Source organism: Shewanella sp. FJAT-52076 (assembly GCF_019457455.1).
GTDB classification, from domain to species: Bacteria; Pseudomonadota; Gammaproteobacteria; order Enterobacterales; family Shewanellaceae; genus Shewanella; species Shewanella zhangzhouensis.
The window spans coordinates 2,142,643-3,065,388 of record NZ_CP080415.1 but is presented as its reverse complement, the minus strand read 5'-3'; the positions used below and the strand labels follow the sequence as shown (position 1 = coordinate 3,065,388).

The 922,746-nt window shown below is 53.3% G+C and carries 807 protein-coding genes, 33 tRNA genes, 1 other RNA gene and 1 riboswitch (1 of these 842 only partly in view); of the genes, 497 read left to right on the top strand and 344 right to left on the bottom strand.

From position 1 onward, the window contains the following. The 3 genes from K0H79_RS13405 to lolB form a co-directional block, all read right to left on the bottom strand. A protein-coding gene (locus K0H79_RS13405) for a ribose-phosphate pyrophosphokinase (protein ID WP_011760679.1) crosses the window boundary here: on the bottom strand, positions 1–152 show its 5' end (the start). Its footprint begins 796 nt before the window's first position; the window shows 152 of its 948 coding nt (coding positions 1–152); it begins with the start codon at positions 150–152; its stop codon lies beyond the left edge, outside the window. A gap of 79 nt (positions 153–231) precedes the next feature. After that, entirely contained in the window at positions 232–1,080 is an 849-nt protein-coding gene (gene ispE, locus K0H79_RS13400; RefSeq protein WP_220076143.1) for a 4-(cytidine 5'-diphospho)-2-C-methyl-D-erythritol kinase, read from the bottom strand. Next, complete coding sequence (gene lolB, locus K0H79_RS13395) at positions 1,080–1,703, bottom strand: lipoprotein insertase outer membrane protein LolB (protein WP_220076142.1); 624 nt, start codon at positions 1,701–1,703, stop codon at positions 1,080–1,082. Before lolB ends, ispE begins: the two co-directional genes overlap by 1 nt. 229 nt (positions 1,704–1,932) lie before the next feature. Here lolB and hemA point away from each other — a divergent pair, with 229 nt between their 5' ends. From hemA to K0H79_RS13355, 8 genes are all read left to right on the top strand, one after another. After that, positions 1,933–3,183: a glutamyl-tRNA reductase gene (gene hemA / locus K0H79_RS13390; RefSeq protein WP_220076141.1), complete on the top strand. Its 1,251-nt coding sequence runs from the start codon at positions 1,933–1,935 to the stop codon at positions 3,181–3,183. A gap of 16 nt (positions 3,184–3,199) precedes the next feature. Next, positions 3,200–4,291, top strand: a complete 1,092-nt coding sequence (gene prfA / locus K0H79_RS13385; protein ID WP_220076140.1) for a peptide chain release factor 1 — start codon at positions 3,200–3,202, stop codon at positions 4,289–4,291. Positions 4,292–4,294: 3 nt separating this feature from the next. After that, a complete protein-coding gene (prmC, locus tag K0H79_RS13380; RefSeq protein WP_258405392.1) occupies positions 4,295–5,152 on the top strand; it encodes a peptide chain release factor N(5)-glutamine methyltransferase in 858 nt (285 codons plus the stop codon). 151 nt (positions 5,153–5,303) lie between these two features. After that, positions 5,304–5,702 carry a SirB2 family protein gene (locus tag K0H79_RS13375; RefSeq protein WP_011760673.1) on the top strand — a complete coding sequence of 133 codons (399 nt, stop codon included), beginning with the start codon at positions 5,304–5,306 and terminating at the stop codon, positions 5,700–5,702. Continuing rightward, complete coding sequence (locus K0H79_RS13370) at positions 5,699–6,487, top strand: tetratricopeptide repeat protein (RefSeq protein WP_220076139.1); 789 nt, start codon at positions 5,699–5,701, stop codon at positions 6,485–6,487. The genes K0H79_RS13375 and K0H79_RS13370 overlap by 4 nt, the downstream gene beginning before the upstream one ends. Positions 6,488–6,535: 48 nt before the next feature. Continuing rightward, entirely contained in the window at positions 6,536–7,774 is a 1,239-nt protein-coding gene (locus K0H79_RS13365; protein WP_220076138.1) for a DUF819 domain-containing protein, read from the top strand. Between the two features lie 45 nt (positions 7,775–7,819). Then, positions 7,820–8,668 carry a 3-deoxy-8-phosphooctulonate synthase gene (gene kdsA / locus K0H79_RS13360; protein ID WP_220065242.1) on the top strand — a complete coding sequence of 283 codons (849 nt, stop codon included), beginning with the start codon at positions 7,820–7,822 and terminating at the stop codon, positions 8,666–8,668. Positions 8,669–8,758: 90 nt separating this feature from the next. Further along, the gene (locus tag K0H79_RS13355) at positions 8,759–9,634 is read left to right on the top strand and encodes a DMT family transporter (RefSeq protein WP_220076137.1); all 876 of its coding nucleotides are present in this window, start codon (positions 8,759–8,761) and stop codon (positions 9,632–9,634) included. Between the two features lie 12 nt (positions 9,635–9,646). Here the strand turns inward: K0H79_RS13355 and K0H79_RS13350 are convergent, their stop codons facing one another. Together K0H79_RS13350 and K0H79_RS13345 are read right to left on the bottom strand one after the other, a co-directional pair. Then, positions 9,647–10,549: a ketopantoate reductase family protein gene (locus tag K0H79_RS13350; RefSeq protein WP_220076136.1), complete on the bottom strand. Its 903-nt coding sequence runs from the start codon at positions 10,547–10,549 to the stop codon at positions 9,647–9,649. Beyond that, complete coding sequence (locus tag K0H79_RS13345; protein WP_220078167.1) at positions 10,546–10,941, bottom strand: VanZ family protein; 396 nt, start codon at positions 10,939–10,941, stop codon at positions 10,546–10,548. Before K0H79_RS13345 ends, K0H79_RS13350 begins: the two co-directional genes overlap by 4 nt. Positions 10,942–11,106: 165 nt before the next feature. Here K0H79_RS13345 and K0H79_RS13340 point away from each other — a divergent pair, with 165 nt between their 5' ends. Then, positions 11,107–11,592: a YajQ family cyclic di-GMP-binding protein gene (locus K0H79_RS13340; protein WP_011760666.1), complete on the top strand. Its 486-nt coding sequence runs from the start codon at positions 11,107–11,109 to the stop codon at positions 11,590–11,592. Positions 11,593–11,600: 8 nt separating this feature from the next. Here K0H79_RS13340 and K0H79_RS13335 read toward each other — a convergent pair whose 3' ends face one another. From K0H79_RS13335 to K0H79_RS13320, 4 genes are all read right to left on the bottom strand, one after another. After that, a complete protein-coding gene (locus K0H79_RS13335) occupies positions 11,601–13,007 on the bottom strand; it encodes an AmpG family muropeptide MFS transporter (protein ID WP_220076135.1) in 1,407 nt (468 codons plus the stop codon). 129 nt (positions 13,008–13,136) lie between these two features. Beyond that, on the bottom strand, positions 13,137–13,463 hold the full coding sequence (locus K0H79_RS13330; RefSeq protein ID WP_011760664.1) for a hypothetical protein: 327 nt from the start codon (positions 13,461–13,463) through the stop codon (positions 13,137–13,139). A 65-nt stretch (positions 13,464–13,528) separates the two neighbouring features. Beyond that, positions 13,529–14,116 carry a peptidylprolyl isomerase gene (locus tag K0H79_RS13325; protein ID WP_220065238.1) on the bottom strand — a complete coding sequence of 196 codons (588 nt, stop codon included), beginning with the start codon at positions 14,114–14,116 and terminating at the stop codon, positions 13,529–13,531. Positions 14,117–14,137: 21 nt separating this feature from the next. Then, positions 14,138–14,698, bottom strand: coding sequence for a YajG family lipoprotein (locus K0H79_RS13320; protein WP_220076134.1), 561 nt, complete (start codon positions 14,696–14,698; stop codon positions 14,138–14,140). Positions 14,699–14,840: 142 nt separating this feature from the next. Here K0H79_RS13320 and K0H79_RS13315 point away from each other — a divergent pair, with 142 nt between their 5' ends. The 4 genes from K0H79_RS13315 to grxB all read left to right on the top strand — a co-directional run bounded on the left by K0H79_RS13315 (position 14,841) and on the right by grxB (position 18,286). Beyond that, the gene (locus tag K0H79_RS13315) at positions 14,841–15,401 is read left to right on the top strand and encodes a porin family protein (RefSeq protein WP_220076133.1); all 561 of its coding nucleotides are present in this window, start codon (positions 14,841–14,843) and stop codon (positions 15,399–15,401) included. A 191-nt stretch (positions 15,402–15,592) separates the two neighbouring features. Continuing rightward, positions 15,593–16,624: a DUF2804 domain-containing protein gene (locus K0H79_RS13310; protein ID WP_258405391.1), complete on the top strand. Its 1,032-nt coding sequence runs from the start codon at positions 15,593–15,595 to the stop codon at positions 16,622–16,624. An 87-nt stretch (positions 16,625–16,711) separates the two neighbouring features. Beyond that, entirely contained in the window at positions 16,712–17,575 is an 864-nt protein-coding gene (locus K0H79_RS13305; RefSeq protein ID WP_220065234.1) for a sterol desaturase family protein, read from the top strand. Positions 17,576–17,635: 60 nt separating this feature from the next. Further along, a complete protein-coding gene (gene grxB, locus K0H79_RS13300; RefSeq protein WP_258405390.1) occupies positions 17,636–18,286 on the top strand; it encodes a glutaredoxin 2 in 651 nt (216 codons plus the stop codon). Positions 18,287–18,395: 109 nt separating this feature from the next. Here the strand turns inward: grxB and K0H79_RS13295 are convergent, their stop codons facing one another. Further along, the gene (locus K0H79_RS13295; protein ID WP_220076132.1) at positions 18,396–19,547 is read right to left on the bottom strand and encodes a methyltransferase; all 1,152 of its coding nucleotides are present in this window, start codon (positions 19,545–19,547) and stop codon (positions 18,396–18,398) included. A gap of 91 nt (positions 19,548–19,638) precedes the next feature. On the opposite strand from K0H79_RS13295, the gene K0H79_RS13290 reads away from it, so the two are divergent. From K0H79_RS13290 to K0H79_RS13185, 22 genes are all read left to right on the top strand, one after another. Further along, positions 19,639–20,259, top strand: coding sequence for an alpha-ketoglutarate-dependent dioxygenase AlkB (locus tag K0H79_RS13290; protein ID WP_220076131.1), 621 nt, complete (start codon positions 19,639–19,641; stop codon positions 20,257–20,259). Between the two features lie 117 nt (positions 20,260–20,376). Further along, complete coding sequence (locus K0H79_RS13285) at positions 20,377–20,904, top strand: glycine cleavage system protein R (RefSeq protein ID WP_220076130.1); 528 nt, start codon at positions 20,377–20,379, stop codon at positions 20,902–20,904. Between the two features lie 55 nt (positions 20,905–20,959). Next, entirely contained in the window at positions 20,960–21,259 is a 300-nt protein-coding gene (locus tag K0H79_RS13280; protein ID WP_220076129.1) for a BolA family transcriptional regulator, read from the top strand. A 150-nt stretch (positions 21,260–21,409) separates the two neighbouring features. Next, a complete protein-coding gene (locus K0H79_RS13275; RefSeq protein WP_220076128.1) occupies positions 21,410–21,916 on the top strand; it encodes a TRAP transporter small permease subunit in 507 nt (168 codons plus the stop codon). Further along, positions 21,916–23,277: a TRAP transporter large permease subunit gene (locus K0H79_RS13270; RefSeq protein WP_220076127.1), complete on the top strand. Its 1,362-nt coding sequence runs from the start codon at positions 21,916–21,918 to the stop codon at positions 23,275–23,277. Before K0H79_RS13275 ends, K0H79_RS13270 begins: the two co-directional genes overlap by 1 nt. Before the next feature lie 33 nt (positions 23,278–23,310). Beyond that, positions 23,311–24,402: a TRAP transporter substrate-binding protein gene (locus K0H79_RS13265; RefSeq protein WP_220076126.1), complete on the top strand. Its 1,092-nt coding sequence runs from the start codon at positions 23,311–23,313 to the stop codon at positions 24,400–24,402. An 85-nt stretch (positions 24,403–24,487) separates the two neighbouring features. Next, positions 24,488–24,997 (top strand): S-ribosylhomocysteine lyase, encoded by a 510-nt coding sequence (gene luxS, locus K0H79_RS13260; RefSeq protein ID WP_220076125.1) that lies wholly within the window; start codon positions 24,488–24,490, stop codon positions 24,995–24,997. 117 nt (positions 24,998–25,114) lie between these two features. Continuing rightward, entirely contained in the window at positions 25,115–26,920 is a 1,806-nt protein-coding gene (locus K0H79_RS13255; RefSeq protein ID WP_220076124.1) for a hypothetical protein, read from the top strand. Positions 26,921–27,305: 385 nt separating this feature from the next. After that, entirely contained in the window at positions 27,306–28,640 is a 1,335-nt protein-coding gene (locus tag K0H79_RS13250; protein WP_220065224.1) for a Na(+)-translocating NADH-quinone reductase subunit A, read from the top strand. Then, the gene (locus K0H79_RS13245) at positions 28,640–29,839 is read left to right on the top strand and encodes an NADH:ubiquinone reductase (Na(+)-transporting) subunit B (RefSeq protein WP_220076123.1); all 1,200 of its coding nucleotides are present in this window, start codon (positions 28,640–28,642) and stop codon (positions 29,837–29,839) included. The genes K0H79_RS13250 and K0H79_RS13245 overlap by 1 nt, the downstream gene beginning before the upstream one ends. Next, positions 29,832–30,629, top strand: a complete 798-nt coding sequence (locus K0H79_RS13240; protein WP_220065223.1) for a Na(+)-translocating NADH-quinone reductase subunit C — start codon at positions 29,832–29,834, stop codon at positions 30,627–30,629. The genes K0H79_RS13245 and K0H79_RS13240 overlap by 8 nt, the downstream gene beginning before the upstream one ends. Then, positions 30,629–31,255, top strand: coding sequence for an NADH:ubiquinone reductase (Na(+)-transporting) subunit D (locus tag K0H79_RS13235; RefSeq protein ID WP_011760645.1), 627 nt, complete (start codon positions 30,629–30,631; stop codon positions 31,253–31,255). Before K0H79_RS13240 ends, K0H79_RS13235 begins: the two co-directional genes overlap by 1 nt. 5 nt (positions 31,256–31,260) lie before the next feature. Further along, on the top strand, positions 31,261–31,869 hold the full coding sequence (gene nqrE / locus K0H79_RS13230; RefSeq protein ID WP_011760644.1) for an NADH:ubiquinone reductase (Na(+)-transporting) subunit E: 609 nt from the start codon (positions 31,261–31,263) through the stop codon (positions 31,867–31,869). A 49-nt stretch (positions 31,870–31,918) separates the two neighbouring features. Further along, positions 31,919–33,175: an NADH:ubiquinone reductase (Na(+)-transporting) subunit F gene (gene nqrF / locus K0H79_RS13225; RefSeq protein WP_220076122.1), complete on the top strand. Its 1,257-nt coding sequence runs from the start codon at positions 31,919–31,921 to the stop codon at positions 33,173–33,175. Positions 33,176–33,250: 75 nt separating this feature from the next. Next, the gene (locus K0H79_RS13220; RefSeq protein ID WP_220076121.1) at positions 33,251–34,276 is read left to right on the top strand and encodes an FAD:protein FMN transferase; all 1,026 of its coding nucleotides are present in this window, start codon (positions 33,251–33,253) and stop codon (positions 34,274–34,276) included. Positions 34,277–34,279: 3 nt separating this feature from the next. Continuing rightward, entirely contained in the window at positions 34,280–34,504 is a 225-nt protein-coding gene (gene nqrM / locus K0H79_RS13215; RefSeq protein ID WP_011760641.1) for a (Na+)-NQR maturation NqrM, read from the top strand. Positions 34,505–34,640: 136 nt separating this feature from the next. Continuing rightward, positions 34,641–35,600, top strand: a complete 960-nt coding sequence (locus K0H79_RS13210; protein ID WP_220076120.1) for a GGDEF domain-containing protein — start codon at positions 34,641–34,643, stop codon at positions 35,598–35,600. Positions 35,601–35,747: 147 nt separating this feature from the next. Beyond that, complete coding sequence (bfr, locus tag K0H79_RS13205) at positions 35,748–36,218, top strand: bacterioferritin (RefSeq protein ID WP_011760639.1); 471 nt, start codon at positions 35,748–35,750, stop codon at positions 36,216–36,218. An 11-nt stretch (positions 36,219–36,229) separates the two neighbouring features. Then, entirely contained in the window at positions 36,230–36,700 is a 471-nt protein-coding gene (bfr, locus tag K0H79_RS13200) for a bacterioferritin (RefSeq protein ID WP_220065219.1), read from the top strand. 195 nt (positions 36,701–36,895) lie between these two features. Then, entirely contained in the window at positions 36,896–38,893 is a 1,998-nt protein-coding gene (locus K0H79_RS13195; protein ID WP_220076119.1) for a methyl-accepting chemotaxis protein, read from the top strand. An 85-nt stretch (positions 38,894–38,978) separates the two neighbouring features. Then, positions 38,979–40,046: a DNA polymerase IV gene (dinB, locus tag K0H79_RS13190; protein WP_220076118.1), complete on the top strand. Its 1,068-nt coding sequence runs from the start codon at positions 38,979–38,981 to the stop codon at positions 40,044–40,046. A 109-nt stretch (positions 40,047–40,155) separates the two neighbouring features. After that, entirely contained in the window at positions 40,156–41,319 is a 1,164-nt protein-coding gene (locus K0H79_RS13185) for a tRNA/rRNA methyltransferase (protein ID WP_258405389.1), read from the top strand. Positions 41,320–41,398: 79 nt separating this feature from the next. Here the strand turns inward: K0H79_RS13185 and K0H79_RS13180 are convergent, their stop codons facing one another. From K0H79_RS13180 to aguA, 5 genes are all read right to left on the bottom strand, one after another. Continuing rightward, entirely contained in the window at positions 41,399–41,815 is a 417-nt protein-coding gene (locus tag K0H79_RS13180; RefSeq protein WP_220076117.1) for a hypothetical protein, read from the bottom strand. A gap of 77 nt (positions 41,816–41,892) precedes the next feature. Then, positions 41,893–43,329, bottom strand: a complete 1,437-nt coding sequence (locus K0H79_RS13175) for a helicase HerA-like domain-containing protein (protein ID WP_220076116.1) — start codon at positions 43,327–43,329, stop codon at positions 41,893–41,895. 31 nt (positions 43,330–43,360) lie between these two features. After that, on the bottom strand, positions 43,361–43,612 hold the full coding sequence (locus tag K0H79_RS13170) for a hypothetical protein (RefSeq protein WP_220065214.1): 252 nt from the start codon (positions 43,610–43,612) through the stop codon (positions 43,361–43,363). A 181-nt stretch (positions 43,613–43,793) separates the two neighbouring features. Continuing rightward, positions 43,794–45,497 carry an amidase gene (locus tag K0H79_RS13165; protein ID WP_220076115.1) on the bottom strand — a complete coding sequence of 568 codons (1,704 nt, stop codon included), beginning with the start codon at positions 45,495–45,497 and terminating at the stop codon, positions 43,794–43,796. Between the two features lie 35 nt (positions 45,498–45,532). Further along, on the bottom strand, positions 45,533–46,630 hold the full coding sequence (gene aguA / locus K0H79_RS13160) for an agmatine deiminase (protein ID WP_220076114.1): 1,098 nt from the start codon (positions 46,628–46,630) through the stop codon (positions 45,533–45,535). A 332-nt stretch (positions 46,631–46,962) separates the two neighbouring features. On the opposite strand from aguA, the gene K0H79_RS13155 reads away from it, so the two are divergent. Next, positions 46,963–47,871, top strand: a complete 909-nt coding sequence (locus K0H79_RS13155; RefSeq protein ID WP_220076113.1) for a LysR family transcriptional regulator — start codon at positions 46,963–46,965, stop codon at positions 47,869–47,871. 71 nt (positions 47,872–47,942) lie between these two features. Here K0H79_RS13155 and K0H79_RS13150 read toward each other — a convergent pair whose 3' ends face one another. Continuing rightward, positions 47,943–49,403 carry an aminoacyl-histidine dipeptidase gene (locus tag K0H79_RS13150; RefSeq protein WP_011760628.1) on the bottom strand — a complete coding sequence of 487 codons (1,461 nt, stop codon included), beginning with the start codon at positions 49,401–49,403 and terminating at the stop codon, positions 47,943–47,945. 212 nt (positions 49,404–49,615) lie between these two features. Here K0H79_RS13150 and K0H79_RS13145 point away from each other — a divergent pair, with 212 nt between their 5' ends. The 4 genes from K0H79_RS13145 to K0H79_RS13130 all read left to right on the top strand — a co-directional run bounded on the left by K0H79_RS13145 (position 49,616) and on the right by K0H79_RS13130 (position 55,856). Continuing rightward, complete coding sequence (locus K0H79_RS13145) at positions 49,616–51,145, top strand: leucyl aminopeptidase family protein (protein WP_220076112.1); 1,530 nt, start codon at positions 49,616–49,618, stop codon at positions 51,143–51,145. Between the two features lie 854 nt (positions 51,146–51,999). After that, positions 52,000–53,289, top strand: a complete 1,290-nt coding sequence (locus tag K0H79_RS13140) for an NCS2 family permease (protein ID WP_220076111.1) — start codon at positions 52,000–52,002, stop codon at positions 53,287–53,289. Positions 53,290–53,454: 165 nt separating this feature from the next. After that, the gene (proB, locus tag K0H79_RS13135; RefSeq protein WP_220076110.1) at positions 53,455–54,594 is read left to right on the top strand and encodes a glutamate 5-kinase; all 1,140 of its coding nucleotides are present in this window, start codon (positions 53,455–53,457) and stop codon (positions 54,592–54,594) included. Beyond that, entirely contained in the window at positions 54,594–55,856 is a 1,263-nt protein-coding gene (locus K0H79_RS13130; RefSeq protein ID WP_220076109.1) for a glutamate-5-semialdehyde dehydrogenase, read from the top strand. Before proB ends, K0H79_RS13130 begins: the two co-directional genes overlap by 1 nt. Positions 55,857–55,972: 116 nt before the next feature. Here the strand turns inward: K0H79_RS13130 and K0H79_RS13125 are convergent, their stop codons facing one another. Then, positions 55,973–56,395 (bottom strand): hypothetical protein, encoded by a 423-nt coding sequence (locus K0H79_RS13125; protein WP_220076108.1) that lies wholly within the window; start codon positions 56,393–56,395, stop codon positions 55,973–55,975. A 241-nt stretch (positions 56,396–56,636) separates the two neighbouring features. Between K0H79_RS13125 and K0H79_RS13120 the strand changes: the two genes are divergently transcribed. After that, positions 56,637–57,260 (top strand): hypothetical protein, encoded by a 624-nt coding sequence (locus K0H79_RS13120; protein WP_220076107.1) that lies wholly within the window; start codon positions 56,637–56,639, stop codon positions 57,258–57,260. A 48-nt stretch (positions 57,261–57,308) separates the two neighbouring features. On the opposite strand, the gene K0H79_RS13115 is transcribed toward K0H79_RS13120, so the two are convergent. Further along, the gene (locus tag K0H79_RS13115) at positions 57,309–58,220 is read right to left on the bottom strand and encodes a DMT family transporter (RefSeq protein ID WP_220065204.1); all 912 of its coding nucleotides are present in this window, start codon (positions 58,218–58,220) and stop codon (positions 57,309–57,311) included. Positions 58,221–58,487: 267 nt separating this feature from the next. On the opposite strand from K0H79_RS13115, the gene dnaK reads away from it, so the two are divergent. Then, positions 58,488–60,401, top strand: coding sequence for a molecular chaperone DnaK (gene dnaK, locus K0H79_RS13110; protein ID WP_220065203.1), 1,914 nt, complete (start codon positions 58,488–58,490; stop codon positions 60,399–60,401). An 88-nt stretch (positions 60,402–60,489) separates the two neighbouring features. Further along, positions 60,490–61,620, top strand: coding sequence for a molecular chaperone DnaJ (dnaJ, locus tag K0H79_RS13105; protein ID WP_011760619.1), 1,131 nt, complete (start codon positions 60,490–60,492; stop codon positions 61,618–61,620). Between the two features lie 78 nt (positions 61,621–61,698). On the opposite strand, the gene K0H79_RS13100 is transcribed toward dnaJ, so the two are convergent. Further along, the gene (locus K0H79_RS13100; protein ID WP_220076106.1) at positions 61,699–62,325 is read right to left on the bottom strand and encodes a glutathione S-transferase family protein; all 627 of its coding nucleotides are present in this window, start codon (positions 62,323–62,325) and stop codon (positions 61,699–61,701) included. Positions 62,326–62,418: 93 nt separating this feature from the next. On the opposite strand from K0H79_RS13100, the gene K0H79_RS13095 reads away from it, so the two are divergent. The 13 genes from K0H79_RS13095 to K0H79_RS13035 all read left to right on the top strand — a co-directional run bounded on the left by K0H79_RS13095 (position 62,419) and on the right by K0H79_RS13035 (position 79,617). After that, entirely contained in the window at positions 62,419–63,429 is a 1,011-nt protein-coding gene (locus K0H79_RS13095) for a GlxA family transcriptional regulator (RefSeq protein WP_220076105.1), read from the top strand. A gap of 83 nt (positions 63,430–63,512) precedes the next feature. Continuing rightward, positions 63,513–64,313: a M48 family metallopeptidase gene (locus K0H79_RS13090; protein ID WP_220076104.1), complete on the top strand. Its 801-nt coding sequence runs from the start codon at positions 63,513–63,515 to the stop codon at positions 64,311–64,313. An 83-nt stretch (positions 64,314–64,396) separates the two neighbouring features. Then, complete coding sequence (locus K0H79_RS13085) at positions 64,397–65,014, top strand: FKBP-type peptidyl-prolyl cis-trans isomerase (RefSeq protein ID WP_220065199.1); 618 nt, start codon at positions 64,397–64,399, stop codon at positions 65,012–65,014. 53 nt (positions 65,015–65,067) lie between these two features. Then, positions 65,068–65,880 (top strand): 4-hydroxy-tetrahydrodipicolinate reductase, encoded by an 813-nt coding sequence (gene dapB / locus K0H79_RS13080; protein WP_220065198.1) that lies wholly within the window; start codon positions 65,068–65,070, stop codon positions 65,878–65,880. 180 nt (positions 65,881–66,060) lie between these two features. Beyond that, entirely contained in the window at positions 66,061–67,206 is a 1,146-nt protein-coding gene (gene carA / locus K0H79_RS13075) for a glutamine-hydrolyzing carbamoyl-phosphate synthase small subunit (RefSeq protein ID WP_203324497.1), read from the top strand. A 24-nt stretch (positions 67,207–67,230) separates the two neighbouring features. Beyond that, positions 67,231–70,461, top strand: a complete 3,231-nt coding sequence (gene carB, locus K0H79_RS13070) for a carbamoyl-phosphate synthase large subunit (protein WP_220076103.1) — start codon at positions 67,231–67,233, stop codon at positions 70,459–70,461. Positions 70,462–70,895: 434 nt separating this feature from the next. Continuing rightward, the gene (locus tag K0H79_RS13065; protein ID WP_220076102.1) at positions 70,896–72,845 is read left to right on the top strand and encodes a methyl-accepting chemotaxis protein; all 1,950 of its coding nucleotides are present in this window, start codon (positions 70,896–70,898) and stop codon (positions 72,843–72,845) included. 222 nt (positions 72,846–73,067) lie between these two features. Continuing rightward, positions 73,068–73,268 (top strand): hypothetical protein, encoded by a 201-nt coding sequence (locus tag K0H79_RS13060; RefSeq protein ID WP_220076101.1) that lies wholly within the window; start codon positions 73,068–73,070, stop codon positions 73,266–73,268. Between the two features lie 176 nt (positions 73,269–73,444). Next, entirely contained in the window at positions 73,445–74,038 is a 594-nt protein-coding gene (locus K0H79_RS13055; RefSeq protein WP_220076100.1) for a hypothetical protein, read from the top strand. Between the two features lie 62 nt (positions 74,039–74,100). Beyond that, the gene (secD, locus tag K0H79_RS13050) at positions 74,101–75,936 is read left to right on the top strand and encodes a protein translocase subunit SecD (protein ID WP_220076099.1); all 1,836 of its coding nucleotides are present in this window, start codon (positions 74,101–74,103) and stop codon (positions 75,934–75,936) included. Between the two features lie 2 nt (positions 75,937–75,938). Beyond that, the gene (gene secF, locus K0H79_RS13045) at positions 75,939–76,856 is read left to right on the top strand and encodes a protein translocase subunit SecF (RefSeq protein WP_220076098.1); all 918 of its coding nucleotides are present in this window, start codon (positions 75,939–75,941) and stop codon (positions 76,854–76,856) included. Positions 76,857–77,176: 320 nt separating this feature from the next. Next, entirely contained in the window at positions 77,177–78,901 is a 1,725-nt protein-coding gene (locus K0H79_RS13040) for a cryptochrome/photolyase family protein (protein ID WP_220076097.1), read from the top strand. Further along, positions 78,901–79,617, top strand: coding sequence for an SDR family oxidoreductase (locus tag K0H79_RS13035; protein ID WP_220078163.1), 717 nt, complete (start codon positions 78,901–78,903; stop codon positions 79,615–79,617). Before K0H79_RS13040 ends, K0H79_RS13035 begins: the two co-directional genes overlap by 1 nt. Positions 79,618–79,688: 71 nt before the next feature. On the opposite strand, the gene K0H79_RS13030 is transcribed toward K0H79_RS13035, so the two are convergent. Next, a complete protein-coding gene (locus K0H79_RS13030) occupies positions 79,689–80,180 on the bottom strand; it encodes a DNA-binding response regulator (protein ID WP_220076096.1) in 492 nt (163 codons plus the stop codon). Positions 80,181–80,326: 146 nt separating this feature from the next. On the opposite strand from K0H79_RS13030, the gene K0H79_RS13025 reads away from it, so the two are divergent. Next, positions 80,327–80,977 (top strand): cytochrome b/b6 domain-containing protein, encoded by a 651-nt coding sequence (locus K0H79_RS13025; RefSeq protein ID WP_220076095.1) that lies wholly within the window; start codon positions 80,327–80,329, stop codon positions 80,975–80,977. 176 nt (positions 80,978–81,153) lie between these two features. Next, the gene (locus K0H79_RS13020) at positions 81,154–81,528 is read left to right on the top strand and encodes a hypothetical protein (protein WP_220065188.1); all 375 of its coding nucleotides are present in this window, start codon (positions 81,154–81,156) and stop codon (positions 81,526–81,528) included. Between the two features lie 153 nt (positions 81,529–81,681). Here K0H79_RS13020 and K0H79_RS13015 read toward each other — a convergent pair whose 3' ends face one another. The 3 genes from K0H79_RS13015 to mutY all read right to left on the bottom strand — a co-directional run bounded on the left by K0H79_RS13015 (position 81,682) and on the right by mutY (position 83,494). After that, entirely contained in the window at positions 81,682–81,945 is a 264-nt protein-coding gene (locus K0H79_RS13015) for a hypothetical protein (protein ID WP_220076094.1), read from the bottom strand. Positions 81,946–82,108: 163 nt separating this feature from the next. Then, entirely contained in the window at positions 82,109–82,384 is a 276-nt protein-coding gene (locus tag K0H79_RS13010) for an oxidative damage protection protein (RefSeq protein WP_011760601.1), read from the bottom strand. Positions 82,385–82,387: 3 nt separating this feature from the next. Beyond that, the gene (mutY, locus tag K0H79_RS13005; protein ID WP_220078162.1) at positions 82,388–83,494 is read right to left on the bottom strand and encodes an A/G-specific adenine glycosylase; all 1,107 of its coding nucleotides are present in this window, start codon (positions 83,492–83,494) and stop codon (positions 82,388–82,390) included. Positions 83,495–83,743: 249 nt separating this feature from the next. Here mutY and trmB point away from each other — a divergent pair, with 249 nt between their 5' ends. From trmB to K0H79_RS12980, 5 genes are all read left to right on the top strand, one after another. Further along, the gene (trmB, locus tag K0H79_RS13000) at positions 83,744–84,460 is read left to right on the top strand and encodes a tRNA (guanosine(46)-N7)-methyltransferase TrmB (RefSeq protein ID WP_220076093.1); all 717 of its coding nucleotides are present in this window, start codon (positions 83,744–83,746) and stop codon (positions 84,458–84,460) included. 30 nt (positions 84,461–84,490) lie between these two features. Beyond that, entirely contained in the window at positions 84,491–84,817 is a 327-nt protein-coding gene (locus tag K0H79_RS12995; protein WP_011760598.1) for a YggL family protein, read from the top strand. 3 nt (positions 84,818–84,820) lie between these two features. Next, positions 84,821–85,735: a glutaminase B gene (gene glsB / locus K0H79_RS12990; protein ID WP_220065185.1), complete on the top strand. Its 915-nt coding sequence runs from the start codon at positions 84,821–84,823 to the stop codon at positions 85,733–85,735. 289 nt (positions 85,736–86,024) lie between these two features. After that, on the top strand, positions 86,025–86,837 hold the full coding sequence (locus K0H79_RS12985; RefSeq protein WP_220076092.1) for a YggN family protein: 813 nt from the start codon (positions 86,025–86,027) through the stop codon (positions 86,835–86,837). 337 nt (positions 86,838–87,174) lie between these two features. Next, positions 87,175–88,116, top strand: a complete 942-nt coding sequence (locus K0H79_RS12980; protein ID WP_011760595.1) for a LysR family transcriptional regulator — start codon at positions 87,175–87,177, stop codon at positions 88,114–88,116. A 525-nt stretch (positions 88,117–88,641) separates the two neighbouring features. On the opposite strand, the gene K0H79_RS12975 is transcribed toward K0H79_RS12980, so the two are convergent. The 8 genes from K0H79_RS12975 to K0H79_RS12940 form a co-directional block, all read right to left on the bottom strand. Beyond that, on the bottom strand, positions 88,642–90,519 hold the full coding sequence (locus tag K0H79_RS12975) for a DUF885 family protein (RefSeq protein ID WP_220076091.1): 1,878 nt from the start codon (positions 90,517–90,519) through the stop codon (positions 88,642–88,644). Between the two features lie 142 nt (positions 90,520–90,661). After that, on the bottom strand, positions 90,662–91,801 hold the full coding sequence (gene hemW / locus K0H79_RS12970) for a radical SAM family heme chaperone HemW (RefSeq protein ID WP_220076090.1): 1,140 nt from the start codon (positions 91,799–91,801) through the stop codon (positions 90,662–90,664). A 9-nt stretch (positions 91,802–91,810) separates the two neighbouring features. Then, complete coding sequence (gene rdgB, locus K0H79_RS12965; protein WP_220076089.1) at positions 91,811–92,407, bottom strand: RdgB/HAM1 family non-canonical purine NTP pyrophosphatase; 597 nt, start codon at positions 92,405–92,407, stop codon at positions 91,811–91,813. 131 nt (positions 92,408–92,538) lie between these two features. Continuing rightward, entirely contained in the window at positions 92,539–92,973 is a 435-nt protein-coding gene (locus tag K0H79_RS12960) for a DUF4426 domain-containing protein (protein WP_220076088.1), read from the bottom strand. A gap of 82 nt (positions 92,974–93,055) precedes the next feature. Then, positions 93,056–93,343, bottom strand: coding sequence for a DUF167 family protein YggU (gene yggU, locus K0H79_RS12955; protein ID WP_220076087.1), 288 nt, complete (start codon positions 93,341–93,343; stop codon positions 93,056–93,058). Beyond that, positions 93,343–93,891: a YggT family protein gene (locus K0H79_RS12950; protein ID WP_220065178.1), complete on the bottom strand. Its 549-nt coding sequence runs from the start codon at positions 93,889–93,891 to the stop codon at positions 93,343–93,345. The genes yggU and K0H79_RS12950 overlap by 1 nt, the downstream gene beginning before the upstream one ends. A gap of 45 nt (positions 93,892–93,936) precedes the next feature. Beyond that, the gene (gene proC, locus K0H79_RS12945) at positions 93,937–94,752 is read right to left on the bottom strand and encodes a pyrroline-5-carboxylate reductase (RefSeq protein WP_220076086.1); all 816 of its coding nucleotides are present in this window, start codon (positions 94,750–94,752) and stop codon (positions 93,937–93,939) included. 91 nt (positions 94,753–94,843) lie between these two features. Next, positions 94,844–95,551 (bottom strand): YggS family pyridoxal phosphate-dependent enzyme, encoded by a 708-nt coding sequence (locus K0H79_RS12940; protein ID WP_220076085.1) that lies wholly within the window; start codon positions 95,549–95,551, stop codon positions 94,844–94,846. Positions 95,552–95,586: 35 nt separating this feature from the next. On the opposite strand from K0H79_RS12940, the gene K0H79_RS12935 reads away from it, so the two are divergent. The 3 genes from K0H79_RS12935 (at position 95,587) to K0H79_RS12925 (ending at position 98,490) form a co-directional block, all read left to right on the top strand. Further along, on the top strand, positions 95,587–96,624 hold the full coding sequence (locus K0H79_RS12935) for a type IV pilus twitching motility protein PilT (protein ID WP_220065175.1): 1,038 nt from the start codon (positions 95,587–95,589) through the stop codon (positions 96,622–96,624). 9 nt (positions 96,625–96,633) lie between these two features. Further along, the gene (locus tag K0H79_RS12930) at positions 96,634–97,746 is read left to right on the top strand and encodes a PilT/PilU family type 4a pilus ATPase (protein ID WP_220065174.1); all 1,113 of its coding nucleotides are present in this window, start codon (positions 96,634–96,636) and stop codon (positions 97,744–97,746) included. A 201-nt stretch (positions 97,747–97,947) separates the two neighbouring features. Then, entirely contained in the window at positions 97,948–98,490 is a 543-nt protein-coding gene (locus tag K0H79_RS12925) for a glutathione peroxidase (protein ID WP_220078161.1), read from the top strand. A 67-nt stretch (positions 98,491–98,557) separates the two neighbouring features. Here the strand turns inward: K0H79_RS12925 and ruvX are convergent, their stop codons facing one another. The 4 genes from ruvX to K0H79_RS12905 all read right to left on the bottom strand — a co-directional run bounded on the left by ruvX (position 98,558) and on the right by K0H79_RS12905 (position 100,321). Next, complete coding sequence (gene ruvX, locus K0H79_RS12920; RefSeq protein ID WP_220065173.1) at positions 98,558–98,977, bottom strand: Holliday junction resolvase RuvX; 420 nt, start codon at positions 98,975–98,977, stop codon at positions 98,558–98,560. Then, a complete protein-coding gene (locus K0H79_RS12915; RefSeq protein ID WP_220078160.1) occupies positions 98,977–99,540 on the bottom strand; it encodes a YqgE/AlgH family protein in 564 nt (187 codons plus the stop codon). The genes ruvX and K0H79_RS12915 overlap by 1 nt, the downstream gene beginning before the upstream one ends. 8 nt (positions 99,541–99,548) lie before the next feature. Continuing rightward, complete coding sequence (gene yciH / locus K0H79_RS12910) at positions 99,549–99,878, bottom strand: stress response translation initiation inhibitor YciH (protein ID WP_220065172.1); 330 nt, start codon at positions 99,876–99,878, stop codon at positions 99,549–99,551. A 113-nt stretch (positions 99,879–99,991) separates the two neighbouring features. After that, a complete protein-coding gene (locus K0H79_RS12905; RefSeq protein ID WP_220076084.1) occupies positions 99,992–100,321 on the bottom strand; it encodes a hypothetical protein in 330 nt (109 codons plus the stop codon). Positions 100,322–100,511: 190 nt separating this feature from the next. Here K0H79_RS12905 and K0H79_RS12900 point away from each other — a divergent pair, with 190 nt between their 5' ends. Continuing rightward, positions 100,512–101,072 (top strand): DUF4136 domain-containing protein, encoded by a 561-nt coding sequence (locus tag K0H79_RS12900; protein ID WP_220065170.1) that lies wholly within the window; start codon positions 100,512–100,514, stop codon positions 101,070–101,072. 71 nt (positions 101,073–101,143) lie between these two features. On the opposite strand, the gene K0H79_RS12895 is transcribed toward K0H79_RS12900, so the two are convergent. Beyond that, positions 101,144–102,025 (bottom strand): LysR family transcriptional regulator, encoded by an 882-nt coding sequence (locus tag K0H79_RS12895; RefSeq protein ID WP_220076083.1) that lies wholly within the window; start codon positions 102,023–102,025, stop codon positions 101,144–101,146. An 87-nt stretch (positions 102,026–102,112) separates the two neighbouring features. On the opposite strand from K0H79_RS12895, the gene K0H79_RS12890 reads away from it, so the two are divergent. The 5 genes from K0H79_RS12890 to tpx all read left to right on the top strand — a co-directional run bounded on the left by K0H79_RS12890 (position 102,113) and on the right by tpx (position 105,425). After that, positions 102,113–102,562 carry a PACE efflux transporter gene (locus K0H79_RS12890; protein ID WP_220076082.1) on the top strand — a complete coding sequence of 150 codons (450 nt, stop codon included), beginning with the start codon at positions 102,113–102,115 and terminating at the stop codon, positions 102,560–102,562. 88 nt (positions 102,563–102,650) lie between these two features. Further along, complete coding sequence (locus tag K0H79_RS12885) at positions 102,651–103,160, top strand: DUF924 family protein (protein WP_220076081.1); 510 nt, start codon at positions 102,651–102,653, stop codon at positions 103,158–103,160. Between the two features lie 155 nt (positions 103,161–103,315). Then, positions 103,316–103,879, top strand: a complete 564-nt coding sequence (locus K0H79_RS12880) for an OmpA family protein (RefSeq protein ID WP_220076080.1) — start codon at positions 103,316–103,318, stop codon at positions 103,877–103,879. Positions 103,880–103,910: 31 nt separating this feature from the next. Next, positions 103,911–104,738, top strand: coding sequence for a mechanosensitive ion channel family protein (locus K0H79_RS12875; protein ID WP_220065165.1), 828 nt, complete (start codon positions 103,911–103,913; stop codon positions 104,736–104,738). 111 nt (positions 104,739–104,849) lie between these two features. Continuing rightward, a complete protein-coding gene (gene tpx, locus K0H79_RS12870; RefSeq protein WP_220065164.1) occupies positions 104,850–105,425 on the top strand; it encodes a thiol peroxidase in 576 nt (191 codons plus the stop codon). 38 nt (positions 105,426–105,463) lie between these two features. On the opposite strand, the gene K0H79_RS12865 is transcribed toward tpx, so the two are convergent. Beyond that, a complete protein-coding gene (locus K0H79_RS12865; protein WP_408733394.1) occupies positions 105,464–106,075 on the bottom strand; it encodes a trimeric intracellular cation channel family protein in 612 nt (203 codons plus the stop codon). A gap of 232 nt (positions 106,076–106,307) precedes the next feature. Between K0H79_RS12865 and ltaE the strand changes: the two genes are divergently transcribed. Together ltaE and K0H79_RS12855 are read left to right on the top strand one after the other, a co-directional pair. Then, entirely contained in the window at positions 106,308–107,318 is a 1,011-nt protein-coding gene (gene ltaE, locus K0H79_RS12860) for a low-specificity L-threonine aldolase (RefSeq protein WP_220076078.1), read from the top strand. Between the two features lie 150 nt (positions 107,319–107,468). Then, a complete protein-coding gene (locus K0H79_RS12855; RefSeq protein ID WP_011760572.1) occupies positions 107,469–107,837 on the top strand; it encodes an acyl-CoA thioesterase in 369 nt (122 codons plus the stop codon). Here K0H79_RS12855 and K0H79_RS12850 read toward each other — a convergent pair whose 3' ends face one another. Further along, positions 107,838–108,044: a hypothetical protein gene (locus tag K0H79_RS12850; RefSeq protein WP_220065161.1), complete on the bottom strand. Its 207-nt coding sequence runs from the start codon at positions 108,042–108,044 to the stop codon at positions 107,838–107,840. 136 nt (positions 108,045–108,180) lie between these two features. Between K0H79_RS12850 and K0H79_RS12845 the strand changes: the two genes are divergently transcribed. Both K0H79_RS12845 and K0H79_RS12840 read left to right on the top strand, forming a co-directional pair. Beyond that, entirely contained in the window at positions 108,181–108,765 is a 585-nt protein-coding gene (locus K0H79_RS12845) for a GNAT family N-acetyltransferase (RefSeq protein WP_220076077.1), read from the top strand. Beyond that, on the top strand, positions 108,766–110,094 hold the full coding sequence (locus K0H79_RS12840) for an FAD-binding oxidoreductase (RefSeq protein WP_220076076.1): 1,329 nt from the start codon (positions 108,766–108,768) through the stop codon (positions 110,092–110,094). It begins immediately after the preceding gene. 74 nt (positions 110,095–110,168) lie between these two features. Here the strand turns inward: K0H79_RS12840 and nhaC are convergent, their stop codons facing one another. From nhaC to yiaY, 3 genes are all read right to left on the bottom strand, one after another. Then, a complete protein-coding gene (gene nhaC, locus K0H79_RS12835; protein WP_220076075.1) occupies positions 110,169–111,653 on the bottom strand; it encodes a Na+/H+ antiporter NhaC in 1,485 nt (494 codons plus the stop codon). Between the two features lie 360 nt (positions 111,654–112,013). Next, complete coding sequence (locus K0H79_RS12830) at positions 112,014–112,376, bottom strand: cytoplasmic protein (RefSeq protein ID WP_220076074.1); 363 nt, start codon at positions 112,374–112,376, stop codon at positions 112,014–112,016. 547 nt (positions 112,377–112,923) lie between these two features. Then, positions 112,924–114,072, bottom strand: a complete 1,149-nt coding sequence (gene yiaY, locus K0H79_RS12825) for an L-threonine dehydrogenase (RefSeq protein ID WP_220065157.1) — start codon at positions 114,070–114,072, stop codon at positions 112,924–112,926. 381 nt (positions 114,073–114,453) lie between these two features. On the opposite strand from yiaY, the gene malQ reads away from it, so the two are divergent. From malQ to K0H79_RS12770, 11 genes are all read left to right on the top strand, one after another. Further along, positions 114,454–116,676, top strand: coding sequence for a 4-alpha-glucanotransferase (gene malQ / locus K0H79_RS12820; protein ID WP_220076073.1), 2,223 nt, complete (start codon positions 114,454–114,456; stop codon positions 116,674–116,676). A 45-nt stretch (positions 116,677–116,721) separates the two neighbouring features. Next, complete coding sequence (gene glgB / locus K0H79_RS12815; RefSeq protein ID WP_220076072.1) at positions 116,722–119,193, top strand: 1,4-alpha-glucan branching protein GlgB; 2,472 nt, start codon at positions 116,722–116,724, stop codon at positions 119,191–119,193. Continuing rightward, entirely contained in the window at positions 119,190–121,259 is a 2,070-nt protein-coding gene (gene glgX, locus K0H79_RS12810; RefSeq protein WP_220076071.1) for a glycogen debranching protein GlgX, read from the top strand. Before glgB ends, glgX begins: the two co-directional genes overlap by 4 nt. Positions 121,260–121,272: 13 nt before the next feature. Then, a complete protein-coding gene (locus K0H79_RS12805; RefSeq protein WP_220076070.1) occupies positions 121,273–123,747 on the top strand; it encodes a glycogen/starch/alpha-glucan phosphorylase in 2,475 nt (824 codons plus the stop codon). A gap of 25 nt (positions 123,748–123,772) precedes the next feature. After that, positions 123,773–125,041, top strand: coding sequence for a glucose-1-phosphate adenylyltransferase (glgC, locus tag K0H79_RS12800; RefSeq protein WP_011760561.1), 1,269 nt, complete (start codon positions 123,773–123,775; stop codon positions 125,039–125,041). A 12-nt stretch (positions 125,042–125,053) separates the two neighbouring features. After that, the gene (locus tag K0H79_RS12795) at positions 125,054–126,670 is read left to right on the top strand and encodes a glycogen synthase (RefSeq protein WP_258405388.1); all 1,617 of its coding nucleotides are present in this window, start codon (positions 125,054–125,056) and stop codon (positions 126,668–126,670) included. A 107-nt stretch (positions 126,671–126,777) separates the two neighbouring features. Then, complete coding sequence (locus K0H79_RS12790; RefSeq protein ID WP_220076069.1) at positions 126,778–129,888, top strand: EAL domain-containing protein; 3,111 nt, start codon at positions 126,778–126,780, stop codon at positions 129,886–129,888. Between the two features lie 117 nt (positions 129,889–130,005). Further along, the gene (locus K0H79_RS12785) at positions 130,006–131,364 is read left to right on the top strand and encodes a DEAD/DEAH box helicase (protein WP_220076068.1); all 1,359 of its coding nucleotides are present in this window, start codon (positions 130,006–130,008) and stop codon (positions 131,362–131,364) included. 129 nt (positions 131,365–131,493) lie between these two features. After that, entirely contained in the window at positions 131,494–132,540 is a 1,047-nt protein-coding gene (locus tag K0H79_RS12780; protein ID WP_220076067.1) for a GTP-binding protein, read from the top strand. A 219-nt stretch (positions 132,541–132,759) separates the two neighbouring features. Then, positions 132,760–134,091, top strand: a complete 1,332-nt coding sequence (locus K0H79_RS12775; protein ID WP_220076066.1) for an MATE family efflux transporter — start codon at positions 132,760–132,762, stop codon at positions 134,089–134,091. A gap of 77 nt (positions 134,092–134,168) precedes the next feature. Beyond that, positions 134,169–135,254, top strand: a complete 1,086-nt coding sequence (locus tag K0H79_RS12770; protein WP_220076065.1) for a TonB family protein — start codon at positions 134,169–134,171, stop codon at positions 135,252–135,254. A 56-nt stretch (positions 135,255–135,310) separates the two neighbouring features. Here K0H79_RS12770 and K0H79_RS12765 read toward each other — a convergent pair whose 3' ends face one another. The 6 genes from K0H79_RS12765 to nadK all read right to left on the bottom strand — a co-directional run bounded on the left by K0H79_RS12765 (position 135,311) and on the right by nadK (position 144,260). Continuing rightward, on the bottom strand, positions 135,311–135,880 hold the full coding sequence (locus tag K0H79_RS12765) for an LUD domain-containing protein (protein ID WP_220076064.1): 570 nt from the start codon (positions 135,878–135,880) through the stop codon (positions 135,311–135,313). A gap of 1 nt (position 135,881) precedes the next feature. Beyond that, the gene (locus K0H79_RS12760) at positions 135,882–137,282 is read right to left on the bottom strand and encodes a lactate utilization protein B (RefSeq protein ID WP_220076063.1); all 1,401 of its coding nucleotides are present in this window, start codon (positions 137,280–137,282) and stop codon (positions 135,882–135,884) included. Between the two features lie 13 nt (positions 137,283–137,295). Continuing rightward, on the bottom strand, positions 137,296–138,039 hold the full coding sequence (locus tag K0H79_RS12755; protein WP_220065144.1) for a (Fe-S)-binding protein: 744 nt from the start codon (positions 138,037–138,039) through the stop codon (positions 137,296–137,298). A gap of 228 nt (positions 138,040–138,267) precedes the next feature. Further along, complete coding sequence (locus K0H79_RS12750; protein ID WP_220076062.1) at positions 138,268–141,075, bottom strand: FAD-binding and (Fe-S)-binding domain-containing protein; 2,808 nt, start codon at positions 141,073–141,075, stop codon at positions 138,268–138,270. An 89-nt stretch (positions 141,076–141,164) separates the two neighbouring features. Next, complete coding sequence (locus K0H79_RS12745; protein ID WP_220076061.1) at positions 141,165–142,808, bottom strand: L-lactate permease; 1,644 nt, start codon at positions 142,806–142,808, stop codon at positions 141,165–141,167. Between the two features lie 573 nt (positions 142,809–143,381). After that, entirely contained in the window at positions 143,382–144,260 is an 879-nt protein-coding gene (gene nadK, locus K0H79_RS12740) for an NAD(+) kinase (protein WP_011760549.1), read from the bottom strand. Positions 144,261–144,360: 100 nt separating this feature from the next. Here nadK and grpE point away from each other — a divergent pair, with 100 nt between their 5' ends. Next, positions 144,361–144,963, top strand: coding sequence for a nucleotide exchange factor GrpE (grpE, locus tag K0H79_RS12735; protein ID WP_011760548.1), 603 nt, complete (start codon positions 144,361–144,363; stop codon positions 144,961–144,963). Positions 144,964–145,024: 61 nt separating this feature from the next. On the opposite strand, the gene dxs is transcribed toward grpE, so the two are convergent. Genes dxs through xseB form a run of 3 tightly spaced genes read right to left on the bottom strand, consistent with a single transcriptional unit; the run spans position 145,025 to position 148,033 of the window. Then, complete coding sequence (gene dxs / locus K0H79_RS12730; RefSeq protein ID WP_220076060.1) at positions 145,025–146,893, bottom strand: 1-deoxy-D-xylulose-5-phosphate synthase; 1,869 nt, start codon at positions 146,891–146,893, stop codon at positions 145,025–145,027. A 19-nt stretch (positions 146,894–146,912) separates the two neighbouring features. After that, positions 146,913–147,794, bottom strand: coding sequence for a (2E,6E)-farnesyl diphosphate synthase (gene ispA, locus K0H79_RS12725; protein WP_220076059.1), 882 nt, complete (start codon positions 147,792–147,794; stop codon positions 146,913–146,915). After that, complete coding sequence (gene xseB / locus K0H79_RS12720; protein WP_220065138.1) at positions 147,794–148,033, bottom strand: exodeoxyribonuclease VII small subunit; 240 nt, start codon at positions 148,031–148,033, stop codon at positions 147,794–147,796. Before xseB ends, ispA begins: the two co-directional genes overlap by 1 nt. A gap of 298 nt (positions 148,034–148,331) precedes the next feature. Here xseB and pomA point away from each other — a divergent pair, with 298 nt between their 5' ends. The 3 genes from pomA (at position 148,332) to thiI (ending at position 151,738) form a co-directional block, all read left to right on the top strand. Continuing rightward, positions 148,332–149,099 carry a flagellar motor protein PomA gene (gene pomA, locus K0H79_RS12715; protein ID WP_220076058.1) on the top strand — a complete coding sequence of 256 codons (768 nt, stop codon included), beginning with the start codon at positions 148,332–148,334 and terminating at the stop codon, positions 149,097–149,099. Positions 149,100–149,103: 4 nt separating this feature from the next. Beyond that, positions 149,104–150,042 carry a flagellar motor protein MotB gene (locus tag K0H79_RS12710; protein ID WP_220065136.1) on the top strand — a complete coding sequence of 313 codons (939 nt, stop codon included), beginning with the start codon at positions 149,104–149,106 and terminating at the stop codon, positions 150,040–150,042. A gap of 241 nt (positions 150,043–150,283) precedes the next feature. Beyond that, positions 150,284–151,738 carry a tRNA uracil 4-sulfurtransferase ThiI gene (gene thiI / locus K0H79_RS12705; RefSeq protein ID WP_220076057.1) on the top strand — a complete coding sequence of 485 codons (1,455 nt, stop codon included), beginning with the start codon at positions 150,284–150,286 and terminating at the stop codon, positions 151,736–151,738. 248 nt (positions 151,739–151,986) lie between these two features. Here the strand turns inward: thiI and K0H79_RS12700 are convergent, their stop codons facing one another. Next, a complete protein-coding gene (locus K0H79_RS12700; RefSeq protein WP_220076056.1) occupies positions 151,987–152,283 on the bottom strand; it encodes a hypothetical protein in 297 nt (98 codons plus the stop codon). 182 nt (positions 152,284–152,465) lie between these two features. Between K0H79_RS12700 and K0H79_RS12695 the strand changes: the two genes are divergently transcribed. The 4 genes from K0H79_RS12695 (at position 152,466) to rlmM (ending at position 155,597) form a co-directional block, all read left to right on the top strand. After that, complete coding sequence (locus tag K0H79_RS12695; RefSeq protein WP_220065133.1) at positions 152,466–153,377, top strand: transcriptional regulator GcvA; 912 nt, start codon at positions 152,466–152,468, stop codon at positions 153,375–153,377. After that, positions 153,358–154,032, top strand: a complete 675-nt coding sequence (locus tag K0H79_RS12690; RefSeq protein WP_220076055.1) for an alpha/beta fold hydrolase — start codon at positions 153,358–153,360, stop codon at positions 154,030–154,032. Before K0H79_RS12695 ends, K0H79_RS12690 begins: the two co-directional genes overlap by 20 nt. Next, complete coding sequence (locus tag K0H79_RS12685) at positions 154,033–154,419, top strand: DUF423 domain-containing protein (protein ID WP_220065131.1); 387 nt, start codon at positions 154,033–154,035, stop codon at positions 154,417–154,419. Positions 154,420–154,511: 92 nt separating this feature from the next. Continuing rightward, a complete protein-coding gene (gene rlmM, locus K0H79_RS12680) occupies positions 154,512–155,597 on the top strand; it encodes a 23S rRNA (cytidine(2498)-2'-O)-methyltransferase RlmM (RefSeq protein WP_220076054.1) in 1,086 nt (361 codons plus the stop codon). A gap of 91 nt (positions 155,598–155,688) precedes the next feature. On the opposite strand, the gene K0H79_RS12675 is transcribed toward rlmM, so the two are convergent. From K0H79_RS12675 to K0H79_RS12665, 3 genes are all read right to left on the bottom strand, one after another. Further along, the gene (locus K0H79_RS12675; RefSeq protein ID WP_258405387.1) at positions 155,689–156,048 is read right to left on the bottom strand and encodes a GNAT family N-acetyltransferase; all 360 of its coding nucleotides are present in this window, start codon (positions 156,046–156,048) and stop codon (positions 155,689–155,691) included. A 273-nt stretch (positions 156,049–156,321) separates the two neighbouring features. Beyond that, complete coding sequence (locus K0H79_RS12670; protein WP_220065128.1) at positions 156,322–156,933, bottom strand: peptidylprolyl isomerase; 612 nt, start codon at positions 156,931–156,933, stop codon at positions 156,322–156,324. A gap of 413 nt (positions 156,934–157,346) precedes the next feature. Then, on the bottom strand, positions 157,347–158,357 hold the full coding sequence (locus K0H79_RS12665; RefSeq protein ID WP_011760534.1) for an isocitrate dehydrogenase: 1,011 nt from the start codon (positions 158,355–158,357) through the stop codon (positions 157,347–157,349). 331 nt (positions 158,358–158,688) lie between these two features. Here K0H79_RS12665 and K0H79_RS12660 point away from each other — a divergent pair, with 331 nt between their 5' ends. Beyond that, entirely contained in the window at positions 158,689–161,436 is a 2,748-nt protein-coding gene (locus K0H79_RS12660; RefSeq protein WP_408733393.1) for an alpha/beta hydrolase family protein, read from the top strand. Positions 161,437–161,513: 77 nt separating this feature from the next. On the opposite strand, the gene K0H79_RS12655 is transcribed toward K0H79_RS12660, so the two are convergent. The 5 genes from K0H79_RS12655 to K0H79_RS12635 form a co-directional block, all read right to left on the bottom strand. Then, the gene (locus tag K0H79_RS12655; protein ID WP_220076051.1) at positions 161,514–161,903 is read right to left on the bottom strand and encodes a DUF3192 domain-containing protein; all 390 of its coding nucleotides are present in this window, start codon (positions 161,901–161,903) and stop codon (positions 161,514–161,516) included. A 158-nt stretch (positions 161,904–162,061) separates the two neighbouring features. Further along, on the bottom strand, positions 162,062–162,823 hold the full coding sequence (gene xni / locus K0H79_RS12650; RefSeq protein WP_220076050.1) for a flap endonuclease Xni: 762 nt from the start codon (positions 162,821–162,823) through the stop codon (positions 162,062–162,064). Continuing rightward, positions 162,820–164,175 carry a nucleotide 5'-monophosphate nucleosidase PpnN gene (gene ppnN / locus K0H79_RS12645; RefSeq protein ID WP_220065124.1) on the bottom strand — a complete coding sequence of 452 codons (1,356 nt, stop codon included), beginning with the start codon at positions 164,173–164,175 and terminating at the stop codon, positions 162,820–162,822. Before ppnN ends, xni begins: the two co-directional genes overlap by 4 nt. 46 nt (positions 164,176–164,221) lie before the next feature. Continuing rightward, positions 164,222–165,778 carry a GGDEF domain-containing protein gene (locus tag K0H79_RS12640; RefSeq protein ID WP_220076049.1) on the bottom strand — a complete coding sequence of 519 codons (1,557 nt, stop codon included), beginning with the start codon at positions 165,776–165,778 and terminating at the stop codon, positions 164,222–164,224. Between the two features lie 142 nt (positions 165,779–165,920). After that, positions 165,921–168,071, bottom strand: a complete 2,151-nt coding sequence (locus K0H79_RS12635; RefSeq protein ID WP_220076048.1) for a lipopolysaccharide assembly protein LapB — start codon at positions 168,069–168,071, stop codon at positions 165,921–165,923. Positions 168,072–168,210: 139 nt separating this feature from the next. On the opposite strand from K0H79_RS12635, the gene K0H79_RS12630 reads away from it, so the two are divergent. Further along, a complete protein-coding gene (locus K0H79_RS12630) occupies positions 168,211–170,022 on the top strand; it encodes a M61 family metallopeptidase (protein WP_220076047.1) in 1,812 nt (603 codons plus the stop codon). Between the two features lie 212 nt (positions 170,023–170,234). Beyond that, positions 170,235–173,489: a S41 family peptidase gene (locus K0H79_RS12625; protein WP_220076046.1), complete on the top strand. Its 3,255-nt coding sequence runs from the start codon at positions 170,235–170,237 to the stop codon at positions 173,487–173,489. Between the two features lie 109 nt (positions 173,490–173,598). On the opposite strand, the gene K0H79_RS12620 is transcribed toward K0H79_RS12625, so the two are convergent. After that, entirely contained in the window at positions 173,599–174,036 is a 438-nt protein-coding gene (locus K0H79_RS12620) for an OsmC family protein (RefSeq protein WP_220065119.1), read from the bottom strand. A gap of 403 nt (positions 174,037–174,439) precedes the next feature. Between K0H79_RS12620 and K0H79_RS12615 the strand changes: the two genes are divergently transcribed. Both K0H79_RS12615 and K0H79_RS12610 read left to right on the top strand, forming a co-directional pair. Further along, positions 174,440–176,020 carry a S8 family serine peptidase gene (locus K0H79_RS12615; RefSeq protein WP_220076045.1) on the top strand — a complete coding sequence of 527 codons (1,581 nt, stop codon included), beginning with the start codon at positions 174,440–174,442 and terminating at the stop codon, positions 176,018–176,020. Positions 176,021–176,274: 254 nt separating this feature from the next. Then, on the top strand, positions 176,275–177,828 hold the full coding sequence (locus K0H79_RS12610; RefSeq protein WP_220076044.1) for an oligopeptide:H+ symporter: 1,554 nt from the start codon (positions 176,275–176,277) through the stop codon (positions 177,826–177,828). 195 nt (positions 177,829–178,023) lie between these two features. Here the strand turns inward: K0H79_RS12610 and K0H79_RS12605 are convergent, their stop codons facing one another. Next, positions 178,024–178,746, bottom strand: a complete 723-nt coding sequence (locus K0H79_RS12605; protein ID WP_220065116.1) for a YebC/PmpR family DNA-binding transcriptional regulator — start codon at positions 178,744–178,746, stop codon at positions 178,024–178,026. 420 nt (positions 178,747–179,166) lie between these two features. Here K0H79_RS12605 and K0H79_RS12600 point away from each other — a divergent pair, with 420 nt between their 5' ends. Then, positions 179,167–179,343, top strand: coding sequence for a TIGR02922 family protein (locus K0H79_RS12600; protein WP_408733392.1), 177 nt, complete (start codon positions 179,167–179,169; stop codon positions 179,341–179,343). A gap of 130 nt (positions 179,344–179,473) precedes the next feature. Here the strand turns inward: K0H79_RS12600 and K0H79_RS12595 are convergent, their stop codons facing one another. Then, entirely contained in the window at positions 179,474–180,052 is a 579-nt protein-coding gene (locus tag K0H79_RS12595; protein WP_220076043.1) for a TetR/AcrR family transcriptional regulator, read from the bottom strand. Between the two features lie 129 nt (positions 180,053–180,181). Between K0H79_RS12595 and K0H79_RS12590 the strand changes: the two genes are divergently transcribed. Continuing rightward, positions 180,182–181,225, top strand: a complete 1,044-nt coding sequence (locus K0H79_RS12590) for an alkene reductase (RefSeq protein WP_220076042.1) — start codon at positions 180,182–180,184, stop codon at positions 181,223–181,225. Between the two features lie 61 nt (positions 181,226–181,286). Here K0H79_RS12590 and K0H79_RS12585 read toward each other — a convergent pair whose 3' ends face one another. After that, positions 181,287–183,662 carry a Lon protease family protein gene (locus tag K0H79_RS12585; protein ID WP_220076041.1) on the bottom strand — a complete coding sequence of 792 codons (2,376 nt, stop codon included), beginning with the start codon at positions 183,660–183,662 and terminating at the stop codon, positions 181,287–181,289. A gap of 289 nt (positions 183,663–183,951) precedes the next feature. Here K0H79_RS12585 and K0H79_RS12580 point away from each other — a divergent pair, with 289 nt between their 5' ends. Beyond that, positions 183,952–186,207 (top strand): bifunctional diguanylate cyclase/phosphodiesterase, encoded by a 2,256-nt coding sequence (locus K0H79_RS12580; RefSeq protein WP_220076040.1) that lies wholly within the window; start codon positions 183,952–183,954, stop codon positions 186,205–186,207. 57 nt (positions 186,208–186,264) lie between these two features. Further along, positions 186,265–187,488 (top strand): DEAD/DEAH box helicase, encoded by a 1,224-nt coding sequence (locus tag K0H79_RS12575; RefSeq protein ID WP_220076039.1) that lies wholly within the window; start codon positions 186,265–186,267, stop codon positions 187,486–187,488. A gap of 101 nt (positions 187,489–187,589) precedes the next feature. Here K0H79_RS12575 and K0H79_RS12570 read toward each other — a convergent pair whose 3' ends face one another. From K0H79_RS12570 to K0H79_RS12560, 3 genes are read right to left on the bottom strand one after another with little or no spacing between them, the layout of a single operon-like run. Further along, a complete protein-coding gene (locus K0H79_RS12570; RefSeq protein WP_220076038.1) occupies positions 187,590–188,645 on the bottom strand; it encodes a porin in 1,056 nt (351 codons plus the stop codon). 13 nt (positions 188,646–188,658) lie between these two features. Beyond that, complete coding sequence (locus K0H79_RS12565) at positions 188,659–189,027, bottom strand: cytochrome c3 family protein (RefSeq protein WP_220076037.1); 369 nt, start codon at positions 189,025–189,027, stop codon at positions 188,659–188,661. A 10-nt stretch (positions 189,028–189,037) separates the two neighbouring features. Further along, the gene (locus tag K0H79_RS12560; RefSeq protein ID WP_220076036.1) at positions 189,038–190,570 is read right to left on the bottom strand and encodes a flavocytochrome c; all 1,533 of its coding nucleotides are present in this window, start codon (positions 190,568–190,570) and stop codon (positions 189,038–189,040) included. A 173-nt stretch (positions 190,571–190,743) separates the two neighbouring features. Between K0H79_RS12560 and K0H79_RS12555 the strand changes: the two genes are divergently transcribed. The 3 genes from K0H79_RS12555 (at position 190,744) to K0H79_RS12545 (ending at position 193,567) form a co-directional block, all read left to right on the top strand. Continuing rightward, on the top strand, positions 190,744–192,558 hold the full coding sequence (locus K0H79_RS12555) for a PhnD/SsuA/transferrin family substrate-binding protein (RefSeq protein WP_220076035.1): 1,815 nt from the start codon (positions 190,744–190,746) through the stop codon (positions 192,556–192,558). Continuing rightward, the gene (locus tag K0H79_RS12550; protein ID WP_220076034.1) at positions 192,551–193,150 is read left to right on the top strand and encodes a response regulator transcription factor; all 600 of its coding nucleotides are present in this window, start codon (positions 192,551–192,553) and stop codon (positions 193,148–193,150) included. The genes K0H79_RS12555 and K0H79_RS12550 overlap by 8 nt, the downstream gene beginning before the upstream one ends. Positions 193,151–193,318: 168 nt before the next feature. Continuing rightward, positions 193,319–193,567, top strand: coding sequence for a DUF3297 family protein (locus K0H79_RS12545; protein WP_220065105.1), 249 nt, complete (start codon positions 193,319–193,321; stop codon positions 193,565–193,567). A gap of 83 nt (positions 193,568–193,650) precedes the next feature. Here K0H79_RS12545 and K0H79_RS12540 read toward each other — a convergent pair whose 3' ends face one another. Continuing rightward, positions 193,651–195,153 carry a methyl-accepting chemotaxis protein gene (locus tag K0H79_RS12540; RefSeq protein WP_220076033.1) on the bottom strand — a complete coding sequence of 501 codons (1,503 nt, stop codon included), beginning with the start codon at positions 195,151–195,153 and terminating at the stop codon, positions 193,651–193,653. Positions 195,154–195,228: 75 nt separating this feature from the next. Then, positions 195,229–195,810 carry a DUF6436 domain-containing protein gene (locus K0H79_RS12535; RefSeq protein ID WP_220076032.1) on the bottom strand — a complete coding sequence of 194 codons (582 nt, stop codon included), beginning with the start codon at positions 195,808–195,810 and terminating at the stop codon, positions 195,229–195,231. 466 nt (positions 195,811–196,276) lie between these two features. On the opposite strand from K0H79_RS12535, the gene K0H79_RS12530 reads away from it, so the two are divergent. After that, positions 196,277–197,002 carry a hypothetical protein gene (locus tag K0H79_RS12530; RefSeq protein ID WP_220076031.1) on the top strand — a complete coding sequence of 242 codons (726 nt, stop codon included), beginning with the start codon at positions 196,277–196,279 and terminating at the stop codon, positions 197,000–197,002. 33 nt (positions 197,003–197,035) lie between these two features. On the opposite strand, the gene K0H79_RS12525 is transcribed toward K0H79_RS12530, so the two are convergent. Beyond that, positions 197,036–198,766: a cyanophycinase gene (locus tag K0H79_RS12525; protein ID WP_220076030.1), complete on the bottom strand. Its 1,731-nt coding sequence runs from the start codon at positions 198,764–198,766 to the stop codon at positions 197,036–197,038. Positions 198,767–199,188: 422 nt separating this feature from the next. Between K0H79_RS12525 and K0H79_RS12520 the strand changes: the two genes are divergently transcribed. The 3 genes from K0H79_RS12520 to iadA are packed head-to-tail and all read left to right on the top strand — an operon-like array spanning position 199,189 to position 204,397. Continuing rightward, positions 199,189–201,726, top strand: coding sequence for a TonB-dependent receptor (locus tag K0H79_RS12520; RefSeq protein WP_408733391.1), 2,538 nt, complete (start codon positions 199,189–199,191; stop codon positions 201,724–201,726). 50 nt (positions 201,727–201,776) lie between these two features. Beyond that, entirely contained in the window at positions 201,777–203,225 is a 1,449-nt protein-coding gene (yfcC, locus tag K0H79_RS12515; protein WP_220076028.1) for a putative basic amino acid antiporter YfcC, read from the top strand. Next, positions 203,225–204,397, top strand: coding sequence for a beta-aspartyl-peptidase (gene iadA, locus K0H79_RS12510; protein WP_220076027.1), 1,173 nt, complete (start codon positions 203,225–203,227; stop codon positions 204,395–204,397). The genes yfcC and iadA overlap by 1 nt, the downstream gene beginning before the upstream one ends. A gap of 143 nt (positions 204,398–204,540) precedes the next feature. On the opposite strand, the gene ssrA is transcribed toward iadA, so the two are convergent. After that, positions 204,541–204,896, bottom strand: a transfer-messenger RNA (tmRNA) gene (gene ssrA, locus K0H79_RS12505). Positions 204,897–204,992: 96 nt separating this feature from the next. Continuing rightward, positions 204,993–205,475 (bottom strand): SsrA-binding protein SmpB, encoded by a 483-nt coding sequence (gene smpB, locus K0H79_RS12500; RefSeq protein WP_203324372.1) that lies wholly within the window; start codon positions 205,473–205,475, stop codon positions 204,993–204,995. A gap of 180 nt (positions 205,476–205,655) precedes the next feature. Between smpB and K0H79_RS12495 the strand changes: the two genes are divergently transcribed. Both K0H79_RS12495 and K0H79_RS12490 read left to right on the top strand, forming a co-directional pair. Further along, positions 205,656–206,090, top strand: coding sequence for an SRPBCC family protein (locus tag K0H79_RS12495; protein WP_220065081.1), 435 nt, complete (start codon positions 205,656–205,658; stop codon positions 206,088–206,090). After that, entirely contained in the window at positions 206,080–206,418 is a 339-nt protein-coding gene (locus tag K0H79_RS12490; protein ID WP_220065080.1) for an RnfH family protein, read from the top strand. Before K0H79_RS12495 ends, K0H79_RS12490 begins: the two co-directional genes overlap by 11 nt. A 131-nt stretch (positions 206,419–206,549) precedes the next feature. Here the strand turns inward: K0H79_RS12490 and K0H79_RS12485 are convergent, their stop codons facing one another. Beyond that, positions 206,550–207,041: an outer membrane protein assembly factor BamE gene (locus K0H79_RS12485; protein WP_220076026.1), complete on the bottom strand. Its 492-nt coding sequence runs from the start codon at positions 207,039–207,041 to the stop codon at positions 206,550–206,552. Positions 207,042–207,354: 313 nt separating this feature from the next. On the opposite strand from K0H79_RS12485, the gene K0H79_RS12480 reads away from it, so the two are divergent. From K0H79_RS12480 to K0H79_RS12455, 6 genes are all read left to right on the top strand, one after another. Next, positions 207,355–208,146 (top strand): SAM-dependent methyltransferase, encoded by a 792-nt coding sequence (locus K0H79_RS12480; RefSeq protein ID WP_220076025.1) that lies wholly within the window; start codon positions 207,355–207,357, stop codon positions 208,144–208,146. Between the two features lie 54 nt (positions 208,147–208,200). Then, a complete protein-coding gene (locus tag K0H79_RS12475) occupies positions 208,201–208,416 on the top strand; it encodes a hypothetical protein (protein WP_011760495.1) in 216 nt (71 codons plus the stop codon). A gap of 201 nt (positions 208,417–208,617) precedes the next feature. After that, positions 208,618–210,366, top strand: a complete 1,749-nt coding sequence (locus K0H79_RS12470; protein WP_220076024.1) for a GGDEF domain-containing protein — start codon at positions 208,618–208,620, stop codon at positions 210,364–210,366. Between the two features lie 1,374 nt (positions 210,367–211,740). Next, positions 211,741–213,372, top strand: coding sequence for a malate synthase A (gene aceB, locus K0H79_RS12465; RefSeq protein ID WP_220076023.1), 1,632 nt, complete (start codon positions 211,741–211,743; stop codon positions 213,370–213,372). A gap of 78 nt (positions 213,373–213,450) precedes the next feature. Beyond that, entirely contained in the window at positions 213,451–214,770 is a 1,320-nt protein-coding gene (gene aceA, locus K0H79_RS12460) for an isocitrate lyase (RefSeq protein ID WP_220076022.1), read from the top strand. Positions 214,771–215,031: 261 nt separating this feature from the next. Next, on the top strand, positions 215,032–216,498 hold the full coding sequence (locus K0H79_RS12455; RefSeq protein ID WP_220076021.1) for an HDOD domain-containing protein: 1,467 nt from the start codon (positions 215,032–215,034) through the stop codon (positions 216,496–216,498). On the opposite strand, the gene K0H79_RS12450 is transcribed toward K0H79_RS12455, so the two are convergent. From K0H79_RS12450 to K0H79_RS12425, 6 genes are all read right to left on the bottom strand, one after another. Further along, positions 216,492–216,962, bottom strand: a complete 471-nt coding sequence (locus tag K0H79_RS12450) for a nuclear transport factor 2 family protein (RefSeq protein WP_220076020.1) — start codon at positions 216,960–216,962, stop codon at positions 216,492–216,494. The two genes, K0H79_RS12455 and K0H79_RS12450, sit on opposite strands and share 7 nt — an antisense overlap. A gap of 36 nt (positions 216,963–216,998) precedes the next feature. Continuing rightward, positions 216,999–217,823 (bottom strand): zinc-dependent peptidase, encoded by an 825-nt coding sequence (locus K0H79_RS12445; RefSeq protein WP_220076019.1) that lies wholly within the window; start codon positions 217,821–217,823, stop codon positions 216,999–217,001. Positions 217,824–217,871: 48 nt separating this feature from the next. Then, a complete protein-coding gene (locus K0H79_RS12440; protein WP_220076018.1) occupies positions 217,872–219,617 on the bottom strand; it encodes a diguanylate cyclase in 1,746 nt (581 codons plus the stop codon). Between the two features lie 5 nt (positions 219,618–219,622). After that, complete coding sequence (locus tag K0H79_RS12435; RefSeq protein WP_258405384.1) at positions 219,623–221,062, bottom strand: extracellular solute-binding protein; 1,440 nt, start codon at positions 221,060–221,062, stop codon at positions 219,623–219,625. Positions 221,063–221,246: 184 nt separating this feature from the next. Then, positions 221,247–221,618, bottom strand: coding sequence for a CopG family transcriptional regulator (locus K0H79_RS12430; RefSeq protein ID WP_220065070.1), 372 nt, complete (start codon positions 221,616–221,618; stop codon positions 221,247–221,249). After that, a complete protein-coding gene (locus K0H79_RS12425; protein ID WP_011760485.1) occupies positions 221,578–222,321 on the bottom strand; it encodes an AAA family ATPase in 744 nt (247 codons plus the stop codon). The genes K0H79_RS12430 and K0H79_RS12425 overlap by 41 nt, the downstream gene beginning before the upstream one ends. A gap of 434 nt (positions 222,322–222,755) precedes the next feature. Between K0H79_RS12425 and K0H79_RS12420 the strand changes: the two genes are divergently transcribed. Further along, entirely contained in the window at positions 222,756–222,971 is a 216-nt protein-coding gene (locus K0H79_RS12420; protein ID WP_220065069.1) for a DUF3820 family protein, read from the top strand. A gap of 92 nt (positions 222,972–223,063) precedes the next feature. Next, positions 223,064–224,026 carry a GNAT family N-acetyltransferase gene (locus tag K0H79_RS12415; RefSeq protein ID WP_220076017.1) on the top strand — a complete coding sequence of 321 codons (963 nt, stop codon included), beginning with the start codon at positions 223,064–223,066 and terminating at the stop codon, positions 224,024–224,026. Positions 224,027–224,035: 9 nt separating this feature from the next. Here K0H79_RS12415 and K0H79_RS12410 read toward each other — a convergent pair whose 3' ends face one another. Then, a complete protein-coding gene (locus tag K0H79_RS12410) occupies positions 224,036–225,757 on the bottom strand; it encodes a bifunctional UDP-sugar hydrolase/5'-nucleotidase (RefSeq protein WP_220076016.1) in 1,722 nt (573 codons plus the stop codon). Between the two features lie 42 nt (positions 225,758–225,799). Further along, positions 225,800–226,870 carry a CNNM domain-containing protein gene (locus K0H79_RS12405; RefSeq protein WP_220065066.1) on the bottom strand — a complete coding sequence of 357 codons (1,071 nt, stop codon included), beginning with the start codon at positions 226,868–226,870 and terminating at the stop codon, positions 225,800–225,802. 148 nt (positions 226,871–227,018) lie between these two features. Here K0H79_RS12405 and K0H79_RS12400 point away from each other — a divergent pair, with 148 nt between their 5' ends. The 8 genes from K0H79_RS12400 to der all read left to right on the top strand — a co-directional run bounded on the left by K0H79_RS12400 (position 227,019) and on the right by der (position 235,932). Beyond that, a complete protein-coding gene (locus K0H79_RS12400) occupies positions 227,019–228,140 on the top strand; it encodes a bifunctional tRNA (adenosine(37)-C2)-methyltransferase TrmG/ribosomal RNA large subunit methyltransferase RlmN (protein WP_220076015.1) in 1,122 nt (373 codons plus the stop codon). A gap of 32 nt (positions 228,141–228,172) precedes the next feature. Continuing rightward, the gene (gene pilW, locus K0H79_RS12395) at positions 228,173–228,961 is read left to right on the top strand and encodes a type IV pilus biogenesis/stability protein PilW (RefSeq protein WP_220076014.1); all 789 of its coding nucleotides are present in this window, start codon (positions 228,173–228,175) and stop codon (positions 228,959–228,961) included. Then, on the top strand, positions 228,958–229,965 hold the full coding sequence (locus tag K0H79_RS12390; RefSeq protein WP_220076013.1) for a RodZ domain-containing protein: 1,008 nt from the start codon (positions 228,958–228,960) through the stop codon (positions 229,963–229,965). The genes pilW and K0H79_RS12390 overlap by 4 nt, the downstream gene beginning before the upstream one ends. 27 nt (positions 229,966–229,992) lie before the next feature. Further along, a complete protein-coding gene (ispG, locus tag K0H79_RS12385) occupies positions 229,993–231,111 on the top strand; it encodes a flavodoxin-dependent (E)-4-hydroxy-3-methylbut-2-enyl-diphosphate synthase (protein ID WP_011760477.1) in 1,119 nt (372 codons plus the stop codon). A gap of 143 nt (positions 231,112–231,254) precedes the next feature. Next, positions 231,255–232,529, top strand: a complete 1,275-nt coding sequence (gene hisS / locus K0H79_RS12380) for a histidine--tRNA ligase (protein WP_220076012.1) — start codon at positions 231,255–231,257, stop codon at positions 232,527–232,529. A 36-nt stretch (positions 232,530–232,565) separates the two neighbouring features. Then, a complete protein-coding gene (locus tag K0H79_RS12375) occupies positions 232,566–233,186 on the top strand; it encodes a tetratricopeptide repeat protein (RefSeq protein ID WP_220065062.1) in 621 nt (206 codons plus the stop codon). A gap of 11 nt (positions 233,187–233,197) precedes the next feature. Then, positions 233,198–234,385 carry an outer membrane protein assembly factor BamB gene (gene bamB / locus K0H79_RS12370; protein ID WP_220076011.1) on the top strand — a complete coding sequence of 396 codons (1,188 nt, stop codon included), beginning with the start codon at positions 233,198–233,200 and terminating at the stop codon, positions 234,383–234,385. 80 nt (positions 234,386–234,465) lie between these two features. Further along, positions 234,466–235,932 carry a ribosome biogenesis GTPase Der gene (der, locus tag K0H79_RS12365; protein WP_220065060.1) on the top strand — a complete coding sequence of 489 codons (1,467 nt, stop codon included), beginning with the start codon at positions 234,466–234,468 and terminating at the stop codon, positions 235,930–235,932. A gap of 74 nt (positions 235,933–236,006) precedes the next feature. Here the strand turns inward: der and xseA are convergent, their stop codons facing one another. Next, on the bottom strand, positions 236,007–237,389 hold the full coding sequence (gene xseA, locus K0H79_RS12360) for an exodeoxyribonuclease VII large subunit (RefSeq protein ID WP_220076010.1): 1,383 nt from the start codon (positions 237,387–237,389) through the stop codon (positions 236,007–236,009). Positions 237,390–237,509: 120 nt separating this feature from the next. Between xseA and guaB the strand changes: the two genes are divergently transcribed. From guaB to K0H79_RS12345, 3 genes are all read left to right on the top strand, one after another. After that, the gene (guaB, locus tag K0H79_RS12355; protein WP_220065058.1) at positions 237,510–238,976 is read left to right on the top strand and encodes an IMP dehydrogenase; all 1,467 of its coding nucleotides are present in this window, start codon (positions 237,510–237,512) and stop codon (positions 238,974–238,976) included. A gap of 96 nt (positions 238,977–239,072) precedes the next feature. Next, entirely contained in the window at positions 239,073–240,650 is a 1,578-nt protein-coding gene (gene guaA / locus K0H79_RS12350) for a glutamine-hydrolyzing GMP synthase (RefSeq protein ID WP_220076009.1), read from the top strand. Between the two features lie 235 nt (positions 240,651–240,885). Then, on the top strand, positions 240,886–241,266 hold the full coding sequence (locus K0H79_RS12345) for a VOC family protein (protein ID WP_220076008.1): 381 nt from the start codon (positions 240,886–240,888) through the stop codon (positions 241,264–241,266). A gap of 93 nt (positions 241,267–241,359) precedes the next feature. Here the strand turns inward: K0H79_RS12345 and K0H79_RS12340 are convergent, their stop codons facing one another. Next, positions 241,360–242,226: a GGDEF domain-containing protein gene (locus K0H79_RS12340; protein WP_220076007.1), complete on the bottom strand. Its 867-nt coding sequence runs from the start codon at positions 242,224–242,226 to the stop codon at positions 241,360–241,362. A 105-nt stretch (positions 242,227–242,331) separates the two neighbouring features. Here K0H79_RS12340 and tadA point away from each other — a divergent pair, with 105 nt between their 5' ends. Continuing rightward, positions 242,332–242,850 carry a tRNA adenosine(34) deaminase TadA gene (gene tadA / locus K0H79_RS12335; protein ID WP_220076006.1) on the top strand — a complete coding sequence of 173 codons (519 nt, stop codon included), beginning with the start codon at positions 242,332–242,334 and terminating at the stop codon, positions 242,848–242,850. Positions 242,851–242,885: 35 nt separating this feature from the next. Here tadA and K0H79_RS19310 read toward each other — a convergent pair whose 3' ends face one another. Both K0H79_RS19310 and mltF read right to left on the bottom strand, forming a co-directional pair. Then, positions 242,886–243,008, bottom strand: a complete 123-nt coding sequence (locus K0H79_RS19310) for a hypothetical protein (RefSeq protein WP_258405383.1) — start codon at positions 243,006–243,008, stop codon at positions 242,886–242,888. Positions 243,009–243,149: 141 nt separating this feature from the next. Then, entirely contained in the window at positions 243,150–244,595 is a 1,446-nt protein-coding gene (mltF, locus tag K0H79_RS12330; RefSeq protein ID WP_220076005.1) for a membrane-bound lytic murein transglycosylase MltF, read from the bottom strand. 228 nt (positions 244,596–244,823) lie between these two features. Here mltF and purL point away from each other — a divergent pair, with 228 nt between their 5' ends. The 5 genes from purL (at position 244,824) to K0H79_RS12305 (ending at position 253,036) form a co-directional block, all read left to right on the top strand. Continuing rightward, on the top strand, positions 244,824–248,705 hold the full coding sequence (purL, locus tag K0H79_RS12325) for a phosphoribosylformylglycinamidine synthase (protein WP_220078157.1): 3,882 nt from the start codon (positions 244,824–244,826) through the stop codon (positions 248,703–248,705). Between the two features lie 1,112 nt (positions 248,706–249,817). Beyond that, positions 249,818–251,374 (top strand): cytochrome ubiquinol oxidase subunit I, encoded by a 1,557-nt coding sequence (locus K0H79_RS12320; RefSeq protein WP_011760462.1) that lies wholly within the window; start codon positions 249,818–249,820, stop codon positions 251,372–251,374. 15 nt (positions 251,375–251,389) lie between these two features. After that, entirely contained in the window at positions 251,390–252,529 is a 1,140-nt protein-coding gene (gene cydB, locus K0H79_RS12315) for a cytochrome d ubiquinol oxidase subunit II (RefSeq protein WP_220065051.1), read from the top strand. Between the two features lie 12 nt (positions 252,530–252,541). Next, positions 252,542–252,655: a cytochrome bd-I oxidase subunit CydX gene (cydX, locus tag K0H79_RS12310; RefSeq protein WP_011760460.1), complete on the top strand. Its 114-nt coding sequence runs from the start codon at positions 252,542–252,544 to the stop codon at positions 252,653–252,655. 102 nt (positions 252,656–252,757) lie between these two features. Then, positions 252,758–253,036: a TfoX/Sxy family protein gene (locus tag K0H79_RS12305; protein WP_220076004.1), complete on the top strand. Its 279-nt coding sequence runs from the start codon at positions 252,758–252,760 to the stop codon at positions 253,034–253,036. A 137-nt stretch (positions 253,037–253,173) separates the two neighbouring features. Here K0H79_RS12305 and K0H79_RS12300 read toward each other — a convergent pair whose 3' ends face one another. Continuing rightward, entirely contained in the window at positions 253,174–255,174 is a 2,001-nt protein-coding gene (locus tag K0H79_RS12300; protein ID WP_220076003.1) for a methyl-accepting chemotaxis protein, read from the bottom strand. Positions 255,175–255,838: 664 nt separating this feature from the next. Here K0H79_RS12300 and K0H79_RS12295 point away from each other — a divergent pair. After that, positions 255,839–256,084, top strand: a complete 246-nt coding sequence (locus K0H79_RS12295) for a YdcH family protein (protein ID WP_220065048.1) — start codon at positions 255,839–255,841, stop codon at positions 256,082–256,084. Here the strand turns inward: K0H79_RS12295 and K0H79_RS12290 are convergent. Next, complete coding sequence (locus tag K0H79_RS12290; protein WP_220076002.1) at positions 256,072–259,140, bottom strand: efflux RND transporter permease subunit; 3,069 nt, start codon at positions 259,138–259,140, stop codon at positions 256,072–256,074. The two genes, K0H79_RS12295 and K0H79_RS12290, sit on opposite strands and share 13 nt — an antisense overlap. A gap of 3 nt (positions 259,141–259,143) precedes the next feature. Further along, a complete protein-coding gene (locus K0H79_RS12285; protein ID WP_220076001.1) occupies positions 259,144–260,256 on the bottom strand; it encodes an efflux RND transporter periplasmic adaptor subunit in 1,113 nt (370 codons plus the stop codon). Positions 260,257–260,409: 153 nt separating this feature from the next. On the opposite strand from K0H79_RS12285, the gene K0H79_RS12280 reads away from it, so the two are divergent. Together K0H79_RS12280 and K0H79_RS12275 are read left to right on the top strand one after the other, a co-directional pair. Beyond that, positions 260,410–261,030 carry a TetR/AcrR family transcriptional regulator gene (locus tag K0H79_RS12280; protein WP_220065045.1) on the top strand — a complete coding sequence of 207 codons (621 nt, stop codon included), beginning with the start codon at positions 260,410–260,412 and terminating at the stop codon, positions 261,028–261,030. A 57-nt stretch (positions 261,031–261,087) separates the two neighbouring features. Further along, the gene (locus K0H79_RS12275) at positions 261,088–262,107 is read left to right on the top strand and encodes a DUF6268 family outer membrane beta-barrel protein (RefSeq protein WP_220076000.1); all 1,020 of its coding nucleotides are present in this window, start codon (positions 261,088–261,090) and stop codon (positions 262,105–262,107) included. Positions 262,108–262,247: 140 nt separating this feature from the next. On the opposite strand, the gene K0H79_RS12270 is transcribed toward K0H79_RS12275, so the two are convergent. The 3 genes from K0H79_RS12270 to K0H79_RS12260 all read right to left on the bottom strand — a co-directional run bounded on the left by K0H79_RS12270 (position 262,248) and on the right by K0H79_RS12260 (position 265,979). Further along, entirely contained in the window at positions 262,248–262,799 is a 552-nt protein-coding gene (locus K0H79_RS12270) for a chalcone isomerase family protein (RefSeq protein ID WP_220075999.1), read from the bottom strand. A gap of 52 nt (positions 262,800–262,851) precedes the next feature. Then, on the bottom strand, positions 262,852–263,331 hold the full coding sequence (locus K0H79_RS12265; protein ID WP_220075998.1) for a DUF2947 domain-containing protein: 480 nt from the start codon (positions 263,329–263,331) through the stop codon (positions 262,852–262,854). A gap of 95 nt (positions 263,332–263,426) precedes the next feature. Next, positions 263,427–265,979, bottom strand: coding sequence for a 6-hydroxymethylpterin diphosphokinase MptE-like protein (locus K0H79_RS12260; RefSeq protein WP_220075997.1), 2,553 nt, complete (start codon positions 265,977–265,979; stop codon positions 263,427–263,429). Between the two features lie 262 nt (positions 265,980–266,241). Here K0H79_RS12260 and pseB point away from each other — a divergent pair, with 262 nt between their 5' ends. The 9 genes from pseB to K0H79_RS12215 are packed head-to-tail and all read left to right on the top strand — an operon-like array spanning position 266,242 to position 276,585. Continuing rightward, a complete protein-coding gene (gene pseB, locus K0H79_RS12255) occupies positions 266,242–267,237 on the top strand; it encodes a UDP-N-acetylglucosamine 4,6-dehydratase (inverting) (RefSeq protein WP_220075996.1) in 996 nt (331 codons plus the stop codon). Beyond that, positions 267,234–268,412, top strand: a complete 1,179-nt coding sequence (gene pseC, locus K0H79_RS12250) for a UDP-4-amino-4,6-dideoxy-N-acetyl-beta-L-altrosamine transaminase (protein WP_220075995.1) — start codon at positions 267,234–267,236, stop codon at positions 268,410–268,412. Before pseB ends, pseC begins: the two co-directional genes overlap by 4 nt. Further along, positions 268,412–269,953, top strand: coding sequence for a CDP-glycerol glycerophosphotransferase family protein (locus K0H79_RS12245; RefSeq protein WP_220075994.1), 1,542 nt, complete (start codon positions 268,412–268,414; stop codon positions 269,951–269,953). The genes pseC and K0H79_RS12245 overlap by 1 nt, the downstream gene beginning before the upstream one ends. A gap of 50 nt (positions 269,954–270,003) precedes the next feature. Continuing rightward, positions 270,004–270,753 carry a class I SAM-dependent methyltransferase gene (locus K0H79_RS12240; protein WP_220075993.1) on the top strand — a complete coding sequence of 250 codons (750 nt, stop codon included), beginning with the start codon at positions 270,004–270,006 and terminating at the stop codon, positions 270,751–270,753. Next, positions 270,750–272,321: a hypothetical protein gene (locus K0H79_RS12235; protein WP_220075992.1), complete on the top strand. Its 1,572-nt coding sequence runs from the start codon at positions 270,750–270,752 to the stop codon at positions 272,319–272,321. The genes K0H79_RS12240 and K0H79_RS12235 overlap by 4 nt, the downstream gene beginning before the upstream one ends. Then, positions 272,318–272,842: an adenylyl-sulfate kinase gene (locus K0H79_RS12230; protein WP_220075991.1), complete on the top strand. Its 525-nt coding sequence runs from the start codon at positions 272,318–272,320 to the stop codon at positions 272,840–272,842. Before K0H79_RS12235 ends, K0H79_RS12230 begins: the two co-directional genes overlap by 4 nt. Next, the gene (locus tag K0H79_RS12225) at positions 272,835–275,159 is read left to right on the top strand and encodes a PEP/pyruvate-binding domain-containing protein (protein ID WP_220075990.1); all 2,325 of its coding nucleotides are present in this window, start codon (positions 272,835–272,837) and stop codon (positions 275,157–275,159) included. Before K0H79_RS12230 ends, K0H79_RS12225 begins: the two co-directional genes overlap by 8 nt. Then, the gene (locus K0H79_RS12220; RefSeq protein WP_220075989.1) at positions 275,156–275,845 is read left to right on the top strand and encodes a gamma-glutamyl-gamma-aminobutyrate hydrolase family protein; all 690 of its coding nucleotides are present in this window, start codon (positions 275,156–275,158) and stop codon (positions 275,843–275,845) included. Before K0H79_RS12225 ends, K0H79_RS12220 begins: the two co-directional genes overlap by 4 nt. Then, complete coding sequence (locus tag K0H79_RS12215; protein ID WP_220075988.1) at positions 275,833–276,585, top strand: NTP transferase domain-containing protein; 753 nt, start codon at positions 275,833–275,835, stop codon at positions 276,583–276,585. The genes K0H79_RS12220 and K0H79_RS12215 overlap by 13 nt, the downstream gene beginning before the upstream one ends. 129 nt (positions 276,586–276,714) lie before the next feature. Here K0H79_RS12215 and K0H79_RS12210 read toward each other — a convergent pair whose 3' ends face one another. The 17 genes from K0H79_RS12210 to K0H79_RS12130 all read right to left on the bottom strand — a co-directional run bounded on the left by K0H79_RS12210 (position 276,715) and on the right by K0H79_RS12130 (position 291,761). Then, positions 276,715–277,578 carry a hypothetical protein gene (locus tag K0H79_RS12210; protein ID WP_220075987.1) on the bottom strand — a complete coding sequence of 288 codons (864 nt, stop codon included), beginning with the start codon at positions 277,576–277,578 and terminating at the stop codon, positions 276,715–276,717. Then, positions 277,575–277,931, bottom strand: a complete 357-nt coding sequence (locus K0H79_RS12205; protein WP_220075986.1) for a hypothetical protein — start codon at positions 277,929–277,931, stop codon at positions 277,575–277,577. The genes K0H79_RS12210 and K0H79_RS12205 overlap by 4 nt, the downstream gene beginning before the upstream one ends. A gap of 44 nt (positions 277,932–277,975) precedes the next feature. After that, complete coding sequence (locus K0H79_RS12200; protein WP_220075985.1) at positions 277,976–278,257, bottom strand: hypothetical protein; 282 nt, start codon at positions 278,255–278,257, stop codon at positions 277,976–277,978. Continuing rightward, the gene (locus K0H79_RS12195) at positions 278,258–279,547 is read right to left on the bottom strand and encodes a motility associated factor glycosyltransferase family protein (protein WP_220075984.1); all 1,290 of its coding nucleotides are present in this window, start codon (positions 279,545–279,547) and stop codon (positions 278,258–278,260) included. It lies immediately after the preceding gene. A 15-nt stretch (positions 279,548–279,562) separates the two neighbouring features. Then, the gene (locus tag K0H79_RS12190; RefSeq protein ID WP_220075983.1) at positions 279,563–281,920 is read right to left on the bottom strand and encodes a class I SAM-dependent methyltransferase; all 2,358 of its coding nucleotides are present in this window, start codon (positions 281,918–281,920) and stop codon (positions 279,563–279,565) included. Positions 281,921–282,084: 164 nt separating this feature from the next. Further along, positions 282,085–282,822, bottom strand: a complete 738-nt coding sequence (locus tag K0H79_RS12185; protein WP_220075982.1) for an SDR family NAD(P)-dependent oxidoreductase — start codon at positions 282,820–282,822, stop codon at positions 282,085–282,087. Continuing rightward, the gene (locus tag K0H79_RS12180; protein WP_220075981.1) at positions 282,819–283,853 is read right to left on the bottom strand and encodes an AMP-binding protein; all 1,035 of its coding nucleotides are present in this window, start codon (positions 283,851–283,853) and stop codon (positions 282,819–282,821) included. Before K0H79_RS12180 ends, K0H79_RS12185 begins: the two co-directional genes overlap by 4 nt. A 109-nt stretch (positions 283,854–283,962) precedes the next feature. Further along, entirely contained in the window at positions 283,963–284,208 is a 246-nt protein-coding gene (locus tag K0H79_RS12175; RefSeq protein ID WP_220075980.1) for a phosphopantetheine-binding protein, read from the bottom strand. A 13-nt stretch (positions 284,209–284,221) separates the two neighbouring features. Further along, positions 284,222–284,788 (bottom strand): UDP-4-amino-4,6-dideoxy-N-acetyl-beta-L-altrosamine N-acetyltransferase, encoded by a 567-nt coding sequence (gene pseH, locus K0H79_RS12170; protein ID WP_220075979.1) that lies wholly within the window; start codon positions 284,786–284,788, stop codon positions 284,222–284,224. A 10-nt stretch (positions 284,789–284,798) separates the two neighbouring features. Continuing rightward, positions 284,799–285,563 (bottom strand): SDR family NAD(P)-dependent oxidoreductase, encoded by a 765-nt coding sequence (locus K0H79_RS12165; RefSeq protein WP_258405382.1) that lies wholly within the window; start codon positions 285,561–285,563, stop codon positions 284,799–284,801. A 2-nt stretch (positions 285,564–285,565) separates the two neighbouring features. Beyond that, a complete protein-coding gene (locus K0H79_RS12160; RefSeq protein WP_220075978.1) occupies positions 285,566–285,799 on the bottom strand; it encodes an acyl carrier protein in 234 nt (77 codons plus the stop codon). A gap of 65 nt (positions 285,800–285,864) precedes the next feature. Then, complete coding sequence (locus K0H79_RS12155) at positions 285,865–286,602, bottom strand: cytidylyltransferase domain-containing protein (protein WP_220075977.1); 738 nt, start codon at positions 286,600–286,602, stop codon at positions 285,865–285,867. Next, a complete protein-coding gene (pseI, locus tag K0H79_RS12150) occupies positions 286,602–287,684 on the bottom strand; it encodes a pseudaminic acid synthase (RefSeq protein WP_309304482.1) in 1,083 nt (360 codons plus the stop codon). The genes K0H79_RS12155 and pseI overlap by 1 nt, the downstream gene beginning before the upstream one ends. Further along, the gene (locus K0H79_RS12145; protein ID WP_220075976.1) at positions 287,681–288,793 is read right to left on the bottom strand and encodes an aromatic ring-hydroxylating dioxygenase subunit alpha; all 1,113 of its coding nucleotides are present in this window, start codon (positions 288,791–288,793) and stop codon (positions 287,681–287,683) included. The genes pseI and K0H79_RS12145 overlap by 4 nt, the downstream gene beginning before the upstream one ends. Before the next feature lie 60 nt (positions 288,794–288,853). Further along, positions 288,854–289,954, bottom strand: coding sequence for a UDP-2,4-diacetamido-2,4,6-trideoxy-beta-L-altropyranose hydrolase (pseG, locus tag K0H79_RS12140; protein WP_220075975.1), 1,101 nt, complete (start codon positions 289,952–289,954; stop codon positions 288,854–288,856). Next, the gene (locus tag K0H79_RS12135; RefSeq protein ID WP_220075974.1) at positions 289,926–290,708 is read right to left on the bottom strand and encodes an SDR family NAD(P)-dependent oxidoreductase; all 783 of its coding nucleotides are present in this window, start codon (positions 290,706–290,708) and stop codon (positions 289,926–289,928) included. Before K0H79_RS12135 ends, pseG begins: the two co-directional genes overlap by 29 nt. A 3-nt stretch (positions 290,709–290,711) precedes the next feature. Then, positions 290,712–291,761, bottom strand: a complete 1,050-nt coding sequence (locus K0H79_RS12130) for a 3-oxoacyl-ACP synthase III family protein (protein ID WP_258405381.1) — start codon at positions 291,759–291,761, stop codon at positions 290,712–290,714. 158 nt (positions 291,762–291,919) lie between these two features. Between K0H79_RS12130 and K0H79_RS12125 the strand changes: the two genes are divergently transcribed. Together K0H79_RS12125 and K0H79_RS12120 are read left to right on the top strand one after the other, a co-directional pair. Beyond that, entirely contained in the window at positions 291,920–292,957 is a 1,038-nt protein-coding gene (locus tag K0H79_RS12125; RefSeq protein WP_220075972.1) for a 3-oxoacyl-ACP synthase III family protein, read from the top strand. Between the two features lie 331 nt (positions 292,958–293,288). Continuing rightward, positions 293,289–294,953, top strand: coding sequence for a methyl-accepting chemotaxis protein (locus K0H79_RS12120; protein WP_220075971.1), 1,665 nt, complete (start codon positions 293,289–293,291; stop codon positions 294,951–294,953). 1,206 nt (positions 294,954–296,159) lie between these two features. Here the strand turns inward: K0H79_RS12120 and K0H79_RS12115 are convergent. Then, positions 296,160–296,235, bottom strand: a tRNA-Arg gene (locus K0H79_RS12115). A gap of 54 nt (positions 296,236–296,289) precedes the next feature. Next, positions 296,290–297,465 carry a flagellar assembly protein FlgT gene (locus tag K0H79_RS12110; RefSeq protein WP_220075970.1) on the bottom strand — a complete coding sequence of 392 codons (1,176 nt, stop codon included), beginning with the start codon at positions 297,463–297,465 and terminating at the stop codon, positions 296,290–296,292. A 286-nt stretch (positions 297,466–297,751) separates the two neighbouring features. Between K0H79_RS12110 and K0H79_RS12105 the strand changes: the two genes are divergently transcribed. Then, positions 297,752–298,384, top strand: a complete 633-nt coding sequence (locus K0H79_RS12105) for a FlgO family outer membrane protein (protein ID WP_220075969.1) — start codon at positions 297,752–297,754, stop codon at positions 298,382–298,384. Beyond that, positions 298,381–298,836 carry an LPP20 family lipoprotein gene (locus K0H79_RS12100; protein WP_220075968.1) on the top strand — a complete coding sequence of 152 codons (456 nt, stop codon included), beginning with the start codon at positions 298,381–298,383 and terminating at the stop codon, positions 298,834–298,836. The genes K0H79_RS12105 and K0H79_RS12100 overlap by 4 nt, the downstream gene beginning before the upstream one ends. 128 nt (positions 298,837–298,964) lie before the next feature. Here K0H79_RS12100 and K0H79_RS12095 read toward each other — a convergent pair whose 3' ends face one another. The 3 genes from K0H79_RS12095 to flgA form a co-directional block, all read right to left on the bottom strand. After that, positions 298,965–299,399, bottom strand: a complete 435-nt coding sequence (locus K0H79_RS12095) for a flagellar protein FlgN (RefSeq protein WP_220075967.1) — start codon at positions 299,397–299,399, stop codon at positions 298,965–298,967. 108 nt (positions 299,400–299,507) lie between these two features. Further along, positions 299,508–299,843: a flagellar biosynthesis anti-sigma factor FlgM gene (flgM, locus tag K0H79_RS12090; RefSeq protein ID WP_011760435.1), complete on the bottom strand. Its 336-nt coding sequence runs from the start codon at positions 299,841–299,843 to the stop codon at positions 299,508–299,510. A gap of 74 nt (positions 299,844–299,917) precedes the next feature. After that, entirely contained in the window at positions 299,918–300,625 is a 708-nt protein-coding gene (flgA, locus tag K0H79_RS12085) for a flagellar basal body P-ring formation chaperone FlgA (protein ID WP_220075966.1), read from the bottom strand. 203 nt (positions 300,626–300,828) lie between these two features. On the opposite strand from flgA, the gene K0H79_RS12080 reads away from it, so the two are divergent. The 50 genes from K0H79_RS12080 to K0H79_RS11835 all read left to right on the top strand — a co-directional run bounded on the left by K0H79_RS12080 (position 300,829) and on the right by K0H79_RS11835 (position 348,752). Then, positions 300,829–301,749, top strand: a complete 921-nt coding sequence (locus K0H79_RS12080; RefSeq protein ID WP_220065027.1) for a chemotaxis protein CheV — start codon at positions 300,829–300,831, stop codon at positions 301,747–301,749. 160 nt (positions 301,750–301,909) lie between these two features. Next, positions 301,910–302,743: a protein-glutamate O-methyltransferase CheR gene (locus tag K0H79_RS12075; RefSeq protein ID WP_203324301.1), complete on the top strand. Its 834-nt coding sequence runs from the start codon at positions 301,910–301,912 to the stop codon at positions 302,741–302,743. 141 nt (positions 302,744–302,884) lie between these two features. Continuing rightward, complete coding sequence (gene flgB / locus K0H79_RS12070) at positions 302,885–303,283, top strand: flagellar basal body rod protein FlgB (protein WP_203324300.1); 399 nt, start codon at positions 302,885–302,887, stop codon at positions 303,281–303,283. 2 nt (positions 303,284–303,285) lie between these two features. Then, the gene (flgC, locus tag K0H79_RS12065) at positions 303,286–303,699 is read left to right on the top strand and encodes a flagellar basal body rod protein FlgC (protein ID WP_220075965.1); all 414 of its coding nucleotides are present in this window, start codon (positions 303,286–303,288) and stop codon (positions 303,697–303,699) included. Positions 303,700–303,725: 26 nt separating this feature from the next. Beyond that, positions 303,726–304,454, top strand: a complete 729-nt coding sequence (gene flgD / locus K0H79_RS12060; protein ID WP_220065025.1) for a flagellar hook assembly protein FlgD — start codon at positions 303,726–303,728, stop codon at positions 304,452–304,454. Between the two features lie 33 nt (positions 304,455–304,487). Continuing rightward, positions 304,488–305,849, top strand: a complete 1,362-nt coding sequence (gene flgE, locus K0H79_RS12055; RefSeq protein WP_220075964.1) for a flagellar hook protein FlgE — start codon at positions 304,488–304,490, stop codon at positions 305,847–305,849. Positions 305,850–306,015: 166 nt separating this feature from the next. Beyond that, positions 306,016–306,759, top strand: coding sequence for a flagellar basal-body rod protein FlgF (flgF, locus tag K0H79_RS12050; RefSeq protein ID WP_220075963.1), 744 nt, complete (start codon positions 306,016–306,018; stop codon positions 306,757–306,759). 12 nt (positions 306,760–306,771) lie between these two features. Further along, positions 306,772–307,560: a flagellar basal-body rod protein FlgG gene (flgG, locus tag K0H79_RS12045; RefSeq protein WP_011760426.1), complete on the top strand. Its 789-nt coding sequence runs from the start codon at positions 306,772–306,774 to the stop codon at positions 307,558–307,560. Between the two features lie 12 nt (positions 307,561–307,572). Continuing rightward, entirely contained in the window at positions 307,573–308,247 is a 675-nt protein-coding gene (gene flgH / locus K0H79_RS12040) for a flagellar basal body L-ring protein FlgH (protein WP_220065022.1), read from the top strand. Between the two features lie 12 nt (positions 308,248–308,259). Further along, on the top strand, positions 308,260–309,351 hold the full coding sequence (locus K0H79_RS12035; RefSeq protein WP_220065021.1) for a flagellar basal body P-ring protein FlgI: 1,092 nt from the start codon (positions 308,260–308,262) through the stop codon (positions 309,349–309,351). Positions 309,352–309,378: 27 nt separating this feature from the next. Next, complete coding sequence (gene flgJ, locus K0H79_RS12030; protein WP_220075962.1) at positions 309,379–310,515, top strand: flagellar assembly peptidoglycan hydrolase FlgJ; 1,137 nt, start codon at positions 309,379–309,381, stop codon at positions 310,513–310,515. 21 nt (positions 310,516–310,536) lie between these two features. Further along, complete coding sequence (flgK, locus tag K0H79_RS12025) at positions 310,537–312,453, top strand: flagellar hook-associated protein FlgK (RefSeq protein ID WP_220075961.1); 1,917 nt, start codon at positions 310,537–310,539, stop codon at positions 312,451–312,453. A 12-nt stretch (positions 312,454–312,465) separates the two neighbouring features. Further along, complete coding sequence (gene flgL, locus K0H79_RS12020) at positions 312,466–313,671, top strand: flagellar hook-associated protein FlgL (RefSeq protein ID WP_220075960.1); 1,206 nt, start codon at positions 312,466–312,468, stop codon at positions 313,669–313,671. A 92-nt stretch (positions 313,672–313,763) separates the two neighbouring features. Next, positions 313,764–314,585, top strand: a complete 822-nt coding sequence (locus K0H79_RS12015) for a flagellin (RefSeq protein ID WP_220075959.1) — start codon at positions 313,764–313,766, stop codon at positions 314,583–314,585. Positions 314,586–314,833: 248 nt separating this feature from the next. After that, complete coding sequence (locus K0H79_RS12010; RefSeq protein ID WP_220075958.1) at positions 314,834–315,652, top strand: flagellin; 819 nt, start codon at positions 314,834–314,836, stop codon at positions 315,650–315,652. Positions 315,653–315,777: 125 nt separating this feature from the next. Then, the gene (locus K0H79_RS12005) at positions 315,778–316,185 is read left to right on the top strand and encodes a flagellar protein FlaG (RefSeq protein WP_220075957.1); all 408 of its coding nucleotides are present in this window, start codon (positions 315,778–315,780) and stop codon (positions 316,183–316,185) included. A gap of 25 nt (positions 316,186–316,210) precedes the next feature. Then, positions 316,211–317,575 (top strand): flagellar filament capping protein FliD, encoded by a 1,365-nt coding sequence (gene fliD / locus K0H79_RS12000; protein ID WP_220075956.1) that lies wholly within the window; start codon positions 316,211–316,213, stop codon positions 317,573–317,575. A 30-nt stretch (positions 317,576–317,605) separates the two neighbouring features. Continuing rightward, a complete protein-coding gene (locus tag K0H79_RS11995) occupies positions 317,606–317,926 on the top strand; it encodes a hypothetical protein (RefSeq protein ID WP_220075955.1) in 321 nt (106 codons plus the stop codon). Between the two features lie 6 nt (positions 317,927–317,932). After that, entirely contained in the window at positions 317,933–318,343 is a 411-nt protein-coding gene (fliS, locus tag K0H79_RS11990; RefSeq protein WP_220075954.1) for a flagellar export chaperone FliS, read from the top strand. A gap of 289 nt (positions 318,344–318,632) precedes the next feature. Continuing rightward, entirely contained in the window at positions 318,633–320,063 is a 1,431-nt protein-coding gene (locus tag K0H79_RS11985; RefSeq protein ID WP_309304481.1) for a sigma-54 dependent transcriptional regulator, read from the top strand. A 92-nt stretch (positions 320,064–320,155) separates the two neighbouring features. Beyond that, the gene (locus K0H79_RS11980; RefSeq protein WP_220075953.1) at positions 320,156–321,229 is read left to right on the top strand and encodes a PAS domain-containing sensor histidine kinase; all 1,074 of its coding nucleotides are present in this window, start codon (positions 320,156–320,158) and stop codon (positions 321,227–321,229) included. Next, positions 321,222–322,562 carry a sigma-54 dependent transcriptional regulator gene (locus tag K0H79_RS11975; protein ID WP_220075952.1) on the top strand — a complete coding sequence of 447 codons (1,341 nt, stop codon included), beginning with the start codon at positions 321,222–321,224 and terminating at the stop codon, positions 322,560–322,562. The genes K0H79_RS11980 and K0H79_RS11975 overlap by 8 nt, the downstream gene beginning before the upstream one ends. 123 nt (positions 322,563–322,685) lie before the next feature. Continuing rightward, positions 322,686–323,021: a flagellar hook-basal body complex protein FliE gene (fliE, locus tag K0H79_RS11970; RefSeq protein ID WP_220065009.1), complete on the top strand. Its 336-nt coding sequence runs from the start codon at positions 322,686–322,688 to the stop codon at positions 323,019–323,021. 36 nt (positions 323,022–323,057) lie between these two features. Next, positions 323,058–324,743 (top strand): flagellar basal-body MS-ring/collar protein FliF, encoded by a 1,686-nt coding sequence (gene fliF / locus K0H79_RS11965; protein WP_220067900.1) that lies wholly within the window; start codon positions 323,058–323,060, stop codon positions 324,741–324,743. Beyond that, positions 324,736–325,773, top strand: coding sequence for a flagellar motor switch protein FliG (fliG, locus tag K0H79_RS11960; protein ID WP_011760409.1), 1,038 nt, complete (start codon positions 324,736–324,738; stop codon positions 325,771–325,773). Before fliF ends, fliG begins: the two co-directional genes overlap by 8 nt. Then, a complete protein-coding gene (gene fliH / locus K0H79_RS11955; protein WP_220075951.1) occupies positions 325,773–326,675 on the top strand; it encodes a flagellar assembly protein FliH in 903 nt (300 codons plus the stop codon). Before fliG ends, fliH begins: the two co-directional genes overlap by 1 nt. Continuing rightward, a complete protein-coding gene (gene fliI, locus K0H79_RS11950) occupies positions 326,644–327,984 on the top strand; it encodes a flagellar protein export ATPase FliI (protein ID WP_220065007.1) in 1,341 nt (446 codons plus the stop codon). The genes fliH and fliI overlap by 32 nt, the downstream gene beginning before the upstream one ends. A 3-nt stretch (positions 327,985–327,987) precedes the next feature. Then, a complete protein-coding gene (gene fliJ / locus K0H79_RS11945) occupies positions 327,988–328,434 on the top strand; it encodes a flagellar export protein FliJ (protein ID WP_220075950.1) in 447 nt (148 codons plus the stop codon). 154 nt (positions 328,435–328,588) lie between these two features. Further along, a complete protein-coding gene (locus K0H79_RS11940) occupies positions 328,589–330,322 on the top strand; it encodes a flagellar hook-length control protein FliK (protein ID WP_220075949.1) in 1,734 nt (577 codons plus the stop codon). Positions 330,323–330,406: 84 nt separating this feature from the next. Next, entirely contained in the window at positions 330,407–330,934 is a 528-nt protein-coding gene (fliL, locus tag K0H79_RS11935) for a flagellar basal body-associated protein FliL (protein ID WP_220065004.1), read from the top strand. A gap of 38 nt (positions 330,935–330,972) precedes the next feature. After that, positions 330,973–332,001 (top strand): flagellar motor switch protein FliM, encoded by a 1,029-nt coding sequence (fliM, locus tag K0H79_RS11930; protein ID WP_011760403.1) that lies wholly within the window; start codon positions 330,973–330,975, stop codon positions 331,999–332,001. An 11-nt stretch (positions 332,002–332,012) separates the two neighbouring features. Then, entirely contained in the window at positions 332,013–332,387 is a 375-nt protein-coding gene (gene fliN, locus K0H79_RS11925; protein WP_220065002.1) for a flagellar motor switch protein FliN, read from the top strand. A 38-nt stretch (positions 332,388–332,425) separates the two neighbouring features. Beyond that, positions 332,426–332,779 (top strand): flagellar biosynthetic protein FliO, encoded by a 354-nt coding sequence (fliO, locus tag K0H79_RS11920; protein WP_258405541.1) that lies wholly within the window; start codon positions 332,426–332,428, stop codon positions 332,777–332,779. 26 nt (positions 332,780–332,805) lie between these two features. After that, the gene (gene fliP / locus K0H79_RS11915) at positions 332,806–333,525 is read left to right on the top strand and encodes a flagellar type III secretion system pore protein FliP (RefSeq protein ID WP_258405540.1); all 720 of its coding nucleotides are present in this window, start codon (positions 332,806–332,808) and stop codon (positions 333,523–333,525) included. Between the two features lie 5 nt (positions 333,526–333,530). Beyond that, positions 333,531–333,800, top strand: coding sequence for a flagellar biosynthesis protein FliQ (gene fliQ, locus K0H79_RS11910; protein WP_220064999.1), 270 nt, complete (start codon positions 333,531–333,533; stop codon positions 333,798–333,800). Further along, on the top strand, positions 333,800–334,588 hold the full coding sequence (gene fliR, locus K0H79_RS11905; protein WP_220075947.1) for a flagellar biosynthetic protein FliR: 789 nt from the start codon (positions 333,800–333,802) through the stop codon (positions 334,586–334,588). Before fliQ ends, fliR begins: the two co-directional genes overlap by 1 nt. Before the next feature lies 1 nt (position 334,589). After that, positions 334,590–335,723, top strand: a complete 1,134-nt coding sequence (flhB, locus tag K0H79_RS11900; RefSeq protein ID WP_220075946.1) for a flagellar biosynthesis protein FlhB — start codon at positions 334,590–334,592, stop codon at positions 335,721–335,723. Between the two features lie 99 nt (positions 335,724–335,822). Continuing rightward, the gene (flhA, locus tag K0H79_RS11895; RefSeq protein ID WP_220075945.1) at positions 335,823–337,919 is read left to right on the top strand and encodes a flagellar biosynthesis protein FlhA; all 2,097 of its coding nucleotides are present in this window, start codon (positions 335,823–335,825) and stop codon (positions 337,917–337,919) included. 15 nt (positions 337,920–337,934) lie between these two features. Next, complete coding sequence (flhF, locus tag K0H79_RS11890) at positions 337,935–339,326, top strand: flagellar biosynthesis protein FlhF (protein WP_220075944.1); 1,392 nt, start codon at positions 337,935–337,937, stop codon at positions 339,324–339,326. A gap of 4 nt (positions 339,327–339,330) precedes the next feature. Further along, positions 339,331–340,212 carry a MinD/ParA family protein gene (locus tag K0H79_RS11885; RefSeq protein ID WP_258405380.1) on the top strand — a complete coding sequence of 294 codons (882 nt, stop codon included), beginning with the start codon at positions 339,331–339,333 and terminating at the stop codon, positions 340,210–340,212. Next, a complete protein-coding gene (locus K0H79_RS11880; RefSeq protein WP_220064995.1) occupies positions 340,205–340,924 on the top strand; it encodes an RNA polymerase sigma factor FliA in 720 nt (239 codons plus the stop codon). Before K0H79_RS11885 ends, K0H79_RS11880 begins: the two co-directional genes overlap by 8 nt. A 44-nt stretch (positions 340,925–340,968) precedes the next feature. Continuing rightward, positions 340,969–341,352: a chemotaxis response regulator CheY gene (cheY, locus tag K0H79_RS11875; protein ID WP_011760392.1), complete on the top strand. Its 384-nt coding sequence runs from the start codon at positions 340,969–340,971 to the stop codon at positions 341,350–341,352. 13 nt (positions 341,353–341,365) lie between these two features. Beyond that, positions 341,366–342,103, top strand: coding sequence for a protein phosphatase CheZ (locus tag K0H79_RS11870; protein WP_011760391.1), 738 nt, complete (start codon positions 341,366–341,368; stop codon positions 342,101–342,103). Between the two features lie 15 nt (positions 342,104–342,118). Beyond that, positions 342,119–344,395: a chemotaxis protein CheA gene (locus tag K0H79_RS11865; RefSeq protein WP_220075943.1), complete on the top strand. Its 2,277-nt coding sequence runs from the start codon at positions 342,119–342,121 to the stop codon at positions 344,393–344,395. 30 nt (positions 344,396–344,425) lie between these two features. Next, positions 344,426–345,535 (top strand): chemotaxis response regulator protein-glutamate methylesterase, encoded by a 1,110-nt coding sequence (locus K0H79_RS11860; RefSeq protein WP_220075942.1) that lies wholly within the window; start codon positions 344,426–344,428, stop codon positions 345,533–345,535. A gap of 1 nt (position 345,536) precedes the next feature. Further along, a complete protein-coding gene (locus tag K0H79_RS11855; RefSeq protein ID WP_408733390.1) occupies positions 345,537–345,956 on the top strand; it encodes a membrane anchored protein in chemotaxis locus in 420 nt (139 codons plus the stop codon). Between the two features lie 22 nt (positions 345,957–345,978). Then, complete coding sequence (locus K0H79_RS11850; RefSeq protein ID WP_220075940.1) at positions 345,979–346,770, top strand: ParA family protein; 792 nt, start codon at positions 345,979–345,981, stop codon at positions 346,768–346,770. Further along, positions 346,754–347,776: a chemotaxis protein CheW gene (locus tag K0H79_RS11845; RefSeq protein ID WP_220075939.1), complete on the top strand. Its 1,023-nt coding sequence runs from the start codon at positions 346,754–346,756 to the stop codon at positions 347,774–347,776. Before K0H79_RS11850 ends, K0H79_RS11845 begins: the two co-directional genes overlap by 17 nt. Positions 347,777–347,783: 7 nt before the next feature. Beyond that, positions 347,784–348,278, top strand: coding sequence for a chemotaxis protein CheW (locus K0H79_RS11840; RefSeq protein WP_011760385.1), 495 nt, complete (start codon positions 347,784–347,786; stop codon positions 348,276–348,278). A gap of 69 nt (positions 348,279–348,347) precedes the next feature. After that, positions 348,348–348,752, top strand: coding sequence for a DUF2802 domain-containing protein (locus K0H79_RS11835; RefSeq protein WP_220075938.1), 405 nt, complete (start codon positions 348,348–348,350; stop codon positions 348,750–348,752). Positions 348,753–348,855: 103 nt separating this feature from the next. Here K0H79_RS11835 and K0H79_RS11830 read toward each other — a convergent pair whose 3' ends face one another. Together K0H79_RS11830 and K0H79_RS11825 are read right to left on the bottom strand one after the other, a co-directional pair. Continuing rightward, positions 348,856–349,158: an EscU/YscU/HrcU family type III secretion system export apparatus switch protein gene (locus tag K0H79_RS11830; RefSeq protein WP_011760383.1), complete on the bottom strand. Its 303-nt coding sequence runs from the start codon at positions 349,156–349,158 to the stop codon at positions 348,856–348,858. Between the two features lie 2 nt (positions 349,159–349,160). After that, the gene (locus K0H79_RS11825; RefSeq protein WP_220075937.1) at positions 349,161–350,951 is read right to left on the bottom strand and encodes a hypothetical protein; all 1,791 of its coding nucleotides are present in this window, start codon (positions 350,949–350,951) and stop codon (positions 349,161–349,163) included. A 358-nt stretch (positions 350,952–351,309) separates the two neighbouring features. On the opposite strand from K0H79_RS11825, the gene K0H79_RS11820 reads away from it, so the two are divergent. Together K0H79_RS11820 and K0H79_RS11815 are read left to right on the top strand one after the other, a co-directional pair. Beyond that, positions 351,310–352,074 (top strand): VacJ family lipoprotein, encoded by a 765-nt coding sequence (locus K0H79_RS11820; protein WP_220064987.1) that lies wholly within the window; start codon positions 351,310–351,312, stop codon positions 352,072–352,074. A gap of 69 nt (positions 352,075–352,143) precedes the next feature. Beyond that, the gene (locus K0H79_RS11815; RefSeq protein ID WP_220064986.1) at positions 352,144–353,247 is read left to right on the top strand and encodes a response regulator; all 1,104 of its coding nucleotides are present in this window, start codon (positions 352,144–352,146) and stop codon (positions 353,245–353,247) included. A 347-nt stretch (positions 353,248–353,594) separates the two neighbouring features. Here K0H79_RS11815 and K0H79_RS11810 read toward each other — a convergent pair whose 3' ends face one another. Further along, the gene (locus K0H79_RS11810) at positions 353,595–355,067 is read right to left on the bottom strand and encodes a peptide MFS transporter (protein WP_220064985.1); all 1,473 of its coding nucleotides are present in this window, start codon (positions 355,065–355,067) and stop codon (positions 353,595–353,597) included. Between the two features lie 360 nt (positions 355,068–355,427). Here K0H79_RS11810 and rfaH point away from each other — a divergent pair, with 360 nt between their 5' ends. The 29 genes from rfaH to K0H79_RS11665 all read left to right on the top strand — a co-directional run bounded on the left by rfaH (position 355,428) and on the right by K0H79_RS11665 (position 387,390). After that, entirely contained in the window at positions 355,428–355,928 is a 501-nt protein-coding gene (gene rfaH / locus K0H79_RS11805) for a transcription/translation regulatory transformer protein RfaH (RefSeq protein ID WP_220075936.1), read from the top strand. Between the two features lie 147 nt (positions 355,929–356,075). After that, positions 356,076–358,862: an SLBB domain-containing protein gene (locus tag K0H79_RS11800; RefSeq protein ID WP_258405539.1), complete on the top strand. Its 2,787-nt coding sequence runs from the start codon at positions 356,076–356,078 to the stop codon at positions 358,860–358,862. 10 nt (positions 358,863–358,872) lie between these two features. Next, on the top strand, positions 358,873–359,925 hold the full coding sequence (gene wecA, locus K0H79_RS11795; protein ID WP_220075935.1) for a UDP-N-acetylglucosamine--undecaprenyl-phosphate N-acetylglucosaminephosphotransferase: 1,053 nt from the start codon (positions 358,873–358,875) through the stop codon (positions 359,923–359,925). Then, on the top strand, positions 359,922–360,326 hold the full coding sequence (gene gspG, locus K0H79_RS11790; protein ID WP_220075934.1) for a type II secretion system major pseudopilin GspG: 405 nt from the start codon (positions 359,922–359,924) through the stop codon (positions 360,324–360,326). The genes wecA and gspG overlap by 4 nt, the downstream gene beginning before the upstream one ends. Beyond that, positions 360,323–361,984, top strand: coding sequence for a GspE/PulE family protein (locus tag K0H79_RS11785; protein WP_220075933.1), 1,662 nt, complete (start codon positions 360,323–360,325; stop codon positions 361,982–361,984). The genes gspG and K0H79_RS11785 overlap by 4 nt, the downstream gene beginning before the upstream one ends. 3 nt (positions 361,985–361,987) lie before the next feature. Beyond that, entirely contained in the window at positions 361,988–363,181 is a 1,194-nt protein-coding gene (locus K0H79_RS11780; RefSeq protein ID WP_220075932.1) for a type II secretion system F family protein, read from the top strand. A gap of 2 nt (positions 363,182–363,183) precedes the next feature. Beyond that, positions 363,184–363,603, top strand: a complete 420-nt coding sequence (locus K0H79_RS11775) for a type II secretion system protein (protein WP_220075931.1) — start codon at positions 363,184–363,186, stop codon at positions 363,601–363,603. Then, positions 363,590–364,009: a type II secretion system protein J gene (locus K0H79_RS11770; protein WP_220075930.1), complete on the top strand. Its 420-nt coding sequence runs from the start codon at positions 363,590–363,592 to the stop codon at positions 364,007–364,009. The genes K0H79_RS11775 and K0H79_RS11770 overlap by 14 nt, the downstream gene beginning before the upstream one ends. Next, entirely contained in the window at positions 364,006–364,686 is a 681-nt protein-coding gene (locus tag K0H79_RS11765) for a prepilin-type N-terminal cleavage/methylation domain-containing protein (protein ID WP_220075929.1), read from the top strand. Before K0H79_RS11770 ends, K0H79_RS11765 begins: the two co-directional genes overlap by 4 nt. Next, the gene (locus K0H79_RS11760) at positions 364,676–365,530 is read left to right on the top strand and encodes a hypothetical protein (RefSeq protein ID WP_220075928.1); all 855 of its coding nucleotides are present in this window, start codon (positions 364,676–364,678) and stop codon (positions 365,528–365,530) included. The genes K0H79_RS11765 and K0H79_RS11760 overlap by 11 nt, the downstream gene beginning before the upstream one ends. Before the next feature lie 9 nt (positions 365,531–365,539). Next, the gene (locus tag K0H79_RS11755) at positions 365,540–366,760 is read left to right on the top strand and encodes a hypothetical protein (RefSeq protein WP_220075927.1); all 1,221 of its coding nucleotides are present in this window, start codon (positions 365,540–365,542) and stop codon (positions 366,758–366,760) included. Then, a complete protein-coding gene (locus K0H79_RS11750; protein ID WP_220075926.1) occupies positions 366,760–367,326 on the top strand; it encodes a hypothetical protein in 567 nt (188 codons plus the stop codon). Before K0H79_RS11755 ends, K0H79_RS11750 begins: the two co-directional genes overlap by 1 nt. Further along, entirely contained in the window at positions 367,323–367,838 is a 516-nt protein-coding gene (locus K0H79_RS11745) for a hypothetical protein (RefSeq protein ID WP_220075925.1), read from the top strand. Before K0H79_RS11750 ends, K0H79_RS11745 begins: the two co-directional genes overlap by 4 nt. A 375-nt stretch (positions 367,839–368,213) precedes the next feature. Continuing rightward, complete coding sequence (locus tag K0H79_RS11740) at positions 368,214–369,944, top strand: secretin N-terminal domain-containing protein (protein WP_220075924.1); 1,731 nt, start codon at positions 368,214–368,216, stop codon at positions 369,942–369,944. A 667-nt stretch (positions 369,945–370,611) separates the two neighbouring features. Next, positions 370,612–372,021, top strand: coding sequence for a hypothetical protein (locus K0H79_RS11735; protein ID WP_220075923.1), 1,410 nt, complete (start codon positions 370,612–370,614; stop codon positions 372,019–372,021). A 501-nt stretch (positions 372,022–372,522) separates the two neighbouring features. After that, on the top strand, positions 372,523–373,851 hold the full coding sequence (locus tag K0H79_RS11730; protein WP_220075922.1) for a flippase: 1,329 nt from the start codon (positions 372,523–372,525) through the stop codon (positions 373,849–373,851). Positions 373,852–373,895: 44 nt separating this feature from the next. Continuing rightward, positions 373,896–374,960: a nitroreductase family protein gene (locus tag K0H79_RS11725; protein WP_220075921.1), complete on the top strand. Its 1,065-nt coding sequence runs from the start codon at positions 373,896–373,898 to the stop codon at positions 374,958–374,960. Continuing rightward, positions 374,957–376,120, top strand: a complete 1,164-nt coding sequence (locus tag K0H79_RS11720; protein WP_220075920.1) for a polysaccharide pyruvyl transferase family protein — start codon at positions 374,957–374,959, stop codon at positions 376,118–376,120. Before K0H79_RS11725 ends, K0H79_RS11720 begins: the two co-directional genes overlap by 4 nt. Next, positions 376,120–376,998 carry a glycosyltransferase gene (locus tag K0H79_RS11715; RefSeq protein WP_220075919.1) on the top strand — a complete coding sequence of 293 codons (879 nt, stop codon included), beginning with the start codon at positions 376,120–376,122 and terminating at the stop codon, positions 376,996–376,998. Before K0H79_RS11720 ends, K0H79_RS11715 begins: the two co-directional genes overlap by 1 nt. Then, complete coding sequence (locus K0H79_RS11710; RefSeq protein ID WP_220075918.1) at positions 376,986–378,062, top strand: glycosyltransferase family 4 protein; 1,077 nt, start codon at positions 376,986–376,988, stop codon at positions 378,060–378,062. Before K0H79_RS11715 ends, K0H79_RS11710 begins: the two co-directional genes overlap by 13 nt. Before the next feature lie 108 nt (positions 378,063–378,170). Then, complete coding sequence (gene pssD, locus K0H79_RS11705) at positions 378,171–378,650, top strand: PssD/Cps14F family polysaccharide biosynthesis glycosyltransferase (RefSeq protein WP_220075917.1); 480 nt, start codon at positions 378,171–378,173, stop codon at positions 378,648–378,650. Next, positions 378,647–379,096: a PssE/Cps14G family polysaccharide biosynthesis glycosyltransferase gene (gene pssE, locus K0H79_RS11700; protein WP_220075916.1), complete on the top strand. Its 450-nt coding sequence runs from the start codon at positions 378,647–378,649 to the stop codon at positions 379,094–379,096. Before pssD ends, pssE begins: the two co-directional genes overlap by 4 nt. A gap of 34 nt (positions 379,097–379,130) precedes the next feature. Beyond that, positions 379,131–380,072, top strand: a complete 942-nt coding sequence (locus tag K0H79_RS11695) for a Wzz/FepE/Etk N-terminal domain-containing protein (RefSeq protein ID WP_220075915.1) — start codon at positions 379,131–379,133, stop codon at positions 380,070–380,072. Between the two features lie 12 nt (positions 380,073–380,084). Then, the gene (locus K0H79_RS11690) at positions 380,085–381,380 is read left to right on the top strand and encodes an O-antigen ligase family protein (protein WP_220075914.1); all 1,296 of its coding nucleotides are present in this window, start codon (positions 380,085–380,087) and stop codon (positions 381,378–381,380) included. Further along, entirely contained in the window at positions 381,377–382,489 is a 1,113-nt protein-coding gene (wecB, locus tag K0H79_RS11685; RefSeq protein ID WP_220075913.1) for a non-hydrolyzing UDP-N-acetylglucosamine 2-epimerase, read from the top strand. The genes K0H79_RS11690 and wecB overlap by 4 nt, the downstream gene beginning before the upstream one ends. After that, positions 382,486–383,556: a glycosyltransferase family 4 protein gene (locus K0H79_RS11680; RefSeq protein WP_220075912.1), complete on the top strand. Its 1,071-nt coding sequence runs from the start codon at positions 382,486–382,488 to the stop codon at positions 383,554–383,556. Before wecB ends, K0H79_RS11680 begins: the two co-directional genes overlap by 4 nt. After that, positions 383,549–384,262 carry a WecB/TagA/CpsF family glycosyltransferase gene (locus K0H79_RS11675; RefSeq protein WP_220075911.1) on the top strand — a complete coding sequence of 238 codons (714 nt, stop codon included), beginning with the start codon at positions 383,549–383,551 and terminating at the stop codon, positions 384,260–384,262. The genes K0H79_RS11680 and K0H79_RS11675 overlap by 8 nt, the downstream gene beginning before the upstream one ends. Then, positions 384,263–385,846 (top strand): right-handed parallel beta-helix repeat-containing protein, encoded by a 1,584-nt coding sequence (locus tag K0H79_RS11670; protein WP_220075910.1) that lies wholly within the window; start codon positions 384,263–384,265, stop codon positions 385,844–385,846. Positions 385,847–385,848: 2 nt separating this feature from the next. Further along, positions 385,849–387,390: a hypothetical protein gene (locus tag K0H79_RS11665; RefSeq protein WP_220075909.1), complete on the top strand. Its 1,542-nt coding sequence runs from the start codon at positions 385,849–385,851 to the stop codon at positions 387,388–387,390. A 71-nt stretch (positions 387,391–387,461) separates the two neighbouring features. Here K0H79_RS11665 and K0H79_RS11660 read toward each other — a convergent pair whose 3' ends face one another. Beyond that, positions 387,462–388,892: an MOP flippase family protein gene (locus tag K0H79_RS11660; protein WP_220075908.1), complete on the bottom strand. Its 1,431-nt coding sequence runs from the start codon at positions 388,890–388,892 to the stop codon at positions 387,462–387,464. 46 nt (positions 388,893–388,938) lie between these two features. Beyond that, positions 388,939–390,204, bottom strand: coding sequence for a UDP-N-acetyl-D-mannosamine dehydrogenase (gene wecC / locus K0H79_RS11655; RefSeq protein WP_220075907.1), 1,266 nt, complete (start codon positions 390,202–390,204; stop codon positions 388,939–388,941). Positions 390,205–390,472: 268 nt separating this feature from the next. Between wecC and rfbB the strand changes: the two genes are divergently transcribed. The 6 genes from rfbB to K0H79_RS11625 all read left to right on the top strand — a co-directional run bounded on the left by rfbB (position 390,473) and on the right by K0H79_RS11625 (position 396,542). Beyond that, positions 390,473–391,519, top strand: a complete 1,047-nt coding sequence (rfbB, locus tag K0H79_RS11650; protein ID WP_220075906.1) for a dTDP-glucose 4,6-dehydratase — start codon at positions 390,473–390,475, stop codon at positions 391,517–391,519. A gap of 54 nt (positions 391,520–391,573) precedes the next feature. Next, positions 391,574–392,566, top strand: a complete 993-nt coding sequence (rfbA, locus tag K0H79_RS11645; protein ID WP_258405379.1) for a glucose-1-phosphate thymidylyltransferase RfbA — start codon at positions 391,574–391,576, stop codon at positions 392,564–392,566. 3 nt (positions 392,567–392,569) lie between these two features. Beyond that, complete coding sequence (gene rfbD / locus K0H79_RS11640) at positions 392,570–393,475, top strand: dTDP-4-dehydrorhamnose reductase (RefSeq protein WP_220075905.1); 906 nt, start codon at positions 392,570–392,572, stop codon at positions 393,473–393,475. Between the two features lie 25 nt (positions 393,476–393,500). After that, positions 393,501–394,031 (top strand): dTDP-4-dehydrorhamnose 3,5-epimerase, encoded by a 531-nt coding sequence (gene rfbC / locus K0H79_RS11635; protein WP_220075904.1) that lies wholly within the window; start codon positions 393,501–393,503, stop codon positions 394,029–394,031. 104 nt (positions 394,032–394,135) lie between these two features. Continuing rightward, on the top strand, positions 394,136–395,494 hold the full coding sequence (locus tag K0H79_RS11630) for a UDP-glucose/GDP-mannose dehydrogenase family protein (protein WP_220075903.1): 1,359 nt from the start codon (positions 394,136–394,138) through the stop codon (positions 395,492–395,494). 40 nt (positions 395,495–395,534) lie between these two features. Further along, positions 395,535–396,542: an NAD-dependent epimerase gene (locus K0H79_RS11625; protein ID WP_220078151.1), complete on the top strand. Its 1,008-nt coding sequence runs from the start codon at positions 395,535–395,537 to the stop codon at positions 396,540–396,542. A 55-nt stretch (positions 396,543–396,597) separates the two neighbouring features. Here the strand turns inward: K0H79_RS11625 and K0H79_RS11620 are convergent, their stop codons facing one another. After that, positions 396,598–397,125 (bottom strand): copper resistance protein NlpE, encoded by a 528-nt coding sequence (locus tag K0H79_RS11620; protein ID WP_220075902.1) that lies wholly within the window; start codon positions 397,123–397,125, stop codon positions 396,598–396,600. Between the two features lie 271 nt (positions 397,126–397,396). Between K0H79_RS11620 and K0H79_RS11615 the strand changes: the two genes are divergently transcribed. From K0H79_RS11615 to K0H79_RS11595, 5 genes are all read left to right on the top strand, one after another. Continuing rightward, a complete protein-coding gene (locus tag K0H79_RS11615; protein ID WP_220075901.1) occupies positions 397,397–398,152 on the top strand; it encodes a phosphatase in 756 nt (251 codons plus the stop codon). A gap of 238 nt (positions 398,153–398,390) precedes the next feature. Further along, positions 398,391–399,182 carry a 3'(2'),5'-bisphosphate nucleotidase CysQ gene (gene cysQ / locus K0H79_RS11610; RefSeq protein WP_220075900.1) on the top strand — a complete coding sequence of 264 codons (792 nt, stop codon included), beginning with the start codon at positions 398,391–398,393 and terminating at the stop codon, positions 399,180–399,182. Between the two features lie 27 nt (positions 399,183–399,209). Then, positions 399,210–400,109, top strand: coding sequence for a fructokinase (gene mak / locus K0H79_RS11605; RefSeq protein ID WP_220075899.1), 900 nt, complete (start codon positions 399,210–399,212; stop codon positions 400,107–400,109). A gap of 139 nt (positions 400,110–400,248) precedes the next feature. Further along, positions 400,249–400,986: a YdcF family protein gene (locus tag K0H79_RS11600; protein ID WP_220075898.1), complete on the top strand. Its 738-nt coding sequence runs from the start codon at positions 400,249–400,251 to the stop codon at positions 400,984–400,986. Continuing rightward, positions 400,983–401,675 (top strand): DUF2982 domain-containing protein, encoded by a 693-nt coding sequence (locus tag K0H79_RS11595; protein ID WP_220075897.1) that lies wholly within the window; start codon positions 400,983–400,985, stop codon positions 401,673–401,675. The genes K0H79_RS11600 and K0H79_RS11595 overlap by 4 nt, the downstream gene beginning before the upstream one ends. A gap of 98 nt (positions 401,676–401,773) precedes the next feature. Here the strand turns inward: K0H79_RS11595 and K0H79_RS11590 are convergent, their stop codons facing one another. The 6 genes from K0H79_RS11590 to galU form a co-directional block, all read right to left on the bottom strand. Beyond that, entirely contained in the window at positions 401,774–404,041 is a 2,268-nt protein-coding gene (locus tag K0H79_RS11590) for an OmcA/MtrC family decaheme c-type cytochrome (RefSeq protein WP_220075896.1), read from the bottom strand. Between the two features lie 155 nt (positions 404,042–404,196). Continuing rightward, the gene (locus tag K0H79_RS11585) at positions 404,197–405,177 is read right to left on the bottom strand and encodes a LysR family transcriptional regulator (RefSeq protein WP_220075895.1); all 981 of its coding nucleotides are present in this window, start codon (positions 405,175–405,177) and stop codon (positions 404,197–404,199) included. Positions 405,178–405,389: 212 nt separating this feature from the next. Continuing rightward, positions 405,390–405,806 carry a polymer-forming cytoskeletal protein gene (locus tag K0H79_RS11580; RefSeq protein WP_220075894.1) on the bottom strand — a complete coding sequence of 139 codons (417 nt, stop codon included), beginning with the start codon at positions 405,804–405,806 and terminating at the stop codon, positions 405,390–405,392. A 382-nt stretch (positions 405,807–406,188) separates the two neighbouring features. Next, on the bottom strand, positions 406,189–406,686 hold the full coding sequence (napF, locus tag K0H79_RS11575) for a ferredoxin-type protein NapF (RefSeq protein ID WP_220075893.1): 498 nt from the start codon (positions 406,684–406,686) through the stop codon (positions 406,189–406,191). A 28-nt stretch (positions 406,687–406,714) separates the two neighbouring features. Further along, positions 406,715–407,725 carry a UDP-glucose 4-epimerase GalE gene (gene galE, locus K0H79_RS11570; RefSeq protein WP_220075892.1) on the bottom strand — a complete coding sequence of 337 codons (1,011 nt, stop codon included), beginning with the start codon at positions 407,723–407,725 and terminating at the stop codon, positions 406,715–406,717. Positions 407,726–407,727: 2 nt separating this feature from the next. After that, on the bottom strand, positions 407,728–408,636 hold the full coding sequence (galU, locus tag K0H79_RS11565) for a UTP--glucose-1-phosphate uridylyltransferase GalU (protein WP_220064947.1): 909 nt from the start codon (positions 408,634–408,636) through the stop codon (positions 407,728–407,730). A 359-nt stretch (positions 408,637–408,995) separates the two neighbouring features. On the opposite strand from galU, the gene phhA reads away from it, so the two are divergent. The 6 genes from phhA (at position 408,996) to K0H79_RS11535 (ending at position 418,164) form a co-directional block, all read left to right on the top strand. After that, on the top strand, positions 408,996–409,787 hold the full coding sequence (gene phhA / locus K0H79_RS11560) for a phenylalanine 4-monooxygenase (protein WP_220064946.1): 792 nt from the start codon (positions 408,996–408,998) through the stop codon (positions 409,785–409,787). Between the two features lie 30 nt (positions 409,788–409,817). Further along, a complete protein-coding gene (locus K0H79_RS11555; RefSeq protein WP_220064945.1) occupies positions 409,818–410,156 on the top strand; it encodes a 4a-hydroxytetrahydrobiopterin dehydratase in 339 nt (112 codons plus the stop codon). Between the two features lie 204 nt (positions 410,157–410,360). Continuing rightward, a complete protein-coding gene (tyrR, locus tag K0H79_RS11550) occupies positions 410,361–411,899 on the top strand; it encodes a transcriptional regulator TyrR (protein ID WP_011760333.1) in 1,539 nt (512 codons plus the stop codon). Positions 411,900–412,137: 238 nt separating this feature from the next. Next, a complete protein-coding gene (locus K0H79_RS11545; RefSeq protein ID WP_220075891.1) occupies positions 412,138–413,124 on the top strand; it encodes a fumarylacetoacetate hydrolase family protein in 987 nt (328 codons plus the stop codon). Positions 413,125–413,215: 91 nt separating this feature from the next. Continuing rightward, on the top strand, positions 413,216–413,857 hold the full coding sequence (gene maiA / locus K0H79_RS11540; protein WP_220075890.1) for a maleylacetoacetate isomerase: 642 nt from the start codon (positions 413,216–413,218) through the stop codon (positions 413,855–413,857). Positions 413,858–414,324: 467 nt separating this feature from the next. Next, entirely contained in the window at positions 414,325–418,164 is a 3,840-nt protein-coding gene (locus tag K0H79_RS11535) for a S8 family serine peptidase (RefSeq protein WP_258405378.1), read from the top strand. 46 nt (positions 418,165–418,210) lie between these two features. Here the strand turns inward: K0H79_RS11535 and K0H79_RS11530 are convergent, their stop codons facing one another. Further along, the gene (locus K0H79_RS11530) at positions 418,211–419,092 is read right to left on the bottom strand and encodes a LysR family transcriptional regulator (protein WP_220075888.1); all 882 of its coding nucleotides are present in this window, start codon (positions 419,090–419,092) and stop codon (positions 418,211–418,213) included. A gap of 122 nt (positions 419,093–419,214) precedes the next feature. On the opposite strand from K0H79_RS11530, the gene K0H79_RS11525 reads away from it, so the two are divergent. Further along, positions 419,215–420,444 carry an MFS transporter gene (locus K0H79_RS11525; protein ID WP_220075887.1) on the top strand — a complete coding sequence of 410 codons (1,230 nt, stop codon included), beginning with the start codon at positions 419,215–419,217 and terminating at the stop codon, positions 420,442–420,444. Here K0H79_RS11525 and K0H79_RS11520 read toward each other — a convergent pair. From K0H79_RS11520 to K0H79_RS11495, 6 genes are all read right to left on the bottom strand, one after another. Then, positions 420,419–421,804, bottom strand: coding sequence for a sigma-54 dependent transcriptional regulator (locus K0H79_RS11520; protein ID WP_220064940.1), 1,386 nt, complete (start codon positions 421,802–421,804; stop codon positions 420,419–420,421). The two genes, K0H79_RS11525 and K0H79_RS11520, sit on opposite strands and share 26 nt — an antisense overlap. Then, positions 421,794–423,596 carry an ATP-binding protein gene (locus tag K0H79_RS11515; RefSeq protein ID WP_220064939.1) on the bottom strand — a complete coding sequence of 601 codons (1,803 nt, stop codon included), beginning with the start codon at positions 423,594–423,596 and terminating at the stop codon, positions 421,794–421,796. Before K0H79_RS11515 ends, K0H79_RS11520 begins: the two co-directional genes overlap by 11 nt. 91 nt (positions 423,597–423,687) lie before the next feature. Then, positions 423,688–425,088, bottom strand: coding sequence for a TRAP transporter large permease (locus K0H79_RS11510; protein ID WP_220064938.1), 1,401 nt, complete (start codon positions 425,086–425,088; stop codon positions 423,688–423,690). After that, entirely contained in the window at positions 425,085–425,726 is a 642-nt protein-coding gene (locus K0H79_RS11505) for a TRAP transporter small permease (RefSeq protein WP_011760323.1), read from the bottom strand. The genes K0H79_RS11510 and K0H79_RS11505 overlap by 4 nt, the downstream gene beginning before the upstream one ends. A gap of 94 nt (positions 425,727–425,820) precedes the next feature. Next, on the bottom strand, positions 425,821–426,840 hold the full coding sequence (locus tag K0H79_RS11500; RefSeq protein ID WP_220075886.1) for a TRAP transporter substrate-binding protein: 1,020 nt from the start codon (positions 426,838–426,840) through the stop codon (positions 425,821–425,823). Positions 426,841–427,107: 267 nt separating this feature from the next. Continuing rightward, on the bottom strand, positions 427,108–427,335 hold the full coding sequence (locus K0H79_RS11495; RefSeq protein WP_220064936.1) for a hypothetical protein: 228 nt from the start codon (positions 427,333–427,335) through the stop codon (positions 427,108–427,110). 241 nt (positions 427,336–427,576) lie between these two features. Between K0H79_RS11495 and gltX the strand changes: the two genes are divergently transcribed. From gltX to K0H79_RS11425, 14 genes are all read left to right on the top strand, one after another. Further along, positions 427,577–428,986, top strand: a complete 1,410-nt coding sequence (gene gltX, locus K0H79_RS11490; RefSeq protein WP_220064935.1) for a glutamate--tRNA ligase — start codon at positions 427,577–427,579, stop codon at positions 428,984–428,986. Positions 428,987–429,090: 104 nt separating this feature from the next. Continuing rightward, positions 429,091–429,166 (top strand) — tRNA-Ala (locus K0H79_RS11485). A gap of 15 nt (positions 429,167–429,181) precedes the next feature. After that, positions 429,182–429,257: transfer RNA gene (locus K0H79_RS11480), tRNA-Glu, on the top strand. Between the two features lie 36 nt (positions 429,258–429,293). Next, a tRNA-Glu gene (locus K0H79_RS11475) sits at positions 429,294–429,369 on the top strand. Positions 429,370–429,405: 36 nt separating this feature from the next. Continuing rightward, positions 429,406–429,481 (top strand) — tRNA-Glu (locus K0H79_RS11470). A 36-nt stretch (positions 429,482–429,517) separates the two neighbouring features. After that, a tRNA-Glu gene (locus tag K0H79_RS11465) sits at positions 429,518–429,593 on the top strand. A 36-nt stretch (positions 429,594–429,629) separates the two neighbouring features. Further along, a tRNA-Glu gene (locus K0H79_RS11460) sits at positions 429,630–429,705 on the top strand. Between the two features lie 37 nt (positions 429,706–429,742). Continuing rightward, positions 429,743–429,818: transfer RNA gene (locus K0H79_RS11455), tRNA-Ala, on the top strand. 34 nt (positions 429,819–429,852) lie between these two features. Then, positions 429,853–429,928 (top strand) — tRNA-Glu (locus K0H79_RS11450). Between the two features lie 37 nt (positions 429,929–429,965). Next, a tRNA-Ala gene (locus K0H79_RS11445) sits at positions 429,966–430,041 on the top strand. A gap of 34 nt (positions 430,042–430,075) precedes the next feature. Beyond that, positions 430,076–430,151 (top strand) — tRNA-Glu (locus K0H79_RS11440). A 114-nt stretch (positions 430,152–430,265) separates the two neighbouring features. Further along, a tRNA-Ala gene (locus K0H79_RS11435) sits at positions 430,266–430,341 on the top strand. 161 nt (positions 430,342–430,502) lie between these two features. Then, positions 430,503–430,578: transfer RNA gene (locus K0H79_RS11430), tRNA-Glu, on the top strand. A gap of 114 nt (positions 430,579–430,692) precedes the next feature. Beyond that, positions 430,693–430,768 (top strand) — tRNA-Ala (locus tag K0H79_RS11425). 362 nt (positions 430,769–431,130) lie between these two features. Here K0H79_RS11425 and K0H79_RS11420 read toward each other — a convergent pair. Further along, complete coding sequence (locus K0H79_RS11420) at positions 431,131–432,969, bottom strand: ABC transporter ATP-binding protein (protein WP_220075885.1); 1,839 nt, start codon at positions 432,967–432,969, stop codon at positions 431,131–431,133. A gap of 203 nt (positions 432,970–433,172) precedes the next feature. Here K0H79_RS11420 and K0H79_RS11415 point away from each other — a divergent pair, with 203 nt between their 5' ends. The 8 genes from K0H79_RS11415 to K0H79_RS11380 all read left to right on the top strand — a co-directional run bounded on the left by K0H79_RS11415 (position 433,173) and on the right by K0H79_RS11380 (position 441,069). Further along, the gene (locus K0H79_RS11415; protein WP_258405377.1) at positions 433,173–434,624 is read left to right on the top strand and encodes a DNA-3-methyladenine glycosylase 2 family protein; all 1,452 of its coding nucleotides are present in this window, start codon (positions 433,173–433,175) and stop codon (positions 434,622–434,624) included. Between the two features lie 135 nt (positions 434,625–434,759). Continuing rightward, positions 434,760–435,299, top strand: coding sequence for a methylated-DNA--[protein]-cysteine S-methyltransferase (locus K0H79_RS11410; protein ID WP_220064933.1), 540 nt, complete (start codon positions 434,760–434,762; stop codon positions 435,297–435,299). 88 nt (positions 435,300–435,387) lie between these two features. Beyond that, positions 435,388–435,864, top strand: coding sequence for a dual specificity protein phosphatase family protein (locus tag K0H79_RS11405; protein WP_220075884.1), 477 nt, complete (start codon positions 435,388–435,390; stop codon positions 435,862–435,864). A gap of 21 nt (positions 435,865–435,885) precedes the next feature. Then, on the top strand, positions 435,886–437,412 hold the full coding sequence (locus K0H79_RS11400; protein ID WP_220075883.1) for a phospholipase D family protein: 1,527 nt from the start codon (positions 435,886–435,888) through the stop codon (positions 437,410–437,412). Positions 437,413–437,429: 17 nt separating this feature from the next. Further along, positions 437,430–438,329, top strand: a complete 900-nt coding sequence (locus K0H79_RS11395) for a chemotaxis protein (RefSeq protein WP_220064930.1) — start codon at positions 437,430–437,432, stop codon at positions 438,327–438,329. Positions 438,330–438,497: 168 nt separating this feature from the next. Continuing rightward, positions 438,498–439,715 (top strand): serine/threonine transporter SstT, encoded by a 1,218-nt coding sequence (gene sstT, locus K0H79_RS11390; RefSeq protein ID WP_220075882.1) that lies wholly within the window; start codon positions 438,498–438,500, stop codon positions 439,713–439,715. A 92-nt stretch (positions 439,716–439,807) separates the two neighbouring features. After that, on the top strand, positions 439,808–440,311 hold the full coding sequence (locus tag K0H79_RS11385) for a CIA30 family protein (protein ID WP_220075881.1): 504 nt from the start codon (positions 439,808–439,810) through the stop codon (positions 440,309–440,311). A 464-nt stretch (positions 440,312–440,775) separates the two neighbouring features. Beyond that, entirely contained in the window at positions 440,776–441,069 is a 294-nt protein-coding gene (locus K0H79_RS11380) for a hypothetical protein (RefSeq protein WP_258405376.1), read from the top strand. 20 nt (positions 441,070–441,089) lie between these two features. On the opposite strand, the gene K0H79_RS11375 is transcribed toward K0H79_RS11380, so the two are convergent. The 3 genes from K0H79_RS11375 to K0H79_RS11365 all read right to left on the bottom strand — a co-directional run bounded on the left by K0H79_RS11375 (position 441,090) and on the right by K0H79_RS11365 (position 442,933). Continuing rightward, positions 441,090–441,764 carry an RluA family pseudouridine synthase gene (locus K0H79_RS11375; RefSeq protein ID WP_220075880.1) on the bottom strand — a complete coding sequence of 225 codons (675 nt, stop codon included), beginning with the start codon at positions 441,762–441,764 and terminating at the stop codon, positions 441,090–441,092. Between the two features lie 62 nt (positions 441,765–441,826). Beyond that, positions 441,827–442,339 (bottom strand): protein disulfide oxidoreductase, encoded by a 513-nt coding sequence (locus K0H79_RS11370; protein WP_220075879.1) that lies wholly within the window; start codon positions 442,337–442,339, stop codon positions 441,827–441,829. Beyond that, on the bottom strand, positions 442,340–442,933 hold the full coding sequence (locus K0H79_RS11365) for an ACP phosphodiesterase (RefSeq protein WP_220075878.1): 594 nt from the start codon (positions 442,931–442,933) through the stop codon (positions 442,340–442,342). A gap of 147 nt (positions 442,934–443,080) precedes the next feature. Here K0H79_RS11365 and K0H79_RS11360 point away from each other — a divergent pair, with 147 nt between their 5' ends. The 10 genes from K0H79_RS11360 (at position 443,081) to K0H79_RS11315 (ending at position 451,286) form a co-directional block, all read left to right on the top strand. Next, complete coding sequence (locus K0H79_RS11360) at positions 443,081–443,278, top strand: hypothetical protein (RefSeq protein WP_220075877.1); 198 nt, start codon at positions 443,081–443,083, stop codon at positions 443,276–443,278. Positions 443,279–443,340: 62 nt separating this feature from the next. Further along, on the top strand, positions 443,341–444,378 hold the full coding sequence (queA, locus tag K0H79_RS11355) for a tRNA preQ1(34) S-adenosylmethionine ribosyltransferase-isomerase QueA (RefSeq protein WP_220075876.1): 1,038 nt from the start codon (positions 443,341–443,343) through the stop codon (positions 444,376–444,378). Between the two features lie 152 nt (positions 444,379–444,530). Continuing rightward, complete coding sequence (tgt, locus tag K0H79_RS11350) at positions 444,531–445,655, top strand: tRNA guanosine(34) transglycosylase Tgt (RefSeq protein ID WP_220064922.1); 1,125 nt, start codon at positions 444,531–444,533, stop codon at positions 445,653–445,655. Between the two features lie 26 nt (positions 445,656–445,681). After that, the gene (gene yajC / locus K0H79_RS11345) at positions 445,682–446,017 is read left to right on the top strand and encodes a preprotein translocase subunit YajC (RefSeq protein ID WP_220064921.1); all 336 of its coding nucleotides are present in this window, start codon (positions 445,682–445,684) and stop codon (positions 446,015–446,017) included. 18 nt (positions 446,018–446,035) lie between these two features. Further along, the gene (secD, locus tag K0H79_RS11340; protein ID WP_220075875.1) at positions 446,036–447,892 is read left to right on the top strand and encodes a protein translocase subunit SecD; all 1,857 of its coding nucleotides are present in this window, start codon (positions 446,036–446,038) and stop codon (positions 447,890–447,892) included. A 13-nt stretch (positions 447,893–447,905) separates the two neighbouring features. After that, the gene (secF, locus tag K0H79_RS11335) at positions 447,906–448,853 is read left to right on the top strand and encodes a protein translocase subunit SecF (protein ID WP_220064920.1); all 948 of its coding nucleotides are present in this window, start codon (positions 447,906–447,908) and stop codon (positions 448,851–448,853) included. 200 nt (positions 448,854–449,053) lie between these two features. After that, the gene (locus tag K0H79_RS11330; protein WP_011760302.1) at positions 449,054–449,371 is read left to right on the top strand and encodes a DUF2007 domain-containing protein; all 318 of its coding nucleotides are present in this window, start codon (positions 449,054–449,056) and stop codon (positions 449,369–449,371) included. Positions 449,372–449,448: 77 nt separating this feature from the next. Continuing rightward, a complete protein-coding gene (locus K0H79_RS11325; protein WP_220075874.1) occupies positions 449,449–449,808 on the top strand; it encodes a rhodanese-like domain-containing protein in 360 nt (119 codons plus the stop codon). A gap of 8 nt (positions 449,809–449,816) precedes the next feature. Then, a complete protein-coding gene (locus K0H79_RS11320; RefSeq protein ID WP_220075873.1) occupies positions 449,817–450,728 on the top strand; it encodes a bifunctional precorrin-2 dehydrogenase/sirohydrochlorin ferrochelatase in 912 nt (303 codons plus the stop codon). Between the two features lie 18 nt (positions 450,729–450,746). Continuing rightward, on the top strand, positions 450,747–451,286 hold the full coding sequence (locus K0H79_RS11315; RefSeq protein WP_220075872.1) for a YaeQ family protein: 540 nt from the start codon (positions 450,747–450,749) through the stop codon (positions 451,284–451,286). 97 nt (positions 451,287–451,383) lie between these two features. Here the strand turns inward: K0H79_RS11315 and K0H79_RS11310 are convergent, their stop codons facing one another. The 17 genes from K0H79_RS11310 to K0H79_RS11230 all read right to left on the bottom strand — a co-directional run bounded on the left by K0H79_RS11310 (position 451,384) and on the right by K0H79_RS11230 (position 472,689). Then, positions 451,384–453,795, bottom strand: a complete 2,412-nt coding sequence (locus K0H79_RS11310; RefSeq protein WP_220075871.1) for a S8 family serine peptidase — start codon at positions 453,793–453,795, stop codon at positions 451,384–451,386. A gap of 535 nt (positions 453,796–454,330) precedes the next feature. Beyond that, a complete protein-coding gene (locus tag K0H79_RS11305; RefSeq protein WP_408733389.1) occupies positions 454,331–454,675 on the bottom strand; it encodes a rhodanese-like domain-containing protein in 345 nt (114 codons plus the stop codon). A gap of 78 nt (positions 454,676–454,753) precedes the next feature. Next, the gene (locus K0H79_RS11300) at positions 454,754–454,969 is read right to left on the bottom strand and encodes a DUF2892 domain-containing protein (protein ID WP_011760296.1); all 216 of its coding nucleotides are present in this window, start codon (positions 454,967–454,969) and stop codon (positions 454,754–454,756) included. A gap of 28 nt (positions 454,970–454,997) precedes the next feature. Then, a complete protein-coding gene (locus K0H79_RS11295; RefSeq protein ID WP_220075869.1) occupies positions 454,998–458,219 on the bottom strand; it encodes an efflux RND transporter permease subunit in 3,222 nt (1,073 codons plus the stop codon). Between the two features lie 10 nt (positions 458,220–458,229). Then, on the bottom strand, positions 458,230–459,225 hold the full coding sequence (locus K0H79_RS11290; protein ID WP_220075868.1) for an efflux RND transporter periplasmic adaptor subunit: 996 nt from the start codon (positions 459,223–459,225) through the stop codon (positions 458,230–458,232). Between the two features lie 136 nt (positions 459,226–459,361). Continuing rightward, positions 459,362–460,078 carry an SIMPL domain-containing protein gene (locus K0H79_RS11285; RefSeq protein ID WP_220075867.1) on the bottom strand — a complete coding sequence of 239 codons (717 nt, stop codon included), beginning with the start codon at positions 460,076–460,078 and terminating at the stop codon, positions 459,362–459,364. Positions 460,079–460,155: 77 nt separating this feature from the next. After that, positions 460,156–460,533 carry a VOC family protein gene (locus K0H79_RS11280; RefSeq protein WP_220064911.1) on the bottom strand — a complete coding sequence of 126 codons (378 nt, stop codon included), beginning with the start codon at positions 460,531–460,533 and terminating at the stop codon, positions 460,156–460,158. A gap of 124 nt (positions 460,534–460,657) precedes the next feature. Continuing rightward, positions 460,658–461,959 carry an OmpP1/FadL family transporter gene (locus K0H79_RS11275; RefSeq protein WP_220064910.1) on the bottom strand — a complete coding sequence of 434 codons (1,302 nt, stop codon included), beginning with the start codon at positions 461,957–461,959 and terminating at the stop codon, positions 460,658–460,660. 349 nt (positions 461,960–462,308) lie between these two features. After that, positions 462,309–463,757, bottom strand: coding sequence for a sodium/proline symporter PutP (putP, locus tag K0H79_RS11270; protein ID WP_220075866.1), 1,449 nt, complete (start codon positions 463,755–463,757; stop codon positions 462,309–462,311). A 368-nt stretch (positions 463,758–464,125) separates the two neighbouring features. Beyond that, the gene (locus K0H79_RS11265; RefSeq protein WP_220078149.1) at positions 464,126–464,830 is read right to left on the bottom strand and encodes a DUF3379 domain-containing protein; all 705 of its coding nucleotides are present in this window, start codon (positions 464,828–464,830) and stop codon (positions 464,126–464,128) included. Beyond that, positions 464,823–465,386 (bottom strand): sigma-70 family RNA polymerase sigma factor, encoded by a 564-nt coding sequence (locus tag K0H79_RS11260; protein ID WP_220064908.1) that lies wholly within the window; start codon positions 465,384–465,386, stop codon positions 464,823–464,825. Before K0H79_RS11260 ends, K0H79_RS11265 begins: the two co-directional genes overlap by 8 nt. Before the next feature lie 160 nt (positions 465,387–465,546). Next, positions 465,547–467,169: a BatD family protein gene (locus tag K0H79_RS11255; RefSeq protein WP_220075865.1), complete on the bottom strand. Its 1,623-nt coding sequence runs from the start codon at positions 467,167–467,169 to the stop codon at positions 465,547–465,549. Beyond that, on the bottom strand, positions 467,163–469,259 hold the full coding sequence (locus K0H79_RS11250) for a VWA domain-containing protein (protein ID WP_220075864.1): 2,097 nt from the start codon (positions 469,257–469,259) through the stop codon (positions 467,163–467,165). The genes K0H79_RS11255 and K0H79_RS11250 overlap by 7 nt, the downstream gene beginning before the upstream one ends. Continuing rightward, the gene (locus K0H79_RS11245) at positions 469,256–470,239 is read right to left on the bottom strand and encodes a VWA domain-containing protein (protein WP_220075863.1); all 984 of its coding nucleotides are present in this window, start codon (positions 470,237–470,239) and stop codon (positions 469,256–469,258) included. Before K0H79_RS11245 ends, K0H79_RS11250 begins: the two co-directional genes overlap by 4 nt. After that, a complete protein-coding gene (locus tag K0H79_RS11240; RefSeq protein ID WP_220075862.1) occupies positions 470,233–470,736 on the bottom strand; it encodes a DUF4381 domain-containing protein in 504 nt (167 codons plus the stop codon). The genes K0H79_RS11245 and K0H79_RS11240 overlap by 7 nt, the downstream gene beginning before the upstream one ends. A 40-nt stretch (positions 470,737–470,776) precedes the next feature. Beyond that, positions 470,777–471,721: a DUF58 domain-containing protein gene (locus K0H79_RS11235; protein WP_220075861.1), complete on the bottom strand. Its 945-nt coding sequence runs from the start codon at positions 471,719–471,721 to the stop codon at positions 470,777–470,779. Between the two features lie 11 nt (positions 471,722–471,732). Beyond that, the gene (locus tag K0H79_RS11230) at positions 471,733–472,689 is read right to left on the bottom strand and encodes a MoxR family ATPase (protein ID WP_220075860.1); all 957 of its coding nucleotides are present in this window, start codon (positions 472,687–472,689) and stop codon (positions 471,733–471,735) included. 227 nt (positions 472,690–472,916) lie between these two features. On the opposite strand from K0H79_RS11230, the gene fadI reads away from it, so the two are divergent. Then, positions 472,917–474,227: an acetyl-CoA C-acyltransferase FadI gene (gene fadI / locus K0H79_RS11225; RefSeq protein ID WP_220064901.1), complete on the top strand. Its 1,311-nt coding sequence runs from the start codon at positions 472,917–472,919 to the stop codon at positions 474,225–474,227. A gap of 6 nt (positions 474,228–474,233) precedes the next feature. Then, positions 474,234–476,354 carry a fatty acid oxidation complex subunit alpha FadJ gene (gene fadJ, locus K0H79_RS11220; protein ID WP_220075859.1) on the top strand — a complete coding sequence of 707 codons (2,121 nt, stop codon included), beginning with the start codon at positions 474,234–474,236 and terminating at the stop codon, positions 476,352–476,354. A gap of 604 nt (positions 476,355–476,958) precedes the next feature. On the opposite strand, the gene K0H79_RS11215 is transcribed toward fadJ, so the two are convergent. The 3 genes from K0H79_RS11215 to K0H79_RS11205 all read right to left on the bottom strand — a co-directional run bounded on the left by K0H79_RS11215 (position 476,959) and on the right by K0H79_RS11205 (position 484,908). Then, positions 476,959–477,429: a hypothetical protein gene (locus tag K0H79_RS11215; RefSeq protein WP_220075858.1), complete on the bottom strand. Its 471-nt coding sequence runs from the start codon at positions 477,427–477,429 to the stop codon at positions 476,959–476,961. Positions 477,430–477,518: 89 nt separating this feature from the next. Beyond that, a complete protein-coding gene (locus tag K0H79_RS11210) occupies positions 477,519–481,727 on the bottom strand; it encodes an EAL domain-containing protein (protein ID WP_258405375.1) in 4,209 nt (1,402 codons plus the stop codon). Positions 481,728–482,118: 391 nt separating this feature from the next. Further along, a complete protein-coding gene (locus tag K0H79_RS11205) occupies positions 482,119–484,908 on the bottom strand; it encodes an insulinase family protein (protein ID WP_220075856.1) in 2,790 nt (929 codons plus the stop codon). 165 nt (positions 484,909–485,073) lie between these two features. Between K0H79_RS11205 and sixA the strand changes: the two genes are divergently transcribed. Further along, positions 485,074–485,544, top strand: a complete 471-nt coding sequence (sixA, locus tag K0H79_RS11200) for a phosphohistidine phosphatase SixA (RefSeq protein WP_220075855.1) — start codon at positions 485,074–485,076, stop codon at positions 485,542–485,544. Positions 485,545–485,673: 129 nt separating this feature from the next. On the opposite strand, the gene smrB is transcribed toward sixA, so the two are convergent. After that, a complete protein-coding gene (gene smrB, locus K0H79_RS11195; protein ID WP_220064895.1) occupies positions 485,674–486,204 on the bottom strand; it encodes an endonuclease SmrB in 531 nt (176 codons plus the stop codon). Positions 486,205–486,283: 79 nt separating this feature from the next. On the opposite strand from smrB, the gene prmB reads away from it, so the two are divergent. The 5 genes from prmB (at position 486,284) to K0H79_RS11170 (ending at position 491,022) form a co-directional block, all read left to right on the top strand. After that, positions 486,284–487,228 (top strand): 50S ribosomal protein L3 N(5)-glutamine methyltransferase, encoded by a 945-nt coding sequence (prmB, locus tag K0H79_RS11190; protein WP_220064894.1) that lies wholly within the window; start codon positions 486,284–486,286, stop codon positions 487,226–487,228. Positions 487,229–487,301: 73 nt separating this feature from the next. After that, positions 487,302–488,399, top strand: coding sequence for a chorismate synthase (gene aroC, locus K0H79_RS11185; protein WP_220075853.1), 1,098 nt, complete (start codon positions 487,302–487,304; stop codon positions 488,397–488,399). Between the two features lie 26 nt (positions 488,400–488,425). Continuing rightward, complete coding sequence (locus tag K0H79_RS11180) at positions 488,426–489,577, top strand: MFS transporter (protein ID WP_220067892.1); 1,152 nt, start codon at positions 488,426–488,428, stop codon at positions 489,575–489,577. Between the two features lie 53 nt (positions 489,578–489,630). Then, positions 489,631–490,755: an ATP-NAD kinase family protein gene (locus K0H79_RS11175; protein WP_220075852.1), complete on the top strand. Its 1,125-nt coding sequence runs from the start codon at positions 489,631–489,633 to the stop codon at positions 490,753–490,755. Between the two features lie 3 nt (positions 490,756–490,758). Further along, positions 490,759–491,022: a YfcL family protein gene (locus tag K0H79_RS11170; RefSeq protein ID WP_220075851.1), complete on the top strand. Its 264-nt coding sequence runs from the start codon at positions 490,759–490,761 to the stop codon at positions 491,020–491,022. A gap of 160 nt (positions 491,023–491,182) precedes the next feature. On the opposite strand, the gene mnmC is transcribed toward K0H79_RS11170, so the two are convergent. Further along, entirely contained in the window at positions 491,183–492,952 is a 1,770-nt protein-coding gene (gene mnmC, locus K0H79_RS11165) for an FAD-dependent 5-carboxymethylaminomethyl-2-thiouridine(34) oxidoreductase MnmC (RefSeq protein ID WP_220075850.1), read from the bottom strand. Between the two features lie 142 nt (positions 492,953–493,094). Between mnmC and fabB the strand changes: the two genes are divergently transcribed. The 10 genes from fabB (at position 493,095) to K0H79_RS11115 (ending at position 507,176) form a co-directional block, all read left to right on the top strand. Next, positions 493,095–494,306 carry a beta-ketoacyl-ACP synthase I gene (gene fabB / locus K0H79_RS11160; protein WP_220075849.1) on the top strand — a complete coding sequence of 404 codons (1,212 nt, stop codon included), beginning with the start codon at positions 493,095–493,097 and terminating at the stop codon, positions 494,304–494,306. Positions 494,307–494,427: 121 nt separating this feature from the next. Continuing rightward, a complete protein-coding gene (locus K0H79_RS11155) occupies positions 494,428–495,555 on the top strand; it encodes a 4-phosphoerythronate dehydrogenase (protein ID WP_220075848.1) in 1,128 nt (375 codons plus the stop codon). Positions 495,556–495,560: 5 nt separating this feature from the next. Next, complete coding sequence (locus K0H79_RS11150) at positions 495,561–496,577, top strand: aspartate-semialdehyde dehydrogenase (protein ID WP_220064887.1); 1,017 nt, start codon at positions 495,561–495,563, stop codon at positions 496,575–496,577. 178 nt (positions 496,578–496,755) lie between these two features. After that, positions 496,756–499,539 (top strand): FimV/HubP family polar landmark protein, encoded by a 2,784-nt coding sequence (locus K0H79_RS11145; protein WP_220075847.1) that lies wholly within the window; start codon positions 496,756–496,758, stop codon positions 499,537–499,539. Between the two features lie 118 nt (positions 499,540–499,657). After that, complete coding sequence (truA, locus tag K0H79_RS11140) at positions 499,658–500,443, top strand: tRNA pseudouridine(38-40) synthase TruA (protein ID WP_220075845.1); 786 nt, start codon at positions 499,658–499,660, stop codon at positions 500,441–500,443. A gap of 112 nt (positions 500,444–500,555) precedes the next feature. After that, positions 500,556–501,821: a bifunctional tetrahydrofolate synthase/dihydrofolate synthase gene (gene folC / locus K0H79_RS11135; protein WP_220075844.1), complete on the top strand. Its 1,266-nt coding sequence runs from the start codon at positions 500,556–500,558 to the stop codon at positions 501,819–501,821. Between the two features lie 12 nt (positions 501,822–501,833). Beyond that, on the top strand, positions 501,834–502,508 hold the full coding sequence (gene dedD / locus K0H79_RS11130; RefSeq protein WP_220075843.1) for a cell division protein DedD: 675 nt from the start codon (positions 501,834–501,836) through the stop codon (positions 502,506–502,508). A gap of 104 nt (positions 502,509–502,612) precedes the next feature. After that, positions 502,613–503,101, top strand: a complete 489-nt coding sequence (locus K0H79_RS11125; protein WP_011760260.1) for a CvpA family protein — start codon at positions 502,613–502,615, stop codon at positions 503,099–503,101. A gap of 44 nt (positions 503,102–503,145) precedes the next feature. Then, positions 503,146–504,660, top strand: a complete 1,515-nt coding sequence (purF, locus tag K0H79_RS11120) for an amidophosphoribosyltransferase (RefSeq protein WP_011760259.1) — start codon at positions 503,146–503,148, stop codon at positions 504,658–504,660. A 503-nt stretch (positions 504,661–505,163) separates the two neighbouring features. Then, positions 505,164–507,176, top strand: a complete 2,013-nt coding sequence (locus tag K0H79_RS11115; protein WP_220075842.1) for a DNA topoisomerase III — start codon at positions 505,164–505,166, stop codon at positions 507,174–507,176. A gap of 267 nt (positions 507,177–507,443) precedes the next feature. Here the strand turns inward: K0H79_RS11115 and K0H79_RS11110 are convergent, their stop codons facing one another. Further along, positions 507,444–507,632, bottom strand: coding sequence for a DUF4250 domain-containing protein (locus K0H79_RS11110; RefSeq protein WP_220064881.1), 189 nt, complete (start codon positions 507,630–507,632; stop codon positions 507,444–507,446). Between the two features lie 189 nt (positions 507,633–507,821). Beyond that, on the bottom strand, positions 507,822–509,141 hold the full coding sequence (locus K0H79_RS11105) for an alpha/beta fold hydrolase (protein WP_220075841.1): 1,320 nt from the start codon (positions 509,139–509,141) through the stop codon (positions 507,822–507,824). 172 nt (positions 509,142–509,313) lie between these two features. Between K0H79_RS11105 and K0H79_RS11100 the strand changes: the two genes are divergently transcribed. The 3 genes from K0H79_RS11100 to K0H79_RS11090 all read left to right on the top strand — a co-directional run bounded on the left by K0H79_RS11100 (position 509,314) and on the right by K0H79_RS11090 (position 512,208). Further along, the gene (locus K0H79_RS11100; protein WP_220075840.1) at positions 509,314–509,958 is read left to right on the top strand and encodes an MBL fold metallo-hydrolase; all 645 of its coding nucleotides are present in this window, start codon (positions 509,314–509,316) and stop codon (positions 509,956–509,958) included. A gap of 225 nt (positions 509,959–510,183) precedes the next feature. Further along, the gene (locus K0H79_RS11095) at positions 510,184–510,648 is read left to right on the top strand and encodes a DUF1097 domain-containing protein (protein WP_220064878.1); all 465 of its coding nucleotides are present in this window, start codon (positions 510,184–510,186) and stop codon (positions 510,646–510,648) included. 120 nt (positions 510,649–510,768) lie between these two features. After that, entirely contained in the window at positions 510,769–512,208 is a 1,440-nt protein-coding gene (locus tag K0H79_RS11090; RefSeq protein WP_220075838.1) for a methyl-accepting chemotaxis protein, read from the top strand. Positions 512,209–512,335: 127 nt separating this feature from the next. Here the strand turns inward: K0H79_RS11090 and xthA are convergent, their stop codons facing one another. The 3 genes from xthA to K0H79_RS11075 are packed head-to-tail and all read right to left on the bottom strand — an operon-like array spanning position 512,336 to position 513,986. Then, the gene (xthA, locus tag K0H79_RS11085; protein WP_220075837.1) at positions 512,336–513,142 is read right to left on the bottom strand and encodes an exodeoxyribonuclease III; all 807 of its coding nucleotides are present in this window, start codon (positions 513,140–513,142) and stop codon (positions 512,336–512,338) included. Beyond that, positions 513,142–513,441, bottom strand: a complete 300-nt coding sequence (locus tag K0H79_RS11080; protein ID WP_220075836.1) for a YciI family protein — start codon at positions 513,439–513,441, stop codon at positions 513,142–513,144. Before K0H79_RS11080 ends, xthA begins: the two co-directional genes overlap by 1 nt. After that, positions 513,441–513,986, bottom strand: a complete 546-nt coding sequence (locus K0H79_RS11075; RefSeq protein WP_011760250.1) for a septation protein A — start codon at positions 513,984–513,986, stop codon at positions 513,441–513,443. The genes K0H79_RS11080 and K0H79_RS11075 overlap by 1 nt, the downstream gene beginning before the upstream one ends. 182 nt (positions 513,987–514,168) lie before the next feature. Between K0H79_RS11075 and K0H79_RS11070 the strand changes: the two genes are divergently transcribed. Beyond that, on the top strand, positions 514,169–515,425 hold the full coding sequence (locus K0H79_RS11070; RefSeq protein WP_220078148.1) for an alpha/beta hydrolase: 1,257 nt from the start codon (positions 514,169–514,171) through the stop codon (positions 515,423–515,425). Positions 515,426–515,547: 122 nt separating this feature from the next. Here K0H79_RS11070 and K0H79_RS11065 read toward each other — a convergent pair whose 3' ends face one another. The 7 genes from K0H79_RS11065 to K0H79_RS11035 form a co-directional block, all read right to left on the bottom strand. Further along, positions 515,548–516,081, bottom strand: coding sequence for a cysteine hydrolase family protein (locus tag K0H79_RS11065; protein ID WP_220075835.1), 534 nt, complete (start codon positions 516,079–516,081; stop codon positions 515,548–515,550). A 256-nt stretch (positions 516,082–516,337) separates the two neighbouring features. After that, complete coding sequence (gene trpA, locus K0H79_RS11060) at positions 516,338–517,138, bottom strand: tryptophan synthase subunit alpha (protein ID WP_220075834.1); 801 nt, start codon at positions 517,136–517,138, stop codon at positions 516,338–516,340. A gap of 11 nt (positions 517,139–517,149) precedes the next feature. Then, on the bottom strand, positions 517,150–518,343 hold the full coding sequence (gene trpB / locus K0H79_RS11055) for a tryptophan synthase subunit beta (protein WP_220064873.1): 1,194 nt from the start codon (positions 518,341–518,343) through the stop codon (positions 517,150–517,152). A 72-nt stretch (positions 518,344–518,415) separates the two neighbouring features. Next, on the bottom strand, positions 518,416–519,804 hold the full coding sequence (gene trpCF, locus K0H79_RS11050) for a bifunctional indole-3-glycerol-phosphate synthase TrpC/phosphoribosylanthranilate isomerase TrpF (protein ID WP_220075833.1): 1,389 nt from the start codon (positions 519,802–519,804) through the stop codon (positions 518,416–518,418). 13 nt (positions 519,805–519,817) lie between these two features. Then, a complete protein-coding gene (gene trpD / locus K0H79_RS11045) occupies positions 519,818–520,852 on the bottom strand; it encodes an anthranilate phosphoribosyltransferase (protein ID WP_220075832.1) in 1,035 nt (344 codons plus the stop codon). Continuing rightward, on the bottom strand, positions 520,849–521,448 hold the full coding sequence (locus K0H79_RS11040; RefSeq protein WP_220075831.1) for an aminodeoxychorismate/anthranilate synthase component II: 600 nt from the start codon (positions 521,446–521,448) through the stop codon (positions 520,849–520,851). The genes trpD and K0H79_RS11040 overlap by 4 nt, the downstream gene beginning before the upstream one ends. After that, complete coding sequence (locus K0H79_RS11035) at positions 521,445–523,028, bottom strand: anthranilate synthase component 1 (protein WP_220075830.1); 1,584 nt, start codon at positions 523,026–523,028, stop codon at positions 521,445–521,447. The genes K0H79_RS11040 and K0H79_RS11035 overlap by 4 nt, the downstream gene beginning before the upstream one ends. A 353-nt stretch (positions 523,029–523,381) precedes the next feature. Here K0H79_RS11035 and rnm point away from each other — a divergent pair, with 353 nt between their 5' ends. The 6 genes from rnm to K0H79_RS11005 all read left to right on the top strand — a co-directional run bounded on the left by rnm (position 523,382) and on the right by K0H79_RS11005 (position 528,365). Further along, complete coding sequence (rnm, locus tag K0H79_RS11030) at positions 523,382–524,242, top strand: RNase RNM (protein ID WP_220075828.1); 861 nt, start codon at positions 523,382–523,384, stop codon at positions 524,240–524,242. Then, complete coding sequence (locus K0H79_RS11025) at positions 524,239–524,859, top strand: L-threonylcarbamoyladenylate synthase (protein ID WP_011760240.1); 621 nt, start codon at positions 524,239–524,241, stop codon at positions 524,857–524,859. The genes rnm and K0H79_RS11025 overlap by 4 nt, the downstream gene beginning before the upstream one ends. A gap of 190 nt (positions 524,860–525,049) precedes the next feature. After that, a complete protein-coding gene (locus K0H79_RS11020; RefSeq protein WP_220075827.1) occupies positions 525,050–525,838 on the top strand; it encodes a ScpA family protein in 789 nt (262 codons plus the stop codon). After that, positions 525,838–526,434 carry an SMC-Scp complex subunit ScpB gene (gene scpB, locus K0H79_RS11015; RefSeq protein WP_011760238.1) on the top strand — a complete coding sequence of 199 codons (597 nt, stop codon included), beginning with the start codon at positions 525,838–525,840 and terminating at the stop codon, positions 526,432–526,434. The genes K0H79_RS11020 and scpB overlap by 1 nt, the downstream gene beginning before the upstream one ends. Further along, positions 526,427–527,314 carry a 23S rRNA pseudouridine(2605) synthase RluB gene (rluB, locus tag K0H79_RS11010; RefSeq protein ID WP_011760237.1) on the top strand — a complete coding sequence of 296 codons (888 nt, stop codon included), beginning with the start codon at positions 526,427–526,429 and terminating at the stop codon, positions 527,312–527,314. The genes scpB and rluB overlap by 8 nt, the downstream gene beginning before the upstream one ends. 97 nt (positions 527,315–527,411) lie before the next feature. After that, the gene (locus tag K0H79_RS11005) at positions 527,412–528,365 is read left to right on the top strand and encodes an exo-alpha-sialidase (RefSeq protein ID WP_220075825.1); all 954 of its coding nucleotides are present in this window, start codon (positions 527,412–527,414) and stop codon (positions 528,363–528,365) included. A 66-nt stretch (positions 528,366–528,431) separates the two neighbouring features. Here K0H79_RS11005 and K0H79_RS11000 read toward each other — a convergent pair whose 3' ends face one another. Further along, positions 528,432–529,343 (bottom strand): M14 family metallocarboxypeptidase, encoded by a 912-nt coding sequence (locus K0H79_RS11000; protein ID WP_220075824.1) that lies wholly within the window; start codon positions 529,341–529,343, stop codon positions 528,432–528,434. A gap of 75 nt (positions 529,344–529,418) precedes the next feature. After that, on the bottom strand, positions 529,419–530,156 hold the full coding sequence (locus K0H79_RS10995) for a YciK family oxidoreductase (RefSeq protein WP_220075823.1): 738 nt from the start codon (positions 530,154–530,156) through the stop codon (positions 529,419–529,421). A 262-nt stretch (positions 530,157–530,418) separates the two neighbouring features. Between K0H79_RS10995 and K0H79_RS10990 the strand changes: the two genes are divergently transcribed. The 3 genes from K0H79_RS10990 to K0H79_RS10980 all read left to right on the top strand — a co-directional run bounded on the left by K0H79_RS10990 (position 530,419) and on the right by K0H79_RS10980 (position 535,281). Continuing rightward, positions 530,419–532,899: a VolA/Pla-1 family phospholipase gene (locus K0H79_RS10990; protein WP_220075822.1), complete on the top strand. Its 2,481-nt coding sequence runs from the start codon at positions 530,419–530,421 to the stop codon at positions 532,897–532,899. Positions 532,900–533,053: 154 nt separating this feature from the next. After that, entirely contained in the window at positions 533,054–534,067 is a 1,014-nt protein-coding gene (gene sohB, locus K0H79_RS10985) for a protease SohB (protein ID WP_220075820.1), read from the top strand. 155 nt (positions 534,068–534,222) lie between these two features. Next, the gene (locus K0H79_RS10980; protein WP_220075819.1) at positions 534,223–535,281 is read left to right on the top strand and encodes an AraC family transcriptional regulator; all 1,059 of its coding nucleotides are present in this window, start codon (positions 534,223–534,225) and stop codon (positions 535,279–535,281) included. On the opposite strand, the gene K0H79_RS10975 is transcribed toward K0H79_RS10980, so the two are convergent. The 5 genes from K0H79_RS10975 to K0H79_RS10955 form a co-directional block, all read right to left on the bottom strand. Continuing rightward, positions 535,232–536,425, bottom strand: coding sequence for an SO2930 family diheme c-type cytochrome (locus K0H79_RS10975; protein WP_220075818.1), 1,194 nt, complete (start codon positions 536,423–536,425; stop codon positions 535,232–535,234). The genes K0H79_RS10980 and K0H79_RS10975 overlap by 50 nt on opposite strands. Before the next feature lie 47 nt (positions 536,426–536,472). Next, positions 536,473–539,121 (bottom strand): parallel beta-helix domain-containing protein, encoded by a 2,649-nt coding sequence (locus tag K0H79_RS10970; RefSeq protein WP_220075817.1) that lies wholly within the window; start codon positions 539,119–539,121, stop codon positions 536,473–536,475. A 189-nt stretch (positions 539,122–539,310) separates the two neighbouring features. After that, positions 539,311–540,156 (bottom strand): D-hexose-6-phosphate mutarotase, encoded by an 846-nt coding sequence (locus tag K0H79_RS10965; RefSeq protein ID WP_220075816.1) that lies wholly within the window; start codon positions 540,154–540,156, stop codon positions 539,311–539,313. A 198-nt stretch (positions 540,157–540,354) separates the two neighbouring features. Beyond that, a complete protein-coding gene (locus K0H79_RS10960) occupies positions 540,355–540,915 on the bottom strand; it encodes a VOC family protein (RefSeq protein ID WP_220075815.1) in 561 nt (186 codons plus the stop codon). Positions 540,916–540,922: 7 nt separating this feature from the next. Next, on the bottom strand, positions 540,923–541,420 hold the full coding sequence (locus K0H79_RS10955; protein WP_220075813.1) for a murein L,D-transpeptidase family protein: 498 nt from the start codon (positions 541,418–541,420) through the stop codon (positions 540,923–540,925). A gap of 165 nt (positions 541,421–541,585) precedes the next feature. Between K0H79_RS10955 and K0H79_RS10950 the strand changes: the two genes are divergently transcribed. Together K0H79_RS10950 and K0H79_RS10945 are read left to right on the top strand one after the other, a co-directional pair. Continuing rightward, positions 541,586–542,422, top strand: a complete 837-nt coding sequence (locus K0H79_RS10950; protein ID WP_220075812.1) for an ion transporter — start codon at positions 541,586–541,588, stop codon at positions 542,420–542,422. An 11-nt stretch (positions 542,423–542,433) separates the two neighbouring features. Continuing rightward, positions 542,434–543,951 (top strand): MATE family efflux transporter, encoded by a 1,518-nt coding sequence (locus K0H79_RS10945; RefSeq protein ID WP_220075811.1) that lies wholly within the window; start codon positions 542,434–542,436, stop codon positions 543,949–543,951. Between the two features lie 114 nt (positions 543,952–544,065). Here K0H79_RS10945 and K0H79_RS10940 read toward each other — a convergent pair whose 3' ends face one another. Both K0H79_RS10940 and K0H79_RS10935 read right to left on the bottom strand, forming a co-directional pair. Next, positions 544,066–544,299, bottom strand: a complete 234-nt coding sequence (locus K0H79_RS10940) for a DUF2986 domain-containing protein (protein ID WP_220064854.1) — start codon at positions 544,297–544,299, stop codon at positions 544,066–544,068. Positions 544,300–544,368: 69 nt separating this feature from the next. Continuing rightward, a complete protein-coding gene (locus K0H79_RS10935; RefSeq protein WP_220064853.1) occupies positions 544,369–544,806 on the bottom strand; it encodes a hypothetical protein in 438 nt (145 codons plus the stop codon). 78 nt (positions 544,807–544,884) lie between these two features. On the opposite strand from K0H79_RS10935, the gene K0H79_RS10930 reads away from it, so the two are divergent. The 7 genes from K0H79_RS10930 to K0H79_RS10900 all read left to right on the top strand — a co-directional run bounded on the left by K0H79_RS10930 (position 544,885) and on the right by K0H79_RS10900 (position 549,149). Further along, positions 544,885–545,574 (top strand): hypothetical protein, encoded by a 690-nt coding sequence (locus K0H79_RS10930; RefSeq protein ID WP_220075810.1) that lies wholly within the window; start codon positions 544,885–544,887, stop codon positions 545,572–545,574. Between the two features lie 130 nt (positions 545,575–545,704). After that, on the top strand, positions 545,705–546,715 hold the full coding sequence (locus K0H79_RS10925) for a 2Fe-2S iron-sulfur cluster-binding protein (protein WP_220075809.1): 1,011 nt from the start codon (positions 545,705–545,707) through the stop codon (positions 546,713–546,715). Positions 546,716–546,985: 270 nt separating this feature from the next. Further along, positions 546,986–547,414 carry a GNAT family N-acetyltransferase gene (locus tag K0H79_RS10920; protein ID WP_220075808.1) on the top strand — a complete coding sequence of 143 codons (429 nt, stop codon included), beginning with the start codon at positions 546,986–546,988 and terminating at the stop codon, positions 547,412–547,414. A gap of 71 nt (positions 547,415–547,485) precedes the next feature. Continuing rightward, entirely contained in the window at positions 547,486–548,190 is a 705-nt protein-coding gene (locus K0H79_RS10915; protein WP_203324111.1) for a DUF445 domain-containing protein, read from the top strand. 65 nt (positions 548,191–548,255) lie between these two features. Continuing rightward, positions 548,256–548,603 (top strand): VOC family protein, encoded by a 348-nt coding sequence (locus K0H79_RS10910; protein ID WP_220075807.1) that lies wholly within the window; start codon positions 548,256–548,258, stop codon positions 548,601–548,603. Positions 548,604–548,611: 8 nt separating this feature from the next. Continuing rightward, positions 548,612–548,953 carry a 5-carboxymethyl-2-hydroxymuconate Delta-isomerase gene (locus tag K0H79_RS10905; protein ID WP_220075806.1) on the top strand — a complete coding sequence of 114 codons (342 nt, stop codon included), beginning with the start codon at positions 548,612–548,614 and terminating at the stop codon, positions 548,951–548,953. Position 548,954: 1 nt separating this feature from the next. Continuing rightward, a complete protein-coding gene (locus K0H79_RS10900) occupies positions 548,955–549,149 on the top strand; it encodes a DUF1289 domain-containing protein (protein ID WP_220075805.1) in 195 nt (64 codons plus the stop codon). 146 nt (positions 549,150–549,295) lie between these two features. On the opposite strand, the gene asnB is transcribed toward K0H79_RS10900, so the two are convergent. The 5 genes from asnB to purM all read right to left on the bottom strand — a co-directional run bounded on the left by asnB (position 549,296) and on the right by purM (position 555,785). After that, entirely contained in the window at positions 549,296–550,960 is a 1,665-nt protein-coding gene (asnB, locus tag K0H79_RS10895; protein ID WP_220075803.1) for an asparagine synthase B, read from the bottom strand. A gap of 319 nt (positions 550,961–551,279) precedes the next feature. Continuing rightward, complete coding sequence (locus K0H79_RS10890) at positions 551,280–552,908, bottom strand: M28 family metallopeptidase (RefSeq protein WP_220075802.1); 1,629 nt, start codon at positions 552,906–552,908, stop codon at positions 551,280–551,282. Positions 552,909–553,110: 202 nt separating this feature from the next. After that, positions 553,111–553,857, bottom strand: a complete 747-nt coding sequence (locus K0H79_RS10885) for an HAD-IIA family hydrolase (protein ID WP_220064843.1) — start codon at positions 553,855–553,857, stop codon at positions 553,111–553,113. Between the two features lie 252 nt (positions 553,858–554,109). Continuing rightward, positions 554,110–554,748 carry a phosphoribosylglycinamide formyltransferase gene (gene purN / locus K0H79_RS10880; RefSeq protein ID WP_220075801.1) on the bottom strand — a complete coding sequence of 213 codons (639 nt, stop codon included), beginning with the start codon at positions 554,746–554,748 and terminating at the stop codon, positions 554,110–554,112. After that, complete coding sequence (gene purM / locus K0H79_RS10875) at positions 554,748–555,785, bottom strand: phosphoribosylformylglycinamidine cyclo-ligase (protein WP_220075800.1); 1,038 nt, start codon at positions 555,783–555,785, stop codon at positions 554,748–554,750. The genes purN and purM overlap by 1 nt, the downstream gene beginning before the upstream one ends. Positions 555,786–556,017: 232 nt before the next feature. Here purM and upp point away from each other — a divergent pair, with 232 nt between their 5' ends. Further along, entirely contained in the window at positions 556,018–556,644 is a 627-nt protein-coding gene (gene upp, locus K0H79_RS10870) for a uracil phosphoribosyltransferase (RefSeq protein ID WP_220064840.1), read from the top strand. A gap of 89 nt (positions 556,645–556,733) precedes the next feature. Here upp and K0H79_RS10865 read toward each other — a convergent pair whose 3' ends face one another. Next, the gene (locus K0H79_RS10865) at positions 556,734–558,053 is read right to left on the bottom strand and encodes a Na+/H+ antiporter family protein (RefSeq protein WP_220078147.1); all 1,320 of its coding nucleotides are present in this window, start codon (positions 558,051–558,053) and stop codon (positions 556,734–556,736) included. Between the two features lie 306 nt (positions 558,054–558,359). Between K0H79_RS10865 and K0H79_RS10860 the strand changes: the two genes are divergently transcribed. Then, entirely contained in the window at positions 558,360–558,965 is a 606-nt protein-coding gene (locus K0H79_RS10860; protein ID WP_011760207.1) for a peroxiredoxin C, read from the top strand. A gap of 125 nt (positions 558,966–559,090) precedes the next feature. On the opposite strand, the gene rnt is transcribed toward K0H79_RS10860, so the two are convergent. Next, on the bottom strand, positions 559,091–559,807 hold the full coding sequence (gene rnt, locus K0H79_RS10855; protein ID WP_220075799.1) for a ribonuclease T: 717 nt from the start codon (positions 559,805–559,807) through the stop codon (positions 559,091–559,093). Positions 559,808–559,950: 143 nt separating this feature from the next. On the opposite strand from rnt, the gene K0H79_RS10850 reads away from it, so the two are divergent. From K0H79_RS10850 to K0H79_RS10765, 18 genes are all read left to right on the top strand, one after another. Beyond that, the gene (locus K0H79_RS10850; protein ID WP_220067889.1) at positions 559,951–560,820 is read left to right on the top strand and encodes an OmpA family protein; all 870 of its coding nucleotides are present in this window, start codon (positions 559,951–559,953) and stop codon (positions 560,818–560,820) included. Positions 560,821–561,369: 549 nt separating this feature from the next. Continuing rightward, positions 561,370–563,526, top strand: coding sequence for a prolyl oligopeptidase family protein (locus K0H79_RS10845; RefSeq protein WP_220075798.1), 2,157 nt, complete (start codon positions 561,370–561,372; stop codon positions 563,524–563,526). A 156-nt stretch (positions 563,527–563,682) separates the two neighbouring features. Next, entirely contained in the window at positions 563,683–564,084 is a 402-nt protein-coding gene (gene ybgC, locus K0H79_RS10840) for a tol-pal system-associated acyl-CoA thioesterase (protein WP_011760203.1), read from the top strand. Then, entirely contained in the window at positions 564,074–564,763 is a 690-nt protein-coding gene (tolQ, locus tag K0H79_RS10835) for a protein TolQ (protein WP_011760202.1), read from the top strand. Before ybgC ends, tolQ begins: the two co-directional genes overlap by 11 nt. Continuing rightward, positions 564,760–565,200 (top strand): protein TolR, encoded by a 441-nt coding sequence (gene tolR / locus K0H79_RS10830; protein WP_220067888.1) that lies wholly within the window; start codon positions 564,760–564,762, stop codon positions 565,198–565,200. Before tolQ ends, tolR begins: the two co-directional genes overlap by 4 nt. Positions 565,201–565,204: 4 nt before the next feature. Beyond that, a complete protein-coding gene (gene tolA / locus K0H79_RS10825) occupies positions 565,205–566,188 on the top strand; it encodes a cell envelope integrity protein TolA (RefSeq protein ID WP_220075797.1) in 984 nt (327 codons plus the stop codon). A gap of 9 nt (positions 566,189–566,197) precedes the next feature. Beyond that, complete coding sequence (gene tolB / locus K0H79_RS10820; RefSeq protein WP_220075796.1) at positions 566,198–567,523, top strand: Tol-Pal system beta propeller repeat protein TolB; 1,326 nt, start codon at positions 566,198–566,200, stop codon at positions 567,521–567,523. A gap of 36 nt (positions 567,524–567,559) precedes the next feature. Further along, positions 567,560–568,096, top strand: a complete 537-nt coding sequence (pal, locus tag K0H79_RS10815) for a peptidoglycan-associated lipoprotein Pal (protein ID WP_011760198.1) — start codon at positions 567,560–567,562, stop codon at positions 568,094–568,096. Between the two features lie 25 nt (positions 568,097–568,121). Then, positions 568,122–568,886, top strand: a complete 765-nt coding sequence (gene ybgF, locus K0H79_RS10810; protein ID WP_220064835.1) for a tol-pal system protein YbgF — start codon at positions 568,122–568,124, stop codon at positions 568,884–568,886. Between the two features lie 146 nt (positions 568,887–569,032). Beyond that, positions 569,033–569,108 (top strand) — tRNA-Lys (locus K0H79_RS10805). A gap of 23 nt (positions 569,109–569,131) precedes the next feature. Further along, a tRNA-Lys gene (locus tag K0H79_RS10800) sits at positions 569,132–569,207 on the top strand. A 36-nt stretch (positions 569,208–569,243) separates the two neighbouring features. Continuing rightward, positions 569,244–569,319, top strand: a tRNA-Lys gene (locus K0H79_RS10795). 27 nt (positions 569,320–569,346) lie between these two features. Then, positions 569,347–569,422 (top strand) — tRNA-Lys (locus tag K0H79_RS10790). A gap of 39 nt (positions 569,423–569,461) precedes the next feature. After that, positions 569,462–569,537: transfer RNA gene (locus K0H79_RS10785), tRNA-Lys, on the top strand. A gap of 34 nt (positions 569,538–569,571) precedes the next feature. After that, positions 569,572–569,647, top strand: a tRNA-Lys gene (locus tag K0H79_RS10780). 39 nt (positions 569,648–569,686) lie between these two features. Beyond that, positions 569,687–569,762, top strand: a tRNA-Lys gene (locus K0H79_RS10775). 40 nt (positions 569,763–569,802) lie between these two features. Continuing rightward, positions 569,803–569,878, top strand: a tRNA-Lys gene (locus tag K0H79_RS10770). 121 nt (positions 569,879–569,999) lie between these two features. Then, positions 570,000–571,148 carry a DcaP family trimeric outer membrane transporter gene (locus tag K0H79_RS10765; RefSeq protein WP_220075795.1) on the top strand — a complete coding sequence of 383 codons (1,149 nt, stop codon included), beginning with the start codon at positions 570,000–570,002 and terminating at the stop codon, positions 571,146–571,148. A 79-nt stretch (positions 571,149–571,227) separates the two neighbouring features. Here K0H79_RS10765 and K0H79_RS10760 read toward each other — a convergent pair whose 3' ends face one another. From K0H79_RS10760 to acs, 4 genes are all read right to left on the bottom strand, one after another. Continuing rightward, positions 571,228–572,538, bottom strand: coding sequence for an ATP-binding protein (locus K0H79_RS10760; RefSeq protein ID WP_220075794.1), 1,311 nt, complete (start codon positions 572,536–572,538; stop codon positions 571,228–571,230). Between the two features lie 121 nt (positions 572,539–572,659). Next, positions 572,660–572,920 carry a GrxA family glutaredoxin gene (locus K0H79_RS10755; RefSeq protein ID WP_011760194.1) on the bottom strand — a complete coding sequence of 87 codons (261 nt, stop codon included), beginning with the start codon at positions 572,918–572,920 and terminating at the stop codon, positions 572,660–572,662. A 73-nt stretch (positions 572,921–572,993) separates the two neighbouring features. Next, on the bottom strand, positions 572,994–574,730 hold the full coding sequence (locus K0H79_RS10750; RefSeq protein ID WP_220075793.1) for a DEAD/DEAH box helicase: 1,737 nt from the start codon (positions 574,728–574,730) through the stop codon (positions 572,994–572,996). 135 nt (positions 574,731–574,865) lie between these two features. Further along, on the bottom strand, positions 574,866–576,818 hold the full coding sequence (acs, locus tag K0H79_RS10745) for an acetate--CoA ligase (protein WP_220075792.1): 1,953 nt from the start codon (positions 576,816–576,818) through the stop codon (positions 574,866–574,868). Positions 576,819–576,996: 178 nt separating this feature from the next. Between acs and K0H79_RS10740 the strand changes: the two genes are divergently transcribed. Continuing rightward, positions 576,997–580,422, top strand: coding sequence for a PAS domain-containing hybrid sensor histidine kinase/response regulator (locus tag K0H79_RS10740; protein WP_220075791.1), 3,426 nt, complete (start codon positions 576,997–576,999; stop codon positions 580,420–580,422). A gap of 164 nt (positions 580,423–580,586) precedes the next feature. Then, positions 580,587–581,876 (top strand): FAD-binding oxidoreductase, encoded by a 1,290-nt coding sequence (locus K0H79_RS10735; RefSeq protein WP_220075790.1) that lies wholly within the window; start codon positions 580,587–580,589, stop codon positions 581,874–581,876. 93 nt (positions 581,877–581,969) lie between these two features. On the opposite strand, the gene K0H79_RS10730 is transcribed toward K0H79_RS10735, so the two are convergent. From K0H79_RS10730 to K0H79_RS10715, 4 genes are all read right to left on the bottom strand, one after another. After that, the gene (locus K0H79_RS10730; protein WP_220064828.1) at positions 581,970–582,641 is read right to left on the bottom strand and encodes a response regulator transcription factor; all 672 of its coding nucleotides are present in this window, start codon (positions 582,639–582,641) and stop codon (positions 581,970–581,972) included. A 202-nt stretch (positions 582,642–582,843) separates the two neighbouring features. Continuing rightward, the gene (locus tag K0H79_RS10725) at positions 582,844–583,269 is read right to left on the bottom strand and encodes an acyl-CoA thioesterase (protein WP_220064827.1); all 426 of its coding nucleotides are present in this window, start codon (positions 583,267–583,269) and stop codon (positions 582,844–582,846) included. 259 nt (positions 583,270–583,528) lie between these two features. Beyond that, on the bottom strand, positions 583,529–584,590 hold the full coding sequence (locus K0H79_RS10720; RefSeq protein ID WP_220075789.1) for a 3-deoxy-7-phosphoheptulonate synthase: 1,062 nt from the start codon (positions 584,588–584,590) through the stop codon (positions 583,529–583,531). 150 nt (positions 584,591–584,740) lie between these two features. Further along, entirely contained in the window at positions 584,741–585,553 is an 813-nt protein-coding gene (locus K0H79_RS10715) for a pyruvate, water dikinase regulatory protein (RefSeq protein WP_011760186.1), read from the bottom strand. Positions 585,554–585,677: 124 nt separating this feature from the next. On the opposite strand from K0H79_RS10715, the gene ppsA reads away from it, so the two are divergent. The 4 genes from ppsA (at position 585,678) to K0H79_RS10695 (ending at position 592,369) form a co-directional block, all read left to right on the top strand. Next, positions 585,678–588,047: a phosphoenolpyruvate synthase gene (gene ppsA / locus K0H79_RS10710; protein ID WP_220075788.1), complete on the top strand. Its 2,370-nt coding sequence runs from the start codon at positions 585,678–585,680 to the stop codon at positions 588,045–588,047. 159 nt (positions 588,048–588,206) lie between these two features. Next, positions 588,207–591,230, top strand: coding sequence for an FAD-binding and (Fe-S)-binding domain-containing protein (locus tag K0H79_RS10705; RefSeq protein WP_220075787.1), 3,024 nt, complete (start codon positions 588,207–588,209; stop codon positions 591,228–591,230). A 118-nt stretch (positions 591,231–591,348) separates the two neighbouring features. After that, on the top strand, positions 591,349–591,855 hold the full coding sequence (locus K0H79_RS10700) for a DUF1285 domain-containing protein (protein ID WP_220075786.1): 507 nt from the start codon (positions 591,349–591,351) through the stop codon (positions 591,853–591,855). Between the two features lie 97 nt (positions 591,856–591,952). Continuing rightward, a complete protein-coding gene (locus tag K0H79_RS10695; RefSeq protein ID WP_220064822.1) occupies positions 591,953–592,369 on the top strand; it encodes a MarR family winged helix-turn-helix transcriptional regulator in 417 nt (138 codons plus the stop codon). A gap of 139 nt (positions 592,370–592,508) precedes the next feature. On the opposite strand, the gene K0H79_RS10690 is transcribed toward K0H79_RS10695, so the two are convergent. Then, positions 592,509–592,856, bottom strand: a complete 348-nt coding sequence (locus K0H79_RS10690; protein ID WP_220064821.1) for a hypothetical protein — start codon at positions 592,854–592,856, stop codon at positions 592,509–592,511. A gap of 214 nt (positions 592,857–593,070) precedes the next feature. Next, positions 593,071–594,105 (bottom strand): Glu/Leu/Phe/Val dehydrogenase dimerization domain-containing protein, encoded by a 1,035-nt coding sequence (locus tag K0H79_RS10685; RefSeq protein WP_220075785.1) that lies wholly within the window; start codon positions 594,103–594,105, stop codon positions 593,071–593,073. 253 nt (positions 594,106–594,358) lie between these two features. Between K0H79_RS10685 and K0H79_RS10680 the strand changes: the two genes are divergently transcribed. Next, positions 594,359–594,802 (top strand): DUF4826 family protein, encoded by a 444-nt coding sequence (locus K0H79_RS10680; RefSeq protein WP_220064819.1) that lies wholly within the window; start codon positions 594,359–594,361, stop codon positions 594,800–594,802. A gap of 124 nt (positions 594,803–594,926) precedes the next feature. On the opposite strand, the gene K0H79_RS10675 is transcribed toward K0H79_RS10680, so the two are convergent. The 6 genes from K0H79_RS10675 to K0H79_RS10650 form a co-directional block, all read right to left on the bottom strand. Beyond that, entirely contained in the window at positions 594,927–596,045 is a 1,119-nt protein-coding gene (locus tag K0H79_RS10675; protein ID WP_220075784.1) for a cupin domain-containing protein, read from the bottom strand. A 52-nt stretch (positions 596,046–596,097) separates the two neighbouring features. Next, positions 596,098–597,468, bottom strand: a complete 1,371-nt coding sequence (gene purB, locus K0H79_RS10670; protein WP_220075783.1) for an adenylosuccinate lyase — start codon at positions 597,466–597,468, stop codon at positions 596,098–596,100. Positions 597,469–597,501: 33 nt separating this feature from the next. Continuing rightward, a complete protein-coding gene (gene hflD / locus K0H79_RS10665; RefSeq protein WP_220075782.1) occupies positions 597,502–598,116 on the bottom strand; it encodes a high frequency lysogenization protein HflD in 615 nt (204 codons plus the stop codon). 3 nt (positions 598,117–598,119) lie between these two features. Continuing rightward, the gene (gene mnmA, locus K0H79_RS10660; protein WP_220075781.1) at positions 598,120–599,253 is read right to left on the bottom strand and encodes a tRNA 2-thiouridine(34) synthase MnmA; all 1,134 of its coding nucleotides are present in this window, start codon (positions 599,251–599,253) and stop codon (positions 598,120–598,122) included. Between the two features lie 181 nt (positions 599,254–599,434). Then, the gene (locus tag K0H79_RS10655) at positions 599,435–599,908 is read right to left on the bottom strand and encodes an NUDIX hydrolase (RefSeq protein WP_220075780.1); all 474 of its coding nucleotides are present in this window, start codon (positions 599,906–599,908) and stop codon (positions 599,435–599,437) included. Positions 599,909–599,917: 9 nt separating this feature from the next. Next, positions 599,918–600,739: an rRNA large subunit pseudouridine synthase E gene (locus K0H79_RS10650; RefSeq protein ID WP_258405374.1), complete on the bottom strand. Its 822-nt coding sequence runs from the start codon at positions 600,737–600,739 to the stop codon at positions 599,918–599,920. A 270-nt stretch (positions 600,740–601,009) separates the two neighbouring features. On the opposite strand from K0H79_RS10650, the gene K0H79_RS10645 reads away from it, so the two are divergent. Further along, positions 601,010–603,235, top strand: a complete 2,226-nt coding sequence (locus K0H79_RS10645; RefSeq protein ID WP_220075779.1) for an NADP-dependent isocitrate dehydrogenase — start codon at positions 601,010–601,012, stop codon at positions 603,233–603,235. A gap of 137 nt (positions 603,236–603,372) precedes the next feature. Here the strand turns inward: K0H79_RS10645 and cspD are convergent, their stop codons facing one another. After that, complete coding sequence (gene cspD / locus K0H79_RS10640) at positions 603,373–603,579, bottom strand: cold shock domain-containing protein CspD (RefSeq protein WP_011760171.1); 207 nt, start codon at positions 603,577–603,579, stop codon at positions 603,373–603,375. Positions 603,580–603,784: 205 nt separating this feature from the next. On the opposite strand from cspD, the gene clpS reads away from it, so the two are divergent. Both clpS and clpA read left to right on the top strand, forming a co-directional pair. Then, entirely contained in the window at positions 603,785–604,093 is a 309-nt protein-coding gene (gene clpS, locus K0H79_RS10635; RefSeq protein WP_011760170.1) for an ATP-dependent Clp protease adapter ClpS, read from the top strand. 48 nt (positions 604,094–604,141) lie between these two features. Next, the gene (gene clpA, locus K0H79_RS10630; RefSeq protein ID WP_220075778.1) at positions 604,142–606,403 is read left to right on the top strand and encodes an ATP-dependent Clp protease ATP-binding subunit ClpA; all 2,262 of its coding nucleotides are present in this window, start codon (positions 604,142–604,144) and stop codon (positions 606,401–606,403) included. A 68-nt stretch (positions 606,404–606,471) separates the two neighbouring features. Here clpA and infA read toward each other — a convergent pair whose 3' ends face one another. From infA to aat, 3 genes are all read right to left on the bottom strand, one after another. After that, positions 606,472–606,690, bottom strand: coding sequence for a translation initiation factor IF-1 (gene infA / locus K0H79_RS10625; RefSeq protein WP_011760168.1), 219 nt, complete (start codon positions 606,688–606,690; stop codon positions 606,472–606,474). Positions 606,691–606,800: 110 nt separating this feature from the next. After that, a complete protein-coding gene (locus tag K0H79_RS10620; RefSeq protein ID WP_220075777.1) occupies positions 606,801–607,514 on the bottom strand; it encodes an arginyltransferase in 714 nt (237 codons plus the stop codon). Beyond that, positions 607,504–608,214, bottom strand: coding sequence for a leucyl/phenylalanyl-tRNA--protein transferase (gene aat, locus K0H79_RS10615; RefSeq protein ID WP_220075776.1), 711 nt, complete (start codon positions 608,212–608,214; stop codon positions 607,504–607,506). Before aat ends, K0H79_RS10620 begins: the two co-directional genes overlap by 11 nt. A gap of 51 nt (positions 608,215–608,265) precedes the next feature. Here aat and K0H79_RS10610 point away from each other — a divergent pair, with 51 nt between their 5' ends. Beyond that, positions 608,266–608,733, top strand: a complete 468-nt coding sequence (locus K0H79_RS10610; RefSeq protein ID WP_220075775.1) for a glycine zipper 2TM domain-containing protein — start codon at positions 608,266–608,268, stop codon at positions 608,731–608,733. Between the two features lie 94 nt (positions 608,734–608,827). On the opposite strand, the gene K0H79_RS10605 is transcribed toward K0H79_RS10610, so the two are convergent. Next, positions 608,828–609,214, bottom strand: a complete 387-nt coding sequence (locus tag K0H79_RS10605) for a hypothetical protein (RefSeq protein WP_220075774.1) — start codon at positions 609,212–609,214, stop codon at positions 608,828–608,830. Positions 609,215–609,398: 184 nt separating this feature from the next. On the opposite strand from K0H79_RS10605, the gene K0H79_RS10600 reads away from it, so the two are divergent. Next, positions 609,399–610,148, top strand: coding sequence for a Nif3-like dinuclear metal center hexameric protein (locus tag K0H79_RS10600; RefSeq protein WP_220075773.1), 750 nt, complete (start codon positions 609,399–609,401; stop codon positions 610,146–610,148). A 97-nt stretch (positions 610,149–610,245) separates the two neighbouring features. Here the strand turns inward: K0H79_RS10600 and metG are convergent, their stop codons facing one another. Beyond that, positions 610,246–612,273, bottom strand: a complete 2,028-nt coding sequence (gene metG, locus K0H79_RS10595; protein ID WP_220075772.1) for a methionine--tRNA ligase — start codon at positions 612,271–612,273, stop codon at positions 610,246–610,248. A 162-nt stretch (positions 612,274–612,435) separates the two neighbouring features. On the opposite strand from metG, the gene apbC reads away from it, so the two are divergent. From apbC to K0H79_RS10550, 9 genes are read left to right on the top strand one after another with little or no spacing between them, the layout of a single operon-like run. Then, complete coding sequence (gene apbC / locus K0H79_RS10590; protein ID WP_220075771.1) at positions 612,436–613,548, top strand: iron-sulfur cluster carrier protein ApbC; 1,113 nt, start codon at positions 612,436–612,438, stop codon at positions 613,546–613,548. 12 nt (positions 613,549–613,560) lie between these two features. Beyond that, positions 613,561–614,199, top strand: a complete 639-nt coding sequence (udk, locus tag K0H79_RS10585; RefSeq protein ID WP_220075770.1) for a uridine kinase — start codon at positions 613,561–613,563, stop codon at positions 614,197–614,199. Between the two features lie 30 nt (positions 614,200–614,229). Further along, entirely contained in the window at positions 614,230–614,814 is a 585-nt protein-coding gene (gene dcd, locus K0H79_RS10580) for a dCTP deaminase (protein WP_220064803.1), read from the top strand. 8 nt (positions 614,815–614,822) lie between these two features. Next, on the top strand, positions 614,823–615,713 hold the full coding sequence (pabC, locus tag K0H79_RS10575) for an aminodeoxychorismate lyase (RefSeq protein WP_258405373.1): 891 nt from the start codon (positions 614,823–614,825) through the stop codon (positions 615,711–615,713). Further along, entirely contained in the window at positions 615,710–616,720 is a 1,011-nt protein-coding gene (mltG, locus tag K0H79_RS10570) for an endolytic transglycosylase MltG (RefSeq protein WP_220064802.1), read from the top strand. Before pabC ends, mltG begins: the two co-directional genes overlap by 4 nt. After that, positions 616,717–617,343 carry a dTMP kinase gene (tmk, locus tag K0H79_RS10565; protein WP_220075769.1) on the top strand — a complete coding sequence of 209 codons (627 nt, stop codon included), beginning with the start codon at positions 616,717–616,719 and terminating at the stop codon, positions 617,341–617,343. The genes mltG and tmk overlap by 4 nt, the downstream gene beginning before the upstream one ends. Positions 617,344–617,358: 15 nt before the next feature. Next, a complete protein-coding gene (gene holB / locus K0H79_RS10560; protein ID WP_220075768.1) occupies positions 617,359–618,273 on the top strand; it encodes a DNA polymerase III subunit delta' in 915 nt (304 codons plus the stop codon). A gap of 3 nt (positions 618,274–618,276) precedes the next feature. Beyond that, positions 618,277–618,603 (top strand): PilZ domain-containing protein, encoded by a 327-nt coding sequence (locus K0H79_RS10555; protein WP_203324058.1) that lies wholly within the window; start codon positions 618,277–618,279, stop codon positions 618,601–618,603. Between the two features lie 45 nt (positions 618,604–618,648). Continuing rightward, positions 618,649–619,437: a TatD family hydrolase gene (locus K0H79_RS10550; RefSeq protein ID WP_220075767.1), complete on the top strand. Its 789-nt coding sequence runs from the start codon at positions 618,649–618,651 to the stop codon at positions 619,435–619,437. Between the two features lie 197 nt (positions 619,438–619,634). On the opposite strand, the gene rsmF is transcribed toward K0H79_RS10550, so the two are convergent. Further along, a complete protein-coding gene (gene rsmF / locus K0H79_RS10545; RefSeq protein WP_220075765.1) occupies positions 619,635–621,038 on the bottom strand; it encodes a 16S rRNA (cytosine(1407)-C(5))-methyltransferase RsmF in 1,404 nt (467 codons plus the stop codon). Between the two features lie 79 nt (positions 621,039–621,117). On the opposite strand from rsmF, the gene K0H79_RS10540 reads away from it, so the two are divergent. Then, on the top strand, positions 621,118–622,344 hold the full coding sequence (locus tag K0H79_RS10540) for a nucleoside recognition domain-containing protein (protein WP_220075764.1): 1,227 nt from the start codon (positions 621,118–621,120) through the stop codon (positions 622,342–622,344). A 71-nt stretch (positions 622,345–622,415) separates the two neighbouring features. On the opposite strand, the gene K0H79_RS10535 is transcribed toward K0H79_RS10540, so the two are convergent. The 3 genes from K0H79_RS10535 to K0H79_RS10525 all read right to left on the bottom strand — a co-directional run bounded on the left by K0H79_RS10535 (position 622,416) and on the right by K0H79_RS10525 (position 624,490). Then, entirely contained in the window at positions 622,416–623,216 is an 801-nt protein-coding gene (locus tag K0H79_RS10535; protein WP_220075763.1) for a ChrR family anti-sigma-E factor, read from the bottom strand. Further along, the gene (locus tag K0H79_RS10530) at positions 623,209–623,856 is read right to left on the bottom strand and encodes a sigma-70 family RNA polymerase sigma factor (RefSeq protein WP_220075762.1); all 648 of its coding nucleotides are present in this window, start codon (positions 623,854–623,856) and stop codon (positions 623,209–623,211) included. The genes K0H79_RS10535 and K0H79_RS10530 overlap by 8 nt, the downstream gene beginning before the upstream one ends. Positions 623,857–623,935: 79 nt before the next feature. Beyond that, positions 623,936–624,490, bottom strand: coding sequence for an LON peptidase substrate-binding domain-containing protein (locus K0H79_RS10525; protein WP_220075761.1), 555 nt, complete (start codon positions 624,488–624,490; stop codon positions 623,936–623,938). Positions 624,491–624,641: 151 nt separating this feature from the next. On the opposite strand from K0H79_RS10525, the gene K0H79_RS10520 reads away from it, so the two are divergent. Beyond that, entirely contained in the window at positions 624,642–625,250 is a 609-nt protein-coding gene (locus K0H79_RS10520; RefSeq protein WP_220064793.1) for a class I SAM-dependent methyltransferase, read from the top strand. On the opposite strand, the gene K0H79_RS10515 is transcribed toward K0H79_RS10520, so the two are convergent. Beyond that, the gene (locus K0H79_RS10515; protein WP_220075760.1) at positions 625,243–625,773 is read right to left on the bottom strand and encodes a lipocalin family protein; all 531 of its coding nucleotides are present in this window, start codon (positions 625,771–625,773) and stop codon (positions 625,243–625,245) included. The genes K0H79_RS10520 and K0H79_RS10515 overlap by 8 nt on opposite strands. Positions 625,774–625,977: 204 nt before the next feature. Here K0H79_RS10515 and K0H79_RS10510 point away from each other — a divergent pair, with 204 nt between their 5' ends. After that, positions 625,978–626,922 carry a chemotaxis protein CheV gene (locus K0H79_RS10510; RefSeq protein WP_220075759.1) on the top strand — a complete coding sequence of 315 codons (945 nt, stop codon included), beginning with the start codon at positions 625,978–625,980 and terminating at the stop codon, positions 626,920–626,922. Positions 626,923–627,011: 89 nt separating this feature from the next. Here the strand turns inward: K0H79_RS10510 and K0H79_RS10505 are convergent, their stop codons facing one another. Next, on the bottom strand, positions 627,012–627,650 hold the full coding sequence (locus K0H79_RS10505; protein ID WP_220075758.1) for a hypothetical protein: 639 nt from the start codon (positions 627,648–627,650) through the stop codon (positions 627,012–627,014). Next, positions 627,647–628,006, bottom strand: coding sequence for a DUF2750 domain-containing protein (locus tag K0H79_RS10500; RefSeq protein ID WP_203324047.1), 360 nt, complete (start codon positions 628,004–628,006; stop codon positions 627,647–627,649). The genes K0H79_RS10505 and K0H79_RS10500 overlap by 4 nt, the downstream gene beginning before the upstream one ends. A gap of 214 nt (positions 628,007–628,220) precedes the next feature. Here K0H79_RS10500 and K0H79_RS10495 point away from each other — a divergent pair, with 214 nt between their 5' ends. The 5 genes from K0H79_RS10495 to K0H79_RS10475 all read left to right on the top strand — a co-directional run bounded on the left by K0H79_RS10495 (position 628,221) and on the right by K0H79_RS10475 (position 636,766). Then, on the top strand, positions 628,221–629,426 hold the full coding sequence (locus K0H79_RS10495) for a lytic murein transglycosylase (RefSeq protein WP_220075757.1): 1,206 nt from the start codon (positions 628,221–628,223) through the stop codon (positions 629,424–629,426). Between the two features lie 58 nt (positions 629,427–629,484). Further along, positions 629,485–630,357 carry a YafY family protein gene (locus K0H79_RS10490; RefSeq protein WP_220075756.1) on the top strand — a complete coding sequence of 291 codons (873 nt, stop codon included), beginning with the start codon at positions 629,485–629,487 and terminating at the stop codon, positions 630,355–630,357. A gap of 96 nt (positions 630,358–630,453) precedes the next feature. Beyond that, positions 630,454–630,936: a peptidylprolyl isomerase gene (locus K0H79_RS10485; protein ID WP_203324044.1), complete on the top strand. Its 483-nt coding sequence runs from the start codon at positions 630,454–630,456 to the stop codon at positions 630,934–630,936. A gap of 709 nt (positions 630,937–631,645) precedes the next feature. Beyond that, positions 631,646–634,753: a TonB-dependent receptor domain-containing protein gene (locus tag K0H79_RS10480; RefSeq protein ID WP_258405371.1), complete on the top strand. Its 3,108-nt coding sequence runs from the start codon at positions 631,646–631,648 to the stop codon at positions 634,751–634,753. A 102-nt stretch (positions 634,754–634,855) separates the two neighbouring features. Beyond that, positions 634,856–636,766, top strand: a complete 1,911-nt coding sequence (locus K0H79_RS10475; protein ID WP_220075753.1) for a S9 family peptidase — start codon at positions 634,856–634,858, stop codon at positions 636,764–636,766. A gap of 94 nt (positions 636,767–636,860) precedes the next feature. Here K0H79_RS10475 and K0H79_RS10470 read toward each other — a convergent pair whose 3' ends face one another. Next, on the bottom strand, positions 636,861–637,826 hold the full coding sequence (locus K0H79_RS10470) for an aminoglycoside phosphotransferase family protein (RefSeq protein WP_220075752.1): 966 nt from the start codon (positions 637,824–637,826) through the stop codon (positions 636,861–636,863). 60 nt (positions 637,827–637,886) lie between these two features. Here K0H79_RS10470 and K0H79_RS10465 point away from each other — a divergent pair, with 60 nt between their 5' ends. The 4 genes from K0H79_RS10465 (at position 637,887) to K0H79_RS10450 (ending at position 641,520) form a co-directional block, all read left to right on the top strand. Beyond that, complete coding sequence (locus K0H79_RS10465; RefSeq protein WP_220075750.1) at positions 637,887–638,117, top strand: DUF3389 family protein; 231 nt, start codon at positions 637,887–637,889, stop codon at positions 638,115–638,117. A gap of 3 nt (positions 638,118–638,120) precedes the next feature. Next, positions 638,121–638,801, top strand: coding sequence for an alpha/beta hydrolase (locus K0H79_RS10460; RefSeq protein WP_220075749.1), 681 nt, complete (start codon positions 638,121–638,123; stop codon positions 638,799–638,801). Between the two features lie 359 nt (positions 638,802–639,160). Continuing rightward, the gene (ushA, locus tag K0H79_RS10455) at positions 639,161–640,876 is read left to right on the top strand and encodes a bifunctional UDP-sugar hydrolase/5'-nucleotidase UshA (RefSeq protein ID WP_220064782.1); all 1,716 of its coding nucleotides are present in this window, start codon (positions 639,161–639,163) and stop codon (positions 640,874–640,876) included. A gap of 200 nt (positions 640,877–641,076) precedes the next feature. After that, entirely contained in the window at positions 641,077–641,520 is a 444-nt protein-coding gene (locus tag K0H79_RS10450; RefSeq protein ID WP_220064781.1) for an Hsp20 family protein, read from the top strand. 106 nt (positions 641,521–641,626) lie between these two features. On the opposite strand, the gene ilvN is transcribed toward K0H79_RS10450, so the two are convergent. From ilvN to K0H79_RS10430, 4 genes are all read right to left on the bottom strand, one after another. Continuing rightward, positions 641,627–642,121 (bottom strand): acetolactate synthase small subunit, encoded by a 495-nt coding sequence (gene ilvN, locus K0H79_RS10445; protein ID WP_220064780.1) that lies wholly within the window; start codon positions 642,119–642,121, stop codon positions 641,627–641,629. Beyond that, positions 642,121–643,842 carry an acetolactate synthase 3 large subunit gene (locus tag K0H79_RS10440; protein WP_220075748.1) on the bottom strand — a complete coding sequence of 574 codons (1,722 nt, stop codon included), beginning with the start codon at positions 643,840–643,842 and terminating at the stop codon, positions 642,121–642,123. Before K0H79_RS10440 ends, ilvN begins: the two co-directional genes overlap by 1 nt. Positions 643,843–644,225: 383 nt before the next feature. Next, positions 644,226–645,431, bottom strand: a complete 1,206-nt coding sequence (locus K0H79_RS10435; RefSeq protein ID WP_220075747.1) for a multidrug effflux MFS transporter — start codon at positions 645,429–645,431, stop codon at positions 644,226–644,228. A 185-nt stretch (positions 645,432–645,616) separates the two neighbouring features. Then, complete coding sequence (locus K0H79_RS10430) at positions 645,617–646,960, bottom strand: PLP-dependent aminotransferase family protein (protein WP_220075746.1); 1,344 nt, start codon at positions 646,958–646,960, stop codon at positions 645,617–645,619. A gap of 99 nt (positions 646,961–647,059) precedes the next feature. Between K0H79_RS10430 and K0H79_RS10425 the strand changes: the two genes are divergently transcribed. Together K0H79_RS10425 and K0H79_RS10420 are read left to right on the top strand one after the other, a co-directional pair. Then, a complete protein-coding gene (locus tag K0H79_RS10425; protein WP_220075744.1) occupies positions 647,060–647,668 on the top strand; it encodes a LysE family translocator in 609 nt (202 codons plus the stop codon). Positions 647,669–647,732: 64 nt separating this feature from the next. Beyond that, positions 647,733–649,511: a SulP family inorganic anion transporter gene (locus K0H79_RS10420; protein WP_220075743.1), complete on the top strand. Its 1,779-nt coding sequence runs from the start codon at positions 647,733–647,735 to the stop codon at positions 649,509–649,511. A 43-nt stretch (positions 649,512–649,554) separates the two neighbouring features. On the opposite strand, the gene K0H79_RS10415 is transcribed toward K0H79_RS10420, so the two are convergent. The 3 genes from K0H79_RS10415 to ppk1 form a co-directional block, all read right to left on the bottom strand. Further along, entirely contained in the window at positions 649,555–649,752 is a 198-nt protein-coding gene (locus tag K0H79_RS10415) for a hypothetical protein (protein ID WP_220064774.1), read from the bottom strand. A 421-nt stretch (positions 649,753–650,173) separates the two neighbouring features. Next, a complete protein-coding gene (locus tag K0H79_RS10410) occupies positions 650,174–651,643 on the bottom strand; it encodes an exopolyphosphatase (RefSeq protein WP_258405537.1) in 1,470 nt (489 codons plus the stop codon). Positions 651,644–651,701: 58 nt separating this feature from the next. Next, positions 651,702–653,861, bottom strand: a complete 2,160-nt coding sequence (ppk1, locus tag K0H79_RS10405; RefSeq protein WP_258405370.1) for a polyphosphate kinase 1 — start codon at positions 653,859–653,861, stop codon at positions 651,702–651,704. A gap of 376 nt (positions 653,862–654,237) precedes the next feature. On the opposite strand from ppk1, the gene yegD reads away from it, so the two are divergent. Next, complete coding sequence (gene yegD, locus K0H79_RS10400) at positions 654,238–655,590, top strand: molecular chaperone (protein ID WP_220075740.1); 1,353 nt, start codon at positions 654,238–654,240, stop codon at positions 655,588–655,590. A gap of 20 nt (positions 655,591–655,610) precedes the next feature. Then, positions 655,611–656,099 (top strand): CreA family protein, encoded by a 489-nt coding sequence (locus K0H79_RS10395; RefSeq protein WP_408733350.1) that lies wholly within the window; start codon positions 655,611–655,613, stop codon positions 656,097–656,099. 162 nt (positions 656,100–656,261) lie between these two features. Here the strand turns inward: K0H79_RS10395 and K0H79_RS10390 are convergent, their stop codons facing one another. From K0H79_RS10390 to pdsR, 4 genes are all read right to left on the bottom strand, one after another. Next, the gene (locus tag K0H79_RS10390) at positions 656,262–657,467 is read right to left on the bottom strand and encodes a cystathionine beta-lyase (RefSeq protein WP_220075739.1); all 1,206 of its coding nucleotides are present in this window, start codon (positions 657,465–657,467) and stop codon (positions 656,262–656,264) included. A gap of 88 nt (positions 657,468–657,555) precedes the next feature. Continuing rightward, on the bottom strand, positions 657,556–658,557 hold the full coding sequence (locus K0H79_RS10385) for a DUF2785 domain-containing protein (RefSeq protein ID WP_220075738.1): 1,002 nt from the start codon (positions 658,555–658,557) through the stop codon (positions 657,556–657,558). Positions 658,558–658,713: 156 nt separating this feature from the next. Beyond that, positions 658,714–660,873 carry a proteobacterial dedicated sortase system histidine kinase gene (gene pdsS / locus K0H79_RS10380; RefSeq protein WP_220075737.1) on the bottom strand — a complete coding sequence of 720 codons (2,160 nt, stop codon included), beginning with the start codon at positions 660,871–660,873 and terminating at the stop codon, positions 658,714–658,716. Next, positions 660,870–661,565, bottom strand: coding sequence for a proteobacterial dedicated sortase system response regulator (gene pdsR, locus K0H79_RS10375; RefSeq protein WP_220064767.1), 696 nt, complete (start codon positions 661,563–661,565; stop codon positions 660,870–660,872). Before pdsR ends, pdsS begins: the two co-directional genes overlap by 4 nt. A gap of 238 nt (positions 661,566–661,803) precedes the next feature. On the opposite strand from pdsR, the gene pdsO reads away from it, so the two are divergent. The 3 genes from pdsO to K0H79_RS10360 all read left to right on the top strand — a co-directional run bounded on the left by pdsO (position 661,804) and on the right by K0H79_RS10360 (position 665,522). Beyond that, positions 661,804–662,526, top strand: coding sequence for a sortase-associated OmpA-like protein PdsO (pdsO, locus tag K0H79_RS10370; RefSeq protein ID WP_220075736.1), 723 nt, complete (start codon positions 661,804–661,806; stop codon positions 662,524–662,526). Between the two features lie 73 nt (positions 662,527–662,599). Next, positions 662,600–664,891, top strand: coding sequence for a marine proteobacterial sortase target protein (locus K0H79_RS10365; protein WP_220075735.1), 2,292 nt, complete (start codon positions 662,600–662,602; stop codon positions 664,889–664,891). Positions 664,892–664,970: 79 nt separating this feature from the next. Continuing rightward, a complete protein-coding gene (locus tag K0H79_RS10360; RefSeq protein ID WP_258405369.1) occupies positions 664,971–665,522 on the top strand; it encodes a class GN sortase in 552 nt (183 codons plus the stop codon). Here the strand turns inward: K0H79_RS10360 and K0H79_RS10355 are convergent. The 4 genes from K0H79_RS10355 to K0H79_RS10340 all read right to left on the bottom strand — a co-directional run bounded on the left by K0H79_RS10355 (position 665,509) and on the right by K0H79_RS10340 (position 669,309). Beyond that, positions 665,509–666,564 (bottom strand): diguanylate cyclase domain-containing protein, encoded by a 1,056-nt coding sequence (locus tag K0H79_RS10355; RefSeq protein ID WP_220075733.1) that lies wholly within the window; start codon positions 666,562–666,564, stop codon positions 665,509–665,511. The two genes, K0H79_RS10360 and K0H79_RS10355, sit on opposite strands and share 14 nt — an antisense overlap. 308 nt (positions 666,565–666,872) lie before the next feature. After that, positions 666,873–667,733 carry a DUF2490 domain-containing protein gene (locus tag K0H79_RS10350; protein ID WP_220064762.1) on the bottom strand — a complete coding sequence of 287 codons (861 nt, stop codon included), beginning with the start codon at positions 667,731–667,733 and terminating at the stop codon, positions 666,873–666,875. Positions 667,734–667,921: 188 nt separating this feature from the next. Continuing rightward, the gene (locus tag K0H79_RS10345; protein ID WP_220064761.1) at positions 667,922–668,851 is read right to left on the bottom strand and encodes a RimK family alpha-L-glutamate ligase; all 930 of its coding nucleotides are present in this window, start codon (positions 668,849–668,851) and stop codon (positions 667,922–667,924) included. 20 nt (positions 668,852–668,871) lie between these two features. Beyond that, a complete protein-coding gene (locus K0H79_RS10340) occupies positions 668,872–669,309 on the bottom strand; it encodes a DUF413 domain-containing protein (protein ID WP_220075732.1) in 438 nt (145 codons plus the stop codon). A 135-nt stretch (positions 669,310–669,444) separates the two neighbouring features. Here K0H79_RS10340 and hdfR point away from each other — a divergent pair, with 135 nt between their 5' ends. Beyond that, positions 669,445–670,317 carry an HTH-type transcriptional regulator HdfR gene (hdfR, locus tag K0H79_RS10335; protein ID WP_220064759.1) on the top strand — a complete coding sequence of 291 codons (873 nt, stop codon included), beginning with the start codon at positions 669,445–669,447 and terminating at the stop codon, positions 670,315–670,317. A 16-nt stretch (positions 670,318–670,333) separates the two neighbouring features. Here hdfR and K0H79_RS10330 read toward each other — a convergent pair whose 3' ends face one another. Beyond that, positions 670,334–670,705: a diacylglycerol kinase gene (locus K0H79_RS10330; RefSeq protein WP_220064758.1), complete on the bottom strand. Its 372-nt coding sequence runs from the start codon at positions 670,703–670,705 to the stop codon at positions 670,334–670,336. A 325-nt stretch (positions 670,706–671,030) separates the two neighbouring features. On the opposite strand from K0H79_RS10330, the gene K0H79_RS10325 reads away from it, so the two are divergent. Together K0H79_RS10325 and K0H79_RS10320 are read left to right on the top strand one after the other, a co-directional pair. Next, positions 671,031–672,038: a DNA ligase gene (locus K0H79_RS10325; RefSeq protein WP_309304478.1), complete on the top strand. Its 1,008-nt coding sequence runs from the start codon at positions 671,031–671,033 to the stop codon at positions 672,036–672,038. Positions 672,039–672,067: 29 nt separating this feature from the next. After that, a complete protein-coding gene (locus K0H79_RS10320; protein ID WP_220075731.1) occupies positions 672,068–672,544 on the top strand; it encodes a low molecular weight protein-tyrosine-phosphatase in 477 nt (158 codons plus the stop codon). Positions 672,545–672,647: 103 nt separating this feature from the next. Here the strand turns inward: K0H79_RS10320 and ylqF are convergent, their stop codons facing one another. Next, positions 672,648–673,592, bottom strand: a complete 945-nt coding sequence (gene ylqF / locus K0H79_RS10315; protein WP_220075730.1) for a ribosome biogenesis GTPase YlqF — start codon at positions 673,590–673,592, stop codon at positions 672,648–672,650. Between the two features lie 99 nt (positions 673,593–673,691). Further along, positions 673,692–674,531 carry an isopenicillin N synthase family oxygenase gene (locus K0H79_RS10310; protein ID WP_220075729.1) on the bottom strand — a complete coding sequence of 280 codons (840 nt, stop codon included), beginning with the start codon at positions 674,529–674,531 and terminating at the stop codon, positions 673,692–673,694. Positions 674,532–674,708: 177 nt separating this feature from the next. On the opposite strand from K0H79_RS10310, the gene K0H79_RS10305 reads away from it, so the two are divergent. Beyond that, complete coding sequence (locus K0H79_RS10305) at positions 674,709–675,638, top strand: bifunctional methionine sulfoxide reductase B/A protein (RefSeq protein WP_220075728.1); 930 nt, start codon at positions 674,709–674,711, stop codon at positions 675,636–675,638. 75 nt (positions 675,639–675,713) lie between these two features. Here K0H79_RS10305 and K0H79_RS10300 read toward each other — a convergent pair whose 3' ends face one another. Next, positions 675,714–677,270 carry a SulP family inorganic anion transporter gene (locus tag K0H79_RS10300; RefSeq protein WP_220075727.1) on the bottom strand — a complete coding sequence of 519 codons (1,557 nt, stop codon included), beginning with the start codon at positions 677,268–677,270 and terminating at the stop codon, positions 675,714–675,716. A gap of 187 nt (positions 677,271–677,457) precedes the next feature. Continuing rightward, on the bottom strand, positions 677,458–680,733 hold the full coding sequence (rne, locus tag K0H79_RS10295) for a ribonuclease E (protein WP_220075726.1): 3,276 nt from the start codon (positions 680,731–680,733) through the stop codon (positions 677,458–677,460). A 594-nt stretch (positions 680,734–681,327) separates the two neighbouring features. Between rne and rluC the strand changes: the two genes are divergently transcribed. After that, the gene (gene rluC, locus K0H79_RS10290) at positions 681,328–682,290 is read left to right on the top strand and encodes a 23S rRNA pseudouridine(955/2504/2580) synthase RluC (protein ID WP_220075725.1); all 963 of its coding nucleotides are present in this window, start codon (positions 681,328–681,330) and stop codon (positions 682,288–682,290) included. Next, entirely contained in the window at positions 682,290–682,937 is a 648-nt protein-coding gene (locus tag K0H79_RS10285) for an HAD-IA family hydrolase (protein WP_220075724.1), read from the top strand. Before rluC ends, K0H79_RS10285 begins: the two co-directional genes overlap by 1 nt. Positions 682,938–683,143: 206 nt before the next feature. Here the strand turns inward: K0H79_RS10285 and K0H79_RS10280 are convergent, their stop codons facing one another. Then, positions 683,144–683,746, bottom strand: a complete 603-nt coding sequence (locus tag K0H79_RS10280) for a nucleoside triphosphate pyrophosphatase (RefSeq protein ID WP_220075723.1) — start codon at positions 683,744–683,746, stop codon at positions 683,144–683,146. Between the two features lie 417 nt (positions 683,747–684,163). Here K0H79_RS10280 and yceD point away from each other — a divergent pair, with 417 nt between their 5' ends. The 11 genes from yceD (at position 684,164) to K0H79_RS10225 (ending at position 693,564) form a co-directional block, all read left to right on the top strand. Beyond that, on the top strand, positions 684,164–684,688 hold the full coding sequence (yceD, locus tag K0H79_RS10275) for a 23S rRNA accumulation protein YceD (RefSeq protein ID WP_011760098.1): 525 nt from the start codon (positions 684,164–684,166) through the stop codon (positions 684,686–684,688). A 16-nt stretch (positions 684,689–684,704) separates the two neighbouring features. Next, positions 684,705–684,875 (top strand): 50S ribosomal protein L32, encoded by a 171-nt coding sequence (gene rpmF / locus K0H79_RS10270; protein ID WP_011760097.1) that lies wholly within the window; start codon positions 684,705–684,707, stop codon positions 684,873–684,875. 14 nt (positions 684,876–684,889) lie between these two features. Beyond that, positions 684,890–685,918, top strand: a complete 1,029-nt coding sequence (gene plsX, locus K0H79_RS10265) for a phosphate acyltransferase PlsX (protein WP_220075722.1) — start codon at positions 684,890–684,892, stop codon at positions 685,916–685,918. 14 nt (positions 685,919–685,932) lie between these two features. Then, entirely contained in the window at positions 685,933–686,892 is a 960-nt protein-coding gene (locus K0H79_RS10260; protein ID WP_220075721.1) for a beta-ketoacyl-ACP synthase III, read from the top strand. Positions 686,893–686,949: 57 nt separating this feature from the next. Then, entirely contained in the window at positions 686,950–687,876 is a 927-nt protein-coding gene (fabD, locus tag K0H79_RS10255) for an ACP S-malonyltransferase (protein WP_220075720.1), read from the top strand. 11 nt (positions 687,877–687,887) lie between these two features. Beyond that, entirely contained in the window at positions 687,888–688,634 is a 747-nt protein-coding gene (gene fabG, locus K0H79_RS10250; RefSeq protein WP_220064745.1) for a 3-oxoacyl-ACP reductase FabG, read from the top strand. A gap of 158 nt (positions 688,635–688,792) precedes the next feature. Next, entirely contained in the window at positions 688,793–689,026 is a 234-nt protein-coding gene (acpP, locus tag K0H79_RS10245; protein ID WP_011760092.1) for an acyl carrier protein, read from the top strand. 161 nt (positions 689,027–689,187) lie between these two features. After that, complete coding sequence (gene fabF / locus K0H79_RS10240) at positions 689,188–690,426, top strand: beta-ketoacyl-ACP synthase II (RefSeq protein ID WP_220075719.1); 1,239 nt, start codon at positions 689,188–689,190, stop codon at positions 690,424–690,426. A 130-nt stretch (positions 690,427–690,556) separates the two neighbouring features. Beyond that, positions 690,557–691,036, top strand: coding sequence for an acyl-CoA thioesterase (locus K0H79_RS10235; RefSeq protein ID WP_011760090.1), 480 nt, complete (start codon positions 690,557–690,559; stop codon positions 691,034–691,036). Positions 691,037–691,125: 89 nt separating this feature from the next. After that, a complete protein-coding gene (locus K0H79_RS10230; RefSeq protein WP_220075718.1) occupies positions 691,126–692,664 on the top strand; it encodes an FGGY-family carbohydrate kinase in 1,539 nt (512 codons plus the stop codon). Between the two features lie 24 nt (positions 692,665–692,688). Then, positions 692,689–693,564, top strand: a complete 876-nt coding sequence (locus K0H79_RS10225) for an NAD(P)-dependent oxidoreductase (protein ID WP_220075717.1) — start codon at positions 692,689–692,691, stop codon at positions 693,562–693,564. 102 nt (positions 693,565–693,666) lie between these two features. On the opposite strand, the gene cdd is transcribed toward K0H79_RS10225, so the two are convergent. After that, positions 693,667–694,557 (bottom strand): cytidine deaminase, encoded by an 891-nt coding sequence (gene cdd / locus K0H79_RS10220; RefSeq protein WP_220075716.1) that lies wholly within the window; start codon positions 694,555–694,557, stop codon positions 693,667–693,669. Positions 694,558–694,654: 97 nt separating this feature from the next. After that, positions 694,655–696,067 (bottom strand): exodeoxyribonuclease I, encoded by a 1,413-nt coding sequence (gene sbcB, locus K0H79_RS10215; RefSeq protein WP_220064740.1) that lies wholly within the window; start codon positions 696,065–696,067, stop codon positions 694,655–694,657. A 202-nt stretch (positions 696,068–696,269) separates the two neighbouring features. Here sbcB and K0H79_RS10210 point away from each other — a divergent pair, with 202 nt between their 5' ends. The 3 genes from K0H79_RS10210 to K0H79_RS10200 all read left to right on the top strand — a co-directional run bounded on the left by K0H79_RS10210 (position 696,270) and on the right by K0H79_RS10200 (position 698,493). Further along, entirely contained in the window at positions 696,270–697,157 is an 888-nt protein-coding gene (locus tag K0H79_RS10210; RefSeq protein WP_220075715.1) for a hypothetical protein, read from the top strand. Continuing rightward, on the top strand, positions 697,157–697,996 hold the full coding sequence (rlmA, locus tag K0H79_RS10205) for a 23S rRNA (guanine(745)-N(1))-methyltransferase (RefSeq protein ID WP_220075714.1): 840 nt from the start codon (positions 697,157–697,159) through the stop codon (positions 697,994–697,996). The genes K0H79_RS10210 and rlmA overlap by 1 nt, the downstream gene beginning before the upstream one ends. 287 nt (positions 697,997–698,283) lie before the next feature. Continuing rightward, a complete protein-coding gene (locus tag K0H79_RS10200; RefSeq protein ID WP_011760083.1) occupies positions 698,284–698,493 on the top strand; it encodes a cold-shock protein in 210 nt (69 codons plus the stop codon). A gap of 551 nt (positions 698,494–699,044) precedes the next feature. Here K0H79_RS10200 and K0H79_RS10195 read toward each other — a convergent pair. From K0H79_RS10195 to K0H79_RS10180, 4 genes are all read right to left on the bottom strand, one after another. Further along, positions 699,045–699,950: an ABC transporter ATP-binding protein gene (locus K0H79_RS10195; protein WP_220075713.1), complete on the bottom strand. Its 906-nt coding sequence runs from the start codon at positions 699,948–699,950 to the stop codon at positions 699,045–699,047. Then, positions 699,947–700,786 (bottom strand): ABC transporter permease subunit, encoded by an 840-nt coding sequence (locus tag K0H79_RS10190; protein WP_220075712.1) that lies wholly within the window; start codon positions 700,784–700,786, stop codon positions 699,947–699,949. The genes K0H79_RS10195 and K0H79_RS10190 overlap by 4 nt, the downstream gene beginning before the upstream one ends. Before the next feature lie 22 nt (positions 700,787–700,808). Then, the gene (locus K0H79_RS10185) at positions 700,809–701,441 is read right to left on the bottom strand and encodes a YceH family protein (protein ID WP_220075711.1); all 633 of its coding nucleotides are present in this window, start codon (positions 701,439–701,441) and stop codon (positions 700,809–700,811) included. A gap of 122 nt (positions 701,442–701,563) precedes the next feature. Further along, entirely contained in the window at positions 701,564–702,394 is an 831-nt protein-coding gene (locus K0H79_RS10180; RefSeq protein WP_220064734.1) for a S1 RNA-binding domain-containing protein, read from the bottom strand. A gap of 498 nt (positions 702,395–702,892) precedes the next feature. Between K0H79_RS10180 and K0H79_RS10175 the strand changes: the two genes are divergently transcribed. From K0H79_RS10175 to pdxH, 5 genes are all read left to right on the top strand, one after another. Further along, positions 702,893–703,036 (top strand): hypothetical protein, encoded by a 144-nt coding sequence (locus tag K0H79_RS10175; protein WP_011760078.1) that lies wholly within the window; start codon positions 702,893–702,895, stop codon positions 703,034–703,036. Between the two features lie 105 nt (positions 703,037–703,141). Beyond that, the gene (speE, locus tag K0H79_RS10170) at positions 703,142–704,017 is read left to right on the top strand and encodes a polyamine aminopropyltransferase (RefSeq protein ID WP_220075710.1); all 876 of its coding nucleotides are present in this window, start codon (positions 703,142–703,144) and stop codon (positions 704,015–704,017) included. Positions 704,018–704,045: 28 nt separating this feature from the next. Next, a complete protein-coding gene (gene speA, locus K0H79_RS10165) occupies positions 704,046–705,956 on the top strand; it encodes a biosynthetic arginine decarboxylase (RefSeq protein WP_220064731.1) in 1,911 nt (636 codons plus the stop codon). A 73-nt stretch (positions 705,957–706,029) separates the two neighbouring features. Continuing rightward, entirely contained in the window at positions 706,030–706,959 is a 930-nt protein-coding gene (locus tag K0H79_RS10160; RefSeq protein WP_220075709.1) for an adenosylmethionine decarboxylase, read from the top strand. A 282-nt stretch (positions 706,960–707,241) separates the two neighbouring features. Next, positions 707,242–707,880 carry a pyridoxamine 5'-phosphate oxidase gene (gene pdxH / locus K0H79_RS10155; protein ID WP_220064729.1) on the top strand — a complete coding sequence of 213 codons (639 nt, stop codon included), beginning with the start codon at positions 707,242–707,244 and terminating at the stop codon, positions 707,878–707,880. Here pdxH and K0H79_RS10150 read toward each other — a convergent pair whose 3' ends face one another. Then, positions 707,881–708,093 (bottom strand): cold-shock protein, encoded by a 213-nt coding sequence (locus K0H79_RS10150; RefSeq protein WP_220064728.1) that lies wholly within the window; start codon positions 708,091–708,093, stop codon positions 707,881–707,883. It lies immediately after the preceding gene. A gap of 183 nt (positions 708,094–708,276) precedes the next feature. Here K0H79_RS10150 and K0H79_RS10145 point away from each other — a divergent pair, with 183 nt between their 5' ends. The 4 genes from K0H79_RS10145 to K0H79_RS10130 all read left to right on the top strand — a co-directional run bounded on the left by K0H79_RS10145 (position 708,277) and on the right by K0H79_RS10130 (position 710,674). Beyond that, positions 708,277–708,852: a YceI family protein gene (locus K0H79_RS10145; RefSeq protein WP_220075708.1), complete on the top strand. Its 576-nt coding sequence runs from the start codon at positions 708,277–708,279 to the stop codon at positions 708,850–708,852. A 93-nt stretch (positions 708,853–708,945) separates the two neighbouring features. After that, on the top strand, positions 708,946–709,296 hold the full coding sequence (locus K0H79_RS10140; RefSeq protein WP_220064726.1) for a DUF3802 family protein: 351 nt from the start codon (positions 708,946–708,948) through the stop codon (positions 709,294–709,296). A 35-nt stretch (positions 709,297–709,331) separates the two neighbouring features. Continuing rightward, entirely contained in the window at positions 709,332–709,700 is a 369-nt protein-coding gene (locus tag K0H79_RS10135; RefSeq protein WP_220075707.1) for an STAS/SEC14 domain-containing protein, read from the top strand. A 104-nt stretch (positions 709,701–709,804) separates the two neighbouring features. Then, positions 709,805–710,674: a RimK/LysX family protein gene (locus K0H79_RS10130; RefSeq protein ID WP_220075706.1), complete on the top strand. Its 870-nt coding sequence runs from the start codon at positions 709,805–709,807 to the stop codon at positions 710,672–710,674. Here K0H79_RS10130 and K0H79_RS10125 read toward each other — a convergent pair. Together K0H79_RS10125 and K0H79_RS10120 are read right to left on the bottom strand one after the other, a co-directional pair. Then, on the bottom strand, positions 710,671–713,220 hold the full coding sequence (locus tag K0H79_RS10125) for a PAS domain-containing protein (RefSeq protein ID WP_220075705.1): 2,550 nt from the start codon (positions 713,218–713,220) through the stop codon (positions 710,671–710,673). The genes K0H79_RS10130 and K0H79_RS10125 overlap by 4 nt on opposite strands. A 118-nt stretch (positions 713,221–713,338) precedes the next feature. Then, a complete protein-coding gene (locus tag K0H79_RS10120) occupies positions 713,339–714,853 on the bottom strand; it encodes a methyl-accepting chemotaxis protein (RefSeq protein WP_220075704.1) in 1,515 nt (504 codons plus the stop codon). A gap of 419 nt (positions 714,854–715,272) precedes the next feature. Here K0H79_RS10120 and pheS point away from each other — a divergent pair, with 419 nt between their 5' ends. The 5 genes from pheS (at position 715,273) to K0H79_RS10095 (ending at position 721,006) form a co-directional block, all read left to right on the top strand. Continuing rightward, the gene (gene pheS, locus K0H79_RS10115) at positions 715,273–716,256 is read left to right on the top strand and encodes a phenylalanine--tRNA ligase subunit alpha (protein WP_220064721.1); all 984 of its coding nucleotides are present in this window, start codon (positions 715,273–715,275) and stop codon (positions 716,254–716,256) included. A gap of 15 nt (positions 716,257–716,271) precedes the next feature. Then, positions 716,272–718,659: a phenylalanine--tRNA ligase subunit beta gene (pheT, locus tag K0H79_RS10110; RefSeq protein ID WP_220075703.1), complete on the top strand. Its 2,388-nt coding sequence runs from the start codon at positions 716,272–716,274 to the stop codon at positions 718,657–718,659. A 3-nt stretch (positions 718,660–718,662) separates the two neighbouring features. Further along, on the top strand, positions 718,663–718,959 hold the full coding sequence (gene ihfA / locus K0H79_RS10105) for an integration host factor subunit alpha (protein WP_011760064.1): 297 nt from the start codon (positions 718,663–718,665) through the stop codon (positions 718,957–718,959). Between the two features lie 81 nt (positions 718,960–719,040). Next, positions 719,041–719,967 carry a lauroyl-Kdo(2)-lipid IV(A) myristoyltransferase gene (gene lpxM, locus K0H79_RS10100; RefSeq protein ID WP_220075702.1) on the top strand — a complete coding sequence of 309 codons (927 nt, stop codon included), beginning with the start codon at positions 719,041–719,043 and terminating at the stop codon, positions 719,965–719,967. Positions 719,968–720,022: 55 nt separating this feature from the next. Then, entirely contained in the window at positions 720,023–721,006 is a 984-nt protein-coding gene (locus K0H79_RS10095; RefSeq protein ID WP_220075701.1) for a diguanylate cyclase, read from the top strand. 117 nt (positions 721,007–721,123) lie between these two features. Here K0H79_RS10095 and hisIE read toward each other — a convergent pair whose 3' ends face one another. The 8 genes from hisIE to hisG are packed head-to-tail and all read right to left on the bottom strand — an operon-like array spanning position 721,124 to position 728,408. Continuing rightward, entirely contained in the window at positions 721,124–721,750 is a 627-nt protein-coding gene (gene hisIE, locus K0H79_RS10090; RefSeq protein ID WP_220075700.1) for a bifunctional phosphoribosyl-AMP cyclohydrolase/phosphoribosyl-ATP diphosphatase HisIE, read from the bottom strand. Positions 721,751–721,756: 6 nt separating this feature from the next. Beyond that, positions 721,757–722,536 carry an imidazole glycerol phosphate synthase subunit HisF gene (gene hisF / locus K0H79_RS10085; protein WP_220075699.1) on the bottom strand — a complete coding sequence of 260 codons (780 nt, stop codon included), beginning with the start codon at positions 722,534–722,536 and terminating at the stop codon, positions 721,757–721,759. Continuing rightward, a complete protein-coding gene (gene hisA / locus K0H79_RS10080) occupies positions 722,518–723,255 on the bottom strand; it encodes a 1-(5-phosphoribosyl)-5-[(5-phosphoribosylamino)methylideneamino]imidazole-4-carboxamide isomerase (protein WP_220075698.1) in 738 nt (245 codons plus the stop codon). The genes hisF and hisA overlap by 19 nt, the downstream gene beginning before the upstream one ends. After that, positions 723,252–723,992 carry an imidazole glycerol phosphate synthase subunit HisH gene (hisH, locus tag K0H79_RS10075; protein ID WP_220075697.1) on the bottom strand — a complete coding sequence of 247 codons (741 nt, stop codon included), beginning with the start codon at positions 723,990–723,992 and terminating at the stop codon, positions 723,252–723,254. Before hisH ends, hisA begins: the two co-directional genes overlap by 4 nt. Before the next feature lie 39 nt (positions 723,993–724,031). Then, positions 724,032–725,099, bottom strand: coding sequence for a bifunctional histidinol-phosphatase/imidazoleglycerol-phosphate dehydratase HisB (hisB, locus tag K0H79_RS10070; protein ID WP_220075696.1), 1,068 nt, complete (start codon positions 725,097–725,099; stop codon positions 724,032–724,034). Positions 725,100–725,118: 19 nt separating this feature from the next. Beyond that, a complete protein-coding gene (gene hisC / locus K0H79_RS10065; RefSeq protein WP_220075695.1) occupies positions 725,119–726,207 on the bottom strand; it encodes a histidinol-phosphate transaminase in 1,089 nt (362 codons plus the stop codon). Further along, a complete protein-coding gene (gene hisD, locus K0H79_RS10060) occupies positions 726,204–727,511 on the bottom strand; it encodes a histidinol dehydrogenase (RefSeq protein WP_220075694.1) in 1,308 nt (435 codons plus the stop codon). Before hisD ends, hisC begins: the two co-directional genes overlap by 4 nt. 3 nt (positions 727,512–727,514) lie before the next feature. Then, positions 727,515–728,408: an ATP phosphoribosyltransferase gene (hisG, locus tag K0H79_RS10055; RefSeq protein WP_220075693.1), complete on the bottom strand. Its 894-nt coding sequence runs from the start codon at positions 728,406–728,408 to the stop codon at positions 727,515–727,517. A gap of 461 nt (positions 728,409–728,869) precedes the next feature. Here hisG and K0H79_RS10050 point away from each other — a divergent pair, with 461 nt between their 5' ends. From K0H79_RS10050 to rnd, 8 genes are all read left to right on the top strand, one after another. Continuing rightward, the gene (locus tag K0H79_RS10050; RefSeq protein ID WP_408733349.1) at positions 728,870–730,882 is read left to right on the top strand and encodes an ATP-dependent DNA helicase; all 2,013 of its coding nucleotides are present in this window, start codon (positions 728,870–728,872) and stop codon (positions 730,880–730,882) included. A 117-nt stretch (positions 730,883–730,999) separates the two neighbouring features. Further along, positions 731,000–731,710 carry a tRNA (adenosine(37)-N6)-threonylcarbamoyltransferase complex dimerization subunit type 1 TsaB gene (tsaB, locus tag K0H79_RS10045; protein WP_220075692.1) on the top strand — a complete coding sequence of 237 codons (711 nt, stop codon included), beginning with the start codon at positions 731,000–731,002 and terminating at the stop codon, positions 731,708–731,710. A 17-nt stretch (positions 731,711–731,727) separates the two neighbouring features. Further along, positions 731,728–732,021 (top strand): hypothetical protein, encoded by a 294-nt coding sequence (locus K0H79_RS10040; RefSeq protein WP_220064708.1) that lies wholly within the window; start codon positions 731,728–731,730, stop codon positions 732,019–732,021. Then, entirely contained in the window at positions 732,014–732,724 is a 711-nt protein-coding gene (locus K0H79_RS10035) for a M50 family metallopeptidase (protein ID WP_220075691.1), read from the top strand. The genes K0H79_RS10040 and K0H79_RS10035 overlap by 8 nt, the downstream gene beginning before the upstream one ends. Before the next feature lie 84 nt (positions 732,725–732,808). Continuing rightward, positions 732,809–733,618, top strand: a complete 810-nt coding sequence (locus tag K0H79_RS10030; protein WP_220075690.1) for a class I SAM-dependent methyltransferase — start codon at positions 732,809–732,811, stop codon at positions 733,616–733,618. Positions 733,619–733,788: 170 nt separating this feature from the next. Beyond that, positions 733,789–734,724, top strand: coding sequence for an alpha/beta fold hydrolase (locus K0H79_RS10025; RefSeq protein WP_220075689.1), 936 nt, complete (start codon positions 733,789–733,791; stop codon positions 734,722–734,724). A gap of 173 nt (positions 734,725–734,897) precedes the next feature. After that, positions 734,898–736,574 carry a long-chain-fatty-acid--CoA ligase FadD gene (gene fadD, locus K0H79_RS10020; protein ID WP_220075688.1) on the top strand — a complete coding sequence of 559 codons (1,677 nt, stop codon included), beginning with the start codon at positions 734,898–734,900 and terminating at the stop codon, positions 736,572–736,574. Between the two features lie 61 nt (positions 736,575–736,635). After that, positions 736,636–737,751 (top strand): ribonuclease D, encoded by a 1,116-nt coding sequence (rnd, locus tag K0H79_RS10015; protein WP_220075687.1) that lies wholly within the window; start codon positions 736,636–736,638, stop codon positions 737,749–737,751. 192 nt (positions 737,752–737,943) lie between these two features. Here the strand turns inward: rnd and minE are convergent, their stop codons facing one another. The 3 genes from minE to minC are packed head-to-tail and all read right to left on the bottom strand — an operon-like array spanning position 737,944 to position 739,717. Next, positions 737,944–738,201 carry a cell division topological specificity factor MinE gene (gene minE / locus K0H79_RS10010; RefSeq protein ID WP_203323958.1) on the bottom strand — a complete coding sequence of 86 codons (258 nt, stop codon included), beginning with the start codon at positions 738,199–738,201 and terminating at the stop codon, positions 737,944–737,946. A 2-nt stretch (positions 738,202–738,203) separates the two neighbouring features. After that, positions 738,204–739,013, bottom strand: coding sequence for a septum site-determining protein MinD (gene minD / locus K0H79_RS10005; protein WP_011760044.1), 810 nt, complete (start codon positions 739,011–739,013; stop codon positions 738,204–738,206). Between the two features lie 29 nt (positions 739,014–739,042). Next, the gene (minC, locus tag K0H79_RS10000; protein WP_220075686.1) at positions 739,043–739,717 is read right to left on the bottom strand and encodes a septum site-determining protein MinC; all 675 of its coding nucleotides are present in this window, start codon (positions 739,715–739,717) and stop codon (positions 739,043–739,045) included. Between the two features lie 122 nt (positions 739,718–739,839). Here minC and K0H79_RS09995 point away from each other — a divergent pair, with 122 nt between their 5' ends. Genes K0H79_RS09995 through K0H79_RS09985 form a run of 3 tightly spaced genes read left to right on the top strand, consistent with a single transcriptional unit; the run spans position 739,840 to position 741,638 of the window. Then, a complete protein-coding gene (locus tag K0H79_RS09995) occupies positions 739,840–740,118 on the top strand; it encodes a YcgL domain-containing protein (RefSeq protein WP_220067883.1) in 279 nt (92 codons plus the stop codon). 39 nt (positions 740,119–740,157) lie between these two features. Next, positions 740,158–741,153: a lytic murein transglycosylase gene (locus tag K0H79_RS09990; RefSeq protein ID WP_220075685.1), complete on the top strand. Its 996-nt coding sequence runs from the start codon at positions 740,158–740,160 to the stop codon at positions 741,151–741,153. A gap of 44 nt (positions 741,154–741,197) precedes the next feature. Further along, positions 741,198–741,638: a YcgN family cysteine cluster protein gene (locus K0H79_RS09985; protein ID WP_220075684.1), complete on the top strand. Its 441-nt coding sequence runs from the start codon at positions 741,198–741,200 to the stop codon at positions 741,636–741,638. 75 nt (positions 741,639–741,713) lie between these two features. On the opposite strand, the gene dsbB is transcribed toward K0H79_RS09985, so the two are convergent. Together dsbB and nhaB are read right to left on the bottom strand one after the other, a co-directional pair. Next, positions 741,714–742,223: a disulfide bond formation protein DsbB gene (dsbB, locus tag K0H79_RS09980; protein WP_220075683.1), complete on the bottom strand. Its 510-nt coding sequence runs from the start codon at positions 742,221–742,223 to the stop codon at positions 741,714–741,716. 100 nt (positions 742,224–742,323) lie between these two features. Next, complete coding sequence (nhaB, locus tag K0H79_RS09975) at positions 742,324–743,910, bottom strand: sodium/proton antiporter NhaB (protein ID WP_220075682.1); 1,587 nt, start codon at positions 743,908–743,910, stop codon at positions 742,324–742,326. Positions 743,911–744,216: 306 nt separating this feature from the next. Between nhaB and fadR the strand changes: the two genes are divergently transcribed. Then, the gene (fadR, locus tag K0H79_RS09970) at positions 744,217–744,939 is read left to right on the top strand and encodes a fatty acid metabolism transcriptional regulator FadR (RefSeq protein ID WP_011760037.1); all 723 of its coding nucleotides are present in this window, start codon (positions 744,217–744,219) and stop codon (positions 744,937–744,939) included. A 45-nt stretch (positions 744,940–744,984) separates the two neighbouring features. Here fadR and K0H79_RS09965 read toward each other — a convergent pair whose 3' ends face one another. The 4 genes from K0H79_RS09965 to sodB all read right to left on the bottom strand — a co-directional run bounded on the left by K0H79_RS09965 (position 744,985) and on the right by sodB (position 750,615). Further along, positions 744,985–746,511 (bottom strand): SpoVR family protein, encoded by a 1,527-nt coding sequence (locus K0H79_RS09965; protein WP_220064697.1) that lies wholly within the window; start codon positions 746,509–746,511, stop codon positions 744,985–744,987. 9 nt (positions 746,512–746,520) lie between these two features. Beyond that, positions 746,521–747,792 carry a YeaH/YhbH family protein gene (locus K0H79_RS09960; RefSeq protein WP_220075681.1) on the bottom strand — a complete coding sequence of 424 codons (1,272 nt, stop codon included), beginning with the start codon at positions 747,790–747,792 and terminating at the stop codon, positions 746,521–746,523. 51 nt (positions 747,793–747,843) lie between these two features. Continuing rightward, positions 747,844–749,778, bottom strand: coding sequence for a PrkA family serine protein kinase (locus tag K0H79_RS09955; RefSeq protein WP_220075680.1), 1,935 nt, complete (start codon positions 749,776–749,778; stop codon positions 747,844–747,846). A gap of 252 nt (positions 749,779–750,030) precedes the next feature. Continuing rightward, the gene (sodB, locus tag K0H79_RS09950) at positions 750,031–750,615 is read right to left on the bottom strand and encodes a superoxide dismutase [Fe] (RefSeq protein ID WP_011760033.1); all 585 of its coding nucleotides are present in this window, start codon (positions 750,613–750,615) and stop codon (positions 750,031–750,033) included. A gap of 242 nt (positions 750,616–750,857) precedes the next feature. Here sodB and grxD point away from each other — a divergent pair, with 242 nt between their 5' ends. Further along, positions 750,858–751,190: a Grx4 family monothiol glutaredoxin gene (grxD, locus tag K0H79_RS09945; RefSeq protein WP_011760032.1), complete on the top strand. Its 333-nt coding sequence runs from the start codon at positions 750,858–750,860 to the stop codon at positions 751,188–751,190. Between the two features lie 112 nt (positions 751,191–751,302). On the opposite strand, the gene K0H79_RS09940 is transcribed toward grxD, so the two are convergent. Next, positions 751,303–752,532 carry a uracil-xanthine permease family protein gene (locus K0H79_RS09940; RefSeq protein WP_220064695.1) on the bottom strand — a complete coding sequence of 410 codons (1,230 nt, stop codon included), beginning with the start codon at positions 752,530–752,532 and terminating at the stop codon, positions 751,303–751,305. Between the two features lie 207 nt (positions 752,533–752,739). Between K0H79_RS09940 and K0H79_RS09935 the strand changes: the two genes are divergently transcribed. Next, entirely contained in the window at positions 752,740–753,891 is a 1,152-nt protein-coding gene (locus K0H79_RS09935; protein ID WP_220064694.1) for a DUF2066 domain-containing protein, read from the top strand. An 87-nt stretch (positions 753,892–753,978) separates the two neighbouring features. Further along, positions 753,979–754,689: a DnaA inactivator Hda gene (hda, locus tag K0H79_RS09930; protein ID WP_220075679.1), complete on the top strand. Its 711-nt coding sequence runs from the start codon at positions 753,979–753,981 to the stop codon at positions 754,687–754,689. A gap of 162 nt (positions 754,690–754,851) precedes the next feature. Here the strand turns inward: hda and K0H79_RS09925 are convergent, their stop codons facing one another. The 3 genes from K0H79_RS09925 to K0H79_RS09915 all read right to left on the bottom strand — a co-directional run bounded on the left by K0H79_RS09925 (position 754,852) and on the right by K0H79_RS09915 (position 757,165). Continuing rightward, positions 754,852–755,244 (bottom strand): DUF2069 domain-containing protein, encoded by a 393-nt coding sequence (locus K0H79_RS09925; protein WP_220064692.1) that lies wholly within the window; start codon positions 755,242–755,244, stop codon positions 754,852–754,854. Positions 755,245–755,252: 8 nt separating this feature from the next. Next, entirely contained in the window at positions 755,253–755,603 is a 351-nt protein-coding gene (gene arsC / locus K0H79_RS09920) for an arsenate reductase (glutaredoxin) (RefSeq protein WP_220064691.1), read from the bottom strand. Positions 755,604–755,695: 92 nt separating this feature from the next. Next, positions 755,696–757,165, bottom strand: coding sequence for a M48 family metalloprotease (locus K0H79_RS09915; protein WP_220075678.1), 1,470 nt, complete (start codon positions 757,163–757,165; stop codon positions 755,696–755,698). Positions 757,166–757,268: 103 nt separating this feature from the next. Between K0H79_RS09915 and K0H79_RS09910 the strand changes: the two genes are divergently transcribed. Both K0H79_RS09910 and K0H79_RS09905 read left to right on the top strand, forming a co-directional pair. Further along, positions 757,269–757,499, top strand: a complete 231-nt coding sequence (locus K0H79_RS09910) for a sulfurtransferase TusA family protein (RefSeq protein WP_220075677.1) — start codon at positions 757,269–757,271, stop codon at positions 757,497–757,499. Positions 757,500–757,556: 57 nt separating this feature from the next. Continuing rightward, positions 757,557–758,675: an AI-2E family transporter gene (locus K0H79_RS09905; RefSeq protein ID WP_220075676.1), complete on the top strand. Its 1,119-nt coding sequence runs from the start codon at positions 757,557–757,559 to the stop codon at positions 758,673–758,675. Positions 758,676–758,770: 95 nt separating this feature from the next. On the opposite strand, the gene bcp is transcribed toward K0H79_RS09905, so the two are convergent. Together bcp and K0H79_RS09895 are read right to left on the bottom strand one after the other, a co-directional pair. Next, positions 758,771–759,235: a thioredoxin-dependent thiol peroxidase gene (gene bcp / locus K0H79_RS09900; protein ID WP_220075675.1), complete on the bottom strand. Its 465-nt coding sequence runs from the start codon at positions 759,233–759,235 to the stop codon at positions 758,771–758,773. A 231-nt stretch (positions 759,236–759,466) separates the two neighbouring features. Continuing rightward, positions 759,467–759,994 carry a glycine cleavage system protein R gene (locus K0H79_RS09895; RefSeq protein WP_220064686.1) on the bottom strand — a complete coding sequence of 176 codons (528 nt, stop codon included), beginning with the start codon at positions 759,992–759,994 and terminating at the stop codon, positions 759,467–759,469. A 172-nt stretch (positions 759,995–760,166) separates the two neighbouring features. On the opposite strand from K0H79_RS09895, the gene dapA reads away from it, so the two are divergent. The 4 genes from dapA (at position 760,167) to K0H79_RS09875 (ending at position 766,727) form a co-directional block, all read left to right on the top strand. Next, complete coding sequence (gene dapA / locus K0H79_RS09890) at positions 760,167–761,048, top strand: 4-hydroxy-tetrahydrodipicolinate synthase (protein ID WP_220064685.1); 882 nt, start codon at positions 760,167–760,169, stop codon at positions 761,046–761,048. A gap of 42 nt (positions 761,049–761,090) precedes the next feature. Continuing rightward, positions 761,091–762,155, top strand: coding sequence for an outer membrane protein assembly factor BamC (gene bamC / locus K0H79_RS09885; protein ID WP_220078141.1), 1,065 nt, complete (start codon positions 761,091–761,093; stop codon positions 762,153–762,155). Positions 762,156–762,540: 385 nt separating this feature from the next. Further along, entirely contained in the window at positions 762,541–763,626 is a 1,086-nt protein-coding gene (locus tag K0H79_RS09880; protein ID WP_220064684.1) for an efflux RND transporter periplasmic adaptor subunit, read from the top strand. Next, positions 763,623–766,727 carry an efflux RND transporter permease subunit gene (locus K0H79_RS09875; protein WP_220075674.1) on the top strand — a complete coding sequence of 1,035 codons (3,105 nt, stop codon included), beginning with the start codon at positions 763,623–763,625 and terminating at the stop codon, positions 766,725–766,727. The genes K0H79_RS09880 and K0H79_RS09875 overlap by 4 nt, the downstream gene beginning before the upstream one ends. Positions 766,728–766,839: 112 nt before the next feature. Here the strand turns inward: K0H79_RS09875 and K0H79_RS09870 are convergent, their stop codons facing one another. The 11 genes from K0H79_RS09870 to rmuC all read right to left on the bottom strand — a co-directional run bounded on the left by K0H79_RS09870 (position 766,840) and on the right by rmuC (position 787,714). Continuing rightward, complete coding sequence (locus tag K0H79_RS09870) at positions 766,840–768,561, bottom strand: AMP-binding protein (protein ID WP_220075673.1); 1,722 nt, start codon at positions 768,559–768,561, stop codon at positions 766,840–766,842. 256 nt (positions 768,562–768,817) lie between these two features. Then, positions 768,818–769,828 (bottom strand): D-alanine--D-alanine ligase, encoded by a 1,011-nt coding sequence (locus K0H79_RS09865; protein WP_220075672.1) that lies wholly within the window; start codon positions 769,826–769,828, stop codon positions 768,818–768,820. A gap of 99 nt (positions 769,829–769,927) precedes the next feature. Beyond that, complete coding sequence (recD, locus tag K0H79_RS09860) at positions 769,928–771,823, bottom strand: exodeoxyribonuclease V subunit alpha (RefSeq protein WP_220075671.1); 1,896 nt, start codon at positions 771,821–771,823, stop codon at positions 769,928–769,930. Then, complete coding sequence (recB, locus tag K0H79_RS09855) at positions 771,820–775,479, bottom strand: exodeoxyribonuclease V subunit beta (protein ID WP_220075670.1); 3,660 nt, start codon at positions 775,477–775,479, stop codon at positions 771,820–771,822. Before recB ends, recD begins: the two co-directional genes overlap by 4 nt. 1 nt (position 775,480) lies before the next feature. After that, the gene (recC, locus tag K0H79_RS09850) at positions 775,481–778,990 is read right to left on the bottom strand and encodes an exodeoxyribonuclease V subunit gamma (protein ID WP_220075669.1); all 3,510 of its coding nucleotides are present in this window, start codon (positions 778,988–778,990) and stop codon (positions 775,481–775,483) included. Between the two features lie 111 nt (positions 778,991–779,101). Next, on the bottom strand, positions 779,102–781,168 hold the full coding sequence (locus tag K0H79_RS09845; protein WP_258405367.1) for a DUF3488 and transglutaminase-like domain-containing protein: 2,067 nt from the start codon (positions 781,166–781,168) through the stop codon (positions 779,102–779,104). Further along, positions 781,168–782,196, bottom strand: coding sequence for a DUF58 domain-containing protein (locus K0H79_RS09840; RefSeq protein ID WP_220075667.1), 1,029 nt, complete (start codon positions 782,194–782,196; stop codon positions 781,168–781,170). Before K0H79_RS09840 ends, K0H79_RS09845 begins: the two co-directional genes overlap by 1 nt. Then, positions 782,196–783,125, bottom strand: coding sequence for a MoxR family ATPase (locus K0H79_RS09835; RefSeq protein ID WP_011760010.1), 930 nt, complete (start codon positions 783,123–783,125; stop codon positions 782,196–782,198). The genes K0H79_RS09840 and K0H79_RS09835 overlap by 1 nt, the downstream gene beginning before the upstream one ends. A gap of 32 nt (positions 783,126–783,157) precedes the next feature. Continuing rightward, positions 783,158–783,946 carry an EAL domain-containing protein gene (locus K0H79_RS09830; RefSeq protein WP_220075666.1) on the bottom strand — a complete coding sequence of 263 codons (789 nt, stop codon included), beginning with the start codon at positions 783,944–783,946 and terminating at the stop codon, positions 783,158–783,160. A gap of 269 nt (positions 783,947–784,215) precedes the next feature. Then, a complete protein-coding gene (locus tag K0H79_RS09825; protein WP_220075665.1) occupies positions 784,216–786,132 on the bottom strand; it encodes a transglycosylase SLT domain-containing protein in 1,917 nt (638 codons plus the stop codon). A 19-nt stretch (positions 786,133–786,151) separates the two neighbouring features. Beyond that, on the bottom strand, positions 786,152–787,714 hold the full coding sequence (gene rmuC, locus K0H79_RS09820) for a DNA recombination protein RmuC (RefSeq protein ID WP_220075664.1): 1,563 nt from the start codon (positions 787,712–787,714) through the stop codon (positions 786,152–786,154). Between the two features lie 174 nt (positions 787,715–787,888). Between rmuC and msrP the strand changes: the two genes are divergently transcribed. Both msrP and msrQ read left to right on the top strand, forming a co-directional pair. Continuing rightward, positions 787,889–788,908 (top strand): protein-methionine-sulfoxide reductase catalytic subunit MsrP, encoded by a 1,020-nt coding sequence (gene msrP / locus K0H79_RS09815; RefSeq protein ID WP_258405366.1) that lies wholly within the window; start codon positions 787,889–787,891, stop codon positions 788,906–788,908. After that, the gene (gene msrQ, locus K0H79_RS09810; RefSeq protein WP_220075663.1) at positions 788,908–789,534 is read left to right on the top strand and encodes a protein-methionine-sulfoxide reductase heme-binding subunit MsrQ; all 627 of its coding nucleotides are present in this window, start codon (positions 788,908–788,910) and stop codon (positions 789,532–789,534) included. The genes msrP and msrQ overlap by 1 nt, the downstream gene beginning before the upstream one ends. Here msrQ and K0H79_RS09805 read toward each other — a convergent pair. From K0H79_RS09805 to K0H79_RS09795, 3 genes are all read right to left on the bottom strand, one after another. Then, entirely contained in the window at positions 789,487–790,794 is a 1,308-nt protein-coding gene (locus tag K0H79_RS09805; protein ID WP_220075662.1) for a GGDEF domain-containing protein, read from the bottom strand. The two genes, msrQ and K0H79_RS09805, sit on opposite strands and share 48 nt — an antisense overlap. Positions 790,795–790,802: 8 nt before the next feature. Further along, positions 790,803–791,789 carry an ABC transporter substrate-binding protein gene (locus K0H79_RS09800; protein ID WP_220075661.1) on the bottom strand — a complete coding sequence of 329 codons (987 nt, stop codon included), beginning with the start codon at positions 791,787–791,789 and terminating at the stop codon, positions 790,803–790,805. Positions 791,790–792,331: 542 nt separating this feature from the next. After that, entirely contained in the window at positions 792,332–792,652 is a 321-nt protein-coding gene (locus K0H79_RS09795; RefSeq protein ID WP_011760002.1) for a hypothetical protein, read from the bottom strand. Between the two features lie 174 nt (positions 792,653–792,826). Between K0H79_RS09795 and K0H79_RS09790 the strand changes: the two genes are divergently transcribed. The 3 genes from K0H79_RS09790 to K0H79_RS09780 are packed head-to-tail and all read left to right on the top strand — an operon-like array spanning position 792,827 to position 795,672. Beyond that, positions 792,827–793,321, top strand: coding sequence for a putative 4-hydroxy-4-methyl-2-oxoglutarate aldolase (locus tag K0H79_RS09790; protein ID WP_220078139.1), 495 nt, complete (start codon positions 792,827–792,829; stop codon positions 793,319–793,321). A 12-nt stretch (positions 793,322–793,333) separates the two neighbouring features. Next, entirely contained in the window at positions 793,334–795,148 is a 1,815-nt protein-coding gene (locus K0H79_RS09785; RefSeq protein WP_220075660.1) for an AsmA family protein, read from the top strand. After that, complete coding sequence (locus tag K0H79_RS09780) at positions 795,145–795,672, top strand: BsuPI-related putative proteinase inhibitor (RefSeq protein ID WP_220075659.1); 528 nt, start codon at positions 795,145–795,147, stop codon at positions 795,670–795,672. The genes K0H79_RS09785 and K0H79_RS09780 overlap by 4 nt, the downstream gene beginning before the upstream one ends. Before the next feature lie 468 nt (positions 795,673–796,140). On the opposite strand, the gene K0H79_RS09775 is transcribed toward K0H79_RS09780, so the two are convergent. Continuing rightward, positions 796,141–797,628: a LysM peptidoglycan-binding domain-containing protein gene (locus K0H79_RS09775; protein WP_220075658.1), complete on the bottom strand. Its 1,488-nt coding sequence runs from the start codon at positions 797,626–797,628 to the stop codon at positions 796,141–796,143. A 132-nt stretch (positions 797,629–797,760) separates the two neighbouring features. Next, positions 797,761–798,537 carry a hydroxyacylglutathione hydrolase gene (gene gloB, locus K0H79_RS09770; RefSeq protein WP_220075657.1) on the bottom strand — a complete coding sequence of 259 codons (777 nt, stop codon included), beginning with the start codon at positions 798,535–798,537 and terminating at the stop codon, positions 797,761–797,763. A gap of 182 nt (positions 798,538–798,719) precedes the next feature. Here gloB and K0H79_RS09765 point away from each other — a divergent pair, with 182 nt between their 5' ends. Together K0H79_RS09765 and K0H79_RS09760 are read left to right on the top strand one after the other, a co-directional pair. Continuing rightward, entirely contained in the window at positions 798,720–799,442 is a 723-nt protein-coding gene (locus K0H79_RS09765) for a class I SAM-dependent methyltransferase (protein ID WP_220075656.1), read from the top strand. Then, positions 799,439–800,347 (top strand): LysR substrate-binding domain-containing protein, encoded by a 909-nt coding sequence (locus K0H79_RS09760; protein ID WP_220075655.1) that lies wholly within the window; start codon positions 799,439–799,441, stop codon positions 800,345–800,347. Before K0H79_RS09765 ends, K0H79_RS09760 begins: the two co-directional genes overlap by 4 nt. 41 nt (positions 800,348–800,388) lie before the next feature. On the opposite strand, the gene rnhA is transcribed toward K0H79_RS09760, so the two are convergent. Continuing rightward, positions 800,389–800,859 (bottom strand): ribonuclease HI, encoded by a 471-nt coding sequence (gene rnhA, locus K0H79_RS09755; protein ID WP_220075654.1) that lies wholly within the window; start codon positions 800,857–800,859, stop codon positions 800,389–800,391. A 71-nt stretch (positions 800,860–800,930) separates the two neighbouring features. On the opposite strand from rnhA, the gene dnaQ reads away from it, so the two are divergent. From dnaQ to K0H79_RS09710, 9 genes are all read left to right on the top strand, one after another. Continuing rightward, complete coding sequence (gene dnaQ, locus K0H79_RS09750) at positions 800,931–801,659, top strand: DNA polymerase III subunit epsilon (protein WP_220075653.1); 729 nt, start codon at positions 800,931–800,933, stop codon at positions 801,657–801,659. Positions 801,660–801,718: 59 nt separating this feature from the next. Further along, a complete protein-coding gene (locus K0H79_RS09745) occupies positions 801,719–802,960 on the top strand; it encodes a TIGR03503 family protein (RefSeq protein ID WP_258405536.1) in 1,242 nt (413 codons plus the stop codon). 113 nt (positions 802,961–803,073) lie between these two features. Then, a tRNA-Asp gene (locus K0H79_RS09740) sits at positions 803,074–803,150 on the top strand. A 254-nt stretch (positions 803,151–803,404) separates the two neighbouring features. Next, positions 803,405–804,382 carry a hypothetical protein gene (locus K0H79_RS09735; RefSeq protein WP_220075651.1) on the top strand — a complete coding sequence of 326 codons (978 nt, stop codon included), beginning with the start codon at positions 803,405–803,407 and terminating at the stop codon, positions 804,380–804,382. Positions 804,383–804,447: 65 nt separating this feature from the next. After that, positions 804,448–805,452: a hypothetical protein gene (locus K0H79_RS09730; RefSeq protein WP_220075650.1), complete on the top strand. Its 1,005-nt coding sequence runs from the start codon at positions 804,448–804,450 to the stop codon at positions 805,450–805,452. Then, positions 805,439–806,479 (top strand): YafY family protein, encoded by a 1,041-nt coding sequence (locus K0H79_RS09725; RefSeq protein ID WP_220075649.1) that lies wholly within the window; start codon positions 805,439–805,441, stop codon positions 806,477–806,479. The genes K0H79_RS09730 and K0H79_RS09725 overlap by 14 nt, the downstream gene beginning before the upstream one ends. Before the next feature lie 103 nt (positions 806,480–806,582). Then, complete coding sequence (locus K0H79_RS09720) at positions 806,583–807,551, top strand: hypothetical protein (protein WP_220075648.1); 969 nt, start codon at positions 806,583–806,585, stop codon at positions 807,549–807,551. A gap of 42 nt (positions 807,552–807,593) precedes the next feature. Next, entirely contained in the window at positions 807,594–808,361 is a 768-nt protein-coding gene (locus K0H79_RS09715; RefSeq protein ID WP_220075647.1) for a hypothetical protein, read from the top strand. Positions 808,362–808,371: 10 nt separating this feature from the next. Continuing rightward, positions 808,372–808,968, top strand: a complete 597-nt coding sequence (locus K0H79_RS09710; protein WP_220075646.1) for a hypothetical protein — start codon at positions 808,372–808,374, stop codon at positions 808,966–808,968. Between the two features lie 297 nt (positions 808,969–809,265). On the opposite strand, the gene K0H79_RS09705 is transcribed toward K0H79_RS09710, so the two are convergent. The 5 genes from K0H79_RS09705 to K0H79_RS09685 form a co-directional block, all read right to left on the bottom strand. Beyond that, the gene (locus K0H79_RS09705) at positions 809,266–811,089 is read right to left on the bottom strand and encodes a S8 family serine peptidase (protein WP_220075645.1); all 1,824 of its coding nucleotides are present in this window, start codon (positions 811,087–811,089) and stop codon (positions 809,266–809,268) included. 218 nt (positions 811,090–811,307) lie between these two features. After that, positions 811,308–813,755 carry a hypothetical protein gene (locus tag K0H79_RS09700; protein ID WP_220075644.1) on the bottom strand — a complete coding sequence of 816 codons (2,448 nt, stop codon included), beginning with the start codon at positions 813,753–813,755 and terminating at the stop codon, positions 811,308–811,310. Then, positions 813,755–814,375 (bottom strand): hypothetical protein, encoded by a 621-nt coding sequence (locus K0H79_RS09695; protein WP_220075643.1) that lies wholly within the window; start codon positions 814,373–814,375, stop codon positions 813,755–813,757. Before K0H79_RS09695 ends, K0H79_RS09700 begins: the two co-directional genes overlap by 1 nt. Positions 814,376–814,977: 602 nt before the next feature. Further along, positions 814,978–815,625, bottom strand: coding sequence for a response regulator transcription factor (locus K0H79_RS09690; protein ID WP_220075642.1), 648 nt, complete (start codon positions 815,623–815,625; stop codon positions 814,978–814,980). Continuing rightward, the gene (locus K0H79_RS09685; RefSeq protein ID WP_220075641.1) at positions 815,615–818,800 is read right to left on the bottom strand and encodes a two-component regulator propeller domain-containing protein; all 3,186 of its coding nucleotides are present in this window, start codon (positions 818,798–818,800) and stop codon (positions 815,615–815,617) included. Before K0H79_RS09685 ends, K0H79_RS09690 begins: the two co-directional genes overlap by 11 nt. A gap of 331 nt (positions 818,801–819,131) precedes the next feature. Here K0H79_RS09685 and K0H79_RS09680 point away from each other — a divergent pair, with 331 nt between their 5' ends. Then, on the top strand, positions 819,132–821,153 hold the full coding sequence (locus K0H79_RS09680; RefSeq protein WP_258405365.1) for a sodium:proton antiporter: 2,022 nt from the start codon (positions 819,132–819,134) through the stop codon (positions 821,151–821,153). Between the two features lie 438 nt (positions 821,154–821,591). Here the strand turns inward: K0H79_RS09680 and fadE are convergent, their stop codons facing one another. After that, positions 821,592–824,039, bottom strand: a complete 2,448-nt coding sequence (gene fadE, locus K0H79_RS09675; protein ID WP_220064629.1) for an acyl-CoA dehydrogenase FadE — start codon at positions 824,037–824,039, stop codon at positions 821,592–821,594. 237 nt (positions 824,040–824,276) lie between these two features. Between fadE and K0H79_RS09670 the strand changes: the two genes are divergently transcribed. Next, on the top strand, positions 824,277–825,086 hold the full coding sequence (locus tag K0H79_RS09670; RefSeq protein WP_220075640.1) for a class II glutamine amidotransferase: 810 nt from the start codon (positions 824,277–824,279) through the stop codon (positions 825,084–825,086). A 75-nt stretch (positions 825,087–825,161) separates the two neighbouring features. On the opposite strand, the gene K0H79_RS09665 is transcribed toward K0H79_RS09670, so the two are convergent. The 3 genes from K0H79_RS09665 to K0H79_RS09655 are packed head-to-tail and all read right to left on the bottom strand — an operon-like array spanning position 825,162 to position 827,706. Beyond that, positions 825,162–825,908, bottom strand: coding sequence for a DUF3108 domain-containing protein (locus K0H79_RS09665; protein WP_220075639.1), 747 nt, complete (start codon positions 825,906–825,908; stop codon positions 825,162–825,164). 14 nt (positions 825,909–825,922) lie between these two features. Next, positions 825,923–826,264, bottom strand: a complete 342-nt coding sequence (locus K0H79_RS09660) for an MGMT family protein (protein ID WP_220075638.1) — start codon at positions 826,262–826,264, stop codon at positions 825,923–825,925. Between the two features lie 35 nt (positions 826,265–826,299). Further along, positions 826,300–827,706 carry an ATP-binding protein gene (locus K0H79_RS09655; protein ID WP_220075637.1) on the bottom strand — a complete coding sequence of 469 codons (1,407 nt, stop codon included), beginning with the start codon at positions 827,704–827,706 and terminating at the stop codon, positions 826,300–826,302. A gap of 159 nt (positions 827,707–827,865) precedes the next feature. On the opposite strand from K0H79_RS09655, the gene imuA reads away from it, so the two are divergent. From imuA to K0H79_RS09640, 3 genes are all read left to right on the top strand, one after another. Continuing rightward, the gene (gene imuA / locus K0H79_RS09650; RefSeq protein WP_220075636.1) at positions 827,866–828,561 is read left to right on the top strand and encodes a translesion DNA synthesis-associated protein ImuA; all 696 of its coding nucleotides are present in this window, start codon (positions 827,866–827,868) and stop codon (positions 828,559–828,561) included. A 161-nt stretch (positions 828,562–828,722) separates the two neighbouring features. Beyond that, on the top strand, positions 828,723–831,050 hold the full coding sequence (locus K0H79_RS09645; RefSeq protein ID WP_220075635.1) for a DNA polymerase Y family protein: 2,328 nt from the start codon (positions 828,723–828,725) through the stop codon (positions 831,048–831,050). After that, positions 831,050–834,142, top strand: a complete 3,093-nt coding sequence (locus tag K0H79_RS09640) for an error-prone DNA polymerase (RefSeq protein WP_220075634.1) — start codon at positions 831,050–831,052, stop codon at positions 834,140–834,142. The genes K0H79_RS09645 and K0H79_RS09640 overlap by 1 nt, the downstream gene beginning before the upstream one ends. A gap of 169 nt (positions 834,143–834,311) precedes the next feature. Here the strand turns inward: K0H79_RS09640 and K0H79_RS09635 are convergent, their stop codons facing one another. Next, on the bottom strand, positions 834,312–835,043 hold the full coding sequence (locus K0H79_RS09635; protein WP_220075633.1) for a hemolysin III family protein: 732 nt from the start codon (positions 835,041–835,043) through the stop codon (positions 834,312–834,314). A 552-nt stretch (positions 835,044–835,595) separates the two neighbouring features. Between K0H79_RS09635 and K0H79_RS09630 the strand changes: the two genes are divergently transcribed. From K0H79_RS09630 to K0H79_RS09595, 8 genes are all read left to right on the top strand, one after another. Then, positions 835,596–836,861, top strand: a complete 1,266-nt coding sequence (locus K0H79_RS09630; RefSeq protein ID WP_220075632.1) for a hypothetical protein — start codon at positions 835,596–835,598, stop codon at positions 836,859–836,861. 131 nt (positions 836,862–836,992) lie between these two features. Beyond that, positions 836,993–837,091: riboswitch (TPP riboswitch) on the top strand. 266 nt (positions 837,092–837,357) lie between these two features. After that, positions 837,358–839,370, top strand: coding sequence for a phosphomethylpyrimidine synthase ThiC (thiC, locus tag K0H79_RS09625; RefSeq protein WP_220075631.1), 2,013 nt, complete (start codon positions 837,358–837,360; stop codon positions 839,368–839,370). An 18-nt stretch (positions 839,371–839,388) separates the two neighbouring features. Further along, a complete protein-coding gene (gene thiE / locus K0H79_RS09620) occupies positions 839,389–840,975 on the top strand; it encodes a thiamine phosphate synthase (protein ID WP_220075630.1) in 1,587 nt (528 codons plus the stop codon). Beyond that, positions 840,965–841,717, top strand: a complete 753-nt coding sequence (locus K0H79_RS09615) for a HesA/MoeB/ThiF family protein (protein ID WP_220075629.1) — start codon at positions 840,965–840,967, stop codon at positions 841,715–841,717. Before thiE ends, K0H79_RS09615 begins: the two co-directional genes overlap by 11 nt. Next, positions 841,711–841,914: a sulfur carrier protein ThiS gene (thiS, locus tag K0H79_RS09610; protein ID WP_126167008.1), complete on the top strand. Its 204-nt coding sequence runs from the start codon at positions 841,711–841,713 to the stop codon at positions 841,912–841,914. Before K0H79_RS09615 ends, thiS begins: the two co-directional genes overlap by 7 nt. A gap of 1 nt (position 841,915) precedes the next feature. Beyond that, positions 841,916–842,731 (top strand): thiazole synthase, encoded by an 816-nt coding sequence (locus K0H79_RS09605; protein WP_220075628.1) that lies wholly within the window; start codon positions 841,916–841,918, stop codon positions 842,729–842,731. Next, complete coding sequence (gene thiH / locus K0H79_RS09600; protein WP_220075627.1) at positions 842,728–843,843, top strand: 2-iminoacetate synthase ThiH; 1,116 nt, start codon at positions 842,728–842,730, stop codon at positions 843,841–843,843. Before K0H79_RS09605 ends, thiH begins: the two co-directional genes overlap by 4 nt. A 114-nt stretch (positions 843,844–843,957) precedes the next feature. Next, positions 843,958–844,209: a chemotaxis protein gene (locus tag K0H79_RS09595; protein ID WP_220064613.1), complete on the top strand. Its 252-nt coding sequence runs from the start codon at positions 843,958–843,960 to the stop codon at positions 844,207–844,209. Positions 844,210–844,241: 32 nt separating this feature from the next. Here K0H79_RS09595 and K0H79_RS19305 read toward each other — a convergent pair whose 3' ends face one another. Further along, complete coding sequence (locus K0H79_RS19305; protein WP_258405559.1) at positions 844,242–844,451, bottom strand: hypothetical protein; 210 nt, start codon at positions 844,449–844,451, stop codon at positions 844,242–844,244. Here K0H79_RS19305 and K0H79_RS09590 point away from each other — a divergent pair. After that, a complete protein-coding gene (locus K0H79_RS09590) occupies positions 844,444–845,964 on the top strand; it encodes a putative metalloprotease CJM1_0395 family protein (protein ID WP_258405535.1) in 1,521 nt (506 codons plus the stop codon). The genes K0H79_RS19305 and K0H79_RS09590 overlap by 8 nt on opposite strands. Here K0H79_RS09590 and K0H79_RS09585 read toward each other — a convergent pair. From K0H79_RS09585 to cmoA, 8 genes are all read right to left on the bottom strand, one after another. Further along, positions 845,947–846,852 carry a LysR family transcriptional regulator gene (locus tag K0H79_RS09585; protein ID WP_220064611.1) on the bottom strand — a complete coding sequence of 302 codons (906 nt, stop codon included), beginning with the start codon at positions 846,850–846,852 and terminating at the stop codon, positions 845,947–845,949. The genes K0H79_RS09590 and K0H79_RS09585 overlap by 18 nt on opposite strands. A gap of 284 nt (positions 846,853–847,136) precedes the next feature. Next, a complete protein-coding gene (locus K0H79_RS09580; RefSeq protein ID WP_220075625.1) occupies positions 847,137–848,333 on the bottom strand; it encodes a DUF3541 domain-containing protein in 1,197 nt (398 codons plus the stop codon). Then, complete coding sequence (locus K0H79_RS09575) at positions 848,320–849,984, bottom strand: M3 family metallopeptidase (protein ID WP_220075624.1); 1,665 nt, start codon at positions 849,982–849,984, stop codon at positions 848,320–848,322. Before K0H79_RS09575 ends, K0H79_RS09580 begins: the two co-directional genes overlap by 14 nt. After that, positions 849,947–850,903, bottom strand: a complete 957-nt coding sequence (locus K0H79_RS09570; RefSeq protein ID WP_220075623.1) for an alpha-L-glutamate ligase-like protein — start codon at positions 850,901–850,903, stop codon at positions 849,947–849,949. The genes K0H79_RS09575 and K0H79_RS09570 overlap by 38 nt, the downstream gene beginning before the upstream one ends. Before the next feature lies 1 nt (position 850,904). Then, positions 850,905–852,407, bottom strand: coding sequence for a UUP1 family membrane protein (locus tag K0H79_RS09565; RefSeq protein ID WP_220075622.1), 1,503 nt, complete (start codon positions 852,405–852,407; stop codon positions 850,905–850,907). Positions 852,408–852,433: 26 nt separating this feature from the next. Then, on the bottom strand, positions 852,434–853,153 hold the full coding sequence (locus K0H79_RS09560) for an ATP-dependent zinc protease (protein WP_220064606.1): 720 nt from the start codon (positions 853,151–853,153) through the stop codon (positions 852,434–852,436). A gap of 34 nt (positions 853,154–853,187) precedes the next feature. Beyond that, positions 853,188–854,180, bottom strand: a complete 993-nt coding sequence (cmoB, locus tag K0H79_RS09555; protein ID WP_220075621.1) for a tRNA 5-methoxyuridine(34)/uridine 5-oxyacetic acid(34) synthase CmoB — start codon at positions 854,178–854,180, stop codon at positions 853,188–853,190. Beyond that, positions 854,177–854,908 carry a carboxy-S-adenosyl-L-methionine synthase CmoA gene (cmoA, locus tag K0H79_RS09550; RefSeq protein ID WP_220075620.1) on the bottom strand — a complete coding sequence of 244 codons (732 nt, stop codon included), beginning with the start codon at positions 854,906–854,908 and terminating at the stop codon, positions 854,177–854,179. Before cmoA ends, cmoB begins: the two co-directional genes overlap by 4 nt. A gap of 149 nt (positions 854,909–855,057) precedes the next feature. Between cmoA and K0H79_RS09545 the strand changes: the two genes are divergently transcribed. The 7 genes from K0H79_RS09545 to K0H79_RS09515 all read left to right on the top strand — a co-directional run bounded on the left by K0H79_RS09545 (position 855,058) and on the right by K0H79_RS09515 (position 865,829). Beyond that, on the top strand, positions 855,058–857,856 hold the full coding sequence (locus tag K0H79_RS09545; RefSeq protein ID WP_220075619.1) for a transporter substrate-binding domain-containing protein: 2,799 nt from the start codon (positions 855,058–855,060) through the stop codon (positions 857,854–857,856). A gap of 190 nt (positions 857,857–858,046) precedes the next feature. Beyond that, positions 858,047–859,822 carry an aspartate--tRNA ligase gene (gene aspS, locus K0H79_RS09540; RefSeq protein WP_220064602.1) on the top strand — a complete coding sequence of 592 codons (1,776 nt, stop codon included), beginning with the start codon at positions 858,047–858,049 and terminating at the stop codon, positions 859,820–859,822. Positions 859,823–859,945: 123 nt separating this feature from the next. After that, positions 859,946–860,692, top strand: a complete 747-nt coding sequence (locus tag K0H79_RS09535; RefSeq protein WP_220075618.1) for a YebC/PmpR family DNA-binding transcriptional regulator — start codon at positions 859,946–859,948, stop codon at positions 860,690–860,692. A gap of 3 nt (positions 860,693–860,695) precedes the next feature. Beyond that, entirely contained in the window at positions 860,696–861,217 is a 522-nt protein-coding gene (gene ruvC, locus K0H79_RS09530; RefSeq protein ID WP_220075617.1) for a crossover junction endodeoxyribonuclease RuvC, read from the top strand. Beyond that, positions 861,214–861,831: a Holliday junction branch migration protein RuvA gene (gene ruvA, locus K0H79_RS09525; protein WP_011759953.1), complete on the top strand. Its 618-nt coding sequence runs from the start codon at positions 861,214–861,216 to the stop codon at positions 861,829–861,831. The genes ruvC and ruvA overlap by 4 nt, the downstream gene beginning before the upstream one ends. 17 nt (positions 861,832–861,848) lie before the next feature. After that, the gene (gene ruvB, locus K0H79_RS09520; protein ID WP_011759952.1) at positions 861,849–862,853 is read left to right on the top strand and encodes a Holliday junction branch migration DNA helicase RuvB; all 1,005 of its coding nucleotides are present in this window, start codon (positions 861,849–861,851) and stop codon (positions 862,851–862,853) included. Between the two features lie 456 nt (positions 862,854–863,309). Next, positions 863,310–865,829 (top strand): TonB-dependent siderophore receptor, encoded by a 2,520-nt coding sequence (locus tag K0H79_RS09515; RefSeq protein WP_220075616.1) that lies wholly within the window; start codon positions 863,310–863,312, stop codon positions 865,827–865,829. 103 nt (positions 865,830–865,932) lie between these two features. Here K0H79_RS09515 and gloA read toward each other — a convergent pair whose 3' ends face one another. The 14 genes from gloA to K0H79_RS09445 all read right to left on the bottom strand — a co-directional run bounded on the left by gloA (position 865,933) and on the right by K0H79_RS09445 (position 876,192). Next, entirely contained in the window at positions 865,933–866,343 is a 411-nt protein-coding gene (gene gloA, locus K0H79_RS09510) for a lactoylglutathione lyase (RefSeq protein ID WP_220064598.1), read from the bottom strand. Between the two features lie 319 nt (positions 866,344–866,662). Beyond that, positions 866,663–867,304, bottom strand: coding sequence for an endonuclease III (nth, locus tag K0H79_RS09505; protein ID WP_011759949.1), 642 nt, complete (start codon positions 867,302–867,304; stop codon positions 866,663–866,665). Positions 867,305–867,335: 31 nt separating this feature from the next. Continuing rightward, a complete protein-coding gene (locus K0H79_RS09500; protein WP_220075615.1) occupies positions 867,336–868,034 on the bottom strand; it encodes an electron transport complex subunit E in 699 nt (232 codons plus the stop codon). Further along, positions 868,027–868,674 carry an electron transport complex subunit RsxG gene (gene rsxG, locus K0H79_RS09495; RefSeq protein ID WP_220075614.1) on the bottom strand — a complete coding sequence of 216 codons (648 nt, stop codon included), beginning with the start codon at positions 868,672–868,674 and terminating at the stop codon, positions 868,027–868,029. The genes K0H79_RS09500 and rsxG overlap by 8 nt, the downstream gene beginning before the upstream one ends. A gap of 9 nt (positions 868,675–868,683) precedes the next feature. After that, the gene (rsxD, locus tag K0H79_RS09490) at positions 868,684–869,730 is read right to left on the bottom strand and encodes an electron transport complex subunit RsxD (RefSeq protein WP_220075613.1); all 1,047 of its coding nucleotides are present in this window, start codon (positions 869,728–869,730) and stop codon (positions 868,684–868,686) included. Between the two features lie 2 nt (positions 869,731–869,732). Continuing rightward, positions 869,733–872,402, bottom strand: a complete 2,670-nt coding sequence (rsxC, locus tag K0H79_RS09485; protein WP_220075612.1) for an electron transport complex subunit RsxC — start codon at positions 872,400–872,402, stop codon at positions 869,733–869,735. Next, on the bottom strand, positions 872,396–872,965 hold the full coding sequence (rsxB, locus tag K0H79_RS09480) for an electron transport complex subunit RsxB (RefSeq protein WP_011759944.1): 570 nt from the start codon (positions 872,963–872,965) through the stop codon (positions 872,396–872,398). The genes rsxC and rsxB overlap by 7 nt, the downstream gene beginning before the upstream one ends. Next, the gene (rsxA, locus tag K0H79_RS09475) at positions 872,965–873,543 is read right to left on the bottom strand and encodes an electron transport complex subunit RsxA (RefSeq protein ID WP_220075611.1); all 579 of its coding nucleotides are present in this window, start codon (positions 873,541–873,543) and stop codon (positions 872,965–872,967) included. Before rsxA ends, rsxB begins: the two co-directional genes overlap by 1 nt. Positions 873,544–873,619: 76 nt before the next feature. Further along, positions 873,620–875,548: an EAL domain-containing protein gene (locus tag K0H79_RS09470; RefSeq protein WP_220075610.1), complete on the bottom strand. Its 1,929-nt coding sequence runs from the start codon at positions 875,546–875,548 to the stop codon at positions 873,620–873,622. A 147-nt stretch (positions 875,549–875,695) separates the two neighbouring features. After that, positions 875,696–875,771: transfer RNA gene (locus tag K0H79_RS09465), tRNA-Asn, on the bottom strand. 22 nt (positions 875,772–875,793) lie between these two features. Beyond that, positions 875,794–875,869: transfer RNA gene (locus K0H79_RS09460), tRNA-Asn, on the bottom strand. A 23-nt stretch (positions 875,870–875,892) separates the two neighbouring features. After that, positions 875,893–875,968 (bottom strand) — tRNA-Asn (locus tag K0H79_RS09455). A 23-nt stretch (positions 875,969–875,991) separates the two neighbouring features. Further along, positions 875,992–876,067 (bottom strand) — tRNA-Asn (locus K0H79_RS09450). A gap of 49 nt (positions 876,068–876,116) precedes the next feature. Continuing rightward, positions 876,117–876,192: transfer RNA gene (locus tag K0H79_RS09445), tRNA-Asn, on the bottom strand. Positions 876,193–876,946: 754 nt separating this feature from the next. Between K0H79_RS09445 and uvrB the strand changes: the two genes are divergently transcribed. Continuing rightward, the gene (uvrB, locus tag K0H79_RS09440; RefSeq protein WP_220075609.1) at positions 876,947–878,965 is read left to right on the top strand and encodes an excinuclease ABC subunit UvrB; all 2,019 of its coding nucleotides are present in this window, start codon (positions 876,947–876,949) and stop codon (positions 878,963–878,965) included. Between the two features lie 111 nt (positions 878,966–879,076). Here uvrB and rrtA read toward each other — a convergent pair whose 3' ends face one another. Both rrtA and queC read right to left on the bottom strand, forming a co-directional pair. Further along, complete coding sequence (gene rrtA, locus K0H79_RS09435) at positions 879,077–879,640, bottom strand: rhombosortase (RefSeq protein WP_220075608.1); 564 nt, start codon at positions 879,638–879,640, stop codon at positions 879,077–879,079. Between the two features lie 47 nt (positions 879,641–879,687). Next, on the bottom strand, positions 879,688–880,380 hold the full coding sequence (gene queC, locus K0H79_RS09430) for a 7-cyano-7-deazaguanine synthase QueC (protein WP_220075607.1): 693 nt from the start codon (positions 880,378–880,380) through the stop codon (positions 879,688–879,690). Between the two features lie 190 nt (positions 880,381–880,570). Between queC and queE the strand changes: the two genes are divergently transcribed. Continuing rightward, a complete protein-coding gene (queE, locus tag K0H79_RS09425; RefSeq protein ID WP_220064586.1) occupies positions 880,571–881,242 on the top strand; it encodes a 7-carboxy-7-deazaguanine synthase QueE in 672 nt (223 codons plus the stop codon). A gap of 75 nt (positions 881,243–881,317) precedes the next feature. Here queE and K0H79_RS09420 read toward each other — a convergent pair whose 3' ends face one another. The 4 genes from K0H79_RS09420 to K0H79_RS09405 all read right to left on the bottom strand — a co-directional run bounded on the left by K0H79_RS09420 (position 881,318) and on the right by K0H79_RS09405 (position 882,869). Beyond that, complete coding sequence (locus K0H79_RS09420) at positions 881,318–882,388, bottom strand: PLP-dependent cysteine synthase family protein (RefSeq protein WP_220075606.1); 1,071 nt, start codon at positions 882,386–882,388, stop codon at positions 881,318–881,320. A gap of 160 nt (positions 882,389–882,548) precedes the next feature. Continuing rightward, positions 882,549–882,633, bottom strand: a tRNA-Tyr gene (locus tag K0H79_RS09415). Between the two features lie 27 nt (positions 882,634–882,660). Next, positions 882,661–882,745, bottom strand: a tRNA-Tyr gene (locus K0H79_RS09410). Between the two features lie 39 nt (positions 882,746–882,784). Beyond that, positions 882,785–882,869: transfer RNA gene (locus K0H79_RS09405), tRNA-Tyr, on the bottom strand. A gap of 125 nt (positions 882,870–882,994) precedes the next feature. On the opposite strand from K0H79_RS09405, the gene K0H79_RS09400 reads away from it, so the two are divergent. From K0H79_RS09400 to K0H79_RS09390, 3 genes are all read left to right on the top strand, one after another. Next, a complete protein-coding gene (locus K0H79_RS09400) occupies positions 882,995–883,507 on the top strand; it encodes a VC2046/SO_2500 family protein (protein ID WP_220075605.1) in 513 nt (170 codons plus the stop codon). A gap of 94 nt (positions 883,508–883,601) precedes the next feature. Next, positions 883,602–883,889: a DUF406 family protein gene (locus tag K0H79_RS09395; protein WP_220075604.1), complete on the top strand. Its 288-nt coding sequence runs from the start codon at positions 883,602–883,604 to the stop codon at positions 883,887–883,889. 134 nt (positions 883,890–884,023) lie between these two features. Beyond that, positions 884,024–886,201: a bifunctional diguanylate cyclase/phosphodiesterase gene (locus K0H79_RS09390; protein WP_220064582.1), complete on the top strand. Its 2,178-nt coding sequence runs from the start codon at positions 884,024–884,026 to the stop codon at positions 886,199–886,201. A gap of 50 nt (positions 886,202–886,251) precedes the next feature. Here the strand turns inward: K0H79_RS09390 and K0H79_RS09385 are convergent, their stop codons facing one another. Together K0H79_RS09385 and K0H79_RS09380 are read right to left on the bottom strand one after the other, a co-directional pair. Continuing rightward, entirely contained in the window at positions 886,252–886,713 is a 462-nt protein-coding gene (locus tag K0H79_RS09385) for a YchJ family protein (protein WP_220075603.1), read from the bottom strand. Positions 886,714–886,743: 30 nt separating this feature from the next. Further along, positions 886,744–887,307, bottom strand: coding sequence for a DUF4440 domain-containing protein (locus K0H79_RS09380; protein ID WP_220064580.1), 564 nt, complete (start codon positions 887,305–887,307; stop codon positions 886,744–886,746). 111 nt (positions 887,308–887,418) lie between these two features. On the opposite strand from K0H79_RS09380, the gene K0H79_RS09375 reads away from it, so the two are divergent. Continuing rightward, positions 887,419–888,006, top strand: a complete 588-nt coding sequence (locus K0H79_RS09375) for a Smr/MutS family protein (protein WP_220075602.1) — start codon at positions 887,419–887,421, stop codon at positions 888,004–888,006. A 193-nt stretch (positions 888,007–888,199) separates the two neighbouring features. Here K0H79_RS09375 and K0H79_RS09370 read toward each other — a convergent pair whose 3' ends face one another. Beyond that, on the bottom strand, positions 888,200–890,092 hold the full coding sequence (locus tag K0H79_RS09370) for a M2 family metallopeptidase (protein WP_220075601.1): 1,893 nt from the start codon (positions 890,090–890,092) through the stop codon (positions 888,200–888,202). Between the two features lie 176 nt (positions 890,093–890,268). On the opposite strand from K0H79_RS09370, the gene K0H79_RS09365 reads away from it, so the two are divergent. After that, positions 890,269–890,910, top strand: coding sequence for a TetR/AcrR family transcriptional regulator (locus K0H79_RS09365; RefSeq protein ID WP_220064577.1), 642 nt, complete (start codon positions 890,269–890,271; stop codon positions 890,908–890,910). A 14-nt stretch (positions 890,911–890,924) separates the two neighbouring features. Beyond that, complete coding sequence (locus K0H79_RS09360) at positions 890,925–893,204, top strand: acyl-CoA dehydrogenase (protein WP_220075600.1); 2,280 nt, start codon at positions 890,925–890,927, stop codon at positions 893,202–893,204. Between the two features lie 227 nt (positions 893,205–893,431). Here the strand turns inward: K0H79_RS09360 and pyk are convergent, their stop codons facing one another. After that, a complete protein-coding gene (pyk, locus tag K0H79_RS09355; protein ID WP_011759927.1) occupies positions 893,432–894,871 on the bottom strand; it encodes a pyruvate kinase in 1,440 nt (479 codons plus the stop codon). Positions 894,872–895,057: 186 nt separating this feature from the next. After that, a complete protein-coding gene (locus K0H79_RS09350) occupies positions 895,058–895,912 on the bottom strand; it encodes a MurR/RpiR family transcriptional regulator (protein ID WP_011759926.1) in 855 nt (284 codons plus the stop codon). A 312-nt stretch (positions 895,913–896,224) separates the two neighbouring features. On the opposite strand from K0H79_RS09350, the gene zwf reads away from it, so the two are divergent. From zwf to K0H79_RS09330, 4 genes are read left to right on the top strand one after another with little or no spacing between them, the layout of a single operon-like run. Further along, positions 896,225–897,697, top strand: a complete 1,473-nt coding sequence (gene zwf / locus K0H79_RS09345) for a glucose-6-phosphate dehydrogenase (RefSeq protein ID WP_220075599.1) — start codon at positions 896,225–896,227, stop codon at positions 897,695–897,697. Positions 897,698–897,707: 10 nt separating this feature from the next. After that, positions 897,708–898,406 carry a 6-phosphogluconolactonase gene (gene pgl / locus K0H79_RS09340; protein WP_220078138.1) on the top strand — a complete coding sequence of 233 codons (699 nt, stop codon included), beginning with the start codon at positions 897,708–897,710 and terminating at the stop codon, positions 898,404–898,406. Between the two features lie 11 nt (positions 898,407–898,417). Beyond that, positions 898,418–900,244, top strand: a complete 1,827-nt coding sequence (gene edd, locus K0H79_RS09335; RefSeq protein ID WP_220075598.1) for a phosphogluconate dehydratase — start codon at positions 898,418–898,420, stop codon at positions 900,242–900,244. Positions 900,245–900,263: 19 nt separating this feature from the next. Continuing rightward, positions 900,264–900,908, top strand: a complete 645-nt coding sequence (locus K0H79_RS09330) for a bifunctional 4-hydroxy-2-oxoglutarate aldolase/2-dehydro-3-deoxy-phosphogluconate aldolase (RefSeq protein WP_220064573.1) — start codon at positions 900,264–900,266, stop codon at positions 900,906–900,908. A 362-nt stretch (positions 900,909–901,270) separates the two neighbouring features. Here the strand turns inward: K0H79_RS09330 and gap are convergent, their stop codons facing one another. After that, positions 901,271–902,284 (bottom strand): type I glyceraldehyde-3-phosphate dehydrogenase, encoded by a 1,014-nt coding sequence (gene gap / locus K0H79_RS09325; protein WP_011759921.1) that lies wholly within the window; start codon positions 902,282–902,284, stop codon positions 901,271–901,273. Between the two features lie 151 nt (positions 902,285–902,435). Next, positions 902,436–903,233, bottom strand: coding sequence for a DUF2989 domain-containing protein (locus K0H79_RS09320; RefSeq protein WP_309304488.1), 798 nt, complete (start codon positions 903,231–903,233; stop codon positions 902,436–902,438). Positions 903,234–903,527: 294 nt separating this feature from the next. Between K0H79_RS09320 and K0H79_RS09315 the strand changes: the two genes are divergently transcribed. The 4 genes from K0H79_RS09315 to K0H79_RS09300 all read left to right on the top strand — a co-directional run bounded on the left by K0H79_RS09315 (position 903,528) and on the right by K0H79_RS09300 (position 906,671). Beyond that, positions 903,528–904,967, top strand: coding sequence for a glyceraldehyde-3-phosphate dehydrogenase (locus K0H79_RS09315; RefSeq protein ID WP_220078045.1), 1,440 nt, complete (start codon positions 903,528–903,530; stop codon positions 904,965–904,967). Between the two features lie 156 nt (positions 904,968–905,123). Further along, positions 905,124–905,199, top strand: a tRNA-Gly gene (locus K0H79_RS09310). Positions 905,200–905,220: 21 nt separating this feature from the next. After that, a tRNA-Cys gene (locus K0H79_RS09305) sits at positions 905,221–905,294 on the top strand. 183 nt (positions 905,295–905,477) lie between these two features. Further along, positions 905,478–906,671 carry an amino acid aminotransferase gene (locus tag K0H79_RS09300; RefSeq protein ID WP_220078044.1) on the top strand — a complete coding sequence of 398 codons (1,194 nt, stop codon included), beginning with the start codon at positions 905,478–905,480 and terminating at the stop codon, positions 906,669–906,671. A gap of 73 nt (positions 906,672–906,744) precedes the next feature. Here the strand turns inward: K0H79_RS09300 and yvcK are convergent, their stop codons facing one another. Continuing rightward, a complete protein-coding gene (gene yvcK / locus K0H79_RS09295) occupies positions 906,745–907,653 on the bottom strand; it encodes a uridine diphosphate-N-acetylglucosamine-binding protein YvcK (RefSeq protein WP_220064570.1) in 909 nt (302 codons plus the stop codon). Positions 907,654–907,822: 169 nt separating this feature from the next. On the opposite strand from yvcK, the gene K0H79_RS09290 reads away from it, so the two are divergent. Together K0H79_RS09290 and K0H79_RS09285 are read left to right on the top strand one after the other, a co-directional pair. Further along, positions 907,823–908,746, top strand: a complete 924-nt coding sequence (locus tag K0H79_RS09290; protein ID WP_258405511.1) for a glucosaminidase domain-containing protein — start codon at positions 907,823–907,825, stop codon at positions 908,744–908,746. Further along, complete coding sequence (locus K0H79_RS09285) at positions 908,649–909,284, top strand: DUF2987 domain-containing protein (protein WP_220078043.1); 636 nt, start codon at positions 908,649–908,651, stop codon at positions 909,282–909,284. The genes K0H79_RS09290 and K0H79_RS09285 overlap by 98 nt, the downstream gene beginning before the upstream one ends. A 107-nt stretch (positions 909,285–909,391) precedes the next feature. Here the strand turns inward: K0H79_RS09285 and ttcA are convergent, their stop codons facing one another. The 11 genes from ttcA to ccoN form a co-directional block, all read right to left on the bottom strand. Then, positions 909,392–910,351, bottom strand: coding sequence for a tRNA 2-thiocytidine(32) synthetase TtcA (ttcA, locus tag K0H79_RS09280; protein ID WP_220078136.1), 960 nt, complete (start codon positions 910,349–910,351; stop codon positions 909,392–909,394). An 83-nt stretch (positions 910,352–910,434) separates the two neighbouring features. After that, the gene (gene uspE, locus K0H79_RS09275; protein ID WP_220064567.1) at positions 910,435–911,367 is read right to left on the bottom strand and encodes a universal stress protein UspE; all 933 of its coding nucleotides are present in this window, start codon (positions 911,365–911,367) and stop codon (positions 910,435–910,437) included. Between the two features lie 84 nt (positions 911,368–911,451). Then, on the bottom strand, positions 911,452–912,204 hold the full coding sequence (etrA, locus tag K0H79_RS09270) for an FNR family transcription factor (protein WP_220064566.1): 753 nt from the start codon (positions 912,202–912,204) through the stop codon (positions 911,452–911,454). A 56-nt stretch (positions 912,205–912,260) separates the two neighbouring features. After that, positions 912,261–912,956, bottom strand: coding sequence for a sulfite exporter TauE/SafE family protein (locus tag K0H79_RS09265; RefSeq protein WP_220078135.1), 696 nt, complete (start codon positions 912,954–912,956; stop codon positions 912,261–912,263). Further along, positions 912,953–913,153, bottom strand: a complete 201-nt coding sequence (ccoS, locus tag K0H79_RS09260) for a cbb3-type cytochrome oxidase assembly protein CcoS (protein WP_220078042.1) — start codon at positions 913,151–913,153, stop codon at positions 912,953–912,955. The genes K0H79_RS09265 and ccoS overlap by 4 nt, the downstream gene beginning before the upstream one ends. Next, positions 913,150–915,537 carry a heavy metal translocating P-type ATPase metal-binding domain-containing protein gene (locus K0H79_RS09255; RefSeq protein WP_220078041.1) on the bottom strand — a complete coding sequence of 796 codons (2,388 nt, stop codon included), beginning with the start codon at positions 915,535–915,537 and terminating at the stop codon, positions 913,150–913,152. Before K0H79_RS09255 ends, ccoS begins: the two co-directional genes overlap by 4 nt. Positions 915,538–915,544: 7 nt before the next feature. After that, a complete protein-coding gene (locus K0H79_RS09250) occupies positions 915,545–916,024 on the bottom strand; it encodes a FixH family protein (protein WP_220064563.1) in 480 nt (159 codons plus the stop codon). A 112-nt stretch (positions 916,025–916,136) separates the two neighbouring features. Next, positions 916,137–917,108 (bottom strand): cytochrome-c oxidase, cbb3-type subunit III, encoded by a 972-nt coding sequence (ccoP, locus tag K0H79_RS09245; RefSeq protein WP_220067876.1) that lies wholly within the window; start codon positions 917,106–917,108, stop codon positions 916,137–916,139. A 5-nt stretch (positions 917,109–917,113) separates the two neighbouring features. Then, complete coding sequence (locus tag K0H79_RS09240; protein WP_011759906.1) at positions 917,114–917,287, bottom strand: CcoQ/FixQ family Cbb3-type cytochrome c oxidase assembly chaperone; 174 nt, start codon at positions 917,285–917,287, stop codon at positions 917,114–917,116. A gap of 12 nt (positions 917,288–917,299) precedes the next feature. After that, on the bottom strand, positions 917,300–917,905 hold the full coding sequence (ccoO, locus tag K0H79_RS09235; RefSeq protein ID WP_011759905.1) for a cytochrome-c oxidase, cbb3-type subunit II: 606 nt from the start codon (positions 917,903–917,905) through the stop codon (positions 917,300–917,302). Between the two features lie 12 nt (positions 917,906–917,917). Continuing rightward, on the bottom strand, positions 917,918–919,354 hold the full coding sequence (gene ccoN, locus K0H79_RS09230) for a cytochrome-c oxidase, cbb3-type subunit I (RefSeq protein ID WP_220078040.1): 1,437 nt from the start codon (positions 919,352–919,354) through the stop codon (positions 917,918–917,920). A gap of 263 nt (positions 919,355–919,617) precedes the next feature. Between ccoN and K0H79_RS09225 the strand changes: the two genes are divergently transcribed. Further along, positions 919,618–920,070, top strand: a complete 453-nt coding sequence (locus K0H79_RS09225) for a hypothetical protein (RefSeq protein ID WP_220078039.1) — start codon at positions 919,618–919,620, stop codon at positions 920,068–920,070. Between the two features lie 2 nt (positions 920,071–920,072). On the opposite strand, the gene K0H79_RS09220 is transcribed toward K0H79_RS09225, so the two are convergent. After that, the gene (locus tag K0H79_RS09220; protein WP_220078038.1) at positions 920,073–921,647 is read right to left on the bottom strand and encodes a DUF3369 domain-containing protein; all 1,575 of its coding nucleotides are present in this window, start codon (positions 921,645–921,647) and stop codon (positions 920,073–920,075) included. A gap of 155 nt (positions 921,648–921,802) precedes the next feature. Between K0H79_RS09220 and K0H79_RS19300 the strand changes: the two genes are divergently transcribed. Then, complete coding sequence (locus K0H79_RS19300; protein ID WP_258405510.1) at positions 921,803–922,132, top strand: hypothetical protein; 330 nt, start codon at positions 921,803–921,805, stop codon at positions 922,130–922,132. Positions 922,133–922,746 lie beyond the last annotated feature (614 nt).

The window sequence follows — 922,746 nt, the reverse complement described above, 5'->3', positions numbered from 1 at the left end:
GCACCACGTACATTTTCGTTGATCTGGACACTGATTTCACCGTCACTGAAACGGCCTACCTCAGCCTCTCCAAGTTTGCAAAATAAACGGTCGGCAATCTTTTTCGCGAGACTGGGGGTAGCATTCCCAGCAAAGAGCTTGATGTCGGGCACTGTATGAACCTCAGGCGTTTGCTTGATATTTTAGTGTAGCTGCTGCCGCGCGTTCCCTGGCGTGCAGCGCAGAAGTAGTTTAAAGCTGAGCGAGTCTCAACTCCAACGGCGAACGATTCAGTCCTTTCGCAACAAAGCCCTGCATATCAGATGGCTTTTTAGCCAACGCCTCCAGCGCGGCCTGCTGCGAGTCGAATTCCCCGAACACGCATGCACCGGTTCCGGTCATTCTGGACGGCGCATATTCTACCAGCCAGCTTAAGGCATTGGCAACTTGGGGGTATTTGGCACAGACCAACGCCTGACAGTCATTTGACCAGCGTTCAGGGCTGAGTGAGGCCATGTCCAGTTTGGGGGTATTCCTAGGTAAATCAGGGTGCTGAAATACGTCGGCGGTGGATACATGGGCATCGGGTACCAAGACCAGATACCATGGTTCGGCCACGGTAACAGGTTGCAATTTTTCGCCGACACCTTCGGCGAAAGCCGCGATTCCGTTAATAAAAACAGGCACATCAGCGCCCAGCGTTAAGCCGATTTCCATCAGGGCTTTTTTATCCAAACCCAGCTGCCACAGGGCATTGAGCGCCACCAGTGTGGTAGCGGCATCCGATGAACCGCCGCCAAGCCCGCCGCCCATGGGCAGGCGCTTGTCGAGCCAGATCTCGGCGCCTTTGGTGCAACCTGTGACATTCTGCAAAGATTTTGCGGCTTTCAGAATTAAGTTATCGCTGTCGGGGACAACTTGGCCGAGGTTGGAGTGCAGTTTCAACTCTGGCGTGCTCAGCACTTTAAAATCCAGCCAGTCGCCGTGGTCGATAAACTGAAACAGGGTTTGCAGCTCATGGTAGCCGCTGGGCAAGCGGCCATTGATGTGCAAAAACAGATTGAGCTTTGCCGGAGCGGGCCAAGCAAGGGATACAGGCATTATTGGGCTCCTTTCGAACCTTGGGCACTGGCCAGTGCCTGCCATTCGTTGGTTTGCAGCTTAATCGCGGCGCTGGCGTGTTTGAGGTCCAGCGTGCGCGGCACAGATGCACCACTCTGGGTTTGCCAACCGGCAATACTGATGGTCCACAGGCCATCGGCACTAATGATGGTCTTGGGGCGATTGAGGCTATCGTACTCGACTTGGTCACCCGCCATCGGCTGTCCGGTTATCCAATAGGGCAGGGCATCGATGGGCAGGGTAAAACCGCTTAAACCGTCCAGCAGCCGCTGTGGGCTCAGGTCTGAGTAGCGCTTGCCATCCACTTCCAGAGTGGCGCCATCCCGGTTTTGAGTCAGCAGCAGCACAGTGGTGCCCAGCATGCTGGTGAGTCTGAGTTCGGTATTGTCGGGGGTATTGAGCCAGAAGAGGTTAGCCGAAACCTTGTCGCCATTGGTGCGAATAAGCAGCTTGCCTTTAAGCTCCCAGGCCTTGGCATCACTGGCGTTTTGCACACTAACCGGCTGCAGCGAGACCTGTGGCGTGAGGCTGCAACCACCGAGCAGAGAAAGGGCGGTCAGGCCAGCAAGAGTGAATTTTGTGAATCGGCGCAAGTTAATCATCTATGACTGAATTAAATAAGTCCTTATGATACGAGGGCTTTAAAAATTATACCAATGGCCTTACCCGCTTTTTGGCTGCGGACGGGTTTCACCCCCGCATTAATGGAAAAAGTGGATAACAACAGAGATCTTTATTCGGTTTTGTTAAGCCTATTCTGTTTTTAATGGCCCCAATTCAGTAGAATGGCGTAATTCACACAAGCGCCGCACAGGATCCAGAAAGAGTCAGATGAGCCTTGTAGCAATCGGGATAAACCATAAAACGGCCACCGTCGATCTTCGCGAAAAGGTCGCCTTCTCCCCGGACAAAATCCATGATGCGATGCGAAGCCTCGCCTGTACCACCTCATCCAATGAGGCGGTGATTGTCTCTACCTGTAACCGTACCGAACTCTATTGCAACAATGCCCGTGCAGAGGAAGTGATCCATTGGCTGGAGAGCTACCACAATCTGGGCCACGATGAGCTGATGCCCTGTGTCTATCATCATGAGGGACAGGAAGCGGTACGGCACTTGATGCGGGTAGCCTCGGGACTGGACTCTCTGGTGCTGGGCGAGCCGCAAATTCTCGGTCAGGTGAAGCAGTCTTTTGCCAAGGCAAAAGAGGCCGGCACTGTGGCAGTCACCCTGGACCGCCTTTTCCAAAGCACCTTCTCGGTTGCCAAAAAGGTCCGTACCGAAACTGAAATCGGTACCGCTGCCGTGTCTGTGGCCTTTGCCGCCGTCAGCATGGCCAAACACATCTTCTCCTCACTGGCCTCCACCAAGGTATTGCTGATAGGTGCCGGTGAAACCATAGAGCTGGTAGCCAGACATCTCAAAGAAAATGGGGTGTCATCCATGGTGGTGGCCAACCGTACCGTGGAGCGCGCCCAAGCCATGTGCGAAGAGTTTGGTGCCACCGCCATTACGCTCTCGCAAATTCCGGATTTTCTCCCAAAGGCCGATATCGTGATATCCTCTACCGCCAGCCCGCTGCCCATACTTGGCAAAGGCATGGTAGAAAAGGCACTCAAGCAGCGTCGACATCAACCTATGTTGTTGGTTGATATAGCAGTTCCTCGTGATATTGAGGCAGAAGTCGGTGAACTCGACGATGCCTTCCTGTACACGGTCGACGATCTGCAGAGCATCATCGAACAGAATATGGCCTCCCGAAAGGAGGCGGCCGAGCAAGCCGAAGTAATCGCCCTGGAGCAATCTTTCCTGTTTATGGATTGGATCCGCTCACTGGAGTCGGTAGACAGTATTCGCGAATATCGCACTGCCAGTATGGCAATCAAAGATGAATTGGTAGAACGGGCCCTCAACAAGCTGGCGCAGGGGGCCGATGGCGAGCAGGTTATTCTGGAGCTTGCCAACAAGCTGACCAATCGCTTGATCCATGCACCGACTCAGGCCCTGACGACCGCCAGTCGTCAGGGGGACCTCAATACTCTGGGGCAACTTCGGACCGCGCTCGGCCTGGATAAACACTGAGACTTTTGAGAGTTAAATGAAGGAATCCGTCATCCGCAAGCTGGAAGGCTTGCTCGAGCGCAATGAAGAAGTATTGGCGCTGCTCAGCGACGCCAGCATCATTTCCGATCAGGACCGTTTTCGCGCCCTGTCCAAAGAATACGCCCAGCTTGAAGACGTGGTAAAAGGCTTCAAGGCTTATCAGCAGGCGGTGGCCGACCTGGAAACCGCCAAAGAAATGCTGGAAGAGGATGACCCTGAGCTTAAAGAAATGGCCCAGGAAGAAATCAAATCCGCCAAAGCCAGTCTGGAGCTGCTCGAAGCCGAGCTGCAAATCCTGCTGCTGCCCAAAGACCCCAACGACGAAGCCAACGCCTTTGTGGAAATCCGCGCCGGCGCCGGTGGCGATGAAGCCGCGATTTTTGCCGGTGACTTGTTCCGTATGTACAGCCGTTATGCCGAAACCCAGCGCTGGCAGGTGGAAATCATGAGCGCCAACGAAGGCGAACATGGTGGCTATAAAGAAGTGATTGCCCGTTTCAGCGGTGATGGCGTATATGGCAAACTCAAATTTGAGTCCGGTGGCCACAGGGTACAAAGGGTACCTGAAACCGAATCCCAGGGGCGGGTACACACCTCAGCCTGTACGGTAGCGATACTGCACGAAGTGCCCGAAGCCGAAGCGGTGGAAATCAACCCATCCGAGCTGCGTATCGACACCTTCCGCGCCTCGGGCGCCGGTGGTCAGCACGTGAACAAAACCGACTCGGCCATCCGTATCACTCACTTGCCCACGGGCACTGTGGTGGAGTGTCAGGACGAGCGCTCGCAGCACAAAAACAAGGCACGAGCCATGTCTGTGCTGGTGGCCCGTTTGCAGGCGGCCGAAGACGAGAAGCGCCGCAGCGCCGAAGCTACCACCCGCCGTAACCTGGTGGGCAGTGGCGACCGTTCTGAACGTATTCGCACTTACAACTTCCCCCAGGGGCGGGTGAGCGACCATCGTATCAACCTGACCCTGTATCGCCTGAACGAGGTGATGGAAGGGGATTTGAGCGCCCTTATCGAACCCATAGTACAGGAACACCAGGCCGATCTGTTGGCGGCACTGGCGGACGAGCAGGGGTAAACCTTGGCAGCTCATTCCACCATAGGGGAAGCCTTGCAATGGGGTTTCACCACCCTGGCATCCAGCAGTGATTCTGCCAATCTGGATGCCGAGGTGCTGCTGCAGCATTGCCTCGGTAAAAATCGTACCTTTCTTTTCACCTGGCCTGATCGGCCACTGACCAGCGAGCAGTGGAAACACTTCGAGCAGCTGGTCACCCGCCGTGCCAAGGGTGTGCCTGTGGCGCACATCCTAGGCGAGCGGGAGTTTTGGTCACTGAAGTTTTTGGTGAATGAAACCACCCTTATCCCACGGCCTGACACCGAGATGCTGGTGGAGACGGCGCTCAATCTGCCACTGCCTGAAAACGCCAGGGTGCTGGACATGGGCACGGGGACCGGCGCCATTGCCCTGGCTCTCGCCAGTGAGCGTCCAAACTGGCGCATTACGGCGCTGGATAAGGTGGATGATGCCGTGGCTCTGGCCAGGGCCAATCGAGAGCAACTGGGCTTAACCCAGGTGGAAATCCTCCAAAGCGATTGGTTCAGTGCGGTGAAGGATGGTGATTTCGATCTGATTGTCTCCAACCCGCCCTATATCGATGAGCACGATGAGCACTTGTCGATGGGGGATGTGCGTTTTGAGCCCTTAAGCGCGCTCACCGCTGCCGACGAAGGCTATGCGGACCTGAACCATATCGCCATACATGCCCGGGAACACCTCAAGGTGGGCGGCTATTTGCTGCTCGAGCACGGCTTTGCCCAGGCGTTGAAGCTAAGGGAGACTCTGGTGGCTCTTGGGTATGACAAGGTCGCCACTGTGCGGGACTTTGGCTCCAACGATCGCTGCACACTTGGACAGTGGCATGGTGACGATGCCTGAGGGCATTTGGGGCACCCTTATTTAGCGTAACATCGCCAAGGGCTGCCCAGGTTCGGGCAGCATTGGTAAGGGCTCAAGGATTCGGGTACACTAGCGCCTTTGTTTTTCGGGCATTTAGTTTCAGGACTCTTTTATAAAAGGCAGCCAGGCTATGGAATCCATCAACAACCTCTATCCCGTTTTCAAGCATCTGCACCTGACACTGGTGGCAACCAGTGTGCTCTTCTTTGTGGTGCGTTTCGTGCTTAAATTAAAAGAATCTGCCCTGCTGCAGAAAAAGGTCATGCGCATTGCGCCCCACATCATAGACACCTGTCTTTTGCTCTCGGGTCTGCTGATGTGTTTCCTTATCAAACAGTACCCCTTCGTTGACCCCTGGTTGACCGAGAAAATCCTGGCTGTGGTTGCCTATATTTTGCTGGCCATCATGGCGATGAAGTCCAACCGCAATAAGTTTTTCCGCTTTTTTGCCTTCCTCGGCGCCATCGCCTGGGTGGTGTATGCGGCCAAAATCGCCGTGTTTAAACAGGCCATAATGCTGGCATCATGAGTGAATTTTCGTTAGCAGACGGTGTTTCCCTGCCGGAAACGCCGCTGGATATACTTGCGCATTTGGGGCTCGCCGACAGGCAAAAAGCTGAGTGGGCCTGGCTTGAAATCGCCGGTGGCGTGCTCAGCCATTATCTGGTGGACAGAGACGCCAGACTCAAGGCATTGCTTAGCTGGTTTTACCGGGATCTGGGCTTTCGGGCCAAGGATGACTATTTCAGTCTTGAGGCGGCGAGCCTGGCACACACCCTGATGTTTCGTCAGGGGAACAGCACTACGCTGGCCACAGTATTGATGTTGCTCGCCAAGCAACTGGATTTGCCACTCGAACCCATTTTATTGCCCGGCCATACCTTGCTTTGCCTGAAGGATGGCAAGAAAAAACTCTTGCTGGACCCACTCAGTGGCGAGCTTATCGACCGTAAGCGGGTGCATGCGCTGGTGCGTGGTGAGCTGGGTAACTGGGCACCAATGAAGCCGGCCTATGTGAAAACGTCCGGTGTGAAAGCGCTTATCAGCCGTATGCTGGGAGAGATCAAGGCGGGCGCCATAGTGCAGCAGCGCTTTGATGTGGCGCTTGCCTGCAGCAATATGCTGCTGGACTGGCATCCCGATGACACCATGCTCATTCGTGAAAGGGCCTTTATCGCTCAGCAGCTTGGCGCCATTCGGGTAGCCGAAGCCGACCTCAGGCAGTTTATCGACCTCAGTCCCCTCGACCCTGTGGTGGAGCTGGTGAAAATGCAGCTGCGTGAGCTGGGTGAACATCACGAAGTTCTGCATTAACAATTACATACCTTACAAAATTAATAACACTTTCAGGGGGAAGAAAGGATGACAACGGCGCCATTGGTTACCAACGACGCAACCGTACTGGGATTTTTGGCCATTATTCTGGGATTTGTGTTTTACACCCACAGCCACCCCAGCTGGCAAAAATTCTATAAATTCGTCCCGGCGTTGCTGCTGTGCTACTTCCTGCCTTCGCTGCTCAATACCTTCGGCATAGTCGATGGCCACAGTTCGCAGCTGTATTTTGTTGCGACCCGCTATTTGCTGCCTGCGTGTTTGGTATTGCTGATTTTGTCGGTGGACCTCAAGGCCATCATGGGTCTGGGGCCAAAGGCTGTGATCATGTTCCTCTGCGGCACGTTGGGGATTGTGATTGGCGGCCCGGTGGCGCTGCTGCTGGTGTCTGCCATTGACCCTTCGCTGACCAACGATATGGGCCCTGACTCTGTGTGGCGTGGTATGACCACGCTTGCCGGCAGCTGGATTGGCGGTGGTGCCAACCAGGCGGCCATGAAAGAAATCTATGAAGTGGGCGGCAGCGTGTTTTCGGTGATGATCACCGTCGATGTGATTGTGGCCAACGTGTGGATGGCGGTGCTGCTGTTTATGGCGTCCCGCGCCAAAGAAATCGATGCCAAAACCGGCGCCGATACCAGTGCCATCGAAGCGCTTAAAGAGAAGGTTGAAAAGTACAAGGCTGAAAATGAACGCAACCCCAGCCTGACCGATTTGATGCTGATCCTGGCGGTGGGCTTTGGTGTTACAGGTTTTGCCCATATTGCGGCGGATTTCCTGGCTCCCTTCTTTTCCGAGCACTTCCCCTGGACCAAGCAGTACAGCCTGACCTCGGGCTTCTTCTGGCTGGTGGTTCTGGTGACGACTGCCGGTTTGGCGTTGTCGTTCACGCCGCTGCGTCATCTGGAAGCGGCAGGTGCCTCCAAGGTGGCGTCATCCTTCCTTTATGTGCTGGTGGCCACCATCGGTCTGCACATGGACGTGAGTGAAATCCTCAAGACGCCGATTTACTTCCTGCTGGGTATCACCTGGATGTTGGTTCACGCGGGCTTTATGTTGCTGGTGGCCAAGCTTATCAAGGCGCCACTGTTTTATATGGCGGTGGGCAGCCAGGCCAACGTAGGCGGCGCGGCTTCAGCGCCCGTGGTCGCTGCAGCTTTCCATCCCTCATTGGCGCCTGTAGGTGTGCTTTTGGCGGTGTTCGGTTATGCTTTGGGCACTTATATGGCGTGGCTCTGTGGCCAGCTGTTGCAGCTAGTGGGCTGATTTTTCCACCGGCGCCTGCGCCGGTTTATTCTTTGAGAGGCATAGATGAGTATCAAGACTATCCAACTTGGCGACATCGCCATTGCCAACGACAAGCCCTTTGTGCTCTTTGGCGGTATGAACGTGCTTGAATCGCGGGATCTGGCCATGAGTATTGCCGAGCAGTACGTGGAAGTGACCCAGAAGCTGGGGATCCCCTATGTATTCAAGGCCTCTTTTGACAAGGCCAACCGCTCGTCCATCAACTCCTACCGTGGTCCCGGGATGGAAGAAGGCCTGAAGATTTTCCAGGAAATCAAAGACACCTTCAATGTGCCGCTCATTACCGACGTGCACGAGCCGCACCAGTGCGCCCCTGTGGCCGAAGTGGTCGACATCATTCAGCTGCCGGCGTTTCTGGCACGCCAGACCGACCTGGTGATTGCCATGGCAAGGACCGGCGCCATCATCAACGTGAAGAAGCCTCAGTTTCTGGCACCCCACGAGATGCGCCACATAGTGAAAAAATTCAACGAGGCCGGTAACGACGAGATTATCCTGTGTGAGCGTGGCAGCTGCTTTGGTTACAACAACCTGGTGGTGGACATGCTGGGCATGGATGAGATGAAGCAGAGCGGTTATCCGGTAATTTTCGATGCCACCCACGCGCTGCAGCGCCCTGGTGGCCGTGAAGATTCTGCCGGTGGTCGCCGTGCCCAGGCCACCGAGCTTGCCCGCAGCGGTATGGCACTGGGTCTGGCCGGTCTCTTTATCGAAGCGCATCCGGATCCCGACAACGCCAAGTGCGATGGCCCCTGCGCTCTGCCACTGCATCAGCTGGAAGGCTACCTCAGTCAGATGAAAGCAGTAGATGACCTGGTGAAATCTTTTCCTGCTCTGGACACCAGCAAGTAAACCACAGCGTTAATTGGCTGTGATATGCTCAAACGCCCGGCTTTGCCGGGCGTTTTTTGTTCTGGGGAATTGAGATCTGGGGGAGAAAGTATGTGGGTGATGTTCACCCTGATGGCGGCCTTTATGCAGGCCTGGCGCAACGCCTTTCAAAGTGAGCTCAGTCGCGATGTGGGCGTGTTTGGCGTCACCCTGGCACGCTTTCTCTATGCGGGCCCGCTGGCTGCATTTTATCTGGCCGGGCTCTACCTGTGGCAGGATGCGGCCATTCCCACCTTCGGCGTGGATGCCCTGGGGTTTATTCTCGGGGCGGCGCTGATGCAAATTCTGGCCACCGCCTTAATGGTAAAGCTATTTCAGCTTAAAAACTTCGCCATTGGCGCCGGGCTTGCCAAGAGCGAGGCGCTGGTAGCCGCTATCCTCGGGGTGGCCTTTTTTGGCACCAGCCTGTCGCTCTTTGGCTGGCTTGGGGTGATTGTGGGCACTGTGGCGGTGTTTATGCTCTCAAGCAAGGGCGGGCTCAGCACTCTGTCGCCCAAAACCTTGCTGCTGGGCCTTGCCAGCGGCAGTGCCTTTGCGCTGACGTCCCTTTGGGTGCGGGAGGCCAGCCTCTGTCTCGACGTGCCTTTTCCCCATCGTGCCGCCTGGGTGCTCTTGCTGGTTATTGTTATTCAAACGGTGATTTTGCTGCTGTGGCTGCTGATAAGAAAGCCTGACGAGCTTAGGGCCATGATGGCCAGAAACCGGCTGACGCTGGCTATCAGTGTCAGCAGTTGTCTGGGGTCCATTGGCTGGTTCTCGGCCATGTCGCTTACCGCCGTGCCCTATGTGAAAACCCTGGGGCAGGTGGAAATCTTCTTTATGATGCTGGTGTCGAGTCTATACCTGAAACAGAAGGTACAGGTGAAGGACATGGCAGCGCTGGTGCTGATTGCTATTGCCGCCATCATGGTGATGTGGCCGCAATAAGAGGGGCGTGGCTTAAAAACGTCGCTCCAGGGCGTGAATTGCTTCGACCAAGGCTTTGTTGGTGGGCGTAGCTATGCCATGGCGATTGCCAAGGCTCACCAGATAGCCATTGATGGCATCAATCTCGGTTTTACGCCTATGGTCCACATCCTGGCGCATTGAGGAGCGATTGGCGGCGGTAAGGCGAATGACCTCATAGACCCGGGCTGATAAGTGCTCTTCCTGCAATTCTATGCCCTGAGTCCCGGCTACCTGAACCAGTTCCCTCAGCACAGCGGCAATAGTCGCTTGATAGGCATTATCTGCCAGCTCGCCGTTACAGACACCGTGAATGGCGGTGAGGGGATTGATACAGGCATTCACCGCGAGCTTTTGCCACAGGGCTGGCAGTATGCCCTCCACCCACTCACTGCCGGGAATGGCGCTGAGCAGCATGGCTTTAAGCTCTGGCGCCATGGCTGGCCCCATGCAGTGACCAAATTGCGTAAGACCACTGCCGGTTTGCTTAAGGTCGTGTTTGCCAAGGCGCAGCGCACCCTGGCTGGTGGTGCCAAGGGTCAGTCCCCGTCCATTTAACATGGCAGCGACCTGCTCGTGAGGGCCAAGGCCATTATGCAGCAATAACAGGTGGCAGTGCGGTGATAATTCGGGGAGCACCCGGGTCACGGCTTCAACGACCTGATAGGCCTTTACTGTGACGATAAGAAGCTTAAGCTCGCCCAGCAGGGCTTGATTGTCCCCGGGTTTGGCGAAGCTCAGGGTGCTGCGATTGCCACTCAGGTCGGTGAGGCTGTAAGGCTCAGTAATGGCGTTCAGTTGCCGGTCGAGCAGAAAGGGCAAGGTACCCTTCGCCGCCAACTGATGGGCAATTAACTGGCCAACGGCGCCGGCACCCAGAATGCCAATTCGGCTCATGCGCCCTGAAGCCTGGATGCGCGGCGGTACTTACTGTACAGCCAGGCGGTGAGGAAGAAGGCGGCCACGCCCGCAAGATCGGCGGCGATATCGCCCCAGGAGGCTGAGCGGTAGGGCAGGCGCGACTGGATGACTTCAATCAAACCTGCGTAGGCGGCCAGTGCCAGCAACATGATGTACCAGCGTGGCCTGAATGCCAGTTGGGTGAGCCAGGCCAAACCAAAGAAAGTGCCGAAATGCCCCACCTTGTCCAGATGAGGAATGGACTGGGGATAGCTGGGTTTGGAAAAGACCAGATAACTGGTGATACACAGGGCAATCACCAAAATGATTTTAAACAGAAACTGCCGATTCTTCACACGGAACTTTCGCTGGTAGACATAGGCGCCCATGATAGGGAAATGTACAGCCAAAGTCACTCACCGGCCTGTAAAACTCTGTGTCTTCACCGGCGGACTTGGGGCTTCACCTGTGCTGGCCGGATCGTTACACTATGCTCTATTCGGATTGAGGCCCGTTTCGTCAGAGGCCTGTTTTGCTTTTCAAGGGGTTAAAAAATGCCGTCATTTGATATTGTTTCGGAAGTGGATGCCGTCGAGCTGAAAAACGCCGTGGAAAACACCCGCCGTGAAATGGATGGCCGCTTCGATTTTCGCGGTGTTGAGTACAGTGTGGATTTCAAGGACATGGTAGTCATACTGCGTTCCGAGTCGGATTTCCAGTGTCGTCAGATGGTGGATATCCTCAGAGGCCAGCTAGCCAAACGCAACGTAGATGCCAAGGCCATGGAAGTGGACGACAAGATAGTCCACACCGGCAAAACCTTTGCACAGAACGTGAAATTCAAGCAGGGCATCGAGCAGGATGTGGCGAAAAAACTCATTAAGCTCATCAAAGACAGCAAGGTGAAGGTGCAGGCGCAAATCCAGGGGGATTCGATTCGGGTCACCGGCAAGAAGCGCGATGATTTACAGGCCATTATGCAGCTGGCCCGCACTTCCGAGCTGGGCCAGCCATTTCAGTTCAATAACTTCCGCGACTGACTCAAGCCTTATCTCAGTCTGTCCACCTGCTCGCTCCGTGCTTCGGCGTGGGCAGGGGGCGACACCTTTTCTACCAGCCACACCAGCAGCAATACCGGCAGACCAATCAGGCTGGCGGTGATGAAAAAGTTCACATAGCCAAAGGCATCGACCCAGGCGCCGGAGAAACCGGCAATAAACTTGGGAAACAGCAGCATGATAGACGACAGCAGCGCATATTGGGTGGCGCTGTAGCCGCTGCTGGTCAGGCTCGATAAATAGGCGATAAAGGCCGCGGTGGCGATACCGCCACTGAAGTTATCGATGGATATCGCCAGCGTCAGCAGCTCCATGTTGTACCCAACCACCGCCTGCCAGGCAAACAGCAGATTAGTGGTGGCTACCAGCAGGGCGCCCAAAAACAGAATGCGCATGGTGCCGTATTTCGCGAGCAAGACGCCCCCAAAGGCGGCACCTACCAGGGTCATGATAAGGCCGTACACCTTGCTCAGAAAGGCGATTTCCTCTTTGGAAAAGCCCATGTCCACATAGAACACATTCGCCATAATCCCCATGACTATGTCCGAAATCCGGTAGCAGGAAATCAGCGCCAATATCAGGATTGCACTCTTGCCGTAACGCTTGAAAAAATCGATGAAGGGCGCGGCGACAGCGTTATAGGTCCAGGATAGGGCTGCAGCCGTGCGGGGGGGGTATTTTTCGCTGAGGCGCTCGCGCATCTCGGCTTCCAGTGCATTTGCCTGGCCCTGGTCGACGGCGGGCTCTTTGGCACACAGGGTGGTTATCACCCCAATCAGCATCAGGGCGGCCATGACCATGTAGGCGGTTTGCCATGACGCGAGCCGATATCCATCGGCTTCCGGCGCGACCCAGGCGGCGATGGTCAGGGCGCCGGCGGTCGCGATAATCATGGCCGAACGATAGCCAATTTGATAAGCCGCCGCCAGGGCCGCCTGCATCTCCTGGGGCGCCGATTCAATGCGAAAGGCATCTATCACTATGTCCTGGGTGGCCGAGGCAAAGGCCACCATCAGGGCGCAGACGGCCATATAGGTGAGGCTGTCTTTAGGGTCGCTGCTGGCCATACCCACAATGGCGCCAATCAGCATTAACTGGGCAAACAGCATCCAGCCCCGGCGCCGACCAAAGAGTTTAGAGAACACCGGCAGTGGCATGCGGTCCACCAGAGGGGACCATAGCCATTTGAAGGCATAGAGGATGGCAATCCAGCTGAAATAACCTATGGCGGTACGATCGACACCGGCTTCACGCAGCCAGAATGACAGGGTCGAGAACACCAGCATCAGGGGTAAACCGGCGGAGAAGCCGAGGAACAGCATCACCAGTACCCGGCGATGGCGGTAGACCGCCAGGAGTTCCCAGAGTCTGATTAAGGCAGCGGTAGGTAAATACATGATGGCCGGACAAGCGAAAAGGGCCTTTAGAATAACTTACTTAGCCAAGTGCGGGTCAAGCGGATTGGCAAAAGTTAATCTGTCGTCTGCATAAAAAAGACCCGCCAATGGCGGGTCTTGGGGACAGAGTCAGGATGCGGGACGCACTCCGATGCAGCCGCCCGGGATCTGACCACCGATGCTCAGGTAATCACAGCAGTCCTGCAGCTGCTTTCGCAGGAACAGGTTGCCGCGAAGTACCCAAACGGGCCAGCGGTCAAAGCAGTGCATCAAATGCCAAAACACCCTTTCAGTGTCAGACTGCGCTTCACCCTGGGGTGACAACTGTTGCCACTCCTCGAGGGTATCCCATAAATACAGCTGGATTTCGCGGTAATCGAGCTGGTCACTCAAGAACGCTCTTCCATACTGAGCCAGTTGGGGCGCTTTGCTATCGATGAAATCCGTTGGTGTCATCGTATCGCCTCCTTGTTTTGCTCCCTGAGTATAGTCAGCTTTAGAGTGCTGACTCAAAACACAGTTTATTTTCTGGGCAACAATTTGGCTGACTTGAGCACAATCTGGGTAACGGGAACATCGGGCCAGTTCAGTTTGCTATTGTGCTCAGTGGGCACGACCGCCATGGCTTCCAGAATTTCGCGACCTTCCACCACTTCACCGAAAACGGCATAGCCCCAGCGGCGCTTGGAGGGGTCGAGCTTGGTGTTATCTGCCACGTTGAAGTAAAACTGGCGGGTGGCCGAGTGGGGATTGTTTTCCCTTGCCATGGCGATGGTGCCAAAGGCATTGGACAAGCCATTGCCTGACTCGTTAACGATGGGGGCCGACTCGGGCAGCTCTTCCAGCTTGGGATTCAGGCCACCACCCTGCACCACAAATTCCGGAATAATGCGGTGGAAGATGGTGTTGTCGTAGTCGCCCTTCACTACATAAGTCAGGAAGTTATCGACGGTTATGGGGGCGCGGGTGCGGTCAAGCTCCACCACAATCTTGCCCATGGTGGTTTGCATTTCCACCTGGGGATAGAGGTTATCTGGCTGAATATCCACTTTGGCCGCCAGTGCCATGTTCGACAGGCCCAGCATCAGGGCTGCGATGATCCATTTCATTTGTGATTTCCTTTTTCGTTGTTATTGCATCAGAAATTGGGTCAGTTCGGGGTCGTTGACTATGTCGCCGGCAAGCTGGGTAATGAGCTTATTCATTTCCAGCTCCAGAGTGGCCAAATCCAGGCTCAGAGGTCCTTTCATGGTGCCTCTGGCGGTGTAGCGCTTACTGAACAGTTGCTGCTCGTTGCGGGCGTAGGCGCTGATAATGATTTCATTGGCGGCCTCGTAACCCAGCATGGTTTCGTTGATATCTGACTGTAAACGTTCCACTTTCAGTTCAAGGACGTTGGTGGCGGCAGGGTCTAGTTGAAAGCCCTTATTACTGAAAGACTGGCGGAACAGATTGCCCAGCTGAATGGCAGGCGACTCGCCAGTCCCCATCAGTTTGGCCGGGTCATCCCCTTTGGTAATACGTACGGCGGTGTTGGTGCTTCTGGCATCCTGAGTACTCAGGGCGATGCGTCCACTGGCGCTGCTGCTGATGGCGGGCACATCGGGACTCAGAGCAAGGTAATTGGATGGACTGCCCGCGCAGCCGCTGAGGGTCAGAATGGCAGTCAATACGGCTAAGGATTTCTTCATCTGGGATCCAAAACGAGACAAAAGTCGCATCAGAATACCAGATTTGTCCGCCATCGCCAGTCAATGAAATCCAGTTCAGTAAGCATTCAGTTTGTGTCTGGCATGCTCCTATGGCTAATCGCATTCAACCATAGGGAAATCAATGAAACTATTCAGTTTAAGTGTAATGAGTACACTGATAGCGATGGGAATTGCCAGTGCCGAAGTGCGGGCAGAAGCCGGTCCCCATATCGCTGGGGTCAACCTGGGTTATGGTACTCAGGAATACGAAAGCCGTGATGGCGAGCATTGGGATGCCGGAGACGGCTTCAAGTACGATATCTGGTACAGGTACATGCTTACCAGCAACTGGGGCGTTGAACTCAGCTATGGCCAGGGCACTGGCGGTGCGTACAGTGCCATGATCGATATACTCTCGGACGTGAGAGAGCTTGAGTACTCCAACTACCGCGCAGCGCTCTACGGCCAATACAATTTCTCCCGTGGCAACAGCGTCTATGCAAAAGCAGGGATGGCCTTTTCCGATATCACATATGATCTGGATGATTCCCGCATCAAAGAGGATGCCGAAGGCTTCTTTGGGGCAGTCGGCTGGCAACACAGATTCCACTCTGGTTTTGGATTGGGGGTTGAGTACCAGTACACCGATCTGAAGCAGCTCGAAGTCCAGAGCATTAATATCGCCTTCTCCTGGCAATTCTGATACTTCGGCGCTTGCAGCTTGCCCTGCAACTTCACTACGCCCTCAGTCGAGGGCGTTTTTGTACCTGTAACCTGCGCGGTGTTTTTACAAATCGGTAACGCCGGGCTTTAATCTGCCGACAATCGGCGTTAGAGTAAAAAACCAAAATAATAATAAATTGCACGATGGAACATTCAACAAGCACAGCAGGGATGACCAATTCAGCCACATTCAAAACCTTGGGGATCCAGGATAGCCTGATGGCTGGCGGACGCCCCTGTTTTGGGCATTTCGATGGCCCGGTTGCGTCTTTGGGGCTGGATAACTTTATCCTGATGAACGACATGGATAAGCCTGCCTCCCGCTTACAACGCCATTTTGGCTATAAACAGTTCGAGTTTATTGCCGTCAATACCCCCAATTACCTGATAGGCATCGCCCTGGCTGATATTCGCTATCTCGGCAGCGGCTTTTGCTACGTCTACGAGAAAAGTAAAAACCGGGTGTATGAGCAGCACTGGATAAGGCCCCCGGGCAGCTTTAGCCTTGGCCCTTCGCCGTTGTCGGCTTCCAGTGCCATGGCCGGGGTCAGCATTCACCGCCGGGATGGACTCTGGTCGGTGGCGCTGGATTTGGTGCTGGACACACTGGCGCTGAAAGCCGAGTTGCAGCTGGAGCCGTTGCCCCTTTCGCTGCCCATGGCACTTTGCAGTCCCACCGGTTACAGCGGCTGGACGTACACCCAAAAGCACAATGCCATGAGTGTAAAAGGCAGCCTTTACATCAACCATGAGCCCCAGCCCCTTGGGCGGGCTTTGGCGGGGTACGATTTTTCTGCAGGCTACATGCGACGGGAAACCAGTTGGCGCTGGGCCTCCATCAACGCCCATGTTGGTAATCGCCGGTTTGGACTCAACATTGCTGCAGGGGTAAATGAAACCGGCAGCAGTGAAAACGTGCTTTGGTTAGACGGGGTCCGTAAGCACCTCGGGCCTGTGCATTTCGAGTTTGACCGCAGCCAGGCAGAGTATGGCCGCTGGCGCTTGTGGTCTGATAGGGACGAGCTTGAGCTTGAATTTACGCCACTGGCCAGCCGCTCAGAGCGGCTTAACCTGATACTGCTGAAAAGCAACTTTCGCCAATATCAGGGGCGTTTTTCGGGATGGGTTCGTGATGTGGCAGGGCGCAAAGTGATCCTGGACGAGGTGTTCGGTCTTACCGAAGATCATTTTGCCAAGTGGTAAGTGCCCACAGCATCAGTATTGAAATCATAACAACAATAAGTTGCCCGCAAGCTGCAACGCTTTTGGATACAGACAACAGGGAAGACCATGAACCTCGACAAGCTAATCGCTCACCCGGAACTGCTGCTGATAGTGTTGGCGCCGATTTTTTTTCTGTGCATGGCGCTGGAGTTCGTGGTCGCCAATGTGCGTAAGCGACTGCCGGAAAATGCCAGGTACAACAAGGCAGAGCTTCTGTGTAACCTCAGCCTGGCGGGAATGCATCAGGCTGCCGATCTGCTCAGCGGATTTCTGATAGCCAAACTGTACCTGTATTTCTTTGGCTGGCGGCTGTTTGATATTGAAATGAATGGGCTGAATTTTGTGTTGCTGCTGCTGGCGCAGGATTTTTGCTATTACTGGTTCCACCGTTGCAGCCACCGCTGTCGCTGGATGTGGGCAGCACATGTGGCCCATCACAGTTCAGAAAACATGAACTTTTCCACCGCATTCAGACAAAGCCTGATGTATCCGCTGGCGGGAATGTGGATATTCTGGCTGCCTCTGGTTGTGATTGGTTTCGACCCCGCCTGGGTCGTGTTTGCGGTGCTGGCCAGTCTTGGGTTTCAGTTTTTCGTCCACACCCAGCTGGTGGACAAGCTTGGGCCACTGGAGTGGGTGTTCAATACTCCCAGCCACCACAGGGTGCATCACGGCTCAAACCCTCAATACATAGATAAAAACTACGCCGGTGTGCTCATCGTTTGGGACCGGCTGTTTGGCACCTTCGTCAAAGAAGAAGAAACCGTGCGCTACGGCATCACCAAGCCGCTAAACAGCATGAACCCGCTCACTGTCACTTTCAGCGAATGGCGCGATATGTTCAGGGATGCCATGGCGCCGGGGCTGAGTCTCGGCGAGCGCCTGCGTCAGCTTTTTGCGCCACCTTCCAGCGCCACTGATAAGGATTGAGCCTTCGCAAGTCCTCCGGCTTGGAGTAAGCTGGGGCGTCCAATTCTGAAAGAGAACCCTATGAAACTCTTTGTATTCGAACATTGTCCCTATTGTGTTCGCGCCATGATGACAGTGGGCTATAAGGGCATTGCGCTGGAAAAAGTGATACTGCAAAACGATGATGTGGATAGCCGTATCCGCATGGTCGGTGCCAATATGGTGCCCATTCTGCAAAAAGATGACGGCAGCTATATGGCCGAGAGCCTGGATATTGTTGCTTTTCTCGACGCGCTGGGCGGTGAGGCACAGCTTAAGCCCGCCGACCATGAGCAGCAAATCGCAGCCTGGCTGGATAAGACTGGTTATTACACCAGCCGGCTATTGCATCCCCGCAACGTGCGAATGAACCTGCCTGAGTATGGCTCCGAAGCTGCCGTCCGCTGGTACACAGAGAAGAAAACAGCGGTCATCGGTATGAGCTTCGATGAGGCCTTTGCCGCGTCGGCCGAGTATATTGCTGCGCTGGAGCCACTTTTTACCGAACTGGAATTTATGCCGCTGCCGAGTGAGCGAAACAATCAGTTGGGTTATGACGATGTGTTGCTGTTCCCTGTGCTGAGAAACCTCACCGCGGTGAAAGGGCTTAACTTTGGAAAGCGAGTTCGCCGCTATATAGATGAAGTGGCAGCGCTCACCAAGGTTGCGCTGTTTGATGCTATGGCGATTTAGCGCCAACACTCTCCTTGCCTGTTCACCACAGTCATCCGATAACGAAAACGCCCCATAACAGGGGCGTTTTTGCGATGTCACCACAAATCGTTATCAGCACAGGCCGGCGTTATTTTACCGCCTGCAAAATCACAAATTTGCCGTTGCTGGCCACGGTTTTACAGTTGCCAAATAAGCGCTTGAGTTTGATGTGATAACCAAGGTGGCGGTTGCCAACAATATGCAGCAATCCCCCCGGCTTCAACGCTCGTTTGGCATCGTTGAACATCTGCCAGGCGATATGGTCGGTAATGGCTTCCCCCTGATGGAACGGCGGGTTGCAGAGTACCAAATCCGCCTGCACCTCATGGGGCAGGTGGCTTAAACAATCATCCCAGATAAATTCAGCCCGGCCGGCATCCAGATTATTTAAAGCCCAGTTCTGGCGGGCACTTTCCACCGCCATGGCCGATTCATCCACCAGGTAGAGCCTGGCATCCGGATAAAGCTGGGCGGCCTTGAGGCCCAGCACGCCATTGCCGCAGCCAAGGTCGATAATCGAGTTGAAATCTCCCGCTGGCAGATTCGCCATCATCAAGCGGGCACCAATGTCCAGTTTGCTGGCCGCGAACACGTTACTGAGATTGCTCACCTTTAAGCCGTGCTCTGGCACGTCCCATATACTGGGCTTGCTGGCTGGCCGCGGATTGCCATCGGCGATGATGGTGATGACGCGGGTCTTCTTCCAGGTGAGGCTGGCGGTTGCCGGGCCCACTGCCTTGGCAATCAGGGCCAGCAGCGATTGATTAATGTGCTTGGCTTTTGCCCCCATCAGGATCACATCCCCGGCTTTCAGGGTGTGGCTCAGCTGGTTTAAGGTATCGGTCAGGAAGTTGAGATTCTTGGGCAGTTTCATCAGTATCTGCCTGCCTTGGGCGAAGCGGCCCAGATCGATGCAGTCTTGGTAAGTGACATTGGCGTTTGCGAGCCCGTTGGCAGCCAGATTAGCCTGGCAGCCCAAATGCGTGGTACGGCCATCGGCAGCAAAGACGATATCGGCATCGGGCCTGGCGGCGGCAAGGGCGCAGGTCAGGGCACCAAAGCTGTCATTGATCACCAGAAACTTGGCTGCCAAGCCGGTGTTGGACTCTTCCAGGTATTTCAGCAGGTGTTCGTCGGCGGCGTCCCAGGCTTGCAGATTGGGATCGCTGGTGGCGGGATACCTGTGCAGGCCCAGCTCACACGGGTTACCGGAAAGGAATGCTGAAAATCGGGTCGTCATATGTCAGAGTATCTCATCAGTGGGGGCGCGATTATCGCAAATTGTCGCGCCGCGTGCGACTCTTCCTGTTACCTCAAGCATAGGGGCAGATGTGACCAATCAGCTTGAATTCGCATTGGCGGGTGCCAAGGGGGCAAAGTCAGAGCCGCCTGTCAGCCATGTACCTGCCTTTCTGAGCCACCGGCAACAGGCACTGTTGATGGCCGAGGCCGCCGATTACCCCTTCGAGTCGCCCATGATTAAAGTTTATGGCAAGTGGCACCCCATACCCCGGCAGCAGGTGTGGTTTGCCGATGAAGGCTGCAGCTACCGCTACTCTTCCTTACTCATCTCTCCAACGCCCTGGCCACATTATTTATTGCGGCTCAAGCAGGCGCTGGAAGCGCATAGTGGGGCCGCCTTCAATGGTTGCCTCGTTAATCATTATCGCGGCGGCCAAGACGCCATGGGATTTCATGCAGACGATGAACCCGAGCTGGTGGAGGAATCTGTTATCGCCATTGTCAGCCTGGGTGCTTCACGCCCCCTGGTGATGCGCCGTCGTGTGGATGGTCTTCGTTACCGGGTGGTCTTACAAAGTGGCGATCTGCTGCTGATGCATCCCCCTATGCAGTCCACCTGGGAGCACGGCATCCCACGCAGCCAAAAGTCGCTGCCACCGCGGATAAGCTTCACCTTCAGAAACCTCAAGCCCTATTTTCACGGTCGCTGATTTTCACAGTTGCTGATTATGCGGGGCCTGGTTTGAACTGTGCACTTAACCACAGACCCGGGCGTCAGCCCCAAGTAGAGTGAGACATCACCCAGTCGTGTTTAGGGAGTCGAGTCCATGAAAATTCAGTTTATTGCCACCGTCGTTGGGCCACTCGGTCCGGATGTGCTCCAGTCTCTGGCCAAGGTCAGTCGCGAGCTGGGGGCTGAATGGCTTTCCAGCAAGCTCATCATGCTGGATGGTCAGTTTGCCGCCATGATGAAAGTCAGCATCGACGACGATAAAGAGGCCGCGTTGAGAGACAATCTGGCGCGGGAATTCCCTGCCCTGGGATTTGTTTATGCACCAGTGGCTGCGGTGGACGGGCCTGTGCAGCAGATACAGGTGGAACTCGACTGCAATGACAGACCCGGATTGACCCGGGATGTGAATGACGTTCTGGCCAATCTTGGTGTGTCTGTCTCCCATATGGAAAGCCACAGGGTGCAGGTCACAAGCCTTGGGCGCACTCTGTTTAACGCCTGCTTATCAGTGGCATTGCCGCCTGAGATGGACATTGGGACACTGACCTCGGCGCTGGAAGCGGTGGAGCCCAACGCCAGGGTCCATTTTCGGGAATCGGCCTTTGCGGCACACAGAGTTTGATCTTTGACCGGGGCGGCGCTAATCTGCCGCCAATTGCCATTACCGGAACACTGTTATGTCTGTTGCCGATATTATTTCCGCAAAGCTGAATGAAGCTTTTGCCCCCACCCATCTTGAAGTGATTAACGAAAGTTACATGCACAATGTGCCCAAGGGCTCTGAAACTCATTTCAAGGTCGTCATCGCCAGTGACAGCTTTGAGGGGCAGCGTCTGATTGGCCGCCACCGCGCCGTGAATGCGGCGCTTGCGCAGGAGCTGGCCAACGGGGTTCACGCCCTGTCGATGTTTACCTATACGCCCGACGAGTGGCAGGGTATGGATGCGGTACCTGCATCGCCCAAGTGCCGTGGCTGACCTGGTTATTGTGCACCATTAAAACACCCGCCCCCGGCGGGTGTTTTGGTTTTCACCCTCTGCCATGGACCTTGGCGGTTTCCTCGCTGTGGGTTTTCTGTTATCAATAGGTTGCATCGATAACAATAACGACATAACTACAGCTAAATTATGGGAAAACTGATTGGATTTTTTGAGGGGACAACCGAGGCCGTCGGTAGGCTGGTGGGTTGGTTTACCCTTGCCATGGTGCTGATGACCCTCGCCGTGGTGGTGCTCCGCTATGCTTTTTCAACCGGTGCCACGGCGCTGCAGGAAACGGCGCTTTATCTTCATGGCGCCGTGTTTACCCTGGCGGCGGGATTTACCCTGAAACGCGATGCCCATGTGCGGGTAGACGTGTTTTATCGCCAGTGCAGTGAGCGTACCCGTCATTGGATGGATTTCGTTGGTTGCCTGCTGTTTCTGTTTCCCCTGTCTCTCGCCATAGGCCTGTACAGCTTTGATTATGTGATGAATGCCTGGCGTATTCATGAAAGCTCTGCAGAGGCTGGCGGTCTGCCCTGGGTTTACCTGCAAAAATCACTGCTGCTGGGGCTATGTGCCAGTTTGATATTGCAGGGACTGTGTGAGCTTTACCGTCATGGCAAGGCGCTCTTTGGCAGGGAGTCCTGCTGATGGCGCTGCTGCTGTTTCTTATCATTTGTCTGGTATTGATGCTGGGCTACCCGGTGGCACTCACCCTGGGCGGCGTGGCCTTTTTGTTTGCCCTGGCCGCCAGCTTTTTCGGCGCCTTCGATATGGGGCTTTTTGGCCTGCTGCCCAATCGCATCTTCGGCATTCTGAATAATCAAATTTTGATGGCGGTGCCGCTGTTTGTGTTTATGGGCGTTGTACTGGAAAAATCCCGGATTGCCGAACAGTTGCTCACCACCATGGGCGAACTCTTGGGGCGTTTTCGAGGCGGCCTGATTTTCAGCGTATTTTTTGTGGGCGTGCTGCTTGCGGCCAGCACCGGCATTGTCGGCGCCACTGTGGTCACCATGGGGCTGATGTCGCTGCCAACCTTGCTTAAGCGCGGTTACAGCCCCGAATTCAGCGCCGGTGCCATCTGTGCCACCGGCACCCTTGGGCAAATCATACCCCCTTCCATCGCCTTGGTGCTGCTGGGTGACGTCTTGTCCAATGCCTATCAGCAGGCTCAGCTGAAGATGGGTATTTTCAATCCCAAGTCTGTGTCCGTGGGCGATCTCTTCGCCGGAGCTCTTATTCCCGGCTTGATGTTGGTCAGCCTGTATATGCTCTACACCCTGTTTCGCTTATGGCGCTCTCCGGCGGATTTTGGCACTGCTCTTGTGCAGGAAGCTGAGCCTACGTCGCTTGCCAGGGTGATTTCAGCCTTACTGCCGCCGCTGCTGCTGATTTTTCTGGTTCTCGGCTCCATTCTGGCCGGTATTGCCACCCCAACTGAGGCGGCATCTGTGGGGGCAGCAGGTGCGCTGGTGATTGCGCTGCTCAAGCGGCAAATGAGCATGCTGGCGTTGAAGGAAGTGATGCAAAGCACGGTCAAAATCACCTCCATGGTGTTTTTGATATTGATTGGTGCCTCTGTGTTTTCGCTGGTCTTCAGGGGGCTTGGCGGGGAAGAGCTGATACATAACCTGTTTGCCAATATGCCAGGTGGTGTGGTGGGTGCCATGTTGCTGGTAATGACGGTTATCTTCGTCCTCGGTTTTATCCTCGACTTTATCGAAATCACCTTTGTGGTGGTGCCTCTGGTTGCGCCCATTTTGCTAGCCATGGGGCTGGACCCAGTGTGGCTTGGGATCATGATTGCCCTCAACCTGCAAACGTCCTTCTTAACCCCGCCCTTTGGTTTTGCCCTCTTCTATTTACGGGGCGTGAGTGGTGACAGTGTTTCGAGCGGACAAATTTATCGTGGTGTGATCCCTTTCGTCATCCTGCAGTTACTGATGTTGATACTACTTGGGATTTGGCCGGCACTTGCCACTTGGCTGCCGTCGGTTTTGTATGGCTGATGATGTTCAGGCCTGTTTAAAGGAGTAAGGAAAATGCAAACAAGAATAGCAATTTGCCTTTTGATGGCCGCGAGTCTGCTGTCCGGCTGCAATGGCGACAAGCAAGCCGCTGAGGCCGCGCCGGTTGCCAGCGCCAAGCCGATAGAATGGAAGCTCGCCACCTCCTGGCCCAAGAATTTCCCCGGCCTTGGTACAGCGCCGGAACACTTTGCGGTGATGGTGGATGAAATGTCGGCCGGACGTCTTAAAATCAAGGTGTATGGGGCAGGGGAGTTGATGCCGGCACTGGAAGTGTTTGATGCGGTCAGTCAGGGCTCCGTACAGATGGCCCACAGCGCGTCTTATTACTGGAAAGGCAAGGCGCCGGCGGCGCAGTTTTTCACCTCCATACCCTTTGGGCTCAATGCCCAGGAGATGAACGGTTGGCTGACCTATGGCGGCGGACTGGAGCTGTGGGAAGAGGTGTATGCTCCTTTCGGTATTCTGCCTTTGCCGGGGGGCAACAGCGGCGTACAGATGGGCGGATGGTTTAATAAGGAAATCAACACCATTGATGACCTTAAAGGGCTTAAAATGCGCCTGCCTGGCCTGGGCGGCGAAGTGCTGAAACGCCTGGAAGGGGTGCCTGTTACTCTCCCGGGGCGTGAGCTCTATACCGCCATGCAGACCGGCGCCATTGATGCCACCGAATGGGTGGGACCATACAACGATTTGGCCTTTGGGCTGCATAAGGTGGCCAAGTATTACTACTATCCTGGCTGGCATGAACCGGGTACCACGCTCGAATTTATGATTAACAAAGCCGCTTTCGAGAAATTGCCCAAGGACTTACAGGCCATAGTGAAGATTGCCGCCAAGGCGACCAATCAGGATATGCTGGATGAATACACCGCCCGCAACGTGGGGGCACTGGATTCGCTGGTGAAAGAACATGGTGTGGTGCTCAAACAATTTCCCGAGGAGGTGATGGCGCAGCTCAGAAGCGTATCGGCGGAGGTAATCTCTGAGCAGTCGAGCCAGGACCCTATGATGAAAAAAGTGAACGATGCCTACCGTGAGTACGAGGCCGGCGTCAGGAAATACCACCTGATTTCGGAAGACGCCTACACCCGTTTACGGGAATGAGTTTTGGCAGGCCCTGCTTTGATGCTATGCTTGCGTCACTTTGCACCACCCAATTGTGCCCCAACAGAAGGGGCTGGAGAGCACCATGCCATTATTGGACAGTTTTACCGTTGATCATACCCGCATGAACGCCCCGGCCGTGCGCGTGGCCAAGACCATGAGCACCCCAAAAGGTGACACCATTACCGTGTTTGACCTGCGTTTTTGTGCCCCCAACAAAGACATTCTCAGTGAGCGTGGCATCCACACTCTCGAGCACCTGTTTGCTGGATTTATGCGTGATCATCTCAATGGTGATGGTGTCGAAATTATCGATATCTCTCCCATGGGCTGCCGTACCGGCTTCTACATGAGCCTGATTGGCGAACCGGCAGAAAAGCGTGTGGCGGACGCCTGGCTGGCCGCGATGGAAGATGTGCTGAATGTGGTTGATCAAAAGGCCATACCCGAGCTCAACGAGTATCAGTGCGGCACCTATGAGATGCACTCACTGTCCCAGGCGCAAGACATTGCCAAAGCCGTGATCGCAGCCGGGGTCAGTGTGAACCGCAACGACGAACTTAAACTGTCAGACGAAATTTTGCACAAACTCTAATTTCTCTGACAGAACGTCAAAAAAGCGGCGCCAGCCGCTTTTTTTTCGTCTAAAATCATCCATGTCACAAAAAAATTACAAATAGACCACCCAAGGTGGTAATTCCGGGATGAATGGATGAAACAAACCCCTGTGCTTGTAGGCTGCCTATTGATGGGCGTTACAAGTTCTCTAGGTTGGGCGAGTGAAGTTACAACGTCTGATACCAGTCCTTTCTTTATTGAGCGACTCGGGTTAAATACCCCGTCAGCACTGCCTCTCTATCCGTCCGGCCTGATGGTTGGCCGGGGCGATATGTTTGGCGAAAGTCGCTTTCTCCATGCCGACAGTCACGGTGCCATCCCAGACCTGATGGGCACTTCTCTTGCGGCAGCCCCCTATGTTGCTCCGGGTGTGTGGCTGGATGCCGGCCGTTTTGGTATTGAGGCCATGGAAAATTGTGCCTCGTACTCTGAGTGGGCTTTACTTGACTGCGGCAATCAAAGCGGCGGTGATTACTTGGTTCCGTCGATAGGCACCAGTGGAAATTCCATAGGCCTTGAAGCGCGGGATGATAAAACCGGCGGCCTCAGGGCGGCGTTTGCCTCCCGCAATGATGCCCTCGATATGAGCTTTGCCGGCAGCCACCTGAGACGTGAAGAAGGCGATGACTGGTGGGTTCAGACCAAGGATACCGAAGTCTTTGTTGGCCTTGGGGCCTCCAGTTTACCCGGCGCCAGAAAAAAACAGCGTACCGAGCTCTCCTGGCTTTATAAAGATGCGACTTCAACCCTGCCCGGAAGCAACTGGATACAGCAGAGTGACAGACAGCGTTTGCAGCTCAGTCACAGCGTTCAAACCGGCGAAAGCCGTCGTACCGACACCCGGCTGTTTTATCAGGAAACCGGGTTTCACAGCTTTCTGGCCGATATGACGATGACGCCAACGCCGCCGATTATCCCGAACGATGAGTACAGCGGTAAACTTGGTGACAGTGACTATCATACCTATGGCATTGTCAGTGAGAGTCTGGACAGATTTGGCGCCCATTCAATAGGCTACCGTCTCGCTTATCAAAGGGAAGGGGCAGAGTATTTGCTGGCAGACAAGCACATAGAAGACAGCGCCAGTGTGCTGGATCTCGGTGTTCGTGGCCGCCTGGGCTTTGATTGGGTCGATATCGAAGTGGATGGATTGTGGCGCCGCGCCGATTTGACAAGGGATAGCGGCGAAGCGGGCACTGACTTCAGGGTTGACGACTGGCAGTACGGTGTTGGCCTGTGGTTTGCCAACGACAGCGTTGTGCTGAGGGGAGAGCATCGCTTTGCCCCGCCATCACCCGGTAATCTTCAGGCCTTATCCCAAAGCGCAGATCACCTGCGTTTAACGGCGCGTTGGCCTTTGGGCGACTTGATGCTCCAGGGTGAGCTTTGGTATCAGGCATTTGATAACTTACATTTTGATTGCACAGAGCTTTCTGATTGCGAAACGGTTCGCGGCGTGTCTCAACTCAATGCCGGCGAGGTGGATGCTGAGGGGCTGAGTCTGGGGCTGCAGTGGTCAGGGCAATTCGGCATGGTAAAGATGCCCCTGTCTATCCAACTGGAGGAGAATCGTGCCAGTTTTGCGTCAAGCGCCTGCCTTGAACAGTACTCGCTGTGTTGGCAGGATGGTGACCGGGTTCCCTGGCAGCCACAGCGGCAAGTGACCCTGGCGATGGGGTTAGCAGCAGGTGAGTGGTCACTCTCAGTGATTGGCCGTGACAGTGAATTTGTTGATGAAAACCAGCGCCGAATCGATGTCAGTCTCAGTTGGCAAAGTGGGGCCCATCAGGTGTATCTCAGAGGGGATAATGTGTCCGCCGAGCCGCTGTCAACACCCACCGACTTTGGTCCAATATCCGGTGAAGTTTTAGTCAGTCTAGGATATCGCTGGCACGGTTGAACTGTAGACCTTATTGTCTCTCAAATTGTTTATGAGCCTGCTGGTAAACTAAGCAGGCTCATTTGGTTTTTATGGTTTTAAATTGATATTTATCAATTAGATAATTTTATGGTTGCGACATTTTTTTAAATCTGTCACGGCGATGAAAAAGCTGGCAGGAAAACCTTGAAATTCACTGCAATCAGGCGCTCGGGAAGTTTGAAATCACTTATAATTTTCGTGGCGATGGCAGGGCGTTTGGGGTAAAATGCGCGCGACCAGCGTGATTGCGATCGCATTTCTGTGATAAATCTGCGCCAGCTCAACGCGAACGGTGTTGTTTAAAACCGGGTGCCCCGCAGGAACGCGGCGCTTTGTCTTTCCTTCAAACGTAGTGCATGTGGATATGATTACAATTAAGAAAGGATTGGATTTGCCCATTGCGGGTGGTCCAGAGCAAGTTATCCATGATGGCCCAGCCATTAAACACGTAGCTACATTGGGTGAAGAGTATATTGGCATGCGTCCTACCATGAGAATCAAGGTAGGCGACAAGGTAGCCAAGGGTCAGGTGATTTTTGAAGACAAAAAGAATCCTGGCGTTAAATATACGGCTTTGGCCAGTGGTACTGTTACTGAAATCAACCGGGGTGCCAAGCGTGTGCTTCAGTCTGTGGTGATCGAAATCGAAGGTAACGATGCCGTTGCTTTTGATAAGTTCGATGCCGCCCAACTGGACAGCTTGAGTGCCGAGCAAGTAAGAAACAACCTGATTGAATCAGGTATGTGGACCGCCCTGCGTACCCGTCCTTTCAGCAAGGTGCCTGCAGTGGATGCGTCTCCTGCCGGTATTTTCGTTACCGCCATCGATACCAACCCCCATGCCGCCAATCCCGCTCTGGTGATTGCCGAGCATAAAGACGATTTTGCCAATGGCCTTAAGGTGCTGGCAAAACTGACTGAGGGCAAGGTTTATCTGTGTAAGGCGCCAGGTGCCGATATCCCAGCCGCTAATGCCGAAGTGCATGAGTTTGGTGGTGTACACCCTGCTGGCCTGCCAGGAACCCATATCCACTTCATTCTGCCTGCGTCTGCCAAGCGTACCGTGTGGCATGTTGGCTATCAGGATGTGATTGCCATCGGCCAACTGTTTACCACCGGTGAGCTGAACAACAATCGCGTGATCGCGGTTGCCGGTCCAAAAGCCGTTAAGCCTCGTCTGGTGCGTACTCTGCTGGGTGCCAGCATTGAAACCCTCACAGCCGGTGAAGTGGCTGAAGGCAAAGTGCGCAAGGTGTCTGGTTCTGTTCTGAACGGCCGCACCGCTACTGGTCCTCATGCCTATCTGGGTCGCTACCACCTGCAGGTTAGCCTGCTGGAAGAAGATACAGAGAAAGAGTTTATTGGCTGGATTTTGCCAGGCTCGAACAAATTCTCCATCACCCGTGCCTTCCTGGGTCACCTGTCCCCAAGTCGTTTGTTCAACATGACCACCAGTACTGGCGGCTCTGACCGTGCCATGGTGCCAATCGGCAACTACGAGCGTGTGATGCCACTGGATATTCTGCCAACCATGCTGTTGCGCGACCTGGTATCCGGTGATGTTGATGGCTCTGTTGCCCTAGGTGCACTGGAGCTGGATGAAGAAGATTTGGCACTGTGTACCTTTGTATGCCCTGGCAAGTATGACTACGGTTCCTATCTGCGCGGCTGCCTGGATACGGTTGAGAGGGAAGGCTGATGAGCTTGAAAGATTTTCTTGAGCGTATTGAACCGCAATTTGAAAAAGGCGGTAAATACGAGAAGTGGTATGCCCTGTATGAAGCGGCCGCCACTATTTTCTATACGCCAGGTCTGGTGAACAAGGGCAAGACCCACGTTCGCGATAACCTCGACCTCAAGCGTATGATGATCACCGTGTGGGCCTGTGCCTTCCCGGCGATGTTTGTTGGTATGTACAACGTAGGTCTGCAGGCTCAGCTGGCGCTGGCTGCTGGCTTCGCGACTCCAGATGTATGGCAGGTTAGTCTGTTCGGTATTCTCGGTACTGAAATGACAGCCGATGCCGGTTGGGCCACCCTGATGTGGTACGGTGCCTGTTTCTTCCTGCCTATCTATGCCGTGACTTTCGCGGTGGGTGGTATCTGGGAAGTGCTGTTCGCCATGGTGCGCGGCCACGAAGTTAACGAAGGCTTCTTCGTCACTTCTATCCTGTTCGCTCTGACCCTGCCCGCTACTATCCCATTGTGGATGGTTGCCCTGGGTATCACCTTCGGTGTGGTGGTTGCCAAAGAAGTGTTCGGTGGTACCGGACGTAACTTCTTAAACCCTGCGCTGGCCGGTCGTGCCTTCCTGTTCTTTGCCTATCCGCTGAACATGTCCGGTGACACCAGCTGGGTTGTGGCTGATGGTTTCTCCGGTGCAACGCACCTGAGCCAGGCTGCTACCGGTGCCCTGGATTACAGCCTGAACCAGGACTGGTGGAATGCCTTCTTCGGCTTTATTCCAGGTTCTGTAGGTGAAGTATCGACTCTGGCAATTTTGCTGGGTGGTTTGGTCATCATCTATACCCGCATCGCTTCCTGGCGCATCGTGGGTGGTGTACTGGTGGGTATGATTGCCGTTTCCATGCTGCTGAACCTGATTGGCTCTGACACCAACCACATGTTCGCCATGCCTTGGTACTGGCACCTGGTACTGGGTGGCTTTGCCTTCGGTATGATGTTCATGGCAACCGACCCTGTGTCTGCCTCTTTCACCAACCAGGCCAAGTGGGCCTACGGTATCCTGATCGGTGCCATGGCGGTGTTCATTCGTGTGATCAACCCTGCGTTCCCTGAAGGTATGATGTTGGCCATCCTGTTTGCCAACCTGTTTGCGCCACTGTTCGACCATTTCGTGGTACAGGCAAATATCAAGCGGAGGATTGCCCGTGGCTAAGAATAAAGATTCGTTCGGAAGAACGCTGTTTATCGTTGTTGGCCTGTGTCTGGTGTGCTCGATCTTCGTATCGACTGCGGCCGTGTTGCTGCGCCCAACCCAGCAGGAAAACAAGCTGCTGGATAAGCAAAAGTACATTCTGGAAGCCGCCAGTCTGATGGATACCAAGGCCGCTAACGTGACCAAGGCTGACATTCTGGCAACCTATAACAAGTATGTTGAAGCCCGCGTGGTGAACCTGAAGACCGGTGAGTTTGTTGATGGCGTGGATGGCAATACCTTTGACCAGGAAAAAGCTGCCCGCGATCCAAAAACCTCTTCCAAGCCAGAGCACGATATTGCTTCTATCAAGCGTGTGCCTGATCAGGCTGTCGTGTACCTGGTGCGCGATGATGCCGGTGCGCTCAAGACTGTGATCCTGCCTGTGAAAGGTTATGGTCTGTGGTCTACCATGTTCGCCTTCCTGGCTCTGGAGCCGGATCTGAACACCATTCAGGGTCTGGTTTACTACGACTTTACCGGTTCAGGTGAAACTCCTGGTCTGGGTGGCGAAGTACAGAATCCAAAGTGGAAAGCGCTGTGGCACGGCAAAAAACTGTTCGACGAGCAGGGTAAGCTGGCAATCAGCGTAACCAAAAACCCAGCAGTAGCTGCGTCTGTACATGGCGTTGACGCCCTGTCCGGTGCGACTCTGACCAGTAACGGTGTTCAGCACTCGCTGACATTCTGGCTGGGTAAAGAAGGCTTTGCGAGTTTCATTGAAAAAGCACGCAACGGAGGGCTGAGCTAATGGCCAACGAACTGAAAAAGGTTCTGACCGGACCTATTATCAATAACAACCCGATTGCGCTGCAGATCCTCGGTGTTTGTAGTGCGCTGGCAGTAACCAGCAAGCTGGAGACTGCACTGGTGATGACCCTGGCGTTGACCGCAGTGACTGCGTTCTCGAACCTGTTCATCTCCATGATCCGTAATCACATTCCAAGCAGTGTACGTATTATCGTGCAAATGGCGATTATCGCCTCGCTGGTAATCGTGGTTGATCAAATCCTGCAAGCTTACGCCTATGACGTGGCCAAGCAGCTGTCAGTATTCGTGGGCCTTATCATCACCAACTGTATCGTGATGGGCCGCGCCGAAGCCTACGCCATGAAGACGCCTCCAATGATGAGCTTTATGGATGGTATCGGTAACGGTCTGGGTTATGGCGCCATCCTGCTGTCTGTAGGCTTCGTTCGTGAACTGTTCGGTAACGGTTCGCTGTTCGGCGTAGAGATCCTGTCCAAGATCTCTGACGGTGGCTGGTATCAGCCCAACGGTCTGCTCCTGCTGCCGCCAAGTGCGTTCTTCCTGATCGGTGTTCTGATTTGGATCATCCGCACCTACAAGCCTGAGCAAGTTGAAGCAAAAGGATAAGGTCAATGGAACATTATATCAGTCTGTTAATCCGCTCTGTTTTCATTGAAAACATGGCCCTGTCCTTCTTCCTCGGCATGTGTACCTTCCTGGCCGTGTCCAAGAAGGTAAAAACTGCCATGGGCCTGGGCGTTGCCGTTATCGTGGTACTGGCGATTTCTGTACCCGCTAACCAAATCATCTATCAGGGCATTCTGGCGCCTGGCGCACTGGCATGGGCCGGTGTTCCAGAGGCAGATCTCAGCTTCCTGAAGTTCATCACCTTCATCGGTGTTATTGCTGCTCTGGTTCAGATCCTCGAGATGGCGTTGGATAAGTACTTCCCACCGTTGTACAACGCGCTGGGTATCTTCCTGCCACTGATCACCGTTAACTGTGCAATCTTCGGTGCTGTGTCCTTTATGGTTGAGCGTGACTATAACCTGCCTGAGTCGCTGGTTTATGGTGTAGGCTCGGGCATTGGTTGGGCACTGGCCATCGTATTGCTGGCGGGTATCCGTGAGAAGATGAAGTACGCCGATGTGCCTGACGGTCTGCGTGGTCTTGGTATCACCTTTATTACCGCTGGCCTGATGGCGCTGGGATTCATGTCGTTCTCTGGTGTGTCCCTGTAAGGGGCACCTCAAGAAGGCTGTTAAGTAAAGGTCTTCTAAGGATAAATTAATGGATATTCTTGGTATTTTTAAATCTACTCCACTCGAGGTTTACCTCGGTGTGAGTATGTTTACCGCCATCGTACTGGTGTTGGTGCTGGTGATTTTGTTCGCCAAATCCAAGCTGGTTTCCAGCGGTGACATCACTATTGGTATCAACCACGATCCCGAAAAAGCCATCAAAACTGCAGCTGGCGGCAAGCTGCTCGGTGCATTGGCAAACAGCGGTATCTTCGTATCATCAGCCTGTGGTGGTGGTGGCTCTTGTGGTCAGTGCCGTGTGCATGTGAGGTCTGGTGGTGGCGACATTCTGCCAACTGAACTGGACCACATCTCCAAGGGCGAAGCCAAAAAAGGTTGTCGTCTGGCGTGTCAGGTTAACGTAAAAACCGACATGGAAATTGAGCTGGAAGAAGAAATCTTCGGTATCAAGAAGTGGGACTGTACTGTTATCTCCAACGATAACAAGGCAACCTTCATCAAGGAACTCAAGCTGGCCATCCCTGATGGTGAGTCTGTACCTTTCCGTGCCGGTGGTTACATCCAGATTGAAGCCCCTGCTCACCACGTTAAGTACGCCGATTTCGACGTACCTGAGAAATATCGTGGCGACTGGGAACACTTCGGTTTCTTCAAGCTGGAGTCCAAGGTTGATGAGCCGACTATTCGTGCTTACTCCATGGCCAACTACCCTGAAGAGTTTGGCATCATCATGCTGAACGTGCGTATTGCGACGCCTCCTCCACGTAACCTGAGTCTGCCATGCGGTAAGATGTCTTCTTACATCTGGAGCCTGAAGGCCGGTGACAAGGTGACCATTTCCGGTCCATTTGGTGAATTCTTTGCCAAGGACACTAACGCTGAGATGGTCTTTATCGGTGGCGGTGCCGGTATGGCTCCAATGCGCTCGCACATCTTCGACCAACTCAAGCGTCTGAAGAGCAAGCGTAAGATGAGCTTCTGGTACGGTGCCCGTTCCAAGCGCGAAATGTTCTATGTAGAAGATTTCGACGGTCTGGCGGCCGAGAATGATAACTTTGTGTGGCACGTTGCTCTGTCTGATCCTCAGCCAGAGGATAACTGGAATGGCTACACAGGTTTCATTCACAACGTACTGTACGAAAACTATCTGAAAGACCATGAAGCCCCAGAGGATTGTGAGTTCTACATGTGTGGACCTCCAATGATGAACGCGGCAGTAATTGCCATGCTCAAAGACCTCGGTGTTGAAGACGAAAACATCCTGTTGGATGACTTCGGCGGATAATGGTGTTGGCCCCCGGTGCTCCGGGGGCCAAGTTTTTTAACAGTGTCTGTAAAGAATCGAGAATTGCAGGTCCCAATGAAAAAGACCTTATCAAACTGGCTGGTCCTTGTCGGACTGGCCTTTTTTATTTCAGCTTGTTCTAAAGCACCCGAGGTGGTGAGCCTGTCTGGCGGCACCATGGGCACCACGTATCACATCAAGGTAGTCCCCAGTGACGCCTTACCCCAAAGCCAACTGCTGCAGGCCGAAATTGACCTGGCATTGGAGCGGGTGAACGACCAGATGTCCACGTACCGACCCACCTCTGAACTCAGTCGCTTCAATCAGTTGCCATTGGAGCAGGGTGTGGAAGTGTCGGACGACACTATTAAGGTGGTTCGCGAAGGTATGCGTCTGTATGACGTCACCGATGGTGCGCTGGATATTACCCTTGGGCCTCTGGTTAATATTTGGGGATTTGGACCGGATAAGCGTCCTATCAAGTCTCCAACCGAAGAAGAGATTGAAGCTGCCAAAGCACGCACCGGTATTCAGAATATCAGCATTGACGGTAACCGCCTCTATAAGCGCAATGCTCACCTCTATGTAGATTTGTCATCCATCGCCAAGGGGTATGGCGTGGATGTAATTGCCGATTTGCTGGATAAGTATCACACCAGCGGCTATCTGGTAGAAATTGGTGGCGAACTGCGCATCAAGGGCACCAAGGGGGATGGCAGCAGCTGGCGTATAGCTGTTGAAAAGCCCCAGGCTGAAGGCCGCGCAGTGTCTCAGGTAATAGAGCCCGGCAATATGGGTATGGCTACCTCGGGCGATTATCGCAACTACTTCGAAGAAAATGGCAAACGCTTCTCGCATTTGATAGACCCAAGAACCGGTTATCCCATCGAGCACACCTTGGCATCTGTCACCGTGCTGCACCCAAGCTGTATGACTGCCGACGGCCTTGCGACGGCCATGATGGTGCTGGGCACTGAAGCGTCATTGGAACTTGCCAAACAGCAGGGACTGGCGATAATGCTGATTGAAAAACAGGGCGAAGAGTTTGTGGTACACTACAGCGACGCATTTTTGCCCTTCGTTAAGTCCACTCAGGAGTGATGTATGAGTACCTTTATCGCAGCTTTTGCGGTGCTTATGGTGTTTTTCCTTTTGATGTCAATTGGTTATATCATCAAGAAAAAGGCCGTTGCCGGTAGTTGCGGGGGCCTCGGTGCCTTGGGTATCGATAAAGCCTGTGACTGTGATGATCCCTGCGACAAGCGCAAAGCTAAAATGGCTGCCGAAGAGGCTCGCAAGGAAAAGCTGACCAAGGACAGGATCCTTTAACGCAGGACAGCATCAAATAAAGGCTCCCATGGGAGCCTTTATTGTTTTCCGCCTCGGTTTTATTTCCCCGAATAAACACCTATGCTGGCTATACTGGCATGGTTCGGTCATTCAGCACCAAACGGGGGAAAGTATTATGAGTTCTGCACCCGAACATATACTGAATTCTGTTGCTTCTATTACCGAGCAGCGTCAGTTGCAGTCACTTGCCACCTGTTTGATTGAAACCATTGAGCAAACACTGGGGGTAAAGCAGGTTGCGGTTATCAATGTGGGCGATTTGCCTCATTTTCCAAAATTCCTCACCTCAACCGATTTCGTGCTGGCACTGGATAATCCACCACCCTGTGTGCAACGATGCATAGAAACCGGTAAAAACGCAATTTGCGATCAGGATGAGCGTTGTAAGGTGGCGCTGCCGGTAAAAATGAATGATGCCGTGGTTAAGGTGCTTCTGGTTTACGACCTCGACTTGAATAATGCCAACCTGATGATGCTGCAGGCATTCGCCCGTATTTACGAAAACTTTGCCCGGGTCGTACTCGACAGCCAGACCGATGGCTTAACAGGCCTGCTTAACCGAAAGGCCTACGACGCACGCCTGTTTCATCTTTTCAGCCACATTCGGACAGAGACCCGCAGGGCACCCTATTTTTGGATGCTGACCTTTGACATCGACTTCTTCAAGAAGATAAACGATACCCTTGGCCACCTATACGGGGACGAAGTCCTGCTTCGGATTAGCCGGGCGATGAATGACTGCTTTAGTGACGAAGATGCCTTATTTCGCTTCGGGGGTGATGAGTTTGTGGTGCTGCTGGACAACAAATCTCAGCATGAAGTCGAGTACATCTGCCGTAAGCTGATGGCGGACGTCGGTAAAATCCAGCACGAAAAAACCGGCCCGGTCACGCTTTCTATCGGGATAACGTCACTGACTCTCGAAGATAACCCCATGTCCGTTATGATGAAAGCCGACAAAGCTCTCTATTTTGCCAAAGACAATGGCCGCAACAGATGGGCGTTTTATCATGACCTCTTTAATCATGGCGATTTACTGCCGACACAAATCGATGACGATATAGAGTTGTTTTAATCCCCGCTCGTTGATAAGCATAAACGCAATAAGAATAATTAACCTTTAAATGTTGTTGATATTAAAGGAAAAGTTGATTATTTATCCCGGCTGTACTAGGGTGAAATTGATGTAGATCAATTTTCATCCAACCAAGGACGTTTGCTTATGAAAGGCCATGCCAGTGTGGTAAGCCACCTCAACAAGGTATTGACTGCCGAGCTTACTGCAATCAATCAGTATTTTCTCCATGCCCGGATGTTCAAAAACTGGGGGCTGGAAAAGCTCAACAGCAAGGATTACAAAAAATCCATCGAAGACATGAAGCATGCCGACAAACTGATTGAGCGGGTGCTTTTCCTCGAGGGATTGCCCAACCTTCAGGCATTGGGCAAGCTGCGGATCGGTGAACATTCAGAAGAAATGCTCGGCTGCGACAAGAGCATGCTGGAAGAGCAGTTGCCTCTGCTGCGTGCTGCCATCGCCGAATGCGAAAAACTGCAGGACTATGTAAGCCGCGACATCCTCGAGGACATCCTTGAAGACGAGGAAGAGCATCTCGACTGGCTCGAGTCCCAGTTTGAGCTTATTCGCCTCACCGGCATTCAAAATTACTTGCAGTCGCAAATGGACGATTGAAGGAGAGCAAAATGAAAGGTCATCAGGAAGTTATAGATGCGCTGAATGGTTTGCTAACCGGTGAATTATCGGCCATGGATCAGTATTTTGTGCATGCCAGAATGTATGAGGATTGGGGACTGAATGAGCTTTACGAGCGCATCGCCCATGAATCAGACGACGAGCGCGAGCATGCGGCCAAATTGGTGTCCCGTATCCTGTTTCTGGAGGGCACGCCGGATGTCGCCAGCAGGGAAAAGCTCAACATAGGCAAAGATGTGGAAGCCATGTTAAAGAGCGATCTGGCGTATGAATACAAGGTGGCCGACAACCTGCGACGGGTTATTGCCCTGTGTGAAACCAAAGGGGATTATGTCACCCGTGAGCTGTTGCAGCAGCTGTTGGAAGAGACCGAAGACGACCACCTGTACTGGCTGGAAAAACAACTGGGTTTGATAGACCGCGTCGGTTTGCCCAATTACCTCCAGTCCAAAATGTCCTGAAGCTATTTGTTTACTTTCTGCTTCACCTCCATGAAAAACGCCGGCAAGTACGCCGGCGTTTTTATGTTAAAGACGCCCCGCTGTACGGAGCTATTTGCCTAAATTTACTCTAATTTCACTGTTATCCTGCGGCTATTGTTGCTAGATTGGTGGGCTTATTTCGCCCAACAACAATAACTGCGAAAGGGTAATCCGATGGGACATATCAAACGTTCTTTGAGCCTACAGCTTGTACTGACGCTGGTTGGCGCGCTGGCGATATTGCTGGCGCTGGTCGCAACCTTTTTGGTGCGTGATGCCAGTCAATCCACCCGCGCCACCATTGATGGCGACATCAATGCGCTGATGGAGCAAAAAAGCCGCGACATTCGTGGCTACTTCGTTGCCAAGGGCCAGATCATCCATGCGGTGTTTGCCGAGCCCGGCCTGGTGGATTGGTTTACCCATTACAAGGCCAGGGGCAGCAATCTTGCCAGCGATGCCCAATATCAGCGCATAGTGCAGTACTTCAGATATTTTTCCGACAAGGATGCCGATATCAAGTCGGTATTCTTTGGCTCTGCCAATACCTTTGAATATTTCGACCTCAATGGCCGTTACGATGGCGACCCCAATTACTACACCAACAAGCGTCCCTGGTGGCAGGAAGCTCTGGACAAGGGCGGTCTGTTTGTGGGCGACCCGGCTGTCGATGCCAATGATGGCTCTATCTCGGCAACGGTAAAAACGCCGGTTTATGGTGCCAACGGCCAGTTGTTGGGTATTGGCGGCATGGACATTCTTATCGATACCATTGGCAAGTCGCTGCTGGCACCCATTAAATATCAGGGTTCTGGCCAGGCGTTTCTGATGACTGGCGATGGCAAGCTGGTGTACTTCCCCGGATTTAACGAGAGCTTTCCACCTGGCTCAGCCATTCAAAAGGTCGACAATAATGGCAGCGAAGGTTTCACTGCCCTTGGCCAGCTGATGCAGCGCCAATCCAGTGGATTTACCGATGTGGTCTATCAGGGGAATCCCCAGCGCGTGGCCTTCGTTGAAGTGGCGGGGGACTACCCCAAACAAAAATGGCACCTGGCCTTTATGCTTCCCCATGAGGTGATTGAGGCGCCGGTGCGCGATGCATTCTGGAATGCCTGCCTGATGTCCCTGGGTATCATCCTCCTGGTGGGCGTGACCGTTTGGCTGTTGCTACTCCCGCTTCGCAGGCAGCTCAAGTCGCTGCTCGGTGCCATGGACAACATGGCCAGCGGTGAGGGTGATTTGTCCCGCCGTATCGACATTCAGCGGGAAGACGAGCTGGGACTGATGGCGGATGCCTTCAACCGGTTTGCAGCCAAGGTGCAACAAATGCTGCGCCAGACCCGCGACCTGACCCGTGACGTGGATGACGGCATTGTTGAAGCCCGTAAAATTTGTGATGTGGCCGTTGGCGCCGTTTCCAGGCAAAAGGCACAAATCGACTCGGTAGCGGCCGCCGCTATCGAAATGGCTCACACCAGTCAGGAAATGGCTGCCAGTGCGCAGCGGACGGCTGACTTTGCCGAAACTGCCCAGACACAGGCCGATGACGGCAAACAAATAGTCGCTGAGGCTACCACTGGCATAGAAACCCTCTCATCCAGGGTGATAGAAGCTGCGGCAGTGATAAAAGAGCTCAGGGGCAGCTCAGAAAAAATTGGTGAAGTACTCAGCGTTATCCGTAACATTGCCGAGCAAACCAACCTGCTGGCGCTCAACGCCGCCATTGAAGCCGCCAGGGCCGGAGAGCAGGGACGGGGTTTTGCCGTGGTGGCCGATGAGGTGCGCACCCTGGCGTCCCGTACTCAGGATTCTACCGCCAACATTCAGGGCATCATCCAGCGCTTGCAACAGAGTGCCATGGAGGCTGAGTCCGTGATGGAGGCAGGCGTGAATGACGCCAAGCGCGGGCAATTGCTTACCAGTCAGGTGCAGGATTCACTTGGCAAGATCACCGATGCCATTGGCGCCATATTGCAGCAAACCACCGAAATTACCGTGGCCATCGGCCAGCAGGCGGTGGTGGCCGATGAGGTGGCGCAGAACGTGGAAAATGTGCGCGGACTGTCCGATGACTCCCATTCTGCCAGTCAGGAATTGGCGGGCAGCCTCAAGGCATTTGAGCAGCTCACCCACGCACTGTCCGGCAATATCTCGCAGTTCCGGGTGTAAACCGGGTAAAAAGCGCCTCAGGGCGCTTTTTTATTGCCTGTAATTCTGATACTGTTTTTATATACAGTGATGTCGGGGCTTACCTATGCGAAAAATCATTCATATCGATATGGACTGCTACTTTGCAGCCGTCGAGATGCGCGATTTTCCACAGTACCGCGGCAAACCACTGGCGGTAGGCGGCAGCAGCGACCGGCGAGGCGTCATCAGCACCTGTAACTATGAAGCCCGCGCCTTTGGTGTACGCTCTGCCATGGCTTCGGCCTATGCCCTTAAACTGTGCCCCAACCTGCTCCTGGTTCCCGGCCGGATGGAGGTATACAAGGCTGTTTCGCAACAAATACGCGAAATCTTCAGTCGTTATACGTCCCTGATTGAACCTCTGTCGCTGGATGAAGCTTATCTGGATGTGAGTGACTGCAGCTTGTATCAGGGCTCGGCCACCCGTATTGCCGAGGTGATTCGCAGTGACATATTCAAAGAAACCGGCCTGACGGCCTCGGCGGGCGTGAGTCCTATCAAGTTTGTTGCTAAGGTTGCTTCGGATCTCAATAAGCCCAATGGCCAGTATGTGGTGTCGCCCGATACCCTGATGCAATTCGTCAGAGCCTTACCCTTGGGTGAAATCCCCGGTGTCGGCAAAGTCACCGAAGAAAAGCTCAATGTGCTGGGACTTAAAACCTGCGCCGATGTACAGCAGGTGCCGCTGACGCTGCTGACAGAGCACTTTGGTAAATTCGGTGCCGTTTTGTATGAAAGGGCACATGGCCGGGATGAGCGGGCCATCGTTTCCCATCGCGAGCGGAAGTCCGTGGGGGTAGAGACCACACTGCCCAAAGACTTGCACACCCGTGAGGCATGCCTGGATGTGCTTTCATCACTCATTCCGGAGCTTAATCGTCGTCTTGGCCGCAGTGCTTCGGGGCGGCGTATTCACAAGCTGGTGGTAAAGCTCAAGTTTGATGATTTTCGTCAGACGACCATAGAAAGCCGCGCCGAAGAACCCTCGGTGAGATTATTCGAATCGCTGCTCAGTCAGGCCTTTGTGCGTGCCGAGGGCAGGGGCATTCGCCTGGTGGGAATTGCAGCGGGCCTCGTGTGCCAGAGTGAGTCAGAACAGGAGAGCAGCGCCCAGTTGGCGTTAAGCCTTTAGCGATGAATAATACTTTCTTGATGTGCCTGTGGTTGTGAGTCAGCGCCTGGGCATCTAAAATAGCGCTGTTTCGTGGCCAGTGGGCCGCGAGTTTAACAGTGAGCACAGCGTGAACAATCCCAAATCCCAACAGCGCGTTTCCAGGCGTCAATCCCCATCGGCCAACGCATCTTCTCCCTGGCAGAAGCAATCCCACGGCAAGCCGTCATCAGAGCGCAAGCGCAGCGACGCGCAGGATGATATGCGACCCGCCAGAGCCGAGCGCTATCAAGGCCGCAATCAACAGGAGCGCACTCAAGGCGACAAGGGGAGCGCAGTGGAGCAAGCTCAGGGCAAGGAAACGCGCGAGAGAAAAGGCGCTGACCGAAGCTCGGGTAAGGGACGTTTTGACCGCAACCCAGGTTCAGGTCGGACCGAACGACGCGACTCTTATCAACACAGAGAAGCTATGCGCGGAGAAGCTACGCGCCGAGAAGCTCCTCGCAGAGAGCCTGTGGGCAGAACGTCCGGCGCCCATGCAGGTTTCGATGGCAAGGATCAGCGCCTTAACGAGACCCGACTTTACGGCATTAATGCCTGCCGAGAAACCTTCAAGCTGCGCAGCGATGAGGTGATTAAGCTGTATCTGGATGAGGAGACTGCGCCCAAGTTTGCCGATGTGATGAAATACCTCGCCAGAAACCGCAAGGCATACCATGTAGTTGACGCCGATGAGCTGGAGAAAATTGCCGGCAGTCAGCATCACGGCGGTGTGGTGATGGTAGTGCGTCGTAAACCGGTACAGGACATGGCGGCCTATTTGGCTGCCAACACCGCTAAATCGCGGGATTGTTTACTTGCCCTCGATGGCGTGGGTAATCCCCACAATCTGGGCGCCATTATGCGCAGCTGTGCCCATTTCGGCGTGGCAGGCATAGTGATGACCGAAGCCGGATTACTTCAGTCCGGTGCTGCCGCCCGCACGGCGGAAGGGGGCATGGAGCATGTGGAGGGCATTCGCTGTGACAGGCTGACCGATGCGCTGCAGTTGTGCCGTGATGCCGGTTACAGCATCATCACAACCTCCAGCCACGGTGGTGAGTCTCTATATCACAGTAAGCTGCCGGCCAAGGTGGTGGTGGTATTCGGTGAGGAAATGGACGGTGTGTCCAAGGCGGTGGCGAGCCGCGCCGATATTGGCGTGCAAATTCCGGGTACCGGTTTGGTTGAGTCGCTGAACGTGAGTGTGGCGGCCAGCCTGATATTGGGTGAATGGTATCGCCAGCAGGGCTGAGTCAGTCATAACTCACGTGCTACCCGCACAACTCACCTCTTATGATAAAAGCGCCTCTGGGCGCTTTTATTCTTTTATCTCAATCGATTCGGGACAAGGATGGCAATTCGTGCCGGGTGAGATACAGCCTGATAGTCATCAGGGCTATGATGCCGCCAATCAGGGCACACAGCACATGATGCAGCACCAGATGGCTGAGCAGAAATGCCGGTATATCTTCCAGTCCATCCATCATCAGCAGCTTTATCACCAAGGCGAAATACACAGCCAGATGCAGCAGCACTGCGGTTACACATAGCTGGGCGAATTTGCTGCCCAGATGATTTGTCTGTGACTGGCCGCTTACCTGTTTGCCCGTGAAAGGCCGCGCGCGGGAGCGCATCCAGAGGCGGTTTAGCAGATACGCCACGGAGGCAATGGCCAGTGACATTCCCCCAAGCCCCATCAAAGAGGTTTTTACCATGATGGCAGCGACCACCAGATAGCCAATAAACATCGGAAATACTCAAAAATGTAAAGCCATATGCCACAGCGCAGCAGCTTAGGGTGCCTCGCTTAAAAGCGGCTTAAGCCTCAGCGTTTGAGTGAGCCCAATATTCCCCGCACCAGACTCTGCCCAAGCTTCGAGCCCACGGCCCGGGCGAGACTCTTGAAAAAGGCTTCGGCTGCGTTATCGCTTTGCCGAGAGGATGGCTTTTTCGCCACGTTCGGTTTGGATGACGTTTGGGCTGCATTAACGCGCTGTGACAGGATTTCGAAGGCGGATTCCCTGTCCACGGTTTCCTGATATTTGTTTTTCAGCGGCGAGCGTACAAGCAGTGCCAGACGCTCTTCATCGGATATGGGGCCGATGCGGGAGGCAGGAGGGCAGATAAGTACCCGCTCTACCTGTGTTGGTGCACCTTTGTTATCCAGCACAGATACCAGGGCTTCACCAACGCCCAGGGTCGTTATCACTTCGGCGGTGGAAAAATTCGGGTTGGGTCTGAAGTTCTCGGCGACCGCCCGAATGCTTTTTTGATCTTTGGGGGTAAAGGCCCTCAGAGCGTGCTGAATTCGACAGCCCAATTGGCCAAGAATATTCGGCGGAATATCCATGGGGCTTTGGCTGATAAAAAACACCCCCACACCCTTTGAGCGAATTAGCCGGACCACCTGTTCAATTTTATCGACCAGTACCTTGGGCGCATCATTAAACAGCAGGTGCGCCTCATCGAAAAAGAGCACCAGTTTGGGTTTGTCGGCATCGCCAACCTCGGGCAGGTTTTCAAACAGCTCAGAGAGCAGCCAAAACAGGAAGGTGGCATAGAGTTTGGGAGCCTGATGGATAAGCCGTGTCACATCCAGCAGACTGATAACCCCCTTGCCGGAAAAATCGTTTTGCATCAGGTCGCCAAGCTCCAGCGCCGGTTCGGTAAAAAAGGCATCGGCTCCCTGTTCGTCCAGTACCAGCAGTTTTCTTTGAATGGCGCCTATGCTGGCAGTGCTGATATTGCCGTAATTGCCCGACAGACTATTGCCTTTGTTGGCCATAAACCCAAGCAGCGCCCGCAAATCTTTGAGATCGAGCAGCAACATGCCTTCATCGTCGGCAAAGGCAAAGCAGCTATAGAGCACACCGGTTTGGGTATCGTTCAGCTCCAGCAGGCTCGAAAGCAGCAGCGGCCCCATTTCACTGATGGTGGTACGGGCCTGAAGGCCTCGCTGGCCGTAGATGTCCCAAAAAAGCGTTGGCTTGGCAGAAAAGTTGGGTACGGCCATGTCAATGTGATTGCAGCGTTCTGAAATTTTGGGGTTGTCTTTACCTGCTGCAGCCAGGCCACTGAGATCGCCTTTTACGTCTGCCACAAAGCAAGGCACGCCAAGCTCGGAAAAGGATTCCGCCAGCAGCTGCAGGCTGATGGTCTTGCCGGTCCCGGTTGCCCCGGTGATAAGGCCATGGCGGTTTGCCATGGCCGCGTTGAGAACAACCTGGGTGTTGCCATTGCCACCGAGAAGAATGGAATTCATCTGTTGCTCTCCATGTCAGTGATGCCGAGTGTTAGAGGCAGTTTTCCTCTTTATCCTCATCTTTGAAAAGGCCAGCTATTCCGGCAAAAAGGGCATTTATCACGCCGACCGCGGCATTTTCTTTGGCCGTAGTTTCTCTGTGATCCGGGTTGCTGCGATTTTGGTTGTCGTTTTCATAAACGCCAGTCACAAAGGCGCAGCCGGATTGGCTTACCTGATTGGCACTGCAGGCGGTCAGCAGCAGGGTAAGAGCTGTGGCAAGTGTCACAGGGAGTAAGCGCATGAGTCTTCCTTGAATCTTATGTAGATAGGTTTATGACTGAGTCCGTCACTGATGGTTCCATGGTTATAGCAAAGAAGCCCCGGCCGGTCATGTTCCTTGACGTCGGAAATTGAGCCTAAAATAGCAAAAAGCCACCCATTGGGTGGCTTTTGATTCACTAACAGCGAGTTACTTTACCTAATCAGGATAGCTTAGGGGTGCGTGGTGGTATTTGGCGTTTGTTACCGGTGGATTCAAACGCCGAGGCCAGGCTCAGCAGCGCGTTGTCATCGTAGGCTCGGCCAGCAAAGGTCAGACCCACAGGCATACCGATATCCGCCATCACACCCATGGGGACAGTCACTGTGGGTACGCCCAGGTGACGGATGGCGAGGTTGCCATTGGCTACCCAAACGCCGTTGCTCCAGGCGATATCGGCAGAAGCCGGGTTCACATCGGCATCGGCAGGGCCCACATCGGCCACGGTAGGGAAGAGCACGGCATCGAGCTTAAGCGCATCCATCCAGTCTTCGAGGTCAAGCTTGCGGGTCTTTTCAAGGCCGCGCAGACCGTCGGGCACAGTGGCAATTTCATTCCACGGCTTGATGCCGCGCTTGGCCATGTTGACGTACTCATCCATACCGGCGGCAAGGTCGCCCTCGCGATTTGGCAGTGTGCCCGGGTCATGGGGGAAAATCTTCGGCCCATCCACGTCCTCAAGCTTATTGAGCTTGGGGTCACCATTGGCACGCAAAAAGTCATCGAAGGCCCAGCCGGAGAGCTCCCACAGCTCGTCGTGCAAAAACTCAGGGGTGACTATGCCGCGATTGAACACGGTTGGCGCGCCGGGGCGATCGCCTTCGCAGTTGGACACCAGCGGGAAGTCCACTTCAATCACTTCGGCGCTGGCAGCTTCCAGCGCCGCCCGGGCCTGCTCCCACAGGGCAATCACAGAGTCGCGGGTATGAATGCGCTGACCGGTCGGGCCGCCAATACCCGGGTTTTCGCTGGTGCCAGCGAGTTCATCCTTATTGATAAACATCTTAGGCACACCAAAGCGCTTGCCTTTAAGGCTGTCGACGCCAGCGGCGAGGGCGAGATACGACTCGGGGCGCACTTCCGAGGCCTTGGGGATGCTCACCCAGGGCTGCATACGCCACAGATCGCCGCGGGTATCAGCATCGTCGGCAACCACAACATCCAGCACTTCCAGCAAATCGGCCATGGTGCGGGCGTAGGGCACGACCACGTCCATGGTGGGGGTCAGTGGCCAGTTGCCGCGCACCGAAATCACGCCGCGGGACGGGGTGTAGGCGCACAGACCGTTGTTGGAAGCAGGGCCGCGGCCGCTGGACCAGGTTTCTTCGGCAAGGCCAAAGGCGCAAAAGCTTGCCGCAGTGGCGGTACCGGCGCCATTGGATGAGCCGGAGGCGAAGGGCGCGGTCAGGTAGTCGCCGTTATAGGGGCTTTCGGCGCGGCCATACACACCGCGCTGCATGCCGCCATTGGCCATGGGCGGCATATTGGTTTTGCCAAGGCAGATGGCGCCTGCGGCGCGCAGACGCTCTACGGTGAAGGCATCGCGCTGGGCAACCAAATCTTTAAAGGCCGGGCTGCCGGAGGCGGCAGTGAGGCCCTTCACCAGATAGCTGTCTTTGGCGGTGTAGGGGATGCCATCGAGGGGACCCAGGGTCTCGCCGCGGGCACGGCGCGCGTCGGATGCTTCGGCTTCTTTAAGCGCATCTGGGTTGTGCACCACAACGGCGTTTAATTTGGTGGCAGTGTCCGGGCCATCAAAGGCCTCGATGCGGGCGAGATAGGCCTTAACCAGTTCGACCGATGTGGTGCGGCCGGACTCGAGCGCGGCGCGAAGCGTTGCAATGGAAACTTCGGTTACTTCGAACATACGGGTAACTCCGAAAAGGTGAATGAACAGGCCGATTATTTGCCGGATGGGATCTGCTGGGTAATGCAGTGGATGTTACCACCGCCAAGCAGGATCTCACGGGCAGGCACACCGATAACCTTATGCTCAGGGAAGATGTCTTCCAGAATACGCTGAGCTTCACCGTCGGTGGCTTCGTCCAAAAGCGGGTAGACGATACGGTCGTTGGTGATAAGGAAGTTCACGTAAGAGCCGGCCAGACGGCCTTCGGCTTCGCGTGGCACGCCGGTGCCGCTCTCGACGCCAGCGGATTCTTCTTCGGTGCAGTACAGCGGGCCTGGTTGAGGCAGCTTCCATACCTTCAATTTACGGCCCTTGGCATCCTCGGCGGCTTCCAGCACCTTGAGCGCGGCAACAGAGCGTTCGTACTGTGGGTCGCTTTCATCATCGGTCCAGTGCAGTGCTACTTCACCCGGGCGGACAAAACAGCAGATGTTGTCGATGTGGCCATCGGTCTCGTCCATGTAAACGCCGTCACCCAGCCAGATAAAGCTGGTTACACCCAGATAGTCGCGCAGGTGCGCTTCGATTTGCTCTTTGGTGAGGTGTGGGTTGCGGTTTTCATTCAAAAGGCACTCGGCGGTTGTGAGGCAGGTGCCTTCACCGTCCACGTGGATGGAGCCGCCTTCGAGGATAAGCGGCGCCTGGTATCTGTCCATGCCATGCTGGGCGAGCATTTGAGCCGCCACTTTCTCATCCTGATCCCATGGATAGTAGAGGCCGCCCTTGTGGCCGCCCCAGGCATTGAAGCCCCAATCGATGCCGCGGCACTCGCCGGCGGCGTTGGTAACCACGGTCGGGCCTGTGTCGCGGGCCCAGCAGTCATCGCTGTTCATCTCAACCAAAGTCACGTGGGCCGGCATAATGGCGCGGGCCTTATCCATAAACTCGGCTGGCACCCCCATAAACACAGGTGTGGCACCGCCAATGGCATCGGCCACCTTGGCGAAGGTCGCCTGGGCAAAGCGACCGGCTTCGCGCCAGTTGTCAGGACGAAATGGCCAGATCATCCACACGGCCTGCTGGTGTGCCCATTCGGCTGGCATGGTGAAGCCATCGGCGGCCGGAGTTGAGTTGAGAGTGTTGATGCTCATTGCTATGTCCTTGCGCCCCTGTGTCGGCACCAAGCCACGCAGGGGCGGTAATGGGAAAATGGCACATGCCGTTATGTCTTGCGTCGCCGCCAGGTAAGGCGGCAGCGCGGTGAAATTAATCTTAGCTTCGAACTGCCAGAATCCCAGCGTGGGTAATGCTACACCGGCAAGCCTGGAGACTTTTCGAACTCTGATAAATCTTATCACTGAGCCTTATCGAAAAAGCCTTACATCACAGGGTCAAAGTCAAAGCTTTCACAGTGTAAGAAGTTGCACCATCATACAACAAATGAATAAGATGTATGTGCCCATAATTAATATGAATAGTGGTCATGAAACTGCATCAACTCGACCTGAATCTGCTGCTTGCCTTTGACGCTCTGATGACCCAGGGCAGTGTGACCCGCGCGGCCGAGTCGCTGTTTATCAGTCAGCCGGCCATGAGTCATGCCCTGGGCAGGCTGCGTACCGCTTTTGGCGATCAGCTGCTGGTGCGCACTCCTCAGGGGATGGTGCCCACCCCCCGCGCCCAGCATCTGCACAGCGGCGTGCGTCAGGCACTCAGGCTTTTGGAGCAGCAGCTCAGCGAGGAAGAAGCCTTCGACCCCCAAAGCTCACGGCGCCGCTTTGTGCTGTGCACCACCGACTATGTGGAGTGTGTACTGATGCCGCCTTTGATGCAGCGGCTGAATGAGCTTGCCCCCGGGGTCAGCATTGAAATCCGCATTCTGCGGGACAGGCTGCCGGAGGCGGAGCTTGCGTCCGGTGAAATAGATTTGGTGCTGGGCTTTGATGAATATATGCAGGTGCCGGCCTATCTTGGCAAAGAAACCTGGCTTACCGAACCGCTGGCAGGTTTGGTGCGAAAAGACTTACCCGGGGTTGGCGAGCAGATGGCGCTTAGCGAGCTTATCGGCATGGCCCATGTGTTTCACTCGCCACTTGGTACCTCAGAAGCCAGGCTAGATAGCTGGCTCGGGAGCCAGGGCTTGTCGCGGCGTATTTCGGTGAACAGCCAAAGCTACATGTCGGCGGCGGCGATTGTGTGTCGAAGCGACTATGTATTGGTGCTTCCCCAAAAGGTGGCAGATTTGCTGGCCGAACACTGGCCGCTGAAGCGGCTTCAGCTGCCCGAAGATGTGCCCGGGTATCATCTTAACTGCGTCTGGCACCCTGCGCTTGGCGGACATCCGGCGCTGATTTGGCTTCGCAGCCTGATGAAGTCGTTGGTGAGCAATTAGGTTTTCTATTTTCAAAAGAATCAGAAAAGGGCGACTCAAGAGTCGCCCTTTTTACTGGATTAATTTAAGGCTCAGGCCTTTTCAGGAATACGCTCAAGCACTGCCAGCAGCAACTGCCAGTATTGGCCCACGGTTTCGATGTTCACCATCTCATCCGGGCTGTGTGGGAAGCGGATGGTGGGGCCAATGGAAACCATGTCCATCTCGGGGTAGGGCTTCTTGAACAGGCCACACTCGAGACCGGCGTGGATAACCATGATCACCGGCTCCTTGTTGTAGATGTCCTGATAGGTTTCACGCACGATGGCCATCACAGGCGAGCTGTTGTCCGGCTTCCAACCCGGGTAAGCACCGGAGAGCTCGATTTCAGCGCCGGCGAGGTTAGAGAGCGCAATCAGCATGCCTTCGACCTGGGTGCGGCCAGAGTCAATCAGGGAGCGGATCAGGCAGAGGATTTTCACATCCTGCTCGCTGGTGGTGATAACGCCCACGTTCAGCGAAGTTTCGGTGACACCGGCTACTTCATCGCTCATGCGCATTACGCCGTTGGGGCAGGCGTTCAGCAGGTCGATAAAGGTGTTCTGGCTGTGCTCGCTCATCACCCGCTTGGGCTCGGCCACTTCAGTCAGGGTCAGAACGGCACCAGGATCGGCAATGGCCAGCTCTTCACGCACCAGGGCTTCGAAGGCGCTGACGGCGTCTTTCAAGCCTTGCTCGTGCTCCGCCGGTACCATCAGGGTCAGGCCAGCTTCGCGGGGAATGGCGTTACGCAGTGAGCCGCCGTTGAAATCAGCCAGCTCCAGTTGCAGGGCTTCAACGTTTTCAAACAGGAAACGGGCCAGCAGCTTGTTGGCATTGCCACGGCCAAGGTGAATGTTCACCCCTGAGTGACCACCCTTGAGACCAGACAGGTTCAGCGCGAAGCTCTTGTAACCTTCGGCAGGGGCTTCCCATACCATGGGCAGGGTGATTTCGGCGTCTACGCCACCGGCGCAGCCCATGTAAATTTCGCCTTCCTGCTCAGAATCTGTGTTGATCAGGATTTCGGCATCCAGATATCCGGCTTCCAGACCGAAGGCGCCGGTCATACCGGCTTCTTCGTCTATGGTCAGCAGCACTTCCAGTGGGCCGTGGGGAATGTCATCGCTGCCAAGAATGGCCAGGGCTGATGCCATGCCTATGCCGTTGTCTGAGCCCAGGGTAGTGCCACGGGCCTTAACCCACTCGCCATCCACATAGGCTTCAATGGGGTCTTTGGTAAAGTCGTGTACCTTGTCGTTGTTCTTCTGCGGCACCATGTCGATGTGTGCCTGAATCACCACAGTCTTGCGGTTTTCCATGCCGGGAGTGGCGGCTTTACGGATAATCAGGTTGCCGACTTTATCTTCCACCACAGGCAGGCCTTTATCGCGGGCCCATGCCTGAATGTGCTGGCTCAGGGCCGCTTCGTGTTTGGAAGGATGGGGAATGGCACAGATTTGTTCGAACCACTGCCACAGAGGCTGAGGGTAGAGCTGATTAATAGCAGTCACGGAATACTCCCGGCTTTTTTGTCATGACTGGGCGGTGCGCCCTTGATTGCGCCGAGTTTACCACAGTGTGGGCCCCGGGTGGATGGGCAAACATCCCTCTTGTGGAAGCCAAAGTTTCCAGCGAAAGGCCGTGCAGCGGGTGGCAAATGATGCTGATTGCAGGAATAATCAGCCGAGCCTTGCAATACACAATCAAAACAATAGGACGGGTCATGTTTCAGGCACAATTTGTTGTTGAACAGGATGAAAATGGCATCTTCGCCGGTGAGGGCTTTGATGCCCTGTTGGTGCTGAGCCCCTCATTGGATGCAGTTTCCCTCGATGAAGTACGTCTGCTGGCAGGTCACGCCGCCAGTATCGACAACCGGGTGGGAAAGACCACCACCTTACTGCTGGCACCGGGCCTCGCCGGTGGCCGCTTGATTTACGCCCCCATCGGCAGCAGCTATGGCGATTATGATGACGTGCGTTCTGTCACCCTGGCTGCCCGTAGCGCCATTGCCATGGCAAGAGATGCCGGTGCCTCCCGACCACTGCTGGCGGTGTTTGGCCGTGACGATAAGGTTGAAGCCATGCTGGCCGCCGCCCTTGGCTGTGGTCAGGAATTATGGACCAGCCTTGAGGCCCGAGAGCAGGGCGCTGCCCCTTGCAGCATTGAAGCCATTGGCCTTTATGGCGCCGATGAGTCGCTCGCCACACTGGCCAGCGCCCTCGAAACCGGTCGCAATCTTGCCCGAGACCTGTGCGGCACCGAACCTGAGCGTATGTCGGCGCCCGCGTTTGCCGATTACTGCGTGAAGGCCTTTGCTGGCACTGATATTCACACCCGGGTGATTGAAGGCCGTGATGAACTGGAGCGAGACTATCCACTTTTGAGCGCCGTAGGCCGCGCCTCTTTTGCGGTGGGACGTCATCAGCCTAGAGTCGTGAAACTCGAATACGTGGGCGAGGGCGAGATAGAGCGCACTTTCCTCTTTGCCGGTAAAGGCGTGGTATACGACACCGGCGGCGCCGATCTGAAAATTGGCGGGGCCATGGCAGGCATGAGCCGTGACAAGGGCGGCGCGGCTGCCGTTGCAGGGCTCATGAAAACCCTGTCGTTGCTGAAACCCAAAGGTATTCGTGTAATTGCTGAGCTTGGACTGGTGCGTAACAGCATTGGCTCAGAGGCTTTTGTCACCGATGAAATCATTCCAAGTCACGCCGGGGTGCGGGTGCGCATTGGCAACACCGATGCCGAGGGGCGCCTGGTGCTGGCCGATATCTTAAGCCACCTGCGGCAGAAGGCAGTGGGCGCCGTCAACCCGGAAATATTTTCGGTAGCAACGCTTACCGGCCACGTCGTGCGTGCCTACGGCGGTTATCCTGCGGCGGTGGCCAACTCGGTGGCCCATAGTGGCGATGTGGCCGGGACCATTGCCGCACTCGGTGACAGCGTTGGTGAGCCCTTTGAAGTCTCCAGACTGCGCCGGGAAGACTTTGACAAGATTAAAGATGTATCTGGTGCGTCAGACATATTGTCATCCAACAATGCACCTTCGTCTGTGACCGCCCGCGGCCATCAGTTCCCGGCGGCATTTCTTATCCGCGCCTCGGGCCTTGAGGCACATGGACTTGGCAGCGATAAACCCTTGCCTTATGTGCATCTGGACATCGCGGGCAGCGCCACCGAAGGTGACCCTTTGTATGGTAAGCCAACCGCATCGCCTTTGGCAGTAATGTGTCATTACATTACAAAATAATTACACAATTTATAACTTGTTGAAAAATTGCGGAATGCCATTGGTGTTCCGCTTTTTTATCTGATATTTATCACAAATAACCCCAGTTTTAATGTGTAATAAAATTACAGAAATTCGCCAAAATAAAAATTTATCAAATAATGCTTGTAATAAAACTACAGATAGCTATACTTGCTCTCGTTGACGGGGCAAGATGCCTGTCACCTCTAGTCAATCCAGGATGGATACCTCTCCAGGGAACCGAGTGACAAGTTGTCTCCACGGAAATGAGAATCTCTAGCTCCAGGGAACCGAGCCAAGCTTCGCTAGAGTACTAACTGACTTGTTAATTTGGAGCTTATGACTATGTCTTACACTGGTAAAAACGCTTTCGTTTGGCAGAACACCTGGTTTAACGCAACTCTGCTGCGCGGTGGTCTGTACACCATGACTTTCAAGGGCTAATCGTCCCCTCTATGGCGATTCAAGGGCTTAACTACCCCTTCTTGAAGTAGTTTCCATCATCCATCAACCTTTGTGTTACCCCTTTGGGTACTTTTTGGACTCAAGTAGTATGTTGATTCGCATCATCAACATACCAAGGTGTTTCCGCTAGCGCGGTAATTCTTTTCCCATCCGGGACGCTTGAAACATGTCTTTGCCTGCTCATTGAGCAGGCTTTTTTTTATCCATCGAAAGCTTCCTTTCTAACCATCGCAATCGATTGCATTCTGCGCCAGCGCTCGCCTTGGGCATTTGTTCTGGCCTGACCAGGGGAAAGCCCCTATAATCTGCGCCGAATCGAGAATGTTAAGGCATTTTTACATTCACCCTCTCGTACCCAATACTAAAACAAGATCAAGGAACCCAGTTCCATGTTAGAAAAACTCTTTAAACTCAAAGAAAACCAAACGACCTTAAAGCAGGAAGTGGTTGCGGGGTTAACAACCTTCCTGACCATGGCGTACATTATTTTCGTCAATCCCATGATGCTCGCCGATGCCGGTATGGACCATGGCGCCGTGTTTGTGGCGACCTGTCTTGCGGCTGCCGTAGGTTGTTTGATCATGGGCCTGATGGCCAACTATCCCATTGCGCTGGCACCCGGTATGGGGCTTAACGCCTTCTTTACCTACACAGTGGTCGGTGAAATGGGTTACAGCTGGGAAACGGCGCTGGGCGCCGTGTTTATGTCCGGTGTCTGCTTCCTGATTTTGTCGCTGGTCCGCATTCGTGAGTGGATTGTTAACTCCATCCCCATGTCACTGCGTCTTGGCATTGCTGCCGGTATCGGTCTGTTCCTGGCGCTGATTGGCCTTAAGAGCGCGGGTATTGTGGTGGCGAGCCCTGCGACCCTGGTGACCATGGGCGATATCAAGGCCTTCCCGGCAGTGATGGCGGTTCTGGGCTTCTTCCTGATTATTGCCATGGTAAACCGCGGCATGAAGTCAGCGGTTATCTTAAGCATTCTCGCCATTACCGGCCTGGGACTGCTGTTTGGTGATGTGCAGTACCATGGTTTGGTATCGGCGCCACCGTCAATCGCCCCCACTTTTATGAAGATGGATCTCTCGGCCGTGCTCGAAGTAAGCATGCTGTCGGTGGTATTCGCCTTCCTGTTCGTGGACCTCTTCGATACCTCTGGCACCCTGGTTGCTGTAGCCCAGCGCGGTGGTTTCCTCGATGACAAGGGCCGTTTGCCTCGCCTGAACCGCGCTCTGACAGCCGACAGTGTGGCCACCATTGCCGGTGCCGGCCTGGGTACCTCAACCACAACCAGTTATATCGAGAGTACAGCCGGTGTGAGTGCCGGTGGCCGTACCGGTCTGACTGCCGTAGTGGTAGGACTTCTGTTCCTGGCGTCACTCTTTATTTCGCCGCTGGCGGGCATGGTGCCTGCTTACGCTACCGCAGGTACGCTGTTCTACGTGGCCATTCTGATGATGTCAGGCCTGGTGCATGTTGAGTGGGAAGACATCACTGAAGCCGCCCCTGTAGTGGTGGTGTGTCTCTTGATGCCGCTGACCTTCTCCATTGCCTCGGGTATCGCCTTTGGCTTTATTTCTTATGCCGCCATCAAGGCCCTCAGTGGTCGCTTCCGCGACCTCAACGTGGGTATTGTGGTGCTGGCACTGCTGTTTGTGGCGAAGTTTGCCTTTGCCTGATAGCTCCCGGGCTGGTTAACAGATTAAGGGTCATACAATGTATGGCCCTTTTTTTGTGTATTTTTTTAACTTGAGCGCTTTTTGTGGCAAATATCCATCGGCGCCGTTGTGCAAGGGCGGTTGCTTTGGGTATAAGGTGAGTTCGGCTTTTTTACATGGATCAAGATGAACTCGAGTGTGCAGGGCTACCGACGGGTAGTGGTAAAACTGGGGACCAGTGTACTGACATCCGGCAGCAAGTCGTTGGATAAGGCGCATATGGTGGAGCTTGCCAGGCAAATGGCAGGACTGATGAAGTCAGGTGTGGAAGTGGTGTTGGTGACCTCGGGTGCCATTGCCGCTGGACGTGAACATCTGGGTTACCCGGTATTGCCCGACACCATGGCCAACAAGCAACTCCTGGCCGCTGTCGGGCAAAGTCAGCTCATTCTCGCCTGGTCACAACTCTTCAGTATTTACGGCCTGCATGTGGGCCAGTTGCTGCTGACCCGGGCTGATCTGCACGACCGTGAGCGTTATCTCAATGCCCGCGATACCCTCAATGCGCTGCTGGCGCAGGGGATTGTCCCCATCATCAATGAAAACGATGCGGTGGCGACCACCGAAATCAAGGTGGGGGATAACGATAATTTGTCTGCCCGGGCGGCGCTCCTGTGCGATGCCGACCTCTTGATGCTGCTCACCGACCAAAAAGGTTTGTTCGATGCCGATCCCCGCAAAGAGCCCAATGCACGCTTGATCCCCGAGGTTGAGCACATCGACGACAGCCTGCGTCTACTGGCCGGTGGCTCTGTGTCAGGCCTTGGCACCGGCGGTATGGCCACCAAGTTGCAGGCCGCTGATATTGCCCGCCGCGCCGGCGTGGAAGTGATCATTGCCTCGGGTCATCACCCGGAAGTAATTCAAAAGGCGGCCCGCCGCGAGGCCGTGGGTACCCGTTTTCTGGCCATTGAGAGTCCGCTGGAAAGTCGCAAACAGTGGATCCTGGCCGGTCCCAAGGCGAAAGGCCGCCTGCTGCTGGACCTTGGTGCCGTTGCCGCGGTGACCTGCCGGGGTCGCAGTCTGCTCTCCAAAGGAATCACAGGGGTTGAAGGCCAGTTCGAGCGTGGAGACACACTGGAGCTGGTGAGTCCCGATGGCCGGGTGGTGGCCAGGGGGATTGCCCGTTATCAGTCTCAGGCGCTGCACCAGATAGCCGGTAAGCACTCAGACGAGATTGAACCCCTGCTTGGCTACGACTATGGCGATGCTGTGGTGCACCGCAATGATATGGTGGTATTGGAAATGATTGGGGAGGCCAAGTGATGGACACTCAGGCATATTTGCAGCAACTGGGTCAGGCCGCCAAAAGCTCAGGTTTTTCGCTGGCAAACCTTGGCGTGATGGCCAAAAACCGTTTGTTGGGCCGGGTTGCCGCCGAGCTTAATTCGGCATTCGATGAGATATTAGCCGCCAACGCCAAAGATGTATCGGCAGCGCGTGCGTCGGGTTTGGGGGATGCCATGATAGACAGGCTGCTCCTTAATGAAGACAGGCTGAGTGGCATCATTGCCGATATCGATAATGTGATCTCCCTTGCCGACCCTATAGGTGAAGAGTTTGACAGTCGGCAGCTGGATAACGGCATGCGCCTGTGCCGTCGCCGTGTTCCCCTTGGTGTGATTGGCGTGATTTACGAGGCCCGCCCCAATGTCACAGTGGAAATTGCCGTGCTGGCACTGAAAACCGGTAACGCGGTCATCCTTCGCGGTGGAAAAGAAACCCGTGAGTCGAATATCGCACTTGCCGCTGCTATTCGCCGCGCCCTGGCCGGTGAAGGCCTGCCCGAAGATTGCGTGCAGCTTATTGATAATCCAGATAGAGCCTTGGTCACTGGCCTTTTGAAGCTGGATAAATTCGTCGACATGATAGTGCCAAGAGGTGGCCAGGGTTTGCAGCGGCTTTGTGCTGAGCAGGCCACCATTCCAGTGATCCTGGGGGGCATTGGTATCTGTCATCTGTATCTTGATAAGGACGCCGATATCAATCGCGCTGCCGATGTGATTATCAATGCCAAGGTGCAGCGCCCCACAGTATGTAATGCGCTGGACACCCTGCTTATTCACAGGGATAGACTCGACTGGTTGCCTGAACTCGCCAGAGCGCTGCAGGAAAAAGACGTGAAGCTGGTGGCCTGCGAGCAAAGCCAGAGCCTGCTCGCCGCTGCGGGAATCAAGGCAGAGGTGGCCAGCGATGAGAGTTTTGCAACCGAGTGGTTGTCACTCACTCTGGGGGTGAAGGTAGTTTCGGATATCGACGAGGCCATCGCCCATATTCGCCACTACTCATCCGGGCACTCTGAGGCGATTCTTACCGACAATCTTGCAGCGGCGACCCACTTTATGAATGAAGTTAACTCGGCGGCCGTGTACCTCAATGCTTCAACCCGCTTCACCGATGGCGGCCAGTTTGGCCTTGGCGCAGAGGTGGCGGTCAGCACGCAAAAACTCCATGCCAGAGGCCCAATGGGGCTCGAGGCCCTGACCACCTATAAATGGTTGGGTGTTGGGGATTACAGCTGCCGATAAGCAGCCGAACCCAGTTGAAGCAAGACATAAAAAAGCCGCGTTATGCGGCTTTTTTATTGGGTTTGGTCAGGCAGGTGGAAATCTGCTGTTTCGACCAGAGATTAACCCACTGACGATTACGCTGAATCATCCATAAACAGCCCCGCCTGAGTCATGGTCTGCGAAGACTCATAATGTTCCCCCATTAACTCTTTTAGCCGCTCTTCCTTGGGAAAAACGGGGGGATTTAACACATGGTCGATAATAGCCACAGTCCACACCACAACCAGAGCGGCACAGATAAGCAGACTCATAATGCGAAAAGCGATGATGGGGTCCTGGGCGTGGGAAAAGTATTTGAGTTGTACATTGCGATTTAAATAAATCGCCGGAAACACAAACATGGCGTACAGCAATAACGCTGTGGTGGTAAAAATGTTGCCGTAGTAATGGTCGACAACAATCATGGAAATACATACAGCCAATGCACTGAAACGAAGGCGTTTTTCAGCTTTGGGTGAGAAATTGAGTATTGGGGTGCCGTTGATAACCAGGCTCATGCTCTTGCGCGCTCCTTTGCACTTGAGGTTTAAAGTTATAAACCTGTTAACCAAGGTTTTCAACCTTGTGATGTTGAATTTGATGCCTGAGTGGTGAAATTCACCAATTGGTTGTGTGCTTGATTGATGACTGAGAGATGTTTCATTCTAAGGCTATGAAAAATATGGCTATAAATAGTTGGCATCCTCTTTGCTGAGTGCATACATCAATCTGCACTTGTGTACTGAATGGAGAATGCACATGAAACCTGTCCTGACTGCTGTGACCCTCGCGACCCTACTGATGGCTGTGCCTGCCCTTGCCGAGGAAAGAACCCTTTCACAAACCTTCGCCTATCAGGGAGAGACGCTTTATCTGGACGTGGGAGTGGGTGAGGTAGAGATAGAAGCCGTTGATGGTGATGAAGTGGCCGTGGAAGTGGTGCTGACCCCATCCAATGCCGGTTGGCTCTTTGGCGGCAATACGGGTTTAAGTGATGTTGAAATCAGTCCCAGGATCACCGAGGGCAAACGTATGGTGTTGTCACTCAATGATAACGATGATCTGAAAGAGCAATGGCGTATCAAGTTGCCCGCCAACGCCGCCGTCTCTGTGGACATGGGGGTTGGGCGTATCGCCACTTCCGGCTTGGACAATAGCCTGGAAATTGATTTGGGTGTGGGCGAGGTGCAGGTAAACCACAGCCATGACTATGGCAGCATTTCACTGCACTCCGGGGTCGGTGAGGTTAACTTTATTCGCAATGGTCAGCAGCAACAGGTCAGCCAGACGCTGGTGAGCCAGAGTTTTCAATCTCATAGTGGCGGAAGCGGCAAACTGAAGGTTGACGTGGGCGTTGGTGAAGTCGGTATCGAGCAGCTTTGATATGCTTTCAAGGCTTAGGCATAAAAAAGGCCCTGTTCAGGGCCTTTTTTATGAATTCACGGTTTCGGTCTGATTACCAAACCAACGCGGCAGCCATTGTTGCAGGGCCAATGCACTGAGGATAAGACCAAGGCCAATAAAGGTGGAAAGCCTGATTTCTTCACCGAGCACCAGCGCGATAAAGCCAATCGACAGCACGGGGGAGAGAAATACCAGGGTGCTGATGCTGGCGGTGCGCTCGCTGCTTTTGAGGGCCATCAGCCAGAGCACGAAGGTTACCCCCATCTCAAACAGACCCACATACACGGCGGCGGCAAGACCTTGACCCGAAAAGGTCGGCAGGCCCTGAGTCATTAACATCGCCACTGTCACAAAGGGTAAGCCAACCAAAAAGCTGAGCAGCAGGCTCACCACTGGGTCGCCCTTATCTTTGGTGTTCACTATCCAGTAAAGACACCACAGCAGGGTGCTGGTCAGTGCCAACACAATACCGGTTGGCGCAGACAGGGAAAACCCGGCCAAACTGCCGCCAGTGGCAATCACAAATACGCCGCCATAGGCTATCAGGGCCGCCAGCAGATCGGTTTTACGCAGCTGTTGACCAAGGAGAGGCACGGCCAGCAGCGGCAACAGAATCGCCCAGGTGTAGTTAAGTGATAACGCTTGCTGCGCCGGTAAGAGGTCGTACGCCTTGAAGAGTACCAGATAATAGAGGAAGGGATTAAGCAGCCCTGTTTGCAGATAAAACAGGGGGCGTTCCTGCCACTGGCGTGTGATATGTCTGAGCTTGCCCTGAAACCCGAGAATGACCCCCAGGGCCAGAATAGAGGTAATGACGGCGATAAACAGCAGTTGCAGCGGCGAATACTCTGCCAGCGCCAGTTTAAAGGCGGTCGCAACGGTAGACCACAAAAGCACCGCGGCCATTCCGTAGAGGTAGGCCAGATTTGAGGTTTTCAACGAACAGATTCCTGTGACTCGAGACAAACCGGTCAACCCGAGTGGGTCAACGCTTCGATTGCATGCATTATACGTGTTTGTGGCTTTGATTCTGTAAAAAGGATCAAAAATTTTTATCCAGCCCTTGTAATCGAAATGACTGACCCAATATAGGCGTTAAGGATGATATGGCGAGTGATGAACTGGGGACTTGAAAACCCAAAATCCCATCCCCATATCGACATCAGGTAACGAATTATTGCGTGACAGAATTTTTTGGAGGACTCCATGGGTAAGATTATCGGTATCGACCTCGGCACAACCAACTCTTGTGTAGCTGTGCTCGATGGCGGCAAGGCGCGAGTGATTGAAAACGCTGAAGGCGATCGCACTACGCCCTCCATCATTGCCTTTACTGAAGACGAAACGCTGGTGGGCCAGCCTGCAAAACGCCAGGCCGTGACCAACCCGACCAACACCTTCTTCGCTATCAAGCGTTTGATTGGTCGCCGTTTCAAAGATGACGAAGTACAGCGTGATGTGAACATCATGCCATTCAAAATCATTCAGGCTGACAACGGTGATGCCTGGGTAGAAAGCCGCGGCAAGAAGATGGCACCTCCTCAGGTGTCTGCCGAAGTGCTGAAAAAGATGAAGAAAACTGCTGAAGACTTCCTCGGTGAAGAAGTGACTGAAGCGGTTATCACAGTACCTGCTTACTTCAACGATGCGCAGCGCCAGGCTACCAAAGATGCCGGCCGTATCGCGGGTCTGGAAGTAAAACGTATCATCAACGAGCCAACTGCTGCGGCGCTGGCCTATGGTATCGACAAAAAGCAGGGCGACAACATTGTGGCCGTGTATGACCTCGGTGGTGGTACTTTCGATATCTCCATCATTGAAATCGACAACAACGATGGCGACCAGACCTTCGAAGTACTGGCTACCAACGGTGATACCCACCTGGGTGGTGAAGACTTCGACAACCGTCTGATCAACTATCTGGCTGACGAGTTCAAGAAAGAGCAGGGCCTGGATCTGCGTAACGACCCTCTGGCCATGCAGCGTCTGAAAGAAGCCGCTGAAAAAGCCAAGATTGAGCTGTCCAGCACCAACCAGACCGAAGTGAACCTGCCGTACATCACTGCCGATGCTACAGGTCCAAAACACCTGGTGGTGAAAGTGACCCGTGCCAAGTTGGAATCTTTGGTTGAAGACCTCATTCAGCGCTCTCTGGAGCCGTTGAAAGTGGCTCTGGCCGATGCGGACCTGTCAGTGTCTGACATCAACGAAGTGATTCTGGTGGGCGGTCAAACCCGTATGCCAAAAGTGCAGGAAGCGGTAACCAACTTCTTCGGCAAAGAGCCTCGTAAGGACGTAAACCCTGACGAAGCCGTGGCTGTTGGTGCTGCCGTGCAGGCGGGCGTTCTGGCCGGTGACGTGAAAGACGTACTGCTGCTGGACGTAACCCCACTGTCTCTGGGTATCGAGACCATGGGTCAGGTAATGACCAAGCTGATTGAAAAGAACACCACCATTCCAACCAAGGCAAGCCAGGTGTTCTCTACTGCCGACGACAACCAGAGCGCCGTGACCATTCACGTGCTGCAGGGTGAGCGTAAGCAGGCCAGCGCCAACAAATCACTGGGTCAGTTCAACCTGGAAGGTATCGAGCCTGCTCCACGCGGCATGCCACAGATTGAAGTGACCTTCGACATCGATGCCGACGGTATTCTGCATGTGTCTGCCAAAGACAAGAAGACCGGCAAAGAGCAGAAGATCACCATCAAGGCGTCTTCTGGTCTGTCTGATGACGAAGTCGCCCAAATGGTACGCGACGCCGAAGCCCACGCCGACGAAGACAAGAAATTCGAAGAGCTGGCTCAGGCCCGTAACCAGGCCGACGGTCTGGTACACGCGACCAAGAAGCAGGTAGAAGAAGCCGGTGAAGCCCTGGGCAGCGACGACAAGGCCAAGATTGAAGCGGCCATTGCCGAAGTTGAAAAAGCAGTGAAGGGCAACGATAAAGAAGCCATCGACACTGCCACTCAGTCACTGATTGAAGCTTCTGCCAAGTTGGTAGAAATTGCTCAGGCCAAGGCGCAGGGCGCCCAGGGCAGCGCTCAGGGTAGCTCTGCTGAGAAGACCGCAGACGATGTGGTTGACGCCGAGTTTGAAGAAGTGAAAGACGACAAGAAGTAATAGGCCCGGCCTATTAACTTAAGTGGCGGGCGTTAAGGGGAAACCCTAACGCCCGTTTGTCCTAACGAATCCCAGATAGCGTGAACCTATGTCAAAGCGAGATTATTACGAGGTGCTCGGCGTTGGCCGTGACGCCAGCGAGCGGGAAATCAAGAAGGCCTACAAGCGCCTGGCGATGAAGTATCACCCCGACCGTAACCCCGGTGACAAAGAGGCCGAAGCCAGCTTTAAAGAGGTGAAGGAAGCCTACGAAATCCTCACCGATACCGACAAAAAGGCCGCTTACGATCAGTTTGGCCATGCCGGTGTTGATCCCAACCGCGGTGGCGGTGGTTTCGGTGGTGGCGGTGATTTCGGCGACATCTTCGGCGATGTGTTCGGCGATATCTTCGGCGGCGGCCGCCGTGGTGGCCAGCGTCAGGCAGCCCGTGGCTCCGACCTGCGTTATAACCTGGAGCTGTCTTTGGAAGAGGCTGTACGCGGCCTGACCAAAGAGCTGAAAGTGCCAACCCTGGTTGGCTGCGACAGCTGTGATGGCTCAGGTGCCAAAAAAGGCTCGTCTGCCACTACCTGTGGTACCTGTCACGGTATGGGCCAGGTACAGATGCGTCAGGGCTTCTTTGCCGTGCAGCAGACCTGTCCAACCTGTCATGGCCGCGGCAAGATTATTAAAGATCCTTGCAGCAAGTGTCATGGCAATGGCCGTGTCGAGAAGACCAAGACGCTGTCGGTGAAAATTCCGGCCGGTGTTGATACCGGTGACCGCATACGTCTGGCCGGTGAAGGTGAAGCGGGCGAATTCGGTGCACCACCAGGGGATTTGTACGTTCAGGTTACTGTGCGTGAGCACCCGATTTTTGTGCGCGACGGTAACAACCTTTACTGTGAAGTGCCTATTTCCTTCGCCAAGGCAGCCCTGGGCGGAGAAATCGAAGTGCCAACTCTGGATGGCAAAGTCAGCCTGAAGATCCCGGCCGAAACCCAGACTGGTCGCATGTTCCGTCTGCGTGGCAAGGGTGTGAAATCGGTTCGCAGTCACGCCGTTGGTGACCTCCTGTGTAAGGTGGTGATGGAAACGCCGGTTAATCTGTCCGAGCGTCAAAAGGAACTGCTGCGCGAGTTTGAAGCCAGCCTCACTGGCGAGTCGAAAAAACACAGCCCAAAGGCTGAAGGCTTTTTCGATGGCGTGAAAAAGTTCTTTCAGGATCTGAATAACTGATCCCATCCCTGACACTGAAAAGCCCGGCAAATGCCGGGCTTTTTATTACCTGTGTGCATCGCACTTTTAAACGGCAGCTTACAGAGGCAAGGGGGGCAGTTCGCCCATGGCCTGCAATCTGGCTATCGCCGGACGTGACACACAGCGCTTGAGATAAGGCAGAAGCTCAGGCTTCAGCGGTAAATCGGTTTTAAAATGCATGAGCAGCCCAACACAAATATGGATATCGGCGAGGCTGAAACCCGTTGGCAGCAGATAGTCCTGATGTTCCAGCGCCAAGGCCAGAATTCCCTGGGCGCGCTGGCTCTCCCATACCATGGTGCTTCGAAGCGCCTCTGGGTCCAGTCGTTGTTCTGATGGATAAATCAGCTGATTTTTCAGCAGCATCCAGGGGGCAACTTCCAGCTCTGACAGGGCAAAATCATTCCACTGACGTACCTTGGCCCTGGCCTTTACATCCTCCGGCAGTAAACCGGTTCCCAGCTCGGCGATGTAATGACAGATGGCGTTGGTTTCCAGCAGAGTCAGATCCCCATCCACCAACGCGGGCACCTTGCCGTTGGGGTTGATGGCAAGATACTCCGCTTGCCGGCATTCGCCCCCTTTAAGATCCATCTTGCGGTATTCATAGGCGATGCCTGTCTCTTCCAATGCCCAGAGTACGCGCACTGAGCGGGTATTGGGGGTGCCATAGAGGGTAATCATACAAACTCCTTGTTGATGGTTTCGCCCAGTGTAGTGCTTGCGCGTGCAGCGATTAATGGTCATATTTGCCCAAATAAATGCGAGAAGTGACAAATGCCCAAAATATTGCTGCTTGCCATGCCAGGCTGTATGGCGTCGTCGGTACAGGTTGCACTGGATATGTTTTATGTGGCGAACCGCTGCCTCGAAAAACGCGTTGGCAGTGCGCTTATGGATAATGAGCATTTCATCGCTCAGGTCGTTTCTCCCGATGGCAGGGCTGTCCAGTCAGCATCCGGCCAATTAATACAGCCGGAGCTGGCCATGGCTGAGGCGAAGGCAGCTGATATCGTTCTGGTCACCAGTTTGTTTGCCGCATCAGCCTCCCACTCTGAGGTCGACAATTACCTCGCGGCGCAGCAAGAGGCCGCTGCCTGGCTTAAAGCCCAGTCTGATGCGGGCGCCCTGGTGGCCAGTGCCTGCAGCGGTACCTTTCTGCTGGCTGAAGCCGGGATAATGGATGGCCGTGAGGCGACCACCCATTGGTTACTCGAAGCCGTGTTCCGCCGTCGTTACCCCCGTGTTCGCTATCATGGCGAGCGGATGCTGCTCGAGTACGGCAATGTGATTTGCGGCGGCGCCTTCTTTGCCTTTACCGACATACTGCTCAAGTTGCTGGAGCGATATGGCGGGCGGGAGCTGGCGCTTATGTGTGCCCGCTTGATGCTGCTTGAGCCCAATCGCGAGCTGCAACAACCCTTTATGCAGCCAAGTGGTAGAAACCATGAGGATGAGGCGATTCGCAAAGCCGAGCAGTGGCTCAAGCACCATTTTGATAAACAGATCAGCGTCGATTCGGCAGCCAACGCCATTTCCATGGGCACCCGCAATTTCAAACGGCGCTTCAAAGCGGCCACAGGCGTTACCCCCATCGAATACCTGCAACGATTGCGTGTGGACGCTGCCAAGCGCCAGCTGGAGCAGTCCAGCCGCGCCAGTACAGAGGTGATCTGGTCGGTGGGTTATGAGGATGCCAGTTCCTTCAGGCGATTGTTCAAGCGCCAAACCGGTGTAACCATGGAGCAATACCGGCGCCGCTTTGGCCCTGCCAGTGCCAGTGGATGAACCGGTGCGGTTGGCTTGGTGAGGTGCCGGGGGTAAAATGTGGAATAAACAGCGTTCTTCACGGCTTTAAAGGATTAATAAACATGAAAAAACTACTTGCTCCCCTGGTGTTGATCGGCCTGGTGAGTGGCTGTGTCACTACCCAATCTCCCACGGGGCGCAGCCAAACCTTATTGTTTTCGGCCGCAGAAATGAACCAGCTGGGCGCAGCTTCCTTTGAGGAAATGAAGAAACAGCAAAAAATCAGCAAAGACACCAAACTCAACGCCTATGTTTCCTGCGTTGCCATGCGGGTGACAGCGGCCCTGCCGGATCAGACTCAGGGATGGGAAGTGGTGGTGTTTGATTCGCCGCAGGTGAATGCCTTTGCGTTGCCGGGTGGCCACATTGGAGTGTATTCCGGCCTGTTGAAAGTCGCCGAAAACCAGGACCAACTGGCGGTGGTGCTGGGTCATGAAGTGGCCCACGTGCTGGCGCAGCACAGCAACGAGCAGGTGTCCCGCACTCAGCTGACCAACACCGGCTTGCAACTGGCCGATGTGGCACTGGGCGCCGGCGGCGTGTCCAATCGTAATCTCTATATGGCCGCACTCGGCCTTGGCACTCAGGTGGGCTACATACTGCCCTACGGCAGGGCTCAGGAATCTGAAGCCGATGTCATGGGGCTTGAGCTGATGGCTCGCGCCGGATTCGATCCCCGAGCCGGTACTCTGCTGTGGCAAAACATGGCCAAAGCCGGAGGTGAACAGGGGCCAGAGCTCTTGTCTACCCACCCATCCCACGGGACCCGAATTGCGGAATTGGCCCGGCTGGAACAAAAAGTAATGCCACTTTACGAGGCAGCCAGGGCCTCCGGTGTGAAGAACTGTCAAATTACTAAATAAGCCAGACCTTTTTCGTCGCGTGGGCGCATTTTGTGATAGAATGCACGCCGATAATTTCACGTACGTTCAAGAGAAACCGAATTATGTCTGATAAATTCAGCACTGTTGAGCTGCAGGCGAGCTACGGCGTAGGCCGTCAGCTGGGCGAGCAGCTGGCTGCCAACTCCTTTGAAGGTCTGGATATTCCAGCCGTACAGGCCGGTTTGGCCGATGCATTCGATGGTAAAGAAAGCGCCGTTTCCATGCAGGAACTGCAAATCGCTTTCACCGAAATCAGCCGCCGCCTGCAAAAAGCGCAGGAAGAGGCCGCCGAAGCTTCTATCGCCGAAGGCGAGCAGTTTCTGGCTGACAACGCCAAGCGTGATGGCGTGTTTGTGACCGAATCCGGTCTGCAGTACGAAATTCTGACCGAAGGTAATGGCGACAAGCCAACCTACGAGTCAACTGTACGTACTCACTACCATGGCTCTTTCATCAGCGGTGATGTGTTCGACAGTTCTGTTCTGCGCGGTCAGCCTGCTGAGTTCCCGGTTTCCGGCGTTATCGCCGGTTGGACCGAAGCACTGCAACTGATGAATGTTGGTGCCAAGTACAAGCTGTACGTGCCTTTCCACCTGGCCTATGGCGAGCGTGGTGCCGGTGCCTCTATTCCTCCATACTCAACCCTGATCTTTGAGGTTGAACTGCTGGATATCGTTTGATGTGAAACGCCTGAGCAATGCTCGGGCGTTTTTTTGCAATCAGGGAGCAAGAAATGACAGGACAAGTAAGGGTAGCCGTAATTGGTGCCAGCGGTCGTATGGGCCGTGCACTGCTTGAAGCTTGTGACAATCATGACGGCATCGTCCTTGGTGCCGCCATTGAGCGTGCCGGTTCGACCCTGGTTGGCGTCGACGCCGGTGAAATGGCTGGCATTGGCCACCTTGGTTTGGCACTGGTCGATAATCTTGATGTGGTTGCCGAGAAGTTTGATGTACTTATCGACTTCACTTCACCGGAAGGCACCTTGGCCAATCTCGAATGGTGTGCCCGGCAAGGAAAGGCGATAGTGATTGGTACCACCGGCTTTAACCATGCGCAAAAAGAGCAGGTAGTGGCTTTTGCCGAAGAAACGCCTGTGGTCATGGCGCCCAACATGTCTGTGGGTGTAAACCTGATGTGGAAGCTGCTGGAACTGGCGGCCAAAGTCATGGGTGATTACACCGATATCGAAATCATCGAAGGGCACCACAGACACAAGAAAGACGCGCCCTCCGGTACCGCACTCAAGATGGGTGAAGTGATTGCCCAGGCTCTGGGGCGCGATCTGGAAAAAGTGGCCGTCTATGGCCGTGAAGGCATTACCGGTGAGCGCGAACGCGACACTATTGGTTTTGCTACCATCCGCGCCGGCGATCTGGTGGGTGAGCACACCGCCATGTTTGCCGATATCGGTGAGCGACTGGAAATTACCCATAAAGCATCCAGCCGTATGACCTTTGCCAATGGCGCCATGCGTGCCGCCAAATGGCTTGCTGAACAAAAACCTGGTCTTTACGACATGCAACAGGTGTTGGGACTCAATTGATCGAAAAAACCGCCGTTAGGCGGTTTTTTTTAGGTTGGTTGCCCCGAATGTATAGACGAAATGCAGGTTTTCCTATAAAATCATCGGAATTTGTCAAAATTTCGTGTTTTAGCGGAAACTTGGTAATTTAATCGAAAAAAATCCACACATAACAATAACTTGGCTCTTTCGGAGGTCGCGTTGACAAAGTCTGCCTTACTCGTACTCGAAGATGGAACCCTGTTCTCAGGCACTGCAATCGGTGCTGATGGAATTGCTGTCGGAGAAGTCGTTTTTAACACTTCCATGACAGGCTATCAAGAGATATTGACGGATCCCTCTTATTCCCGCCAGATAGTCACACTGACTTATCCGCACATCGGTAATACAGGTACCAACGATGAAGACACTGAATCCAGTGCTGTTCATGCCTGTGGTCTCATCATTCGCGATCTTCCTTTAATCGCCAGCAGTTTCCGTTCCACCCAATCCTTAAGCGATTACCTGAAAGCCAACAACGTGGTGGGTATCGCCGACATCGACACCCGCAAGTTGACCCGTATTCTGCGTGAAAAGGGTGCTCAGGCCGGTTGTATTCTGGTGGGTGACCTGGACAGCGACAAGGCACTGGCTGCGGCCAAAGCCTTCCCTGGTTTGAAAGGCATGGATCTGGCGAAAGAAGTGACCACCGCCGAGCGCTACCAATGGCGCAGTGGCAGCTGGCGTCTGGAAGGCGGTCTGCCTTCAGATACCCCAGAATCTGAACTCAAGTTCAAAGTGGTTGCCTACGATTACGGCGTGAAAACCAACATCCTGCGCATGTTGGTAGACCGTGGTTGTGACGTGACTGTCGTGCCTGCCAAGACACCAGCCAGCGAAGTGCTGGCCATGAATCCGGACGGTGTATTCCTGTCAAACGGCCCTGGTGACCCAGAGCCATGTGACTATGCCATTGCCGCCATTCAGGAAATCCTCAAGACAGACATCCCGGTATTCGGTATCTGTCTGGGTCATCAGCTGCTTGGCCTCGCCAGCGGTGCCAAGACCCTGAAAATGAAGTTTGGCCACCACGGTGCCAACCACCCTGTGGGTGATGTGGAAAAGGGCACTGTGATGATCACCAGCCAGAACCATGGCTTTGCGGTTGATGAGGCGACTCTGCCTGCCAACCTTAAGGTGACCCACAAGTCACTGTTCGATGGTTCTTTGCAGGGCATTCATCGCACCGACAAGCCTGCGTTCAGCTTCCAGGGTCACCCTGAAGCCAGCCCAGGTCCACACGACTGTGCCCCGCTGTTCGACCATTTCATCGAACTGATTGAAGAGTATCGCAAGAACGCCAAGTAAGCCGAGCTGGAGAAGATAGAAACAATGCCAAAACGTACCGACATAAAAAGTATTCTGATCCTGGGTGCTGGCCCCATCGTTATCGGCCAGGCCTGTGAATTCGACTACTCTGGCGCCCAGGCCTGTAAAGCCCTGCGCGAAGAAGGCTACCGTGTCATCCTGGTGAACTCCAACCCGGCCACCATCATGACCGACCCTGAGATGGCCGATGCCACCTACATCGAGCCTATCCACTGGGAAGTGGTGCGCAACATCATCGCTAAAGAGCGTCCTGATGCGATTCTGCCCACCATGGGTGGCCAGACTGCACTGAACTGTGCCCTGGAGCTGGAAGCCAAAGGTGTTCTAAAAGAATTCAACGTTGAGATGATTGGCGCCACCGCCGATGCCATCGACAAGGCTGAAGACCGCGCCCGTTTCGACAAGGCCATGAAGAAGATTGGCCTGGAGTGTCCACGCGCCGGTATTGCTCACAGCATGGAAGAGGCCTACGCAGTACTCGACCAGGTGGGCTTCCCCTGTATTATCCGTCCATCCTTCACCATGGGTGGCTCCGGCGGCGGTATCGCTTACAACAAGGAAGAGTTCGAAGAAATCTGTTCTCAGGGCCTCGAACTGTCGCCTACCAATGAGCTTTTGATTGACGAATCGCTCATCGGCTGGAAAGAGTACGAGATGGAAGTGGTCCGTGACCGCAACGACAACTGCATCATCGTCTGCGCCATCGAAAACTTCGACGCCATGGGCGTGCACACAGGTGACTCCATCACTGTGGCTCCTGCCCAGACCCTCACCGACAAGGAATACCAAATCATGCGTAACGCCTCCATGGCGGTACTGCGTGAAATCGGTGTGGAAACCGGCGGCTCCAACGTACAGTTTGGTATCAGCCCGACAACCGGCCGTATGGTGGTTATCGAGATGAACCCTCGAGTATCCCGCTCCTCGGCGCTGGCCTCCAAAGCAACCGGCTTCCCGATTGCCAAGGTTGCCGCCAAGCTGGCCGTGGGCTTCACCCTCGATGAGCTGATGAACGATATCACCGGTGGTCGCACTCCTGCGTCTTTCGAGCCGTCCATCGACTACGTGGTGACCAAGGTGCCACGTTTTAACTTCGAAAAATTTGCCGGTGCCAACGACCGTCTGACCACTCAGATGAAGTCAGTGGGCGAAGTGATGGCCATCGGCCGTACCTTCCAGGAGTCGGTACAAAAGGCCCTGCGTGGTCTCGAAGTAAGCCGCAACGGATTCGATCCTATCGTTGACCTGAGCGATGCCGACGCACTGCAGAAAATCCGCCACGAGCTCAAAGAGCCGGGCGCAGACCGTATCTGGTACATAGGTGATGCCTTCCGTGCCGGCCTGTCTGTGGAGGATATCTTCGCTCTGACCAACATCGACCGCTGGTTCCTGGTGCAAATTGAAGAAATCATCCAGCTGGAAGCCAAAGTCAAAGAGCTGGGCGTAACAGGTATCGATGAAGATTTCCTGCGCAAGCTCAAGCGTAAAGGCTTCTCCGATGCCCGCATGAGCGCACTGCTGGGGATCAGTGAAGGCGAAATCCGCAAGCTGCGTGAGCGCTTCAACGTGTTCCCAGTGTACAAACGCGTGGATACCTGCGCCGCCGAATTTGCCACCGACACTGCCTACATGTACTCAACCTATGAGGAAGAGTGCGAAGCCAATCCGTCTGACAAAGACAAGATCATGGTACTGGGCGGTGGTCCAAACCGTATCGGTCAGGGCATCGAGTTCGACTACTGCTGTGTACACGCCGCCCTGGCGCTGCGTGAAGACGGCTATGAAACCATCATGGTTAACTGTAACCCTGAGACTGTGTCTACCGACTATGACACTTCAGACCGTCTGTACTTCGAACCTGTGACTCTGGAAGACGTGCTGGAAATCGTCCGTATCGAGAAGCCAAAGGGCGTTATCGTGCACTACGGTGGCCAGACGCCACTGAAACTGGCCCGTGCCCTGGAAGCCGCTGGCGTACCTATTATCGGTACCAGCCCGGATGCCATCGACCGCGCCGAAGACCGTGAGCGTTTCCAGCAGGCCATCAAGCGCCTGGCCATGAAGCAGCCGGAAAACGATACCGTGACCACAGTGGAAGGCGCCGTTATCGCCGCCGAGCGTATCGGTTACCCACTGGTGGTTCGTCCATCCTACGTACTGGGTGGCCGCGCCATGGAAATCGTTTATGACGAGCAGGACCTGCGTCGTTACTTCAACGAAGCCGTGAGCGTATCCAACGCCTCGCCAGTACTGCTGGACCGCTTCCTGGATGATGCCACTGAGGTGGATATCGATGCCGTGTGTGATGGTGAAACCGTGGTTATCGGTGCCATCATGGAGCACATCGAGCAAGCCGGTGTTCACTCTGGTGACTCTGCCTGTTCGCTGCCGCCATACACCTTGTCCAAGGCGATTCAGGACCAGATGCGTGAGCAGGTCAGCAAGCTCGCCTTCGAGCTGGGTGTCGTGGGCCTGATGAACGTGCAGTTTGCCGTGAAGGATAACGAAATCTACATGATTGAAGTTAACCCACGTGCCGCCCGTACCGTACCATTCGTGTCCAAGGCCACCGGTGTGCCCCTGGCCAAGATCGCTGCCCGTGTGATGGCAGGTCAAAGCCTGAAAGAGCAGAACTTTACCAAGGAAGTGATCCCACCTTTCTACTCAGTGAAAGAAGTGGTACTGCCTTTCAACAAGTTCCCGGGCGTTGACCCGCTGCTCGGCCCTGAAATGCGCTCTACCGGTGAGGTAATGGGTGTGGGCGATACCTTCGCCGAAGCCTATGCCAAGTCTGAATTGGGCTCTATCAAGGACGTACCACGCTCTGGCCGCGCCCTCTTGTCTGTGCGTAACAGCGACAAGAACAAGGTTGCCGACCTTGCAGCCAAGCTGCTGGAGCTGGGCTACGAGCTGGATGCTACCCACGGCACTGCGGTTATCCTCGGTGAAGCCGGTATCAACCCACGCCTGGTGAACAAGGTGCACGAAGGCCGTCCACACATTCTTGACCGCATCAAGAATGGTGAGTACGCCTATATCGTGAACACCACCGAAGGCCGTCAGGCCATCGAGGATTCACGTCAGCTGCGCCGCGCCGCGCTGCGTTACAAGGTGAACTACACCACCACCCTGAACGCCGCCTTCGCCAACTGTATGGCTCACAACGCCGATGACCGCAACAAGGTTGCGTCTGTGCAAGAGCTGCACGAACGCGTGAAGCAGTCTCAGGGCTGATAGCCAAGCGGTGATAAACCATTAAAAAAGCCACCTCAGGGTGGCTTTTTTCTATTCAGTTTCTTGAGCTTTATTTAGGCTCTTGATGCCAGACTTCTCAAGCAAGGTCAGAGTTTCTATATCACACCTAAAGTGCCTGCAGGCCGCATATCTTCCCACGGGTTTTGTCACTTGGCAGAGTGAGGTCAGGCAGCTAAGTGGCGTTAATGTTGAGGAACAACTGAGCACGTATTATCTGGTGTATGTGTTCGCCTATGTTAGGGTGTTGATTTTATTTTACATCTGGTCAACTATATTGAAACGAGGATTGACGGGTTGTTGCGGTGCTGCGGCGGGCTTGGATGGTAAATTCTCTTTGTTGTGCAGTGCTTAACCAGTCCGGCTGTCAGGGAAGAATGTGCGGATTCTTATAACTCAAAAAACGGAGATCCCATATGTTTTCCAGCCTCAGGCTTTCTCAGCAACTCTATTATTCTTTCGGTGTCGTGATTGTTCTCTTATTGGTTGTCACTGTGGCCGGATATCGGGGATTGACTGAGGGTTTTAAAAACTTTACCGAATATCGGTTACTGGCCAGTAGCTCAAATGCAGCCAGTGAAGCTGAAACCACCTTACTCCGAGCTCAAGTCGACGTATTCAGATACCTTAATACACCCGATAACACGACTTACCAGTCATTTCAGAAAAATATAGCTGAGCTTAATCAAGATATTACCCATGCCAAGGAGCTGGAGCTCGATGCAGGCCGAGATAGTCTTCTGGCGCAGGCCGATGGGCTGGTAAAAAACTATGCATCCACCTTTGAGGCCGTAACCGGCGATTTTGCCGCTCGCGACCAGGTGGTGCGGGATTTGCTGGACCCTGCCGGGCTGAGCATGCGCGAAAACGTAACCGATGTGATTACTGCCATGTATCAGGAAGGGGACCCTGACGGCTTGTTTGTTGCAGCAAGAAGCCAGGAAAAACTGATGCTCGCCCGGCTTTTTGCCTCCAACTTTCTGATTTCCAACAAAGAAGAAGACTATAAGCGGGCGTTGCAGGAACTCTCGGCCCTCGACGGCACCATTAATGGCCTGAAAAGTGTTGATAGTGCGGCTGTCATTGCTGACAAGGTGAAAGGTATTGATACAGGACGGACTCAATATCGTGATGCGCTAAAAGCGGTTTACGGCATTATTCAAAACCAGAACGGGCGCATCAATGAGGGGCTGAATGTTATTGGCCCCAAAGTGGCAGCTGTACTCCAGGAATACAATAAAGCGATTGAGCAGCAGCAGGATGAACTTGGGCTATACGCCCAGCAGAAAAGTGAAAACGCCATCGATACGGTTGTCGTGGTCGCCATAGCGGCGTTGCTGCTGGCTATTTGGCTGGCCATTACCGTAGTGCGCGCTATTCGTCGACCAGTAGGGGGGGAGCCCAGAGAAATGGCATCAATCGCCCGTGAGATTGCCGCTGGAAACCTGGGGCAGAATTTTCGACGTAAGGGCAGTACAGGTATTTATGCGGCCATGGCGGAGATGAATGACAATCTGCGTCGTATCGTTAGCGAGCTCAACGATGCATCCCGTACTCTGGGTGATTCCTCCAGTGGCATGCTCGGGGTAACCCAAGAGAGCCGGAGGAACTCAGAATCCCAAGCCGATCAGTTGGCGCACACTGCATCGGCTATGCAGGAGATGACCCACACCGTAGATGACATTGCCCGAAACGCCCAGCGCGCGTCTGAAATGGCATCTGAGGCTGATCACCACGCCCAGGAAGGCATGGGCGTGGTGGAAGATACCCGTCGCAGCATCATGGTGTTGGTGGATAACATCAGGGATGTGAGCGGTATTATTGAGAATCTCGAGAAAGAAACCGAAAACGTAGGCTCTATCCTGGACGTTATCCGGGGCATTGCTGAGCAAACCAACCTGCTGGCGCTCAATGCGGCTATCGAAGCGGCCCGGGCCGGTGAGCAGGGACGTGGCTTTGCGGTGGTTGCCGATGAAGTCCGTAATCTCGCCAGTCGTACCCAAAACAGCACCGAAGAAATCCAGGCACTCATTGGGCGCTTGCAGGGGGAATCTCGCCGTTCGGTTGAGTCCATGAAATTGAGTGTCACCGAGGCCACTCAAACGTCAGATAAGGCCAATAAGGCCATTGCCGCCCTTGGGGCGATTGCAGATTCAGTCATGGCCATTCGTGATATGAACCATCAGATTGCTGTGGCAGCTGAAGAGCAGGCAACCGTGGTGAGCACCATCAATGTAAGTGTGGAAGAGATAAGTGGACTGGCCCGGATGAATGCCCAAGGTAGTGAACAGGTGCAAAATTCGGCCAATGGCATCAGCGGAATATCCAGTAAACTCAGTGGTATAGTCGGTCGATTCAAGCTCTGATTATCCAAGCTCCGACATTGTATGGCTGGTCTGTCCTTTGGGATATCGGGGCTTTTGTTATTGGCGCACTGCATTTGGCGTGCTATCAAAGCTCTGTTAATCACAAACATTATTGATTATTCACTGGCCGCAGGTTTTGCTTGGACCAAAGAAGTTTCTGGAGGAGCGTCGGCCCCTATTAACGGGTCCCACTGACAGGGATACCCAAGAAGAGGAATCGCCATGAGTCTCAGTAAACTTGCCGAAGCCAGGCATCTGCTTGAGCAGCCCATGACCCTGGGCAACTTGAAACGTTTTCAGGTGCTTTGCCAGGGCGCCGATGATGAAACCGCTGCTGTGCGGGAACTGCGTGAGCCACTGAAGGCTTGTCTTGCCGATGATGAAGACCTCTTTTTTACCGCGCTGGAGCAGGGGCTGCTCTAGCAGCTGAGATGTCTTGGCCTGCATCTGAATGTATTCATTTGTGGGCTTGATTAATCCCACTTCGCCCCCATATCTGAGCCATGAGTGCCGTTCACGCCGTGTTTAAATGGATGTTTTTATGCCTGCTTTTGTCGCTAAGCTGGGCATCGTTTACGCACGCGTCTGCGGTATCTGAGATGTTTGAGAGAGCGGAAGGCGTGATTGAGGCGAACCCGCCCATCATGGCTGAGCAGGTGTCGACCAGCAACGCGTTTAATCGAGCGCTAAACAGTGCGTCAATCAGCGCATCAAACAGTGCATCAGAGTGCGACTGTCCTGCCGACAATCAATCCCGGCTACAGGCTTCCACGAGCCAGCCCATCAGCCAGCCTATGAGTCAGTTCATGAGCCCGGGCGAGCCAAACCCTTTGCACTCCTGGTCACAGGCTGGGGCCGATAGCAAGGCGTCGATTTCAACGGCTTTATCATCGGGTATACAGCCATCACCGCTCGATAATCATGTTTTCAATATCCCCCGGGGATACAGATGGCAGCTACTCTCGGCCCAGTGGCTCAGGGACTTTACCCCCGAATATGTGTTGGCGCTGGTGCTTCCCCAGCCCGAGGTGCCCGCTCTCTTACCCAGAACCGATATAGATTTCCCGCCTCAACTGGATTGGCCTTTGACCTACCAACGCGGCGCAAGACTGCGTCCCGGTGGCTGGAAAGAGTCCAACCTGCGTTTTCGTTTTCTCCAAAGCCGCGATCTTTCTCTTCCTGTCATGGCCTGAGTGCCATAGCCGTCTGACCTGCAAAGGCGGACTGTAACTGAGCTTTTCCGGAAGAGAATATTATGCTGACAGATCAACTGCTTCACAGCGGGCGGCGTAGCAACGCCCGCAAAAACCTGAATCGTACTTCCCCCTGGCTGGCGCTGACCTTTTTGGTGGCGCTGATACTCCTGGCGCTTTCTGCACTGCCGAGCTTTTTTGGTGAAAAGGCGGCCCTGACTCTGGGTAAAGACGCCTGGATAGCGCCAGAGCAAGCCGGGCAAATCCTCACAGAGGCCCACATAGGCGTGGTTTCCATTAAGCCAGGTGACAAGGGCTTTCAAATCACCCTCAGCGATGAAAATCAGCAGATGGCGGCACAGCAGTTATTGGCAGAAGAAGCCCACGACCCCGCCGCCATTACGCTTTCTATGGTACCTGCGGCGCCCCAGTGGCTCGGCAGGCTGGGTTTATCCCCCATCAAGCTGGGACTGGACTTGCGTGGTGGGGTGCAATTTTTGATGCAGGTCGATACGGCGCCAGTCTTCAAGGCGCAGGGCGATGCCCTGAGCGGGGCTATTCGCCAGGCAATCAGAGAAAAGGGACTGAGATCGGTTGCGGTACTGAAAGACGAAAGCAAACTTGCTGTAAATCCCGAGGCCATTAAGTTATCCGGCGCCGAAAAGAGTATTGCTGAGCTTAAAAGCTACCTGGTGCGGAGTTATCCCCAGTGGCAGACCGAGTCTGTGGGCGACGCGCTATTTTTGCGCCTGAAAGACACTGAACGGGCCGCTATGGTGTCGCAAACCCTTAAAGAAAATATCAGCATCATGCGCGGACGTATTCAGCAGCTTGGGATCACCGAGGCTGTTGTGCAGCGCCATGGGGAAAATCGCATTCTGGTGGAGTTGCCCGGCGTGCAGGATCCGGTTGCAGCCAAACGGGTCATAGGCGCTACGGCGAGCTTATCCTTCCATGAGCTCAGTGAGAGCGGCAATGCGCTGCAAACAGCCTTTGGAGAAGGTCGTATCGGGCTTAACCCTGCGCCGGTTCTCGGCGGTGAACACATAGTCGATGCCCGCTCCGGCAGTGATGAAATGGGGCGCCCTTCGGTGAATATTGTGCTGGATACCGAGGGTGGCAAACGCATCTCTGACTTTTCCCGCGGCCATATCGGTGAGCCAATGGCCACCCGTTACAGTGAGTACCGCGCAAGCGCCGAAGGCACGGTAAAAGACAGCCGGGTGATTTCAGTCGCCACCATCAACAGCCAACTGGGTAACCGTTTCTCCATCACTGGGCTTGGCAGCCATGAAGAGGCGCAGGAACTTGCCATGCTGCTGCGGGCAGGGTCGATGACGGCGCCCGTAACCATTCAGAAGGAGCGCACCATAGGCCCAAGTCTCGGCGCCGAGAATATTCACAATGGCTTTGCTGCGCTGGCGCTGGGTATGGGGGCAACCCTGCTGTTTATGGCGCTTTGGTATCGCCGTCTCGGCTGGGTGGCCAATGTAGCGCTGCTGGCCAATCTGGTGATGCTGCTTGGGCTGCTGGCGCTTATTCCCGGCGCTGTGCTCACCCTGCCGGGTATTGCGGGTTTGGTGCTCACCGTTGGTATGGCAGTGGATACCAACGTCCTGATTTTTGAGCGTATCCGCGACAAGATGAAGGAGGGCAGAAGCCTGGCTCTGGCCATAGACAAGGGGTTTGCCAGTGCCTTTGGCACCATAATGGATGCCAACCTCACTACCATGATCACAGCACTGGTGCTGTACGCCATCGGTAACGGGCCCATTCAGGGGTTTGCCCTGACGTTGGGGCTGGGGCTTATCACCTCGATGATCACAGGTATTTTTATGTCACGGCTCATCATCAATTGGGTTTATGGCCGCGACGAGCGTAAGGCAGTGAGGATATAACCATGAAAACATTGAATTTGACCCGGCTCAGACACCTGATGAGCCTGATTTCCATCGTGGCCTTGCTGCTGTCGGTGCTGGCGATATCCACCCGGGGATTTAACCTCGGGCTGGATTTTACCGGCGGCGCCTTTGCAGAAGTCGCTATGGCAACCGACACCCGCATTGACCAGGTCGAAATTGCCCTGGCACATCTTGGTGATGGCAGTATCTCCGTAGTCGCCACTGAGCCGGGGCGCTTTTTGATTCGCATGGGGGCCACCTTGGATACCCAGACCCTTGCCGACTTCAATCAATCTTTGTTGCAGCTCGACCCCACAATGCAGGTGCTTGACCGGGACTCAGTGTCACCCCAGGTAGGGCAGGAACTGTTTGAGCAGGGTGGACTTGCGCTCCTCATCGCCATGCTCTGTATCCTTGGCTATCTGTCGCTGCGCTTTGAGTGGCGCCTCGCGGCCGGAGCGCTCTTTGCACTGGTACATGATGTGGTTCTGGTGTTGGGGGTATTTGCCCTGACGGGGATGGAATTCAATCTCACTGTGCTGGCGGCCGTGCTGGCGGTGCTGGGTTACTCCCTCAATGACTCCATCATTATCGCCGACCGGATAAGGGAGCTTTTGATAGCCAGGCCCAAATCCAGGCTCACCGAGGTTAACGATGCGGCCATAGTGCAGACTTTCTCCCGCACCATGGTGACATCGGGCACCACGCTTATCACAGTTGGCGCTTTGTGGCTGCTTGGCGGCGCGCCGCTGGAAGGCTTTGCGGTGGCCATGTTTGTTGGCATAGTCACCGGCACCTTCTCCTCTGTATCCGTGGGGACTGTATTGCCTGAGCTTTTGGGGTTGAGCCCTGCGCACTACCGCAAAACGCCCGATAGTGAGCTTTTGGCTGAAAATGCCAGCCAGCCCAGGCGCTGATTAGCTTTGCCTCTTAACGCCGGGCTCTGCCCGGCGTTCATTTGTGTGCGCTTGAGCCAGCAATTTAGTTGCCTGGAGCCGCTTTAACAGCATCCCGGTTGGCCAATTGACGATTTGCAATAGCCGAAATGTCGCTGGCTTACTCCTTCAGATTTACGCTGGCACCTTTGGAGCTTTCTCAATCTAATTGAGCTTTGATGATCGCTTTGCGCCGCTGTTTCGTAATCAGAGCTGACTGCCACGGCAACTGCGGCTTGTAACCATCATTCGCAGCAACGCATTCAAGCGAATGTAGCCGTGGCCTTTCCCAGCCAGCCGGAATGAGCCATAACCTGATGTTACTCCAAAGCCCCAAGGGCGATTTTCAGTTCCATACACTGCGATTACTCCTTGGCGACCAGCTTAACAGCCAGCATTCCTGGTTCAGTGAGCGCGATGATGGCGTGCTCTATCTCATCGCTGAGCTGAAGCAGGAAAACAGATACGTCACCCATCATATCCAGAAGGTGTGCGCCTTTTTCGCGGCCATGGCGGACTTTGCCACAAGCCTTAAGGCCGGGGGGCATGAGGTGCTGCACCTTACCCTGGACGACACCGCCGATTTTGCCGACCTGCCAGCGCTCTTAAGTCATGTGCTGCAAATAACAGGCGCCGGCCGCTTTGAATATCAGCGCCCGGATGAATATCGGCTGCTTTCACAGTTAGGCAGCTTTCAGCCGACTGGGGTGCAAGTCGAGATGGTGGAGAGCGAGCACTTTTTACTGCCCTTCGATGAGATAAGTACGCTCTTTCCAAAAGGCAAACATATTCTTATGGAAAGCTTTTATCGGCGGATGCGAAAGCGATTTCACATACTGATGGATGGCGCCAGGCCAATGGGTGGCCAGTGGAATTTCGATGCCAGTAACCGCAATAAATTAAAAGCGGCGGATATTGCAAACTTGCCGCAGCCTTTGCTGTTTACAAATGATATCAGCGAGATAGTCGCGCGCCTGCAGCGCCACGGCATTGTTACCATCGGTCATCTTGAGACCGGAGCGAAGCAAACCTTCGTAAAAGGAAGTGAGTTCTATGCCAGCGGTGGCCTCTTTGCCCCGTTAACTCAACCTGAACTTGAGCATGATATCGACAGTGCATCCCAGACCACAAAAAGCACACTTCTGTGGCCCATCAATCGTGAGCAGAGCCTGGCGCTGCTGGCCCATTTTTGTCGTCATTGCCTGCCGCTGTTCGGCCGCTTTCAGGATGCGATGACGGCAAACCACCCATCCGCCTGGAGCCTTTACCACAGCCGCTTATCCTTTTCGATAAACAGCAAAATACTGCATCCAGCCGAGGTGATTGAGGCCGCCATCAGCGCCTGTGAGGCCAGCGGCAAAGATGGAATAAGCAGCGCAATCGATATGGCGCAGGTAGAAGGATTTGTGCGGCAAATCCTTGGCTGGCGGGAATATGTGCGCGGCGTCTATTGGGCCAATATGCCGGATTACGCCGGCCTTAACGCCCTTGGCGCTCAAAAGCGGCTGCCGCACTATTTCTGGAGCGGTGATACCCGCATGAAGTGTATGAGCCATGCCATAGGGCAGTCGCTGGATTACGCCTATGCCCATCATATCCAAAGGCTTATGATCACCGGCAACTTTTGCCTGCTCACCGACATCGACCCCGCACAGGTAGACGAGTGGTACCTTGGCATCTATGTGGATGCCATCGAGTGGGTAGAAATGCCCAACACCCGCGGCATGGCGCTGTTTGCCGATGGCGGTATTGTGGGCACCAAACCCTATGCCGCCAGTGGCGCCTATATCAACAAAATGAGTGACTACTGTCAGGGCTGCTATTACAACGTCAAGGCCAAAAGCGGTGCGGGTTCGTGCCCCTTTAACAGCCTGTATTGGCGCTTTATGCATAAACATAAAGAGCGCCTTGGTGCCAACCATCGGCTGGGGATGATTTTCGCCAGCTGGTACAAGATGGCTGAGTCGCAGCGCAGCGCGATTCTGGCTACCGCCGAGCAGTATATTGCCGATTTGGAGCGGCTATGATGAAGATTCTGATAGTGGGTGGCAGCGGCGGTATCGGTAGCGCCATGGTCAAAGAGGCGTTGGCTAGTTTTCCCGATGCCGAAGTGCACGCAACCTTCTACACAAGAAACATCATGGCCAGCAGTGCACATATTCCCGGCGTCAGCTGGCACAGGCTCGATGTGACCGATGAGGCCGCGATAAAGGCATTAAGCGAAAGCTTCGAGAGTCTGGACTGGCTTATTAACTGCGTGGGCATGTTGCACACAGCCAGCAAGGGGCCGGAAAAATCCCTTTCGCAGTTTGATGGGGAGTTTTTCCTGCACAATATGAGGTTGAATACCTTGCCCACTTTGCTGCTCGCCAAACACTTCAGCGCCAAATTAAAGTCCAGCGCTTCGCCGCGACTGGCGGTGCTTTCTGCCCGGGTTGGCAGTATCAGTGATAACCGCCTGGGCGGCTGGTACAGCTACCGTGCCTCCAAGGCAGCCCTCAATATGCTGATTAAAACCCTAGCGGTGGACTGGCAACGCAGCCTGAAACGGGGCGTGGTGCTGGCCCTGCATCCCGGCACCACCAAGACCCGCTTATCTGCGCCGTTTCAGGCCAATGTGCCCGAAGATAAGCTGTTTTTACCCGAGCGGGTAGCCGCTGATTTAATGGGTATTATTGCCAGGGCAGAGGTAGGTGACAGTGGCAGCTTCCTTGCTTATGACGGCGCTACTATTTCCTGGTAAAACTTCCTGGTAAAACGCTGCCCTGGGTAAGGCGCTGCCCTGATGAACGGCGCTGTGCGCAGGCTTCAAGGTCAGAGAAAGTCTTCAATAAACCAGGCGGCAAATCCGTGCCTGCCGACTACGCCGGCTTTTTTATAGATGGCAGAGGCCTGTTGGCGAATGGTCTTTTCGGCGGTGCCCCTGAGCAGAGCAATCTCTTTTAACGACAATCCTTTCAGCAGCAGCATGCCCACTTCTTTTTCGCTGGGTGAAAGCTCCCAGGTTTCAAACTGAATAGCCATCACATCAGCGAGGCGATGACGGGCTTCCAGCAGTGCCGCATCCGTAGGCTGAGCCTGATTGCGGGCTTCCAGCAACTCCTGAGACAACTCCTGTATCTGGCGCTTCTGGCGTTTGTAGCTCAGTGAAAACCAGCTCAGCAGCAGGGTTGCCAGGCCTAATACTATGGCTTCCTCAATCAGGTGCATCATGGATGCTCCCTGGCTCAGGTCCATATAAATATCGCTGCCGCTGGCAATAATCACGAGCAACAGCACGACTAAGGTCATAGTGTCCCGGTTCAAGGGGCCTCCGGATTTAATCAGAAAAACGGCTATTGGGCATATGTCCTAACACCATGTGTTTCAGGCGTTTGCCCACTTCTTCATAGCCTTGCACGCCCAATAATAGGCCTAAACCGGCGTAAGGCCAATCGATGGGGATGAAAGAGATGAATGGCAAAGTATATGTATGGGACGGGGTGGTTCGGTGTTTTCACTGGCTCTTGGTTGCAGCCTTTCTTACCAGCTACCTCAGCGGGGACGAATGGGAAAGCCTGCATGTATACAGCGGCTACCTGATAGTGACGTTGCTGCTGGTGCGTATTCTGTGGGGCTTTATCGGCAGCAAGCATGCCAGATTCAGCGACTTTGTGCGCTCTCCTGCAACCGCCATCGCTTACCTCAAGGGATTGGCAGGTGGAAAGGCAACCCATTACCGTGGCCATAATCCCGCTGGTGGACTCATGGTGATAGCGCTGTTGTTAAGCATTGCCATGACTGGGTTTTCCGGGCTTAAGACCTATGGTTTTGAAGGCAAGGGGCCGCTTGCCGTGGTTAGCCAGACCCAGGCCGAGTCTTTGCCTGCCCCGGCTTTGGAGGATGGCTACGACAAAGAAAGCTCTCATGAAAAAGAGCATGGCAACAAGCATGAAAAAGAAAACCCAGATGAAGAGTTTTGGGAAGAAATTCATGAGTTTTTTGCCAACTTCACCGTCTTTCTGGTGCTGCTGCACATAGCCGGTGTAATTGTATCCTCCCGTGTGCACAGGGAAGATCTGGTCGGGGCCATGGTCACAGGCTACAAGGTTGAAAAGGAGTAATCTGTTATGGCGGCTGTATCTTCAAGCCGCCTTTAGTGCAGAGTCTTACTGATCCTGAGCCTACCCAATTCCCGGTTTTGCAGACGGCGAAGAGTCGTTTGCAAACTGGCGAATCTACTACTTCAGACCTACCTTTAATCTGATTTAACAGGAGCTGATATAAATGGAGGTCAAAGATGAAAATGGCAAAACTGATGGGCTTGTCGGCGGCGATGATTTACGGATTGTCCGCCACCGCAGCGCTGGCTGAAGATTTTGATACCGAGGACTTTCCTCTGGTATTTCTGGAGATAAACACCACCAGTGCAGATAAGTACCTGCAGTACCACGGTAAGGCCCTCACCAAGATATCCTCGGGTGTTTATGAGGAATACCGCTGGGGTGGTGCGTCTTGCGGCAGTCGGGTATTGAATGATGATCAGGTTGCTGTGCTGCAAAGAGCCTTGGATAACCCGAATGTGAAGGTGGCATTCAGGTATCAGCCTGGCCAGGGGGAATTCACCAAGTGTGTTGTTGGTTTCTCTTTGGTGCGTAAAGGCTATACGGAGTAACAATCAAACAGGCGTGCCCCGACGTATGGGGCCGTATCGCCGACGGCAGGGCGGCTTTGTTTGCGGTTTCTTCTCTGCACTTACCTGCATTCATTCACGTTTCATTTCATCTGTTTTCCGTTCTCTCTTGTGTTCTGTGTATGCCCTACCTTTTCAATCGCATTGCTGCCAGAGCTTGCCGGTTATTTCGCCATGCTGTAGTGTGTCTTTAGCTTTATATTGCAAATTAAAACAATGGCTAAGGTGTTGCTTGTATAATGCTTTTTCCACTGTGGCGTCAGTGGATTTGATGCGCGGCAGCAAGGGATTGCGGGCTTTTCTCCCATCCTTTCTTCCTCTGCAGAGTTTATCCAAGGCGTTGCCTTGAACCGGGTTTGGTTTGCCCGCGAGGGCGTTGGTTTGGATAGTCGCTGGCAAAGCGACACTCTCAATAAAACCCGCAGGGTTTACACTGAAAAATTCCGCAGGATTTCACCTGCATCCAAGTTCGCAGATAGCAAAAAGGCCCGTGAGGGCCCTTATTCGAGTGACACCATAGTGGGGATGGCATCAGGAAGGCTGTTACCGATTCATCCCTGAATCATTCAGGTTTCGGTGGAACGTAACCTTCAATCTGCACATCCTTGCCTTCGAACAGGAACAGCTGCATTTGCTCTTCGAGCAGCTTGCGATGGTCCATGTTCATCATGTTCAATTTTTTCTCATTGATAAGCATGGTCTGCTTTTTCTGCCACTCGCCCCAGGCTTCTTTGCTGATGGTGTCGAAAATGCGCTTGCCGAGTTCGCCGGGGTAAAGCTGGAAATCCAGACCTTCGGCTTCTTTACCCAGATACACACACTGAACTGTACGGGCCATGTTTTACTCCTTGTGAGCGGCAGTGCTGCCGCCGGATTCTTGCTTAAGTTCGCTTACAAGGCTTGCCAGAATGCGCTCGGTGGCGGCGGCAAGCCCAAGATTTTCGCCTTGGAGGAGGTTATACCAGAGACTCAGGTTATCTTCCATGATAAGCGCCTCTGTCTGTGTGCTGCCAAGGCGCAGTTTGACCGGCTGAATATCCAGATGGAAGTGGCTGAAGGTGTGACGGAAGCCATCCAGCAGGGTGAGATGTTCTGTATCTAAACCATTGGCTTCGACAAAGGCATGAAGCGCCTGCCGGCTGTCAAACTGGGGGAAGCACCAGAGCCCGCCCCAGATGCCGCTGGGGGGGCGCTTGATAAGCTTGACTTTGTCAGCTTGCTGCAAAATAAGCATCCAGCCTTCCCGGGCAGGAATGGTCTTTTTGGGCTTTTTACCGGGGAATTCGCTCTGACGCCCGGCAAGCTGAGCCTTACAGTCGATGGCAACTGGGCACTCGCCACACTTGGGGCGACTGCGGGTGCAGATATTGGCCCCCATATCCATCATGGCCTGATTGTACTTTTGTATGTCTTCCCTGGGCGTGAGCGCTTCGGTGAGCTGCCACAGGGCGGTATCGACCCGTTTCTCACCGGGCCAGCCTTCAATGGCACCGTGGCGCGCCAGCACCCTTTTTACATTGCCATCGAGAATGGGATGATGCTGCCCCAGAGACAATGACAGTACAGCGCCCGCGGTGGAGCGACCAATGCCCGGCAGTGCCAGCACGGCGTTGAAGTCGGTCGGGAACTCGCCGCCGTGCTCGTCGCGGATGAGCTGTGCTGCCTTGTGCAGGTTACGTGCACGGGCATAGTAGCCAAGGCCGGTCCAGTGGTGCAGCACTTCATCTTCATGGGCGTTGGCAAGGTCGTTCACCGTGGGGAAGCTTGCCATAAAGCGCTCGAAGTAGGGGATAACTGTGGCTACCTGGGTTTGCTGCAGCATGATTTCCGACACCCATACCTTATATGGCGTCTTGTGTTGCTGCCACGGCAGGGTCTTGCGGCCGTGTTTGTCGTACCACTGGACGATGCGCTGACCAAAAGGAATGCGGGCTGTTTGCTCGGGCATGGAGAGAGTGAACCAATCTGAAACTGATGGCTCGGCAGTGTAGCCGTGAGTGATGGCAGTCACAAGGGTTGGCGCCAAGTTGCGCCATGACGCTGGCAGCTTGGGCTGCGACTGGTATACTTTTTCAGCTTCGGGGCTTGCGCTCAAAGAATAACTTTGGATAATGCCCCTTCTTTTTGATTTGTCTGTTTTTAGAAGCCTGCTTTTTGCGCCTGCGCGCAGCACAGTGGCGGGCCATGCGAGGCGAGAATGAGTGAAGTAACCACCGCAGAATTTAACGAGGATGGCGTTTATCTTCGCAAGGTACGCAGCTTTGTTCTGCGTGAAGGACGTCTTACTACCGGGCAAGCCAAGGCGCTGGAAAGCTTCTGGCCAACCATGGGTCTCGACTACAGCCCACAGGCGATTAATTTTACTGAAGTATTTGGCCGCGAAGCTGGTACAGTGCTTGAAATCGGCTTTGGCATGGGTGCCTCTCTGGTAGAAATGGCCGCCAATGCCCCTGAGCTCAACTTTATTGGGGTTGAGGTACACAAGCCGGGTGTGGGTGCCTGTTTGGGCGAGGCCGGAAACGCCGGGATCTCCAACCTGCGGGTTTACCACCACGATGCGGTTGAAGTGCTGGAAAACGCCATTCCCGATGGCTCTTTGGCGCGGGTGCAGCTGTTTTTCCCCGACCCATGGCATAAAAAGCGTCACCACAAGCGCCGTATAGTACAGCCCGAGTTTGTTGAGCTTTTGCGCCACAAGCTCAAGATTGGTGGTGTGTTCCATATGGCCACCGACTGGGAAAACTACGCCGAGCATATGCTTGAGGTGATGAGCGCTGCCCCAGGTTATAAGAATCAATCTGATACCCAAACCTATGTGCCACGCCCAGACCATCGTCCTCTGACCAAGTTTGAGAACCGTGGTCAGCGCCTCGGTCACGGTGTGTGGGATCTGATGTTTGAGCGTGTTGAATAATTTTATCCATCCATGAAAGAGGAAATAACCATGGCCAAAAACCGTAGCCGTCGTCTTCGTAAAAAGCTGCGTGTGGACGAGTTTCAGGAACTGGGTTTCGATGTACGCTGGGTGTTTGATGACAGTGTTGCTGAGGCTGAAATTGATGCCCTGGTGGATAAGTTTATCGACGAAGTGATTGAGCCCCGTAAACTGGGCTTCCACGGCGGCGGTCATAAGGACTGGGAAGGTATCATTGCCACCCAGTCACTGGGCAAGTGCACCGATGAAGACCGCGCCGCTGTGAAGGCATTCCTTGAAGGCCAGAAAGTGGCCAAAGTGGAAGTATCCGACCTGTACGATCTGTGGTGGGATTAATCCATGCTTGAGCAGGCTCTGCTTGACGACCTGGTCGCCAAAGTTAGACCCTTGCTTGGACAGGGCAAGGTGGCGGATTACATTCCGGCCCTTGCCCGGGTCTCCCCCCATAAGTTGGGTATTGCGGTAACCACCATCGATGGTACCACCCTGGGGGCGGGCGACTGGCAAGAAGCCTTTTCCATTCAAAGTATTTCCAAAGTATTCAGCCTCACCGGCGCCATGATGCTCTATGAAGAGAGCGAGATCTGGTCCCGGGTTGGCAAAGAGCCGTCAGGCCACTCTTTTAACTCGCTGGTTCAGGTTGAGCTTGAGCGGGGCATTCCACGTAATCCCTTTATCAACGCCGGCGCGCTGGTGATAGCCGATTTGTTGCAAAGCCGCCTGGGTGCGCCCAAACAGCGGATGCTGGAAATAGTGCGTATGCTGAGCCAGAACCACAAGGTCTGTTACGACAAGGTGGTGGCAGACTCTGAATACCAGCACAGCGCCCGTAATGCGGCCATCGCCTTTTTGATGAAGTCCTTCGGCAATTTCCATAACGATGTGGACAAGGTGCTGCGAAGCTACTTCCATTACTGCTCGCTCTCCATGAGCTGTGCCGATCTTTCCCGTGCCATGGTGTATCTGGCCAATCAGGGAATAAGCCTGGATGGCACTGAGGTGGTATCGCCCACCCAAACCCGGCGTCTGAATGCGCTGCTGGCCACCTCAGGGCTCTATGATGGGGCAGGGGAGTTTGCCTACCGCGTGGGTATGCCGGGTAAAAGTGGTGTGGGTGGCGGCATTATTGCGGTGATCCCCGGCGATATGTCGGTATGTGTGTGGTCGCCAGCTCTCGATGCCAGTGGCAACAGCTTGGTGGGTACCCGTTTGCTTGAGTTGTTGGCGCAGGAACTTGGCCGTTCAATATTTTGATCTTGAAGCCTTTTTGATTTGCTCTATCCCCGTGGCCTTTCTGATATGAGGAAGGCCATTTCCTTATTTCGGCAACTTATCTCCCGCATTTCCAATCCTTCCCAACATCAATTGGTGAAAAGCTTCACTTTTTGGTGATATCTCACACTTTCAAGCCTGATGCTCTCCAGGTAAAACTACGTCTTTATCCGGTGATGGTATTTATTTTATTTTAAATTAATCACTTAGCAAAGTTGGCACATCCTTCGCAATATCAAGACATATAAATCAAGATGCAAGGATAGATGCGATGAAAACCAAAAACCTTATCACCGGTGTAGCCCTGGCCACTCTGATTGGCGTGACAGTAGCTGTTCCTGCAAAAGCGCAGGGGATCAGTACCGACAGCTGTGACGTTAACCTCAACTACGACATTGCTGTCGAGCCAAAAAAACTGGTGCTGAGCCAGAAAGGTGATGAGTTTTATCGCTTCGAGCCGGGCAAACTCTTTGTGGATGGCAAGGAAGTCAAGCTCAATGCCGAGCAGCGTGCCCTGGTAGACAGCTATGCCGACTCTCTGGCCAATCAGGTGCCCGAATTTGTTGCCCTGGTGACGGATGCCATCACCCTTGCCAGCACCGCGGTAAATACAGCTCTTACACCGCTGCTGGGCGATGAGACCAGCGCCCGTGTGGCAGAGCTGATGGACAATGTGAACGAGCGCCTCGGCGAAGTTATGCATAAGGATGGCGACAGCTATTACGTTGGCGTAACCGACGGCTCCATCGATGAGGTGTTCGACAAGGAATTCGAGCGTGAAATTGAAAATCTGGTGCAGGACTCCGTGGGCACTCTGATGATTAAACTCGGTACCGAAATCCTGTCGTCAGAAGGCGATAGCTTTGAAGCCAAAATGGAAGCCTTTGGCAAGAAAATGGAAGCCATGGGCGAACAGATTGAGCGCGAAATGGAAAGTCAGTCAAAGACCCTGGAAGCGCGCGCCACCAAAGTATGTGACCAGTTTGAAACCTTGCTGGCACTGGAGTCTGAACTTCGCACCAAGGTACCTGCGTTGTCAGAGCTTGAGATTTCTGACCGTAAAGAAGCTCAGCTTCGCGAGTAAGTTACACCCGGGCCTGCCTTTGACTCGCTCAAGGTAAATCAGGCCGCACCCATGCAACACCCAACCTACATCCCTTTGGTTCTTCCTTGAACGTTTGGCCCCATCCCCGGGGCCCTTTTTTTATTTGTAGTTTAATGAGCTGCCACATTAAGGCGAAACTGGAGACTCGGCGGCGATTTTTGTTATACTGCTAAAAAATAACAAAAAAACCAGACTCAAACTGGCTTCCTGACTCTACCCTAACGTGCTTTTTTGGTATATCTGATTGATTATCATTGGTTTGTCCCGTTTTCCTCCCTTGGCGAGGACAGGCTGAACATAGCTTAAGGCCACCTTCATGTTAGAACTGTTAGAACCCATTGCTATTTTTACCCATGTAGCCAGAGCCGGCAGCTTCAGCGCCGCGGCAAGAAAACTCGGGATTTCCAAATCCAAGGTGAGTACCCAGGTGGCCGATTTGGAACATAAACTGGGGGTTCAGCTTATTCAGCGTACTACCCGCAGTTTGAGCCTGACCGAGGCCGGACACCTGCTGTATGTACAGGGTGAAGAGTTGCTGCGCGATGCCGATCAGGCTGTTGCCAGCGTTCACAACCTCAATGATGCCACACGTGGGGTGTTGAAAGTCGGTATCTCCCAATCCTTCGGCACCATGCACATTATTCCGGCCTTGCCCGAGTTTATGGCAAGACACCCGGAGCTTGAGCTGCAGGTGAGCCTGCTGGACCACAAAGTGGATGTGGTCAGTGAAGGCCTGGACTTGCTGCTGACCATGTCTGAGCAACTGCCCCTTGGTATGGTCGCCAGACCCCTGATGAAGTGTCAGTTCCTGCTGGTGGCTTCTCCCGAGTATATTGCCCGCCATGGCGAGCCAAGCCGCCCCGAGCAGCTGGTTGACCATAACTGTCTTGTGTATCACGGTGAGTGGCATGAACACAGCGTGTGGCAATTCAAGCGTGGTGACGATTACTGTGAAATCGGCGTCTCGGGTAATTTCCGGGTAGACAATGCGCCGGCGCTCAAGTCGGCAGCGGTCAGCGGGCTCGGCGTTGTGTATCTCGCCAGTTATCTGATGGAAGATGAAATCAATAAGGGCACTCTGGTGCCTCTGTTGCGTGATTGGCAGCTGACTCACCATCTGCCACTGCAGGCGGTTTACCCGCGCCGTAAACATCTGGCACCCAAGGTAAGCTCCTTCATCGACTTCATTAAAAATCACATAGGTACGCCGCCTTACTGGGATGCGCCTTATCAGTCTCTCTATGACGAGCGGCGATGATTTTAAAATTCATTGTTTGTGATAATGGATAATTGTGTGATCTCTGTATTAAAATTTGATATTTATTTTTTAAATTCAGTGCTTTAGCAATAATAAAAAACCGGCTGGAACAGCCGGTTTTTTAGTGCTTGCTTAAGCACTTTTTCTAAGCCTGCTTGAAGTCTGTTCGTAAATTCATACAATGGTCAGCAATTGGATTGAGATGATCTGAGTCCGTGTTGACAGGGGAAATGACCCCTTCCGCTGTTGATGCGCAGGTCTGCGAAGAGCAAGTCTCAAGACAATGCCGGCAGAGTTTATTATTAAAACCGGTCCGGCCTTGAAACCATCATCCTAGTTTTTTGGTTTACCCCGGACATAGTACCGGGGTGATTTTTTTGGATGAAACAAAATTTCGGATGCCCTGTACCCTACATAAACCGCCATTAAATTAACAAGTGCGGTCTACAGGCAGCCAATTTGGGGAAAGCCCCAAGAAAAAAAGCCACAACCCTGAGGTTGTGGCTTTTTTTCGTCTTAAGCGAGTTACAGCCTTGCAGACTGCTGTTTGCTGTCTTTCACCCATTCCTGCACCTTGGACTCAAGCACGTCCAATGGCAGTGGGCCGTTTTTCAGCAGCAGGGTGTGGAATTCGCGAATATCAAAGGCGTCTCCCAAGGACTTCTGGGCATAGGCTCGCAGATCCAGAATTCGGTTCATACCTACCTTATAGGCGGTCGCCTGCGATGGCATCACGATATGACGCTCAACCATTTTCACCGCATCTGATTCGGCGTTGGGGGTGTTGTCCTTGTAGTAGGCAATGCCCTGTTCGCGGGTCCACTTCTTGGCGTGGATACCCGTGTCCACTACCAGACGGCAGGCACGCCACAGCTCCATGGCCAGGCGGCCAAAGTTGGAGTATGGGTCGCGGTACAGGCCCATTTCCCTTGGGAAATATTCGGTATAGAGACCCCAGCCCTCAATGTAGGCGGTGTAACCACCGAAGCGGCGGAATTTGGGGATCCCTTCCAGCTCCTGGGCTATAGCAATCTGCATATGATGGCCGGGTAAGCCTTCATGGTATGCCAGTGCTTCCATCTGGTATTTGGGCATGGCCTTCATGCTGTACAGGTTGGCGTAGTAAGTGCCAGGGCGACTGCCATCCGGAGAAGGCTGATTGTAGAAGGCCTTGCCAGCGCTTTTCTCGCGGAAAGACTCAACAGGTTTAACGATTAACCCTGCCTTGGGCTTGATGGCGAAGACCTCATCCAGACGGGCAGACATATTGTCAATCAATGCCTTGGCATCGTTGATATAGGCAGCTTTACCATCGTCGGTGTCGGGGTAGTAAAACTGCTCATCGTTGCGCATAAAGATAAAGAAGTCGTTCAGGCTGCCTTTGAAGCCCACTTCTTTCATGATGTCGCGCATTTCGTTATGAATGCGTGCCACTTCCTTCAAGCCCAGTTCATGGATGGCAATGGCATCCATGTTGGTGGTGGTGGTGCGCTTGAGGGCATTGTTGTAGTAGTCGTTGCCGTCGGGCAGTTTCCACACGCCATCACGGGTGTCGGCCTTTTGCTCCAGGGTATTGAGGTATGCAATCAGGTCGTCGTAGGCGGGTTTGACTGCAGTGTTCAGAGCGGTTTTAGCTTCGCTGTACAGCCCCTCTTTGGTGGCTGAGTCCAAATTCAGGGCTTCGACCTTGCGCTTGAAATCTGCCCACAGGGTGCTGTCTTCACCGGCTTCAAAGGGCGCGCCCTTGATGATATTGCGGCTGTCGTTAATCACGTGGGGAAATACAAACTTGGGCGCAATAATACCCTTGGCGGCTCTGAGTTCCAGTGCGTCTTTCAGCTCCCTGAAACGCTTGGGCACTGCATTGAGGCGGCTGATATAGGCCTTGGCATCATCCAGATTATCAACGGTGTGCTGGTTGATAAGGATGGAGGCTGTCATCGAGTGGACGCCATACATCTGATTGACCGGGTAGCTGTGCAGGCGCCACTTGTGGTCGGCAATCTTATTTTCGAGGCGTTGCACTGCCAGTGTCAGGCTGAGCGCCGTTTGCGAATCCAGGGCACTGGCATCAATGGCCTTGAGCTCCACCAGGTGGCGTTTGGCACGGGCCAGATCCTCGGCATCGGCCGCCTCACTGATTTCATCCCATTTGCCATAGTCTTCGCCCTTAATACCCATCATGGTTTGGCTGATAGGGCTTGCCATGACGTTTTCCATAAACTGGGTCTCGAACAGGGCATTGGCTTTGGCGGATTCGCTCATCGCTTGCTGCGCAGTGTCTTGCTGGGCTGCGCCCAGAGGCTGCGCCTGTACGGTAAAACCGGGGGCTACGCCCAGCGCAAGCAACAGGCTGGCCGCGATGAGAGAGGTTTTATTTTTTTTGTTATTCGGATGTGGCATGACTTGGCTTCCTCGTGTTGATGGAAACATCCTAAAGAAGCCATGACTAAATTTCAGAGTTTAGTGTTAGTAAATGTTTCCCGGCTTCCACAGGCAGGCATTTATAGGCCTGTCTGTGGAACAATCCAGGTGATTGTGCGGATTAGAGGAAATGGGACAGTAAGTCGTTAACGAACATATGGCCCTTGAGGGTCAGGGTCCAGCTATCTTCACTATGCCGGATAAGGCCTTTTTCGCTGGCCTGCGCCATACCTTCGTCGAGCAAGCTGGCATCAAGGCCGGTGCGGGACTCAAATTCGCCTTTGGCGATGGGAGTCATCAGCCTCAAACGGTTCATCAAAAATTCGAGTGGGCGGTCCTCTTCCTGCACTTCCGACAGTTCAAACAGATAATCGCTGGCCGCCAGGTAGCCCTTGGGGTGCTTTATTTTAACCGTTCTCAGTATGCGGTTTTCAGCAGGAACCGTGACCTTGCCGTGTGCTCCGCAGCCAATGCCGAGGTAGTCACCAAACTGCCAGTAATTGAGATTGTGGCGGCATTGAAAGCCCGGTTTGGCGTAGGCCGAAATCTCATACTGCTCATAACCCAGGGCCGCGAGCTTCTTCTGGCCCTGTTCATAGATATGCCAGAGCGCTTCGTCGTCCGGCAGTTGCGGCGGACGGGAGTGGAACAGGGTATTTGGCTCGATGGTGAGCTGATACCAGGACAGATGGGGTGGGTTGAGACTCGCCGCCGTGTCTATGTCGGCCATGGCCTCATCAAACGACTGGTTGGGCAGACCATGCATCAAATCCAGGTTAAAGCTCTGATAGCCGGCGGCCGTGGCAAGCTCTGCGGCACGGGTTGCCTCATCGCGGCCGTGAATGCGGCCAAGGAGGTTAAGCTTGTCCCTGCTGAAGCTTTGCACGCCCACCGACAGGCGGGTAACACCAGCCTCGCGATAAGCGTTGAAGTCATCATGCTCCAGGGTGCCCGGATTGGCCTCCATGGTGATTTCTATGTCATCACAAAAGGGGATGCGGGCCTTTACGCCTTCGAGGAGACGGCCAATGGCACTGGCATCAAACAGCGACGGGGTACCACCACCAATAAAGATGCTGTAAAGCGCGCGCCCCTGAACATAACGCAAATCGGCATCGAGATCGGCCAGCAGCGCATCGACGTAGGCTTCCTGGGGTAAATCGCCCTGTTTTCCATGGGAGTTAAAGTCGCAATAGGGGCATTTTTGTACACACCAGGGGATGTGGACATAAAGGCTCAGAGGAGGCAGTTCAAGCTTCACGGTCTTTCCTCAGATAATGCCTTTGTTTCTGAACTCAGCCAGCAGCGCGTTAAGCGCCTTGCCGCGGTGGCTCACGGCATTTTTCGCATCCGATGACATTTCAGCAGCGGTCAGCTCGCCGCCTTCGGCAATGAACACAGGGTCGTATCCATGGCCGTTATCGCCCCGGGCTTCGAGGCCGATACGTCCTTGCCAGGCAGCCTGGCAAATGATTGGGGTTGGGTCTTTGGCGTGGCGCATATACACGAGTACACACTGGAAGCGGGCACTGCGCTCGGTTTTGCCTTCGAGGGCACAGAGCAGCTTTTGCCAATTGTCTGTATCTTTGGCGCCGCTACCTGCGTAGCGGGCAGAGTAAATACCGGGAGCGCCTTCGAGGGCGTCTACTTCCAGCCCCGAGTCATCGGCAATGGCGGGTAAGCCGGTAATGGCCGCGGCATGGCGGGCTTTGATGATGGCATTTTCGACGAAGGTGGTGCCTGTTTCTTCCACGTCCGGCACCTGAAACTCGCTCTGGGCCACTACCGAGAGTGAATATTCGGAAAACATCTCATTGAATTCTTTCAGTTTGCCCTTGTTGCCACTGGCTAGAACCACTTTCTTCATCATTACCCCCTGACCACTGTGCTGTTGGCGCACTGCGCCCTTTCAAAATCGGCGTCATGATACCCAAGGAAGCCTTGGAAAGACAGAAAAAACAAAGCCCGCAGATGCAGGCTTTGAAGAAGGTTTGCAAATTAATCGATGTAGAATTTTTGCTTGAATTTCAATGTGGTGTTTAGCTTGTTGCCACTTCTTAAGGCAATTTGGAAGTTTATCTCCTCATCGCTGCGGTAGGGCACCTCGGCGATGTAGTAGATGGCGGCGCCTTCACGGATTTCACGGAACTTCAGCTCCACTTTGGCATCGAGCAGGTTATTGGCGATACCTGAAATTTCGACTGCCACAGCCGGATTGCCTTCTTCAGAAGTGTCCAGCACGGCAATATTGACTATGCCTGTGTAGTTGGAGCGCTCTATGCCATAGCTTTTGGCTATCGCGGGTGTCAGAAAGGTACTTGGCAGTGCCATATAGTGGATGTCGAACTGACCTACCTGTTCTTTTTGCTCAGCGCTGGCGATGCCGCACAGGCTTGCTGTCAGCAGCAGCGCAGCAAAGAGTTGACGAAACATGTCCTTATCCTCCTCAAGGGAACTCGGTTATAAGTATAAACCCCATGGCCGTATTAGGCATTTTATCAAGATTGCCCTGGGGCTAGAGAAACTGTGCAAAATCGTCAGGGATTATTTCCGGCGCCTGAATACGCACCAATTTATGCCGTCCAAGCTCGCCCCGCTCGATAGACACCTTGCCTTTGGGCACCTTGAAGGCTTTTGCCAGCAGCTTGCAGATATGGGCGTTGGCCTTGCCATCGACAGGCGGTGCCGTGATGACAAGTTTAAGCTCTTCGCCGTGAAGACCAACCAGTTCATCCCGGCTGGCCTTGGGCTGCACATACAACGCCAGCAGTAAATCCTGGTCCTGGCGAGTGATGGCGCTCATCAAATAAACGCCCAGAAAGGCACGTATTGGGCGAGCAGCATGTTAATGAAGTTAAGACCGATAAAGACCACCAGTACAGACAGGTCCAGGCCGCCAATGGGTGGAATAACGCGGCGAACCGGCGCCAGCACAGGCTCTGTCAGTTGGGCAATCACCATAATAAAGGGGTTATAACCCTGATTGAACCAGCTGAGGATGGCGCGGATAAGCAGCATCCAGAAGAAGAGCACACCGGCATTTTTAATTACGGCCACCACTGAGTATGCAGATATGGTGAGCAGGTCAACGGCGGCCCCGGCTATCAGTGTCAGTACCAACATTTTCACTACCACCACCGCAAACGCCAGTACCAGCGAGGCGCTGTCCAGCTTGCCTATGGGAGGCAAAATACGGCGCAGTGGCGCAACAATAGGGTGGGTCGCTTTAACGATAAACTGGCTGAAAGGATTATAAAAATCGGCTCTGACCAGTTGCAGCCAGATCCGTAAAATCACCACCATCAGATAGAGATCAAACAGGGTGTTTACTAAAAAAACCATCGCATTCATGAGGTTTGCCCTTAAATTGTCAACGAAGTACTGCCACTGTGTGGCTTAAAAATTCCGGGCCATCTCTTCGGCCCGCTTAATGCAGTTGCCCATGGCCTCTTTTACCAGAGAGCGGAGTCCGCCTGCTTCAAAGGTGGCGATGGCTTCGGCCGTGGTGCCTCCTTTGGATGTAACATTGGCCCTTAGCTCGGCCGGGGTTAGGCCTGGGTTTTGTTTTACCATGGCGGCGGCGCCCACGGCAGCTTGCTGCGCCAGGGTGCGGGCATCGGCCTCTGGCAGCCCCATTTCGACTCCCGCTTCAATCATGGCCTCTATAAAGAGGAAAAAGTAGGCCGGTGAACTGCCTGCCAGTGCAATTACTTTATCAATACCCGATTCATCATCCACCCAGACGATATCACCACAGGCGCGCATCAGCGACCCGGCAAAGGCCTTGTCTTCCTCTGGCATGCCGGCAGGGGCATAAAGACCTGTCATGCCGAGCCCCAACTGCATGGGGGTGTTGGGCATGGTACGGATAAGTTTGACCTGCTTGGCGAAGTAATCATGGTAGCGGCTTTCGGGGATACCGGCAGCTATGGTAATCAGCAACTTGCCATCAACCACACCGGCGAGTGACTCACATACTGCCTGCATAAGCTGAGGCTTAACTGAAAGCACTATCACATCGGCAGCCGCGGCGCTTTGCGCATTGTCCTGTGACGTGTTGATGCCGTAGTCGGCGGCCAGGGCATCGAGTTTTGGCATGCTTGGGTTGGTTGCAGTGATAAGGCTGGCGCTGTAGCCGCTTTTGATTAGGCCGCCAATGATGGCGCGGCTCATGTTTCCGGCGCCGATAAAACAGATTTTTTTAGTTTGCATCTTTATTCCTGTTTGAATTTAAAGGCTTGGCGATACCGAGAATATGGGGGCGAAGCCATGTAAATACAATGATTGCCGCAGCGCATTGGCCTTAGCGACTGTAATCCCGCTCGCCAAAAATAGCGCTGCCGACCCGCACCAGAGTGCTGCCATTGTCGATGGCAAGCTCCAAGTCACCGCTCATGCCCATAGACAGCGTATCTATTTGTCCGAGTGTACCGTGACTCTGTTGCAGGCTTTTAAAAAGGCGTTGCATGCTGGCCAGCTCGCTTCTGGCTCTTTCCTGGTCATCGGTTGGCGCGGGAATGGCCATCAGCCCCCGAAGACGCAGGTGGGGCAGGCCGCAAACGGCATCGGCAAGGGCTGCAATATCCCCGGGTTGCACACCGGATTTACTCTCTTCGTCACTGATGTTGACCTGTATCAGCACATTGAGAGGCGCCAGTCGGGCAGGGCGCTGCTCGTTGAGTCTTAAGGCGAGTTTTTCCCGGTCCAAGGTGTGCAGCCAGTCAAAATGTTCGGCAACGGGACGGCTCTTGTTGGACTGTAAGGGGCCTATAAAATGCCACTCGATGTCCGGGCAAGGGGAGGTGAGGTCAGTGATTTTTTGCACCCCCTCCTGAACATAGTTTTCACCGAACAAACGCTGACCCGCGTCGTAGGCTGCCTGAATGTCGCTGGCAGGCTTGGTTTTGCTGACCGCAAGTAATTTGATTTCAGATGGGTTTCTTGAAGAAATTTGCGCCGCTTGGACGATTCGCTGCTGGGCGAGCGAGAGTCTGTCTGCTATTGTTGTCATCATGTAATCAATCGGTTGAATGGATATCCCATACCATGGAAATCACAGAGTTACTGGCGTTTAGTGTAAAGCACAAGGCCTCGGATCTACACCTCTCTGCCGGTGTTCCCCCCATGATCCGGGTGGACGGTGAAGTGCGTAAAATCAATCTGCCTGCACTCGATCATGCCGGCGTACACTCCTTGGTGTACGACATTATGAATGACAAGCAGCGCAAAGACTATGAAGAGCACCTGGAAATCGACTTTTCCTTTGAAGTGCCCAATCTTGCCCGTTTCCGTGTAAACGCCTTTAACCAATCCCGCGGCGCGGCTGCGGTGTTTCGTACCATTCCCAGCGAAATTCTGTCGCTGGAGCAACTGGGCGCCCCGGACATCTTCAAAAAAATCGCCAGTTTCCCCCGTGGTCTGGTGCTGGTGACCGGCCCAACCGGCTCCGGTAAGAGTACCACCCTGGCAGGCATGATTGACTACGTGAACGAAAACCGTCACGACCACATTCTGACCATCGAAGACCCTATCGAATTCGTGCACCAAAATAAGCAGTGTCTTATCAACCAGCGGGAAGTGCATCGCCATACCCACAGCTTTAACGCGGCCCTTCGCAGCGCGCTGCGTGAAGACCCCGACGTGATTCTGGTGGGTGAGATGCGTGACCTTGAAACCATACGTCTGGCGATGACAGCGGCAGAAACCGGTCACCTGGTTTTCGGCACCCTGCACACCACCTCGGCGGCCAAGACCATCGACCGTGTGGTCGACGTATTCCCGGCCGGTGAAAAAGACATGGTGCGTACCATGTTGTCAGAATCCTTGCAGGCGGTAATTTCCCAGACGCTGATCAAGAAGATTGGCGGCGGTCGGGTAGCAGCCCACGAAATTATGATGGGTACCCCTGCGATTCGTAACCTTATCCGTGAGGACAAGGTGGCGCAGATGTATTCGGCCATTCAAACCGGTATGGCCCATGGCATGCAAACCCTCGAGCAGTGTCTGCAGAATCTGGTGAACCGTGGCCTCATCACCCGTGAAGACGCCATGGCCAAGAGTTCCAACAAACAGGCAAACTTTTAAGGATTGATGATGGATGTACGTCCCTTTCTGAAGGTGATGGTCGAGCGTAAAGCCTCGGATTTGTTCATCACCGCAGGTTTTCCTCCCAGCGCCAAAATCGATGGTGAGTTACGGCCTCTGGCGGAAAATGCCTTCAGCCCCGCCCAGTCACTGGACTTTGTTGAGTCCCTGATGTCGGATGCGCAAAAGAAAGAGTTTCACGAGAGCCGTGAGTGTAACTTCGCCTTTGCCGCCAAAGACCTGGGACGTTTCCGGGTCAGTGCCTTCTGGCAACGGGAGTCTCCCGGCTGCGTAATGCGCCGTATCGAGACCAAAATCCCTGAGATGGAAGATCTTAAACTGCCTCCTGTGCTTAAAGATCTGGTGATGAGTAAGCGTGGTCTTATCATCATGGTGGGTGGTACAGGTACCGGTAAGTCGACGTCGCTGGCGGCCATGGTGGGGTATCGTAATGCCCATGAGCGAGGTCATATCCTGACCATCGAAGACCCGGTGGAATTTGTGCACGACCACCGCAAGAGCATCATCACTCAGCGGGAAGTGGGTATCGATACCGACTCCTTCGACGCGGCGCTGAAAAGCTCGCTGCGTCAGGCCCCGGACGTGATCCTTATCGGTGAAATTCGAAGCCAGGAGACCATGGAGTTTGCCCTGTCATTCGCCGAAACCGGTCACCTCTGTATGGCTACCCTGCACGCCAACAACGCCAACCAGGCGCTGGACCGCATCATGCACCTGGTGCCGGAGAGCAAGCACCAGCAGCTGTTGTTTGACCTGTCACTCAACCTGCGTGGCATTGTGGCGCAGCAACTGGTGCCCAAGGCCGATGGCACTGGGCGCCGTGCGGCCATTGAAATTCTGATTAACACGCCCCGTGTGTCGAGCATTATTCAGAAAAATGAGCTGCATTTGCTTAAAGACACCATGGCCAAGTCCAATGAGCAGGGAATGCAGACCTTTGACCAGGCGCTGTTCAAGCTCTATCAGGAAGGTGAAATCACCTACGCCGATGCCTTGCACCATGCCGACTCGCCAAACGATCTGCGTTTGATGATCAAGCTCGCAGGCTCCGAAAGCACGGGTTCCGGCTTCCTGGAAGGCGTGACTCTGGACATGGATTGACACTCAGTCATAAAGAAAAACCAGGCATATGCCTGGTTTTTTGATCGTATCGGCAACTTGTGGCGTAATTTGATGAGTAAGAATGCTTTCTCAATTTGGCCAATTGCGGACAGGGAAAGTCATTGAAGACAGAGATATTCAGGAGTCAGGATGCGTAGCTTATTGTTTTCATTACTGCTGGTTGCCGGTGTTCATCCGGCAATGGCAGAAACTGTTGAGGTACAAAACGCCGCAGAGCACACTGCGGGCACTCAAGCTGTTTGTCCTTCGTATCTCAACCATGAGTTTCGCAAGCTGCACTCAAGTGAGTCGGTGAACCTTTGCGACATTGCCGCCGGCAAACCGGTGCTCTTTATCAATACCGCCAGTAACTGCGGCTTTACGCCACAGTTCAAGGCACTTGAGCAGCTCAACAAGGAATATGGCCCCAAGGGGTTGGTGCTGGTGGGTTTTCCATCGGATGACTTCTTTCAGGAAGAAAACGATGAAAAGGATACTGCCAAGGTATGTTACCTCAACTACGGCGTGACCTTTACCATGCTGGCGACCTCGGCGGTGCGTGGCGGCGACGCCAATCCGGTCTTTGAGTATTTGGGCGAAAAAGCAGGTTCACCCAAGTGGAATTTCTACAAGTATCTGGTGTCTGCTGATGGTAATGAAGTGAAGGCTTTTAACTCACGGGTGAAGCCCGACAGCCTTGAGCTCAAGGCTGCCATCGAGGCCGCTCTGCCAAAAGTACTCTGAGTGGTTCAGGCAAAAGGGGTAAGAAATAAAAACGCCGCATCTTGCGGCGTTTTTTATCATGGCACCATCAGGCGCCATATTGATTTTCAAAGTAGCTTTCGACAATCAATACTGCCGATACCGCATCCACCTGGCCCTTGGTGAGTGCTTTAAAACCGCCAAATTCAAATAATCTGGCTTTGGCATCGGCAGTGGTCAGCCTCTCATCCTGGGTGGCTATCTTTACCCCGAAACGGCCATTCAGACGGTTGGCAAACTTGCGTGCCCTCTGGGTCATCTCCTGCTCAGTGCCGTCCATATTTAGCGGCAGGCCTATCACAAGCAGATCGGGTTTCCACTCGTTGATTAACTTACCTATGTCTTCCCAGTTGGGAATGCCGTCCACCGCCTTGACGGAGGTGAGTGGGTTGGCGCTGCCGGTTATCGACTGGCCAACGGCAATACCTATACTCTTGGTGCCAAAATCGAATCCCATCACTGTGCTCATCAGGCGTGCCCTGCCTGATTGGATACTTGCCACAGCTCAAAACCAAGGGCTTTACTGGCCTGATTCCAGCGGTCTTCGTGGGGAATGGCAAACAGGATTTCATCGCTGGCAGGAATGGTCAGCCAGCTGTTTTGTGCCAGCTCTTCCTCCAGCTGCCCGGCGCTCCAGCCGGCATAGCCCAGAGCCACCATAAAGTGGCTGGGGGCTTTGCTGGTGCCTATGGCAGAGAGGATGTCTCGGGAGGTGGTGAGCATCAGCTCATCCGTCAGCCTGCTGGAGTTTACCCAGCCTTCCTGAGTGGTATGCAGCACAAAACCACGCTCCGGATTGACAGGGCCGCCCACCAGCACCTGATCGGCACTCTCGCCAAGCAATATGCCTTCGTCGGGCATTAAATCCAGTTGTGACAGGAGATCACGCACGCTCATGCCCACGGGGCGGTTAATAATCAGGCCCATGGCGCCTTTGGCATCGTGCTCACAGAGGTAAACAACCGTCTTGTCAAAGAAGCCGTCATTAAGGCTTGGCATGGCAATCAGGAAATGATTTTTAAGGCTTTCCATCGACATGGTTATCCTCCCGCAAGCTTTACGGTAAATCCTTGTTTTTCCAGCAGACCCTTTAGCAATTCACGGTTGTCGGTTTGGACTTCAATGTCGAAGTCCTTCACAGTTCCGCCGCAGCCACACTGCTTCTTCAGTTTTTGAGCCAGCTCCTTGAGTGCTGCCTGGTCGAGTCCCAGGCCGCTTATCACGCTGACACCCTTGCCTTTGCGGCCTTTGCTGTCTCTGTGGATGCGTACCACGCCGTCGCCTTTGGGCACTTCAACTTCAGGTGTGGGCTCATCGATTCTGCCCTTATCTGTGCTGTACACCAGTAATACGTTCGGATCGATTCTCATAGTTCACTCTGCCACAGTCTCTTTTAGTCAGTTTACCAGAGTCGGCAAATATATGTTGTGGCGATAAAAAACAAAACACCACCCTTAAGGTGGTGTTTTGTCTGGATAAGAGGTTAAAACATATTCAGAAAATTAAGGATAAGCAGAATGGTGGTAACAAGGGCGCAGGGAAGCAGCAACGACTGCAATTTGGTCACCAGTAAGGTCGCGCAGGTAGCGGTCAGTCCCAGCGTCAGGGCAACAGGCAGCATTTTATCCGCTGAAGACTGGGTAAAGAGCAGCCACAGCGAAACCAGTACAGCCAGGAGTAACAGGCTGTAGTGGCTGCCTGAAATACCGGCCTGTGTGGAATCTGCCTTTACCGGGCCTGTTGCGGGGACGGTGCGGGGACCAAATAGCACGATAACGGATGCAATGACGGCGGCTGCAATAAACCAATACATAAGACTCCCTGCCTGAATGAAATTAAATCTAATTGATAATTATTATCAACAAGTGGCGGCAATGGGTCAAGATTCGATTTTGCATTTGTGGTAATTTCAGTTGTTAGTCACAAAAAGCACAGTTAAGCTGAACCTAATTGCCTCTTATCTGTCTGAAAGGGCAGAAGACTTTGCTTCGGAGAGACCCTTTATGAAAAAGATTGTAGTTGCGGCGGCCTTGCTGGCCCTCAGTGCCTGTTCCAGTATGAAAACCAGCTGGGACTTCGATCCCGGAGTGACTTTCAACCAATACAAAACCTATGCCTGGGTAGAAAAGAAAGACGATGAAGCCGGTTATCACCTCGATGGCCTGATGGATCAAAGGGTGCGTGATGCCATCGAGACTGAACTCGGTCAAAAGGGATTCAGTAAGTCAGAGGCAGCCGGTGCCGATCTGCTGGTGAACTACCTCACCAAGGTCGATAAGAAAATCAATGTCGACACCTTCAACACCAGCTATGGCTATAACCCATACTGGGGCCCGGGTTGGGGCTGGGGTGGTAATGTGCAGACTCAAACCACGGTGCGCGAGTATGAGGTTGGTACACTAATTATTGATTTAATTGATAATAAATCCGGTAAATTGGTGTGGCGCGGCTCAGTGGCCGATACCATTCGCGACAGCAACACGCCACAGGAACGTGAAGCCAAGGTGCGTGAAGCCGTGGCCGGTGTGATGCTGAATTACCCGCCAAAACCCGACGCCAAGTAAGGCTCGGTGCAATAAAAAAGCGACCATGGGTCGCTTTTTTATTACCGCTTTTTCAGCGCTTTTTATCGCAATCATCGAACACCCTCATCCCTTACCAGAGCTCGGAGCTCTTTCCCGAGAGGCTGCATCGACAGACTCTGATGCTGAATAATATCCACGTTGGCGTGCCAGCCGAGGGCCTCAAAGTCCACCGGCAGAGGCACAAGGGTGGCTGACGCTAAACCGTCTCTTACCAGATGACTCGGAAGCAGTGCCCAGCCAAACCCTTCCTGCACCATGGTCAAAAGTACGTGGTAATTATCGGCATACCAGACGTCAGGTGAGTGGGGAGCGCTGAAGACTGAATGCCCCATGGCTCTTGAGCCAATCACCAACTGCCGGTGCAACTTAAGTTCATCCACGTGGGTAAGGCGCATAGCGGCAAGCGGGTGGTGACTTGCCACAACGGGCTCAAAATGCACGCCACCAACGGATTCGAAATCCACTCCCTCGGGGTAGAGGGTTTCACTGAATACCAGTCCGGCACTGGCGCGCCCCTGCTGGACCATTTTAATAATGTCGCTGCTGGAAGCCGAAAGCAGTTCGATGCTGAGCCCAGGCTGCTGTTCGGCCAGTAACCTTAATATCATCAGCGTCTTATCTATCTCAATTCCTTCGTCGTGTGCCAGCGTCAATCGATTTGGGAGGGCCATGTCGAGCAGCGTCAGTTGCCGTTCAAGCCGCTGCTGCTGACCGAGCACGGCACGGGCATAGGGTAGCAGTCGCTGGCCTGCCTCAGTCAGTGTGGGATAACGTCCGCTGCGCTCAAACAGACTGTGGCCGCAGTCAATCTCCATATTAATCACCTGTTGGCTCACGGCGGATTGCACTTTACTCAGTTTTCGGGCTGCCGCTGAAAAGGACCCTTCATCCACTGTGGTGACAAAACACAAGAGTTGATCGCTCGATAACATATCGAATATCCAGATGGCAGCTAACTTTATTGCACATAATAGCAGATGGATAATCCTGTGAGTGCCCTATTCATCACGAGGTTTTCCATGGGAAGTACAGTCATTAAAAGTCGCCGTGAAAGGCTTTTGCAGGCGTTACTGTTTGAGGGCGTAGCACTGCTGCTGTTGGTGCCGCTGTCAACCTTGATTGGAGGACATCATCCCGGGGAAATGATCATTGTCGCGGCCTCGCTTAGCCTTTATGCCGTTTGCTGGAGCTATTTTTACAATCAGGGATTCGAGCGCTTTTGCCAACACTTTAGGCTGCGCAAAACCGCAGTACTCAGGGTTGGCCATATTCTGGGGTTCGAGCTCGGGCTGATGCTGGCGACCTTACCCCCGGTAGCCTGGTTTCTTGATATCAGCCTGTGGCAGGCGTTGCTGCTGGAGGCGGGCTTTTTGATGTTTTTTCTTCTCTATGGGCTCGTATTCTACTGGCTGTACGATGAAATAAGACAACGCTGGTTTGAGCATGAGATGGCCGTACGACCAAAGTAGAGAAGCCCGCAAGGCGCGCGGCTGATAAGCTTTGGCTCTGCCAAACTTTTACTTGGCCTGTGGCTTTTCGATAGGGAATAAGAAGAATATGCAGTCATTTCTGACCTCTTGGTTTACTGCCGAACAGCAGGCGCTCGAAGCTCACGGGGCGGGTGCATTTGAATTTGCTGAGCCTATGGCGAGCCATCATGCCTACTGGGCCATGTTGCTTGAGCAGGCAAATCAGGGCGAGTTGGAACACTGGCAGGCAACGCCTCCCGGCACTCTGGCTCTTATTCTCCTGTACTCGGCGGTACCTGCAAAGCTCGGGTTACCCTATCAGGAGCGTCGTCACTTCAAGGCCAGAGCCCTGTGTCTTAACGGCATTCGTCGTGGCTTTGATACCCAACTCGACCTTGGCGGCCGCCACGGTTTTTATACCCCGCTTTATCACTCCTGGCTCGATGAGGACAAGGCGCTGCTGGCGCGTCTGCTTGCCGGTATGAGGGCCCTCGCTGCCGATGAGGATCCTGCCCGTTGCCGTCTGGCACTCTGGCAGCAGTGGCATACACAGGCCATGCCGATTTTGGCTGCCACAGATTCTCAGTCAATTGATTGAAATCCTGGATGGCGCTGCTAGGCTTTTCGTTGACGTCGAACAAAATCCTTTTTCTTTGCAAATTAAGCAGTAAAATATCTCTCGTTGTTGATTGGGGTTCATAACCCCGACTGCCGGAATCTCCGGCGATGATTAACACATCCCGGGATTTCACTATGAACCCTTGGCTTTGCGTTGGGGTGCTGGTTGGACTGATAAGTTTGCCGCTGCATGCGATAAGCGACAAAGATGGAGATGGAGTACCTGATTTCAAGGATGCCTGTCCCGGTACGCCGGTGGGCAGCAGAGTGGGGGCCAACGGGTGTATTATTCCGGTCAGCGCGCCTGCTCCTGTGTGTCTGATGACGTCACAGATGAATCCATACCCATCCACTTGTCACCAGGGTGAAATCCTGTCGATCTATTTTGATTTTGGATCGGCGTTCGTGCCTTTTGAAGCTGCCGCCAAGCTGGCGTGGTTGGCAAAGAGTATCGAGGCAGACCCTGTCTCGTTGCTGCTTCAGGGACACACAGACGACATAGGAACTGATGCGGCCAATTATCGCTTGTCAGCCGAGCGGGCTGACAATGTTGCTGCCACCCTCGCCATGGATTTTGCTTTCCCTAAAGCGAGAATAACGACAGCATCCTTTGGGGAGTCAATGCCCGTTGCCCCCAATAACTCCGAGATTGGCCGACAACAAAACCGCCGTGTCGATATTTTGATACTCGTTGAATAGCACAGTGTTTTTAAGTTAAGGGAGTAATTTCATGGATAATATCCAAGGATTAATCGATCAGGCTCCAGAGCTGATCATGACCTACGGTCTGAAAGTCATTTTTGCCATTATCATTTTCCTGGTCGGTAAGTACTTCTCCAATTTAGTGAAGAAGTTAACCACCAAGATGCTGAACAACCGCAAGGTTGACCCCACTGTCACCTCTTTTGTTGCCAACCTGGCGTGGGCTGTGGTGTTTGTCTTCACCGTTATCGCCACCCTGGGGCAAATCGGCGTACAGACTGCCTCTCTGGTTGCCGTTATCGGTGCCGCCGGTCTGGCTGTTGGCTTGGCGCTGCAGGGCTCTTTGTCCAACTTCGCTGCCGGTGTGCTGATGGTGCTGTTCCGTCCATGCCGCGTGGGTGACTACATCGAAGCGGCCGGCATCGCCGGTACCGTGGATGAAATCACTATTTTCTCCACCAAGCTGCGTACGCCTGACAACAAGGTTATCGTTGCGCCCAACTCAGCCATCATGAATGGCACCATCACCAACTACTCTGCCATGGACAAGCGCCGTGTGGACATGGTGATTGGTGTTGCCTACGACGCCGATATCAAGCTGACCAAGAAAGTCCTGACCGACATTCTGGACAACAACCAGTACGTGCTGAAAGACCCGGCTTATACCGTTGCCCTGAGTGAACTGGGTGCCTCTTCCATTAACTTTGTGGTGCGCCCCTGGGTTAAGGGTGCTGACTTCTGGGCAGCCAAGTTTGAGCTGACCGAGCAAATCAAAAATGCCCTCGATGCCAATAACATTGGTATCCCATATCCGCAGATGGATATCCATGTGAAGGAATTGCCTGCGGCCAAGTAAGCTGCAGCAATGTAAAAAGCCGGCAATCGCCGGCTTTTTTTATGCCAGGGCTGGCGGTATTGGCCACACTTTGCAACACTCAGCTATCGGTTGATGACAGGGAGAAAAACAATGTTTAAAAAGGCGTTATGCATAGGCTTGGTCCTGGTTGCTGCCCAGGGTATGGCCCAGGACAGAGACAGTGTCACCATGGGGGGTAAGCAGGTGATGTTGTCGGGAACCCTGCCGCAGGTGGGTGAAACCGCACCGGGGTTTAGGGTAGTCGATGCTTCATTTAAGCCGGTTGCTCTTAGCGATTTTAAAGGCAAAACGGTTCTTATCAGCGCCGTTCCCAGCCTGGATACCGGTGTGTGTGCGTTGCAAACCAAGCGCTTCAATGACGAAGTGGGTAAGTTTGATGGCAAGTCCGTGGTGATGCTGACCCTGAGCACCGACCTGCCTTTCGCGCAAAAGCGTTTTTGCAAGACTGAAGGGGTTGAGAATATTCAGGTATTGTCAGACTCAGTTTGGCGTAACTTTGCCGAAGAGTACGGCCTGTTGATAGAAGATAGAGGTTTGCTCGCCCGCAGCATCTTTATCGTGGATGCCGAGGGCACCTTAAGATACAAAGAGTTGGTTGGTGAAGTCAGTCATCATCCGGATTACGATGCGGCCCTCGCTGCCTTGAAAGACATCAGTCAGCAATAACGAAAACGCCGGCAATGCCGGCGTTTTTTATGTGGGACTCAGTGGTGAGCATCGCTCTGATAGTTAAAGGTGGGCATTGACCAGTGGTAACGGATGGCACACATACGCAGCCCGAATCCCAGCACCAAACAGCCCAGCAGGCTTGGCCAGCCGCCAAAACCACTGAGCGCCAGCAGCACGTAAAGGCTGGCGGTAAGCAGGGACGCCAGCGCATAAAACTCCCGTCTGAAAATCAGTGGGATCTCATTGCACAAAATGTCTCTGAGCACACCGCCAAAGACGCCGGTGACCACCCCCATGGCCACAGCGACCACGGGGCTATAGCCCAACATCAGGGTTTTTTGGGCGCCGGTAATGGAAAACACCGCCAGGCCAAGGGCATCGATGGCCAGGAATAGACGGCCAAGATAGCGCATCAGCGGGGCGATAAGCACCGTCAGCAGCGAGGCTGCAGCAATGGCAATCAGGTAGTGCCAGTTGGCAATCCAAATCAGCGGATAGTTGCCAAGGAGCATATCCCTCAGGGTGCCGCCACCGATGGCGGTCACCAGACCTATGATCACCACCCCAAAGAGATCCATCTGTTTGCGTCCGGCGGCAAGGGCGCCTGTCATGGCTTCGGCCAGTATACCGATGAGCCACAGCAGCATAATAAATTCTGTTTGTTCCAAAGGAAGACGTCTCTTGGGTAAAAGCCGCATTCTGCCCTAACTGCAGGGCTTTTCAATCAAGATTAACTTTCTGGAAGTATTAGTTTTTGTTATGTGTGAATGAGTTGTTTCAGCGGGTGTCAGCAGGGGACGTCACAAAGATGCTGGCCTTCAGGTGGTAAGGTCTGGATAATCGGCCAGTCAGTTGTATTACTACCCCGGGGGGATTAGCATGAAGGCAGATTTCAGAAGCGATACAGTCACTCAGCCAACCGCAGCGATGCGCGAGGTCATGTCACAGGCCCAGGTGGGGGACGATGTGTATGGTGACGATCCTACGGTTAATCGTCTGGAGGCCATGGCGGCCGAGATGCTGGGGTTTGATGCTGCACTCTTTACCAGCTCCGGTACCCAGGCCAATCTGCTGGCACTGATGAGCCATTGTGAGCGTGGAGATGAGTATATCTGTGGCCAGGATGCCCACAACTACCGGTTTGAGGGTGGCGGCGCCGCCGTGCTTGGCAGCATTCAGCCCCAGCCGCTGCTCAATCAGGCCGATGGCACCATCGCCCTTGGCGACATCGAAGCCGCCATTAAACCCGATGATGTGCACTATGCCCGCACCCGCTTGTTGAGCCTGGAAAACACCATAGGTGGCAAGGTACTGCCTATGGAGTATCTGGCCGATGCACAGGCGCTGGCCTTTAACCGGGGCCTTAAAATTCACCTCGATGGCGCCCGCCTTGCCAATGCGGCGGTGGCGGTTAACAAGCCAATGGCCGAGATTGCCGGGCACTTTGATTCTGTTTCCCTGTGTCTTTCCAAGGGACTGTGTGCGCCAGTGGGCTCTTTGCTGCTGGGGGATGACAGACTGATTAAAAAGGCACGTCGCTGGCGTAAAATGCTGGGCGGTGGCATGCGCCAGGCGGGGATTCTGGCCGCTGCGGGCATCATAGCGCTGGAGTCTCAGTGGCAAAGACTGGCCGAAGATCACGACAATGCCGCGCTCCTTGGCCGTGAGTTGTCGATGATTGATGGTTTTGATGTCAACACTGCTTCAATCCAGACCAATATGGTGTTTGCCAGGGTTGCCGAGCATATCGACATCAAGCGCATTGCCGCCGAGTTGGCGAGCCAGGGCTTTATTATCAGCCCTTCCCAAAATTTGCGTCTGGTTACCCACAATGACATCAGTCGCGACGCAGTTCTGGCCTTCGTGGCGGCGCTGAAAAACGCGCTCTGATTGCGCTGTTAATGTGCATGACGCGCAATCCTGGTGCAGAAATCAGTGATTTATAACAGGTGGTATTTTTAATTTATTGAAATATAAGATTTAAAATATTGGCTTAGAGGTTGCTTTAGTCATGGGGCCCACTATCACGGAGGACGCCCCATGAAATTCCTAAGCCGTCGTTTGGTTAAACCCGATCACCTGAATCCTGCCAACACCCTCTTTGGCGGCCAGCTGCTCAGCTGGCTCGATGAAGAAGCGGCCATCTTTGCTGCCTGTCAGATGAAGAGCGACAGGCATGTGACCAAAATCATCGCTGAAATCAATTTCATCACCCCGGCCAGAGCCGGTGATGTGTTGGAGTTTGGCTTTGAGCTGATCAGTGTCGGCCACAGCTCCATCGCGGTAAGGGCCATGGTGCGCAACAAGGTTTCCCAGTTGCCTGTGGTGACGGTGGAAAAGCTGGTATTTGTGCACGTGAATGAGAAGGGGCTGCCCGCACCCCATGGGATGCGGGCGGCAGCTGCCTGATCAGTTCTTTTCTTCGCTCAACTCTTCTTTAACTGAGTTGACTGCATCGCGGGAGGCATGGCCAACGGCCTTGGTTGCATCACGGGTGGCGTGACCTATGTCGCGGGTCACTTCTTTGGTGGTGTGGCCAACGGTCCGGCCAGCGTCTTTCAGCTCTGCGCAGCCGCCCAGCAGGGCAATGGCCGTCAATACGAGTAAGGCTTTCATGGTTGCTCCTTGGTTTAAGGTGCCCACTATAGCAGCAGGCGGCTTTCCTTGAAAAGTCACCGGTGCCCAATGGGGAGCTCCTGTGTTATTGTTCACAAAACAATAACAAGATGCCTTCAGGCAACGATATCCAATCATGACCAAGCCCCATTCCCAATTGATTATCCGCCAGATGCAGCCAGAGGACTTTGACGCCGTATTGGCCCTTGGCGAAGCCGTTCACGGAGACGGCTATCTCGATTTAGCTCATTTGCAATCCCTCTGGCAAGCAGGTATCAAGGCCGGCATCAACGCGAGTTTTGTAGCGCTTGACCAAAACGGCCTGCTCGGTTTTCGCCTTACCCTGGCGGCGGGACAGTGGCACCCCGACCGCTGGTGTTCGCCCTCGTTGTGGGGAATCGCCCCTGACAGGGTGTGCTATTTCAAATCCAATACTCTGGCCCCTGTGGCCAGAGGGAGAGGGCTTGGCGGCATCTTGCTGCAACATGCCGTCGATGCCGTGAAGGCCCAGGGGGCGCTTGGCGGTATAGCTCATCTATGGCAGGAAAGCCCCCATAATGCGGCGGTGCGTTACTTCTCGAAGGCCGGTGGCAAACTCATCAAGGCCCACCCCGACCGTTGGAATCAGTCCCACGATAATCCGGATTACCTGTGCACCCTGTGTGGCAATGATTGCCACTGCACGGCGTGCGAGATGTTATTGGTGTTTCAGGAGTCTTAATTGTACGACCCATTAATCAGCGCCAATGCGGCGCAGCAAGCGTTGCCGTCCACCTTTTGGTCGGGTACCACTGAGCTGTTACCCGAGTCGCCGAGGCTACAGGGACATCTTCAAACCGATGTGGTGGTGATTGGCGGCGGTTTTACCGGACTTCTCACCGCCTATTATCTCGCCACCGAATATGGCAGGCAGGTGACCCTACTCGAAGCCAACCGGATTGGATTTGGGGCCAGCGCCCGTAATGGTGGCTTTGTGCTCAAGGGTTCGGGTCGTTTGGGCTATGGTCAAATGGCCAAGCGGTGGGATTTGGATACGGCAAAGGGGATTTATCAGGAGTTCTCGGAGGCGGTTGCCCGGGTGGAAGGGCTTATCCAGGATGGCAAGATTGACTGCAACCCCCAGGAAAAGGGTTATCTTAAGATTGCCCACAGTCCCAAGGCCATGCAAACCCTGCAGGCCGGTGCCGATTTTATTGCCCGCCATATGGGGCAGGGCGCCGAGTTTATCAGTCCATCGAGGCTCAGAAGCGATTATCTCAATCATCATCAGTCCTATGGGGCGCTGCGTCTTGCCGACGGATTTGGCCTGAATCCGCTGAAATTGCTGCTGGGCTATGCCCGTCTGGCCCGCGAAGCTGGCGTGCAAGTCTTTGAGCAAAGTACCGTGCTTACCAGTGTGCGCACCGCCAAAGGCTTCAGTCTGGAAACCCAAGCGGGGCGCATCGATGCCAATGCCCTGGTGTTTGCCGGCAATGCCTATACCCAGCCCGGTTTGACCGAAACCCTCAAGGGGCGCTTTTTGCCCATTCTCAGCAATGTGATAGTGACAGAGCCCTTGTCTGAAGCCGTGCTGGCAGAGGCTGGGCTATACAGCCGCCAGGTGGCCATGGACACCCGCATCCTCAAATACTATTACCGCTTGTTGCCGGAAAACCGCTTGCTCTTTGGCGGTCGCGGCGCCGTGTGGGGCCGTGATGCTGACAATCCTGTGTACCCGGCACGTTTGAAAGAAGCCATGGATAAGGCATTTCCGGCTCTGACAGGTGTGGGTTTAAGCCACACCTGGCACGGCTGGCTGGCGGCATCCCTCGATGATATGCCCCATGTCTATACCCGAAGTGGCGAAGGCTACAGTCTGGGATATTGCGGCGCAGGTGTGTCTTTCAGCAGCCAGGCGGCGTGGCGAATTGCTGGCATGTTAAGTGGTAAGGCTGCGCCGTCATTGCCGCTTTATGGCACGCCCTTGCCGGGTTTTCCCCTGGCACCACTCAGGCGTATGGGGCAGTGGGCCTTTTATCATTACGGCCGTCTTATGGACTCGCTGAGCTGACCTTTAAGCCACCAAATAAAAACGCCCTTGAGAGGGCGTTTTTTGATGCTGCCGGATTAAAGGCCTTACGATAATCAGGCTTCGGCGCTTCTCGGCTCGTCGGCGCTGTCCAGCAGGTCAGATTCTTCCAGTGGCAGCAGCTTTATCTGGAAGTAGGCATAACCTGCGCTGACCACGGGGCAGATAAGATTGAAGAAGGCAAAGGGCAGATAGGCGATGGTGGCCACACCCAGGGTGCTCGCCATAAAGGCGCCGCAGGTGTTCCAGGGAACCAGAGGACTGGTGACCGTGGCTGAGTCTTCCAGTGCACGCGACAGGTTAACCGGCGCCAGCTTGTGGCGGGTGTATTCCAGTTTCAGCATACGACCGGGCAGGATAATGGCAATAAACTGATCGGCGGTAATGACGTTGGCACCTATGGCGCAGCCCAGGGTGGTGATGACCAGACTGGAGGAGGTTTTCACCATGGACAACATGCTTTGCAGCAGACGGTTGAGCAGGCCGGTTGCCTCCATCACGCCGCCAAAGGCCATGGCCGACAGGATTAGCCAAACCGTGTTGACCATGCCCGACATGCCCCCGCGACTTAAGAGGCCATCAAGCATTTCATTGCCGGTGCTGGCGCTGTAACCGTTGAACATGGCAATCCATAAGCCCTTAACCAGTGCCATGGCGGCGCCGAGGTTTGGGTCATCCGCAAGCTTCACCACACCATCAAACTGAAACAGCGCGGCGCTGAGCACCCCGGCCAGGGTTCCCAAAATCACTGTGGGGAAGGCGGGCATCTTGCGGTAAGCAAGGTAAATCACCACCACCAGCGGCAGCAGCAGGTGCGGGCCAACATGAAATTCATCTGACAGCAGTGTCAGGGTGGCATCCAGATTGGTGTCTATGCCGCTGCTGTCTGCCGATAACCCGATAAACAGAAAAATCAGCAGCGCAATGAGTATGCTGGGCACAGTGGTCCAGGTCATGTGTCGGATATGGCTGAAAATATCCGTACCTGCCACCGCGGGCGCCAGATTGGTGGTATCCGACATGGGGGACATCTTGTCACCGAAATAGGCGCCGCTGATGATGGCGCCGGCGGTAATTTCAACACTGAGGCCCACGGCCTGGGCAATACCGATAAGGGCAATACCCAGGGTTCCGGCCACCGTCCAGGAGCTGCCGATGGACAGGGCCACCAGAGCGCACAGCAGGCAGCTGGCGGCATAAAAATAATCCGGGCTCAGCACCTGCATGCCGTAGTAAATCATGGCGGGCACGGTGCCTGAGAGGATCCAGGCGCCGATGAGTGAGCCGACGCTGAACAGGATAAGCAATGCCGGTGTGGCAACACCGATACTGCGAACCATGCCCTCTTCGATATCTTTCCAGCAATGGCCGTTTTTAATGCCCACCACCATGCCGATACAGGCGGCGAGTATGAGTGCGATTTGGTTGGCCCCTGAGGAGCTGTCGGAGGAGAACAAATAGACGGCGGCGGCGAGCATAGTGACCAGGGCCGCCACGGGGATGAGTGCATCCACCAGGCTGGGCTGTTTCTGAGAGGCCATATTTTTACATCCTGAACTTTATAATTTTTATTTCCGGCGGGGAGCCGGATGCCCGTTATGGGCTTTATTTTTGCTTGGTTTTTGCTTGTGCTTGGCCGGTTTAATCCCGTGAGTCACAGGGGAGAAAGCTGGCCGAAGCCAATCCTGACACACTTCAATGACAAAAGTCGATAACAAATCCATTACCTTTTTACCGGTGTTTTTCAGTCGCCGAGTCGGTAAAAAAGTCTGTCTTACTGGGCCAAAATCGCGGTGGGGCCTGATAGCGGATGCGGGAATTGGGTGGTTATGGGCTGGAGTTAACTGCGTGAGGGAGGAGGAAGGCGGTGGGCGCCGATAGCGGTTCGGCGCCCATCGAAGTCAGAGTTTGTCCAGACGTTGCTGATAGTCGCCTATCAAATGCTCGACTATGTCTTTCGGATCGGCCCCATCGCAGCATTCATCCAAAAACAGCTTAAAGGTTACCAGCGCATGGCCATCGTTTTTCAGTCTGGAGCTTTGTACTGAAAAATACGCCATTTCGTCGCTGGCTTTACGCACCACGAAACCTTGGTCTTCAAATGCCAGTTCGCCGGACTCACTGTGCCATTTGGTGATACGTTTCAAGGCTATTTCGCTGGAATGGTTCAGCTCGATATGATTCTTCCAGCTCACTTCATGCTGGGGATCCTGATAGTGGGGGCAGCGGACCGTGTAGTTGTATACGTGAGTAATGGCTGTCATAGCTTTCCTGCCTTATTTGCGCTGGGAGAAGGGTTACTTCTGTCGGTGCATTTGAAGCTGCAGCGACAATGTAACTTTCCTTTTTTGTAGCACGGCATTAGCAGCGAAGAAAGGGTGCGGGATCTCAGTTTGTGGCCGCTTGCTGCTTTTATCGCCGACCAGCATGCAAAAACAAGACAAAAAAAATGGCCCGACATAGTGCCGGGCCTGTGTTTGCCTGTTCTTTGCAGGGAATAAGCGAACAAGCGAATTGTAAGACATTTGTATCAGGCTGTAACCTGAAAACTGTTAAAAAATTGTACTCTAAGGGTCTTCGATAAGAGGATTTATCTGGCTTTGCGAGCAAGATCCCAAGCTTAGGTGCATGCATGCGCTAAAGGGCCCGTCAATGCCCGGATGATGGCTTCAACGGCTTGGTAAAAGGCAGGACGCCGTCATTGAGCAAGGCTATGCCAGAGCGCGCTGCCAGGGCGTGAATTCTGAAACAGCAACAAAATAGCCCCCGGGGACGAACCGGGGGCCAGGTGTTGACTCGCGTCAGGGAAGATTACAGTGCGTTACGGAAAATCTGACAGATTTCCTCATGGGTGGCCTGTTTGGGGTTGGTAAAACCGCAGGCATCTTTCAGGGCGTTGTCGGCCAGCAGGGGAATATCTGCTTCTTTCACCCCCAACACAGTGAGGTTTTCCGGGATATTTACCGCCTTGGACAGCGCCTTGATGGCGTCGATGGCAGCCTTGGCCCCTTCCTGGTCATCAAGCGCGTCTATGGCAACACCCATGGCTTTGGCGACGTCTTTCAAACGGGCCGCCGCCACTGCCGCGTTGTATTCCTGCACGTATGGCAGCAGCAGGGCATTACAGACACCGTGGGGCAGGTCGTAGAAACCACCGAGCTGGTGAGCCATGGCATGCACATAACCCAGGCTGGCGTTGTTAAAGGCCATACCGGCGAGGAACTGGGCATAGGCCATCTGCTCACGGGCCTGAATGTCCTGTCCCTGTTTTACCGCCCGCTCAAGGTATTGCTGAATAAGCTCAATGGCCTTGATGGCGCAGGCATCTGTGATGGGATTGGCGGCAACAGATACATAGGCCTCAACGGCGTGGGTCAGGGCATCCATCCCGGTGGCAGCGGTCAAGGCCGCTGGTTTTTTCACCATCAGCTCAGGATCGTTCACCGACAGAATGGGGGTGGTGTGCTTGTCGACAATGGCCATTTTGATATGGCGGGCTTCGTCGGTGATGATGCAAAAGCGGGTCATTTCGCTGGCGGTGCCCGCAGTGGTATTGATGGCAACCAGGGGCAACTGTGGCTTGGCCGATTTGTCGACTCCTTCGTAGTCTTTGATGCTACCGCCATTGGTGGCGACCAGGGCGATACCCTTGGCGCAGTCGTGTGGGGAGCCGCCGCCGAGGGAAATCACAAAGTCACAGCCATGGGCGTTGAGCAGTGCAAGGCCTGCCTCCACATTGGCTGTGGTGGGGTTGGGTTGCACACCATCAAACACGACGGCGGTGATGCCCCGCTCACCCAGCTTTTCCACCAGTTCCCCGGCAATGCCTATTTGTACCAAAGGCTTATCTGTAACTATCAGGGCCTTTTTAAAACCCAGGGTGACTATGTCCCCGATTGCCTCGTCTACGGCGCCCTGGCCGAGCACGTTTACAGAAGGGATAAAAAATTTCGCAGCCATAATATCTACCTCGTTGAGCTGAAATTAAATTTCTTCTGCCATTAACGATATCAGTCAGAATGGGGCCGAAGTGTGATCTCAGCCCACCTTCGTGCCCCAATAGTGGTAAATGAGTTCAAAAGTTGTAACCAGATAACAGTCTGCTACGAAAATGTCGTTGCCGGGTCGCTTTTACCTGCAGGCTGACTGAACAACTTTTGTGCAAGCTGCACCTTGTTGGTGCTTTTTGTTGCACATCAATGGGCTGCAATCTATCGCTCTGTGTTTCAAATTTGCGCCAAGTGAATAATTTTTAAGTTCATTTTGCTGAAACCAAAGTGAAGCAATCGACTGGCATGCTGTCTGCTCAGTGACCTCTATGGTCTGGACGGAGTGTGGCAGATGGGATTGGAAAAGCTCTTTTATCTGCAAGGTGTGGGAGACAGGTTCATCGACTGCGATGGCCGGGAGCAAGCCATACCCGAATCTGCGCGGCTGGCAATGCTCAAAGCCCTGATGGGCATCGAACAGGCCCCCGATGGGGCCGACATCGCCTTAAGAGTGGAAACCCTCGACAGCATCCCCTGGACTGAGCTGCTGCTGCCGCTGCAATGGTGTTTTGAAACCCGTCCGTCAGTTGAATGTCAGCTGCCTGAAAACCTCAAACAAGACATGGTGTTAACCCTGATTTCAGAGCAGGGTGAACGGCGAGAGCTGACGCTTTTGGCAAAGGATGCCGAGACGATTGGTGATTATCAAAGGGCCGATGGCAGATACCTTCGCTGTCGCTATCCGCTGCCGAATCTGGCCATGGGGGAGTATCAGCTGCAGCTGTCCCATCCTGTCCTTGGGCTGGGGAAGGGGGCCTTGCTGATTATCCCAGAGCTGGCCTACGCAGGCCCTCCGAGCCTTGGCAAGCGCCCTTGGGGCCTGGGCATCAGCCTCTTTACCCTGAGAAGCCAGCGGCAGTGGGGCATGGGCGACCTGGCCGATTTGCAGACCCTGATAGAGCTTGCCGCAGAGGCTGGCTGCGATTTCATCACCCTGACGCCTCTGCATGCCCCTGACATTGCCAACCCCGGACTCGCAAGTCCTTACAGCCCCTGGGACAGACGCTTCCTCAATCCACTCTATATCGCCATCGATTTGGTGACCGAATACAGCCAATTGGCGCAGGAATTCAATGGCGGCGACTGGCGCCGTGAACGCCTTATTCTCAATCAGGCAAGCCAGATTGATTACCCCAAACTGGCACTGCTGAAGTATCGGGCACTGGCAAAGTTGTTCGCAGCCTTTGGGAAGCTGGATGAACTCAGCGGGCGGCGTGTGCGCTTTGAGCGCTTTGTGGCCGAGGGCGGTACGGCGCTGATGGATTTTTGCCTCGATTTAAGCCAAAGGGCATCGAGCCTTGAGCGTGAATGGCACCGGGAGCCAGTGCTGGCAGATTCGCTGCAATGCGCCGAATTCCATGCCTGGCTGCAGTTTGTCGCCGATGAGCAGTTGTCGCTGTGTCAGCTTCGCTGCCGTCAGGTGGGCATGTCCCTGGGTTTGGTGCGGGATTTGGCGGTAGGGGCTCTTGCCATCGGCAGTGAAGTCAGCCGCAGTGGCGTATTTTGCCTTAATGCCGATATCGGCGCGCCGCCAGATCCCTTCGCCCGCCAGGGGCAAAACTGGGGGATGCCACCGATGGACCCTGTTGCCCTGAAAGACTCCGGGCTCAGTCATCTCAAATCCCTTTATCGAAGCAACATGCAAAGCTGTGGCGCCCTCAGAATCGACCATGTGATGGCCCTGACCCGGTTGTGGTGCTGGCCAAAAGGCGATGACAACGGCTGTTACCTTTACTACCCCCAGGAGCTGATGCTGGCGGTCTTGTGCCTGGAGAGCCACAAAAACCGCTGTCTCCTGATTGGGGAGGACCTCGGCACAGTGCCGCCGCTGCTTAAGGGCTTGCTGCGGGAGCGGGGCATTCTCGGCAACGACGTATTTTACTTCTGCCGGGATGGCGGCGGATTTTCCGCGCCCCGGGAGCACAGAGCCGGCGCCATGTTGCAGCTTGGCAATCAGGATGTGCCGCCTTTCATGTCCTGGTGGCGCGGCATTGATCTCGGCTTACTGAATCAGCTTGGGTTTTTACCCTCACTGGAAGAGGCGCGGGCGAGCAGAGTCGCACAGTGCCACGGTTTGCTGCATAAGCTGGTGGAGGCCGGATGGCTGCGCCAGGAGGCCCTCACCTGGCAGCCCTGTGATGCACTGCTGCCTGTGTCAGCGCAAGCAGGCAATACATCAACAACGAACGCCGCCGACAGCATTCGTCAGGGTACGGCCGTTTTCGATGCCTTACTCAACTGGCTGCCCGGCAGTCGTGCCAGATTGTTTTCCGTCAGCCTTTGGGATCTGGCCCTCGAGTCACAGCCCATCAATATTCCCGGCACCAGTTTTGAGTACCCCAATTGGCGTGCGCGCATGAGTCAGTCACTGGAGACCCTGTGGCAAAGCCGCGAGTTCAGAGCCCGGCTGGAAGCGATTCGTACCGGGCGCAGTCAGCCTCAAGGGGGGCGCACCGGCCAGCCTGTTCGCGGCGAAGCCATGGCATCGGCCGATGACAATGAGCGCCAAAACTGAAGCCAGATAACCGGATTTGATATTCAACCAGACTTGGAGAACCCCATGACCAGCGTCCAGAGCCAAGACTCAACCCTCATCAGTGAAGATGCCGCCCGCGCATTGGCCCGTGGCCAGTATGTGGATGTCTTCTCCTTGCTGGGCATGCACGCCGACAATAACCAGCTGGTGGTGCGCTGTTTTCTGCCGGGGGCACTGGCGGTGGAGGTGCTCAGTGCCAAAGACGGTAAAAAAGTCGCCAGTCTCAGTGCCGAAGCCCGGGAAGGCATGTTTGCCGGGGTGATGGGGCGCAGGGTAAAGCCTTTTCCGTATCTGCTGCGGGTTGCCTACCCAAGCCATGTGGAAGATGTGTACGACCCCTATGGCTTTGATAGCCTGCTGAGCGACCACGACCTCTACCTGTTCGGTGAGGGGCGTCAGCTGTATGCCCAGGACTTTTTGGGCGCCAATCCGAAAGAGGTTGAGGGTGTGGCCGGGGTGCTCTTTGGCGTATGGGCGCCCAATGCCAGCCGGGTGTCAGTGGTGGGGGATTTTAACCATTGGGATGGCCGTGTCCATGTGATGCGCTTTCATCCTGCCAGCGGTGTGTGGGACATCTTTATCCCAGGTGTTCATGCCCATGCCCACTATAAATTCGAAATATTGACCGCCGATGGCGAGCTGCAGATTAAGTCAGACCCCTTCGCCAAAACCATGGAAGCGGCCCCCAATAACGCATCCAGAGTTGCTCCCCAGTCCTCCTTTGTCTGGCAGGATGAGGACTGGATGCAGGCACGGGACAAAGACTGGCATCGCCAGGCCATGTCCATTTACGAGCTGCATCTGGGCTCATGGCGCCGTAAAGGTGAGGCGGGTGATACTTGGCTCACTTACCGCGAGCTTGCCGATGAATTGGTGCCCTATGTGAAGTCACTGGGCTTTACTCACATAGAGTTGATGCCCTTGTCGGAGTTTCCCTTCGATGGCTCCTGGGGCTATCAGCCGGTGGGGCTTTTCGCCCCGACACAGAGATTTGGCAGCAGTGACGACCTGAAATACCTGATTGATGCCTGCCACCGTGCCGGTATCGGTGTTCTGATGGATTGGGTTATCGCCCACTTTCCGGCGGACGCCCATGGCCTGGCACGTTTCGACGGCACCTGCCTCTTTGAGCACCAGGACCCCCGCCGTGGCCGTCACCCCGACTGGGATACCCTGATTTTCAACTATGGCCGCGCCGAGGTGCAGAGTTTTCTGTTATCCGCCGCCACCGTCTGGCTGCGGGATTTTCATATTGATGGACTGCGTCTGGATGCAGTCTCCTCCATGTTGTATCTCGACTACAGCCGCAACGAAGGCGAGTGGCTGCCCAACGCCGATGGCGGCCGGGAAAACCATGAGGCCATTGAGTGCCTCAAGCTGATAAACAGCCGGCTGTACGGCGAGTTTCCCGGTATCGTTATGATTGCCGAGGAGTCCACCGCCTGGGACGGCGTGTGCCGTCCTGTCAGTGAAGGCGGACTGGGATTTGGCTTTAAGTGGAACATGGGCTGGATGAACGACACCCTGGCCTACCTGGGTAAAGACCCAATACATCGTCGCTGGCACCACCATCAACTCACCTTCGGCATCATGTATGCCCACAGCGAGCAGTTTATCCTGTCGTTAAGCCACGACGAGGTGGTCCACGGCAAGGCATCGCTGCTGTCGAAAATCCCCGGTGATGACTGGCAGAAGTTCGCCACCCTGCGTGCCTATTACGGGTACATGTGGGGCTTCCCCGGTAAGAAGCTGCTGTTTATGGGGGGCGAATTTGGCCAGCGGGATGAGTGGAACCACGACAAGAGCCTCGACTGGCACCTGTTGCAGTACGCTCCCCATCAGGGGCTGAGCCTGTGGCTGTCGGATCTCAATCGTCTCTATCAGAGCCACACAGTACTTGGGCAGACGGATCACGACCTGTCGCGCTTCTGCTGGCTTGATTGCGACAACGCCGAGCAGGGGATTTATGCCTTTGTCCGGGGCGAGGGTGACGATGCTCTGGTATTTGTGGTGAACATGACGCCCCAGCTGCAGCAGGGGTATCGCCTGGGATTGCCTGGCGAGGGTGACTGGCGCGAGCTGCTTAACAGCGATGCCGGCTGCTACGGCGGCTGTAACCAGGGCAATGGCGGCGTGATTGTGTGCACCCCCGAGCCCGCCAGCGGCAAGGCTCAAAGTGCGCTGATCACCATTCCGCCGCTGGGCTGTTTGGTGCTGGGGCTCTGCCGGGATAAATCACCCGCGATTTTGTCTGAGTCTTCAGCCGACACCGCGCTGCCCGTAAAAAAAGCCCCCGCCTCAACCAGGGCCAAGTCAGCCACCAAGGCCAAGCCCGCGACCAAGTCCACTGCCAAGGCAAAGGCGTCTTCCACTGACAAAACGCCCGCCAAACCTAAGTCCGGCACCAAGCCCAGCACCAGGGCCAGTGCCAAGTCGGTGGCCAAAGCACCGTCCAAAGTGGCGGCAAAAACCAAAGCTGAGGATCCGGGCCTATGAGCGATTTGCACCGGCAATGCGGGGTTTGGCTCTTTAGCGAAGATGGCGTCAGCAAGGCGCACTTCGGGGTGTTCAGTCGCCATGCCAGCGCTGTGTTCCTGTGCCTTTTCGATGAAGAGGGGCGGGAGTTTTCCTATCCCATGAAACGCCGTGGTGACTTTTGGTCACTGACCCTTGACGGCATAGCTGAGGGGCAGGCCTATGGCTACCGCGCCGATGGCCCCTGGGCCCCGGCGGCGGGTCACAGGTTTGACCCGGCCAAATTGCTCCTGGACCCTTACGCTCTGGCCATTGATGGTTTGCCAAAGCTTGCTGTGGCACAGGCGGCGCAGGGCTCGGCTGGTCCACAGGACCCGCATTTTGCCCCCACCCCCGATGGGGAAGACAATGCCGCCCTGATGCCAAGGTGCCGGGTGGTGGATGTGGCAGCCCTGCCGCCCTTTGTGCATTCAAAGCCTGGCTACACCATGGAAGAGAGTGTGATTTACGAGCTCCATGTAAAGGGCTTTTCCATGGGCTTTCCCGGGGTGGCGCCTGCGCACAGGGGCCGCTTTGCCGCGCTGGCCGCGCCTGACGTTATCCAATATCTGAAGCGGCTGGGGGTAACGGCGGTGGAGCTGATGCCCTGCCAGCAGTTTTTCGATGAGCCCTTTTTGCATGCCAAAGGCCTGTCCAATTATTGGGGTTACAACAGCATCGGCTTTTTTGCGCCCCACAATGCCTATGGTGACATCCGTGAATTCAGGGCCATGGTGGATGCCCTGCATGGCGCCGGTATCGAGGTTATTCTGGATGTGGTCTATAACCACAGCGCCGAAGGCAATGCCATGGGGCCAGTCTACAGCTTCAAGGGACTGGACAACGCCTGCTATTACCGCCTCACCGACAGCGGCCATTACATCAATGATACCGGTTGCGGCAACACCCTGGATCTGGGGCAACCCAGGGTGCTTGAGCTGGTGATGGACTCTTTGAGGTACTGGGCCCAGGTGGGCGGAGTCGATGGTTTTCGCTTTGATTTGGCCGCCTGCCTTGGCCGTATGCCACACGGCTTTGATACCCACAGTGGCTTTTTTGCCGCGCTCGGGCAAGACCCTGTGCTTAAAGCGCTCAAGCTTATCGCCGAGCCCTGGGATGTGGGCCCCGGTGGTTATCGTCTCGGTGAATTCCCCGCCGCCTTTGCCGAGTGGAATGACAAGTACCGCGATGCCATGCGCAGGCTCTGGCGTGGCGATGAGCAAATTCTCGGTGAATTTGCCCGCCGTTTTCATGGCTCGGCGGATCTGTTTGAGCCCTCCCACCGTGGCCCCTGGGCCAGTCTGAATTTTATTGCCAGTCACGATGGTTTCACCCTGAGGGATCTGCTGAGTTACGAGCAGCGCCACAACCTTGCCAACGGTGAAGACAATCGCGATGGCCATCAGGAAAACCTGAGCCACAACTTCGGCGTGGAAGGAGAGGCCACCGAGCTGGTGGCGGCCCGAAAACACAAGGCCAGGGCGATGCTCGTTACCCTGTTTTTCTCCTTTGGGATACCCATGCTGCGGGCCGGAGATGAGCTGTGGCAAACCCAGCAGGGCAACAACAATGCCTACTGTCAGGACAATGCACTCACCTGGATTGATTGGGAAAGCGCCGACACTGAGCTCATCGACTTTGTGGCCGGCCTTATCCATATCCGGCGGAAGCTGCCGCTGCTCGCGGCCACCCGTTATATCCATGGCAATAACCCGGACGATGGCCGCAAGGGTCCGTTTCTGGCCTGGTTCAACGAGTCCGGCCTGCCCATGGCGGGCACCGACTGGCATCGCTGCGGCCCGCTTATCGCTGCGCTGGGTGAGCATCATCCTCTGCGGGGCTCGGAGCTGTTACTGATTTTGATAAACCCCAGTCAGTCGGCGGTGGACATCAGTCTGCCCCTGTTTGCCGTGTGGGAGCAATTGCACAGCCTGTGCGGTAACAGCGATATGCCGGCGCGGATAGAGGCGGGCGACACCCTGACGCTACCCGGCGTCAGTATCTGGATTTTTCACGGACACAGGGATGCCGACCCCGGCACTCAATAACGGAGACCACACCATGGCGACCAAACGACTGAAAGCGGCCGGACCCGAACCGGATACCGGCAGACCCCAGCCCTGTGAACCCTGCGATGCACTGCCGGCCTGTCTCGAGCGGCAGCTGAGATACAACCTGTGCCGGGAAGAGTCCCGCCATCAGGATTTGTTTCATGCACTGGCCCATGGCGTTAAGGAACAGCTGCTGGACAGCTGGCGTGAAACCCGCAAACGGGATGCCGCTGGTCAGCAACGTCAGGTGGCTTATTTGTCGCTGGAGTTCCTGATGGGTCGAACACTGGGGAATGCGCTTTTGAGTCTGGGGATAAGCGATGATGCCCGCAAGGCGTTGCTGCCCTACAGCGTGACCCTGGAGGATCTCGAGTCCGAAGAGCATGATGCCGGGCTGGGTAACGGTGGTCTTGGGCGTCTTGCGGCCTGCTTTCTCGATTCCTGCGCCAGCATGGACATTGCCGCCACCGGATATGGCATCCGCTATGAGTACGGCATGTTTGCCCAAAAAATTGTCGATGGCTATCAAATAGAAAGACCGGATCGCTGGCTCAAAGAAGGCAACCCCTGGGAGGTGCGTTTGCACGGACAGGCGGTGATGGTGCCTTTCTTTGGCCATACCCAGTCCTATGTGGACAGGGACGGCCGTCGTCATATGCAGTGGGTCGGTACCCAGGACGTGGTGGCCGTGCCCCACGATATGCCGGTGCCTGGTTATCGCAATGGCCGCATCAATACCCTGAGGCTTTGGAAAGCCGAGGCCACCGATGATTTTGATTTGGAAGAATTCAATCAGGGTGACTATGCCGAGGCGGTGGCCCGGAAAAATCTGGCCGAACAGATCACCATGGTGCTCTATCCCAACGACGCCAGCGAAAACGGTAAGGAGCTGAGGCTGCGTCAGCAGTACTTTTTGTCATCCGCCAGCCTGCAGGACTTGCTGCGCCGCCACTGTGCCCGCTTCGGCGACAACTTTGCCGATTTCCATCGCCACAATGTGATTCAGCTGAATGACACCCATCCCGCCATTGCCGTGCCCGAACTGATGCGCCTCCTGCTCGATGTGTATTGTCTGGAGTGGGACGAGGCCTGGCATATCACCAGCCATACCATGGCGTACACCAACCACACCCTGCTGCCGGAAGCCCTGGAGTGCTGGAGCGTGCGCATGCTGGGGCACATGCTGCCGCGGGTGCTGGAAATTATTTATGAAATCAACGCCCGTTACCTGGATGAAGCGGCCCACCACTGGCCCGGAGACGGCGAGATGCTGGCGCGTATGTCCATCATTGAGGAAGGCGCCGAGCCCAGGGTACGCATGGCCTATCTGGCCATAGTGGCGAGCTTTTCGGTAAACGGGGTAGCGGCGCTGCACACCGAGCTTTTGCGCCGTGGACTCTTTAAAGACTTCCATGCGCTGTGGCCACACAAGTTCAACAATAAGACCAATGGCGTCACCCCGAGGCGTTGGCTGATGAATGCCAACCCACGTTTGTCGGCCCTCATTGACCGGCGTCTTGGCAACGCCTGGCGCGAAGACTTAAGTCGCCTGGAAAGCCTGAATGCCTTTACCTCAGATTCTGACTTTATCCATGCCTGGCGGGAGGTGAAGTCGGTCAACAAAGAGGCACTGGCGGCCCTGGTTGAGCGTGAGTGTCATGTGCAGTTTGACACCGCCATGATGTTCGATGTGCAGGTGAAGCGCATCCATGAATACAAGCGCCAGCTGCTGAACATTCTGCATGTGATTCATCTCTACCAGCGCATTTTAAGCGGCGACACCCACGGCATGGTGCCCCGCTGCGTGCTCATTGGTGGCAAGGCGGCGCCAGGATACGCCATGGCCAAACTCATTATCAAGCTGGCGGGCAATGTGGCCCACATGGTCAACAGTGACCCCCATGTGACGCCCTGGCTGAGGTTTGCCTTTTTGCCCAACTACAACGTCAGCGCCATGGAAGTGATAGCGCCGGGCACCGACCTGTCCGAGCAAATTTCCACCGCAGGCAAGGAGGCTTCGGGCACAGGCAATATGAAGTTCATGATGAACGGCGCCCTAACCATAGGCACCCTGGATGGGGCCAATATTGAAATTCTTGAAGCCGTTGGGCCGGATAACTTCTTCCTCTTTGGCCTCAATGCCGACGAGGTGGCGGCCTTGAAACCCCACTATCGCCCCGATGAGTACATTCGCCATTCGGTTGCACTGGAAGGCGTACTCGAACTTATCCGCAGCGGTCATTTCAGCTTGCAGGAGCCGGGCATCTTTGACCCCATTGTCAGTGCCATCGAAAGCCCATGGGACCAGTGGATGACCGCGGCCGACTTTGAGTCTTACCTCAGTGCCCAGCATCAGGCGGCGGCGCTTTATGCCAATAAGGACGCCTGGACCCTTTGCAGTATTCGTAACACCGCGGCCAGTGGCCGTTTTTCATCCGACGCCACCATAGCCCGCTACCGGGATGAGATCTGGACCGGTGCCTGAATTTGACGCAGCCAAGGAGCCTTTAATGCCCAATCACAGCCCTCGCTTCATCAGTAATCTGACCCGTGAAACCTACGCCCTGATCCTCGCAGGAGGTCGTGGCTCGCGCCTGTTTGAACTGACCGACTGGCGTGCCAAACCGGCGCTTTATTTCGGCGGTAAGTTCAGGGTCATCGACTTTCCCCTGTCCAATTGCGTGAACTCGGGCATACGCCGGATAGGGGTGGTGACCCAGTATCAGTCCCACTCGCTTATTCGCCATGTCATGCGCGGCTGGGGTCACTTCAAGCGTGAGCTTGGTGAGTCGGTGGAAATTCTGCCTGCCTCACAGCGCTATTCGGAAAGTTGGTACCAGGGCACCGCAGATGCCGTGTTTCAGAACATTGATATCATCCGCCACGAGCTGCCAAGGTATGTGATGATCCTCTCCGGTGACCATGTGTACCGCATGGATTATGCGGGCATGCTCGCGGCCCATGCCCAGTCAGGTGCCGATATGACGGTGTGCTGTCAGGAAGTGCCTGTTGCCGAAGCGGCCGGGAGTTTTGGGGTGATGGAAGTGGCCGAGGATATGCGTGTGGTGGGGTTTGAAGAAAAACCGGCCAATCCTTCCTGTCTGCCACACGACCCGGAACGTTGCCTGGCGTCCATGGGCAACTATGTGTTCAACACCGAGTTTTTGTTCGACCAACTGAGAAAAGACGCGGAAAACGTGTCCTCAGAACGCGACTTTGGCAAGGACATCATTCCGTCCATCATCCGCGAGCACAAGGTGTTTGCCTATGCCTTCAAGAGCGGTCTGGGCGCGGGGCAGGATTACTGGCGTGATGTGGGGACCCTGGATACCTTCTGGCAGGCCAATATGGAGCTGTTGTCCCCTGAGCCGCACCTGAACCTCTATGACGCCAAGTGGCCCATCTGGACCTATCAGGAGCAGTTGCCTCCGGCCAAGTTTGTGTTTGACGATGAAGACAGACGCGGCATGGCAACCGACTCCATTGTCTCCGGTGGCTGTATCATCTCGGGTGCCAAAGTGAAACGCAGCGTACTCTTCAATGAGGTGCGGATCTGCTCCTATTCCGAGGTGGAAGGGGCGGTGATTTTGCCCGATGTGGTGGTGTTGCGTAATTGCCGCCTCAAGAACGTGATTATCGACCGCGGCTGCGTTATCCCGGAAGGCATGGTGATAGGCCACAATCACGACCACGACAGGGCCAGGGGTTTTCGGGTGACAGACAAGGGCGTGGTGCTGATCACCCGTGAGATGCTCGGCTTGCCCGTGGGCTTTGAATAAGGTGGAACTGCGTTGCAAATTTCAAATGCAATCAACACAGAAGCGTCAGCACACCCAGTGCAGGTACTGATGCTGTGCGCTGAACACGGCGCGCTGGCGGGGGCCAAGGTGGGCGGCATGGCCGATGTGCTGGCGGGCTTGCCGCCAGCGCTTAAGGCCAAAGGCGTGCAGGCCAGTGTGGTTATGCCGGGTTATGGTTTTCTTGGATGTCAGGGCCATGGCACCGATGAGGCGCCGTGCCGCTTTTTCAGCGTGCCTTTTCGCCACGGTATGGTGCAGATAAGTCTGCAGCAGCTCCCCGACCCAAGGGATGAGGGCTTAAGCATTTATCTGCTCGACAATCCGGCGTGGCACACGGCGCCGGGTCAGCTCTATGTGGCCAGTGGTGATGGCCGTCCCTTTGCCGACGATGCCGACCGCTTCGCGCTTTTTGGTGTGGCGGTGGCCGAGGCGCTCCTGCAGGGGATAATTCCAAAGCCGCACGTCCTGCATCTGCATGACTGGCATCAGGGCTTTTTTGCGCTGCTGCGCGGTATCGACCCTCGCTACGGGGAGCTTAAGGCCATCCCCTCGGTGCTCAGTATCCATAATCTGGCGCTGCAGGGTACCCGCCCCCTGGCTCAGGAGGCATCGTCCTTGGCCGCCTGGTACCCCTGGCTTGGGCAGTATCCAGCACCGATACTGGACCGCCGCTATCCCAATTGCGTTAACCCTCTGCGGGCGGCCATTTGCCTGAGTGACAGGGTGCATCTGGTATCTCCCAACTATTGCCGTGAGGTGCTCAGGCCATCCGACCCCGCCACTGGGTTTGTGGGAGGGGAGGGGCTGGAAGAAGACCTTCAGCACTGTGATGGAAAACAGCAGTTGGTGGGGATCCTCAATGGTTGTGATTATCCCGATGAGCCGCAGGAGATGAGACCCTCGGTACAGCAACTGGTACTGGGGTGTCACCGCACCCTGACGGCAGCCCAGGCCAACCGCGATACGGTCAGGGCGCTGGACTTTATCGCCGCGCAGCGATTGTGGCAACCCGTGCACGAACACGCTTTTTTACTGACCTTTGTCGGTCGGCTCACCTCGCAAAAAGTGGAGCTGCTCAGGCACAGCCTGGATGGAAAGAGCACGCTGGAGCAGATACTGCAGCGACTCGGGCTCTTCAGCCCTCAGGCGCGCTTTTTTATGCTCGGCAATGGCGATGACAGGATAGCCAGGGAGTTCCAGCAACTGGTGGCAAGGTACGATAATTTCATTTTTATCAATCATTTTGATGTGAAACTGTCGGAGCTGGTTTATCGGCGCGGGGATCTGTTTTTGATGCCAAGCAGCTTTGAGCCCTGCGGCATCAGCCAGATGCTGGCCATGCGCAGTGGCCAGCCCTGTCTGGTCTCCAGCGTTGGGGGATTGGTGGACACGGTGAAGGACGGCGAAAATGGCTGGCGCTTCGATGGGGATGACACAGACTCCCAGGCCAGGGCCTTGCTGAATAAGCTGGATTACCTGCTGCACACCACAGGCTCTCCAGACTGGCAGCGGGTTGCAAAAGCGGCATTGGAGACGCGTTTTACCTGGGAAGAGGCCGCAGCTTCCTATCTGGATAAACTCTACCGGCCATTGCTCGGGACATACTGATACCCTCTGCTACAATTCTCTCATTACTGGGGCTTTTATCCTTTGTGTAACAAGGGCATGATGGAGAAAGTCTCAGGTATTCAAACCCGGGAGAGTACAGGCAGAAAATGACCCAGGGTATTTTCTTTCCGCTGGTCCAAAATGCCGCGCTGCTATTGGCGCTGGTGTACCTTTATGACGCCATCCCCTGGCTGAAACAGCAGCGGATCCGGTGGGTTTGGCACATCATGCTGGGATTGGTGATTGGCGCCATCGGCATGACTATCATGTCTGCCCGCTACGAATTTGCCGAGGGGATCTACTTTGATACCCGAGGTGTGCTGCTCAGTGTCAGCGGTCTCTATTTCGGCGCAGTTCCCACCCTGATTGCCTCAGCCATGATGGCCATCTATCGCTACGGTATGGGCGGTCCGGCCATGGTGGCCGGTATTGCCGGCATTGCCTTCGCCGCTGTCATGGGGATCCTGTGGCGCATCCCCTGGCAGAAAAATCTGATTGAGATAAGCACGGGACCGTTATTGCTGCTTGGCGTGCTGGTTCACATTGGCAGCTTGCTGTGCTTCTTTATGATGCCCTTTGATCTGGCCTGGGAGCTGGTGTCTACCATAGGCACTACCGTAATGCTGGTATGTCCCCTGGCGACCTTGTTACTTGCCAGGCTGTTGGCCCGGCGGCTGGAGATTGAACGGGACGAAAAAATAAAGCTGCAGGATGATTTCCTGTTTCGCTCGCAATTCAATGTCGGCAACATCGGCATTGCCATCACCTCGGTCGACAAGCACTGGATTAAGGTTAACCCCAGGTTGTGCCAGATGCTCAAGTATTCTGAAAAAGAGCTGCTGTCGATGAACTGGGAGCAGATGTCCCACGAAGACGATATTTCCACGGATCTTGCCCAATTCAATAAGATGTTGGCGGGCACGATAGAACAGTACGAACTCAATAAACGCTTTTATGCCAAAGATGGCAGCATAGTCCACACCCATATGACGGTGGCCTGTAAGCGCAGTGCCGGCAGGGTACAGTTGGTGATTGCCGGTTTTATGGATATTTCGGCACAGACCCAATCAGAGATGTCAGTGCGCGCCAGTCGCGAGCAGTTGTCCCTGGTACTCGCCTCCGCCGAGCTGGGGTTTTGGGATTGGGATTTGAAAAGTGACCTGATTGACCGCAACGAGCGCTGCGCCGAAATGCTGGGATGCTCGGTGGATGAAATGCATCAGAACCACAGGATTTGGATGGACTCCATTCATCCGGATGATCGCATGGCAGTGCTCAAGTCCATCGACCGACATTTGCAGGGCCACAGCGACAGTCACAATATGGAATATCGCATTATTCGTAAAAGCGGTGAGATACTCTGGATTAGGGACACCGGCCGGGTGATGCAAAAAGACAGCCGTGGTAAAGCGCTCAGGATGTGCGGTGTGCATCTGGATATCACCCAGGTTCGCCACAACCAGGAGCAGATGGAGCTGGCAGCCTCTGTTTATAACAACTCCAGTGAAGCCATGAGCGTAATGGACCACAAGGGTAACATTATCACGGTCAACGCCGCCTTTGCCGATATCACTGGTTATTCGGCGAAGGAGGTGCAGGGCACCCACATCAGCCAGTTTTATTGCTCACGAAACAAGCCAGCCTTTTATGATGAGGTTAATCAGGCCATTAAAGAAACCGGCCGGTGGCAGGGGGAAATGTGGCAACAGCACAAAAATGGTAAGGAATACCTTATTTGGCTTACCGTGAACACCATTTACGATGCTTACCACAGGCCCCATCGCCGGGTAGCACTGTTCTCTGATATCACAGAGAAAAAGGCCCAGGAGCAGATTATTTGGCAGCAGGCCAACTATGACCCCCTCACCAAGTTGCCCAACAGACGCATGTTGCTGGATTACCTCGACCGGGAGATTTCCCTGGCATCCCGGCAAAAAGTGCGCTTTGCACTGCTGTTTTTGGATTTGGATTTTTTCAAAGAGGTTAACGACACCCTGGGCCATGACATGGGGGACAAGCTCCTCATCGAGTGCGCTGACAGAATCAAAGCCTGTGTGCGTGACTCGGATGTGGTGGCTCGCCTTGGTGGTGACGAATTTACCGTAATGATCCGCGATATCCACGATGTGGGTGGGGTAGAGCGGGCGGCCAGCAAAATTCTCAAGGCCATTGCCGAGCCATTCCAGCTGGGGCCGGATTCGGCCTACATCAGTGTCAGTATCGGCATTACCCTGTTTCCCGAGGATGCCAGTACCCGGGAGGCGCTGCTGAAAAATGCCGATCAGGCCATGTATGCGGCCAAGGAGCAGGGGCGTAACCGCTTCAATTACTTCACGCCTTCAATGCAGGAGCAGGCCAGGTACCGGATGCGGCTTATTCAGGACTTGCGCTTTGCGATTGAGCATCAGCAGTTCAGTCTGGTGTATCAGCCCATAGTGCATCTGCAAAGCGGCAAGGTGCACAAGGCAGAAGCCCTGCTGCGCTGGCATCATCCCGAGCGGGGATACATCTCTCCGACCGAGTTTATTCCGGTTGCCGAAGACACAGGGCTGATTATGGAAATTGGCTCCTGGGTATTTGAGCATGCCGCGCGGCAATGCCGCGACTGGCATAGTGTGTATGGCACCAATATACAATTGTCGGTGAACAAGTCGCCGGTGCAGTTTCGCGATGAAGGGGAAAACTTTGAGCGCTGGGTCGCCCTGCTTGAGGAGCTGGAACTGACTAACGGCGGGATCTGCATCGAAATTACCGAAGGCTTGTTACTGGATGCCTCCTCCGGGGTGGCCGAAAAACTGCTGACCTACCGCGACGCCGGCATTCAGGTGTCTTTGGACGATTTCGGCACAGGTTATTCTTCGCTGGCGTATCTGAAAAAATTTGATATCGACTACCTTAAAATCGACCAATCCTTTACCCGCAATCTGGAAGAGGACGCCAGCGACAGAACCCTGTGTGAGGCCATTATTGTGATGGCACAAAAACTCGGGATGAAGGTGATTGCCGAAGGGGTTGAAACCCTGAAACAGCAAGAGATCCTGACGGCCATGGGCTGTGATTATGCCCAGGGCTACCTGTATTCGGCGCCTGTCTCCCGGGCGGAATTCGAGGCGCGTTTTCTGGCTGAGGATCCCAATCATGCGCCGCCGCCCGATAAGCCTGAAACCAGCAAGGCCAGGTCCAAAGCCAAGGCAACCAAAAAGGCGCAGGATGCCTGAGTCGCCCATTTCCATGCCTTGCTGATTAAACCCGTTTGACCTTGAGTGGTGCGCCGTTATACTGCGCTCTTTTTTGTTCACTGGCAGTGCTGAAAAACTCGCCACCACAGGAGACTTATGTCCTTCGATTCACTGGGATTGGCAGCACCTCTGCTGCAAACGCTGAAACAGTGCGGCTATCCTGCACCAACAGAAATTCAGGCCCAGAGTATCCCTGTGCTCCTCAGTGGCCGGGATTTGATTGCGGTAGCCCAAACCGGCAGCGGAAAAACGGCGGCCTTTGCTTTGCCGATATTGCAGCAGATCTCGAACAAGGGGCAGCGTGGCGGAATACAGGCGCTGGTATTGGTGCCAACCCGGGAACTGGCCGTGCAGGTAGCCGATGCCTTTACGCGTTACAGCGCCGGATTGGGGCTGACAGCACTCGCGGTTTACGGTGGGGTGAATATTCGTCCCCAACGTCAGGCGCTGGCCGCCGGGGTGGACATTCTGGTGGCGACCCCCGGGCGGCTTTTGGATTTGACCGGTCAATTTGGTCTGTCCCTTGCGAGTGTCAGCACCTTGGTGCTGGATGAAGCAGACCGCATGCTGGACATGGGGTTTGCCCCCGACATCGAAAAAATACGCCGCCAGCTCGGGCAGCACCAAAGCGCCATGTTTTCGGCAAGTTTTGCTGAGCGGGAGCGTGTGCTGGCAGGGCGCTGGCTCACCAACGCGGTAAGCCTGACCGCCAAAGACACTGGCCGTATCCCACAGCAGCTCGCCCTCGAAGTCTTTATGCTGGATAAGCCCCGATGGGCCGAATTTGTCGCCGAGCTGGTGGGAAAGCGCAACTGGCGTCAGGCACTGGTGTTTGTCTCATCCCGGGAAGAATCCAACACCCTGGTGGCTGAGCTTGCCCTCGATGGGCTGCAGGCGGCCGCATTTCATGGTGAGAAAACCCAGGGCGCCAGACGGCGTGGCCTGGATGAGTTCAAATCCGGCAAACAGAGATTGCTGGTGGCAACCGACGTGGCGGCCAGGGGACTGGACATCGAAGACTTGCCCGTGGTGATAAGTCTGGGACTGCCCCACGGTGAAGAAGACCTGATACATCGTCTTGGCCGCAGTGCCAGGGCGGGACGGGAAGGCCTGGCGGTGATAGTGCTGTCACCCGAGATGCGCCCCGATTTGCCCTTGCTGAAGGCACTTTGCCCGGCATTGCCTGAGGTGATAACTCCCGAGGGATACAGTGCGAAAGACCCCTTGCCCCAGAGGTATCGCGACAGCGCTTTATCAACGTCGGGAAGCAAGCCTGCCAATAAGTCTGGCCGACATGCAGGGCATCGCCCCGGCAGCCGTGACGGCAATCGCAGTGGCAGTCGCACGGGAAGCCGAACAGCCGGTGGACGGACTGGCAGCAGCAACGGCTCACAGCGGCAATCAGGAAAGCCTGCCCGTCAGGGGAGCGGTCCAAAGCGGCAAGCACGGGGCTGAGGGTGTCAGCGGCGGGGCTTTTAGGTACACTGGCCGGATTTTAGCGTGCGGTCTTTTATCGTGTGATTCCACCGCGAGAGGCTACTCACCGAAAAGGCAAAGGGCCAGTTGGGCCGAAGGAGTCTTGCCATGCTGCTTGGGAATATCCCCGTCAATGTCATCACAGGTTTTTTAGGAGCAGGTAAAACCAGTTTTATCAAACAATTACTGGCGCAAAAGCCTGAAGGAGAAACCTGGGCCGTTCTGGTTAATGAGTTTGGCGAAGTCGGCCTGGATGCCGCTTTGCTGGGCAGCCACGAGGGTTTGGCTATCCGTGAAGTGCCCGGGGGCTGTATTTGCTGCGCCGCCGGGGTGCCCACCAGGGTGGCGGTAGCCCAGCTGCTCAGACAAGCCAGGCCCAGCCGTCTCCTGATTGAGCCAACAGGCCTCGGCCATCCTGCCAATATTCTCAAAACCCTGATGGCACCGGAGTATCAGGGGGTATTATCCATCCAGCGCACCCTGTGTTTGGTGGACCCGCGAAACCTTAACGATACCCGTTATACCCAAAATGACATCTTCAATCAGCAGCTGGCGGTGGCCGATCTGGTGCTGGCCTGCAAGGCCGATATTCAGGCACCTGACTTTCTCGCGACCCTTGGCGCCTATGTCACAGACATCAATCCCGGCGCCCCAGTGCTGCCCTTTTCTGCAAACGCCCCCGTCTCTGGGCCCCTGCTTACGGCCATGATGCAAGTATCGACCCGGGCGCCGCGGCTGATATCCACTCCCCGGGGCTTCTTTGCCACCAAGCCTGCGGCCGCCCTGGGCCTCTTTGATGAGGGTGAAGCCCTGGAGGCTTTGGCATTCAACGACCAAGGCTTTATTCGTAAACCCCATCAGGCCGATGGCATCTTTGCCTGTGGCTGGTGTTTCAGTGCCGGGTGGACATTTGACTTCGACGCCCTGATGGCGGTAGTCGAGGCCAACCCGAGTTTGAGACTCAAGGCGGTGATGATAACCCCGGATGGCATCCTGGCCATTAACCGGCTTGAAACTGAATTGAGTCTGGCGGAGCTGGATGATGCCATGGACTCCCGCATCGAATTTATTGCCACAGAGCCCCTCGACTGGGATGCCATTGAAGGCGCGCTGCTGGCCAGTGGCAGCACTGTAGGTGGCAGCATTGTAGTTTGATAACTGGGCGCAGTGAGCCACACCCGGGATTCACGGAAACCTTAGCGTCCTTTACACGGACTATCGCCACTTTGTTACGGGACACTGGTTCAGCAGAGGCAGGCTCACGGGGCACGGGCTCACAAATCTGGAACACGGGCACTGGCCGGGCGGGGGATAACTGGCTACAATCGGCCTTCTTCTGTTTAAAATAACAATCAAAAGTTCAGAATAAAAAACATGAACCATACCCAAGCTATGCTGGAAGCGCCGGTCTCAAGGCTCTTTTGGCGCTACACCCTGCCAACCATAGCGTCCATGCTGGTTACCGGGATTTATGTCACCATCGATGGCATGTTCGTCGGACATTTTCTCGGCGAAACAGGGCTTGCGGGCATTATGTTGGCCTATCCGGTGGGCGCCTTGCTGTATGCCGTCGGCGCCTTGATTGGCATGGGAGCAGGGGCGCTGGTGTCCATCAAGCTGGGTGAAGGCAAAACGGCCAAGGCGAGGGAGCTCCTCGGTAACGCCTTCAGTCTGGTACTGCTGTCGGCGCTGTTTTTTACCCTGGTGGGCTCAATCAGCGCCAGACATATTCTTATTTGGCTCGGCGCCGAAGGGGAGGTGCTGGAAAGTGCCCATGACTACCTGTTCTGGTACTTTGCCCTGTGTATTTTCCCGCTGATCTCAATGGCGTTTTCAACGCTTTTGCGAAACGACGGCAAGCCGGCCTTTGTCACCTGGGTGCTGATAGCCGGTGGTGTGATAAATACCCTGCTGGATTACCTCTTTATTGTGGTGTGGGACTTTGGCCTGGCGGGGGCTTCCATCGCCACCATGTTGTCTCAGGCTGTGACGGGTCTTCTTTGTCTGCAGCATTTCTTCCGGGGCAAGACAGCGCTGCGAATCGACTTACAGCAGATGCGGCTTAAGTTGGACAACTGCCTGAATATTGCCCGGGTGGGGCTGCCAAGCCTGTTGATGAACCTGTACCTGTCCATCGTACTCACGCTGCACAACACTGCGCTTTTGTGGGTGGGAACGCCGCTGCATGTGGCGGCTTATGGGGTCGTGAGTTACACAGAAGCGTTTTTCTATCTGATTTTTGAAGGTATAGCCCTTGGCTCTCAACCGGTACTCAGTTTTAACGCCGGTGCCGGCCGTATGGACAGGGTTCGCAAGACCCGCAATCTGGCGATGATGGTGACCTTGCTGACAGCAGGACTGGGGCTGCTGTTCATCTACGGCAAACCCGAGTGGGCCTTGTACATTTTTGCCGGAGACAATCCGGTGTTAAGCCCTGTGGCCATTGAGGGGATGCGGCTCTATTTCTGGGGGCTGCCCTTTGAGGGCCTGATTTTGGTGGGGGCGAGCTTTTTCCAGGCCATCAACCGGCCAAGAGAAGCCTCCATTCTGACCGGCACCAAATTACTGCTGATAGCGGCAGTGATTTATAGCTTTGCCTGGCTGTTTGGTGTCCCCGGCGTCTGGGTGTCACTGGCCTGTGTCAGCAGCGTTCTCACCCTGTGGATGGTTTACAGCCTGGTAAGGATTGACAGTAAGCCAGTGTGAAGCCTTGGCCGATGGCAGTGGTTGTGATAATTTCGAAAACGCTTTGGTGATGTAACCGATAAAAGGAAATTATAACAATGAAAGCAATAGGGAAAATTGCCCCGCTTCTACTTGCCCTCCATGCTGTTTCGCCCCAGGTTTTAGCCGACGAGTTTTCTGATGTCTACCGCAGTTACCAACAGGCTTGGGAAAGTGGAAACCACATCGATGCACGCAGTTTTGCCGACAAGGCCTATGTTCTTGGGGAGGCGAAATTTGGTAAAGACAGTGTGGATTACGCCAATCTGGGCCTCAATCTGGCCAAGGCCCTCAGAAGCGATAACTCGGGTGATTTTGCGGTCAATCGTCAGCGTGCCACTGAGATTGCGACACTCAGCCTGACGAGCTATGAAGCGCGATTTGGCGAGAATGCCGCAGATCTGATTGAGCCTCTTATGGTGCTTGGTGATGTGACTGAAGACAGTAAAACCGCAAAAAACGCCTATCAGCGTGCACTGAAGCTTGCCAAAGCGTCCGGAAAGGCGGATGTATTGGCTCATACCCGCATGAACGCTTACAAGCGGCTGTCGAGAACTGAGTATTACACGTCAGCAGTTTATGGTTATATCCGTGATGCTCATGAATATTTTGCTGAAAACCACCCCGCCAACAGTGCCGAGCGCCTTGAAGCGACATATAGGCTGGCCGGTGCTCATATGGGCAATGGTAAATACCAAAAAGCCGAGCCTCTGTTTCTCGAAGTGATTGAGCAATATAAAATATTTGACTATACCCATCCCTATGCCCTGGGTGCCCACAGTCGCCTGGTTGAGCTGTATGAGCGCATGGGCAAATCAGATCTTTCCACTGAGCATTGCATTGCCATCGGCAGCATGAAGCCCTGGGATGATAATCAAGAGCAGACGCCGCTGTTCCGTAAGAATCCTGAGTATCCAATGGAGCTTGTCAGACGAGGCAAGAGTGGCTGGGCTGAAATCAGCTTTACGGTAGATGAAATGGGTATGGTTCGCGACCCCAAGGTGCTCGACTCAGAAGGTGGCAAGGGTTTTGAGAAGGCCTCAATGGAGGCTCTCAGCGCCTGGCGTTATGCCCCCAAGTTTGAAGATGGCAAGCCGGTGAAAGCCGAAAGCTCAGTCAGGCTGGACTTTCGGGTAGAGCGATAACATCAATAAAAACGCCGCATAAAAGCGGCGTTTTTTATTGGCATAGGAAGTGGCCACTACACCAGGTAAAGGCTCAGGCTGCAAGCGCCGTGAGCACCCACTACCAGGGCCTGCTCAATGTCGGCCGTTTTGGAGGGGCCGGCAATAAATACCCCAAAACCCAGGGACGCATCCAATTTGCCAAGACGGGTCATGGCCTCATGCATATTGGCGACTATGGCGTCCTTTTCCACCACCAGCAGCAGGTTTTCGCAGATAAAGGGCGCGATACGCTGACTCAGTGCCGTTTCCGCTACCCAGACGGCGCCATTTTCGGCCACGGCGAACTCACCTTTTATCACGGCAAAGTCGACATCGGCGAGGCCGTGTGGGTCGTCGGCGCCCTTATGGTTACCCGGTACGTCTGCCAGGGTAGACAGCACCTTGTTACCGCCGGACATCAGCTCTTCAACCCGGGCATTCAGCGCGGTAATACCACCGTCTTCCAGACGTCCGGCTACGGTAGCCAGACTCTGGGCCAGGTAGGCCTTAAGGTCGGTTGTTACCGGCGCTATGTCTATGGTTGGCATGGCCACTTTTTCCATGGCGGAGGATTTGAGGGCCTCGAGAATTGCTTGTTTGGACATCTTATTTCTCCCCCTTTGACTTCACCAACAGCTCGGGTCTGTTCTTTTTCACCCAGCCTTCGAAGCTGGAGCCGGGCGCAGCAGGCAGTTCGCGGTATTTACCCCAGGCACCGCTCATGGGTTTAAGCAGGCTGTGTGGCAGAATTTTCAGTGCAACACGGGCTGCTGCCATGCCGCTATCCAGCAGCAAGGGACTGGCCATAAAACGGCCCACCAGTGGCATATAGCCTGATTTGCCATAGGGTAAGCTCTTGCGCTCGGCGTAAAGTCTTCGGCGGTGGAAGATGATTTTATCCAGCGGCACCTTGGTGGGGCAGACAAAGCTGCAGGAGCCACACAGGGTACAGGCCCAGGGGCTGGAATGGGTGCTATCTTCGTCGGCGCCCACGGCAATGCCGATGGGACCGGGGATGGTATGGCCATAGCTGTAGCCGCCACTGCGACGGTACACGGGGCAGGTATTGAGGCAACCACCACAGCGGATGCACTTGAGGGCTTCACCCAGCAGCTTGTCACGCATCATGTCGCTGCGGCCGTTATCCACAATGATGACGTGCATTTCGCCACCGGGCTTGGGAGTACGGTACAGGCTGGAATAAGTGGTGATGGGCTGACCGGTGGCATTGCGGGCCAGCATTCGCAGGAGCACGGCGGCACTGTCGAGATCCGGCACGATTTTATCTATGCCCATGGAATGCAACTGCAGCTTGGGCAGGTTGGCGCCCATGTCGGCGTTGCCCTCGTTGGTACAAACAATCACGGCCCCTTCACTGGCAACGGCCATGTTAACCCCTGTCATGGCAGCATCTGCGCTGAGGAATTGCTCCCGCAGGTGCGCACGGGCGGCGCGGGTCAACCGGGTTGGGTCGCTCTCACCCTTTGGTGTGCCGAGCTTTTCGTGAAAGAGGTCACCCACTTCTTCTTTTTTCATGTGAATGGCGGGCACAACAATGTGGGAAGGCGGCTGGTGATTGAGCTGAATAATACGCTCACCCAAGTCCGTATCTATCACCTCAATGCCTTTTCCCTCAAGGAATGGATTGAGGTGGCACTCTTCGGTGAGCATGGACTTGGACTTCACCAGCTTTTTCACGCCATGGCGGGAGAGAATGTCGTGCACTATGCGATTGTGCTCGGCGCCATCTTTGGCCCAGTGCACCTGTACGCCCTGGGAGAGGCACTTGGCTTCAAAGGCCTCGAGATAGCTTGGCAGCTCCCTCAAGGTATGGAGTTTTATCTGGGAGCCGAGTGCGCGCAAGGATTCCCATTCCGGCAGGCTGGAGGCGGCTCTGTCGCGTTTTTCCCTGAGTACCCACAGGGCTTTGGAGTGCCAATCTACGCGGCTTTCGTCGCGGCAAAAAATGTCGGCGGCTTTGGCATGGGTCTGAATGACTTTTTGCATGCGGTTTCCCCTGTTACAGAGCGTCGTTGAGAATTTGCGCCAGATGGCGGGTCTCGATGGGCAATTGTCTGCGGCGAATGGTACCGTCCAGGTGCATCAGGCAACTGGGGTCAAAACCCACCACATAGTCAGCTCCGGTGTTGGCGTGGGCCTGGGCCTTGTCTTTGCCCATTTTGGCCGATACAGCGCCTTCATCGACACTGAAAGTACCGCCAAAGCCACAGCATTCATCCAGACGCTCGGGGTAGCAAATCTTTACGCCGTCGATGCGCGACAGCAAGGCTTCCATCTTGTTGTAACGTGGGCCCATGTATTCACTCGGCGCCGCCAGATCCAGCATTCGGATGCCGTGGCAGGACAGTTGCAGGCTGAGTTTTTTGGGAACCGGACGGTTAAACTGCGTCACGGGGGCCACGTCGTGTAAAAACTCGGTCAGCTCGTAGAGCTTGTCGATAACGGCCTGGGCTTCGGGGCTCTTGTCGAACTCGTGAAAGTTTTCCTTGGCCGCCACCAGGCAGGAGGCTGCCGGGCAGACGATGGCATCACACTCCACGCCCTTGAAGGCATTGAGCAGTTTCAGGGTGGTGTTTTTGGCTTCGTTAAAGCAACCCGAGTTGGTCATTGGCTGACCGCAGCAGGTTTGCCCCTGGGGGAAGATGACCTGATGGCCGAGTTTTTCCAGCAGCGAGAGCGTGGCAATGGCCACCTCGGGCATCATCTGGTTTACCAGGCAAGGCGTGAAGAGGGCTATTTTCATCGTTGATTGTCCCATGTGTGCCGACATGCAAAGAATAGTATGCCTTTAAGGCATACCTGTTATGGCATTTCACTATAGGCCTAATGCCCCCAATAAAATAGTGGTAATTAAGTAAATGCGATGGCGCTTTTTTGCAAAAATGCAAATATTGCAACATCCTGTTATTTAAATAAAAAAGCCGTCGTGTTGACGGCTTTTTGTATTGGAGATATTCGGATTTACCGCTGTTTATCCGCGGCTGCATTCTTCCAGCAAATACACCAGGTGGCGGTAAGAAATACCACTGTGTTTCGACAGGCCCACTTCGCACATACGATTGGCATAGTAGCCTTCGGTGGCTGCAGCGGGCAGCAGCTTTTTGATGTTTCTCAGCGCCGATGCATTGATTTCAGGCTTGTACAGGCCCTTTTCACCGGCATAGCCGCAACACTCAATACCTGCTGGTTTATGCACCTCTTTGGCGCAGGTATCGGCAATGGCCTGCATCTTGGCCTCTACCTTGAGATGGCGGGCACTGCAACCCAGGTGCAGGGTGACCAGCGGCTTTTGGCGGATGCTCAGCCGTGACAGGACGTCATCGTGCAGGAACTCCACCAGATCGAGGATTTCCACGTCCGGATCGCCACCCAGAGTACGCTTGGTACAGGACAGGGCATCCACCACCACCTTGAGCTTACCGTTTTCCGACTTGGCCTTGAGCGCCTCAATGAGCTCCCGGCGTTTGCCATCGGCATTCTTGAAATCGCCCTTGGATTCCCACATCTGGCCACAGCAGAGGCTGCGGGTATGTTCGGGGATCACCACGTTGTAGCCGGCGCGCTCGAGCACCTGCACCACAACCTCCGGCAGCGGACGCTTGTCCTTGTCCAGTGGCGTGGGGCCAAAGGTGCGACCACCACAAGCCGGGAAGTACACCAGGGTTTCCTGGCCAACCTTGTGGGGTGGCAGTTTGGGCAAAGCCCCACCTTTGGGGAAACTCGGATCCCAGTAAGGCACTTCCTTGGACACCATGCGGCCCACTTTCATCAGTGCCGAGGTGACTGTATCGCCGGTGAGTTTGTGAATAACGCCCAGGGTATCAAAGCCTGTGCTTATTACCTGGTTAACGGCGCCAAAGTGCTTGGCCTGGAAGTCCAGCACCTTTTGCTCTGTGGTGCTGATATAGGGGGTTCTGAGCTTACGCACCAGTTGGCCCATGCTGTTGTCCACCGGGCAGGCGATAGTACATAGCTGACAGGCGGCGCAGGTGTCCACCACGTCGTACTTGGCGGCATCCCGCATGCGGCTGGCGGCTTCCTCATCACCGCTGGCCTCGAGGCGACTGATTTCCCGCAGGGTCGCAATACGCTGTCTTGGGGTCAGGTTCAGTGCTGAGGTTGGGCAGGTCTTTTCGCAGAATCCACACTCGATACACTTGTCCACCAGGTCGTCTACCACGGGGCAGGGCTTGATGTTTTTCACGTGAACAGTGGCATCGTCGTTAAGGATCACGCCGGGGTTTAACAGGCCGCTTGGGTCAAACAGCGACTTGATGCTCTTCATCAGGGTGTAGGCTTCGCTGCCCCATTCCATTTCCACAAAGGGGGCTACCGCGCGGCCTGTACCGTGCTCGGCCTTCATGGAGCCGTCGTACTTGTTGATCACCATTTCCGCCACCGCCTGCATAAAGCCGTGGAAGCGGTCGATATCGCCCTGGCTTGCAAAGGTGGGGGTGATGATAAAGTGGAAGTTACCTGCCAGAGCGTGGCCGTAGATCACGCCTTCCGGATAGCCGTGCTCATGGAACAGCGCAGTAAGGTCTTTGGCGGCTGCCGCCAGATGCTGCACCTCAAAGGCCACATCTTCAATGATGACGGAGCTGCCCTTTGGACGCTCGCCACCGATGATGGGAAAGAGCCCTGAGCGCATCGCCCAGTACTTGCTGTAGACGGCCGGATCGGTACTGAACACTATGGGGCGTTCGGTGGGTATATGGGCAATCTTGCCAATCACTTCTTCGGTATAGGCCTGAAGCGTATCTGCATCCGCAGCGCGGGATTCAATCAGCAAAATGGCTGCACCTTCGGGCAGGCTTGAGAGCCAGTCCGGCATGCCTTTTTTCCCGGTGACGGCACGAATGGATGCCCAGTCAAGCAGCTCGGCAGCCGCCACGCTCTTGCCAATCAGGAAGGGAATGGCACTGGCCGCCTCTTCCATAGAGAAAAACACCGCCATGGCCGATGCTTTAAAGCGGGCCTCATCCACAGTGTGATAAGTGACCTGCTCGACAAAGCCCAGCGTACCCTCGCTGCCCACCATCAGGTGATTGATGATGTCGAAGGGGCTGCTGAAATCCACCAGGGCATTAAGGCTGTAACCTGTGGTGTTTTTGATGGCGTACTTTTTACGGATCCGCGCGGCCAGGCCATGGTTGGCTTTGACCATGGCGGCCAGATTGCTCAGGTCGTTCAGCAGGGCGCCGTGGCTTTGCTCAAAGGCCTGTCTGGAGGCGTCAGAGCCCGTGTCCAGCACAGTGCCATCTGCCAACACCATGCGCAGAGAGTCTATAGTCTGATAACTGTTTTGTGCGGTGCCGCAGCACATGCCGGAGGCATTGTTATTGACGATGCCACCAATCATGGCCGAAGCCAGGGTTGCCGGGTCCGGTCCGATTTTTTTGTCCAGTGCCTTCAGTGCGGCGTTGGCGTCGGCGCCAATCACGGCCGCGCCCAGGCTCACCTTGGTGCCATCGCTGCTGACGTTAAGCTGACGAAAGCCATCATGGCCGAGCATCAACAGTATGCCAGGGCCGATGGCCTGACCAGACAGACTGGTACCGGCGGCGCGGAAGGTGACAGGAGCGCCATGATCTCTGGCGATAGCCAGAGTCTGCTGTACTTCGTCGAGGGAGTCGGCATGCACGACTACTTCGGGAACGATACGAAAATAGCTGGCGTCCGTTGACCAGGCGAAACGCCTGACGGGATCGTCACTGACTGCTTGGGGGCCCAAACGGCTTTTGAGCGCCTCGATAACCGCTTTGTAATCGACAGACATAGTTTGCTCTCTACACAGGTGACTCAAATTGGAGTCGTCAATCCATTGGGCCAGCCAAACCAGGCTGGCCCCTTATGACTTCAGCGGGATTAGAATCCGCCCCAAAGGGTTGCTATGGTGCCGGCAAGCAGGGCATACCCAAGCGCAACCGGCATGGTTTTACGAATAATTTCTGACTCACGTCCGGCCATGCCAACTACAGTGGCGGCGGCGACCACGTTCATTACGCACATCATGTTACCGGCGTTGGCCCCTATGCCCTGCAGCGCCAGGGTCAGCGCGTGGTTGGCGCCGATGTTGTCGGCCACGCTGTACTGCAGGCCAGAGAACATCATATTGGAGAAGGTAGCGCTACCGGACAGGAAGGCACCGAAGATACCGACCACTGGCGCCATCCAGTTCCATACAGCGCCCATGGAGCCCGCGAGCATATCGGCCAGTGCCACAGGCATGGAGGCGAGTCCCGCCTCATTGGCGCCTGAGTTCAGGAAGATTTTCACCATGGGCACCGAGGCACCAAGAGAAATCACAGTTGGGATCATGGACTTGAGTGACACGGTCACAGAGTTGCGCATGGCATCAGAGCGCATTTTGAACAGCACAAAACCCAGCAGACACACCAGCACAAAGAAGGCACCAGGTGCATAGAGGGTCGCAAAGCTGGCTTTCAGATCAGTGCCCAACAAGTGAGTCCAGCTGATGTTAAAGCCGCCAAGCCAGGCTTTGAGGGGCGCTATGGTGCGGCTGGCAACCAGCAGGGCGGCCATCACGAGGTAAGGCGTCCAGGCAGCCAGCTGACTGAAACGTACCTCGGTATGGGGGACATCGTTACCGTTCTCGGTGGTTTCTTCAAAATCGTGCCAGGAGGTTTTGGGCAGCAGCCAGCCTTTGCGGGCAACAGGGATGACCATCGCCATACCAATCAGGGCACCGATTACCGAAGGAAACTCGGGACCGGCGACAAAGTTGATGATCCACGCAGGCACAGTAAAGGCAAGGCCCGCAAAGATGGCAAATTTCCAGATGGCGAGGCCTTCGGCAAAGGACTTCTTACGGCCAAAGAAACCGGTCAGGACACTGACCATGACCAGAGGGACCAGGGTACCGGTAATGAGGTCGATGGTTATCATGTGCATGGCGATATAGCGGGCATAGTCGCTGAAGTGGCCACCATGTTCGGCAATCTGGGCTGCCGCCATGCTGGTACCGCCTTCAATCAGGCCTTGCTCCATACCAAAGAGCACTGGCAAACCGATGGCACCGAAAGACACACAGGCCGAGTCGGCAATCAGTGCCACCACGGCTGCGGCCACAGGTGGAATGCCCAGCAGCACCAACAAGGGCGCGCCAATGGCGGCGGGAGTACCAAAGCCAGCAGAACCTTCAATAAAGGCGCCGAACAGCCAGCAGATGATGATGACCTGCACCCGTGCATCGGCACTGATATTGGTAAAACCGGCGCGGATGGTATCCATGGCACCGGAATACTTGAGGGTGTTCAGCAGGAACACCGCCCCGAAGATGATGGACAGTGGCGTCAGGGCTGACAGCAGGCCCTCCACCACGGATGCGGCCAGCATTTGGGTATCCATTTGCCAGACAAGAATAGCGGCGAGCGCCGTGACCACCGCCGAAATGGGCATGGCCTTGGATGCAGGGAGCCTGAGCAGTACTAGGAACAGCATAACGCTGATCACAGGTGACAAGCTGGCGAGAAGTTGAACGAATGTCATGATTGCCTCTTCTTTGGTTGCGTGTTGTTGCCGACATCGCTGTCGACCCATCGCCCTGATTATTGTTTTGCGCGGCGATTTGCATGGCTAACTAAACGTTGTTTGGCCGATCAAAAACTTGATACAGATCATTGGTAACAACAAACCCCCGAGCAATATCAGGCATTGGGAGTTCTCTCCAGTCGTCTTTTGGCTGGAATGTGATCTCCGTCGGCTTTGTTTTGCTATCCTTTATCGCATTAGGTAATAAGAACCGGTGGTTCTATTTATTTATGTGCAAAAAAGCCCGCTATGATGGCATAAACGGAAAAATCTGATCTTATTATTTCAGCTCTGTAGTTTAACTCGTCATTAATCAGCTGCTGCTAATGAGCGTTTCGTCACAAAATTTGGTAAGACCAATTTATTGAAAGCCATTCATTGATGTTAATTGTCTGATATTTAGTGTTGTTTTTGCGTTTAAAATTCGGCGCGTGGTTGAGCGCTGCCACTGCTGCAGGGTAGGGCTACACCGGCCAAAATCTTGTTGAGTTTCGGTTTTGAAACTGCGACTGGTTATATTTCAGGGGATAATCAGAAAAGTTTGCTGCCCCAGCCCAGTTTGTTTCTCAGCACGTGGAAGTAATTGTAGTTTTTGGGATGGATGAGGCGCAGGCGTTCACTGCTTTGGCGAATAAAAATCTCATCCCCGGGCAAGACCGCCAGGGTGACGTGACCATCGCAGCTCACTTCGAGGTTCTCACCGTTTTCCGGTGAGACCACCAGTTTGATGGTGGAATTGGCATCCACCACTATCGGGCGGCAGGAGAGGGTATGGGGGAACATGGGCACCAAAATCAGCGCCTGAAGGTTGGGTGTCAAAATGGCACCGCCCGCTGAAAGCGAGTAGGCCGTTGAGCCTGTGGGAGTGGAGACTATCATGCCGTCGGCACGCTGGGAGTACATAAACTGATTGTCGATATAGACTTCGTACTCAATCATATGGGCAATTTTGCCCGGGTGCAGTACGGCCTCGTTGACGGCGGTGTTGCTGGCTTTCATGGTGCCATGGCGGTGCACTTCGGCTTCAAGCAAAAATCTGTGCTCAGTGATGAACTCGCCGTCGAGCACGGCCGCCAGGCTTTCTTCGAAACCGTCGGGTGGCAGGTCGGTTAGAAATCCCAGATTGCCGCGGTTAACCCCAATCACGCCCACATCGAAACGGGCCAGCACCCGGGCGGCGCCCAACATATTGCCATCGCCACCCACCACAATCGCCAAATCACAGCGATTGCCGATGGCCAATAAATCGACCGCTTCCACCTTGGCGCCCAGCTCCCCGGCGACTCTTTCTTCCACAAGTACTTCATAGCCCTGACTGCCGAGCCAGTGATGTAAACGCTTGAGCGTCAGGTTGGTACCGTTGTGGTGGGGTTTGCCGATCAGGCCGATGGTGTGGAATTGGGATGTCATATCGCGGAAACTGCGCCTTCAAGGCCTTGAAACGCCAGAATTGATCCCCATAATATGCCCTGTGTATGCAGAAACAAAGCATTTTTAGCTTGGAGTAGAGATGAGCAACGAATCGACCAACCCCCAACAAGAGCCCCTGGAACAGGTACAGGACACCGAAGTCGTCACTGATGAGGCGGCGCTGGTAGATGAGCTGACCCAGGCAAACTTCCGTATCGAGGAGTTGGAGCAGGCTCTGGCCGCTGCCGAAGCCAAGGTGGAAGAGCAAAAGGACTCTGTTGTCCGAGCCGCCGCCGAAGTGGATAACATCCGTCGCCGTGCCGCCATGGATGTGGAAAAGGCCAACAAGTTTGCCCTCGAAAAATTTGCCAACGAGCTGTTGCCGGTCCTGGATAACATGGAGCGCGCACTGGCAGGCACCAACGCCGAAGACGAAGCCACCAAGGCCATGTACGAAGGCGTGTCTCTGACCATGAAGACTCTGGTCAATGCCGTGGAAAAGTTTGGCGTGAAAGTGGTGGACCCCATGGGCCAGCCCTTTAATCCAGAACAGCATCAGGCCATTGGCATGCAGCCAAACCCCGAGGTGCCAGCCAATCATGTGATGGTGGTTCTGCAAAAAGGCTATGAGCTCAATGGCCGTTTGCTGCGTCCAGCCATGGTGATGGTATCTCAGGGCGGCGGTGTAGACACTCAGGCCTGATGAACCGTCAGCTAACAAAAAGGACTGCCGAGGCAGTCCTTTTTTTGGTCGCGGCTTAATATCAGCTCTCGACAAAGGCGCGGATTTGCCCCTCGATACCGGCCGCATCCAGACCCAGCTCGCTCAGGATTTCTTCCGGGCCACCGTGCTTGATAAATTCATCGGGGATACCGATTTGCAGCAGGGGCTTCAGGCGGTTCTTGCTTGCAAGGAACTCAAGCACACCTGAGCCGGCGCCGCCCATGACGGCGTTCTCTTCCACTGTCACCAGCACATCGTGGCTGGCGGCAAGCTCCAGCAGCAAGGTTTCATCCAGTGGTTTCACGAAGCGCATATCGGCCACTGTGGCATTGAGGGACTCTGCTGCCATCAAGGCGGCGGCCAGGGTGGTGCCAAAGTTGAGGATGGCAATCTTCTCACCCTGACGACGCATCACCCCTTTGCCGATGGGCAGGGCTGTCATCTCTTCAATCTGCTCGGCACCTGTGGCGCTGCCCCTTGGGTAACGCACTGCGCTTGGGCCTTCGTTGTAGCTGTAACCGGTGTAGAACATCTGGCGGCATTCGTTTTCATCGCTTGGCGCCATGATCACCATATTGGGGATGCAACGCATGTAGCTTAAATCGAAGGCGCCCTGATGGGTTGCCCCGTCGGCCCCGACAATACCACCACGGTCGATGGCAAAAAGCACCGGCAGTCGTTGCAACGCCACATCGTGGATGAGCTGGTCGTAGCCGCGCTGCAGGAAGCTGGAGTAAATCGCCACCACGGCCTTGTAACCTTCACAGGCGAATCCGGCGCCCAATGTCACGGCATGCTGCTCTGCGATGGCCGCATCGAAATATTGCTGCGGGAAGCGCTGAGAGAATTCCACCATGCCAGAGCCTTCGCGCATGGCCGGGGTAATGGCGAGCACTTTCTCGTCCTTGGCGGCGATATCACACAGCCACTTGCCGAACACCTGGGAGAAGGTGGGTAAACCGGGCTTGGTCGCCGGCTTACGGAACTGGGTGGGGTCGAACTTGGGCACAGCGTGCCAGCCGATAGGATCTTTCTCGGCGGGTTCGTACCCCTTGCCCTTTTTGGTCATGATGTGCAGGAACTGCGGGCCCTTGAGGTCACGCATGTTATTCAGGGTTTCCACCAGCCCATTAACATCATGGCCGTCGATGGGGCCTATGTAGTTAAAGCCAAGCTCTTCGAACAGGGTACCAGGTACTACCATACCCTTTAGGTGTTCTTCGGTACGCTTGGCCATTTCCTTAATCACAGGCATGCCCTTGAGTACCTTCTTGCCACCTTCGCGAATGGTGGTGTAGAGGCGTCCGGACATGAGTTTGGCCAGATGGTTATTCAGTGCGCCGACATTTTCAGAGATAGACATCTCATTGTCATTGAGCACCACTAACATGTCTTTGTGCAGGTCACCCGCGTGGTTCAGGGCCTCAAAAGCCATACCGCCGGTAATGGCGCCATCACCAATCACGGCAACCACTTTACGGCCCTGGGCTTCTTTCTCGGCGGTGACTGCCATGCCAAGGGCGGCAGAAATCGAGGTGCTGGAATGGCCAACACTGAAGGTGTCGTATTGACTCTCTTCGCGCCAGGGGAAAGGGTGCAGGCCATTCTTCTGGCGAATGGTGTGCATCTTGTCGCGGCGGCCGGTGAGGATTTTATGGGGATAGGCCTGATGGCCCACGTCCCAAATCAGGCGGTCGAAGGGAGTGTTGTACACATAATGCAGCGCAACGGTCAGTTCGACCGTGCCGAGGCCAGAGGCGAAATGGCCGCTGGAGATGCCCACTGAGGTCAGCAAAAACTGCCTGAGTTCATCTGAAAGCTGTTTCAATGCCGACTGAGGCAGCTGGCGCAGCTCTTCCGGGGTGCTCGCCAAGGCAAGCAATGGATAATTCGAAATGTCCAAACTCATAGCGAGATTCTTTTCTTTCTTATACTCGTCGCGCGACGATATAACGGGCAAAGTCTGCAAGTAGCTGACTATTGTATGGCATTTTAGCCAGCGCTGATAGTGCGTCGGCTACCAGTGCATCGGCAGTTTGCCGGGCGCCATCGAGCCCCAGCAATTTAGGATACGTGCTCTTGTTGGCATCCAGATCAGATCCCTGCGGCTTACCGATTTCTTCGGTGGTTGCCGTGATATCCAGGATGTCGTCCTGTACCTGAAACGCCAGGCCAATGGCATCGGCATAGGCTCGAAGTGCAGCCGTGTCGGTGTCGGAGGCATCGGCGGCAATCAGTGCCAGCTCCACGGCGGCACGAATCAGGGCGCCGGTTTTCAGGTTGTGCAGCCGGGTCAGCTCGTCGAGGCTGATGCTCTTACCTTCACCGGCAAGATCCAATGCCTGTCCGCCACACATGCCCAGATATCCCGACGCCTTTGCCAGGGCCGCAATCATGGCGACCTGCGCTTTTGGGGCGAGGCCTGCATCGGCTTCGCTGATGATTTCAAAGGCCAGGGTTTGCAATGCATCACCGGCGAGTATTGCCGTGGCTTCATCGAAGGCAATGTGTACCGTAGGTTTGCCACGGCGCAGGTTGTCGTCATCCATGGCGGGCAAATCATCATGGATAAGGGAATAGGCATGAACACATTCAACGGCGGCGGCCAGTCGGTCCAGCTTGGCTTTATCCACCCCGAGCAATTCACCCACGGCATACACAAGGAAGGGGCGTATACGTTTACCGCCAATCAGGGCACCATGGCGCATGGCGGCCTTCAACGCGGGTGCGGTTTGAGGCAATGCATCTATATGTGCGGCAAGGACAGCGTCGACCCGGGTCTGGCAGTCGGCGAGGGCAAGTTTGAGCATTATTCTCCCTCTGGTAAAAAGTCGTCGAGTGGTGCATCCGGGGCCTGGCTCAGCAGGATGGCCACTTTTTGTTGGGCTTGTTCCAGCTTTGCCTGACTGGCTCGCACCAGCCCGATCCCCCGCTCGAATTGTTTCAACGCATCGTCCAATGAGACGTCGCCCTGCTCCAACTCAGTGACTATGCGTTCCAGCTCTGCCAAAGATGCTTCAAAACTCAAATTTTCCGGTTTTTTGGCCACGGTATTTTTTCCTGCTGTGTCGGCGTGCACAAGGTATCTCACGAGGCTGACAGGGTCAAATTATGCGGGGGAATATTTGCCTTGGAGCACGCTTTGTTGCTGAATTTTTGTTAGAAAAAATAAATTGGCGCTAAACTTGCCGAAGCGCTGTCCGATAAATGAGAATAGCGACAGGGTCTTGAACCTCCGTCCTTTGTTATAGGTTTTGACATAATACCTGAGAGTGACCCTGGATTTTTGGCTTGCCGTTGGTTTCCTTTGCCTTCGGTTCTCATGACTGCGTAATTAAGGAGCATCTGTGGATTTAGCAACCCTCATTGGTCTGTTGGGCGCTTTTGCCTTTGTGCTGATGGCGATGGTGACCGGCGGCGGTCTGGCCATCTTCGTGGATGTTCCTTCCGTATTTATCGTCTTTGGTGGCTCTCTGTTTGTGGTGATGATGAAATTCAACCTCAAACAATTTTTCGGGGCAGTAAAGATTGCCGCCAAGGCGTTTATGTTCAAAATCGACAAGCCCGAAGAGCTGATTGAGCAGTCAGTTGCCATGGCCGATGCGGCCCGTAAAGGGGGCTTTCTGGCGTTGGAAGAGGCACAAATTTCTAACAGTTTTATGCAAAAGGCAGTCGATATGCTGGTGGATGGTCACGATGGCGATGTGGTGCGTGAAGCCCTGGAAAAGGACATTGCCCTCACCGAAGAGCGCCACAGAACCGGTATTGGCATCTTCAAAGCCTTTGGTGATGTGGCCCCGGCGATGGGCATGATTGGTACCCTGATTGGTCTGGTGGCTATGCTCTCCAACATGGACGACCCCAAATCCATTGGTCCTTCAATGGCGGTGGCCTTGCTGACCACTCTTTACGGAGCCGTTATTGCCAACATGGTGGCTATTCCCATTGCCGACAAGCTGTCACTGCGCATGAGTGAAGAAATGCTTAACCGCAACCTTATTATGGATGCGGTGCTGGCGATTCAGGACGGTCAAAACCCCAGGGTGATTGAAGGTTTCCTGAAAAACTATCTGGCGGAAAAATCCCGCAAGATAGATACCACGGACGGAGAATAGCGCTATGGCCAAGGCCAAGTGCAACTGTCCTCCACCGGGAGCGCCTCTGTGGCTTGCCACCTTTGCCGACCTGATGTCGCTCTTGATGTGTTTTTTCGTGCTGCTGCTGGCATTTTCCGAAATGGATGTGATGAAATTCAAGCAGATAGCCGGTTCCATGAAGTATGCATTCGGGGTGCAGAATAAGGTTGAGGTAAAAGATATTCCCAAGGGTACCTCGGTGATTGCCCTGGAATTTCGTCCCGGCAAACCCGAGCCCACCCCCATTGAAATCATCAATCAGCAAACCAATGAGATGACCGAACCCATCCTCGATTTCCAGGAAGGGGAGAGTGAGAGTGCCGGCGGTGTGCAGCAGCAACAGGGTTCGCAGCGCGGCGGTGAAGCTTCATCGACAGCACAGGAAACGGCTGAAAGTACCCAGAGCGATTCCTCTTCATCCCAGGAGCTTATCAACCAGCAGGTGAAGAAAATGGCTGAGCAGCTCAATGAAGAAATTGTTGATGGTGCCATTGAAATTGAATCTCTTGGCCAACAAATCATTATTCGTATCCGCGAGAAAGGCGCATTCGGCTCTGGTTCGGGATTCCTGCAACCCAGGTTCAGACCCGTTATTCGCTCCGTGGGTGAATTGTTAAAGGATGTCCCCGGCATCATTACCGTCTCGGGTTACACCGATGACATGCAAATCAGCAACGAGCTTTACAGCTCAAACTGGGACCTCTCCAGTAAGCGCGCTGTGTCGGTTGCCCACGAGCTGGTAAAGGTAAAAGGCTTTGACCCATCCCGGATGAAGGTGGTGGGCATGGGGTCCAACAACCCCTTGGTGCCCAATGAATCCGCCGAAAATCGGGCCCGCAACCGCCGGGTGGAGATTGCCATTGAGCAGGGCAAACCCAAAGAGTCCGATGAAATACAGGTTGGCACCGATAGCGGTAATTAACCTTCGCCCTTAAGGCCCGGCCACTGCGCCGGGCTTTTTATTTGTGTTTGTGTCCGGCGTTGAGGTGTTTATTTGATGGCGGGAGTTGGTGCCGGGCGTCATTTTCACTCTATCCAGGCGTGCAACTGAGCTGACAGTGATAGCTGCCTCTGCCCCTCGGGGCCGCTTTTTGATATACTCCCGCGATTATCTTTTAGTTTGAACTTTAACCCTCGGCGCAAGCCTGTTTTTTGGAAGTCCCATGAAGTTTATCGTTAAGCTGTATCCCGAAATCATGATTAAGAGCAAACCGGTAAGAATGCGTTTTACCAAGATGCTCGAGTCCAACATCCGCAACGTGCTGAAAAAAATCGATGAGGATGCCAAGGTACAGCGCCAATGGGACAAGATCATGGTCAAGGTACCCAAGGACAAGCCGGAACTCACAGCGCTTTTTGCCGAGCGTCTGGCCCATATCCCGGGTATTCATCATGTACTGCAGGTGGCCGAGTACGACTTTGAGACCGTGGATGATATCTATCAGCTCGCGCTGCCTGTGTATCGCGACATGCTCAAAGACAAAACCTTTTGTGTGCGGGTAAAGCGTTCAGGTCAACACGACTTCAACTCCATCGAGGTTGAGCGCTATGTTGGCGGTGGTTTGAACCAGTTTACCGAAGCCAAGGGCGTGCAGCTGAAGAACCCGGACGTGACCATTCAGCTTGAAATCGACCGCGACAAGCTTTACATGGTCAGCCAGCGCATCGAGGGTTTGGGGGGCTTCCCCATTGCCGCTCAGGAAGACGTGCTGTCTTTGATTTCCGGCGGCTTTGACTCGGGCGTGGCCAGCTTCCAGTTTATTAAAAAGGGTTCCCGTACCCATTATTGCTTCTTCAACCTCGGTGGTGCCCAGCACGAAATTGGCGTGAAACAAGTGGCCTACCACCTGTGGAAGACCTACGGCGAGTCGCACAAGGTGAAGTTTGTCTCTGTGCCCTTCGAAGAAGTGGTAACAGAAATCCTCGAGCGCATTGAAAACGGTCAGATGGGTGTGGTTCTTAAGCGTATGATGATGCGCGCCGCCACCCGTGTGGCCGATCGCATGGGCATTCAGGCTCTCGTTACCGGTGAGAGCCTGGGCCAGGTGTCGAGTCAGACCCTGACCAACCTGAATGTGATTGACCGCTGCACCGATCTCTTGATCCTGCGTCCGCTCATCAGCATGGATAAACCGGACATTATCCGCGAAGCCCGCCGCATCGGTACCGAAGATTTTGCGGCGTCCATGCCCGAGTATTGTGGTGTGATTTCCCAGCGCCCTACGGTAAAAGCGGTACTCTCCAAGGTGGAAGCCGAAGAGCAGAAGTTCTCGGAAGACTTGCTCGATCGTGTGCTGGCGAAAGCCGAAGTCATTGATATCCGTGATATTGCCGTTGCAACCAGTGAGCGAGTGACCGAAACCGAAACAGTATCCAGCGCGGCCGGAAATGAAGTTATTATCGACATCCGAGCGCCGGAAGAAGAAGAGTCCAGACCCCTGGACGTGGACGGCGTTGAAGTGAAGGTGATCCCCTTCTTCAGGCTGGCCACCGCGTTTGCCGAGCTCGATAAAGACAAAACTTACCTGCTTTACTGCGAGCGAGGCGTGATGAGTAAGCTGCAAGCCCTGTATTTGCAGGAGCAGGGCTACAGCAATGTGAAGGTATATCGTCCCTGAGCAGGCGCTGAACCTTCAGGCGGCATTACGCAAAGGGCACCGATAAAAATAGCAGTGTCCCGAACGACATGCCGCCAGCCTCAAGCTGATTGCTGGTCTCAAGCCGATTGCTGGTCTCAAGCCGACAGTTAGCCGCAAGACAGGCTTTCACAGTTCAGGGATTAAATTCATACAACAAAAAAGCCGCATCATTGCGGCTTTTTCTATTTACCAGTGTGTTCGTATTAACCGGCAATCAATTCGATTTGTTACTCGGCCTTGGTCGCAGTGGCGTCGCTTTTGGCGTCTTCCTGATTGGCCAGCAGCAGGGTCGCGCCCTGGTTATCGGCGCGCAGCTCGTCCTGGATTTTGGCCATGCTCAGGGTCAGCTCAGAGGTGATGGATTCATGCAGGGCTTCAGTATCAAAGACAATGGCATCAGCGCTCAGGGTGGTGGTTTCTTGGTTGGCACTGGCGGTTGCACAAAAAGCAGCAAGCAGCATCAGGGCAAAAGCGGATTTCAGGTTCATCATGGTAAGCGCCTCCGGGCGTATCAGTTGGGTCACCCCTTCGCTTCATCTGTCAGCGTATCCGGGGTCGCTCGTCAGGCATGCTTACTCCGATTAAAAGCCGCCCGACCATCTCGTTTGTTGGCGCAAAATTTACGCAAAAAGCCTTTCATTAACAAACGATAAAATGTAACAATGCGGATTAGAAAAACTAATTAAAAAATGAGAGTGGGATCACCATGTCAAGACGACTTCCTCCACTGAATGCCGTAAAGGCCTTTGAGGCCGCTGCACGGCACCTGAGTTTTACCCGCGCCGCCGAAGAACTCTTTGTTACCCAGGCGGCGGTGAGCCATCAAATTAAGGCGCTGGAAGACTTTCTGGGATTAAAATTATTTCGGCGAAAGAACCGTTCTTTGCTGCTCACCGAAGAGGGGCAGAGCTACTTTCTCGACATCAAGGATATTTTTACCCAACTGTCCGACGCCACCGACCGTTTGCTGGCCCGCAGTGCCATTGGCTCGTTGACCGTGAGTATGTCGCCCAGTTTCGCGATTCAGTGGTTGGTGCCAAGACTTGCCAAATTCAGCGAGAAGAATCCCGACATCGACGTGCGCATCAAGGCGGTGGACAGTGAAGAGGGGTCTCTCACTGATGACGTGGATGTGGCCATCTATTATGGGCAGGGCAGTTGGCCAGGGCTCAGGGCCGATAAACTGCGTAACGAAGTACTCATCCCCGTGTGTTCCCCCATGCTGCTCAATGGCCCCAAGCCCCTTGAGAAGCCCGCAGATCTTAAGCATCACACCCTGCTGCACGACATGAGCCGTCACGACTGGCAGGCCTGGTTTCGCCAATGTGGCGTCACCGACGTGAACGTGAACCAGGGACCGATTTTCAGTCATTCGTCATTGGTATTGCAGGCCGCTGCCCATGGTCAGGGTGTGGCGCTGGGGTACAGCGTACTGGCCCGCCCGGACATCAAAGCCGGTCGCTTGGTGGTGCCCTTTCAGGAAGTGTTGGTGAGTAAAGATGCCTACTATCTGGTATGCCAGCAAAACCATGCCGAGCTTGGCAAAATAGTGGCGTTCCGTGAATGGATGCTGGACATGTTTGCTGAGGAGTCACGCAGTGAACTCTTGCCCGCCTGAAGCCCTTAACCAGATAAACACAGCGCTGCCATCCTGGCTTAAGCTCGATGGCGAGCCCGGGGATGTGATGGTGCTCTTTGCCCACGGCGCCGGTGCCGACATGGACTCGGACTTTATGGCGGCTATGGCTTCAAGGCTTGCCAGCCAGGGGGTGGCTGTGGTGCGTTTTAACTTTCCCTATATGGAGCAGCGCAAGCTTGACGGCAAGCGCCGTCCTCCCAACCGTGCCCCTGCGCTGCTCGAGTGCTTTCGCGAAGCCATTGCCATGGTTCAGACGACCTACGGGCCAAAACGATTGTTTCTGATGGGTAAATCCATGGGCGGGCGCATGGCTGCCATCCTGGGCGCTGAGTTTGATGTCGCGCAGATTGCAGGCATTCTTTGTTTGGGTTACCCCTTTTTGCCGCCCAAGGGGAAAGAAGTTCGCCTTGAGCCCTTGGCGAATTGCCAGCTGCCACTTTTGATAGTGCAGGGTGAGCGTGACAGCTTTGGCACCAGGGCGCAGGTTGCGGCCTGGGATGTGCCAACAGCCGTGAAATTCTGCTGGATTGCCGATGGCGATCACAGCCTGACACCACGCAAGTCGTCAGGGCTTACCGAAGCGGATAACCTGAAGGCTGCTGCATCAGCCTGCCTTGAATTTATGGAGAAATGAATGAATAGGGGTTTGTTTTTATTCGCATCTGTGACCGGTTTTCTCGCCGTCGCCCTCGGTGCTTTTGGTGCCCATGGCCTTAAAAATCTGGTGAGTGCCGAGATGGTTTCAGTGTTTGAATTGGCGGTTGAATACCAGTTTTACCATACCTTTGCCTTGCTCGCCGTCGCACTCGCCTGGCCCCATATTGCCTCCCGATTACTGAGCTGGGCGGCCGGTTTTTTTATCGCCGGTATGGCGCTCTTTTCTGGCTCTTTGTACGCTCTGGTCATGACGGGAGCCAAATGGTGGGGGCCTGTTACCCCGCTGGGCGGAACCTGTTTGCTGCTGGGATGGTTGCTGCTCGGCGCGGCAGTATGGCGCAGCCGGGTCGTTGACGGCAAATAGCCAAGAGACGTTCGCGCTGTGATATACTCGGCGCCAATTTCTGATTTTGCGGCCTGTGGGCCGCTTTATGTTAGCGCCAACGAAGAATCGCAATGAAAAACCTGTTCTTATATTGCCGTGCCGGTTACGAAAAAGACTGCGCGGCCGAAATTCAGCAGCGGGCCGCCGAGCTTGGTATTGGTGGTTTCGTCAAAGCCAATCGCGACGATGCCTATGTGGTATTTCAGGGCTTCAGCCCCGATGATGGTGACCGTCTCGCCAAAGATCTGCCGCTGGACTCGCTGATTTTTGCCCGGCAGATGTTCGCCTGCGGCGATTTGCTCGATGACTTTTCACCGGAAGACAGGGTGACTCCTATCACTGAGAGTCTGGCGGAAATTGAACGTGCAGGGGAACTGCGGGTAGAAACCCCCGACACCAACGAAGCCAAAGAGCTGTCGGCCTTCTGCCGTAAATTCACCGTGCCCCTGCGTCAGGCGCTGAAAAAGCGTGGCGTGCTGCTGGAGAAAGAAAGCAGCCGTCGTCCCATAGTGCATGTGTGCTTTGTGGCGCCCAACAAGGCCTTTACCGGTTATTCGTTGTCAAACAACAGCTCTCCCCACTTTATGGGGATCCCGCGGCTCAAATTCCCGTCCGATGCCCCGAGCCGTTCGACCCTCAAGCTGGATGAAGCCTTTATCCACTTTATTCCCCGCGAGGAGCATGAAACCCGTCTTCGCAGTGGCCTCAATGCGGTGGATTTGGGCGCTTGTCCCGGTGGCTGGACCTATCAACTGGTACGCCGTGGCATGATGGTACATGCCATCGATAACGGCCCCATGAACCATGATCTGATGGAGACAGGGCAGGTGACGCACCACCGCGCCGACGGATTCAAGTTTGAGCCGGCTCGCCGCAATATCTATTGGCTGGTATGTGACATGGTGGAAAAGCCCGCCCGTGTGGCTGAGTTAATGGAATACTGGGCGATTCAGGGCTGGTTTAAAGAGGCGATTTTTAACCTCAAGCTGCCAATGAAGAGTCGCTACAAAGAGGTATCGCAGATCCTCGCCAATATGCATGCCATCCTTAAGGAAAACGGCATTCACGAGTTTCATCTGGCCTGTAAGCACCTCTACCACGATCGTGATGAAGTGACTGTACATCTGTGGCTAAGACCCAGCTCTCCCTGGATTTGATAGTCACCACAAGGCTTGCATGTCTAACAAAGGCGCCCTGAGGCGCCTTTGTTAATTTTGAGATGAAACACTGGCCAGTCAAACAGACCTTTTATAACTTCTTTTCAAATAGCAGCAAGGCTCTGCCATTGTGCTCAACAACATCAAATTGCTGGTAACCCTGCTTTTTGTAGATGTGTATACCAGGTTCGTTCTCAGCGAATACATCCAGCCATATCCTGTCAGCCCCAAGATGTCGTAGGCAGTACTCCTCCATTGCCTGCATGGCTTGCTGACCTGTGCCCAGCCCCTTGCGATGCACCACAATTCGCCTGAATTCCACACTGGAGCCCTCAATGGCCAGGATAATAAAGCCGGCAACCTGCTCCCGGTGATAGATAGTCAGGTAGCAAACCTCGTCTTTTACCATTTCGGCCAGGTGCTTCTCGCGGGTGTAGGGTAGCACGTACATTGCCGTGTCCGGGGTGCTTTCCATTGCTACGAATAAGTCTACCTCGGTTACATTTGATTTGGCTAACTTAATCAAGGCGTTGTCCTTTGTGAATATCAGATCCCCCTGTGTGCTCAGTCAGATGAGTTCGCGCAAGGAGTGGCAGTGCTTTTTCATATCGGGGCAAGGATGGTTAACCGGGAAACTTGCCCGGAACTCAGGTTGAGTGTGCTCAAGACTGAATAAAAAAGCCACCCTGAAGGGTGGCTCGGAATTGGCTGCCAACTGATCTTATCAGCTGGCAGGGCAATTCATCTCGGTTACCGATTCAATCACGACTTCATCCACAGGCACATCGCTGAAGCCATTTACGTTGTGGACAGGGGCGATACTGATTTGGTCAACCACTTCCATTCCGGACAGTACCTTGCCAAATACCGCATAGCCATAGCTGCTGGCAGAATAATCCAGCTGGGGATTATCCAGTACGTTGATGAAAAACTGCGAGGTGGCCGTATCCGGTGCAGCAGTGCGAGCCATGGCCAGGGTGCCGCGATCGTTACTGAAGCCCACGCTGGCTTCGTTTTTAATGGCCGCATCCGTGTCTTTTGGCACGAGACCGCTGGTATATCCACCGCCTTGGATGACGAAGTTGTTTACCGCGCGGTGGAACAGGGTGCCATCGTAAAAGCCTTTATCGACATATTGTTTGAAGTTATTGCCGGTGATGGGGGTATTGGTCGTGTCGATGGCAAGTGTTATGTCACCAAGATTGGTGCTCATCAGATAACAGGCATCGGCTTTAAATACGACCGGGGTATCCGGTACTTCCGGCGCCGGGTCATCACTGCCACCGCCACAGGCGACCAGGTTCATGCCGATTAACAATCCTATGATTTTTTTCATCTTATATCCCTTACAGCACCTCAGGGTGCGACTGCTTTTATCTGTCTGCCGGGCACGTGGCAGGCAGGCATTGTGACCACAAATTGATGCGTGGGCAATTGCGATTGGTGGATAAATAATGAATTGATACAAAGAGATACAGTGGTTTTTGGTTTGTTGCTGCAAGGCTTTGATGGGGATGGTGGGTTAAGTGGTTGTTACTTTAGTGGGTTTTAACTGGTGATGACACCATGCTCAGCATGCAGCCTCGATATTGCCGGTGAGATGACGTCAGGCCATGGAGGGAGATGGCAACTGAGCTTATGCTGAAATTTGGGTGAGCCTTGGGTATTGGCTCCAGCGGGGAATAAAAAAGGATGAGCCTGGGCTCATCCTTTTTTATGCTGTTTGCCGCGTCAGATGACGCCGGGCACTCAGGCGAGTCTGTCGAGGACCGCTTGAGTGAAGTCGGTGGTACCGTGCGTACCGCCGAGATCGCGGGTAGTACGGTCGCCTTCTTCAATCACAGCCGCAACGGCATTGCGGATAGCCGCAGCTTTGTCAGCCATGCCGAGATATTCCAGCATCTGTACAGAAGCCAGGATCACGGAAGTGGGGTTAGCCAGGTTTTTACCGGCAATGTCCGGAGCGCTGCCGTGTACGGCTTCAAAAATGGCTGCACTGGCACCGATGTTGGCTCCGGGCGCCATACCCAGACCACCCACAAGACCGGCACACAGATCTGACAGGATGTCACCAAACAGGTTGGTGGTTACAATCACGTCGAAGTTTTCTGGGTTCATCACCAGCTTCATGCAGGTGGCGTCCACGATCATTTCTTCGGTGGTGATGTCGGGATAGCGCTGGCTTACTTCACGGGCCACTTTCAGGAACAGGCCTGAGGTGGACTTCATGATGTTGGCCTTGTGCACTATGGTCACTTTCTTACGGCCTTCCTTGCGGGCCAGCTCGTAGGCAAAAGTGGTGATCTGCTCAGCACCCTGACGGGTGATAATGCTGGTGGCTTCGGCAGTACTGCCGTCATCTGATACTTTCTGGCCGTAACCGGAGTACATACCTTCGGTATTTTCACGGACAGTGATGATGTCGATATTTTCGTATCTGGCCTGGGTTCCCTTGAAAGAGTTCACTGGGCGCACGTTGGCATACAGGCTGAACTTTTTACGCAGGGTAACGTTGATGGAGGTAAAGCCTTCACCAACGGGAGTGGTCAGTGGGCCTTTCAGGGTAATACGGTTCTTTTCGATAAGATCCAGCGTACGCTGAGGCAGCAGTTCACCATGCTTTTCCAGAGCCGTCAGGCCTGCATCGGCAAATTCATATTCGAAGTCGCAACCCGCCTTGTCGAGGATCTTCAGAGCGGAGTCGATGATGCTTGGGCCGATCCCATCACCTGGGATTACGGTAATCGTTCTTTTAGACATGGATATTCCTTCCACGGTTGGTGGTTACTGCAATTGTCGGCTTCCGCGAGCGGAAACAAGACTGGAATTATGTGATTTATGTCTCGGTTAGTTTAAACACTTTTATACACTTTTCACAGGAAAAGGTGAGCAAACACTCGGTTTTTTCTGTAGGCTAACATGCATAAATCAAGGCTAAGAAAGATGATTCAAAGCCTAAGCCTTAAAAAGTCTACTTTAGTCGAATAACAACTTATAAAGAGGACGACCTTTGAAGCCTTCCGCTCTATTTTGCGCTCTGGCAAGTGCCGCCAGTCTGAGCTTGCCTGCCCTGGCAGCGCCTTCGGGCAACATGCAAGTTCAGGACATCATGAAATTCGAATCTCTCAAAAAACCTGTGATTGCTGATAATGGCTCACTGGTGGCGGTGGAAGTTGCACCCGACAGAGGGGATAGCCATACCTTGCTGCGTTCAACCACAGGTAAACGCCAATTGAGCATTGCCGGTGCTTCAAAGCCTGCCGTCAGTGCCGATGGCCGGTATGTGGCCATGGTGCTGGAGCCTTCGCTGCTTGAAAAAGAAACCAGTGATGCCAAAGCCCGTAAAAAATTGAAGGACGGCATGGTATTGGTGGAAGTCGCCACCGGTAAAGAGCAGCGTTTTGCCCGGGTGAAGGAGTTTGCCTTCAACGATGCCGGTACTGTGCTCGCGGTCTGGTTTGATGCCGAGGAAGACAAAAAGGACAAGACCGACGATAAGGCGGTAGATGCCTCTTCCGTGACCGAGACCAAAGCTCAAGCTGGTGAAGAGAGCGCCAAAAAGCCCAAGGTGGATAAGGCCGACAAGGGCTCGCCACTGACGCTGATAGCCCTCGAGAGCGGCAAACAGCTCGAATTACAAGATGTCACTGCCTATGTATTTGACAAAAAAGGCAAAACTGCAGCGGTGTTGGTAAATGATGCTGCGCAGGGTAAGCATCAACTGCTGTCGGTTACCCTGATTGACCTGAGCCAGCAGCAAAAGTACAGCGCCGAAACCGAGCAACTGGGGGCGCTCGCAATAAACCACGATGGCAGCCAGATTGCCTTCAGCGCCGGCGTGGCCGCCGACAAGGTGGATGAGCGTCAGTACCGTCTCGGACTTGTGAATGGCAAGGGGGACGTCAGCTTTGCCCTGCATCCCGATGCCTGGGTTCTGAACCAATATTCGCGGCTGTCGTTTTCCGATGACGGCGAGCGGCTGTATTTTGGCACTGTGCCTGAAGTCAGTAAGGTGCTTAGCCTGCAAAAGTTCAGCGATGAGGCGAGTCTGTATGACACTGCGACTATCCGTGACAGCCGCGGTCTTAAGCTATGGCATGGTGATGACCCGCGGATTAAACCCCATGAAATCAAGACCTATGACAAGCTGAAGAAGCAGACACTGCTGGCCGTATGGCACCTGGCGCGCAATCAGGTTGTGCAACTTGCCACCCCTGAAGTGCCGGAAGCCAAATCCATAGAGTACGGCCGCTTTGTGCTGGGCAGCTCCAGTGAACCTTACCTGAAAGAAATCACCTGGGCCGGGTTTTACAGCGATTTTTACCTTATCGATACCCTGAGTGGGGAGCGCACGGCGGTGGCGCTGCGTCAGCCGTCAAACAGCGAGCCCAGCATTTCGCCCCATGGTCGCTACGCCGCCTATTTCCGTGAGGGGCAGGTACAGCTCCTGGATGTGGCTTCAAAGCAGCTTAGGGTGTTGAATGCCAATCTTGACGTGCCATTTGCCGATGAAGACCATGACTATCCCTCCGATGCGCCGGGTTATGGTTTCGGCCCCTGGCTGGCTGATGAAAGTGGCCTGTTGGTATACGACAAATACGATATCTGGCAATTTGCTGCGGCAGATGCCAAGGCGCTTAAGCTAACCTCGGGAAGAGACAAAGGCATCAGCTACCGGGTTGAAGGTCTGTATCAGGACAAAGACCAGGCACCTGCTACCGCGAGTGCCAGTCACAGTCTGCTCGTGAAAGGCTACAACGAACGCACCAAGGCCGATGGTTTCTACCGGATCACCCTGGGCAAAGAAGGCCTTAAAACCCTGCATGCCAAAGAGGAAAAACTCAGCGTACTGGCACGCGCCAGGCACGCCGATACCCTGGTATTCAGCCGTGAACGTTACGACCGTTTCCCGGACCTTTACAGCGCCAACGTGCTGGAGGTGGATGATGCCCGCCGTTTAACTGAGCTTGACGCGCAGCGCAGCCAGTTTGGCTGGGGTAAGGCCGAATTGGTGCACTGGACCAATACCGACGGTAAGCCGCTCGATGGTGTTCTTATCAAACCCGCGGGTTACGAGGCCGGTAAGCGTTACCCTGTGCTGGTGTATTTCTATCGCTTTATGAGCGACCGTTTGCATGCCTTCCCGGCGATGAACATCAACCACAGACCTAACTTTGCCTGGTACGCCAACCAGGGCTATGCCATCTTCCTGCCGGACATTCGTTTTGAGGTGGGCTATCCGGGTAACAGCTCGGTTCAGGCGTTGACCTCTGGCGTGCAAAAGCTGATTGAAATGGGGATTGCCGATCCCAAAGCCGTGGGTATTCAGGGCCACTCCTGGGGCGGTTATCAAACGGCCTTTGCCGTGACCCAGACCCACATCTTTGCCGCTGCCGTAACAGGGGCTCCCGTTGGCAACATGACCAGCGCCTATAGTGGCATTCGTCATGGCACCGGCCTTGCCCGTCAGTTCCAGTATGAAACCGGCCAGAGCCGTATCGGCGAAAGTCTGATGCAGGCGCCGCTGAAATACGTGGAAAACTCGCCGGTGTTTTATGCTGACCGTATCAAGACGCCCATGATGATCATGTTCGGTGACAAGGATGATGCGGTGCCATGGGAGCAGGGAGTTGAGTTGTATCTGGCCATGCGCCGTGCCGGTAAGGATGTGGTGTTGCTGCAATACGAGGGTGAGCCTCACCATCTTAAGCAATACGGCAACAAGCTCGACTACAGTATTCGGATGAAGGAATACTTCGACCACTACCTGAAAGGTGCCAGGGCGCCAGCGTGGTTGGAGCAGGGCGAACCCTATCGCGAGTACGCAAAAGAAGACTGAAAGGCGTGATTGCATAAACACGTCCAGCAATAAAAAAGCCGCCCAGAGGCGGCTTTTTTATTAACGCTATTACTGTGTCAGATGCCCGATGGGGCCTCATCAAGATATTGCTTGTAAGTATCTGAGCCCCAGGCAACCAGGAGATTATCTTTGAATAACAGTGGTGTACACTCATCCTTGGTGGTCACGCCATCTGATTTTTCATGGTGGGTGCGATAAAAGAGCACCTGCAGAGCACTGTCTTTGATTGATTTGGCTTCGCTGAAGTCCGGCGCACCAAGCAGTTGGCGCACAGAGCCAATGTCCTGTCCTATCACCAGTTCGGCCAGTGCCTTGTTGTTGTATACCTGCCTGTCTTCCCAATCCATATTCTCAGGTGTTGGCTCGTACCCTATTGCCACCACAGCCACAAACGCCAGGTAGGCCGCAAATACGGAGCCTATCACCACGGGAGCCTTGCTTTTCATATCCCTTTTCCTCATTACTGCTTTCGGCTTGCGCCGAAGATGCGGATAAAGATACTGCAAGGCGTGAAGGCGGTAAATAAGTTGTGTTATTTGTTACAAAATTGCCTGTAACGCAGAGATGACTGGTGGGACAAGGCCAGCCAAATCGAATGGTGCCATCAGGATGGATTGACCCTGAGATCGCTCAGTTTGAGGTGCAGCGGCAGTTCGGTTTGCAGTTTTGCCAACTTGTAGCTGAGGCGTGCCATATCACGGCCTTCGCGTAACTTATTGGCCTGCCTGCTGCCGAGGGTGCCGAGGGAATGGTAGAGATTGGCGAGGCTGCGATAGGTGCGCAGCAATTCGCTGGCCGACTTGGGACCTATACCGGGGATACCGGGAATTTTATTGCCGCTGTCGCCGCACAGGGCAATGTAATCGAGCAGTTGATGGCGCTCGATACCCAATTTGGATTCAAAAGCCTCGATATCAAAATACTGGCCGGCGAAATGATCCCACTGCCTGATATGGGGGGACATCAGTTGCAACAGCCCCTTGTCGGTCGACACGATAATAGCTTCACCGCCATTGGCCGCCAGCTTGCAGGCAAGAGTGGCTATAACATCGTCTGCCTCGGATTCGGCGTTAACCGAGTGCACATTCAATGCCTCAAGTTTGGTTTTTAATGCCGGCAACCCCTTGGCGAGAGCTTCGGGCATGGGTTTGCGGCCTTTTTTATAATCTTCGTACAGATGCTTGCGCCATGAGATGGCATCGCCATCCCAGACGATGGCGCAGTGGGTGGGCTGGTGGCCCCGCAGTAATTTACGGCAGGCCTGGGCAACCCTTTCATACAGGGTATCCATGTCGCCCTCATCGGGCAGGGCGGCATGAATACGGCGGATCAGATTCAATCCATCTATGATGAGCAGGCGATTCATTTGACTATCTTGTAGCAGGGTTCATAGGCGCTGCCCGGCAGCTTCATGCGCTGCTGATGGACAAATGCCTGCAGCAAATCGTCCATTAACGACATCAACCTGGGATCGCCCCGTAATTCAAAGGGACCATGGCGTTTGATGAGACGAATGGTTTCACCTTTCACGTTGCCGGCAACAATGCCTGAAAACGCCCGGCGCAGGTTAGCGGCGAGTTCTGCCTTATTGTGTTGAAAATACAGATGCAGGTTGGCCATCACTTCGTGTGTGGGGACAAAGGGCAGCTGAAACTCAGGTTCGATACGCAGTGACCACTGGTAGGGGTAGGCGTCGCCATTGGTCTTGCGAAACACCTTAACCTGCTCCATCCCTTCACGCATCACCCGCGCCACTTCATCGGGGTTATCGATAATGATGTGGTATTTACTGCGGGCTTCCTCCCCCAGAGTCGCAGCAACAAATTCATCAATTTTAATGAAGTAGTCGGCGCTTTCTCTGGGGCCGGTTAATACCAATGGAAAGGGTATGTGCTCGTTTGCCTTGTTCAGCAGGATACCCAGCAGATACAAGAGCTCCTCGGCGGTGCCCGCCCCGCCGGGGAAAATCACTATGCCATGCCCCAGGCGCACAAAGGCTTCCAGCCGTTTTTCGATATCCGGCAATATCACCAATTCGTTGACGATTTGATTGGGGGGCTCGGCGGCGATAATACTGGGCTCGGTGAGGCCAATATATCGGGCGTTGCAAATACGCTGTTTGGCGTGACCTATGGCCGCCCCCTTCATGGGGCCTTCCATGGCGCCGGGGCCACAGCCGGTGCAGATATCCAGCTTCCTCAAGCCCAACTGATAACCCACTTCACGGGTGTACTGGTACTCGATGGCATTGATACTGTGGCCGCCCCAGCACACTACCACATTGGGATCGTTCTTGGTGGGCAAGGCCCGGGCGTTTCTGAGGATATCAAACACCACGTTGGTGATGTGACTGGCATTGGTGAGGTTGATGTGTTTGAGGTTATCGTACTTGTCGGCGATGTAGAGAATGTCTCTGAGCACTGAGAACAAATGCTCCTGAATACCGGCGATGATCTGACCATCGACAAAGGCTTGTTCAGGCGGGTTGATAAGTTCGAGTTTTACCCCGCGCTCGCGCTGCAGGATATTGATTTCAAAATCTTTGTATTTATCGAACAGCTCAGACGAACTGTCGCTTTTCAGGCCTGAGGCCAATACGGCCAGTGAACAGTTGCGATAGAGTTGATAGAGGGGACTTTTGGCACTTTGCTTGAGACGATCGACTTCCAGCTGGGAAAGCTGATCCATGCTACCACGGGGACTGACTTTCACTATCATAGCAACTCCTTGTGCGTCGACAGGAGTTGCTTACTCCCCACCGGGGCTAGCAGTCGATAATCACCCTGTCTCTGCTCTCATGTTTGGCTTTGTAGAGGGCCGCGTCAGCTCGCTCGAAGGTTTCGTGAATGAGCTCATTATCCATTACCCGTGCGGCCCCTATGGATACTGTAACTGTAATTCTCTGATTTTTAAATTTAAATGGAATATTTTTTACTTTCTCACGCACCCGGTTCAGCAGTTGCACTATGTCAGTATCTGATACTTCTGGGATGAGCAGTACAAATTCTTCACCACCGTAGCGGGCCACGAACTCAGTATCCCGCAGCGAATTCTTCAGCGCCATGGCTATCACCTGCAGAGTCTTATCGCCGGTGCTGTGGCCAAAGTTATCGTTGATGGACTTGAAGTGGTCTATGTCGGCCACCGCTACCCACAGGGGATGCTTATGGCGCTGGAAGCTCCTGAATTCCTGCTCCATACGCTCTTCCAGCGCAGCCCGATTGGGCAATTGGGTGAGGGTATCCAGCAGATTCAGCTTTTGCTGTTCAAACAAACGCTCTTTATAGTTGCTGGCTTCTTCGGCAAGTTCATTGAGTTCTTTGCGCATGGTCTCCATCGACTTGCGCAGCAACGCCTGTTCTCTTTGTTCCAGGGCTTCTTTGCGGGACAGCGCCGATCGCAGGCTGGAGAGCTGCTCGGTAATTTGAAACTTGAGCGTAGTGATATCTTCAATATCCACTATAGCTTCGCCCACGTTATCGACCCGGGAGTTAATCTCGCGATTGAGTTGATGCTTGAGCTGATGACTGCGCTGGGTATGGTTATAAGAGTCTGATACGACTTCGCGCACCGCAGACAAGGCATCATTCAGGGCATAGAGGAATTCCTGAGAGGCACTTTTCTCACGGGCGATATTATCAACCAGCAGCGACAGTATGGTTTGATAGGCATCCATCAGCCCCTCAACATCTATCTCGCCGGCCAACATTTCTTTGATCACCAGCACCTGATCGCGCTGGTCTTTGCGAAATTCGATTTCGGAGATGGTCTGGGCCAGCTCATGGGCCAGTTGACGGTGTTTCGGCAGCACTGCCAAAGGTTCACCGGACTTAAACTGTGCCGACAGTATCTCTTCGTAAAACGCCATCAACTTTTCGACCTTGGGGATATATTCCCACACGGTGTGCAGAGGCTTGGAGAGATCCTGTTTAAAGTAGGCGACTTCTTTTTTGAGTTTGTCGGGTGCGGACTCGACACGCTGAATTTGGCGTACGACCCGACCAAGGCCCGCGCGGCTGTCTTCGAGCTGTGCCATTACATGGTGATATTGTCCCTTGAGCAAGCGCTCAACTTCGACAATATCCGGCAGCGCATCGTCGAGCTTTTCATAGGTGGTCAGTTGGTGGCGTAATTTGGCAAGTCGGTTATCCAACTCGAGATTTTGCCCTTTGCAGGCCAGGCTCAGATTGGAAATGAACTGCAGCAAGGTTTGCAACTTGGCGTTGCGATCTTCATTGAGCTCATCCAACGCCACCTTTGCAGAATGGAGTTTCTGTTTGAGTAGCGTGATTTGCGAAATCGCTTCGTTGGCGTCCTTCATGCAGAATGCTTTCCTGGCTGAATAAACTGACTGTGTTTTCTCATACTGAACCGGTATTTTGACCACTGGATTAATGGTATCGCAATCAACCCAGAGTGCAAACGTAAGCCACATCCCGTTGCAGAATATTTGACTGAAATCATCAATTAATTAATGGATCATCCGCTGTCGCAGGTGTCTGCCATTGGGGCCAGGCTATTTTATCTTTGTCGCCGTTGGTTTCCACCCTAATCAGGCCGCGGCCGATGCTTTTTTCCAGATGCAAATACAGCGGATGGCTGAAAACCGCTGAGGGCGTAAAGTCCAGCGCCCATAAGGTGACGTATAGATCTTTGTCTTCATCCAGTGACAAGGCCCCGGCCATTGCCAATTCAAGCACTTCTATATGATTGTTATCCGGTATAAAAAGTTCCGGATTCGGCAGCAACGGCAGGTTAATAAAGCTAAGCCGCAGCCGGCCTTCGATATGGGGGAGTTGGTTTCTGAGGTTAAAGAGCAGCGCGTCCGCCGCCTGGATGGGTTCATCAAAACTTAAGCCGACAAGACCCGGGCGTATGACATAGGTTTTGATACCAGGCAGTTTTTCAATGGCGTTTGCTGTTTCTTTTGCTGCTTCCACCATGCGCTTATGGCCAAGTTTGATATCAGATTCACATAAGCTGTCTATTCGCAGCAGTGCCACTGCCTTGGTCTTTGGGCTTTTAATCGCACTGCGAAGGGCCGGAAAACCCGGGTGTGCCGTGGCTCCGTCCAGAGGCAGCTTATGCTTTAACGAGGCGATTTTGGCCTTAAGCTCCCGGCGTGAGCGACGATAGTGCCAAACCATGGTTGCCAGCGTGAGCACCAGCATCAGGCTGCCGGCCAGCAGTATAGTGCGCTCCCTGAGATGGGCATGGCTCTCTTGCAGCTGCTCATTCTTTTGGTGTAAATCCAGCCTCAGTTTTTGTTCGGTCAGTGCCGATGTGCTCGGGTTGGCAGCAATCTGAGGGGCGGCTTCTTCTTGTTGGAGGCTGATGATTTGCTGCTGGAAATCCAGCGCACCCTGCAAGTCGGCCAAGGCTTTGGCAGCAATTACTTTTTGGCTGAGCGACTCGATAAGTACATCATTGAGGGACTGCTGACGGGCGAGGTTGTATGCAATGTCTGCATGCTCACGGCAGGGCTGCCATTGGGATAACTTACAGAAGGTTTCGGCAATCAAGACTTCGTTATACACCAAAAAGTGCTTCATTTTCCGCTCGGCAAACATCTGATTGGCCTGCTGCAGATAATTCAGCGCCAGTTCGAGTTCACCCAGCTCCCCATAGGCTTCACCCAGGTTGTGGAAGTTACGGGCAAGGGCGGAATAATTGCCACTGCGTCTGTCGACCTGAAGGGCATTGAGGTAATAGTCGATTGCCTTGTTCCACTCGTTATTACCTGCATGGGTCATGGCGATGACGGTCAGGGTGGCCGACAGGTAGTTTTCACTGCCTATCTGGCCAAAGGTTTCGGCAGCATCGTGGGCATGGCTCAGGGCTTCGCTGCGTTGCCCTAAATCACGATATACCTTGGCCAGCTGCATCTGAAGAAACGCGCGCTGGAAAGGATGGTGTTCCTGATCCGACAGCCGCAAAGCCTCGCTGTAATGCTGCAACGCCTTGGTCAGTTCCTGTTTTTTGTTGTAGTACTTGCCAAGCTCGGCTTCGGCATTGGCTATCAGATAGTCATCGCGAAGTTGATAGGCCTGGTCCCGGAACTTCTGCAGATGTACCAGAGCGGTCACGTCCTGATTGATCATCAGATACATACTACCGAGCTGCTCATGCAGGTTGAGTCTCAGCACCTGCGAGGTCAGACTCTGGCTCTCCTGATCCTGAGTGAGCGCCTGAATGAAATAGCCGGCCGCTTCTTCGAACTTGAGTTCAAGCCTGCCCAGCATCCGACCTCTGAGCATCAGGGCCATGGCTTTTTCGTAGGGTGTAGCCGCCGATTTTTCCAGCGAGCTGACAATCAGCTCAAGGTCCTGGGCTTTGTTGGCATTTTCAACATTGGGTTGCAAGTTGGCACGGGCAATCAGGGCCAGCAGTTCGGCGAGTTCTTCTACCGATAAGCCTTGCTCTCTGGCGTAAGCACTGAATGCGGCACGGGTTTCAAGCACTGATGGGGGCAGCGGAAGCGACGCATTGACACGATTAAAAATCTGCTGCGGTGACTCTCTAAGTTCAACTTCTTCCGACTTGAGGTCTCTTGCGAATGCAAAATGGGATAAACACAGAATTAACAGCGAAAAAGCCAATAAAATAAATCGCATAAATTATCCGTCGCTCAAGTCTGCCCCTGCAAAAATCAGGAAATTGTCAGCATTTGTGACATCAGGATGAGGGGAGATGAATGTCTTGTTATACTCAAGCCCTTTTATTGGATTCCATCATACCTATAAGGACAACAGAGTGGAACAAAAGTTAACTGCCTTTTTACCCTTGTCACTGTTTCTTTCGGCTTCCGCGCTCGCCGGTGTGGACTATCATATCGATCTTTCTTCTCCGACCCATCATCTGGCCAAAGTTGAAGTACGTTTTCCCAAGGTGGAGGCCGGTGACTTTCCGGTGAATTTGCCCGTGTGGCGCACCGGTAAATATCAGATATTACCGCTTGCCGACGGCGTGCGCGCCTTCCAGGCCACGGATGCCAGTGGCAATGCTGTGCCCTGGCGGCGAAGCGCCAGTGGCGAGTGGGTATTGAGCCTGCCCGAGGCATCGGAAGTGACTGTATCCTATCAGCTCTATGCCGATGAGCTTGGGCTCAGAACCCGTCATATCGATGCTTCCCATGCTTATCTGGATGCCAGCAGCGTATTTATGTACAGCCCGCAGTTTCGGGACCAGGAACTCAGTGTCAGTCTCAAGGTTCCGGAAGGCTGGCAAAGCTATTCGGGCATGAGTAAGGGCGATGGCGCCCACAGTTTTGTGGCGCCCAACTACGATGTGCTGGTGGACTCGCCCATTGAAACCGGCATCAGCCATCATCGCAGTTTTTCGTCCGCCAAACGTGACTATGAGTTGGTTGTGTGGGGTGAGGGCAATTATGACCTGGATAAAATGGTCACCGATTTGACCAAGCTTGGCACCCAGGCCAGCGCCATCTGGGACGGTTTTCCCTTCGAACGTTATGTCTATATGGTTCACGCCACCAGTGGTGCCCGCGGTGCCACCGAGCATCTCAATTCCACCGTTATCCAGCTGCCGCGTTTTATGTTCCGCGAGCGCAAGGATTACCTGAGATTTATCTCCACCGCCTCCCACGAGTTTATCCATACCTGGAACGTGAAGGCCTATCGTCCAGCCGGGCTGGTGCCCTATGACTATCAGCACGAAGGACTGACTTCTTTACTGTGGATAGCCGAAGGCTCGACCAGTTATTTTCAGCATCAGCTGCTTGCGCGGGCCGGTGTTATCACCGCCAAAGAGCTGCTTGAAGATATCGCCGGGCGTATCGATCGCCATCAGCAAACCCCGGGCCGTGAAATCCAGTCGGTGGCCGAGGCCAGTCTCGGCGAGTGGGTCGCCCAGGGCGGTGATTATGCCCATAACCACAGCGTAAACATTTACTCGGAGGGCTATATGGCGTCGATGGCGCTGGACATGGCTATCCTCTCTGACACCAAGCTTAAACACTCGTATCGTGATGTGCACCGGGTCTTGTACCGCGACTTCGCGGTGCCAAAGAGCTACCGCGTCGAGGATGTCAAAGGCATTCTGACCCAACTGACCGGCAAGGACTATGGCCCCTGGTGGCACAGTCATATCGACTCCCCCATGGCGCTGGATTTTGATGAGCTGCTGTCCCGTGCCGGTTTGAGACTGGTTTATGGCAAAGACGACAGCGACGGCAAAGCCAAAGTCTATCCGGGCTTCAGTCTGGTATCCGGCAGCCTCAAGCTGCAAACCCTCGATAGGGGTGGCAAGGCATGGGAAGCTGGATTGGTTGCCGGTAACGAGCTGGTTGCCATCAATGGCCTCAAGGTTACCGCCGAGGGGTTTGAGAAACGTCTGGCCGATTTCAAGGCAGGCGACAGTATCACTGTGTCCTATTTTGCCGATGACAGCCTCAGGCAAACCACTCTGGAGCTTGGCGAAAGACCCGAAGGTAAAGCCGCGCTCAAACCGCTGGCGAAGGTGTCAGACAAGCAAAAGGCCTTCTTCAAGGCCTGGCTTGGCGTTGACTGGCCGTTCGACAAGAAAGGTGAGTTTAAAAAGAGTTGATGAAAGGCCGGCGCAAGCCGGCTTTTTTATCCCCGAGGTCATCGCCGGTCTTTGTAAAACAGGAGAGGGCTGCACAAGACACATTTGCTAAAACTTCTGTGGCCTAATTCTGCTGACGGGGCCACTTCGCTTTGATAGTGTCTGGGCTTGCATTTGTGTCCGGTACAGACTCCTTTCAACATTACCAATAAAAACGACAGGATAACCACCCAATGAAACTTCGCCTCTCCGTTGCCGGCTGCCTGCTGGCCCTGGGAACCTTAGGCCTGCCAGCCCACGGCAGCGACGGTTATTACCGCTTCCCCGAACTGCATGACGATACCCTGGTGTTTACTGCCGAAGGAGACCTTTGGCTAAACCGTCTCGGCCAGACCCAGGCCAGCCGCCTGACCAGCCAAAGCGCCGAGGAGTCTCAGGCCCGTATTTCCCCGGACGGGACCCAGGTTGCCTTTGTGGCCAACTACGATGGTACAGACGAAGTGTATCTGATGCCCATCGGCGGTGGAGAAGCCAAGCGGGTAAGCTTTGAAAACAGTCGGGTGAGGTTACAGGGCTGGAGTCAGGACGGACGGGTACTCTATGCCACCGACAACGCATTTGGTCCGGCCAACTACTGGGTACTGCGCCTGGTCGACCCCAAGACCCTCAAGACCGAAGATTTGCCGCTGGCCGATGCCATTGAAGGCGCCATGGACGACAAGGGGCAGTATCTGTATTTCGTCCGTTTTGGTCTGCAGGCCACCGGGGATAACGCCAAGGTGTATCGCGGTGGTGCACGGGGCGAGTTGTGGCGTTATGAACTTGGCAGCAATAAAGAGGCCGAGCGTTTGCTGGAAGGCCATCCTGGTTCGCTGCGCCAGCCCATGCCATGGCAGGGGCGTCTTTACTTTATCAGCGACGCCGATGGCAACGATAACCTCTATTCGGTAACGCCCAAGGGCGATGATCTGCGTCAGCACAGCCAGTACAAGGATTTCCAAATCCGCGCCGCCCGCATCAACAACGGCAAGCTGGTATTCCAGATGGGTGCCGATATTCGGGTACTGGATATTGCCAGCGGCAAAGATGAGGTTCTGCCGCTGTCACTCACATCTGACTTCACCGCCCGCCGCGCACGCTGGGTCAATAACCCCATGGATTATGTGTCGGATGTGCGCTTGGCACCGTCTGGCGACAAGGCGGTGATTACCGCCCGCAGCAAGGTAGCGATTGCCGCTACCGACGGGCGCCGTCTGGTGCAGGTTGGCGTGCCTGCCGATAGCCGTATCCGCAATGCAGTGCTCAGTCATGATGGTCAGTCGGTATTTGGGATCAGTGATGCAAGTGGCGAGCAAGAGCTGTGGCGGTTCCCTGCCGATGGCAGTGATGGCGGTGTGCAGTTGACTCAGGACGCAAGTGCCATGCGTATGAGCCTGGTATTGTCCCCCGATGGCCGTTATCTGGCCCATGATGACTACGACGGCAACCTGTACCTGTACGACATTAAAAAGGGCACCAACAGTCGCATTGTGACCGGCCATCAGGGCCTGGGCCCCTACGGCGACATTATTTGGTCCCCCGATAGCCGCTTTTTGGCGCTGGGGATGAATGTTATTGGGCAAAACCGCAGCCAGATAGTGCTCTACAGCCTGGAAGAGAAACGTCAGGCAAGCCTGACCAGCGACAAATACGAGTCTTTCTCACCGGCCTTCAGCCGTGATGGTGAATGGCTGTATTTCCTGTCCAACCGTGAATTCAATGCCACCCCCGGCTCGCCATGGGGTGACCGCAACATGGGGCCTGTATTCGATAAGCGCACCGGCGTGTTTGCCCTGGCGCTGAGACAGGATGCCCGCTTTGCCTTTGAGCGTCCCACCGAACTTACGGCAAGTCCCAAGGCCGCTGACGGCGACAAGCCAGTGACCCTCAAGGTTGACTGGCAGGGACTGGCAGGGCGTCTGTGGCAAGTGCCTGTGGGCACGGGCAACTTCAGTAACCTGACCCTGGGCGCCGACCGCCTGTACCTGCTCGATGGTGATATCGCCGGTAATCAATCGGCGTTGAAGGTGGCCAAGTTCGATAGTCTGGCACCCAAGCTGGATACCTTCGGCGACGATATCGGCAATTATGTCTTGTCGTTGGATGGCAAAAAGCTGCTGCTGTCGAAAAAGAGTAATCCCAACGAACTCCTGATAGTGGATGCCGGTGACAAGCTGCCGGGCGACCTTGCCAACGCCAGGGTACGTACCCAGGACTGGCAGCTGGAGCTCAATCCCAAAGCCGAATGGCAGCAGATGTTCGATGATGCCTGGCTGATGCACAGGGATTCTTTCTTTGACAAGAATATGCGCGGCGTAGATTGGAAAGCCATGCGTGCCCGTTACCTGCCCCTGGTCGACCGGGTAACCGACCGTCACGAACTGAATGACATCTTTATGCAGATGATGGGCGAGCTGGATGCGCTGCACTCCCAGGTGCGTGGCGGCGATATGCCAAAGGATCCAAACCGTCCTCAGCCAGCCGGTCTCGGCGCCCGTTTTGCCCAGCGCGACAGCGGTGTGGTGATTGAAAGCATCATGAAGACCGACCCTGAATTACCATCAAAGGCGGCGCCATTGGCCCGTCCCGGGGTGGACGCCCGCGAAGGGGACTTTATCACTGCAATCAATGGCCGCAAGGTAGCCACAGTGGCCGATGTGGCCAGTCTGCTGCGTAATCAGGGCGGCAAACAGGTGCTGCTGACGCTCAAGCGCGGCAATAAGACACATCAGACCGTGGTCTTGCCGGTTTCCGCGCAGGATGAAGCTGGTCTGAGGTATCAGGACTGGGTGAATCACAATGCCGCCGAAGTGGCCAATGCCAGCAGTGGCAAGATTGGCTACCTGCACCTCTATGCCATGGGCGCCGGTGACATCGCCAGCTTTGCCCGCGAATTTTACGCCAACTTCGATAAAGAAGGTCTGATTATCGATGTGCGCCGCAACCGGGGTGGCAATATCGACAGCTGGGTGATTGAAAAGCTACTGCGCAAAGCCTGGGCATTCTGGCAGCCAACCCATGGGGATGCCAACAGCAACATGCAGCAGGCTTTCCGTGGCCATTTGGTGGTGCTGACCGATCAGCTGACTTACTCCGACGGTGAAACCTTTTCTGCCGGTATCAAGGCGCTGGGACTGGCGCCCCTGGTGGGCAAGCAAACTGCCGGTGCCGGTGTGTGGCTCTCTGGCCGTAATGCCCTGACCGACAAGGGTATGGCGAGAGTTGCCGAATATCCTCAGTATGCCATCGATGGCCGCTGGGTGTTGGAAGGCCGTGGGGTGAGCCCGGATATCGAAGTCGATAACCTGCCGGTTGCCACCTTCAAGGGTGAAGATGCGCAGCTCGCCAAGGGGATAAGTCTGCTCAAGGCGAAGATTGCCGCCGAGCCGGTGCCTGAGTTCAAAGCCAAGCCCATGCCGCAAAGGGGCGAGGCCGACGATATCAAGTAAGGGATAAACAGCCAAGGGATAAAACACAGGGCGACAGATGTCGCCCCCAGGTTCAGGGCTGTACCGGCAACGTAGTTCCCAGTCGGTACGGCCCGTTTTTTATGGCCCCTTAAAAGCGGATTTCCACTTCACAATCGAGACTGTTGGCGATAAAGCAGTTGGCGTGGGCTTTTTCGTGCATTTTTTCCAGGGTTTCGCGGTTTACCTCCACCCCATCCATAAATTCCACGGTGGGATTGAGCTGCATATAGGTCACTGCCAGCTTGCCATTGTCGCGTTTCCCCAGTTCTGCCGAGGCACTGTCTTCATAGCTTTTTACCGGCAGTCGTTTAAGGTGTGCAATCGCCAGGAAGGTGAGCATATGGCAGGAAGACAAGGCCGCCAGCAGGCTTTCCTCCGGGTTCACCATGGCGGGATTCCCCTTGTATTCCGGTGCTGATGAAGCCTCGATTGTCTGGCCGCTGCCAAAGGTGATGTGATGATCGCGGCTGAATTCGCCATCGGGGGTATCGCTGGCCTGCCAGCGGGTTTGCAAACGAAAACTCAAGGTAATCTCCTTATTCGACTTGGGATGTGCGGCTATGGGCAGGTGATGCTGTCGCAGCCTGAGGCACTGTGCCTTGCCACTCATATCCTTAAAGATACGCGACCCGGTGCCATGGGGTAAAGGCGCCGGATACAGCTGCTTTGACAAAGTACGCAATGGGAGCCTGGCAAGGTATGCACAGGCGTTAGTGGTAATAACTGCCCCGGTTGTTATTCCAGACGGGATTATTTCTGGCAGCAAGTTCGGTCTGCTCAGACGAATTATTTCTATTCGTCAGTCAAAAGTTGTCGTTCTCGCGGCTTCTGCCTATAAGTGAAGCTATAGCCTGTGTGAAAGTGTGGACGCTGAGGACCAATCAGGGAATGAAACGGGCTGGGCATCAATAGATTAAAGGGAGCAGGGCATGCATTCATACAACTTGTCTTTGTCTTCACTGCTGGTTTGCCTATTGTCTGGCTTGGGTTTGGGCGCCGTCGGTGCGGCGCCGGATGAAGCGTCCCGGGTTATTGTGAAATTTAAACCGGGAATGGCACCCGCAGCCAAAGCCGGTATCCATGCGGCAGGTGGAACTTTGATGTTGGACCTCAGCCGTCACGATGCCGCCGCCTTTTTACTGCCTGCCAGCGCTGTACAAGGACTGTCGCATAACCCCCTTATCGAGTATCTCGAAGCCGATGTGCTGCGTTATCCCCTGTCACAATCTGAGCCTTATGGTATTGCCATGGTGCAGGCCAACCTGTTGTTGCCTCAGGTGAACAGCGCAGCCAACCGCACTGTGTGCATCATAGACTCGGGTATCGACATGGGGCATGAAGATCTTCCCAATAATCGACTCACCGGCACCTATGATGTCGGCACCGGCGATTGGGGCAGCGATGAAAATCACCACGGCACCCATGTGGCGGGCACCATAGCAGCGGTGAATAATGACCTTGGGGTGATAGGTGTGCATCCAGGCAGTGCCCTGAATTTGCACATCATTAAAGTCTTTGACGCCAATGGCTGGGCGTACTCTTCAAGTTTGGTGGCCGCACTCGACAAGTGTATCGACGCCGGTGCCCATGTAATCAATATGAGTTTGGGCGGTCCCCTTAAAAGCCGCACCGAAGACAGGGCATTCGCAGACGCCGAGACCTTGGGAGTACTCAGCGTGGCTGCCGCCGGAAACGACGGCAACACGCGGCATTCCTATCCGGCTTCCTACAATGCCGTGGTTTCGGTTGCGGCCCTCGATGAAAACAAGCTGGTCGCGGATTTTTCCCAGCGTACCAGTCAGGTGGAATTGTCTGCGCCTGGCGTAGGCGTGCTTTCTACCCTGCCCATGGAACAGGCAGAAGTGGCCAGTGTGACTGTAGGTGCTACTGAATTTGAGGCCATCGCCATGGAGGGCAGCCCCTATGGCAGCGAGACTGCCATGCTTGCCGACTGTGGGATTGGCGACAGTATCTGTAATGCGTCCGGGCAGCTTTGTCTGATAAGTCGCGGCAATATCAGCTTTGCCGACAAGGTACAGAACTGCGCCGCAGGCGGTGGACTTGGTGCCATCATTTATAACAATGTCCCGGGCGATCTCTACGGTACCCTTGGAGGCGTCAACACCACAATTCCTTCTGTTGGAGTGTCGGATACCACAGGTGCCACCTTGCAGCAGACCATAGGTGAGGTTGCCACCCTCAATGTCGCTCAGGGGAACTACGCCAGGTTCAGTGGCACTTCCATGGCAACGCCACACGTTGCCGGTGTGGCGGCGCTGGTTTGGGGGCTGCACATCAATTGCAGTAACACCGAAATTCGCTCGGCATTAAGGGCTACAGCTGAAGACCTGGGGCCAACAGGACGGGATGACGCTTACGGTTATGGCTTGGTTCGCGCTTCGGCGGCACATGACTACCTGATAGCCCACCCGTGCTCCGGTAACCAGGGGACTGGCGGAGGCTCAGGAACCGGTGGCAGTTGCAAGGGGAAAAACAAGCAATGTAACTGACAGCCACATAGCTGTATCAGTCTGCCCGATGTACTGAAACGGCAGCATTGCACCACCTTCTCCACATTGCGCGTGGCCCTGCAGCCACGCGTTTTTATTCGCGTTTACCTTGACGCCGCAGCACCCAAATTAGGCTTGGTTTGTGGTTGAATAATCGGGTTTTCTTAAGCATCACACACTGACCGGCAGCCCGGTGCATTCCATCTTTAAACCCTGTAGGATTGGGCAATTGGTAACCAATTTTAAGGGAAGAGATGACAACTACAACAGGGCAATGGCCAAAACAAATCCCCTACATTATTGCCTCCGAAGCCTGTGAGCGGTTCAGCTTTTATGGCATGCGCAACATTCTTACGCCGTTTTTGATGACGGCACTGCTGCTGTCTGTGCCTGAGCATCTCAGGGCCGGTGAGGCCAAGGATGTGTTTCACTCCTTTGTGATTGGTGTGTACTTCTTTCCACTGCTGGGTGGCTGGATTGGGGACAGGCTCTTTGGCAAGTACAACACCATCTTGTGGCTGTCACTGCTTTACTGCGTTGGCCATGCGTTTCTGGCCATTTTTGAGGACAGTAAAACCGGTTTTTATACCGGCTTGTTTTTGATTGCTCTGGGCTCGGGTGGGATAAAACCCCTGGTGTCCTCTTTTATGGGCGACCAGTTTGATCAGAGTAATAAGTCATTGGCCCAAAAAGCGTTTGACATGTTTTACTTCACCATCAATTTTGGCTCCTTCTTCGCCTCTTTGAGTATGCCCTTGCTGCTGAAACATTTCGGTGCCGCAGTTGCCTTTGGTATTCCCGGGGTGCTGATGTTTATCGCGACCGTCTTTTTCTGGGCGGGGCGTCACCGCTATGTGCATATGCCCCCTGAGCCTAAAAATCCCAACGGTTTTTTGCCTGTTATCAAAACGGCGTTACTCAGTCCGGGCGCAAATCGCTTTGGTCTGGCGCTGGCACTGATGGGCTCTGTGCTCGCGGTGATTGCCCTTGGGTTTATGCCGTCACTTGGACTGGTGACCTCACTGTGTCTGGCGCTCGTGCTGCTGATGGGGTTTGTGGGCAGCGGCGCTTCCATGCAGCTGGACAGAGCCAGGGCTCGCCATGGCGATGAGGCCGTGGAAGGCGTCAGGGCAGTGATGCGGATACTGGTGCTCTTTGCGCTGGTTACACCTTTCTGGTCGCTGTTCGACCAAAAGGCATCCACCTGGATTTTGCAGGCCAATGAGATGACCAAACCCGAGTGGTTTGAACCGGCCATGATGCAGGCATTGAATCCACTGCTGGTGATGATCCTCATCCCGTTCAATAACTTTGTGCTGTACCCGACACTCGAGCGCTGGGGTTTCAGGTTAACGGCGCTGGGCAAAATGGCGTCTGGCATTGCCTTTTCCGGCCTGTCCTGGGTGGTGATAGGCAGCATTCAATTGATGATGGATGGCGGCAGCGCCGTTTCCATTGTGTGGCAGGTATTGCCCTATGCACTGCTCACCTTTGGTGAGGTGCTGGTGTCGGCCACCGGGCTTGAGTTTGCCTACAGTCAGGCTCCAAAGCCCATGAAGGGCACCATCATGAGTTTCTGGACCCTGTCGGTGACCGTGGGTAACCTCTGGGTACTGCTTGCCAATGCCAGTGTGAAGGGGCAGGGCATGACCGACTGGATTGCCGGTACAGGACTGTCGGTAACGGCGTTTCAGATGTTCTTTTTTGCGGGCTTTGCATTGGTGGCCGCGGCCGTGTTCGCCCTGTACGCCAGAAATTATCGAATGCAGGACCATTACCGCGAGGCAGCACAAGTCTCAGCGGTCTGAGCCTCGGCAAATCGATGAGGAAAAGCGCCTGTAACCTGACTCGCTCGCCAGGCATAGCGACAGGCTCACAAGCCAAGCGCCAAAAGTGATATCACAGTGATTGAAAACACTGACGTCATTGAAGGCCACGTCATCTGACGGGACGTAGGAAACAAAAAACGCAGCCATCTGGCTGCGTTTTTCATGTTTGAGATCTTACTCGATGATATTGGCGTTGTGGTAAACGTTCTGCACGTCGTCACAATCTTCCAGGGCAGCGATAAACTTGTCGAATGTCGCCACATCTTCACCGCTGACATCGGTTTGGGTTTGAGGTACGAAGCTGATTTCTTCGACTTCAAAGTTGATGTCGGGCATGGCATCAGTGAGGGCGTTTTTGGCCTTGAAGAATTCGGTGTGTGGGGCATAGACGCTGATCATGCCGTCTTCGCTTTCCACGTCGCTAACGTCTACATCAGCCGCCATCAGGATTTCGAGAATTTCTTCGTCGTTATCACCGGCAAATACAAACACGGCCTGGTGGTCGAACATGTGAGCCACAGTGCCCGGACCGCCCAGCTTGGCATCGTTTTTCACAAAGGCCTGACGTACTTCGGTAAAGGTGCGCTTACCATTGTCGGTCAAGCAGTCAACAATCACCATGCAGTTACCCGGACCGAAACCTTCATAGCGGGCAGTATCATAGTCTTCTCCACCGCCACCCCTGGCTTTGTCGATGGCACGCTCAATCACGTGAGCCGGTACCTGGTCTTTCTTGGCGCGATCGATCAGACGACGCAGTGACAGGTTGCCATCGGGGTCAACGCCGCCACTCTTGGCGCACACGTAGATTTCTTTCCCGTAGCGTGAATAGATCCTGGTCTTCTGAGTGGCGGTTTTCGCCATGGATTCTTTGCGGTTTTGATATGCTCTGCCCATCTTGTTTTCTCGTTAACGCACAAAAAAATTTTTCGGATTCTATCAGCTTTGTTGACAGTTGTGCACCCGCTAAGCTAACGAGGTGGGTGATGCTAAACGTTTGTTGCATCACGAATGCGGAATTTGATGTATCAGTCTGCTGTACAAGTATTGCGCTTGGTTAAAAATTGTAGTGATATGTTAATTCAACTGGTGGCTAATTTGGCCGCCGTCCATCAAAGACGGGATGCTTTGATGCCATACTCGGCCCTATTGAGTGCGCTGGAAAGCGTAACTCAGGAATGAAGGAAGTAACTCTATATGCAAGGCGGTACATTAGAACAACAGCTTGCCGATCCGGCAAACGACTTGCTTGACCTGGAAGCCTCTCAGGGCGTCACTGTCACCGTGCTCTATTACGATGCACCAGCAGGCCTTATCATGCACAACGCTGTGCTGACGGGTTTGCCTGTGAGTGAGACGGGGCGTGTGATGATCCCTCAGTCTTTCAGAAACGGGAAATCCATCATCGTTGTGCTGGAAGGGGAGTGCAAAATACTCAACTCCCTCGGCGAGCGGGTGTATGCCCAAAAGAGCCTCGGCCTCGACGTGGACTGAGGGTTCGCTTCCAACAAAAAATCCCGGCAGGTCCGGGATTTTTTGTGTCTGTTATGCAGCAGTTTCAAGCGGTGATGCTGTTAGCCCCTTTTGTCACTGGTGGGGGGTGCCAATGAACCGTCCTCTATGTTCAGGCGCAGCTGTCCATCCGTAACTTTACCGCCAAGCGTTTAAGGGTTTGCGCCGAAGGGTGTGTTTGCGCCAGCGTGCGCAGGCCATAGATCCCCATCACCAGGTATTCAGCCCGTTCCATTGCCGTTTGGGTCGCAGGAATTTCACCGCTGTCCATGGCGCGCTGAAACTGGGCCGCCAACCCTTGCTGGCAACTTCCCAGACTTTTGCACAGGAGCGCACTTATCTCACTGTCCTGCTCGGCGAGTTCATTCAATGACTTGGTCAGCAAACAGCCCTTGTCGGCGCCGCACTGGCATTCGGCCACCAGGTTATCCAGATAGGCATCGAGCCCGGCAACAACGGAGCCTGACTCGGGGAAGAACGCCTGAAACTGTGCGGTGCGATCGGCCTGATACTGGCCAATGGCTGCCAACAACAAGCCTCTTTTATTTTCGAAGGCGCAGTAAATTGATCCCGGATGTAACCCGGTGGCGCGGGTTAAATCCTGCATGCTGGTTTTGCTGTAGCCCTTATGCATAAAGGCTTGCATGGCTTGGCGGAGCACTTGCTCGCGATCAAATTCGGCGCTGCGCATTCTGGATTCCTGTGGTTGGGATGAGGATAGGGTAACAGACTTTTTTGAATGTATGTTCAAAAAAGTTCTTGAATGTATGTTCAAGAATGATTATTTTGAATGCCTGTTCAAAAATAGGAACCTCCATCCATGACTGACATACTCTTTACTCCAGTGGCGCTGAATGAGCGCATCGAGCTGAAAAACCGCATCCTGATGGCGCCTCTGACCCGTTGTATGGCAGACGATGCGCTGGTGCCTACCCAGGCCATGGTTGACTACTATGCCCGCCGTGCAGATGCAGGGCTGATTATCAGTGAAGCCACCATTATTCGCCCCGATGGTCAGGGCTATCCCAACACCCCGGGTATTTTCACCCAGGCGCAAATTGCCGGATGGCGTAAGGTCACCGATGCCGTACATGAAAATGGCGGTAAGATTTTTGCCCAGCTGTGGCACACAGGCCGGGTGGCGCATCCTCACTTTTGGGGTGGCACAGAAGTGATAGCCCCATCGGCTGTAGGCGTAGAGGGTACAGTGCCCAGAATGCGTGAACTCACCTATTTGGTTCCCCGTGAAGCCACCGCGCTGGAAATTGCCCAGTTGGTTGAGGACTATGCCAAGGCGGCTGAAAATGCCATCGAAGCCGGGTTTGACGGCGTCGAAATCCACGGTGCCAACGGTTATATGATTGATGAATTCCTGCATTACGACAGCAACCGCCGTGATGATGAGTTTGGCGGAAGCCCTGAAAACATGGTGCGTTTCCCGCTGCAGGTAGTGGATGCCGTTACTTCACGCATCGGGGCTGCACGCACGGCACTGCGTATTTCACCGGCGGCTTACTTCAATATCCAGCCGGATCTCCGCGACCGGGCTGTGTTTGATCTCTTGCTGTCTGAACTGGATACCCGTGAACTTGCCTATTTGCATGGCGGCATATTCGATGACAGCGTTCACTATGACTACCTCGATGGCCGCGTCAGCGAGTACCTGCGTAGCCATAGCCGCCATACCCTGGTGGGGGTGGGTGGTTATGATGCCGAAACAGCCGCTGCCGCCATTGCCACCAATAAGTTTGATGTAATTGCCATCGGCAGACCTTTTATTGCCAATCACGATTATGTGGCCCGGGTGCGTGAAGGCGCTGAAATCAAGCCCTACAGCGATGAGCTGCTGCCAGTGCTCTACTGAGTTTCAGATTGCACCATAAACAAAAGCCCCGCAGTTGCGGGGCTTTTTTATGTCAGTGGTGTTATTCGTTTTCCAGCTTGTGTTTACCAAGCACATTGAGCCTGGACACGGCCCGACCGAGCAGAGTATCGAAGCTGGCGTCATCCACATTGCCCACGTCTAGCCCGGTCAGCAGCGCCATGGCGTCGGTGACATGGTCAACGGCATAGATATGAAACTCGCCGCGGCTGGCTGCCTCCACTATGTCACTCCTCAGCATCAGGTTTTTCACATTGCTTGATGGAATAATCACGCCCTGGGTGCCGGTGCGGCCCTTGATGCCACAGACATCATAAAAGCCTTCAATCTTTTCATTCACGCCGCCGATGGGCTGAGACTCACCAAACTGGTTCATAGACCCTGTGATGGCCAAATCCTGACGGATGGGTACACCACTGATGGCTGACACTATGGCGCAACATTCCGCCATGGAGGCGCTGTCGCCATCCACGCCGCTGTAGGATTGCTCGAACGTCAGATAGGTGGTGAGTGGAATGGGCCTTTGCTTGCCCAGCAGAGACGACAGATAGGCGGTGAGGATCCACACGCCCTTGCTGTGGATGCGGCCACCCAGTCGCACCTTGTGCTCGATATCCAGCACTTCCCCTTTGCCATAGGCCGTGGTGGCGGTTATGCGGTTTGGCGCGCCGAACTCATGATCCGTGGTGGAAATCACCGACAGGGCATTCACCTGCCCGGTAACGGCGCCTTGTGCACTGAAGAGGGTTTGGCCGCTGTGAAACTGCTGCATCACCATGTCTTTGAGGCGGCACACCCGGAGTTCCTGGTTTTTAAGCGCCATCTCCACATGCTCGCGGCCTATCTCGCCGGCGCCGACACTTTTGGCGCAGTAGTTGGTTTCTCTAAGCAGGTTGGCGATGTTGGCTGAGTGCAACGACAGACGAGTTTGATCGTCTGCCTGACGGCTGGAGTACTCGAGGATGCGGGCCAATGCCGAGCGATTGCAGTGCAGCATATTGTTATCGTGCACAATAGACGAGATAAAGCGTGCATAAAGGGCTTCAGACTCATCGTGCCTTGGCATCACATCTTCAAAGTCGGCCGTCACCCGAAAGAGTTCGTTGAAGTCGGGGTCGTATTGTTGAAGCAGTTGATAGGTCTGGTAGTCGCCAAAGAGAATGATCTTCACATCCAGCGGGATAGGTTCGGGCGCCAGTGAGATGGTGCCGGAGAGGGTCACTTCCCGCTCCAGGCTGTTCAAATCCAGACTGCGGGAGCGCAGCGCTTTTTTCAGGCCATCCCACACGTAGGGCCGTTCCAACACCTTGATGGCATCCATCAACAGCACACCGCCGTTTGCCTTGTGCAGCGAGCCTGGGCGTATCAGTGAAAAGTCGGTAAATACTGTGCCCTTGAAGGTGGCATTTTCGATGTAACCAAAGAGGCTGTGGTAGTTGGGGCTTTCTTCCACCACCACAGGAAACTTATGCTCGTCCTGGCATACCAGCACATTGATTTGGTAGCGGCGGGGCATTTTCTTATCCAGCGCCGCGTAGGCCAGCCCCAGCTGCTCTTCGCTTTCTTCCAGAAAAATATCCAGATTGTCGAGAATGTCTCTCTGCATTTCACCCAAAAAGGTTTTGATATCATCCTGATCGCGATACTTGGCCTTCAGGGGTTTAAAGAAGTGAGCCAGCACTTCCTTGGCGACTTGCTCGTCGTGCTCCTGTTGCTTTTCTGAGAACTCTTCTTCCCACTCGGTGAGCTGACGTATGATACCCCGCAGGCGCTTTTCCAGCCCTTTGATGCTGTTTTCAAAGACTTCACGTTCTTCATCCGTCAGGGCACTGTAGCTTTCTTCGGTGTGGGGCTCTTCACCGTTCATGGCCATCAGTTGGTAATCACCCTGCACCGACAGCGACAGGCTGATGCTCTTGCTTTTGGCTTCTTCGGTGAGTGCCGTCAGCGCGGCTTCCTGCTGCCGTGACAGCTCGGTTTTCAGTTTGTCGGCGCGGGAATAATACATCTCGTTGTCAAAGGCCAGCGGTAAAGCCTTTACGAGCCTGAGTGACAGCTTCTCAATGTCTTTTTTAAAGCCATTGCCCTTGCCGGCGGGCAGACGCAGCACCCGCGGCACCCGGTTGTCATCAAAGTTGGCCACATAACACCAGTCAAAGCGCTGATTGGCATCAAAATGATGACGTTTGAGGTACCTCAGCATCATGGTGCGCTTGCCCAGGCCGTTTTGGCCAATGGCGTAGATGTTGTAGCCCTTTTCGTGGATAGACATGGCGAACTCGACCGCACTCTGGGCGCGTTCCTGGCCAATAATGTCATCCAGTGGCGGCAGGGTGGCCGTGGAAACGCAGTCCGGTGCCAGTCCGGCCAGGGTCGATACCCGGTACAGCTTGTCGGTGGCGAGAGTTGTTATGGCCATAGGATCCCTTTGAGTACCAATTTAATATTTCTATTACCGACAATAAGATAGCCGGGAAGCTAAGGCAAACCCCAAGCAAAACGACTGTCTAAATTTCAAGCAGTAAATTAAATGCCCGCATGTGCACTGTGTTGACTGGCGTGACAACAAGTCCTTGGCAAACGTAAGTTTCCGTTCTCTGACTCGAGAGTTGCAGCTACACTATTTGGGTAGTTATACGGAAGTGGAGTGGGTATTGAACAGTCGGGCTCAAGGCAATCATCAAACAGCCATAAAAAGCGTATCTCCCATGCTTGAATGGTTTGTTGACCATACCCGATTGGGGGCTGGGCTTTGGACCAGTCGCGGTGTATGCCTGTGGCAAAAGAACGCCGATAGTAAGCCCATTAACATCCTGACGGTCAGTGGTATCGGTGGCGAGCTTCAACTCTGTTTACACGGCGATGCAGTCAGTGACAGCCATCAACTACTGGCCAGGGCCTTGCTCGAAGGTGTGGCTGCTGTGCTTGGTGGGGGAGAGTCCGGACTGCTGCAAAGCTTTATGGACGCCTTCGAAGAACATATCTGGATAAAGGATGCCGAGGGGCGTTACCGGTTCATTAACCAGAGCACACTGGTGTCCTGGGATTTAAGCCCGGCGCAGATACTGTCTCGAAAGGATGCCGAGGTCTTTCCCGAGCGTTTTTCCGAGTACGCAGACACCGATCTCAAGGCGGTGAAGGAAGGGCATCCTATTGTGGTCGCCGAATGCATCGACCGCAGCCTGGATAAAGGCAACATCTGGCTGGAAACCATCAAGGCTCCCATGTACGGTAGCGATGGCAGACTGCTTGGCGTCATAGGAACCACCCGGGATATTGCACGGTATAAAGCCGCCGAAGAGCAATTACTGCTGACCTCCAAGGTATTTGAAAATGCCATTGAAGGGGTGATGATCACCGACTCCAACGGGGTTATCACAGAGATAAACGGCGCCTTTGAAACCATCACGGGTTACAGCCGTGACGAAGTGATTGGCCAAACCCCCAAACTCCTTAACTCAGGCCGCCACGAGCGGGACTTTTTTGAAAACCTCTGGCGGGCATTGAAAACCCAGGGGCACTGGCACGGTGAGATTTGGAATCGTCGCAAAAACGGTACCCTGTTTGCCGAGCAAACCAGCATCAGCGCCGTGTATGGTGAAGATGGGCAAGTCCGCTGTTTTGTGGCAGTGTTTTCCGATATCTCCCTGCTCAAACAAACTGAGGCGGAAGTCGCCCAGCTGGCCTGGCACGACCCACTCACCCGTTTGCCCAATCGCTCTAAACTCACCACCATCAGCCAGCAGCAAATCAAGCTCGCCGCCAACCGCAAAACCCGGTTGGCGCTGCTGCTTATCGACGTGGACCTCTTCAAACACATCAATGACAGTTTTGGGCATCTCGCCGGCGACAAAGTGTTGCTGTCGTTATCCGAGCGCCTCGCCGCACTGCTTGGCGCCGAAGACACCCTTGCCCGAATCGGGGGCGATGAGTTTGTACTGCTGACACAGGTAAGGAGCCGGGAAGATATTCCGATGATCTTGTCAGCCATACAGCGGGCCTTTGATACCAGCTTCGATACCAGTGAGGGCGAGTCGGTTCGTCTCAGTGCCAGTATCGGTATTGCTGTGTATCCCGACGATGGCGATAACCCGGACACCTTGCTGAAAAACGCCGATGCCGCCATGTATCGTGCCAAGCAGCAAGGCCGCAATCGCCATGCCTTTTACACAGAGCAAATGACTCAAAGTTCCATGCAGCAGTTGCGGCTGCAAACGGCCCTCAGAGGCGCGGTGAAAAATGCTGCACTGTCGTTGGTTTATCAACCCAAAATCAATTTGCGTACCCGTAAATTGATTGGGGTAGAGGCCTTGTGTCGCTGGACCGATCGTGAACTTGGGGTGGTATCCCCGGCGGAATTTATTCCGGTAGCCGAATCCATCGGCTTAATGCCTGAGATTGGCCTGTGGGTTTTGAAAGAGGCCTGTCGTCAGGCGCGAATTTGGCGCGACCAGGGGCTTAACCCAGGCCGTATGGCGGTGAATGTGTCGGGCTCTCAACTTACCGGCGATAACTTTGCCGACAGCGTCGCCAAGGTGCTCAAACAAACCGGTCTCTCCCCTGAAGCGCTTGAGCTGGAAATCACCGAATCCGTGGTGCTGGATAATCCTGCCGGTGCCATCGACACTATGGAAAAGCTCCGTGGCATGGGGGTCAGCCTGGCACTGGATGATTTTGGCACCGGGTATTCTTCGCTGAGTTATTTGCGCAAGCTGCCCCTTAACAAGTTGAAAATTGACCAGTCATTCGTCAGGGAACTCCCCGCCGATCAGGACAGTGGCGCCATCGCCATGGCCATTATCGCCATGGGGGAGGCATTGAAACTCGGCGTAATTGCCGAAGGGGTAGAAAACGAAGCTCAGGCCGAGTTTTTGCAGCGTTTGGGTTGCACCGAGGCCCAAGGTTATCTGTTTGCCAGGCCGTTATTGGCGTCAGAGTTGAAACAGCTGCTGCTTGGTGAGTGATCCTGCGATTAAGCCTTGTTACTATAGCGCCCTTTAGTTTGTGCTCCGGAGTTTCCCGTGTCTTTTGCTGCTTTTACTCTGCCGTCTCCCTTGGCTGACAATCTCGCTAAACTGGGCTTTGCCAAGCCCACTGAGGTGCAGTCCGGCGCTATCCCCATGATGCTGGCCGGGGATGATCTGATGGTGAAAGCCGCCACAGGCACGGGTAAAACCGCCGCCTTTTTGCTGCCAGTGCTAGCCCGGCTGGTTACAGAGGACGTGCCAGGCCGCAATCTGCCTGCACCCAGAGCCTTAGTGCTGGTGCCCACCAGAGAACTTTGCCAACAGGTTTATGATGCTGCCAAAGCGCTGGCAAAAGGCAGTGCCGTGCGTATTGCCCAGGTCTATGGCGGTGTGCCTCTGGAAAGCCAGCTCAATGCCATTAAGGATGGCGTGGACTTGATGGTCGCCACGCCCGGGCGCCTGCTCGACCACCTGAAAAAACGCACCCTCAGAATCGATACCGTCAGCCAGTTGGTGTTTGACGAGGCCGACCGTATGTTGGACATGGGTTTTGAGGATGAGATCCGGGCGCTGGTGAAAAAGCTTGCCAAAGCCAGGCAAACTGCACTGTTCTCAGCCACCCTGGGGGACAATGTCTGGCAGTTGGCCAAGAGCCTGATGGACTCGCCCAAGCTGCTGGAAATCGCCGCGGGCAAAGATACCAAGCCACTGATTGAAGAGCAGGTTTATCAGCTCGACAGCGAGCGCAAATTCGATTTTATCTGCCACTTGCTGGGTAAAAACAGCTGGTCTCAGGTGCTTGTTTTCAGCCGAACCAAAGAAGGGGCCGATAAGCTTACGGCCAAACTGGTAGCAGCCGGACACAGTGCCGTTGCTATGCATGCCGACTTAAGTCAGCGTCAGCGGGAGCAAAACCTTGCCGACTTTAAGGCAGCCAATGCGCGGGTGTTGGTGGCCACCGATGTGGCTGCTCGCGGCTTGGATATACAGGCGCTGCCCTGCATCATCAACGTCGAACTGCCCTTTAAAAAAGAAGATTACGTGCATCGCATCGGGCGTACCGGCCGGGCAGGCAGCGCCGGGCTTGCCATCAGTTTACTGGATGCCGCCGACGAGCCTTTGCTGGTGGCGCTTGAGCACTACCTCGACCGACGCTTGCCTCAGCAGTGGTATCCGGGCTTTGAACCGGATTTGTCCATCCGCCATGAGCGTCCCCGCAGCCTCAGTAAAGCGGCACAAAAGCAAAAAGCCCGCAAGCGGGCTTTGGCGAAGCGCTGAGGCACCCTTTTCAGCGGCGACCTGGCCAGATAATCAGTCAGGCTGTCAGGTTCGGTGAAGATACTCATCCACCGGACCTGAACCTGGATAGCGCAGCAAGCTTAAAAGTCGTATCGAATGCCTATGCTGGTTATCGTGTCATCAAACTCAGCATATTGTTCGGTGTCGAACTGCCCCGCCTCCAGGTGTACCCGGGTAGACTTGGAGAAGAAGTACTCCGCGCCTACTCCCCACTGGCTGACCTGTGGAACCTGGGTCGCGGCCTCACCCATGGCCGAATAGACGCGGTTGGCGATAAGGCCGGTGCCGGACTCGTCTTTGCCATACTGGGCTTTAAACAGCCACTTGTCCCACTTGTAAGAGCCACTGATAATAAAACCCAGGCCATCTCTGTCCTGCCAATGAGGTTTGGCGGGGTTGGCCAGTTCTGATTGTTGAATAAGGGTGCCGAGTTTCAGGTTTTCAAGCCCAAGGGCGGCCAACTTCCAGTGACCCACAGCACGCCAGGCCTTGATATCTTCAACACCATCTGAGTAGGCCGCTGCAAAATACAGGTCGCTGTTTTTTAACTTCTTATCGCCATAAGTCAGCGCCAGTTGGAAGTTGCCATTCTCCTTGCGCTTGTCGCTGTCCTGATAATAGTTATCTTCCATCAGCAGGCTGGCGCCCAGTTGCCAGCCGTGCCATACAGGGGTCTTGTATTCGAAAGAATCGCCCCAGCGTTTGTCACCGGCCATCAAGCGGTCATGCTTCATGCTGTAGTTGTCAAACACATCCACAAAGCCCTTGGTCATTTTGAATACTGGCTCCATGCGCCCCGCGGCCAGCGAGCCCCATTGGGCATGACGAATACCGATAAAGGTGGGACGAGCGGTAAAGGGTTTGCTGTTGCCGGATTCGCTGGCCGAGTCGACACCCATTTCAATCTGATAGAAGAGGGTCAGATCCGCCGTCAGGGACTCAGTCCCGCGAACACCCAAACGGGTAAAGTTGTTCTCAAGCACTGTGCCATCAAGTCCCTTGTGGGTGGCGGCGCCCGTGTCTGAATGGGTGACCGAATAATCTATCCTGCCGTAAAAGTCGGGTGTGGCCTGTGCCTGCTGACTGAATCCGGCCAACAGTGCGGCGCTTAACAGGGAGAGACGAAAAACACTCATAGGTTACTCCGGATTATTTTGAAAAGTTTGGAAAGGCAAACTGGTGGCAGTCGTTGCAAAGCACCTTGGCTGGCTGATGCTCGCTGTGGCACACGGTGCAGGGCACATCTGCTCCCCAGTGCGGAGCATCGTGAGGATTGGGTGTTTGGTTCTGGGTGGCGGCGGCAATCTCATCGTAGCTGCCATGGCAGTCGATACAGGCCGCTTCGGTGGCAGGCCCCTTGGGGCTGCCCTGGTGGCAGGTTTTGCAGTCTTTTTCATCGTACATAAAGCTGTGGTTGCTGCGACCTTCACGCTTGCCCATTACCTTGTAGAGCTCCCCTGCGTGTAAGGGAGATGCCACAAAACTCAGTGCCAACAGGGATAAAATCAGGGTTTTCATGTGTGTCTCCTCAGGCCTTGGCCACCTGTTCACCGGCTATCACCCCAAATGCGAACGCATCGGGGCAGGAGCAGGCAGTTAATCGAATACGGCCAAACAGACCGCCCGTGGCTTCGCCGCAGGCGTAAAGGCCTTTGATGGGCTGGGCTGTGTCCCTGTTGATGACCTGGGCATTTTCATTGATTAATACGCCGCCCTGGGTGTAGTTGAATTTCGGACGGGCCTTGATGGCATAGAAAGGCGCTCGTTTGACGCTGACTTGCTTCAACGCGGTCATGTCTTTACCGAACTGGCTGTCTTTGCCTGCCAGGGCATCCTCGTTATAGCGCTTGAGGGTGGCTTTAAGCCCGGTAAGGTCGATGCCTTCCCCGTTGGCCAGGGCCTCGATGGAGTCGTACTTCACCATCATGCCTTCCTCCAAAGCGAGGTGCAGACGCTGCTTGTCGTGGAAGTTGTCGATGCCATCCTGATCGTAAATATTCAGCGGGAAGCGCCCCTCATTGCGGTCCATGATGTTGCAGATGGCTTCTGCCACGACCTGACGGTTGTTCTTTTCGCTGATAAAGCGCTGACCGGTTTTCGGGTCAACCAAGGCTCCCCACTGCAAATCTTCGGTAGGAATATCAAAGGCAAAGCGCATTAAAGATAGGTGGACTGTCTGGGCACCGGCGGCAACCAGAGACTTGAGTGCACCTGCGGTTGCGCCCCTGTGCGTGGTGGTTGGGATGTAGTCGCGAATATTGGGAAACTCCATGGCACGGAACTCCACATCGCGGCTGTAGCCGCCCACGGCCATGACCACACCCTTGGTCACGCGATAGTGTTTGATGGTGCCGGTGGTGTTTTCCCGGTCGTCATTCCCCAGATTTGGGTCGAAAAAGTACTGCTCGCGTACCTGAATCCCCATGACCTCGCCTTGGGCATTCAGATGCAGCTTGTCAAACTTCACTCTGCGACGGATTTCGCCCTGTAAGTCCTGGGTATAGAAGCGACGCAGTGGGCGCAGTATGCCTTTGCCACCGCCATTGACCGGATAAAGGGTCCGCGGCACCGAATGGCCACCGAGGCTCTTTAGCTTGTCATGGAAGCGGCAACCCCGCTCAATTGCCCAGGGCAATACGCGGGTCGTGGTATCGGCCATTTTCAGGGTCAGGTCTCTGTGGTTCTGATAGCCGCCCGCCTTGGAGATGTCTTCGGCAAAAAGCGCGGCAGAATCTTCAATCCCCTGTGCTTTTTGCAGGTGGCTGTTTACCACTGAAAAGTTCAGACCTGAGATGGCTGACGTCCCGCCGAGTACCGGCATTTTTTCAATAATAATGGTGTTTTTGGCACCGTTTTCCTTTGCCCGGATGGCGGCGCAGGTGCCCGCCAGCCCGCTGCCTACTACAACAACCTCAAAGGTTTCATCCCACACAATGGCGCTGTTGTTGTCGGACTTGGCCTGTACGGCAGGAGCCAGCACAGCAGGGGCCAGCCCAACGGCTGACAGTGCCAGACCTCCCTTGAGGAAGGTGCGGCGGCTTTGTTTGATTTTCTCGTTCATAGTGGCCTCACTTCATGATGACAAGGCCATGGAATCAAAAAGCGGGCAGCGGCTATATAGTGGTTTTCCGAAGCCCGTATCAGGCTGTGAAGCGGATCAACTCCCGGGAAGTTAAAGATGCAGGCTGCTCGGCCAGGGCCGATAATCCCGGTGTAATCTAATCGGGGAACATGATGAGTAAGGCGTGGCGGCTTTTATTAATGTTGGCGTTGCTGCCAGTGGCGATGGCCTTTGCCGGGGTGCCAGCCAGCGAAAAAGCGCAGAACAGACAGACTGTGCGCATTGGTATTCTCACCTTTGCCGAGCGCTCGGACACCCTGAGTGCCTGGCAAGCCACCGCCGATTATCTGGCCCGGCAGACAGGGCATGGCATCCGCATCGAACCGCTGACACCATCGGAGCTTGACAGGCAGGTTAAGGCCAGGGCGCTGGACTTTATTATCTCCAATCAATTTGTTGCCGTGGGCTACAAAAAAGACTGGGGCGCCAGTCAATTACTGACACTGATCCCTGCCGACGGTCGGGATCCTGCCCGTGCCATGGGCTCGGCATTGGTGGTGCGCGCGGGCGCCCCGGTAACCCGTTGGCAGCAGCTTGCCGAGCTTAACATTGTGTCCACTGACCCCCGGGCCTTTGGCGGATTTTTGATTTTTGCCGGCGAGATGGTGAGGCGGGGCTTGGACCCCGTCGCAGATTTACCCGGACTCACCTTTGAAGGGTTTCCTCAGACCAAACTATTGCAAAAGCTGTGGCTGCATGAGGCAGATATGGCCATTCTGCCCGCCTGCGTATTGGAGCAGGCCATTGCCCGTGGCGAGTACCCGGAGGGAGCTTTTGATATTGCCCTGGCGAAAGCGACGCCCGGATTTGCCTGTGGTGTATCGAGCGAACTCTATCCCTATACCGCACTCTCCAAGCTTGGCCACACCAAAAGTGCTCTGGCAACTGAGGTGGCCAGGGCGTTGTTGTCGATGGATGCCAACACGGCGGCGGCCGTCACTGGCGGCTATCGCGGCTGGTCTGTGCCGGTAAACGATAATCGGGTATTTGCGCTCAAACACACGTTAAGAGAATGGCCGTTTCAAACCAACTGGCAGCGGGTCGCCTCTGCCGCCATGCCCTGGTTTGGGGCGATAGTTCTGTGTTTGCTTTTGGGGTATCTGCATCACCTGCGGATAAAGCGGCTGGTGGTTAAACGTACCCGGGCACTGGAGACGGAAATTGAACAGCATCGGGAGACCCAACGGGCGTTCAACGAGCAGCAGCGCCAGTTTTATCGAGCTCAGCGGGTTTTGCTTACCGGAGAGATGGCGTCGGGGATCTCCCATGAGTTGAAACAGCCGTTGGCGGGGATCCGCTATCTTGCCCAGGGCTGTCTGTATCGGCTTAAAGACCATGAACCCGAGATAGCATCGGCCCTTGGCGGGGTACTGACACAGGTCGATAGGGCCCAGGAAACCATCAGCCGCCTGCGAAGTTTCTGCCAGCAGCCCAGTCGCAGTGTGCCTTATCGGGTGGATACCCTGATTGAAGAGACCCTGGCGCTGATCTCACCGGAGCTTAAACGGTTGAAACTTGAACCTTCATTGACCCTCGCTGAGGTCGAGGCCAGGCTGGACCCCGGGCTTATGACCCAGGTGTTGGTGAATGTACTGCTCAATGCCCTGGACGCCATGGCCGGGCAGCCAATGCCATGGCTCGGTATTTCCCTTGAAACCACTGACTCGGGTTACCTTATCCGGGTGTCTGACAATGGTTGTGGGTTAACTGAGGCGCAGCTGTCCAGGCTGTTTTTCCCATTTGAGTCGGCCAAGGCCGACGGATTGGGACTGGGCATGGTCATTTGCAAACGTATTGTTGAAGAACATGGCGGCAAAATCTCGGCCCATAATCGTTTTGATGCCCCCGCAATCGCCCCCCAAATCGAGTGCATCCCCAGTGGGCTGGAGATATGCATAGAGATGCCCCTGGGAGCTGAAAATGATTGATGTGTATCTGGTGGATGACGACCCCGATGTGTTGGCGTCACTGAAATGGATGCTCGAAGGCCTTGGTATCAAAGCACGGGGCTTTGCATCGGCAGAGGATTTTTTGGCGGCTGTCGACTTGTCCCGCCCCGCAGTTGCTGTGCTGGATGTGCAGATGCCCGATATGGACGGGATGAGCCTGCTGGAGGTGCTGTTCTCCCGGCCAGGCCCTCTGGTTCCCATAATGCTTACCGGCCATGGCAATATCTCCATGGCCGTGAAAGCAATACAACAGGGCGCCATGGATTTTATCGAAAAGCCGGTGGATGGTGACAAACTGCTGGCCTTGCTGCGCCGGGCGGCAAGGGTTGCCACAGAGCGCGCTGCCAGCCTGCAGCTGTCGGCCGACATCCAGCAGCGGCTCGATAGCTTGTCCCCAAGAGAAACCGATGTAATGCATCGGGTGCTTGAGGGCAAACTCAATAAAACCATTGCCGCAGAATTATTTATCACCCAAAGAACGGTTGAGATCCATCGTCGTAACCTGCTGGAAAAAATGGCCGTGAGCAATGTGGCCGAGCTGGCGTTTGTTCTGTCGAAGCTGCGTCCTTAGCGTTAGGGAATCCTGATACTTGTTGGGCTTACGGGAAAAAACGCACTAGTGGCCGAGGAGCGGCTCACTAAGGTCACAGGTAACCAACAGCGCCTATTGAGCCCGGCCGGGTGATTGCCTACAATGGCGCACGATTTTCATATTGCAATTGATGAGCAGATAACGAGCATGAACGACACTAAATCACAGCCAGCCTTGCCGGACCGCCTTTCCATCAACCCCCGCAGCCCACACCATGTCGCTGCCGTGTTTGAGTACGATATCGGCATCAAGATCAACGGCAAAGAGCGTTTTGACGTTGAAGAATACTGCATCAGCGAAGGCTGGATTAAAGTGGCCTCCCGCAAGGCCCTGGACCGCCGTGGTCAGCCACTGCTGATGACCATCAAGGGTGAAGTGGAAGCGTTCTACAAGTAATTGCCAACCTGTCTGCGTATTTCAGATACAGGATTATGTAAAAAAAGACAGGGCTCCCTGTCTTTTTTTCTGAGTATTGAATGTCAGCCGGTATGAAAACGCTTCATATCTGAGTGGATAAGGCCCGCAAGGCCGGTGGCTTCGGCGACTTCTTCCACCACCCTATCAATTTCATTATTGTTGTCATCGCTGAGCAGCCGGATGCTCAGCGCATTTTGACTGATTTCTCCGATTACCTGCATTTGTTCCGCGGTAGAGCTGGCTATTTGGCTGCTGATTTCCACAATCTGCTGCAGGGATTGTCGTACCTGGCCAAGTCTTTCGTCGGTCTGCTGCGTAAAGGCGACACATTGGATCACACTCTTTTGGCTGGTTGACATGGCGTTCACGGCATCATCACTGCGGGCTTGCAGACGTTGGATCATGTTGTGAATTTCTTCGGTGGACTGCTGTGTCTTGGATGCGAGGCTTCGCACCTCGTCTGCCACCACGGCAAAACCGCGTCCCTGTTCTCCGGCTCTGGCAGCTTCGATGGCGGCGTTGAGGGCCAGCAGGTTGGTTTGTTCGGCAATGCTTTTTATCACATCCAGCACTTTGCCAATGCTTTTGCTGTCTTCGGCCAGGCGACTGCTGGCTTCTGCGGCAAGCTCAATGGTGTTTGCCAGTGTACGGACTTCATCGAGGGTTTTGCGGCTAAGTGCAGAGCCATCCCGGGATTTCGCATCGGCATCGCTCACGGCTGCCGAGGCATCGTTGGCGTTGTCTGAAATCTGTCTCACCGCCTCGCTGACGTTGCCCACGCCGGTGGCGATGATATCGATTTGATTGTGCTGCAGTTTCATGCGGCCATTTACCCCAGACATGGAATCGTGCAGCCTGGTGCTGAGCTGAGTCAGTTTATCTCCCGCCGAGGCCATTCGGCCAACCATGCCCTGAAGATGGTCCAAAAAGCCATTGAATGCGCGGCTTTGATCGTTGCTGCTGGCTTGGGTTCTGTGGGTGAGGTCGATTTGCTCGCCGGTGAGATGGTGGGCGACTGCCTGGATGTCAAAAGAAACCTCCGCCTGGCGGTGCAGGTTTTTGGCCATAACCACTAACACCAGTGTCTCAACCACCACATAGCCGGCGTGGATAAAGATGATCCCCCAGGAGCGTTCTGCGCTGTCGAGCATAAAGACACTGCCACCGGTGGTTTGCCACCAAAAGAGTCCCACATGCAGCACGGCGGCAAGAGCCGCAGACGCGATGATAGGCAACCAGTCCCGGCAGTAGAGCAGCATCGCGAGGCAGGCAAAGTAGCCAAAATGCATCTCTATCATGCCGCGAGACAGGTGCACATGCAGGGTGACCATCACCATAAATGCCAGCCCCATGGTCACCCGGGTTATGCGCTCACCCGGGCTGAGTGCCCGGATGGCGCCTGCCGCTATGGTTGTCAGCAGGCCAACTATGATGGCCACGGTCCAGTTGCCGAAAACGCCCGCCAGGCCCAGTGCATAGAGGAACATCATGACCAGCACCGAAAACATAATGGTGTCTGATTTAATGTAATGATCCCGCATCATCTCAGTGCTTAAGGTATTCATTTTCTGTTGAGACTCTCCATTTGAGTGGGCAAGTAAGCCGTTATCGGAAAACATGAGCTGTGATTGAGGCCCTTCTCAGGTGCTCCAACGGCAATGGCAGGACACCTGAATTGGCCAATCAGGCATTGGCAAAGGTTCACCGGCAGCATTCAACAGTGCTTCGCGCAGTAAATCGGCTCCCGAGCCGCAGCTGGGGCCAGTGGAATAGGCACCAAGGTAAACCAGGGTGCCATCGGCCTTCCAAACCCCCACGACCGGCGTAACTTCCGGCACCTCATTGAGTGTAATCCGTTTCATTTGTTTGAGCGTATCCGGAAGCGCGGCATTGCTTTGGGTGTAAAGCAAATTGGTGTGCTGCGGCAGCTTCGCGGACACTTTGCTGAGTGCGGATGTTGTCAGCTGCTCAAGGTGCGCGTAGGTATCATCGCTGCAGTCGCAGCCCGGGTCGATAAAATGCACCACCACGGGGGCGCTGCCATCAGCAGTGCTGCTGGCAGAGGCTTTGATTAGGTCAGCGACCTCTCGCCCCACGCTTTGTTGGTTGAGCAGCGATGGCTCTATTTTGCTGATATGGCGAAGCTCCAACCACCAAAATGCCAACAGCACCGAAACCAGCCAGCTTGACAGAATAAGCATGCTCATGCGCTTTTTGGTCATGGGGATGACATCCTTTGAACTGTTGCTAATACTGCTTCAATCCAGCAAGTACGCCCATGGGCCGCTAAGGGATCACTGCCTTTTAGAAGAAGGGCGCCGCTCTCGTCAGCATGGCCCGGTCAGCATGGTCTGGCCAGGCGTTGCCTCCCCGGCTGTGGTCTGGGCACTCTGAGCAAGTATAGGTTCTGAAAGCCCGGGTATAGCCGCACTGCACAAAGCATGTGTGTTAGTGGCTCACTGAGGCTTAAGAATGGGCTTTTTGGCATACACAGTTTGCGTCTTTCAAAGATTGTCTGACCTGAAAGCAGCGTCTTTTCCCGCGCTCATCGACACGTCTTTTCCTATAAAAGTGCGTGCCGGCCTTACAAGCAGGGCAAGTTTGCCGGTGCTTTTTGACGAGTGAATCGCGCGATGTAAAAGACAGCACTAGACTCATAGAGGCTTGGCTATCAAAGGAGCGACTCTTGTGAAGACCGCTGGAGGCTGTGTGTCCGTCATGTCGTCGGTATTCTTGCTTGGGCTGGCGTTTGCGGCCCAATCTGACGTGGCACTAAAAAGTGGGGCGAGAACACTGGCGGTTATCGCCCTGGAGTATCCACTATTCACGACGGAAACACAGGCAGATAAAGGTAGCAGTTTCAGAGCGTTGCAGAAGTATCTGCTCTCAAACCAACTCGAATTTGAGCTGCAACCCCTGTTCCTGCCCTCTGCGCGTGCACAGAGTGAAATTGTTGCAGGTAGTTGGTGTGCTTCATTTTATCCCCCTCCAGATATCGTCAGGGATCAATCCCGCTTTGTGCTTTTATCCGATGCCAAAGTGGTATTGGGCATATTTCGTCGTCGTGGGCATGACCCTTTTGTATGGCGGGACTTATCCGAGTTGGGCGGGGGAACCATTGCCTTGCTTCGTTCAAAAGTAGACGGCAGCTTTATTCAGCAATTCATTGATGCCGGACTCACTATCGAGTTTGTCAGTGATATCTCAACCGGATTAAGGATGCTCAGTAAAGGACGGGTGGACTACGCGTTCGGCGACAGTGACGCATTAAGTGTGCTCACCTTGCCAAAAGCGATGCGGGAAGACTTGCAGTTTTCTTCCACTCACCTGATGGAGGTGCCTGTCGGGGTGTTCGTCAACCCAATGTGTCCAGAGGCCGCTGCCGTGTTGGAGACAGTGCCGGCCCAAGACTGACGGAATAAGGCCCAGTTTGCTATTTGTTATTGGTTATTGAGTCAGCTTATCTGACGATACCCCTGTGCTGTGTTCAAGCCCCAATGACTGGTAATAACCCAGAGACTGGTAATAACCCAGTGAATGACATTGGCTATATGGCTGGTGGATAAGGGTAAATCCATCCCTTGGCAGCCAAGCGGGTATAAACCCAGCGCAACTGACCTCGTGTAATTCTCCCTGTGGTTCTTCAACCCTGATCTTATCGCGACTTAACCTCAGTCGGGTGCTATGGGGCAGGTAGTGGATGATGTGGCTGTGAGCCGGGCTCTGGTGTGTTTGCGCTTTATCGGAGTTCGGGCCATGGCTTTTCGCCGCAGTTATTTTAATTACCCCCTGTGTTTCAGATGCAGGCTCACTGAACCAGACGCCGCCTTCACCTTCGATAACACCGTATTGGCCATCTTTGGATAGCCAGAGCGCAGTGTTTTCATCGACGCCCACCGCAAGGCCGGTTTGGCTTTTATCCTGCAGCAGTACCAGTCTGATTTGTCTGTCGCGTTCACTGAAATGGGTATCTGTCACGCCGAACGGGTAGAGTCCCAATCCGCCACCGGGTCGGTAGGTGAGGGCGTTGGCAGGATTCAGCGCCTCGCAGCTAAGCTCTTCGCATCGCTCGCTGACAGGGGCTGCGGCTACCACGCCAAAATCCAATGCCCCCTGACTGGTGCCGCCGGTGATCATGGCACCCGATGCCATCACGGCAGCACCGGCGCTGGTGCCGCCGATTATCAATTCACCGTTTGCAAATCGTTGTTTTACCAGTTCAAGTGCTGTGCTCGGTTGACCATCGACGCCCAGCCAAGCCGCCAGAGTGAGGGATTGATCGCCGCCGGAGAGAAAAAGGCCATCCAGAGAAGCCAGGGTGTGCAGCAATTGCTCTGGATTGAGACAAGCCTGATGGTATTTGTCCCACAGCGCCGGGTATACCCGTTGCCTGTCGTGGTATCCCTGATAAATCTCACCAAGCGCTGCCAGCTCACTGCATCCAGCCTCCTTATCGTCAAACTCCCAGGCTTGCTGCAACGCGCTGTCTAACGGTAGCCATTGGGCTATCGCGCCCGCCTGAGTAAAGGCTTGTTGATAAAAACTGGCGGCTTCAAACGGATCCCGCGCAGATGCGGTGACTATGCCGATTTTCGGCGGCTGATTACCGGCTTGCTGGGCCGCGCGGCTAACAAAGGCACTGAAGTGTGAGGCGCCCTGGGCATTTTTGCCCTGCGCCAAACGTACTTGCTCTGTCTTTAGCTCCCCTTCCGGGGTGAGCTGTACCCACTCGAGGGTGTCGAGCAGGGCGAAATAGCTGGCGTCATTGAGTGTATTGCCAAGTGGGCCCAGCAGATCATGAAGAGCCTCGACATCGAGAATGTTGCTATCTGCAGAGCCCAGAGCGCTGAGCAATGCCCTTTGGGTATCGACGTTGAGTCGTCCCCAGGCCGGGGTGGCCTGAAAGCGGGCCAGACTTTGCTCGCTCAACTCATACAAATGCCGGGTTTTGGCCTTGTCCGGGAAGCTTGTGTCAGCCGTGCAGTGCTTTGGGCTCAGGGAGCTGCACACGGATAAAGCTCCACCCGCCAGCATCAGCGACAGTGTTGGGATGGGGTCCTTGTCTTTTTCCGGTGTATTGTCTGGGTTATAGGGTTTGGCCGCAGCGGACGCAGCAAAGGGCGCTATTGACATCGACAGGGCAACAGCACCGATAAACAAGCGTAATTTTGAGGTCATGGCTCTGCTCTAAAAAATTTTGCATGCCACGTATTGACTGGTCGCCACTATAACGGCTAGCTTGTTTACCGGTCAATAACATTGATTTCACATTTGGTGGATATGTTTCCAGTATCAACTTCTCTTGAAAGATACCATTACCGTACCTGGTATCTGTCCGAATGGTGGGACGAATAAACCACTGAACTTTAAGGTTCAGTGGGCTGTCCTGCGTCATCGCTAAGGCTCCCACGCCTCATTTTTTGCTCAGCTGCACGCCTGCACCGTGAACGCACAACTTTTTTGTGCCACGTATTGACCACGTCCGGTGGCTTAGGCGCGCGCCTGAAAAATTATTCGTTTATTTTTGGGAGCTTCTCATGAAAGTTTCAGTATTTGCCTGCGCCATTTCCGGTTTTGCCCTGTCAGCCCTGACCATCGCCATGGCCCACGCGGCCGATGACAACAAGGCTATTTCAGCCGAATCCAAACTCGAAAAAATCCAGATCACCGGTTCACGTCTGAAAGGGGTGGACATGGAAGGAGCCAATCCGCTGCAGTCGTTCGATAAGGAAGAACTTATCAAACGTGGCTATGACACCATTGCCGAATTCCTCAAGGATCTGCCCCAGGCGGCAAGTGCCGGCACCTTCACCGAAACCGGTGGCGTTGGCGGCGCCGATGGCGCACCGGCCGGGGCAGCCGGGGTGAGTTTGCGTGGCCTGGGTTCAAGTTCGACTCTGGTACTGGTGAATGGTCGCCGGGTCGCGGTGGACTCTTTCTCCAATGGCTCAGACTCCTTTGTAAACGTTAATGCCATTCCCATGGCGGCCATTGAGCGCATCGATGTACTGACCGATGGCGCTTCGTCTATTTATGGCTCAGATGCCATCGCCGGGGTGATTAACTTCATTCTGCGTAAGGATTTTGTCGGGCATGAACTCACGGCCCAGTACGGCAATGACACCAGTGACCACGATGCCAGTCGCACCGGACTGACCTACGCGGGCGGCTTTGCCACCGACAACACCAACACCACAGTGGTGCTGGATTACGCCAAGCGCAACGCAATTTTTAACAGCGATCGTCCCATCAATGTGACTTACACCTCTTATACAGAGATGGTGATTGACGGTAATTACTATGCCGAAGACTGGTGTGGTGATGACACCCGCTGGGGCGGCGAAGCCTGTAATTATGACTATGTTATCCAGCGCGCCATTCAACCCGATTTCGAGAATATCGGTGCCACACTTAATCACCAGTGGCAGCTTGGCAATGATATGACCTTCTTTGCCGAGGCCATGTATCAGCAAAACACCGGCCATGCCTATGAGGCGCCAGCTGGATACACGGTAACGGTTCCCGGTGATGCGGCTTACGTGCCTGACTATGTACGTGACATCAATGCCGCAGATGGCGATGACAGCAACAGCATACGGGTACGTACCCGCATGCCAGAGCGCAGAATTCAGGAATACGATACCGAAAGCTATCGTGTACTTGCCGGACTTCGTGGTGAGTGGGGCGACTGGGGTTGGGAGTCAGCAGCAAGCTACGGTAAGTCCAGCAACGAAGTGACCCATGTGGCGGGCTATATGAATCGCAATGCGTTGGCCGATGCCATTGCCAGCGGCAGTTTTAATCCGTTTAACCTGGGGATGGACAACAGTGAAGAGGCGATAGCGGCGCTGCGTGACAGTGCCATTCGCCGCGGCGAGTCTGAGGTGATGTCGCTGGATGCCAACATCAGTGGTGAACTCTTTGAGATGAATGCCGGCCTGGTAAGCGCTGTATTTGGCGCCGAGCTTCGCAGCGAAGAAATTGTTGATAATCCGGCCGCATCAGCGGTAAACGACGATGTGATTGGCCTTGGCGCCAGTGATGCCGCCGCCGACAGAACCCAGTATGCCGTTTATGGCGAGGTCAATCTGCCGCTGTTTGAGAATGTGGACCTGATAACCGCGCTGCGTTACGACCATTACAGTGACTTTGGTGGCGACATCAATCCCAAGGTATCGCTGCGTTATAAGGCCACCGAAGATCTGGTACTCAGAGCATCCTGGAGCACGGGTTTCCGGGCTCCTTCGCTTTCACAGCTGGGGGCAGGCACCTCCCTTGGCAGCCAATACATCAACTGCGGCGCAGGTGAGCCTTTCAATGCCCTGTGTGGCAGTAACGGCGCCATCGATGGTGAACTGGAGTTCGATCAGGAAACCATAGGTAACAAGGGGTTGGATGCAGAATCCTCTGAAGCCATCAACGCCGGGCTGTCTTGGAATCTGACCGACAACTGGCAGCTTACCGTGGATTACTGGCGCTACGATCACGCAGACATAGTGGATATCGATGCCTCCACCACCCTTAATGCCTGCGTACAAGGCACTGCGCCTGTGGTGGGTTCGGTGAGCGAGCTTAAGGGCGAGTTCGGTTGCGTCCTGGATGGTAATGGCGACATCAGCTTCCTGCGTACCGGCTACTTTAACGTTGGCAGCCAGACCACAGACGGTCTCGATTATCGGATGACCTATCGTCTTGAAACAGACGCGTCAGGCGAATTCAGTTTCTACGTCAGTGGCACAGAAACCTTCAGTTTTGAGCGCCAGGTAACTCCGGATGCCGACGTAGAGGACCTCCTAGGCCGCCTGTCCGGTGCCAACGAAATTGCCCGACCCGAGCGGGTGCTGGATGCCGGTACGGACTGGAGCCTGGGTGACTGGAGTGCCAGCCTCAGCGCCCATTATGTCTCGAGCATGGGCGATGGTGACTTCAAGTTTGATAACGAGACAGTGGACAGTTGGCTTACCTTCAGCGCCAGCGTGGGTGTGACCCTGATGGAGAATCACTCGCTGATGTTATCGGTTCGTAACCTTACCGATGAGGAGCCACCGTATGCCTCGTCGCCTACCAATGGTTACGCCAGCTCAGCCCATGACTGGCTCGGCCAGCGCTGGAACCTGCGTTACAGCCTGCGCTTCTGATGCTCTCCCTGGCCGGGCTTGCCCGGCCTTTTTTCATCGTGGGAGGACATATGTCTTTATCCAAACGGGAAATGCCGGATGCCTTCGTCATCCTGATGTTGATGATGCTGCTGGCATGGGGCCTGACCTTTCTCCTGCCCGCAGGCCAGTTTATGTGGGTGGCAGAGCAGGGGATCCGGCTTGAAAATTTCAGCCTTCAGGCCTCCGAGGGGCTGGGCAGTGCGCTTTTCAGTGCAAACGGAACGCCTGGGCTGCTCAACTCAGCATTTGACGGGCTCACCTCGGGAGGGCGCGACAGCTCTGCCGTTGGTGTGGTGGCCTTTATTTTGATTGTGGGCGGTGCTTTTGGTGTGCTGCTGGCAAGTGGCGCCGTGCATCAGGCGCTGACACTGCTGATGGCACGTCTCAAAGCGCGGGAAGCCCTGTTGTTGCCGGTGCTGTTTGTGGTGTTTTCCTTAAGCGGGGCCGTGTATGGCATGAGCGAGGAGGCGATTGCCTTTTGCCTGCTGCTGATGCCACTTTTCAATGCCCTGGGTTACCATCCTGCGGTGGTGGTGCTGGTAACCTACGTCGCCACCCAGGTCGGCTTTGCCACCTCCTGGATGAACCCTTTCAGTGTGGCCATTGCCCAGGGCATTGCCGGGCTGCCTTTGATGTCGGGCGCCTGGCTTCGGGCACTGTGCTGGGGGATTTTTACCCTCTGCGCCCTGGTATACACACTGCGGTTTGCCAAGCACACGCGACGCAAGGCTGCTGGTCCGGCAGAGGCAGCGGATGCAAAGCTTACTCAGCCCCTGATAACAGAGCCTCAGCTACAGCAGATGCGCCTCGGTATGGTGAATGTTGGCATTTTGCTGATTTTACTGCTGACACTGGTGTGGGTGATTTGGGGCGTGGTGGCTGGGGGGTATTATATTGCCCAGATTGCCAGTCAGTTCTTTGCCATGGCGATGGCGATTGGCTTGCTGCTGTGGCTCAGTGGCACCATGACCTTAAATCAGGTGTCCGGCTCCTTTCAGCGTGGCGCTGCCGAGCTGCTTCCTGCCGCGCTGATAGTGGGTTTCGCCAAAGGGCTGGTGATATTGCTTGGCGGCGATAACCCGTCGGCCCCTTCGGTGCTCAACACCTTGCTGTACTCAGCGGGTGGCAGTATCGGAGACTTGCCCGACTGGCTCTCGGCGCAAATGATGCTGGTGTTTCAGTCGGTATTTAATGTGTTTGTATCGTCAGGCTCCGGCCAGGCTGCCCTGACCATGCCGTTGATGTCACCGCTGGCAGAGCTTGCCGGGCTCAGCAGGCAACTGGCCGTGCTGTGTTTTCAGCTGGGCGACGGACTGACCAACCTGATTATTCCAACCTCTGCGTCCCTGATGGGCTGTTTGGGCGTGGTCAAAATCTCCTTTGGACAGTGGCTTAAATTGATTTGGCGATTACAGCTGTTGCTGATGACCCTGGCGAGTGCTGCTGTGGGTATTGCCGTTTATACAGGATATAGCTGATGTTAACTTTGATCAGAAATGCCAACCTTTTTACGCCTTCAGCGGTTGGTTTACAGGATGTGCTTTTTGACACAGGTGGCGTTATCGCCATCGCTGAGCCGGGCTCGCTGCATGTCGCTTCTTTGCCCTGCCATGAAATCGACGCCAACGGGCGTGCACTGGTGCCTGGCCTCGTTGACCCGCTGGTTCACATCAGTGGCGGCGGCGGAGAAGGCGGCTTTCATACCCGCACCCCTGAGATGCAATTGACGGAAGCCACTCTGGCGGGAGTCACAACCCTGGTGGGGGCACTGGGTACAGATGCTGTCAGTCGCAGCCTGGAAGACTTGCTGGCCAAGGCTCACGGCTTGGCCAATGAAGGCTTAACGACTTATATCTACACCGGCTCTTACGAGTATCCGGTCAAGACCCTCACAGGGGATATTACCCGGGATATGATGCTTATCGACAAGGTGATTGGTGTGGGCGAAATCGCCATTGCCGATCACCGTGGTTCGCAGCTTTCTGCCGCCGAACTGGCTCGGGTCGCCAGTAAGGCCAGGGTGGGGGGCATGTTAAGCGGGAAGGGCGGCATTGTGTTTGTGCATGTGGGGGATGGCAAACGCGGGCTGGATATTCTGTCTGAGGTTGCCAGCAGCACCGATATTCCGCTGTCGCAATTCTATCCGACCCACATCAACCGCTCCCAGGCATTGCTTGAGCAGGGCGTTGAGTTTGCTCTGGCGGGTGGCGTAATTGATTTTACGGCCTCTGAAAACAGCGCCACCTTAAACAGCGACGAAATCAGTGCGATAGATGCAGTAAAGCATGCGCTGGCAGCTGGCGTGGCGGTATCACAAATCACCTTAAGCTCCGACGGCAATGCCAGTTTGCCGGTATTCGATGCCGCTGGTCGCTTAACCGGCCTCGAAGTCGGCCGGGTCGGCAGTCTGGCAAAGGTATTTCGTGGCCTTATCAGCGAAGGTATTGCCGTGGCAGATGCCCTTGCCATGACCTCCGCCAATGCGGCCCGGATATTGGGGCTTGCCACCAAAGGGGTTATTGCTGAGGGGAAAGATGCTGATCTCGTGCTGCTGAATGACCAATATGAACCTGAGTTTGTCTGGTGCCTTGGCAAAGCCATGGTGGCCAATGGCCAGCCACTGGTTCGGGGAACCTTTGAGAGCGCTTGAGTGACGGGGGGCGGACTGTGCACAGACGGAGGGAGCGCTGGCCGCTCCCTCATATTTGCGTTAACCCCTCGGTTCGCGGTCTTTATGGGCAGAATATCAGGCAATAAAAAAGACGTCCGAAGACGTCTTTTTTATTTTAGGTTTGGTGGAGGCGGCGGGACTTGAACCCGCGTCCGAAAAACCTACGCTCAAGGCGCTACATGCTTAGTCTCTCTTTTATTTAACCGCTCGAACTCCGAAAGACAGGATTTCTAACGGTGAGCCTGGAACTGTTTCGCGGTTCACCCCCAGACAAGGTTCCCTCGCTAGCACGATGTAAGGTGACCATCAAATCCACTGCCCATGTGCGAGACCTGTGGTAGATGGCTGGCGCTAATTAAGCAGCCAGAGCGTAGTTATCGTCGTTTGCAACTATAACTTTGCGGCTTTTTACGAGGCCAACCGCCCCTCGGCATGCTCCCGGAGTTTCGCGAATCCCGTCGAATCCAGAATCGCCCCCAAGATGGTTTGATTGTACTCCCATGCTGCCCCGAATTCCAAGGCATTATTTGGCAGTGACAATCAACTGTCTGTTTTACGTTCGAAAACAGACAGCTTATTTGTTCTTCATCACCCGGGCTTTTTCAATGGCCCAGTCGCGCTGCTTGATGTCATCACGCTTGTCGTGGGCTTTTTTACCTTTACCCAGACCAATCTCCACCTTGACCCAGGCGCCTTTGCGCCAGTACATGGAGATAGGCACGATGGCATAGCCCTGGCGTTCGACCAAGCCGGCCAGACGGTCTAGCTCACGGCGATTAAGCAGCAGCTTGCGCGGACGGGTAGGGTCGCAGACCACGTGGGTAGAGGCGGCGTGCAGAGGGGTGATATGGCAGTGGTGCAAGTAGGCTTCACCGTTTTTCAGCATCACGTAACTGTCTGAGATGTTGATTTTTCCGGCGCGGATAGACTTAACCTCCCATCCCATCAGGGACAGGCCTGCCTCGAATTTTTCATCGAATTTGTATTCGAAGGTCGCGCGCTTGTTGCGGGCGATCGTGGCCGGCTGGGCGGCCTTTTTTGCGTTTTTCTTTACCATAGGCGGGCTATTATAGCGTGGGGTATGTAATTTGGAATTGACCACCTGCGAATATTTACATGTTTTGCCAAGCGAATGTTTTTGTTGATGAGTTTTTAATCGTTTTGGCGGTTGCAGCGTTTTAGGCAACCCGTGTTACAATCGGCGGCTATCCAATTTCAAGAGTTTGAATACACACGAATGCCTAAGGTTACCCGAAGCGCACTGGTCAGATTCAGTGCCCGGCAGATGTACGATCTGGTCAATGATGTTGAGTCTTACAAGGAGTTTTTACCGGGCTGCGTCGGCGGCAAGGTAATTTCATTTGACGGACAAACCATGGTGGCCTCTGTGGATGTGGCCAAGGCGGGTATCGCCAAAACCTTTACCACCCGCAACCAGGTGATCCCGGCCAGGCAAATATCCCTGAAGCTGGAGAACGGTCCGTTTCGACATCTGATTGGCGAGTGGCGGTTCACCGAGCTGACAGAAGATGCATGCAAGGTGGATTTTGAGCTGGACTTCGAATTTTCCAGCGGTCTTGCGGACTTTGCATTTGGCAAGGTATTCAAAGAATTGGCATCTTCTATGGTGACGGCCTTTACCAACAGGGCCAAGGTGATTTATGGCCAGTGAGACTGAAAAATTTGGGGTGGATGTGGTGTATGCTTTGCCCCACAAGCAAAAAGTGATTCATGTGATGGTGTCACCGGGCACCACCTTTATTGAGGCTGTCCGTCAGAGCAATATCTGCAGTTTTTTCCCGGAGATAGAGCTCGACTCGGTGAAACTTGGCAGTTTCAGTCGCCTGGTGAAACATGATGATGAATTGCAACCTGGAAACCGGGTTGAGATCTATCGCCCCTTGATTGCCGATCCTAAAGATGTCAGACGCCAGCGGGCGGAAAAAGCCAAGGACGAGGGGCGTGCCAGCAAGGTAACGGGTGGTAAAATCCAATCCTGAAGTGGTGAGTCCCGTATCACGGACAAAACGAATGCGAAGGTCTGAGTGACCATGGCAGGCTCATCACTGAGCAACAGCCAATAAAAAAGCGCCTCTGGGCGCTTTTTTATTGGGCGAATCACACCTTCATATCAGAACTTGCGAATGGCCCTGGGATCGTTTTCCTTGCCTTCTTCCACCAAAGGCTTTTCATCGCCGCGTTGTTCAGGCACCTGAGGCACGGCTTCGGCGGCATTCACACTCGGCAGCTTACTCTGTTCCAGTGGAGTATTGAACTCGCTGGAAAGTTCATAATCACCCGTTACTTTAACCAGTTGATTATTTTCAAAATACAGCACTAATTCCTTGTGAATGACACTGGCGTCACGACCGCTTTTGAAATGATACACGTAGTACCAGGTATCGTCGGCGAAGCTGTCTCTGAGCACGGGACGGCCCAGTACATATTCGGCCTGCTCCTTGGTCATCTCGATTCTGAGCTTTTCAACCTGCTGCGGCTCCATGTAGTTACCCTGAGGAATATCAGGCTTATACACCAGCCAATCAAAAACACTGCAGCCAGAGAGAGACAGTGAGAGGGCTGCGGCCCCCAGCAGGGTAAGACTTTGCTTCTTGTTCAACATCGTGAGTGCTTATTCCTTAAAAACTGCGGGCCATCATACCCAAGGCTGGGTCAAACTGACAAGGGCGGTTGCCGAAAACCCTTCATTTGCCGGATTTTGACCATGGTTGCGCCGGAAGGTTCGCTGGTTTCTATGTTGTTATCACTCATACTTAGGGTTGATAAGTCTGTCTAATTAAGAGCATTCTTAAAAAATGATTGATTATCAATAGGGTTAGCTCGATTGTTTAGGGTGAAAAAGAGCGCCCTGTGTATTGCAATACGCCCGGAAAGTTATAAAAATGTGACTTTTGAGCAGGAACTCGGAGTAGGTCTTGGGTAGTTTGGTCTGTGTGGGCACAGGGATAGGGTTGGCAGGACAGATTAGCGTCCGGGCCAAGAGTCACATCATCAACGCCGAACTGGTATTCAGTTTGTTGCCTGATGGTTTTGCCCAGCATTATCTCGAGGAACTGAATCCCAATGTGGTCAATCTCCAGCAATTTTATGCTCAGGGGGATGAGGTAAAGAGCCGGCGGTTAACCTACGAGCAAATGACAGAGGCTATGCTGGCAGCGGTGCGAGCGGGTAAAAAAGTGGTCGGGGCGTTTTATGGGCATCCGGGTGTGTTTGCCTGTGTGCCGCACATGGCCATAAGCCGTGCCCGCAGGGAGGGGTTTGATGCCTGGATGGAACCCGGCATTTCGGCCGAAGATTGCCTTTGGGCCGATCTGGGTATCGACCCCGGGCAAAGTGGTCACCAAAGTATGGAAGCCAGCCAGTTTTTGTTTTATCAACATGTGCCTAACCCATGTTGCCATTTGCTGCTTTGGCAAATAGCCCTTGCCGGCGAACACACGCTGACCAAGTTCCATACCAGTTCAGACAGATTACAGGTGTTGGTGGAACATCTGATGCAGTGGTATCCGCCGGAGCATGAGGTTGTGCTTTATGAAGCTGCATTTTTGCCGGTGCATGAACCCAGTGTGCACCGGGTAAAACTTAACGAGTTACCAAGCGCCCCCATGGGCCCTGCGACAACCCTGTTGGTGCCGCCTGCCAGGCGGCTTGAATACAATCTTGAGGTATTGGCCCGGCTTGGGCTGAGCCCGGAGGATCTTGCCTGACGGGGCAAGTGCTTTTGCGACAAAACCACGACAGCGGAAAATAAGGAGAACCAGGTGTCAAAACTGACAGATTTTTTAAAGCAGCTCGGGGAAGATGCTGCCCTGCTGGAGGCATATAAAAAGGACCCCGAAGGCGTGATGCGCCAGCACGGCCTGAGTGAGGATGAAATTCAAGCCATCATGAGTGGCGATAAAGCCAAACTCAAGGCCCTTGGCGGTGAAGAGCAGTACCAGTCCCTGGTTGTGATTTATAACGGGAATGATGCGTAAATGACCTGTTACCGTGCTGCACTTGTGTTAGCGCTTTGGCTCTTTTTGCCCTGGCTTGCCGTGGCGAATGGAGACTATCGCGCAATGCTGAATGAGCTTATAAACATGCAGCACGGTCCTTCTGAGAGAAAAACAGAGCTCATTAATGTTTTAAAAACAGCCGAAAAGAAGCTCGATGCGGAAGAACTCGGTCAGTTAAAGATGATCCTGGGCAGAGAGCAATTGTACGAAGGGGCCTATCAAGCCGGTGTGAATGATCTGAAAGTGGCTGAGTCACAACTGTTTTCATCCCGACATTTGCACTTGGTTTATGGCTACCTTGCCACAGGTTATCAGCTGCTTGGTGATTACGAATCGTCCCTTCGTTACCTAAAGCTCGGGCTTGAACTGGTAAAAACAGTTTCAGACAAGGACGTACAACGCAATGCCTACATTCGGGCGGCGAGTCTCTTCTACCAGCTCGGTTTTTATGAAGAGGTGGGGCTTTATGCCCAGAGGGCGCTTCAGTTGGCTGATGAGGCCAATACCAAGGATATCTGTTACGCCAACCTCTATATTGCCGCTTATATACAGGAGTCGGGAGAATTGCCCCGTGCTGCGGAGGCGTTTCAGCGAACCGGCGATTATTGTCAGGAGCATGGCTGGCGGCTCATTACTGTGATGACCATTAAGTCTCGTGGGCTTATCAGCCATGAGTCAAACCTGATTGAGGATGCCATCACCCTGATGGAGCAGGCGCTGGCAGAGTATCGCACCCTTGGCTTCCAACTTGAGATAGCCAGTACCCAAAGCGCGCTGGCAAAGGCCTACCTCGACATTGGTGATTGGGAGAAGGCGGAGGCCGCCGCTGTCGAAGCTATCGACAGCAAAGGTGCCGACAATAAGGCACTGAAAGACGCCTGGTATGTGATGGCCACACTGAAGGCGAGAAGCAACGACTTTGTTACTGCCTATGAAGCCCAAAAACATGAAAATCATTATGCCAATGAACTGTTGAACGAAACCAAGGCCCGGGAAATGGCGTACCAGGCGGCCAAGTTTAATTTTGTTGAGCAGCAGCGGGAAATCGCCTTGCTGAACAGTGAAAGGGATAGCTATCTGGTGAGGCAGGAAACCATCTCCCGGGAGCATTCCGGCTCTTTGATGATATCTACCGTGCTGACGGGTATTACCTTATTTTTATCTGTGTTTCTGGCAACCGGATTGTCTCAGCGCAACAAGTACATGCGCCTGGCGCAGCGTGACGGCCTCACAGGAACCTATAACCGGGCCACGGGGCAGGAGAAGGGGGAAAACGCGTTGATTGGCTGTATGGCGCGAGGTGAGCCGACGGCTGCTGTTTTGCTGGATTTGGATAATTTTAAGCGGATCAATGATGCGTTCGGCCATGCCACAGGCGACTGGACTCTGAAAAAAGTGGTGGAAGTGATTCGGCCACAATTGGCCGATAACCATATTCTGTGCCGCTTTGGCGGAGAGGAATTTATGCTGGTCTTGCCTGGGCTTTCGGGGGCGCAGGCGGTGGAAGTGGCTGAGCGCTGCAGAGAGGCCATTGCCGGGGTGAACACCCATTATTCGGGACACAGCTTTAAACTTACCGCCAGTTTTGGGGTGACCGAGTGGCAAAAGGGTGACTTAAGCTTGGATCCCATGATAAAGAGAGCCGATTTGGCCTTATACCGGGCCAAACATCTGGGACGCAACCGTGTCGTCAGCTACGGCTTTGCGGAGCTTGAGGGAGACCATACTCAGGCTTTCGGCGATACCAAGGAAAACTCGTCTGTGCAAAGCAGAAATCAAACGCCATCATCAGTCAGCGCTGCCCAATCAGCTATGGCGTCAGATGGTAAAACCGGCAATGAGTCTTCCAACCAGAGCGCTACTTATGCAGGAGTGCCGGGGCAATCCCAGGTCAGCGTGGAGCCGTCTGATAAGGTTGCAACTCCTTAAGATAGCCGTAAGCGGCTATCCACTCATCAGCAAACCTCTTATGCGGTTTTGATTTGCTGGCGCGGCTTAACATTCAATGAGAGGCCTATCTTTAAAGTAGCGCGCTGGTAGTTGATGTATCGATATTGATGCTTGCCGCCTCTGCAGCCTCTGCAGCCTCTGCACTAATCGTCTGACAAATACGCTGGGCCTGCACGCTGATGCCATCCCATCCCTGCATCCCACTAATCTCCCGGCAGATGTGCTGATATGACATGCAGCTGGCCAAAGCCTTTCTGACGTTCATCCTCTCTTACATCAAGTCTCTCATGCATCAAGCTCAAGCGCCTCTCACTTCCCCCCCATTCCTGTTGAAGCCTCATCGTGTTTGTCCTTTTTCATCCGGTGAGGACTTCCAATGGGCTGGATACGGAAGAACTCGCACTGGTAAAGACCTGTGCAGCTCTCGATTATCCGTGGCTGTGCTTTTAGTGCTTCAAGGGGGACGACAGCTGTGATGTGTAAAACCAGGACTCTGGCGGGGCTGGGTTAGCTGCGCCTGACTCCCATCGAAGTGCACAATCAATATCGTTTGCCTGGGACGGAGGCCGCGATGGGGGGAAGGGCTGCTGTTTCGGCGCTCTTAATGCACATCAAGCTGTTCAATCGAGTCATCTTCTGGTCAAGTTGTAACCCGCTCTTGGGCTTGGCTCTGAACCTCAACGGGGCGGTAAACGGCATTTGTGGTATTCATCAGATGATTTTTTGCAAAAAAATTTAAAAATTTTGAATTTTTTCATGATTAAACCAATTGTTACTGGCTTGTTGATCTGGCGACGCAAGTATTAAACCCCGGCACTCTCCTTGTTTGTTTGGTTACGTTTACGTAAAGGTGAAATTAAAACAAGCGTTTAACTCCGCCTTTTTATCGACTTTGCTTAAGTCATTGTAAATAAAGAGTTATGCAAGCTTACGCTGAGGGCAGCGCGAAACGATTCTGGATGTTACGACCAAAGTCAAATGCGGAGTTTGGTGTATTTATTAATTTACATTGTGTAAGTAAATTACCTAATAAATTACTTTGTTTGTATATTGGTATGTTGGTAAGACAAATTTCACACAAGTTTTGAGTGATTAGAATTTGACCTATAGAAACTAGATAAATAACAAATGTTTATTTTATATTCCCCTGTTTGGTCTGACCAATTTTTTCGTGAGATCTTGCTCGCAATTTCTTCGTTTGTACGACTTTTCGACTGTTGCAATTACAAATGTTTATCGCTAGTTTTTGGTCTGAAACGAACATTTGACGGTTTTTGCTGGCTTGTAATGGCGTGAAAATACGCAATATACAATCCGCAAGCCGCGGGGAAACCGACAATCGGGGATAACACCATGACAGAGCAAATTATGGAGCAGCCACAGACACTGACCGGGCTCAAGCTGGCGGGTCATCACATCCAGGGTCAGGAAGAAGTCTTTACTGAAGGAGCAATGTCGCTGCTTGAGTCCCTGTGTGCCAGATTTGCAGGCGACGTGGATGTCTTATTGGCGAAGCGTAAAGAACGTCAGGTTCGCATTGATAAAGGTGAGCTGCCGGATTTTCTGCCTGAAACCCGCGCTATTCGGGATGGCAAGTGGACCATTCGCGGCATACCCACCGATTTGCAGGATCGCCGGGTGGAAATCACAGGTCCCGTGGACCGCAAGATGATCATCAACGCCCTGAATGCTGACGTGAAAGTCTTTATGGCCGACTTTGAGGATTCGTTGGCACCCAGCTGGGAAAAGGTGGTGCAGGGGCAAATCAACCTGCGAGACGCGGTGCGTGGCACCATAGAGTACACAGCGCCAGACACCGGTAAAGAATATCGCTTGAACGATAACCCAGCGGTACTGATTGCCAGGGTGCGCGGTTTACACCTCAAAGAAAAACACGTTGAGTTTAACGGTCAATCTATCCCGGGAGCCCTGTTTGATTTCTGCTTCTACTTTTACCACAACTACCGTCAGTTGCTGAGCAAAGGCAGTGGGCCGTACTTTTATATCCCCAAGCTGGAGAGCCATCTTGAGGCGCGTTGGTGGGCCAAGGTATTTGCCTTTACCGAAGAGCGCTTCTGCCTCGAGCCGGGCACCATCAAGTGTACCTGTTTGATAGAAACCCTGCCGGCCGTGTTTGAGATGGACGAAATCCTTTATGAGCTGCGCTCCAACATAGTGGCGCTCAACTGTGGCCGATGGGATTACATCTTCAGCTATATCAAAACCTTAAAACACCACAGTGATCGCGTGTTGCCCGACAGACAGCAGGTCACCATGGATAAGCCGTTCCTCAGTGCCTATTCGCGCCTGCTGATTAAAACCTGCCACAAGCGGGGAGCCCTTGCGATGGGCGGTATGGCGGCTTTCATTCCAGCCAAAGATGCCGAAGCTAACCGCCTGGTACTTGAGCGGGTATGCAAAGACAAGGAGCTGGAGGCCCGTAACGGCCATGACGGCACCTGGGTAGCCCATCCCGGTCTGGCACAAACGGCGATGGCTGTGTTTAACCAGTTTATAGGTGATGACCACTGCAATCAGCTGCACATCACCCGCGATGTGGATGCCCCGATTTTGGCCAGCGAGCTGCTGGCACCCTGCGAGGGTGAGCGCACCGAGCACGGTATGCGACTCAATATTCGCATTGCGCTGCAATACATCGAGGCTTGGATCAGTGGCAATGGTTGTGTACCCATTTATGGCCTGATGGAAGATGCCGCCACGGCGGAAATCTCCCGCGCCTCCATCTGGCAATGGATCCACCATCAAAAGCACCTGTCCAACGGCAAACTTGTGACCAAGGCCCTGCTGAAGGAGATGCTGGTGGAGGAGCTTGCCAACGTCAAAGAAGAAGTAGGCAACGAACGCTTTACCCACGGCAGATTTACCCAGGCGGCGGTGCTGCTGGAGGAAATCACGACTGCCGACGAGCTTGTCGACTTCCTGACACTGCCGGGTTACGAGCTGCTGACCAAACAAGAACACTGATTAATCCCTGAAAACATAGAACATCTTACCCGCCACATGCGTGGCGGGCAGACCCTAACACCCCAAAGGAGAGTCACCATGAGCAAGTACATCAGCCGCCAGGAACAAATTGACGCACTGAAAAAGGACTGGGCCGAAAACCCACGCTGGAAAGGTGTGCGCCGTCCTTATACTGCCGAAGAAGTGGTTTCACTGCGCGGCTCTTTTGTGCCCGAGAACACTGTGGCCCAGCGTGGTGCAGCCAAACTGTGGGACCTGGTCAACGGTGGTGCCAAGAAAGGTTATGTGAACTCCCTCGGTGCCCTGACCGGTGGTCAGGCCGTACAGCAAGCCAAGGCTGGCATTGAAGCCATCTATTTGTCTGGCTGGCAGGTGGCCGCCGATGCCAACCTGGCCGGAACCATGTACCCGGACCAATCGCTGTACCCCGCCAACTCTGTGCCAGCTGTGGTTGGCCGTATCAATAACTCATTCCGCCGCGCCGACCAGATCCAATGGAGCAACGGCGTAGGCCCGGAAGATGACAAATTCGTTGATTACTTCCTGCCAATCGTGGCCGATGCCGAAGCCGGCTTTGGTGGTGTACTCAATGCTTACGAATTGATGAAGTCCATGATTGATGCCGGTGCCGCCGGTGTGCACTTTGAAGATCAGCTGGCTTCGGTGAAGAAATGCGGTCACATGGGCGGCAAGGTGTTGGTGCCCACTCAGGAAGCGGTACAAAAGCTGGTTGCGGCCCGTTTGGCAGCTGACGTATCTGGGGTAGAGACCCTAGTTATTGCCCGCACCGACGCCAATGCTGCCGATCTGCTGACCTCGGATTGCGACCCATACGACAGCGACTTCATCACAGGTGAGCGCACCAGTGAAGGTTTCTACCGTGTCCGTGCCGGTCTGGACCAGGCCATCGCCCGCGGTCTGGCTTATGCGCCATACGCCGACCTCATCTGGTGTGAAACTGCCAAGCCGGATTTGGAAGAAGCCCGTCGCTTTGCCGAGGCCATCCATGCCAAGTACCCGGATCAGCTGCTGGCCTATAACTGCTCACCTTCTTTCAACTGGAAGAAGAACCTGGACGACGCGACTATCGCCAAGTTCCAGCAGGACTTGTCTGACATGGGTTACAAGTATCAGTTCATCACCCTGGCAGGTATCCACAATATGTGGTTCAACATGTTCGACCTGGCGTACGACTACGCCCGTGGCGAAGGCATGAAGCACTATGTGGAGAAGGTTCAGGAAGCCGAGTTTGCTGCCGCCAGCAAGGGATATACCTTTGTGGCACACCAGCAGGAAGTGGGCACCGGCTATTTCGACAAGATGACCAATATCATCCAGGGCGGTGCCTCGTCAGTGACCGCACTGACCGGTTCCACCGAGGAAGAACAGTTCCACTGATAGTCGTTGCTCCCTTTTACCCTGCACGGTTTCCTACGTGCCGTGCGGGGCTTTTCTCTCCCTCTGGGTGAGACTTCCCATGCTGTTGTTTTCAACCACGTTGCTTGTGTTTTGCGGCCTTCCTTGGGCCGCTTTTTTTTGATAATCCACTTTTGGTGCCGTAAATTTGACCTGCCAGTTAAAAGTTGACGCCGGGCAGTCGCCTTACCGGCAAATCCCTGTCTATAATCGGAAAACATTCTCTTCACATGTGAACCTCCATTGAAAAACAACGTTGGCGAACCCAAGGGTGTGGATTATTGGACCAAGAGGATCAGTGAGCAGGAAATGCCTGCCCTGTGCTCAACGGTAAAAACCCTGGAAAAGTTGGCAAAGGATGATGTCTCCTCTATGGCGATACTGGGCCGTAGCGTGATGCACGACAATGCCCTCACATCCCGTATCCTGCGTGTGGCAAACAGTGCTACCTATAACAAGGGCATCAGCCAGGTCACGACAGTGAGCCGCGCTGCTGTGGTGTTGGGTTTTGATACTATTCGTAATATCTGTATTACCGCCAAACTCCTCTCCAGCTTGCTGGAAAATAAAAATCTCACTCCCGGTGTGTATCAAAGGCTGCTGAAATTGATGGCACGCTCATTTCAGGCCGCCATGTTGGCCAGGATGATGCTTGCTGCCCACGATGAGGAAATGCAGGAAGAAGCCTTTATTGCAGCACTGTTATACCACCTTGGTGAAAGCGCCTTTTGGAGCATGGGGGGCCCACTCGCCAATGAATTGGACAGAGCCCTTGACGGCGTCGAAGACCCAGCTGCAGTACTCTCTCAGGTTCGTGAACATCTGGGGACCAGTTTCAGCCAACTGACTCAGGGATTGGCGCGTAATTGGGGGCTTGGGGAAGTACTCATCAAGTCACTCAACAATCCCGATGAGCGGATGCCGGAAATCCGCGCCATTTTTGTGGCCAACAAGCTGGTGCAGGAGCTAGCAGAGACCTATCCCGACCACGCCGAACTTGAAAAGCGGGTGCGTCAGGGCGCCGAAATGATGGGGTTGAAACCCGATGATTTTAAGGCCAGAGCTATTCAATGTGCCAATGCGACCCACAAGCTGGCCGATGCCTATGGCGCCAAGGTATTGGTGGAGTTTTTACCAAACCCCAATCGCTTGATGGAAAACCAGGAAAGCCTCAATGAAGGACGCTGGCGCGAAGGGGATGTGAATATACAACTGAAAAAGCTCCGTGAGCTCACTGGTTTCGCGGTGGCCAAGGCCGATATCAATCAGGTGATGCAAACCACGCTGGAGGGAATACTAAACGGTGTGGGGGTGGATAGCTGCGCCGTGCTGCTGTTGTCGCCCAGTCGCAAGATGCTCCAGCCCCGTATTGTGCTTGGCGACAATGCTGACAACATCAAGCGTGACTTTGTTATTGATATTACTGAGCCCGATCATCTGTTTCGTCATGTGATTGATTTAAAGCAACCCTTAAACATCGATTCCCCCGATTCGCCACGTTGGCGGCTCAATCTGGATGAGCCTTTACGCAAGCGTTTGGCCAAGAGTGGCTTTTTACTGGCGCCATTGGAAATGGACGGCAAGGTGATAGGGCTGTTTTATGCTGACAGGGGCGTATCGGGCCGCAATTTTGGCGATGATGAGTTTGGCAGTTTTACCCACTTTACCCAACTCGCCAATGTGTGTTTCTCGGTGGCCGTGCGTCACTGAGCCTTTGATTTGGCCTCAAACGCCATGATTTGCCTGGCGATGTCTTTGGATACATCGTTGGGTACCGCAAAGCTCAGGTGATATTGCAAAATCCGCCAACCATCAGCGGTTTTAACCAGGGCGCCGCTGCCTCGGGTAAGGCCGTATTTTTCGTTATACAACAGCTCATCAAACATGATGGTGTCGCCGTGTTCCACAAAGTCGCGGCGACGAGGCTCATAGCGCCAGCCTTTGGTGGGGCTGGCATATTGGCGAAACTCCACCATGCCCCAACGCTCGCTGGCGTCGGTGCCGAGAAACACCGCATCCTGAGTGTACAGCGAAAAATACGCATCCCAATTGGCGCTCGCCGCATGCTGGTGCAGGGCGTCGAGCACTTGGGTGGCCTGCTGTTGTTCATGCTCTCCTGCCATACTCTGGCTGCTCACAAGCACAGCTGCCAGTAACAATGCTTTTCTTATCATTGATTCATTTCGTTTTATGGTGTTTTTGCCACCATATCATCGCCACTGGACCGGATCCAACCGGTAAAAACGCGCAAATTCTTCATAGAGCTCTGGGTGGTGGGCTGCGAAGGGTTCGGGGCGGGTGAAAAAGGTTTCACTGACGACGGCAAAGAACTCGGCGGGTGCGGTGGCGCCGTAATAGTCGAACAGGCTTGGCTGAGCGGCGTCTGCAGCCTGGCACAGGAGGTCGTATTCCCGTTGCATGATGCTCGACCAGCTTTGGTAACGTTCACTGCTGGGCAGCGGCGGCGCGCCGTCGGCCTGGCCATCTTCCTGATCCAGTTGGTGTGCAAACTCATGGATGATGACGTTAAACCCATCGAAGGGGTGCCGGCAGTCTTCAGTGACATCGTGCCATGAGAGCAACACCTGTCCCTGGCTCCAGGACTCACCGGAAAGCAGGGCATGGCGCTCCCACACCACGCCGGCGGCATCCCGCTCACTGCGATTTACATAGAAGGCGTTGGGGTACACCAGAATTTGCCTGAGGCCCGGGTAGAAATCGCTGTCTCGGTTAAGCAGTAGCAGGCACGCCTGAGCGGCAATGGTCACCCTGACTTCGTCGGTGATTTCAAAGCCATTGCAGCCAATAAATTGTTTTTCTCCGAGAAAAATCAGGATTTTTCGCCTGAGCTCCTGTTGCAGGTGATCCGGCAGCAAAGGGTAGTGGGCTACCCGTTTCTTGAGTATGGCGCGCCAGCTGGCTGGAAATACGCCCCTGGCAAGACTCTGGTGTCGTTTGTGGCGACGGGAAGGGCCCGAGGCTATCCAGTAAATACTGAGTATCCCCAGAAAACTGACGATGATAAGTGCCGCCATGTTGCTCCCAATTGATTTCCTTTTAACCTCAATGGGGTTTGGTGACAATTAAATCAAGGGATCGCCGGGTTTGGGCTCGTAGCCTGAGCTGACAACCATGAATTCACAACAGTTTTTGCCACGGCGTTTTGCCCGGTACAATGCAGTATCCCCGGTTGCAATCAGTTCCTGCGCCGTAACCTGCTGATCTTGTGGCAGGTGTGCTATGCCCATGCTCAGCGTGACTATACCTTCGGGGGCTTCGCGATGGGGAATGGCCAGGTTGGCAACACTCTCACGGATCTCTTCGGCGATGTGTCGTAAGGCCCGCCAGTCGTAGTCCTGCAGTAGCAGAACAAATTCCTCACCGCCATAGCGGGCAAAGGTTTCACTGCCATTGGGCAATAGCTGCTTTATCCGGTTTACAACATCCTTAAGACATTGGTCCCCGGCCAGATGGCCGTAGGTGTCGTTGAATTGCTTGAAATAATCCAGGTCAAACATGATTAGCCCGAGATGGACGTGCTCCCGACTGTGACGGGCAAGAGCGGCATCGAGCTTGAGGTCAAAGTAGCGCCGATTGTGAATACCGGTCAGGCCGTCAATTTCTGAGATGGCTTTTACCTGAGCGGCGTAGCTCTTGAGCGTTTCGAGTGAAGTGACCATCTGCTGAAGCTCTAAATTGTCGGCCTTGGGCAGAACGGTATCCAGCTTCTCATTGACTATGTCGTTCATGGCATTGCGGGTGGCAATCACGGGATTGATGATCCCTTTGGCAATAAAGTGCCAGTTGGTGAGCCAAATCAGGCCGCAATATACGATGCCGGCAACGACAATCAACACCAAAAAAGCCATGGCATCCCGCTTGAGGTCCAGGCCAGCGTTGCGGATGTCTTCATCTCTGTGACGGAACTCTTCCTGGAAGAAGTCTGCACTGAGGCGGGCCATACTCGCATGCTCGTCAAAATGCGTCCCCGCTACGTCGCGGCGCTTTTGTTGGTTGCGGCTGAGCTCAAACAGGTTGTCAGTACCGACCATTTGATGTTTCAGCTGTGCCAGCCAATTGTTCGCCGATTCCTTGTCATTGAGCTGTATTACCAAGGGCTCCATTTCCCGTAAGAGTCTCAGGCTTTGGCGCTGCAGCGTATTGATCTCCATCGAGGGCATATGCTCTGTGGTTCGCAGCAGGGTGGCAAACAACCGTTCACCCAGATGTAAAAACTCTGAGTTGATACGATGGTCTGCGAGCAGGGTATTCAGAGTCGGAATATTGCCCTTGGCCATGGCATCCCGGGCTTGTTCATCCAGAGTTCCGAGGTAGTCTCTGTATTCCTTGACAAAACCGGCCTGCATGTCGTTGAGGTTCTGAATAAGGTTGGCGACCTGTAATCGGGATAGCAGCGCCTGGCTGCTTAACTCGTCCAGTCGCGCCAGTGTACTCAGCATCTGCTGCTGCATCATCGCCTGCTCACCAAGCGCCGATGTCTGGTCGTCACTGTGGTGAAAGCTGCCAAGTTTTTGAGTGCCGGTCAGTAATTGCTGCCACTGGGCCGACAACTCCCTTAGCAGGGTGCTGCGCTCCTTGTCATCGACCACGTTTTCGAGTTTGGCGACGGTCGTCTGCAATTGCTCTGCCAGCCTCACCTGGGACATGGCCAGACGAACCTCTGCCAGATCGTTGGCCACCATGGCATCCACCTGCAATTTCAATGACTGCGACAGAGAAACAGCAATAACCCCAATCCCGACTGTCATTAAAGCAATCAGGTAAAACAGTATGGTGAGTTTGCGCTTCAGGCTCTGTAACTGTCGCATTCGGGCTATTTTTCCATTGCCGCGGTTTCTCCCTGGCTATTTTGCAGTTCCAGGATGGTGTGGTTGAGCTCGCCGAAATATTGACTGGCATGGTTGGGTTGGCGGCTCACGGCAAAGCAGGTTTTTGCCAGCTCGGGGTAAATCTGACCCATGACAGAACTGGTAAAGTGTCCCATGGTGCGTATCTCACCGGCCCAGGCCAGGTTCGCCTGGTGGCTCGCCAAAAAAGCGCCACCTATGGCTTTCAGGGCGGGATTTTGGAAATCGGTGTGGGTAGCCACATCCATACGACAGGGATTACCGCCGCCCATGGCGTAATCATATTGCGCCTGAAACGATCCCATGTATTTCAGAAGCCAGTACGCTGCCTCCGGGTTGCGGCTGTCGTAACTTACTGCAAAGGCATAGGCACCGACGTAGGGTTTGCCTCCTGCTACCTGAGCCACGCCGAGACGTGCACCTTCCACTTTTTTCTCAACGACGGCGGACTTATACCATAAGTTGTTATAGGCAAAGGGCCACATGGCGACCCGACCATTGGCGAGGGCATCGGCGGCTTCGTTAAAGGCAAAGGCGTCATCGGCGGGAATGGCAAAACGCTTGAGGGACTGATAGTAATCTGCGACTTGCAGTTTTTTCTCCAGGGAACGGCTGACGTCGAAGTGATGTAGCCGGCCGTTATCTTCATAAACAGGAGTAAGCCAGCGGCCACCCATGCTCCATAAAATGGCTGAAAATTCATCGTTGATGTGGGGCTTGTTACCAGACATCAGCGCAACCCCATAAAAAGGCTGTTTCAGCAGCTTACCTGCCAACAGGTCACCTGGTTTTCGGGTAAAAAACTCAGCAATATCTTTAAGTTGTGCAAGCGTGGTTGGCGCTTCAAGGGGATAGCCGTAGCGTTCGGCAAAATGCGTTTTCTCATCAGCATTTTCAAACAGATCGCGCCGAAAGTGATTGCCCATTACGTAATTGTTGTAGGGGATGGCGTGAACTTCTCCCCGATAAGACAGAATGCTCAGCAGCGCGGGGTAATAGGGTTCCAAGTAATGTGCCATGGCTTTGGCACCGCCCGGATCGTATAGCCCTGCCAGCTCTTCCAGCGGCACTGTATATCCATTGGCCGCCCATTCTTTTGCCCAACCCGCCTCCATCGACAGCAGATCGAACTCTCCTTTGGCCATCCTGAGGGAGGTTTGTTGCAAGCTGAACATGTTGTCAAGCGGCGTACTGACTACCTTGACGTCAATGCCGGTTTGCATGGTGAAGGCCGGTAGCATTTGTGTCTGCAGATAGTCAGTCCAGAAGCCGGTTTCGGCTACCAGAGTGATGGGCGTTTTATTGCTGATAGGTGGGATTTCGCTTAAGGAGAACTCTGCCCATAAAGAGGTAGATGTCAGGAAAAGCAGTATTCCCACGCTACTGAATTTGGGTGAAAGTGCCATTTTTTGTCGTTTTTACAGTAGCTTCTGTTTTGATTTTGGCGAAGGAGAGCGTTTGGAGGGATTATGTACGTAACTCAGGGTAATTGCCAGATGGTATGTTGAACAAATGAAAAAATCTGGCAGCTCAATGTTAAAAACCTTGTATGCTGCCAGCAAAAGGGGCGGGAGGTCGATGCTGAATCTTTCAATCTATAGTGAGGGCGCGCTCTATGTGCTGACGTTCCTCTGTTGTTAACTGGTAGTGGTGTTCGATTAAAAAGCGCACCAGCTTTGATTTTGCGACATCACAGTCACTGGCCATTTCGGCCAGATGGGCAATGGCGGGCTCGCTTAAGGTAAAGGTCGCTTTTCTGAAATTGGGCCTGCGCTTCTTCGCCTGGGGTTTTACCGTCCCCTGACGCAACCGGTGGTTTTCCAGTGATATCACCGCACCGCGCTGTTGTGGCAGCCCCATGGCATACAGGTTGGCCCCTTCGATAAAATCTTCAATGCAAGTGGCCAACGTCAGCCGGTTATCAGACGGCGTAGAGTTTTTCTTGAGATCTGCCAGTCCCATATTGACCTCTCATTTTACTGATTTGAGTCTGCTGCAACTGATTACGCACTTCCTGAGCATTGGCAGCACCCAGCATTTCACAGGCAATGGCGCGAATTTCATCGGCGGCTTTGCCTTCGTGATCGATTTCTATCACCGACAGGCCAGACTCTTCACTGTCGTCATAGATATTGCGTGAGTAAGTGATGGCGTCGAGCACATTGATGTCGTAAGTACGGCAGACTTCCTTGGCTTCCAAAATCCGGTTGGACTGATTGGGCAGCGTCGGGCACTGAGTAATGACAAAAGATGCCTTCATCTTGGGGTTTATCATCATACAGGTGGCAACCACGTCGTCCATGTGGCTCACGGTCTTGAGATCGCGGCGCTTGGGACGCAGTGGCATCAGGATATGAGAGGCCACGGACATGGTGGCACGCAGCGCCAGGTTGTCCTGACCACCACAATCCACGATGACATAATCGTAGTGCTGTTCGAGGCTCAGCAAATCGTTACGAATTTTGCCATACAGCTGCACACAATTGATTGCGGGAAGCTTGGGATTATTGTTGCGGGCCTGGATCCAATCTGAGGTGGTACGCTGAGGATCACAGTCAACCATGATCACAGACCCTCCGCATTCCTTGGTAAGAAACACGGCTATGTTTTGTGCAAGACAGCTCTTGCCGCTGCCACCTTTTTCACCGCCGACCAGAATAATCATCTTTTTACCCCTGTATTTGCTTTTGGGCCTGTGATTTACAGTGAGGTCCCTGCTTACGCACAACCTACGGTAAGCTCAATCTAGTGCCTGGGGTGTATATGGTCAATCACCTGATTTTTGACGCTTTTTTATTTTTGGCGCCGCGTCATGACTTTGGCATTTTTACGTCAGAAGTCAAAAATATGTCGTGCATCGCATTGAACGGTAACATATGGATAATATTGTTAACAAACAAACTGTTAACTGTGAAATTCAGGCAGAGTTAACTCATTCATTTGATTGATATCGGTGTGATTAGCTTACGTCTTTCAAATAGTTATTGATTGTGGTTATTAAAATATAAAATTATATTCCCAAATGTTCTTAATGGGGCCGGGAGAAACTGGGGGAGCTGAAGTACCCTTTGCCCCAACAGATGTCAGTATGGAAAGTTAATGGACACCAAGTCTTTGAAAGTGGCGATAAATCGCAAAATGCCCTTTGGTAAATATGCTGGACGGCGGCTGCTGGAGTTGCCAGAACCTTACCTGGTGTGGTTCAAGTCCAATGGATTTCCAGAGGGGCGTTTGGGGGAAGAATTGGCCCTTATCTATGAAGTCAAACTCAACGGGCTTGAGGCCATGCTGCGGCCGTTGCTCGATGATGTTTGAAGGCGTTTTCATCATACCGACGGCAGCGTTTGTGCCATGAATACAACACTAATCAATATCGAATCACTCACCCTTTGATAGCCAGAACGCAGATGCAGATAGTTTCCCTCCATTCAAGCCATTACCCACACATTGCCAAAGTATTTCATCAGGCGGTGCGGGCAGCATCCGGTCAAGGTTATACCCAGGCGCAATGCGAAGCCTGGAGCTGCGGCATCAGGGATAGACGCTATTGGCGCTCAAGGCTTGGCCGCAGTCTGGTGTTGGTGGCTCAGGATGTTGACGAGGTGGTGGGATTTATTGATTGCGAGCTTGGATATCCTGACAAGGGGTATATAGGTCATCTTTATGTTGCACCGGCACATCAGGGCAGAGGTGTTGGCGGTAAACTTCTGGATGCACTTGTCTGTCAGGCGCCCGCGCTGGGCATTGGCTCGCTCACCACAGATGCCTCCTTACTCTCCGCGCCACTTTTTGCCGCCAAAGGCTTTATTAACGAGGGCCGCTATTTTCAGCAAAAGTCCGGGGAAGTATTGCCCGGATTTGCCATGACATTGCCTCTGCCATTTTACATCGCTGAAATGCGCCCCTCGGATCTGGCGCCAATAGCCCGGCTGTTTCACGAGGCGGTGCAGGGAGCGTCTGAGTATTACAGCGAAGCCGAACGGCGAGCCTGGTCACCGGCGCTTCGGGATGAAGCAACCTGGCAGGCGAGGTTGGCGCCTTCAAAGGTTTGGGTTGCCCGGAGGGATTCTGGGATTGTGGGTTTTATCAATTTGCTGCCAAAAGACATTGGTGAAGCGGAAATTGACTGTTTATTTACTTCCCCAGCGTTGACACGCTGCGGCGTGGCAACCAGCCTCTATCGGGTACTTGAGCGGCAGGCCAGGCGTGACGGCGTGCAGCGGTTAAGCGTCGAAGCCTCTTATTTTGCCAGGCCATTTTTTCTCAGCAGGGGATTCACTGAGCTTTGCCGGAATGAACACCCAAGACATGGGCAAATACTGGTGAATTTCAGTATGGAAAAGTGGCTCAGCCGCCCGGAAGGCGGATGAGCCCAGCTGTCAGCCAAGATGACTCACGTAAGATAACTGCGGCGCCAACTCATCAGCGATTTCGCCGTGGCGTTGGATAAAGCGGATAAAAGCGCCGGGCAGTGTGAGGCCATCGATTGACTCCTGCCAATGGCAGCAGGCGAGGGCATCATATCCTTCTTTACCCGATGCGGTGTACGCCGATGAAACTCCGACGTATACCTGTTGGCGCCTTACTGGTACCCAAAGGCCATTTTGCGCGACCGTTAACGACAGCACCCGCTCGCCCATGGGACGACGGCCGTCATAGTGATACTTAAGACCGAAGGTATAGGGAAAACTCCCCGCACCTGTGCCAACCACACTGTTATTGGTGGCACTGTTGATAGCCGATTCAAGGGCCTCAAACAGATACTGACCTTCGATGGCGTATTTCACCAGTGGCAGTTCAAAGGGTAATAAGCGGCCAAGCACATCGGCAAGGGTAATTTGGCCACGGCTGAGAGACTGCCTGACGCCGCCGGCGTTATGCAGTGCAAATTGCACTGCACCATCCAGAATGCGGGACTCTTCGTACATGGCGCGGCTTACCCAGGGGGCGACTTCACTGCCATGGGGCAGGGCCTTGCTGGGCAGGCGGGTGTGTACCAGTTCTCTGGGCACCATGGCCAGCACCTGATGATCCAGAGCGCGGATAGCGGGCCGGAATTCAGTCTCTATCACCTGCTGAACGTGAGGATGTTGCACCGGCCAGAGAACGTTTGGATGGGCCTTCAGCTTGGCGATGATGGCACTTCGTGTCATCTCATCGCCGCCATCGATTACCAGATGTTCATCCAGCATCAAGTAATTGGCGCCATCAAGAGTGGTAACCTGTCCGTTCTTGTCAAAGCTGATGCCGGCAAGCCCGAGTGTTTCGGCATACTTGCCCGCATGCAAAATGGGAACGCCATTGACACGTTCACCCCAGGGCACTGCAGATAACCCCAATTCGGCAAAATCGCCCATCAGGGTATGGCTGTGGCCACCAACGATAAGACTTATACCTTCCACGGCAGCAGCCAGTTTGCGGTCGCCATCCAGACCAAGGTGGCTGAGCACCAGAATATGATCTATGCCTTCAGCCTTGAGTGATTTCACCGTGCGCTCACAGGTTTCCACCGCATTGGCGAAATGGGTATCCGGATCGGGTCTGGCGATAACACTCATCTGATCCAGCGTGATGCCGACAATGGCGAGCTCTCTGTCACCGAGGGGATGTTTTATGACTCTGGCACATCCTGTGCTCGGGTCGAGGCAATAGAGATTGGGCAAGCGGGCCAACGGGAATGCCTTGGTGGGATCTTCGCCGCTCAGGTCCATGTTGCCGGCCAGCATGGGGAAATCAATGGCTTCAATAAAACGGTGGAGTGGGGCATTGCCACTGTCGATTTCATGGTTGCCCAGCACTATTGCGTCGGGTCTGAGCATGTTCAACAGTTTGGCGTTTGCGCGGCCTTTAAACTCGTTAAAGTAAAGGGTGCCCTGGAAGGTATCGCCACCATGGAGAAACAAAAAGGCCTGGTTATCGCGCCGGGCCGTATCGCGGGCTTGCTCGAGTAAGGTTGCGATGCGGCCATATCCGCCGCTGTGGCAGCCGACGCGCACCATGGTGTTTTCATGAGGTACTGACAGGCTCAGGGCAACGGGATCGAAGTTACTGTGGCAATCGTTGATGTGTGCCAGTTGCAGGTAATAAGCTGGAGTCTGCACAAAACGCCTTATTAATAATGCCCGACAAGTGCCGGGCAGAAATCAGAATGAGTGAAGGTCTCCGTCCTGGTCATCAGACAGTCGAATGCCTTTCTCCTTGATACGTCTCTTCCACAATTGTCTGGCAAGACGTTGCATATCGATGGCCGGGTCGTTCAGGTCAACAATCTCCAATCCGAGCATGGACTCAATAATGTCTTCCTGGGTTACCAGACCCTGAGCCGAGCCATATTCATCCACCACCACAGCTATTTGGGTATTGCGCTTAATCATCAGCTCAAGCAATGGCAAAATTTTGGCCGTTTCGGGAACTGCCAGCAGATTACGCTTGAGGCTGGCCATGGTGTTTTCGGGATTGTCACGAACCCCGAGCAAAATGTCGGTGCGGTTTACAAAGCCCTGAATGTCATCGTTATCTTCGCCAAATACCGGCAGGCGACTAAAGGGCTTGGCCATGTGCTTGCTGGCAAAGTCTTCCAATGTCATCGACATGGGCACGGAGAACATCACGGTTCTGGGCGTCATGATGCTGGTGACCGGCATTTCTTTTACCGACAGAATTTGCGTCAGAATACGGGACTCTTGGGCATCCAATTCACCGGACTCGTGCCCCATGCGCGCCATGGCACTCATTTCCTGGCGAATGTATTGGCCTTCTTCGCCTTTACCCAACAGTTTGGTGACCTGCTGCGACATCCAGATAAGCGGCTTGGTAGCGCGCTCCATCCACAGCAGCGCGAGGCTGACTGACGGTGCCAGGGTACGCCAGTAGTTGGCACCCAGGGTTTTGGGGATGATTTCAGAGAAGAACAGAATAATAAAGGTAAGCACTGCCGAAAAGACACCCAGCATGTGGTCACCAAATACATGGGCGGCCTGGGCACCAGCCACAGCCGCACCCACGGTATGGGAAATGGTGTTTAGCGTCAGAATGGCCACCAGAGGTGCTTCAACATTGTCTTTTTGGGCGCGCAGACGGCTGGCTGCGGCGGGATTATTTTCGTCCAGTGAGGCGATATAACTGGGAGTCACAGACAGAAGCACGGCTTCGAACACGCTGCACAGAAAGGAAACGCCCACGGCAACGAGTATGATAATAATGAGGGTAACCATAAAAGGCTAAAATAGCTCCATAGCATAGGCCAAAATCGACCGGCGGCCATGGTACCATAGACTTGGTTTGGCTGCTGGCGAATTTCGTGATGGATCGGTATAATTCGCGGCCCCCCGTGGTGGGAATAACTGGTTTGAGGTTTGTCTGATGAGTGAAAAGAAGATCAATTTGCTGGACCTGGATTTGCCGGGACTGAAAGCGATGCTGACTGAAATGGGCGAAAAACCCTTTCGTGCCCAGCAGATAATGCAATGGATCTATCATTTCGGTGTCAGTGACTTTGAACAGATGACCAACATTAATAAGGCCATGCGTGCCAAGCTCGCCGCACGTTGTGAAATTGTCGCGCCTGAAATCACCAGTTACCAAAAATCCTCTGATGGCACCATTAAGTTTGCCATTAACGTAGGTCAGGGTCAGGAAGTCGAGACTGTATACATTCCCGAGGACGACCGCGCCACCCTGTGTGTGTCATCTCAGGTGGGCTGTGCCCTCGAGTGTACCTTTTGCTCCACCGCGCAGCAGGGTTTTAACCGTAACCTCACCGTATCCGAAATCGTTGGTCAGATTTGGCGGGTATCACACTTTTTGGGCTTTCAGAAAGAAACCGGCGAGCGCCCCATTTCCAACGTGGTGATGATGGGCATGGGTGAGCCTTTGCTTAACCTCGCCAACGTGGTTCCCGCCATGAATATCATGCTGAATGATTACGGTTTTGGCTTGTCCAAGCGCCGTGTGACCCTGTCTACCTCGGGTGTGGTGCCTGCGCTGGATAAACTTGGCGATGTAATTGATGTGGCGTTGGCCGTGAGTATTCACGCACCAAATGATGAGCTCCGGGATGTACTGGTACCCATCAACAAAAAGTATCCGCTGCAGGAATTTTTGGCCGCCATCCGTCGCTACCTTGAGAAGTCCAACGCCAACCGTGGCCGCGTGACCCTGGAATACGTAATGCTGGACCATATCAACGACAGCACAGATCAGGCCCATGAATTGGCCAAGTTGATGAAGGATACGCCCTGTAAAATCAACCTGATCCCCTTTAACCCCTATCCGGGGTCTCCATACGGGCGTTCTTCCAACTCCCGTATCGACCGTTTCGCCAAGGTGTTGATGGAATACGACCTGACCGTGATTGTGCGCAAAACCCGCGGTGACGATATCGATGCTGCCTGTGGTCAGCTCGCCGGGGATATCCGTGATCGCACCAAGCGTCTGGCAAAAAAACGCATGCAAGAAAGCCAGATTTCAGTCACAATGAATTAACCCATTGTTTGCACAGATTAATAGGTCTGAACATGAAGCAAGGATTGCCTTCTTTAACCCTGATCGCCATCCTGTCGGGACTGGTGACGGGCTGCGTTACCGAACAAACCTACTCAGGCACGGATATTCCTGTGTCCGAGCGCACCTTCGATAAGGTGGCGGCGGCAAAAGAACGTACCCAGTTGGGGCTGACCTATTTACAACGTGGCAATACAGAACAAGCCAAATTCAACCTCGATAAAGCCATGGCCTACGCACCGCAACTTGAAGAAGTGCATGTGGCCATGGCCTATTTCTATCAGACAGTAGGAGACGTTCCCCGCACCGAAGAGGCCTACCGCAATGCTGTGCGTTCCAATGACGCCAGTGGTGACTCTATGAATAACTTTGGGGTGTTTCTGTGCCAGCAAAAGCGCTACGGTGAAGCCGAAGAGATGTTTTTAAAGGCCATTGACCAACCCAAGTACACTCGCACTGCATCCAGCTATGAAAACCTTGGCCTGTGCAGCCGCGATGCGGGACAGATAGAAAAAGCGCGACACTACTTTGATATGGCGCTAAAGTATGACCCTCGGCGAGCCACCTCACTGCTGGAAATGACCGAAATTGCCATGGATAGCAAGGATTTCCAGGGAGCCAAAAGAATGCTGGAGCGTTTGCATTCGGTTATCCCTGAGTCGGCTTCCAGTCTCGCCCTGGGTGTAGAAATCGAACGCCAACTGAATAATCGAGATGCCAGCAGCCGATATGGCATTATGCTGCTGGCGAAATTTCCCGCTTCACCAGAAGCCAAAGAATATCGGGCCAGTTTGAATCAATGAATGAAGAATTAACGCCTTCTTCCGAAGAGCAGGAAGCGCCAGCGACAGAATCGCTGGGGCAAATCCTCAAGGCCGCCCGCGAAGCCAAGGGGATGTCGGTCGCCGATGTGGCGACTGCGTTGCATTTGCGACCCTCCGTTGTTAAAGATCTCGAAGCTGACGACTTCAGCAATATCTCATCTGCCACTTATATCCGTGGATATATCAAAAACTTTGCCCGCATAGTTGAAGCTGATAAACAGAAGGTGGAAGCCTGTCTTGCCAGCCAGGTGCCCGGTGTCAGCCAGCCGGCCATGCAAAGCTTTTCCAGAAAAACCGTCCGTCAGGCCAGAGATAAGCGCTACTTGATGCTCACCTATCTGGTGATCCTCATCCTCGTTGCCTTATTGGTGTTCTGGTGGCTGCAAACCAGTAAGTTTTTTAATACCGCGGCCGTGGATTTCTCCAAGCCGACAGCAGAAGAAGTGGCAGCCGCCGGGCAAACGTCTATTCAGGACGACCTGATGCAGCGCCTGGGGAACGATACCCAGATGCAAACAGACATGTCCCAGCAGCCAGAGTCAGAGGCCGCTTACGAGCCGTCTGTGAATGGTGATGATATGCCGGTGGCCGAGCAAGAGGTCACAGCGGGCAGCGCTGAGCTGCCTTCGGCGCAGCAGGGCACCACGTCGGCAGCCGAGACGACCGCCCCTGACATCAGAGCAAACAACACTGACGCTGCGCCACAGGTTACAGCCAGCTCCCCGGCCGCGCCCGGACAGTCTGCTTTAGTCATGTCATTCAGCGCCGATTGCTGGGTACAGGTAAAGGATGCCACAGGTAAGGTACTTGTGAGTGACCTGCGTAAGGCCGGACAGACCATCAATCTCAGTGGAAAGACGCCTTTCAGCTTTATTCTCGGTGCCCCACAGGCTGTACAGCTCAGCATCAATGGTGAGGCCATGAGCCTCGACGAGTTCCCCAAGGGCAGGGTGGCCAGATTCAGTCTGCCCAAAAACGGTTAAGCGCAACAGCGTGAGAAGTATTTGACCATGTTCAACGAAAATCCCATCAAGCGTCGCCCCTCCACCCGCATTTACGTTGGTAACGTGCCTATTGGTGACGGCGCGCCTATTGCTGTCCAGTCCATGACCAACACCCGTACCACGGATGTGGCTGCTACAGTGGCGCAGATCCGTGCCCTGGAAAATGTTGGCGCCGACATAGTGCGTGTCTCTGTGCCTACCATGGATGCCGCCGAAGCCTTCAGGCAGATCAAGCAGCAGGTAAAAGTGCCGCTGGTGGCCGATATCCACTTTGACTACCGCATCGCCCTCAAAGTGGCCGAGTACGGTGTGGACTGTCTGCGTATCAACCCCGGTAACATCGGTAATGAAGAGCGGATTCGCGCCGTGGTTGATTGTGCCCGTGACAAAAACATTCCTATCCGTATCGGAGTGAATGGCGGCAGTCTCGAAAAAGACCTGATGGACAAGTACAAGGAGCCAACGCCTGAGGCGCTGCTCGAGTCCGCCATGCGCCATGTGGACATTCTTGACCGCCTCAACTTCGACCAGTTCAAGGTAAGCGTAAAGGCGTCAGACGTTTTCCTGGCAGTGGAGTCTTACCGACTGCTTGCCAAACAAATCAAACAGCCACTGCATCTTGGTATCACCGAGGCCGGTGGCGCCCGTGCCGGTGCGGTGAAATCCGCCGTTGGCCTGGGGATGTTGCTCGCCGAAGGCATTGGCGACACCCTGCGTATTTCCCTGGCGGCCGATCCGGTTGAAGAAGTGAAAGTGGGTTTTGATATCCTCAAGTCACTGCGTATCCGCTCCCGTGGTATCAACTTTATCGCCTGTCCTTCCTGCTCCCGTCAGGAATTTGATGTGATCTCAACCGTTAACGAGCTTGAAAGGCGTCTTGAGGACGTGACCACAGCGATGGATGTGTCCATCATTGGCTGTGTGGTTAACGGTCCGGGCGAAGCTTTGGTGTCCCATTTGGGGTTGGCAGGCGGTCACAAGAAGAGTGGTTACTACGATGATGGTATCCGCCAGAAGGAACGTTTTGATAACGATAACCTGGTGGATGCACTGGAAGCCAAAATTCGCGCCAAGGCCAGCCTGATGGCCAACCGGATACCCGTACAAGAGGGTGATGCCGACTAGGGCTGGCGCTGGTTTTACCTTTGGCCCCCAACCCCCTATAATGCTAACCGCTTTGCCCGGCTCAAACGGGGAGGGCATCTCGGTTGGCATTAGGTCAACATTTTGAATTTCTGAAATATTAGCTATCCAACGAGTCGATTACAGTGGCAAAACAGATCCAAGCGATTCGCGGAATGAATGACATTCTGCCAACCCAGTCTCCCGTGTGGCAAAAGCTCGAAGCAGTGCTGCGCGACGCCGTCGCCGCCTTCGGTTACAGCGAAATCCGCACTCCCATCGTGGAAAGCACCGATCTCTTCAAGCGCTCTATCGGCGAAGTCACTGACATCGTTGAGAAAGAAATGTATACCTTCGAGGACAGAAACGGCGACAGCCTGACTCTGCGCCCCGAAGGCACTGCGTCTACCGTGCGTGCCGGTAACGAGCATGGTTTGCTCTACAACCAGGAGCAACGTCTGTGGTACACAGGCCCCATGTTCCGTCACGAGCGTCCACAGAAAGGACGTTATCGCCAGTTCCACCAGTTTGGTGTTGAGGTGTATGGCATTGCCAGCGCCGATATCGACGCCGAAGTGCTGATGCTGTCCAACATGCTGTGGCAAAAGCTGGGGCTGACCGAGCATGTGGTGCTGGAAATCAACACCCTGGGTGACAGTGCCGAGCGTGCAGCGTACCGCGACGCCCTGATAGCCTTCCTGGAAGTCCACAAAGACAAGCTTGACGAAGACAGCCAGCGTCGGATGTACAGCAATCCGCTGCGGGTATTGGATACCAAGAACCCCGAAATTCAGGCGATTCTCGGTGACGCGCCGGCTCTGATGGACTACCTCGGTGAGGAGTCCAAGTCACATTTTTCTACCCTGCGTGAACTCTTGGACGCCGTTGGCATCCAATACCGGGTTAATCCCCGTTTGGTTCGCGGGCTGGATTATTACAACCGGACTGTGTTTGAATGGGTCACCGATAGCCTGGGTGCCCAGGGCACTGTACTCGCCGGTGGTCGTTACGATGGTCTTGTGGGCCAGCTGGGCGGTAAAGATACCCCCGCCGTGGGTTTTGCCATGGGGCTTGAGCGCATAGTGCTCTTGCTGGAAACCCTGGAGCTTGCCAAGGATGTACCGGCCGCAGTGGATGTGTATGTTACCGCCATGGGCGACAGCTGTGTACCGGCAGCCTTTGCGATTGCCAATGAGCTGCGTCAGGCGTTGCCCGGAGTGCGCATTATGAGCCACTGTGGTGGTGGTAACTTCAAGAAGCAAATCAAACGCGCCGACAAGAGCGGTGCAGCCCTGGCCCTTATCATTGGTGATAATGAGCTGGCCGAGGGCAAGGTGGCCATCAAGCCGCTTCGCAATGACAACGAACAACAGCTGGTGGCCCGCGAGGCGCTGGCAGAAACAATTAAAGCATTGATTTAATTCCCACATCGGAATTGATTACAAGGGGAAGTGCGCGTGGAAATCTATAGCACAGAAGAACAACAGGTAGAGGCCATCAAGAGCTTCTGGAAAGAATATGGTACCTCTATCCTGGTAGGTGCGGTTGTTGGTCTGGGTGGCCTTTATGGCTGGAATACCTATTCCGATATGAAAGTGGCCAAGGCAGAAGCCGCCTCCGTGGCTTATCAGCAGCTCAGTGCCAACACAAGCGACGAAGCCGCCATACTGAAGGCCGCCGAAGGTTTCAAGGCTGAGCACGATCAGCAAGGTTACAGCCTGCTGGTTGAGATGATGGTGGCAAAGAGCGCCGTCGAAGCCAAAGACTACGCCAAAGCAGAAGAGTCTTTGAAGAAGGTGATTGCCGCCAAAGACGCGGGTAGCCTGGGTAGCGTTGCTACATTGCGCCTGGCCCGTATTCAGGCTGAGCAAGGTCAGGGCGCTGTGGCGCTTACTACCCTTGACTCTATCACCGACACCGCCTTCGAAGCTCAGCGCGACGAAATCAAGGGCGACATCCTGACCAGTCAGGGTGAAACCGACAAAGCCAAGGCTGCCTATCAGGCTGCGCTGGACAAGGGCGGTATCTCTGCCAGCCCACTTCTTAAAATGAAGTTGGATAACCTGAATCAGGCATAAGGAAGTCGCCGATGAAGTCTTGGTGCAAGAATTTGCTGGCAGCCGGCCTGAGCTTGGCCGTGTTGTCTGCCTGCTCATCCAATGACGTGGACGAAGAGCCCGTCAGTGAGCTCAAGGAGCTTAACGCAACCGTTTTCCCTGAAATCAACTGGAGCGCCAGTGTTGGAAGCGGTGTAGGTGACTATTACTCGCGCCTGCGTCCCGCAGTGGAATACGGCAAGATATTTTCCGCTGAGCGTAACGGGCTGGTCGTTGCCTTCGATGAAGCCAGCGGCGAAAAGCTGTGGGAAGTGGACTTCAGCGATTTGTTTAAGGACAGATTGCTGGGCAAAAACAAAGGTGCCCGCCTCGCAGCCGGCATGACCGCCGCGCGCGGCAAGGTGTTTGTGGGTGGTGAGAGTGGCCTGTTGGCTGCGCTCGATGCCGAAACCGGCGCCGTGGTGTGGAGTGTTCAGGCATCGGGCGAATTGCTGTCGGCACCTACCGTGGGTGAAAACACCGTGGTGGTCAACGCCAGCTCTGGTTCACTGGATGCTTTTGATGTAGATACCGGCGAGAAGCGCTGGAGCTACGAAAACGCATTGCCCAACCTGACCTTGCGTGGTACAGGTGCTGCAGCCTTTCAGGCTGGTGGTTTCTTTGTGGGTACCGCCGATGGCAAGGTTGCCGTGGTCGTGAAAGATAATGGTCAGCCCGCGTGGGAACAGCCCATTTACACCCCAAAGGGTGGAAATGAGTTCAGCCGCATGGCCGACGTGGATATGACACCACTGCCTGTGGGTGACAACCTGTATGCTGTGAGCTACAACGGTAATCTGGTGTCCATGGAAATGCGCTCTGGTCGTGTTCTCTGGACCCGTAAGTATTCCAGCTTCAACGAGCTCGCCGCCAGCGGTGTGCAGTTGTATCTGGTCGCAGACAGCAGCCGTATTTATGCACTTGACCGTCGCAACGGTCTGGAGCTGTGGAGCAATTCAGAGCTGGCCAACCGTGAACTCACTTCACCCGTAGTGTTTGATGACTACCTGGTAGTGGGTGATTTTGAAGGTTATTTGCACTTTATCAACCGTAACGACGGCAGCATCGTTGGCCGCATCGAAGTCGACAGCGACGGCCTTTACAGCCAGCCGTTGGTCGTCGATGGTAAGATATACGTGCAGGGCCGCAGCGGCAAACTGGCCCGCATCGCACTTCCTTAAGTCAAGGTTTGACCTTGCCAAGCCCCTGGAAGTGTGTTCCGGGGGCTTTTTATTGAAAAGATTGTTATAGAGGCAAAAGCATGATCCCTGTAGTGGCCCTGGTGGGTCGCCCCAACGTGGGCAAATCGACCCTGTTTAACCGACTCACGAGAACCCGGGATGCCTTGGTGGCGGATTATCCGGGGCTGACCCGTGACCGCAAATACGGCCGGGCTCATCTGTCTGGCTATGAATTTATCGTGGTGGATACCGGCGGTATCGACGGCAGCGAAGAAGGTATCGAGACCAAGATGGCCGAGCAGTCATTGGCAGCCATCGAAGAGGCCGATGTGGTGCTGTTTATGACCGACGCCCGCGCCGGTCTCACTGCCGCCGATTTGGCTATTGCTCAGCACCTGCGCAGCCGCGATAAAATCACTTTTGTGGTGGCCAACAAGGTTGATGGCATCGATGCCGACTCTGCCTGTGGCGAATTCTGGCAGCTGGGCCTGGGCGAAGTGTACCAGATGGCTGCTGCCCAGGGCCGTGGTGTGACCGGTCTGGTGGAATATGCACTGGCGCCCTTTGCTGAAGCCATGGGTTTGACCCGCGACGACGACGGCGAAGTGGTTGCCGATGAGCGCCAATACACCGAAGAAGAAGCCGAGGCCGAGCAGCAGCGTTTGGCAGAGTTGCCCATTAAGCTGGCTATTATCGGTAAGCCCAATGTAGGCAAGTCTACCCTGACCAACCGTATTCTGGGTGAAGAGCGGGTAGTGGTATACGACCAGCCCGGCACGACCCGAGACTCCGTGTACATCCCCATGGAGCGTGAGGGACGTAACTATGTGCTTATCGACACCGCCGGTGTGCGTCGCCGCGCCCGTGTACACGAAGTCATTGAAAAGTTCTCGGTTATCAAAACCCTCAAGGCCGTGGAAGACGCCAACGTGGTGCTGCTGGTCATTGATGCCCATGAAGGCATTGCCGAGCAGGACCTGGGGCTCTTGGGCTTTGTGCTCAACTCAGGCCGCGCTCTGGTACTTGCAGTCAACAAGTGGGATGGTTTGGATCAGGACGTGAAAGACCGGGTGAAAACCGAGCTTGACCGTCGTCTGGGCTTTATCGACTTCGCCCGCATTCACTTTATTTCTGCGCTTCATGGCACAGGAGTGGGTCACTTATTTGAGTCTATCGAAGAGGCCTACGACAGCGCGACCCGCCGTGTGAGCACTTCCATGCTGACCCGTATCATGCAGATGGCACAGGACGATCACCAGCCGCCCATGGTGAATGGTCGCCGTGTGAAGCTCAAATACGCCCACGTGGGTGGCTACAATCCGCCTATCGTGGTGGTACACGGCAACCAGGTGAGCCGACTGCCGGATTCATACAAGCGTTACATGATGAACTACTATCGCCGTGCGCTTAAAGTGGTGGGTACGCCAATCCAGCTGCGTTTCCACGAGGGTGATAACCCGTTCGAAGGCCGCAAGGAAAAACTGACTCTGAGCCAGGAGCGTCGCCGCAAGCGGATGATGAGCCATATCAAGAGCAAGAAGGCCTGATGTTGCCGGTTGGCAACCAATAGGACCAAAGCGTCAATAAAAAAGCCGGGCAGATGCCTGGCTTTTTTATGTCCTCAATTTATGTCCTTAAGAGGGCTGGAAAGCCCATGCTGCCCGTCCGTTGTAACTTCAATGACACGGGCCAGAAGTGAGCCCTGTTCCAGCTGAGTCTCCAGGATATCACCGGCTTTCATGCTGCTAGCATGGGTCAGCACCTTGCCATCAACCCCACGGGTGATGGAGTAGCCGCGGCTTAAGGTCGCCAGAGGGGAGACGCTGGCGAGTGAGTGGCTGAGCCCCCCAAGGCGTGTTTGGGCATGCTCCAGCATATCGTCCATGGCGCCTTTCAGTCTTTCATCGAGATAGCTGAGCCGCTGCCGCTCCAGCATCAAGCGCTGGGCAGGTGAGTGGCGCTCGAGCCTGGCCTTTAAGCGCTCTGTGGTCAGTATGTGGGACGAGAGGCGCCTCTGAATGCTGGATGTCAGCCTCAGTTCCAACTCATCGAGGCGTTGTGATTGCTGCTGCAACTGGCGTTTAGGGTCTTGCCGGTCGAGCCGTGATTGCAGGGCTATCAGTCCGGAGTGGCGCTTAAGCGCATAATGGCGCCAGCCCTGAGTGAGTCTGGCAAGGGCGCCGGCAAGTTTTTGCAGCTTGTGGCTCTGGTCGCCAGACAACAGCTCTGCGCCCGCTGAAGGCGTTGGGGCCCTGACATCGGCGACAAAGTCGGCGATGCTGGTATCCACCTCGTGGCCCACAGCGCTCACTATGGTCAGAGCGCTGTTGTAGATGGCGTGAGCCAGGGCTTCGCTGTTAAAGCACCAGAGGTCTTCCAGGCTGCCGCCACCCCGGGTGAGCAGCAGCACATCCACTTCAAGGCGCTCATTGGCAAGCTCGATGGCGCGAATGATGTCATTGTCTGCCCCGGTGCCCTGCACTGCGGTGGGGTAAATCACCACCTCGATGCTTGGGTCGCGCCGCTTGAGCACATGGAGTACATCCCGGATGGCCGCGCCCGTGGGGGAGGTGATAACCCCAATGCGCTGAATCGACTCAGGCAATGTCCGCTTGGTATCTTGGGCAAACAAGCCTTCGGCGGCGAGTTTCATCTTCAGGGCTTCAAACTGGGCTGCCAGCAGGCCGTCGCCAGCGGGAAACATGGCTTCAATCAGCAGCTGATAGTCGCCCCTGGGTTCATACACGCTGATACTGCCCCGCACCAACACCTGCTGGCCGTTAATGGGCTTGAATGCCACCGTGGTATTGCGGCCCTTGAACATGGCGCAGCGCAGCTGTGAGTGGCTGTCTTTGAGGGTGAGGTACCAATGGCCGGATGAAGGGGATGATAAATTGGAGATTTCGCCGGTCAGCCAAATCCGACCCAATTGTCCCTCCAGAAGTTGCCGTACTTCGCCGTTGAGACGGGACACGGTATAAACATCGTTTTTAGGGACTTGCATTGAAAATTCCGGGCAAATGGTAATTTTTCACAATTTTGCATTTACCGACCCCCACTTGCAAGGTATAATGCCGCCGCAATATTTCACCTCTACTTATCCTACCCAAGGGGAGATGTTGCAATGCTACGTTTAATCAAAGAAGCGCTGACTTTTGACGATGTGTTACTGGTCCCAGCGCACTCAACCGTCCTCCCTAATACCGCAATCCTCAAGACTCGACTGACTCAAAAAATCGAGCTCAACATTCCTTTGGTGTCTGCCGCCATGGATACCGTGACTGAAGCCCGTTTGGCAATTGCCATGGCTCAGGAAGGTGGTTTGGGCTTTATTCATAAAAACATGAGCATCGAGGCCCAGGCTGAAGAAGTCCGCAAGGTTAAAATCTACGAAGCCGGTGTGGTACAGGACCCTGTGACTGTGACTCCGGGCACTACCCTGGCTGAGCTGCGTAAGCTCACCGAGCGTAACGGCTTTGCCGGTTACCCTGTGGTGAACGACGCCAACGAACTGGTAGGTATCATTACTGGCCGTGACGTACGCTTTGTGACCGATTGGTCCAAAACCGTGCAGGAAGTGATGACGCCAAAAGATCGTCTGGTGACCGTGCCTGAAGGCACCAAGCTGGAAGACGTGCAAAAGTTGATGCACACCAACCGTATCGAAAAGGTACTGGTGGTAGACGACAACTTCTGCCTCAAGGGCCTCATCACAGTTAAAGACTTCGAAAAAGCCGAGCGTAAGCCAAACGCCTGCAAAGACGAGCTGGGTCGCCTGCGTGTCGGCGCTGCCGTAGGTGCCGGTGCCGGCAACGAAGAGCGTGTTGACGCCCTGGTGAAAGCCGGTGTGGACGTACTGCTTATCGACTCTTCCCACGGTCACTCTGAAGGCGTGCTGCAGCGTATCCGCGACACCCGCGCCAAATACCCTGAACTGCAAATCATCGGTGGCAATGTGGCTACAGCCGAAGGCGCTCTGGCGTTGGTTGAAGCCGGTGTGAACGCCGTGAAAGTGGGTATTGGCCCAGGTTCTATCTGTACCACCCGTATCGTAACCGGTGTGGGCGTACCGCAAATCACTGCCGTGTCTGACGCCGCCGCTGCGGTGAAGCACCTGAATATACCTGTGATTGCCGACGGCGGTATCCGCTTCTCCGGCGATCTCGCCAAGGCACTGGCTGCCGGTGCTTCTTGCATCATGGCAGGCTCCATGTTTGCCGGTACCGACGAAGCCCCGGGTGAAACCGAGCTCTATCAGGGCCGCGCTTACAAGTCTTACCGCGGTATGGGTTCTCTTGGCGCCATGAGCCAGGGGTCATCTGACCGTTACTTCCAGAGCGACAACGCCGCCGACAAGCTGGTACCCGAGGGTATCGAAGGTCGCGTGCCTTACAAGGGCAAGCTCAAGGAAATCATTCACCAGCACATGGGTGGTCTGCGCTCCTGTATGGGCCTTACTGGCTGTGCCACTATCAAGGAGCTGGGTGAAAAAGCTCAGTTCGTGAAGGTGACCTCCGCCGGTATGGGCGAATCCCACGTGCACGATGTGACCATCACCAAAGAAGCCCCGAACTATCGTACCGGTGGCTGATTGAAAAGGGCGGCTGCGTGTCGCCCTTGCTGTACCTGATGTCCGGGCCTTTGGGCGCCGGAACAAGATAAATGCCAAATGAGATAAAGGTTTTCCATGAGCAACATTCATGAGCACAAGATACTTATTCTGGATTTCGGCTCTCAGTACACTCAGCTGATCGCCCGCCGTATTCGTGAAATCGGTGTGTACTGCGAACTCTGGGCCTGGGATGTGACCGAAGCGCAAATTCGCGAATTTGCCCCTAACGGTATCGTTCTGGCCGGTGGCCCCGAGTCCGTAACCGAAGAAAACTCTCCCCGCGCCCCCGAGTATGTGTTTAACGCAGGCGTGCCCGTGCTGGGTATCTGCTACGGCATGCAGACCATGAGCGAGCAGCTGGGCGGCAAGGTTATCCAGGGTGTTGGCGAGCGTGAGTTTGGTTATGCCCAGGTTGAAGTGCTGACCGACAGTGCGCTCTTGCGTCACATCGAAGACGGTATTTCCGATGCCGGCAAGCCGGTGCTGGACGTGTGGATGAGCCACGGTGACAAGGTGTCTGCCATCCCTGAAGGCTTCGTGGCCGTCGCCAAGACCGAGACCTGTCCGTTTGCCGTGATGGCCAACGAAGACAAGAAGTTCTACGGCGTACAGTTCCACCCCGAAGTGACCCATACCCGTCAGGGCAAGCGCATGCTGGAACACTTTGTGATGGACATCTGTGGTTGTGACAACAAGTGGCAGCCAGCCTCCATCATCGAAGATGCGGTTGAGCGCATCAAGGCCCAGGTAGGTGACGATGAAGTGATCCTCGGCCTCTCAGGCGGTGTGGATTCATCCGTGACTGCCATGCTGCTGCACCGCGCCATCGGCAAGCGTCTGACCTGTGTGTTCGTTGACAACGGTCTGTTGCGCCTCAACGAAGCCAATCAGGTACTGGAAATGTTCGGTGACCACTTTGGTCTCAACATCGTGCACGTTGATGCCGAGAACCGCTTCCTCGAGGCCCTCAAGGGCGAAAACGACCCTGAAGCCAAGCGTAAGATCATCGGCCGCGTATTCGTGGAAATCTTCGACGAAGAAGCCTCCAAGTGCGTGAACGCCAAGTGGCTGGCCCAGGGCACCATCTACCCTGACGTGATTGAATCTGCAGGCAGTGCCACCGGCAAGGCCCATGTAATCAAGTCGCACCATAACGTGGGCGGTCTGCCGGATGATATGGAGCTGGGCTTGGTAGAGCCGCTGCGTGAACTCTTCAAAGACGAAGTGCGCAAGATTGGTCTGGAACTCGGCCTGCCTTACGACATGCTCTATCGTCACCCATTCCCTGGCCCAGGCCTTGGCGTGCGTGTACTTGGCGAAGTGAAGAAAGAGTACTGCGACCTTTTGCGCCGCGCCGATGCCATCTTCATCGAAGAGCTGCACCGCGCCGATCTGTACAACAAGGTCAGCCAGGCGTTCACCGTGTTCCTGCCGGTTCGCAGTGTGGGCGTGATGGGTGATGGCCGTAAGTACGACTGGGTTGTGTCGCTGCGCGCCGTGGAAACCATCGACTTTATGACTGCACACTGGGCGCACCTGCCATACGATTTCCTTGGCCGCGTATCCAACCGCATCATCAACGAAGTCGACGGTATTTCCCGCGTGGTGTACGACATCTCCGGTAAGCCACCTGCCACCATCGAGTGGGAATAAGCCTGAGGCTTAACAGGGCTAACCCAATAAAAAGGCGCTTCGGCGCCTTTTTTGTATTTGTTTCTTGGAAAACGCCGGTAACAAATTAAACGGACGTGGTGGGCTTGCAAAGCCAGTGGCGCAAGAGTTGAATGAATAACTTACGCTCAGCTCTTGGCTTGGAACTGCTCTGGGCTTAGAACAGGCCTGGATTTTGAAACAAGTCTGGATTTTTGAAACAGGGAAGAGTTCGCTTATGAAGATTGACCACATCACCCTTCTGGTGTCATCGCTGGAACTCAGCATGCCTTACTACGAGCAATTACTGCCTTTGCTCGGCTTTTCAAAAAAGAAAAACCACGTATGGACGGATGGCGAAGGCTTTTTCTTTCAGTTTTTGCAGGCAAAAGCCGGTACCTCTGCCTACGAGCGTTACGGTGCAGGTATGAATCACCTGGGCTTTGGCGCGTCATCGCCTGAGCAGGTTTATGGGGTGCGTGCCGCCATCGCGGAGGCGGGGTTTGAGGTACCTGAGGTGCAAAACCTCGGTGGTGCCATCGCCTTGTTTATGAAAGACCCTGATGGGGTGCGCTTTGAAGTTACCCATTACCCACCGGGGATGGCCGTGGTTGATTGACTTAAATAGGTATACCGCTTCAACCCAAGCAGCCATGCCTGAGGGGGAAACTTTTCAGAACCAATGCCTTAAAGGCACAGAATTACGCTGTGTTTATGCCGCCATTTCAATTCGGTTACGGCCGTTGTCCTTGGCGCGGTAGAGCGCTTCGTCGGCTGCCTTCAACGCCTTTTCGAGCCCCCCATGTCCCGGTGAAACGGCGGCGAGCCCAGCACTGACGGTGATCTTGATGGCCTGACCATTGAGATTGAAATGGCTGGACTCAACCAGTTGGCGCAGGGATTCCATCCTCTTGCTTGCCTGTGGTAACTCGGCTTGCCTGAATTCCAGTAAAAACTCCTCACCACCCCACCTAAAAAACTGATCCTCTTCACGAATGTGGCTGCTGATAAGTTTGGCGAGTTCAACCAACACAAAATCACCGGCATCGTGGCCATAGGTATCATTGATGCGCTTGAAGTGATCAACGTCCACCAGTGCAAACACAGTGCTGCCACTGTGTGTTTTGGGAGCTTTGAAGGCACGGCGGTTCAGTGCTCCGGTAAGGGGGTCGGTGGCGGCAATTTTTTTAAGCAGACTTTGCTGTACCAACTGATGATGAAAGAGCAGCAATAAGCCGGTGGCGGAGAGGAGAAGCCCGATTGACTGCAGTACGTCTTCCACAAAGCCAAATTCCGTTGGAATGGTAATTTCATCCAACCAGTCCATCAGACTGGCAAAGAAGGAGACGATTGCACCGCTCAGGAGCAGGGGATAGCTGTAGTTTAGGTGGCGTATATAGTGGCAGCTGAACATAATCACCAACCAGAAGAGTACCGGCACACTCTCAAGGATCAGTTCCAGGTGTTTTAGCTGAGGTTGGTGCTCTGTCCACTTAAGATACAGGGCTGCATAAAGGAGCCCGAGGAACAGAGTGATATATTGAATGTATAAGTGTCCGGATTGCTTATGAAAATGCATTAGCAGCGGCCTTTGAATTGTCTGACTGAAGTCTAGCCACAGCCGCAGATTTTGCCAGGCACGGGAGGCGGCAGTTATACTGTGCCCGTCAAAAATTGGCTGGAAATGACATTGCAACAATCAGAGCTGGATAAGCATTTTATGTCCCTCGCGCTTGAGGCGGCCAAAGAGGCTGAGGCGCGCGGTGAAGTCCCGGTGGGGGCTGTGTTGGTCAAAGAGGGCAAGGTGATAGCGACGGGCTATAACCATAACATCGGTCTTAACGACCCCAGTGCCCACGCGGAAATGCAGTGTCTTCGGGAAGCTGGGCGCATGCTGGGCAATTACCGGCTGCTCGATACCACCCTTTATGTGACCCTCGAGCCCTGTGCCATGTGTGCGGGTGTTATGGTGCACAGTCGTATCGAGCGTCTGGTGTTTGGCGCAAGAGACGAGAAAACCGGCGCTGCCGGCAGTGTAGTTGACCTGGTGAGGCACCCGGCCTTTAACCATCAGATCCAGGTGGAGGAAGGTGTGCTGGCTGAGGAATGCTCTGGCATGCTCAGCGATTTTTTCCGTCGGCGCCGTAAGGAGCAAAAAGCCCTTAAGCAGGCTGCCCGTGATACGCAGTCTGCTTTGGAATAAGGATACGTTGGAAAGTGGGCGCAGGCCCGGTGGGATTAGTCTTCGGTTTGAATAAGACTGAAGAAGAGTTTTTGTCTGCGCAGTAAACGACTGTGGCGGAACTTGACCAGAGTGCGGCGTCTTGCTGCAGTACGGTTATTGATGGTTTTTCTTTTCATGTAAGGCCCCTTGTAACTCATTGGTCCTTAACGGCCAATTCTTTTTCTATACCGCACATTAGCAGTGGTCCGTGAGACTGGCAAGAGCAGGGGATCACAGCCACAGTCGCTGTGGTGAATTTCTGTTCACCAGTAAAGGGGTTATTCGCGGGGAGCCGCTGTTGGTGGCTCTGCGGCACTGCTGGCGGCGGTTTCTTCTACCTGAATCTCATCCGGAAGCAGGGGCTCATCTTTGGGTTTTTGATTGTCGACCCACACCAGGGTGTCGTAATAGCGGCGGATGGAGTCCACATAGTGCACAGCTTCACCTCCCCTGGCATAGCCATAACGGGTCTGGCTGTAAAATTTGCGTTTTTGCAGCAATGGCAATACCTGCTTCACATCCCGCCAGGCGCTGGGATTCAGCCCCTGCGCTTCAGCCAGTCTGCGCGCATCTTCCAAATGACCCAGTCCGATATTGTAGGCCGCCAGCGCAAACCACATCCGCTGATTCTCGGGAATGGACTCAGGCAGGCGATTTATCAAGTCCCGCAGATAATCTGCGCCACCGCGGATGCTTTGACGCGGGTCTAGGCGATTGGTGACACCCAACTGGCTGGCAGTGGCGTTGGTCAGCATCATCATGCCTCGCACCCCGGTGGGGGAGCGGGCGTTTGGGTTCCAGTGCGATTCCTGATAACTGGCTGCGGCCAGCTTTCGCCAGTCCAGATCCCCGGCATATTCCTCAAACAAGGGCCGGTAACGGGGCAGCTTGGCGTCGATGGCGCGGATAAAGGCGCGGGTGTCCACATAATCGAAGCGCTTCACGTGGCCGAAGTATTTTTCATTGAGGTGGGCCAGGGTGCCGGCGCGTTTTTCCTGATGCCAGAAAGCCAGCAGCTTGCTCATAAGGGCATCGCTGTTTTGGGCGGGCAACAGCCAGACCACAGGGACTTTTTCCTCCAGCACCAGGCCGCTTCTCAGCTCCGGCATATAGCGGCGGTTGATGTCCAGACTGGTTGACTGCGCCAGGGTGTAATTAAGCTCGCCACTGGCAATCATGGCAATGAGTTCGTCGTTGTCTTTTTCGCTGGTTTGCTCCCAGCTCAGATTGGTGTGAGTTTGCTGCAGTCGGGTGAGGGTTTCCACAAACGCCGAGTCGGCCACCACCATCAGGTTGCCGCTGAGTTGTTCTATAGATTCGGGCGCCCTGTTACCCTGACGGTAAACCACCACCTGATCCACCCGGTAAAGGGGCGGTCCCATACGAAAACGATTGCGGCGGTTGGGGCTTTCGGTGATGCCGGCAGCAATGAGGTCGATTTCGCCTTTGGCCAGCGCATCATAAAGTTCGCTTCTGTTACTGTAAGGCTGCATTTCCAGCGGCTTACCCAGATAGTCGGCAAACTTCTGCGCCAGCTCATAATCAAAGCCAGATAAGCCCTGGCCCGAACTCATGTAGATTTGGGCGCCGTACAGGGTGCCCACGCGAAGGGTCTCGGCTTCCGCTTTGGGTTGGGGTTCGTCCACAACAACCCCTGGTGGCTGACAGGCTGTCAGCACCAGTACACTGGTCAGCAGAAAAAGGACTCTTCTTAATCTTATCAATCAATTAACCCCAGGAAATTCAGTTAAGGCTGGTCGAAAACGGCGCAATTCTACCCGATGCATCCTGAGCCCTCGCTGAACAGTCCGGCAATCCGTGCCAGAACCGGAACCCAATATTACAGGAAACACTGTTTTGAGTAAGCATGGCAGGTGATTTACGGGGCGCATTTCCCTATAATAGCGCCACCTCTGACCCTGTAATTATAAAAAGTAAGGTGAATTGACGTGATGGAGATCATCCGTGGAGCTCCTGCACTCTCGGCGTTTAGAGTGCAAAAGCTGATGGAAGCCTGTGAAAATGCAGCACTTCCTGTACGCCAAATCTATGCCGAATATATCCATTTGGCGGACTTGAACGAGGCGCTCAATGCTACCGAGCAAGAAAGACTCGGCAAGATCCTGACCTACGGTCCCGCCATTGAGCCCCATGCCCCCACAGGAACCCTCCTGTTTGTCACTCCCCGCCCCGGCACCATTTCTCCCTGGTCCTCCAAAGCTACCGACATCGCCCACAACTGCGGCCTTGATAAGATCAAGCGTCTGGAGCGTGGTGTAGCCTACTATGTTGAGTCGGATGCCCTGAGCGATGCTCAAACCAAGGAGCTCAAAGCCCTGATCCACGACCGCATGGTGGAAGTGGTACTGGCGAGCTTTGATGATGCGGCGGTGCTTTTTGCCCACACCGAGCCCAAGCCTTTTACCAGCGTGAACATCCTCGGCGAAGGCCGCGCAGCGCTGGAAGTCGCCAACCGCAACATGGGTCTGGCACTGGCGGAAGATGAAATCGACTATCTGGTAGAAAACTTCACCCGTCTGGGCCGCAACCCCAACGACATCGAGCTGATGATGTTTGCCCAGGCAAACTCTGAGCACTGTCGTCACAAGATTTTCAACGCCGATTGGACCATCGACGGCGTCGAGCAGCCCAAGTCGCTGTTCAAGATGATCAAAAACACCTTCGAAACAACTCCAGACAATGTGCTGTCTGCCTACAAGGATAACGCCGCCGTGATGGTGGGTACCGAGGCTGGCCGTTTCTTCCCGGACGCCGACGGTGTATACAACTACCATCAGGAGCCGGTGCATATCCTGATGAAGGTGGAAACCCACAACCACCCAACCGCTATCAGCCCGTACCCTGGTGCTGCCACCGGCTCCGGCGGTGAAATCCGTGACGAAGGCGCCACCGGCCGCGGTGCCAAGCCAAAGGCGGGTTTGACCGGTTTCAGCGTATCTAACCTGAAGATCCCAGGCTTTGTACAGCCTTGGGAAGGCAACTACGGCAAGCCAGACCGCATCGTGACGGCACTGGACATCATGACCGAAGGCCCTCTGGGCGGCGCTGCGTTCAACAACGAGTTTGGCCGTCCTGCGCTTTTGGGTTACTTCCGTACTTACGAGCAGGAAGTTGCCAGCCACAACGGCGTGGAAGTCCGTGGTTACCACAAGCCGATTATGCTGGCCGGTGGTATCGGTAACATCCGCGAAGATCATGTACAGAAAGGTGAAATCACCGTTGGCGCCAAGCTGGTTGTGCTGGGTGGTCCTGCGATGAACATTGGTCTGGGCGGCGGCGCGGCTTCTTCCATGGCCTCCGGTCAGTCCAGCGAAGATCTGGATTTTGCCTCGGTGCAGCGCGACAACCCTGAGATGGAGCGTCGCTGTCAGGAAGTGATTGACCGCTGCTGGCAGATGGGCGACAAGAACCCCATCCAGTTTATCCACGACGTGGGAGCCGGTGGTTTGTCCAACGCCCTGCCTGAGCTGGTAAACGATGGCGACCGCGGTGGCCGTTTCGAGCTGCGCAAGGTGCTGTGTGACGAGCGCGGCATGAGCCCGCTGGAAATCTGGTGTAACGAGTCTCAGGAGCGCTATGTGCTGTCTGTGGCTGCCGAAGATATCGACACCTTTGCCGCCATCTGTGAGCGTGAGCGTGCGCCATTTGCCGTAGTGGGTGAAGCCACTGCCGAGCCGCACTTAAGCCTCAACGACGAGCATTTCGACAACACCCCAATCGATCTGCCACTGGAAGTGCTGCTGGGCAAACCGCCCAAGATGAGCCGCCAGGTTGAAACCAAAAAGGCGGTAAGCCCTGCGCTGGATCAGAGCAAGATTGCCGTAGGTGAAGCTGTGAAGCGCGTATTGTCGCTGCCAACCGTGGCCGACAAGACCTTCCTTATCACCATTGGTGACCGCACTGTGACCGGTCTTGTGGCCCGCGACCAGCTGGTTGGCCCATGGCAGGTGCCTGTGGCCGACTGCGCCGTAACCGCCGCCACCTTCGACACCTACGCCGGTGAAGCCATGTCCATGGGCGAGCGCACCCCGCTGGCACTGCTGGACTTTGGCGCCTCTGCCCGTATGGCGGTGGCCGAGTCCATTATGAACATCGCCGGTGCCGATATTGGCTCGTTCAAGCGTATTAAACTCTCAGCCAACTGGATGGCCGCTGCCGGTCACCCGGGTGAAGACGCCGGTCTCTATGAAGCGGTGAAAGCCGTGGGCGAAGAGCTGTGTCCTGAGCTTGAACTCACCATCCCTGTGGGCAAGGACTCCATGTCCATGAAGACCGCCTGGGAAGTGAACGGTGAGAAGAAAGCCGTGACCGCGCCTATGAGCCTTATCATCTCCGCCTTCGGCGCGGTGAACGATGTGCGCAACACTGTGACCCCAGAGCTGCGCTCAGACAAGGGTGACACCAGTATCCTCTTTATCGACCTTGCCAATGGTCAAAACCGCCTCGGTGGTTCGTGCCTGGCGCAGGTGTTTGGTGAGCTGGGTGATGTGGCGCCGGATCTGGATAACGCCACCAGTCTGCGCGGTTTCTTCGAGACTATGCAAAAGCTGGTTGCTGCCAAGCAAGTGATGGCATACCACGACAAGAGTGACGGTGGCCTGTTCACTACCCTGGTGGAAATGGCCTTTGCCGGTAACACGGGTCTGGACATCAACTTGGCCGGGATCAATGGCTCCGACCTTGAGCGCCTCTTCAACGAAGAGCTCGGTGGTGTTATTCAGGTAAGTGCTGGCGATGAAGCTGCTGTACGCAGTGCTTTTGAAGCTGCCGGTCTTGCCGTACACGCCGTTGCCAAGCTGAACGGCGACGGTCAGGTGCGTATCCACGATGGCGAGCGTCTGGTGTTTGAAGATAGCCGCGTTGCCCTGCGCACTCTGTGGTCCGAGACCACCTACCGTATGCAGGCCCTGCGTGATAACCCTGAATGTGCCCGTCAGGAGTTTGAGCTTAAGCAGAAAGCCGACGAGCCAGGTCTGACCGTGAAGCTGGGCTTCGATCCAAGCGAAGATGTGGCTGCGCCTTATATTCTTAAGGGCGCCGCGCCCAAGATGGCGATTCTGCGCGAGCAGGGTGTTAACTCCCACGTGGAGATGGCAGCTGCGTTTGATAGAGCCGGTTTTGAGAGCCGCGACGTGCACATGTCCGACATCCTCTCTGGCCGCATCAGCCTCGAAGAGTTCCAGGGCCTGGTGGCCTGTGGTGGTTTCTCTTACGGTGACGTGCTGGGCGCCGGTGAAGGTTGGGCCAAGTCCATCCTCTTTAACCAGCGTGCCCGCGACGAGTTCAGCCGCTTCTTCGAGCGCGACAGCAGCTTTGCCCTCGGTGTGTGTAACGGCTGTCAGATGATGTCTAACCTCAAGGACATCATCCCAGGTGCCGAGCACTGGCCACGCTTCGTGCGTAACCGCTCCGAGCGCTTTGAAGCCCGCTTCAGCCTGGTTGAAGTACAGTCGAGCCCCTCGCTGTTCTTCTCTGGCATGGAAGGCTCACGCATGCCAATCGCCGTGTCTCACGGTGAAGGTTTTGCCGAGTTCGCCAACGCCGAGGCACTGGCCCGCGCCGAAGCTACAGGTACTGTGGCGCTGCGTTATGTGAATGGTCATGGCGAAATCGCCACTCAGTACCCGCAGAACCCCAACGGCTCGCCAAACGGCCTGACCGGTATCACCACGCTCGATGGTCGCGTCACCATCATGATGCCGCACCCAGAGCGGGTATTCCGCACAGTGGCCAACTCCTGGCACCCAGACAACTGGGGCGAGGACAGCCCATGGATGCGCATGTTCCGTAACGCCCGGGTGAAACTGGGTTAAGCGACGCTGATATTCGGTGAATAACGCTGACAAAAAAGGAGCGATGAGAATCGCTCCTTTTTTATTTTCATAGAGAATTGAATTTTAAGAATTATTTATCGACCATTTTTGCGACTTTTTGTTAACTGAGACTTTTGCCACGTCAAGGTCAATTTGCCAGCGAAGCCGCCATATCCCGAATCACGCCCATAAAAAAATGCCCCGCACCTTTTCAGGGCGGGGCCGTTTTGCGCTAACAAAACATCAATTCACTTCAAGGGAAATCGGGTACTGCTTACAGCGGGCGAGCGTTGTACAGTTCAACGAAAACGCGCTTATAAGCCTTAATAACACGGTCAAAGAAGTTTTTCATGGCACATCTCCACAGTCAGTTTCAGGGGTTGCGGAGTGAGCCCCGGAACACGTCAATTGGGGGCATCTCCTCGACTTGTGCGTATATTAGCCAGTCATCTCGTTGGTCTCAAACGAGAAAAATTGAAATAATCCATTAAAAAAACTTATCCAATAAATATTGTGTTTGGTACTGTGTGTAAAAAAATATATATAAAATAGGTGCTTGAAAATCGTCGCCGTAAATTTTTTGTAGATATATTTATGTTTTGCTTTGGCTTATTGGTTGATGTGCTGGTCTGTACGGTTTTATCCGTTTTATGTGCAAAAATACGCATATTTTATCGGGCGAGGGTGCTTGCCTATTCCATTGGAACTGGGGTGTCAATCACGCCGCCTCACAAAATGTGTGCTCGCTTGCAAATTCCACTTAAAGCCCCTGCATTGATTGATTTACGTCAATTCAGGGTGGTATAAAATTGCTGCTGAAATCCCTTAAAACCAGGTGTAATTACCTGATTGCAATAATTTTTGGGTGTTTCACACCCGGTGACGCCGGGTGGTCATCACAAACTGCTGTAAAAGTGTGAGTTGAGTCTGGATTATCGGGGCAAAAACACGCAGGCAGGGAAGATGGACCAGGACGTCAAAATGTCTGCCCCTGGACCAATTCAGAATGCCGGGGCATCAATAACTCAAATTTTACTATCCTACAAAGGTTGCTGCGCTTATCGATGGGGATCGGATAAGAGTAGCAGGACGCACCAAGTAAGGAGTCGCTGATGATTGTTGAAGAGGTTGTTGAGCTATCGCGCTTACAGTTTGCGCTGACGGCCATGTATCACTTCCTGTTTGTACCCCTGACCCTGGGCATGGCCTTTCTGCTGGCTATCATGGAATCGCTTTACGTGATGACCAACAAGCAGATCTACAAGGACATGACCAAGTTCTGGGGTAAGCTGTTCGGGATCAACTTTGCCCTGGGTGTTACCACGGGCCTGGCCATGGAGTTCCAGTTCGGAACCAACTGGTCATACTATTCTCACTATGTAGGCGACATCTTCGGTGCGCCGCTCGCCATTGAAGGCTTAATGGCCTTCTTCCTCGAATCTACCTTCGTGGGTATGTTCTTCTTCGGTTGGGACAGATTCTCCAAACGTCAGCACCTCACGGTAACCTGGCTGATGGCGCTCGGTACCAATATGTCCGCACTGTGGATTTTGGTGGCCAACGGCTGGATGCAAAACCCTGTGGGCTCTGTGTTTAACTACGAAACCATGCGTATGGAAATGACCAGCTTCGCCGAAGTGGTCTTTAACCCGGTTGCCCAGGTGAAGTTTGTACACACAGTGGCTTCTGGCTACGTGGCCGGTGCCATGTTCGTGCTCGCTATCAGTGCTTACTACATCCTGAAGAAGCGTGACCTGCCATTTGCCCGTCGCTCTTTTGCGATTGCTGCAAGCTTTGGTATGGCCTCTATCCTGTCGGTTATCGTGCTCGGTGACGAATCAGGCTACAAGGTCGGTGAAGTGCAGCGTGTGAAACTGGCTGCCGTTGAGGCCGAGTGGCACACAGAGCCGGCTCCAGCTTCCTTTACCGTGGTTGGTTTCCCTAATCAGGAAACCATGCACACCGATGGTGCCATCAAAATTCCTTATGCGATGGGGATTATCGCTACCCGGTCATTGGATGAGGAAGTGACAGGTCTGCGCGATCTGGTTGATGAGCACGAAGTGCGTATCCGTAATGGTATGAAGGCTTACGCCATGCTCGAAGAGCTGCGTGCCGGTAACAAGGACCCTGAGCTTAAGGCGGCTTTTGAAGAAGCCAAGATAGACCTGGGTTATGGCCTGCTGCTCAAGCGTTACACCGACAAGGTGGTCGATGCCACCGAAGAGCAAATCAAGGCCGCTGCCAAGGATTCTATCCCAAGCGTGGCACCGCTGTTCTGGTCGTTCCGTGTGATGGTGGGTCTGGGCGTTATCATGCTGTTCGTGTTTGCCGCTGCCTTCTGGCAGAGCACCCGTCACCGCATCGAAGAGAAGAAGTGGGTACTCAAGGCCGCGCTCTATAGCCTGCCGCTGCCATGGATTGCCATCGAGTGTGGTTGGTTTGTGGCCGAATACGGTCGCCAGCCATGGACCATCTCTGAAGTGCTGCCAACCTTTATGTCGGCCTCCAGCCTGAACCCCAGCGATCTCTGGTTCAGTATCGCCTCTATCACATTGTTCTACTCTGTGCTGTTGGTGATTGAGCTCTTCCTGATGTTCAAGTATGCCCGTCTTGGCCCAAGCAGCCTCAAGACCGGCCGCTACCATTTCGAGAAGCTGGAAGCCTAAGGGAAGGATAAGACTATGTTTGATTACGAAGTATTGCGTTTTATCTGGTGGGCGCTGGTGGGGGTACTCTTTATCGGCTTCGCTGTCACCGACGGTTTTGACATGGGTGTGGGTGCCTTGCTGCCGATTATTGGCAAAGATGACACCGACAGACGGGTAATGATCAACACAGTTGCCCCCCACTGGGACGGTAACCAGGTGTGGCTTATTACCGCCGGTGGCGCGCTGTTTGCTGCCTGGCCCATGGTGTATGCCGTGTCTTTCTCGGGCTTCTATGTGGCCATGGTGATTGTGCTGCTGGCGCTGTTCCTGCGTCCGGTGGGCTTTGACTATCGCTCCAAGATTGAAGCGCCACAATGGCGTAAGTCCTGGGACTGGGCGCTGTTTGTAGGCTCCTTCGTGCCGCCGCTGATCATCGGTGTGGCCTTTGGTAACCTGCTGCAGGGCGTGCCATTCAACTTTGACGAGTTCCTGCGTGCCAAATACCACGGTGGTCTGTTCGGCCTGCTCAATCCATTCGGTTTGCTGGCCGGTTTGGTGAGCGTAAGCATGTTTATGATGCAGGGTGCGACCTGGCTGCAAATGAAAACCGAAGGCGAGCTGCGGGTGCGTGCGACCAATGCCGCTCAGCTGCTGGCGCTGCTGTTGGTAGTGCTGTTTGCCGCTGCCGGTTTCTGGGTTGCCAATGGCATCGATGGTTATGTGATAACTTCTGCTATCGATACCCATGCGGCATCAAACCCAGTGGGTAAAACCGTTGAGTTGGTGAGCGGTGCCTGGATGGCGAACTATCAGACTTACCCCATCACCATGGCCTTCCCTGCACTGGGTCTGGCGATGCCTGTGTTGGTGATTCTGTTCAGCCGCATGAACCGCAGTGGTTTTGCCTTCCTGTTCAGCTCGCTGGCGGTAGCCGGTGTGATTCTGACCTGCGGCGCGGCCATGTTCCCGTTCGTGATGCCATCTTCTCTGGAGCCGGGCGTGAGCCTGACCATGTGGGATGCCACCGCCAGTGAAATGACCCTGACCGTGATGACCTGGGCTGCTATCATCTTTGTTCCGATTGTGCTCTCGTACACCATCTGGACGTACTACAAGATGTATGGTCGTCTGAGCCGTCAGTTCATCGACAACAACAAGCATTCACTGTACTGATAAGGAGTCGCTATGTGGTATTTCACCTGGATTCTGGGCGTACTCTTGGCCTGTTCCTTCGGAATAATCAACGCCCTGTGGCTTGAAAACACCGAGAACATGGACCGCAAGTCAGACGACGAATAAGCGCCTGTCACTTCACAAACCCCGCCAAGTGCGGGGTTTGTTCTTTCTGGCGGCTGATTTCCAGATGCTATGATGGGCAAATTGCCTGTCTGGGAGAATTCCGTGACCCCCATTATAAATGCCGCCAATCTTGGCCCCAGGTCTGCGGCTTGGCTCAGTGAGATAGGCCTGTCCAGCCTTGAAGATCTGAGGGAGCTTGGCAGTATCGAAGTGATGCTGCGCCTGAAACATGCTGGAATTCCGGTGAGTCTCAATCTGCTCTATGCCCTCGAAGGTGCGTTGGAAGGGCGCCATTGGCAGGACGTCAAGCGGGAGAGAAAAGGGGAGTTGGTGCTGATGTGGGACGCTGCATTAAGCTTGGATACCCGGCACACGCCCTGACTGTCAGCCCTGAGATTCAGCTCTGACAGTCAGTAAAGTAAAGGAAGCTTTTGGCAGAGCGCTCACTCGGCAATTACTCGGACATTCAGAGAAACAAAAAAGCCGCCTTTTGGCGGCTTTTTCATTGCGGGTGAGGATCAGGTTCTGAATACCCCAATCCGCGCGGTCAGATCCCTCGCCAAGTCCCTCAGTTGATTGGCGCTGTCCACCGTCGCCCCGGCGCGAAACTCTCCTTCCCTGGCGAGGTCACTAATCAGGTGCAGATTGCGGGTAATGTCTTCGGCGACAGTGCTCTGCTGCTGAGTGGCACTGGCGATGCTGGCTGAAACCGTGGCCAAGTCTCCGATACGGCCGGTAATGGTGTCCAGTTCCTCGCCCGTGATACTGCCCTGCTCGGCGCAGCTTTGGCCCAGTTCGTGGGCTTTTTTCATCTGGGCAGAGGTGTTTCGCACCTTGTCCTGCAAGTTGGTTATGGTTTTGCCGATTTCCTGAATGGAGCTTTGGGTACGGCTGGCAAGGGTTCTGACTTCATCGGCAACCACCGCAAAGCCGCGTCCCTGCTCACCGGCACGGGCCGCTTCGATAGCGGCATTCAGTGCCAGCAAATTGGTCTGTTCGGCAATGCTGTTAATGACTTCAGTGACCTGGCTGATGGCTTCGCTCTCTTTGGAAACCTGTTCAACCGCATCGTGGCTTGCCGCCAATACCTCACTGAGGCGGCCGAGGTCCGCAACCATGCCATCGAGTCGTTTCTGACCCTCCTTGGCGGCAGAGTCTACACTCTGGCTCTGCTGCGCCCCGTCACTGGAATGTTCAGCAACATCGCGGATGGAGGTAGACATTTCTTCGATGGCCGTGGCGATTTGGTCGGTTTGGGCCATCAGGGCAGTGGCTTCGTCGCCATTTTGTGCGGCGATTTGCCTTGCATCCTCGGCCATGGTACCCAGGGTGGTGACAGATGATTTCAGCGATTCGATAAGGGTTTTCAGATTGCCCGCCATGGTGGCAACACTGTTACGGATATGGTTCACCTCGTTTTGGGTATCGGCTGGGCTGGTTTGCCAATGCTGATCCAACTCACCCCGACCCAGACCTTCGAGCTGCGTTTTCAAGTCGGTCAAAGGCTTAAGAGCCCGCAGCAACACCCACGACAGGCTCAGGGTGATAAACAGAATGGCGCCCACCGACAGCAGGGTATTGACCTTAAGCAGGGCCACACTCTCCTCATGGAGCTCCGCCATGGGGACCGATGCTATCAAACGCCAGTGCCAACCGGGAATATCGCGGGTGATAAGGTATCTTTCCTGCCCCTGGATGTCGGTAAACTCCATCTCGTCGTTGCCCGATGGCAAATCAGCAGGAGAAAGGCCCTCCAGCATAGTGGCATTCAGGGCCTCGCCGGCCTGACTTTCCTGGGCGTATACCACTTCACCCTTTTGGTTTAACAACATGAAGTGGCCGGTTTTTTCAACCTTCAGGCGGCTGACAGCGGCTTTTAGCTGGGTCAGGGAGTCGCCGATATCAAAGCCGATATAGAGTACGGCTACCACTTCTCCGGCCGGATTTTTAACGGCCCGATACACTGTCATATAGTCGTGACCAAAGAGTTTGGCGTAGCCCTCATATTGTCCGCCCTGAAGCAAAACGTTGTATGCCGGGTGGGTTTTACCGAGATAGGTCCCCAGTGCCCGGCTGCCGTCGGCTTTTTTTAGTGACGTAGAAATCCGTAAAAAGTCATCACCGTCTTTCACAAACACGGTGGCGGTGCCGCCAGTGAGGTTGGCGTAACGGTCGACCTTGCTCTTGGTCGAGTTGATTTGTTCTTTGTCGTGCATCAGCGCAGGTGTGTCCTGGCCAAGCACTTTCACCTTATGCCCCGGTTTATAAAAACTGCCGGGATACATTTCTCTGAGGACATCGGCATTGCGGCGGGCGAGGGCTGCAAGGCTTTGGTACTGCAGTGCCAGCATGTCGGTAACGGCGTCAGCCTTGGATGACATGGCGTGGGTACCTTTTTGCTGCAGCGCATTGGATGCCGATTTATAGGCTATCAATCCCATCAGGGCAAACACCACCAGGGTAAGCAGTGTTGCTAATATGCCTATCTGTTTGGCCAGTGGCCATTCTTTATAGTTCATTGTTATTCCTTACAGACTCGCAGGGTGTGACTAATGTACATCGGCACGGCGTACGAAAAATTGACCAAGCTCCAACTCTGAATTTACCTTTTGTTAATTTAATCACGCGTGATGAATTTGAAATCATGTATGCAATCTGTAGTGGTGCTCAGTATCCGGAGCGCCACAAACAGCAAAAAAAGGAAAAAAGCGTGAAGAGAGCAAAGCGACCTTGCCTCTGAGGACGGAGCGTATCTGGAGAAGGTTAGGTATCTACAGCCGTTGGGTTATATCAAAGGCGCCTGAGACCTTTATCAATTCGACAGTGCCGGGCCCAGATTCTCAGTGACAGCTTGTTGCGGCACAGCAGTGTGTCCTTGGGGCCAACCTGACGTATGACTACCCGGAATTTGCCTGCGAGTGCACTTACAAAGGCAATTTTCAGGGTATTGATGGTCGTACTCTCTGGGCGGCATTCCTCCAGTCGTTCCAGGCAGAATCTGAAAGAAGCCAAAGGCGCCCTAGGGGCGCCTTTTTACCGGTTCAAATTTGCACTAGTCAGAGGTGCGGCTTATGGTGAATAGGTTGTGCGTTTTTTGTGCTGCTTTCCTCTTCGGGCCAGAAGGCCAAATCAGGGTGGCGGCATACAGAGTTACATTTATCACCCACCCATATGGAGGTCATCATGCTGGGAGAAAATCACCTTCTTTCCAACGAGTTCCCCGACTACAGCGAGCTTATCCAGAGTCTTAAGTCCAGTGACAGCGACTTCAGTGCCAAAGCCAGACGCTATCACGAGCTGGACCATAAGATCCGTGGTCTGGAGGTCAACAAAGTGCCCACCACAGATGAACACTTCTCAGCCCTCAAACTCGAGCGCGCCGAGCTGAAAGACAAAATCTATCACACCCTCAAGGCTCACACAGGCTGAGCCGAGAATTGAGCCTGCCCCCGTTGTTGCATCAGCAGGCGATACATCACTGGTACCCACACCAACGACAACAGGGTCGTCAGCACGGTTCCGCCGGCAATGGCCACCGCAAAAGGTGGCCAAAACCCGCCTCCGGCAATAATCAGCGGTAAAAATCCCCCCACAGTGGTGATGGTGGTCGATGTGATGTGGCGGGTGCAGCTGGCCACGGTTTTCACCAGCGTCTGTAATGACATCTGCCTGGCATCGGCCACATCCTCAAGCTCTGCCAAAATCACGATGGCGGCATTAATGGCAAGCCCCATTAACCCCAGCAAGCCGATGATCACCGTAAAACCAAAAGGGTAACCAAAGAGATATACCGCAAGCAGCCCAAGTCCTGCCGACTGCGCTGCGCTGAGCAATATGATGGCGGTCAGGCGGAACGAATTGAAGCTGAGCACCACGGTGGCAAGCAGCAAGGTGATCACCAGCGCCACCGATGACAGCAGATTGCCCACTGCTTCATTGCGTTTGGCGCTCTCGCCGCCCACTTCGATGTGGTATCCCGGCGGCAGAGGCAGGGCATCAATACGCTCACGGACGTCGGCGAGGACCCGGGCCGGTAACACATCGGTTTGAATATACGCCTCAAGGGTATTGACCCGCTGACCGTTGCGCCGGGGAATGGCACCGCGGCTGACGGTAATGTGCGTGTGGGACAGGGCCGACAGCGGGATACCACTGCCTGCACGGGATACCAGCTCAATGGCAGCAAGCCGCCCTTGCTGCTCACGCATGCTGTCATCGAGGCGCACCCGTACCGGCAAAGACTCGGTTTGCTCGAGAATACTGCCGCCGCTTCTGCCTGTGGTGGCCATTTGTACCTGATTGGCGATATCTGTGAGCGTCAGACCGCTCATCAGGGAGGCATCTTCGTCTACCGCCAGCTGTACCTTGGGAGCCCCCGGGCTCAGGGTGGCACGGGTATGGATCACCTTGTCGTGTGAGGCAAGAATGGCGCGGATTTCATCTCCGAGGCGTCTGAGTTCTTCTAAGGACGGCCCATACACCATCATCTCCACAGGGGCATTGAAGGGGGGGCCCTGCTCGAGTTTTCGCACCAGTACCTGTGCCTCGGGGAACGCTTTGTCGAGGGTGCGCTGCAGTGTTGGGATCAGGGCATTGGCGGTGTCGAAGTCCCGCACCTTGACCATGGCCTGGGCATAGTTGGCCGCTCCCTGCTGGCGCTGGGTGATGTTGTAGTAAAACGAGGGAATGTTGCCACCCACGACCCAATCGATGCGTTCTATGCCATCGGTTTGCTCCAGCAGCTTGTCCATGGCAGCCACCGTGATGTGGCTGCGCTCCAGACTCACCTGGGGAGCCAGGTACACTTCAATCTGGAACATATCCCGGTCGGAAGGCGGGAAAAATTGTTCCGTCATACGGCCTGCGGCCATAAAGCCAAGCAGCGGCAACAAACCTATCAGGAGTGCGCTGGCCAGCGGGCGTTTCAATACCTTGCCAAGCAGCCTTTCGTAGGCAGCAGCCAGTTTGGGCATGCGAATACCGTGGGCACGCCAGTCGTGGCCTTCACTTGCGGGGCTGAAACGTCCGGCTAATCCGGCAATCAGGGTATGGGAGATAAGGTAGGAACCGGCGAGGGCAAACATCACTGAAATGGCAATGCCACCGACAAATTCACCTGCTGCACCCGGCATCAACACTATGGGCGCAAAGGCGAGAATGGTGGTAATGGTGGAGCCTGCGAGCGGCAGCCACAGGTGCTTCAAGGTGTTGCTGACGGCTTCCAGTCTTCCCTGTCCTTCCTGTCGCCGCTGTGAAATGGCATCCACTATCACGATGGCGTTATCAACCATGATCCCCAGGGCCACCACCAATCCGGTGACTGACATCTGATGAATGGGTAAGTCCACTGCGCGCATGCAGGCGAGGGTAAAGAGTGCGGTGAGGGGTAACGACAGCGACACCACAAAGGCATTGCGAAGCCCCAAGGTGAGCATTAACACCAGCAGTATGATGATAAAGCCCTGCAGCAGGTTCATGGCCAGTTCACCAAGACGGGTTACCGTGTAGCTCTCCTGTTCAAACAGCCACTGCACCTCGATATTGGCGGGCATACCGGCTTCGAGCTCGGCCACTGTGCTGCGAACCTGAGCCAGCCATTTATCTACCCGGGTGTTATTGAGCATACGGGCACTGACCATGATGCCGCGCTCGCCGGACAGGAGTGCCAGGGTATCGGGCGGTGTCTTATATTGGCGACTGACGCGGGCGACGTCACCCAGGCGTATAATCTGGCCGGAGGAATCTACCTTGAGGGGCACCTGACGGATGCGGGTTTGGGAGTCCAGCTCACCGGACACCTCCACCAGAGCACGGAAATGGCTGTTGTGGATTTCTCCCGCAGCAATTTTACTGTCTGCCGCAGACAGGATTTGCGCGATGGCGCCCGGGGTCAAGGCCAGTTGATTGACCTTGTTGCCATCGAGCTCCACCAGGATTTCTTCACTGGGGGCACCATAGAGGTGGGCAAAGTCAGTTCCCGGGAGCAGGCGCAGGCGACTCTGCATCTCTTTGGCATAACGCCCAAGAATATCGACTCTGGGCTCGCCACCGCCGCGCCACGCAAGACCCAGGATAACCGTGTTGGCGTAGCCAATCTGATCGTCCAGCGTAGGGTTAAGTGCACCCTCCGGCAATTTGGCCCGGCTGTCGGCCATTAAGTCCCTGGCCCGGGACCAGACAGGATCGGTTTCGGTAATATCATCCTTCAGCTCCAGCTGGATAACCGATATGCCGGGTCTGGAAGTGGACTGGATAAGCTTTAATTCTTCCAGCCGCCTTAACTGGTTTTCCAGCACCTCAGTAACAAGGGCTTCTACCCGCTCTGCCGAGGCGCCCGGATAGTGGGTGATAACCGAGGCATATCTGTTGGTGATATGGGGGTCTTCCAGTCGGGGCAGGGCACTCATGGCACCAAGCCCTGCAACCAGCAAGAGCGCAATAAAAAGCGCCGCCAGCCTGCCGTTTTCCACAAAGGCTTTAATCATGGTTTACCTCGTGGCAAGGGCGGTCATGGGCTGCACATGCTCGCCAACCACCAGTTTATGTAGTCCCTGAGTGACGATTTGGTCCCCTGCATTGAGGGCGCCAACGAGATACGCCCTGTCTTTATCGGTAAAGAGGATTTCCACATCACGGCGCTCGACCACAAATTGGCTTTCACCGCTGGGCTCAACTACATAGAGGTTCCAAAGGCCCCGAAGACCATCGGTGAGTGCTGACACGGGCACCCAGTAACCGGGGGTATTCACCTGCTGCTGATAATGAAGGTAGGCAATTTCACCGTTAAGGACGTTGGCATCGGACGGGAGCGACAGCCTGAGCCCAACGGTACGTGTCACGGGGTCGATGGAAGGGTTTATCCCGGCAAGCACAGCGCGGTAGTGCTCGCGGCCAACACGTAAGTCCATCAGTTGTCCCTGGGTGAGGCTTTTGGCGATGTCAGTCGGTACGCCGACGTGGGCCTGGGCGGCTTTGTCTTCAACCAATACGAACACCGGCTGCCCCAGGGGAGTGACTTCACCCAGGTTGAAACTGCGGCTGCTGATACTGCCATCGAATGGGGCCAGCAGCTGGGATTTTTCCAGTTTAAGGGTATTGGCATACAGGCTGGCTTGCAGGCGCTCACGGGCACCTTCGAGGCTTCCGAGCCGTCCTTGGAGTTCATCCAGTTGCTGGCTGGACACATAACCTTGCTTTTTCAGTTCCAGGCTGCGCTTGAGGGTGGATTGCGCCAGGCTGAGATCGGCGCTGTTCTGGCTCAGTGCAGCCTGAAGCTCCTGCTGCTCGGCTTTGAGCAAACTGGTATCGAGGGCCGCAAGCAACTGACCTTTTTGTACCCTGTCACCACTGTCGGCATAAAGGCCACTGAGCTTGCCCGCCAGTTCAAAGCCCACCCCTGTGGTGTTGGCGGCGCGGATGGTGCCACTGAATTCCAGTGGCCTTTGATAACCCTCGCTCAGACTCAGGCTCTGGGTGATAACGGTGGGCGGGGTGTTGTCAGTGAATGGCCCGGCATCCTTTTCCTGACAGGCGGACAGTACTCCCAGCCCCAGCAGCAGAGGCAGGTGTCTTATCCACCTGTGGCAATTCATCACGTTCATGTTTGTTTCCTGTCGGTATCACTCCGGTAGGGTGCCGGTTAAAAAGTGGTTAAACTGGACTGTCTAGTCTATTTTGGTGAAACTGGACTGTCTAGTCTATTTTATGCTTAAATTTAGACTGATTTTTTCGCTTAACCTGACCGAGTGTTATGAATGACATCCATACAATCTTCCAGCCCCAGCCGCAGTGAACAAAAGCGCAGCGCCATTTTGGAGGCCGCTATCGCGCTTTTTTGTGCCCAGGGCTTTCCCAATACCAGTATGGATGAGGTGGCCAAAAAAGCCGGGGTGTCCAAGCAAACCGTGTATGCCCACTTTGGTAACAAGGACGATTTGTTTGTTGCCTCTATTGAGTGCAAATGCGATGTGCATGAAATAGCACCTGAGATGCTGGCGGATGTGGCGCATCCCGAGCAGGTGCTGTTGCAGTTTGCCAGCAGGTTCGGCGACATGATTGTCAGCGAAGAGGCCTTGACCGTTTACCGGGCCTGCGTGTCACAGTCAGAGACCCATCCGGAAGTTTCCCGTTTGTATTTTGCGGGCGGGCCAAGCCGGATCCTGGCCATGCTCAGCGACTATTTTTCCAGGGTGGAAGCGACAGGGGCTTTTCGGTTCGGCGATGTGCGCCATGCGGCAATCCGTTTATGCCTGATGCTTTACGGGGAAAGGCGCCTGATGTTGGAGTTGGGATTACCGCTGCAGGAAACAGACAGCGAACGGGCCCGCTATCTTGCAGACACAGTGAAAATGTTTTTGGCGGCCGCAAAAAGCTGATCCCAGGCGCGGCGGCTGCGTATTGGCTCCCAGAGTTTTTTACCACGGATGATACCCATGAAAATGCCGAACTTGTCGCTGCAAATCTCAATTAAGTCAACCACATCAGCTGCATCAGAGGATGTCACTGAAGTGGACGGTACAAATCAGCATGCGCTCTGCCAGACAAGTGCTGACAACAGCCCCAGTAAATCCAGACATCCAAACCTGATGTCCACGCTCTGTGGTTTTGCCTTGTTGATGGGATGCATAGTGCCCGATGCATCGGCGCAGGGGCGTCCGCCATCTTTGTCTTTTCAGGCAGCCTATGCCAGTACCCAGGATGCCGAAGTGGGGCAGGCGACCCTGGGGCGTGACCTCTATATGTTCGATTTGAAAGGCAACCACGGCCTCAATCAGCATTGGTCTGTGGGATGGTCACTGGGTTATGACGTGCTTGATTACCGTTGGCAATCCGGTGATGACGCACTCTTTGCCGGACGGGTTGCGCCTTGGAGTTCCATCAACAGATACAATCTGTCGATGTCGGTCGGTTATCGTGATGACAATTGGTTTTATAGCCTGAGTCCCATGCTGCAGTATACCTGGGCCGATACGGCTTCATCATCCGATGCCCAGAGCTGGGGCCTCGTCGCCACAGCCATGCACAGATTTGATAATGGTAACCTGCTCGGCCTTGGTGCTATCTACCTGGATGATATAGGTAAAAACCGTGTCTTCCCGTTTGTGGCTGTTAACTGGCGATTGTCGGACACCTTCGTATTGACCAATCCTTTTGATGCCGGATTCAGCGGACCTGCTGGGCTTGAGCTTATCTATGAAATGTCGCCGGCGTGGCAATTGGGTGTTGGCAGCTCCCGGCGCAGCCAGCGGGTATTGCTGGATGATAATGGCCAAATCGTGGAGTTTGACGAATGGGTCGGATTTTTACGCCTTGGTTGGCAGATTGGCCAGAAGGTAAGCCTCAATACCTATGCCGGCATGATGTTTAATGGCGAAATGGAATTGGGCAGCGGTGAGCGGGAAAAACTCTCCAACGAAGGGGCTCTGGCTCTGGCCTTTAAAGTCGAGTTTTAAGCCTGTCACATCACCCAAGTGGTTTTTTAAGCGGCCCGGACAGGCGTTGTTGCAAAAGGCCGGGCAGTAGAAAATGGCTTGGCAAGGGAGAAACAAAAAAGGACCCTCAGGGTCCTTTTTTGTTTTGCGTGGGTGATGCATCAATCACCCAGCATATTGCGCTTGAGGCTTTTCTGGGCCGGATGCTCGCCGAGCCAAATGTTGAGAAGGGCTTTGGCGAAGGTTGCGTCACCTACTCTGGGCTGGGTGATATCATTTTTGATGGCTTCCACGCCATCCCGACTGGCAATCAGCACGAAGTTGTCGCCGGGTTTGATATCGGCTTCAAACAGCGTCATAAAGGTGGCGATACTGGCCTTCATGGCGTCATCCATTTTGCCATCGGTTGCGGCGTCAAAGCCGTCGCTGATGGCATCGCGCATTTTATCGCTGGTGATAAGGTCAGACAGAATATCCAGCCGAATGATGGCCTTATCCTGTGCCAACACCTTGTCGGCAGTGTCAGCTGTGGCGGTCAGATAGAGGCTGCCCACGTACAGGTCCATAAAAAATTTGCTGCGAACCCCTGCGCCATTGAGCACATAGGTTTGATTATCCTGCGACAGGCTATTGGGCAGAGCTATACCCGCAACCTCTTTGGCAACAACTTGAAAAGAAAGGCAGAGTAACAGTAAGGAAAGGAGTGACTTCATAACGGCTCCGGAAAAAAGAGGGGCAGGGCGGGTAAACCGACCTGCATAGATGTTAGCTGCGAACGCCCAGTTGCACGTTGCCATCCTGGGTAAAGAGTGCAACCTGAGGCTGGCTGCCTGAAATCAGCAGTGGGCCATCATCAAAAAACAGAAAGCATTTCCAGTTACGTACAAACACATCCCAGCGGGTTTCGATGGCCTGATATTTGTCGTAGCAAAAGAACACCCGGGTATCGTCCGGCCACTCAAAATGTGCCGCCACAATAGCGGGCAGGGCGGCTTCGTCGCTGTCCCAGGCGTCTTGCCAGATATCGCTTTTCACCCAGCTTTTAGGGCGTCCGCCCCAATCGGCCTTGGAGAAATGCTCTGATGCGCTGGCCTTATCACTCACCAGTTGTTTCCACACCGCCATGGCACTTTTTTCATCCAAAGGATAAATACAGGCCTTGTCATCATCGCTTACCGGCAAGTCTTTGTTGTTGAAAATCCACTTGCGACGGTACAGCTCGAGGGGGATGTGACTGGTTTGCAAAAGAGGCTCCTGGTTGAGTGGAAAAGCTGTGTAGGAAAGCACTAAGGCTGGGCGGCATTATAGCCAGATGCCGCCCACAGGCAAAGGTGCGTCCCTTATTGGTGATAGAGTTCGCTTAAATAATGCTTGGCAACAGCATTACCCGGATCGGCCTGTTCCGCCTGATGGAAGGCACTGATAGCCATGTCCCGCTCACCGGCTTCCACCATAAACTGGCCAAACTTAATCCAGGTCACCACATCGCCCGGGTACTTATTCAGGTACTCAAGGTAGGTCTCGGCGGCGTTTTGATACTGGCCGGTCAATTTCAGCACACTGGCGTAGAGGGGATAATACTCATCGCTGTACTCAATCAACTTGCTCAGCGCCAATCTCGAGATGTCAGGCTGTTTTACCTTGAGTCCGAGGGAGGCCATTTCCTTGTATTCCCGCTCTGTAAGTTGGCTCTCCTGAAGCTGTAACAGCGCATTCAACGCGCTCTGGGCATTGCCTTTCAATTCAAACAAAAAACATTCGCCCAATCGAAAAAGACGTTCAGCCTCATTATCAGCAGGAGCTTTCCCTCGCAAAATCGTGACCATCTGGGCAAGACCAACCTGATTACCGGCATTTTTCAACAACAGCAGTTTGCGTTCCACATGGACGAGCATGCCGTTTAATTTATCGATGCGTTTCGCCAGCTCGGGTTTGGCATCGATCATGCTGTTCAGCGCTGCTTCCATCGTCTCCAATGCTTCCTGGTGAAGATGTTCCATTTCCGGATGGGTGTTGAGCCAGAGGCGGGCTCTGCCATATTCACGATGTTTTTCCCAGCCGCGCATTAGCACCGAGACCTCTGTTCCTTTGGTGTATTCCGCTTTTCGCAGTTCCAGGTGGGCCAAGGCCTCACCCAACAAGGTTTTCAGTCCAATACAGCTGGTTTTGAAGGCCTGATAGTAGGAGTCTGTCATGACATACATGTCCTTTTGGCGCCATTCACTGCTGTCTGTGGTGGTGAGAAACTGCGTGAACTCAGCGTAGCCAAAGAACTTGATGAAGTAGGTCATGCGGCCAAATTTCTCATTCAGCCGCTTTTCGATGCCATCGATGCGGGCAACAAGAGACTGATGATAACTTTCGCTGTGGCCCGAAGATTTAAGCGTCTTCTTGAGAGCGCCGTTGTACTTGAGTGCTTCATCACACAGGAGTGTCATTTCACTGAGGTGATGCTCGGATTGCTTCAGCGCACTGATGGCGTCCACACAGGCTTTCAGCCGCTGCTCTTCGTCCATCCCAGAGGCCAGCAGCTTGAGCAAATCGCGTTTATTGTTGAGCGTATCGGTGAGCACTATCTCACTGGTCGGCAAATGACTTATGCCTCTGGCTTTGGCGGCCTGAGGAGCCAAATTGAAAATGTGCTGATGGTCTGGCAATGAACGGGCTTCTTCTTCAAGTGCCTCTAGTGCATAGATCATTTGTACCGAGGTCTCTGCCTTGGTGCCTTGATAGGTATCCACCCATTCCCCGATGACAACCATATTGGCACCTACTGCCGCCTCGTAGCTGCCTTTTGCGTGGGTGACCCCACTGCTGGCATAACAGAGATCGGTACCTGACAACAAGATACGGGAAAAGCCCATCTTAACGGCCAGATGCAGAGCCGCGTTGGTCACCGTCGGCCCCTGGGTTTCGATATTGCCGTGTTCTTCGGCAATCTCCCATGGAAAGCGATTACCCATGTAAAGCGAATTGCCATGCCAGTTAGCCAGCAAGCGGGGCTCTACATGGTTGCAGTTCACGAAGAGTACGTCCTTGGGCAGCCGGAGCATTTCCTTGCTGACATCGAAGCTCACTTCCTGAGGGTCGACCGACACCAGAATGTCTGGCGTCAGGCCATGGGTGAGCAGCTGCCTGCTTATTCGCGATACCGCGATGATGACTAATTTTTGTTGATTAGCCATTATCCAGGGAAGGTGTTCATCCAGAGAGGGGCCCCCGGCGAGAATGACACAGTCTTTGCCCTCGAAGGTATTGCTCAACAGTTTGGCCGGCAGAATGTTGTCAGGGAGGTTTTCCAGCTGGCGCCTGATAAAGAGCTTTTGTGTAAGCCCTATCGAATGCTTGAAGGTTTGTTGTTCTACCAGCTTTTCAACCTGGCTGCACAGTGTGACGTATTCTGCGAGATGTGCGTATTTGGCCCCCTGGGATTTGATGACTCTGGTGGCCTTTTTGGTGAAGTAAACAGGTAAGGGGTCTTGCTCGACACGTATTTTTAAATCGGTGAGAGACAGGACTTCCACTTTGCTTGCCAAAGATGTGGGGATGTCGATGTTCAGTAGGGCCAGCACCTCATCGAGCTCCACAAAAAGATAACGACTTCCGGCAGGCAGCGGATGTTCGAGCACATAGTTAGCCAGCAGTCCGGAGTCCAACCCCACAATGACTTGCAGGTGATTCTCTGTATCAAACAGGTTTGGGTATTCCTGTTCGAACAAACGGGAGGAGGGCTGATTATCGAAGAGCTTGCGGTTGACTCCCGGCAGCACGGTTTCACCGTATTGCGATACCGAGAAAATAGGTTGAATTGGGCTTTGGCCAGTCATGTACGCCATCTCCGCTGCTGTGAGTTCGTCGATAATGCCATAGGGATAGTGCCATAAGTTTGACACATAGTATCTTTGAACTGTGATGGATTTGCTTAAAGATGAATTGGTTAAGCAAGTGTTATACCAAAAACAACACAATAAAATGTCAAAATGAGATCATGGTTCGAATCTTGCTTTGCTGCGAAGAGACAAGAGTGTGACTTGCTTTTTGGCGGCGGCAATCACGTATGGACATTTGTGTCTATCTGTTTATTCTATCTGATTAATATTTAGAATAAATTTGGTCCTTTTTTGATGGCCGGAATTCGTAAGCGGTGGGGGCAACATGTTTGACAATAAATCGATACTGATTACAGGGGGCACTGGCTCTTTTGGTCACAAATATGTCAGCACCTTGCTGAAAAGATTTAAGCCGAAACGTCTTATCATCTATTCCCGCGATGAGCTGAAACAGTATGAAATGCAGCAGGAGTTCCACGACCCCTGTATGCGTTACTTTATCGGCGATGTCAGGGATGCAGACAGGTTGATGTACGCCCTGAAAGATGTGGATTTTGTTATCCACGCTGCCGCGATGAAGCAGGTGCCGGCCGCCGAATACAACCCGATGGAATGTATCAAGACCAATATTCATGGGGCTGAAAATGTTATCAAGGCGGCTATTTTTAACAAAGTCAGTCGCGTGATTGCATTGTCCACCGATAAGGCCGCTAACCCCATCAATCTTTACGGCGCCACCAAGTTGGCTTCTGACAAGCTGTTCATCGCCGCCAATAATATAGTGGGCGTTGGCAATACCCGATTTGCCGCCGTTAGATACGGCAATGTTGTTGGCTCCCGGGGCTCTGTTGTTCCCTTGTTCAAAAAATTGATTGCCGATGGAGCCCCGACCTTACCCATCACTCATCCCGATATGACCCGTTTCTGGATAACCTTGCAAGAAGGGGTGGATTTTGTGCTTAAAAATTTCGAGCGCATGCAAGGCGGCGAGATTTTTGTTCCTAAAATCCCTTCAGTAAGAATTACAGAGCTGGCTGCGGCTTACGCGCCAAATCTGAAGCAGGAGATCATTGGTATTCGTCCCGGAGAAAAAATGCATGAGATCATGTGTCCGGCCGACGATTCTCACCACACACTGGAATTTGACGACCACTTCGTTATTACACCCAGTATTAAGTTTTTTGGAAGAGAAACGGACTTTTGCACCAATTCGTTAGGTGAGAAGGGGCAGCCTGTGCCTATGGGCTACGAGTACAACTCGGGGACCAATAGCCAATTCCTCTCTGTGGAAGAAATTATCAAGCTGGACGCTTTGGCATGATCCCTTACGGTAAGCAGGACATCAACCAAAGTGACATTGATGCGGTGGTCGAGGTGCTGCAGTCGGACTGGTTAACTCAAGGCCCAAAAGTCCCTGCCTTCGAAAAAGCAGTGTGTGAAGCGTCCGGCGCGAATTACGCCGTGGCGGTAAACAGCGCTACATCAGCGCTGCATATCGCCTGTTTGGCTCTGGGAGTTGGAGAGGGGGATGTGGTATGGACCTCGCCAATTACCTTTGTAGCGTCGGCAAACTGTGCACTTTATTGCGGCGCACAGGTTGATTTTGTCGATGTAGATCCGGTGACAGGCAACATGTGTGCGGTCGCCTTGGAGGCCAAACTTAACATAGCCCAGTCTCAGGGCAAGTTGCCGAAAGTGGTGATTCCAGTGCACCTGTGCGGTCACAGCTGCGACATGGAGGCCATTTCAAGATTGGCTCGGGAATTTGGTTTCAAGCTGATTGAAGATGCTTCCCATGGTATTGGTGGCAGCTATCAGGGTAAACGTATTGGCAGTTGTGCATTCAGTGATATCACAGTGTTCAGCTTTCATCCGGTAAAGATAGTTACCAGCGCCGAAGGTGGTATGGCACTGACCAATAGCAGCGAGCTGGCTGAAAAAATGGCGCTGCTGAGAAGCCACGGCATTACTAAAGCGGCTGCATTGATGACCCGCCCCACCGAGGGGGACTGGTACTACGAGCAGCAGCAGCTTGGCTTTAACTATCGCATGACAGATCTGCAGGCGGCATTGGGGCTGTCACAGATGGCCCGGCTGGAAACCTTTGTTCAGACGCGTAACGAACTTGCAGACACCTATCGGGATGCACTCGCTCAGGTATCTGCATCTGTGGTTGAACCGCTTTCTGACAGCCACAGCGCATGGCACCTGATGATGGTGCGCCTGGATGTATCCGCCCAGCGAAGGCAGCTTTTTGACGCGATGCGCCGTTCGGGCATTCAGGTTCAAGTGCATTATTTTCCTGTCTACCTGCAACCCTATTATCAATCAAACTATCAGTTTCAAGAGGGGTATTGCCCCCAGGCCGAGCAGTTCTATCAGTCGATACTCACCCTACCACTGCACTGTCATTTAACCGATGCATCGGTGCAGTTTATTGTGAGCCAGCTGAAAGCACTGATGGACTCGACCGCTAATACCGATGGGGGCCATTAATGTTGCAACAAGGCGTGTATATAGTCGGCGGTGGCTCTTTTGCTGTGAAGCTTTCGACCATGCTCGAACTGCTTGGGATTAAGCACGAGTTTATCGATGAGCTGCTGCCCTCGCCCTTTCGCGACAGAGCGGTATATCGTGCGAGCGAAATACCCCATACCGACAGATTGTGCCTTGTTGCCATCTCTTTTCCCGAGTATGCCGAAGCTGCCAGAAACAGGTTAATGGCAGCGGGAGTAGCGAGTGACCAAATTCTGCTGTTTATTTATGAATCTGCCGGCAACGTATTCGAGCAGATGTGTCTTGAAAACCGGGCATTATTGAACGAGCTGCTGAGTCAGGGAGTGACTGATTTCCTGGACTTGGAAAAAGCATTCTATGCCCGGGACTACGAGCGGTTGCTTGAAGAAAAAACCGCAAAACCCCGGGTTGGATTTTGCTACATAGGTAAAGGCAGTGGCTTTAGGCGCCATGTCCTTGATTTACCGCATCGATTAAGTGCCACCTGTGATGTCAAAACCTTCAGCGATCAGCCCGCAACCCCCGCGGATAAGTCAGAGGGATACATGTTGATGAGCGAAGGGGCCATGTTGAACAACAGCTGGCCCGAGTTTGTCATCAATCCGCACTTTTTTGAGTGTGCGCCGGCAGCAGTCCCCAAGTTGACCATGATGCACATGGTGTACGATTTTTTGGTCTATCGGGACCTGGTGGCCCGGGTGATGGCGCAGGCCGATACCCACTACCTGTTTATGCCATCAGTACCGAGCATGAAACTCCACCAAAAAATCTGTTTCGACTATGGCCTGACCAACAATATTGTATTTATTCCGGGTGGTTATCCCAGATTTGATACCAATTTAACCCAATTTGAAGCCGCCAGTGCATTGGTTGGTGAGCCCGACGCTATTCTGTATGCGCCAACCCTCAGTGCCATGATGAAGGCGGAAGAAACGCGATATACCTATTCAATCTTTGACGCGCCTGCGTTTATCCAGCGGATTCTGGACACCTTTCCTGACAAGAAAGTGATATTCAGGCCGCATCCGGACGATCTTTCAATTTTGCGTCAGGGCATTCAGGGGCGCCGCGCAAGTGCCTTTCGCACCCTGTTGCAGTGGTGTGAAGAGCACCCAAGGTGTGAACTGGACGCAGTGGCAGGTGATTACAGCCGTACCTTTGCCCGTGCCGCAGTGATGATTTCAGATACCTCCGCAATTGCCTACTCCTTTGCGTTGACTACTGGACGGCCGGTGATTTTCTATTCGGTGAACCAGGACATGGTGCGCCAAACCTTCCCGGATATCAGCTACATCAAGGATCGTGAAAAGTTTGGATTTTGCGTTGATAAGGTGGACGACCTTATCGCCAGTTTGCAGCTCTGTCTGACCGATAACTGGGACACGCCCGAACGAAAAACCTTTAGGGAATCCGTGGTGTTCAACCGCGGGCACTCATTTGAATATTTGCAACAACATTTGCCCAATATGCTGAGTGGTCAAAAAGTTGAGGGCTGGTGGTACCTGCAGGACCACCTGTAACTGTTAATAACAAGAAAGGTCAACTCTGACCCTAAGAAGGAGTGTTAATCATGAAGACCGAATGGGATTATACCGCGCTGGCTGATGCCTATCTGAAGCGTCCTGATTATGCTCAGGCGGCAATCGATGCAATGGTTGCCATTGCCGGCGTGAATGCAGGTGACAAGGTATGTGATGTCGGGGCCGGTGTTGCGCACCTGACCCTGATGCTGGCCGCAAAAGAGTTTGACGTTATTGCGGTAGAACCAAACGATGCCATGCGCGCCAATGGCGTAAAGCGTACGGCGCATTTTGGTAATGTGGCCTGGCACGAGGGTACGGGTGAGCATACAGGTCAGGCTGATGGCGCCTTTTCTCTGGTCACCTTTGGCAGCTCCTTCAACGTGTGCGACCGACAGGCAGCGCTGAAAGAAACCTGCCGTATGTTGGAACCCCAAGGCTGGTTCGCTTGCATGTGGAATCACAGGGACTTGATGGACCCAATTCAAACCCTGATTGAAAACACTATCAAAGACATGGTGCCCAGTTATGGCTATGGCACCCGCCGGGAAGACCAGACAGCAGTGATTGATGCCAGTCAGCTGTTCGGCCCTGTGGTGCACCTGGATGCCCGGGTCGTACATCAGCAGAGTGTTGAAGAGTGTGTGGAAGCCTGGCGATCCCATGCGACTTTGGAGCGACAGGCGGGTAACAGGTTCGGCGCCGTGGTAGATGCCATTGAGCGTCAACTGGTTAATCTGGGCAAACCGACCATCGAAATCCCTTATCAAACCAATATCTGGATGGCTCAAAAACGATGACCCCAGCCCCGAGTCCCCACGTGGAAGAGCCTGGAATATACCTGGTTGGCGCCGGATCTTTTGCGCGTAAGCTGGCCGTTATTCTCAGAAAGTTTGGAATGGGCTTTTCCGTGGTGGATGAGGTGGCCAAGGGCCAGTTTGAAGGGGCTGTCGTTTATTCATCAACGTCCCTGCCTTCGCCCCACGGGCTGTTTTTAATAGCGATTTCAATGCCCGAGTATGCGCAGGCTGCGATAGCCCGTTTGGTGGCGGCAGGGGTACCTGAAACCCGATGTTTACCCCTGGGTTCAGATTCGGCTGCGATTGTGCTTGAGCAGATGTTGGCAGAAGATAAAATGCGGGCGCTAAAGCTGTTGGCAGAGCCTCTGACAGACTTTGTTGACTTCGAGCGCCGTTTTTTCGCCGAAGCATACCAATGCCTCGATGCCCGTCGAGATGGCAGTGCAGTGATTGGACTCTATGCCCTGGGGAGAGGTGGGGGATACATAGAGCATCTGGGCGCCTTACCACAGAGTCTGCAAAACCACTATCAGCTGAATTGGTTTACTGATCTCCTCACTGACAAATCCAATGAAGCATTTTTTCTGATGAGTCAGTCGGCCATGCAGCGGTATTCAGATGTCGACCTGGTCATCTCTGCCCATGTGTTTGACTGCTCACCACGCCAGACACCCAAACTCAGCTTTGTGCACATGGTTTACGATTTTCTGCTGTTTAGCGATCAGACCTATCAGCACCTGCAGGCCTCGGATTTGCATTATGTGTTCGTCCCTTCCCTGGCCAGCATGAAAATGCATCAAAACATATGCCGCGAACTGAATTTGAATGAGCAGGTGGTGCTTATTCCGGGGGGGTATCCCAAGCATGATGCCAATCTCAGGCAGTACAAGGCGCTGTATGAAAACGCAGTTCCGGAAGATCTCATCATCTATGCGCCCACGTTGAGTTCACTGCCGGCAAAAAATGAGTGTGATGAGAGTTATTCGATACTGGAGGCCGAAGTCTTTTTAAAAGAACTCTTGGCAACACACCCCCAGCTTAAGTTGATCATTCGGCCACACCCGGAAGATATGGCGCTGGTGCAATTTTCATTGGCGCATCCAAGGGCCGAGGCATTGCGCCGAATATTGCATTGGGCTGCAGGCCATCCGCGTTGTGAAATCGATGATGACAAACGCAGTTATCTGGCCAGTTTTTCCCGGGCAAAACTGCTGATTACGGATACCGCATCGGTGGCATTTTCCTTTGCATTGCTTACCGGGAGAAGGCCAGTTTTCTTCTCGGGTAATCATCAGACTTTATGTGAACGTTATCCCGATAATCAGTTTATTACTGACCGCCCCTATTTTGGTGATTGCGTTGAAAGTGCTGCCGAACTCAATGAGCGAGTGGAGCTAGCGCTCAACAACAAAATGAACACGAGCGCAGGACAGGCGTTTTTTCAACGTACCCTGTATAACCTTGGCCGTTCAGAAGAGTACGCGCTTGAAGCCATCCGCTACATTTTGGCGGGGGAACGTCATCCAGATTGGTGGTACTGGCAAGATCACCGGAGAGAAAGCGAGTGACAGGACAAGTTATTTGGATTACCGGATTACCCGGCGCGGGCAAAACAACCTTTTCCTGCGCCCTGATAGAGCGGCTTTCTGTGGCCGGGATGAAGACCATTCATCTGGACGGTGATGCGCTCAGGCAGGTGTTTTCCAATCAGGATTACTCTCAGACCGGTCGATTGGCATTGGCCATGCAGTATGCAAAGCTCGCCGGGTTGTTGGCCGGGCAGGGCGCTCATGTGGTGATTTCCACCGTGTCCATGTTTCATCAAATCCATCAATGGAATCGCCTTAATTTGCCGGGCTATTTCGAGGTTTTTCTCAATCCGCCCTTTGCAGAGCTGAAACGTCGTAATCAGAAGGGGTTGTACCACGGGATTGATGCCCACAATTTGGAATTGGCATTGGGCATGGCACCTGAATTTCCAAAAGAACCCGATCTTAAACTCGATAACACGAATTTGGACGAGTTTAAGATCGGCGTTGAAACAGTTACCCGGCATTGTTTGACGGTATTTGGAGCAGCGCATGATTGAACGGCAGCTTAATCCCGAGCCCATGGCATTTAGCTGTAAGGGCGATACCCTGCGGCGTTTGATGGGACGTATATCCAGCGCAGGCATCATGCCGGTGCATTTGGTCAGTTATAAGGATTTTAAGCAAAAGGATGAATGGAAGGCCCTGCTGTCCGCGATTGCTTCGCCCCTGATAGTACGTAGTTCCCATAGCAGTGAAGATGCGGCAGATGTGTCTCTGGCAGGCAAGTTTGATTCGGTTCTCAATGTGAAGTGTGAACTGAGCTTGTTTCAGGCGCTGGAAACGGTATTTCGCAGTTATGGTGGTCTTCTGGGCGACAATGAGCTGGCCCTGGTGCAGCCGCAGTTAACAGATGTCACTCATAACGGGGTGCTGTTTACCCGCGACCCTGACACGGGGGCGGATTATTATGTGATTGCCGATGATGTTTCCGGGGCCACCGACAATGTCACCGGGGGCCAGGAAGGGCAGGTCACAACCCATTTTCTGGTAAAGGGAGCACAGAGCAGCAATCCCTTGCTGGCATCCCTGATAGCATTGGCCGATGAACTCTGTGAGTTATTCGACAATGACGCCCTGGACATAGAGTATGCAGTCGACAACAGCGGCGCACTCTGGCTTTTACAGGTCAGACCCATGACCATCAAAACCCGTGGGCGACTGGATCTCAACCCTACCCTGGAGCTGGTTCGCGATAAGCTGACGTTGGGAATGGCGCCACATCCCTATCTTTTTGGCAGCAGTACCATCTATGGTGTTATGCCTGATTGGAATCCGGCCGAAATTATTGGTCTGTACCCCAAGCCACTGGCGTTGAGTCTTTATAAAGAGCTTATTACCAACAGTACCTGGGCCTACCAGAGAGACAATTACGGCTACCGAAACCTGCGCAGCTTTCCTTTGATGCAGGACTTCTTTGGCTTGCCTTACATAGACGTAAGGTTAAGTTTTAACTCCTTTTTGCCACGAGATATCAGCCCGGCGTTGGGCCATAAGCTGGTGGATTATTATCTCGCCTGTCTGAGGGATAACCCGACACAGCACGATAGGGTTGAGTTTGATATTGTCCTTTCCTGTTACACCCCGGCGATTGACGAAAAGCTTACTGAGTTATCGAGCGCCGGTTTCAGTGAATGGGAGTGTTCGGAAATCGCGAGTTTGCTGCGCCGCTTAACCAATCACATCATCGACCCGCGAACCGGACTGTGGATCCAGGATTTGCACCGGATTGAACGCCTCAAAGAGCGCCACGCCATAGTCACCAGAGAAATCAAAGACCCATTGCAGCGTGTCTACTGGTTGCTCGAAGACTGCAAGCGTTACGGTACGCTGCCCTTTGCCGGGCTGGCGAGAGCCGCCTTTATCGCGGTGCAGTTGCTGCAGTCTCTGCAAAAGACCGGTTGTTTCAGCAGTGAGGATTATCAGGCGTTTTTAGGATCGCTCAATACTGTGAGCAGTAGTTTGAGCCAGGATTTACAGCAACTCGACAAAGAGAGTTTCCTTAAGGAATATGGGCATTTGCGACCCGGTACCTACGACATTTGCTCGCCCAGATACGACGCCGAGCCGGAGCGGTATTTCCGATTCGGCGAAAAAGCCCGGATGGCGGATGCCGAGCCAGCCTTTAAGCTCAATGAAGTGCAGACGCACAAACTGAATCAGTTGTTGCGTCAACATGGGTTGAATCACAGTGCTGAGTCGCTGCTGCACTTTATCAAAGCCGCCATCGAAGGCAGGGAGTACGCCAAATTTGTTTTCAGTCGTAATCTCAGTGATGCCCTCGAGTCACTGGCCCAGTGGGGGGCCAGTCTGGGATTGGAACGTGAAGACATGGCTTATCTGGATGTGGCCAAGGTATACCAGCTGGTGACAGGGTGCGGAGACCACCAAACCCTGGTGTCCCAGAATATTATGGAGGGGAAACGTCAATTTGCCCGTTCTCGCCTGATGCGCCTTCCACCTCTGATAACCCGTCCTGAACAGGTCTTTGAGTTTTCACTGGGTGACACTGAACCCAATTTTATTACCGCCAAGGTGGCGGTGGCCCCCGTTGTTGTGTATCCGACCGAGCAGTCCATAGAAGGTAAAATCGTGCTTATCAGCAGCGCCGATCCGGGCTTTGACTGGATCTTCAGCCATAAGGTTGCGGGTTTTATTACGGCTTTTGGTGGCTGCAATTCCCATATGGCGATCCGTGCGGCAGAGCTTGGGATCCCCGCGGTAATAGGTGCCGGAGAACAAAAGTATGCCCAGTGGTGCCGTGCCGGTGTGCTGGAACTTAACTGCGCGAACAAACTGGTCAGGGTATTATCGTGAAGGCAGTCTTCATAACCCAGCAACACAGTGCCATGCCCCATGGTGAATGGCATGCAAGCCTCGACCGCAGTTGGCCTGAACTGCTGGATAAAGCCGGGCTGATAGCCATTTGTCTGCCCAACGACGCAAAGCTTGTGAGCACCATGCTTGAGCAAATTGATGCAGTGGGTGCAGTGCTGACAGGTGGCGGGGTGCATCTCAAAACGGGGGCCGATTGTCGCAGCGAAGTTGAGCGGGTGCTTATCCGATGGTCGCTTGAAAAGCGCAAGCCTCTGCTGGGTGTTTGCCGTGGTATGCAGGCACTCTGTCAGCATTTCGATGCTGAACTGAAGCCCGTCACGGGGCATGTGAAAAGTAACCATCTTCTTCAGTTAAATGGCCGGGAGCTGAATGTAAACAGCTATCACAATTACGGTTTTTATTCGCTCCCTGAGCAGTTTGATATACTCGCCACCGCATCGGATGGTGTGGTGGAAAGTTGCAGCTGTCCACGGCACGGCTGGCTTGGAATGATGTGGCACCCCGAACGGGAGCTGTTGCCAACGAAGCTCAGTTATCCCGCCGCTGACAATGGCGCCGAGCCTGCAACACTGAATGCCTTATATGCCGATCTTGGCGCTGGGCTTATCAGGGCGTTTTTTGATAATCCACAAACGATGTTAACGGAGCTTTTATGCAAGGTGTGATTCTTGCCGCCGGACGCGGTAGTCGCTTGGGCCAACTGACAAGCACTCAGCCGAAAGGCCTGACGCCGGTATTGGGTAAACCCATGCTTTCCATGCAGCTGGACGCCATGAAACGCGCGGGCATCGACAAGGTGGCGGCGGCGACCGGTTATTTGGCTGAACAGGTACAGGCGTGGGTCAGTATCAGTTTTACCAATGCCCGCTGGTCCGAAACCAATATGGTCAGCTCATTATTGGCATGTGCCCCCTTTATCTGTGAGGATGAAACCATAATCAGCTACTCCGACATTGTTTACCCAACCAGTGCCATAGAATCACTGATGACGGCATCAAGTGATATCGCCATCCTGTACGATCCCAATTGGTTGTCCCAATGGCAGCAGCGATTTGATAATCCGTTGTCTGATGCCGAAACCTTTCGGCTAACCGATGGTCGCAGGCTGGTGGACATAGGCCGGCGCCCTGAGCACCTGGACGAAGTACAGGGGCAATATATGGGGCTGCTGAAGTTTACGCCTCGAGGATTCGGCGTCATTCAATCGTTACTGGCGGCACTGCCCCAGGCGGAAGTCGACAAATTGGACATGACTTCGCTCTTGCGACGTCTGTTGGCGACGGGCGAGCAAATCGAAGCCGTGCCTTTTGACGGCTTCTGGTTTGAAGTAGACAGTGAAACAGATCTTATCGAATGCGAACGGCAACTTAAGGCAAAGGGTGGGCTGGAAGCGTTGCTCGTTTAACTGACTGAAAAAGAGTTCTCCAGCCTGGCTCAAGCTTGCAGATAGTCTGAGTTGGCCATGAAAAGCGGCGCCGCATTTCAGCGCCGTTTTTTATTACATGTCCTTTTTGTTTGCACGGTGCCGTTTTTCTCAGTCTCTGTGGCCGGGACAATTGTCAGTGCTGAATATTCGCTCAAGTGCCAAGGCTCTGATTTGCGGTGCCATCAGATAAAATACCCGGCTTTGCTGGTCGTCATTGGCTTTGACGGGGGGGCAACTCATGTCGATGCCTTGCTCTACGATAAGGTCCGTGATGAATCTGGCTCTCAGATGGGGGTCGTAACAAAACAGCCAGACCTTGTATAACAGCTCCGGGTCCCACTTCGGCCAATCGAGGGGAATTCTGTCAATCATCACAGGGAATTTTGCGATAATGTCGCCATCATCCAAACCGGGCGTCTGGAAAAAACAGGTCAGCTGATGCGGCGCACCGTAGAGAGTTTCCCACAGCAGGGTATCGGCTCCCCGAAATGCCGGAGCACCACCGGCATGAACATGAATGTATTTTGCCCCCTCAATGGCAAAAAACTCAGGCCCTATTCGCCCGCCACCTGCGTACAGGAAGGTTCGGCAACTTTCCTGTTGCAGAAGTTCTACCAGCCGTGGGTCATTGATACCTTTTACCAAGATATCCGTTACCGATTCGGCGTACTCTTCGAGCGGTGGACAAAGTGCGGGATTAACATCAACCCCCATATAGTCGCTTACCTGGCGGCACAGGGCTGCAAAACCTGCGTCGAGACGGCGCGATTCGATAAAGTCATCGATAAGATCAGCCGCCTCCGCTTCTGGCGTGTCCGGGGAAAGGGGAAATACCGGGGACGGGGACAGGGTGTCACGAATGAGAATAATGCGCTTGAATCTGAGACCGCGATGCTTGAAATAGGCCAGATATGCCAGCCCCAAATGGGATAATTTGCCGTAATGCAGCAGGCTGATTTCCAAGGTTTTCATTGAAAGCCTCCGGTGCGCAGGGACAGGATTTGTGCGAACTTTTGCTTAAGTAACGGCGGTGGGGTGACTATGGGTTTGCTCAGGTGACCGTTCAGCAATTTTCCTGCGGTATTCAGATATTTCCACTCACCAGACAGTTCGAAATTCAGCATAAGGTAGGTGCAAAGATGCCACACCGACGCCTCATCAATGAGTTCCTGCCCGACGGGGCGGAACTCATCGTTATAGCAGACATGCAGGCTTCGACAGGCATCGATACGATGACACACTCGCTCAAGACGGGAAAAATCTTCCTCTGACAAAGGTAAGGACTTTTCGGCTAACTGTTTGATAAATTCTTGTATTTTTATCATCGCTTATTCCCCTTGTATCACCGTTTTACCGGGCACCCTGTTACTCATTCTGTTGTGTCGGTGGTGCCAATCAGGGTTTCTGGCATATCGAACTCGAGGTAGTCAGCCAATCCGACCCAATCCTGTCGCTCCTGAGCTGCCAATGCCTCCGGCAAAACCTTCATCAAATCATTGAAACTTGGCTGCTGCCCAGCTTTAAGCATCATGTTGATAGCGCTTCTGAGTGTCTGCGCGCCATGGGCTTCCTGCCCTGTTCTGAAGAGCGCTCCTGCCTCTTGCAGCTGTTTAGCTATTTCAAATCGTTCGCCTTCGCTGATTGGTTGCATTCAACACTCCCTGACCGGACAATCGGATATGCTTGCACCCATGCCTGCATGATTGAAAAAGCGCACATTGGGATGGCGTTTGATAAAGAGCTCCACTGCCAACAGGTAGCCCCGCATATTCAGGGTCGTGGCAATATTCTGGCCATGGTAGTTTTCAACGGTATGGCCAGCGTTGTCATGGGTAACACCCAGCGCCCCGTCTTGCCAGTAGGCATGGCTTTTCCCCTCTGGAAACCCAAAATCACAGCCGCAAAGAATAATTTCGGTTGCACCGCATTGAACAGCGATATCCAGCGCAGGGTGAATCACGCTGCCACCACTGAATAACCTGTTACAGGGAAGGCGGTCGACATACTTATCCTGAGTGGGTGATTTGGTCAGCGCAGCCATCCGGGGACCTTGCCAGGCGCGGATAACCTCGGGATTCGTTGAAGGGAAGCAGACAAGGGTACTGTCAGCTGATGTCTCAGTGTTGAGATGCGCCGCATTTATCCTGGCATCCATGGTGACAACGATATCCGGGACAATCCCATGGCTTGTCAGAGCCTTGTGCGCTGTATCTGCAGCAATCAGGCTGGGGCGCTCAGGGGCCTGTTGCCCGGCATAGAGCCACTCATAGGCTCTTTCCAGGCTGGGGCCCGCGCCTATGACGATTGCCCGTGGATTTTTGCGGGTAAAGAGTGTGGCGACATTGGGCAGAGTTTGCAGCAGCGTAAGGGTCTGCTCAATGCGGGAAGCGTTGTTTTTCTCCGCCAGTTGATGCTGTAAATCAACAAAGGGGCGTTGCAGCGTCATCACCAGATGATCACGTACCCGGGCCAAATCCGGGTCTGCCAACTGCAGTTCGGGGATGATTGCCGTCCAGGGGCCGGCATAGCAGTCTGTCCAACGTGGACGACGTAACGTGAGGTTTGGGGCACTGAGCCACTCGGTCTGATTGGTGTAATTCAGCACCATTGCGGTAATGGGCATAGACATTAAGCACAGTTCGATAGGGCGGTCGGTCCAGCGGGACAGCGCCAATGCCGGAACGTCACCCAATCCCATGCCGAAAATCAATACCCGGTCAAGGCCACCCGGAATGTGCTGCAGCAAGTGGGTCGCTTCACGGTCCCTGTCATGGCGGCTGGAAAGCTGCTTACCGCATACAGCAATGGTTTGTTGACGACCTTGAATAAGCACAGGCTCCAGCCTGTCTATCATTTCGGGTGTGATTTCAGCAAGCTGCTCGGCGATATCGGGCCAACGCCTGCGAATAATGTCCAAATTTGCCTGGAATAGCTCGGACATGCCCTGAACCCTCTGTTATGTATGACTCATTTCCTTTGTCACTTGGTAGGGGTCTATCACTTCAATTGACCAAGCAGCAGCGAGTTGATGCATCCGACTTCGGGTTGGCCAATAAATTGGTGTCAGTAAAATCGGCGCGCCAGTGTTTACCAGCTTATCGGAGGCAGATATTACGGTCCCCAGATATGTCTTATCCGCCAGCGCGGCATCAAATAATCTAACATGACCCAAGTTAATCAAAGACTCAAGTTCAGGATAGGCATGGCATAGCAGGAATAAATCTCCGCCTACACCCCACAGCGCCACTTCTGTGCCTGAAGACAGCAGATTGCGAATAGTCGTCATCATCCGCGCTTGCATGGCACGGTAACCATCGAACCTCTGCTTAATGCTGTCGCGGGCACTGTTTTGCACCGGCGAAGAGAGTGGACTGGGTGAGCAGGGGCTCAGCAATAGCTGTAGCCTGGGAATGCTGCCGGTGTGAAAGCGGCGAAGTTTCAGGCATTCAAATCCCGCCACTGCCGCCATGCGCAGCAAAGATTCTTCAGTGTAATAATGAATATGTTGGCCGTGGATCAGGTTGGTTTCATGCAGGCAATTATCTGGTTCATATCCACTGTCAGGTACCTCGATAAAGAGTATGCCGCCCTGCTTCAATCGCTGTTTAAGGCTGCTTAAGAAAAGTACAGGTTGAATAAGGTGCTCAAGCACATGGCTGCTGACAATCAAATCAAACAGGGCGCCCCGGGCAACCTGCAAAATGTCACCCGGTGCATTTAAATCACACGCGGTGATAGGAATACCCTCGGGGGTTACACCCGCTTTAAAGTCGAATCCGGTGAAATGCGCATCGGGCTTATGTCGTTTGATGGTATCGAGCAATACCCCGGCGCCGCAGCCAAAATCGGCAATGGTATTGAAGTCGGCGAGCCTGTCTTTAAATAAGTCCACCATGTCATCGTAGGGGGAATGTGGTCCTGTGGCAGGCCACATATCCGGGGCACCCTCAGAGGAGAAATAGAGCAAGTCAAACTCGCGGGGACCATAAGGTTTGGCTATCTGAACGTGTCCACAGTGCCGACATTGTGCTATCGGCAGTGAGAGTGTTTGCCGCACCAGTTGTGGTCCGGACTTATCCCAATTGCCACTGATCAGCGTTTCCAACGGCTGCCAATCGTTGCTGGCACACAGGGCGCAGAGACTCAGCTCAGTGGTCGTTGCCGAACTTTGCGCATACGAGTCAATCACGTCAGCTTGAAACCCCTTGGACACCGCATTCATCTTTGTGCGTGTTTCTGCCAGTGACGGGGTGATAACTATTTTGCCGCTTACCTCGCCGAGTGCTGTAGAAGGCGCAATGGTTTTCCCCGCCAATTCATGCCCGGCCCACTGCGCATCGTGCAATGTCAGCTTGGGGTTTGCCAGCAAGGCGTCAAACCGGGGCTCGCCCATAAGCTGATAGAGATCCGCGCCAACGCCCCAGAGGTGGACATCTCCTCCTGCTTCAAGCTCAGTGCTGATTGCCTCCAACAGCGCCAGATGTTTGTTGTGGATATCGGCCTGTACCTGCTTGACTATGCCCAAAACCCGCTTGTTCAAGGGGCGCAGCAAGAGTTGGATCCTTGGAATAAACCCGGTCACGAACTGCTTGGTTTTTAAAATTTCGTAGCCGCAGAGTCCCGCCAAAACAGCCAGGGAGTCTTTGCTGAAGTAATGAATGTGCTGTTGGTTGACCAAACTCGATTGACCCGATATCTCCCAGGGATGGGGCGAGGAGAAGTCCGGCACTTCGATAAACACCATGCCGGTATTTTTCAGCAAGGGTTTGATGGCGAGCAAAAAAGCGCGTGGGTTGGGTAAATGCTCCAGAGTGTGGGAGCTGCAAATCAGATCCAGGCTTTGGTGTGGGAACAGCGCCTTCAGGGCATCCACATCACTTAAATTGGCACTCTGGTAGCTAATGCCCTCCAGTGCGCAACGGTCGTTAAAATCCGCCCCGTGGAGCCTGGCCTTTGGCAGCTTGTCGCGGCACGCTTTAAGAAGCTTACCGGGGCCGCAGCCCAAATCAGCGATAACGGCCGCTTCGGGGAGCTCATCGGCAAACATCGATACCATCTGATGATAGGGGAAGTCGCTTCCGATGAGGTTGGGTGACCAGTACACCTCTTCCTGAGGAGAATGAAAGTACAATCGATGTAACAGGGCTTCATTGTACTGGGCAAGATTTTGCACATGTCCGCACTGGGCGCAGCAGCCCAACGGATAGTCCTCTGTGTCGCGCCACAGACGGCCGTTGTTACTCTGCCATACACCAAAGCTTATGGTCGAAAATTGTTCCCATTCAGTTCCATGGCATATCGCGCACTCTTGCATTGATGTATCCCGTCAGTGGATGAGCTTTCAGCAGGTTTCAAATATTAATCCGGCAAAGAAACCCATTCGGCAATGTTTTGCTTCTGTGTGATTCATACCGTCAGGTGATTACTGATGGTATGGCTACGGTATTACAGCACGGCCAGCCCGTTTTGCACCATGGCTCAGTTCGTTATACCACCGTCCACGGTCAGAGTTTGTCCCGTGATAAACCCAGCTTCTTCTGACAGGAGAAACTGAACGAGGGGGGTGACGTCCTCTGCCTGACCAAGGCGGCCCAATGGGGTTCGGTTGACTATCTGATCCCGCTGTTTGGCAGAGAGCGTCGAAGACATTTCAGTCTCCAGATAACCGGGGGCCACAGAATTGACAGTGATCCCTCTGCGACCATTTTCACGCGCCAAAGCGCGGGTCAATCCATCGAGGCCAGCTTTCGAGGCCGAATACGCCGCAAGGCCTGTGTAGCCACGACTGCCTATGATGGAGCTGATGTTGATTATCCGGCCACCACGGTTTTGCGGCAGCATCACGCGCAAGGCTTCCCGCGCAAGGTAAAGCGCACCGTGCAGATTAATCTGCAACAAGGCGTCGCTGTCGACATTCGGGAAGGTGGCAAGAATGCCTTCGCGGGCAACACCGGCATTGTTGATAAGGCCCCACAGCGGTACCTGGGCCCACTGACAGGCCGCTTGAATAAAAGTGTGCACCTCGTCGGCGTTGCCAATATCGCATTGGAACCAGCGAAAATCAGCATTGGTTTCCAATGAAGCCACTGCATCGGTGCGCTCTCGGCTACAACCACTGACCCTGTATCCAGCGGCCAACAGAGAGCCTGCTATCGCGAGGCCCAGACCGCGGCTTACACCAGTCACCACTACGTGCTTTTGGGATTCTGAATTCATTGGCCGATCCTTTGTTTTTTACCTGCGTCGGTCAGCGTAATTTCGGTTACGCGGCGAATAATCCGGGGACGCATCTCTGGCACCAGGCCCTGGCAGAACGCGGCAATCTCGGCGGAGGCATCCGACTCGTTTGGTGCAAGATACTCCAAACAGATCAGGTGACCCGTGATGGGATTGCTGCGGGCAAATACTCTAGCATCCGTTACGGATGCAAGGGCTATTATGGTCTGCTCCAGTGCCTCCAGGTCTACTTTTACGCCGCCGACATTGGCAATGTTATCGTTTCGCCCATTAAAGACGATTCTGTCACCCTGAAGGCTTACTCTGTCACCGGTATTGAGCGTGATACCGCCATGAGAAACCCAGAGTATGTCATCGACGATTGATAGTATCTTGCCTCCTGCCAGTGGGTGACCGAGCCAGGAAGCCGGAAAGCCCGCCTGGCCATCCCTGACGCTGAACACCACCCCCGCCTCTGTGGTGGCATAGATGTGCCTTATACGGGCGGCTGGAAACATCTTGCTTGCCAACGCCAAAGTAGCGTCATCGCAAATCTCACCACCAAAGGTTAACTGGGTGAGTGGCGGTAGATTATCTTGCCAGGAGAGGGTCATGGCCCGAAAAAGCGACGGGGTTATTCCCATCGCGTTAACGCGGGCATCTGCGGCAAGAGCGGCTTTTTCTGCCGCGCTGCTGTTGGCTGCGCTTATCAGAAGGGCTCCGCTGAAAAGTGCCTGCAAAATAACCTGCAAACCGGCGAAGCTCATCGGGTGATAGCAAAGCAGCCAGCGGGTGTCAGCTGCGAGTGCTTTTACTGGAAGCAACTTATCCAGACTGTGGAAAACCAGCTTGGGTTTACCCGTGGTACCGGATGTTTGCAACCCAATGCAAAAATGAGACGGCAAGTTCTTTGGCAAAGGAACATGGGTATCCCGCCTCAGTATGACTGGGCAGTTGGCCGCATGGGCCAAGGTAATTGCAGAGACAATGTGCTTTACCGGCATGTCGCCGGTTATGCTGAAGTCCAGCACAACCAGGCCTTGCGGCTTTGGCTGCTGCTCGATGAAAGGAGGCCATTGCCACTCCCTTCCGGATTCGATGCAGCGAAAAGTCTCGTTTATCCAGTGCACAGTGAGTGACTCAGCTATCCATGGCCTGATACAGGGCGCTCAGCTCTGCAACAGAGTGGAAGGTTTTAAACCCGTCGCGAAAGGGATCTTTCCCAAGCGTCAGCTCAAGAGAGACCAGTAAGGTTGCCAGGTCCAATGAATCCATCGGCAAATCCTGCAAAAAACGGCTGTCGGTGGTTATTTCAGGGCAATCCACGCCTTTTGCATTAATCAGCGATTGCGTTTCCTGAATGATAAGTGCGGTGACATCTGTCATAAGCTAATCCGGTTTAAAGCGTTTTCCAGTCGTTAAAAGCCGCGGCAATGTGCTCGAGACTATAGTGTTGTTTTTGATGTACCCAGTCTTCTTTGAGTTGCTCGAACACATGTACATCGTGGAACTCGCCATCCTTAAAAATATGTTGTTTGAACACGCCCACCAATCTGGTCTTGTGCAGCAGTTGCAGCTTGACGACTTTTTCATTCGCATTCATGACCAGATTGACAATCTTATTCATGCCGAGACGATGGAACACATAGTTGCAAATGTAGGTGTGCATGGTGACACCGTATTTCAGTCGGGCAGGGCGATCGTAGATATAACTGCCGGTAGAACATTTTTTATTGTGCCAATCGATATCGGTAAAACATAAAAAGCCAATGGGCGTTTGGTCATCGCGGATCATATAAGCGCGATAATCTTCACGTTCAGCAAGGCTGGTAATCCAGCGGCGCTGCGATTCGACACTGGGATTGACCAGGTCGGTAAACATGTTCTTGGTTATCTCTGGATCCGTGCGCCACTTAAGCAGTAATTCGGCGTCATTTTCGGTAACGCGGGTGAATCTTAACCCCATGATAAACCTCTTAATTGGCCAGATAGCCACCCTCAACAGGGAGGGTCACGGCATTAATCCAGCGTGCGGCATCACTGAGTAAAAAGGCAATCGCATTGGCGACATCAACTGGCTCGCCAATTCCCATGGGGTGCTGGTCTAAAATGGCCTGAAACTGCGCTTCTGTCATGCTGTCTCTGGTCTTTTGTGCCATCTCGGTATTCACCAGCGCCGGAGCAACACAGTTCACCCTGATGTTGTCTCGCAGCAGTTCCATCGCCAGCCCACGGGTAGCTGACATGAGCCCGGCCTTACTGGCGCCATAAACCACATTCGCACTTTGACCTATGAGCCCGGCGATTGATGACACCAGCACGATGGCTCCCTGGCGCTCTCTGTTACGCCGTTGGCGAAAGCCTTTGGCCACGGCCAGCGCGCTGGCGAGGTTGATGCGCATGGTTTCATCAAAAAAGGCGGCATCGAACAGACGTATGGAACGATTAACCTGCACTCCGGCGCAATGAACATAGCCATCGGCTGGGCCATGTGCCTTGTTGAGCGACACCACCCAATCGGCAATCCCGTCGATATTGGCCATGTCAAAAGGCGAGACTATATGGCCGCTTCCGCTCATCATGGTCAGCGTTTGTTCCAGTGCTTGCTCATTACGGCCGCTGATAATGACACGAGCCCCAAGTCTGGAGAGCTGAATTGCCGTTTCGCGACCTATACCGGCAGAAGCGCCGGAGAGCAGCACCAGTTTGCCGCTCAGATCCATGGGGTGAGAGGGCATCATCTTCAGGCGCTCAGGTGTTCCTGAACCAGAGAGACTAAGTCGTCAACTGACTGAATTTGCTCGAGCTTATCACCCTGAATAACAATATCGAAATGCTCGTCGGCCATGGCAATAACGCTGAGGAATGCCAGTGAATCCCAAGTGTCGATATCCGCGAGTGTTTCAGTACCACTCAGGGTGTTGGTATCCAGTTCCAGGATTTCTTCCAGTGCATTCAGAAATTCTTGTTTGTTCATAGTCGTATCCTCATGTGAGTTTGATCCTGCCATCAATCTGGTTATCGGCAGGTTTTTTAATGTATTCAGTGGGGCGTTTTTTGTTTTACATGGCTGTTGATGGTGGCCTTATCTGGCTGAGCCATCAGAAGGGTGCAAATTTGCTTGCCATCTGCTTCAAGCCAGTTTGGGCCGAGCGTACTTGCAATGAAGCGAACCAAAGCCAAATCATCAGCTTCATCAACACATAAGCGAAACTCTCGCCATTCGGCCTTACCCAGTTTGACGCCCAGTAGAGGTACAGCGCCGTCGGAGTACATGCTGTAGGTCACATGCTCTCTGGCCGCTGGGCTGGTTGCCGTTAACGCGGTTTGCGCCAGCAATTTATAGGGGAATACTTCAGTGTCGAATCCACGGGGAAACTCGCCCAGGTCGAGGTAAGTGTACCCGTCGGGATTATTTGCCAGATGTGCCTGAATAACCCCATCAATCAGTTCTGGTGCAACCAGCGGACAGTCTCCGGTCAAACGCACTATGGTATCGCCCTCCCTGGCACCGGCTTTTTGGGCGGCCAGGAAAAATCTTGAGAGCACATCCAGTTCACTGCCCTGGGCGTACAGCATCGTCGCCGACTCAGCCCATCGCTGTAAAGGGGCGTTGTCCGGTGTATCTGCGATAGCCAGAATGTGCCTGTCAATGAGCCGGCTTCTGGCGACTCGGTTGCAATGGGCTGCTATCAAGGGGATGCCCCCGATGTCCATCAGCACCTTTGCGGGCAGCCGGGTAGAGCCAATGCGTGCCTGAGTCACACAAATAACCGCCATCAGCACTTCTCCTTCAGCGGTGTCGTCAAGTGGTTGCCCGACAGGGGGGTGCCAAAAGCGATGTCACATGCAGCTACTTGCCCCAGTACCTGAGGCAAGTAGCGGGTGTGCAAACCAAGACCGGGACGTACCGAGCGAACATTGTGCTCGCCGAACAATTCTCCTTGCTTGATATCGGCGCAAACATAGAGGGAGCGGCGAAATTCGCGGCCTCCCTGCTCGCTGGGTTTCAGATCGTAATTGACCCGTCCCAATGCGGCGTGGGCACGGCGGATATCCCTCACCATGGCTGCAAACTCATCGGGCTCCAGTGAGAACGCTGCGTCGACCGAACCGTCATTTCTGTCCAGTGTGAAGTGTTTTTCGATTATCTGTGCGCCCAGCGCAATGGCGGTGACGCTGGCGATGCTGTCCTTGGTGTGGTCACTAAGCCCGACGATGACATCAAAGCGGCGGGCCAAATCCTGAATAGTTGCCAGATTGCAGTCTTCAATGGGCGTGGGGTAGCCGCTGATGCAGTGCAGCAGGGCCAGTTGATTGCCGCCAACCGATTTAACCGTGTGGACCGCTTCTTCGATTTCGCTGAGTGTTGCCAGACCTGTGGAGATGATGACAGGCTTGCCGGTCTTGGCGACGCGCTCAATCAGGCCGATATCATTGATTTCAAAAGAAGCAATTTTATATGCAGGCGCATTCAACGACTCGAGCAGCGATACTGCCGAGCCATCGAAGGGGGATGAGAACAAGGGGACGCCATGCGCGGCTGCTCTCTCAAACAGCGCCTTGTGCCACTCCCAGGGGGTGTAGGCCTCTTGATAGAGCTCGTATAAGGTTTTGCCCGCCCACAGACCGCCGGTGATGCAAAACTCAGGACCATTGTGATTGAGTGTGATGGTATCAGCGGTGTAGGTTTGAATTTTAATGGCATCGGCACCAGCCTTGGCTGCGGCATCCACCAGTGCCAGTGCCTGCTCGAGGGAACCCTTGTGGTTGCCCGATAGTTCAGCAATGACAAGGGGTGGGGCGCCATCACCAATAACGCGACCCGCGATGGAAAAACGTTTGGCGAATGGCATGCTCATTTCGCACCCTCCGAATTTGCTCTGTCGTTATCGGTTCGCCAGGCGTCGTGAAATAAGCGAATTCTGTCTTCGCACTTGCCAAGTAACGCCGGGGTTGCCGTGTGGGCATAATTCAATTGGCATGACTCCGCCATAATGCGGTCTTCTTCCAAAATGGTGTGATTAAACTCAGTGAAGTTGGCGACAACGGCACGCTTGAGAGCGCCTTCGCGCGCCGGACCATCCGGGGTAGAGACCATCCTGAGTCGGTAATGAAGTACGGTTTCTTCTCGATTGAGCGGGTCGTAGGTTTGTACCGACATCAGTGAACCGTTGGTCAGACCGATGGCGAGATTGGGGTAAATAAACACATGATTATATTCATCAAGTGTGGGGTGTTGGTTTAGCTTGAGCTGTTTTCTTACTCCCGCCCACCATTTCTTGGGGGCTTCCAGCAAGGGAGTATTCCCCAGATTGTGGGGCGCAATGCTGATGATGTCACATTCTGCCCTGGCGAGGTTGGAAAAGCTGTCTGGGTGCGTGCCAGGCACATGGTAAACCTCGAGCACAGTTTCCACGGCCAATTTCCAGTTACTCTTCCAGACATACCTGCCGCTGTGTACCGGGTCGTTAAAATGCGCAGAAAAATCTTCAAGCATGCCAAAGCAATCGCCAAGAAAGGCTCTCAGGGAGGGGCCGTCCTGACTGACGCGAACAAAGACGAAATTGCCGCACGTATCGACAGCAAACTGCTTTAGCCCCAGCGCCGCCTTTTGCGACTCATCAAGCTGAAATTCCTGATTATTTGCGGGAATACCCGCAAGTCGACCGCCGGCCTTATAGCTCCAGCAGTGGTAAGGGCATCTGAGTGGGCGGTTGCCCTTGGGCGCTGTTTGTAACCGCGCTTTGCGGTGACTGCAGATGTTCAACAGTGCGGATAATTCACCATCGAAGTTCTGCACCACAATGGGAAAGCCGGCGATATCCAGGGTCAGGAAGTCGTTGTGATTGGCAAGTTCATCCCTGAAGCCAATAAAAAGCCACTGCTTTTTAAAGACATGTTCCAGCTCCTGCTTGAAGGTGTCTTCACTGACATAGTGTTCGGGAGCGATGGCAATCGAAGCTATCATGCACTTAAATTCCGCTGTTTCTGGGCAAATTGAGTTGATAGAGCAGACTGTGAATGCGGGTTACTTTGTCTTTTGACAATCACGGAGCAGCAAGGACGCCAGCTCAATTATTCCGCTGCTATCAACAATTTGACGCGCTTTTTGACTCATCATTTCACGCTTGCATGGATTGTGCCACAGCTGTTTTACTCTTTCTGTTACTTCATCCAGCAGTTTCTGTGATTCGGATGCGCTGGCTTGAGTGGTTTCGGGCTGCCAGGTGCGCATATCGATCACCCGATACCAGGAGTCAACCAAAGACGATGTCAGGGCAGGTGACTGATTATCAACACAAACCAAGGCAAAGGTCGGTACGCCCATCGCTGCCAGTTCCCCGAGGGTACCACCGGCTGCTGACACAGCCAGACCGCAATCTGCCATGACTTCGGCCATGTTTTCCACGTTCCGCAGTACACGAAGAGGTTGATTGCCGCGGTTGGCCGCCATCAAAACGGCATCGTTGAGCGGGGTCATGGCGCCAACGACTATGGTAATGGGTGTTTCGGGTAAGGCCGTGCTGAGTGCATAGACTAGGGGGAGTGACAGGTGTTTCACATCCGAGCCGCCCAGGGTGATGAGCAGGGTATGTCTGGCTTCAAAATTCGGGATGGGTGTATCGCGAAACTCCTGCCGAAGCAGGGTGTATCTTGGCCCCAAAAACAGTGAGGCCCGCTTTGCCCTTAAGCGGTAACTTGTTTCACTCAGATCCGGCGCTGGATTTAATACGGCATCTACGGCCAGCTGATGGGATGCGATGGCATCGTCCAACGCCAGGCAAAAGGCGCGACAGCCGGAAAGGGCTTGCCATTCATTGGCGTCGAGGTGGTAGTCATCGACCACCAGAATATCTGCATCCAGCGCATCGACTGCTGAGCTGGTGAGTGTTGGCGGCGCGGCTTGCCAATCGAAACCTCGCCCGTAGAGTTTCTGTTTCAGCGAGTCGGGGCAGGTTTTACTCCAAAAAACGATGCGTGGTGTTACCTTGGCCGTTATTGCCGCCACGTTAAATGCGTCTGCCAGGGCCATCAAACGCATCAGGTGGCCAGAACCAATAGTTGCCGAGGCATTGGCGTAAAACACCAGCGTTGAAAACTCAGCCGGCAAGAAAGCCTCCATCGACATTCAGTGTGGCCCCGGTAATTTTTTGACTGTGCGGGCCCAGCAGAAAAGATACGGCATCTGCCACATCGGTTGGCGTTGCAATTCCAAGGGGATGAGCAGCTTTTAGCGCCTCAGCCTGCTGTTCACCGAGCATCGCAAACTGTTTATCCGCCTTGCTGCCACTGACCAGTGCCGGCGCAACACAGTTCACCCTGATGTGTTTGTCGGCAAGCTCCAGCGCGGCGCTCTTTACCAGTGATGTCAGAGCTGCTTTGGACGCCGCGTAAAGGCAGCGGCCCTTAAGGCCCTTTTGACCGGCAGCCGAACCAATCAATATCAGACTCGCCCCGGCATTGGCTTGCTGCTGTTTGGCAAAGGCCGAGAGCAACATGGCGGCTGCGGCAAAGTTGATATCGAAATACTGGCCTATCTGACTTGGCTTAAGGGTTTTTAACGGGCTGTAGCCCTGAAAGCTGGCACTGTGAACCAAACCGTCGAACGGCCCATGCAGCGTGACCAGTTGCTTGATAGTCGGCACTATGGTGTCGAGCTCAGCCAAGTCAATTGCATGAATATAGTGAGCAGGAACCACGTCCGCCTCTTGAGTCGGCGTCATCGCATGTATGTGGGTGAGGGTTGCCTCAAGTGCTTCAGCCCGTCTGCCTATTAATCCAAGCCGCGCCCCCTGGCTTGCCAAGGCAACACAGATGGCCAGCCCGATATCTGAGTCTACTGAGGCGCCGGTAACCAGAATGTGTTTATCTTTCAGTTGCAAAGATTATTGCTCCAGGGCCAGTGGTGGGAAGTCGTCCTCGATTTCGGTGAGCATGGGGGCCGCATCCATTTTGATGTCAGTAACAAGGGCGCCCCACGACCAACCGACACCGAATCCACCCAGCAACATCTTGCGGCGCTCTGTGAAAAAATCGCCCAGACGATGACAGATGGCCAGTGGTACTGACGCCGATGATGTGTTGCCAAAATCTTTCATATCAATGAGGTATTTCTCTGCGGCGACACCGGCTTTTTTCCTCAGGTGCTCAAGAATAAATTGATTCGCCTGATGCATCACTACCATATCCAGAGAGTCTGCTTCCTGCCCGGCGAGGGACAGTACGTCCTTTACCAACTTGGGCACCACTTTCAATGTGAAGGAAAACACTGCAGCGCCATTCAGATAAAGGCGTGTATCGCGGTATAGCCGTGCCTGGGTTTCTTCATCAAAAGGCTCTGACTCGGGCATGCAGGGGTTACGCCTGCCACCGGCCTTCACCGCGATGTGCTGGCCTCCGGTACCGTCGGTCCCGAAAACGGCGTAGGAGTCTGGCCAATTAGGGTCGAATTCAAGTGCGGTTGCCACGCCGGCATCACCAAACAAGGGAAGTGTTCCTCTGTCATCGGGCATCAGGTGGCGGCTTGAGGTGTCTGCGCACAGCACCAGGGCGCGTTTTCCGCTTGAGCTGTTGAGCAGTTGGCTCGCAATCCAGGTGCCATAAATAAAGCCTGAACACCCCAGACTGACATCGAGACAGGCCGCAGTTTGGGCTAATCCCAGCCGCGTTTGCATCAAGCAGGCGGTGGCCGGAAGAGAGTAATCGGGGTCCTGCGAAACAAAAATCAGTACATCTATGCTCTCGGGAGTCCAACCCAGGCTGCTGAGCAGCCTTTCTGCTGCCGCCACACACATATCAGAGGCACACAAATGTTTTGGCAATATGCGCCTCGAGTGTATGCCTGTGCTGGCATACACCTTGTCGGCTTCTTCTTGGGTGAACAGGTCCGGGGTTTCGACATAGGAATGTCTGTGGGGAGGGACGACGGCATGCATCCCTGCGATCCTGACTGATTTTATGACGGCTTCCATTTAGCTACCCCATTGAAATTCAGCTATTTTGATTGGTTTCAACTATAACATTGAATAATATAGCTTGAAAGTTGACGGCAGGCTCAGTTCCTCGGGGAGCTGATGGTTCAGGGAGAAGCGTAATGGCACAAACCCAGGTGACAGGGGTTGAAGTTCGGGGGATGGTTTCTGTCGTCCCGACTGACACAGTGGACAATTACAGCCTGACGCACCTTTTTAACCCCGATGAATTAAAGCGGGTCATTGAATCCACCGGCATCGAACATCGCAGAGTTGCCGGGGCCGGACAAACCGTTTTATCCATGGCCACTCAGGGTGGAACCTATCTTCTTAATGAGTTGGGATGGGATGCGAGTCCCGGACTTGTTATTTGTGTCACGCAAACCCCCGATTTCATGCTGCCCGGTAATGCTGTTCAGCTTCAGCATCGGTTGGGGCTTGGAAAAGACACGCTCGCCTTTGATGTCAATTTGGGATGCTCAGGTTTTGTCTATGGACTGTGGCAAGCAGCGACCTTGTTATCATCGTTGCCATGCAGACGCGCGCTGCTGGTGGTAGGAGATACCACATCGCAAATGTGTGGCCAGGGCGAACAAAGCAGAGCCGTAAGCCCCTTGTTTGGGGATGCCATCAGCGTTATTGCCCTTGAAAAAAATCCTGATGCTGCACCCATGCATTTTTCACTTGGCAGTGATGGCGCCGGAGCCCCTTATCTTATTCAGCCCAACAATGCTGCCCTTCATCCAGGAGAGCCGCCCGCGCTCAGTATGGACGGCACCCAGGTGTTTGTGTTTACGTTGCGTGAGGTGCCCACCTCAATCAATGCGGTGCTGGATGCCGCCTCCTGGGACGTAAATTCACCCGATGCCATAGTCTTGCATCAGGCCAATGAAATGATGCTGCGGCGGTTGGCCGATAAATTGGGTTTTACCACTGAGCAAATGATTATCGCCATGAAAAACCGTGGCAATACCAGCTCTGCGTCAATTCCATTGGCGATTACCGATGCATTGCATGACAGGCTTGCCAGGGGGCCGCTGAAGATGCTGCTATCCGGATTTGGCGTTGGTTGGTCATGGGGAAGTGCTGCCGTCACAATAGGCCCATTGGCAGTGTGTAAAACAATGGATTTTAACAGTGCTGCGACACTTAATTCTTAAGCCTCTGTCAGCAGGCTAAGTCCTATTCTTTATCGCAATCGCCCAGTGTCCTCACTGGCGCTCCAGGCATATTTTCGCTAATACTTTTCTTTGAATTCCATTATTTAAGTGGGCTTACCATCGACTAAAGTGCAGTTTTTAGTCGATTGCTCAGCCCATACTATAGTTTGAATTAACAGGGCGTCTGCATGACCGTGGAACAGTGGCCGGTTTTGACTGTTTGTCGGTTATCCGCGTCTTGACTTAGCGTTTGAGGGCGTTTGAGGGTGTTCGTACTAAAGAGAGCATATCGACACAACGCGGCTCTTTTCTCCGTTAAAAACACCCAACAATGTTGTCAAATACCGAGGTGCTTATGCTTGGCAACTATCTGAGAAATTACAATATTTCACGCCGAATTTGGGCGATGCTGCTGTTGTCATTGGTCGCGACCCTGCTGATGTTTGTGTTTGCGCTGCGCAACATGGATTCGGTGTTGGTACAGGAAAAAGAAGCGCGGCTGAATGCGCTGACAGATATCGCCATTAGCATCATCAAGGATTATCAGGATAAGGCTCAGTCCGGAGAGCTCAGTGAAGCTGAGGCCAAGACAAAGGCATTGGCTGCCCTCGATAGCCTCAGATACTCAGGAAAAGAGTACTACTTCACCATCGACCGGCAAGGAATGATGATCCAGCACCCCTTCGCTAAAAAACTGGTGGATACCAGTGTGCTGGGAATGGCCGACCCAAACGGGGTAAAGCTGTTTGCCGAAATGATCCGCCTCACTCAAAACAGTGATTCTGCATTGGTCAATTACATGTGGAACAAGCCCGACGCCGATGCCCCCAGTCCAAAGATGAGTGTGGTAAAGCGCTTTAATGAGTGGGGCTGGATTGTGGGAACAGGTATTTATGTGGATGACATTGCGGCCCAGAAACAGGAGTTTGCCTGGCAATACTTGCTGGTATTTTTGTTGGTGTGGGGACCGGTGCTGGCACTGCTGCTGATGATAAGCCGCAGTGTGACTGAGCCCCTGCAGCGAACCCTTATGGCTTTTAAAAACATTGCCGAAGGCGAAGCCAACCTGACCCTGCGGCTGGAAGAGCGCGGCCGTGATGAGTTATCACAGGTGTCGGTATACTTTAATGCCTTTGTTGGCCGCATCCAGTCATTGGTCAGCTCGGTGCGCGACTCGGTCGACCACAGCCGTCAGCTGTCGGCCTCGCTGTCGAATGTCGCCCACGAAGCGGCCCATGCCACAAACAGCATGCAACAGGAAACCCAGAGTGTGGCAGCCGCCATCAATCAAATGTCGGCCACTGCCAGTGAGGTAGCGGCGAATGCTCAGCTTGCGGCGCAATCGGCAAAAGATGCCGACGCCCAGGCCGACAGTACCAATTTGGTGGTCACCCATGCCATGGGTAATGTCCGGCAGCTTTCGAGCGAGCTGGAAGAGACCTCTGATATTGCCAAGGCCCTCAAGGTCAGCTCGGGTGAAATCGGTCAAATTCTCGATGTGATTGTGGGCATCGCCGAGCAGACGAATTTATTGGCTCTCAATGCCGCCATTGAAGCTGCCCGCGCCGGTGAGGCTGGGCGGGGCTTTGCCGTGGTAGCGGATGAAGTTAGAACCCTGGCGAGCCGTACCCAGCAGTCCACGCAGGAAATTAATGCCATCATTGAGGCCATCCGTGGCGCCGTCGACAAAGTTAATGCGTCGGTTGCAAGAGCGCGCCAGCAATCGGATAACACGGTGGATGAAACGGCTCAGGTGATGGATGCCCTGGGACTGATTAAACAGGCCATAGGTCAGATAAACGATATGAATCTGCAAATAGCAACGGCGACCGACGAACAGAGTGCCGTGATTGCCGAATTGAATCAGAACATCACCCGGATCAACGACATCTCCCTGGACAATCAGTCCAAGAGCGAAACCGTCGGCCACACCAGCGACAGGATTGCCGAAGACTCCCGGCAGATGGAGCAGTTGATTGCGGTATTCAAGGTATAGGTTGATTGCTTAGCCAGTGTAGCGGCCAACCAAGCTGAACGTTAGTCACTGCATTTTGGCGATTATTCACATGCCTGACTGAGCCGCAAGGCTATTCCGAAGCATATCCCCTGAAGTGAACTTCTACAGCATGGATGCTGTCGTCGAGCTTACATGGATGTACTCGCTGCGTGTCACCTAAGTGGATGTGCCAAGGGGCGCTCATTCGTATCCATGCGATTGCAACCTTGGTGCATCCATGCATGGCACCCACGGCAGGGGGATAAGCGTGTCGTCAGACTGCGAGATGAACATTTTCATCTCGCAAGCGTCCCCCGAAGGCCTCTTGCCGCCACGCGGGGATTAATGGCATCGGATGTTGGAAGTTGCACTAACGCACAAGATAGCCGCTGTGCCAGCGGCAGAAAATAGCGGCCTTCCAGCCCGCCTCCGGGCAAGGGGTATTGCTTGTCCAATACCCCTTGCAACCCCAAGGACACCCCAACGACGCTGAAAGCCCCTCGGCCTTATGCCGAAAATCGGCTAGCGCGTCAGACGCACATCCCTTTTTCGACTGACGCTGCTTCGGCATCCATGCCTCGCCACGCCATTTTCGGCAACGTCCTCGGCAGCGTCGGAACGGGGAAACGGTGTAACAGTCGGACCATTGCTTTTCATTTCGGTACTTGAGAGATAAGTCGAATGCCGGAGAGGAACACCATTAAGCTTGCACTGCTGCACCAGTGACCATCGGCGACAGGACGTCGCCGCTGAGCGTCCATGGATGCTGATTTTTAAACCAAGAGCCGGCGTGTTACTGGGGTAGCAGTGCGAAAGGTCGCTCCTTCGCATCTGACTTCCACGGATGGAGGAAATGCCTGTTTTGTCAGGAACAAAACAGGCCATGCGATCGCGACATTGGTGCATCCATGCACGGCACCCACGGCACCCACGGCAGGGGGATAAGCGTGTCGTCAGACTGCGAGATGAACAGTTTCATCTCGCAAGCGTTCCCCGAAGGCCTCTGGCCGCCACGCGGGGATTAATGGCATCAGATGCCGGAAGTTGCAGTTGAAACAAGAGATTGCTACGGTGGCGGCGGCACATAAGCGGCACAGCCGATCAATACCGATACTGTAGCGGCAACAGAAACACAAAAATTGGCAGAAAAAGAGGAACTGAACGAAAAGCTTGAAACTTGTGCAAGCATTCACAAGCAGAAGTGAATGGTCTCCCCACAGGGACTCGAACCCCGATCGGTCGCTTAGGAGGCGACTGCTCTATCCTGTTGAGCTATAGGGAGACCCGCTGATTATACCTATTTTGTCTTTGATTAAAAGTCTTGATATTTAACTGGTTAATTCTTGTTCTGCCCGTTTTTTATCGCAATATCGCTGACCTGAATATTATCCACGCTGCCCAGACCAGAGAGCTCGGCGCGGGCACTGTCTTCAGTTACCTGGGTTATGCTGATGTTTGTTTTGGTGTTGTTCCCGGTGGCGCGGGTGTCGTTCAGCCTGTCTGGAATGTGTTTTGCCAGCACCACGGCGAGTTCATCCCCTACCTTAATGCCATGGCGACGTCCCAGATTCAGGATCAAAGTTTGCCCCTGCCTGGCAACAATTTGCCCCAGTACAGGGCGGCAAAGCAGTGCCTTGTCGAGTTCCTTTACCGCCTGCACCAGCAGTTTATCTACCGCCATGCCGTAGGCTGAGCGCCAGAACCTGTCATGGGTTGGGGACACCTGCTCCGTGAGTTCGAACTCCCAGGGAGCAGAGGTTGTGAATTCGTCACGCCAGATAATTTCGCCGCTGATCCCCTGGAACAGGGTGAGGGTAAGAGCAAACTGGCGCTCGGGGGCGTCTGTGACCAGGCCGAAGTAGCTACTTTGCACGGGCTCGGTGGAGACATCGGTAATTTGGGGGACCAAAACGTATTGGCTATCGCTTGCCATGGCAAGGTACCCCGGCAAACGATAGCCGGGGGCGGCAAGTTGCCTTGCGTCCACATCAAGACGCGCGCCGGGCCGCAGGTTGGCAAAGGCCGCACCTGAGGTACTGTCCAGTCGTCGGGCGAGCTGCCGGGATACGGCTTCTCCAAGGTTATTTATCTGACCCTGCGCCAATTGGCTACGGTGACTCACGGCGGCTTCGGGCAATAGTATCGCTGCTTTCAGGTGGGTGCTCTGACATTGATTTTGAGGCGCTTCCATCAATTCGACGCGCAGTTGCACTCGTAAGCGGTTGTTTTCAATCTGCTCACTGATGAGTTGTACGGGCCCTGTCATCAGCTGTTGCATCAGACGGGTGCTGGTATCGGTAAGATGACCATCGACCATCTGCTGTGAGGATTCAATGCTGACACCGGCTTGCAGGCTGGCATAGCTGACGGCCTGCTCAATGGCTTCTGCGCGAGCTTTGGTGACGTTACCATTGACGATAACGGCCTCGCCCTGGGCGGTCACCCAGTCGGCTTGTGCCTGAATGCTCATAAGGAGCGCGCTGAAAACGAGGGCGGATTTTATCAATCCCATATGCCTGTCCTGCCACATCTCAAAGGGTTGAGGGTTCCATCCATTGGTGTCTTTGGCACAGGGCCTGCAAGCCATTTTAGTGCCGCCGCGGTGCATGCTGGATACCGGATGGTTCTGTCATGATACGGACTAAGCAAGTTACGTGCCGCCCCAGGCCTGGCATCCGCTGTGATTATGGTGTTTTAAAGTAAAGTAATTGCCACAGGTGCCGATAGTTGTGTAATGGAGTGGAAAGCCTGAAGATGGGTTTTCTTATTAATTTATATAAAATCATGGAGTTGTCTCTATGAAGGCGCGAATGGTCACTGCTCTGGCACTCGCTTTTGTATGGTTGCCTGCGATGGGGCAGCCCAAGGTTCCCCAGAGTGTATCCTATGGGGAAGACGGCTACCCACAACGGGAGCAAGTCAATGTTCTGGCACAGCAGATAGTCAATGAGCTGCTGCTGACCAACGACGTGCTTTCATCCACCGATCCCATCGTGGTGACAACCCCGGTAAACGTGGATGACATGACCCAAAGTGGCAGTTTTGCCCGCCAGTTGCAGCAGGGCATGATGGCCGCGCTGCATGCCCGGTACTTCAATGTGGTGGATACGGCTATCAGCCAAACCCTGAGAGTCACAGACAAAGGGGACTTGCTGCTGAGCCGTGACTGGCAAAAGCTGCGTGAAACTGCCCAGACCCAGCATGTGCTGGTGGCTACTTACAGCCTGGGGCGGGATGGGATGACAGTAAACAGCCGTCTGGTCGACATAGCCAATAACCGTGTGGTAGCGACATCTCAGTCGTTCAGTCGTCCGGGGGATCTCCGGGATTACCTGGGTTACTCCCAGCAAGTCGTTTCCAAAGACGGGCTGTTATATCGCCATGAAGCGCCGGGGCTGGACAGGGTCACTCTGCTTGGAGAAGACAAATGAAAAAGTGGATTAGCACCTGTTTGACCCTGGTGTTTTTAGCCGGGTGCGCCAGCAGTGATGACCGTTATGTGCAGTGGGAGACTGAGGCGCCAGCGAGTTTTCCCAAGCTGACCGCCATTGGCTATGCGCCTTTGGCAACCCAACCTGCGAAGACCCAGGCCGAAAAGGTGCTGATGGCCATGCAGGCCTCAAAGCTTGCGGCATACAGAGAGCTGGCAGAGCAGGTTTACGGTCAAAAAATCAGTGCCGGCGCCAGCGTGAACGACTGGGGCATGGGCAGTGACAGCATTAAAGCATCGGTATCTGGTGTCATCCGCGGCGCCAGAGTCGTTAAGGCCTATCCTGTTGGTGAGCATTATGTGACAGAGCTGGAACTGGATTTTGCGCGCGTGTGGGATATCTATCAGCAGCAGAATCGCCCCTCCAAGGTAAAGGAAGTGACTTACTTTTAAGGTTGGCACTCCCCTTAATCGCAGCCGCAGTAAAAAAGCCCCTGAGAATGGGGCTTTTTTATTGGGCGTTTTGTAGGCTATGTCGACATAGGCGCAGGTGGCAATAAAGCGCTTATACCCCGGGCGTGTCAGACTTCTATGCTGCTACCCAGAGTAGAGATGGTCGATGTTTTACCCTTATCCGTGTAGGTAAGGGAACTAGCGTTGCGACTTACCTGCAGCGCCTGTGCCAGCCGGTTAATGCTTGCCTGGCTGTGTTCAATAAGCTGCGCGTTGGCTTCGTTTTCCTGCTTACAGCGTGCAAGGGTGTGTTGAACCGATTCTACCTTGGCCGCCAGGGCGTTATCGTTTGTCAGCAGGCTGTGACCGGGATGAGCCGCCATGACATCATCATTTTGCTTCAGTCGTAACAGGGCAGAGGACTTGTGCTCTGCGATGGTCATCAGCTCAGATGCATTTTGGGCAATCAGGGCTGCACGTTCAGCTGCCATAGCAGCCAGAAGTTGCTCCAACAGGCTCTGTTGTGCATCGAGCAATTGATTGAGTTCATTAACGTGATCCATGGTGTTGCATCCCGGTTTTATTGACATCAGGGTTAGTGATTAAAGAATGCAAAAAGCCGGCCATAATCAAATGGCCGGCTTTGGATAGTTCCCAATCCGTGCTGGAAATCAGGCGTCTCGGCCTAATTCCTGTAATTCTGCTTCAAAGCTGGCGATATTGGCCGCGAGCTTTTCAGGGTCAATTTTATAACGGCCTTCAGCAATGGCTTGCTTGATTTCGGCCACTTTCTTTTGGTCAACTTCAGGCAGAGAAGACAGCTTTGACTGCACGCTTTGCAATTGCTGAGCCTGACTGGTGATCATCACCGAGTCGGCCTTTTGGGGTACCTGTGGCTGAGCGGTTTGTGCTGCCGATGCCTGGGCAGTGCGGGCACTGGTCAGTGGACTGCTGGTGTTGCCGACGCGGTTGGACGCGGCATTGTTTTTGGGTAATTCGATGGCCATTTCGGGCTCCAGTGTCACGGATTTGGGTTTCTTGAGGTTTATATCGGCCGCAGCCAGCAAAGCTTTAGGGTATTTTACATTTTGACTTCCACTTCGCCAACGCCGATGACAGTTGCCTCTAATACCCTGTTTGAGTTGATATTTCTAATCCTAACCCTATCGCCTTCGTTACCGTCGGCCAAGGCCTCGCCCTGGGTTTTTATCTCAAAGCTTGCTGATTTTGCGTAAATAGCTACCGCATCTCCCTTGCATACAAAACACAGGTTGTCGGCAAAGATGGGGGCATCCTGGGGGATACGGCGCTTAACCCGCGATCCATAAAGGGGCTGTAAGTGCGAAAATTGTTGGCCACGCAGGAGAGTTTTGTCGACATATCTGACTTCGATGCTCTCTGCGTCCAGCAAATCGCCGTTACCCAGCGGGCGTTTGGCCACCACCACAGGGAAAAGCACTTCTGCGCGGACTGAAAGGTACATCTGCCAAGGATAGTCCAGATCCGGGCTGACACAGCTTATACGCACTGTATTGTTACGGGAAATGGGTCTGTCGGTGGCGAGTCTTGCTGATACAGGTCCTTCACATCGGGGCAGATTCCCCCGGCTCTCCAGGCTTTGGGCCTGTACGTTTATTTTGGCGTTCGCCGGTGCATCAATTTTTTCAATAACCACGGCTTCAGCCGCCGAAGCGATGGCCGATATACTCGGGATGTGAGGTTCTTCTGCGATTGATACCTTGGGTAGCATCGTCAGGATCACCAAAACTTGTGCTAACTTTACTTTCATAATGAACAGACTAGCGTGTGGCGCCAGATTACACCTATACTTTCATTCAGCACCAAAGTACCTCGTCCAAGCGCTTAGACGGGCCGTCAGAAGTTTGACGAAGTTGGGGCAAGGGTTGTCGGTGACAATAACAAAAGCAATTTACATGCCTATGCTCCGAGGTGATCGGGGCGTCATTCCATCAAGACCACTAAGGCGAACTTATGTCGAGCATTCTTGAGTCAGTCAACAAGCGTACCCAACTGGTGGGGCAAAACCGATTGGAGCTGCTGCTGTTCAAGCTGAACGGCCGTCAGCGCTTCGGTATCAACGTCTTTAAAGTAAAAGAAGTTTTGCAGTGCCCACCCCTGACAGGATTACCCAAGCTCAATCCATTCGTGCGCGGTGTGGCCCATATTCGTGGTACCACCATTTCTGTGATTGATCTCAGCGCGGCCACCGGTGGCAAACCCATCGAGAATATTCAGAACTGCTTTATTATTATCTCTGAATATAACCGTAGTGTTCAGGGCTTTTTGGTGAATTCAGTCGAGCGCATCATCAACATGAACTGGGAAGCCATAATGCCGCCGCCTCAGGGCGCTGGTCGCTACTCCTATTTAACAGCGGTCACCGAGATTGATGGAGAGCTGGTAGAAATCCTGGACGTTGAAAAAATTCTTGATGAAATCAGTCCGGTCCGTACCGCCATCAGTGAAGACACAGATGCACAGTTAACGATTGATCGTGGGCAGCACTTCCACATCATGGTGATTGATGACTCTGCGGTGGCGCGTAAGCAAATCATTCGTGCGCTCACCTCCCTCGAGCTACAGATTGACACGGCAAAAGATGGCCGTGAAGCACTGGAAAAGCTGAAAGCCATTTCGGCGGAAATGACCAACGTGGCTCACGAGATCCCACTGATTATCTCCGATATCGAGATGCCGGAAATGGACGGTTATACCCTGACCGCCGAAATCCGTGATGACCCCAAACTCAAAGATATCAAGGTGATTTTGCACACGTCGCTGAGCGGTGTGTTTAATCAGGCGATGGTTCAGAAAGTGGGTGCCAACGACTTTATTGCCAAGTTCAATCCCGACGAACTGGCCGCTGCGGTTAACAAGCACCTGAGTATCTGAGCAGGATGGCATTCCCCTTGGGCGGGGTTATACTCCTCCAAGGGCGCTTGTATTCAGGCACTGGATAATGTATAAAGCAGCGCTTATTTTTGGGGAATAAAATCAGAAGGTTAACCAGTTATTGAGTTAATTTTCTCTATCAGGTGCAGGATGAGAAACGGTGTCAGACAAATCACTGGCTGAAGCGGAATATAATCAATTCAGGTTGTTCCTTGAACAACACAGCGGCATAGTGCTTGGCGAAAACAAGCAGTATCTGGTCCGCAGCCGCCTTGCGCCTCTGATGGGCAAATACAACCTGCCTTCGTTATCAGAAGTGGTCAAACATTCAATGAAACCCACAGAGCGGCAACTGCGCGCCGAGGTCATTGATGCCATGACTACCAACGAAACACTGTGGTTTCGTGATAAATACCCCTTCGAATTGCTCGCCAATGCGCTGCTGCCTGACTATGCCAAGCTTGGCAGGCCGCTTAAAATTTGGTCTGCCGCTTGTTCTTCAGGGCAAGAGCCTTATTCGCTGGCGATGACTATCCTCGAATATCAGCAAAAACGTCCGGGCGGCTTGCCCGCAGGCGCATCGATTCAGGCAACGGATTTATCTCCCTCAATGCTGGAGCGTTGTAAACAGGCCGAATACGATAGCCTGGCGCTGGGACGGGGCTTATCGGATGAACGAAAAAGAGCATTTTTCGACACCCTGCCAAGCGGCAATATGCGGGTTAAAGACAATGTGCGGCGTATGGTGAGTTTCCGGGCACATAACCTGCTGGAAAGCTATGCCTTGCTGGGTAAGTTTGACATCATCTTTTGCCGTAATGTGCTCATTTACTTTGCCCCTGAGGCAAAGGCAAAAATACTGCGGCAATTTGCTGCCGCTCTCAATCCCAAGGGCATCCTGTTTCTTGGCGCTTCCGAGTCCATTGCTGGTTTGACCGATGAATTTGACATGGTGCGCTGCAACCCGGGTATTTACTACCAGAAGAAGACATAGCCGAATAACCTAATGAATAAAAACAAAAAAGCCGACTTTGCCAAGTCGGCTTTTTTGTTGTCTGTCATCTGCATGGCGGAACGCCCCAGATTTGGCACACGAATTGCTTTTCATCTGCCATCATGGCGTGGAGGCAATTTTATGGCGATCAGTTTCGATAAGGCGCTTGGGGTGCATCAGTTTACCCTTGGCATCAGAGCAGAGCGGGCGGAAGTCCTCTCAAGCAATATCGCCAACGCCGATACCCCCCATTACAAAGCACGGGATGTGAACTTTGCCGATGCGTTGCAGGCGGCACGCAGCCACCAGCGTGGCATGCAAATGGCTCAAACCAGCGAAGGGCATTTTGACTTGCAAGCTCTGAGCCGACAGCACGTGCAGTTCCGTGTCCCCAATCAGCCCGACACAGGCGATGGCAACACGGTGGATATTCAGCAGGAACAATCTGCCTTTATGCAAAATGCGCTGGAATATCAGATGTCGCTGGGCTTTCTGGAAGGCAAGTTCAACGGTATGAAAAAGGCCATTAAAGGAGACTGACAATGAGCTTGTTTAATATCTTCAATGTGTCTGGCTCCGGCATGAGCGCGCAATCGGTTCGCCTCAACACCACCGCCAGCAACATTGCCAACGCCGACTCAGTGTCCAGCAGCGTCGATAAAACCTACCGGGCGCGTCATCCCGTGTTTGAGGCTGAACTTGCCAAAGCCAGCCAGCAGCAATCTGCACGAGGTGTGAATGTCAAAGGCATAGTCGAAAGCGATAAGCCGCTGCAAAAAGAATACAATCCGGACCATTCCATGGCGGATGCCGATGGCTTTATTTACAAACCCAATGTGAACGTGATGGAAGAAATGGCCGACATGATATCCGCTTCGCGTTCGTACCAAATGAATGTCCAGGTGGCCGATACCGCCAAGAGTATGCTGATGCAGACTTTGAGAATGGGCAAATAACGGATGTGGCGCTAAGGAGGTAAGCCGTGAGTTTTCTTAACTCTATCAGTCAGGCATCGGCGGCCCAGTCAACCCAGAGCACGGGAAATCCCTTTCTGGACAGTGTCAGGTTGCAGACCAAAGAAGCAGTGCCAGAGGCCAAAAAACAGGAATTGACCCAAGAGGACTTTTTCGCCCTCTTGTCGCAGCAGTTGTCGATGCAGGATCCGTTCAAGCCGGTTGAAAACGACCAGATGATTGCCCAGATGGCGTCTTTCTCTACCGTGGACGGTATCGCCAATTTGAACGAGCACATTGTGAATCTGAATACCGTGATGACCTCCAGTCAGGCCCTGCAGGCATCGGGTTTGGTGGGACAGAAGGTGCTGATCCCATCGGCATCTGGTCATGTATCCGCTGAAGAGCCCAACCTCAAGGGCGTTATCAGTACCTCCAAGCCCATTGAGACAATCATGGTGCGCATTGAAGATGCCAAGGGGCAGTTGGTGAAAACCTTCAGTGTCGATGGCAGTGATGGCGGCAACATTGATGTGAATTGGGATGGCCTCGACGCCGAAGGTAAACCCGTTGCCGACGGTACTTACACCATCAAGGCCAGTGGTCGGGTCGATGGTAAGGCCGAGGAATTACCGGTTTCAACTTATGCCCACGTGACCAGCGTGTCGCTTGGGACTGCAGCAACAGGCGCCATTCTTAACTTGCGTGGCATTGGCGGCATTAAACTATCGGATGTTCTGGCTGTGGCTGAGAGCTGATCCAGAAAACCAGACTAAAGAGGTAACTGACTTATGTCTTTCAATATCGCACTCAGTGGCATTGCTGCCGCCCAGAAAGATTTGAACACCACTGCCAACAACATCGCCAACGTCAACACCACGGGCTTTAAAGAGTCTCGTGCTGAGTTTGCCGATGTGTATGCGGCGTCGATTTTCTCCAACAGCAAAACTCAGGTGGGTGGTGGCGTGACCACCACTCAGGTGGCGCAGCAGTTCCATCAGGGCAGTTTGCAGTTCACGAGTAATGCGCTGGATTTGGCCATCAGTGGCGGCGGTTTTTTTGTGACGTCGGCCGACCCTTCGGCCCGTGATTACAGTTTCACCCGCGCTGGTGCATTTAAGGTCGATAGCAACAACTACCTGGTGGATTCCGCAGGTAACTTCCTGCAAACCTTCCCGGTGGATAAATTCGGTAACTCCACCTCCGTGAGTTTGACCACTACCCGTCCGGTACAAATTCCCGACACTGCCGGCAGCCCACTGATGACCGAGAACGTGGGGATTCAGATGAACCTGAACGCCGGAGAAAAAACCAAGGACCCTGCGGCATTTGATCCAGATGATCCAACCACATTCAACAACTCAACCTCGTCCACCATTTATGACTCCCTGGGTGAGCCACATATTTTGACCACTTACTTTGTACGGCCCAACGATGGTGCCTACACAGGGGAAAACAACTGGGTGGCTTACTATGCGCTCGATGGTCAACCTGTGAATCTTGGCAGTGGTGCGGGCACATACCAAACGGATACTGACGGTGACGGCGTCCCGGACACACCAGCAACCGCTCAAACCACGGGGGGCTGGACTGGTGCCGTACTGACCTTTAACAGCACTGGTACTTACACTGGAACCAATCCAGCGACCATCACTACAGAACCCCTGGGGATTGGTGGTGCCGGCATTCTGGGGCCCGGCGCCGATGGCAACCAAACCATTACCATTAATTTTGCCAACCCGACTCAGTACGCCTCTGCCTTTGAGGTGACCGAACTGACTCAGGATGGTACTACTGTCGGTCGCCTGACCAACGTGGAAGTGGGTGAAGATGGCCTGATTAAAGCCGCCTACAGCAATGGAAGTACAGTGCCCCTTGGCCGCGTTGCTTTGGTGCGTTTCGCCAACGAGCAGGGGCTGACTCAGGTGGGTAACACCTCCTGGAAAGAAAGCCTGGCATCGGGCACAGCTCTTGCGGGAGAAGCTAACAGTGGTACTTTTGGCGCTATTCGTTCGGCGGCGCTTGAACAGTCCAACGTGGATTTAACCACAGAGTTGGTTGATCTGATTTCGGCGCAGCGTAACTTCCAGGCCAACAGCCGAACATTGGAAGTGAACAACACGCTGCAGCAGACCATTCTGCAGATCCGTTAAGGTTTTCTCTCCTTGGTTGCCGCCTTCGGGCGGCAATTTTTTGCCTGTTTACGTCCCCCTTATCGTCCTTATCCTCGCCTTCCCAGCCCTTGCAGGACTCGTTCTTGGTTAATTGGCATGCAGTTTGCTTTGCTGAGTGCATGCTAGATCTTTGACGGAGCCCAGCGTGGACAAATTTCTCTATATCGCCATGAGTGGTGCCAAGCAGAATCTTAATTCGCTTTCCATTCGGGCCAACAACCTGGCCAACGCCAACACAGATGGCTTTAAGGCCGATTTGGAGCAATCCCGCTCCATGCAAGCCTTTGGAGAGGGATTGCCCACCCGGGTATTCGCCATGACCGAAAATCCCCAGGCCAGCTTCCGTCACGGCCCCATTAACAGTACCGCCCGGGATCTGGACATTGCCGTAAAAGGCGATGGCTGGATAGCAGTGGAAGATGCCGATGGCAACGAGGCCTATTCACGTGCCGGTAGCCTGAAATTTGACGAAACCGGTTTGCTGACCAATTCACAGGGGCGCCCTGTGATGGGCGATGCGGGCCCAATCGTTCTGCCACTGCCCATCGATAAGGTGGAAATTGCCCAGGATGGCACCATCACGGTTCGGCCTCAGGGGGCGACTGCCGAAGTGGTGGAAGAGGTGGCCCGGATCAAACTGGTAAACCCCGGTAATCAAAACCTGATGCGCGGTGACGATGGTCTGTTTCGGATGATGAATGGAACGACTGCACCACAGGATGAAACCGTGGCTCTGGAGAGCCGCGCAGTGGAAGGCAGTAACGTCAACCCCGTCGAAGAGATGGTGGCCCTGATTGATATCCAGCGGCAGTTTGAGCTGCAGGTAAAAATGATGAAAACCGCAGAAGAAAACGATAAAGCTTCTGCACAACTCGTACGTATTGGCTAAGGAGACAGGATTATGCATCCCGCATTATGGATAAGTAAAACTGGCTTAGATGCTCAGCAAACGGATATCGCCGTGATATCCAACAACGTCGCCAACGCCAGTACCGTCGGCTACAAGAAAAGCCGCGCCGTGTTTGAAGACCTGCTCTATCAAACTGTAAATCAGGCAGGCGGGATCAGCGCGTCCAATACCAAGTTACCCAATGGCCTGAACATAGGCGCCGGCACCAAGGTGGTGGCGACCCAAAAGATGTTTACTCAGGGCAACATGCTCACCACGGATAACGCGCTGGACATGATGATTGAAGGCCCTGGCTTTTTTGAAATTCAGTTGCCGGATGGCACCACAGCCTACACCCGTAACGGTCAATTCTCACTGGACGATACCGGCCAGATAGTTACGCCCGGCTCCGGTTATGTGCTTCAGCCAGCCATCACCATTCCCGATAACGCCACCAGTATCACCGTGTCTGCCGAAGGGGAAGTGTCAGTAAAAACTCCAGGGGCCGCCGAAAGCCAGATTGTGGGGCAGCTGACCCTGTCTGACTTTATCAATCCCTCTGGCCTTGACCCCATAGGTCAGAACCTATACCTGGAAACCGGTGCCAGCGGCACACCTATTCAGGGTACCGCCTCATTGGATGGCATGGGGGCGATTCGTCAGGGAGCACTTGAAACCTCCAACGTGAATGTGACCGAGGAGCTGGTCAATCTCATCGAAAGTCAACGCATCTATGAAATGAACTCCAAGGTGATTTCAGCGGTGGATCAGATGCTGGCTTACGTTAACCAGAATCTGTAAGAGGCGATGGTTATGCTCAGATACCTTATGGTTGGTTCGCTGCTGGTGCTCGCAGGATGCGCCAGTACAGAACACAAACCCATTCCGGACGATCCTTACTATGCCCCTGTGGTGCCTGAAGAGCCGCCGGTCGCATTGGAACCTACGGGCTCTATTTTCCTCGACTCACAGGCGGCAAGCCTGTACACGGATATCCGAGCCCACAGGGTAGGGGACATCATTACCGTGGTGCTCACCGAGTCTACCCAGGCAACCAAGAGCGCCAACAATGAAATCAAAAAAGGCTCGGATCTCAATATGGATGCCATCCAGGCTCTTGGCGGCCCGGTCACCATCAGTGGTAATCCGCTGAGTCTGGGGTATTCCGACAGCATGAACACTAAGCGTGAGGCTGACGCGGATCAAAGCAACAGTCTCAGAGGCAATATCTCTGCCCATGTGCTTCAGGTGCTGTCCAATGGCAACCTGGTTATTCGCGGTGAAAAGTGGATAAGCATCAACAACGGCGACGAGTTTATTCGGGTCACCGGGGTTATCCGGCCCCAGGACATCACCACAGACAACAAAGTGGAATCCACCCGGGTGGCCAATGCCCGTATTCAATACAGCGGCACTGGCACCTTTGCCAATTCGCAGCAGGTGGGCTGGCTCAGTCAGTTCTTCCTCAGCGATTGGTGGCCCTTTTAAAGGAGCTTGGACATGAACATCAAGGTTCTGCTTGCCGTGGCCCTGCTGGCCATGACGGTGCCGGTCAAAGCCGAGCGCATTAAAGATATCGCCGCCGTTCAGGGCGTGCGAAGTAATCAGTTGATTGGTTATGGATTGGTGGTGGGTTTGCCGGGCACCGGTGAAAAGGCGAACTACACCGAGCAAACCTTTACCACCATGCTGAAAAACTTCGGCATTAATTTGCCGACCAACGTAAAACCCAAGATTAAAAACGTGGCCGTAGTGGCAGTGCATGCCGATATGCCACCTTTCATCAAACCCGGCCAGACCCTGGATGTCACAGTGTCCAGCATAGGCGAAGCCAAGAGCCTGCGTGGTGGAACCCTGTTGCAAACCTTCCTTAAAGGGGTGGATGGCAATATTTACGCCATTGCCCAGGGCAGCATGGTGGTGTCCGGTTTCAGCGCCGAAGGGCTGGACGGCTCAAAGGTTATCCAGAATACCCCAACAGTGGGGCGTATCCCCAACGGCGCCCTGGTGGAGCGGGCAGTACCGTCTGCCTTTGCCCATGGAGATTTCCTTACCTTTAACCTGCACCGCGCCGACTTCTCCACCGCCAAGCGGATGGCCGATGCCATCAACGACTTGCTTGGGCCGGAAATGGCTCGTGCACTCGATGCAGCCTCGGTTCAGGTGTATGCCCCAAGGGATGCCTCACAGCGGGTGTCATTTCTCGCGACACTGGAGAACGTCGAAGTAGAGCCTGCCGATGAGTCTGCCAAGGTGATTGTGAATTCGCGCACCGGCACCATAGTCGTTGGCCAGAATGTGAAGTTATTGCCCGCGGCGGTGACCCATGGCGGTCTGACCGTGACCATTGCCGAAAATCAGCAGGTGTCACAACCCAATGCCCTGGCCGGTGGCGACACCGTGGTAACCAACCAAAGCACCATAGATGCGTCTCAGGCCAATAGCCGTATGTTCCTGTTTAATCCGGGCACCAGCTTGGATGAATTGGTCAGGGCCGTGAATCTGGTTGGCGCTGCGCCTTCGGACGTACTGGCTATTCTTGAAGCGTTAAAGATGGCAGGCGCCTTGCATGGTGAGCTTATCGTCATTTGATTCTTGTCGGAAAATTGGCAACTCACCATGGAAAAGCTTTCAAACGCTTCACATTTCCTCGACATCGGTGGCCTGGACAAATTAAGAGCCCAGGCCAAGGCCGATGACAAGGCAGCCCTGCGGGAAGTTGCCAAGCAGTTCGAGGGGATTTTTGTGCAGATGCTGATGAAAAGCATGCGTGATGCCAATGCCGTGTTTGAATCCGACAGCCCGTTCAACAGCCAGTACACCAAGTTTTATGAGGAAATGCGCGATCAGCAGATGGCTGTCGACATGTCCCAAAAGGGCATGCTGGGACTGGTGGATTTGATGGTGCAGCAGCTATCTCCTCAGGATAGCCCCATCACACCGTCATCTGTGCTGGGTGGCGATAAGCGTTTTGATATGGGGGGGGCCCCCATGATGCTGCGCCGTGACAAGGCTGCTGAGGCCAGTGAGGCCAATCAGGCAAAGGCGCCACTCGAAGGGGTTAGTGCGCGTCAGATGGCTGAACCTCAACTCGCTGCGATGAACGCTGATATGGCCACAAGCATGGGTTTCCATGAAGCCCCGGCTCTGGATGCACCAACAGCCGTATCGGCTTCTGCTTCCAGCGCAGCTGCGCCCATATTCGACCAATTGCTCGCCGGGAAGCAAACCCCCAGCAAGCAGCTGGAAAGTGAGCGGGACAATCCGAGTTTTGAAAGCCGTCAGGATTTTATTCGTGCCCTGATGCCGCTGGCGAATGAAGCTGCCAAGCGTCTTGGTACCAAGCCTGAGGTGCTGATTGCCCAATCGGCACTGGAAACCGGTTGGGGCCAGAAGCTCGTAAGAAGACCCGACGGCAGCATGAGCAATAACCTGTTCAACATCAAAGCCGACAGGCGCTGGGAAGGGGAAAAAGCGGCCATCAATACCCTGGAATTTGAGCAGGGCGTCGCGGTACGTCAACGAGCCGACTTCCGGGTTTACGACACCCTGGAGCAAAGCTTCAACGATTTTGTCGACTTCCTGAAAAGCGGCGATCGCTACGGTGATGCCCTCAAACAAGCGGCAAGACCTGCATCCTTCGTGCAGGGTTTACAAAATGCCGGGTATGCCACGGACCCTCAATATGCCGACAAGGTGATGCGGGTAATGCAGGCGGTAACGTCTGAAATCAAGGCCATGGCCCTTGGCAACTGACCCTGACAGGCGGAGAAAGAAATGAGCATAGATTTATTGAACATCGCCCGGACCGGGGTACTGGCATCTCAGGCACAGCTCGGAGTCACCAGTAACAACATTGCCAACGTCAATACCGAAGGCTATAACCGCCAGGTTGCGACCCAGGCCACTCACCTGTCGCAGCGCTCCGGTAACAGTTTTTATGGCACGGGCACCTATGTCTCCAGTGTCAAACGGGTGTACAACGAATATGCCGCCCGCGAGTTGCGCATCGGCCAAACGGCAAAAGGTGCCGCCGAAGTCAGCCACACCAAAATGAGTGAACTCGATCAGCTGTTTTCCCAGATTGGCAAGGCTATCCCCCAGTCGCTTAACGATATGTTCAAAAACATCAACAGCCTGGCAGATTTGCCATCGGATCTGGGCATCCGTGGCGGTGTACTGGGTTCTGCCCAGCAGATGGCCAGCGCCATCAATGAGATGCAACGTCAGCTTGAAGGGCAGATGAAGCAAACCCATGAGCAGATTGATGCCATCACGACCCGCGTCAACGAAATCAGCACTGAGCTTGCCAATATCAATCGTGAGTTGATGAAAACCATGGGCGAAGACATGCAGCTGCTGGATAAGCAGGATGCGCTGATCATGGAGTTGAGCGAATATGCCCAGGTGAATGTGATACCTCTGGAAAATGGTGCCAAAAGCATCATGCTGGGTGGCGCTGTGATGTTGGTGTCTTCAGAAGTGGCCATGAGCTTAGGGACGGCGCAGGGCGATCCATATTCAGACGAACTCAGGCTCACTGCGACCACCGGCACCTCAACGTTGGTTGTCGACCCTTCAAAACTGGGCGGACAGCTTTCGGCGTTGTATGAATTCAGGGATAAAACCCTTATTCCCGCTGAAAATGAACTTGGCCAGTTATCGCTTGGTATTGCCAATGCCTTTAACGAGGCGCAGAAGGCCGGATTTGACATGAATGGTCAGGTCGGCAGCAATATATTCCTTGATATCAACGACCCGCTCATCGCCCAAAGCCGTGTAGGCCAGTATGGCAGCAATACGGGGACTGCTTCTCTCAGTGTGTCGGTGGAAGATGTGGGAGCACTCTCTGGCAGTGCCTACGAGCTTAAATACACAGCCCCGGGTACCTATGAGTTAACCGATACCCTTACAGGCGATGTGACGCCACTGACCTTAAGTGGTTCCACCCTCACAGGTGGCGCTGGTTTTAACATCAACATCGATGCAGGCGCTTTTGCCGACGGTGACAGGTTCCTTATTCGGCCCACCTCAGGGGCAGCTGCGCAGATGTCGGTAGTGATGACAGATCCCAAAGGCATTGCCGCGGCGGCACCCAAGATTACCGCCGATACAACGAATTCGGGTAACACCAAGGTTGCTGTTACCAGCATCGATAATCGGCTGGCGGCCAACTTCCCGGTGACCGGCAGTGAGCTGACCTTTACTCTCAATACCGGTGCCAATACCTATGATGTCACCGCTGCCGACGGCACAGTGCTTGCGGCCGGTGTGGCATACACGCCGCCTTCCATCAGCGCCTTTGGCTTTACCTTTGAGATAGAGTCCGCAGGGGCTGCCACTGACAGTTTTACCTTTGATCTCAGCTACGGCGAAGGTGACAACACCAACGCCCTGGCCATGGCGCAATTGGCTGATACCAAACTGATGAACGGCGGTAAGTCCACCCTCATTGATGTGTTCGAAAAAACCAAGCAGCAGATTGGCTCAGGCACCAAGGCTGCCGAAGTACGCTTGGAGTCTGCCGAAGCCATTTACCAGCAGGCCTATGGGCGGGTTCAGGAGGTATCCGGCGTCAACCTGGATGAAGAGGCGGCCAATTTGCTGCGATTCCAACAGTCGTATCAGGCGTCGGCACGCATTATGACCACGGCCCAACAAATCTTTGACACCCTGTTTGCGTCGGTGCGTTAAGAGGATTGAGTGATGCGTATTTCTACCTCGCAAATGTTTACCCAGAACACCAATAACATACTGCAAAAGCAGACAGAGACCGCGAAGCTGCTAGAGCAGTTGTCCAGTGGCAAGAAGGTGAATACCTCGGGTGACGACCCAGTGGCGGCCCTGGGCATTGACAACCTGAACCAGCAGCAGGCGCTGGTGGATCAATTTCTAAAGAACATTGACTACGCCAAAAATCATTTGGGTATAGCCGAAAGTAAACTTGGCAGCGCAGAAGAACTTGTGACCGGTGTGCGTGAGCAAATTCTGCGGGGTGTGAATGGTGGTCTATCGCCCTCCGAGCGGCAAATGATTGCCGATGAGATGCGTGGCAGCCTTCAGGAACTGCTGAATGTGGCAAATACCCGGGATGAATCGGGCAACTTTATGTTTTCCGGTTTTAAAACAGACACTGAGCCCTTTGCCTTCGATGGTGCCGGTAACATGGTTTACAGCGGTGATACCGGCGTGCGTGACGCCATGATTTCCCGAGGTATTGCCATGGGAACCAATGTGCCCGGCGATATGGCGTTTATGACGTCACCTAACGCCCTTGGCGATTATGCCGTCAATTATTTGTCGACCCAGGCGGGTGATTTTAAGGTTCAAAGCGCTGCAATAACCAATCCGGCAGCCCATGTGGAAGACACTTATACCTTTAATTTTATTGATAATGGTGCTGGCGGCGTGAACCTGGAAGTCCGTGACAGTGCAAATGGACTGGTCACCACAGTGAACAACTTTGATGCCACCAATCCTGTGAGTTTCAACGGGATAGACGTCAAGCTTGAAGGTACGCCCGCTGCAGGCGACAGCATTTCCCTGGCCCCTCAGGCCGAAGTCAGCATTTTCGACACCATTAATAAGGCAATCGCCCTGATAGAGGACGATAGCCGCATGAATTCTCCCGCTGGAAAGGCTGAGTTGGCACAACTCTTGAATAATACTGACAGCGGATTGAATCAGCTCAGCACCGCCAGAAGCGTGGCAGGTAATAACCTCAAGAGCCTTGAGAGTTACGCCGGACGACACGCCGAAGAGCAGGTCGTCAATACCTCGGCGCTGTCATTGCTGGAAGATCTGGATTACGCAACGGCGATTTCGGAATTTGAGAAGCAACAGCTTGCATTGAACGCAGTCTCCAACGTGTTTAGCAGAGTTGGTTCTGTGTCCCTGTTCGACTACTTGTAGCGGCAGGCACAGCCACTCACTGGAAGCAATTTTGTTAACTAATTTAGCCAAGCTCCAAGCCTTGGCGGTAACACTAGGAAGAGGAACTCAACATGGCTATTACTGTTAATACCAATGTGACCTCCATGAAGGCCCAAAAGAACCTGAACATGTCCAGTGGTCAGTTGGCGACTTCCATGGAGCGTCTGTCATCCGGTTTGCGCATCAACAGCGCGAAAGACGACGCCGCCGGCTTGGCAATTTCTAACCGTCTGAACAGCCAGGTGCGCGGTTTGGAAGTGGGCATGCGCAATGCCAACGATGGTATCTCCATCGCCCAGATTGCTGAAGGTGCGATGCAAGAGCAAACCAACATGCTCCAGCGTATGCGTGACCTGTCCATCCAGGCCGAAAACGGTGCCAACAGCACCGATGATCTGCAGGCGATTCAGGATGAAATTGATCAGCTGATCACCGAAATCACCGCTATCGGTGACTCCACTGCCTTTGGTAACACCAAGCTGATGACCGGTGACTTCTCTGCCGGTAAGTTGTTCCAGGTTGGTCACCAGGAAGGCGAGGATGTGATCATCAAGGTAAGTGAAAATAACGCCGGTTCCCTGTCAGTTAATGCCGTTGATATCACTTCCTCTGCGGGCCGTAACTCGTCTTTGAATCGCATTGATGAGGCAATCAAAAACATCGACACTCAGCGTGCGGCGCTTGGTGCGGTGCAAAACCGTCTGGCTCACAACATCAGTAACAGCGCCAATACCCAGGCTAACGTTGCCGACGCCAAGAGCCGTATTGTGGATGTGGATTTCGCCAAAGAAACCTCTGCCATGACCAAAAACCAGGTACTGCAGCAGACTGGTTCGGCGATGTTGGCCCAGGCCAACCAGTTGCCACAGGTTGCCCTGTCTCTGCTCGGCTGATATTTAACAGGCATCAGTACGCGGCGATGCCTGCCAGGCGGCAATTTTTTGCCACTGGTCAGGCTGGCCGCGCTGTTTTTTATAGAGCAAATATTTGAGTTATAAAAAAAATTTAAAAAAAGTCAGAATTTTTCAAAAAAGCCCTAAAGGATAAAAAGACGCTGCCGCTAAATATACTGTAACGAGTATGACCGCCTGGCTGAACAAGACAGGCTAGTCCTGAGCCAGGTAACCAAGAGGAATCGATCATGGCCATTACAGTAAACACCAACGTCACTTCAATGAAGGCGCAAAAGAACCTGACCTTGTCTAACCGTGATCTGGCAACCTCCATGGAGCGTCTGTCTTCAGGTCTGCGCATCAACAGCGCCAAAGATGACGCCGCAGGTCTTGCCATCTCCAACCGTCTGAACAGCCAGGTTCGCGGTCTGGAAGTGGGTATGCGTAACGCCAACGACGCTATCTCCATCGCTCAGATTGCTGAAGGTGCGATGCAGGAGCAGACCAACATGCTGCAGCGTATGCGTGACCTGGCCATCCAGGCTGAAAACGGTGCCAACAGCTCAGATGACCTGTCTGCACTGAAGGCCGAAATGGATGAGCTGGCGACTGAAATCACCGCTATCGGTAACACCACAGCTTTCGGTAACACCAAGCTGATGACCGGTACTTTCTCCGCCGGTAAGCTGTTCCAGGTAGGTCACCAGGATGGCGAAGACGTTACCATTAAGGTTAACGAAAACAACGCTGGCACCTTGTCTGTTAACTCGCTGACTGTACTGACTTCTGCAGGTCGAAATTCCGCGATTGGCAAAATCGACGATGCAATCAAGAACATCGATACACAGCGCGCTTCTCTCGGTGCTATCCAAAACCGTCTGGCCCACAACATCAGCAACAGTGCCAACACTCAGGCCAACGTAGCTGACGCCAAGGCACGTATCGTGGATGTGGATTTCGCCAAAGAAACCTCTACCATGACCAAGAATCAGGTTCTGCAACAAACCGGTTCTGCCATGCTGGCCCAGGCCAACCAGTTGCCTCAAATCGCCCTGTCTCTGCTGTAATTTCTCAGGGATTGAAGCACGGCAGGGGGAGGTTCGGCAACGGATCTCCCTTTGCCATATCTGGAAATCAGTCATGATATCCCGACTTGTTCGCGATATCTGGCCGGAAAGGTATGAGGTGAGGTATGGATATTGCATTAGCTGGCGCCACATTGCCACAGCAGCATCAGCGGGCTGAGCTCGCAGCGACACCTGTCAAACCTTTGGCACCGAAGGATGCGGAGCTTAATCGCGCTGATATTGCCCAACCGGTAGACGCCGGCCAGGCAAATGCCAAAGCACAGGAAGAGAAACAACAGGCTGAAGCTGAAAAAGAACAACTGGCTGCTGTCGCAGAAGAGATGTCCAGTATGATGTCTATGATGCGAAAGGGGTTGGAGTTTCGGGTGGATGAGTCATCCGGGCAACCTGTAGTCAGTGTGCTGGATATAGCATCGGGAGACGTCATCAGGCAGATCCCAAGTGAAGAAGCACTTAAAATTGCCCAAAAATTATCAGAGGTCACCGGGCTTCTAATGAAAACAGAGGCTTGAGGTGCACCCGTAATACGAGGTCGATATGGCATTAACTGCAACCGGAATTGGCTCTAATCTGCCCATAAACGACATGGTTTCGGCCATTGTCAACGCAGAGAAAGCGCCCAAGGAAGCTCTGTTCAACCGAACAGAGGACACCATCAATGCCAAGGTTTCTGCCATAGGTACCTTAAAGAGTGAACTGGCCAAATTTCAGGATGCCCTGAAAAAGCTGCAAAAGGGCAGTGAACTCAGTATTCGTAAAGTCTCCACTGGAGACAGTCTCTATTTTAAAGCGACTGCTGACAAATTTGCCCAAAGTGGCACTTATTCCATCAAAGTTGAACAGTTGGCGTTTTCACACAAGGTTGCGGGTACCAATACCGCTGCGGCAACCGATACCGTGGGAGAAGGGCGTCTTGACTTCACTGTGAATGGAGAAAGCTTTGGCGTTGATGTTGACGCTGCCGACGATTTAAATGCCATTGCCAAAAAAATTAATGATGCCAGCGACAATAAAGGCGTAATTGCGACCGTCATTACCAGTGATGCGGGCAGTCGCCTGGTATTTTCTTCAGAAGAAACAGGTACAGCCAATCAGGTTAGCGTGACAGCCACTGATACTTCGGGCACAGGTCTTAACGACATGTTCAATGGCGTCAATCTGTCTGAGCTGCAAGTGGCACAAGACGCTATTTTGTACGTTGATAATCAAAAAATCACATCCGCCAGTAATGAGGTGAAAGGCGCCATCACGGGTGTGACTTTGGAATTGACCAAGGCCGATATTGGAGAGGTCGGGACTCTGACTATCTCTCAGGATGACGAAGCGGTGAAGGCGAATGTGTCCAGCTTCGTAGATTCCTATAACTCTTTGATTGATTCTATCAATAAGCTTTCCTCCTACGATGCGGACAAGAAAAAGGCTGCTGCATTGCAGGGTGACTCCATGATTCGTTCTCTGGAGTCGCAGCTGCGTAAGATGGTCAGTGAGCGGGTCGATGTGGATGGGAAAACGGTTGCTCTCTATGACATGGGGATTAAAACCGACCGCTATGGCAAGCTGGAAATTGACAGTGCCAAGCTGGATAAGGCCATCGCCGAAGACATGAGCTCACTGGAAGGTTTGTTTTCAACGGAAGATACTGGCCTTGCAAATCGTTTTTCGGATCTCGCCAGCACCTACACCAAGGCTGGTGGTGTTATCAGTACCCGTAACGATACATACAACAGTGAAAAGCAGCGGCTTGATGATCAGCGGGAAGCCTTCACCCGTAAGATGGATGCATTGGAAGCACGGTTGTTTAAACAGTTTAATGCGATGGATTTGGTGGTTGCGAGCCTCAACCAGCAAACCAATGGTCTGATTGACAGACTGAACTCGCTCCCTGGCGTGATAAAAGACTAAACTGAATTTGAGCGCCAACCGGAGAACGACATGCACGAACTGGAAGTACTCAATAAAAGTTTAATTTTATTGTTTGAAAAGCTGGAGAAAACGACAGCTGAAGATGAAAGTGCTGATGACTTGGTATCACAATTGCAAGAGATGATTCTCAAGCGTCAATTTTTATTGCAGAAGATGGAAGCAGGCCAAGAAGACGAAGATCGTTACTTTCTGAATAAGGAATTGCGACTGAGTCAGGAGTTTTTAGCCAAGGCCATGACTCTTCGGGAGCACAGGCAGCAGTTATTGCATGCCGGCAGTAAAAGTAAACGCCAAATCAATGTTTACAGAACAATCGATGCAAATAGGTAGGTACATATGAGAGGGTCACTGCAATCTTATCGCAAGGTATCACTGGAAAGTGAAATTGCCGTCGCGTCCCCCCACCGTATCATTCAGATGATGTTTGCAGGCGCTCTTGAGCGCTTGGCGCAGAGTCGTTACGCAATTGAGCAAAATGACTTAACCAATAAAGGCATTTTCATCAATAAGGCTATAGGTATTATTACTGGTTTGTCTAACAGCCTGAATATGGAGGCTGGTGGAGAAATTGCCAAAAACCTGGGTGACCTCTATGACTTTATGCTGCGTAAGATCAGCGAGGCAAATCTTAACAACGATCCCCAGGCTATCGATGATGTGATGGGATTGCTGAGAACCTTGAAAGAGGGGTGGGATGCCATCCCAACAGAGCAACATAACATCACTTCTCATGACGAAGCTGTTTGATTTTTGCACATAAATTTCCCGAATAAAAAGGCGCAGTGAATGCGCCTTTTTTGACATTAGCCAGAGAATTGACCAAAAGGGTCGGAAGCGCGGGAAAATTGGTCTAGAATCAGAAGCAAAAGAGTTTATTGTAAAGCAGAGACTTGCTTCTCGACTGCCGATAATACAATATTCGACATGGTGTGAATGACCGGCAGTTTTCCCGGAGTAACAGCATTGACGCCCTGTGAGCAACGAACACCAATAATTAATGCGATTCGTTAGATATTCGAGCGTTACGGCCAACTGAATGATGCAGACAGACCAGAGAATTTTGCTTGTAGGAAACCAGACCGAACGTATCGGCCGTCTTTCCTGCATTCTTGAGTTTTTAGGTGAACAACTAGAGACACTGGACCCAAGTGGCCTGGAACAAGCCGTCAAAGAAACCCGTTTTCGGGCACTGATTGTTGACCTTGGATCCCTGCCCCTGGATCAGGTCAAGGTGTTTGCCACCAAAATGCCTTGGCAGCCGATTTTAGTGCTGGGTGCAAGTGATGGCCTGGGTGCAAACCTTATCGGCGGCATTGAAGAACCGTTCAATTATCCCCAACTCACCGAGTTACTGCATTTCTGTCAGGTTTTTGGCCAGCAGAAGCGCCCGGATGTGCCTACCAGTGGCAACCAGACCAAGTTATTCCGCAGTCTCGTTGGCCGCAGTGAAGGCATAGTCAACGTCCGTCATCTCATCAGTCAGGTTGCGCCATCGGATGCGACTGTTTTGGTGCTGGGCCAGTCTGGTACTGGCAAGGAAGTGGTTGCTCGCAATATTCACTATCTGTCGGAGCGTCGAGACGGTCCTTTTATTCCCGTCAACTGTGGTGCCATTCCGCCTGAACTACTGGAGAGTGAACTCTTTGGTCACGAGAAGGGCTCTTTTACCGGAGCTATCAGCTCACGTAAGGGACGTTTTGAACTGGCCGAAGGCGGTACCCTGTTTCTGGATGAAATCGGTGATATGCCCCTTGCCATGCAGGTAAAACTGCTGCGTGTGTTGCAGGAACGCGTATTTGAACGCGTCGGTGGCAGTAAACCCATTCAAGCCGATGTACGTGTTGTGGCTGCGACTCACAGAAACCTTGAGAACATGATAGAGAATAACGAGTTCCGTGAAGATCTCTTCTATCGCCTCAATGTTTTCCCCATTGAAATGCCGTCGTTGTCTGAGCGCTGTGATGATATTCCTCTGTTGCTGCAGGAGCTGGTCAGCCGGGTCTTTAACGAAGGCCGCGGCAAGGTGCGTTTCACCCAGCGCGCCATTGAATCCCTCAAGGAACACGACTGGTCAGGCAACGTACGTGAACTCTCCAACCTGGTTGAGCGCCTGACTATCCTGTATCCGGGCGGTTTGGTGGATGTGAACGATCTACCCGTTAAATATCGCCATATCGATGTCCCCGAGTACTGTGTCGAAGTCAGTGAAGAGATGCTGGAGCGTGATGCGCTGGCGTCCATTTTCAATGATGATGAGCCGGTGGAAATTCCGGAAACCCGCTTCCCGAGCGAACTGCCTCCGGAAGGGGTAAATCTTAAGGATTTGCTGGCCGAGCTCGAAATCGACATGATCCGTCAGGCGTTGGAGCAGCAGGATAACGTCGTTGCCCGCGCAGCTGAGATGCTGGGGATCCGCAGAACCACTCTGGTTGAAAAAATGCGTAAGTACGGGATGACTAAAGACTAATTTTACTCAGGTCCCAGCCCATTCACTAAATTTCTACTCTGGCACAGTCCCTGCATTAACCCTGTCAATAACGTAATTTTGACGGGGTTTCCATGGCCACCAAAGCTTTAGCCAAGATAGCCGACTTTCCGGCGCGGACTCATCTTAAAGAGGTGAAGCCCAGCGGCGTTGCATCTGCCGAGCAAATGGCGCAGATCCTGGAAGCCATGCCATCTGGCGTGGTGATCCTGAATGCCGATGGCATAGTCACTTTGGCAAACCCCGTTGCGGTTCAGCTGCTTGACCGGCCTTTGGAGGGTGAGCGTTGGCTCAGCGTCATCGCCAGAGCCTTCTCTCCTCAGGATGACGATGGCCATGAGGTCTCGCTCAAGAATGGCCGCAGAGTCAAACTGGCCATTACGCCACTGGAACCCGGTCAGCTGATTTTGCTGACCGATTTGACTGAAACCCGCTTATTGCAGCGTAACCTTGCTCATCTGCAGCGTCTGTCGGCCCTTGGCAAAATGGTTGCGACGCTGGCACATCAGATCAGAACCCCACTGTCGGCAGCACTGCTTTACGCCGCAAACCTGGCCAGTCCGAAACTCAATCAGGATTCCCGCAGTCGTTTCCAACAAAAGTTGGTGGACAGGCTGAATGAGCTGGAGCGACAGGTCAACGACATGCTGTTGATGGCAAGGGGCAAAGTGGAAGCGCCCATGTCTCCAATGCCATTGGCAGACATCATTGCCCCGGTGCTGGCAACCTGTGAGCCCATCGCCACCGACAAAGGCTGTGCAGTGCGGTTTCAGGACGAGTCCCTTGGCACCATGATGGCGGCCTCCCTGAGTGCACTGAGCTCAGCCATTAATAATCTTTTGATGAACAGCCTTGAAGCAGGCGCCCGCCACATACTGCTCCATGGCAGCATACAAGAAGGACGTCTGGTGCTTGCGGTGGTGGATGATGGTAAAGGATTGGAATCCGGCAGTGAGCAGCAGGTGATGGAACCCTTTTTTACGACCAAGGCACAGGGTACAGGCCTTGGCTTAGCCGTGGTACAGACAGTGGTGCGTAACCATGGTGGTGAGCTGAAAATGCAATGCGCTGCCAATCGAGGCTGCAGTGTCATGCTTAAATTCCCCGTGATTTCAGAAGATTCAGTAAAGGAGGTTAGCCATGCCTGAAGGCAGATTGCTACTTGTTGAGGACGATGCGTCTCTGCGTGAGGCGCTGCTCGACACCCTGATGCTGGCGCAGTTTGACTGTGTGGCGCTTCCCAGCGCCGAAGAAGCCATTCTTGCGTTGAAAGAATCACGTTTTGATATGGTAATCAGCGATGTACAGATGGAAGGCATAGGTGGCATGGGGCTCTTGGCCTACTTACGGCAGCATCATCCCAAGGTTCCGTTATTGCTGATGACGGCCTTCGCCACAATAGACAGCGCCGTGAGCGCCATCAAACTCGGTGCGGTAGATTATCTCGCCAAGCCGTTTTCACCCGAAGTGCTACTTAATCAGGTCAGTCGATACATGCCTGCACAAGCCGATACCGGTGCACCTGTGGTGGCCGACGAGCGCAGTCAGGCGTTAATGGCCCTCGCCGGACGGGTCGCCAAATCCGAGGCATCGGTGATGATCCTGGGGCCCTCAGGTTCGGGTAAGGAAGTGCTGGCCCGCTATATCCATAAACAAAGTTTGCGCTCAGATGGTCCCTTCGTGGCCATCAACTGCGCTGCTATTCCCGAAAACATGCTCGAAGCCACGCTGTTTGGTTATGAAAAAGGCGCCTTTACCGGTGCCTATCAGGCCTGCCCCGGAAAATTTGAGCAGGCCCAGGGGGGCACCCTGCTGCTAGATGAAATCTCCGAAATGGATTTGGGATTGCAGGCCAAGTTGCTGCGGGTATTGCAGGAGCGGGAAGTTGAGCGTCTCGGCGGCCGTAAAACCATTAAGCTGGATGTGCGTGTACTTGCCACGTCCAACCGTGAGCTCAAGGCCATGGCAGAGCGGGGCGATTTCCGTGAAGATCTCTATTACCGTATCAACGTATTTCCATTGACCTGGCCGGCACTGAATCAGCGCCCCAAAGATATCCTGCCACTCGCACGGCATTTGCTGGCACGCCATGCAGAGCGTCTGGGAACTGAAGTTCCCGAATTTGACGAAGCAGCCTGTCGCAGATTGCTGGCACATCGGTGGCCGGGGAATGTCAGAGAACTCGATAACGTGGTGCAGCGGGCGTTAATCCTGTCCGCCGGGGTGAAGATAGGTGTGCAGGACATTATTATCGACGCCATGGACGTTAACCAAATCACCCAGGAAGAGACTGCCATCAAGGCCGAGCCCGAAGGGCTGGGGGATGAGCTCAAGGCGCAGGAGCATGTGATTATTCTTGAGACCCTGAGCCAGTGTCGCGGTAGCCGTAAATTGGTGGCTGAGCGGCTGGGGATCAGTGCCAGAACCCTGAGGTACAAGATGGCCCGAATGCGGGAAATGGGTATTCAGTTACCTGCCTGATATTTGGGCAAAAGCATCACAAAAAGCAGGCTTGGCCTGCTTTTTTAGTTTATTGGCAAGCCTTTTGCAGTACCCCGATATCAGCGATTTATCCCGTCAATTTCATGGCGAAGGGAGCAGCATATGCAAATAGGTCCATCTTCATTCATGCAGGAAATGCAGAAACTCCAGGGCGAACTCAATCCTTCCATGGGCATTGAGCCTCAGCCGCTTCGTCAGGTTGGTAACACCAGCGGAGCTGACTTTGCCAGTTTGCTCGCCAACGCAGTAGGCCATGTGAACGAGCTGCAGCAAAGCTCTTCAAGTCTGGCAACCAGACTGGACATGGGCGATACCCGCGTGACCCTGTCTGATACCGTGATCGCCCGTGAAAAGGCCAGTGTCGCCTTTGAGGCGACAGTGCAGGTGCGCAACAAGCTCGTCGAAGCCTACAAAGAAATCATGAGCATGCCCGTTTAAGGCGGCCACTGAAGGATACTGAACGTGAGCACAGATATGATTGTCAGCACCGACAGCGGCATGAGCGGTGTACAGCAGGAAAATAAATCCGGGGTGCTGGGTAACCTCGGTGGCGCCGACATGCTTAGACAGGTCACTATGATCCTGGCCCTTGCCATCTGTTTGGCATTGGCGGTGTTTGTGATGATGTGGGCACAGGAACCCGAATACCGCCCATTGGGTAAGTTTGAAGCCCAGGAAATGATCCAGGTGCTGGATGTGCTCGACAAAAACAAAATTCCCTATCAGGTGGATTTTGATGTGCTGCGGGTCCCCGAAGACAAGTATCAGGACATTCGGCTGCTGCTGAGCCGTAACGGTGTGGATGCTGCCAGTACCACCAATCAGGATTTTCTGAGTCAGGACATGGGCTTTGGCGTGAGTCAACGTCTGGAGCAGGCCAGACTCAAACACAGCCAGGAGCAAAATCTTGCCCGCACCATCGAAGAGCTGAAAAGCGTCAGCCGCGCCAAGGTGATTCTGGCACTGCCCAAAGAAAACGTGTTTGCCCGTAACCAGTCCAAGGCCAGTGCCACCGTGGTGGTCACCAGTCGTCGTGGCGGTCTCGGGCAGGAAGAAGTGGATGCCATAGTCGATATAGTGGCGTCCGCCGTACAGGGGCTCGAGCCTACCCGGGTGACGGTAACCGACTCCAACGGTCGTTTGCTGAACTCCGGCAGTCAGGACGGCGCTTCCGCCCGTGCCCGCCGTGAGCTCGAGCTCGTCAAACAAAAAGAAGCCGAATACCGCGCCAAGGTTGATGCCATACTGATGCCCATTTTGGGGCCGGAAAATTACACCTCCCAGGTGGATGTGACCATGGACTTTACTGCCGTGGAACAAACGTCCAAGCGTTTCAACCCTGATCTGCCTGCGGTGCGCAGCGAAATGACCCTGGAAACCCAAACCAACGGTGAAGCCAACATGGGTATCCCCGGTGCGCTGTCGAATCAGCCGCCGATGGAGTCAAACATTCCTCAAACCCTGCAGGAAGCGCAGGACAAGGCCCAGGCAAGTGGCAACTCACATCGTGAGGCAACCCGTAACTACGAGCTGGACACCACCGTCAGCCATACCCGTCAACAGGTTGGCGTGGTGCGCCGCGTGAGTGTATCCGTGGCGGTGGACTACAAAACCGGTGAAGCCAATACAGAAGGTCAGGTCAATCGTGTTGCCCGCACAGAGGCCGAGCTTGCCAATATTCGTCGTCTGCTTGAAGGCGCTGTGGGGTTCAGTGGTCAGCGCGGCGACAGCATCGAAGTCGTCACTGTACCCTTTATGGATCAGCTGGTTGAGGAAGTGCCAGAGCTGCCAATGTGGGAGCAACCCTGGTTCTGGAAGGCCATGAAACTGGCTTCCGGCTCTCTGGCCATCCTGGTGCTCATCCTCTTTGTTGTGCGCCCACTGCTGAAGAAACTGCTGCTTACCGACAAAGTCGATATGCCTGATGATGGCCGCCTGGGTCATGAACTGGCAGAGATTGAAGATCAGTTTGCCGCAGACACTCTGGGTATGCTCAACGCCAGCGATGCTGAATACAGCTATGCAGACGACGGCTCGATTCTCATCCCGAATCTGCACAAAGATGATGATATGATTAAGGCTATCCGTGCTCTGGTTGCCAACGAACCTGAGCTTTCCACTCAAGTCGTGAAGAATTGGTTGCAACAGGACAATGGCTGAAAATAAAGAAAAATCCGAATCCGGTTTCAAAGTCAGCAATTTAAGCGGCGTTGAAAAAACGGCCATTCTGCTGCTGAGTCTGAGTGAGGCCGATGCTGCCTCTATCCTCAAGCACCTGGAGCCCAAACAGGTGCAAAAAGTGGGGATGGCCATGGCCGCGCTGGAAGACTTCGGTCAGGAAAAAGTCATCGCGGTACACAAGCAATTTCTGGATGACATTCAGAAATTCTCCTCCATCGGCTTTAACAGCGAAGAGTTTGTCCGTAAGGCGCTGACAGCGGCCCTGGGTGAAGACAAGGCCGGCAATCTGATTGAACAGATCATCATGGGCAGTGGTGCCAAGGGCCTGGATTCACTGAAGTGGATGGACGCCCGTCAGGTAGCCACCATTATCCAGAACGAGCACCCGCAAATTCAAACCATCGTGCTCTCCTATCTCGAGCCGGATCAGGCCGCGGAGATTTTCTCTCAGTTCCCGGAAAACACCCGTCTGGATCTGTTGATGCGGATTGCTAACCTCGAAGAAGTGCAGCCTGCTGCTTTACAGGAGCTGAACGACATCATGGAGAAACAATTTGCCGGTCAGGGTGGTGCTCAGGCGGCCAAGATGGGTGGCCTGAAGGCGGCTGCCAACATCATGAACTACCTGGATACTGCCATCGAAAGTCAGCTCATGGAAACCATGCGCGAAACTGACGAAGAAATGGCGCAGCAAATTCAGGATCTGATGTTTGTCTTCGAGAACCTTATTGATGTGGACGACCGTGGTATCCAAACCTTGCTGCGTGAAGTGCAGCAGGATGTGCTGATGAAGGCGCTCAAGGGAGCCGACGAGCCGCTTAAAGACAAGATCCTCGGTAATATGTCCAAGCGCGCGGCAGAGCTGCTGCGTGACGATCTGGAAGCCATGGGCCCAATCCGTATCAGTGAAGTGGAATTGGCTCAGAAGGAAATTCTGTCCATTGCAAGACGCCTGTCCGATGCCGGTGAAATCATGCTCGGTGGTGGCGGCGGTGAAGAGTTCATCTGATGACTGACAGCAAACGCCCCAAAAACATATTGCGCGCTGAGGAGCAGGACGAATTCGCTCACTGGCGATTACCTGATATGTCCTCTGCGCGGGAAGAGGCGCCGGCCAACTTGCTGGGCAGGCGTCCGGGGCAAACCTTTGTGCCTCAGGAAGAAGAGGAAATCCGTCCGCCCACGCTGGCCGAAATAGAGGCGATACGTGCCGAGGCCGAACAGGAAGGCCTGGCGGCAGGTCATGCGGAAGGCTTGGCTCAGGGGTTGGAGGCCGGTCGATTACAGGGCTTGAAAGAAGGTCACGAAGAAGGCGTACGTCAGGGCCATGAGCAGGGAATGGCACGGGGATTGGAAGACGCCGCCCGATTGATTAGCCGCTTTGAAGGCCTGATTGAGCAGTTCGCCGCCCCCATGGCGGTACTGGATAACGAAATTGAGCAGGAACTGCTTTCCCTCGCCATGGGATTGGCAAGGCAAATTCTGCAGCACGAGTTAAAAACACATCCCGAACATGTACTTGCAGCATTACGTGAAGGGGTTGATTGCCTGCCATTGAAAGAGCAGCAAGTTAAAATCCGGCTCAATCCGGAAGACGTTACCCTGGTCAGCAGCCTGTATGGCCCCGATGAACTCACCCGTAAACTATGGCAGTTGGAGAGCGACCCGCTTCTGGCGCGTGGCGAGCTGGTGATAGACAGTCAGCGTTCCCGGGTGGATATGCGGCTGGAAAACCGGATTGCGGCAGTATTGGCGGCGCCGATAGAGCGTCATGAAACGCTGGAGCGTGAAGCGCAGGTATTGCAGCAACAAGCTCAGAGCTCGGCCGCTGAGCCAGGTCATACGGATGGGGTAAAGGGGGCTGAAGAGGAGCGGGGGGATGATAAATCGTCGCCACCACCTGCTGAATAACCTGCGTCAGCTACGGCAATCTTTGCCGGTCAATCGTCCTGTGGCCGAAGGTCAACTGGTGCGTGTGGTGGGGCTGACACTGGAAGCCAGTGGGTGCCGAGCCCCCGTCGGCAGTCTCTGTGCCATCGACACCATGGGTGGCGAACTGATTGCCGAAGTAGTCGGTTTTGATGAAAACCTGCTGTATTTGATGCCCATTGAAGAATTAAAGGGCGTGCTGCCCGGCGCCAGGGTTAGGCCATTGGGTGAGCAAACCGGTATCCATGTGGGGATGTCGCTGCTGGGCCGAGTGCTGGATGGCGGCGGTGAGCCCCTCGATGGTCTAGGGCCTTTGGGCACTACAGACATAGCTCCGCGCCATGGCCCTGCCATTAATCCACTTGCACGCCGACCCATTCACGAGCCCCTTGATGTGGGTATTCGTGCCATCAACGCCATGTTGACTGTCGGCAAGGGCCAGCGCATGGGGCTCTTTGCCGGTTCGGGCGTGGGTAAGTCGGTGCTACTTGGCATGATGACCCGCGGCACCACGGCCGATGTGATTGTGGTGGGGCTGGTCGGCGAGCGGGGCCGGGAAGTGAAAGAATTTATTGAGGAAATCCTGGGGAGCGAAGGGCGTGCCCGCTCAGTGGTAGTCGCGGCTCCCGCCGATACATCGCCCTTGATGCGTCTTCGCGCCTGTGAAACCTCTACCCGTATCGCCGAATACTTCCGCGATTTGGGATTTAATGTGCTGCTGCTGATGGATAGTCTGACCCGTTATGCTCAGGCGCAGCGTGAGATTGCCCTGGCAGTGGGAGAGCCTCCGGCAACCAAGGGGTATCCGCCATCTGTGTTTGCCAAACTGCCAAGGCTCGTCGAACGGGCCGGCAATGGTGGACCGGGGCAGGGCTCCATTACCGCGTTTTACACGGTATTGACCGAAGGGGACGATTTGCAGGACCCCATTGCCGATGCGGCCCGCGCCATTCTGGATGGTCATATAGTGCTGTCACGCACCTTGGCTGACTCAGGCCACTATCCCGCCATTGATATTGAAGCCTCCATCAGCCGGGTTGCTCCCATGGTCATCAGCCCGGCACACCTGGAAGCGATGCGGCGGGTTAAACAAACTTATTCTCTCTATCAGCAAAATCGCGACCTGATCTCCATCGGTGCCTATGCCGCCGGCAGCGACCCACGCATCGACAATGCCATTCGCTTGCAGCCAGCCATGAATGCTTTTCTGCGTCAGGGGATGCGTGATGCCATCAGTCTGTCCGACAGTGAAACCATGCTTGGCCAAATTGCCGCTCAGTGTAAGGGCTAATCCATGGCGCGCCCCGATCCGCTGCAGACTGTTTTGAAACTGGCACAGGATGCCGAGGAGCAGGCGGCGCTGCAACTTCGCAGCGCACAGCTGGAGCTCGGTCGCCTGAAACAGCAACTGGATGCCCTCAATCAATACCGACTCGACTATATGCGTCAACTTTCCGGCCAGGAAGGTAAGAACATCAGCGCCAGCTACTACCAGCAGTTTCATCGGTTTATTAAACAAATCGACCAGGCGATAGGCCAACAGGTGCAAAGTGTGACCGGCGCAGAAAGCCAGTTGGAGCACAGGCGCCGCCATTGGCTGGAGAAACAGCAAAAGCGTAAGGCGGTAGAGCTGCTGCTCAAGCATAAGGCTGACAAACGGGAAACCAAAGAGGCGAGGCTTGAGCAAAAATTGCTGGATGAGTTTGCCATGCAGCAATTTATTCGCAAAGGCTCACACTAGCCCGGCTAAGCAAGGGGCGGGATAAGCACAGTAACCAGATGGCCGTACGATTGGCATGGCATTTGCTGGAATCCAGTCATACTCATAGACTTAGTCCCAATCGATGCTGTTTTGGCTGGCACGGCGTGCCCAAGACAATGCGGGAGAACCACTGATGCAACAGATCCTCAATGTGCTTTTGGGTTCGGCTGGTGCCGCTACCGGTCCAGCCAATCCTGAATCATCCGGCACCTCGGCTGAAGGTGTTGATTTTGACTCTATCATTTCAAAAACAGTTGCTTACGAAGAATCTTCCGCAAAGAGTTTGCAGGTCAAAGGCTCGAAATCGGACAACGCCGCTGATGCCGTCTCCAAGGCAGAAGGCGGTGAGGTCAATGGTGATGCCCATGGTGATGGCGTGTCTTCCGTACTGGCCCAAATTCAATTTTCCCGTCAATTTGCCGCCGATAAGACTGCCGTCAAAGGCGGCGAAGCCTTGCCGCCGGAAGCGGCAGCGTCAGAAATACCGGTGGCCATGGTTGATGTTATCGATGATGCATCCGTGGAAATTGCAGCAGACGCGCTGTTTTTACGTTTCAGCGCCCTGATGAAACAGGCGGATGAGTGGGAGAGAGAGCAAATTGCATCCGAGCTTGGCATGTCTTTGTCGGCGCTCATGGCGCTGGATGAAAGCGCATTTAACACATTGATGGCAGATAATCCCACCCTGAAAGAGGGCTTGGCTTTGTTGCTGCAAGCCGATGCGTCGGGTGCTGACACGGATAACGACGCCGGAAATCAGGTCGCGTTGTTGATGCAAACTCTTCTTGGTACGCCGGCGCAGCCGAATGTGTCCGCTGAAAACCCGTCAGAACATGCAGCTGATGTCAGGCAAGGTGTCAGTTCAGCCGAAGCTGCGCTGAATAAGGCCGCCAATCTTGCTCCCGATCAGGCGCGGGGATTGGATGTGGCCATGTCGCGCGTTGGCGGTGATCCCGAGTTGGATAATGCTTTTTCCGCCGGTAAGACTATGGCTGGTTCCGCTGAGGTTGCCAGCTCTGAGGCTGTGACAATTGAGACCTTCCGCGCTGAGACGGACGGGAAAAAGGGTGACGCCGGGCAGGCATTTACCCGCGCATTGGGGGCCGCTCAGGGGTTGGCGACTGACCCTGTGGCAGGGAAAGAGCAGGGCGACCTTGGAAACAAAGGCGTTTCTGGCATAACACCGCTGGCAGGCGCTGATGCCTCAACCAAGGTCAGCGGCGAGCCACAGGACACGGTCAACGAGGCGCTGTCGTTTAAATCAGTGGAGGCCGCCAGCCGTGCGGCAGACAACAACCTTAAACCGGAGCTGCCTGCCATGGATACCAAGGGCCAGGCTTCAATCGAGTCTGTTGCCGACATTAAGCAGCCATCCCAGCAGCACAGTAGCCGCATCCACGAGACACCTGCCATGACTATGTCGCTGCGCACAGCGCAAGAGCGGCCCATGACACAGCCGGACATGGTTGCCCGATTTGCTCCCGTTATGCATACCCAGCTTATCGCCATGGTCAGGGACGGCATACAACAGGCTGAAATCCGTCTGGATCCACCTGAGCTTGGCTCCATGATGGTTCGCATTCAGGTGCAGGGTAATGAAACCCAGGTTCAGTTCCACGTTAACGCTCAACAAACCAAAGATGTAGTCGAGCAGGCGATGCCGAGATTAAGAGAGCTGCTGGCTCAGCAGGGGATGGAGTTGACCGATGGACAGGTATCCCATGAGCGTCGTGGCGATGGCCGCGAACGCCAGGATGCCCCGGAAGGCAGCCAGTTTGTGACCATGGATGAATTTCCAGCAGAAGAGTTACAATTAAGCGCAAATCAGACAACAAGTTATAGCTCGGGTATAGATTATTACGCTTAAGCAGGTAACCTATAGACACTTGTTTAGTTCAGGCTTGAATGAGCCTTGATGCACCCGGGTGCAGAGCAAAAAGGATAAGCCAAGATGGCAGAAGAAGAGTCCCTACAACTGGAAGACACCAGTGCTAAAAAAAGTAAGAAAGGCCTTTTCATCATTATCGGGGTGGTCGTAGCCGCACTGCTGGGCGTGGGTGCCTGGCTGTTTTTGGGCAGCAGCGACCCTGAACCTGTGGCCGGTGATACGGCAACTGAAGCAGCTGGCACAGCCGTGGCTTCAGCCGAGTCAAATTCACGTGAAGCTTTTTATGTGGCCATGCCCAGACCCTTTTTGTTCAATCTGCCCGGCCAACCACGTAGCCGCCTGGTGGAAATCAAGGTGCAGCTGATGGTGCGCGGCGCCGACGATGATGTGCTTATCAAAAAACACATCCCCCTGATTGAAGATGCCTTGCTGACCACATTCAGTGGTGGCGATGTACAAAAGCTGTCGACCCAGGCGGGGAAGGACGAGCTCAGACAGCTGGCGCTGCTGAACGTGCAAAATACCCTGCAACCCGTTACCGGTCGCAAAGTGGTTGAAAAGGTCCTCTTTACCGGTTTTGTGATGCAATAACACAGGTGTTATTGCTATCAATTGAATAAGGCAAGATTGTGACGGATTTACTTAGCCAAGACGAAATTGATGCCCTCCTTCATGGCGTGGATGATGTTGAAGAAGAAGAGGTCAGTGAGGCCGGTGCTTCGGCGCGCTCCTACGACTTCTCTTCCCAGGACAGAATCGTTCGTGGCCGGATGCCAACGCTGGAAATCGTTAACGAGCGATTTGCCCGCCATTTGCGCATAAGCATGTTCAACATGATGCGTCGCGCCGCCGAGGTGTCCATTAACGGCGTGCAGATGCTCAAGTTTGGCGAATACGTTCATACCCTGTTTGTGCCAACCAGCCTGAACATGGTGCGATTTCAACCGCTGAAAGGCACCGCACTTATCACCATGGAAGCCCGGTTGGTGTTTATTTTGGTGGACAACTTTTTTGGCGGCGATGGCCGCTTCCACGCCAAAATTGAAGGTCGCGAATTTACCCCGACAGAGCGGCGCATCGTGCAGCTGCTGCTGAAAATCATCTTCGAAGATTATAAAGACGCCTGGGCGCCGGTAATGGATGTTGAGTTTGATTACCTCGACTCTGAAGTGAACCCTGCTATGGCGAATATCGTCAGCCCCACGGAAGTGGTGGTCGTGAACTCCTTCCACATCGAAGTGGATGGCGGTGGCGGTGATTTTCACATCACCATGCCTTACTCCATGATTGAGCCTATCCGAGAACTGCTGGATGCCGGTGTTCAGAGCGACAAGCAGGATACCGATATGCGTTGGTCCCAGGCGCTCAAGGATGAAATCATGGATGTCGAAGTAGGCTTTGAAGCCACAGTGGTTGAGCACCAGATAAGCCTGAGGGACGTTATGGAGATGCAGGCCGGCGATGTGATACCGGTCGAGCTGCCTGAATATGTGTTGATGAAGATTGAAGAGCTGCCCACTTATCGCTGCAAACTGGGTAAATCCCGTGAGCAGTTGGCACTCAAAATCTGTGAAAAGATCCCTCGTCCAGAGACAGTGAAAACCGAATTGCAATTGGTGACCCGAAAGGGCAAAGCCAGAGATATCAATGACCTCTAAGGTGATATGAGATGAATACCGAAGACGATTGGGCCGCAGCAATGGCCGAGCAGGCCCTGGAAGAAGCCAAGGCCGCCGAGTTTGAAGAGCTTAAAGACGAGACCAAGCCTCTGAGCAGTGAAGAAGTTGCCAAGCTGGATGCCATTTTGGATATTCCAGTGACCATCTCCATGGAAGTGGGACGCAGCTATATCAGCATCCGCAACCTGCTGCAGCTCAATCAGGGCTCAGTGGTTGAACTCGACCGCGTGGCCGGTGAGCCGCTGGATGTCATGGTTAACGGTACCCTGATAGCTCACGGCGAAGTGGTGGTGGTAAACGATAAGTTTGGTATTCGCCTCACTGATGTGATAAGTCAAACCGAGCGAATCAAAAAGCTCAAGTAAAACAATAGGGAGCCTGTGTGTCTTTAACTCTACTCTCACTGGCATCCACAGGTTCTGCCGGCACAGATGTCGCCGGCTCTGCGGGTTATGCCACCACCCTGGCCAGCATGATTGGCGGCCTGATTTTAGTGCTCGCGGTGATTTTTGTACTGGCTTATGTCGTGCGCAGGCTCAATCTGGTGCCATCGGGTGGCAACGTGGTCCGTACGCTGGCGGTAACCCCACTGGGTCAGCGTGAAAAGCTGGTGTTGGCCCAGGTAGGAGAGAAACAGTATCTCCTTGGCGTGACTGCATCGCAGATAACCCTGATAGACAAGCTGGACGAGCCTTTGACTATTACCCAGGACTCCTTTGCCAGTCGCCTCAAAATGGCTAAGGACGGCCAAAAATGACCCGCGTGTTAGCGATTTTATTTTGGATGTTGGCGGGCGTGGTCTCGTTGCCGGCCTTCGGCGCGGATGGTGTCTTGCCTGCTGTGACAGTCACCACCACCCCGGATGGGGGCACACAATACTCGGTTACACTGCAAATTCTGATGCTGATGACGGCGCTGAGCTTCTTGCCCGCCATGGTCATCATGCTCACCTCCTTTACCCGCATCATAGTTACCCTGTCATTGCTCAGGCAGGCCATCGGTCTGCAGCAGGCGCCCTCGAATCAGGTACTGATTGGCCTGAGCCTCTTTATGACCTTTTTCATCATGGCGCCTGTGTTCGATAAAATTTATGAGCAGGGCGTGAAACCCTACATGGAAGAGACCCTGCCCATCGACCAGGCATTCGAGCGAGGTAAAGAGCCGCTGAAAGCCTTTATGTTGTCGCAGGTGCGTATCACCGACTTGGAAACCTTCGTGAATATCGCCGGTTATGACAACATCAAGTCACCCGAAGAAGCGCCCATGACGGTGATTATTCCTGCCTTTATTACCAGCGAGCTGAAAACCGCCTTCCAGATTGGTTTTATGCTGTTTGTGCCCTTTTTGGTTATCGACCTGGTGGTCGCCAGTATCCTGATGGCAATGGGGATGATGATGCTGTCGCCAATGATTGTGTCATTGCCCTTTAAAATCATGCTGTTTGTGTTGGTGGATGGTTGGAGCCTAGTCATGGGCACGCTGGCCAACAGCTTTGGTACCTGACGCCTATGACTCCAGAAGCCCTGATTGATATCTTCCGCGAAGCGCTGGCGGTGATAGTAATGATGGTGGCCGTCATTATTGTGCCGGGGCTCATCGTTGGCCTGATTGTGGCAGTGTTTCAGGCGGCGACTTCTATTAACGAACAAACTTTGAGCTTTCTGCCACGTCTGCTGGTGACCTTGTTGGCGTTGATGATGGCGGGGCATTGGCTGGTGAGAACCATGATGGACTTCTTTTTGGAGATGGTGCATCTCATTCCGTCGGTAGTAGGGTGATGGACGTTCTCCTTGATACTCTGATGGAGACTATCAAGGCCTATACCTGGCCCTTGTTTCGCATTTCCGCGATGTTTATGGTGATGCCGGTGTTTGGTGCCAACACCACACCGGTGCGGGTGCGATTGCTGCTGTCTGTTGCCGTGACCTTTGCGGTGAGCCCCATGTTACCGCCCATGCCCCAGGGCGAGCTGTTTGCCCTGAGTTCCGTCTTTATCAGCGCCCAGCAAATCCTGATTGGGGTTGCTATGGGACTGATTGCGCTGATGATGTTGCAGATTTTCGTGCTTACCGGTCAAATCATAGGGATGCAGACGAGTCTGGGGTTTTCTTTCATGGTGGACCCCGGCTCCGGGCAGCAAACGCCTGTGCTGGGTAATTTCTTCCTCCTGCTCGCCACTTTGATTTTCCTTGCCGTGGACGGTCATCTCACCATGATCCGCATGTTGGTGATGAGCTTTGATACCCTGCCTGTGTCGATGACCGGCATTACCCTTGCCAATTATCATAGCCTCGCGCTGTGGGGCAGCTACATGTTCGGTGCGGCCCTGACCATGTCGTTGTCGGCAATCGTCGCTCTGCTGCTGATTAACCTGTCATTCGGTGTCATGACCCGGGCAGCACCGCAGCTCAATATCTTCGCCATCGGTTTCCCCGTGGTGATGATAAGTGGCCTCTTTATCCTCTGGTTAACCCTGGCGCCTGTCATGTCCCACTTCGGCGAGATATGGGAAGCGGCTCAGGTGTTGCTGTGTGACATTACCCATATTCAATGCCGGGTGAACTGACATGGCAGAAAACGATACCAGTCAGGAACGTACAGAGGAGCCCACGGGGAGGCGACTTGAACAGGCCAGAGAAAAAGGCCAGGTCGCCCGCTCCAAAGAACTGGGCACGGCTGCCGTGCTGTTGGCCGCAGCCGTTGGCTTTTTAATGTTGGGCCCGAGCCTCGGCAAGGCAATGCACAATGTGATGACCATGACCATGGTGCAAAGTCGCGAGCAGGTGTTTGATACCAACAGCATGCTTAACATCTGGGTTCCCATTGCCAAGGAGCTGGTATTGCCTGTGCTGGGGTTGGTGCTGGTGCTGGCTGCCCTGGCTTTTGCCGGTAACATAGTGCTGGGCGGCATTATTTTCTCCAGTAACGGAATTCTGCCCAAGGCCAGTAAAATGAGCCCACTTGCGGGCTTTAAGCGCATGTTTGGTGTGCAGGCGCTGATGGAGCTGGGTAAAGGGCTGGCCAAGTTTTCGGTGGTGGCGGTGGCGGCCTATTTTCTGCTGTCGTTTTACTTTCCGGAAATTATTCAGATCTCTGCCGAGCATTTACCTTCCAATGTGTTCCATGCCCTGGACTTACTCACCTGGATGTTTCTGCTGCTGTGCAGTTCCATGCTCATCATCGCCGTTATCGATGTGCCTTTTCAAATTTGGAACCACAAGAAGCAGCTCAAAATGACCAAACAAGAGGTCAAAGATGAGTACAAGGACACCGAAGGTAAGCCCGAAGTGAAAGGCCGCATTCGTCAAATGCAGCGGGAAATCGCCATGCGCCGTATGATGGCGGAAGTGCCCAAGGCCGATGTGATAGTGGTTAACCCCGAGCACTTTGCCGTTGCCCTGAAGTACGATGCAAAACGTTCGCCAGCGCCCTTTGTGCTGGCCAAAGGGGTGGATGCCGTGGCCTTTAAAATTCGCGAAATTGCCCGGGAATACGACATTGCCATTGTCTCGGCGCCGCCACTGGCGCGGGCGATTTACCACACCACCAAGCTCAATCAGCAAGTTCCCGAAGGTCTCTTTACCGCAGTGGCTCAGGTACTTGCCTATGTGTTCCAGCTTCGGCAATACCGTAAAGGCCGAGGCCGCAAGCCAACACCCATTCCACTCAATCAACCCATACCCGACGAGTTTAAATACTGAGCGGTTAATACATTGTCCGTTACTGCATCTCAGGTTGCCCCTTAATTTGGCTTGGAATTTGCTTTGTAGGCCCAAAGTGTCAATTTTGGGTAGCGTCTGATGGATGTCATGGGCCAACTGGGTCAAATCAAAAAAATGAAACCGGCCAACCTGCAGGGGCTTGGTACCCCGGCGTTGGTGCTTGCGGCCCTGGCAATGATAGTGCTGCCAATGCCGGCGTTTCTGCTCGATATCCTGTTTTCCTTCAACATTGCCCTGGCGCTGGTGGTGCTGCTGGTTGCCATTTATACCAACAGGCCTCTGGATTTTGCTGCTTTCCCGACAGTTCTGCTGGTGGCAACGCTGCTGAGGTTGGCGCTGAACGTTGCCTCTACCCGTGTTGTACTGCTTGAAGGCCACAATGGCGCCGACGCTGCCGGTAAGGTGATTGAAGCCTTCGGCTCTGTGGTGATTGGTGGCAACTATGCCGTGGGTCTGGTGGTGTTTTTAATCCTTATCATCATCAACTTCGCCGTGGTCACCAAGGGCGCGGGACGTATTTCCGAGGTGAGCGCCCGCTTCACTCTGGATGCCATGCCCGGTAAACAGATGGCCATTGATGCTGACCTTAATGCTGGCCTTATCAATCAGGAACAGGCCCGAACCCGCCGCGCCGAAGTGACCAAGGAAGCCGATTTTTACGGCGCCATGGACGGTGCGTCCAAGTTTGTGAAAGGCGATGCTATCGCCGGGATCATGATCCTGGTGATTAACATCCTTGGCGGCTTTGTTATCGGTATGGTGCAGCACGATCTGGCCTTTATGGATGCAGTAGAAATTTATACTCTGCTGACCATTGGTGACGGCCTGGTGGCCCAGATCCCGGGGCTTCTGCTCTCCATTGCCGCGGCGCTGATGGTGACCCGTCAGAACGAAGAAGGTGACATGGGCGGCATGGTGATGAGTCAGATGTTTGACAATCCCAAGTCGCTGGCCATCGCAGCAGGGGTGCTCTTTATCATGGGCATAGTGCCCGGCATGCCCCATCTGGCGTTTTTAACCTTCGCGGTGGCCACTGGCGCTGGCGCGTATTTCCTGCATAAACGCATCGAGAAGCGTAAGCAGCAGGCCCTTGAAGCCGCGGCAAGCGGCAGTGTTGAGAAGCTGGATAATTCACCCAAGGAGCTCGGTTGGGACGATGTGCGCCATGTGGACACCATTGGACTTGAGGTGGGCTACCGTCTGATCCCGCTGGTGGATAAGGGGCAGGGCGGCGAGCTTTTGTCCCGTATCAAGGGCGTGCGTAAGAAACTGTCGCAGGAGCTGGGCTTTTTGGTGCCCGCAGTGCACATCCGCGACAACTTGGATCTCGCTCCCAGCACCTATCGCATCTCGCTGATGGGCGTAGTGGTGGGTGAGGCTGAAATCCGCCACGACTGTGAACTGGCCATTAATCCCGGACAGGTGTTTGGGCAGCTCGATGGTGTAACGACCCGCGACCCTGCCTTCGGACTCGAAGCGGTTTGGATTGCCCCGGAACTGCGTGAACATGCCCAGACGCTGGGTTATACCGTGGTTGATGCAGCCACTGTGGTGGCAACGCACATCAGTCAGACCCTCAGTAACAACGCCTCCAAGCTACTCGGCTACGAGGAAGTACAGCAACTGCTGGATATTCTGGCCAAGCATTCGCCAAAGCTGGTGGACGGCTTTATCCCCGATGTGATGTCCCTCGGCACCGTGGTGAAAGTGATGCAGAACCTGCTCAACGAAGGGGTGTCGGTGCGTGACCTGCGAACCATTGTGCAGACACTGCTGGAATACGGTACCAAGTCCGGTGACACCGAAGTGCTCACAGCGGCGGTGCGTATCGCTCTTAAACGTATGATTGTTCAAGAAATAGCCGGGCCTGAGGCGGAAATCCCTGTCATAACTTTGGCACCAGAGTTGGAACAGATGTTGCATCAGTCGATGCAGGCTTCCGGTGGCGATGGTCCCAACATCGAACCCGGATTGGCCGAGCGGATGCAACAGTCACTGGCTGACGCCGCTCAGCGGCAGGAAATGGTGGGCCAACCCGCCATACTGCTGACCTCGGGAATGCTGCGTTCGACCCTGTCGCGCTTTGTGAAGTACACCATTCCCAACCTGAGGGTCATTTCCTACCAGGAAATCCCCGATGAAAAGCAGATTAGAATAGTGTCAGCCGTGGGTTAGTAAGAGGATAAAAGATTGAAAATCAAACGTTTTTTTGCAAAAGATATGCGTGCCGCTCTGGCTCAGGTAAAAGAAACCCTCGGTGCTGACGCTGTAATCATGTCCAATAAAAAAGTCACCGGTGGTATCGAGATCGTGGCTGCGGTTGATTATGACGAACCCAAGCCTTCGATTGAGGCCAAGGTGGCTGCGCCCAACCCTTTTGACATAAGCGACGATAAGGTGTCTCTGGGTGGCCGTGCGCCAGTGCGGACTAACCGTCAAAAAGTTAACGAGGCACCGGCCGACTCATTGCAGGCCCTGCTTGAGCGCCAGCAAAGCCGCATGAACCAGCAAATGGGCCAAGCTGTTGAAGCCGATGACATGCCGGCCTGGGCCCGTGGTTTGGAAGCGCCGGTTGCGCCCAAAATGAAAGATGCTCCCCGTCAGGCCACTTTTACGCCGGATGCCGAGAAAAACCGTGCGCCAGGCCGCCAGCAAATTGAACTGGACGCCATGAAAGAAGAGCTGGCATCACTGCGCAATTTGCTGACCCATCAGGTGTCTTCCCTGATGATGGAACAGAAAAATCGTACCGATCCTGTGGGCGCCATGCTGGAAACCCGCCTGCTGGAGGCTGAGTTCTCTCCAGCTGTGGCGGCTAAGCTGGCGGGCTTGTCTCAGCACTACAGCCCGGCTGAACTGGTCAAGGCTTTGCCACAAAGCTTGGCAAATATGCTTGATAATCAAGGTGATGATATTGTGAGGCGTGGTGGCGTCGTCGCCTTTGTTGGCCCAACCGGTGTTGGTAAAACCACGTCTATTGCCAAAATTGCGGCCCGATTTGCTGCTCATCACGGCGCCGATCAGGTTGCACTGATCACCACCGACCATTATCGCATTGGAGCCTTTGAGCAATTGGCAACTTATGGCAAAATCATGGGATGTCCTGTTAAGCAAGCTCATGATCTCAATGAGTTGCAACAAATTCTTTATCAGCTGCGCAATCGCAAGCTAGTATTGATAGATACCGCCGGAATGGGACAGCGAGATATGCGACTGGTGGAGCAATTAGACAATTTAACGGCTAACAGTGCCTTGCCGATCCGCAGTTATCTGGTATTGTCAGCAACGTCGCAACGTCGTGTGCTTCAGGATGCGGTTAAACACTTCCAGCGCATCCCTTTATCCGGCGCTGTACTGACCAAACTGGATGAATCTGTTTCTCTGGCCGGCGCATTAAGCGTACTTATCCAGAGTGGGCTGCCACTGAGTTATGTGACTGATGGACAAAGAGTTCCTGAAGATATGAAAGTCGCAGACACCCTGGCGTTGGCAAGACAGGCGCTTGATGCCCTGAATGAACCTGAGTATCAGGGCATCAACAACAATATGTGGTCGGAAAGCACGACCTTTGCGTTCGAGTAAAGCTATGACCCGTGATCAAGCAAGCGGTTTACGTATGATGAATCAGCCATATAACGAAAAAGTAAAAGTCATTGCCGTGACAGGCGGCAAAGGTGGGGTAGGCAAGACCAGCGTGTCCATCAATACGGCTGTGGCTCTGGCAGAAAAGGGCAAGCGGGTATTGGTACTGGATGCCGACCTCGGCTTGGCCAACGTAGATGTGATGTTGGGTCTGCGTGCCGAAAAAAATCTCTCCCATGTGTTGTCCGGGGACGCCGAGCTGGACGATATCATCCTGCGTGGCCCCAAGGGCATAGGCATAGTACCCGCTACGTCGGGTGCTCAGGCGATGGTCGAGCTGACCGCTGCGCAGCATGCAGGTCTTATCCGGGCCTTCAGCGAAATGCGCACCCAATTCGATGTGCTTATTGTCGATACCGCAGCCGGTATCTCCGACATGGTGCTCAGTTTCTCCCGTGCGGCTCAGGATGTGTTGGTTGTGGTATGTGATGAGCCTACGTCTATTACAGATGCCTATGCACTCATCAAAATCCTCAGTCGTGAGCACGGTGTGTTCAGGTTCAAGATTGTGGCAAATATGGTTCGCAGCCTACGCGAAGGCATGGAGCTTTTTGCTAAACTCAGCAAGGTGACTGATCGTTTTCTCGATGTGGCTCTTGAATTGGTTGCAACCATTCCCTTCGATGAAAACTTGCGAAAATCAGTACGTAAGCAAAAATTGATTGTAGAGGCTTACCCCAAATCACCTGCTGCCATAGCCTATCATGGTCTGGCGAATAAGGTGATGAGTTGGCCTATTCCGCAGCAACCCGGTGGCCATCTCGAATTTTTCGTAGAGCGGCTGGTACATCGTCCCGATTATCAAGAGGACAGAGCGAGTGAATAAAGCCGCGGCGTATACCTCCATGGAGAGTAAAACCTCCATCGTTGAACAGTACGCACCGCTGGTTAAAAGAATCGCGCACCACATGTTGGCCAGATTGCCAGCATCCGTACAGTTGGACGACTTGCTGCAGGCGGGCATGATTGGCCTGCTCGAGGCTTCGGCCAAATTTGACGGCGGCAAAGGCGCCAAGTTTGAAACCTTTGCTGGCATTCGAATTCGTGGTGCCATGCTGGATGAAATCCGGAAAGGTGATTGGGTTCCACGTTCTGTTCACCGTAATCAGCGCAGAGTCGCCCAGGTGATAGACGAACTGGAACAAGAGCTCGGACGTGATGCCCGGGACACAGAAATTGCCGAAAGACTTGATATGTCGATGGAGGAATACCATCATATCCTCAATGATGTTTCTGTTGGTAAAATCATAGGGATAGAAGATTTAGGCGTATCACACGATGTTCTGGTTCCCGACGGGGAACAAACCAACGACATTTATGATGACCTGGCTCAGAACCAGTTCCAGCAGGCTTTGGCAGATGCCATTCGCCAGTTACCCGAGCGGGACGCGCTGGTGTTATCACTTTATTACGATGAAGCACTGAATTTAAAAGAAATAGGCGCCATTCTTGATGTGAGTGAGTCGCGGGTATGCCAGATCCACAGTCAGGCGATGCTCAGGCTCAAAGGTAAGCTCAAGCATTGGACACAAGTATAAATTATTATTTGAGCAGCTAGAGTGTCAGCTCACCGGAGGAAACCTTGGACAAGAATATGAAGATTCTCATTGTTGACGACTTTTCAACAATGAGACGTATCATCAAGAACTTGTTGCGAGACTTGGGGTTTAATAACACCCAGGAAGCAGATGATGGCTCAACCGCCTTGCCGATGCTGCAAAAGGGTGATTTCGATTTTGTGGTTACCGATTGGAACATGCCGGGCATGCAGGGTATCGATTTGCTCAAAGCGATTCGCGCCGATGAAAACCTGAAGCATATTCCGGTATTGATGGTGACCGCTGAAGCCAAGCGTGAGCAGATTATTGCCGCCGCTCAGGCTGGCGTAAATGGCTATGTGGTTAAGCCTTTTACTGCTGCGACACTCAAAGAGAAGCTGGACAAGATATTCGAACGACTTGGTTGAGCAAGGATGAGCTATGCAGGCAAACACATCAGGGCTCATTAGTCTCGAACAGGCACAGGAACTCGTCACGCTCCTCAGTGCAGGTGAGCAGGAAAAGGCTGATTTACTGCTGCGGGACCTTGCGGTCCCCATTCAGAAAGAGCTGTTTGACGAAGTGGGTAAGCTGACCCGCCAATTACACAGTGCGCTGGTTGATTTTCAGTTGGACAGTCGCCTGATGGAGCTGGCCAGTATCGACATTCCTGACGCCAAAGAGCGACTGAACTACGTCATAGATATGACGGAGCAGGCAGCCAATAAAACCATGGATGCCGTAGAAGAGTGTTTGCCTCTCGCTGACGCCCTTATCAACCATATTCAAACCGTCATGCCAGCCTGGGATAAGCTCATGCGGCGTGATATCGACATTACTGAGTTCAAAAGCCTGTGCCATGACGTACAGCAGCTGATGAATCGCAGTGCCATGGACTCAGAAAGACTGCGCGAGCTTTTGAATCAGATTTTAATGGCGCAGGACTTCCAGGATCTGACCGGACAGATGATCCGCCGTGTTATCGATTTGGTTCGTGAAGTCGAGAATAGCCTGGTGTCAATGTTGACCGTCTTTGGCGAGCAACCAGCCACAGAAGTTACCCAGAAGAGCACCAGCAGCATAGAAGCGGAAGGCCCCATCATGAATGCCGAGCTTCGTCAGGATGTGGTGACTGGTCAGGATGAAGTCGATGACCTGCTGTCCAGCCTGGGTTTCTGATAAGGAGTCAATTTAATGTCATTTGATGTTGATGAAGAGATTCTGCAGGATTTTTTGATAGAAGCCGGCGAAATTCTCGAGCTACTGCAGGAACAATTGGTTGCTCTTGAGAATAATCCGGAAGACACGGATCTGCTCAATGCCATTTTCCGGGGCTTTCACACGGTTAAAGGTGGGGCTGGCTTCCTGGGGCTCGCACCCATGGTGGACGTTTGCCATGAATCGGAAAATACCTTTGATTTGCTCCGAACAGGTAAACGCCACGTCACCGCTGAACTGATGGATATCATTCTTCAGTCGGTGGACGCAATCAATACCATGTTCGCCCAAACTCAGGCAGGACAAGAGCAAGAACCTGCCTCTGCCGAGTTACTGGATAAACTCAAGCTTCTGTCCTCCGGCGCACCCTTACCGTCTGAAGGCGGAGAAGCCCCCTCATCGCCTTCATCTGAACCTACGATAAACGTGGACGATGAGATTCCCGGCGTTGAGCTTTTTGGCGACCTTGAAGAGCCTGTGGCGGCTGAGTCCGCTAGCCAGGCACCTGCCATGACTGATGATTTTCTGTTTGACTCGCCCGCCAGCGATTCCAGTATCGACGAAATCAACGAAGCCGAATTCGAAGCACTCTTGGATGCGCTGCACGGAAGCGGTAAAGGCCCTGGTGTCACCGGAGCGACTGGCGCAGCGCCAAGTACCGACAAAACTGCCGCCAAAGCCGCACCTGCCGGTGATGAAATTACCGACGACGAGTTTGAAGCCTTACTCGATGAACTCCATGGTTCGGGCAAGTTTAAAGCCACCACCGATAAAGTGGTTGCCAAAGTGGAAGACAGTCCCGCAGACCATGTAGATACCGATGAAATCACCGATGACGAGTTTGAAAAGTTATTGGATGAACTTCACGGTAAGGGTACGGGGCCTGGTATTGCATCTGCAGCCAAACCCGCCGCGCCCGCAGTGAGCCAGCCCAAATTAGCTGCGCCTGCCGAGTCGCCAAAGCCTGTTGTAAAACCCTCATCACCTGTTGAAGCGCCAAAAACTGTTGCTGCAGCAGAAAAAAGTCCGGCACCTGTCGCTAAAGCCGCACCGGCAGGCGGCGCTTCTGTGCCTCAGGGGGAGACTACAGTCAGGGTCGACACTGCCCGACTCGACCAGATCATGAACATGGTCGGTGAGCTGGTGCTGGTACGTAACCGCTTGGTCAGCCTGGGTGTTACCCGGGAAGATGAGGAAATGTCCAAAGCCTTGGCTAACCTCGATTTGGTTACAGCCGATTTGCAGGGCGCCGTGATGAAAACACGGATGCAGCCCATCAAGAAAGTATTCGGCCGTTTCCCACGGGTAGTACGTGACCTGGCACGTAGCCTCAATAAAGAAATTGATTTGGTGCTGGTCGGCGAGGAAACAGATCTCGATAAAAACCTGGTGGAAGCCCTCGCAGACCCTCTGGTGCACCTGGTGCGCAACTCCGTCGACCATGGGATTGAAATGCCCGCCGATCGTGTAGCCAGTGGTAAACCCAAAACAGGGACCATTACCCTGTCGGCCAGTCAGGAAGGGGATCATATTCTCCTGAAAATCGAAGACGACGGCGCTGGGATGGACCCGGAAAAACTCAAGGCCATCGCCGTAAAACGCGGTGTACTTGATGAAGATGCCGCGGCCCGTATGTCGGACCATGAGGCCTACAATCTGATTTTTGCTCCCGGTTTCTCCACCAAAACCGAAATTTCCGATATTTCTGGCCGTGGTGTGGGTATGGACGTGGTGAAAACCCGTATTACCCAGCTTAACGGTACCGTGCACATCGATTCGGTTAAAGGCAAGGGCACCATCCTTGAGATTAAGGTGCCGCTGACGCTGGCGATTATGCCAACCCTGATGGTGGAAGTGGCCAAGCAGGTCTTTGCTCTGCCACTGTCGAGCGTCAATGAGATATTCCACCTGGATTTGAGCAAGACCAACATAGTGGATGGTCAGTTGACTGTGATTTTCCGGGATAAGGCCGTTCCCCTCTTTTATCTGGAGCAGTGGTTGAGCCGCCGCAAAACCAAGTTCAAGCATGGTGACAAAAAGCACGGTCATGTGGTGATAGTGCAGTTGGGGACGATGCAAATTGGTTTTGTGGTCGATGCCCTAATCGGTCAGGAAGAAGTGGTGATCAAGCCGCTTGGCGCCTTGCTCCATGGCACACCGGGTATGGCCGGTGCCACCATTACCTCAGACGGTGGAATAGCGCTGATTCTGGATGTTCCCGGATTATTGAAACATTATGCCAAGCGGAAGTAGCCTGAGCGCGTGCTGTTGGCAGGAATATAAATGACAATAAAAGTATTGGTCGTTGATGACTCAAGCTTTTTCCGACGCCGGGTCAGTGAAATAGTCACTCAGGACCCCGAGTTGGAGGTAGTTGCAACGGCATCCAACGGTATGGAAGCCATTAAGATGGCCTTGGAGCATAAGCCTCAGGTCATCACCATGGATATTGAAATGCCGGTGATGGACGGTATTACGGCTGTGCGCGAAATTATGGCCAAAATACCGACCCCCATTTTGATGTTCTCTTCTTTGACCCACGATGGCGCCAAAGCGACTCTGGATGCGCTGGATGCCGGGGCATTGGACTTTCTGCCCAAGCGGTTTGAAGACATCGCCACCAACAAAGACGAGGCGATCAAGCTTTTGCAGCAAAGGGTTAAAGCCCTTGGCAGAAGAAGGCTGTTCAGACCCGTCATTTCCAGAAGCCCCACACCCGAGCCAACCCGCCCCGCCATAGGCTCTCGGCCTCAGGTGCAGTTGCAGCGCCCTCAGACGCCTGGTGCTGCACCAGTGAGTGTGCGTGCCAGCGGAAAGCAATACAAATTGCTGGCGATAGGTACATCAACCGGTGGCCCGGTTGCACTACAGAAAATCCTGACGCAGTTTCCCGCCAATTATCCGTTGCCTATTGTGCTTATCCAGCATATGCCGGCGGCTTTTACCCCGGCTTTTGCTCAGCGGCTCAATGGCCTGTGTCGCATTTCGGTGAAAGAAGCCGCTAACGGAGATTTGCTGCAGCCTGGGTGTGCCTATCTGGCGCCCGGTGGTATGCAAATGATGATAGAAAAGGCGGGAGTCAGTGGGCGTATCAAGATAGTCGCTGGCAATGCAGATATGAATTACAAGCCCTGTGTTGATATTACCTTTGCGTCTGCCTCAAAGGCTTATGGCGGTGATGTGCTGGCCGTAGTGCTGACAGGTATGGGCGCCGATGGCCGCGAAGGGGCGCGCATGCTCAAAAATCTGGGCGCTACCATCTGGGCCCAGGACGAAGCGAGTTGCGTGGTTTACGGTATGCCTCAGGCTGTGACTGCTGCAGGGATATCCACCCAATCCATCGGGCTTGAGAATATGGCCGAAGCCATTTTAAAAGAGTCAGGCCGTGGCTGACATGCGCCGTGATAGCTCTAGTGGGATGACACTTGTCATTTTTTTGCTGGCGCTTTTCAGTGTGGTGATCACGGTGCTTTATTTCGATTTACGGGTAAAATACACCGAGCTGAAAGTTAAAAATGCCGAACTCGCTGCAAGTCAGGTGCTGCTGATGGTACCAGACAGTCAGGCAGAAGCTCTGGCGCAATGGTTGGAGTCACATCCCCGCGAGACAGAGCGCTTACTAAAGCAGGTCGAGATCAAGGCTAATGGGGGGGATGGCGTCAAGGAGGACAGTACCCAAGGGGCTGAAAGCATACCCAGAAAGCTGGTGCCTGAAGTTATTTCAGAAAACAGCGATGGAGTGAAAGTCATCTCACTCCCCGATGGGGGCATCAGGGTGACAACCCGTGACGAAAAAACTGAAAAAAAACAATAAACGCTTACTGGGGGCCTGAGACGTGAACGTCTGGACCATTGCAAACCAAAAAGGTGGCGTGGGTAAAACCACAACCGTGGCAAGTTTGGCTGGCCTGCTGGCCAAGCAGGGCAAGCGCGTGCTGATGGTTGACACCGACCCCCATGCATCTTTGGGCTATTACCTTGGTATCGACTCTGAAGAGGTACCGGGCTCCCTGTATGATGTTTTCGTCGCCCATAAATCCCTCACTAAAGACCTTATCAGGCAACATACAGTGCCTACTCTGGTGGAAAATCTGGACTTGATCCCGGCAACCATGGCGTTGGCAACCCTCGATCGTGCGCTGGGGCATCAGGAAGGTATGGGGCTGGTGCTGCGCAATCTGCTCAAACTGATGGAAGACGACTACGATGTGGCACTGATTGACTGTCCACCGGTACTGGGCGTCCTTATGGTCAATGCACTCGCAGCAAGCCAGCATATTGTGATACCGGTACAAACAGAGTTTCTGGCCATCAAGGGCCTTGATCGCATGATTAAGACTATGGAGTTGATGGGCCGCTCCAAACATACCCGATATAGCTATAGCGTTGTTCCAACTATGTATGACAGGCGCACCAAGGCATCGCCGGCGGCGCTGGAGGCGCTGGCTCAGCAATACGGTGATACCCTCTGGCCTGATGTTATCCCGGTCGATACCAAGTTCCGCGATGCCAGTTTGGCGCATCTACCCGCGTCACATTACGCAGCAGGTAGCCGTGGTATTAAAGCTTATGAACGTTTACTGACTTTTTTGATGGCCGGAGAATTTGACCATGTCAAAGTCAGTTGACGAAACCGTTGTTGATTTTTTCCGTTTGCTGCTGAGTGAAGATGCTCAGGCTGGTGATAAATCCGATGTGGTACCCAATGTCGTTGGCAACGCATTTACCGACGCCGGGGCTCCCGCGCAGGAGGCTCTGCCCGGATTGGCACATGGCGAGCCGGCATCAGCGCCTTCGATACCTCAACCAGTAAAGACTGAGCCTCAGATAGCAAAATCCGAATCAGCACAATCACCAAGGCTTGCCCCAAGCCGGGATCCGCTGGATAAGGCCTCGTTGGAAAAGCTGCTGGCGCCGGTGTTTGACGTTAAACCGGTTGAACAGCCCGCAGTTGTGCAATCTGCAATCGAACAAAAGTCTGTTGAATCAACCCCTGTGGTTGCAGAGACTGTGGCCAAACCAAAGATTGCAGTAAAGCCGCAGGTTCAGGAAAAAGTAAAAGCTCAGGTGACGCTTGAAACTGAACAACAAGCCACCCCGGCAGCACCCGTGCAAACTGCTCCACAGACACAAACAGGAGCAACGCCACCCAGCATTACAAAAGACCTGCGCGAAGAGCTGGATGACGAGTTTCAGGTACTATTCTTTAAAGTAGCCGGATTAACCCTGGCTGTGCCCTTGGTCAGTTTGGGTGGGATAGTTAAGGTTGAGCGCATCAATCATATTTTCGGGCGCCCTGATTGGTTTCTGGGTGTGCAGACCCACAGAGAGTCGCAACTCAATCTGGTGGACACCTGCGCCTGGGTGATGCCGGAAAAATACAATGAAGAACTGGCGCAAAACGTAAATTATCAATATCTTGTATTATTGGAAGACAGTAATTGGGGCTTGGCCTGCGAATCTTTGGTCAACTCGGTACGGATTAAGCAGTCCCAAGTCAATTGGCGCACCACGGCGGGTAAACGCCCCTGGTTGGCCGGTGTAGTGAAAGAACAAATGTGTGGCATCTTGAATGTCAGGGCATTGATCCAAATGCTCAATGCAGGTTTAGGTTGTCAGGATCCTATTAGCTGAGGTACGTATGACAGACTCGAGAAATGTAGCGGCAGTGGCTGCCGGAAAGGATGATGCGGTATTACAGTGGGTGACCTTCAGACTGGATAACGAAACCTATGGCATCAATGTGATGCAGGTTCAGGAGGTGCTGCGTTATACCGAGATTGCCCCTGTACCTGGAGCCCCTCACTACGTTTTGGGTATTATCAACCTGCGTGGCAACGTGGTGACAGTTATCGATACCCGCTCACGTTTTGGGCTGCAGCCGGCTGAAGTCGATGACTCTACCCGAATTGTCATCATCGAAGCCGAAAAACAGGTTATCGGGATTTTGGTCGACAGTGTGGCAGAAGTGGTTTATCTGCGCCGCTCTGAAATAGACAATGCGCCAAACGTGGGTACCGAAGAGAGTGCCAAGTTTATTCAGGGCGTAAGTAACAGGGATAATGAACTGCTTATTCTGGTTGATTTGGACAAATTGCTGTCTGATGAAGAATGGGCCGAGCTTGCTCAGATTTAACGAGATACCTTGCCACAGGCCGCCAATGGCGGCCTGTGGCGTATCTGACTCAGGGAGTGGTATTGCTGCATGGTTGAAAATGGGTTTCTAATCGCAGCCTTGGTGTACGTTGTAGCTTGTTTGGCGCTGGTGCTGTATCTGCAAAAGCAGCTCGGGAAGCTTCGCACCAAGGTGGATGCGTTGTCGTTGCTGCTTAAAGAAACCGACAAGCAGCGAGAGGGTTTCAAGCGGGAATTACATGAGCTCAGAAGTGGCACCATAGGCGTGGGTAAGCGGGTGCTTGAGTTGGAAAAGCGCTTGGTAGCACAGGATGCCAGAATCGATGAAACCCGTGAGCAGGACCCACAAGCCAGGCTGTATACCCGGGCGATGAAAATGGTCTCACTGGGTGCCGGTATCGAAGAGTTGATGCACGAATGCGAGCTGCCAAGGGCCGAAGCAGAGTTGTTGCTGCGCCTTCACGGTAAGGGGTAGTCAACCTCAGTTGCGGATGCTCACAGTCAGAGGTGTTTTGTAGCACATGACCTTAGCTTCGATGTACAAGACATAAAAAAGCTGCCTTTGGCAGCTTTTTCTATTACACGGATGTCTTTATCTTGTTGTGCATGTTTGCCCATTCTTCCGGGTAGCGACCATCCAACATGTACACAAACGACAGCAGTTCAGCGATGAGCACATAAAGCTCCTTCGGGATGCTTTCATTGAGTTCCATCATGGTCAGAAAATTGGCCAGTGCAGGGTCTTCGTGAATGTGGATGCCACATTCGCGGGCGAGGGCAATAATCTCCTCTGCAAGTAAGGCCTCGCCTTTGGCCGTTACCTTAGGGGCGCCATTACCGTCATAACTTAAGGCTACTGCTATCTTGTCTTGCTTATTCATTCTCAGGCCCTTAAATCCACGGCAAAGGATTTGCCGGGCAGCAAACTGCCGGGCACGATATCGTGGCGACAGGAAAGTATTGTGGTGCCAAAGCCCAATGATTGCAGATGTGCCTGCAGTACCGGGAGATAATTTCCTACACGGCTGTTGAGTTTCTCCTGACTGCAGACAAGCTGTACATCCAGCGCGTTCGGAGTGCGTTTGGCGTCGACCAGCAGATCTGCATCATTCAATGAAAACTTAAGCTTGAGACGCCAGCTATCTGCGTTGTCTTCCTGCTCCTGGCTGGCTTGGCGTTGCCAGTGGCCTTCCAATTGCCGCTGCTTTTCCCCCAAAAGGTAAGGGAGGCAGAAGAACCACCCGTCCCTTGGATTACTGGCCTCTGCATATTCACGCCTTACCTGCGCAAGTTGCATTAACGAGTCAAGGGTGTCGTCATCGGCGAGTGTTATGGCGTCTACCAGGCTCACCCCAGTTCCCTTGGCCGCTACATTGAGCCATTGCGTCATCAGTGGGGTAAGTGAGTGCTCGCGTTTAAGGGCCGCGCCACCAAGCAGCAACTGAAACACCATGGCCAGGGGTTGGTGCAATACCGCATCAGCAACGGCTCCCTGGCGGGCCAAAAGCTGGTTTCCGTTCGAAGCAGCGACGGCCTCCTGTATCGCAATGCCGCCCATTAACATGTTCACCGGCAGTGGTTTTAACAGAGCGAGTAAACGACGCGCCGCGTCTGGCGTTGTGGTTTGAGGCGTTTCTTCAATGTCTGCTAATTTTACCGGGGGAAGCGCGCCGGTTTTATCGAGATGCATTAAAAGCCTTTTCTCAGCAGCAAGGTGAGTACCTACTTGCGCTTTACGCTCCGGCTCACTGTTCATTTCGGCGGTGGTCTTTTGAAGAAGGGCAGCCTCGCTGTTGGCTGCCTTTCCTGGCTGAGAGGTAGGTGCCTTTACCTGTAACTGCTTCTCTGCCTGAACCTTATCCGCACTATCTGCCATTTTGCTGCTAAGGGGCGCCGTAAGCTGATTTTTGGCCTCAGTAACTGAAGATCCTGGAAACTTTTCGGGCTTGTCAGGGGCAGAAAGTGTATTGGGCGCACTGGATTTGCTTATCGCTAACGGAATTTCTGCTTTGACGTTGCGTTGGCCGCCCTCATCCGACGGCTTTGGTGCCGGCATGGCGGGTTTGTTTGCGTTTTCTTTGCTGCCGGTATGGATGTGATTGACCGTTTGGCCGGTGAGCTTTCTTTGCAGCGAGTTCAGAATAGCTTCTGCCGTTACAGGGGCCGTTAAGCGGTTTTGGGTCACAGGCGCTGCATTGCCACCGATGGCCTCGAGGCTGACTTTCGCTTCGGCCTTAATCGGGTCGAGCATGAGTTTAAGCTCTCCTTCCTTTAAGACGATTCTTACCCTCATCAGCTCAGGCTGTGGCGGTTTAAGCAAGGGTAAGGGCAACTGAAAGCCGCCTTTAAAGCTCAAATTCCCGTTGGTATATCTGGCGTCTCCCAACAGGTAACCACCGGGAGCTTTGGTTAGAGTCAGCAGCTTCTCTGTGTCAATGCCAAGGCGGCGAATCTGTTCTGCCAAGGCGCCAGGGAAGGGGAGCTGAATGCTTGGGGCGAGGGCGACCAGGGTCGCGACTGTGAGAGACGAAACGGCGCCCTGCTGGGGCACTCTCAACATCAGTGTTTGTGCCGAAAATTGGGACAGGTCAACCGGCGGCTTTATGAGATAGCTGGTATTTGCGATGGTGAGTATCGCAGCGCCCTGTGTCTGACTCAGTCTGACTGGCAGCAAGCTTGTTTCAGCCCCTGTGCTCGAATTGCTGGTCAGTATTGATGTGAGTGCGCTGATTTGAGTCATGTTATAGCTCGGGTGCAAGTGAGTCTCATCGCGGTCCTGAATTGGCGGTGCTTTGCTATGTGAGAAGACTGGATACTGAGTACATCACTTCATAGCGGCTCGATATTTAGCGTTGGCACAAAGTATAAGTTGCCTGCCTACACCAACTTACACAATTTATCGATTGATCTTATTGTGAGGAAAAGTATGCTTAGCCGTCAAAGTAGCAGACGTGGTTCAGAGTGTTATGCTTTATTATCGTCAGCCACGGCGCTTTCTAAAGCCGATTTCGGCCTTTTGTATAGAGAGAGTTATGAAGTTGAAATGGATTGCCTTGCCATTCATGTTGTTGGCAGGCTTGGCTCAGGCAGAGCAGGACAATTCGGTCTCAGAGAAGCAGGTTGAAGTTGTTTACAACGATCCCCGCGACCCTTTCGAAGGGTTTAACCGCGCCATGTGGGATCTTAACTACAACGTGCTGGACCGCTACATCTATCGTCCCGTCGCCCACACCTACAAAGATTATGTGCCCAGTCCGGTAAAGTCTGGGCTGCATAATTTTGTCCGCAATCTTGAAGAGCCCAATGCTTTGGTGAATAACACCCTTCAGGGCAAATTTGGTTGGGCGGCCAACGCCGGCGGACGTTTTGTGGTGAACTCCACCATAGGTCTGCTCGGGGTCGTTGATGTGGCAGACATGATGGGCATGCATCGGAAACAGGATGATTTTAACGAGGTTTTGGGTTACTACGGTGTGCCCAATGGTCCTTACTTTATGGCACCATTTTTTGGCCCCTATGTTACCCGTGAACTCGCGAGTGATTGGGTCGATGGACTATACTTTCCATTGTCAGAGCTGACGATGTGGCAGTCTGTGGTCAAATGGGGCATCAAAAGCCTGCATGTGCGGACAGAAGCCATCGACCAGGAACGATTGCTCGACAATGCTCTGGATCCCTACACCTTTGTAAAAGATGCATATTTACAGCACATGGACTACAAGGTGTATGATGGCAATGTACCATCAAATCAAGAAGATGATGAGCTTCTTGATGAATATATGCAGGAGCTAGAATAGCCGTCCTCAAGGGATAACTCTGCTGGAGAGTCCCCCTCCTATGCGCTATCTGCTCCCTGAGGGAAGTATATGGCGCTAAAAGATGTATCTGTGTTGTTGGTTGAAGACGATCCTGTGTTTCGCAGGGTCGTCGCGTCATTTTTGGACAGCCGTGGCGCTTTGGTGACTGAAGCCGACGACGGTGTTCAGGGCCTGGATTGCTTTAAACGACAAAACTTTGATGTAGTGCTGGCCGACCTGAGTATGCCCAATCTGGGCGGACTCGACATGCTGCGGGAAATGTATCGTCTTGATCCCGCAATGCCTTCCATTGTGATTTCCGGTAATAACGTGATGGCCGATGTGGTCGAGGCGCTCAGAATTGGGGCTTCAGACTATTTGGTGAAGCCGGTTGCTGACTTATACATTATCGAGCAGTCAATTCGCCAAAGTCTTGGCAGCATGGGGGCGCAGAGCTCGGAACTACAGGATATGGATGAGCTCTCCCGGGTTGAACTGGAAGAGAACCTGCGTCTACTTGAGCAAAATACTGAGGCCGCCAAGCACATTCAAAAAGAGCTGTTTCCTGCGTCTCAGGTGCTTTATCCCAAAGTCAGAATCGACTACAGCCTGTATAAAAATGATGGGATCAGCGCGTTTTTTATCGATTCCACCATGGCAGACAGCGACCACCTTATTCTTTACATGGCGCACTTTCATCCGGAAGACAATCGCGCTGCCTTCGCCAGTGTACTGCTGAGAAGCTTTGTTAATCATAAATTGAAGGCCTACCGCAATGGCGTGAGCACCACCGTGGTTGAGCCCTTTAATATGCTCAGCTACCTGAATGAGCGCATTGTAAAGTCTGGGCTTGAAATCACCGTGGACATTGTTTACTTGAGTGTTGAGCTTAAACATTACCGCGCGTCTGTGTCCCAGGCGGGGCACGGGCTTCGCTGTTATCTTCGAAACGATAAAGGCCTTACGCCGCTGGCACTACCCGATGCGCTCCAGCTTGGTCTCCTTGATTGGGGAAAGCCCAGCAGCCAATTCCGCTCCTTATTGCCCGGTGAGAAACTCTGCATCGCCACCTCAGATCCCTCCCACAAGCAAATGTTGCTGGACGACAGGTTTGATGGCCTTGTTTGTAGTGATGGAGTACTTGCCGGGGGCTATGTGCAGGCGAGTTTTTAGAACGCCACTTCGTGGCGATAGAACGCTGCTTCGCAGCTACAGAGCGCTCGCAAAGCGAGCCTCTGGGACTCAGCAAAAATCGCTGCTGCCAGGGCGGCCGCAGAGCGGGCTTCTAGAATCTGGAAGGGTACCCACTCTGCTTTTCCGTAGCGCACGATTGCATGGATGCAGGAGGTAGAATAACGCAGGAGCTGTTATCGGGCGTTCGGAAGTGAGCCTGCGAATGTTCGGTTTCCGGAAAACAATAAAGCCCGCATAGCGGGCTTTATTGTTTCTAGAACCTAGAAGTCGCAAAGCGACGCTCTAGAAGCGAAGCGCTCTGCATGTCGTGAAACGCTTCGTTGTTATCAGCTGCGCTTCATCGCTTCATGCTCGCCGGTAACGGCGATTTCTTCTTCCAGAGCTTCTTCTTCGGTGTGGTGCACTTTGCTTTCGGCGCCATGCATCCAATCAACCAGTTTGTCAGCCATAAAGTACAGGATCACACCTGAAATGGCGGCGGTGATGGCGATACCGGCGAAGATAGACATGGCATTGGCCAGCTGCTCTTCTTTTTCACCACCGTGACCGATAAAGGAACCCACAACACCACCAATCTTGTTGGCAGCGGCGATGAAGAGGAACCATGCACCCATCATCAGCGACACGATACGCAGGGGAGCAAGCTTGGTCACCATAGACAGACCAATTGGAGACAAGCACAGCTCACCCATGGTGTGGAAGAAGTAGGCACCAACCAGCCACCACATGCTGGACTTGGCAGTTGGGTCACCACCCATCTCAACCACGGCACCAATCATGAACAGGAAACCGATGGCCAGCAGAACCAGGCCGAGCGCGAATTTTACAGGTGAGTTTGGTTCACGGTCGCCCAGGCGCACCCAAATAGAGGCAACTACAGGGGCAAAAATCACGATGAACATGGCGTTCAGAGATTGGAACCAGGTAGTGGGTACTTCCCAGCTGCCAATCATGCGGTCAGTAAAATCGTTGGTAAACAGGTTCATCAGGCCGCCGGCCTGTTCAAAACCTGCCCAGAATACGATGGTGAAGAGACCCATCACCATGATCACTTTGATACGGTCGCGCTCTACTTTGGTCAGCGGTTCTTTACGTACCTGACCACGGGCCTCGTCTTTTTGCTTCTCAAGCTTGGCAGCAGGCACTGTACCGATGTTGCCCAGCAACTTTTGTGCAAACAGGAATTGGATGATGAGTGACAGCACCATACCGATACCGGCACAAACAAAGCCAGCCTGGAAGTTACCATCATAGGCGCTGACCACAGAGCCAACGATGATACCCGACAGGAAGGCACCTACGTTGATACCCATGTAGAAGATGGTGAAGGCGCCGTCGCGGCGATGGTCGCCTTCGGCATACAGGTCACCCACCATGGTAGAAATGTTGGGCTTGAACAGGCCGTTACCGAGGATAAGGACGCCCAGACCGAGATAGAATACTTCGGTCTCCATGCCCTGAACCCAGGCGTGGGGAGTACCCAGAATAAATTGACCGGCTGCCATCAGGGTGCCGCCAATCATGATGGCTTTACGTTGACCAAGGAAATTATCGGCTAACCAGCCACCCAGCAACGGGGTGAGGTACACCAGGCCGGTAAAAGTACCGTAAAGAGAAATCGCATCGGCCTGGCTCCAACCTAAGCCATGACCGCCTTCACTTTGTACTCTGTCAACCAGATACAGCACCAAAATGGCACGCATGGCGTAATAACTGAATCGTTCCCACAGTTCCGTTGTGAACAGCAGAAACAGCCCCTTTGGATGCCCGAGCATCGTACCCTGGGAATTTTCGCTCATTAAGTCTTCCACCTTAAGCTTGTGATTGCACGTAAAGCAGCGGCTCTACGAAACATAAAATGTGACATTCCTGACGGCATAATTAACAGTAAATACCTGTTAGTAAATGTTTTTTACAACTTGTTGCAGGAGCGTCTATACGTCGTTTTTATAATAAACCCCTAATGTAACAGGGTTATGCCCTAAAAAGGCCTTCTTTATATACCCTTTAGCCTACCGCAAAGTCAATTTCTGCACGCCGCAAAGCAGCTATGCGGGAAGGCCAAGAATTGCAAACCGATGGTTTAAAATGTTGGGGCTCGGTGGTATTCTCGCAAGCCATAACAGGGAAGTAGCAATCGAGATCGCGAGGGCTCGTGAATGTCAATGGAAGCTTGGTATTTGGTACAGTGCAAGGTGCGTCAAGAAAGTCGGGCGAAGCTTAATCTCGATAACCAAGGCATACGTACTTTTTTACCGTTGATTGAAAAGCAACTAAACAACTTTAGTAAGACGGTAGAGGTTCTTTTTCCGGGTTACCTATTCGCATCCGTCGATTTGACCAAGCACAGGTTATCAGCGGTGAATGCGACCCGGGGAGTGCAAAAATTAGTCACTTTCGCGGGTGAACCATCAGTCGTGGATGAGTCTCTGATCCAAGAGTTGAAAATGCGCACTGCTTCGATAGAGTCGTCCCCTGAGGAAGAGGAGCTTGAGCCGGGGCAGATTGTTTATTTCGGAGACGATGTATTCAAGGGACTTACCGGGATCTTTCAGGAAAAAGTTGGAGAAAGACGTTGTCTAGTATTGTTGTCCATGCTCAATCGCACAGTGCAGATTTCCGCTGAGATTCGAGCACTGAAGCGGAAATCCAGCAAATAGATGTTAAATCATAGCTTTTGTAAAAAACTTTAACATTTGACCTGTTGTTATTGATTTTTAGTGTTTTTTGGGTGGTTATGGGATGGTGCCAGCGAAGGCTCAGCTTTAGCCATCAATTTGTTATTCGCCGGCATTGGGAGAATTACGGTGTTTCGGAACTTAAATCGATTTTGTGTGGCCTCATTACTGGCAGTTTTAGGAATAGTGAGCTCTGCTCAGGCAACTACTCCATCGCCTTCCCCACAAATGATAGAGCAGTTTAAGCGGTTACCAAAATCTGAACAGGAAAGAATTGCTCGTCAATACGGTATCGATCCCGCTTTATTGTCAGGAGAGCGGAAAGGAACCGCAGACAGTTTTGATAATCCGAATCTTATCCGTTCCCGAGATGGTCAACGGTTAAATAGCGCTTTCGATGATGAAGAATTCAATCTTCAAAGCAAAAAGAAGTCTACCTTCAGTTTTACAGAAGATGCCAGCAAGCAAGAGTTGAAACGCTTTGGATACGATTTGTTCGAAGGCGAACCATCAACGTTTGCGCCTGTTTCGGACGTACCTGTTCCTTCTGAGTACCCGCTTGGCCCAGGGGATAGTTTAAAAATTCAGCTATTCGGTAAGGAAAACAAACAACTGTCTTTGATGGTGACACGTGATGGCACCATTCAATTTCCAGATATCGGGCCTATTGTCGTTGCAGGGATGGCCTTTGACGAAGCGCGTAAAGCCATCCTTGAACACATACAAAACTCCATGATTGGTGTTCAAGCCAGCATCACAATGGGTGAGCTACGCTCGATTCGTATTTTTATAGCTGGTGATGCCTATAAACCTGGTTCTTATACAGTCTCAAGCTTGGCGACTATTACACAATCTCTGTTCGTTTCAGGTGGTGTAAGTGAAATCGGCTCTCTCAGAAACATCCAATTAAAAAGGAATGGTAAGTTAATCGGAAGTTTGGATTTATACGACCTTTTGTTAAAGGGGGATGCCTCAAATGATCTCCGTCTCCAATCCGGCGATGTAGTTTTTATTCCAGCTGCAGGCGGTCTAATTTCAATCGATGGTGAGGTCAGAAGGCCAGCTATCTATGAGGTGAAAAAGGGTGAAACCATAGGGGATGTTGTCAACATGGCAGCAGGACTGTTACCTGGAGCCTTTCCCAAAAGCAGTATGGTCGAAAGATATGCCAAAACCGGTGTAAAGACTGTGCTCAATTTAGATTTAACATCAGCAAAAGGACTGAACGAGTCAGCACAGGCTGGAGACTTTATCAAAGTCAGAAGTGCGACAGCACAATTTGATACTGCAATTACGGTTGTTGGTGCAGTTGTTCGTCCTGGGAAATACCAATGGTTTGAGGGTCAACGTATCAACAATGTCTTGGGATCTGTATGGCGAGATTTACAGATTTCAACGGACTTGGATTATGCGCTCGTTGTAAGGGAAAAAGATGTTTACGGCAATGTCGAAGTTCATCAGTTTAACTTGGGACAAGCAATAAACAACCCAAATTCTCTTAGTAATTTACGCCTAAACGCGAGAGATAAGATATTCGTATTCAATTACTCTGACGATGGGCTAAATCGTTTTGAGTTGAATAGGCTCGTAAAGGACAGAGTTGCCAAGATTTCTGAATTGACAGGAGCGTCATTGGTTGGTTCAGATCTGTTTGGAGCTGGGTTTAGCGACCTGAATCGTAAAAAATTGGTAGAACGCACGGAATTGGCTGGTGTTGTTGTAACTGAGGTCTCAGAAGATACCGATGAAGACAAGCAAGCTCAACAGGAGTTGGTGACTGCAGAAGTTAGTAAAATGTTGCTCAACATATATGAAGATCAAGAGCTTATTAAACACAGCCATGTGATGACTCGTACTGAGCTGCTTTATCCGTTGATAAGCCGGCTAAAAGCACAGTCACGCAACGGTGAAACAGCGCAACTTGTCTTTGTTAATGGCCAAGTGAGGTTTGAGGGAACATACCCGCTTCCTGTTGAAGGTACAGTTAAGTCTTTAATTGCCGCAGCTGGTGGATTGGCGGAAGGTGCTTATACAGGAAGAGCGGAATTAACCAGGACATTAACCTCGGATAATGGTTCAGAAATTACACATCTGAGTGTTGAGCTTGCAGCTGCTGTCAGCGGGGATAACTCAGCTAACCTGTTGTTGGAAGGGCGTGATGTATTAACCGTCATGACGACACCTGATTGGCAGGAGCATCAAACAGTAGAAATACGCGGAGAAGTAAAGTTTCCAGGTATCTATAACATACGCCGCGGAGAAACACTTAAAGACGTGGTAGCTCGTGCTGGTGGATTTACTGAGTACGCATATTTACCTTCAGCTGTATTTGTTCGAGAGTCTGTGCGCAAACAAGAGCAACTTGAAATCAAGAAACTTGCCGATCAGTTGCGTCGTGATATTGCTACACGTGGTGTTTCTAAGGATGGTAACATCGTCAATTATGCTGACGCGCGCATGATGTTAAAAGACCTGGAAAATATTAAGGCTGTTGGGCGACTCGTTGTGGATTTGCCAGCCATATCCATGGGTATCGATCAGGCTGACCTTCAGCTTGAAAATGAGGATATCCTGTATGTGCCAACGACCAAGCAGACAGTGGCCGTAATGGGAGAAGTGCAGCATGCAGCCACACATAGATTTAAAGATGGGCTGACAATTGAACAATATGTCGCCATGTCTGGTGGGGAGCGCAAGCGTGCAGATGATGACAGAACATATGTCATAAAAGCGAATGGATCCGTGATGATACCTAAAGGTACATTCTGGTTTTCAAGTGAAGATCAGTTGATGCCAGGCGATACCATCATCGTTCCACTTGATACAGAGTATAAAGATAACCTCACCCTGTGGAGTCAGGTTACCCAAATCATCTACAATACTGCAGTTGCTATCTCAGCTATCTCAGGTCTCTAAAGGATTGGGTATGGACATTTTTCTTCCGCTGATCACTGCATTTGTGTTGTCTTTTGCGTCTGTAAAATTTGTACATCCACTTGCTGTTAAAGCCGGACTTGTCGACATTCCAAATGGAAGAAAGCAGCATGTTGGGGAAATACCTCTGATAGGTGGGGTCTCCATCTATCTGAGTGTCATGATGTGCAGCGTGTGGTTTATGCCTGGCATGACCGAATTACATGTCTATCTCGTATCTGCAGCGATGCTGCTGTTTATAGGGGTGTTGGATGACAGATATGACTTACCGGTAAGGTATCGTCTGGTTGCCCAAATACTTGTAGCATCGATAATGATCTTCGGTGGGGGGCTTTACATATCACATTTTGGCGACTTGCTGATGCTTGGTGATATCCGTCTCGGGAAGTTAGGGATATTGGTTACGGTACTAGCCGTTGTAGGCGCGATCAATGCTTATAACATGATAGATGGTATCGATGGTCTAGCTGGAAGCTTAAGTGCGATATCCTTTACGGCACTCGCTCTTTTGCTTGGGAGTTCAGGTAGTGATTGGTACTTATTACCCATTCTGTTTATTGCTGCGCTTGTAGCTTATCTCATGTTTAACCTTGGTTGGCCGGATAAACGGCTAGCCAAGATATTTATGGGAGACGCCGGTAGTATGTTAATTGGCCTGACCATTGTATGGTTGTTGGTCATAGGTGTTAACGGTGATGCCCCTTCCTTTAGACCAGTAACAGCACTTTACATTATTGCAGTACCGCTTATGGATATGGCTGCGATCATGTATCGAAGAATTAAAAAAGGTGACTCGCCATTTAAGCCTGACAGGGACCATTTACACCATATCTTTATGAGGGCTGGCTGTACTCCACAACAGGCGCTGGGGTGCATCAGCCTGATTTCAGCCCTTTTGGCCGGAGTGGGGTTCATCGGTGAATTGGTTCAGATTCCTGAGTCAGTCATGTTTTTTGGTTATTTGGTACTATTTGTCACCTATTGCTTCGTCATTCAGCATATTTGGCAAATTCTTTCTTGGATTAGAAGTAAGGGGTTAGTGTGAGAAAAGACATTAAAGTCAAAGGCTTCACGCTTATTGAGCTACTTATCGTAGTGGTGATTTTAGGGCTCTTGATGTCGCTAGTAGCACCGACAATGTTTTCAAAAGTAGACTCTACAAAGTTGAAAACAGCCCAAATGCAAATGGACATGTTGTCCAGTGCATTGGATACCTACAGACTGGACATTGGCAGTTATCCAGCGTCATTAAGTGAGTTGCGAGCCTCTAGTAATCCTAAATGGGATGGTCCTTATCTTCCAAAGGATGTCCCCTTGGACCCATGGGGCAATCCTTACGTGTACGCGAGTCCGGGCGATAATGGTCTCCCATACACACTAAAATCATTCGGTAAAGACGGTGTTGCCGGTGGAGAGGATGACAACGCGGATCTTATCCATCAATGACTGACATCGGTAAACTTCTCACAGGCCATTTTTCTGTTGAAATCTCTGATTTTGAAAAGGCACTGGCCTTTCAGGCAAAATATGGCGGTAGGGTTGAGTCAATTTTAGTTAACATCGGTGCGCTCTCTGAGGAGAGCTTACCGGAGTTTTATTCACTTTTGACAGGACTACCCATAGCAGATGAAGAATGGGTTAGTCTCATCACCTATGAGCAATTGCAATCACAGGAACTCAATACCACTCTGAACAATAATCAGTGGTATTGTGTTCCTGCCGACGCAGAAGATGGACCCGTCACGGTACTTTGCCGTGACCCACTCGATGTGTATAACAATCAGTTTCTCAATCAGCAAAATATTTCATACCGACTGGAAGTGGCAACCCTGCCTCAACTTCAGCGCCTTTCCTCGTTATTAAAAGTATCTGACGAGGTCAATGCGATAAATGGCGAAGAGTTATCGGATTTTGAAGAAGATAAATTACGTGAGTTAGCAAGTGAAGCCCCCACTGTAAACCTGCTCAATAGTTTGATTGCCAAAGCGATCAAGATGGGATCGTCAGATATGCACCTTGAGCCCGTAGACAGCAAGTATCGAGTTCGTTTCCGTATTGATGGTGTGCTGCAAACTGTAGACTGGGTGCCCGGGCGGATGAGGTTACCTTTAGCATCAAGGCTCAAAATTCTTGCGGGTATGGATATCGCCGAAAAAAGGCGTCCCCAAGACGGCAAAATTGCCATGAAAGTGTCTAATGAAGATTTAGATATTCGTGTTTCCAGTTTACCCCTGAACGATGGCGAAAGCATCGTTATGCGTTTTTTACGTCAAGAATCAATTAATTATGATATGGACGTTCTTGGGCTGTCGGCTGACATTCAGGCATTTATTCGCGAAGATATCAAAAAAACTGCCGGGGTTATCTTGCTGACAGGGCCTACAGGCTCTGGCAAAACAACGAGCCTGTACACCTTTTTGAATGAAATAAGTGATGACACCGTAAAAGTGATCACGCTCGAAGACCCGGTTGAATACCAGCTCGACGGCGTCAACCAAGTGCAAATCAATGCAGATATCGGCTTTGGTTTTGCCGAAGGCCTTCGTAGTATTGTTCGCCAAGACCCTGATGTGATTATGGTGGGCGAAATTCGTGACAAGCAAACAGCGCAAATTGCCATGCAGTCGGCATTAACAGGGCACTTGGTGTTTTCGACAGTCCACACCAACGATGCGCCCAGCGCTTACACACGATTGTTGGATTTGGGGGCAGAGGAATATCTGCTGAACGCCGCCATTATTTCCATTATCGCTCAGCGCTTGGTACGAAAGCTTTGCCTCCACTGTGCTTTGCCCGATCCTGACGCACAAAAACACATTGAGCAATATCAGCTTCAGCCACTAATTGCAGGCAATAATGTGCAGCTTAAGATTGCGAATGGTTGTGACCACTGCGGTCATACAGGTTACAAAGGACGTATCGCCATTGTTGAATATCTGCGCTGTGATGAAGACATCAAGACCCTTGGAAAAGACCAATATTTTCCCGGTAAAGCGCGAAACCTTAATATCTCTCGAGGTGGGCGGACTTTGATGATGGACGGCCTGCTCAAGGCCGCAATGGGTCAAACAACCATAGAAGAAGTCGTTAGGGTGGCAGGATAATAGATGCCCAGTTACAGCTATAAAGCCTACGATAGCAATGGCGTGATGATCCAGGGACACTTGGATGCGCGAGATGAGCCGCACGCATATACACAACTGGAGTCTCTGGGGTTACATGTAGTCACACTCGTGGTGGGCCAACCCAGCAAAGGCTTATCTTTAGGTCGACACAGCATTACTTTGGACGACCTGGAGTTCTTTACTGCCGAACTGGCCTTATTACTTCGTAATGGCGTAAAACTGGATCGTAGTGTACAACTGCTTGCTAAAGGTAAAAAAGGGACCGCTCTCGGTGATTTGCTGACCGAAATACACAGGCGTGTAAAGCAAGGTGAGACGTTGTCAGATGTGCTTAAGGATTATTCCTATTTTGATAACCTTTATATTAATTTGATTAAAATCGGCGAGGCGACAGGCGAATTGAGCCACGTTTTTGCTGGATTAGCCAAAGATCTCAAATTTCGAAAAGATCTCCGGGCAAAAATAATTCAGTCAATGAGTTATCCAACGGTAATTTTTATTGTTTGCGTGTTAGCTGTTTTATTTGTATTTAACTATATTGTTCCGCAGATGGGTTCTTTATTTGAAGATAACCCTAACGTACCCGTTTATACCCAGTTTTTGTTGTCTGCCAGTGATTGGCTCCGTTCATATCAATGGTATTTGGCCCTTATTCTTTTGGCATCAGGTGTGTCTCTATTTTGGCTCCAGGCACAAGGCAAATTATCAGGTGTTTTTGATGAGGTGCTGCTGAAAATCCCGTTGCTGCGCAGTGCCATCAACCAAATTGAGCGTATTCGTTTTTGTACAGGGATGGCCTTGATGCTTGACTCTGGAGTCAAACTAGATAAGGCAATCGAACTCGCAGCTGATACTGTGAAAAATCGCTTGATAAGACATCGTTTGAAAGCCGTGAAGATCAAAGTATCCAAGGGGGAGCGATTGACCGATGCTTTCCTCGGTTTATCAGTCTTCCCGGATTTTTTCATTTCTCTGGTTGAAGTTGGTGAAGAAAGTGGTCAGCTGACGTCTGTTTTTGAAGAAATTGCAAATCGAAGCAGGGAACAATTTACTAACTGGTCTAATAGGATTACGACAATCCTAGAGCCGCTGATGATCCTGTTCATGGGGGCTATTGTCGGCTCAGTCGTTGTCGTCATGTTGCTGAGTGTTATGTCCGTCAATGACGGTATTTAATAATGGTAACCTTTCGTCGTAGCAGAGGTTTCACTCTTATCGAGCTATTGATAGTCGTCGTGATTATCACGGTTTTGTCTACTTTAGTTGGTAGTTTTACCGTTGAGCGGTTAGATAAAATTCGTCGTACCGACGAGATAAAGAACCTACATGCTTTGATATCTCAACAGCAATTTCTTGCATTCATCTCTGGTAAGTCAATAAGAATTAAGCTCGAAGGGCGTGGAGTGTATCGTCACGCCTCGGATGCTGATGACATGTTGCTTAAGCAGTTCTCATACCTGACATTTGAGAAACAGTTTATAGAAATAAGTCGCTCAGGCTACCTCTTGTCCCACAATGTTGTCCTTACTACATTGGAAGGTCCTGTATCACTGGCCTTGGATAGCAGCATTCGGGTTGAAGATTATGAAGCATTCTAAAGGTTTTACCCTTATTGAGGTGTTGATTGCCTTTGTTATCTTGTTAACAGTGGTTGGATCCATTTCCTTTGCCTACCGCTCGGCCGTGTTGTCAAATACCAAAGCAGCCAGTGCAGTTGAAATGGAATCATTGCTCTCTTTACTGATGCCTACAATTCGCGCAAGGCTTTTGATGGAAAAAGATCTTGCCCCCCAAACCCAAGAAGGGATATTGAACGATACCGTGTTTTCGTGGCAGGCCAAAGTCGTTGAAAAAGGGAGTGCTCCGAGACAGTTATCTCCCGAAGATGGTGATTGGATAGAGTTTCCTGAACGCTATTACCTTTGGAATGTAACGATCACGTTCAAGAGAGATTTCGCCGAGCGAGAGTACAGTTTCAAAGTATTAACCTGGAGTAAGCTTTGAGCCGTCAACGTGGTTTTTCTTTGATTGAATTGTTGTTGTCCATGGCCATTTTAGCCATGGTCATATTTATTGGCTCGTTCAGTTTTTCTATCTACAGCAAGTTATGGAATAAGGATATTGCCAACTATAACAAATCGTTAAGTTCGGGGAAGACGAGTGTATTGCTGTCTCGGATGTTCCAACATGTCAGCAACTACATTGTTCACGATAAGCGCGGCTTGCCAGTTTATTACTTTGTCGGGAACAACCACTCAATGTCTTTTGTTACCCGCTCACCATTGATTTCCGATTCACCGCTTGCATTAGTCAAACTCGAAGTAAAAACCTTGAGTGACGGCAATAATATACTTGTTTATCAAGAAGCTGACCTGGTAGGCGAGGACTTTTTCAGCTTGGACTCGCTGCCAGCGATGAAATATAAGCTGAATCTTTTTGAGAGTCCTAATATTCGTTTCAACTATTTCGGCTGGACTTCCAACGAGCAGCGTATGTTGGCGTTCGATAGGGAGCAGGACGAAGATATGGTTTGGCAGCCAGATTACAGTGCAGAAATTTCTGGCGTGCTACCTGAAGTTGTGAACCTGACCTGGGGGGAAAACGAGCCTGTGCTTTTTGCGTTGCAGCATGATGGCGCGATTCGATTGCAATACACCGGAGAGAAACGCAATGGTGAGTAAGCAAAAGGGCGTGGCTTTGCTGCAGGTGTTGCTGTTAACGGCCATATTAACGCTAATGGCGCTTTACTTTGTCGCCGTTGCCAAATCCAATGTTAACAAGTCAATCGAAATGGGCAATGTGGCCGCCGCCGAACTCAAATTACAGACGGTTCAAAGTGAGTTATTGTTCGAATTACTGACACAACAAACCAACGCATTGCTTGCGCAAGAACCCCAAAAACGCACATTTTCAAGTCGCTGGAATTTTTACGCAAAACCGTTTGAACCTGAACCGGGGGTCACTGTCGAGCTTCAGGATGTGAATGGCTTGGTGTCTGTCATCAGCAGTGCCAATTTGATGCCTTTTAAGCAACTGCTCCGATATTTTAAGGTCAGTCCCACAAACGAGAGTGGCATTATCAACGAACTGCTCCAATGGCAAAGTCCGCATCCAGGGGCGGGCGCCGTATCCCAACCCGAATTTCGACACGATGCGATGGCGGGTATCGAAGACATTTTGAAATTTGAGAGCGTTGGTGATGAGTTGGGAAACAAGTTGCTGCCGTTGATATATCCATGGGAGAAAAGCCTTTTCAATCCGCTGGTTGCGCCAGATACAATCCTCAGAGCCACTTATGGAGATGAGATGGCTGCACAACTTACGAAATTGCGTGAAGAAGGGCTGCTAAACGCACGGCGGTTTACCGAGTTGACCGGGTTGTCGGATGACGATGAGTTCATTTTTCAGGTTGGTCGGCGGTTTAGAGTCAAGATTACCGTGTCGGTAGGTGGTGCGGTAGTAATGTACTCGGGTTTTTGGTACATTCGACCCGAAAACGATGCACCCGTTATTTTTTTGAACTAGAAGACAAAAATGCACCAACAGCTCAGTAAATTGTGGTCATTCATGCGCCGCCTGCTTTCAGGAAAAGTGGCTTATTTAAGCGCAGACGAATACTATTCTGTCGATTTTGATGGCATTTGTCTCAATGGGCTAAACAGCAACGAAACGTCAAAGAATCAGGGGGTGTTCGCCCTCGTCCTGTCACGCGGCAGTTATACCGAACGCGTAGAAACTGTACCCATTACAAAACGCAATGAGCTAACCAAGCTTGCCAAATCACAGGTAAAGCGTCGGGGAATGGATGAGCTGTTTTTTATCTGGCCGAGTCATGATGGAAAAACCGATATCAGCTACTTTTCTCTGCCGGTAATCCCCCATTTTCTGAAACCTAAGCTCATTTTACCTGAGTCGGTGATAATGCCGCTGTCAGGCGCTGAGAATGCCAATTTTGCGCTAGGAACTGTGCTGGACTCATCCCAGAGTAAAGTCGCGTCGAATCCCGCTTCATTCAGAGACACAGTGCTTGAGTACAACATGCTTGATGGAAGGGAAACGGCCTATTTAGCAGTGAGCGGTCGCAGAAAAGTGTCATCTGTTGCGGTTGGCTTGGTGAACTCAGTGCAAATGTTTGCCTTATCTCAGGGCATTAGTTTTAAGCATTATCGCACTATGTCGCCGTCGGAGAGTCAGCGGGCCCTGATTGCTGGCCTCTCTCGTCCATCGACCTACTTATTTCAACCTGGATTGTGGCGGGGCCAAACCGAGAAGCAATTCCGGCTCTCGTATGAAGCTGTCTTGCCTTTTGTTGCCGGCGCTTCACTCTGGTTCACCCTATATCTTTTGGGTTCTGATTTTTTGGCCGGACAATTGGCTTTACACGCTAAAGAAGAAAACCGGCGACTGGTTCAGGCTGCAACACAAGTCATGGATACCAAAGTCGCGGTCGAAAACGATATCGAACGAATACTCTTTTTATCCCCGCTCCAGCAGTCAAGTGTGGCAGGCTTGGGTGTATGGGCTGTATTGGACCATTTATATCAGCAAGATGGCGAGGTGATGCGTCTTGAGCGCGATGGCGGCGATTATCGGGTTCAAATCAAGGCTGCTTCCGCATCGGGCTATTTATCTTATTTACTCTCGTACCCGGGTATCAGAAACGCCCGATTTGATGGCACTGTGCGCTCCGAGCGGGGCAAGGACGTAGCCACAATCCTGTTCGAGTTTAACCCCGATATGGCGAAGGGTGTGTAATGAACGATATCAAAAAATATCGCGTGCACCTTATGGTGATAACGTTACTGGTACTGGCGAAATTTGTCTGGGTTCCACTGTGGGAAAGTAAACAACAACAGTGGCAGCAAAGAGAGGGTTTTCTGGGGAGTTCGGCAAAATATAAAGGGCTTATCGAGCAGGAAGCGCAACTCGTTAAACTCCGTCAACTCAGTCAGCAACGGGTTTCAGAAACGGAAGCGGATTTTGAGTCGGTTGATAATCTAACACAATACAAGTTATCTCTGCAGACTGTGCTCGAACCTTTATTCAAAAGCAGCGACGTTGACGTATTGCTAACCACCTGGCGTAACGGTCCGGTGCAGCAGGATGTGCAGGAGTTACAACTGGATTTAACCTTTAGGGGCAAACTTTCTGGGTACTTGGATCTCCTCAGCAAACTTCAACAGCCAGGAGTTTACCAAGGCGAACTGATTGGGGAGAAGTTTCAATTGTCTACCAGGTCGAACGCGCTGCCAGAAACTGCCATTAATGGACAGATGACGTTTCGTTTTCGCTATATAACACCCAGCGAGGCCGTTCAATGAGTTCATTGAAAAGCATGAAGGTGCTTCTGCCCGCACTGATAGGCCTGTTGTTGGTGCTTGCGCTCGAATTTGTTTTGCAGACCCCAGATGAAGATGACATTAAGCTGCCGCCGATGCCGGTGATGCCCACACTCAATACGCCTAACACTTTAGCGAGTCAAATTCCGGTGCGCTTCATTGCAGCCAAAGAAGTCGAAAGTGAGCATCAACCACAAGTCGATGTTGTTGATGGCCGTACAGAGCAAGCGTTTCAGGATGCCCAGCATGGTTTGCTTAAGTATTTATATATTAAAGACAAGCGTTACAGACTATCCGCTGTGGTCAACAGTCAGAACCGGGCCGCAGTGCTTGCGGTGAGTACACTAGAAGGTCAAAACGAAAAGTACTTGTCCATTACGCAGGGTGAAATGCTTGGCCCGTATCAGGTAGCGGCCATTGATGAGCGTCAGATTACGCTGACTCAGGCGAATAGACAGGTACTGTTAAGTCTGTTTCAGTCGGTAGCGGGTTAACAAAAGATATCACGGGTAAAAGGTGGAAAAGTGGTGAGGGAATTTTTGGCAACATATACGGCCGTTAAAACTAGTGCCGCGAAAAAAGGTGCCGTTTCGCTGCTGGTGTGTACTGCAGTGTTGAGTGGGTGTGCTACCACAAATGAAACTGACAATCGAAAAGTCGTCGGGTCTTCTTACCTTGCCGGTGCTGTAGATGAAACCAACTCCGACACGGCCATTTCTGTCACTGTGGATGACAAAGGTTCTGAAGTGCAAGGACCCAGTTTCGTCCGGGTAAAACCAATCGCAAAGGGAGTCAGTGGATTTGTGGGGGGCGAAGCACTGACCAGCGGTTTCTCTACACAGAGTAGCTTAACCATTGCTGCAGATGATATGCCATTTATCGACTTCATCCATTATGTGTTTGGTGAACTCCTTGGGGTAAATTACATCGTCGGCGAGGGCGTGGCGGACATCCAAGCTCCGATTACCCTGAGTTTGCAGGAACGGGTGAGTCCACAAAAGCTGGTGTCACTTGCCGAAGAGTTGCTGCTGCGTCGAAACGTTGAGGTAAAGCGTCAGGACAACATCTTTTATGTCCATAAACTCTCAAAAGGGGGGAGTGAGTCTACCTTGATTGGTTATGGGCGTAACGCTGACCAAGTACCGTTGGCAGCGCAGGTACAGCAAATTGCACCGCTTAAATATCTGTATAACGGCAACACCACCAAAACCATTACCCAGATCACCGGCGCCAAAATTTCGCCTGACGTCAACCAAGGCGTGCTATTTATTACCGGAGAGCGGGACAAGGTTATCCGGGCACTCGAGCTGTTGGATTTACTCGATTCCCCCAACAGTCGCAGCAAGCATGTGGGTTTTCTGAAGCTGACGTTTGTGAGTGCCGATGACTTTATCACTGATATCACCGAAATTCTGAAAAATGAAGGCGTGATGACGGGCTCTCTCTCTGCAGACAACAGGGTTGCTTTCGTGCCGCTGCAGCGCCTCGGTGCGGTGGCCGTGTTTGCTGCCGAAGACAACTTTATCAGTCGCATTCAGTATTGGGCAACTCAGCTTGACAAGCCCAGCAAGGGTAACAGTGCCCAGTACTTTATCTATAGCCCTAAGTTTGCCCGAGCATCTGATCTTGGCCAGAGCATGTCTGCCCTCTTGAGTGGCCGTAGCCCGGTTGCGTCGCGGGCCGCTAATGCCACGGCTGAGCGCACCGCCGAAATCGAAGGCAATAATGCCCAAACGCCTACTGCGGCAGCCTCAGACACAGTCAAAATGGTGGTCGACGATCGTGCAAACAGCCTGATTTTTCAAACCACAGGGGCTGAATATCAGGCGCTGCTGCCGATGATAGAACGTCTCGACGTGATGCCCAAACAGGTGATGCTGGAAGTGGCTATCATGGAAGTCACCCTCACTGACGAATTTAAGTACGGCGTTGACATTGCCCTATCCTCAGGAAAATTCTCTTGGAATAACGCCTTTGGTGCCAAGGACCTTGGTGGCAGTGTGCTGAAGTGGGTGAGCGGTGAAAACAGCATTAACGCCCAGGCATTTGAAAGCAATAAATGGGTGAATGTGCTTTCCAAGCCCACTGTATTGGTGAGGGATGGCATGACGGCTAACATCCAGGTAGGGACGGATATTCCCGTGGTCGGCAAAACCACCACAGATCCTACGACGGGTGTAACTCGCTCGGTTGAATACCGTAAAACCGGTATCAATGTAAAAGTAACGCCTACCGTCAACGCCCAGGGCGTGGTGATCATGACCATAGACCAGAGCAACAGCAATCAGGTGGATGGCGGCGCCGAAGTTGAAGGCAATCCACAAATTTTTGAGCGCAGCCTCTCCACTGAAGTGGTAGCCCAAAGTGGCAGAACAGTCGTGCTTGGTGGCCTTGTCAGCGAGAATAACTCAGATAACGAATCCGGCACCCCGGTACTGAAAGATATTCCCTTACTGGGTGGCCTCTTCAGTACTACCACCAAGAATAAGGTAAAAACCGAACTGGTGATTATGGTCACCCCCAAGGTGATTTCCCGCACCGACGAATGGGATGAGATAAAGCAGAAATTTGATTCGGGTCTTGAGTACATTAAAATGTAACTAATGCGATCTGATAAGGCCTGTAATAGACAGAACAGCACACGTAAATTGTGGTTGTTGTTAAATACACGGCTTTTGCGTTGGATCAATTTTAAAAGCAGGGTTTGCACAAAAAACGTGCAGCCCTGTTTTTTTTTGGGCAGTTAGCCACGCATATTAGAGTAAATAGCTTGATTTTATTATTTTCAGTGGTTATGTTCGGCGGGTGTTTTTCTGTTTTGCCAAAGTAAAACATTGGCTTATGTAGCTTTTTTTTAATTGGCTGCGGAGTTGCTGTAAAAACACGACTATCGATGAGGGGGTCTTCCAACTCCTTTCCGGCAGAGTACCGGAGCTCAACGATGTCGAGTCGACCCAGGCGGAATTTGTTTGATTTTTGTGCGCCAGTTTGCTGGCGTTTGACTGAAAATTGAACATCTTGCGAGTGGCGTCTCAAGAAATTCGCGCCCTCAGGCATTTGGCTAATTATAAAGTTGACTTATTGTAACGATGCCATAAACTAGGACGCGGAAAGTTGAAGTAAAGGCGCGCACCAAGGGTTGTGCCTTGGTTTAACTTTACGGATTTGGCTTTCTGTTGAAAGTAACAAAAAAATGGAACATGGTAGTCAATTACACTCGAAGTATTGCTTCTTGTTCCAATTTCATGAAATTGGAGAATAGGATTTATGAAAAAGGTATTTAAAGCTTCTCTGCTCTCTCTGGGCGTAGCTGCTGCCTTCGGTGCCAATGCTGCAACTCTGATCGTTCAACCTGCTGATAAGATTGTTCTGTCTAACCAAGGTATCGCTGTTGAGAACACAGTTACTCAGGCTATCGTGTTTGACACTGTTCTGGACGCTCAGCACACTGGTCTGACTGAAATCGTTGTGACCCTGGGTGATGCAGTTGACCTGACTGCTGTTACTGACGGTGCATGCGTATACTCTGCTCCAAATGGTACTGTTACTTGTGGCGACGTACTGTTCGAAATCGGTACCGGTAGCTTTACTTTCGACAACCTGGTAGTAGACGCCGCTGCTGGCACCCTGACTTACTCTGTAAGCCTGGGTAACTCTATCACCTCTGGTTCTTCTTACCGTACCACTATCGGTGGCATCGCTGCTCCAGCCAACCTGCCTGTAGTTACCGACGTATTCGCAGTAGACTTCAAGTCTACCCTGAACGGTAACCCAGTTGACGCCGGTAATGCTGTACTGGCCACTGCTGTAGACCAGTTTGCTGCCGCTGTTGTTACTGAGTTCGACGGTGTTATCGAGCGTATCGCTCGCACCACTTTCGTACGTAACGGCGAAACTGCTACCACTGATACTTTCGCTATCATGTTCGCTGACAAAGGCCTGGTTGTTCCAACTGCTGAAGTTGCCAACCCAGCTGACGTTGACGCTGTAGTTGTTACTCTGAAAGGTAACTTCGCTGATCACGAAGCTGCTGAGTTCACTACTCCTAACGGCACTTTCGCCAAAGTAGACGACGCTACTGCTACCATCAGCTACACCACTGCTCAGTGGGCAACTGTAGTTGGTCTGGGCGCTGCTGGCGACGTACTGACCTTCACTTTCAACGCTGGTGATGCTACTGCTACCATCGAGCCAAGTGACTTCGAAGTTCAGTCTGTAGAAGTAACCTACAGCGGTACTGCCGGTGCTTTGGACATGACTCTGCTGTCTGATGTTGACGCCGGTGACTGGCGCCTGGACGCTGCTGTAATCAACGTGCCTTACCTGCCAGTTGGTTACGGTCTGACTCCTAACGTTGAAATCGCCAACGAGTCTGCCAAGACCATCATGTCTGAAATCATCATCGAAGGTTTCGACCAGTTCGGTAACCAGTATGGCCCAGCTACTCTGCCTTTCACTGCAAACGGCAAGACTGTGACCAAGGTTTCTGAAGCTGACATTCAGGCTGCCTTCGGTCTGGACGCTGCTACCAAGGCCAAGCTGAGCGTAACCTTCCTGATCGACGCCGACCTGGAAGACGTATCAGTAGCTCCTTACTACCGTCAAAACGAAAGCCGTATCAACATCCTGTCTGACCAGTACAAGTCTGATACCGCTCAAGGCAACAACGACTGGTAATCCAGTGAGTTGAATGCTTTAAAACGGGCCCTTCGGGGCCCTTTTTTTATGTCTTTTTCGCGTAGTGTATACGCTGTGATGTGAGTGCCTTTGCAGTATAATGCGTAGGTCTTTGGTGGAATGCTCGAGCTGGTGTAAGCTAAACTATCCACGCTTTATCAATGACTTATTCGGTTTATTACATGTGTTTATTACATGTGTTTATTGCGTGCGGTTTATAAGGGCCGCAACTGTGTGCCGCGCTTTCCGTTGTCATAGCCATCGCCAGGGTCTGTCAGACACTATGGGATGTTAAGCGAGATGTTAAGCGAGATGTTCAACGGGCAGTTAATCCGGATGTGCCTGAGCCTATTGCTTCGAACAGTGGGACAAGATGCTCTTCTTAGCAGAGCGTGTAGCGGCCGAAGACGCGCTTTTAAGCCAAGTTGCCGCAACCCCAGGGGCCAGCCCATATGAAAGGCGCTCTCGGGCTCAATTATGATGACGATAGGAGTAGGGTGGATGGGGCTTTCCCAGTGGCTTTTGCGAATACAGCGAAGTGGCAAGACCAAAAACTCGCTGTTTTTGCTCGCTGAGAAACTGTTACTGCTTTCCCTCGGGTTTCTGCTGACGCTTCTCCTGGCCAGGATGTGGCCTGCACAGCGCCTTGGTGAATATCAATATCTGCTCGCCATGGTGGCCTTGCTTGGTCCTTTTTCGGCATTGGGACTGAATTCTCTGGTGAGTCGGGAACTGGTATTGAGTCAGGAAGACACAGGTAAGGTGCTCGGCACGGCCTTGCTGCTACGCATAGCCGGGGCGTTGTTCGCAGGCATGCTGATGTTTGTCGCCTCCTTCTGGTGGGTTGAAGCCACGCTCAGGCCCATTTTTTGGCTGCTTTTGTGCTCCCAGGTATTTCATGCATTTGGAGTGTTTGATTTTTATTTCGAGTCCAAGGTGCGTTCGTGGGTATCGGCCACCCTTCGAAGCGCCAATGGCGCCTTCTTTTTAACGGTTAAGCTGATGTGGCTTTGGGGCAATGGCAGCCTTGAAGGCATGTTATTGATTACTGCCATTGAGTGGTTGCTATTGGGCGTGCTGTGGCACAGGGTTTTCAGATTAGCAGAGCCTAATCGCTATTCGCTGTCAGTCAGTTGGCAACAAGCGATATACCTGCTCAGACGCTGTGGCTGGCTGTTATTGTCGGGCGTGGCTGCCGTTATCTACCTTAAGGTGGATACCGTGATGCTTGGCTGGCTGGATGATAAGTCTGAGGTCGCCCGTTACAGCCTCGCGAGCCGTTTGTCAGAGGTGTGGTACATTTTCCCTGGAATTTTGGTTGCGTCCTGGTTTCCATCTTTGCTCACGCTCAAAGGTCAAAACCACGAACACTATCGCAAGCGGCTGCAATCCCTGTGTGACTTTTTAGCGTGGATAGCCATCATTATCGCATTGTTGATAACCATGGTGTCTGCGCCCTTGATGGCGTGGCTCTTTGGTGAACAATACCGTGATGCCGGGAATATTTTGCAAATTCACATTTGGGCTTCGGTATTTATTTTTATGCGGGCGCTGCTGAGCAAATGGATTTTGATTGAAGATATTCCCAAGTATTCATTGCTTACCCACGGGGCTGGTGCGCTGCTTAACATAGGGCTTAATGCCATGTGGATACCCCATTTCGGTGGCGAAGGTGCCGCTATGGCCACATTGATTTCCTATGCCGCGGCTTCTTATTTTTCGCTGTTTCTGTTTCACAAAACTCGTCCTTTTGCGTTAGTGATGACCAAGTCACTGCTGTTACCTGTACGGCTGCTGTTTTTAAGGTCAACTCGCCTTGGTAACGACTGATGTTCCCGCTAGAATAATGCGCAGTTAATCTGGATGGAGTGCCAATGAAGGCATTATTGAGACGTTTGTTGGGCGAAGACACCAGACGCACCCTGCGCAGTATGTTCAACCGAATCGACATGTGCCTGCTGCAATGGTTTGCCTCCGCTCCCCTAAAACCGTTCGCCAACGTATTTTATGGTGTGCTTAACGGCGAATTCAGCCGCGAGCATCGCGCCGTTATCGCAGGCAGAAAAGCGTATCAGGCAAGTCATGGTTTACGTTCAGGCTCTGCACCTATGCTCAGACGGAATATTCATCGCATTGAAAAGGGCCTTTCGATGTCGCCGCGGCGTTCTGTTTTTGCCGAAGACTATATTCAAGAAACCGTCAGCATTTATCTCGACGCCATCCAGAATGGGGCCATTTGTAAAGAAGAACTTGGCTGGGCCCGGGATGTCTTGTCTCGCTATTTTCAAATCGTTGAACCTACTTCTGTCGTAGCAAACGCGCGGCTGCATTTTTCCGAACAAGAATCAAAAAGCGCTACAAAAGTGCCCTATACCAGCGAGGAGCGCCAAGGGCCACAGGTTGATTTTGTACACTTTATGGCACTGTGTCGGCAAAGGCGTTCTGTGCGTTGGTACCAACCCAAACCAGTGCCGGACAATCTTATTGATCAGGCTATCGGTGCAGCTTCCCAGGCTCCCAGTGCTTGTAATCGTCAGGCATTCCGCTTTTTTGTTGCCAATGATGCCAACCTGGCTCCCCGGATCGCTGCCATGGCCGGGGGCACGGCGGGATTCAGCGACAATATCCCCTGTGTATTGGTGGTGGTGGGGGACCTCAGTGCCTACGCAGCTGAACGTGATCGCCACCTTATTTACATTGATGGCGCGCTTGCGTCGATGCAGCTGATGCTGGCACTTGAAACCTTGGGTTTGGCATCTTGCCCCATTAATTGGCCGGATTTGGAAGTGCCCGAAGCCAAAATGGCGAAGCGTTTGGGGCTTGCTGAATATGAAAGGCCGGTAATGTTGATTTCGGTCGGTTATGCCCTGGAGACAGGTATGATACCCTTCAGCCAGAAAAAGCCGGTTTCGCAACTAAGAATTGATATAACCCCATGATGATAGAAATTAAAGGCGTTCAGTTTGTAAATAAGGGCGCCGAGTTGATGCTGCACGCCTGTATTGAACAGATAAAAGCACAATGGCCTGATGCAGAAATAGTGCTTACACCGGATGCCAATTCACCTTACCTCAAGCGAGCGCAACTTGGGGCGTGGCAAAAACTGAATTTACACAAGCATGTTTTTGATTTAAACGGATTAAGCTATTTTTTGCCTCATGCTTTTCGTCGTGCATTGCGTCGTTTCGGTATTGTAACTGAAGCTGACGTGGACCTGGTGCTGGATGCATCCGGTTTTGCCTATGGTGATTCCTGGCCCGTGCGGCAATTAACGCACACATCGAAGCAAGTACAGAGAATGGCCTTGAAGGGCAAACCTTATATATTTCTGGCTCAGGCGTTTGGCCCTTTTACTCACCCCAAACTTAAGCACTCTATTCGTAGTTATTGGGGTAGTGCAGCTTTGATAGTCGCCAGAGATACGTCATCGTTCGATGCGCTTTCAGCCATTTTGTCTCATGATGCACCCCTGATGCGTTTTCCTGACTTTACCAACTTGCTCTCACCCATCATTGACGAAAAGCTATCTCCAGGCGTTTTGGTGATCCCTAACAGCAAGATGATCAGTTCGAAAAATCAACGTAAAGATTGGCATGAGTCATACGTCAACTTGTTGGAGGAAATGTGCAAAGCGGCTTTGGCTTCGGGGAAAGCCATTACTTTGCTCAACCATGATGGCGGCGAAGACCTTGCACTTTGTAATACGCTGAATGAGCGACTTGGTGGAGCTGCGACTATTCTCTCGCTCGAATGCCCGTTAGCCGTTAAGGCCCTGATTTCGAAAGCTGATGGCGTTGTAAGTTCACGCTATCACGGGTGTGTGAGCGCCCTTAGTCAAGGTGTTCCTACCGTTGGTACCAGTTGGAGCCATAAATACGAGGCATTATTTGCCGATTATGGATGCAGCGACATGTTGTTTTCTTCACCCTCGATGATGTCAACCAATGCTGTAATGGCCAGGTTACTCAGCGACGAGTATCGGGATAGATGTCGCACAAATCCTGCTATTGAAGAACAGAAATCCTTGGCACGGGAAATGTGGTCCAGTGTGTTCACCGTGATTGCTTCAAGCGTATTAACACCCGGACACCGCAACTGATGCCGCTGGTCAGTATTTATATGCCAACCCGAAACCGCCGCATCCTGCTGGAGCGTGCTGTGGCATCGGTGCAAGCACAAACCTTTACCGACTGGGAGTTGCTGATAGTTGACGACGGTTCACAAGACGATACATCAGCTTATTTAAGTGAACTGATGCAAACAGACCACCGTGTGCGCTGCATTTTTAATGCTGACGCCAAAGGAGCCTGTATTGCCCGTAATCTCGCCATATCCGCCGCCAGAGGGAAATACATCACGGGCCTGGACGATGATGACGAGTTTTTGCCAGAGCGGCTGCAGCAGCTCCTGAATGCCTATCACGAAAATTTATCTTTTGTTTGTCAAGGCTTTATTTGGCAGTACGGACGATTCGGGCGGCCTGTTGACACCAGTGATATGACTATTGGCCTAGATGAATTGCTCAGTTACAACCATGCCACGAATCAGGTGTTTACTGAGACCTATAAACTTCAGCAAATTGAAGGATTTAATCCGATTTTTCCTGCATTGCAGGATTATGATACCTGGACTCGCTTGCTGATAGCTTTTGGGAAGGGGAAACGTATTGCTGGCGCCAGCTACATAATGCATCAGGGGCATGAAGGGCCCAAAATTATGTCGAAAACGCGTCAGTCTGAAGGTTTTAAATTGTATCAGCGAGCTTATGGGCATCTGATGAGCGAAACAAATCGATTGAATCAGGAGTTCCTGTTGCACGTAGTGGCGCGTTCGAGGTTGCCATTATTACTCTTTTTTAAGCTTTTAAGGCATCAGTATCGCCCGCAAATGTTACGCTATTTACTGAGCAGCCATGCAGGCCCTTTGGCAAGATTAAGAAAGCAACTGCTTTTGAAGGGTTTTAAATGCAACAGTTAGTTATAGTGGCCACGCACACGACAGAGACACGCGGTGGTATCAGCACTGCGCTGGCAGGTTTTGAGCGTGCATTGACCGATGCTGGCGTGTCCTGGCGCCGGATCAACTCCCACAGTGATAAAAGAGGCAAGATACGTACTTGGCTATGTGCCTTGAATCAGGCTTGTGTGGTGGGACGTCGAATGGGGGGCGACGGAATTTTTTGGCTGCACTGCGGCCCCTGGCTCTCCATGATCCGGAAACTCTCGATCGGCCTTGTAGCGAAAGCCTTTGGGTGTCGGCTTATTGTCCAGTTCCACAGTCCCGCAGTAGCAGAATATCTAAGCCATCCAATAAAAAAGTATCTAGTAAAGTCGTTGGTGTCACTGGCGGATGTTACCTTTGTTCTGACCCCATGGTGGCAGAAGCTTATGTTGTCACACTTTCCCAGTGCCCATGTCCGTGTTTGTTCCAATCCGTTGCCCCCGGACCTGGCCGAGGCGGCGGCTAGGTTTTTGGCCGAATCCCATTTGCACCGTGAAAGATCCAAAACCCTGCTGACCATGTCCCGCCTCATTGAAGGTAAAGGTACTGAACAGGTCATTGCGTCAATGGTGCTACTTCCTGAGGATGTAAATCTATTGATAGCGGGAGAGGGACCTTGCAAGGAAAAGTTGCAAGCACAGGTTCACAGACTGGGGTTACAGGAGAGGGTCAGCTTTGTTGGCTGGGTAGATACCGACAAAAAGCATGCACTGCTCTCTCAGGTCCGGGCGTTTTGCCTACCATCACGCTATGACTCTTTTGGCATGGTGTTTATTGAAGCCATGGCCTTTGGATTGCCAGTGGTAGCTTGCGATTGGGGGCCTATTGCTGATGTTGTCCCCACTGAAGGCGGAGTCTTGGTGCCTGATGGGAATGTGGAAGCGACAGCTAATGCGATACAGCGGCTTATAGATGATTTTCCGGCAATCAACACCGCACTGGGTACGGTCACGCTCGCACGCTATCAAGCATCTCAGTGCATTTTACCTGTGATGGATTGTCTGCAGCAGTGGTGCACTGCTCAGTCGGCAGACAAGTGAATGATAATTGCCCGCCATTTCTGGTGATTGGTCCGGCTTTACTTTACAATGCGCCGATATTTTGGGGTTGTAATGCCGATTTGGATGAGGGTGCGCTAAAGCCCTGTTATGAAGCAAAAAGTGTTTTTAGTCGTCTATGGCCGGGGCGGTCATCAGGAACAAATGCGCCGCTTGGTTGCCCAGCTGTCGAAGTGCGGGGATACCGGCTTTGTCTCTATTGCGGATGTAGAAGACAAATTGGGGGCAGTAGAACATTTGGTGTGCCCCGAGCCGCGCGATAAATTTTCCTTTTGGAGTGCGCCATTCAAGCTGTGCTATACCGCTCTGGTTACCCTATGGCAGACGCTGTTATTGCTTAGAAAATATGATGTCACAGGGCTTGTATCCACGGGGCCGGGTATGACTGTTATTCCCGGAGTTTTACTACGTTTGGTGGGTAAGCCTGTTATTTATATCGAGTCTTGGTCCCGTTTTTATTCCGGCTCGTTAACAGGGAAATTCATGTACCGCATTACTAAAGACTTTTACGTACAAAATGCCAGCATGCTTTCAGTGTTTCCAAAAGCAAGGTATGCCGGTCGACTATGAAGATATTTGTAACCGTCGGGCACACCAGATTTGACTCGCTATTTGCAGCCATTGATCGAATTCATCGGCCAGAGTGGCACTTTGTTTGTCAGGTATACGATGGCGAGGTTAAGCCAAATCATGCCGAATGTATCACTTTTGTAGGTGATATCAGGCACTTCTACCAGAGCGCAGATGTAGTTGTAACTCACGCTGGCGCTGGCACAGTGTATTCATTGCTGGAAATTGGCAAACCGACGATGGTAATTGCAAATGTGGATAGGCTGGATGCCCATCAGGAAGATTTGCTGCACTATGTTGAAAGCCATAACCTGGCGATGGTCTGTCGTGATTTGGCACAGCTGGAAGGCATGTTGGACAGGATCCCCAATTTCCAACCCGCCGCTTATAAGCCTGAACCTTTCAATGCAGGTAATGAAATCGCGAAGCGCTTGGGGATTGTTTGAGTTGCAAAGGATGGCATATTAAGGTGATAAAATTATGACTTATGAAGAAATACAACAACTTAATACGGATAAGCAGGTGATTTCTTTTAGCCGCTTGGCTCGCTTAGTGTGGTTGGCTAAATGGTATGTAGTGGTTATCACCCTGATTGGCTCCCTTGCAACCCTCATCTATGCCATTTCATTACCCAATATCTATCGGGCTAACGCCATTTATTTGCCTAAAGGTGCACAGGACGCAGGAGCATTATCCAAGCTCGCTGGCCAGTTTGGCGGTTTAGCCAGTATGGCTGGCATTTCGCTTGGCGGTGCAGGCGAAGATAAAACTGACGCTCTGTTGGAGTATCTGCAATCGCGCAGTTTTTTGCAGCAGTTTATCGACAGGCATAACCTGCTGGTGCCATTGTTGGCGGCAGAAGGGTGGGATCCACAAGCAGGTAAACTGATAATCGATCCGTCTGTCTATGATGAAACCACTCAAACCTGGGTGAGAACACCGCCACCCGGCATGGCGGTTATCCCTACATCGTGGGAAGCGTACGAGCCACTGCTTAAGCTTATCCGTGTGTCATATCAATCCAAAAAAGGTTATGTCGAACTTTCTGTCAGTTATTACTCGCCTAAAATGGCGGCAGATTGGTTGACATGGCTGGTTGCCGATTTAAACGCGTATTGGAAACAGCGTGAGCACGAGCGCAATACCACCACCATCGCATTTTTGACCAAACAGGCTGAACAAAGCCAGTTCAGTGAGCTGAGGGCAGTGTTTTATCAGTTGATAGCAGAACAGACTAAATCGGGCTTATTGGCAGAAATTTCCGATGAAGTGATGCTTGAATCAATGGCACCGGTGGTTGTTCCTGAATACAAGCACAGCCCCTCCCGCGCACTGTTGTGTATAGTCGGCGCGTTTCTATCGGGTGTCTTAGGCGTGATAGTCGCACTGATAGTCTCTATCCGCCGTGAAAACAGGGCTTAAGGACGCCGGAGGATGAATGCTTCCGGCTTGATGACCTCGTCAGGCGCAGTGAAACCTGCCGTCTACCTTCACTATTTGGTGATGGTGATGATGTGCGCGTATCTGCTTGCCGATATGATGTCTGGCTTCACCCAGATATATATGGGGCTCGACCTCAAGATTTCCCTCATTTATAAGACCCCCTTATTTGCGCTGCTGCTGCTACTGATCGCCCGTTATCACCTGGGTTGGGCCGTGGGTTTGCTGGTGACATTAATGTTGCTGTTGATTGGCCCGACTGCCGCTTTTTATCGTCATGTCAATATTGGGTTGTTTTTCGCCGACTTTGGTTATGTCGTTAAGCTACTGATGCCCATTACCGTTGTACTTTACTTTGGCCAGCTTTATCGCTTTGCCCCGGATTTCGCATTTCGTTGGGGGAAGCGGATCCTCTGGTCGGCCTTTGCCATTTTATGCTTTAACTTTGTGCTTGCCTCAATCGGAATAGGTAAGGGAACCTATCAATTGGAAGACGACGAAACAGCGGGCTCAACCGGATTAATCTACGCCGGAAATGAACTCGGTGCTGCCTTTTTGGTGGTATTCGGTTATGCCCTGCACCAAATTTGGAATTCAGGCCGTTTTTATGTTTACCTTTTGGCGTCGGCAATCACCCTGGGTTGTGGTCTTCTGGTAGCCACTAAAACTACCATGCTTGCGGCTGTGTTGCTTGTTACCTTTATCCCTATCGTCAATGAACGGCAACATCTATTCCGTTTGACTTGGCTGAAGATCAAAATTCTTTCCCCTTTTGTGTTAGCCGTTGTCGCATTGGTGATATTGATTGCCGATTTACTCGAGGCGATTGGTCTCTATGACCGCATTGTTTGGTTTTATGAGCAGCGCGGGTTGATCGGTATTCTTTGGTCTGGACGAGATCAATTTCTCTCTCAAATGATACATATCTATCTTGCCCAATCATCTCTCTTTGAACAGATTTTTGGACAGGGGATCTTTGTCGGTGAGTTGCATCCCTTCGGAAAAGCCAGCGCTGAGGTTGATACAGTTGATGCACTCATGTGGTTTGGTTTTTTGGGCTTGACAGTTTGTCTTGCTTTTTATTCTTGGTCATTCGTCAAGTCGTTATCTCGTCTAACTGTTTCTGGGTCATCCTTTGGCCCTTATCTGGCACTGTCGAACGGTTTATTGATTTTATTATCGCAATTAAGCGGTCATATATGGTTTTCAGGTACCTTGGGCATTGTGTTTGGCGTAATGAATAGCTTGATTTGGTTTGAATTTTCAAGAAATGTGGAAAAAAGTAAATGAAAGTAATGCTGGTGTTTGGGACTCGCCCGGAAGCCATTAAAATGGCCCCCCTGGCCAAAAAGTTAGAGCAAACGGAGGGTGTCATCGCCAAAGTGTGTGTGACAGCCCAGCATCGGCAGATGCTGGATCAGGTACTCGGATTGTTTCAAATCAGCCCCGATTATGATTTGGATATCATGAGTCCCGGTCAGGGGCTGACTGAAATCACCAGTCGTATTCTAACGGGCCTCAAGCCTGTGCTCGAGCAAGAAAAGCCTGACATGGTCTTGGTTCACGGTGATACTTCCACTACGCTTGCTGCTTCACTTGCGGCTTTCTATCAACAAATTCCGGTAGGGCATGTGGAAGCGGGTTTAAGAACCGGTAATCTTTACTCCCCCTGGCCAGAAGAAGCCAACCGTAAACTCACCGGTGTACTGGCGGCCAGGCACTTTGCCCCGACAGATACTTCGAGACAGAATCTGCTCGCGGAAGGCGTGTCCGATAACACGATTGTAGTGACGGGTAATACCGTCATTGATGCGCTGCTGTGGGTTAGAGATAAAATTGCCGGTGATAACGAGCTGAATAGCACCCTGGCAGCGCAATTCCCCTGGCGCGACATTAGTAAACCTCTGGTGCTGATCACCGGTCACAGACGAGAGAGCTTTGGCGGCGGCTTTGAGCAAATTTGCAGTGCCATTGCACAAAGTGCGACGCGCCATCCCAACGTGCAGTACGTATATCCAATGCACCTGAACCCGCAGGTTAGAGAGCCGGTAAACCGCTTACTCGCCGGTATCGACAACGTCGTGTTGATTGAGCCGCTGGATTATTTACCCTTTGTGTATCTTATGAACGAGTCTCATATCATCCTCACCGATTCTGGCGGCATACAGGAAGAAGCGCCATCGTTAGGCAAACCTGTGCTGGTGATGCGTGATACCACAGAGCGCCCCGAAGCCGTTGCCGCAGGCACCGTAAAGCTGGTCGGTACGGATACAAGTCGTATTGTGGATGAGCTGGAAACCCTGTTGACTGATTCTGAAGCATACTGCGCTATGGCCCGCGCTCATAACCCGTATGGAGACGGAAAGGCTTGTGAACGCATTGTCAAGAGCTTGCGATGAGTGAGTCAATGCCTCACTTAATAATTGTTTGTCCTGAACCCTATACTGGACGAGGCGGGATAAGTACCGCTGTAGGTGGATTCCTCGATGGATTCGAATTGCTTGGCATCTCACCCACAGTCATTGCTTCTCATGTGACTGGCGCAGGAAAGGTCAGACAATGGTTTAAGGCGCTGAAAGAGTTATATAGAGTTTGCAAGCGGCACAGAAATGATACGGTAGTTTGGTTTCATTGCGGTGCTTGGTTTTCAATGTTCAGAAAGTGGACGCTCGCTCTTGTGGCCTCTTTTCACGGAGCGAAAACAGTCATCCATCTTCACTCCACTGTGATAGAGCAATATCAGGCTCATCCTCTGGGGAGATGGCTCTTCAAGCGTTTCTTAAATGCCTTTGACAGGGTCTTTGTGGTTACTCCCTGGTGGGCTGACTGGCTGAAAGTAAACTTTGATGTGGATGCTACCCCTCTGTTTAATCCTTTGAATAAAAGAAGTTTTGATGGGCGCGTATTGGACAAGGCTAGTTTAGTCGTAGGTACAGATTCTATACATCTTGTCTCGATGTCTCGCTTGGTTGAAGGGAAGGGATTCGAACTTTTGTTGGAAACGATGACCAGGCTTCCCGACAGTGTGATATTAACTATCGCAGGAGACGGGTATTTGATGGATTCCCTACGGAAAAAAGTCGTGCAATTTAGACTTTCAGACAGAGTGACCTTCGCTGGTTGGGTTGAAAAAGACGAAAAAGAGCGTTTGCTCGAGCAGGCGGATATATTGGTATTGGTTTCACAGGCTGAATCGTTTGGCATGGCTTACATTGAGTCTATGGTTAAAGGTACGCCAGTTATAGGCTTAGCCCGAGGACCCATACTTGATGTTGTTACCGATGACGTTGGAAGACTCATCACCTGTGAGAGTCCTGTTTTACTTGCTGAAGCCATCACCTATGTCGCAGCAAACGCCTCTGAAATGGGAGCTGCCGCTCGCCAACGTGCAGAGCAGGTGTTTCATCCCTACGAAATAGCGATGAAGGCACGACAATTGTTAAAGATAGATAAATTACATGACTGAAAAAATATCCGTCGCTGGATTCGACATTTCTGCATATGAAAACGTAACACAGGCGGCTGAAATCATTATTTCAAAGCATCTGAATGTTGGCCATATGGCCATCGCGGTGAATCCCGAAAAAATTGTCAGGGCTATGAAAGATACCGAACTTGCTGCCACTATGCGCTCGGCAGAGGTTCTGTACCCCGATGGCATAGGCGTGGTTAAAGCCATGCGTAAGAAAAGCGGCCTTAACATTAACCGCGTACCAGGCTGTGAGCTTTGGGAGCAATTAATGTGGCTCAGTGCCAAACGTCATATTCCAGTGTTCATTCTAGGGGCGTCTGCTCAGGTAAACCGGGCAACCTGTGACAAGCTAAAGCAAATGGGCTGTGATGTGGTGGGGGCACAGGATGGCTATTTTGACGATGAAGCCAAGGTGATAGCGGCCATTCGAGACTCGGGCGCTAAAATCGTGTCGGTGGCCATGGGCTCACCTCGCCAGGAAAAATTTATTCAACGCTGTAAAGCAGCTGGGCTGACCGCCTTTTTTATGGGCGTTGGGGGCACCTATGATGTGTTTACCGGCAATGTTAAACGCGCACCCGTATTATTCCGAAAGCTGGGACTAGAATGGTTTTATCGTTTGGCTTGTCAGCCATCACGTCTTTTTCGGCAACGTAGCTTAGTTGAGTTCATGTTGCTTTATTATAAAGGGAGTTTATAAATGAAGCATTTACGAGTTGTAATCTTATGGGTTTCGGTATTGGTCATGCCTAATTTACATGCTTATGACTTTGCTGAATATTGTACATTCACCAAGGGTGAAGCTGATTGTTCTTCTGAATTGATGATGCTGATGGACATAGCTTCAGAAACAAATGAGCCAATATATCTAGGTGCTAATAATATATTTAGAATTGATAGTGTTGACACATCTGCCCACCTTATTTCAGGTATAAGCATTATTGGTGATAAGACATCTGTGATTAAGACTGATAGATTTTTTCTTAGGGATATCGATAACCTAAAAATATCCGGCGTTAAAATTGAGGGAATAAATGTATCAATCGGCAGTAATACTCAGGATACAGCGATGATTTCTTTTGGTGGCTCTCCTGGAATGCCAAATGCAAAAAATATCACTTTAGTTAATAATTTTTTTTCACAATCCGCAGAAGATATCTTAAATATTAGAAGTGCAAGTAATGTTGTTGTATCAAATAATGAATTTCGTCTTGCTGGTCTAGCGATGCGTTCAACGATAAGCGAATCTAATGGTGTTTATGATGAACGTCCAAAAGGAAGTGCTATCGGAATGTTGAATGTTGATGACGTCCTGGTTTCAGATAATCGAATTTTTGAGTCAAAAAAGACCGGTATATTTGTGGACTCACTTAATCACACATCAAAAAACATTAGCATTTTCAACAATCATATAGATCTTTTAAGCTTTTCAAATCCAACATGGCGATATGGTTTAAAAGGTGGTGCAGGTATTTATTTTGTTCAGGGCTCTAATTTTTCGAATATCTCTGTAACAGGCAATGCAATTTACAATGCGAAAATGAATGCGCTTAGACTTAATGGAAATAAAGTTATTGCCAGGAATAATAGGGTAGATATGGATGATACCTGTAGTTTTATTCCTGAAAATGTTGACAAGGCGATATTAAATTCCATTGCTATAAAATCACATTTTATTGACGATGCGATAATTAGAGATAATTGCATAGCAAACTATTCAGTCGGAGTACATTTAGAAAGTTGGGGCGAGATAAAAGATGTTACTGTTGATAAAAATAAAGTGTTCAGTCCCAACTCTGGTGTCGTTGTAGAGCATAAGTATGGCGGTGTTTACAACAATGTTCGAGTAGTTAATAACGCAATCTACGGCAGCAAGACTAATGGTTATGTGTTCAGATCGGCATTGCCAAGCACTGGCAATATGCTTGTTGGGAATTCACTTGTAAATAATCAAGTGCAAAACCCATCTGGCATTAATTCCGGCGGACCAATGGTTTTCATTCAAAATCAAACTGATTTTTATTATGAGAATAATTGGATTGAAGGTGGTAACACATCCATTAATTGGAATTTTTTGGTTATTGAAAATGTAGATAACTCTATTTTTAAGCGTTCCTCCTTTAAACTTAACTCTACTGCTGACAAAAATTCAGCTGGTATATACATTAAATCAGGCTCTGATAATAATTATTTTGATAGAATAAATTTCTACCAGTTCTCGCAGGGTATTCATGATTTTGGCGTCAGTAATAAGTTTTCATTAGTTAAGTATATTGGTGAATAAACGTGAAAGGAATCTATTTAGGCAGTGAAGATGGTCGTTTACAGTCCTGTGACGAGCTTTATAAAAATTATCGTGCCAAGGTAGGCTTTACACTTGGAAAGCGAAACGGCACTTTAGTCTACAATCCCAGGGAGTGGACTGAAATACCGATAGTTAAATTTCCTGGTTTTACTCTCGTCGTATCTGGATGGTTTATTTTTAAGGGGCAGTTGAATGCAGTGCACGCGTTGGCAGATTCATTGCTATCTCAAGGGGAGGCTGCACTGACCCATATTGATATGGGCGCTTTTCTGCTGTTGTGGCAACATGGTGATGAAGTTAAATTTGTCACTGATCGCTTCGGGTTACATCCTCATTTTATTGATAAAGCATCGACAAGTTTGAGACTCGCGCCTTCAGTAAAGGCCCTCTTTACCGAGTCCCACCCACAAGACCCGCTATTGGCTGAGGTGTTGGCTAAGCGTCAGCACCTGTTTGGTAATTTTACTCTCTATAAAGGCATTGAGCGCCTAGAGCCTGGTGCCGTTACAACAATTCAACATATCGACGAGTTAGTTGCGTCAAATACCGGAGTCAAGTTTTATCATCAGTTTGATGCTGCACAGGTACCCATAGAAGATTTACACACCTTGGTGGGTAAGATAGCTTCTTGCTGGCCGAAAAGTGAACGACTAGCCCCCATCAGTGCCGGTTTGGATTCGCGTTTTTTGCTGGCGCATGCTGAGTTTGGGAATGGATTCACCTATGGGCCGGAAGGTGCACCAGAGCGTAACGTTGGGGAAAGTTTTAGTCATCTGTATGAAAATTATCTCGGTTATGACTATTTAACTCCCACCTCAACAGACTTAATGACCAGTGCTGCAGAGGAAATATGCTTTGGTCAAATGGAACCTGTAAAGCGACTGATTGGCAATTATCTGTACATAGCTTCTCAGTTTGAAAATGCCAAAGTTTTCTTTGACGGTTATCTGGGCGATACATTGCAGCGCGGTACTTATATTAACTTTAAAGGTCCACTTGGGGAATTTTTTAAACTCTTTCCCTGGATTTATAGACTGGGTTTTTCGGCAGCATGGTTGTTGCGAAAACGCTATGCTAACTTGAGTGAAGCTGCTTTTGAGCTATTGCTTGCTGACTTTTCAGCGCGTACCCGTGATTTACCCCTGGACGATTATCAAAAGCTGACCTGGTATGAGTTTATATATGGACGGGGTAGTCGATATATTGTCGGTGGCAGTAATTTAATGGTGTCACAACTGTTTACCAGTGTTTGCTTTTTCACCCACAATCAGGTATTCGACAGCCTTATTACTCAGGATTTCACCAAGGCCGTTAGCTACCGCTTGTTAAAGCCGCTTTGGCAACGTGCTCCGGATAAGTTCAGGCAAACAGCCACCGAATCAGGCTACAGCCCTTCAACTCCGCCGATGTTCATTCCTGTGACTCAATTATTGTATCGGCTGGCATTTCATTTAATGCCCGGACGGGCCAATTATGGCGTGGCGCTTAAACGTCAGGCAAAGCAGAAAGGTGCAAAAAACTAAGCTAACCTCAGATAATCAGTGACGTATTGCGCGGTTTTGTGGCAATACGTCGACAGAAGCAAAGTCTGTGGTTAGCAGGCTAGGCCCTTGCGACGGTACCATACCCACAGTTGACATGCTGCGTAGCACAGAGCGCCTGCAATGATTTGTAGCCCTAAGGCGAGCAGTGGTGACAAAGCCAATTGGTCCGACAGCCTTTGTATCAGCATTACTAAAGCCACCATCACCAGACCACAAAGCAGCGGACCGATAAAGGGGCGGGCAAAAGCCTTTGCACTGAGGCTAACCAGTGGCCTGACCATGATGAGATACCACAGCGGCAGTAACCCCAGATGCAACCAGCCAAGTGCCGCTGCGGCGCCGGGACTGCCTGCCATTATCGCGCCTGTCAGCACCGCAAAAGGGGTGCAAAGAGCGACGATGAGTTGCCATTGCAACACCTTGGCCGATTGTCCTGCCGCAATTAAAAAGCTGATGCCATTCAGGGTAATGCAGTAGCAAAATGCGAACAGGCATAACCATTGGACTATCGAGGCGGATTCAAGCCATTGTTCACCCAACAAAGTGGGGATCAACTGTGGGCTGACTACCGCAAGCCCCAAAAACACGGGAGTGTTTATTACGGCCTGTATAGTCAGTGTTTGCCGGTAGCCGTTCCCGAGGTCTGTGGCCGAATCCTTAATCCTTGCCAGCAGTGGCAGGGCGACCCGGCTGATAATAGGTGTGAGTCGCAGTACTGGTTGAATTACCACGTTAAAGGCCATCGCGTAATAACCCAGCGCCTGTTGGCCAAGCAGCCCACCCACAATCAATTGGTCGGTGCGGCTGCTGGTAAAATTGAGCAGGTTTCCACCCAAGAGATGGCAGGCAAATTTCAGCTGTGCTCTGATGGATGCGAAATGAAAGACCGCTTTTATACGGCTGCCTTGCCGGAAGGCAAACACGAATAACGTGCCAGACAAAACAGAACAACGGGTGAGAAAACCAAGTACCAACGCCCAAATGCCGTAATCACACATGACCAGACTGATGGCGATGACGGTTCCGGACAATGCGCCAAAGACCTCTGCCAGTGCAACAGCTCTGAAATTCAGATTTTTTTGCAGGTATGCACCAAACTGACCACCTGAGGCGTTAATAATAAAAGCCAGCGTTATCACCGGAAGCAGATTGGCGAGCGCCGGATCAAATAGCCAACCCTCCCCAAGCAGGTAAACAAGGTTACAAGTTATGTACATGGCGACGGCGGCGAGCAGTGAAAACCAGTACAGAGAACTGCTTTGTACCGCTGACAGTGTTTTCTCCTGAACAATGACCTGGTTTAGCCCCAATTGGGTTTGAAGGTCTGCAAACCCCACAACCAACATTAATATTGCCAGCAAACCGAAGGTTTCGGGAGGTAACAGCCTTGCCAGTACCAGCATTTGTATCATCTGGAACGAAGTACTGAGTACCGTGGACGCCGTTGTCCATTTTGCGCCGGATATTGCGTGTTGTTTCATCTGTGATTAAAAAAGCAGGGCGAACCCTGCTTTCAATTTCTCCGGATTAGCGCCAAATACCTTTGGTATCAACCAATAACTTGTTTTGGAGCAGTGCTTTGTCCAATAATTTGAACTCTTTATGGTCTACCAGCAGTACTATAATATCGGCAATATTGAGTGCGGTGTCTGTCTCAATAAGTTCTACCCTGTTAACAAGGGCGGCTGGCAATGACTCGATATTGGGCTCTACTACCAATACCTGTACAGGTAGCTCTTTGGTTAATGCGCTGGTAATTGCCATTGCGGGGCTTTCACGCAGATCATCAATATCGGGTTTAAAAGCCAGACCAAAACAGGCCAGTTTAATATCAGCGGCATTGCGCTGAGGATTTGCCAGCAAAAAGTCGGTGATAGTGGTCTTGATTTTTCCAATTACCCATTCAGGTTTACTATCATTGACTTCCCGCGCAGTACGGATAAGCCGTGCTTCCTCTGGGGTTTTGGAGACAATAAACCATGGGTCAACCGCAATGCAGTGGCCGCCCACACCGGGACCCGGTTGGAGAATGTTGACCCTGGGATGACGGTTGGCAAGGCTGATAAGCTCCCACACATCTATATCCAACTTATCACAAATCAGTGATAACTCATTGGCAAAGGCGATACTCACATCCCGCGATGAGTTTTCTGTCAATTTCGCCATTTCTGCTGTGCGGGCGTTGGTGATAATACATTCCCCCTCAACAAAAATACGATACAAATCGACACAACGAGCTGAGCATTTGGGGGTCATGCCGCCAATTACCCGGTCGTTGGCGACCAATTCACGGACAACATGTCCGGGAAGCACTCTCTCTGGGCAGTGGGCAAGATTGATGTCGGCATCTTCTCCATGGGTTTGAGGGAAACTCAGATCTGGGCGTGCCGCAGAGAGCCACTGTGCCATTTGCTCAGTTGTACCCACTGGCGAAGTACTTTCGAGGATGATTAAATCACCTTTTTTCAACACGGGCGCAATGGCGTGGCAAGCCGACTCGATGTAAGTCAGGTCTGGCTGGTATTCTTCCTTGAATGGGGTAGGCACAGCAATCAGAAACGCATCGGCGGGTTCGGGGGTCGTAACGGCTTTTAAATGTCCGCTTGCTACGGCTCGACTGACAATGGCGTCCAGTTCAGGCTCGACAATGTGGATTTCTCCACGGTTGATGGTATCAACAGCATGTTGGTTGATATCAACACCTATCACATTGATTTTTCTCGAAGCGAACATGGCTGCGGTAGGCAAACCAATATACCCTAAACCAATAACCGAAATGGTTTTGAACGGCATGCGTTAAGTCCTGTTTTTCGTGGCTTTAACCACAGAAGTTAAATCAAATCAGCCAGAGGCTATTGGTGGCCTCGGCACTCAGGCGGGACATTCTATCCAGAACCGGTGACAAGCTCAATCGAACCGTATTGAAAGTACTACTTGTTCTTAGGAAATTTGGCTGATGTAGTGTTTTGGTGTTTAGACGCTTGTTTGGCCTCTCGTTTAGCGGTGCATATTCCTGTCCCAGAACGCTATAATGCGGCAATACGTAGTTTTAGAGTGTGATATGAAACTGTTAATTACCGGGGGTTGTGGATTCATCGGCTGTGCCTTGATAGGGCAAGCTCTTGGTGTTGGGTTTGCCGTAGTCAATCTTGACAAGCTGACTTATGCAGCTAACCCCGACGACTTAACCAAGCTGGTTCAGAAGTTATCACAACCCGGTCAGTATCAATTTGTTGAGGGAGACATAGCTGACTCTGTGCTTTTGGCACAGTTGTTCGCTCAGTACCAACCGGATGCTGTCATCCACCTGGCTGCAGAGAGCCACGTCGACAATTCCATTACTGGCCCTGCAGAATTTATTCAAACTAATGTGGTCGGCACTTACAGTTTGCTTGAGGCCGCCCGACACTACTGGCAGGATTTGGCTGAGTGCAAAAAGACTGGGTTTCGTTTCATTCATGTCTCGACCGATGAGGTATTTGGCGACTTGGAACAGTCTGAACGCAATGCAGCGTCTCGCTCGTTCAACGAGTCTACTGCTTACGCTCCCAGCTCCCCTTATTCAGCCAGTAAGGCAGCAAGCGACCATCTTGTTCGAGCCTGGCATCGTACATACGGTTTACCAGTGATAGTGACTAATTGCTCAAATAACTTTGGTCCGTTTCAACACAGAGAAAAATTGATTCCTCGCATCATTGAGGCTGCATTATCTGCTCAGCCAGTCCCTGTCTATGGCGATGGCAAGCAGGTGAGGGACTGGTTATATGTAGATGATCACGCAAGTGCATTGTTAACAGTGCTTAATGGCGGTGAGATTGGTGAAACCTATTGTATCGGTGCCAATAATGAGTCAACCAATCTTGATCTTGTGACGCGAGTTTGCGACCTACTTGAAGTATTGGTTCCGGTAAAGCCGCAAGGTGTGGCCCATTTTCAGGAGCTCATTTGTTTTGTTTCAGATAGGCCAGGTCATGACAGACACTACGCTATTGATGCCAGTAAAATTTCCAAAGAGCTCGGCTGGAAACCGCAGGAGACTTTTGAATCGGGACTGCGAAAAACTGTTGAGTGGTACGTCGAGCAATTTCAAAACAAGAGTGTTCTTTAACATTCATGCAGTTGCTTACACTAGGCCCAGGCATCATCAATTGAGGCGGTTGGCATGAAAGGCATTATCCTGGCGGGCGGGACCGGCAGCAGGCTTTATCCCATTACCCGCGGCGTATCCAAACAGTTGTTGCCCGTGTACGACAAACCCATGGTGTACTATCCATTGTCGGTGCTCATGCTTGCCGGCATTCGCGACATTCTGCTGATATCCACGGCAAGTGACCTTGCCGGTTTCCAATCTTTGCTCGGTGATGGCTGTGGCCTTGGCATTCGCATCAGTTATGCCGTTCAATCCAAACCTGAAGGGATAGCCCAGGCATTTTTAATCGGTGAAGACTTTATCGGTACTGACAAGGTTGCCCTCATCCTGGGTGACAATATTTTCTACGGCCAAAGCTTTTCCAGGCAGCTGCAGCAGGCCGTGAATTGCTCTCGCGGTGCTACGGTGTTTGCCTACCATGTGACGAATCCCGAGCGATTTGGGGTGGTGGAGTTTGATAACACAGGTCGTGCTGTCAGCATTGAAGAAAAGCCTTGCGAGCCAAAGTCCCATTATGCAGTCACCGGCTTGTATTTTTACGATAATCAGGTCATTGAAATTGCCAAAAGCCTTACACCTTCGGCCCGCGGAGAGCTTGAAATAACCGACATCAATAATGCGTATCTGGCAGCCAACCAATTACAGGTGAGTGTGCTTGGGCGGGGCTTTGCCTGGTTGGATACAGGTACCCACGATGCGCTGATGGAAGCAGGGCATTTTGTGCAAACCATTGAAAAGCGCCAAGGTCTGAAGATTGCGTGTCTTGAAGAAATCGCCTATCGCCAGGGCTGGATATCGACAGAGACCTTGCTGCAGCACGCAAACGCGCTTAGTCAGAGCGGCTATGGAGACTATTTACAGCAGCTGGTCGATTTGGGCGATCCTCAAGCGCACGTTAGCTTTGGCAACGATAATCTGAGGCCCGACGTTCGTGGTCCTAATGTTGATGACTCTGATGTTGGTGCCCCTGATTCCAGTGGCTCTGATACCGTGAGCGGTGACTGAGTCATGAAGGTTGTGATTTTTGGGGCCAACGGTCAGGTAGGGCGCGCATTGCTGGCATCCAAGCCACCGGATTGGCAAATACTGGCGCCAGCCAAAAATGAAGCGGATTTTTTGCAGCCACAGTCGATAGCGGACTATCTGCTGCTTAACTCGCCTCAGTTGGTAATCAACTGCGCCGCTTATACGGCAGTAGATAAGGCTGAAACAGACCCCGAGCAGTGTGTTCGCATAAATGCCAGCGCTTGCGAGCAACTCGCCAGGGCGGCAGCCGCGGCTGATGCCGTGCTGATACATCTTTCTACCGATTACGTGTTTGATGGTCTCCTCGACCGTCCATATCGCGAAGAGGACTCGCCAGCGCCCTTGTCTGTTTATGGGCAATCCAAGTGGTTGGGGGAGCAATCCATCGCCGCCAACTGTGCCAAACATCTTATTGTCAGAACATCCTGGTTTTTTGACGCCGACAGTAACAACTTCGTCAATACCATGCTGCGTTTGGCCGCATCCAAGTCAGAGCTTCGGGTCGTAGCGGACCAAGTTGGGGGGCCGACGCCTGCATCTGAGCTGGCCCGGGTGATTTGGCACCTTGCCCGGCAATCGGTGGAGAGAAATGGCCCTTGGGGCGTCTATCACTTTTCCGGCCAGCCCTTTATCAGTTGGTATGAGTTTGCCACGAGCATTCTGACTGAGGCATACAGGCTCGGCGCCATCGACCGAATGCCAAAAGTAACTCCTATCAGCGCCAGTGAGTTCGGCTCCCCTGCGCAGAGGCCAGCAAACTCGAGGCTCGATTGCTATAAAATCAAAGCATTATATGGAGTTTCCGCCGCAGACTGGCAGTGTGAGTTAGGTAAAATCCTGGAAGCCAAGGCCAGGGCCGTGAACTCAGCTACAAACCCTGGCAGTTAATCTTTTTACATCGCAGGAGCAATTCATGCAGGTGTTAACCACTGCCATTAATGAGGTAAAGCTAATCATCCCCAAGGTGTTTGAGGATGAACGGGGATACTTTTTCGAAAGCTGGCAGCAGCAGCGTTTTGCCCAGTTAGTCGCGCCTGTCTCCTTTGTACAGGACAATCAATCCTTGTCCCAAAAGGGCACCCTAAGGGGGCTTCATTGGCAGGAAGAGCATCCCCAGGACAAGCTCATTTCAGTATTGTCGGGCGCTATTTTTGATGTGGCCGTCGATATTCGTCCCGAATCGCCCACCTATGGCAAATGGGTGGGGGAAACGCTCTCTGCAGAAAATCACAGGCAACTCTTTATCCCCAAAGGTTTTGCCCACGGCTTTTATGTGTTGTCAGAAACGGCCATCGTCAGTTACAAGTGCAGTGACTTCTATCATCCCGAGGCCGAGCGCAGTATACGGTGGGACGACCCAACTCTCGCAATTCAATGGCCAGTTCAGGGGCTACCCTTGCTGTCAGTGAAAGACGCCGGGGCACAACTTTTCCAACCTCGCTGATTTTTCTGCAACGAGGGCGCTAGTATTCGTTTTTTGGGGCTTGTCATATGCTTACTGAAATTCGTATGGCATGCTTACTTTTTTGAGAAGTAGTAGGAACACCGATGAAAGTCACAGTGTTTGGTGTAGGTTACGTTGGTTTGGTTCAGGGTGCAGTGCTTGCCGAAGTCGGTCATGATGTTCTGTGCGTGGACATAGACGCAGCCAAGATTGAGCGCCTCAATAAAGGTCAGATCCCGATTTATGAGCCAGGTCTCGAAGCCTTGGTAAAGGAACAAACTGCCCATAAGCGTTTGTCATTTTCTACCGATCCCATTGCCGGTGTTGCCCATGGTGAGGTGCTTTTTATCGCTGTGGGTACGCCCCCGGATGAAGATGGCAGCGCTGACCTGGCCCATGTGCTGGCGGTGGCGAAAGACATTGGGCTGCACATGTTTGACCCCAAAATTGTGGTCAACAAAAGCACAGTACCTGTGGGCACGGCCGATAAGGTGCGGGACACCATTGCGGCTGAATTGGTCTCAAGGGACTTGAATATCTGTGTGGATGTAGTCTCCAACCCTGAGTTTCTCAAAGAAGGGGCAGCTCTTGATGACTGCCGCCGACCTGATCGCATCATTGTGGGAAGCGATTCACAGGACGCCCAGGACGTGATGCGGGAGCTTTACGCGCCCTTTAACCGCAATCACGACCGCATGATTTTTATGGATGTGCGCAGCGCCGAGCTGACAAAGTATGCGGCCAACTGCATGCTGGCCACCAAAATTTCCTTCATGAATGAGATGGCGAATATCGCCGAGCACCTTGGCGCCGATATCGAAATGGTGCGTAAGGGGATCGGTTCAGATCCGCGCATCGGTTATCAGTTTATCTACCCCGGTTGTGGTTATGGGGGCTCCTGTTTCCCTAAAGACGTTAAAGCCTTGGTGAAAACCTCCGAAAAAATTGGCGTTGACGCTCGGGTGCTCAAGTCAGTTGAAGCGGTTAATCTCAAGCAAAAGCAGCGTTTACCGGAATTGGTGAAACAGCACTTTGGCGAAGACTTATCCGGGCTGGTGTTTGCGCTTTGGGGACTGTCGTTTAAACCCCAGACCGATGATATGCGTGAGGCGCCAAGTCGGGTGGTCATTGAGGCGATTATCGCAGCAGGCGGCGCAGTGCAGGCGTTTGACCCCGAAGCCATGGCTGAAGCACAGCGCATTTATGGTGTACGCGACGAGCTTAAGCTGCTTGGCACCAAGGAAGCGGCGCTCAGTGGCGCAGATGGTCTTATCGTGTGCACCGAGTGGTCGAGTTTCAGGGCGCCGGACTTTAATGAAATCAAACGTCTGCTCAAGCAGCCGGTGATTTTTGATGGCCGCAACCTGTACGACCCTGCACGGCTTGAAACCAAGGGTATTGCCTATTACGGCATTGGCCGTGGTCGGTCGGTAAAACATCCTGATGTGCGCAAGGTACTTTGATGATTTATGGCAGTGTAAGGGGAATTAAGTGATCCACTCCATGAAAGTGTTGGTAACAGGGGCGGCGGGCTTTATCGGCGCTGCCGCATGCAACAGGCTGCTTGCCGAGGGGCATCAGGTGTATGGCATCGATAATCTCAATGATTACTACGATGTCTCATTGAAGCAGGCGAGGTTGGCCGCTCTTGAATCTCATACCCACTTTCAGTTTCAGAAAATGGAGCTTGCCGACCGCGGGGCGATTGTAACGCTTTTCGATACCTTAAAGCCCGATTGGGTGCTGCATCTTGGTGCTCAGGCCGGGGTGCGCTACTCCATCGATAATCCCCATGCCTATGCCGATGCCAATTTGGTGGGGCACCTCAATATTCTCGAGGGTTGCCGCCAAAGCGGGGTAAAGCATCTGGTATATGCTTCATCCAGCTCTGTGTATGGGCTGAATAAAAAGCTGCCCTTTGCCACCAGTGACTCTGTCGACCATCCGGTGTCCCTCTACGCGGCCACCAAAAAAGCCAACGAGCTGATGTCACACAGTTACGCCCACCTTTATGGCGTGCCCTGCACAGGGCTGCGTTTTTTTACCGTCTATGGCCCCTGGGGCAGGCCGGATATGGCGCCCATGCTGTTTGCCAGGGCCATCATGGCGGGTGAGCCCATCAAGGTGTTTAATCAGGGCGATATGAGCCGCGACTTTACCTTTATCGACGATATCATTGAAGGGGTGGTGGGTGTGTTGCCGCTGCCGCCCGCAGTATCGCCAGGTTGGTCGGTGGAAAGCGGCAAAAGCTCGGAGAGTTCGGCGCCGTACCGGGTGCTCAATATCGGCCACGGAAGCCCTGTGTCTTTGATGCACTTTATTGAAACCCTCGAAAATGCCCTCGGCCGTAAGGCTATCAAGCAGTTTTTGCCGATGCAGGATGGCGATGTGAAAGCCACCTGGGCGGATACTGAGGACTTGTTTGCGATCACCGGCGTACGCCCGAAGGTCGCAATTGAAGAGGGGGTAAAGGGCTTTGCTGACTGGTACTTGGGCTACTTTAATCCCTGAACCACCCACATAAAAAACGCGCCTCTGGGCGCGTTTTTGCTTCTTGGCTACAGCCTTACAGCTGTTTGCCGAGGCGATAGTGGTCAGCAAGGGCGCCCGTGATGCGCTTGCCGTCACGGTCCAGCATAAACAGCTGATTTTCACCTACCTGATACCAGGCGCCGCTTTCAAGTTGGATAGCGCCGCCGCTGGCGTTCCAGCGGAAACTGCCACGCTCTTCAAATACCTCTGGCTCGGCTCCGGCTTCTTGCTCACCCAGATACTGAGTCTCGAGCAGATAAGTACCATCACTATTGAGCACCAGGCGGGTGTTGATGCCTTCACAGCTGGTGCAGGGAACCACGCCTTCATAGCTGCCGGGCCAATCCAACGAAGTACGACTGCTGTCGCCTGTGGGCAGGGCATCTTTGGCGTAGTCGTTCTGTGGCTTTGCGGAGGTATTCCCTTTATCTGATGATGGCGTTGCTGCTTGCAAAGCTTCAGTCTTTTGTGGAGCTTCCGCTTGAGCTGGAGCTTCAGCCTGAGAACAGGCCAGCAAGGGCAGTGTCAGTAAGAATCCGGATAGGAGTTGGGGTAATTTCATGGCAGCTTCAGGGTTAAAACACAGTGCCAACCAGCATACAAGATACAAAACTCAGGGTGAAGCTGACTTTATTGTCTGTGGACAAGGGCATATGTGTCCTGTTGCTGTTTGCGCTGTTGGGGCGCGCTATGGAGATTGTCGTTATTTTAGACACCAGGCTGTTGTTATGTTGGCTTCATGAACAAAAGCCACGTAGTAAAAACAGCCTGGTGTCTCGAAAGTCACTGCAAAACGCTGTTAAAGTGGTCCAAAAGATGCTGAGGAGGAATCTATGCAGTTTCCGGTCGATACCCATACCCACACAGTGGCATCCACCCATGCCTACAGTACCATCCATGATTATCTGGCAGTGGCGAAGGAAAAGGGCATTCGCCTCTTTGCCACCACGGATCATGGCCCGGCCATGAAAGATGCACCGCATTTCTGGCATTTTGTGAATTTACGCGTGCTGCCGCGGGTTTGGCATGGGGTGGGAATTCTGCGGGGTATCGAAGCCAATATCATGAATGACAAGGGCGAAATCGATTATTTCGGTGAGTATCTGTCCGAGCTCGATTTGGTGCAGGCTGGCTTTCACGAACCTGTATTTGCGCCAAGTGATAAACTGACCCACACCCGCGCCATGATTGCCACTATGGAGTCGGGGCTGGTGGATATCATTACCCACCCGGGCAATCCGGCATATCCCATTGATATCAAAGCTGTAGTCGGCGCTGCCAAGGCGTGCAATGTGGCGCTGGAAATCAACAACTCGTCCTTTACTGCATCCCGTAAAGGCAGTGAAGAGAATTGTCTTGCCATTGCCAGGATGGCAGCCAAATTAGACGCTCAGCTCGTCATGGGGTCAGATGCCCACGTTGCATTTGATTTGGGGGGATTTGACCGCTCGCTTGCCATTGTGGATGCCGCCGATTATCCCCGCCAGCGACTATTAAATGAGAACCCAATGGCGTTGCTGCACTTTCTGCAGCTACGTGGCCATCAACACCTCGATGAACTTATCCGCTATTTCAGGCCGGTTCTCTGAACTCGCAGTTTGATGGTGCTGCCAGACCTTGCCGCCGGATATGGCGGCCGGGCCACCCGTGTTTGCCGTGAATACGAATGCACAGCCACTGGCAACCCTTTTCTCAAAGCAGGTGCTGCCTTAGTATCTTTGGCACTGAATTTAACGAAATTGTTATTATTTCCTGCCCGGTGCCGATGGCATAATGGCGGTTTTTGCTTGGCCAGAAAATCACGGACCGCATAGCGCAGGAGGATATATGACATTGGTGGCATTGGATAAAACGACACTGGATAGACTGGGGCAGATTGCCCGTCAGGCCGGTGCGGCCATAATGGCAGTGTACGGGCAGGATGACGTGGCAGTGATCCAAAAAAGCGACGACAGCCCGGTGACTGCCGCTGATTTGGCCAGCCATACCGTGATAATTGAGCAGCTCGCTGAGGCCTTCCCGCACACGCCAGTGCTGTCCGAAGAGGCCGTCATCGATTGGGAAAGCCGTCGTCAGTGGCAGGAGTACTTCCTTATCGATCCCCTCGATGGCACCAAGGAGTTTATCAAGCGCAACGGTGAGTTCACCGTCAATATTGCACTGGTGAGAGATGGCGTTGCCGTGGCTGGTGTGGTGTTTGCGCCTGTGCTGGATACCTGTTATCTCGGTGCAAATGGACTCGGTGCCTGGCTTGAGCGTCAGGGTGAGCATCTGCCATTGCAGGGCTGCGCACAAAAACGCGAGGTTCCCGTGGTGGTTGGCAGTCGCTCACATCAGTCTGCCGAGATGGCGGGTTATCTGGATGAGCTTGGCGACCATGAGCTTCTCAGCGTTGGCAGCTCGCTTAAGTTTTGTATGCTTGCCGAAGGGCGGGCCGACCTGTATCCCCGACTGGGGCCAACCAGTGAGTGGGATACGGCAGCCGCTCAGGCGGTGCTGGAGAGCGCCGGGGGCAGGGTGGTGGTGTATGGGGAAACCAACCCACTGGTTTACAACAAAAAAGAACAGCTTCTTAATCCCTGGTTTATGGCAACTGCGCCGGGATGGAACGGTGATTAACAGCTCAGGCTGAAGTGGAGAAAGCAGATGATGCGAATGGGGGTGGATCTCGGTGGCACCAAGATTGAGCTGGTGGCATTGGGTGAAGATGGCAGTGAGCTTTTCCGCAAGCGTATTGCTACACCAAGAGAATATCAGGGCACTCTGAATGCGGTGGTGACCCTGGTAAATGAAGCCGAGGCCACGCTGGGCACCAAGGGTAGCCTTGGTATTGGCATTCCCGGTGTTATTTCTCCCTATACCGGGCTGGTGAAAAACGCCAACTCGACCTGGATTAATGGTCATCCCCTCGACCGCGACCTGGGGGCATTACTTAACCGGGAAGTGCGGGTCGCCAACGATGCCAACTGTTTTGCAGTGTCTGAGGCCGTGGATGGCGCAGCTGCCGGGAAACGCGTGGTATTTGGCGCGATTTTAGGCACAGGTTGCGGCGCCGGGCTTGCCTTCGATGGCCGGGTGCATGAAGGCGGCAACGGCATTGGTGGTGAGTGGGGCCATAACCCCTTGCCCTGGATGCGCCCCGATGAGTTCAATACCACTGAATGCTTTTGCGGCAACAAAGATTGTATCGAGACCTTTGTTTCTGGCACCGGCTTTGTGCGTGATTTCAGGGCCAGTGGCGGCACAGCCCAAAATGGCGCGGAGATCATGTCTCTGGTAGATGCCGGTGACGAGCTCGCCAATCAAGTGTTTGACCGCTATCTGGACCGGTTGGCCCGCGCACTCGCCCATGTGATCAATATGCTCGACCCCGATGCCATTGTGCTTGGCGGCGGCATGTCCAATGTGCAGGCTATTTATGCCCGGTTGCCAGCCATTCTGCCCAGGTATGTGGTGGGCCGAGAGTGTCGCACCCCTGTGGTACAAAACCTCTATGGCTGCTCCTCCGGTGTCCGCGGCGCCGCGTGGCTGTGGGAAAAGCGCTGATCCGGGTATCGCTGCTCCCCATCCATCACACAGAAAACGCCTTGTCCGCTTTCATGCCGGCAAGGCGTTTTTTCAGGTAGCCACAACTTCTCTCCTTGGGTAAGCTCTTGCCTCATCCGCGTTAAGGCAATATTTATCCATGTTTTTACTTAAAAAGATCCTCTCTCTGCTGGTGATGCCCATTCCACTTTTGGTGCTGGTGTTGCTGTTGGTGTTTTTGCTGTGGCGACGACGCGTTCTGGCACGGTCACTCCTGATGTTTTCCATCGCGGCGTTGGTGTTTTTATCGTCCACTTTCGGCAGCAATTTGCTGATTACACCGCTCGAGAAGCGCTACAGCGCCAACCCAAGGCCTATTGTGGGCGATTGCGTGGTGTCGGTTCTCGGTTCCGAGCATGATGATGCCATCCACGGCAGCGCAGTGCAGCAGTTGTCACCGGTGGCGCTTGCCCGTCTGACGGAAGGTCTTAAACAAATGTCACTGGGACAGGATTGCACCCTCATCGTGAGCGGCTATCGCAGTGACTTCAATCGTTTGGCCCATGCAGAGGTGATGAAGCTGGCAGCGATGGAGCTTGGGGTGCCCGAGGTGCAGATAATTGCCTTGCCCCTTGCCAGGGACACGCTGGAAGAGGCGCGGCAGATTAAGGCGTTGGGGCTGGACGTGCCCATAAGACTTGTCACCTCAGCAGCCCATATGCCAAGGGCTATGGCCATGGTTGCCCACGAGGGCCTTACTGCAGACGCAGCCCCCACCGACTTTACCGCGCGTCAATCCACCTGGTGGCGACTCAATGCCGACGCTTTGTACAGTTCGCAAAAGGCCATTCATGAATATGTTGGCACCCTGTGGTTTGAGTTGAGGTACGGAGCATGACAGAGCAAAACAACGGGCATTTTTCCATCGTCGCAGCCACCAAGCGCAACGGCATCACCTTAACGTTAATAAGTGCGCTGCTGTTGTGTGTTTCGCTGATAATTTTTATCGCTGCCAGACACTGGTTTGGCCCGGGATTGGTGCTCTTCACTCTCGGTGCAGTGGGCCTGGTGCTGGGGTATGCCAAGGTGTCGCAGCCTCCAGAGTCTCTCAAAGGCGACGCTGAGGGATTGGTGTTTTTTCACCGCAGAGGGCAATATCGGCTCGAGTGGGAGAACATTCAGCGCATCGATGTGCCCCGCGTCAGCCAGGGATTGGACAGTTTGGACCTGCCTTTTATCGGCATTAAAGTGAAAAAAATCAATCCGGTGCTTGATTGTATCTCCCCCAGGCTCGCCACCGGGCTTTTATCCGAGCAGCGCCCGTTATTGATGACGGCCGCCGCACAGGACGACACTCTCGAGTCCCTCGAAACCCAGCTTGGCGCCGAATTTACCCCCTTGCTCACCCATGGCGAGCGGTATCGCGGCGTACTGGCGATGTTTGGTCATCGCTGCCTGCTGCTGGATAAGCAGCTTGGCTATCACCTCTATATCCCCGCCGATGCCCTGGATGATGAGCCAGTGATTGTTGCCAGAAGGCTCAGGGAGTTCAAAGCGCTGCAACTCAGCCACAGTAATCAGCCTTAGCAATCAGCCATAGCAATCAGGAATGAAAACGGGGGCCCGAAGGCCCCCGATGGGTTTGCAGAGAACTGGGCTTTGCAGGGCAGCCCTAAGGTACCCTCTTAGTGAGAGGCCTCTGCGTGCACCTTATCAATACCGTAAGCTTTACCTTCTGCGTGACAGGTGGCGCAGCTTTCTACCGGCAGATTGCTGGTGGTAGCAGGTTCACCCTGAACGTAAGCACCATTGCTCTTGAAGTGGGCCAGTGCGGCGCCATCTGAGTGAGCGTGGCAAGTACGGCAGGCTTCGGCCACTGGGGTAATGTACTCTGTGGAGGAGACCTGAATTGAACGCTTACCTGAGGTTAAACCACCGTCGTTGGCGAAGAACTGTGCATCGTCTTTGTGACATACGCTGCAGTCTGTCGCTGGGGCTGGGTAACCGGCAGTTTCCATGTTTTTATCGAGGTAAATGCCACCACCGAATGTTCCAGAGTGGAAACGGTGTGCAACTGTCACCAGATCGCGGTTGCTGTAGGTTAACCCTTCAACAGGTGCCATTATTGGATTACCATCGGCATCAACTTCGCCAGTGTTGTATTCAACATTGCCATGGTATGAACCAGGGTATCTATTGTTGTGACAATCCATACACTGGGTAAACTCGCTCACACCGTGGCGTGGTGCCTTAATGTGAGTGAGGTTGTTGTGACAGCTGTTACATTTGGCTTCGCTCACGGTGACGCGGTCCAAGTCGCTCATTCGTGCTTGCAGCGCTGCCGCGTCCGGATCATCCAGGTTGTAGTATTTAACATGGGCGCTGGCAGATACTTCTGTGTAGTCGCCATTGGCACACATCACGGCTTTACCGCCCGCTCCGCATACCATCACTTCTGCAGTCACGTAGAGAGAGCCTGTCAGACGCGAAGACGTGAAGCTCTTGGTCGTTGTCAGGATACCACCTGTCATTGCTACGCCATTGACAGGCATGCCCAATCCACGTATTGGATTGCCTTCTGTGTCAACATTACCAATTAGCAGACCAGTAGACAGACGTGGCATGTAAGGATCCAGCATAGTGCCATCGGCAGGTGTTGCACCATTAATAGTCACCTTGGTTTTTACTGTGAGTGCGCTTGTGCCGTCGCCATTGTCTGTCACTGTCACACCTTGGAAATCAAGCACGACTTGCTCTTGCTCAATTGCCCTGTTGCCTACCTTGTGCGCAATCGCTGGGCTCAAGCTGCCACTGGAGTGACAGGATTTACACTGGGTATCGTCGGCTTGTGCCAGGTCGAAATCAGAGTGGCCTTCACCGGTTTCAAAGTTAACGTTGATGTGACAGCCAACGCACGCCTGACGGTACAGGTTATTGCTCCAGGAAGGACCGTTGTTGTGACAGCTGGTACATTCACGCAGCTCGCCTGGGAAACCCAGTTCACCGAAGTATTCTTTGGCTTCGCCAGAGAGGAAGTCGCTGATATGGTGTCCGGCGTGGAGACGGTGGATCATGGGGCCGAAATCAAACAGCCAGCCTTCGGCGAGCTGATCTTCATCGGGTTGGTTGTCGGGGTTGTGGCAGGCGATACAGTTTTCCACACTTTGATAGTTGTGGTGTGCTTCAATTTTGGCAATACGGCCGTCCACGTTGCCGTGACAGCTGATACAGGCTGCGTCGGTCACTGTGTCTTTACCGGTGGCTTCAACAATGGCACCCGTGGCTGGCACGTAGTCCAGTCTGTCAGAGAGCACCTTGTCAGCCAATGTAGTGCCGCCGCTGTCTTTGACGTTGTATGCTCGCAGGAACAGGCGGTGGGTAGCATTGAGATCATCATTGGGATTCATGATGGGCGCAGCACCGTCATGGGTCCAGGTACCTGTATATGTGCCGGGCTCGTCGGCATCCTCCACCAGAGTACAGGCATTACCGGTTTGTCCACGGGAGCTATAGGTGCCAGTAAGCGTACAGTACATGGAAGATCCCAGGTCCTGCACCATGGCATTGTTCACCCATTCCAGTGGTGCGCCGCTACCAGAGCTGTTGGCCGCCAGGGTCATTGAATACAGAGAAACCATGTCCAGCCCAGAGAAGGGGACTGAACTGCCTTGAGCGTTTTTGCCCATGGCTTTAAATTTAATCGCAAAGTCACCTGAGCCAGCCACATTGATGTCGGCTGGGAGTATTTCGAAAGTCACATCTACGGCTTTATCTGCACTGGTTACGAACGAGCCGGCTGGGGTACCTGGTTTACCAGGTTCGCCTGGGGTACCGGGAGTGCCCGGAGTACCAGGTGCGCCGTCCTGACCATCTTTACCGTCGCCGCACGCGGTAAGGGTCAGAGCACTTAGGAGTGCTATCGTCAGCAGTGATCTGTTGTAGTTTTTCATCATCGCGTCCCTTTATAGCCTTTAAGACTGCTATTGCAGTATTTCCACTATAGGACGATGAATATATATATAAAGTGGTAGTTGCGAGTCTGTTTCAAATGTGTGAAACAGGCTTTCAAACTCTTATTTGTGAATTTCGATTTGGGTAATTGGTAATTTTAGATGCTGAAATTTACCGGATGTTCTTCCGTTACCAACCCCAATGTGAGGGAGATAATGTGCAGCAGTTTTTCCCTGTCGTCTGGGCTGTATCTGCGGTGGTGGGCTGGCTTTTCGATTAGGTAAAGGCCGGGTACGGCGGAACCGCTGTGCAGACGGGAAATTTCCTTTGCAGACAGATGTTTGACTTCGACACCCGGCAAGGCATTCAGTAATCCCCATTCCAACGGCGAGGCAAATGCCAGGCTGTGTTGGCACAGGAGATGACCAAACCACTCTTCTTTATCCGACACCCGCAGCACCGTGGGTGGAACCAAGCCTTCCCTGTGGCAAAACAGCTCCAGTGGGTCAACTTTATCGTTGAATCCGGGGTAGTTCATACACAGAAACGGATATTCGCAGATGTGTTCAAGGCAGATATCGGTATGTTGCCAAATCGGGTGATTGGCCGCTCCGACAAGACAAAGCCCTGGGGCGTCGCAAAGGCGTTCATAACTGAGCTCTGTGTGTGGTTCAGGCGCCAAAGCCAGGCCCAAATCCAGTTCGCCGGCATGTATTCTATCGGCTGTATTTTCCTGCCAATGATGTAACACCACCGAAGGGCAAAGCCCTTCTCTGCGGTTGAATTCCAACGCCAGAGTCGTGAGGATCCCGGAGCTGACGGCAAGGTCGAATATCTGACACTCTTGCCTGTGGAATGCCTGATGGTCTTTAAGCTGCATGCCAAGGAGATTAATACCGTCGGTAAGCTCGCGAATGGCAGGATAGATCTGCTCTGCCAGCGGCGTTGGTCTGAAGCCCTGTTGACGGCGATAAAAGAGCTCATCGGCAAAGATAAGTCGTAAGCTGGCGAGTGCCCGGCTGACCTTTGGGGCAGACACATCCAATTGCCGGGCCGCGATGTTGGCGTGCCCGGTCTCGAAGATGGCGCGAAAGAGCAGCAGTGAGAAAATATCGAGCTCTGCCAGTTGTTTATCCAAAGGCTTATTCATCGAGAGCAAAAAAGAGGGTGGTTGATGCAATTACACTAGCAAAGCTTGCTGACGGTGGCTTTGATAAATGTCATGTTTTTAACAATCACTTAACTTTGTGCGAAAGGGGAGCAAAAAACGCGGCCAGTGCCGCGTTTGAGTGAATACAACATTTTAAGAAGCGAGTGTCAGCACCTTGCCTTGATAAGGCTGGATGTCAATCAAGCGGTTTCCTGACGCAGCAGTACCTGAGACTCTTTCCGGTTGTCGGTTTTTTGGGCTTCAAGCAGTTCGCCGCTCATGCTTTCGCGGGTCCTGAATCCCACAAACTGGCCGCCTTCGAAGATTTCCATGCGGTCACATTTGACCTCTCCCTCAACCGTGCCGCCACCGGCAATGATGAGCTTTTCACAGAAGAGTTTACCTTTGAATTGCCCGGACACTTTAAGCTCGGTGCATTTCAGCACCCCGTCAATAACTCCACCCGGTTCAATGGTTATCTTGTTGAGAGCTTCAACGTTGCCCAGAAGTTCACCGCCAATGAGGGCGTCGCCCTCGAAACGGGTTTCGCCACTGAGGCGGGTGCCGGGAGAAATGAAAGTCAGGCCAGCGCTGGATTTAGTATTTTTTCCAAACATAGTTCTGGAGGTAATTCCGAAGTATGAGAAATTTGTTTGATGGATGTTACTCCCGATTTGCGCCAGTGCAAACCACTAATATTTGGCGCTTATGTCAGAAATTTGGCTCAGATCTCCCTTCTTAGCCGTCGGTTTACACCGACAACACCGAGGCGATGTTTGGCGATGGCGCGTCGCTGCGACCAAGTGGCTTGAGCGGGCGGGAGTGGTGGAGCGGGAAAATGGGATAAGGGGAATTGGGGATTAGGAGATTAAGGGAATAGGGGATTAGGGGATTCAGTCCGAACCATCGACATGTCCCGGTGCTAATCACCCTTTCCCCATTTTTAACCAAGGCGTTACCTCAAAGTGTGTAATCGCCCTGACCAGCTTTTAGCGGAGCCTACTGAGGAGTGGCCTGGGGTTTTATCATCACAATGGCATCGGCTGGGCAGGGAGCCACGCAGGCGCCGCAGCCGGTACAGGCATCGAGCAATAATTCCGGCGTGGGGGCACGACCCAGAGTCGGCGTGAAGCGGATGGCACTGGCATCGCAGGCATCTTTGCAGCTTTGGCACCAGATGCCCCTGTGAGCGAGGCACGACTCCTGGATGCTGGCTACGAGTGTCCACGGTGGGGACTTATCGAGGGCAAAGATGGGCTCGGGGCAGACTTTGGCGCATTCCCCGCAGAAGGTGCACTCGGCGTTGTCGAAGTTAACTTCGGGGAATCCCGCTTCTCCCTTGACGATGATCTTCGTCTCACACACAGTTATGCAGTCGCCGCAGCGGCTGCACAGATCGGTAAACTCCACATCATCGCGCACAAAAGGAGGTCGCAGGGCGTTGTCCTTGCGGCGGCTGAAGAGTCGGCGGCGACTTAAATTAATGTTCTCATTCATAGGCAAAAGGCCCCGGAGGGCCTGAATCTTATCGATAACCGTTGGGATTGCCGGACTGCCAACGCCAGCTGCTGGCGGCCATCTCGTCCACTGAGAGCTGTGCTTTCCAGCCCAGTTCCAGGGTGGCTTTGCCGGGATCAGCATAACAGGCGGCGATGTCGCCGGGGCGTCGTGGGGCTATTTCATAGGGCACGGCTTTGCCCGAGGCTTTTTCAAAGGCCTTGACCATATCCAGTACGCTGTAGCCCTGACCCGTGCCCAGATTGTAGGTGACCAGACCCGGTTGGATTCTCAGCTTTTCAAGGGCTTTCAGGTGGCCGTCTGCCAGGTCTACCACGTGGATATAATCCCGCACGCCCGTGCCATCATGGGTGGGGTAGTCATTGCCAAAAATTGACAGTTTTTCCCGTTTGCCTACGGCAACCTGGCTGATAAAGGGCATCAGGTTGTTGGGGATGTCATTGGGATCTTCGCCAATCAGCCCGCTTTCATGGGCACCCACCGGATTGAAATAGCGCAAGCGGGCGATATTCCAGCTGGGATCCGAATGGTGCAGGTCGGCCAGAATATGCTCCACCATCAGCTTGGACTGGCCATAGGGATTGGTTGCACCTGTGGGGAAGTCCTCAGTGATGGGTAGGCTGGCCGGATCGCCATACACGGTGGCCGAAGAGGAAAACACCAGCTGTTTCACGTTAAATTCGGCCATTACCTGGCAAAGTACCAGGGTGCCGGTGACATTATTTTCATAATAGCGCAGTGGCTGGGCAACCGATTCGCCGACAGCCTTGAGGCCGGCAAAGTGGATTACTGCATCTATGTCATTATCCATAAAGATTTTTTTGAGCAGGGGCTTATCGAGAATATCCCCCTGCACAAAGGGCACCGCCTGTCCCGTGATCTGTTCGACCCGGTTCAGTGCTTCGACACATGCATTGGATAGGTTGTCCAGAACCAACACTTCCATACCGGCCTGCTGCAGGGCCACCACTGTGTGGGTACCTATGTAGCCGGCACCGCCGGTCACCAAAATCGTCATCCTTAGCTGAGTCCTTTAACCAGTTGTTTCAGATACTTGGAAAATTCCTTACCAAGTTCGGGGTGGCGCAGCGCGTATTCTACGTTGGCCTGCATATAACCCTGTTTGTTGCCACAATCATGGCTCTTTCCCACCATGCCATAGGCATTTACCTGAACGGATTCCATCAGCATGGCGATGGCATCGGTCAGTTGAATTTCATCGCCGGCGCCGGCGGGAGTGCGTGCCAGCAAAGGCCAAATCTCAGCAGGCAGAACGTAACGACCCACCACCGCAAGGTTGGAAGGGGCTTCGTCTACCGGGGGCTTTTCGACCAATGCTTCCAAGGGCACGGATTCGCCGTTAACCAACTGATGGCCTTTGACGTCGGCAATACCATATTGATTCACCATCTCATGGGGAACGGCTTCTACCATGATTTGGCCAGTGCTGGTTTCATCGAAGAGTCTCACCATGGCCGCGAGGTTTTCACTGGTCAGGTCACTCTTGGCGCCGTCGATAATCACATCGGGCAAGAGCACGGCAAAGGGCTCGTCCCCCACCACGGGGCGGGCGCACAGGATAGCATGCCCCAGGCCTTTGGCCTGTGCCTGGCGTACGCTTATCACGGTCACATCTTTAGGGCAGATGGCCTGAACTTCATCCAACAGCTGGCGTTTTACCCTGCGCTCCAGTTGGGCTTCGAGCTCGAAACTGGTATCGAAATGGTTTTCGATGGAGTTTTTACTGGCGTGGGTTACCAGGACAATTTCCTTAATCCCGGCTGCCACGGCTTCGCTGACCACATACTGGATGAGTGGCTTATCCACCACAGGCAGCATCTCCTTGGGGATGGCCTTGGTGGCAGGGAGCATCCGGGTACCCAGACCGGCAACAGGGATCACGGCCTTACGGATTTTGGTTTGTCTCATGGTGTTCCTTAGCAACTGTGCAAAAAGGGATTTGTCGATTCCGGCCGCGGATTTTACGGCATCTGTATCTGTGCCTATTGTAATGGAGCCTTGGTGAAAAACCATTGACCGCAAGGTGAATTCGCTAAATTTTTCACCTGTTTGAGCAAACGGAAACCTGCCATGTTCATTCCAGATGTCACCCCGTCAAAAATACGCATCAAACCCGCGAATTGGTTACTGCTCTGTATTGTGATTGTAATAAAAGCTTTACGAAATTCACTAGCAGAGGTCTTAGGAATAAAACGTGAGGCAGTTAACAAAAATTCGCCCTTGGAACACTATTGGGGGGTTGAAGTTAACCTGAAGTGAAACCTGAGATGAGTACACAGTATGTTGCCCGCAAACCTGATGCGCACGGCGTTATTGCCTATCCGGATCAGGAAAACGAAATTTGGGCAGAGCTTTATGCACGTCAGGCAGTGAATCTGCCGGGACGCGCCTGTCAGGAATATCTGGATGGTCTGGACCGCCTGGCACTGCCCAAAGACCGAGTGCCACAACTGGCAGAAGTTGATGAGGTGCTGCTGGATACCACTGGCTGGAAAACGGCCGCGGTACCGGCACTGATTTCGTTCGAGCGCTTTTTCGAACTGCTGGCAAGTCGCCAGTTTCCGGTGGCCACCTTTATCCGTAGCCGCGAAGAGTTTGATTACCTGCAAGAGCCGGATATTTTCCATGAAATCTTTGGTCATTGCCCATTGCTGACCAATCCTGCCTTTGCCAACTTCTCCCACACCTATGGCAAGCTGGGTTTGGCTGCTACCAAGGAAGAACGGGTGTATCTGGCCAGGCTGTATTGGTTTACCGTGGAATTTGGCCTCCTGAAGCCCCGGGATGGTGAGCTGCGTATCTACGGCGGCGGCATCCTGAGTTCACCCGGTGAAACCCTCTACGCCATGGGTGATAAGCCCTTAAGAAAGCCGTTTGATTTGCTGGACGTGCTGCGGACACCTTATCGCATTGATATTATGCAGCCCGTGTATTATGAAATTGAACATATTGATTTCCTTGATGAGATTGCCCGTATGGACATCATGCAATCCGTCACCCGCGCCAGACAACTTGGGCTGCACGCCCCCTTGTTTGAGCCCAAGGCCAAGGCCGTTTAAATAAAGACAAGAATTATTAAAGGAGCAGTAATGAGCGAATTAGCATCCATGAAGTGTGAAGCCTGTCAGGCTGACGCCCCCAAGGTCACCGACGCCGAACTGGCTGAACTTATCCGGATGATCCCCGATTGGAGCGTACAAGTGCGCGACGGCGTCATGCAGTTGGAGCGTGTGTACAAGTTCAAAAACTTCAAGCTGGCTATGGCCTTCTCCAACAAGCTGGCGGACCTTGCCGAAGAAGAATTCCATCATCCCGGTATTTTCACTGAGTGGGGCAAGGTGACAGTGACCTGGTGGTCTCACTCCATCAAGGGGCTGCATCGTAACGACTTCATCATGGCAGCCAAGACAGACCAGTTGCTGAACTGATTTAGATTCAAATTAAATCAGCGCCTTACGTAAAGTTAGGCGCTGATTTTTTTATGGTTGAATCTGAGTTCTGTAAACAAGACTTGCCACTTTTCTCAATACCTTCTACCGTATAGCGCCAGGTACTCCAGCGGGATCCCGGCCAATCGCGGACACGAGGTCCCCACTCCCAAAAACAAGATTACAAAAGGGATACATTCACATATGCGTTTGGAAGTGAGTTGTCAGGACAGGGTTGGGCTCGCCAAGGATATTCTTATTGTACTGGAAAAGTACGGTATCAATTTGCTTGCCATCGATGCCAGTAACCGGGGGTTCCTGTATTTCCAGTTTGCCGAGGTCAGCTTCGATACCTTGAGTGCCCTGATGCCGCAAATCCGTAAGGTCGAGAGTGTGCACGATGTGCGTACGGTGGCCTTTATGCCGTCAGAGCAGGAACACTATGCGCTGAAAACCCTGCTGAGAACCCTGCCAGACTCGGTATTCTCCATCGACGTGAAGGGCAGGGTGCGCATCGTTAACGAATCTGCGCTGATGACGCTCGGCATGAAAGAACACGAGGTAGTGGAAGAGTCTTTGAACCACTGGGTGCAGGGCTTCAGCTTTGGGCGCTGGCTCAGTGAAAGCCAGGTGCTTGCCCAGGCGACCCGGGTCCACATAGGTCAGAACGAATATCTGGCTGAGATGCTGCCCATTTACCTGCCCGATGAGAATGACAAGAGCATTCTTGCCGGCGCCGTGGTGTCGCTTAAATCCCCCGCCCGGGTAGGCAAACAGTTTAATGCCCTGCAAAACCAAACCACGGGCTTTGAAAATGTGCTGGCCGTCAGCGACAAGATGAAAGAAGTGCTCAAGCAGGCCAAACGCATGGCACAACTGGACGCGCCCTTACTCATCACAGGTGAAACCGGCACCGGCAAAGAATTGATGGCCAGAGCCTGCCATGATGCCAGCATGCGCCGTGAGCGCCCCTTTATTGCCATCAACTGTGCCGCCTTGCCCGACAGCGCGGCAGAGGAAGAGTTATTCGGATTTGTGCGCGATGGTCACATCGTTAAACGCGGCCTGTTCGAAGAAGCCAAGGGTGGCAGCGTATTCCTCGATGAAATCGCCGAAATGTCCAAAGCGGCTCAGGTTAAGCTGCTGAGGCTGCTGACCGAAGGGTCTTTCAGACGCATTGGCGGGGATGAAGAGGTGAGGGCCGATGTGCGCATCATCTGCTCCAGTCAGAAAAATCTCGCTGAACTGTGCCAGATGGGGGAGTTTCGCGAGGATCTCTACTACCGCATCCATGTGCTTTCCTTCCACATGCCATCCCTCAGAGAGCGCAAGGTGGACATTATTCCGCTGACCGAAATGTTTCTTGAGCATTACAGTCAGCAACTTTCCAGTCCCATGAGGCGGATTTCCCCCAATTGCCGTGATCACCTGCTCACCTATGCCTGGCCGGGCAATGTGCGTCAGCTGAAAAACGCGGTGTTCCGTGCCGTGTCCATGTGGGATGGCTCGGCAGAACTTACGGTGGAGCAGCTTAAATTACCCTCTTACGCCGAAGGCTTTGGTTACTTTGATAATCAGTTTGAAGGCACCCTGGATGAGGCCATGCGCCAGTTTGAGTCCAGCTTGCTTCGACGCCTTTACCCGGCATACCCCAGCACCCGCCAGCTGGCGAAGAAGTTGGGGGTAAGCCATACGGCCATCGCCAACAAGCTGCGGGAATACAAGATAAGCAAGAAGCGCTGATTCGGTGTAAAAAGAATTTGCCAGTCAGCCGGGCAATTTATCACCGGTAATGAGTGGCGAGGGGCATGCCATCAGGGGTCACTTCTCGCTGTATTTAAAAGTTTACAAAAGATGCTTAATCCCCGCGAATTGTGATTTGAGTCACGCTATTTCAAAGGTTCGCGCCTTGGGGTATTTGTTACGCCATTAAAAACCGCATCGTGCCCGGACTGGCGCGTTGCGAGGACAGGAGCAGAGAATGAAATTAGCCACATATAACAATGGTCGCCGCGATGGTCAGCTGATGCTGGTAAGCCGTGACCTGACCAAGGCCGTAGCCGTACCCGCCATTGCTCACACCATGCAGCAGCTGCTGGATGCCTGGGCACTGCTCAGCCCTCAGCTTACCGAGCTGTACGATGCGCTCAATGCAGGTCAGCTTGAAAACACCGTCGATTTTGACGAAACCAAGTGCCTGTCGCCATTTCCACGGGCCTTCCAGTGGGCCGATGGCAGTGCCTATGTAAACCACGTTGAGCTGGTGCGTAAGGCCCGTGGTGCTGAAATGCCCGAAACCTTCTGGACCGATCCACTGTTTTATCAGGGCGGCTCCGACAGCTTTATTCCACCGCGCAGCAACATTGAAATGGGCAGTGAAGACTGGGGTATCGACTTCGAGTCTGAAATCGCCGTGGTAACCGACGATGTGCCCATGGGGATCTCTGCCGAAAACGCCGCATCACACATCAAGCTTTTGATGCTGGTGAACGACGTGTCACTGCGTAATCTGATCCCGGCCGAACTGGCCAAGGGCTTTGGTTTCTTCCAATCCAAGCCTTCAAGCAGCTTCTCTCCCGTGGCAGTAACCCCGGATGAACTGGGTGACAAGTGGCAGGACAGCAAGGTACATCTGCCTCTTATCACTCACCTGAACGGTGAACTCTTTGGTAAGCCCAATGCCGGTGTGGACATGACCTTCAACTTCAGCCAGCTGGTGGCCCACGTTACCAAGACCCGTCCGCTGGGCGCCGGTGCCATCATTGGTTCAGGTACCATTTCCAACTACGACCGCAGCGCCGGCTCAAGCTGTCTCGCTGAAAAGCGCATGCTGGAAGTGATTGCCGATGGCAAAGCCTCCACCCCCTTTATGCGTTTTGGCGATCGGGTACGTATTGAAATGCTCGATGACGACGGCAACAGCATTTTCGGTGCCATCGATCAGCAGGTGGTTGACTACAAGGCGTGATGCCTTGAGTGATGAAAAACGGGGCCTCGGCCCCGTTTTGTGTATTGTGGCCTACGGAATGTCGGCTACCGGTACGGCAGAGGAGAACAGCATGAAACTTTATGGATACTGGCGCTCAAGCGCTGCATATAGGGTGCGTATTGCACTGAACCTCAAGGGACTGGATGCCGAGCAGCTGTCGGTGCATCTGGTGAAAAATGGTGGCGAACAACACAGCGACGATTATGTGGTGCTTAACCCACAACATCTGGTGCCATCGTTAGTGCTGGATGATGGCACAGTGTTGACCCAGTCACTGGCCATCATGGAGTACTTTGAAGATACAGGTATGGGGCTGCCTCTGCTGCCTGCGTCTGCCGCCGACAAGGCGACGGTCAGAGCCATGTGCCTTGCCATTGCCTGTGAAATTCACCCGCTGAATAATCTTCGTGTGCTGCAGTACCTCAGTGGTGATATGGGGCTCAGTGATGAGGTGAAAAACGCCTGGTATCACCATTGGATCCATGAAGGATTCACGGCATTTGAAAAACTGCTTGCCCGCCACAGTGGCCAATATTGCTTTGGTGATATCCCAACGCTGGCGGATGCTTGTCTTATTCCGCAGGTATACAATGCCCGCCGGTTTAATGTGCCATTGGATAATTATCCAAATATTCTTCGAATCGAGGCCCGCTGTAATGCCACTCAGGCATTTATAGACGCACTGCCGGAAAATCAACCCGACGCAGTCTGAGTTAACTTGCCGCCTTCCAACAAAGCCCCGTAATGGGGCTTTTATTTTATTTGTAATTAACCCTGAATGATATTGTTTTTTATTTGTTGATAATTTGTTTAATTTGAGGTTTGTGAAACAGTTTGAAATAAAAATATTTATTCAGATTACTTGGTGAAATATTGAGTTAATTGGTCACGCGTACCAATAACAATCCATTTAAAAGCAGTATTTTAAGGTTTCTTCTTTAAGTATTTAAACAGTATTGCTTGCGGTATTTGTTTCTGCTTTATGATTTAAATGTTAAATGATGAATAATGCTAATTAACATAATATTTAAACCTGTATCTATACGTGATACACATCACGCTTCCGGGACACATAATATTATCAGAACAGTACTCGGTTTATTGAGAAATCAATAAATTAACGTACCAGAGATGGGATATTTCTGTCTGACAGCAAATAATGATAAAGGAAGCAATAACGTGAAAACAAAATTAGCCCTGGCTATTTCCATGGCCTTATTCAGTGGCGCTACTGCAGCCCAACACCCTGCTCAGGCCGGCAGTGATGTGCAATTGTCAGAAGCACTGAAAAATTTCAGTGCCCGCGATACCTCAACCACGGCATTGCCAAAATTTGTTTTTGAACCTGATCTGGAAGAGGGCGTTTATACCTATATCGTCAGTTTGAAGGACAGCGCCGTTGCCAATTACAAAGGCGAAACCGCAGGTTTTAAAGCGACCAGCCCTCAATTCGCCCGTGCAACCGGGGCCGACACCCATACCAAGCTGAACGCTCGTGCACCTGAAGTGCGTGCCTACGCCAGCTTTCTGAAATTCAGACAGGATAGCTTTGTACTGAAAGCGGCCGCAGCCACCGGTGGTGAGCTGGACGTGGTAACCAGTTTCCAATATGCCTTTAACGGCGTTGCTGTACGCATGACCCAGGCTCAGGCACAGAAACTGTCTGAAATGGCAGAGGTTGCATTTGTTGAGCGCGAGCGTCTGGAGCAACTGGAAACCGACGCCAGCCAGAGTCTTATTGGCTCTCCCAACATTTGGGACGGCAGTGCCACCGGCGTAAAAGCCATGGGTGAAGGCGTGATTGTTGGCATCATCGACTCGGGTATCAACTCGGACCATGCATCCTTCGCGGATGTGGGTGGTGATGGTTATGATCATACCAACCCCTGGGGCCAGGGGATCTATTCCGGTGATTGCAGTGGCGAGTTCGCTTCCATGTGTAACGACAAGCTCATCGGTGTGCACAGCTACCCGGATATCACCGACATCTACGATGACGCCGCTGTTTTTGGTGCAACGCCACCACCTAAAAATGGTGAAGACTATGGCGGACACGGCTCTCACGTAGCGAGCACTGCGGCAGGCAACATTCTCAAGGATGTGCCATTTGTCAGCGGTGAAGTGAATAAGTTGGTGGGTGATGGTATCGACACCGGCCTCAAGTTTGAACAAATCTCTGGTGTGGCACCCCACGCCAACATAGTTGCCTTCCAAATTTGTCGCCCCGGCAATTCAGGTGATACTTACAGCGGCTGCCCGACGTCGGCTACCCTCAAAGCCCTGGATGATGCCCTGAAGGACGGTGTGGATGTACTGAACTACTCCATCAGTGGCGGTGGTCATCCATGGCGCAGCGCCGTTGAGCTGGGTTTCCTGGCTGCCCGTAACGCGGGTATCTTTGTGGCTGCCGCGGCCGGTAACACCCGCGCCAACATCGCCCAGGTGCCTTACACCACACCCAAGCATGCACCTTGGTATACCTCAGTAGCCAACTCCACCCATAACCGTGACATCGCCCAGCAACTGACTCTGGGGGATGCCAAGTTCGATTTCACTCCATCGGGTCCTGCCCTGGTAGAAGCCGTCAGCGGCAATCTGGTGTATGCCGGTGCGCTGGATGCTGCCAATTTCGAAGGCTGTAACACATTTGCCGCCGATGCCTTCAAGGGCAAAATAGCCCTGATCAAACGCGGTACCTGTGGTTTTGTTGATAAGGTAGCCAATGCCGTTGCCGCTGGCGCCAAGGGCGTGGTGGTGTTCAACAGAGATGGCACGGGTAACGCCCGTTTCGGTATGGCTGGACTGGAAAATGCGACAGTTCCTGCCGTGGGCATCGGCAATGAGGATGGCCTTGCCATAGTTGCATTGCTCTCCAAGAACCCAGAACTGACAGTGACCATTGACCCCGCGCTGGCCATCAAGGAAAAAGCGGCGGATGTGTTGTCTGCCTCATCATTGCTGGGCCCCAATGCGTCCATTGATGTGATGGTGCCCTATGTGGCTGCGCCAGGCTCAGATATATACGCGGCCTATGCTGATGAGCAGTATGGTCATGATAAGACCGGCACTGATCCTGCCGACTTTACCCTGATGTCAGGCACGTCCATGGCGAGCCCCCATGTGGCCGGTGCCGGTGCGCTGCTGAAGTCACTGCACAAAGAATGGACCCCAGACAACATTCGCTCAGCCCTGATGCTGACTGCAACCGGTGCCCAGGCCATGAAGAAGGCCGATGGCAGCACAGTGGCCGACCCATTCGATGTGGGCGCTGGTCGCATTCGCGTTGACCTCGCGGCCCAGACGGGTCTGGTGATGGACGAGACTGCACTGAACTACGAGATTGCCAACCCGGATACCGGTGGTGATCCACGTAAACTCAACCTGCCTTCCATGCAGGACAGCAAGTGCGTTAACAGCTGTAGCTGGAGCCGTAAAGTCACGGCCACCCAGGATGGTGACTGGGCTGCAAGCATGGAGAAGGTTACTGGCGATGTGGCTTACACAGTGACCCCGGCCAACTTCAGTCTCAAGAAAGGCGAAAGTCAAATCATTACCGTGACCGCCGACGTGACCAAACTGGGAGAAGGCTGGGGTTTTGCCAATCTGAACCTGACGTCGGCTGAGCATCCTGCCGCGGCCATGCCCGTCGTGGTGAAGGCGTCAACCCGTAATTTGCCAGCTGTACTGACGGTGAATGCCGGCCGCAGCGCGGATGAAATGAACATCCGTGGTCTGAAGGCTCTGGATTTGCCTGACGTGAAAGTGGCATCTGCCGGTATCGCCCTGTCTGCAACTGACGAGTCGAAGCTGGGCGAAGACAGCACCAACGACAAGCCGTTTGACGACCTGAAACAGGTCGATGTATTCAAGTACGCCGTAGAAGCAGGTTCGCTTTACTTCACTGCGTCCATTGCCTATACCACCTCGCCGGATCTGGACATTTATGTGCTCTACAACGACGGCAGTGGCATGAAAGTAGTGGCAAGCTCTGCACGCAGCGGCTCCAATGAGTCAGTGCTTATCAGCAACCCGGGTGCCGGTGATTACTTTGTGGTGGTGCAAAACTACCAGGCATCAGGCGCCGGTATTGAAGATGTTTACGGCCTCAAAACCCTGACTCTGGGTAAAGAAGCCATGGATAACTTCCAGGTGGCGCTGACCGGTGACAACAGCGATTTCAACCTGAATCTGGCGTGGGATCTGCAGGCTTTGCCCGGGGATGATGGCTTGGCAGTCGTTATGCTGCAAACCTCAGATACCAAGGTGGCAACCCTGAATCTGCCACTGGTGTTTACCCGTGTGGCCGACGATGTGGTTCCTTCCGCCCAAACGGTACTCAATGGTGAGGTTGTGCCCGGTAAAGCCATCAAGATGGTCAACACCATTGCAGCCAACAAAACCCAGGAAACCCGCAGTTATAAACTGACCGCTGCTGTACCTGCCAATGCCGAAGTGGCAAACATCAGCCATAAAGGCGTGTTGGAAGGACAAAACATCAGCTGGACTGTGGAATTGCCCTCAGGCGGCGCCGAGCAGGAAGTGAGTTTTGACCTTATTCCACGTAAGGCCAGCACAGGCAACGAACTGGTGCTGACCAACACAGTGGACAATGCAACCGCCAAAGTCATCAGCGACAGCTACAGCTTTGATGTACTGGAAGCGAAACCCGTTGCCAAGGTGGATGCCCCTGTGGGTATTCATGAAGGTGCCACTCTGACTATCGATGGCAGTCTGTCTTTCGACCCCAACGGTGACAAGCTGAGCTACCAGTGGATTCAACTGGGTGGTCAAACCGTCAAAGGTGACATGACGGCGCCGGTTCTCAAGTTTAAAGCCCCGTGGGTGGAGTCGGCCGAGGTAGTTTCCTTCAACCTGACAGTGACCGATACCCAGGGCAACAGCGACTCGACTCTGGTGTCAGTGTCCATCACTGATAATCCGGATCCGGCTGGCTCCATGGGTTGGTTGGCCTTGTTGCTGGCACCTCTGGCCTTTGTGCGTCGTAAGCTGACCGCCTAAAACTGTGAGAGTGTCATAGCAAAAAGCCCGGCAGAGCCGGGCTTTTTTATTTGTTGGCCAGCAAAAACTCGACAAAGGCTTTATCGGCCTGACCCAGTGGACGTTTCTTTTTCCATGCGATATGCAGGTCGAGAAATACCCGCGGGTAAAAAGGGCGTTTCTCTATCTCATCCTTGGCGGAGATGACCATGTCCAGCACACTGGTAATGGCAAAGCCCTGAGAGACTACCTGCTTGATAAGATTAATTAAGTTGGTTTCAAAGGCGATGGTGGGGGCTATCCCAAGCTCCCTCGCCTGGGAGAGCAGCCATTCCCGATGAAAGTAACCGGGTTTGAATATGACCAACTCATGGTCGAAAAACTCTTCTATTGTGATGCTGGACTTATCACTCAGAGGGTGTTCATGGCTCATGGCTACCATCATTTCTTCGGTCAGCAGCAGGCAGGAGTCGAGCGCCGGGGTCAGATCTTTGGCCGTGATGATGGCAATATCCACTTCTTCCTGCTCCAGCATCCGCAACGCATCTCGGGTGCCGCCCTCAAACAGACTCAATTTGAGGCCGCCGTAACGGTGGCGAAAGGCCATCAGCCGTGACGGCAGATAAAAAGAGCCCAACATGCCGGGAACCGCCACCCTGACTTCACCCTGACGCAGGTCGGCCATGGCCTGAATTTGCGCCTTGGCCTGACCGAGCTGGTTCACTATGCGTCTGGCATGTTCCAGCAGCACCTGGCCTTCGGCGGTGAGCTTTATACCCTTGTCATTCATGCCCTGGCTGCGGCCAATGAGGGTAACCCCCAACTCCTGCTCGAGCTTTTTGATGCTTTGGCTCAGGGCTGGCTGGGCCAGCGACAGCCGCTTTGCCGCACGGGTAAAGCTGCCGGTTTCGCATATGGCGATGAGGTGGTTGAGCTGCTTAATATCCATCCGTTACCGCTACTTAGCTAAATATAAAAAATATCAATAAATAATAGATGAAATATCTATTATGTTAATGTTAGCCGCGCCGCTACCCTGAAGCAATCAGAGTCTTGGTATTGAGGTGCGCCGTGAACGGCAGAATATCCAGAGCCGATGCGCGGCGCTTGATCTACGGATTATCACTGGCTTCAGTGGTGGTTTATATCAACCTGTACCTGGTGCAGGGCATGCTGCCCATGCTGGCAGAACACTTTGCCATCAGCCCAGGGGCATCCACGCTTATCCTGTCCGTCAGCAGCTTCTCACTGGCATTTTCATTGCTGGGCTATGCACTGATTTCTGATGCCATTGGCCGTTTCAGGCCGCTGATTATCAGTCTGTGGCTGCTGGCTCTCACCAACCCGCTGATGCTGGTGGTCGACAGTTGGTCGCAGATATTGGCCTTAAGACTACTGCAGGGAATATTACTTGCTGCTGTGCCCGCCATTGCCATGGCGTATCTCAGGGATAAATTGCCTCTGCCGGCCCTGATAAAGGCGGGCGCTTTTTATATCGCGGCCAACAGCTTCGGCGGCATTATTGGCCGTTTGCTGGGGGGCTTTATGGCTCAGCATCTGAGTTGGTTTGCATCAGTGGTGCTGCTGTCTGGCATCACGCTGGTGGCCGTGGCCATCAGTCATCGTTTTTTGGCGCCTCTCAGTGATGCGACCAGAAAACCAATCAATGACGCGCTTAAGGCGGGCAGCGGTGAAAGACGGCCCTGGAAAGGTTTTATTCTGCACCTCGGTAATCCGCAGCTGCGGGTGTTTTACCTCATTGGTGGGCTTGCCTTTATGGTGATGGTGAATCAATTCAGCTTTATTCAGCTGCATTTGCTGGAGCCGCCTTTCGGCTGGAGCCGCTTTGAAGTGACTTTGATTTTCCTGTGTTATCTCAGTGGCACCTTGAGTGCATACCGTTCCGGCAGCGCCATCAAACATTTAGGGGTACCTGGCTTGCTTGGGCTGTCGCTGGCGCTGATGGTGGCTGGCAGTGTACTGACGCTGCTCAACACCCAGCTCGCCATTATTCTTGGCTTTTTACTCAGTGCCTGCGGCTTTTTCCTTATCCATGCCTGCTGTAACAGCCAGGTTGCGCTCAGGGCAACAGGCCACAGGGCCAAAGCCTCTGCCCTGTACCTGTGCTGCTATTACCTTGGTGCGTCACTTGGTGGGCCTTTCCTGATGCCTTTCTGGCATCAGGCTGGCTGGGCCGGCGTTGTTTACGGCTCTCTGATAGTGCTCGGCGTCACTGCGGTGTTTGCCTGGTTTGCCCTGCGGCGCGGCAAGGGGGCTATGCCTCTTCCTGCGTATCGTTAAGGTAGTGCTTGCGATCCAGATCGTACTTGCGCATCTTGTCGTACAGGGTTTTGCGCGGCAGCTCCAGCTGCTCCATGGTTTGCTTGATAGAGCCGCGATTGTGACTCAGGGCTTCTTCAATCAGCATACGCTCGAAAAACTCTACCCGCTGACTCAAGGACATGCCGGATTGCAGCTGGGCATGGCCGCCCAGGCTGGCGGCAAAGGCCGACTCGGCGCCAAGGAGCACATAACGCTCGGCAAGGTTCCTCAGCTCCCGCACATTCCCCGGCCAGTCGTGGGCCGTCATGCGGGCATGATGCTCTGCACTTGGGAAGATAAGCTCCTTGTGATAGCGGGCCGAGGCAATGCGGGCAAAGTGCAGAAACAGCAGGGGAATATCTTCCCGTCTTTCCTTAAGCGGTGGAATGGGAATGGTGACCAGATTCAGGCGATAGAGTAAGTCCTGGCGGAATTCCCCTTTATCGCACAGTTGTTTTAGGTCCACCTTGGTGGCAGCCACCACCCGGATATCGAGTGGAATACTCTTGTTAGAACCCAGCCGTTCAACCTTCCTGTCTTCCAGTACCCTGAGCAGTTTAACCTGCAGTGACAGTGGCGTGGACTCGATTTCATCCAAAAACAGGGTGCCACCATTGGCAAATTCGAACTTGCCGACCCGGGCCTTGTCGATGCCGGTAAAGGCACCGGCTTCGGCACCGAAGAGTTCGCTTTCGATCAGATTTTCGGGGATGGCGCCGCAGTTAATGGCCACAAAATTAGCCTGATGCCTGGGGCTGTGGTCGTGCAGGCAGCGGGCAACCAACTCTTTACCCGTGCCTGTTTCCCCTTCAATCAGCACATCGGCAGGGGTATTGACGACCATGTCAATGAGGTTGCGAAGCCGAACTATGCCCGGGCTGTTGCCCAAAATTCTGGGGCCGGGGATGGCGTGTGACTCGAGCTGCTTTTTCAGCTTGCGGTTTTCCAGCGTCAGGCTGCGTTTTTCCAGCGCCCGCTTGACCACATCCAGCATATGCTCGTTATTGAATGGCTTTTCAAGAAAGTCGTAGGCGCCTTGCTTGAGGGCACTCACCGCCATGGCGATGTCACCAAAGCCGGTCAGCAGGACTACAGGCAGGTCGGCGTCTATATGGATGCAGTGCGCCAGCAGCGAAATGCCGTCCATGCCGGGCATGTTGACGTCGGTAATCACCACACCCGGCCAATCTCGGTCAATCAGGCTAATCGCCAGATGAGGATCTGTAGTGGCCGCAGCATTCAAGCCATTCAGCTCAAAAAGTTGCATCAGCACAGTGCCGATATGGGGCTCATCATCCACGATAAGCACCTGGATGTTTGTCAGGTTTTCAAGACTCATATTGTCCCTTGTCGGCTAAATAAGCAGGCAGAGTGATATCGAAGATGGCGCCGCCCTCAGGCGCGTTGGCGACCCGAATATCCCCCTGCATGGATTCGATAATACGGCGCGAGATAGACAGCCCGAGCCCCAGTCCCTGCCGCTCGCTGGTGGTGTAATAGGGCTCAAAGATTTTTTCCATCAGGCTGTCACGCACCCCGGGTCCTGAGTCCTGGATACGTATGGTCACGGGATCGCCGCCGAGTAAACTGATGGACAGACGCTTCACCGGACTTTGAGACATGGCGGTCAGGGCGTTGCTGATGAGGTTAACCAGCACCTGTTGCAGGCGGGTGCCGTCGCACCATACTTTGAGGGATTCATCCTCACAGTGAATAGTCAGTTGGGCTTTCTGCTTGTCCAGCTCGGGCTGCACTATGGTCAGGGCCTGCTGTAAACAGTCGGCGAGCATGACCACGCCGTCTTTGCCCTGGGTTTTGCGGGTAAAGCTTTTAAATTGGCCGACAATGTCGGCGAGTCGGTCGGTGAGCTCGAGAATAATCGCCAGATTTTCCCGGGCACGGCCGGGCATATCCCGCTCCAAAAAAGTCTGGGTATTTTGGGTATAGCTTCGAATGGCCGCCAGCGGCTGATTGAGCTCATGGTTGATACTGGCCGACATGGTGCCGACCACCGTGAGCTTGGCGGCCTGAATAAGCTCATCCTGGGTATCTTTCAGCTGGGTGTTGGCGGCTTCGAGTTCGGCGGTGCGCTCTTTCACCCGCTGCTCCAGCTCATCCCTGGATTGCTGCATTCTGGCCAAGCTGTGGCGCCGCTCCCGCTGCAGCAAGGTAAACAGCAGCAGCAGGCCATAGCAGGTGGCCGAGAGCAGCAGCACCTGCGACAAGGAACCATAAACAGGAGCCAGTGGCGTCAACACGTGTACCCGCCAGCCTGCCTTGACCATGGCGGTGGAGGTGTCGAGATAGTCTGCTGCCTTGAGTCCGCTGCCAATCCGATAGGCATTGACGCCTTCGGTCACCCCTTTATAAGCCGGATGAATATTCAGCTCTGTGATTTGCCGCTTCGCATACCTTTTACTGGCATTGAGGGCGTAGCGCTTGCTGTCGGTAAAGGGGCCAAGTGACGTAAGACGCCATTCGGCCCTGTTGGAGGCAAAGACGATGTTATCGGGGTCCGTGATAATAAAGTCATACTGACCCGCCTGTGCGACCCCTGAGGCCTGGGCTTCAATGTCCAGCACGTCCAGTTTCACCACGATGGCACCCAGCACTGTGCCGCTGTCTTCCACCGGAAAAGAAAAGTAATAGCCCCGCTTATCAGAGGCGGTTCCCACCGCATAGTAATTGCCCTGGCGCCCGGCGATGGCCTCGGTAAAGTACGGCCTGAACGAATAGTCCTGACCAACAAATGAATAGGATTGCTGCCAGTTACTGGCGGCAACGGCAACGCCAAGGGCATCAATCAGATAAATATCGGAGGCCTCGGTAATGTGCCTGAGCTCCTCCAGATATTTATTGAGTTTGTGGACCTTGTCCATGTCGCGTTGGTTGAGCAGGGTATCGGCCAGCATTGGGTTGGTCGACAGCACGTGGGGAATGGTTTCAAAGCGCGACAGCATGCCATCGAGCAGGCTTACCAGCTCACCCAGCTGAGCTCGGGAGGTGTCGGCCAGCTCCGACATGCCGCTTCGCACATGCCAGCTCCAGGTCAGATATAACACGCCCACCAGGCCCACGAGGGCGAGCAGGGTATATCGAAGGCGTCGTTGAATTTGCGCTGTCATCTGCATGTACGGCGGTTCTCAAAAAGGCAAAAGCCATAGTAAATCTATGGCTTAGGCTCGCTTAAATTAGGCTTGGGATCAACAGTGCAGCCAGGGATTATTTAAACCCTCGCATGCTGTCGAGGTATTCCGGCAGGAACAGGCTTATCTGCGGCACATAGGTAATGAGTACCAGGAAGCCCAGCAGCAGAAGCAGCCATGGCAGGCACGCATGGATAACCCAACCGATGCTGCGGCCGGTTATCCCCGCCGTCACAAACAGATTGAGCCCCACCGGTGGCGTCAACATACCAATCTCCATGTTCACCACCATGATGATGCCCAGGTGGATGGGGTCGATACCCAACTGTACGGCGATAGGGAACAAAATGGGGGCCATGATAAGCAGAATGGCTGATGGCTCCATAAAGTTACCGGCCGCCAGCAACAGCAGGTTAACTATGATAAGGAAGCCCCAGGGCGGCAGGCCCCAGCCGACGATGGTTTCGGCAATGATGTGCGGAATCCGCTCTGTGGTCAGCACGTGGGCAAACAGCATGGCGTTGGCGATGATAAACAGCAGCATGATGCTGACTTTGGCACCATCACGCACCACATTGCGTACTTCGCGGTTGGCGGGCGTTTTGATAAGGCCCAGTACCACATGCAGCAGGTTGCGACCAGTAGCAGCAAGCAGAGTTTCATTTGCTTTGCGCCATGGCACCTCTTTGAGTGGGCCTATGTCGCGATAGCCAAATACAGCCACCAAATAGGCGTACACACAGGCCACTGCCGCAGCCTCGGTGGGGCTGGCCACACCGCCATAGATGGAGCCCAACACGATGAAAATCAGAGCCAATCCACCCATGGCCTTGGCGCTTGAAATCGACAGTGCCTTAAAACCGGGGAAGGGGCGGGATGGAAGGTTTTTAATGCGGGCCACAATGTAAATGGCCACCATCAACAGCACACCCATCAGGAGCCCGGGGATGAGGCCAGCCATAAACATACGTGCGGCCGACACCTCGGTCGCTGCCGCATACACCAGCATTACGATGGAGGGCGGAATGAGGATCCCCAGGGTACCCGAGGTGGTAATCACCCCGGCGGCAAATTTTTGCGGGTAGCCTGCGCGTACCATGCCCACAATCACGATGGAGCCAATGGCCGCTACCGTCGCAGGGGACGAGCCTGACACAGCGGCAAACAGCATACAGGCCATGACCGACGCCATGGCAAGACCACCACGAATATGGCCGACGGTGTCCATGGCAAAATCGATAATCCGCCTTGCCACACCACCGGTGGAGAGAAAGGCCGACGACAGAATAAAGAAGGGGATCGCCAACAGGGTGTAGTGCTCTGAGGTGGCTTCGTAGAGTTTAAGGGCCACCGACGCCAGAGAGTCGTTGGAAAACAGCAAGATGGTCAGCATGCTTGAAAATCCCAACGCGATGGCGATGGGCATACCGAGCAGCATGCACAGGAACAGGGTTAAAAACAGCGTGGCTATGGTCATGACTTGGCTCCGTCATTGTTATTGTCGTTGGCGCCCGACTGCTCATCAGCCAGGTGCATGCTCTCTTTGGCCTCATCATGGAAGCTGAACCCGTTGGACGTGCCACGGAAAATGGCCACCGCCAGTTCAAGAAAGCGCCAGGTCAACATCACAAACCCGAGCAGCAGAATACTTTGGCTTATCCAAAGGGGAATGGCGGGGTCTTCGGGGTCGATGCGCATCACATCCCAGGCAAAGTCTTCGCTCATTTGCTTCATCAGCACTGATGGTACGTCCAAATCTTCCATGCCAATGCCGATGTGATAAATCTGCGACAGATAATCCCAGGTGCCCTTGAGGAACATGGCGCAATAAATCAGGCAGATGCTGACGGCGAGCAGCGCCGAAATGCGCCTGGCACCGGGTTTGAGTTTTTTGACGAAGGCATCCACACCGATATGGGCGCCGACCTTGATGCCATAGGACATGCCAAAGAGCACAAACCAGCCACAAAAGGTGAGGGTCAGCTCCTGGATCCACAAAAAGCCGGTATTAAAGAAGAATCGGGCAATGACCTCCATGAATACCAGCAGCGTCATGAGGGTGATAAGAAGGTTAAGTACGCCTTCTTCAAAGTAACCAAAAATACGAGAAATCACTGATGCTCTCCCCGGAATATCTGCACCGTCCCTGTGGCAGCGTCATCCCTGGTTATTGAGTGACAAAAGGGGCACCTGGGTGCCCCACACGGGTTTAAGGCTTGTTGGCTGCCTCAGCGGCTTCAATCAGGTCTTTACCAATCTTGTCTTCAAACTGTGACCAGACGGGACGCATGGCATTCACCCAGGCCTGGCGCTGCTCGGGGGACAGGGTCACCAGCTCAACGCGCTTGGAGTCCAGGATCAGCTGACGATCTTCGTTGGCTTTTTCCAGCGCCAGTTTGTTACCCAGGGCAACGGCTTCGTCCATGGACTGCTTGATGATGTCACGTTTGTCCTTGGGCAGGCTCTTCCAGAAGGTTTCAGAGGTGACCAACATATAGTCGAGTACCCCGTGATTGCTCTCGGTGATATGGGTCTGTACTTCGTAGAACTTCTTGGAGTAGATATTGGACCAGGTGTTTTCCTGACCATCGATGGCACGGGTTTGCAGCAGGGTAAAGACTTCGGAGAAAGGTTTTTTCACCGGGATGGCACCCACGGCTTCAAACTGCGCTGCAATCACATCGGAAGGCATGATGCGGAATTTTTTACCGGCCGCGTCGCCTGGCAGCGACAGGGCATTGTTGGCCGAAAACTGTTTCATGCCATTGTGCAGATAGCCCAAACCAACCAGGCCCTTGCGGCTCATGGAGTTCAGCAGTTGCTGGCCGGCTTCGCTCTGTTGGAAGCGGTCCACTGCGTCCATGTCTTCAAACAGGAAGGGCAGGTCGAATACTTGCAGTTTCTTGGTATAACGTTCGAACTTGGACAGGGACGGCGCAACCAACTGCACGTCATTCAGCAGCAGTGCCGCCAGTTCGTTGTTGTCACCAAAGAGCTGTGAGTTGGGAAATACACTCACCTTATATTCACCGGGAAGGCGGCTTTCCACCAACTCTTTAAACTTGAGCGCCATTTGGCCTTTTGGGGTGTTTTCCGCTACCACGTGGGAGAACTTGATTTCTACCGGTTCGGCGGCCGCGCCGAAGCTGAATCCCAGCACGGTTGCCAGCAGGCTGGCCTTGCCGAGGGTAAAGAGTGATTGCAGGGTCGCTGGTTTTGATACTTTCATATTGAATTCCCTTGAGTTGTTATTGCGTATCTTTCCTCGGGATACTGCAGTGATTTCCCTTGAGGTCTGTTAATGACAAGGCAAAGAGTAGGCCAATATGGTTAACATTGCTTTAACTCGTTGGTAATGAAACAGTTAAATCAGTGATCCGTAGCACATGGTTGGAAGGTGTGGGTGAGTAGCCGCTCACACTAAAATCCTGGATGGGTGGAAATCCACCCAAATTGCGCGTTGGAAGGACAAAGCAGGAACCATATAAAGGTGAGCTTATTTCGGAGGAGAGAGGTGTTTTTGTACCGCATCACTTGGCAGCAGTTCGAGGTGCCCGCGCTCATCAAAATACCAGCCGTTGATAAATCCTTTTTGTCTCATGGCCATCAGGTTATGCATGACCTCTCTGGCTTCTTTAAGTGCGGTATCCTGATCGCAGCCATGCAGGCGCTTAAGATAAGCGGCGATACTGTCCAGCGAAGCGGATTGACTGACGTTGGCCATGGGATATTCCTGTCGTTATCTTCACTGAGCATAGAATAAAAGTACCGACAGCCCTAAACAGGGCTCAGTTTATTGTTGAATAAGCGGGGCAGGTTTCATGCCGTGAAGTTTTGAATCCCCGCCGCTTCACACCCATGACCCCGACATGAGCCCATTTTCCAACGGCCCAATACACTGGTAGAATACTGCCACTTTGACCCTTAAGGCCCGATGGCCCTTTGCTAATAGGTTAGTGTCCCCTATGACTGTAAAAACCCGTTTTGCTCCCAGCCCCACTGGATTCCTGCACGTTGGTGGTGCCCGTACAGCGCTGTATTCCTGGCTTCACGCCCGCGCCAATCAGGGTGAGTTTGTGTTGCGTATCGAAGATACCGACCTGGAACGCTCAACCCAGGAAGCGGTAGACGCTATTTTGGAAGGAATGGAATGGCTGAACCTGAACTGGGATGAGGGTCCTTACTATCAGACCAAGCGTTTTGACCGATACAACGAAATTATCGATCAAATGCTCAAGGCCGGTACGGCATACAAGTGTTATTGCTCCAAAGAGCGTCTGGAAGCTGTGCGCGAAGAACAGGCTGCCAAGGGTGAGCGTCAGAAGTATGATGGTTGCTGCCGTGGCGCCGCCCCACGTGCCGAGGGCGAACCCCATGTAGTGCGCTTCCTGAATCCTCAGGGTGGCAGTGTCGTGTTTGATGACCACGTGCGTGGCCGTATCGAGATTGCCAACGAAGAGCTGGATGACCTGATTATTCGTCGTACCGATGGTAGCCCCACTTACAACTTCTGCGTGGTAGTGGATGATTGGGACATGGGCATCACCCACGTGGTGCGCGGTGAAGACCATATCAACAACACCCCACGTCAGATCAACATTCTCAAAGCGCTCGGTGCGCCAATTCCTGAATACGCCCACGTTTCCATGATCCTGGGTGATGATGGTGCCAAGCTGTCCAAGCGCCACGGCGCTGTGAGTGTGATGCAATACCGTGACGACGGTTATCTGCCAGAAGCCCTGCTGAACTACCTGGTGCGTCTGGGCTGGTCCCATGGCGATCAGGAAATCTTCTCCATGGATGAATTGGTGGAGTTTTTCCGTCTCGATGACATCAACAAGGCAGCCTCTGCCTTTAACAGCGAAAAACTGCTGTGGCTGAACCAACACTATATTAAAGCGCTGGATCCTGAGTATGTGGCCAAGCACCTTGAATGGCACATGAAGGATCAGGGTATTGATACCAGCAATGGTCCGGCCCTTGCCGACGTGGTGACCGCACTGTCTGAACGCGCCAAAACGTTGAAAGAGCTGGCCGCCTCCAGCCGCTACTTCTATGAAGACTTCGAAGAGTTCGATGCAGAGCAAGCGAAGAAGCATCTGCGGGGTGTGGCACTGGAGCCATTGAAACTGGTGCAGCAGAAACTGGCTGCTCTGACCGAGTGGAATCGTGAAGCAATTCATCAAGCCATTGAAGAGACAGCAACTGAGCTGGAAGTCGGTATGGGTAAAGTGGGCATGCCACTGCGTGTTGCCGTAACCGGGGCAGGGCAGTCGCCAGGATTGGACATCACCCTGGAACTCATCGGAAAGGCCCGCTCTGAGCAAAGAATCTCCAAAGCGGTTGATTTTGTAGCAGATAGGATAAATTCCTAAAAAAGGCGTTGACACATTTTGGTGTGCTGCATAGAATGCGCCACGCAGTCGAGACACGGTGTCAGCAACGCTGGCAGCACACTCAAATGCAGTAAGAGAAACGAGGGGCTATAGCTCAGCTGGGAGAGCGCTTGCATGGCATGCAAGAGGTCCGCGGTTCGATCCCGCGTAGCTCCACCAAGTTTTTCGGTCCGGGTCCCCTTCGTCTAGAGGCCTAGGACACCGCCCTTTCACGGCGGTAACAGGGGTTCGAATCCCCTAGGGGATGCCACACTCTTTTAAGCGAGTCTAAACACTTAAGTCCAGGGTCCCCTTCGTCTAGAGGCCTAGGACACCGCCCTTTCACGGCGGTAACAGGGGTTCGAATCCCCTAGGGGATGCCACACTCTTTTAAGCGAGTCTAAACACTTAAGTCCAGGGTCCCCTTCGTCTAGAGGCCTAGGACACCGCCCTTTCACGGCGGTAACAGGGGTTCGAATCCCCTAGGGGATGCCACACTCTTTTAAGCGAGTCTAAACACTTAAGTCCAGGGTCCCCTTCGTCTAGAGGCCTAGGACACCGCCCTTTCACGGCGGTAACAGGGGTTCGAATCCCCTAGGGGATGCCACACTCTTTTAAGCGAGTCTAAACACTTAAGTCCGGGGTCCCCTTCGTCTAGAGGCCTAGGACACCGCCCTTTCACGGCGGTAACAGGGGTTCGAATCCCCTAGGGGATGCCACATTTTCTGAAGTTTTTGCTATTTCAGTGAAGATTTCGGGGCTATAGCTCAGCTGGGAGAGCGCTTGCATGGCATGCAAGAGGTCCGCGGTTCGATCCCGCGTAGCTCCACCAAATACGTATTCACGGCGTTAATCGTGAGTCCGGGGTCCCCTTCGTCTAGAGGCCTAGGACACCGCCCTTTCACGGCGGTAACAGGGGTTCGAATCCCCTAGGGGATGCCACATTTTCTGAAGTTTTTGCTATTTCAGTGAAGATTTCGGGGCTATAGCTCAGCTGGGAGAGCGCTTGCATGGCATGCAAGAGGTCCGCGGTTCGATCCCGCGTAGCTCCACCAAATACGTATTCACGGCGTTAATCGTGAGTCCGGGGTCCCCTTCGTCTAGAGGCCTAGGACACCGCCCTTTCACGGCGGTAACAGGGGTTCGAATCCCCTAGGGGATGCCACATTTTTTGTTTCAAAGCCCTCGGGCGGTGGGACACCGCGCTATCTCGGATGGCACGGCGGTATCCAGTGGATGCCACATTTTCTGAAGTTTTTGCTATTTCAGTGAAGATTTCGGGGCTATAGCTCAGCTGGGAGAGCGCTTGCATGGCATGCAAGAGGTCCGCGGTTCGATCCCGCGTAGCTCCACCAAATACGTGTTCACGGCGTTAATCGTGAGTCCAGGGTCCCCTTCGTAGGGAAATCTTGGACACCGCCCACTTTCTCTGGGTAGAGAGTCGGCGGTCACAGTGGTTCGAATCCCCCGGGGGATGCCACACTCTTTTAAGCGAGTCTAAACACTTAAGTCCAGTGTCCCCTTCGTCTAGAGGCCTAGGACACCGCCCTTTCACGGCGGTAACAGGGGTTCGAATCCCCTAGGGGATGCCACATTTCTTGTTCTAAAGCCCTCGGGCGGTGGGGCACCGCGCTATCTTGGATGGCACGGCGGTATCCAGTGGATGACACAATTTCTGAAGTTTTTACTATTTCAGTGAAGATTTCGGGGCTATAGCTCAGCTGGGAGAGCGCTTGCATGGCATGCAAGAGGTCCGCGGTTCGATCCCGCGTAGCTCCACCAAATTTAAAACCACCCACTGGGTGGTTTTTTGTTTTCCAACGTATGTTTTTCGTCAGCACTCTTCAAATACCCGAATACCTCCTTTCCTTAAGTCGCTGACTGCAGTGTTTTTTAGTGAATACGCTGAATATTTGATACTGGTAATTGGCGCTGTGCTGTCTCCAGTGGTTCGCGTCATTAAGGTGATAGCAAATCCTGGCACCGGCCAGTTACCCATCTCGTCTTACGTTTCAATATAGCAACTCTCTATATCTTAAATATCAGCAAGGTTTGTCTGTGATTGGCACGAATAAGGATTGGACGTAGACAGGCAATAAAAAAGGGCACAGTTGCATTGTGCCCTTTGATTGAGTGGATAAAGGCTACTCAGTCCCGAGGAAACCACCGGTCTGATGGGCCCACAGCTGAGCGTATATGCCGCCATGGGCCACCAGTTCCTTGTGGTTGCCTTGCTCAACGATTTTGCCTTCGTCCAGCACGATAAGCCTGTCCATGGCGGCGATGGTTGAGAGTCTGTGGGCAATGGCTATCACAGTTTTACCTTCCATTAACTGGTAAAGACTTTCCTGAATAGCTGCCTCTACTTCGGAGTCCAGCGCAGAGGTGGCTTCGTCCAAAATCAGAATGGGCGCGTCTTTCAGCAGCACCCGGGCGATGGCAATGCGCTGACGCTGGCCGCCGGAAAGCTTAACGCCACGCTCGCCCACCATGGCATCCAATCCATGGTTTCCGGATGGGTCGCTGAGCTGCTCGATAAACTCCCGAGCCTGAGCTCTGTCGATGGCCTTATCGAGCTCTTCTTCTGTTGCATCCGGGCGACCGTAGAGAATATTTTCCCGAATAGTGCGATGCAGCAAAGAGGTGTCCTGGGTCACCATACCGATGTGGGCCCGCAGCGAATCCTGCGTTACAGAGTTGATGGGCTGGCCGTCGATAAGTATTTCACCGCGCTCCACGTCATAAAAGCGCATCAACAGATTCACCATGGTGGATTTCCCGGCGCCTGAACGGCCCACTAGTCCCACTTTTTCACCGGGGCGAATATTAAGTTCCAATCCGTCAATCACCCCGCTGCCTTCGCCATAATGAAAGCTCACGTCCCGATACTGGATTTCCCCATTGCTGACCTGCAGCGCCCTGGCGTTTTGGTTGTCTTCAATTTGAGTGGGTTTGGAGAGGGTATTCATCCCATCTACCACTGTACCTATGTTTTCAAAAAGCGAGCTTACCTCCCACATGATCCACTGGCTCATGCCATTGAGACGCAGTGCCAGACTCACGGCTATGGCGATGGCACCTATGGTGATGGCTTGGTCTGTCCACAAAAAAATGGCAATTGCAGCAACGGCAAACACCAGCATGTAGTTGATGACCTGCACACTGACGTTAAGTCCTGTCACCAAACGCATTTGCCGGTACACGGTATCCAAAAAGCCACCCATGGCATCACGGGCATAGTCTGCTTCTCTCTGGGTATGGGAAAAGAGTTTCACGGTGGAAATATTGGTGTAGCTGTCGACAATGCGACCTGTCATGGTCGAGCGGGCATCAGCCTGCTCCGTTGATACCTGTTTCAATCGGGGAATGAAATACCACTGGAGTGCCACATAGAAGCAAAGCCATACCAGCATAGGGAGCATCAGTCGCCAGTCGCTTTGGGCGATGATCACCAGCATAGAGGTGAAATACACCAGAATATACACGGCCACATCCAGCAGTTTCATCACGGTTTCCCGCACCGCGAGCGCGGATTGCATTACCTTGGTGGCAATACGGCCGGCAAATTCATTTTGATAAAAACCGATGCTTTGTTTCAGCAAGTAGCGGTGTGCCAGCCAGCGAATCGACATGGGATAGTTGCCCAGCAGGCTTTGATAGGCAATGAGGGCGTGCAGCAGCACCAGCAGCGGAATTGCCACCAGTACCAGCAAGGTCATGCCAAGCAGCGTTCTGCCTTCATCCTGCAGCAGGGTTGCCGGGTCCTTATTTACCAACCAATCCACCAACTGCCCCATAAATCCAAACAGCGACACTTCAAGCGCAGCCAGCAGGGCTGTCAGCAATGACATGCTGATGAGGGGGACTTCAAATCCGCGGGTATAGTGGCGACAGAATGCAAACAGGGTCGCAGGTGGTTTGCTGGCGTCTGTTTCCGGTAACGCCTGTGTCCAGCGCTCGAATAGTTGAAAAAGCTTAATCATAATTTTTTGGTTCCATTAGCAATCGCCACAGCATATCCCAATTAGACTTGCGGGTGATTGTTAATTTCTGTTTCAGATTATGCCGTTACCCAAAAAGCGAACGGGAGTGGGGGAGGGGATTCGGGTTAAGGGCCGATTTCCGCTGGTTGATAACAAGGCCCTCAGGTAAAGTGACGCAAGGTTCATTATCCTGGGATCTGACCGTGTTCCAACAACTACCCTCCGCAGAAATATGCCAACGGGCGCGTTTGAGTCGCGATGCCCGCTTCGACGGACTGTTTTTTACCGGTGTGTTCTCCACCGGCATCTATTGTCGTCCCATTTGTCCGGCCACAGCCCCCAAAGAAGAAAATGTGCGTTATTTCGCTTCTGCCCAGGCCGCGGCTGCCCAAGGCTTAAGGCCGTGTCTGAGGTGTCGACCCGAGTCAGCGCCAGGCTCGTCACCCTGGCGCGGTACGGCAACGACCCTGTCCCGGGCTATGGCACTCATTGACGCGGGAGCTTTGAATGCAACCGACGAACATACATCCGAGCCCGCTCAAACTCAGGCTCAGGCAATGGAAGCGCTCGCTGAGCGTGTGGGGGTTGGCAGCAGATACCTTCGCAAGCTGTTTGGTGAGCAACTGGGTATGTCACCCAAGGCCTATGGTGATTATCGCCGCTTGCTGCTGGCCAAGGCGCTCTTGCATCAAACGTCCTTGCCCATTACCGATGTGGCCTTTGCGGCCGGTTTTGGGTCGGTGCGGCGATTCAATGAAGTGTTCCGCGAGCGGCTGGCTTTAACGCCAAGCGACATACGCGCTGCCAGTAAGGTGCAGGACAGTGGCATTCGTCTTCACTTAGGTTTCAGGCCCCCTTACGATTTTATGCGGCTCAGGGCCTTTTTCATGGCAAGGGCCATTCCCGGTGCCGAGTGGTTTTCCAACGATGCAGGCGAGCCCTGCTATGGCCGTACCCTCCGGGTTGCGGGCGACGCCGGCTGGTTTGAGGCGTGTTTGCTGCCAGACAAAAACACCTTGGCGGTTACCATTTATCCGGGGGGGCGGGTGAGTACGCTCAGCCAGTGGCTCGCCGAAATCAAGCGGGTGTTGGATGTGGATGCCAATCTCTCCCTCATTCATGAGCATATTCAGGACAAGATGCCCGAGGGAGTCACGCTCAATACCATGACATTACCGGGAGCCGGCAGCTTTTTTGAGGCCGCATGCCGCGCCGTATTGGGGCAACAGGTGAGTCTTGTCCAGGCGACGAGACTCCTGGGTCTGCTGACAGACGAAACAACAGACGAGGTTGAACTTGGCGGCAGACGCTGTCGGGTTTTTCCCACTGCGGAACAGGTTGCGTCGGCCACCCTCGAAAGCCTGAAAATGCCGGGGAGCAGGAAGAATGCACTGCGAGAGATGGCAGCGCTTTTTAGCCGTGATCCCCAGCCGAACGATCAGGCCTTGCTCGCAGTAAAAGGAGTCGGTCCCTGGACCGTGAGTTATGCCCGCATGCGGGGACTGTCGGACCCCGATGTATTGCTGGTGGGTGATTTGGTCGTTAAGCAAAAGCTCTGCGCCATGGGCTGGACAAAGGTGCCAGACACGCTAAAAAGTGAGGTTTCTCCTTGGGGCAGCTATCTCACCCTGGCGCTCTGGCATACAGAAGTGTAAACACCGTGCCTGAGACCCGTAAGCGTTTACTTAACCAACTACCCACGCAGATTTTCCGCTGCGCAATACAATGACTGGCCAGAGATAGCCGTTATGAACGGCCCGTGGAAACCCATTAACTAATATAGAGGCACCATGATGCGAATCACCAATACCAGCTGCGAACTGCACGCTCCCGCGCCGATGGCGGCAAGTTGTACTCTGAACAGTCCCGTAGGCACCCTGTGGCTGGGAGCGAGCGAGAATGGCTTAATGGCGCTCAAGGCCGCTCCCTTTACCGATGCGCCAATGTGTCACTCACAGCAAGCTGTCAACCGGGCTGAAGGGCATTTAGCAGCAGCCTGCACACAACTTGCCGAGTTCTTTGATGGTAAGCGCCATCAATTTGATTTGGCGCTTGCCCCCAAAGGCACTGAGTTTCAGCGGGCTGTGTGGCAAGCGCTGCTCGCCCTTCCTTGGGGCGAAACGGCCAGCTATTCAGAGATAGCCCATCAAATCCACCGACCAAAGGCTGTCAGGGCGGTTGGAGCGGCCAATGGCGCGAATCCGGTGGCAATCATAATTCCCTGCCACCGTGTCATAGGTAAGGGTGGGGCGCTGACCGGGTACGCATGGGGATTGGAAATGAAGGCGAGTCTGCTGAAGCTCGAATCGGCAATACCTTTGTTGCTCTAATCCCGTCGATAAAAATACTGCGCTCAATCAAGTCCCGCGAAGCCCGGCCTCTGGCATAATGAGCTAAATAACCTCAGAGGGGACTTGCATGAAACACCTGTTTTGGATGGTTGAAGGGGTACTTGCCGGACGCTGTGGCCCTTGTTTTCAGCCCTGGGACCCGGGTGAACTCAAAGAAATTGGGATAGGTGCTGTGGTGAGCCTGTCCGACGATGCGGGTGATACCGATGCGCTGGCCAGGGCTGGTATTGCCCATTTGCACCGCCCCATAACGCGGAACGTTCCGCCTTTGGACGAGGACGTCACTCACGCAACGCAGGTCATCAGTGAGGCGTTGGCGTGGGTCCTCGAGATGGAAGCGGCGCAGACTCCTGTGCTGGTGCACTGTGCCCTTGGCAATGACAGAACCGGCTTACTTATGGCCGCGTATCTGATGGCGCGGGGCGCAGCGCCTGTACATGCGGTCAGTCAGGTTCGCAGCCTGAGGGAGCAGGCCTTTACGGCAGAAGGCTGGGATCAATTAGTTTACGACGTGTTATATTCAATGCAGAATGAATCCAATTGAAAGCAAAAGGAATTCAACTGTATGCCCCCACGTGTTTCCTGGCGTTCGTTTTGGCTGATGATCCTCGGGTGTCTCTCACTCGGCGGTTGCAGCAGCTTGCCCGAACTTAAAGATGCACCGCGGAGTTACAAGCTGACGTCGGCGCCTGACAGCCTGATAGCAGGGTACCTGGCAGAGCCACTTGCGAGCCACCCGGGGCAAAGTGGTGTTTTGCCGCTGTTTGAGGGGCTGGATGCCATGGTGGCCAGGTTGGCGCTGATAAAGTCCGCCGAAGCCAGTATCGATTTGCAATATTACATCTTTCGCAACGATGACACCGGGCGACTGCTGGCCTGGCAACTGCTGGATGCGGCAGACCGGGGCGTGCGCGTACGCCTGCTGCTGGACGATACTGCCAGCGTCAATATCGACCGGCAGTTGGCGGTCATGGCGAGTCACCCCAATGTGTCCGTCAGGCTCTACAATCCATCGTCTCACCGCACCCTCAGGGCCTTGTCATTTGTCTCCGATTTCGGTCGCATGAATCATCGCATGCACAACAAATCACTGACGGTGGATAATCGCCTCAGCGTGGTAGGCGGACGCAATATAGGCAACGAGTATTTCTCCAATGACGAAGATGTGGAGTTTGGGGATCTCGACCTGTTGCTGACTGGCCCCGTGGTAGAGCAGGTCTCCGATCAATTTGATGCCTATTGGAATGGCAGCGACACCTACCCGGTAGAGCTTCTGACTGAGCATCAGGTCCAGTCCGATGAGCTGGCAGCCATGTATGACCTGATTGCCAACCAAAAGCGCCAGCTTGAGGAACATCCCTATATTCAGCGCCTGACCAAGTCGCCGCTGCTCAGGCATATGGCGGACAATCGTCTGGAATGGTTTTGGGGGGAGGCGAGAGTCTTTGCCGACCCTCACGACAAGCGGGAGGGGAAGGCGGAAGCCTGGATGATCACACCCTTGCTCGAGGAGTTTCAGCAAACCCGGGAAAGTCTGGTTATCATTTCGCCTTACTTTGTTCCCACAGCAGACGGCGTCAGATTACTGACCGGGCTTGCCAAGCGCGGTGTTGCGGTAACTGTGATCACCAATAGCCTGGCTGCCACCGACGTGCTGGCGGTTCATTCCGGTTACAAGGGATATCGTGAGGCGCTCCTACGTGCAGGGGTATCCCTGTATGAAGTGAAAGCGACCGGCAAGCGTCCGAGTCACTCCTGGAAAGGCAGTTCCCGCTCCAGTTTGCATGCAAAGAGCTTTTTGTTTGACAATGACCGGCTCTTTGTCGGCTCCTTTAATTTTGATCCGCGTTCGGCCTGGCTCAATACTGAAATGGGGGTCATGGTTAATCAAGGGGAGCTGAATCAGAAAATTCATGCTTGGCTGCCCCGGTTTTTAACCAATAACACCTACCAGGTGAAACTTGGCAAAGACGGCCTCTACTGGCATGAACTCAGCTCGGGAAAAGATATTTATGCCGAGCCCCAGGCTGGATTTTGGCGCCGTTTTATGGCCGACGTGCTGGCGCTGTTGCCACTGGAATCCCAGCTTTAATCCTGTGAAGGGGAACTATGAAGAGTAAAGCCAATCAATCCCAGGGTCTGCTGCTGTTTCATTTGAGTCGCTCGCAGCTGTTTGCCATGGGTACGTTGAAAATCCGCGAGTTGGTGCCTTACACCCAGCTCAATGCGCTGCCCCAGTCACATCCGGCGGTGCTGGGTACAGCCACAGTGCGTGGCCAGACCATATCCGTTATCGACATGGCCGCCGCTGTGGGCTATCCGCCGGTGACCGACGAAGAGCGCAGCAAGTGTTTTATCATCATCACCGATTGCCAGCGGATGTTGATTGGTTTTTTGGTGCGCGGCATAGATAAAATCATCGAATGTAACTGGCGTGACATACTGTCACCCCCGGATAATCTGGGCCGCAATGCCTTTTTAACCGGTGTCACCCGCTATCAGGATAAGCTTGTCCAATTACTCGATGTTGAGCTGCTGCTGTCGAAAATCTTCCCCATCAAAGAAGACAAACGCATAGGTATTCTCACCGATGTGCAGCGTGAGCAACTCAAACCCATGAATATTCTGCTAGTGGACGACTCCAAGGTGGCGCGAAAGCAGCTCTCCGATGCTCTGGATGCCATCAATATCAGTTACAGGGTGGCGTCAAACGGTCGGGATGCCTTGGCCATGATGACCCAGAGCGCCGATGAAAAGCGGCCTGTGGACATTCTGGTCAGTGACATTGAGATGCCGGGCCTCGATGGCTACGAGCTGGCATTCGAAGTGAAAAACGATACGGCGCTGGCCTCTGCATACATCATTTTGCACACGTCGCTTTCCAGTGAAATCAGCGTCAGCCAGGCCAAGCAGGTGGGCGCCGATGAGGCTCTGACCAAGTTTGATGCCCAGGAGCTGATTGCTGCCATGCTCAGGGGCGTAGATAGCAGATCCAGCTCACAGAGTTGATGTTTTTGTTGGCGACTTGAAAGCAATTCGACCACAACACCCCACTCATACCGCCAAATGCAGAGCCTTTGCTGGACAAAGCCTCTGCTTTTCGATACAACCCAAAGCCGGGATGCAAAGTCCTTAAGGCCCCTGTGGCCCATAACGATAACAACGACAGGTCAAGTCATGAGTACTGAAAAATCATTGCTGGCAAATGCTGCCGGTGGCAGCCTGGTGCTGCAAATTTTTGTGGGGATCATTGCCGGTGTGGCCCTTGCCGGATTCAGCCCTGAGGCTGCCAATCAGGTTGCCTTCCTGGGCGACCTCTTTGTGGGTGCACTCAAAGCCATCGCACCTGTGTTGGTGTTTGTGCTGGTCGCATCGTCAATCGCCAATCAGGTGTCCGGCGCTCAGACCAATATGCGCCCCATCATCCTGTTATATCTGGTGGGTACCTTTGCTGCGGCCCTGACGGCTGTACTGATGAGTTTTGCCTTTCCGACCAGCCTTGTTCTGATTGATGCGGCCGCGGGCGCCAACCCGCCAGAGGGGATAGGTCAGGTGCTCAACACCTTGCTGTTCAAACTGGTGGATAACCCCGTTAATGCCCTGATTAATGCCAACTATATTGGTCTTCTTGCCTGGGGTGTGGGTCTGGGTATTGCGCTGCGCCATGCAAGCGCCAGCACCAAAACCATGCTGCATGATGTCAGCCACGGTGTGTCCCAGTTGGTGCGTTTCGTTATCCGTCTCGCGCCAATTGGTATTTTTGGCCTGGTGGCTGCCACTATCGCTCAAACCGGCTTTGATGCCCTGACGGCCTATGCCCAACTGCTTGGCGTATTGCTTGGTGCCATGGCAGTGATAGCCTTTGTGGTTAACCCGCTGATTGTGTTTTTGAAAATTCGTCGCAACCCTTATCCGTTGGTGTTTAAGTGCCTGCGTGAAAGCGGTGTTACCGCCTTCTTTACGCGCTCCAGCGCGGCCAATATTCCGGTGAACATGGCGTTGTGTGAGCGTTTAAAGCTGCATGAAGACACTTACTCAGTCTCTATTCCCCTGGGCGCCACCATCAATATGGCCGGTGCCGCCATCACCATTACTGTGCTGACGCTGGCGGCCGTGCATACCCTGGGCATTGAAGTCGACCTGGCCACCGCGCTGCTGCTCAGTGTTATCGCGGCTGTTTCGGCCTGCGGCGCCTCAGGCGTGGCAGGCGGCTCCTTGCTGCTTATCCCGCTTGCGTGCTCTCTGTTTGGCATTTCCAACGATATTGCGATGCAGGTAGTGGCCGTAGGCTTCACTATAGGTGTTATCCAGGACAGTGCCGAGACCGCACTGAACAGTTCCACCGATGTGCTTTTTACCGCAGCGGCCTGTGAAGCGGCAGAGCGTAAAGCCTAAGCTGCTATAAATGACAAATGGCTGAAAAAGCGGCAGTATTAAGATACTGCCGCTTTTTTATTGTCAGCGAGAAAGATCCCGGGAGGTCACAGATGAGACTGGTGGATTTTACTGCGCTGGACAACACCAGAGATTGGTACAGTGTGACCGACGCCGTTATGGGTGGCTTGTCCAGAGCGCAATTGCAAACATCGCCCAAGGGCCATGGATTGTTCACCGGCTATGTTTCCCACGCCAATGGGGGTGGTTTTGCCTCTGTTTATCTGGACTTTGAGCCCAGGGATGTAAGCGCCTTTCAGGGGGTAGAGCTTGAAATCGCTGCGCCGGAGCGTGCCTTTAAAGTGAACCTGAAAGACACACACAGTGGCGATCGCCATGTTTATCAGGCGCCGCTGGGAGACACCTATGCAGGGCAGGGGCTTTGGCGACGTTACCGCATTCCCTTCAGCCAGTTTGTTGCCCTGAGACGGGGCCTGACAGTCACGGCGCCGCGACTGGATTTTCATCAGCTGAAAAGCCTGGGGCTGGTGGCTGGCGGTGCTGATGAAGGGGCATTTCAATTACCGGTGCGCAGCATCTCCTTTTATAAGGCGTAATCACACAGCGGTTTAACCCGTTAGCAGAACCAATCTGAGTCTTTTGGGATATCGGCTTCAACAGGATTCTTCGCACTATTCGGTCCGCCACTCTTTCTATCGGTTACCTCACCACTGTGCCCCAATGGCATTCCCCATATTAAATTACCGTACATCGCCACATACTTAAGCAAAGTATGAATTTCGCATAAATAGTGATTAAGCTCGCGTTTTTATTTTTCTCTTGGGTTACACTGCCCACAAAGAAAGCAGCAAAATTCAACTCTGGATTTTTCACTGATTTTTATCTTTTTGGTTACGGGTTTTTAACCTCTGGGCGGGGTTTCGGGAGAGAAGGTTTCATGGCGTCTGTGCAGCATGCAGTAAGTGTTCTGGACATGTTTATTGCAACAGAAAATATGCATAGGGATTCAACCGTGTCAGCGTTCGAAAAACGTCGACGCCTGACGGGGCGGGAGGCAGATATGAATGTACGTGAGTTGGTTGGCCGCTGGGTCGATGAACGGCCTGAACAGGGCGATAGTCTGTCACTTTACAAAGAGTCGGGGCGTTATTTTCTGGAAACCTGGTTCAGCGATGGCTGTCACAGCCGTGATGAAATGACCGCGACTGAACACACTGAAGGCTTGCGACTCGATGACGTGGGCGGCAACTTTTTCGGTGAGTTTTTTGTTGTTACCGAGGCTGGTTTGGAATTCCACAACTTCCGTGGTTGCTTCTACCGTGCCCCTGTCTGCGAAGAAACTCTGGTCGCCTGATTGCAGCCGATTATTCAGGCCTAAAAGGGCGCTCGGCTGACAAAGGTCATGGGCTTGTTTGACCAGGGATGTTTAAAGCTCAGGCGCTCTGCGTGCAGGCAGAGCCTGGGTGATGCCTCTTCCACCGTGCCTTGGCCGAATTCCTGGGTTCTGCCATAGAAGTCGTCCCCGAGAATCGGATGCCCAAGGGCCAGCATGTGTACTCTTAGCTGATGGGTGCGGCCGGTTTCGGGTGCTAAAGCCACCAGGGTTGAACCCTCGCGCCTCTCCAGTACCTCATAGTGTGTCACCGCCGCGCGGCCTTCTGCCTTATCCACTTTCTGCCACGGCGGATTGCTTCTGTCTTTACCCAGGGGCAGGTCTATCGTGCCTTTGTCCCGTTCAACGATCCCCGCTACTTTAGCAAGATAGCGTTTTTCAGTGTCCCGATTTTGAAACTGGGTCTTTAAATTGGACTCGGCCTTTTTGCTGCGGGCAAACACCATGATGCCCGAGGTGGCACAATCCAGGCGGTGGACCAGTATGGCCCCTGGATAGAGCTTGCACAGACGGGTTATGGCACTGTCGTGGGTGTGCGCTGCCATGCCGGGGTTTGACAGCAGGCCCGATGGTTTATTGATGATGATGAGGTCTCGGTCTATATAGCGAATATCGAGCCAGGGGACTGCCGGGGGGTGGTAGTCAAAAATCTCCATCAGGCCTCCTTCGTTGGCGCACACTTGGGTTTGAATGGGCGCATTCTACGAATTTTCAACGCCTATTGCAGCAGTTCGGTGAGGAAAAGCCGTGCCCTAAGGGCGGGTTCTGTGCTCACGCCCCGGGTAACAAAGCGTACTTCGCCACTGGCATCCACCACATACAGGGATGGAAAACCGCTTACGCCGAAATGCGCTGTCAGCGTGCCCTTGTCATTGAGCGCATCAAAGCCATAGCCTTTTTCTTTGAGGAAGGCTTTCACGTCAGCATCACTGCCTGAGTCGGCAGCGATGGCCAGTACCGGATAATCCCCGGCAATATTGTCGACCGCTGGCGAGGTGAGCTTGCACGCGCCGCACCAGCTCGCAAAAAAATACACCAGGGTGGGTTTGCCTGTGGCGGATGGCAAGGACAAGCTGGTGCCATTGACCCCTTTGGTGGCAATGACAGGAGCGGTGTCTTTGAGCATATCTTTTTGAAAATAAGCTGAAATACCGTAAAAAAGTCCAATGGCTATCAGGGCTTCGATCAGCAGGCGTTTTCTTCTAGCGCGCGGTGCGGGGGCGTCATTCATTTACAGGTATTGCTCTGGTGTGGTGCGGGCCAGACGTCTGGAATAAGCCATCAGCTGCGGATACAGAGTGCGAAAAGCAATCTCCAACTCCATGTCGAGCTGCTCAACGGCTGCCTCTGCGCCATCGAAAATCTCTGGGCGCGAGAGCCTTCGCCGAACACCGGCAATGGCGGCGTTGATGCCGCTGCGGCTGCCATAGGCGCCCAACCAGTCTTCATCACACATTCTGGGGGCGATGGCTGCAAGCTTTGGTGGCAAATGGTCACAGGTGCGAAGCACATCGTAGGCACGCTGGCAGAAGATTTCCAAAGGCTCATGGTGATACTCTTCCCAGTCTCTGGCCAGGCGATGATCGAAACCCAAATCAATCAGTAAAGGGGCCGCTCGGCTTAAATGACGGGGGAATTTACCCAGCATTTCTTTGAAAATTTCATGCTCATCGGTGATTTTGTCGATTTGCCGATGCAGCCACAATCCCTGTTGCAGCGGTTTGGTGAACTGGTCGATGGGGCCTTTGGCAAAGTCGCCGGCAAGGTTGGCCGCAAGGCTGGTTTGGCTGATATCTGCCAGGTGCAAGTGTGCTAGAAAGTTCATATTTTGGGCTTGGTGTGGTGCAAGGGTTCAAGGTAACATGACCACCGATGTCCAGGAAACCCCAATATTAGTTTGCCGCAGAGCGAATGGGTCCTGAAGGCGGTGACATCCATACCCGGAGTAACAGCTACCTGAGGATCATGGACGATGTGGAATTGGTTTATCCGCGCCTTTGACATACTGATGCCGAGTCAAAATCGCCAGCCAGGCGAAATATCCCGCATAGCCTGTAAACACAATAAGCTCCAGTTCGACATGCACTGTGAGCAGCTGGACACCCGTTCGGACACCCCTATCCATGCCAAGAGCGCTCAAAGGGATAAGCAAAGGCCCAAGTCGTCTTGATCTCGGCCGCCAGTGCCCCTAGACTACGCGCGTCTTTTTTGGCCATGGCGTGAGAGTTATAGATGCGAGTAGCTGACTTTACCTTTGATCTTCCCGATGAACTGATTGCCCGCTATCCCATGGCAGAGCGCACTGCGTCGCGTCTGTTGCATCTGGACGGCAGCACGGGTGCTTTGGTCGATCGTCAGTTCACCGATGTTCTGGCGCTGATTGAGCCGGGCGATCTGATGATTTTCAATAACACCCGGGTTATTCCGGCGCGTCTGTTTGGCCAGAAGGCCAGCGGCGGCAAGCTGGAAATCCTGGTGGAGCGTATGCTCGATGACAAACGCATTCTCGCCCATGTGCGTTCATCCAAATCCCCCAAGCCTGGCGCCGAGATTATCCTCGATGGCGGCTTTAAGATGACGATGGACGCCCGTCACGATGCCTTGTTTGAGCTGTCGCTCAAGGATGATAAAACCATTCTTGAGGTGCTTGAAGCCGTAGGCCATATGCCGCTGCCGCCTTATATCGACCGCCCCGATGAAGATGCCGACAAAGAGCGTTATCAAACCGTCTATAACGAGCGTCCCGGCGCCGTAGCGGCCCCCACTGCCGGTCTGCACTTTGACGAAGCCATTCTTGAGGCCCTCAAAGCCAAAGGCGTGGACACGGCGTTTGTGACCCTGCATGTGGGCGCAGGCACCTTCCAGCCAGTGCGGGTAGATAATATCCTCGAGCACAAGATGCATTCCGAATGGGCTGAAGTACCTGCCGAAGTGGTTGAAAAAATCCGCGCCACCAAAGCTGCCGGTAAGCGAGTGATTGCCGTGGGAACTACGTCTGTGCGGTCCCTCGAGAGTGCAGCCAAGGCCTGCCAGGGCGAACTCGAGCCATTTTGCGGTGATACCGATATCTTTATTTTCCCCGGTTTCGAGTTCAAAGTAGTCGATGCCATGGTGACCAACTTCCACTTGCCGGAGTCCACATTAATCATGCTGGTGAGCGCCTTTGCCGGCTTCGATGAGGTGATCGGCGCCTATCGCCACGCGGTTGAACAAAAATACCGCTTTTTCAGTTACGGCGATGCCATGTTTGTGACTAAAAAAGCCCCCTAAACGCTTTTTTTGATTTAAAATGCCTGCCCAACCATCTGGTTGGGCTTTTTTTTGGTGGCAGCGCCTTGAAGGGGCTTGCTGCCACCCCCATGTGAGTTGAATCGGCCGTTTGGCCCTCAATGCAGTCAGACTGTTTCTCTGACGAGGTCATTATGAAATTTGAATTGATTACTACCCAGGGTCGCGCCCGTCGCGGCAGACTGGTTTTCGAGCGTGGCACGGTTGAAACCCCGGCCTTTATGCCTGTGGGCACCTACGGCACGGTAAAGGGCATGACCCCTGAAGAAGTGCGTGCCACCGGCGCCGATATCCTGCTTGGCAACACCTTCCACCTGTGGCTGCGCCCCGGTGAAGAAATCATGCGCAAGCACGGCGATCTGCACGACTTTATGAACTGGCAGCGTCCTATTCTCACCGACTCGGGCGGCTTCCAGGTATTCAGCCTCGGCGATATCCGTAAGATCACCGAAGAAGGGGTGCATTTCCGCTCGCCCATCAACGGCGAAAAGATTTTTATGGATGCGGAAAAGTCGATGCAAATCCAGCATTCTCTCGGCTCTGATGTAGTGATGATTTTCGATGAGTGCACGCCCTATCCGGCGACGCACGACGAAGCACGCAAGTCCATGCAGATGTCGTTGCGCTGGGCTCAGCGTTCCCGTGATGAGTTCGACCGTTTGGAGAACCCCAACTCTCTCTTTGGGATTATTCAGGGTAGCGTGTACGAAGATTTACGTGACGAGAGCCTGAAAGGGCTTCTGGAAATCGGTTTTGACGGTTATGCCGTCGGTGGTCTGGCGGTGGGTGAACCCAAGGAAGACATGCACAGAGTGCTTGAGCATGTGTGTCCGCAAATCCCTGCTGACAAACCACGTTATCTGATGGGGGTAGGTAAACCGGAAGATTTGGTTGAAGGCGTGCGTCGTGGTGTCGACATGTTCGACTGTGTGATGCCCACCCGTAACGCCCGCAACGGTCATCTGTTTACCAGCGAAGGTGTTATCAAGATCCGCAACGCGCGTCATCGTGATGACACATCGCCACTTGATCCTAAATGTGATTGCTATACCTGCACGAATTATTCCCGTGCGTATTTGCATCATTTGGATCGTTGCAATGAAATCCTCGGAGCCAGGCTCAATACCATTCACAACCTGCGTTATTACCAAAGGTTGATGGAGGGTTTGCGCGGCGCCATTGAGACGGGTACATTAGACGCCTTTGTTGCGGACTTCTATACCAGTCAAGGGCGTGAAGTTCCTGAGTTAAAAGACTAACAATCAAGCAATAAGAAGAGAAAGCTATGTTTATTTCTAACGCGTATGCCAATGCAGCCGGTGCAGCACCTCAGGGTGGCGGTACCATGGAACTTGTGATCATGCTGGGCCTGTTTGGCCTGATCTTCTACTTTATGATCTTTCGTCCTCAGTCCAAGCGCGTCAAAGAGCACAAAAGCCTGATGTCTTCCCTGTCCAAGGGTGACGAAGTGCTGACCAGCGGCGGTATTCTCGGCAAAATCGCCAAGATCTCTGAAGACAGCGACTATGTACTGCTGGCGCTGAATGACAGCACCAACATCACCATCAAAAAGGACTACATCGCAGCGGTATTGCCAAAAGGCTCTATCCAGTCCCTGTAAGCCAAGAGGGCGAAAGGCGTGCTAAATAAATACCCAATGTGGAAGAACATCATGGTGGTGCTGGTCATCGCCATTGGTGGCTTCTATGCGCTGCCCAACCTGTTCGGCGAGGATCATGCCGTCCAGGTCGTGGCTACCCGTGGTGCAGACGTTACCGCAACTACCCAATCTGACGTGTCAGCCGCACTGACCGCCAAGGGCATAGGCATCAAGCGTTCTGAGCTTGAAAATGGCCAGTTGCTGGTGCGTGTGGCCAATGCAGAAGATCAGCTCACAGCCAAAGAAACCATTGCCGAACTGCTGGGCGACAAATACACAGTTGCCCTGAACCTGGCACCGGCCACCCCCGAGTGGTTGGAGTCAGTGGGCGGCAGCCCCATGAAGCTGGGTCTCGACCTTCGCGGCGGTGTGCACTTCCTGATGGAAGTGGACATGAGCGAAGCCATCCGCAAGATGGAAGAGGCCAAGATTGCCGATTTTCGCAGCCAGCTTCGTGAAGAGCGTATTCGTTATGCCGGTGTCCATCGCACTGTGCGCGGTATCGAAATCAAGTTCCGTGATGCCGAGACCTTGTCTCAGGCAGAACGTTTCCTGAAGAGCCGTGGCAATGACATGGTGTTTTCTGACATCTCCAGTGGTGACAACGTGGTACTGCTGGCGGTGATGAGCGAGGCCTACCTCAAGCAAATTAAAGAGGAAGCCCTGCTGCAAAACATCACTACTATACGTAACCGTGTGAACGAGCTGGGTGTGGCTGAGCCAGTGGTGCAGCGTCAGGGTGCTGAGCGCATCATCGTGGAACTTCCCGGCGTGCAGGACACTGCCCGCGCCAAGGAAATTCTGGGTGCCACAGCCTCCATTGAATTCCACATGGTGGATGAAAAAGCCGACGTGGCTGCCGCTGCCAATGCCAATGGCCGTGTGCCAGCCGGCAGCGAGCTGTATCAGCGCCGCGAAGGTGGCCCTGTGGTGCTGAAGAAAGAAGTGATGCTCACCGGTGACCATATTACCGGTGCTCAGCCTTCTTTCGACGAATACAGCCGTCCACAGGTCGCTATTCAGCTGGATGCCAAGGGTGGGGAAATCTTCTCCAACGTTACCAAGGACAACATCGGCAAGCCGATGGCGACCCTGTTCATTGAATACAAGGACAGCGGTGAGCGTAACCCCGATGGCAGCGTGAAGATGCGTAAAATCGAGGAAGTTATCTCGGTTGCCACCATTCAGGCACGCCTTGGCCGCAACTTTGTTATCACGGGTCTGACCCACAGCGAGTCGCAGAATCTGGCGCTCTTGCTGCGTGCCGGTGCCCTGATTGCCCCTGTATCCATCGTGGAAGAACGCACCATTGGTCCAAGCCTGGGTGCTGAAAACATCGAAAACGGTCTGCAGGCGATGATCTGGGGTATGGTTGTGGTACTGGCCTTTATGCTGGTGTACTACCGTGCCTTCGGTGTGATTGCCAACCTGGCACTGTGTGCCAACCTCATCATGGTAGTGGGCGTCATGTCCATGATCCCGGGTGCGGTGCTGACCCTGCCGGGTATTGCCGGTATGGTACTGACTGTGGGTATGGCGGTTGACGGTAACGTACTGATTTATGAACGTATCCGTGAAGAGCTTCGTGCCGGTCGCAGCGTACAGCAGGCTATCCACGAAGGTTATGGCAACGCACTGTCGACCATCGCCGACGCCAACATCACCACCTTCCTGACGGCACTGATTTTGTTTGCCGTGGGTACAGGTGCGGTCAAAGGCTTTGCCGTGACCCTGATGATTGGTATTGCCACCTCCATGTTTACTGCCATTGTGGGTACACGTGCTATCGTGAACGCCCTCTGGGGTGGTAAGCGTGTGAAGAAATTGTCGATTTAAGGAAGCCCATATCATGTTTCAGATTTTAGATATCAAAGGCTCCATCAATTTCTTACGCCACGCCGCGCCCATCAGTATCCTGTCAGCCATCCTGGTGGTGGGTTCGCTGGTATCTCTGGCGACCCGCGGTATCAACTGGGGCCTGGACTTTACCGGTGGTACCGTGGTGGAGATGGAATTCTCCAAGTCGGTTAACCTCGAGACACTGCGCAGCAACCTCACCGAGCCGCTTGTGGCCGGTGCCGTGGTTCAGAACTTTGGTTCAAGCCGTGACGTGCTGGTGCGTCTGCAGGTACGTGAAGGCGTGAAGAGTGACGACCAGGTGCGAGTGGTGATGGCCAAAGCCACTGAACTCGACCCTGAAGTTGTCCAAAAGCGCGTGGAGTTTGTGGGACCACAGGTCGGTAAGGAACTGGCAGAGCAGGGCGGCCTTGCGGTGCTGGTTGCGCTTATCTGTATCCTTATTTATGTGTCTTTCCGCTTCGAGTGGCGTCTTGCCGCAGGTTCGGTTGCCGCACTGGCTCACGACGTTATCGTGACCCTGGGGGTGTTCTCCGTGCTGCAGCTGGAGTTTGACCTCACGGTATTGGCGGGTCTCCTGACCGTTGTGGGTTACTCGCTCAACGACACCATCGTGGTGTTCGACCGTATCCGTGAGAACTTCCTCAAGATGCGTAAGGGGACCCCGGAAGAGGTGGTTAACAACTCCATCACCCAAACCATGAGCCGTACCATCATTACGACCGGTACCACACTCATCACCGTGGTGGCCTTGTTCCTCAAGGGCGGCACCCTTATTCACGGCTTCGCCACGGCGCTGCTGCTGGGTATTGTGGTGGGTACCTACTCTTCCATCTATGTGGCGAGTTATTTGGCCATTCGTCTTGGCATCAACCGTGAGCACATGATGCCGGTAGAAGTCGAGAAAGAAGGCGCCGACCAGCCTTCGATTATGCCTTAAGCGGCATGATGACCTTAAAAACCACCCTTCGGGGTGGTTTTTTTATGGTTCATTTTCGTAAATACCAAACAGCATGTTCTAAAAATGTTAACAATGTCGGCTTTTCAGTGCTCGATTTTACAGCGATTTGTCGCTAGCATGGGCTGGCCCGGGAGTGGGGCATATATCAAAAGAGACAGCAGTAGTTGTAGGAAAGTCCGATGGAACAACGTAAATGTTTATTGGCCGGTGGCAATTTGCTCCAGGCCCATACCTGGAAAGGGCTGTTACAGGTTGCCGGTATACAGGTAGAACTCAGAGGCGAGGCGCTGCTCGGTGGTGTAGGTGAGCTGCCGGTTGATCTGCAGAATGTCGAATTGTGGGTCAATGAATCTGAGCTCGCCAAGGCCCAAAGCCAACTGGACAGCCTGGGTGGTGACCGTCCCCAATGGCAATGTTTGAACTGCCATGAGATGAATGAAGCCAGCTTTGAGCTGTGCTGGCATTGCAGTTCTGAGCGCAGCGAAGCCCATAACTGAACTTGTGCATGCATCACTTGTGAAGCCCTGACCATAGCACTACACTGGTCGCAAAAGGGCATCATAAGGAGTTCAAAATGCAGCATAATCCCGGATTTGTTGCCTTGGTTGAATCAATACTTCCCAAGGTTACAGAAATCTCCGTTGAGGAGTATCAGGCCGACGACAGCTGGCAACTGCTCGATGTTCGTGAAGATCACGAATGGCTGAAAGACCGACTTCCCGGCGCCAGACACCTGGGCCGTGGCATTCTTGAGCGGGATGTGGAAACCCGTTTCCCCGATAAATCGACTCCCCTGTTGCTCTACTGCGGTGGCGGCTATCGCTCTGCATTGGCGGCGTATAACCTGCAGCTCATGGGTTACACCAAGGTGGCTTCTCTGATGGGTGGCTACAAAGCCTGGGTTGCCCGTCAACTGCCGCTGGTGACTGACTAGGACCGCAGATGCAATATTTTCCCCTGTTTGTTGATACCCGCGACCGCTCGGTTCTGGTCGTGGGGGGCGGTGATGTGGCCGCCCGTAAGCTGGAGCTGCTCTGCCGCACTGACGCGCTGATCACCGTAATAGCCACTGAAGCCTGCGCAGAGATTCAGGCGTTAAAACACAGCGGCCGCATTAAGCTCAATGAACGTCCCGTCAACGATGATGATATTTGCGATTGGGATTTGCTGTACCTTGCCACCAACGACGAAGCGCTGAATGTGCATCTTGCCGGTGTAGCCAGGCGCCGGAATATTTGGGCCAATGTGGTGGATAACCCGGCGTATTGCGACTTTATCACCCCCTCCATCGTCGACCGTGGTCGCCTGGTTGTCGCCATCAGTACGGCCGGTGCCGCCCCTGTATTTGCCAGAGACATAAGGGCACGCCTCGAAGCCTGGCTGCCCCCCTCATTGACGCCCTTGTTCGACTTTATTGCGGCGCGGCGACAACAGGTACAGGAAACCCTTGCCACTGTGCCCGCCCGCCGACGTTTCTGGGAGCGGTTTTTTGCCCTCAACGGTGACAGATTTGATGCTCAGACGGAGCTTCATTTCGAAGATGCGTTTTTGTCCCTAGAAGGTCAGGGCGAGCTGCTGCTGATTGATGAGGATTCCTCACCCAGGCTATTGCCCATCGCCGCCATGGCCATGTTGCAGCGCCTCGATATTATCGAGTCCGACATCAGTCTGCCGCCAGAGCTGAATGAACTGCTAAGGCGCGATGCCGAGCGCAGGCCAGCGTCTTCTTTTGCCGCCCTGGATAAGGCGCTGGAAACGGGTAAAAGGGTGCTGGTCTATGCTGATGCGGCCCAGATAAAGGCGCTCAGGGCCCATTTCCCCCAGGCCAGGCATCTCAGGCCAGGCGCGCTTTAACGCCGTGTCGTCATTGCCATGACGCTTAAGTCCGATGTCCATAAAGTCAGTTTTGAGATTGCCGACTTGCGCCGTGGTTATTTCGGCTATCACAAACTGACGCTGGCGCGGCATCCCTCTGAAACCGAGCAGCGGCTGATGCTCAGGCTGCTTGCCTTTGCACTCTATGCCTCAGCGGGGCTTAAATTCGTCGGTGAACTCTGTAATCAGGACGAACCTGAGCTCTGTGAACAGGCGCTCGATGGTCACTATTTGCTGTGGGCGGAGTTTGGCCTGGCGGATGAGCGGCGGATAAAACGTGCTGTCCATCGGGCCGATAAGGTGGTGGTGTTCGCCTACGGCGGCCAGGATTTGGCCCATTGGTGGGATGACATGGCCGGAAAGTGTGCCCGAATCGACTCCCTGTCGGTGCTCGCGTTCGATAATCCAGGCCTGGAGGTCTTGTTGCCCTTTGTCGCCAAAACCATGACATTGGCGGTCAATATCGATGAGGAGGGTAACGTGCGTGTCTCCAATGGCGAATATGACGTGGTGATTGTCCCCCGGAGCCTTAAATAACACCGTTTAACCCAATCAGGGTGTTTTAACATCGCTTCATCGGTATTTTGCCAATAAAAAAGGAGCCCTAAGGCTCCTTTTTCACAGACTCAATGGATTATTGGAACGAGATTTCCCATGAGTCGATGTAACCAGTGTCACGGCGTGAGCTGTCAACGGCTTTCAGCTTCCAGGTACCCTGAGACTCAACACCAGTGGCGTTCACAGTGTAAGTCTTGCTGATGTTGTCAGTGCCTGCGCCTGTGTTGTCGTGCAGCACGGCGACCTGACCACTTGGCGTGATAAGTTCAACCTGCAGATCGCCAATGTAGGTGTGTACGATGTTCACTTTCACGGTAACAGTGCCGGCATCGCCACTGCGGCTTACATCGATAGGGCTGCTGATCCCGGCGGTGTTGTTGTCCGGAATGCTGTAGTTATCGGTGTTGGTGTAAGTCGCAGGACCCGTGGTACCACCAGTGCTGCCGCCTGTAGGCGCAGTGTAGCTGGCAACCAGATTCACACCACTGAAGGCGCTGTAACCCTGCACCATAACATAGTAGGTACCGGCCTGAGCTGTGGTGATTGGGCAAGATTCGGTGTTACCGCCTTTCCATGGACGGCAATCGTAGCTGCTGGTGGTGGGAGCTGCACCGTACTGAACGTACAGATCCGCATCACCGCTGCCACCGCTCATGGCAAAGTTCAGATTGGTGGCACCGGCAGGCACATCGATGAAGAAGTGCAGCTCTTCATCTTTGGCACCGGCGAGGTTGCTCTTGGCAACGCCATTGGTCATCTCAGCATCTGAGCCACCATTGTTGCCACCGCCATTGGTTGGGCCATCGCAGGAAGCGTCCAGATACTCTTTGGCGGCAACCGCATCAACCAGACCATAACCTGTCTTGTCGTCACGGCCGGCCACATCCAGATCTTCGGCTGTTGCACGCAGGGCTGCACGTACCTGTGCGGCGCTACACTCTGGATGATAACTCCACACCAAAGTGGCTACACCGGAAACGTGTGGGGTCGCCATAGACGTACCGTTGTAGTACTCGTAGTCCTTTCCACCTTCGCTGGATACGGTCACACTGGAACCAATGTGACTGCGCAGCGCCAAGCCAGTAGCGCGGTCAACCGACACAGACACCTTGGTCAGCTCGCTGTTGGTGTCAACCACAAAGGGGTTTTGCAGGCCGGGCAGGGCGGTGTTTGAGTAAACGATGGTGGCAGAAGCACCGGCGTTTTGACAGGCCTTGGCCGCGTTGATTTCAGGGTAGCTGGAGCCCTGGTTGCCAACACGCTCTACCAGACACACCTTGCCGGCCATGTTGCCACAGTTAAAGGTGCTGCCAGACACGCTGCACTCGGCCAGGGTGGCGGTTACAGTGCCGTTGATGGGAGCTGGGGCGTAGCTGGTACCGGACTTCACCAAACGGTTGTGCGGTACTACACCGTTGTTGAAGTAAGACTGGCCACCAATAACGATGTCAGACAAACGGCCTTCGCCGCGGGTCACGGTAGACAGAATGGCTTCACCGGGACCTGACACTTCCACCTGATTGGTGTACTGGGAGAACGCAGCATGCTGCTTGGTGCTGTCTACGGCAGCAACCGATACCACGCTGTCGTAGGATGCCGGGTAGCTGTGGGTGTTGTCGCCATCGTTACCCGCGGCAGCAATCAGCAGTACGCCGTTGTTGTAGTGGGCAGCCAGGGCGTTGCGCTCTGTGGTGCTTGAGCTGGCGCCACCCAGAGACATGCTGACGACGTTGGCACCGTTGGCCACACAGGTGTCCACGGCGCTGACCAGGCTTGACGAGTAACCCCAGCCCGCTTCGTTGAACACTTTGATGATATGGATATTGGCATTTTGGTTAGGCAGTACGCCCACCACGCCTTCACCGTTGGCAATCGCCGCAATGGTACCGGCAACGTGGGTACCGTGGGCGTTGTTGTTACCGGGTTCGAACCAGTTGCCGGTACCTGAGTTATTGGTACCTGTGACATTGTTGCCCGACAGATCGGCATGACCACGGTCATAGCCTGAGTCGATGATACAGATGGTGCGGTTGCCGCTCAGGTTATCGGCCAGCTGAGTTGCACCCACAAAGGTTTGACCCCAGGGGGTGGTTTCAGCGAGCAGACGACGTGGCACGTCTTCTTCCACAAATTCAACATCGGCACGGGCACGCAGGGCCTTGATGCCATTGTTGTCCAGCTTCACTGTGTAAGCGTTGCTGCGACCGATACGCTTCATTTCTTTGGCGCTGGCGGCATTGAGGGCACGGTGGTGACCATAGACTTCATGGCTGCGTGGCTGATACTGCATGCTGTTGAGTGTGTCTTCAGCACTGTAAAGCTCGGCGGCGGCATTGTTTTTGAATTTAACTACATAGCGCTTTGGCAGCGGGGAGTTTTCGCCTTTGGCGAAGACAGCGTCAGTAGGTGCGGCATGAACACCGGCAGACACAGCCAGTGCGAGGGTTGATAAACCCAGGGCTAAAGTTTTTTTGTGTTTCATTGTCATACTCGTCTTCCATGTTGCAAGAGGCAGAACTTGTCGTTGTTATTTGGCATCCATCCGGTAAAACCTGAAATCCATTTTCGGCAGTGAATGTATCTATCGATGAAGCATTTGTAAACGTAATGTAAACAGAATGGCGTGTGGGTATGGTTGGGTGAAAAAGTGCCAAATTAGAATATTTATGCAAGTTAAAGGGGCTGTATTCGCTTGCTTGTTGGCTTGCTGAATGAATATTCGGATCCTTGAATGGAGCAGTGTGCCGACAGGTAAAACAGAGGTAAAACGAAATTTTGATATTAAATTTGTGAAAATATTAAAATTTTATGCTTTTTATTGCATTTGGTTATAACTTATTCGTTTTTATTGGCTCTAAGGTGGGTTTCAGCTGTTACGAGACTAAATCACCGGTTTGGCGCCATTTTTATGGCTTTAGTCATAGGGATACCGCTTGCCATGCGGTGCGGTGGAAAACAAGCTGATAACAAAAAGGCACCCTTAGGGTGCCTTTTGGATGGGGATAACCTGTTGTGGCAGGGCGTTACTTTTGGCTTTGTTCGGATTTGCCCGATTGCGCCAAATTCTCGTAGCCACCGCCGTTGTATACCTGGGTAAAGCCAGCCGCGTTCAGGGCATCATTGGCAACACCACTGCGTCTGCCGCTGCGACAATAGAGTACCACTGAAGTGTCCTTGTCGATGGCTCGTTTGGCAAATTCAGCGGCCACTTCCTCGTAGGGAATGTTGATGGCACCTTCGATATGCCCTGCAGCATATTCTTCCGGTGTACGTACATCGACCAGCATGGCGCCCTGTTCAATCAGTTTCCATGCGGTGGCTGCATCTTTGTCCTGGCCGATAGCCAATGTGCTTGTCAGCATCAGCATCAAACCAATCAGGGCAAGTTGCCCGATTTTAGCCAGTGGGTTCACAGCGTCTCCTTGGTGACTGTTTTTAATTTACAGCTACTGTTTTAACTTACAAAGTTCGGCCTCGGTTTTTACCCCAAGCTTCTTCATCAGCATGGCGGCGGGGCAGAATCCGGTAAAGGCACTTTGGAACAGGTTAGCGCCGACAAAGGCAGTAAGCCAGACAAAATTGTGATGGACCAACGCAGTCAGTACCAATGACAGCAGTACCATAAAGCCGGCAAAAGCCATAATAGAGCGTTCGAGTGACATAATGTTTCTCCTACGGGGTCAGGGTATGTTATTCGGTCTCATGGCCGTGTCTCATAAAACTGTAGTAGAGCACGGGGATGACGACCAAAGTCAGCAAGGTTGAAATAAATATCCCGAAAATCAGGCTGATAGCTAAGCCATTGAAGATGGGATCGTCAAGGATGAAGAGGGCACCAATCATGGCGGCCAGTGCCGTGAGCATAATGGGCTTGGCCCTGACGGCGCCCGAGTGGATCACGGCCTGGGCAAAGGGCACTCCGCGCTCGACTTCCTGATTAATAAAGTCCACCAGCAAAATCGAGTTGCGCACAATAATCCCGGCCAGGGCAATCATGCCTATCATGGAGGTGGCCGTGAATTGGGCACCAAATAGCGCATGCCCGGGCATCACCCCAATCACCGTCAGCGGAATTGGCGCCATGATAATCAGCGGCACCAGATAGGATCTGAACTGGGCTACCACCAAGAGGTAAATGGCAATCATGCCTACCGCATAGGCTATCCCCATGTCGCGGAAGGTTTCATAAGTGATTTTCCACTCGCCATCCCAGAGCACGGCCACGTCGGTCAGGCCTGAAGGCTGATTGACATAATGCTGGGCGTAGCCCATCTCCTCGCTGTCCGAAATGGTCGCGGCCATTTCAAACATGCCGTACAGCGGGCTGTCCAGCGGGCCCGCCATATCGGCGACCACCATCACCATGGGGATAAGGTTTTTATGGATGATGGGCGCATCTACCACGCCTTTACGTATAGTCACCAGCTCGGAAATGGCAACCAGTCCACGACTGCCGGGCAGAGTCATGCCCATGATGGCATCCAGATCCAGCTTGCTGCCTTCTTCCAGCTGCAGACGAATGGGGACGGGACGGGCCTGATTCTCAAGGTGCAGCACGCTCACATCCCGTCCACCCACTGAGGTGGCAACGAGATCTACTATCTCAGCATAGGAAACCCCAAGCAGCGCGGCCTTACTGCGGTCAATCAGTACCTGCCATTTCTGTTGCCCGGCGGGGAGGAAGATATCCATGTCCACCACGTCCTGGGTGGTATTGAATACCCCGAGGACATTACGGGCCGCTTCCTGACGCATGGCTTCGTTGGGACCATAGACTTCGGCAACGATGGGCGACCATACCGGCGGCCCGGGGGGTACTTCCACCACCTTGACGTTGGCGCCGAAATGACGGCCAATTTCCTGCAGCGGGCCCCTTACCGCCAGGGCGATACTGTGACTGTCTCTGCTTCTGTGCTTCTTATCACTCAGATTGACCTGGATATCGCCAAGCTCAGGACTTGAGCGCAAAAAGTAATGGCGAACCAGACCGTTGAAGTTCATCGGGGCGGCTGTGCCGGCATAGAGCTGCATATGCTGCACTTCTTCCACTGTGGCCAGTTCGTCTGCCAGGGCCTGCAGTACCTTGTGGGTTTCTTCAAAGGTCGTGCCTTCCGGCATGTCCACCATCACCTGGAACTCGGACTTGTTGTCAAAGGGCAACATCTTGAGCACCACGGCCTGCATGACCGGCAGGGCAACGGCCACCATGATGAGGCCTATGATGGCCAGGCCGAGGCCAAGGCGTGCCTTGCGACCGGCTTTGCCATTGAGGAAGGGGCCAATCAGACGGGTGAAAATCCGCACCATGCGCGGGTCTTCGCCGCCATGGGGGGACTCAGCACCCTGGGTGACGTCTTCATGGGGATGGGCTTTTAACAGCTTGCCGCTGAGCCAGGGGGTGAGCACAAAGGCAACCGCCAGGGAAATCAGCATGCCCATACTGGCATTGATGGGGATGGGGCTCATGTAAGGACCCATGAGTCCGGATACAAAGGCCATGGGGAGCAGGGCGGCTATTACAGTGAAGGTGGCGAGAATGGTCGGGCCGCCCACTTCGTCAACGGCAACGGGAATAAGCTCCCGCAGCGAGCGTTTGCCCATGCTCATGTGCCTGTGAATGTTTTCCACCACCACAATGGCATCGTCCACCAGGATCCCGATGGAGAAGATAAGCGCGAATAGCGATACCCGGTTGAGGGTAAAGCCCCAGGCCCAGCTGGCGAACAGGGTCAGCGCCAGCGTGATGATAATCGCAATGCCCACCACCAGGGCTTCACGCATCCCCATGGTAAAGAGCACCAGGATTACCACGGCTGTGGTGGCGAATATCAGCTTAAAAATCAGTGTATTGGACTTATCTGCGGCGGTGTCGCCATAGTTGCGCGATACAGTGGCATGCACATTGGCAGGCAGCAGGGTGTTCTCCAGTGTGCCCATGCGTTCAATCACGGCGTCGGCAATGTCCACGGCGTTCATGCCGGTCTGTTTGCCGATGGCCAGGGTGACTGCAGGATAGCTGCCATCTTTGGTGACGTGCTGCACCTGCGCCCTTGGCAGGTCGCTTTTCAGGGTGACCTCAGCCAGATCTGCGAGGTAAACCGGCTCGCTGTAGCCATCGGCGCCCTGACGTACCGCCACCACCAGCTCCTGAACGTCCTCCAGACGTCGTAAGAACTGGCCCGTTTGTACCTTGATCTCCTGATTGTCCTGAACCAATGGCACAGGCATGGAGATCTGGTTGTTGCCGGAGAGCGCGCGGTTGATGTCGCTGTAGCTCAGGCCATAGGCTGATAGGGCGGCGGGGTCTATGCGCACATTGAGAACCAACTCATGTTGTCCGAGGGTGTAGATCTCTCGGGTGCCGGGAATGCGCTTAAGTTCTGTCTCCAGTCCACGGGCAACATGAGTCAGTTGTTCGGGGGTGATGTCGTTGGCTTCGGACCACAGGGTAAGGCTGACGATAGGCACATCATCAATGCCACGGGGTTTTATCAGCGGCTCTCCCACTCCGGCGCCACTGGGCAGCTTGTCCATGTTCGAATAGATTTGGTTGTAAAGCGCGACTATGGCGTCATTGCGTTTTACACCCACCTCGAAGATGGCAATGATGAGGGCCCCATCGGGTTGCGAGAAGGAGTAAAGGGTATCAATGCCCTTGATTTCAGAGATAACCTGCTCTGCCGGCAGGGTAACCAAATGCTCCACTTCCGCAGGCGTGGCGCCGGGGAAGGGGATAAATACATCCGCGAAGGTCACATCAATCTGTGGCTCTTCTTCTTTGGGGGTCACCATCACGGCAAACATCCCCAGAAGCAGGGCCAACAGCGCCAGCAGCGGTGTAATGGCACTGGCCTGAAACGCGCGGGCGATGCGGCCGGAAATCCCTAACTGTTGGAGGTTTTCGCTCGTCATCCTGTATTCCTCACTGGGCACTTACGGCATAGGCATCAGCGGCAATGACGTCACCGTCATTGAGGCCTGAGAGTACCTGTACTCTGTCACCCTGCTGTTTGCCAAGGCGCACCTGGGTGAGCACGGCCTTATCGCCCTGCATCATATAGACGCCGGTAAGTTCACCGCGGGAAACGATGGCGCGTTGGGGCACCAGCAGCATACGGCGTTTGCCCTGTACAAAACTGGCTTTGGCCCAGCTGCCCGGTTGCACATCGGCATTCTCAGGCAGTTGGATACGCACCTGGAAGCTGTGGCTTTGGGGGGAGGCAAAGCTGAAAATGGTCAGCTCATTGCTGGCAATGCTGCGGCCATCCGCCAGTTCCACACTCACGGCGCCGGCTGCCTTCAAGGCGGCGAGATAACGGCCGGGCACCTGCATCACGGCCCGCATCTTATCGGCGCTGAAGCCGGACAGCAGTGGCTGGCCTGGGTTAACGGTTTCGCCCTGTTCCACATGACGCTCGGTGAGCACTCCGCCAAAGGGGGCATACACTGTGGTGTAGCTTAAAGATTCGCCGGCGCGCACTATGGCTGCATTGGCGGCAGTCACGGCTTGCTCGCTGCTCTTGGCGCGGGCAATGGCCTCATCGAAGGTGCCGCGGGAAATTGCGCCCTTGGGGAAAAGATCCTGATAACGCTTCAGTGTGGCCTGTGCTTCAGTGTTCACCGCCAGGGCACGGGCGTAGTCGGCTTCAGCCGCAGCCAGCGCAGCGCCTTGCTCCTTGCTGGTGATTTCCAGCAGGGCAGCACCGGCAGGCACTGTGTCGTTGACGTCAAAATGGATTTTCAGGATCCGGCCCGATGTTTGCGCCGACACTGTGGCGGCCTGCACCGGCTCAATCAGGGCGTCCAGGGTTAAATATCTGTCTTCTTCTGTGTGTTCTACTACCAGCGTTTGGCTTGCCTGGGCACTCAGGCCAATGGCCAACAGAGACAGTCCCAAGAGCTGTTTGAAAGTCGTCATAAAAAAGGCTCCCGCTTAATCTATGAGAAAATTCTAATGAAAAGTTGTCACCGCGGCAATCATTTCATTAGAAAAAAATTATGGAATGTGACTCACACACAGAAAAAAGGAGCCCAATGGCTCCTTTCAATCAAAATCAGTCAGTTAAATAATAGGTGACCGTGCTGACTATTCGCACATTTTTAATGTGGGGCGAATTGCTGTCCCTGTCTGTGATGATAAATTGCCCCTGGCTGGCGGTTTTGATTTTGCCGAGACTGGAGCTTGAGTCCCTGGCAAATTTCTCGGCGACTTCCCGGGCGTTTTCCGTGGCCTGTTGCACCATGGCCGGTTTGATGCGATTGAGCTCGGTAAACAAAAATTCGGCTCGGGATTCGTATTCGTTACCGCCAATGGCAATACCATCACGGGCGAGCACGCCGATGTGTTTTCTGGCTTGCAGTAATTTATCGACCTGATGGGTGTAGAGCGACACTGTCACTCTGGCGGCATAGCGATATTTGAGATTGGGGTCGGAGTAGCCCTGGGTGCTTCTGTCTTCGATAGCAGGCAGTGTCAGGGTGATTTCATCGTCGCTGAATCCCTGGGCTTTTAAAAAGGCCACCACCTTGTCGGTTTTTTGCTGCACTGTGTTGTAGAGGCTTGCCAGATCGTTGTCGACGTCCGCAAAACGGACTGGCCAGATGGCCACGTTGGCCATCACTTCCTGCTCGGCGAGCCCCTTGACACTGACCGTGCGGTCAAGGGCTTTTAAATTGGTGGCGGTTTCGGTAATGCTGTGTCCGATAAATCCCATACCACCGGCCAGGCAAACGCCCAGCACCAGGGCGGCGGGAGTAAGAGACTTGTCCATGAAAGTTCCTGTTTCAACGGCGTTTTCGCTCCAGAATACGCAAATTGACAAGGCTTTGCATCAGGAGTGTGACTGAGTTACGAATTGACACTCATCTGCCAGAGTTCCACCTTGTTGCCATCGGGATCAATAAACCAACCAAAACGGCCAAATTCAGTGTCCTCCCGTCCGGGCAGTACCTCGGCTCCACCGGCAGCAGCCTGGGCCAGCACTGCGTCCAGATCGTCCACAACCAAATTAAACATAAAGGGATGACGGGAAGGGTGAAAGTAGTCGCTGCCAGCGTCAAATGGACTCCAGACACTGTAACTGCCTTTAGGCAAGTCCAGCGCCCTGAAGGCACAGCCTCCCCAATGCTCCACCGGCATACCCAGGTGGGTCTTGTACCAGTTTGCCAGTGCTTCGGGGTCAGAACTCTTGAAGAAGACGCCGCCCAAGCCAATCACCTTTGCCATAAACCTATCCCCCGCTCAGTGGCTGAAATACTGCTTTAAGGGTAGGTGAGGCTGACGACAGTTACAAAAAGGCCGCGATAATCGCGGCCTTTTCAGTGTTTTTTTCAGTCCAGGCTACTGGCTATCAGTACTTGTAGCTGTACTGCAGTGAGTAGTACACGGCGTTTGAGCGGGTATGGGCAATCACGTCGCCGATGATGGCGCTTTGCTCCAGCACTTCGGTATCTTCACCGCGCACCAGTGCCACACCCAGATCCAGGGTGGCATTGGCAGACAGGGCATAGCTTGCGCCAAGGGTGTACCAGTTGCGATCTGAGTCAGGGATGGAAATCGAGCTGATTTCATCCACTACGCCCTGATCGTGCATGTAGCCGGCGCGCAGTGTCCAGGTATCAGACAGCTGATAAGTACCGCCGATGCTGAACAGCCAGGAGTCATCCCAGGCATAGTGCTTGAGCTGAGAAGACGGAATGCTGGTCTGGCCCAGGGTGCCATCTTCGAGGGTGATCTCTTTGAAATCGCCCCAGGAAGTCAGCTGCGCAGTATAGTGCAGGGCAAACTTTTCAGTCAGCTGGTGGAAACCGGCCACCTGGAAAATGTCCGGCAGCGGAATCACAATCTCATCAAAGTTGGCATACGCCTGAGCCTGTGGCACCAGAGTCTGCACATCGCCGCTGGCTTTGAACTCAGGGCTGAATCTGTAGCTCACCCCTAAACGATGGTCGGCATTGAATTCATACACCGCGCCCAGGATCCCACCCAGTGCCCAACCGTCAGCATCCACGTTCACCAGGCTTACCGGCACCATTTCACCGTTCGGGCCAAAAGGCAGATTGCCGTTACGGGTCAGGGTGCCCTGGCCGTAGATCACATCCACACCGGCGCCCAGGCTCAGCTGCTCGTTTACACGATAAGACAGGCTGGCATTCAGGTTCATGGTGATGACTTCGGTGTTGCCCAGCAGATCAACCGGCGCAGGAATGGTGCCAAGTCCAGGCAGAGTGACTGCGTTATTGGCCAGTGCGCCAGGATCGGTGCCTGTGCCGAAGTTGGAAAAGGCGGCTACACCAAAGGCCCATTTATCGTTGATGGGATTGATGTAATAGAAATTGGGGATGATTTTATCTTCGGCCGCTTCAGTGTCGCTGCCGAAACAAATAGGGGTACCTGCCTTGCAGACATCTTTTACACTCACGTCGATGTCGGCATAGGTCACGCCCAGAGACAGAGCCGTACTGTCAAACAGCGCCATGGCGGCTGGATTACGGGCCAGTACAGAGGCGTTGTCGGCGATAACGGCATCACCGGCAAAAGCCCGGCCAACACCTGTGGCTGATTGACTGTTGAGTTGGAAACCGGCAGCCAGGGTTTGGGTGCTTGCCAAACCAATGGCGGCAGCAAGCAGTGTCTTGTTGAAGTACTTCATCGTCTCTTCTCTTGTTGTCATTGTTGCCGGTGAAACCCCGATGCCATCCGGCTATAAAGGAAGGCATCATAGGAGTATGCGTGTACCTCAACAAGTCCGACCAGAGTATTAACTCTAGGTAAAAAATGTTATTAATCAGTTAATTTGAATTTGTGTTAGTCAATCCAATGTTTAAGCTGAACCCGTAAACCCCCATCTGGCCGGGCCAGTTGGTGGGTATGCTGCTGGGTCTGTTGTTTGAGAAAACTATGCGCTACTCAGTGCTCCGAGATACAAAAACTTACACTTAACCCAATAAAAAAGCGTACATGTGTACGCTTTTTTTGGATGTATTGATTTCGACAGGGTTTCAGAGTTTGCTTTGGAAGCTGTCAAATTCGGTGCGGACGTTGTCATTTGCCGGCGCGACCAGGCTGATTAATACACCAGCCAGTGTGGCCAGAATAAAGCCGGGCAGTATTTCATAAAGATCGAAGAGGCCACCACTTAGCTGTTTCCATACCACCACGGTGACTGCACCTGTGATGATAGTTGCCAGTGCACCTGTTTTGCTGTAACCACGCCAAAACAGTGACAAGAGCACCACAGGGCCGAAGGCTGCACCAAAGCCGGCCCAGGCGTAGCTCACCAGCCCCAGCACACTGCTTTGGGGATCCAAAGCCACTACGCCGGCGATGATAGCGATGGCCAGCACCCCGATACGACCAACACGCATCAGTTCATTGTCATTGGCCTGGGGGCGCAGCTTGCGATAGAAGTCTTCGGTCACCACGCTGGAGCACACCAGCAGTTGGGAGTCGATGGTACTCATAATGGCCGACAGAATAGCGGCGATGAGCAGGCCCGCAATCCAGGGATTGAACGCCACCTGAGCCAGATGAATAAAGACGGTCTCGGCATTGGCGAGCGGTTCTTTGGCAAAATAGAGGCTGCCGGCAAGGCCTGTGGCCAATGCACCCATCAGCGACACTATCATCCAGCTCATGGCAATGCGGCGGGACACCGGCAAATGTTCCGGGCGCTCAATGGCCATAAAGCGCGATAAAATGTGAGGCTGGCCAAAATACCCAAGGCCCCATGCCATCAGGGAAGCAACGCCCATCAGGGTTGTGCCTTCGCCAATCAGCGACAGCATTTCCGGTGAGAGAGTATCAATGCTGGCGTGGCTTTCGCTGTTGGTAAAAATGGCCATGGGAACAATCAGCAGGGCAATCAACATCAAACAGCCCTGGAAAAAATCGGTCCAGCTTACGGCAAAAAATCCGCCCACAAAGGTATAGCCGACGATGATGGCCGAACCTATCACCAGGGCGGCGGTGTAATCCAAGCCAAATACCTTTTCAAACAGAATGGCGCCGCCCACCATGCCGGATGAGGCATAAAAGGTAAAAAATACCAATATGGTCAGAGCAGAAACAAAGCGCAGCAAACCCGCTTTATCGTGGAAGCGTTTTTCGAAAAAGTCTGGCAGCGTCAGGGCGTTGTCAGCAAGCTGGGTGTAGATACGCAGGCGTTTTGCCACAAAGAGCCAGTTCAACCAGGCGCCAATTACCAGGCCAATACCAATCCAGGCTTCACCCAGACCGCCAAGGTAAACAGCACCGGGCAAACCCAGCAACAACCAGCCGGACATATCGGAGGCACCCACGCTGAGTGCGGTTACGCCAGGGCCCATTTTGCGGCCACCGAGAATGTAATCATCAACGGAGTCTGTGGCCTTGTAGGCCCAGAATCCTATCCCCATCATCAGGGCCAAATAGCCCACAAAGGTGACTAAAATAGGTGTATCTATGCTCATGCTGTGTCAACCATAGGTTTTTTATTGGAATACTTTCGCCAACGCATGCTATCAGAAGTTTGGACCGGATCCCAATTGCCGCTGGAGTTGTGATGCATATCTGACCAGTGCTGCACTGATGTGCTTAATGGCTGCGATCAATGGCTGCGATCACAGTCAGCGCGGGAACACTGGGCCTGAACGTTCGATGACGAGCGCTGAACTTGTAAATGGCAGGCTGGTCCGCCCGTTGGGGGCTGAAGATGGGACAGGGTTCAATACTCGCGTGTCGCAGGCTTGCGTGCGGCAGACCCGCGTTGGCTGGCGAGTCGCTGAGCTGTGTTGCGCAAAACGAAGCAGACGGCCGGTTGGCCGTCTGCATTGGCAGCTTAAATAAAGCTTTGCAGCAGGTTTTGTTCGAGGTGTTCCAGCGCAGTTTTTTCTTCGCCGACCAGCAGCAGGTAGGCATCCTCTGTCTTCACACCAATCCCCTGATAGCGATTGTCGGCAAATTGGGTGGGCAGTTGCATCCGCTCTTCCACCGGCACAATAAAGAGGGTGACTTTACCGGTTTCGCCTTCCAGCACCAGGTGTAAACTGCGCACTCCCTGAAAATCACAGTACGCCTTGTAAACTACCCGACCCGGAGCACTTCTGAAATGGGTAGATTCCAGGCCGCGCACACTTACCAGACTGGCGTTAATGTCGCCAAGGTCTATGTCTCTCTCACTCTGTAAGGCTTTGTATTCGTGGTAAACGTGGCTGAGGGCATGCTCACCCAAGTCCACAGGCCCCAGTCGCAGCAGGCTGAAACTTAAACCAAATACAAAGGCTACAGAGGCTGCCATTGCCACTAAAAAGGTGGTGCGGCGCCGCTGTTTGTGATGAACGGTCAGCTGTTGGCGCAGCAGCAGTTTGTCGGCCAAATCCTCAGGGACATCCACCTTGAGTGCTTTGGCGATTTTTCTGTCCAGCGCCTTAAGATCGCTAACAAAGGCATCGCGGCCACTGGCCTCCTGTTGAGCCTGTAAAAACTCAGGATCCTGGCTTTGCGGTTCGCCATAGGCTCGGCGGCGAAACTCAAGTTCATCCATTGGATTGACCTCGGCTTTCTGGTTGTTCAAGAGCATCTTTTAATTGGTTACGGGCCCGAAAGAGCCGGGTCATCACTGTGTTACGGTTAAGCTCAAGCAGTTCGGCTATCTCATCACCACTGAAGCCGCCAATGACCTGGAGTACCAGGGGTTCGCGATATTCCGGTTCCAGCTTGGCTATCTGTCGTCTGAGCCAATAATGCTCGGTTTCATCTTCGGTGGTATGGCTTATCACATCCTCCAGTGAATCCTGCTCTATGTCGCTGTAGTCGAACTGTTTACGCTCGAACCGACGGGCGTTTTCCCGCCGCAAAATAGTGATGAGCCAAGCCTTGGCAGCCTTGTCATCCTTGAGGGAATCCAAAGACTTCCATGCTCGTAAAAAGGTTTCCTGGGTGATGTCTTCTGCGATGTGTTTATCGCCGCACAGCCAATAGGCAAATCGGTAAACATCGGCATGAAGCGCCCTGACCAGGCTGTCGTAACGTCGTTGTTTTGTCAGCATGTCAGAGGAGACCGCACTGGTTGCGAATTTCTTTCGCAGCGATGCAAACATTTTTATCCCTGTTGTGCCTGTGTCCAGATCCCGAGTGAAGAGGGCATCCTGTGTTGGTGGCGTCAGCCTGTGACCCAAAGCGATGTGTTGGTCACAGGACGCACGACTTTTAAGTGCCGGTGCGATGAGCCACTGCTTACCCCTTAAACGCTGTCTGCATTCAGGGATTGAGTTCGCCGAGCGAGGCGGCTGCGTTGGGGCTGGATTTTCTCTCCAATGCCTCGATGGCCGCAATCAATGCACCGCCGTCAGGTGCCTCATTACCTGCGCCATGCTGACCGAAACGGGCGCGTTGTATCTGGCCAAGTGCGTTCCCGAGAGGTTCGGACAATGCCCTGGCTTTGTCGAGGGTAATGTTAGTCCCGTAACGCGCAGACAGGTAGTCGGCGGCCGCACTTAGCATGGCACTGCCATCTGAGCCCTGGCAGGCTCTGGCGAGCTGTTGTTTGAGTTCACTCACACCCTGAGATTGAGACTGAACAGTCGCCACTGGCTGTTGTGATGTCCGCTTTGCACTCATAGCCCATCCCAGTGCCGTAGCAAGCCAGCCCAGTGCCAAAAAAGCGGTCAGCCAGGGCCAGTATGCGGCCGAAGGCGCTGCTACTTCAGCATTAGCGGGCAAGGGCGCGGCGGGCGCTGGACCTGTGACCCTGATAGTTCGGCTTGGAATGGTGGCGATTTCACGGCGCTTCAAATGGGGATTCCACCAGGGCACTTCGATGGCCGGCAGCTCGAAGGTCCCCACTTCGGTGGGCACTATGGCCTGGGTTAATCTCAGCTGTGCCACCAACTGGCCTTCCCGTAAAAAGCTCTTGGTCTCGGGCTTTTCCGGATAAGACTTCAGCTCTGGTGGCAGCGGCAGGTTGAGGCTTGGCAGGCTGGTTTCGTCGGCATTGGATGCCAGCAGCGTAACGCTGCGGGTAATGGGTGTTCCTACGGCAAACTCTTCAATATCCTGAGGAAACTCTTCTTTCAGCGCCACCAGATTGGCAACGAGCCAATGCCCTTGCCAGCCCTCTGGTTTGTCGAGTACCTCGATGGCAGTGTCTTTGCCCGAGGTCCGCATGGGACGGCTTTCATTGAAGCTGAACATACCGCCGTTACGGGGGGCGGGCACCAGCACATCCCCTTCAAACACTGGCGCCTGCATTGTGAGGGTGCCGGCTTTATCGGGAATAATGCCGTACATCCTTTCAATCACCCGAAATCGGCGGCCATCGACAATGTCACTGCCATCTTTATCTTCACCGAGCTGCTTAATCTGGGCTCCGACCATTTGCGGTGCCGACAGCTCACCCCGTTGCAGATCCAGACCCAGATAAAGTTTAACTTTGTACAGGGCCAACTGGCCAACATACACGCTGGGAGTGAGCAGCTCTCCCTCAACGTAGAGGTACTGGGCATCACGGTTAACCTGATCCTGCTCCGAAACATCCACTGTGATGGGCGCCGAGGACACGCCGTCGATGGTAAAGGCCGGGATAGTGAGGGTGCCCGTGGTCCTTGGCGTCAACAGCACCTGCCAGCGGGTTTCTTTTTCACTGTTGAAGTTGATGATGCGGGTTGAGCGGCTGACACTGGTGCGGCCCACCAAAAAGTTTCGCAGCAGCGCCGAGGTATCCAGACGGTTGGCTTCCACTTCATCATCGGCAATCACAGTAAGCACCAGACTTTCGTCGCGTCCCACCGGATTTTTATCCACGGTGGCCTCAATGCGGTCCAGTGCCCAGCCGGGGAGGGTGAAAAAATACAGGGCGAGTCCCAGTATCAGATTCCTTACCACTTTTCTTTTTCCTGTCTGTGATCACCGCGGGCGCGGCGAAGTTGATATTCCAGTTGCATTTTGTTGCGAAGCAGCACCGAGGGGTCGTCGTTAACTGACTTGAGTGCCCGCATCATCTCAGGCGGCAGGTCCGATTCTTTAAGGGTGGGGTCTATCACGCCGACCTGGGCTTGCTCGGCATCCGCCTCTGGCTCGCCCTCGGCAAGCTCTGCCCCCACCTGGCTGGTGGCCTGCCCGGCTGCACTGTTTTCCTCGTTGACCTCGGCGCTGTCATTCTTCCCGGCAGAGTCGCCGCCTGGCACCTGTGGCATTTGCTGCTCATCCGGGATATCGGCACTCATGGGCGCGTCGTTATTGCCATTGCCATTGCCCTTGCCGCTGCCTGACTCGCTGCTGTTTGACTGGCTGCTGTTTGCGTTTCCGCTTTTTGAATCAGCGCTATCTTTGTTTGCTGCGTCATCACCGGAGTTTGTCTCCTGCGCGGCACCACCTTGCTGGCTGTCGTTTTGTTGCTGTGACTCGCCGGGGCTTTGTCCGTCCTGGGCACTTTGCGAATCTTCAGTTCCTGACTGCGGACTGTTTTGCGACTGGCCGCTGTTATTGTTTTCAGCGCCTTGCTTTGAGTCCTGGCCCTGTTCTGTGCCAGATTGCTGCGAGTTTTGCTGCTGCGACTGTGAGTTTTGTTGCTGTGAGTCGCCAGATGAGGACTGTCCATCCTGCCCCTGTTTTTCTTGCTGAGATTTTTGCATCTCACCGAGCGCTTTGGCTAAGGCTGCATTGCGTTTGGCATCTTCTAAATCCGGTTGTTGCTCAAGCGCTTTTTGATAGCGTTTCGCCGCTTCATCGTAACGGCCCAGCTGCATCAGGGCATTGCCCTGATTATAAAGACCTGCAGCACTGCTATCTTTCTCAAAAACCTGCAGCGCGGCTTCATAATCACCGGCGCGATAATGGGCGGCAGCTTTCCAGTCTTCACGGTCGAATTCGTTGGCGGCAGTGGCGAAGTTTTGCTGCCGAAACGCCTCCATAGCCTGTTGGTCACGGGTTTGCCAGATACTGGCCTCGGCTTCTGGACTGCTCAGGGAAAGTGCCAGCATCGCCGGCAACAGCATTGATGCCAGTATTCCCCGGCGAAAACTCAGCAGTGCAGGTAACAGCAGCAACAGGGCGAGATAAGGCCCCAGATCCTGCCAGGTATCGCCGGTGAGCTCAGTATCAGTGGCTTCGCCTTCCCGCGATAACCACGTTACAAGGCGACTGATGTCGCTGCCATCCAGGGTTGATGGCTGCCAAATGCCGCGCTCTGACTGGGCCAGTCCGGCGAGAAGTTCGGCGTCCAGCTTGGGCAGCACCAGATTATCGTCATTACCTCTCACAAAAGTGCCATTTGGCAGCTTCATGGGAGCGCCCTGGGCGGTACCAAAACCATAAACCGTTAACCGAAACGGGCTGTCTTTCAGCGACCGCTTCACATCTGCCACATCCACGGCGTCGAGGCCGTCTGTCATCAGCACTATGTCGCCATCGGGATGTCCGCCCTGGGTCAGCAGCTCTCGGGCCAGACTGACGCCAGCGGCAGGGGACGAGCCAAGGAGCGGCATAATGTCGGGCGAGAGCGATGGCAGCAGATTGAGCAGGGTGGCCTTGTCGCGGGTCAGTGGGCTTATGACAAAGGCATCCCCCGCATAGGCTACCAGAGCTGTGTCACCGTCACTGAGCTGATTTATCAGGTCGATGGCTCGGAATCTGGCCTGAGTCAGTCGGTTTGGCGGCAAATCGGTGGCATACATGGAAATGGACATATCCATGACCAGAACCCTGGCCGTACCGGCGGCGAATACTGGCATTGGCTCCTTGGTAATGGCTGGGCCGGAAAGGGCAAGGGTGGTTACGGTCCAGGCTGCACCGAGCCACCACAGGCCGGTGCCTGAGCTGCGCCCATTGCCTTCAGTTAACAGTACTCTGGCGAGGTGGGGGGCGATATAGCCCTGCCAGGCAGAGGACGCCCCTCGGCGTCGGTTTAAAAACCAAAGCACGGGCAGCAGGGGAATAAAAAGCAGTAACCACTCGGGCCGGATAAAGTGGATCATGGCGCAATTCTCCCGGGAGCAACCAGGCCGCCTTCCCGCAGCGCCGCCAACAGGCTCAATAAAAAGGCGAGGGCAAGGGGATAGAAAAACAGCTCCTGTTTGGGCCTGAAACTCTGGGTGTCCCGGCTCACCGGCTCGAGTTTGTCGATTTCCTGATAAATTGCGGCAAGATCCTCACTGCTGCGTGCCCTGAAATACTTACCCTGGGTGGTATTGGCAATGCGCTGAAGCTGCGCTTCATCCAAATCCATGGAGGGGTTGACTCTGTCGCGGCCGAAAAAGCTGCGCCGCTCCATCACGTCGGCACCCACGCCTATGGTGTAAATAGTGACCTTGCGTTCGGCCGCAATGGCAGCGGCTTTGTCCGGTGAGATATTTCCCGCGTTGTTGGTGCCGTCGGTGAGAAGCACCAGTACTCTGTTACTTTCTTCAAGGTTTTCAAAGCGCTTAACCGCAAGCGCAATGGACTCGCCAATAGCGGTTTGTTTGCCGACCAAGCCGATTTGGGCTTCACGTAAATACTGGGCCACCGAGCGTCTGTCCTGGGTCATGGGTGATTGCAGGTAGGCATGGTCGCCAAACAGGATAAGCCCGATACGGTCACCGGCCCTGCGCTCAATAAAGTCGCTCACCACATGCTGAACCAGGGTAAATCGGTCGACGGTTTTATTGTCCAGTACCATGTCTTCGATTTGCATGGAACCAGAGAGATCCACCGCCACCATCAAGTCCCGTCCTTTACTTGGCAGCTCGATGGGCTCGCCCAGCCACTGAGGCCGGGCGACAGCAAGTACCAGCATCGTCCACATCAGCCACTTGAGGATGTCTCTCGCTTTGGGTGTGCTCTTGGTGACATCGGCTGCCAGATCGCCGCTGCCGGGCAGATGCAGGAATCCACCCTGAGTCTGGCGATGAAGCGGCTTTATCAGCAGCGGCAACGGCAGTAGCAGGAGTAGCCAGGGGAATACCAGAGTTAACATGCCTTGGCCTCCCCGGAGATTGTGTCAGTTGCCAAAGGCTTGTGGGGGAGAGAGGCAATCCAGAAATGTGCCTGATGTTTCATGGCCTCGGCCTGTTTGGCTTCGAGGGGCTCCTGACGATACGCCGCCTGAGCCATCTGTTGAAACACATCGAAGCCTTGCTTGTTTGGATATCGGCTGGCGAGAAACTCAGCCCAGGAATCCCCGGTCAGCGAAGCGATTTGCGCCCTTGGGTAATAGCTCATGGCCACCCGTTTAAGCAGCGCAGAGAGCGCGAGCGCAAATGCTGGCTCTGTGGGCGAAAGAGAGGCGAGTAAAGCAAGTGCTTCGACTCTGGGTTTGAGCAATGCCTGCTTCGCCGCCCTGTATTTGAGCAAACGCCAACAGCCCAGCGCCAACAGGCCAAGGAGGATTGCCAGTACCGGCCAAACCCAGGGGGCGGGTGGCCAGGCTGGCACCTCTGGCGGCAGCTGAATGTCTTTCATTTGTGCAAGCATGGGGTTGCCTGCAGGAGTCGCCGAAGGATTTACCATGGTATTAACGCAATATGTCCAACTGAGCAGAGAGCGGCTGGCCTGCATCGACGGTTTTCAGTGCGATGCCCAGCCGCTGGGTGAGATGTTCAAACGCCTTGGCCTGCGCTCTTTGGCGCTCAAGCCAAGTCTGGTAGCCCCTGCGGTCGAGAAGTTTCTCTTTGCCGGCTTCGCGCACTGGCAGCGCCAGGTTATCGGGCATAGGAAGGCGGCCATCACGGAGGGGATCTGTGACCAGGTAGGCACCAAGCTCGCAGTGGCGTTTAAGGTTCATCAAGGGACCGACGCAGGCCTCGCTGAAACCTGAACCATCAGACAGCAGCCAAATCAGCGAACCGGGTTTGGCGATGCGCTCCAGCCGCTGGCAGGCTCGCAGCAAATGTTCAGGGTCCCGTGGTGTGGCATCAAAGGCGGTTAACTGATGACGATGCACTTCGGTCAGCGCGCTGATGAGCTGTAACATGCCGGATTTACGGCTTCTGGGTTTCAGCTCCAGGTGTTCATGTTCACTGGCGATAAGGGCACCAATGCGATCGCCATGGCCGATGGCCCGCCAGCCGAGGGTGGTGGCCAAATGGCAAAGCTGAACCGCCTGCAACATCAGGGTGGAGCCAAAATAGAGGCTATGACTTAAATCCACCAGGAGCAGCACAGGGCGCTCACGCTCTTCCACAAAGAGTTTGGTGTGTGTCTTGCCTGTGCGGGCGGTAACACGCCAGTCGATGGTGCGCACATCATCGCCTTTCTGATACTGGCGCACTTCGGCAAATTCCATACCCCTGCCTTTGATTTGGCTGGCTCTGTGGCCAGCCATACCGGCGCGGGCCTGACTGCGCACATCCGGCAACGCCCTGGCAAGCTCCTGGCAGACCAACAGCTCCGGGGTATCCAGATGCACCCCGTCGGCAAAGAGCGGCAGGGTAGGGATAGACGCATTAAGCGCGAACATTGGGCCTCGCATCAGGGCACGGCCACCTGAGACAAAATGTGGTCAATCACCGCATCGGCGCTGATACCTTCCGCCTGTGCACGGAAGCTCAGCAGCAAACGGTGGCGCAGCACATTGGGGGCGACGGCCTGAATATCTTCCGGCGACACAAAGTCGCGGCCATCGAGCCAGGCTCGGGCACGGGCGCAGCGCTCGAGTGCCTGACTGGCCCTGGGGCTGACGCCATAATCGAGCCAGTTGCCCAGCTCTTCGCTGTACTTATGGCCCTCACGGGTCGCCATAATGATGTCGACAATATATTGCTCCAGCGGCTCGGCCAGATAGAGCTCCAATGCTTCGGTACGGGCCTCGAAGATATCTGCCTGCGCGATGGGCTCCACCGAGGGCAATTCGCCCTGCAAGGCTTCATTCCGGGACAACTTGAGGATAAGCCTCTCGGTTTGGGCATCGGGGTAGTCGAGATTCAGATGCATCAAAAATCGGTCAAGCTGAGCCTCGGGCAGCGGATAAGTGCCTTCGTTTTCCAGCGGGTTTTGGGTGGCCATCACCAAAAAGAATTTGGGTAGTTTGTAGCTCTTCTTCCCTACTGTGACCTGGCCTTCTGCCATGGCCTCCAGCAGCGCCGATTGCACCTTGGCTGGCGCCCGGTTGATTTCATCGGCCAGAATCAGGTTGTGGAAGATGGGCCCTGACTCAAATTCGAAGGTGCCGGTTTGGGCACGATAGATGTCGGTACCGGTTAAATCCGCTGGCAGCAAATCCGGGGTAAACTGGATTCGGTGAAAGTCGCCTTCCACGCCATCACACAAGGCTTTGACCGCGCGGGTCTTGGCCAGACCCGGTGGGCCCTCAACCAACAGGTGACCATTGGCAACCAGCGCGATAAGCAGGTTTTCGGTGAGAATAGGCTGACCCAAAATCAGGGTGTTCAGGTATTTTCTTAAGGCTTGAAAACGGCTCAAAGGCATGATGCAACTCGATTTATTCTATTGATAAGCTTGAGACATCCCCTATGGTAAAAAATTCCCTTACCCCTTGGCTAGTGGCAAAAATGCAAACAAGTGTTTAAAACCCGATGACAAGAAGTTAGAATCGGGTCACACTTTTAATGGTCAGACCTGTTGAGTCGTCAGGTCAGCAAGGAAACAGCAGCAACCGGACAGCGGCCGGATGCGGAGAATAAAGAGGGTGACAAATGAGTGACAGACAGCAGGTAACCAATGCCAGAGGCGAGCGTATTGCCATCGTCTCGGGCCTGAGAACCCCATTTGCCAAGCAGGCGACTGCATTCCACGGGGTTTCGGCCCTGGACATGGGCAAGATGGTGGTGAACGAACTCCTAAGCCGCAGCGAGCTTGACCCCAAGCTGGTGGAGCAGCTGGTCTACGGCCAGGTAGTGCAAATGCCGGCCGCGCCAAACATTGCCCGCGAAATCGTGCTGGGCACCGGTATGAATGTGTCCACCGATGCCTACAGTGTTACCCGGGCTTGTGCTACCAGTTTCCAATCCACAGTCAACATTGCTGAAAGCATCATGACCGGCAATATCGAAATTGGTATTGCCGGTGGCGCTGACTCTTCTTCTGTTCTGCCTATCGGGGTGTCCAAAAAGCTGGCACACGCCCTGGTTGACCTGACCAAGGCCAGAACATTTGGCCAGAAACTGGCTATTTTCCGCCGTCTCGGCATCAAAGACCTGCTGCCGGTGCCGCCAGCGGTGGCCGAATACTCCACTGGCCTCTCTATGGGCCAGACCGCTGAGCAGATGGCCAAGACTCACGGTATCAGCCGTGCCGATCAGGATGCCATGGCCCACCGCTCTCATACCCTGGCTGCCCAGACCTGGGCCTCCGGCGTGATGAAAAACGAAGTAATGGTGGCTCACGTGCCGCCGTACAACCAGTTCATTGAAAAAGACAACAACATCCGCGAAAGCTCGGATTTGGCCTCTTACGCCAAGCTGCGTCCGGTGTTTGACCGCAAGCACGGCAGTGTGACCGCCGCCAACAGCACCCCTTTGACCGATGGCGCCTCGGCGCTTTTGCTCATGAGTGAAGGCCGTGCCAAGGCGTTGGGCTATACCCCAATCGGTTACATCAAGAGTTACGCCTTCGCCGCCATCGATGTGTGGGAAGACATGTTGATGGGGCCATCCTACGCCACTCCCATGGCGCTCAAGCGTGCCGGTATGCAGCTGGAAGACCTGACGCTGATTGAAATGCACGAGGCCTTTGCGGCTCAGGCGCTCGCCAATATGAAGATGTTTGGGTCCAAAAAGTTTGCCGAAGAAAAGCTTGGCCAAAACCGCGCTATCGGTGAAATCGACATGAGCAAATTCAACGTGCTGGGTGGCTCCCTGGCCTATGGCCATCCCTTTGCGGCAACCGGCGCCCGTTTGATTACCCAGATGTGTAACGAGCTCAAGCGCCGCGGTGGCGGTGTGGGTTTGACTACCGCCTGTGCGGCCGGTGGTTTGGGTGCGGCAATGATCCTGGAAGTGGAGTAACAGAAAATGGAAAAGACATTTAGCCTCAGCCGCCGTGATGACGGAATTGCGCTGCTGACCATGGATGTGCCGGGTGAAACCATGAACACCCTGAAGGCGCAGTTTGCTCCCGAGATCACCGCGATATTGCAGGAGATCAAAGCGGATAGCAGCATCAAGGGTCTGGTTTTGATTTCCGGCAAAGCCGACTCCTTCGTGGCCGGTGCCGATATTTCCATGTTGGATGCCTGTGAAACCGCAGAAGACGCAAGACTGCTGTCCCGTCAGGGCCATCATGTGTTTGCCGAGCTGGAAGGTCTGAATATTCCCGTGGTGGCCGCCATTCATGGTGCCTGCCTTGGCGGTGGTTTGGAATTGGCTTTGGCGTGCCATCAGCGGGTGTGCAGCGATAGCAGCAAAACCATGCTTGGCGTGCCAGAGGTGCAGTTGGGCCTGTTACCCGGTGGCGGTGGAACCCAGCGTTTGCCACGCCTGATAGGGGTTGCCAAAGCGCTCGATTTGATGCTTACCGGTAAGCAGGTACGCGCCAAACAGGCCATCAAGATGGGACTGGTGGACGATGTGGTGCCTCAGTCGATTCTGCTCGATACCGCCATTGAGATGGCGCTTGCCGGTAAAAAGCCCCGCAAGCCACTGAAGCAACCGCTGGTGACCAAACTGCTGGAAGGCACGCCTGTTGGTCGTAACATCATGTTCGATCAGGCCACCAAGCAGGTACTGAAAAAGACCCAGGGCAATTATCCTTCGCCACTGAAAATCATCGATTGCGTGCGCGAAGGTATGGCCAAGGGAATGGAGAAAGGCCTGGAAGTGGAAGCGGCGCACTTTGGCGCCCTGGTCGCCACTCCCGAGTCGGCAGCTTTGCGCTCTATTTTCTTTGCCACAACCGAAATGAAAAAAGAAACCGGTGCCGGTGATGTTAAGCCGCGCAAGGTGGCCAAAGCCGTAGTGCTGGGCGGCGGCCTGATGGGGGGCGGTATAGCCTCTGTTACTACGACCAAGGCCAAAGTGCCGGTGCGGGTGAAGGACATCAGCGAGAAGGGCCTGTCCAATGCCCTTGGCTATGCCTACAAGCTGCTGGATAAAGGCGTGAAGCGCCGTCATATGACACCGGCAGAACGTGACAAATTGATGTCACTGATGACCACCACCACCGAATACCGTGGTGTGAAAGATGCCGATATCGTGATTGAGGCGGTATTTGAAGATCTGAATCTCAAGCATCAGATGGTGCGCGATATTGAGAAAGAGTGTGGTGAGCACACCATTTTTGCCTCCAACACCTCGTCGTTGCCAATCACCCAAATCGCCGAGGCGGCCAGCCGTCCTGAAAATGTGATTGGCCTGCATTACTTTTCGCCGGTGGAAAAAATGCCGCTGGTGGAAGTGATTGCCCACGAGAAAACCTCGCCTGAGACCATCGCGACCACGGTGGCCTTTGCCCGTAAGCAAGGTAAAACCCCGATTGTGGTTAAAGACTGCGCCGGTTTTTATGTGAATCGCATTCTGGCGCTCTATATGAATGAGGCAGCGCAGCTGCTGCTGGAAGGTCAGGCGGTGGACCATCTGGATAAGGCGCTGGTGAAGTTTGGCTTCCCGGTCGGCCCTATGACACTGCTTGATGAGGTCGGCATTGATGTAGGCGCCAAAATTTCGCCCATTCTTGAAAAGGAGCTGGGTGAGCGATTCAAAGCCCCGGCTGCGTTTGACAAGCTTATGGCCGACGATCGCAAAGGGCGTAAAAACGGCAAAGGCTTCTATCTCTACGGTAAAGCCGCCAAGAATGGTAAAAAAGTCGACGAAAGTGTTTACAGTCTGCTTGGCTTAACTCCGGCAACCGGGAAAGAAGCCGGTGAAATCGCTGAGCGCTGTGTAGTGCAAATGCTGAATGAAGCCGTGCGCTGCCTGGAGGAGGGCATCATTGCCTCCCCACGTGATGGAGATATTGGCGCTATCTTTGGTATTGGCTTCCCGCCGTTCCTGGGGGGCCCTTTCCGATATATGGATACCCTGGGCGCCGCGAAGATGGTGAGCCTGCTCGAAGGTTATCAGAGCAGGTATGGTGACAGGTTTGCGCCAGCAGCACTGCTCAAAACCATGGCGGCTGAGGGTAAAGCGTTCTATTAACTGCTCCAGCCTTGATTAAAAAAGCGGCAAGTTAATGCCGCTTTTTTGTTGCCGCAAGGCAAACTTTTGCCTGAAAAATGTTCGATTTTGATGGGTCTTTGGGGTAGACTCGTCGGCCGCGATACTGAATTGGATGTCAAGAATTGAACTTGGCAGGATGCGCCGTAACGTTACAGAGGTAGTCTATGTTGATGCTGTTGGTCCTGCTGATGAGTTTGGGTTCCGCCTGGTATCTGGGAGTCTTGGCGTTTTCCCAGGGGATGCCGGTAAAGCGCTGGGCGTTTGTTGGCGCCCTTATGGGGCCTGTAGGATATCCGCTTTTTACGACCCACAAGCGCTTGAATGCACGCAGGGCAGGGCTATTGTCGGGGCATTATTTCCGCTGCTGAACCGATTCACCTGATATTAAAACGACAAAGGGAGCCTTCTGGCTCCCTTTGTGTTGGGCGCGGGGAAACTCAATTCCACCAACCTTTGGCATTAACTACCTGAAGCTCAGTGATGCCCTTTGGCAGTTTCACTTTTTTGCGTTCTTGCTTGGCCAGACCCAGTGCTTTCTTGATTGAATCAAACATAACCTAATCTCCCTTGAAGTGTCCGCTGCTTAGGCAGTTTGGGTGTAACGGATGTAAGGTGAGCCAGCGACCTGTGTCTCGTTGTAACGGATGTAAGGTGAGCCAGCGACCTGAGTCTCGTTGTAACGGATGTAAGGTGAGCCAGCGACCTGAGTCTCGTTGTAACGGATGTAAGGTGAGCCAGCGACTTGAGTCTCGTTGTAACGGATGTAAGGTGAGCCAGCGACCTGAGTCTCGTTGTAACGGATGTAAGGTGAGCCCGCGACCTGAGTCTCGTTGTAGCGGATGTAAGGTGAGCCCGCGACCTGAGTCTCGTTGTAGCGGATGTAAGGTGAGCCCGCGACCTGAGTCTCGTTGTAGCGGATGTAAGGTGAGCCCGCGACCTGAGTCTCGTTGTAACGGATGTAAGGTGAACCTGAAACTTGGTTTTCGGTAGTAACAGTTGAACCACCAAAAGCTGCAGATATCAGGGCAACAGTAGTCAGAATTCCTTTGATCATTTTTATCGTCTCTCAGTTCAGTGATTGATTATTGACACTGAGAGACTTATTGCAGGTGTTGTGCCAATGTTGGCAAAGTGATGGAAAATCTATCGCTGATTGTATTTTTGGTTCAGGAATTCACCCATATCCTGCTTCAGCAGCGTGGTAAATTCGGCTTCCGGGACTGCTTTACTGTAGATATACCCTTGAACTTCCTCACATTTCAGTGCTCTTAGAATATTCAGCTGCGAGGGCACCTCTACGCCTTCACCTACCACTGTCAGTCCCATGTTATGGGCTATGGTTATGATGGAGTCTACCATCTTAAGATCCCTGTCGGATTTATCTATGTCATCCACAAACGCCTTATCGATTTTCAGCGTATGGATTGGGAAGCGCTTAAGATAGGACAACGATGAATAACCGGTGCCGAAATCATCCAGTGCCAGGCTAACCCCCATCTTGGCCAGTTGCTGCATCACCTTGATTGCCTTTTCAGGCTGCTTAATCACGGTGCCTTCGGTAATTTCCAATTCGAGATTGGCCGCAGGTAGTTTGGTCAGACGTAAAATTGACTCAATGCGTTGTTGCAAATCAGTTAATGCAAACTGGCGTGACGACAAATTGACGGCAACACGCCCATCAAACAGGCCCTGCTCACGCCAACGTTGGGCAGCAAAACAGGCTTTACGCATCACCAGGTCGCCAATTTCAACGATGAGCCCAGTCTCTTCTGCCAGCGGAATAAACTCTGACGGCGGTATTAAACCCTGAGTAGGATGATTCAGTCGCACCAAGGCTTCCATACCGGCCATACGGGAGTTTCTTAAATCGACTTTAGGTTGGTAATAAACTTCGAAGAGATCGTCCCTGAGACCGTCACGGATAAGATTTTCGACTTCCAGCTGACGCAGTGCGTTTCGATTGAGTGATTCGGAATAAAACTGGTATCTGTTACCACCGGCTGATTTGGCGTGGTACATGGCGATATCGGCTTTTCTGAGCAGCGCCTGCTCGTTCTGCTCATCTTCCGGATAGAGCACGATACCGATACTGACGCCCACTACCAGTTTCTCCCCGGCAAGTTCAAACGGTGCGATAAAGGCATCCACCAATCCCTTGGCTATTGCAGCGGCACTGCCGATATCCGGGTCTTTGTCGAGCAGTACTGCAAACTCATCGCCGCCCAGACGATAGAGGCTGGTGTGGCCCGGCAGTGCGGCTGACATGCGTTTGGAAACAAGCTGCAACAACTCGTCACCAACTTGGTGCCCCAGTGAGTCATTGATTTTTTTGAAGTTATCTAAGTCGAGTACCATCAGGGTATGGTGAGTATCTTTTTTCACCAGGTTGTTCAACGATACCTGAAGGTTGGAACGGTTTGGCAGACCGGTCAGCAAATCGTTGTTGGTCAGCTTTCTTAGCTCTTCTTCCTGCTGTTTACGTCTGGAAATATCGGAGAATACTCCAACGAAGTGGCTCAGTGTGCCCTGTTCATCGTAGATGGCATCAACGGTGAGTTCCATTAAAAATGTGGTGTTGTCTCCGCGGCGGGATTCCACCTCAGCGCTCCAACGCCCCTGTTGGCGAAGAATAATCCGTACCTGCTCGGAATAGGCATCAGGGTAGCAACTGAACTGAAGTTGGGTGCCAATAAAACTGTCTTTATCCATCAGACAGATGTCGCAGCACGCCTCGTTGACTTCGACGAACCTGAATTCATTGTCGAGAATAAACATGCCTTCAGAGATATTTTCGATGGCACGTTCGAAAAGCCGCAACTGTTCTTCAGCCTGTTTGAAATTATTGATGTTTTTGATTGTCCCTGTCATACGCAGGGCGTTTTCACTGTCGTCTCGCTCAACAATTTTGGCCCTGTCCAAAATCCAGACCCAATGACCATCCTTACCTTTGACACGGTATGCCGCTTCAAAGTGATCGGTTTCACCGTAAAAGTGGCGATTCAGAGCCTCGCGCACCCGCTCCTGATCCTGTGGATGAATATTACTTTCTTCGTCATCTTTGCCTGAACGATGGCCATCCTTAGGGAACTCAAGAGAACCCCAGATGTTGGAGCGATAAATTTTTCCGGTTTCTATGTCCCAGTCCCACATTTCATCGCCACTGCCCCACAGGGACAGTTTGAGACGTTCTTCACTGATAGCAATTTGCCGCTGGACTTCACGGCGACGCAATGCAGCTTTTATAATGCCGGATGTGATTAACAGAACAATTAAGGCATAGGCTATTTTGGCTTCGAGCGACATCCACCAAGGTGGAATGACAGAAATTTTTAGTGATACTTTGTCACCGGGAATACTCGTCACAGGATTGACTGCATAGACTTCGAAAGTGTATTTCCCCGGGGATAAGTTGGTATAGGTTGCCTGATTGCTTCCTTCTGAAGATAGCCAGTTTTCAGACAGACCGCTCAATCTGTAAAAGTAGTTAATGTTTTTAAGCCCGCTTGCAGGCGACTTAAACTTAATCGTGAATGGATAATCAGAATACTTTAAAGAAAGTAAGTCTACACGTTCCAAGACTTTGGGTAGTTGCTCACTTCCAGGGTTAACTGTAGTATTGAAAATTGAAAGATCAGTTAGCTTTGTTTTTGTTGTCTCACGTAATTTATCATTGGTATGTTTTGGAATTATACTAATGCCGTTCATACCTCCAGCTACAAAGTGCTCTTTAATGAGTAGCGCACTCTGAGTGTTGTATTCGTTTTGGCTTCCAAAATCGCTGGAAAATGAGTAAATAGCATCCTTCTCTAATCGATAATAACGACCTATTGATGTCGCTACTATTGTACTGCTATCGCCGTCGATTGAATATATAGGATCGGTTGATTTGAAAACTCTAACAGCGTTAAAGTCCTCAGTTAAGTAGTAAATTCCATTGCTGGTTGAGAAGTATAATTTTCCGTTGATAACCTTTATGGAGTACGTGATTTCACCGGAAAATATTAAAGTTTGCTCTTTAAAATCTTCAGATATTTTTGAAATACCACCTTGGTGTGCAACAAATATGAAATCATTATACTCTTCAATGTCAAGAAGTTGTTCCTCCTCTCTTATCAGGAGCTCACCAATTTGTTTGTTTGTTGTCGTATCAAGAGCAATAATACTATTTTGGGCAGTGGTGAGGTATAATGTTTGGTCGACAGCAACACCTGACGTAAATTGCCTATCATCGACTTTTTCAACCTTTTGAGAACCGTTAGATGAATATAAGCCATTCCCGGTTCCGACATATAACCCTTGCGGACTTGGTATAACAGTTTTAGGCCCGATGATACCAATATCTAATATATCAATAACGTTTAAGTTGCTATCTAAAAAACTCAATGTGGCAGAGTCATCTGCAACGATAATTTTTTCTTTGAAACTAGAAATATTCCAAATCGCAGAGTTGAATCTTAGTAATTTTTTTGTATAGTTTTTATTTTTGCTGATTATATAAAAGCCGTTTGCTTCGTTTGATATAATGAAATAGTTTTTTGTTGGGTAGATTTTTGCTTTGTCTAATGCTTCTAATTCGGGGCTATATCCTAGATTTTCCTGTTCTGTTATCTTGAAAATGTTTCTAATTACTTTGATTGAACCATTTGTGATGTAATATAAATCATTGTTATATGTTGAGTATGCATCAGAATTTATTTGGCTATTTAATCTGTCTATAAATATGGTTTTATTTTTTAGTTTTATTTCTTTGTTTTCCAGCATTGCAAGTTCGGTTACTGAATTATCCGATATCTCTATTTTATCTTCGGATAATGAATATACTTCGCCAGCATAGTCTCTAATGATTAATTTGTTATCTATTTTTAAGGCCTGTTTAATTCCTTTTAAATTATCACTTCTATAGCTGTATACTATAGAGTTACTAACTGAGTTATAAATAGCTATGCCATTGTTTAAACCAATTATTAATTCTTCATTATTGCTGCTTATTGACCAAATCGGCTCCTGCAAAATTGCAATCATTTCGAAGCTGTCGGTGTTGCGATTGTATTTGTGAAGTCCTGTATTAGTCCCAACAAATAGTGTTCCATTACTCACATTAAGAGATTGAATAAACGAGCTGCTTAGTCCGTTGCTGAAATGGTGAAAGTATTGTTTAAATTCGATCCCATCGAATCGATTGAGGCCGTTGAGTGTGCCGATCCAAATGTAGCCGTCAGGGTCTTCAGCTACTGATGTAACGGTACTTTGACTCAATCCCTCATCTACACCCACATACTTCAGGTCCAAAAGAAATTTTGCGTCTTCCGAAGGATCAGCGACGGCCGTATGAGCTAAGACGAGAAAGCTCATTAGGATAGATAAAATGAGACTCTTAAGGTTGAAGATCGGCATATGTTGTTGTTGATTTTGTATGCGTACAAAGATTGCACTTAAGTGTTATCTCACTTTTTCAGAAATGTGCTGATTTGTCAAAACACTTGAGAATAATTTTTCTTTTCAAGGCAATCAGATGCACAAAAAGCACACGTTCGGTGAGCGCTGCATTAGTGTGTGCTGGTTTTGGGTGATGTATAGAGTGCTGAGTTTTGCCTCGGACCACAGTTAACAGTTGGTGCGTTGCAACATCTGGTTTATTGACATTGCCTTACGATTGGTCGCGAATAGCTGTTTCCTGATGCTCTTTTTAAGGTGTATGGATGGCTCAATCAGGAGTTAACCCCACTGGTATGCCAGAGGCCTTTCACAAATGGAATTTGTCCGAATGCAGTTTAAAGGTCCGCAGGTCTGTGATCATCTTGTCTGAACTCAACGCCTGTAGGTGCCTGTGCTGCTCCCCGGTACTGAAGAGTACCAAGCGGTCGCAGTGCTTGGTGCGCATGCGCTGCATCATGAATTTAATCAGGTCTGCACGTGTCAGTTTTTCGATTTCGGCCACCACCAATTCCCGTTGATTAAACCCGTAGTCCTTGTTACCTATGCTTGCCCAATAGCGTTGTCCCCGGGTCTTTAAATTGGCGTCATGTTCCATCACCTGGTTAATGAGGCCCGTCTTGGTGGATTCCCACTGCTCTTTGGTGATTTGCATGACCGCGTAGCTGAAGTCGGCAATGAACTCGTCAATGGCTTCAAGAAGTTGCAATGGCCCCGCCGACGGTGATTGGATGTAAAAAATCATTCCCGGATGCCGGTTAAGTGGCAAATAGCCGGTGCCGACCATATAGCCAAGTTGTTGCTCTGTTCTGAGCTCATGGAAGAAAGTGGACGACATTGTGTGATTCATCAGCGCAAACAGTGCCATTTTTTCTGGGGTCGCACTCGGAGACTGGTAGTAAACAATGATGGCGCTGTCCTGATGGCTAATAGTGAGCTCGCGCAGCATGGTGCCTTTGCCGGTTAGGTTGACCAGCTCCCTGGCAGACTCGCCACTCGGTGTGGAGACCAGCGACAGAATGTGGCTCAGGCGGTGCCCCAGTGCCTTGGCTTCCTGAGTGAGCCAGTCACCATACACCAAGCCTTCGAGGTAGATTTTTTCGTAAAACGCCCTAACGTGCTCATGCAAATCTTCCAGCGTGCATTCTTCCAGCATTTCGGCCATGCGCAGTGGCTCATAGGAGCGCCGCTGCAAGGTAACCGTTAAGCTGGTAAAGAGCTGAGAAATGGGCTTTGCCTGGGCTGCATTGTACCAACTGCGAAGGAGCTGCCGTTTGATGACATTGAAGCGCTCCTGCGTGAAGTTGCGTTCTCTGGCTTTACTGATAAGCAGCGCGAGTAAGGTTTCCTGGTTGCCTGTGAAACCGCTCAAATGCAAGGTTAATCCACCCTGATGGGGGTAGATGTTGTAATTAAGGCCAGCGACTTCTGCGGGATAGGTGTACTCGGTGAGGTAGTCCAGCAGCATTTCCACATACAGGCGGGTCAGGGCGGCGTTGCGCGGGTCCTGACTGGCCTGCTCTGAGTCGAGCGATAAAAACAGGTGTCCCTTGGGGACATTAAATTCGTCGTCCTTTTTGTGCCACAGTCTGTAACCTGTTGCTTCAGCGACCACGGTGGGAACCGGTGAGAGACTTTTATCTGGCCGTGCCTGTGCATCTTCAACGATAAAAGGGTTTGGTTCAGGAAGCCTAAGTCCATTGGTATCCCCCTTGGGGCGCCAGCGGCTAAGCTCTTGCTCCTCAAGCGGTCTGGACGCATACGGCGTGTGATACCAGTTCGCCTGCCGGTTGGTATCAACTTCCTGGCAGACCAACTGGACGCGCAGGTTATCCAGTGACATCTGTGACAGCAGCGACTCGCACTCTGCGATGTCCAGTCCGTCCATGCGATAGTCACCGAAAATCAGATCTTCCACGCCATAATGATGCATGTTGATTGACAAATGGCTCGCCAAATCAATGGCCTTGATTTGTTCCTGATAACGAAAGGCAAGTTTAAGCAGGCTTGCCCGTTCGCGATAACGCCATTCTTCAAGTCCCTGGGATTTAATCATCTCCAGGTATTCAAAGGTCAGGCGAATGATATCGTCCAGTTTGCCCAGGCCCCTGTCGGTCAGCTGGAAGCTGATGTTGTAATCCTTGAAGTTGTAACCATTCACACCGCCACCGGCAGAGAGTTGATTCACCCAGCCTTTTTCTTTGAGCAGAGCCTGCAGGCTGCCCTCACTTTCGTTCCCCAGAAGATGGCTTAAAAAGGTCAGGGGTTTATGACGGTAAAATTTATCTATGCCAGGCAAGGGGAAGGTGAGGGTAAGGCGTTTTTGCTCCTTGAGCGGAATGGCCTGCACCCAGGTGCCCAGTTCGTTGTCTGAATACAGCGGCACCTCGGGGTAACGCTTCTTAAGTCCGGTATTTTTGATAGCCCCAAAGTACTGTCGTGCCATAGAATCCAGTGCGGTGAGTGGCTCGGGTGAAACCAGGCACAAGGTCATCAGGTTGGCACTGTAATGGGTCTGGTAAAACTGCAGCAGTTCTTCGCGCAGTTCATCCTGATCCCCGCCAAGGGTATCAAGATTTCCGACCGAAAACTTGGAAAAGGGATGGGCCGGATTTACCGTTTCCTTATGCACCTGATACATGCGGCGCACGTCATCTTTAAGCTTAAGACTGTATTCAGATTCAATAGCTTGCCGCTCGCGGTCAACCAACTCACGGTTAAAGGCCGGGGCAATAAAAAACTGGCTGAACCTGTCCAGCGACTCATCAAAAACGTCAGCATTGATGGTAAAGAAGAAATTGGTGTGCTCAGTGCCCGTCCAGGCATTGTTACTGCCGCCATGCTGATTGATAAAGGCATGATATTCGGCCGGGTCCGGGTATTTTTCGGTGCCTAAAAAAAGCATGTGCTCCAAAAAATGCGCCATACCCAGGCGCTGAGCCGGGTCGTCAAAATGGCCGACATTCACGGCCATGGAGGCCGCTGCCTGACTTGCCTGTGGATCCGAAACCAGCAGTACCCTCAGCGCGTTGTCGAGAACCAGATACTGGTATTGACGGTGATCGTTGGGACTGGTGAGAGGGAACTGGTTGACTGGCAAGGCAAGTCTCCGTCGGCAAGGGTTCGTTATATATTGATAGGCAGACAGGTTTTTGGCAAACAATCCGTGGGACTGTCGACTAAAGATTAACGCTTTTTCAGTTTGTCACAGTATCAATTCGGGCTACAATTGGCGCGAAATAACAGTTGAGGCGGCAAAAGAAGTATGCAGCTATTTTTGATGAGGCACGGCGAGGCCGGTTATCAAGCCCAATCCGACAGAGACCGTACCCTTACCGATACCGGGCGTTATCATACCCGGCTCATGAGTAACTTTTTGAATCGTCTCGTTACCGATTTTGATTTGGTACTGGTCAGTCCTTATTTGCGGGCACAGCAGACCTGGCAGGAAGTAGCAACCCATTTCCCTGAACCCCGCAAGTGGGTCACGGCCGATGAGTTGGTACCTTCAGCCGATCCGGCTGCGGCAGCGAGTCTTATCCTTGCTTATGCCGAGCAATACAAGGCGGATAAGGTACTGGTGATTTCGCACATGCCATTGCTGGGGTATCTGGTGAGCGAGCTGGTAGCCGGCATCGAGCCGCCACTGTTTGCGACTTCAGGCGTTTGCTTGTTGGATAAGCACGCCGAGCAATGCCATCAGGTGTGGATGCACAACCCCCACACCATCAGCTGAACAGTGCGCACCAGAGCCTAAAAGCAAGAGTTTCAGAGATAAAAAGCAGCCCATTTGGCTGCTTTTTATTTTGGGTTAGTCATCAGTACCTGAGTTGCGTTTGTACCTTAATCCAGCAACATGGGTCGGTTAGCGCCTGTGGGGCTGGTCGCCCAGGTCAATCAACACCAGCAGCGCTGCATCGCCACCCCATTCTTTGGGCGCCTGATGAAATCCCAGCACCTTGGGATGCTGTGCAAGCCAAAGGGGTATCTGCTGTTTCAGCACCCCAGTGCCATAGCCATGCATCACACTGACACACTGGCACTGCTCGCGAATCGCCGCTTCAATCAGGGCAGCCAATTCCAGCTTGGCTTCGGTCTGACGCATACCATGCACATCCAGAATCAGATCGGGCACATAGTCACCCCGGCGCAGGCGTTTAAGCACCAGATTATCCGCGTGGTCGGCGCGCCAACGCATGGGACCATCTACCGGCAACAGCGGCTGAAAGGTATCGGAGAAATAATGGTTGGCCGCGAGCTGTGGCGCCTGCTCAGTGAGCTCGGCCTTGGTTTTCAGCGGCGTACCAAAGTGTTGTTTATCCTGTGTCAGAGGGCGAATGCCATCGACCAGCGCCTGAAAATCTTCCAGGCCTTCGTGGGAGATAATCTTAGTCATGGCGCTATTTTATTGAATCCTGTGCCAAGAGAACAGAGTTCAGTTACAATGCCCGCAAACCTTAGAGCGGGAGCTTGTTTTGGATAAGATATTTGTTGATGAAGCCGTTACCGAGCTTCGCACCATTGGCGATATGCTGCGTTGGGCCGTGAGCCGTTTTAACGATGCCAAGGTGTATTACGGTCATGGTACCGACAATGCCTGGGATGAGGCTGTCGCTCTGGTGTTTCATGCCTTGCACCTGCCTGACGATTTGGGCCGTGAAGTCATTAACGCCAATCTCACCAGCAGCGAAAAACACAAAATCGTTGAGCTGATTATCCGCCGGGTACGTGAGCGCCTGCCAGTGCCTTATCTGACCAACCGCGCCTGGTTTGCCGGTCTTGAGTTTTATGTGGACGAGCGGGTACTGGTGCCACGTTCGCCCATCGCCGAAATGATAGAAGACCGTTTCGGCCCTTGGCTCTACAACAAACCGGTGAACCGGGTTCTGGATTTGTGCACCGGCAGTGGTTGCATTGCCATCGCCTGTGCCCACACCTTTGAGGAAGCCGAAGTGGACGCGCTGGATATCAGCGAAGATGCATTGGATGTGGCCCAGATTAACGTGGAATCCCATGGTCTGGTAGAACGGGTGTTCCCAATGCAGTCTGATTTGTTCTCTGCTATCCAAAAAGGTCCCCAGTACGATCTGATTGTGTCCAACCCGCCCTATGTGGATGAAGAAGACATCGGCGATATGCCGGACGAGTACCACCACGAACCAGCCATAGGTTTGGCCTCCGGTCGCGATGGCCTGGACATCACCAAGCGTATTCTGGCCAACGCCGCCGACTACCTGACGCCATCGGGCATTCTGGTAGTGGAAGTGGGTAACTCCATGGTGCATCTGATGGAGCAATTCCCTGAAGTGCCTTTTACCTGGGTAAGCTTCGAGCGAGGTGGCGACGGGGTGTTTGTACTCACCCGCGACCAGCTAGTTGAAAATGAATCACTGTTCGCCATCTATAAAGATAGGGAATAATGGGTCAGCCCCGGTAGCGCCGGGGCAAGCCACTGAGGTTAAGCATTAAACAGACAAGAGGATACGGGCGCGGATGTCGGGGAACAGCATAGGTCAGAATTTTGTGGTTACTACCTTTGGCGAGAGCCATGGGGTGGCGCTCGGTTGCATTATCGATGGTTGCCCTCCGGGCCTCGAGCTTACCGAAGCCGACATGCAGCATGATCTCGACCGTCGCCGTCCGGGCACTTCCCGCTACACCACGGCGCGGCGCGAGCCCGACGAAGTGCGTATCCTGTCGGGTGTTTTTGAAGGCAAGACCACAGGAACCTCCATCGGTCTGATGATTGAAAACACCGATCAGCGCAGCCAGGACTACAGCAATATCAAAGACCTGTTCCGCCCCGGTCACGCCGATTACACCTATCAGCAAAAGTACGGCCTTCGCGACTACCGCGGTGGCGGCCGCTCCTCTGCCCGTGAAACCGCCATGCGGGTTGCGGCCGGTGCGGTGGCGAAAAAGTACCTCAAGGCCGTTCACGGCATCGAGATTTACGGCTTCCTGTCGCAACTTGGCCCCATTGAGGCTGAGCACATCGACCGCGGGCAGATTGAGCAAAACGCCTTTTTCTTCCCCGATGCCAACAAGCTTGAGGCGCTGGATGAATACATGCGCGAGCTGAAAAAGTCCGGCGACTCCATCGGCGCCAAGGTCAGCGTGATTGCCACCAATGTGCCTGTGGGCCTGGGTGAGCCTGTATTTGACCGCCTCGATGCCGATATTGCCCATGCGCTGATGGGCATCAATGCCGTGAAAGGCGTGGAAATTGGCGATGGTTTTGCGGTGGTGACCCAAAAGGGTTCCGAACACCGTGACTTGATGTCACCGGAAGGTTTTGCCAGCAACCATGCCGGTGGTGTGCTCGGCGGCATTTCCTCAGGCCAGCCGATTGTGGCCCATATGGCGCTTAAGCCAACCTCCAGTATCAGCATCCCCGGCGAGAGCATGACGGTGCAGGGCAACACCGCGGAAGTGGTTACCAAGGGCCGTCACGACCCCTGCGTTGGCATTCGCGCCGTGCCTATTGCAGAGGCCATGTTGGCGATTGTATTGATGGATCATCTGCTCAGACACCGGGCGCAAAACCAGCACGTGCACAGCGAAACGCCTGTGCTGGGGATGCGCTCTTAAGGAAAATCGTGTTCAAAACAGCACCCATGAGCGCCGAGGTTCAGTTACGCTGGCTCGGCGCCTGTTATTTCTTCTTCTTTGCCATTCTCGGCGTCATGGTGCCTTACCTTGGCGTATTCTTCGAATCCCGCGGCTTTAACGCCACTGAAATCGGCTCTCTGCTTGCCATTCTTATGGCCACCCGCATCATTGCACCTAATCTGTGGGCCATAGTCGCCGACAAAACCGGGATGCGCAGCGAGCTGATTAAAATTGGCGCCGGTGCCGGTGCGCTTACCTATTTAAGCTTTTTCCATCCGGGCGCCTTCTGGTACATGGTGGTCAGCCTCACGGTGTACACCTTTTTCTGGAATGCGATTTTGGCGCAGCTGGAGGTGATCACTCTTGAGACACTCGGCGATAAGCCCCAGCGCTATGGCGTCATCAGAAGCTTTGGCAGTCTGGGTTACATAGTGCTGGTGGTGGCCGCCGGGTTTGCTATCGGTCACTGGGGCCCCGAAGTGTTGCCATACATAGGCATGGGCCTCTTTGCCGGTATGCTGGCGGCCTGTTTGCCGTTGCCCGCCAATCGGGTGAAGGTAAGCCGCGATACGCCCAAGGTCAAAATCAAACTGGCCGGGCCCATCGGCTGGTTTTTATTGTCGGCCATTTTACTGCAAATGAGCGCCGGGCCTTTTTACGGCTTTTTCGTGCTGTATTTGAAAGACGCCGGTTACAGTGAGGCCACCGCAGGCCTCTTTGTCGCCCTTGGGGTGATTGCCGAGATCGTCATGTTTATGCTCGCACCGAGGCTGCTTGGTAAATACGGCATCAAGCCGCTGCTGTTTATCAGTATTCTATTGACTGCATTTAGATGGTTAATGATGGCCTGGGGCGTTGAGAGTCTCTTCTGGTTGTCCCTGAGTCAGCTGTTGCATGCCTTTACCTTCGGCTTGGTGCATGCCGCCTCAATCCAGTTTATTCACCAGCAGTTTGATGTGAGCCGGCGCAGCACAGGGCAGGCGCTCTATGCCAGTCTCAGTTTTGGTGTTGGCGGGGCGCTGGGGACCTGGGCCTGTGGCCTGGTCTACAGCTACAACCCAAGCCTTTGCTGGGTACTGGCGGCAGCTTTTGCCTTTGTGGCGGCGCTGTTGGTGTTACCGCTGCCCGGGCGTAGAGTCGAAGCGGCTGCCCATTAAACACAAGTCACAGTTACAACAGAATAAGACGTACCCTAAGCAAGAGGAAAACCATGGCCAGTAAGTTCAGATTGGGCCTTATTATTAACCCGCTGGCGGGGCTTGGCGGCAGCGTTGCCCTTAAAGGCAGTGACGGCGTGGCCGAAGAAGCGCTGGCGCGGGGCGCCCAGCCCCGGGCTCATCTGCGGATGCGCACGGCGCTGGAGCAGGTGCTGCCCTATAAAGCGCGGTTTATCATTCATACTGCCGCAGGCAGCATGGGGGAAGACCTGTGCCGTGAACTCGGCTTCGAGGTGCAGGTGCACTATCAATCCAAAGGCGAGCTAACCACGGCAAATGATACCCGTGAGGCGGTGAAGGCCTTGGCCAGTGAGACCCTGGATTTGTTGCTCTTTGCCGGTGGTGATGGCACCGCCCGCGACGTGTTTGCCGAAGTTGATGAGCAGCAGGTAGTGCTGGGGGTGCCGGCCGGAGTAAAAATCCATTCGGGTGTCTATGGTATTACCCCCAAGGCGTCTGGGCTGGTGCTCAAGATGTTGATGCAGGGCGAACTGGTGTCGCTGATGAGCGCCGATGTGATGGATATCGACGAAGAGGCCTTTCGTCAGGGCAGGGTAAGGGCACGCCGCTTTGGCGAAATGCTGGTACCGGCCGAGCCCCGTTATGTTCAGGCTGTGAAGATGGGCGGCAAGGAAGTCGATGAGCTGGTGCTTGCCGATATTGCCGCGGAAATTGTCTCTGAGATGGACGATAGCCTCTATATCATGGGCTCCGGCAGTACAGTGGCGGCCGTGATGGAAGAGCTAGGGCTCGATAACACCCTGCTTGGGGTGGATCTGGTTCAGGACCGCACGCTTATCGCCTCGGATCTGACCGCTCAGCAGTTGCTTGAGCAAACCGAAAATCAGCCACTTAAGCTCGTTATTACCCTCATTGGTGGCCAGGGGCATATCCTTGGCCGCGGTAATCAGCAGTTGTCACCGGCGCTTATTCGGCGGGTAGGCAAAGAAAATATTTTGATTGTTGCCACCAAAACCAAGCTTAAAGCCCTTGAAGGGCGACCGCTTATCGTGGATAGTGGCGACCCAGAGCTGGACCAGGCCTTGACTGGTTATTATCGGGTAGTGACAGGCTACCGCGACTATGTGATGTATCAGGTCGCAAATCCGACGGAGTAACAGATGTTTGAGAAATACGACACCGCCCTGGATAACTGGATTGAGGGCATAGTAGCGAGCGGCGATGATGACGCCCTGTTCGCCAGCGGCTACTTGCAGGGCCACTTTGCCGTGGCTTTGGCCGAGCTTGAAACCGACGGCGACATCGATAATGCGCTTTTGGACGGCAAGATGGAAAAGTGCCTTGAGACCGCCCGTGGTGAGCTGTCTGACGCCGACTATGCGCTGGTGGAAGCCGCCTGGGCTCAGCTGCGCGGCCAGTTTTAACTGTTAAAGCCGCCAGGCATTGAAGACAGAACCGCCAGGCATGGAAGACAGAGCCTACGGGTATCGAACACCAAGTCGCTTGGCATCAAATACGAAAAAGGCAGGTTAACCCTGCCTTTTTGCTTTTTGTAACTAAGCTGTTGTCAGTCCAGTGCTGTTGTCAGTCCAGCGCCTTGCCTTTTTTAAGCTTCCTGAGCCACATCCGGTTGGGGTTTAACGCATCCATTACGCCCGGCTCCAGCACAGGCACAGTGCCAGAGAGGCTGTCTGCCAGGCACTCCGCAATCAGCGGGCCGCTGGATAATCCCCGCGAGCCGAGACCCGAAAAGATATAAAGCCTGGGATGCACAGGCGCAGCATGGCTTTGCCAGTACTGGGCCCCTTTGGGGCCATGGCCAACTGCCTCATATTGGGCCTGAATGGCTGCCACATCGGGCGCGGCGCCCGCCATCGGCAGATGATCGCGGCTTACCATGCGAATACCTGCGCGGGCGCTTTGGCCGCTGATATCCAAATCTTTCACCCAATCTTTGCCGGGATAGCTTTCCTGCATCTTGTGTAGATTTTCCTGCTGCTCCTGCTCGCGATACTCGACTGAGGTATCAGCCCGCACATAACTTGCGCCCATGCAGTGGCTGCCGCTATCGCCTGGCGTGAAATAACCATGGGCGCAGAGCACGGTTTTAAGCTGCCCAAGCTTGCCTTGGGTGGGCACATGGCTCACCTGACCACGAAAGGGGGCCAGTTGCAGCGCCTGGGTTTGGGCAAGTTCGGTTATCCGGTGGCCGGTGGCCAGCACCAGCTCCTTCGTATCCATGTCGCCTGCCGGAGTGCACAGGCGCCAGCCATCACAGGTTTGCTCAATCGCAGTGATGGTCACATCGAAATGGCACTCAAGCCCCAGGGCTTTGGCTTCTGCGATGGCAGCTTCACAGAGTTTGGCCGGCGACACCCAGCCGCCGTGGGGGTAATAGATGCCGCCCTTATCGATGGCGACTCCGGCGATGTGATTAGCCTTGTCGGCATCTACCCTCACGGCCACTTCTTTGGGCCAGGTTTTTCCCAAAAGTTTTTCAATGCGCTCGGCGGCGCGCTCATCATGGCCGGTTTGCAGTACGCCACAAAAATCAAAGGGCAGGGAATGATGGGCGAGAGACTCGACAAAGCGTTTGGCATACAAAAAGGCTGGCACAAACAGCCGGGTCAAATGATCGTCTTCCGGCGTCAGCAGCGGATAAATGGCGCCCTGGCGATTACCGGAGGCGCCCATGCCGGGTGCGCTGTCGGCACAGCAAAGCTTAACCTTATGGCCACGGCGAAGCAGCGACAGCGCAAGGCTTGCACCTGCCACACCAGCGCCGACAATGCTTATGTCTTTTGGTTTGAAAGGGGGCTTAACGGAGAGCATTGCTGGCATGCCTGGCTTGGTATCGCCAATCAGTATGCTGCCCTGGTGTATAAGCTCAAGCGCTGTCTGCTCAAATTGCCCGGTGGCGCAAATAAGCACATCGATACTGGCTTTATCAAAGGTAGCGAGTGTGGCAGCTTTGTTTTGCTCACAAAGGTAAAAGTCGAGCCAGCAATTGTCATCAAGATGAAACCTTTGTCCGCCTTTAATGTGGCTCGCGGCCATGGCAAAGGGCGAGAGCGGGTGGCTGGCATTCTCAGCCAGGGCGTCAAGCTCAGCTTCATCTTTTAGCAGCATGATGATCTGTAATGGCTTTTTGCCCGTATGCTGTATGCTGGTGATTGAGGTGTTGCTGACATTGGCAGCATTTGTCTCAAGATAAGCTGAATTAGCCTGCGCCGCAGCGAGTAACCACTGCCAAAGCGGAGGTTCAGGCAGCGCCTCAAACAGCACAACACAGGGGCCTTCAGGCAGGGGCAGTGATGATGGCAAGGCCATATCGATGGCAAAAAACTCGGGCATGGGGCTAAAAAAATTTACTCGATGTCGCGAAATTGGCATTATTTTACCGCCCTTTATGGAAAGCTGACCACTTAAAAGCGCCAAAGGGGATACTATTGGCGCACTAAAATTGGTACTCCCAGTACGGAATGGATAGTAAAACATGAAAAGAGTCGTTATCACCGGCATTGGCATCGTTTCCAGTATCGGTAACAACAAACAAGAAGTGACCGAATCACTCAAGGCCGGACGCAGCGGTATTACCCATTCCGCTCAGTTTGAAGAGATGCAGCTTCGCAGCCACGTGTGGGGCGATATCAAGTTGGATCCCGCTGAGCACATCGACAGAAAAGCGCTGCGTTTCATGGGCGACGCAGCTGCCTATGCTTACCTCGCCATGCAGGAAGCCATCAGTGATGCCAACCTGACTGAAGAGCAGTATTCCAATCCACGCGTGGGCCTGGTTGTGGGTACCGGCGGTGCCTCTTCTTCGAACCAGGTACAGGCCGCCGACACCCTGCGTGAGAAAGGTGTGAAGCGCGTAGGTCCTTACATTGTGCCTCGCATCATGGCATCTACTGCCTCAGCCTGTTTGGCAACCCCATTCAAGATCAAAGGCTTCAACTACTCAATCAGCTCTGCCTGTGCCACCTCTGCCCACTGTATCGGCCATGCTGCCGAACTTATCCAAATGGGTAAGCAGGACATGGTATTCGCCGGCGGCGCGGAAGAGCTGGACTGGACACTGACCATGGGCTTCGACGCCATGGGCGCGCTGTCTACCAAGTACAATGAGACCCCTGAAAAAGCCTCACGTACCTATGATGCAGACCGCGACGGTTTTGTTATCTCCGGTGGCGGCGGAATTGTGATTGTGGAAGAGCTGGAGCATGCGCTGGCCCGCGGCGCCAAGATCTACGCCGAAGTTATCGGTTATGGTGCCTCTTCAGACGGTTACGACATGGTGGCCCCAAGCGGTGAAGGCGCCATGCGCTGCATGCAGATGGCCCTGGCCGATGTGGACACCCCAATCGACTACATCAACACCCACGGTACTTCTACTCCTGTGGGTGACGTGCGCGAGCTCGAAGCCATCCGTGAAGTCTTTAAAGACAAGGTTCCACCTATCGCCTCAACTAAGTCGCTGACCGGTCACGCCCTGGGCGCTGCCGGTGTTCACGAAGCCATCTATAGCCTGCTGATGATGGAAAATGGGTTTATCGCCGCTTCTGCCAACGTGGAAAACGTTGATCCTCAGGCTGCTGATATGCCAATCGTGACCCAGTGCCGCGACGCTGAACTCACCACAGTGATGAGCAACAGCTTCGGTTTCGGTGGCACCAATGCCACGCTGGTGATGCGCAAGTACCGCTAAGCGGCAGCGTTAATCGCTTTTGCGACCACAGTTTTCGCAAATTTAAAAGGGAAGCCAGGCTTCCCTTTTTTATTGTCTGTTACAATCCGCCCCAATCGCCAAAGAAGGAAAGTCGACAGAGATGAAAATTATCGCGGACGAGAATATGCCCTATGTGGATGTACTCTTCGGGGAGCTTGGGGAGATTGAATACGTCAACGGCCGCACTCTGGCACCAGAGCAATTGGCCGATGCCGATGTGCTCTTGGTGCGCTCTGTGACCCGGGTTAATGAAGCACTGCTTTGCCAAAACCAACAGCTTAAGTTTGTTGGCAGCGCCACCATAGGGACAGACCATGTTGACAAAGCCTATTTGGAAAGCCGGGGGATACCCTTTACCAATGCCCCCGGGTGCAATGCCACTGCGGTAGGTGAATATGCGTTTATTGCCATGCTGGAGCTGGCGCAGCGCTATCAACAGCCACTTAAAGCTAAAAAAGTGGCAGTCATCGGTGCCGGGAACACAGGCACTGCAGCCGCCCGTTGTCTGGAAGCCTACGGCGTGGAGTATCGGCTGTGTGACCCCCTGTTGGCAGCGCAAGGCGACAATCGCCAGTTTTACGACCTCGATGAGCTCATTGCCTGGGCCGATGTGGTAAGTCTGCATGTGCCAATCACTAAAGTGGGCGACTATCCCACCTGGTATTTGTTTGACCAACAACGCCTTGAAGCCCTTAAACCCGATGCCTGGCTGCTCAATTGCTGCCGCGGTGAGGTGATAGACAATCGTGCTCTCATTGCGGTGAAGCAAACTCGAGCCGATATCAAGCTGGTGCTCGATGTGTGGGAAGGTGAACCCAGCCCCATGTTGGCGCTGGTGCCACTGGTGGATATTGCCACGCCGCACATTGCCGGTTACAGCCTCGAAGGCAAGGCCAGAGGCACCTTTATGCTGTATCAGGCGCTGTGTCATGAGCTTGGTTTAAGAGCCGACAAGAGCCTGGACACCTTGCTGCCACCGTTTCGTTTGAGTTCGGTTTGCCTGCAGTCAGAGCCAGATGAAAAGGCGCTGCTGAGTCTGTGTCGCAGCGTATATGACCTGCGGGATGACGACTGGCAATTCCGCCAAAGTGGCACCGATAGCCTGGGTTTTGACAAAATGAGAAAAAATCACCGTCACAGACGCGAATTCAGCGCCCTTAAGCTGGAAAGTGCTAAGGGATCTGAGGTAAATTGGTTGTCCTTTTTGGGTTTTTCTAACGTCGGTTGAGTATTATGTCGCAGGAATTTAATGTCGTAGTTTTGGGTGCATCGGGCGCCGTGGGTCAGACCATGATCGAGATCCTCGAAGAGCGCAATTTCCCCGTTGCCAATCTGTTCCCTCTGGCCAGTGCCCGCAGCGCCGGTGATACCGTAAGCTTCCACGGTAAACAGGTGGAAATTCTTGACGTTGAAACCTTTGACTGGTCACAGGCTCAAATCGGTTTCTTCTCTGCCGGTGGTGATGTGTCTGCCAAGTGGGCACCTATTGCCGCAGAGCACGGCTGTGTGGTTATCGACAATACTTCACACTTCCGCTATGACCTGGATATCCCGCTGGTTGTGCCCGAAGTGAACCCTGAGGCCATTGCTGATTTCCGTAACCGTAATATCATTGCCAACCCCAACTGCTCCACCATCCAAATGTTGGTGGCGCTTAAGCCCATTTACGATGCCTACGGAATCGATCGCATCAACGTGTGCACTTATCAGTCGGTATCCGGTACCGGTAAAAAGGCTATCGAAGAGCTGGCTGGGCAGTGTGCCAAGCTGCTGCAGGGACTGCCAATCGAACCAAGCGTTTATCCAAAGCAAATAGCCTTTAACGTGCTGCCGCATATCGATAAATTCCAGGACAATGGTTACACCAAGGAAGAGATGAAGATGGTGTGGGAGACCCGCAAAATCTTCGGCGACGACTCGATTCTGGTAAACCCGACTGCGGTGCGTGTGCCAGTGTTTTACGGTCACTCCGAAGCCGTGCACATTGAAACCCGTGACCCGGTGGATGCCGACACGGTAAAAGCACTGCTGCGTGATGCTCCCGGTGTGGTGCTGTTTGAAGACGATGATGATTATCCAACCGCCGTTACCGACGGTGCAGGCCAGGATCCTGTGTATGTTGGCCGCGTGCGAAACGACATCTCTCACCCCAACGGGATCAACCTCTGGGTGGTGTCAGATAACATTCGCAAAGGCGCTGCGCTGAACAGCGTACAAATTGGTGAAATTCTCATCCGCGATTACCTGTAAAAATACACCGAAGTCGCTGACTTTGTTGAAAAAGCCCGCAATGAGCGGGCTTTTTTTGTTTTACATTTGTGAACAGTAGCAGGGCTTGGAATTCTGGTTTATAGTAATCTCAATAAATACAATTGCCTAAAGCAAGTCGTCATCGGGCGTACCTTGAGCGCTTGAAAGGGAATAATTGATGAACTTTCGTACCTCCTATCTCGTGGGCTTCCTGGCCTCTGTTCTGGCCGTATCCACCATTCCCCAGTTCTCCGAAGTCAGAGCAGCTGAGCCGCTCAAAATCACAGGTCCGGACGGTCAAAGTCGTGAAGCCCAGTCACGTCAGTATGGCCCAACTACGGTGCAGGACACCTTCTGGAGCATCGCCCAAAAAGTGCGTCCGGATAACAGTGTCAGCGTTTATCAGGTCATGGCGGCTATTTATGATGCCAACCCCCATGCCTTCAGCGGTGCCAATTACAATACCCTCGAAAAAGGCATGATACTGCTCATTCCCTCCAAAGAGGTGATGCTGGCTATTCCCAAAAATCTGGCTCAACAAAGAGCGCTGGAGCAAGACAGGGCGTGGCGCACCGGCAAGGTAGAGCCCAAGCAGGCTGCAGCCAAACCCGCCACAGCTAAACCTGCCGTGCAGGAAGAGCCTAAAGCCGTTACCGAGCCCGTCAAAGTTGAAGCGAAACCCGCTCCTGTACCCGCGGTGGATCCCAAACTGGTCGAAGAAAACCAGGCCCTGTCGGCCGAGATCAGTCGTCTGACCGAAGAGCTTAATGTACGCAAAAATGATGTTGAGTCGCTGAGTGCTCAGGTCGAGCAGCTAACCGAAGAAGTACAAACTCTGAAAGCCAACCTGGCTGCAACAACGGAAGAGTCGGAAGCGCTGAGGACTGAAAACAAAACGCTGAAACAGGCGCAGGCACTGGCGGAGGTTGAAGCCAATAAGCCTGGCGAACTGTGGCGCAGTCTGATGGATAGTCCCCTGATGCTTATCCTGGGCGCCGTTGTGCCCGCACTCCTTATTTTGATGGCGGTTTGGCTGTTCCTGCGCCGTCGCCGTGGTGGAGCTGATGCTGATGTGGGTGAAACACCTAAATCTGCTAATGCCTCACTGGTAGCGGCCGCTGCCGCGGGCGCTGTTGCGGTAGCCGCCAGCGCCGATGAAGAGGAAATGGCTATTCGTCTGGATCCAGACGAAGAGGAATCACTGGATTCATTGCTGGACATGGGCAATGTCGATCTGGCGCCTGAAACCTTACCCGAAGAAGCGTCAGCAGATCTTTTTGTCGAGCAAGCCGATGATTTTGCCGATGATGGTCAGTCACTGGATGACCTCTGGGCCGAAGCCATGGGCGAGCAGGAGGATGGTGAGCAGGGCGCAGAGACTGAAGCCGATTTGGACGCCTTGATGGCAGGCCTTGAGGCCGAACCCCCCTCTGACAGCGAGGAAGAAGATTTGGATGCCCTGCTGGCAGGCTTCGATATGCCGGAAGAGGCAGTCAGCACTGCCATGGAAGCTGAGGGTGAAGACAATGATTTAAGCAGCGCCATCGCAGCCGAGCTTGAAGCCGAACTTGCCGATGGCGACGACACTGCCAATGAAGACGACCTCGATGCCTTGCTGGCGGGATTTGATGCGCCTGTCGAAGCTGAAATCGTCGAGAAAGAGGACGATTTAACCGATGCCATTGCCGCCGAACTCGAGTCTGAATTGACGGCAAATGATGACGTCAGCAGCGATGAGGATCTCGATGCGCTGTTGGCGGGTTTTGATGCGCCGGCGGTCAGTGACGAAGGCGAGGCCGAAGCACAAACAGCCGTATCCGGTAGCGAGGATACCGATCTGTCTGATGCGATTGCCGCTGAGCTTGAAGGCGAAGTTGCCACAGACTCTGACACAGAAGAAGACCTTGATGCATTGCTGGCTGGTTTTGCGTCAGAGAGTACGACGGTAGACGCAGACGCCCCCAAACTGGCAGATGCTCAGGACGACCTCAGTCTGGTTGATGATGCCTTTGCCAAAGCGCTGGAGAGTGAGCTTTCTGTGGCTGAGGATGGCGCTGATGAGGACTTGAGCGCACTGCTGGCTGACTTCGATAAGGCGGAAGAGGCGCCCCTTGAGGATATTACAGCAGGCCTTGGCGATGAGCTGCCCCTTAGCGATGAAGACGAAGATCTTGACTCTTTACTGGCCGGTTTTGATAAAGAAGAAGAGACCGGACTTGAAGACGCTGCGTTAGCTGCGGCGGCGGTTGCGACTGCGGCCTCAATCAGTGCAGCCAAATCGGATAAAGATTCAGAGCAAGCATCAGAGAAAGACAAGACCGCAGAGCAAGGTGCCCATGATGCAGACCCTGTGGCGGTGTCAGCCAAAGATTCTGGCTTCTTTGATGATCTCAAGGGTAAAAAAGGTGCTGCAGGCAGCAATATGCTGGAGTGGGAAAGTATCACCCCGCCAGATACGAAAAGGCCTTCATTGGATGTAAGTGATGATGAGCTGCTGTCAGCCTTTGCTGCAGAACATGACGACTCAGATGACGATGCCTTTGTGCTGGATGTGGACGCCGACCACAGCATGACAGTGGATGAAGCGCTGGCGGCACTGGATGCCAGTGAACAGTCCAAGCGGCAGAGTAAAGTGGAAATGGAAGCCGATCTCAGTAACTTCCAGAAAGAGAATGGCTTTATTGATATCGATAAGCTGCTCAATGATGCCGATGATACCGAGCCAGAACCCTATCGTGAGCTGGACATGGATATAGGCGAAGTCGAAAGCCTGATTGGCGATGCCGCCATGGTCGACGTGGACGACGAAGAAAATTCGGTCAATGCCAAACTGGACTTGGCCCGTGCCTACATCGAAATTGACGACAAAGACAGTGCCAAGGCCCTGCTCAAAGAAGTGGAAATGGACGGTAACGAGCGGCAAAAACAGGAAGCTGCCAACTTACTGCAAGACATAGGTTGAATCAGTTAAGTCCTGATAAAAACGGCGCCCCGAGCGCCGTTTTTTTATGCCCTCGATAGGCAGCGAATGTGGTAATATCGCCGCGCTTTATCGATTTTGACTGGCAGGAAATTTAAAAATGCGCATCGCTCTTGGGATTGAATACGACGGCAGCAAGTTTTATGGCTGGCAGCGCCAGGCCGAGGTGAACTCGGTTCAGGCAGAGCTTGAGAGGGCGCTGTCCATCGTCGCCAACGAGCCCATCGAGGTGCAGTGTGCGGGTCGTACCGACGCAGGGGTACACGCCACAGGCCAGGTAGTGCATTTCGATACCAACGCCGTCAGAAAAGAAGGCGCCTGGACGCTGGGAGTGAACGTTCACCTGCCTGATGATATCGCAGTGCGCTGGGCCATGCCGGTGAGCGATGATTTCCATGCCCGTTTTTCTGCCACTGCCCGCCGTTATCGTTACGTTATCTTCAATCACAATTTCCGTCCCGGCATTTTGCGCAAGGGCGTGAGCCATTATCACGGTGATATTGACGTGGAGCGGATGCACGATGCCGCTCAGGCGCTGATCGGTGAGCGGGACTTTACCAGTTTTCGCGCCATTGGCTGCCAGTCCAATACGCCGTTTCGCAATGTCCACAAGGTGAGCGTAAGCCGCCATGGCATGTATATCGTGGTCGACATTCAGGCCAATGCCTTTTTGCACCATATGGTGCGCAATATCGTCGGCTCCCTGCTGGAAATCGGCCTTGGCAACCAACCGCTTGACTGGATGGCGACCTTGCTTGAGGCCAAAGACAGAAGCCAGGCCGCCGCCACCGCCAAGCCCCACGGACTTTATTTGGTAGATGTGACTTACCCGGAGAGTTTTGGTTTGCCCAAGCTGTCCCTCGGTCCGCTTTTTATGCCAGACTGAGCCTGCGGCGACATTCAACCTGGATAATGCGCCCGCTTAGACGGGTGATATCCGCAACAAGTGATAACCACAACAACAACTATTCAAATTAAGTGGAAGCAAGGATACGTTAATGACACAGGTGCATGCCATGGCCCCGGATTCAGGTGCCACCCTTGGCGAGTGGTTGGATTATCTGCTTGCCATTCACCCCACTGAAATTGATATGGGGTTAGCGCGGGTCACTGAGGTGGCACAGCGACTGGGGGTACAGTCCCTGGGCGATACCCTGGTGGTCACCGTTGGTGGCACCAACGGCAAGGGCAGTACCTGTGCCATGCTGGAAAATATTTTGCGCCACGCGGGATACCGGGTCGGGGTATACAGCTCGCCTCACATCCTTCATTACAACGAACGAATTCGTATCGATGGCGCGGATGCCCTTGATGCGGACATCATTCAGGCCTTCGAGCGGATTGAATTGGCGAGGGAGAGTATCTCGCTGACCTTCTTCGAGTTTGCCACCCTGACAGGACTCATGCTGTTCAAACAGGCCGGATTGGATGTCGCCATATTGGAAGTGGGCCTGGGCGGTCGCCTGGACGCCACCAATCTGGTGGACGCCGATATTGCGGTAGTGACCTCTGTTGATCTCGACCATCAGGCGTATTTGGGCAATACCCGTGAGTCGGTAGGACGGGAAAAGGCCGGCATTTTCCGCGCAGGCCGGCCTGCTATCGTTGGCGAGCCTGACATGCCTTCGACGGTGGCCGAGGTGGCAAACCACTGTGGTGCGCTTCTTTATCGGGTAGGGCAGGATTTTCGCTATCAGCGCGGGCAGGCATCCTGGTCGTATCAGGGCAGGCAGCGCAGCCTGACCAACATGCCTTTGCCGCAATTACCGCTCCCCAATGCTGCCACTGTTATTGCTACCTGCGAAGCCATTGGTGAGCGTTTGGATTTGCCAGATGCTGTGGTGATTGAAGGTATAGCCACGGCGCGCCTCGCCGGCAGGCTGGAGGAACTCAGCCAATCACCGCTGGTTATCGCCGATGTGGCGCACAACCCCCATGCGGCGCGCTTTTTAAAGTCTGAGTTGGTTCGCTGGCCGGGTAAACGTGTGCTGGCGCTCTGCGGTATGCTCAAAGATAAAGATTACCGTGAAGTATTGAATATCATGCATCCGGCAGTTGCAGCCTGGTATCTGGTGACACTGGAAGGCGAACGTGGCACCCGCGCGTCGGAACTTGCCACAGCCTTGCCCACAGGGGCAAAGGCTCACACCTTTGACACTATGCAGCAAGCCCGTGAGGCGATACTCAAGGATGCGGGCGATGGGGATGTGGTAATTGTGTTTGGTTCTTTTTACACTGTATCCGGATTTAAATCATTAGCTTAAAGGGAAGCCATTTTGTCCAGTCAGTTTCAAAACCGTTTGGTTGGCACCATAGTGATGGTGGCCTTGGGAGTGATTTTTTTGCCTGACTTGTTGGACGGCAAAAAAGACCGGGTGCAGGAAGAGTTTGCCGAGATCCCATTACGGCCCCAAAACCCGGTGATGAATGCACCGGAGGAAAGCTTCAAGGTGGAAGAACTGGGCAGCCTGGAACTGACTTCCCAGGATACTGACGCCGATGCCGAGCAGACCCAGGCACTGGCGGCTGCTACCACTGATGAGTCGAAAGAGGACAACACGGCATCGTCAAGCCAGGCCTCCAATCCCCCTTCAACCTCGCCCTCAACCCAAAGCGCCAAGGTAAACGACACGCCCAAAGACGAGCCTGTAGTTGCCAAAGCGGTGACGACACCGCCAAAATCTGAGCCCAAAGCCGCGCAGCAAGCCGCCTGGACCTTGCAATTGGGTGCCTTCAGTAACGCCGGTAATGTGGATGCGCTGGTGAAAAAACTGCGCAGCGCCGGCTTCAAGGCTTACACAGTGCCCACCAAGCCCGTTGATGGCAGCCTGACCAAGGTATTTGTTGGGCCTGATGTGTCTCAGTCCAAAATTGAGCGCCTCAAAACCGAAGTGGAAGCCCTTACTCAGCTTAAGGGTAAGGTCATTGCCTACAACCCGCTGGAGCGTTGAGTCAATCGCCCCCGTGGGATTTATTTCGGCAACGGGGGTGAGAATCTTGTCACTCTCTGGTAGAATCGCGCCGATTCGAAAAGCCACCCGGAAAACGACCTTCCATGGTTTGGATTGATTACGCCATTATTTTTATTATCGGACTGTCCACCCTTATCAGTCTGATCCGCGGCTTCGCCAAAGAAGCCATGTCTTTGCTGGTGTGGTTTGCTGCCTTTTTTGTCGCCAGCCAATTCTATGAAGATCTCGCCGTTCACCTGACTCAGCTGCAGGATGAAATGCTTCGTAACGGCGTGGCCATTGCTATTCTCTTTGTAACCACCCTAATCCTCGGCGCCCTGGTGAATTACATCCTGGGCCAATTGGTGGCCAAAACCGGTTTATCGGGTACCGACAGACTCCTGGGTCTGTGTTTCGGTGCCTTGCGCGGCGCACTGATTGTCAGTGCGATTTTGTTTTTCATGGATGCCTTCACCGGCGCTCCCAACACCCCCTGGTGGAAGGAGTCCCGACTGGTGCCCGAATTCGGGGTTGTGATCCAGTGGTTCTTCCACTATCTGGAAAACACCTCAAGCTTCGTACCCAAAATATAAAAATTAGCTAAACAACAGAACATCTTAAAAGAGGACACTCTCCCATGTGTGGTATCGTCGGAATAGTTGGCCATTCCTCGGTTAATCAGACCATCTATGACGCACTGACAGTGCTTCAACACCGTGGTCAGGATGCAGCCGGGATAGTCACGGTAGACAATGACGCGTTCAGGCTCCGTAAGGCTAACGGACTGGTGCGTGATGTGTTTGAACCCAAACACATGCAGCGCCTGCAGGGTAACGCCGGTATCGGCCATGTGCGTTATCCCACCGCCGGGAGCTCCAGCTCCTCAGAAGCCCAGCCGTTTTACGTTAACTCGCCTTTTGGTATTTCTCTGGCCCACAACGGCAACCTGACCAACACTCAGGATCTGTCGGCTCGCCTCAAGCAGCAGCGTCGCCACGTGAACACCACATCGGATTCTGAAGTGCTGCTGAACCTGCTTGCCGATGAGCTGCAGCAGGTGCAGAGCGCCCATCTGAGCGCCGATCAGGTGTTTGATGCCGTGGCCAAGGTGCACGCCCAAACACGTGGTGCTTACGCGGTAGTGGCTATGATTGTTGGTGAAGGTCTGGTGGCCTTCCGTGACCCCAACGGCATCCGCCCGTTGGTGCTCGGTAAAAATGAAACTGCGACCGGCACAGAGTACATGGTGGCCTCAGAGAGTGTGGCCCTGGATGCCGTGGGTTTTGAAGTCATCCGCGATGTTGCGCCGGGCGAAGCCGTATACGTCACCCTCGACGGCCAGCTGTTTACCCGTCAGTGCGCCGAAGCACCGCTGTATTCTCCCTGTATTTTCGAATTCGTTTACTTTGCCCGTCCAGACTCCACCATCGACAAGGTGTCTGTCTACGCCAGCCGTGTAAACATGGGCGCCAAACTGGGTGAGAAAATCAAGAAAGAATGGTATGACAACGACATCGATGTGGTTATCCCCATTCCTGAGACCTCCTGTGATATCGCACTGGAAATTGCCCGTGTGATGGACCTGCCTTACCGTCAGGGCTTTGTAAAGAACCGCTATATTGGCCGTACCTTTATCATGCCTGGTCAGCAAGAGCGTAAGAAGTCAGTACGCCGCAAGCTTAACGCCATCAACACCGAGTTCAAGGGTAAAAATGTGCTCCTGGTGGACGACTCCATCGTGCGTGGTACCACGTCTGAGCAGATCATCGAAATGGCCCGCGAAGCCGGTGCCAAGAAGGTGTATTTTGCCTCGGCCGCACCTGAAATTCGTTTCCCCAACGTGTACGGCATCGATATGCCCACCTCCAATGAGCTGATCGCCCACGGACGTGATGCGGATGAAATTGCCAAGCTGATTGGTGCCGACGGTATCATCTTCCAGGATCTGACTGATCTGGTTGAAGCCGTGCGCATGGAAAACCCTGAGATCAAGCGCTTTGAAACATCGGTATTTGACGGTGATTACATCACCGGCGATGTGACTCAGGCGTACCTCGACCACCTCACTCAGCTGAGAAACGATGATGCCAAGGCAAATCGTAACAGCGACGTGGGCACGAATCTCGAGCTGCACAACGTGTGTCACCCATAATCAGTCACGCCCGGGTGGCTAGCTAGCAGATTTCGGTGAATCAAAACCAGCACTCAGGTGCTGGTTTTTGTTTTTGGGGAATTAATAATTCATACCCACAGGGCCTTGGCAAAACACAGCAGCCAAATGGCAAATAGGCTGGTCATACCCAGCTGCGTCAAGGGCGTGGCCCGCAGATAGTTTACCCCAATCGCGCATAGCGGCAGCATGACCCATGGCAGGTGAGCCGGAGGAAGGCACAGTGCTAATCCAAGGGTTAACAGGGCTGCATATAACAGCCATTGATGGCGAGTAATTGAGACTGAACTTTGCATAGTCAAATCCGGGATGGAGGATATTGGTCATTTGAACTTTGATGAGAATTATTCTCAACTAAATTTACACTGGATCAGGGTAAATCTGACCCTGGCGTTAAGTCGCCGGGATTGCGCGTTGCGTCCGCAGGGGATTTTCGCTACATTTACTGTAAATTCATCCAGTACTTTAAGTTCGAATAGCCTGCCATGATCCTCTATATCGCCGAAAAACCCAGCCTCGGCCGCGCCATTGCCGAAGTGTTGCCCAAACCCCATAAAAAGGGGGATGGCTACATCGAGTTGGGCAACGGCGATTGTGTCACTTGGTGTATCGGCCATTTACTGGAGCAGGCCGAACCTGACGCGTATTCTCCCGAATACAAGCAGTGGCAGCTTGCCCATTTGCCCATCATTCCAGACGAGTGGAAACTCATTCCCCGAAGTTCGGCCAAAAGTCAGCTGGCAGTGGTAAAACGTCTGATTAAGCAGGCATCTTCTCTGGTTCATGCAGGGGACCCGGATCGCGAAGGACAGCTCCTGGTGGATGAAGTGATTTCCCATGCCAAGGTTTCTGCGTCTAAACTGGCATCCACCCAGCGTTTATTGATTTCAGATTTGAACCCCGACGCGGTGCGCCGCGCACTGGGACAGCTTCGCAGCAATAAGGAATTTGTGCCGCTTGCCACATCGGCCTTGGCGCGTAGCCGCGCCGACTGGCTCTATGGCCTCAATATGACCCGGGCTTATACGCTTCAGGGGCGAAAGGTGGGGTATGCCGGTGTCTTGTCCGTTGGTCGGGTGCAAACCCCATTGTTGGGCCTGGTGGTGCGCCGGGATCTGGAAATTGAGCATTTTGAGCCCAAAGACCACTACGAGGTGCTTGCTCACGTCACCACAGACAAGGGCGAGTCTTTTTGCGCCAAGTGGCAACCCAGCGAGGCTTGTCAGCCATACATGGATGAAGAAGGGCGGGTGCTTTCACGCCGCCTTGCAGAAACCGTGGTTAACCGCATTGGCGGTAAGCCTGCACTGGTTGAGCATGTCAGCCATAAAGACAAGAAGCAGGCGCCGCCTTTGCTGTATAGCCTCTCGGCGCTGCAAATTGATTGTGCCAAACGCTTTGGTATGAGTGCCAAAGAGGTGCTGGATACGGCCCAGAGCCTGTATGAGCGTCACAAGCTGATTACCTATCCCCGCTCAGACAGCCGTCATTTGCCTAAAGAGCAGCTCTCATTGGTGCCCGATGTGGTGGCAGCTATAAGCACCAACGCTCCTGAGCTGTTGGAGGGGGCGCCGCCACCCAATTTGCAGCTGGTGTCCAAAGCCTGGGATGACAGCAAGGTGGACGCCCACCACGCCATAGTGCCAACGGGTAAACGTGCGGCGCTGTCGCAGCTTAACCAGCGGGAGCGCCAGCTTTATTTGCACATTGCACGGCAATATTTGGCGCAGTTTTATCCCCATCGCCTTCTGGCAGATACCGAGATACAGCTCATTATCGAAGGCGGCAGCTTTATCGCCAAAGCGTCGGTTGAGAGAGCCGCAGGTTGGCGGGTGTTGTTTCAGGGACGCAATACCGAACAGGACGAGGGAAGAGAGCTACTAGAGACTGATGCCAGCCAAAAGACGCCCCTGCCAGCCCTGAATAAGGGCGATATAGCCCAGTGCAGCCATGGTGAGTTATTGGCAAAGCAAACCCAGCCCCCCAAACACTTTACTGATGCGACCCTGCTCAGTGCCATGACAGGCATTGCCCGTTATGTGAGTTCACCGGACATCAAACGCATATTGAAGGACACGGATGGCCTTGGCACCGAAGCGACCCGGGCCGGGATTATCGAACTCCTCTTTAAACGTGGCTTTTTGGTGCGTCAGGGTAAAAGCATCGTGGCATCCCAAGCCGGGCGGGGCCTAATTGCCAGCTTGCCTGAGGTGGCCACCACAGCGGATATGACCGCCCTGTGGGAGCGTCAGCTCAGTGATATCTGCCAACGTCAGCTGTCCTATAAAGGCTTTATGGCACCACTGGTGTCGGAACTTGAAAAGTTGATTGAGCAGGCCGCTGCCAGTTTGCCCACCGCGCTGGCCGGCGTGACGGCGACAGGGGCCAAACGCGCTTTTAAAGGCAGAGCTGGCAAGGGCAAAGGGCGTGCGCCCGGGTCACGTGCTGGCAGAGGTCGAAAAAGCCGTGCAAGCCAAAAAGGAAAGGCTACAACCTGAAAGCCCAGGCAACGCCAGCCAGATAGCCGATGTGAACTGAAGAACCCAAGAGACGATGTTGAGTGTACGCTGGGATTCATAGCGCATTCACTTCGGTATGAAGCTGGGCAAGACGTAATCTGAGTGGGGATAAGAATCCAATAGGCTTTCAACACCTAATCCCGAAAGGCACTTTCTGCACTTTCTGGACTTTCTGCAGTTTCCGCGCTTTCAGCTCTTGCTCTCACAGTACAGTTCAATGGCAATCAGAGGGACACTGGTAATGGCTCAGCGGCTGCGATATTGATTGGTCTCGGGGTTATAATCGAAGTCAGCCAGCTTGGCGTCCAGTTCAGCTTCCGGCATTCCCAGTTCGTACAAAAGCGATGCCTTGTCCGGGCACTGTAAGCGGAGCTTTTCATTGACTATACCAACGAGGATTTCGGGACTTAACTGCGAAGGATGACGGATTTCCATGGGCGACTCCCATACTGAGGTGCTTGAGTCAGTATCGGGTAAAAAAAGGAGTAAGCCAAGGTCCTGGCTTACTCCACTCAAAAAGCGATAACCAAAAGCGGTTAACACAAACGCTCATAGAGGAGGAACCTTTATGAGTGTGCCAAGTCGGGCTTAAGCCTGACTTAAAATCACCTGAGCGCCGAATGACTAGCGTAAACAGGCGCCGCGATTGATGGCGATGAGGCGATCGAGAATGCGTTCACCATCCATACGAATGCCATTGTGCTCGTACTCTGAGGTCAGCCAATACTTGAGATTGGCCACCTGTTTGGCGGTTTCCAGGCTGTAGTCCATTTCCACAAACATGTCTTCACTGTAAATGGCCGCCGCGACCGGCACGGTATTGTTGGCGAGCACGGCTTTGTCATAGAGTGGCGGCCAATCCGCTTTTGCCGCGAGCAACTCCGCGCATCCTTTCAGTGGTTTGAGGTGTTCAAAGCAGTCGAACATCCAGGGGAAAATCATCTCGCCTGTAAGCAGCAAAGATGCAGGGGGCGGTGCGTCAAACTGCGGATATTCAGCGCGAATCCTGTGCGCCGCCCAATTGGACGCCTGCTGCTGGCAGTAAATGGCCTCATGGAGCACTGCAAAGAGAGGATTGGTGTTGTAATCCAGCATCTGCCCAAAACGCTCGACAAAAAGCGGGTTGATGCACTCCCCTGAGGGCGTGAACTGCAATGCCTGCTCCAGCAGGTAATATACGCCCTCTGGCCCATCCTCCATCCCCAGATGTATCCCCAGCAGCTGTAACATCTGCGGTGTTAATTGCTGTCCAGACGGTAATAATACCGGGTGCTCAAGCAGGTATCGGTGCAAATCAGCAAGTAATGAGGCCGCATCCGGGAAGCGTTGATGGAAGTCGCGATTCTTCTGCAATACCCGTTTATAGGTCGCCCGGTAAACCTCGTCGGCACTGCGCTCAAGGGGGGGAATACCACCTGTGATATAGGCTTCTTTCAGGCCATGGGCGGCAACGCTCAAGTACCTGAGCACACAAAAGCCGCCAAAACTCTGGCCGAGAATGGTCCAGGGTGTATCGGGGCTTAAGATGGCGCGAATCGCTTCTGCGTCTCTGATAATGTTATCGGCACGGAAGTGACTGAGATAGTCGGCTTTCCCTGCATCATCCAGATGTGCAAGGCTTGTGGCGTTTACAGGGGAGGACAGCCCTGTGCCGCGCTGATCGAGCAGCAGCACCCGATATTCTGTCAGCGCCCGTTTTATCCAGCCACTGTGACTGACCGGGCGCTGGGCGGCAAAGCCGGGGCCGCCCTGGAAATACACCAGCCAGGGCAACTCCAGATGTTGCTTATCCTTGTGTACCAGGGTACGGGCAAAGACGTTAATGGTGCCTTTTGAGCTGTCCTGGTAATCCAGGGGCAGGGTAAAGGTAAGCTTTTCCGCAATCATCTGTGGAAGGGTGGAGGTTGACGCTGTGGCATTGGGGTGTTTGCTTGAAACAGACATGGGCAGGACTCATTGGCTGGCATCTTGTTGCGGATTGTATACAAATGCCTCTGTCTGGCAAGTCATCAATCTTGCCAAAGCCCTATCAAGATCAATTTCTGCCCGGGAAAACTGGCACACAATGGCTAGAATCACTTAATCTAGCGCCCAAAATACAAAAGAGAATGCGACTATGAAATACCAGATAATTCCCGTGACGCCTTTTCAGCAAAATTGCACTCTCATTTGGTGTGAAAACACCCGCAAGGCTGCGGTGGTTGACCCGGGAGGAAACCTCGAGCGGATTTACGAGGCGCTGGAAAAACATGGACTGACATTGGATAAAATTTTGCTGACCCATGGCCACATAGATCATGTGGGCGGCGCTGCCAAACTGGCCAAGGAAACCGGCGTCGCCATTGAAGGCCCCCATGTTGATGATGCCTTCTGGTTGGAAAACCTGCCCCGTCAGAGCCAAAACTTTGGCTTTGCCCATTGCGATGCCTTCGCCCCGTCCCGTTTCCTCGAGGAAGGCGAGAGTCTGCACATTGGCGATGTAGCCCTGGATGTGGTGCATTGTCCAGGGCATACGCCCGGACACCTGGTGTTTTTCGAACCCGTCACCAAGTTGGCCCTGGTGGGGGATGTGCTATTTCGTGGCTCCATTGGCCGAACCGACTTCCCCGGCTCAGACCACAAAGCACTCATCAATTCCATCACCACCAAGCTTTGGCCACTGGGTAAAGAGGTGGCCTTCATACCCGGCCATGGTCCCATGTCTACCTTTGCCGAAGAGCGGGCTCATAACCCCTTTGTGGCCGATCAGCTGCTGGGTTAACGCATCATTATCCCCATCGTGGCTTCGTGAGATTGATGTTATCGGAGCCACTGATTCTTTGTCTCTTCCCCCAGTCCATTCATTGTCTGTCGGCGGCAGCCTCTTCTGACTAAGCAGTGATGCATATTTGGTAATTTAATTACACTTTTTGGAACCAGATCAGTTTTTCACACTGCAGTTTGCCTTATTGTTAGCGCCATAACACAAAGACAACGGGGTCCAACTATGTTTGAACGATTGCCAGTGGCGCTGGCCGCCGGTTTGCTTGCTGCCTTATGGGTGGCGGTATCCGGCCAACTTTCCTGGGTAACCTGGGTGGGGTTTCTGGGATGCAGTGCTTATTTTGCCCAAGGGGAACTGAGCCCGCGAGGCGTCATGTCCACCTGGGCTACCACCCTGTCGGGGGTGTTCTGGGCCTGGCTTATTCTCCATGGCGCTGAAGTGCTGACCATGGGGTACAGTGCAGCCATCCTCACCGGCATAGTGACTGCGTTTATGTGCCTGCAGGCCAGTAAACGCCTGCTCGCCTTTATTCCCGGTACCTTTTTGGGTTGCTGCGCCATGTTTGCCTTAAATGGCGATTTCCTGGTGGTGTTGCCGCCGCTACTCGTGGGTGCGGTAATGGGATACGCCATGAGTCTTCTCTCTGGCTTGCTGGCTCGCTACATGCCAGTTGCTGTAACAGAGTGAGCCTCACATTCTGATGATTTAACATTGCCATGGCGAAATACGCAGCTTGGCTCAGGTCCGCCCGGTCACCATCTATACTTACCCATGACCGGGAACGCTGACCGGGCCGGAGAATAATCAATGAAACAAATAACCTTTCGTAAAATTGATGCGATTCTGATCAAATTCAGTCTTAACGGTAAATTTTGGTTGGTATGCTCCATGGTGGCTGCCATCACAGCCATTGTGGCGCTGGCGAATTATCGCCTGCAGGTAACAACCATAGAATCCGCCAGTGAAGCACGGGTCAGCGCAGCACTCGATGCCTATGCTGAAGTCGCCCGGGCCAACAATCTGCAGGGGGACGCGCTCTCGGCATTTGCCGCACGCCACGGTTTGTCACAGTCGGGCCAGAGCGGGCGCAAAGGCAACACAGTGACGGCAGTGACCAACCTGGGCGGCTCGCCGCTGGCGCTTAGCCGCAACGTGGCTGAATGGGAGAGTGAGTCCCGCAGCGATGCCGGTATGATGCTCTGGTGGGCCGCTCTGGGATTGCTGCCGCTGTTTCAGCTCAGCTACTGGATGTCCACTTCCCTTGGGGGCGGCCTCTGGGATATGTACATGGCCATCAAGCGCTTGGCAGATGGCGACCTGACCCAGCGTCTGAATTTTTTCGGCACCGATGACTTCAGCCTTATTGCCCGGGAAATTGACCGCTGCGCCGACAACATGAGTGATATGCTTTCTGCTATTCGTAATAACGCCGACACCCTGAAACGCGCATCCTCGGCATTTTCCAATCAGGCCCAAAGCAGTGACAGTCTCGCCAGACGGCAACACGAGTTTCTCGATTCAGTGGCGGTGGCCATGTCGCAGATGACGTCGGCCATTGAAGAAGTTTCCGCCAACGCCTCGGCCACCTCCACCCAAACCCGCTCCAACGCAGGGGCAGTAAAAGAAAGCCAAAAACGTATCACCAATACGGTATCCGGCATTGCCGAGCTCTCCGGCAAAATAGGGGATGCATCGTCGTCGGTGGATGCGCTGTCACGTGAAGCGACCGAGATCAGTGCCGTGGTCACAGTGATTGACAGCATCTCAGAGCAAACCAATCTGCTTGCTCTGAATGCGGCCATTGAGGCTGCCCGTGCAGGAGAGCAGGGAAGGGGCTTTGCGGTGGTCGCCGATGAAGTCCGTACCCTGGCGGGCCGCACCCAACAGGCGACCGTGGAAATTCAATCCATGATTGAAAGTCTGCAATCCGGCAGTAAGGCGCTGTCTGGTATTACCGGCGATATTGTCAGCCGGGCAGAGCAGGGAAAGAGTGCGGTTTCGCTGGTGGGTGAGGATGTGGGCAATATCGCAGACTCCATCAATCAGGTGTTTGACATGGCAAGCCATATAGCCGCATCGGCCGAAGAGCAGAGTGTCGCGTGCCGTGAGATTGCATCGCAGCTTGCTGAAATCAGAAACCAGTCGGGCGTTATCAGTGACAATGCGCACAATGCTCTGGAGTTGGCCCATGAACTGGCACAGGCCTCGGTGGCGTTGACGGATATCCTGGGTCAGTACCGCACCTGATGACAGATATCTGTGTCAGCATCGGTTCTGTTGAACGAGTATTAGTGCTTGAACGCTGGCATAAATTCAGTAAGAGGTATAAAAAAAGCGCCGTTTATCGGCGCTTTTTTTGGTGAACAGCCAGGGCTTACTCGAACTCGCTCCAGACGGGGGCGTGATCCGATGGCTTTTCCATGGCGCGAATATGGTAATCCACACCAGACGCAACCAGCCGGCCTGTGAGTGATCTGGTTGTCATGATCACATCGATACGCAGCCCGCGGTTATCATCAAAGCCCTTGCTGCGGTAATCGAACCAGGAATAGGTGGCGTCTTTTTCGGGGTGCAGTACCCGGAAGCTGTCGTCAAATCCCCAGTCTTTCAGGGTTTGCAGCCACTCGCGCTCTTCCGGCAGGAAACTGCACTTACCGGTTCTGAGCCAGCGTTTGGCATTGTCCGGACCAATGCCTATGTCCAAATCCAACGGAGATATGTTGATATCCCCCATGATGATGATGTCATCATCGCAGCTGTAGGATTCGGTCAGGAGGCGCTGGAGATCGGCATAAAACTTACGCTTGGCCGGAAACTTGATTTCATGATCCCGGCTCTCACCCTGGGGGAAGTAGCCGTTCATCACGGTAAGCATGCGGCCGTTTGGCAGACGGAATTTTCCGATGATCATCCGTCTTTGGGCATCTTCTGCATCCCATGGGAAACCCTTTTCCACGGATTCGGGTTCAACCTTCGACAGCAGCGCCACACCGTAATGGGCCTTGCCACCATGGTAATAAACCTTGTAACCCATGGCCTCGACATCGGCGAGGGGAAAGGCTTCGTCGTGTACCTTGGTTTCCTGCAGGCCGATGATATCAGGCGCCTGGGTATCAATCAGCGCTTGAAGTTGATGCAGGCGCGAACGCAGGCCATTGATGTTAAAGGAAATGACCTTCATCAGGGCAACACTCGCTTAAATGGTTTTACGATCACCTTTTCATACACGCCTGCGGCAATGTAAGGATCGGCATCGGCCCAGGCCTGGGCGAGCTCCAGTGATTCAAATTCGGCCACTACCAGAGAGCCGGTGAAGCCCGCTTCACCTGGATTATCGCTGTCGATAGCCGGGTGTGGACCGGCAATCATCAGGCGACCTTCATCGGCCAGTTCCTGCAGGCGCGCCAGGTGTGCTGGACGGGCGGCAAGGCGTTTTTCGAGACTGTTGGTAACGTCCTGGGATGAAATCATGTACCACATTATTTGAGTTCCTTCTTTTTATCTTCGGGAAGATGTTTGAACAGGTAAACCACGGTAAGCAGTGTGTTCACCAGGGTGGCGGCGGTCAGCCCGAATACCTTGAAGTTCACCCAGGTTTCCTGGGACAGGCTGAAAGCCACATAGATGTTGATAAGCCCACAGGCGACAAAAAACAGCACCCAGTACCAGGTGAGTCTGGCCCAAATCTTATCGTCTACCGGCATTTCCTGACCGAGCATGGATTTGAGAATGGGCTTCCCCAGAAACTGCCCGGCAATGAGAGCGATGGCGAACAGGGCATAAACTATGGTCACCTTCCACTTGATAAAGGCATCATCGTGGAAAATCAGGGTAGCGGTACCGAAGCTGGCCACCAGGGCAAAGGTGATCAGGTGCATTTTTTCGATTTTTTTATACAGCGCATAGGTGGCGATGAGCTGGATAAGCGTCGCGACAATCAGGGCGCCGGTGGCGGCATAAATATCAAAAAACTTGTAAACGGCGAAAAAGACCAGAAGCGGTAAAAAATCGAGCAGCTGTTTCATGGCGTCCTGTGAAGTCCGAAAGTGTAAGCCTTTGACGGCCGGTAAGCTTGTGTTGTGCCGTCAGCGAGAAACCGAGTGTAACATGGGGATTGGCCGCTGGGTATGGCACTTTACCCGCTGGTGAAACCCAGCTCACACCTCTATAATGGCCGCCCGCCCCAGCAGGGGTTTTGATCTTGTGGATGTGTGTTTTGCGTAAGTGGTTGAAAGGCATCGCGGCCGTAAAATTTGCCCTGATTGTGCTGCTTGGGCTGTCCATTTGGTCCACACGTATCCCAGATATTGCCTACCATCCTGTTTTGCCAGAACAGTCCCTCGCCAATTTCCACGTCATCGAATTCAATGATGACGGCGAGATGCATCTGCCCGCCCAGTTTGATGCGCTCAAGGCTCGTCTAAGGACGACGCCGGGTTCAGACCTGCTGATTTTTATCCACGGCTGGCACCACAATGCAGCGCCAAATGACGATAACTTTGTCGCCTTTCAGCGTTTTTACCAACAGATGTCGGCGACTAAACCGTCGCTGCTGGGTCTCTATATCGGTTGGCGCGGCGATCAGTACGACCCCTTTTGGCTTGACGGCTCTGACGACCCCGACAGCGTGGTTGAGCCGCTGGACTTTCCCACCATATTCACCAGCAAACGCGTGGCAAAGCGGGTAGGAGAACATGGCGTCAGGCCGTTATTGGCTGAGCTCGACACCCTCGCGGATGAAGGTATCCTGGGACGCTATACCCTGATAGGCCACAGCCTTGGTGGCGTGGTGGCGCTCCATGCCCGCAAGCAAAGCCTGCTGGAGAATCTGGCAAAGGGGCAGGGGCAGCGGCATCTTACCGTGCTGCTTAATCCCGCGGCCTCCGCCAGGGAATATCAACCGCTGGATAAATGGCGTAGCCCAGACAATGCCGGGCCAGCCATGCTGGTGCTGCAGTCCAAAACGGATTTTGCTGTGCTGGAGGCCTTCAATTGGCTCAAGGAAGGAGAGCGCGCCGTGGGCAACTCCTGGGCTATTACCCACGATATTGACCCCTGTCCGGGGCGAGATTGCAGCCGCACACTCGTTCTTCCCAAGGCGCTGCAGGACCACGATGCCAAACCCGGCTGTATGCAGGTGCTGGATGGCCCTGGCTGGAAGATCCGCGCCCGTCTGCACGCCCGAAAAACGGTGCAAAGCTGTGAGGATGCCAACCGTCAGGCAGTATGGGTGCTGTCGGTTGCCGATGGGGTGATTGCCGGTCATAACGGTATCCTGACCGAAGTACAGGGCGTTGCACTGGCGGCCGCTTTGGATAATTGGCAAAGTGCCTGGCAAGGGGCAGCCCACACAGCCTCAATATCAGACCCCATCACACCCGAGTCACCGCTTTTGCTTGAGCCCCATTCAGCTTCTGAACCCCAAGCTGACAGTAACCACACGGGAGTTCCTGCGTCGAAATAAGCTTGAAAGCATGCCCGGCACTTAAGGCTCAGCTGCGGGTAAAAATCAATGGCCACATTCAGTGGCCATTGATTGGGAAGATTTACAGCTTACTCTGACAGCCGGTTTCTCAGAGATGTCACTTACGGCTGCCAGTCATTTGCATTCACAGCTGAAGCTACAACCCCAAAGCTTTTGATACTGCAAAGGGTCGCATTTTCGTGGGCAATGATGCTTTTGGCATCCAGATGCGCCTTGTCTGCTGTGGTGTGCGCATCGCTGATAAGGTCCACGGGATATCCCAGCGCCAGGGCGCGTCTCACCGTGGTATCAACGCAAAACTCACTGGCATAGCCGCATATTGCCAGTGCATCCACATCCAGTTCATCCAGTAAGGCCTTAAGCCCGGTTCCCTGAAAACTGTCCGGGGTGGTTTTACCGACGAAGTAGTCGTTTTCGTCCTGAATAAGACCACTCACCAATTGCCAGCCCTCTGTGTCGCGGGCGATGGGGGTGCCTGGCTGTTCATGCTGGATAAAGATAACCACAGCGCCTTTTGCGCGGGCAGTTTGGGTTAACTGGTTGATACGCTGGATGATATTGGCGGAATCGAATGGCGGCGTGGCGCCTTCAAAAAGCAGTTGTTGAACATCTATCACTAGCAGTGCCTTGGCCATGGGCCACTCCTTAGCTGCTGCTTCGGCATTGAGCCGAATGGTGCCGGATAGACTAAGTTGTATTTCAGCTGACACTGAGAGTCAACCTTCCCGGCATTGCTGCCTGAAAAATCAATCTATTGCAGTTGCATTTGTCTCCATTGCCACGGCATCTTCACCGCTGCGCTGAATACCTGCAAGAAAAAAACAGCGGGCAAGCCCGCTGTGTAGATTGTCTTCCCCCTTCTTATGAGGGAAACCTGCGTGTTTCAGCGCCTCAGGTGGCAGCCTTCATGGCGCTGGCAAAGGATTTGAGCTCTGCCAAGAGCTTAGGCATGTCGTCTTTCAAGGCGTCAATACGCTTGACCACGGCGGAGCCGGAAATGGCACCGGCGGCGCCCGCGGCGATCGCTTCCTTAACCTGTGAGGGTTCGGCAATGCCAAAGCCCAGCAGTGGTGGCGGCGCATTGAATTCCTTCAGGGCCGACAGCACAGAGTCCAGAGGCATACCTGCCTTGTTATCGGCACCTGTCACTCCGGCGCGGGACAGGAGGTAGGTGTAACCTTCGCCAAGTGACGCCACCAGACGCAGGGTATCGGTGTCGGCATTGGGGGGCGCAATAAAAATCGGTGCTATGCCTTCGGCCCTGGCGGCGGCAACGAAAGGCGCCGACTCTTCTGCAGGCACATCGGCAATCAGCACTGAGTCCACTCCGGCGGCCTTGGCGCGGCGGTAAAACGCCTCTATGCCGTTGGCAAACACCAAATTGGCGTACAGTAAGAGACCGATGGGCAGCTCAGGATACTTGGCGCGGATTTGTTCAATCATCCTGAAACAGGTGTCCGGCGTAGTACCGGCGGCCAGGGCGCGGATATTGGCACCCTGGATCACAGGACCATCGGCGAGGGGGTCGGAGAAGGGAAAACCCAGCTCCAGACAATCGGCGCCGCCTTCGACCAGGGCATCAATAATCGCGAGACTCTCCTCAATGCCCGGGTCCCCCAGGGTGACGAAAGGCACGAAGGCGCCCCGTGATTCGGCTTTTAATCGGGCAAAGGCGTTTGAATATCGGTTCATGGCAGTACTCCTTATGCGCTGGCCTTGCCGTCTAAGATGTCAGATACGGTGAAAATGTCTTTATCGCCGCGGCCAGAGAGATTGACCACAATGATTTGCTCTTCGGTGGCGTCTTTGGCCAGACGCAGTGCGTAGGCCAGTGCATGGGCAGACTCCAGCGCCGGAATAATACCTTCGCTGCGGGCAAGCAGCTGGAATGCTTCCAGCGCCTCGTCATCGGTGGCCGACTCATAGGTGGCGCGGCCAGTGGCATTGAGGTAGGCGTGCTGCGGTCCCACGGAAGGGAAGTCCAGACCGGCAGAAATCGAATAGGACTCTTCAATCTGGCCATGCTCATCCTGCATCAAGGGGGCTTTCATGCCAAAGAAGATACCCGTCTTGCCATGCTTGAGCGGCGCACCGTGCATTGGGGTATCAATGCCCTTACCGGCCGGCTCCACCCCAATCAGTTTCACCGAAGGCTCGTCAATAAAGTCGGCAAACATACCGATGGCGTTGGAGCCGCCACCCACGCAGGCGATAACCGCATCCGGCAGGCGGCCTTCTTTTTCCAGCATTTGGGCTTTGGTTTCGGCGCCAATCATGCGCTGAAACTCACGTACTATGGTGGGGAAGGGATGCGGCCCTGCTGCTGTACCCAGTAGATAGTGGGCGCGATCGTAGCTGCCGGACCAGTCGCGCATGGCCTCGTTACAGGCATCCTTGAGGGTGGCCGAGCCGGAGGTGACCGGGATAACCTCGGCGCCCATCAAGCGCATACGAAATACATTGGGGCTCTGGCGGGCCACGTCTTTGGCGCCCATGTACACCTTGCACTTGAGCCCCAACAGGGCGCAGGCCAGCGCTGTGGCCACACCATGTTGTCCGGCGCCTGTCTCGGCAATAATCTCTTTTTTGCCCATGCGTTTGGCGAGCAATGCCTGACCGAGTACCTGATTGGTCTTGTGGGCACCGCCGTGCAGCAGATCCTCACGCTTTAAGTAAATCTTCACCCTGGGATTGGGAGACAGATTGCGGGTCAGGGTAAGCGCCGTGGGACGACCGGCGTAGTTCTTCAACAGGTCGTGGAATTCTTTTAAAAACTCGGGGTCTTGCTGTGCCTCGACAAAGGCGGTTTCCAGCTGCTTCAGCGCCGGCATCAGAATCTGCGGCACGTACATGCCGCCGTATTCGCCGAAGTAGGGATCGAGTTTCAGCTCGCTCATTGTGTCTCTCCAAAGTCAGTCAATCTGCTATGGCGGCGTTACCACCAAAAATTCTGTTCGGTTAAGTGTTTGTCAGTAGTTGCGAAGGCGGGCAAAGGCCTGTTCGATAAGCGCAGCAGACTTGATGCCGGGCGCCTCTTCCAGCCCTGAATTAAAGTCCAGCCCCAAAAAGCCCTGCTTGGCGGCGGTAGTGGCGTTATTTGCATCGAGACCTCCGGCCAGCATGGCCCGGTGTTTGTCTGCAAGATTCAATTGCCAATCAAAACACACACCTGTGCCGCCAAAGCCAGCACTGTTTTTGCTGTCATACACAATGCGGTTTGCCCCATGGGGGATGGCGGATGCCTTGTCTGCTTCAACGGCCACAGCTTTCCAAATCTCACAGGCCTCGGTTAACTCCTGTGATAAACGTGCGCGGAGGCTTTCGATATAGGCTTCATCTTCCTGGCCGTGCAGCTGCACCGCCGCGAGTCCCAACGTCTTGGCAAGGCTGGCAACTTTGGCGATCGCTTCATCCACAAACACGCCCACCAGTGCCAGAGGCTGGCTTGCCGCGCGATTGAATGCGCTCAGGGCCTGTGCTTTTTCTGCTGTTACGCAGCGGGGGGATTTTGCGGCAAAAATCAGCCCGCCATATACGGCACCGGCGTTGGCGGCGGCCTCAATATCCGTTTCCCGGGTCAGGCCGCAGACCTTGTTTTCACCGTAGATCAGGCGTCGACAGGCCAAATCCAGGTTCGATTCCGCCATCAGGGAACTGCCCACCAAAAATCCCTGCACCAGGGGGGCGAGGCGCTTTACCTGTTCGTGGGTGTAAATGCCGGATTCGCTGATGACCAGGGTATCGGCAGGGATGTGAGGCGCCAGCGCTTCTGTAGTGGCAAGATCTGTGCTCAAGTCACGCAAGTTTCGGTTGTTGATGCCAATAATAGGGGCTTTCAGGGCGATGGCGCGGCCGAGCTCATCGTCGTTGCTCACTTCGGTGAGTACGTCGAGCTGATATTTGGCGGCTTCGGCAGCAAGCAGCCGGTAATCGTCGTCATCCAGTACGCTCAGCATCAGCAGTATGGCATCGGCGCCCTGATGGGCCGCAAGCCTCACCTGATAGGTCGAGATAAAAAAGTCTTTGCACAGCACCGGCTGGGAGACGGCGGCGCGTACCCGCGGGATATAGTCCATGTCGCCCTGAAAAAACTGCTCATCCGTCAGTACCGATATGCCCGCAGCGTAGCGGCTGTAAATGCTGGCGATGGCCACAGGATCAAAATCGGCACGAATGAGTCCTTTGGATGGACTGGCTTTTTTACATTCCAGAATAAAACCTGCGTTGGGTGCTGCCAGCGCCTGATAGAGGCTGCGGTCAGAGATTTTCGGCGCGAGGCTGGCTTCCGGGAATCGCTGCTTGAGGGCATCGATATGGGCATATTTGGTTTCGATAATCTTAGTTAACACATTGCTCATGTATCTTAATTCCTTACGCCTTGTGCTGCTGACTCATGGCGGCGAGGCCAATCAGTTTTTCATATGCCTTGCCGGAGGCGAGGGTGTCAATGGCAAGCTTAAATCCTGCCTGGGGCGTGTCGGCGAGCCCTGCCACATAGAGGGCACAGCCTGCGTTAAGCGCCACGGCATCCCGGTGGGCGGCCTTACCTTCGCCTTTTAAAATGGCAGCGGTGATGAGCGCATTGTCCTCTGGATTACCGCCTTCAAGCTCAGTCACCTGCACTGGTTCAAGCCCAAAATCCTGTGGCGACAGCGTGTAATTGACAAGTTCACCGTTCTTGAGTTCACAGACCTGGGTTGTGCCATGGAGCGCGACTTCGTCCAGCCCTTCTCCATGTACCACCATGGCCCGTTTTACCCCAAGGGCGCAGAGCACCTCGGCAATGGGACGAACCAGAGATGCACTGTACACCCCCAGCAGCATAAAGTCGGGATGGCTTGGATTAATCAGGGGGCCGAGCACATTGAACAGGGTGCGGGTGGCGAGCTTTTGCCTTACCGGTATGGCATGTTTTACCCCGCCGTGGTAATGGGGGGCAAAGAGAAAACAGATACCCAGCGCTTCAAGACAGTCGGCGGCGGTTTTTGGCGTCATGGTCAACTCAATGCCGAACTGACCGAGCAGATCAGACGAGCCAGACTTGGACGACACGCTGCGGTTACCGTGTTTGGCCACCTTGGCGCCGGCCGCGGCCGCCACAAAGGTTGCGGTGGTGGAGATATTGATGGTGTTGAAACCGTCACCGCCGGTGCCGACGATATCCAGAATGCCGCCATCAAGTGCGGGCCGTGGGAAGGGATTGGCCGCTTCGCGCATGGCATCGGCCGCGCCGCTGATTTCATCGATGGTTTCGCCCCGCACCTTGAGGGCCATCAAAAGCGCCGCAATGGTGACCTCATCAAGCTCGCCCCTTACCAGCGCGGCAAAGAGACACTTGGCTTCGTCTCGGGACAAGGGGTTGCCGCCGTAGGCCTTATCGAGAAGTTGTCTGATGTCCTTGCTCATTGCTGATCTCCTTTGGCGCCCATGCCGGTCAGGTATTGCAGGCTTTGCACCAGCAAGGTACTGCCAAGGGTAGTCAGAATCGATTCAGGGTGAAACTGAAATCCCAGGGCCTTGTCTTCTTCGTGGAGAACCGCCATGGGCATGCCTTCGGTGGTGGCAATGACCTTGAGGGAGTCAGGCACCTCTGTGGCCACCAGACTGTGATAGCGTGCCACCGGTAAGGGTGATGGCAGGCTACGGAAAATCCCCTGACCGTTATGAGCCGTGGGGCTCGCCTTGCCGTGTACCACGCTGGGAGCGCGCTCTACCTTGCCGCCGTAGTGTTCCACCAACGCCTGATGACCCAGACAAATTCCCAGGATGGGCAGTTTTCCGGCCACCAGTTTAATCAGCGCCATCATGCAGCCTGCTTCGTGTGGTGCGCCTGGGCCGGGGGAGAGCACCAGTGCGGTTTGAGGCTCGGCCAGTAACTTGGCTGCCAGCTGCTGTGGGTCAACGTCGTTGCGGTAAATCACCACTTCAAAATCCAGGGCGCGGAATTGGTCGACCAGGTTGTAGGTAAAAGAATCGAAGTTATCGAGTAAATAGAGTTTCACAGGCCACCTCCCAGTTTGATGGCAGAGATCACTGCCTGTGCTTTTTGACGGGTTTCGTCGGCCTCAGCCTGGGGATCTGAGTCATACACCACACCGGCACCGGCCTGAATATGGGCAACGCCGTCTTTCACAAAGGCCGAGCGAATGACGATACAGGTATCCATGTCGCCGGTGGCGGACAGGTAACCCACTGCGCCCCCATAGCTGCCCCGGCGGGTCATTTCGGTTTCGCGGATAAGCTGGGAGGCTCTAACCTTGGGGGCTCCTGTGAGCGTGCCCATATTCATACAGGCCTGATAGGCATGGAGGGCATCGAGATCCTGCCTCAGTTGGCCTGTGACCCGGCTGACCAGGTGCATCACGTGGCTATATCGGTCGACCTTCAGCAGCTCTGCCACCTTGCGGGTACCGCTTTGGCTGATGCGGGCAATATCATTTCGGGCCAAATCGACCAGCATCAGGTGCTCTGAGAGTTCCTTTTTATCGAGGCGCAGTTCCAGCTCGATGCGGCCATCCAGATCGTGGTCTATGTTGCCACTGGCATCTTTGCCGCGTTTGCGGGTGCCGGCGATGGGGTAAACTTCCACCTGATTGCTGCCGGCATCGTATTTCAGTGCGCTCTCGGGTGAGGCGCCAAAGAGGGTGAAATCGCTGCTGCGAAAATAAAACATGTAAGGACTTGGGTTGGTTTTACGCAGTGCTCTGTAAGCACCCAGAGTATTGGGGCAGGGCAGGCTGAAGCTTCTTGACGGCACCACCTGAAAAATATCGCCTGCGATGATGTGCTCTTTCAGGGCGTTCACCGCGTCTTTAAAGTCTTCGTCACTGATGCTGACGCTGGCCTCGACATTCACCGGTTTGAGGGCTTTAACCGGGCGGGGGCGATTGGCGATGGCCTCTATCACCTTGGCGCGGCGCTTGAGTTCATCTTCTATGAAGGGTGATATTTGCCCGTCGGTGGAAAAGGCCGACAAGACCAATTCGGCCTGTTTGGCCTTGTGGTCCACAAGCACCAGGGTGTCGGCGAGATAAAAGAGATAATCCGGGCAGGTGTTGGCGCCGTCCCGTGCTTTGGGCAGGGGCTCAACGGTATCAATCAAATCGTAGGCCAGTACGCCGCCGAGAAAGAGATCTTCAAAGGCGACCTTGCCACCCATATGGATATGCTTGAGCAGTGCTCGCAGACCATCCAGGGGCGAGGTGGACTTTAGCCTGGCATCTTCATCCAGCAGGCCGGTGTCACGTGTTAATGTCACTGCAAGATGGTTGGTCTCATGCAGTTCGCAGTTAAAAAAACCGGCGATGGCGGGCAGCAGCACCCGGCCGTTGTCATCCAGCGCGGTAAATTCCAACCGATAGCCCTGGGCGGCAATTTTCAGGGCCGCGTGGGTCATGATGATGCTTTTGAGGTTCTCTTTGCTGTCGATTTCAGCCGATTCCAGCAAGAGAGTGTGGTGGGCATCCTGAGTCAGGCTCTCGTAGAGCGCCAGAGGGTCATCCTGGTAAGGCAAGGGCTGCTTGGTCAACTTGCCTGTGGCCAGCTTTCCCTCTGCCTTGGCATCAAACGCCTGTTGTGTCATCCGGTTATCCTTCAAGTTTTTGTGCCGCTTTTCCCCGGGCCAGATGCAAAAAGGCCCGCTTAGTGCGGGCCTTTTCGATGAATCTTGTGTCTGTTAAACGCACACCAAGCTTCACACCACCCGCGTATTGGGGAAGTGCCACCACCAGTTGATGAAAGAAGCAATGATTGGATTCATGTTGCGTTTATCTTGTGAAATTCGTTGTTGGCCTATAGAAAAACCCAGGCGGTGGGGATTGTCAATTGAATATTTATCATAATCTATGCGAACTCACTGATTTGGCCATCGATTGGGGGCGGGAAGGGCTGAAAGTTTGGGGCGCTTTTCATAATGCTTTCAAGTAGAATAAGCCCATGAACGATGAAAATTATTTGGTTGATCTCCACTGCCACACCACAGCCTCCGACGGACAACTTTCACCCTCGGATGTGGTTACACGCGCCATCGAACGCGGCGTGAATCTGCTGGCAATTACCGACCACGACACCCTCGATGGGCTTGAAGAGGCACACGGCGCCAACAATGCGTCGCAGTCGCCGCTCGAACTGGTTGACGGGGTGGAAATATCAACCCGTTGGCACAGTTACGATATCCACATAGTGGCGCTGCAGGTGGACCGGCATCATCCTGAGTTGCAGGCGTTTCTCGCACGGCAACGGGAGCTTCGGGAAGTCCGTGCCCGTGAAATAGGCAATCGTCTGGCCAAGGCCGGTATCGAAGGCACCTTTGAAGCGGCTAAGGCGTTGGCCGGAAACGCGGCTGTCAGCCGTGGCCATTATGCCAGGGTGCTGGTTGAACGGGGCATTGCCGCGGATATGGCCGGGGTATTCAAGCGCTTTCTGGCCCGCAACAAAACCGGCTATGTGCCCAACAACTGGGGCGATATGGCCTCGGCCATTGCGATTGTTCATCGCGCTGGGGGTGTTGCCGTACTTGCCCACCCCAGTGGCTATAAAATGTCGGCCAAGTGGCTGAAAAAGTTGGTGCGGGAGTTTAAAGAAGCCGGCGGCGATGCCATGGAAGTGGTGCTGGGGCAGCAAACATTGGAGGACAGGGCCAATTTGGTGGCGCTGTCCCATCTCAACGGCTTGTACGGCAGCCTGGGCAGCGATTTTCATTTTCCCGGCAGCTTTGTCGAGCTGGGTAAAAATCTTTACCGACCACAGGGCGTAACCTGGGTCTGGCAAACCGAACTCTGGGGGACGAGGGAATGAGTCAATTTTTTTATGTGCATGAGGTGAATCCTCAAAAACGCCTGATAGATCAGGCGGTCAATATTCTCAGAAGCGGTGGCGTGATTGTGTATCCCACCGACTCGGGCTATGCCCTTGGTTGCCTGATTGGCGATAAAAACGCCATGGAGCGTATCGTGCGAATTCGTCAGATGGAGCAGGACCATCACTTCTCCTTGATGTGCAGAGACTTGTCTGAAATTGCGACCTACGCCAGAGTCGAAAATCAGGCCTTTCGCCTGGTGAAACACTGCACGCCCGGGCCTTACACCTTTATTTTCAAGGCCACCAAAGAAGTACCGCGCCGTTTACAAAACGACAAGAAGAAAACCATTGGTATCCGTGTGCCCGACAACGTGATAGCCCTGGCACTGCTCGAAGCGCTCGGCGAGCCTTTGATGTCCACCAGTTTGGTGATGCCCGGTCAGGAGTTTGCCGAATCGGATCCTGAACATATCCGCGACCTGCTCGAACACCAGGTGGAGGCCATTCTCAATGGTGGTTACCTTGGTGAGAGCCCGACCACGGTGGTGGACATGTCCGAAGACACCTTCGAGGTGCTCAGGGAAGGCGCCGGGGATATCAGTCCGTTTCTGTAAGAAGGCGCGCCCCGACTGTGTTGCTTTCACGCGGCGTTGCTTTTAAGAAGAGCTGTTTTCGGGTATAATCGCGCGCTTTCGTGTCCGATATCGGGTACGGCGCTGCAAACCGTGAGAATTGAGTCTCTTACGCATTGTAAAAGCTCGGTTTTTTGGTAAGAGGTTGGCCTTTGGGTAGCCTGGAGGACGGATGCAAGGCATTCAGCAAAGTTTGCCACTTGCGGTGGTTCGTGGGGAGCCCGTCAGGGAGTTGCCCGTCGATCTCTTTATCCCACCGGAAGCGCTTGAGGTGTTCCTGGAGGCTTTTGAAGGTCCGCTCGACTTGCTGCTTTACCTTATCCGAAAGCAAAAGCTCGATGTGATAGAACTGCCCCTGACCCTGATAGCGGCTCAGTACCTGGAGTACATCCGATTGCTGACCGATGCGCGGATTGAGCTTGCTGCCGATTACCTGGTGATGGCGGCAACCCTGGCGGAAATTAAGTCGCGACTGCTGTTGCCCAAAATGGCGGTGGAAGACGACGAGGAAGAAGATCCGCGGGTTCGGCTTATCAAGCAGCTCAAGGCCTATGAGGCGATTCGTGAGGCGGCTTTTAAGCTCGACGAACTGCCGCGGCTCGAGCGTGATGTACATCAGGCCCGCGCTCAGGCAGCCCCAGGGCTTAAGCCTGAAGTGATACCGCCGGATGTCTCGCTTAAAGAGCTGGCGATGGCCTTTGCTGAAGTGCTTAAACGCGCATCGGCCTTTGAACACCACCAGGTGAAGAAAGAAGTGCTCTCCACCCGGGAGCGAATGAGCGAAATTTTAGCCAAACTGGATCATGAACACTTCACCCCCTTCACCGCGCTGTTTAGCCCCGAAGAGGGCCGTGGCGGTGTGGTGGTCAGTTTTCTTGCGCTGATGGAACTGGTGAAGGAAACCCTGGTTGAGCTGTACCAGGCCGAGCCCCTCAGCGGCATTTACGTGAAGGCGACCTGATGGCGCAGATTAGTCACTTACAGCTGAAACAATTGATAGAGGCTTGTCTGTTTGTGCAGCAAAAGCCGATGACCATCAAAGCATTGCGAGAAGGTGTGCTGGCTCCCTTTGCCGTATCACGGGAAAGGATCAGTACCGTTGTTGCCGAGCTGATGGTCGATTATCAGGAACGTGGGGTCAATCTGGTGAAAGTGGCGGGTGGATACCGCTTCCAGACCCAGGAAACCCTGAACCCTTACCTGCAGACCCTGTGGCAGGAAAAGGCGCCCAAGTATTCGCGGGCAACCCTGGAAACCCTGGCGGTGATCGCATACCGCCAACCTGTGACCCGGGGTGATATTGAGCAGGTAAGGGGTGTGGCACTTGGAAGCCATATCCTGAAAACCTTATCTGATCGTCGATGGATCAGAGTGGTAGGGCATAAAGAGGTTCCGGGTCGTCCGGCACTTTACGCTACTACTTCAGAATTTTTGGCCTATTTTGGCTTGGATAATCTGGCGTCATTACCGGCGCTGGCGGATCTGGAGTCATTGGATGCGTTATTTGGCAAACAAACTGAATTACCAAATGCGCAGGAAGAATTAACTCATGAGTGAAAAGTTGCAGAAAGTCTTGGCCCGTGCAGGCCATGGCTCCCGTCGTGAGATGGAGGCATGGATTGCTGCAGGACGAGTGAGTATCAACGGCGAAATCGCCAACCTGGGAGACAGGGTGGATGCCGACGCCAAAGTGCGTCTCGACGGCCGCCTGGTGTCCATCAAATCAGCCGACGACATCATCTGTCGTGTGCTGGCTTACCATAAACCCGAGGGCGAAATTTGCTCGCGCAAAGATCCCGAAGGCCGCCCAACTGTATTTGACCGCCTGCCCAAGCTGCGTGATGCACGTTGGGTTGCTGTGGGTCGTCTGGACATCAACACCTCTGGCCTGTTGCTGTTTACCTCTGACGGTGAGCTGGCTAACCGCCTGATGCACCCGTCCAATGAGGTTGACCGCGAATATGCCGTGCGTACCTTTGGTGAAGTGAATGACTTTACCATTCAAAAGCTGCGTACCGGCGTGATGCTCGAAGACGGTCCGGCACAGTTTGACTATGTAAAGGCTGCCGGTGGTGAAGGTGTTAACCAATGGTGGCACGTAGGGCTGCGCGAAGGACGTAACCGTGAAGTGCGCCGCCTGTGGGAATCACAGGAAGTGCAGGTAAGCCGCCTTATCCGCGTGCGTTACGGTATGATTGAACTGCCGAAAACCTTGCCCCGTGGTGGCTGGATTGAATTGCCTCTGGAGCAGGTAAACTACCTGCGTCAGCTGGCCGGTATGGACCCTGAAACCCGCTCCATGATAGGTACCGACAAGCACAGTGTGGCGCGTGCGTCTCAGGTGCGCAGCGCCAAAATTCGCCGCGCAGTGCGTAAGAGTAAGGTAGGCGCTGCCACCGGCTCAAAACGCCCCAAACCGACTCGTACTCGCAGTTAATCCCGCCTTCAGGCGTTGGATATCGAAGTCAAAGGCCGCTTATGCGGCCTTTTGTGTTATACCAGACTGTAACTTGGACTATTGACAGGGAAGCGGTATGAAACTGCTGTCGGTGACAAAAATCTGGGATCGGGGTGAGCACAACGCCTTTACCGATCTCATCCGTTTTGATGGTCGTCTTTACTGTGCCTTTCGGGAAGGCTCTGCCCATGTGTCGCCTGACGGTGCTCTCAGGGTATTGGTGTCTGCCGATGAGGGTGCCAGTTGGCACGAAGCCGCGCTCATCAGGCTGGAAGAAGGGGATTTGCGTGACGCCAGGTTACTGGTATGGCAGGGACAGCTTTATCTGTTTGGTGCCAGAGCCATTGCCGGAGAGCCACTGCAGTCTCTTATGTGGCGCTCGCCGGATGGCTGTCACTGGCAGGCAGCTGAACACTGCGCCGACACCGGTTACTGGCTGTGGCGGGTGATTGCCGATGACAGTGAACAAACTGCCCCGAATGAGTCTGCACTCTACGGTGTGGCTTACCGCCCCGGGCCCGATGGTTATGTGCGCCTGTACCGCGCTGCGCCGAAAGGCACTCTCAAAGGTGCTGATTTCACCTCCCTGGTTGTTTGCCTTAACCGCGACGGTTATGTCAATGAAACTGGCCTTGAGATCTCTGACGGCACCTTTACTTGTTTGCTTAGACGTGATCCCGTCTGGGATGACCGCAAAAATGGCTTACTCGGTAAAGCCTCAACGCCTTTTACTGACTGGCAATGGCTTGAGTTGGATTGCCGTATCGGTGGCCCGGTTGCGTTTCGCTGGCGGGGGCGACTGCTGGCCATTGTACGGCTCTATGATGAAAAGATACGCACATCCCTGGTGGAGATTTGCGAAACTACGGGCCATGTAGCCGAGCATTTATCGCTGCCATCAGGGGGAGACACCAGCTATGCAGGGGTGGTGATGCAGCACGCTGAACACAGTGATGAGCTCAAGGTAAGTTATTACTCAAGCCATGAAGGTAAGACGGCGATTTACTTCGCAGCCATCCGGCTTGAGTAAAGCTTAAGAGTTAAAAACGGCAGCCAAGGCTGCCGTTTTTTTGTTATAAAACCAAACCCTGATTTCTCAACGATTTGCCAGCATAAAGTCCAGCGCGGCGCGAATGGCCGCGACCTGAGCCGCATTACATTCTTCGGCAGTGGCTTTGGGGGTGTCGGGATAGACTTCGGTCGTGGTGGTAAAAGTCGCATCCGTTATTCCGGCGCACAAACCCAGTTGCTTCACCGGGTAGTTGATTACACCGTGTTGCACTACCGGTGAGCCAATAATCTTGCCCTTATCATCGGGTGGTGCGATATGGGTGACCTTTTCCACGGCTTCGATAATCGCTTTTTGGAAGGCTTCCTGGGGATTATCGCTGTCACCCACCAAGTAAAAGCCATCGGGGATGATATCGGGCTCGTAGTCTTTGCCATCACGGGCGGCCAGCGCCGGGCGAAACTCGGTTTCGTCTGTGTCTGTGGTTTCGTGCAGGTCGATATGCAGCGCAAAGTCAGACTTATAAGGCGCAACCAGCTTGAGCAGTGCGGCCGACTCCTCAGATGGACTGTTTTCCACGAAGGAGCGATTTGGGTCAACTGCTTTGGGGTTCCAACGATTGATGATTTCATAACCCCAGGGACTCACGCAAGGAGCAACCAGCAGATTCACCTTGCCCTGATACTCTTTGGCATCATGATGTAAAAAGTCCAGTGCGCCTTGTACGCCACTGGTTTCATACCCGTGAACACCTCCCGTGACCAGCGCCAGCGGCAGGCCCGGCTGCCACTGGTTTTTCAGAGCATACAGCGGGAAACGTCCGGCATCGATGGAAAGCGCGCCGTAGTTAACCAATTCAAAATCGGCAGCCAGTGGCAGCACGCGGGACAGCACTTCATCCTGATAGCTGCGTTTTACTGTTTGGGCGTCGAACCAGGCTTGCTTGTCGGCATCGTTCCAGGGAGTGCCTGGCGTGCCAATGGGGTAGGGTGTTGTCATGGTATTTGGTCTTTATTTTATTTGGCTGAGAGTAAACATAAAAAAGCCCGCTTCAGCGGGCCTTGAGAATACAGCTTATTGTGCGCTGAAGGCCTGACCATTCTGGTCTTTGCTGTCGTCTGCCATCAGGTATACATACAGTGGCATCAGCTCTTCGGCGGTTTTCAGGGTTTGCGGATCTTCACCCGGATAGGCATTGGCACGCATCTTGGTGCGTGTGGCACCGGGGTTGATTGAATTGGCACGCACAGTGGTGCCATCACACTCGTGGGCAAGCACCTGCATCATGCCTTCGGTGGCAAATTTGGAGAAGGCATAAGGCCCCCAGTAGGCACGGCCGGTACGGCCAACACCGCTGGAGGTGAATATGACTGAAGCGTAAGGTGCCTTGCGCAGCACCTTGAGCAGGCTCTTGGTCATGATGGCCTGAGCGGTAACGTTGACCTTCATGACTTCTTCGAGGGACGCCAAATCTATGTGCTCGAATGGGCCAAGTACACCGAGCACACTGGCATTGTGGAGCACGCCATCGAGATGGCCAAATTGCTCTTCGATGGTGTCGGCCATGTCGCGGTAGTTTTGCTCTGTGGCGCCTTTCATATCCAAAGGCACAATGGCCGGAGTAGGGTAGCCTGCCGCTTCGATTTCATCGTAAACGGCTTCGAGTTTCTTCACAGTACGGCCCAGCAGGATCACAGTGGCGCCGTGGGCGGCATAAGCCAGTGCCGCAGCGCGGCCGATACCGTCACCGGCACCGGTAACCAGAATCGTTTTGCCTTTCAGAGCATCGGGGGCAACTTTATATTCCAACATGGATTTAAACTTCCTCTTGGCGCAACTTCCCGTCTTTACTGAGGGATTTTATGAGTCATACAGCTGTTTAAAACAATTGACTGTTTATTGGGTGTTCACTTCATTGCGCAGTGTGACAAAATTGTAGCGAACTCAATATTTTTGCGTTAAGTTGAAACGAGTTACGGACATTTAATAAGTCCGGTTGGCATCGCAATACGGGCTATTGTGACCAATTTCTTGGGGAAAACAAAATTATTACAACAAGATTTGGGGAAAAAAGATGAAAAGACTCATTTTGGGAGTAGCAATCGCCTCGGCTCTGGGCCTCAGCGGCTGTGGTGGTGAGGATAGTGTCAATGAGCTCAGGGATAATATAGAGCCGCTGATCCCCGAGTCCCACCTGGTGTTTGATCCCACAGCCGGCAAGGTACCGCTGCCAAGCGATCTGCTGTTCAGTGGCACCCTCGACGGTACCCTTGCCATTCCCGGAGAAGAAGGCGGTGATTACACCAATCCTCAGTACGCCATTGGCGCGCTTGATGGCTGGTCTACCACGCAGCCCATCAGCATTGATTTTGCCCCATCCAGAGATCACGGCGGTAACCTGCTGTCCCTGAACGCAGCCTCTGTATTCCAATCTGGTGCAGTGCGTGTATTTGAGGCCACTGTAGGCGGCGCACTCTCTTCAGACGCTGAGTGTAAAGCGGCGCCTTCGGTTTCAGCCTGTAAGATTGGCGATGAGCTGCAATTCGGTGTCGACTTTATCAGTCAGGCCGTGGGCAACAAGATTGTCATAGTGCCATTAAAGCCACTGAAAGCCGGTCAGTCGTACATCTACGCGACCACTACTCTCATTGAAGACTCTGAAAACCGTCCGGTCGCAACGTCTTCGACCTACGGTTCGGTGAAGATGGATATCACCACACATCCGCTGGGCACCGAAGCACAGCGCGGACTGCAGGCGCTGGTTAACAGCTATGAAAATGCCCTCGAGTCCAAAGGCGTTGATAAGGCCAGCATCACCTACTCGAGCCTCTTTACCACCCAATCGGTAAATCCTGCGTACGAAACCCTGAAACTGCTGATGGTAAGCAACGATGCGTTCAAGCCGTCGTTCGATATGTTTCCAACCCCGACCGGGATGACAGTGGCGCAAATGGCAGGCATGAGCCCAGAAATGGGTCTGCCTTACGTGCTGTCTGATCTGGCCGATGTGTACGTTGCCAAAATCAAGCTGCCCGTTTACAGCGATTGTTCCGCCAACGGCTGTTTGACCGCTGACATGGCGCCCAAGATTAACGGCCGCTGGACTGCCCTGGGCGACAGCCCCGTGTCTGTGCTGCTTGCGCTGCAGGCCGGCACCCTGAGCCAACAAAACTTTGGTGCCCAGGCAATGGCCCAGGGCATTGAAGACCCCGCCGCCGCGCTGGCAAACCCTGCGCTGCTGGCTGGAAAGCAGTTTAAGCTTGATGACGGTACCCCAGCGGATAAAACCCGCCATGTTACCAAGTTCAACCCCATTCCTGCACCCAAGACCTACGAAAGTGTCTCTGTGCTTATGACCCTGCCAAACGCAGCCAAGCTGAAGGCCTTCACCGAAGCTCAGGGCCAGGCCTTTGTGCCACCTGCCAATGGCTGGCCGGTGAACATTGCCATGCACGGTCTGGGCGGCGGTAAAGAGATGGCGCTCGCCTATGCGGGTACCTACGCCGCAGCTGGTGTGGCAACGGTTGCAATCGATATGCCGCTCCACGGTGAGCGTTCATTCGATGCCAACAAAGATGGTATCTATGAAATCTCAGCGACCGATCCTTCATTTGGTCCTGTGGTTGGTAAACCTGACGCGTTCAAAAATGGTTCACCGCTGGTGTTTGTGAATATCGCAAGCTCCCTGTCTGTGCGGGATAACTTCCGTCAGGCCGTGGCTGACCATCTGGGCGTGCGATTGGCGCTCACCGGCATGGCGCAATATTTGGCCGCCAATAACCAGCCGCAGGTATTCGATGTGTCCAAGGTGTCTTCCCAGGGCCTGAGCCTCGGCGGCATTGTAAACACCAACTTTGCCACTTACGCTTCAACCGGTTTGGTTGACCCAACCACAGGTACTCAGTTGCCCAATCCCTATGCCATCACAGCAGCGTCGTTGGTTGCGCCTTCCGGTGGCTTGGCTGGCGCGTTCGCGGGCTCCGCAACCTTTGGCCCTGTACTCTTTAGTACCATTACCGGTACCCCAGAGTTCCAGGCCATGGTGGATGCCGCCAACACGGCAGGTTATGAGCCTGGCAGCCCTGAATACGCAGCGCTGGTACAGCAGGTTTACGCCGGCTTTATCCCTACCTTCGCGTTTGCCATCCAAACCGGTGTGGACTCCATTGACCCTGTAAACCATGCCGGCATGTTGAAGGCGACTGGTTTGCCGGTTCACCTGATTGAGGTGGTAGGTGACGGTAACGGTAACCTGCCTGATCAGGTACTGCCAAACAGTGTGGAAGGCTTCCCGCTGTCGGGTACCGAGCCACTGATTGCAAATCTGGGGCTGGAGTGTCGTGATACCACGGCTCAGGGCGGTGGCGCAGTGCGCTTTATCAAGGGACATCACAGCTCCATCGTGGACCCAAGCGAAAACGGTGCCACCGATGGCAAGGCAGCTGCAGCGACTGCAGAGATGCAGTGGCAGGTAGCAGGTTTCGCCAAGTCAGCTTCTGCAGGCACAGCCACCATTCTGGTGAATGATGCCAGCGTGCTGAAGGCCTGTGACTGATCTTTGCTACGTCTCAGTTAGTCACAGTTAGTCACAGTTAAACCGGCCTCAGGGCCGGTTTTTTATTGGTTTTAGCGGCTGAATTGTTAGAATAGCCGCACTTTTATGCTCGCCCGGCCAGGTTGCCGGGTGTTGGGATGCTTTGGAGCGGAATTTGGAATTTTTATACGAATACGGGCTGTTTCTTGCCAAGGCGGTGACAGTGGTCGCGGCCATCGGCGCCATACTGGTGATGGTGTTCGCCGGTGCGACCCGTGGTAAGGGTGATAAAGGCGAACTGGTACTGACCAATGTCACTGAAGAACTCGATCATTTAAAGACTCACCTTAAACACGAACTGCTTGATAAGAAAGCTTTTAAGGCGTATGAAAAAGCCCAGAAAGCCGAGGCCAAAGAGGCTGAAAAGCAGGATACGCCCAAGCCCAGAACCTTTGTACTGGATTTTAAAGGCAGTATCGATGCCCACGAAGTTGCCTCTTTGCGGGAAGAAATCAGCGCCATACTGACCATTGCCGAAAAAGGCGATGAGGTGCTGCTTAACGTCGAGAGCGGTGGTGGCATGGTACATGGTTACGGTCTTGCGGCCAGCCAGCTCGACAGATTGCGCCAGGCAGACATCCCACTGACTGCCTGTATCGACAAAGTGGCGGCCAGTGGCGGCTACATGATGGCCTGCGTGGCCAATCGCATCTATGCCGCACCCTTTGCTATTGTGGGCTCAATCGGTGTGGTGGCTCAGCTGCCAAACTTCAACCGCTTGCTGAAAAAGCACGATATCGATTACGAGCAGCACACCGCCGGGGACTTTAAGCGCACCCTGACGCTGTTTGGCGAGAACACTGAAGAGGGCAGACAGAAGTTTCGCGAAGAGCTGGAAGAGACCCATCAGCTGTTCAAGGCGTTCGTATCCAAGTATCGCCCTGAGCTTGATCTGGACAAGGTTGCCACCGGTGAGCACTGGTATGGACAGCAGGCCCTGGATTTGGGGCTGGTGGACAGCATCAGTACCAGCGACGACCTGATGTTGACAGCGGCCAAAGACCGAACCCTGATTAAATTGCGTTATCAGCCGCGCAAGAAGCTTGCCGATAAGCTGGCCCACAGTGCTGCGCTGACTGTCAGCACCTTTTTTGGCAAGCTGGCGGAAAAGAATAAACCGCTGCCATAAATTCCAGTGCATGTTGTATATATTAAAAGCCTGCTTTTGCAGGCTTTTTTGTGCGCCTATTTCCGCTGAACGCCCTAATGTAACTCTCTGTAACCGGGGTTTTCTTCCTTCAGCAAATGGTATACAACTGGGCGTTGGGGGAATATCAGTCAATCATGAACATGTCGTTATCAAATTACCGTGCCGGTGCCATGGTGGGGGATCAGGGCTATCCTGCCTGGGAGCTGTTGCAGATCCTGTCAGCCATTGGGCGGCTTTTTGGCAAGCAGGCCCACAGCGATGTGTGTGCCCGCCTTGGTGTGGCCCCTGAGGTGCTTGGCCATATTACTCTGGTACCCGTGTGGCAGGTCGATGGCGCTATGGAGGCTCTTTGTGCCCTCACTGATGACCGGGAAATCGGTATGCGGGCTGCGGCGGATTATCGCGTCAGTGAGCTTGGGTTTCTTAAAGGTCATCTTGCACGCTGCCAGACCCTGGCGGACTGCTTTTACTTGCTGAATGACAATCCGGAATGGGCCGGCACCATGAATGACAGTCTGTTGACCCTGACAGACGGCAAGCTCAGGGTTCGCTGGATAAATACCCTGAGGATCCCGGATATCCAGTTTCATTGCCACTTTCTCCACAGTTTGGGCGCCCTGGTGGTACTCGGGCGAGAGCTTTGTGGTCAGGCTTTCCCCCTGGGCAGCATTGCCCTGACAGAGACTTCCCACCCCTGCGCTTTTATTGAATCACTGTGCGGCGTTACCCCATCGTTCGGTGCACCTTTTTGCGAATGGACTGTGGATGCAGGTGTGCTGGCGCTGCCCGTGACCTATGCCTTCAGCGACGAAGAGCGCCGAGAACCCGAGCTGATACAGCCAAGCTATATCTATCAGGTGTTGCAGCAACTTAAGATTTCCATGCCCGTACTGCCCACACTCAATGAATTGGCGGCGCGTTTGGGCACCAGTGAGCGAACCCTCAGGCGAAAACTGGCTGAAAATGGCTGTAGTTTTCAGCTGCTGCGGGATAAGGTGCGCAGTCAGGCGGCCATTGCATTAATCATTGAAGGCCGCCTGAGCGCTGAGGACATCGCGGAATCCCTCGGCTTTACCGATGTCAGCCATTTCCGGGCCAGTTTCAAACATTGGTTGGGAGCGCCGCCGGGTAAGTTTCAGCGGCTTATTGGCAGTTACCCACCGACGGAGCCATCAAGTCTATCCAGTGACTGATCTGCGTTACGGCTTCACTGTGAACCAAGGCGCGTCCCAGCGGTGGCATGCGGTCTTTGGCTGCTGACAACGTCTGGCGGTAGACCAGTATCGAGTGGTCACCATTGCCCGGCACTATGTCGTAGGAGAGCCCACGCTCACCACCATCCCAGCCGGGCGGCTGTTTACAAATTCCGTACTGATAGCTGTGATGATCGGTTTCAAACCCGAGCCTGAGTCCCGACACGCTGGCAAAGCCGTCGGCCTTGTGGCAATGGGCACAGTTCACATCGAGATAGCCTTTCACCCGTGCGGTAAGGTTTTGCTGCTCATCCCCAATGGCAAAGGTCTGTGGCAGTGACTCGAGCTCACCCAGCCCAGTGAGCAGCCCCTGGGATGCAAACCATGTCAGCTGGTTCATTGGCTCACCATCAACGGTAATGGGTTTGTTCAGCAGCAGCGGTTTGGGACCTATGGGCGCTATGGTGGTCAGGCCTTCCTGGGCGCTTTGATGGCAAATTTTGCACTCGGCACGACTTGGCACGTGATAGGTGAAAGTCAGTGTGTCATTTGCACTGTTTATGCTGTGGCTTACATCGGCACCGGTTTCGGCAAGGTACGCCTCATCGCCATCCCACAAATAGGGCAGCGCCGTCCAGCCGCTCTCACGGTGGATAAGGAGCCGGGTCTCTATTAGCCGGGCAGCGGATGCATTGGTGTCCGAGGTATCTGCAGGCAATAAAAAGCTTTTTACTAACACAGTGCCTATCGGCAACGACACGGAGTTTCCCGCCAATACCATGGGCGTGTTTTCGGGTAAGAACAGGAAGCGGCGCTTAATGGCATAGTCGGTAAAAAGCTCAGTGGCCAGCTGGTAGGCTACACCTGGCGCGTGAGGTGCCTGAGTCGGGTCGCGGCTGTCGCTGAAAAGTCGGTAATCAGACAAGCGCGCGCAGTTTGTGCCCATCAGGGCGTCACGATTGATGCTGCCCTCACTGTTATCGCACACAGAGGTGGCGGGGGGCGGAGTGACTACTATGGGTGGCGGCGCTGTAGGCGGGGTGCTGTCACCTTCACCACCACAGGCGGTGAGCGCCAAAAGCAAGAGTAATGGCAGTCGTCGTGGCTGCAATAACAGCGCAGGTGTTAATCCGGGATTTGGCATTTGGGGTACCTGTAGAGAAAAGGCCGGGTTTCCCCGGCCTTGTGTCATCAGTTGGAGCAGGCTGCCGCTGGCAGGCGTTTTATCCATTCATGGATAAGGGCGACGCCTTCTTCATGGGCGAGGCTTCGCCCAATCTCTGGCATGCGATCCCCGGGCTCAGTGCTCGCCATCCTGAAATGCATGATGGAGCTTTCCGGTTTGGTGGGCACCACGTCATACCCCAGGCTGCCGCCACCGTAGGCCACCGGCTGCTTACAGGTGCCGTGGGAGAAGCCATTGTCATCGCCATAACCGCGCCAGTACTCAAGCTTGAGCCCTGTGTTGGAGGCATTACCTTCGGGGCGGTGGCAGTGGGCACAGTTAATGTCCAGATACCCCTTGGCGGTTTGCATCAGGCTGGCATCGTCCAGGCCGGCGAGACCGGCTTCATCACCATCGTTAAAGGCAGGGACTTTGGGCACGCTGGACAGTTCCGGCAGGCCTTCCAATATACCGGCGCTCTGCCAACGGCTGAGCTGGTTCACTGTGGCGTCGGCATAGGCAAAGTCACCGTTGAGGAAACGCGCCTTCGGTCCTATGGGCACAAAGCGTGGGAACTCGTCGCCTTCGGCCTTGAACTGGTGACACTGCTTACACTGGTTGATAGAGGGCACCACATAGTCAAAGGTTTTGGCTTCGCCCTTGTGCATCACTGTCTTGGCCTGAATGGCGCCGGGTTTGGTGAGCACAGCATCGCTCTTTTGGGCATTCCACACATAGGGCAGGGCGGTCCAGCCGCTGGCACGCTTGATGAGCAGGCGGGTTTCAATCAAATCCTCATTGGCGATGCCGCGCTTGCTGGTGTCAGCTGGCAGGGCAAAGGTTTTGGAGATGACGGTACCCACAGGGAAATCAAAGGCTTCATTTTCACTGTATTGGGCCTTGGTACCATCCGGCGTAAACACAAAACGGTATTTGCTGGCGTAGTCGGTGAAGAGCTGGGTGTTCAACTCATAGGGCATGCCGCCATTGGCATTTTGAGTGGGGTCGGTTTCATCGGCAAACAGCCCATAGTCAGACAGCTTGGGACAGTTGGCCTTGGCCAGGGCATTCCAGTTAACGCCGGATGCCGTGCTGTCGCACAGTGCCTGGTCACCATCGCCAATGATGCCGCCGTCACCGTCGCCTATGGTGCCGCCACCGCCAATCAGATTGCCACCATCGCAGCCTGCGGTATCGTCATCCACCCCACAACCGAAAATTTGCTCGCCAAAGGTCACAGTGTGCACCGGCAGGCTCACCTGGGAACATTTGAGCAGATTGGTTTGGGTTTTCTCGTACAGCACATCGGCAATGCTCATGTCGGTATTGCTGTTGCTGTAGAGCTGCCCCATGCTGACATCGCCGTTGTTTTGCATACACACGTTGTCACTGCCATCGGCGGCGAAGGGCATTTCCCTGAGCCCCAGATAGGCGGCTGTGCCATTGTTGGCGAGCAGTTCACCCAGACCATCATAGAGGATGCCGGGCATGGCGCCGTGGGTTAACACGTAAGCGTTGATGATGTCGGTGATGAGGTAGCCGTTGGGCTTGGCGCCGTAGCCGCTAATCTCGTTGTCATGCACGTAGATATTACGGGGCACAGGGCGCCAGCCGTCTTCGATGGACTGACCGGGCTGGCCGTAGTTGGCAACAAAGTCGCTGATTTCGGGCTCGGCAATGAAGAAGCTCGATACCGTCAGGCCAAGGGTGTCGTGATTGGTGATTTGGTTGTTGAAAATCTCCACGTCGTTGGTGGAGAGAATAATCACCCCGGTACCGGGTGGCACTATGTGCACCCCGGCAGGATTGGCCGAGGCATTGGCAAAGTTGTGGGTATTGTTGTCGTAGACCTTGTTGTCAAAAATCCTGACGCTGGAGCCGTATCTGTGGTTATTGATGGGCAGGTCAAACACCAGAATACCGCCGGTGTTGCCCATGGCCTCGTTGTTGTACACGTCGGCGTAGCGGCTGTTTTCAATCTCGATACCGGCCACGTTTTCTTTGGCGATGTTATTGCGCACAACGATATATTCCGATTGACCAACGTAAATCCCGGCATCGGCGCTGCCACGCACATAGCTGTCTTCAATCAGGATGTTTTCGCACTCTACCGGGTAGAGACCATAGGCACCGTTGTCTTTATCCAGTGCACCTTCCCAAACGGCGCCCACTTTGCGCAGTATGATGCCGTTGGTGTTTTTCAGCTTAATGCCGTTGTTTTTGGCTTCATAAACAGACAGATCCGCAATGGTGATCTGCATGGCGTTTTGTACAAAGATGCCGTCGCCTGAGTTGGCATTGGCAAAGTCCAGCACGGTTTCATCCATGCCATAACCCATGATGGTGACGTTTTTGGCAAAGGCACCGTCACCGTCCACATCACCGTCAAACAGCAGGGTAGACTGGATCTCAAAGCGGCCCTTTGGCAGCACTATTACATCGCCGCTCTGGGCGTTAATCAGGGCTTCCTGAATGCGGGTTGTCAGGTTGTCACCGGCCTCAATCATGATGGCGCCTTCAGGGAAGCTTGGCCCCCCTGAGGTTGGCGGTGTGACAACCGGGGGCTGTGGCGTTGGTGCGGTGTCTTCGCTGTCAGAAAAACAGCCCCCCAGTTGCAATGCCACGGCCAGAGCGACTGCTGATGGCAGCCAGTGCTTTCGAGTCTTGTTGTGCATGAGTGTTCCTCGTTATTGTTATATATCTGTTAAGAAACCTTGCACGAACGTACATATTAGGCAATGAGAAATCCGGCCAACCTGCTTGGTGTTGACTTGGCGTGCCGACAAGAGAAGAAGTTCAGGCAATAAAAAACGCGCACAGGGCGCGTTTTTGGGGATAGGGCTTGGTTCACGGCCAATGGCGACTCAGCGCCATCGAATATGGGTCGTGAGGGTATGGGTTTGACCTGGGGCCAGCTCTACGTTGTCTTCCAGTACATTGGTGGCTTCCAGACACACCATGGTGAGGTAGTCTTCATCCCTGAAGCGAGCCAAACGTTGTGACTTATCAATCCAGGGGTTCCAGAGTACCGCTGATTGGCTGTGCTCACGACTGACCTCTATCACACCGTCCGGTGTATGCAGGGTCTGGCAGGGGCCAAGGTCGGTGTAAACTCTGTCAGTTTCACGGTCGAACCTGACCTCATCGCCTTCCTGGGCATAGGGCCCTTCACCGAACTCAATGTACTTGGCGCCGCTGAACCCCTTGGCACTGAGCGCGTGTATATCCTTGATGGGGAAATAGCTGTGCAGCGCCTGAGTGAGGCTGACATGGCTGTCGCCCAGGTTGCGGTTCACCAAAGAAACGCTCAGGGTCTCTGTGAGGCGAAAATGCACCTCCACCTCGGTGTTATGGGGCCAGAATTGGCGGTCGTCCGCCGCAATCTCTAATCCGAATACCAGTTCGACAGCTTCATTGTGAATATGGCTGTGCTTGAGATGCCACAGACGGGTGCGGGCAAAGCCGTGCTGGGGAAACTCCGGATTAGTGTGCATGCCAAACCAGGGCCAGCACACGGGCACCCCTCCGCGAATACCGCTGCCGGGGAGGTAATCATCGGCTTCAGAAACCCAAAGCAAAGGCGGTTTCCCGGTGGGTTGAAAGAAGTCTATCTGAGCGCCCTGCAGAAAAATTCGCGCCTTGCAAAGTGCGGTACTGACTTCAATGTAATCGAGTCCCTGGGGATGTTTTTTACTGCTTACCGACGCCATGGATGACTTCCTCCATTTAGCTGTAAAGGCGTGGACGGGGCCACGCAGAATATGAAATTGCCGCCTACTTTACCCAAGAACCTCGGCTCTGATAAACCGCTTCAGGCACTATTTGGCGGTTTTGTCTGTTCGCCAGACAAAACACTGCCAGAATAATCATGTTCTTAGATATGAAGCATTGACCCGTTAACGCCAGCGTTAAGCCTGCTCGCTGGCAACGATGGTTTCGATTCCATGGGGGTGGACTTTCACCGTTAGTCCATCGAGTCCAAAGGCCAGGGTAGGGTTGGGTAAACGTTCGGCTTCTCCCTGAGGCGAGCTGCGCTTGACCTTAAAGGGGCTATCACCGGCCAGCACGGCAGCTATTGCGGGTACTTTGGCGATAAGCGCCTGCTCAAGTGTGTCACAGTCGGTGGCATCGCAGGGCAACACCAACTCTATGTGCTCCCAGCCTTCGTTGGGGTACTGCTTGCTGCCAGGGTAGGGCAGTTCGATGCAGGGCACAGTAAAGGGCCCGAGGTTTAGCGGGGTGTTGAGCTTAATAATCAGAATGGGGCGCCCATTAATCATATTGTTGCTGATGATATCGCCCAGATTGCCAAAGCCATCGGTGAGCTTCTCGGCGGCGTCCGGGGTATTGACTCTCAGTGATGCATGGTCGCACTCAAGCTTAAGTTCAGTTAAGCCCAGTTTATCAACCAAGGTGAGTATGCGGGTCTCAAAGTCGGACCAGCTGTTTAACAAGGATTCCAGTTGCATCCTTACCTCAGGGCCAGATTTCGATAGGAGTGCCGGGGTCAATCAGTTGCCACAGCTCATCCATGTCTCTGTTGGTGACGGCGATACAACCATTGGTCCAGTTGTACTTTTGCGCTTCTTCCGCGCTCAGGGGCGATTTGGGGTCCTGACCGTGGATCATAATGGCGCCGCCGGGACTGATGCCAAGTGCCTTGGCGCGCAGTATGTCTTCGTCGTTGGGATAAGAGATGTGAATTGAGCGGTAATAGGCGCTGTCGGCTTTTTTAAAGTCCAGCAGGTAGCGGCCCTGAGGTGTGCGCTGATCGCCTTCCTTGAGCTTGTGCCCTTTGGGGTTATCGCCCATGGCTATGCGATAACTCTTGATGAGCTCACCGCGGTAAAACACCTGCATCTGTGCTTCTGCTTTGTTGACCACCACCAGGTCCACCTTCTGGCCCGGTTTAATTGCATTTGCCTGCACACTGGCACTGACCAGCAGCAATAACACCAACAGATGACGAAACATGAAATCCCCAATCCAACATTATTCTACGCACAGGACGTGCTGATTTGGATTCTACCCAAGGCTGCGGCGGCTGAAAACAGCAGTGAGAATTGTTTTTGAGCCTGAGGGATTGCCATGGCACACTGTGGGGCGATTCAGACCCATTCCAAGGACTTCAGGGAACCCATGAGCCAACCCCAGGCCGATGCTGAGAGTGAACTCAAGAAAAAACTCAGGATAATCATTTTTGGCACAGATACGCCGGCGGGCCGCTGGTTCGATTTGGCGCTTATCCTGTGCATCATTGCCAGTGTGACCCTGGTGTTGCTGGATACAGTTTCCAGCATCAACGCCCGCTGGGGCGGGCTTATCCATGTGCTTGAGTGGATTTTCACGGTTATTTTTACCCTGGAATATGGCCTCAGGATTTATTGCAGCGCCCATCGCTGGCAGTACGCCCGCAGTTTTTACGGCATAGTGGATCTCTTGTCCGTGTTGCCAAGTTATCTCGCGCTCTTTTTCCCGGGCGCCAACTTCACCCTCATTATCCGGGTGCTCAGACTGTTCAGAATATTCAGGGTACTCAAGCTCTTAAGATACTTAAGTGAAGGGAATCTGCTGCTCAAGGCCATGATGCAGTCCAGTCGCAAGGTGTTTCTGTTTTTCTTCTCGGTCAGCCTTATCATCATGGTGCTCAGCGCCATCATGTATATGGTTGAAGGCCCCGAAAACGGTTTTTCATCCATTCCCAAGTCCATTTACTGGACCATAGTGACCATAACTACTGTGGGTTATGGTGATATCACGCCCAAGACCGAATTGGGCCAGGCCATTGCGGCACTGACCATGCTGATAGGTTACTCGATTATTGCCATTCCCACGGGTATTCTCACCGCGGAAATTTCTCAGGAAATAGGCCGTCATAGGGACCTTAGACGTTGCAGTAACTGTTTGAAAACCGGACACGATCAAGACGCTGAATACTGCAATAAGTGTGGCAGCGAGCTGCAAAAAGAGCCGTAACAGGACCCATAATGACCCAAGCAAAATTTGTTGAAGGGCCGATACTGCGCCACATTCTGGTGATGAGTTCCACCGCAGCGGTGGGCATTTCGGCGCTGTTTTTGGTAGACTTGCTGGATATCTTCTTTCTGAGTTTGCTCGGGGAAGCAGAGCTTGCTGCGGCCGTTGGCTACGCAGGTACCATTTCGTTTTTTACCACCTCCATCGGCATCGGTTTGTCCATAGCGCTGGGAGCACAGGTGTCCCGTGCTATTGGCGCCCGGGAAATCGACAACGCCAAACGGCTGCTGATGAGCTCGCTTCTGGTGACTCTGGCAGTCTCCTCCCTGGTGTCGCTCTTGGTGTCGCTGAATATCCCCGCACTGCTGACATTGGTCGGCGCCACCGGGCACACGGCTGAGCTTGCCGCGGACTACCTCGATATTCTGGTTCCCTCGCTGCCCTTTATCTGCCTTGCCATGGCCCTCGGCGCTGCGCTCAGAGCGGTAGGGGACGCCAAGCTCTCCATGGTGTCAACTCTGGTGGGTGGCGGCGTGAATCTGGTGCTCGACCCCATATTGATTTTTGTGCTCGCCATGGGCATTGAAGGGGCGGCGGTAGCTTCTGTGCTGGCGCGTTTATCTGTGATGTTGGTGGCCGGGCGCGGTGTGTTTGTTAAACACGGGCTTGGCAGTAAACCCACACTCGATGCCTTTGTTGGCGATTTGAAGCCCATTTTCGCCATTGCCGGACCGGCCATGCTCACCAACGTGGCCACCCCCATCGGGAACGGCTTTATGACCCGCGCCATCGCCGAATTTGGTGACGCCTACGTGGCGGGGTGGGCCGTCATTGGGCGTCTTACCCCTGTTGCGTTCGGGATGATATTTGCGCTCTCAGGCGCCATTGGCCCCATCGTTGGACAAAATTTTGGTGCCCGGCGCTACGACAGGCTCAGGGATTGTTTAACCCAATCGCTGCTGTTTTGTACTGCCTATGTGGTGGGTATGGCGCTGGTGTTGTTTCTGGCCCAGGATATGATTGTCAGGGCCTTTGACCTTAAAGGTGATTCGGCGGAATTTATCGGTTTTTTCCTTACCTACATAGCGGTGTTCTTCGTGTTCTCCGGGGCGCTCTTTGTTGCCAACGCATCATTCAACAACCTGGGTAAAGCCAAGTACTCCACTGTGTTTAATGTGGGCAAGGCAACTCTGGGCACCTTGCCCTTTATCTGGCTTGGCGCCCAATACGGCGGCGTGTACGGGGTGCTAATCGGGCAGGTGTTGGGGTCAGTGCTGTTTGGTGTGGCAGGCGTCTATACCGCGTACCGCCTGGTGGCCTCTTTTGAGAGTGACAGTGACGCCACAAAGGACGCCGCAGACGAAGAGGTGGTACCTGCCAGCAACAGCCCCTTGTCGTCGTCCTTCGTGCAGATGGCGACCCATACCGAAGAGAAGGATTGCATGGGCGCACAGGAGGCGACGGAGTTTTTGGTTAAGCCTGAGACCTGCCCATCTGATGTGGGCGCAGTGCCAAAAGATAAGGGTTGATAGCCCGTGTAAAGGCGTAAATGGAATTAAAAAAGGCTCTGCGAAAGAGCCTTTTTTATTCGGTGAAATGCTGGGCTTCAATCCCGTCCGCCATCATGCGAGCCGGGCATTGATTCAGTTGCCTGTATCGGCGGCAATGTCAGCAACGTCGGCACCAATCTCCATTTCACTGCTCGATGCGTCAGCAAGCTTTGCTTCAGTTGCCTGTGCTTCTGCTTCCAGTTTGGCGCGCTCGGCTTTGGAGATATATCTGTCTTTTGCTGCACCTGCGTTGGGCTTTTCTTTCTTGTTTTCTCTGGCCTTGGTGCGTTTGGCCATCTTCTTAATCAGTGCCTGTCTTCTGTTCATATTAAGCTCCGCGCAATCGAGCGGCGAATACTACCCAAGCAGCGCCGAAAATGCCACTGCTGTGGCGTGTTAACCCTGTCTTCCAAAGCGCTGCCTGTCTTCATCGGTGGCGCCTTCGGTACATTCTCCGCGAATTTCGGCTCTGTCTGCCTGTATGAGACGGCTGATTTCTATGCTGCCTTCACGGCAAAAGCCCGACATGGCAAGGGTTCGCTTCAGCCCCAGTTCGATTTGTTCTGTCCATTCGGTTAAATCAGGGCCAGACGAGCGCTTTCGTCGCTCGCGGCCAGTCAATTCCAGAGGTTGCATGGTTATTGGCGCCGTCACACGGGTATTGCTGACACTGTAAGTAAAGAGCTTCAGGCCATTATCGGCAATGCTGGTGGTCAGTTTGTCGCGAATAACGCCTTCATATTTTGCCTCTGGCTCCACATCGGGATCAGTGGATGCTGCGCAACCTGTGAGCAACAATGCCCAGAATACGAAGGCGCCGGTTTTAAATAACACGGTTTTAATTCCCCAAAAATCGGTGATAATCACAGTCATCAAGAGTAACCATATTCACTCGGGAATCAATGCTTTTCCATGACTGAGTTTTGGCAAAATCTGTGGGGCAGTATCGACTGGCACTTCACCTTCGCCGATGGGGTGGCTTTCGCATTGCTGTTGATTTGGTTGTGGATTATTTGGCCCAAAGACGCCCTGAACAGCCTGCTGGCAGACAAGGAGCGGCAAATAAGGGCGCTCTTGTCACTCAGCACCGTGATGGGGCTCTGGCTCTTTAACGCCGGTGTGCATGGCATGTTGCAGCTGCACTTTTTAGGCCTGGTCACCTTGATGCTGATGTTTTCCTGGCGTCTTGCCTCTGTGTTGGCGTTGCTGCCCTGCGCCTTTTACTGCCTTGCGGTGCTAAAACAGCCCTGGCTCTTTGGGGCTTATGCCCTGATGGGCGTATGCCTGCCGCTGTATCTGGCATTTGTTATCCATAATCGCGGCTTTTACTGGCTGCCGAACAATGTGTTTGTGCTGATTTTTGTTGGTGGCTTTTTCAACGCCGGAGTTTCTCAGGTCAGTCACGAGGGGCTTTGGTCGCTGTGGCTGTGGGTCACAGAGATGCAGTCGTCTGCCGTACTGTGGCAGGATTATCTTTCCCTGTCAGTGCTCATGGTGTTCCCCGAGGCCTTGCTCAACGGTATGGCCGTGACCCTGCTGGTGGTATATCGTCCCCAATGGCTCAGTGACTACTCCGACCGTTACTATCTGTGGCGCAAATGATTCTTTGGAACAGACCATACGGCGGATTTGACCTGGCTCGCTCCTTTTAAAGCTTCACTTGACAAGCCAGGACGAAGTCAGCATCTTGAACCGCCCAACCCCCTTCCCAGCAGGGAGAGCCACACATCATATGACGCTGTTTTTTCTGGATAACCAGCGCTTCCATGCCGAATCCGGCGAAACCGTTCTGAGCGCCCTCAAACGCGTCGGTCATCCGATTAATTACTCCTGCACCAAAGGTCAGTGCCGCAGCTGTTTGCTGCGTCTCGATGAAGGCAAGATTACTCCTAAGGCCCAGAAGGGCTTGGAAGCGGACCTGAAAGCACAGCAGTTGGTGTATGCCTGTCAGTGTGTGGCCAAAAACGGCATGAAGTTAAGCCGTCCTGCCGAACAGTCGTATGTCAGTGCGCGGCTGCTCGATAAGCTCAGTCTCAGCGCTGATGTGACCCGCCTGGTCATTAAACCCGATACAACGATTCCCTACACGCCCGGACTGTGTACCGGTATTCGTGGCCCGGAAGGCCTTGGCCGCACCTATGGTATCGCGCCGGGGCAGGGGGAAGGCACCTTTGCCGTGCATGTGCGGCGAAAGCGGAATGGCCATTTCAGCCGCTGGCTGTGTGACGAAGTAAAGGTGGGCGGAAGCTTGTCGCTTACCCGCCCATGGGGCCGATGCCACTACGACGGGGCCTATGGAAATGACGAGCTGATTGTGGTGGCTTTTGGCACGGGGATTGGCCCCGCACTGGGGGTGGTGCAATCGGCACTCGACAGCGGTCATCAAAGGTCCATCAGTCTTTATCACTGGGGTAAATATCTTGACGATCTGTATTTGCACCGAACCCTGCTTAAATTGATGCTGGAGCATAAGGTATTGCATTATCAGGGGCTTATCTCGGCTTCGAGCGATGCCGAGCGCATCGATAATCACAGGGTTCGCCTCATGGAAGTGCCGCAAATCCTCAAAGAACGGCACGAGCTTGGGAGAGACAAGCGACTGTTTCTATTTGGTGAGCCCGATATGGTGGCCAAGGTGACCGAATACGCCTTCCTGTGCGCCCTGGACATGGACCGGATTCACACCCAATCCTTTGAGTACCGCGATTTGCGCCGCCGGCCAAGAGATCAGGACGGGCAGTAGTCTCTTATTGGCCTGAGCCGGTGTTCGTCGCTGTCGTCCAGGCGACTCTGTGCGCCGCCCATTGGCTCCGGATGTCGGCAGCGCACCGCATCCCAACCGGCCTTTTCATCACCTTTCGCAAAGCAGTATTAGCCGGTGATTGCCATGGCTAAGCCAGTAATTAGCATAGAAAAGAGCCGCAGCTTCGTCAGTGTCTTTTTTAATTTCATTGTGTTACCTTCACTCGAGTCTTTCTGGGCCCCGGAGCTTTGGATAATTCAAGGAAGAAGCATGCAAATACGTTTAGCCACCGACAACGATCTCGACAATCTTGTTCCACTGTTTAATGCCTACCGCCAGAGTCTTGGCTCTACGTCCGACGCCATTGGCGTGCGTGAGTTTCTGTCAGCGCGCCTGACCGAAAATGACTCTGTGATTTTCGTCGCCTTGGACGAACACAACGCGGTGGGATTTATTCAGCTCTATCCCTCCTATTCATCCCTGCATCTCAAGCCACTGTGGTATTTCGATGACAGCTACGTTACGCCTGCGTATCGCGATCACGGTGTGGCAGACTTGCTTGCCGGCAAAGCCATGGAGCTTGCCAATGAAACCGACGTGCTGTGCGTGCGTCGTACCCTGGTAGATGCCAACACTTCTGTTGTACTGAACACAGATACCGGCGATCGCAGTATCTATCAGGTACTTGCCCAGCGCTGAGGACGTTGGCCTCGGTTGGACTCCTTGCTAGAATGCCGTCGTTTTGTTTGTTGTCCAACTGGGGGAATTACATGAATAAAGGGCTGGTAACCAATGGGTTGGCTGCGGCCGTTACGGCAGCGGGCTTTGCGGGTGGGCAACCACTGCTGACCTCGGTCGGTCTGTTTTCACTCTCCGGCGCGCTTACCAACGAGCTGGCCGTGCACATGTTGTTTGAAAAAGTGCCCGGGCTTTATGGCTCTGGTGTGATCCCTGCCAAGTTCGAGTCCTTTAAAAAGGCAATTCACGAACTCATGATGCAGCAGTTTTTCACCGACGAAAATATAGACCGCTTTTTGAGTGACGGCGCCGGCCACAGGGCTTTGGACTTATCCGGGGTCATCGCCGGCGTCGATTTAACCCCCGCCTTTGATGCCTTGGTGGAAACGGTTGCCCAGTCGTCCTTTGGTGGTATGTTGGCCATGTTCGGTGGCGTAGAAGCCCTGGCGCCTATGAAGGCTCCCTTCGAAGAAAAAATGAAGGCGTCCCTTATCGACATTGCCGCGTCTGATAATTTCCACGAGCAGCTTAAATCCGCACTGGAACAGCCGGATATGCTGTCAGACTTTAAGAATCAGATAGCGCAGATAGTGCAAAATCGCCTCGATGAACTCACCCCCGAACTGGTCAAACGCCTGGTACAGGACATGATCCGGGAGCATTTGGGCTGGCTTGTGGTGTGGGGAGGGGTGTTTGGCGGTCTTATCGGTCTTGTCGCCGGGCTGTTACAGGCATAAACTGACCGGTATACGGTAAAAATCAGTCGTAAGGCGTAAATGCCCATCGGCGCCAAGGAAGCATGATGAACCGCGTAAATACCATTAACTATTTGGAAATTCCCTGCAGTAAGCTGGCTGAAACCAAGGCGTTTTTCAGTGCAGTGTTTGGCTGGGCGTTTCTTGATTATGGCCCTGAATACAGCTGCTTTTTGGATGCCGGCATCGACGGCGGCTTTTATCTGGCCGACGTAAGCTTCACCGCCGCGGCAGGCCCATTGTTGGTACTTTACAGCGATGATTTGGCGGCGAAACAGGAGCAAATCATGCACCAGGGTGGCCGTATAGTCCGGTCCGTCTTCAGCTTTCCCGGTGGTCGACGTTTTCACTTTGCCTGTCCCAGTGGCAATGAATATGCCGTTTGGTCTGAATAGGAGCTCAAGTGCCTCATTGTATTATTGATTTTTCAGCCAATGTTGACGGACATGATGTTGCCGAAGCTCTGACGCGTGCCTGTCACAGTGCAATGGTAGCCAGTGGCCTGTTTGAGCCGGCATCCATTAAAACCCGCGCCCATCGCGCCGAAGCGGCGCAAACCGGGGAGGGCACTGATAGCTTTATCCATGTCGACATCAGCATCATGCCCGGACGAAGCAGTGAGCAAAAGCGGGCGCTGATGGACGCGATGGCCAATGCCATCGATGCCATGCATATTCGGGCATCCAGTCTGACCATGGAAGTGCGCGAGCTGGAAAAAGCCCACTACTTTAAGAAGTTGACCTGAAATGGATAAGTTGCCATCTCCCTGCGTTCGCAATTGCTGCCTGACCAATGAGGACATCTGCATGGGGTGTGGGCGCAGCTATCAGGAAATCCTCGATTGGCATCAGGCCAATCCACAGCGGCAGCAGTTGATACTGGCAAGTGCCAAAGAGCGGCTGGAAGAGATGGCCGCGCTGCGCGGACAGCCGCTGCGGTAAATCCCCGCCGTTTGGATCCGCTCAGATAAAAGTCCAGCGATGAAAAAGCCCTGTGTTCAACACAGGGCTTTTTTATGCAATTAACTGAAGGTGTTCCAACCAGCTCTTATCCGCTGGCTAATCCGCGCACTACAGGTTAGCGGCTGTCAGTAGCTCTGTGCGTGCACTTCGCGCACTGCACGGCCGGAGGGATCGATAATTCCCTGCAGGCTGGCATCCCAGGCGAGGGCCTCTGGTGTCGAGCAGGCTACACTCTTGCCACCGGGGACTGTAAGGGCCGCAGACTCCAGCGGGAACAACTCTTCAAAGAAGCAGCGGTAGAAATAGGCCTCCTTGGTTTCCGGCGTGTTGTGCGGGAAACGGAAACGGGCATTGGCCAGCTGTAAATCGTCCACCTGAGCCGCGGCCTGTTCCTTGAGGCCATCAATCCAGCTGTAGCCCACGCCATCGCTGAACTGCTCCTTCTGACGCCAGGCGATTTCGGCAGGCAGCTTGTGCTCGAAGGCTTCGCGCAAAATGTGCTTCTCTATTTTGCCCTTGCCGGACATCTTGGCCGCAGGGTTCAAGCGCATCGCCACATCCATAAATTCCTTGTCGAGGAAGGGGACACGCGCTTCGAGGCCCCAGGCTGCCATGGCCTTGTTGGCACGCAGGCAATCGAACAGATGCAGCTTGTCGAGTTTACGCACCAGTTCTTCATGGAAGGCCTGAGGGTTTGGTGCCTTGTGGAAATACAGGTAACCGCCAAAAAGCTCATCAGCGCCTTCGCCGGAGAGTACCATCTTGATACCCATGGCCTTGATTTTACGCGCCATCAAGTACATAGGCGTGGCCGCGCGAATGGTGGTTACATCATAGGTTTCCAGGTGATAAATCACGTCCTTGATGGCATCCAGCCCTTCCTGGAAGGTGAAATGAATTTCGTGGTGAATGGTGCCAATGGCATCGGCTACCTTGCGTGATGCGGCCAAGTCTGGCGAACCTTTAAGGCCCACGGCGAAGGAGTGCAGCTGTGGCCACCAGGCTTCACTTTCATCGTTGTCTTCAATGCGGCGCTTGGCGAAGGTTTGGGTAATGGCCGACACGATGGACGAGTCCAGCCCGCCGGACAGCAACACGCCATAGGGTACGTCTGACATCAACTGACGTTTGACCGCGGCTTCCAGTGCCGCGCGTAGTTCTTCTACGCTGGCCTCGTTGTCGGCCACAGCGTCAAAGGCTTGCCAGTCGCGCTGATAGTAGCGCACGGGCTCGGCGTCTGTGCTTGACAGGTAATGGCCGGGGGCAAAGGTTTCGACGGTTTTACACACGGGCACCAATGCCTTCATTTCTGAGGCCACATAGAAGTTACCCTTGGCGTCACGGCCGGTGTAGAGCGGAATGATGCCGATATGGTCGCGGCCAATCAGGTAGCTGCCCTTGGCCTTGTCATAGAGCACAAATGCGAAGATGCCGTTGAGTTTATCGAGAAAGTCGCTGCCGTATTCCTGATACAGCGCCAGGATCACTTCGCAGTCGCTGTTGGTCTGGTAGCTGTATTTGTCGCCAAGCTCTGCCTTGAGTTCTTTGTGGTTGTAGATTTCGCCGTTCACTGCCAACACCAGGCTGCCATCGTCACTGATAAGCGGCTGGGCACCGTGTTCTATATCGACAATGGCGAGGCGCTCGTGGGCCAGCACGGCGTGGTCGTCGGCGTAAATACCTGACCAGTCGGGACCACGGTGACGCAATAACTTGGACATCTCCAGGGCAACCTGGCGCATGGCGCAGGCATCAGACTGGATATCGAGAATGGCAAATATCGAACACATAACAAACTCCGCACGTCACTTCATAGGCATCAATGTTTTGTCACTTTGCCAGCGAATTCTGCGATAAGCAAACAATAAAAATAATGAAAAGTGATTTTTATTGCCACTTTTGTGGTGATGGTTTCACTTGGTGGCGTAGTTAAATGAATTATCATCAAAATTCATTGCGTTTCATTATGGATAGTTAAATTGTTCTGTGCAGAAGAGCCGGGCTCTTGGTGTATCCGTAATGCAGTGTAATTTTAAGTGGTTGGATGGTACACGGTTTGAATGCGTACAAAACAAACAGGGCACCCTTGGGGTGCCCTGTGGTGGAGATCTAGTTCGCGGGTCTTAACGGGTAAAACTCACTTTTTTGATAATACCCGGGTTTGTGCTCATTGTTGGCCAGGGTTCTTGCGACATCGTAATAGATGGCCAGATCCTGCAAGGCGCCGGACAAATCCCAATCGGCGCGATATTCATCGCACACGTTGTGATAGCAACCTTTCATTTTCAGCTGCATCTTCGCCTTATAAGCGGCGGTGGCATCGTCCAGGGGAATGCTGCCACCACCGGCGAAGGCTGCCGGAACCCCCAGCTTGGCAAAGCTGAAGTGATCGGAGCGGAAAAAGCCGCCGGAGGCCGGATTCTTTTCGGCCACGGCTTCCCGTCCCTGAGTTTTGGCCGCGGCGACAAGATAGTCTTCCAGCTGGGATTGTCCCTTGCCGACAATGGTAAAGTCCTTGGTACGGCCAAACACATTGGTCGAATCGAGGTTCAGCACCGCAATGGTCTTGTCGATGGGAAACAGTGGATTGGCGGCATAGTATCGTGAGCCAAGCAGACCCTGCTCTTCACCCGTGGTGGCGATAAAGGTGATGGAGCGGCGGTTTTTAAAGCCCATGGCATCCAGCGCCGCAAACTGACGGGCGATTTCTACAATACCGGCGACACCAGAGGCGTTGTCGAGCGCGCCGTTGTAGATTTTATCGCCGTCGCGACTGTCGTCTTTGCCGATGTGGTCCCAGTGGGCGGTAAAAAGGATATGCTCGTCGGCTTTGTCGGTGCCGGGCAGGGTTGCTACCAGGTTATGGCTGTCGGTAAAGGTGGCACTGTTGGCAAAGGCGATATCGGCACTTTGCTTGAGGTCGTGGTTACCCGGCGTGAGTGCGGCCTGTTGGCTCAGGGTGTCCAGTGACAGGCCCGCCTCATCGAAGAGCGCCTTGGCGGTATCCTGGGTCATCCAGCCTTCTACCTGAACCCGGTTGTCATGTTGACTGGCATCTGCCAGGTCTTGCTGCGGCCCTGTCCAACTGTTTTCAATGACAGACCAGGGGTAGGATGCGGGCGCCGTATCATGGATGATGATGGCGCCAAGGGCACCCTGGCGGCTCGCTTCTTCAAACTTGTAGCTCCAGCGGCCGTAGTAAGTCATGGCCTTGCCTTTGAACTTGCCCGATTCAGGTGCGGCAAATCCGGGGTCGTTGACCAGGATAACCGCAATCTTGCCCTGCATATCCAGGCCGGCGTAATCGTTCCAGTCATATTCAGGTGCTGTGATGCCATAGCCCACAAACACCAGCGGCGCTTTGCTTATCTCTACGCCTTGGTTGTTGTGGCGACTGCCCAGCACTATGTCTTTGCGGTAGGCAGGATGAAGATTGCCGAGGCGAACGGCCTGATTCTCCGAGGCGTTATAGGTCACCATGGGCACGCTTTGTAAAAAGCTGCCATTGTTGGCACCTTTGAGTCCGGCGGCTTTAAACGCTGTGGTGAGGTAGTCGAGGGTACGCTCTTCACCGGTGGTGGTGGGCGCGCGGCCTTCGAAGGCGTCAGAAGAGAGGATTTTGATGTCGTTCCTGAAACGCGCCTCATTAAAATCCGGCGATGGCGCCGTGGCGGCAGTCTGGCCGCCCTGACTGCAGGCAGTCAGCAGCACAAGTCCCAGAGGGAGCAGTGATTTCATAGGGTACCTTGTTGGTATTCTGTTGTTATTGTGTTTTGCGTTTGATTTGCGGCGCCCATAATGACAAAGGCCGCTTACCCATGACAAGGCAAACGGCCATTTTTATGTGTCAATTTGTGAACATACCCGGGGTGCATGTACCCGGGCTTGCCCGCACGCTCAAACATATGGGAGTGTGGTGCCGCGCTGGCGTTGGTGCGGGTCAGAGAATATCGATGTCACCGGCACAATTAAACACATGATTGGGCCTGAACGGCTCTTTCTCTATGTCTTCAAGACGGCTGACGCCTGTGAGTACCAGTATGGTCTCAAGACCCGCCTGAAAACCCGCCAGAATGTCGGTGCGCATATTATCGCCAATGATAACGGTGTTTTCCGAGTGGCCGTTGATGTGGTTTAAGGCCGAGCGCACTATCCAGCTGCTGGGTTTACCCACGTAAAAGGGTTTGCGGCCGGTGATCCGCTCAATGGGGGCGCACAGGGAGCCACAAGCTGGTGAAAACGCCGGGCCATGGGTATCGGGGTTGGTGGCGATAAAGCGGGCGCCATCGGCTACAAACCGCGCCGCTTTATGGATCATGTCCCAGTTGTAAGAGCGGGTCTCACCCACAATCACAAAGTCGGGGTTGATGTCGGTGATGGTGAAACCGGCCTTGTAGAGTTCGTGAGTGAGGGCGCCTTCGCCAATCACAAAGGCCTTGCTGCCTTCCTGATGCTTCAAAAAGTCTGCGGTGGCCATGGCGGCGGTGTAAAAACATTCCTCGGGGACATTGATGCCTGCGGCTTCGAGGCGGTTTTGCAGATCTTTGCCGGTTTGTACCGGGTAATTGGTCAGGATAACCAAGGGGTTGCCTTGTTCCAGCACCCGATGAATAAATTTGTCGCTGCCGGGCACCAGTTTGTTGTCGTGCAACAGTACTCCGTCGATATCACAGATGATGTTTTTCATTGAAAAATCCTGTTCAAGGTTCCGTCGCTGGCGAAAAGAATGGACGGCCCATTTATCTAAAGCCAAATCGGCGGCAAATTCAACGATAACAGAGCAAGTTAGCGGCGGATGTCTGGATTTAACTGAAAGGATTCGGGGTCGGAGTGACCCGAGTGCCACCTCGTGGAAAATAGATTAACGGATAAAAAAAGAGGCCAACCGGGCCTCTTTTTTTCGTTCAGCAGCAATAGTGTGCTTCTTGCTTTAGTCTGCTCAGTCCGGGGCGTAGCCGCTTGGACCAATCAGGTTGCCATCGAGATAGGCGCCATCGGCGTCCATCTTCAAGCGGCCTGCGGCAAACCATTTGACGACCAAAGGGTAGATGGCATGTTCCTGCTCATGTACCCGCTCGGCAAGCGTTTGGGCGTCGTCACCTTCATAGATGGGTACCTTCGCCTGCAGGATAACAGGGCCGGCATCAAGCTCAGGGGTGACAAAATGCACGCTGGCACCATGCTCGCTGTCACCGGCATCGATGGCACGCTGGTGGGTATCCAGGCCGGTGTACTTGGGTAGCAGTGACGGATGGATATTCAGCATTTTACCCAGATAGCGGCTGACAAAGCCTTCGCTGAGAATGCGCATAAAGCCTGCCAGCACAATCAAGTCTGGCTGATAGGCTTCAATGGCCGCCGTGAGGCGCGCGTCATAGTCAGCGCGTTTTTCACCTTTTTGGGCGATAACGCAGCTGGTGTTTATCTCGGCATGGTGGGCACGGACCAGACCATAGGCATCAGGCTTATTACTGATAACGCCAACCAGTTCAACGCCGCCACGGCCCTGACTCTGGTCGATAATGGCCTGCAGATTACTGCCACTGCCGGAGATAAGGACAACGACGCGACAACTCATCAGAGGATCTCCACCTGCTCTTCATCGCCATTACGGGCGGCGATATGGCCGATGTGCCAGGCGTTTTCGCCTTCGGCCTTGAGGAGTTCAAGGGCCGCATCCACCTTGTCGGCGGGCAGGGCAACAACCATGCCCACACCGCAGTTAAAGGTGCGGTACATTTCGTAGGTTTCGATATTGCCGGCAGTTTGCAGCCAGTCGAATACCACAGGCCACTGCCAGGAGTCACCTTTCACTACGGCCTTGCAGTTTTCAGGCAGTACGCGTGGGATGTTTTCCCAGAAACCGCCGCCGGTGATGTGCGCCATTGCATGTACATCGCTTTGGGCAATCAGCTTCAGCAGTGATTTGACATAAATCTTGGTAGGCTCCAGCAGGTGCTTGATAAGCGGCTTGCCGTTCAGATCCATTTGAGGATCGGCCTTGCTCACTTCCAGTACCTTACGGATCAGAGAATAACCGTTTGAGTGAGGACCACTTGAGGCCAGGGCAATCAGCGCATCACCGGCTTTCACCTTGGTGCCGTCGATGATGTCGGCCTTTTCAACCACACCTACGCAGAAACCGGCCAGGTCGTAGTCTTCGCCTTCGTACATGCCAGGCATTTCGGCGGTTTCACCACCAATCAGGGCGCAACCTGACTGGAAGCAGCCTTCACCGATGCCGTTTACCACTGAGGTGGCAGTCTCTACGTCCAGCTTGCCGGTGGCATAGTAGTCGAGGAAGAACAGCGGCTCAGCGCCCTGCACAATCAGGTCGTTCACACACATGGCGACCAGATCAACACCCACGGTGTCGTGGCTCTTGAAGTCGATGGCCAGACGCAGCTTGGTTCCCACGCCGTCGGTACCGGATACCAGCACTGGGTGCTTGTATTTGGTCGGCAGTTCACACAGGGCACCAAAACCACCCAGGTTGCCCATCACTTCAGGGCGGCGGGTGCGCTTAACGGCAGACTTGATGTTTTGCACCAGTGCGTTGCCTGCATCGATATCGACACCGGCGTCTTTATAGCTCAGTGGGGTAGGAGTGCTCACGGAGGATCCTCTAGTAGGGTACATCGAGTGGTTTTTATTGGGGCCGTATTCTAGCAGTTTGTGAGGGGTGTCGAAAGGGTAGTTTTGCCTATCAAATGTGCTTTTGGCGGTATAAGCCGCGACAGGCTTCACGATTCGGCGTTTGAACAAAACTTTATGTTTTATCGAGAGAACAAATCATCTAAAATTCCAGAAATTTGCCTGAAAAACGCCAAAAGTCACAGGAGTAGACATGAAAGTCGTCGAAGTAAAACATCCCCTGGTTCGCCATAAAATTGGCTTGATGAGAGAAGCGGATATCAGCACCAAGCGTTTCCGTGAACTGGCTGCCGAAGTGGGCAGTCTGCTCACCTACGAAGCCACTGCCGATTTAGAAACTGAAACCGTGACCATTGAAGGTTGGAACGGCCCGGTACAGGTTGAGCAAATCAAGGGTAAGAAAGTGACTGTCGTGCCTATCCTGCGCGCCGGTCTTGGTATGATGGACGGTGTCCTCGAGCATATCCCCAGTGCCCGTATTTCTGTGGTGGGTATCTACCGCGACGAAAAGACCCTTGAGCCAGTTCCGTATTTTGAAAAGCTGTGCAGCCAGGTGGATGAGCGCATTGCGCTGGTGGTTGACCCCATGCTGGCCACGGGTGGCTCCATGATTGCGACTATCGACCTGCTCAAGCAGCGCGGATGTAAGCAAATCAAGGCCCTGGTGCTGGTTGCCGCCCCCGAAGGCCTGGCCGCACTGGAGAAGGCCCACCCGGATATCGAGCTCTACACAGCCTCTATTGACCGCTGCCTGAACGAAAATGGCTACATTCTGCCAGGCCTCGGTGATGCCGGTGACAAGATTTTTGGCACCAAGTAAGCAGTTGTAAACAGCTGCCTTAAATGAAAAAGCGCCCTCGGGCGCTTTTTTCGTATCTTGCAGTAGGTCTCTTTGGGTTATCAGCCCGCTTAAAGCACCATGGCCGCAATCCAGCCAAATACCAACAACGGAATATTGTAGTGGATGAAGGTTGGGATCACGCTGTCTCGCATATGGTCGTGCTGTCCATCGGCGTTAAGCCCGGCGGTAGGGCCGAGGGTTGAGTCAGACGCCGGTGAGCCCGCATCACCCAGCGCGGCCGCTGTGCCGACCAGAGCAATGGTGGCCGGTACCGAGAAGCCAAAGGAGAGCGCCAATGGTACATAGATGGTGGCGATAATGGGGATGGTAGAAAAGGATGAGCCAATACCCATGGTGATAAGCAGGCCTACCAGCAGCATCAGGAACGCCGCCAGCGCCTTATTGTCGCCAATCAGTTCGCCCAGGGACGACACCAGATTACCCACATCGCCTGTGGCCTTGACCACGGCGGCAAAGCCTGCGGCAGCAATCATGATAAAACCGATATTTGCCATCATGCGCACGCCTTGGGTGAAGATATCCTGATCGGCCACATGCTTCATCGCGCCCGAGAGACTGAACACCATAAAACCAATCAGGGCACCAAAAATCATGGAGTCGGTTTCAAGCTGCACCACCAGGGTCGCCACAATGGCAACCACGGCGATAATAAGGCTACGACCATGGATGCGTTCCTCGGGCTCGGCCGCGAGGATTTGCTCTTCTACATAGCTTCTGGGTTTGCGATAGCTGATAAACACAGCGATGAGCAGGCCCAGGATCATCCCAAGTGCCGGAATCAGCATGGCACCGGGCACCTGTTCGCGACTGGCCTCCAGGCCATTGCCGGTTAGGTTTGCCAGCAGAATGTCGTTCAGGAAGATGCCACCAAAGCCCACAGGCAGCACCATGTAGGTGGTCACCAAACCAAAGGTGAGTACACAGGCCACCAGGCGGCGATCAAGCTTGAGCTTTGACATCAGGTGCAGCAATGGCGGCACCAGAATGGGGATAAAGGCGATATGAATAGGCAGAATGTTCTGGGACGCCATGGCCATGGCAAGCAGTGAAACCAACAGCAACATGCGCACTGTACCCAGGGCTTTGGCATCGTTTTCCCGGCCCAGTTTTTTAATCACAGAGCGGGAAATTACCGTGGTCAGCCCCGAATGTGACAGGGCCACGGCAAAGGCTCCAAGGAGTGCATAGCTCAGCGCGATTTGGGCACCGCCTCCAAGGCCCGTGTTAAAGGCATCAATGGTGGCTGTCAGCCCCATGCCGCCCCAAAGCCCGGCGACCAGTGCGCTGATGGTCAGCGCGATAACCACGTTTACCCGTGCAAGGCTGAGGGCAAGCATCAGGCACACGGCAATAACCACGGAATTCATCATGGATAAGTCTGTCTTCAATCAAAAGGGCTATTTTTGACAGTGTTTCCCTTGCTTGTCCAGCAATGGGCACGAATTCGCATACAAATTTGCCAATTGTGATCCAGTGCGGTCGTGCCACTTGAAAAGCCCCGGAAATGCAGGGGGCTTTACGGCGATAAATTGCTCTGACAGACCGGGGAACGGAGCAATTGTGTGATATTCCTCCAAATTGGGTTGTCAGGCTCATGGCACCTCTTATAATGCTGAATATCTAACAGGAAAGTTCGTATTATCCCTAGCTCAATCCATAGATGGAGGTTACCAATGAGCGTATTAGTAGGTCGCAAGGCCCCCGATTTTACTGCTGCTGCCGTTCTGGGTTCAGGCGAAATCGTTGACAACTTCAACCTGACTGCAGCCATCAAGGGCAAAGCAGCCGTGGTTTTCTTCTACCCACTGGACTTCACTTTCGTGTGCCCATCTGAGCTGATCGCGTTCGATCACCGCATGGAAGAGTTCACCAAGCGTGGTGTTGAAGTGATCGGTGTGTCCATCGACTCTCAGTTCAGCCACAACGCCTGGCGTAACACCCCAGTAGACAAGGGCGGTATCGGCCCTGTTAAGTACACTCTGGTGGCTGACGTTAAGCACGAAATCTGCCAGGCCTACGACGTAGAGCATCCAGAAGCCGGTGTGGCTTTCCGTGGTTCTTTCCTGATTGACAAGGAAGGTATGGTACGTCACCAGGTAGTGAACGACCTGCCACTGGGCCGTAACGTTGATGAAATGCTGCGTATGATTGACGCGCTGCAGTTCCACGAAGAGCACGGCGAAGTGTGCCCAGCCGGTTGGGAAAAAGGTAAGAAAGGTATGAGCGCCAGCCCAGACGGCGTTGCTGCTTACCTGAGTGAAAACGCTGACGACCTGTAATCCAATATCTGGATCACGTTGAATCGCATAAAAAAGCCGCCCAAGGGCGGCTTTTTCATTTCTGTGATTTGCCTGGCTGTTGTTGATTTAAGGGGCGCTATAAGCAGATGGAGCGGGGTTTTCGCTTATTCGCCAGCGCTGGCCTCGGCATCGACAGCGGCGTTTTCGTTATCCGCTGTCGCATCCTCGGTCTCTTCAAGGGCGCCTGCGCCCAGTAACGGCCAGCCGCCGAGGGACTTCCAGCGGTTGACGATATAACAGAAGAGCTCGGCGGTACGCTCAGTATCATAGAGGGCACTGTGGGCTTCTTTATTGTCGAAGGGAATGCCGGCGATTTTACAGGCCTGTGCCAGTACGGTGTGCCCCAGGGCCAGACCAGATAAACAGGCGGTGTCGAAAGTGGCAAAGGGATGGAATGGTGAGCGTTTAACGCCACTGCGCTCAATCGCCTTGCTAACAAAACCATGGTCGAATGCGGCATTGTGGGCCACAATCACGGCTCTGTGGCAATCTGATGCTTTCATGCCTTTGCGCACCGCCTTGAAAATTTCCAGTATCGCGTCTTTTTCGCTGACCGCGCCACGCAGCGGATTGCTTGGGTCTATGCCGTTAAAGGCCAGCGCAGCAGGTTCAAGATTAGCGCCTTCAAAGGGCTCGATATGAAAATGCAGCGTTTTATCCAGCGCCAGCATGCCGTTATCGTCCATGGTCAGCAGGGTGACGGCAATTTCCAGCAAGGCATCGGTCTGGGCATTGAAGCCGGCGGTTTCCACATCTATTACCACAGGATAATAGCCACGGAACCGGTACTTGAGCTTGTTGGGGTTGAAGGCGTCAGACATCCTGAATTCTCTGGTCGTTGCAAAGGGCGCTATTATGCTAAAAGGCGCCTTGGCTGTCATGTTCGATTGCGCAAAATCTGCGCTAAAGAACCGGGAATATTGGTCGATAGTTCCAGAGTAAGCATTGAATTGTGAGAATTCCTATGTGGCGTAACTGCTTTATTCTATCTGCACTGCTGCTGCCACTGGGCGCGGCGGCCGACATGCGTCACTACGTGGCCACCATTGCCGACTCCCAGTGGCGCCTGGCCGAAAACTCCCGTATTCGCTGCAGTCTGGAGCATGATATCCCTGCTTACGGCAAAGCCGTGTTTTCCAGCGCTGCCGGTAAAGATCAGAATCTGCTGTTTACTCTGGATATGTGGTCGAAACCCGATGCGGCCACGGCGGCAACCCTGGTGAGTAAGGCTCCCTCCTGGCGCCCCGGCGAAGTTCAGTCGACCATTACCAGGCTGTCTTATATGAGAGACTTTAACGGCGAAGTACCCAAAAAGGCCGCCTGGTCGATGCTGACCGAGCTTGAGCGCGGCCGTGAGCCCACTTTCTATTACGCCGACTGGTACAACAGCGACAATAAGGTTGCCGTGGGTTTGTCGGCCGCCAATTTCCGTCGCAAGTACACTGAGTTTCGTCAGTGTTTATCTGGCTTGCTGCCCTACAGTTTCGATGATATCGCCTTTACCGTGCTCAATTATGAGTCGGGTGGAACTGAGCTGACCCGTTTTTCCAAGGCACAGCTGGCGCGGGTGCAGGAATACCTGAGCCTGGACCCCGATGTTGAGCTTATCCTCATCAATGCCTATACCGACAGCCACGGCGGCCGTAACCTGAACCAAAAGGTGTCTGACAAGCGCGCGGATTCAGTAAAGGACTTTTTTGTCAGCAAAGGCATCCCCGCTGACCGTATTCAGACAGAAGGCCACGGCGAAACGCGTCACGTGGCTTCCAACCAAGGGGCGGATGAGCGTCAGCGAAACCGCCGGGTGGTAATCCAGATAACAAAAGCTATCTGAGGATTAAATTTTCTTCATATAAAAGACCGCCAACGCGGTCTTTTTTGTTGGGCAGGGATGCAAATGGGGATGTAAAAAAAAAAGCCCACTTGATTCCAAGTGGGCCGCAAAAGAATAAGCATTGCAATCAACAAATTGAAGGAAGGAAGTCAAGCATAAGAACCAGGGATGATATCGATGTGTCAGACACAGCGATAAAATGTTCTTTGTTTTCACAATCTGCGAAGCAGACACTTCCGGAAAACGTGGTCATTGTAGTCAGGCATGATAAGAACAACAAACGAGAAAAATTGGAATTTGAGATTAGTTTAACTAATGGATTATTGTGTGATCTGGCGCACGTTAACGGCCTTAATCCGTATATTTCGAGTAATTAAGCACATATCAAGCATAAAAAAGCGTATGGCATCGCCATAAGATGTTATCACTCTTTTAACGCCGTGCCTTGGCGAAAGTTTCATCACCATGTTTACCCGCCATTGCCACCTCCATTTTTGGGGGTATAGTGGGCAGCGGCAATGCACCTCTCTACTGCAAAGGAAGACAACAATGACAAGCAGAATCAGCACTCTAAGCCTGCTGACCCTGGGTTTTGCTCTGGGATTATCAGGCTGTCACACCAAAGAAGCGACCCAAAGTGCCCCTGCGGCTGGTATCGCTTATCCTGCCAGCCAAACGGTTGCCATAAGTGAACAAATTCACGGCGTTGAGGTGCAAGACCCTTATCGTTGGCTCGAAGAAAGCAGCCCTGAGACCGAAGATTGGGTCAAACGGCAGCAGGCTTTTGGTGAAGAATACCTTGCCGCCATTCCCAATAAGCAAGTGGTGGTTGACCGCATTACCGAGCTGTGGAACTTTGAAAAAGTAGGTGCACCTTTTGAGCACGGTGAAAATCGCTTTATTTTCAGAAACAATGGTCTGCAATCACAAAACGTACTCTATGTGAGCGAAAAGGGCGGCGCCGAGCGGGTACTGCTTGACCCCAACACGCTTTCAGCCGATGGCACTGTGGCCCTATCCGGCGTATCCGTAAGCGGTGATGGCAAAACCCTGGCTTACGGCGTTTCAAAGTCCGGCTCCGACTGGCAGGAGTGGGCCTTTATCGATGTGGCCAGTGGCCGCAAGTTGGCTGACAGCCTAAACTGGATCAAGTTTTCCCGCGCCGAGTGGGCCCATGACAACAGTGGTGTGTACTACTCTCGCTATGATGCGCCCGCTGGCGGCGATATCCTGGTCGATGTGAACTACAACCAGAAGGTGTATTTCCACCGCATTGGCGAGGAACAGGCGAAGGATACCCTGGTATACGAGCGTCCGGACCAGCCCGAGTGGGGCTTTTCGTCCACTGTGTCCGATGACGGTAACTTCCTGCTGATAAGCGTCTCAGTGGGGACAGACAGCCGCAATCGCTTCTTCTATAAACCGCTCAAAGATAAAAGCCTTAAAGTGGTTGAGCTGATGAGCGAGTTGGAAGCTGAATACCAGTTCCTCGGTAACGAAGGTCCGGTGTTCTACTTCAAGACCGATCTGGATGCCCCGAAAGGCCGCATCATTGCCGTCGATACCCGAAATCCTGCCAAAGACAACTGGCGCACCCTGGTGCCGGAATCTCAGGACCCCATCGCTGCGGTCAGCATTATCAGCGAGCATCTGGTGGTGAGTTACCTGCACGATGTGCTGGGCCAACTGTCCATTTACAATATGGATGGGGTGAAGCGTGAGGATGTGCCGCTGCCGGGTAAGGGCAAGATAGCCGGTCCCTACGGCAAGGCCAGCAAGCCTTACTTTTATTACATCTTCAATAGCTATGTGCAGCCTCAGACTATCTACAAGTACGATCTGAACAAGGGCACCAATGAGCTGTTCAGTGCGCCCAAGGTATCCTTCAATCCGGACGACTACGTGTCTGAGCAGGTGTTTTACACCAGCAAAGACGGCACTCGCATCCCCATGCTGGTCAGTTACAAAAAAGGGCTGAAGAAAGACGGCAATAACCCGACGCTGCTTTATGCCTACGGTGGTTTTTCTATCTCCATGACCCCGCGCTTCAGCCCCGCCACCATTGCCTGGCTGGACATGGGTGGCATCTATGCGGTGCCAGCCCTTCGTGGTGGCAGCGAGTACGGTGAAGAGTGGCACAAGGCCGGTATGTTCGGTAAAAAGCAAAATGTCTTTGACGACTATTTTGCTGCCGCCGAATACCTTATCAGCGAAAACTACACCAACAGCAGCAAGCTCGGCGCCTATGGCCGCAGCAACGGTGGGCTCTTGATGGGTGCAGCCGTGACCCAGAGACCCGATTTGTTTGCCGCCATCCTGCCAGCCGTTGGTGTGCTGGATATGCTGCGCTTCCAGAAGTTCACCATAGGTTGGGCCTGGACGGCTGAATACGGCAGTGCCGACAATGCTGAGGACTTCCCATATCTGCTGGCATATTCGCCTTATCACAACGTGAAAGCGCAGGCCTATCCTGCCACCATGGTGATGACAGCCGACCATGATGATCGCGTAGTACCGCTGCACAGCTTCAAGTTTGGCGCCATGTTGCAGGCCAAACAGCAGGGGCAAGCGCCTGTGATTATGCGAATTGAGTCAAAGGCCGGGCATGGTGCGGGTAAACCCACCTCGATGCAGATTGCCGAGTTTGCCGACATCTATGCCTTTTTGTGGCAAAACTTCGGTTTAACCCTGCCAACTGAACTCTGAACGCAAAACGCACAAAAAATGCGTTGATACAAGGGGCTTCGGCCCCTTTTATCATTTATTTTTCTTTACAGTTGGCGGGGGAGCGGCCATTCACAATCCCGAGCAGGCTAGGTATAGTAGGCCTCACTTTAACAAGAGGATTTGTGCGCATTTGCCATGTTTATCTGGCCTATTTCCGTCTACTACGAAGATACCGATGCCGGTGGGGTAGTGTATCACTCCAATTATCTCAACTTTTTCGAGCGGGCAAGAAGCGAATGGCTGCGTGCGCTCGGCATCAGCCAGACCGAGCTGCTGGCCGGCGATATCGCCTTTGTGGTGAAGCGGGCCGAGATAGAGTTTCGTAAAGCGGCGCGCTTTGAGCAGAATCTTTTTGTGCATTCCACTGTCATAGAAATGAAGAAAGCCTCCATGGTTTTCGAACAACGACTTCTGGATGAGGCCGGCACCTGTTACTGCGAGGGACACATAGTGGTTGCCTGCGTGGCATTGTCGAAGATGCGGCCCCATGCCATTCCACCCCATATAGCGCAGGAGTTAACACAAGGTGCACGCTGATATTTCGTTTTTGGGACTCTTTTTACAGGCAAGCTTGCTGGTCAAATTGGTGATGCTTGTGCTGGTTGGTCTGTCGGTCCTGTCCTGGGCGGTGATCATTCAGCGCCGCAACCTCATCAAGGCCGCCAAGTCGCGCTCTGCCAAATTTGAAGACAAATTCTGGTCCGGGGTGGATTTGAATCGCCTGTATCAGGAACTGTCTGCCCGCGGCGACGCCAATGCCGGCCTCGAAGCCATGTTTGTCACTGGCTTTAAAGAGTATTCCCGTCTGGCACGCTTGTCGGCCCGTGTCCCTGGCGCCGTCATGGACGGTACTTACCGCGCCATGCGCGTGACTCTGTCCCGCGAGCTTGAAAAACTCGAAACCAATTTGCCGCTGCTGGCCACCATAGGTTCAACCAGCCCTTACATCGGCCTCTTTGGTACCGTATGGGGGATTATGAATGCCTTTATCGCCCTGGGCGCCGTACAAAACCCCACTCTGGGTATCGTGGCTCCCGCCATTGCCGAAGCCCTGATTGCCACGGCCATGGGCCTGGCTGCCGCGATTCCTGCAGTGATTTTCTATAACCGTTATTCCACCGAGGTGGAGAAGCTGGAAGGCACCTATGTGAACTTTATGGAAGAGTTCTCCAGCATCCTGCACCGTCAGGCTTATGCCGAGAAGGAGTCAGCCTGATGCACGGTTATCAGCGCAAGCGCCGCCGCCCCGTGGCTGAAATCAACGTCGTACCTTATATCGACGTGATGCTGGTGCTGCTTATCATCTTTATGGCGACTGCGCCGATTGTGACGCAGGGCGTCAAGGTGGACTTGCCCACCGGGGAGGCAGAAGCCCTGTCAACTGACAGCAAGCCGCCGGTTGTGGCTTCCATCGATGCCAATGGGGATTATTATCTGGATATCGGCAGTGGCAGCAGCGCCAAAGACGTGCTCACCCTAGATGATGTTGCAACCCAGGTTGCTGCCATGATCATGTTGGAGCCGGAGCGCCCCGTGGTGGTAAAAGCCGACCGCAGCATTCCCTATGAGGACGTTATTCAGTTGATGATCACGCTGCAAAAAGCCGGAGTGCCCTCGGTGGGGCTGATGACGGACTCGCCACAGGAGAAGTAACAGGGTGTCCGCAAAGAAATTCCATTCAAGTTTAACCTTACCCGTGGCCATCTCGCTGGCCATACACCTGGGTATTATTCTGGTGTTGGCACTGGGCGCGCTGGACTTTTTCACCAAAAAGCTCGAGACCCCGGAGCCCGCAGCCGCCGCGCCTGTACAGGCGGTACTCATCGACCAGCAAAAGGTGGCGGCCGCAGCCGAGAAAATTAGACAAGAGAAGCGAGATGCCGAGCGCCGTGAGCAGCTGCGTCAGGAAGAGCTGGAACGCAAGGCCGACGAAGCCCGTAAGGCCCGTGAGCAGGAGCAGGCCAAGCTGAAGCAGCTTGAAGCCGAGCGCAAGCAAAAGGAAATCGAGACCCAAAAGGCCATCGAAGAAGCCAAGCGCAAGGAAGAGCAGGCCAAGCAAGCCGCCGACAAGGCTGAAAAAGAGCGGGTGCGTAAAGAGTCTGAGCGTAAGGCAGCCGAAGAAGCTGCCAAGAAGGCCGAAGACAAACGCAAGGCCGAAGAGGCAGCCGCCAAGAAAGCCGAAGAAGAGCGTAAACGCAAGGCCGAGGAAGAGCGTAAGCGCAAAGCTGAGGAAGAGGCCAAGCGTAAGGCGGAAGCAGAACGTAAGCGCAAGGCAGCAGAAGAAGCGGCGCGCCGTGAGCAGGAGCTGGCCGACATGATGGCGGCCGAACAGGCGACCATCAACGCCGCCCGCAATCGCCAGCTTGTGTCTGAGCGTGACAGATACACCGCCATGATCAAGGCCACCATCCAGCGGAATCTGGTGGTGGATGAGTCGATGCGTGGCAAGAGCTGTAAAATGTTTATCCGTCTCGCCAGCGATGGTTTTGTGACCACCGCCGAAGCGCGGGAGGGGGACGGCGTGGTATGCCGCGCCGCCAAGGCGGCCATTACCAAGGCCGGACGTCTGCCTGTGTCACCTGAGCCTGAGGTGTACCAGCTGATGAAAGAAATCAATTTGACCGTGCAACCGGAAATCTAAAGGAGTTTCATGAAGATCATCGGAAAGTGGGCGCTGCTGATAATTGCCGCTCTGTCTTTGCCCGTGAAGGCCGCACTGGATATCGTTATCACCGAAGGTGTTGACGCTGCCCGTCCCATTGCCGTGGTGCCCTTTGTCTGGCAGGGCACAGGCCCGGTGCCATCACAGATTTCAGATGTGGTGGCCTCGGATCTGACCCGCAGCGGCACCTTTAAACCCCTGGATGCCCTGGGCTTACCGCAAAACGGCATTTCTACCCTTGCTGAGTTTGCACCACAAAAATGGACCGGCATCAACGCCGAAGCGGCCGTGGTGGGTGCCATCAAGCCTTATGGTCCGGATCAGTATCTGGTCACATTCGATTTGATTGATTTGCTCAAGGCCCAACTGGCCGGTCAGGCGCCGCTCAATAAGCAGGACCTGCTGCTGGACAGCCGCCAGACCGTGATCACCGCCGCCCAGTTCCGTCAGTACGGTCATCGCATCAGCGATGTGGTGTACGAAAAGCTCACCGGTATTCGCGGCGCCTTTTTGACCCGTATCGCCTACGTAGTGGTAAACCATGCCGAGAAAGCACCATACCGTTTGATGATTTCCGACTATGACGGCTACAACGAGCACATGTTGCTGCGCTCGCCCGAGCCGCTGATGTCACCCGCCTGGTCACCGGATGGTCGCCGCCTGGCTTATGTCAGCTTTGAAAACCGCAAGGCCGAAATCTTTGTGCAGGACATCTTTACCCAGGCCCGTACCAAGGTTTCCAGCTTCCCCGGTATTAACGGCGCACCAAGCTTTTCGCCCGATGGCAAAACCCTGGCGGTGACGCTGTCCAAAGATGGCCAGAGCGAAATCTACACCATCGATATCGCCACCAAGACCACCCGCCGGATAACCAATCACTATGCCATCGACACTGAGCCTACCTGGTTCCCCGACGGCAAGTCGCTGCTTATCACCTCTGAGCGTGGCGGCAGACCTCAGTTGTATAAGGTGGAGCTGGACTCCGGCAAGTTGACCCGTCTGACCTTTGACGGTGAGTGGAACCTCGGTGGCTCCATCACCCCGGACGGCCGTACCATGATTTTTGTAAACCGTACCAACGGCAAGTTCAACATCGCGCGCATGGATCTGGAAACCCGGTTTATGCAGGTGCTGACCACGACCCGTTTGGACGAATCTCCCAGCGTGGCGCCCAATGGCACCATGGTCATTTATGGCACCACGCATCAGGGCCGGCAGGTGCTCGCTGCCGTGTCTACGGATGGACGCTTTAAGGCAAGATTGCCCGCGGGGCAGGGGGAGGTGAAATCACCTTCCTGGTCACCGTTCCTGTAACGAATTATCATCACCGATTGATTAAAGGATTTAAAAATGGAATTGAACAAACTGCTTAAGACCATGCTGATTGTGGCCCCTATCATGGCACTGTCTGCCTGTAGCTCAACCGACTCGGCCACCGATGCCAGTGGCTCTTCCAGCAGCCTGGGTGGTAGCGGCTCCAGCATGGGCGGTGTTGAAACCGGCAGTGTGTCTGGCATGCTGACCCCTGAAGAGCAGATGCGCATGAAGCAGGAAGAGCTGCGCCGCGAGAACGTCATTTACTTCGACTTCGACCGCAGTGAAGTGTCGCCGCTGTCAGCCGATATCCTGCTGGCCCACGGTAACTATCTGCTTGAAAACCCTTCAGTACGTATCCTGATTGAAGGCCACTCTGACGAGCGTGGTACCCCTGAGTACAACATCGCCTTGGGTGAGCGCCGTGCCAAGGCCGTTGCCAAATATCTGCAGGCCATGGGTGTACAACCTGCCCAGATGAGCATTGTCAGCTACGGCGAAGAAAAGCCACAGGACCTGACCCGTACCGACGAAGGTTTCTCCAAGAACCGTCGCGCAGTATTGGTGTACTGAGGGTTAACACGACAGGGTAGGATTGATGAAAAAGACTGTATTACTGGTAGCCATGCTGGCGGCGGGTCAGGCTTTTGCCGCCGCGCCGGTTGAAGATTTGGGTGGTGGCGGTAGCCTCGATGAGCGTATCGCCAAGCTTGAGCGAATTCTGAAAGCCAAACAGCAAACCGACTTTGACATGCAGCGTCGCTTGGACGCCCTGCAGCAGGAAGTGCTGGATTTGCGTGGGCTCACGGAGCAGCAGAACTATCAAATCAACCAGATGCTTGAGCGTCAGCGCAAGCTGTATGAAGAGATAGCCAGCTTGAGTTCAGGCGCAGCCAAGGTGCAGCCCCAGGCGCAGGTACCTGTCAGTGCAGCCGGTGGTGCAAGCTCGCCGGTCGTCAGTGGCGGTACTGTGGCGGTGGAAGCTTCACTCAATGAGACCGCATCTTACGAGCAGGCCATTAACCTGGTGCTCAAAGAGCGCAAGTACGATGAGGCTATCGCGGCATTTCGCAGTTTTGTCAAAAAATACCCTGGCTCAAACTACACTGATAATGCCAACTATTGGCTGGGTCAGCTCCTCTATAATAAGAACGAGCTCGACGAAGCCCGTGGTGCCTTTACTGTGGTGGTGGAAAAATATCCCGACTCCAGCAAGCGCGGTGACAGCCTGGTCAAGCTGGGTCTGATTGCCGAAAAGAAAGGCGACACCGTTGGCGCTAAAAACCTGTACCGCAAGGTAATAAAAGAGTACGCAAACAGTGCTGCGGCGCGCATTGCACAGCAGCAATTGAACGCACTTTGACGGGTTTTAATCCAGAAAACAGTCTCTTGGGCTGTTTTTCATGCAAACGGCAAAAGTTTCGGGAATTTGCGCTTGCATGGATAACTGAAAAAGGTATTATAGGCGCCCTCAGCGCAGCCAAGGCAGCGTAGAGGGCAATCTGGAATGGGTCGTTAGCTCAGTCGGTAGAGCAGTTGGCTTTTAACCAATTGGTCGAAGGTTCGAATCCTTCACGACCCACCAATTTCAGAACGCCGGATCCCGATGGGTCGTTAGCTCAGTCGGTAGAGCAGTTGGCTTTTAACCAATTGGTCGAAGGTTCGAATCCTTCACGACCCACCACTCTCGGTGGGGCGGGATCATCACAGTGTATCGAGCGGGTCGTTAGCTCAGTCGGTAGAGCAGTTGGCTTTTAACCAATTGGTCGAAGGTTCGAATCCTTCACGACCCACCACGCTCGGCAAACACTGTATCAAAATTTGGGTCGTTAGCTCAGTCGGTAGAGCAGTTGGCTTTTAACCAATTGGTCGAAGGTTCGAATCCTTCACGACCCACCACTTCTTTCTGAAGTGGCAATCTGCGGTAAATCTCGAGATGGGTCGTTAGCTCAGTCGGTAGAGCAGTTGGCTTTTAACCAATTGGTCGAAGGTTCGAATCCTTCACGACCCACCACTCGCTGGATATTTCAAACACCGCAAACCTAGATGGGTCGTTAGCTCAGTCGGTAGAGCAGTTGGCTTTTAACCAATTGGTCGAAGGTTCGAATCCTTCACGACCCACCACTTCCCTGAAGTGAACAATTCGCAGTATCGCAACCAGATGGGTCGTTAGCTCAGTCGGTAGAGCAGTTGGCTTTTAACCAATTGGTCGAAGGTTCGAATCCTTCACGACCCACCACTTCCCCGAAGTGGACAATTTGCGATAACGCACCCCAGATGGGTCGTTAGCTCAGTCGGTAGAGCAGTTGGCTTTTAACCAATTGGTCGAAGGTTCGAATCCTTCACGACCCACCACTCCTCAAATATCACCTTTCTCTTTTCTACTTTTGTCTCATAGACCTATTGCTAATATTTCCCCAGTAACAATTTGTTCATAGTTCCTTTGATACATAATAACAATCAGGGAGCAACAAGAATGAAACAAGCACCAGTCTCACTTGCGCTGGCCAGTGCGCTTCTGGCGATGTCAGGCTCAGCCATCGCCGAAACCGGAAAAACCGATTTTAAGTTTGGCGGCTATATCAAGGCCGACGTGATGTTCAGCGATTACAGCAATGGCGCACCGGAGTCGGGGGATTTATCCCGCCAGTTTTATGTGCCGGGCACCATTTATGGTAAAGCGGGTAACGGCGAGCAGGTTGTTGATTTCCAGGCCCGTGAAACCCGTTTTAACTTTAAAACCACTACAGATCTGGATGGGCATACTCTGACCGGCTTTATCGAGCTGGACTTCATGACCCATACCGACGGTAACGAGCGGGTTTCCAATAGTTACTCGCCCCGCATTCGCCATGCCTTTGTCAGCTATGACAACTGGACCGTAGGTCAAACCTGGACCACCTTCCAAAACCCAGGTGCTTTGCCGGAAAACCTCGACTTTGTTGGCGCAGCGGATGGTACCCCCTTCGTGCGTCAGGCACAGCTGCGTTACACCAATGGCGGCTTCCAGTTTGCTGTGGAAAACCCCGAAACCACCGTCAGTGATTATCAAACCGGCAGCCGTATCACCAGTGGCAGCGGCATGATGCCCGATGTGGTCGCACGCTATAATTTCAAATCCGAAGGTGGCGCTTCCTTCTCTGTTGCGGCCATTGGTCGTCAGCTGACACTGGAAAACAGCAACTATGACGATTCAACTCTGGGCTTCGGCGCCAGCTTTGCCGGTGTTATTCCACTGGGTAAAGACGATCTGAAGTTCACTGCCACCTGGGGTGAAGGTTTGGGGCGTTATATGGGGCTTAACTTTGCCAATGCCGCTTCAGTAGATGCCGACGGGCAGCTCGATACCATTGGCTCCTTTGGCGGCTTTGTCTCATATCGTCATTGGTGGAACGAGCAGTGGCGCTCAAGCTTTACCCTGTCCGGCATGAAGGTCGACAACAACGTCGATATCACAGGTAAGAACGTGAACAAAGATGCCTACTCAGCCTATGTGAACCTGCTGTACTCCCCAAGCAAGCCGCTGACCTTTGGTGTGGAATACATGTTTGCCACCAACAGCAAAGAAAATGGTGTGGACGGCGACCTGAACCGGGTCATTTTCTCGGCCAAGTATGTGCTCTAAGCCCCATCAGTTTTCAGTCTGAGAAACGTAAAAAAGGCGAACATGGTTCGCCTTTTTTCATTTGGTTCCAGTCTCCCGGCTATCCCTTAAAGCTGAATTCCATGGCAAATCCTTTCTCTGACTCGGGCAAGCTCAGGGCGCCATTGAGCTGTTGGTGAACAAGGTTAAAGACTATGCTCATTCCAAGACCAATGCCGCCTTTGGCGCGCGCTGTGGTGTAAAAGGGTTCGAAAATGCGTTTTCTGGCTTCTTCGCTGAGGCCCTTACCGTTGTCACTGTAGTGGATGTGGTAACTGCCATCGGCAAGGCGCTTGCCACGGATGTGGATTTGATTGTCCTCGCCCTGGGTGAAGGCATGATTGATGCTGTTACTGAGCAGATTGGTGAGGATCTGTGAGTGGGCCCCCGGGACTGTATCCACCTCCCAGTCTGTTGGGATCTCAACGGTAACCTGTGCCTGCATGGTTTTAAGCAGTGGTTTAACGGCGGTAATGACCTGATGGTAATACTGCGCCAGATTAATGTGCTCGGTCTCGTCGGTGTGCTGGTCGGCTGCGGTGCGTTTAAAGCTTTCAACCAGTTCGATGGCCCGATGAAGATTGATATCCAATAACGACAGCGCGTTATCGCAGACATCGAGAAACTCATCCAGCTGCTCAGTGGAGAGCTCCCCGCTGCGATAGGCATTAACCAGCAGGTCTCTGTGTTCTTTAATGACGCTGGAACTTGTAATTGCAACACCCAGCGGTGTGTTCACTTCATGGGCAAGACCTGCCACCAGGCTGCCCATCGCCGCCATTTTTTCCGACTCGATAAGCTTATCCTGAGCCTGCTTTAAATCGGCGATAACCCGGTTCAGGTGCTCGGTACGCTCGGCGACTTTAGTCTCGAGGGATTGATTGGCCTGCTCGAGCTTTTTTTCGTGCTCGACTCGGTCAAGCTCGGCTTCTATGCGCCCCGAAAACAGTTTGAACAGCTCCAGAGCCCAGGTGTGATTATCAATAGGGCGCCGATAGAGCGCGACAATGATACCCATCACCTCACCCTTGAGATCGTGCAGTGGTGTGCCAAGGTAGCCTTCAATCCCCATGTCCTGCAGCATCAGATCATCTGGAAAAGTGGCGGTGACATCGGCCCGGTAGCAGCAAACCGAATCGTCGGCCGCATTGGCACAGGGAGTATTGGCGAGGGAGTAGGAGATGTTGTCAACCAGCTTGCCATCTGCCACCAATGCCAGGGTATGTGAGCTGTGGTTTTCTTTATCCAGGATGGCAACGAAGGTGAAGTCTGCGCCAATGGCATCGTGCAGCGCCAGGGTTATGCTATTGAAAAACGCTTCACCCCGGGTATTGGAAACCTTTTCAATGATGGTGGATAGCATCGAGTCCATGTTGCATCTCAGGTAGCGGCGGCCGGAATTAATTCAGCTTAGCCATGAATCCATTTGCATACCAGCAAGAGTTTGAACAGCCAACAAAAAGCCTGCATCAAGCAGGCTATTTGTATTGGGCTCAGGCCAGCAGATTGTGCTCGCGAACATAGGCCTCAAAGTCGGTGCAGCCACCTACGTGGGTCTTGTCCACAAAAATCTGTGGTACGGTTTCCACGGGCTTGCCAACCGTCTTGGACAGGTCTTCTTTGCTGATCCCTTCGGCATGGATATCCACATAGCGGAAGCGGAAGTCTTCACGTTTTTCGGCAAGCTGCTCACAAAGTTGCTCGGCACGAACGCAATAGGGGCAGCCGGGACGGCCAAAAATTACAACGTACATGTAGTCTCCTCAGAACGATACTGTGTGGCTGTTATATCACAGCCAAGGTGGTTTTGATAATCCGTGGCGCGCTTTAGTCAGCAAATCGCGTGCGGGTTTGATACTTGCCCCGGTAATCAAAAAATTTGTCGACCAGCTGCCAGCCAAACTTGCTCTTTTTCAGCAACAGCAGCTCCGGCGCCCTGAACCTGGCGCTGTCTTTAATCAGGGCTTCGGCGTTGGGGTATTTGGGTAGTGGAAGTCCCGGCGCCCGTTGGTGACGCAGTAAAAACAGGGCAAAGAGGGCTTTTTTCTGCGCCGGTGTTTGCATTTTAAACCGTTCAACAAACTGGTTTCCGTCCATATCCACATAGGTCACCTCAAGGCCCGCCTCGGAGGCCCCAAGAAGCATGTCACTGACTTTAAAGAGGTGATGGTGCTTGTGCGCCAGCACAGCTTTGAGGTGCTTGTCCGGGTCGACTAGGGCGGAGTCGCAGCCGCGGCACACTCTGGCGGCAATATCATTTTCGGCGCCGCAATCGGGACAGATGCGGGCGCGAAAGCGAAAGTCACACTGATTGCCATCGTCTAGCAAACCCTGACAGCGCCTGCCGTAGTGCTCGACTATGTCGCCATCGGCATCGGCTTTACCCCAAAAGAGGTTGGCATAACCGCAGGCCGGGCAGGGTACCTGCACGGGGACACTCTTGCTGTCGGGTCGGGGTTTGCCCACATCCGGGTGGTACAGGCTGAATCCGTTGGCGGCGTAGTCGAGAATGAGGCACTCGGTTTTTTTGGGGAAGATCCTGAGGCCCCGACCAACCATTTGCTGGAACAGGCTCACCGACGCAGTGGGTCGCAATATGGCAATCAAATCCACATGGGGCGCGTCAAAGCCCGTGGTCAGTACCGCCACATTCACCAGAAACTTCAGTTCCTGTGCTTTAAATGCGGTGATGATCTTATCGCGCTCGGGCCCGGGGGTGTCGGCGGTGATAAGCGCTGCCGTCTCATCAAGCAGTGCCATGATTTCTTTGGCATGGCGCACTGTGGCCGCGAAGATAATGACCCCAAAACGCTGCTGCGCCAGTGCCTTTATCTGACCAATGATGGTAGTCGTGGCCCGGGTGCTGGTATCCAGAATGGCCTGCACCTCGGCCTCCTGGTAATCCGTTTCTTCAGAGGCTTTGAGCGAGGCAAAGTTATACTGGGCGGCCAGACCATCGAGCAGCAACGGCTGGGTTAAATACCCTTGTTTTATTAAGCTGCGGATGGGCAGTTCGAAGATACAGATATCGAACACGCCCTTGTCGGGATTGCCCACATGGCCACGAACATGACGTTTATATATCGCGCCCTCTCCCAACCGATAGGGGGTGGCAGTAAGCCCGAGCAGCAAGAGGTCCGAATTTTTCTCCCGCAGCTGACTGAACAGCTGCCGATACTGGCTGTTTTCGTCAAGGCTGACTCTGTGGCACTCATCGATGATCACCAGGGAAAATGGCGCATCAAAGGCCGCGACATTGACTGCAGCGGACTGAATGCCCGCAATCACAGTTTTACCGCCGGTGTCTTTTTCGCCGAGTCCGGCAGAAAAGATGCTGGCGTTGCCCGCGAGTGCATCCACTTTTTGGGCGTTTTGGGCCACCAACTCTTTGACGTGGGTCAGCACCAATACCCGCCCTTTTGCCAGACGGGCAAGCTCGGCTATCACCAGACTTTTTCCGGCGCCGGTTGGCAGTACCAGCAGGGCAGACTCGCGGCTCTCTCTAAAATGGGCGAGAGTCGCTTCTATAGCATCTTGCTGATAATCCCTGAGTTTTATCGTCATTGTCGGCTGATGGGGTCTATGGTGTCGCATGAATGAAAGGCGATGATTGTACCACCTTGGGTTGGGGGGGCGTTGAAGTTCAGGCAAAAAAAGGCCCCTTATTCAGGGGCCAAGCTCGAGGAGAAGAAAGGTTGGTTAGTCGGCGCGATTCAAGCGGCTTTCGATAAGGGTATCGATAACTGATGGGTCGGCCAGGGTGGAAGCATCACCCAGGTTGGTGATTTCGTTTGCCGCAATCTTACGCAGGAAGCGACGCATGATTTTACCGGAGCGGGTCTTGGGCAAACCGTTGGCCCACTGGATCAAATCGGGCGTTGCCAGGGCGCCGATTTCTTTACGTACCCACTGACGCAGCTCCTGACGCAGTTCTTCGGTGGCTTCGGTGCCCTTGGTCAGGGTGACATAGGCATAAATACCCTGTCCCTTGATGTCATGGGGATAACCCACCACAGCTGCTTCGGCGACCAGGTCATGTGCAACCAGGGCGCTTTCCACTTCGGCGGTGCCGAGGCGGTGGCCGGATACGTTAATCACGTCATCCACACGGCCGGTGATCCAGTAGTAACCGTCTTCGTCACGGCGGGCACCGTCACCGGTGAAGTACATGCCGCGGAAGGTCTTGAAATAGGTCAGCACAAAGCGCTCGTGGTCGCCGTAGACGGTACGCATCTGACCGGGCCAGGAGTCCAGCAGCACCAGGTTGCCTTCGGTGGCGCCTTCAAGGATGTTACCTTCGTTGTCCACCAGTGCAGGCTGTACGCCAAAGAAGGGGCGGGTGGCCGAGCCGGGTTTGGTATCAGTGGCGCCTGGCAGCGGGGTGATCAGGATGCCGCCGGTTTCTGTTTGCCACCAGGTATCCACGATTGGGCAATGTTCATGGCCAATCACCTCATGGTACCAGCGCCAGGCTTCAGGGTTGATGGGCTCACCCACAGAACCCATGATGCGCAGCGATTTGCCATCGAAATTGTCAAAGTGCTGCTTGCCTTCGGCCATGAGCGCACGGATAAGGGTTGGGGCCGTGTACAGGATATTGACCTGATGACGGTCCACGATTTCACCCAGGCGTGCAGGGCTTGGGAAATTGGGGATACCTTCATGGATAAGGATGGTGGCACCGTTGGCCAGTGGCCCATAGACCATGTAGCTGTGACCGGTGATCCAGCCCACGTCGGCAGTACACCAGTACACTTCACCGGGTTTGTAATCAAACACATATTCGTGGGTCATGGAGGCGTAAACCAGATACCCGCCTGTGGTGTGCAGTACACCCTTGGGGTTACCGGTGGAGCCTGAGGTATACAGCAGGAACAGCGGGTCTTCGGCGCCCATTTCCTCAACCGGGCAGTCTGTTGCGGCAGCGTCAGTTACCTGATGCCACCACTTATCGCGGCCTTCGACCCAGTTTACGGCGCCGCCGGTGCGTTTGAGTACGATAACGGTTTCCACTGTGGTCACATCGGGACGATTCAAAGCCTCGTCGATATTCCCTTTGAGCGGAATTTTACGGCCGCCACGAACGCCTTCATCGGCGGTAATAAGCAGTTTGGATTTACCATCAATGACGCGGGATGCGATGGAGTCGGGTGAGAAACCACCGAACACAACCGAATGCACTGCACCTATACGGGCGCAGGCGAGCATGGCGACGGTCGCTTCGACCACCATGGGCATATAAATGGTGACGACATCACCACGCTTTACACCTTCAGCCTTAAGGGCATTGGCAAACTGACACACCTCGGCGTGCAGTTCACGATAGGTGACTTTGCGCTGCTCGCTGGCATCATCGCCTTCCCAAATGATGGCGATATCATCACCCTTGGTGGCCAGATGGCGGTCGAGGCAGTTGGCGGAGGCGTTGAGAGTGCCGTCATGGAACCATTTGATGTACAGGTTCTGGTCGTCGTAGGAAGTGTCCTTGACCTGAGTGAAAGGTTTTATCCAATCGATGCGTTTGGCATGCTCTCCCCAGAAACCCTCGGGATTGGCGACGGATTCCTGGTACATCTTTTGATATTGTTCGTTGTTTACCAGTGCATTGGCGGCGATATCGGCGGGCACTGAGTAGAGAGACTGCGTGCTCATAGGGCTTCCCTTTTATAATTTGTTGCGTGAGCTTGAGTATGGGCATGGCACCCCTCACACACTATTAGACCTTGGTCTAGTTTGATTTTTTCCTTATTTTTTAGCTGTTTGCAACTTTGTCGTTGGCTGGATTTCCAACAATTTTCAAGGCACAATGGGCTAAAAAAATGAGCATACTATGAATCTGACCCTCTTTGTTGCCGTGATCGCGGTTTTTTATGTCTTTCTGCTCTTCCTTCTGGCATGGGGCGCCGAGCGTTGGTTCAGTGGCGTGACCAAGAAGCTGCAAACCTGGATTTATGGTCTGAGTCTGGCGGTATATTGTTCATCCTGGAGCTTTTTGGGCACTGTCGGCCAGTCGGCGGGCGACCTCTGGTCGTTTTTGCCTATTTTTCTCGGGCCCATACTCATTTTCACCTTCGGCTTTGGCATGCTGCGCAAAATGGTGGTGGTATCCAAGGCGCAGAACATCACCTCGGTGGCCGACTTTATCGCCGCCCGCTATGGCAAGTCTCAGGGGCTGGCGGCCCTGGTTACCCTAATCGCACTCTTCGGTATCATGCCTTATATCGCGTTGCAGCTTAAGGCCATGGTGGCGTCACTGAATCTCTTTCAGGAGTCGGGCCAACCCCTGGATGGCATGAGTGTGGCGCTGATTATTTCTGTGGTGCTGGCGGTATTTGCCATCCTCTTTGGTACCAGAAAGCTTGATGCCACGGAACACAATCCAGGGATGATGCTCGCCATCGCCTTCGAATCTTTGGTGAAACTGGCGGCTTTTTTGTTGGTGGGCCTGGTTATCAGCTTCGGCGTTTTTGATGGCTTCTCCGACATCTGGCAACAGGCGGATGAGGCCGGGATCATCCAACATCCCAAACTCAGACTCGAATCCATACTGCCGGACCTGGTCGTAGGCATTGCCGCCTTTTTGTGTATGCCGCGCCAGTTCCACGTGATGGTGGTGGAGTGTGCAGGTGAAAGTGTCCTTCGCCGCGGCCGCTGGATATTCCCTGTTTATATTGCCCTCTTCGGGCTATTTGTGGCACCGCTGGCCCTGGCGGGTAAGCTGCTTCTTGGTGACAGTGTGCCCGCCGACAGTTATGTGATTAACCTGCCGCTGGCCCTCAATGCCGATGGCCTTGCCATTGTCGCGCTTCTCGGTACCTTATCTGCCGCCACTGGTATGGTGATAGTGGCGGTGGTGACCATCTCCATCATGATAAGTAACGAATGGCTGGTGCCGCTGATGCTCAGAAGCGGCCGCATCCGTAAGAAAAACTTCGCCCAGTTTTCTCAGTTCCTGCTGAATGCCCGCCGCTTGGCGATAGTCATCATCCTTGGCATAGGTTACCTGTCGTTTTTGTACCTTGCCGACAGCGATTCACTGGCTCATTTGGGCATGCTGGCCTTTGGTGCTTTCGCGCAGCTCGCCCCCGCACTGGTGGGCGGCCTTTATTGGAAGCACGGCAATCGCGCCGGCGTCTTTTTGGGACTGGCTGCGGGATTCGGGCTTTGGGTGTGGATTTTGCTGCAAGGTGCGGGTGAGCGCGTGGCCAGCGCCGGGTTATCGGATGTGTGGCTGCTGTCTTACATAAGCCCGAATGTGTCTGACACCCTGCTTGCCATCATGGTGAACTCGGTATTCTATGTGCTGGGCTCCATCTGGTTCAGGGCCGGGGTGGTAGAGCGAATTCAGGCCAGTAGCTTCGTATCACCGGGGGAGCTTAAAACCGCCGGTAACCGCCGCACCGGCCCCATCTCTCAGCAGGACTTGCTGATTCTGGTGAGCCGTTTTGTCAGTCCCACCCGGGCCTATGAAAGCTTCAGCCGCTTTTCCCCCGAAGCGGTTAACCGTGACAGCTGGAATAAGGCCGCATCACCTGAGCTGATTGCCCACACAGAACACCTGCTGTCCGGGGTGCTTGGGGCATCCAGTGCCGCGCTGGTGCTCGACTCAGTTATTGCGGGGCGGGATCTGGCGCTGGATGAAGTGCTGTCGTTGGTGGATGAGGCCTCCTCCAAGGTCATCCTGAGTCAGGAAATGCTCAGAGGGGCAATTGAGCACGCCTATGAAGGCATCAGCGTGGTGGATAAAGACCTGAATCTGGTGGCCTGGAATGCCCGTTACGGTGAGCTTTATCAGTATCCGGATAACTTCCTGCAGCCGGGCATGCCCATCAACGAAGTCATTCGTTTCAATGCCGCACGTGGATACTGTGGTGTTGGCGATATCGAAGAGCAGGTAGAGCGGCGCGTGCAGCATATGCGAAACGGGACGCCACACACCTCTGAGCGGGAGCGCAGCGACGGCAAGGTGATAAAAATTCAGGGAAACCCCATGCCAGACGGCGGTTTTGTGATGACCTTTACCGACATTACCCAATACCGCGCCCAGGAGCGGGCACTGAAAGAATCCAACGAAACCCTGGAGAGCAGGGTGAAAGAGCGGACTTATGAGCTTGCCATGCTCAATAGCCAGCTGCTGGAAGCCAAGGCCCAGGAAGAGATGGCCAACGCCTCAAAAAGCCGGTTTTTGGCGGCAGTGGGTCATGATCTGATGCAGCCGCTGAACGCAGCACGACTGTTTACGGCATCGCTTTCCCAGTACAGCAATCTCGATGACGAGGCCCGCACCACCTTATCCCATGTGAACAGCTCGCTTAAAATCGCCGGTGAGTTGCTTACCGACCTCCTGGACATCTCCAAGCTGGACTCCGGCATGGTAGAGGTCAACCGACGGGATTTTGCGGTATCGGATATTCTCTCCGGTTTGGCGGTCGAATTCGATGCCATGGGCAAAGACAATCAGATTCGTTTTGCCATGGTGTCGTCCAGCGTCACCATCAACTCTGACCCGGCGCTGCTCAGGCGCGTATTGCAAAACTTTTTGACCAACGCTTACCGTTATGCCCGCGGTGGACGGGTACTGCTTGGCTGCCGCCATCGCCCCGGTGAGCTTGAGATCCAGGTGCTGGACACGGGGTGCGGCATTGATGAGCGGGAACTTCACGAAATCTTCAAAGAGTTCAAGCGGCTGTCGAATCCACACAGCAAGGGCGTCAGTGGTCTTGGCTTGGGGCTCGCCATTGCAGACAGGATAAGCAAGGTGCTCGGCCATGATATCAAGGTGGCTTCTATGCTGGGCCGGGGTTCGGTGTTCTCCATCTCTGTGCCACTTGGTAAAACCGTCACTGCGCCCGTGCCAACCCGCAGGCCCACTGTGCTGCAGCCGCTGGCCGGGGTGAAGGTGCTTTGTATCGACAACGAAGAAGCTATCCTTGCCGGGCTTGAGAGCCTGCTCAGGCGCTGGCAGTGTGAGGTCATCTGCGCGCGGGATCTCGGTGACGCCCGTATCAAGCTGGGCCTCAAGGGGCTGGCGCCGGATATAGTACTGGCGGATTATCATCTGGATGATGGCCAGAATGGTGTGGACGCCATGGACGGGATACGTGCTCTCTATGGCGAGCACTTGCCCGGCATTCTTATTACCGCCAATACCCGTAAAGATTTGGTGGAAGACGTACAGCGCCGCGGCTACCACTACATGGCGAAGATGGTTAAACCGGCGGCGCTCAGGGCATTGATTTCAAGTTTGGTGAAATAATCCCTGCTCCAGGACGTGATGCGTTAACGTCCAATCACCGGGTGTTTTTTACGCCCGGCTTTTCACACGTTTTCCAATGGGTGAACAAATTACTGTTCACCCATTGACCTTCTGTTGTATATATCGCTAACATCCGTAAAAAATAAAAAACAACAGGACTCTCCATGCAAGCTCGTTGCGGCTCTTATTACAATGCCACCATTAAACACGAAACTGACTATCCGCGCTTAACTGAAGCAATTCAGGCGGATGTGGTAGTGATCGGTGGCGGATTTACCGGTGTAAACACGGCACTGGAACTGGCCGAACGGGGCTACAAGGTGGTGCTGCTGGAGGCCAATAAGATAGCCTGGGGCGCAACAGGCCGAAACGGTGGTCAGGTCACAGGGTCGCTGTCCGGCGATCAAGCCATGACCAAACAGCTCAGAAACCGTATCGGTGAAGAAGCTGAGGATTATGTTTGGGCGCTGCGCTGGCGCGGTCACGACATCATCAAAAACCGGGTAGCTAAGTACCAAATCGATTGCGATTTGCGCCATGGCCATTTGCACACAGCCTATAAACCTGCGCACATGAATGAGCTTAAATCCATGTTGGATGAAGCAGAGCGAAGGGGTATGGGCGACCTGGTGTCATTGGTCGAAAAGAACGAGATGCCACAGTATCTCGAATCGCCCCTCTACCATGGTGGCTTGCTAAACAAAAAGAACATGCACCTGCATTCGGTAAATCTGTGTATCGGTGAGGCGAGGGCGGCAGAAAGTCTCGGGGTACAGATTTTCGAAGACACCCAGGTGCTGGATATTGTTGAGGGCCAGCGCCCCGTGGTGAAAACAGCCTTTGGCAGCGTTACCGCAAACAAGGTGCTCATTGCCGGCAATGCCTATCACAAGCTGGGACGCCCGAAACTCAGAGGCATGTTATTTCCCGCATCCCTGGGTAATTGCGCGACAGTACGCTTATCCGACGAAGTGGCCAGTGCAATCAATCCACACAACCTTGCGGTGTATGATTGTCGTTTTGTACTGGATTATTATCGGCTTACCGCGGATAACCGGTTAATGTTCGGCGGCGGCACCAACTACAGTGGCCGTGACCCCAAGAATGTGGCCGAAGAGCTGCGCCCTGCGATTGAACGCACCTTCCCGCGTCTTAAAGGCGTGGAAATCGAATTTTCCTGGGCCGGTATGGCGGGGATTGTGATTAACCGCATTCCGCAGCTTGGCAAAGTCTCCGAGCATGTCTATTACTGCCAGGGTTACTCGGGGCATGGGGTAGCGACGAGCCACATCATGTCAGAAATCATGGCCAAAGCCATTGATGGCGATCTGCGTGAGTTTGGCCTCTTTGCGGGCATGAAACACTGGCGCATTCCGTTAAATGAATGGTTTGGTAATCAGGCGTTGGCCATTGGCATGCTGTATTATCAGCTGCGTGAGAGCCTCCGTGGCTGACAGATGAAATAAAAAGGCCGCAATGAATGCGGCCTTTTTATTGTGTGTATGACGGTGTCGAAACTGGGACTGGGGCTTTATGGCTCAGAAGTCTCAGTGGCTTTGCCCCAAATCGACCTTGTCCATCTCAAGCTGCTGCAATGCAATCACGGCCTGGGTGCGGTTTCTTACCCCAAGCTTTCTGAAAATGGCGGTGGCGTGGGCCTTGATGGTGGCTTCTGACACGCCTAAATCATAGGCGATTTGTTTGTTGAGCAGGCCTTCGGCAAACATCTGCAATACCCGGTATTGCTGCGGGGTAAGATCCGCAAGTTTACCCGCCACCTGATCGGTGCCGTCTTCTTCTATCTTGACCAGTTCAATGTCCTGGGGCAGCCAGATATCACCATAGAGTACGGCACTCATGGCCTCGGTGAGGGTTTCCATGGAGGCTGATTTGGGAATAAAACCGGCGCTGCCATAATGGATGGCACGACTGATGGTTTGAGCATCTTCGTGGGCGGAAATCACCACCACCGGGATATCCGGGTAATGGGAGCGAAGATGTATCAGGGTTGAGTAACCGTGGGAGCCTGGCATCTGCAAATCCAGCAGCACCAGATCGTAATCGACCTCGGGTTTATCAAGCAGCAACTGCAGTGCATCGGCACTGTCAGCTTCGAACCAGCGGGTATCGGCAAAGGCGCTGGACAAGGCTTGCCTGAGGGCGTTGCGAAACAGGGGGTGATCGTCAGCAATGATCACATTGAGATTCTCGAGCTTCATGATGCGGTTATATTTCTTATCGTCACAGATGCGCAATAAAACCAATGTAACAGAAGAATGCCCAATTATCCTATGGATTTATCCGGAGCTATTGCCTTGAATGTGTTAATTTTCTTTGGGGTTAGACTAAAGTCGTATTTGCTGTCAGGGGCAGATGCGCCAGTGCAACTGCCCCTGAGATACTCATTAGTGGCAGCGGCAATTAGTCCTGCGGCCATACCTGGGTGGGTTTGCGATTTTCATCTACTGCCACAAAGGTAAAGACGCCACGAATGGCATGCTCTCTTTTGTCCTGGTACATGTCTTCAACGAAAATATTCACTTCGACCTTGAGGCTGGTGTTACCCACGTGGATCACCCGGGCAATCAATTCTGCCAGGCTGCCGGCAGGAATGGCTTTGTTGAAATCGATGCGATCAGAGCTCACAGTGACCAGGGTTTTGCGGCAAAAGCGGGTGGCGGCGATAAAGGCGGTTTCATCCATCCAGGCGAGAGCTTCACCGCCAAACAGGGTGTTGTGATGGTTGGTGTTGGACGGAAAAACCGCTTTGATAACGCGTGCTTCAGAGGCGTCAATACGGCGGGCAATGGCCTCAGGAAATTGAGGCTGGGTGTCAGTCAGTGGCATACGGCAACCTTGGGGTTATGCAGACAAATCTGAAGTTTACTCAAAAGGCGCGCAGTATAGCCTTTTCGCTGGTTTGCTGTCATGGACTAAGGACTGGAATTGCCCTGAATCGACCTGAAGTGGGGTGAATTGCCATGGGTGCACTAAGCCAGCTTGTTAACTGACCTTGTGTGGTGCCAGTATGAATATTGGGCTCGGATGACAGATAACAAAAAAGCCTCCCTATGGAGGCTTTTATAGTGCATAAGATGTAAGTGACTTATTTTTTCAGCTCGCGGCGTACCCGTGCAGCGGCGGCGAGATTGCGCAGCAGCGGCTCGGTATCGCCCCAGCTCAGGCAGGCATCGGTAATGGACTTGCCGTAGCAAAGCGGCTGACCTTCCACCACGCTCTGATTGCCTTCTTCGATAAAGCTTTCGGCCATGATCCCGGCGATGGCGGTGGAACCGGCGCGAATTTGTGTCATCACATCTTCGGCTACTTCCAGCTGTTTCATATGCTGCTTTTGGCTGTTGCCGTGGGAGAAATCAATTACCATGCCGGTGTCGATGCCAGTGGCTTTTAGCTGCTCATGGGCCTTTTGCACATGCTCCGCGGCGTAGTTGGGGTTCTTGCCACCGCGCAGAATGATATGACCGTAAGGGTTACCGTGGGTACGGTACACCGACATATGACCATCTTTATCCGGTGAGTAAAAGATGTGCGGCACCTTGGCGGCGCGCACGGCATCCACGGCGATATTGATATTGCCGTCCGTGCCGTTTTTAAAGCCGACTGGGCAAGACAACGCCGAGGCCATTTCGCGGTGGATTTGGCTTTCGGTGGTACGGGCACCGATGGCACCCCAGGTAATAAGGTCGGCGATGTACTGACCGTTCACCATATCCAAAAACTCGGTGGCGATAGGCAGTTTAAGCTCGGTAATTTGCTGCAGCAGATGACGGGCCAAGCGCAGCCCTTTGTTTGCACTGAAGCTGCCGTCCAGATCCGGGTCTGAAATCAGCCCTTTCCAGCCCACAATGGTACGCGGCTTTTCAAAATACACCCGCATCAGGATGCACAAATCGTCTTTCAGTTCATGGTGCAACTTTGCCAGACGTCCGGCATATTCCAGCGCAGCTTCGGTATCGTGAATAGAGCAGGGGCCGATGATCACCAGAAGGCGAGGATCCTGACCGGTCAGAATGGCTTCCACCTCACGGCGCTGGGCAACCAGATAGTCAGCCGCTTCCTGCGTCAGCGGGTATTCTGCGGCCAGTTGTGAAGGTGAAATTACTTTACAAAGAAGGGATGTACGTAGTTCGTCAGTCTTAATCGTCATTCAGCATACCGGTTTGGTGCGGGCTTATCGCCAGATTGAACCGGATTATAACCAATAGTGACGGGCTGCACAGTGCCGATTGTGTAATTAATCGACAACTGTGCAACGAAATTGATTTAAGTTAGATCCGATTGACCGAAGCGGCCAATCTTAGAACATATGACGCTCCATACCTGTCATGTCGAGGATTTTGGTGGCGATTTCCTCCACCGAGTGATTGGTGGTGTCTATATAAGGAATGCGTTCCTTCTTAAACATCATTTCCACTTCCTTTACTTCCATCCGACATTGGCGCAAAGAGGAGTAGCGGCTGTTCTCCATCCGGCTCTGGCGAATTTCCTGCAAACGCACCGGATCGATAGTCAGACCAAATAACTTGTGTTTGTTACGCTTGAGTGCTTCAGGCAGCTTTAAGCTGTCCATGTCATCCTCAGTAAAAGGGTAATTTGCCGCTTTAATACCAAACTGCATTGACAGATACAGGCTGGACGGGGTTTTGCCGCAGCGTGATACGCCGAGCAGGATAATGTCGGCTTTGTCCATGTGTTTTAAGGTTTGGCCGTCATCGTTTTCCATGGCGAAGTTAATGGCATCGATACGGGCTTCGTAGCTGTGATTGGCTTTGCCATGGGTACGATGCAGCACAGGTGCCGCACTGACGCCCAATTGTTGCTCAAGTGGTGCCACGAAGGTGTTCAAAAAGTCATAATCCAGTCCTTCACTGGAATAGATAACATCTCTGATCTCCGGCTTTACGATGGAATGAAATACCAGAGGCCGCTCTCCTGTTGTAATAAAACTATCATTTATCTGCTTTTTTACCGCTTCTGCTTTGGCGTTGGTTTCGACAAATGGAATGGTAATTGCTTCAAATTCCATAGGAAATTGTGAAAGTACTGCATGGCCGAAAACTTCTGCTGTGATCGCCGTTCCATCGGAAATGTAGAAAACTTTACGAGCCATACCAACCTCATGTAGTAATAAAATTACAAATAAAATTATAGATTTACGCTTAATGCCCCGAAGTGTAAAATGCCGCTGCCCCGGTGTGAAGGGGACAACTAAATAAACATGCGGAGATAGAACTGTGCAGCAATATGTACTCTGGTATCAGGAATTGGGCATGGGCGACGTCAACAGAGTTGGCGGCAAGAACGCTTCACTGGGCGAGATGATCAGTAATCTGGCCAACGCAGGTGTTCAAGTCCCCGGTGGCTTTGCAACCACGGCTCATGCATTCAATGAGTTCCTTGAGCAAAGCGGAGTAAACCAGAAGATTTATGACATCCTTGACACTCTGGACGTCGACGATGTTAACGCACTGGCGAAAGTGGGTGCACAGATCAGACAGTGGGTTATCGAAACCCCTTTCCAACCCGAACTCGAAAAGGCCATCCACGAGGCCTATGACAAACTCTCCGGTGAAACCACCGAAGCCTCCTTTGCCGTACGTTCCTCTGCCACAGCCGAAGACATGCCTGATGCCTCTTTCGCCGGTCAGCAGGAAACCTTCCTGAACGTGAAGGGTTACGATGCCGTATTGGTGGCTATCAAGCACGTATTTGCGTCTTTGTTTAACGACCGCGCGATTTCTTACCGCGTTCACCAGGGTTACGACCACCGCGGTGTGGCCCTGTCTGCCGGTGTGCAGCGCATGGTGCGTTCTGACAAAGCTGCCTCTGGCGTAATGTTTACCATCGACACCGAATCCGGTAACGATGATGTGGTATTCGTGACCTCATCTTACGGTCTGGGCGAAATGGTGGTGCAGGGCGCCGTTAACCCTGACGAATTCTACGTTCATAAGCCAACCCTGACCGCCGGCCATCAGGCCGTGGTACGCCGCAACATCGGTTCCAAGCTTATCCAGATGGTCTACTCAGACGATCTTTCACACGGTAAGCAGGTGAAAATTGAAGATGTGAGCGTGGAAAACCGTCGTCAGTTCTCCATTAATGATGCAGAAGTGATGGAGCTTGCCAAGCAGGCCATCATCATCGAGAAGCACTACGGTCGTCCAATGGACATCGAGTGGGCCAAAGATGGCAACGATGGCAAGCTGTACATTGTTCAGGCCCGTCCTGAAACCGTACGTTCACGTGAAGACGTTCAACTGATTGAACGCTACCACCTGAAGAGCCGCGGCACTGTGATCAGCGAAGGCCGTGCCATCGGTCACAAGGTGGGCTCCGGCGTTGCCAAGGTACTGAACTCCATCGAAGAGATGGACAAAATCCAGCCAGGCGATGTACTGGTTACCGACATGACCGATCCGGATTGGGAACCTATCATGAAGCGCGCCAGCGCCATCGTGACCAACCGTGGTGGCCGTACCTGTCACGCTGCGATTATCGCCCGTGAACTGGGTGTGCCAGCCGTAGTAGGTTGTGGTGACGTGACTGACCGTATTCAGAATGGCCAGATGGTCACTGTATCCTGCGCCGAAGGTGACACTGGTTACATCTACGATGGCAAGCAGGAGTTCGAAGTGATCTCCAGCCGCGTGGATTCCATGCCTGATCTGCCAATGAAGATAATGATGAACGTGGGTAACCCTGACCGCGCCTTCGACTTCGCCCGTCTGCCAAACGAGGGTGTGGGTCTGGCCCGTCTTGAGTTCATCATCAACCGCATGATTGGTATTCACCCCAAGGCACTGCTCGAGTTCAACCAGCAGGAAGCTGCCCTGCAGGAAGAAATCAACGAGATGATCGCCGGTTACGACTCGCCAGTTGAGTACTATGTAGCCCGTCTGGTTGAAGGTATCGCCACTATTGCTGCGGCCTTCCATCCGAAGAAGGTGATCGTGCGTATGTCTGACTTTAAGTCAAACGAATACGCCAACCTGGTGGGTGGTGATCGCTACGAGCCGGAAGAAGAGAACCCAATGCTGGGCTTCCGCGGTGCCAGCCGTTATATCTCCGAGTCGTTCCGCGACTGTTTCGCCCTCGAGTGTGAAGCTATCAAGCGTGTTCGCAACGACATGGGCCTGAAGAATGTAGAAATCATGATCCCATTCGTGCGCACCCTGGGTGAAGCCGAGCAGGTGATTGAACTCCTGAAACAGGAAGGTCTGGAGCGTGGTAAAGATGGTCTGCGCGTTATCATGATGTGCGAGCTGCCATCCAACGCCCTGCTGGCCGAGCAGTTCCTGGAGCACTTCGATGGTTTCTCCATCGGCTCTAACGACCTGACTCAGCTGACTCTGGGTCTGGACCGTGACTCCGGCATCATCAGCCACCTGTTCGATGAACGTAACGAAGCCGTTAAGGCCCTGCTGGCCATGGCCATCAAGGCTGCCAAGGCCAAGGGTGCTTACGTGGGTATTTGCGGTCAGGGTCCATCAGATCACGCCGACTTCGCAGCCTGGCTGGTGGAGCAGGGCATCGATACCGTGTCGCTGAACCCTGACACAGTCATCGATACCTGGCTGTACCTGGCCGAGGCCCACGGTTAATCCGGGCAAAACCCTTGGTTAATCCGGACAAAGATAGCCACATTCTGAGAAGGTCGGCGCCACCGGCGCCCCTTTTTACCGATGTGTAACAAAAGCCGCTTTTTAGCGGCTTTTTTTTGTTTATAATGCCCGCATAAAACAACAACACAGATGCCGTGCATGTTACCCCTGCTTTCTCACCAGCAAACCCTGGAACCCGTTTATCTGGCCTTTCTCGAGGCCCTTGCCGCTGATTTTGACGGCGAGATAGATACCCGTTACAGCGCCCGCATAGTGCAGGCTACCGATAACTCTGTGTACCAGTTTCTGCCTCAGGCTGTGCTCTATCCCAAGAGTACGCTGGATGTGCAGCGGGTGATGCAGCTCGCCGCCAAAAACGAGTTCCGCGAGGTGGTATTCAGTGCTCGCGGCGGCGGCACCGGCACCAATGGTCAGTCGCTGACCCACGGGCTTATCCTCGATTTATCGCGCCATATGAACAAGGTGCTGGAAGTCAACGCCGAGGAAGGCTGGGCACGGGTACAGGCCGGTGTGGTGAAAGATGCCCTCAACGATGCCTTAAGGCCCCATGGCTTTTTCTTCAGCCCCGATTTGTCGACCTCCAACCGCGCCACCCTGGGCGGCATGATTAACACCGATGCCTCGGGCGCAGGCTCGCTGGTGTACGGCAAAACGTCAGACCATGTGCTGGGCCTCAAGAGCGTGCTTATCGATGGCTCTGTACTGGATTCAGCCCCGATGGCCGCCGAAAACCTGGGTGCGGTGGACAGCACCAGCCTTGCCGGTAAGCTGATTGCCAATATCTCCGCCGTGTGCCGCGACAAGCGCGAGCTGGTGAAAACCCGCTTCCCCCGGCTCAACCGCTTTTTGACCGGTTACGATTTGGAGCATGTGTGGAACGATGAGCTCAGTCAGTTCGATTTAAGCCGTATTCTTACCGGCTCCGAAGGCACCCTGGCCGTTCTCACCGAAGCTAAGGTGAATCTCACGCCGCTGCCCAAGCAGCGGGCCATGGTCAATATCAAATACGATTCTTTCGAGTCGGCGCTGCGTCATGCACCGTCACTGGTGGCTGCCAATGCCACAGTCGTGGAAACTGTCGACTCCAAGGTGCTTGGCCTTGCCCGTGAAGATATCGTCTGGCACTCGGTGAGTGAGCTTATTCAGGACGTGCCCGGCAAGCATATCGATGGCCTCAATATGGTGGAGTTTGCCGGCGATGAAGCCGAGGTAAACGCCAAACTGGCGGCGCTCGAAGCTGTGCTTGCTCAGCAAATCGAAAATGGCGAGTGCGGCGTGGTGGGCTTTCAAAGCACTCACGACAAAGGCAGCATCGAAAAAATCTACGCCATGCGCAAAAAGGCGGTGGGCCTCTTGGGCGCCGCGAAAGGCAGTCGCAAACCTATCGCCTTTGCCGAAGACACTGCGGTGCCGCCTGAGAAGCTTGCCGACTTTATTATGGAGTTTCGTGCGCTGCTCGATGGCCATAAGCTGCAATACGGCATGTTCGGCCATGTGGATGCGGGTGTGCTGCACGTACGCCCCGCGCTGGACATGTGCGACGTCGTGGATGAACAGCTCCTTCGCACCATTTCCGATGAAGTGGCGGCGCTTACCCTTAAATACGGTGGCCTGATGTGGGGCGAGCATGGCAAGGGTGTGCGCGGCGAGTATGGTCCGGCGGTGTTTGGCGACGAGCTTTACGGCGTGCTGCAGGACATCAAGGGCTGGTTTGACCCTGACAATCGCCTCAATCCCGGCAAGCTGGTGGCGCCAAAGGACAAGGGTGAGCTGTTTTACAATGTCGACAGCGCCAAGCGTGGCAGCTTCGACAGGCAAATTCCCGTTAAAGTGCGCGAAGCCTTCCCCGATGTGATGAACTGCAACGGCAACGGTCTGTGCTTTAACTACTCGGCCTATTCACCCATGTGCCCGTCATTTAAGGTAACCGGCGACCGTATTCAATCTCCCAAGGGCCGCTCGTCGCTGATGCGCGAGTGGTTAAGGCTTTTGGAAGCCGAAGGCGTGGATGTGGAGCAGCTTGCCAAATCCAAGCCCCTTGGGCTACTGCAGCGGGCGCAAAATACCTTAAAAGCCAAGGAAGAGTACGATTATTCCCACGAGGTGATGGAATCCTTAAAGGGCTGTCTTGCCTGTAAGGCATGCTCGGGTCAGTGTCCGGTGAAGGTGGATGTGCCCAAGTTTCGCGCCCAGTTTTTCAATATTTACTATCAGCGTTATCTGCGCCCGCCTAAAGATTATCTGGTGGCCGGTATCGAAGATGCGCTGCCGCTGATGGCCAAGGCGCCGAAACTGGTGAATGCGCTGTCGCAAAACAGTCTGTCACAGTGGGTTATCAAGAAGGCCATCGGCTATGTGGATGCGCCCAAGCTGTCCGTGCCTACTTTGACCCAAAGGCTTGAGAGCCATCAGAGTCTGGGGTATGACCTTGAGTCACTGAAACGTATTCCGGCCGCCGAGCGTAGCCGTTATGTATTGGTGGCGCAGGACCCATTCAACAGCTTCTATGATGCAGGTCTGGTGTATCACTTCGTGAAGCTGATTGAAAAGCTTGGCTTTAAACCGGTGCTGTTGCCATTCAAACCCAACGGCAAGCCTGCCCATATCAAAGGCTTCCTTGATAAGTTTGCTGCAACCGCAGGCTCGGCATCGGCCTTTTTCAATGAACTCAGTAAGCTTGGAATGCCCATGGTGGGTGTGGATCCGGCCATGGTATTGGTGTACCGGGATGAGTACAAGGTGGCACTCGGTAACGATCGCGGTGACTTCAATATCAAGCTCGCCAACGAGTGGTTGATGGAGGTGCTGAGTGAACTGCCGCAGCGTGAGTCGTCTGGCCGCGCCTACACCTGGTTCAGCCACTGCACCGAGTCCACCGCCAAGCCGGGCACAGCCAAAGAATGGAGCGCAATCTTTGCCAGATTCGGCGCGACCCTTAAGGTCAAGAACCTTGGCTGCTGCGGCATGGCGGGCACCTATGGCCACGAGCTGGATAACCTTGAGCGCTCGCAAACGCTCTACGATATGTCCTGGAAAGAGGGGATTAATGGTACTTCCAGGGAAGAGATCCTGGTATCCGGTTACTCCTGCCGCTCACAGGTAAAGCGCTTCTCGGGATTCCGTCCAAAGCACCCACTGGAAGCCTTGCTGGAGCTTATTTGAGTAGACGGCTTTATTTGAGCTAAACGCCTCAACCGAATACAAGCCCTTTCACCGAGTGAAGGGGCTTTTTGCTTCCGATTTATGCCACCCCGGTTTAGCCTGAATAACAAGACTAATAATGGGAACGAAGACGCACATCATGACGCAGATGCCTGACCCTCAGACTCAGTCAGCCAACACCATTACTCAGGACAGGACCCCCGAGGCCGACGCTTTTACGGCCATGGAGAATATGCTGATGCCGACCTTTTGCAGCGAGCAGCCGCTTTTTACCATTGATGAAGCCGGGCGATGGCACTATCAGGGAGAACCCTTACCCGAAAAGTTTGCCCGGCTCTTTATGGGTATCCTCAGGCCCGATAGTGGTGGCTGGGCCCTGGTTACACCGGCAGAGAGAGTCAAGGTGACGGTAGCCAGGACGCCTGTGGTGATCGTGGATTTTGAAATACAGGCAGACCAGTTTCTCCTTACCTGTGTGTTGGGAAGCCAGTATCGAGTAGACAAAGCAGATATCTCCTTGATGGAAGAGGGCGTTTTTATCTATCTTCCCAATTTGAAAACAGGCAGCATGAGCCGTTCCTGCTTCTATCGGTATGCTGAATTACTCCTGTCTGACAAAGACTGAATTTGCGCAGGGCCGCTAGTGTATTGTGCTTTCGGTGATAGTATTAAGAAGGTGGCTGTGATTTCTGGCCAGCAGCTTGAACGACGGGAGGTGCTGTTTGAATCGTCAGGAGAGTCTTGGTTATTTGGTGTCCCATCTCAATGTGGCCATTGCCAATGAGCTGGATCAACGCCTGAAGCGCTATCAGCTGGACATTAAACTCTGGCCGGTATTGTTTGCGCTTTGGCAGGAAGAAGGCATTACCCAAACCGAATTGTCACGTCGCTGTGACGTGGCCAATTACACCATGACCCGCCTGTTGGATCAGCTTCAGGTACAGGGGCTCATTACGCGGCATCAGGAAGCGGATAATCGCCGCGCCTTCAAGATTTTTCTGACAGACGAAGCCAAAGCCCTTGAGCAGGATCTTATCCGTGAGGCCGAGCGGGTGAATGACAAGTTTATGGCCGAGCTGGACGTGGAAGAACAAGATTTGCTGATGAAATTGCTGAACAAGATAAATCATACGGAGTGATGCTGCTTTTCGTCAAAAGACATCTCAGTTTGCAAAAAGACCGGCGCTTTGCCGGTCTTTTTGTGAGTGGTATTCCTCGGCTGTGTCATTCCCGAACGAGGCGAAGCACGGCTTTGGGGCCCGCCAGATGATAATGTCCTCAGTGCACCACTAACATCACCAGTCCCCCCAACATGCCGACGCCCAACAAAGACTGCCACAGCAGGTTTTGCGCACGCGACAGATTTTCTTGCCCTTGTTTCAGGCTTGCGACCAGCTGTCCCTTTTTATAGATACGGCACATGACCTCTTCCGTTTGGGGATCGATAAACAATTGAAACTTAGCCTTGTTTCCATCCTTTAACGGCACCTGATGCTCACTCTGCCCGCCAAAATTCAGTTTACTTGAGACCATCTCTCCGTTGACGTAGACGCGCTCCAGGCCACTCCAATCGCTTGCCTGCAACTCGACAGAATCCTGATTCAGGCTGTACTTGAAACAGATCATGATGCTCTCCTGCACCTTGGGGGAGTGTTTAAGTCAAGCAAAGGATCCCGACCATTTCCACACGAAAAGTTATGCTTTGGCTTGGAAACGCCATATCCCCATGAGTTGCTTTTAAATTTAATCTGAAAAAAATCTTACTGGCGAAAGATGACAAAATGCAGGCACAAAAAAGGGAAACCGAAATGGTTTCCCCTGTGTTTTTGAATTGACTGAATTATTTACGGGCGGCGTCGATAATGGCGCGGGCCATTTCGTCGGCAACGGCACCTGTGGTGCGGTTTTGCTCATCAGCGGCCGCGAAGATGGTCAGCAGGGTGTCGTAAATCTTCTCGACTTTGGCGGTCGACCTGGCTGCATCGTAATCGTTTTCGAACGACACGTTGATGATACCGCCGGCGTTAATGACATAGTCAGGGGCGTAGAGGATACCCATGTCTTTCAGCATCTGGCCGTGACGTGGCTCTGCCAGCTGGTTGTTGGCACAACCGGCCACAATCTTGGCCTTGAGCAGTGGCAGGGTGGCGTCGTTAATGGTGGCACCCAGTGCGCAAGGAGCGTAGATATCGACGTCCTGAGAGTAGATGTCCTGTGGAGCAACAATGGCCGCACCAAACTCGGTGGCAACCTTGTCCAGAGACGCCTGATGAATGTCTGTCACGATAAGCTCTGCGCCTTCTTCGTGCAGGTGCTTACACAGGTAATAGCCAACGTGGCCCACGCCCTGAACGGCAATTTTCAGCCCCTTGAGGCTGTCAAGACCGCGCTGATGCTTAACGGCAGCTTTGATCCCAAGGAAGGTACCCAGGGCAGTGAAAGGAGATGGGTCGCCACTCTTACCTTCCAGACCGGCCATGTATGGGGTTTCCTGGTGGGCAATCATGATGTCAGCCGTGGTGGTGCCCACGTCTTCAGCGGAATAATACTTGCCGCCAAGGGTGTTGATAAAGCGGCCAAAGGCACGGAACAGGGCTTCTCTGTCCTGGGTCTTGGGATCGGCAATAATTACTGACTTGCCACCACCCATAGTCAGACCGGCAAGGGCATTTTTATAGGTCATGCCGCGGGAGAGGCGAAGCACGTCGTTCAGCGCTTCTTCGTCAGACTGGTAGTTCCACATGCGGCAACCACCCACCGCAGGGCCCAGATTGGTATTGTGCACGGCAATAATTGCCTTCAGGCCACTCTCTTTGTCATGACAGAAAACAACCTGTTCATGTTCGTCATAAGATACATGATTGAATACAGCCACGTTGCAGATCTCCGCATTGCTAATAAAAAGCCGCAGGCGGCTACCTGCGGTCGTTATATTTATTGCCGAACCATAGCATTTAGGGATACTCTCAACAAAGCCCGCCAGTGGATTATTTGTGATCTCCGTGGCAATTTTGCTTTCCACTTTACGTCAACGTAAAGTTATGGCAGTCTCCCAGCATCCAGTGCGGATTGATACGCTCATTCTCAGTGTTAGATTGTGCGGTATAACAATAAGATAGGAAAGAAGTATGACTGAGCAAACCCAAGAACCCCAGGTTGAAACAGCAGCACAGGATCCCGAAGCGCTGCGCCAGGAGTGGGTGCGTACCCAGTTCCAAAAAGCCAACCGTTTTCTGGCTGAAAAGGGTATTTTACCCGGTAAAGTACTGATCGACGAAAGCCGTTATCTGGTGCCTTACGTTGCGGTGTGGAAGATGGAAGCACAAAAGCCTGCCAAACAAACTTACTGGGTGATGTCTGGTGACCTGCCAACCGATTATGTCGATGTCAAAGTAGCGCAAACCGCCCGTGATGCACTGAAACATTTCTCCATGATGTGGCAACTAAAAGCTGAGAATCTGATCCAGTCAGGCGCGGCACAAGACCCAACACAGGCCAAGTTTGCCAACATGTTGATTTCCCGCGCCCAGAGCCTGTATCAAATCCAGCAGGATGACAAACTCTGGGGCTAAGCCTGAAACTGCCAGCCAGTGCAGCAACCTCAGAAACAGAAAAGGCACCTTAAGGTGCCTTTTTGATTAGTTGGCTGAGTCGTCGCGAAACTGTTTACAGAGTCGACAAGGTTCCGTCAGGCATTCAGTCTTCGCCGAGATAAAAATAGCCTTTTTGCAGCATCTGTACAAAAAAGCCCTGCCAGTGTGGCAGCAGCGCCAGCTCAGCGTTAACGATGACTGAGTTGGATACCTCGATGAGCTCTTCTTCCGAAGCGCCTTCAATTATCACACTCTCGCCGGCTACAAAGAGCCTTGCCTGGCTGTCGCCTTCCATTTTGAGCACCTTAAGGCCGCCAATTCGCATCAGCACAGCCCCATCGTCCAGAGCCTCAACCAGGGCGTCGGCATCGATGCTTTCATCTTCCTGGATATCAAGGTCGAAGCGGTTCTGGCTTAAGAGTTTACCGAGCACCTTCACGACGTTATCGGCGTCATCACACAGGTCGCGGATAAGCTGCATAATGCCTTGCTGCTCAGCCAGGCTCACAGTGCCGTGGCTCGCAGCGCCATCCACGGCGATAAAGCGCTTGTGCCCCTTGTCTTCATCCATCAGTTGATCGGCAATTTGTCCCGCAAGCTCCTGCTGGCTGGGGGCGCGATAACCCATGGAATAAGAGAGTGCCAGAGTCAGGGTTTCACCCTGATGGGGGAAGCCGGGCGGGATATAAAGCACATCACCTTTTTCCAGCACCACATCGATAATGGGCTCAAAGTCTTCAATCAGGGGAGAGGTCGTTACACCACCGCGGCGCTGGTAGTTGCCCTTGGGACCAACGGTCCAGCGGCGCTGCCCTTCGCCTTGAATGATGAACACATCGTAATTGTCGATGTGAGGTCCCACGCCGCCCTGCGGGGTGGCGAAAGACACCATCAGGTCATCAAAGCGCCAGTCCGGCAAAAAGCGAAAGGCTTCCACCAGCGGCTGGGATTCCGGGTACCAGTGGTTTACGGCCTGCACCAGGAGCTGCCAATGGGTCTCACCAAACCTGTCGTAGTCTTCGAAGGGGCCGGAAATCACTTCCCAGTCGTTACCCTTGGTGACAACCACGCGGCTGGACACTTCTTCTTCACAGGCCAGGCCCGCGAGTTCGTCAGCGGCAATGGGATCTTCAAAGTCAGGGAAAGCACCTTTGAATACTTTGGGGGCCTGTTGCCAGTCATTGGCGAGGAACGCCTGAATATCAAAATTGAGCTTATACATAGTGTTAAAAAAGGCGGCTTGGTTTCCCTTGCCGCCTCTCCGTTAAAGTGGATTAATTCAAATCGTCCACGAAGGCTTCGGCGCGGCCGATGTAGCTTGCCGGGGTCATCAGCTTCAGCTCGGCCTTCACAGGCTCTGGCAGCGCAAGGCCATCGATAAAGGCGGCCAGTTGTGGGCCATCGATACGCTTGCCACGGGTCAGCTCTTTGAGCTTCTCGTACGGCTTTTCAATGCCGTAGCGGCGCATCACGGTTTGTACCGGCTCAGCCAACACTTCCCAGTTGCTGTCCAGCTCTGCGGCCAGACTCGCTTCGTTCACTTCCAGCTTGCTGATCCCTTTCAGGGTCGCCTGATAGGCGATGATGCTGTGGGCAATACCCACGCCCAGGGTGCGCAGAACGGTGGAGTCGGTCAGGTCGCGCTGCCAGCGTGATACGGGCAGTTTGGAGGCCAGATGCTGCATCAGCGCATTGGCGATACCCAGGTTGCCTTCGGAGTTTTCGAAGTCGATTGGGTTAACCTTGTGCGGCATGGTGGACGAGCCGATTTCACCGGCGATGGTCTTCTGTTTGAAGTGACCCAGGGCGATGTAACCCCAGATGTCACGGTCGAAGTCAATCACGATGGTGTTGAAACGGGCCACGGCATCGAACAGCTCGGCGATGTAATCGTGCGGCTCGATTTGCGTGGTGTAAGGGTTCCAGTTCAGGCCCAGGCTGGTCACAAAGCGCTGAGACAGGGCATGCCAGTTCACTTCTGGGTAGGCAGACAGGTGAGCGTTGTAGTTACCTACGGCGCCGTTGATTTTACCCAGGATTTCGACGGCTTTGATGTGGGCAAGCTGGCGCTCAAGACGCACAACCACGTTGGCCATTTCCTTACCCAGCGTGGTAGGAGAGGCTGGCTGACCGTGGGTGCGTGACATCATGGGCACGCTCTTGTAGGTCTTGGCCAGTGCCTTGATGGCGTCGATGATTTTCTGGCAGTAAGGCACCAGCACCAGTTCACGGGCTTCTTTCAGCATCAGGCCATGTGACAGGTTGTTGATATCTTCTGAGGTACAGGCAAAGTGCACAAATTCATCGACGGCTTTCAGCTCACTGTTGTTACCGAACTGCTCTTTGATGAAGTATTCCACGGCTTTAACGTCGTGGTTGGTGGTGGCTTCAATGGCTTTAACGCGCAGGGCTCCGGCTTCGCTGAAGTTGTCTTTGATGCCATCGAGCAGGGCCAGGGCCTCTTCACTGAATGGCGGAACTTCTTCGATTTCAGGACAGCTGGACAACAGCTTGAGCCAGTTGATTTCAACCTGAACACGATACTTGGTGAGACCGAACTCGCTGAAGATCCCACGCAGTTCGGCGGCTTTGCTGCCATAGCGGCCGTCGACCGGGGAGATGGCTGTCAGTGCAGAAAGTTCCATTGATAAGCTCCTTAATGGAATGGCTTTATTTGTCTATAGGGTAAGATTTTTCTTTGCAGTATCAACGATGGCCTTGCGGGCAAATACCAGATGACGGCGTTTGCCACCAAGCTGTCGCCACAGCACGGCACTGCGCATGGCGGCCAGCAGCAGGGCACGGATCTTTTGCTGAACCAAGGGGCGCTGCAGCACATTGGGATTGCCGGTAATTTGCAGCTTGGGGCCCAGGTTACTGATGATATCGCTGTAGATACTGGCCAGATTGGCAATCACTTGCTCGTCGGTGATGGCGAAGTGATTGAGCTGGCGATGAATTTGGTTAATGCGCTCAGACAGCATGCCAAGGGCGGCATTGCTGCGGGACAACTTGCGCTCCAGCGCCAGCAGCCCCACCAGATAACGGGTCATTTCCACGTCTTTGCTTTCGCCGTCGCCGAGCTGATTCAAAATCCATTTGTAGCCTACTCTGAGTTGATCCTTATCGGCGTAGACGTCTTCTGGCTGCTCAGGATTGGTCACCAGAATGGTATTGAAGCTGGCGGCCATGGCGTCATTGTCGCTGTCACCGTGGCGGGCGATGTATTGCACCTGGGCGAGCGCCTGCAAGATACCGGCAAAGGCCATGGTGCGTGCTTGCATTTGGCTCATGGCTCAGTCCTTTATCAGGGTGTCGATGATGCCGCCACCGAGGCAGACTTCGCCGTCGTAAAACACCGCCGACTGGCCGGGGGTGACTGCGGCAACGGGCTCATCGAACAGCACTTCAATGGTCTGTTCGTCGATAATCTTCACGGTGCAGGGAATGTCCTGCTGGCGATAGCGGGTTTTCACGCTGATGGTTGCGCCATCAGCCGGGCCAGTACGGTCAACCCAGTGCAACTGGTTAACCCGCATGCCGTTGGACATCAGCCTTGGGTGTTCATGGCCCTGGGCCACCACCAGTACATTGCGGGCCATGTCTTTGTCGACCACATACCAGGGGTCGTCGTTTGAATTTTTCATGCCGCCAATACCCAGGCCTTTGCGCTGGCCGAGGGTGTGGTACATCAGGCCTTCATGGCGACCAATGATGTCACCTTCTGGAGTCTCAATGTTACCTGGCTGGGCGGGCAGGTAGGTGGCGAGAAAGTCTTTGAACTTGCGCTCACCAATAAAGCAGATGCCGGTGGAGTCTTTCTTATCGTGGGTGATAAGACCTTGCTCTTCCGCGATGCGGCGCACTTCCGGCTTTTCCAGCTCGCCAACGGGGAACAGGCTGCGGGCAACCTGCTCGTGGCTTAAGGTGTACAGGAAGTAGCTTTGATCTTTATTGCCATCAATGCCGCGCAGCATTTCGGTTTTGCCGTCGGTGTCGCGGCGGCGCACATAGTGGCCCATGGCGATGTAATCGGCATCGAGGATGTCGTCGGCAAACTCAAGGAAAGCTTTGAATTTGATTTCCTTGTTGCACATGATGTCGGGATTCGGGGTACGGCCTGCCTTATATTCGGCGAGGAAGTACTCAAACACGTTATCCCAATACTCGGCGGCAAAGTTCACTGTGTGCAGCTTGATGCCGAGCTTGTCGCACACAGCCTGAGCATCTTTCAGATCCTCAGCGGCGGCGCAGTATTCGTCGGTGTCGTCTTCTTCCCAGTTTTTCATGAACAGGCCTTCAACCTGATACCCCTGCTGTTTCAGAAGGTAAGCAGAGACAGAAGAGTCCACACCGCCGGACATGCCGACAATGACTTTTTTGCTGCTGTTGGCAGCGATTTCAGCGGGAGAAGCTGTTGTTGACGTCATACGTTGAAAATGATCCTTTCGAGTAACCAATCACCGCTGCCATTGGCATTTGCTGCAAATTAAATCAGGGAAATTGCAGTCAAAACACAGATAAAACAATGGCTAAGCAAGGCTTGATTCGGTGCCTGTTGTTAATCTGTTCGGCATTGAAACAGCGGCGTTTTTTCGGGGGCGAATTCTATCACGGATTGCCACTAGCGGCTATGGAAAGAAGTTCGCTGTCGAGGATGCTGAGTTCTGTGCCTTTGCTCGCCAGATAGTCGTCGATACAGCGGCTGACCAGTGGGCTTCGAAGGTGGCGGCTGCGGTCATCAATTTCCGCCTGGGTAAGCCAGTGCAGGGCATGGATAGCCGCATCCTGTGGCGCACTTTGCACTATGTCATCGAGTTCACAGACAAAGGTGAAGCGCAAAAACGCGAGCTCGGCACTGGCGCTGAATTGATAAATGCCCACAAGGCGTGAGGGCTCGGCCTTGATGCCGGTTTCTTCCCACAGCTCTCGCTTACAGGCATTTATCAGCGACTCACCGGCTTCAAGGTGCCCTGCGGGTTGGTTAAACACAGACTTGCCGTCGATGATTTCTTCCACCATCAGAAACTTGCCCTGACAATGAACAATGCAGGCAACGGTGACATTGGGTTTGTATCGCTCCATCGGGCTTCCTTACTTGTATAACTCGCGTTTCGTGCCAAGGGCGGTTATGAGGCCGCTTATCTCATCCCCACTAAGCTCCCGGTATTCGCCGTTGCCGAGCTGTCCAAGGCTTATCTCTCCGATAGCGGCACGCACCAGCCTTAACGTAGGGTGGCCAATATGGGCGGTCATGCGCCTTACCTGGCGGTTGCGACCTTCGCAAATCTGAATTTCGAGCCAGCAGTCGGGAATACTTTTTCGCTCCCGCACCGGTGGATTACGCGGCCAAATGTTAGGCGCATCGATGCGGCGCACTCTGGCAGGCAGAGTAGGGCCGTCTTTAAGCTCAACGCCTTTACGGAGTCTATCCAGCGCCGATTCATCGGGAATGCCTTCGACCTGCACCCAATAGGTTTTATAGGTTTTCTTTTTCGGTTCGGTAAGACGGGATTGCAGCTGGCCATCGTTGGTAAGCAGCAACAGGCCTTCGCTGTCTCTGTCGAGCCTGCCAGCGGCATAGACTCCGGGCAAGGGAATAAAGTCCTTCAAGGTTTGCCTGCCGGCTTCGTCGGTGAACTGGCACAATACGTCGAAGGGCTTGTTGAACAGCACCACTTTGGTGACATCTGGCCTCCGGGGCGCAGGCTTGGCACTGGCCCTCTCTGCCGCTTTGTCTGACAGCCGTTTTGAACTGCCATTACCTTTACCGCCAAAAGGCTTTTGGCTTTTGGCGGTTGTCTGCTGGCTACTTTTGTTTGCAAAGCCTCTTTTTTCGCCCTGTGGCTGCCAATTTGATGGGCTGCGGGCAGGGCGCTTGGCCGAGGGTTTATTGGCGCGGGAAGGGGACGACACGGCGTGTGAATTTCCTTTGTAGCTCTAACTGTACAGTTACCTGAGCATAGGGTAACCCCTGTTCGCCCTAAGTGGAATTTGAATATTGAGCCGAATGCTCTATGATGTCGGCCATCAAAATGTGATCCATGCCCATATCGGCATCCCAGCTTTCCGGTAACCCCAGGACGACAGGTTACCGCGCGGTGAAGTCAGGTGCTTATGCTGCTCGCCGTGAATATCGAATAAAAACTATAAATCTTTAAATTATACAATCACGTAGGAAGCAAAATGAAAGATAATTCCCCAACGATTATTTACACTGAAACCGATGAGGCGCCAGCACTCGCTACCCTGTCCCTGCTGCCTATCCTTCAGACATTTGCCGAACCTGCCGGCGTGAAGATCGAAACCCGCGATATCTCTCTGTCCGGTCGCGTTATTGCTGCTTTCCCTGAGAAGCTGACCGATGCCCAGCGCATTGGCGATCACCTGGCCGAACTGGGCGAGCTGGCCACCAAGCCAGAAGCCAACATCATCAAGCTACCAAACATTTCTGCCTCTATTCCACAGCTGAAAGCCTGTATTAAAGAGCTGCAGGCTCAGGGTTACGACATCCCCAACTACCCCGAAGAGCCAAAGACTGATGAAGAGAAGTCTATCCAGGCCCGTTACGACAAGATTAAAGGCAGTGCGGTAAACCCTGTGCTGCGTGAAGGTAACTCTGACCGCCGCGCGCCGCTGTCGGTGAAAAACTATGCCCGCAAGAACCCACATTCTATGGGTAAGTGGGCCAGCGACTCCAAGTCTCATGTGTCTCACATGGAAGCCGGTGATTTCTACGGCTCTGAGCAGTCAGTGACCCTGGCCGATGCCGATACCGTCAGCATAGTGCACACCAGCAAAGCCGGTATTGAAACCGTACTGAAATCAGGCCTCAAGCTGCAAGCCGGTGAAATCATCGACTCAGCCGTGATGAGCAAAAACGCCCTGGTTGCCTTCTTCGAGCGCGAAATCGATGCTGCCAAGGCTGAAGACGTGCTGCTGTCGCTGCACCTCAAAGCCACCATGATGAAGGTGTCTGACCCCATCATGTTTGGTCATGCCGTTAAAGTGTTCTTCAAGCCACTGTTTGCCAAGCATGCCGAGACCTTTGAGCGTCTGGGTGTAGATGTAAACAACGGTTTTGGTGACGTGGTTGCCAAAATCCAGTCTCTGCCCGAAGCCGAGCGCGCCGCCATCGAAGCCGATATCCAGGCCGTATATGCCGAGCGTCCTGCCATGGCTATGGTGAACTCTGACAAGGGCATCACCAACCTGCACGTACCAAGTGACATCATCATCGATGCCTCCATGCCTGCCGCAATCCGCTCTTCAGGCCAGATGTGGGGTCCGGACGGGCAGCTCAAAGACACCAAGTTTATGATCCCGGACCGCTGCTACGCCGGTGTGTACGATGCCACCATCAACTTCTGTAAAGAGCACGGTGCCTTCGACCCACGCACCATGGGTACCATTCCCAACGTGGGGCTGATGGCGCAAAAAGCCGAAGAGTACGGCAGCCACGACAAGACCTTTGAAATCGCCGCAGACGGCGTGGTGACTGTGGTGAACGCTGCCGGTACTGTGCTGATGAGTCACAACGTGGAAGCCGGTGACATCTTCCGCATGTGTCAGGTGAAAGATGCCCCAATCCAGGATTGGGTGAAACTGGCCGTGAAGCGCGCCCGTCTGTCTGAAACCCCTGCGGTATTCTGGCTGGACAAAAACCGAGCTCACGATGCCCAGCTGATTAAGAAGGTAGAAGCTTACCTGCCACAGCACGACACTGCCGGTTTGGAGCTGCACATTCTGTCTCCGGTTGAAGCAACCCAGTTCTCTCTGGCGCGCATGAAAGATGGCAAAGACACCATCTCTGTAACCGGTAACGTTCTGCGTGACTACCTGACTGACCTGTTCCCAATCCTTGAGCTGGGTACCAGCGCCAAGATGCTGTCTATCGTGCCACTGATGAACGGCGGCGGCCTGTTCGAAACCGGAGCCGGCGGCAGCGCGCCCAAGCACGTTGAGCAGGTTCAGAGCGAAAACTACCTGCGTTGGGATTCTCTGGGTGAGTTCCTGGCCCTGGCTGCGTCTTTCGAGCATCTGGCCCAGACTGCCGGTGTTGCCAAGGCCCAGGTGCTGGCCGATACCCTGGATACCGCTATCGGTAAGTTCCTGGATGAGAACAAGTCACCAGCCCGCCGTGTAGGTCAAATCGACAACCGTGGCAGCCACTTCTACCTGGCCATGTACTGGGCCCAGGCACTGGCCGCCCAAACTGCCGATACCGAGCTTGCTGCCCACTTCGGTCAGCTGGCTGATAAGCTTGCTGCCAACGAAGAAACCATTTTGGCTGAGCTGATTGGCGTACAGGGCCACAGCGTGGATCTCGGCGGTTACTATCGCCCAGATTTTGCCAAGGCAAGCGCAGTAATGCGTCCAAGCGCGACCCTGAACGGTCTGATGAGCCACTGAGCATAGTCAGTCGCTGAAAAAGGAGAGCTCAGGCTCTCCTTTTTAATGGGTGTTAAAAAAATAAATGGCAGGAATAAGAACAGAAAATAAAAAGGCAGGAAATTATTCCTGCCTTTTTAACTTTACCTTTCGACGCATCATCGAGCAGGTGTGATTGCTGAAGCGTGCATCCCCTTTGGACCTTGCTCAACTTCGAACTGGACTGGTTGGCCTGCTTTTAGAGTTCGATAGCCTTCCATTTCGATAGTTGAATAATGGGCAAATACATCTTCACCACCTTCATCAGGGCAAATAAACCCGAATCCTTTGGCGTTGTTGAACCATTTAACAGTCCCGCTTGCCATACTTCCACTTCCTTCTGTTGTCTACTTCCCAGTAAGATAGTAAAACCAATTAAGCGGGTTCCTAACTCCGCTTCGTTGAACAGAATGAAAGCGTTAAAAGCGGATGTCAAGCTAAAATTAACAAAGAGGCAACATCTGCTTAATTAAGTGGTATCAATTGGTCAGGCCAGTTGGTGCACTGTATTTGAGAGGCTAATATTGCTATATGGCAAAAGCAGGAAATATAGAAAGAGTTGTCGAGCGTGCCGATACAGAACTGATGCCGCCGTCCATGTATAAGGTGATCCTGAATAATGACGATTACACCCCCATGGATTTTGTGGTAGAAGTACTTCAGCTGTTCTTCAAGATGAATGAGCATCAGGCAACAGAAATCATGTTGCAAATCCATCATCAGGGTAAGGCGGTATGTGGTGTGTTTCCTTTCGGCATTGCCGAAACCAAGGTTGCCCAGGTAAATCAGTTTGCCAGGCAAAACCAACATCCATTACTGTGTTCTTTGGAGAAAGCCTAAAGCATTAAGTCTTTCCGTGCGCTTTAGCAGCAGTTTTAGGGGGTATTTATGCTGAACAAAGATCTTGAAGTGACGTTGAATCTGGCGTTTCAGCAGGCAAGGGATGCCCGCCATGAGTACATGACAGTAGAGCACTTGCTGCTCGCGCTTATCGATAATCCATCGGCCCAGGATGCCTTGGTTGCCTGCGGAGCCAACATCGACAAACTCAGGGAAGAAGTCGCTACCTTTATTTCGCAAACAACGCCGGTCATTACCGATCCCGATGATGACAGGGAAACCCAGCCCACACTCGGGTTTCAACGGGTGTTACAGCGTGCAGTGTTTCATGTCCAATCCTCCGGCCGCAACGAAGTCACAGGTGCCAATGTCCTTGTGGCAATTTTCAGCGAGCAAGAGTCTCAAGCTGTGTATTTACTTCGCCGCAGCGACATTACCCGCCTCGACGTGGTCAATTACATCTCCCATGGGTTTTCAAAGAGTGAAGATGCACCTCAGGAATCCGAGCAGGAACGCATTGAAGATCATTCTGAGCAGGGCGAAGAGCAGCGCAGCATGTTGTCGCAGTTTGCGGCCAACCTGAATTTATTGGCTGCACAGGGGGGGATTGACCCGCTCATCGGTCGTGACAACGAAATCGAGCGCTCGATACAGATTCTGTGTCGTCGCCGTAAAAACAATCCTTTGCTTGTCGGTGAAGCGGGCGTGGGTAAAACCGCCATCGCTGAGGGTTTGGCGTATCGTATCGTCAATGATGATGTGCCCGAAGTCATGCGTGATGCCACCGTATATTCACTGGATCTCGGTGCGCTGCTTGCCGGTACCAAATATCGCGGCGATTTTGAAAAGCGGTTTAAGAGCCTGCTTAAAGAACTCACAGCCGATAAGCACGCGATTCTCTTTATTGATGAAATACACACCATCATAGGTGCGGGCGCTGCATCCGGCGGGGTGATGGATGCCTCCAATTTGCTCAAACCGCTGCTTTCGAGTGGCACCTTGCGCTGCATGGGCTCCACCACCTTTCAGGAATACCAGAGTATTTTTGAGAAAGACCGGGCACTGGCACGCCGCTTCCAGAAGATAGACATCAACGAGCCGTCGGTGGCCGAAACCACCAAGATTTTGATGGGGCTCAAGAGCAAGTACGAAGAACATCATGGGGTACGTTACACCCAGGCTGCCCTTGCCTGTGCGGCAGAGCTCAGCGCCAAACACATTAATGACCGGCATTTGCCGGACAAGGCCATTGATGTGATAGATGAGGCGGGGGCTCGCATGGCGATGCAACCGGCCAGTAAGCGCAGAAAGACCATAGGACAGGCGGAAATTGAGGCCATTATCGCCAAGATTGCCCGTATTCCTGAAAAGTCTGTGTCCACCTCTGATAAGGACATGCTCAAGAACCTTGAGCGTAACCTCAAGATGGTGGTCTTTGGCCAGGATAAAGCCATTGAGAGCTTGAGTGCGGCTATCCGTTTGTCACGCAGTGGCCTGGGAGCCGACAACAAACCTGTTGGCAGCTTCCTCTTTGCAGGGCCAACCGGTGTGGGTAAAACCGAGGTCACCAATCAGCTTGCCAAGTGCTTGGGGCTCAAGCTGGTGCGTTTTGATATGTCTGAGTACATGGAAGCGCACACAGTCTCTCGTCTCATTGGCGCCCCTCCTGGCTATGTGGGTTATGATCAGGGCGGTTTGCTGACCGATGCTGTGATTAAGCAACCCCACTGCGTGGTACTGCTGGATGAAATTGAAAAGGCGCATCCGGATGTCTATAACCTGCTGCTGCAGGTGATGGATCACGGGACCCTCACCGATAACAACGGCCGTAAAGCGGACTTCCGCCATGTGACACTCGTCATGACCACCAACGCCGGTGTGCAGGAAACGGTGCGTAAATCCATTGGCTTTAAACAGCAGGATCACAGCCACGATGCCATGTCGGAAATCAACCGGGTGTTCTCGCCAGAATTCCGTAACCGTCTCGACTCCATCATTTGGTTCAACCACTTGGATTTGACCATTATCGCCAAGGTGGTGGACAAGTTCCTGACCGAGTTGCAGGCGCAGCTTGATGCGAAGCGGGTAACGCTGATGGTGAGCGATGAAGCAAGAACCCTGCTCGCCGAGAAGGGTTACGACAAAGCCATGGGCGCCAGACCCATGGCCCGGGTAGTCAAAGACTTGATTAAACGGCCTCTGGCCGATGAAATCCTCTTTGGCGAACTGGAACATGGCGGCATGGCACATGTCGATGCCAAAGACGGGGAAATCGTTATTACTGCCGAGCGTTTAGAGAAGGTTACCTGAGGTGGCCCTGGCCTTCGAGGCCAACAAAAAAACCCGGATGTTCCGGGTTTTTTATTTTGAAGGGCAAATCAGCGAGCGCGGAAGACGATACGACCCTTGGTCAGATCATAAGGAGTCAACTGAACGGTTACTTTGTCACCGGTCAGGATACGGATGTAGTTTTTGCGCATTTTACCGGAGATGTGGGCGATAACCACGTGACCATTCTCGAGCTCTACACGAAACATTGTGTTCGGCAGAGTCTCCAGGATAGTGCCCTGCATCTCAATGCTGTCTTCTTTCGCCATTAAATATTTGTCCCATTAGCCTTCAAAGATGAAAAACGGGCGTATCATGCCGCAATTTCCCCTGACTGTAAAGGGCGCACTGGGATATAAGCACGGTAAAGCCGAGATAATCAGAGGTTGGCGTCGGTATGAAACTCCCAGCCGTTCTGGGTGAGGATTTGATAGGGGCGATAGAGTCGCTTGTAACACATTTTCCGGTTGGCATCGATTTGATAGCCAAGATAAACAAAGGTTTTGTCCATGTCGGCTGCCAGCGACATCTGAGTCAATATCAGCTGGCTGCCAAGGGACCTGGCATCAAAGTCAGGGTCAAAGAAACTGTAAATGGCCGACAGGCTGGTTGGCAGCACATCGGTCACGGCAACCGCGAGTAACTTTCCCTCAAGTCGTAATTCTACAAATCCCGGCGGTGCCCAGTCACACAGGACAAAATGCTCGTATTGATCTCTGCTTGCCGGAAACATGGGTCCATCAAAGTGTCTGAGATTGATATATTTTTCATAGAGGGCATAGTGCTCATCGCTGCTCTCGTTTACCCAGTGAACCGTCAGGTCCTTATTTTTGGCCAGGGTTCGCTTCTGCCGCTTGGATTGCTGGAAAGTGCGTACCGGCACTCTGAGGGCGATACAGGCACTGCAACTGGGGCAACGGGGCTTATAAATGGCATCACCACTGCGTCTGAAACCCAGCTGTAGTAGTCGCTCAAACAATAGGGGGTCGAGAAAAGGCTCCTGAATAATGAGCAGCTGTTCCTGTTGCTCGTCAAGGTAACTGCATTGGAACAGCTGGCTTATCCCAACGCTGACGTGGGTACTACTCTCCAATTGGCATCTCCTTGGGTAGCCAGCAGCTTTTGGCGACGGGTTCGTCCCGGTAACGTTTAAGCAGCGAAAGGAATGCCGTCCGGCTGACTTCGCGGGCGCCAAGACTTTCGAGGTGCGGATTCATGATCTGTGCATCCAGCAGCTTAAAATCATGCTGCAGCAAATGCTGATGCAGCGCCATCATCGCCAGCTTGGACGCATCGGTTTCACGATGGAACATCGACTCACCACAAAACACTTTTCCTACGGCGAGCCCGTAAAGACCACCAACCAGGCGGTCTTCCATCCACACTTCAACCGAGTGAGCATGTCCCTGGCTGTGCATCTCATGGTAGGCGAGCTGAATTTCCTGGGTTATCCAGGTATCACGCTGTTTTTTACGGGGCTGAGCACAGCCGGCCATCACATCGGCAAAGGCATGATTGATGGTGATGCGCCATGGGCGTTTTTTAAGGCTCTTCTTAAGACTGCGACTGATTTTAAGCGCACCGGGGAGAAAGATAGCTCGGGGGTCTGGTGACCACCACAGAATAGGATCCTCGGCGTTGAACCAGGGGAAAATGCCATCATAGTACGCGGCCAGCAAACGCTTGGGATGCAGGGAGCCGCCGATGGCCAGCAGCCCATTGGGCTCAGACAAGGCCAGCTCGGGGGAAGGAAATCTTATCTGTTCATCATCGATAAAAGACAGGCCGTTCACAAAGGCGTACTATCAAAGGGTTCATCCTAATAAAGTAGCGGAAATTGGATTATGTGGAAACCTGCACTCTGTTGTCTGATGCTTATGGCAGCATGTTTCTCCGGCTCGGTCACCGCCGGTTACGAGCGTAATCAGGCGATGACGGTTGAGAAAGTGCTTTATGGAGAGGTGATCTCAGTGCGTCGACTTACGCAGCAGGAATTAGTGGCTGATCAGCATCGCGGCTGGCGAACCTTCGGTGGCGCTTTGCTCGGCGGCGTGATTGGTCATCAGTTTGGCGGTGGCTCAGGGCAGGATGTGGCTACAGTCCTCGGTGCCTTGCTGGGCGGGGCTATTGCCAATCAGGCCGGAGGCGACAGGTATCGTGAGCTTCGTCTGATTGAGCTGATGATTCGCCAGGAAGACGACTCGCAAATTATGATTTTGCAGGACGAAGACTCAGGCATGCCCTTCAACGCGGGTGATGAGGTACGCGTGGTGTACCTTCAGGGCATGGTCAGGGTCGATAAAGCCATGTGATTGTGGGTTAATACCATTTAAATAATGAAAGCCCGGCATTGCCGGGCTTTTTGCTGTGCGCTTGGCCACAGGATAGCCGCGTATAAACGAGAGTTTATTTTACGCCGCGGGGCAGGGTGTTGCCCTTGGCCAGCAGTTGCTGTTTCCAGAGGTCTTTTGGCAGCAGACCGCCTGAGCCTGGGTTGGCAGCGGGCTTGGCTGCAGCTTTGGGCGCAGTCTTAGGTTTGGCTGTAGCCTTGGGCTCGGCTTTTGCCTTTGGTGCAGCTTTCACAGCTGGCTCCGATTTGGTCGCTTTGGGCGTGTTGGCCGTATTGCCGCTGTGCTCAGCCAGCATGGCTTCTAGCTCGGCGAAACGCAGGGACTTGCCACCATCAATTTTGAACCAGCTTCCTTTCTGTTCAATGCTTACCTTACGGCCTTCGGCTTGCTCCAGCGCAGCCTCCAGGGCTGAGATCACCTCTTCTTTGGTCATGTTAGACATATTGATATAACCTGTTGTCGTCTATGGTTGTTTGGGTTACCCGGACATAGTAAAAGCGGATGTCTGTCTTGTCCAATTTTTCACCGGCAAACACAGACAGGTCCGGCACCGATTGACCCCAAAATCTGGATAAGTACACTTTGACATTAACCTCTTGAGAGTTAAGTACAGTTTTGGAGGCGCCATGGAGCGCAACGTTTTGGGCCAGTATCTGGCCGACTTTTTACAAACCGGAAGATTCAAGGACTACGCCCCCAATGGGCTGCAGGTTGAGGGCAAGGCCGAGATCCAAACCATAGTCACTGGAGTGACGGCCTGTCAGGCATTGATTGAACGTGCCATAGAACTTAAGGCCGATGCCATATTGGTCCACCATGGCTTTTTCTGGAAAAACGAGCCGGACGTGTTGGTGGGTATGAAACAGCGCCGTATCAAGGCATTGCTTGCCCACGATATTAACCTCTTTGGTTATCACCTGCCGCTGGACGCACACCCCGTGGTTGGGAATAACGCCACCCTTGGCCGCCGTTTGGGCATTCTGGATGCCGAGGCGTTTGAAGCCGTGGGCGATGGCTTGCTGTGGGGTGGAAGCCTGGATACGGCGCTCAGTGGTGAGGCCTTTGCCGGATTGCTGGCCAAAGCACTGGGACGAGAGCCTTTACATATTGGTGCCGATAAGCCCGTACAGCGCCTTGCCTGGTGCACCGGCGGTGCCCAGGACTATATCGACCTGGCCGTGAATCTGGGCGTCGATGCCTTTATCAGCGGTGAGGTATCAGAGCGCACCTTCCACAGCGCCAAAGAGCAGGGCATTCATTATTTTGCTGCCGGTCACCATGCCACCGAGCGTTATGGCATAGAAGCTTTGGGTGAACACCTGCGCCGTGAGTTTGGTCTGACGCATCATTTTGTCGATATCGACAATCCGGTTTAAGGCGGTTCAACACTAACTGGAACAAATAAAAAAGGCCGCAATTACGGCCTTTTTTATTCAACATGGCGCTGGCGTCATGCGAGTTACTTTATGCGAGTTACTTAACGCGCATGCCAGGTTGGGCGCCTTCGTGTGGCTCCAGTACAAACAGGTCTTTACCGCCAGGGCCTGCGGCCAGCACCATGCCTTCGGACATACCAAAGCGCATCTTGCGCGGCGCAAGATTCGCTACCATCACAGTAAGTTTGCCTTCCAGATCTTCCGGGTTGTAAGCAGACTTGATACCGGCAAACACCTGACGCACTTCACCACCAATATCCAGCTGCAGCTTCAGCAGTTTATCGGCTTCTGGTACGGCTTCGGCCTTTTTAATCAGCGCTACGCGCAAATCGATTTTGGCGAAGTCTTCGTAGCTGATGGTTGGGCTGATGGGGTCATCGGCCAGCGGGCCTGCTTTAACTGGCTCTGCAGTCGCCTGCAGGTTTTCCTTGGAGGCCTCCACCATGGCAGCAACCTTGTCCAGCTCCACACGCTGCATCATTGGCTTGAACGGGGCAATTTCATGGCCGCTCAAATCGCTGCCTAGACCGTCCCAGGTGAGTTCCATCCTGAAGAAGTCTTCCACGTCTTTGGCAAGACGCGGCAGCACAGGCTTCAGGTAGGTGACCAGAATACGGAACAGGTTCAGGGCGTTGGAGCACACCTGATGGGCTTCTTCCTGCTTGTCGTCCAGTTTCACCAACTGCCATGGGGCTGCATCGGCCACAAAGCCGTTGGCCACGTCCGCCAGCGCCATGATTTCACGCATGGCTTTGCCGTATTCGCGGGTTTCAAACAATTCGGCAATCAGGTCCTGCTTGGCAAGGAAGCTGTCAATCAGGCTCTTATCCGCCACGGGGGCCAGCTTGCCATCGAAGCGCTTGGTGATAAAGCCGGCGGTACGGGAAGCCAGGTTCACCAGCTTGCCAACCAAGTCGGAGTTCACCCGCTGGGCGAAGTCTTCAAGGTTCAAATCCAGATCGTCGATACGGGCACTGAGTTTGGCCGCGTAGTAGTAACGCAGGTACTCAGGGTCCAAATGATCCAGGTAGGTACGGGCCTTGATGAAGGTGCCCTTGGACTTGGACATCTTGGCGCCGTTAACGGTCACATAACCGTGGGCGTAAACGCTGCTTGGCTGACGGAAACCGGCGCCGTGCAACATGGCAGGCCAGAACAGGCTGTGGAAGTAGACGATGTCCTTGCCGATAAAGTGGTACACCTCGGCGCTGGAGTCTTTGGCCCAGAATTCGTCGAAGTTGATATCTGCGCGCTTGTCGCAGAAGTTTTTGAATGAGCCCATGTAGCCGATAGGGGCATCGAGCCACACATAGAAATACTTGCCCGGTGCATCGGGAATTTCAAAGCCGAAATAAGGCGCATCGCGGGTAATGTCCCACTGTTGCAGGCCTTGCTCGAACCATTCGTCCAACTTGTTGGCCATTTCAGACTGCAGTGCACCTGAGCGGGTCCATTCTTTGAGCATGCCTTCAAAGGCAGGAAGGTCGAAGAAGAAGTGCTCAGTCTCTTTCATCACCGGCGTGGCACCACTCACGGCAGAGCGCGGGTTTATCAGTTCGGTTGGGCTGTAGGTTGCGCCGCAGGCATCGCAGTTGTCGCCGTACTGATCTTCAGACTTACACTTGGGACAGGTGCCCTTAACGAAGCGGTCGGGCAGGAACATCGACTTTTCAGGGTCAAACAGCTGAGAAATGGTCTTGGTCTTGATGTAGCCGCCATCGCGCAATTTCAGGTAAATCTCGCTCGCCAGTGCGCGGTTTTCGTCGCTGTGGGTGCTGTGATAGTTATCAAAGGCCACGTTGAAGTCGGCGAAGTCCTGCTGATGCTCAACATTAACCTGGGCAATCATCTCTTCGGGAGCCATGCCCAGCTGCTGTGCCTTGAGCATGATAGGTGTGCCATGGGCATCGTCGGCGCAAATGTAGTGGCACTCATGGCCACGCAGCTTTTGAAAACGTGACCAGATATCGGTCTGGATGTATTCCAGCATGTGTCCCAAATGGATTGGGCCATTGGCATAGGGAAGGGCGCTGGTGAGAAGGATTTTACGTTGTGAATTGGCCATCTTTACTCAAAATCGTGTTGGTCCCGAAATAATTGGCTTAGATACTAACCGATGCGCGCGCTATTTTCACCAAATGCCTGTGCAATTGAGTTATTTGTGCACGCATCTTTTTGGCAATATCTGATACACTTGGGCAAATTTTTGCGGGGGAGGTAATACTGGGTGTTAACTGAGCACAATTATCGACTGGAAGAGCCACTGAAGTCTGCCGTGTTATCTGTGTTGGAGGCCCATGTGGAGCCTCTGCTGGGTAAAGGATTGGTCAGCGCTGGCATGGTGCAAAAACTGGCCTTGAACGGCCGTCGTCTCGAACTCGGTTTGGTTTACCCTTACCCCTGCCAAAGCACTTACAAAGACACCGTAATGACATTGACCAAGGCTCTGGCCAAGCTTGATGTTATCGACGAAGTTGAGTGTGAAATCGATCTGCAAGTTCCTGCCAACGCGGGAAATACCAATGCAGCGCCTATTCCCAATGTCAAAAACGTAATTGCGGTTGCCTCGGGCAAGGGCGGGGTGGGCAAGTCTACCACGGCAGTCAACCTGGCGCTGGCTTTGGCCGCCGAAGGCGCCAGCGTAGGTATTCTCGATGCCGACATCTATGGTCCCTCTGTGCCCTTGATGCTGGGTGTGCCCGATTTTAAACCCGTATCCCCCGACGGCAAAATGATGACCGCCGCCAACGCTCACGGTATTGCCGCCCAGAGTATCGGTTTTATTCTCGACGATGAGCAGGCGGCAGTGTGGCGCGGCCCAATGGCCGCTGGTGCTCTGGTACAGCTGGTGAATGAAACCAGTTGGCCCAAGCTCGATTATCTGGTGGTGGATATGCCGCCGGGCACCGGGGATATCCAACTGACGCTGTCTCAAAAAGTGCCGGTAAGCGGAGCCGTTGTGGTGACCACGCCTCAGGATATCGCCACGCTTGATGCCAAAAAGGGCATCAGTCTCTTCAATAAGGTCAACATTCCGGTCATCGGGATAGTTGAAAACATGAGTTTCCACCTGTGTCCGAGCTGCGGACACAAAGAACACCCCTTTGGTACCTTGGGCGGCAGTAAAATTGCTGAGCGCTATCATGTACCGCTGCTTGGCGCGTTGCCCTTAAACATCGCCATCAGGGAAGGAATGGATGCAGGTAATCCCTCCGTGGTTGCCGAACCTTCGGGTGAAATTGCTGCTATTTACCGGGAAATAGCGCGGAAAGTGGGTGCCAGTCTTGCTAAAACAGGGCCCCAGACCGGTGTATCCATTAGCATTTCGGACGATGAGTAAGGTTTTAAGTATATGAATTCGCAGCAATGTGTCATTATTGGTATTGCAGGGGCCAGTGCATCGGGCAAGAGCCTTATCGCAAAAACCATATATGAAGAGTTGTGCCGTGATTTGGGCACTGATCAGATAGGCGTAATAGCCGAAGATGCCTATTATCGCGATCAGAGCCATCTGTCCATGGAAGAGCGGGTAAAAACCAATTATGACCACCCCAAGGCCATGGACCATGAGTTGTTGGCACAGCACCTGCGAAGCCTGAAACATGGTGACTCGGTGGAGATCCCGGTGTACAGCTACACAGAGCATACCCGGATGAGCGATACCCGTACCATGACGCCCAAGAAGGTGATTATCCTCGAAGGCATCTTGCTGCTGACCGACCCACATCTGCGTGATTTGATGGATGCCTCGGTATTTATGGATACACCGCTGGATATTTGCTTCCTGCGCCGTTTGACCCGTGACGTGGCTGAGCGTGGCCGCACCATGGAGTCGGTCATCAGCCAGTACCAAAAGACGGTAAGGCCGATGTTTTTGCAGTTTATTGAACCTTCCAAGCAATATGCCGACATCATAGTGCCCCGTGGTGGTAAAAACCGTATTGCCACCGACATCCTCAAGGCACGTATTCAGCACCTGTTGGCAAAATAAAAACATAAAACTCAGGGAGATAAAGGCAAGATGCGATTGACAGACTTTGAAATTGAGCAGGCCCTCGACGCCGGTACCATCCTTATTGAGCCTCGCCCAAGCATTGATGCTATCAGCGGCGTCAGTGTGGATGTGCGCCTGGGGAACCAGTTTCGGGTATTTCAGGATCACACGGCACCTTTTATCGATCTGAGTGGCCCAAGTGCCGAGGTGCAGGCGGCGTTAGACCGGGTCATGAGCGACAAAATTGACATCAAAGATGGCGATGCCTTTTTCTTGCACCCGGGGGAACTGGCCCTTGCGGTGACCCTGGAGAGCGTGACCCTGCCGGCAGACATTGTAGGTTGGCTCGATGGCCGTTCATCCCTGGCCCGTTTAGGTTTGATGGTGCACGTAACGGCCCACCGTATCGATCCGGGCTGGCAGGGCAAAATCGTGCTCGAATTCTACAACAGTGGCAAGTTGCCGCTGGCACTGCGCCCCGGCATGACCATAGGTGCGCTTAACTTTGAACGTTTGAGCGGCCCTGTGTCCCGCCCCTACAATAAGCGTAAAAACGCCAAGTACAAGGACCAGCAGGAAGCGGTGGCCAGCCGCATCAGTCAGGATTCCTGAGTCTGCCCATGGCCAAGGTGACCATGGAAGGCGGTAAGGGCAAGGCGACTGCCGGGCTCAGCTGGCTCGATTTAACCCTGGAGTCAGCTCATTCCGCTCATGCTCAGGGCATATCCCCAATGGACAGAGGCCTCGCCTATGGCGATGGCCTTTTTGCCACCATGGCGCTGACACCCAAAGGTGAAGTCGCGTTTCTCGATACCCACTTATCTCGCTTACAACAGGGTGCGTGCCGCCTGGGCTTTGTGCTGGATATCAAGGATATAGAGAGCAGGCTGGTCTTGGCCGCCAAGGCCCAGGCCAAACATCAAAACCCGAGAGGCCTGAAGCTGCTAATCAGCCGCGGACCGGGTGGCCGTGGCTATCAGGCTCCCGATGAAGCCAGCCCTCAGGCGGTGCTCTGTGCCTTTGACGTTCCGGCCCATTACCGCGACTGGCAACGTAAAGGTATTTGCCTCTTCTCCAGTGAACTCAACCTTGCCAAGCAGCCAAAGCTTGCGGGAATGAAGCACCTTAACCGTCTCGAACAGGTGCTTATTCGCGCTCAGCAAATGCCGGAATGGGCACAGGATTTTTTGGTGTCAGACACGGATGGCGCCCTGATTGAAGCGTCCATGGCCAACCTGTTTTTTATCTCAGGTGATACCGCCTACACGCCTTATCATGCCTTTGCCGGTGTCTCGGGCGTAATGCGTGAACAGATAATTCAGGCCTTGCTGGAACGAGGCTACAGGGTGGTGGCCGATAAGCTTGGTCCCGATATGTTGGCAAAGGCGCAGGCAGTCATCATGTGCAACAGTCTGCTTGGGCTGGTGGACGTGGTGCGTATCGATACCTTTCATTACCAGGTTTTTGCTGAAAGCCAGAGCATTCGCGATGCACTGGAATTGAATTTATGAAGAGAATTTTCATTGGGATAGTCGGGGCGATTATGACCCTGACCTTACTCGGCGCCGTTACGGCGTTATGGGGTATGAAAGAGCTTGAAACCTTTGCCAACAGGCCGCTGATGCTTGAACAGTCAAGGGAACTGGAGCTCAATCGGGGAACCAATGCCCGCGCATTGGGCAAAGAGTTGGTTGAACAGGGACTCCTTGAGCCCTCATGGCATTACGATTGGTATCTGCGATTAAATCCCGCCATGGCGGGGATTCGTCAGGGGTTGTATGAAATTACCCCGGGCGACACCGTCAAATCACTGCTGGATAAACTTATCAGCGGTAAAGTGAAAGACTTCGCAATCACTCTGGTCGAAGGCCAAACGCTGCGGGAATGGCAGCCAAAGCTGGAAACTGCCCCGAGACTGAATTGGGAAGCGGATGTTTTCCTTAAGGTTCTCAAGGCGAACGGTGATGATTCCGGATTGCCCGAAGGTAAATTTTTCCCCGACACTTATAGCTATCATGCCAATCAGGACGTGGAAAAGCTCCTTACCCAGAGCTACCTGAAGATGCAGCAAGAGCTGGCAGCGGCCTGGCAGGCCAGAGCACCCGATCTACCTCTGGCGAGTGCCTATGAGCTGCTTATCCTCGCGTCCATCATAGAGAAAGAGACCGGCAAGGCCGAAGAGCGCCCATTAATTGCGGCCGTGTTTATCAACCGGCTGCGAAAGGGAATGCGACTGCAGACAGACCCCACGGTGATTTATGGCATGGGAGAGCGCTTTAACGGCAATATCACCCGAAAAGATCTGCGTGAGGATACGCCCTTTAACACCTATCGCATTCAGGGACTGCCACCTACGCCGATTGCGGCGCCAGGGCGTGAAGCCTTGATGGCAGCGGCACAACCGGCCCAATCAGATTACCTTTACTTTGTGTCCAGAAACGATGGCAGTCACGTGTTTTCCCGCACGCTCGCTGAACACAATCGCGCAGTAAACCAATTTCAGAGAAAGCAAAAATGACGCAAAATCCCGGTAAATTCATTGTGATTGAGGGGCTTGAAGGCGCAGGTAAGTCCAGCGCCATCACGCTGGTGCATGACTTTATCGAAAAGCACACCGGCATGGCGCCCGTGTGCACCCGCGAACCCGGCGGAACACCGCTGGCGGAAAAAATCCGCGACCTGGTGAAAAATGCCGAGCCTGGCGATCCTCTCTGTGATGAAGCCGAATGTTTGCTGTTTTACGCGGCCCGCGCACAGTTGGTAGCGAACGTCATTAAACCCTCGTTGGCATCGGGTCGCTGGGTGCTGGGAGATAGACACAATCTGTCTTCCATCGCCTATCAGGGAGGGGGGCGCGGGTTGATGTCGTTGGTCAAAACCATCAGTGACGCCACTCTGGGCGGTTTTAAGCCGGATCTGACACTCTATCTCGATATAGATCCCTTGCTGGGACTGGAGCGCGCCGCCCGTCGCGGCGCTTTGGACCGGATAGAACAACAGGAAATAGACTTCTTTCACCGCGCCCGCGCAACTTTTCTTGCTCAGGCGAGGGACGACAGAACCATAGTGGTAATTGATGCTTCCAAGCCACTTAACGAGGTACACAAGGACATTCTTGCCTGTTTAGGCACAGCCCTGTAAAGGGCAAGGAGACCTATGACTGCCATTCCCTGGCTTTCTCAGCCTTTGGTCGATTTTACGGCCTTGTTAACCTCAGGGCGCATGCCCCATGCGGTGTTGGTGGGCGTGGATGAAGGGCTGGGCGCTTCGATGCTGGTTAATCAACTTGCGCAAACGGCACTCTGCACCTCTCCCGTTGTGTCTGGACCCTGCGGCCAATGTAAAAGTTGTCAGTTATTCAGCGCGGGAAATCATCCGGATTTTTACCCCATCAAAGCCGATGGGGCTCAAATTAAAATCGACCAGATCCGTGAACTCATTGCTCGGCTTTCGACCACCGCCCAACAAGGTGGCAGGCGGGTAGCTATCATTGAAGCGGCTGAGCGCATGAATACCGCGTCGGCCAATGCGCTGTTGAAAACCCTGGAAGAGCCCGGTGCCAACACCCTGATCCTATTGCACAGTAATACACCTGCACGCCTGCTCCCCACCTTGCAGAGTCGCTGTCAAAAGTTGGCGTTTGTGGCACCTAACCAAAGCCAAATCGCCGCCTGGTTGGCGCATCAGGGGCTTGGCACTGAGGCACTCTGGTGTTTGCCGGTGGTGGGCGGCCCCATCAAATTGGCAGAGTACTTGCAAAACAATTACATAAGCGTACTTGAAAACATCAGAAAAGATTGGCGAAGCAGTTTGTCGACGGGCCATCTGTGTGCTAGCTTGAAAGAAATTGCTGAAGACCAAATAACTGATGCTCTTAAGGTTTTGTACGTTGAATTGATGGCCGACCTCGCTGTAACAGCAAAAGGGGATCCGCTTTTGGCATCAAGATTGGCTGGATTGGCTGGCGAAGTTATGAGCGTTTGTCATATGTTAAGCACTATGCCGAGCGTCAATTATCTGGCACTATGTCAAAAGATTGTTTCAGAATATCAGAGAATAAAAGAAAACTAGCCTATGGTAGATCTGGTGGTTAACTTCGATACCTTGCATCAGCTGTATCGTGCCTACATGCCTTTTATTAAGCCGGCGGGGCTATTTGTTTCCACCAGCGAAAGCCATTTCCTGGGGCAGGAAATGACAGTGGCTTATCGACTCCCCGGGGCAACCACGGTACATCAACTCAGAGGCATAGTGGTTTGGATAAACCCTGTCGGCGCCTCCGGTGGTCGTCCTCCCGGCGTTGGTCTTAAAATCGTTTCCGATGCCGACACCCACAAACACCATATTGAAAATCTGCTTTCCAGAGAGCTGGCATCCGGCGATTTGACCTGTACCATGTAGGCCGCTATCCTTGCCATCCTTTTCACTATTGGCAGGATCCTCATTTTGCTTATCGATTCCCATTGTCACCTCGACAGATTAAAAGCCGCCCCCTGTGATGCGTCTTTGGCTGACATGCTCAAAGGCGCCAAGGCGCGGGGCGTTGACTATGTGCTGTGCGTCAACGTCCGACAGAAGGGATTTGAATCCATGTGTGCCCGGGTCGAGCAATTTGACAATGTGTTTCTGTCCAGTGGTGTGCATCCATTGGATGTAAAAGAAGGCCTGGATCTGAACGAGCTCAAGCAGTTTGCGGCCCATCCCCGGGTGGTGGCTATCGGTGAAACCGGCCTGGATTACTATTACGCCGATGACAGTCGTGAGTTGCAATTACAGTGTTTTGAGCAGCAAATCGCACTGGCCCGTGATGTGAATAAGCCACTGATTGTTCATACCCGGGATGCCCGCGAAGATACCATCAAGCTGCTTAAGCAGGGCGGGGCAGATACTGTGGGTGGCGTGCTCCATTGTTTTACCGAAAACTGGGAAATGGCCAAGGCAGCCATGGATCTGGGCTTTTATATTTCGGTATCCGGGATAGTGACCTTCAAAAATGCCTCTGAGTTGCGTGAGGTCATCCGCAAAGTGCCAAAAGACAGACTGCTGGTAGAAACCGACTCGCCTTATCTGGCACCGGTTCCTCATCGAGGTCAGGAAAACCAGCCCGCCTATGTGCGAGATGTGGCCGAATTTGTGGCAGAACTGCGTGGTGAAAAATTCCACGAACTTGCCGAGTTCACCACTAATAACTTTTTTACCCTGTTTAAGGATGCGGCACGATTGGCAGGTCGCTGATTGGCAGATAAAAAAAGGCCCAAAACTATTCCAATTGTTTTGGGCCCAGGGGAATGGCTCATAAAGAGCCGTGCGCTATTCGGTCGCAAAAGGGGATTGAATATCACTGTCAATGATTGTAGGACAGCAATTCAGGGTTTGCTGAAATTTTAAGCAAAATATTTTCACCGCAGTCGTACTGCATGCGGTTAACGGTTTCAGTTCTGCACGTTGTCGCGACAGAGATCCCTTGGCAAGTTGTTTTTAAGCTTATTTCCCAAATGCTTGGCAATGCCGAGTGGTGCACCATGCAGTGAAAGAATTTTTTCTCCCTGCGCCTTTCCTGCAGTATCGAGCGGGATATCTCGCCCCATCAGATACTGCTTTGCCGCCTCAGGTTCAATCGCGAGCATCTGATGGCAAGGCAGCGCCATCACAGCTTCATGGCGAACCTTGATACCGTGCTTTTGCGTTTCCGCAAGCCGTATCCCAATTCGCTGAAAGCGCATTTTAGAGAGCAGGCTGTCGAGTGGCGCTGGCATTAACCAAAACTCGCCATCCCGGGTCACTATCACAGCATCTTCCGGCAGAGACACCCCCAGGGCCGACATCGCCTCTTCAAGGGCACTGAGCTCTTTGCGGTTGGCTGCAACAAAGGGGAACTTGCTCACAAACCTGGGGTCATCGGTATTTCTTTCTACGCTGACGGTTTTTCGGATACGGGCGACAAAAAAGCCTTCGCTGTCGTAAATTTGCGGCCAGATGTGTAAAAAGCCTTCTTCTGTCAGTGCTTTATCTGCACCTTTAAAGAGGTCTTTCAGGGATTCAAAAGTCACAGCATCGCCGTAGCGCGCTTTTAAAAAGTGGCAAACATCTTCATTCTCGCGGCGGTTCAAGGTGCAGGTCGAGTACACCAGCACGCCACCGGGTTTCAGGGCCTGAAAAGCTGAGTCAATCAAGTCACGCTGCAGTTCGGCAATGGTTTCAATCTCGTCCTGACACCAGTTTTTGAGACTCAAGGGATCCTTACGAACCGTGCCTTCACCGCTGCAGGGGGCATCCAGTTGAATCGCATCCAGCGTCTCGTATAAATGCGCCCCAAAAACTCTGCCATCAAATTGGGTGATTGCCACATTGGCAACACCCATACGCTGTAAATTGGCGTGCAGTGCCTTGGTGCGGGAGGCAGAATATTCATTGGCGATGATAAGCCCCTGATTGTGCATCAGTGCGGCCAGCTGGGTGGTTTTTGAGCCGGGAGCCGACGCCACATCCAGCAAGAGTTGCCTTGGCTCTTTGTCCATAAACAACGCGGAAGGCGGCATCATGGAGCTGGCTTCCTGAATGTAAAACAGCCCCTGATAGTGCTCGGTTAAATTGCCCGGCTGGCAGTCGTCTGGCACTGTTACCCAAAAACCGTCTTCACACCATGGCACAGGTTCAAATTGCCAGCCACGGGGCTCAAGTATGGAGCGAAGCGCGTCCGATGTGACTTTCAGGGTATTGACCCGGATAGACAGGCGCAGCGGCAAGCCACAATAGTGGATGAAATCATCCATCGAGAGGTGTGGCGGCATTTCTTGCGCAATGCTATTGATAAATTTTTGATTTAATTGAACCATAACGCGACAGAGCTTAAAGCGAATGGCGGGAGTATATCAGAAATCCCTCGTCAGTGGCCGGAGGAATTGGGGGCAAGGTGTGCTGAATCGGGTATGGCTGGTTTTTTTTACGGTAAGCCTTCTGGCAATTCTGCTGAGGTTGTTTCAGGGAGATACTGCCGTCCTTGCTTCATCGGTTGAAGGACTGTTTGCCAGTGCCAAACTCGCGGCAGAGATAGCCCTGGGGTTGATTGGTGTGCTTGCCCTATGGATGGGCTTGATGAGAGTGGGTGAAAAAGCCGGTATGGTGTCGCTGCTTGCGCGATGCACCGAGCCATTGCTTTGCAAGCTTATGCCCGAGATTCCCCGCGGTCATCAGGCGTTTGGCAGTGTTACCATGAATCTCACCGCCAATGTGCTCGGTCTGGATAATGCCGCCACCCCCCTGGGTTTAAAAGCCATGCAGGATTTGCACAGTGTCAATCCCGATAAGGAAACCGCGAGCAATGCCCAGATATTGTTTCTGGTACTCAATACCTCCTCTGTGACCCTTGTTCCTGTAACCGTGTTTTTATATCGGGCGCAGCAGGGCGCGGCGTCCCCGGCCGATGTGTTTTTACCTATTTTACTCGCTACTACGGCTTCGACACTGGCGGGGTTATTGGCGGTGGCGTTGGTGCAACGTCTGGCGTTGTTCTCTGCCGTGGTGCTCGGCTACGGGGCTCTGATTTTAGGCAGTTTGTCGGCACTGGTTTTTTATCTTGGCACCCTTGCCGCGGAAGAGATAGCCAGAGTGTCCGGCGCCATGGGCAATGGCGTGCTCCTGATGCTGGTATTTTTATTTATTCTCGGCGCTGCCTGGCGACGGGTTGCCATTTACGATGAGTTTGTTGAAGGTGCCAAAGAGGGCTTCGGGCAGGCGATTAAACTCATTCCCTTCCTGTTGGCCATGCTGCTGGCGATTGGGCTGTTACGCGCGTCGGGAGCGCTGGATTATCTGTTATCGCTGCTGGCGGCCTTGGTCAATGCCTTGGGCGGAGATACCCGGTTTGTGGATGCCATGCCCACGGCGCTGATGAAGCCATTCAGCGGCAGTGGCGCCAGGGCCATGATGCTGGAGACCATGGCCCACCATGGTGTTGACTCTTTTGCCGGACGCCTGGCGGCTGTGCTTCAGGGCTCGACCGAAACGACCTTTTATGTACTGGCGGTGTATTTTGGTGCCGTTGGGATTAAATACAGTCGTCATGCCGTGGGCTGTGCACTGGTTGCCGATTTGGCCGGGATCCTGGCGGCAATTGGTGTGTGTTACTGGTTTTATGGCTGATTTTATCGATAAGACAACAAAGCGGGCATTTGCCCGCTTTGTTGTTGGTAGCCAATACTGCGCTGACAGAGTCAGTAAATCAGCTCCCCTATGGGATTAAGCAGCTTGGATAACCCTTTGGTGAAGTGCAGCGGGGCGTCAACCACTGTGAAGCACAGGCAGCCATCAAGGGTCTTTGGTGTGTGTTGGTGCCGGGCGTCAGTCACCATAAAGTCCCCGGGTGCATAGTTGCCCATTTCATCGCTGAAGTGACCATGAAGCAGCAGGGTGATTTCCTGCCCCTTATGAGTATGCTCGGGTATTTCGCCACCGGCGGCGATGTGCAGCAGACTGGAACGGGCTTTACCGTCCCGGGTATCCAAGCGCATACGGCTTACGTAACCAATACCACTCCAGCTGGAGGCCAGTGCAGAGTTGGTAACAAAAGACCTGAATGCTTTAGGCAAGGAATAGCTGACACCTTTCACCTCGGTTGCCAGCGACACAGTACTGCAATCTTGTGCGGATGTCTCAACCGCACTTGCCGCGGGCGTGGCTGTAATGGCATCAAAAAGGGAGTCAAGGCTGTTATCCTGGCTCTCCCAAGAACTATCCCAAGAACTGTCCCAAGCGCTATCTCCAGATGCTACACCTGACTGGTCAACGCTTCCCTTGGATACACTTTCACTGATAGCGCCACTGCGGACAGCCTCGCTTGTTTGGTCTGGAAGAGGCAGGTGATGCATAGCCAATTTGTGCTGAAAATGCTCCACTTTTGCCGCGCAGTCGGGGCAAAGCTCACAGTGTGCACTGAGCGCAATCGCCAGACCAAGCACAGTTTCGCCGGCAGCATGGGCAAGCAACATCTCGTCGCTGGGGTGATGTTTAATCATGATGTTTCTCCAACAGGCTTTTCAGTTTCTCAAGGCCCAGGCGCAGTCTGGACTTGATGGTACCCAAGGGAACGCCGAGTCTGTCGGCCAGTTCCTGTTGGCTGAGTTCCTGAAGATAGATGCCTTGTACCACTTCACGTTGGAGCTTGGGTAATTTCGAAAGATATTGGTTAAGCAATGCGTCCAATTTGTGGTCGCCATGGTCGCCCGCATGAGTGTCAACATCGAACAGAGGCCAGATGTCGTCACCAAAGGCATCTTCCCGGTTGTGTTGGACGCGTCTGAGCATGTCAAAACACTGATTTCGCATGATGGCGTAAACCCAGGTGCTGACATTGCCTCTGTCGGTATCGAAAAGATGTGCCTTGGTCCATACCGTGGTGAGAGTTTCCTGCACCAAATCCATCGCGAGACCTTGCTGCGACAGACGCGACATGCCAAAGGACCTGACCTTGGGACCAAAATGATTAAACAGGGCGCGGAAGGCCGACTTGTCCCTGTGATTGGCTACCGCCACCAACCAGTGGCGCAGTGTTTCTTCACTGATATCTGGCTTGGAATCCTGCATACCTTTGATATTGATAGGAGAGGAGCTTCTATCATAGTGGGATCCGTGCTGATTTTGCCTGAAAATTTGCATGTTTTTGCTCGTTTGTTGGCGTTTTCACAAAGCAAGGTTGGCTGCGTAAATGTGGTTACGCAGTCTGGCCGCTGTCGGATCAATCTTTTTCAATAATTTGCTCCAATAAAGCAAGGGCCATGTCCGGTGAGTCCTGTCGATAACACTGCTGCTTGTGTACCAGCGCTATGGGCAGTAATTCCAACCAACGTTGGCATACCCAGGTAAGGTCATTAAAGTCAGTGGCTTGATTCAGGTTTTGGTGCTCGGGGAAAGCATGCATCACCTCCTCGAGCCTTTGTGAAAGCAGCAAATGATCGTTGTTTACCTCGCAAGGCTCCCAAGGACGGAGAATGCGCGCTTCACCCCGTTTTAAGCCATCTGATTCGCTGTGCCATGAAACGATCTCGATACGCTCTATTCCGGCGATGCTTATTCCAAGCAAGCCGTCGTCGAGGGTTTCGAAGTCAATGATTTCTACCCGTGTAGCTATGGGCATAGGCTCGTTATTTTCCCCTAACATACAGAGACCAAATCCCATACCTGAACTCAGCGATTCACTCACCAGGCGCTTGTACCTGGGCTCAAAAATCCTCAGTTTGGTGAAACCACCGGGCAGCAGACAAATGGGTAATGGAAAAAGGGCCAGTTGCATAAGGGCTCCAGAGTAAACTTTTCTGGCTGGCATTACGTAATAGAGTGACAAGGGGATCACTTGCCAATAGCGACAAACCTGGTTTGCGTTTGCAGTGACTCCGGCGCGGTGAGTGAAGGCAGTTATCAAAATCGAATGACGAAGAGATGCTATGAAGCTGAATCAGAATGAAAAAGCAGTTGTTACTTCTAAGGGCAGGGCATGGATCCAATCCACATTGGAGGCCAGATTGCTACAAAGCCTCTTTCCCGAAGACCTGCCTGTGTTGGAACGAACACTGGAAATTGGCTGTGGCAGTGGTAACGGCATGCAATTTCTGAAACATCGCCTCAACGCCCGGCAAGTGGTTGCCATGGATTTGGACGAAGAGATGTTGGCCCTCAGTGCAAAGCGGTGGCAGGGTACCGATTGGGCCTTTTTTACCGAGGCCAATGCCTGTCAGATGCCCTTTAATGAAGAGGCGTTTGATTTGGTTGCTGAGTTTGCTGTGTTCCATCATGTGCCGGATTGGCAGGGGGCACTGGCTGAGGTGGCCAGGGTGCTTAAACCCGGCGGCTACTTTTTGTATTGGGACCTGTACCGGTTTGCCATCTGTAACCCAATCAGTCGCAGGTTATTTGAACATCCGATGGAAAACCGGTTTTCTCACAGAGAGTTTACTGCCGAGCTTGAGCGCCTGGGATTTGAATGTCGTCGCAGTCGTAAGCTTCCGGCAGTTGCCGGCATGGGCTTGTTTCAAAAAGCGGCGGTCATCACTTAGCCCCGCCATCAAGCCACACAAGGGCATCCGGGTTGACACCAAGCGCCCGGATTTTATCGGTAAAGTAACGGCGCTTTTCGTCGGTGAGAGTGGGTTCCCTTGATAACAGCCACAGGTAATCGAAGGAATTGCCAGTCACCAGTGCTGTGCGGTATTGCCCGTCTGCGTTACGACCGGCAGCCAGAATTTGATAGTCGCCGTAAAAGGGGCCAAAGAAAGACACTTCCAATCGTCCCTCATCAGATGCCCCCTCAAATCGCGCTTTGCCAACAGCCTGCTTCCAGCGCTGCTCAGCTGCCGAGTAGCCGCGGTTTATCACTATGATATGGTCGCTCTCCTGCCGATACTCTGCCGTCACCTGGCTTAAGCCTTTTTCGAAGCGATTTTCCATGCGGGCGATTTCATGCCAGGTGCCGAGGTACTGTTTTATTTCAAAATCCTGGATAACCGGCAGTCGTTGACTGCTGCAGGCTGAGAGCCAATAGATCATGATGATGCCGATTAGAAATGGGCGCCAATTCATATTCGTTCCTCTGATAAGTGGTAAATCCCCCGATACGTAAACCGGTGTGAAAAGATCACTGTGGGCGCTTTATCCTTGTCCAATATTGCGCCAGAGCATGGTTGTTGAACACTGAAAAGCCTATAATTTAGGGTGTTGAATAAATTACCCGGCGGCTCTTTTGTGATTTTTGGCGCCGCAGAACTTCATCGAGAGACCGCGTTTATGGCCAAAATATTGGAAACTGTCGATCAGCGTACCCAACTGGTAGGGGAAAACCGGCTTGAGCTTTTGCTGTTTCGGCTGAATTCAACACAACTTTTTGCCATCAATGTGTTTAAAGTCAAAGAGGTGGTTAAGCTGCCCCCGCTTAATGCCATGCCGGGCTCCCATCCCAGTATCAGCGGTGTGGCCAATATTCGGGGTGTTTCCATACCTGTGATTAATCTGCGCCGGGCCATAGGTTTTCATCCCATGCCGGCCGAAGCCGAAGCGAATCTTATCATCACCGAATATAACCGCTCAGTTCAGGGCTTTTTGGTGGGGAAGGTGGAACATATCGTCAACATGACCTGGAGCGATATTATGCCGCCGCCCAAAACGGCTGGGCGCAATAACTACCTCACGGCCATTACTCGCCTTGACTATCAGGGAACCTCAAATCTGGTCTCTATCATCGATGTGGAGAAAGTGCTCGCCGAAATTATCCACTACGATGTGCGCCTATCTGAAGGAGTGTTGGATGATTCGCTGCTGGCAAAAATGCCCGGGCAGAAACTTCTGGTGGTGGACGACTCTGCCACCGCCCGCAAGCAGGTGAAGGAAACTCTGGGTCAGTTGGGCATTGAAATACTTGAGGTCAGTGATGGCCGTGAGGCGCTGGAGCTACTGAAAGGCTGGGCTGACGAAGGGATGAATGTGCCAAAAGAGCTTTTGATGATGATAACCGACGCCGAGATGCCTGAAATGGATGGTTATAAATTAACCCATGAAGTGAGAAACGATCCGCGCCTGAAAGATCTCTACATTACCCTTAACACCTCACTCAGCGGCAGTTTCAATAATGCCATGGTGGAAAAGGTAGGCTGCGATCAGTTTATCTCCAAGTTCCAACCCGACAGATTGGTGGAAGTGGTTCAGGATAGACTGCGCGACGTCATCAAGGCGTAACTTAGCTCGCGCTTGCCTTGCGCTATATATGTTGCCTTGTTTGCACTGCCGGCGACAGCCTCTATAGGCTGAAGCTATTGAGCGTTCAGTCAGCGCTGTGCTTCATCCTCTTTAATTTCTCTCAAAAACTGTTGTTTTTCTTTGGCGCTTGCCACCCGATAGAGGGTCGCAAGTCTTAATGCATAACCAAAACGATCGCGCCCAAGGATTTTTACCAAAGCACATAAAAAGGCTTCATCCAGGCCCTGGGTCTGACTGAAGTGGTGCGCTGCGGCATTGAGGCTGGAAAACGTGAGGCCACCGTGCTCAAAACCGATGTCAGTCACACTCTCTTCAACAGGAAGACCATTGACCGTCAGGGGCCATCCGCGGGCGTTAATGCGGTCACGGGCCACCTCGTACATAAACCAGGCGCTTTTTTTAAAGCCGCCGAGAATTTTGCAGTCAAACCCTGAGTCTTCCAGCTCTTCCCTGGTCCAGTTACTGCCGATAGCCAGGTGTTTGGCATAACGCTTAAGAAGGGTGTCTTTTACATAGAGTCGATATTCGTACAGGCTGTCGAGCTCGCGGGTATTGGCAATCTGTTTGCATTCACGGCAGGCGGGGAGAGCAAACGCTGACGTTTGCGGGCTGACAAATGTAAAGAGCCCTCCGGCGGGCTCTTCGCAAAACCAACAGAGATGCCTTTTATCGAAAGGCGTCTCTGTCAGTACAACCTCTTTGCTCACTCGGCTTCAATCTCGGCGAGATCCTGAGCCAAATCGATAGGGTCAACTTCCATACAATCCTCATCGGCTTCCCAGTCAACGCCGATGAGTACGCCATCGTGATTCAGATCTTCAACCCAATACTCGAGAAACTCGACCAGGGAAATGGCGGTGGCTTTGTAATCGGCCCATTCGTCACAGCAATGCTTTTGTGCATTGGCTTCGCTGGACCACAAAGGCATGACGTCTGTGTCCTCGTACTCGCTGGAATCGCAGACTACCCAGCCTTCGCCATCGGCATCCATCAGGCCCCAAAGCAACTGGGACTCTTTGATATTGTCAATAAAACTGCTGAGTTTTGGATTCATGTCGGTCATAGTTGGTTCTCTGCATTAGATGTTCGCTTGATTATATGCGATGGTCTCGTAAACCCAAGGATTTTCTCTATTTTGATGCGGCTTTAGCCACAGAGTTGCAGAAAAATCGCCAGTCGGTTGCCTTGCGTCGCCCCTTGGTGCACGATGATGGCTCGCCTGAGTTCTTTTCTTTTGCCACCCGGCCTATTCAGGTACGACTAAAGGAGTCGACGTCTTGAAGTACCCATTCATCCTGGCCTCGTCACTGAGCATTATCACAGTATTCTCAGCCGGTGCCGAGCCGCGCACCTTCGAGCAGTGTATTGCCGATATTAAAGTGGATGCCCAGAGTGCTGGCCTCTCTCCCCAAAGTATTGCCGCACTCGATAGCGTAAAACCGTTACAGCGGGTAGTAGAGCTTGACCGAAGCCAACCCGAATTTACCCAAACCTTTGCCGATTACTTTAATAAAAGAGTGACAGAACGCCGGATATCGGAAGGGCAGAAAATGCTCAAAACCCACGGCGCGCTGCTGAACAAGTTACAAAAGGAATATGGCGTCCCCCCCCAATACCTGCTGGCGTTTTGGGGGCTTGAAACCAATTTTGGCGGCTACAAAGGTAAGATGCCGGTATTGGATGCGCTGGCGACTCTGGCCTGTGACGCCCGCCGCAGCCAGTATTTCACCCAGGAACTGCTGCAGGCGTTGAGACTTGGCGATAAATTTGGATTGCCCTTTGAAAGCATGGTCGGCTCCTGGGCCGGCGCCATGGGGCACACTCAGTTTATGCCAACAACCTATCTCACCTATGCCGTGGACGGTGATGGTGACGGCAAGGTTGATTTGTGGAACAGCACCGAGGATGCCTTAAGCTCTGCTGCCAACTTTTTAATGCAGCTCGGCTGGCAGCGAAACGAGCGTTGGGGCAGGGAAGTTCTGCTGCCAAAAAATTATGACTATGAAAGCCTTGGCAGAGACCACAGTAAACCGTTGGCCGAGTGGCAAACTTTGGGGTTAACCACCGTCTTTGGTCATCCTGTTCCCACCGCGCCCATGGACGCTGCGCTTTATTTGCCAGCCGGACATACAGGCCCCGCTTTTTTGGGCTACAGCAACTTTGAGGTAATTCAGCGCTGGAACCGCTCTGAATTCTATGCGCTTGCCGTGGGGCATCTGGCCGACCGCATTAACGGGGCAAAGCCACTTAAAGTTGCCCCACCTGAGCAGCCAAGACGAACCCGGGATGGTCTTAAAGCCATGCAACAAAAGCTGATTGAGCTTGGGTATGATATAGGCGCTGCAGACGGGATAATCGGCAGTAAGACCTCGGCTGCAATCCGCGACTTTCAGCGACGCAATAAACTGGTGCCTGATGGTTTTGCCGACGATGCGACCCTTAATGCCCTGGGATTGGATGTCGCATCTATCAGCTCAAAATGATTGCATCTTACAGACCTGAAGCGTAACTTCGGGGCATTCTCATAATAAGGAGTGCCCCATGCAGTTGGAAGAGTTGAGCCATGGCCAGCGCCAGCGACTGGCCTTTATCGATTTCAGTTTGCAGTATTTTGGTGAGATCAGCCGTCAGGACCTTATCAGTCGCTTTGCCACTGGCCTTGCCGCTGCTACCCGCGATTTCGCTATGTATCGCGAACTTGCCCCCGATAACATGCAGTTGGTGCACCAAACCAAACGCTATCACCGTCAACCGGGTTTTAAAGCGCTGTTTCCCCACGACCCAGCAGTCATTCTGCACGGCCTTGCCCAAGGGTTTGGTGATGGTTTGTCGCATCCGAAAAATCCCAGTGACATTTGTTTCGACGCGGTGGCGCTGATTCATCCCGAGCCGGAAATTGTGGCCGCCGTGATGCGAGCGATTCAGGCCAATGCATCGCTCAAGGTCCGTTATGTGTCGACCTCTTCCGGCGAAACCCGCCGGGAAATCGTGCCCCACGCTCTTGTCAACAATGGCCAGCGCTGGCATGTGCGTGCCTATGATCGGCTCAATCAGCAATTTACCGACTTTGTGATTAACCGGATTAAGTCAATCGGCGGCTTTGGCGAACCCGTGGTGCAGCACGAACGCAGCGAGGCCGATGCTCATTGGCAGAGGATGCTGTGCCTCAAGCTTATCCCTCATCCTTCGCTTAAATACCCCGAAGCCATAGAACTGGACTACGGCATGCAAAATGGCGTGCTGGACGTCCGCTGTCGCGGGGCGCTCGCCGGCTATTTACTGCGCCAGTGGAGTGTGGATTGCAGTCCGAGGCATCAAATCAGCTCGGGTGTGTGCCAATTGGCGCTGCAAAATCTCGAGATTCTGCGTGAAATAGAGCACAGCAGCATAGTCCCCGGCGCACAGAGCCGATAATCGGCTGGGGCGTGCTACTCAGTCAATAAGGCTGGAGGGCAGGGCGCTTCTTTGTTAAGCTCCTGCGGTTTTTTATTAATGACACTAGGACTATTCATGGAAATCAAAGACGATCTGGTGGTGCAGTTCAACTACACCCTGCGTGACGAGAAAGGCGAAGTAATTGAAACCAACGAAGGGCACGACCCGATCGCTTACCTGCACGGTCACGACAACATGATGCCCGGCGTTGAAAATGCCATCGCAGGCAAAAAGGTGGGTGACAAGTTCAGTGTGACACTGCCTGCCAGCGAAACCTATGGCGAGCGTATCGAAAATGCCGAGCAGCGTGTGCCTTCAAAACACTTGCTGGGTGCCAAGGTATGGAAACCCGGCATGCGCGCCATAGTGAACACCGATCAGGGTCAGCGCCAGGTGACTGTGGTTAAGGTGGGCAAATTTATGGTTACCGTGGATATTAACCACCCATTGGCCGGCCGTGAGCTGACGTTCGACATCGAAATCGTTGACGCCCGTGAAGCCAGTGCAGAAGAAATCGCCCATGGTCATGCCCATGGTGTCGGTGGTCATCAGCACTGATGCCGTATGCTCATTAATAAAAAGCCGAGGTCAATGAACCTCGGCTTTTTATTTGTACGCCGATACTGTGTTCGCAGTTGGGTAAAATGTCACCCAGCGAAATGAATGTAAATATAATGTTATTGACTGTGTGTCGCTAATAATGTGTCACCACTCTGAACCCCCCGGCAGCCCTGCAATTTCGATGCGTGTAATACGAATAATTGAGTGCTGCTAATACCTTTCACCGAAATACCCGCTGTTTTGCCACGTTAGTCAATTATTTAGATATGTGTAATCACAATATGTAACTACATATTTACAAGGTTGCACGCTTCTCAGAAGAAACAGTTGGTTGGTGCGGCCAGTTTTTTAAGACGCTTTCTTTTTTATTTTCATTAAATTCAATCGGATGCATAGTTTGTGTAAGGGTTGGCATTCTCGCCTTCACGCTGCAACTGATTGCGTTAAGGTTAAATTAATATTTCCTATTGATGAATATGTTTTTCTAATGATGTTGCCATGTAAATAAATGTGAAGATATAGTGTGACCTCAGGCGTGAAGTAACAATTTAATACGGTACGAACGCCTGTAAATAGAATCATTAGAAGAACATTAACGGGGAATGTTATGTTTAGGACAAACAGGTTGGCGAAAGCCGTGCGCACTTCAATCATCTTTGGTGCCGCAGCCGTAGCTTACAATGCTTATGCAGCAGAAGAACCGAAGTTGAACAGTGATGCCGCTGTAGAAGCTTCATTGGAAGAAGAAGAAGTTCAAGAGCGTGTGGTAGTTACAGGCTCTCGTATCCGTAAAGCCGAATTCTCTGAAGCATCACCTATCCAGGTGATCAGCGGTGATATTTCGCGCGAACTGGGTTTGTTTGATGCAGGTCAGATGCTGCAGACAACTAACCAGGCGTCAGGTCTGCAAATTGACAATACCTTTGGTGGTTATGTACTGGACAACGGTCCTGGTGCGGCAACCATTGGTTTCCGTGGCTTGGGTGCTGAGCGTACTCTGGTACTGATCAATGGCCGTCGTATGGCGCCAGCGGGTGTGGGTGGCGCGCCGACTTCACCTGACTTGAACTTGATCCCTGGTGTTATGATCCAGCGTGTAGAAAACCTGTTTGATGGTGCCTCTACCGTATATGGTTCTGACGCGGTTGCCGGTGTTGCCAACGTAATTCTGAAGAAAGACGTTGAGGGTTTCGAGTTTAATGCAGCCTACTCTCAGCCAAAAGGCCAAGGTGGTGAAGAAACTCAACTCGCAGGTATGTGGGGTACAACCATGGATAATGGTTTTATCTCCGTAGGTGTTGAGTACAACAAGCAAGAATCACAGTCATTTGGTGGTAACGATTTTACCAAGGGTTGTGAAGAGCGTTTCTTCTACACCGAAGATGGCCAAGTAATCAACCGTTACAGTGGCATTGGTCCAACACAAAATGGCGAAGATACCTGTAACATTTTCCCATTGACCAACCGTATTACCACTGAGTATTTCTGGGGTAGCTTGTACTTCACTCCAGGGTATACCAACACTGGTATCCCGAATTTCAGCGAAACCAACATCCCAACTCGCTACATCGGTTTGCTCCCTTCTTGGATTGCAGCTGACTCCAACGGCGACGGTATTAACGATGTAGGTATCGTCGATGGCAACGGTGATGGATTCATGGATTTGGATCTTCAGGATCCAATGTACGCCTACCAGCAATCTGAATACTATAAGAGCGGCGACTATAAGAGCGGTCAGGAACGTGTATCTGCCATGGTTAACGGCGAGTACAATTTCCAAGACAGTTCTGACTCTACTTTCTACTACGAAGGTCTGTACGCAAAGCGTGAGACTGACGTATTCAGCCCTGGCGCCCAAATCTTTGAATGGGTACCAGCCTCTAACCCATTCAACCCATGTGGCGTGAATGGTATCGACTGTTTGGCAATGCTGGGTGCTCCAGTTGGTGCACAGGCTGTACGTCCAATCATCAATATCCGCGGTGATCGCGATTTGGCTAAAGTTGAAGTCGAACAGTTCCGCTTAGTTGCCGGTGTAACTGGTAACTTGCCTGTATTCGAAGCCATTGGTTTGGACAACTGGTATTACGACTTCTTCGTATCTCACAGTGGTTCAAAAGGTACTGATGAGCGTCGGGGCGTGAGCAAAGAGCGCTTGCTGAACTCTCTGAACACCTCTGTAATGGATGCGAACGGCAATGTTACCTGTGGTAACGGCTCAGATGGTTGTGTACCTGTAAACCTGTTTGCCGAAAATATCTTCCAGGCTGGCGGTGGTACTCTGACGGCCGCAGAAGCTGACTACCTGATCATCGATCGCAATATCGAAACTAAAGTTGACCAGACCGTAATCAGTGGCTTTGTTGGTGGCGATCTCTTTAATCTGCCATGGAACAACGAGCCGGTAAGCACTGTATTCGGTATGGAATGGCGTGAAGATTCCATCGAATCCAACCCAGATAGAGCGACTTCCGAAGGCCTGTTGTGGGGTTACTTTGCCGATAAAGGTGCCGATGGTTCTCGCCGTCTGCAAGAAGCCTTTGCCGAATTTGAATTCCCATTGGTGCGTGGCATGCCAGGGGTTGAAGAGCTGACCTTCACTGCTTCTGGACGTATCTCTGATGAGAGTTTCTATGATGCAGCGACCACATACAGCCTGAAAGCGGTATACCGTCCTGTCGAGTGGGTAACCCTTCGTGGTACTCAGGGCACCTCTTACCGTGCTCCTAACCTGCGTGAGCGTTTCCTGAACGGTACCAGCGGTTTTAACACCATCAGCGATCCTTGCGTAGTGCCAGTGGATGCCCGTATCACCGATCCTTTGAACCCGAATGCACCAATCTCTTACGATCCAACGCAAGACGATCGTGACGCTGGTGTGTTGCAAGCCTGTCGAAACGCTGGCTTGGATCCAACCTCTCTGGGTCTGGGTGCCAATGGAACTGATGTCTTTACCTCTCAGTACAGCGTTGAAATTGAAAAAGGCGGTACCACTGAGCTGGTTGAAGAAACTTCAACTGCAAAAACTTATGGTTTGGTTGTTGAACAGCCGTTCTCTGACGACTTCAATCTGACACTGTCTGCCACTCGATTTGATATCGAAGTGACCAACAGTATTGCTGACCCATCTGCCTCTTACAGTATCGGTCAGTGTTACTCTGCTGAAGGTAACGAGGCTTTCTGTAGCCGTCTGAACCGTGACGCAAATGGTCAGATCGATTTGGTTGATGCCAGCTTCATCAACATTGGTTTGTTGACCTCAAAAGGTTGGGATTACAACCTGTTCTATAGCCAAGAGTTTGTGGTTATGGAAAACAGCTTCGACCTGTCTCTGGATATTCAGGCCACGCAAATGACTGAATCTCTGTACGATGTATTGGGTACAGTGGATGACAATTTGGGTGAGCCGGATGTGCCTGAGTGGCGCGCCAGTGCACTGCTGCGCTTGGAATACCAAGACTTCAGCTTTAACTGGCAAACTCGTTTCATCGGTTCTGGTGTAGAAGACTACGATCCAGAGACAGATGGTGACAAGTTTGTTGAAGACACTGTAGCCTGTACCGGTATGACCAACGCTGATGGTAGCCCATTGCTGTGTCGTCCTGTTGACTACACAGAAGACTACTGGGTTCACAACTTGTCTCTGGCATACACCATGGACAACTACGAGTTCAGTGTAGGTGTACGCAACGTGTTCAACGATGCACCACCGAAAGTTGACCCAGACGGCTCGTTCTCCAACACCAACATCCCTCTGGGTGTAGGTTATGCTCAGCCACGCACCGTGTTTGTTAACTTTGGTGCTAAGTTCTGATAGATGTTCAACAAACGCTGAACATGATTATGAGTAAAAGATGAAAAATGGCCCTGCGGGGCCATTTTTTTCGAAAGGAATTACAGAATTAAGGACGGTTAAATGAAGAAGTTTCTGTTAAGCCTTACCGCAGTTACCTGCATGGCGTCACAGCCTCTCTATGCGGAGCCGGTGACCGCACAGTCGCAAGCCGTGAGTACCATTGAAGCCTTTTCTACAGCGCCTCTTATTCGCAGTGTTGCTGTTTCCAACGACGGAACCAAAGTAGCCATTATCCGGGCAACGTCGAAGGAAGGTGACTATGTGATTGAAATCCGTGACACGAGCAAACTCGATGCCCAACCGATCGTGTTGGGAGCAAATCGTATGATGGTTTCGGGTGTCGTGTGGCTTAACAATGACAAGATTGGCGTAATGTTCCGCCAGATCTTGAAAGATGGCGCCAGAAGGTATTGGGTAAACCGATTTGCAATTACTGATGCAGATGGGAAAGGAGATTGGTTAATTCCGTTTCAAAACAATCCCCGCGCTGGTTTTTCTATCCTGAATACCTTGCCTGACAACAAGGATGAAATCCTGGTTGAAACCGACCTGAACAACAACTACAAGCCGGATGTTGTCCGTTTTAACGTAAATAATGGTCGCACAGTCTCGGTTCTCCGAGGCAGTGATAAAATTTCCGGCGGTTATATATCAGATGCAGATGGTGATGTGCGCGCTGCAACAGGTTGGAATTTGTCAGATAATGCTATCGACCTTTATGCCAGGGCGAAGGGCGATAGTGACTGGAAGCTGGTGAAACAGATTTCACCAAAATCCAGAGAAAGTTACAGCTTCATCGGCTTTTCAAAGGAAAATCCCGATGAAATTTATGTCAATGCCAACCAAGGGCAGGACAAGACCGGGATCTACCTTTACAACATTAAAACGGGTCAGTATTCAGAACGCCTTTTTGGTTTGGAAAACGTTGATGCTGATGGCGTGATCCAGAAAAAGGACGGTAGCTTGGTGGGTTTCGGCTATTCAGCAAAATGGCCTCAGCGCTATCTTACCGATGCCAACGAACAAGCAATCTATGATGGATTGGATAAACTGTTTGAAGGCAAGTTTGTTTCCATTATTAGTCGTTCTAATGACGACTCAGTCATGGTGGTCAATGCGTCGTCGGACAAGGATCCTGGGACTTATTATCTTGTTTTAAACAAGAGTAAAATAGAAACCATCGGCAGTAAGTTACCCTTTATCGACCAAGAAAAACTCGGCAGTGTCAAATACATCTCTTACAAGGCACGTGATGGCCGTAAAATTTACGCATATGTCACTCTTCCAAAAGGAAAAGGTCCGTTTCCTGCGGTAGTATTGCCACATGGCGGCCCCTGGGTTCGTGATACCATCGTATTTGATGACTGGGCACAGTTACTGGCTTCCAATGGTTATGTGGTTATCCAGCCCAACTATCGTGGTTCAACCGGGTATGGTATTGAGCATTGGACTGCGGGTGATAACAATTGGGGTCTGAAAATGCAGGATGACCTCGACGATGCAGCCATGTACTTGGTAGAGAAAGGACTGGCCACCAAGGATAAATTGGCCATGTTTGGTTGGAGTTATGGTGGTTACGCCGCATTCGCTGCGTCTATGCGCGATAATAACATCTACCAGTGTACTGTTGCCGGAGCCGGTGTCAGCGACTTAAGTAAAATCAATGCGACCTTGAACGAAAATCGGTTCTTAAGCCGTTTGCAGCGTCCTACTATTACCGGTGTGTCACCCCTTTCACAGGTTGAGAAAGTCAATGTGCCGATACTTGTGGTGCACGGCGACATCGATGGGCGTGTGCCTGTTGCCCACAGCCGTGAGTTTGTAGAAAAACTCAAGGATTTGAAAAAGGATCATAAATACATAGAACTCGTGGAAGCAGACCACTTTTCAGATACCTTATTTTATGAACACAAAATGGCGTTTTACTCAGAACTTATTGATTGGCTTGATAATAAGTGTGGACTAAAGTAATACTAACATTACTGATAAAAGCCCGGCCAATGCCGGGCTTTTTACCGGAATAGCATTACACATTGTGGTCAGACACAATCGCACAGTTTGGTTGTTAAGTTTTGAAATGTTCGTTTAAATAAGCCAGGCTGCCGGTTATCCCATCTTCAAAACCGAACCGCTTGCCATACCAAACCACGAAGGCCGCTTTTCTCAAGGCATGAAACTTGATGCGGGCAGTGAGTGTCTGTGGCTGCAGCGATTGCCAATGGTCTTCCCCTGAGACTTCCCGGTAGGTTGCAAGCAAGTCGTGCATAAACTCACTGGGACTGCGACGCCATAACGGGGCAAAGTCTATGGCAGCATCCCCCTGGCACACATCCGAAAAATCAAGCACACCACTGAGCCGGTAATCGCGGCCGAGCAGGATATTGGCCGGGCCGAAATCACCGTGGCAAAGCCTTGATGACACTTCAGCTTGTGTGGCAATCGTCTCTGACATCTTTATAAAGTAGGTTTGGGTGTTTCTGTAACTATCCGCACCCATCAAAGGGCGCAGCGCAGGTAGCACACTTCCAACAAAGTCCTCATCGCCATAGGGAAATGCCACGAGCTGCGGATGTGCCAATTCTGTAGCATGAAGTTTGGCAAGCAAGGTGCCGATAGCGGCGGCGAGTGACGTGCATGTATTGGTGCTCATTGTCCTCAATCCCGGGCTTTGCCAATCAAGAGGGCTTCCCGCCAGCTTGGGGTAGAGCATACAAACCGCGATGTGCCCGGGGGCTAAGTGCACTTTGGGGATGATAGATGCCGCCAGGCTGTTTGGCTGGTCACAGTCACAGTCACAGTCACGGTCAATGGCAAGGCTTAAGGTATCCAGCAGTTGTTTTTCCAGCGCATAGCGGTTGGTGAGAGTGTGTCCCTCGGTATCTGTGAGGTGCTTTGGGACCCTCGCCATCCAGCTACCATTGATTTCAAACACCAGGTTAGTCCAACCCTGATTATTGATCTCCACCGCCAGGACGGGTTCACCAATTGTCTCTTCTATCCAGTCTGTTAAGGTGTCAGAAAGCTGATACAATTCAGGCCCCTTAAGGTTATTAGCGCAATTACGATTGTCGGACAGGCTCATGGAGGCCAGATGGTCATTAGCCATTCACAGGGTAAACTCATCCTTGCCCATTCAGAGCTTCTGTGCAGGCTTAACGGCGGCGTGCAACTCAGGGCGTTGGTGGATGATATTCGTTTATTGGCCGATGCCAAACTATTGATTGCTGATGCCGGTGCCGTCAGTTGGTCATTATCGCTGGACAATGATGAGCAGCTGGAGGCCATCGCCGCCTTTTATGGACTGGAAAAGGATAAGAGATAACAGATGAACACAGAACAAACGACCTTGGATGCCATAGTAGTAGAACCCGCAGTACCTGCCCGTTATGCGGTAATTTGGCTCCACGGCCTGGGGGATTCCGGTGCGGGATTTGCCCCCATAGTGCCTGCGCTTTCACTGCCAAAGGATGCCGGGATCCGCTTTATATTTCCCCATGCTCCCGAACAGCCTGTGACCATCAACGGCGGTTATATCATGCGCGCCTGGTATGACATCAAAAGCATGGATTTGCATGACAGGGCCGACCTAGCAGGTGTGCTTGAGTCAGAACGCAAGATAATGGCGCTGATTGAGGCGCAAATGGCAGCGGGGATCCCAAGCGAACGTATCCTGTTGGCGGGATTCAGCCAGGGTGGGGTAATGAGTCTTTTCTGTGGTTTGAGGTTTCATCAGCCCCTTGCCGGCGTGATGGCACTATCATGCTACCTGCCCGGTGCCGATACCTTGCCCCAGGACTGCCATCCTGCCAATGCTTCAACCCCCATTTTGCAACACCATGGCGAGCAGGATGAGGTGGTGCCACTCTTTGCAGGCCAAATGGCCCAAAAGGCACTCCTTGATGCGGGTTATGAGGTTGAATGGCAAAGCTTCAACATGGGCCACAGCGTATTACCTGCACAGTTGATGGAGATCCGACGCTGGTTATTGGCAAGACTGGTTAATTAGTGTGCATTTGGAGTGACACTTATATGAAGGCGCACCTCAGGGTGCGTTTTTTATTTGAAACAGTCCTCAGTGTTCATTCGATAGTGCCATAACAAGCGTCCTTCATGGTCTGTGTGTAAGTTTTTTGTGGTGTTTTTGTTAGCGTACGGCATTCATGTTTGGGGTGGGTTTTTGCCTGTTCTTTCAGCTGAACAAAGGCTTGGTAAAAATGCTGTGAAAACCTACATTTAGCTCACGAAAATTCATATTTCTGCCACAATTCCCCGTCAGAATTGCTATTATGTTGCGCGACTAAAGGCCGAAGTGCCTGGTCGGCATTTGATGATGGTTAAAATAAATAAAATCATGGGGTTGATAATATGTCACATAAACTGATGAAAGGATTGCTTGCCACTGCGGTACTGGCTGCTCTCACCGGCTGTATGGATGCCGATCCGAAAGAGCCGGTTGTACCAACGACCTGTGCTGAAGCCGGTGATGCCTGTAAGACCTTCACTGTGCTGCATACCAACGACAACCACGGTCGTTTCTGGGAAAACAAAGACGGTGAGTACGGCATGGCTGCCCGTAAGGCGCTGATTGACCAGATCCGCGGTGAAGTGGAAGGCAATGGCGGCGAAGTGCTGCTGCTTTCCGGTGGTGACATTAATACCGGTGTACCCGAGTCCGATCTGCAGGACGCAGTCCCTGATTTTATCGGTATGACCAAAATTGGTTACGATGCCATGGCTGTGGGTAACCACGAGTTTGATAACCCGCTGAATATTCTGGATATGCAGCGCCAGCTGGCTGACTTCCCATTCCTGTCTGCCAACATCTACAAGGCGGATGGTACCCGCTACTTCGATGCTTACAAGGTGTTTGAAGTGAACGGTGTGCGTATCGCGGTTGTGGGTCTGACCACCGAAGATACTGCCAAGATTGGTAACCCTGAATTTATCAGCGAGCTGACCTTTACCGATCCAAAAGAAGAAGTTGCCAAAGTTATCAAGGAAATCAAAGACGGCGATATGGCCGATGTGATTTTCGCCGTAACTCACATGGGTCACTATGCCGATGCACAAAACGGCAGCAACGCCCCTGGCGATGTGGCCATGGCCCGCAGCCTGAATAAGGGCGAGCTGCAGCTGGTGATTGGCGGCCACTCTCAAAACCCAGTGTGTATGGAGCCAGGCACCAATAACTACGCCGACTTCCAACCCGGTGATGAGTGTACCCCTGATCAGCAAAACGGTACCTGGATCATGCAGGCTCACGAGTGGGGCAAGTATGTTGGCCGTGCTGACTTCGAATATTTCAATGGTGAATTGCACCTGGCTGGCTACAAGCTGATCCCGGTTAACCTGAAGAAAACCGTAGAAGATGAGTCAGGCAATAAGAGCAAGGTACTGGTAGGTGATGCCATTACCCCGGATGCCGAACTGAAAGAACTGCTGCAGTACTATCAGGATAAAGGACAGGCTTCTCTGGACGAAGTGATTGCCAACACAGACGATAAACTGGAAGGTGATCGCACCATGGTGCGTGGTCAGCAAACCAACCTGGGCCGTCTGCTTGCCATGGCTCAGTCTGTTAAAGTGAACGCCGATGTGGGTGTAATGAACTCAGGCGGTGTGCGTGCCTCCATCGCAGCCGGTGATATCTCTTACCGTGACGTACTGACAGTGCAGCCATTTGGCAACATGGTGACGCTAAGCACCATGACAGGTGCCGAGTTGACTGAATACCTGGGCGCCGTTGCCTCTATGCAGCGTGGTTCAGGTGCATACGCTCAAATCACAGGTGTGAAAATGACCGTGGATTGTACTGCCAAAACCGTTGCCATCAGTGATGTAAACGGTAAAGGGTACGATGCCGGTGCCTCTTACACCTTTACTGTTCCAAGCTTCAACGCCGCCGGCGGTGATGGCTACCCAGTGCTGGCCCCAGTGCAAACTGGTTATGTAGATGCCGACGTGCTGTACGACTTCTTCAAGCAGAAGGGCAGCATCAAGGCCGCCGATTACAACCCTATGGGTGAAATCGTTTACGAAAACTCCAACAGCCCACTGGGTTGTGAAGTCACTGCCCAGTAATCCTCGGGTAGTTTCGTGAATAAAAAGCCGGCTTAGCCGGCTTTTTACTTTTCTGGCCTTGATTTCTGAATCTCCAAACCCCAAATAAGTTTCAGAGCCGCTCGATGAGGGCTCGGGTATCGCCTTCGGGGATACCTTATTTCTCAGGGTGCGACCTGGTCGGCCCGCTTACTATATTGCTTATGATGAGGATATACAGAATGCGTAATTACGATTTGACCCCACTTTACCGCAGTGCCATTGGTTTTGACCGCCTTGCCCAATTGGCCGAACATGCTGCCGCCAACAATGGCAACAACGGTTATCCCCCTTACAATATCGAACTGCTCGGTGAAAACCGTTATCGCATCACCATGGCCGTAGCAGGTTTCTCGATGGAGGAGCTTGAGATCAGCAGCGAAGGCGACAAGCTGGTCGTCAAAGGCAACAAGCAAGATAAGGCCGCTGAGCGCAAATATCTGTACCAGGGCATCGCCGAGCGCGGCTTTGAGCGCACCTTCCAGCTCGCAGATTATGTGACAGTAACCGGCGCCTATCTTGAACATGGCCTGCTGAATATCGACCTGGTGCGGGAAATCCCCGAAGCGCTGAAACCACGCAAGATTGAAATCGGGTCGCGCCCCGTGCTGGAAAATGTCGAATAAGCCCTGATAAGGCAATCAGCGCTATTTGCGTGCTGAGTTACCTCAATAAATACAAAACGCCAGTCTGAGACTGGCGTTTTACGTTTTGCGCATGGCGTTGCTGGTGTTATGCCCGCATGGACTTATCACCGCGGGACAGGCCCACCACACCGGAGCGTGATACTTCCACCACCTTGGTGACTTCCGCCAGTGCATTGATAAAGGCGTCCAGCTTCTCTGTGGTACCGGCAAGTTGGATGGTGTAGTGGCTGGAGGTGACGTCGACGATTTGGCCACGGAAGATATCGGCGCTGCGTTTGATTTCTTCACGCACTTCCGCTTGGGCCTTTACCTTCACCAATGCCAGCTCACGCTCAATATGGGCCGATTCAGTGATGTTGGAGACTTTGAGCACGTCAATCAGCTTGTGCAGCTGCTTCTCGATTTGCTCGAGCACCATTTCATCCGCCGCAACGGTAATATTCATCCGCGACAGGGTGGCATCGTCTGTTGGTGCCACCGTCAGACACTCGATGTTATAGCCACGCTGGGAAAACAGGCCAACGACACGGGAAAGGGCACCGGGTTGGTTTTCCAAAAGTACAGATATAATTCGGCGCATCAGCTTCTCTCCGTTTTGCTCAGCCACATGTCATTCATCGCGCCCCCGCGAATTTGCATGGGGTAAACGTGCTCAGTTTCATCGACATTAATGTCTACAAACACCAGTCTGTCGGTCATCGACAGGGCTTCGGCGAGCTTGGGCTCCAGCTCCTCCGGGCGGCTGATGGTAATGCCAACATGGCCATAGGCCTCGGCAATCTTGGCAAAGTCCGGTACTGAGTCCATGTAGGAGTGGGAGTGGCGACCTGAATAAATCATGTCCTGCCACTGCTTTACCATACCCAGGAAACGGTTGTTAAGGTTGATGATTTTTACCGGCACATCGTATTGCAGCGCGGTAGAAAGCTCCTGAATATTCATCTGAATGGAGCCATCGCCGGTGACACATACCACGGTTTCATCGGGCATGGCCATCTTCACCCCCATGGCGGCGGGCAAACCGAAGCCCATGGTGCCGAGGCCCCCTGAGTTTATCCAGCGTCTTGGCTTATCAAAGGGGTAGTACAGGGCCGCAAACATCTGATGCTGACCCACATCGGAACTCACATAGGCATCGCCCTTGGTGAGGCGATAGAGGGTTTCTATTACTTGCTGTGGTTTGATTTTCTCGCTGTTGGTCTCGTATGCCAGACACTTGCGGGCACGCCACTGATTGATGTCATTCCACCAGCAGTCGATGGCGCCTTCATCGTTTCGCATTGCGGCGTCGCCGTCCAGCAGCGACAGCATCTCATCCAGTACCTTGTCGGCACTGCCTACGATGGGGATATGGGCCTGTACCGTTTTGGAGATGGATGAAGGGTCGATATCGATATGCAGCACTGTGGCGTTGGGGCAGTATTTCTGCACGTTATTGGTGGTGCGGTCATCAAAACGCACCCCAATACCAAAAATCAGATCGCTGTTATGCATGGTCATGTTGGCTTCATAGGTGCCGTGCATACCCAGCATACCTATGTTGTTGGGGTGGGTGCCGGGAAAAGCGCCAAGGCCCATCAGGGTGTTGACCACAGGAATATTCAGCCGCTCCGACAGTGCCAGAATTTGTTTGTCGCAGCTCGAAATAATAGCGCCGCCGCCTACATAAAGTACCGGCTTTTTGGCATTGAGGAGGGCCTGCAAACCCCGGCGGATTTGGCCTTTATGACCTGTCACCGTGGGGTTGTAAGAGCGCATTTTCACCTCTGAGGGGTACTCATAGTCGAACTTGAGCGCCGGGTTCAGGGTGTCCTTGGGCAAGTCCACAACCACGGGGCCGGGGCGGCCGGTCGCGGCAATGTAAAAGGCTTTCTTAATGGTTTCGGGTATTTCGGTGGGGTCTTTTACCAGAAACGAGTGCTTCACTATGGGTCTTGAGATGCCAATCATGTCGCATTCCTGAAAGGCGTCGTTGCCAATCAGGCTCGATGGTACCTGACCGGACAGGATAACCAGCGGGACCGAGTCCATATACGCGGTGGCAATGCCTGTGATGGCGTTGGTGGCGCCGGGGCCTGAGGTTACCAGTACCACGCCCACATCACCCGTGGCACGGGCATAGCCGTCGGCCATGTGTACGGCGGCCTGTTCATGGCGAACCAGAATGTGCTCTATATTTGAACTTTCATGGAGGGCATCGTAGATATCCAGCACAGAACCACCTGGATAACCGAAAATGTGTTTTACGCCTTCATCGATAAGGGATCGAACAATCATGCTGGCGCCGGAAAGCTTTTCCATTCGTGCATCCTCAAAAAGATACCGTTACGGTAAACAGTACTTGTTACAGCGACGGTAATCGCTCTAAAACCAAGCTCCTGGGGTACCAGAAACTCGCTCAATTGCCCGTATTCCGGTAAGAAACGCTCACTTGGGTGAAGCGAGCCGGGCAACTGTCACAGATGGACAGGCATTCATCTTTCAAAAAAGATTGGTTAAATTCAAGCCTGAATTCAAAAAAAACAACGAACTTAAAGAAAATTCAACATCAGCGGGGAAGAGAGACGGGCGTCAGTGCCCGGGAATAAGTCAGGGTGTTTCAGCTAAATCTTTGAAATTTTTTATAAATGCTTCACTTTCAGGCCGGTTTTGCTGCATATGGCCTGAAAGCAAGCAATTGCAGATTATTCAATCGAGGCGCGTCTGGCGAGGTGCTGACACACACCGGCCAGCAGTACCGAAAACAGCATCAGTGCAGAAAACGGCAGGGCCGTGCCTGTGTAAAATGCCGCCAGGAGAGGCCCGGCCAACGCACCAATCCCGAATCTGAGGGTACCTATCACGGCGGTGGCCGTGCCTGTTTCCCGCTGAAACTTGAGCAGCACAATGGCGTCAGCATTTACTGACATAATGCCGAGGCAAGCCATCAAGGGTATCAGGGTCAGCAAAGTGCCATACAGCCCCAGTTCGATGGTGTTGGCGGCGCACAGCAGCAGGGCAAAGACCAGACCGCACAGGGTCGAGGCCCTTAGCAGCCTCAGCGAGCCAAAACGGCCCACTATTCGCGAGTTGAGAATATTGGCGAGCATCAGGGCGCCCACGTTTGACGCAAACACCATGGCAAAATGCTGGCTGTCCAGCCCGTAAACCTCCATAAATACAAAGGGAGAGGCGGTGAGGTAACAGAAAAACGCGAAGGAGGTGAGTACGCCGCTGGCGATAAAGCCCTTCACGCCGGCGCGGGTCAGTACGGTGCGATAGGCTTGAATAAAGCCGGGCCTTTGATGTTTCTCTGTTTTTATTTCCGGAATGTGCAAGCCAAAGTACACCAGCGTCAGCGCCAGCAGCGCATAACCCGAGAGGACATAGAAAATCATCTCCCAGTGGCTGAAGCCCAGAATAAAACTGCCGATACTCGGCGCAATCAGGGGCGCCAGCATCATGATTAGGCTCACGTAGGACATGCCCTTGGCTGTATTGTCCCCATAGAGAATTTTTACATAGCCGGGTACCACCACTGTGGCGGCGGAGCCAATCATGGCCTGCAAAAAACGCAGCCCGAAAAAGGCTTCAGGGGTGCTGACATGGGACAAGAGCAAGCTGCAAATTCCAAAGCCTGTAAGCCCAAACAGCACCAGCGGACGGCGGCCGTATCTGTCGGCCAGGGGACCAAACAGCAACAAGCCGCAGGCGTAACCGGCGAGGTACACACTGAGACTCTGCTGTACATGGGTCACATCCGAGCCCAGACTCAGCGCAATAGCGGACATCGCTGGCAAATACATATCAATGGCCAGCGGCGTAATGGCCACAATGGCGGCCAGCAAGGGAATTAAAAAGGCCCTGTTGAGCCCTGATGTGCGTGCTTGCGCTTCTGTCGGTGAACCCACTGTTACCTCTCGTGGTGAAAATGAATAGTCAGGCGATAAATCTATGGGCTGCGACTCCCCAGCCGCGGCGAATCTCCCATCCTAGGTGACTGTGCCGGCAACTGCCAGCACCGCCTTGAGAGACAATTGAAAGCAATTGTTGCCCTCCAATTGCTTTGTCTGCAGGCATTGCAGGGGGCGTGAATTTAAACCACAGCAATGCCCTGATTGAGGACTTCAGTCAGGGTGCTTTGGATCCTGTCGAATACCTCGTCTTCTTCGCCCCGTGGAATACGACCCAGGCTGAATCGAATGCCGTTTGCCGGGCCACCAAAGTCCGCAAGACTGCGGGCGAGTATGCCTTTTGAGGCGAGCGCCGCAATTACATTGCTGGCCCTGAAACCTTCTGGCAGGGTCAGGCGCCCGTTAAGTCCCCGACTTTTGGCTTCAAGCTCGAGGGATTCTGCCATGGTCAAAAATCGCCGTTGCAACGAGGCTATCCAGGCGTCTCTGTGTTGGTGGATGCCCCCAGAGCGGATAAGTTCACAGCCAATTTCAATCAGCAGCGGCGACACCATCCAGCAGTGGGCATGTATGATGCGATTGACCCTGGGCTGCAATCTTGCAGGCAGCAACATAAAGCCAAAGCGAATGCCTCCGGCAAACCGCTTCGACAGACTGCTTAAATACACCACAGATTGCGCATCCGCGGCCAGTTGCCAAATGGGAGCACTCCACTCCTCTGACGTGCAGTAATTCACATCATCTTCAATAATGACGATGTCGTGGGCTCTGGCCAGAGCCAGAATACGTTGCCGCTGCGCCTCACTGAAGCCTATGCAGCCAGGATTCTGGCTGTTGGGGGTCAGGTAAATGACCTTGGGCCTGTGTTTGTCGATGCAGGCGGCCAGTTCGTCCAGATTAATACCATCGTCCACCAATGGCACGCCGCACAGATTCAGGCCCAGGGCTTCGGCAGCGCGATTCAGCCCCGGGTAACACCAGGCCTCATGCAATACCCAGTCGCCGGGTTCACACAGGGCGGCGAGTGCGGCATACAGCCCCTGCTGCGCCCCCTGGGTAAAAACCAGTTTACCCCCAAAATCATCGACGCCGGTCCGGGTTAAAAACGTCAGAACTGTTTCTTGCTGCGCCTCCAGATTTGCCGTGTGGTAATCCAGCAGGCCAGCCAAACGAACCGGATCGCGTCCCATGCGGCTCATCACTTCTCCGAGGATTGCGGCTTGATCGGTTACTGCCTGCTGGCAAGTTGCCAAATCGAGGGGGCCTGTGCTTTTCGGCTCCCCCATGCGCACATAGGTGCCATCGCCTACACGCGCTTCCACCCAGCCACGATAGATGGCTTTGGTGTAAGCACGGGTGACAGTGCCCAGGGTGACACCCAGTGCATCGGCGAGTCGGCGCTGGGGTGGCAGTTTGGAACCGGGCGCCAGCTCTCCCCGGGTAATCGCATCGCCTATGGCATTCGCCAGCTGTTCATACTTACTGCCACTGAAGTCTTCCAGCTTGGGCGTCCAAATTGTACGCATGACAATATTCCGATTGATCTGTTTTATGGGCTCTATAGTATGGCAATAATTGTTCGGAATCATCCTTTTATTGTATCCATACAATTTGGAGTTTACTGCATGGAAATGACCCTGACGGCATTGACCCTTTCTGCCGCTGTATTTTGCGCCACTATGACCATGACCCCCGGTCCCAACAACCTGTTGTTGGCCCAGTCCGGGGCGACCTTCGGTATCCGTCAGAGTGTACGCCATATTGTTGGCATAAGGTTGGGCACCACCTCACTGCATCTGGCCATGTTGCTGGGGCTTGGCGCCCTGTTTGAAGGTTTTCCGCTGCTGCATCAGATCCTTAAAACCGTGTCATTGGCGTATCTTTTATGGCTTGCCTTTAAAATTGCCACCGCGCCTACCGGGGGGCAGTCCGCATCCGGGCGTAACCGGCCCATGGGGCTTATGGAGGCGGCAATGTTCCAATGGATAAATCCCAAGAGTTGGCTCGCGGTGATGACCCTGTGCAGTGCCTTTACCCTCGCAGGAGACCAGTACTGGCTCAGTGCGCTGGTGATGGTATTGGTGTTTAACGTGGTTGGATTGCCGGCATCCTTTACCTGGGTGGTGTTGGGGCAAGCCATTGGCCGCTTTTTGCACACACCGGGGCGTCAGCGCACTTTTAACCAGCTGATGGCGCTTGCCTTGTTGCTGACACTGCCAATGATATTGATGTAGTCAATGGATTTATTTTTACTGGCAGGGATAGACAAACTAAGCTAATTCAACGATAAGGCAGGGAATGGATGAATCGAAAGGAGTCTGTGTGTCTCGTTTGTTGTCCCTGATGCCGGGTCTGGCATCATTTAAAGACTACCGAAAAGAATGGTTCAAAGATGATGTGCGAGCGGCATTCTCTGTGAGTGCTGTGGCGCTGCCTGTGGCCATTGCCTATGCACAGCTTACCGGGGTGAACGCCTTGGTGGGCCTGTATTCCTGCGTGCTGCCCATGATGGTTTACGCCCTGTTTGGCACCTCCCGTCAGTTGATAGTGGGACCCGATGCGGCAACCTGTGCCGTGGTGGCCGCTGTGGTGACACCGCTGGCGGCGGGCGACAGTATCAAACACTGGCAGCTGGCCATGACCATGACCGCCATGACGGGATTCTGGTGTCTTATTGCCAGTCGTTTCAAATTGGGGGTGCTGGCCGATTTTCTGTCAAAGCCCATTTTAATGGGGCTGTTAAACGGTGTGGCCATCACCATTATCGTGGGTCAGGCCTCCAAAATTCTCGGCTTCAGTTTTGATGAGCGTTATTTACTTGACCGCATCGCCGCGGCGCCCGGATATCTGGCGCAAATTCACTGGGCCACCCTGGCGATGAGCCTGGGAGCCGTGCTCATTTTCCTTTTGGTCAAACGTTTCAGGCCCAACTGGCCAGCGGCCATGTTGGTGATTGTGGTGTCTACCCTGGTGGCCTGGGCAGCAAACCTGGAGCAGTTTGATGTGGCGCTGGTGGGGGACGTAAGCATCAATATGCCGGCCCTGCAGATGCCTGCCTTTGACATTGGTATCGCCCGTGAGTTGGTTATGCCGGCACTGAACCTCGCCATGGTCAGCTTTGTGAGTATGATGCTCACGGCACGAAGCTTCGCTGCAAAAAATGGCTATGATATTGACCCTGATAAAGAATTCAGGGCCTTGGGTATTGCCAATATCGCCTCGGCGCTATCGCAGGGTTTTGCCGTGAGTGGCGCTGACTCCCGTACTGCGGTGAATGATGCCAGTGGTGGCAAGACGCAATTGGTGTCGCTGATTGCCGCGCTTATCATAGGCGTTATCGCCTGGCTGTTTACCGCGCCACTGGCCTTTATTCCCTCTGCGGCGCTGGGGGTTGTGCTTGTGGTGGCATCCTGGTCACTGCTGGACCTGAAAACTTTGTGGAAACTCAGAAAGCGCGATCAGAGGGCGTTTTTACTGGCTATGACCACCTTTGTGGCCGTGTTGCTGATTGGGGTTATTCCGGGTATTACTCTGGCGGTGTTGCTGGGCCTGTTTCAGTTTTTGCAGGTGGTGATGCGCCCGAGCGACCAATGCCTTGGACTCGATGCCAAAGGCACGCTGCGCAGTCTGGATGGCAGTGATAAAGCCGTGGCCGTGCCCGGGGTATTTATCTACCGTTTCAACTCGCCGCTCACCTACTTTAATGCCAGCTATTTCAAACGGCGTCTGTTGGAGCGTATCGCCGCCGAGCCCGAAACACCGGAATGCGTGATTATCGATGCGGTGCCGTGCTTTACTCACCCAGACATCAGTGTGATGGCCATGTTGTCGGACTTATATGCACTCCTGAAACGCCGACATATCCGGCTGATTTTGGCAGGCCGCAAGCGGCAGTTGCTGTCCTGGTGTGAGGCGCAGGGCATACCCACGGGGGAAGGTGGGCTGCTCATCCGCTCTGACCTCTATCTTGCGCTCAAGATGAATCAGGCTTACAAGCAGGCTTTGGCGGATGGTCAGGCGCCGGTACTCAAGCGACCTGTGGATTTGGACCTGGTGTTGGAACACAGCCATCTGTAACAAAAAAAGCCCCGGATCCCGGGGCTTTTTTTGTACAAGAGAATTAATCTCTGCCAAGCATATCGCAGGGGATAAGCCCTTGATAAAAATAATAACCGGCAGGACCCAATCCAAGACTCAGTGCGCACCAGAGGCATTTTTGCCCCTGACTGATTTTGGCTTCACTGCTCAGAGCCTTGTATCCGAACAGACAATGCAGCACTACCAACAGCAGCAACAGCAACAAGATGGTGATTTCCATATACTCAATACCTTAAAACAATTCCGTTAAGGTGACGCTTCTTGCGTTTTCCCCAAAATAACAGCAGGTTCCGTTTTTTATCGCACTAATTTACCTGACGATGTACGTATTTGCCAATACACAACCCCATCGCAGTGGAACCTTTTGTGCGGCCACCTCCAGGATGCTTACCTGAAGTCTGGCGCGACGATTAAAATTGTAGCGATTTTGGCGGTGAAGTACCAATAACAACAGTAAAAATGCGGGAAAGATCCCCATTCAACTCAGGACTGTGGACGCGCCCAGTCGTGTCTGTTGGGGCTATCACATGTGGTTAAGCGTTTGTCTGGTATGGAAACGCCTGTCGGCAAGTGGCGTGAGGGGTATAAGTCAGTTAGTAACCCGAGTAACCCGGTGCGCCTTTGCGCTGACAGGCGATATGTCAGTCTTCGTCAGCGGGAGAGGGAAGCTCGCTGTCCAGTCTCAGAATAAGGCCAAGCTGCCCCAGATGTTTCTTTTCACGTTTCAAATCTTTAAGCAGCAGGTCGACCCGTGCGCTTTGCTCGGGAATAACCGCCAACTCATTGGTATCCAATACAGCGCAGCTCAGGCGCAGGGAACGGGCTACCCGGCCAAGGTTCACCAGCACCGCCAGACGCAACAAACACAAGAGTTTTACCAGTACTTCGCGGCGGCCGTCGGGCAGGGCATTAATGTTATCGAACTGCGGCTTTTTACACTGGTTGCCAATTAACATCGCCAGATCCTGCTGCAAGTCCTGACTGAAACCGGGGAGGTCGCTGTTGGCGATGATGTAGGCTCCATGCTTGTGGTAAGCACGGGAATTGATGTGAATGCCGATTTCATGCAATGAGGCGGCATAGGACAAGAGTCGGGCAAAGGGGCGGATTTGCCAGCTGTCGGCCACGCTGTCAAAGAGGGCCATGGCGGTGTTACGCACCCGGGCACCGTGTTTGGTGTCCACGTGATAGAGGTTGGCGATGCTCTCTACCGTGCGATGACGTATATCCTGAGATTGGTCGATTTGGGCAAGCTCATAGAGCACACCTTCGCGCAGCGCCGCAGGGGTAGGCTCAAGCTGCTCTATCGCGAGCCGCCTGAAAAAGCTGATAAGAATGGCAAGTCCGGCCGGCACCAAAGTCATGCGCTTTCTATCGATATTGGCAAATTGCAGCGCATCCACGTGGCCAGCCTGGACCAATTTCAGTTTCAGCTCTTTTAATCTGGCCAGGGTGACAGTTTCATCGCCAAAGCTTTCCAGCAGGGCTTCACAGATGGCTTTGACCGAGCCTGAGCTGCCCAGCACCAAGTCCCAGCGGCCATCAAAGTACTCTTTGGAAAGCGATGAGAACTGTTTGTCGGCGGCCGTTTGCGCGGCGCGAAAGGCACTGAGGGAGAGCTGACCATCGGAAAAGAAACGCTCGTTATAGCTCACGCAGCCACAGCGAAGGCTTGAAAGCATCACAGGTTGGTTCTTTTCGCCAATCACTACTTCGGTGGAGCCACCGCCGATATCGATAATCAGATTATGCTTGGCCAGTACCTGACTTTGGGCGATGCCGGAATAGATAAGTCGCGCTTCTTCATGGCCGGAAATCACCTCGATGGGATAAGGGATCACCGTCAGTGCGGCTTTTAAAAATTTGTCACGGTTGCGGGCGACCCTTAAAGTGTGGGTCGCTACCAGCCTTACCTGGGTTTCGCACAAGCCTGAAAACCGCTGGCCGAAATTGCGCAGACACTCAAGGCCACGGCCTATGGCTTCATCGGATAAGTAGCCTTCCGGACTCAGTCCCTGAGCCAGCTGTACCTGCGCTTTTTCTTTATGCAGAATTTGCAAACTGCCGTCTTGTTCACGGGCAATCATCAAATGGAAACTGTTCGAACCCATATCGATAGCAACAAAGTGTCGCTGGTTTGATGATGACAAGCTGTTTCTCCCTCGTGGATCAGCTGGCGACCGGCAGATCCCTGTTATCTTCGTGCTCCGCAACCGGGGCGGACTCGCTCTCCAAGGCCTGTGCCTCGGCTTCGATACGCGCCTTGAGGAGTTTTTCATACTGGCAAAGATACTGGTATATCGCCAATTGGGAGCGTACTTTACGTTTATTTCCCCGGTGGCGGTAGGGGTTGCTCTGCTCTTTGTTGATTATTCGGGCTTTGGTATTGTCCGATAACTGCAGTGCCAATATGTCCATCACCATCTGTTTCAACTGAGGGTCGTAAATCGGGGTGGTTACCTCGATACGACTGTCGATATTGCGGCTCATCCAGTCGGCAGAGCAAAGGAAGAGCTTATTTTCACCACCGGCGTGGAACAGCATGACCCGAGAGTGTTCGAGGAACCTGTCGACAATGCTGATGACATCGATGTTGTCACTGATCCCGGGGATTTGTGGCACCAATGAGCACATGCCGCGAATGATCAGGCGAATTTTTACCCCTGCCATGGACGCATCGTAGAGCTTACCGATAAGCTGCTCATCAACCAGGTTGTTGAGTTTCAATGTGATACCGGCCTTGCCGCCCATTCGGGCATTGAGTATTTCATCTTCAATCAATGAAATCAGTTTCTGGCGGGCATCGAAGGGGGAGACAATCAGGTGCTTGAAGTTGTCACGTCGGTAGGGGTGCTCAATTAAATCGAATACCTGCTCAACTTCGCGGGCGATTTCCTGATTGGCGGTGAACAGGGACAAATCCGTATACACCTTGGCGGTGCCTTCGTTGAAGTTACCTGAGCCCACGTGGCAATACAGGCGGGTTTCCCCATGTTCTTCTCGGCCGACGAGGCAGAGCTTGGAGTGTACCTTAAGGCTCGGGATCCCGTGGTGTACCTTAACACCGGATTCTGCCAGGATGCGGGTCCATTCTATGTTGTGCTCTTCATCGAAACGGGCCCTGAGCTCAATCACCGCCGTTACCTGCTTGCCGTTTTTCACCGCATCAATCAACGACTGCATCACCCGTGATTTCTTCGCGACCCGGTAGAGGTTGATTTTGATGAATTTAACAGCGGGGTCGAAGGCCGCCTGACGCACAAGTTCGGTAAAGTGTGAAAACTTGTGATAGGGGTAGTTGAGCATAATGTCGCCGCGGGCGATGGCATCAAAACTGTTGCCGCAGCGCTGAAAACCGGCGCTGTCCAGGGCGGCAATCTTGTCGTTTTCAAGATATTTGCGACCCGGGTTCGGGAAGGCGATAAAGTCTTTAAAGCTATGATAGCGACCACCGGGCACCAGGCACTCGGTGGAGCTAATCCCAAGCTGCTCTTTAAGCATAACCAGCATATGCTCTGGCATGTCTTTGTCGTATACCAAACGCACCGGCTCGGCGGTGAGGCGTTTTTTCAGGCCCCGGGTCATTTTTTCCAGCTGGCTCTGGTCCAGCTCGTCAATCACGTCAAAGTCCGCATCGCGGGTCAGTTTCATCGAATACGCATCTATGCTCTCGTACTCGAAAAACGGCGAGAAGAGGTCATTCAGACAGTGACGGATGATGTTATCCAGCAGGATAAGGTGCTTTTTAGCCTTGGATTTTTCGGTAGGCAGTTCGATAAAGCGGGGGACATTCTTGGTCGGCACTTCCACCAATGCATATTGTCTGCGGTCTTTGCTGTGCAAACACACTGCCAGGTAGGTGGCGTTGTCGGTGATATGCTTGACCAAGGCCCTGTGGTTGCTGACGATAAGGGGCGCTATATGGCGTTTTAATTGGTCGCGAAAGTGCGACTTGAGCCACTGACTCTGAAAGTCGCTAAGCTGAGATTCATTGATAAGCAGTATGTTGCGCCGCACCAGCTCACGCATCAATTCGCCATAAATGGTGTCGAATCTTTCCTGCAGCGTGAGCACCCGGGTCTGAATTTTTGCCATCAGGTGGCGGCTGTTGTTACGGCCATCCTGGAGGCTTGAGAGGAGAATGCCCCTGCGTACCGAAGCGACCCGCACCCGGAAAAATTCATCCATATTACTGGAGAATATCCCCAGAAAGCGGATGCGCTCTACCAGTGGCACATCGGGGTCGCAGGCCTCCTGCAACACACGTTCGTTGAAAGACAGCCAGGAAAGCTCCTTGTCGATAAACATCTTGTCTGTATTGGGGGACACTCGAAAACTCCTTTGAGCGTGTGATGCAGTCATGCCAGCGAATGTCGCCGGTGCCAGCACACGATATCAGCCATTTGTCGTGCTGGGAACCCGGGGCGCCACCGAAATAAAATCAGTAACAAGTGATTGGCATTATTGAAAATAATAGCCCAGTCGCTGAGATTACTTCAAAAATATGTCAGATTTATGACCTGCCTGCCATCCCCATCCGTCCTGGCACTTTCATTGGCCTCACGCTTACAACATGCCATCGATTGAATACCGGATAGAAGCCGCAATACCGGCTGAATTTTGCCCCTAAACACTGCCTTTTGCTTTTCAGCCGGGGGCGTTTTTGCTACCTTGGACGGCTTTTTTATTGGCTTGGAGAAATCGGGTGTTTGCAGGATTTGACTATGGCAGTGCCAACTGCGCCATGGCGGTATGTGAAGGGGACGCGGTGCGCCTGCTGCCCATCGGCGACGCTGGTGGCCAGTATCTGATGTCTGTGGTGTATGCCCTGGATGTCAGTTTCATCACCGAGGCGGTGTGCCAGCGTTTACCCGATGTTCAGGCCAAGGCGTTAATGCAAAAACGGGGCGCCGAGCTTGCCCGCGCCAGACTTATGCGTCAGGAGCTGGATTTAACCGCAGCAGACGACACAGTATTTATCGGCGAAGCGGCCTTAAATGCCTATCTGGATACCCCCGAAGAAGGATTTTTTGTTCGTTCACCCAAATCCTTTTTGGGCGCAACCGGTCTGCGCCCTGAGCAGGTGGCCTTATTTGAAGACATAGTCACCCTGATGATGCTTGAAGTAAAAAGCCGCGCAGATGCGTTGCTGCAAAACCCTGTGACCCATGCCGTTATCGGTCGGCCGGTTAACTTTCAGGGGATTGGCGGCGAAGAGGCCAATATTCAGGCCCAGAGTATTCTGGAAATTGCCGCCATGAGAGCGGGTTTCACCCAGGTGTCTTTCCTCTTTGAACCCCTCGCGGCCGCCTTTGATTTTGAATCGTCCCTCGAAGCAGACAAGCGGGTATTGGTGGTGGACGTAGGCGGCGGTACCACAGATTGCTCTTTGGTGACCATGGGACCCAATAAACGCAGCCAAACCGAACGCAGCGACGATTGCCTTGGCCACAGTGGCCAGCGCATTGGCGGTAACGACCTGGATATTGCACTTGCCATGGAATGCCTGATGCCTCATTACGGCCTCGGCGATATGCTGAGAACGGGTAAGCCCATGCCAAGACAACTGTTCTGGCAGGCGGTGGCCATTAACGATGTGGGGGCGCAGCGGGACTTTTTCTCCCTGAGTTATGCCACGGCCCTTAAAGAGCTGAGAAAAGATGCCGTAAACCCCGATGCCCTTGACCGTTTGGCAAGGCTCAGACGAGACCAGCAGCATTGCCAATTGGTGAAACTGGCAGAGCTTGCCAAGATTGATTTGAGCGGTGAGGACTCGACTCAGGTTGAGCATCCCGATGGGACCAATACCCGTGTTGCCGGTGACGCCTTTGGTCAGGCGATTGCGCCCCTGGTACAGCGCATCGGTGAGCTGATGAAATCCGCCGTGGGGGACGAGGCGGCCCCGGACCTGATTTATGTCACAGGTGGCAGCAGTCGCTGTCCGCAGGTGGCAAGTAGCATTGCAGCCGTGTATCCCGGCGTTGAGGTGGTGCAGGGCGACAGCTTTGGCTCAGTCACCGCTGGGCTTGCCCGCCGGGCGACGCTGGAATTTGCCTGATTTAGGGAAAAGGAGCTTATATGGAACGCCATTGGATGAAAAACACCGCCTTATTGGGGCTTGCCACTCTGGTGCTTGCGGGATGCGGTGATGATGTGGGAAAGGTTAGCCTGGGACTTTTTACCACCAAGGATGTGGTGATTGATGCCAGGCAAGATCCCAAGGTGCCCGGCGTGACCTGCCACATCAGCCGGGTGGAAGCGGATTTGTCGCTGGCCGACCCGTCTGACATGTCCATATCCTGTCGCCAGACCGGACCTATTCTCGCAGCCCAGATTGCCACTATCGATAAGAGCAAAAACGGCGAGGTGGTGTTTTCAAGCTCCCTCAGCGTACTGTTCAAAACCCTGAAGGTTCGTCGCATTTACGATGCAGGCTCGCAAACCCTGATGTATCTGTCCTACTCCACCAAGGAGACTTCCGGCAGCCATAAGCATTCGCTCTCAACTGTGCCCCTGTATGGCACTGAAGCCTGGCAATCGGTGGCGACCGCTCCCTCGGGAAATTAATCTATGCCTTAAGCCTCACCAGCCTGTCTCACAGGCAGATACAGGCAAGAATTCACTACGTGAATGGCAGGAGTCCGCAGCTGACACTGCGGACTCTTCAGTTTTGGCTAGTTCGATGACTGAGCTCGGGAAACGGCCTGCATCTCCTCAAACCTGCAAGTTTCACCCTTGCGAATCTTTGGCCATGACCTCATTGAAACGTGCGAACCCAGCGCTGAGATCCTCAATCAAATCTTCAGGGTCTTCCAGACCGATGTGCACACGAATAAGGGGTTTGCTGCTGTCCCAGCGGGTGGCCGAGCGGATGTTGTGTATCCCGGTTACCCCGAGGATGAGGCTCTCAAAACCGCCCCAGGAAAAGCCCATTTTAAAGTGGCTCATGCCTTCGACCATGGCGGTGACCGCCTCGACAGTTCCTTGTTTTAACACGAAGGAAAAGAGCCCGTTACTGGCAGAAAAGTCCCGTTTGAAAAACTCATGGCCGGGGCATTCTTCAAAAGCCGGGTGACGCAGGTGGTCAACTTCCGGACGGGTCTTGAGCCAGTGGGCCACTGTGAGTGCATTTTTTTCGTGCTGTGCCATGCGTACCCCCAGGGTACGCAGGCCACGCGCGGCGAGGTAAACGTCATCCGGCGAGGTGGTTTGCCCCAGAAGATAACTGTGCTCACGCAGTTTGTCCCAGTACTTCGCGCGGGCAGTCGCCGTGCCCATCATCACATCTGAGTGGCCGACGATGTATTTGGTGGCCGCCTGAATGGAAATATCCACGCCGAGTTCGAAGGGGCGGCTGTTAATGGGGGACGCCCAGGTATTGTCAAGGATCACCACCAGGTCGTGGTCATGGGCAATGCGGGCGAGGGTAGGCACATCCTGCACTTCCATGGTGATGGAGCCCGGGGACTCGACAAAAAGCACCCTGGTATTGGGGCGAATTAAGGCCTCAATACCGGCGCCAATTAAGGGATCGTAGTAGGTGGTTTCAATACCGTAGCCCTTAAGCACCTTGTCACACAGATCCCGGGTTGGTTCGTACACGCTATCGACCATCAGCAGGTGATCGCCTGCCTGGAGAAAGGCCAATAAGCTGGCAGAAATGGCAGCCGCGCCGCTGGGGTAAAGCGCCGTGCCCGCACCGCCTTCAAGCTCGGCGATGGCGGCCTGAAAGCCAAAATGGGTTGGGGTGCCGCGGCGGCCATAAAACATTTCGCCATTGTGTTTATTTTTGGCGGCGTGGCGCATTTCGTCCATGGTGTCGAACACTATGGTGGAGGCGCGAAACACCGGTGGATTGATCACCCCTTTGCTGTATTTCTTTTCGCGGCCAAGACTTACGATTTTCGTGGCGGTTTTCATGGGTTTATCTGACATGCTGCGTCCTGCCCCTGGAATGAGAATTTGGCCATCTTACCATATGGATGGCTAAATTGAACTGAGATACTGCCCCAGACCGTCTGTGTCAGGGCAGCTTTTTCATTGCCGCCTGAATGGCGGGCTGCAGCGCAAGCAACCTGGCCTGCTTGCTGCCAGATACACCAAGCAGCAGGGCACTGAAAAATGCCCGGCGATTATGGCGCTCGGCAAGCCCTGTGTTGGAGGTAAATGCCTTGTCCCAACTGTCGATATGGGCAGGCGTGCCCCACTTGGTTAATTGGCTGTGCCAAAATTCCTCTGGAATATCGTCCCTTAGCATGGCGTAAAGCACCGGACGGGCCAGCCGCTCCGGCTCGCCATAGACATAAAAATGCCCGACCGGACTGAGCTGGGTTTGTAATGATTCAACCAGCTGCATTATGGATGCCTGTGACAGCGCCGGATTGAGGATGAGTTGCAGCAGCAAATCGGCGCTGTGCGCCACCTGATGGCGCCAACCGAGGGTGTCATCGAAGCCGCGATAATCCCGGGTTGACGCCATGGTGTCTGCGGCCAGTTTACTGAAGTCATCCCGCTCAGCGGAATCAAGAAATGGGCTTACCCTGTCGACTCTGGCCACTTCCGACAGGGTCAGTATGGCAAAGGGAAAGTAGACACCATCGGGGTCATTTTTTTGCTGCCGGACATCTTTGGAGAGCCTTGTATAAAGGCCGTTCACCGTCTCTTTTTCAAGGGCGCTTGCCCTGAGCCAATGACTCAATCCACTGAAGGCGACCGAGTCTCTAAGCTCGGGGTCGGTTTCAGCGAGGCAGCTGACCAGTCTCAATACCATGGTTTCCCGGTCGGCATCCGGCAGCTCAAACTGGTTGCTGGCAAGGCTTATCAGTCGAGACTTTGGCCACTTGTCATCAACGCAGGGAGCATGTGGTTGGGATAACTGTGCGTTTTGGACTGTGGCCTGGACGCTGCTTGAAAAGGCGGCCACACCGAGCAGGGAAGTTAAGGCAAGTGCCTTCACCCCATGCTTGATGCGTGGCTGAGCAACAGTGGCAACATGTGAGGCTGTGATTTTGTCCGTACTTTTCATTATGCGTCCCTGATAATCCCTTAATACATGTACCCGGATGAATACATCATGGTTCACGCTGCAAAGCTACAAGAGTGGCGTAAACAGGGCAAGGTTTAACCTGCCTGCCCTCAGAGCCGTTCAGTCATTCCGTTAATTGAGGGCGTTTGGGTTCAGTCAAGGTGCAGACTCAAGCGGCATTGACACTGATAGTCTGACACCGTCGTTACCGGCGAGATTTTCTGCCTTGATATCGCCGCCGTGAAATTCCGCAATCAGCCGTGCAATATACAAACCCAATCCGAGGTGCGGTTTATTATCCTGCGCCGGTGGACGCACAGTGACCATGGAGTCGAAGATGCGCTCTGCCATGTCCTCAGGCAGCAGCGGCCCCTGATTCATGACGCTGAGCTTGAGCTTCTTATGGCTGTGACTCAGGCTGATATTGATGGGCGTATCCGGCGTCATAAATTCCAGTGCATTGCTTATCAGCTTATCCATGAGCTGCGCCAGATACTCGGGCACGCCGCGCACCGGGTAGTCTCCCTCTTCAATCGTCAGCGCCAACGCAACGCCTGGGTAGGTGATTTGGTAGCCCTGAACACAACCCTTTATCACCGCCTTGGCATCGAAACGTACCTTGTCGGATTGAGACAAAGACTCTTCCAAACGGGTGGCTTCACTCATATTGGCGAGGATAAGGCTTAAGCGACTTACGCCTTCCTGGGCGCGGTCGACGTACTTTTGCCTGTCGTCCCCAAGACTCAGCATAGAGAGGTGCTCAAGGCTTGAGCGCACCACGGCCACCGGGGTTCTCAGCTCGTGGCCCAATCGTGACGACATATTCTCCAGATAATGGGTGTACTGGGACAAACGCTGCACCATGCCAGCCAGTGAACGCGACAGGTCGCCAATTTCATCCAGCGACTGTGACGGACTGATGCTGGCCTTGACCCGCCCCTGGGCATCAATGGCGCTTTCTGCCTGATCCCTGAGATTACGGATACGGCTTGAGATATTGGAGGCAAAGAAAAACAGTGCCAGCGTGCCCATGCTCATGATGGTCAGGATCACATTGAAAAGCTTCTCCAGAGCACGGTTTCTTAAGGTGCGGATCCCATGGGTGGTTTCTTCGGCCACCACGGCGCCCATCACCTTATCATCAATCCATATGGGGCTGGCCGCCGCCAGAACCACGGCCTTGTTGTCCGGGGTCAGGCGCCAGGTGCTGCCGGGCTTGCCGGAAAGCGCCCTCTGAATGTGGCTGCCTTCGAGCTCAGTGGAGTCCTGCAGGCCGTCGATAAAGTCCTCAGGCGGTTTGGTGAGCACCCGATAGTAAAGCGGGTAGAGATACTCCTGAACCCAATGCTCAAAAGCGCCTTCGGGACGTTCATTCCCTATGGCCTTGGTCCAGATGCTGTCGCTGTTTTTAATATCACCGGAGCGCGCCAGCACTCGACCGTGCCTGTCCACCACCCAGATACGGGCGCTGTTGTGCCCCATACCTTTGATGATGGCTTCAATTTCCGGAGAAGGCACCAATACAGTCCCCAGATTATCGGGGCTGTCGGTACGGGAGGTGCCCGTTATCCCGACCAGATCGCGACTCTTGGGACTGTTGACATCGTGGAGGGCAAAGCTGATTTTACCGCCAAGCATCTCTAGCGGGATCCTGAGCTCAATGTTGTAACCCTGAGCCGTGGTGTGCCACTGCCCCTGAATACGGACCTCTGGCAGTGCGGGCAAACTGAGCTGAGGGTCACCAGGCAGTTCGAACGCGTTCACCCAACCATCTTTTTGTGTGGCCACCACGTAGCGGTGGAAAAAATTGCTGCCATCGAGGGTAGCGATGGCCAGGTGATCGTTTCTGTCCACCCTCAGACTGTTGCGACCGCGATACACAGGCGCCGGGTCGGTGACTTCAAAAAAGGCGTACAGGTAATTTCCGTATCGGCCAATCATATGATTGAAGCTGAGGTTGCTTTGTGAGTCTCTCATCAGCTGCATATCTGCACCATAGTGCATTGCCTTGCTGCGGTAAGGCTCCCAATCATCCAGTTTTCCGTCGAGCTGAATGGGGCCCGACAGCGGGTGGGCATAGAGATCTTTGCGTTTTTCCACCTGGGATAAAAAGCTCGCCTGACTGTCGAACAGCCGCGGGCGCTCGTGCAGCGCGGTGGCCAGTGCCTGGGTGGTGCCCTCCAGGGTTCGTTCCTGGCCGTGCCGCAGATACTTTTCCATCTCCCACACATATTGGTAGCCAAGCCAGGGCAGGCACAGCAAAAACAGCGAGAGAATAACTACTTTGGCGCGAAGGCCCAGTGGCAGGCGGATCATGAACTCTGGCTGTCCCAGCGATAACCCATGCCATAGACGGTATCAATGCAATCAAACTCGGTGTCGGCCGCGATGAACTTTTTGCGAATGCGCTTTACATGGCTGGTGATGGTGCTGTCATCCACGTAGATTTTTGCTTCCTGCATCAGCTCGGTGCGGCTTTTCACATGGCCCGGATGGCGTGCAAGGGCATGCACCATCCAAAATTCGGTCACCGTCAGTTCAATTGGCTCGTCGCGCCAGTACACCTGAATTCGGTTCGCATCTATGGTCAGGTGCCCACGGGTCATCAGGTTATCCGGTGTAGCCGGAGCCTTAAGCTGTTCACAGCGGCGAAACAGGGCGGCCAGCCGTGCCAGCAGATGCGGAAAACTCACTTCCTTGGACAGATAGTCGTCCGCCCCCAGCCGAAGGCCGGTCACAGTATCAAAGTCACTGTCGCGGGCGGTCAAAAAGATAATGGGTATGGTGGGCGACAGGGCTCTGAGTCCCTGACACAGGGTGAACCCGCCATCGATTTCTTCCCCAAGACCAATATCTATGATGGCCAAATCCGGCAGCCGGGTTTGAAACGCCAGCATGGCATCGGGACGATTGGCAAAGGTTTGCACCAGATACCCATGGGACTGGAGCACATCTTTGTAGTTTTCGCGGATGGCGGCTTCATCTTCGACGATGGCAATTCGTTTCATGGCGTGACTCAATAACAGCGGGCGCGAGGCCAATTTTTGCAGGGGCTAATTCAATCTATGGCTGACTATACAGCAATTTAGCCCCATTGAAAGTCTGGGGCTGTGATTGCCATTTTGTTGCCACAATTGATAGGCAAAGCGCCATTTTTACTCCCTTTGATTGCCACGAGCGGGGGGTTAAATAAGTTCATCACCAACAGGCCGGCAGGTCCGGCAGTCCAACAAGGAATGATGACTTATGAAAACCCAATTACTCGCTTCAGTTATTTCTCTGGCTCTGATTGCACCTGCGGCCAATGCCGCTGAGCGCGACCATAACGAAGAACTTGTCGGTTTGGGCTCAGGTGCCCTGATTGGCGCTGCCGTGGGTGGACCCGTAGGCGCCATCATAGGCGCCTTTGCCGGTGGCATTATCGGAAAGTCCGTCGGTGATGAGGAAGAGATTAAGGACCATAAGCTGACTCTCGCCACCCAGGATGCCGAAATTGAACGCTTGGCTCAAAAAAGTGCCAATTATGATGCCCTCGCCAGTGACTATGCCATTACCCGCGCCCAGCTGAATACCCTGCAAACGGCCCGTGAGGCCAAACTGACCGAGCTTACGCTGGGGCTCAATGTGCAGTTCAAAACCGGCTCGTCGGAGATTGAACCGCATTTTCAAAACCAACTGCAGGCCGTTGCCCGTGTGATGGAAGCCCAGCCTGATCTGGTTATCGATTTGAAAGGCTTTGCCGACCGCCGGGGAGACAGTGACTACAACCAGGCCCTGTCGGAGCAGCGCCTCGCCAATGTGAAAGCCTATCTCGTCAGTGCCGGTGTGGCATCAGACAGACTCCAGGGACAGGCCTTTGGCGCCACAGCGCCTCTCAGTGCTGATGCGGGCTTTGAAAGTGACTTTTTTGACCGGCGCGTGACCCTCGAACTGGTTCCCGCGGATACCAGTATGGCGGCAACACACTGATAAACAGTCAATGACTGGCGAGGGTAATCCCAAGGGAAGGGCACGGGTAATGAAGGGTTCTAAGGATAACAGCATGATACACAGACCAGGGAAGACGGCGCCTGCAGTGACGTTTGCAGAAGTGGCGTCTGCATTGGAGACGAAACGAGGCCTGACTGCGCTGGCGGTGATGGCGGTGCTGATGGCATCAGGCGCAGTCAATGCCAGTGTTGCCAGCGGCGCACAGCCCGTTGCCTTGCCTCGCGCCGGGTCAATTTCTGGGCCTATTGATAGGCAAATGGCTGGCCCCGCACCCGGCGATATCATAGCGCCGGGCCATGGCGGTGAGCTGGTGTTTGAAGACGATGGTACCGAGCGCGTCAGTCTTGCACTCGATACCCGCTACACGGTTAAGGTCAGTGCCTTGGTCAGCCGGGTCACTGTGTCTCAAACTTTTAAAAATCACAGTAATCGGGTAATAAACGGCCACTACCGCTTTGCGCTGGCGCCCAATGCGGCGGTAAGTGGTATGCGCCTTACCATCGGCAACCGCCTGATTGAAGGGGACATTCAGGAAAAAGCTCACGCGGAGAGGGTATTCCAACAGGCAAAGCGGGACGGGAAACGGGCGAGTCTGGTGAGCCACAGTGAAAGTAATCTTTTTTTGACGCGGATTGCCAATTTCATGCCCGGCGAAACCCTCACCGTCAGCATCGATTATCAGGAGGTTCTGCGTCCTCAATCGGGCCGGGTTGAGCTCCGAATCCCCACTGCACAGACACCTAGATATGGCGCATCAGCTATGTTGCATTCAGCGCAGGATGGGGTGTCAGATGACGCCACAATATCCGGGGGATTGGGGGCTGCGGGCGGTAATCATCTTACGGCCGCAGGTTTTTGGCCCGCCACCCGGACAGAGGCTCAGGCAGACACGCCAACACCCTCGCTGTCGCTGAGCGCCAGTATTTTTGGCTTTGCCGTAGCGGCGGTAGAAAGTCCAACCCATGGCTTGTGTGAGCAGAGTTATCGCGAAGGTGGCTGGCAGTTGTCACTGTGTCCTGACACCCAGGCAGACAGGGATCTGGTGCTGTCCTGGGTAATTAATGAGGGCAATGAGCCGGTTGCAGACTTTTTGGTGCAACCGGGCTACAGCTATCCCGGAGCTGTGGCAATCACAAACACTCAATATGAAACTGCTCAGGATAGAGCCGCTCAGGATGAATATGCCCGGGTGGATGTTGTGCAGGGTGACTACAGCCACGGCTTACTGGCCTTTATGCCACCGCAACCCGAATTGGCCAATCGGCTGGCGCGGGAGCTGGTGCTGGTGATTGATACCTCCGGCTCCATGGCAGGAGATTCCATGGTGCAGGCCAGAAGCGCCCTTATCCACGCGCTGGGCGGTCTGGGGCCAGAGGACAGCTTCAATATCATTGCATTTTCCAATGAGGCAAGGCCGCTTTGGCCCGATGCCAAACCCGCCACGGCATTTAATCTGGGGGCTGCGCAGCAATTTGTGCGCAGCCTCGAGGCGGATGGCGGTACTGAGATGACATCTGCCCTGGAGCTTGCCCTCAAAACCCCTTCCCTGGGAAGCGCTGACACAAAACGGTTACGGCAGGTGCTCTTTATCACGGATGGCGCTGTCAACGGGGAAGATGCGCTGTTTGGTTTGATTGAGCGCCGTCTTGGACAATCGCGGATTTTCCCCGTGGCCATTGGCGCCGCGCCAAACGGTTATTTCATGAGCCGTGCCGCCGCCGCAGGACGTGGCAGCTTCACCTTTATCGGTCATGGCGGTGAAGTGGCAGAGAAAATGAATCAGCTCCTCAGCCGTATTGAGCACCCAGTGGTCAGTGACCTCTCTGTGACCTGGGCTGACGGTCGGCCCGTGGATGCCGTGCCTGCAGTATTGCCCGACTTATATGCGGGCGAGGCTCTTAACCTGAGCCTCAGAGCCGTGCCCGATACGCTTATGCCCATCGTAGTCAAAGGCAATACCGACGGCCAAACCTGGGAGCGCAAACTTACTCCTCGTCCCGTGCCTGGTGGTAGCGGCCTTGATTTGCAGTATGGCAAAGCCCGGGTTGATGACCTTGCCCGCCAGACATTAACACCCACCCAGCGGCGTGCTGCCACCGTGGCTTTGGGGCTGGAATATCACTTGGTCACAGCCCACACCAGCCTGATTGCCGTGGATAAAACCCGGGTTTCACACGGCCAGGGACTGGAAACCAGGTTGCCGGAGGCGACGCCCAATGGCTGGCAGGGCGGCAGATTGCCCCAAACCGCGTCGGGCAGCCTGGGATTGATGTTGGCCGGTGGCATGCTGGTGCTGATTGCCATCGGAGCCGCAGCGTGGAGGCGGGAAGATGAAGCGGTTTAGATTTGGTTCCAGACCCCGCAGACGCTGGCCGCTGCTGCTGTTGTTATCGGGAGTTGTTCTTATCAGTTTTGGAGGATATATGCAGGCAAAAGCATTACTTGCCCAGTACCTGATTGCCAGTGCCTGGGAGCAGAGCCTCAAAGATGGTTTACCCCATAAACCCTGGGGCTGGGCCGATACCCACCCCATTGCGAGGCTGGAACTCAGGCGCGAAGGGGCAAGCAGTGAAAGCTTTTATATTCTGGCGGGGGCCAATGGTCGCAACCTGGCGTTTGCACCAGGCTGGCTGGAAGAGACGGCGGCGCCGGGAGATGGCGGCAACACTGTGATTGCCGGGCACAGAGACACCCATTTCGCCATTTTGCGCGAGGTGGGGCCGGGGGACGAACTGCTGCTGGAGAATATGCGCGGTGAATTGCAGCAGTATCGGGTGAAATACACCTCAGTGGTGTCGGACCGGGAATTATCTGTGTTAGAGCAGGTGACCGACAGGTTAACCCTGATTACCTGTTATCCCTTTTATGGTTTAAGTGACAGAGCCAATGAACGCTTTGTGGTGGTGGCCGAGCCGGACGATTTGTGGAGTCGCCCGGATGCGGCAGCGAAGGCCATGGTGGTCAGCCTGAGATAGGCATGACTCTGTTGCGACCAAGGCGTTTGGCTTCGTAAAGCTGTTTGTCGGCGCTCTCAATCAGGCTTCTTGCGGTCATTTTGGGTTGCCACTGGGCCACACCAAACGAAGCGCTGATGTTATCGATGCGGGCATCCCTGCGTCTGTCCTTGAGTGTCAGCTTTTCCACGCCACGACGAATGCCTTCCGCCAACTGACGTGCGATGCGCAGATTGCTTGATGGAGCCAGCAGGGCAAATTCCTCACCGCCGTAACGGTAGCACTTCACGCCGTCCCGGCAGGCTTCGGTGAGGCGTTTGCCCACCAACTTCAGTACCTGATCGCCAAGCTGGTGGCCATAGTTATCGTTAAAGTGCTTGAAATGGTCGATATCACACAGGATAAGGCAACAGCCGTCAGGTGCCTGTGCCAGCAAGCCGGTAAGGTCTGCATCGAAGGCTCGTCGATTGAGACACCTCGTGAGCGCATCGAAAAAGATGTCTTTCTCACTCTCTTCCAGCCGCCGTTTGAGGGAATCGATTTCCTGCTGCGCTTTGGCAAGCTGGCCGGTGAAGTAGCTGGTGGACTCGCGGATAGCGTCGGATTCTTTAACCAGATTACGGACCAGATTTAGCACCTGTTCAAGACTCAGGCTCTCGTTGTCTATGCGTTCCAGTCGCGAAAAGTTGGCGTCGATTTTTTGCTGAAATGCGGTGGCATCCAGGTTGGTGTCTTTAAGCTGGTTGCCAAGCTCGGTGGCCATGGCCTCAAGATTCTGGCGCATATCCCGCACATCAAGCTCTACCGGATCGGCCAGATGTTCACGATACAAGAGCTCGCCGCTGACAGGTGGCAGGGTGTGGTAATGGGCCACCAGGTCGTCCAGGGCTTTGTTGAGTTCGGGTTGCTGCTCGCCCACATAGGTGTACCAGAGGGCATAGTTTATTGGCGTGGTGGGGATTTGATGTTTTAGCATCAAAGGAACGGCCTTTTTCAACCGCCCGGCGGCTGTTTGCACGAGATCACTGGGGGCCATTGCAGTGGCGGGTGGCTTTTCGCCCATGGACAGTTCCGACGAAAAAAGAGGAAGCGATAAGGCTATCATAGCCCTGAACACCGACGGTTGAAACAGAAGGTTTCCTGCAGGGTGATGAAGCTCTGCTTATTAATGCCAGCCTTGGAAACTCACCTGAATTTACACGCTGTGATTAAACCTGCAGAGGTTGGCGGGCCGCAGGGGCCTCACTGGCTTTGGCTGACATCAGGGCACCTAAGTCATCAGGGTACTTAAGTAATCAGGGCACTGAAGTAATCAAGCGAAAATGCGGCGATAAAAAAGGCCCCTGAGGGCCTTAATGGACTGGAAACTGCTTAAAAGCGATAACTAACTGAAATCATTGGGCCAACAAACTTGTAGAAGATGTTGTAATCGGCCACTTTGATGTTTTCAGCAGACTGGGTCACATCCACATCGACTTTGTAATAATTGTACGCCAGTGACAGGCTCCAGCTCTCGCCCAGATCGGCACTGACACCGGCGCGGATGTCGGTCAGTGAACCTTCCAGATCATCGAGTTTGATGGCGAAGTACTGACCATGGGCCGAGAAGCGCCAGCCAGGCAAAAATTCGTAATGACCAACCAGGCCAATATCCGGCAATGGGGCAGTGACGCTGTTTTCCACAATACGCGGAATAGGGCGCTGGCTACACAGGTCGCCATCCAATTCGGTGGCAAGACAGGCGCCAATTGCGCCCTCAAACACCGACTCGATGAACATGGTGTGTAACCCGAGAGTAATTCCCAGGCTGTAATTGTCACCTTGCAGCAGATCGTAACCATAGCCAAGACGCAGCACATCAATATTCAGGGTGGTATTGAGCTGGCCACCGGCCTTTACGGAATAGACTGTATCGTCAATCTGTACATCAAATGGGCGGGTGACGGCGCTGGTTTCGGCGCTGCGATGCAGACGTTTCCAGTCTAAGTAGACATTGTGTCTGTCGCCAAAGGCGTATTCGAATTCAATAAAGGGCAGGAACTGGTTTTCGGCTAATTGCAGGTCGCTCTCGAAATCCAGGCGAAAGTCTTCACCAATCACAGGATCGGTTACGTCTATGCTGGAATCAGACTGAGAGTAAAATCCACCGACCCGGAGGGTCATATCCTTGGCGAGCGCACACTGGCTAAATCCTGCCAATGCCATTAACAATAGGGTCGAAGTTGCCCGCATTGTCGCTCCTGAAATCTTGCTTTGTCGTTATTATGTCGTTAGCTGTTACCCGGACGGCTGTGTCTATGCACTTTTTGCCGCACTGCAGTTTAACCACAAAGGCAAAAGATTGTGAAACATTTGTTTGCAAAATTGTGAAAAACTTTGACCCTGAACAAAAAAGCACCCCTAAGGGTGCTTTTTTGTTCTCATATTGAGGCTTGGTCTTCTTTATTGAACATCCCAAGCCGGATGCGAATAAAGTGGAGGATCTGTGATGCGATATCCACGTTGAGACAGGACTCCAGACCTTCAAATCCCGGAGAGGAGTTGGCTTCACATATTTTGTAGTGACCGTTGTCGAACAAGAGGTCGATTCCGGCAACGTCGAGGTCAAGAATGTTAGCGGTTTGGGTGGCCAGCCATTCAATTTCTGGGGTCACCTCGAAGGGGAGCGCGGCACCACCGGCACTGACGTTGGCTTTGAAGCTGTCTTCTGCTGCGCGCCGCTCAAAACAGCCCACGACTCGCCCGCCAATGGTAAAGACCCGCAGATCCCGGCCATGACTGTTGGCAATAAACTCCTGAAGTATGATGTTGGCATTTTTATTGGTGGCCTCAATCAACTGCATCAGGTCGTCAAACTCCCTTGGTTTGTGTGACAAAAACACGCCACTGCCCTGGGAGCCCGACAAGGTCTTTATCACCACCGGAAAACCCAAATGGCTTTGCACCAGTTCGATATCCACCGGGAACTTCACCAACATGGTTTTGGGGGTTGGCAGATTTTTTTCCGCCAATAGCTGCTGTGAAAAGAGTTTATCTTTTACGGTCTCGATAGCCCGTGACGAGTTGAGACTGTATACCCCCAAGCGCTCCAGGTGGCGAATAATCGCCAGCGCAAAATAGGTGGTGCCTGAACCCATGCGGGGGATAATAAAATCGGGCAGCTCAACCGGCTGCCCATTAAGCAAAATACTCTTGTTGTCTTCCCGGGTAACGGTCAAATCAAACTCGTCCGGGGCATAGACCTGAAGATCTATGTTGTCCGCCTTGGCGGCGTCCAACAGACGTTGAATTTCGTACAGTTCGGGTTTGAGCTGAGTCGCGGTTTCTTTGTATAAAATCCAGCCGCGCATTCAGATATTCGCCTTAAGCGTCATGGTGTGTCCTCGGGTTCCTCGTCATCAGAAACCTCGTCATCGTCGATATCATCGAGTTCAATTTCAGCCTCAGGTGCCACTGCGGGGGCGTGGACTGTGCCAACGACCGCGTAGAAAGGCTTACCCTGAGCCAGCTTGCAATACTTTAACCAGATCTGTTCCAGTATGCTACTGGCGGACTTGCTCCCGCGCACAACATCGACAAATTGCGCTTCTTCATCAGTCGATGGCAGGCGAGTACCATCGGCGAGCGCCTTCATCGCCAGACCATGACATTCCAACAATTCAGCTTCTTTGTTGGTAAAGTCTCCGCTGCGGCGAAACCCCTTGGGGAAATTGGCATCGTCATAAAAGCGCCTTTGACTCAGAAAGCTCATCGGGGCGGATTCGGGCATACCCTGATAGATTTTACTGGCAACTAACTGTTCTGACATTGTCTTTTCCTTCCATACAACAAAAGCTGATAGCGATGATTACCTAAGCTGTGGGATAATTTGCAACTGGAGTATTGGCTAGTATCCTTGAATTAGGAATCAAAAAATTTTGGTCTTGTTGGTCAAAGAAATTTTATGGACACAGATCTGCTGAAAACCTTTTTGGAAGTTTCACGTACCCGCCATTTCGGAAAAGCTGCCGAAAATCTTTATCTTACCCGAAGCGCAGTCAGTTTTCGGGTGAAGCAGCTCGAAACTATTCTCGGGGTGGAGCTGTTTGAGCGCCAACGGAACAATATTCAGCCCACACCGGCTGGCGAGCGCATGCTGAATCATGCCGAAGCGGTACTCACAGCATGGGAGCGCGCCAAGCAGGACGTGTCGTTAAGTCGATTGCAATCGACACAATTGACCATAGGTGCCGGTCCCAACATCTGGGATGCGTTTTTACAGGGCAACCTGCAATCCCTGCACAAAGGCTTGCCCGGAGTGGCATTACGTACCGAAGTGTTGCCCCAGAATGTGATGACCCGTCAGTTGATGGAGCGCACCCTGGACATGGCAATTTCCTTCGACCCGCCCAAGATGGAAGACTTTGAACAGATCCGTATCGGCGTGGTGCAGTTGTGGCTGGTGTCCAGTATCGGTCCACTCAGTTTGTCGGAGTGTCTTAAGCACCATTACATTAAGGTCGACTGGGGTACGGCTTTCAATATCCTTCACGCACAGGAATTTGGCGATATGCCATTGCCTGTGCTGCATACCAGTTCATCGCGCATCGCCTTGGATTTCGTGCTCAATAATGGCGGCAGTGCGTTTTTGCCGGATCACATGGTGAGCCCGTATCTTGAGCGGGGTGAGTTATATCGGGTGGAAGGCGCGCGCTCCATTCCCCGTAACGTGTATGTCGTGTATTGGTCGCAAAATGACAGACTATCGCAAATAGAGCGTGCCGTGAGTTTTCTGGCGCGGGAGTCTGATGAAGGCGCTGAAGAACTCAGCGCCTGAGTGAAAAGTGCTGCAATTACCAGAGCAGCGGCAGCAGGATAAAGGCCCACACCAGGGTGCAGAGTGCCAGGCTCATAAACACGGCTGCCGACGCTATGTCCTTGGCTTGACCCGAGAGGGGGTGGATTTCATCCCCGATACGGTCCACAACCGCTTCTATGGCAGAGTTCAGCAATTCGGTGATGAGCACAATGAACACCGCCATGATCATCAGTAATTTTTCAACCGTACTCACATCCAGCCACAGTGCCAACGGCACCATCACGCATGCGAGGATCAGTTCCTGCCGAAAGGCTGCTTCGTGAACCCAGGCTGACTTTAAGCCTTTAAAAGAAAATCCGGTCGCACGAATAACGCGCCTGATGCCATGGTTATTGGCTGGTTTCATGTATTCCCCCAAATTTCCAAGCCCAATAGTCGGGCTCAAATATGGCCGAAGGCGACGCCTGTATGCTGAACGTTCAGCAACAGCGATGCTGGCCATAAAAAGGCGCCAGTATAATGCAGCCGCAGCGATAAGAACAGGTCGCCACAGGGACGTGTGTGGATGTTGTAGCGCTGATGTTGTAGCTCAGATGTGCAGCTCAGATGTGTAGCTCTGAAGTTATGGAAAGTTCTGTCGCCGCTGTTGGTCTTGTGCTGTGTAGCTCACTGCCCATGGGATATGGGCTATAACTTAAGCGTGTGTGAACAAGTCGCGCAGGGAGGCTGCGATGAAACCTGGGTTTTGGTTAAAGGGCTCGTCGCGCCTGGTAAATTCTGAAGGCGCTGATATGGCGCTCACTGTTGCCTTACGGATAATACAGGGTGTCTGCTGCGTTGTGCTCTTACTTTCCTTTCTGGGGCTGGTACCTTCGCTTGCTCACTCAGCCGTGGTAGTTACGGCCCGACATTCACTTCCGAATATAGAAACCGGTGCAAACCAACCGAACAGTTCGGCGCCGCTTGCGGGCTCACTGCAGCTCGCGTCCAGCAAGCCGTTACCCCCGGAGTCCGAGTTACCTCGATATCTGGTGAGCGAAAAACTGGATGGTGTCAGGGCTCGCTGGACCGGCCAAACGCTGGTCACCCGCTCTGGCAATTTAATCGCAGCGCCCATCTGGTTTACTGCAGCCTTGCCGGAAGATGTTCTCCTCGATGGCGAGTTGTGGGCCGGCAGAGGCCGTTTTGAGTGGTTGAGTGGATTGGTGCGTTCACGCGGTCGTGATGATGATTGGTATCAGGTGCAGTTGATGGTGTTTGACACACCCCAATCCGGGCTCGGATTTGCAGAACGTTACGAGTGGTTGAAAACTCGACTCACCGATAAAAATACGCCGCTCAAGCTCCTGGAACAAAGGCGCTTCCAACATCTCTCTGAGCTTAACGCCTATTTTCAAGCCGTCATTAAAAAAGGGGGCGAAGGCTTGATGCTGCATCGGGAAGATGCCGTTTACATCGATGGTCGCAATCCACTGCTTATCAAGCTCAAGCCTCTGAATGATACCGAAGGGCAGGTGATTGGTTACCGTCCGGGAAAAGGCCAATTTGAGGGCATGATGGGAGCGTTACAGCTGCGCCTTGTGGATGGCAGAGAGTTTTTCCTCGGCTCTGGATTCAGCCTCGAAGAGCGTCGTCATCCACCTGCCGTTGGCGATTGGGTCACTTTTCAATATCATGGGCTCACCGATAAAGGGCTTCCCAAGGGCGCGCGATTTCTGCGTGTTCGTCCGATGGAATGAACTCCCGCTGTTAAGAGACAAAGACATCCATGACCAACACACCCGGTTCGATTCTATTTGTATGTATGGGCAATATCTGCCGCTCTCCCAGTGCCGAAGCAGTATTTCGCCAGCGTGCCATCCGCGCAGGACTTGATTTGGTGATTGATTCTGCCGGCACCATAGGCTACCACCAGGGTGAGGCCCCGGACGTCCGCTCGGTAAAGGCTGGCGAAGCTCGGGGTTATGATTTCTCAGGGATGCGGGCCCGGCAAGTGAAGGACAGCGACTTCATGCACTTCGACCTGATTCTTGCCGCAGACAAGGATAACCTGGCAGAGCTCAAGCGCCGCTGTCCTGCTGAATTCAGCCACAAGCTGCGGCTCATATTAAGTTTTGGCGAGTCAGACGTTGAGGAAGTTCCCGATCCCTATTACGGCGGGCACGCAGGGTTTGAGCGTGTGCTAGACCTGCTGGAACACAGCAGTGATGCCATGATAGCTGCCATCAAGGCGTCGGAAAAGTAACATCAAAAAAGGGCCATCAGGCCCTTTTTTTGGTTTGAGTACATCGCTTAACGCCGGCACGGGTTGGCATGGGCGCTCAGGCTAACCCCTGGTTGCTTGGTACTTAGTTGTTATGGCGCTTACCAGAGCGGCGCAGCTTTTCGGCCGCCAGTTTCTCCTGACGCAGGGCTTCTTTCTCTGCAAGGACCCGCTCCACTTCGGCCTTTTCGATTTCTGCCATTTCGGGGGTTTCGAGACTCAGCAGCCCCAGTTTGCCGCTCCGGAATTCGTGCAGCAGCAGTTCGGCGGCTTTGTGAAGATCCACATAACCTCCGCTTCGCAGCGCTCCCCGTTTGCGGCCAATGTCTTCGAGCAATGCCACATCGTCATCGGACAGTTCATCGAGCTTATAACGTTCTTTCAGCTCAGCCGGATAAGCATCACGGAAAAAGGCCGCGGCGAAGAGCGCCACATCTTCATATTCCATGGCGGTGTCTTTGATGGCGCCGGTCACAGCCAGACGATAGCTGCTGGCCTCGTTGTCCACCTTGGGCCACAGAATGCCCGGCGTATCCGACAGCACAATACCGTTTTTGAGGTTAATGCGCTGCTGCGCCTTGGTGACCGCAGGCTCGTTACCTGTTTTGGCAATCACCCGTCCAGCCAGGGTATTGATGATGGTGGATTTTCCCACGTTGGGGATCCCCATAATCATGGTGCGAATGTCTTTATCGGCGCGGTCACGCTCGGGCACCAGCTTGCGCACAAGCTCAGGAATAACTGTTTTCAGATGACCGGGCTGCAAGGTGGTGACGGCCATGGCCTTCACCCCTTGTTCTTTTTCAAGGTGTGCAATCCAGGCCTCTGTGGTGGCCGGATCGGCAAGATCGCATTTGTTCAGCAGCTTAATACAGGGCTTGTCACCGCGAAGTTTGGCAACCATGGGGTTTTCGCTGGAATAGGGAATGCGTGCATCCAGTACCTCTATTACCAAATCGACCTGGGGCATGGCTTCGGCAATTTCCTTTTGTGCCTTGTGCATGTGTCCCGGATACCATTGAATCGCCATTGTTTAAATCCTGCTTGCCTCTGTCTTGGGGCGCATATTCTACCCGTATCCGCCATCAGGCACAAAAAAAGCGTCCCGAGGGACGCTTTTTGGTCATCATCAGATGACGCCAAGCTCGCGCAGACGCTCCATCAGGTAACTGTCGGCGGTATAGCGCTCTGACAGCACCACATCAGGGCGAGGGTGTAAAAACAGTGGCAGGGAAATCCGCGACTTGGTTTTGTCCATGCCTTCGGGATTGATTACCCGATGGGAGGTCGATGGGAAGTAACCGCCGGAGGCTTCCTGCAACATGTCGCCGATGTTGATGATAATGTTGCCAAAATCTGAAGGGACATCCAGCCATGTACCGTCTTTGGCTTTTACCTGCAGCCCGGGTTCATTGGCGGCAGGCAACACCGTAAGCAGGTTGATGTCTTCATGGGCTGCGGCGCGGATGGCTCCCGGCTCTTCATCACCCTTCATGGGTGGATAGTGCAGCACACGCAGCAGGGTTTTGTGGCTGCCATCTATCATGTTTGGGAGTGGCTCGGTAAACAGAGCCTTCACCTCATCCGGGCTGTGAGCTTCAACCCAGGACAACAATTCAGCGGCCAACTGATTGGCGTGGTCATAGTAGGCGAGAATGTTGGCCCTGAGGCTATCGGGGATACGACCCCAAGGGTAAACGTGGTAGTACTCTTTTATGTCTTTTACACTGTGACCCTTGGCGGTTTCCGACACATCGGCCGGGAAAAATCCATCCTGGGTTTCCGGATTGAAACGAAACTCATCCTTGGCATCACTCTGGAAGAATTCGTACCAATCTTTGTAAATGGCTTCGACCAAAGATTGCTGAATAGGGTGGTTTGACAGCACGCCAAAGCCGGTATCCCGCAATGATTGAACGAATTGTGCTGCCGCGTCCGGCGAGCGGTAATCAATAGTTTCCAATTTCATGTTATGTTTTCTTTTTGTTGTGGTTTAACCCCGGGCGAGAGTCTAGTCGGGGGCGTAGCAGAGTGCAAACTCTGTGTTCGCTTTGGCGTAAAAAAGTACCGGTGGGATCCCCGGTGTAATATAAGGCTGAAAACCCGGGTCAGCTCAGGATGAGTTTCTTTAGCCGTTGGAGTTGCAATGAGAACGCTGAACGAATTTGAACGTTACGTAATCGAAGATAAGGGGACAGAGCGCCCCTTCAGTGGCGAGTATTATCTGCATAATGCCGAAGGCGTTTACTGTTGCAGGAAATGCGATGCGCCGCTGTATTTGTCAGAACACAAGTTCCAAGCCCATTGCGGCTGGCCCGCCTTTGATGATGAAATTGCCGGCGCTGTGGCAAGGCATACGGATGCAGACGGTCGCAGGGTGGAAATAGTCTGTGCATCCTGTGGCGGCCATTTGGGGCATGTGTTTGAGGGCGAGTATCTTACCGAGAAAAACCTGAGACACTGCGTTAACTCGGTGTCCATGGTGTTCAAGAGCCGGGAAGAGATGGAAATGGGACAGGAAACCATGAGTGTGAATCGCCCCGCTGCGAATGCCTATGCCACCTTTGGTGCCGGTTGTTTTTGGTGTGTTGAAGCCATCTTTTTGGCATTGAAAGGCGTTGTCAGCGTCGAACCTGGCTACGCAGGTGGCCGTGCTGCCGATGCCAATTACCAAAGAGTGTGCGACGGTGATACCGGTCATGCGGAAGTCGTCCATATAGAGTATCAACCTGAAGAAGTGAGCTTTGAGACTCTGCTGGAGGTCTTCTTTCAAAGTCACGATCCCACCACCCTTAACCGTCAGGGTAATGATGTGGGAACCCAGTATCGTTCGGCGATATTTGCCCATAACGAACAGCAGGCCGAGGCGGCAACCAAGGCGATAGATGCATTGACCGAGGAGGGGGCGTTCGACAGCCCCATAGTGACCGAAGTGGTGGCCTTTGATGAGTTCTATCCCGCCGAAGACTATCACCATGATTATTTTGCCCGTAACGGCGAGCAGAGGTACTGTGCCCTGGTGGTAAAACCCAAGGTCGAAAAATTCAAAAAGGCCTTTGCCTCGCTGCTGAAATAGCCTCATCAGTGAAATCATCGGTCTGAAATAAAAAAGCGGCCCCAGGGCCGCTTTTTTATTGGGTGTAAAACCCCATTAATCCAGCTTGTCGTCGGCCACCCGGTAGTGGGGGTCTTCCATCAGATTCACTTCCACCAGATCTCCGGCCTTGGCAAGAAGTGCCTTGCAGTCTTCGCTGAGGTGCACCAGATGCAGGGTCTTGCCCAGAGCATTGTAACGCTCGGCCAGGGTGTCTATGGCATCCAGTGCGGAGTGATCGGCAACCCGTGACTGACCAAAGTCCACGATCACGTCTTTGGGATCGTTGGCGGCATCGAAAAGCTCAAGGAAGTGAGACACTGAACCAAAAAACAGCGGGCCGCTCAATTGATACACCTTACTGCCGTTGGCATTGACAACCGTTCGGGCGCTGATGTGCTTGGCGTGTTCCCAGGCAAATACCAGCGCAGAAACAATCACACCCACAAATACGGCTACCGCCAAATCGGTAAACACGGTCACAGTGGTCACCAGCACAATCACAAACGCATCGTGCTTTGGCACCTTGCGCATCACTTTAAAGCTCGCCCACTCGAAAGTGCCAAGCACTACCATAAACATCACACCGACCAGTGCCGCCAGTGGGATAATTTCAATAAAGGCTGCGCCAAAGAGAATAAAGGCCAGCAGCGCCAGTGCGGCGGTGATCCCGGACAGGCGGCCACGACCACCGGAGTTGATGTTAATCATCGACTGACCAATCATGGCACAGCCGCCCATGGCACCGAAAAAGCCGCTGGTGATGTTACCCACGCCCTGACCGACACATTCTTTGTTGCCGCGGCCACGGGTGCCTGTCATTTCATCCAGCACTGTCAGGGTCAGCAGCGACTCAATCAGGCCGACAGCGGCCAGAATGACAGAGTAGGGCAGGATGATTTGCAGGGTTTCCCAGGTAAAGGGTACTTGGGGAATGGCGAAGGTCGGCAGGGTACCTGCGATAGTGGCATTGTCATCGCCACTCATGGTTTTAAGGAAATCGACCACGGTGCGGGTATCGAGCTCAAAAAACACCACCAGACCTGTCACAGTCAGAATAGCTGCCAGTGAGGATGGAATGGCGGTGGTGATTTTGGGCAGGAAATGAATAATGGCCATGGTGAGCGCCACCAGCCCCAGCATCAGGTACAGGCCCTCACCAGAAAGCCAGGTCAGCTCGCCATTATCGCCGGGCACCTTGAATTGCCCCAGCTGCGCCAGGAAAATCACAATCGCCAAACCATTCACAAAGCCAATCATCACGGGATAGGGCACGATGCGAATAAATTTACCCAGCTTGAATATCCCTGCGGCAACCTGCAGCAAACCGGCTAATACCACGGCGGCAAACAGATACTGCACCCCGTGGGTGGCAACCAGCGCCACCATCACCACGGCCATGGCGCCTGTCGCGCCTGAAATCATGCCGGGTCGGCCACCAATCACGGCAGTCACCAGCCCCATAATAAAGGCGGCATAGAGGCCAACCATGGGTTCAACCCCGGCCACAAAGGCAAAGGCAACGGCTTCCGGCACCAGGGCCAGTGCCACGGTCAGGCCAGACAGGAGGTCCGCCTTATGGCTGGCGGTTTTATGGCGAATTAACTCAAACATGAGACCTCTGAAACGAGTTTGTGATGGCGTTAACAAATAAAGCCGCGCAGTCTAGCAAATTTCACTCCGGGTTAGAACCCGAAATTAGCCTGGGGTCGGACGATGTATTCGCCTAAATCTGACAGCATACCCAATTAAAAAGCCGCGCATTTGCGCGGCTTTTTACTCTCAACGTTAGCTTAACTGCTTACGGGCGGGCCATATCTGAGCCGGCACTGTTACTGCTTTGCACCTTGGCGCTGCTGGCCTCAGCACTGGCAGCTTCGTACTCACGTCCCTTTGGCGTAGCAACCTGTTCGCGGGCTTCAATGCTTGGCTTGGTCATTTCTGAACTTACCATGCTTCCGAAACGGCTGCCTGCTGGGCGGGCTGGAGCGGCTGCGGCATTGGTCACTGCAATATCAGTAGCGACTTCTGCGGCAGGTTTTTCAACCGGTTTGGTGCGGGCTGGCATCACTGCGGCTGGCTTGGCCATCGGGGCAGTTGAAGTCACTTTTTCCGCCGCTTTGGGTTCAGCAGCTTTAGCTTCTTCAGCCTTGGTTTCAACAGCTTTGCTTTCTACTGTCGCCGCCGACGCTTGCGCAGCGGCTTCAACTACCGCGGCTTCAACAACAGGGGCTGCAGCTGGAGTAACCTCCACCACTGCCTCTGCTGGTGTGTCAACGGCTACGGCTTCGGCAACGGGCGCTTCTGCTTTAGGAGTATCGTTAACGACAACCACATCAGCAGTTTCTTCGGCCTTCTCGAGCACGCTTTCCTGAGTAACGACTTCAGAAGCTGCAGTTTCTACTGCAACAAGGTCCTGAGGTGCAGTGGCAGGAGCGTCGGCAGCAACAACATCGGCCTGTGGCAGGTCCAATTCAGCCTGAGCCAATTCGGGCTGAACCAGTTCACCACCTTCGGCGCCGGTTTGCTGCTCTTGCTCATCACGGCGACGGCGTTGGCCGGCAGCGCGCAAATGACGTGGGCTGCGGCGACTGCGACGCTGACCGTCACGGCCATCACGGCGTGGCTTGTCGTCGCTGTCAGTGTCGTCCTGGGCGTCGTCAGCGGCTTGAGCGTCTGGATCCAGCATGTCGGTTACTGCTGTGTTCACGTCACTCACAGCTTCAGCAACAGGAGTGGCGACCACTTCAGTGGCGGCAACTGCTGCGTTTTTGCTGTCAGCGGTTTCTGTGACGTCCAGTTCGGTTTCAGCGGCTTTTTCTTCCACTTTTGGCTTGCGAGGCTGACGACGGCTGCGGGTTTGCTTATCGTCTGACTTTTCTTTGGCCACAACCTGGGCTTGCTCAACGGCAGTATCCTCAGCGGATTCCTGCGCGTTAACGGCGTCCAGATTTTCCTGGGTAGCACCATCATCCAAACGCACTTTGCGGCGCATGTTACGGCGCTGACGACGCTCACGCACGGCTTCCTGCTTTGGCTCTGCCGCGTCATCGGCCGCTTCAACAGTTTCTGGCTTTTCACGCTTGGGCGCACGCTCACGCTTGGGTCTTTCTTCACGTGGCTTATCACTCTTGTCACGCAGCTGTTTGTCGTCGGCCTGCTCTGGCTTGTTACGGCCACGACGGCTGTCAGAGCTGCGACGTTTGTCACCCTCTTCACGACGACTGTCATCACGGCGGCTATCGGCACTGCGACCTTCCTGGCGGCCATCATCACGACGGTTGTCGTTGCGACGGTTACGACCACGGTTGTTTTGCTGACGGCCATTGCGGGCAGGGGCCTTCTTCTCTTCGGTTTCGGTGTTGTCACCGCCAAAGAGTGAACCTATGGCTGCAAACAGACGACTGAAGAAACCGGGCTTGGCTTCGCTGGCTGCTTTTACAGGTTTGGCTTCTACCTTGGGCGCTGCGGCTGGCGGTGACTCCAATGGGGCAGAGAAACCTTTAAGTACAGGCTCAGGGGCCTGGGCGCGCTCCAGTTTACGAGGCTCATACAACTTGGCTTCAGGCTTTTCAACGCGCTTGTAGCTGGCTTCTTCGATTTCATCGTCCTGACGATGACGAATAACCTTGTACTCCGGGGTCATCATGTGCGGATCCGGGATCACGTACACTTCAACCTCGTGGCGCTGCTCGATGATACGAATGGCTTTACGCTTTTCGTTGAGCAGGAACGCAGCAACGTCCACAGGTACTATGGCTTCAACCTGCGATGTGTTGTCCTTGATGGCTTCTTCTTCCATCAGACGCAGGATAGACAACGCCAGAGATTCGGTACCGCGAATAGTGCCCTGACCATGACAGCGTGGGCAAATATGTGCGGCTGATTCTTCCAAAGATGGACGCAGACGCTGACGGGACATTTCCATCAGACCAAAGCGGCTGATTCGGCCCAGTTGCACTCGGGCGCGGTCCTGATGTACGGCATCACGCAGACGGTTTTCCACTTCACGCTGATGGCGCACAGGCGTCATATCGATAAAGTCGATAACAATCAAACCGCCGAGGTCGCGCAGGCGCAGTTGGCGGGCGATTTCGTCGGCCGCTTCCAGGTTGGTGTTCAGTGCAGTTTCTTCGATATCGCCGCCCTTGGTGGCTCGGGCTGAGTTGATATCGATTGAGGTCATGGCTTCGGTGGGGTCGATAACGATAGAACCACCGGATGGCAGACGCACTTCGCGCTGGAATGCAGATTCGATTTGAGACTCAATCTGATAGTGGGTGAACAGCGGCACTTCGGCCTTGTACTGCTTCACACGCTCAACAAAGTCAGGACGAACGGTGGCTATGTGCTGCTTGGCCTGTTCGAAAATCTTTGGGTGATCAATCAGGATTTCGCCCACATCGCGGCGCAGGTAATCGCGAATGGCGCGCACGATAACGTTGCTTTCCTGATGGATCAGCATGGGGCCTGGGCCACTCTCAGAGGCTTCCTTGATGGCATCCCAGTGGCGCAGCAGCACTTTAAGGTCCCATTGCAGCTCGGCGGCATCTTTACCCACACCGGCGGTACGCACGATAAGGCCCATGCCGTTAGGGACTTCCAAATCGGCCATGGCCTCTTTGAGTTCAGTGCGCTCATCGCCCTCGATACGGCGGGAAATACCACCGGCGCGTGGGTTATTGGGCATCAGAACCAAATAAGAGCCTGCCAGGCTGATAAAGGTGGTCAGGGCAGCGCCCTTGTTGCCACGTTCTTCTTTATCAATCTGAACGATCACTTCCTGACCTTCGCTTACCACCTCTTTGATATTGGGGCGGCCCTGGAAAGAGTAACCTTTCGGGAAGTATTCGCGGGCAATTTCCTTGAGTGGCAGGAAGCCATGACGCTCGGCGCCGTAATCAACGAAGGCGGCTTCGAGAGAGGGTTCTACGCGGGTAATTTTACCTTTGTAAATGTTGGCTTTTTTCTGTTCGTGTCCTGGACTTTCGATATCCAGATCATAGAGTTGTTGCCCATCTACAAGGGCAACGCGCAACTCTTCAGATTGAGTTGCGTTGATTAGCATACGTTTCATGGTGACGTCATTCTTCTTTAAATGGGTCACCGGAGAAAAGTCGGTGCATTCCGGGCCTGATCTCAGATCACTGTGCCTCACGGCAGGTCATCAGGCATGGTTCAGCGCATTGCTGTTAGACGCAATCTCTGCGTGTCGCTTCCGATTTATGGCTTATTTTTCAATAAATACAAAAACAAGGAATTCGTTGTTAAACGTCAACCAACCCCATAAATTCTCTTAAATACTTCCGTGAATGCCTAAACCGACTAAATTTATCCGGTGACTGGGTTCAGTCTACAAATTCGATTCAGGGAGTGTTTTCCACAAGAAACCAAGAAAAGTGGCGGTATATTGGATTTAACCTGTCGTTATTGCCGTAACATCAGCTTTCACTTCGACAAAGGTTTGCAACTCAATGAATTGCGATCCTTCAACCTTCAATTTTACTCTGGTGGAAACACCGAGCGGACGACGGTTTTGTGAACACTTTATCCACGGTTAATCCCCGTCCGCGAATGGAATATAGCAACAATCAAAAATTTCGGCAATGTAAAGCCACATTCGAGTTGAGATTGTTGTACAATGCGCATCGTTTTCACCAGATGTTTTGCCATGAATAAAGAAACAGTTTCAACCCAGGTTCAATTGATCAGCATCGATGAAGACGGTGCCGGTCAGCGCATTGATAATTTCCTGCTCGCCAAGCTCAAGGGTGTACCCAAGAGCATGATCTATCGCATCGTCCGTAAGGGCGAGGTGAGGGTTAACAAGAAGCGAATTAAGCCCGAATACAAGCTGGCAGCCGGTGATGAGGTGCGTGTACCACCTGTGCGTGTAGCCGAAAAAGACTACCGTACAGCGCCTTCTGCCAACCTCAATCGTGTCGCTCAACTTGAAGACCGTATTCTGTTTGAAGACAAACAGATTATCGTGCTGAATAAACCAGCTGGCATCGCCGTTCATGGCGGCAGTGGGGTGGACTACGGTGTGATCGAGTCGCTCAGGAGCCTGAGACCCACCTGCAAGTTTCTGGAACTGGTACATCGTCTCGATCGCGACACCAGCGGTGTGCTGCTGATAGCCAAAAAGCGGATGGCCCTTAGGCACCTGCACGATCAGCTCAGAAATAAGCAGATGCAAAAGGTGTATCAGGCGCTGGTGCGTGGTCAGTGGCAGGAGCATGACAGGGTAGTTAAAGCGCCGCTGCTCAAAATTACCCTCAAATCCGGTGAGCGCATTGTGCGGGTGAACAGCGAAGGCAAACCCAGCGAGACCCGTTTCCGGGTGTTGCGCCGTTTTGACGAAGCAAGCCTGGTGGAAGCAAGCCCTGTAACAGGTCGTACCCATCAAATTCGCGTGCATTGCCAGTACCAGGGGCATCCTATTGCCTGTGATGACAAATACAGCGAGCAAAAATTTGATGACGCCATGCGTGCCAAGGGACTGCAGCGTTTATTTTTGCATGCGGCGCAGCTCACCTTTACCCATCCGGAGTCTGAAACCCAGATGACGGTTCAGGCACCGCTGGACGCCGATTTGACGGCCGTGCTGGATGCGCTGGAGCAAAAAGGCTGATGCAAAGATTCGACCTGATTATCTTTGACTGGGATGGCACCCTGATGGATTCCATCAGCAAGATAGTCGATTGTATGCAGGCACTGGCCCGGGAGCTTTCCATCGCCGTGCCAACCGAAAAGGCCGTTCGGGACGTGATTGGTCTTTCAATGCCTGAAGCCATGCGCGCCCTGTTTCCCGACGAAACCGAGGCAACACGATCTGGTTGGATAAACAGGTATAAGGCCCATTACCAAATTTTTAATGCCACTCCGAGCCCGTTATTTGAAGGGGTGCCTGAACTCTTGACGTCATTGCAGGGGGCATCCCGCAAACTTGCCATTGCCACAGGCAAGGGTAGGGAAGGGTTAAACCGTATTTTGGATGAGACCCGTCTTGGGGAATTTTTCCACGCTTCCCGCTGCGCCGATGAAACCCAGAGCAAACCCCACCCGCAAATGCTGCACGAATTGTTGGCAGAACTTGATGTCAGTCCCGAACGTGCGGTGATGATTGGTGATTCAGCATTTGATTTACAGATGGCAAATAACGCCGGCGTCGCGGCCATCGGTGTGGATTACGGCACGCACGACAGAGATACACTGCTGAGTGTTTCGCCCCTTGCTGTTGTGTCTCATCCGCTGGAAATATTGCACCACTTGCGCTAATGACAACACCTGCTTAATCGCAGGTGTTGTACATTCTCTGAATTGGCAAACACAGCATTTATTATGTACTCGATGCCTGCATACATGCGTTCACTTTGTCACTTAATACCCTGATATATGCCCTCGTCGCCGACTGATTGTGCCTATTAGCTTCAGTCAGGCAATTGCGGCGGCTGTTGCGCTGAGCGCCTGATATCGTCTCAAACTCATTGCCCAGGGGTAGCGCCCGTGAGTACACAGAGCCCGGATTGTTTGAGTAAGTCCATCAATGCAATCAGGGGCAAGCCAACCAAAGTATTGGGGTCGCGACCTTCGAGGCGCTTAAACAGGCAAATCCCCAATCCTTCAGATTTGAAGCTGCCAGCACACCATAGGGGTTGCTCTTTTCTTACGTATTGCACTATTTCGTCATCGCTGAGGTCACGAAAGTGCACGGTAAAAGGCTCTACCAGCGACAGGGTAGTGTCCTTTTCAACATCGTGCAGGGCGAGCGCCGTATAAAATACAATGCTTTTGCCGCGCTGCGCTTTGAGCTGGCTAATGGCATTTTCTTCGCTCAGCGGTTTGCCAACAATCTTGTCGTCAACAACTGCAACCTGATCAGAACCGATAATGAGTGCATTGGTCGGCACGTTGCATGCCAGGGCTTTGGCCTTGGCAATGGCAAGCCGCTCGGTTAGCGCGATGGCGGATTCCCCAGGCAGCGGCGTTTCATCGGTGTGCGGCGCCAGGGCTTGAAATGGCAAGCCCAGCTTTTCCAGCAGCGCTGCCCGAAAAGGTGAGGTAGAGGCGAGAATTAAGGGTCGCATTGGATATTGGCCTTTTAGGTATGAACGGTGAACCGGGGATTTTAAACCGAATGCAACTAACCTGAAGTTTACCTTCCTTGTTAACCGCAATCGCCATTCTGTGGCTTAAGGGTCAAAACTCAGGTTGATGAACTATGCTTCGGTGAGTATTGGCGAACCTGTTGAAATTGGGTTTTATCGACTGCGACATTGTCCTTGGCCCACCGCCGATTGGCAAGTCACGATGTATTTTTGATAGGGGGCTACAATCGCTTTTATTTTAGGCGACCGGCGCTTGTGTGCCCGAGGGTGCTTGGGTAGAATTTTGCCTCGGTCAATTTCATTGCCGGAGCAGGAGTGAACCCCAGATCCCACGCAGGGCATTTGGGCTAAAATTCCTTTGACTCCGGCGTGTTGAAGCTATAATATGCGCGCCTTATGCAAACAGTAAAGATACCGGTTTCTATCGATCCGATCCGCGCCGCGTCAAATCGCCTGAGTTATCAGGGGATTGTGCCTGGCAAGGTGTTAAAACGATTGAGAGAATTGACAGCCGGCGACTGTTCCGATGTGACAGTGTCGTTGGAATGTGGTGTTGATTTACAGGGGATAGTCTACCTGAAAGGGACGGCTGTGACGGAGCTCACTCTGTTATGTCAACGTTGCATGGCACTTTATACCACTGAGGTTACGGTCGACTTTTGCTTCAGTCCTTGCAGGACAGAGGCGGAAATCGATGAGCTCCCGGATGCGTATGACCCTATTGAGTGCGATGAAATTGGCGAGATACGTCTGCAGCAACTGGTCGAAGACGAGTTGATTTTGGCAATGCCTTTGATCCCGGCGCATCAAAATATTGATTGCAACCTGGGTTCCCAGGACATAGTCGTAGGCGAGATTGAAGCCGCTCAAGAGGAGCGTCCAAATCCGTTTGCAGTGTTAGAAAAACTGAAGAGCAAGTAATCCAGGAGACAGACAAATGGCTGTACAACAGAACAAAAAATCTCGTTCAAAGCGCGGTATGCGCCGTTCACATGACGCTCTGAGCACTGCTCAGCTGTCAGTAGACGCTACCAGCGGTGAACTGCATCTGCGTCACAATGTGACCGCTGATGGTTACTACCGTGGTAAGAAGGTTATCAACAAGTAATTGTTGGCCTTCCTATGACGAATCTGACGCTTGCGTTAGATGCGATGGGGGGCGATCACGGCCCCCAAGTCACGGTGCCTGCGGCTTTGCAGGCACTTCGACTACACCCAAAGCTCTCCCTCCTGCTCGTCGGTGACGAGATTCAAATATCCCCGTATCTCTGTGCCGCAGAGATAGACGTTCGCGACAGAATCACCATTGTGCATACCACTGAAGTGGTGCGTATGGACGATAAGCCCGCAACTGCGCTCAGACAAGCTAAAAACAGTTCCATGCGACTGGCCATTGAACAGGTCCGTGATGGCAAGGCTGACGGCTGTGTCAGTGCCGGTAACACTGGCGCGCTGATGGCTATGGCCAAGGTACTGCTTAAGATGTTGCCCGGTGTCGATAGGCCTGCGTTGGTCAGCTGTTTGCCGGCTATCAATGGTAAACCGGTTTATCTGTTGGATCTCGGGGCCAACATTCAGTGCGACTACGATACCTTGTTCCAATTTGCGGTGATGGGCTCTGTGCTCAGTGAAGCGGTTGATAAGATTGCCCGTCCCAAGGTCGCGCTGCTGAATGTGGGCATTGAAGAATGCAAGGGCAATGGCGATGTGCAGCAGGCTGCACAATTACTGCTCCATACTCCCCAGCTCAACTACGCCGGCTTTATTGAAGGCGATGAAATCTACAGTGGAAAAGTGGATGTCATCGTTTGTGACGGCTTTGTGGGCAACATCACACTCAAAACCTCAGAAGGCATTGCCAGACTGCTGGTTCATCAATTAAAACAAGGCCTGGCCAAAGGCTTTATGGTTCGAATACTTGCGCGACTGCTCGCGCCCCGCATTCAGAAAGTACTCAACCAGATGAACCCCGACCACTATAACGGAGCAAGTCTGTTAGGATTGCGCGCAGTAGTAGTGAAAAGCCACGGTAATGCAGACGAACACGCCTATATACAAGCAATTAGTCTTGCCTACACCGAGGCAAAACGTCGACTGCCAGAGATGATTAAAGATCGTCTCGAGTCGATTCTTTTAGATATCAATAGCTGATTTCTCCTTAAACTATGCATACAAAAATTCTTGGAACTGGCAGTTACCTGCCGGCTCAGGTGCGTAGCAATCTCGATCTGGAAAAAATGGTGGATACCAGTGACCAGTGGATTGTTGAACGCACAGGTATTTCGGAACGCCGCATCGCTGCCATGGACGAGACTGTTTCTACCATGGGTTACCAGGCCGCATTGAAAGCCCTCGAGATGGCGGGTATTCAAGCTCAAGAGCTGGATATGATCATTTGTGGCACCACCAGTGCCGCTAATGCATTTCCCGCTGCAGCCTGTGAAGTTCAGGCACTATTGGGTGTGCACACTATTCCAGCGTTTGATGTCGCAGCTGCCTGCTCTGGCTTCGTTTATGCCCTGTCGGTGGCCGATCAGTTTGTTAAAACCGGCGCTGCCAAAAAGGTGCTGGTGATCGGTGCCGATGTGCTCTCTCGTCTGTGTGAACCCGAAGACCGCACCACCATTATTCTCTTTGGTGATGGCGCCGGTGCTGCCGTTGTGGGTGCCAGCGAAGAGCCTGGGATCATCAATACCCATATCTATGCCGATGGCCGTCAGGGCGATCTGCTCAAATGTGCTTTCCCGCCACGCCTGGGTGAATCTTCAGAAGCCGTGGGCTTTATGCAGATGAAGGGCAACGATGTGTTCAAAGTTGCAGTGACTCAGCTGTCTCATGTCGTGGAAGAAACCCTGCGCCTCAATAACGTGGACAAGTCAGACATTGATTGGCTGGTACCTCACCAGGCGAATTTCCGCATCATCAACGCCACAGCCAAGAAGCTCGACATGAGTCTGGATAAAGTGGTGCTGACGCTGGCTAAACACGGTAACACCTCTGCTGCTTCTGTGCCGATTGCACTGGATGAAGCTGTGCGCGATGGCCGTATTCAGCGCGGACAATTGCTGCTTTTGGAAGCCTTTGGTGCCGGTTTTGCCTGGGGTAGTGCGCTGGTGCGCTTCTAATTTCCCCGGGAATTCTGCTAGGCTTTTTACGCTTTTACTCAAAAAGGTTTAATAACAATGGATAAATTTGCCTTTGTATTTCCAGGGCAGGGCTCGCAGGCCGTTGGCATGCTGGCCGAACTTGCTGCCGATTTTCCTGTGGTAACAGAAACATTTGCCGAGGCGAGTGCCGCGCTTGGTTACGATCTGTGGGCGCTGGTGCAGGATGGCCCCGCCGAGCAGCTCAATCAAACTCAAAAAACTCAGCCTGCGCTGCTGACCGCCAGTGTCGCCATTTGGCGCGCCTATCAGGCAAGCGGCAAGCCACAGCCTGCTGTGCTCGCAGGCCACAGCCTGGGCGAATACTCGGCGTTGGTGTGTGCCGGTGTTATTCCATTTACCGATGCAGTGAAGTTGGTTGAGCTGCGTGGCCAACTGATGCAGGCCGCCGTGCCGGAAGGCACAGGCGCCATGTACGCCATTATCGGATTGGATAACGACGCCATTGCCAATGCCTGTGAAGAATCCGCCCAAGACGAAGTGGTGAGTCCGGTTAACTTTAATAGCCCTGGCCAGGTGGTGATTGCCGGTAATAAAGATGCCGTTGAGCGCGCCGCCGCAGCCTGTAAGGCTGCCGGTGCCAAAATGGCCGTGGCACTGCCTGTGAGCGTGCCTTCCCACTGCAGCCTGATGAAAGGTGCTGCCGATAAACTCGCCGAGGCGCTTGCAGCTATCGATTTCAGTGCCCCTGCCATTCCGGTTATCAATAATGTGGATGTTGAGGCGCCAACCGACGTTGCCGCTATTCGCGATGCACTGGTGCGTCAGCTGTATTGCCCGGTTCGCTGGACCGAGACAGTAGAAGCCATGGCTGCCAATGGTATTACTCATCTGGTGGAGTGTGGCCCGGGCAAGGTGCTGACTGGTCTTGCCAAACGCATCAATAAATCTGTTTCAGCACAAGCGGTTAATGACGTAGCAAGCTTTGCTGCGCTGACCGAATAAAGGAGTTTTCCATGTCTGTATCTTTGGATCTGACCGGCAAGGTAGCCCTGGTTACCGGCGCCAGCCGCGGTATCGGTAAAGCCATCGCACTGACCCTGGCCGACGCCGGCGCCACGGTAGTGGGTACTGCCACCAGCGAGAAGGGCGCCGCTGCCATTTCCGATTATCTTGGTGACAAGGGCTTTGGTCTGGTACTTAACGTTACCAGCAGCGAATCCGTTGCCGAAATGTATACCGCGATCAAAGAAAAAGCAGGAGATGTTGATATTCTGGTCAACAATGCCGGTATCACCCGTGACAACCTGCTGATGCGCATGAAAGACGAAGAGTGGGAAGAAATCATCGACACCAACCTCACGTCTTTGTACCGCCTGTCCAAGCCGGTAATGCGCAGCATGATGAAAAAGCGTCATGGCCGTATCATCAGCATAGGTTCAGTGGTTGGCACCATGGGTAATGCCGGTCAGGTAAACTACTCAGCTGCTAAAGCCGGTTTGATTGGATTTACAAAATCTCTCGCCAGAGAGGTTGCATCTCGTCAAATTACGGTTAATGCTATTGCTCCTGGATTTATCCAGACAGACATGACCGACGAGCTGACGCCTGAGCAGCAGCAAGGCATCATGTCGCAGGTGCCGATGGAAAGATTAGGGCAGGCGCAGGAAATTGCTAATGCCGTCCTGTTCTTGGCCTCGGACGCTGCCGCTTACATCACGGGTGAAACCCTGCATGTAAACGGTGGAATGTACATGGTTTAAGGGCGAATGGCAGGGAACTGTCGCGTTTGGGTAGTTAGCTGCTGATAAGATTTGGTTTTGTGGTTAGACCACAAAATCGGGGCTTGCAATGTCAGCCAGATCGAATAAACTACTCGCAATCTTACGCAAGTGCGTAATTTGAATAGGAAAGAAAACTAATGAGCAACATCGAAGAACGTGTAAAGAAAATCATCGTTGAGCAACTGGGCGTTAAAGAAGAAGACGTTAAGCCATCTGCCTCTTTCGTAGACGATCTGGGTGCCGATTCTCTTGACACTGTTGAGTTGGTAATGGCTCTGGAAGAAGAGTTTGACACCGAGATCCCTGATGAAGAAGCCGAGAAGATCACCACTGTTCAGGCAGCGATCGACTACGTTTCCAAGAATCAGTAATACTGAATTCCAGAAAACAGGCGGCTAATTAGGCCGCCTGTTTTTGTTTGGGCGCCGGAATTTTCCGCTGGTTGTACCAGCCTCCTTTTGGATTGCCACCTGGCACAATCCGGCGCAATTTGGGCTTCTAGCCTCAAATACAGTTATGAAAGGTGACTCCTGTGACAAAACGTCGCGTAGTGATAACCGGTCTGGGACTGGTAACCCCGGTCGGTAATGATGTTGATTCCACCTGGAAGGCCTTGCTTGCCGGTCAGAGTGGTGTGGCGCCCATCACCAAGTTTGACGCCAGTGAATTTGCGACCCGCTTCAGCGCGTCGGTTAAAGATTTTGACGTTGAGCAATATCTGTCCAAAAAAGACGCCCGCAAAATGGATCTCTTTATCCAGTACGGCATGGCCGCGGGTATTCAGGCCATTCGCGATGCCGGCCTCGATATGGATAAAGAAGACCCGACCCGCGTGGGTACCGCCATCGGAGCCGGTATGGGCGGTATGTGGCTGATTGAAGCCGGTCACTCGGCGCTCATGGCCGGTGGCCCCCGCAAGATTTCTCCCTTCTTCGTGCCCAGCACCATCATCAACATGATTGCAGGTCACCTGTCCATCATGTACGGCATGCGCGGCCCCAACTTTGCTGTGACCACTGCCTGTACCACGGGTGTACACAACATAGGTTTCGCCGCCCGCTCTATCGCCTATGGCGATGCCGACGTCATGGTAGCCGGTGGCGCCGAAGACGTGACCTGTCCGCTGGGCGTGGGTGGCTTTAATGCCGCCAAGGCACTGTCGACCCGCAATGACAACCCACAAGCGGCCAGCCGCCCATGGGATCGTGACCGCGATGGTTTTGTGATTGGTGACGGCGCCGGCGTACTGGTGATGGAAGAGTACGAACACGCCAAGGCCCGCGGCGCCAAGATTTACGCCGAACTGGTTGGTTTTGGTATGAGCGGTGACGCTTTCCACATGACCTCGCCTCCGGAAGATGGCGCCGGTGCTGCGCTGGCCATGACCAATGCCCTCAAAGACAGTGGTCTCTCGCTGGAGTCAATTGGTTACATCAATGCCCACGGCACCTCGACTCCAGCCGGTGACAAGGCCGAAGCCGCTGCGGTGAAGTCGGTATTTGGCGATCACGCTTACAAGCTGATGGTCAGCTCAACCAAGTCCATGACCGGCCACTTGCTGGGCGCTGCCGGTGCGGTGGAAGCCATTTTCACCATTCTGGCGCTGAAGGACGGCGCTGTGCCGCCAACCATCAACCTGGATAACCCGGATGAGGGCTGCGATCTCGATTTCGTGCCCCACGAGGCGCGTCAGACCAGCTTCGAGTATGCCCTGTGTAACTCCTTCGGTTTCGGTGGTACCAACGGCTCATTGCTGCTGAAAAAGATGTGACCAGGCAGTTTCACTGGCTGATAAAGGCGCTGGGACATATCGTTCCGGCGCCTTTTCTTTTTGTCGGTGCATTCACGCGCTTACGCTTTTGGCGTAAGCTTAAATCACTTTAACAAGATAGGGTTACACCATGGCCGGACAAGACAGGCACCTGACCTTACGTTTTCTCGCAGAGCCCGCCGATGTGAATTTCGGTGGCAAGGTTCACGGCGGCGCCGTGATGAAGTGGATTGACCTTGCAGCATACGCCTGCGCGGCAGGTTGGAGCGGCAAGTATTGCATCACCGCCTATGCCGGTGGCATTCGTTTCGTCAAACCCATCCATGTAGGTAATATCGTCGAGGTGAGTGCCAAGGTCATTTACACTGGCAACAGCTCGATGCATATCGGCATTGATGTGCGGGCCGGGGATCCCAAGGTGTCTGAGCGTCAGCTCACAACCCATTGCATTGTGATCATGGTGGCGGTGGATGATGCCGGTAACCCAACCCCCGTGCCAGAGTGGGTGCCGCAAACCGAGGAAGACAAGGCACTGCGGGACTCGGCTATCCGGCTGATGGAAATGCGCAAAAAAATCGGTAGCGAAATGGCTGCCCACGTCACACCCTGAACTTTGTCTGTCTTTAGCCTGGGTGCGGACCCCGCGCTCAGGTTACGCTCACATAAACAACCATAAGCCCGTAAAAGGGCACAGCGCCTATGTCTGAAACCACCTATTACCTTGCCCTCGATTACGGCACTCAAAGCACCCGTGCGCTGGTGTTTGACCGCCGCGGCAATCCCATTGCCATTGCGGCCGTTGCCAATGAAAACTGTAAGGCCGGACAAGCAGCTAAAGTCGCAGTTCAGAATGGCGACTACTGCTACGGTCAACTGGTGTCGGCCTGTCGCAAGCTCTTCGCCGAACACAGCTTGAGCCCAGAGCAAATCGTTGCTGTTACTCTGACCACCCAACGCGCCTGCACCTTGCTGATGGATAACCACGGCAAGGCCAAATCGGATGTGTTTATGTGGTCCGACAGACGTATGGTGGAAGGAATGCTTGCGCCCATGAGCTGGTATTATCGGCTCGGCTTTTGGATAAGCGGTATGACGGGGCGCATCGACTATTTGCGCCGGGCGGCCAAAATCAACCTGATGCGGGAGCTCTTTCCCGGCAAGGTTGATGCGAGCGAAAAGATTGGCCTCTTGAGTGGTTATCTGCTGAGCCGCCTTGGGGGAAAACTGCTGGATTCAACCGCATCGCAAGTGGCCTATTTGCCCTTTGACTACCGAAATCAAACCTTTGCATCAAAACACAGTTGGCGCTGGCAGGCCCTTGGCTGCAAACCGGCGCAAATGCTGCCACTCATTGATGCCGCAAGTCAGATAGGCACTGTTACCGAAGGCTTTGCAGAGCTTACCGGTCTTAAGCCTGGCACTGCTCTTGTCAGTGCCGGTGCCGACAAGGCCTGTGAAGCCCATGCAAATGGCGCGGGTGAGCCGGGCGTGTTGTCGTTGAGTCTTGGCAGCGCCGCGACTGTGACCTTGGGTACCCACAGTTATTTTGAGGTGTTTCGTTATGCACCGGCGTTTCCGGGGCTGGAGCCCGGCAGTTTTATGCCCGAGGTGCAGCTTGAGCGTGGCTTTTGGTTGCTGTCTTGGGCGCTGGATGAATTCGGTGCCAGCGACAAGGCCGAAGCGAGCGCCCTGGGGCTCAGTCCCGAAGCCTATGTGATGAAAGCCATCGCTGGCATCCCGCCAGGCGCCGACGGCCTGATGTTGTGTCCCTATTGGGCCCAGGGGGTAATTTACCCAGGCCCTGAAGCCAGCGGCATAGTGGCAGGTTTTCGTCCGGAGCACACCCGGGCTCACCTCTACCGTGCCTTGATTGAAGGGGTGCTGATGACCCTTGAGCGCGGTAGCAGGCGGCTCGTGGCAAAGGCGGGAATGCCGATAAAAGTTATTAGGGTGAGCGGCGGCGGCAGCCAATCCGACCTGGTGATGCAACTGGCTGCCGATATCTTTAACTGCCCCACAGAGCGGTTAACTGTGCGCGAAGGCTCTGGCTTAGGGGCCGCAATGTGCGCCGCTGTGGCCATGGGCGATTATCCAGACCTCGCCAGTGCCAGGCAAAATATGGCAAAATCGGGCAGTCGTTTTGAGCCAGAGCCCGCCAATGTCGCGCGCTACCGGCAACTTTCACAGCGGCACCAAAGCCTGTACCCGGCAGTAAAACCATTATTTAAAACACGCTGATCGCGAGACACGAAAGGAAGAACAATGGCAAAAGTGGCATTTCTCGGACTGGGGGTGATGGGATATCCCATGGCCGGACATTTGGTCAAGGCCGGTCACCAGGTGACTGTATATAACCGCACCACCGCCAAGGCAGAAGCCTGGGTTAAGCAGTTTGGTGGCGCCATGGCGCTGACACCAAAGCTTGCGGCTGAAAATCAGGACATCGTTTTTACCTGTGTGGGCAACGATAAAGATTTGCACCAGGTCGTGCTTGGCGAAGAGGGTGTTATCCATGGTCTCAAGCCAGGTGCCGTACTGGTTGACCACACTACGGCTTCTGCCGACATCGCCCGCGAGATTGGCGCAGCGCTGACGGATCAAGGTATGGGTTTTATCGATGCACCCGTGTCCGGCGGTCAGGCCGGCGCCGAAAATGGTGTACTTACCGTGATGGCAGGCGGCGATGAAGCCGTGTTTGATCAGGTAAAGGACGTCATCATGAGCTATGCCCGCTGCGCTGAGCGTTTGGGTGAAACCGGTGCCGGTCAGCTCACCAAGATGGTGAACCAAATCTGTATCGCAGGTGTGGTGCAGGGGCTTGCCGAAGCACTGCATTTTGCCCGCAGCGCCGGCCTTGATGGCGAAAAAGTGGTTGAAGTCATCAGCAAAGGCGCGGCTCAAAGCTGGCAGATGGAAAACCGCTACAAATCCATGTGGGCCGGTGAGTACAACTTCGGATTCGCCATCGATTGGATGCGCAAAGACTTGGGCATCGCCCTGGAAGAAGCCCGCCGCAACGGCTCGCACCTGCCGCTCACTGCCCTTGTGGATCAGTTTTACTCAGAAGTGCAGGGCATGGGTGGCAACCGCTGGGATACTTCCAGCCTGATGGCCCGCCTCGAAAAAAGCCGAAAGTGATTGCTGGTTAAAGCCATCGACCGTCAGCTCTGTGGCAGAGTATTTCCCGATAAAATAAAAAGCCCGCATTACGCGGGCTTTTTTACGACATTTGGATCGGGTTTACACCGGGTCTACCACCAGATGCTCAAGCTCTACCACGGCAACGGCATGGAGGGCGTCCATGGTGGCCCCCACCAGAGAGATTTTGCCCTGTGACGACTCAAGCAACACCGCACGTTTGATGTCGCTGAAGCTGCGGTTGTGTCTGAAAAGCGCCGACAATGCCATTTGCATTGGCAACATCGACGGATTAAAGGCGGCGTTTTCGGCGTAGCGACCACAGAAGCTGGCGCCGTCTTCTGTTTCCAGCACTACCGCTGCGTGGCACTGGCTGTATGGGGCGTACGATAAACCGGCGTGATCGAGTGCTTCAATCAGCAAGGGATCATCACTCTCCAGTACCAGTTCCGTTTGCTGCTTCGATAGCAGCGGCGCTGTAACATTTAAATCGGCAGGACCGAAGGCATAGGGCAGATAGTGGCTCAGTGGCGCTGTGTCTTGCCCCGGCAGGTGAATGCGAATAGCCTGACCCTGAACCAGCTCGTTCATAAACTGGCGGCAATGTCCGCAGGGGCTCGCGTTAACTATGATATCGCTGATGTGGGTTTCACCGCTTAGCCAGGCGTGGCTGATGGCACTTTGCTCGGCGTGTACCGAGTGAAACAGCGCCTCACCCTGAAGCTCGAGGTTGGCTCCCATGTAGAAGTCGCCGCCGCTTCCCACGGCGATGGCGCCCACATAAAAATTACTTACTGGAGGCTTAGCCAGTGCTGCTGCGATGGGCAGCAGAGCCAATCCCAGTTCGTGGCTGTCCATTTTGGAAACAGAGCAGAGCTGCTTTACCTGCTGTGCATCCAAATGACCGCAAAATTGCTCACCCAGCATGGGAAGCAGTTCATCTGCCAATGCTTTTGGCAGCTCGTTTATCCGGCGGACAAATCTGTCTTGCATGGCCGTTTTCCTTCACTGTTAATTTTACTGACTTGCAGTTTAGTTATTCTGTTACACAGATAATGGGAGTCGAATCCCATTTTATGCGGGTTTTCTGCTAAATCGACTGCAGGTACTGACATAAAGCGCCGAGGAGCTTTTGTTTCTTTTCATCCTTGGCGGTTTCTTCCAGCAAGTTTTCAAGGCGGATTACATAGTCAGGGTCGTTCAAGCGGGCCTGACAAAACTCTCGCCAGCGTAGGCTTTCATCATAGGACAAGGTGAGCGGGTAGTTGCGAGCACGGTATCGAAAGAGCATCTCTGGCAAACGAGTATCATCAAATTGCAGCTCCAGCGCGGCCAAGTGCTCCGGTGACGTATTCCGTATGATGTCCATTTTTGCGCGATCGGCAGGAGTGAAAAAACCACCACTGTAGAGCGAGTAATCGGGATCGTTGGACATCCCCTGTGATTCTTCTTCAAACAGTGCCGTGAGTTTTTCGCGTATTTCAGGATGTTGTTTCAGTTTTTTATATTGCTCACGGGCAAAGGCTTTATCAATGCCCAAGCGATCTGCATTGGCGTCATCCAGAGTTTTGGCGTTGGCAACGAAGGGGCACTTATTCAGGTGAATTTGCTTTACGGGCACGGGTAGCTCATCACTGGCAAGGTCTTCACGCTTGGTATAGAGCCGGGTTCTCAGTGCATCCACATCGAGGTCAATCAGGGGCTGAATGTCCATGGCCAGATTGACGCAAATGACTGCATTTTTATTGCGCATATGGTGCGCTACCGGCGCTATCAGTGTTGCACAGCCCTGGGTTGCCGGTATTTTGGAGCTTATGTGCACCAGTGGTTGCATTGCCAATACATCGATTTGCTCGGCCACTGCTTGTTTACGCCTTAAGCGGAAATAATAGTCGAACAGCTTTGGCTGCTTTTCCTTGATAAGCCGGGCCAGAGCGATAGTGGCATACACATCGGACATGGCATCGTGGGCCTTGTCGTGACCAAGGCCATTGGCCGCTGTCAGGTGCTCTAGCTTAAAGCTCGGGCTGCCGTCCTCTTTTTCTGGCCAGTTAATGCCTTCCGGGCGCAGTGCATAGCAGGCACGCACCAGGTCGATGATATCCCAGCGAGAATTGCCCTGTTGCCACTCACGGGCATAGGGGTCAATAAAGTTGCGATAAAAGCCGTAGCGACTTACCTCATCATCGAAGCGCAGCGAGTTGTAGCCCGCAACACAGGTATTGGGTCTGCTGAAAATAGCCTGGATGCGGCCCATGAATTCGGTTTCAGGCACGCCCTGACGATTCGCCAGTTGTGGAGTAATGCCTGTGATGAGGATCGCCTCAGGGGCGGGTAAATAATCGGGGCTTAAACGGCAGTAAAAGGTAACAGGCTCCTCGATGATATTCAGGTCCAAATCGGTTCTGACACCGGCAAATTGTGCAGGCCTGTCCTTCGCAGGACTGGCCCCGAACGTTTCATAATCGTGCCAAAAAATAGTGGGCTGAATATAGTTTTCCATCGGGAAATTAGCTCTGTCCGTGACAATATAAGCGCTTATCTTATCACTTGAAGCGCCATATTCATCTCTTACCGGTTTCCTTACCGTCTTGTTGGGTAAATATACGCCAGGCAGAGGGATTTGTTGGGGCCTTCACGTAAATTGCGGATGACCATAAATGTGATACGGAGGTAAAATAATCCACCAGTGGAAGGATTTACGCATGTTTAATCAATATTTTCGGTTGCCCGAACTCATAAGTATCGATCCGGAGCAGTCGTCTTCACATTTTTTACTGAACCTCACAGATGACGTGAGTGATTTTGTACTCATGCAGGCGCTGCGAGCGCCCCTTATCGAATTGGTGGTTACACGAACAGACACCGGAGCTGAGTTCCTGCTGAGGTTACAACCGGGCTTTAGCCTGTTTTCTCACCCAGTACTCAACGGTGATGTGCAGGGCCAATCAGCAATAGCCGGTGACAAGGGGCAAGGGGCTATTGCGGGTCAGGTAACCAGCGGCCATGCCCCGGAGCATTTGCTTCGCGGACAAGGGCAAGGGCTTAGAGTGTACGCCAACAGTACCCGTGCCCCGGCGCGCTTGTTGGAGAGATTACGCCGTGGTCTGCTTATCACCCTGGCCCCAGAACAAAGCGAGTCTGGGTTATTGGGAATTCGGCTGGACGGGGAAGGGGAGTTTAATCTGGTAGCGCTTGAAACCGATTTACGTCTGTGCGAAGAGCCCTTGATACTGCAAAATGCCAAATCTGTTCTCGCCCGGGAGCCCGACTATGGTGCAAGCAGTGCCGCGTTGGCGCTGCTTATCACTGAGCTTGAACAGGCTAGGCTAGAATTGGTCGCTTACCTCTCTGGTATTGACTGCCATCCTGGCCTTGCAGCCGAAGCGATGTGCATTGAGCCTATGCTGAGTCAGCGTCGCCAATGGTTACTCAGGCAGTACGCGGAGTCTCAGGAGCGCCCCAAAATAGGTACCAGTGCCAACGATTACGGCCAGAATATAGACAAACTTAAACGTCTATTGGAGTGTTACGAGCTTTTATCAACACCAGAGGTTAACGCCATGGTGCTGGCTATCGCAGAGGAAGATTAATGGTGGCCCAGAACATTCAGCCGATTTACCTTTGTCCCTTGTGTCAAGCGTCCTTACGGTCGGAAACAACCAGCTTGGTATGCCCCGCAGGTCATAGATTCGATAAGGCAAAAGAAGGCTATGTCAATCTGTTACCGGTGCAGAAAAAAAAGTCAAAGGATCCCGGCGACAACAAGGAGATGATGCAGGCCCGCCGCTTGTTTTTGGAGTCGGGCGCTTATCAAGCGTTGAGTGACAGGTTGGGGGAATTGGTACTTGGGCTACCGGTAAATCCAGCCACCATACTGGATCTTGGATGTGGGGAGGGCTACTACACCCAGAGGTTGCAACAGGCTCTGGCAAATGAGGGCATTTGGCCCCAACTCTACGGTCTGGACATTTCCCGTGCCGCTCTCAAAGCGGCCGCTAAACGATATCAGCAAATTCATTTTTGCGTTGCCAGCAGTTTCGAAACCCCTTTTGAAAGTGAGTTTTTCGACTTGGTGGTACGAATTTATGCGCCCTCAAAACCAGAAGAGCTCAAGCGCCTGGTTAAACCGGGTGGCCATTTACTGACAGTGTCTGCCGGCCCCTTACATCATTTCGCCGTTAAGCAGCGCATTTATGACACCCCAAGGCTGCACGAGGATAACGAAGAGCAAATCGAAGGGTTCGAAATGGTGAGCACAGAGCGCTTGCAATGGCAACTCGATATGGAAACACCCGAGTTGATACTCGCGTTTCTTGAGATGACACCCTACGCCTGGAAGTTTACGCCGGAGGCTCGCAGACAGCTTGCTGGCCAGCCATTCAGTTGCGAGCTGGATTTTCGGATCAATTTACAGCGCCGGGTGCTGTAAAACTTGGAAATAGAATGGCTTGGCAGGGGCTGGAGAGGTTGTCTGTACGCTATTTGAACAGGCCTTAAGCCAAATTCCAGAAATTTAAGTAAAAAATCAGAACGACATACACAAAGGTTTGTTGACTTATGTCTAGGATGGAGTATAGTCGATAAAGCTTGAAGGTTGGATTTATTTTGTGTTCCGCACGACCAGTTTGTCCTGTAAACATTAAGTAATACCGGCTTTTCCCGCTCCACCGCCGTAACCGGCAATTGTTTAAATATTTAATGTTACAGGATACCAATATGTCTCAAGTGACTGGTGTAGTTAAGTGGTTCAACGCTGATAAAGGCTTTGGTTTTATCGCTCAGGAAGCTGGCCCAGATGTGTTTGTTCACTTCCGCGCCATCAACACTGACGGTTTCAAGACTCTGGACGAAGGTCAGAAGGTGTCTTTCACCGTGACCCAGGGTCAGAAAGGTCCTCAGGCTGAGAACGTAACCGTAATCGGTTAATTCTCCCAAGAGATGTATAAAAGCCGTGGCAGATGCCACGGCTTTTTTGTTGCCCCAAATTTGTCAATGCCAGCCTATTCCATTCCATAATTCAGCTTCTGGACACGATGCTATCGTTCGAAACGGGTGTATTTGTTGATAGCTTAGGAACGAAGAGGACTCAGTTAACGGAGGTAAAAGAGGGAATAGAAGCGCATAGAAGCGCAGAGTCGAATCGAATCGAACCGTACCGTACCGAACAAAGTAAAGCGTACAATTGACTTTAACCTTGCTGGATGTCTGGCTTAAGAACAAGCGTAAATCGGGCGCCGTTTATGCTGCTGTGTGTTGATGACCGACATAATTCGCGGAATTTCAGGATGTCGACAGTTACTCAGTTACTCAGTTAAACGGCGGTTCATGTAAGGCGATTTAACAGAGTACGAACCAGAACGACAGTGACGCCTTTATGATGCACACTTTTTCATTTGTCGATGATTATCACCGCCATTGCACAATGGGATAAAAAAGCACCTGTGAGGGTGCTTTTTATTATGCTGCTAAGGAAAACATCATGAAAAGAGCTTATCTTCCAGACTCTTGCCATTCAAGAGTTGGCGATAGCGAATACCTTCTTCGGCAAGTAACTCCAACGCGGCTTTTTCCAAACCGTAGTCCCTCGATGCAGGCTCGAATCCGATAATAAACTCTCGCCCATTGTGTTGACGTTTCACGCTGTGAACTCCAGGCAGTGTGCTCAGTTTATCACCGAACTCTTCTCCGGCGATATCCTGGAGGCTCAGTGTCAAAAAGCGCTCAACACTCTCAGATTTTATCGACAGGGACTGGCTGAGTTTCCCTTTATCCAGATATAGGACAGAGTCACACAGACGTTCAAGTTCTTCGAGATTATGTGATGAAATCAGGAAGGTTGTTTGTTCGCTGGCATGGGATATCAACTCCCGCACGGCCCTGGCATTGGCAGGATCCAGGCCGGCAGTCGGTTCATCCAGCAGCACCAGCTGAGGTGTGCCTATCAATGCCTGGGCAATGGCAACGCGCTTGCCCATGCCATGGCTGAGCGCAGTGGGCTTGTGCCTGGCTGCGTCTTTCAGCTGAACCAGCTCCAATACCCGCTCCGCTTCCAGGCGGGCGTCTTTGGCTGAGAATCCCTGCAGAGATGCAAAAAAAGCAAGCTGTTCGCCCACGCTGAAGTTGGGATCGAGCAAGGCGTCCTGAGGCAGGGCACAGACTTTGCCCAACAATTGGCGGCTTCCGGGAGCATAACCCAGAATCTCGAGGCTGCCGCCGTCCGGTTGGATATAACCACACATCAGGCTCATCAGGGTGGTTTTACCTGCGCCATTGGGACCGACGAGCGCAACCGGGGCGCCGGCTTCTACTTGCAGCGATACATCATCCAGCGCAGTTTTGCTGCCGTAGCGTTTGGTCAGGTTTCGGGTAACTATCAGGCTCACAGTGCGCTCCTTTTCATGTATACCAGGCCAATAAACAGCAGCACAGCGGTTTGCACTAAAGGCAGCGGCGCATGGAGCAGGGCACCCATTGGTGTGTTATCGACAATCATCTCAATCTGGCTTCCAGGCAACAGCCAATCGAGGCTGGGCAGAGAAGGTACGTAATAGGCGGCCAGCGCTGAAACAATAGCCAGAACGCACCACACCAAAACGGCAAATAGCGTCGCCTGGCGGGCGCTGTTGGCGTATAGCGAAAGCAAGGCCATCAGCGCTATGTAGGGCATTATCACTATCAGCAGGTTCAGCAGCACCACAATACCGTCCCCAATCGCCGCACCGGCAAGGTCGGGTTCGCGAAACAGCGTCAGCACCAGGGTGGCCAGTCCGGCAGTGATGATATAGGCACTTTGTAATAACAATTGCCCAACTACACGGCCAAAAAACAGGGCTTCACGGCCGGTGCGCTGCACCAAAAAGCGAAAGGTCTTGCGACTCTTATCGGAGGCAAATTGATCCGCACTGCTTAAAATGGCAAACAGCGGGAACCAGTAGAGACTGATAACCCAAAACAACGACAGCTCGGGGACATCCCAGGAGAGCAAATACTTTGGACTGACCACACCGAGCATTTCTGACAGCGTCTGGCGCATGTGAGGGTCGGCGATATACTTGGCGGCGCTGCGGATGGGGTAGTAGAGAATAAGCCCCCACACCAGACAGTAAGCAACCAGGGCAATCAGCCCCCGAAGATTAAAGAAACCTTTGATAACTTCTTGCCTGGCTATCAACCAGACATGGGTCATGGGACCCGGATGGGCGAGCTGAGCTTGAGACATGCTAACGTCCTGTCGTCACGGATTAGTGTGTTTGTGTTAAGAGTGCATCCAGGCGCGCTTCCAACTGCGCGACTCGCTCCTCCAGGGCTGCCATTCGGCTGTCGTCCCTCTCGTCGACTTGGGGAGCAACAGTATGTGCTGTCATGCCTGCTGTGGCTTCGACTATGGTGAGACTGAATCGCGAATCCCGTTTACCCGGCTCTCGGGGAAGTTGTACCACTAACGGTGTTTCCCGTGATGCCAGTGCGGTAAGGGTCGCGTCGACTTCACCGATGTCTTTGAATTCGTGTTGACGACCGGCGCGGGTTCTCAGTTCGCCGGGAGTCTGCGGTCCCCTGAGCAGCAACAGGCTGAGTACAGCAACCTGTGCGCTGGAAAGCTGAAGATCTGAAAACTCAGTATTACAAAACCTGTGTTTATATTTGACGACTCGGCTGCCAAATCCGGATTGCTCGCTTACCAGCCTCTTCTTGGTGAGTTCATCAATGCCGGCCTGAACCTGCGTTTCTGTCAGGTCCATCACGGGATCCCGGCTGCTTTTTTGGTTGCAAGCCAGAGTCAGGGCATTGAGCGAAAGGGGATATTGATCCGGTGTGGTAACTTCTTTTTCCAATAAACAGCCAATAATTCTGGCTTCGATGGCATCAAGCAACATTGAAAACTCCTTTAACTTCCTGAATCTGTTATATCAGAGCAGGCTGCTTGTGCCCATAGGCAACGCACTTTGTTACCATTTCGCCAATAAAAAACGGTGGCTATGCCACCGTTTTTTATCAATCAGCTCAGATAGAGCCCATCGTCTGTAATTCGAAGTTTCCCCTGTTTGAAGAGGCCGCCAATGCTCTTTTTAAACGCTTTTTTACTCATACCCAGCTCAGCGTAAATCACATCGGCGTCTGTCTTGTCGCCCAAGGGCAGGAAACCACCGGCGGCCTGCAGTTTTTTCAGGATAACGCCTGAATGGGCATCCAATTCATCGCGGGTGCCTTTGTTGAGCACCAAATCGATTTTACCGTCGTGGCGTACCTGCTTGATGTAACCCTTGAGCTTGTTGCCCGCCCGCAGTGGCTTGAACACATCGCTTTGATGGATAAGCCCCCAATGGCTATCGTTGATAATCGCCTTATAACCAAGATCCGTGCGTCCGGCGATAGTCAGTTTCACTTCCTGACCTGGTTTGTAAAAGGCAGGCGTCTTATCGAGGAACTTATCCAGCTTGGCAGAGGCGACAATTCTGTCATCTGCACGGTTGATATGCAGGTGTACCAGCTGATATTTGCCTTCCTCCGGTGGGCGGGTTTGCTCGGCAAAGGGCAGCAGTAAGTCTTTGTCCAGTCCCCAATCAAGGAAGGCACCCACCCGGCTGACCGATACTATTTTCAGGTTGGCGAATTCACCGACCTGTGCCAGGGGTTTTTGCGTGGTGGCAATGGGCGTATCTTCAGAGTCCAGGTACAGAAAGACATCGATTTCATCACCTACCTGCAGGTTGTCCGGTGCAAACTTATTGGGTAAGAGCACCTGACCGAAGTCACCGGCATTGAGATAAAAACCAAAATTAACTTGTTTAACAACCGCCAGTCGGCAAGTTTTTCCTAATTGGATCATTGAGTACCTGATTTCAGATGATTGGGCATTACGGCGCAGATTATACCTCAAACAGACTGGATTCACCTCAGTTTACGCTGTAACGGCGCCGGGATTTGTTCAGGAAATATTCGGGTGATAAAAACCGCTTCATTAATAAGGTTTTTTGCGTGTTAAAAGCGAGTCTGAGCTATTTAAATATATTGAACACACACTCTGAAAACCGCTTTGGAATTCGAACTTTATTATATGATTTTAAGAGATATTTTGTGATTTCGTACTGAGAGGCTTTGTTCGCTTTGTAGTATATCTTGCAACTCATTGAACAAATGCGAATTCCTGCTTGCATTCTTGTGGTATGCGGGGTTTAATTGCGCCGTTTTTGGGGGTATTCCCAAAGGCTGGCGCCTGTTTACAGGTCAGTTTATCGGTCTGGATATTTTGGATGAGTCACGGGCCGTGTCATCTTGCACATCAAATGACGCAAGAGGTACGGTTAAACGAAGGGGGAGTTGGCTAATGCACTATCATTTGCTTTCTGCACATTGCCTCAAGCTGGCTTCTTGCCTGACTCAGGATCTGGTTGCTATCGACACAGACGTAAAACACCTGACCCTTATCCGCATCAATTCTGGCCGCGAAGAGGCCAATAGTCCCCAATAAGCCGGTCCGACACGACCTTACGGCTTCCTGATCCCGTCTTTCCTTAAAAGTTCGCGGGACTGGGTATTCTACACTTTTTATACCGACACCATCGGATCCAGATCAATGCAAGACAACAAGCTATATTTCGAGACGCTGCACAGCGGCTATGGTCAATATTTCGAGATAGACAAGGTGCTCTTCGAGCAAAAAACCAATCAGTGGCATTTATCAATTTTTGAAAATGCCCGTTTTGGCAGAGTGATGGCCCTCAATGGTGCTATTCAAACCACCGAAGCGGATGAATTTGTCTATCACGAAATGTTGACCCACGTGCCGGTTTTGGCCCATGGCAAGGTAAAGAGCCTGCTGATTATCGGCGGGGGCGATGGCGGCATGCTGCGTGAAGTGGTGAAACACCCAGCTATTGAGCGTATCGTGATGGTGGAAATTGATGGCGCCGTGGTGGACATGTGCAAAACCTGGTTGCCAAATCATTCTGCCGGCGCCTACGATGACCCTCGCGTGGAGCTGGTTATCGCCGATGGCATGGACTTTGTTGCCAACTGCACTGAGCGGTTTGATGTGATTATTTCTGACTGTACTGACCCGATTGGCCCCGGCGAAGTGCTGTTCAGCTCTGATTTTTATGCGGGTTGCAAACGATGCCTTAATGAAAACGGCATCTTTGTGGCCCAAAATGGGGTGCCCTTTATGCAGGTTGAATCCCTGCAGGACACGGTGCGCCGCATGAGCAGTTATACCCGGGAATGTTGGTTTTACATGGCGGCAGTCCCAACGTACATTGGTGGTTCCATGGCGTTTGCCTGGGCTACCGACAATCCAGAGGCGCGCAAGCTTGACCTTGCAACCCTCGAGGTGCGTTTCAACGAGGCTGGGATCAGTACCCGTTACTACACGCCCGCAGTGCACCAGGCAAGCTTCGCCTTGCCAAAATACGTCGAACAGGCGATCCGGTCAGCCATGACCGTGGCCGCTTAATATCTCTCTATATATAGGCACAATTGAGATGAACGAATGGTCAATTGACGACGCCCGCGCCGGGTACAACGTTGCCCACTGGAGTCAGGGTTTTTATGGGATCAGCGACGAGGGTGAGGTGACCGTCTCCCCGGATCCTAAAAATCCCACTTTCAAAATTGGTTTGAACGCGCTGGCCAAGGATATGGTTAAAGCCGGCGTGAGTTTGCCAGTGTTGGTACGTTTCCCGCAAATTCTGCACCACAGAGTCGACCACCTGTGCCAGATGTTCAACCAGGCCATTCAGAAATACGAATATCAATCTGATTACCTGCTGGTATACCCCATTAAGGTAAACCAGCAGCAGACAGTGGTTGAGGAAATCCTGGCAAGCCAGGTGAGTAAGACTGTACCTCAGCTGGGTCTTGAAGCCGGCAGTAAACCAGAGCTGATGGCCGTGCTCGCCATGGCGCAAAAGGCCAGCTCAGTGATCGTGTGTAACGGTTACAAAGATAAAGAATACATTCGTCTGGCCCTTATCGGTGAGAAACTTGGCCACAGTGTATACATAGTGCTCGAGAAAATGTCCGAGCTGCAGATGGTGCTGGAAGAGTCCAAGAAGCTGGGGGTTACCCCACGCCTGGGTCTGCGCGCCCGTTTGGCTTTCCAGGGCAAGGGCAAGTGGCAGGCCAGCGGCGGTGAAAAGTCCAAGTTCGGTCTGTCTGCTGCGCAAATTCTCAAGGTAGTCGAGCGCCTGAAAGATGAAGACATGCTGGACTCGCTGCAACTGCTGCACTTCCACCTGGGCTCGCAAATCGCCAACATCCGTGATATTCGCCACGGTGTAGGTGAGGCCGCACGTTTCTACTGTGAACTGCGTAAACTGGGCGCCAAGGTTAACTGCTTTGACGTGGGCGGTGGCTTGGCCGTGGACTATGACGGTACCCGCAGTCAATCAAATAACTCCATGAACTACGCGCTGGCCGAATACGCCAATAACATCGTGTCTGTGCTTACTGACGTGTGTAACCAGAACGAACAGCCAATGCCGCGCATTATTTCTGAGTCAGGCCGTTACCTCACAGCCCACCACGCGGTCCTCATCACCGACGTGATAGGCACCGAGGCATACAGCCCGGAAGAGATCCCCGCGCCGGAAGAAGAAGCGCCTCAGTTGCTGCACAACATGTGGCGCAGTTGGAACGAAATCAGCTCACGTCTTGACCAGCGTGCTTTGATTGAAATCTTCCACGATACTCAGTCTGATCTGGCCGAAGCCCAGTCCCTCTTTGCGTTGGGACAGCTGAGCCTGGAAGACCGAGCCTGGGCCGAGCAGTGTAATCTGGCCGTGTGTCATGAGTTGCAAGGCCTGATGAATGCCCGTAACCGTTATCAGCGCCCGATCATCGATGAACTGAACGAGAAACTGGCTGACAGATTCTTCGTGAACTTCTCCCTGTTCCAGTCGCTGCCCGATGCCTGGGGTATCGACCAGGTATTCCCTGTATTGCCGCTGTCAGGTTTGGACAAGGTGCCTGAGCGCCGCGCAGTGATGCTCGACATCACCTGTGACTCCGACGGTATTGTTGACCAATACGTTGATGGTCAGGGCATTGAAACCACTCTGCCGGTACCTAACTGGTCAGCCGAAGATCCTTATTTGATTGGTTTCTTCTTGGTGGGTGCTTATCAGGAAATCCTCGGTGACCTGCACAACCTCTTTGGTGATACCAACTCTGCGGTGGTGCGTATCGACGAAGAAGGCCAGACCAATATCGAGTCTGTACTTGCCGGTGATACCGTGGCCGACGTACTGCGCTATGTGAACCTCGATGCCGTGTCCTTCATGCGCACCTACGAGGAGCTGGTGAACTCACACATCGCAGAAGACGAGCGCGCGATGATCCTCGAAGAACTCCAGGTGGGCCTCAAGGGCTACACCTATCTGGAAGACTTTTAACCCATACTAAGGCAAGGTGAAGCCAGGCCGGGGAACCAGGGCATTAGCCCTCCCGGCCCTCAGGTAGAGAAAAATGTTTTTTGAAGGTTCAGAAAAAAAAATAGAAGTCATAGTCACCCCCGAATTCGGCTCACTCAGAGCACTGGGGCGTGAGTTCTGGAAAGAGATGGTGGCCTGCGCCAATGCGGAAATCCTCTCCAGTATCCACAATGAACACTGCGATGCTTACTTGCTCAGCGAATCGAGTTTGTTTGTTTGGGACGACAGATTCCTGATGTTGACCTGCGGCACCACAACCCTCGCTAAAGCCGTAGTCCGTTTTATCAATCAAGTAGGTGCCGATAAGATTGCATTTGCCAGCTACCAGCGCAAAAACGAGTATCTGTCTCACTTGCAAAGCAGTGCCTTTACTGACGATTTAACCGCCATCCGCGCGTTGTTGCCGGGGGATGCGTTCAGAATCGGGCATCTGGATTCCCACCACCACTATATTTTCACCAGTAACAAGCCGTACGAAGCAACCGCCGATGACCACACCAGTGAGCTTTTGATGTACCACATCCGTGGTGAGGCTGCCGATTATTTGCGCAGTGAACATCAGAGTGCAGCTGAAATCCGCCGTCTGCTGCAATTGGATGCCATGTTGCCCGGGTTTGTTTTTGACGACTTTTTGTTTGAACCTTTTGGGTATTCTATCAATGGGATCCGTGGCGATCGCTACATGACCATTCATATTACGCCGCAGGAAAACAGCTCCTACGTGAGTTTTGAAACCAACTTGCCTCTGGCAGGGGAGTATCGTCAGATTTTCTCTCGCCTGCTGGGTATTTTAAATCCGGGCAGTTGGGATGAAATTGGTTTTAACGCCCAGCGTCACACCGAAAACTACCCCGCGCACCTGTGCTTGGGAAGCTGTGCCTTATCCATGTCCCAGGGGTATAAAGTGGAGTTCAGCCACTATCAGCAGTTGTGTCATGAAGTGCTGATCCCCGAGCCCATGTAATCTTCGCCGAGTGTGACCGTTAGACCCGCTGCGCCAATGAGGTGTCTGGCGATACTCAATGAGTGCTGTGTGAACTGCTCCCGGGAATAAGCGGGCATCGAAGCCAAACGCAGTCACCCTTATGCACCTGAAGCCCAGGTTTCATTAATACGAGAGTCTGCTTTGACTCTTTCCCGGGGATATTGGCGAATAAAATCAAAAGCCGACTTCACTGTCGGCTTTTTTGTTGCGCGTCAAGCGGCTAGAATGCCTCAAACGATACAGTGCCCATAAGGAATCACAATGACAGATCTCAGCGACATTCGCCGTGAATACACCAAAGGAGGCCTGAGGCGCAGTGAATTGCCCGAAGACCCCATGGCATTGTTTGAGCGCTGGATGGAGCAGGCCAAGGCCGCAGAGCTTACCGACCCAACGGCCATGTGCGTGGCGACAGTCGACGAGCACGGTCAACCCTATCAACGGATAGTGCTTCTCAAACGCTTCGACGAGCAGGGTTTTGTATTTTTCACCAATCTGGGTAGCCGCAAGGCGGCTCAATTGAAGCAAAATGCCCATATCAGTTTGCTCTTTCCCTGGCACCCTCTGGAGCGTCAGGTGGCTGTGACCGGCATTGCCGAACCGCTTTCAACGGCGGAGGTACTCAAGTACTTCGTTACCCGACCGAAAGACAGCCAGATTGCTGCCTGGGTATCTGCTCAGTCATCCAAACTCAGTGCCAGGCAGGTGCTGGAAGCCAAGTTTATGGAAATGAAGCAAAAGTTTTCCGCCGGCGAAGTGCCATTGCCGTCCTTCTGGGGTGGATATCTGGTGCGTCCCGCCAGTATTGAATTCTGGCAGGGCGGGGAGCACAGGTTGCACGACCGCTTTATTTATGAAAAAACGGCCGCGGGTTGGGATATTGAGCGGCTGGCGCCCTGATCACAGTGGCGTGACGTTTTCTGCCAGGAAGCCCTTTTGGCCTTCAACCAGGTTAAAGCTCACCTTTTGACCTTCTTTCAGCGTGCGTCTTCCCTGAGTGTTGATAGCGCGGTAATGAACAAACACATCTGTATCATTATCGCGACTCAGGAAGCCAAAACCTTTCTCATCGTTAAACCATTTTACGGTACCAGTGTGTTGTGGGGCTGACATGTAAACCTCGTAAGGGATTGATAACGTATTTGAACTTTAACAAGCAGATATTTCAGCCAATTGACAGCCCTGACGGGAATTTGCAGCTAGAGTTATAGTGGCCGTTTGGTTTATTGTTTGTGGTGTCACTAATTTAGCAATTCAGGAATGGCCTGAACGAAATAAAACACAAGGAGACAAGTGATGTTTATCCGTACTTTGTTGGGCGCAGCCCTGCTGGTATCTGCCCCGGGTGCCATGGCCGATTGGCAATTGAATGCAGCCAATTCCAACGTCAGCTTTATCTCGGTCAAGAAGGGCGATGTTGCTGAAGTTCACAAATTCAAAAGCCTGGAAGGCAAACTGACTGAACAAGGCGATTTCAGCCTCAATATTCCCCTGGCGTCTGTCGATACAGGTATTGAAATTCGCGATGAGCGCATGAAAAGCATGTTATTTGAAGTGGAGCAATTTCCCTCATTAACACTTTCTGCCAAGATAGAGCCGTCACTGGTAAACGCATTGAAACCCGGATACATCACAAAAGCAGAAATTCCTGCAACTGTGGAATTGCATGGTAAAACAGACAAGCTCAACGTCGAAGTGACGGTGGCAAGAGTCTCTGATAAAACCCTGATGGTTAGCAGCAGTACCATGTTAATCGTTAACGCAGCCAATTTTGGTTTAACCGCCGGGATTGAAAAGCTGCGTGAAGTGGCGGGGTTATCGGCCATCAGCAGTGCCGTACCGGTTTCTTTCGTGCTAACACTTGAGAAATAACAGGAATTGCATGCTTTAAGGAAGAAGAAAGCAACTTGTTCCATAATAAAAATGCGGGCTTGGACCCGACATTAATGCAATACGGGATTTGACATGGTCACTGATAAAGAAGGTTACGTGCATCTCATTCAGTACTTGACTGAAAACTTGGGGCTTTTCGAAGCACCTGAGGGACAGGGTTTAGCTGATGAGACAGTGATGGAGCTCTTTGAAGAGCAGTTGTCCGCGCAGATCATCATGGTCTGCGGTCAAAATCCCGAATTAAGTTTTGCCCAACGTAACATGGTCATTCGGGAAATCGACGCCATCGTTTACGATCTCGAAGAAATCCTGGCCCATGTCGGAAACAAAAAAGCCACGCCGGAACAAACGCACTTTATTGCTGATTTTTCTGGGCTTATCAAAAATTTATTCGACCAGGAAATTGTCAAGCTGACCGCCTGACGCACCGTCGTGGTTCACACTCTGATGGGGTGAACATGATAAGACTCAAACCAGGATTTGAACACGATACCATTGCTGTAGAAGCATCAGGGATGATTGAGGCCGGTGACTACAGCCGTGTATTGATCCCCGCCCTCGAGCAAGCGCTCAAAGATCATGCGTCGGTGCGCATCTGGTACGAAATTGCCGATGGATGCCGGGGGGCCAGTCTGCTGTCGCTATGGCAGGACGTACTGCTTGGCCTCTTCCATCTCGATGACTTCAGGCGTATCGCCATTCTCACCAATCGTCCCGCTTTTCGCCGCATGGGCGAGCTTATAGGCTTATTCATGCCATGCCCTGTGTGCGTGTTTCCCCTGGATGAGGTGCAATCCGCCAAAATCTGGTTGTCTCAACGTTGCTGAAATCAGTGCTTTTTATTGGCAAGCACCAGCGCTTCCGTTATGGTGGTTCAGGTTAAGCGTTATCCACGCTTGCTTGTAATTAATTGTTTTTCAGGATGTTATTTATGTTTAGAGCTTGGATCGCTATTTCGTTACTCCTGTTATCTTACGTGGCTTGTGGCAAATCGATTGTAGGGCAGAGTGTCGATATCCATCAGCCCGCCTCTGGGCTTAACTTTATTGCCCGGGTCGATACAGGTGCCTCTATAAGCTCAATCCACGCGGTCGATATCCAAGTGCTTGGCGGCGCAGCCGACTCGATGAAGGACAATATCGGCAAACGGGTGAAATTTACCACCCAAGGCTTGGGGGGGGTGACTAAAACCATTGAAGCCAAGATAGTAAAAGTCACCACTGTGTCCAACTCTCAGGGAACCGAGAGTCGTTATACGGTTGAGCTTGAGCTGCAATATGAAAAGGATGTTCGTAACATCCGGGTGAACCTCAGAGATAGGGGCCACATGGATTACAAGCTGCTGCTGGGCCGCAACTGGCTTGAAGGCCATTACCTGGTCGATGTGGCCGAAAAAAATGTTATCGGTGAGCGCGCCCCCATTCACCTGGTGGAAGGTGATATCACCTTCGATACCCGTATCGACACAGGTGCTGTAGAGAACAGCCTCCATGCCATCGATATTCAAATAGAAAATGAAAATCGCAGCGATATGGAAGCCAATGTTGGCAAGCCCATCAGCTTTACCACGGTAAATGAAAAAGGTGAAGCCCGGCGCATCCATAGCCGAATTACTGAAACGTCACTTATCCGAAATGCTCAGGGAAGTGAAGTTCGCTATATGGTGGAGCTGACTCTGGGGGAACCCGGTAAAGAGTTCAAGGTAAAGGTAAACTTAAGAGACCGAAGCGAGATGACCCATAAGCTGCTCATTGGTCGTAACTGGCTGCAGGGGCACTACATCGTTGATGTCAGCCGCTAGTCTGCAAAGGGGAGTCTGCAATCCACTATGGTGGCCACGGTCAGCGAATGACAGAGCGTCAGTGAGCCGCCAAATTGGCGTTCAAGCCAGGCACATAGTGCACTTAGTTCAGGCGCGATAATGTCAGAGCTCGCGCCCTGGCGATCAAACCTGATGAGGCAATCATTTCCGGACCCGTCGACACAGACCCTGACAATATTGCCCTGAGGTGCGTTATCAATCTGAGTGCACAGGATTTTTAACAAGCTGAATATCAGCAGCGTTAACTGCCAGGTCTCAAGCTGGACACTGAAATTACGTTCGCCCTCCAACTGAATTTGGATGTCACGTCCGGTGATTTCTGATTGAAACAGCAGCGTCAACTGCTGCAACACATCCATGGGAACGGCGCGTTGGCTTGCCTTGTGTCTGCCGGTTAATAGTTCCAGCACCCTGAGCCGCTCTGCGTGTTCGCTCAGCGCATCCTTCAGCTTTTCCATGGACGTGGCGCCCGGGTTGCAGGCCTTGGCCAGAAGGATTTCCTGCTCACGGGCAATCAAACTCACCAAATCCCTGAGCCAGTTTTTAAATAAGCGTCTCTCCGTAACCCAAGCCTCGTCTTTTGCTCTGGTCACTTCTATGCTTTGTGTCTTTTGCGACAGCTCGAATTCTGCCTGTTGCAGATTCTGCTGTAGCTTGCCACTTTCACTGACGCAAAGACTAAGGCTGCGCTCCAGTGTCGTTATCCTCTCCAGCAATTCGTTTTCAATGCGCTTGCGATTTTGAATATCAAAGGCGATGGCACCTGTTCCCCTGAGATTGTCGTCGTCATCCCGAATGGCGAACTTGGTCATTTGAAAACGCATCTCTCCCAAACGTGTTGGCAGTGTCTCTTCGAATTGCAGCGGGGCATCCTGAGTCATCACGCGCTGGTCGCTCTCGCCGTAGGCCTGGGCAAGATCCGACGAAAAGAGTTGTCTGTCGGTGGCTCCCAGGATCCTGTGTCGGTCAAGACCTATGGTTTCACAAAACTTATCGTTCACCATCAGGTAGCGGCCAGCCGTATCCTTGATAAAGATGAGGTTGGGGGATGATTTGAGCAAGGCGGTCAGTTGCTCCTTGTGGGCGAGCAAATCCTGCTGTGCCTCTTGCTGAACCTCCAACTGTTGCTCCAGCGCCAAATTTGAGGCATCGAGACTTGCCATGGCGATTTCGAGCTGACGGGTTCGGGCCACAAGGGCGCTGGCCAACACCCCAATTTCATCCTCACGCTGGCTCGCTTGCAACTCCAGATGGGCTGCATCTTCTGCTTTCAACGCAGACACCATGCGGGCGATGGGTTTGATGTAAAGTTTGTGTTGTACAAAAATCATCAGCAGCAGTGCCAGCACCTGCGCGAGCAGCAGATACAGTCCAGCGCGCTCAACCAAAAGCAGGGCTTCATTTTTGAAAGAGCTTTTCGGGGTTACAGTGACCACCTTCCAAAATGTGCCCGGCATCCGATATACAGACACCAGTGACGGCGCGGCAATCAGCGGGTCAACGTCAATGGCCAGAGTTCCCAATAATGCAGGTGATTCCGTCATGGCAATGGCGCTGGTGTTAATCATGGCCTGGTACATCTGTTTGCCCTGGGGGAAGTTGCTGGGGGTCATGGTCAGAAACTGCTCCTGAGTGATGACCTGGTGTGCCTGCGCGTCCTTGATAAACAGCGTGTCTGCGTCCACTACCAGAGAGAGCAACGATGACAGTTGAGGATAGCGTTGGGTGAGTGAGGCTAAATCGGGCAAGCTTGCGTGTTCAGGTAAACTTTGCTCTGCGCCGGGCAGGGGGGCCGACAATACCTGATTAAATTGGTCCAAAAGGATCACATAGCCCCCGAGTTCTTTACGGGACTCGGTGAGATAACTTGAGAGGCTGGAAAGGCTTACATCTATGGTCGCGACGCCCTGGAATTCATGCTCTTGCCAGATGGGCACCGATGCCGTGACCATGGACTCCTGAGTATGGGGATCTATGTAGGAAGGGGACCAGAATACCCTGCCAGCCGGAAACAGCCGCATGGGCTTATACCAGAGTTCATCAAAGTAATGACCGCTGCTTTGGTTGTAACCGTCGTTTTTACGCAGCTGCCCAAGCAAGTCTCTGACCCAGAAAAGGCTTCTGATCTCATCTTCCTGACCGAGAGGATGCCCCTTTTCCGGCCAAATTCCACCACTTGCGACCACGTCTTTATGGTTAGGCAACGAGAGCAGACTGGGTATGGTGTTTTCAATGGTGGCGATATCGTTTCTTTGGGTGCCTGCGACGTCCGCAATGGCAACCACCAGGGTGTCGAGCTGAGCCGTCAAGTCCCGCAACCTGGCTTGGATTAATTGACCCTGAGAGAGATTGAGGTTCATTTCCTGTGTCAGCCGCTCTTCTTTTTGGCTGCCAAGGAGGATCCAGAGGGTGGCCAGAAGAAGCAGGGTGGCTATCAGGCTTTGCAGCAGTCCCACCCGAAAGGGCAAGCTATTACGCCACCTCGGGTGCAATGTATGTGATACATAGGCCTTGGAACGGTTCATGACAGGCCGGATCCTTTGGGCTGAAAATGACATTCTCAGCAGCCAGTCTAACGGATAATTTGTTGTTTGCCATTAGCTTAAAGCTAAAAGGCACCCGGGAGGGTGCCTTTTGCGTGGGTCAGAGTTTTAATCCGACCAAAAGCTTATCGAGCTTTTCGGCGGTGGCGTGGAGTTCATCACAACCCGATACCGATTGGTTCGCCGACTGTTCCACATCGTGGGACTGGTTACGGATTTCCATCAGGTTACCGGCAATTTCATTGGCAACGGCGGATTGCTCTTCGGCGGAGGTGGCAATGAGCACGCTCATTTCAAACACCTTGGCACTGTGATGGGCGATGCTGTCGAGATCCTCACCGGTTTTTATCACATGCTTTTTACCTTCTTCCGCTTGCTCAACGGTACGTGCCATCACCTGAGTGAGGTTACGGGAGCCGGATTGCAGCGCCTCAATCATGGACTTGATTTCCACCGTTGCCGCCTGAGTACGGCCCGCAAGGGTACGCACTTCATCGGCCACCACGGCAAAGCCACGTCCCTGCTCACCGGCGCGGGCCGCTTCGATGGCGGCGTTAAGTGCCAGCAGATTGGTTTGCTCGGAAATGGCATTGATGGTGGTTACCACTTCATCGATACGGCTGGCATTTTCATTGAGTACGGTTACCGCATCGGACGCCCTGGCAATTTCATTGGAGAGCTGACCTATGGCGCTCACCGTAGTCGCAATATCTTTGGAGCCGGCCGCCACTTGCTGGTTGGCCTCCTGAGTCTCCTGGGATGAGTGCTCGGCATTGCTGGCGACTTCCCGCACTGCAGCGGTCATTTGCTCCATGGCTGTAGCAAGGGAGTCGAGATGGGCACGTTGACTGGCAGCAAGGGCCTGACCGTCCCGTGCATTGGTGCGAAACGACTCCACCACAGCACGGATTTGGTGGATAGCGTCGTTGATGTTTTTCACCAGGTTATGCTGACGTTCAACCAGAGAGTCGATGCTGATGGCCAGAATACTGAACTCATCTTTTACCTGGAAGAAGTTAAGCCTGCCGGTAAGGTCGCCATCGGCGGCACGTTTAAGCGCCATTACCGTGGTATACAGAGCGCCACCAACAAAGGTGGAGATGTAGTAGCTGAAGATAAAGATAATAAAGAGCACCAGCGCGATGGCGCCAATGACAAACCAGGTATCGTTACCGGATTCCAGCGACACCGCCTTGGCATCAAGCGTATTTACCGCCACCAATTGCTTGTCGCTGATGGCACTGACCGTTTGATAACGGCCGTTGGCGTTCGCCTGATCGCTTCCGCCGCCACTGCGGGCCAATTGCTGTGCTTTATTGTCCAGATTACTGACGGGCACTACCTGAGTGCTCCCGGAAAGACTTTGTAAAAAAGTACTTTGCTGGTCAGCCGGAATATAATTAAGCGCCTGCGACACCAGCTGATTGACGTCATTGGTGTGGTTTCGGCTCTGTGCCAGATGGGTTTCGAGTAAGGTGTCGTTAAATTTGATGTTCAGCACCAGTGCCAGCGACAGCACCATCAGCACCGGGACAATAGCCAAAATGGCAAACTTGGTTTTGAGTGTCATGTGGATGAGATATTGATCTACCCAGCGAAACTTCACTTCTTTCATGAATTACCTCGGAGCGGGGCTGCGTGTGACCCTATGTTTATCGGTTCTTGATGACCGAACTTTATTATTGCAGCCGAAATATGCTTGTGAATGAATACTTTTTAATCAGCGTCTTGGCTGTGTTTTGTATTCTCAGCATAGAGCACAGCGACAATTTTACATCTCGTCAACATGGCCCGCCAGTCACCCTGTAGGGAAAATACGAACCCTGTATGAAAATTCCTGGAAACCGCTGGAAAATGCAGCGGAATTTCCCGGGATTTTTCAACATTTGGGCAGATTTATCCCTAGTCAAATAAAGATGCCTGCCGTAAAATTTCACTCTTTTGTTTATTTTGACAAATTTACGCGGCAAGCACGTCGACATGTCGTGAACAGCCTGCCCAAAAAGGTCAGGCACGAGAGCAGTGGAAGAGAAGATGCAGCAATTAACAGAGATTGTGGAACAGGCTCTGGCCGCCATCGAACAGGCGACAGATCTGAAGGTTCTGGACGATATCCGGGTAGACTATCTGGGTAAAAAAGGCCGGATCACCGATTTAATGAAACTGATGGGCACCCTGAGCGCAGAAGAAAAGCCCAAGTTCGGTCAGGCAGTAAACGATGCCAAGCAGAGCGTTCAGGCTAAACTCGGTGAGCAGATGGAGCTGTTTAAAGCCCGCGAACTGGAAGCCAAACTGGCCGCAGAGCAAATCGACGTGACTCTGCCAGGGCGTACTCTGGACAATGGTGGTTTGCACCCAGTAACCCGCACCATTGAACGCATTGAATCTTTCTTTGGCGAGCTTGGTTTCACGGTTAAGCAAGGTCCAGAAATCGAAGATGACTTCCACAACTTCGATGCGCTGAACATTTCTGAGCATCACCCGGCCCGTGCCGACCACGATACCTTTTATTTCAATCCCAAGGTGATGTTGCGTACCCAAACGTCGGGCGTGCAAATTCGCACCATGGAAACGGAAAAACCACCGCTTCGGATTATCTCTCCAGGCCGTGTGTACCGTAACGACTACGACATGACCCATACCCCGATGTTCCATCAGGTGGAAGGTCTCCTGGTGGACGAAAACGTAAACTTTGCAGAGCTTAAAGGCATTCTGCACGACTTCCTGCGTAACTTTTTTGAAGAAGACCTGCAGGTACGTTTCCGTCCATCTTATTTCCCATTTACCGAACCTTCGGCCGAAGTGGACGTAATGGGCAAAAATGGTAAGTGGCTCGAAGTGCTCGGCTGCGGCATGGTACACCCCAACGTACTGCGCAGCGTGGGCATCGACCCTGAAAAGTATTCCGGTTTTGCTTTTGGTATGGGTGTTGAGCGTTTGACCATGCTGCGCTACGGCGTAAACGATCTGCGCGCATTCTTCGAAAACGACCTGCGTTTCCTTAAGCAATTCAAATAACGGAGCAAATTAGTAATGAAATTCAGTGAATCCTGGCTTCGTGAATGGGTTAATCCAGCCATCAGCCGTGAAGACTTAAGTCATCAAATCACCATGGCTGGCCTGGAAGTGGACGGCGTTGACGCGGTTGCGGCCGACTTCAGCGGCGTATTTGTGGGCGAAGTTGTGGAATGTGGCCAACATCCCGATGCCGACAAACTGCGTGTGACTAAAGTAAACGTGGGTGGCGATACCCTGCTGGATATCGTTTGCGGCGCGCCAAACTGCCGTTTGGGCCTGAAAGTGGCCGTTGCCACTGTCGGCGCCGTATTGCCCGGCGACTTCAAAATCAAAAAAGCCAAGCTCCGCGGTCAGCCGTCTGAAGGCATGCTGTGTTCCTACAGCGAGCTGGGTATCGATATCGAAAGCGATGGCATTATCGAATTGCCGCTGGATGCGCCCATTGGTACTGACATCCGTGAATATCTCGACCTGAACGATGCAGTTATCGACGTAGACCTGACCTCCAACCGTGCCGACTGTCTCGGTATGGCCGGTCTTGCCCGCGAAGTGGGTGTACTTAACCGTGCCGAAGTGACAGAGCCAAGCTGGGCCCCTGTTACCGCCAGTATTGCCGACACCATCGATATTCAGCTTTCAGCCCCTGCTGCCTGCCCAAGGTATCTGGGCCGTATCGTGCGTAATGTGAACGTAAAAGCGCCGACACCTGAGTGGATGAAAGAAAAGCTGCGCCGCAGTGGCATCCGTTCAATCGACCCTATCGTGGATATCACCAACTATGTGCTGATTGAATTCGGTCAGCCGATGCACGCTTTTGACCTGGCCAAAATCGACGGCAAGATTGAAGTCCGTCTGGGCAATGGTGAAGAAAAGCTGACATTGCTGGATGGCAGCGAAATCACAGTGCCAAGCGATACTCTGGTTATTGCAGACAACACTAAGCCTCTGGCGCTTGCCGGTGTGTTTGGTGGCGAATTCTCCGGTGTGGGTGAAACCACTCAGGACATACTGCTGGAATGTGCCTTCTTCGCGCCGCTGGCCATCATGGGTAAAGCCCGTAAGCTCGGTCTGCACACAGACTCATCACACCGCTTTGAGCGTGGCGTTGACCCAGAGCTGCAGCACAAGGTGATTGACCGTGCCACCCGTTTGGTGCTGGATATCTGTGGCGGTGAAGCCGGCACTGTGGTGGAAGCCAAATCCGATGAACATCTGCCAAAAGCCAAAGAGATCCTGCTGCGTCGCAGCAAGCTGGACAAAATCCTTGGCCACCATGTACCAGACAGTGACGTAGTTGAAATCCTGACACGTTTGGGTTTTGCCGTAACAGCAGGTGAGGGGGAGTGGCAGGTAACCACGGCGACCTATCGTTTCGATATGGCCATCGAAGAAGACCTGATTGAAGAAGTTGCCCGTATTTACGGTTACAACAACATCCCCAACAAGGCGCCCATGGCACATCTCAGGATGTCTACCCATCAGGAAGCCGATATCTGCCTGAAGAAGGTGCGTAGCCTCTTGGTTGCCCGCGGATTCCAGGAAGCCGTAACTTACAGCTTCGTGGATCCCAAATTGCAGCAATTGGTGCATCCAGGCGAGCAGGCGATGATCCTGCCTAACCCGATTTCCAGTGAAATGTCGGCCATGCGCCTGTCTATGTTCACCGGTTTGCTCACCGCTGTCGGCTACAACCAGGCTCGTCAGCAGGGCCGTGTGCGCCTGTTTGAGACAGGATTGCGCTTTGTGCCTGATGCCAATGCAGAATCCGACGTAAGGCAGCAACCTATGCTGGGTGCCGTGATTGCTGGCCTCCAGAACGAAGAACATTGGTCAATGGAGAGCAAAACCGTTGATTTCTTCGATCTTAAGGGCGATTTGGAGGCAATTATTGGCTTGACAGTTTCGGGATCCGAATTTAGTTTTAGAAGAGCGACACATTCGGCGCTTCACCCAGGCCAATGTGCTGAAATTCTAAGGAATGATCGCGTGATTGGCTATATAGGTGCCGTTCATCCAAGCCTTGAGAAGCCATTTGGGCTCAATGGTAAAACCATCGTATTTGAGCTGGAACTGGATGCATTGCTACATGCGAAATTGCCTGAAGCTCAGGTAATTTCCAAGTTCCCCGCTAACCGCCGGGATATCGCATTGGTCGTGGATGAAAGCGTTGCTGCGGCTGATGTGATAAAAGTGATAAGAAAAGTTGGCGAAAATCAGTTGGTTGGCGTAAACTTGTTCGATGTATACCAGGGTAAAGGTGTTGAGCCCGGTAAAAAGAGCCTGGCAATTGCACTGACGTTACAAGACAACACTCGCACACTTGAAGAAAAAGAGATCGCAGAAGCAGTAGACACTGTGGTTTCAGCACTCAAGTCCGAGTTCAACGCATCGTTGAGGGATTAAAGTATGGCACTTACCAAAGCCGAAATGGCAGAGCATCTTTTTGAAACGCTTGGCATTAACAAGCGGGTCGCGAAAGAGATGGTAGAGACGTTTTTCGAGGAAATCCGAAGCGCTCTCGAAAGTGGTGAGCAGGTCAAGCTGTCCGGTTTTGGTAACTTTGACCTCAGGGACAAAAACCAACGACCTGGCCGCAACCCAAAAACCGGTGAGGATATCCCGATCTCTGCCCGTCGTGTGGTGACATTCCGCCCCGGTCAGAAGCTGAAAAGCCGCGTCGAGTCATCCAACTCCGAAAAGTAACATCGGAATACACTGAGGGAAGGCCACTCATCTGAGTGGCTTTCCTGTTTGTGTGCTCTAAAGAGATTCTAAGTTAAGACAATGCGTTATTTTGACAGACGATTTTACTGGGGACTGCTGCATCCAAGACTGTGGGGTACCTGGATAGCCATCGGCGTCTTGCTCTTTTTTGGCGCCTTGCCTGCCGCTATTCGCGATCCCATCGCGCGGGGCCTGTCCAGGCTGGTACTGCGTATCGCCAAAAAGCCCATCCGGGTGGCCAGGGCCAATATCAAGGCCTGTTTCCCTGACAAATCCGAGCAGGAAGTAGACAGCCTCATTCGCGAGAATGTGGCGCAATTCGTGATGATCCTGATTGGTCAGGCGGAGCTCCTGTTTGGCAGTGAGGCCCATTTACGCCGCCGCGTTTCGCTGCAAGGCTTTGAACATGTCAAAGCGGCCCGTGATGCGGGGCAGCCGATTATTTTCATCATGCCGCATGTCTGGGGTATAGATTACGCCGGGCTCAGGCTTAACCTTGAACTGCCCATGGCAACCATGGCCAAAGCCCACCGCAATGAGCTGTTCAATTGGTTTTCCAATCGCATTCGCAGTCGCCTTGGCGGCCATGTGTACATGCGCGAGGCGGGGCTTCGGGTGCTGATCAGTGAGATGCGCCAGGGCAACAGTTTCTTCTATCTGCCCGATGAAGATTTGGGTCCTGAGCAGAGCGTCTTTGCACCGCTTTTTGCCACCACCAAGGCAACCTTGCCGGTAGTAGGGCGACTGGCGGCGGCCGGCAAAGCTCAGGTGATGCCGGTGACCATAGGTTACGATGATAAGGCGCACCGGTTTTCACTTACAGTGCTACCCGCCATCGACGAAGTCAGCATGGCTGGCAAAGAAAATGAAGCACTGGCGCTTAACCGCGCTGTTGAGCAGGTCATTTCGGCTTACCCTGAGCAGTACATGTGGTTTTTAAAGCTGCTTAAAACCCGTCCAGAGGGCCAGGCGTCTATTTACGATTGACGCTAAATTCCTGCGGGCAACTATACTTATCCGAAGTTAGCCTTTCGGAGTCTTCATGTTGCCCGCACCCATTCCCTTCGATGAGGCCGAAAGGCTTGAGGCGCTACGCAGCCTGAATGTGCTCGATACTGAGGCCGAAGAGCGTTTCGATCGCCTGACCCGTTTGGCGCGCAGGTTGTTTGATGTGCCTATCTGCCTGATAAGTCTGGTTGATTCCGACAGGCAATGGTTCAAATCCTGTATCGGTTTATCCCAATCTGAAACCCGCCGCGACATTTCCTTTTGTGGCCATGCGATTATGCAGGCCGATATCTTTGTCATTGAAGACGCCCATGAAGATCCGCGATTTGCCGACAATCCGCTGGTAACAGGTGAGCCCCATATCCGTTTTTACGCCGGTTATCCGCTTACCCTGAGTAACGGCCACAGAGTTGGCACCCTGTGCATCATTGACCGGATGGCACGCCACTTTGAGCCAGAGGCATATCGCGATCTGGAAGATCTCGGCAAATTGGTGGTGTCTGAGCTGGAAGCGGTGCAAACCGCCACCCTGGACCCATTGACGGGCCTGTCGAACCTGCGTGGCTTTGAACTGCTGGCCAAACAATGCCTCGCCAAGTGTCAGCGGCAACAGCAGGACGCGACGCTTTTTTTCATGGATCTGGATTACTTCAAGGAAATCAATGACCGCTTTGGGCATCAGGAAGGAAACAGCGCCCTGGTGGCATTCGCCAATCTGCTGAAAGAGGCCTTTCGTGAGTACGATGTGATTGCCCGTATTGGCGGCGATGAGTTTGTTGCGCTGGTCAGCCACGAACGGTCGATGTCGCCGGCAGCCGGGATCTTAAGCCGCTTGCATCAAAACCTGGCAAAGCACAATATCAATACTCCCATTGGCTATCAGTTGGAATTCAGTTGCGGCACTGCGCGTTTCGATCCCCTGGTGCCAAGCTCCCTTGAACGGCTTTTGAAGGATGCCGATATCCACATGTATCGCGAAAAGCAAATTCATCACCAAAAGCATGGCGAGCAGAATTGAAGCAGGGCGAGACAGGTGTGCAGTCTGTGCCCGTGTCGCTCGTAAGAAATGACGTCTGAAAACACCAACAAAAAACGCTGCCATGGCAGCGTTTTTACATTAGTGGCAGGCAGAATCTTAGCTTCTGGCCTTATGACGCTCATAGAGGTTTTCGGTGATGTCCGCAAGTGACAGCCCCTGATCTTCCAGCAATACCATCAGGTGAAACAGCAGATCTGAGGCTTCATCGACCAACTCTTTCTTATCGTGGGTTGCGGCGGCGAGCGCCGTTTCCAGCCCTTCTTCACCTACTTTTTGCGCCATACGTTTGGTGCCGCTGGCAAACAGGGATGCGGTATAACTGCTGCCGCCTTCGCCTGCATCACAGGCTTTTTTCCTGCCCTGAATCAAGCTCTCGAGTCCGGCGATAAAGCTGTGGCTGCCATCTTGCCAACATGACTCTGTGCCTGTGTGGCAGGTTGGGCCCTTGGGCATAACCTGCACCAATAGGCTGTCGTTATCGCAGTCGGCGGCAATGCTGATAAGGCTCAGCACATGGCCGGACGACTCGCCCTTGGTCCAAAGCCGCTGCTTGCTGCGGCTGAAAAAGGTGACCATGCCGGTCTGCAGTGTCTTTTCCAGGGCGGCCTTGTCCATATAGCCCTGCATCAGCACCTTGCCGCTTAAGTGGTTTTGCACGATAGCGGGAATGAGGCCGTCTTGTTTGTCCCAGTCGAGACGGTTTAAAAGGGTTTCGTCAGCCATGGGCCATTACTCCGTTAACCTGATGGCAATCCCCTGAGATGCAAGGAATTGTTTAAGCTCACCTATATTGATAATGCCTTTGTGAAACACACTGGCGGCAAGTGCGGCATCAACCCGGGCATCGCTGAACACCTCGGCAAAGTGGGCCATGGTGCCGGCACCGCCAGAGGCAATCAGCGGCACATCGCAGATGGTGCGTACCTTAAGCAGCTGCTCAATATCATAGCCCTGACGCACACCATCCTGATTCATCACATTCAGCACTATCTCACCGCAGCCCTGACGCTGCACTTCTTCAACCCAATCCAGGGTGTGCCAGCGGGTGTCTTTGGTGGCGGCTTCATCGCCGGTAAACTGCTTTACCGTGTAGTTGCCGCTGTCGCTATCGTAAAAGCTGTCGATACCCACCACCACACATTGGCGTCCAAATTCATCGTGCAGCCTGCGAATAAGGCTGGGATCCGACAGAGCAGGCGAGTTGATGGAAATTTTATCGGCGCCGAAGGCCAGAATTTCCCGCGCCTGAGCTGCCGTTTTGATACCGCCAGCCACACAAAAGGGAATGTCGATGCGCTCGGCAATGCGGCTAACCCAGGATTTATCCACCACATCGCCTTTGGCACTGGCGCTGATATCGTAAAATACCAGCTCATCGGCACCTTCTTCGGCGTAGCGGGCGGCGAGGGGGACTATATCGCCCACAACTTCGTGGTTGCGAAATTGCACGCCCTTCACCACTTTGCCGTCTTTCACATCCAGGCAGGGCACTATGCGTTTGGCCAGCATGCAATTGCCTCCTTTGCAGTAAATACGCCGGTCAGCAGTGCCTTACCGATGATGATGCCGCTGGCACCGGATTGCCTGATGGCTTTTACGTCTTCCAGGGTAGCGACGCCGCCACTGGCCTGCCATTGCACATCGCTAAAACGCTCGGCCAGTTCTCGGTAAAGCGCTGTGTTGGCGCCGGTCATGGTGCCATCGCGGCTGATATCGGTTACCAGGGCGTGTTTAAGACCCGCGGGCATAAAGGTGTCCACCAGGGATTCGAGTGACTTTCCGCCGCCCTGTTGCCAGCCGTGAACTGCCACCATCTTGTTGCCCTGGGCATCGATATTGACATCGAGGGCAAGACAAATGGCATCACCGCCATACTTATCAAAAAGGCTTAGGACCACCTCAGGTGACTTGACCGCCAGCGAGCCAATCACGACCCGGGCAACGCCGGCATCCAGCAGGGCATCCACATCGGCGGCGCTGCGAATGCCGCCGCCTACCTGCAGTGGGGTGGACAAACCGGCCGCAATCTCTTCAATTAACCTGGTTTGCCTCTTGTCGGGGTCTTTAGCGCCGGTCAGATCAACAAGATGCAAGAGCGCTGCTCCATCTTGCTGATAGCTCTGCAATTGCGTTTTGGGATCCAGAGAAAATTCGGTCTTTTTGGCGTAATCGCCCTGAAACAGGCGCACCACCTGACCATCAATAAGGTCGATTGCAGGAATGATCATGATTGCTCCAAGGTGTCGACATTGGTTTGCGCCGGTGAATTTTCAATAAGCTCTGGTTCGGCAGCTGCAAGCCCCAGGTCGGCCAGTGTGAGTCCCAGAAAGTTTTTCAGGATTTTGGCGCCGGTGGCAGCGCTTTTTTCCGGATGGAACTGCACTCCCATAAAATTATCTTTGGCGATGGCCGCGCTGAAGGCTTCGCCATACTCGCAGCTGGCGATGGTGGCCGCGGACTCGGGGGCACAGAAGGAGTGCACAAAGTACACCCACTCGCCAGGCTCAATGCCGGCAAATAGCGGATGGCCGGACACCTTAAGCTGATTCCAGCCCATGTGGGGCAAAGGTTGGCTGCCTGCATCCAATTCGCGAATTTCACCAGGGATAATATCCAGGCAATCAATATCTTCACCCTTGGCGCCGCGCTCGTGTGAGCGGGTCATCAACAGTTGCATCCCAAGGCAGACGCCGAGTACCGGCTGGCTCAGGGTTGGGATCAGTTTATCAAGCCCTCTGGCTCTCAGGGCATCCATGGCTGCCGCTGCCGTGCCAACGCCCGGTAGCACCAGACGTGGCGCGGCGCGAAGCACTTCGCTGTCGCGGCTTACCAGCACCCTGGCGCCGAGGCGCTCAAAGGCAAACTTCACTGAGCTTAGATTGGCACAGCCGGTGTCAATGATGACCAAATCGGCGCTTGCGGCTGCTTCAGTGGCGCCGCCGGCCGATATCATGGACTCTTTCATCAAAGCATTCCTTCTCTCATCAAAGCATTCCTTCCCACGTCACAGCACGCCTTTTGAGGATGGCAGGGCATCACCTTCGATGGCAACAGCCTGGCGCAGTGTTCGGCCCAGTACCTTGAACAGGGCTTCTACCTTGTGGTGATCGTTGTCGCCATCACAGCCGATGTGTAAGGTGCAGCGCAGGCCATCGGCAAACGAGCGGAAGAAGTGCGGCACCATTTCGGTGGCCATTTCGCCCACTTTATCCCGGCTGAAGCTGGCATCAAACTTGATAAACGGCCGACCCGAGATATCCATCAGACACTGACCCGAGGCTTCATCCATGGGCAGGGCAAAGCCGAAACGGCCGATGCCGCGTTTGTCACCCAGGGCCTGACGCAGTGCATCACCCAGCGCCAGCGCTGTATCTTCCACGCTGTGGTGATCGTCAATTTCAAGGTCGCCATCGACGTTAAGCTTCAGGCTGAAATTGCCGTGGGTGGCGATTTGATCGAGCATGTGGTCGAAAAAGCCGATGCCGGTCGCAATTTGATTGTTGCCTGGGGTATCCAGATCAACAGTGACCCGAATGTCGGTTTCGCGGGTAGTGCGCACCACGGTGGCGCAGCGACCTTTGGCGAGCAGCGCATCGGCAATGGCATTCCAGCCGAGGGTTTCACGCTGATATTTAAAGCTCTTGATACCCATGGCGTTGCCAAGCTCGACGTCGGTATCGCGATCGCCAATTACTGCTGAGGCGGTGAAATCCACCAGACCTTGGGTCAGGAAGGATTTCACCAACCCGAGTTTAGGTTTGCGGCAGCTGCAGTTTTCATCATTGAAGTGCGGGCAAATCAGCACCTCATCAAACTTAACGCCCTGACTTTCAAAAACCTGCATCATCAGGTTGTGGGGCGCATCGAAATCTTCCTGGGGGAAAGATGGGGTGCCGAGGCCATCCTGATTACTGACCATAATCAGCCGATAACCGGCTTTTTGCAGCCGCAGCAGCGCAGGAATGGCGTTTGGTTCAAACACCAGCTTGCTGAGACTGTCGACCTGCTTATCTGTTACCGGCTCTTCAATCAGGGTGCCATCGCGGTCGATAAAAAGCATTTTCTGGGGCATGGGTAGTCTGTCCTTATGATTATTTGCTGTCGATGCGGCCGATGGCCTCGATAATGGAATCCGTCTCTTGCTCGCTGGTGTAGCTGATGCGAATGGCATCTTTAAGCCTTGGGTGGCTGTAGCGTCTGGCGACTATGCCTGCGTTGGCAAGGGCTCTGGCGAGTGCTTCCACATCATTGCTGAAAGCGAGCACATAGTTACCGCCGCTTGGCAGGACGCGAAGGCCTGCATTGGTAAGCGCTACCGCGAGTCTTGCGCCTTGTGTATTAAGCAATACCACATCGGCGCACATTTGGGCGACGCCCTGCGCGGAAAGGGCTTTTTCGGCAATCACAGACACAGGTACAGGCACCGGATAGGGCGCAATCACCCGCATCACCAGCTCGCACACCGAGGCGCTTGCCAGCAGGAAACCGCAGCGGGCACCGGCGAGACCAAAGGCTTTGGAGAGGGTGCGCAGCACCACCAGATTGTCAAATTCTGCCATCAAGCCTGTGGCACTTTGGGCGGGTGAGCCGTCTGGGTTGCGGGCAAATTCGATGTAGGCTTCATCAACCACCACCAGCGCATTGGGGAAGGTTTTTGCCACCCGCGCAATTTCATCAAGCGGCAGCAAGGTGCCGGTTGGGTTATTGGGGTTGCAGACAAACACCAATTTGCTGCCTGTTAAGGCCGAGATGTCGTCAGGCAGGCTGAAATCTTCCGCCAGCGGCAGGGTGTTGACCGCCACATTAAAGGTGGCCGCGCTGATGGAGTACATGCCATAAGTTGGGCTGAAAATGCCGATGCTGTCTTTGCCGGGCACACAAAAGGTGCGAATAAGCAGTTCAATGGCTTCATCGGCGCCGCGGCCGCATATCAGCTCATTGGCCGCAACGCCGGCATACGCCGCATAGGCGGCAATCAGCTCGGGTGGCTGGCACTCGGGGTAGCGGTTGGCGCCATCAATGCCAGTGCGGTTAAAGGGTGACTCATTGGCATTTACCCAAATTTCGCCGCTGCCACCAATGCGCCGAGCGCTCTGGTAGGGCTCCAGGCTTAAAAGCTCAGGGCGGGCGAGGCGTGCTGCCAGGCTATCCGCTGGAATTGCGTTTACCTGAGATGTCATTGACCATTCTCCTCACGTGCGACGGCATCAAGCCTGACTTTTACTGCATTTTTGTGGGCATCCAGTGACTCGGCCGCAGCCAGTGTCATCACAGTTTGACCAAGTCCTTTCAGTCCGTCCGCAGTTAATTCCTGCACTGTAAAGCGGCGGCAAAAATCGGCCAGCGACAGGCTGGAGACGGTTTTGCTGTAACCGTAGGTGGGCAGCACGTGGTTGGTGCCGGAGGCATAGTCGCCAACCGATTCCGGCGTAAAGGCGCCTAAAAACACCGACCCTGCCGCACGAATGCGTGGCAGCAGCTCCCTTGGATCGCGGGTTTGAATGATCAAATGCTCCGGGGCATAGAGGTTAGAGACCATTGCCGCCTCGTCCAGGGTGTCAGTCATGATAATACGGCTGCATGACAGCGCGCCTTCTGCGGTTTCTCGTCGTGGCAGCAGGGCAAGCTGGCTCTCAAGTGCCGCTTCAACGGCCTTGGCCTGGGCGCTGGAGTCGGTGACAAAAATTACCTGTGAGTCACTGCCGTGCTCGGCCTGAGATAAGAGGTCGGCAGCAATAAACTCAGGGTTGGCCGTATCATCGGCAATCACCAGCACTTCGGAAGGACCGGCTGGCATATCTATGGTGACCGCGGCCTGGGTATCCCGTGCCACCTGGGCCTTGGCTTCGGTCACATACCTATTGCCGGGGCCAAAAATTTTATCGACTTTCGGCACGCTTTCGCTGCCGTAAGCGAGCGCCGCAATGGCCTGGGCGCCACCTATTTGGAACACATCGGTAATGCCGCACACGCTGGCCGCGTAAAGAATGGCATCATCGATGGGCGGCGGGCTTACTAGCACTCGTTTGTTGCAGCCGGCAATGGTTGCAGGCACTGCCAACATTAGCACAGTGCTGATAAGGGGGGCGCTGCCGCCAGGAATATAAAGCCCCACCTTTTCAATTGCTTCACTTTTAAGCTCACAGCGAACCCCCGGCTGGGTTTCCAGGCTGATTTCACTGAACTGCTGGGCGCTGTGAAAGCGGGCAATATTGGCGCGGGCGGCGTTGATGGCGTCTTTAAGCTCAGGGCTGACGCGCTCGCAGGCCGCCGCGATGGCTTCAGCACTCAGCGCCAGCGTATCGATTTCGGCTTTATCGAAGCGGGCCGCGTATTCAATAAGGGCCTTATCGCCACCACGCTTCACATTGTCAAGAATGTCACTGACCGATGCAGCCAGACTGTCGTCACCCACCAGAGGTGAGCGGGACAGCGCCTGGCGCTTGGCATCCTCGTTTAAGGTGTTCCAGACCAAGGTTTCCATCACTTACCCCATCATCTTTTCGATTGGCATCACCAGAATCGAGCTGGCGCCGAGGGCGGTCAGTTCTTCCATGGTGTCCCAGAACAGGTCTTCGGTGCTGACCGCGTGGATGGCCACCCGATTGGTTTCATCATTGAGCGGCAGCACAGTGGGGTTTTCAGCGCCGGGCAGCAGGGCAACAATTTGCTCCAGCGTTTCGGTTGGGGCGTGCAGCAGGATGTACTTGCTTTCACGGGCACGGATAACCCCATTCACCCGGGAGAGGATTTTATTGATAAGTGCCTGCTTGGCATCGCTTTGTGGTGTGGTGGACTGAATAATACAAGCCATGGAGCGGAAGATGACTTCAGTTTCGTACAGGCCGTTGGCTTCGAGGGTGGCACCGGTCGACACCAGATCGCAGATACCATCTGCAAGGCCGGCGCGGGGCGCCACTTCCACTGAACCCTTTAATTGGCAGTCCTGATAGGATATGCCTTTATTTTGCATAAAGCGGCGAAGCAGGTTGGGGTAGGATGTCGCGATCCTAAGGCCTTCCAGCGAGCTTGCATCGCCATAAATAAATTCGGTTGGTACCGCCAGAGATAAGCGACAGGCACCAAAGTCCAGTTGTCTGAGCTTAACGACGTCGGACGCATTTCCAAGACATTCCCGCTCAAGCTGCTCTTCTTCCAGTACGTTTTCACCGACTATGCCCAAATCAACTACGCCGTCCATTACCAGGCCTGGGATGTCATCGTCACGCACCCGCAAAATATCCACGGGCATATTGTCGGCGTGGGCGATGAGCCGCTGTTCGTTCACGCTGAATTTTACTCCGCAGCTTTTCAGCAGCTGTTGGGACTCGGTGGACAAGCGTCCGGATTTTTGAATGGCGATTCTCAGTCTGGCAGTCATGGCGAAATATCCTGGTATCTAAAGTAATGTTTAAAATCAAAAACTTTGGTGCAAAGAAAAACCCCCGGAATTCCTTCCGGGGGTTGTCCTGAAACTTTAGATCATGACCGCCAGAAGGAATGCACCTTCGGCAGTGAGCTTCCGAAGGCTACCGCTTGTGATGGTGATGATGGTGCTTGGCAGTCGAAAGCTGGAACATGTGTCTTTAATCCTGTGTCTGGCGCCGTGCGCTCGTTACATTTACTGTCTGGCCGAATTTATCGGACGCTTTTTACACTAAAGGCTTTCAGGATGCTTTGCAAGGGCGTTTTTCGTCAATATTAAAAAAGTTCAGCTTTGCATGAATATTCATGTGACTCAGGTCTGATTTGGCGTCTGTTCCATACTCCGCTTGTGGCAGTCAGTGAAATCGGCATAATGCATTCAACCAAAAGGTGAATCACCTCAATGCTGGAGCAAGTTTGTCTTCCCAATCCGCTGCCAACAAGCTGATAACCCGTACTCAGGCCGTCTTCGATGAGGGTGGGCTGCTGTCGCGTTTTATCCGCGGCTATCGGCGCCGTGAGGTCCAGCAGCAGATGGCAGAGGAAGTGGCATCTTGCTTAAGTCATTCCCACAAGTTGGTGCTGGAAGCAGGTACCGGTGTGGGCAAAACCTTCGCTTATCTGGTGCCGGCGCTTTTAAGTGGCAAGCAGGTGATTGTCAGTACTGGCAGTAAAAATTTGCAGGAGCAGCTCTTTTATAAAGACTTACCGGCCCTTTTGGAGATGCTTAAGCTCCACCTGCCAGTTAGCATTTTAAAGGGGCGCAGCAATTATTTGTGCCAGCGGTTGATGGCGGCGCACATGGAGTCGGCCTTCAGTCACGATGAGAAGCTGTTGGATGATTTACTCAAGCTCAATCAATTTGCGCAAACCACAGAAGATGGTGACCTTGGCAATCTGACCGGAGTGGCCGAAGATGCCCGCGCCATCAGTCTGGTGGCCAGCACTCAGGATAGCTGTACCGGCCAGCGCTGCGCCTTTTATGAAGACTGCTTTACCCGTAAAGCCCGTGCCCGGGCCATGAATGCCCGCTTGATTGTGGTGAACCATCACCTGTTTTTTGCTGACAGGGTGCTTAAAGACACGGGCTTTGCCGAACTCTTACCCGATGTGGATGCGGTGATATTTGACGAGGCGCACCTGTTGCCTGATATCGCGATTCAGTATTTTGGCTCTCAGCTTTCAACCGGCAGCCTGCGACGGCTGCTTGATGGCATAGAGCGGCTCACCGAAGGCGAGCTTGGCGATACCCAGGGGCTTAAGCTTTTGCCGCAGCGTGCCCGGATTAAGTTGGATGCCTGGCAAAATTGTCTTCTGGATGCAGGCAGCGGTGATTTCAGGCAACTGCTGAAAGATAAAACCGCGGCATTGGCCGCAGGTGATTTAATTGGTGAGCTTTCAGCGCTGGAAGCTTTACTGCTCGCCAATGTGGGCCGCAGTGAGCCGCTTGATGATTTTGCCGTTAAGCTGCCGGAGCTTAAGCAAAAGCTTGAACGCTTCATTGCCTGTGACGATCCTGGGTCTGCCTATGGCATCGATATCGGTGAGCGCCATCTGATGCTGCGTATTTCCCCCATCGACATCGCAAAAGCATGTAGCGAGTTATTCAACGAAGACACCGCCTGGGTGTTTACCTCGGCGACCTTGCAGGTGGAACGAAGCCTGCAGTTTTTTACCCGAGAACTTGGACTCACGTCTGCTGCGCATTCGTCTGTTAATCGAGGGAATGCCAGTCGAAGTCAATCCAGCGGCGCTACAAAAGCTTCAATGTGCAAAGAAGTCCTGCTCGACAGTCCCTTTGATTACCCCAGGCAATCTATGTTATGTGTGCCGCGCCGCCTTGGCAGCGTTGCCAATCAGGATGCCATGGTGCGCCAGCTCACCGAGGTGTGCCTTAAACTGATTAAGGCCGCCAAGGGGCGCACCTTTATTCTCTTTACCAGCCACCGGATGATGGAGGCCGTCGCCCGAGCTCTGGTTGGCCGCTGCCACTATCCGCTGCTGGTTCAGGGGCAGGGCGGTAAGCAGCAATTACTATCCAAATTCAGACAGTTGGGTGAAGCGGTGCTGCTTGGCACTGGCAGCTTTTGGGAAGGAGTCGACGTGCGTGGCAAGCTGCTGTCCTGCGTGATCATCGATAAGCTCCCCTTTGCCTCACCGGATGACAGTCTTTACCGAGCGCGAGCCAGTAGGGTAGAGGCCAGAGGCGGCGATCCCTTCCTGGAAATTTCGCTGCCCCAGGCGGTGATTGCCTTGAAGCAGGGTGCTGGCAGGCTTATCCGCGATGAGACCGACCGTGGCGTACTGGTTATCTGCGATAACCGCCTGGTGAATCGACCCTATGGGCAGGCATTTTTGCAATCCTTGCCGCCCATGGCCCGCACCCGTGATTTGGATGCTGCCTGCGCTTTTTTAGAGGCAATTGATTGAATTTAATCCGACTGCTGACCTTAGCCGTTTTATGGCTGGTGGTTTATCGGGTAAAATCACCGCAATGACCCACAGGGCCCTCTTTCTGTGGCCAACGATTTTGGAAACTCATACCCCATGACGCAGCCTATTGCACTGCCGGACAATCCGGTGATCCTCGCGCTCGATACCTGCACCGAAGCATGCTCCGCCGCGCTTTATGCCAAGGGTGAAACCTATGCCGATATGGCTGATGCGCCCCGTGAGCACAGCCAGCGCCTGCTGCCCATGATTGATGGGCTGTTAAACAAGGCTGGGCTCAGCATTAGCGATGTCAACATCATTGCCTACGGCCGTGGCCCGGGCAGCTTTACCGGCATTCGCATTTGTACCAGCATGACCCAGGGCCTTGCGCTTGGCCGCGAGCTGCCGGTGATTGGTATTTCTACACTGGCCGCCATGGCGCAGGAGGCGATGGAAAAGAGCGGTGAAACCCGGGTGCTGTGTGCCATCGATGCGCGCATGTCGGAAGTCTATGTGGGTGAGTATCGGATGCAGGATGGCGTGGCGACACTGGTGGGTGAAGAAGCCGTATTGCCACCGTCGATGGTGAAGGTATCTGACGGCGTTAAGCTTGCCTGCGGTACAGGTTTTGATGCCTATCCAGCGCTTTTGACTCTCGGACACGGCCTGGAGCTCAGTACTGAGGTGAAATTTCCTGCCGCTGAGGCTATGCTGACTCTTGCCAGACTAGGCATTGCAGAAGGGCTGCACACCAGTGTGGATGACTTGGCACCTGTGTATCTTCGCGATACTGTGGCCTGGAAGAAGCTGCCCGGCCGTGAATAATCTGAGGACTCGCTGATATGGTGATTAACGCTGCACAGATTGCGTTTTTTGGGGCAAGCGCCCTAATTCCGCGCGCTTTGCCTGCGTCATCACCGCAAGCCGACGAAATGCCTGAGCAGTCCCCCAGCGTGACTGGCGCTCAGGCAAGAACACTGATGGCGTCCTGGGATAGCGGATTCACGCCTAATCAACAGCTTAACTACGATGAAACGCCCCAAAGCCGGGGTGCCATTGCTGAGTATTTGTTGACCCAGCATGGCGAACGGCGGGAGCAAATTCGTGCCATGGTCGGCATAGATCTCTATGCCTGATATCAAAACATCGAATGCAACCTCTGAGCGCACTGTCATAAGCCCTCATCCAGGGCGTGGCATATTCCTGCTGGAGCTGGCCGTTGCGGCCTTTATCACCCATATCCCATACCTCGGCATCCCCTTCAAGTGGTTGGAAAGCTTTTTCCATGAGCTGTCTCATGCATTGGCGACCCTACTGACCGGTGGGACAGTGAGCCATATCCAGTTGTTTCCCAATGGTGCAGGGCTTTGTTTCTCAGGTGGTGGTATGCCTGTGGTCATAGGTTTCAGCGGTTATGCAGGCGCAGCGGTTTGGGGACTGACGCTGTTTGTCATGGCGACCTGGCCCAAGGGTATAAAGCCAGCTTTTGCCTTGCTTGGGGTGATGGTGTTGGTGGTCTTGCTGTTTTACGCCCGTGATGTGCTGACAATGGGCATTTTACTGGTTCTGGCAGGGTTATTTTTTCTGCCTTTGAAGCTCGCCAGTGCGCCGTGGCTGGTTATGCTGCTCAGGCTACTGGCTCTCATAGTGCTTCTGAATGCCCTTAACAGTCCAACCTACCTGTGGGGGCTTGAGGGGCAGGGGGATGCCGTGCTCCTGAGCGATTTAATCTGGTTACCGCCTGCATTTTGGATTGCATCCTGGCTGGCAGTGGCGGCGGCATGCCTCTGGCTTTGTTGGCGCCGGGTAAATGCCCTGGTCAATTGCAACAAATTATGAATATCCCTTGGAAAACGTCCTGAGCCTTGTTAGCTTCGATGCCATTATTGGTAAGGTATTTCGATGTATTTCAAGGAGAACAAAATGAACAAGTTGCTGGTAGCGGGCCTGGTATCCTGGGCCGGACTGACAGGGATGGCTCATGCCATGACATTGGAAGAAGCAGCTGCCAACAGTCTGCGCACCCCCGCCAATGTTGAGCGCGATCAGTATCGTCACCCCGTTGAGACCCTGAGCTTTTTCGGTGTGAAGGACAATCTTACTGTGGTGGAGTTCTGGCCCGGTGGCGGTTGGTATACCGAAATACTGGCACCACTGCTTAATGAAAATGGCCAGTATGTTGCTGCGAATTTTGAAACAAATCCGGCACCCGAGGCCAACAGTCCTGCCTACCGTATTCGTCTGGGTAAGGCGCTGGAAGGCTGGCTCGAAACCCATGCCGATAAGGCGGGGAATGCGAAAACCGTGACCTTCGACCCTCCCCATAAAACTTCATTGGGAGAAAGCGATAGCGCCGACGTGGTGCTGACATTCCGCAACATGCATAACTGGGCCATGGTGGGCCAAGCAGAGATGGTGCTCAGTGCCGCCTTTGATGTATTGAAGCCAGGCGGTGTATTTGGCGTAGTGGAACACAGGGCCAAGCCGGGGATGAGCCTTAAGTCAGGCTACATGGAAGAAGATGAAGTGATCCGTTTAGCTAACGCTGCAGGCTTTGTGCTGGCAGAAAAGAGTGAAGTAAACGCGAATCCCAGGGACACCAAAGACTATGCTGACGGCGTCTGGACTCTGCCGCCATCACTTCGTAAGGGTGATACGGATAAGGCACGTTACCTGGCCATCGGCGAGAGTGACCGTATGACCCTCAAGTTTGTCAAACCGGCGGCGCGTTAATCCGGATTGATTCAAGCGTTGAAAGGGGCACTGCAGCACCTTTAATAGGCCTTTAAGTCAGCGCCCATGCTGGAAAATGCCGATACCGGAACACCGCCGGTGTCGGCATTTTTCACTGTATGTCAGTGATGGGATGAGTGCGTGGCAGTAATAACGATGCGAGAGTTTTGATGACTAGTGAGTTTCAAGAGCTGGAGCTCACCTTGCCCCATATCAGGCTGGCAGGGTGGCAATATGGCGGAATGACAAGTGATGAAGCCAAAGCCGACCCTCGGGGAGATGTGCAAGTCAAGCCGCTGGTGCTGGCACTTCACGGTTGGCTTGATAACGCCCAGAGTTTTGCGCCGCTCGCGGCCTCATTGAACGATGTCAGGCTGTTGGCCGTTGACTGGCCGGGGCATGGACTGTCAGCGCACAGGCCGGGGAAGTATCCCCTGCACTGGATAGATTACCTCTATGATTTGCATGCACTATTACAGTTTTTAAAGCTACGTGGTGACAGGCCTTTGGCCATTATTGGTCATTCACTGGGCGGCATAGTGGCCAGTGCTTACGTGGCCGCTCACCCGGATGCCTGTGAAAAGCTGATCCTGATAGAAGCGCTTGGTCCGCTCAGCGAGAGACCAGGCAAGAGTCAGAAGCGGCTGGCTGACAGTTTTGCATCTCACACCGCCTTATCCGAAAAAAAGGTAACAGGGGAGCAGGCCAAGGCTTATACCAGTCTGGATGCGGTAGTCGAGGCAAGACATAGGTTGACGGGGCTCGATAAAGCAGCCTGTGAGTTGATTCTGGCACGTAATTTTGAATATCGCAGCGAGGGCGACCAATCAGGTTGGTATAACAAAACCGACCCCCGACTTAAGCTGGATTCACCGCTCAGGCTCACACCGGCGCACGCCGAGGCGTTTATCAGAGATCTGGAAATGCCAACCCTGTTACTGATGGGAGAGCAGGGATTTGCTAAGCTGCACGAGGCGCTGGAGCATGCGCGCCCCCTCTATCGGCAGCTGCAAGTGCAAACTATCGCAGGCGATCATCATCTTCATATGACCGACCCGGATGGCACCGCCGATGCCATTCGTCACTTTCTGAGCGCCTGCGGATAAGCCTTAAAAAGGGGCTGGGCTTTTATGCGCAATTATGTGATGATTGTCAAAAATTTAAACGCCCGTATGATTTTCGTGCGTAAGTAAATAATAACAAGTTAAAACAACCGTATCGGCGAACCTTAGACGCTTGGACAAGCGTCGCCGTTACCTCGGGGTTTTAGGAGACTTTTGTGGACAAGCCTTGGATTAATCATTTGCCACACGATGTGCCTGCTGAAATTGATGCGGGCAGATTTGACAGTTTGGTCGACATGTTTGAACAGGCGGTGAGGGATTACGCCGATCAACCTGCCTTTATTAACATGGGTGCGGTGCTCACCTACCGTAAGCTTGAAGAGCGCAGCCGCGCCTTTGCCGCCTACCTGCAAAACGAACTTGGCCTCAAGAAGGGCGACAGGGTCGCGCTGATGATGCCCAACCTGCTGCAATACCCCATTGCACTTTTTGGTGTGCTGCGTGCAGGCTTGGTGGTGGTGAACGTCAATCCGCTGTATACCCCGCGGGAGCTTAAGCATCAACTGATTGATTCCGGCGCGAAAACCATCGTAGTGGTGTCAAACTTTGCCCGCACCCTTGAAGAAGTGGTGGACGACACGCCGGTAGAAAGCGTCATTATTACAGGGCTTGGCGACTTGCTGAGCGCGCCCAAGCGTACCCTGGTGAACTTTGTGGTGAAGTACATCAAAAAGTTGGTTCCCAAGTACGACTTGCCACATGCCATCTCCTTCAGGAGCGCCCTGCAAAAAGGCCGCCGTATGCAGTATGTCAAGCCAGAGCTCGATATAGATACACTGGCATTTTTGCAATATACGGGCGGCACCACAGGCGTATCAAAAGGCGCCATGCTGAGCCATGGTAACGTGGTGGCAAACGTATTACAGGCTAATGGGGCCTATGCGCCACTGCTGGCCGATGGTAAGGAGTTTGTGGTTACCGCACTGCCGCTTTATCACATCTTTGCTTTAACGGTGAACTGCTTGCTGTTCCTGCATAAAGGCGCACAGAACCTGCTTATCACCAATCCCCGTGACATTCCGGCCTTTGTATCGGATTTGCGCAAGTATCCTTTTACCGCGCTGACCGGAGTGAATACGCTCTTTAACGCCCTGGTGAACAACGAAGAGTTTACCCAGTTGGATTTCTCTCGCCTTAAACTCTCTATTGGCGGCGGTATGGCGGTGCAGCGCGCGGTGGCCGACAAGTGGCAAAGCATCACCAAAACCCGCTTGCTTGAGGGCTATGGTTTGACAGAAGCCTCGCCGCTGGTGGCCTGTTGCCCCTATAACCTTGAAGGTTACAACGGCTCTATCGGTTTCCCGGCGCCTTCGACTCTGATACAGGTGCGTGACGATGATGGAAATGTCCTGCCCCAGGGAGAAACCGGTGAACTCTTCGCCAAAGGCCCCCAGGTGATGAAAGGCTACTGGCAACGCCCGGAAGAAACCGCCAAGGTAATTGATGCCAATGGCTGGCTCGCCACCGGTGACATCGGCTACATGGATGAACAGGGATTCTTTTACATAGTTGATCGCAAGAAAGACATGATCCTGGTGTCGGGCTTCAACGTGTTTCCCAATGAGGTGGAAGACGTGGTTGCCATGCACCCGAAAGTGATTGAAGTCGCCGCCATTGGTGTGCCCAATGATGCCAGTGGTGAAATCGTTAAAGTCTTTGTGGTAGCCAAAGACAAATCTTTGACCGAAAGCGATATTATCAAGCACTGCAAGCATCATTTAACGGGCTATAAGGTTCCCAAGCTGGTAGAATTCCGCGATGAGTTACCTAAGACCAACGTGGGTAAAATATTGCGCCGAGAGCTTAGAAACGAGGAGCTTAACAAGGCGTGATAGAAAAACCGGCGTAAAGCCGGTTTTTTATTGCCACGAGCCAAGATAAGGGGAGAGAGGTTTGCTGGAGTTTCACTACGTAAAGGACGATGAAGCGCTGACTGCTTTGGTCGACCAATACAGCCAAAGCCGATTATTGGTATTGGACACCGAGTTTGTGCGTACCCGTACCTATTACGCCAAGTTGGGTCTAATTCAGGTATACGATGGCAATACTCTGGCCCTGATAGACCCGCTCGATATTCAGGATTTATCTGGCTTTTGGGCGCTGCTTACCAACCCGAATATCCTTAAGCTGGTTCATTCCTGCTCAGAAGATCTGGAAGTCTTTGCCCGTTATGGCAGGATTCAGCCCACACCCCTGTTCGATTCACAGATTGCGGCCGCGCTCAGTGGCATGGGCCATGGCCTTGGCTATGCCAAACTCGTTGAAGAATGTTTGGGGCAAACCCTGGACAAGGGAGAATCCCGGACCGACTGGATAAAGCGCCCTCTGACAGATGCCCAGCTGCAGTATGCTGCCAATGATGTGTTTTATCTGTATCAGCTTTATCCTCAGCTTGAGCAAAAGCTTAAAACGCTGGACCGCTTCGATTGGGTACTGGAGGAAGGTGCCCGCCTGACTGAAGGCCGTTTGCTTCGCCCTGAGGCTGCAACGGCATATCTTAAGGTGAAGAACGCATTTCAGCTGACCCCTAAGCAATTGGCCTACCTTAAAGTGCTGGCAGCCTGGCGGTTGGAGCGTGCGCTTGATCGGGACCTCGCGCTTGGCTTTGTGATCAAAGACCATGCCCTGATTGCCCTTGCGAAAAAGCCGCCACGCTCCATCAGTGATTTATTGAAAATCAACGACCTCTCAGAGCATGAGAAACGCATTCACGGCAAGGACATCCTGAAAGTGTTGCAAAAGGCCGATGTGGATAATCCACCAGATGCCATTGATGTGATTGCACTCAAGCCCGGCTATAAGCAGGCGTTTAAAAACATCAAGGCCGCGCTCACCGAGATTTGCGAGCGTGAAGGGTTACCGAGCGAGCTTTTCTGCTCGAAACGCCATATCCACGAATATATTGAATATCGCTGGCAAGGTGGTGCAGAGGATACGCCGCTGCTGTTGCAGGGGTGGCGCGGGAATCTCGCTACTGAAGTACTGCAAGCTCTGGTATTGGAACCCTAGCCCCAGTGATAGGTTAGCTGAGATAGGTTAGCTGAGATATCGAATACACATCGTAAAAAAGCCGCCTCAAGGCGGCTTTTTTGTCACCCGGTGATTTTGGCCGTTATTTTTAGCCCAAGCGCCGCGACTCCATAGACCTAATCAAGGCTGCCTTGAACTCGGCTACGGCGGCAACTGAAATCACTGGCCCGATTAACGCTCCGGCAGGGTAACGTTGAGCTCAAGCACTGACAGGTTGTCGTCATTTTGCTCAAGCTGCACAGAGACCTGTTCTTCCGAAATGTAAACGTACTTGCGGATCACTTCGATAATTTCCTGTTTCATTTGAGGAAAGTAGTCTGGTGCGCCGCGTTCAGTGCGTTGATGTGCCACGATAATCTGCAAACGTTCCTTGGCGAGGGACGCTGAGTTGGCTTTTTTGTTGCTTCTGAAGTAATCGAGTAAAGACATAATCAGCTACCAAAAATCCTTTTCAACAGGCCCTTCTTCTCTTCGGTGACGAAGCGAAGTGGGAGTTCTTCACCCAACAAACGGGCAACGGTATCACTGTAGGCCTGACCAGCGTCACTTTCCTGGTCGACAATCACAGGAACCCCTGAGTTTGACGCCTTGAGTACGGCCTGGGATTCGGGGATCACACCCAGCAAATCGATGGCCAGAATGTCTTCCACATCCGCGACGCTCAGCATTTCACCGTTTTTCACCCGGGTTGGGGAGTAGCGGGTCAGCAGCAGGTATTCCTTGATGGGCTCAAGGTTTTGCTCCGCACGGCGCGACTTGCTTTGCAGAATGCCAAGGATGCGGTCGGAGTCACGCACAGAGCTGACTTCAGGGTTGGTGGTGACAATCGCGATATCGGCGAAATACAGCGCCATCAGGGCGCCGGTCTCGATGCCGGCTGGCGAATCACAGACGATGTATTCAAAGTCTTTGGCGAGGTCATCCAGCACTCTGCCGACGCCTTCGCGGGTGAGGGCATCTTTGTCGCGGGTTTGCGAAGCTGGCAGTACAAACAGGTTTTCGCTGCGCTTGTCTTTGATCATCGCCTGGTTAAGATTGGCTTCACCATTGATGACGTTAACAAAATCGTATACCACCCGGCGCTCGCAGCCCATGATAAGGTCAAGGTTACGCAGCCCGATATCAAAGTCTATCACCACGGTTTTATGACCACGGAGGGCCAAACCTGTGGCAATGGCGGCACTTGATGTGGTTTTACCTACGCCGCCTTTTCCGGAAGTGACAACAATAATCTGTGCCATGCTAATTTTTATCCCTTAATTCTGCCCCATCACAATGGCAGTGCTTCTACTGTTAGTGAGTCGCCATCGAGGCGCACACAGCCGCTTTTCGCGGTCACACCATGCTTTTGTAAATTCTCAGTCAGCCAGTATTGACCCGCGATGGAAATAAGTTCGGGCTCCAGGTGGCTGGCCAGGATAACTGCATCCCGCTCGCCATTGGCGCCGGCCATGGCCTTGCCCCTGAGTGCACCGTAAATATGAATACTGCCATCGGCAATCACCTCGGCGCCGTTTCCGACTGCACCGAAGATAATCAAATCGCCATTTTTAACGTAGATCTGCTGCCCGGAACGCACGTTTTGCCGCACGATACGGGTGGTTCTGGGCGCGGGAGGGGGAGAGGGCATCTGCGTCTGCTTGCCGGCTTTGACCGAGGCAAGCCCACAGGCTTTGGCCTGCTCAGACTGTGCATCACTGGCGCCGGTAACACCAACAATCACCAGTTGACGTGATACCAGCAGGTCTTTAACTGCTGCCAAGTCCAATTTTCCGTCTTCGACGGCGGATAGGTTCAATACCAAAGGGGCTCCGATAAAAAACTGCGGCGCTTGCGCCAGCTTCTTATCGAGGTCCAAGGTGATGCTGTCCAAATCGGAGGTATTGATATGCAATACCGACAGCGTAAAAGAAGATCCCTTTAATTCAAGGCTTGCTTTTCGCATCCCCGTAATCTGCTCCAGAAATTAATCAGTCTCGCGCTGATCTGCATTTTTTTCTAAAGAGCCCATGTTATAGTGTGCCCCAATCACTGGCAAGTTTGATATTTTCGGAAATTGACCCACCTATGATATGTGCCGTTTATAAAAGCAGCCGTAAGCAAGAAACCTATTTATTCGTACCCAAGAGAGATGATTTCAGCCAGGTGCCAGAGCCTTTACTGCAGATGTTTGGTACACCTATGCTGGTAATGCTGTTGCCGCTCGACAGGAAAGAGAAGCTTGGGATTGCCGATATCGACAAAGTGCGCAGCGAACTTGCTGAAAAAGGCTATTATTTGCAATTGCCACCACCTAAAGATAATTTACTGACGCAACACCGCCGAGATTTAGGCATAGAGGATTGATAAAGGATTCATCATACTCATCAGGAGGCGTTTGAAACTGTGAAGTCAATATTCTGTACTTCCCTGTCAGCGTTGGCACTGATGTCTGCCACTGTCATGGCGCAAACCGCAGACAGTGGCAGTTTCGCCGACTATCTGGCTGGCCTTAAAAATGTGGCCGCCAGCCAATACCAAATCCGTCCGCAAACCTTAGATGCTGTTTTCCTAAAGATTAAGGAGTTTCGACTCGCGAAGAGTGATGCGAGTGAACCCGTCGCAGCGCCTGCGACCAATCTCGATACTTTTTTGCCACAAACCCTGAATGATGCCTTGGTAGACGAAGCAAAGTTTCAATATCAGGGGCATGCAGAAACCCTGAACCGGATTGGTAAAAAATACGGCGTTCAGCCCCGTTTTATCGTTGCTCTGTGGGGGCTTGAGTCGCGTTATGGCCGCGACTCTGGTGTCTACCCCATATTGTCTGTCACCGCATCAAAGGCCTTCAATCAGGAACAGGAAGCCTTTTATCGTGAGCAGTTTTTTGCAGCGCTCAAGCTAATCGACAGCAGCAGTTGGCAGCCCGATGACTTGCTTGCTACACCCGATGGCCGCATGGGACAGCCCAAGTTGTTACCTCAGGCCTTTTTGTCTTCAGCCAAAGATGGCGATGATGATGGCAAAGCCGATATCTGGACCAATCCAGCGGATGTGTTTGCCACGCTCGCTTACTCGCTGCAACAGGCCGGTTGGCGCGAGGACGAAACCTGGGGGCGCCAGGTTAAAATTCCTGCCGACTTTGACGTGTCTCAGGCCGCAGAGGGGAATAAGAAGTCGTTTTCCCAGTGGCAGGCCCTGGGTGTAAGGCGTTTTGATGGTACCGATTTACCGGCAAGGGCCGACATGCAGGTTGAAATGGTCATGCCCGATGGCCCCAAAGGACGGGTCTATCTGGTTTACGACAACTATGTTGCGCTTAAACGTTGGCATGACAGTGACTATTTTGCCCTGGCGGTGGTGCATCTTTCGGATCGCATCAAGTTTCAACTGGGTGAATGAGGTATAATGCCGCGTTTGTTCACGTATGCCGGTAGTCTGTTGTGATGGAATTTTGGAAAACCAAACGTTTGGAAGAGTTGAGTCCCGAAGAATGGGAATCTCTTTGCGACGGTTGTGGTAAATGTTGTCTCAATAAAATCATTGATGACGAAACTGATGAGCTGTATTACACCAATGCGGCCTGTAAGTTGCTCGACCGGGATGCCTGTCGTTGTCGTCATTACAGCGAACGCTTTACGTTCGTTCCGGGCTGCGCGGCCATTACACCTGATAATATCGCCAGTTTGACCTGGCTGCCGGACAGCTGTGCCTATATCCGCTTGTTTCATGGCAGGGATTTACCCAGCTGGCACCCGCTTATAACCGGTTCAAAAGAGACCATGCATGCTGCGGGTATGTCGGTGAAAGGTAAGGCCGTTTGCGAAACCAAGGTGAGATACCTGGAAGACCATATCGTGCTGTGGCCACTTAAAGATGTCGATTAAAAAACGCCCCATACGGGGCGTTTTTTATTGAACGGCGTTGTTGACCACGTCCAGCTTCAATTTCGAACGTGCATGTCAGGTGGATTTCTTCAGCATCGGCACGATAAACGCAAGCCAGGCAAGCAAGTACACGCTGAACGCCACTATCATCCATTCCCCCATGGTGACACCGGCAAATTCCCAGGGAATATCGGTGCACATGCCTGTGGGCATAAACACACTGGGTAGCCATTCATGTAATTGCAACCAACTCGGAAATTCCGGCAGAAATGAACAGGTTGAGAATGGGTTGGGGTTGTTTTGCATATCAACCAGCTCAAGGGCCAGTTTAATCCCCCATGCAGCGGATACACCCCACAGCATGGCGCCAAGCACGCGAATCAGCCGATTTGCCGGCGCCATGAAACCGATTAGTCCTGCTCCAAGTAGACCGAATACGGCAACTCGCTGGTAAATACACATCACGCAGGGGTCGAGTTTCATAATGTGCTGAAAATAGAGCGCGGCAGATTCCAGGGCGAGGGCGCTTAAGGCGAGAATGCCCCAGGACAGACGGCTGTGGGCAAACGAAATCAGGCTTTGCATAGGGTCTCCATGGGTGGAATGTCCATAAAAAAGCCCGCACACGAGAGTGCGGGCTATTTCTGACTTTACTTAAGCAGCTAAGTTCAGTCAATCCAGAGAATTAATGTCCACCCAGTGCCTTACCGGCAGCTTCCGCTGCTGTGTGATGATTAATCAGGTGGCTGTCATAGAAATACTGGGTCATATCGGTGAGGAAGCCTGATTCGATGGTCAGGATGCCTACGATAGACAGCACTATGGTGTATGGCAGCGCCATCATCACCATGCGGCCATAGGACAGGCGAATGAGCGGAGCCAGGGCTGAGGTCAACAAGAACAGGAAGGCTGCCTGACCATTTGGGGTAGCCACAGATGGCAGATTGGTCCCCGTGTTGATGGCCACGGCCAGCAAATCAAATTGGTCACGGGTAATTTGCCCATTAAGCAGCGCAGCCTTAACCTCGTTGATATACACGGTACCCACAAATACGTTGTCACTGACCATGGAGAGCAGGCCATTGGCGATGTAGAAGATAACCAGCTGCACATTGCCTTCATAGCTCAGTGCCCACTGGATAACCGGTGCGAAGAGTTGTTGGTCAATTATCACACCTACCACAGCAAAGAACACGGCCAGCAACGCGGTAAAGGGCAGGGCTTCTTCGAATGCTTTACCCAGCGCATGCTCGTCGGTAATCCCGTTAAAGGCGGTGTTAAGAATGATCACAGAAAGACCAATCAGGCCCACCGATGCCAGGTGGAAAGCAAGACCAACAATCAGCCAAACACCTACCAATGCCTGAACGATGAGCTTGACCTTGTCTTTTGGTGTGCGACGGGCATCTTCGTATGCGTCGTATTCGCTCAGGATCTTGTGTACAGCTTCCGGCAGTTTGGCGCCGTAACCAAACCATTTAAACTTTTCCACGATAAAACAGGTCAGGATCCCGGCAAAAAACACCGGCACAGTGACCGGAGACATGCGAATGGCAAATTCGCCAAACTGCCAGTTGGCCTGAGCGGCGATGATGAGGTTTTGGGGCTCGCCAACCATGGTGCATACGCCCCCAAGGGCAGTACCCACACCGGCGTGCATCAAGAGGTTACGCAAAAATCCGCGGAATGACTCAAGCTCGCTTTCGTTAAGCTGCTCTGGCGCTTCCGAGGTATGGTCGTGATCTGAGCTGAAATCTTTACCCGATGCCACCTTATGGTAGATAGAGTAGAAGCCCACAGCCACGGTGATAATCACCGCAATAACGGTAAGGGCGTCGAGGAAGGCAGACAAAAACGCTGACGCAATACAAAACAGCATGGATACGACGATTTTCGAACGTACCTTGGTCAGCATCTTGGTGAAGGCGTACAGCAGCAGCTGTTTCATAAAGTAGATGCCAGCCACCATAAACACCAGCAGCAGCAGTACTTCCAGGTTGGCCTGAATTTCGTGTAACACCTGAGTGGGGCTGGTCATGCCGATGATCACGGCTTCTATGGCAAGCAAACCACCGGGTTGCAGGGGATAGCATTTAAGGGCCATGGCCAGGGTAAAGATAAACTGGATAACCAAAACCCAACCTGCAATAAAGGGGTTCAGGTAAAAGAGTATCGGATTTATCGCCAAAAACGACAGGATCGCGAATTTATACCATCTGGGCGAATTACCCAGAAAGTTGGCAAACAGTGACTGCCCAAGAGTCAATGGCATTTTCCCTCTCCATATGCTTGATAATTAATGAGGTTTATTATTTTTTAGTATAGTGGAACTGACACGTACTTCAGTCTAGCCTAAACCTTAACCTAAAGTAATCCGCTAACCACAACAGAAGGTGGCAAAAAACTGATCTCAATTACAAAAATTGCAGATAAACGACATCGTTCGATGTCTTTTTAAACAACAATGTGATTTCGGACCAATTCAAATTGTTCAATATCACGCTTTAGGTTTTCATTTTTTACCGCTCTGGTATGATCAGTGCCCAACACGAGGTTAAACCACTGGAAATTGGGGCTGATGATAATCAATGCCAAAGGTCCTGCGAGTTTCGCAGAGAAATACATAGTGCGTTCCATTTGGGAAAATAAATTCCCCCCAGGCTCCATTCTTCCTGCCGAGCGTGAGCTTTCAGAGCTTATCGGTGTAACCCGTACCACATTGAGGGAAGTACTGCAGCGTTTGGCACGCGATGGCTGGCTCACCATCCAGCACGGTAAGCCAACCCGGGTAAATAATTTCTGGGAAACTTCAGGTCTGAATATTTTGGAAACCATTGCGGACCTGAATCCGGAAGGCTTTCCGGTGTTGGTAGACCAGCTGTTATCGGCCCGAACCAATGTCAGCGCCATCTATTTCCGTGGCGCGTTGCGTCACAATCCTGAAACTGCAGTCGAAATCCTTGCGCGGATCCATGGTATGGAAGATTCAGCCGAGGCATATGCAGAGTTCGATTACGATTTGCATCACACCCTGGCCTTTTCATCGGGTAACCCGCTTTATGTACTGATCCTGAATGGTTTTAAAGGACTTTACAGCCGGGTAGGCCGCTACTATTTCTCCAGCGCTGAAGCACGAAAGCTGGCGATGGATTTTTATATCGAGCTGGAAAAGCTGGCAAAGCGTCATGCCTACGGAGAAGTACCGGCGCTGATGCGAAGCTATGGCATCAACAGCGGTAAAATGTGGCAAAAACTGAAAGACGCCATGCCAGCTGATATTAATCAGGACCCCCACGGTTAATGTTTTCAGCAGCATAAAAAAACGCAGCCATCAGGCTGCGTTTTTTTATATTTTCACCGAGTGTCCCTCTTCATCTCTTGGGGGACAACGTGCCAGCTCCTTGATGGTGCCATCACTTTCTTCCTGTTCAAGCACCACGGTAAAACCCCACAATCGATGAAGGTGTTTCAACACTTCCCTGTAATCGTCTGCCAGTGGAATATTGTGGAAAGGCACATACCTTAACGTCATGGAGCGATCGCCCATTACCTCAACCCTGTGCACCTGAATATTGGGCTCAAGATTGGACAGGTTGTATTGCTGCGACATGGTCTGCCGAATTTCCCGATAGCCGACCTCATCATGGATGGCTGAAATAGACAGATAGTTTTTGCGCTCGTCGTCCACAATCCCGAAAAGCTTGAACTGTCTTATCATGGCCGGTGACAGATATTGGCTGATAAAACTCTCGTCTTTAAAGTTTTCCATGGCAAAGTGCAGGGTATCGAGCCAATTGCTGCCAGCAATTTCAGGAAACCAGGCTCTGTCTTCCTCGGTGGGGTTTTCACAGATCCGGCGGATATCGGTAAACATATTAAATCCGAGGGCGTAGGGGTTGATGCCGGAATAATAGCGACTGTTGTAAGCGGGCTGTGCGACCACCCCAGTGTGGCTTTGCAGGAATTCCAGCATAAAGCGGTCGGTCACCAGGCCTTCATCATATAGGTGATTCAAAATGGTGTAGTGCCAGAAAGTGGCCCAGCCCTCGTTCATCACCTGGGTTTGCTTCTGGGGATAAAAATACTGCCCCATCTTGCGCACAATTCGGACGATTTCCCTTTGCCATGGTTCAAGCAGTGGCGCGTGCTTCTCTATAAAATAGAGAATGTTTTCCTGAGGCTCTGCGGGGAAACGCTTCTTGGGCTGCACTTCCTTCTCAACCTGGCTCACAGGAATGGTGCGCCAAAGGTCATTTACCTGGCTTTGCAGGTATTCTTCACGCTCTTTCTGGCGGGCTTTTTCTTCGCGGAATGAAATTTCTGACGGGCGTTTGTAGCGGTCAACACCATAGTTCATTAACGCATGACAGGAATCGATGACATTTTCCACGGCATCGACACCGTGGCGCTGTTCGCACTCTGCAATGTAATTCTTGGCAAATACCAGATAGTCGATAATTGAGCTGGCATCGGTCCAGGTTTTGAACAGGTAATTGCCTTTAAAAAAGCTGTTGTGGCCGTAGCAGGCATGGGCCATCACCAATGCCTGCATGGTGATGGTGTTTTCTTCCATCAAATAGGCGATACAGGGGTTGGAGTTGATGACGATTTCATAGGCGAGCCCCATTTGGCCGCGCTTGTAGCTTTGTTCTGTTTGAATAAACCGTTTGCCAAAAGACCAGTGGGTGTAGCCGATGGGCATGCCGATGCCCGCATAGGCGTCCATCATCTGCTCGGCAGTGATGACCTCAATTTGATTTGGGTACGTGTTGAGCCGATAGTGCGCTGCAACCCGCTCAATTTCCCGTTGGTACTCTTCCAACAGTTCAAAGGTCCAATCTGGTCCGTCGCTTAAAGGTTTGCGTTTCCCCATAAAGCCCCCTTATACCGCCTGCTTCTTGAACAGCTCTCGGAACACAGGATAGATATCTTCTGCCTGGCGAATGTGCTGTACAGCCATGTTGTCAAACACTTGTCTTAGGGAGTCATATTCACGCCACAGGGTTTGATGGGCGCGGTTAGTGATTTCTATGTAGCTGAAATAGCGCACGGTTGGCAGTATTTGCTTCTCCAGTATTTGCCGGCAGGTAGGGGAGTCATCGGCCCAATTATCGCCATCCGAGGCCTGGGCGGCATAGATGTTCCATTCCTCTGCCGGATAGCGTTCTTTTTGAATATCGACCATCAACTTAAGGGCACTGGAGACGATAGTGCCACCGGTTTCCTGAGAGTAGAAAAACTCGTGCTCGTCCACCTCTTTGGCTTGGGTATGGTGACGTATGTACACCACCTCCAGATTTTTATAGGTACGGGTAAGAAAGAGATACAGCAGAATATAGAAGCGCTTGGCCATATCCTTCGTGGCCTGATCCATGGAGCCGGAGACGTCCATCAAGCAGAACATCACCGCCTGACTGGATGGCACTTCACGCTTGGTAAAGTTGTTGTATCTGAGGTCGAAGGTATCGATAAAAGGTACGGCATCGATTTTTTTACGAAGCACCTCTATTTCGGTTTTAAGCGCAAGTATGCGGTCTGCGTTTGCACCTGGCGTGTTTTCCAGCTCCTCAAGTTCAGCCTCAAGTGTTTTAAGATGTCTTTTTTTCGCCGCTGTCATGGCTGTCCGGCGGGCGAGCGATGAGCGAAGCGAACGCACGATACTGATATTGGCCGGTACGCCATCGTTGGTGTAACCTGCTCGTTGAACTTGATATTCCACCAGTTTATTCAGGCGATTACGTTGAAGATTTGGAAGTTCCAGGTCCTCAAACAGTAGTTCCAGGTATTCATCCTTGGAGATCTGGAATACAAAATCGTCCTGACCTTCGCCGGAATCTGACGCATCACCCTGGCCACTACCCTGACCACCACCGCCCTGAGGGGGTCTGTCTATTCTATCCCCCCGGGTGAACTGGTCGTTCCCCGGATGGACACGTTCACGGAAACCACCCCGTCCCTGATGGAACATGGGCTCAGTGATATCCCGGGTCGGGATACTGATTTGTTCACCCTTGTCCACATCGGTCACACTGCGACGGGTTACCGCGTCACTGACGGCTTTTTTTATCTGTTTTTTGTATCTGTTAATAAAACGCTGACGGTTAACGGTACTCTTACCCTTGGCATTCAGTCGCCTGTCGATAAAGTTCGCCATATGCACCTCCCCAAATCCAGCAACCCGCCTGCGAGCAGGCGGGTATTGGCATCAAGACGATTTACGAACCCGCAGATACCACTCAGACAACAGACGTACTTGTTTCTTGGTGTAGCCTTTTTCCATCATGCGATTGACAAAGTCATCGTGCTTACGCTGATCGTCGGTGGAGGTTTTGGCATTGAAGGAAATCACCGGCAGCAGATCTTCTGTGTTGGAGAACATCTTCTTCTCGATGACAGTTCTGAGTTTTTCATAGCTGGTCCAGGTCGGGTTTTTACCTTCATTGTTGGCCCGTGCCCGCAGTACGAAGTTAACGATTTCGTTACGGAAGTCTTTGGGATTGGAGATCCCGGCAGGTTTCTCTATTTTCTCAAGTTCCGCATTGAGCGCGGCGCGGTCAAACAGCTGACCGGTTTCGGGGTCGCGGTATTCCTGATCCTGGATCCAGAAGTCGGCATAGGTGACATAGCGATCGAATATGTTCTGACCGTACTCGGAGTATGACTCCAGATAGGCGGTCTGGATCTCTTTGCCAATAAATTCGACGTATTTGGGGATGAGATAACCTTTGAGGAACTCAAGATAGCGCTCGGCGGTTTCACCGGGAAATTGCTCAGCTTCAATCTGACGCTCCAGCACATAGAAGAGGTGCACCGGGTTAGCTGCAATTTCGGAGTGGTCAAAGTTAAACACCTTGGAGAGGATTTTAAAGGCGAAGCGGGTTGAGAGTCCGTTCATGCCTTCGTCAACGCCGGCGTAGTCACGGTACTCCTGATAGGACTTGGCCTTGGGGTCTGTATCCTTGAGGCTCTCACCGTCATAGACCCGCATCTTGGAATAAATGGATGAGTTTTCAGGGACTTTGAGCCTTGAAAGTACGCTGAATTGAGCCAGTGTTTCCAGGGTGCCCGGAGCACATGGCGCTTCGGACAATTCTGAATTGATAATGAGTTTTTTGTAGATCTGGATTTCTTCCGACACCCGCAGGCAGTAGGGCACCTTAACGATATAAACACGGTCGAGGAAGGCCTCGTTATTTTTATTGTTTTTAAAACTCGACCATTCAGATTCATTGGAGTGGGCGAGGATAATGCCGCTGAAGGGGAGAGCCGACAGGCCTTCGGTGCCGTTATAGTTCCCTTCCTGAGTGGCAGTCAGCAGCGGGTGCAGCACCTTGATGGGCGCCTTGAACATCTCCACAAATTCCATCAAGCCCTGGTTCGCGCGGCACAGAGCGCCTGAATAGGAGTAGGCATCGGCATCGTTTTGGGCAAAGTGCTCCAATTGGCGAATATCCACTTTGCCGACCAGCGACGAGATATCCTGATTGTTTTCATCGCCGGGTTCCGTTTTTGCCACGGCGATTTGATCGAGCACAGACGGGAAGACTTTGACCACCTTAAAGCGACTGATATCACCGCCATAATCGTGCAGGCGTTTAACGGCCCAAGGCGACATGATGGTTCGCAGATAACGGGTGGGAATGTCGTACTCTTCCTGAAGCAGCTTGCCGTCTTCGTCTGCATCGAACAGGCAAAATGGGTGGTCGTTAACCGGGCTGCGTACACCGTCGGCACTGAGCACATACACAGGGACTTTCTGCATCAACGCTTTGAGCTTTTCAGCCAGAGAGGACTTACCGCCACCCACAGGTCCCAGCAAATAAAGAATTTGCTTTGATTCTTCAAGCCCTTGAGCCGAATGTTTAAGGTAAGCCACTATCTGCTCTATGGCGTCTTCCATGCCAAAGAAATCTTTGAAGGCCGGATAGCGGGAAATAAGCCGATTTGAGAAAATTCGGCTCAGAACAGAATTTTTTGAAGTGTCGATAAGTTCGGGTTCACCGATAGCCAAGAGTAAACGTTCGGCCGCGGTGGCGTAGGCGCTTTTATCCTGCTTGCAGATTTCAAGAAACTCTTGCAGTGAATATTCTTCTTCGAGTTTCTTTTCATAGCGCTGTTGGTAATGTTCAAAGATGCCCATGATAACCCCCTGAAACGCCATTGATGTGATGCAAGGAGCGGCGATCTGATTTTGCTCCCTACCTGTAATCTTAGACACAAAATCTTGCGCTGTGTCAAAAAAATCCTGAAAAAACAATGACAAATAGTTGCAAAAGCAACAGTTGCAAGTGCGTTGATTCGAGGTAATAGGGGATGTAGTGGGATTGACTAAGGAAAAATGACAATAAAAAAGGAGCCATCAGGCTCCTTTTTAACGAGGCAACGGCTTGTATTAACCAGCGAAGTTCTGGTTTACGAAGTCCCAGTTAACCAGTTCCCAGAAGTGGGCCAGGTAGTCAGGACGTACGTTGCGATAATCGATGTAATAAGCGTGCTCCCACACATCCACAGTCAGGATTGGGGTAACAGAATCATCGGTCAGCGGAGTAGCGGCGTTGCTGGTGTTTACAATGGCAACGGTGCCGTCGGCTTTCTTAACCAACCAGGTCCAGGCGCTGCCGAAGTTGTTAACAGCGGCGTCGGTGAACTTGGCTTTGAATTCTTCGAAAGAACCGAAAGCAGCATTGATGGCATCGGCAACCGGACCAGTGGCAGCGCCACCGCCGTTAGGGGCCAGACAGTTCCAGTAGAAGGTGTGGTTCCAAACCTGAGCAGCGTTGTTGAACACACCACCGGTGGAGGTCTTTACGATCTCTTCCAGGCTCTTGCCTTCGAACTCGGTACCTGGGATCAGGCCGTTCAGCTTAACCACGTAGGTGTTGTGGTGCTTGCCGTAGTGGTACTCGATGGTTTCCTGGGAAATATGGGGTTCAAGTGCGTTCTTTGCGTATGGCAGTGGGGGTAATTCGAAAGCCATTAGTATCTCTCCATGGACGATTATACGTTTTTCACGTTCTTGCTCACTGGCCAATATTGTACTCGGAAAATCTGTGATGTGAATCATTCTTTGGGGTTTTCGGGCGATAGTGCTTATCGAAAAATCAAATAGTGACATAACCTTACAAACTGTGGGATTTTGTTCCTGCGTCCACTGGCGTACAATAAAGGCCACGTGTAAGACATCAAAGCCCCTATGGGGATGCCAAGTCAGGAATCAAAATGGAAACAGTAGAAAGAATCAAGCAGCAAATTGCTGAAAACCCAATCATTGTGTACATGAAGGGTTCTCCAAAGCTGCCAAGCTGTGGTTTCTCTGCCCGCGTTGCCGAGATGATGATTAACATTGGTGAGCAGTTTGCCTATGTGGACATCCTGCAACATCCGGATATCCGTGCTGAGCTGCCCAAGTATGCCAACTGGCCAACCTTCCCGCAGCTGTGGGTCGAAGGTGAGTTGATTGGTGGCTGTGACATCCTGACCGAGATGTTCCAGAAGGGCGAACTGCAGCCACTCATTAAAGAAGTTGCCGCCAAGTACAAAACTGAAGAATAAGCTTCAGGTTCTGCCTTATACGAAAAGCCCCGCCAAGCGGGGCTTTTTTGTGGCTGTTATTCAGTACTCTATTCCTTGGTACTGAATGACATTGCCCATGGACCTTCAGGGATTATGGGCTTTCAGGCTCGGGCGCCGAAGGTGGCAACACCAGATTCATCAAAATCGCCACAATACCGCACAAACTGATGCCGGTGAGGCTGAATGAGCCAATACCAAAGGCCATACCGCCAATACCGAACACCAGGGTCACGCCCACAATGGCCAGGTTGCGCGGGCAGGCCAAATCCACCTGATTGCGAATGAGGGTATTCAGGCCCACTGCGGCAATTGAGCCAAACAGCAAGCACATGATACCGCCCATCACAGGCACGGGGATGGTTTGCATCAAGGCGCCGAGTTTGCCAACAAACGCAAGCAAGATGGCCACAATCGCCGCCCAGGTCATGATCCTGGGGTCGAAGTTGCGGGTTAATGTTACCGCACCTGTCACTTCTGAATAGGTGGTATTGGGTGGACCACCGAAGGCGGCTGCAGCAATGGTGGCTACGCCGTCACCGGCAAGGGTGCGGTGCAGGCCGGGGTCTTTCATAAAGTCTTTACGGGTGACATTGGAGATAGCCAATATGTCGCCGATGTGCTCGACCGCTGGAGCAATGGCCACGGGGATCATAAAGAGTATGGCCTGCCAGTGGAACTCCGGTGCTGTAAAGCTTGGCATGGCAAACCAGGGCGCATTGGTCATGGCATCGAAGCTTACAACGCCATAAAACAGGCTGGCCACATACCCCACCAGAATACCGGCGAGAATGGGCATCAGCTTAAGTAAGCCTTTTGCCAGCACGGCAACCAATACTGTGGTGATAAGAGACAGCAGCGAGATGATAAGGGCGGTGTTTCCTTCAACCAGTACCAGGCTGCCATCGCCACTCTTACCGAGCGCCATATTCACCGCGACGGGCGCCAGGCCCAAACCAATGATAATGATCACAGGGCCAACCACCACCGGGGGTAACAGGCGATGGATAAAGCCAACCCCGCGAAGTTTTACCAGCGTGGACAATCCCAGATACACACAGCCAGCCGCAACCAAGCCGCCCATGGTCGCAGCGACGCCCCACATCTGTACTGAGTACATGATGGGTGCGATGAAGGCGAAGGAGGAGGCGAGGAATATGGGTACCTGACGGCGGGTGATCAGCTGAAACAACAAGGTGCCTATGCCGGCGGTAAAGAGCGCAACACTGGTATCCAGGCCCGTCAACAGCGGCATCAACACCAGTGCCCCAAAGGCCACAAATAACATTTGTGCGCCCTGCAGGGGAAGCAGGAGTCTATTCATTTTGTTATATCCTGTAGGGTTAAAAATCTTCCCATTCTACCAGTTGTTGGCATTTTGATAAGTCAGGATCGTTTTTTTGTGAACTCCTTGGCGTACAAGGACAAAATTGGGCAATTACTGACCCGGGTGCCTCTTTTTGTCGCTGTGTTGCCGCGCTGTAAGTATGTTACACTGCCGCTCTATCATTGTTGGGAACGACCATTTTTCATGATGAAATCCTTTCTCAAAGTTGCATTGGGTCTTGGGCTGCTGTTTGGCCATGTGAGCGCCGAGGCGGTTCAGGTCAGCCGTTTGAACGAGGCCGATGTTGCTGTCACTTCCAGAAGCAGTGCTGAGCTTGAACAGGCCATTAAAGATGCGTTGGCCAAGGTGTTGGTGAAAAACAGTGGCAGCACGGAAACACTGGCCAATGCCGAAGTGCAATCGTTGATTGCAAAAGCGCGCTCAGTACTGAGCCAGTACGGTTACGTTGAAAACGATGGCCGTTTGTACGTTCGGGCGAGTTTCGACAGTGCCCGGGTCACGGCTACACTGCGTAACGCTCAATTGCCTGTGTGGGGCAAACAACGCCCCCTGACCCTGTTGTGGTTAGCCACCGACGGTGAAGGGGAGAAGGTGTTGCTGGGCGACCAATCGGATTTGCCCATTCGCAGTCAGTTTAATGATGCCAGCGCCCAGGCCGGTGTGCCTTTACTGTTTCCCTTGCTGGATTTGGACGACATGATGGCGGCCAATATCAATTCCGTCAGAGGATTTTTCGCAGACGAAGTAGCCCAGGCATCCCGTCGATATCAGTCGGACTTTTTTGCACTGGCGACTTTGGAAGCAGCAGGGACAGGCTATGAATACCGGCTGGCGCTTTATCCGCGTCAGGCCCAAAGCGATATGGCGACACAGCTGCAATCGGTAAATCAGGTCGAGGGCAGCGCAGAAAATCTCGACAGTGCCATCAGTGCCATTCTGTCCGGTATGAGCTCCTTCTACGTTTCCCGTTACGCTGTGACCGGAACCGGCCAGGAAAGTGAAACCGAATTGGTGTTTACCGGCGTGGACCGCCTGAAAGCAGTGGTCGATATCGAGACTTACCTGGGGCAGCTCTCCATGGTTAAGTCTGCCCGCTTGGTGAGTATCGAAGGGGATTCACTGCGTTTTGCGCTGGTACTCTTTGGCAGCGAGGATGAGCTCAGGCGCACCCTGGCACTGGAGCCGCGGCTTCAGCCGCAGGGTGACGCTGACAATAGCAGCCAACAGGACGGTGTGATTGTCGATCCTTTCGCCACCGCTGTTCAGCCGGGAGAGATCCTGGAAGTGCCCGGTGTGCCTGTGCAGCCAAATCGTTACCAATGGCGAGGCCTGTGAGCCTTCCGGCTCGGAATTTAACGGCGTCCGTGTTACACTGACGCCGTTTTTATTCAGGTGCCACAAGATAGATTGAGAAGTAACCGAGTGACACAACATCCCCCATTGCAGTTGTCCCTGCCCGTTCATTTGCCAGACGATGAGACCTTTACCAGTTATTACCCCGCAGCAGGTAATGATGAGCTTATCGGCGCGCTGAAATCGGCGGCAAGTGGTGACGGAGCGCAGGCTATTTATCTCTGGGGACCTGTCAAGTCGGGACGCACTCATCTCATTCACGCCGCCTGCGCCAGAGCCAATGAGCTGGAGCGCCGCAGCTTCTATATCCCACTGGGTATTCATGCCAGCATTTCCACGGCCTTGTTGGAGGGGCTTGAGCAGTTTGACCTAATCTGTATCGATGATGTGGATGCGGTGGCTGGTCACCCGCTTTGGGAAGAGGCAATATTTGATCTCTACAACCGGGTAGCAGAGCAAAAACGTGGCAGCTTGATAGTCAGTGCCAGTGCCTCGCCCATGGAGGCCGGTTTTGTGCTGCCGGATCTGGTGTCCAGAATGCATTGGGGGCTGACTTACCAGCTCCAGCCCATGATGGACGATGAGAAACTCGCGGCATTGCAACGCCGTGCCGCTATGCGCGGACTGCAGCTACCGGAAGACGTGGGGCGGTTTTTACTTAATCGCATGGCGCGAGATTTACGTACACTGTTTGATGTACTCGACCGGCTGGATAAGGCGTCCATGGTCCATCAGCGTAAATTGACCATTCCTTTTGTTAAAGAGATGCTGCGGCTTTAATTCACGTCTGGCAGTGAAAAATTGTAATAAGTTAACCATTCGAACATATTGGGATTATTTTAAAAATTCCTCGAAAGAAAACATTTTTAATGAAAAGGTTTCAACGGTATCGTCCCATAAAAAACGCGGCATATTGCCGCGTTTTTTGTGCCTGAAAGCGTCTCACTCGTCGGCTTTTTCCCTGGACTTTTTCTTAAGTCCCAGGCCGAGTTCACGACCGCGATGGCGGGCGTAAAACGGGAAGGTGACTGACAGGAGCACCAATAGCGCAAGCTCAAGGCATGCAAACCACAACCAATCACCTGCGATGTATACCAGGGTCAGTGCGTGCAGCAGATACAGGCAAAGCACAAAGCTTGCCCACGCATGGGTGTAAGGATTGCCTTTCATCAGCCCCGGCAGTGGCAGCAATAAAGGCACCAACCACAGCAGGTTAAAAACGAGGGAATAGTCCTGACTGTTGGGCCCGAGCACAAACCAGTAGGCCATCACCAGCAGCAGCGCGAGGTACCCCACACGGTTAATGGTCAGCAGTAACGCGGTGTTTGACAGCACAGGACACCTCAAAGAATTTCAAGTACGTTTTCGGGAGGCCTGCCAATGGCTGCCTTGCCGTTAGCCAGTACCACAGGGCGCTCGATGAGCTTGGGGTTGGCCACCATGGCGTCGATTAATGCGGCCTCATCCAGCGCAGGGTTATCCAGACCAAGTGCCTTATATTCTTCTTCCTTGGTACGCATCAGTTCCCGTGCACCAATCCCAAGCAGGGATAAGATGCGGGCAATTTCTGTGGCATCCGGGGTCTCTTTCAGGTATTCGACGACTTCAATATCAACACCCTGTTCACCCAGCAGCGCCAGTGTTTCGCGGCTTTTGGAGCAGCGAGGATTATGCAAAATAACGGCTTTTGTCATTATGGATTCCGATTTTAATGCCATAAAAATTGGCGCAGATGATATCAAAAAAAACAGGCCCCGTCAGTGGCGGGGCCTGTTTGAAAATCCGGCTACTTTAGTTCGTCCAGAGCTCTTTCGGCATCTTTAAACTGGCGAATGCGGGCTTCAATGCGCGCCAGTTGCAAGGCATCGTCCTTGGTGTAGCGATAGGCAAAGTTAAGCTGATCTACCGCTCCCTTGTAATCTGCTGCAAGTGCCAGGGTTTCGGCGGTGGAAAAGTGCTCCAGTGCCTTATTGCCTGCTTTTCGGTAGGCCTGTGTCATCAACTGGTAGGGCAGTGGATTTTGCCTGTCGAGGAACACCATGTCTTCCATGAGTGGAATGGCCTTCGCACTCTCGTCGGCTTCGATATACACGTTCGCGAGGTTGGCGTTGATTACCTGAGAGGTAGGTTTGAGTTTACGCTTCGCCTCGAGAAGCGTAATGGCTGCCTGGAAATCTTTGCGCTCAGCGAGCAAATCGGTTTTGGTATCGAGATAGAAGAGATTGTTGTTATCCCGGGCAAGCAATTTGTCGATGATGGCTTCTGACTCTTCGAAACGCTTCAGTCGAAAAAGTGCCAGTGCCTTGCCATAGAGGGCTGCACTTTCAAAGGTATAACTGTGGCGTGACAGTTGTTTTTCAAACAGATTCAGCGCCGCTTCTTCACTGTAACTGGAGAACCTGACCTGCACTCTGGCACGGGCCAAATGGTAGTTCAAACTGTCCGGCACATACTTGTGAGGGTATTGGGTCGCCCGGGTGCGGGCTTCGCTGATGCGCGACTCAGGCAAGGGGTGTGTCAGCAGCATTTGTGGCGGCTTGGTGGTAAAGCGGTAACGACTGGCAATCTTACCGAAAAAGTCCGCTGCCGCTTCGGGGTCGAACCCGGCTTCCACCAAAATTTGCATCCCGATTCGATCGGCTTCTTTTTCGTGCTGACGGGTGTAGTTGATTTTTGACTGGGTAGCGAGGGCCTGGGTGGTGGCCAGCGCCGCCATGCCCGCCTGGGGAGCGGCGATGGTCAGCAATATTGCACCAAGGAGACCAGCTATGGTGGCAGGCCCCGATTTTTGCTGTGCTTCCAACGAGCGGGCCAAATGGCGCTGGGTGACGTGGGTGATTTCGTGCGCCAGTACCGATGCCAGTTCACTCTCGGTGTCAGCGTTTAAAAACAGCCCCGTATGCACGCCCACATGGCCCCCGAAAAATGCGAAGGCGTTGATTTCGTCGTTACGCAGCAAGAAAAAGTAAAAAGGCGTTTTCACGCCGGTGGCATTGGCGACAAGCTTGTTGCCCAGTTCAGTGAGGTATTGGCTCAGTACAGGGTCGTTCAGCAGGGGCGCCGATGAGCGGATGACCCGCATGTAGGCATCCCCGTAAACCATTTCTTTTTCCAGACTGAAGGTGTTGACCGCTGCTGTACCAAGATCGGGTAAATCGTTGCTCGCAAAACTCTTGGCCGCCGGTAAGGTGAGCATGATGGATAAACCCGCCGCGGCGAGCGTTTTTGTCAGTCTGGAAAGTGTCAAATTACGCAAGAGGATAAAGGTCCCTGTGTTGGTGTCCGGCCTTGGGCAAGTCGCTTGTGGTTTAGCGTGCAAGCAAGGATAATAGCCCGGGTTTAACGAAGGCAAGTTCATTATGGTTTTTATCGATTTAACAGCGTTTCGATGTCCTGTGCCTCTGGTGCAGGTGAAGCTGGCGTTAAAAAAATTACCGGCCGGTGAAACACTTGAAGTTGCTCTATTGGACCATGGATCCCGCCGTGATGTTCCCGCGTTTTTGGAAAAACGGGGTTACTTGGTAGAGTGTACCCAGGACGACCACACTTGCCTTAAACTTCTTATCAGCCACGTGCCCCATACACAGTAACCGTATTCAGTAACCCATATTCAGTAACCATAGCGATCTTATCTGTAAGGAGCCCCAATGCTCGAATTCGTGACTCGCTGGTACAAGGACAAGTTCAGTGACCCCCAGGCAGTGACCCTGCTGTTTATTCTTTTTGGCCTCTGGGCACTGATTTATTTTGCCGGTGGTTTGCTGGCGCCCCTGTTGGTGGCGTTGGTACTGGCCTTTTTGCTCGAGTGGCCGGTGGCTCAAATGTCCCGCATTGGTGTAAACCGCACCACGGGCGCCTCGCTGATGTTGGTGCTGTTTGCCGGCATCGTGCTGTTGATGGTGTTCGGTTTGGTGCCAAGTCTCTGGAAGCAGGGCATGTCGCTTTTGACCGAGCTGCCTGCCATGCTCGATAAAGGCATGGGCTACCTTGAGGATCTCACCCAGAAGTATCCTCAATACGTCAGCGCCGAACAGGTGATAGCCATGGAAACCGAGCTTAAGCGCATGCTGGACACTCAGCATCTGCTAGATATCGGTAAGCAAATTCTGGGCTTCTCAGCGTCGCTGCTGGTGCTCATGGTGTACACCATTTTGGTGCCGCTGCTGGTGTTCTTCTTCCTGAAGGACAAAGAAGAGCTTATCCGCGGCAGCAAACGCTTTTTCCCCAGCAACCGTGAACTTGCCCGCAAGGTATGGGGTGAGATGAACCAGCAGATTTTCAACTATATTCGCGGCAAGGTGATTGAAATCATTATTGTTGGCGCCGTGAGTTATGTGTTCTTTGCCTTTATGGGGCTGAGATACTCGGCGCTGCTGGGGGTGCTGACCGGTCTGTCAGTGCTGATCCCATACGTGGGTGCGACCCTGGTGACCCTGCCGATTGCACTGGTTGGCTTTTTTCAGTGGGGTTTCTCTCCTGAATTTGGTTATCTGATGCTGGGCTACGGCATTATTCAGGCGCTGGATGGGAACGTGCTGGTACCTGTGCTGTTCTCCGATGCGGTGGATTTACACCCGGTTATCATCATCGCCGCTGTGTTGGTGTTTGGTGGGCTGTGGGGCTTCTGGGGTGTGTTTTTCGCCATTCCGTTGGCATCCCTCGTTAAAGCTGTGGTTAACGTGTGGCCGCGGAATCATACGGCCGATAAAGCAGATGGTTACGGCTCAGCGGGTAACGGTATAACCGATAAAGCTGTCAGTGAATAAGCTGGCCTCCGCAGAATCTACGTAGAAGTCACTCAGAGCAATAATAAAAAAGGCCCACCAGGGCCTTTTTTACTGTGTTGATGTTATCGCCAGTTTTAGTCAAGGGCTTCCAGCACAGTTTCGTGATGGGTCTTGGTTTTGAACTTGGTCAAATCCTGGCTGATGATGCCATCGGTGCCAACGATAAAGCTCAAACGGTGAATGCCGTCGTACACCTTGCCCATGAATTTCTTCTCGCCCCAGACACCAAAGGCGTCGGCTACGGCGTGGTCTTCATCGGACAGCAAATGGAAATTCAGACCGTGTTTCTCGTCGAACTTTTTCAGCTTGGCAACAGGGTCCGGGCTGATACCAAACACGGTCACGCCCTTGGCATCGAGCTGCGGCTTGCTGTCACGCAGGCCACAGGCCTGGTCGGTGCAGCCGGGCGTCAGCGCCTTGGGATAGAAATACACCAGTACGGGCCCATTCTTGAGGCATTCAGCCAGGGAAATCATCTCGCCATTTTGATTGGGCAAGGTAAATTGCGGGGCTTTATCGCCTGCTTTCAAGGTATTCATTGGTTGTCCTTTTGGTTAGGGAAGGTGCGAATAAGTCCCGTGCTTGCTCTGCGTGAGTTTAACAGCAGATACCGCTGTAAGCCACGCCCTGCGGGGCTTTGATAGCAACACCATTTCGGCGTTATTCAACTTCAGCAGGCCTCGGCATGCCCTCAGTTGAATGCCTTGAACTGTCGACGCTATCAAAGCCAGAGCTGTGCGAGGACTTGTTCGCACCTTCCTTAGGCCGGTTCAGCTTTGCATTCTCTTGATCTGACAGGCAAGAGACATGTCGCTTGCCAGTTCATGAATACTCTTTTCGAGCTTATCCAGTTCAACTTTTTCAGGAATATTGATGGCGAGGAACACGTGCTGGATGGAATCTCCGGCTTCTGTTTCCTCGGCGTTTGAGCGCACCGCCGCCAGATCCAGTGAACGGTCGGCCAAAAATTGGGTGATACGCTTCATGGTGCCGCGCTGATCTTTACCGTGGAACTCCACCTCAATCCGCGACACGTAGTTTTGCGGGGTGTGGCGCGAAGTGCGCTTCATCACGGTCAGCAGCTCCATTTCCACAGACAATGGGGGCAGGGCGGCTTCAATTTTGGTGATGGCGGCCCAGGAGCCGGACACCATCATGATCAAGGTAAATTCATTGCCGAAAAGCGCCATGCGGCTGTCGACGATATCACAATCACAGTCACTGGCCAGACGGGCGAGTTTGCTGACGATACCGGGACGATCGGATCCCATGGCGGTGACGACCAGGTAATTGGTCATGTAGGTTCCTCTTTTTGTGTCGTTGTCTTGGCGTCTTTTTAACCACATCGGCAGTGGTTTTGACGCGCGCCAATGCTACCACAAACAAATCCTTTTGAGAGCCCTGTAAATGGCTTGTCAATCGCCATAGGGGTCAGTACCATAGCGAATCCTGCAACCTTGGGGAAGTCAGATGATAAACGGAAGCATCGTAGCCTTAATCACGCCTATGAACAGTGATGGCTCAGTGGATTTTGCAAGTCTTGAGAGTTTAGTCGAGTTTCATATCGCCAATGGCACCGATGCCATTGTGGCCGTGGGGACCACGGGCGAATCGGCTACTCTGCCAATGAAAGAACACATCAATGTGGTGGCCAAAACCGTTGAGTATGCCAAGGGCCGTATTCCGGTTATCGGTGGCAACGGTGCCAATGCCACTGCAGAGGCGATTGAACTGACCCAGGGATTGTCTGCAACGGGTGTTGCGGCCATGCTGGGGGTAACGCCTTACTACAACAAGCCTACGCCTAAAGGCCTGGTTGCCCACTATAAAGCGGTGGCTGCTGCCACTGACATCCCGCAAATTTTGTATAACGTGCCTGGCCGTACCGCGCTGGACATGAAGCCTGAGACCGTGGCTGAGCTTTGCGACGTAGCTAACATCATCGGCATCAAAGAAGCCACGGGTGATGTGAGCCGCGTGGCCCGCCTGCGCGAACTTTGCGGCCCCGACTTTTTGCTGTACAGCGGCGATGATGCCACTGCCCGTGAATTTTTGCTGGCCGGCGGTGATGGGGTGATTTCGGTTGCCAACAACATAGTGCCTGCTCAGTTTAAGAAGATGTGCGCACTGGCGCTGGCCGGTGACATCGAAGGCTCTTTGGCGGCCGATGAGCCCATGCGTGGTCTGTACAGCACACTCTTTTGCGAAGCCAACCCTATCCCGGTGAAATGGGCTGCCCATCGTATGGGACTCATCAAGGAGGGTTTTATTCGTTTGCCACTGACTGAACTTTCTGAGTCCTGCCATGGTCTACTGCTCGATGCCATGAAAAAAGCTGGACTGGAGGTCTAAGTCTTGAAGTTGAAACAAATTACCCCATTCGTTCTCGTTGCCATGGCCGCTGGTTGCACCACGCCAATGGAGCGCCGTCAGGCCAACGGGAACGATGAGTACGTGAACGCACAAACCACAGCGCCGCTGAAAGTACCAGAAGGGCTCAAGTCCCCCAACTACAGCCGCGAATACGATATCCCTACTCTGGGTGCCAAGGCCAATCGTGAATTGGTTGGTAAAAACCTCGATATACGTCCACCGCTGCAGGTGCTGCCAATGGCTGAAGGCACTCGGGTGGAAGAAGGTTCGGATAACGTAAAGGTCATTGTTGAGTCGTTCGACAACAGTCTGGATCTGAAACAGGAGATTTTTGGTCTGCTCAAAGATCACCTGCAAAGCCGTAACATTGAAATCGTAAAAGAAGACTTTGCTTCAGGCACCCTGGAAACCGGTTGGATTGAGACCCAGGAAGTGCTGGAGTCCAGTCTCTTGGGTTCAGACAAGGTCTTTACCCTGAAACAGCGTTACCAATATCAGGTTGAAGTGCGACCCCATGGCCGTACCGGTGCGGTAAGCATCAACCTGATTGACCATCAGGAAAGCTATGATGGTGATGACCTTAAGACTGCATTGTCTGCTGATGACAAGCGTCGTTACACCATTGACATGCTAAACAACTCCATTGCCTATATGGCCGTGAAGCGTGAACAGGCCATCAATGCCAAGCGCCTCCGTGAGAGTCTGGGTATTGGTGTAGAGCTGGTGGATGGTGCTGAAGAGGGCGATGCCTTTTATTTGGCCCAGGGTGATTTCAATCAGGTATGGGGCCGCTTGCGCCTGGTACTGCCTGAAATGGGCTTCGAAATTGCCGATATGGACAGCAGCAAGGGGGTTTACTTCCTGAACTACAGCGACAATTCCGGATTTTGGAGTTCGCTGTGGGGCGATGCCAAGCTTGAGCTGAACAAGGGCACCTATAAGCTGAAAGTCAAAGACGGTGAAACCAAGGGCACCAGCGAGTTGCATATCCTCGATAAGGAAGACAGCCCACTGGCCGACGAGAAGGTCGCTCAAATTTACCGCGCACTCGCCGAGCTGATGAAAGAAGACAGAAAAGTCCGCTGATTACCGTTGCGTAATTCTGATTGGCAAACTCAGTTCAATTAACCCGCTTGCTTTTCAAGCAGCCAATAAAAAAGAGGCCTTAAGGCCTCTTTTTTATTGGGGTTTTAGCGGCTAATTGCATAATCACTCAATTGGCTTTCCTTGGCAGATGTCAAAGGGAGATGCACTGAGGTCAGCCCGACATCAAGCACAAGTCACTTCCGAAACCAGATGAAGCCGCACGACGTACTTTTGAACCAGAACTGTCATAAAAGCGTATTTTGTAAGGAAAAGTAAAACGTGTTGAAGCCCGGTTGCTCGCAGGTAAACTAGCCTCTAACCGGAAAGCCGGCGTCCGCCTATTGGTGGGCGATAACGATAACACAGCCTGAACTTCGGAAGTCACATGAAAAAGATAGCGTTTCTTTTAGCCCTTGTAGGGGGTGCGGGTGCCTGGTATCTGTATTCTCTGGATGAGTCCACCAGTGGGCCAGCTCGTCCTCGCCCTGTACCCAATGTCGTCGTGACCAAGGTAGCCACTCAGGAAGTACGTGATGAAGTTGAAGCCCTCGGCACAACCCATGCCAACGAGTCAGTTACCATCACTGCCAAGGTTACCGATGTTGCTACCAAGGTAAACTTCAGCGATGGCGATATAGTCCGCGCCGGACAATTGTTGGTTCAGCTTCAGGATGCAGAGCAGCGCGCCCGGGTTCAGGTTGCCAAGGTGAAGGTTATTGATAATCAGCGCGAATTCGACCGTATCCGTTCGCTGGTAACCAGTCAAACCGTGGCCGAGCTTGAACGTGACCGCCTGCAAACCCTGATTGATACGAGCCGCGCCGAGCTGGAGCAGGCCGAATCTGCACTGCGTGACCGTGCTATTACAGCCCCCTTCGCCGGCCGCCTCGGTCTGCGCCAGGTCAGCCCCGGCGCGCTGGTAACGCCCGGCACCGCCGTAACAACCCTCGATGATATTTCCACTATCAAGCTGGATTTTGCAGTTCCCGAGCGTTTTTTACCTCAGTTGCATCCCGGTAAGGCGGTTGAAGCACAGGCCGTTGCCTACGAAGGCCAGCTCTTTACCGGCAAGGTGACCTCCATCGACAGTCGGGTGAATCCTTCTACCCGGGCCGTAACAGTGCGCGCCGAAATTCCCAACCCGGATGCCAAGCTGCTGCCTGGCATGTTGATGAAAATTCGCCTCATTAAAACCAGTCGCGAAGCCATTATGGTGCCTGAATCGGCGATCATTCCGCTGCAAAACCGCCACTATGTGTACATGGTGGGCGCCGATAACAAGGTGGATCGCCGTGAAGTGACCATCGGCCTTCGCAAGCGTGGCTGGGCCGAAATTGTTGATGGTCTGGCGCTCGGCGAAACCATCATGATCCGCGGGATCCTCAAGGTCCGCCCCGGCGACCAGGTGACCCCTGAACTTAAAGAACACTTCAGTGCATCCGTTTCCTCCGATGAGGAGAACGCTGCATGATCCTGACAGATCTCTCTGTTAAACGCCCGGTATTCGCCTCAGTGATCAGCTTGTTGCTGATTGCCTTTGGTCTGGTGGCCTTTGATAAGCTGCCACTGCGGGAATATCCCCACATAGACCCACCCGTGGTGTCCATCGAAACCAATTACCGTGGCGCCAGTGCCTCTGTGGTGGAAAGCCGCATTACACAGTTGGTGGAAGACCGCGTCAGCGGGGTAGAGGGTATTCGCCACATCAGCTCCTCTTCCAGTGACGGTCGTTCATCGGTGACTCTGGAGTTCAACATCAACCGAGACATCGAAGCGGCTGCCAACGATATCCGTGACCGGGTATCGAGTATGCTCAACAACCTGCCCGAAGAGGCTGACCCACCGGAGATCCGTAAAGCCAACGGCGGCGATGAAGTCATCATGTGGCTCAACCTGGTGTCGGACAGCATGAACACGCTGGAGCTCACCGATTACGCCAACCGCTATCTTGCCGACCGCTTCTCGGCGGTTGACGGGGTGGCCATGCTGCGTCTCGGTGGCGGCAAGGTGTATGCGCTGCGCATTTGGGTTGACCGTCAGGCGCTGGCGGCCCGAAATCTGACGGTTGCTGACATCGAGTCCAAACTGCGCTCAGAAAACGTGGAGCTGCCGGCAGGCTCGGTGGAGTCCAAAGAACGTCATTTCACGGTGCGCCTCGAACGTACCTTCCGAACCTCGGAAGACTTTGCCAACCTGGTATTGGCCCAGGGTGACGATGGTTATCTGGTGAAACTGGGTGATGTGGCCAAGATTGAATTGGGCTCAGAAGAAGAGCGCATCATGTTCCGCGGTAACCGCGAGTCCATGATTGGCCTGGGGGTGACCAAGCAGTCCACCGCCAACACCCTTGAGGTGGCGCGGGCGGTAAACAAGTTGGTTGATCAAATTAACCCGACCCTGCCACCTGGCATTGAAATCAAGCGCAGCTACGACAGCTCGGTGTTTATTGAAGCCTCCATTAAAGAGGTTTACACCACGCTTATCATTGCCATGGTGCTGGTTATTCTGGTGATTTACCTGTTTCTTGGCAGTGTTCACGCCATGCTTATCCCTGCGGTCACAGTGCCTGTGTCACTGCTGGGTACCTTTATCGTGCTCTACGCCCTTGGCTACACCATTAACCTGCTGACGTTGCTGGCGATGATCCTTGCCATCGGTATGGTGGTGGACGATGCCATTGTGATGCTGGAAAACATTCACCGCCGTATCGAAGAAGGGGAAAGCCCGCTGGTGGCCTCATTCCTCGGTGCCCGTGAAGTGGCGTTTGCGGTGGTGGCAACCACCCTGGTGTTGGTGGCGGTGTTTATGCCTATCACGTTCCTTGAGGGTGACCTGGGCAAACTCTTTAAAGAATTTGCCGTCACCATGAGCGCGGCGGTGATGTTCTCAAGCCTGGTGGCCTTAAGCTTAAGCCCCATGATGTGCTCCAAGCTGCTGCGCCCCACCAGTGAAAGCTCCTGGTTGGTGAAGAAAGTCGATAAGGGGATGGACTGGCTCGAACACACTTATCGCAGCTCCCTTGAGCGGACCATTCGCCATCCGCTGGCGGTGAGTCTCACCGTTATCGCCGCCCTTGGGCTCAGCGTGTGGATGATGCAAAAGGTGCCTCAGGAATTCGCTCCACGCGAAGACAGGGGCTCCATGTTCCTCATGGTGAATGGCCCCCAGGGTGCAAGCTATGAGTACATTGAAAAGTACATGAATGAAGTGGAAGAGCGCCTGATGCCCATGGTCGAGAGCGGCGAAATCAAGCGTTTGCTTATTCGTGCTCCCCGTGGTTTTGGCCGCTCGGCTGATTTCTCCAACGGTATGGCCATTATCGTGCTCGAGGATTGGTCGGCCCGCCGTAATGCTTTCGACATCATGAATGATATTCGCGGCAAACTGTCTGATTTGGCGGGTGTGCAGGCATTTCCCATTATGCGTCAGGGTTTCGGCCGCGGTGTCGGTAAACCCGTGCAGTTTGTGATTGGTGGCCCAAGCTATGAGGAGCTTGCCCAGTGGCGGGACATTCTGTTGGCCAAGGCCGCGGAAAACCCCAAACTGCTGGCGCTGGATCACGACTACAAGGAAACCAAACCTCAGTTCCGCGTGGTTATTGACCGGGACAGAGCCGCCGATCTGGGCGTATCCATCTCCCATATCGGCCGTACGCTGGAATCCATGCTGGGCTCCCGTCTGGTGACGACCTTTATGCGCGATGGTGAAGAGTATGATGTCATCATTGAAGGCGACAGGGCAAAGCAGAATACGGCGCAGGATCTGTCGAACATCTATGTTCGCTCTGACCGTACCCGTGAGCTGATCCCGCTTTCGAACCTGGTGCATGTGGAGGAATTTGCCGACGCTTCCAGTCTGAACCGCTACAACCGGATGCGTGCCATTACCATCGAAGCCAACCTGGCGGATGGTTACAGTCTGGGTGAGGCGCTGGATTATCTGAACGACATAGTACGCACCTATTTGCCTGCTGAGGCGGTGGTGAGCTACAAGGGCCAGTCCCTTGACTATCAGGAGTCCGGTAACTCCATGTACTTTGTGTTTGTGCTGGCCCTCGGAGTGGTATTCCTGGTGTTGGCCGCTCAGTTTGAGAGTTATATTCACCCTGCGGTGATTATGCTCACAGTGCCGCTCGCGACGCTGGGCGCCTTGATTGGATTGTGGCTTACAGGGCAAACCATCAATATTTACAGCCAGATAGGCATTATCATGTTGGTGGGATTGGCGGCGAAGAACGGTATTCTTATCGTGGAGTTTGCCAACCAGTTGCGTGACAGAGGCGTTGATTTTATCGAGGCACTGCTTACCGCTTCTACCCAGCGCTTAAGACCCATTCTGATGACGGGTATTACCACGGCTGCCGGTGCTGTGCCCTTGGTGATGGCACAGGGCGCCGGTGCTGAAACCCGCTTTGTGATTGGTGTGGTGGTGCTGTCAGGCATCATACTGGCCACCATCTTTACCCTGATGGTTATTCCAACCGCCTATGCGCTCTTTGCACGGCATTCGGGCTCGCCCGATGCGGTGGCGCAAAAGCTGGAAGCTGAGCTTGCGGGTAAAGCCAAACACTGAGCTTATAAGTACTGAGCTTACCAGTACTCTGCTCACAAGCATTGAGCTTAAATGACAGCAAAAAGGCCTGAACTTGGTTCAGGCCTTTTTTATTGCGATGGACATAATCAGATCAGCGATTGATGTCCTGATAAAGCTCTTCGTACATGAGTTCCCGCATCCGGAATTTTTGCAGTTTACCTGTGACTGTCATCGGGTAACTGTCAACAAACTTGATGTACCGTGGTACCTTGAAGTAAGCCACTTTTTCGGTGAGGAAGTGGCGAATTTCCTGCTCGTCCAGGTTGGCGCCCGGGCGCAGCTTGATCCAGGCGCAGACCTCCTCGCCATACTTATCGCTTTGCACCCCGAATACCGCAGCATCCTGCACCTGTGGGTGGGTAAAGAGCTTCTCTTCGATTTCCCGGGGATAGATGTTCTCGCCGCCGCGGATGATCATGTCCTTTATCCGCCCGACAATGCGAACATAGCCGTGCTCATCCATCACGCCCAGATCACCTGAATGCAGCCAGCCTTCGCTGTCTATGGTGTCGCGGGTTTTGGCGTCGTCGTTCCAGTAGCCCAGCATCACACAATAACCCCGGCTGCACACATCTCCCGGCTCACCAATGGGCTGGGTTTTGCCAAAGACATCGACGATTTTTACCTCGGTGTGGGCGAGCGCCCGGCCAACCGTGGAGACCCTGAGCTCCAGCGACGAGTCGATTTCGGTGAGGTTGTTGATGGGGCTGCATTCGGTTTGACCGTAACCTATTACCACTTCCTGCATGTGCATCAGGGTCTGCACCCGCTTCATCACTTCTTCCGGGCAGGTGGCGCCGGCCATCACGCCGGTGCGCAGGCTGGATAAGTCGTAGTGGCTAAAGTTGGCGAGCTCCAGCTCGGCGATAAACATGGTGGGCACGCCGTGCAGCGCGGTGCAGCGCTCTTTTTCCACGACGGCAAGTGTGGTGGCCGGGTCAAAGGCATCACCGGGGAAAACGGCTGTAGCACCCGTGGCAACACATACCAGATTACCCAGCACCATGCCGAAGCAGTGATAGAGCGGCACCGGAATACAAAGCCTGTCCAGATGACTGAAACGCATTCCTTTGGCCACCAACATGCCGTTATTGAGAATATTGTGGTGAGACAGGGTCGCACCCTTGGGGTTGCCTGTGGTGCCTGAGGTAAATTGGATGTTGATGGGATCGAAGGGGGAGAGTGTGTCGCTTATTCCTGCAAGGTCGGCATATTCGGCATCGCTGCCGAGGCCACACACCTTATCAAAGTTAAGCATGCCCGGCGTTGCCTCACTGCCGGTGCGAATGACCAACTTCAGGTCCGGCAAGCGGCTCGATTGCAGCTGTCCTGCTTCGCAGTGGGCCAGCTCCGGCGCCAGTGATTGCAGCATCGCCAGATAATCACTGCTTTTAAATTTGTCATGGGTGATAAGGGCTTTACAGCCCACATTCACCAGGGCGTATTCCAGCTCTTCGGGGCGGTAAGCAGGATTGATACACACCATGATGGCGCCGATGCGGGCGGTGGCGAACTGGGTCAGACACCATTCAATGTTATTGGGTGACCAAACTCCGACCCTATCTCCCGGACCTATGCCAAGTGCCAGCAGGCCTGTGGCCAATCGGTCGATTTCGGTCAGGTATTTTCGGTAGCTCCAGCGGATGTTCTGATGATGCATGACGATGGCATCATGGTCGGGATAGCGGTTGGCAATGCATTCAAGGTAGCGGCCTATGGTGTCCTGAATAAGTTCAGGGGTGTCGCTGCCTCGATAATGGCTCTGGGTAAGTGGAAAAGGGGTGGGCGCTGTGTGGTCTGAGGACATGTGCATAAAGCCTCCATGGCGTTGCTTGTTGATTTGTCGTTATTGTTGTCGTTATTCCTGTTGTGCCGGTTTGCTGCCCATTCCTGAGTGGCCAAACCGGTGAACTCTGACTCTAGCCAAAAGGCGATGCCAAGGACAAGCGCCACAATGCCGCTTTATACTAAAGGCTAATACAATGATCTTGCGCGAAAAACACCATTTTAGATGCGATACGCAATAAAAAAGCCAGCAAATCTGCTGGCTTGAATTTCAGGCTCTGGTATCAGCGCCCTTCGAGCTCCGCCAATATGGCCTGCTCCAGGAAGGTTGCAAAATCATGGCCGTGATGGGCCAGCATCTTCGGGAACATCGAAATCTGGGTAAGGCCCGGGAAGGTATTTATCTCGTTCAGCAGGATTTGATTGTCTGGTGTCAGGAAGAAATCAATGCGCGACAGGTGGCGCAGCTTCATGCCTTTAAAGGCCCGCACCGCATAGTCACGAATGGCAGCAACGGTTTCTTCGTCCACATTTGGTGCTTCCACATGGGTGATAGCCTGACTCTTGGTGTCGTATTTTTCTTCGAAGCTGTAAAAGGTGTTGGCGGCACAGACGATTTCGCCGGGGCGGGTCGCCACGATTTCGCCCTCATACTCATACACAGCCACTTCCAGCTCTCTGGCCTTGATGGTTTTCTCTACCACTACGAAGGGGGCGTATTCGAAGGCCTTGCAGACAAGCCCTGGAATATCCTCACGGCGATGGGCAGGGAAGCAGCCCACCGATGAGCCCTGACTCGCGGCCTTGATAAAGACGCTGCCCCATTCATCAAACGCCGCTTCCACCCGGGCGATGGCTTCATCGCTTGGCTCATCGAGGTACAGATAAGGCGTATTGGGGATGCCGAGGGCACTGAACCACATTTTGGCGGTGATCTTGTTAAAACAGTTGCTGGAGGCCTCCGAGCCACAGCCAAAATAGGGCAGGCGGATAAGGTTAAACCAGGACTGAATATCGCCGGTTTCGCCGGGGTAACCGTGGATGCAGGGAATGACGTAATCCACTGGCCAGGGCGCCTTTGCCTCGTCGGCAAAACGTATTTCACGGCGGTTGGTCAGCTCTACAATCTCGCCTTCGCGGGTGCGGTATTGGCCTTCAGCGGTCAGCTCAAGCCACAGGGTATTGAAACGGGGCAGGGAAGCCAGGCACGACTCGAAGTATTTGGCCGAAAGCAAAGAGATATCGTGTTCGCTGCCACCGCCACCACAGAGCAGCACCAGATTGTATTTGTTCATTTTGTCTCCAAAAGACGTAAAACCGGCGTAAAGACTTTTCCCGGCAAAAGGAGCAGTGTAATGAGCCCGCGTAGGGGGCGCAAGGAAGATGACTGAGATTTAATACTCATGCCACAAGCGCTCTGCAAGCCCCGACGCCCGCTCGGTACGACGCTCAGTTGCGGCCTCAAACAGTGCCTCTGTCCCCAGGCAGGTAAACTTCGACTTGGCCCGGGTAATGGCGGTGTAAATCAGCTCTCGGCCAATCAAACTCTGTTGCGAAGGCGTAGGCTGTGGCGGCAGGGACAGCGCCACCGAGGCAAATTCACTGCCCTGACTCTTGTGCACTGTCATGGCGTAGCAGGTATCGTGTCCCGGCAGTCTTGCCGGCAGGACTTTAAGTACCTGTCCATCACTTTGAATAAAATGAGCCATCAGACGCTGGTTGTCCCCCTCTACCGGGAGCAGTATGCCAATGTCGCCGTTAAAGAGCCCAAGACTGTAATCGTTACTCTGGATCATGACCGGACGCCCGGCATAAAACTCCTGGCTTGGCTGTATCAGCCCGGCTCTGGCAAGGGCAGCGGTGACGGCCCTATTGATACCTTCAACCCCATACTCGCCGTTTTTCATGGCGCAGAGCACGCGAAATTCATTGTACTTTTGCAGTATGGTTTTCGGGTCGGCTTGCTGTTTCATCGCCTGTAAATACTCGCTGTAGGCGGATTTGGCGAGTTGCACCAGGGCTGCGAGCCCATCACTGTTGTCGCCGGAGATCCAGCAGAGCTCGGCATAGTTCCTGCGCCAAACCGCAGCGACTTTGTCTTTGTCGCCTTCATTTACCGCCATGGCGAGCTGCCCAATACCGGCGTCTTCGGCAAATCTGTGGCTGTGGAGCAGTCGGCACAGATTATCGCCAAGCCCGGGGGCGTCTGCGCTGTGAGCAAGCCTTGTACCTGTCAGCGCCTCGATGTGTGCGGTTTGTACCGCGCTGTAGCGGTAACCCTGGCGCGCGCCTTCACAAATATCCGCAAGCACAGCGCCGGCTTCCACTGAAGCCAGCTGGTCCTGATCGCCCAGCAAAATTAACCGGGCGTGGCTTGGCAGGGCATCGAGCAGGCGGTCCATCATGGGCAAATCCACCATGGAGGCCTCATCCACCAGCAATAAGTCCAAATCCAGCGGATTGTCTCTGTGGTGGCGGAATCTGTGGTTACCGGGTTGATAGCCAAGTAGACGGTGAAGGGTCGAGGCATCTTCCGGCAGGTTTTCAATGGCGACTTGGGATATGAGGGGTGAGTTTAACTCCTGCGCCAGACGCTGCTTGCTGGCCTTGATGGACTCCGACAGCCTGGCCGCCGCCTTCCCCGTGGGGGCTACCATGCGGATATTTAAGGAAGACGACAGTGACAGAAGTAGCAGCAACTTGGTTACCGTGGTGGTTTTACCGGTGCCCGGGCCACCTGTGATGACAGTCAGCTGTTTTCCTGCGGCGGTGGCCACCGCAATTTTTTGCCAGTCGATGTCCTTGTTGCCTGCCCCAAAGAGCGACTCCAGCAGCGCCGCCGTGTGGGGATGAGTACCGAGCTCAGTGCCTGCCATGGCGTTCAGCCGCGCCGCTACCCGGCTCTCAAAGCCCTGATAGCGCTTAAGGTAGAGACGTTTACCCTCTAAAATCAGCGGCTTGTTTTCATCCGGGGTGCCAACGGCATCGAGATTGGCAATGGCACGCAAAAGTGCTGGGTAATCAGCGACAATGCGCAGCTGCGCCTGACGTGTGCCCATTGGGTTGGCGAGCATCAATGCGCTTAAATCAAGACAGGGATGCTGACGGGAAAGCTGCCTTGAGACCAAAACGCACATCAGCAGCATCAGCGGCGAATTGTCATTGTGAAGCTCGGCCATCTGTAGGGCAAAGTGGCGGTCCAGTGATGACAGCTCGCCCTGTGATTGCCACAGTTTCAGCTGATCTTTGAGGGCGTCGCTGCTGCAGGGCTTGCGTGAAAGTTCAATCATAGCCGGATCTCCTGACCTTCAAACAAGGCGTCCAGCGCTTGGATCAATAGCTTGGGGGGCTTGTCAAAATACACGCCCGTACCGGGAGATGAGGCCGACATGCCCCTGAGGAACAGGTAAAAACAACCGCCAAAGTCGTTGTCATAGTCGTAGTTCGCCAGCCGGCTTCTCAGCAGTCGGTGCAGCGCCAGGGTATAGAGCAGGTATTGCAAATCGTAGTGATGATCCCGGATTGCAGTGTGCATGGCGTCCCTGTGATAGTGGTCGAGGGTATCACCCAGATGATTGGACTTGTAATCGGCGATGTAATAGCGGCCGTCATGGCTGAAGCAAAGGTCGATAAAGCCCTTGAGCATGCCGTTAAGGGTATCGAACCCAAAGTCACAGCGATAACCATAGAGTGCCAGCAAATCCCCCAAAGCCCCGGGCTTAAGCCGGGTGACAGGCAAGTAAAACTCCATTTCAACCAGCAGGTTGGCAGGTGCCAGGACGGCCAGCGAAAACAGGCCTTTGTCATCCTGAAGTGGCGCCTGCATCAGATCCTGATACCAGGCATCCAACACAGGTTGCCACAGGCTTTCGATACCAAAATGGGCCATGGCATCGGGCAGCACTTCGGGCAAGGTTTCGGCCACTGCATCAAAGCGGATAAGCTCCAGTACCTGGTGCATAAAGCTGCCGGCATTGGCGCCACGTGGGAAAGAAAACCGGCTCAGTGCAGCGGCATCCTGAGATTCCGACTGTTCAAAGGGAAGCGGCAGCTCCAGCACTGAAAACGACTCATCGCCAGCGCCTGGAATGGCGGGGACCGTGGTTTCTTCGTTGGTCCATGCGGCATCACTATGGTGTTCTGTATGGCCAGCTCCCTGGGCAATCAGCGCCGAATAGCTGCCAACGCGCCAGGCTTCTTCGCCAATGCGGTTTGGGGTTCGCGCTCTTGGGGGCTCGGTGCTTGCAGGCTCTGCACTTTCAAGGGGCGTCAGATCATCTTGGATAATGTCCGCTACACCCATGATATCGCTGCTATTTGCATGGCTGCAGACGCGCTCTGCGGCCTGGCGCAGTGCGTTGATGTCGCAATCCTTGCTGTCGATGCCAAGCAAGAAGCCCAATGCGGTCTTGTGCACTTCACTGCTTATCCCGGCTTTGAGCATGCGGCTGTGATTGGCAAGCCCCAGACGACAGCCGTACACAGGGCGGGTGAGCGCCACATACAGCAAACGCAGATCTTCACCCAGACGTTCGGCATCATAGCATTCGACGCCTTCATCGGTTTGCAGCAGATCCCACACCAGCCTGTCATCCTTGTGGTAGACAAGTGGCGAAGGCTTGCCGCGACTGTCTCTGGCCAGACTTAAAAAGGGGATATAACAGAGGCCGTATTCCAGCCCCTTACTTTTGTGGATGGTGACTATCTGTACCAGGTTTTGTTCGCTCTCGAGCCTCAGCTGCATGGCTTCGTCACTGCCGGGGTCCAGCAGCGCCTGCTCAAACCAGCCGAGGAGCGCACTTATACCGTCGAGCGACGCCGCGGCCTGCTCGAGCAATTCGCACAGGTGGCGAAAGTCGGTCAGGCGCCTGTCGGCTTCGTTATCTCCCCCGAGGCGCTCAAGCAGTCGGGTGTCGTCGGCAAAGGCCATTAAGGCGGGCATGACACCCTGTTTTTGCCAGCGTTGATGCCAGCGCTCAAAACACTCCAGTGCCTGGCGACGGGCTTCCTCGTCCTGATTGAAGGCCGCTATCTCGCTGAGGGTCCAGCCCATCAGCCGGGTGGCCATGGCTGCACGAAGGCGTTTTTCATCCCTTGGCTGGGCAAGTGCGGCCAGCACATGCAGCAGCTCCGAGGCTTCCTTGGTGGCAAACACATTGTCCCGGGACAAAAACACGGCGCCGATATTGCGTCGGGTGAGGGCATCTTTGATAAATGCCGCTTCGTTTCTGTCTCTGACCAGCACGGCAATGTCTTTGGCCAAGAGCGGCCTTTGCTTGTCGGCAAGTACCGCACGGCCATCTGCCGCAAGACCGAGCAACTGGCCTATATGGGCAGCAGCATCTTCTGCCATCAGGGTTCTGGCCGTTTGTTTATTTAATCCCTTTTCGGGGTCTTCCCCAAGTAAGGCGATTTGCAGTGCAGGCCCCTGGGGCTTGCCATCAATCAGCAGCGTTTTGGCACCTTTATCGGAGGCTGCAACCGGCTCGAAGGGGATTTCATCACTTAAAAACACCCGCTCCCGGGCACTGAAGACGGCATTGACCGCCTGCACCATGGCGCTGGAAGAGCGGTAATTGGTACCCAGGCTATAGTGGGCCGCCGCGGTGCGTCTTGCCCCCAGATAGGTATGAATATCGCCGCCCCGAAAGGCATAAATGGCTTGTTTGGGGTCGCCAATCATCAGTAGCCCCTGAGCCTTTGGCTGCTGACGGTACAGGGCACTGAAAATGGCAAACTGCAGTGGATCTGTGTCCTGAAATTCGTCAATCAATGCCATGGGGAAACGGCTGGCTACTTCTGAAGATAGTCTGAGGGCGATATCCCTATCGATGTCGGACACAGGCACTGAGCCTGACCCCTGAACGCCAAGCGCTTTGGCCAGGTGTTTCAGCAGGTCATCCGGCGCCATGAGATTGCGTTCGGCCTTGAGGGCATCGAATCGTGCCTGTATCTCGTTTCTGGCAAGCACCAGAAATGCCGGCAACAGGTTTTCCTGCGCGTGCAGCAGCTCATCAATTTGCACCAGAAGCGAAAGTGTTTCAGGGCCCGGCAATTGCCCCCCTTTGTTGAGCTTGATATTGCCATAGGCGAGTGCCTGCATGGCTTTTTCAGGCGGCGAGCCTTCACCGCGAAGCGCCCATGCCGTCATGGTATCCCAGTGATTTTTAAGCTTGGGGAACCCATCTGCGGCCTTACCGTAGCTCACGCCGTTAAGGGGCAATTGAGTGAGTGCGGTGAGGGTGTCTTCTGCCTGACGTTGCCAGGCCAGACGAAGCCTGGCGATTCTTGCACTGAATCCGCTGGCAAGCTCACTGAAATCATCCACCCGAATGTCGACGGCGGCATCTCTTGCCCCAAGCAGTGACCTAAGCTCTATCTCCAGCGCCCTGGGCGAGGCAAATTTTTCCTGCACCAGGGCCGCGATGTCTGTGCTCAGGGGATAACAGTGCGCCCGCCAGAAATCTGCGGCTGCCATGGACAAGAGTTCGCTGTCGTCCAGGGTAAATTCGCTTTCAAACAGTAGCGCAGACTCAAAGGCCATATCCGACAAAACCCGCTGGCAAAAGCCGTGGATGGTGTAGATGGCCGCTTCATCCAGGGTCTTGAGTGCCAGGTCCAGCTGCCGTAGGGCCAGCTGTCTGTCGGGGAGTGCGTCTAGAAGCTGAGTGAGAAATCTGTCTTCGCTGGGCTCACCGAGGCAGAGGCGAAAGCCATCCTGAATTCGGCGTCTGATCCTGTCTCTGAGCTCGCTGGTGGCGGCATTGGTGAAAGTCACCACCAGGATTTCTTCCACTTTGAAAGGACGCGGCTGGCCAATACCCAGCAAGAGGCGCAAATACAGATTGGCGATGGTGTAGGTTTTGCCTGTGCCGGCGCTGGCTTCAATCAGGCGTGCACCGTCAAAAGGCAGGGTAAAGGCATCCAAAGGCATCGAGGCTTGCATCTTATTCTCCCTGTCCCTGGTGCTTGAGGTTGCCGGTCTGTGTACCGATGTGCTCAGTACAGTCAGTGTTAGCCCAGTCAGTGTTGGCCTCGAGGCTCAATAGGGGCGGTATTGACGATGGGTTACTGACAAAGTCAGCAAGATCACCGAGTTTCCCCTTGTAGCAGCGGCCAAGGAGCGGCCGCCACAAACGCTCAGCGAGGACGGTGAACGCCGGTGTGGCGAAGCTTGCGGGAAATTCAAACAGGCGCTCGTTGTGGGGCTCAGCAATTTCGCCCATACCGTTGCCGTCATCCCATTTGGTACTGATTTCTGCCAAGGACTCTTCCGCACTTGCCCCTTCGGCGAGGGCCTCTATGTAGGTCATGGCTAGGGCAGGGATCAGTGGCGATGGCGTGTGCACCGCCTCGAAATAGTGGCTGATAAAATCCTCAAGGCTTGCCAGGGCGTTATCCGGCGTGAGGGGTAAAAAGGCATGGAAGTTACCCACATCCAACAAGAAACTGCTCTGCCGGTAACCTGAGGCGCACAGACAAAGGTGGCGCAGATACAACGCCAGCACATCTTTGGCCTTGGCGGTGCCCGGTCTTGCCACCAGGAGGCCTTTGGCAAAAACCTTGTCTATGGTGCCGACCAGTTTATGCCCTTTATTCAGGGCGAGGGAAATCCTCAGGCTTTGTCCCTCGGTCTCACCCATGATAAAGCGACATCGGTCGAGAATGGGCGCCAGATCCCGTTGGTAACTGGTAAAGAGCAGCTTGTCGAACGGTGCCATGGGTAAGGCGCCGGCCCCGGCAAGTCTGTCACACAGCGTATCCACCGCCTGCTGCTGCCTGACTTCATCTGCTTCCAGGGCGGCATTGAGCATCTTATCCTGCAGTTGGTAGCGCCCGAGGGCATCCACATCAAAGGGTTCGCTGTCATCCAGCGCATCGAGTCTGTGGCTTAAGTCGAGCCTGAGTCGTCGCTGGCAGAAAAAGCGTGCCGGATCCCGGTAGAAGCGGATGAGGGATGCAAGCTCCAGCATTTTTTGCTCATCTTCATCCACTTCGTCCAGCGCTGCATCGATAAAGGGTTTGGGCGGACGGTGTTCCTGCGGGCACCACTGGGCGGCAAAACTCGCAGTGATGTCCTGATGGGGCAGGTACAGCCTTTGGTCGAAGGGTTGCAGCGGCTGCTGTTTAACCAAACGTTTAACCAGACTGCCCTGAGGGACATAAGCGCTCAGTTCACAGCAGTCCAGCAGCTCACTGACCAGCATGGATGGCAGGCGCTCGCTGTCGTCCCGTTCACTTCGGCCAATAAAGCTGATGTAAAGCTGCTCCCTCGCTGACAGCAGGGCTTCCAGAAACAGGTATCTGTCGTCCAGACGCCGGGAACGATCGCCGCGGCGAGCGGGCGTTTTCGCCATCAGATCGAAGCCCACGGGATGCTGCACCCTGGGGTAAATGCCTTCATTCATGCCGAGCAAACACACCACGTTAAAGGGAATGGATCGCATGGGCATCAGGGTACAGAAATTCACTGAGCCTGCCAGAAAACGCTGCCCGACCCGGGCATCGGTGAGTTTGCTGGCAAGGGTTTGGCGGATAACCTCCAGTGAAATGTCGCTGAGGTTGCTTTCGCTGCTTGCCGACGATTGAAGGGCTTTCTGGGTGTCACTGAGGGTTTCCCGGATAAGATTCAGCTCTTCCTGATATTCCGGCAGCGGCGCAAACAGGGTCTCTGTGAGGCGGCTAAGCTCCGCAAATTTGAGCACAAGGCTATCGGCGGCAGCAAAACGTGCTGCAAATTCATCGAGATGCTCAATAAAGTCCAGCAATTTACCTATACACTGGGCTTGCTGGCCCTCAACACCCGCAAATGGAAGGGTACCGTGATAAAAATCCCCTTCGTCGCCCAGGGAAAAGCCCAGCAGCAATCGGCGGATGCCAAAGGCCCAGGAATGCTTGTCAAAAGCGGGTAAGCCGAGTCTTTCCCGGCTTTGGGCATCCCGCCCCCAGCGTACGCCAGCCTCACTGAGCCAGTTACCGAGACGGGAAAGCTCTTCCTCATCCAGTTTAAATTTCGCCATCACCGCAGGAATTTCCAGCAAGCCGAGAATTTCCGACAAGCCAAAGCGGCTGTGATTGATGTCCAGCAAGGTCAGGAAACCGTGGAGCAGCGGGGATTCCTCTACCGCACCCCGATCGGCGATGGCGTAGGGGATGTAGTGTTCGCCCCTGCGGGAAGCAAACACGGCATCAATAAAGGGCGCGTAAGCGGCAACATCGGGCAGCATCACTACTATGTCTTTGGCACAGAGCGTGCCCTGACTGTCTGACAGCAGACCAAGGAGGTGGTCGTGCAGGGTTTCGACTTCCCGAAGCGGGCTGTGACAGCTTCGCAGGACCAGGCTGTTATCCTGCTCATCCAGCAGAAACTTGCCCTCGTTGGATTGATAGCGGGCCAGATCCGCACAAAGCGGCGTTCCTGCGACTTCCATATCCAGAATATCGTTTTGCAACCTGCCCAAAAGATGGCTGTCATCGTTCTCTTCATAGCCACTGTCGTCCAGGGTGAAATGCTCGGGCGGCAGCGAGAGCACCAAATCAAGCAGCTCCCGACCCATTTTGCCGTTGGCTGCGAGCAAGGGGTTGCCCACTTCGAGGGTTTCTTCCCAGTGCTCCGGCAGCATCTTGTGGGCTTTGTATTTCAGCGCCAGCTTGGCCCTGAGTTTGCTGTCGACTATGTCACCCCAATATTGGCGGCAGGGACTCAGGCTCAGCATGGTCACAGGAACGCGGCTGCCAAGGGCGTAAAGCACTTCCAGGGTTTGGGGTGGTAAAGATGAAATACCAAAGACATAGAGCCGCCTGGGCAGGGCACTGATATCTGTGGTTGGGTTTGACAGTGCTGCCACCAGTGCCTGATGTAAATTGGCGCGGTGCCAATGGCTTTGCCCCAGTTCATCCCGGTTGTATTGCACCAAGGCGCGCCATAGCAGAGGTTGCCACAGACAATTATCGGGCAGGGTAGCTTCTTGCGTCAGCGTGCTACCGATTGCACTGAGACTGTTTTCACCCTTTTCCCATGCCACTATCCAATCGGGGCGGTAGACCAGGTACTGGTCGAAAATGTCCGCAACCCGGCTGGCCAGTTGAAACAATTTTAGCGGAGAGTCACTGCTTAAATAGTCCCGCAGTGGCTCGAAATGGGGCATTTCAATCAGTCTTGGCAGCAGTGCCATCAACTTCCAGGTCATGGCATCCTTGGTAAAGGCGTTTTCCTTGGGAACTCCCGGCAACAAGGCATAACAGAGTGACCAGATAAAATTCGAAGGCAGAGGGAAGCTCAAGGCGGCGGCGATGCCATTGTGGGCTGCAATTTCCAATCTCAGCCAGGTCGCCATACCCGGGCTTTGTACCAAAATCTGCTCAGATGCCAGCACATTGCCTGATGCCTGATTAAGTTCGTCTGCCAGGCGTTTTGCGAGGCGCTCCATGTGATTGGACTGAACGAGTGTGAACATGCTATCCCTTTGATAAATGCGTCACCAAGGAAGGGCCTTGCTGCCGGGAGCGAAAAAAGCTACCTGGCGCAAAGAAAACTCATTGTATGAGACTGACTTATCCCATTCAACTCAGTCAGGGCTGGCCGCTGAAATTTTGCCTTGTTTACGAATACGTCTGGAAAGGACACGGCTTTCTTTCACAAAGCGTTGCAGTGCCCTCGGGCTTGGTTTGTCACTGCTATATCTCAGGTGACAGAACTGCTGGGCCCAGCGAATAAGGTCGGCCGCCAGTAGCGGAATCGCTGCGCCCACTCGGGCCGCATAATCCCCGGGGCCTTCGGCAATCTCCCGTGGCAGCCCAATAGATGCCAGGGACTTTTCAATCCGTGAAAATGCCTTAAGCAAGGGTGGTTGCCTGCTGGGCAATCTCAATATGCCCGCCCGCCAGGCCACAAACAGCACGATGGCACCACTTATCCCCAATACAAACAGGATAAGGCGGGTGGGCTTAAGGCCGCCAAGCAGACGGTTTAACAAACCTTCCCTGCGTTCATTGTCAAAACCCAGCACCCACACACTCCAGTAATAATCAATACTGGCCAGTTGCAACCTGAGGTTATTCAGCCAGGATATCTCTTTCAGTCTGTGTCCGCTGAACGGATTTTCGGCCAGGTAACTCTCTTCCGGGTTGAATGTGGCATCAAAGCCATCGAGGATCCGCGAAGGGGCTATCATGGCAGTGGGATCCATCCGAATCCAACCCTGGCCTTCAAACCAAACTTCACTCCAGGCATGGGCCATATACTGATACACGCTGACATAACCTGCCCTGGGGTTCAGCTCGCCGCCCTGATAGCCCGAAATAAGGCGCGCCGGGATTCCTGCTGCTCTGGCCATAAAGGTCAGCGCGGTGGCGTAATGCACACAAAAACCTTGTTTACTGTCAAACAGGAAATCATCTATCTGGGCGGTGCCCACCGGTGGTGGTGACAGGGTGTAGAAATAGGCTTCAGTATTGAACCTTGTCATCAGCCTTTGAATAAAGTCTTGTGGTGAATCGCTTTCGGCCTTGAGCTGACTCACCAGATCGCGGGTGCGGGGATTAATACCATCGGGAAGCGAAAGATTAAGGCGTTTCACACTGTCTGGGAGCCTTGTATCCATCCGGGTATCAAAGGTGCGGGTCCGGTACTGAAAGCGTCCATCCAGAGGCCTTAATGCAAAAAGGCGATAGTCGGGCAGGTTAACCACGCCCTGCGTATCTGAATAGGCCACATCTAAACCAAATAGCCATCGCTGACCACTTGGTTCGGCGATGACCTCGTAACTCAAGGGGGCTTTCCGGGGAAGGTTTGATGTCTGCTGTGGTTCAGCGACGGGCGCGGCACGGCCGCTGCCCAGTAAAAACGCTTCCCGCTCGAGCCGTTTTATTCCACTGTGTTGACGCCAATGGGACCCATCGTAGTCTTCCATCACCAGCGCGCGCCAATAAAGCTCAGGATTGGCTGGTACCTGACCATCAAATCTGGCTCTGAATGCCAGCGCATCGGATTGGGTCAGTTTACTGATGTCGCCAAATCCGACTTCACTTCCAAGGCCCGTGATACTGCTCTTGAGGCTGGGAACCATCCAAAGTGGTGGCAGTCGTGGCAACACCAAAAACAGCAGTATGGCCAATGGCATGCTTTGCAATACCAGTTTTACAGCCAGGGCATCGCGCTTGCCTCCGGGGTCGCGATAAAGAGTCAGCAGAGACTGGGTGTTAAGCCAAAAGAGAGCCAGCGCGAGTGCCATGGCACCAATCCCCTGATTATCAATGAGGTTGATGGCAATCAGGAAATAGCCCACCAGAATCACAGTGCGCACATCTCGCTTACCCAACATTTCAATGGTTTTCAGTGAGTACCCCAGAATAAGCAGGTTCATCAGGGCATTGAGAAGACCTATCTGTTTGCCAACCAACGCCAGTGTAACGGCAGAGGCAATGCCGAGCCCTGTGACCAAAAGGCGAGGTGGCCGTGCTACCCGGCCGTAGAAAATCCCAACCCGCCAAACCAGACAGATGGCACTGATGGCAAGGGTCCATGGGGTCGATTTATCTGCAAGGGGGGCTATGAGGGCAAAGTGAGTCAGCAGCAACCAAAAGAGGGTACTGCGGCCGATGATTTCTGCGTGGTGTTTGGTGGAAGGTCCCATCACTCATATCCTTCCATGTGAGGTTGCGATTGAGTCCGGGCTTTCGGGCCAGATTCAGCTTCAGTTCCAGCCGTATTGGGACTTGGAGCACAATCGAAGGTGGCGATCGCCACCTGACAGGCCAGACGATGGGGGTCCCCGGAAGAGGGAGCAATGTTTACTCCGGGTAAACATAGCCCAAAGATCTGTTGCCGACTGCTCAGTTCATCCACCCAATAAGAGAGCACCGAGAGCCAGTGTTCCCGGCCCTCGGGCATTTGAAGGGGCAAACTCAACCAGCGGGGTGCGCCCTGGGGCATGGCAAAATCTTTGGATAACATGCCCCGTCCCTGTGCCAATTGTTTCCAGGCGACCTGTTTGAGGGATTCCCCCGGGATATAGCTCTTAAGCCCCTGATATTCATCCATGCCACTGACCAAAGAGCCTTGCTCATGGGTATCCCCGTCAGATTCTGGTGTTTGAATAAGGGTATCTTGCCTGTGGGCGGCAAATACGGGGTGAGCGATGCCGAGATCAACCCAGGTCCAGGTTCGCATTAATCCAAGCGGGAAGCGGGACTCAACCTTCATACGTCCGGGGCTTAATATGCCGCGCTTCTTAGTGGGGATAGGAATGAGCACCTCGACAGGTGTGGTATTGGCCGACGCATACACAGGCTTGATGTCGGAATAGGCGAGGGCGATTTGATGGGCATCTCTTTGGGTACTGAGCTGTAATGGCATGGCGAGGGTTTCACCCGCGTATATGGGAGGCAGTGTTAACCGCTTCAGGGTCAGGCCCTCGAGATTGCGATAGCTGTAGATAATGCAACTGACGAACAGGCTGACGAGCAGCAGACTGATGCCAATGATGAGATTGTTTTGATAATTGGTGCCCAGCAGATACAGCAAGGTGGTTAACACCAGCCAGGCAAGCCCAAAACCACTGGGTAAAATAAAGATCCCCTTGTGGCTGAGGGTTTGCTCCCGTGCGGGCGGTAAACGCCTTGCAAGGAATGGCTCCAGTCTGACAGATATACCCTTTGCCATCAGCGGATGGGATTCACGGCGCCAAGGACACGTTCGGCCAGGCTTTGGCCCTGATGCTGGCTGCTGGCTCTGAGCCTGTGCTGTGCAACCGCCACAAACACAGCCTGCAGATCTTCCGGCACCATGAATTGGCGGCCACTGAGAAACGCCCAGGCTTTGCCACAGGCGAGCAGGGCCTTGGTGGCTCTGGGCGACAGGCCATAGCCTTCACCCTGTGTGCGGGTTTCCTCTACCAATGCCAATAAGTAGTGCAGCACCGCATCTGAGCTGGTGATTTTGTCTACCTCTGCCTGAAGTTGCATCAACCCCAGTGGACTGATGCACTGGGGCAACGCTGAAGCCGGGTTTTCCCCTTGCCCTTTGAGCATGGCAAGTTCGGCTTCTTTACTCGGATACCCCAGGGATATTCGCATCATGAAACGATCAAGCTGAGACTCGGGCAGGGGGAAGGTGCCCGATTGATCGGTGGGGTTTTGCGTTGCAATCACGAAAAACGGTTTGGGCAGTGGATGGGTATTACCATCGACCGTGATTTGACCTTCGGCCATGGCCTCCAGCAGCGCGCTTTGGGTCTTGGGACTGGCGCGGTTAATCTCATCGGCAAGCACCATTTGGCGAAACAGGGGACCTGGATGAAACACAAACTGGTTCATTGCCTTATCGTAGATGGATACCCCAAGGATATCGGCAGGCAACATGTCGCTGGTGAACTGAACTCGTTGATAAGTGAGGCCAAGGCTCTTTGCCATGGCCTGACTGAGACTGGTTTTACCCATCCCGGGCAGGTCTTCAATCAGCAGGTGTCCGCGGGCCAGTACGCAGCAAAGTGCCAGACGAATTTGCTTGGGTTTACCCAGCAGTACCCGTTGTAATTGGGCAATCAGATTTTCCAGTTCGGTGGCATTTTGGGCTGCGGTGTTTTCCTGCATCCTTTCATCCTCAGGGGGAACTCAAAGTCTTACTATGCGCAATTTTCGATAAGTGATCCAGCGTTACAGCCATCAAATGCCCGAAGAATCGACGCCGAAATAATTGCCTTGTCACTGGGTTGTAAGAACCTGTCTTGAAAGAGAAATCCCTGAGCCAGGTTGATGCCAAGCAGAGCCGCGTGCTGAAAGTGAGCCTGGGTTTCTATTCCCTCTATTACAGTGCCCTTGGCTGTGTTTCTGGCATAGGACACCAGCGAATCAAGCAAATGGGCATCCGTTGCCACATCTAACCGGCTTAGCCAATGGCGGTCGAACTTAACCCAATCAACTCGGGATAGCAGCTCCAGAGATAACATGGCATGGGGTGCCCCCACATCATCCAGCGCCACCTGCATTCCTGCACTTTGCAGAGAATTCAGCAGCTGTGACGCCATCAAGGCATCGTTAATGCAGGTATTTTCAATCAGTTCAATAACCAGCGTCTGCGGGTTTGTGGGCTGACTCAGTAAGGCCCACAGTGCGGTGCTCACTGGGCTTTGGGCTGCCAAACTGTGTGGATCCAGATTAAGATACAATGGCATGCCCCTAGGTGCGTGCTGCAGTTGGAATGTTTTTGCCGCCAGTTCAAGCTCTGCCAGCGCTTGCGGACGCTCATGCAGTACTTCAAATACCCTGTTCGGGGCAATGGCCTGGCCCTCGCTGCTGTAAAATCGTGACAGGGCTTCGTAGGCGACAGTGTTACCGGTAGCCAGGCAAATTAACGGTTGGTATTCACAGCCCATCAGAATGGGGCGGGGACATGGGGCAGGAAATGAGGTCATGGTGCACACCGGGATTTAAGTTAATGCAAATAAATCTCATTAACCTCGGCTTTGCAACCCCGATGTGACCTTTCTTTGCCTATTGTGAGCCGTATGCCGTAAATATATTCAGGGCTTTCAGCCGACCGCTCTGATAAAGGGTGACTTGTTCAGGGGGACTGACACAAGGTAACTGGTAAAAGGGGCTCTTACAGGTGGACAGTTACAGGTGGACAGTTACAGGGGGACTGTTAAAACGGAGCAGCCCCCCGATGCATAACTGGCTCGATTCAGTATTTGAACTTCATTTCAGCCTCGCTGAAAAGTGGGGTGGGATTTCCCTTGCGATGCTCGTAAATCAGCCGATAACTGAACACGGCCTGCACGTATTCACGGGTCTCGGTGAATGGGATGGATTCGATGAAGGACATCACATCCAGTTTACCCTCGCTGCGAGCAAGCCAGGCATTGACCCTCGAGGGGCCGGCGTTATAAGCCGCCGTTGCCAATACCCGATTATTGTTGTAACGCTCGAGTAAGCTTGCGTAATAGGCGCTGCCCAGCTGAATATTCAGCGCCGGTTCGTACAGCGACGCCTCACCGCTGTACTTTATGCCTTGTTTTTTGGCGGTTTGTTTGGCCGTGGCCGGCATCAACTGCATTAACCCCCGCGCACCCACAGCGGATTGCGCTATGGGGTTAAACGCGCTTTCACGGCGGGCGATGGCTCTCAGTTCTTCAGCGTTGAGCTTATGGTGTTTAGCGGCCCTGGCAAAACTCTGCTCTTCGGCGGGTGGGAAGCGCATACCCAAATCGTCCCAGAACTTGCCTTGAATAGACGCATCAACGGCGAGGGCGTACAGCCCATTTTCTACCGCCCAGTTGCCATATTTCGCCTTGCCTTCGGCATCTTCCCGGCGAAGCATTCCGAGCCATTCAACACGGGCCTGACGTGGCCGCTCCAAGGCCAGGAGCTCTTTTACCCTGGACAGAGCGGGATCTGTTCCCGGTATGAGATTGGCATCGGCGGCAGAGGTTAAAACGCTCGCTTTAACCTCATTGAGCGCAGGGGACATGCCTTTGGATTGGGCAGCATGAAATCCGTAGAAGCTTCTGTCGGCTGCAAGCTGCGCCGAGAGGGTGTCACTCAAGCCCGCGCTATTTTCGTACCTGAGGCGCCAATATTGCCAGCGCTCCTTGGCCGCGGTTTCACTGCTCAGCAGCGGCAGAAAACGCTTGATGGCATTTTCGTCACCATCCCGTATTGCCCAGCGCAGCCTGAGCTCAGTCAGGTCGTCCGATGCAAGGGGCGGCACATGTTTGTCGGCATAGCTCAGCAGTGACTCTTCTTGTCTGAGTAACACGCGGCGGACCATAAAGGCGTGCAGGCTTTGTGCCTGAACCTTGGTGAAACGGCCTGATTTTTCGTATTTACCCAGCAGTGACACGGCTTCTTTCAAATCTTTGCGTGCCAGCGCCTTGAGTCCCAACTCGACCATTTCGGCCATCACAGGCGCTTTGGCCTTGTATCTGTCCATGTGCCTGAGGTTTCGGGGATCCTTATACAGGGCAAGCAACTTTTGGGCTTCTTTGGGGTAATTGGTGACCTTTTGGGCCAGATAGCTCAGGAGTGACGCTTCCCGGGCTTCAAAGACGAGGAACATACGACTCCAGATGAGCTCCTGACTGCGATGCCCGGCTTTGGCCCATTTAATAAACAAGGGATCGCAGGCATCCGGCATTGAGCTGCCGTTTAGCCACAAGCGTCGGGCTCCTTCATAGGCGCGGGATTTTTCTCCCCGGGCCAGTAACGCATGATAGTAGTGGCATTGGAGCACGGTATCTTTTGGCGCGTCCGGGCTGATGGTCAGAAAATCTTCCCAGCGAGCGCCCCTGGCGGCAGTGAGCAGGTAACGGTAGCGGGCGTTGCTGTAAAGTGGCGTATTCTGAAACGCCTGAATAGCGGTCTTGGCCTGACTGCCCGGCAGCATCACCAGACTGTCGATTTGGGCATCAAAGTCGAGATAAAGGGCCAGGGGGTAATCATCCAGGCTTTTTCTCAACTTGGCATATTGTGCCTTGTTACCTTCCCGCAAGGCTTTTTCCGCCTTGAGAAACTGTTGCCGGTCATCCTTGATATCGGCAGACACCAGCGGGCTGATGAACATGAGCGATGTGAGACAAATGCCGTAAAACTGCTTCAGCATGGGGAAACGTCCTCCGTGATTACTGTCTCTGGTTAGTCGAATGTGCCACTGGCGTTGAACCATTGCCAGCCAGGGCGTCTGCTACAGCATCTTCGTCTTCACCCGCTTCCATGCTGTCGTCAAGCGCATTATCAAGCAATTGCTTGTCCAGTTGTTTACTGCTTTCAATGCCAAGCTGGCGCATTTGATGGGCTTGACGGATAAGATTACCGCGGCCGGTGGAGAGTTTGCCCATGGCTGACTGAAAACTTTTCTGCGCCGTGTCGAGAGAGCGACCTAACTTCTCCATTTCGTCCACATAAATACAGAGTTTATCGTAGATTTTGCCTGCGGCCCTGGCGATGTGCTGTGCATGCTGATTCTGGTATTCGTATCGCCAGATATTATGAATTGTGCGCAGGGCGACCAGTAAATTGGTTGGACTGGCAAGCATAATATTGTGTTCAAGGGCATAGCCCACCAGCCCCGGCTCCTGCTCAAGCGCCAATAAAAAGGCAGGCTCCACGGGAATAAACATCAGCACATAGTCCAGGGTTTTAAGGCCGTGGAGGTGTTGATAATCTTTTTGCGACAGCAGCTTGATATGGCTTCTGACCGACAGCACATGCTCCTTGAGAGCCTGGGCCTTATCGGCATCGTCGCTGGCGTTAAAATAGCGTTCATAGGCAGTGAGCGACATTTTGGCGTCTATCACCACGTCTTTTTCACCCGGCAGGTGGACGATAACGTCGGGTTTGAATTTTTGTCCGTTCTCGGCCTTCAGCTCTTGCTGTGTGTGGTACTCGTGACCTTCACGCAGGCCGCTTTCGCTGAGTACCCGCTCCAGTATCACCTCGCCCCAGTTGCCCTGTTGTTTATTGTCACCTTTGAGGGCGTTGGTCAGGTTGATGGCGTCCTGGCTCATCTTCACATTAAGGGATGCAAGTTGTTCCAGCTGATGCTTGAGGCTGCTGCGTTCGGCCTGTTCTATTGAATAGGATTCATTGACCTGTTTTCTAAAACCGTCAATTTGTTGTTTGAGAGGGCCAATAACCGCATCGAGCTGCAGTAAATTCTGCCCTTTTAGCTGTTCAGCTCTTTGTTCAAAAATTTTGTTGGCTAGATTTTCAAACTGCAACTTTAACCGGGCTTCAGCCGATTCCAGCAGGGCCAGCTTTTCTTCGAACGCCTGCCTTTCTGCGTCAAACTTGGCGCTGATGCTCTGTTGCATGGCGATAGCCTTGGCGGTTTCCAGCCTGGCTTCCATCAGCTGGCGATGGGTGTCGGCCAGCTTTTGCTCAAGTTCGGGTAACCGCTGAGCCTCGGCCTTGGCTTCACCGTAACGTTGGCTGACTTCTTCAATGCGGGTTTGAAAAAAGCTCAGTCGGTCTTCTTTGTCGTCGAGCTGATTTTTGTGTTCATCCAGTTGTGATTCCAGGGTGGTGATGGCGGCTTGATGCTGCTCGATGCGCAGTGCATCCAGGCTTTCCCAACGTTTACGGGTAAGGATCTGATTAATGAGCGCCCCGATCATCAGAAAAAGAAAACAAAGGGCGGAGATGGCTATCCATTGGGGAAGAGAAAAAAGGTCAAGCGGAGTCATGGTATTCCTTAAACCGGACTGATGGCGCTAAGCTTGGCATGGTCGAATACTGCCTTCAAGGGGCGTAAGAATGATAATTGGTCACCTGAAGAAAAAATCACGTATTACTGAAAGAAGTCTTACCTTACGGCTGTCTTGTTTAACAGCAGCCACCGAATTTTTAAGGAGTCTTAGGTGAAACGACGCAGAGTGACACGCCCATCGTGGCAACTGTCTGAGGCTGAGGTCACGCCGGAGCCTTTGTTCCGGGACCGCCGTGCCATCGTGAAAGCGCTTGGGTTGGGTGCTATTGGCGCGAGCCTTCCCGGTGCTGTGCATGGCAGTATATTTGATGTGTTTTCAAAATCGCCCAAGCCTGTTTTTATTCAAGCGCCCCTCTCAGCAAGCAAGCCTGCGGCGTTTCAGGATTTGTCTGAGCCCCTCACGCCGGAAAACAAGGTCATAAGTCACAACAACTTTTACGAGTTTGGTACCGCCAAGACTGACCCGGTCGAAAATGCTCAGGCATTTCAGGTCAATCCCTGGCGTTTGTCGGTAGAGGGCCTGGTGGATACGCCATTGCAACTTGATTATGACGATCTGCTGCACAGCTTTGCCCTCGAGGAACGTATCTATCGACTGCGCTGCGTTGAAGCCTGGTCAATGGTGGTGCCCTGGATTGGTTTTCCACTGGCGGCGCTGTTAAAGAAGGCCGGTGTAAAAGCCGGGGCAACCCATGTTGCCTTTGAAACCCTGTACGATCCTGAGCAAATGCCGGGACAAAAAAATGCCTATGTGGGCGGTGGCATTCATTATCCTTATGTGGAAGGGCTGACACTGGCTGAAGCCATGAATGAGTTATCTCTTTTGAGTGTCGGGCTCTATGGTAAAACCCTGCCGCCCCAAAATGGCGCCCCGGTTCGTTTGGTGGTGCCTTGGAAATATGGCTTTAAGAGTATCAAGTCAATTGTGAAAATCCGGGTGATGAACAAGCAGCCACCCACAAGCTGGAATCAACTCGCATCCCACGAATATGGGTTCTACGCCAACGTGAATCCCAACGTGGATCACCCCAGGTGGTCTCAGGCTTCTGAGCGCAGAATAGGACCAGGCGGGCTTTTTTCTGCTGAGCGTATTGCGACACGCCCGTTCAACGGATACGAAGAACAGGTAGCGCATCTTTATAAAGACCTGGATTTGAAAAGGTACTTTTAATGCGATTAACCCCGGGACGATTATTTTGGCTCAAGTGTGTGCTGCATACGGGGTTTGTATTGCCTTTGCTGTGGCTCGGCTGGGGCGTTGCCGTTAGCCAATTGGGCGGCGATCCGGTGCAGTACATTATTCATTTTACCGGTAAAGGCACGCTGCACGGGCTTATGCTGACACTGCTGATTACACCGCTCGCAAAACGCTTAAAAATGGGGCCGTTAATGCAAACCCGCCGTTTGCTTGGTTTGTGGACGTTTAGCTATGGTGTGTTGCATCTATTGGCCTTTGTCAGCCTGGACTTGCTGTTTGCCTGGAACATGTTGCTGACGGAAATTTTGAAACGCCCCTACCTGTTGGTGGGTATGGCAGGCTTGTTGATTTTAACCGCGCTCGCCGTAACCTCTGTAAAAAGCGTACAAAGGCGCATGGGGGCGCATTGGCAAAGGCTGCACAACTGGGTGTACTTAGTCGCCTTGCTTGCCCCCATACATTACCTCTGGTCGGTAAAATCTGAGATCATTGAGCCCAGCCTGTATTTGCTGCTTTGTCTGTGGCTACTGTGGCTGCGGCGTGACAAGTTGTTAAACACGGCCTTTATCCGCAAGGTTTTCAGCCCCCTGTCGAGCTGATTTGGTGTCACGGTCGCCGCGCTTACAGGCATACATGTTGCGATCGGCGACATTGATAAGCTCTTCTATGCCAGTACCATCCTGGGGATAGCAAGCCGCACCGATACTGACATCAATCAGCAGGTGGACATTGGCAAAATGAATGTCAAGGTGGAGTTTATCCAGCAGCTTTTTAATGACCACCTCCAGTTGCAAAGCGTGCTCTATGGGTTCGAGCCACACAATAAATTCATCTCCTCCAATACGGGCAACCATATCCGATTCGCGAAGGGTGTGGGAGATCCTCTGAGCAACAGTGATCAGTACATGATCGCCAATACTGTGGCCATAGTTGTCATTGATGGGTTTGAATTTATCAATATCGATAAACAGCAGCGCGCCTGTGCCATTGGTGCGGGCAAGGCGTTTCAGACTTTGCTCCAGTAATCGATGAAACGCATAACGGCTGTACACCCGGGTGAGCGAGTCATGTTCAGCTTCGTACTTTAATTTGTCTTTCTGCAGTTGCAGTACTTCGGTGCGTTTATTGACTTCATCCTGCAGCTTATCTCTGCTCACCGTAATTTGCTGTAACTCCTGTGTCATCCAATTAAAGTGTTTGGACAACTCGGTAAATTCGGAACCCGAATCTTCACATACACGCGTCTCCAAATTGCCTCTGGCGAGATCTTTTATCCCTGTTTCAAGGGAGAGCATTCCCCGTTTGAATACTGACATGGTCCTGAGGTTGAACAGAATGACCGCCGACATCGACAGAAAAAGCATCACTGCAATTAATAGCAGCAGATACTGTTTGGAATAAAACTGCTCTTCTACCAGACGATGACGTATTTCCCCCATCTCATCTTGCATGGTTAGCAGAAGCGTGTTGAACCGCGCGTTAAGCATGGCGGCGGTTTCTACATTTTCTCTGGGGTCTGAGGGGTACAACTGCATTAACAGTTTCAGGTTTTGATTGGTTTTTTTGATGTGGCTCAGTAGCGGATTGTACTGAGCGTCCTTTTCGAGGAACCCAATTTGCTCATCAAGCAATTGGGTCAGTTCGCGCGCCTTGTCCAAGGCCTGTAAATCTTCGTAACGATTGAGCTGCCATAGTTCACCGGACATCCGGGACAGGGTGACCTGGGCCTGTTGATAGGAATAGCTGTGACGGTAACCACGCACATCCATTCCGACCAGATAGAGCAAAACACCCATCAGCAGAAACAGCAGAAGGCCTGATATCACCACGCTGAGTTTGAGTCGTTTGGAAAGTGTCATGGTTCACCTCAATGTGAGCGGAACGTATCCCTAATCTGGCTGAGTGCAGATTTATCGATAAAATCACGAAAATCTGGTGCTTGAGACTGGTCCACATAGCCCGAATCTATTGCCCAGTGAGCTTGGGACAACAGCTCTAATTGGAGCGTTTTATCCAACCCGAGATGAAAGTGGTAGTCAGCCCAGTAGTCTTCTATCTCCGGCAGAGGCACATTAAGATAGGCACTGACAAGCTGTTTGGCTTCCTCCGGACTGGCGATGATACTGGCAATGGCATCATCCAGTGCCCTGAGTACACGCACATGGGTCTCCTGCTTACTCAGTGTGTCGCCCCGCATTGATAACAAATTAAAAGACAATCGGTAGAGGCCTTTTGTACTGATTTGATTGCCATTACTTTTAAGTGATTGCATCAACTCGCTGGCGTAGGGCTCCCACAGAGAGACAGCATCCAACTGTTTATCAAGCAGTGCCTTGCCCAACTCTTCCGGCGCCATAAAACGGGCAGAAATAAGGGCGTTCTCCACGCCATTAAGCAATAAAGCGGAATTGAAAAAATACTCACTGGCAGTGCCTTTGACCATACCCACACTGTGGCCTGAAATGTCCGTCAATGACGTTATGCCACTGTCTTTACGCACGATAATTTTTACGTCGTTATCCGAGGTGACAAAGCTAGTTATTACACTGAAATCATTGCGTTTAAAGGCGTTATACATCACCACGGATTCAGAGCTTGTGGCTAAATCAACGTCATTTTTAATCAAGGCATCAAAGCATCGGTGACCGCCCTGAAGTAGCTTTAACTGCACTTTCAGGCCGTGTTTTTTAAATAACCCCTTCTTTTCGGCAACGATAACGGGACTCGACAGTGGCGTAGCGGACACGGCAATAGTCAGGGAGTTGGTGGCATTGGCCGATCCCTGGTCTACGGATACCATCAAATACCACACTACAGCGATTGAGATTGCCAAGGCTGCAACCAGTCTCTTCATGTTGTCGAAATCCTCCCCGCGTTGAGTTGAGTGTAGTTGGCTTTAACCTTGCTCGCACAGGTGTCCAGCGGGTTTTCGGTAGAAACCTCTTAAGAAAAAGCCCTGTGTAGGATTAACCGTCAGACAAAAATCCTCTGTCCGCTGAAAACAGCTACGACTTGTTATGAAAGTTGAAAATTATTAAATAAATACAGGGACGTGGCTTGGGCGGTATTAAATAGGCCACAGAAAAAAACATGTTCATACCGGGAGAGTTCAGCGTTAACGCACTGCTAAAGAGGGTTAAAGTCAACCACAGGGTTGCTTCAACAATGTGTCATTCGCAAAGCGGCAAAGAGATAAAGAGATAAAGAGATAAAGAGACAAATCGGCAAAGAGATAAAGCGGCAAAGAGACAAAGAGAGGAGAGCAATGTGAAGACAGGCGATTCTCTTGTGCGGCGACGGACTATAAGAAACAGATGACGGTAAATTTTACCTCAGCAGTAACACCAAACATACCTGAGTTGAAAAAATCCAAGGCCTTAAATAAAGGCCCTGGCATTAATTTTTGCTGTCCAGCTTGCTCATTATCTCCAACACTTCGTTATAGGATAAATTCAGTTCTTTGGAGAGGTTAATAATTTTGGTTTTATAGGTTTGAATATTTTCTTGCTGTGCTAACAGTGCCTTACGCTCAGCAACCCATTCGTTAACCGATTCCTGCAATAGCTCCATGCGGCGCAGACTATAGTCGAGTGAGTCCAGATATTTGCGCATCTGTTGTTTATTTCTTGCTTGCTCAAGATCCGTCGAAAGCTTTTTGTCGTAGCCATATTCATCCAGCGCGGCAATAGCACGTTGCAAATCTATATCGGTTGTCATCTTAGCTTCGCTTTCTGTAAATACTCTGGTGCCTGAGTGCAGGCAATATTAAGGGAACTGATTATAAAGAATAGTGCAATTGAGATAAAGGCCGTGTTGATTGCTTGAGTGTGAATATTCATCAGGCTAGAGTAATCCATGTCTCTTCAGGAAAATGATAATGGGAGTAAGGACATGCTCGACCTGTTACCGGATTTGTTTGATGAGTTTGCTGAACATCTCGCCTTGGTGGCGGCGCCCTGGCGCCAGTTTGGTGCAAAACGGATTTTTTACGGGCAGGTGGTCACCGTAAGCTGCTTTGAGGATAACTCCAGGGTGAAGGAGCTGCTGGCAACACCCGGTATGGGCAGGGTACTGGTGGTTGATGGCGGTGGCTCACAGCGCAAAGCCCTGGTCGGCGACCTGATTGCCCAGTCTGCTCTGGAGAATGGCTGGGCTGGAATTGTTGTCTACGGAGCCATTAGGGATGCAGGTACTCTCGCCACCTTGAATATAGGCATTCAAGCCTTGGGTACTGTGCCCATAAAAACTGAACGTCGTGGATTGGGAGACACAGGTGTTACACTTAACCTGGTTGGCGTCACCGTTAATCCCGGTGACTGGATATATGCCGACGACAATGGCATTGCCGTTTCCCATGAGGCCTTGCCCATTATTGAACAGGATTAAAGGAAAACCAGGATGAAATTGATCAAATGGATCTTCGCTGGCATCGCTGCGATTGCCGTCTTAGTGGTGCTGTACATTACTCTCATTTTTGACCCCAATGATTTTAAACCCATGCTGGTGGATGCTGTAAAAGAGCAAACCGGTCGTGAGCTGGTTATCGAAGAGCCGCTGTCATGGCAATTTTTCCCTTCTATCGGCATTCGTTTGGCGGGGGTGAGTCTGTCCAACCCGGAAGGCTTTAAAGAAGCCCATATGATGGCAGTCAAAGAGGTAGTCGCCGAGGTTAAACTTCTGCCACTGCTTAGCCGGGATGTGCAAATCGATCAGTTGCGTCTGGACGGCGCCAAGTTAACCCTGGTCACCACCAAGCAGGGTAAATCAAGCCTCGATGGCCTGACTGGCAACACTGCATCTGCTGATAAACCGGCAGACGCCAAGCACGGCCCTGGGCTTAATGCCATCAGCATTGGCGGCATTAACATCAGCGATACCAGCATTACCCTGATTGATGAAGCCGCCGGCAGCAGCCAAACCTTTACGCTGTCGTCATTAACTCTGGGTGAGTTTACTCCCGGAAAAGCCGCGCCTCTGGCATTTGCTTTCGGCGCCGATTTGCCCGATATGAAAGTGAAGGGCGAGGGTGAGGCAACGCTGACGGTAAGTGAAGCGTTGAACGCCTTGTCACTCGCCGGACTGAATTTGGAGGTTAATGCTCAAGGCGACTCGCTGCCAAAGGGCGCAGTAACAGTGCAATTTGCCGGTGGTGCCGATGTGGCTCTGGAAGCCAAAACCGCCAAACTGACAGTGGACAAACTTAGCCTGATGGACATTGAAGGTAAAGGCGCCATTGCAGCCAACTATGGCAAAAAGGTGCCCTTTGTAGACGTTGAGCTGGCTTTTGGCGCCATCGATGTCGATGCCATTCTCGGCACTGAAAAGTCCGAAACCAAGGCAGATACGGCAACAACCGCTCCCGCGCAGAAGGAGCCGGACTTGTCTGGGATGAAGGCCGTTGATGCCAAACTCAAGCTGGACATTGCTGCCGTGAAAGTGGCCGGCCTTTCCACTGCCGATTGGGCACTCAGAGCTAATCTTGCCGGTGGTGTGCTTAAGGTCGATGAGCTCAAAGCATCTTTATACGGTGGCAAGGTCGGTGCCAGCGCCACCCTCGATGGCCGCAAAGTACCGGCAGTCTATAGCTTTAACAAAGCCATCACCGGCGTACAGATATTGCCGCTCCTGAAAGATGCTGCCGAAGTTGATTTGCTTGCAGGTACCGCCAACTTTGATATTCAGGGTAAAGGCGCTGGTTTGCTGGGAGACAGCATCAAGCGCAACCTCAATGCCAATGGTAAGTTTGAAGTGGCCGATGGTGCGCTCTATGGTGTGAACGTGCCACAGATGATCCGTGATGCACAGGCCAAGCTCAAAGGCGATTTAAATGCCGCCGCCGGTGGCGAAGAGAAGAAGACAGACTTCTCCAGTCTCACAGGCTCTTTGAATATTGCTGCAGGTAAAGCCAACAATCCTGATTTATTGATGCTCTCTCCGCTTCTGCGAATTTCAGGGCAGGGCGGCGCAGATCTGATGGCTGAAACCCTCGACTATAAGCTTGCCACCAAGGTCGTTGGCTCACTGGAAGGACAGGGCGGTGATACTGCGCTGGCAGGCATAGAAATTCCGCTTGCTATTACCGGCAGCTTTACTGAACCCAAGTTTGCCCTGGATACCGAGGCCCTGCTCAAAGGCCAACTCAAGGGCGAGACAGATAAGCTCAAAGATAAGCTGAAAGACTCCCTGTTCAAAAAGTTGGGAGGCAATCAATGAAGCTGCCACTGCTGATGCTGAGTTTGCTGCTTGGTGCTGGGTGCGCCGAGGCGGTTGTCACGCCGACGACGGCGGATGCCGACCTGCGTCAACAGCAAAACGGGTTTAAGGAACACACCATGGACATGCCATTGATTGGCGCTCTGACGGTAGAAGGCACAGACAAGCGTGGCAAACTTATGGTCACGCTAACTGTCACTCACCAGGGCAGCAATGTGATTACCGCGCACTTTACTTCGGGGATGGGCGCGGATCTTTGGCTTAAAGACAAAGATAATCGGCGGGTATGGGCCTGGTCACAGGAAATGATGTTTACACAGGCATTGAGACAAACCCAAATCGCTCCCGGTGAGGTGTTGACGCATAAGTTTGCCGTGCCTCAACAAGCGCTGTCTAGCTGTCAGGGACCCTGTCAGTTTGAGGCTATCTTCGCCGGCACCACGGCGGGGCGAAGCCCGCTGATGGCCCCTGTCAGCATGAGTGTGTCAGGGTTGGCGGTGCCAAGCATTCCTCCTCGCAGCTGATAACAACACCTATGCTCGGCAAAAAGTAAGCTTGGGGTGTGGAAAAAGGAGCGGCCTGGCCGCTCCTTTCTATTTCGGGTGTTTTCCATAAAAATCGGTACTTGGTCGTCATTGTTGGTATCTATCTTCTGCGCAAAGTCTTTTATCGACAGTGGCGGTGGTGTAAAGGCATTAAAGTCAGCGGGAAGCTTTTACTCCCCCTTTGCTCACGCAGAGGCCTGATCACCATATACGGCACACTCAGGCACCTTGCAGGATGGCTTGATATTCAGTTTGATTTCTTTACATGCACAGCAGGGGCTATGTCACTTAGGGTCTGGAAAGGCTGTTCAGGCGTGATGAGACAACTTCGCCATGTGAGAGCAGCGACTTGACCATCCAACCAGCCAACCCGGAGCACAGATGGTGGTCCATGCCTTCCCAATAAAAAAGCAGCCTATGGCTGCTTTTTTATTGGGAAGGCATGGATTACAGCAGCATCACAGTAAGGGTCTGTCCTGGCTGCAGGGCACTGCTGGAAAGCTTATTCCAGCTCATCAGCTCAGAGATTTTGACCTTAAATTTCTGCGCTATCAGCGACAGAGAGTCGCCGCGTTTGACTTGATAGGTGGTTGAGCGCGTGTTGGCGACGGCTTTGGAGCCTGGCCAGACAGTCAGGAGCTGTCCCTGACGAATAATGGCTTTGCTACCGAGGGCATTCCATTTCTTCAAATCATCCACACTGACGCCGTGGGCCTGGGCGATTTTCCACAGACTATCACCGGATTTTACTTTGTAGCTTTGTTTTGGCGTTGTCGATGCCAGTTGCGCCGTAGCAGTTGTGCGGCCATTGGCAGGCACCACCAATTCTTTGCCGGCAATCAGTTGATTGTTCTTCATCTGATTCACCTGCTTGAGTACCTGAGGTGTGGTACCGAAATGGCGGGCAATCACACTCAGACTGTCACCACGTTTAATCTGGTATCTGGCCCACTGTACCCGCTGTTCTTGCGGGGTCTGCGCCAGCGCCACGACAAAATCAGGCGCTTTGCTCACAGGCACCACCAAACGGTGAGGGCCTTTGGGGGCCGTCGCCCACTGCTTAAATCCGGGATTCAGTGACTTAAGCTCACTGACACTCAACCTCGCCAGCTCTGCTGCCAGGGCAAGCTCTATCTGGCTGCCTACCTCTACGACATCGATTACAGGTTCGTTTTTGATGCTTGGTAAGGAGACGCCGTATTGATCGGCGTGTTTTACCACATCGGCCAGCGCCAACAGATTAGGCACGTAATTGCGGGTTTCCCGAGGCAACTTTAATGCCCAGATATCAGTTGGCTTACCCACTTTTTCATTATGACGTACCGCACTCAATACCCGGCCTTCGCCGCTGTTGTATGCTGCAATCGCATAGTGCCAGTTGTTGCCGGTGCGATCGTACAGGTATTCCAGGAAATCCGCCGCCGCTTTGGTGGACGCGACCACATCGTTGCGGCCGTCATACCACCAGTTCATCTTCAGCCCGAAGTAACGGGCCATGGGCGGTGTTAACTGCCATAAGCCAGAAGCACTGGCATGGGAAATTGCGTCCGCATCAAAAGCGCTTTCAATGGCGGGTAACAGCGCCAGTTCCAGGGGTAAGCCCCGTTGTTCGAGCTCATCGACTATCAGATACAGGAATGGCTCGGCACGGCTGAACACCTGTTCAAGGTGCCTTGGATTGGCCAGCAGTTTCTGACGGAAAGGCGCGACGTAGGCTTCATTGGGCTTATCCCAAAGCATACCTTCCTGCATACGTTGCCACAGATCCCGTACTTCAACGACCTGCTCCTGCGTGTCAGATTCGGTGGGAGAGACAACCTGGGAGATAGGATTGATGTTGGTCTCATCATCGGCCGGAGCGTCCCCATTGGGGATCAACTGACAGCCGGAAAGCAGCAGTAAGCTGCCGGCAAAAAAGTAATTAATGTTTCGCATGAAAACAGGCAAACCCTCGTTATTTTTTATGTTTTATGCCGTTCCCGTGATTATTCGGGCCGCACAATCGCCGGGGAGGCGATGCAGTCATTCCATGTCATAAGCAAAATGGCCGACATAGTAACGCAAAAGTTAAAAATTGTCTTTCCAACGGCGCAAAAGGGCGAGGCAGCTCACTTCATCTGTCACTTTTTGTCCAGCATGTGCTGCGACAGCGGCGTTAACAGTTTCTTTATCTACCCTCAAAAAAGGGTTGATTGCCTTCTCGGTTCCAAGCGTGCTTGGCAGCGAAGGCTTGTTGGCTTCACGGAGGGTGTTCACCTGCTTAAGGTAATCCTTAAGACATTGATTTTGTGGCTCCACCGCCAGCGCAAACTTGAGGTTGGAGAGAGTATATTCGTGGGCGCAATAAACCTCTGTGTTATCGGGAAGAGAGGCTAACTTTGCCAGCGAATCATATAGCTGGCGTGCATCGCCCTCAAACAATCGGCCACATCCCCCGCTGAACAGGGTGTCTCCACAGAAAAGGGCGTTGTCCACCACAAAGGCCAGGTGGTCCAGGGTATGGCCCGGTACCGACAGCACTCTGACAGGACTGGTCAGGCCCGAAATGTTGACAGTGTCGCCATCGCGGCAGGGAACATCACTGTAATCGGAGGTTACAGCGCCATAGACAGTAAAAGATTGCCCATTGGATTTTGCCCAGTCACCAAGTTGGCTTATGCCACCATTATGATCGCCATGGTGATGGGTCAAAAGCACCGCAGTTAAATGCAGGTTCAAGCTTTGGAGGCTGTTTATCACAGGCGTTGCATCACCCGGGTCGACCACAACGGCACCACCATCAGGCAGTACAATCATCCAAATGTAGTTGTCCGCGAACGCGGGAATGGGGCGAATATCCAACATGTTTTGGCTCTTGTGGTGAAAAATGCTGGGCGTGAGTGTGTCACGTCTGCGCAATTAAAGTACAGTGAAAATCCATTAATGGATGAGGTGGACCTGAGTCCCTTATTGGCGAAGGCGTTGGTGCAATGGGCAAAAGAATTAAGGTATGCTATTGCCAAGTTTACGCTTTTTATAGAACGCCAATGACAGATTCGCCGACACCATGGCAGGCCTTGCCAGCGCATCCCCAGTTGCAGGCAGCTGTTGAAAACACCCTCAGTGCCTGGTGGCCAAAGGTGTTCGGCTATCATTTATTGAAATTGGGTGCGTTTTCATCGGCCATCGACAGTCGTGGATGCAGTATCAGTCACCAAATCTCGCTGGACTGTGCCCCGGGCGCGGGTGTGCAGGCGGATTTCCATCAGTTACCTTTTCAAAATGCCTGTATCGATGCCGCACTGATGAGCTTGTTGCTGGAGTTTGAAGAGGACCCTTACCGGATCCTGCGTGAAACAGACCGGGTGCTTATCAGTGGCGGCTATTTGTTTATTGTGGGTTTTAATCCCCTGAGCAGCCTGTTTTTTGGAAAGTTGCTGCCGTCGTTTCGACAGCGAGCGCCCTGGCAGGGACGTTTCTTTTTACCCTCCAGGGTTAGAGATTGGCTCAGCGTTCTTGGCTATCAGGTCATCAGTGATGAGCGTTTCTTCTACCATCCCTTAATTGGTGATCCCAACAGGTTTGGGTTTTGGCAGGATGTCCTGCGAGCCTGGCTTCCCGGTGCCGGCAGCCTTTATTTACTGGTTGCCCGTAAAGTGGATATACCGCTGACCCCAGTTGCCGATAAGTGGAAAGTTGCCCAACCCAAATGGACGACCGCGGCCACAGCGGGGCGTGCAGGTCGGGTTGTCGGAGCAAACGAGCGATGAAAATGACCCTCAGGCAGCTTGAGGTCTTTGAAGCCATTGCCCGGTCGGGGCAGGTGAGTAAAGCCGCCCAGTGGCTTGGGATGACAGGGCCGGCAGCCTCAATGGCGCTTGCAGAGCTTGAAAAGCAGCTGTCAGTAAGACTCTTTGAACGTGTTGGTAACCGGCTGCGGCTGAATGCACAGGGCGCACAGCTGCTGCCATTAGCCACCGAGCTTTTGGCTCAGGCATCCAAGGTTGAAGCCCTGTTTCATGCCAGTGGCGCTGTGCTGGCCGGTGAGCTTAAAGTTGGCGCCAGTACCACCATAGGTAATTTCCTGCTGGCAAAGGCCGCGGTGGCGTTCGGTCAGCAGCATCTGGATGCTCTGGTGGACGTGTCTATTCACAATACGTCCGCGGTTATCGAACAGGTGGCTAACTTTGAAGTGGAGCTTGGCTTTATTGAAGGCCATTGTGTGGATCGCAGACTGGATGTCAGCGCCTGGCATCAAGACCATTTGTGTGTGTTTTGCCATCCGGCCCATCCGCTGGCAGGGCAACAGGTCTCGGTGGATGATGTCAGGCAGCAATACTGGGTGCTCAGAGAAGAGGGCTCAGGTACCCGGGAGCATTTTGTCAATGCAGCCCATGCTCTTGGGCTGCATCCTGAGGCACGGTTTTGTTTTTCAACCGCAGATGCCATCAAACTCGCAGTAAAACAGGGCGCTGGGCTTGGCGTGTTATCTGAGCTGGCCCTTGAGCGGGAGCTTGCCCGCCGTGAGCTCGCCCTGATTGATGTGACTGGTCTGTCCATCACCCGGCCGTTCTTTCTTATCCGCCACAAAAGTCGTCAACCAACGGCGCTTGCCAATGCGTTTGTGCAGTTTTGTCAGAACTTTTTCAATATTCAGGAAAAACCGGCAGGCTAGCTGCGAGGCGCAGCATCGATTCTGGATAATGCCAGTAATTGTCAGGGCTGATAGCCTTTATCGATTTGGGTCGGCTTTGCTTCGGCCGCTTCACGGGCCAGAGCATCGCAGCGTTCGTTTTCGGTGTGGCCCGCATGGCCCTTCACCCAGCGCCAATCCACCTTGTGCTTGGCGGCAGCAGCATCGAGGCGTTGCCACAGATCCACATTCTTGACTGGCGTTTTACTGGCAGTCACCCAGCCCTTCTTTTTCCAGCCATGGATCCATTCGGTAATGCCCTGACGCATATATTGGCTGTCACTGGTGAGAATAACATTGCAGGGCTCTTTAAGGCTTTCCAATGCCACTATGGGGGCCAGCAGCTCCATGCGGTTATTGGTTGTCAGGGCAAAGCCATCAGCGAGTTCTTTGCGGTGCTGCTTATAGATCATGACCACGCCGTATCCACCGGGACCGGGATTGCCCAGACAGGAACCGTCGGTGTAGATTCGGATCAGTTTCAGTTCGCTCATCAAGTTGTTACCATAGTCAGAATTCCCGGCGAGTATAACCGTTTTTTGCCTCCTAAAGGCCAGAATTACCTATGAATATCATTTCAAATGCCGAAAGGCAGATCATTCTCGATACCGAAACCACAGGTATGAATCAGGGCGCCGGTGCGGTGTACCTCGGGCACAGGATCATTGAAATTGGCTGTGTGGAAGTGGTAAACCGTCGCTTAACCGGACGCACCTTCCATCAATATATCAATCCCGGTCAGGCGATTGATGAAGAAGCCATTGCCGTACACGGCATTACCAACGATAGGGTGGCAGCAGAGCCCAGATTTCATGAGATTGTTGGCGGATTTCTGGATTTTATCCGCGGGGCCGAGTTGGTGGCGCATAACGCCTCGTTCGATATGAGCTTTATTAACCACGAGTTTTCGATGTTGGTGCCTCAGGGACCCAAGGTCGAAGACATCTGCACCGTGCTCGACTCCCTTGCCATTGCCAAGTTTTTGCACCCCGGGCAGAAAAATAACCTCGATGCGCTCTGTAAACGATACGGTATAGACAATACCCGCCGCACTTATCACGGCGCTTTGCTCGATGCCGAGATCCTGGCCGATGTCTATCTGGTGATGACAGGCGGCCAGACCAAATTTAATCTGCACGCCGATGAAGGCTCTCAGGAGCAGGGCGGGATCATTCGTCTGGATAGCAATCGCCCAAGCCTTAAAGTTGTTAGAGCCACTGCCGATGAACTGGGTAACCATGAAAAACGGCTTGATTTGGTAGGCAAATCGGGCAAATGCCTCTGGCGGGGATAATCACCTTGTTTAAAGCCTTGCAACTGTTACTGTTGTTTGCGCTGGTCTGTTTGCAGGCCATGCCCGTGCTTGCCGGCGTCGTGCCCAAAGAGCAGGCGCGGGAGCTTAAAAATCGTTTTCGCGTCGACCATATGGTCGAAAGCCTGACGCTGGTGATTCAGCGCGACTACGGCAGTGCACCCGTGGTGGTGGTGTTGCCCGATGGCAGTAAATGGTATGCCTCCAGGCACCCTGAAACGGTTAAATGGACCGATGGGGTGACGGGCGACATCATCTCCATAGAAAATCCCCAGCCCGGTCCCTGGCAGTTGGTGGGCAAGGTGTCCAAGGGCTCAACGCTGTACATGTTAAGTAAACTCTCGGTGGAAATAGATCCCTTGCCGCAGCCCTTGTTTCAGGGAGAGCGCATCAAGATCACCGCCAGACTGATGGGAGATGAACAGCGGCTAAGAATGCCGGGGTTGGATTATTTGGTCGAGTGGGTGGCCCGCTTTATCAGCGATCATCAGCCAGGGGATGAAAACTTTGCCGCCGGTACTGTCACCGTGGGCAGCTATAAAGATGACGGCGAAGGTTTGGATGAAAGACCCGATGACGGCATATTTACCGGCACCATCAACCTGAACCAACCCTGGGGCCATTACAAATTTACCGTTCAGGCCCGAAACAATGTATTCGAACGTGAAGAGGAGATGTCGGTTATTCTCTCCAGGCATCCCATCAGTCTTCAGCTTATTGAACCGGACGACCCGCTCATATCGCCTTATCGAATGAGCGTCAGTATCGATGCTGAAGCATTGCAACTGGCAGAAACCCATCTTGAACTGGAATTGGTTGGCCCGGCAGGACTCCAGTTGCCAATCACCTTTTCCGGACTGACAGAAGGGCAGAATGAATTTGTGCTCCCGGAAGTCCATGAGTTCGGTAGTTACCGCATCAAAGGGGAAGCCTTCTCGACCACCGTGAGCGGCCGCGAAATTGTCCTGAGTTTGCCGGAAAAATTTTTCAATCTTATCGAACCACCGGCACCACCGCCCAGCCCGGAGGAGATAGCAGCCCGTGAGGCGGCAATTGCCGCGGACGAAGAAGCCAAGGCCAAAGAAAGCGCCATGATGGTCCTTATTGGCGTTAACCTGGTGTTGCTGCTGCTTGGCATAGTCGCAATTATCTTCTGGCGTAAGCGTCAGGCCTTGAAAAAGGCCCTTGAGGCGGCTGCACTGGATGCCGCCAATCAGGACAGGTCATCGAAATCCATGAAAGAAACCCTGGATGATATCGACCTGACGTTGCCCGAAGACTAGCAGAGTGCGCCGTACCTCTAGGTCTGTTCAAAAATCAACCTAACGGTCTGTTATTAAATACAAAGCCATTGACCCAAATAAAATGTTGCGGGTATGATGCGGGCATCAATTGGGGAGCGGTAGTTCAGTTGGTTAGAATACCGGCCTGTCACGCCGGGGGTCGCGGGTTCGAGTCCCGTCCGCTCCGCCAATATTCATCAAGCCCAAGCTTATAAACAGCTTGGGCTTTTTGATTTTTACGCTTTCTACTTCCTCATATCGCGGTTTGTGACCGTGACCAATCCGTGACCATTCGGTGACCCGAACCCAGTTTTGGCCGAGTGTCATTTCCTAACTGCTGCTTCCTTCAATATCAGCGACTTTCTTATATTCGCGCTCAGTTGATTTGCCTTCCTTTACTTTGTGAACAAGACATTTTGAGCGGCTTATCATCAAACTGAATTATTGCGTCACAAGTTGACGCATATGGCTGTATCCTCAGTCTGTAACAAGAACAAGGAGCAGGCTATGTGCGGTTTATGTTTGGAGCAGGGGGTTGTTTTTAGCTTCGTTACCGAGGGTTTCGATGCTATCGAGAAGGCAGACCCAGGGTTTCCGCATTACTGGTACGAGTTTTGTGATGACTGGGATGTAATTGTTGAACGATTCAAGAAGCAACCTGACTCTGCTCTGGACAATCGGGTGTTGTGGGCCAGGCTGTTTGTTACTTCTTTTGACGCGTCGCTGAGTGCGGGACAGCTTGCACTATGGCGGCATCTGTCTGAGGAACTGGCAACATCATTACCTGAATACCCCACATTGTCGTTTCATCTTAATGAGGCAAGTCAATTCCCCCAGGGAATAGCGGCCTACATCAGTCAGGATTTGCCGGATAGCCTAGAATTGTTTGCCGAAGCCAATGCACTGCTTGAGCGGCATCTTTTGCGTGCCAATGCCTGTGTCACCATGCTTAATCGCCGTGAATCAAACAGCGTCTGGGATCTTATTTGCAAAGAATATGACAAAAACCGCGATGTATTTCTTGATGCTTGCTGGGATGAATTTCGTCACCGTTTGTTTGCCTGCTCTTTGCTGCTTACCTGGGCGCCAGAGAGCAGCACTCTCAAACGTTTTGTCGTCGCTTCGCCTCACTATGCGGTGGATTTTCTCGCATTGGAATACCGGCTGCAGCGATGGCTGTTGCAGCTCTGCTATCGGGTAAAAGGCGTGGCCTTTTTAGCTGAAAATGCGGCATTGCTGTTGCCGGAGCACCTTCTTTATTTACTGCACACTGCCCAAGCCGATGTCAGTGAAATCAGCGCTGTCAGTCAGGCCTATTTCTCAGCGTTAGAAGGTCAAACGGCTTTGCATCCTCCGCACTATGGCGAGAAGGCTGTCAGGGAGGCATTTGAGACGCTTTCACATCAGGCCTTGAGCTGGTGATCCCGATACAGACCCACACTCAGCTTCGCACATTGGCCGGCCCAAACCTTTAGAAGGAAGAGAAAATGCTGTCAAACACCTCATCAATTTATGCCAGCGCTCTGCTGGACTACTTATTGTCAAAGCACACAGTCGAACGGCGTGCCTATGCCTATCGCAACCATGAAAACCTGTGGGTACAGGAGTGCGTCGACTGGGCTGAACTCGCCGACTGGCTTAGGGATGAAGACTACAATCCCTGGGTGGATCTTTGGGATGCCACCGCGCTTGGCAGGATCGTATTTGAATGCTGGGACAATCCGCTTGCTCATGGGGCTGGCAATGTCGCATGGCTTTGCAACCATCGCAGCGGCGGTGCTTGTATTCCTAAAGACTCGCCATTTTACCCACTTTGGACACGTTTTATCGAAGGAAAACAAAGTCTCCTGAGTTGGCTCTCTGAGGATGCAGGAAGTGGCTTTCAACCTGCTGAGTTGCTGTTTCATGCGGAAGCGCTACTCGATAAGCACTGGCGGCGCCAGGAAAAACGTCTGGGCCGTTACCGGGGTGATGAGCGTCTGTCTGCCGATGTCCCTTGGTTTGCCAGTAACAAGCTTAAGGCAGCGCATAAGTTGCCCAAGAAGGCATCAGGTTCACAGCAGCAGAACAAGGCGTTTGCCAGAGACTTCTTGCCGCTGATGTTGGCGGCGAGGCTGGTGATGCACTTCTACCCCCAAAGCCCTTTACTCAAGGCATTGGCTTTGCAAAGCCACTATTCCCCCAAAACCAATGAAGAGTACGAGCTGTATTTCAGGCGTTTGCTGCTTAAGCATCAGGTGTCTCTAAAAGGCTCGGCCTTTATCAGGCATAACCTTGTGGCTTTCAGTGCTGAGGAGTTTTTATATCTGTGTGATTTTGCAGCGCTTAATGATAGTAAGCTGCAACAGCTTGCGATCTTGTTTGACGCGCTGCACGATGAAGATGGGCATTGGGATGAATATCTTGATAAATCACAATATCTTGAGTACTTTCGGCGCTTGTTTCCAACGGCATTTCAGCACAAGGATGAGAGACGTTATGTCATCAAATAAGGCCGGCGATACGGCGCTCAGATTGCTGTCCCTTTGGCAATTGTTACCTGAAAAGGGCAATGGCGATGATGTTGCCGGCCTGATTGCCAAGCTCAGTGCCGTGGGTTTTGAGGTGAAAACACGTACAGTGCAGCGGGATCTGAACGCGTTGGCGCAGCGCAATTTGGCACTCTCAATTGAAAATGGTCGTAAGCTTTTTTGGTATCGCCGTGAGCCTCCAAAGCCAATGACACAGGCGGAAGCTCTGACTCTGATACTGTTTGAGCCCATGCTTGCTGTTATGCCCAATAAGATGAAGCAGGGGCTTTTGGATAAATCCGCCGACGCGAGGGCACTCCTGGCTAAGGCAAAAGTCCCGTACAGCAATAAAATTGCCTGTTACATGGGGGACAACGTATATCAGTCACCGGAAGTTGACGATTCGCTGCTCTCGGTCATTCAGGAAGCACTGCTCGCTGACCACTGTATTGAAGCCAGCTATCAGGCAACGCAAAAGGCAGGAGCCCAAACTTACCTGCTTGCCCCTTTGGCGCTGGTGCTGCGTGGCCGGGTGCTTTATCTTGTGGCAAGTGAAGTAAACCAAGAGCGCAGCGAACCAAATAGGGCTTTAAGCAGTGAAAGCCCCCACGCTCCCAGCACGCCAAAACTCTTTGCGATACACAGATTCAAACAGGTTGAGCGCAGTTTTGAGCGTTTCCAGCGCCATGGCTCTTTTTCGCTAAGTGAATATTTGGATTCCGGCGCCATGCAGTTTTCTGATGGTGGCCGTATTCGCCTCGAAGCCAATATTCAACCGCAGTTGCAATTCTATCTCAACGAAACGCCGCTCAGTGACGATCAAACCCTCACGCCCCTTGATGATGGGCGCTGGCTTCTCACTGCCACCGTATTTGATGGTTGGCAGCTTAAATGGTGGCTTAAGGGGCAGGGGGCCAATATTGAAGTCATATCCCCCGAGCCTTTGAGAGAGCTTATGATTGCCTCTCTTGAGAAGGCGCTGATGGCCTACAAAAAAAGCCCGTCTTAAAAATGTTTGATGGCGGCATTGTTGCGACACAAGTTGACGCAATGCTTTGCACAATAACAGGGTGAGATCACTTATCGTCCTGGCAAATTGTGCGGAGCACTTTATGACTCAACCAACTCTATTGGATAACGAGCCGGTTTTTTTACTCGCTGATAATCTCGCCCCAGCTATGTATACACCTCGGGTTCTGGTAATTGGCGTGGGCGATCTTGGTTGTTACATAGGCGCAAGTCTGGTTAAGCAACATCATACCGGAGTGGATGGACTTCTGGTCAGTCGTAAGCCAAGCCTTCTGAGTACCATCGACTATGCCAACACCCTTTTAGTGAACCCTGACGGGCTGCAGAATAATGGTGAAGCGACATTTGATGAACATGGACTCAATGATGCAAAAGAACTTATCAAAGAATCGGACTTGGTGTTGTTGGTTGGCGCCCTTGGCGGCAGTTCAGGTACCCCGCTGATTACACTCGCCCAATGTTGTCATACTATGGGTGTGCCTGTAATCGGTACTGTTGTGCTGCCTTTTACGTTTGAAGGAAAACCCAAAAAGGCCAAGGCAGATCACGCGATGACATCGCTTGACGAGCTTTGTAATGGCTTGATAGTGCTGCCCAATGACAAGCTTAAATCGGCGCTTTCACCCAATACCTCGGCGTTTGATGGGCTCAATGCAGGTAACCGTTTTATCGGTGAGCTTTTGAGTGAACTCTTGCAGGTACTGGGGCAAACGGGGCTGATTAACTTAGATTTTAATGACTTCCTTACTTTTATCCACGATGCCAATATGCTTGCCCCTATGAGAACTAGTATCACTGGTGACTCAGTGGACTGCCTCAGCCTGTTTCAGTCGTCGCTGATTGCCGGGATAAATACCCAAATGGTTACGGGTGTCTTGATTCACTTTTCAGTACCTGAAGACTTTTCACTGGGATTAATGCACGAATTTTTGAATGCACTGCACCACGCTTTCCCTAAACTTCAGCAGGTGCTGAGCGGCGTGACTGTCACGAAGACGGATGCCATAAGCGTTCTACTGATAGCTTCGTCCGCTCAGCCAGCGTCTTACTGAGCACCACAGTATCTTGATACCCATTTCATTGAGGAATGAATCATGAAGCATCATGTCAAGGTTACCGACACGGCATTAACCCAAATGCTCCTTAACGGCTTCGAAGCCTTTGTTGTTCGCCACAGTAACAATAAGCGCCGTGGTGTGGAATTTTCGGCATCGCTCTATGGCAGTAAGACCAGAGCCGACAATTCGGTACATTATGACGTTGCCTTCATTTCGGCCGATACCTCTTCGTTGATGAGAGGTGGCTCTGTGCTAACAAATCCTGAAGCTGTATTTCTTAAACAGCAACTGTCGTCTGCTATGGGCAATGAGCAACTTGGTGAGATGCATTCTCACCCATACTTGCTGAACGAGATGTCACTTAATGATGTACGAACAAGTGGAATACATTTCAGCCGAGCGGATTTGAATTGCTTTACCGAAAAACTTGACAGTATTCGCAGTGACCATGAGCTTAGCAGTAACACGAAAATCACTATCCTTGAGCTTGTACTGACCATTTGTCAGCTTGAGCGGATGAACTCAAAAGCTGACGGTCGGCTAGATGATAATTTGATCGAGTTCTCCATTGGTAACTGTAAGTGCTTTCTTATGGCGCAGGTATTCAGTTCGGTCGAAGAGGGGGATCTGCAACCAGAGCCGACCTACTTAGCCTGTGAGCACCTCAGCAGCTACAAACATCTTGAAGTCGATTTTGGGCGGTTTGTCATAAAAGAGGGCAAAAAGCGTATTGTTTTTTATAAACCAAAATGTATATTAAATTCGATTTTTAATGCGCTACCACTCAATGGTATTTTTATTTAAAGGATTTTACATGAGAGCTACTAAAGGAAATATTATAAGGGTTATCCGTGATGCAGTTCTTGATGCTCATGATTTTTCTTTACATAATACAGGTTGCGCCTTGAATAAATCGCCAGAGTATTTGATGGCCGTGTGGGTTGGAAAGGCCGTTTGTGATATTTTTCCTACATGTGCAGTGAATTTTGAATACTCAGTGCAGGCTATGATGGTTGATTTAGGTATTGCGATCGATGATGATGAATTTATAGAGCATCGTATTAATGGTAGATTTGACCTAGTCATCAAAAGTAGAAAAACAAATCTACCGTTACATATTGTAGAGTTTAAAAGGGGAAAGAAATTTTCAACAGCATTTGAGGATGTAAAACGTCTTGCGTTAATTTCCGACAGAGTCGAGCAGGGTAATAAAGTCGAGTCTAATTTTTTTGTTTATGTTACAAAGTATAAAATTGAGAGTCTAGTAGACTCGCTCAAAGAATCCTTAGCTAATGAATATGATAAAAAGTCGTACGCTAATAAAATAGGTGTCTCTTTGGTTTCTAGTGAAACTGTTTCAATTCATGAGGATGAAAGTCTTAACTTTGCAATAGTTGAGGTTAAGTTTTAATCATCTTTAGTCTTTGAATTTTGAATATTTTAATATAATCTCTATCTAAACGTTCATACCCGTCATGTCCGTGATTTCTGTATTTTAAAGCGGCTAGAATAAGATGGTTGCAGCGCTAATTTTGGCGTTGAGTAATAAACACCCTTTACGAGTACAGCTGTTATTCGCAATATCAGCTTCTTAAATTGTTATGCAGAATGCCCGGTGGTTATCTGGAATATTGGCAGCGATGCATATGAATTAATACGTGACATTAAAAAGAGCGCCCTGAGGCGCTCTTTTAACACTGGTATCCGGTTAGTTGAATGTCACGCTGGAAATGTCCGAGCAGTTTGCGGTGCCATCTTCACAGATTTGGTAAGTGTAGATACCGTAAGGGTTATTGAGTGTATCGACGAAGGTGCCGTCGTTGGCGGTGGCGGTAATCACCACGCCATTACGAAACACATTGACCTTGCGGGTTGAGGCGCCCGACCAATTCAGTTCTACCTGTTCGCCGCGTTTGCCCGAGTACGTAGCCGTTGTTAATTGAATGTCTACTATGGGTTTGGCACTGCAGCTGTTGCTGAGCAGGTATTGATGGGCGTCAGCCACTTTGACGATGCCATAGCCAAAATAGTCATCTCTTCCAGAAGCGCCTGCGTCAGATGCCGTTGCTTTCAGCGCTTGCCGAATATCCGTGCCATTACATTCAGGATGATTTGACCAAAGTAGTGCGGCCAAGCCACTCACCGCAGGGGTTGCCATCGACGTGCCACTCATATAGCCATAATCTGAACCACTTATCTCAACGGCGAGGGTGGCTGCTGAGTGAAGGGCATCCCTATCCTCAAGGGCGGCACCAACGGCCGGGATACTGGATGTGGTTTCTGCTCCGAGGGTGCCGTAAAGCATCCCATCAACGTTGTTAACAATCACGGCAGCAATACCACCGGATGCTTCGCAGTTCATGACTTTGTCATTAAAGGAAATTTCACCACGGTCGATTAAACAGATTTTGTCCCTGGCCTGGGGGTCTATTGCTGCGCCAAGGCCCATGTAATAGCTGCTTCCAGTGACATTGCCTTGCGCTGCGTAGCTCATGCCACTGGAACCGAGCACTTGTCCATCGGCAGTGAGTACCGATGCCGATACCATATCGGCAGGGTAGGTGGAGAGGGTATTTACGCCGCCGGCGGTGACTTCCACGCAGGTTGTATCGATAATCTGCTGGTTATTCTTATTACCCTTGCCTGAGTAGATGATGGTACAGGCTGGGAACTGCGAAAAGTCAGCGATTTCATCGTTGGCATCGTTGGCGCCAATCATCATGACTGACTCATAACCTGCGGGATAGGTTCTGACGTTGTTACCATCGTTACCTGCCGCAGCGATGACCAAACCACCGTTTCTGGTGAATGCTTTAAAGGCGCTCTCTTCTGTGCTGTTGGGGCGTCCACCACCAAGGCTCATACTGATGATGTTTGCCCCGGCAGCGGCACACTTCTCGGTGGCAACTGCAAGATCCGACGAATAGCCCCAACCACTTGCGTTAAATACCTTGATGATGTGCATGTCTACACCGGGCGCCATGCCTACCACGCCAAAGCCGTTGTCAGCAGCACCTATGGTTCCGGCTACGTGGGTGCCGTGGGGGCCGCCATGTTGATCCCAATTGCCCGTACCCGGGTCATTGTCACCGGTGATGTTTTGCCACAGAAAATCGTCGTTGGAGCGGTCAAGACCAGAATCGATTACGCACACCTTTACTCCGGAGTTTGCCTGCAAAGACAATTGATTCGCCTGAGATTGATAGACGGCATAAGGGGTGATCTGCGTAGTGCGCGGATCGCCAACATCATCGCTGAACCCCATCAGTTCCCGTTTGGCATCTTCTTCGATGAGTTGAATATGTGGGTTATTCAACAGCCCTTTTACGGTCGCAAGATCTTTGCCGCTGAAGGTGGCTGAGAAAAAGCGATTGCCTTCGGCGTGGATTTCACCGCCGAGTTTTTTGGCGAGGGCTTTTACCACGCCTTTATGCTCGGCATCTACCTGGATCACGTATCTGTCATCGGCGGCATTGGCGGTCATGGCCATACCAATACCCAGCGCTAATAAGGTTTTATTCACTGTTTTCATCTTTGTTCCTGAAAGTCTTTGGTAAATTGCAGGCCATTTGAACAGCGCATTTGAAGTCAATTCCATTGGCCGTTGCTGTGACACTGCGATTGCCTGAAATGTTTGGCCATGCTCGGCGCCAACTGACAACGCGATGCTTTGGCCTTAAGGGTTTACGTTTTGTGGAGAGGAGAGCGCCTATCCCGGCGCATCTCCAAGCGCTTCTCCAAAACCCGCCTTTAATTCAAGTGTTCACAGCGACCGAATTGAGCACCGGATTTCACTTTGTTTATCAGACCATTGGGGAAGCCGGTCTTAATTGAGCTGCCGTTTTCACACACATAAACCTCTGTCATATCGACATGGTAGGAGATCATGGCGCCCGCGATACCACCGACCATTTTGCTGCCAGAGGCGCTGATGGAAAGTGGGTTATTCATGGAGGAGTTGAGTGCTTCCATCACGCCCTGTTTGGCGAAGAAGTCATCCAGTGTCATCCAGCCGAGTTCTTTGATGTAGATAGCACCAACAAAACCCGCCCAGAAGTCTCCGGCACGACCTATGATGACATCACCGTTGTCACTCATATCGAATGGGATCAAACCAGCGAATTCACCGAACATACTGTGGACCCATTCAACACCCATTTCGTCGCAGGCATTCTGGCCCCAGAGTACAAAGGGCACATCTTCACACCACTTTAAACCGCCAATGTCTGTAAAGGCCGCAGCACCGCTTTTGGTGTGGTTCCACAGCATGACATTGCCTTGCATAGTGCCCAGCGCAACTTGTTTGCCGTCATAAGATGTTGCATTTGCTTCGATGGCACCGATCTGCTCAAACAGATTGATCATCCGGCCCTCTTTAACCCATGCGACGGCTTCCCAGCCATCGAGTGAACCCAGGGCCACTTCACCATTACCTGAAATGGCATGGGCTCTTACCCAGGAATTGATGTTCCAGTCAACATCTTGGGTGTCCAGCTCATGCATGCCTGCTTTCGGCGTCCAGATGAAAGGCACCAGCTCGCCCTTGTCATACTCGTAACACATGCCATTGCCGTCGACATCCTTGTAAGCCAACCCCACAACCGTGTTACCGGCATCGTCAATGTCCCAGGCCGATGCTGCGTCGGTACCGTGTTGGGTCCCACCTCCGCAGCTGTTTCCGGTGAAGTCGCCCAGTGGCATTACGCCTTTGGAATCAGACCAGATTGCCGGGGCGCTGACGCCGTTGCGGTCCTGGTCTGCATTCACCAGAATTTTGGTGCCGTTGCGGTTCATGCGGCCTGTCTCAGCTGTGACATAATCGGGCAGCATTTCGAAACCCTTGGTCTCATTCCAGGTAAAGCCATAACCCATGATGGTACCCATGGAAGAGCGGCCATTTTTGGCAAGATCCGTCAGGAATGCGTTGACGATGGGGCGGAAGTTGATGCCGTCGTCATAGCCGTTAAAGGTGAGGTCGGCCTGCTTCGTTTTGCCGGCTTGGGCAACGATTGGGGTGAAATCACACTGATTGTCAGTGACAGGATCGCTACCCTCATTCTCGTTCCAGTATTCGGCCACCGAGATGATGGGAGTCTGCGTTGTTGGATATCCGCCAACGTGGATCTCTTCGGTGTAAAGCACATAGCTTTGTCCGGGAGTCAGACCGTTGATTTTGAAATAGCCATCGGGGCCCACTTTTCCCTGAGTCAGGTAACCCGACTGAGCGGACACCGCATCCATCAGCGGATCGCTCACGTTGCGGGCAATGATATTGACGCCACTGTATTCGGTCTGGCCATCCTTGAGGCGCAGTTTGCCTTCAATTGCGCCAAAGCCGGTTTTGTAGGTATCGGTTGGATAGAGATTGGAAATCGACACCCTGTCATCCAGCACATTGACCGTGCTTTGGGCTGTTCCGCCAGCGCCGTTATGGCTGATAAAGGGGAACATGGTTTCAATGATCTCGGGATCTGCAGTATTGGTTGGGCCATACCAGTCCGGCCAGTTATAGGCGTGTATCGGCTCTACACCGCAACCGGCAACGCCGGGGTAGAGTGGCTCAAAGGTGTTGCTGAGGTAACCCAATTGACCATTTGTTTGGGAGTGTGACAGGTTAATCGCATGGCCAAATTCATGGGTAAAGACCCCTGCAACCTGGTTGCCTTCGGTATCGTTAACGTAGACGTTCCAACCGTTAAGTACGGCGGTGGCTTCGATAATCACATTGTTTTCATCAGCAATTTCAGGGAAAGCGATACCCAGTACCGCTGTTTTCGGTACGCCGAAAAAGTCTTCGAGGATACTGCCGTCTGTGTCATACAGTACCCAGAAGCCATAACCATTTTGCTTGGTGTAGATTTCAGCGGCGTTTGCACCTGTCACATCGGCGATGCCGGTTTTTTCCTGAATGGTGCCGGCAATATCAGCCCGGAACGTGGAGGTTTCTACATTGTTCCACTGATCAAAGGCAAATTGGGTAATCTCTCTGGCACGATCGATAGACAAAAACACACTGCCATCGTAATCGTAGGTAAAGGCGGCGCCACCATCGACATAAACGGGAATCGAACCTTTTGAGGTATCCCAGACATAGGGCTTGGGATTGGCGTCATCCGACGTCAACAGTGGTCCTGCGGCCAGTGCGGAGCCTGCGCTCAGCATGCCAAGCATTGCAACAGTAAATTTATTGATTTTCATTATTTCATCTTCCCATTGCTGATCCATTGCTCTGAAACCGCTTTTCCAACCAGGCTCATAAAGTCTGTCGCACTAAAGGCGCCGGTTGTTTTCAGCATGGTGTTTTCTGACTCGGACAACAGACCCTGAGCAAACTCGATGTCATTGAACACACCAAAATTATTGAATTCGTTGCTGACTTTACCGCCCTGAACCACGAATTTGCCGTTAGCCATGCCGGCCGTTGTCCGTAATCCAGTCAGCTTTGCCGCTTTGTGCATAAATACAATGACGGTTTCATTGGTATTCCAGCGGGGGAAGCCCTCTGGCGACACGGCCAGCATCTTAGTGCCGTTGGCATTGCTCCGGGGTTTGGTCAAACCAAACTGGCGAAATGTGTAGGTGGAGTTTTTCTCGTGTTGGCCTTTGGCCGCGTTATTCACCTTGATTGTGACCTCGGTGTAGGGAACGCCTTGGTCTGAAATGCCGTCTGTGACAGATTGAACCTGCCCGGACAGAATGCTTTCGGACTCACTGATGAGTTGTTTTAAATTTTGCGGTTTAAGTTTTGCTGCTTGAGCCGGCGAGCCAAGCAACACCAGCGCGGGAAGCAGCGCCAACAGGTAGGGTTTTAAGTTCATGAGTTATCCTTTTTGCTTATAACTTGGGCTTGGGTAGGGCTACTACCACCGTTCCAAGCTAGCAATTCGGATTTTTGTCAGATATCAGGGAATCCCTGATTTTTTGAGTGTTAAACGTTAGAGGGTGTGGTGTTGGTGTTTTCTGCTGTTGGCGTTAACCAATTTTGTTGGTGCATCTTGTATGTTTATTTGTGCATTTCGGATTGGCGTGTTTATAAATTAACAATATACAGTGTGTATGTTTTGTTGCATGAGTAAATATCAGCACTAAAACCTTTTGATATGCGGCAGAAAAAGCGCCGTAATGTGCAAAAAATTCAGTTTAAAGCGTTAGTTTGTGGTGAGGTCTGTGGTGGTTAAGTCCTTTTTCAGTCTCTGCTGTGTTTGAGTTTTATATAATACTATCAACGACATGTATTGTTCTTAAATTGTTTTATATTTGTTACATAGTGTATCGCATGGGGAGTCTGTGGCATAAGATAAGCACTGCAGAAAAATGGTTCTCATGAGCTGCACAGTAATACACCATACCCACAATGGGATTTGTAAAAGTGGCTAATATTCAATGGTATGGATAGCTTTGTGTTAAGCGTGTCGATGTTTCAGGGGATAAGCTTTTCTTGCAGCGCAAAACGTACCAGACCTGCAATATCAAATATTTGTAATCTCGCCATTATGTGCGCCCTGTGTGTCTCGACCGTCTTGATACTGACACTGACAGACTCGGCAATTTGTCGGGTGGAATAGCCTTCAGCTATGAGCTGAAGGATCTGTTTTTGCCTGCTGGTTAATAGCTCCAGAAGGGATGTCGCGGATTGATTGGTGGACAGTAATTGATCCAGGAGACTGATATCAATTTCTTTGCTGATGTAGCTGTTGCCCTGCAAAACGTTTCTGATGGCCGGCTCAAGTTCATCGACTGCGGCATCTTTCAAGAGGTAGCCATGTGCCCCGTGTTTCAAGCATTTGGCCACATATTCGACATTATTATGCATAGAAAGAATTAAAATCTTTACCGGTATCCCTTGGTTTGCAATCAGTTTGACAACTTCCATCCCACTTAAGCTTTTAATCGATATGTCCAATACCAGCAGCTTTGGCTTAAGTCGCTTAACCAAGGCCACAGCCTCGAGGCCATCCCCACATTCACCAATCACCTCGATTGAGTCAATGGTATGTAATAAGGTGCGTATACCGGCGCGAACCAGTTCATGATCATCTACCAATACGACGCTATTGTTACTTTTCATAAGGAAACTCAACTGAAATGGAAACACCGCCATTGGGAATGGCTTTGATATTCAAGTTACCGCTTTGGGACCTAACTCGCTCCTCAATACCCAGTAGGCCCAAGTGGCCACCCTTGCTGACTTTAGAGGAAATGTCATCGGGATCGAAGCCTACGCCGTTATCGGAAACGTCGGCCTTAATGTTGTTCCCATCCAGGTAAAGCGTTACTTCAATTTTCGTGGCATTCGCATGGCGAATGGCATTGGTGACTGACTCCTGAATTACCCGGAATAGGGTAATGGTTAGACTGGGACTCAGTTCCGGGATATCAACATCGGCATTAAAGATGATGGGATGTGCCAATGACGATGACATTTTATTTAGCTGGTGGTGAAGACCTGCAACCAAACCAACGTCGTCCAGAAGACTGGGACGTAAATCGAATGAGATTGCCCGTACCTGCTTAATCATGGATTGAATAGTCGTAATGCAGGTATCTATCAGCTCCGTGTCATTGGGGTGTTGGCGCCGGAACAGTTGCAGGCTTATCTGAGTAGCAGTGAGTGATTGGCCGAATTGATCATGAAGTTCCCGGGAAATGGATTTACGCTCTTCTTCCTTGGCATATTGCAGGCGGGTGGCCAGATTACGCATTCCTTCAAAAGCAGATTTCAAATGCTGTTCGTTTTGCCTGAGCTTTTCGATAACAGCGAGTTTCTCTTCTTTCAGCGCATTGAGGCGGCGGGTATACCTTTCCCATTTGGCCATCCGAAACCTGTGATAGCTTATCGCCACAAATGCAATGCACACCAGCAACAAGCCGATATAGGTGGTGTTACGCCACCAGGGGGGAACCACTGTGAGGTTGAGTGTCGCCGGTTGGCTCCATGCCTGGTTTACGCCTCTTCCCCGTACTTCAAGACGGTGTACCCCCGGGTCGAGTTTATAGAAATTCAAATGGTGCATGGATTTCAGCGATATCCATTCGCTCTTGGAAGACATGCGATATTGATAGCTATGACCCGTTGAGCCATAGTCCAACAGGGCAAACTCTACATTCAGCCAGCCCCCCCAGGGGACTGACATTTGGAAAGGCTCCTGAATTGCGGTGTTTAAAATTGGGCTTGGCAGGCTATCGGATAAAATCTGAGTGAATCGGACAGGGAAGTGGATCTCGGGCTCTATGTTGGACATCGCTGTAAAGAGATACACGCCATTATTGGTACCAAGCAGATTGGTCTCGCCAGCGCTTGCTCGAGAACGTTGTGAAAATCCACCCAGGCCGTTCAGTACCCTGTCTGTTGCCTTATAAAAGCGCTTTTGGTCTGCGTTATAGCCGAATAATCCGTCGCTGGTTGTAAACCAAACGTCGCCCGAGGCTCCCGGTAAAATCGATTTTATTGAGTCTGCAGCCAATCCTGCCTCTGGCGTGATACGAACTTCTGTCTCGACACCGCGCTGATGGAATTCGGCCTTGTGTAAACCGCCGCCATCGGTACCAACCCAGATATTACCCAGGTCATCCTTTGCGATGTCGGAGATGTAATAATGGTTTAATCCACTGTTATGTACCTGAAGACGCTGACAGGACATGTTGTCTTTCTGACAGAGATTCAAGCCATTTGAGCGGGTGCCCACCCAGAGATAGGGACCATCTACCAGAAGTGAGGTGATGTAATTTCCACTCAGGGAATCCTGTACTGACGGGTCGTGCTTAAAAGCCGTGAAGGTTTCGCTGTCAGGATGGTATTTGTAAAGGCCATCGCCGCCAATGCCGACCCAGACATCGCCGCTGTCATCGGGTTGCAGTACTCTGACAAATCCCTTGCCAATGGATCCCGCCTCGTTACGCTGGTAAGAAAAATGTGCTTTAACTGTGCCATTACCAAGCAGGTGCCATAAGCCCTCAGATGTACCAACCAGCAGCTCATCCGTTCCAACAGAAGCAATGCTCAACACGCCGTTAATGTTTTGGGTATACGTACTGGGGGTAAATTTATTCAGCTGTTGGGTGTCCAGATCAAGCCAGTGCAAGCCATGACTGAAGGAGCCAACCCAGGCTTTATTGCTGCCGGATGATGCGTACAGTGCTGCGACATTAGGCAAAGAGAGCGACGTGCTCTTTGCTGTGCCGTTAGCCGATTTATTTCGCTCAGTCACATCCAGCTTATAGGCCCCTCGACCCCAGGTAGCATAAAAAAGCTGCCCGGTACTGTCTTTTACAATGCTGGTAATGGTGTCTTTGGCGCTTTGGCTATCCTGGCTATGTTGATTGAGCTGATTGGTGTCAGGGTCGTAAAACTTAAGGCCTTGGCCAAAGGTGCCTAAAATCAGCTGATTGGCATCCAGATGTAATGAAATAATCATCAACTCCGACTCAGTACCCAGAACGGGCCTGATACGGCTGACGAGTAAGTTGTCCAGCGTTACTTTGAGCAATCCCTGGCGAGTGCCGACCCATAAATATTTTCCATCCTGTTCAACGATGGAAAATACGTCCTTTATCCCATCGGGCAGTTCTACACTGATGAACCCTTGGGTTTCGCCTGCCCAATATGCGAGCCCCCCCCCAATGGTGCCAATCCAAAGCCGGTTGTGGCTGTCGACATAAAGTCTGTAAATATAGTTTGAGGGCAGGGATGCTGCGTTTGTGTCTTCTTTAACGTAACGGCGCACTTTTCCGGTTGCCGGATTTAATCGGTTTAATCCAATTTGAGTCGCTACCCAAAGCTCGCCGTCAGGGCCATCAGTGACGTCATAAACACTGTCATTGGACAGTGAATTAATGTCTTCGGAATTGTGTCGGTAATTGGTAAAAGTGCGGGTGTCCGGGTTGAATCGACTGAGGCCACCACTGTTGGTGGAAATCCAGAGGCTGTTGTCCCGACTCAGATAGAGATTGCGTATATCCAACGCCGCGATGGTGCCCGGCGTATCCATATCCGGTCTGAATTTCTCCAGTTGATGGCTATCGTAAAAGAATAAGCCGTCCTGGGTTCCCAGCCACATAAATCCCTGTTGATCAAACAGGACCGCGGAAATGTTGTCTGCATCAAAGTCTAAGTTTTGTGCAATTTTTTCAGGTGCAGACCATGCGTTACCAAGGTGCAACAGCATTATATAAATGATTGTTCTTATTACCGCAGACATTATCCCCCCGCTAAATATCCCGGCAACGCTATCATCGACAGGCATGAATTACAACATACTGGCAACATGCCATGCTGTTAAAAGTTGTTTCCTTCAATCAGAGAGTTAAATATCCAAGGGCGTTGATATTCGCCTGAGGGTTCAGTAACGAATTGCTTTAGTCACACGTTTGCTGTCCGGCTGTTTTCGGCGTTTGGCTGTACTTCTAATCACGGCTAACCATGGCTGTGTGCCGTATTGCTAAGTCGCTGAAGCGTGAGGGTGGCAGTGTTATTTGCCCCATGGCGCTCTGCTCAAAAATAGATAAGATGAAACAGACACATTTGGCTGCTAATGTGATCTTATTTTCAGGGATCTTCTGTTCAAGGATTAATACATGGTTGAACATATCACCGGCATTCTGGCACTCATTGGTGTGCTTTCGTTGTTTTGCCAGTGGCTGGGGTGGAAGTTAAGACTTCCAGCCATTTTGCCTCTACTGCTCTGTGGCCTGCTGCTTGGGCCCGGGCTTGGCTTTCTCAAGCCTGATGCCATTTTTGGCGATCTTCTTTTCCCGATGATTTCTCTGGGTGTTGCCATCATCTTATTTGAAGGCGCACTGACGCTTAACTTCAAAGAAATCAGAGACTATGGTCGAATGGTAACCCACTTGGTGACCATAGGTATGGCGGTGACCTGGGTGGCTATATCCCTCGCGACCCATTACTTTATGGGTTTTGATTGGGCGCTGGCGTGGTTATTCGGTGCCCTGGTGGTGGTGACCGGCCCCACAGTGATAGTGCCCATGCTCAGGAGTGTGCGCCCCAAGTCGCAGCTTGCCAGTATCCTTCGCTGGGAAGGCATAGTGATTGACCCCATTGGCGCTGTGCTGGCGGTATTGGTATTTGAATATATCGCCGCGTCCCAAAATGCCACCGAGCACATTTTGATGTCATTCGGCTCTATCTTGGCGCTGGGCTTTGGTGTCGGAGCCGCCATGGGATATGTGGTGGGCTGGGTGCTGCGCAAAGATCTCTTACCTCATTATCTGAGAAACACCGCCGTGCTCACCGTGATGCTGGGCACCTTTGTTGGTTCGAATCTGCTGCAGGAAGAATCAGGCCTGCTCACAGTTACCGTGATGGGCATTTGGCTTGCCAATATGCGCGGCGTCGACATCGCCGATATTCTCGAGTTTAAAGAAACCCTGACGGTACTGATGATTTCGGCGCTGTTTATTCTGCTGGCGGCCAGACTGGACTCCACCGCCATGCTGGATTTAGGCTGGGGCGGCATTGGGGTGCTCGCTGTTGCCATGCTGATTGCCCGGCCACTCAGCGTGTGGCTGTCGGGCATAGGCACCAATCTCACGGCGCCGGAAAAGTGGTTTTTAAGTTGGGTGGCACCCCGGGGGATTGTAGCAGCGGCGGTGTCGTCGCTCTTTGCCATCAAGCTTGAAGAGCAGGGCGTGCCCGGCGCCGAGAAAATTGTGCCTCTGGTGTTTCTGATTATTATCGGTACTGTGGTTATTCAAAGTCTTTCAGCGGGCACCTGGGCACGTATTCTTAAAGTCAAGGCCGACTCAGCCCAGGGGCTTCTACTCTTTGGTGCGTCCAGCTTTTCCCGCGCCTTTGCCAAACTGTTGAAGAGTAAAAACATCAAGGTCACTCTTGCTGATACCAACTGGGACAATATTCGCCTGGCGCGGATGGATAATATTCCGGTGTATTTTGGCAATCCGGCATCGGAACACGCCGAAACCTATCTGGACTTAACCGGCATCGGTCGGGTGTTGGTCGTGTCTCCCTACCGGCAGTTGAATCCTTTGGTGAGCTTCCATTTTCAGGATTATTTTGGCGCGGAAAAAGTCTATGGGCTGAATAATATGGAAGGCTCCAGCGCCCGTCATCTGGCCTCAGAAGTCTATATGAAGCGCTTGTGCCTGTTTGGCGAAGGGATTTCTTACGCCAAAATCGCCAGCCAAATGGCAAAAGGTGCCATCTTGAAGAGCACCACTTTGAGGGAAAGCTTTACCCTGGTGGATTTTATGCGTCGCTACGGTGAGAGCGTGTTGCCATTGGTGTATCTGCAGGATGAAAAGCTGCGCATTATCACCGCCGGCAGCGACATCCCGGCCACCGGCATCGAGCTTATCAGTCTTATTCCTGTTGAGTCGCAGCAATACGCCAAAGAGCAGCAAGAGAAAGAAGCGCTTGAAAAGGCGCTGGCAGAGAAAGAAGAAGACGAGCGGGTTGCAGTGGCCAAGGCAATACAAGAGGAGGCAACTACCTCCGCTGAGTTAACGCCTGCCCCGGATACAGCAATAAATACAGAAAAAGATACAGAAAAAGCGAGAGACAAAGGGCTGAGTGATAATCGGGATGCCAACGGCGAAGGCAGCGCGCCTGTGAAAGCGTGACGGTCTGAATACCTTGTTTCTTGAATGCTTTGTTTTGTGGTTTCTTGGTTTTTGATTGCGTGCTGTTGTGAAGAAGTGATTGAGCTAAGTTGTGTATCGCAGCTTCTGCCCGGCAGCACGCTCAACTGTTGGTTTAAATTTCTATATGACGATGTTCCGGGTCAGATTGACAGAATCAGTTTCTTGAATCGGTCTGCTGACTGGGAGTGGCTGTATGATTTAAATAGGTAAGGCCTGGCATGAAATAGAATAGCCACGCCATCAGCCAAAAAGCTTATCAATAAATTGGGCAGGCAGTGCTGGTTTCAGCAGCGCTGATTGGGGGATGGATTAATTGCCGTTCACCTAAGCGCGTGCGGCAGTCAGAACATCCCTGGCAAGATGCAGTAAGTAAAAAAGGCGCCCTGAGGCGCCTTTTTCTATCAGGGGTTGCAGCGTTTACGCCGCTTGCTCCTGAGACTTGCTGCCAGTGGTTTGCGCCACGAGCTCGGCTGGGTCGAAGTCGTCTACGTTGATAGACTTCATACGGCCAATCTCGGCTTTCTCCAGCAGGGCGATTTCGGCATCAGACAGAATGCCCAGTGCCTTGCCTTCGGCAGCCACCTGATCCAGCCACATAAAGGGCAGACGCTTACCGGCAGCTTTGCACACCTTGTCGTACAGTGGCTCGGCAGCGAGGATGTCCTTGAAGGTCTGCTCCTGAACACCCACAGGGTTGTTGTCGCAGGCTTCCCAGAATTGACCCTGACCGAGACGCTCACGGCTGGCACAAGGGGTTTGCATGATTTTGGCAACCTTGTGGTCCAGTACATCGCTCGGACGCTTCAGTGGACGACCGAAAGGCAGCAGCAGTACGCGCAGCACACCGCCAAGACCGGCAGGGAAGTTGTCCAGCAGCTCATCCAAAGAGGCTTGCAGCTTGAACAGGGCATCTTCAACCGCCCACTGTACCAGTGGCAGATCTTCAGTCTGACGACCTTCATCCTGATAACGCTTCAACGTGGCAGAGGCCAGGTACAGCTGACTCAGCATGTCGCCAAGACGGGCAGAGATACGCTCTTTACGCTTGAGGTTACCGCCCAGGGTGGCCATAGCCAGGTCAGACAGCAACGCCAGGTTGGCACTGAAACGGTTCATGTGCTGGTAGTAGCGCTTGGTCTTGTCGCCGTATGGGGCGTTAGAGAAGCGGCTGCCGGTCAGGCCCATCCACACACTGCGGATCAGGTTGCTGATGGTAAAGCCGATGTGGCCAAAGAGGGCTGCATCGAACTTGTTCAGACCCTGACGCACGTCTTTATCGAAGGCAGAGTCCATTTCGGCCAGCACATAGGGATGGCAGCGAATGGCGCCCTGACCATAGATGATCATAGAGCGGGTCAGGATGTTGGCACCTTCCACGGTAATGGCGATAGGGGCAGCCTGATAACCACGGCCCAGGTAGTTGTTGGGGCCAAGGCACACGCCTTTACCGCCGTGGATGTCCATGGCGTCGATAACGCATTTCTGCATACGGTCTGTGAGGTGATACTTCACGATGGCAGAGATGACCGATGGCTTTTCACCCAAATCGATACCTGTGGTGGTCAGCGAGGTCACGGCGTCCATCAGATAAGCGTTACCGCCGATGCGCGCCATTGGCTCTTCAATACCTTCCAGCTTACCGATAGGCAGTTTGAACTGACGGCGGATGCGGGCATAGGCGCCGGTTGCCAGGGCTGCGGTTTTTACGCCACCGGCAGAGTTGGATGGCAGCGTAATGCCGCGGCCAACCGACAGACATTCCACCAGCATGCGCCAGCCCTGACCGGCCATTTTCGGACCGCCGATGATAAAGCTTAAGGGCACAAACACGTCTTTACCGCGGGTTGGGCCGTTTTGGAACATACAGTTGAGCGGGAAGTGACGACGACCGGTTTCCACGCCTTCCACATCAGTAGGAATAAGGGCACAGGTAATGCCGAGCTCTTCTTCGCCGCCGAGCAGACGCTCAGGGTCGCGCAGTTTGAACGCCAGACCCAACACAGTGGCGATAGGGGCCAGGGTGATGTAGCGCTTGTTCCAGGTGAGCTTCATGCCGAGCACTTCTTCACCTTTCCACATGCCTTTGCAGACAACGCCGTAGTCAGGAATAGAACCTGCGTCTGAACCGGCTTCAGGGCTGGTCAGGGCAAAGCAAGGGACTTCAAGACCCTTGGCCAGACGTGGCAGGTAGTGGTCCTGCTGCTCGGCCGTACCGTAGTGCTGCAGCAGCTCGCCGGGGCCGAGGGAGTTGGGCACGCCCACGGTGGACGCCAGCTCGCTGGAAACACCTGCAAGCTTTTGCAGTACACGGGATTGGGCGTAGGCGGAGAACTCGAGACCACCAAACTTTTTCTTGATGATCATCGCGAAGAAGCCGTTGTCTTTCAGGTACTGCCATACGTCAGCAGGCAGGTCTGCCAGCTCGTGGGATACCTGATGTTCGTTTACCATGCGGCATACTTCGTTTACCGGGCCGTCCATAAAGGCTTGCTCTTCGGCAGAGAGGCGGGCAGTGGGGTAGTTGTGCAGCTTCTTCCAGTTGGGGTTACCGGCGAACAGATCGGCTTCCCACCAGGTAGTACCGGCGTCAATGGCTTCTTTTTCAGTGGAAGACATTTCGGGCATGATGCCACGGTACACTTTCAGCAGCGGGCGGGTGATCAGGCTTTGACGAATACTGCTGATATTCAGAGGCAGGGCGATAACCAAAAAGATGATGCCGCCCCAAAGGCCAACAACATCCAAGGTCCATCCCGCGGTCAACATAATGGCGGCTGCAGCCGTAGCGGTCAGCAAGGACACCCGCAAATAAGCGCAGGCACCAAGCACCACAAGCAGCGCGATACTCCAAAGTAGGGTAGTCACTCTCGTTCTCCTTTATTCATAACCCTTCTCCAGGCGGGTCATATAAGCGATCCTGATCACAAGTATAGTGTGTGGTCAGACCTGTGTCGCATTAAAAAGTAAATCCAACCGTGAGCGAACACAAGCATTTTTCAAACAAATGTTTAAATTTTTTCGCGCCCTGCGGCATTCCCATCAACAAAGGGCAAAGTTACAATAAGTTAGTTGTTGTATTTGTGACCTTCAGGTGCCTTGATTATGTGTGAATTATTGGCGATGAGCGCCAACGTGCCCACCGACATTGTGTTCAGTTTTACCGGGCTGGCTGAGCGTGGTGGGGTAACCGGCCCCCATGTGGATGGCTGGGGCATTACCTTTTATGAAGGCAAGGGCAGTCGCACCTTTAAAGATGCCTGCCCGTCGAGCGAATCACACATTGCCCGCTTGATTAAGTCATACCCGATTAAAAGCGAAACCGTGATAAGCCACATCCGCCAGGCCAACCGTGGCTGTGTGGCGCTGGAAAATACCCACCCCTTTGACAGGGAACTCTGGGGCCTGAACTGGACTTATGCCCATAACGGCCAGTTGAGTGACTATAAGGACAAGTTTGCGGTGCGCCGTTTCCGCCCAGTGGGAGACACCGACAGTGAACTGGCGTTTTGCTGGATTTTGGAAAAGCTGGTGGCCCGCTTTGGCGATGAGCGCCCCGAAGACATGTTGCCTGTGTTCGCCTACGTGGCGGAGCTTGCCGAAGAGGTCCGCTCCCTTGGGGTGTTTAATATGATCCTTTCGGAAGGCAACTACCTGATGAGCTTTTGCAGTAATAACTTAAGCCACATCACCCGCCGCGCGCCCTTTGGCAAGGCCAAGTTGATTGATACCGATGTGGTGATTGATTTTGATAAGGAAACCACACCCAATGATGTGGTTACCGTGATAGCCACCCGGCCATTAACCGACAACGAGGCCTGGAACATCATGCAGCCCGGTCAGTGGCAGCTGTTTTGTAAAGGGGAAGTAGTTGGTGGCGGCGCTTTTGTGGCAAACACGGATACAAGCGAATAACCCGGGAACTGCTGGCATAGCATAAAGATTAAAAAAGCCGGGCATTGCCGGCTTTTTTTGTGGCTTGTTTACCGCTTATGGATTGGCCGCCAGCGGTGCAGGCGCGGTGTCGGTAAAGCGATAACCGGTCAGCTGCACATCCAGCTGCTTGTCGCCCTTTTCAAAGTGAGTCATGCGTACCGGCAGATAGGCCAGATCCGGCGCCATCCACACTACGGTTTTGCGCTTCTTGCTGTCGCGGATCACCTCAAGGCGCAGGGTACGGTACTCGGTGCCATCGATATTCAGCACTTCCTCGCCCATGCGCTTGAATGAGTAATCATCAATCTCGTTGTCTTTCACCATGTGGTATTCAAGTGCGTCTTTGCCTTCAATCAGATCCTGACGGAACTGCAACTGCACCATCATGGTGTCGTAGAGCTTGTTTTCAAACGGCAGCTCAACATGCTCGCCCTTGTAGTTGCTGCGCACGATGGACTTGTCTTTCAAAAAGGCCACCTGCTCACTGAAATCACTGCCGGTACCTGTGCGCTGATGGATAAACACCATGGGCTCAAGACCATGGTCGGTGCGACGGAATTTACTCTTGATACTGCGCTCATCGCTTAAAAACAGCAGGCTCAGCTCGCTGGTAAAATTGTATTGGTAGTAATTTCCTTCGGGCGCCGGCAGGCTGAAATGAGCCTTGCCCAGGCCAATATCGCCGTACAGCACCTTGTAGTCGGCTTCAAAGGGCGTCAGTGAGTTTTGGGCAAAGGCGCTAATACTTAAAGCACTGGCACTCAGCAGTGGCAGGGCGAGGGATAACAAAAACTTGCGCATACAGCTCCTTGGCGTCAGTAAGGCAGACTCAATACCAGGGTGGCCATGTCGGGCCGCCACTCATATTCAGACAAGTTGATTTTGCCTTGGTTCACGATAACCCCCTCAAGACGCAGGCTTTCCTGTTGTTGCCGAAAGGGCTCAGTGTCTTTGGGAAAAGAAATTTTTCCCTGGCTGTTTATCACCCTGTGCCAGGGCAGTGCCAGGCTGTCCGGTGCCAGCTTAAGGGCCCGTGATACATAGCGGGCGCGGCCGGGCAACCCGGCAAGGTCGGCCACTTTGCCATAGCTGAGCACCTTGCCCTCGGGAATGAGGGTCACTATATGCCAGATCCGGCTTGGACTCAGGCTGGACATCCGTTCACCTTCCAAAAGCATTTCATGCACCTATACTAAATTGCCTTGTCGGCAGCAGCCAGCCTTTTAAGCCGCAACGGCAGCAACAGCTTAACTTCCAACCCGCCAAGCTCACTGCGTCCGGCCGAGACATCGCCGCCGAGCAGGCGCACACACTCCCGCACTATGGCAAGCCCCAGTCCAAATCCGCCCTGACTGGCATGGCGGGCCTCATCAAAGCGGGTAAAGGGATGGAACAGGGTCTCGAGCTTGGTGTCATCGATACCCGGGCCATTGTCCGCCACCGTGATATTGAGCCAGTTATCATCGCAGTGGCTGCTTATCTGAATATGACAATCAGTTCCCGCATATTTAAGGCTGTTGCGCACCAGGTTTTCCAGCGCCCGCTGCAGCAGACTTTGGTCGGTTTCAAGCTCGATATGCTTGCAGGCGGCCAAATCCTGCCATTCGATATGTTGGCGTGGCGCAGCTTCAAAACGGCAATCCCCCAGAAGTGACTGCGCCAGCTCGTGCAGATTAAAGGGCGCGCAGCGGGCGGCCTGATAACCACTGGCGAGGCGGCTGTATCCCAAAAGTGTGTCTATCAAGCGGCTGAGTTCGCTGTTTTCGGCGTGGATCCGCTTAAGGTAAGGCGAGGACTCTGCCAGATCGCCCTCCAGCAAATCGGCTGCCAGCTTTTGCCGCGCAAGCGGGGTGCGCAGCTCATGGGACACGTCGCGAATAAGGCGCTCCTGGGTGGTGAGGGTGCGCTCAATCACATCCGCCATTTCATCAAAGTCGTGGCCGAGCTGATAAAACTCAGGTTCAGCTGCCGAAAAGTGCTCGCCGATCCGGGTGCTGAGCTTTCCGCTTGCCAGGGCGCGGGTGCCCTGTTGCAACGTCGCCAGCGGTTTGATGAGGTAATGCCCCAGCAGGCGACTGAACAGCCACAGCACAAATAATCCCACGGTTAAGCGGATCGCCCACAGGCTGTAACTGAGATCCTTGGCTGGGTGCAAATTCGCATTGAGCTGCACCGCCAAAAGCAGAGGGCCGCTATTATCGAAAGTGGCATAAATCGGCAGGCCAATAATGGGCTTTTGTACCCGATCCCCCAGCGCCTGATCCGGCCCCAGCATAAACCCCAGTTTGAATTCAAAGTGCGGATGAACAGGGCGGCCGCTCACGCCTTCAAGGCGGCTGTTAATCACATGCAAACTGAACGACTGCGCCGCCTCCCACTCGGCCAGCGCCTGAGGAGAGCCGCGTTTCACCATGGCTTCGGCCTCCCGGGCCAACACCGACAGCTGCGCCTTGGTTTCCTTTGGCAGCACCAACAGCTGATGCAGCACCATGGCTTCAATCAGACTGGCCAATAACAAAATCACCAACAGCGAGGAGCCGAAATAGCCAAACAGGCGCCATTGCAGGCGGGCAAAGGGGTGATGGCGGGACAATTTCATGACAATCGCACAGACTCATAAATAAAAATGATTCGCATTATACACCTTGCCAATTCAGATCCCAGAGGATTGGCAAGTTTGTCAGAACTGCTATACTGTATAAATATACAGTTATTGGTGATTTGAATACCGAAACCCGGTTCAGACACAGGTGCCCCGATGAAAACCAGTCCACAAGAGCTTTCCAAACAACTTGGCCGCCAGGATATCTGGCTTGGGCAACAAACCTGCCAGCAGCCCGGTTATGCCACCGGCTTTGAGACGCTGGATACCGCCTTGCCCGACAGCGGCTGGCCGCGCCATGGGGTGTGTGAACTGAGTTGCCCGGTGCCGGGGTCGCAGTCAATGCTTCTGTTAACGCCATTGCTCAGGTGCATACAGGGCGAAAACGACACCCCGGTAATTTTGGTTGGCGCTCCCTGGCAGTTGAATCCGCAGTACTTATTGCAACATGGACTGCGGCCGGAAGGCTTTTGTCTGGTGGATGTCAACGCGCGTAAGGACAGACTCTGGGCCATGGAGCAGAGTCTGGCCAGTGGTGGCTGCCGTTTGTTGCTGGGCTGGCTTGACCGTTTAAGCCTGACCGAAGCCCGGCGTTTGCAGCTGGCGGCGGAAAAGGGCGGCTGTCTGGCCATTATTCTGGTGACTGACGCCACTGAGGGTAATCCTTTGCCGCTGCGTTTGGGGTTAACCCCGGGCGGTAACTCAGACAGGCTGGAACTCGCCTTACTGAAACGCCGCGGCGGCAAACCGCAGGACAGTTTGCAGATAGAGGGGCTTTCCCCACTGCTTGCACGCTACTTACCGTCGCAGCCATCTGTGCAGGTGTTGCAGGGCCCCTGGGGCGGCGCCTGAGCAGGAGGATGATGTATGTCGTTTATCCGTGATTGCCTGTGCGTCCATCAAAGACACTTGTTTCAGCAGAGCCTGTGTTTGCATCAGAGCCTGTTCGTCCAGCAGCGCTGCTGCTTGGCCCGAGGGCTTAGCTGTCATCAATCTGTTCGGGTTAAGGGTTGATGCGCTGGCTTGGTGTATGGCTGCCCCATTGGGAGCTGGATTATCTGCGCCATGTGCAGGGGCTGGCGCCATCCATGCCGCTTATTTTGTACGATGTGGCAAGGGCGCGGGTGCTTAAAGCCTGCCCGCAGGCGGCCAGTGCCGGGGTCATGGCAGGTCAGAGTATGGGCAGTGCGGCGCAGCTGTGCCCCAATGTGCAGCCATTTCCCATCAACCTCTCGCTGCACCGGCAAGGCTGCGACTGGCTGTGTCGCCACGGCTACAGTTTCAGTGCCCGCCTGGTGCCGCCTCCTGAGCCCGATACATTTTTTGCCCGTTGCCACGATGTACTGCTGCTTGAAACCGGCTCTATGGCAAAACTCTTTGGCGGCGAAGCGGCGCTGGCAAAGGCATTGGCAGCCGCGCTTGAAGGGCTTAACTGCCACTTTGCCATGGCGTTTGCTGCCACGCCGTTGGCAGCGGGTATGCTGGCCAAAACCCGGCCCAGTCTGGCATCAAAGACGCTGCAGCCAGTGTTTGCCAGGGCTGCAACGTCGCAATCGGCTCTCAAGGTTTCAGCTTCAAAATCGGCATCAAAAGCGATTGCTGAGCCCAAAAGCGCAGCAGAGGCTTTATCACGACAATTATCGGCGCTGCCAATCTCCACTCTGCCTGTGCCTGAGGCGCTGCTTTTTCGTTTGGAGGGCATGGGACTTGAGCATATAGGTGCGCTGCAGGCTTTACCCGCCGCTGAGCTTGGGATCCGTTTTGGTCCTGAATTTGTGCTGCTATTGGCAAGGCTTAATGGTAAGCAGCCCCATCCCCAGAGCTTTTATTGCCCGCAGGAAGAGTATCGTCAGCGGCTTGAGCTGATGTATGAGGCTGAAAGCCTCAATGCCCTGGTGTTTATGCTTGGGCGTATGTTTGCCGAGCTGGCGCTGTTTTTACGTCAGCGACAGTTGGCGGTTTCCATGCTGGAGCTGGTGCTACATTACCGGGCAACCTTCACAGGGGCCACAGAAACCACAGAAACCTCCGAGACCTCCGAGATTACAGGTAGCCCAAAGGCAAGTCTCGGTCAGGGAGGCGTGACTGGCGCGCTATCCAGGGCTTTGGATAAAGCTGAGTCGATTCAGTCCACTGCAGAGGATCATGAAGCGCGCCTGTCGCTGGCATACCCCTTTGCCGAATACACCGCCGATGGCCTGTTGGCCCTGTGCCGTTTGCAACTGGAGCGCTTTACGCTGGCGGCGCCCGTAGTGGCACTGACGCTGCACCGCTGTCACTTTAGCCCCAGAAGTGCGCCGCCGGCAGGAGCCATCGAAAACAGTCACAGAGCCAGTCTGAGCTTGCTGGCCCGGCTCGAAGCCAGGCTGGGGCAAGACAGGGTAAAGCGCCTTGGCGCCAGAAAGGCGCTCTTGCCGGAGCACAGCTTTTGCCTGCAGCCGATGTCGGCACCTGTGGCGGTTGCCTATACGGCTTTGCCTGCATCATCTTTGTCAGCCTCATCTTTAGCTGCAAAGCCTTCACGCCAGCAGTCAAAGCCAACTCCGACCAAATTGACCCAGCCAAAACTGACAGAGGCTAAGCCAACAGAGCTTAAGCCAACAGAGCCATTCACCTCATCCATGCCAGCGCGGCAACGCGCAGCAGCTGCCGGTATCACTCCTGCAGCAGATAAAAAAGCCGCAAACACGGCTGGTGCTTCGAATGTCATCCACACAGCTTTTACTCTTACAGCCGCTCGAGCCGGTAACCAGGCAACTTCGGCTGCAATGGATGGGGCGAATGATGATTCGATGACTGAGGCCATAACGCCGGGATTAACTTCAAACATAACAGCAACCGACTTAACAGCGACGCACTTAGCAGATACGCACTTAACAGCTAAGGGCTTAACAGCGGCCAATGAGCCCGTTACAAACAAAGCTGCAACGAGCGATGTGGCAACGAGCGAAGCCGCGACTGCTGTGATGGAACTGAGCGAGCCAGTGACAAAAGCCGCAGCAGCTAAGCCTGCGACCACACAGAATGCTGCCTCAGAAGGGCTGTCACTTGCCTGCCGCCCGCCCTGGCTTTTGGTAACGCCCGAAGCGATTGCAGAAACCGATGTTGAGCTGCTGCGCGGCCCGGAGCGGCTGCGTGAGCCCTGGTGGCATGGCAGCCAAGCTATGGCGGCTCAAAGCGCAACTGAGCTTGGTACGGGGCAGGTAAGCGAGAGTTTGTCAAGCGGGAACCCCATGGGCGCGGCGCGTGACTATTATCTTGCCCGCCACCATGAAGGTGGCCTGTGCTGGGTGTTTCGCCGTGAGGGCGAGCCCGGACTTTACTTGCAGGGCTGGTTTTGATGTACGCCGAGCTTCATGCCATCAGTAACTACAGCTTTTTACGGGGCGCGTCGCACCCACACGAGCTGGTGGCCGAGGCGGCGCGACTTGGCTACAGTGCCATCGCTATTACCGATGAGTGTTCGGTGGCCGGTGTGGTCAAGGCACACATGGCCGCCGTGGAAGCTGGTATAGCGCTGATTGTGGGCAGTGAATTTCGGCTGCCGGAAGGCACCTTTGTGCTGCTGGCCACCAGCCGGGCAGGTTATGGCGCCCTGTGCCGTTTGATAAGTCGTGGTCGGCGGCGGGCTCCCAAGGGGGAATATCGCATCAATCTGGACGACCTGTTATCGCCGTTGCCTGACTGCGTGCTGCTGTGGCGCCCGCCGATGCCCCAAAATCCGGGGGCGGACATTGCCGCAACCGAGCGGCAGTGGTTTGCTACGCAAAAGCGGCTGGCAAAGCAGCTTGCGGCCTGGCAGGGCCGGCGCTATTTTCTGGCGGAGCAGTGTCTTGAGGCCGCAGGCAGCCTGTGGCAGCGCTATTTGAAGCGCCTCTCTGATTTGTGCGACATCCCCTGCGTGGCAGCAGGAGATGTGCGTATGCACAGCGCGGCGCGCCAGCCGCTTTTGGATGTACTCACCTGCATTCGCTTGGGCCTCAGACTTGATGAGGCCGAAGGCCATTTGTGCCAGAACGCTGAGCATTACTTGCGGCCCCTTGGCAGCATCCATCGCCGTTATCCGCAGGAGTGGATTGCCAATACCCAGAAGATTGCCAGCCAGTGCCGGTTTTCGATGGCTGAACTCAGGTACGAGTACCCGGCCGAGCTGGTGCCTGCTGGCTTAAACGCCAGTGAATACCTTGCCCGGGAGGTGGCCAAAGGCGCCCGGCGCCGCTACGGCTTAGCAGTACCTGCAGCGGTAAAACGCCAGTATCTGGCCGAGCTTAAGCTTATCCATGAGCTTGAATACGAGTATTTTTTTCTCACCATTTACGACATAGTCCGCTTCGCCAGACGCAAGCGGATTTTGCATCAGGGTCGCGGCTCGGCGGCCAATTCGGTGGTGTGTTTTTGCCTTGGGATCACCGAAGTGGATCCCACCCGGGTCAATATGCTGTTTGAGCGCTTTATTTCCAAAGAACGCCACGAGCCGCCGGATATCGATGTGGACTTTGAGCATGAGCGCCGCGAAGAAGTGATCCAGTACATTTACCGCAAGTACGGCCGCCACCGGGCGGCGCTGGCGGCGAGTGTGATCACCTATCGGCTGAAAAGCGCCATGGGGGAAGTAGGCAAGGTGCTGGGGTTGGACAGAGAGCTGGTGGCAAGGCTCATTCAGGGTATCGACAGGCGCGATCCGAGCCACCCCTGGCGCGAACAATTGGCCGCACAGTTGCCTGGCGCCGATATGTTTGGCTACCTTGTGCAGTCCTTGCTCGGGTTTCCGCGTCATTTATCCCAGCATGTAGGCGGCTTTGTGATTTCCGCCGGGCCACTGGCCGAGCTGGTGCCGGTGGAAAACGCCGCCATGGAAGACAGAACCGTGATCCAGTGGGATAAGGACGATCTGGAGGCGCTGGGGCTACTGAAAGTGGACGTGCTGGCGCTGGGGATGCTAACTGCCATTCGTAAGTGTTTTGAGCTTATCAGTCGTCATCAACAGTCCTTTGGCATGCGGTCAATCAAAGCCGAAGATCCCAATGTCTATCGTATGCTCAGCCGCGGCGACAGCATGGGGGTGTTTCAGGTGGAGTCCCGGGCGCAAACGTCCATGCTGCCAAGGCTCAGGCCTGCATGCTATTACGATCTGGTTATTCAAATTGCGATTGTGCGCCCTGGGCCAATTCAGGGTGACATGGTGCATCCGTTCCTGAGGCGCCGCAAAGGACTGGAGGCGGTGACTTACCCCAGCGAGGCCGTCAAAGCCGTGCTTGAGCGCACCATGGGGGTGCCGATTTTTCAGGAGCAGGTGATCAAGCTTGCCATGGTGGCCGCAGGTTTCAGTGGCGGTGAGGCGGATGCGCTGCGCCGGGCCATGGCCAGTTGGAAACATACCGGCAAGCTGTGGCCCTTCGAACAAAAGCTGCTGGATGGCATGGCCGCACGGGGCTACAGCGAAGATTTTGCCCGGCAGATCTTTCGCCAAATTCAGGGCTTTGGCGAATATGGCTTTCCTGAATCCCACTCGGCAAGCTTTGCGCTGTTAGCCTATGTCTCTGCTTATCTTAAGTTTTACTACCCGGCGGCCTTTTGCTGCGCGCTGCTGAACAGCCAGCCGATGGGGTTTTACAGCCCATCGCAGCTGTTGCAGGACGTGCGTCGCCATGGGGTGGAGGTGTTTGATGTGTGTATCAATCACAGCCAGTGGGACAGCAGCCTGGTGAAGACCGCCACCGGCTTTGGGATACGGCTCGGATTCAGGCAGGTTAAGGGCCTGAAAGAGCAGGCTATGCAAAGGCTGGTTGCTGCTCGCCCAGCGGCGGGTTTTGCGCACTTGAGTGAGGTAAGCGTCTTGCTCGACAGGCACGCTTTGGAGCTGCTTGCTGCTGCCGATGCCTTCAGGTTACTCAGTGGCCACCGATTTCAAAGCCGCTGGCAATTGTCGGCCCGCCAGGCAAGCCTGCCGCTGTTTGATGACTTGCCAGAGCCGCTGCTGCCAGGGGGCGCAGAGCCAAGCCTTAGTGCCCCCAATGCGGTGCAGTGCCTCAAGGCGGATTATCGCAGCAAGGGGCTAAGCCTGGGGCAACATCCGATGGCATTGTTGCGAACTGCTGGTTTGCTTGGAAAAACTTTGACAGCAAAAGCGCTTGAGGACACCCGTCATGGGCAGCTGGTAACTGTTGCCGGTGTGGTAACCGGCAGGCAGCGACCCGGCACTGCATCGGGCGTTACCTTTATTACCCTGGAAGATGAAACTGGCAACACTAACCTGATAGTGTGGATGGGCACAGCAAGGGCGCAGCGAAAGCCGTATTTGACATCAACCATTTTGAAAGTAAATGGCACTGTGGAACATGCCGATGGCGTGACCCATGTGGTGGCAGGTCGGCTTGAGGATATCTCGCACTTGCTCGATAGCCTCAAAGTGGCCTCGCGGGATTTTCACTAGCACTGAGCGCTCACAGGGAAGCCGAGCGTCAACGTCAACAGAGTACCGTTATCAGCAAGCACACTGGTGAACAACAGGCTGGCGGGCAGAGGTGTCTGGCAAACCACTGGCATAAAGAGGAACTGCATTTGCGTCTCAGTTTTATGCCATTTGGTACTTTAACCTTTGCTTACTGGCCCTTGGGGATCACCGTGAGGTAAATGCACAGGAAGTGACTGATGGCGCCGCCAAGCACAAACAGGTGCCAAATGGCATGGTTAAAGGGAATACGTTTCACCGCATAAAACACCACTCCCAGGCTGTAAAACAGGCCGCCGGTGAGCAGCAGAGTAAAGCCTGTGTTGGTCATGCCGGCGATCATCTTGTCGAGCACAGCCACACACAACCAGCCCATTGCAAGGTACAGCACCAGGCTGAATGCTTTAAAGCGATGTAAAAACAAAAGCTTGAATCCAATACCACCAAGCGCAAGTAACCAGATAGCAGCCAGTACCCAATCGACACCGGCGCCTTCCAGGGTAATGAGTACAAACGGTGTGTAAGTTCCGGCAATCAAAAGATAAATGGCGCAGTGGTCAAACAGTTTGAGTTTGCGCTTAAGTGCAGGTGATTTGGCCCAGTGATAGGCGGTAGAGCAGGCAAACAGTAGCACCATACTCAGGCCATAAAGGCCAACGCCCAAGGTTTGCAGCAAACTCAAATGGCCGATGCTGTCATACAACATGGCCGCTGTGCCAAGCAGCGCCGCCAGCACGCCAATGCCGTGGCTTAAGGTGTTGGCCAGTTCTTCCCGCTCGCAATAAGCGGCTGGGTTGGTGCTGCCATAAGCATCCGTGGAGGCATTTTTCGGAGCATTAACGGGAGCAGGATCTGATACGCTGCTGGCTTGTATTGACGGCATGATGAACTCTTGGGATAGGGCTTGGCATTAGAGTCGTTAATCTAACATTCACTTTCTGCAAACACCATAAAAAAGAGTACAGGTGTACGCTTAAATATTTTTATCCATTTTAAATCAATGTGTTGAATCGCATGTTTTTGAGCGAGGCAAAATCTCACTCCTTTAAGATTGGCAGCAGGCTGCGCGAGATGATAACCAATCAGGAACTTTTGCAGCTTGCCTCTGTTCCAATAGCGATATGGTTAATGGCGGCTTTAAGCGGGTGATTTATCAGGCGCTGCAATTAAGTTCGCCTGGTAAGTTCAGCGACTGGTTTCAGGGCAAAAGAAGCGACATTGGCACCGGACTCTGGGCCCTGGGGACAGTTCCAGGCGCAGTGAAGGCTGAAGCTGAGAAGGAAACCAAGCCCCGGTAAACCTGCGTGCAGGTTTAGATAAAGTCACGCGTAAGGCCAAGTAAAGCGTAGGCCAAGTAGAGTAAAACCGAGCTCAGCCAAAAGGCCAGAAAATCAGGGAAAAGCTCACGCAAGAGCCCAGGGAAAAGGAAAGGCGTTTGACCAACAGCAGTAACAGCAATGACTCCAGCCGCAATCCCAAATTGAAAACACCGGGTATGCAGGAAAACAGCATTCAATCCGGTGGCCACGAAGCATGTGCTGAAGAGGATAAATCGAACGGATTGGGCGACTCCTTGGCACCTGCGCCGCAGCCTATCCATGCCCATAGGCACGACAGGCAGGATGATGGCTACGTGGCTTCGCTGAGTCTTTTTGCCACTCGAACCCCAAAGGATGTATCTCAGCTGCATCTGGCAGTACCCGTTTTGCCTGCCCGAGGCGGTGACAATCTTAACCTTGGAATTGAGCGCACTGACCATACCAGCGGCTCTGTAGTGGTTTCTACCTTCACGGCCTTTAGGCGACTGGATGCCGGGGAGCGGCCAGAAACCGTAGAACAGGAAGAAACCCAGGAGCGCGACAGAATCGACGTTAGGCAAACACTGCCGCTTAAATTGCTGCTGCCCGTTACCCTGGTGCACCTTGCAGTTTTGGGGCTGCTTGCCTGGCAGTTGGCACCGCAGCTGGGTTCATTAAGCGCGGCACTGGATGAGCGCGCCAACCAGCCCAAGGCGTTGCAATCCTATTTGGTGTTCAGCGCGGCAAAACAGCCAATTGAACAGCCGCCAGCAGCGAATCCATCGGAGCCCGCTGCAGTCATACCTCAACCCGAACCCGAACAGGTTAAGCGTGAGCAAGTGAACGAGCAAAAGGCCCCCATCGAGCCAGCCTTGGCTACAGCGCCAAAAGAGCCTGCCCCTATCAAAGATGAACCGCTCCCAGCACAGCCTGCAGTTGAGCCGGAGCAGAAGGCTCGGCGGGAATCTCTGCCGCCGATAGAGACGCCCGCACCATCTGAGCAGAGTCAGCTTGATTTCTCGACTCCCGCCAGCCGTTTTATGGCGCGCCAAAACGCTCAGGCGTTGAATGCCTTATCGCAGAGTTACGCCGACGAGCAGACCATTCACATGAATGCGGCGGGGCGTGGCATGTCGGAGCTTCTGCCAGAGATGGAAGTGCTGCTGGTGCCGGATGCCGATGATTTCTATAAACCTAACACTCTGGACTCCGACATAGATCCCAACCGTATCGTGAAATCCGGCGATACTTGCTATCGGGTGGTGAAGGTGCCAACGCCCATTAATCCCCATGCCGAAAACCTGGGTTTTCCATTTCGCTGTGGTGAGGACAGGGTAAAAAAGGCCCTCAGGGAAGGTATTAACAAGTACCTCGCTCTGATGGGCAAGCAGGATTTGCACTGAATTATTTTCATCATAAATATTTTAAATTGGCGTATTTATATGAAAATAAAGTGATTAATGTTTCATTGTATGCGTGGTTAAATTTCCCGTTCGCGGCTATTGTCATTGGCCTTCGCTTAAGCCTATACTGCCAGCACTTGTCGGAGTGCCTTAGGGCTGAGACCGTTTATTCGGGATCCGTTGAACCTGATCAGGTTAGAACCTGCGAAGGAAACAAGCATCAAATCCACCCCAGTTAGTGTCAGCAGCTTAAGCCGGAAAATAAACCGGAAGATAAACCGGAACATGAGGCGAAAGCCCGCCGCAAACTGATGACCAAGTGGCCAGCAACGCAAAAACTCAGCAAAAAAATGCCGAGAGTTTGCCAGGCAACCGGGGTGAATGAGACGCCAGACAGCGCTGAAAACACTGCAAAACTGCCGTCGCCGCTGATTCAACTGCTCAATTTTCTCCCCCGACAAGCAACTCCATTTTGAAACCAAAAGTGAGATTGCTGATGTCAAACCGCCGCGAAACCCGTAAAGCCGCCCAGGACTTTATCGATAACTTAAAGCCGCTGCGCCGCCCCAATTCTGAAAAGATTTTCATTGAAGGCTCCCAGCCTGATATCCAGGTGGGCATGCGCCAAATTCATCAAACCGATACCCGCATTGTGAATAGCCACGGTGAAGAAACCTTCGAGGCCAATCCGCCCATCAAGGTGTACGACTGCGCCGGACCTTATTCAGATCCCGAAGCCGACATCAATGTGCGCCAGGGCCTGCCCAAGCTGCGAGAAGGCTGGATTTTAGCGCGCTGCGATACCGAGGAGCTTAACAGCGCCTCATCCAATTTTACCCAGCAGCGTCTCGCCGATGAGGGGCTTGATCACCTGCGTTTTGACGTGCTGCCAAAGCCGCGCCGCGCCAAGGCAGGCAAACGTGTGACCCAGCTGCACTATGCCCGCCAGGGCATTATTACCCCAGAGATGGAATACATCGCTATTCGCGAAAACATGGCCCGCGATGAAGTCACCGATGAGCAGCTTAACCGTAAAAAGCCAGGCGAAGCCTTCGGCGCTCTGGTCGGCAAACCCATCACGCCGGAGTTTGTCCGGGACGAAGTGGCCCGTGGCCGGGCGATAATTCCGGCTAACATCAACCACCCCGAAGCTGAGCCTATGATCATTGGCCGCAACTTTCTGGTGAAGGTGAATGCCAATATCGGCAACTCGGCCGTGACTTCCTCCATCGAGGAAGAGGTGGAAAAGCTGGTGTGGTCAACCCGCTGGGGCGCAGATACCGTGATGGACTTGTCCACCGGCCGTTATATTCACGAAACCCGCGAGTGGATAGTGCGCAATTCGCCGGTGCCCATTGGTACTGTGCCCATCTATCAGGCGCTGGAGAAGGTCAATGGCATTGCCGAAGATCTTAACTGGGAAGTGTTCCGCGACACCCTGATTGAGCAGGCCGAGCAGGGCGTGGATTACTTCACCATCCACGCGGGCGTGCTCTTGCGCTACGTGCCCATGACCGCCAAGCGGGTTACCGGCATTGTGTCACGCGGCGGCTCCATCATGGCCAAGTGGTGCCTAAGCCACCATCAGGAAAACTTCCTCTACACCCATTTCCGTGAGATCTGCGAGCTTTGCGCCGCCTACGATGTGTCGCTGTCGCTGGGTGATGGCATGCGTCCGGGCTCCATTGCCGATGCCAACGACGAAGCCCAGTTTGCCGAGCTCGAAACCCTTGGCGAGCTTGTGAAAATCGCTTGGGAATACGATGTGCAGACTATCATCGAAGGCCCGGGCCATATCCCCATGCAGCTCATCAAAGAGAACATGGATAAGCAGCTTGAGCACTGCGCCGAGGCGCCGTTTTATACCCTTGGCCCCCAGACCACCGACATAGCCCCGGGCTACGATCACTTCACCTCGGGCATTGGCGCGGCCATGATTGCCTGGTATGGCTGCGCCATGCTCTGCTACGTAACGCCCAAAGAGCATTTGGGTCTGCCTAATAAGGAAGACGTAAAACAAGGGCTTATTGCCTACAAGATTGCCGCCCACGCAGCCGACGTGGCCAAGGGGCATCCCGGCGCGCAAATTCGCGACAATGCACTTTCCAAGGCTCGTTTCGAGTTTCGCTGGGAAGATCAGTACAACCTGGGGCTGGATCCCGATACTGCCCGAGCCTATCACGACGAAACACTGCCGCAGGAGTCGGCCAAGGTGGCCCATTTCTGCTCCATGTGCGGCCCCAAGTTCTGCTCAATGAAAATCACCCAGGACGTGCGTGACTACGCGGCTAGCTTAGAGAATGCTGCCAGCTTAGAGAGTGCGGCCAACAAGATTCCGGACGCAGTGCAGACGGTCGAAGTGGGCGCAGCAGAAAGCTATTCCAAAGCCGAAAGCTATGCCAAGGCGGGTATGGAAAAGATGTCTGCCACCTTTAAAGAAACCGGCAGCGCGCTTTACAGTGAGGCCCACGTCGATGCGGCGCGCAAGGCCGAGCAGGAACTGGTGTAAATGGGCGAGGGCAAGGCTATGGCTGCAAATGCCTGGATTGAAAGCGAACTGACAGCAAGGCCAGTGGTCTGGACCATCGCCGGCTCCGACAGTGGCGGCGGCGCCGGTATTCAGGCCGACTTGCTGACGTTGCAGGACCTTGGCTGCCATGGCTGCAGCGTGATCACCGCCATCACTGCGCAAAACTCGGTGGCGGTAACTTCAGTAGAGTCGGTCAGCTCGGCCATGCTTGCGGCTCAGCTTGAGGCATTGAAGGCAGACCTGTACCCGGCTGCGGTGAAAATCGGCCTTATCGCCAATCAGGCGCAGCTTGAGTTTCTCGCGCACTGGCTTGGCGATAATCTGCCTGGCGTGCCGGTTATTCTTGACCCCGTGATGGTGGCCTCATGCGGCGATGAGCTGCAGCAGGCGGCATCGAGCTCTCAAGGCGCGGCGTCTGCCAGCGGGCTCGATTTCAGTCCCTTTGCCGGAAAAATCAGCCTTATCACCCCCAACAAGGCGGAGCTGTCGCACCTGACCGGCAAGTTGCTGGCGGATGATGATGCCCTGGCGATTGCCGCCGACAGACTGTGGCGCCGCTTTGGCGGCAGCGTGCTTGCCAAAGGTGGAGATTGTCCCTGGCAGCAGTCGAAGGCCAGGGATCTGTTGCTGCTGGGGGATATCGCTACCATTTCTCCGCTGCACAGGCGTCAGGGATTTTGGCTCAGCGGTGAGCGGGTCGCGACTGTGCACAATCACGGCAGCGGCTGCACGCTTTCAAGTGCCATTGCCGCCTTTGTCGCCAAGGGGTTGGTGCTGCCCGATGCGGTGCTGCTGGCCAAAGCCTATGTATTTGAGGGGCTCAGGCAGGCAAGCGCTGTAGGTGCAGGCCCCGGGCCACTGGCCCGAACCGGCATGCCTGAGTCCCTTGTCGCTATGGCATCGATTCATCGCTTGCATGAGAGTCGCAGTCACAGGTTGCCAACCAAGGGGTTTACCCGCCTTGGGCGTGATGTGGGCGTTTATCCCGTGGTGGCCGACATCGATATGCTGGAAACGCTGCTTGAGGCTGGCGCCAACACCATTCAGCTGCGCATCAAGGGCGAGATTAGCCCAGGCAGCGCGGCTGAAGCGGACATCATCCGCGCCATCGCCCTTGGCAGGCAGCATAAGGCGCGCGTCTTTATCAACGACCATTGGCGCCTTGCTATCAGCCATGGCGCTTTTGGGGTGCATCTTGGGCAGGAGGATATAGAGACAGTGCCGCTGGATGCCATTGCTGAGGCTGGCATGGCCCTTGGGCTGTCGAGTCACGGGCTGTTTGAGGCTTTGCTGGCGCTTGAGCTTAACCCGAGCTACCTCGCCCTTGGGCATATTTTTCCCACGACCACCAAGGAAATGCCTTCCAAACCACAGGGACTGGAGACGCTGGCACTGCTTGCGAAGATTGTCAGCACAGCTGTGCCAACTGTGGCGATTGGCGGTATAGAGGCGGCTAATTTACCCAAGGTCGCTGCTTCGGGCGTGGACAGCATTGCCGTGGTGCGTGCTGTGACCGAAGCAAGCGAACCGGCGGCGGCCTTTCGCGCACTCGCTGATGCCTGGGAGAAGCGGAATGCTCGCTGATAAAGACTTTATCCGCTACTCGCGGCAAATTCTGTTGCCGGAATGCGGCGAAGCCGGGCAGCTCAGATTAAGGAACTCCCATGTGGCCATAGTGGGTGTAGGTGGCCTTGGCTGTCAGGCAGCCATGCTGCTGGCTGCGTCCGGAGTGGGGCATTTGTCACTGTTCGATGGCGATAGCGTGGAGCTTTCAAACCTGCCGCGCCAGCTGCTGTTTTGCGATGCTGATTTGGGCAAATCCAAGGCTGTGGTCGCGGCCGCGCGCTTACAGTCCCGAGAACCAGGCTTAAAGGTATCTGTGTGCGGCGAGCTTAACAGTGAGACGTTAACTCAGCTCGATAACGCCGGGCTGGTGCTTGATTGCACCGATAACTTTGCGGCGCGACATCTCATTTCCGCGTACTGCGCTAAACAAGGCAAAACGCTTATCAGTGGTGCCATTGTCGGTTTTGACGGGCTGTTGTTTGTGCAGCGGGGCGGTGAAGGCGGCTGCTATCAGTGTCTGTTCCCGCCAGGCACCACTTCGGCGCAAAACTGCGCCTCTGTCGGGGTAATGGGGCCCGCAGTGGCTATTGTCGCCTCGATGCAGGCACAACTTTGTTTGAATGAACTGCTTCAATTTCCCTGCGAGGCTGGACGCCTGCAACGTTTCGATTTCAGGCATTTTCGCTGGCATGAGGCCAGGGTGCCTGCCGATCCCCTTTGCCCGGTTTGCGGTAAGGACAAGGAGCGCAAGGCATGCTGAGTATCAGTGTTAACGGACAATCCCATCCAATAGACGACGGCCAGGATCTGGCCAGTTTGGTTAAACATCACTGCGAGCGCGATAGCCATATTGCGCTGGTGCTCAACGGTGAAGTGGTACCGCGGCATCGCTGGGAACATATTCATCTTAAACACAATGATGCAGTTGAACTTTTTGCAGCAGTGGCAGGAGGCTGAAATGCTGAACATTGCAGAAACGGAATTTGGCTCCAGACTGTTTACCGGCACCGGCAAGTTTGCTTCGGGTAAGTTGATGCAGGAAGCCATTGCTGCCAGCGGCAGTGAGCTGGTTACCCTCGCCATGAAGCGGGTGGATTTTAAAGCCGGCAGCGATGATATCCTGGCGCCGCTGTTGGAGCGCGGCGTGCGCCTCTTGCCCAACACCTCCGGTGCCCGCAATGCCAAAGAAGCGATATTCGCAGCTACGCTTGCCAGGGAAATGCTGGGTACAGAGTGGCTGAAGCTTGAGATCCACCCGGATCCCAAATACCTGATGCCAGATCCCATGGAAACCTTTACCGCCGCCAAAGAGCTGGTGAGCCAGGGCTTTAAGGTGCTGCCTTATGTTCATGCCGACCCTGTGCTGTGCTGGCGCCTGGAAGAGATTGGCTGCGCGGCGGTCATGCCCCTTGGCAGCCCCATTGGCTCCAATCAGGGCCTGGTCAGCCGGGAGTTTTTGAAAATCATCATTGAGCAGGCGAGCATTCCTGTGGTGGTGGATGCTGGCATTGGCGCGCCGTCCCACGCCTGTGAGGCGATGGAGCTTGGCGCCGATGCCGTGCTGGTTAATACCGCCATTGCCTCGAGTGCCGACCCTGTGCGTATGGCCAGAGCTTTTGCGCGCGCGGTGCAAATTGGCCGTGAAGCCTATTTGGCCGGGCTTGGCAGTAGGAGTCTGCACGCCCACGAAAGCAGCCCACTGACCGGCTTTTTGAACACAGACTCATCCGCCACGGGTTTGGTAAATTCAGGCATGGCGGAAAAGCTGTTATGAGCCAGGGCTATTTCTCTGAGGCATTTGCGCGCCTGAACCCCGACAGTTTGCGGCTTAAGCTCTACTCGGCCACAGCACAGGATGTGGAGGCGGCGCTGCGGGCACCGGCGGGTAATCTGAACGCGCTGCTGGCACTCTTGTCGCCTGCGGCCGAGCCTTATCTTGAGCAGATGGCACAAAAAAGCATGCAGCTCACCCGTAAGCGCTTTGGTGCCAGTGTGGGTATGTACCTGCCGCTGTATTTATCCAACCTGTGTGCAAACGAGTGTGATTACTGCGGTTTTTCAATGAGTAACCGCATTAAGCGCAAAACCCTTGATGAAACCGAGCTTACCCGCGAAATGGCCGCCATCAAGGCCATGGGCTATGACTCAGTGCTGCTGGTCTCCGGCGAGCATGAAACCAAGGTCGGCATGGGCTATTTCCGTAAGGTGATGCCTGAGGTAAAGCGCGCGTTTTCATACGTGGCGATGGAGGTGCAGCCGCTCGGTGAACCTGAATACCGCGAGCTGGTAACCCTCGGGCTTGATGCGGTGATGATTTATCAGGAAACCTATCAGCGTGTGACCTACGCTGAGCATCACACCCGCGGCAAAAAAATGGATTTTATCTGGCGCCTGGATACGCCAGACAGGCTGGCGGTGGCTGGGGTCGACAAGATTGGCCTTGGGGTGCTGCTGGGGCTCGATGACTGGCGTCTGGATGCGCTTTTGATGGGTTATCATCTTGATTATCTTGAGCGAAAATACTGGCGCACCCGCTACAGTATTTCTCTGCCAAGGCTCAGGCCCTGCACCGGCGGAGTGGCGCCCAAAACCGAGATAAGCGATAAAGGTTTGGTGCAGCTTATCTGCGCATTCAGGCTGTTTAATGAAGCGCTGGATATCAGTCTTTCCACCCGCGAGCGGCCTGAGTTTCGTGACAATTTGTTTGCCCTTGGAATAACCCAAACCAGCGCAGGCAGTGCCACGTCGCCGGGGGGCTATTCCGAGCCGGATACCCATTTGGATCAGTTTGAAATCAGTGATGACAGAAGCGCATTCCAAATCGCGGCCGTGCTGAAATCAAAGGGGCTGAACCCTGTGTGGAAAGACTGGGAATCCCAATGGTAAATGAGCCGTCATTCGCCGCTCTGCGGTGCATTTTTGCTGGCGTTTGCGGCTATTTTGGCTAATAATTGACCCGATCATCAAAAGCCATTTGTGAAACTTATTCTGGAGGAAGCCATGCAAATCCCACCTGCGTCCGTATCGGGTATCAGTGGCTTTAACAGCGCTCAAAGTGGATTGACTCAGGCAACCATTGATGTGGCGCGCAGCGAGCCTGCCCAGCAAAGTGCCGAGCTCAAGTCAGAAGCACCGGATAAAACCGACGCCCTGGTCAGGGCGACCCAGTCGGTTAATCAGGCTGAGGCTTCGGCCGAAGTGATTGAAACGGCCGACGAGACAATTGGCACCATCATAGACATTAAAGTGTAAGTTGCCATGTCCTCCCCGGCGCTGTCTGTCAATCATGCGGCGTCAAACGGCGTTGCCCGGCCATCCTTCGCCGGGTATCCTGATACCGCTGAAACTGCGAGAAATTCATTCTCGTCGGCGTCTGTTGTTTCCGAAGTCTCGTTAAAATCCCCGTCAAATAATGCTTCTTTCCACGGAGCTGCAGCATCCGGCATCACACCGACATCAGCATCTGTTGGCGCTGCATCCAGTTCGGTGGGCAATAATCAGGTATTAAAATCATCACCGTCTTCAGCGACTTTGCCATCAGCACCGGTAGAGTCCGGGCGAACAACGGGACTAGTCAGACCCGCTGCGTCAGGGTCACTGCAAGGTGGCTCAGCACCGACTGCGTCGGCTACTCCCGGTTTTAATCTGATCACCGGCGCACAGAGTATTAATGCTTTGCCGGGTAGACCGTCATTTGCTTCAGCCATTTCTGCTCAAGGCTATTCTCCTGTGAACCAAGGTTATGATGCTCGGTTAAGCCCGGCTCAAGGCACCGGTTTTACAGGCACTGGTTTTACAGGCACTGGTTTTACAGGCTCTGGCGAGCACTCGGTTGCAGATATCTTCATTTCTCAAAATCAGGCTGCCGATAATGGGGTGGCAATGAGTGGGGCTGTTACGGACCGCGCTGTCAGTCAGGATGGCGGGGGCGCCGGTTCGAACGCAGTTTTTGATGCAGTCTCCCCTCTGGGGGCTCAATTCGGACGAGAAGATGCGTCAGGTTCAGCTGTATCTGACCAGGAATCTCAGGAGGCCGCCAAGGAAGCAAGGCAGCAACAGCTTGCTGAGGCGCTGGGTGGGGAGAGCGGTTCTACATCTGCACGAAGGGCAGCCGAGCAGCAAGCGGAACAAGACAGCAATGCTCAGGCAATGGCCCGCGAAAGCGCCATGGAGCGACGTGAGCAGGTAAAAGTACGTCAGCAGGAAATGGAGGTGCGTCAGCTTGAAGCCAGACAAGCAGAAGTACTGGCACACGAGAGAGCCCATGCTGCCGTTGGTGGACAGTTTGCCCGCGCGCCCAATTTTGAATACGAACTCGGCCCCGATGGTAAGAGATACGCCACGGGGGGAGAGGTGTCGATTGATATTGCCAGCGTCCATGGTAATCCTCAGGCGACCATCAATAAGATGCAGCAGGTGTACGCCGCAGCCATGGCGCCGGTAAATCCGTCGCAAGCGGACCTTAGCGTGGCGGCTGAAGCGCTCAGGAAGATTGAACTGGCCAAGGACGAGCTGGCTTCAGAGCGGTTGGCGGCAATGCCTACTCAGGACGAACTTTCCCCGTTATTGGATGCTCAAAACGCCTTTGATGAAGTACCGGTGTTCGAGCCGGTTACCCCTTCTTTGGGCACCAACCTGGATAAATCTGGTGCTTTAAGTAAAGAGCAGGGTGACAGCGGCTTTGTCGATGCGTTGTCCGCTCGTATTACCGCCGCTTTGGCGCAAACCCTTGAAAGGGATAGCGAGGGGGCTTCAGCAGAGAACCAGATTAATGACGGCAAAGTCACTGAAGGTAACCCAATTGCCGCCGATACCGGGTTGGATGGCTCTGGCACGGGTTCTGATAGCTATGGACAGGCACAGGATAATTCACGTACCACAGATATCAGTAAGCTTGGGCCACCGAGAGCGATTCTGGCGTATCTTGATACAAACGAGAAGACGCAGACCGAAAACGATAAGTCTCAACGCAGGGAGAAGACATCATCGTTACTGGCGCTGGCATGAGATACCGTGCTGGGCAAGAATAAGCAGCTCCAACGCCTCACCCGCAGGTCCCTGATCGTCTCTGTTGGGGACAACCAGATTTATGGGGATCTTGCGGCTTTCGCTTCCGGTCAGATACAGTCTTACCAACTCACCAGACACCAATTCTTTTTCTACCAACTCTTTTGGTAGCCAGCAAAATCCACTGCCCGAACACAGAATGGCTTTCGCTTCGTGGAAATTACTCACTGTCCAGCGCTGCTCTGCTTTAAGCCAGCCAATGTCTTTGTTGGTTTTGGCGGCGGTGTCACGAATAACTATTTGCAGGTGTTGGGCGAGAAACTTGTCGTCCTGGATCTTGGGCTCGGCGGCAAGTGGGTTGGAAGGGTGACACACTAAAATCAATTCGACGACGCACAGCGGCTGTGCCAAATGTCCCTTGGGGGGATTGCCGCCGCACAGCGCAATATCGACCTTGTTTTCTTCCACCAGCTCATGGGTGCCATTAAGCACCGAATCTATCACAGAGACCCGGGTACCTCTGCCATTGGGTAAAAAAGCATTGATGGCTGTGATGAGCTTATCCATGGGATAAACAATTTCCCGCGCTATGGTCAGACTGGGTTCCCAGCCACGTTCAAGGTTGCCAGCAAGTTGCTCGAGCTCCATGACTGACTGGGTGATGTAACGGCTGCGCCTGAGCAGCACTTCACCACGGGGCGTCAGGTAGGCTTTGCGTCCCCTAACTTCCAGAAGCTCTACCCCCAGCTGATGCTGTAGCTTGGCAACGGCATGGTTAAGGGAGGATTGGCTCTTGTTTAGGGCGGTGGCGGCCTGTGCATAGCCGCCATGGTCTACGACAGCTTGCAGAATACGCCATTGCTCGAGGGTGGATTTTGCTCTGAACATTGCTGCTACATCGAAAGGAGTTTGCTTAATACTGCACTTTCAATTCGATTTTTTGCAATAAAAATATCCGCCAAATCTGAACAGAAAAGTGCATGGGAGGGCAGTCCTCATTACGCTTAATTTGAATGGTGCCTTGACGATTAATCATTGGAGGGTCCAAAGACCGGCTTTTTGCGATCTTTGGACTGGCTGCGTGATGTTACCTGACGAGACTGACAGATAGGGTCTTTGTCGTACCTTGCTGTGTCGTTGTTTACATCATCTGCGATGCGTTGCGAGTGATTCTATTTGTTTGGCTTCTCTTGCTTTGGTGGCTTTTCTTGCTTTGGTGGCTTTTCCTGATTTTTTGTCTTGGGGCTGGACGCCGTTTTGGGAGCAACCATTTTCGGCAGATACTTTTTGGTCGCTTTGAGCTCTGCCAGATAGGGTCCCGGGCTTAAGGTCTCTGGCCATTGCAACAGCATCATGGCCAGCATGTTTCTATGCTCTCCCAATGCCAGGTCGGGATTGCCCCTTGGCGAAGGTATGATGTCGTGTTCTTCGTCGAAGGCTTTAACGATATGGCGGCGGGTCTTGGTAACGGCTTCGCTGTCGCCTTTGCCTGCCAGTAAAAAGCTGACACCGACTTCGGCGATGATGTCGTCGGTGGCATCTTTCAGGATCCGGTCAATATTGGCCTCGAAATAATCCAACACCCAGGCAAACTCGCTGGCATCTACGGGCGTCTGATAATAACCACTGGCAGCAAACACAAAGTGAGTCATGCCGTAGAGTTTGTTACGAAATTGCGCTTTATCCAAGCGTTGGTCGCGTGCGGCGGGGTACACCTTATTAAAGGCTTCCCGATAGTCTTTAAGGTAGTCGCCAACCCCCAGCTGTTTCGCCCAGTAAACATAGTTGGCAAGTTGCGCAGCCCAGGACTCAATCATTTCAGGTGAGGTCAATCCACGCTTAAGATCTGTCGCCTTTAATGCAGCGATCATCCTGTCGTGACATGGGCCTTCGAGGCCAAATTCATCGATACGGCTGGCAAACCTGAGCAGTACATCGGTGTAAAACAAAAACTCAGGAAAGTCTTCGAGGGCCTTTTTGCGCGCACTTGCCCGTGGGCCTCGACCAAGCGCCTCAATGGCCTCTTCGGCTGCGGAAGTAATAAAGCCGGGCTTATCCAGGTTACAGGCATAAAACGCCTGAGACTCGGTCACGGCGAACAAATCGACCAGGGCTGCATTGGCATATTTGTCATCACCTGTCATGCGATACATGCGTATGCCGTAATGGCCCTGCACCCGCGGCGGCAACTCAAACAGATTGGCTTCCAATTGCCGTTTGATAGCCTCATATACCGCAGTGGTACCCATGGGCTCAAAAGCTTTGTGGCTGCTGTGTTCGGTACCTGCGGCCTTGCTGTTGGCGGCGTTGGCTGCGGGTAAAAGGCAGGCACAGAGCAGCAAGGCAGAGGATTTGTTAGCGAAGGTCATCGGCAATACTCCTTATCAGTTCATCGGCGGTGTAACTCTGGCCGAGGAGGGAGGTGAGTTGTTGCGACAAAGATTGGCGGGTTGGATTGACCAGCAGCAGTTCAAAGGCCTGTTCATCGGTCATTTGCTGGTGGTCGGTGATAAAGCGGGAGAGTCTTTGTTGCCACAACTCGCGGTAAAGCAGGGGGCCTTGTTGCACGAGCGATATGGTGCTTTGGTACTGAGAGTCTACATTCGGCCATTGCCCCTCAAAATGTTCTGCAAATCTGTCTATTCCGGCGGGCTTATTTCGATAGAAATCCAGTGCCAGCACTGAGCGATAGTAGTTTTGGGCCAGGCGATGGGCGTCGACTATCGCTTCCCTTGGTGTAGCCGCTGGCAGTCGGCTATCAAGTTTACTTGCCAGTTTTATTGTGAGCCAGTTGGCCGCGAGCGCGCGGCTGTCATCATATTCACTCTGCCGCGCCAGCAAATAGTGGCGCTCTACCTGACTCATGTTGGCAAGGGCATTGGCAAAAGCATGGATAAAATCTTCAGCGGCACTGCGGCCCTTCAATACATCGGGTCGGATTAACCGTCCCTGACTGAATTGACGGGTAAATACACCGGGGCGGGTGAGCTGAAAGTCCGGGGTTTTACCCGTGGCAATGACAAGCTCACCAAGGAGTCGGTCATCAAGCCAGAGCCTGAGATGATTGTTGCTGAGCCAGTCGAATCGAATGCCGAACCTTTGAGACTCATCGAGCAGTGTGTTTAACAGCCAATGGCTGTCAATGGGAGCGCGCTTGCCGTCGGCCTGCTTCAGTGCCCGGCCAATGTTCCAGGGAGCCAGTGTCCTATCGGGGCGTGTGGCCTGCAAGAAGGCGAGCGCCGTTTCCGGTGTGGCGAAGAAGGTGTCTTTGAGTGCAAGGCTCAGGTAGTCTGTATAGCCCTGCTGAACGGCCTGCTCGTGTCTTATATCATGAATAATATTCATGACACCTAAGTTCAACTCTTGCGCCCTAACTTGATAGGCTTTCCAGGCGCTCTCACGGCATTCCTCATTGATTTGCTCGCTAAGGTAAACCGCTATTTTTTGACTTATCTGTTTTTCTGATGATTTATTTTCATCATCGATTCTGCAGCTGTCATTGGGCTGTAAGCTGAATTCTTCCTGCTTGTGGCCAGTCATAAAACTGGCCTCTGCAGTGTGCAATCTGGCTTTGTCGGTGGCCGACAATCGCTGACGTATCAGCCGCTGCATTGCCTGCCCCAGTGCGGCTGCGTCGCCTTCGCCATGGATTTGCAGCCTGTGGCTGAGCTGACTGAACGCCGCCATCTGGGTGATTTGGGTGATTTCATCGGCAAGTCGGATTTGGCAGTTAATCAGGAGATCGCGGCCATCTTTCGAAAGGGGCTCATTGAGGTAAAGGCTGACCTGGGACGATATATTGTTAAAGCCCAGGCTGAGCCTTTCAAATTGCGTGGCTTGAATGGCAGCCGCTTGCGGGTGATGAATGCCGCTCAACTTGGCTGAATTGAAGGTCGCTTCGAAGTCACTTGCCAGGGTGAGCTGCTGGCATTGATCCGCCAGTAGCATCACAGGATTGGCAATCGCCGCACTGCACCAGAGACTAGCAGTCAGCGTGAGCGCCGAAATGCACTTTGGCATAGGCCACCCTGTCATTCACATCCATAAACTTGTTGCCGAGCGATTCCACGTGCTTCAGTCGTGGCAGCAATCCCTTACCGTTGGCGATTTGAATGGCAAGGCCGGGGCGGGCGTTGAGCTCCAGCAGCAGAGGGCCTTTTTCGCTGTCCAGCACCATGTCGGTACCAAGATAACCAAGTTCACACATTTCATAGGCGCTGGAAGCGGTGGTGAGCAAGGTATCCCAGTTGGGCACCTTAATGTCCATCAGGCGCTTGCCGGTGTCAGGGTGAAACTCAATGGGCTCATTAAACTGTACCGCTCTGAGGCCTTTACCTGTAGCAATATCGATTCCGACACCCACGGCACCCTGGTGCAGGTTGGCCTTGCCATCCGATGCGGCGGTGGACAGGCGCAGCATGCCCATCACAGGGTACCCCTTGAACACAATCAACCGGATATCCGGTACCCCTTCATAGCTGTAGCCATCGAAAACAGGGTCAAACTGGATAAGCCCCTCTACAATGGCGACATCGGGTTTGCCACCAAGGGAGAAGAGGCCACTCAAGATATTGGATACATGGCGGTCTATTTCGCTGGGGGTGACCTCATTGCCACTGGGTTTGTAGTAGCGACCGTTTTCAACCTTGGTGATCACCAAAATCCCTTTGCCACCGGAACCTTTGGCGGGTTTAATCACAAAGCCGCTGCGTCCCTGTACCATTTCCGGGATATCGGCGATTTCGTGCTGCTCCTGCACCACACCAATCAAGTCGGGTACGGCAATATCGTTGGCCAGGGCAAGCTGCTTGGTGGTGAGCTTGTCGTCCACCCGCTGGTAGTACTTTCGCGGGTTATAGCGACCAATAAAGTCGATGTTGCGTTTATTCATGTTGAGCACGCCGGCGCGGCGCAGCTCCCAAGGCCAGGCAAATTTCATTTTATTCTCCTGCCAGGGGTTTGAAGCGCTTGAGTTCGAGCAGGCGATAGCCTGTGTACTGGCCCATCAGCATCACCAGCGCCAGGATCACCAGGTGGATACCGAGGAAGTTGAACACCCAGTGTTGCACCCAGCTCGCGCTCATGGCGAGATAGGCCAGGGTCGCGACCAAAAGGCTGCCGCCGCCCTGAAGCACGACTTCTTTGGCGCCTTCCTCTTCCCACAGGATAGACATACGCTCAATGGTCCAGGCGAGGATGATCATCGGGAAAAAGGTAATGGTCAGGCCTTCGCTGAGGCCAAACTTGTAGGACAGCAGGGTAAAGATACCTATGATGCCAATCACCACTATGATGACCGCCGATATTCGTGAAATCAGCAGCAGGTTAAGGTGCGACAGATAAGAGCGGATCATCAGGCCACAGGCCACAATCAGCAGGAATCCAACCAGGCCGGTGAGCAGGGTGGTTTGAATAAAAGCCAGTGCAATTAACACCGGCATAAAGGTGCCAGAGGTTTTAATGCCGATTATCACCCGCAAAAACACGACCATCAGCACGCCGATGGGGATAAGCAAAATCCCTTTGAACAAGCTCTGCTCTTCCAGCGGTAATTGGTAGAGTGAAAAGTCCAGTCCCTGAGTGGTTTCCATCATGTCGATAGAAGTGGCAAGGGCGGGGCGGGTTTCCATCAGCATGGAAAAGCTTACCTGGGAATTGCTGCCGCCAATCACATCCAGTACCGACTTGCCCTGACGTTCCCACAGCAGCAAATTGTCGGGACGACCTTCTTTACCTGTGGTGGCATCAAAGAGGTACCACTCACCCTGGTCGTACACTTCCACAAAGGGGACCAGTTGCTGGCGGCGGCGCTGATCTTCCAGAAACAGGGCTGAGACTTCGCGGGCGGGAACGCCCTTGGCCGCCAGCAAGTTGATAAAGAGGCGGCTTGGGGTTTGGGCAGTCAGCAGAAGCGCGAGATTCTGGCTCTTTTCTGTCCCCACCAGGGTCACCAGTTGGCGGGCGTAGGAGAGGTTGGAGCCACTGCGCTCCCATGCCGCATCTATGACTTCCTGAGCGGCAGTCTGCTCTGTGGCGGCCCAGACAGGCGCTTCGGGCGCGGTTGGTTCCGTATCCTCAGCCAATCGAGAGATGCCGGTGGGAACCAAGGTGACCTTATAGTAGAGGTCCTGTTGCCCAAGCACTGCACGCTTGCTCCAAAGGGCGCGGCGGCCATCGGCATCATCCATGATGGACAGGCCAAAACCAGCCGACGTTGTGTGCTCAATCAGCACTTCAAAGGCGGGGTCCTGAGGTAAGGCGAGGGATACTTCGCTCTCGCCGCCCTGGCCGATAAAGCTGACCTTTGCATCTATCGCCCAGGTGTTGACCTGCTCACCCGGCAAGAAGGGGACCCTGTGCTCCACACCGCGATAAATACTGCTGGAGATCCCAAGGACAACCAATAAAAAAACGAAAATATAAAATGGCTTACGTGAGTGCATCTGCGCTCCTTTGCTCTTGAGATCTGTTACTTTCCGTGAATGAACTGCTGGCTGACATCCACAACAGCGATGTCTTTGATAAATTTACGGCCGAGCAGCAAGGGATAATCCAAATGGCTGCGGTCGGTGAGGTTCAGATCAGTTTCGGCGCTGTATTTGCCGATTTTGAGGTGGGCGTGAATAACGGGGCGGCGATCGTCGGCATCGCCTTCCTGTTTAATGCGCACAAAACGCACTACTTTTGACTCGAAGGTAGAGGCAGGTTTGGATTCGCCCTGTACCATCACATCGAAGCGCACCCACTGTTCGCCATCTCGCTCAAACAGGAGGATGTTGCGGGCATCCAGTGATGAGCTTTCAGCGCCTGTGTCTATGCGGGTATGAAAGCTGGCTTTAAGTTCGTCAATAAAGACTTTTTCCACTTCACCCAGCATGAACTTATCGCCAATGGCACTGGGTGGACACTCCAGCGGCACGGCAGTGGTGGGTGCCATTGGGCTGGCTTTCTTCAGTGAAGCAAGATTTTTATCCAGGGCGGCGATGGCGCTGTTCAGTTCAGAAAGTTGGGCTTGGGTATCCAAATTTCCCTTATCGATAACGGCCATCATACGCGCTTCACTGTTGTCGAGGCTGACTTTCAGCTCGTCGGCATTCACCGGGGCAGGACCTGCAACTTCGGGTTTGGAGGTAGTGCTGCAACCTGCACATAGGGCGATAATGGCGACAGCCAGGGTATGTTTGAACATAGTCTTTGCTTCCCTTTCGTTAGCGGTTCTTGTCTCAGTCTGCATCCTGTGGACTGCGGTTCTTTACCGCGATGAAGGTAGCCCGTTTGGGTGCCGGATAACCTTCTACTGTGAGGTTGATGTCCTTGGGATCCAGATAATCCACAAGCGATTCGTTTTGCATCCATGGGGTACTGCGCTGCTCCGCAAGGGAGGTCACATCCACATTCACACAGCGCACATCGGTAAAATCACATTTCTCAAGCCACAGCTTAAGTGCATCAATTGATGGTAAAAACCATACATTATTCATCTTGCCATATCTATCTTGCGGCACCAGAACCGTGTCTTTATCGCCATCTACCACCAAGGTTTCCAACACAAGTTCACCACCCATTCGCAATTGATCCCTAAGTTGTAACAAGTGATCGATGGGGGAACGTCTGTGATAGAGCACGCCCATGGAGAACACAGTATCGAAGGCATCCAGTGGCGGCAGCTCCTCTATGCCCAGAGGCAAGAGGTGTACTGGCAGCTCGGTATCTATCAGGCGCTTAATGGCTTCAAATTGGCACAGAAACAGTGCCGATGGGTCTATGCCTACCACCCGTTTGGCTCCCGCCCCCAGCATGCGCCACATGTGATAGCCACTGCCACAACCCACGTCCAGTACAGTGCGATTGGTCAGAGGGCTGATATGGGGAGCAACCCTGTCCCATTTCCAGTCGCTGCGCCACTCGGTATCGATGTGAATGCCATGCACATGGAAGGGGCCCTTGCGCCAGGGCTGTAAAATCCTGAGCAGGTTTTCCAGTTTCTCGGTTTGGCCGCTGTCGAGTTGCTGCCCGTCGCCAATGGTCACGCTGTCTTTCAAATCAAGGAATTCAGGGGCCGGATAGTGCAGCTTTGCCAGCACCTTTTCCCATTTGGGCAGGTTGCCGTGTTTATGCTGGCGTTGCCACTCACCCAGAATAGCGGGCAAAGACTCGAGCCAGTGTTGCAATTGAGTATCGGCGATTTGGCGATAAAAACTTGAGAAACTGATCACTTGATAGCCACCATAGAGGCAAAATTAAAACATTGGAACCAAAGGTCCGCCTGGATGAAACCGGCTTGGTTCAGTCGGGTTTTGTGCTGTTCCAGTGTGTCGGGGATAAGCACATTCTCAATGGCGCTGCGTTTTTGACTGATTTCCAGCTCGCTGTAACCATTTGCCCGTTTGAAATCGAGGTGCAGCGAGTCCAGTAATGCCTGGATATCGCCGCCTTCAAATTTGAGCTTTTCAGACAGCACCAGGATACCGCCGGGGTTCAATCCCTGATAGATGCGTGCCAGCAGAGTGTCTCTGTCGTTTGGCGGCAAAAACTGCAGGGTAAAGTTAAGCACCACCAGAGAGGCGTTTTCAAATGTTTGATTGCGGATATCAGCCAGCTGAAAGAAGACTTTGGTGTCACTCACGTAAGCGGAGAGGTTTTCTTCAGCCCGCATCAACATAGGTTCGCTGTTATCGATGGCAAAAATGTGGGCGTTGCGACCTTCGATTTTGCGGCGGATGGCAAGGGTCGCCGCTCCCAGAGAACAGCCCAGATCATAAACATTGGAGCCTGGCGTGACGCAGCGGTCAGCAATTTCACCAATAGTGTTAATGATTTGCGTGTAACCGGGCACTGAGCGGCGGATCATGTCGCCAAATACTCCGGCAACGCGACTGTCAAACTGGAAGTTACCCTGGTGCTCGCCTGGCTCGGCGAACAGTGTGTCCTGTTGATTGGTCATGGGAATCTTATCTCACAATATAGCCTTGTATTTTAACGAAACGCTTTTCTGACCAGCAAGGGCGCACTGGCTATTTCGTGGAAATTTATGTCTAATATATCGTTAAGTAACATTCCCTTTACGCCTTTTTGACCTTTTGGGTGTGCCCTTTGAAGCTTATTCTGCGACTGTTTTTTTTCCTCAGCCTCCTGATACCTTCCGTGCTCCATGCCAGTGAAAAGCCTTTGGTGCTGGTGATGGGAGAAGACAGCTATCCATTTCAGTTCCTCGATGATGATGGCGAACCACAGGGATTATTGGTGGAGTTGTGGAAAGAGTGGTCGAGGGTTAATCGTCGCCCGGTGGTATTTGTCGGCAGGGTGTGGCGCGATTCGGTTGCGCAGTTGGAAGAAGGGCGCGCCGATGTTCATTTGGGGATGGCGATCAATCCTGAGCGCGAAGCCAAGTTTGCTTTTGCAAACGCCATTTCGGATGTCAACACCTACGTCTACCTGCATAAACAATTGCAGGGGCGTACAAAACTTGAAGAACTTCAACCCTTCCAAATAGGCATAGTGCAGGGCTCCACCTTTGAGCAGGAGCTCAGCCGCCGCCAGCCAGGTCTGGTGTTTCGCTATTTCCCGACCCGCGATACCCTGCTTGAAGCCGCATACCGGGGAGAGCTTGTCGCGTTTGCCGGGATGGAAGGGTATATGCGCGATCAGGCGTTGCAGCAGAAACTCGCGGCTGAGTTTCCCATTAATACCCGGGTATTGGTGCGCGAGACCAAACTTCATCCTGCGGTCAGGCAGGGCAAAAATGCGCTTATCCGGGAGATAAACGAAGGCTTTGCCAATGTTGCCGACGATTTTGTTCGCAAGCTCGAGCGTCGCTGGCTGGGGTATCAGCGTCAGCAAAGTGGTCTTGCTATCGCCATGCAACTGGGGGTTGAGCCCTTTGTCGACCTGGGTGGCGATGGTCAGCCCCACGGGCTTTACGTTGATATCTGGCGGCTGTGGTCAGAAAAAACCGGCATCCCCATTAACTTTATCCCCGGCGATATGAACGGCAGTCTTGAGGACGTACGTTCGGGGCGTGCCGATGTGCATATCGGCTATCCGGAAAGTGAGGATATGAATACCGGGCTATACCGCGCCTGGCATATGTACACTATCAAGAGTCGGTTGTTTTTGTATGGCGATCAAAGTCATGAGCTGGACGCCCTAAAGGGCAAACGTCTGGGTGTATTTCCAACAGCACCTTATGTGGCAGAGCTTAAGGCCGCCTTACCCGATACCCAAATCCGTTTCTATCAGGGCATGGACGAAATGCTCACCGCTGTGCATCAGGGAGATATTGTCGGGTTTGTGGCGGCCGCCGCCTGGACCCAACATTACTTGTTGCTCAATCGCAGCTGGTCTGAATTCCACCAGGTGCCTTCCCTTGAGTTTGATACCGAAATCTATGCCCTGATCCGTCAGGGAGATCAGGGGCTTGCCAATCGAATTGCCTCGGGATTTAACATGATTGATTGGAAAGAGCTGGCAGACATCGAACAAAAATGGATGCTCAACAGCCGCGATCATGTGTTTTTGAAAAACAAGGAACATATAGAGCTAACAGACAATCAACGGCGTTATCTGGATGGGCTTGGTACCCTGCGCATGGGGTTTCTTGAAAACTGGGGGCCGATGGAGTTTGTCGATGAGCAGGGTAACTTTGCCGGTGTTAACTCCGACATTGCCCAGATGATGGAAACCATGCTCGGCATCGAAATCCAATCCGTGCCATTCAAGGAATGGAGCGATCTGATAAGCGCCCTTGCGAAAGGCAACATAGATATCGCGGGCAGCGTGGCAAAAACCGCCGAGCGGGAAGGGCAACTGGGATATTCAGACCCTTACTGGCCCTCTGCGTGGGCACTGGTGAGCCCTCTGGAAAGCGTGACCGTATTCAACCTTGAACAGCTGGAAGGTCAACGTTTGGCGGTAGTCGAGGGGTATCAGATTATCAGCCGTTTGATGGCTGAATACCCCGGCATCAAGTTGGTATTGGTGCCCGACAGTCAATCGGGGCTGCAAACGGTTGCATCCGGTAAGGCCGATGTGTTCCTTGAAAAGGTGGTGACAGTCGCAAGCCAATTGGGCGCAGGTCAGTATCAGCAACTGAAAATGTCGCTGCTGGCAGATTTTGCGGACCAGAAAAGCCACATAGCGGTGTCAGCGAAACACACGGAACTTCTGCCTTTTATCAATCGGGTCATTGCCAGGCTCGACAAAGCCAGGGTGCAGGAAATCTACAGTCGCTGGATGGATATTAAGCTCGACACTGGCCTGGTCCGTTATCAGCGCTATATGAAGGGCGTGGCGGTTGCCTTGGCACTGCTGACCCTGCTGGTGCTGGTGATTACCGTAATTAATAGGCGCCTTAAAAGCGAAATCCAGGCCAGAAAAGAGGCCGAGTCCCGTATTGCCCATCTGGCGAGCCACGACCCGCTAACCGGCTTGCCAAACCGTATGCTGCTGGACGACCGCCTTAAACAGGCAACCTTGTTCCATTGCCGTGAGCAGAGTAAATTTGCGCTGCTGTTTGTGGATCTCGATGGCTTTAAAGAAATCAATGACACCGAGGGGCATGTCACAGGGGATGCGGTGCTGGTTAAGGTGGCTAACTTGCTGGACGAAGCTGTCAGAAAGTCCGACACAGTGGCACGGTTTGGCGGCGATGAGTTTGTGGTGATGCTCAACAAAATTCACGATCTCGACAGTGTCTGTCAGGTGGCTGAAACCCTGATTGCCCGCATTGGCGAGCCATTGAATATCGGCAAAAAGACCCTCAAGCTGTCGGCCAGTATCGGTATTGCCATTTTCCCGTCCGACAGCGACAACCCCATAGGCCTGATGCAAAAAGCCGATAAAATGATGTATTTCGCCAAACAGGCGGGAGGTAATGGTTATCGCAGTGCCTGAGAGTGTCTTTTTTTTGCGCACTCGTCGCATTTTGCTGGCCTGGGCCTCTGGTCAATGGCAAAAACTTGCTGGATACTTCACCGACCAAAAGTGAAGTGCTTTGGCTCAGGGCATTCTTTCTCTATAATGCCCAGTCACAATTTTCAATCAGATTTCCGCCGCACCGGTGCAGGAAAAAGGATAACTCTCAATGCGCAGTCATTATTGTGGAGACGTTAATAAGTCTCACGTCGGACAAGAAGTCACCCTCGTTGGCTGGGTAAACCGCAGCCGCGATTTGGGGGGTGTGATCTTTTTGGATCTTCGCGACCGCGAAGGTTTGGTTCAGGTGGTTTACGACCCCGATCTGCCAGACGTGTTTGACGTAGCCAGCAGCCTGCGTGCGGAGTTCTGTGTTCAGGTTAAAGGTGTAGTACGCCCACGTCCTGACAGCCAGGTGAACAGCCAGATGAAAACCGGTGAAATTGAGGTGCTGGGCAAGGCGCTCACCATCATCAACGCCGCCGACCCACTGCCACTGAGCCTGGATAACCACCAGAACAACAGCGAAGAAGCCCGTCTTAAGTACCGGTATCTGGATCTGCGCCGTCCCGAGATGGCCCAGCGTCTGATTTTCCGCGCCAAGGTGACCAGCTTTGTGCGTCGCTTTATGGATGGCAACGGCTTCCTCGATATCGAAACTCCCATCCTGACCAAGGCCACCCCGGAAGGTGCCCGCGACTATCTGGTACCAAGCCGTACCTATAAGGGTCAGTTCTTCGCGCTGCCACAGTCGCCACAGCTGTTCAAACAGCTGCTGATGATGTCCGGTTTCGATCGTTACTATCAAATCGTGAAGTGTTTCCGCGACGAAGACCTGCGCGCCGACCGTCAGCCTGAATTCACTCAAATCGATATCGAAACCTCGTTCATGAGCTCTGATCAGGTGATGGAAACTACCGAGCGTATGATCCGTAACCTGTTCCTCGAGCTGATGAACGTGGATCTGGGCGAATTCCCGAAAATGACCTGGGACGAAGCCATGCGCCGCTTTGGCTCCGACAAGCCGGATCTGCGTAACCCGCTGGAACTGGTTGATGTAGCCGATCTGCTTAAAGCCGTTGAGTTTGCCGTATTCTCCGGCCCAGCCAACGACGAAGAAGGCCGCGTTGCTGCGCTGCGTATTCCCGGCGGCGCCGAGCTGTCACGCAAGCAAATCGACGACTACACCAAGTTTGTGGGTATCTACGGTGCCCGCGGTCTGGCCTGGATGAAGGTCAACAACCTGGCGGCTGGCCTTGAAGGCATTCAGTCACCTGTGGCCAAGTTCCTGAATGAAGACATCATCAAGGAAATCATTGCCCGTACCGGCGCCGGTGATGGCGATATCATCTTCTTCGGTGCCGATAAGGCTAACGTGGTTGCTGAGTCCATGGGTGCCCTGCGTCTGAAAGCCGGTGAAGACTTCAAACTGCTCCAGGGCGAGTGGCGCCCACTGTGGGTGGTTGACTTCCCGATGTTCGAGAAGGCCGATGGCCGTTTCTACGCGGTTCATCACCCATTCACTGCACCACGGGGTGTCACTGCAGCCGAGCTTGAAGCCAACCCTGGCAAGGCCGTGTCCGATGCCTACGACATGGTACTTAACGGCGTTGAACTGGGCGGCGGCTCTGTGCGTATCCACAATGGCGACATGCAGTCTACCGTGTTCCGCATCCTTGGCATCGAAGACGAAGAAGCCAAAGAGAAATTCGGCTTCCTGCTGGACGCACTGCGTTTCGGTACGCCACCACATGCGGGTCTGGCCTTTGGTCTTGACCGTCTGGTGATGCTGATGACCGGCGCCAGTTCCATCCGTGACGTGATGGCCTTCCCCAAGACCACCACGGCGGCTTGTCCGCTCACCAATGCGCCGGGACATGCCAACCCCGACCAACTGGTGGAACTGGGCATTGCGGTTCTGCCGAAAGAGCCGAAACAAGACTGATAGAGTCACAAACAAACCGGGGCGCATGCCTCGGTCTGTTTTTACGGCCACTGCATTTTTCCCAGGCGCTGTTTTTCGTTAGTCTGGACAGTGGTCATCTATCCGCATTTCAAGGAGATTTCTATGGCAGGTCACAGCAAGTGGGCCAACATCCGACACCGTAAAGCCGCCCAGGATGCCAAGCGCGGCAAACTCTTTACCAAACTCATTCGCGAGCTGGTTGTCTCCGCCCGTGAGGGTGGTTCAGATGCCGATGCCAACCCCCGTCTGCGTGCCGCCATTGACAAAGCACTGTCTGCCAATATGACCCGTGACACTGTGGAGCGCGCGGTTAAACGCGGCTCGGGTGAGCTTGATGGCGACAATCTGGAAACCCTCATCTACGAAGGCTACGGCCCCGGCGGCACTGCCGTGATGGTTGAGTGCATGACGGATAACCGTAACCGTGCGGTGACCGGAGTGCGCAATGCCTTCAATAAGTCCGGTGGCAACCTGGGTACAGACGGCTCGGTGGCCTACCTCTTTACCAAGCGCGGGGTGATAAGTTTCGAGCCCGGCACCGATGAAGACGCCATTATGGAGGCTGCGCTCGAGGGGGGCGCCGACGATGTGGTCATCAATGATGATGGCAGTGCCGATGTGTACACCACGCCTGAGGACTTTGGCGCAGTGAAAGACGCCCTCGATGGCGCCGGTTTTACCTCGGTGAACGCCGAAGTGACCATGGTGCCATCCACCCGGGCTGTGCTTGATGCCGAAACTGCGCCCAAATTCCTGCGGCTTATCGATCAGCTTGAAGATCATGATGATGTGCAGGAGGTTTACCATAACGCCGACATCCCCGATGAGGTGATGGAGACGCTGGAATAATCCATGGCCATTATTTTAGGGGTCGACCCGGGCTCACGCATCACAGGTTATGGGGTTATCCAGTGTCAGGGCAGGCATCAGCTCTATCTTGGCAGCGGTTGCATCCGTACTTCATCGGACGACTTGCCCGACAGGCTTAAGCAGATTTTTGATGGTCTGCAGGAAATTATCCGTCAGTACCAGCCGAGCCAGTTCGCCATCGAGCGGGTCTTTATGGCCAAAAATGCCGACTCGGCATTGAAGCTCGGCCAGGCGAGGGGCGCCGCCATTGTGGCGGCCACAGTGGCAGGCTTACCGGTGGCCGAATACAGCGCCACCCAGATTAAAAATGCCGTCGTGGGCACAGGCCGGGCACAAAAGGCCCAGGTGCAGCACATGGTGCAGCAGATGCTGAAACTCCCCGCAGCGCCCCAGGCCGACGCGGCAGATGCACTGGCGGTTGCCATGTGTCATTATCACACCCATCAAAGTCTGGTGGCCCTCGGTGGGCGCGCCAGTGTCAGAACATACGGAAGATACAGATGATAGGTCGTTTAAAGGGCATTTTGGTTGAGAAACACGCCCCAGAGGTATTGATAGATGTGGGCGGTGTTGGCTATGAGCTGCAAATGCCGCTGACCTCCTTTTACGAGCTGCCACTGCCAGGCGCCGAGGTCATTGTTTATACCCATTTTGTGGTCCGCGAAGATGCCCAGCTGCTGTATGGTTTTATCCATAAGGAAGAGCGCTCTCTGTTTCGTTTGCTGATCAAGGCCAATGGTGTTGGCCCCAAGCTCGCGCTCACCATTTTGTCGGGCATGACCGCCAAGGAATTTATCGGCTGCCTGGAGCGTGACGATATCGCGACCCTGATTAAGTTGCCCGGTGTCGGCAAAAAGACCGCCGAGCGTCTGCTGGTTGAGATGCGCGACAAACTCAAGAGCCTGATGGAGGCCTCCATGGGCGCCGAGCGCGAGTTTGTGCTCAAGAGCAACTTCACCCCGGCGCCTGTGGCCGCTACTGTGGAAGAAGATGCCATTGCCGCACTGCTGTCCCTCGGCTATAAGCCTCAGCAGGCCAGCAAGGCCGTATCCAGTGCCTTCCAGGAGGGCATGGATCCCGAGCAGCTTATCAAGGCTGCACTCAAGTCCATGCTCTAAGGTGAAAGGGGAATACCATGATTGAGGCCGACCGGCTTATTCAGCCCCAGGATCTGGGTCAGGAAGATGTGATTGACCGCGCCATGCGGCCAAAATTGCTCGATGAATACACGGGGCAGGATGACACCCGCGCCCAGCTTAAAGTCTTTATTGAAGCGGCCAAAAAGCGCGGTGAAGCACTGGATCATATGCTGATCTACGGCCCACCGGGCCTGGGTAAAACCACTCTGGCCAATATCGTTGCCAACGAAATGGGGGTGAACATCAAGTCCACCTCCGGGCCTGTGCTGGAAAAGGCAGGTGATTTGGCGGCGCTGCTCACCAATCTTGAAGAAGGTGACGTGCTCTTTATCGATGAAATCCACCGCTTAAGCCCTGTGGTGGAGGAAATCCTCTATCCGGCGATGGAAGACTATCAGCTGGATATCATGATAGGTGAGGGGCCTGCAGCACGCTCCATCAAGCTGGATTTGCCGCCATTTACGTTGGTGGGCGCCACGACCCGTGCAGGCTCGCTGACCTCACCGCTGCGGGCCCGTTTTGGCATTCCGCTGCGGCTTGAGTTTTACAATGTCCGCGACCTGTCATCCATTGTTGCCCGCTCGGCCAAGGTGATGGATGTGCCCATGGATGAAGGCGGCGCCGAAGAAATTGCCCGCCGCAGTCGCGGTACGCCCCGTATCGCCAACCGGCTGCTGCGCCGGGTGCGCGACTTTGCCGAAGTGAAACACGATGGCGCCATCAGCCGCGCCGTTGCCCAGTCTGCGCTGGATTTGCTCGATGTCGACAGCGAAGGCTTCGATTACATGGACCGTAAGTTGCTGCTCGCCATCATCGATAAGTTTATGGGTGGACCAGTGGGGCTGGATAACCTCGCCGCCGCCATCGGTGAAGAGCGCGAAACCATCGAAGATGTGTTGGAGCCGTTTCTTATTCAGCAGGGCTTTGTACAGCGCACACCCCGGGGACGTATTGCTACAGCCCGAGCCTACAGCCATTTTGACCTCATCAAACCGGACTGACTAAATCAGCTCAAACACTGCGTAAAAAAGAGACCTCAGGGTCTCTTTTTTTATGGGACAAGGGTTTATGTCCTTCGCTATTCATTAACAGAGTCTGTTAATTTCGTTATCAAAGCGGCCTTATGGACGAATTTAAGCGATATGAGTCACAGAAAAAGTGTGATAGAGATCACATTTATTGCTCTTTGCATTGTTAACGGGCTGCTGGCCGGTTTGCTGATGACATGAGCGCTTGTGACAGACTGTAACTGCATATTTGAATAAATATTCAGTAATAAACAAAAATAGAACATTGCAGCATACAAAATGGAAAACAGAAATGAACATAAGTGTTTCATTGGAAATGAAATGTTAAGAGTTTGAGGGTTTGACGATTCTCTGCTGCTTGGCGAGTATCGGGTCTGCGCCAAATTCAAAATCTTACAGGCGCAGTCAAAATAAGCAGGGAGTTAAATCATGTTAAAAACCACGAGAATCGCCTGGGCGGTCAATTGCGTTCTGTTGGCCACCAGTGCTTCTGCTGTCGTGTCCAGCCAGGCGTTTGCTGAAGAAGCTCAAGCCAAAGACGTAGAGCGTATTGCAGTAACAGGTTCACGTATCCAGCGCCAGGATATGGAAACTGCTTCTCCTGTCACAGTGATCAGCGCCGATGCCATTCGCGCTGAAGGCTTTACCTCTGTTGACCAAATGCTGCAGGCTCAAACCTCCATGGCGGGTGCCGCCGTGGGTTCAAGCACCAACAACGGTGCAGACGGCGTAGCGCAGGTAGACCTGCGTGGTATGGGCGCCGAGCGTACTCTGGTACTGCTGAACGGTCGCCGCATGGTGAACTCAGGTTCAGGCGCAGACAGCGCGGTAGATTTGAACTCCATCCCGGTTGCCATGATTGCCCGTGTAGAAATCCTGAAAGACGGCGCATCTGCTGTATATGGCTCTGACGCCATCGCCGGTGTGGTGAACATCATCACCAAGAAAGATTTTGAAGGCTTCCAGTTCGATTTCAACGGCAGTGGCACCGACAAGGGTGACGGCGAAAGCGGCGAATTGAGCATGCTCTACGGTTTCAATACCGACAACGGTGGCAACTACACCTTTGGTGCGGCTTACTCTGAGCGCCGTGGTGTTATCCAGGCTGATCGTGACTGGACCGAGCCAGGTTACAGCTCATTCATCCCTACCGGCTCTCTGGAAGGTATGGTGAAAGACGCCAATGGTAAATGGGTTGACCGTAACACAGGTTATGACTACACCCAGGACAGCTGGTATCAGACTCCAAGCAAGCGTTACAGCCTGTTTGCCAACATGACTCAGGAAGTCGGTGACGATATGCTGCTGACCGGTGACATCCTGTACACCAAGCGTAAATCTGATCAGCAAATGGCGGCTCAGCCAGCTGACATCATGCTGGGCGTATGCGGTGAAGATGGTGTTGATTTGGCCCGTTGCATCACGCTGGATGCAGACATGTTGGCCGCCGGTATCGGTCCTGATGATACTGGCCGTGTAAACTACCGTCGCCGTACCACCGATGTGGGTCCACGTATCTACAATCAGGATACCGACACCCTGCGCGCCTCTCTGGGCCTGCAAGGTTCGCTGGACATCAACACCGGCATGACCTGGGACCTGTCTTACACCTATGGTAAGAACAAGGCCGAGACCTGGGTCGAAAACTCAATCAATGCCGTGAAGATGGAAAACTCCGTCTACAACAACCTGGACACCTGGCTTAACGGCCAACCTCTGACTCAAGACATCATCAACGACATCGGTTTCACTGAGCGTAACGATGGTGGTAACGAGCAGCATGTGGTTGCCGGTGTACTGAGCGGTGAACTGTTTGACCTGAGTGCTGGTCCGGTTGGTTTCGCCATCGGTGCTGAGTACCGTTACGACAGCGGCTACTACAATCCCGATCCTGTGATTGTGGCCGGTGAGGGTACAGCGGCTCAGCAAGACCCAACTGATGGTAACTACGACGTATTCTCCATCTATCAGGAAGTCAGCGTGCCTTTCACCGAGAAACTGACCGGTGAATTCGCCCTGCGTTTCGATGACTACTCTACCTTCGGTAAAGCCTCTACCTGGAAAGTGGGTCTGACCTATGAAGCCACTGATGACCTGATGCTGCGTACCGTAGCTGCCACCGGTTTCCGTGCGCCTAACGTAGCCGAGCTGTACGGTGGTAACACAGGTTCTTACGATTACCTGGACGACCCATGGGGTAACGAGCAGGATCCACAAATTCTGGTGAACTACACCTCAGATCCCGATCTGAAGCCAGAAGAGTCTGAGTCTTACACTGCCGGTCTGGTGTACTCTCCAAACTACATCGACGGTCTGTCTCTGACACTGGACTACTGGCGTTTCCGCGTGACCAACGCCATTACCCGTCTGGATGCACAGAAGGGTCTGGATGACTGTCATGCCGGTATTCTGAGCGCCTGTGAAACCTTCAAGATCACCGCTGAGGGCGATCTGTCGAACTTCACCAACCCGCTGACCAACGTGGGTAGCCAGAACACCAGTGGTATCGACTTCAACCTGGCCTACAACTTCGAAGCCCTGAATCTGGATTGGAAGATCAACAACGATCTGACCTATCTGCTGGAGTTCGAACAGGACAACGTTGCTTACGAAGGCACCAGCGATGGTAACTTCGGTGGTTATGCCAAGGTGCGTAACAACTTCAGCATCCAGGCCGGCCAGGCCGACTGGAGTCTGATGTACTACAACCGTTTCATCGGCGAAACCGAATGGCTGGGCGACCGCAATGAGACTGTAGACTCAGTGCTGTATCACAACGTGGTTGCAACTTACTTCATCAACGACGATGTGACCGTATCTCTGGGCGTGAAGAACCTCACCGATGAAGAGCCATCCTACGTGCCAAACGGCAGCGACGGCGGCACCATCCCTGAAGTATTTGACACCATCGGTCGTCAAATCTACGGTGGTCTGACGATGAAGTTCTGATAACCATCAGACACTGAATAAGCAGAAACAAAAAAGCGCCCCATGGGCGCTTTTTTATTGAGGGAACGAGAGCCTGAGTCAGTATGCCTCGCCCCGGTAAAAATCAGCCAAGGCCTTGCATGGCCGATTTCATCTGGATGAGCTCAATCTTGTAACCATCGGGGTCTTCCACGAAAGCGATTTCGGTGGTGCCACCGGCAACAGGACCCGGCGCGCGGGTCACTTTACCGCCGGCCCTGGCGATGTCTTCGCAGGCCTTGTAAATATCTGCTTTACCGATGGCGATATGGCCAAAACCTGTGCCCAGATCGTATTTATCGGTATCCCAGTTCCAGGTGAGTTCAATCACGGCTGCGCCCTTGGCTTCTTCGCCATAGCCCACAAAAGCCAGCGAATAACGATACTCAGGATTTTCTGAGGTGCGCAGCAGCTTCATGCCCAGCACTTCTGTGTAGAAGGCGATGGATTTTTCAAGATTGGCAACCCGGACCATGGTATGAAGAATTTGAGACATTTGGGGTTCCTTTAACGGCATTAAGATGGCGGCCAGTATAGCAAAAACGTACTGCATACAGGGAACAAAAGGAGAAATCTGAAGCAACTCACAGTTTGACAGTGTGGTGTTGGCTAAAGCCACAATGGCATCGGATAATGCCGTATAAGTTCACCAAAGGAGAAGAAGATGAAAACTGAACTGAAAATGGCTGTGGGCACTGTAGCTGTGATTGGATTGTTCTTCGCTGCATTTGCAACCTCCATGTTTTAAGCCGATTTATACGAAAAACGCCGCAACTGGTAACAGTTTGCGGCGTTTTTCATTTCAGGTTCCCAGCTTACTCGTCTGGGTAAACCTTGTCCTTGAATTCGCACAGATCTTCGATGATGCAGCTGCCACAGCGAGGTTTGCGGGCAAGGCAGGTGTAGCGTCCATGCAGAATAAACCAGTGGTGTACGTCCACTTTAAATTCCGCCGGCACCACCTTGAGCATCCGCTCCTCTACCTCAACCACGTTCTTGCCGGGTGCAAACCTGGTGCGGTTTGCCATACGGAAGATATGGGTGTCCACGGCAATGGTAGGCCAGCCAAAGGCGGTGTTAAGCACCACGTTGGCGGTCTTTCTGCCCACACCGGGCAGGGCTTCCAGCGCTTCACGGTCTTCAGGCACTTCGCCGCCGTGTTTATCCAGCAGAATTTGCGACAGCTTCACCACGTTGATGGCTTTGTTATTAAAAAGCCCGATGGTTTTGATGTACTCCTTGAGCCCCTCGACACCAAGGTCAACTATGGCTTGTGGGGTATTGGCCACTGGAAACAGCTTATCGGTGGCCTTGTTCACACTGACATCGGTGGCCTGCGCCGACAGGGTGACAGCCACAAGCAATTCAAAGGGGGAGGAAAAATTAAGCTCAGTCTCTGGCTTCGGGTTATTGGCTCTAAGCCGGGTTAAAATTTCCACTCGCTTTTGGTTATTCACGGTATCTCTTACCTTACTCAGTCTGCCTTATTCAGCCTACTTTGGTTATCCTGGCTCGGGTGATGGCGGGCGCTGCTTCGGGCGCTGGCTTCTTCGCTTCCAGGCGCTTATCGATAACATTTTTAGCGGCAATCAAGAGTCCCATAGCGATAAAGGCGCCGGGGGGCAGCATTGCCAGCAAGAAGCTGTTATCCACCTGCCACAGCTCAATACGAAGAGAGGCAGCCCAGTCGCCAAGCAGTTGGTCGGCGCCATCAAACAGGGTGCCCTGACCGAGGAATTCCCGCAACGCGCCCAGCACGGCAAGCACGGCGGTAAAGCCTACCCCCATCATCAGACCATCGAAGGCGGCGGCGCCCACGCTGTTGCGGGATGCGAAGGCTTCGGCGCGGCCTATGATTACGCAGTTAGTCACAATGAGTGGCAGAAATATCCCCAGCGACAGGTAAAGGCCGTAGGCATAGGCGTTGATAACCAGCTGCACTACTGTCACCAGGGCGGCGATGATCATCACAAACACAGGAATGCGAATTTCCTTGGGGACAAATTCACGAACCAGGGATACGAGCACGTTGGAGCCAATCAACACGGCAACAGTGGCAAGACCAAGTCCAAGGGCGTTGGTCAGGGTAGCTGTGACCGCAAGGAGTGGGCAAAGCCCCAAAAGCTGCACCAGCCCCGGGTTATTTTTCCAAAGCCCTTGCCAGGCAATCTCTTTGTAGTTACTCATCTGCATTGGCTCCGTTATCACAGCCCAGAGGCCTGTTAAACCACTCGGCCTGATTGGCACTGACAAGGGTCAGGGTACGGCTGATGGCCTTGAGGTAGGCCCTGGGGGTAATGGTGGCACCGGTGAACTGGTCAAAGTCACCGCCATCCTTTTTCACCTTCCAGCGGTCACTTGTCTTATCAGAAAACACTTTGTCGTTAAATGACAGTACCCAGTTGGACTTGCGCAGCTCAATCTTATCGCCAAGCCCCGGCGTTTCCTGATGGGTAAGGGTACGGACACCAAGCACCTTGCCATTGAGGTCTACCCCTACAATAAGGCGAATATTGCCGTTATACCCATCAGGGGCAATGGTCTCTATGGCAAGCGCGACTGGCTCACTGGCATTGCTTGCCAGATAAACCGGCATCGGCTCGTCTGTGCCCAAAGCGTCGGCGTCATGGATCAGAATGCAGCTCATGCCAAGGTCGTTGTCATGAAGCTCATCGGGTACTATCTGGTGCAGTATACGGGTCAGCTCAAGACGTTGCTGCTCGGCAATCTTATCTTTTGTTGCCTCGTTCACCAGAGCGACCGCTGCAGTACAGATAAGCGCAAAACCACTTAAGAGGAGTCCGTTTTTGATGATGGATTTTTGCATCGCCAGGTCCTACAGGCTGCCACGATGGCCATAGGCCCGGGGCTTGATGTAATAGTCGATTAGCGGAGCGCAGAGGTTGGCCAGCAATACCGCAAACGCCACACCATCGGGGTAACCACCAAAGGTGCGGATCAGATAAATCAGTACCCCTATCATGGCGCCAAAGAGCAGCCGTCCTCGAGGACTGGTGGCGGCGGTCACAGGATCGGTGGCAATAAAAAAGGCTGCCAGCATGGTTGCGCCACTGAAGAGGTTAAACAGGGGGCTGGCGTGGGTGTCTGGCGATGCGCCAAAGCCAAAGAGGCTGCACACAAAGAGGGCGCCGATGAGCCCAGCGCTGATGTGCCAGCGAATGGTTTTGGTAACCAATAAAAACAGGCCGCCGCACAGATAAGCAAGATTCACCCAGAACCAGCCTTCACCGGTGCTGCCACCTCCGAAGATGGCTTTTTTCAGGCTTTCATCGGCGGTGAGCCCCATGGACAGATCGGTTTTCAAGGTGTCCAGTGGAGTCGCCATGGACACGCCATCAATCCCGAGCGCGAAGTCAGCTGCGCCCTGAGCTGAAAAAATGACTTCAATGGCATCCAGAATACCGGCGCTGCTTTGTGCCAGAGTGCTGGGGACGGCCCATGTCGTCATCAGTACCGGGAAAGATACGAGAAGCAGTACATAGGCAGCCATGGCAGGGTTAAAGAGGTTTTGCCCCAAACCGCCATAAAGCTGTTTCACCATCACGATGGCAAATACTGTGCCTATGACCACCAAATACCAGGGGGCGAGCGGCGGAATGGCCACACCAATCAAGAGCGCGGTAAGCACAGCACTCTGATCCATCAGGGTAGGCGATATCGGGCGGTTTCTGAGCTTAAGCACCAGGGCTTCGGCGGCCAGAGCCGTCGCAATGGCAAGACACACCTGAATAAAGGTGCCCCAGCCAAAGAAATAACATTGAACAGCGAGTCCCGGCAGGGCAGCGAGAATGACGCGCTGCATCACGGCCGAGGTCTGGCTGTCTTTGCGCACATGGGGTGAGGATGCAATCTTAAACGCCATGATTATTCATGCTCCTTGGCGGCTTTTTTGGCCTTGGCTTTGGCGACGGCCGCAGCAATACGGGCTTTTTTAAGCGCATCGGCATCTGTTGGTGGAACCTCTGAAATACCTGTATTTGAGCTGTCTTGGGTGTTATCACCTTGCTCTGATACTTGGCTTTCAACCGCCGAAGTGTCAGCGGCCTTATCGGTAAAGGGACTGCTCGCGAGCGCTTGGGCATCAGTCTCCAGTGCCAGGGGGGCAGCCGCTAGAGACTCTTCAGATTGAACGCTGCCAGTTTCTGCAGTTTCTGACTGTCTTCCTTCACGTTTCGCTGCTGCCTTCGCCTTGGCTTTTGCTACCGCAGCGGCCACTCTGGCGGCCTTGTCATCAGGTTTGTCGTCTAGCTTGTTCGCAAGAATACTTTCATCTGTTTGAGGGGAACTTGCCTCACTGCGACCCTTATCAGTTTCAGCGGCCATATCCTCTGGGGCTGTGCTCTGTGCAGCACTCGTCGCCAACTTCTTGGCTTTAGCTTTGGCAACGGTTGCAGCAACTCTGGCTGATTTGGTATCCATTGGGTCTGAGTCTGAGCCTGAGTCGGCTATTGAGCCTGAGTCGGCTACCGGGGCCACCTGCGCTGACGAAATTGACTCCGAAGCGGCATTTTCATCGGTAGTCCTGGCAGCCTTTTTGGCTTTCGCTTTGGCGATGGCCGCGGCTACAGCGGCACGCTTGGGATCCTGCTCCTTCGCGTCAGCCTCTGCATCCGCTAGCTGCACTTCAGACACCTTTACTTCTGGTGCCGGTTGGGAGGATTGGATGTTGCCTTCGGCGGTGTCTGCAGCGGCTGTATTGCTGTTTGCCGCCAGGGCCGCTTTTTTAGCCTTGGCGCGGGCAATCGCTGCGGCGACAGCGGCCTTTTTCGGATCTTCACTGCTTGCTGATTCGGGCGCTAACTCAGGCTTGGCCTGTGTTTTTACGTCGGCGTCAGCTTCCGTACTCCCGGTGTTACCAGCGGCCTTGGCGGCTTCCTGCTGGGCGGCCTTCTTTGCTTTGGCTCTTGCTATGGCGGCAGCGACACCGGCTTTAGGATCGGCGGCTGAAGCTGGCGTCCCCTCTGGCGAAGCAGCAGTTGGAGCAGCAGTTTGCTCCTGGGCGGCCTTTTTGGCTTGCACCCGGGCGAGGGCTGCGGCGATGGCGTCTTTTTCTCCACCGGCCATGGCCGCTTTACGTTTCTCTGCGGCCTCTTTTGCCTTGGCTTCCCGGGCCGCTTTTTCTTCTTCAAGGCGGGCAATGCGGGCTTCAAATCGCACCTTGGCGCGCTCAGCACTGGCTTTTTCTTCCGCCTGTTGGCGAATGGCGGCCTTAGCAACCCGATAATATTCTACCAAGGGGATGTCACTTGGGCAGACATAGCTGCAACATCCGCACTCGATACAGTCTTTGAGGTTATAGCTTTGTGCCTTGTCGTATTCTTCCGCTTTGGCGTGCCAAAAGAGTTGCTGTGGCAGCAATGATGCGGGGCAGGCAACGGCACATTCGCCGCAGCGAATACAGGGTTTCTCGGGCGGCATCTCGGTGATTTCGAGGCCGTTGGGCAACAGCAGACAGTTGCTGCCCTTCAAAATCGGGACCTGGGTATCGGCCAGGGTGTAACCCATCATAGGACCACCCATGATGATCTTTTGGGCCTGCGCTGCACGAAAATCACAGTGGTGGAGGACATCCTCTACCTTGCTGCCGATTAAAGCCCGGTAGTTTCCGGGTTTGGTTACCGCGTTGCCGGTGACGGTAACGACTCTTTCTATCAAAGGCTTTCCTTCGATGACGGCATCGCGGATTGCATACAGGGTACCCACGTTGTGCACCAGGATACCGAGCTGAGCTGGAATGGCGCCGGAGGGCACTTCCTGTCCGGTAACAATCTGAATGAGCTGCTTTTCACCGCCTGAAGGATATTTGGTCGGGATAACAGTGACCCTGACAAGTCCCGCCGGTAACTGGCTGCGATTGACGGCGGCCCGCATGGCTTCAGCGGCTTCGGGCTTGTTATCCTCGATGGCGATGATAATGCGTTTGGGCGCAAGGATACGGTGCACTATGCCAATACCCGCGATAATCCCATCGGCGTGTTCGCGCATCAGGCGATCGTCTGCGGTGATGTAGGGTTCACATTCAACACCGTTGACTATCACCAACTCTATTTCGCTGGCCGGACTTAATTTAATGTGGCTCGGAAACGCGGCGCCGCCCATACCGGCGATGCCGGCATCCTGAATTCTTTTGACCATTTGGGCCGGGGTCAACTCATCCAAAACTGCGCCTTGGAGTTCACACCATGTATCCTGGCCATCGGCTTCCAATACCAGCGTCAGTATGGGCAGGGCGGATGCATGGTTGCTCGGCCGTGACTCAATGGCTTTTACACTGCCTGAAGTGGGCGCATGTACCGGTAAATAGCCAAAGCCCTGACCCTGAGTCAACATTTGGCCTTTAAGAACGATATCACCCGCCTTTACGGCGAGAGTGGCCTGTTCACCAACCTGAGGCAAGGGAACCAGGTATTCATCAAACAGTGGCAATGTGGCAATGGCAGTGCCATTGGAGACGGATTTCATCTCGGGTGGATGAATACCACCTGGTGAACGCCACAGTGTACCTTTATCCAATTGTTCCAAAAGCGTCAGCACTGTTTATCCTCTTCGAGCTGCATCACGGGAATGGCACTCAGTTTCCAGTTCCAGGTCTTGATGTCCTGAGTGACAGGGAGCATGTCGATGCAATCGACGGGGCAGGGCTCGACACAGAGATCGCAGCCGGTGCAGTCCTGGGTAATGACGGTGTGCATCAGTTTACCGGCGCCGACGATGGCATCCACCGGACACGCCTGAATACACTTGGTACAACCGATACATTCATCTTCGCGAATGTAGGCAACCTTTTTGACTTGCTGCTCAGTTGTGGCAGACAGGGGCTGAGGTTCAACGCCCATCAGCTCAGCGATTTTTTCCATGGTGGCGGTGCCACCGGGGGGACATTTGTTGATTTGGTCACCGCCGGCAATGGCTTCAGCGTAGGGGCGGCAACCAGGATAGCCACACTGACCACACTGAGTTTGTGGCAGCAGGGACTCGACCTGATCCACCAGAGGGTCGCCTTCGACTCTGAATTTAACGGCAGCAAAGCCCAATATGGCACCAAATACCAATGCCAGCAGGCCCAGTAATACAACGGCTATCATGACTGCTGACATTATTTCACCAAACCGGTAAAGCCCATAAAGGCCAGTGACATCAGGCCGGCGGTGATCATGGCAATCGCGCCACCCCGAAAAGGCATCGGCACATCAGCTGCCGCCAGACGTTCACGCATGGCTGAGAAGAGGACGAGCACCAAAGAAAATCCCACCGCGGCGCCAAAGCCATAGATAGCTGATTCCAGAAAATCGTGCTGCTCGTTCACATTGAGCAGCGCGACACCGAGAACGGCGCAGTTGGTGGTGATAAGCGGCAGGTAAATACCCAGCGCACGGTGCAGACTGGCACTGGTTTTTTGCACCAGCATTTCGGTGAATTGCACCACAACGGCGATCACCAGAATAAAACTCATGGTGCGCAGATAGGTCAAATCAAAAGGCGCCAGCAGATACTGGTTCACCAGGAAACTGAGAACAGAGGCCAGGGTCAATACAAAGGTGGTCGCCATCGACATACCGATGGCAGACTCAAGCTTGCCTGACACCCCCATAAAGGGGCAAAGTCCGAGAAATTTTACCAAAACGAAGTTGTTGACCAGCACAGTACCGATCAACAACAGGAGATATTCACTCATCGCAAAAAAGCATTAGCGGTCGGTGCCGGGTATTATCGGCTTTTTGAGTCTCATTAACAACATATCAAATGCAGGGTTAACTCTGGCGGGCCAGTTTCTCGTCAAGCGAGTCTTTGCCGGCGGCAGGTTCTGGTTTGGCAATATAGAAACCTTGCAAACCATCCACCATAAGCTTCTCCAGCGTCAGCTTTTCTTCCTGACGTTCTACACCGCAGGCAATGACCCTGACACCGATACGTCTGGCGATATCTATCATCATGCGCACAAAAAACTTGTTATTGGCGTCTTGATCTATGGCTTCACTGTAGGTGGCGTCGAGCTTGATGTAGTCGGGTCTGACTTCCCGGAAAAACTTGAACGATGTAAAGCCCATGCCGAAACGCTCGATGGATACCCGGGTACCAACACTGTGGATTTCGCGAATAAAGCGGAAACTGCCCTGCATATTGGTTTGCAGACCACTTTCATTGATTTCAAGTACCAGTCGGTTAGAAATGGTCTTGTGTTTGGTTAGAAGATCCTTAAGCCAGACCACAAAATTATCATCGGTTGCCGACACAGCGCTGATATTGACCCCATAGGCACCGGTCAGGTTTGGGTTATCCAGCAGCATGCGCACAGCTGAGAGGACGACCAGCTTATCCAGCTCCTGACTCAGCCCGTGCCTTTCAGCCATGGCTATCACAGTAGCGGTAGGGAGTACCTTGCCTTCTGAGTTAAAGAAGCGGGCAAAGAGTTCGCGGTAGACTTCCACTTCACTGCGGCAGGGCTGTATCGGCTGCTGAAAGAATCGTACTGCGCGTTGGGTAATGATTTCAGTAATAGCCACTTGCCAGCGGTTATCTCCGATTTCCTGATCCTCACTGAACTTCTCAAGCACATGGAAACTGTTAGAGCCCAGTGTTTGAGCAATGCTGAGCGCCGCATCAGAGAGACTGAGTAAGCCCACCGGGTCAACGCCACTCTTATAGGGGACGAGTCCGGTATAGGCCACCGACTCCATGGCAGAAGTGGACTGGTATTCATCGAGTAACGTCTTGAGCGGCTCAAGGAATCGTTCTGCATCACTGATAACCAGATTAGGCAGAAACACCGCAAAGTCGGAGCTGCTTATCCGGTAAAATTCGGCATCGGGAAAGGGGCTGCCTGCCTTACGCAAACATCCGGCGACTTTTGCCAGATAGTCATCGCCAGCGGTACGGCCCTTAAGCTGATTGATAGTACCCAGCTCAGTGGCTTGCAACATGGCAAGAGAACCCAGCAAGTCTTTCTGGCTCTTGGCCAATTCATCCAATTTACGGGTAAAGCGTGCTCTGCTGCCAAAACCTGTGATGGGATCTTGAAATGCTGCCCGGGACAGCTTCTCGTTTTCATGATGCAAACCGTCAATCTTTTGCTTCAATGCTTGCCGGGCGTCTTCAAATGCGCCTGCAAGGGATTTAAGCTCACCGCCGAGTCTGGATTGCTCAGGGGGCGAGAAATTAAGCTCCGCCAGCGACTTCACATACTCTGCTGCGTAATTGATTTTACGGGACAGTCTGGATGCACACACCAAAAACAGCAGCAGCGAAGCGGCCCATAAACTGCCAAGGATGAGTAACTGTTCTGAATAGATTTTAACTGCCGCTGTTCTTGGGCCGTTTGTGTCCAACTTCACCATGAGTCGACCGTCAGGCAAGTTGCGTGTATCACTTATTTCCAGCGGAAACAGGCTTGCCAAAAACGACGCCGGGGTTTCCTGCAATTGTCCGGTGGTGAAGTTGCGACTGCCATCGGTCCCATCGGTGTACTGAAAAAACTGCAAGGTGATCGATTGCTGCAGGTGTTGATAGAGTGCCTTGCCATCACCATGCCAGGATACCAATTCAGTGGTTTTGTTCTGATATTGCGTTTCCAGGGCCTTGCCAGCATCCTGCATCAGGCCAAGGTTCTCTTGATGCAACCAAAGTGCGGCACCACCGAAGAGCAAAATAAGTGCGAGGGGGAAAGTTTTGATCAAACTCATGGCTAATTCCATTAACGCCGTTTTGATGATTTTAGCTAAAGAATGTTAAGAACAGCGAAAAGTGTAACCCCAAAGCGGAAAAAACAAAATCCAAATCAACGGGATTTGCAATGCAGTGAGTAGGGGAATGAACAACGTGGACTTCGATGGCTCCCCTGACTGGACTTGAACCAGTGACATACGGATTAACAGTCCGCCGTTCTACCGACTGAACTACAGGGGAATCGAAAAAAATGAAGTGCGATTGGCTCCCCTGACTGGACTTGAACCAGTGACATACGGATTAACAGTCCGCCGTTCTACCGACTGAACTACAGGGGAACAGATTGTATCGCTTTTGAAGTTGGCTCCCCTGACTGGACTTGAACCAGTGACATACGGATTAACAGTCCGCCGTTCTACCGACTGAACTACAGGGGAACAGATTGTATCGCTTTTGAAGTTGGCTCCCCTGACTGGACTTGAACCAGTGACATACGGATTAACAGTCCGCCGTTCTACCGACTGAACTACAGGGGAACAAATTTTTGCGATTAACTTCATGCCCTTAAGGGCGTGTTTCAGAGAGTGGCTCCCCTGACTGGACTTGAACCAGTGACATACGGATTAACAGTCCGCCGTTCTACCGACTGAACTACAGGGGAATCGTTGTAAAACAACTGCTCGCTGAGAACGGAGCGCATAGTAAAACGGGTGGCCTGATGAGTCAACGCTGGAAACCAAAAAAAGTGTGATTAAGTCGTTAAGTGCTCATCTAATGTGCATCGTGGCGCGAAAATCAACACAATGTTCAGCATTTACCCAGCAAGTGACTGTTTTACGGTGCGAAACTTTCTTTCCTGAGCAGAAAGCTGTCTAAGAATCACTGAGGTTTTATGGATCAGCGCGCCAGCACCCGGATGCGGCAATTACAGATGTAGTTAAATTACAAACCGCCCCGCCGGAGGGCCCCCTGACCTTAACCCTGGCCAAAGCCACGCCCGGTGAGGCTTTCAGGTACTTTTCCACAATTTCTGTGGATAAGCCTGTGAGTTTCACAATAAATGAGGCTGCAAACCCGCATGAATCCGGGATTTGTCTTAAAATGCACCTTCACAGTGCGGTGTAAAAATGTTCAATAAAATCAATGTCAAGTTGTTTGTGGTAGTAGAGAAGGGGGCAATGCCATTGTGACTGAAAATTGTAGAGACACGACAACATAAAATGTGTGCATGAATTTATCAGTGAACGCTGTACTGGCGTACCAAATAAGTAAAAGGCACCAACCGAGAGCGGTATGTCAGAGAGTTACAAAATACTGTATTAGCCAAAGAGCATATCCTGCTGATTCAGTGCAGTTGGCGTCTAAGGTGCGCTGGTTTACACTAGGAGCCCGGCTTAACGAGGACGAACTTTTCTGTGTCTGAGCAAGTTTTTCAACTTTCTTCCCAGTATTCACCCGCAGGCGATCAGCCTAAAGCCATCGCCAAACTGATCGACGGGCTGGAATCTGGACTCGCCTGTCAGACTTTGCTTGGGGTAACAGGCTCTGGCAAGACCTTTACCGTGGCGAATGTCATTGCCACTCTGGGGCGCCCCACCATTATCATGGCACCCAATAAGACGCTGGCGGCCCAGCTCTATGGCGAGATGAAAGAGTTCTTTCCCAATAATGCGGTGGAATACTTTGTTTCTTACTACGACTACTATCAACCAGAAGCCTATGTGCCGGCATCCAATACCTTTATTGAGAAAGATGCCTCGGTAAACGCCCACATAGAACAGATGCGTCTGTCAGCCACCAAGGCCCTGCTTGAACGCCGTGATGTCATCATTGTCGCGTCAGTGTCCGCGATTTATGGTTTGGGTGACCCTGACTCTTATATGAAGATGCTGCTGCATTTGCGCCAGGGCGACTTTATGGGCCAGCGTGACATCTTAAGGCGCCTTAGCGAACTGCAATACAGCCGCAACGACATCGATTTGCAGCGGGGCACCTTCCGGGTGCGGGGTGAAGTCATTGACATTTTCCCGGCGGATTCGGAGCGGGACGCCATTCGGGTTGAACTGTTCGACGATGAGATTGAGCGCATCAGCGAGTTTGATCCCCTCACGGGTCAGGTGACCAAACGTCTTGCTCGCGCCACAGTGTATCCCAAAACCCACTATGTGACGCCTCGGGAAAAAATCCTCGAAGCCATTGATCAGATTAAAGATGAACTGAGGGTGCGCAAGCAACAGTTTTTGGATAACCACAAGCTCATTGAGGCGCAGCGTATTACCGAGCGGGTTCAGTACGATGTGGAAATGATGACAGAGCTGGGATACTGCTCAGGGATTGAAAATTACTCCCGTTATCTGTCTGGCCGCGCCGAAGGGGAAGGGCCACCAACGCTGCTTGACTATCTGCCTGCCGATGGCCTGATGATCATTGATGAATCCCACAACACAGTGCCGCAAATTGGCGCCATGTATAAGGGTGACCGCTCACGTAAAACCACCCTGGTGGAATATGGTTTCCGTTTGCCTTCAGCACTGGATAACCGGCCGCTGAAGTTTGAAGAATTTGAATCCCTGATGCCCCAGACCATTTTCGTCTCGGCAACGCCCGGTAAGTATGAGCTGGAGAAAAGCGGGGATGACATTGCTGAGCAGGTAGTGCGACCAACCGGTTTGATTGACCCCGAGCTGGAAGTACGTCCTGTGGCCATTCAGGTTGATGATCTTCTCTCTGAAGTCGCCAAGCGGGTGGACGTGAATGAGCGGGTGCTGGTGACAACACTCACCAAGCGGATGGCAGAAGATCTCACCGATTACCTCGACGAGCACGGCGTTAAGGTGCGCTATTTGCACTCCGATATCGATACTGTGGAGCGAATGGAAATTATCCGCGACCTGCGACTTGGCGTCTTCGATGTGCTGGTCGGCATTAACTTGTTAAGAGAAGGTCTCGACATGCCGGAAGTGTCACTGGTGTGTATTCTCGATGCTGATAAAGAAGGCTTTTTGCGCTCCGAACGCTCGCTTATTCAGACCATAGGCCGCGCAGCCCGTAACGTGAACGGCAAAGTGATTCTCTATGCCGACCGTATTACCGATTCCATGGCCCGCGCCATGGCGGAAACTGACCGTCGCCGCGCCAAACAGATGCAGTTCAATGAAGATCACGGCATTGTCCCCCGCGGCGTGGTGAAGAAAATCACCGATGTGATGGATGTGGGCGAGAGGTCTGCACCAAGCCGAGGCGCGGCTAAGGTATCAGGTCGCAGCGCCGGCGCAGGTAAACCGTCGATGAAGCACGACCCGCATCAGATCGCCGTGACCATAGATGCGCTTGAAAAACAGATGCATCAGCATGCCCGGGATCTGGAGTTCGAGCAGGCCGCCGCGCTCAGGGATGAAATCCATGGGCTGCGCCAGCAGCTGCTGGAAGCTTGAGTCTTAAGTCTTAAACAGAGCCTAGCCATCTGACGACAAGTGCAAACATGAAAAACGCGCCACTGGCGCGTTTTTTCTCTCTGTTTTGAGATAAGGGGCAACTGGCCGGATTTATGCGTGACTCTTTGTCACATTCAATGAGCAATAGGCAAGATAGGCCACTCCCAGGGCTGTGCCAAGCAGTGCCCCCACCAAATGCGACTCGGTAGCGACCCTGGCACCAATCAGGCTCGCTACATCGCTGCTGGCGCCAAAATACTGCTCGTATCCCACTTTTAACCCCAGGCCAATCAGCAGCAGCCAGCCGGATTTAAGCCCGCGCTTAATATCCATCAGGGCACCAAAGGCAAAGAGGCCGTGCAAAATACCGCTTAGGCCGACATACGCCTGAAGGCTTGGGTAAAACAGGTACAGGCCTATACCTTCACCGAGGCAGAGAACAAACAGCAGCAACACGAGCCCGGCCGCGCGGTAATGAAAATGATGCAAGCTCAAAATCACCCAGAAGCCTGCCAGGTTCATCAAGAGATGCCAGTGGTTGGTGTGCAGCAAGTTGCCGCTGATAAGGCGCCAATATTCGCCTGCGCCGATAAGCTGCTTTTGCCAGTTAAGCTTCCCATCAACAGGCAAAAAATAGAGCGCAGTACAGAGCAGGGACAGCAGACCGCCTATCATTAGCAGGCGCTTGTCTATTGAAGGCAACAGGCTTGATGGCAGTGAGCTCAATTGGCGGCCGTCTTGTTGGCAAGTTCTGCGTTTACCGCATCACGATTATTGAGGTAGTCCTCAAGGCCGCGGCGTCGCAGCAGGCAGGCGGGGCAATCACCACAACCATCGCCACGGATCCCGTTGTAACAGGTCAGGGTTTGATTACGCACCAGTTCGAGCTTGCCGTAACGGTCGGCCAGCGCCCAGGTTTCGGCTTTATTGAGCCACATCAGCGGCGTGCGAATTTCAAGTTGTTTGTCCATACCCAGATTGAGCGCCTGCTCCATGGCTTTGATGAAGTCATTGCGGCAATCAGGATAGCCAGAGAAGTCGGTTTCACATACACCGGTGATCACAGTATCGGCGCCAAGTTGATAGGCGTATATGCCGGCAAGGGTTAAGAAGAGGATATTGCGACCCGGGACAAAGGTATTGGGCAGACCATTTTCCATCAGTTCGTGGGAAACGGGGATGGCGTCGCGGGTGAGTGCGCTGATGGCAAGCTCGCCAAGCAAAGACACGTCCATGATTTTGTGGGACGCACAGCCAAGCTCGTTTGCCAGCGCTTTGGCTACGTCAATTTCTTCACTGTGGCGCTGACCATAATCAAAGGTGATGGCGTGTACTTCATTAAACTGCGACAGGGCCTGCACCAGACAGGTAGTGGAATCCTGACCACCACTGAATACGACAACTGCTTTGGACATGGAAAAACCGATACTGAGTTAAACTTTTGGGGATATAGTGTATCCCAGCAGCCGGGCAGCTTCAAAGTAACTGGTTTCTGGCGCGTAAAAGTTCCCTTGAATCCGTGGCTGAAATCTTCTATAACAGCCGGCCGAATTGAATGTATGTCGTTTCCCTGCTTTGGCAGCGACACCAAACGAGCGAGTCCTGATGACCGAGTATCCCATCAACGAAGTCTTTGAAACCATTCAGGGTGAAGGCAGCCACACTGGCCTGCCCGCCATCTTCGTGCGCCTGCAGGGCTGCCCGGTAGCCTGCCCCTGGTGCGACACCGCCCAAACCTGGGATGTACTCGAACAAAATAAAGTGGCGCCCGCAGACGTTATTCAGGTGGATGGCAGCATTGGCCGATGGGCAATGCATTCGGCTTCATCTTTAGTGGATGCATTCATTAATAAGGGCTTTTCCGCCAAACTGGTGGTGATCACCGGCGGCGAACCCTGTATGCACGACTTAACGGATTTAACCCAAGGCTTTGAAGCGGCAGGGTTTCATTGCCAGATTGAAACCAGTGGCACCTTTGAGGTGCGCTGCTCAGAGAGCACCTATGTGACTGTATCGCCCAAGGTGAATATGAAAGGCGGCTATCCGGTGCTGAAACAAGCCCTTGAACGTGCCAATGAAATCAAGCATCCAGTGGCTACCGATGCGCACATTGATGAGCTCGATGCGCTACTGGAAGGTGTGGATATCACTGGCAAAACCATTTGTTTGCAGCCCATCAGCCAGAAGGCCCGTGCCACAGAGCTTGCGATGAAAACCTGCATTGCCCGCAACTGGCGTCTATCAATTCAAACCCATAAGTATTTGAATATTGATTGATTAATAGGTCTTTTGCGGAAGTTCAGCCAATAAAAAAGCTCCCACGGGAGCTTTTTTAGTTGAGTCAACAGGCACTCACAGCTTGCCACTTTCATTGAAGGCGGCGAGGGCAGCACTGGCTGCGGTGATATCGCCGATGTGAGAACCCACCCAGTCGCTGTTGTAGTAGGTATCGAGATACCGCTCGCCGGGATCGCAGATAAGCGTAACGATACTGCCGCTTTCGCCGCTTGCCTTCATTTGGGAAGCCAGTTTCAGCGCGCCGTACAAGTTGGTGCCGGTAGAAGGTCCGGTTTTGCGGCCGATTAACGCTTCCAGCCAATACATGGTGGCAATGGAGTCCACGTCCGCGACTTTCAGCATTTCATCCACCACACCCGGAATAAAAGAGGGCTCCACTCTGGGCCGGCCAATGCCTTCAATACAGCTGCCTTTTTCACAGGTAATGCTGGCGTCACCGGTATTAAAGTAGTCGTAAAACACCGAGTGCTGCGGGTCGACCACCAGCAATTTTGTGGCGAGGCGCTGATAGCGGATATAGCGACCAATGGTGGCTGACGTGCCGCCAGTGCCCGGGCTCATTACTATCCAGCTGGGGATGGGATGGGGTTCGCGCTCCATCTGGCCAAAAATCGCGTTGGCGATGTTGTTGTTGCCGCGCCAGTCGGTGGCCCGTTCGGCGTAGGTAAACTGATCCATGTAATGGCCGTTGAGTTCTCTGGCAAGCTTCTCTGACTCGGCGTAAATCTCGCTGGAATGTTCGACAAAGTGACAACGGCCGCCATAAAACTCAATTTGCTCGATTTTGCGCTTGGCGGTGCTCTTTGGCATCACCGCAATAAAGGGTAAACCAAGCAGGCGGGCAAAATAGGCCTCCGATACAGCCGTGCTGCCGGAAGAAGACTCAATAACCGCCGTGCCTTCTTTAATCCAGCCGTTACAAAGGGCATACAGGAACAGTGAACGGGCGAGACGATGTTTGAGGCTACCTGTGGGGTGGGTGCTTTCGTCTTTTAAATAGATGTCGATGCCGTCCAGCATCGGTAACTCGAGCTTAATAAGATGGGTGTCGGCGCTGCGCTGAAAGTCGGCTTCAATTTTGCCGATGGCATTGGCTACCCAGCTGGTGCAAATGGGAAGGCTCATGGGGAGTCCTGTGTTTTGCGATACGAGCTTGGATAATATGAAAAATCAACAGGATTTCACAGCGTCAGGATCAAAGCTGGATGAGATTATTGCGATTGGCATTAACAGATGTGAAAGCGAGGTGAGTTGCAACAGATTCTGCCGACCAAAGCAGAGAAGATGGTGGAGGGAGAAGGATTCGAACCTTCGAAGGCGGAGCCGTCAGATTTACAGTCTGATCCCTTTGGCCACTCGGGAACCCCTCCATCATGGCGTAAAGTGAAAGAAACAAGTGGTGGAGGGAGAAGGATTCGAACCTTCGAAGGCGGAGCCGTCAGATTTACAGTCTGATCCCTTTGGCCACTCGGGAACCCCTCCACGAGTTTCTTGCTTTACATTTTTCTTGCGTTGCTGAAGTGGTGGAGGGAGAAGGATTCGAACCTTCGAAGGCGGAGCCGTCAGATTTACAGTCTGATCCCTTTGGCCACTCGGGAACCCCTCCTCATCAGCGGCGGCCATAGTAAGCAGAATCGATAGTCATGTAAAGGCTAAATTTGCAAAAAAGGCTAAAGTTAGGCGCCGATTGGTCGATTAAATGACAACGACCTGTTTTTGTGATGTTTTTTTATGCAGATTGCTGCTGGTTTAGTCAATGAAAGCCAAGTAGGTGACCGTCTTGCCCGTGCCGTTGAAGAGGGGCGCAGGGGCGATTTTGGCTTGATATTGGCAATGTTGTCCCAGGATGCCCGTGATTTTGCAGAGTTTTGCTTATCCACCGATGAATCGGTTGAGCAAAAGCTGCACAAACATTTCGAGCTGCCCCCCAAGCAGCCCCTGATCGCCAAACCCGGTGCTGAGGACTGCATGGATAACAGTGGCGTATTCAGAACATTCGGTAAAAAGGCGTTTCATTTAAGCCAGGCACTCTTGCCGGAGCCTGTTGTCATCCGAGGCGACCTTCCTGCTGATATGTTAATTGCCTTGAATAACTGCGCACTTACAGTGCAGCGTCGTTTCTATTCTGACGCACGGCCGACCATACCTACTCCCCAACACTTTAACGATATTCTCGAAGCGCAGCGTGCACTCGGAAAACTGATGGAGCACGCAGACAACCGAAATCTGATGGCCATGGTTTGATGCAAGACAGGGTTTGATTTTGCAAATTTGCCTATAATTTGCGGTAGTTGCACCAATTTAACCCGAATACGTCTTCATAAAGGAGTTTAGCGTTATGAAAGCCATCGAAGCGAATCAAGCCGCCAGCGTTAACGATACCTGCACCGACTGCGGCAGCTTTGTCGATATTGGTGCTGTTATAGCAGCAGAAGATACAGAACTGACCCTGGAGTTTTCAGGTGATGGTGCAGATGCCAAAGCCCAACACCTATGTGATTTGGCGGTAAAACGGTTCGCCAATGTAACCGGGCAGATAGACAGTACCGAGGTAGGTGTACGTCTCAGAATTACCTTTGATGTGGCCGCAGAAAAAATGATTTTTCAATTGGAGCAAGGGCTGTAAAAATTAATTGTAACGGCTGTTGCTACAAACTAATCAGCTGATGTACAGTCGAAAACCAATAAAAAATAACAATAATTTAGAAAAGGGCGCACAGACGTCCGTCATTTCCCGCACCCTGGGATTTAGGGAACTGAGTGAAAAGGCGTAAATATCAATTTCTGGTCGATCAAATAGTTCACTCTGCTGCCAAGCAGCAAGGTGACTTCGAAAAAACCGCTGAACTGGCGACCGAACTCCTGTGTCAAACACTGGGGCTTTGTGACGCCAGCGTGTGGGCGTTTGATGCACAGCTGTCCAGCCAATATCAGGTTGCACACTTCGGTAAGCACCGACTGGAACCCTGTGCAAGGCGTCCTGCTCAAATCAGCGATTGCCCACTCTATTTGAAAGAGCTCGAAAGCCGGCGCCATATCGATGCTTTTGATGTGGCGAATGACCAAAGACTCGTTGAGTTGGCGTCCAGCTACTTTACTCCCAATGGTGTCCATTCGGCCCTCGAAGTGGCTATCCGGATAAACGGTCACATCGAAGGCGTATTGAGTCTTGAGCGCAGCATAGGCGCGCGCTGGAGCGACAGCGAGCTTCATATCGCAAGCCAGGTGGCCGATCAGCTGGCCTTGGCGCTGGCAACCCGCAATACCTATGACAAAGAAGAAAAACTGTCGCTGTTTAAGAGCGCAGTGGAGCAGTCTGAGCAGGTGTTTATGCTCATTAACCTGCACACCGAAACGGTCGAATACGTCAATAAGGCTCATGGAGACATCACAGGTGTGCCTCGGGAAAAGGTTATAGGTCGCTCTTTACGGCAATTGGATTTTTTCACGCAGCACCCACGGCTCGCAGAAGAAGTGCTCGGACGGGTGTTTCGCGGTCTCAGTGCCAAGGGCGAGGTAAAGCTCAAGCGTTACGATGGTCGCGACTACTGGTTGAATTACCAGGCAAGTCAGTTTGTTACTGAGCGTGGTAACTATTATGTGCTGGTCACCTGTGAAGATAACTCCGAGCAGCACAACTACCAACAGGAGCTCGAGCGCCTTGCGTGGCGATGTTCGTTAACCGGGCTCTATAACCGTCTCCATTTCAACCGGGTACTCGACCGGACTCAGCAGGGCCAATTGCTACTGGTTGATTTGGTAGGTTTTAAACGCTTTAACGATACCTATGGTCATGAGCAGGGCGATGCACTGCTCATGGAGATTGCGCGGCGCCTGAGGCACTTCTCTGACATCAATAAGGCCACCGAGATTGCCCGGGTTGGTAGTGATGAATTTGCAATTTTGCTGCTCGGAGAAAAACTCAGTGCCGAAGTCGAATTTATCAGCAATCGCCTGTACCAACATCTTTCGGCGCCGGTACAGATAGGCCGGGAGCAGGTTGACCCCAAACCGGCGCTGGCCATTGTCGATATCGCCTCTGTGAGTAATCTGATAGCGCCATTGACCTGTGCCGACATTGCCGTGCAATACGCCAAGAAGAAGCAGGGCGCTGCCATTCAAATATTCAATAACACCCTGCTCAGTGCCTTTAAAGACGATGCTCAGATAGAGCGTGATTTGCATTCGGCCATTCGAGGCCGGCAATTTGAGCTCTATTATCAGCCGCTGCGCGATCTGCAAAATGATCGCTACACGGGCGCAGAGGCGCTTATCCGCTGGCACCACCCTAAAAAAGGGGTGCTTTATCCCGGGGCGTTTATTGATATCGCCGAGCAATCGGGCCTGATAACCGCTATCGGCAGCTGGGTGCTGGAAGCGGCGTGCCGGCAGCTGAACTTATGGCAGCATCACAACCTGGATATTTCCATGCACGTGAACGTGTCCGCCAGGCAGTTTTTCAGCGGTAATCTCTATGAACAGGTATGGCAATTGTTGACTCGCTATCGCCTCAAGCCCAAGACACTGATTTTGGAGATCACAGAAACTGAGTTGATGGAAGATATACGTTATGCCACCAACCTGTGCCAGGAGCTCGCTGAACTCGGTGTGGGGCTAGCTATCGATGACTTTGGTACCGGTTACAGCTCGATGCGGTATTTAAAACAGTTTCCCATCAGCAAGATTAAAATCGACCGCTCGTTTATCTCCGATCTCACCATCAGCCGGGAAAGTCAGGAGATTGTGAGCGCCATTATCGCCATGGCCAAGGCGTTGAATCTGTCGCTCACCGCAGAAGGGGTGGAAACCCCGGAACAAGAGGCGTTTTTGGCGGCCAACCTTTGCCATCAGGCGCAGGGCTTCCTCTATAGCCCTGCGTTGCGTGAAGCGGAGTTCTCGAAATTTATCGGCCAGGACCGGCTCATTACAGTACATTAAAAAGCAGTGCATTAAAAAAGCGCCCATGGGCGCTTTTTTAATGTCTATTGCTACTGGCTTTTCAAACAACAGTGTTTGAGCTTTTTACCGCTGCCACATACACAGGTGTCATTTCTGCCGGGAAGCTTAGGTGCATACTGCTTGCCTTTGGTGTAAAACCATTGGCCTTCCTCGAAAACGAATGATGAACGCTCACATATGCCATCCAACTTGCCGGCTTCCAGGTACCAGGCGGTAAAAAACACCTCGCCGCTATGAGTATCGCTATGGCTGTCGTGTACAGTGAGACCTCGCCACTCTGGATGTGGGCCTTCGGCCAGTATGGATTCGGTCAGACCATGAAGGTGGCCCGGGTGATGAGTTGCAATCAAATAGCCCCACAAGTTAAGCACGAAGGCGCTGTAGCGAGACCTCATCAAGGCTTCCGGCGTTGGGGCGTGTGTTTTGCCGCAGTGGAAAGGTTCACAGCAGCTGTGATAGCTTCCAAGGCCGCAAGGGCAGGGAGTCGACATAATTCTACTACTCAGCACTCAGGTCAGACGTCAGGGTTTCTTGGCCACATCGGGTGAGCTGAACCTTTGCCCGAAATAGAGTTCGCCCACGGGCTGTGTCTGGTAATAAAACCTGGGCTCGGAGCGGTTGCTTGAGTCAATGGAGAGTAACCAGTCGCCATCGGCTTGCTTTCGGGACACAGTGACAAACTTGCCTGCGTATTCACTGACCGGTTCGCCGGTGTCACTGGCCGGGTGGAAGCGAATAAGGTAATAACCAACATCCGTTACCGAATCGCCGGCGCGACTGCGGTCTATCACCCGGAAATCCACTTCAATACGGGCATTTTTACTGCGGATTTTTCCGAAAAACTTTTCATAAACAGACACAATGGCATCGCGTCCACGAATAATTTCTTTATCGTGACGCTCGGGAATATAGCAGGCACTCTCGGTGTATGCCTTGCCTATCAGGGTGGCATTCAGCTTATCGAAGGCCTCAGAAAAGAGGTCATAGGTTTTATTGATGGCAATGTCGTCAGTCGTTTGCGGGGCGTTGTTTGCCAAAACAGCAAACGAGAGCATCAGGCTCACCAATATCGGAAAAATTCTCATCTGTTTTACTTAAATGACGCTATTATGGGGCAAATATAATGTATGAGAGGCCGTAACCCAAGCGGCATATCTTTACAAAGTGTGTTACTTCCAGCGTTAGAGGATAGCAGCGTGCAGCGTGAAGAACTGGATTTATTCATGGCAGAAATGGCCGATGTGACGCCGCTTAAAGAGGCTGACAGACACCATTTTTTGCAGAGTACCTGTGACGATGAGGCGGCGAAAATGCGTCGGGACGCCGCCGACAGCGACGAACGACTTGATCTGTTACCCATCTATCCCGCTGAACTGACGCGGGTAAGAGGGGATGAGGTCGTCAGTTTCAACCGTGAAGGGGTGCAGGAGGCGGTATTAAAGCAACTTCGACTGGGCCGCTATGAAGCGAAAGTCCGGCACGACTTCCGTGGTTTAAAGCTGAAAGAAGCAAGAGCGGTGCTACTTGGCTTGATTGATTCCGCCCTCTTTAGAGGTGATCGGAATCTGTTGCTTATACCGGGAAAAGGGTCGGGCAATCAGCCATTTGAAGCATTGATGAAGTCAGCTCTTTGCACTTGGCTTAGCCGTCTTGATGATGTCAGTGCCTATCACTCAGCGATAAAAGAAGAAGGGGGCGCAGGTGCCCTGTATGTGATGCTGCGTAAGTCAGATGCAGCAAAGGTTCACAGTCGGGAGACCAATCGTAAAGGGGCCCGCCGATGAGTCACCAGTCTTTAAGCAGGGAAACCATGGCGTAAGAAAATCAGGTTCACAACGATATAGTACGAATAAAAAGCCCGGTATCTACCGGGCTTTTTATATTAACCAATAAACGGGCCTGCTGACGTTCATCCCCGGTGCTTAAGCACATTTAGGATACAGAGAAATCCGGTGCAGCAAGGGCTCATTCAATTTCTCACCAACCACACTGACGATTGGCGCTGGTGTTTTGCTCGTCGAGCCAGGTTTTCAGGGGCGCAAAATAGTCGAGCACGGCGCTGGCGTCCATTTCCTGTTTTCCTGTCACCACGGCCAAGGCTTCAGGCCAAGGCTTACTCGAACCCATTTCCAGCATTTGATTCAGCTTGGCGCCGGCTTCCTGATTGCCATATATCGAGCAGCGATGCACCGGGCCCTTGTCACCGGACACGTCACACAGGGAGCGGTGGAACTGGAATTGAAGAATATGGGCCAGGAAGTAACGGGTGTAAGGCACATTGCCCGGCACATGGTATTTGGCACCCGGGTCAAAGTCGGCTTCTGAGCGCTCTATAGGCGCCATGACCCCCTGATACTTCAAACGCAGATCCCACCATGCCTGGTTGTAGTTCGCCGGTGTGATTTCACCGCTGAATACTTTCCATCGCCATTGGTCAATCATCAGACCAAAGGGCAGGAAAGCAACCTTGTCCAGGGCTTGCTTTAACAGCAGACCGATGTCTTTTGATGCATCGGGAACCGTGTCCAGCAAACCAATCTGCTGCAGGTACTTGGGGGTGATGGACAGGGCAACTGTATCGCCAATGGCTTCATGGAAGCCATCGTTAGCGCTGTTTTTAAAGATAAAAGGCTGATTCTTATAAGCACGCTGGTAGAAGTTATGGCCCAGCTCGTGGTGGATCACAGTAAAGTCTTCAGCGGTTTTCTGAATACACATCTTGATACGGATATCGTCCTCGTTATCCAGATCCCAGGCAGAGGCGTGACAGACAACATCACGGTCTTTGGGCTGCACAAACAAAGAACGGCTCCAGAAGGTGTCGGGGAGCTTGTCAAAACCCAGTGACGTAAAGAAGCTCTCGGCCTGCTGCACCATCTTGTGCTCATCGTATCCCTGTTTAGCTAGCAGGGCTGTCACGTCATAGCCCGGGTCAGCATCCTTTGGTGCAACGAGTGGATAAATGGTTCCCCATTGCTGGGCCCACATGTTACCCAGGAGGTGCGCCGGGATGGGACCTGTTTTGGGCACCACATCGTCCCCATATTGGGCGTTGAGCTCGCCACGGACATAACAATGGAGCGAATCATAAAGCGGCTTTACCTGGCCCCAAAGACGGTCCAGCTCGGTGGAAAATGCATCAGGCGCCATATCGTATTGACTGCGCCACAGCTCAGACAAATTGGCAAAGCCCAGGTCTTTGGCACCTTCATTGGCGAGTACCACTTCGCGTTCAAACAGCGGACGCATGGGTTTGGCAATGTCACGCCAGCCAGCCCAGATTTCTTTCAAGAGTTCAGGGTCTCGGGATTCGGCCATCAGGGCAGAGAGCTCTGGCTGGGTCAGGCAGCGGCCATCGGAAAAGCAGTATTTGCCTTTGCCATAGAGACCATTGAGCTGGGCGACAATACCGGCCAGCTCCGCATTTTTGGCCGGGTCGAGTGGCGAGGGCAGTACCAGTGCGCTTCTGAGCATATTGAGCTTACGGGCGTTCACGGCATCTAGCTCAACGTTGGCAAATTTGGCAGCTTCAGTGGCTAAACGTACCGAAGTAGCGGTAACCTTTTCGTTAACCGCGGCTGATAAGGATGCAGTGTCTTCGGTGATAAAATTACTGTAAATCCACTCTGCACGGTTAGCCTCAAGAGACAGCGCGGCAAGCTCTGCTTCGGCCTGATTGATAAAATCAACGGCATCCTGGGTAGATACGGTAGAGGATACCGCAGTAACGGCAGCAGATTCTTTATTAACAGCAACAGTTTGCTGCTCGTCCTGACAGGCGCTGAGGCCGAGGGCAAGGGCTACACCCAAGGCGAGTTTGGCTGGGCGTAACAATGTGTGAACCTTATTTGGGGTATTGGCTTGGGTCATCTGGTTGCATCCTTGTTATTATCGAACGGCAAAAGTCTAACGAGCACACACAAAAATTACTATGTGAATTCAAACTTAATTCCCGACAATGTAAACAGGTGTTCAGATTTCGTTTGACAAGGCATTTACCAGTGATTAATTTAAACGAGTGTTTTAAATTAATCATAGGTCACGGAATGGCGAATCGATCCGACACCAAAACCCGAATTCTTGATGCCGCGGAAAAGTTGTTCGCAGAGCGGGGCTTTTCAGAGACCTCCCTGAGGCTCATCACCAGCAAGGCGGAAGTGAACCTGGCCTCGGTCAACTATCACTTCGGCTCCAAAAAAGAGCTTATTCGTGCTGTGCTTGCCCGTTATCTCGACGTGTTTATGCCAGGTGCATCCACAGAGCTGACAAAACTCGTGCAAAGCAACGAAAACGCCTCTCTGGAAACCATTTTTTCAGCCTTGGTAAGACCGCTTCTGGATCTTAATAAAGTACGCACCGAAGGCACTCGAATTTTTCTGCAACTCCTTGGCCGGGGCTACATCGAAAGCCAGGGCCATCTGCGCTGGTTTATCACCACCCATTACGGTGAACATCTGGACCGCTTTGTTCAGGTAGTCAGCCAAAGTGCACCCCATATACCGCCGGCAGAGATGTTTTGGCGTCTACACTTCACCCTGGGAACAGTCGTCTTCACCATGGCATCGTCCGATGCCCTGATGGAAATTGCTGAAGCCGACTTCAAAGAGCAGAACGATATTGAGTCTGTGATCCGTAAAGTCATTCCCTATATGGCCGCCGGCGTTGCCGTACCGGTCAACAAGGCATAACAGGAGTATTTGCCATGACCATCTTGTTGTTATTGATAATCGCTGCGGTGATAGTGCTGTTTGCGGTGAAAGATTTGCGGATGAAGTTTATCACTCAGCCGGTTTTCGCCTTATTTAAACGAGTGTTGCCACCGCTTTCTGACACAGAACGTGAAGCCATGGAAGCCGGTGATGTGTGGTGGGAAGGCGAATTGTTCCGCGGCAAACCAAACTGGGAAGCCCTGCACGCTTACGGCAAGCCAACGTTATCGGCCGAGGAAAAAGAGTTTCTCGACAATCAGGTGATGACCGCATTGTCGATGATTGATGACTTTGACATCGTTCATAATCGCAAAGACTTACCACCGGAGCTGTGGGACTACTTCAAGAAAGAAGGCTTCTTCGCGCTTATCATTCCGAAAAAATATGGCGGCAAGGGTTTCTCGGCCTACGCCAACTCCACCATCGTTGCCAAGCTGGCGAGTCGCAGTGTCAGCGCTGCGGTAACCGTGATGGTACCCAACTCACTGGGGCCCGGTGAGCTTTTGACTCACTACGGCACCAAGGAGCAAAAAGATTTCTGGTTACCTGCGCTTGCCAAAGGTGAAGAAATTCCCTGTTTTGCCCTGACTGGCCCTGAAGCTGGCTCTGATGCGGGTGCTATCCCGGATGTTGGCGTGGTGAAAAACGGCGAGTTCAATGGCGAGGAAGTGCTTGGCGTCGAACTGACCTGGAACAAACGCTATATCACTCTGGCTCCTGTTGCGACTGTGTTGGGTCTTGCGTTCCAAATGAAAGACCCAGATGGACTGCTCGGTGATAAAAAACACATCGGCATTACCTGTGCGCTTATTCCAACCAATCATCCCGGCGTTGAAATCGGTAACCGCCACAATCCGCTGAACATGGCCTTTATGAACGGTACTACCCGTGGTGATAAGGTGTTTATTCCGCTGGATTGGATAATCGGTGGTCCTCAGTATGCCGGTAAAGGCTGGCGCATGCTGGTTGAGTGTCTGTCGGCAGGTCGGGGTATTTCGCTGCCTGCGCTGGCCACAGCATCTGGTCATGTCACTACCAAGACCACTACGGCCTACAGCTATGTGCGTAAGCAGTTCGGCATGTCCATCGGTCACTTTGAAGGTGTACAGGAAGCGTTGGCGCGCATCATAGGGAACACTTATCAGCTGGAAGCGGCCCGTCGTCTGACCACCACGGGGATTGATCTCAAGGTTAAACCCTCGGTGGTGACTGCCATTGCCAAATACCATATGACAGAGATGGGCAGGGCAGTGATGGACGATGCCATGGACATTCAGTCCGGTAAGGGCATCCAGCTCGGACCCAAAAACTATCTCGGTCATGCTTATATGGCAAACCCCATCTCGATTACCGTTGAAGGCGCCAACATCCTCACCCGTAGTCTGATGATTTTCGGGCAAGGCGCTACACGCTGCCATCCCTATGTGCTGGCTGAAATGGAAGCCGCCGGCATGGAAGACGTAGATGCAGCCCTGGAGCGCTTTGACGACTTGCTGCTAGGCCACATGGGTTACGCAACCCGTAATGCCTTCTCGAGTCTGTTCTCAGCCCTGACCGGCAGCCGTTTTGCCCAGTCACCTGTGAGTGGTGATACCAAGCGTTATTATCAGCACATGGGCCGCATATCGGCAGCGCTGGCCATTATGACCGATATGGCCATGCTTATCCTCGGTGGTGAACTCAAGCGCCGTGAAATGCTCTCGGCCCGTTTGGGTGATGTGTTGTCTGAGCTTTATCTGGCATCGGCGACGCTTAAGCTTTTTGAAGACAATGGCCGCCAACATGATGATTTGCCCACTGTACATTATGTAATGCAGACCCGTCTGATGAAGGCAGCCAAGGCGCTGGAAGATGCACTGAGAAATTTCCCGTTGCGTCCGGTCGGCTGGCTCCTGCGCGCACTGGTGTTCCCGCTTGGTAACCACTTTAAAGGCCCATCAGACAAACTCTCTACTCAGGTCGTGGAAGCCATGCTTAAACCAGGCCCGGCCCGTGAGCGTCTGACGTTCCTGTGTCCATCATTTGATGGCGACAAGGGCGGTATCGCCGAAGTAGAAGAAGCCTTCCTGGCACAGTACGAGTGTCGTAGCATATACAAAAAACTGCGGGCGGCTCAAAAAGAAGGCAAGTTGAAAGGAAAAGGCATCAATGCTCTATTGCTCAGCCAAGCGGTTGAACAGGGCGTTATCAGTCAGGAAGAGCATGACAAATTGTTGAAGGCTGACGAACTGCGCCTGGCCGCTATCAACGTTGACGAGTTCAGTGCCTTGTAACAGCTAAAAACAAGCCTGTGGAAGTTCCGTCTTAAACAAGCAGACTAACAGGTTTGAATAGAAGAAAAGGGTACGCGAATGCGTACCCTTTTATATTTGTGATAACTCTGACTTTGTAGTCGTAGGGAGCCGTTCAGTGGGAGTTGGGTAAAGAATACTCACAAAAATCGCAGCTAAAAAATAACCCGGCGTAAGCCGGGTTATCAGGACACGATGACCAGCTGCGATTAAGGCAGGATCAGTACCTTGCAGGTGTTGGTGCCACCGATAGTTTCCATGGCATCACCCTTGGTCATCAGCACCATGTCACCACTGCCGAGGTAACCGGCAGCACGTACAGCTTCCAGCGCCTGGGCAGCAACTTCATCCGCTCTGAAGGATGTAGAGTCAAAATACACGGGCTGAACACCGCGGTACAGTGCCATCTTAGCCAGAGTGGTTGAATGACGTGACAGCGCGATGATGGGCAAAGATGAACTGATTCGGCTCATCAGCTGTGCAGTTGCTCCGGACTCAGTCAGGGCGATAATGGCTTTCACGCCATCCAGGTGGTTAGCCGCGTACATGGTTGAAAGCGCGATGGTTTCTTCAACCGATGTAAAACGCTCATCCATGCGGTGCTTGGACACTTTGACACTGGGGTGAGATTCTGCGCCCACACACACGTTGGCCATGGCGCGAACGGTTTCTTCGGGGAAGTCACCGGCTGCGGTTTCAGCAGACAGCATCACCGCATCAGTACCGTCGAGCACAGCGTTGGCTACGTCCATCACTTCGGCGCGGGTTGGCATTGGGCTGGTGATCATCGACTCCATCATTTGAGTCGCAGTGATAACCACGCGGTTCAGTTGACGGGAACGGCTGATAAGCTTCTTCTGCACTGCTACCAATGCAGCATCACCGATTTCCACGCCCAGATCACCACGGGCAACCATCACGGCGTCGGATGCCAGGATTACATCATCCATGGCTTCGTCAGAGGCAACGGCTTCGGCACGTTCAACCTTGGCAACAATCATGGCGTTGGAACCGGCCGCTTTGGCCAGATCACGGGCATAGTTGAGGTCCGCACCGCTGCGAGGGAAGGACACAGCAAGGTAATCAACGTTAATGCGGGCTGCAGTGATGATATCGGCTTTGTCTTTTTCGGTCAGAGCCGCGGCAGACAAGCCACCACCTTTCTTGTTGATGCCTTTGTTGTTGGACAATGGACCGGCAACAGTCACAGTGGTAAATACCTTGCGACCTTCAACGCGCTCAACTTTAAGTTGAACACGACCGTCATCAAGCATCAGGATATCGCCGATGCTAACGTCATCCGGCAGCTCTTTATAGTCGATACCTACCTGGGTTTCATCACCTTCGCCCTTGGCCAATTCCGCATCCAGGATAAATTCCTGACCTAAGGCCAACTGTACTTTACGGTTGTCTTTGAAGGTGGATACACGGATTTTCGGACCTTGAAGGTCGCCGAGGATAGCAACATGCACGCCGAGCTCTTTGGCGATGGCACGGGTACGGGTTGCGCGCTCGAGATGATCTTCTGGTGAACCATGGGAAAAGTTAAGTCTGACTACGTTAGCACCAGCCGCGATGATGCGGCGCAGGTTATCGTCACGGTCTGTGGCTGGGCCAAGGGTAGTAACGATTTTGGTTCTGCGGAACATGAGTTACTCCGTTAAGTTTCAAGTTAATCTGAAGACTATATTAACAGACATTGGCGCATTATGTAGGAAAGTTACAAACAAAATGATCTATCTCAAGCTTTTTATTTTTGTGAGAAACCGCCGGTTTTAGGCGGGTAAATGGTAGCCAGCGCTGTGTCTGACTACCAAATTTGGGTTGGAATCAACTTACAGGATCGGGTCTTTATTGATCCGGGATTCTTTCAATGCTTCTTTTACGCGCTTCAGGCTGTCCCTGAATCTTGGACCGCGTCTTAAGGTAAATCCAGTCGCTAGCACATCAATTACGACCAATTGTGCAAGGCGTGAAGCCATCGGCAGGTACATATCGGTATCTTCCGGCACTTCCATGGTGACTGACAAAGTACACTCAACTGATAGGGGTGAGTTTCTGGCGGTAATGCCTATCACGGCAGCACCATTCTCGCGAGCAAGTCTTGCTATATCAATCAGTGACTTGGTGCGTCCGGTGTGGGAGATAAGCACTACCACGTCACCTTCGTTACTGTTGATGCAACTCATGCGCTGCATCAACACATCATCGAAACAAATGACAGGTACATTGAAACGGAAAAATTTGTTTTGGGCATCGTGGGCCACAGCAGCCGAAGCGCCGAGGCCGAAGAACGAAATGGTTTTGGCCTGTGTCAGAATATCTACTGCTTTATTGATGGCCTGCATATCGAGGCTTTGACGTGCAGTATCAAGGGAAGCCATTGAAGATTCGAAGATTTTAGTGGTGTAAGACTCGGGCGAGTCGTCCTCTTCCACGTGTCTGCTGACATAGGGTGTGCCGTTGGCAAGACTTTGCGCCAGATGTAACTTAAAATCAGGAAAGCCCTTGGTATCAAGGCGACGGCAGAAACGGTTGACCGTAGGCTCACTCACATCGGCCATTTTGGCCAGGGTAGCGATACTTGAGTGAATCGCTGTTTGGGGAGAGGCCAGAATCACTTCGGCAACTTTGCGTTCTGACTTGCTGAATTGGTTTAGACTTTTCTGGACCTTTTCTAGGGTATTCATACGCGTACGTCCGCTATTGATGAAGGTGTTATTTTTTTATTTTCTGATCACAGCGTTTCAATTTGCTGCCTGGATCACAAAGTGGTTTGCCGCTTACAGTTTTCGCGGTGATTTCACACCAACTTATTACTGCCAACAGTAATTTAAGCACAAAAATAATAACAGAATTCATGTTTAACTGCCTAGTAAGACGGTGTAGACGATTTTGCAAAATATGGATGCATAAATCAGATTCTGTTGTTATATTACAACAAAAGGGCTTCTGGCCGTCCAGCATACGGCGAAGCCGATTACAAAGGAGAGCTTGCAGCAATGGGCAATACAACATCAGGGGCAAAGGCTTGTGATTTTGTCCTTTTCGGTACCAAAGGTGACTTGGCGAGGCGCAAACTGCTTCCCTCTTTATACCAATTGGATAAGGCAACACTGCTTCACAACGACACCAAGATTATCGGTGTTGCCAAAGATGCATTCTCTACTGAAGAATTTCGCGAGCTGGTTAAGACAGCACTGACCACCTTCGTTAAAGATCCCCTCTGCGAAACGACCATCGAAAGATTCGTCAGCCGTTGCCACTATGTTGGTACCAACTTCACCGAGTCAGAAGGTTACTGCGCATTCCATGAGCTGCTTGAACCTGAAAAGCGGGTCATGGTGAACTACTTTGCCACTCCTCCTGCTATTTTCGGTGATATTTGCCGCTGTCTGCACGAACAAAACCTGATTTTCCCCGATACCCGCGTTGTCCTTGAAAAGCCAATTGGTTCCGATCTCGAATCTTCCCGCGTTATCAATAACCAGGTATCTCAATACTTCAATGAGAACCAGGTTTATCGCATCGACCATTACCTGGGTAAAGAAACGGTACAAAACCTGATTGCACTGCGTTTTGCAAACTCACTCTTCGCGTCCAAATGGGATAACCGCACAATCGATCATGTGCAGATTACAGTTGCAGAAGAAGTGGGTATTGAAGGTCGCTGGGGCTATTTCGACAAAGCCGGCCAGATGCGGGACATGATCCAAAACCACCTGTTACAGGTGCTCACACTGGTTGCCATGGACCCACCGGTAAACCTGGATGCCGATTCTATCCGTGATGAAAAGGTAAAGGTGCTTAAGTCTCTGCGCCCAATCAACATGGATAACGTCAACGAAAACACAGTGCGTGGCCAATACTCTGCGGGTTTCCTGAAGGGCAGCCCAGTGCCGGGGTACCTTGAGGAAGAAGGCGCGAACGTTAATTCCAATACCGAGACCTTTGTAGCCTTGCGTGTGGATATCGACAACTGGCGCTGGGCCGGTGTGCCATTCTATCTTCGCAGCGGCAAACGTATGCCGTTCAAGAGTTCAGAAATTGTGGTGCATTTTAAAAACCCACCGCACAACCTGTATCGCTCCAGTTACCGCAATCTGCCACCGAACAAATTGACCATTCGTCTGCAACCCCATGAAGGTGTTGAAATTCAGATGATGAACAAGGTGCCGGGCCTTGAACAAAAGACCCGTCTGCAAACCACCAAACTGGATCTCAGCTTCTCTGACACCTTTAAAAACGAGCGCATTGCCGATGCATACGAGCGTCTGTTGCTTGAAGCCATGCTCGGTAACCAGGCGCTGTTCGTTCGTCGCGACGAAGTTGAGCAGGCCTGGACCTGGGTTGATGGCATCATTCAGGCATGGGAAGCGGGTAACGAAAGACCCAAAGCCTATCCTGCCGGTACCTGGGGACCCGTGGCCTCGGTAGCACTCATTACCAAAGACGGGCGTTCCTGGGATGAATAAGGAGGCCAAGGTGCTCAAAGAAGCTGTATTTAAATCATTTGATAACACAGATTCGTTGGAAACTCAGTTGGCAGACCGCATCGCGCGCCAACTGCAGGATGCCGTGGATGCCCGTGGCAAGGCGAGTCTGGTGGTTAGTGGCGGCTCTACGCCGCTCAAACTGTTCAAGGCCTTGTCCGTTAAAGCCATCGACTGGAACGAAGTTTTTGTCACGCTCGCCGATGAGCGCTGGGTCGACAATGACCATAAGGACTCCAACGAGCGTCTGGTCCGTGAAAATTTGCTGCAAAACCGTGCCGTATCAGCCAAATTTCGCGGCCTCAAGAATATGTTTGCCAGCGCAGAAGAGGGCGCAGCCATGACGTCTGAACATCTGGCTAACGTGCCACGCCCGTTCGATGTGGTTGTATTGGGGATGGGTAACGATGGACACACCTGTTCCTGGTTCCCTTGCTCTGACGAGCTGATGCGGGCACTCGATAGTGACGCTATGTGTGAAGCCGTGACACCAGTAACGGCTCCCCATGAGCGGATCACTCTGACCAAAAAAGCAATTCTCAACAGCCGCCAAATCTATTTGCATCTGGTGGGTGAACAAAAGCTCAGCGTTTACCGTCAGGCGCTCGAAAGCGACGATATTAAAGCGATGCCAATTCGAGTGGTATTGGGTCAACACAAAACCCCGGTCGACGTGTATTGGAGCGCTTAAGGAGGCAAGTTATGCACCCCGTAGTCAAATCGGTGACCGACAGGATCATCGAACGCAGTAAAGAAAGTCGCAGTGCTTATCTGGCCGCGCTGCAGGAAGCCCGTAGTGCCAAGGTTCATCGCTCCGCATTGAGTTGCGGTAACCTGGCACATGGTTTCGCCGCCTGCGGTGCAGAAGATAAACAGTCTCTGCGCCAACTCAACAAGGTCAACATTGGCATTGTGACTGCGTTTAACGACATGTTGTCTGCCCATCAGCCTTATGAACATTATCCAGAGCTGCTTAAAGCCGCCTGTAATGAAGTAGGCAGTGTTGCCCAGGTGGCCGGTGGCGTTCCTGCCATGTGTGATGGTGTAACTCAGGGTCAACCCGGGATGGAGCTGTCACTGCTGTCCCGTGAGGTGATTGCCATGGCTACCGCCGTAGGCTTATCCCACAACATGTTTGATGGTGCGCTGCTGCTTGGGGTGTGTGACAAAATCGTGCCCGGCTTGCTGATTGGTGCAATGAGTTTTGGCCACCTGCCAATGCTGTTTGTTCCTGCGGGGCCCATGCGCTCAGGCATTCCTAATAAAGAAAAGGCCCGTGTGCGGCAAAAATTCGCTGAAGGCAAGGTCGATCGTGAAGCCCTGCTCGAAGCCGAGGCAAGCTCTTATCACAGCGCTGGTACCTGTACCTTCTATGGTACCGCCAACTCCAATCAGCTGGTCCTCGAGGTGATGGGGCTGCAATTGCCTGGCTCGTCCTTTGTGAACCCGGACGACCCGCTGCGCACCGAGCTCAGCAAAATGGCCGCCAAGCAGGTGTGCCGCCTGACTGAAAACGGGCTGCAGTATTCACCTATAGGTGAGATAGTCAATGAAAAATCCGTGGTTAACGGCATAGTTGCACTGCTTGCCACGGGTGGTTCCACCAACCTGACCATGCACATAGTGGCAGCGGCCAGAGCCGCCGGTATCATCATCAACTGGGATGACTTCTCCGAGCTGTCCGATGCCGTACCTCTGCTGGCACGGGTCTATCCCAATGGTCATGCGGATATCAACCACTTCCATGCGGCAGGCGGTATGGCATTCCTGATGAAAGAACTGCTGGATGCAGGTCTTATCCACGATGATGTCAATACAGTGGCGGGCTTCGGCCTGCGCCGTTATACCCAGGAGCCAAGACTTATAGATGGTCAGCTCACCTGGGTTGATGGTCCTGTTACCAGTCTGGACCAAGAGGTACTGCGTGGTGTTGCAGAGCCATTCCAGTCAAATGGCGGCCTTAAACTGATGAAAGGCAACCTTGGTCGTGCCGTTATCAAGGTCTCGGCAGTTCAGGAGCAGCATCGTATCGTTGAAGCCCCTGCTGTGGTGATTGACGACCAGAACAAACTGGACGCGCTCTTTAAAGCCGGTGAGCTCGATAGAGATTGCGTGGTGGTGGTGAAAGGCCAGGGGCCAAAAGCCAATGGCATGCCTGAGCTGCACAAATTAACACCAATCCTGGGTACCTTGCAGGACCGAGGCTTTAAAGTTGCGCTGATGACCGATGGCCGTATGTCCGGCGCCTCAGGTAAAGTGCCTGCGGCAATCCACCTCACGCCAGAAGCCTTGGATGGCGGCCTTATCGCCAAAGTTCAGGACGGCGACCTTATTCGTATCAATGCCATTACCGGTGAACTGTCCTTGCTGGTATCGGCTCCTGAGCTTGAAACCCGCACTGCCGCACCGGTGGAATTAAGAAAGTCCCGTTTCGGCATGGGCAGGGAACTTTTCGGCGCGCTCAGACAAAATCTCAGCAGTCCCGAAACCGGTGCCCGCTGCACCGAAGCAATCGATGAACTTTATTGAGCCTGAAAGGATACAACCGATGTCTGAGAATAACTGGTCATTACAACCACAAGATATTTTTAAGCGCAGTCCGATTGTGCCTGTCATGGTGATCAATAAGCTGGAGCATGCGGTACCGCTTGCGAAAGCACTGGTAGCCGGTGGTATAAGTGTGCTCGAAGTGACGCTGCGCACGTCCTGTGCACTGGAAGCTATCAGTAAAATCGCTGCTGAAGTGCCAGAAGCCCTCGTGGGTGCAGGAACCATCCTGAATGAAGAACAACTTCGCCAGGCAGTTGAAGCCGGCGCGCAGTTTATCATTACCCCCGGTGCGTATCCCGAACTGCTGAAAACCGCCATGCAGGGCACTGTGCCGCTTATTCCAGGTGTTGCCAGCATTTCTGAAGTGATGGCCGGGATGGCCCTTGGGTATCGTCACTTTAAGTTTTTCCCGGCTGAAGCCTCTGGTGGCGTCAATGCCCTCAAAGCCTTCCAGGGACCGCTGGCCGACATTCGCTTCTGCCCAACCGGCGGTATCACGCCTTCAAGCTACCGCGACTATCTGGCATTGAACAACGTGGATTGTATCGGCGGCAGCTGGATTGCCCCCACTGATGCGATGGAAGCAGGGGACTGGGGGCGGATCACCAGCCTGTGTAAAGAAGCGTTGGCTGGCCTTAACTAAGGTAAGCCGCTCCAATAAAAAAGCCTCGCTGTTGCGGGGCTTTTTTATCTGCCAATAGGGAGCTTGTAACTTAAAAAGGATGACTGCACCAAGAATGTACAATGCGGATAGGTAAGCAGGTGACCCATAACATCGTGAAATTAGCCTCCTTCAAGGTCATAAGTTGCCTGAGTGCACGCTAGGCCCACCTTCAGCAAGGCATCATTTAGGCCTCCATGGAATAAATTGTCGGAGGCTTTACGGCTGACGGCGTTACATGCATCAAGATATTCTGAAAACGTCGATAACAGGCTAATCGATGAGTTTACGGATAGCAGACAACAAAAAAGGCCCCTAAGGGCCTTTTTTATTACCAGAGCGTCTTATTTGGCGTTCATCAGTGCAACGGCGTTGTCCAGCATACGGTTGCTGAAGCCCCACTCGTTGTCGTACCAAGCCATCACTTTCACCAGACGACCACTTACGCGGGTTTGGGTTGCATCAAAGTTGGAAGAGTAGGCGTTGTGGTTGAAGTCGATAGATACCAGCGGCTCTTTATTCACCGCCAAAACCTGGCTGAGTACTTCATCGGCCGCCAGGGCTTTTTCGATGATGTCATTTACTTCCGCTACAGTGGTGTCGCGCGAAGCAATGAATGACAGGTCAACCAGAGACACGTTAACGGTTGGCACGCGTACTGCCAGACCGTCAAACTTGCCTTGCAGCTCAGGAACTACCAGGCCGACAGCTGCCGCAGCACCTGTCTTGGTCGGGATCATGGACATGGCAGCAGCACGGGCGCGGCGCAGGTCGCTGTGATACACATCAGATAGACGCTGATCGTTGGTGTAGGCATGGATGGTGGTCATCAGGCCTGACTCAATACCGATGGCATCGTTAAGCGGCTTGGCAAAAGGTGCCAGGCAGTTGGTAGTACATGACGCGTTTGAGATTACAGTCATGTCACTGGTCAAGACCTGCTGGTTCACACCGTATACCACGGTGGCGTCCACGTTCTTGCCGGGGGCAGAGATAATGACTTTCTTGGCACCGGCATTCAGGTGTGGCTGTACGGCTTCTTTGGAAGTGAAGATACCGGTACATTCAAACACCACGTCAACCTTGAGATCGGCCCATGGCAGCTTAGCAGGGTCGCGCTCGGAGAAGGTGAGGATTTTGTCGCCGTTGACATAAATGGCTTCTGCATCGTTTTCAACTTTGGCGTTGAAACGACCGTGTACAGAGTCGTATTTAGTCAGGTGAGCGTTGATGGAAGCGTCGCCGAGATCGTTGATGGCAACGATTTCGATTGGGTAATCTTTGTCGCTTTCGTACAGTGCACGCAGTACATTGCGACCGATACGGCCATAGCCGTTAATTGCTACGCGGATAGTCATTTCATATCCCTCAGTGATTATAAACGATATCTGGTAGTAAAATTACCAAATTGTTCGATTTCGTCAAGTTAAATCCCAGTTTTAACCCGTTTTTCACCTCAAGAATCGTTATATTTTTACATTGGTCTCGCTTTTTGAAAAATCAAGACCACTAATCTTGTGCAGAAGGGGCGACTGGCTCGATTTTTGCCCGTTCTGTGTCTGTCTCGGCCCTCAGGCGTTTCTCAATCGCACTGCCGGCAAAGTTTCCTGAGCTCACCGCCTTGGCCAATTGCTCAGCCTCGCTATCCAGCATGGCTGCCTTGGTCTTATCGCCTGTCAACAACGCCAGCATTTGCGCTTCATTGACGCTCTGTTTGGTCAGCACTATGTTGGCCCTGGAATAAAGGTAACTGCCGTCTAAGTCGCCAAGGGTACGTGAGGCGGTGGCAAGCCCAAGTAACCAGTCCGGGTCAAGATGGTCTGAATCGACCATGCCCAGCACATCAAGGTACAGCTTTTTGGCTCTGGCGGCGTCAGTCTTCAGGTAGTAAATCGCCAGCTTGGATAAAAGCTCCGGATCAGAAATCTGCCCATCTTTTTCGGCTTTAATGAGCACGGCAAGACTTTTCGCGTCGTCGAGTCTGGACCAGTGGTAGTACGCGAGGTAGGGGTCTTGGCTGCCCTTGGTCGATTCCTGTAATTCCTCCAGGTTCTGCACGCTGATACCAAAGGCGCGTAATCTATCATTGGTGCGCTGAACGTTAACTTTGTGTTGTACCCCAGAGGCCAACTCAATGCATTTTGAATACACCTCAAGAAATCTGAGCTGGTCGTAGATTTGTTTACCTGTGGGGTTTGGGGTGGTTTTCAGGACGAAACGCTGCCGAATAAGGTCTCCTTTCTCATATCGGCACCAACTGTCTTTGTGCAGGTCTTCGCAAAGTTCAGGATTATTTTTACAGATCATGTCTGAGTTTCGGTCATTATCACAGCCAAAAAGCGCAAAAGCACCGCTAACAAATGCAAATGATGTAAACATTACAAAAAAAGGTCGCTGTTTATGACTTTTCACTGTGCTTTCTCTAATAAAATTACAAACTTAGCGAAAATATCTTTCTGGCAAGGCGGTGGAAGTTTCATTACAATAGCGCCGACCTGAAATGGGACCTGGGTCCCGGATAAAACTGATTATGGTCGTTTCTGTTTGTTACTCAAACCTTTCTGTAAATAAATATAGAAAAGTGAGATAAAGGACCTGTACATGAGTGCTGATAAACACCTGCAAAGCTGGCAAGAAAGATTTGAACTGGCCGAGGCCATGCAACCTCTGCTGGGTAAACTGTATCGCAACCAAGGTGTAGAAGTTGTTGTCTATGGCAAGCCTCTGCTGAACGCCTCTACCATTGATATCATCAAGGCTCACCGTCTGGTGCGTCGCCACGTGGGTGATAAACTGCGTCTGCGTGAAAGCTTCCCCTTTATTGAGGTGCTGAGCAAGCTGGCAGTGAAGCAGTGTAAAGTTGATATCGGAAAACTCGCCGTCAATTACTGGCGTAACCACAGCGACGCCAGCGAAATCGAAGCCTATATGGCCTCTGAACTTGCCAGCGCCATTGACCACGCAGACGAAGTAGAACCAAGAGACGTGGTACTTTACGGTTTCGGTCGCATCGGCCGCCTGTTGGCGCGTCTGCTGATTGAACGTACAGGCCGCAGTAACAAATTGCGTCTGCGGGCCATCGTTATCCGTGGTGGCCGTGCCGGCGACCTTGAGAAGCGCGCCAGCCTGCTGCGCCGTGATTCAGTTCATGGTCCTTTCAACGGCTCTGTTGAAATCGATGAAGAAAACAACGCCTTGATTGCCAACGGTACCTACATCCAAATCATCTATGCCAACGGCCCGGAAGAAGTGGATTATACCAAGTACGGTATTAAAGATGCGTTGGTTGTTGATAACACAGGCGTGTGGAAAGACGAAACTGGTCTGGGTCTGCACCTGAAGAGCCCTGGCGCTGCCAAGGTTCTGCTCACTGCACCCGCCAAAGGCAACATCAAGAACATCGTATTCGGTGTGAATGATAACGATATTCTCGATGAAGACACTATCGTCTCTGCCGCATCTTGCACCACCAATGCCATCACCCCGGTGCTCAAGGCCATCAACGACAAGTACGGTATTGAAAACGGTCATGTGGAAACCATCCACTCGTACACCAACGACCAGAATCTTATCGATAACTACCATAAGGCCGATCGCCGTGGTCGCAGCGCACCGCTGAACATGGTTATCACTGAAACCGGCGCTGCCAAGGCCGTTGCCAAGGCGCTGCCTGTTCTGGCTGGTCGCTTGACCGGTAACGCTATCCGTGTTCCGACGCCAAACGTGTCCATGGCTATTCTGAGCCTGAACCTTAACAGCGAAACCAGCAAAGACGATATCAATGACTATTTGCTGGACGTCGCGTTGCATTCACCACTGCAAAACCAGATTGACTTCACCAACTCCACTGAAATTGTGTCCAGTGACCTGGTGGGTTCTCGTTACGCCGGTGTAGTGGACTCTCAGGCCACTATCGCCGATGGTAAGCGCGCCATCCTGTACGTTTGGTATGACAACGAGTTCGGTTATAGCTGCCAGGTAGTGGGCGTGATGCAGAAAATGCTTGGTCTGAATCACCAGTCTCTGCCGCTGTCTGAATAACGACAAAGCGCAGTAAAAGCCCGGCAATGCCGGGCTTTTTTATGGTTCGCACAATAATGCAGCATACGGACTTCCAATAGTAAAAAAGCCATTGACTGAGAGGGGTAAAAAGGTAGAATGCAACTCGCTGACGGGAACACCGTCGCCCCAAGAGACGCGACATTAGCTCAGTTGGTAGAGCGATACCTTGCCAAGGTATAGGTCATCGGTTCGAACCCGATATGTCGCTCCAGCTTCTCAAGGGACCAGTTTAGGCGCGATGGCAGAATGGCTATGCTGCGGATTGCAAATCCGTCGATCTCGGTTCGACTCCGGGTCGCGCCTCCACTTTTAATCTCCAAAAACCTCTTTTTCGCCAATCCGGTATCATCACACTTTTATCGCATTTTTTGATGAATGTTCATCTATTAAAGATTTTCATCGAGAATCTTTAGCCAGCGCTACATTACGATTTGCAGCAATGCTATAAATATGCGGTTTTCATTACTTCCATTCTAAAGGATAGATCCCATGATATTTTCCCAGGTTGTACCCGCACCCGCCGATCCGATTTTAGGTCTGACCGATGCCTTCAAGGCCGATCCCCGGACCGATAAAGTCAATCTTGGGGTTGGGATCTATAAAGACGAGGCAGGGCAGACCCCGGTACTGAAGTCGGTGAAGCAGGCCGAAGCTATCCTGTTGGCTGAAGAAAGCACCAAAAACTATCTGGGGATTGAGGGCGTAACTTTGTACAACAAGGTTGTGCAGGAGCTGCTGTTTGGTGCAACCCACACAGTCACCACAAAAGAACGGGCGGTGACGGCACAGGCTCCGGGTGGTACGGGCGCGCTGCGTGTTGCCGCAGAGTTTGTGGTACGAAACACCCCAAGCCGGGTGATCTGGGTGAGCAATCCAACTTGGGCGAACCATCAAAACATTTTTGAAACTGCAGGCCTCACCGTAAAAGAATACGGCTACTACGATGCAGCCAACCATGACATCGACTTTGATGCCATGCTGAACTCACTGGATGCAGCCAAGCAGGGTGACTTGGTCTTATTACACGGCTGCTGTCACAACCCAACCGGAATTGATTTGACGCTCACGCAGTGGCAAAAGGTAGGTGAGCTTTGTGCTGCAAAAGGTTTGGTTCCGCTGTTTGATTTTGCCTATCAGGGCTTCGGTCGTGGCATAGAAGAAGATGCTGAAGGTCTGCGTTTGGTCGCTTCTATGGTCCCAGAACTGGTTATCGCCAATTCCTTCTCCAAAAACTTTGGTCTCTACAACGAGCGCATTGGTGCAGTGACACTGGTTGCAGCTACGGCAGAGGAAGCCAAGGTGGCATTCAGTCAGGTCAAACGTACTATTCGTGCGAACTATTCGAATCCTCCAGCTCACGGTGCGCTGATTGTGAGTACGATTTTAAGTCGCCCAGAACTGAAAGCCGCCTGGGAGCAGGAACTCGCAGAAATGCGCGAGCGTATTGCCGAAATGCGTACTTTGTTCGTCGAGAGTCTGGCAGCTGCCGGTGTAACACAGGACTTTTCATTTATCAGCCGTCAGATGGGGATGTTCAGCTTCTCCGGCCTGAATAAGGCGCAGGTGGAAGCCCTCAGAGCCGAACATGGTGTGTACATTGTTGGTTCAGGCAGAATAAGCGTTGCCGGCATGACCAAAACCAATATGCCGGTTATTTGCAGTGCCATTGCCGCAGTGCTCTAATTTCACAAAAAATTGATGTGAAAACAAAAAAGGCTGCCAAGTGCAGCCTTTTTTAATCCAGTGGCAGTCCGTGCTAGGCTATCAAACGTTTGCGGCCTAAAGGCGCCATAATGGCCTTTGCAAGCGCCTGAGTATCGTGCAAACCTTGATGATGCTTACTGCGAAGGGGCTGGTAATGACAGATGCCCTCGGTGTATTCGTGTTCAGCGTGACACAAAACCCGCTCAATAACCGGCTTACCTATCAATTGATGGCACCATTGGATACGCTCGTTGAGCGTTAAATGGTTTGCTGCAGAAGAAACCTCTGCCGTGAGGTTATCAATCAAAATCACTTTGGCTTTTGCACGGCGAATAGATGCTGCGACTTTGGGAAGGAGCAGTGCCGGTAGGGTAGACGTTAAAAAGCTTCCCGGGCCAAGCACTATCAAATCCGCTTCTTCGATGGCAAGGCACGCCTCGTGGGTAGGTTCAACCATGGGTTCAAGGGAAAGGGCTATCGGATGGCTCTCAAGCCTGTCCACATCCAATTCACCAAACACCTTATTGCCACAGGCCTCCAGCGCGACCAGGTGCGTCGGTTGTTCGGACATGGGAATAAGTTTGCATTCGATTTTCAGCATGCCCCGGATGAGATTCACAGCATCCAACGGACGAACACACAGCTCATCCAGGGCATAGAGAATCAGATTGCCGAGGTTATGGCCACCCAGCTCCGACTCACCTTCGAATCGATATTCAAAGAGCAGAGAGCCAACAGAGGGTCTATCAGCCAGCTGAGACAGGCAGTTACGAAGGTCGCCCCAGGCAATGCAGTCGTGCTGCGCCCGCAGGCGACCTGTGGAACCACCGTTATCCGTGGTCGCCACAATGCCTGTCAGTCTGGGACCAAGAAATGAAAGACTGGAAAGCACGCGTCCAAGGCCGTGTCCACCGCCGATTGCGACGACCTTACGATATTCATTGAATTGCAATATGTCCATATCAGCTTCCTTGATGCACTTACAACACCGACACCCCTTGTCGGTTACATACGCCAACCAGTTTAGGCAAATCGGTCAGATTATACAGTCATAAATTTTGCGATGGGAACAGGATCACATATAATTTTGTCCGCGAACCGCTACTCGCTGCCACAATGAGAGTAACTATTTGAAAACCGGTAAAATATCAACACTTATTCTTGCCTTCGCGCTCTGCTTCATGGTGATTCTGCTTCTGAGAGTCAGCCTGATCCCGGACCTCGAAGAAAAAGGTAAGTCTTTGAGAGTATTACCAATGCTCTCACAGACGACGCGTTTGCCTGATTTCGACACCTACGCCGACGTGGGTGAGAAAAAGAGTGCATTTTTTGAATTTTTACGTCCGATAGTGCAGGACATCAATCGCGCTACGCTAAAGAAAAGGCGTTTTGTCAGTGAAATACTGCTGAAGCTCGAGGCAGGAAAGCCTCTGTCCACCAAGGAGCAGCAACGTTTAGCTACGCTGGGTGTTGAGTACGGCGTGCTTGAATCAGAGCAAGTATCTGAGTGGAACACCACTCAGACCAAACAACTGGTACAGAGCCTACTAAAACGCATCGATATCATTCCTGAGTCTTTAGTGCTGGTGCAGGCCGCGAATGAGAGCGGATGGGGCAGTTCGCGATTTGCCCGTGAAGGGCTGAATCTTTTCGGTCAGTGGTGCTACACCAAGGGCTGCGGCATGGTGCCTTCGGCCAGAGGCCAGGACATGAGTCACGAAGTGACTGTGTTTAACACGGTGGAAGATGCCATTGCCTCTTATATCAATAACCTGAATACACATTCGGCTTATAAACTTTTCCGTGCCATTCGTGCCGAACAGCGAGCCAAGGGTATCGAACCTGCGGCAGATGCACTGGTGTATGGCCTGGTCAATTATTCCGAGCGACGTGAAGCCTACGTCGATGAATTGCTGCAGATGCTGCGGCACAATAAAGCCTACCTGGAATCTCAAGATGAATCCGAGAATCAAACTCTGTCTGCTGTCCAGTCTGATGCTGTCGGTACCGGCATTTGCCACTACCGTTTCGCTGGAGTACAGCGGATTTCATGACAGATTGAAACTGGTTAAAAAGGGCGATTTCCCAAGAACCGAACTGACCTTTTCAGTACCCATGAAAGCGGGCTGCAAGATAGTAAAAGGCGAAATCACCACTGAGTCAAAACGCTTCCCCCTGACCATTACCGATGACCAGCGGTTATTTGTGCCCTTCGACGATGATTTAAAGCTGGGTAGGGCGCTGGTTAACATAGAAACAGATGGAGATGCGTCAACCTGTGGCTTAAGCCTTCAAGTAAGAGAGCGGGTTCCCCAAATGCAGTATTCCGGCGACACGCTGACCGAACTTAAATCGGAAATGGACAGCTTACAGGCCTCTTTACAGGGCTTCCCAATGAAGTACTTTGCCCGCCCGTCAGACGGAATTCGGTTTGAGTTTACCCAGGAGGGACGGTTTGCCACGGTTGATGGCAGCGAAAAGAGACTGTCAAAAGAGTTGATACTGACAAGTGAAGAGCTGGACGGGATTTCTCAACTGAGTTTCTCAGACGCACCACAGATAGTCAGCCCTTGGTACGCGCAAACCAAATAGCGCCAATAGATTTTGCGAATGAAGTCCCATGAAAAAGCCCGCTTTAAGCGGGCTTTGTTATTTTTATCTCTCACATATCCCGGCCTCTTTGGCCGGGATGTGAGCCATCAGGGCGTAAAGGTCGATACTACATCGATGCGGGTGCCTTGACGTTTACTGGCTTCGTCCAGATTAATGTGGCCACTGTTTGCTGTGTCCATAAAGTCAAACGCAGGCAAGTCCGCCTCTGCTACATCACCGCGAAACTCGGCGTTCGGGTCCTGCTTAAGCGAGACGAAGTCGAACTGCTCGCGGTCGACGCCCTGGGACGGCGCGGTGTTCTGCATGGCGGTAAAGATGGTTTCAATACGGCCAGGATGCTGGCGATCCCACTGCTTGAGCATGTCTTTTACTGCGGCACGCTTGAGGTTTTCCTGAGAGCCACAGAGGTTGCAGGGAATAATGGGGAACTGCTTCAGCTCGGCATATTCGGCAATGTCTTTTTCGCGGCAATAGGCGAGGGGGCGGATAACCACGTTTGCACCGTCGTCTGACAAAAGCTTGGGCGGCATGGCTTTCATTTTGCCGCCATAGAACATGTTCAGGAACAATGTCTCAATAATGTCATCCCTGTGGTGACCCAGTGCGATTTTGGTGGCACCAATCCGCTGGGCAAAACCATACAGAGTGCCGCGACGCAGGCGTGAACACAAAGAACAGGTGGTTTTGCCTTCCGGGATCTTGTCTTTAACGATGGAGTAGGTGTCTTTCTCAAGAATATGAAAAGGTACACCCAGGGTCTCAAGGTAAGCAGGCAGCACATGCTCCGGGAAGCCAGGCTGCTTCTGGTCCAGGTTAACGGCAACAATTTCAAACGAAACGGGCGCACGTTGCTGCAAATTGATAAGAATATCCAGCATGGCATAACTGTCTTTGCCACCGGAAAGGCAGCACATGACTCGGTCGCCTTCTTCAATCATGTTGTAGTCGGCGATAGCGCTGCCAACTTCACGACGCAGCCGCTTTTGCAGCTTATTGAGGCGAGTGATCTGTTTTTTGGAAAGTTCGTCTTGCTGGATTTCAGACATTACAACGTCAGACATAAAAAAGCGCCCGGTAACCTAGGTTTCAGGGCGCGTATTATTCCAGCTTAGTGGCTTAGGGTAAAGCGTTAGCCTTCCTGAAGCGGTGATTTATATCCATCGGGTTTGATGGCAAGCAGGTCACAGTTAAGGCTGTCGATGACGTGCTCGGCGGTGTTGCCAATAAGCGCAGCAGAAAGACCGGTGCGCCCTACGGTACCCAAAATCACCAGCTCTGCATCGAGATCCACTGCAAGCTCGGGGATAACATCTTCTGGCAAGCCCTCTTTGACATGGCAGGCTTCGACGGGAATGCCATAGCTCGTTGCCAGATATTGCACACGCTGCTCATGCTGCATGCGAATGGACTCGTTATAGCTGTGTGCGTCAAAGTCCGGCAATTCGATGGCGAGGTTGACCGGTGTACCTGGGTAACCGTTGACCAAATGTACTTTGGCATCAAACTGGGCTGCCAGGTTTTGCGCGTACTCAATGACTTTGCCGTTAAGGGCCTGGTGTTCTGGATCTTCGGTAGCGACGTTTACGGCGCAAAGGATTTTGCCCCCGACAGGCCAGTCGTGCTCTTTCACCAACAATACAGGAACCGGTGCTTTACGCATCAGGTGCCAGTCGGTAGGGGTGAAGATAACGGCTTTTAGTTTGTCGTGTTCGTGAGTACCTTTCACAATCAGGTCAAAACCACCTTCAATGGCATAATTGATGATGCTTTCAAATGGGCGGTTGTGCCACACAACCTGGGTTTGAATATGAATGCCATCCTGGGTAAAGGGGGCAATCAAGTCACCCAGCCAAGCAACACGCTGATCGATAACACCTTTGCGCATGGCTTCACGCTCGTGAGCCGACAAAATGGATGTCATCTCGTAAGAAAAATCGAAAATGGACAGAAAAACGGTAATAGAGGCCTGGTTCTTTTCGGCAAGCGCAACGGCGCGCTCCAGAGCAGGTTGCTTATCTTTAGTAGGGTCAACAACGACCAGTAACTTTTTATATTCCTTCATGGCGGCCTCCTGATTAGCTGTCATTCATCTACCATAATGAACCGGACAGGCTATGCTGCATTGTTTTAGATCAATGACTTGCTTTTATCTTGCGATACGGGCGTTGCCTGCCAGCGTATTCAAGCCAGCGAAGTCAATGATGGTGATGTACTTGCCTTTGACTTCGATAAGTTCAGATTTTTGGAAACGCCCCAACAAACGGCTGATGGTTTCTACCGTCAAGCCCAGATAATTACCTATGTCGCCGCGGGTCATGGTTAAACGGAACTCACGCTGTGAAAACCCACGGTTGCCATAGCGTGTAGCAAGATTTGCAATAAATGCCGCGAGCCGCTCTTCTGCGTTCTTTTTACTGAGCAAAAGGATCATTTCCTGATCCGACATAATCTCATTGCTCATCAATCGCATGATCTGTTGGCGAAGCTTGGGCATGGAGCCTGAAAGTTCATCCAGGGTATTGAAGGGGATTTCACACACCATTGAGGTTTCGAGCGCCTGGGCAAAACTCTGATGGGTGTTGGCATGAATACCGTCGAAACCGATAACATCACCGGCAAGGTGGAAGCCGGTTATCTGCTCGTCACCCTGTTCAGTGATGGTATAGCTTTTAATGGTGCCGGAACGAATGGCATAGAGCGATTTGAGAGAGTCGCCGGATTTGAAAATTTGCTCGCCTTTCTGGATAGGCTTTTTACGCTCAATAATATTATCCAATTGATCCAATTCGTTGGCGTTGAGCGTGAACGGAATACACAGGGTTCCCATACTGCAATCATGGCAATGGATGGTGCAACCGGTGGCGGCGGGGCGGCGATGTTTATTTTGATCGATTGGCATTATTCGTTCCCAAACCTGTTGATTAACTACATGTTAACTCAATTGCACCCGCCGGGCTAGCCAAGCTGGGCGACACCAATATATAAGGTTTGAACGCCAAAGGCCATGAGCAGTGCACCCGATAACCAACGAACAGCACGACGTTGTAACCACCCCATCAACGACTTCGCTGCCACGCCCACACTCAGAAGTGCAGGCAAGGTGCCCAGACCGAAAAACAGCATGATAAGGGCACCATCGAGTGGATTGGCACTGGCGACAGACCAGGTCAGGGTGGAATACACCAGACCACAGGGCAACCAGCCCCACACGCTGCCTGCAAGAATGGCTTTGACACGGGTGTCTATGGGCAGCAAGCGCTTTCCAAATGGCTGAATGACGCGCCACAGGCCTTTGCCGAGGGTTTCGATGAAGACAACACCAGACCAGATTTTGGCAACATAAAGTCCAAGCAGAATCATCATGATCCCGGCCAGAAAACGCAGAAACAGCGTAAGATGGCCCGCATCAAACAGCAGGCTTAAGCCGCCTGTGGCGCCGCCGGCGATGGCGCCGGCGAGAGTGTAGCTGGCGATACGACCGCCATTGTAAGACAAGAGGAACCCGAGTCGATGGGCGAGGGGATTGTCATGACGTGCCGGAGCTGGGATTTGGCTTGAAAAGGCCCCTAACAGGCCGCCACACATGCCAAAGCAGTGAACTCCGCCCATCAAGCCGACCAAAAAGGCTCCTGAAAGGCTGTAGTCCATCAGCGCTTGTCCGCCTCAATGTTGTTTGAGGCGGACGCGTGAGCGTCTGGTGCCTTGGGTGTTTCTTCTTCAAACAGGATAGACGCTCCCTGGCGGTCGAGATCGTCAAATTGTTCGGTTCGAACAGCCCAAAAAAAGACCCCGACTGCAATCAACACAAACAGCATGGCGATGGGAATGAGGATGTAGATAATACTCATGGTTTTAACCTCAGTAGCCTCAGGCTGTTACCCACCACAATCAGGGAGCTGGCAGACATGCCGATGGCCGCGATATAGGGTACAACATGGCCGGTAACGGCAAGGGGTAAGATGAACACATTGTACCCCAATGCCCAAGCAAGATTCTGCCTGATTATTTGGTTGGTTTTCCCTGCAATATTCATGGCTTCAACAAAGCGGTGCAGGTGGTCACCGAGTAAAATCAGATCGGCACTGTTTTTCGCGATGGCGCTGCCACTGCCCATGGCCACCGACAGATCGGCGCCTGCGAGCACGGGCGCATCATTAATACCATCACCGAACATCGCGACCAGCGTATTGTTGCTCCGTAGGGACTCGACCAGCTCAAGCTTGCCTTTTGGCTTGAGACCACCCTTTATTTCGGCGATACCCAGTGTTGATGCCACCTGCTGCAGATGAGCCGAGGTATCCCCGCTCGCTATCTGCAGTTTGATGTTTTTGGCTTTCAAGGCGGCAACGGTCTCTTTGGCATCGTCTCTGAGCCTATCCTGGATCTCAAAAGCCGCCAGTAAATGGTTGTCGTTACCGAGATACACCCATTGCCCTGGAAAAACCAATGCTGATGGCACCTTTAGGTATTCGGCACTGCCAATCAGGTAACGGGTATCTTCGATGATGCCCTCAACGCCGGCCCCAACCAGATGATGCTGTTTGGTAACTTCAAGCGTTGTCGGTATCTTGGCAAACAATCTTGCAATGGGATGAAGCGACCCCTGCTCCAACGCAGAAGCGATAGCGAGTGCACGAACTTTATCGACACCCTCATACAGCTGGATATCGCCAAAACTGAAGCTGCCACAGGTGAGGGTACCTGTCTTATCAAATACCACCGTTTTTATTTTTGGGAGTTTTTCAAAAACACTGCCATTACGGGAAATAATCCCCAATCGGGTAAAGAGCCCGGTTGCGCAGGTTACAGCGGTGGGTGTGGCCAGTGCTAAAGCGCAAGGGCAGGTCGCAACCAACACTGAAAGGGTTACCCAAAAGGCATCTTCGGGGGCAAACTGACGCCATACCAGATAGGTAATGGCGGCAATTGTTAGGATAGTGGCGGAAAAATAACGCGCAAGCTTATCTGCCGTCAGGGCGATAGCCGGTTTTGCATTGGAGGCGAGCTCCTGCAGTCGGATAATTTCTGCAACCAGCTGGTCCTGGCCTATGGCGGTCACTTCCACCCTGATGGGTTGTTCCAAATTGATGGTACCGGCAAATACCTCGGCTCCCGGCGCCTTGGATATCGGCAGCTGCTCTCCGGTAAGCATGGATTCATTAATGCCGGAAGTGCCTTCCACTATCTTGCCATCGGCCGCTACCACGTCACCCGGGCTGACCAAAATGATGTTGCCGACCTGAAGCTTCTTGGCGGGCACTTCTTCTATTCCTTGCTCGGTCACCAGTGACGCAGTGAGTGGCACCAATTTATGCAGGTTGCTGGAGCTGATGGAGGCCTTTTGACGGGCATTCTGCTCGAAATAGCGACCCAAAAGCAGGAAGAAGGTAAACATGGACACGGATTCGAAATAGACCTCACCCGTGCCCTGAATGGTGGCGACACAGCTGGCGATATAGGCACCACAAATCGCAATGGAAACGGACACATCCATGTTGAGCTTACCACTCAGGATGGCGCGTATGGCGCTGAAATAGAATGGCTGCGCCGAGTAGAACACCACCGGAGCCGCAAATATCATGCTGACCCAGCGGAAATAATCACGAAACTCGGTTTCCAAATCGGTAAAGTAGCCGGCATAAAGTGCCAGGGCGAACATCATCACCTGCATGGTGGCGAACCCTGCCAGCCCCAACCGCAGCAAAAAGCGGCGGCTGTTGCGCTTGCTGATTACTTCCTGGTCGTCCAACTGAAATGGTGCGGCGTTATAGCCGATGCTGCCGATGGCAGACAGGATCTCGCTTAACTTCACCAAAGAGGGTTGCCAGCGAATAAACGCGCGCTGGGTAGTGGAGTTCACTTGAATACGCTCAACGCCGTCGAGCTTTTGCAGCTTATGTTCAATGAGCCAGGCACAGGCAGCGCAGGTAATGCCGTCGATGCTGAGAGTCACCTCTTCCCGACCATCTCGCTCCTGAACGAAATCCTGCTGTACTTCAGGCAAATCGTAGGCGCTGAAATGATTAAGGCTTTCGGGGACCAGTGCCGTTTGGCGGCTGCCTGGCTCGGTTCGGTACTTGTAATAGGAAAGCAGGCCAGCATCAACAATAGCCTGGGAAACAGCCTGGCATCCCGGGCAGCACATCACCTGATCGACGCCATCGATTCGGGTGATGAAATTGCTGCCTGTCAGGACAGGTTCGTTACAGTGAAAACAGGGTTGCTGGGACATATCTGACTCAGTTCAGCCAGTGCTCTTTGCCCTCAGCAAGTTCCAGACGCTGTTGCAGACGCCACTTGCCATCGAAACTCTCAATGCGAACTTCCCAGAACCCTGAAATGGGTTGTGAAGGAATAATGCGATAAAGCTTGGTTGCATCTTGGGTAAGCAGACCCGCAAAATCACGATCGGCAAGGGTAGGGTGATAAAAGCTGGTATTGAGCGCGGCGTCATAGGCCGGGCCGCCATGCTGCTCGAGGGTGATGGCGCCGTCTTTAACCGAGACCAAAAACTGCATACCAATCTGGCGTGCATATTGGATTTTGGACAGGTCCATATTGATGGCCTTGCCCTTTTTGTAATATTCCTCGGCTACCAACGAATCAGAGTTATCCATGGCAATTTTAAGGGTGGCAAAACTTGCGATAACGGCGCACATGGGAAGGATAATTAAAAACCAGGGCCAGAACTGCTTATACCAGGCTTGCTGCTCATTCATTGTGTAATACCAAAGGTCAATTCGTTAGCGATATTCTATCGTTTAATGTCTGAGTTATCACTTAAAAAAAGGCCCCGATTTTATCTCGGGGCCTTGATTTTACTGACGTTAATTACTTGTTAGACAAGCTGTAAACGTAGGCAGTGATGACGTGGACTTTTTCTTCGCCCAGAACGTCTTTCCATGCTGGCATCACGCCGGCGCGGCCGAACTTGATTGATTCTTCAATCTTGCCGCGGCTGCTGCCGTAGAGCCACACGTTGTCTGTCAGGTTAGGCGCGCCCATGAACTTGTTGCCTTTGGCATCCATACCGTGACAGGCGAAACAGCCCTTCATGAAAGAACCCTGACCTTGAGCGGCCAGAGCAGCGTCATGCTCACCACCGGACAGGCTGACAACATACTCAGCCAAGCCTGGGATTTCACTGTCATCGATAGGCAAGCCACCCTTTGGAGGCATCATGCCACGACGACCATTCATGATGCTGGCCTTGATGGTAGCCAGGTCGCCACCGTACAGCCAATCGGCATCAGTCAGGTTGGGGAAGCCAGTGCTGCCGCGGGCGTCAGAGCCGTGACACTGGGCACAGTTTTGCAGGAACAGACGACCACCCACTTTCAGAGCTTCTGGGTTTTTCACCAGTTCTTCCAGTGGCGTTGCCGCGTATTCTTTGAAAATGTGACCGTATTTGTCGTCAGCGCCTTTCACTTCAACATCGTACTGAACCCAGCGACCTTCTTTAGCTGCACTTTCAATGGCGGCTTTAGAGTCAGCCTTAATACCTTGCTCAGTACCAATGCTCTGGTTAGAGCTACTCCAACCCAGGAAACCTTTGAAGTTACCCAGACCTGGATACAGCGCCAGATAAATCACACCAAACACGATAGTGATGTAGAACATGTAGCTCCACCACTTAGGCAGTGGGTTGTTCAGCTCTTCGATACCGTCGAAGCTGTGACCCATTGACTCGCCTTCTTTAATATCAGGCGTCGTGTTCTTGGAACAGATCCTCAGCAGCACGAAGCAGCCTACAATCACCAGGATAGTGAGTATGCTAATCCACATACTCCAGAAGTTACTCATCAACATTATTTTTGCTCTCCTGAGTCCTTCATTGCCTTGGTTTCCTCATCGGAGAACACAAGGTTAGCCGCCTCGTCGAAACTCTTTTTACGACGGGAGCTATATGCCCAAGCAAATATACCGACGAAGGTCAGCATTACAACTATGGTTACAATCCCGTGTAATGTGCCGTAATCCATATAGTTGCCTCCTTATTTGAGTGCGTGTCCCAGAGACTGCAAGTACGCGATGATGGCTTCCATCTCAGTTTTGCCTTCTACGGCTTTCTGAGCGTTGGCAATGTCAGCATCGGTGTAGGGAACGCCAAATCCACGGAAGACTTCCATTTTCTGTGCAGTCAACTTGCCATCCAGCTTGTTGTCTGCCAGCCATGGGAAGCCAGGCATATTTGACTGAGGAACTACAGCGCGAGGATCAATCAGGTGAACTTCGTGCCATTTGTCGCTGTAACGACCGCCTACACGGGCCAAATCCGGACCAGTACGCTTGGAACCCCACTGGAATGGGTGATCCCATACGGACTCGCCGGCAACAGAGTAGTGACCGTAACGTTCAGTTTCAGCACGCAGGGGACGGATCATCTGGCTGTGACAGTTGTAGCAACCTTCACGGATATAAATGTCGCGACCTTCAAGCTCGAGTGCAGTGTAAGGACGCAGGCCTTTCACTGGCTCGGTGGTATCTTTCTGGAACAGCAGTGGTGTGATTTGCACCAGACCACCGATGCTGATCACCAGCACGGTGAAGATACCGAGCAAACCGATGTTTTTCTCAATTAATTCATGGTTGAATTTCATCGTGTCTACTCCTTATGCAGCTTTGGCTTCAGACAGTGCAGGCAGTGAATCTTTAGGTGCCTTCACAGTGCGGAATACGTTGTAAGCCATGATCAGCATACCGGTTACGAAGAAACAGCCGCCCAGGAAGCGTACGAAGTAGAACGGATAAGAGGCTTCCAGACTTTCTACAAAGCTGTAGGTCAGGGTGCCATCTGAGTTCACTGCACGCCACATCAGACCCTGCATTACACCGGAGATCCACATGGCAACGATGTACAGCACAGTGCCAATAGTCGCCAGCCAGAAGTGTACGTTTACCAGAGAGGTTGAGTACATGCGGCCATGACCAAACAGGTTAGGGATCAGGTGATACAGAGAGCCGATAGACACCATGGCTACCCAACCCAGAGCACCAGAGTGTACGTGACCCACGGTCCAGTCAGTGTAGTGTGACAGGGCGTTTACTGTCTTGATGGCCATCATAGGACCTTCGAAGGTAGACATACCGTAGAAGGACAGAGATACCACCAGGAAGCGCAGCACTGGGTCAGTGCGCAGTTTGTGCCAGGCGCCTGACAGGGTCATGATGCCGTTGATCATACCGCCCCATGAAGGTGCGAACAGGATCAGTGACATCACCATACCCAGAGACTGAGTCCAGTCGGGCAGGGCCGTGTAGTGCAGGTGGTGAGGACCGGCCCAGATGTAAAGCGCGATTAGTGCCCAGAAGTGCACGATGGACAAACGGTAGGAGTATACCGGACGACCGGCTTGCTTAGGCACGAAGTAGTACATCATACCCAGGAAGCCCGCGGTCAGCAGGAAGCCTACGGCGTTGTGGCCGTACCACCATTGCACCATGGCATCAACCGCACCGGCGTAAATGGAGTAAGACTTCCACAGGCTAACAGGCACAGCCATGGAGTTTACGATGTGCAGAACAGCTACCGTGATGATGAAGGCACCGAAGAACCAGTTCGCCACATAGATGTGGGAAGTCTTGCGCTTAACGATAGTACCGAAGAACACAATCGCATAGCTGACCCACACAATGGCGATAGCGATGTCGATTGGCCATTCCAGCTCGGCATATTCTTTGCCGCTGGTGATACCCAGTGGCAGAGTAATGGCGGCAGCCAGAATGATTGCTTGCCAACCCCAGAAGGTGAATGACGCCAAAGCTGGCGCAAACAGACGGGTTTGACAAGTACGTTGAACAACATAATAGGAGGTGGCGAAAAGCGCTGAGGTACCGAACGCGAAGATCACCGCATTGGTGTGTAATGGCCGCAAGCGGCTGTAGGTTAACCAAGGGGTATCGAAGTTCAGCTGAGGCCAGATTAACTGAGCCGCAATCAGTACACCGACGGACATACCAACAATGCCCCACAGAACTGTGGTTAAAGCGAATTGGCGCACGACAGTGTAATTGTAATCAGCGCCGTGTGGCTGGGAATGGTTCATCATAGTGCTTCCACTGCTTATTACTTTTACTTGTAATGTGAGTAAAGACGAGCTCTACCGGTTTTTTTAAATGACATTCAGTGCGTTCCCTATCGGGCTCTACACTGGCTGTCAATGCCTGTGCCTGCGGAATTGTTACCAACCGCAAGGCTTTGCAATGATACTTGAGCTGTGTCAAAAAAGATACCTGGATGGCCGTGGGTTTGTTGATCTGGATCAATCGGAACAATAGAATGTTAACATCTTGCAGCATAAGGTGATTTATTGTGCTAGGCATACGTAATCTCGCGTTGGCGAGCATGCTTTTCAGCCTGATTTTCCTGTCGGGATGTGATCAGAATCAAATTTCCCCCCAAAGGGCGGTGAAAGAACCTGGATTATGTGATTTTCATGCCGGGGAATGCCAGCATTCTCTTGGCGAAAATATCATCACGCTAAGTTTGGCTCCTGCTAATGCGCCCAGTGAAAAACCACTGAATTTCCAGTTAAAAAGTTCCAATAAACTTGTCATTATCAGCAGCAGGATTGAAGGCCGAGACATGTTTATGGGCGTCATCCCATTAAAGTGGCAACAAACGGATGAAAACACCTTTAATGCCACCGCAGTGTACGGCAGTTGTTCCAGTAACTATATGGTGTGGCGACTCTGGCTCAGCGTGACAAACGAAGCCGGGCTGTCGCAGCAGATTTGGTTTGATTTTCTTGCCGATAACGACTGATATCACTCGCCGCTGTCTTTCCAGCATTCTTTAATGGCGACAAAGGTCTGAACGTTGTCGATAAAGAGTTGCAGCAATACCGGATCGAAGTGGGTTCCTGAGCAATTTTTCATTTCCTCCAAAACCTTGTCCAGTGGCCAGGCTTCTTTGTAGCATCGGGCATGGGACAGGGCATCAAACACGTCTGCAATGGCAACGATGCGCGCATAGATATGAATATCGTCTCCTCTGAGACCTCCGGGATAACCACTGCCGTCAAATTTTTCGTGATGCTGCAACGAGATAGTCGCGGCAGCGTTAAGAATTGGCCGCTCTGAATTGGCCAGAATTTGATGCCCGATCACCGGGTGCTGCCGCATGATTTGCCACTCGTCATTGTCAAGCTTCCCGGGTTTCAAAAGCACCGCATCTGGAATGGCTATCTTGCCGATATCGTGCATTGGCGCCGCACGCTTCAACAAATCAGCTTCATGATCGGCAAGGCCCGCCAGCAGGGCCAGCTCATGGCAGTAGGCAGCCATGCGTTTCACGTGGTTCGCCGCTTCCTTCGACCGACTTTCCACCACATCACCCAAACGTAAAATGAGTTCTGATTGGGTGTCTTCAACCTCCTGGTTCAATAGCAGGTTTTCAAAAGCTACGCCGACGTTAATGGCAAAAATATCAATCAGTTGTTTGTCGAGATCACTAATCCTGTCGATGCCGTCCATGTACAGCAGATTGATTAACCCGCTCTTGGTGGGGAAGTATCCGACGAAGCAGTTTTGCTCATAGAGGCATCGTTTCTGTGAAAGGGCTTCTTTCAGCAACGCCAGTATATTGGGGGCCAGAGCTCGGTCATGGTGTGCAGCAAATTGGCCTGTTCCAGCGAGGATTTCAAGGTCATGGGCACCGATTTTACCACTGATGGCATCCATGGCATTGCAGGAAAGAAGCAGGGTCTCAGTATCAAGATTCAACAGGCTTGCCACCTGGGTAAGCAACCCGTCGGCAAACTTGTGCAAAGTTCGGAGTTCGAACAAACCTGAAGTGGCCTCCAGCACCCGTTCGAGTCCTTTACGGTGCTTGAACTGTACCTGCCGTGACTGTTCGATTTCCATAATGTCGCGGTAGGAGCGCAATGAAGAATACACACTGGTGACCAGTTTACGGGAGTCGAGTTCAGCCTTGGCCTTATAGTCATTAATGTCGTAATTGACAATAACGTCTTCTTCGGGTGCCTGACCGGGTTGGCCAGTCCTGAGTACTATCCGCATGGTGCGGTTTTTAAGTTCTTCGCGTATCCAGCGTACCAATTCCAGGCCAGCGTGGTCGCTTTCCATGACTACATCGATAAAGGCAACGGCAACATTGGTTTCGTTGTTGAGGATCTCCTTGGCTTGCTCGCCACTGTAGGCATTAATGAAAGCGAGGGAACGGCCTTCCAATTTAAATCTGGACAGGGCGAGTTTGGTCACTGTGTGGACATCGGGCTCATCGTCGACAACCAGAATCTTCCATGCTGGTCCCGAATCCTCTGATTCAACCTTTTTTTTGCCCGAAAACAAGGGACTTTTCTTTGCCATATCAATGAGCATTCGTAGGCCTCAAGCTAGAAACACGGCTAGGTTTATTCAATTTGAGTGTAGATCAAGTATTTCATCGCAGTGGATTTTTTACGTTAACAGCAAGCCAAATTGGGTTTATGATAACCATTCTCATTTGGGCTTTGTTGTGTAAAAAGGGGGAGGTCATGAAATACGTTAATCTCAGTATCCCAGCGTCTGTGCTGGCAAAGCTTATTTATGAAGGTCAGCTGTGCGCTGCTGACTTCCAGTGTCTGGATTCAGAGAGCAAACGCGAGCTCTGGCAGTTATGCCTTTGGGCCTGTAAAAAACGAGTAGGTTGTAAAAAGACCGCGCAGTTAATTGCAACAACGAACATCATCGGAATTCCAGACGCAGACATAAGAACGATGCCCGAAATGAATGGTTGTTTTGATGTAGACTATGAAAAAGATGATGCGGCAATGCCGGATGAATGCGCGGCTTGTGCGTTTGATTGCAATAAACAGGGTGAATAGACGCTGTGACGGATAAGCAGCATTGTAACCTCAGGATCCAGGCTTAAAGTAACGTCGATTGTCTCCACACAGCCGACGTTACTTTAAGCCTGGATGCTGTGTGGAGACAATTTCCCTTGGATGATTTACCAAGTGTGACGTCAGCGTTGGAAACAGAGAGACTAGTTATGTGAACAGAGCTTACTTCCCATTTAGCTTAGAACTTCGAAATCATCCCGTTAATGCTGGAGCTTCAACAGCTGATCCGAACAGCTGGTGATTTCGATGGCTTAAAGAGTGGTTAATCCTGACCAGTACGGGTTAGCGCACCAACAGCGGGATAACCGAGCCCAACACCAAAGCACGCAAACAGTCTCACATCTAAATGCGCACAATGTATATTATGTTAAATTAAGTTTGTAAAATACCATAGCGTTAGCCAAAATCGCCTCAATACACACCTTCCAGCGTCTATCTATACCCGTACGGTAACAACGCTCTTCCCCAGCTATTCACTGGGCTGGCTCATGCCTCTTTTGGAAAACTCACAATTGCTTGAGATGTTGTGCCGAGCGATGTGACAGCTTTATCCGTGGAGGGAAACTTTTCGTTTTAAGATCGCGTGGCCTTGAGCC

Bases quoted from the DNA above. Each gene is read 5' to 3' on its own strand.
- ispE (WP_220076143.1), bottom strand. From the start codon at position 1,080: ATGCCTGTATCCCTTGCTTGGCCCGCTCCGGCAAAGCTCAATCTGTTT.
- lolB (WP_220076142.1), bottom strand. From the start codon at position 1,703: ATGATTAACTTGCGCCGATTCACAAAATTCACTCTTGCTGGCCTGACC.
- hemA (WP_220076141.1), top strand. From the start codon at position 1,933: ATGAGCCTTGTAGCAATCGGGATAAACCATAAAACGGCCACCGTCGAT.
- prfA (WP_220076140.1), top strand. From the start codon at position 3,200: ATGAAGGAATCCGTCATCCGCAAGCTGGAAGGCTTGCTCGAGCGCAAT.
- K0H79_RS13375 (WP_011760673.1), top strand. From the start codon at position 5,304: ATGGAATCCATCAACAACCTCTATCCCGTTTTCAAGCATCTGCACCTG.
- K0H79_RS13370 (WP_220076139.1), top strand. From the start codon at position 5,699: ATGAGTGAATTTTCGTTAGCAGACGGTGTTTCCCTGCCGGAAACGCCG.
- K0H79_RS13365 (WP_220076138.1), top strand. From the start codon at position 6,536: ATGACAACGGCGCCATTGGTTACCAACGACGCAACCGTACTGGGATTT.
- kdsA (WP_220065242.1), top strand. From the start codon at position 7,820: ATGAGTATCAAGACTATCCAACTTGGCGACATCGCCATTGCCAACGAC.
- K0H79_RS13355 (WP_220076137.1), top strand. From the start codon at position 8,759: ATGTGGGTGATGTTCACCCTGATGGCGGCCTTTATGCAGGCCTGGCGC.
- K0H79_RS13350 (WP_220076136.1), bottom strand. From the start codon at position 10,549: ATGAGCCGAATTGGCATTCTGGGTGCCGGCGCCGTTGGCCAGTTAATT.
- K0H79_RS13345 (WP_220078167.1), bottom strand. From the start codon at position 10,941: ATGGGCGCCTATGTCTACCAGCGAAAGTTCCGTGTGAAGAATCGGCAG.
- K0H79_RS13340 (WP_011760666.1), top strand. From the start codon at position 11,107: ATGCCGTCATTTGATATTGTTTCGGAAGTGGATGCCGTCGAGCTGAAA.
- K0H79_RS13335 (WP_220076135.1), bottom strand. From the start codon at position 13,007: ATGTATTTACCTACCGCTGCCTTAATCAGACTCTGGGAACTCCTGGCG.
- K0H79_RS13330 (WP_011760664.1), bottom strand. From the start codon at position 13,463: ATGACACCAACGGATTTCATCGATAGCAAAGCGCCCCAACTGGCTCAG.
- K0H79_RS13325 (WP_220065238.1), bottom strand. From the start codon at position 14,116: ATGAAATGGATCATCGCAGCCCTGATGCTGGGCCTGTCGAACATGGCA.
- K0H79_RS13320 (WP_220076134.1), bottom strand. From the start codon at position 14,698: ATGAAGAAATCCTTAGCCGTATTGACTGCCATTCTGACCCTCAGCGGC.
- K0H79_RS13315 (WP_220076133.1), top strand. From the start codon at position 14,841: ATGAAACTATTCAGTTTAAGTGTAATGAGTACACTGATAGCGATGGGA.
- K0H79_RS13310 (WP_258405391.1), top strand. From the start codon at position 15,593: ATGACCAATTCAGCCACATTCAAAACCTTGGGGATCCAGGATAGCCTG.
- K0H79_RS13305 (WP_220065234.1), top strand. From the start codon at position 16,712: ATGAACCTCGACAAGCTAATCGCTCACCCGGAACTGCTGCTGATAGTG.
- grxB (WP_258405390.1), top strand. From the start codon at position 17,636: ATGAAACTCTTTGTATTCGAACATTGTCCCTATTGTGTTCGCGCCATG.
- K0H79_RS13295 (WP_220076132.1), bottom strand. From the start codon at position 19,547: ATGACGACCCGATTTTCAGCATTCCTTTCCGGTAACCCGTGTGAGCTG.
- K0H79_RS13285 (WP_220076130.1), top strand. From the start codon at position 20,377: ATGAAAATTCAGTTTATTGCCACCGTCGTTGGGCCACTCGGTCCGGAT.
- K0H79_RS13280 (WP_220076129.1), top strand. From the start codon at position 20,960: ATGTCTGTTGCCGATATTATTTCCGCAAAGCTGAATGAAGCTTTTGCC.
- K0H79_RS13275 (WP_220076128.1), top strand. From the start codon at position 21,410: ATGGGAAAACTGATTGGATTTTTTGAGGGGACAACCGAGGCCGTCGGT.
- K0H79_RS13270 (WP_220076127.1), top strand. From the start codon at position 21,916: ATGGCGCTGCTGCTGTTTCTTATCATTTGTCTGGTATTGATGCTGGGC.
- K0H79_RS13265 (WP_220076126.1), top strand. From the start codon at position 23,311: ATGCAAACAAGAATAGCAATTTGCCTTTTGATGGCCGCGAGTCTGCTG.
- luxS (WP_220076125.1), top strand. From the start codon at position 24,488: ATGCCATTATTGGACAGTTTTACCGTTGATCATACCCGCATGAACGCC.
- K0H79_RS13255 (WP_220076124.1), top strand. From the start codon at position 25,115: ATGAAACAAACCCCTGTGCTTGTAGGCTGCCTATTGATGGGCGTTACA.
- K0H79_RS13250 (WP_220065224.1), top strand. From the start codon at position 27,306: ATGATTACAATTAAGAAAGGATTGGATTTGCCCATTGCGGGTGGTCCA.
- K0H79_RS13245 (WP_220076123.1), top strand. From the start codon at position 28,640: ATGAGCTTGAAAGATTTTCTTGAGCGTATTGAACCGCAATTTGAAAAA.
- K0H79_RS13235 (WP_011760645.1), top strand. From the start codon at position 30,629: ATGGCCAACGAACTGAAAAAGGTTCTGACCGGACCTATTATCAATAAC.
- nqrE (WP_011760644.1), top strand. From the start codon at position 31,261: ATGGAACATTATATCAGTCTGTTAATCCGCTCTGTTTTCATTGAAAAC.
- nqrF (WP_220076122.1), top strand. From the start codon at position 31,919: ATGGATATTCTTGGTATTTTTAAATCTACTCCACTCGAGGTTTACCTC.
- K0H79_RS13220 (WP_220076121.1), top strand. From the start codon at position 33,251: ATGAAAAAGACCTTATCAAACTGGCTGGTCCTTGTCGGACTGGCCTTT.
- nqrM (WP_011760641.1), top strand. From the start codon at position 34,280: ATGAGTACCTTTATCGCAGCTTTTGCGGTGCTTATGGTGTTTTTCCTT.
- K0H79_RS13210 (WP_220076120.1), top strand. From the start codon at position 34,641: ATGAGTTCTGCACCCGAACATATACTGAATTCTGTTGCTTCTATTACC.
- bfr (WP_011760639.1), top strand. From the start codon at position 35,748: ATGAAAGGCCATGCCAGTGTGGTAAGCCACCTCAACAAGGTATTGACT.
- bfr (WP_220065219.1), top strand. From the start codon at position 36,230: ATGAAAGGTCATCAGGAAGTTATAGATGCGCTGAATGGTTTGCTAACC.
- K0H79_RS13195 (WP_220076119.1), top strand. From the start codon at position 36,896: ATGGGACATATCAAACGTTCTTTGAGCCTACAGCTTGTACTGACGCTG.
- dinB (WP_220076118.1), top strand. From the start codon at position 38,979: ATGCGAAAAATCATTCATATCGATATGGACTGCTACTTTGCAGCCGTC.
- K0H79_RS13180 (WP_220076117.1), bottom strand. From the start codon at position 41,815: ATGTTTATTGGCTATCTGGTGGTCGCTGCCATCATGGTAAAAACCTCT.
- K0H79_RS13175 (WP_220076116.1), bottom strand. From the start codon at position 43,329: ATGAATTCCATTCTTCTCGGTGGCAATGGCAACACCCAGGTTGTTCTC.
- K0H79_RS13170 (WP_220065214.1), bottom strand. From the start codon at position 43,612: ATGCGCTTACTCCCTGTGACACTTGCCACAGCTCTTACCCTGCTGCTG.
- K0H79_RS13165 (WP_220076115.1), bottom strand. From the start codon at position 45,497: ATGTTCGAAGTAACCGAAGTTTCCATTGCAACGCTTCGCGCCGCGCTC.
- aguA (WP_220076114.1), bottom strand. From the start codon at position 46,630: ATGAGCATCAACACTCTCAACTCAACTCCGGCCGCCGATGGCTTCACC.
- K0H79_RS13155 (WP_220076113.1), top strand. From the start codon at position 46,963: ATGAAACTGCATCAACTCGACCTGAATCTGCTGCTTGCCTTTGACGCT.
- K0H79_RS13145 (WP_220076112.1), top strand. From the start codon at position 49,616: ATGTTTCAGGCACAATTTGTTGTTGAACAGGATGAAAATGGCATCTTC.
- K0H79_RS13140 (WP_220076111.1), top strand. From the start codon at position 52,000: ATGTTAGAAAAACTCTTTAAACTCAAAGAAAACCAAACGACCTTAAAG.
- proB (WP_220076110.1), top strand. From the start codon at position 53,455: ATGAACTCGAGTGTGCAGGGCTACCGACGGGTAGTGGTAAAACTGGGG.
- K0H79_RS13130 (WP_220076109.1), top strand. From the start codon at position 54,594: ATGGACACTCAGGCATATTTGCAGCAACTGGGTCAGGCCGCCAAAAGC.
- K0H79_RS13125 (WP_220076108.1), bottom strand. From the start codon at position 56,395: ATGAGCCTGGTTATCAACGGCACCCCAATACTCAATTTCTCACCCAAA.
- K0H79_RS13120 (WP_220076107.1), top strand. From the start codon at position 56,637: ATGAAACCTGTCCTGACTGCTGTGACCCTCGCGACCCTACTGATGGCT.
- dnaK (WP_220065203.1), top strand. From the start codon at position 58,488: ATGGGTAAGATTATCGGTATCGACCTCGGCACAACCAACTCTTGTGTA.
- dnaJ (WP_011760619.1), top strand. From the start codon at position 60,490: ATGTCAAAGCGAGATTATTACGAGGTGCTCGGCGTTGGCCGTGACGCC.
- K0H79_RS13100 (WP_220076106.1), bottom strand. From the start codon at position 62,325: ATGATTACCCTCTATGGCACCCCCAATACCCGCTCAGTGCGCGTACTC.
- K0H79_RS13095 (WP_220076105.1), top strand. From the start codon at position 62,419: ATGCCCAAAATATTGCTGCTTGCCATGCCAGGCTGTATGGCGTCGTCG.
- K0H79_RS13090 (WP_220076104.1), top strand. From the start codon at position 63,513: ATGAAAAAACTACTTGCTCCCCTGGTGTTGATCGGCCTGGTGAGTGGC.
- K0H79_RS13085 (WP_220065199.1), top strand. From the start codon at position 64,397: ATGTCTGATAAATTCAGCACTGTTGAGCTGCAGGCGAGCTACGGCGTA.
- dapB (WP_220065198.1), top strand. From the start codon at position 65,068: ATGACAGGACAAGTAAGGGTAGCCGTAATTGGTGCCAGCGGTCGTATG.
- carB (WP_220076103.1), top strand. From the start codon at position 67,231: ATGCCAAAACGTACCGACATAAAAAGTATTCTGATCCTGGGTGCTGGC.
- K0H79_RS13065 (WP_220076102.1), top strand. From the start codon at position 70,896: ATGTTTTCCAGCCTCAGGCTTTCTCAGCAACTCTATTATTCTTTCGGT.
- K0H79_RS13060 (WP_220076101.1), top strand. From the start codon at position 73,068: ATGAGTCTCAGTAAACTTGCCGAAGCCAGGCATCTGCTTGAGCAGCCC.
- K0H79_RS13055 (WP_220076100.1), top strand. From the start codon at position 73,445: ATGTTTGAGAGAGCGGAAGGCGTGATTGAGGCGAACCCGCCCATCATG.
- secD (WP_220076099.1), top strand. From the start codon at position 74,101: ATGCTGACAGATCAACTGCTTCACAGCGGGCGGCGTAGCAACGCCCGC.
- secF (WP_220076098.1), top strand. From the start codon at position 75,939: ATGAAAACATTGAATTTGACCCGGCTCAGACACCTGATGAGCCTGATT.
- K0H79_RS13040 (WP_220076097.1), top strand. From the start codon at position 77,177: ATGAGCCATAACCTGATGTTACTCCAAAGCCCCAAGGGCGATTTTCAG.
- K0H79_RS13035 (WP_220078163.1), top strand. From the start codon at position 78,901: ATGAAGATTCTGATAGTGGGTGGCAGCGGCGGTATCGGTAGCGCCATG.
- K0H79_RS13025 (WP_220076095.1), top strand. From the start codon at position 80,327: ATGAATGGCAAAGTATATGTATGGGACGGGGTGGTTCGGTGTTTTCAC.
- K0H79_RS13020 (WP_220065188.1), top strand. From the start codon at position 81,154: ATGAAAATGGCAAAACTGATGGGCTTGTCGGCGGCGATGATTTACGGA.
- K0H79_RS13010 (WP_011760601.1), bottom strand. From the start codon at position 82,384: ATGGCCCGTACAGTTCAGTGTGTGTATCTGGGTAAAGAAGCCGAAGGT.
- mutY (WP_220078162.1), bottom strand. From the start codon at position 83,494: ATGCCCGAGCAAACAGCCCGCATTCCTTTTGGTCAGCGCATCGTCCAG.
- trmB (WP_220076093.1), top strand. From the start codon at position 83,744: ATGAGTGAAGTAACCACCGCAGAATTTAACGAGGATGGCGTTTATCTT.
- K0H79_RS12995 (WP_011760598.1), top strand. From the start codon at position 84,491: ATGGCCAAAAACCGTAGCCGTCGTCTTCGTAAAAAGCTGCGTGTGGAC.
- glsB (WP_220065185.1), top strand. From the start codon at position 84,821: ATGCTTGAGCAGGCTCTGCTTGACGACCTGGTCGCCAAAGTTAGACCC.
- K0H79_RS12985 (WP_220076092.1), top strand. From the start codon at position 86,025: ATGAAAACCAAAAACCTTATCACCGGTGTAGCCCTGGCCACTCTGATT.
- K0H79_RS12980 (WP_011760595.1), top strand. From the start codon at position 87,175: ATGTTAGAACTGTTAGAACCCATTGCTATTTTTACCCATGTAGCCAGA.
- K0H79_RS12975 (WP_220076091.1), bottom strand. From the start codon at position 90,519: ATGCCACATCCGAATAACAAAAAAAATAAAACCTCTCTCATCGCGGCC.
- rdgB (WP_220076089.1), bottom strand. From the start codon at position 92,407: ATGAAGAAAGTGGTTCTAGCCAGTGGCAACAAGGGCAAACTGAAAGAA.
- K0H79_RS12960 (WP_220076088.1), bottom strand. From the start codon at position 92,973: ATGTTTCGTCAACTCTTTGCTGCGCTGCTGCTGACAGCAAGCCTGTGC.
- yggU (WP_220076087.1), bottom strand. From the start codon at position 93,343: ATGAGCGCCATCACTCGCCAGGACCAGGATTTACTGCTGGCGTTGTAT.
- K0H79_RS12950 (WP_220065178.1), bottom strand. From the start codon at position 93,891: ATGAATGCGATGGTTTTTTTAGTAAACACCCTGTTTGATCTCTATCTG.
- proC (WP_220076086.1), bottom strand. From the start codon at position 94,752: ATGCAAACTAAAAAAATCTGTTTTATCGGCGCCGGAAACATGAGCCGC.
- K0H79_RS12940 (WP_220076085.1), bottom strand. From the start codon at position 95,551: ATGACAACAATAGCAGACAGACTCTCGCTCGCCCAGCAGCGAATCGTC.
- K0H79_RS12935 (WP_220065175.1), top strand. From the start codon at position 95,587: ATGGAAATCACAGAGTTACTGGCGTTTAGTGTAAAGCACAAGGCCTCG.
- K0H79_RS12930 (WP_220065174.1), top strand. From the start codon at position 96,634: ATGGATGTACGTCCCTTTCTGAAGGTGATGGTCGAGCGTAAAGCCTCG.
- K0H79_RS12925 (WP_220078161.1), top strand. From the start codon at position 97,948: ATGGCAGAAACTGTTGAGGTACAAAACGCCGCAGAGCACACTGCGGGC.
- ruvX (WP_220065173.1), bottom strand. From the start codon at position 98,977: ATGAGCACAGTGATGGGATTCGATTTTGGCACCAAGAGTATAGGTATT.
- K0H79_RS12915 (WP_220078160.1), bottom strand. From the start codon at position 99,540: ATGGAAAGCCTTAAAAATCATTTCCTGATTGCCATGCCAAGCCTTAAT.
- yciH (WP_220065172.1), bottom strand. From the start codon at position 99,878: ATGAGAATCGATCCGAACGTATTACTGGTGTACAGCACAGATAAGGGC.
- K0H79_RS12905 (WP_220076084.1), bottom strand. From the start codon at position 100,321: ATGTATTGGTTTATTGCAGCCGCCGTCATTGCATCCGTTATCGTGCTA.
- K0H79_RS12900 (WP_220065170.1), top strand. From the start codon at position 100,512: ATGAAAAAGATTGTAGTTGCGGCGGCCTTGCTGGCCCTCAGTGCCTGT.
- K0H79_RS12895 (WP_220076083.1), bottom strand. From the start codon at position 102,025: ATGTTATCGAGCGATCAACTCTTGTGTTTTGTCACCACAGTGGATGAA.
- K0H79_RS12890 (WP_220076082.1), top strand. From the start codon at position 102,113: ATGGGAAGTACAGTCATTAAAAGTCGCCGTGAAAGGCTTTTGCAGGCG.
- K0H79_RS12885 (WP_220076081.1), top strand. From the start codon at position 102,651: ATGCAGTCATTTCTGACCTCTTGGTTTACTGCCGAACAGCAGGCGCTC.
- K0H79_RS12880 (WP_220076080.1), top strand. From the start codon at position 103,316: ATGAACCCTTGGCTTTGCGTTGGGGTGCTGGTTGGACTGATAAGTTTG.
- K0H79_RS12875 (WP_220065165.1), top strand. From the start codon at position 103,911: ATGGATAATATCCAAGGATTAATCGATCAGGCTCCAGAGCTGATCATG.
- tpx (WP_220065164.1), top strand. From the start codon at position 104,850: ATGTTTAAAAAGGCGTTATGCATAGGCTTGGTCCTGGTTGCTGCCCAG.
- K0H79_RS12865 (WP_408733394.1), bottom strand. From the start codon at position 106,075: ATGCTGCTGTGGCTCATCGGTATACTGGCCGAAGCCATGACAGGCGCC.
- ltaE (WP_220076078.1), top strand. From the start codon at position 106,308: ATGAAGGCAGATTTCAGAAGCGATACAGTCACTCAGCCAACCGCAGCG.
- K0H79_RS12855 (WP_011760572.1), top strand. From the start codon at position 107,469: ATGAAATTCCTAAGCCGTCGTTTGGTTAAACCCGATCACCTGAATCCT.
- K0H79_RS12850 (WP_220065161.1), bottom strand. From the start codon at position 108,044: ATGAAAGCCTTACTCGTATTGACGGCCATTGCCCTGCTGGGCGGCTGC.
- K0H79_RS12845 (WP_220076077.1), top strand. From the start codon at position 108,181: ATGACCAAGCCCCATTCCCAATTGATTATCCGCCAGATGCAGCCAGAG.
- nhaC (WP_220076075.1), bottom strand. From the start codon at position 111,653: ATGGCCTCTCAGAAACAGCCCAGCCTGGTGGATGCACTCATCCCCGTG.
- K0H79_RS12830 (WP_220076074.1), bottom strand. From the start codon at position 112,376: ATGACAGCCATTACTCACGTATACAACTACACGGTCCGCTGCCCCCAC.
- yiaY (WP_220065157.1), bottom strand. From the start codon at position 114,072: ATGGCTGCGAAATTTTTTATCCCTTCTGTAAACGTGCTCGGCCAGGGC.
- malQ (WP_220076073.1), top strand. From the start codon at position 114,454: ATGGGATTGGAAAAGCTCTTTTATCTGCAAGGTGTGGGAGACAGGTTC.
- glgB (WP_220076072.1), top strand. From the start codon at position 116,722: ATGACCAGCGTCCAGAGCCAAGACTCAACCCTCATCAGTGAAGATGCC.
- glgX (WP_220076071.1), top strand. From the start codon at position 119,190: ATGAGCGATTTGCACCGGCAATGCGGGGTTTGGCTCTTTAGCGAAGAT.
- K0H79_RS12805 (WP_220076070.1), top strand. From the start codon at position 121,273: ATGGCGACCAAACGACTGAAAGCGGCCGGACCCGAACCGGATACCGGC.
- glgC (WP_011760561.1), top strand. From the start codon at position 123,773: ATGCCCAATCACAGCCCTCGCTTCATCAGTAATCTGACCCGTGAAACC.
- K0H79_RS12790 (WP_220076069.1), top strand. From the start codon at position 126,778: ATGACCCAGGGTATTTTCTTTCCGCTGGTCCAAAATGCCGCGCTGCTA.
- K0H79_RS12785 (WP_220076068.1), top strand. From the start codon at position 130,006: ATGTCCTTCGATTCACTGGGATTGGCAGCACCTCTGCTGCAAACGCTG.
- K0H79_RS12780 (WP_220076067.1), top strand. From the start codon at position 131,494: ATGCTGCTTGGGAATATCCCCGTCAATGTCATCACAGGTTTTTTAGGA.
- K0H79_RS12775 (WP_220076066.1), top strand. From the start codon at position 132,760: ATGAACCATACCCAAGCTATGCTGGAAGCGCCGGTCTCAAGGCTCTTT.
- K0H79_RS12770 (WP_220076065.1), top strand. From the start codon at position 134,169: ATGAAAGCAATAGGGAAAATTGCCCCGCTTCTACTTGCCCTCCATGCT.
- K0H79_RS12765 (WP_220076064.1), bottom strand. From the start codon at position 135,880: ATGTCCAAACAAGCAATTCTCGAGGCCCTCAAATCCTCCGCCATGGAA.
- K0H79_RS12760 (WP_220076063.1), bottom strand. From the start codon at position 137,282: ATGCAAAAAGTCATTCAGACCCATGCCAAAGCCGCCGACATTTTTTGC.
- K0H79_RS12755 (WP_220065144.1), bottom strand. From the start codon at position 138,039: ATGAAAATAGCCCTCTTCACGCCTTGCCTGGTAAACCAGATGATGCCC.
- K0H79_RS12750 (WP_220076062.1), bottom strand. From the start codon at position 141,075: ATGTCTGTCGATTACAAAGCGGTTATCGAGGCGCTCAAAAGCCGTTTG.
- K0H79_RS12745 (WP_220076061.1), bottom strand. From the start codon at position 142,808: ATGACATTCGTTCAACTTCTCGCCAGCTTGTCACCTGTGATCAGCGTT.
- nadK (WP_011760549.1), bottom strand. From the start codon at position 144,260: ATGACATCCCAATTCCACACCATCGGCCTGATCGGCAAACCCCACCAC.
- grpE (WP_011760548.1), top strand. From the start codon at position 144,361: ATGAGCAACGAATCGACCAACCCCCAACAAGAGCCCCTGGAACAGGTA.
- dxs (WP_220076060.1), bottom strand. From the start codon at position 146,893: ATGAGTTTGGACATTTCGAATTATCCATTGCTTGCCTTGGCGAGCACC.
- ispA (WP_220076059.1), bottom strand. From the start codon at position 147,794: ATGCTCAAACTTGCCCTCGCCGACTGCCAGACCCGGGTCGACGCTGTC.
- K0H79_RS12710 (WP_220065136.1), top strand. From the start codon at position 149,104: ATGGCCAAGGCCAAGTGCAACTGTCCTCCACCGGGAGCGCCTCTGTGG.
- thiI (WP_220076057.1), top strand. From the start codon at position 150,284: ATGAAGTTTATCGTTAAGCTGTATCCCGAAATCATGATTAAGAGCAAA.
- K0H79_RS12695 (WP_220065133.1), top strand. From the start codon at position 152,466: ATGTCAAGACGACTTCCTCCACTGAATGCCGTAAAGGCCTTTGAGGCC.
- K0H79_RS12685 (WP_220065131.1), top strand. From the start codon at position 154,033: ATGAATAGGGGTTTGTTTTTATTCGCATCTGTGACCGGTTTTCTCGCC.
- rlmM (WP_220076054.1), top strand. From the start codon at position 154,512: ATGAAAAACCTGTTCTTATATTGCCGTGCCGGTTACGAAAAAGACTGC.
- K0H79_RS12675 (WP_258405387.1), bottom strand. From the start codon at position 156,048: ATGTACGTGCTACCCTACACCCGCGAGAAGCACCTGGCCGAAATGGTA.
- K0H79_RS12670 (WP_220065128.1), bottom strand. From the start codon at position 156,933: ATGAAAAAAATCATAGGATTGTTAATCGGCATGAACCTGGTCGCCTGT.
- K0H79_RS12665 (WP_011760534.1), bottom strand. From the start codon at position 158,357: ATGTCTAAAAGAACGATTACCGTAATCCCAGGTGATGGGATCGGCCCA.
- K0H79_RS12660 (WP_408733393.1), top strand. From the start codon at position 158,689: ATGCAAGTTCAGGACATCATGAAATTCGAATCTCTCAAAAAACCTGTG.
- K0H79_RS12655 (WP_220076051.1), bottom strand. From the start codon at position 161,903: ATGAAAAGCAAGGCTCCCGTGGTGATAGGCTCCGTATTTGCGGCCTAC.
- xni (WP_220076050.1), bottom strand. From the start codon at position 162,823: ATGAATCGCCTGCTCATCATAGATGGATTGAATCTGATCCGCCGTATT.
- ppnN (WP_220065124.1), bottom strand. From the start codon at position 164,175: ATGATAGTGAAAGTCAGTCCCCGTGGTAGCATGGATCAGCTTTCCCAG.
- K0H79_RS12640 (WP_220076049.1), bottom strand. From the start codon at position 165,778: ATGAAGGACGCCAACGAAGCGATTTCGCAAATCACGCTACTCAAACAG.
- K0H79_RS12635 (WP_220076048.1), bottom strand. From the start codon at position 168,071: ATGCGATTTATTTTATTGGCTTTTTCGCTGTTAATTCTGTGTTTATCC.
- K0H79_RS12625 (WP_220076046.1), top strand. From the start codon at position 170,235: ATGAAACTTCGCCTCTCCGTTGCCGGCTGCCTGCTGGCCCTGGGAACC.
- K0H79_RS12615 (WP_220076045.1), top strand. From the start codon at position 174,440: ATGCATTCATACAACTTGTCTTTGTCTTCACTGCTGGTTTGCCTATTG.
- K0H79_RS12610 (WP_220076044.1), top strand. From the start codon at position 176,275: ATGACAACTACAACAGGGCAATGGCCAAAACAAATCCCCTACATTATT.
- K0H79_RS12605 (WP_220065116.1), bottom strand. From the start codon at position 178,746: ATGGGCAGAGCATATCAAAACCGCAAAGAATCCATGGCGAAAACCGCC.
- K0H79_RS12600 (WP_408733392.1), top strand. From the start codon at position 179,167: ATGCACAACGCTGTGCTGACGGGTTTGCCTGTGAGTGAGACGGGGCGT.
- K0H79_RS12595 (WP_220076043.1), bottom strand. From the start codon at position 180,052: ATGCGCAGCGCCGAATTTGATCGCGAGCAAGTGCTCCGCCAAGCCATG.
- K0H79_RS12590 (WP_220076042.1), top strand. From the start codon at position 180,182: ATGACTGACATACTCTTTACTCCAGTGGCGCTGAATGAGCGCATCGAG.
- K0H79_RS12585 (WP_220076041.1), bottom strand. From the start codon at position 183,662: ATGGCCATAACAACTCTCGCCACCGACAAGCTGTACCGGGTATCGACC.
- K0H79_RS12580 (WP_220076040.1), top strand. From the start codon at position 183,952: ATGCTTGAATGGTTTGTTGACCATACCCGATTGGGGGCTGGGCTTTGG.
- K0H79_RS12570 (WP_220076038.1), bottom strand. From the start codon at position 188,645: ATGAGTGTTTTTCGTCTCTCCCTGTTAAGCGCCGCACTGTTGGCCGGA.
- K0H79_RS12565 (WP_220076037.1), bottom strand. From the start codon at position 189,027: ATGAAAACCCTGATTTTATCCCTGTTGGCACTGAGTTTTGTGGCATCT.
- K0H79_RS12560 (WP_220076036.1), bottom strand. From the start codon at position 190,570: ATGAACGAGAAAATCAAACAAAGCCGCCGCACCTTCCTCAAGGGAGGT.
- K0H79_RS12555 (WP_220076035.1), top strand. From the start codon at position 190,744: ATGAGTAAGGCGTGGCGGCTTTTATTAATGTTGGCGTTGCTGCCAGTG.
- K0H79_RS12550 (WP_220076034.1), top strand. From the start codon at position 192,551: ATGATTGATGTGTATCTGGTGGATGACGACCCCGATGTGTTGGCGTCA.
- K0H79_RS12545 (WP_220065105.1), top strand. From the start codon at position 193,319: ATGAACGACACTAAATCACAGCCAGCCTTGCCGGACCGCCTTTCCATC.
- K0H79_RS12540 (WP_220076033.1), bottom strand. From the start codon at position 195,153: ATGAATACCTTAAGCACTGAGATGATGCGGGATCATTACATTAAATCA.
- K0H79_RS12535 (WP_220076032.1), bottom strand. From the start codon at position 195,810: ATGACCAAAAAGCGCATGAGCATGCTTATTCTGTCAAGCTGGCTGGTT.
- K0H79_RS12525 (WP_220076030.1), bottom strand. From the start codon at position 198,766: ATGACCTCAAAATTACGCTTGTTTATCGGTGCTGTTGCCCTGTCGATG.
- K0H79_RS12520 (WP_408733391.1), top strand. From the start codon at position 199,189: ATGGCCCACGCGGCCGATGACAACAAGGCTATTTCAGCCGAATCCAAA.
- yfcC (WP_220076028.1), top strand. From the start codon at position 201,777: ATGTCTTTATCCAAACGGGAAATGCCGGATGCCTTCGTCATCCTGATG.
- iadA (WP_220076027.1), top strand. From the start codon at position 203,225: ATGTTAACTTTGATCAGAAATGCCAACCTTTTTACGCCTTCAGCGGTT.
- smpB (WP_203324372.1), bottom strand. From the start codon at position 205,475: ATGGTAAAGAAAAACGCAAAAAAGGCCGCCCAGCCGGCCACGATCGCC.
- K0H79_RS12495 (WP_220065081.1), top strand. From the start codon at position 205,656: ATGCCTAAGGTTACCCGAAGCGCACTGGTCAGATTCAGTGCCCGGCAG.
- K0H79_RS12490 (WP_220065080.1), top strand. From the start codon at position 206,080: ATGGCCAGTGAGACTGAAAAATTTGGGGTGGATGTGGTGTATGCTTTG.
- K0H79_RS12485 (WP_220076026.1), bottom strand. From the start codon at position 207,041: ATGTTGAACAAGAAGCAAAGTCTTACCCTGCTGGGGGCCGCAGCCCTC.
- K0H79_RS12470 (WP_220076024.1), top strand. From the start codon at position 208,618: ATGATCCTGGGCAGAGAGCAATTGTACGAAGGGGCCTATCAAGCCGGT.
- aceB (WP_220076023.1), top strand. From the start codon at position 211,741: ATGACAGAGCAAATTATGGAGCAGCCACAGACACTGACCGGGCTCAAG.
- aceA (WP_220076022.1), top strand. From the start codon at position 213,451: ATGAGCAAGTACATCAGCCGCCAGGAACAAATTGACGCACTGAAAAAG.
- K0H79_RS12450 (WP_220076020.1), bottom strand. From the start codon at position 216,962: ATGATAAGAAAAGCATTGTTACTGGCAGCTGTGCTTGTGAGCAGCCAG.
- K0H79_RS12445 (WP_220076019.1), bottom strand. From the start codon at position 217,823: ATGGCGGCACTTATCATCGTCAGTTTTCTGGGGATACTCAGTATTTAC.
- K0H79_RS12440 (WP_220076018.1), bottom strand. From the start codon at position 219,617: ATGCGACAGTTACAGAGCCTGAAGCGCAAACTCACCATACTGTTTTAC.
- K0H79_RS12435 (WP_258405384.1), bottom strand. From the start codon at position 221,062: ATGGCACTTTCACCCAAATTCAGTAGCGTGGGAATACTGCTTTTCCTG.
- K0H79_RS12430 (WP_220065070.1), bottom strand. From the start codon at position 221,618: ATGGGACTGGCAGATCTCAAGAAAAACTCTACGCCGTCTGATAACCGG.
- K0H79_RS12425 (WP_011760485.1), bottom strand. From the start codon at position 222,321: ATGATTATTCTGGTCGGCGGTGAAAAAGGTGGCAGCGGCAAGAGCTGT.
- K0H79_RS12420 (WP_220065069.1), top strand. From the start codon at position 222,756: ATGGACACCAAGTCTTTGAAAGTGGCGATAAATCGCAAAATGCCCTTT.
- K0H79_RS12415 (WP_220076017.1), top strand. From the start codon at position 223,064: ATGCAGATAGTTTCCCTCCATTCAAGCCATTACCCACACATTGCCAAA.
- K0H79_RS12405 (WP_220065066.1), bottom strand. From the start codon at position 226,870: ATGGTTACCCTCATTATTATCATACTCGTTGCCGTGGGCGTTTCCTTT.
- K0H79_RS12400 (WP_220076015.1), top strand. From the start codon at position 227,019: ATGAGTGAAAAGAAGATCAATTTGCTGGACCTGGATTTGCCGGGACTG.
- pilW (WP_220076014.1), top strand. From the start codon at position 228,173: ATGAAGCAAGGATTGCCTTCTTTAACCCTGATCGCCATCCTGTCGGGA.
- K0H79_RS12390 (WP_220076013.1), top strand. From the start codon at position 228,958: ATGAATGAAGAATTAACGCCTTCTTCCGAAGAGCAGGAAGCGCCAGCG.
- ispG (WP_011760477.1), top strand. From the start codon at position 229,993: ATGTTCAACGAAAATCCCATCAAGCGTCGCCCCTCCACCCGCATTTAC.
- bamB (WP_220076011.1), top strand. From the start codon at position 233,198: ATGAAGTCTTGGTGCAAGAATTTGCTGGCAGCCGGCCTGAGCTTGGCC.
- der (WP_220065060.1), top strand. From the start codon at position 234,466: ATGATCCCTGTAGTGGCCCTGGTGGGTCGCCCCAACGTGGGCAAATCG.
- xseA (WP_220076010.1), bottom strand. From the start codon at position 237,389: ATGCAAGTCCCTAAAAACGATGTTTATACCGTGTCCCGTCTCAACGGC.
- guaB (WP_220065058.1), top strand. From the start codon at position 237,510: ATGCTACGTTTAATCAAAGAAGCGCTGACTTTTGACGATGTGTTACTG.
- guaA (WP_220076009.1), top strand. From the start codon at position 239,073: ATGAGCAACATTCATGAGCACAAGATACTTATTCTGGATTTCGGCTCT.
- K0H79_RS12345 (WP_220076008.1), top strand. From the start codon at position 240,886: ATGAAGATTGACCACATCACCCTTCTGGTGTCATCGCTGGAACTCAGC.
- K0H79_RS12340 (WP_220076007.1), bottom strand. From the start codon at position 242,226: ATGCATTTTCATAAGCAATCCGGACACTTATACATTCAATATATCACT.
- tadA (WP_220076006.1), top strand. From the start codon at position 242,332: ATGACATTGCAACAATCAGAGCTGGATAAGCATTTTATGTCCCTCGCG.
- K0H79_RS19310 (WP_258405383.1), bottom strand. From the start codon at position 243,008: ATGAAAAGAAAAACCATCAATAACCGTACTGCAGCAAGACGCCGCACT.
- purL (WP_220078157.1), top strand. From the start codon at position 244,824: ATGGAGATCATCCGTGGAGCTCCTGCACTCTCGGCGTTTAGAGTGCAA.
- K0H79_RS12320 (WP_011760462.1), top strand. From the start codon at position 249,818: ATGATTGTTGAAGAGGTTGTTGAGCTATCGCGCTTACAGTTTGCGCTG.
- cydB (WP_220065051.1), top strand. From the start codon at position 251,390: ATGTTTGATTACGAAGTATTGCGTTTTATCTGGTGGGCGCTGGTGGGG.
- cydX (WP_011760460.1), top strand. From the start codon at position 252,542: ATGTGGTATTTCACCTGGATTCTGGGCGTACTCTTGGCCTGTTCCTTC.
- K0H79_RS12300 (WP_220076003.1), bottom strand. From the start codon at position 255,174: ATGAACTATAAAGAATGGCCACTGGCCAAACAGATAGGCATATTAGCA.
- K0H79_RS12295 (WP_220065048.1), top strand. From the start codon at position 255,839: ATGCTGGGAGAAAATCACCTTCTTTCCAACGAGTTCCCCGACTACAGC.
- K0H79_RS12290 (WP_220076002.1), bottom strand. From the start codon at position 259,140: ATGATTAAAGCCTTTGTGGAAAACGGCAGGCTGGCGGCGCTTTTTATT.
- K0H79_RS12285 (WP_220076001.1), bottom strand. From the start codon at position 260,256: ATGAACGTGATGAATTGCCACAGGTGGATAAGACACCTGCCTCTGCTG.
- K0H79_RS12280 (WP_220065045.1), top strand. From the start codon at position 260,410: ATGACATCCATACAATCTTCCAGCCCCAGCCGCAGTGAACAAAAGCGC.
- K0H79_RS12275 (WP_220076000.1), top strand. From the start codon at position 261,088: ATGAAAATGCCGAACTTGTCGCTGCAAATCTCAATTAAGTCAACCACA.
- K0H79_RS12270 (WP_220075999.1), bottom strand. From the start codon at position 262,799: ATGAAGTCACTCCTTTCCTTACTGTTACTCTGCCTTTCTTTTCAAGTT.
- pseB (WP_220075996.1), top strand. From the start codon at position 266,242: ATGTTTGACAATAAATCGATACTGATTACAGGGGGCACTGGCTCTTTT.
- pseC (WP_220075995.1), top strand. From the start codon at position 267,234: ATGATCCCTTACGGTAAGCAGGACATCAACCAAAGTGACATTGATGCG.
- K0H79_RS12245 (WP_220075994.1), top strand. From the start codon at position 268,412: ATGTTGCAACAAGGCGTGTATATAGTCGGCGGTGGCTCTTTTGCTGTG.
- K0H79_RS12240 (WP_220075993.1), top strand. From the start codon at position 270,004: ATGAAGACCGAATGGGATTATACCGCGCTGGCTGATGCCTATCTGAAG.
- K0H79_RS12235 (WP_220075992.1), top strand. From the start codon at position 270,750: ATGACCCCAGCCCCGAGTCCCCACGTGGAAGAGCCTGGAATATACCTG.
- K0H79_RS12225 (WP_220075990.1), top strand. From the start codon at position 272,835: ATGATTGAACGGCAGCTTAATCCCGAGCCCATGGCATTTAGCTGTAAG.
- K0H79_RS12215 (WP_220075988.1), top strand. From the start codon at position 275,833: ATGCAAGGTGTGATTCTTGCCGCCGGACGCGGTAGTCGCTTGGGCCAA.
- K0H79_RS12210 (WP_220075987.1), bottom strand. From the start codon at position 277,578: ATGAAAACCTTGGAAATCAGCCTGCTGCATTACGGCAAATTATCCCAT.
- K0H79_RS12205 (WP_220075986.1), bottom strand. From the start codon at position 277,931: ATGATAAAAATACAAGAATTTATCAAACAGTTAGCCGAAAAGTCCTTA.
- K0H79_RS12200 (WP_220075985.1), bottom strand. From the start codon at position 278,257: ATGCAACCAATCAGCGAAGGCGAACGATTTGAAATAGCTAAACAGCTG.
- K0H79_RS12195 (WP_220075984.1), bottom strand. From the start codon at position 279,547: ATGTCCGAGCTATTCCAGGCAAATTTGGACATTATTCGCAGGCGTTGG.
- K0H79_RS12190 (WP_220075983.1), bottom strand. From the start codon at position 281,920: ATGCAAGAGTGCGCGATATGCCATGGAACTGAATGGGAACAATTTTCG.
- K0H79_RS12185 (WP_220075982.1), bottom strand. From the start codon at position 282,822: ATGAATTCAGAATCCCAAAAGCACGTAGTGGTGACTGGTGTAAGCCGC.
- K0H79_RS12175 (WP_220075980.1), bottom strand. From the start codon at position 284,208: ATGACAGATGTCACCGCACTTATCATTCAGGAAACGCAATCGCTGATT.
- pseH (WP_220075979.1), bottom strand. From the start codon at position 284,788: ATGGGGTTAAGATTCACCCGCGTTACCGAAAATGACGCCGAATTACTG.
- K0H79_RS12165 (WP_258405382.1), bottom strand. From the start codon at position 285,563: ATGATGCCCTCTCACCCCATGGATCTGAGCGGCAAACTGGTGCTGCTC.
- K0H79_RS12160 (WP_220075978.1), bottom strand. From the start codon at position 285,799: ATGAACAAACAAGAATTTCTGAATGCACTGGAAGAAATCCTGGAACTG.
- K0H79_RS12155 (WP_220075977.1), bottom strand. From the start codon at position 286,602: ATGGCGGTTATTTGTGTGACTCAGGCACGCATTGGCTCTACCCGGCTG.
- pseI (WP_309304482.1), bottom strand. From the start codon at position 287,684: ATGAGCATGCCATTCGCCAAACGTTTTTCCATCGCGGGTCGCGTTATT.
- K0H79_RS12145 (WP_220075976.1), bottom strand. From the start codon at position 288,793: ATGATAGCTTCGATTGCCATCGCTCCCGAACACTATGTCAGTGAAGAC.
- pseG (WP_220075975.1), bottom strand. From the start codon at position 289,954: ATGTCGATGGAGGCTTTCTTGCCGGCTGAGTTTTCAACGCTGGTGTTT.
- K0H79_RS12130 (WP_258405381.1), bottom strand. From the start codon at position 291,761: ATGCATGCCGTCGTCCCTCCCCACAGACATTCCTATGTCGAAACCCCG.
- K0H79_RS12125 (WP_220075972.1), top strand. From the start codon at position 291,920: ATGGCACAAACCCAGGTGACAGGGGTTGAAGTTCGGGGGATGGTTTCT.
- K0H79_RS12120 (WP_220075971.1), top strand. From the start codon at position 293,289: ATGTTGTCAAATACCGAGGTGCTTATGCTTGGCAACTATCTGAGAAAT.
- K0H79_RS12110 (WP_220075970.1), bottom strand. From the start codon at position 297,465: ATGGGATTGATAAAATCCGCCCTCGTTTTCAGCGCGCTCCTTATGAGC.
- K0H79_RS12105 (WP_220075969.1), top strand. From the start codon at position 297,752: ATGAAGGCGCGAATGGTCACTGCTCTGGCACTCGCTTTTGTATGGTTG.
- K0H79_RS12100 (WP_220075968.1), top strand. From the start codon at position 298,381: ATGAAAAAGTGGATTAGCACCTGTTTGACCCTGGTGTTTTTAGCCGGG.
- K0H79_RS12095 (WP_220075967.1), bottom strand. From the start codon at position 299,399: ATGGATCACGTTAATGAACTCAATCAATTGCTCGATGCACAACAGAGC.
- flgM (WP_011760435.1), bottom strand. From the start codon at position 299,843: ATGGCCATCGAATTACCCAAAAACAATGCCGCGTCCAACCGCGTCGGC.
- flgA (WP_220075966.1), bottom strand. From the start codon at position 300,625: ATGAAAGTAAAGTTAGCACAAGTTTTGGTGATCCTGACGATGCTACCC.
- K0H79_RS12080 (WP_220065027.1), top strand. From the start codon at position 300,829: ATGTCGAGCATTCTTGAGTCAGTCAACAAGCGTACCCAACTGGTGGGG.
- flgB (WP_203324300.1), top strand. From the start codon at position 302,885: ATGGCGATCAGTTTCGATAAGGCGCTTGGGGTGCATCAGTTTACCCTT.
- flgC (WP_220075965.1), top strand. From the start codon at position 303,286: ATGAGCTTGTTTAATATCTTCAATGTGTCTGGCTCCGGCATGAGCGCG.
- flgE (WP_220075964.1), top strand. From the start codon at position 304,488: ATGTCTTTCAATATCGCACTCAGTGGCATTGCTGCCGCCCAGAAAGAT.
- flgG (WP_011760426.1), top strand. From the start codon at position 306,772: ATGCATCCCGCATTATGGATAAGTAAAACTGGCTTAGATGCTCAGCAA.
- flgH (WP_220065022.1), top strand. From the start codon at position 307,573: ATGCTCAGATACCTTATGGTTGGTTCGCTGCTGGTGCTCGCAGGATGC.
- K0H79_RS12035 (WP_220065021.1), top strand. From the start codon at position 308,260: ATGAACATCAAGGTTCTGCTTGCCGTGGCCCTGCTGGCCATGACGGTG.
- flgJ (WP_220075962.1), top strand. From the start codon at position 309,379: ATGGAAAAGCTTTCAAACGCTTCACATTTCCTCGACATCGGTGGCCTG.
- flgK (WP_220075961.1), top strand. From the start codon at position 310,537: ATGAGCATAGATTTATTGAACATCGCCCGGACCGGGGTACTGGCATCT.
- flgL (WP_220075960.1), top strand. From the start codon at position 312,466: ATGCGTATTTCTACCTCGCAAATGTTTACCCAGAACACCAATAACATA.
- K0H79_RS12015 (WP_220075959.1), top strand. From the start codon at position 313,764: ATGGCTATTACTGTTAATACCAATGTGACCTCCATGAAGGCCCAAAAG.
- K0H79_RS12010 (WP_220075958.1), top strand. From the start codon at position 314,834: ATGGCCATTACAGTAAACACCAACGTCACTTCAATGAAGGCGCAAAAG.
- K0H79_RS12005 (WP_220075957.1), top strand. From the start codon at position 315,778: ATGGATATTGCATTAGCTGGCGCCACATTGCCACAGCAGCATCAGCGG.
- fliD (WP_220075956.1), top strand. From the start codon at position 316,211: ATGGCATTAACTGCAACCGGAATTGGCTCTAATCTGCCCATAAACGAC.
- K0H79_RS11995 (WP_220075955.1), top strand. From the start codon at position 317,606: ATGCACGAACTGGAAGTACTCAATAAAAGTTTAATTTTATTGTTTGAA.
- fliS (WP_220075954.1), top strand. From the start codon at position 317,933: ATGAGAGGGTCACTGCAATCTTATCGCAAGGTATCACTGGAAAGTGAA.
- K0H79_RS11985 (WP_309304481.1), top strand. From the start codon at position 318,633: ATGATGCAGACAGACCAGAGAATTTTGCTTGTAGGAAACCAGACCGAA.
- K0H79_RS11980 (WP_220075953.1), top strand. From the start codon at position 320,156: ATGGCCACCAAAGCTTTAGCCAAGATAGCCGACTTTCCGGCGCGGACT.
- K0H79_RS11975 (WP_220075952.1), top strand. From the start codon at position 321,222: ATGCCTGAAGGCAGATTGCTACTTGTTGAGGACGATGCGTCTCTGCGT.
- fliE (WP_220065009.1), top strand. From the start codon at position 322,686: ATGCAAATAGGTCCATCTTCATTCATGCAGGAAATGCAGAAACTCCAG.
- fliF (WP_220067900.1), top strand. From the start codon at position 323,058: ATGATTGTCAGCACCGACAGCGGCATGAGCGGTGTACAGCAGGAAAAT.
- fliG (WP_011760409.1), top strand. From the start codon at position 324,736: ATGGCTGAAAATAAAGAAAAATCCGAATCCGGTTTCAAAGTCAGCAAT.
- fliH (WP_220075951.1), top strand. From the start codon at position 325,773: ATGACTGACAGCAAACGCCCCAAAAACATATTGCGCGCTGAGGAGCAG.
- fliI (WP_220065007.1), top strand. From the start codon at position 326,644: ATGATAAATCGTCGCCACCACCTGCTGAATAACCTGCGTCAGCTACGG.
- fliJ (WP_220075950.1), top strand. From the start codon at position 327,988: ATGGCGCGCCCCGATCCGCTGCAGACTGTTTTGAAACTGGCACAGGAT.
- K0H79_RS11940 (WP_220075949.1), top strand. From the start codon at position 328,589: ATGCAACAGATCCTCAATGTGCTTTTGGGTTCGGCTGGTGCCGCTACC.
- fliL (WP_220065004.1), top strand. From the start codon at position 330,407: ATGGCAGAAGAAGAGTCCCTACAACTGGAAGACACCAGTGCTAAAAAA.
- fliN (WP_220065002.1), top strand. From the start codon at position 332,013: ATGAATACCGAAGACGATTGGGCCGCAGCAATGGCCGAGCAGGCCCTG.
- fliP (WP_258405540.1), top strand. From the start codon at position 332,806: ATGTTGGCGGGCGTGGTCTCGTTGCCGGCCTTCGGCGCGGATGGTGTC.
- fliQ (WP_220064999.1), top strand. From the start codon at position 333,531: ATGACTCCAGAAGCCCTGATTGATATCTTCCGCGAAGCGCTGGCGGTG.
- fliR (WP_220075947.1), top strand. From the start codon at position 333,800: ATGGACGTTCTCCTTGATACTCTGATGGAGACTATCAAGGCCTATACC.
- flhB (WP_220075946.1), top strand. From the start codon at position 334,590: ATGGCAGAAAACGATACCAGTCAGGAACGTACAGAGGAGCCCACGGGG.
- flhA (WP_220075945.1), top strand. From the start codon at position 335,823: ATGGATGTCATGGGCCAACTGGGTCAAATCAAAAAAATGAAACCGGCC.
- K0H79_RS11885 (WP_258405380.1), top strand. From the start codon at position 339,331: ATGACCCGTGATCAAGCAAGCGGTTTACGTATGATGAATCAGCCATAT.
- K0H79_RS11870 (WP_011760391.1), top strand. From the start codon at position 341,366: ATGCAGGCAAACACATCAGGGCTCATTAGTCTCGAACAGGCACAGGAA.
- K0H79_RS11865 (WP_220075943.1), top strand. From the start codon at position 342,119: ATGTCATTTGATGTTGATGAAGAGATTCTGCAGGATTTTTTGATAGAA.
- K0H79_RS11860 (WP_220075942.1), top strand. From the start codon at position 344,426: ATGACAATAAAAGTATTGGTCGTTGATGACTCAAGCTTTTTCCGACGC.
- K0H79_RS11855 (WP_408733390.1), top strand. From the start codon at position 345,537: ATGCGCCGTGATAGCTCTAGTGGGATGACACTTGTCATTTTTTTGCTG.
- K0H79_RS11845 (WP_220075939.1), top strand. From the start codon at position 346,754: ATGTCAAAGTCAGTTGACGAAACCGTTGTTGATTTTTTCCGTTTGCTG.
- K0H79_RS11840 (WP_011760385.1), top strand. From the start codon at position 347,784: ATGACAGACTCGAGAAATGTAGCGGCAGTGGCTGCCGGAAAGGATGAT.
- K0H79_RS11835 (WP_220075938.1), top strand. From the start codon at position 348,348: ATGGTTGAAAATGGGTTTCTAATCGCAGCCTTGGTGTACGTTGTAGCT.
- K0H79_RS11830 (WP_011760383.1), bottom strand. From the start codon at position 349,158: ATGAATAAGCAAGACAAGATAGCAGTAGCCTTAAGTTATGACGGTAAT.
- K0H79_RS11820 (WP_220064987.1), top strand. From the start codon at position 351,310: ATGAAGTTGAAATGGATTGCCTTGCCATTCATGTTGTTGGCAGGCTTG.
- K0H79_RS11815 (WP_220064986.1), top strand. From the start codon at position 352,144: ATGGCGCTAAAAGATGTATCTGTGTTGTTGGTTGAAGACGATCCTGTG.
- K0H79_RS11810 (WP_220064985.1), bottom strand. From the start codon at position 355,067: ATGAGCGAAAATTCCCAGGGTACGATGCTCGGGCATCCAAAGGGGCTG.
- rfaH (WP_220075936.1), top strand. From the start codon at position 355,428: ATGTCAATGGAAGCTTGGTATTTGGTACAGTGCAAGGTGCGTCAAGAA.
- wecA (WP_220075935.1), top strand. From the start codon at position 358,873: ATGGACATTTTTCTTCCGCTGATCACTGCATTTGTGTTGTCTTTTGCG.
- K0H79_RS11785 (WP_220075933.1), top strand. From the start codon at position 360,323: ATGACTGACATCGGTAAACTTCTCACAGGCCATTTTTCTGTTGAAATC.
- K0H79_RS11780 (WP_220075932.1), top strand. From the start codon at position 361,988: ATGCCCAGTTACAGCTATAAAGCCTACGATAGCAATGGCGTGATGATC.
- K0H79_RS11775 (WP_220075931.1), top strand. From the start codon at position 363,184: ATGGTAACCTTTCGTCGTAGCAGAGGTTTCACTCTTATCGAGCTATTG.
- K0H79_RS11770 (WP_220075930.1), top strand. From the start codon at position 363,590: ATGAAGCATTCTAAAGGTTTTACCCTTATTGAGGTGTTGATTGCCTTT.
- K0H79_RS11760 (WP_220075928.1), top strand. From the start codon at position 364,676: ATGGTGAGTAAGCAAAAGGGCGTGGCTTTGCTGCAGGTGTTGCTGTTA.
- K0H79_RS11755 (WP_220075927.1), top strand. From the start codon at position 365,540: ATGCACCAACAGCTCAGTAAATTGTGGTCATTCATGCGCCGCCTGCTT.
- K0H79_RS11750 (WP_220075926.1), top strand. From the start codon at position 366,760: ATGAACGATATCAAAAAATATCGCGTGCACCTTATGGTGATAACGTTA.
- K0H79_RS11745 (WP_220075925.1), top strand. From the start codon at position 367,323: ATGAGTTCATTGAAAAGCATGAAGGTGCTTCTGCCCGCACTGATAGGC.
- K0H79_RS11740 (WP_220075924.1), top strand. From the start codon at position 368,214: ATGCCATTTATCGACTTCATCCATTATGTGTTTGGTGAACTCCTTGGG.
- K0H79_RS11735 (WP_220075923.1), top strand. From the start codon at position 370,612: ATGAAAAAGGTATTTAAAGCTTCTCTGCTCTCTCTGGGCGTAGCTGCT.
- K0H79_RS11730 (WP_220075922.1), top strand. From the start codon at position 372,523: ATGGGGCTTTCCCAGTGGCTTTTGCGAATACAGCGAAGTGGCAAGACC.
- K0H79_RS11725 (WP_220075921.1), top strand. From the start codon at position 373,896: ATGAAGGCATTATTGAGACGTTTGTTGGGCGAAGACACCAGACGCACC.
- K0H79_RS11720 (WP_220075920.1), top strand. From the start codon at position 374,957: ATGATGATAGAAATTAAAGGCGTTCAGTTTGTAAATAAGGGCGCCGAG.
- K0H79_RS11715 (WP_220075919.1), top strand. From the start codon at position 376,120: ATGCCGCTGGTCAGTATTTATATGCCAACCCGAAACCGCCGCATCCTG.
- K0H79_RS11710 (WP_220075918.1), top strand. From the start codon at position 376,986: ATGCAACAGTTAGTTATAGTGGCCACGCACACGACAGAGACACGCGGT.
- pssD (WP_220075917.1), top strand. From the start codon at position 378,171: ATGAAGCAAAAAGTGTTTTTAGTCGTCTATGGCCGGGGCGGTCATCAG.
- pssE (WP_220075916.1), top strand. From the start codon at position 378,647: ATGAAGATATTTGTAACCGTCGGGCACACCAGATTTGACTCGCTATTT.
- K0H79_RS11695 (WP_220075915.1), top strand. From the start codon at position 379,131: ATGACTTATGAAGAAATACAACAACTTAATACGGATAAGCAGGTGATT.
- K0H79_RS11690 (WP_220075914.1), top strand. From the start codon at position 380,085: ATGAATGCTTCCGGCTTGATGACCTCGTCAGGCGCAGTGAAACCTGCC.
- wecB (WP_220075913.1), top strand. From the start codon at position 381,377: ATGAAAGTAATGCTGGTGTTTGGGACTCGCCCGGAAGCCATTAAAATG.
- K0H79_RS11680 (WP_220075912.1), top strand. From the start codon at position 382,486: ATGAGTGAGTCAATGCCTCACTTAATAATTGTTTGTCCTGAACCCTAT.
- K0H79_RS11675 (WP_220075911.1), top strand. From the start codon at position 383,549: ATGACTGAAAAAATATCCGTCGCTGGATTCGACATTTCTGCATATGAA.
- K0H79_RS11670 (WP_220075910.1), top strand. From the start codon at position 384,263: ATGAAGCATTTACGAGTTGTAATCTTATGGGTTTCGGTATTGGTCATG.
- K0H79_RS11660 (WP_220075908.1), bottom strand. From the start codon at position 388,892: ATGAAACAACACGCAATATCCGGCGCAAAATGGACAACGGCGTCCACG.
- wecC (WP_220075907.1), bottom strand. From the start codon at position 390,204: ATGCCGTTCAAAACCATTTCGGTTATTGGTTTAGGGTATATTGGTTTG.
- rfbB (WP_220075906.1), top strand. From the start codon at position 390,473: ATGAAACTGTTAATTACCGGGGGTTGTGGATTCATCGGCTGTGCCTTG.
- rfbA (WP_258405379.1), top strand. From the start codon at position 391,574: ATGAAAGGCATTATCCTGGCGGGCGGGACCGGCAGCAGGCTTTATCCC.
- rfbD (WP_220075905.1), top strand. From the start codon at position 392,570: ATGAAGGTTGTGATTTTTGGGGCCAACGGTCAGGTAGGGCGCGCATTG.
- rfbC (WP_220075904.1), top strand. From the start codon at position 393,501: ATGCAGGTGTTAACCACTGCCATTAATGAGGTAAAGCTAATCATCCCC.
- K0H79_RS11630 (WP_220075903.1), top strand. From the start codon at position 394,136: ATGAAAGTCACAGTGTTTGGTGTAGGTTACGTTGGTTTGGTTCAGGGT.
- K0H79_RS11625 (WP_220078151.1), top strand. From the start codon at position 395,535: ATGAAAGTGTTGGTAACAGGGGCGGCGGGCTTTATCGGCGCTGCCGCA.
- K0H79_RS11620 (WP_220075902.1), bottom strand. From the start codon at position 397,125: ATGAAATTACCCCAACTCCTATCCGGATTCTTACTGACACTGCCCTTG.
- K0H79_RS11615 (WP_220075901.1), top strand. From the start codon at position 397,397: ATGCAGTTTCCGGTCGATACCCATACCCACACAGTGGCATCCACCCAT.
- cysQ (WP_220075900.1), top strand. From the start codon at position 398,391: ATGACATTGGTGGCATTGGATAAAACGACACTGGATAGACTGGGGCAG.
- mak (WP_220075899.1), top strand. From the start codon at position 399,210: ATGATGCGAATGGGGGTGGATCTCGGTGGCACCAAGATTGAGCTGGTG.
- K0H79_RS11600 (WP_220075898.1), top strand. From the start codon at position 400,249: ATGTTTTTACTTAAAAAGATCCTCTCTCTGCTGGTGATGCCCATTCCA.
- K0H79_RS11595 (WP_220075897.1), top strand. From the start codon at position 400,983: ATGACAGAGCAAAACAACGGGCATTTTTCCATCGTCGCAGCCACCAAG.
- K0H79_RS11590 (WP_220075896.1), bottom strand. From the start codon at position 404,041: ATGATGAAAAACTACAACAGATCACTGCTGACGATAGCACTCCTAAGT.
- K0H79_RS11580 (WP_220075894.1), bottom strand. From the start codon at position 405,806: ATGTTTGGAAAAAATACTAAATCCAGCGCTGGCCTGACTTTCATTTCT.
- napF (WP_220075893.1), bottom strand. From the start codon at position 406,686: ATGAATGAGAACATTAATTTAAGTCGCCGCCGACTCTTCAGCCGCCGC.
- galE (WP_220075892.1), bottom strand. From the start codon at position 407,725: ATGACGATTTTGGTGACCGGCGGTGCCGGCTACATAGGTACCCACACA.
- galU (WP_220064947.1), bottom strand. From the start codon at position 408,636: ATGAGACAAACCAAAATCCGTAAGGCCGTGATCCCTGTTGCCGGTCTG.
- phhA (WP_220064946.1), top strand. From the start codon at position 408,996: ATGAGTACACAGTATGTTGCCCGCAAACCTGATGCGCACGGCGTTATT.
- K0H79_RS11555 (WP_220064945.1), top strand. From the start codon at position 409,818: ATGAGCGAATTAGCATCCATGAAGTGTGAAGCCTGTCAGGCTGACGCC.
- tyrR (WP_011760333.1), top strand. From the start codon at position 410,361: ATGCGTTTGGAAGTGAGTTGTCAGGACAGGGTTGGGCTCGCCAAGGAT.
- K0H79_RS11545 (WP_220075891.1), top strand. From the start codon at position 412,138: ATGAAATTAGCCACATATAACAATGGTCGCCGCGATGGTCAGCTGATG.
- maiA (WP_220075890.1), top strand. From the start codon at position 413,216: ATGAAACTTTATGGATACTGGCGCTCAAGCGCTGCATATAGGGTGCGT.
- K0H79_RS11530 (WP_220075888.1), bottom strand. From the start codon at position 419,092: ATGGATATTAAGCAGCTCAACCACCTCATCGCCATATGCGAAACCGGC.
- K0H79_RS11520 (WP_220064940.1), bottom strand. From the start codon at position 421,804: ATGAGTCTTGAAAACCTGACAAACATCCAGGTGCTTATCGTGGATGAT.
- K0H79_RS11515 (WP_220064939.1), bottom strand. From the start codon at position 423,596: ATGCAGATGACAGCGCAAATTCAACGACGCCTTCGATATACCCTGCTC.
- K0H79_RS11510 (WP_220064938.1), bottom strand. From the start codon at position 425,088: ATGACCATAGCCACGCTGTTTTTAACCCTGTTCCTGTGCATGCTGCTC.
- K0H79_RS11500 (WP_220075886.1), bottom strand. From the start codon at position 426,840: ATGAAAGTATCAAAACCAGCGACCCTGCAATCACTCTTTACCCTCGGC.
- K0H79_RS11495 (WP_220064936.1), bottom strand. From the start codon at position 427,335: ATGGCCAACGTCAGTCAATCCGCTTCGCTGGACAGTATCGCCGCTTAT.
- gltX (WP_220064935.1), top strand. From the start codon at position 427,577: ATGACTGTAAAAACCCGTTTTGCTCCCAGCCCCACTGGATTCCTGCAC.
- K0H79_RS11420 (WP_220075885.1), bottom strand. From the start codon at position 432,969: ATGATTAAGCTTTTTCAACTATTCGAGCGCTGGACACAGGCGTTACCG.
- K0H79_RS11410 (WP_220064933.1), top strand. From the start codon at position 434,760: ATGATGCGAATCACCAATACCAGCTGCGAACTGCACGCTCCCGCGCCG.
- K0H79_RS11405 (WP_220075884.1), top strand. From the start codon at position 435,388: ATGAAACACCTGTTTTGGATGGTTGAAGGGGTACTTGCCGGACGCTGT.
- K0H79_RS11400 (WP_220075883.1), top strand. From the start codon at position 435,886: ATGCCCCCACGTGTTTCCTGGCGTTCGTTTTGGCTGATGATCCTCGGG.
- K0H79_RS11395 (WP_220064930.1), top strand. From the start codon at position 437,430: ATGAAGAGTAAAGCCAATCAATCCCAGGGTCTGCTGCTGTTTCATTTG.
- sstT (WP_220075882.1), top strand. From the start codon at position 438,498: ATGAGTACTGAAAAATCATTGCTGGCAAATGCTGCCGGTGGCAGCCTG.
- K0H79_RS11385 (WP_220075881.1), top strand. From the start codon at position 439,808: ATGAGACTGGTGGATTTTACTGCGCTGGACAACACCAGAGATTGGTAC.
- K0H79_RS11380 (WP_258405376.1), top strand. From the start codon at position 440,776: ATGAATGTACGTGAGTTGGTTGGCCGCTGGGTCGATGAACGGCCTGAA.
- K0H79_RS11375 (WP_220075880.1), bottom strand. From the start codon at position 441,764: ATGGAGATTTTTGACTACCACCCCCCGGCAGTCCCCTGGCTCGATATT.
- K0H79_RS11370 (WP_220075879.1), bottom strand. From the start codon at position 442,339: ATGAATGACGCCCCCGCACCGCGCGCTAGAAGAAAACGCCTGCTGATC.
- K0H79_RS11365 (WP_220075878.1), bottom strand. From the start codon at position 442,933: ATGAACTTTCTAGCACACTTGCACCTGGCAGATATCAGCCAAACCAGC.
- K0H79_RS11360 (WP_220075877.1), top strand. From the start codon at position 443,081: ATGTGGAATTGGTTTATCCGCGCCTTTGACATACTGATGCCGAGTCAA.
- queA (WP_220075876.1), top strand. From the start codon at position 443,341: ATGCGAGTAGCTGACTTTACCTTTGATCTTCCCGATGAACTGATTGCC.
- tgt (WP_220064922.1), top strand. From the start codon at position 444,531: ATGAAATTTGAATTGATTACTACCCAGGGTCGCGCCCGTCGCGGCAGA.
- yajC (WP_220064921.1), top strand. From the start codon at position 445,682: ATGTTTATTTCTAACGCGTATGCCAATGCAGCCGGTGCAGCACCTCAG.
- secF (WP_220064920.1), top strand. From the start codon at position 447,906: ATGTTTCAGATTTTAGATATCAAAGGCTCCATCAATTTCTTACGCCAC.
- K0H79_RS11330 (WP_011760302.1), top strand. From the start codon at position 449,054: ATGGAACAACGTAAATGTTTATTGGCCGGTGGCAATTTGCTCCAGGCC.
- K0H79_RS11325 (WP_220075874.1), top strand. From the start codon at position 449,449: ATGCAGCATAATCCCGGATTTGTTGCCTTGGTTGAATCAATACTTCCC.
- K0H79_RS11320 (WP_220075873.1), top strand. From the start codon at position 449,817: ATGCAATATTTTCCCCTGTTTGTTGATACCCGCGACCGCTCGGTTCTG.
- K0H79_RS11315 (WP_220075872.1), top strand. From the start codon at position 450,747: ATGACGCTTAAGTCCGATGTCCATAAAGTCAGTTTTGAGATTGCCGAC.
- K0H79_RS11310 (WP_220075871.1), bottom strand. From the start codon at position 453,795: ATGACAATGAAACACAAAAAAACTTTAGCCCTGGGTTTATCAACCCTC.
- K0H79_RS11305 (WP_408733389.1), bottom strand. From the start codon at position 454,675: ATGCTGATGCTGACAAGCACATTGGCTATCGGCCAGGACAAAGATGCA.
- K0H79_RS11300 (WP_011760296.1), bottom strand. From the start codon at position 454,969: ATGTCACTCGAACGCTCTATTATGGCTTTTGCCGGCTTTATGGTACTG.
- K0H79_RS11295 (WP_220075869.1), bottom strand. From the start codon at position 458,219: ATGACGAGCGAAAACCTCCAACAGTTAGGGATTTCCGGCCGCATCGCC.
- K0H79_RS11290 (WP_220075868.1), bottom strand. From the start codon at position 459,225: ATGACGACTTTCAAACAGCTCTTGGGACTGTCTCTGTTGGCCATTGGC.
- K0H79_RS11285 (WP_220075867.1), bottom strand. From the start codon at position 460,078: ATGGACAAGTCTCTTACTCCCGCCGCCCTGGTGCTGGGCGTTTGCCTG.
- K0H79_RS11280 (WP_220064911.1), bottom strand. From the start codon at position 460,533: ATGGCAAAGGTGATTGGCTTGGGCGGCGTCTTCTTCAAGAGTTCTGAC.
- K0H79_RS11275 (WP_220064910.1), bottom strand. From the start codon at position 461,959: ATGAAGTACTTCAACAAGACACTGCTTGCTGCCGCCATTGGTTTGGCA.
- putP (WP_220075866.1), bottom strand. From the start codon at position 463,757: ATGAGCATAGATACACCTATTTTAGTCACCTTTGTGGGCTATTTGGCC.
- K0H79_RS11265 (WP_220078149.1), bottom strand. From the start codon at position 464,830: ATGGATGAACTTGAGTTTCGCCGCCGAGCCTATGGCGAACCGCAAAGC.
- K0H79_RS11260 (WP_220064908.1), bottom strand. From the start codon at position 465,386: ATGTTTGCATCGCTGCGAAAGAAATTCGCAACCAGTGCGGTCTCCTCT.
- K0H79_RS11250 (WP_220075864.1), bottom strand. From the start codon at position 469,259: ATGATCCACTTTATCCGGCCCGAGTGGTTACTGCTTTTTATTCCCCTG.
- K0H79_RS11245 (WP_220075863.1), bottom strand. From the start codon at position 470,239: ATGTTAACTCTGGTATTCCCCTGGCTACTCCTGCTACTGCCGTTGCCG.
- K0H79_RS11240 (WP_220075862.1), bottom strand. From the start codon at position 470,736: ATGCTTGCACAAATGAAAGACATTCAGCTGCCGCCAGAGGTGCCAGCC.
- K0H79_RS11235 (WP_220075861.1), bottom strand. From the start codon at position 471,721: ATGTTCGCGCTTAATGCGTCTATCCCTACCCTGCCGCTCTTTGCCGAC.
- K0H79_RS11230 (WP_220075860.1), bottom strand. From the start codon at position 472,689: ATGCCTTTGAGCCGTTTTCAAGCCTTAAGAAAATACCTGAACACCCTG.
- fadI (WP_220064901.1), top strand. From the start codon at position 472,917: ATGAGTGACAGACAGCAGGTAACCAATGCCAGAGGCGAGCGTATTGCC.
- fadJ (WP_220075859.1), top strand. From the start codon at position 474,234: ATGGAAAAGACATTTAGCCTCAGCCGCCGTGATGACGGAATTGCGCTG.
- K0H79_RS11215 (WP_220075858.1), bottom strand. From the start codon at position 477,429: ATGATCAAAGGAATTCTGACTACTGTTGCCCTGATATCTGCAGCTTTT.
- K0H79_RS11210 (WP_258405375.1), bottom strand. From the start codon at position 481,727: ATGAGCTTTCTCGTCTTAGCTCATACGGCCGTCGCTGATCCTTCGGAA.
- sixA (WP_220075855.1), top strand. From the start codon at position 485,074: ATGCAGCTATTTTTGATGAGGCACGGCGAGGCCGGTTATCAAGCCCAA.
- smrB (WP_220064895.1), bottom strand. From the start codon at position 486,204: ATGACTAAGATTATCTCCCACGAAGGCCTGGAAGATTTTCAGGCGCTG.
- aroC (WP_220075853.1), top strand. From the start codon at position 487,302: ATGTCGGGGAACAGCATAGGTCAGAATTTTGTGGTTACTACCTTTGGC.
- K0H79_RS11180 (WP_220067892.1), top strand. From the start codon at position 488,426: ATGAGCGCCGAGGTTCAGTTACGCTGGCTCGGCGCCTGTTATTTCTTC.
- K0H79_RS11175 (WP_220075852.1), top strand. From the start codon at position 489,631: ATGGCCAGTAAGTTCAGATTGGGCCTTATTATTAACCCGCTGGCGGGG.
- K0H79_RS11170 (WP_220075851.1), top strand. From the start codon at position 490,759: ATGTTTGAGAAATACGACACCGCCCTGGATAACTGGATTGAGGGCATA.
- mnmC (WP_220075850.1), bottom strand. From the start codon at position 492,952: ATGCCCGAGTTTTTTGCCATCGATATGGCCTTGCCATCATCACTGCCC.
- fabB (WP_220075849.1), top strand. From the start codon at position 493,095: ATGAAAAGAGTCGTTATCACCGGCATTGGCATCGTTTCCAGTATCGGT.
- K0H79_RS11155 (WP_220075848.1), top strand. From the start codon at position 494,428: ATGAAAATTATCGCGGACGAGAATATGCCCTATGTGGATGTACTCTTC.
- K0H79_RS11150 (WP_220064887.1), top strand. From the start codon at position 495,561: ATGTCGCAGGAATTTAATGTCGTAGTTTTGGGTGCATCGGGCGCCGTG.
- K0H79_RS11145 (WP_220075847.1), top strand. From the start codon at position 496,756: ATGAACTTTCGTACCTCCTATCTCGTGGGCTTCCTGGCCTCTGTTCTG.
- truA (WP_220075845.1), top strand. From the start codon at position 499,658: ATGCGCATCGCTCTTGGGATTGAATACGACGGCAGCAAGTTTTATGGC.
- folC (WP_220075844.1), top strand. From the start codon at position 500,556: ATGACACAGGTGCATGCCATGGCCCCGGATTCAGGTGCCACCCTTGGC.
- K0H79_RS11125 (WP_011760260.1), top strand. From the start codon at position 502,613: ATGGTTTGGATTGATTACGCCATTATTTTTATTATCGGACTGTCCACC.
- purF (WP_011760259.1), top strand. From the start codon at position 503,146: ATGTGTGGTATCGTCGGAATAGTTGGCCATTCCTCGGTTAATCAGACC.
- K0H79_RS11115 (WP_220075842.1), top strand. From the start codon at position 505,164: ATGATCCTCTATATCGCCGAAAAACCCAGCCTCGGCCGCGCCATTGCC.
- K0H79_RS11110 (WP_220064881.1), bottom strand. From the start codon at position 507,632: ATGGAAATCCGTCATCCTTCGCAGTTAAGTCCCGAAATCCTCGTTGGT.
- K0H79_RS11105 (WP_220075841.1), bottom strand. From the start codon at position 509,141: ATGTCTGTTTCAAGCAAACACCCCAATGCCACAGCGTCAACCTCCACC.
- K0H79_RS11100 (WP_220075840.1), top strand. From the start codon at position 509,314: ATGAAATACCAGATAATTCCCGTGACGCCTTTTCAGCAAAATTGCACT.
- K0H79_RS11095 (WP_220064878.1), top strand. From the start codon at position 510,184: ATGTTTGAACGATTGCCAGTGGCGCTGGCCGCCGGTTTGCTTGCTGCC.
- K0H79_RS11090 (WP_220075838.1), top strand. From the start codon at position 510,769: ATGAAACAAATAACCTTTCGTAAAATTGATGCGATTCTGATCAAATTC.
- xthA (WP_220075837.1), bottom strand. From the start codon at position 513,142: ATGAAGGTCATTTCCTTTAACATCAATGGCCTGCGTTCGCGCCTGCAT.
- K0H79_RS11080 (WP_220075836.1), bottom strand. From the start codon at position 513,441: ATGTGGTACATGATTTCATCCCAGGACGTTACCAACAGTCTCGAAAAA.
- K0H79_RS11075 (WP_011760250.1), bottom strand. From the start codon at position 513,986: ATGAAACAGCTGCTCGATTTTTTACCGCTTCTGGTCTTTTTCGCCGTT.
- K0H79_RS11070 (WP_220078148.1), top strand. From the start codon at position 514,169: ATGTGTGTTTTGCGTAAGTGGTTGAAAGGCATCGCGGCCGTAAAATTT.
- K0H79_RS11065 (WP_220075835.1), bottom strand. From the start codon at position 516,081: ATGGCCAAGGCACTGCTAGTGATAGATGTTCAACAACTGCTTTTTGAA.
- trpA (WP_220075834.1), bottom strand. From the start codon at position 517,138: ATGAACCGATATTCAAACGCCTTTGCCCGATTAAAAGCCGAATCACGG.
- trpB (WP_220064873.1), bottom strand. From the start codon at position 518,343: ATGAGCGAGCTGAAACTCGATCCCTACTTCGGCGAATACGGCGGCATG.
- trpCF (WP_220075833.1), bottom strand. From the start codon at position 519,804: ATGAGCAATGTGTTAACTAAGATTATCGAAACCAAATATGCCCATATC.
- trpD (WP_220075832.1), bottom strand. From the start codon at position 520,852: ATGAGCAAGGACATCAGACAACTTCTCGATAAGGCCTACGGCGGCAAC.
- K0H79_RS11035 (WP_220075830.1), bottom strand. From the start codon at position 523,028: ATGACACAACAGGCGTTTGATGCCAAGGCAGAGGGAAAGCTGGCCACA.
- rnm (WP_220075828.1), top strand. From the start codon at position 523,382: ATGAACGATGAAAATTATTTGGTTGATCTCCACTGCCACACCACAGCC.
- K0H79_RS11025 (WP_011760240.1), top strand. From the start codon at position 524,239: ATGAGTCAATTTTTTTATGTGCATGAGGTGAATCCTCAAAAACGCCTG.
- K0H79_RS11020 (WP_220075827.1), top strand. From the start codon at position 525,050: ATGCAAGGCATTCAGCAAAGTTTGCCACTTGCGGTGGTTCGTGGGGAG.
- scpB (WP_011760238.1), top strand. From the start codon at position 525,838: ATGGCGCAGATTAGTCACTTACAGCTGAAACAATTGATAGAGGCTTGT.
- rluB (WP_011760237.1), top strand. From the start codon at position 526,427: ATGAGTGAAAAGTTGCAGAAAGTCTTGGCCCGTGCAGGCCATGGCTCC.
- K0H79_RS11005 (WP_220075825.1), top strand. From the start codon at position 527,412: ATGAAACTGCTGTCGGTGACAAAAATCTGGGATCGGGGTGAGCACAAC.
- K0H79_RS11000 (WP_220075824.1), bottom strand. From the start codon at position 529,343: ATGACAACACCCTACCCCATTGGCACGCCAGGCACTCCCTGGAACGAT.
- K0H79_RS10995 (WP_220075823.1), bottom strand. From the start codon at position 530,156: ATGTTGGAATATAAAGTTGCCCCCGATGCTCTGAAAGGCAAAACGATT.
- K0H79_RS10990 (WP_220075822.1), top strand. From the start codon at position 530,419: ATGAAAAGACTCATTTTGGGAGTAGCAATCGCCTCGGCTCTGGGCCTC.
- K0H79_RS10980 (WP_220075819.1), top strand. From the start codon at position 534,223: ATGAACATGTCGTTATCAAATTACCGTGCCGGTGCCATGGTGGGGGAT.
- K0H79_RS10975 (WP_220075818.1), bottom strand. From the start codon at position 536,425: ATGCCAAATCCCGGATTAACACCTGCGCTGTTATTGCAGCCACGACGA.
- K0H79_RS10970 (WP_220075817.1), bottom strand. From the start codon at position 539,121: ATGCACAACAAGACTCGAAAGCACTGGCTGCCATCAGCAGTCGCTCTG.
- K0H79_RS10965 (WP_220075816.1), bottom strand. From the start codon at position 540,156: ATGGCGTCGGTAAGCAGTAAAAAACATCCCCAGGGACTCGATTACATT.
- K0H79_RS10960 (WP_220075815.1), bottom strand. From the start codon at position 540,915: ATGCAACTGGAATCCTTGTTAAACAGCTGGTCCGACTTTGAGACCCGC.
- K0H79_RS10955 (WP_220075813.1), bottom strand. From the start codon at position 541,420: ATGTTTCGTCATCTGTTGGTGTTATTGCTGCTGGTCAGTGCCAGTGTG.
- K0H79_RS10950 (WP_220075812.1), top strand. From the start codon at position 541,586: ATGAGCCAACCCCAGGCCGATGCTGAGAGTGAACTCAAGAAAAAACTC.
- K0H79_RS10945 (WP_220075811.1), top strand. From the start codon at position 542,434: ATGACCCAAGCAAAATTTGTTGAAGGGCCGATACTGCGCCACATTCTG.
- K0H79_RS10940 (WP_220064854.1), bottom strand. From the start codon at position 544,299: ATGAACAGAAGACAGGCACTGATTAAGAAGATGGCCAAACGCACCAAG.
- K0H79_RS10930 (WP_220075810.1), top strand. From the start codon at position 544,885: ATGACTGAGTTTTGGCAAAATCTGTGGGGCAGTATCGACTGGCACTTC.
- K0H79_RS10925 (WP_220075809.1), top strand. From the start codon at position 545,705: ATGACGCTGTTTTTTCTGGATAACCAGCGCTTCCATGCCGAATCCGGC.
- K0H79_RS10920 (WP_220075808.1), top strand. From the start codon at position 546,986: ATGCAAATACGTTTAGCCACCGACAACGATCTCGACAATCTTGTTCCA.
- K0H79_RS10915 (WP_203324111.1), top strand. From the start codon at position 547,486: ATGAATAAAGGGCTGGTAACCAATGGGTTGGCTGCGGCCGTTACGGCA.
- K0H79_RS10910 (WP_220075807.1), top strand. From the start codon at position 548,256: ATGAACCGCGTAAATACCATTAACTATTTGGAAATTCCCTGCAGTAAG.
- K0H79_RS10900 (WP_220075805.1), top strand. From the start codon at position 548,955: ATGGATAAGTTGCCATCTCCCTGCGTTCGCAATTGCTGCCTGACCAAT.
- asnB (WP_220075803.1), bottom strand. From the start codon at position 550,960: ATGTGTTCGATATTTGCCATTCTCGATATCCAGTCTGATGCCTGCGCC.
- K0H79_RS10890 (WP_220075802.1), bottom strand. From the start codon at position 552,908: ATGAAATCACTGCTCCCTCTGGGACTTGTGCTGCTGACTGCCTGCAGT.
- K0H79_RS10885 (WP_220064843.1), bottom strand. From the start codon at position 553,857: ATGAAAAACATCATCTGTGATATCGACGGAGTACTGTTGCACGACAAC.
- purN (WP_220075801.1), bottom strand. From the start codon at position 554,748: ATGAGTTGTCGCGTCGTTGTCCTTATCTCCGGCAGTGGCAGTAATCTG.
- upp (WP_220064840.1), top strand. From the start codon at position 556,018: ATGAAAGTCGTCGAAGTAAAACATCCCCTGGTTCGCCATAAAATTGGC.
- K0H79_RS10865 (WP_220078147.1), bottom strand. From the start codon at position 558,053: ATGAATTCCGTGGTTATTGCCGTGTGCCTGATGCTTGCCCTCAGCCTT.
- K0H79_RS10860 (WP_011760207.1), top strand. From the start codon at position 558,360: ATGAGCGTATTAGTAGGTCGCAAGGCCCCCGATTTTACTGCTGCTGCC.
- rnt (WP_220075799.1), bottom strand. From the start codon at position 559,807: ATGTCTGACGCCTTCAACCCCAACAAGCTCAAGTACCGGTTCCGTGGC.
- K0H79_RS10850 (WP_220067889.1), top strand. From the start codon at position 559,951: ATGTGGCGTAACTGCTTTATTCTATCTGCACTGCTGCTGCCACTGGGC.
- K0H79_RS10845 (WP_220075798.1), top strand. From the start codon at position 561,370: ATGACAAGCAGAATCAGCACTCTAAGCCTGCTGACCCTGGGTTTTGCT.
- ybgC (WP_011760203.1), top strand. From the start codon at position 563,683: ATGTTTATCTGGCCTATTTCCGTCTACTACGAAGATACCGATGCCGGT.
- tolB (WP_220075796.1), top strand. From the start codon at position 566,198: ATGAAGATCATCGGAAAGTGGGCGCTGCTGATAATTGCCGCTCTGTCT.
- pal (WP_011760198.1), top strand. From the start codon at position 567,560: ATGGAATTGAACAAACTGCTTAAGACCATGCTGATTGTGGCCCCTATC.
- ybgF (WP_220064835.1), top strand. From the start codon at position 568,122: ATGAAAAAGACTGTATTACTGGTAGCCATGCTGGCGGCGGGTCAGGCT.
- K0H79_RS10765 (WP_220075795.1), top strand. From the start codon at position 570,000: ATGAAACAAGCACCAGTCTCACTTGCGCTGGCCAGTGCGCTTCTGGCG.
- K0H79_RS10760 (WP_220075794.1), bottom strand. From the start codon at position 572,538: ATGGACTCGATGCTATCCACCATCATTGAAAAGGTTTCCAATACCCGG.
- K0H79_RS10755 (WP_011760194.1), bottom strand. From the start codon at position 572,920: ATGTACGTTGTAATTTTTGGCCGTCCCGGCTGCCCCTATTGCGTTCGT.
- K0H79_RS10750 (WP_220075793.1), bottom strand. From the start codon at position 574,730: ATGACGATAAAACTCAGGGATTATCAGCAAGATGCTATAGAAGCGACT.
- acs (WP_220075792.1), bottom strand. From the start codon at position 576,818: ATGAGCACGCAGTCTCTCTACTCAGTGCCCGCCGATATCGCCGCCAAT.
- K0H79_RS10740 (WP_220075791.1), top strand. From the start codon at position 576,997: ATGAATCTGACCCTCTTTGTTGCCGTGATCGCGGTTTTTTATGTCTTT.
- K0H79_RS10735 (WP_220075790.1), top strand. From the start codon at position 580,587: ATGCAAGCTCGTTGCGGCTCTTATTACAATGCCACCATTAAACACGAA.
- K0H79_RS10730 (WP_220064828.1), bottom strand. From the start codon at position 582,641: ATGAAGCTCGAGAATCTCAATGTGATCATTGCTGACGATCACCCCCTG.
- K0H79_RS10725 (WP_220064827.1), bottom strand. From the start codon at position 583,269: ATGCCACTGACTGACACCCAGCCTCAATTTCCTGAGGCCATTGCCCGC.
- K0H79_RS10720 (WP_220075789.1), bottom strand. From the start codon at position 584,590: ATGACGATTAAGACTGACGAACTACGTACATCCCTTCTTTGTAAAGTA.
- K0H79_RS10715 (WP_011760186.1), bottom strand. From the start codon at position 585,553: ATGGCTCGTAAAGTTTTCTACATTTCCGATGGAACGGCGATCACAGCA.
- K0H79_RS10705 (WP_220075787.1), top strand. From the start codon at position 588,207: ATGTTACCCCTGCTTTCTCACCAGCAAACCCTGGAACCCGTTTATCTG.
- K0H79_RS10700 (WP_220075786.1), top strand. From the start codon at position 591,349: ATGGGAACGAAGACGCACATCATGACGCAGATGCCTGACCCTCAGACT.
- K0H79_RS10690 (WP_220064821.1), bottom strand. From the start codon at position 592,856: ATGATCTGTTTCAAGTACAGCCTGAATCAGGATTCTGTCGAGTTGCAG.
- K0H79_RS10680 (WP_220064819.1), top strand. From the start codon at position 594,359: ATGACTGAGCAAACCCAAGAACCCCAGGTTGAAACAGCAGCACAGGAT.
- K0H79_RS10675 (WP_220075784.1), bottom strand. From the start codon at position 596,045: ATGTATAAGCTCAATTTTGATATTCAGGCGTTCCTCGCCAATGACTGG.
- purB (WP_220075783.1), bottom strand. From the start codon at position 597,468: ATGGAACTTTCTGCACTGACAGCCATCTCCCCGGTCGACGGCCGCTAT.
- hflD (WP_220075782.1), bottom strand. From the start codon at position 598,116: ATGAGCCAAATGCAAGCACGCACCATGGCCTTTGCCGGTATCTTGCAG.
- mnmA (WP_220075781.1), bottom strand. From the start codon at position 599,253: ATGACGTCAACAACAGCTTCTCCCGCTGAAATCGCTGCCAACAGCAGC.
- K0H79_RS10655 (WP_220075780.1), bottom strand. From the start codon at position 599,908: ATGGAGCGATACAAACCCAATGTCACCGTTGCCTGCATTGTTCATTGT.
- K0H79_RS10645 (WP_220075779.1), top strand. From the start codon at position 601,010: ATGAAAGATAATTCCCCAACGATTATTTACACTGAAACCGATGAGGCG.
- cspD (WP_011760171.1), bottom strand. From the start codon at position 603,579: ATGGCAAGCGGGACTGTTAAATGGTTCAACAACGCCAAAGGATTCGGG.
- clpS (WP_011760170.1), top strand. From the start codon at position 603,785: ATGGCAAAAGCAGGAAATATAGAAAGAGTTGTCGAGCGTGCCGATACA.
- clpA (WP_220075778.1), top strand. From the start codon at position 604,142: ATGCTGAACAAAGATCTTGAAGTGACGTTGAATCTGGCGTTTCAGCAG.
- infA (WP_011760168.1), bottom strand. From the start codon at position 606,690: ATGGCGAAAGAAGACAGCATTGAGATGCAGGGCACTATCCTGGAGACT.
- K0H79_RS10610 (WP_220075775.1), top strand. From the start codon at position 608,266: ATGTGGAAACCTGCACTCTGTTGTCTGATGCTTATGGCAGCATGTTTC.
- K0H79_RS10605 (WP_220075774.1), bottom strand. From the start codon at position 609,214: ATGTCTAACATGACCAAAGAAGAGGTGATCTCAGCCCTGGAGGCTGCG.
- K0H79_RS10600 (WP_220075773.1), top strand. From the start codon at position 609,399: ATGGAGCGCAACGTTTTGGGCCAGTATCTGGCCGACTTTTTACAAACC.
- metG (WP_220075772.1), bottom strand. From the start codon at position 612,273: ATGGCCAATTCACAACGTAAAATCCTTCTCACCAGCGCCCTTCCCTAT.
- udk (WP_220075770.1), top strand. From the start codon at position 613,561: ATGAATTCGCAGCAATGTGTCATTATTGGTATTGCAGGGGCCAGTGCA.
- dcd (WP_220064803.1), top strand. From the start codon at position 614,230: ATGCGATTGACAGACTTTGAAATTGAGCAGGCCCTCGACGCCGGTACC.
- pabC (WP_258405373.1), top strand. From the start codon at position 614,823: ATGGCCAAGGTGACCATGGAAGGCGGTAAGGGCAAGGCGACTGCCGGG.
- mltG (WP_220064802.1), top strand. From the start codon at position 615,710: ATGAAGAGAATTTTCATTGGGATAGTCGGGGCGATTATGACCCTGACC.
- tmk (WP_220075769.1), top strand. From the start codon at position 616,717: ATGACGCAAAATCCCGGTAAATTCATTGTGATTGAGGGGCTTGAAGGC.
- holB (WP_220075768.1), top strand. From the start codon at position 617,359: ATGACTGCCATTCCCTGGCTTTCTCAGCCTTTGGTCGATTTTACGGCC.
- K0H79_RS10555 (WP_203324058.1), top strand. From the start codon at position 618,277: ATGGTAGATCTGGTGGTTAACTTCGATACCTTGCATCAGCTGTATCGT.
- rsmF (WP_220075765.1), bottom strand. From the start codon at position 621,038: ATGGTTCAATTAAATCAAAAATTTATCAATAGCATTGCGCAAGAAATG.
- K0H79_RS10535 (WP_220075763.1), bottom strand. From the start codon at position 623,216: ATGATTAAACATCACCCCAGCGACGAGATGTTGCTTGCCCATGCTGCC.
- K0H79_RS10530 (WP_220075762.1), bottom strand. From the start codon at position 623,856: ATGCAAATTTTCAGGCAAAATCAGCACGGATCCCACTATGATAGAAGC.
- K0H79_RS10525 (WP_220075761.1), bottom strand. From the start codon at position 624,490: ATGCAACTGGCCCTTTTTCCATTACCCATTTGTCTGCTGCCCGGTGGT.
- K0H79_RS10520 (WP_220064793.1), top strand. From the start codon at position 624,642: ATGAAGCTGAATCAGAATGAAAAAGCAGTTGTTACTTCTAAGGGCAGG.
- K0H79_RS10515 (WP_220075760.1), bottom strand. From the start codon at position 625,773: ATGAATTGGCGCCCATTTCTAATCGGCATCATCATGATCTATTGGCTC.
- K0H79_RS10510 (WP_220075759.1), top strand. From the start codon at position 625,978: ATGGCCAAAATATTGGAAACTGTCGATCAGCGTACCCAACTGGTAGGG.
- K0H79_RS10500 (WP_203324047.1), bottom strand. From the start codon at position 628,006: ATGACCGACATGAATCCAAAACTCAGCAGTTTTATTGACAATATCAAA.
- K0H79_RS10490 (WP_220075756.1), top strand. From the start codon at position 629,485: ATGCAGTTGGAAGAGTTGAGCCATGGCCAGCGCCAGCGACTGGCCTTT.
- K0H79_RS10485 (WP_203324044.1), top strand. From the start codon at position 630,454: ATGGAAATCAAAGACGATCTGGTGGTGCAGTTCAACTACACCCTGCGT.
- K0H79_RS10475 (WP_220075753.1), top strand. From the start codon at position 634,856: ATGAAGAAGTTTCTGTTAAGCCTTACCGCAGTTACCTGCATGGCGTCA.
- K0H79_RS10465 (WP_220075750.1), top strand. From the start codon at position 637,887: ATGGTCATTAGCCATTCACAGGGTAAACTCATCCTTGCCCATTCAGAG.
- K0H79_RS10460 (WP_220075749.1), top strand. From the start codon at position 638,121: ATGAACACAGAACAAACGACCTTGGATGCCATAGTAGTAGAACCCGCA.
- ushA (WP_220064782.1), top strand. From the start codon at position 639,161: ATGTCACATAAACTGATGAAAGGATTGCTTGCCACTGCGGTACTGGCT.
- K0H79_RS10450 (WP_220064781.1), top strand. From the start codon at position 641,077: ATGCGTAATTACGATTTGACCCCACTTTACCGCAGTGCCATTGGTTTT.
- ilvN (WP_220064780.1), bottom strand. From the start codon at position 642,121: ATGCGCCGAATTATATCTGTACTTTTGGAAAACCAACCCGGTGCCCTT.
- K0H79_RS10440 (WP_220075748.1), bottom strand. From the start codon at position 643,842: ATGGAAAAGCTTTCCGGCGCCAGCATGATTGTTCGATCCCTTATCGAT.
- K0H79_RS10430 (WP_220075746.1), bottom strand. From the start codon at position 646,960: ATGCGTACAATTTGGACGCCCAAGCTGGAAGACTTCAGTGGCAGTAAG.
- K0H79_RS10425 (WP_220075744.1), top strand. From the start codon at position 647,060: ATGGAAATGACCCTGACGGCATTGACCCTTTCTGCCGCTGTATTTTGC.
- K0H79_RS10420 (WP_220075743.1), top strand. From the start codon at position 647,733: ATGGATGAATCGAAAGGAGTCTGTGTGTCTCGTTTGTTGTCCCTGATG.
- K0H79_RS10415 (WP_220064774.1), bottom strand. From the start codon at position 649,752: ATGGAAATCACCATCTTGTTGCTGTTGCTGCTGTTGGTAGTGCTGCAT.
- K0H79_RS10410 (WP_258405537.1), bottom strand. From the start codon at position 651,643: ATGGGTTCGAACAGTTTCCATTTGATGATTGCCCGTGAACAAGACGGC.
- K0H79_RS10395 (WP_408733350.1), top strand. From the start codon at position 655,611: ATGGAACGCCATTGGATGAAAAACACCGCCTTATTGGGGCTTGCCACT.
- K0H79_RS10390 (WP_220075739.1), bottom strand. From the start codon at position 657,467: ATGTCAGATAAACCCATGAAAACCGCCACGAAAATCGTAAGTCTTGGC.
- K0H79_RS10385 (WP_220075738.1), bottom strand. From the start codon at position 658,557: ATGAAAAGTACGGACAAAATCACAGCCTCACATGTTGCCACTGTTGCT.
- pdsS (WP_220075737.1), bottom strand. From the start codon at position 660,873: ATGATCCGCCTGCCACTGGGCCTTCGCGCCAAAGTAGTTATTCTCTCG.
- pdsR (WP_220064767.1), bottom strand. From the start codon at position 661,565: ATGAAACGAATTGCCATCGTCGAAGATGAAGCCGCCATCCGCGAAAAC.
- pdsO (WP_220075736.1), top strand. From the start codon at position 661,804: ATGAAAACCCAATTACTCGCTTCAGTTATTTCTCTGGCTCTGATTGCA.
- K0H79_RS10365 (WP_220075735.1), top strand. From the start codon at position 662,600: ATGATACACAGACCAGGGAAGACGGCGCCTGCAGTGACGTTTGCAGAA.
- K0H79_RS10360 (WP_258405369.1), top strand. From the start codon at position 664,971: ATGCAGGCAAAAGCATTACTTGCCCAGTACCTGATTGCCAGTGCCTGG.
- K0H79_RS10355 (WP_220075733.1), bottom strand. From the start codon at position 666,564: ATGGGCGAAAAGCCACCCGCCACTGCAATGGCCCCCAGTGATCTCGTG.
- K0H79_RS10350 (WP_220064762.1), bottom strand. From the start codon at position 667,733: ATGCGGGCAACTTCGACCCTATTGTTAATGGCATTGGCAGGATTTAGC.
- K0H79_RS10345 (WP_220064761.1), bottom strand. From the start codon at position 668,851: ATGCGCGGCTGGATTTTATACAAAGAAACCGCGACTCAGCTCAAACCC.
- K0H79_RS10340 (WP_220075732.1), bottom strand. From the start codon at position 669,309: ATGTCAGAACAGTTAGTTGCCAGTAAAATCTATCAGGGTATGCCCGAA.
- hdfR (WP_220064759.1), top strand. From the start codon at position 669,445: ATGGACACAGATCTGCTGAAAACCTTTTTGGAAGTTTCACGTACCCGC.
- K0H79_RS10330 (WP_220064758.1), bottom strand. From the start codon at position 670,705: ATGAAACCAGCCAATAACCATGGCATCAGGCGCGTTATTCGTGCGACC.
- K0H79_RS10325 (WP_309304478.1), top strand. From the start codon at position 671,031: ATGAAACCTGGGTTTTGGTTAAAGGGCTCGTCGCGCCTGGTAAATTCT.
- K0H79_RS10320 (WP_220075731.1), top strand. From the start codon at position 672,068: ATGACCAACACACCCGGTTCGATTCTATTTGTATGTATGGGCAATATC.
- ylqF (WP_220075730.1), bottom strand. From the start codon at position 673,592: ATGGCGATTCAATGGTATCCGGGACACATGCACAAGGCACAAAAGGAA.
- K0H79_RS10310 (WP_220075729.1), bottom strand. From the start codon at position 674,531: ATGAAATTGGAAACTATTGATTACCGCTCGCCGGACGCGGCAGCACAA.
- K0H79_RS10305 (WP_220075728.1), top strand. From the start codon at position 674,709: ATGAGAACGCTGAACGAATTTGAACGTTACGTAATCGAAGATAAGGGG.
- K0H79_RS10300 (WP_220075727.1), bottom strand. From the start codon at position 677,270: ATGTTTGAGTTAATTCGCCATAAAACCGCCAGCCATAAGGCGGACCTC.
- rne (WP_220075726.1), bottom strand. From the start codon at position 680,733: ATGAAACGTATGCTAATCAACGCAACTCAATCTGAAGAGTTGCGCGTT.
- rluC (WP_220075725.1), top strand. From the start codon at position 681,328: ATGAATAAAGAAACAGTTTCAACCCAGGTTCAATTGATCAGCATCGAT.
- K0H79_RS10285 (WP_220075724.1), top strand. From the start codon at position 682,290: ATGCAAAGATTCGACCTGATTATCTTTGACTGGGATGGCACCCTGATG.
- K0H79_RS10280 (WP_220075723.1), bottom strand. From the start codon at position 683,746: ATGCGACCCTTAATTCTCGCCTCTACCTCACCTTTTCGGGCAGCGCTG.
- yceD (WP_011760098.1), top strand. From the start codon at position 684,164: ATGCAAACAGTAAAGATACCGGTTTCTATCGATCCGATCCGCGCCGCG.
- rpmF (WP_011760097.1), top strand. From the start codon at position 684,705: ATGGCTGTACAACAGAACAAAAAATCTCGTTCAAAGCGCGGTATGCGC.
- plsX (WP_220075722.1), top strand. From the start codon at position 684,890: ATGACGAATCTGACGCTTGCGTTAGATGCGATGGGGGGCGATCACGGC.
- K0H79_RS10260 (WP_220075721.1), top strand. From the start codon at position 685,933: ATGCATACAAAAATTCTTGGAACTGGCAGTTACCTGCCGGCTCAGGTG.
- fabD (WP_220075720.1), top strand. From the start codon at position 686,950: ATGGATAAATTTGCCTTTGTATTTCCAGGGCAGGGCTCGCAGGCCGTT.
- fabG (WP_220064745.1), top strand. From the start codon at position 687,888: ATGTCTGTATCTTTGGATCTGACCGGCAAGGTAGCCCTGGTTACCGGC.
- acpP (WP_011760092.1), top strand. From the start codon at position 688,793: ATGAGCAACATCGAAGAACGTGTAAAGAAAATCATCGTTGAGCAACTG.
- K0H79_RS10235 (WP_011760090.1), top strand. From the start codon at position 690,557: ATGGCCGGACAAGACAGGCACCTGACCTTACGTTTTCTCGCAGAGCCC.
- K0H79_RS10230 (WP_220075718.1), top strand. From the start codon at position 691,126: ATGTCTGAAACCACCTATTACCTTGCCCTCGATTACGGCACTCAAAGC.
- K0H79_RS10225 (WP_220075717.1), top strand. From the start codon at position 692,689: ATGGCAAAAGTGGCATTTCTCGGACTGGGGGTGATGGGATATCCCATG.
- cdd (WP_220075716.1), bottom strand. From the start codon at position 694,557: ATGCAAGACAGATTTGTCCGCCGGATAAACGAGCTGCCAAAAGCATTG.
- sbcB (WP_220064740.1), bottom strand. From the start codon at position 696,067: ATGGAAAACTATATTCAGCCCACTATTTTTTGGCACGATTATGAAACG.
- K0H79_RS10210 (WP_220075715.1), top strand. From the start codon at position 696,270: ATGTTTAATCAATATTTTCGGTTGCCCGAACTCATAAGTATCGATCCG.
- rlmA (WP_220075714.1), top strand. From the start codon at position 697,157: ATGGTGGCCCAGAACATTCAGCCGATTTACCTTTGTCCCTTGTGTCAA.
- K0H79_RS10200 (WP_011760083.1), top strand. From the start codon at position 698,284: ATGTCTCAAGTGACTGGTGTAGTTAAGTGGTTCAACGCTGATAAAGGC.
- K0H79_RS10190 (WP_220075712.1), bottom strand. From the start codon at position 700,786: ATGTCTCAAGCTCAGCTCGCCCATCCGGGTCCCATGACCCATGTCTGG.
- K0H79_RS10185 (WP_220075711.1), bottom strand. From the start codon at position 701,441: ATGTTGCTTGATGCCATCGAAGCCAGAATTATTGGCTGTTTATTGGAA.
- K0H79_RS10180 (WP_220064734.1), bottom strand. From the start codon at position 702,394: ATGATCCAATTAGGAAAAACTTGCCGACTGGCGGTTGTTAAACAAGTT.
- K0H79_RS10175 (WP_011760078.1), top strand. From the start codon at position 702,893: ATGCACTATCATTTGCTTTCTGCACATTGCCTCAAGCTGGCTTCTTGC.
- speE (WP_220075710.1), top strand. From the start codon at position 703,142: ATGCAAGACAACAAGCTATATTTCGAGACGCTGCACAGCGGCTATGGT.
- speA (WP_220064731.1), top strand. From the start codon at position 704,046: ATGAACGAATGGTCAATTGACGACGCCCGCGCCGGGTACAACGTTGCC.
- K0H79_RS10160 (WP_220075709.1), top strand. From the start codon at position 706,030: ATGTTTTTTGAAGGTTCAGAAAAAAAAATAGAAGTCATAGTCACCCCC.
- pdxH (WP_220064729.1), top strand. From the start codon at position 707,242: ATGACAGATCTCAGCGACATTCGCCGTGAATACACCAAAGGAGGCCTG.
- K0H79_RS10150 (WP_220064728.1), bottom strand. From the start codon at position 708,093: ATGTCAGCCCCACAACACACTGGTACCGTAAAATGGTTTAACGATGAG.
- K0H79_RS10145 (WP_220075708.1), top strand. From the start codon at position 708,277: ATGTTTATCCGTACTTTGTTGGGCGCAGCCCTGCTGGTATCTGCCCCG.
- K0H79_RS10140 (WP_220064726.1), top strand. From the start codon at position 708,946: ATGGTCACTGATAAAGAAGGTTACGTGCATCTCATTCAGTACTTGACT.
- K0H79_RS10135 (WP_220075707.1), top strand. From the start codon at position 709,332: ATGATAAGACTCAAACCAGGATTTGAACACGATACCATTGCTGTAGAA.
- K0H79_RS10130 (WP_220075706.1), top strand. From the start codon at position 709,805: ATGTTTAGAGCTTGGATCGCTATTTCGTTACTCCTGTTATCTTACGTG.
- K0H79_RS10125 (WP_220075705.1), bottom strand. From the start codon at position 713,220: ATGAACCGTTCCAAGGCCTATGTATCACATACATTGCACCCGAGGTGG.
- K0H79_RS10120 (WP_220075704.1), bottom strand. From the start codon at position 714,853: ATGAAAGAAGTGAAGTTTCGCTGGGTAGATCAATATCTCATCCACATG.
- pheS (WP_220064721.1), top strand. From the start codon at position 715,273: ATGCAGCAATTAACAGAGATTGTGGAACAGGCTCTGGCCGCCATCGAA.
- pheT (WP_220075703.1), top strand. From the start codon at position 716,272: ATGAAATTCAGTGAATCCTGGCTTCGTGAATGGGTTAATCCAGCCATC.
- ihfA (WP_011760064.1), top strand. From the start codon at position 718,663: ATGGCACTTACCAAAGCCGAAATGGCAGAGCATCTTTTTGAAACGCTT.
- lpxM (WP_220075702.1), top strand. From the start codon at position 719,041: ATGCGTTATTTTGACAGACGATTTTACTGGGGACTGCTGCATCCAAGA.
- K0H79_RS10095 (WP_220075701.1), top strand. From the start codon at position 720,023: ATGTTGCCCGCACCCATTCCCTTCGATGAGGCCGAAAGGCTTGAGGCG.
- hisIE (WP_220075700.1), bottom strand. From the start codon at position 721,750: ATGGCTGACGAAACCCTTTTAAACCGTCTCGACTGGGACAAACAAGAC.
- hisF (WP_220075699.1), bottom strand. From the start codon at position 722,536: ATGCTGGCCAAACGCATAGTGCCCTGCCTGGATGTGAAAGACGGCAAA.
- hisA (WP_220075698.1), bottom strand. From the start codon at position 723,255: ATGATCATTCCTGCAATCGACCTTATTGATGGTCAGGTGGTGCGCCTG.
- hisH (WP_220075697.1), bottom strand. From the start codon at position 723,992: ATGAAAGAGTCCATGATATCGGCCGGCGGCGCCACTGAAGCAGCCGCA.
- hisB (WP_220075696.1), bottom strand. From the start codon at position 725,099: ATGCCCCAGAAAATGCTTTTTATCGACCGCGATGGCACCCTGATTGAA.
- hisC (WP_220075695.1), bottom strand. From the start codon at position 726,207: ATGACATCTCAGGTAAACGCAATTCCAGCGGATAGCCTGGCAGCACGC.
- hisD (WP_220075694.1), bottom strand. From the start codon at position 727,511: ATGGAAACCTTGGTCTGGAACACCTTAAACGAGGATGCCAAGCGCCAG.
- hisG (WP_220075693.1), bottom strand. From the start codon at position 728,408: ATGACTGCCAGACTGAGAATCGCCATTCAAAAATCCGGACGCTTGTCC.
- tsaB (WP_220075692.1), top strand. From the start codon at position 731,000: ATGACGCAGCCTATTGCACTGCCGGACAATCCGGTGATCCTCGCGCTC.
- K0H79_RS10040 (WP_220064708.1), top strand. From the start codon at position 731,728: ATGGTGATTAACGCTGCACAGATTGCGTTTTTTGGGGCAAGCGCCCTA.
- K0H79_RS10035 (WP_220075691.1), top strand. From the start codon at position 732,014: ATGCCTGATATCAAAACATCGAATGCAACCTCTGAGCGCACTGTCATA.
- K0H79_RS10030 (WP_220075690.1), top strand. From the start codon at position 732,809: ATGAACAAGTTGCTGGTAGCGGGCCTGGTATCCTGGGCCGGACTGACA.
- K0H79_RS10025 (WP_220075689.1), top strand. From the start codon at position 733,789: ATGACTAGTGAGTTTCAAGAGCTGGAGCTCACCTTGCCCCATATCAGG.
- minE (WP_203323958.1), bottom strand. From the start codon at position 738,201: ATGTCTTTACTCGATTACTTCAGAAGCAACAAAAAAGCCAACTCAGCG.
- minD (WP_011760044.1), bottom strand. From the start codon at position 739,013: ATGGCACAGATTATTGTTGTCACTTCCGGAAAAGGCGGCGTAGGTAAA.
- minC (WP_220075686.1), bottom strand. From the start codon at position 739,717: ATGCGAAAAGCAAGCCTTGAATTAAAGGGATCTTCTTTTACGCTGTCG.
- K0H79_RS09995 (WP_220067883.1), top strand. From the start codon at position 739,840: ATGATATGTGCCGTTTATAAAAGCAGCCGTAAGCAAGAAACCTATTTA.
- K0H79_RS09985 (WP_220075684.1), top strand. From the start codon at position 741,198: ATGGAATTTTGGAAAACCAAACGTTTGGAAGAGTTGAGTCCCGAAGAA.
- dsbB (WP_220075683.1), bottom strand. From the start codon at position 742,223: ATGCAAAGCCTGATTTCGTTTGCCCACAGCCGTCTGTCCTGGGGCATT.
- nhaB (WP_220075682.1), bottom strand. From the start codon at position 743,910: ATGCCATTGACTCTTGGGCAGTCACTGTTTGCCAACTTTCTGGGTAAT.
- fadR (WP_011760037.1), top strand. From the start codon at position 744,217: ATGATAATCAATGCCAAAGGTCCTGCGAGTTTCGCAGAGAAATACATA.
- K0H79_RS09965 (WP_220064697.1), bottom strand. From the start codon at position 746,511: ATGGGGAAACGCAAACCTTTAAGCGACGGACCAGATTGGACCTTTGAA.
- K0H79_RS09960 (WP_220075681.1), bottom strand. From the start codon at position 747,792: ATGGCGAACTTTATCGACAGGCGACTGAATGCCAAGGGTAAGAGTACC.
- K0H79_RS09955 (WP_220075680.1), bottom strand. From the start codon at position 749,778: ATGGGCATCTTTGAACATTACCAACAGCGCTATGAAAAGAAACTCGAA.
- sodB (WP_011760033.1), bottom strand. From the start codon at position 750,615: ATGGCTTTCGAATTACCCCCACTGCCATACGCAAAGAACGCACTTGAA.
- grxD (WP_011760032.1), top strand. From the start codon at position 750,858: ATGGAAACAGTAGAAAGAATCAAGCAGCAAATTGCTGAAAACCCAATC.
- K0H79_RS09940 (WP_220064695.1), bottom strand. From the start codon at position 752,532: ATGAATAGACTCCTGCTTCCCCTGCAGGGCGCACAAATGTTATTTGTG.
- K0H79_RS09935 (WP_220064694.1), top strand. From the start codon at position 752,740: ATGATGAAATCCTTTCTCAAAGTTGCATTGGGTCTTGGGCTGCTGTTT.
- arsC (WP_220064691.1), bottom strand. From the start codon at position 755,603: ATGACAAAAGCCGTTATTTTGCATAATCCTCGCTGCTCCAAAAGCCGC.
- K0H79_RS09910 (WP_220075677.1), top strand. From the start codon at position 757,269: ATGGTTTTTATCGATTTAACAGCGTTTCGATGTCCTGTGCCTCTGGTG.
- K0H79_RS09905 (WP_220075676.1), top strand. From the start codon at position 757,557: ATGCTCGAATTCGTGACTCGCTGGTACAAGGACAAGTTCAGTGACCCC.
- bcp (WP_220075675.1), bottom strand. From the start codon at position 759,235: ATGAATACCTTGAAAGCAGGCGATAAAGCCCCGCAATTTACCTTGCCC.
- K0H79_RS09895 (WP_220064686.1), bottom strand. From the start codon at position 759,994: ATGACCAATTACCTGGTCGTCACCGCCATGGGATCCGATCGTCCCGGT.
- dapA (WP_220064685.1), top strand. From the start codon at position 760,167: ATGATAAACGGAAGCATCGTAGCCTTAATCACGCCTATGAACAGTGAT.
- bamC (WP_220078141.1), top strand. From the start codon at position 761,091: ATGGCCGCTGGTTGCACCACGCCAATGGAGCGCCGTCAGGCCAACGGG.
- K0H79_RS09880 (WP_220064684.1), top strand. From the start codon at position 762,541: ATGAAAAAGATAGCGTTTCTTTTAGCCCTTGTAGGGGGTGCGGGTGCC.
- K0H79_RS09875 (WP_220075674.1), top strand. From the start codon at position 763,623: ATGATCCTGACAGATCTCTCTGTTAAACGCCCGGTATTCGCCTCAGTG.
- K0H79_RS09870 (WP_220075673.1), bottom strand. From the start codon at position 768,561: ATGCACATGTCCTCAGACCACACAGCGCCCACCCCTTTTCCACTTACC.
- K0H79_RS09865 (WP_220075672.1), bottom strand. From the start codon at position 769,828: ATGAACAAATACAATCTGGTGCTGCTCTGTGGTGGCGGTGGCAGCGAA.
- recD (WP_220075671.1), bottom strand. From the start codon at position 771,823: ATGATTGAACTTTCACGCAAGCCCTGCAGCAGCGACGCCCTCAAAGAT.
- recB (WP_220075670.1), bottom strand. From the start codon at position 775,479: ATGCAAGCCTCGATGCCTTTGGATGCCTTTACCCTGCCTTTTGACGGT.
- recC (WP_220075669.1), bottom strand. From the start codon at position 778,990: ATGTTCACACTCGTTCAGTCCAATCACATGGAGCGCCTCGCAAAACGC.
- K0H79_RS09845 (WP_258405367.1), bottom strand. From the start codon at position 781,168: ATGGGACCTTCCACCAAACACCACGCAGAAATCATCGGCCGCAGTACC.
- K0H79_RS09840 (WP_220075667.1), bottom strand. From the start codon at position 782,196: ATGGCAAAGGGTATATCTGTCAGACTGGAGCCATTCCTTGCAAGGCGT.
- K0H79_RS09835 (WP_011760010.1), bottom strand. From the start codon at position 783,125: ATGCAGGAAAACACCGCAGCCCAAAATGCCACCGAACTGGAAAATCTG.
- K0H79_RS09830 (WP_220075666.1), bottom strand. From the start codon at position 783,946: ATGACCTCATTTCCTGCCCCATGTCCCCGCCCCATTCTGATGGGCTGT.
- K0H79_RS09825 (WP_220075665.1), bottom strand. From the start codon at position 786,132: ATGCTGAAGCAGTTTTACGGCATTTGTCTCACATCGCTCATGTTCATC.
- rmuC (WP_220075664.1), bottom strand. From the start codon at position 787,714: ATGACTCCGCTTGACCTTTTTTCTCTTCCCCAATGGATAGCCATCTCC.
- msrQ (WP_220075663.1), top strand. From the start codon at position 788,908: ATGCGATTAACCCCGGGACGATTATTTTGGCTCAAGTGTGTGCTGCAT.
- K0H79_RS09805 (WP_220075662.1), bottom strand. From the start codon at position 790,794: ATGACACTTTCCAAACGACTCAAACTCAGCGTGGTGATATCAGGCCTT.
- K0H79_RS09800 (WP_220075661.1), bottom strand. From the start codon at position 791,789: ATGAAGAGACTGGTTGCAGCCTTGGCAATCTCAATCGCTGTAGTGTGG.
- K0H79_RS09795 (WP_011760002.1), bottom strand. From the start codon at position 792,652: ATGACAACCGATATAGATTTGCAACGTGCTATTGCCGCGCTGGATGAA.
- K0H79_RS09790 (WP_220078139.1), top strand. From the start codon at position 792,827: ATGCTCGACCTGTTACCGGATTTGTTTGATGAGTTTGCTGAACATCTC.
- K0H79_RS09785 (WP_220075660.1), top strand. From the start codon at position 793,334: ATGAAATTGATCAAATGGATCTTCGCTGGCATCGCTGCGATTGCCGTC.
- K0H79_RS09780 (WP_220075659.1), top strand. From the start codon at position 795,145: ATGAAGCTGCCACTGCTGATGCTGAGTTTGCTGCTTGGTGCTGGGTGC.
- K0H79_RS09775 (WP_220075658.1), bottom strand. From the start codon at position 797,628: ATGCGAAACATTAATTACTTTTTTGCCGGCAGCTTACTGCTGCTTTCC.
- gloB (WP_220075657.1), bottom strand. From the start codon at position 798,537: ATGTTGGATATTCGCCCCATTCCCGCGTTCGCGGACAACTACATTTGG.
- K0H79_RS09765 (WP_220075656.1), top strand. From the start codon at position 798,720: ATGACAGATTCGCCGACACCATGGCAGGCCTTGCCAGCGCATCCCCAG.
- K0H79_RS09760 (WP_220075655.1), top strand. From the start codon at position 799,439: ATGAAAATGACCCTCAGGCAGCTTGAGGTCTTTGAAGCCATTGCCCGG.
- rnhA (WP_220075654.1), bottom strand. From the start codon at position 800,859: ATGAGCGAACTGAAACTGATCCGAATCTACACCGACGGTTCCTGTCTG.
- dnaQ (WP_220075653.1), top strand. From the start codon at position 800,931: ATGAATATCATTTCAAATGCCGAAAGGCAGATCATTCTCGATACCGAA.
- K0H79_RS09745 (WP_258405536.1), top strand. From the start codon at position 801,719: ATGCCCGTGCTTGCCGGCGTCGTGCCCAAAGAGCAGGCGCGGGAGCTT.
- K0H79_RS09730 (WP_220075650.1), top strand. From the start codon at position 804,448: ATGCTGTCAAACACCTCATCAATTTATGCCAGCGCTCTGCTGGACTAC.
- K0H79_RS09725 (WP_220075649.1), top strand. From the start codon at position 805,439: ATGTCATCAAATAAGGCCGGCGATACGGCGCTCAGATTGCTGTCCCTT.
- K0H79_RS09720 (WP_220075648.1), top strand. From the start codon at position 806,583: ATGACTCAACCAACTCTATTGGATAACGAGCCGGTTTTTTTACTCGCT.
- K0H79_RS09715 (WP_220075647.1), top strand. From the start codon at position 807,594: ATGAAGCATCATGTCAAGGTTACCGACACGGCATTAACCCAAATGCTC.
- K0H79_RS09710 (WP_220075646.1), top strand. From the start codon at position 808,372: ATGAGAGCTACTAAAGGAAATATTATAAGGGTTATCCGTGATGCAGTT.
- K0H79_RS09705 (WP_220075645.1), bottom strand. From the start codon at position 811,089: ATGAAAACAGTGAATAAAACCTTATTAGCGCTGGGTATTGGTATGGCC.
- K0H79_RS09700 (WP_220075644.1), bottom strand. From the start codon at position 813,755: ATGAAAATCAATAAATTTACTGTTGCAATGCTTGGCATGCTGAGCGCA.
- K0H79_RS09695 (WP_220075643.1), bottom strand. From the start codon at position 814,375: ATGAACTTAAAACCCTACCTGTTGGCGCTGCTTCCCGCGCTGGTGTTG.
- K0H79_RS09690 (WP_220075642.1), bottom strand. From the start codon at position 815,625: ATGAAAAGTAACAATAGCGTCGTATTGGTAGATGATCATGAACTGGTT.
- K0H79_RS09685 (WP_220075641.1), bottom strand. From the start codon at position 818,800: ATGCCTGTCGATGATAGCGTTGCCGGGATATTTAGCGGGGGGATAATG.
- K0H79_RS09680 (WP_258405365.1), top strand. From the start codon at position 819,132: ATGGTTGAACATATCACCGGCATTCTGGCACTCATTGGTGTGCTTTCG.
- K0H79_RS09670 (WP_220075640.1), top strand. From the start codon at position 824,277: ATGTGTGAATTATTGGCGATGAGCGCCAACGTGCCCACCGACATTGTG.
- K0H79_RS09665 (WP_220075639.1), bottom strand. From the start codon at position 825,908: ATGCGCAAGTTTTTGTTATCCCTCGCCCTGCCACTGCTGAGTGCCAGT.
- K0H79_RS09660 (WP_220075638.1), bottom strand. From the start codon at position 826,264: ATGTCCAGCCTGAGTCCAAGCCGGATCTGGCATATAGTGACCCTCATT.
- K0H79_RS09655 (WP_220075637.1), bottom strand. From the start codon at position 827,706: ATGAAATTGTCCCGCCATCACCCCTTTGCCCGCCTGCAATGGCGCCTG.
- imuA (WP_220075636.1), top strand. From the start codon at position 827,866: ATGAAAACCAGTCCACAAGAGCTTTCCAAACAACTTGGCCGCCAGGAT.
- K0H79_RS09645 (WP_220075635.1), top strand. From the start codon at position 828,723: ATGCGCTGGCTTGGTGTATGGCTGCCCCATTGGGAGCTGGATTATCTG.
- K0H79_RS09640 (WP_220075634.1), top strand. From the start codon at position 831,050: ATGTACGCCGAGCTTCATGCCATCAGTAACTACAGCTTTTTACGGGGC.
- K0H79_RS09635 (WP_220075633.1), bottom strand. From the start codon at position 835,043: ATGCCGTCAATACAAGCCAGCAGCGTATCAGATCCTGCTCCCGTTAAT.
- thiC (WP_220075631.1), top strand. From the start codon at position 837,358: ATGTCAAACCGCCGCGAAACCCGTAAAGCCGCCCAGGACTTTATCGAT.
- thiE (WP_220075630.1), top strand. From the start codon at position 839,389: ATGGCTGCAAATGCCTGGATTGAAAGCGAACTGACAGCAAGGCCAGTG.
- K0H79_RS09615 (WP_220075629.1), top strand. From the start codon at position 840,965: ATGCTCGCTGATAAAGACTTTATCCGCTACTCGCGGCAAATTCTGTTG.
- thiS (WP_126167008.1), top strand. From the start codon at position 841,711: ATGCTGAGTATCAGTGTTAACGGACAATCCCATCCAATAGACGACGGC.
- K0H79_RS09605 (WP_220075628.1), top strand. From the start codon at position 841,916: ATGCTGAACATTGCAGAAACGGAATTTGGCTCCAGACTGTTTACCGGC.
- thiH (WP_220075627.1), top strand. From the start codon at position 842,728: ATGAGCCAGGGCTATTTCTCTGAGGCATTTGCGCGCCTGAACCCCGAC.
- K0H79_RS09595 (WP_220064613.1), top strand. From the start codon at position 843,958: ATGCAAATCCCACCTGCGTCCGTATCGGGTATCAGTGGCTTTAACAGC.
- K0H79_RS09585 (WP_220064611.1), bottom strand. From the start codon at position 846,852: ATGTTCAGAGCAAAATCCACCCTCGAGCAATGGCGTATTCTGCAAGCT.
- K0H79_RS09580 (WP_220075625.1), bottom strand. From the start codon at position 848,333: ATGACCTTCGCTAACAAATCCTCTGCCTTGCTGCTCTGTGCCTGCCTT.
- K0H79_RS09575 (WP_220075624.1), bottom strand. From the start codon at position 849,984: ATGCCAAAGTGCATTTCGGCGCTCACGCTGACTGCTAGTCTCTGGTGC.
- K0H79_RS09570 (WP_220075623.1), bottom strand. From the start codon at position 850,903: ATGAAATTTGCCTGGCCTTGGGAGCTGCGCCGCGCCGGCGTGCTCAAC.
- K0H79_RS09565 (WP_220075622.1), bottom strand. From the start codon at position 852,407: ATGCACTCACGTAAGCCATTTTATATTTTCGTTTTTTTATTGGTTGTC.
- K0H79_RS09560 (WP_220064606.1), bottom strand. From the start codon at position 853,153: ATGTTCAAACATACCCTGGCTGTCGCCATTATCGCCCTATGTGCAGGT.
- cmoA (WP_220075620.1), bottom strand. From the start codon at position 854,908: ATGACCAATCAACAGGACACACTGTTCGCCGAGCCAGGCGAGCACCAG.
- aspS (WP_220064602.1), top strand. From the start codon at position 858,047: ATGCGCAGTCATTATTGTGGAGACGTTAATAAGTCTCACGTCGGACAA.
- K0H79_RS09535 (WP_220075618.1), top strand. From the start codon at position 859,946: ATGGCAGGTCACAGCAAGTGGGCCAACATCCGACACCGTAAAGCCGCC.
- ruvC (WP_220075617.1), top strand. From the start codon at position 860,696: ATGGCCATTATTTTAGGGGTCGACCCGGGCTCACGCATCACAGGTTAT.
- ruvA (WP_011759953.1), top strand. From the start codon at position 861,214: ATGATAGGTCGTTTAAAGGGCATTTTGGTTGAGAAACACGCCCCAGAG.
- ruvB (WP_011759952.1), top strand. From the start codon at position 861,849: ATGATTGAGGCCGACCGGCTTATTCAGCCCCAGGATCTGGGTCAGGAA.
- K0H79_RS09515 (WP_220075616.1), top strand. From the start codon at position 863,310: ATGTTAAAAACCACGAGAATCGCCTGGGCGGTCAATTGCGTTCTGTTG.
- gloA (WP_220064598.1), bottom strand. From the start codon at position 866,343: ATGTCTCAAATTCTTCATACCATGGTCCGGGTTGCCAATCTTGAAAAA.
- K0H79_RS09500 (WP_220075615.1), bottom strand. From the start codon at position 868,034: ATGAGTAACTACAAAGAGATTGCCTGGCAAGGGCTTTGGAAAAATAAC.
- rsxG (WP_220075614.1), bottom strand. From the start codon at position 868,674: ATGCAAAAATCCATCATCAAAAACGGACTCCTCTTAAGTGGTTTTGCG.
- rsxD (WP_220075613.1), bottom strand. From the start codon at position 869,730: ATGGCGTTTAAGATTGCATCCTCACCCCATGTGCGCAAAGACAGCCAG.
- rsxB (WP_011759944.1), bottom strand. From the start codon at position 872,965: ATGTCAGCAGTCATGATAGCCGTTGTATTACTGGGCCTGCTGGCATTG.
- rsxA (WP_220075611.1), bottom strand. From the start codon at position 873,543: ATGAGTGAATATCTCCTGTTGTTGATCGGTACTGTGCTGGTCAACAAC.
- K0H79_RS09470 (WP_220075610.1), bottom strand. From the start codon at position 875,548: ATGAGTTTGATCAAAACTTTCCCCCTCGCACTTATTTTGCTCTTCGGT.
- rrtA (WP_220075608.1), bottom strand. From the start codon at position 879,640: ATGATAGGCGGTCTGCTGTCCCTGCTCTGTACTGCGCTCTATTTTTTG.
- queC (WP_220075607.1), bottom strand. From the start codon at position 880,380: ATGTCCAAAGCAGTTGTCGTATTCAGTGGTGGTCAGGATTCCACTACC.
- queE (WP_220064586.1), top strand. From the start codon at position 880,571: ATGACCGAGTATCCCATCAACGAAGTCTTTGAAACCATTCAGGGTGAA.
- K0H79_RS09420 (WP_220075606.1), bottom strand. From the start codon at position 882,388: ATGAGCCTTCCCATTTGCACCAGCTGGGTAGCCAATGCCATCGGCAAA.
- K0H79_RS09400 (WP_220075605.1), top strand. From the start codon at position 882,995: ATGCAGATTGCTGCTGGTTTAGTCAATGAAAGCCAAGTAGGTGACCGT.
- K0H79_RS09395 (WP_220075604.1), top strand. From the start codon at position 883,602: ATGAAAGCCATCGAAGCGAATCAAGCCGCCAGCGTTAACGATACCTGC.
- K0H79_RS09385 (WP_220075603.1), bottom strand. From the start codon at position 886,713: ATGTCGACTCCCTGCCCTTGCGGCCTTGGAAGCTATCACAGCTGCTGT.
- K0H79_RS09380 (WP_220064580.1), bottom strand. From the start codon at position 887,307: ATGAGAATTTTTCCGATATTGGTGAGCCTGATGCTCTCGTTTGCTGTT.
- K0H79_RS09370 (WP_220075601.1), bottom strand. From the start codon at position 890,092: ATGACCCAAGCCAATACCCCAAATAAGGTTCACACATTGTTACGCCCA.
- K0H79_RS09365 (WP_220064577.1), top strand. From the start codon at position 890,269: ATGGCGAATCGATCCGACACCAAAACCCGAATTCTTGATGCCGCGGAA.
- K0H79_RS09360 (WP_220075600.1), top strand. From the start codon at position 890,925: ATGACCATCTTGTTGTTATTGATAATCGCTGCGGTGATAGTGCTGTTT.
- pyk (WP_011759927.1), bottom strand. From the start codon at position 894,871: ATGTTCCGCAGAACCAAAATCGTTACTACCCTTGGCCCAGCCACAGAC.
- K0H79_RS09350 (WP_011759926.1), bottom strand. From the start codon at position 895,912: ATGAATACCCTAGAAAAGGTCCAGAAAAGTCTAAACCAATTCAGCAAG.
- zwf (WP_220075599.1), top strand. From the start codon at position 896,225: ATGGGCAATACAACATCAGGGGCAAAGGCTTGTGATTTTGTCCTTTTC.
- edd (WP_220075598.1), top strand. From the start codon at position 898,418: ATGCACCCCGTAGTCAAATCGGTGACCGACAGGATCATCGAACGCAGT.
- K0H79_RS09330 (WP_220064573.1), top strand. From the start codon at position 900,264: ATGTCTGAGAATAACTGGTCATTACAACCACAAGATATTTTTAAGCGC.
- gap (WP_011759921.1), bottom strand. From the start codon at position 902,284: ATGACTATCCGCGTAGCAATTAACGGCTATGGCCGTATCGGTCGCAAT.
- K0H79_RS09320 (WP_309304488.1), bottom strand. From the start codon at position 903,233: ATGATCTGTAAAAATAATCCTGAACTTTGCGAAGACCTGCACAAAGAC.
- K0H79_RS09315 (WP_220078045.1), top strand. From the start codon at position 903,528: ATGAGTGCTGATAAACACCTGCAAAGCTGGCAAGAAAGATTTGAACTG.
- K0H79_RS09300 (WP_220078044.1), top strand. From the start codon at position 905,478: ATGATATTTTCCCAGGTTGTACCCGCACCCGCCGATCCGATTTTAGGT.
- yvcK (WP_220064570.1), bottom strand. From the start codon at position 907,653: ATGGACATATTGCAATTCAATGAATATCGTAAGGTCGTCGCAATCGGC.
- K0H79_RS09285 (WP_220078043.1), top strand. From the start codon at position 908,649: ATGAATCCGAGAATCAAACTCTGTCTGCTGTCCAGTCTGATGCTGTCG.
- ttcA (WP_220078136.1), bottom strand. From the start codon at position 910,351: ATGTCTGAAATCCAGCAAGACGAACTTTCCAAAAAACAGATCACTCGC.
- uspE (WP_220064567.1), bottom strand. From the start codon at position 911,367: ATGAAGGAATATAAAAAGTTACTGGTCGTTGTTGACCCTACTAAAGAT.
- etrA (WP_220064566.1), bottom strand. From the start codon at position 912,204: ATGCCAATCGATCAAAATAAACATCGCCGCCCCGCCGCCACCGGTTGC.
- ccoS (WP_220078042.1), bottom strand. From the start codon at position 913,153: ATGAGTATTATCTACATCCTCATTCCCATCGCCATGCTGTTTGTGTTG.
- K0H79_RS09255 (WP_220078041.1), bottom strand. From the start codon at position 915,537: ATGTCCCAGCAACCCTGTTTTCACTGTAACGAACCTGTCCTGACAGGC.
- K0H79_RS09250 (WP_220064563.1), bottom strand. From the start codon at position 916,024: ATGAATGAGCAGCAAGCCTGGTATAAGCAGTTCTGGCCCTGGTTTTTA.
- ccoP (WP_220067876.1), bottom strand. From the start codon at position 917,108: ATGAGTAACTTCTGGAGTATGTGGATTAGCATACTCACTATCCTGGTG.
- K0H79_RS09240 (WP_011759906.1), bottom strand. From the start codon at position 917,287: ATGGATTACGGCACATTACACGGGATTGTAACCATAGTTGTAATGCTG.
- ccoO (WP_011759905.1), bottom strand. From the start codon at position 917,905: ATGAAATTCAACCATGAATTAATTGAGAAAAACATCGGTTTGCTCGGT.
- ccoN (WP_220078040.1), bottom strand. From the start codon at position 919,354: ATGATGAACCATTCCCAGCCACACGGCGCTGATTACAATTACACTGTC.
- K0H79_RS09220 (WP_220078038.1), bottom strand. From the start codon at position 921,647: ATGCTCATTGATATGGCAAAGAAAAGTCCCTTGTTTTCGGGCAAAAAA.
- K0H79_RS19300 (WP_258405510.1), top strand. From the start codon at position 921,803: ATGAAATACGTTAATCTCAGTATCCCAGCGTCTGTGCTGGCAAAGCTT.